Below are 922,746 nucleotides of genomic sequence, written 5' to 3'. Positions count from 1 at the left end.
AACAGGCCGATCGTCATCGCACCTGGAAAGTCCCATCGCGCGACAGCGGAGGTCGACGTCGCCATCCACTATCAGCTTGAATCGGGCAAGCAATACGCGCTGGAAGTCGTTTACGACGACCGCCAGGAGCCCACGCCGCTCACACTCACCTCGAAGGCCGTCGAATTCAAGGTGGAACGAGGGGCGATCGCCAGCCGTCGCGCGGCCCCGAATACAAACCATCACGACGCCGTGGCGACAACCGACCTCATGAAAATGGGAGTCGGGGCCTCTCGCGGGCATGCCCTCGCGGAGCTACCTTCAGAGCAGAAGTCCTGGATTTCCTGGTCAACCGCGGGGAGGCCGACCTTGAGGACGTCGTCCCACGTGACGCGGGCTCGTTCGTGTTCTAAAGAAACATGAGTGAGCAAGTTGTCGTGACCAGCGAGGTCCGGAATGATGTGGAGCTTGTGGATAACGGCCGGGGTGGTTTCCCTCTCGGCGGCGGCGGACTCGGCCTGGATCGTCGGCGGTCCGAACCCGCCTCCCGTCGAGGATGAGCGACCGGTGGAGGTCGGCATCGGGTTCCACATCGTCGACTTCGGCCGGATCACGGCTCGCGAGGAAAGCTTTGACGTTACGGCCCACCTGGAGCTGCGCTGGCGCGACCCCCGCCTGGCGCACGGGGCCGGAGACGGCAAAATCTGGACCCCCAGACTCAACTTCGACAACGCCGCCGAGGCGCCCAAGCCGCACGGCGATCCCAGGATCGAGGTCGCCCCCGACGGCTGGGTCACGAGCCGATCGATCGTCAGCGTCAAGTTCTCGACGCCGCTCGACCTCCGGAGATTCCCGTTCGACGCCCAGGACCTGGTCGTCCGGCTCTCGCTCTCCAGCGACCAGTCGCAAGTCCAGTTCACGCCGCTGCCCGAATCAATGCACCTGCACGACGACGTGTTCGTCACCGACTGGTCGCTCCTGAAGCAGAACTACCAGATCAAGTCGCGCCGGTACCGCCCAGGCGGCGACGAGTATTCCGTCATGGAATACCTGGTGCGCGTGAAACGCCGGTCGACGTTCTACGTCTGGAGGGTGTTGCTGCCGCTGACCCTGCTCGCCCTCTTTCCCACGCTCGTCTTCTGGTTCGAACCGACGAACCTCCAGCCCCAGATCAGCACGTGCATGGCCACCCTGATCGCAATGCTGGCGTTCGGCTATTCGGTCGACTTCGCCGTGCCCAAAGTCGCTTACCTCACCATGATCGACCGGCACGCGATGATCGGCTTCCTGTCCGCGACGGCCGCGACGATTGGCGTGGCCGTGGTCCATCGGTCCGTCGCGGCGGGCTCGGTCCCATCGGCCCTCAAGATCCAGAGGCCCCTGCGGGTGCTCTACCCCGTCGCCTATCTCCTCGCCGTCGGCCTGAGCTTCGTGCTCGCCTTGGCGTCATGAAACCGACCCACGCCCTTCCTCCAGGGCGCCTCACCCGCGCCTCACGCCCGTCACGTTCACGCCGCTGCCGATGATCAGGTCGTGCTCATAAACCCATCGGTAGAGGCCGCCCGACTTCTCCGGCGGCAACTCGGCGATCTCCTCGAAGCCCTCGGCGGCGAACCATGAGGACAGCTCGGCGACCGTGTGATGCGACTGGTATTTCGGCGCCCACCAGTCGAAGTTGTCGCAGACGCGCAGGGTCCAGTCGGGATGGGCGGAGAAGTTGGCGAGCTTGTTCAGGGTCCGGTTCACGACCGGCACGCTTCCGAGCACGCCCAGGCCCGCGCAGAGCGGTTCGAGGACGCGCGCCGGCGTCCGGGTCGTTACGGCGCGGATGCTCGAGTTGAGCCATTCCTGAGGCGGCGTGTTCTTGCGGTAGAGCCAGACCGATAGCCGGCCGCCGGGCTTGACCCGCTTGGCGATCTGAGCGAACGCCCGGCGCGGGTCGGGCGTATGGTGAAGGACGCCGATCGAGAAAACGAGGTCGAAGGCCGCCTCGGCCACCGGCAGATCGAGTAGATCGGCCTGAGCGATCTGGACGTTGGGAAGCTCAGCGCAGAGCGCGGAAGCCTTGTCGACGGCCGTGCTCAGATCGACGCCGAGCACCTTCGCGCCGTGGCTTCCGACCAGCCGCGCGTACCGGCCTCCGCCGCAACCGGCGTCGAGGACCAGGCGGCCAGCGAGGTCGCGGGGATGGACGCCCGTCTTGGCTTCGAAGGTCGCCTCGTCTTCCTCGGTCCGGGCCACGTCGTAGCGGTTCCACTGCCGGCCGAAGCTCTCCGCGTACGCCTCGCCGGCCAGCCGGGGGACGCCCTGGCGGATGGGATAGCGGCAACTCCCGTCGGCCGAGACCAACTCGTCGGATTCGACGCGCAGGCTCGCCCCCGATCGCGGGCATCGCAGCAGGCCGATCAACTCCGGGTTCAAAGCGGGTTCAGGCATCGCGCTCTCAACGGTTCGTCGCCGATTCTGGTATTCTGCGGGAGGGGTGTGCATGCCGGAGGATCGAGCGTTTGATGATACCGGGCGTCCGGCGTGGCTGGAACCCGTGCGGCGACGGATCGCGGGCTGGCTCGAATCGAGCGCCGGGGCCGATTGGGTCGTCGCGGTCTCCGGCGGCGGCGACAGCGTCTGCCTGCTCCGTGTACTCCATCGGCTCGCGCCCGAGCTGAACCTGCGGCTCTCCGTCGCCCACCTCGACCACGGCGTGCGCGGCGAACAGGCCCGCGACGACGCCCGGTTCGTCGAGGATCTGGCCGGATCGCTCGGCCTGCCGTTCGACCTCGGCAACTGGCGGCCGACCCGCGCCGGGCACTTCGAAGTCGACGCCCGGACCGCGCGGTACGCGTGGCTTCGAGAGATCGCCAAGGCCCGGGGCGCATCCTTCGTGGCGGTCGGCCACACGCGCGACGACCAGGCCGAGACGATCATTCACCGCATCCTCCGGGGCTCGGGCCCGCGCGGCCTGGCCGGAATCCCCCCCCGCCGCGCGCTGGGGCCGGCCGTCGCCCTCGTCCGCCCGCTGCTCGACGTCACCCGCCGAGAGATCCGCGACGAGCTGGTCCGCCTGAACCAGACCTGTCGCGAAGACCCCACCAACGACGACGTCTCCCACACCCGCGCCCGAATCCGCCACGAGCTGCTTCCCCGGCTTGCCGCCGAGTACAACCCGCAAATCGTCGCGGCCCTGGGACGCCTCGGCACCCTCGCCGCCGCCGAACGCGAGGCCCTCGACTCGCTCATTCGCCCGATCGAATCCGCCGCCGTCCGCTCGATCGATCCGGACCGGATCGTCCTCGACCGCCGCGCCCTCGTCGCGCACTCGCCCTTCGTGATCGCCGAAATCGTCCGCCGCGCCTGGCTCGCCGTCGGATGGCCCGAGATGGCCATGACCGCCGGCCGCTGGCAGCGCATCGCCGAACGCATCAAGGAAGGCCGCCCGAGCGTCATCCACATCGGCGAAGGTGTCGCGCTGCGGGTCGACGCCGACGTGATCCTCCTGGAACGCGATCGCGAGCCCGCCCCCCTCGACTCGATCTCTCCCGTCGCCCTCGAAGCCCCCGGCGCCGTCGACGTCGCCTGGGCCGGCGGCCGGCTCACGGCCGAAATCGTCAATAACGCATCGTCATACGACGAGACGATCGACTTCGACCGCGTCGTCTTCCCCCTGATCGTCCGCCCCCCCGCCCCCGGCGACCTGTTCGCCCCGCTCGGCATGTCGGGCCGCCGCGTCCCCCTCCGCAACCTGCTCCGTGCCTGCCGCGTGCCGCCATCGCACCGCCGCGCGGTCCCCCTGCTTTGCGACCAATCCGGCATCCTCTGGGTCGTCCCCCACCGCATCGCCGACCGCGTCAAGACGACGGAGCGAACCACCCGCCGGCTGGGGTTGAGGTGGGAACAGAAAGCCTGAACAGTCGTCGAGCGGAACGGCCGCGCCAACGCCTTAAGCAATTAGGCGCACCGCTGTTAAGGATTGACGGGCAAAGCTCGCTACGGCGTAAACCGAGGCGAAGCGAAGCAAATCCCGTAACCGCCGAATGGACCTCCAATAAATCCGCCATCCTGGAAGGTCTTTACTGCAGACGCGACGGCCAAGGCGGGTGAATCGATGCGGAGCGGCGATGGACGAACGAGCGGAACGGTTGGCTCGCGGTGACCAGGAGGCGTTCGCCGAGCTGTACGACGCCTGCGCCGATCGGGTCCACCATTTTCTGGTCGTCCGGCTGGGGACGCGGGCCGACGCCGACGACGTGTTGCAGGAGACTTGTTCGGATCCGGCTTCTGGCCACCGCAGGTCTTCACGAACGACGTCATGATCCGCTTTCTGGATCTCTTCGATCACCACGTGCAGAGCACGTCGAGGCCCTACTCAGAGGCGGTTTCCCGGAAGTATTCGGACTCATCTCGCGGGTGCCTGCCGAATCCTTTGCGCCCTCTCGTCACGCTCCTCGACCCGTCACTGGTCAGCACCAGGCAGGCGGCCGAACGCAGCCGCGCGTTGTTCCGCTCGCTCCTCGTCCTCAACGCCATTCAAGCCCGCGAGGGCGGAGACGATCATGCACCGGACATCAACAACCTCGACCTGCCGGCGGAAGCGACGATCGATCCGTTCAACGGTGAGCCCTTGCACGTCAAGAAACCGCCGGACGGCTGGAAGGTCTATTCCGTCGGCAGCGACGGCCTGGACGACGGCGGCACGCTGGACGGCAAAACCGATTTCGGCTTTGGGCCGATCGAACGGCACGAATCGCCGAAGTAGCCTCTCCACCTCAAACAATCGTGCCAGCCCGGAGTACATTAAGTTGGGGGAGTCTCTCGACGCCCTTCGGTCTTTGTCAATTCGGACGTTAGTTGAGCGACAGAGAGCGCTTTTCCGCGCGATCGAAGCCAATCGGCCAGCGTCGATCAACCCGCTAGGTGAACGGCGTAACAGCCGACCTCCGGTCGGTCTTCGCGCGCGAACGGACCCAATCCGCCAGCGAACCGGCTGAGGGGCTGGGGCTGAACGCCCTGGAGACGGGTTGTGGCGTCCGCGCCTGGGGCGTCGCTTTGCACCTCCCCAGCCACCTGGAGACGCCCGCACCGACGGGGCGATGGAAAACCGCGCGATCGAAGCCAACCGAACTCAAACCTGCAACCTTCTGCAGTATCGAGACTTACGAACAGCACCGGATTCCTTCGCGGCGCGCGATCGAACCCAATTGTCAGAGCCGCGCTCGATCCGGGAGGTCCGAGGTCCGGCATGGGTGGCGCGGCTTCGGTTTCGGGTCCCGAGAGGGCGGGCCGAGGCTCGCTCGCACGGGCTCTTTTCGGCCGATCGAAGCCAATCGCGATCAACCCCGCAACATTTTGCAAATTCAGGCCTTAAGCGCGAAATCAGCTTCGATTGCGGCGCGCGATCGAACCCAATTTCCGGGCTCGGGCGTTCCGGTTGACGGTCGGGGCGGATTGGCTTACGATCCCGGCCTTGAACACGGCCAGGCCCGACGGATGGGGTCCTTCCACGTCTCGTGAGTGAGCGGCCGCATGTCTAAACCACCCCCCCAATCCCCACAACCACCGCAATCCGCCCACGCCGGTTCATCGCGGCCGGGGTGGCTGCTGCTGGCGGTCGAGGTCGGCTTATTTTTGCGGATCGTGGCGGCCGACGCGGTCGAGTGGTACGTCCAGCGGACCGGCCGGCCCGGGGTCTGCGTCTTCCCGGACGCCGACTACTACTGGAAGCTGGCCCAGACGATTCGCCAGGGCGAGCTTTACCAGATCGTCGAATGGGGCGACATCCCCCACTTCGCCCTCCGGACCCCCGGCTACCCGCTTTTTTTGGCCAGCTGCCAATTCATCGCCGGCGACCGTCCCATCGCCGCCCGGCTGGCGCAGGCGGTGCTAGGCGCCCTGACCGTCTGGCTGGTGCATCGGCTGACCCGGTCGGTGCTGGGGACGGAATCGAAGGGCCCGGCGATCGCCGCGGGGCTGACGGCGGTCCATCCGTACATGATCTTGATGTCGGCGGTGCTGCTCTCCGAGGCGGTCTTCGTCCCCTTGATGCTGGTCTCGCTGTGGGGGATGGCGGTGCTCTGGGATCGGGAGTCGGGCGGCCGGACGGCGATCGGGGCGGCCCTGGCGGTCGGGTGCGCCAGTGGGGCGGCGGTGCTGACGCGGCCGTCGTGGGTCCTGTTCGTCCCGGCGATGCTCGGCGCGTGGCTGGTCTGGCGGTGGTTCGCGGGACGGTCGATCGGCCCGGCGGTCCGGGGCGTCGTGATCGCGGCGGCCGGCTTCGCGGCGATGATGGGTCCCTGGTGGTATCGCAACGCGACGATCTACGGGCAGTTCGTCCCCACGGCCCTCTGGATGGGGGCGAGCCTCTACGACGGCCTCAACCCTAAAGCCAACGGGGCAAGCGACATGCGATTCCTGGCCGATCCCGACGTCTGGCCGATGGACGAGCGCGACCAGGACGCCGAGCTGACGCGGCGGGCGAAGGCGTTCGTCCGGGCCGAGCCCCGGCGGGCGGTGGAGCTGGCCCTGGTGAAGCTGGCGCGGTACTGGAGCCCCTGGCCCAACGCCGAGGGGGCCCGCTCGCCGCTGGCGACGGTCGCGAGCGCGGTCGTGATGATCCCGCTGCTCGGGCTGATCGCCTTCGGTCTGTGGACCCTGAGGGCCGATCCGCGGGCCTGGATCTTGCTGGCCGGGCCGATCCTTTATTTCAGCGGACTGCACATGATCTTCGCCAGCTCGATGCGGTACCGGACGCCCGGCGAGGTCCCGGCGATGGGCCTGGCGGCGGTCGGCCTGGTCCGGTGCGTCGGGATGGTCCGGCCGCCGCGCTTGACGGCAGTCGCATAATCATAAGATTCTTTACGAACGATTTCCGGGGCGTGAAGGCGGACGAGAAGGGGGAGGCGCGGCATGCGATTCGGTCGGCGCGTGTTGAAATTCCTGATCTGGAGCGTGATCCTGGGCGCTTCGCTCACGGCCGCCGCGACCTGGATCGCCTACGCGTTCGTCACCGACAGCGACACCGTGTCCCGGATCATCAAGCAAAAGCTGATCCCGTTCCTGCCCAACGCGATCGTCGACATCGGCAAGGTCGAGTCCCGGCTGCTCCACGGTAAGATGGTCGTCCGCAACGTCCACGTCCGACAGATGATCGACGGCCAGTCGTTCACGACGCTTGAGATCCCCTGGCTCCAGGTCCGCTTCGACGCCACCCAGCTCCTCAATGGGCGGCACGAAGTCACCGAGGTCTCCGTCAGCCACCCGACGCTGCGGCTCCGCCGCCGCAAGAGCGGGGTGTGGAACGTCCAGGACCTGCTGGCGAACCCCTGGCCGGTCACGGTCATCGAGAACCCGCCGCCGGTCGTCATCCTCAACGGCAAGATCGAACTCGTCGGCGATGAGGAAGAGGGCTCGGGTCCGCCGGCCGCCGTCGGCGACGCCCAGCCGAAAGCCCCGCGCGACGTCGCCTCGGCGATCCTCCGCGACGTCACGCTGAACGTGAAGGCTGTCAACGCCACGCAACTGCGGCTCGACGGATCGGCGAAAGGCGATATGTTCAGCCGGCTCTCGCTCGAAGGAACCATCGACGCGGTCGCCGGCGACGCCGACGTGAAGGGAGGGCTGTACGGCCTGACGCTCTCCGACACCGTGCGGCGACGGCTTCCCGCCGAGTTCGGCCCGTCGTTCGACGCGATGGCCCTCAAGAGCGGCGAGATCGACTTCGAGCTGAAGAAGCTGGCGTACCGACCCGGCGAGACGACCAAGCCCAAGCTCGACTACGACGTCCAGGCGCTGCTGCACAACGGGGTCTGCGAATGCCCCAAGCTGCCGTTCCCGATCAACCGCCTGTCGGCCAAGGTCGGCGTCAAGAACGGCGTCTTGACCATCGACTACGCCGAGGGGGGCAACGGCTCAACGACGGTTCGCGCCAAGGGGACGATGGGCGTCGGCGACCCCGAGACGGCCCCGCTCGACCTCCAGGTCGACGTCCTCGGCTTGGAGCTGGACCAGCGCGTCAAGGACCGGACCCCGCCGGAGTACCTGGAGCTGTGGGACGTCTTCAAACCCGAAGGGCGGGTCGACGCCCTGGTCGCCCTGCTTCGAAGGACGCCGGGGGGGCCGATCGGCGTGGGGGCGACTTTCCACTGCCGGGACGTCGCGGCGGTCTACCGTCACTTTCCCTACCCGCTCAAGAACCTCAACGGAACCCTGAAGCTCGAGAAGCGACAGCTCACGGTCGACCTCCAGGGCCCCGTCGGCGACAAGCCGGCGCGGATGACCGGGACGATCGACGACCCGGGTCCCGACGCCGTGGTGAAGCTCGACATCGAGGCCGAGTCGGTCCCCATCGACAAGGCCTTCCTCGGCGCCTTGCCCCCGGAGGTTCGCCCCTGGGTCGACCGGTTCAATCCCGCCGGCGCGGTCAAGGGGAAGGCCCACATCTTCCGCAAGCCGCTGGTCGGCCCCAACGTCAACCCCGAGGGTCAGATCGCCGTCGACGCCGTGCTCGACCTCAACGGGCGGTGCGAGATCACCTGGGACGAGCTGCCGTACACCGTGCGAAACCTCTCGGGCCGGCTCGAAATCCACCCCGACCTCTGGGTGTTCTCGAAGATGGTGGGGCGGAACGGCCAGGCGCTCATCACCGGCGCGGGGAGGATCGAGAAGCTGCCCGGCCCCGACCTGCCCAACGGCGATCCGCCGCTCAAGATCGACCTCGATATCGCCGCCGCCAACCTGCCGTTCAACGACGACCTCCGCAAGTCGCTGCAAGCGGCCTGGCAGAAGTCGTGGGCGATCATCAACCCGTCGGGCTCCAGCGACGTGACGGCCGAGGTCCACATCCAGCCTCACACCCCCGACAACACCCGGATCACCATCTCGCCCCGGCCCGAGTCGGGCATCCGGCTGGTCGTGCCCAAAACCGCCGAGCCAGGCGTCGAACCCGGCCAGAAAATCGAGCTGCGGATGGACAACGCGATGGGCCAGTTCGAGTTCGTCAACGGCAAGGTGGCGATGCGGGACGTCAACTTCCGCTTCCACGGCACCCCGGTCCAGTTCGCCGAGGGCCAGGTCGAAGTCAAGGACAGCGGCCAGTTCGACCTGGCCGTCAGCGACCTTTGGGTCCAGGGGATACGGCTCGATTCCGACCTCCGGCGGATCATGCCCTCTCTGATGGCCCAGTTCGCCCACCGACTCGACGACGGCCATCCGTTCACCGCCCGGGGCAACCTCCAGATCGGCTGGTCGGGCCGCCCCGACGACCTGGCCTTCTGCAGTTGGGACCACACGCACGTCTTCTTCATCAACAACTCGATCGAGGCGGGAATCCCGCTCAAGCACATCCAGGGCTCGCTCAAGGACGTCTCGGGCAAGTCCAACGGCGAGAAGCTCGAAGTCCACGGGATCATGGACCTTGGGAGCGTCAGCTTCGCCGGCCTCCAGATCACCCAGCTCGAAGGCCCGATCGACGTGCAGGGGGGCGTGGCGCGGCTCAAGAGCCTCCGCGGCAAGCTGCTCGGCGGCGAGCTGTTCGGCAGTGGCGAGATCACGCTCGACGACACCCCCCGCTACAAGACGTCGCTCAGCCTCACCGCAGCCGACCTCCAGGAGTACGCGCGCAGCCTCCCGGGCCGCCAGTCGTTCAGCGGCGTCGTCAACGCGGCGGTCGAATTCAACGGCCTGGGCTCCGACATCCGCAGCATGCAGGGCAATGGCAAAGGGAGCATCAGGGAGGGGGACATCGGCAAGCTTCCCGTCATGCTCCGGTTTTTCAGGGGGATCAACGAGACGCTCTCCCCCGGCGCCTCGCCGCGAGGCGGCGACAAGACGGCCCTGTTCGATTCGGCCGACCTGGAATTCCAGATCGTCAACGGGTTCACGACCTTTAACTCGATCAAGCTCACCGGCCCCGCGTTCAGCCTCCAGGGCAAGGGGACCCGCGACCCGCTCGACAACCTCGACCTCCGGCTCGAACCGGTCTACGGCCGCGGCCGGTTCGAAGTCCCCATCTTCACCGATTTGCTCCGCGGAGCCACCGGCCAGCTCATGAGCGTCCACATCAAGGGGACCCTCACCCAGCCCCAGCCCAGCGTCAAGCTCGCCCCCGGCCCCCAGCTCCCGCGGCTGGGCGACCGTCGCAACCGCGATTGACGGCGGAATTCCGCCCCGAATCGCGGCGGTCGGCCGCTTTCCCTTCACGACCGACGCGGTATCGTAGTACCCTCTCAAACAGGAGGAACCTCGAATGATGATGCACCCGATCCGTTACGCGATCGTCGTCGGCCTGAGCCTGCTGGGGACCGTAGCCGCCGAAGAGCCGGCCAAGGTCAAGCCCTACTCGATCGTCACCCCCAAGCGCGAGGCGATCGAGGCGACCGGGATCAACACCCATGGTCAGATCGTCGGCTTCCAGTGGATGCCCGAGAACGGCAACCCCGACATCCTTTACGAAGCGCCGATCTACGCCAGGGGGACGGAGATCACCCCCCTGCCGCTCCTGAAAGGCTATACGGCGAACTTCCCGGCCGCGCTCAGCGACGACGGCGTGGTCGTCGGCCGCGTCAGCAAGCCCGCGCCGCCCAACGTGTTCGTCAACCTCCGCAACCAGGCGTACGTCTGGGACCGGCAAAGGGGAATCCGGGGCCTTGGCGCGCCCGAGGGCGACACCGCCTCGTTCGCGACCGGGATCAGCCGCGACGGCCGCCGGATCAGCGGCCTTTCGGTCGGCAACTACCGCCTCCGCGGCTGCCTGTGGGAGCGCGTCGGCGAGGGCGAAGGCGAGAGCTGGAAGACCGTGATCGTCCCCGACGCCGACGCTCTGGGCTCGAACGTCCTGGCGATCAGCGACGACGGCAAGCGGCTCGCGGCCGTCCAGAAGGGGCTTCCGACCCTCTGGACCGAGACCGCCCCGGGCGTCTGGAGGCACGAGACGCTCTCGGACGAGCCCAATGGGCTGATCCCTCGCGGCGTCAACAACGCGGGCATGGTCGTCGGCCGTCGCGAAGACCCCCAGGGCCGCACCCACGCCGTCGTCTGGACCCCCGAGGAGGGCGTGAAGCAGCTCCACAAACCCCAGGGCTATGAGCACTCGATGGCCAACGCCGTGAACAACGCGGGCGTCGTCGTCGGCCAGATCGACGGCCCACACGGCTCGAAGGTCGGCCCCAACGCGTTCGTCTACGAAGCGGGCCGGCTCCGCATCCTGGACGAAGGCGGACCGTACTTCGTCTCCGCCACCGCCATCAACGACGCCGGTCAAATCGCCGGCGTCTTCGAAAAAGAAGAAGAGGAAGCCACGAAGCCTGAAAAGACGCCGTGACGAGGGCCCAGGTCGAATTCGCGTACTAGGATCGTTGAGATCAACGCCTCAACGATCCTTCTCGCGAACAGGGCCGACCTCGATGACCATGCCCTCCCCCTCCCACCCCCGGTTCTCGACCGGAGCGTTCCCGCTCGCGGCGACGCTGCTGGCGACGGCTGGGGTTTTCTGCGGCGTGTCGATACCCGGCGTCGACTGGCAGGCCAGAGCGCAAGCTCAGCCGGCCGCCTCGAGTGGAAGTTACGGCGTCGAGTTCCGCCATCCGATCCCGGACCTGATCGACGACCTGCTGTCGACCGAGCGCGGCGACCCGCGGCTGGAGGCGTCGATCCCGCATTCCGAGTGGTATTCGAAGGGCGTGGAGAGGCGGTTTCACGGCTGGGGTCCGGAGCCGAGGACGTATCCTCCCCTTCCCGGCCTCGACCGCCGGTCGGTCGACTGGAAGCGCGAGCGCGTGATCGCCGAGGCGATCCGGTTCCTCGGCTACGCTTATCAGCACCATCACCTGCCCGACTGGAACCCACCCGCGAGCTGGCCCTGGACTCACACCTGCGCCGGCGGCAATGGCAAGGGCTTCGATTGCAGCAACTTCACGAGCTTCGTCTACAACCAGGGCTTCGGCATCCACCTGAACAGCGACGTCGGTCGCCAGGCGACGCTCGAACACGCGCTGGAAGGGAATCACGGCAGGGAGATCCGCGTCCATCGCGTCGAACTTCCCGAGAGCTACGACGAGCGGATCAAGACCTTGCGGACCGGGGATCTCGTATACATCCGCCACGAGCGCGACCCGCACGTCAGCCACGTCGTGATCTGGGTCGGACCGATCGGCCGATCGCCGTCGGGCGTTCCGCTGGTGATCGACAGCCACGGCGGCGGCGTGAACGACGACGACGGCCGGCCGATCCCCTGCGGCGTCCAGCTTCGGCCGTATCGCAAATCGTCCTGGTACAACCGTCGCGCCAGCCATGCGCACCGTCTCTTCGAGGAAAGGCCGTGACCGCGACGAAGACTCACGCCCCCGGGGCCGGCTCCAGCGCGTCGCGGCCGAAGCAGACGATGGTGAGGTCGTCGAGCTGGGAACGCCCAATCATATGATCGCGGACGATCGCGAGGATCGCCTCGCCGACTTCCGCGGCGCCCCCGGTGGTCTGGCCGACCAGCGCCTTGAGTCGAGCCACGCCGAACGACTGGTTGCGGAGGTTCACCGCGTCGCTGACGCCGTCGGAGAACAGGACGACGACGTCGCCGGGCGCGAGGTCGAAGCCGGCCGACTCGTAGGAGGCGTCGCGGACCACGCCCAGCGGGGGTCCCGCGCCGGGGCATTCGAGTTCCTCCACGCGGCCGGCGGCGCGTCGGACCAGTGGGCTGGGATGGCCGGAGTTGGCGACCTTCAGCCGGTGCGCGCGGGGGTCGATCTCGGCGAGCACCATCGTCACGAACCGATTCTGAAGGCCCGATTCATAGTAGTGCCGGTTGACCTGAGCCAGGACGTCGGTCGGCGCGTAGCCGGCCCGGACGAGCAGCCGCGCCTCCGGGCAGATCCGGGCCATGAGGATCGCCGCGGGCATGCCGTGCCCGGCGACGTCGCCCAGCGTCACGCACCAGCGGACGCCGTCCGCATCGCGATCGGGGTCGGTGACGTGGACGCGGCCGGGGTCCGAGTCGCCCGGTTCGAAATCCTCGACGGCGATATAGTCGTAGAGGTCGCCGCCGACCTCCTGCGCCGGGCGGTAGCACTCCCAGAACGTGTAGCCCGGGATCGTGGGACGACTCCTGGGCAGGAGGGCGAGCTGGATCTCCCGCGCGGCCGCCCACGAGGCCTGCTCCATGACGAGCCGGTCGTTCTCGATCGCCGCGCCGATCGGCACCGCCAGGGCCGCGAGCAGGTCGAGGTCTTCGTCGCGGAAGCCCGAGCGAAGGGTGACGCTGTCGATCTGGATCATGCCGATCGGCTGGCCGTCGCGCCCCCGCAGCGGCGCGCACAACGCGGTGCGGATCGACGCGGCCACGCTCTCCTGGTCCTTGAACCGCTCGTCGAACAGGACGTCCTTGATCAACAAGGCCTTGCCGCCTCGGAGGACCTCGTGAACGATCGTCCGGCTCAGGACCGGCGGGTTGGCCGGCCCCTTGGCGCAGCGGAACGCGCGCAACGGCAGCGAACCGTCGGGCTCGGCCGTCGCCACGAACCCGCGATCCGCGAGCGGGAAGACCAGCATCAAGCCGTCGAGCGCGCGCGCCAGCCGCTCGTCGAGATCCGACGCGCCGCCCAGCGCGCGGACGACGTCGAGCACCGCCCGAAGCGCCTCGGCCGGCTGCGCCGAACGCTGGACCAACTGTTCGGAGCTGAGGTCGTCGAGCGACCCCAGGACCGTCGACCGGCTCGGCTCGCCCGGCCCGCCGACCCGCGCGGTCGGCTCATGGAAGACGAAATCGTAGTCGACGATCCGGATGCACGTCCCCTCGCGAACGCAGGCCGGCTCGAACGGCTTGAGTTTGACGCCGTCGACGAGCGTCGCGTTCTTGCTCATCAGGTCGACGACCCGGTAACTGCCGTCGAACCGCCGCTCGATCCGGGCGTGGTACAGCGAGACCTTGGGATGGTCGAGCGTGACCCCCACCCGGGGATGCCGGCCGATGTGCAGGTCGGTCCCGCGAAGCTCGATCACCCGCTCGGTCCGGCCGTGCCGGATCATCTCCAGCGTCGCGCCGACGCTCTCCGAAAAGACCATGATGCCGGCTCCCCGACCCTCGACCACGCGCCGGCCGCTCGCGCGCAACCTCACCCCCACATCCTACGCACCACCCGCCGTCATCTTAACAGTTTGTTCGACATTGCGAACGCTCATGACGAGAGATGCTCGCGAGATCGCGCAAGGGGAATGCTAATCCGTTCCTGTCGCTGGAGACGTCAATACCACGATGTGCGACCACCCGGGCTCACGAACGTACCCGGAAGCAAGCGCCTGATTCAGAAACACGTCGCTGTTCAACTCTAAAACTACCAGGCCGAAGTGACGTCTTTCGAACACCCCCGCCAGGCCGCCGTCGCTCAACACGCCTCGTTGAGTCGCCGGTTCCTGGAAGTACGGATAATCGTCGTAGACGTACGCCGGAAACGGCAACCCCCACGCCAGGCCCCAGAGCCCCGGTTGACAGAACGTCGGTCGACTCTCGCGCCTGATCCGATCACGCGCTCGCTCCAATTCGGCCGTTTTTTCGGGGCCGATTTCCAGGCGGACCACGCCGAACCGATCGGGCTGGATGAGTCTTCCGGCATCGACCAGCGACGAGAACAACGCGGCGAGGCCGACAAACGCGACCCCGAACAGGACGAAGCGAGGACGAGGGATGAAGGCCCCCCTGGCGATGAAACTCGCCTGAATCACCGCCAAGAACCCGACGACGGTCCAAAACTCAAAGTAGTAGTTGACCTCACTGCCGCCGCGGCAGCACGTAATCAAGCTGCCAACCAACGTCACCCACCAGCATGTTCTGAGGGTGGTCGCCTCGTCGGTTCGCAACCAGGGGATTCTCGACAGCATCGGCAGCGCCATGACGGCGGCGGCGAGAGGAAAGGCTCCCTTGAGAGGGATTCGAACAAGGAAACTCGACAGATTTTGAATATGGAAGGGGGAAAACGAGGTCGCGACGAAGGCGTTGTAGCGATACCAAGGCCCTAAACCGATCACGAACGCGATCACGGTAAGGGCGACCGGGATCGGCAAAACGAAAGCCTGAAGGTAGCGCTTCCTGAGAACCAGAGAAAGCTCGATCGCAAGAAAAAGGAAGACGGCGGACTGCTTGAACGACCAGGCCGCGGCGAAACACACGCCCGCCAGGAGGACCGGCCGCAGCTCGCGACCCGATCCGCGCAAGAGCATCAGCGACACCGCCGAGGCGCAAAGCGCAACCGCGCCGACGTCCGGCCGGACGCTCAGGATCCACCATCCGGGCAGCGTACCAAACCAGACGCAGGCGGCCGCCGCCACCATGGCCAATTTCACGAAACGCGCGTCGGCGACGGCGTCGGGAGAGCATCTGGCGAAGCTGGAAAAACCATACCTGACGGTGCTGCAAAACCCGATAACCGCAAACCCCAGCGTAATCAGGCGCATCGCGATTGCGGCGTCGCAAAAATTCGCGCTGAAAACCCAACTTATCGCCGCGTACACATAATAAAACCCAGCGTTATAAAGAGTGCTCGTATAGTGCGGGCCAATTAATGGATTCCCATAAAGCATCAAGCCGCGATGTATTTTTGAAATATTGTAAATCGATATCGGCTCGCCTCCAGTCGTCGAGAGAAGGCAAGCGGCCGGTTCAAAAAGCGACAGCAATCGGACGACCAAAACAGCGATTGATAGGACCATCGCGGCGACAACGGCGACCAAGCTGATCACCGCAAGCCGCGTCGGATCAAACTTCTTTTGCGCATCCATGCCGTTTTCCACCGGGCAAGACGTGTAACGAGGCGAGTGAGCCAGCAACGACTCGGTGGTGCTGATATTCCGGCTCGAAGCAACGGAGACCGGATGCGGCGACAGGATCACCGAGTCAACACAAGGCGGTAGGCGGAAGGCGAATCCTTGAGACCATTAACAAGATTGCCATCAGTAGGCGATGCACGGATTCGTCGGGCGCAGGCTAACAGAAGAAGCCTCGATTCGCAAGGTCGCATTGGGAGGCCGACCGCGGGACGACCCGGAGCCCCATTGTCATGTGGTCGGGTGTTCCCATGACATCACGATGGTTTGTATTCCGAGGGGAGAGGAGAACCCCGCCTCAGCCTCCTTCGCCGAGGAGGAACTTGCGGAGGAACAGGACCTCGACGGCCTGGAGGTAGTCCTGGTTGACCTTCTTGGCGAAGCCGTGGCCTTCGTTCCGGCCGACGACGTACCAGACGGGGACCTCGTTCTTCTTGACCGCCGCGACGACTTGCTCGGATTCGGAGAGCGGAACGCGAGGGTCGTTGCGGCCCTGGACGACCAGGATCGGCGTCCGGATCTTGGCGACGTGCGCCAGCGGCGAGATGTGTTCGAGGAATTCGCGGATCTTCGGGTCGCGCTCGTCGCCGTACTCGGCGCGGCGGAGGTCGCGGCGGTAGTCCTGGGTGTTCTTGAGGAACGTGACGAAGTTCGAGATCCCAACCACGTCGATCCCCGCCTTGATCCGGTCGTTGTAAGTCGTCTGGACGGCCAGCGACATGAAGCCGCCGTACGAGCCGCCGGAGACCGCCACGCGGTTCTTGTCGAGGTAGGGCTGGGCGGCGATCCAGTCGAGCAGCGCGCCGATATCCTTGACGGCGTCCTCGCGCAGCACCCCGTCGTCGAGCTTCAGGTAGCTCTTGCCATAGCCGGCCGACCCTCGGACGTTGGGCATGATCACCACGATGCCCAGCTCGTTGACCAGGTAGTTGAGCCGTCCCAGGAAGCCCGGCCGGTACTGCGCCTCGGGGCCGCCGTGGATCTGGATCAAGACCGGGCGGGGGGCGTCGGACCGGCCGGCGGGGCGATAGACGAACGCCGGGATCTTCTTGCCGTCGAACGTCGGGTAGCGGATCAGCTCGGGCTCGACGAACGCCGAGACGTCGAGGCCGCCGGTCTCGCTCTCGGTCCAGCGTTCGAGCGGGCTGACGTTCATCAAGGGGTCCGACTTGTCGAGGTCCATCGAGAAGACGTCCGACGAGGCCTGCGCCGAGCTGAGCGTGAAGCCGATCTCATGCGAATCGGCGCGGAACTCGACGCCCGAGATCTGACCCGCCGGCGGCTTGTGGACGTCCCGCTGCTGGCCGGTGGCGGCGAGGTAGACGCGGAGGCCGCTCAGGCCGTCCTCGTTGAAGACGACGGCGACCAGCGTGCCGTCGTCGGAGAGGTCGTAACCCTCGACGTCCCAGGGGACGTCGGCCGTCAGCCAGGTCTCGGCGGCGGTCGACAGGTCGTACCGGGCCAACCGACGGAACTCGCTCCCCTTGTCGGACGTGTAGTAGATCGACCGGCCGTCCTTGGACCACCGGGCGTCGCCGGCGGCGACCGGGGGCTCCTTGGGATCGGTCCTCCGGGGCGTGATCGTCCGGACCTGGCTGGTCGCCACGTCGATGACATGCAGATACGATTCGGCGATCGAGAGGTATTCCTCGGCGACCAGGCCGCGACCGTCTGGCGACCAATCGGCCACGTTCCACTGGCCGGCGACCTCCTTGAAAATCCGGTGGAAGTTCGGGTCGGCCGGCGCGGCGAGGTGAAGGTCCATGTCGCGGCCGTTGCGGGCGTTGCTGCTCCAGGCCAGCAGCTCGCCCGACGGCGACCAGCTCGGCGACGTGTTCCGGCTCTTGCCGTCGGTCAGCCGTCGCGGCTCGCCGCCGGTCCGATCCTGGAGGAAGAGCTGGTAGTTCTCGGCCCCCCCCTCGTCGGCCATGAACAGGAACTGGTCGTGCTTGGGCCGGGGCTTCGCCTCCAGCACGCGCTCGGCCGAGAAGGTGAGCTGCCGCCGCGTCGCGCCAGGGCGGGCGACGTGGTGGATCTGCGGCGTGTCGGCGAACCGGGTGGCGACGTAAACGGCCCGGGGCTTGGTGTCGTCCCACCCCTGGAAACTCGCCGAGCGGATGTTCTGATACCGATTGAGCGCGGCGGAGAGCGATGCGGGGATCGCCGGCGCGCCCTCGGCTCGAATGCTGTCGGGGACGGCGGTCGTCTGCCCCGAAGCGGGGTCCGAAACGAACTGGAGGACGGCCAGGCTCAGGCAAAAGAGCGTGCGACGCATGGACGAAGGCTCCCGGAACGAATGCGACGTAATGGGTCGATCGTTCAAGGAGCGTAAACGAATTCGTTCGCGTTATACAGGGCCCGGCAGAAGCTGGGCGTCCCCCGGGCGCGGATCAGGGCCGCGGCGGCCGCGCGCTCGGCGGGGGCAGGCGGCCGTCCCAGGGCGAGCGCGAAGCCGCGGTCGACCTGGCGTTCGGGGTCGGCGCCGACCTCGTCGGCGAGCCGCTGGGCGAACAGCCCAGACTGCTGGATGATGAAGCCGCTGTTGAGCAGGTCGAGCGCCTGCAGGGCGGTGGTCGAGATGTTGCGGCGAGGGGCGACCAGGGCCGCGTCGGGGCAGTCGAACGAGCCGAACGTGGGATCTTGCTGGCTCCTCGGCTTGAACTGGTAGATCATCCGCCGGAAGGCGTCGGGGCCCAGCTCGCCGCGCGGCTTGTAGATCGCCACGTAGTTGGTGTTCTTCTCCCAGATGTTGTAGCCGGGGCCCCCCATCTCCGGGTCGAGCTTGCCGGCGACGGCGAGGATCGAATCGCGGACGGCCTCGGCTTCGAGCCGTCGCGGCGACATCCGCCACACCAGCCGGTTCTCGCGATCGACGGCCTGCGCGCCGGCGTCGCCCCGGCTCGACTGGCGGTAGGCGGCCGAGAGCACGATCAGCCGGTGCAGCGGCTTGAGCCGCCAGCCTCCGGCGATGTACCGGGCGGCCAGCCAGTCGAGCAGCTCGGGATGCGAGGGCGCGGCGCCGTTGAACCCGAAGTCGCTGGGCGTGGCGACGATTCCCCGGCCGAAGTGGTAATGCCAGACCCGGTTGACCATCACCCGCGCCGGCAGGGGATTCGCCGGGTCGCCGATCCAGCGGGCCAGGGCCAGCCGTCGTTCGCCCTCGGGGGCGTCGGGAGAGAGGTTGAGCGCGGGCTCCACGGCGGCGACCGCCGACGGCGAAACCTGCGCCCCCGGCTGCATCGGGTCGCCGCGGCGCAGCAGGTGGGTCGTCGCCGGCTGCGTGAACGTCCCAACGTACATCGAGACGGTCGGCCCAAGCTGGTCGAGCTTGGCCTTCAACTCGGCCCGCCGCTTTTGCAGTTCGGCGCGGCGGGCCGCCGCCTCGGACGTGAGGCCCGAATCGGCCGCGGCGGCGGGCGGAGCGTCGGCCTTGTACGCCGCGCGATCGAGCGACGAGGCGACCACCCGCCACGCGCCGGGCTCGTCGGCGGCCTCGATCACGTACTGGCTCGCCAGGCGGTCGCGGTAGGCTTCCTCGCGATCGCGGCCCCAGACCACGCGGTCGATCAACGCAGGCTCGGGCCAGGCGATCGTCACGACCCCCTTGCCCGGAGCGTGCGAGATCCAGCTCCGGCCGTTGCCAAGCTTGCCGTCGTTCAGGTGCTCGATCTTGTGGATCGCCGAGCCGGGGTATTCCGACGAGGCCGTCGCCTTACCGCCAGCCGAGGCCAGAGCCACGTTCCGGGGCGAAGACTCGGCGGTGTAGACCTCGAACTCGTCGATGCAGGGCTCGATCGGGTCGGCGGTCGCCAGGATCGTCATCCGGACCATCCGGGCCTTGATCGGGGCGAACCGCTCGACGTTGCGGCGCGGGTTGACCATCGGCCGGGCGGGGGAGTCAGCGTCGAGCCGGGCGACGGGCTCGAACTCATCGAGCCCCTGATCGACCCGCGCCAGCTCGGCCGCAACGGACGTCGCCTTCTCGCGGCGCGCCTCGGCATCGGCCGCCTCGACGGCCCGCGACGCGTGGTTGACACCGGCGAAAACCGCCTGAAAGCCGTAATAGTCCTTCTGCAAGATCGGGTCGAACTTGTGGTCGTGGCAGCGGGCGCAGTTGATCGTCAGGCCGAGGAACGCCGTGCCGGTCGCCGTGACCACGTCGTCGAGATCGTCGACGCGCTGTTGACGCATGCCTTCGATCGTCGCGTTGCCCACGATGTCGTGCGTGCCGCCGACCAGGAACCCCGTGGCCGCCTGCGACAGCCAGTCCTTGCTCGCGCCGCCCGACGCCACGTCGGCCGCGAGTTGCTCGACGACGAACTGCGGGAACGGCGTGTCGCGGTTGAACGCCCGGATCACGTAATCGCGGTAGGGCCAGGCGTTGAACCGAGGCATGTTGGTCTCGTAGCCCTCGCTCTCGCCGAACCGGACGACGTCCAGCCAGTGCCGCCCCCACCGCTCGCCGTATTGCGGACTGGCGAGCAGCCGGTCGACCAGCGTCTCATAAGCCAGCGGATCGGCGTCGGCGACGAACCGCGCGACCTCCTCGGGCGAAGGCGGCAGGCCGATCAGGTCGAACGACAGGCGACGGATGAGGGCCGAACGATCGGCCTCGGGCGCCGGCGTCAGCTTGTTCTCGCGGAGCTTCGCCAGGATGAAGGCGTCGACCGGCGTGCGGACCCAGCGCGTCGCCTCGGCGTCGAGCGCCGGGGGCGAGGCGTCCTTGATCGGCCGCAGCGACCACCAGTCGGCCCCCGCCCGGGGCGGCGAGACCGGCTCGCGCGGGTACGGCGCACCGGCCTTCACCCAGGCGCGCAGGGCTTCGACCTGCTCGGGCTTGAGCGGGCTCTTGGGGGGCATCTCGCCCGCCGCCACTTTCTCGATCAGCAGGCTCTCGTCGAGGTTCCCCGGCACGATCGCCGGCCCGTTCTCGCCCCCCTTCAGGGCCGGGGCGCGACGGCTCAGGTCGAGTTCGCCCTTCTTGTGGTCGCCGCCGTGGCAACGGACACACGAGTTCGCGAGGATCGCCTCGACCTGCCCAGTGAACAGGCTCTCGCCAGACGCCGGCGCTTCGCCCGCCTCGGCCGACGACGAACCGAACAGCCCCACGATCGCCAGAACGATCCATGTTCGCATGACGAAAACCTCCGACAGCCGACGACGATCCGCGATCAAGCGACGTCCGAGACGTTGAACAATTCTCTAATCCTAGAGAGTCGGGCTCGGAAATGCAGCAGCGCGACGCCGGAAACGATCATCGACCGTCTTTATCGACTGGGGGGATCACGAATCTCGCCCTCCCATGAACGGCTGCCATTCGGTCCCATGGCGGACGGCGTCGAAGCTCGTGATCGGTTTCTCGTGTTTCTCGATGACGACGGCGTAAGGGTAATGGTGGATCGAGTGGATCCACGATTGGAACGGCGTCGCCACCGAGCGGATATCGCCCTTCTTCGGCGGGACGGGGGTGTTCCGAAAGGCGTTGAGGGCGTCGTCGAGGCCGGAGACGAACGACGAGAAGTCGTTGTAGAGATGGTGGACGTCTTCGCAAATGAAGACCCCGCCGGGTTTCATTCGGGGCAGAACCTGCTCAAGCGTCACCATCTGCTGCTCAGGCGTATGGCCGCCGTCGTCGATCAGGACGTCGATAGGGGGCGAGTCGGCCAGGATGCGCCTCCAGAACGACGGGTCGCCCTGGTCGCCGATGACGATCTTGGTGTGCTCGTTTTCATACGCCTTGCAAACCGGCTCGATGTCCACCCCAGTGATCCGCGCTCCGGCACCGAAGTACGACCGCCACATCCCCAGGCTGCCGCCGCTGTAAACCCCGATCTCCATGACGTGAACGTCCTTGCCGACGAACTTGGCCAGGTGACGGTGGTACATCTCGAAGTAGTGGAGCCACTTGAAGACGCCAGGCCCCTTCTCGTGCGCGTTGAAGTAATCCATCAACGGGTTCGACGGATAGACCTCCTCGCCGGGCGCGGGCTTTTCGTTGGCGTCCCCATCGCCGGCCGTCGACCGCTCGTGCGCGAAGAAGATGCCCCTGAGGAACGCGGGCACGCGGTTCTGGCTCGCCAGAGTGGTGCGAGGATGACGGACGAATTCCTTGAACATCTGCGTCAGAGAGGCGCCGGTTCGCTTGATGACCACGCATCGTCTCCGGTCGGGGCGGCGAGGATCGGCCGGCGGCTCAACATGAGTCGCGTCGTCTTCTCAAAACCATCAGCTCGCGTGCTCGCAATCGAACGATACGGCATCCCATCAAGCGAAAGCAACGCATTCTCGCCGTTGATGCACTTTTCCAACGCGACCACGATTCATTATGACGCTTTAGATCTCGTCACGGCGTTTTTGTTCGAGACGACCTAGATTCTCGTCAAGCCAGCCGTTGACGCTGTCGGTGGTGGGGAACCGGGCGATCAGGGCGGCCAACATGACCCCCGCCACGCCCAGGGCCAGATAATGGTGTTCCATCATGAAGGCCAGGCTTGCGAAGAAAGCGGGGCCTTCGGCCAGAGCGGACCCGATGATGAGTTGAGTCTGAAACAGCGGCATGAGTTGCGCGGCCTCGACAGCGGGATCGACCTGTTTCGATCCCGGCTTGGTCGTCGGCGACGCGCCCGACTTGGCGAGCCCACGAAGACCGCCGTCGACCACCAGCTTCGGCACGAAGAACGACGCGGCCAGACAGACGGCGCCCATGACCGTCGCCATGAGCGTCATGATGGGGACGCCCAAAAGCTCCTGGTTCCCCCCCGGCGGCTTCGCGATCTCTCCGATGAAGAAGACGAGCGCCAGGAACACGATCACGCCCATGGTCATCGCACCGACGATGATCTGCGAGGTCCGGGTCACCTTTTGAACCGCTTCGGGATCGTTCGCGATCGACATGGGACGGTTCCTGATGGAAGGGTAAGGGCGTCGTATTGCTCTTATTTCATGCCAGCAGATCGCGGATCACCCGGCCGTGGACGTCGGTGAGGCGGCGGTCGATACCGTTGTTGCGGACGGTCAGCCGCGTGTGGTCGACGCCCAGCAAATGGAGGATCGTGGCGTGGAGGTCGTAGACTTCGGTCGGATTCGCGCGGTCGGCGGGTTTGTAGCCGAAATCGTCGCTCGGGCCGTGGCAGACGCCCCCCTTGACCCCGCCGCCGGCCATCCAGCTCGTGAAGCAGTACGGGTTGTGGTCGCGCCCCTTGCCCCCCTGGCTCGACGGCATCCGGCCGAACTCGGTGGTCCAGAGGACGATCGTGTCGTCGAGCAGCCCAGTGCGCTTGAGGTCCTGGATCAACGCCGACGCCCCCCGCGCCATGCCCAGCGCGAGCGGGCCGTGGTCTTGCTCGACGTTCTCGTGCGAGTCCCAGTTGCGGCGGGGGAAGCCGTTGTCGTTGCCGCTCCAGATCTGGACGAACCGCACCCCGCGCTCGAGCAACCGGCGGGCGGCCAGGCACTTGCGGGCGAACACGTCGGTCTCTTCGAGGTCGTTGATCTTCTTGTCGAACGTCGTCTTGCCGTGGTCGAGGCCGTAAAGCTTCAACACCTCGCGAGGCTCGCGCGAGAAGTCGAGCGCCTCGGGCGCGGCGAGCTGCATCTTGGCGGCCAGCTCGTAGCTCTGGATGCGGCCTTCAAGCCGGTCGTCGCCCGGCCGTCCGGCGGCGTGGCCGCGATTGAGCCGGTTGAGCAATGCCACGCCCGCGTCGTCCCCCGCGCGGCTGGCGAAGGCCACGCGTTCGTCGGGGAACAGGTCGGCGATCGGCGTCTTCGACCCGGGGTAGATCACGGTCCCCTGATGCTGCGACGGCAAAAACGCCGAGTCCCAGTTCTTGGTGCCGTTCGAGGCCAGGCCGCGATGGTCGGGGAGCACGACGAACGCCGGCAGGTCGTCGCTCATCCGTCCCAGCCCGTACGACACCCAGCTTCCCATCGACGGGAACCCGGGGCGGTTGAAGCCGGTCGTCTGCAACAGCGTCCCCTGGCTGTGGACCCCCGTCTTGCCGACCATGTCGTGGATGAACGCGATGTCGTCGACGACCGCGCCCAGCGGCGCGGCGACGTCGCTGAGCATCTTGCCGGACGCGCCGTAGGCTTTGAAGTCCCAGACCGGCCGGAGCCACGGGCCGAGGCCGTTCTGGAACGCCTCGACGTGCTCGCCGAAGCTCGACGGCTTGCCGTGCTGCTTGATCAACTCGGGCTTATAGTCGAACAGATCGATGTGACTGGCGCCGCCGGCCATGAACAGCTGGACCACCCGCTTCGCCTTGGGCGCATGATGCAGGCCGCCGTCGGGCCGAACCCGAGCGGCGGTTCCGCCCTCGGCCGCCAGCAGGCCGTCGGCGCCGAGCAGGGTCGCCAGGGCGATCCCCCCCAGTCCTCCCCCGCTCCCCCAGAGGAAATCGCGACGGTTCATGATGGAAACCCTCATCCGGCGAACATGAACTCATTCAAGACGCATGATCGCCCGCGCGAAATGCTGGCCGTTGAACTCTTCTCCGATACTAAGAGATCTCCCTCGGTGACGCAGCAGCGCAGCGTCTGAATTCCGCCGCGGGACGTCGCGGCGGCGCGAGGGATCTGGCGTTGAGACTCTTACGGCGCGACGCCGGCGGGATGGGAGCAAGACGAAAAACGAGGATGGAGGAGCTTCAAGAGTCCTCCATCCTCGCAAGAGTCGACTGAAGAAGGGGGCCGAACGTCAATACTGGTCAGCGCTGATGACTTCGCCGCCGTTGCGGGTCGAGAGCGCCTGGAAGACGCCATAATTCTGACCGTTGAGGCTGTAGTTCGGATTCGAGTACGTGATCGCCCGGGGGTTCCAGGAGTTCACGGTGTCTTTGATGAAGCGGACCGAGCCGTCGCAGAACGCGGCGTTGATGCCGCCGGGGTGGAGGCTGGTGGCGACGGGGGTGAAGTTTCGGTCGTTGGGCCGGGGGAACATGTAGGTCCCCGGCCAGAGACCTCCCTTGGAGGTCGGCTCGGACTCGTTGTAGTTCTTGAAGTAGTTCGGCGGGAAGAGGGTGGCGATCGTCGTATCGCCGTAGTCGCCGGACGTCCACCAGTTGGGGCCGTTGGGGTTGTTGTCGGGGGTCGTCTCGGAGGCCTTCGTGAACGAATGCTCCATGTAAAGGATCGTGTTGCTCGTGCCGTCGGTGACGCCGGAAATGCTGACCGGCGGCACGCTCGGCCGACCGTCGCCGGCGACGCCGCCGATGTAGGAGAAAATCCCTTGCATCTGCGCCATGCGGTTGGGATCGCCGGCGTTCTTCGCGTAGTAGATCAACGGGCCGAGGTTGCCCGCATAGCTGCTGTAGCAGACGGGGATGACCGTGTCGTCCCAGCCGGTCTGATCATTGGAGCGGTAGCCGACGATCTTGCCGTCGCTCGGGCACCAGAGCGTCGCGAGCCCGATGCCGTTCACCGTGGCGTTCGGCGAAAGCATGATCATGAGGCTCGAATTGAACGAGTTGTACGCGTTGCCAGCCTCCATGAACTGGGAGATCCCCACGAACGGGCCGAAGTTCTGCCGAATGGTGCTGCCGTCGTAGTCGCGGCCGCGGTGGTCGCCCATCGGGAAGGTGCCGTTGGCGTCCATGTAATTGTGCGTGGCCAAGGCAAGCTGCTTGAGGTTGTTCGTGCACTGGATCCGCCGGGCGGCTTCACGAGCGGACTGCACGGCCGGCAGCAGAAGCGCGATCAAGACCGCGATGATCGCGATCACCACCAACAATTCGATCAATGTGAACGCGCGGATGTCACGTCGAATGCGTCGAGCCTGCGAAATCACGTCGAGTCTCCGAAACAGAGTTCGTGGCCTAGACGCCCGAAAAGCGAAACAGCCGCGAATCGTCCGACTTGCGACGGAACGTCGAATCGCGACCGAGATCCGGGCGAGGACGAGAGACGAGCGGCGGCGCTCGTCTCACAAAATTGGAAAGTTTCGGGCGGCGGGAGGGGCGCGTCCGGCCGCCTTCGATTCCCGGCGACCCGCGCAGGGACCGGCGGGAAGGAAGCGGCCGGGATCGAACGCGGAGGATCAGCCTGGCGGCTCATTCGCCCTTGGGAAGTTGACCGCGCTCTTCACGGATTTTCTTCTTGTAGGCCAACATTTCCTTGTAGTCCATCTCGTGCATCTTCGCGCGTTCCTGCTTGGTGTACTCGATCTTGGGCGCGGAGGCGGAGGCGTCGACCGCCCCCGGCGTGGACTCGGCGGAGGGCCCGCAACCCACCGCGAGAAACGGCGTGGGGATCGTGAGGACGAAAAGCAGGGGGAATAGGACGGCGCGGGGCGAAACGGTGCGATCGGCGGCAATCATCGAATCGGCGTACCTCCTGGGACTCATGCGGCGAGGGTCTGTCGATCATCGATGATCGACCCAAAAGACGACTCGCGAATCGACGGTGATTCGCATGCGGTCGCAAGGAAGCGACCAACGCCCTCGGCGCCTCGGTGGGCATCATAGGAGTCGAATGTGATAGAAATGGGGCGCGATCGGTTAAGACGAGATGAAACTCGCGGCGAGCCCCGACGCATTCCGCTCAAGTATTGATATTCTTGCGTCGTCGCGCATAGAACCGCCAGCCCGTCGGCCCGCGCCCGATGGAATCGCGACGCGGGCTCGTCGCCGCCCCTCGTCAGTCGACGAACATAAATTCATTCAAATTGAAGATCACCCGACAGGCGGCGGGCAGGCCGTGCTCGCGGGCATAGGCTTCGAGGGCCGACCGCTCGTCGGGCGTCGGCGACCGGCCGACGGCCAGCGCGAAGGCCCGGTCGACCTGCTCGGCCGGCCCGCCCGCCGGCTCGACGCGCTCGGCCAGATGCCTGGCCATCGTCAGCATCAGCCCGTTGTTGTACAGGGCCAGCGCTTGCAGCGGCGAGACCGTCTCGTTCCGCTTCTCGACCTGCATCGACGGATCGGCGCAGTCGAGGACCGTCATGAACGGCTGGGGCTTCGACCGAGCCAGGAACCGGTAGATCGATCGGCGGTCGATCTTGGGGTCGTCGGGGTTCTGGAGGTCGTACTCGTAGTGCGGCGAGTGCTCGGGATGCTCGACGACGAAGTCCTGGAAGGCCGGGCCGTACATAGTCGGATCGAGCCGGCCGGCGACGGACAGGACCGAGTCGCGGACGGCCTCGGCTTCGAGTTTGCGCCGGGACATCCGCCAGAGGTACGCGTTGTCGACGTCGACGGCCTCGGCGGCGGAGTCGCCGGTCGAGACCTGGCGGTAGGCGGCCGACGTGACGATCAGCCGGTGCAGCGCCTTGATCGACTGGCCGCCGTCGCGGAACTCCACGGCCAGCCAGTCGAGCAGCTCGGGATGCGTCGGAGCCTGACCCATCCGGCCGAAATCGCTGGGCGTGGCGACGATCCCCCGGCCGAAGTGGTACTGCCAGACCCGATTGACGATCGTCCGCCAGGCGAGCGGGTTGTGGTCGTCGATCAACCACCGGGCGAGTGCCGCACGGCGGTCGCTCTCGCGGTGGTCGGAGGGCAAGTCGAACGCGCCGGGAAGCTCGGTGAAGACGTTCAGGGCCGCCGGGCCGACCTCCTTGCCCGGGGTCCGCACGTCGCCGCGATTGAGGAGGTGGATCGGCCTCGGCTTGCCGCCGTCGGGCCCGGTGCCGCGAAACGACGCGGAGCCGCCGTTGTAGACCGTGCCGGCGTAGACGACGGCCGGCTTCGGCAGCTTGGCGCGGTCGGCCTCGACGCGCCGCAGGGCGTCCTCGGCGTCGGCGAGCGCCCGACGAACGGCCGGGTCGACGGCCTTCGCGAGCAGGTCGTCGCGCTCGGCGTTGAGCGTCGCCAGATCGCCGGCCCGCTCGCGTCCGGGTGCATAGCCGTCGACGAGGTTGGCCGCGCGCCATCGCGGCGGCGCCTCGATCGAATCAAGAGCCGAAACCTTCGCGCCGGCGGCGAGATTCGCGCCGGTTCCGTCGAAGACTTCCAGCTCGGCGAGCGCGAAATTGTAGTCGTTCAGCCGCTCGGCCAGCTTCGTCGCGGTGACGCGGACGTACCGCCCGCGTGCGCCCCGAGCGGCGAACGTCTGCGAGGCCGTGCCAGGGTTGGGCGCGTCGGCCTCGGTGCGATCGGCGACGGTCGTCGCGTGCAGTTGGAAGGTGGGGTCATCGGAGATCTCGACCTTGTAGCGAACGGGGAAGCCGAACCCCGCGCCGATGCCGTTGAAATCGTCGCGACAGCCCCAGAGCGCGACGCGTTCGACGGCCGCCGTCCGGCCGAGATCGACCTGAATCCAGCGGAGCGAGTCGGCCTCGTTCGCGAGGGCGCTGTGGTAGCCGTACTCGGGACGCTCAACGGCGGGCTTGCCGGCCTCGGCGATCCGGCGGTCGAGTTCGGCAAGCGCGGGGCCCGCGGCCTTGTCGACGGCCTCGCGCAGCCGATGACGCTCGGCCTCGGCCTGATCGCGTCGGGCGAGCAGCTCGCGGGCCTTGTGGGAAACGGCGGGGTCGTCGTAGAACGGCCGATCGGCGCGGTCGATGGCTGCGAAGACGGCTTGCAGGCGGTAGTAATCTTCCTGGGCGATCGGGTCGAACTTGTGGTTGTGGCACTGGGCGCACTGGACGGTCAGGCCGACGAATGTGTTGATCGTGTTGGCGATCATGTCGTCGCGGTCGAGGTGGCGGGCCACCTTGCCGTCGATCTTGGTCTCGGGCAGCTCGACGTGGCCGATGAAATCCCAGGGCCCCGCCGCGAGGAAGCCCAGGGCCGTCGCGCCGTCGACCGTGTCGGGAAACAGCACATCGCCCGCGACCTGCTCGGCGACGAACCGGCCGTACGGCTTGTCGGCGTTGAACGCCCGGATCACGTAATCGCGATACCGCCAGGCGTTGGGCCGGGGCTGGTCCTTGTCGTAACCGTGCGTGTCGCCGTAATGCACCACATCGAGCCAGTGCCGCGCCCAACGCTCGCCGTATCGCGGGCTGGCGAGCAGCCGATCGACCAACTTCTCGTACGCGACCGGATCATCGTCGGCGACGAATGCGTCGATTTCTTCGGGCGACGGCGGCAAACCGATCAAGTCAAACCAGAGCCGGCGGGCGAGAGTCCGCCGGTCGGCCTCGGGCGAGGGCTTCAGGCCGCGGTCGCGGAGCTTGGCGCGCACGAAAGCATCGATCGGGTTCCGGGCCGGAGGGCGGTCGACGAAAGCCGTCGTCGCGGGGACGTCGGGCCGGACGAGCGGACGGAGCGACCACCAGTGGCGCGGGTCGTCGTCGGCGTCGCCGCCGGGCCATTCGGCCCCCTGATCGATCCAGGTTCGCAAAATCGCGATCTGCTCGGCGGTCAGCCGTCCGCCCTTGGGAGGCATGACGCGGTCTTCGTCCGCGCCGGAGGTCAGGCGCACGATCAGGCTCTCGGCGCCCTTGCCCGCGACGATCGCCGCGCCCTCGTCGCCCCCCTTGAAGGCGTCGGCCTTGCGGTCGAGTCGCAGGCTCCCCTTTTGCTTGTCGGGGCCGTGACAGGCCAGGCAGTGGGCGGTCAGGATCGGCCGGACCTCGCCGTTGAAGTCGATGCGGCGGGCGAGCGCCGGCGGCGGTTCGTCGGCGCGGGTCGCGAACGGCAGGAGCCACAGCGGCAAGAGGAAGACCAGTCGGCCCATGCGATCGCTCCCGTGCCTCGAAGCCGAAGCGCCTGTTTGGCTTAATGCAGACCGTCCAGCATAGCTCGAACCCGCCTCGAAGGCGAGCGGCGCGCCCGGCGGGTTCGGCTTGGGCTGGCGGTCGCGACTCGTTAAGATCAAATCGATGCGATGAGGTTGCCCGTCATCCTCCTGGAACCGGAAAGGGAATTCCTTCCATGCACAGCCTTCCTCGTCTGCTGCTGCGACCGGCGGTCGTGACGACGGCCGCGATGCTGCTCGGAGCCGCCCCCCAGGACGCCCCTTCCCGTTCAGGAACGGACGCCAGGGCGCGCGGGGTCGCCTTGCATCAGAAACGCGACTACACCCAGGCGATCGCCGCGTTCGCCGAGGCGATCCGGCTCGATCCCAAGGACGCGCTCGCCTACTACGACCGCGCGACCTCGTACGCCGAGACCCACGACCTCGACCGGGCGATCGAAGATTACAACGCCGCGATCAAGCTCGACGACCGCCTGGCGCTGGCCTACTTCGGCCGAGGCCGGGTCTGGGCCGCGCGCGGCGACTTCGACAAGGCGATCGCCGACTACGACAAGGCGGTCGGCGTCGATCCCAACGACGCGCTCGCGCGGTTCGCCCGGGCGCAGGCGAAGGCCGCCAAGGGCGACCTCGACGCGGCGATCGCCGACTACGACGAGGCGATCCGGCTCGACCCCTCGCGGGCCCTGCCGTACCTCAGCCGCGGCGACGCCTGGCGCGAGAAGAAGGACTACGACAAGGCCGTCGCCGACTTCAACCACGCCGTACGGCTCAACCCCCGGCTCGCCGACGCCTTCCAGGCGCGGGGCTCGGCCTACTTCGCCCTCGCGCGGTACCCCGAGGCCGTCGACGACTTCACCGAGGCCGTCGGCATCGACCCCCAGTTCGCCCAGGCTTATCGCGCGCGCGGCACGACCTGGTTCGAGCTTTCCGAATACGACAAGGCGGTCGCCGACTACGACAAGGCCCTGGCGCTCGATCCCAAGGACGCCTGCGCTTGTTACGGTCGCGGCCGGGCCCGGGCCCAGGCGGGCGACAACGACAAGGCCGCCGCCGACTACTCGAAGGCGATCGAGCTTACCCCCGGGTACGCCGACGCCCTCGCCGCCCGAGGCGCCGTCCGGGTCGCCCAGGGGCGCTTCGCCGAGGCCGACGCCGATCTCGACAAGGCGCTGGAGATCGATTCCCGGAACGCCGTCGCCGCGATCCACCGCGCGCGGCTGCTCGCCGCCTGCCCCGACGACGCCCTCCGCGACGGCCCCCGCGCGATCGAACTCGCCGACCTCGCATGCGAACTCGTGCACGGCGACAGCCTCCACGCCCTCCAGGCGCTCGCCGCGGCCTTCGCCGAGAACGAACGGTTCGACGAGGCCGTCGCCTGGCAGTCCAAGGCCCTCCCCCTCGCAAACACCGCCGAAGGCCGGACCAAGGCCCAGACCCGCCTCGAACTCTACCGCAAGCGCCAACCCTTGCGCGATCCGGCGCCGTGACAGCGCGGTGGGTTGATGGCTCCCGATACAAGCCCGAAGCGCCAGCGAGTGCATGGTTTTGCGTTTGCTGATTCAGCTCACTGGCCGGAGATTCACTCGCTGGCGCTTCGGGCTTGTATGCGGCGCGACGGCGACGGTTTTGCCGATTTCAACGAACGTCGATCGACGAAATCCGCCGGTCGGATTTTCCCTGCGTAGAGAACAAAAGTACAATACGGCTGACCGTCCGTACGCATCTCCGATCCAGGGGCGACCCGCGTCATGAAGTTCGTCCACGCCGCCGACCTGCATATCGACAGCCCGTTGCGCGGGCTCGAGCACTATGAGGGCGCGCCGGTCGAGCGCGTCCGGCTCGCGACCCGGTCGGCCCTCGAAAACCTGGTGAAGGTCTGCATCGAGGAGGAGGCGTCGTTCCTGGTCGTCGCGGGCGACCTGTTCGATTACGACTGGCGCGACTTCAACACGGCCCTGTTCGTGGTCAAGCAGATCCAGCTCCTCAAGCGGCACGATATCGCCGTCTACGTGATCCGGGGCAACCACGACTCGCGCGACGAGATGAGCTACCGCGTCCCCTGGCCCGACAACCTCAAGCTCCTCGACCACCGCAATCCCGAGACCGTGCTGATCGAAGACCTCGGCGTGGCCGTCCACGGCATGAGCTTCCCCAAGCGCGAGCTGCACGAGAACCTCGTCCCGAGGTATCCGAAGCCGTTCAAGGACCTGCTCAACATCGGCCTGCTGCACACCAACGCCACCGGCACCCTCGACCACGACTCGTACGCGCCTTGCAGCGTGAACGAGCTGGTGGCCAAGGGGTACGACTACTGGGCGCTGGGCCACGTCCACCAGTACGACGTGCTCCACGACGACGGCCCGCGCGTCGTCTACGCGGGCAACACCCAGGGGCGGCACATCCGAGAACAGGGTGAAAAAGGCTGCGTGGTCGTGACGGTCGAGCACCAGGAAATCACGTCGCTCCGGTTCCGCTCGACTGACGTCCTCCGCTGGCGCCGCGAGACGATCGCGCTCCAGCCGGAAGACGGGATCGACGAGCTTCACGACCTGGCGGAAGTCCGATTGAAGGCGATCGCCGGCGAGGTCGACGGCCGCCTCACCGCCGTCCGGCTGGAAGTTCAGGGACGCTGCCGCGCCCACCAGCGATTGGTCGACGAGACGAGGCGGCAAGAGACCGTCGCCCGCTTGCGGTCGCTGCCCGGCGAGTTCACCGACGACCTCTGGGTCGAGAAGATCAAGCTCGACACCCGCCCGCCCCTCGACCGCGACCAACTACGGCAAGGTCAGGATCTGCTGGGCGACCTGCTCCGCGCGTTCGACGCGACCGCGGCCGACGACGCCGCCCTCGACGCGCTGGGCGCCCACGTCCAGAAGCTCGCCACGAAGGTGCGAACCGACCTCGCCGACGACGAGATCGATTTCTCCAGCCGCCGACAGCTCGCCGCCTGGCTCCGCACGGCCGAGGACGACCTGCTCAGCCGTCTGACGGAGCAAGGTGTATGAGACTCCAGAACCTGCGGGTCAAGTCGTACGGCCACTTCCGCGACCTCGCCCTGCCCCTCGACGGCGAGGGCGTGCAGATGATCATCGGGCCCAACGAGGCGGGCAAGACGACTCTTCTGGAGTTCGTCCGCGAGCTGCTGTTCGGCTTCGCCGAGCGCACGCCCTACATGTTCGGCGAGAAGAACAAGCCCGAGGGCTCGGCCACGCTCGTCCTCGATTCGGGTTCGATCGTCGAGCTGAACCGTCGCAAGGGCCGGAAGAAGACGGTCTCGCTCCAGGTCGACGGCCGCGAATCAGACCTCGACGACGAGGGCTTCAACGGCCTGCTCGGCCACGCCTCGGCGAACCTGTTTCGGTCGATCTTCGCCTTCGGCCTGGACGAGCTGGCCGCCGGCGAGAAGTCGCTCGGCGATCAGAGCGTCAAGTCGGCCCTCTACAGCGGCGGGACCGCCAGCGCCGCCAACCCGAAGAAGATCCTTGAAGCCCTGCAAGCCGAGGCCGACAAACTCTACAAGGAGAAGTCGCGGACCCTCGTCATCGACAACCTGTGCGCCGGGCTCGCGGACTTGTCGAAGCGGGTCAAGGACAAGAGCATCCGCTGCGACGCCTACGAGCAGCGCCGGATCGAGCTGGAACAGGCCGAGGCGGAGGCCGCCGCTCTTGCCGACGAACTGGTCGCGGCGACTCGCGACCTGGGGCTCAAACGCAGGCTCGCCCAGGCGTTCCCGCTCTGGCTCGAACTCGGCCGCCTGCGACGCGAGCGAGCCGGCCTGACGGCGCCCGCAAGCTTCCCTCCCGACGGCCGCGCGCGGTTCGACGCCGTCGAGGCCGACATCGCCCGACTCAGCGACGCGCTCGACAAGGCCCGCAAGGCGACCGAGAAGAACGCGCGCGAGCTGGCCGACGTCCGCTTCGACCCGCGCCTGATCGAGCGCCGGGCCGAAATCGAAGGGCTGAACCGGACGATCCAGGCGGTGAAGGACGCGCGCCAGAGCCTGCCCGTCGATCAGCAGAAGCGCGACGAGGCCCTCCGCAAGGTGACCGCCCGCCTCGGCTCGCTCGTCCCCGACTGGTCGCTCGAAGACCTTCGCGGCTTCCGCCTGACCGCCCCGCTGAAGGCGAAGGTCGACCTGCTGACGAAAGAGCACGACGACCGCGCCGCGGCTCTCAACGACCTGGCCAAGACCCGCGACGGCCATCTTGAAACGCTTCACGACAAGCAGTCGGAGCTGTTCGCCCTGGGCGAGCCGGTCGATGTTGCGCCCTTGGCGGCGCTGCTTGAGGACGAAGCCGAGTACAAGAACAACGCCCGCGAGCTGAAGCGTCTGGAGGGCGAGTACCGCAAGACCCGGCGCGCCATCGACGATCTCCTTCCCCGGCTCAATCCGCCGCTCGACCGCCCGTCGAGCGAGGCCGTCGAACTTCCCGCGCCCCCCCGCGAGACCATCGGCCGATTCAAGCGGGATTTCCAGCGGATCGAGCAACAGATCGACTCATCAGCATCCAGTCTCGCCAAGGACGAAGCGGCTCTTGGCGGCCTGGAACGGGAGCTCGCCGGCCTGACCGCGCGCGGCGACGACCTGCCGACCCCCGACGGCCTCGATGACCTTCGACGCCGCCGCGACGCCGGCTGGGACCTGGTCCGCCGCAAGCACGTCGAGCATGAGGACGTCGAGGCCGACGTTCGCGCCTGGCTCGCCGACAACGCGCCGGACGCCGTCCACGACCTTCTCGACGCCTATCAACACGTCGTCCATGCGACCGATCGTTACGCCGACGACCTGTTCGATCAGTCGAGCGCCGTGGCCAAGCAAGACCAGATCAAACTCTCCCGCGAGCGGATCGAACAGGATCGCCGGACGCTCGACGGCTTGAGGTCGGTCCAGGACTCGCTGCTCGAAGACTGGCGGGCGCTCTGGGCCGATTGCGGGCTGATTCCGCTCGACCCCGACGCGATGGAAGGCTGGCTCGACCGACTCGACGAGCTGCGGGCGCTGCGAGCCCGGACCGTCGAACACGAGCAGGAGGGACGAGCCCTCCGCGAGCAGGTCGCGACGTTCGAGAGCCGGCTTCGCACCCTGCTGGGCGATCCCGACAGCGACGGCCCCGCGCTCCTGGCCGCCGCCCGCGAGCGGGAGAAGCACATCCGGAGCAGCGAGCAATCGCGCCGCGACCTTCAGCGCGACAGCCGCCAGCTTCAAGACAAGGCCGACCGGGCCGAGGCGCAGCGAATCGAGCGTCAGGGCGAAGAGGCCGCCTGGCGTGATCGCTGGCGAGCCCTCTTGCAAGAGCTTCGACTGCCGGCCGATTGGGACGCCGGTCTGGCCGGCCGGGTGCTCCGGGACTTGAACGCGACGTTCGCCGACCTGGAGACGGCCGACGGCCACGTCGACCGCATCGCCGCCCATCAAGCGCGCCTGGCCGAGTTCGAACCGAAGGTCCAGGCGATCGCGGCCGATCTGGCCGCCGACCTCGTCGACGAGCTTCCCGAGCACGCCGCCGCAACGCTGCAAGCGCGACTGACGGACAGCGTCCAGGCCCAGGAACGCAAAGCGAGCCTCGAAAAAAACCTCGCCGAGGCGCGAAGACTGGAGGTCGAGCACGACGCGAAGCGGGCCGCCGTTCTCGACGACCGGACCGCCTTGTTCGCCGCCGCCGGCGTCGAGACCGCCGAGGCGTTCCGCGCGATCGCCGACCGCGTCGCGCGGATCGCCGAGCTGGATCAGGATGTCGCCGCCAAGGAGAGTAAGGTCGAGATCGTCCGCGAGCAAGAGCCGCTCGACGCCTTCCTCGCACGGCTTGACGGGGCCGACGGCGACCTCCTGAACGCCGACCGCGACCAGGCCGAGGCCCTCCGCGATCAGGTCCAGAAGCGGAAGACGACCGCCGACGAGAACGTGGGGTCGCGGCGGCAGGCGCTTTCCGAGTACCAGAAGGGGAGCGGCGAGGCCGCCGAGCTTCAGGAAGCGGCCTCCGCCAAGCGCGCCGAGCTGGCCGCGGCCGTCGATCGCTACGTCCCCTTGGTCTTCGCCCAGCATCTCTTGAAACAGGCGATCCAGCGGTTCGAACAGGACTCGCAGCCCGAGATGCTGCGGGAGACGTCGCGGATCTTCCAGACCATGACCGCCGGTCGCTTCACGCGCGTCGAACGCCCGAAGGAAGACGACGGCCCGCTGCTGGTCCACCGCGTCGACGAGGAAATGCTCGAGCCGCATCAGCTCTCGACCGGCACCCGCGAACAGCTCTACCTGGCCGTCCGGCTCGCCTACGTGCTGCACTACTGCGGCCGGACTGAAGCCCTGCCGATCGTCATGGACGACGTCCTGGCGAACTTCGACGACGACCGCGCGCGGCACACTCTGCGGGCGCTCGGCGACGTTTCCAAGCGCGTTCAGGTGATCTTGTTCACATGCCATCCCCACTTGACGGTCCTCGGCCGCGAGGTCTTCCCGAGCCTCCGCCCGCTGGCGATTCCCACCGCGGACGCCGAGCCGGCCGACGACGCCGAAGAGCCCAAGCCCGCACGCCCCGCCAAGAGCCGCCAGCGGCCGCTGCTGGGGCTGTCGCCGTCGGCGTAGCGAAGTTCGCTCAAGGGTTGACGCGGAACGCTCACAAGGGGACATTTTCTGTCATCGATTGCGTCGGCGCTGATCCTGCCCCCTCCGCTCTTGAGGAACCTCTCGCGATGAACATTTGGCACGGCCTTAACTGGTCGATCCGTTCGATCCTTGCCGCAATGCTCGTCTCCACGGCCGCGTTCGGTGACGAGCCGGCGGCGCGCAAACCGTGGACGCTGCGCGACAAGACGTTCGTCGCCTGGGTCGCCCCCGCGAACACGTTCCAGCGCGGGGGAAGCGTGATCACAGTCCAGACTCCCGGCAAATCGTTCGACGCGCTGGTGTTCGGCGAGCTGCAATCCGGCCGCTGGATGGCCGGCAGCGAGGGCTTCCGCCGCTCGTCCCACGACCAGGCCGCCTGGCCGGCCGAGACCGCCGACCCGCGCACGGTCGTGCAAATCGCCGTCGCCTACCATGGCAAGGAAGTCGCGATCTACCGCGAAGGCAAGCCCTACGCCCGCTACACGATGCCCTCCGAACCCGCCGAGTTCACGAGCGCGAGCGTCGTCCTGTTGGGCCTGCGACATCTCGAAATCCTCGGCGGTCCGACCTTCCGGGGCGAGATCGACGACGTGCGGATCTATCCGGAGGCGCTCGACGCCGAGACGCTGTCGACGCTGAAGCCCGACCAGCCGTCGGCCAAGCCGCCGCTCGCCTGGTGGACGTTCGAGGGCGACACGGCGGCCGACCGCATGAACACGTTCCCCCCCGGCCGGCTGATCGGCGAAGCGAAGATCCGGGGCGGCCGGCTGCACCTCGCCGGCGGCTTCGTGCTGGTGGGCGACGGCCTCGACGCCCACCGCGCCCGGGCCGACGAAGACTGGCCGACGTACCACGTCTCGGCCCTCCCGCGTGAAGGGCTCGCCCGGCCCTACGACGCCAACGGCTGCATCTACTGGAAGGGCAAGTATCATTTGATGTACATTTACCAGGACCCCAAGCGCCCGCACGGCGGCCACTGCTGGGGACACGCCGTCAGCACAGACCTGGTGAACTGGACGTTCCTCCCGCCGGCCCTCGTCCCCGAGCCCGGCGACCCGGACGTGGGGATCTTCAGCGGCAACGCCTTCCTGAACAAGGACGGCGTCCCCATGCTCTGCTGGTTCGGCGTCGACGCCGGCGTCTGCGTCGCCACGGCCCAGGACGACGACCTGCTCGTCTGGAAGAAGCATCCCGCCAACCCGATCGTCCCCATGCCCAAGGCCGGACAGCCCGGGCACGGCGTCTACACCGTCTGGGACCCGTACCTCTGGCTCGAAGGGGACAACTACTACTGCCTGCTCGGCGGCAACGCTCTGCCCAACGGCAAGGACACGCTCTACACGATGCGGTCGCCCGACCTCGTCAAGTGGACGCCGTTGCATCCGTTCTACGAGCAGCCCGACCTGACCTGGACGACCCCCGGCGAAGATTGCTCGTGCCCCGACTTCTTCAAGATCGGCGACAAGTACGCCCTGCTCTGCATCAGCCACAAGGTCGGCGGACGGATCTACATCGGCCGGTTCGAGAACGAGCGGTTCCATCCCGAGCAGCACGTCCGGATGAACTGGCCCGGCGGCCAGTTCTTCGCCCCCGAAAGCCTCGTCGACCCGAACGGCCGGCGGATCATCTGGGCGTGGGTGACCGACCCACGAACCATTCTCACCCAACGCGCGACCGGCTCGGGCGTCCAGAGCCTCCCCCGCGTGCTGGCCCTCGCCACCGACGGAACGCTGAGGATCACCCCGGCCGAGGAGCTGCAAACCCTGAGGCGCAACCCGCGCAAGCTCGCCGGCTTGACCGTCGCCGCCGACTCCGAGACGACGCTCGACGGCGTTCGCGGCGACACGCTCGAACTGGCGATCGAGATCGACCCCGGCCACGCCAAGGAGATCGGCCTCGCGGTCCGCTGCACGCCCGACGGCAAGGAGCAGACGACCGTCTGGTTCCGGCCCGAGTCGCGCACGCTGTCACTCGACGTTTCGCGCTCGACCCGCCGCCAGGACGTCGTCTACACGCAGAACCCGCTCGACACCGGGGGGATTCTGCGAGGGTCCGACTACAAGACCCCCCGGACCACCGTCGACGCCCCGTTCGAGCTGAAGGCCGGCGAACCGCTCAAGCTCCGCGTCTTCCTCGACAAGCCGATGCTCGAAGTCTTCGCCAACGACCGCCAGTGCATCACCGAGCAGGTCTTCCCCGCGAGCAAGGAGGCGCTCGGCGTCAAGATCCTCGCCCGAGGCGGCCCGGTCGTCGTCCGGTCGATCGAGGCGTGGGACATGGCGCCGGCTCAATTCATCGACAAGAAGGGGGATAATTGAGATGGCGATCGCGTACCAGCGCGAGTCGTACCCGGCGTTCGGCCCCGACGAGTTTGTCGACCTGCTGGTGCGGTCGACGCTCGCCGAGCGCCGGCCGGTCGACCGCCCCGAGACGATCCGGGGGATGCTCGAACACGCCGACCTCATCATCACCGCCCGACTCGACGGCAAGCTCGTCGGCGTCTCGCGGGCGATGACCGACTATAACTTCTGCACGTATCTCTCCGATCTAGCCGTCGACCAGGCATTGCAGCGCCAGGGGATCGGCAAGGAGCTGATCCAGAAGACCCACGAGGCCGCCGGCCTGCACACGACCTTGATCCTACTCGCCGCCCCCTTGGCGCGGTCGTATTATCCTCACATCGGGATGGCCCCGCACGACTCATGCTGGATCATCCCGGCCCGGCGCGATCCGTGAGTTCCGGCGCGGCCTTCTTTCGCTCCCTCGGTCGACCGGGTCCGATTACAAGCCCGAAGCGCCAGCGAGTGTATTTCCGGCCGGCCGTTCGGATCCATGCACTCACTGACGCTTCGGGCTTGTATCCGGGCAGGCCCTCGCGAGACTACTTTCAGGGCAACCCGAAGCGCCAGCGAGTGTATTTCCGGTCGGCCGCTCGAATCCATTCACTCGCTGGCGCTTCGGGCTTGTATTTCAAGGCATGCTCGCGACAGGCTATTTTGATTGGAGTCCTCGCCGTGTCGGAAGGTCCCTTGCTCGTGGTCAGGCCGGTGCCGGTGCTCCGGCAGTTCTGGCTGGTGGGAGGAATCCACAGCGCGGGGATCGCGCTGTTCGTCGGCTTCCTCGCGCTGGTGGTCCTCAAGTTCGGGGCCGACGCCGTCACGGGCTCGTCGGGCGATACGAACTTGCCGTTCGCCCTCGTCTGGGCCGCGACGGCCTCCGGCGTGGCGTTCCTGGCGCTCTGGGCCTTCCACTACAAGGCGTTCGTTCGGGATCGGGGCGCGACGACGTACACGATCTTCGCCGACCGGATCGAAGCGGCGCGGGACGGCTCGGCCCGGCCGAGCTTGACGGTCCCGCTCGATCGGGTCGTCGACGTCCATTCGACCGCGGGGCCGTTGTTGCGCCCGGTCGGCCTGGCGACGATCACGGTCGTCGCCGACCAACCCCCGGGCCGGTCGGGACCGAAGGGAAGGCTCTGGGTCCCCTTCCCCAACGTCCCCGAGCCCGACGAAGTCTGCGCGCTGATCCGGTCGCTGATCCCCGCGTCTCGGCGGTCGGCCTGATCGAGCGCTGCCGGCGATCAATCCCGGATTTCGGCCTCCGTATCAGGCTCGTCGGCGGCGTTGGCCGGCGGCTCGCCTTCGGCGATCCGCCAGGGATGGTCGAGGCTCGGCCGCCAGGCGTGCCAGCCGATGGGCAGTTCGGCGAGTTCCAGCACGGTCGGATCGAGCTGGACGATCTCGCCGAGGAGCACGACCTCGCCGTTCTCCTCGAAGACTTGATCGCCGTCGACGAACTGCCAACCGCCGTCGTCGGCGTCGTGCGAGACGAGTAAGATCGGCGACTCGCGCCGGACGATCCGATCGAGCGTGACGACCTCGGTCTCCTCGGGATCGGCGAACGGCCACTGCGGCGAATCCATGAGCCCCTCCAATCGAGAACTGCGGACGAACGCGGCGGACGTGACCAGCATTCAATTTACACGACCCGGCGCGTCATTCCAGTTCGGCGTCCACCGGATCGCCGCTCATCCATCCACGTCGGCGAATTTCGGCTTTCCAGAATCGCCGACTCCGCTATGCTGTCCGCTTCGAGCCGATCAAGGCTTAAGATCCACTCATGGAGGAGCCTGGAGATGAAGACCACGATCCGAGTCGCCGCGCTGCTCACGGCGGTCAGCATGGTTGCGGGATGCACGAACGGGGGGCTGATTCATCGAGATCGCAAGGCGGGGGCCCTCAAACTGCCCACCGCGCCTACGCTCGACCCCAGCCCGACCGAGACCGGGACCGTTGGCACGCCGTCACCCAACAAGGGCATCCCGATGGTGCCGTCCGCCTCGCCCTTCGACGGCAGTTGAGCTGAGCGAAGCGGAGCGACGTCCCGGGAGGGGCGTTCACGCCCCCCGCTGGCTGACGAGACGGGCGACGTCTTCGACGGACTCGGCTTCGAGGAGCCGCGACCGCAAGGACGGGAGGTCGGCGGGGTTGAGGCCCGCGAGGGTCCGGCGGACGTCGGCCAGCCGGTCAACGGCCACGCTCAGCGAATCGGCGCCCAGGGCGGCGAGGACGACGGTCCCCGCCGGGTCGCTCGCCATCTCGCCGCAGGTCGAGACCGGCCGCCCCCCCTTGTGGGCCGCGTCGATCAGGGCGGCGATCATCCGGATCAGGCCGGGGTGCAAGACGTCGTCGCACTGCGCGCCCACCGGGTCTTCCCGGTTCAGCCCGAGGGCCGAGGCGATCAGGTCGTTGGTCCCCAGCGCGAAGAAATCGACCCGTCCGGCCCACGACCCCGCCAGGGGGATCGCGGCCGTCGCCTCGATCATCGCGCCGAACGGCACGTCCGCGCCGAACGCCAGGCCTTCGGCGATCAATTCGCCGCGAGCCTCGCGGACCGTCGCGAGGGCGAAATCGAGTAACGCCGAGCGGTTCACCAGCGGGACCAGCAGGCGGACCGGACCGACCGACGCCGCCCGCAGGATCGCCCGCACCTGCTCCTTGAACAGCCGCTGAAGGCTTGGAACTTCGAGCACCAGCCGCCAGTCGAGCGCGTGCGCCGAACACGACGCGGCCGACGAGCCCTGCGCCAGCTTGTCGGGTCGCAGGTCGAAGGTGCGGATCGTCACCCGACGCCCGCGCACGGCTTCGATCAGCTTGCGATAGATCTCGACCTGCTCCTCCTCGGTCGGCAGCGTGCGACGGGCCAGGAAGATCATCTCCGACCGATACAGCCCCACGGCGCCGGCGTTATGGGCGACGACCTGATCGGCCTCGCTCAACAGGTTGACGTTGGCCTCGACCCGAGGAATCCCCGGCCGGTCGCTGAACACCTGGGGCGCGGGAGTCGCCGAGGCGCGGCGGCCTTTGGCGGAGGTTCGGTTCGCCGGCCGGCGGGTCGCGAGAGCGACGGCTTCGGGCGCCGGGTCGAGGTCGACCGTCCCGGCGCGGCCGTCGATTTCGATCCGGCGTCCGGCCTGGACCTGATCGATCAGGCCGTGGACCTGGCCGACCATCGGCAGGCCGAGGCTGCGCGCCATGATGCCGGCGTGGCACTGCGGGCCGCCGTGCTCGACGGCGACGCCGACCAGACGGTCGAGATCGACCGAGAACAGGTCGAGCACCGACGCCTCGCGGGCCACGAGCACCAGCGGCCCCCCCTGGGCGACGGCCGTCCCGCCGCGCGGGCGGAGGTGCCAGAACACGCGCCGGAACACGTCCTTGATGTCGAAGATCCGCTCCTGGAACAGCGGATTGCTAAGCTTGGCGAACGTGGCGACGTAGACGTCGAGGGTGCGCGAGACGGCCTCCTCGGCCGAGTCGCCGGACGCGAGCCGAGCGTCGAGGTCGCGCTCGACCGTCCGGTCTTGAAGGATCATGAGCTGGGCCTGAAGGATCGCGCCGTGGTCCTCTCCCACGAGCGCCGAGATCCGCCGGCTGAGCCGGGAAATCTCGGCTCGGGTGGCCTCGACCGCCTCGTCCAGCCGCCCTTTCTCGACGGCCGGATCGACGGCCCCGCGTGGAGGAAGCGGCCCCAGCGTGGCGTGGCCGTCGATGACGTACGCCAGCCCCGCCCCGCGCCCCGGCGAAAGCGAGCAGCCCTTGAGGATCCGCGCGACCACCCCGCGCGGCGGGAGGCTCGGCGGCTCGACCGTCGCGGCCCGCGCGGCGGCGGCCACCTGCTCCAGCAGCCGCGCGCCGGTGACCAGCGGCGCAAGCTGCGAGGCGGCCGTCACCAGCATCCGGATCTCGTTGGGCGAGAACGGCCGCCGCTCGGTCGTCTGCACCACCATCACGCCCTGCACCGCGCCCGACTCGATGATCGGCACGCCTAAAAACGAGTGGAACGGGTCTTCACCCGCCTCCGGAAAATACTTGAAGCGGGGATGGACCGCGGCGTCGGCCTCCATTACCGGCGCCACCCGCTCGGCGACCAGCCCCGTCAGCCCCTCGTCGAACCGCATTCGCACCCGGCCCACCCCCGAGGGATCGAGGCCCACCGTCGCCGCCAGCACCAGGTCGCCGCGAACCGGATCGACCAGATACACCGACGAGACGTCCGTCCCATACCGGTCGTGGATCAACCCCACGATGTTCGCCAGCGTCTCCTGCGGGTCGTGGGAATGCGAAACGAGCTGGCTGATCTCCTCAAGCGTCAGCAGCAACGAGCTTTCATGCGTTGGGACGACAGCAGTGATAATGTTCATTCCCCCCGCGATTCACGAAGCGCGATCCCACGAAATCAACCCACACGACCGAGGACCATTATTCAGTCGCAACAAACGTGCCACCGACGTCACGAGCGGGGCAATCCTCGCTTCTCCCGTCGCGGGCTGAGCGCCCGCCCCTTATGCCGAACCCTCCAAAGTACCAGCCCGAAGCACCAGCGAGTGCATTCTTCCCCGAACATCCTCGGCCTCGGCGCGGGCCGTCGGCACGATGCACTCAATGGCGCTTAGGGCTGGTATATTTCAACACGAGGCCGCCGCACCGATCAGCCTCGCGAGGGTCACCGCCCGCGCCCCGGCCCCAACCGCCCGGGGAGGCGGCACCAGTGCGTAAGTTCGCGGCAGCACACGGTTGGCGTCGGTGAGTGGTTCGCCGTTTCCTGTTTTCGAGGGCCGTCGGGGTTTATAGTGGGGGTTCGTCTCGCATCGCGGCGTCGCAACTTTTCCGAGGGCCTCTCCCACAATGTTCACTCGATCCACTTGGCTCGGTCGCATGGGGTTGTTCGTCGCGGCCGGAGCCTCGCTCGGCCTGGCGGGCGACCAGGACCCGATCGTCCACGTCCCGACTCCCAGCGGCTGGCGGCAGCACGACGTCCGCCGTCCCAAGCCGCCGGTCGTCGCGCCGGGCGAGGCCCCGGCGGCGACCCCCGCGCCCGCCGACGCGGTCGTCCTGTTCGACGGCAAGAGCCTCGACGCCTGGTCGTCGGCCGACGGCGGCAAGGCGGCCTGGAAGGTGGCCGACGGCGGTTTCGAGGTCGCGCCGGGAACCGGGGCGATCCAGACCAGGGAGTCGTTCGGCGACGTTCAGCTTCACGTCGAATGGGCGTCGCCCAACCCGCCGAACGGCAAGGGCCAGGACCGAGGCAACAGCGGCATCTTCCTGATGGGCCAGTTCGAGCTTCAGGTCCTCGATTCCTACAAGGCCGACACCTACGCCGACGGCCAGGCCGGCGCCCTTTACGGCCAGTACCCGCCGCTGTTCAACGCCTCGCGGCCCCCCGGCGAATGGCAGACCTACGACGTCGCGTTCCGCGCCCCCCGGTTCGACAAGTCGGGCGCGGTCCGCGAGCCCGCGCGGATGACGGTGTTCTTCAACGGCGTCCTGGTCCAGAACAACGAGGAGCTGACCGGCCACACGTCATGGCTGGAGGCGCTCCCGTACGAGAAGGGGGTCGACCACGGCCCGATCCAGCTTCAGGACCACGGCCACCCCGTCCGGTTCCGCAACATCTGGCTCCGCAAGCTTCCCGACCGCCCCGGGCCGTCGCCGGAGAACCGCCAGACTCCCAAGACCATCGCCCTCCAGCCGGCCGAACTCGACGCCCTGGCCGGCGTTTACGCCGCCGGGACCGACCCCCACGCAATGCGGATCGTCATGACCCGCCAGGGCGACCACCTGCGGTTCAAGCTTCCGTTCCGGCCCACGCCGCTGGAGATCGTCCCGGTCTCCGCGACCCACTTCGAATTTCCCCAGACCGACGGCCGGTTCGTCTTCCAGAAGGACGCCCAGGGCCACGTCACCGGGGTCAAGCTGACCATCGGCGACGGCGGTGGGAGCCTATTCACAAAGATCAAGCCGTGAACAGCGATCGTGCTCCGAAACGATCGATTTGATCGTCATCGGGTCGAAGATCGAATCGACCTCCTCTTTTCTGATCGCATCGGTCCGACTTTTGGGATATCACATCCTTACGTGGATCACGAGACGACCGGCGCGATCAGAATGGGAGAGGATCGGCGATGAGGACTATCAGGAGGTCGTGCATCGCAACGGCTATGGTCTCGGCGGCGGCCGTAATCGCACTGGGAGCATTGCGGGCGGAGCCGCCGTCGTCGGCCGCGACGAAGCCCACGTACAACGCGAACGGGGAACTGGTCGCGCCCGAGGGCTTCCGATCGTGGGTTTTCGTCGGCGCCGATCTCGGTCCGTCGTATCGGTCGAACCCGGACGAACCGGCGAAGCAGGGGAAGCCCGAGCACGACGCGACGGTCGGGGGCAATTTCCACAACGTCTACATCAACCCCGAGTCGTACCGAGCCTATCGCGAGACGGGCGAATTCCCCGACCCGACGATGCTCGTCCTGGAGGTCTTCCGAGGCGAGACCCGCGACGCCAAGGGCGTTCTGGAGCGTGGCTGGTTCGAGGGCAAGCGGGTCGGCGTCGAGGTCGCCGTCAAGGACAAGAACCGTCCCGGCGGCGGCGTCCCGTGGGCCTACTACGACTTCCGCCTCGACGACAAATCCAAACCGTCCACCCCCACGGCTGCCAAGCCCGACGCCTCGTGCTACCAGTGCCACCTCAAGCACGCCAGCGTCGACAACGTCTGGGTCCAGTTCTACCCGACGCTCCGCGACCCGGAGTGACGTCAGAACGGTTCCGGTTGGGCTGATGGTCTTCGAGACGGGCGCGGCGACCGTCGCGAATGGGATGCGTCCCGCCGCGTCATGGCGACTTCGGCTTGGGGGCGGGAAGAATCGTAAGCCAGGGACGATCGGTTTCGACCTCGAATCCAGTAATCTTCGCCAGGGCGGTCCGCTGGCGGCCTCTGCCGTCGGCGGACCGCGCGACGATCCGGAACGGACCGGGTTGGGGGGATGCACCGGATCGGAATTCGAGCGTCACCGATTTCGCCGAGGCGTCGGACGGTCGTGATAGGGCCGTCGTCGCCTGAACGCCATCCGGGAGATCCTCGGCCGTCACCGCGATCGTGTCGCCGAAGCCATCCTTGCGGGCGATCGCAACAACGATCTTGGTCTCCTTGCCCGGCGTCACTTCGAACATGTCGGCCGCGAGTGTGAGGACGAGATCGGGCTCCGGGGCGATCACGCTGAGAAGATACGCATGATGCGGCCCCCCTCGACGATTGAGGTCACGGACCACGACGCGAAAATCGCCGTCCGCAGAGGGCGTGAAGGCCAGTTCGGGATCGCTTGAGTCGCCGACGTCGTCGGTCTCGGCCAGGGTCTTGCCGTCGCCGCCGAGGACCTGGAGGACCGCGTCGAGAGGCAATCCAAAGGTTCGCGATTCCAGACGTAAGAGGCGCTTTTCCCCCTTCTTCATGGCGACGAGATAGGCGTCGCGATCGCCCGGAGGATCGATCCTTCCGCTGACCGAGCCATGGTCAGAAAGCACTTGAGGCTTGGCCGGTTCGTTCGGTTCGACCTCGACCTCCATAGCGCCGGTGACGCGACGGATCTCGGCGGTTCCCGCCAATGACGGGTGCGTAAGGGAGAGCAGGTCACGCCGATCGTCGGAGGGAACGACCAGAACGGAGTCGGATCCAGCGATATTCGAGCCGATGGCGGTGATCGCGGTCGGGCTTTCGCGGGAGACGGCGAGTGGGAAGGCGTGCTCGATGAAGCCGCCGGTCGTGAGCGTAAGGCGATAGACGAACGCGTCTCCCCCGGCGAAATGGATGCTGCTGTCTGGAGCCGACGGGAAGGCGAAGACGCGAACGAGATAAGTCCCGGTTGCGGGCGCCTCGAAAATGATGCGGGGGTCGAGACCCACCGTATCGTTGTTTTGCGCGAGGACGAAACCCTCGGCCGAGACGATCTGCAGCACGGCGTCCATCGGCGAGCCGAGGTGACGGTTGGCTTCCAGATCGGCTGCGAGCCTCTGTCCTCGCTCGAGTTTGACGGAGTATCCGTCGACGTCGCCTGACCTGGAGAGACGGCCGTTTACGGTCGTGCGTACGTGTTCGATCGCCTGGGGACGACGCGGATCATCGTTCGGCTCCGACTCCATCGCTTCAGGAAGTGCGCCGACGATGAAAGGACGAAGGCTCGTCGCTCCCTCTTCGTCATAAACACGCACCCAGCGCACTCCCGGCTGTGCGTCGGCGGCGACTTCGACCGACAATTTCCCCTTCACTTCCCCGGGCTTGACCGAAAGTCCGGCCCCCTCGACCCAACACTTCACCGGCCAATGATCGAACTTCCCCGACATCGTCACCGTCAGGGACTGGCCCCGCGCGGCTCCGGCCGGGAAGAAGCCGGTCAGCGCCGGCGCCTTGGCCCATGTGTTCGGCACGCTCGCGACCAACAACGCGATCGAGAACAGCGAGGCGGTGAGCGATCGCCGTCTCATCCCATCAACTCCCGGATCGGGGTCGGATCGCTGACCAGGAATGTGGGTCGGCCGCTGGGAGTGTACAGCATCTTCCCGGGGTCGATTCCTAGCTTCGCATAAACCGTGGCCGCGAAGTTCTCCGGAGAGAGCACGCGTTCGCTGGCGGCGTATCCTCGGGCGTCCGTTGCACCGACGACCTGGCCTCCCGGAGTGCCGCAACCCGCGACCAGAACCGACATGGCGTTCGACCAGTGGTCGCGTCCCGCGTCCTTGTTGATCTTCGGCGTTCGGCCGAACTCCCCGAGCGCGAGGACCAACGTGGATTCGAGCATCCCGCGCTGGTTGAGATCTTCAATGAGGGCGGCGACCGAAGATTCGAAGGCAGGCATTCGCTTCTCGAAGCCGTCGAAGAGGGAAACGTGGTGATCCCACCCCCCTTCATTCAGCGTGACGAAGGGAACCCCGGCCTCGACGAGCCGTCGGGCGAGCAGGCAACGCTGGCCGAACGAGTTTCGGCCGTAACGATCGCGTATGCGAGGGTCTTCAAGCGTGATGTCGAAGGCCCGCTGGGCCTGATTCGACGACATCAGTTCATACCCCTGGTCATAGTATTCGTCGAGAGCCAGGGCCGGGTCGCCCGCCGACTTCTCGGCGAATCGCTTGAAGTGGTCGAGTCGATCGCGGAGACCGCGTCGGTCGCCGACTCGGGGCTCGGCGAGGTCGCGGGGCGGAGCGACGTCCCGGACGCGAAAACTCGACGAGTTCGGATCGTCGGGTACGACGAACGGGGCGTACTTCGCCCCCAGGAAGTTCGGCCCGCCTGAACGCAACATGCTCGGGATGGAGAAATAAGGCGGCAGCCCGCCGGCGGCCCCGCGCTCATGGGCGGCGACCGCGCCCATGCTCGGGTGGAAACTCACGAACGCTCCGCAGCCGACGGGAATCCGGGGCGGCGCGCCGGTGATCATGTAGTGATTGCCTGCTCCGTGATTCCCCTGATCGTGCCTGATGGACCGGACGATCGAGAACTTGTCGGCGATCGACGCGAGTCTTTTCATCGGTTCGGAGAATTGGATCCCCGGGACCGCGGTGTCGATCGGTTTGAATTTCCCTCGGATTTCGGCGGGCGCCCCTGGCTTGGGGTCGAAGGTCTCGTAGTGGCTCGGGCCGCCGTCCATCCAGATCAGAATGCAACTCATCGGCCTTGCGCTGGGGATCGCCGCCTGGCCTCGGACCCGCAATGCGTCGATCAACCCGCCGCCGATCAGGGCGCCCAGGCCGAGACGGAGACAGTCGCGTCGGGTCGTGGATTCGCAGTTCTTGGAGATTGCCATCGGTCTCGCCTTTGTCAGGAGGGGCGTGGTCGGCCGGCCTGCGGGTCAGTCCTTGAACACGAACTCGGCGGAGTTCAGCAGGGCCCAGAGGATGTCCTCCACCGCACGGCGCCGATCGCTCTTGGTGTCCAGGAGGAGCGCCTCGCAAACACTCTTCTCTTCATCGGTGGGATGTCGGCTGTATGCCAGAAGATAGAGTTCGTCGACGATCGCCTGGGGAGTTTTTTCTCCCTTGGCCAGCGCCGCGACTCGCCCGTCCTGGGACGAGAGCTTCTTGTGAACGCCGGGAGAATTCATGAGGTGGAGAGCCTGGACGACCGCCGTGTCGCTGGTTCGTTCGCAAGGGGGGTCCTGGTTCGGATCGGGTCGACCGAACGTATCGAGGAACAGCGAGGGGACCCGATTGGTCCAGATCGTCGAGGCGCGGCTGCGCGGGGGGGCGGCGTCGAAAACGTCGGGGACGTCGGTCACGTCGCTGATCGCGTCCAGGAGGATTTCCGCCCGAAGCCGCTGGCGGTAATAACGGGAGAAGCTGCGCGTATCGGCGATGTTCCGATCGTTGGGCTCGGAGCTGAGCCCGTAGACCGACGAGGCCATGATGGTTCGGATCAAATGCTTCAGGTCGTATCCGTGAGTCCGGAAATCATCGGCGAGGGCGTCGAGCAGTGGGCCGTTGCTGGGCGGGTTGGTCGCACGAATATCGTCCACGGGATCGACGACGCCTCGGCCCATCAGGTCGGCCCATACGCGGTTGGCCATCACCTGGGAGAAGTAGCGATTCTCGGGCGAAGTCATCCAGCGAGCGAGCGCCTCGCGTGGATCCGCCTCGGGGTCCTCGTCCAGGGGCGCGGAACCGAAGAGCGGCTTGGGCGGCAGGACCTTGCCGGTCAACGGGTGCTTGACCGACCCGGATTTGGCGGTGAAGACGATTTCCTCGCTCCCGGAGATCGGCGGCGAGAGGCCGGTGCCCTTGCGTCCCACGCGGGCGAAGAAGGCCGCGAACTCGTAGAACTGTTCCTGCCCCCACGACTCGAACGGGTGGTGATGGCATTTGGCGCAATCGAGCCGGATGCCCAGAAACAGTTGGCTGACGACCGGCGCGATCTCGATCGGCTCGCGACGGTCCCGGAAGATCGCCGAAGCCCCCTGCTCGAATGTGCTTCCTCGGGCCGTGACGATCTCGCGCACGAACTGGTCGTACGGCAGATTCTTCCGAAACGCGTCTCGAATCCAGCCATCCAGATTGAAGACCGCCTTGATCCCCACACGGTAGGGATTCGGCCGCAGGAGATCCATCCACTTGTTCGCCCAGTGGTCGGCGTATTCAGGCCGGTCGAGGAGTCGATCCACGAGGCGGGCGCGCTTGTCGGGCGATGAATCCGCGAGGAAGGCGCGGGCCTCATCCGGCGTCGGCAAGCGGCCGATGACGTCGAGGTAGGCGCGTCTCAGGAACGTGGAATCGCCCGCGGGACCGGAAGGGGTCAGGCCGAGCTTCTTGAGCTTGGCCCAGACGTGATCATCGATGAAGTTGGATCGGGGAAGCGAGTCGTACAAACCGGCGGATACTTCGCCAGGCAAGGGAATGGATACGTCGCAGTTGGCGAACATCCCTTCGTAGCGCGCCGAGATCGTCGCCTCACCCGCAAACTTGCCTGCTTTGACGCGACCGTCGGCGTCGACCGCGACCAGGGTCGATTCACTGGAACCAAACGCGGCCAGGCGAGTCACGTCTTCCGTCGACCCATCGGAGAAACGGGCGGTGACGCGCAGACCGAATGATTCATCGAGCCCTAGCCTTCGTTCGCCCGGCTCGACGACCACGCGCTCCAGCTTCGGCGCGTCGGTGGCGGTCCGAGGAAGTCCGGCGACGATCCAGCGGCGGAGCGTATCGTAGAAAGGCCCTGAGGGGTCGATTCGACGTCCGCCACCGTGAGGCAGCTCGGCCGTGGCTTTCTGGAGTATGAGGCTTTGCTCGGGCACGGCTTGGAGGACGCGACGTCCACCGGCCTCGCGAGCGATCGCCATATGGTCGAATTCGGGGTCGAAGCCCAGGAGCGACAGCTTGAAGCCATTCTGGCCGCTCGCCTTGCCGTGACAGGCTCCGGCGTTGCACCCCGCCCGGGTCAAGATCGGTTCAATGTCTCGCTCGAAGGTGACGTTGGCGGATGGATCGGCTCCCGAAGCCAGAGTCCCTGACAGGTGACTCGCCCCGATGACAGCCATGAGGCTGAAGATGACAGCACGCATTATAATCGCCCCAATCCACTTGCAACGCGGTCTGGTCGGACGCCGGATTATAATCGACGCGTCGAATTTCTCCAACAATTATCCGACACCCGCATTCGCCGTCTTGAACATGGCGGGCGATTCGCTTCAGAACGACAGCCCCATTCCATGTAATCCTCGAAATCCTCCGGCACCGCATCCCATGCGGGGCCATCCGGAAAACCTCGCTTCTCGCGTCCCCGGCCTCCGTACGGCCAGGATTTCCGAGGCGTGCGGGCCGACTCGGCGATGGATTCGCCGTCCTGCCTGAGCAGCTCTTCTTCGCAGATGATGACCCCGAACGAAGAGGTCTTTGAGACGGCCCTGGGCTTCCTCGACCGTCGCGGTGGTCATGGAACTGCTGCCGCATCGGTGGAACGGAGGCGTCGCGGCCGCGTTTTGATCGCAGTCTCACCCCTCGTCTACGTTCGAGGCGGCGCGATCGAGGAGGTGGGGGAGGCGTCGTCCGGTCACCGGCGCGGAGCGAGAGGCTCCGCGCCGGAGAGGAAGTGCAGGAGGACGGGAGGCTCAGCCGCGGACCTTGGGGCCGGGGCCGTAGACGGCGTCGGCGCCGAGTTGCTCTTCGATGCGAAGGAGCTGGTTGTACTTGGCGACGCGGTCGGAGCGGCTGGCGCTGCCGGTCTTGATCTGGCCGGCGTTGGTGGCGACGGCGATGTCGGCGATGGTCGCGTCTTCGGTCTCGCCCGAGCGGTGGCTGATCACCGACGTGTAGCCGGCGCGATGGGCCATCTCGATCGCTTCCAGCGTCTCGGTCAGGGTGCCGATCTGGTTCACCTTGATGAGGATGCTGTTGGTCGCGCCCTGGGCGATGCCCCTGGCCAGGCGCTCGGTGTTGGTGACGAAGAAGTCGTCGCCGACGATCTGCACCTTGTCACCCAGCGCCTTGGTGATCGCGGTGTAGCCGGCCCAGTCGTCCTGGTCGAGCGGGTCTTCAATCGAGATGATCGGGTACTTGTCGACCCACGAGCCGAACAGGTCGATCATCTGCTGGCTGGAGAACAACTTGTCGGGAGCCGACTTCCAGAACTTGTAGCCCTTCTTGTCGCCTTCGTCGAACAGCTCGGAGCTGGCGCAGTCGAGCGCGATGGCGATGTCCTTGTCGCGGCCGGCGGTGTAGCCCGCCTTGTCGACGGCGTCGAGGATGAACTTGACGGCTTCCTCGTTGTCGAGGTTCGGCGCGAAGCCCCCCTCGTCGCCGACGTTGGTGTTGTGGCCGGCCTTCTTAAGGACCGCCTTGAGCTGGTGGAAGATCTCGGCGACGGTGCGGATGCCCTCGGCGAAGCTCTTCGCGCCGATGGGCATGACCATGAATTCCTGGAAGTCGATCTTGTTGTCGGCGTGCTTGCCGCCGTTGATGATGTTGGCCATCGGCACCGGTAGGACGTGGGCGCCGGCCCCGCCGATGTAGCGGTAGAGGGGCAGGCCGTGGGCCTTGGCGGCCGCCTTGGCGGCGGCGAGGCTGACGCCGAGGATCGCGTTGGCGCCGAGCTTGCCCTTGTTGGGCGTGCCGTCGGCGGCGATCAGGGCGCGGTCGAGGCCGATCTGGTCGCTGGGGTCGCGGCCGACGACGGCCTTGGCGAGCGCGCCGTTGACGTTGGCGACGGCCTTGGTGACGCCCTTGCCGGCGTACCGCTTCTTGTCGCCGTCGCGAAGCTCGACGGCCTCGTGGATGCCCGTGCTGGCGCCCGAGGGGACGGCCGCGCGGCCGAGCGTGCCGTCAGCCAGGACGACGTCGACTTCCACGGTCGGGTTGCCGCGGCTGTCCAGGATCTCGCGTCCGTGCACCTTGGCGATGGCTGAGGTCGATTGACTCATGTTGGTCCTCAAATTCCTTAATGCAATACGATCCAGAAAGAGAAGAGACTTTACGTATCCGGTTCGTTCGACGGTTTCGAGCGAGTGGCGTCTCCAGCCGGCGATCGCGACCCGAACGGGGTCGACCGCCGTCATCTTTGGTGACTGGATTTTAATCGATTGCGGCGGAATCGGCGACGGGTTCCGCGAGTGGATCGTCGAGTCGACGCGGGGGAACTCAAGTGCGGGCGGCCCCGCCCCTCCGGTGCATGCGGCATCAGGGGGTAGGGGTCTCCTTGTTGAAAAGGCGGAGACCGCCACGCGGTGCGGCTTCACGGTGCTCGTTCTTGAGGGCCTTCGGGAGGATCGGCCGGGTTGGGTCGTCGGCCGATTGAATCCTCGAAGCAAGGAGCGCCCGGAGCGGGGTCCGTCGGCGATGCGCCGAGGGGCTTCGTTCCGGGCGCTCGTCTGGCCCGTCTCGGAGAAGCGGCCGCCCCGGTCCAGCGACCCTTTCGGCGGCTCTATGGGTATCGGCGGCCCCGACGCAAAGGCTTGACCCTGGTCGCGAAATCAACATTCGGGAGGCGGCTCGACCCGCAACAGGGGTACGACGTACTTCTTGAGAAAACGCGGAGAATCCGGCCCCAAGTGTCCTCCCAGGTAGCCGGTCGAGCTCATCCGGGGCGACCAGCGGATCTGGCGGAGCTTCTTGTACGCCGCCACCCGCGCGGGGTCGTCGGTCCCGGCCTTGGGACGGAGGAAGCCGACCCGGCCCGCCCCCGAACACCAGACGCGGTCCGACGTGCCGAAGATCCGCGTGCCGGCGCCCAGGAATACCACGTCGAGCGGCGACCAGAAGACCGAGACGTCGCGCCGGACGCTCCCGAGCGCCTTCGTCAGGTCGTACCCCGGCGAGAGGGCCGGTGCCAGCAAGACCACCCGCTCGACCACCACCCCCGAGCCCGACAGCCGCTCGAGCACCTTGACGATCACGGCGCAGCCGCCCGACTTGCCGACGAGGAAGATCGGCTCGCCCGGGTGCGCGTCGTGGTGGAGCCGCAACGTCTCGGCGACCTCGTCGGCCCGGGCGTCGCAGTTGGCGGCGTTGGACAGGTCGGCGTACCACCGGCCCACCCCGTGCCCCCAGCGGACCACGCGGGTGGTGTACGCAAGGCCGGACGCCTTGATCACCCGAGCCAGGGCCCTGCCGCACAGGTCGAATCCGCCGATGCCGTCGGCCACCACCACCAGCGCCTCGCTCCGGATTTCGGCCGGCGCTGGCACCGGGGCGGGAGTGGGCGGCGGTTTCGGCGACCAGGCGAACAGTCCGATCAGAAGATTGGTGATCCAGGACATGGCGAGCCTCAGCTCGATCGAGGAGCCGCGACGGGACCGTTTTCGGAGGACTTGGCGGGCGGGGACTTGTCCTTGTCCTTCTCTTTCTCCTTCTCCTTGTCGCGGTCCCGTTCCCGCTCGCGGTCGCGTTCGCGAGGGGGGGCGGGTTCGCTCTCGGCGTCCTGCCACTTCATCGCCCGGGCGTGGCGCATGGGGGCGATGCGGAGGATGACCTCGCCGTCCTGGAAGAGGCGGACGGTGCCGTTCGACTGGCTGACGACGACCGCCACGGCCTTGGTTACGGCGGTGATGGCGGCGGCGGCCCAGTGCCGGGTCCCCAGCCCCTTGGGCAGGGTCAGGCCGGCGACGGGGGCGTCGATCAGCCGGCAAGCGGCCTCGACGGTGCCGTCGCGGGCGACGATGAACGCGCCGTCCATCTGGGCGATCTCCTTGATCGCCTCGCGAACGCGGAGGTCGCGGACGTTGCGTTCCTTGCGACGGTAGCCCTTGAAGGGGTCGAAGCCGAGCGGCCGGGTGCGTGCCAGGACGTTGCGAACGTCGCCGACGACGATCAGCGAGCCGACCGCCTTGCCTTCGCGACCTTCACGACCGATCTCGACCGCCGTGTCGACCACGGCCTTGAGGGTCTCGAACGGGACCGAGGTTTCGAGCGCCCGGAGATCGCGGGCGGAGAGCCGTTCGAGGTGCTCGCCCAGGCGGATCACGGTGATCGAGTCGAGCGCCTCGGCCTCGAAGCCCGAGTAGACGACGACCACGCGGGCGCCCGCCTTGAGCAGGTCGTTGGCGACGGCCTCGATCAGGGCCAGGGTGATCCGCTCGGCGATGCCCGCCTCGGTCGGCTCCAGCTCGATCGCCGTCAGGCCGGCCTTCTTGATCGCCTCGACCTGCCGATCGGACGAGCTGGCCAGGAGGAAATCGACGTCGCCGTTGGTGACGGAGCGCACGAGGTCCCACTCCAGCGGCCCCTCGGGCATTACCAGCACGCCCGCCGCGCCCAACCGCTGGGCGGCTTCCGCGGCGATCGACAAGATCGGCAGCGGAGCCGTCCCCTTCGAGACGTTGGTGGGCGTCACAAGATGCGGCCTCATGAAAAAGAACAGTAGAAACGCCCGGGGATCGCCCGGGCGGTGGACGCCTGCCCGGCCCCGCGATGACACGCGACGGGCCGGGCGTAGGCTGACGGTTCCAGAACCGGCTCAGCTCTGGTCGGGTCACTCGGACTTCGGCGCTTCCTTCACGGCTTCCGCCTTGGGCGCTTCGGCCTTGACCTCAGCCTTGGGCGCTTCCGCCTTGGGCTCTTCCTTCTTGACCTCGGCCTTGGGCTCTTCCTTCTTCGGCTCCTCTTTCTTGGCCTCTTCCTTCTTCGGCTCTTCGGCCTTGGGCGCGGGGGCCGGCCCCTTGGCCTTGCGGACGGCTTCGATGTGGCGGTTCAGGATGCTGGCCCGCTGGTCGTACCAGGCCTTAAGGCCGGCGCTGGGGTTCACGATCCGGACGTCGGTCTGGTAATTGATTCCCTCGGTCTTGCCGTAGCCGGTGAACCAGGCGCCGAAGACTTCGGGGCTGACCGGGTAGGGCTTCTTGCCAGCCGCGTTCTTGAGGGTCCGGGCGTCGACCGCGTAGCCCTTGATGAGGATGTCGAGGATCGGCGGCGGGTCGATCGAGCTGTCGACGAGCCCGGCGTCCTGGGCGGCGACGATCGCCTCGGCCACGGCGTGACGGGCGGCCTCAAGCTTGGCCTCGACCTCGGGGGGAACCGTCGGCGGCGGAAGCTCGGCCGGCACTTCCGGGGCCTTGGCCTCTTCCTTCTTCGGCTCCTCTTTCTTGGCCTCGTCCTTCTTCGGTTCTTCCGGCTTGGCCGCTTCTTTGACTTCGACCTTCGCGGCCGGAGCCGGGGCTTTGACCGCGTCCTGGGCGAACGCGCGACCCGTCCCGGCAAAGCTCAACGACGCGACGAGACCGAACGACCACGCAAGCAAGAGATTTCGACGCACCACCAGCGTTCTCCTTTTGTCTGCATCGCGGGGGGCCCTCCGAACGAAGCCGGCGCGGGCCTTCCCGAATTACCTCGTTCCGATCGAAACCGTCCGTGACTCCGGACGTTCCGGCGTGAACCATCCCCGCCAATTTACCGGCCTGGATGCGCTCTTGCTAGGGACATCGGCGAAGCATGCGGCACGAATTGCAGATTCGGCCCAATCGCTGCATCAAGAACCGCCCACCGCCCGCCTCATCCTACCTGGACTTCCCAGATTCCGCATAGCGGGATTGCGACAGGCTGGCCTTGGCCGACTGTTTTGCCACCAGAAGGGAATTCGCCGCAAGACCGGGTTATGGCGAATGACCGGATTGCCGAAATCATAACCAGTGGACGGGCCGAAGGGCGAAGGATCGCTCTTTGGGAAGAGGTCGGCGAGCAGGGAGGATGAGCGATGGGGCGAACACCGTCGGACACCAGGAGGAGCCTGATGCGTCGGGTCCAGCCCATGATGGACGGGCTGGAGCAACGATGCGTCATGAGCGCGACGTCCGTCGCGGAACCGCTCGCCCAGGTCGTCTCCGCGACCGCATCGAACGGCGTGTTCTCCAATAACGGCCAAAAGTTCGCGTATTCGACTCCCGAGGGGACTCGAGTCGCGCTCACGATCAAGGGTCGGGGCACTCTGGAAGGGACGTTCGTAGACTCCGCCGGCGCCCTCAATCTGCGGTACGGCCGGACGAACTCCTATTCGAAGATCACCAGCGACGTCCACGGCGGGACCGGCCGGGCGCTGCTGGCGACCATCTACAGTCACGACCAGGCCGTGAGCGGCACGACCAACAGCCTCAGCGGGATCGGCTCGCCGTTGATCGGCATGATCAACCTCCGCAAGTTCGACCTCATCCCCAACGGCACGGTGAACGTCACCGCCGGCATCGGCACGCTGGGCCTCCGGTCGGCCGGGCCGAACTCGCAGATCCAGCTCCGCGACCTGCCCGTGCAGACGACGACCACCACGACCACCTCGGGCAGCACCACGACCACGACCACCACGACGGGCTCGATCTCGACCACAAGCAACAACATCAACAACAGCGTGGTCAGCAACGTCTTCCTCGTGCAGACGCTCGCGGGGTCCGACGGCGAGTTCGTCTCGGCCGGCAACCTCCTGCTCCAATCGACGAACGGCAATCCGGGCCCGCCCCCCGCGCCGCCGGGCGTGGTCGTGGCCATCGACCACGTCAACGGCGACGCCCCCGCGCCCAACCTCCTGAACGACGTGCGGATCTTCGGTTACGACCCGGTCGCCGGCCAGGTCGTCCGGTTCCAGCTCGACCTCCAGGCGAACACCGGGGTGGTGGATACGTCGTTCGCGCCGATCAAGGTCGCCGGGGCGCCGGCCGACGTGGGGGTCGCCCTCGGCCGCGACAACCAGCGGCAGGTCCTTCTGGTCGACTCGGGGACGACCGTCTCGGTCTACGACGCGACTTACGGGACCGCTCTGGGCTCGTTCAGCGTGCCGGCGGGCTTCAGCGACGTCGGCTCGACCGACTCGGTGACGGTGATCGGCAACACGACCGCGAACCAGCTCCAGATGCTCGACGTGGCCGCCAGCCTCGCCGCCGGCACGGTCGTCCAGCCGGTGGGGAATCCCGCCCCCTACACACCGCCGTCGGGCCTCTCGCTGCTGGGGGGCGTGACCGGCCTTCCCGGATCGAACCAGGTTTATACGTCGGTCGCCGCCCCGTTCAACTCGCTGCAACCGCTCGAGAACCAGCTCGGCTACCTGAACGTCTCGACGACCACGTCGGTCCCCCTCGAGAACGGCAGCCTGAGCCTGCTCTACAGCTTCAGCACGGTCCAGCAGAAGGCGTTCACCCAGGGGGGGAACTATGTGGCGATCCCCGCCGGCAACCCCAACCAGACGGCCGTCTCGGTGGGGAGCGTCGACCGCAGCCTGGCCGTCAACACCGTGGGCAAGAACAGTTCCGGCGCCGCGGTCCCCAACACCGTGCAGCTCTACGGCCAGGTGTCGCTCACCAGCCGGGGGCCGATCGTGATCAACTACCCGAACCAGCTCACAGACCTGAGCGAGAGCTTCCGCCCCGACCTCGCCGGCACGGTCCTGATCGACGTCCAGGGCAACATCCAGTCGGTCCGCGGAACCGACGCCAACGGCCTGGTCCTCAACAACGCCGGCAACCTCAACCTGGTCTCGTTCCGACGCATGTCGAACTCGACGATCATCGGCGAACCCGTCACCCACATCAACATCCAGAAACGCACGAACGTATCGATCCTCTCGACCGCCCGAACCGTCGGCAGCCGCAACGGCGTCACCGTCGTCCCCGGCCTTCAGGAAGTCGGCCCCCTCTCCCAGCCCCACGACCGCCCCCAGGCTTGACCGATGAGGATAGGCCGCCGCGAGAAGGTGCCGCGCAGCGGCGGATGAGGGTCGCGGGATTTCGAGATCCGTGACGACCCTCATCCGACCTTCGGCCGCCTTCTCCCAGGGGAAGAGAAGAGGCTTCGCCCCCGCCCGCTTCTCCATGATCTGGTCTTCCAGCTCCGCCCGTATTACCTTGGATGAGGCACCATCGATCATCACCCCGTACGAGGCCGTCGTCCGACCATGACGTGGGAGCAGCGCTGGCATCCGTTGCGGGAGGAGTGGGTGATCGTCGCGGCCCACCGGAACAGCCGGCCCTGGGCGGGCGAGACCGTGGAAGGGGGCGCGAAGGCGGTCCCCGACTACGTCGCGAGCTGTCCGCTCTGCCCCGGCAACGTCCGGGTGAGCGGCGCGCGGAACCCGGACTACCGGGGCGTTTACGTGTTCGACAACGACATGCCCTGCGTGGGCCCCGACGCGCCTCGCGAGCTGGAGCGGCCGGCGGGCTTCTACCGCAACGCGGCGGCGGAGGGGATCGCGCGGGTCGTCTGCTACGCCCCTCGGCACGACCTGACGCTCGCCGAGCTTCGGCGCGACCAGGTCGTCGCGCTGCTCGAAACCTGGCAGGCGCAGTACCGCGAGTTGGGCGGCCGGCCCGAGGTCGAGCACGTCTTGATGTTTGAGAACAAGGGCGAGGTCGTGGGGGTCTCCAACCCGCACCCGCACTGCCAGATCTACGCGACCAACTTCGTGTTCAAGACCATCGCCAACGAGGCGGCCGTCGCGCGGAGGTTCTGGGACGACCACCGCCGGACGATGATGGAGGAGATCGTCGCCGCCGAGGAGAGCGACGGCCGGCGGATCATCGCCCGGCGCGGCTCGGCGCTGGCGTTCGTCCCCTACTTCGCCCGTTACGCCTACGAGACGTTCGTCACGCCGCGAAGGCCGTGCGCCAGCCTCGCCGACCTGTCGGCCGCCGAGGTCGACGACTTCGCCGCCGTGCTCCACGAGGTCGTGATCCGGTTCGACAACCTCTGGCGCGCGCCGTTCCCGTACGTCATGGCCCTGCACCAGGCGCCGACCGACGGGCGGACTCACGACGGCTTTCATTTTCATATCGAGTTCCATCCTCCGCTTCGCAAGCCGAACCTCCTCAAGTACCTCGCCGGCCCCGAGATCGGCGGCGGCTCGTTCCTCAGCGACACCGCGCCCGAGGAGAAGGCCGCCGAGCTTCGCGCCGTCTCCCCGATCCTCTACAAGCACGAAGCGGAGAGAACGACGCATGGTTGAGCCCGGGACGTTCCCCGACGAAGAGGCGGAAGTCGATGCATTCATCGCCCGGCTGAAGGTCGGCGGCGAGCCGGGCGCGTCGCTTCCATGGTTCGATCCAGCCGAGCCGTTCGTCGTCGCCCGCGCGCCGGGGCGGCTCGACGTGATGGGGGGGATCGCCGATTACTCGGGATCGCTCGTCCTCCAGCGACCGATCCGCGAAGCCGCCCTGGCCGCGGCCCAGCACGACCCGGCGCCGGGCTTGCGGATCGTCAGCCTCGCGGCCGACGGCGGCCCGGCTCGCACGCTGGCGATCGACGGCGGCACGCTCGATCGGTTCTTCAACGAGGGGTGCGGCGCCGCCCGCGACTGGTTCGCCGCGCGGCCCGACGACCACTGGGGATCGTACATCGCCGGGGTCGTCGTCGTGCTGGCCCGGGACGGCGGCGCGCCCCCCGGCGGCGGGCTGCGGGTCGTGATCGATTCGCAGGTGCCGGAGGCCAAGGGGGTCAGCTCGTCGGCCGCGCTCGAAGTCGCGGCGATGTCCGCCATCGCCGGGTTGTTGGAGGTTCCCCTCTCCGGCGAACAGACCGCCCTGCTCTGCCAGAAGGCCGAGAACCAGGTCGTCGGCGCGGCCTGCGGGATCATGGACCAGATGACCGCGGCCGTCGGCCGTTCCGGCTCGCTGCTGGCCCTGCTCTGCCAGCCGGCCGAGGTCCAGGGCTTCATCCGTCCCCACGAATCGATCGGCTTCTGGGGGATCGACTCGGGCATCCGGCACGCGGTCACGGGGGGCGACTACACGTCGGTGCGCATCGGGGCGTTCATGGGATATCGCATCCTCGCCGAGCTGCAAGGCTTGCCGACCGCCGGGCCGAACCGCGCCGGTCTCATGTGGGTCGACGACGAACGGTGGTCGGGCCGGCTGGCGAACGTCGACCCCGCCGAGTTCGTCAGCCGGTTCGCCGAACTGCTGCCGAGGACCATGCGGGGCGACGCCTTCCTCGCGCAGTACGGCGGCACGACCGACCCGGCCACGCGGGTCGATCCCAGCCGAACCTACGCCGTGCGCTGGCCGGCGACCCACGCGGTCCACGAGCACAATCGGGTCGTCCGGTTCGCCGCGCTGCTGGCGTACGAGCCCGACGACGACCTCCTCGGCGAGCTGGGCGAGATGATGGCCACCTCGCACGAGAGTTATTCGATCTGCGGACTGGGCTCCGACGGCACCGATCTGCTGGTCGACTTGGTCCGCGCGGCGGGTTCCGACGCGGGCCTGTTCGGCGCCAAGATCACCGGCGGCGGCAGCGGCGGGACCGTCGCCGTCCTGGGCCGAGCCGACGCCGGAGACGAGGTCGCGCGGATCGCCCGGACCTACGAGGAGCGCACGGGTCGCCCTGCGCACGTCTTCTCGGGCTCCTCGGCCGGGGCCGAAGCCTTCGGCGTCCGCCGCGTCCCGCGCTGAGCCGCCGACCTCGAAATCGCCGACGATCCGGACGCCGAAGCCGATCTCGGTTACAATCGGATCTTCCGCGAATCGGAATCGGAAACGGACAGCAAGGGACGGGAGAGGTCGACGATGAATGTGCTTGTTTCGGGAGGCGCGGGCTACGTCGGCTCGCACGCGGCGCGGATGCTGGCGAATGCCGGCCACGAGGTCTGGGCCTATGACAACCTCGTCTTCGGCCATCGCGGCGCCGTCGCGCCGGGGCGGCTGATCGAGGGGGACCTGCTCGACCGGCCGAAGCTGGAAGCGGCCCTGAAAGCCCATAAGATCGACGCCGTGATGCACTTCGCGGCTTTCGCCTACGTGGGCGAGTCGGTGACCGATCCGGGGAAGTATTATCATAACAACGTCGTCGGCACGCTTTCGCTGATGGACGCCATGCGGGCCGTGGGGGTGCGGCGGATTGTCTTTTCGAGCACCTGCGCGACCTACGGCGAGCCCGAGAGCGTCCCCATTCGCGAGTCCCAGGCCCAGAACCCCATCAATCCGTATGGATACACCAAGCTGGTGATCGAGCGCGCCCTGGCCGACTACGCCAAGGCGTACAAGTGGGGTTACGCCGCGCTGCGGTACTTCAACGCGTCGGGCGCCTCGGCCGACGGCGACCTCGGCGAGGACCACGACCCCGAGACCCACCTGATCCCGCTGGTGCTCCAGGTCGCGCTCGGCCAGCGCGAGCACATCACGATCTTCGGCGACAAGCTCCCCACGCCCGACGGCACCTGCATCCGCGACTATATCCACGTCGACGACCTGGCCTCGGCCCACATCTCGGCCCTCGAACGCCTGGAGCCGGGGACCGAGTTCAAGTGCAACCTCGGCACCGGCCAGGGGACGAGCGTCAAGGAGGTCGTCGACGCCTGCCGCCGGATCACCGGCCACGCGATCCCGGCCGTGATCGCCGGCCCCCGCGCCGGCGACCCGCCGGCCCTCGTCGCCGACGCCAGCCTCGCCCGCCGCGAACTGGGCTGGACCCCCCGGTTCACCAGCATCGCGCCGATCGTCGAATCCGCCTGGCGATGGCATCAGAAGCACCCCAACGGCTACGGCGACTGATCTCGATCCCGACGACACGCGACGCTCAGGGCGTGCGTCCCGCCGTCCAGAGCGTGCCGCGGCGGATCAGCTCGGCGGCGGCTGGGACCTGGAGCGCCCGGGCGTCATGGCCGAGGGCCGAGTGGAAGACGCGGCCGGGGCCCTGCTCGACGGTGAACGCCATCGGGTGGTCGCGGCCCGTCACCTTCGACTGGGCCGAAGCCAGCACGTGGACCGGCCGGCGCTCTTCAAGCCCGATGTACAGCTCGTCGTCGGTCGTGAAGTCGCCCAGGCCCGCCGTGATCGGATGGCCGGCGTCGACGACGTGGACCGTGAACGCCCCACGCGGATCGTGCGTATTCTTGCCGTCCCAGACCATGCCCGCCAGCTCCTCGTAATCGGCCGATCCGCCGAACGCGCCGCAGGCGAAGTGGATCAACACAAGCCCCCTCCCCTGGTCCGCCAGCTTCGTCAGGTTGGCCCGCGCCTGCCGGTCGCGCGCCAGCGGCTTGTCGTTGCGAAAGTGGATCACCACCACGTCGTAGTCGAAGACCACGTCCGTCCCCAGCACTTCCGGGTCTTCGACGATCCGAACCGCGCACCGCCCGCCGTCCTCTAGCACGTCGCGCAGCGCCGGCGCCGACTTCTTCCACTCGTGGGCCGGATGATCGACGCCAGTCACCAGCAGCACCTTCACCGGCGCCTTGGGGGCCTCGTCGACGGAAGCCGGGATGAGCGAGGCGGCGGCAAGTAGGGCGAGCATCGCATAGTGCACGTCGGCTCTCCTTTCGCGGGGGGTGGGAGGCTTCAGGAGGGGGGCGCTGCCGGCTTGGCGGCCGGGGCGGGCGGCTTGAGGGCGGGCGCGGGGCCCTGGGGCGGGGCGGGCTTGGCGATGGCGATTCCCAGTCCGATCTCGTTGGCGGCGTCGTAGGCGAGCACGGCGCTGCGGTGGGGGGTGGTGAATTCGGCGGAGAGGAGCATAGTCTTGCGGCCGGTCTTCTCGCGGGCGACGCGGAGCTGCTCGGCGAGGCTCTCCATCTGGGCGGCGACCGGTTCGCGGTCGAGCTTGATGTTCCCCTCGGCGTCGATCTCCACCAGGATATAGTCGTCCTTCAGGTCGTCGAGCGTCTGCGAGCGGCCCTGGGCGACGGCGCTCGGCGGGGCCTCGGCCGACGGCTTGGGGATCTCCAGGGTCTTGTACAGGATCGTCGTCGCGGTGACCAGGAAGAACAGCACGAGCTGGAACGCCACGTCGACCATCGCCGCCAGGTCCAGCTCCTCGACCTTCGGCGGGCCCGAGCGGGTCAGCGAGATGACCGGTTCGTCATCCTCGTCCTCGTCGTCCACCTCGACGGCCGGCACGGCGTCGCGCGAGCGAACCACCGGCAGCGCCACGTGGCTGGAGGAACTCGGGGGAGGCGTGCGGTCGAACCTCAGGTCGTCGGCGGTCAGCTCCCACGAGGGGATGATCTTCTCGGCCGGGACCGGTGCCGCCGGGTCGCTGCCAATCTCCTCATAATCGTCGTCCTTGGGCTCCTCGTCGTCATCCTCATAATCGTCGTCAACAGGCCAGGCGAGAGCCGGCGCGGCGGCCGGGGCTTCGTCGACCAGGACGGGGAACGAGACCAGGTCTTCGGCCGACGGCGGGGGCGGGATCGGGGGCGGGACCGGGGTCGGGGGCGGAGCCTCGGCCGGCGGTTGCAGAAGTTCGGGGACCTCGGCGATCCGGACCCAAGCGACGGTGGTTCCCGACGGGCGGACCAGGTCGTCGTCGCGGATTTCGCCCGAGGCCAGCCCCGCGCTGATCTGCTCGGGCGACTGGCCGCGAACCAGCTCCAGTCGATCGGAGTGAAATACGTCCCACAAGGCCACAGGCGCCGTCTCTCGGTTGGGGGTGCTGGGATCGGGTCGGATCGGGTCGGGTCAGGGTTCCGGGGCCCCGGTCGCGTTCGCGGCTTCCTGAACGCCGACGTGGACGGTGACGCCCTCGACCTGCGAGACGGCGGCGGCGGCTTCGAGCACCTTGCCGTGGGGGACGTCGCCGTCGGCCTGAAGGATCACCTTGTGGATGCCGTTGCGGGCGGCCTCGGCCACCGCGTCGCGGGCCTGGTCGAGCGTGGCCCTCGGCCCCTTGCCGTGCCCCAGAAGGAGCTGGGCTTCGGCCTCGCCCGGCCCCGGCTTGAGCAGGGTGAGGAACGTCGCCGCCGACTCCTCGACCCCGACCCCGTGCCGCGCCGGGGGGACGTCGACCAGCTCGCCGCCGGACATCTGGGACGAGAACAGCATGAACGTCATGAGCTGGAACACGACGTCGACCATCGGCGTCATGTCGATGTGCTCGTCACGCTCCTCGGTCGATTCGCGGCGAAGCAGCATGGGGCCAACTCGTCTCGTGCTCGGGCTCGATGGGGATCAAAAACTAGCGCGGGGACGTCGCTCGGGCCGGGGCCGGGGCGGGCTCGCCGGGACGCGAGGCTCGGGCCGCGGCGGCGGCGTCCTGGGCTTCGATGGGTTCGAGGATGTCGAGGACGTCCTGCAACTGCCGCTCGGTCCGGTCGCGGAGCCGCCGCAGCTTGGCGTGGACGTCGTTGCCGATCAGCATCATCGGGTTGGCGATCAAGAGCCCCGCCCCGGTGGCCCAGAGCGCCAGGCTGATGTCGGACGCCAGCGCGTTGGGGTTCACCTTCGCCGAGCTGCCGATCCGTCCGAACGCCGCGATCATACTGGCGACCGTGCCGACCAGCCCGAGAAGCGGCCCCATCCGCACAATCGTTGAAACCGACCCAAGCCGGTTCTCCATCTCGGCGATCACCTCGGTGTGAAACTCGGTGACCAGGAGCTGCTTAGTCTTCGCCAGCGGCTTGCTCCGGTTCTTGAGCGCGACGGCGATCAACTGGCCGAGCGCCGTGTGCCAGTAGGCCGGGCTCTGGCAGACGCTGATCGCGGCGTCGAACTTGCGGGCCTGGCAAAGCTCCTGGATCTGAAGGATCAGGGGCTTGGGGTCCTTGAGCGTTTTCTTGCCCAGCGAGCGGTACAGCAAGATCGCGTTGTACCCGCCCCAGACCGCCAGGAACGCGAGGGCCCCATAGATGACGTAGCCGAACGAATCGATGATCCTGGTGACGCTCATCCGCAGTCGGTCCCATCTCTTGGTGGTTGGAGAGGAAAGCGCGCGACGCCGTTGTCCTGTATCCTTCATTGTGACCTACGCCGACCACCCTCGGCAAGCAAGTCGACCCACCATCCCCGATTGGCTTCGATCGTCCCCGAACCGACGCCCGCCGATTGGCTTCGATCGACCCCAAAACGAGGGAGCCCCAGCCGGCGGACTCCCTTGCCGCCCCCCTCGCTCCTTCCCGCGGCCGTTGGCTTCGATTGGGTTCGTCCGTCGCGCCCACGAACCGGCCCATCGAACGCAACCCACTCTATGCGTCGAATCTTACGTCAAACGCAGAATTTGGCTTCGATCGCGCGGAACTATCGCAACCGACTCCCGCAAGCCCCTCGATCCGCCTCGTCCGCCCGCTCGCCGGGCGCCCTCGATTTGGGTTCGCTCGTCGCGATTCCCGAGGCACGCGAATTGGCTTTGATCGCGCGGTTTTTCCTCAACGCCGGACCGTGCTCGACTCGCCCCCGACCTGGGTTCGACCGGCCGGGCTCCACCGCCGCGATTGGCTTTGTTCGCGCGGATTGTCTCATCCAGATAAGGGAATCGTCCTCGTGGGGTGGGCATCGTCCACTGTCCCAATCCATAACGCCGTAATGAGTTCAGACGGCTGACAACGCCCAGCCCTAAAACGCTTCGCGTCGCCAGGATTGGGTTTGATCGCGCGTTTTTCTCGACTCGTCGCAGCCGATGGGCGATCGATGTCCCCTCCTGTTTGATCTGAAAATGGCCTCGCGAAGGCCTGCCCCATTACAAGCTCGAAGCGCCAGCGAGTGGATGGTTCCAATGGCCCGACGGAGATTCACTCGCTGGCGCTTCGGGCTTGTATTCGGACCCGGCCGACCGCGATCCCCATTCTCATGAGGCCGGGGGTCCCCACGGCGTTATAATGGTTTCCATGTCCTGCCGCTGAAATGAGAATGAGCGCGGCGCACCATCGCCTATCTATGAATTTACGACAGGATGCACGCGGGAGCCGTGGAATTCCCGCGGGGCTCCCGATCCCTGGCTTCCGCCCCAGGCCAGCCGGTCCGCCCCATGATGTGGGGAACGGGGTTCAACGGTCGTTGGGCTCGACCAGCGGGCCGTAGAAGGCGGGGCGGCGGTCGGCGATTCGATTGATCTCGTGGCGGCCGGGGACGCGGACGAGGCGCTTGGTCCGCGCCTTCTCGGGGTCGATATCCGCGAAGAGGGTCGTCTCGGAGGAATCGCCGGCCCTGGCCATGACGTTCCCCGGCGGATCGGCGATCGAGCTGGCGCCGATGAACCGGAACCCGCTCTCGACGCCGACGCGGTTCACGGCCATGGCGTAGACCGTGTTCTCCATGGCGCGGGTCGGGATCATGTGCTCCGCCGCGCACTCGGCCGACGTGGGCCAGTTAGTCGGCAACGCGATCAGGTCGGCGCCCAGCAGCGCGAGCACGCGCGAAGCCTCGGGGAACGAGCCGTCGTAGCAGATCTGGACGCCGATCCGGAGGCCGTTGATCTCGTGGACGGCCAGCGGACGGTCGCCGGGGTCGACGTGCATGTCGATCCCCAGATACGGCAGGTGGATCTTCCGATACGTCCCCACGACCCCGACGGGCCCGACGAGGGCGCAGGCGTTGTAAAGCTTCTCGCCGTCCTTCTCCAGGAACCCAAACACGCAGCCGCAGCCGGTCCTTCCGGCGACCTCGGCGATCGCCGCCACCTCCGGCCCGTCGACCGCGACCGCGTGGGCGTACCCGTCTTCCCGACTCTCGAACCCGTAGCCCGACAGCGCGCATTCGGGGAAAACCGCCAGCCTCGCCCCTTCGCTCGCCGCATGCTCCAACCCGGCGACGATCCGCCCGAGGTTGCGGCCCACCTGCCCAAGCATCGGCTCCATCTGCACCGCCGCCACGCGAATCGTCGATCCTGAGTCCATGTCGCACCCGCTTCTGAAGGAAACCCGGCCTATGGAGCTGTCCACGAACAACGTCCAGCTCGAAGTGTGGAGTCGAAACGTGGGGCCGAAGAAAATCAGGTATTCACACGGAGGATACGGAGCGGAAGAGGAGAGGAATCGAGAAGGATTCGGGAAGGTCAATCCATTGAGTCGTTCCCCCTCCGTATTCTCCGACTCCTCCGTGGTGAATTTCTTCGACCCAACAATTGGACCTTGTTCGTGGACAAGCCCTTACTTCGCCGAGCCAGCCTCGTCCAAAACGACCGCCGCGGCGAGGTCGTTGCCGAACGTGTGGAAATCTTTGAGGGTCCAGACGACCTTTTTATCTCGGGTGACTTCAATCAGTTGGGGGTTGTTGGGGCCGGCGTGGGTGTTGCCGAAGACGATGTGGCCGTTGGGAAGCACGGCGAGCGAGGTGACCCACTTCAGGTGGATGCCCGGCAGCTCGTCGTGGCCGATGCTCCAGACGACTTGGCCGGCGGGGTCGACCTCGATCACGCGATTGCCGTTGCCGGTCGCGATCAGGGTGTTGCCGCTGGCGAGTCTCAGAGCGCCAAAAACCTCGGTTCCGTGGCCGTCGTGGCCGGGGGTCGCCGGGCGGCCGTCCAGGTCGAGCCGGTACGACCAGACGATGGCGCCGTCGGGGGCGTATTCGTGAACGGCTCCGTCGAGTTCCTGGCAGACGAGATAGTGGCCGTTCGCCAGCTTGCGAACGAGCCGGGTGTCTCGGTGCGAATCCGGTTTTTCCACCTTCAGGTCGACGGAGTGGACGATCTTGCCCTCGCGGTTCACTTCGATGATCCGCCGGTTGCCGGTCTCGGCGATCATCGTCAGGCCGTCGTCGAGTCGCTGAACCGCGTGGACTTCGATCGGGCCGTTGTAGCCGGACCGGGGTGCGGAGGTGTAGGACCAGACGATCTCCTTCGCGGGGTTGATCTCGACGACGGTCGCCGCGCCCGTGTGGGTGAGGATGTTGCCGTTGGGCAGCAATTGCAGATCATGCACTTGCGACTTCAGCGGCATCTCCCATTCCACGTCCCCCCTGGCGTCGATGATCGCCAGGCGCCCTCGATCCGCGCCCAGAACACGACGCGACGCGGGCCCCTGGGCGTCCGCGGTCGCGGTCCAGCCCAGAACGGAGAGAACAAGCCCAAGGTGGAACGCGGATCGTGCGTGCATCGTGCAAACTCTCTCTTCGTTGTGGCGGGGCGCGGACTGGCTAACGGACTTCACCTAGAGCGGTTCACCTTTGAGTTGCGCACAGCCGGGTTATCCGGAAGACCGCATTACTGTAGGGGCGTCCCTTGTGGGCGCCCGAATTGCGGGGGTCGCCGCAGTCGCCGACGCCGATCGGGCGCCCACAAGGGACGCCCCTACGTGCGCAACCCAGACGCAAACCGCTCTAGATGGTGGCGTGCAAGTGCTTGACGTGCAAGTTGGCGCTTCGCCGCGAGCGGAGGAAGAGATAAGGCCGTTCTCTTGCCCCTTCGCTTTCACGGACGGTTCAGAATCGACGGACGCGAAGCAGCGACAGCTCGCGGCGCACGACGAAGCCGAGCTTTTCGTACGCGGTCCTCGCACCGGCGTTGTCGCCGGCCACGTGCAGGAACGGCGTCAGGCCGTCTTGGAGGATTTCGTCGACGACCAAGGTGATGAGCCGACTCGCGTGGCCCCGGCCTCGGTGGTCGGGATGCGTGCAGACGCCGCTGACCTCGCGACAGCCGTCCAGGAACATCCGCTGGCCCGCCATCGCGACCAGCCGGCCGTCTCGACGGACGCCGAAATAGGTCCCCATCTCGATGGTCCGCGACCGGAAGTATCCGGGGAACGCCAGCGCCGTCAGTTCCAGCATGTCCGGTACGTCGCCCGGCCCGAGGACGGAGTAATCGTCGCCGATCGGCGTCGCCTCGACGCGGCGCTCGTGCACCATCTGCAACAGCGCGGAGCGGCGTTCGACCTCCCAGCCGGCAGGCGGCGACGGATTCACTTCCATCAAATAAAGCGCCTCGCCGGGCGTCGCCAGGTCCGCCGACTCGTCGCTGTCGACGGCCTCGCCGCCAGCGGTCGCGAGGAACGGCGCCACGTCGGCGGGATAACGCTTCACCCGCCCGGCTCCCAGGGCGAAATGCGCGTGGCGGGTCGCAAGAGCATTCCAGACGGGATTGTCGAGCATGGTCTTATGAGCCTCGGGCGAACTTCCCGACGAACCACGAACGCATGACCCGAGGCGCGTGTTCGTCGCGGGGAACGGCGTCGACTCCGGCGCGGGCCGCACCCAATTATAGCGCGGCTTGCATTTGAGTTGCAGGAGGATCGGAGCCGAATCCCCTTCTCCCTAATCCTTGCGCGCGGACGACCCGACACTTATTCCGAGACCCCCACAATCCGTGATGATCCGGGTACAGATACAAACCAGCATGACGCCGTTGGGACAGTCCGTATCCGTTTTCAGGCTCATTGATTCCCTTACGCCGGCCCCACGGGTCCGCCCAGAGGCACCGGCGGGTACACGATCGGCGGGTTCGATCCCGGGAACGGCCCAGGGCTCGGCTCGGGCAGTGGCGCGGGCTCGACCGGCGGGTTCGTCGGCGGGCGCGGCACGGTCGGGTCGGAGGCGACGAGCCGCATGACGGCCGCCGAGGGCATCTCGCGCACTTCCAGGGCGTTCACCGCCGGCATGAATCGTCGTCGCCGCATGTCCTGACTCCTTGTCACGTCTCACATGTTCGCATGATAGGTTTCTGTGCACTTCGATGTGCATCGCACGCCGCAAGTCGTCGTGCTGGCTTGCGTGATAGCGTCCACACTCCAACCTAGGCCAGGTTTTGATGTGAGCGGACGAATTTCGGATCCAGACCTTCTTTAAGGGAGAATTGCCGGCCCAACGGCGGGGCCCCCGCGAAAAGTCCGGAGCAATCCAGGCAGCGTCTTGGAGATGTTCCTGGCCGTTGCGGGAGGTCTGGGGATTCGCTCGCCCATGACTCCGGGCATCTGGTACGATGCCGGCTCCTCCGTCTCTCCCGGAGTGTCCGCCCTCTTCGCGAATCGGGAGCACGCTGCACAATCCTTTGCGCACCTCGGAGGTCCCATGCTCGAACCGATCCAGATCTCGCGCGCCACGTCCGCGACCCGGGCGCGTTCCGTTCATCCGCTTGAACCGCTGAGCGCCGACGAGGTGCGTCGAACGGTGACGCTGCTCCGGGATGCGGGCAAGGTCACGCCGACGACGCGGTTCGTCTCGGTCGCGCTGCGCGAGCCGGCGAAGGATTCGGTCCATGGCTGGGACGGCGGGCTAGCGCCTCCGCGCGAGGCCTTCGCGGTCCTCTTCGACAACGCCGCCAACGCGTGCTACGAGACGTCGGTCTCGCTGGCCGACGACGTCGTCCTGAGCTGGGAGCACGTCCCCGGCGTCCAGCCGACGATGACGATCGACGAGCAGGTCGAGTGCGAACAGGCCGTCCTGGCCAGTCCCGCGTTCCGCAAAGCGCTCAAGGCGCACACCGGGGTCGACGACACGAGCCTGGTCATGGTCGACATCTGGAGCGCCGGGAACTACGGCACGGAGGAGGACGGCAACCGACGCCTGGCCCGGCCGCTCTGCTTCCTCCGCTCCGACCCGACCGACAACGGCTACGTCCGACCGATCGAAGGCCTGAGGCCCATCGTCGACCTCAACACGATGGAGGTCGTCCGCATCGAGGAATACGGGCGCTGGCCGATTCCCCCGGGCGGATCAAACTACGGAGCGAGCCGCCAGGAGCGGTTCCGCGACGACATCCGGCCGCTGGAGATCGTCCAGCCCGAGGGTCCGAGCTTCGAGGTCGAGGGGTATCAGGTCGCCTGGCAGAAGTGGCGGTTCGTCATCGGGTTCAACGCCCGCGAGGGCCTGACGCTCAACCATCTCCGCTACGACGACGACGGCCGCGAGCGGTCGGTGCTTTACCGGGGCTCGCTCACGGAGATGGTCGTCCCGTACGGCGACCCTGGCGAGACCCAGAGGCGCAAGAACGCCTTCGACGTCGGCGAGTACGGCATGGGCATGTGCGCCAACAGCCTGGAGCTGGGCTGCGACTGCCTCGGCCTGATCCGCTACTTCGACGCCCACCTGTGCGACAGCCGGGGCGAGCCGCTGACGATCAAGAACGCCGTCTGCATGCACGAGGAAGACTACGGCATCCTCTGGAAGCACACCGACCGGCGCCTCCCCGACGCGCCCGAAGTCCGCCGTTCGAGGCGTCTGGTCGTCTCGTCGATCTCGACGGTCGAGAACTACGAGTACGGCTTCTTCTGGTATCTGTATCAGGACGGGACGATCCAGTTCGAGATCAAGCTGACGGGCATCCTGTCGCTGGGCGCGGCCCGGCCGGGCGAGTCGCCGAAGCACGGCTGCCTCGTCGCTCCGCAGCTCTACGCGCCCAATCATCAGCACTTCTTCAACATGCGGCTCGACTTCGACCTCGACGGCGTCGCGAACACCGTCCACCGCGTCGACGTCGTCGCCGACGCCATCGACGAGAGCAACCCGTTCGAGAACGCCTTCCACGCCGAAGCCACGCCGCTGACGACCGAGAAAGCCGCGCGCGGGCATCTGAAACTGGAGACCGCGCGGACCTGGAAGATCGTCAATCCGCAAGCCAAGAACCACGTCGGCGAGCCCGTCGGCTACAAGCTGCTGCCCGGCGACAACGCGTTCCCGCTCGCCTCGCCCAACGCCTGGTGGCGCAAGCGGGCGCGGTTCGTCGACCACCACGTCTGGGTCACGCCGTTCAGCCCCGACGAGCGCTACGGGGCGGGCGACTACCCGAACCAGAGCCGAGGCGGCGACGGCCTGCTCCGCTGGACCGACCAGGACCGACCGATCGAGGCGACCGACGTCGTCCTCTGGTACACCTTCGGCCACACCCACATCCCCCGCCCGGAGGATTACCCCGTGATGCCGACGGCCTATATCGGCTTCACCCTCAAGCCGGCCGGATTCTTCACCGCCAACCCCGCCCTCGACGTCCCGCCGTCGGCGAAGAAAGACCCGGCCAAGAGCTGCTGCCACTAGCGAGATCCACGCGTGAATTGCAGACAGTAATCAAAATAGGCTGTCGCCAGCATACCTTCTCCCCTCGCGGGAGAAGGTGGCCGAAGGCCGGATGAGGGGGCGCGACGGCCTGGGGTTCACCCCTCGTCCGGCCGTTCCGGCCAATCGTCTTCGGCACGATTCTAGCCCCTGGGTAGGCGAGGGAAATTCCAGTCAGCCTCCATGCTTCGAGACGCCTTCTCGTTCTCCCCACCGGATCCACGCGTCGGCCATGCGACGCACCTTGCCCATGTTTTCGGGCGGGACGGGGTTTTCCTCGATGATCGCTTCCAGGGCCCAGAACCACTGGTCGGGCTCGCGGCGCAGCTCTTCAGAGGATCAACGGAACGACCGGCGAGCCCATCGGCGCGCGGCGAGGCCGGGTCGGAGTCGCTTGGAACTCCGGCCCGGCCCCTTTTGGAAGGGTACAGAGCGATCGGTCCGATCAATAGCTGTCGGAGCTGATGACTTCGCCGCCGTCGCGGGTGCCGAGGCCCCACCAGATGGGCCGGCTGATGGAGTCCTTGACGAAGCGGACGCTGCCGTCGGCCAGCAAGGTGTTGACGCCGCCGGAATGGTTGCTGCTGGCGCTGTAGCTGAATCCAGAGTCCATGTTGCAGCCTGCGCCGCAGCCGAACCGGCAGCCGCCGAAGCGGAACTGGCTGTCGTTGGGGGTCTGGATCGTGTTGAACATCGTGAAGCCCGAGGTGCCGTCAGCCCACCGCCAGCCGCGGTGGTCGGCGATGTTGCCCGCCACGAACGACGTGGCGCAGGCCTGGAGGCCCGCCATGACCGCAGCCATCTGGCTCGATCCGTTGTAGACGCGGGCGTTCGCCGGCTCGCCCGAGGCGGGCATGACGACGTTGCCGCGATACAGACTGGGCGCGTTCCCACCGCCGCCGATCCGGCCGTTGCCCTGGCCGTTGCCGGTCAGCGCCTCGGCGAACGCGATGGTGTTCGAGGAGCCGTCGGTGCAGTCCTTGACGCCGTAGCTCTGCATGACCGTGAACAGGCCGTTGCAACCCGCGTTGTTGTTGTCGTTGGGGTAGAACACGTTGCTGTTGGTCGTCGTGCCGTACGAACCGTGGTAGCTGTTGGTGTTGCGACGGCCGGCGTTGGAGTCGGAGGGGCAGAGGAAGCCGTTGACGATGGCGAGCACCACCGTGCCCTGCGCGGCATTGGGCGTTCCGTCGCTCTCCTCGGGCGAGAAGTTGAAGTTGATCGCGTTGTAGAGCGGCGCCTGCTCGATGTACGGGAGCATCATGGCGTGGGCGCTCCAGGTCGTCCAGTCGTCGTAGGTCGTCGGCGACGCCTGGTACACCCGGTTCGACCGCGAGCCGCCCATCGCGAAGACGTTCGACGACGTGTGGTAATTGTGCAACGCCAAGCCGATCTGCTTGAGGTTGTTCGTGCACTGGGCGCGGCGGGCCGCCTCGCGAGCCGACTGCACCGCCGGCAGAAGCAATGCGATCAAGACGGCGATGATCGCGATCACCACCAGCAATTCGATGAGCGTGAAGCCGCGTCGAACTCGAAGACTCATGACTCCCCCCCTGGATCCGAATACGGATTGAAAAACGACGAAGGAACGTGCGAGGAGAACCAGCCCCGTGGGACCGTCCTCGTCGACTTGAAACGAAAGCTCAAGGCGCGGCGTCACTTCCGTCGCGCGTCGCCCTTGTGGTACGCCTCGGACGGGGACATCCCGTTGATCTTCTCGATCTTGTTCTCGTTCGGGACGAACCGGCCCGAGCCGCCCCCCTCACTGTCGCCGCATCCACTGAGGAGAACGGCCAGACCGAGACCGACGCCGAAAACCAACCACCCGCGGACGGTACCTGGAAGAGGCATGACAAACTCCGAAATGTCCAAACCTATTGATCGCGTTCCGAATCCATCACAAAACGCAAGGCTTTACAACAAAACAGCACGCCGCCGCGCCGCGATCCTCTCGGCGTCGGTCCCTCCCGAGGCACGCGCGGACCATCCCGGCCAAGGCTTCCAAGCCTCGAGCGAACAACGTCCTCCGCGCGCTGGAACGACTGCTCACCTGCGATTCAACCGCCCCGCATTGCACGGTCCATTGGGGGGCGCATTCGGCGCGCGACTGCTAGAATCAATTGAGCAGACTATAATTCCGCGAACCAACCCATGCAACCGGTTTTCTCGTAATTCGTCCGGTTTTCGGCACACTATCTCCTAATACTTTAGGACTTGCCGTCCCCCGAAGGCCGGCCCATGTAATTCCTATCTTCATTTCCCAAATGTTTTCATTTCATGATTCACATAGCGCGACTTCTCTCTCACGCGGGCGGCACGCCGGATCCGGGCCGGCGACGGCGGCGGGACGGCCCCCGAGAGGAGGAGGACTCCTGTTCTTCTGTATCAACCACAAAGACTAAAAACTTATCATTAAGAAATTTTAATTACTCTTTTCGCCTTCAGGCCGGATTCGTCGCTTCGGCCCGCCGCGAGCGGGGGCGTTCGGCGGCCGTCGCGAGGGGGGGCGTCCGGGGACGGAGGGGAGCCGGGACAAGGGGGCTGGACAGTGGGGTCCCCGGGCCCTTAGATTAAGAGGGCGGCTCGTCCGCTCGGCGGCGGGGTCACAATCGCCGCGGATCTTGCTATCTCAAGGAGAGAGGAGCGCCGGCCCGGCGTGATCTCTTCTGATGATGCAGGGCCGAGGCCGAGGCCGTCCTGAGACGGCGCCGGGCGCCGCGAGAGTTCGGGTTTGTTGGATGCAGGGAAAGAGAGTGGGCCGCCGGATGCGCCGATCCCAGACGACGCACGTCGGGCGCGACCGCTTCGGCGGGTTCTCAGCGAGGGACTCGGTCGGATCAATCCCTTGCCACGATCGAGGCGGCGCGTGACAATATTTCCCACCCTGCCGAGATTTCATCGGCGAGGTTGGAAAGAGTCGATATTCCGTTTGCACGTTGAGTTATGCCCATGCCGCGCACGGTTCTGATCGTCGACGATGAGCGCGACACCAACGACATCCTGGCCAGCTTCGTTCGGTCCCGCGGCTTCGAACCGATCCAGCTCTACGCCGGTGGGCAGGTCAAGGCCGCCGTCGCCGAGCATAAGCCCGCGTTGATCCTGCTCGACATCATGCTGCCGGGATACGACGGTTTCGCCCTCTGCGACAGCTTGAAGCGGGATCGGGAAACGAACCTGATCCCGATCGTGATGGTCACGGCTCTCGAATCGTCGCAGCACCGGGCCGCCGGGGTGCGGGTCGGGGCCAACGGCTACCTGTCCAAGCCGTTCACGCCCACGCAGCTTTACGAGGCGATGGACAAGGCGCTCGCCTGGCATGAGGAGCACCAGAAGCGCGGCACCCACGGCGAGATCAATTTCGACATCCGCAGCGAACTGACCTATCTCCAGCAAGCCAACGACATGCTGGCCGACCTGTTCGCCCACACCCCGCTCACCGACCGCCAGATCAAGGATCTGAAGCAGGCCGTGATGGAGATGGGGGGCAACGCCATCGAGTGGGGCCACCGCAAGAACGCCGACCTGGTGCTGCGGATCACCTACCGCATCGACCCCAACTGCATCACGCTGATCATCAAGGACCAGGGGCCCGGGTTCAACCCCGGCAACCTGCCGCACGCCGCCTCCGACGAAGACCCCATCGGCCACATCGACCTGCGCAATGAGCTGGGGATTCGCGAGGGGGGGTTCGGCATCATGCTCGCTCGCGGCCTCGTCGACGACTTCTGGTACAACACCCCGGGCAACGAGGTCACGCTCATCAAGCGGCTCGACGCCCCGGTCGACAAGCCGTCGAGCTAGCGTCCTGAGTCGTCGATCCACCTTCTTCTCGCCGCCCTCGACCGACTCGATGGAAAACAACGGGGCGGCGCGACTTCCGTCTCCGGAACTCGCGCCTGGCTTGCGCGGCCTTTTCGCCCCTCGTTCATCGGGAAGGACGCGTCGCTTCGCGCCTCTCAATTCGATCGGGCGTGACCGCGATAGATGTCCTACACTCTGATAGGAACGACGGACGGAAGGCTCGACGGACGAGCGCGTCCGCAACGACGTTCGCCCCCATCGACGGGGCGACGCCGGAGTTCCGCACCCTCATCTCTCGGGTGAACATGGACAAGCGACTCGCCCTGCGGATGACGTTCCTCCTCACCGCGGCACTGCTTGGAGGATTCCTGTTCGTGCTCCAGGTCGGCGAACTGGAAGACCGGCAGTTGAGATGGGAACTGAAAGCCCTGGCGGAAACGCTCGCGGCGCTGATCGACCCCGAGCCGTTCCTGACCCCGCGATCGGTCGACGACCCAGGTCGGACGAGCGTCCAGGCGGAGCTCGACGTCGTGCGGAAGGTCTACGGCGACTGCCGCCGGATCGAAATCCTCGAGCGCCAGGGCAACCAGATCCGCCGGCTCGCAAGCTCGGACGACGAAGGTGGTCCAGCGGTCGATCACGACGAGCGGGCCGCGGAGCCGTTTTTCGACACCAACACGAGCATCGTGCTCGACCCGGAGGTCGAGAGCGGCGGCCTGGTGGTCTCGCGGGCGTTCGCCCCGCTCAAGCGGGCCGACGGCAAGCCGGGCCCGATGATCGCCGTCGAGATGATCGGCGCGGGGGGGTTCGACGGCCTGTCGCGGGCGCAGCGGCTGGCCGGTCTGGCCGTCGGCCTGGGCCTGCTGGGGATCGTCCTGGTCTGGCGCCAGCTTCACCGCGAGGCCCGCGTCGCCGAGGCGATCCGCGTCTCGGAAGAATGGTTCCGGGGTATCTCGCAGGCGGCGCTCAATCCGATCGTGGTGATCGACGACCGGGGCGAGATCACCTACTGGAACGACGCGGCCGAGCGGACGCTGGGCTACAGCCGCCAGGAGGTCACGGGGGTCGAGTTGCGGCGGCTGCTGAGCCCGCCGGAACTGTTCGACGACTACCGCCGGGGGCTGCCCGCGTCGGAACGGAGCGACGACGGCGGGGTTCGCGGCGACACGATCGAGCTGGCCGCCCTCCGCAAGGGGGGCGAGCGGGTGCCGATCGAGCTGTGCGTCTCGACGTTCCGGCTCGGCCGCCGCTGGCACACCGTCGGCGTGATGAGCGACCTGAGCGCCCGCAAGTGGTTCGAGGGCCAGCTTCAGGAGCGGGTGTGGCTCTCCGAGATGCAAGCCGAGGCGGGCGCGGTGCTTACGAGGTCGTCGTCGCTGCCGACGATGCTCCAGAGCATCGCGACGGTCCTGGCCGATCGGCTCGACGCCTCGGTCCGGTTCTGGACGACCGACCCGGCGACCGACCGCGACGTCCTGTGCGCCGAGGCGGGGGACGACCGACTCGCCGCCGGGGCCGACGAGCGTCGGCTCCTCGATCGAGTGAAGGCGACGCGGACGACGGTGGTCCGGACGGGGACGACCGACGACGGCGAATCGCCGATCGAGACGATCGGCTTCGCCCTCGAATGCGGCGGCGAGCCGGCGGCGGCGATGACCATCGCGCGGCGGAAGCCCGCGGCGGCGACCGTGCTCACAGTGCTCCACCTGGTCGCCTCGGAGGTCGGCATGGCGATCGAGCGGCTGCGGCTGATCGACACCCTCGACGCCGCGCGGGCCGCCGCCGAGCGGGCCAACCAGGCCAAGAGCGAGTTCCTGGCGAACATGAGCCACGAGATCCGGACGCCGATGAACGGAGTCATCGGCATGACCGAGCTGCTGCTCGACACCGAGCTGACCCCTCGCCAGCGCGACTTCGTGGAGACCGTCGACGACTCGGCCGAATCGTTGTTGGCGGTCATCAACGACATCCTCGACTTCTCGAAGGTCGAAGCGGGCAAGCTGACGCTCGACCCGATCCCGTTCGCCCTCCGCGACCTGGTCGAGGGGACGATGCGGGCCCTGGCCGTGCGCGCCCACGCCCGGGGCCTGGAGCTGGCCTGCCGGCTCGGTCCAGACGTCCCCGACGGCGTCGTCGGCGACTCCAAGCGGCTCCGTCAGGTGCTTGTGAATTTGGTCGGCAACGCGATCAAGTTCACCTCCGAGGGGGAAGTCGTGGTGACCGTCGATCGCGCGTCGGAGGAGGAGCCGGGCGGGCCCGACAATCTTCGATTCACGGTCCGCGACACCGGCGTCGGCATCCCGCTTGACAAGCACAAGGCCGTCTTCGAGCCGTTCGAGCAGGCCGACAGCTCCACGACCCGCCGCTACGGCGGGACCGGGCTGGGCCTCCCCATCGCCGATCGTCTGGTGCAGCTCATGGGGGGACGGATCGAGATCGACAGCCGGCCCGGCTTGGGCAGCACGTTCCGCTTCACGATCCCGCTGGTCGGCTCGTCGGCCGTCTCCGAGCCGATCCCGCGCGAGCGGGTCAAGCGGCTGGCCGGCCGGTCGGTGCTGGTCGTCGACGACCACGAGACCAACCGCCGGATCGTCGTCGAGCTGCTGGCCGGCTGGCGCATCGAGGCGACCGCCGCGGCCGACGCCCAGTCCGCCCTCGAAGCCATGCGGCGGGCCGCGCGGGCCGGCGCTCCGTTCGACCTGGCGCTGCTCGACCACATGATGCCCGGAACGGACGGTCTGGAGCTGGCGGCGGCGATCCGGGCCGACGCCCGACTGCGGTCGACGCCGCTCTTGATGACCACGTCCAGCGGCGACGGCGGCCTCGAAAGCCGCGCGGAGGCCCTCGGGATCAGCCGGATTCTCCACAAGCCGCTCCGACGAGTAGACCTTTGCCGGAGCCTTCTGGCCCTGCTCGCCCCCGCCGACGATGGTTCGGGCGACGGGGAGCGGCGGGCCGACGAACCCACCGGCGCGCGCGATCGGCTGCGGGTCTTGCTGGTCGAGGACAACCCGGTCAACCAGAAGGTGGCCTCGGCGATGCTCGAACAGCTCGGCCATCGGGTGACGATCGCCGACGACGGCCGGGCCGGCGTCGCGGCGTACCTGGCCGGGTCGTTCGACCTGATCCTCATGGACATCCAGATGCCCGAGATGGACGGGTTCGAGGCGCTGGCCTCGATCCGCGACGCGGACGACGGACGAGGGGGCCGGACGCCGGTCGTCGCCCTCACGGCCCACTCGATGCCGCGCGATCAGGAGCGTTGCCTAGAGGCCGGCTTCGACGGCTACCTCTCCAAGCCGATCCGCCGCGACGAGCTGGAAGTGCTCGTAACCTCGCTCGGGGGCATGAAAGGGGGCCGACCCGCCGCCGCTCCGAAGCCCGCCTTCGACCTCGGGTTCGCGCTGGCGCAGGCCGGGGGCGACGCCTCGGTGCTCGCCCAGCTCGCCGACCTGTTCCGGATTCACGCGCCGACGCAGCTTGGCGCCGTCCGCGACGCTGTGCGGGCCGGCGATGCGACGGCCGTCGCCCGCGCGGCCCATACCTTGAAGGGCTCGACGAGCGTGTTCTTGATTCGAGACAGGCTCGACGCGCTGCACGACGTCGAGCGGTTGGGAAAACAGGGGCGGCTGGCCGACGCGCTGGCCCGCCTGCCGGTTGTAGAAGCCCTGATCGCCGACCTGACCGCGGCGCTCGACCAGATGAGCGGTTGCGAACTCGTCGCCAGCGCGTCAGGGTGAAGATGTAGGCACGTCGATCGGAGGATCACCGTGAAGGAGAAACGAGGAACCGCCATGACCATCGCCCACGGCGCGCACGCCGATATGAGGGTCGGCGACGGAGCCGCGACGGCCGTCGACCAGACGATGGTGCTGGTCGTCGACGACAACCCGATCGACCGCCTGCACGCGGGCGCCCTGATCGAGCGCAACGCCTCCTGCAAGGTCTGCTACGCTCAGAACGCCGCCGAGGCGCTGGAACGGCTCGCCCAGGGCGCGGTGTCGGCCATCGTCACCGACCTCATGATGGAGGGGATGTCCGGCCTCGACCTCGTGCGGACGATCCGTCGCGAGCACCCGGGCATCCCCGTCGTCCTGATGACCGCGCACGGCAGCGAAGAGGTGGCGATCGAGGCCCTCCGCGTCGGCGCCACCGACTACGTCCCCAAGAGCCGCCTGGCCGTCGAGCTGCAACCGATCCTCGAGCGCGTGATCCAGGCTGCGTCGAGCGTCTCGCGGTGGCGGCGCGGGCTTCAGGGGCTGATCCGCAAGGAGTCGCAGTTCATCCTCGACAACGAGCCCGAGGAGATCGCCTCGACGCTTGAGTTCGTCAAGCAGCAGATCGAAGCCCTCAACCGCTGGGACAAGGCCGACGTCCTGCGGATCACGATCGCGCTCGACGAGGCCCTGCGCAACGCCGTCTTCCACGGCAACCTCGGCGTCTCCTCCGAGCTTCGCCAGGGGGACGAGCGGCGGTTCGACGCCCTGGTCCGCGAGCGCGCCGGCATCGCCCCCTATCGTGACCGCCGCGTCGTCCTGAACATCTTCCACGACCCCAAGATCTCGGGTTTCGTGATCCGCGACCAGGGCCAGGGGTTCGACGTGTCACTGGCGGAGCGGCCCATCGAGCCCGATGAGCTGCTCCGCCCCTCCGGCCGCGGGCTGCTGCTGATGCGGTCGTTCATGGACGAAGTGAGCTTCAACGCCGCCGGCAACGAAGTCACGATGATCAAGCGGCGGCCGCCCGACGATCGTTCCTCCGCGCACGCCGCGCCCTGCCCCGCCGACGACTGGAGCGTGCTGCCGCGGACCTGGAGCGACCCGGAACGGCTCGAAATCGAAGCCGAACCTGGAGCCGACGACCCACGGACCGCGACCTCCGACGACGCCCCGGCGGCCGTCCCCCTGCCCGAGCCCGAGGCGGCCGGGTTCGACCTCTACAAGGCGCTGCTCGACCGACTTCCCGACGCGGTTTGCTTCCTCGACGCCGACCACCGCGTCGTCTACTGGAACGAGGCGGCGGAGCGGCTTTCCGGCTATAGCCGCGACGAGGCGCTGCACCAGCTCGGCTTGCTCGACGCGCTCAAGTGGACCGACCATTCGGGCGCCGCGCTCGAGCGCGAGGAACTACCATTCTTGCAGTGTACGGCCCGGGAACGGCCCGCCGCAGCCCATCTGTTCCTGAAGCGCAAGGACGGCCGGAGGATCTGGGTTGAAGTCCGCAGCACGCCGGTGCGCAACGATCGGGGCGTGCTCGTCGGCGGTCTCTCGACGTTTCGCGACGCGACGTCGTCGATCGCCGTGGAGCACGCGTTCCGGCAGGTCCGCGAGGCGGCCGAGCGCGACCCGCTGACGGGCCTGGCCAACCGCCGACACCTCGACCGCATGCTCGACCTGCATCTTCAGGTCCTGGACCGCGACCACCGCCCGTTCTGCCTGATGATCGCCGACCTCGACCACTTCAAGCAGATCAACGACGCCTGGGGCCACACCACGGGCGACCGCGCCCTGGTGGAGTTCGCCAACCTGCTCCAGCGGCAGTGCCGGGCCGAGGACCTGGTGGCCCGCTTCGGCGGCGAGGAGTTCATGGTCCTGTTCCCGGACCATACGCTCGAAACGGCCGCCCGGATCGCCGAACGGCTGCGGGCGAACACCCCGACCGCCACCCCCCGCGAACTCGGCGACCGCCAGCTCTACGCCAGCTTCGGCGTCGCCCAGGCCGTCCCCGGCGAGACCCCCCAGCAACTCATCCGCCGCGCCGACGCCGCCCTCTACCGCGCCAAATCCCTCGGCCGCGACCGCGTCGAAATCGAAGACGCCCAGGCCGAATAGAGTCGAATACGCATACCAACGCGATAATCCCTATGAAAATGGGGCGTCGCGGCCGACTACTCCGTTTCATTTCTCATCGGATCGGGCGTTCCCAGACGGCGACACGCCGCTTCGTTCCGAATCATGCCGGCAATCGTGAGCGACGCCTGGATCGAAAATCAAGGCTTGCGGACCGCCATGCATCCGCGATTTCTCGAAATTGATTCAAGATGATCATTGGGTGCAAGGGCGGAATCCGATGGATTTCCGAAGGAAGGCCGTCGCGGTTGGATCGCTCCGGGCTTGAGCGCCGACGATCGACAACGCCACAATAGAAGGAAGATGGCGCGACGGGTCGGTCGCGTCCCCCCTTTGTACGGCCCGCCTTGACGCTCGATCGATCCAACCCGCCCGAGTTCTCGCCTCGGTGGATACGGGAGTCGAATCCAGATGAACCGATCGTTCCCATCGTGTCATGCGCTGTCGCGACGACAGGTGGTTTGCTTCGCGGCGCTGTGCCTCGTCGCTTCGTGGGGACGGACGGCCGCCGCCGACGGTCCGCCGCCGCCCGACGACGTCGAGTACAACCGCGACGTCCGGCCGATCCTTTCGAAGAACTGCTTCCCCTGCCACGGCACCGACGAGAGCAAGCGGGCGCGCGGCCTGCGGCTCGACCTCCACGACGAGGCGGTCAAGACGCTCAAGAGCGGCGAGACGGCGATCACCCCCGGCGACCCCGACTCCAGCGCCCTGCTCGACCGGCTCATCGAGGAAGACGAGACGCTGCGGATGCCTCCCAAGAAGACCGGCCCCCGGCTCAGCCCGGACGAGATCGCGATCTTGCGAAAGTGGATCGAGAAGGGGGCGAAGTACGCCGAGCACTGGGCGCTGATCGCGCCGAAGGCCGTCGAGCCGCCGAAGGTCGCCGACGCCTCGTGGCCGCGCGGCGGCCTTGACCGGTTCATCCTCGCCCGGATCGAGCGCGCGGGCCTGAAGCCGTCGCCCGAGGCCGACCGCGCCACGCTCTTGCGGCGCGTGAGCCTCGACCTTCGCGGCCTGCCGCCGACGCCCCAGGAGCTGAAGCGGTTCCTCGACGACGACGCCCCCGGCGCGTACGAGCGGGCCGTCGATCGGTTCCTCGACGATCCGTCGTTCGGCGAGCGTTGGGCGCGGATGTGGCTCGACCTGGCCCGCTACGCCGACTCGGCCGGCTACGGCTCGGACCCGCTCCGGACGATCTGGGGATACCGCGACTGGGTCGTCAACGCCTTCAATACCAACAAGCCCTACGACCAGTTCACCGTCGAACAGATCGCCGGCGACCTGCTGCCGAATTCCGACGTCGAGCAGAAGCTCGCCACCGCCTTCCATCGCAACACGATGACCAACACCGAAGGGGGCACCGACGACGAGGAGTTCCGGATCGCGGCGATCAAGGACCGCGTCGACACCACGATGCAGGTCTGGATGGGCTTGACGATGGGGTGCGCCAAGTGCCACACCCACAAGTACGACCCGATCACGCACGACGATTATTACTCGTTCTTCGCGATCTTCAACCAGACCGCCGACAACGATCAACCCGACGAGTCGCCGGTCCTCCCCCTGCCCTCGCCCGAGGCCCACGCCCGGATCAAGGAGATCGACGCCCAGATCGCCGCGCTCAGGCCCAAGCTCGACGCGCCGATTCCCAACGAGGCCGAGGCGCGGGCGAAGTGGGAAGCCGGCCTGACCGCCTCGCCCGACCACGAGCCCGCGCGGAAGGACGTCCCCAAGGACGTGCTCGCGATCGTCGACCTCCCCGCGTCGAAGCGGTCGCCCGAACAGATCCAGGCGCTTGTGAAGCATTATCTGTCGATCGCCCCCGAACTGAAGCCGGTCCGCGACGAGATCGCCAAGCTCGAAAAATCGAAGCCCGAGATCCCCACGCTGCCGGTCATGGTCGAGCTTCCCAAGGAGAAGCGACGGATCACGAAGGTGCTCTTGAAAGGTAACTTCCTCGATCCCGGAAACGTGGTCGAGGCGGCCGTGCCCAAGGCGCTGCACCCGATGCCCTCGAACGCGCCGGTCGATCGGCTGGCGGTGGCGAAGTGGCTCGTCGACCGCAACAACCCGCTGACGGCCCGCGTGGCGGTCAACCGCTACTGGGCGCAGTTGTTCGGCGCGGGGATCGTCGAGACCGAGGAAGACTTCGGCACCCAGGGCGAGCTTCCCAGCCATCCCGAACTGCTCGACTGGCTGGCGGTCGAATTCATGGATTCGGGCTGGAACGTCAAGGCGATGATCCGCCGCATGGTCGTCTCGGCGACGTACCGCCAGTCGTCGAAAGTGACGGCCGAGCACCTCGCCCGCGATCCCAAGAACCGCCTGCTCGCCCGCGCCCCGCGCATCCGCCTCGAAGCCGAGATGGTCCGCGACCAGGCGCTCGCCCTCAGCGGGCTGTTGGACCGCAAGATCGGCGGACCGAGCGTCTTCCCGCCGCAGCCCGACGGCCTCTGGCAGGCCGCGTTCAACGGCCAGCGGACCTGGGCGACGAGCCCCGGCGGCGACAAGCACCGCCGCGCCCTTTACACTTTCTGGCGGCGGACCATTCCGTACCCGTCGATGGCCGCGTTCGACGCCCCCAGCCGCGAGATCTGCGCCATCAAGCGGGTTCGCACCAACACGCCGCTCCAGGCGCTCGTCACCTTGAACGATCCGGTCTACATCGAGGCCGCGCAGGCTTTGGCCCGGCGGATCGTCCGCGAGGGAGGGGCCGGCGTCGACGACCGCGTCCGCTACGCCCTGGAACTTTGCACTGGCCGCCCCGCCCGGCCCGAGCAGGTCGCGCAGGTGGTCGCGCTGTACAACGGCGAGCGGGCGCGGTACGCCGATGACAAGGCCGCCGCCCTGAGCCTCGCCACCGAACCGCTCGGGCCGCTTCCCGACGGCGCGGACCCGGCCGAACTGGCGGGTTGGACCGCCGTCGCCAACGTGCTCCTGAACCTCGACGCCGTACTGACCAGGGGTTGAACGCCATGAGCTTCGACGTCCGACTCAATCTCGACCAAGAGCTGCACCTCGAGCACGCCCGGCTCTCGACTCGCCGCCAGTTCCTCAAGCGGTCGCAGACCGGGCTCGGGGCGATCGCCCTGGCGGCCCTCATGGGCCGCGACGGCCGGGCCGGCGACGCCGTCGGGGCGGCCGCCGCCGCGAACCCGCTCGCGCCCAAGCCGCCGAAGCTGCCGGCCAAAGCCAAGCGCGTCATCTATCTTCACATGTCGGGGGGGCCTCCCCAGCAAGAGCTGTTCGACTACAAGCCGCTCTTGAACAAGTACCACATGCAGCCCTGCCCCGACGAGCTGCTCAAGAAGCAGCGGTTCGCGTTCATCAAGGGGCACCCCAAGATGCTGGGGACGCCCTACAAGTTCGCCCAGCGCGGCCAGAGCGGGCAGTGGATGAGCGAGCTGCTCCCCCACACGGCGGGGGTGATCGACGACGCGGCGGTGATCCGGTCGATGGTCACGAGCGAGTTCAACCACGCGCCGGCCGAGCTTTTCATGTTCACGGGTTCGCCCCGCAACGGCGGCGCGGCGATGGGCTCGTGGATCACGTACGGGCTCGGGTCCGAGAACCAGGACCTCCCCGGCTTCGTCGTGATGATCAGCGGCGGCACCGACCCGACCGGCGGCAAGGCGCTCTGGAGCACCGGGTTTTTGCCCAGCGTGTTTCAGGGGGTGCAATGTCGGACCGTGGGCGACCCGGTGCTGTACGTCGGCAACCCCAAGGGGATGGACCGCAACGACCGCCGCCGTACCCTCGACGCCCTCCGCCAGCTCAACGAGCACGAGCTGCAAGAGTTCGGCGACCCCGAGACGCTGACCCGAATCAGCCAGTACGAGCTGGCGTTTCGGATGCAGATGTCGGTCCCCGACGTCATGGACATCCGCCAGGAGCCCGCGAGCATCCATGAGATGTACGGCGCCGAGCCGGGGACGTCGTCGTTCGCCAACAACTGCCTGCTCGCCCGCCGCCTGGTCGAGCGCGGGGTGCGGTTCGTTCAGCTCTTCGACTGGGGATGGGATTGCCACGGCACTGGCCCCGGCGACGACATCGTCAACCAACTCCCCAAGAAGTGCAAGGACGTCGACCGCCCCGTCGCGGCCCTCTTAACCGACCTCAAACGGCGCGGTCTGCTCGACGACACGATCGTCGTCTGGGGGGGCGAGTTCGGCCGGACTTCCATGAACGAGGCGCGCGGCGGCTCGACGTTTTTGGGACGCGACCACCACCCGCACTGCTTCACCCTGTGGGCGGCCGGTGGCGGCATCAAGCCCGGCGTCTCCCTGGGTTCGACCGACGACCTCGGCTACAGCATCGCCGAGAACCCGGTCACCGTCCACGACCTCCAGGCCACCATCCTCCACCTCCTCGGCCTCGACCCCTTCAACTACCGGTTCCTCTACCAGGGCCTCCCCCAACGCCTCATCGGCGTCGAGGACGACGCCAAGATCCGGAAGGAGTTGCTGGCGTAGTTCCGCAGATGCCAAACGTCCCAAATCGTTACGGCATAACGATTCCGACGTGGCAACCAAGCTCCATTTCTTGCGGGTTGGGTATTGCGTACCGTCTTACGCCAAGGCTCGATTGAGATGGGCAGCGCCCATCCCACAAGGCTGAAATTTTTACAAAACCATCGCACAAACGAGTCTGTAGTCTCAGACCGCACAACCCATGTCATAATAAGCTAGCCGTTGCTTTGACTATCGACAGTTTCGATAAGGCCTAGGCCCACTCGAGCGGGGCGTTTTCCACGATGCGCGACCGATGGGGACGTGGTGCGGAACTTCTCTGCCTACAAACCAAGAAAATACGGTCGTGCGTGGTGCCGAAGAAGAACAGTCGACCTCCAAAGGACAGAAGCCACTTGCGTTTGTGAAAGCCAAAACGCAGCTGAGCGAGTCAAAGTAGGAGGAGCGGGCGAGTTTAAAACTGCATACTTTCTGGGAGGGCCTTACCATGATGACGCTGGGGATGGCCGTACAAGTGCTTAACCAGAGGCGGCATCACGGGCATTCCGATTGGTACGTCTCTGGAGATGGAGACGACGACGCGAAGGCTTTGGTTTTAGGGAGGGACCGATACGAATTCTTCGAGCCATTCGAAGCCCTTGCTATAGCCGAGAAGTACATGTCATCTTGTTTAATGCGAACATAGCACCACTGCGCTAAAGCGCGATAATACTGTGTCTCGCAAGGTCGTTGAGAACCCACTCTCCTAGATCCGCAACGAGCATCGCGGCACAGCATAGATACATGGCAAGTAGATCCATGTTATGAAACACCATTTCTCTCATCATGCTGAGCGCGTGCGATACGTCCTCGTCATAGTGGGAAACCCCCAGCGAGTTGGAAGCTTCGGAAATCAATGTCTTTGTGGAAAGGCGTCTTTCAACCGTGGCGGGCGGATTCTGAGGGAGGCGAACTACGACGATATCTTCTTTTAACCACTCTTGAAGATCCATTAGGTGCTGACCAGGCGAAATCTGGTTGAGCGTAGCACCACTATTATGAATAAAGAAGTCGGGCTGCCTGGCAATCGGTACTTTTTTAGCAATGAGATCTCTCCAGCCATAAACAGGTAGTGGCAGACTACGCTTACTCGCCATCCTGAGGAGCAATGGATTGTAACCCCCATCCTTTCTTGCGTCATTCTCCCAATGAGTTAATGCTCTCAACTCGGTAGCAAGGTAACCGACAAGCGATGACAAACCTTGGTTGTTGCTGATCGAGGCTGTGATGATTCTCAAGTTAGCTATAGATGTGCGCAAATCTTTCGCTTGCTCATCGACACTCTTCATTCTCCTGCCATCTCGTGGCTTGATCGGCCCGAACTTCGCGGCGCGATTCGTTATCCACGTTTGGCATGCTTGTGAGGCACCTGGATGCACGAGCGAACTTGGACCGTTTGCCAGGGGTATTAGCTCAATTTCCCGTGGCGCGACATCAGGTTCATAAGGCTGAAGAGCAATACCGCCCGCGTAGAGATGTATGTCATTCAAATCCCAAGTATAGAAGAGGACGCACTTTCCCGTCCCCCTCAGCAAGACACGTCCGAAATCCGCACTTCCAATGGACTCGCCCGTTGTCGTCTCAATCCCAACGCTGAAATGGCCATCGCTGTGAGCGGAAAGCAGTATTATGCCTTCACCAACTTGATTTCGAGACACCAGCGACGTTTCTGCAGGGGGCCAAGAGCTTGCATTATTGATGATAAATTCAAACTGTATCGCGCCCCTAATGCTTGCAGAATTCATGCTTGACTCCCAAAATAGGCATACCAATAGCTAGCGTCAGCTCTTCCCCGAACAAATAATCGCACCATATTTTTTCATTCTGGGTTATAACAGATTGCCGTAGTGGTGATCAATGTGTTCAGGGGACCATCCGCACTCCGCATTGCTGAGTCAGTTTAATTAACTCAAAGCTTTGCAAACGGCCCGTCGAAGGGCCGCGGCAATCGAGATCAAATTCCCGCCCACCGCAGCCATTCGAACGAATCGGCGTCGGAGGGCATGCGCCAGTCGCCTCGGGGGGAGAGGCTGACGGAGCCGACCTTGGGGCCGTCGGGGACGCACGAGCGTTTGTACTGGCTGGCGTAGATCTTCGTTGGATGGGCATCGGCCACCGCTCCAGGGCATCGTGATGGAATTCGCGCCCCTCCACTCCTGGGACGTGGACCCCGCCGAGGCGAGGGCGATTCAGAAGTCGCTGGCGGCGAACGTCGACGTCTCGCCCCCGCTCGGGCCGTGGGAGACGATTGCGGCGGCCGACGTGTCGTACAACAAGTACAGCGATTGGCTCTACGCGGCCGTAATCGTCGTGCGGGCGGGGACGTTCGAGCTGGTCGAGCGGGTCGGGGTGGTCGGCAAGGCGACGTTCCCGTATATCCCGGGCCTGCTCTCGTTCCGCGAGGCGCCCGTCGTGCTGGAAGCCTTCCGGAAGTTGCAGGCTCGCCCCGACGTCGTCCTCTGCGACGGCCAGGGGACCGCGCACCCGCGCCGGCTCGGCCTGGCCTGCCATCTTGGGCTCTGGCTCGAGCTGCCCACGATCGGCTGCGCCAAGTCGCTCCTCTGCGGCAAGTACGACGAGCCTGGCCCCGACCGAGGAGACCGCAGCCCGCTGGTCCACCGGGGCGAGGTCGTCGGCTCGGTCGTCCGGACCCGCTCACGCGTCAGCCCCGTCTACGTTTCCCCCGGCCACCGCTGCGACCTGGAGAGCGCCGTCGCCGTGACGTTGGCGACGTCCCTCAAGTACCGGCTCCCCGTCCCGGCCCGCCTCGCCCACGAGTACGTCAACGCCATCCGCCGCGCCGCCGATGAAGACCGGACGCTGCCGCTTTGAAAACGAGGCATGGGGCGCAGGACGGATCGTCGAAATTTTCCCCTTCTCCCTCCGGGAGAACGTGGCCGGGACGGCCGGATGAGGGTCCCGGCGCTTCGACTCGCATTTTGCCTTCAAACCGGCGTTGAAAGAGTGCTCAGGCAGTCCTGGAAGTCTTCGACATCGTACAGGAATGGCCTGTCTGTATTGACCAAGTCGGCCGCTCCGAGCAGTTCCAGAGCCTCCCATACTACGAGATCGCTGATGCGAGAGTCGCCGACCAACCAGCCGCAGGCCCACGCCGACGCGGACTGTCGCGTTTGTTCGCCATTATTCAACCTTCGCAGTACGGTTGCGACTTCGGGTCGCGTGGGAAGATCCATGTCGGCCTCGACGTAACCCGCTGATGCGAGCACATTATCCGATCCTCACCCCTCCGCCCACCGCAGCCATTCGAACGAATCGGCGTCGGAGGGCATGCGCCAGTCGCCGCGGGGGGAGAGGCTGACGGAGCCGACCTTGGGGCCGTCGGGGACGCATGAGCGTTTGTATTGCTGCTGGAAGAAGCGGCGGTAGAACGTCTTCATCGTCTTCTCGATCTGGTCCGACGTGTATGGCTTCGAGAACGCGGCAAACTTGCTGATGAAAAGGATCTTCTCGGGCGGATACGCGCACCGCACGGCGTGGTAGAGGATGAAGTCGTGCAACTCATAGGGGCCGAGCGCGTCCTCGGTCGACTGCGTGATCTCGCCCTTCGCCGAGGCCGGCAGCAGCTCGGGCGAGATCGTCGTGTCGGCGATCGAGATCAAGGTGTCGCGCACCGGCCCGGCCGGGAACTCCGTCATCGCCACGTGGCGGACCAGGAACCGCACGAGCGTTTTCGGGATCGAGCAATTCGGGTTGTACATGCTCATGTGATCGGCGTTGTACGTCGACCAGCCGAGGGCCGATTCGGAGAGGTCGCCGGTGCCGACCACGAACCCGCGCGACATCAAGAGGAACGTCCGCAGCCGCGCCTGAACGTTCTCGAACACCAGGTCGTGCCGCTTCTCGGGCGGCACGTCGTGGAGCGCCTTGCGAAACGCCTCCAGGTCCATCGACCGACAGTCGATCCCGAACGGCGCGTGGTTGAGTTCCTGGAACGACCGCAGCGCCAGCTCGGAGACGTCGATCGTCTCGGCCTCGACGTTCAGGTGCTGCATCAGGTCGATCGCATTCGTGCGAGTCCGGCTGGTCGTCCCGAACCCGGGCATCGTCAGCCCGCGCAGCTTCGACCGCTCGATGCCCAGCAAGTCGAGCGTCTTGACCGCGACCAGCAACGCGAGGGTCGAGTCGAGGCCGCCGGAGACCCCCAGGTTCAGCGTCGAGCCGGCCGGAAGCTGCTCGATCCGCTTGGCCAGGCCGGCACACTGGATTTCGAAGATCTCGGAGCAGCGGCGGTTCAGCTCAGGTCCTTCCGCCGGCACGAACGGCGCGGCGGGGACGAACCGCTTGAGGTCGAACGTCGTCGCGGGGAGGTGGAACGGAATCCGCCGGAACGAGCGAAGGGCGAGGCCCGGCGGCGGCTCGAACGAGGTCGTGGTGCGGCGATCGGTCTGGAGCTTGGCGACGTCGACGTCCTGAACGATCCAGTACGAGTCGCGGCGTGGGGGACGGCCGTCCCCCACGCGCGGCGACTCCGCGAGCAGCCGGCCGTTCTCGGCGATCAGACAGTGGCCGCCGAAGACCAGGTCGGTCGTCGACTCCGTCGGCCCACTCCCCGCGTAAGCGTAGGCCGCGACGCAACGGCCCGACTGCCCCACCACCAGGTCGGTCCGGTAACCGCTCTTGCCGATCAATTCGTTGCTGGCCGACAGGTTCAGGAGGATCGACGCCCCCGCCAGCGCCTGGAACGAACTCGGCGGGATCGGCAGCCAGAGGTCCTCGCAGATCTCGACGCCGACCGTCACGCCCGAGCCGGCCTCGAACAGCAGGTCGATCCCGAATGGCGTGCGACCACCCAGCAGCTCGATTTCGGCGGGCTCGTCGCCGGTCGCCGCGCGGAACCATCGGCGCTCGTAAAACTCCTTGTAATTCGGCAAATGCTGCTTGGGGACGACGCCCAGCACCCGGCCGTTGGAGACGACCGCCGCGGCGTTGTACAGGTACGGCCCGACCTCCAGCGGCAGGCCGACGACCACCAGCCGGTGGCTCCCCTCGGTCGCCCTCGCGACGTGCACCAGACCGCGCAGGGCGGCGTCGGTCAGCGTCGGCTGGCCGAACAGATCGGCGCACGTGTAGCCGGCGAGGCACAGCTCGGGAAAGAGGACGACGTCGCAGTCGGCCGTCTGTTCGAGCACGCCGACGATCTCACGCGCGTTGGCCTCGGGGTTCGCCACCGCGGTCCGGATCGAGGCGCAGGCGATTCGTACAAAACCGAAAGGATTCATGAAAGCAACCGCCTCATGCTTGAATTGTAGCCGGCCTCTGTGAGGCCGGTCCCCCGACGAGCCGATTGACCGATCCTCTCATTCGAGAGTAAAAAAGGTTGTCCATTGCTTCAATGCACGACGGCCTTCCGCCCTTTGCCCTTCACCGATCGGACCAACGCATGAGGACCGGGATTCGCTGCTGGATGGTCGGGATGATCCTGGTCTGCGGCGCGGTCGAATCGTCGGCTCAACAGCCGACCGGTCGATCCGAGGGCCGACGGCCGTTCGCCAAGCCGGGCGCGGCGAAGCGGACCGAGCGAATCCGCACGTTCGACGTCAAGCACATCAAGGCCGAGCTGACGCTCGACGCGGCTGAGAAGCAAGTTCGAGGCAAGGTGACTCACACCCTGACCGCGATCGACCCGAACCTGTCGAAGGTCGTGCTCGACTGCGGCCCCGACATCAAGATCGCCTCGGCGACGATCGGGACGGACAAGACGCCGTGCGAGGTCAAGAATACCGACGACAAGAAGCTGGTCGTCACGCTCAAAGAGGCCCGGCGGCAAGGCGAGACCTTCGACCTGATCATCGCCTATTCGGCGTCCCCCAAGCAGGGCCTGCAATTCGTCGAGCCAGCCCCGACCCATCCCGGCCGTCCGCTGGCGATCTGGACCCAGGGCGAGGCCGAAGAGACGCGGTACTGGCTCCCCTGCTACGACTTTCCCAACGATCAGGCGACGAGCGAGATGATCATCACCGTCGCCAGGCCGCTCTCAGTCGTCTCCAACGGACGGCTCGTCGAGACCACGGAGAACGCCGACGGCACGCGGACGTTCCACTGGAAGATGGACCAGCCGCATTCCAGCTACTTGATCACCGTGGCGGCGTCGGAGTTCGCCACGTTCCACGACAAGGTCGGCGACCTCCCCGTCGACTATTACGTGACGAAGAACGTCGACGAGGCGACCGCCCGCCGGTTCATGGGGCGCACGCCCCGGATGATCGAGTTCTTCGGCAAGGTCACCGGCCAGCCTTATCCGTATCCCAAATATGCTCAGGTTTGCCTCCCTGAATTCAACGGCGGCATGGAGAACACGTCGGCCACGTCGATGACCGACGACGCGCTGCTCGACGCGATCGAGGGCCTCGAACGCGACCACGACGGCCTCGTCGCCCACGAGCTGGCGCACCAGTGGTTCGGCGACTTGATGACGTGCAAGGACTGGTCGCACATCTGGCTCAACGAGGGGTTCGCGTCGTACTTCGACCCGCTGTTCACAGAGCACGCCCGGGGCGAGGACGAGTTCCGGCTCCGGATGCGCGACGAGCTGCGGACGTACCTGGGGAGCGACCGTCAGTATCGCCGGCCGATCGTCGAATCGCGGTACGGCGCCCCGACCCAGATGTTCGACGGCATGACCTACGCCAAGGGGGGCGCGACGCTCCACATGCTCCGCGGCTATCTCGGCGACGACGCCTGGTGGAAGGGAATCCAAGCCTACGTCGCCGACCGCAAGTTCCAGGTCGTCGACACCGACGACTTCCGCAAGGCCGTCGAGAAGGCCACGGGGAAGGATCTCAAGTGGTTCTTCGACCAGTGGCTCTCCAAGGCCGGCCACCCCGAGCTGAAGGTGCGTTGGCATTACGAGCCCGAGGACAAGACGGTCCGCGTCAAGGTCGAGCAAACCCAGAAACTCGACGACCAGACGCCCATGTTTCGCCTGCCGACCACGATTGAAATCACCGACGCCCCCGGCCGCGCGCGGTCGGTTCCGATCGTGATCGACGGCGCGACCCACGAGTTCGTGATCCCCGCCGAGACCAAGCCGCAAATGGTGCTGATGGACCCGCACGGCTGGCTCATCAAGGAGGTTGATTTCGAGAAGCCCGCCGACGAGCTGCGGTTCCAGCTCGAACACGCGCGGAGCGTCCTCGACCGCCTCGACGCCGCCCACGACCTCGGCCGGCTCGCCAAACAGCACTCCGACGTCAAGCCGCTGCTGGCCGAGGCCTGGAAGAAAGAGAAGGCGATCCCGGCGCGGGCCGAGCTGGTCGAGCTGCTCGCGACGGCCGACGAAGCCTACCGGCCGGCGCTGACGGAAGCCGTCAAGGACCCCGCCGCGCGGGTGCGCGTGCAGGCCGTGCGCGGCCTGTCGAAGCTGCCGCGCGACGACGCGGCCGAGGCCGTCTTGCGGGCCGTTTGGGCCGACGCCAAGGAAGCGTACAACGCGCGTCGGGCGGCCCTCAAGGGGCTGGTCGGCTGGAAGGTGAAAGACGCCGACGACCTGCTGGCGGCCGGTCTGAAGCTGCCCGACGGCAAGCACACGCTGGCCGCGACGGCGCTCGAACTGCTGCTCGAACAGCCCGACGCGAAGCCCCGCGAACTCGCCGCGCTCTATTCCAAGCAAGGCCAGCCGGCCGCGCTGCGCACCAGCGCGCTGGGCGCGTTCGATCGACTTGCGAAGGACGACGACGCGCTTCAAGACCTGATCGTCGGCATGGTCGACGACCCCGACCAACACGTCCGCCTCCGCGCCTGGCGACTGGCGCACACGCTCAAAATCCAGAAGGCGCTTCCCGTCCTCACTGCTCGGCTGGGGCTCGAAAGCTTCGGATTCAACGCCCACGCCCGCGAGGTCCTCAAGGCCGCCGTCGACGCGCTCACCAAGCAGCTTTCCAGCGCCGCCGGCACGAACCCGCTGGAAGCCCTCGGCAAGCAGGCCGACGACCTCGAACGCCAGGCCCAGGAGCTGCGTAAGACGATCGACGCGCTGAAGGCCAAGTAGCTCACTCCGCGGGCGCGTGCTTCAAGATCTCCGACGGCCGACAGACGCGGCCTCCCCGGACGACCAGCTCGATGCGGCGAGTGTTGCGGACGTCTTCCAGCGGATTGGCGGTCAACAGCACGATGTCGGCTAGCTTGCCGGCGGCGATTGCGCCGAGGTGATCCTGCTGGTTCAGCACCTTCGCATTGTGCAGGGTCGCGGCGCGCAGGGCGGCGGCGGGAGGCAGGCCGGACTCGACGAGCAGCTCCAGCTCTTGATGCAGCGAAAAGCCGGGCGTCACCTGCGGCTCGGGCGAGTCGGTCCCGACCAGCAGCGGCACGCCGGCCCGATACAGCTTGGCGGTCAGCTCCTGGTACTTGGCGAACTCGCGGCGGCGGTCTTCCAGCGGACCACCTTGCGGGCAACCGCTGCGCTTCAGGTAGACCGGCCAGAAATCGCGGAGCCGACGCGGGGCGAGCGCGTTGTCGGGATGGTCGCGCACCTCGGGGACGTCCGGCAGGATGATCATGTTGCGGAACACGACGAGCGTCGGGTCGACGTGAATCTTGCGTCGAGCCAGCTCGGCGACGAGCGACTCGCAAAGCGGATTGGTCAGGTCGAGCCGCCCGCGCGAGCCCGGCTGCGCGGCCGCCTCGGGCGGGATCACGTAATTGAACACCGACCAGATGTGTTCGAGCCCGTCGACGCCGTCGGCCGCCGCGTCCTGGGCTGAATAGGCGCCGAGATGGGCCGTGACGAACAGGCCGCGACGATGCCCCTCCTCGATGATCGCGCGCCCGACTGCGCGTCCCGTGCCGGCGTAAATCTTCAACGTGGTCGCGCCCCACCTCTTGATCTCGTCGAGCATGGCGGGAACCTGGGCCGGATCGGTCACGGCGCGGCCGACGTCGCGATGGATGGGGGGATCGGCGTCGAGCAGCGGGCTGCACGTGAAGACGCGCGGCGACGATTCGGGACGGGCCGCCGCGAACCGGGCGACCAGCGTCGCGGCCACGATCTCGTCCCCCGTGCTCCGAACCGAGGTGACGCCGGCCGCAAGGTACAGCGGCAAGGCCTCGTCCCCCGTCACGTGGGCGAAGTCGAGCACGTGCACGAGATGAACGTGCGCGTCGATCAGCCCCGGCAAGGCGAACCGCCCGCGGCCGTCGATCCGCGTCGCGTCCGGCGGGACGTCGAGCTTCTCCCCCGCCGAGGCCACCGCGACGATCCGTTCCCCGCGCACCACGATCGTCCGACCTTCGAGCATCGTCCCCGACTCGGGGTCGAACACCGAGCAGCCCTCGATCACGACGCCCGACGGCTGACTCTGAACGTCCCCCGGCGAAAGGACCAGGAACACGGCGGCGGCCACGGTCGTTAATCGTGCAAACATCTCGATTCCTTCCCTCTCGATCAAGGCGGATCAGTCCCGCGGCGGGCGGACATCCACCATACGACCGAGAGGAAGGAATCGATAGTCTGGACGCCCGAAGGCCGGAACGCAGCCGGGTCAGGCCATCGCGACGCCTGGCTCGCGGCGCGGAGCGGGGCGCGGCCCGGACTTCCCGGGCCGGGGCAGGCGGAAGGCGTACTTGACGCCGAATCGCTCGCACAGCCGAACGAACGCCATCGAGCCGAGGATGCTCACCGTCAGGGCCACAATGAAGTGGACCGCCGGGTTGCGGATGTGCAGGACGTCCGCCAAGAGCGGGCGCAGCCCCTCGACGGCGAACATGTGGAGCGCGTAGATCTCCAGCGAGCGGCGGCCCAACGGGCGGAGGAAATTCAGCGCCGGCAGCCGGCTCAAGAGGGCCGCCAGCGCCATCAGCCCGGCGATCCCAATCAGGGTCACGGCCGTCTGCACGGGAAGGGGCGGGTCTTCGAGCCCTCCCCTCAAGGCGCAGGCGAGGCTGACGCCGACGCCCGTCGCCGCGACGGCCGCCAGCCGCCAAGCCCCCTCGATGCGGAGCCTGGGGAGATGAAGCCCCGCGAGCGCGCCGACGGCGTAGAACGGCGCGTAGTAGAAGATCTTCAACATCGGCATCGTCGAGGCCTGGATGTTCTCTTCGCCCCATGGCCGGAACAGATGGAGCGCCAGCGTGACGGCCACGCAGACCGCCGGCCCAAACCCCGCCCGCCGCAAGGCGAAATACAGGAGTGAGACGAAGAACAGGACGTAGATGAACCAGAACTGCATGAGCGGGTACACCGGCAGTTGCAACAGGTACTCGACCGGCGCCGGGCGCCCGGCGGAAACCGCCACGGCGATCCGGACGAGCCCGAGCAGGCTCGCCCAGACGAAATACGGGTAAAGGAGCGTCGCCGCCTTGTCGGCCAGGAAGACGCGGCCCCCCCGGCTCGCCAGCCGCTCGGCGAACAGCCCCGAGAGCGCGAAGAACAAGGCCATCTGAGGGTTGTAGTATCGGCTGTCCCAGAGGCGGGCGACCGGCGATTCGGTCAGCAGGCCGTGGGCGGCGAGCCCGTGCAAAATGTGCTTGGTCACCACCAGCACGATGCCGAGCCCGCGCGCCGACTCGATCCAGGTGATCCGCTCCGGACGCGGCGGCGAGGCGGCGCGATCGGGCGTTCGAAGTCGTGCGTCGAGCGATTCGGCCGAAGCCGATGCGTTGATGTCTCTCATGCCGCATTCCATCCTGATCGCGACGTGAATATTTTCGGACGTCTAAATCTCTTGATTCCGTCGACACAAGAACGGCTTGATTCAAGAGACGGAGCCGTCGGGCGCCGCGGTCCTTTCGCGGTCGTCCGAATCACGGTGGCGTCGATCCCGGTCCGTTGAGACGGGGCCGGGGGCCGCGGGTTCGGGACGATCGAGATCGTCCTCAAGATGCGGCCGCGTCGATAGCATTCGCGGGGCGTCGGAACGCGCCGGCGACGAACAACTTCAGGTTCTTATACGAGGAGACCCCGTTCCTGTCAACTCATAAAAATCTTTGGGAACGTCGCTGGGCTTGGAACGGGCCGACGCCCAAGGTCAAAGCGTCGTCGCCGCGCGGTCCGGCCTCGGTTTCTTGGTTTTTTTCGCCGGATATCGAGGCCGATTTCCCAACCACGCTGGCCCCCGTGTTCTTTCTCTGTGAGACGGCCGCGCGGAGGAGGCGCCTTCGATGACCGGCCTCGATCGCCCGACGTCTCTCTTACAATGGATAGGAGAGCGGCCATGCAAGCTCGATCCGTACGATTCGTCCTGGCGGTTTCGGCGTGGCCCTGGCCGACGGCTCCGATCCTGGCCCAAGAGAATGCATCAATCGATCAAGCCGTGCAGCTCGCGATCCAGGTTCTCCACTCATCCTCTCAACGCAAACGCGAACGACATGCGCGCGCGGATTGTTGGATCGGGGCGCGTCATGGACCTTCGACGGGCGGCCCGACGAGGCGGCGCCGGCATCCGTCGTCCGGAGCGAACCGCCGAGAATGCGCTTTCAAACCACGGCGGAGGCCTCTATTATATAGAGTAGGGAGGTCGGACGACGAGCGATCCGGATCAGGCCGCCCTAAAAGCCCCCGCGACCGGGTTCCAAGCGGACCCTCCCGCCCTTGACTTGACCGGCGTGCCCGGCCCCCGACTGAGCCCCACGCCGAGGACGACCCGACGACGCCCGGCCCAATCCACGGCCGTCCCCCCCAGGAGGAACGACATGGCCTCTGGTTTGCGACGCTTCGCCAGCCTGTTTGCAGGGTTGATCGCGGCGGCGGCCGTTTCCGGTGCCGCACGAGGGGGCGACGTCGCCCCGGACGCGGCTCCGAAACCGGCGCCGACGCCGGCGCCGGCCAAGCCGCGCCCCGTGAACTTCGCCCGCGAGGTCAGGCCGATCCTCTCGGACAGTTGCTTCGCCTGCCACGGCCCCGACGACAAGCAGCGGAAGGCGAAGCTGCGGCTCGACGTCCACGAGGGGGTGCTGGCCAAGCTCGAATCGGGCGACGCGGCCGTCGTGCCGGGCAAGGTCGACGACAGCTCGCTGGCGTTCCGGATCGAGACCGACGACGCCGAGATGCTCATGCCCCCCAAAAGCTCGGGCAAGACCCTCACCCCCCAGCAGATCGACGTCCTCAAGCGGTGGATCGCCGAGGGGGCGCACTGGGGCGAGCACTGGGCGTTCGAGCCCCCGGTCCAGGCCGCCCCCCCGGCCCCCGACGCCGCGAACAAGGGATGGGCGCGGACCCCGATCGATCGGTTCCTGCTCGCCCGGATCGAGGCCGAGGGGCTGAAGCCCTCGCGCGAGGCCGAGCCGACGACGCTGCTGCGGCGCGCCTATCTCGACCTCACCGGCCTGCCTCCCACGCCGGCCGACTCCGACGCCTTCCTGGCCGACGCCGCGAAGGGGCTCGACGCCGCTTATGAAAAGGTCGTCGACCGCCTGCTCGACTCGCCCCGGTACGGCGAGCACATGGCCCGGTTCTGGCTCGACGCCGCCCGCTACGGCGACACCCACGGACTCCACCTCGACAACTTCCGAGAGATGTGGCCCTACCGCGACTGGGTCGTCAACGCCTTCAACGCCAACAAGCCGTTCGACCAGTTCATCGTCGAGCAGCTCGCCGGCGACCTGCTGCCCAACCCGACCCACGACCAGGTGATCGCCACCGGCTTCAACCGCTGCCATGTCTCGACGAGCGAAGGGGGCTCGATCGAGGAAGAGGTCTACGTCCGCAACGTCGTCGACCAGGTCGACACCAACAGCACCGTCTTCCTCGGCCTCACCGTCGGCTGCGCCCGGTGCCACGACCACAAGTACGACCCGGTCCGCCAGAAGGACTATTACCAGCTCTTCGCCTTCTTCAACAACATCGACGGCCCCGCGCTCGACGGCAACATCTCGAAGTGGGCGCCGATCGTCAAGGTTCCCTCCGCCGAGCAGACGGCCGCCCTCAAGGCCGCCGACGCGAAGCTCGCCGACCTGCGCGGGAAGCTCGCGGCCGAAGCGGCCAAGGCCGTCGCCGCCTATGACCCGAAAGTCGACGAAGGTCAGTCGGAAGTCGTCCAGCGCGGCGATTTCGTCTGGCTCGACGACGCGCCGCCGGCCGGCTCGACGCCCCAGGGGGACGGCGAGTTCGTCTCCAAGCCCGATCATCCCGTCCTGACCGGCAAGGCCGCGCTGCGGATCGAGGCGGCGGGCCTCAAGCAGAAGATCTTCGAGATCGCCGGGCCGAAGCTCAAGGTCGGCGAGGGCGATTCGTTCTTCACCTACGTCTTCATCGACCCGCTCAAGCCCCCCAAGGAGATCATGCTCCAGTGGCGGGTCGCCGGCGCATGGTCGCACCGCGCGTTCTGGGGCGAGAACGTCATCCCCTGGGGCAAGGACGGCACGACCGAGCGCACCCGGATCGGCGACCTGCCGGCCTCGGGCTCGTGGGTTCGGATCGAGGTCGCGGCCAAGACCCTCGGACTCGCGCCGGGGACGGTCATCGACGGCTGGGCGTTCACCCAGCACGACGGCGCCGCCTACTGGGACAAGGCGGGCCTGTCGACCTGGACTCCGCAGGAAGGGCAGACGTACGGCAGCTTGACCGCCTGGGTCCGCGCCCGATCGGCCGACGGCGGAATGGGACTCGCCGATCCGATCAAGGCGATCGTCAAGAAGCCCCGCGCCGGACGCACCGACGACGAGCGCAAGCAACTGCTCGCCGCGTTCGTCGTCGAGAACGGCTGGACCACGGGCCGGTCGATCTTCGAGCCGCTGCTTCAGCAGATCGCCAAGACGGACGCCGAACGGAAGGCCGTCGACGACGCGATCTCGACGACGCTGGTGTTCCGCGAGCGGGTGGGCGAGCCCAAGCCGGCCTTCCTCCTGAACCGCGGCGAATACGACCAGCGCCGCGACAAGGTCGGCCGGGCGACGCCCGCGTTCCTGCCGCCGCTGCCCCCGGGATCGTCGGTCGACCGTCTGGGCCTGGCCCGCTGGCTCGTCGCCCCGAACCACCCGCTGACGGCCCGCGTGGCGGTCAACCGGTTCTGGCTCCACGTCTTCGGGACGGGGATCGTCAAAACGGCCGAGGACTTCGGCTCGCAGGGCGAGCCCCCCAGCCACCCCGAGCTGCTCGACTGGCTCGCGGTCCAATTCCGCGACGAGGGCTGGGACGTGAAGCGGTTCGTCAAACGGATGGTGATGTCGGCCGCGTACCGCCAGACCTCGCAGACAAGCGCTGAGAGCCTGGCCAAAGACCCCGACAATCGCCTGCTCTCGCGGGGGCCGCGGTTCCGGCTCGACGCCGAGACTCTGCGCGACCAGGCGTTCTTCGTCTCCGGCATGCTCGTCGAGCGCGTCGGCGGGCCGAGCGTCAAGCCGCCGCAGCCGGCGGGCCTGTGGGAAGCCGTCGCCTACACGGGGAGCAACACGGCCCGGTTCACGGCCGACACCGGCGCCGAGAAGGTCCACCGCCGCAGCATGTACACGTTCTGGAAGCGGACCTCGCCGCCGCCGCAGATGACCACGCTCGACGCCCCCTCGCGCGAGTCGTGCCAGGTCCGCCGCGAGCGCACCAACACGCCGCTCCAGGCGCTCTTGCTGCTCAACGAGCCGCAGTACGTCGAGGCGTCGCGCGTCCTGGCCGAGCGGACGCTCCGCGAGGCCAAGCCGGCGCCCGAGGAACGGCTTCGCTACATGTTCCGCCTGGCGACCGCCCGCCAGCCCGACGCCCGCGACCTCGCCGAGCTGTCGGCCGCGCTGCAGGACCTCTCGGCCCACTACGCCAAGCAGCCCGAGGCCGCCAAGGCGCTGATCGAGGGGGGCGAGTTCAAGCCCGACGCCAAGTTCGACCCGAGCGAGCTGGCCGCCTGGACGATGATCGGCAACATCCTCCTGAACCTGGACGAAGTGGTGACCAAGGGTTGATCTCGGTCGACCGACCTGGGGAGCGTCTTGACATGGACCCGATCCGCGAACATATCGACGTATCGACTCGTCGCCACTTTTTCGGCCGCGTCGGCGGCCTCAGCCTGGGCTCGGCCGCCCTGGTCGACATGCTCGCCAAGGCGGGCGTCGGCGCCGACGCCGCGAAGCCCGCGGGCCTCGGCGGCGGCTCGACCGGCGGCCTGCCGGGCCTGCCCCACTTCGCCCCCAAGGCCAAGCGGGCGATTTATCTGCACATGAACGGCGGTCCGTCGCAGATGGACCTGCTCGACTACAAGCCGAAGATGGCCGACTGGTACGACAAGGACTTGCCCGAGTCGATCCGCCAGGGCCAGCGGCTGACCACGATGACCAGCGGCCAGTCGCGGTTCCCGATCGCCCCCTCCAAGTATAAGTTCGCCCAGCACGGCAAGTCGGGCATGTGGGTCAGCGAGCTGCTCCCCCACACGGCGAAGATCGTCGACGAGATCGCCCTGATCAAGACGACCTGGACCGAGGCGATCAACCACGACCCGGCCGTCACCTACATCTGCACCGGCAACCAGCTCCCCGGCCGCGCCAGTCTCGGCTCGTGGCTCAGCTACGGCCTGGGCGCCATGAACGAGAACCTGCCGGCGTTCGTGGTGATGACCGCGTCGTGGTCGAGCAAGACCGACGCCCAGGCGCTTTACAACCGGCTCTGGAGCGCGGGGTTCCTCCCCAGCAAGTACCAGGGGGTCGCGTTGCGGTCGACGGGCGACCCGGTCCTCTTCCTGTCGAACCCCTCGGGCGTCGACAAGTCGGTCCGCCGCCGCACGCTCGACGCGATCAACCGACTCAACCACAAGGAATACGAGTCGTTCGCCGACCCGGAGACCCAGGCCCGGATCGCGCAGTACGAGATGGCGTTCCGGATGCAGATGTCGGTCCCCGAGCTGGCCGACATCTCCAACGAGCCCAAGCACATTCTCGACCTGTACGGCCCCGACGTCCACCGACCGGGGAGCTTCGCCCGGTGTGCGCTTTTGGCCCGTCGTCTGGCCGAGCGCGACGTCCGGTTCGTCCAGATCTTCCACCGGGGCTGGGACCAGCACGGCAACATGGCCGGCGACCTGCCCGGCCAGTGCAAGGACGTCGACCAGGCGACCCACGCGCTGGTCACCGACCTCAAGCAGCGCGGGATGCTCGACGACACCCTGGTCGTCTGGGGAGGCGAGTTCGGCCGCACCGTGTATTGCCAGGGCGCGCTCTCACGCGAGAACTACGGCCGCGACCACCATCCCAAGTGCTTCCCCGTCTGGTTCGCCGGCGGCGGCGTCAAGAAGGGCGTGGTCCACGGCGAGACCGACGAGTTCAGCTACAACGTCGTCAAGGACCCCGTCCACATCCACGACCTCAACGCCACGATCCTCCACGTCATGGGGATCGACCACCGGCGCCTGACCTACAAGTTCCAGGGCCTCGACATGCGGCTCACTGGCGTCGAGGAGCAGAACCCGGTCAAGGCGATCCTGGCGTAACTCACGCCTGGACGCGGGCGCCCCGGCGATTCAGTCCGTCACGACGGCCGTCGCCGGGGACGTCTCGATGCGCATTGGCTGGAGCTTGCCGTAGGTGAGCGACCGCCAGAGCCATTCGGCGGGACCGAATCGGAAGCGGTCGAGCCAGAGCGGGCTGACGACGAGCTGGAAGATCCAGATCACCAGCACGATCGCAGCCAGTCCCAGGCGGTCGACCTGTCCGTAGAGGCCGAACCCGTAGCCGTAAAAGAGCGTCGTGCAGACGATCGAGTGCGTCAGATAGTTCGAGAGCGCCATGCGACCGACGGCCGCCAGTCGACGGGTCAAACCGACGAGAGCGCCGGACTTGATGATCAGCACGACCAGACCGACGTGGCCCATCGCCACGACGAGGCTGCCGAAGGCGTTGTAGAACTCGCCTCCGTGCAAGAAATACTCGTCTTTGAACCCATGGCGGAACTGCTCCACGGCGTCGACGACCATCAGCGGCAGGCCGATCCCGTACCCCAGCGCGGCCGCCCAGGCGTAGAAGCGCGGCGATCGCTCGCCGCCGAAAACGCCGAGCTTCATCAAGCCCATCCCCAGGAACATCCGGCCGCCGGCGAAGAGAAAGCCGCCGAGCAGGAAGCCGATGGTCTGGACGATGAGGACGTCCCAGGCGCGGTGCTTGACGATCCCGAGATATCCACCGCGGTAGACCTCCAGCTCCTCGTTCCACTGCTTCGTCTGCTGCTCGGGGCTGGGCGTGAACTCCTCCTGAAGATCGTCGACCCACAGATCGCGAAGCCGCTTGTCGAGCTTGCTCGGCGTCTCGCCGGCGGCGATCTGGGCGTCGACGCGGACCGAGACCCGCTTCAGCGCGTCGGCCGCCGCGCCCAGGCCCAGGACGACCGGCACGAGGCCCAGGGTAAGGGCCAGGCCGATGGCGATCAGCGTTCGGGGCCTCAGATTTCGGAAGAAGTAGAGCACAAGCCCGCACTCAGCGTACAGGAACAAAACGTCCCCGTCCCAGATCAGGTAGCCGTGAATCGCGCCGATCACGAGCAGCCAGAAGATCCGGCGAAAGTAGACTCCGCGCAGCGACGCCCCCCGCGCCTCGGCTCGGTCGTTCATCATGACCAGCCCCGCGCCGAAGAGCATCGAGAAGAGCGTCATCATCTTGCCGTCGAAGAGCAGATGATTGACGAACCAGACGGCCAGATCGACGGTCCCGCCTCCGGCGCGCGTCGGATCGGAGTACGCCGCGCCCGGCCAGCCGAACCCGACGATGTTCATCGCCAGAATGCCGAGCAAGGCGAATCCACGGAGCGCGTCGACCGAGAACAGCCGGTCGCTCGCCCCCACCGGCGCGGGACGCGGTTGCCCTCCACCGACCTCCGCGCCCAAGCTCTCATCGTCCAGCACCGTGGGATCGAACTCCGAGGCCGGCGGCTGCGTCCCGAAAGACATAAGAAATCCCTGAAACGATGAACGATCCGGCGGCCCCCGGTCCCCGCGCGGTCGAGCCGATCCACCAGACAGTTCGAGAGAGCCTACGGATTATTCGAATCGAAGGACGCCCCCTCGTTCAGGACGAATGCGGTGGATAGGCGAGGGCGTCGCGATCGACAGCCTGAGCGACGACGAGAAGTCTAGAACGGGAACGCGGCTGTCCGGGGTTCACGAACGAACGAGCCCCGAACAGCCGCGTTTTTTAAAGGATATCCAGAACGGGAAGGAACCCAGGTCTGCGAAAATTGCACTCCCCTTTAAATCTCGTGCTTATTTTTGACCCCACAAGACTGAGCGCAGTCGGATACCGCCGGCCGATTCGGCCTCGAGCAACCCTTCCTGAAACCACCGCGTCCAGCCACGCGTGCGACGGGATTCTCGGCGGACTCCGTAGATCTTACGGCGCTTCTTCGGACTCATGGTCGCCTCCGCAGAAGGAAGGTCAGATGAGCGAGCAGAAAGACAAAAGACAGGAACTGAGAGAACTAGAAAGCAATCCGCGTACCGCGCCGACGAGATGAAGAAAAAAGTCGTCGTCGATCCCGCCACATCGCGGCGAACGACGCGGATCCACTCTATTATAGTCGCGTTTTGCGAGGTGTGACTGACGAAATTGGCCGGCTTCCCCATCAGCAAGCGTGGGTGTGGCGGTTGTACTGCCGCCGTGCTACGCTTGAAATTTTGGCAGTTCAGCGTCCAGCTTGAGCAATTTTCGCCCATGCGGCACCCAAATCTTCAAACCGAGTGAAAGACCGCCCATGACGCCCAGGAACCCGACCACACCGATTTGCAACCGGCTGATCTGGCTCGCGGTCGTCGTGGCGATCGCGACGATCCCGACGTCCGACGCGCAGACCCAGGTCTCGACGTTCCGCGACCCGGCGCCGGCTCCCGATCAGTCGCTGGCCCTCTGGTACGACCACCCGGCCGGCGCGTGGCTCGAAGCGCTCCCGCTCGGCAACGGCCGGCTCGGCGCGATGGTCTACGGCGGCCTTCCCGCCGACCGCATCCAGCTTAACGACGACACCCTCTGGTCGGGCGGCCCCAAGGACGGCGACAACCCCGAGGCGCTCAAGGTCCTTCCCGAGATGCGCCGGTTGATCCTCGACGGCAAGTTCGCCGAGGCCCACCAGCTCGGTAAGATGATGGGGCCGTACACCCAGACGTATCTGCCGATGGGCGACCTCACGCTCGATTTCAAGCACGGCGACGCGACCGAGGTCCACGGATATCGCCGCGCGCTCGACCTCGACCGCGGCGTCGCCAGCGTGCAGTACACCGTGGGAGGCGTCGCCTACACGCGTGAGGTGTTCATCTCGCATCCCGCCAACGTCCTCGTCGTCCGCCTGACCGCCAGCCGGCCGGGCGCCCTCGCGTTTAAGGCCAGGCTGGGGAGCCGGCTGCACTTCCGGACGCGGGCCGACGCGGGCTCGCTCGTCCTCCGCGGCAAGGCCCCCGCGCACGTCGACCCGATCGACTACCAACGCGCCAATCCGATCATCTACGACGCAGACGAGAACGGCGAAGGGATGAACTTCGAATGCCGCCTCAAGGCGATCGCCGAAGCCGGGGCGGTCCGGGTCGACGACGAGGCCCTGAGCGTCGAGAACGCGACGGCCGTGACCTTGATCCTTTCGGCCGCGACGAGCTTCAACGGCTTCGACAAGTCGCCCGGCAAGGCGGGCGTCGACCCCTCGCCGATCGCCGCCGAACGGCTGGCCGCCGCGATCGGCAAAAGCTACGACGCACTCTTGCGCGATCATGTTCAGGATCATCAATCGCTGTTCCGCCGCGCGACGATCGACCTCGGCCCGTCGCCGGCCGAGGCGAAGGCGACGCCGACCGACCGCCGTGTGAAGGCCTTCGGGGCGAGCGATCCCGGACTCGTCACGCTCCATTTCCAGTACGGGCGTTACCTGCTGATCGCCTCGTCGCGGCCCGGCAGCCAGCCGCCGACGCTTCAAGGGATCTGGAACGACGTCATCCGCGCGCCCTGGAGCAGCAATTACACGGTCAACATCAACACCGAGATGAACATGTGGCCGGCCGAGGTGACGAACCTGGCCGAGTGCCAGGAGCCGCTGTTCGGCTTGATCCGCGAAGTGGCCGTGCGCGGCCGCAAGACGGCGCGGGTGAACTACGGCTGCGGCGGCTGGGTGTCGCACCACAACATCGACCTCTGGCGGCACACCGCCCCGGTGGGCGACTTCGGCCACGGCGACGCGAGTTGGGCGCTCTGGCCGATGTCCGGCCCCTGGCTCTGCCAACACCTCTGGCAGCACTACGCGTTCAACGGCGACACGGCGTTCCTCCGCGACGCCGCCTATCCGCTGATGAAGGGCTCGGCCGAGTTCTGCCTCGACTACCTCAGCGACGACGGCCACGGCCGGCTGACGACGTCCCCCTCGACGTCGCCCGAGAATTTCTTCATCACCCCCGACGGCAAACGTTCCGCCGTGAGCATGGGCTGCTCGATGGATCTGGAGCTGATCCACGACCTGTTCACCCATTGCATCGCCGCAGCCAAGATCCTTAAGATCGACGACCCGTTCCGCGCCCGGCTCGAAGCCGCGCTCGCGAGGCTCGTCCCGTTGCAGATCGCCCCCGACGGACGGTTGCAGGAATGGTTTCGCCCCTTCGAGGAGACAGAGGTCCACCACCGCCACCTCTCGCATCTCTGGGGCCTCTATCCCGGCGATCAGATCAACCGCGACACGCCCGACCTGCTGGCCGCCGCGAAGAAGTCGCTGGACGCCCGCGGCGACGAGGGAAGCGGCTGGTCGACCGCCTGGAAGATCAACGTGCGGGCCCGCCTCGGCGACGGCGACCACGCCTACGCCCTGATCAAGCGCACGCTCCGGCTCGATCCGCAGGGGGTCTACCCGAACCTGTTCGGCAGCCACCCGCCGTTCCAGATCGACGGCAACTTCGGCTTCACCGCCGGGATCGCCGAGATGCTCATCCAGAGCCACGAGGCCGGGGGCGAAATCCACCTCCTCCCCGCCCTCCCCCGCGCCTGGCCCGCCGGCCAGGTGAAGGGCCTTCGCGCCCGAGGCGGCTTCGAGGTCGACATCGCCTGGAAAGACGGCCTCCTGACCTCGGCGACCATTCGCTCCAGGCTCGGCCGTCCCGTCGTGATTCGCAACGGCTTGAAGCAGGCGTCCCTCGCGACTCAACCCGGATCAACGCACACGTTGGATCGCGATTTGAAGCCGATTGCGAAACCATGATTCAATCGGACGATGGCTTCGCGTTTTGGATCATGAATTCCAGGATCGCCGTGGCGTCGTCGTAATTGGTCGAATGGCCGCCGGCTTCGCGATGGATCAGGAGAACGGACCGGTTGAGGGTCTTGAGGACGCCTGCGAGGCGCTGAACGCTGTGAGGCGGGACGGTCGCGTCCTGGCCGCCGGTCGTCAGGGAGACGGGCATCGTGAGGCGCTCGGGCCAGTACTCGGCGCTTCGCTTCTTGTATTCGTCGGCAAGGCTCGGCTTAGAGCCGCCGAACGATTCGGCGATCGCGTCCTGAAACTGATCGTACTCCAGATGGTTCGCCGTGCCGTTCATGGCGGCCACACCGTCGACCAGTTCGGGATGGATCGCGGCGAAGGTCAACGCGGACGAACCCCCCATCGAGCCGCCGCAGACGAAGACGCGCCCGACCCGATACGTCCGCTTGAGGTCGCCGATGATCTGCACGACGTCGGCCTCGGCCTTCGGGCCCATCCACGAAGTCTTGGCCCTGTAATCGGGAGACACAAAAAGCATGGCATGGCGGGCGGCGAATTCCCGCGAGGCCCGGCACTCGTCGCGCGCGTCGCGAGCGAACTGCCAACGATCCGAGCCGTGGCCGTGCAGGGCGACGAGCACGTCGTGCGGACGATCGGCGACGAATTTCGGCGGGAGAATCAAAACATAGCGCTGTTCCGACCCGTCGCACGCCGCCTTGAACGCGACGTCGACGGGCGAAGTCCCTTCCTCCGCGTGCAACGCTCCGACGCAGACCGCGACGAACCAACCACAGAACACGAGCGTCCGACGCATGCGGCTCTTTCCTTTCCCCGTCGAGCTGAAACCGAATCGCCCCCGATGATACGGAAGCGAACCGGTAAAGGAAAGCCGCGGTGAGTCGATCGATTGAGCCTAATCGCCAAGAGGTCGCACGGATCGCAATCCGCCGCCCATGCCACCCATCGCGCCTCCGCCGATGGGGGCTTCCTTGAGGCCTCCGGAGTCGAACCGAGGCTGGGGAAGGTCACGGGCGTATTCGAGGCGGAAGTCGTAGTTCAGATACATCGTCTTGTCGCCGACCGTTCCTGCGGGCACGTCGACGTCCCACCGCAGGAGGTTGTCCATCCGGGCGGTGCGCTGGTAGAGGCCGTCGGTGCTCAGATCGGTCGAGGTCTTGACCAGGTTCACGGCCACCGCTTCTCCCTGCGGCCTCGGCAACCGGTCCCAGACCTGGACCTTGACCGGGCCGGGTCGATAATTCCGCAGTCCGATCCGGAACTCATATGTGAGGATCTGGTTGCCGCCCTGGACCGCGCGCGACTTCTGGAGCAGCCGCCGGCTGACCTGGAGCTGGGGATCGACGCCGAACCCGGCGATGAACGGCTCGCCGGCGGCCACGAGCGGCAGCCGCATCCGGCCGACGAAATCGCTGCCGACGTACACCGTGGCCTCGCCCGGCAAGAGCACGAAATCGGCCTTGTTGGTCAGCTTGGCGAGGCGGTAGACGCTCGGCGTCAGCACGGGGACGGCCTTGGCGTAATATTCGGCCGGCAGCTCGGCGCGGGCGACTTCGAGCAACTGCGGGTCGCGTCGCGACGGGACATCGAGACGGCCCGCGATGGAGAAGCTGACGCCGGGTCCCCCTTTCTCGGCCGGGGCCGGGGCCGAGTCCTTCACTGGCTCGTCCGCGACGCGCAGTTCCTCGGCCTGCTCGCCCGCGGCGACCTGGTTGAGCTTCGCGCCTCCGAGCGCCGGGTCCGCCTCGGGCGCCGTCTCCGAATCGGCCCTCCCCATGCCGGCCATCCCGGCCATGAAGTCGCCCCGGCCGACGGCGTAACCGTCGGGAGGCTGGTCCGCCGACTCCTGCGAAGTGATCTTCAACACACCGTCCCTGATCTGATAGGCCATCCCGATCTGCCCCAGGAGCAGATTGAGCGACGTCCTCAGCGGCACCTGGGCCAGGTCGATGCTCACGGGCGAAGTCGTGGTCTTCTCCGCCTCGGACAGCCCGATCGGATCGAGGTAGATCGGGACGCCTTCGGGGAACGCGGGGCCCGTTGTGGCGGTCTTGATGTACTTCAGGACGTCCTCCAGGGGCGTCTCTTTGGGGAACCGCATGTCGAGCGGCTTCGCCAGCTCGGCGACGATCTTCCGCGACCGCTCGTCGTTCGCCTCGCTCGGCCCGGGGTCGGTCGCCGCGGAGTCGGCCATCTTCAGCGGCAGGAGATCGGGCGGCGCGGCGTCGAGCGAGGGCTGGGCGGTTGAGAGCGTGACGGCCACGTTCGGCCAATCCTCGCCAGTCTGCTGGACCACGGCGGCGAGGTACTCGAGCCGGACGGGGGCGTTGTCGGCCGCGCCTCGGAGGCGGTACTGCGGCTTCCAGTCGGCCGAGCCGACGAGGTAGCCGAGTCGAACGACGCCGGCCCCCGCACGGGTCTTCTGGGCCACGATCACGGCGTCGCGCACGGTCCGGGTCATGCCCAGGGGCGTCTCGGCGAGCTGTCGCTTGCGGAGGGCGATCGCCTGGGCGATGACCTTCAGCTTCTGTTGAAAGTCGATCTCGGCCTTCGTCTTCTCGCCGCGCGTCTCCATGACGAACTTGCTCAGGCCGACGACCTCCTCACTGGCCAGCCGCCCCTTCTCCGTCAGGCCCGTGAGGGCCGAGCTGGTGAAGCCCTCAAGCTTCTTGAGGAATTCGAGATCCTGCCCCTTGGCCGCGGCCTCCTTCTGGAGCCTGTCCGCGTCGTCCTCAAGCTTCGCGAGAGCTTCTTGCTTGGCGCGGACGTCCTCACGCGCGTCTTCCTTGACGAAGCGGGTCTGGAGCCGGGTCGCGAGCACGCGCACGCCGTCGGCCCCCTCGGCGAACAGCGAGTCGTCGATGGTCCGAAACGGCAACGGGGTGACGACCAGCTCGACGGTCCCCTTCCCTTCGGGAACGCTCACCTCGCGAGTCACGAGCGCCTGGCCCCGATACACCGTCACGGCCACGATCTTGCTCGTCGCGGGCCGGGGCGGAGGAGCCTCTTCGGCCGTCTTGGGGACCTCCCGCTCAGGGTTGGTCGGGGTTGATTCAACGGGCGGGTTGAGCTGGGCGCAGGCCAGGGCGGCGGCCAGCCAGAGAGAGGCGGTCATGCTTCATCCTCAACGAAAGGTTGATCGGAATCGGACGAAGCCCGCGGCGCTGGGTCCGGATACTACTCCTCACAACTGGACGGACCTCACGACCCGTTTATTCGATCGGGGTCGAGTGGGCGAGTGAGCCGTCGGCCGCCGCGAAATCATGCGGCGACGGCCTCTACATCGACCGCCCCGCAAGGCAATGCTTACCTAGTGTGGTGAGTCGAAAGTTCATTCCATAATCAATAGATGATGGGTTCCACGGGTTCGGTTCGCCGAACCCGTGTTTGACAGGCTACAGCTCGCGTCCACGGGTTCGACTCGAACCCGTGCCACCCCGACTGAAGGACACGGACTTCGGACTCAGGACACTAGCGGTCCGCCTCAGCCTTCCCGGTCATCCGAACGAACTGCACCGGCGCCACCACGGCGCGCTCGAAGCCCGACGGAGTCCGGGTGATCTTGACGAGTTCCTGATACCAGCGGCCTACCGGCGCCACCAGGATCCCGCCGACCTTGAGTTGATCGAGCAGCGGCTGGGGGATCCGCTTCGGCGGCGCAGCCGTCAGCAAGACGGCGTCGAAGGGCGCCTTCTCGGGCCAGCCTGCGTAGCCGTCCCCGACCTTGAGGTTCACATTGCGGCAGCCGAGCTCAGTGAGAATCGCCTTGGCCTGGAGACCCAGTTCCGGGATGACCTCGATCGTGTCGACCTCGCCGAAGCACTCAGACAAGACCGCCGCCTGATAACCCGAACCCGTACCGATCTCGAGCACGCGCTTCGATTTCGAGGGGCGGACGAGGCTGGTCATCAGCCCGACGATATAGGGTTGCGAAATCGTTTGCTCATGACCGATCGGCAGGGGGCTGTTATGGTATGCGCGACCGCGCATCAACCGAGGCACGAACCGATGCCGGGGAATCCGACGCATGGCTTCGAGGACGGCGGGATTGCTGACGCCCCGCGCCTCGATCTGGCGCGCGACCATCTCACGCCGACGAGCGCCATAGGTCTCGTCCGACTCGACAAACTGGAAACCGGCCGAAGCCAGTGCGGCGAACAGGCAGAGCACGACCCCCGTCAAGAGCAGCAACGCGCCCCGCAGCCATGGCCTTTTCCTCATCCCGTCCATGATCAAGTCCTCCCGAAAAGCATCCAGGACCCGACCTTCCGGCGGATGAAGACCGATGACACGCTCCTCCCTCCGCCGAACTCCATTCTATCGCCTCATCCGGACGCATGGGGCCTCGAATCCAACCTCGTCCCCTCCGGTTCTACTACTCCGGGTCGCCGAAGCTGCTGAATACGAATAGGGGATCACCGCAGACGCAGCCGATGTGGCCGTTGAAGGCGGAGCCCTGCCGCTGGACCCAGGTCTCGCTGATCGACCTATCCACCGAGGCGAGGCGCAACCTTTGCCCCCGGTTGATCGCCCGATCGAGTTGTCGTAATCTCAAGCGCGCAGCGCTGGCGCGGTCGATCTTGTCCCAAACAATTCGGAGGCCCGTCCCATGGCGTCGACGTATCCTTGCGGTGGTCTGAAGCGGCGGGGATTCTTGAGCGCGACGGCGGCGGCGGTCGCGGCGCAGGCGAGCCTGCCGTCGGTCTTGGTTTCCGCGCAAGAGTCGCGCGCGGCGGCCGGCAAGCCGGCGGCCGACGAGAAGTGGGGCGTCCCCGGCCCCTACCCCGGTCGGGTCGTCGAGGTCCGCAAGCCGGACATGATCCGCAACGACGTCAAGAACCGCGAGGCGATCGCGCAGGCCGTCGGCCGAGGCATGAAGGAGCTGACCGGCGCGGACGACGCCGTTGGCGCGTGGCGGAGTTTCTTCGAGCCCGGCGACGTGGTCGGCATCAAGATGAACCCGGTCGGCAACCCGCTGGCCAACTCGTCAAGCGAGCTGATGCTCGAAGTGATCGAGGGGCTGAAAGCGGCGGGCGTCAAGACGAAGGACATCGTCGCCTTCGAGCGCTACCGCGACGAGTTCGTCGGCGCCAAGATGCACGAAGCGCTGCCCGACGGCATCGCCTGGACCGGCCTGGGGGTCGAGTACAACGCCCATCAGACCGACCTGAAAGGGGTCGACGACCTCCGGACGCCGAACCTCGACAACGTCACGGGCTACGACCCCGACGAGTTCGTGGTGATGGAGATCATCGGCCAGGGCGAAGACCCCAAGGACGACCGCAACCGACGGTCGCACCTCGGCTTACTCGTCACGCGGCGGGTGAACAAGATCGTGCTTTTGCCGGTGCTCAAGGACCACGGCTCGGCCGGCGTGACCGGAGCGCTCAAGAACATGAGCCACGGCCTGGTCAACAACGTCTGCCGGTCGCACGGCACGCCCGACACCAACGTCTGCAACCAGTTCATCCCCCAGGTCGTCGCCCACCCGATCATCCGCAAGAAGTGCGTCCTGCACATCATGGACGGCATCAAGGGCGTCTACCAGGGGGGCCCCGCGGCCTCGCGCCCGGAGTGGACGTGGGAGAACAACGCGCTGTTGTTCGCGACCGACCCCGTCGCCATGGACCACGTCCTCTGGCGCGCGATCGACGCCAAGCGCAAGGAGAAGGGCCTGCCTCCCGTCGGCGCCTCCGGCAAGCTCGTCCTCGACCCGCTGGGGACCGAAGGCTTCGACGTCCGCCAGCCCCAGCACATCGCGCTGGCCGCCCGCCTGGGCCTCGGCATCTTCGACTTCAAGTCGCCCAAGGGCCGGCGGTTCTCGATCGATCATCGAATCGTTAACATGGGGTGAGAGCCCCATGGAGCAAGCCCGATGTCAACGACGACGCCCGCAACGCCCTTGCCTGTCGCGATCAGCCCGCTTCTGACGTCGCGTCTCTCCCGACTCACCGTGTCGCAGTACGACCGAATGATCGAGAACGGGACGATTAGCCAATCCGAAGACTTGGAACTGATCGACGGCCTGCTGGTCACCAAGATGAGTCGAAATCGTCCCCACGTTCAGGCGGGCAAGCTTGGGCTTGCGGCCCTCATGCGGATCGTTCCGCCGGGCTGGCACGTCGCCAAGGAAGATCCGATCGTCGCGTCGGACTGGAGCAAGCCTGAGCCCGACCTGGCGCTGGTGCGTGGGCGAGTCGTCGATTATGCGACCCGCGACGTGACGGCGAGCGACGTCGGCCTGGTCATCGAGATCGCCGCGTCAAGCCTCGCCGTCGACCGCGACGTCATGGGACGCCTCTACGCTTCGGGCGGCATTCCGGTCTACTGGATCGTCAACCTCATCGACGGCCTCGTCGAAGTTTACAGCGATCCCGACCCGGCCCACGGCTATCGATCCCGCCTCGATTTCCGACGCGGCGATTCGATCCCGGTCGCCGTCGACGGCCGCGACCTCGGCCGCGTAACCGTCGACGACCTGCTGCCAGCCGCCGAGTAGCGCGGCTCGCTTGTTGCGTTACGCACGAGCCGGATCTGAATTCCCTTCTCCCCTTGCGGGAGAAGGTGCCGCGCAGCGGCGGATGAGGGGTTTTCCAAAGGCCGTCGCGCCCCACCTCATCCGGCCCTCGGCCGCCTTCTCCCCACATTCGGGGAGAAGGCATGCTCGCGACAGCCTATTTCGATTTCAACACCTGCGAGACGGCTGCCTCGACCGCGTCGCCGCGCAGGCCCTGGGCTTTCAGCGTGCCGTCAGGGGCGATCAGGAACATCGCCGGGATGGCCTCGACGTGGTAGGCGGCCTGGGGGCCGCCGTCGGGCCAATCTCCGACGAATCCCTGGGGCCAGGCGACGCCTTTCTCGGCCACGAATTTGCGGGGCGCGTCCTTGCCGGCGTCAAGGCTGAGACTGATCATCGCGAACCTCTCGTCCTTGCCGAAGCGGTCGTGGACCTTCTTCAGCTCCGGGATCTCGGCGACGCAGGGGCCGCACCATGTCGCCCAGAAGTCGAGCAGGACGTACTTGCCGCGGAAGTCCTCCAGCTTGATCCGACCGCCACTCAGCGACTCGACGTCGAACGCCGGCGCGGCCTCGCCGACCTTGAGCGCGGCCTTCGGCGCCGGCCGCAGCTCGCCCAGGTCGAGCGGCTCGTCGCTCCGCCCGCCGGGGATCGCGGGGATCGTGAACTGCTTCGTCGCGACCAGCATCCCCTCCGGCAAGCGAAAGCCGAAGATCGGATCGGCGCTGTAGGTGAGGCGAAGGCGGTACGAGCCGGGGGGGACGTCATCGACCCGGATCGTGCCGTCCGGCTGGAGCTTCCGCTTAAGGATGTTGAACCAGTTGTCGCGGCGATGGGCGCGCCCCTCGGGGGAACCCCACCACTGCTTGAGCCACGCGTTCGCCTTGTCGGGACCGCTCAAGACGTCTTTCGGATAGGGAACGGGCAGTAGCTCGTTGTTAATTGAGAACTCCGAGTTCAAGACGTGGTCCGCGTCCGGGCCCCCTCCTTCGGGCGCGGCGATCCGGGCGATCACGGGCCGCCCCACGCCGCCGACATCGGCCCGCGTAGTCGCGCCAGCCTTGACCTCCACGAGAACGCCGGTGCACCAGTCCCCGTCGCGTTGCAGGGAGACGCGAGCGTCGCCGGCCACGGCGAAAGGCGCGACGAACCGGCCCTGCTCGTCGGCCATCGCCGTCCCAGTGTAGAACGCAACGGGCTCTCCCGGGGCCATCCGCTCGGCACCGTAACGGATCGCGGCGCCCGAGGCCGGCTTGCTTCCGATCCGCGCTGTTCCTTCGATGCGGCCCCAAGGGAGCGCCTTGATCGTCGAATCCGCCTCGAACGCGGCGCGGGGGACCTCAGCGTAGCATTCAGGATGCACGACGACCAGGGCGTAGCGACTTGCCTCGGGATCGGGCGAGTGGGCCACCCGGAACCGCCCCTGGGCGTCGGTCTTCGCGATCGTCTGATCCTTGCTCGGCGGGAGTTTGCCGTCCTCGACGAGGGCGACCGGAAAGCGATCCTTCCCGCCGGCCGGATAAGTCACGGTCACGTCCGCACCTTCGAGCGGCTTGCCGTCGGGGCGAAGCACGACGCCCGAGAGCACGTCCTCCGCGCCGGGCTTCGCCTTGGCGAGCTTGACGTCGTACTCGACCTGTCCCTCGTCATTCCGGAAGGTGCGCGACTCGGTCGGCGCGTAGCCGTTCGCGATGAATCGCAGGCGGAACTCGCTCGCCTTGTCGGCGTCGATATCGGCTTGAATGCGGCCCTGGAATGCGAAGACCTGCATATCCTCGGACCAGGTGTACGCGCCGGTCTTCGGGTCCGGGACGCCGACTTCAAGCCGGGTCTGGTCGACTGTTGCGTTCGTCTCGGCGTCGCGAATCCAGCCGCTGACGGAGAGTGCGCGCTTCAGCTCCAGGAGGATATCCCCTTCCTCCGGGGATGCGGACCTTCTACTTACGGATTTGAAACCGGAGCGGCTGGCGTTGATGGAGACGGAGTCGGCCGGGGCGTCGTTCCAGCGGAACCGGCCGTCGGCGTCGGACTTCAAAAAGACGCGGAGCGCCCGGGTGCCGCGCCAGGTGTCGATGTTGACGAAAACGTCCGGGATCGGCTTTCCCTTCGAATCGACGACGCGGCCGGCGAGAGTGTGGGCCGCCCTGAGCTGGATCGCGACGGGCTGCGCGCCTGCCTTGGCCTCAATTCGCTTCAGCTCCGGCGCATGCCCCGAGGCCTTGATTTGCAAGGTCAGGCGGCCGGGCCGGGCGTGAGGGAATCGGAAGTCGCCCCGGGCGTCGGTCGCCGCCGTCGGCATCTCTTCTTGCAGGTTCGTTTCGTCGGTTGTGGGGAACCATGCAATATCGGCGTTAGAAATCGGCCGACCCTGGTCGTCGACCACCGTCCCGGAAATCGCGACGCCTTTCTTGAGGATCTGAACGTCGGAGAAATCGCGCACGACCTCCATGGTGCGAGCGCCCGGCTCGACGGGATCGGACGGATCAGGACGGCCGTGGCGGCGCTCCGGCGCGTCGTCGTCGGTCAGGTAGTCGGGATGCGAGAGGTAGAGGTAGGCGAACTTCAACCCTCGGAAACACCGAGAGCGCCACCGGCCTTGCGCGTCGGTGACCGCGTCCACCTTGTAGGCCAGCTCGCTTTTTTTCTTCTTCTCGCCCAGATGGCCCCAGATCCGGACCTTCACCCCGGCAATCGGGTGGCCCGCTTCGTCCGTCACCGCGCCGCCGAGCGTCTCTTCGGCGGGCAGCAGCTCGACGACGAAACGCGACGGTATTCTTGGATTCCTGGCATCATTCTGGGCGAAGAAGAACCGTTGCTGGATATAGCCGTCGACCCAGACGTCGAAGCCGAATGTGTCCTGAAACAGACGCCTGGAGAGGTCAACCACGACCCTGCCTTCGCGGTCGGTCTTCTGCTCGATGTGGGTGAAGTCGATCAACGACCGGACCGTCACCCCCGCCAGCGGCTTGCCAGTGTCCTTGGCCGTAACCACGATCTCGATCGCCGGCGGCTGCGCGGCCGGGACGGCTTCGGCTGGCTTCGGCGCGACGGGTTTCGGTTCTTCGGCCGCCGTCGCCCGACTCAGCTCGATCGAGCCGATCGTGCCGGCGACGGCCAGCACCGCTCCGGCGAGCGCGAGTCGCGTCGGCGCGGGCATCACGCAACGCGACGCGCCTCGGCTGCGGTCGATCCAGGCCAGCCGCTTGCCGAGGTTCGTGGAACGCGCCATGGCGAGGCCGAGCGCCGGGTCGGGGCGTCGGACCAGGCCCGAGGCGACTTCGAGAAGCGACGCCCGGTAAGTCGATGCCGCGCCCAAAACGTGGATGCAAAGGTCGTCGCAGGCCTGTTCGCGGACGGCCCCGACGACCCGACCGAGCGGCCAGACCAGGGGGTGCGGCCAGTAGGCGATCTGGACGAGCTTACGCACCAGATTCCAGCCGAAATCCCCGCGCCGGACGTGGCTCAGCTCGTGCAACAAAACCGCGTCGATCATGGGGCGATTCTCCGCCCCGCTCAACCGCGTCGGCAGTATGATCGATGGCCGCAGCCAGCCCACGACGACCGGGACCGACACGCGTTCCGACTCCAGCAATACGACGGGACGGCCGATCCCTAGCGTCTTCCGCCATCGCTCCAGCGCCTCGATCCATTCCCGGCCCGTCGACGGCTCGCATCGGCGTTTCATGCTATGAACCAGCGCCAACGCTACGGCTAACCGCGCCGCGAGGAGCATCGCAACGGCGAGATACACGCCCAGCGCCAGGATCGCGACGTCGAACCGAGCGCGCGCCGGCGGCTCGGCGGTGGGCTCGTGGGATGGTCGAACAGACGTTCGCCCTTCATCCAATCCGGATGGCGGGAACGGCGCCGGCCCCTCGACCCGCATCGGCATGGGAGCCGGCGTGAACAGCGCCTCTTGAACCGGAGCGGCGGCCGGAGGGGTCGCCGCCAGCCGGGGGGCCGAAATGACGAGCCTCGGCAGCGCCAGGATGGACGCCGGGATCAGCAGCAGGCCGATCAGGCAGGCGTTCCAGAGCGCCGAGCGCACCAGCGCCCGCGACCGCCCGAGGGCGGCGTGCGCCCCGAAGGCGAGGACGAGCAAGACGGTCGCCCTGAAGATCGCATCGAATGCAACGACGAGGGGCCCGACCGCCCCCGAGGAAACCCAGCCGAAGACGTGGTCCATGGTCATCCTCCCGATTTCGCGTCTTTCCCCTCTCCCCCGCGACGACTCGCCCGCTTGACCTTCGGGGACGGAGCGGGCGACGCCCGGCGCAGCTCGTCAAGCTGCTCGGGCGTGATCTGCTCGTCCTCGATCAGCCGGAGGACCAGGTCCTCGGCCGACCCTCGAAAAAACTGCGCCAGCATGCTCCGCAGCGCCAGCCCCTGCGCCCGCTCCCGCTCGACCGCGGCGCGGTACAGGTACGCCTTGCCCCGCGCCTCATGCGCGAGGAACCCCTTCGTCTCCAAGATCCGCAGCAGCGTCCGGATCGTCGAATCGTGCGGACGATCCTCAAGTCCCTCGCGGATCTGCTCGGCCGTCGCCTCGCCCAGCCGCCAGACCACGTCCATGATCTGCGCCTCGCGCGCCGTCAGCGTCTCGGAACGCCCCCTCGCCATGGCCTCGTCCTCCCGTGAATTCGTTAACTTCACTCAAGGCTAACGTCGAGACAAGCCGACGGCAAGGCTATTCGTTAGAAAATTAACGCGAGTCGACGGATCGGAATGGATCCGCGATCGATGGGCGGCGGGAAAGGCGACGTGGAGTCGCTCGTGTTTTTTTTGATATGATATTAGACAGGGATGATGTGTTTCGTCGTCTCGCCCAATCACGGCCTGGTCGGCGGCTCGACCCGCTTGAGTTTCTCCGTCAGAGTGGTCAGATCGCCGAGGATGAGGTCGCCGTCGGGATCGACCAGCAAGGGGCCGAACCTCGTGACTCCGAAGTTCTCCATCGACTGATAGGAAGCGTCGAGGACGACAGGGAATGGGAGCGCCTTTCCGCCCCACACGTGTTTGACGACGTTCTCGAGCTTGCGATCGACGGCGGCCATCGAGGTCGAAGCCTCATCGTCGTCAATACAGACCGCCACGACTTCGAACCGGTTGCGATCCGCCTGGTGGTCCTCGTAAAACCGGGCCAGCGCGGGCAGCTCGGTCCCGAGGCACGGGGCGCATCCGAAACCCCAGAAGTAGATCAGCAGCCATTTGCCGCGGAAGTCTTGAACCCGGGCGCCCTTGGGAACGCCCCGCGCGTCGGTGAGACGCCACTCCGGCGCGGGCCTTCCGAAGCGCTGCGCCACGTCGATCCACGTCCCATCGGACTTGCCTCGTTCGGACCTGGCGGCGATGTCGTCCTTGACCTTCGACAGTAGGAGGACGCCGAGATCCACTTCGGCGTCGCCGGCGGCGAGCACGATCGTCTTAGCTGGGCCGAGGTCCGCGTCCCTCGCCTCGGTGTACCCGTCGAGGACGTAGGGGCCGGGGGGCAACGACATCTCGAACCTGGAGTCGAACGAACCGCAACTGACGAGCCTCGTGGCATCGAGCGGACGCTCGGGATCATCCGGCATATTCACATAAACGTGAGTCCAGCCCGTTTCGCCCTTGGCCGACGGGTCCTTCAAGGCGCCTCGGACCTTGACCATGGGGCCGACGCGGATCTCGACGGGCTCGTCGTCCTTCCCTTTCGGCAGCACGACCAGTCCCCCCCGTTCGCGCGGGGAGTCCATCGCCATTAGGGCGTGTCTCGACGCCTTGATCGTGACGGCGAATCGGCCCTCGGCGTCGGTCGTCGCGGAATCCCGGCCGACCGGCTCCATCCGGCCCAGGTTGCCCCAGAACTCCTTGAGCTTCACCGGGTCCTCGAGGTCGAGCTGCTTGCCGTCCGGCCCGTTGCCCGTCCCGTTCGCCCTCCAGAAACAGCCGACGGCGGCACCCGCCACGGCCTTGCCGTCTTGGCCGACCACTCGGCCCCGAACCTCGTGCATGCCGTCTGTGCGAGCTGGAATCGCGGCCGAGCAAGTTACGAGCAGGATAGAACATATCGCAATGCGTCGTCGTTTTATCTTCATCGAAGCCTCACTCGTTCGACCTCGCCGCCTCCCCGATCCTCGCTCCGATCTTACAAGTGTCGCACCTAGAAATCAAGGCGTTCATCGGTAAGTTCCAAGTCCGCCTCCGACCCAGACGAAGACCGATGAGTACTTGGTCACAGCTTGGCCTCGGTCTTCTCGCGGGTGAAGACCATAAGGGTCCGCTTGCTGTCTTTCTCGGCCTTGAAGTCTTTGGGGCGGGGTTGGTCGGCGTCGGACGTGCAGATGGTGAGGCGGTCGTCTTCGAGCTTGTAGATGCCGAGCACGCGCTTGTCGCGGGCGGGGCCGCCGTCGGCGAGGATGTCGATGGTCTTGGGATCGGCGGTCGGGTCGAGGACGATGGTCGAGCCGGAGAAGCTCTTGCCGTTCCGCTTCCAGACGACGTGGTCGCCGTCGACGGTCCGGGTGATCGACCGCGCGATCGCGTCGGGCGTGTCCTTGCCGTCGCGGTGGAACGACTCCGTCGCCCAGACCCCCTGGTGCTTCGCCAGCTCTTTCTTGACCTCGGGGGACTCGGCCGGGGCCTGCGAGACGATCAACAAGAGAAGTGCGATGCGAAGCATGACGGCCGCCCGTTGGGTTGAGAAACGAAGGGGATATGAAACTCGAAAGGCGGCGCGGGGCGGTTCTTCAACCATCCTCGCGCCGCCTTGTGGTCGTCGGGTTCAGCGGCCCGGGGTCAGCCGAACAGCCGGGTGAGGGCGTCGGCCTTGACCAGCTCGCGGGGCTGGTTCAGGTGGTTCATGACCATGGTGGCCGGGTCGATGCCGAAGGTGTGGTAGATGGTCGCCAGCAGCTCGCCGGGGTGGACCGGGTCGGAGAGCGGAGCGGAGCCGGTCTTGTCGGACTGGCCGTGGATGTGGCCACGCTTGATCCCGGCGCCGGCGACGACCGCCGTGTAGCAGTACGGCCAGTGGTCGCGGCCGTCGGCGCTGTTGCCGTTGCCGGAGGTGCTCACGCCCTTCTGCGGACTGCGGCCGAACTCGCCCACGGCGACGACCAGCGTGTCGTCGAGCATGCCGCGCTGGTCGAGGTCGATCAGAAGGCCGGAGAGGCCCTGGTCGAGCATCGGGCCAGAGCGGTCGCGCATCCGTGAGGTCAGGTCGGTGTGGTGGTCCCACGAGTGGTTGTCGGAGTTGGCGACCTTGGGCCAGATGACCTCGACGACCTTGGTGCCGGCCTCGACCAGCCGGCGGGCCAGCAGGCAGCTCTGGCCGAACGTGTTGCGGCCGTAGAGGTCGCGGGTCTTGTCGTCCTCGGCCTGGATGTTGAAGGCGTCGCGCGCCCGGCCCGAGGCAACCAGGCTGAGCGCCCGATCGTAGTACTCGTTGAGCTTGTAGTCGGAAACGGCCTCGTCGACCGCCTTCATGCCGGCGTTCAAGGCGTCGCGGAGCTTGGCCCGGCGCTGGAGGCGAAGGGCGAAGACCTCGGGGCGGAGCTGGAGGTCTTCGACCTTGATCCGCTCCATCTTGGTCTGGTCCATGTCGTCGCCGTCGGGGTAGAGCGTATACGGGTCGTACGCCTTGCCGAGGAAGCCGGCGGTCCCCCCCTTGCCCACGACGCCGCTCTCCTGGAGCGGGCGAGGGAGCATCACGAACGGCAGCATCGGCACGTTCTGCGGCCGCAGGCGAATGATCTGCGAGCCGAAGTTGGGGAAGTCCTTCGGGTTCGGCGGCTCAAGCTGGCCGGACGGGCTGACCTTGTCGGTCGTGTAGCCGGTCATCATCTGGTAGATGGCGGCCGTGTGGTTGAACAGGCCGTTGGGCGTGTAGCTCATCGACCGAATGAACGTGAACTTATCGGTGATCTGCGCCAGCTTGGGGAGGTTCTCGGTGACGTCGATCCCGGGGACCTTGGTGGAGATCTTCTTGAAGACGCTCTTGACGTTGTCGGGCACGCCTTCCTTGGGGTCCCAGAGGTCGAGATGGCTGGGGCCGCCCTGAAGGTAGACCATGATGATGCTCTTGGCCTTGCCCCAGCCGGGCGCGCCCAACGCGCCGCCGCCGGTCTGGTCGGCGGCCTTCGCCGACGCCGCCTGGAGGTGGAGCATCGAGCCGAGGCTGAGCCCCAAGAGCCCCGAGCCCCCCACGCGGAGGAGGTCGCGACGGGTCATCCCAAGATGCGGATCGCAGAGGTCTTTCCCTGCCTGTCCGGGAACGATGATCATCATTCAACTCCTTCTCGACGAGTAGGGCGCGTGGGACTTGTGCTGGTTTCAAAAATCCTGCTGGCGGGCGCCGTCCACCGATCCACGGATGGCGGGCGACGTCCTCCTACGCAATTCAATCCTTACATATGCGGACTGGATCGCGTTCTTCTCTGTCAGTTCCTTAATGGTTGAACAGAAACGCCGGGCTGTTGATGAGCGCCCAGGCGATGTCTTGCGCGGCGGTGAGGCGGCGCGTCGAGGCTTGCTGGATGCTCATCTCCAGGTCGTGGCGAAGCTGGACGAGCTTGGGGTCGACCGGAACGGGCTTCTTGAGCAGTTCGATCTGGGCGCGAAGGGCCGTGAGCTTGCCGTCGACCGGCAGCGGGGCCTTGCTCGCGTTGACAGCGTCGGTCTTCGCGCGAAGATCGGCGTCCATCCCCCGGTGGTACGACAGCAAGACCTCGTTCTGGGCGGCCGACCGGACTTCGGGGGCCACGGCCAGTACGGCGCGAAGGTCTTCGGGAAGGCTCAGGCCGGGCTTGGCCTGGCGGGTGACCGAAATTCGGAACCGGCCGAGGGTCCAGACGTCGTTGAACTGGTGGTGGAGCTTGAAGGTCAACGTCGTCCCTCCCGGCCCGCCGATGGGCTCCTTGGTTTCGAAGGTCGCCCAGTGGAGCATGCCGGCCCGGGGCGAGACGGCCCAGCCCCCCTGGTCGATCTTGCCGTCGATCACCTTGGCGACCTCGAAATTGTCCTGGCTGAAGTCGGCGAGGGGGGTTTGCAACACGACCGGCTTGGCCTTGTCGGGAGTCGCCTTGGGAGCGGCCGAAACCTGGATCTCGGCGAGCACGAAGTTGCCGTCGGTCGCGCGGCCGGGGCCCTTGGCGGGAAGCTTCGGGTCGGTGAGGGCTTCGAGCCGGACGCCGGTGATCCCGGCCAGATCGACGTCGGCGACGATCACGACCTCGCCGTTCTTGTTGTCGCCGGCGACCGTGATCGAGCCGTCCGCTTCCTTGGTCAGTTTCGAGCCGTTGGAGGCCGTCATCGACTTGGGCTCGACCACCGCCCAGCGGTTGACGACCGCGGCGGCGTTGGCCTTCTCCCACGCCTGGACCTTGGCCGTGAAGCCCGCCTCATAGGTCTTCAGGTCGGCTTCGAGCTTGGCCGTCTTCTCGGCCTTCTCTTTCTCTTGCTGGGCGAGCTTCGGCGCCAGCTCCTTCTCATGCGCGGCCAGGGCCGCCACGGCGGCGGCGATCGCCGCCGACCGCTCGCGTTCAAGCTGCGGGCGCTTGAGGGCGAACTCGGTCTCCTTGCGGCCGAGCGTCTCGGCGAGCTTCTTGTGGTCGTCGTCGATCAACTGGAGGTCGGCGCGGCAGGCGGCGATCTCGCCGGGACTGGCCGACCGATTGAGGATGCGAACGAACAGCTCGTCGATCAGCTTCGAGTCGTCCGCCTCGCGGGCGACGAGTTTGGTCACCTCGTTCGCCGGATCGGCGATGGCGTCGGCCAGGGTGGGGCCGCTCACCAGCGCCATGATCGGCCCGAGCTGAAGCCCGCTGCTCCGCTCGCACTCGCAGGCGCTCTCGCGGGCGGGACGGCCGAACGTGGTCAAGAAGCCGCTGGGCAGTTCGACGCCCGAGTCGGGCAAGGCGGCGGCGCGGGTGCCGGCGGCGACGCCGGGGAACGCCGAGGTCGAGCCGGTCGCCTGGTTCACCGCGTCGAGCAAGACCTCGGCCGGCAGCCGGCGGGCGATGGCGTGGGCGTAGTTCACCTTGTCGTCGGCGTTCCACTCGTTGGTCTCGACCGAGAGCTGATACGTCCGCGAGGTGCAGATCTCCTTGATGATCTTGCGAGCGCTCAGGCCCCCCTTCACGAACTCGCCGGTCAGGTAGTCGAGCAGCTCGGGGTTCGACGCCGGGTTGCCGGCGCGGACGTCGTCGAGAGGCTCGATGATCCCCACTCCGAACAGGTAACCCCAGAGGCGGTTGACGTAGCCCCGGGCGAAGTACGGGTTCTCCTTCGAGGTCAGCCACGAGGCCAGCTCGACCCGCCGCGGCGAGCCGGCCGGGGGCTTCTCATAATTGACCGGGTAGGGGAACTTGGGAGGCGTCGGCTGCTTGGTCCGGTCGTGGACGACCTCGGTCTTGCCGGCGTCGGACACCTTCTCATAAAGCGGCTTGGGAGACTCGACGTCGGTCCCGCCGATCATCTTGCCGGCGCTGGCCGGGTCGGCCTGGAGGTCGACCTGCGCGAAGAAGGCGGCGGTCTGGTAGTACTGGTCCTGGGTCCACTTCTCGAACGGGTGGTCGTGGCACTTGTTGCAGTTGAACCGCACTCCCAGGAAGAGCTGGGTGGTGTTCTCCATCGTCGACTCGGGATCGCGAAGAATCTTGTAGTAGGCGGCCGGCGGGTTGTCGTGGTTCGAGCCCGAGGCCGTCATGACCGCCTTGACGAACGCGTCGTACGGCACGTCGGCGGCCACCTGGCCACGAATCCAGGTGCGGAAGGCGGCCGCGCCCTCGACCCCCAGGAACTTACGGTTGACCTGGAGCAGGTCGGCCCACTTGTTCGTCCAGTAGTCGACGTAGGCCGGCGAGCCGATCAGGCGGTCGACAAGGGCCTCGCGCTTGACCTTGGAGTCGCGGGCGTCGGCGAGGAACGCGCGGACCTCGTCGCTCGTCGGGGGGAGCCCGGTGAGGTCGAGCGAGGCGCGGCGGAGGAACTCGGCGTCGGTGCAAAGGCCCGACGGCTGAATCTTGAGCCGATTCCACTTGGCGGCGACGAGGTCGTCGATCTTGCCGTAGCTCGGCGGCTGGCTCCAGACGAACCCCTTGCGGTCGCCCATGACCGTGAGCGTGGTCGAGGCGTAACCCCCTTCGTACCGGACGAGGATCGGCGCTTCGCCGCGGCGGACGGCGGTGACGAGGCCGGAGCGGCTGGTGGTGGCGACTTCGCCGTTGCCGCTCTCCAGGAACGCCTCGCGGGTGACGTCGCGGACCAGGCCGTCGTGGTAGGTCGCCACGACCCGAAGCTGCTGGAGCGCGCCGGGGAGCTGGACGATGGGGTCCTTGGGGAAGACGTCGAGGCGGGCCACCTTGGGGGCGTTGCGGTCGAGCTTCGCTCCCTGGGCGATCCACGACCGGAGGATCTCATAGTACGCGTCGCCTGGCTTGAAAAGCTGGCCGCCGCCGTGGGGCACGGAGCCCGTCGGCTTGTCGAGCATCATGCTGTCTTCGGGCGAGGCGAGGTTGACGTGCCGGGCCGCGTTGTCGTCGACCAGGGCCGTGACGTCGAACAGCGGGTCGTAGCCGCGAAGCGAGAGCTTGAAGCCGTTCTTGCCCTGGGCCGAGCCGTGGCAGGTCCCGGCGTTGCAGCCGAGCCGCGACATGACCGGGGCGACGTCGCGGACGAAGTCGGGACGCATCGGGGCCGACACGCCCTGGACCGTCACGGGGACCTCGACGCTCTTGTCGGCGAAGGTCAGGACCAGCTTGCCCTTGCCGTCGGTCCGAGGCTTGACGAGCCCGCCGCGCGACACCTCGACGTCGGCGCCCGAGGGCTTGAACGCGACCTGCCGGGTCACGTCGACCCGCTCTCCCGAGGCGAGCTTGGCCGTCGCCACGAGCTGCGCGTATTCGACCGGCGAATGGAGGTCGATCGCCTTGGGCTCGACCTCGAGACCGGTCACGACGGCGTCGGACGCGAGCTTGTCGGTCGGCGCCGGCTCCTCGGGCATCGCCAGCGGGCCCGACCGGCCCGAGGCGGCGAGATTGCCGTCGGCCGAACCGGCGATCGGCACCGGGACGAACTCCTTGATCAGCTTGCCGGTCTCGGGGTCGAGCAGGCGGACGAGGCCGTCGCCGCCCGCCGTCGCGAGCACCGCGCGGTCGGGCCGGAAGGCCGTCGCGTAGAGGCCGCCGGTCGTCGTCTTGAACCGGGAGATCTCCTTGACGCCCGCCGCGTGGTAGGCGTCCAGCTTCTTGTTCTCCTCCGCCGACCGGGTCGTCACCACCTTCTGCTGGATCGCCTTGATGTCGTCGGGATAGGCCGGGTCGAACTCGTACGAGTAGACGGCGACCTCGCCCGAGGCGGACTCAAGGCTGCTGGCGGCGGCGATCCGCTTGCCGTCGGCGCTCACCGCCACGCCGTAGACGCGGCCGGGCAACGCCGGCAGCTCGCGCATCAGGTTCGAGTCGTCGCCGATCACCCGCACCGTCTGGCGGATCATTCGATACACCTTGGGACGGCCGTCGGCGCCGCCGATCACGACCTCGTCGCGGCTCGGATGCCGGGCGACGGCCGCCAGGCCCCCCTTGAGCGCTCCGGGGGTGATCGAGGTCATGTTGTCGACGAACCGCTGGGTCGCGACCTCGGTCAACTTGGCCGACATGTCGCGGCCGACCGAGACCAGATGCGTGCCGCTGGGCGAGAAGACCGTGTCGAGCGCCCAGTCGCTGTGCGAGCCCATGAACAGGATCTGCGCCCCGGTCTTGGCGTCGATCGCCCGGACCGAGTTGTCGGTGCATCCGTAGGCGATCTTGGTCCCGTCGGGCGACCAGCTCACGCCGAAGACGGTGTCGAACGTGGTCGGCGCCGAGAGGGCGAGCTTCCGCGTGGCGACGTCCCAGATCTGGACCTCGCCGAGCCGCGACGGATTGCCGCCGGCCACCGCCAGCTTCTTGCCGTCGGGCGCGAACGCCAGCGAGTTGATCCGCTCGGAGAGCCCGACGAGGCGGCCGACCAGCTCAGAACCGTCGGCCTTCCACAGCAGGACCTCGTGGAACCCGGCCACGGCCAGCAGCTTTCCGTCGGGCGAGAACGCCAGCGACGGCACTACCGAGGGCCTCGTGTACACGGGAGGATGCTCGGCGTCGTACTTCGACTTCGCCCCCTGCGGCGTGTCGTCGACCGCCCCCTGGCCGATCCACTTGGCGATCAGCTCGATCTCCGCCGGGTTCAGCGGCGGCTGATTCCGCGGCATCTCCGCCTTGCCGTCGTGGGGCGTGATCGCCTCGATGAGATGGCTCTCGCCGGGCTTGCCGGACGCAACCGCCTTCTCACCCGATTCGCCTCCCTTGATCAGCCGGTCGAAGCTGGTCATCACATAGTCGCCCCCCGCCTTGGCCGGCTGGTGGCACCCCTGGCAGTGAGCCTGGAAGATGGGCCTGACCTGCTTGTCATAGCTGACCTTCGCCGGCGCCGCCGGCTCGGCCTTCGCCTTGTCGTCGGCCACGACCGCGGCGGTCGTCAGCCCCAGGGCCAGCAACGCGGCGGCCCCGCGACGACACTCGTCTATCCTTCTCTTCGACAGGCTCATCAGGTTGTGCTCCTCAGCCGTATCGGGAGTGCGCTTCGGTCGCGCGAGGTATTTCCTAAGCTTCGGTTCCGGTGGGATCGTCGGCCCGGCGAGAACTCTCACCAGTCGACGCAAACCTGCAAGGGGCGGAGACTCTATAGAATCTCGATCGGCAGGATCAAATCCAGGGCCGCATTGTAACATCCCGCCGGCCGATTTCATCACGCAAATGTTAAACCTGACCATAATATCGACACGCTCGCAGTGAACACAATAACAGGCAAGGAGAAGAACGGGCGTCGAACCCGCAAAATCAGCCTCGGGGTGGAAGGGCCCGGCGTACCAGTAGTTGCGGCATGGCTTTTGCGAGTCGTGCGACGCCGGCGTCGGTCACATGGGTGTTTATGAGGTCCAGGACGGCCAGTCGTGAAAGCCCGGTCAAGTGGACCAGGCCGGCGTCGGTGATCGGCGTGTCCCTGAGCCAGAGTGTGCGCGGGCCCAAGATCGCCCCCCCGGCCAGTCGCGCCAGCGATGCATCGTCGATCTTCGTACCGGAGAGGTCCAGGAAGATGAGGCGCGACAACCCTTCGAAGGCCGCCAGGCCGGCGGTCGTGACCCTTGTGTTGGAGAGGTTCAGCCACCTTAAGGCGCGCAGGCGGTCCAGGTGCGCAAGCCCGGCGTCGCCGATCTGCGTCCCTTTCAACTCAAGTTGCCCCAGCGACGGCAGGCCCGCCAGATGCACCATGCCGGCGTCCGTGACGGGCGTCCCCGACAGGTTCAGGTCCTTGAGCTTGTCCATTCCCTTGAGGTTCACCAGCCCGGCGTCCGTGACGGGCGTCGAGCTGAGACTCAGGATCCACAGGGCGGGAAGCTGCTGGAGATGGACCAGGCCGGGGCCGGCGATGGCCGTCCCCGACAGGACCAGTTCCTTGAGCTTGTTCATTCCTCGAAGGTTCACCAGGCCGGCGTCGGTCACGGCGGTCTTCCAGAGCCACAGCAAGGCGAGGCCGCTCATCCCTCGGAGGTTCACCAGGCCGGCGTCGGTCACGGCGGTCTTCGAGAGATACAATTTGGCGAGGCCGCTCATCCCTTGGAGGTTCTCCAGGCCGGCGTCGGTCACGGCGGTGCCCGAGAGGTCCAATGTAAGGAGACCGGTCAACCCCTTCAGATGCGCCAGGCCGGCGTCGTCGACTCTCGTATCGTCGAGGCTCAGGGTCTCAAGGTTGGTCAACCCACGGAGATGTTCCATTCCGGCCCCGTCGACCTTCGTGCCGCTAAGACCCAGGACCCGGAGGCTCGTCATGCCCTTGAGGTGGACGAGCCCTCGACTCGTCGTCCCGGTCCGATTCAGGTGGAGGGTCTTAAGGCGACGGAGCCCCTCCAGATGTTCGAGGCCGGCGTCGCTGACGGAGGTCGTGTCAAGGGCCAGGCTTTCCAGACGGCTCAGCCTGCCGACGGCGACGAGATCGGCGTCGACGGTGGCCTTACCGCAGAAAGCCTCGACGACCGTGTCGAGGTAATCGACGCCCACCAGAGACGCCAGCCAGTCGGGAGTCCGGAGCTTGGTCTTCGGGCGGTACGTCAGGCCGTAGCGGACGTCGCCGCCGGCCCGCTGGATCGCGGCCACGGCGTCGCGCTGGACGTGGGCGCGATGGACGACCCAGCCCAGCGGCGCGCCGATGGCGAGCACCAGGGCCATCAGCCCTCGGGTGCTGAAGCGGAGGAAACGCCGTAACGGACGACGGCTGGGCGTGTCCATGGGCTCGGCTCCAAACGCGGGGTAGGGCGTTGATGCCTGGATCTGAATATGAGCCCGAAGCGCCAGCGAGTGTATTGTTTTGCGTTCGCCGAATCAGCACGCCGGCCGGAAGGATGCACTCGCTGTCGTTTCGGGCTCGTATTCGAAAAGCGGCGAGCGGGAGACGCGCGTCCCCGCTCGCCGGAATCTTTTGCAGATATCACCCGCCCGGGGTCAGTCGAGGGGCTTGATGAAGATGTCGCGGAACTCGACGGCGTCGCCGTGGCCGGCGAAGCCGAAGAAGCCCGCGGTGCGGTCCTTGCCGGGGTGGGGGGAGTTGGCCATGACCTCCTTGACGGTGCTGAGGTCGGCGTTGAGGATCGGCGTGCCGTTCAGCTCGACCGTGATCTTGGGGCCCTTGACGGTCACTTCCTGGTAGTTCCACTCGCCGGTCGGGCGGAGGTAGCCGCGATGGGCGGCGACCATGCCGTAGGCCGAGCCGTGCGCCTGGCGCTTGTCGATGGTCTTGTACATCTCGTGCTCGGTGTCGAGCACCTGAAGCTCGGTCATGCCGTCATAGGCGGCGTCGCCGTGGCCGGGGTAGCGGATGGCCAGGCCGTTGTTGCCGCCGGGGGGGAGCTTGAACTCGACCCGAGCGATGAAGTCCTTGTACTCCTTGTCGAAGTAGAGCACGCCGCCCGACTTGGGCTTGCAGCGGATCGCGCCGTCCTTGACCTCGTAGTTGGCGACCGCTCCGGCCCAGCCGGTCAGGTCCTTGCCGTTGAACAGCGCGGTGAAGCTGCCGACGCCGCCGTCCATCTTCGAGAGGTACGCGTTGGCCTCGTCGGCCGGGATCTCGCGGACCTTGATGTTCCGCCAGCGGACCTCGTTGCCGTGGGTCTGAAGCTGGATCGGCCCCTTGGCGACGATCGGCAAGGCGTGATCCCAGTAGTTTTCGAGGATGGCGTCCTGGACGACGAGCTTGCCGTTCAAGTAGATCGTGGTCCGCGCGCCGAGCTGGATGATCCGGAACGTGTTCCACTGGCCGATCGGGTTGTCAGCGTGGACGAGCGGGTCCTTGCCTTTCGAGCCGGCGGCGTTGTTCCAGAGTCCTCCCGAGCCCTTGTCGGCGCCCATCTTCCAGTAGCCGGCGGCCTCGGTGGTGTCCCAGATCTGGATCTGGGGGGTGCCGCGCAGGTAGACGCCGCTGTCGCCCTTGGGGAGCAGCTTGAAATCGACGAACAGCTCGACGTCGCCGTAGTCCTTGTCGGTGGTCATGAAGACGCCGTGACCGTCGTTGACCATCTCGCCGTCGACGACCTTCCAGTGCTTCTTGGCGTCTTCGGCGTCTTCGGCGAGCGTCTTGGCCTTCTCCTCGGCGCTCAGCGCGTCGAACTTGCGAGGGTCCATCGTCCGCTCGCCGTGCCAGTTGGTGAAATCCTTGCCGTTGAACAGGGTGGTGAACCCCGGCTCGTCGGCGACGGCCGGCCTGGCGGTCAAGGCCGACAGGGACAGCAGGGCGATCGAGAGCGCAAGGGTGGGGGTGGTCAGGTGGGACTTCTGCATCGCGAAGCTTCCTCAAGGGTCGTTGCGGATTGGATGAGAGGCGGGGTTGGCGACGGCGAAGCCCGGCTTTCCGGGCTCCACCGTCGGGGGTTCGGTCCGGTCAGGGGGTCGGAGTGTTGAAGGAGTACTGGCCCGAGCCGACGACGACGAACGTCTGGCCGGCTTCGGTCTTCTCGACCTTGACGCCCTCGGCCTGATCGAGGGGGCGGCCCCCCTCGGTGATCGCGGCGAGGTCGGCCGACGGAAGGACGATGGTGGCCGTGGTGTTGGTCGGGATGGTCACGTCGAGCGTCAGCCGGCCGTCGGCCTTGGTCCAGGCGCTCGTGATTTCACCCTGGATGCTGCGATAGGACACGGTGGCGTGGGTCAGTCGATCGCCGGGGTGCGGCGCGACGACGATCCGCTTGTAGGCGGGCCCGTCGCTCTTGATGCCGCCGATGTTCTCGACCATCCACTGGTAAACCGCGCCGAACGAGTAGTGGGCGAACGAGTTCATGCCGGGGTCCTGGAAGCCCTTCTCGGGCGTCCAGCCGTCCCAGCGCTCCCAAATGCTGGTGGCGCCCTGCTTGATCGAGAAGCCCCACGACGGGAACGTGTCGTTGAACAGCAACCGGTAGGCGACGTCGCGACGGCCGATCCTCGACAGCACGAGCATCAAATCCTTGGTGCCGATGAAGCCGGTCGAGAGGTGCCCGCCCTTCTTCTCGATGTCTTCGACGAGGTAGGCGGCGGCCAGCTTGGCCTTCGGGCCGTCGACGAGGTCGTTGGCCAGGGCGAGCACATAGACGGCCTGCGTGTCCCCCTTGATCCGGCCGTCGTCGGCGACGTACGCCTTGTTGAACGATTCCTTGATCTTTTGATAGATCTCCTTGAACCGGGCGGCGTCGTCGGGCTTGCCGAGCACCTCGGCGGCCTGCGCCGTGAGCCGGGCGGCGAGCGCGAAATAGGCCGAGTAGATGACGTCCTTGGGCGTGTCGGCGTTGATGCTCAGCCAGTCGCCGAAGCAGTGGTACTTGTCGGGCGGGAGCAGGTCGGGCTTGCTCCGCTTCACGAGGAAGTCGACGTACTTGACCATCGACGGGTACTGGCGTTCGAGCACGCGGCGGTCGCCGTAGACCTCGTAAATGGTCCACGGGCAGACGACGCCGGCCTCGGCCCAGGCGGGGCCGCCGTCGTCGCCGGCGACCTTCACCGGCGCGACCATCGGAAACTGGCCGTCGGCGCGCTGGCCGTCGGTCAGGTCGACGAGCCACTTGTTGAAGAACGACTGGACGTCGCAGTTGAGCGTCGCCGTCCGGATGTAGACCTGCGCGTCGCCCGTCCAGCCCAGCCGCTCGTCGCGCTGGGGGCAGTCGGTCGGGATGTCGATGAAGTTGGCGCGCTGGGTCCAGTAGGCGTTGCTGTGCAACTGATTGAGCATCGGGTCGGAGCACTGGAACCGGCCCACCACCGGCGTGGCGCTCGACAGGGCCAGGCCGACGACCGTGTTGTTCAAGGGCGGGGTCTTCAGCCCGGTGATCTCCAGGTACTGATACCCGTGGAAGGTGAACCGGGGCGACCAGTCTTCATCGTCGGCGCCGCTGCAAATGTAGGTGTCGACGCAGCGGGCTTCGCGGAGGTTGGTCGTGTAGATGGTGCCGTCGGGGTTGAGCCGCTCGGCGAACCGGAGGACGATCTTCTGGCCGGGCTCGCCCCGAAGCCGCAGCCGAGGGACGCCCGCGAAGTTCTGGCCGTAGTCGAGCACGTAGACGCCGGGCTTCGGCTCCGAGAACGTCCGCGGCTGAAGCTCGACGAACGGCGTCACCGGCGGCCCCGGATGGGCCTGGACGACGGGCTGCATCTCCGCGCCGGCGACGACCGGCTCCCAGCCGTCGTCCTGGAACGTCGGCAGCGACCAGTCGGACTTGTCGAGCCGGGCATCGAACGTCTCGCCCATCAGGAAGTCGGCCTCCAGGATCGGGCCGGTCGAGGCCTTCCAGCCCGGTCCGGTGGCGACCGTCGCCGACGTGCCGTCCTCGTAATCGACGACGAGCTGGGTCTTGATCCGAGGCTGCTTGCCGTAGTGGTCGCGGAGCTTGCCGAAGCCGACGTAGCCGCTGTACCAGCCGTCGGCCAGGATCGCGCCGATCGCGTTCTTGCCGGGCTGCACCAGCTTGGTGACGTCGTACGTCCGGTAGTAAACCCGCTTGGTGTAGTCCGTCCAGCCGGGGTTGAAATAGTCGTCGCTGACGCGGGCGCCGTTGAGGTGGACGTCGTGGATGCCCAGCGCGGTGGTGTAGACCGTGGCGCGGCGGACCGGCTTGGCCACGTCGAACGTCGTCCGCAGATACGACGGCTTGGGCAACGCCAGCCCGGTGATCTTGAGCTTGCCCCAGGGGCCGCCGCCGTATTCGGCGACGACTTCGGCCGCCGGCAGCGGGGCGACGTCGATCGGACGATTATGCCAGTTCGCGCCGGGGTCGCCGAGGGTCTTCCACGAGGCGTCGGTCACGCGCTCGATTACGCGGCCGTCCTTGAGCTTGATCGTGAGTCGGGCGAGCAGGCCGGCGGGGCTCGGGCCGCCGTTCTCGACCTCGGCGCGGAGCGTGTTGACGCCGGGCTTCAAGAGCCGGGCGGCGTCGGTCTCGACGGGGACCTTGAAGCTGGTCCCGGTCGCCGCCAACGTGCCGTTGATCGTGAACTTGTGACTGTCGTCGGCCACGGAGATCAGCTTGGCCTCGTCGATCGCCGCGTCGGCCGGGATCTCCAGCTCGGCGACGAACAGGCGGTGCCCCTTGGGCTTGTCGGCGCCCTGGTCGGCGGCGTGCCAGATCCACTTCGCCCCGCCGAAGTCGGCGTCGGACGAGGCGACCTGGCCCCGGTTCTTGTCGAAGCCGATCCAGTCGGCCTTCCAGTCCTCGGGCGCCAGCAGGCCGAGCGTCCAGAACGCCGGGGCGCTCCAGGTCGACGGCTTGTCGTCCCGGTCCCAGACCTTCACCTTCCAGGCGTAGCGGCCCTGGCTCTTGAGGGGCTTGCCCGCGTAGGCGACGCCCGACGTATCGTCGCCGGCGACCTTGCCGGTGTCCCAGAGATCGCCCTCGTCCTTCGCCAGCCTGGCGTCGTCGGACGCGACCAGGATCTGGTAGGCCGTCTGCTTCTGCCCGCGCTGGGACGAGCCGAGGGTCCAGCTCAGCCGCGGCGCGGTCGCGTCGATCCCCAGCGGATTGGTTCGGTGCTCGGTACGGGGTTCGAGCGGCGACAGGCCCAGCACCTGGACCTGAGCGAGCTGTTGCGCGCCGGCCTGGCCCTGAACCACGCCGGCGGCCAGAACGGCGAGCAGTCCCACGCCGCGCCTCCAGCGGGAGAACGGCGCTCCTAAACACAAAGGCCTTAACATATACACTATCCTTTTTGAACGTTGATCGGGAGGGTGGGCGCCGAGGACCGAGCGGGTCGGGTCAGTGTCCCGCCGACGCGTCGGGCGCGAGCGAGTTGCCGTAGCCGATGATCACGGTCGAGGCGATCAAGACGGCGAGGGTCAGGGCGACGAGGTTCTTGGTGCGGCGGCTGGTGCCGTTCCATTCCTTGAGCGCGATGCCCCAGAGGGTGCTGAAGATCATGATGCTGGCCATGTGCAGGGTCCAGCTCGAGAACTTGAACCGCCCCATCTGGGTCTCGCCCATCGTGTAGAAGAAGAACTGGAAGTACCACGTGACGCCCGCCGCGGCGCAGAAGACGTAGTTCCAGAACAAGGGGACGGAGCCCGAGCCGTCGGGGTCGTCGAGCACGTGCGCCTGCGCGGCCATCTCCTCGCCGGGGGCGTCGGTCGCCGATTCGAGGATCAGTTCCGGATCGCGCGCCGGACGCTTGAGCGGCCGGGCGACGGGGCTGAGGTACTGGTAGCCGGTCTGATTCTTGAAGTGGAGCAGCACGCACCAGATGAAGTTGGTGGTGAAGCCGCCCAGGAGCAGGACGACGAGCACCGGCAGCCCCTGCCAGAGGACGCCCGTGCCATGCTGGAGCGTCAGCGCCTTGATCGGGTCGCCCCGGTCCAGGCCGAACGAGAAGCAGGCGCTCATGATGCCCGAGAAGGTGGCGACCAGGATGCCCTTCTTGAAGTCGAACTCCTTGATCGACGCCTTCTTGGCCTCGTCCGACAGCTCGCGCTCCTTCGAGATCCCCGCCATGCCGGCCACGGCGATGCCCGCCATGCAGACGAGCACGCCGAAGAGGACGACCTGGCCCGAGAGGGTCGGCAGGATCTTCGTGAAGAACTCCCCCTTCACCAGCGGCGGCACCAGCGTGCCGAACGCCGCCGTGTACCCGAGCGCCACGGCCATCCCCAGCGACATCCCCAGGTAGCGCATCGTCAGGCCGAACGTCAGGCCGCCGAGCCCCCAGAGGACGCCGAAGAAGTAGACCCACGAGAGGGTCGAAGTCGGCGTCTCGCGAAGGACCGCCGGCAGGTCGTTGGTCAGCGCCAGCCCGAGCGCCCACGGGGCGATGATCCAACTGAAGAAGCCGCCGGTCAGCCAGTAGGTCTCCCACGACCACTTCCGGACGAACCGGTAGGGAAGGTAGAAACTGCCCGAGGCCAGGCCGCCGAGCCAGTGGTAGATGAGGCCGAGGAATGGGTTGGGTGTCATGAGAGGATGTCGATCGCTCTTGCCTGTGGTGATGACCTGTCGGGATTTACCATGGAGTCGCGGGCGGGATGAGGATGGTTCCCCTCTCCCCCCGGGAGAGGGTGGCCGAAGGCCGGGTGAGGGTCGTCGCTTCCATCACGGATCTCGAAATCCCACGACCCTCATCCGCCCCTGCGGGGCACCTTCTCCCGGGGGGAGAAGGATGATTGCGTCGGCCTGCTTTACGAGCGCTTGCTCAGCACGTCGGCCTCGTACTTCTTGACGTCGGCGATCCAGGCCGGGCCGACGGGGATCTCGCGGCTCTGACAGTACTTGTCCCACACCGCGCCCGAGGGGAGCGACTTCAGGTCTTCCAGAAGGGCGAGCCGCGACGTGTAGTCGCCCTCGGCCTCGAACTTCCGGAGCGCGTCGATCGGTTCGAGCAGGGCGAGCATGAGGGCCTTGATCATCGACCGGGTGCCGATGACCCAGGCCGCGACGCGGTTGATGCTGGCGTCGAAGAAGTCGAGCCCGATGTGGACGCGATCGAGGTAGTCGCCCCGGACGATCTCCTGGGCGATGCCCTCGATCTCGTCGGTCAGCAGCACGACGTGGTCGCTGTCCCACCGCACGCCACGGCTCACGTGCATCAGCACCTCGTCCAAGAACGTCAGCGCCGACGACAGCTTGTCGGAGATCACCTCGGTCGGGTGGTAGTGGCCGGCGTCGATGCAGAGCAGCTTCTTCCGCGACAGGGCGTAGCCGAGGTAGAACTCGTGCGAACCGACGACGTAGTTCTCCGAGCCGAGGCCGAACAGCTTGCCCTCGACGGCGTCGAGGTTCAGCTTGGGGTCGATCGGATCGACGAACATGGCGTCGAGCGCCTGGGCCAGCCGCTCGCGCGGGCCCTTGCGGTCGACGGTCAGGTCCTTCATGCCGTCGGGAATCCAGACGTTGGTGACGCAGGGGGTGCCGAGCGCCTTGCCGAACGCCGCGCCGATCTTCCGGCAGGCGATGCCGTGGTCGATCCAGAACTGGCGGATCGCCTTGTCCGGATGGGCCAGCGTCCAACCGTCGGAAGCCTTCGGGTGCGAGAAATAGGTGGGGTTGAAGTCCATCCCCATCCGGTTCGACTTCGCCCAGTCGATCCAGCCCTGGAAGTGCGCCGGCTCGAGCGCGTCGCGGTCGACGGCCTTGCCGCCGGTCTCGGCGTAGCTGGCGTGGAGGTTCAGCCGGTGCGTGCCGGGGATCAGCGAAAGCGCCTTGTCGAGGTCGGACCGCAGCTCGTCGGCCGTCCGCGCCTTGCCCGGGTAGTTGCCCGTGACCGCCAGGCCGGCGCCCAGCTCTTCGCCGGCGTTCTCGAACCCGCCGACGTCGTCGCCCTGCCAGCAATGCAGCGAGATCGGTATCCGGGCCAGGCGGCTGAGAGCCTTGTCGACGTCGACGCCCAGCTCGGCGTAACGCTCCTTCGCCAGCGCGAAGGCCTGATCCACGTTCTTGGTCGCAACGGTCATGAACGCCATCCTTAAGGAGAGACGCGGACGACGGATTCGTCCGTTTTGGGGATTCTCGCACGGTCGCGACGGGCGTTCCATAGCCTGCCGGCACCCGTTTCGATCAAGGTTTGATCCAGGCCGAACGCAACGGATAGACTTCGAGCGTCCTCAAGCTCGCCGCGCCCCCCCGGCTGGCGACCCCCAGCGCGTGGTTCGCGTCGTCGGGGATCACGCCCACCGAAACCGCCACCCGGCCGTCGCCGCCGAACACCTCGATCGAGCCCTTGTCCAGAAACACATGCAAGCGCAGCTCGCCGTCGACGAGCGGCAGGAACGTCCGAATTTGCTTGCAGACCAGGTCCTGCCTGCGGACGTCGTAGATCACCGGCGTCCCCCGCAGGTTCAGCTCGATCTCCTCGGCCGCGCCCGGCTTCGCGGCCAGCTTGACTTCGAACAGGTCGCCCGAGAGGCCGCTCAGCGGGTTCTTACCCGGTTCGAGGGTCGTGTTCGAGAAGTCGTGCTTGGCGTCACGCAGCGATTGCAGCTCGGCCACCGGCGCGGCGAACATCCGGACGCCGTCCGGGGTCGTCCGCAGGGTCAGATCGACGGGAAGCGCCATCTGCTGGTTGAACGGCATGCCGGGGAACGTGATCCCCTGCCCCCAGCCGATCTGGATGCGACGGCTATTCGGAGCCTCGCTGAAGGTCTGCGCCGCGTAGAAGTTGCCGTGCCAGAGCGTGTGCTTGTCCGGGCCCGACTCGACGTGGAACGTCTTGCCGTCGAACCGGCCGAGCTTGTACTTGGCGTCGGCCGCGTAGATCACCCAGAGGGTCTTGTTCGGGTCGCCGTCGACCGGCAGCTCGAAGAGGTCGGGGCACTCGAAGAAGCCGTCGAGCCGGCTGGCGAAGGTCCAGGTCTTGAGGTCGGGCGACGTGTGGAAGTCGATACTCTGGCGCTTCTCCCCTTCGTCATAGACCGCCATCACCCATTGCTTGCTGGCCGCGTGCCAGAGCAGCCGAGGGTCGCGGCCGTTGTGCTTGACGACCGGGTTGCCCTTATACTCGGTCCACGTCTGGCCGCGATCGCTGCTGAAGACGATGCACTCGCCTCGCCCGGTACTCGTGTACGCCGCGACCAGCGGCGGAGCCGGCGTCCCTCTCTTCTGGAAGCCACCGGTGTTGTCGACGTCGGCCACCGCGCTGCCGGAGAAAGCCCAGTCGCCGTAAGCGTGCGGATAGATCGCGATCGGAAACTCGGACCAGTGGACGAGGTCGAGGGTCGTCGCGTGGCCCCAGTGCATGTTGCCCCAGTTCCAGCCGTACGGGTTGTGCTGGTAGAACAGGTGAATGACGCCCCGATCGAAACCCTGCCCTTGGGCGGCGCCCAGATCGAAAACCAGCCCGTTGGGGTCGTTGAGCCACCCCCGGCGCGACGTGAAGTGAAACTGCGGGCGGTGCTTTTCCTTGTACATCCCGGCGGCGTCGGGGACCTCGTCGGACGGGGTGATGGCGTCGAGCGCCTTGGGGTCGGCCAGCTCGCCCGCGTGGATCTTGAGGGTCCGGCCCTCGTACGACTTCAGGTCGCTGAAGACCCAGAAGTCGGGCTTGCCTTCGGCCAGCTCGATGTCGAACTCGCGGACGGTCTGGCCGTCGATCGTGAACTTCATGCGGGTCTTGGGGCCGCCGGTGTGGACGGGGAGATGCAGGTAGCGGTGGTTCAGGACGATCGCGCGGACGGCCTCGGCGGGCTTCCGCGAGGCGTCGGCCAGGACGATCTGGTCGACGTTGATGTGTCCCCAGCCCCCCTTGCGGCAGTCGACGACCTGGAAGGTCGCCTCCTTGCCGGCGAGGTCCTTCACATCCCAGCCGTCCCAGCGGAGGGCCTCGGTGCCGCCCCCCTCGCGGTTCTTGCCCGTGGCGGTGCGGACGGTCCTGCCGTCGACGCTCAGGTTGAGGCAGGTCTCGCCGTCGAACCCGCCGCCGCCGATCAGGAAGTTGACGTACGGGCGGTCGATCCGGAACGGCGGGCTGGTCAGGGTCCCGGTCGCGTCGTCCCCCCCGTTGAAGCTGTTCACGAGCCCCCGGCCGAGATATCCTGAGACCTCCATCTGGCCGGGGAGGGTCCCCCGGGCGGGGCGGTCGCCGAACGCGTGGCCGTCGGCCTTCCAGCCGCCGTAGTCGTCGCCCTCGAAGTCGGCGATCACGACGTCCGGCCGGGTCGAATCCTCGGCCGTCGCGGCCGGCGAGGCGGTCAGCAGGCCGATCAGGGCGAACGTTGCGAGCATGAGATCCAGACTCCAGGGATGGCTTCCCAACGCGGCTCGACCGCCGCGTCGCGGTTCGTTTCGACCCAACGAGGATAGACCGCCGAGCCCGGGATGAAAAGCCGGTCGCCGCCCGGCGCGTCGCAACACGACCGAAAGGGCTGCATCATGGCGAGGCTTTCGGAACGACACTCCTGGACCGCCGCGATCCTGGCCGCGACGGCCGCCCTGGGCCTCGCCGGGCCGAGCCCCGCAACGGCCGGCGACTACGCGATCCGCGACGGCGACACGGTGGTCTTCCTGGGCGACAGCATCACCGCGGCCCGGACCTACGGCCGGATCGTCGAGAACTACACCCTACTCCGCTACCCGACCCGCAAGGTCCATTTCCACAACGCCGGCTGGGGGGGCGACACCGCCTCGGGGGGCCTCAAGCGGCTCGACCGCGACGTCTTCCCGCTCAAGCCGACCGTCGTGATCGTCGCCTACGGCGTCAACGACATCGGCTGGGGGATGAAGGCCGACGACGAGCACAAGAAAGCCTACCTTGATGGGATTCGTGGCATCGTCGAGGCCTGCAAGGCCCACGGCGCCCGCGCCTACGTCTGCTCGGCCGCCGCCACCGCCGAAGCCCCCGAGACCGCCGAGCACGGCTATTTGCAGACCATGTGCGACGAAGGGATGGCCCTCGCCCGGTCGCTCGGCGGGCGCTCCATCGACGTCCAGCGGTCGATGCGGGCCGTCCAGCGGCGGATGGCCGAAGGCAAGGCCAAGGCCGACCCCAAGGACAAGGACGGCCACACCCTCCACGTCGCCGACGGCGTCCATCTGAACGACCTGGGCCAGCTCGCGATGGCCCTCGCGATCATCAAGGGGCTGGGCGCCCCCGCCGAGGTCTCGTCCGTCTCGCTGGCCGTCGACCCCGCCGGCCCCCGCGTGACCGCCGCCGAAGGCTGCCGGCCGACGAACCTGACGGGCGACGCGAACCGCCTGGAGTTCGACCGTCTCGACGACGGCCTTCCGCTCAATCTCGGCCTCTTCGGCGCCCTTCAGTACCGCTACATCCCGATCCCCGACGAGATCAATCGGTACATGCTCACGATTCAAACCCTCCCACCCGGCGATTACACGATCCAGGCCGACGGCCGCCCGCTGGGCAAGTTCGCCGCCGACCGGCTGGCCAGGGGGGTGAACCTGGCGTCGGCCACCGCCGACGGCTGGCAGCCCGGCAGCCCCTGGGAGGCCCAGGCCTGGAGCTTGTCGGACCTGACCGAAGCCCGGAGCCGCCTGGCCATGAGCCGGATCGCCCTCGCCCACCACCTCCCCAACCACCCCCGGCTCGCCGCGATCGACGTCCAGACCCGCGCGGTCGACGAACGCATCGAAACCCTCCAGCGCGAGATCCTGGCCCCCCGACCGTTCCATTTCGTCGTCGAGAAGGCGGCCGAGAAATCCTGAACGGATGTCGACTCAACGCTTGAACCAGTGGTCCATGATCGCGACCATATCGTCGTGGAGCGGGCCGTTGGTGGCCAGGAGGCTGGTTTTGGCCAGGGGCAGGGGCTCGCCGTGGCAGGTGGTGACCTTGCCTCCGGCCTCCTCGACGAACAGCCGGCCGGCGGCGAAGTCCCAGGGGGCCAGCTCGTACTCGAAGAAGGCGCCGAACGAGCCGATGCCCACGTAGGCGAGGTCGAGCGTGGCGGCACCCATCCGGCGGATTCCGTGGCTGTTGCGCTGGAGCAGCTCGCGGGCGGCGGCCAGGGTGGCCTCCATCATGGCGCCCCGGTCGTAATAGTAGCCGAACCCGACCAGCACCTCGTCGATCCGCCGGTTCGGCGCCACCGACGCCCGCCGGCCGTTGTGGAAAGCCCCCTGCCCGCGAGCCGCCGCGAACCAGTCGTTCGTCACCGGGTTGCCCACCACGCCGCAGGCGGCGACGCCCTGGTGGTAGTAGGCCACCGAAACCCCGAAGTGGGGGATTCCGTGGACGAAATTGCTGGTGCCGTCGATCGGGTCGATGATCCAGAGGTGCTCGCTGGCGAGCGTCTTCGCCGTCTCGTCGCCGCCGCCGTGCAGCTCCTCGCCGAGCACCGCGTGGTCGGGGAACGTGGCGCGGATCACCTCGACGATCGCGCGCTCGCCGTCGAGGTCGGCCTGGGTGACCATGTTGTAGGTCCCCTCCCCCTCCCCGACGTTCTTGACGACCGCCTCGATCCCCCCTCGAAAATGACGGGTCGCAACGGCCCCGCCGACCTTCGCTGCGGCCTCGGCCACTTTCAACTCGGTCTCCCACATATCTGCGATCCTCGATTTTACTCTACAACGCGCCCTGACTGATCCCGTCCCGCGCCGGCCCGGAAGGAGCCGACTCGGCCATTATACGCGAAGGGGGCCCGCCCCAGGCGGCCCGCGTCGGCCGGGCGGCGGCCGAGGGATCGCCCCCCTTCTCGACCTCCGCGTTGACGAAACGCCCGACCGAGTGGCCCGAATGCATCACACGCAAACAAATTGCATCACATCGGCTTAGCATATATTCAGATTCTTTATCAAATCGACGTGGGGCGCTACAATCGCCGCGTGGCCGATTGCTTGTGCGACGTGACTTGGAAAGGCCGCTGATGGGTTTCTCGAAACGATTTCCATAACTGCCGACGCTCCCGGACGGTCGTCGTCCCGCTTTCCGAACCCGGATGTGGAGCAGGGTCGAATGGATCACACTGATTTGCGCCCTTAGTAAAGGATCACCATCCGATGATGACTCGCAGGTTCTGCCGGAAAATCGCGTTCCTGGCTTTGGCGGCCGGCCTGGGCGCCGCCCAGACCGCGTCGGCCAGTTCGATCGATCTGATCAGCAACGGGGGTTTCGAAGCCGGCGGCAGCCTGACCGGTTGGACGGTCGTGAATCAACCGGACAGTTTTGGGAATTGGTACGTCCAGACGGGGACGGGCAGCCCGCTCAACGGCCTCCCCGTCGCCGCCCCCCCGGAGGGGAACTTTGCGGCGATGACCGACCAGGGCGGCAACGGTTCGCACGTCCTGTATCAAGACTTCGTCGTGCCGATCGGGGTCACCGCGGCGACGCTCAGCTTCGACCTGTTCATCCACAATTGGAGCGCCTCCTTCGCGTCGCCGGACTCGCTCGACTTCACGGTGGCCCCGAACCAGCAGGCCCGAGTCGACATCATCACGACGGCGGCCGCCCCCTTCAGCGTGGCGGCCGGCGACGTCCTGCTCAACCTGTTCCAGACCAACCCCGGCGACCCGCTGGTCTCCGGGTACACGACGCAGTCGACCGACCTGACCGCCTTCCTGTCGAGCCACGGCGGCGAGACCCTGCGTCTGCGGTTCGCCGAGGTAGACCGTACCCTCTTCTTCAATTTCGGCGTCGACAACGTCAGCCTGATGACCTCCACATCCTCCGCGGTGCCCGAACCGAGCGGCGGCGTCCTCCTGAGCCTGGGCGTCGCCAGCCTCGGCGCGGTCGCCGCCAGCCGCCGCCGCCCGGCCGCCTGACGCCGGTCTCGATCCAGCCCGCGTCGGCGTCTCCAACGACGCGGGCTGGATCACCGTCAAGCCAGCCCAGCCCACCGGCCCCGCCGATTTGGGTTCGTTCGCGCCGATCTCCCCACTCGGCTTCGTCTCTCGCACCCGCTGAATCAGTTCCCTCGGCCGCCGGACGGGCCGAGCGGGCGATTGGGTTCGATCGGCCAGTTATACGAACGAACGGCCCACTCGCCGCCTCGCAATACCGTGCGTCGACCGCGCCAGGGGCATCGGTATTTGGGTTCGTTCGTCGCGTTTTTTGCGACGTTCGGCCTCTTCCGCAACCCGGTTGCCAAAGACCCGCGAGGAGCGCATCCATCCTCTATAGAGAGTATGGACCCGACTGCCGTGATTGCGCGCGCGGACGAGGGGAAATTCGGGTGGAATCGCCGGGAGGATCGAACTCCGCGGCCTGTCACCAGGGTCGGTCCGGATCGACGACGGAATTCCGGTTCAGATCGGTGAATGGAAAGACGCCGGACGATTTCAGCGCCGATTCGACGTCCGCCGTCCTCCCCTGACGGCAGGCAGTCAATTCATCGGCGGTGATGCCGAGGCACAAAAGCAGCCCGGCGCTCCGGCCTCGAACCGTGAACCGAGCGTAGTCGAGGAGGAGGATCGCCGAGAGCGTCGAGCTTTCCGGCAGCGCGGGGCGGACGTCCATCGTCTCGCCGGGGTTGAGCCTGGCTTGCAACGTGAAGTAGGCGAGGCGGGCGATGAACGCGGCACCCCACTCGGCATCGTCGCGCTCGCAGATCATCAGCTCGTAGTTGCCGAGGTCGTTGGGAATCTGGTCGTCGTTGCCGATCAAATCGGCGGTCACGGTCACGACGCCGGGAACGTGCTTGCGAAAATACAGGACGTCCGCCGCGCCCCCCGCTTCGACGCCCAACGGGAAGGGGATCACGGCATGCCCGACGACGTCGTCGGACTCCCCGAGAACGTCCTCCAAGGCGGCCGTCCTGGCGTCCCACCACACCTCCCAGTCGTCAGCCGCCCGGGCGTCGGACATCTCGACCTCCCTCTCGAATGTTGCGCAACGCGGTTCGCCCTCATCAGTCGTGCCAACATAGTTCACCCGCCGCGTTCGTCAAATCATTCTTCTCGTTCGCATAAAGCACCGACCGTCCTGGAATTGCGTCAGTCTGGGAGCGATGGGTGGCTGTGGAGGAGCGAAGCGACGCCACAGGAGGGTGGCCGAGGCCTCCGCATCTGTGGCGTTCCGCCACAGCCACCCAGAGGCGTCATGATGGTTGCCATGAAAATGGCCCGTGGGACGATCGGGGAGCGAAATGGAAGCCCGAAGCGCCAGCGAGTGAATTTCCGGTCGGCCGTTCGAATCGATTCACTCGCTAGCGCTTCGGGCTTGTAATCTGACCCAGGCGTCCCGGACCGTCAGCCGGGAGTCCACCAGTTCGTGATGAGTCGGCGCAGCTCGGCGACTTTCGAGGAGTTTTGCTCGGCCAGGTTTTTCGATTCCGCCGGGTCGGCGGCGAGGTTGTAGAGTTCGATGGGGGCGTCGGGCTCGTTCTGACGAGCCGGGAGGATCAGTTTCCAGTCGCCGGCGATGGTCCAGCGATAGCGGAGACTGGTGGAGGGGCGGTGGATGTCGACGGCGTTATGGGTGAAGATCTCGCCGAAGATCGCCTCGCGGGCTTTCACGGCCGACGCGTCCAGGAGGTTGACGCCTTGCATCTCGGGCGCGGGCTTCAGGTCGGCCGCAGCCAGGATCGTGGGCGCCAGGTCGATCGACGAGGCGAGTCGATCTGATTCGCCCGGCTGAATCTTCCCGGGCCAGCGGAGGATGATCGGGGTCCGCAAGCCGCCGTCGTACTGGGACTGCTTCGACCGGGGGGCGTAGCGAGGGGCGGCCGGGTCCTGGATCCAGCCGTTGTCGGACAGGTAGACGACGAGCGTGTCCTTCGCGACCCCCTTCGCGTCGAGATGGTCGAGCAACTGGCCGCACGTTTCGTCGAACCATTCGACCATCGCCCAGTACTTCGCCACATCAAGACTCGGCGCTTTGTTCTGGTGCTTGTCGAGCAGCCGCGCGGGCGGGTTGTGCGGCTGATGCGGCATCATCGGAGCGTACCAGAGGAAGAACGGTTTCCCCGATTCGGTCGACTCGTCGATGAAGTCGAACACCGGCTTCATGGTCTCGCGCCCGATCGTCAGGCCGACGTCGCCGTGTCGACCGCCGTGATCCGGGTCGCCGTGCGTCATCCCCGACGTGAAGCCGCCGCTCTTGTAGTTCCCGCCCCACCACTTGCCCGACTCGAAACTGACGTACCCACGCTGAGCCAACTGCCTGGGGATCGTCGGGATCGACTCGATGAACCCGACCATCTCCTTGCGCTGCCCGCGAAAGGCCGCATCGTCGTAGGCGGCCTTCCCGGTCTTCCCCGGCGGCAACGGGGGGTCGTTGCTCGTGACCTTGTGCTGATGCGCGTATCTGCCGGTCAGAATCGACGCCAGGCTCGGCGAACAGAGGCTCGATGGGACGTAGCCGCGGCGGTACGTCAACCCCTGAGCGGCGAGGCCGTCGATGTGAGGCGTCCGGATGTGCGGGTGTCCATTGAACGAATAGTCGGTCCAGGCGTGGTCGTCGGAGATGATCAAGACGACGTTCGGCGGTTTCTCGGCGGCGGCGGCGGCGGATTGAGCCGACGCCGCGATGAGCATGACAAGAAGAGGACGGATCTTCATTCGCTCGTTTCCCTGTTGTGGTACCAGCATTGGAGAGTCAGTACGAATCGGAGGAGACGATCTCTCCCCCTCTCGAGGTGCCGAGCGCGCGCCAGGTCGGCGGGGAGATCGAATCCTTGAAGAATCGCACACTGCCGTCGCCGAACAAGCCTGAGACTCCGCCGGCGTGATAACTCCGAGCGGCGGCGAACGATGGCAGCCCCACGATGCACGGCGGATTCGACGAGAATGGATACTGGCAGTATGGGCTCTTCAACTGGTCCGGCGTCTTGGTGTTGGGGGTCGTGTACGTCGTGAACATGGAGCAACTCATGTCGTCGTTGAAATGCAAGCCGCGGTGGTCGAGGTTCGAGCCGTTGGGGACCCCGATGATGACCTCGCTCATCAACAGCGTATTGCTCGCCCCGTCCGTCAGGCTCGAAATACCGAACGATCGGTCGAGCGAGAACGGAGCGCCCAGAAACGGAACCACGTCGCCGCCGGCCGGGCCCGCGTAGGGATTCTCCGTGGCGCCCTGGAAGTAATGTGTGTTGCCCCAGTTCACCATATAGTTGCCGAGCGGGAATTTGAACGCCCCCGCGTTGACGATCCCCGCATTCGGATCGGACGGGCAAGAGTAGATCGAGATTCTCGGAATCAGCGCCGTGTCTTGGGCGTGGGTCGCGTCGGAGTAGGCGAGGTTGAAATTGATCGCATTGGAAATGTTGGCCTGCTCGATGTAAGGCAGGACCAGCCACGCCCACGTCCGACGACTCTTCGAGCCGGACGGGTCGCCACGATAACCCGGATCTCCCGGAGGTCGGTTGATCCCTTGCCGTCCGATGGGGAACGACCCGAGCGCGTCGTGGTAATTGCTCATCGCCAGCCCCAACTGCTTCAAGTGGTTGACGCACTGGGCTCTCCGAGCCGCCTCGCGGGCGGCCTGCACCGCCGGCAGCAGCAGGCCGATCAAAACGGCGATGATCGCGATCACCACCAACAACTCGATCAGCGTGAACGCGCGCCGAGAGCGCCCCATCTTCACTTGCACATGCGCTCTCATCAAAAACTCCCGAGAACAATCCAGTTGCGCCGTGGAAAGGCCGTGGACGGGCCGCGGAAGGAGATCGGAGAACCTTCCTCGCGACGACATGCCACGGGCGTTACGCGTTGAAACAACGCACTCCAGGCGAAATGCGTTGAAAACCATTTGGAGAGAGGAGCGGATTATCAGCCCCAATTCCCACTATATCAATAGATTTAATATCAAACCAAGAGAGAGCCAAGCCTCGGCCGCCTGGAGGGACAGGGCTTCGCGCTCACGCTTCTCATCAGGAGGGATTATGAAAAGACGCGTGCAACCCGACGAAACGCCGCGATAGAATTCGGGTTTGATCGATTGGTTCCCAATCTCTCATGAACTGAGGCTCGCCCAGATGACGACCGCCATGGGCATGACGTCTCGCTCCGCGTCGGCGACCGCAGCCGTACTGCTCACGTCGGTGCTGTCCGCCCCGGCGTTCGCCGACGATCCGCTCGCCTCGTGGAATGAGTCGCCGACCAAGCGGGCCGTCGTCTCCTTCGTGGAGCGGGTCGTGAAGCAAGGAGGCCCCGACTTCGTGCCGGTCGCCGACCGCGTCGCGGCGTTCGACAACGACGGCACGCTCTGGAGCGAGCAGCCCACTTACGTCCAGGCCGCGTTCCTGATCGACCGCGTCAAGGCCCTGGCCGCCGAGCACCCCGACTGGAAGGATAAGCAACCGTTCAAGTCGGTGATCGAAAACGGCCTCGAAGGGACTTTGACGCTTTCCACCCACCAGGTCGTCGAGATCGTCGCCGCCACGCACACCGGGATGGACGTCGACGCATTCCAGCGGATCGTCGAGGATTGGCTGGCGACCGCCGAGCATCCTCGGTTCAAGAAGCCGTACACCGAGCTGGTCTATCAGCCGATGCTGGAGCTGCTGGCCTACTTGCGGGCCAACGGCTTCACGACGTACATCGTCTCCGGCGGGGGCGTCGAGTTCATGCGCCCTTGGGCCGAGTGAGTCTACGGCGTGCCTCCCGAGCAGGTGGTCGGCAGCTCCGTCAAGGTCCGCTACGAGGAGCGCGAGGGCAAGCCGGTCCTGATCCGTCTGCCCGAGGTCGCGTTCATCGACGACCGCGCCGGCAAGCCCGATGGCATTTATCGAGCCGCCGGACGTCGCCCGATCGCGGCGTTCGGCAACTCCGACGGCGACTACGAGCTGCTCCGCTGGACCACCGCCGGCCCCGGCTCTCGCCTCGGCCTGATCGTCCACCACACCGACGCCGACCGCGAATGGGCCTACGACCGCGACTCGCACTCCGGCCGCCTCGCCAAGGCGCTCGACGAAGCCCCCGCGCGCGGCTGGCTCGTGGTCGACATGAAGAACGACTGGAAGACCGTCTTCCGGTTCCAGCGATGAGACCTCACTTCTTCGCCGGCGTCGCCATGGCCGGGAGCATGTTGCGGATGGCGGCGATCTTCCAGCCGTCGGCCGTGCGCTTGAGGGTGATCGTCGTCCACATGGCGCGAGTCTCGGCCTCGGTGCGGCCTGCTTGCAGGTAGCGGCCGTCGGCCAAGGCGACGTCGGGGGCGAGGAAGCGGACCGACTCGACGGCGATCGTTCGCTTGGCCGGATTCTTGCGCGAGGATTCGAGCATGCCGCGAACCAGCGCGTCGCGGCCGCGCCGCCAGGTCCCGTCGGAGACGAGCTGGTCGGCGTCGGCCGTGAACAGGCCCTCGATGGCCTTGGGGTCCGCGGCCTCGCGGGCGTCGACGTACTTTCGCACCACCTCGCGAACCGCCTCGTCGTCCGTCGCCGGCACCCCCTGGATGGACGACGGACCGGAGGCGATCAAGCCGGCCAGAGCCAGACCGACGATAAAGAACGAGCGCGCAAGCCGATACGAATTCATCGAAACGACTCCCTGACGTTGACTCTTGGACTTCATGCGGCGGCCGTTCACCCTAGGTTTCTCCAGGGAAGCCGGCGCGTCAAGCTCACCGGCCTTCGCGTGCGGCCTCGATCGCGGCGATGTCGATCTTCGTCATCGTCATCATGGCCTCCATCGCTCGCTTGGCGGCGGCGCGATCCGGGTCGGTCGTCGCCTCGAGCAGCACGCGCGGCGTGATCTGCCAGGAGAAGCCCCAGCGGTCCTTGCACCAGCCGCAAGCGCTCTCCTGTCCGCCGTTGCCCACGATCGCGTCCCAGTACCGGTCGGTCTCTTCCTGGTTCTCGGTCAGGATCATGAAGCTCACAGCTTCGTTCGGCTTGAAATTCGGTCCGCCATTCAGGCCGATGTAAGCCTGGCCAAGGACGGTGAACTCGACGGTGAGATCCTCGCCCACTTTCGCGGACGGGAGGTGCACGGCGGAGGGGTGAGCTTTCCCGACGTGACTGTCGGGGAACACGCTCGCATAGAACTCGGCCGCCTCGCGGGCCTTGCCACGGTCGAACCACAGGCAGGTCATCATCTTGGTCATGTCCGGTCTCCTTGCTTGCAGTTGGTGAGGGCGTCGTCGGATTCGGGGATTAGAATCAGCTATCGGCAGGAAGTCAACAGACGTACAGTAAAAACCAAAAATGGGCGATCCCGCCGCGCGGGCGGCATTCGGAAGGCTTCGCCCTTCAAAGTGGCGCTACGCGCCTCCATATCAGGGGTGGTTGGGAGCTCTTTCGAGGGAAGCTGAAGGGTTCGGGAGTGGCGAGAAGATTTTTCTTCCACGACTCACTTGAACCTGACGTCGCGTCAGGTCTTACCATGCCTGCGACGGGCGTTGACTAACGAGGCGGCGCGAGGAGAGGAGATCGGCTCATGCCGCGAAGACCAGGCGAACCGGTTGCGTCGGCGCGTTTCTGGAAGGTGGGAGAGCTGGCCGAACGGACCGGCCTGACGGTCCGCACGCTCCACCATTACGGCGCGATGGGCCTGCTGAGCCCGTCGGGCCGGACCGACTCGGCCCATGGCGCGGGGCATCGGCTGTACAGCGCTTCCGACGTCGCGCGGTTGCAGCAGATCACGTCGCTCAAGCTGCTGGGCTTCGGCCTGGAACAGATCCGCGACCACCTGGACCGGTCCGACTACGACCCGCGCCAGGTGGTCCGCCTGCACCTGGACCGGATTCGCGGCCAGGTGGCCGAACTGAAGCGCCTCGAAGGCCGGCTGACGGCCCTCGCCGACGCCCTGGACAAGGCGGAAGTCGTCTCCGCCGACGCGTTTCTGACCACGATCGAGGGGATGACGATGATCGAGAAATACTACACGCCGGAGCAGATGGAGTACCTGAACCAGCGCCGGCAAGAGGTCGGCGAGGAGGTCATCCAGCAGGCGCCCAATCCGTGGGCCGAGCTTCAAGTCGAAGTGAAAACCGCGATGGACGCCGGCCTCGACCCGACCGCCCCGCAAGCGGCCGAGCTGGCCCGTCGCTGGTTCGCGCTCATCACCGCCTTCACCGGCGGCGACCCCGGGATCTTCAAATCGCTCGGCCGCATGTACCAGAACGAAGACACGATCCGCGGAATGGACGTCGCCGCGTTGCGTCCCATGATGGACTGGATCAGCAAAGCCTCCAAGGCGGCGGGCGTCAAGCATCCGGGGACGTGACCCGGTTCGCGACAAGCGGAGGGCCCTCCGGCCGGTCGGCCTCAATCCCGGCCTTCCAGCCGGCGTCTTGCGTTAGGTTCGACGCCTTTCTCAATCCGATCGGCAAGCGTGGCTTTCCAGCTTGCCGAGAGGGGGGGAAGCGCGGCGAGGGCGGCGGCGGAGGGTAGGTCGGATTTATCGATGTGCATGATCCGGTTGGCGCGGGCGATGGTCCAGTCGGGGTGGGGGCGGTCGTCGAGGGTGAGGGGCGTGTTCGGGGCGACGACGCCTTCGTAGAGCACGCGGAAGTACCAGCCGGTGCGGCCGGTCTGCTGGACCTGGAGGGTCAGGGTCTTGATCTTCCAGCGGCGGGCGAGCTTCCAGCAGGGTTGCCGGGGCTGGGAGACCTGCACGACCGCCGAGCCGACGCGCCAGACGTCGCCGATGCAGACGTCGGGCTCGGCGAGGCCGTCGATCGTGAAGTTCTCGCCGAACGCGCCGAAGGCCAGATCGGGCTTCTCCAGCTCGCGCCGCCAGGCGTCGTAGTGGACTGCCGCATAGCAGCAGACCGCTTTGTCGACGCCGCCGTGATAAACGAGGTCGGCCTGCTCGTCGCCGTCGAGGTTCGTCCAGCGGAGGGCGACCGGCCCGGCCACGGCGTCCTTGCAAAACCCGCTGAACCACTGGCTGTCCCACGGATTGTCGGCGTCTTCACTCCCGCGTAGCTGCGGACGCCCCACCTGGATCGAAGCCACCAAACCCGCCGGATGAGCCATGGCCCTCTCCTCAACCCCTGAAGCCCGACGCCTGAACGAAATACAAGCCCGAAGCGCCAGCGAGTGAATGGATTCCAACGGACGAACGGAAATTCACTCGCTGGCGCTTCGGGCTGGTATTCGGACCTGGAGGCCGAGCGTCCCGTGCATACTCCTCTGCTGGTAGATCATAACATCGGAGGTCAATCCCTCGGAGGCCGAGCCTCGACCTGAGCGCAGATCCGTCCCAGGAGCAAGCCGCGCTAATAGCTGTCGGTCGAGAACGTCTCGCCGCCGTTGCGAGTGAGGAGCGCGTGAAGGACGCTCGGACGAATCGCGCACTTGAGGAACCGGACAGAGCCGTCGGCGAACGAGGCGTTGAAGCCGTTGTTCTGGGAGCCGTGGTGACTGCCGAGGACGGCCAGGGGGAGCACGCCATCGAATGGGAGGTCTTCGGGCTTGGTCCAAGGGACGGCGTGAGGAGATTCGCTGACGAGAATCGTCTTGTCGGCGCCGTCGGAGAAGTCCTCGAACCGCACCGGCTTGAAGTCCGGCTCGAACGCCGCGCCGGGGCCGACGACGGCCAGATAGCCAGTCGTCCTGGGTTTCAGGGATTCGTCGCTCGGGCAGGCGTAGACGGACGGCATCGAGTCGAGCAGCGCGAAATTGTGGGGGCTGTCCCACGGCTCATCGAGATGGAACTTCGCGTAGAGATCGCCTTCTTCGAGGAATGGGAGGATGGCGACCCGCCAGCTCAACAGCGGATTTCCGTCCTTGTCTGTGATCGCGGCGGCGGGCAGGTGGCCGTTGTCCCCGTTGTAGTTGTAAACGGCGAGGGCAATGTACTTGAGGTTGTTGAGACACTGAGCGCGCCGGGCGAGCGGGCGTGCTGCATCCCCTATCGAGAACGTGTAGAGACAGCCTATCATCCCGAGGACGATCCCGGCGATCGCCATCACCCGTCCGCGAAGCCGCCCTTGACTTCGGCCGATCTCAAGCAGGGCGTAGCTGCCGAGGAGGATGGCCGGAAGGCCGCTGAGGCACGCGAAGAAGAACAGCGAACCGAGCACAAGGCTCACGACCGCCTTGAGGCTCGTCGCCGTCGGCTCGGGCTCGTCCCCTATGAACAGCACCTCCGGCGAGGTCGCGAGCTCGGGCTCCGGCGCTGCCACCCCATCCCCGCAACCCGGACATCGTACGCAAAGGCCCGCGAACTCGTCCGGCATCTCGAACCGCCGCCCGCATTCGCATGTGACGAAGATGGACACGAGCGGGCTCCGGTCGTCAAAGAGAATCAAAACTGCATTTGTAATTGGAAGACGATTTACGACGCTCGACTGGGTGCAAACGTTACGGCGGTGGAAAGCTGGACCACGGCAGCCTCCCGACCCTTATTTGACTGCCGTGGCGAACTGCGATCGAGAGGGAATGTCATCATAGGGTCCATCGCTGCGTCCCCTCTAGTAACTGTCCGGCGCGAGCACCTCGCCCCCGTTGCGAGTGAGAAGCGCGTCGAGAACGCCTGGGGCGATCCTGTTCTTGAGGAACCGGACCGAGTCGTTAACGAACAGGCCATTGAAGCAGTTGTTGTGGTAGCCGTGCTGGCTGCCCAGGCCGTGGAGTGGGAGCGCGCCGTCGAAGGGGAGATCCTCGGGCTTGGTCCAGGGGACGGCGCGGCGGGACTCACCGATGAGGAGGGTGTTGGTCGTACCGTCGGTGAAGTCCGCGATCCGCAACAGCTTGAAGTCCGGCGTGAAGGCCGTTTTGGGACCGACGACGACCTGATAACCGGTCATCCCCGGTTTCAATTCTCTGTCGCTCGGGCATGCGTAGACGCTCGGCATCGATTCGAGCAGGGCGATATTGTGAGAGCTGTCCCACGGCTCGTCGAGATGAAACTTCGTGTACACAGACCCCGAATCCAGGTAGGGCAGGATGGCGACCCGCCAGCTCAACAGCGGCCTGCCGTCCTTGTCGACGATCGCGGCGGCAGGGAGTCGGTCGTTGACGTCATGATAGTTGTGCATCGCGAGACCGAGCTGTTTGAGATTATTGACGCACTGGGCGCGCCGGGCGGCATCACGGGCCGATTGCCTCGCAGGCATCAGGATCGCGAGCGTGAACAGGCAGCCGATCACCCCGAGGACGATCCCGGAGATCGCCATCCCCCTGCCGCGAAGCCGCCCTTTGCTCCGGTTGATGTCCTTCAGAGCATCGCGGCCGATGAGGATGGCAGGCAGGCCGCTAAGACAAGCGAAGAAGAAAAGCGCCCCCAGCGCAAGGCTCGCGATCGCCTTGCCGCTCGTCGCCGTCGGCTCCGGCTCCTCCGGGAGGAGCCACGCTCCAGGAGACGCGGGCTCGGGCAGGGTCAGTTCTCCCCCACAACCCGGACATCGGACGCGAAGGCCCGCGTACTCGTCCAGCATCTCGAACCGCCGCCCGCATTCGCACGTTACGGAGATGGACACGCGTAGGCTCCGGTCGTCGATCAAGAAAATCTCAATGACGTTTGTAATAGGCGGCTGTAAACGATCTTATTCGGAGTCCGGGCGGATGGCAAGTCGTAGCATTTGAGGAAATTCCTGGACTTGGAGGCTCGTTTCGTCGCTGATACGCTTATCAAGAGGTACGCGAAGCCCGACGCGACCGACGACGAAGGATGGAGGCACGGCTTGGTTTCCACGGAACACGTCCGCGACCGACTAGGACTCCTCGCCCTGGCGCTGGCGTTCGCGTTCGCGCCGACGGAAGGAAGGGCGGAAGACGCGAAGCCGCTCGATTCGTTCCAGCGCAAGGCGCTGCCGATGATCGAGCGGTACTGCATCGATTGCCACATGGAGGGCGACGCCAAGGGGGATATCGCCCTCGATCAGTTCGCCGATCAGGCCGAGGCCCTCAAGGACGGCAAGACGTGGCTCCGCGTGCTCGACGCGCTCGAGGCCGGCGTGATGCCGCCGCCGAACAAGCCCCGGCCGACGCTGGCGGAGCTGGAATCGGTCACGTCGTGGATCGAGAGCGACTACCTGGCCGCCCAGTGCGGCGACAAGGATAAGTCGGCTCCGGTGGTGATCCGCCGGCTGAACCGGCAAGAGTATGACAACACGATCCGCGACCTGCTGGGCCTCGACCTCCACCTGGCCGCGGCCTTCCCGGCCGACGACATCAGTTTCGGCTACGACAACGTCGGCTCGGCCTTGAACGTCTCGCCCGTGCACGTCGAGAAATACCTCGACGCCGCCGAGGCCGCCCTCCGCGAAGCGATCAAGCCGCCGGACGTCGCCGGGTTCCCGCCGATCGAGCTGATCGGGTTGCAGACCTACCCGCTCCCCCCCGACAAGCCGGTCGAGTTCGCGCACAAGCTCAAGCCCGGGCGTTATCTGGCGAACTTCAGCCTGGTGCGGGTGGGGGTCGACGAATCGGTCGCGCCCCCCCGACTCATCATCGGCTTTGGCAAGGACCGCCGCACCGTCGAGGCCGCTCGGGTGCAGGACGAGACGGTCGTCTACCGCTACTGGCTGAAGGTCGCCGAGGGGGACGGCATGGTCCACGTCGCGCTCGCGCCCGGCCAGTCGGACAGCGAGAACGTCGCCAAGCCGAAGACCGTCGCCGACAACGTCAGCGGCGACCAGCGGTACGGCGGCGACCGGGGCCTTCATGTCGATTCGATGGTCGTCCACGGCCCGCTCGTCGTCAACGACGCCGACCTCCCCGAGTCGCACCGCCGCATCCTCTTCCGCACGCCCGAATACGGCGACGCGTCGCGGCTCGACTGCGGGCGCGAGGTGATCGCCCGGTTCGCCGACCGGGCCTTCCGCCGACCGGCGACGACCGAGGAGATCGATCGCCTGTTGAAGATCTTCCGGCTGGCCGACGACCGGGGCGAGAGCTTCGAGCGCTCGGTGCAGATCGCGCTCACGACGATCCTGGCCTCGCCCCGGTTCCTGTTCCTGATCGAGCCCGACGAGGCCCAGGCCAGCGTCGACCGGCCGCTCTCGGAGTTCGAGCTGGCCAGCCGGCTGTCGTACTTCCTCTGGAGCAGCATGCCCGACGAGGCCCTCTTCAAGGAGGCCCGCGCGGGGACGCTGCGAGCGAACCTCCGCCGCGAGGTGAACCGGATGCTCGACGATCCGAAGTCGAGCGCCCTGGTCGCGAACTTCATCGGCCAGTGGCTCCAGCTTCGCGGCCTGGAGGGCTCGACCCCCGACCCCAGCCTGTTCCCCGGCTTCGACGCCGCGCTCCGCGGCGCGATGCGGAAGGAGACCGAGCTTTACTTCGCCCACGTCCTCCGCAACGATCGCAGCGTGCTGGAATTGCTCGATTCCGACTACACGTTCCTGAACGAGCCCCTGGCCCGCCATTACGGGATCGACGGGGTGGAAGGCGAGGCGTTCCGGAAGACGCCGCTGACCGACCGCCGCCGGGGCGGGGTGCTCACGCAGGCCAGCGTGCTGACGCTGACCTCGAACCCGAACCGGACGTCGCCGGTGAAGCGCGGGAAGTGGATCTTGCAGCAGATCCTCGGCACGCCCCCGCCGCCGCAGCCCCCCAACGTCCCCGAGCTGGCCGACGACAAGCACGCCGTCGACGCCGCCTCGCTCCGCGACCGGATGGAGCAACACCGGGCCGACCCCCAGTGCGCCTCGTGCCATCAGCAGATGGACGCGCTCGGCTTCGCGTTCGAGAACTACGACGCCGTCGGCCGCTGGCGGTCGACCGACGGCACCTTTCCGATCGACCCCTCCGGCGAGCTGACGGGGGGTCGCAAATTCTCCGGCGTCGGCGAGCTGAAGAACATTCTCGGCTCGACGTCGACCAAGAAATTCACGCAGTGTCTCGTGAAGAATATGCTAACCTATGGTCTTGGACGCGGCCTGGAACCCGCCGACTACTGCGCGGTCGAAGAGATTCGCGGTCGGCTCGCAGGCGACGGCTACAAGATTCGCGGGATCGTCTTCGGGATCGTCGAAAGCCGCGCCTTCCAGTATCGCGGCGTCGCCCCTTGATCCGTTCCGCTCCTCTACCTCTCGTCCAGCACGCCTGAAAGTTCCTTCATAACCGGGAGGGATGAACGTGACGATGCAACCGACCCGTCGAACCTTGCTCCGAGGCCTGGGCGCCGCGCTTGCGCTGCCGTGGATGGAGAGCCTCGCGACGGTGGCTCGGGCGGCCTCGCCGGCGGGCGCGGCGGCGGTCAAGCCGCCGGTCCGGATGTGCTTCTGGTACGTCCCCAACGGCGTCCACCTGCCGACGTGGTTCCCGAGCCGGGAAGGCGCGCTCGTCGACCTGCCCGCCACGCTCGAACCGCTGGCGTTCGCCCGCGAATACCTGAACTGCTACCACGGCCTGACCCACAACACCGCGCTCACCAACGGCGACACCGAGGGCTGCGGCCACGGCCAGGGGGCCGCCAGCTTCTTGACCGGCGCCCAGGCGTACAAGTCGCAAGACGCCGTCCGGGTCGACGTCTCGGTCGACCAGGTCTACGCCCGGCACGTCGGCCGCCAGACCCGGTTCCCCAGCCTTGAACTCGGCTGCGAATCGGCCCGGTCGGGCAACGCGTTCGGCTACAGCGGGGCTTACAAGACGCATATCTCGTGGCGGACGCCGACCTCTCCCGCCCCCTACGAGATGAATCCCAAGGCCGTCTTCGACCGCCTGTTCACCGAGGGGACGAACAGCCTCACGCAGTCGACCGTGGCCGACCGCGACTTCTACCGCAAGAGCATGCTCGACTACGTCCTCGACGACGCCGACCGCATCCGCCGCCGGGTCTCGTCGACCGACCGCCGCAAGCTCGATCAGTATCTGACCGGCGTCCGCGAGGTCGAACAGCGCATCCAGAGCGCCGGGGCCTCGGTCAAGCTCCCCGGCGAGGGCTTCGCCCGCCCATCAGGCGTGCCCGACGACTTCGACGAGCACCTGCGCCTCATGTGCGACCTGATGGTCCTCGCCTTCCAGACCGACAGCACGCGCGCCTCCACCTTCATGCTCACCAAGGAAGCGTCGGACCGCAACTACCCGTGGCTCGGCTTCACCGACGGCCACCACGAGCTATCCCACCACGCCAAGGACGCCGAGAAAAACCGCAAGCTCCGCGCGATCGACCAATATCATATCTCGATCCTCGCGTACATGATCGAGAAGATGACGATGGTCGAGGAAGCCGACGGCTCGACCCTGCTCGACAACTCGGTGGTCCTCTACGGCAGCGGCATCAGCGACGGCGACCTCCACAACCACGTCAACCTGCCGGTCGTCACCGTCGGCAAGGGGGGCGGCGCGCTGCGGACCGGCCGGAACTTCACCTGCCGGCCCGAGACCCCGATGTCGAACCTGCTCTTGAGCCTGCTCCAGCAGGCGGGCGTCGCCGTCGACCACTTCGGCGACAGCACCGAACCCCTCCCCGGCCTGGCGGTCTGACCGGAGCACGACCGTGACCATTCGCATGCTGAGCTGGTCGGCTTTGGCCGTCGTCGCCTGCGGTCTTTCCGCCCGAGGGGCCGACCTGGCCGCGAACCTGAAGGCCGATGACGTCGAGACGCGCCGGAAGGCGGCGGCCGACATCCACGCCGCCGGCCGCGACGCCCGAGTCGCCGCGTTGCCCGCGCTGATCGACCGACTGATGGTCGACAAAGACGGCCAGGTGCGCCTGCTCGTCCTCGACGCCGTCACGTCCCTAGGCCCCGACGCAGCGCCGGCCGTCCCCGCGCTCGTCCACACGCTGAAGACGAATTACGGCGGCCAGCGAAGCGAGGAGACCCACCAGGACTACCGATCGGCCCTGGCCCTCGCCGCGATCGGCAAGCCGGCCGTCGAGCCGCTTCGTGGACTGCTCAAGGACAAGGAGACGAAGGAAGGCGTGCAAGCCGAGGTCGTGATGGCTCTGGGCCGGATCGGCGCCGACGCCGCCCCCGCCGTCCCCGACCTCATCCCCTTGCTCGGCGACAAGAGCGAGCGCATCCGCCTCGAAGCCGCGCACTCGCTCGGAACCGTCGGCGCGGCCGCGACCGATCCGTTAATCGCCGCATGCTCGGACAAGAACATCATCACTCGCTCGCGGGCGGTCGAGGCCCTCGGCTGGTCGTCGACCCCCGACGACCGCGTCCGCCGGGCCGTGTTCGACCGCGCCCGCGACGACGCCCCGGAGGTCCGGGCCGAGGCGGTTCGGGCCCTGGCGCGGCTGAAGCCGGCCGACGACGACGCCCTGCTGGCCGTCGTCAAGGAGAGCCTCCGGAGCACCGACGAACCGGTCCGGCTGGCGGTCGTCGACCTGCTGGTCGAGCGTCGGCCGCTGCTCGCGAAGCTGTCCCCCGAGCTGCAAACGCTTTTGACCGCCGACCACGACGGCGTCGCGCGGCACGCGGCGTTCTTGCTCGGGGCGAACGGCCCCGACGCCGCCCCCGCGCTGCTTCAGGCTCTCGCCCGGGACAAGACCCGCATCGAGCCGATCGCCGAGGCGCTCGCGGCGATCGGCCGGCCGGTCGTCAAGCCGCTGTTGCAGGCGGTCGAAGACCCGTCGCCGCGCGTCCGCCGCGGCGCGGTCCTGGCGCTGGGGCGAATTCGCCCGCTGGCTCCCGGCGCCGCCGCGAAGCTGACGCTCGTCTTGCGCGACTCCGACGCTTCGGTCCGGGCCGCGTCGCTGTTGGCCGTCGGCGGCCTCGGCAGGCAGGCCGGCGAGGCGCTGCCGGCGGTCCGCTCACTGCTTTCAAGCGACTCGGCCGAGACCCGCCGGCAGGCCGTCGACGTTCTCGCCCGGACCGCCCCGCGCGACGCCCAACTCGCCGACGACCTGGCCGGGCGCCTCGACGACGCCGACCCGCGCGTGCAGCGCCAGGTGATCGACGTCCTCCGCTCGCTCGGTCCGCTCGGTCGCAAGTCGCTGGCCGCCATGATCGGCAAGCTCAAGAGCCCCGACGCCGAAGTCCGGATCGCCGCCGCCGAATTCGTCGGCAGCCACGGTCCGGCCGCCGCCGAGGCCGTCCCCGCGCTCGTCGCGATGCTGGGCGACCCCGAGCCGAAGATCCAGGCGCTCGCCGCCCAGACGCTCGGCCGGCTCGGTCCCGCCGCCAAGCCCGCGCTCGATCCGCTGTCGGCCCTTCTCGCCGCGCACGACGCCCCGGCGCGCGAGGCCGCCGCGACGGCCATCGGCGGCATGGGCCTCGACCCCGAAGCGGCCCGGCCGCATCTCGTCAAGGCCCTCCGCGACGAGTCGCCCGACGTCCGCCGCGCCGCGGGGCGCGCCGTCCAGCGGTTCGGCCCTCGCGGCGCCATTTTCATCCCGGACCTCATCCTGACCGCCGAGAAGAAGGAGAACGCCGCGTCGGCCGAGCGCAGCCTCCGGCGGTTCGAACGCCGAGGCCCCGACCCCCGCTCGATCCCCGAACTCGTCGCGATGCTCGACCACAAACAAGACGCCGTCCGGCTCCTCGCCATCAAGTTCCTCCGCCTCGCCGGCCGCAACGCCAAGGACGCCCTCCCCTCCCTCGAACGCCTCGCCGAAGACCCCAACGCCGAGATCCGCAAACAAGCCGAAGCCGCCTGCAAGCAGATCAAGGACCCGTCGCCCCCCGCCCCCACCCCGACCGCCTGAAAACGTGCAGATTTAAAGATTCACGCCGCTCCGACCGACAGTGGGCGCCACGGGTTCGGAAATCGAACTCGGCCCCCCCCTGAGTCCGGAATCACCGGAGAATTATCCTGCCTCGCCTCTTGCACGTCGATTCTAATTCGCTAGAATCCGAATCACCGAGATCGTGCAATGGACTGGAGGGAGGGAACCGCATGGCCAGAACGCCGAGCATGCAGCCGACGGACGGTGAGCTGGAGATCTTGAACGTGTTGTGGGACGCGGGGCCGGTCGACCTGGGGACGGTGCGCGCGGCCTTGCAGAGCAAGCGGGCGGTGGCGTCGACCACGGTGGCGACGATGCTGAAGCTGATGCTCGACAAGGGGCTGGTCGAGCGCGCCGACGGCCCGAAAGGCTATCTTTGGTCGGCCAGGGTGAGCCGCAAATCGGCCCGGTCGGGCCTGGTGGGCAAGCTGCTGGACCTGGCCTTCGACGGCTCGGCCCAGGGGTTGGTGGCCCACATGCTCGAAGCCGGCAAGCTCAGCCCGCGCGACCGCGACGAGATCCGTCGCCTGCTCGACGAGAAGAGTGAAAAGCCGCGATCCAAGAAGCGGGAGGCCGACGCATGAACGTCTCGACCTGGGCGAACTCGCCGGCCTGGACCGCCGCCGGCTGGACCATGCTCCATTTCCTCTGGGTCGGCGCCGCGCTGACCGCCCTCGCCGCGATCGGCCGCCGGGCGATGCGGAGGGCCCATCCCGACGTCCGCCACGCCTTCGCGCTGGCGACGCTCGCCGCCCTGGCCCTCGCCCCCGCCGCCATCGCCTGGACGATCGCCGACGGACCGCGATCGGCCGTCGCGATTCCGAGGGAATCCAAGGCGTTGACCGCCCCTCCGATCGCGTTCGCCCCGGCCCTCCCGGCCCCGAAGCGCGGCGAGTCCATCGTCGTACCGTCGCGAGATGCATCGCTTAATTCGCACGTCATTATTTATATGAACCTCGCCGCGCGGACGTTGCCCGGCGTGTGGCTTCTGGGCGCGCCCTGGACGTTCGCGTATCTCGCCGCCGGATTGCTCGGCGCCGAGCGACTGAAGCAGCGCAGTCGGGTCGTGGGCGATCCCGATTTGTCAGCGCTCTCGGCGCGCCTGGCCGGGTCGTTGGGGATCGGCCGGCGGGTGGCCGTCGGCGTCTGCGACCGGATCGCCGGGCCGATGCTCCTGGGAATCGCGCGGCCGTTGATCCTGCTGCCGGCGTCGGCCGTTTCGGGCTGGAGTCCCGAGCAGGTCGAGATGGCCCTGCTCCACGAGCTGGCCCACGTCCGGCGGTGGGATAACCTCGTGAACCTGCTTCAGCGCGTGATCGAATCGGCCCTGTTCTTCCATCCGGCCGTCTGGATCGTGTCGGGCTGGGTCCGCCGCGAGCGCGAGCACTGCTGCGACCGCATCGTCGTCGACCACACCGGCCGCGCGCTCGACTACGCCGGCGCCCTGTTCGTCCTCGCCGACGCCCCGTCCCCCGGCGCTCCGTTCCCCCACGGGGCGTTCATGGCCCAGAACCACCTCGTCGACCGCATCCGTCGCATCCTCAACCCGGAGGAACCCGCCATGCAGCTCTCGCGATCCGCCGTCGCCCTCGCCGCATCCACCTTGGCCGTCCCCGCGCTGTTGCTCGTCGCTTACGGGCAGCAGCCGTCGTCCCAGCCGCCCGAGACGAACGCGGAGGCGAAGCCGTTCGTCCCCGATTTCCGCCAACCGAGACAATCGAGTGGGGAGCGGTACGTGAAGAAGGCGGCGATCAAGCCCGACGCCGGATCTTGGGAGCCAGGACCAATTCCCGAATCGATACCCGTCAACGTGTCGGGGGTCGCCCGCGACGAACAGGGCGAGCCGGTGGCGGGGGCGAGCCTCACGCTTTACACCATCACGAGCGAAGGCCTGAAAATGAGGCCGGTCGCCACGACTGTGGCCGACGCCTCCGGTCGCTACGAATTCCGCGACGCCCGCCTGTCTGTCTGGACCTCGTTCAACGGCCACCCGTTCCCCAAGGAACAGACGCCCCACGCCCCGTGCTTCATTCTCGGCCAGGCGCCCGGCATGGGGATCGCCTGGAGCAAGCAGCCGTCGATTTACGCGGTCAAGAATCCTCATCCGAATGACATCCAGGGGCGATTGCCGTTGGGCGAGCCCGTCTCGCTCGATCTGACGTTCGCCAAGGCGGCCGTCCTCCAGGGCAAGGTGGTCAACGAGCGCGGCGAGCCGGTCGCCGGCGCGAAGGTTCAAGTAGGCACCGCCATTTCGCTCGACGCGGAGGGGCGCGAGACGGGCGTCTTCCAAGGATACGATTGGCGCCTCCCGCCCGACGGCGTCGGCAGGACGACCACCAGCGCCGACGGCGGTTTCCGGCTCGAAGGGCTCTCCGAGCGATTCTGCTACTACCTCAACGTGAATCGCCCCGAGTCGCCGAACACGATGCTCAGCCTCCGCGCCGCGACCATCGACGGCCCGGACGCGACGCACGAGGAGCCGCCCATAGGGCCCGACTTCGCGCCCCGATCCCACCAGGCGCGGACGAATCCACTTATCATCAAATTTCCGAACGTACGTCAGATCGACGTGTCGGTCGTGGGCGACGACGACGGCAAGCCGGTCGCCGGCGCCGACGTCCGTCTGGGCAGCCCGTGGTGGTCGACCGGTTTCGTCGCGGAGGGAATCACAGACGCCTCGGGCAAGGCCCGCCTCGGCCTGCCGCCGGGCGAATACGCGGTTACGGGCTCGAGCCCGCCGAAGAACTCACGCTATCTTCGTACCAACCGAGGCCCCCTGGTCGTCGAGGCCGGCGACGCCCCCCTGCCGCTCGAAATCCGCCAGAAGCCCGGCGCCGAATTGATCATCGAAGCCGTCGAGGCCGGCACGGGCAAGCCGATCCCCGGCGTCTTCTTCTGGTGGACCGACGACGACCAGCCCGACCAAAAGATCGAACCCGGCGACGATCTCGTGGAGGTTCTGGAGCGGACCTCGACGAACGAAAAAGGCGAACTCCGCGGCCTGCTCACTCCCAGGCCCGGCCGTCGCCATCGCTTCTTCTTCGGCGGCATGGGCGCGCCGAACCGAGACTGGTTCTCGCCGGCGGCCCCCGAGAAGCACGGCTACGAAGCCACCCCCGCCCAGAGCGAGCCCGTCGAACTCGTCCCCGGCAAGCCGATCCGGCTGCGGTTCGAGCTGCGGAAGGGGAAGGCGTCTTAATCACCACATCAGCAAACGCAAAACCATTCACTCGCTTGCGCTTCGGGCTGCCATGAAAACTCCGGTCCGTGGGCGGCATGACCGATTGCTCTGAAAATACTCCCGCGAGGGCATGCACCGATACAAGCTCGAAGCGCCAGCGAGTGAATGTTCCCCGGTGCTCGGCTCGGGAATTCACTCGCTGGCGCTTCGAGCTTGTATTCGGACCTGGCCGGCCGGGCGGCGAGCCGGATTCGTCTCTCGACGATGCAGAGCGATTTGACCCCACGCATCGCTCCGGCGACAATGAGCCCAGTCAGAGGTGACGAGCGCGAGCACTGCCACGATCGCGTCGGTCGCATCCTCAACCTGGAGGAACCCGCCATGAAGGCCTCGCGCTCCGCCATCGCCCTCGTCGCTTCGACCCTGGCCGTCCCGGCGATCGTGTTCGCCGCATACTGTCAGGAGCAGGGGAAAAGCCCCGCATCCCCTCGATGGTCGCCGGAACAGCTCCACGCCTGGATTCAGGGCGAATTCCAACGCACCCCCGACGTCGCCGCCTTGATCCGCGACGTCATCGCGACGGACGGAGAATACTACGACGCTCGGAGCGCGGGCCGGGCGGACGCCGAGCCGGCCGTCAAGGCGATCGCAACGCGCAAGGATCAGTTGATGGCGAAATACTTCGCCCTCTGGACCGAGCGTTACGACGAGATCCGTCGGCGGGCGCCCGCCGAGGTGATCGCGGAAGCTCCGCGCGACCTGGAACTCGAAGCCCGAATCCAAAGCCTGTTCAAGGCCGACTCCATCGTCTCCGCCTTGGTCCAATCCATCGTCGCCGTGGATCAGGATATCGACCGGCTCGCCAATGAGGGGCGCGGCCATGCGGATGCGGCTTTCAAGGCCGCCGCGGAGCTGAAGTCCGATCTTACTGCGAAGTACAACACGCTTTGGAACGAGCGCTATGCCGAGCTTCGTCGGCGGGTGCTCGCCAATATCAAGGAAGGCGCGCCGGACGATCTCGAAGGCAAGATCACCAGTGAGTTCCAACGCGACCCCGCCCTGGGACGGCTGATATGGGATGTCCAGGCGGCCGATCGCGATGTGGTGGAAGCCAGGAGAGCGGGCCGAGGACGTCTCGACCCGGCTCTCGCGGCCGCTGAGAAACGCCAGGACGAGTTGTGGACGAAGTATCACGCCGCCTGGAGCGAGCACTACGACGAGTTCCGTCGGCGCATCCTCACCGGTGCGGACGAGTTCGCGCCGTGGCGCGTTGACGCCCGCATCGGCCAGGATTTCGCGAACGCCCCCGACGTCGCCCCCTTGATGGAGGAGATGTCCGCGACGGACCTTGAAACCGCCAAGGTCCAGGACGGCCCGGCCCGCAAGGCCCTGGAGCGGCGCAAGGCCGAGCTGTCGGCGAAATACAACGCCCTCTGGACCGAGCGATACCCCGGGCTCCGCAAGCAAGCCGTGGTCGAGCTTCAGAACACGTTCGTCCCACCGCATCCCCAGCAGCCCGAGGCGAAGCACGCTCCGGCCGCTCCGGAGCGCGGCCGACAGGCGCCCAAGGTCGGGAGGGCGTTCACGAAGATGGCGATCGCGCCGGGCAGCCCCGAGCCTTACCTGTTCACGCCGATCCCCGAAACCATCGCCGCGCGCGTCTCGGGCGCGGCGCGCGACGAGCGGAGCGAGCCGATCGCGAAGGCCAAAGTCACGCTCTACGCCGTCACGCGCGAAGGTGTGAAACCGGCCGCCACGACCACGACCGACGCCGAGGGAGGATACGACTTCCGGGGCATCCATCTGCCGGTCCTGACCTCGAGCAAGTTGCTCCCGAACCAGGCAATGCCCCCCCATATCCGGTTCCTCGTCTCGGGCGAGGCGCCCGGCAAGGGGATCGCCTGGGGCCGAGGGTTGTCGATGTGGCAGTTCAACCCCGAGAACCTGGATGAGAACGGCGGTCAGGGCCATCTCTTCTTACAGTCCAACGTCACGCTCGACCTGAAGTTCGGCAAGGCGGCCGCCCTGCACGGCCGGATCGTCGACGAACGAGGCGAGCCGATCCCGGGCGCGAAGGTTCGGGTCGTCAACCATGCGGAGATCGACGCCGACGGCCGCGAGGCGGGCAATATCGACGACTTGGAATGGAACGTCTTGCCCGACGGCCTCGGTCGTTCCCAGACCGGCGCCGACGGCGGCTTCCGGATCGAAGGGCTCACCGAGCGGTTCTGCTACTCGCTCGTCGTCACGCGTCCCGAGTCGACCCGCACCGAGTTCAGCCTCTTCGCCGCGACCGTCGACGGGCCGGATCAGGACCACAAACCGACCTCCGTCGGGAGCATCTTTCTTGGAACGCACCAGGCGCGGACGAGTCCGGTCACGATCACCGTCCCGAAGCTCCGGCCGATCGACGTGCTCGTCCTCGCCGACGACGACGGCAAGCCCGTCGCCGGAGCCCACATTCAGATGCGTGCGGAACTCGGGGCCTCCGAGTCAGGCGATACCGACGACGCGGGCAAGATCCGACTCCACTCGCCGCCGGGGGAGCACGTCTATCTCATCTCCAACCCGCCGGCTCGCTCCCGCTATCTCCCGACCTACCAAGATCCCATCGACGTCAAGCCCGGCGAGACCCCCTCGCCCCTCGAAATCCGCCAGAAGGTCGGCGCCGAATTGATCATCGAAGCCGTCGAGACCGGCACGGGCAAGCCGATGCCCGACGTCTTCTTCTGGTGGACCGCCGAGGGCCCGCCCGACGAGAAGTCCAGGTCCGCCGAAGACGTCTCGACCGTGCTGCGGACGGCCTGGACGGACGAGAAGGGCGAGTTGCACGCTACGGTCGCCCCCGCCCCCGGTCGGCGTTATCGCTTCCACTTCGGCGGCATGCGCGAGCCGGTCACGAGCTGGTTCGACCCCTTCGCCGCCCGAACGTACGGCTACGAAGCGTCCCCCGCGCAAAGCGAGCCCGTCGAGCTCGCCCCCGGCAAGCCGACCCGGCTGCGGTTCGAGCTGCGGAAGGGTCCTCCCGACCCCAACCCCTATCGACCGCGCGTCCGACAACCAGCCCCTTGACCCAGAGCTAAAACATGCGGACGTCGATCGACGGGTTGAGGGCCTTCAGCAGCAACGCCCTTCTGGCCGTCTGCGCCGGGCGTCGGGTACACTCGGAAACGACGACATTCCCGAGATTTGACAGCGGATTGAGGCCGGCATGACCGACGATCAAGGCGGCGAGGACGCGACGGCTGCGACCACGACGACGACCGCGACGGTCGTCCGGTCGAGGAAGCGGCGCTGGACGGTCAGAGGACTTAAAATCCTCGGCGTGGTGGTCGTGGTCTGGTTGGCGGCGGCTTATTTGATCTTGCCGTTCTTGTGGAAGCACTACGAGCATCAGCCGGCGATGGAGAACGCGCCCAAGACGACCGTGACGGCGCAGGGGATTCCCGGCGATCCGCTCAACGTGGGGTTGATCGGCGGTGAGAAGGAGCTGGTCGACGCGATCGTCCAGTCGGGCTGGGACCCGGCCGACCCGGTGACGCTGCGGACAAGCATCGCCATCGCCAGCAGCGTGATCCGCGATCGGCCGTATCCCGAGGCCCCGGTCAGCCCGTTGTTCGTGTTCGGGCGGAAGCAGGACCTCGCGTTCGAGAAGCCCGCCGGCGACAGCGCGCGGCACAGGCATCACGTCCGGTTCTGGAAGTCGACCGACCTGGGCAAGGACGGCCTGCCGCTCTGGATCGGCGCGGTCACGTTCGACCGCAGCGTCGGCCTCAGCCACCGCACCGGGCAGATCACCCACCACATCGCCCCCGACGTCGACGCCGAGCGCGACGGCCTGATCGCCGACCTCCGCCGCGCGGGGCGGCTGAAAGTTCTGTACCAGGTCACCGGCGTCGGCGCGACCCTGCTGGGCCGCAACGGCGGCGGCGACCTGTACTACACCGACGGCGAACTGACCGTCGGCGTCCTGGCCGCCGACTCCGCGACGACGTCCCCCGAGGAACTCGACAACCCGCCGATCATCGACCTCAAGGAACAGCTCTGGTCGGCGCTCAAGCCGCTGCTCGATTCCCGGTCGAATTCGGAACCGAATGAGAATTAGCTCAGATTGCGTTTGGGCTGCACACGTAGGGGCGTCCCTTGTGGGCGCCCAAGCGGCGTCGGCGACTGCGGCGCTCCCGCGATTCGGGCGCCCACAAGGGACGCCCCTACGGTAATGCGGGCTTCCGCCGGTCGCCGAGTCTCGGCGAGGAAGCCGGCCCCTGTCGGTTCCCATGCATCCGAGATTATGATAGAAGACGAGAATCGGCCTCCCCGCCGCGACGCCTTGCGTCGCCTCGAACGTAGTCGTTCACCAGCCACACTCGGAGCACTCCATGATGACCGTGCGACACGGTTCCTCCCTCACCTTGTCGACCTTCGCGGCCGGGCTCGCCCTGGCGGTTGCAACGCTCTCGAACGCGGCCGAGCCGCCGGCGACGTCGCTGCCGGTCCCCGTTGATCAAGCCCCCGCGCGGATGATCATTCCGCCCGGCTTCAAGGTCACGCCGTTCGCCGCCGAGCCCGACGTCGTCCAGCCGATCGCCTTCACGATCGACCCCCGGGGACGGCTCTGGGTCGTCGAGAATTTCTCGTATCCGATCTGGCTGGGCGGACCGCACGGCAAGGACCGCGTCGTCATCTTCGAAGACTCCGACGGCGACGGCAAGTTCGACCGCCGCACCGTCTTCTACGAAGGCGGCACGAGCTTCACCGGGATCGAGCTGGGGCACGGCGGCGTCTGGCTCTGCGCCACGCCCAACCTGCTGTTCATCCCCGACCGCGACGGCGACGACAAGCCCGACTCGGCGCCGGTCGTCGCGCTCGACGGCTGGGACGTGAAGGCTCAGCATAATATGTTCAACGCCCTGAAATGGGGTCCCGACGGCTGGCTCTGGGGGTGCAACGGCATCCTCTCGAACTCGCGCGTCGGCCGGCCGGGGACGCCCGACGGCGATCGCACGCCGATCAACACCGGCGTCTGGCGATACCACCCGACGCGCCAGGTCTTCGAGGCCGTCGCCCACGGCACGACCAACCCCTGGGGCCTCGACTTCGACGATTACGGCGAGGCGTTCATCACCAACTGCGTGATCCCGCACCTGTTCCACGTCGTCCCCGGCGCGCGGTTTCAGCGGATGTTCGGCGAGGACTTCGTCGTCAATTCGTACGGCCTGATCCCCACCTGCGCCGACCACCTGCACTGGGCCGGCGGCCACTGGACCGAGTCGCGCGAGGGGAAGGACCACGCCAAGCACAGCGAGGTCGGCGGCGGCCACGCGCACGTCGGCGCGATGGTCTACCTCGGCGACAACTGGCCCGACAGCTACCGCAACGGCGCGTACACCTTCAACATCCACGGCCACCGCGTCAACCACGACCGCCTCGAACGCAAGGGATCGGGCTACGTCGCCCACCACGAGCCCGACCTCCTGAACGGCAACGACGTCTGGTTCCGCGGCCTGGAACTCAAGTACGGCCCCGACGGCGCCGTCTACTTCACCGACTGGGCGGACATCGGCGAATGCCATGAGAACGACGCCGACAACGCCCACCGCGAAAATGGACGCATCTACAAGCTTAGCTACGGCGATCCCAAGCCCGTGAAGGTCGACCTCGCCAAGCAGTCCGACGAGGAGCTCGCCAAGCTCCAGCTCCACAAGAACGAGTGGTACGTCCGCACCGCGCGGCGGCTGCTGCAAGAGCGGGCAATCGCCGGCGGCGATGTGTCCAAGGCGCGCGACGTCCTCAATACGATCCTCCGCGACAACCCCGAGACCACCCGCCGCCTGCGGGCGCTCTGGACGCTGTACGCCGTCGGCGCGCTCGACGAGAAGGCGCTCCTCGGAATCCTGACCGACCGCGACGAATCGGTGCGCGGCTGGGCGGTCCGGCTGCTCGGCGACGCCGGCTCGATCTCGGCGCCCGTCGCGGCCCGGCTCACCACTCTGGCGAAGGACGAAGCCTCGCCGCGCGTCCGGCTCGCGCTGGCGTCGGCCCTGCAACGGATTCCGGTCGCCGATCGCTGGCCGCTCGCCGAGGTCCTCGCCTCGGCCAAGATCGACCCCGCCGACCCGATGCTGCCGCTGATGACCTGGTACGGCGTCGAGCCCCTCGCCGCGGCCGATTTCGATCGCGCGGCCGAATGGACGACGCGGGTGCAACTGCCGATGCTTCGCAACTTCTTGGCGCGTCGCGTGGTGACGGCCGACGCCGCCAAGGGGCTCGCGGCCCTCGGGCCGGTCCTCAAGCTCGACCGCGACGACGTCCGGGGCGACGTGCTCGACGGCGTGCTCGACGCGCTTCGAGGCCGCAAGCAGGTCCCCCGTCCCGAGGGCTGGGCCGAGATCTACGCCGGGCTGGCCGCGACCAAGGACACGAGCGTGCTCGAAAAGGCGCTCCGTTTAGCCGTGATCCTCGACGAACCCAAGGCCATCGCCACCCTCCGCGCGACGACCCTCGACGCCAAGACGCCGGCCGACCGCCGCGCCCGCGCCTTGAGCACGCTGGTCGAGCGTCGCGTGCCCGGCCTCGGCGTCGAGCTGCGCAGCCTGCTGAGCGACGCCGCGATGCGGGGGCTAGCCCTCCGCTCGATGGCCGCGTACACCGACGCCGACACGCCGAAAGTCGTGCTCGACGCCTATGCGGGGCTGACCGAGGCCGAGCGCGACGACGCGGTCGCCACGCTCTCGGCCCGGCCCTCCTGGGCGCTCGCGCTGCTCGACGCGGTCGAGAAGGGCGTCGTCCCGCGCCGGGACGTGAGCGTCACGGCGGCCCGTCAATTGTTGGCTCTGAAGGACGCGAACGTGGCTAAGCGGCTCGAAACGGTCTGGGGGACGATCCGGCCGACGTCGGCCGACAAGACGTCGCTGATCGCTAAATACAAGTCGGTTCTGGCCTCGAAGGAGCCCGCCGATCCGTCTCGCGGCCGCGCGTTGTTCCAGCGGACCTGCTTCCAGTGCCACAAGCTGTTCGACGGCGGCGGCGACGTCGGCCCCGAGCTGACGGGTTCGGACCGGGCGAACGCCGACTACATCCTCGAGAACGTCCTCGACCCCAGCGCGACCGTCGCGCGCGATTACACCGTGTCGACCATCGGGACTGCCGACGGCCGCCTGATCTCGGGGATCATCCGCGAGCAGAACGACCGCACCCTGACCATCCAGACCGCCAACGAACGCATCATCCTCGCCCGCGAAGACATCGAGGACTTCAAGCCGTCGAACGTCTCGATGATGCCCGAAGGCCAGCTCGAACGCCTCACCGACCAGGAGATCCGCGACCTCTTCGCCTACCTTGCCGCCAAGGGCCAGGTCGAGGCGCCGGCGGCGGGGCGTTGAACGGCCGGATGAGGGTCGTCGCTTGCATCACGGATCTCGAAATCCCACGATCCTCATCCGTCCCTGCGGGGCACCTTCTCCCGGGGGAGAAGGGATGATTGCCACATTCGTCTTCTTGATGACTTGATCACCCGCCCACTTTCCGCAGCAGCGGCAGCGGGACGTAAAACGTGAGGTAGCGGCGGCCGTCGGTGAAGGGCTCGCCTTGGGGGCTTTCGACGAGGACGGTGGCGCGGCGGGTGATGCGGTTGACGCGGCCGTGGCGGCGCGCGCCGTCGATCTCGAAGGCGACGACGTCGCCGACGCGGACGTTGTAGGCCGCCGCGGCTTGCTCGCGCGGGGTGACGAGGTCGTGCGTCACGCCTTCGTGCGCGAAGATGCGACGCGAGAGCATATGAAAATTATCGGCCGAGCAGTTCGACCGGCCCCAGCCGAGGAACTCGGCGAGGTGCAGCAGCTCGTGCTCCATGATCCGCTGGAGGGCTTCGAGCCGGTCGCGGCAGACGAGCCCGCCGACGATCACCTCGCGCTCGACGTGCTGGAACGTGCTGTACAACAGCGTGGTCGAGACCGAGATCTCGTATTCGACGTCGTCGACGACCTTGCCCCCGGCCTTCACCCGGCGGATCTGGCGGATCGTCTGACCGGCGGCCCGGGTCAGCCGCTTCGAGAGCCGGAAGCCCATCGGATACGCGCGGTCCTCCGCGAGCATCTCCGCAAGCCGCTCGCGGAAGAATTCGCGGTCGTACAGCCGGAACAGCAACTGCAAATCGTCGACGCCGACGACCTTGAAGTCGCCGGCGTGGATCTGGGCCGACTGCTCGATCACGGCGTTGTAGATCCGCCGCGATCGAGCGGCGACGTCGTCGGGCGCGTACAACAGCGACACCAGCCGCGCCTGGCGCGCGCGTCCCGGGCCCGGCCCGTCCAGCCATCCGTCGTCGCTCATGTCCGCGTCCGGCTCCGGGTTACTTGCCGGCGGCCGGCTTCGGGATCATCCGGATGCAGACGGGCATCGGCGACGCCACCGGCTCGCCGACCTGCGCGAGCGCCCCGGTCTGGGGGTCGATGCTGAAGACGACGATCGTGTTGGAGTCCTGGTTCTCGGCCAGCAGCCAGCGGCCGGTCGGGTCGACGACGAAGTTGCGCGGGGTCTTGCCGCCGGTGAGCTGATGGCCGGTCGCCTTGAGCTTGCCGGTCGACGCCTCGACAGTGAAGATCGCGATGCTGTCGTGGCCGCGATTCGAGCCGTAGACGAAGTTGCCGGTCGGGTGCGCGACGATCTCGCTGGTCCAGCTCTTGCCGTGGAAATCGGCGGGGAGCGTGCCGATCGTCTGGATCGCGTCGAGCACGCCCTTCGCGGCGTCGTACTTGAGGACGGTCACGGTGTTGCCCATCTCGCCGATGACGTACGCGAAGCCGCCCGAAGGATGCCAGGCGAGGTGACGAGGGCCCGTCCCCGGCTTGATCTTGGCGAACGGCGGGTCGTTGGGCGTCAGCTTGCCGTGGTCGCCGTCGAACTTGTAGACGAGCACCTTGTCGAGCCCGAGGTCGGCCGCGAGCGCGAACCGGTTGGCGCGGTCGAGGTTGATCGAGTGCGCGTGCGGCGCTTCCTGGCGCGAACGGTCGACGCTCTTGCCCTCGTGCTGGATGAACGTCGACGCCGGCTTCAGGGTTCCATCTTCGGCGATCGGCAGGCAGGCGACGCTGCCGCCGCCGTAGTTCGCCGCCAGGACGTTCCGCCCCTTGGCGTCGACCGTCAGGTGGCAAGGCGCTCCGCCCTTCGTCGACTGATGATTGAGAACCCGCAGCGCGCCGGTTTCGGGATCGAGAGCCAGGGCGGTCACGCCGCCCCCCTTCTCGCCGTTCAGCGTCTCGACCTCGTTGACCGCGTACAGGAACTTACCGTTCGGATGCACGGCCAGAAACGAAGGGTTCGCGAGCTTCGCCGCCGGCCCGTGGGGCGTCAGCTTGCCCGTCGCCGCGTCAAGCTCGAACTTGTAAATCCCCTCGCTGGGCGTCTTGCTGTTGGTGTACGAGCCCGCATAGACCCAGTACGACTTCGGCTCGGCGCCGTCGGCCGCCGTCGCCACGGTTCCACCGACCGACGCCAGGACCGCCATCGACGCCAGGACCGCCCGGCGAGCAACCATCAACCATCGTGCAACCGTCATCGATCAACCTCCCGCGCGCCGAGCGTGTCTCAAAGATCCGCGAATCGACGGTATCACAGGCTCCATCCACCGGCAAGAACCTCAAGCTCGGGCCTGGTCCTTGCCAGCCGCCCCCGTGTTTGATTCGATGGTGGGAGTGCGAGGGAAGACAAGGAACGCGCCCGATCGATTCGCGAGGAGTTCCATCCATGTCCAACGTAGCTCGACGCTGCTTGCTGTGTTTCGCCGTCGCGGGCGCGCTCGCGGCGCCCGCCCGGGCCGACGACGGGCCGACGGTCACGGTGGAGAGCCTGCTGCGGAGGATGGTCGACCTCTCGTGGCTCGCCCAGCCTCCCGCCGCCGGCGAGCGCTCGGTCATGTTCTCCAGCTACGACCGCGCCAGCAAGCTCGAAGGCGACACGATCGTCAACCCGTTCGCCAACGGCGATCGCGGCCACTACCTGCGGGTCGAAGGCGAGAGCGGCCATCGCGAATGGGTGCTTGCCGAATCGAAGGGCCCCGGCTACGTCTCGCGGATCTGGTCGGCCAACCCCGACGGCGAATTGCGGATCTACATCGACGGGTCCGACAAACCGGCGCTCGCCGGGCCGTTTGCGAGCATCACCAACGGCGAAATCGAGCCGTTCTCGGCCCCGTTCGGCCACGACGCCTCGCGCGGGCGCAACCTGTATTTTCCGTTCCCGTTCGCCCGGGCGATCAAGATCACGACCACCAAGGGCGACCAGTATTACCAGGTGAACGTGACGACGCTCCCCAAGAACACCCAGGTGGAAAGCTACTCGCCCGAGGTCCTCGCGCGGGCGGGTGGGACGATCGCGAACACACGCCGCGCGCTGCTGGAATCGCCCTTGGCGCGGTTCTCGGGCGACCTGGCGGCATCGCAGCCGTTCAGACTGCGGCCGGGCCACTCCACCGAGATCATCCCCACCCGCAACCCCGGCGACCGCCCCGGCGCGATCACCGCTCTGCTCTGCCAAATCTCGCGGTCGAATCTCGACGACGACGCCCTCGCCGACGTCCTGGCCCGCACGTTATTGACCATCACGTTCGACGACGCGGTGACGCCGCAGGTCGCCACGCCGCTCGGCGACTTCTTCGGCAGCGGGCCGGGGCTCAATCATTTCCAGATGGCCGTCAACGAGGTCGGCGACAGCGCCGCGATGATCGCGCGGTGGCACATGCCTTACCAACACTCAGCACGGATCGGCCTGAAAAATCAATCGGATCACGCGGCGGACGTCGTGATCCGCGCGAACATCCACGAAGATCCCTCGAACGCCGGCAAGCTCACGTTCCACGCCCGATGGCGGAGCGACGAGGTCCTGCGAACCAAGAAGGCCGAAGGCACGCTCGACTGGCCGGCGCTTCGGGTCAAGGGCGGGGCTGGGCGGTTCGTCGGCCTGTTGTGCAACATCTACAACCCGACTCCGGCCTGGTGGGGCGAGGGGGACGAGAAGATCTACGTCGACGGCGAGAAGTTTCCCAGCACGTTCGGCACCGGCACCGAAGACTATTTCGGCTACGCCTGGGGCGATACGCATCCTTACATGAACCCATTCCACAGCCAGACGCGGAGCGACGGGCCGGGGAGCAAGGGGAACACCAGCAACGTCCGGCACCAGATCCTCGACTCCGTGCCGTTCCAGAAGTCGCTCGACTTCGATATCGAAGTCTGGCACTGGGAGGCCGTGACGATCCAGTACGGGACCCTCGCCTACTTCTACGCCGCGCCCGGGGCGACGATCGCCCCCGACGTACCCAACCTGTCGAGCCGGACGGTCCGCCCCCGGCCGCCGGTGAACCGCGAGCCGGGCGCGATCGAGGCCGAGAGCCTTAAGGTGCGCGGCAAGACGGCCGGCGACGTCCACAACCAGGACATGACCCAGTTCGGTGACGCCTGGTCGGGTGCGCAGCAGCTCTTCTGGATCGTCCGCGAGCCCGGCGCGCGGCTCGACCTGGAGGTTCGCGTCGAGCAGGACGGCACTTACGCCCTCTGGGGCGGGTTCACCAAGGCTCCCGACTACGCGATGGTCCAGCTCGCCCTCGACGGCAAAGACCTCGGCCGGCCGATCGATCTTTACGCACCGGGAGTCGTCCACTCCGGGGCCGCCGCGCTCGGCGTCCTCTCGCTCGAAGCCGGCACGCACGTCCTCAGCCTCACCATCGCCGGCAAAAACCCCAAAAGCACCAGCTACCTCGTCGGCCTCGACTGGCTCAAGCTCGCGCCGACGCAGACCATCTTGCCCGCCCCGATCAAGCCGCGCCGATAAGATCTCGGGCGGCGATCTCCGAAAATACCTCCGCTCCCTGCAAGGATCTCGCCGGTGGCGGCAACTTTCTTTGCACCATGAGCGAGTTGGACCCCAAACAACGGATTGGAACCGAGGGCTCGACCATGCCCGACTGGGGGGACGTACTATCGGCCCACGACGGTTGGCTGCGGCGCGTGGTCGCCACCCGGCTGCGCGAGCCGCAGGGGGTCGACGAGGTGATGCAAGAGGTGGCCCTGGCCGTCGTGGCCCAGCGGTCCCCCCTGCTCGACCCCGGGCGGGTCGTCGGCTGGCTCTACCGGCTCGCCGTCCGCCAGACGCTCCTCTACCGCCGCAAGGCGGGCCGGAGGAGGTCGCTGGTCGACCGCTGCGCGACACTTCGGCCCGCGCCGGACGAGGCCCCCGGCCCCTCGCCGCTGGTCTGGCTGTTGCACGACGAACGCCGGGAGATCGTCCAGAACGCCCTGCGGAGCTTGCCCCCGCGTGACGCCGACCTGCTCGCCCTCAAGTATGGCGAAGGCTGGAGCGCTCGCGAGCTGGCCGAACTGCTGGGCGTCGGCATCCCCGCGATCGAGACCCGGCTGATGCGGGCGCGTCGACGGCTGCGGGCGCAGCTCGAATCCCTCGCGACCGACTTCAAGGACCCAAGCCATGATTGACGCCGACCTCGACCTGACCATCGACCGCATCGTCGACGGCGGCCTCTCCCCCGCCCAGCTTCGCGACGCCCTGCACCGGCTCGACGCCGAGCCCGACGGCTGGAAGCGCTGCGCGCTCGCCTTCCTTGAAGCCCAGACCTGGGGCGACGTCCTCCGCGAACCGAGCCGGCCTCAAACGAGCCTAAAGATCGGCCCCGCTCCGACAGCGCGCTCGAAGCGCGTCCGGACGACCCTCGCGGCGGCCGCCGCCCTCGTCGCGTTCGGCATGGGCTGGCTGACCGGCGGACGCGACGAACGGCCGATTGTGCCAGCGCCGACGCTCGTGGCTCACGACGAGCCGGTCGAGACCGTTGCGAAGGCTGACGAGCCCGAAGCGGCTCGACCGGATCCGCCCCCCGCGATCCGGGAGGTCGCCCGGCTTCGGTTCGCGACCGGATCGGCCGATGCGCCGACCGCCGACGTTCCGATCCTCGCCGGCCCGGGGCTCGATTCCCAATGGCTGATGAATCAGCCGATGCCCGTCTCCGACCGCGAGCGCGCCGCCCTGGAACGCCAAGGCTATGCGCTCGACCAGGAGCGCGAACTCGTCGCCATGCCCCTCGCCGACGGCCGTCAAGTCGTCGTGCCCGTCGACCAGGTCCGCCTGCGTTACGTCGGGTCTGAACCGCTGTAGTCGATCGCCCCTCGCGGACGCCTCCGTGACGGCTTCGACGATCCCCTTCGCTCCCTTTACCGAGGAGAATCTGATGCTGCGCCTGCTGCTGTTCCCGCTCGTCGCGTCCATCCTAGCCCCGCTGCCGGTTGACGACGAACCGAAGCCGGCGACCGTGGAGGTCTTGTTGAACCAGAACGGAGTGGAGGTCAAGGAGGACGTCAAAGGCCCTCCCACGGCCTCATCCTTCATCTACTACCCCCAGAACTATGCCACGACAAACTACGCCCCCGCCGGCACCGTCTTCACAGGCGCCGGGCAAGCCTTCACAATCGACTTGAACCCGGATTCGGATCTCAAGCTGGTCGCGCCCGACGACGCACTTCGCGCCCAGCTCAAGCTGCCCAGGGGTCGCGGCCTGGTCGCGACTTCGGTGCGCGTCCACGGTCCCGCCTGGGAGGCCGGCGTCCGCGAGAACGACATCCTCATGACGCTGGACGACGTCTATCTGGACAAGCCGGAGGACCTCGAACAGAAACTCAAGCAAGCGGGCGACAAACGGTTGACCCTGAGCCTGCTCCGCAAGGGGATGACGGTCGACCTGAATGTTCAGCCCGAGGTGCGGATCACCCTGGGGCCGGTACCGTCGGAAACCACGACATTCTGGATCGGCGTGAACGTCGCGGCGCTCGAGCCGGCGTTGCGCGCCCAGCTCGACATCCCGGATCATCAGGGGTTGGTCGTCACGGCCGTCGCCGATGGCAGCCCGGCGGCCAAGAGCGATCTCAAGGTCAACGACGTGATCCTGACCGTCGCCGGGAAGCTCCAGATGGACCAGGGGGGGCTCTCCGAGGTGGTGCAGAAGAACGGCGACAAGCCGCTCGCCATCGAATACCTGCGAGAGAGAATGCGACACACGACGCAGATCACCCCGGAGAAGAAGGCGACCAAATTCAGGGTGACGAGAGTGCGCGAGCCGTTCCTCGGCGCAACGGTCATGCGCCCGGGCGTCGTCCAGAACGACGCGTCAGCGTCATTCGCATGGCGCCAGGCGGTCGGCCACTACCGGGACGAGCTGTCCAAGCACAATCCCAAGTCCGTCGCTGGAGTCGACGCCTCAGCCAGGCGAATCGACGAGATGGCCTCTGAGATCAAGGAGCTGCGCCAGGCGATCGACGGCCTCCGCAAGGCCCTCGAAGACCGGAAGTGACGCGCGGAAGCCGGTGCGAGCACGCCTTCTCCCGAGAGGAGAAGGGAATTCGCATCGCTAGAGCGGTTTGCGTCTGGGTTGCGCACGTAGGGGCGTCCCTTGTGGGCGCCCGATCGGCGTCGGCGACTGCGGCGGCCCCCGCAATTCGGGCGCCCACAAGGGACGCCCCTACAGTAATGCGGTCTTCCGGATAACCCGGCTGTGCGCAACTCAAAGGTGAACCGCTCTAATTCGTCTCGCGTTCGCCGGCGGCCTCGACGGCTTCCTCGTCGGGGTCGAGGATGCCGGAGACGGCGGAGCGGACGAGGTCGGCGAAGGCGCCGTCGGCCTGGACGAGGTCGCCGTACGAGCCGGTCTCGACGACCTTGCCGTCCTCGAAGACGATGATCCGATCGGTCTCCAGCAGGGTCGTCAGCCGGTGGGCCACGAGGATCACCGTGCGGTCGGCCCGCGCGACGTTGATGGCCTTCTGGACGAGCCGCTCGCTGATGTTGTCGAGGGCCGAGGTCCCCTCGTCGAGGATCAGGATCGGCGGGTTCTTGAGGAAGATCCGCGCGAGCGCCAGCCGCTGCCGCTGGCCTCCCGAAAGGTTCTGCCCGCGCTCGGCGACGCGGGCCTTGTAGCCGCCGGGCATCATCAGGATCTCTTGATGGATGCAGGCCGATTCGGCGGCCTGGCGGATCGCCTCGGGCGAAGCGCCGGTGCATCCGTAGGCGATGTTCTGCGCGATCGTGCCGGCGAATACGAACGGGTTCTGGCCGACGTAGCCGACGAGGTCGCCGATCGACTCGCGCGAGACGCTCGCGAGCGGCACGCCGCCGAACTCGACCTTGCCGCCGGTTGGGTGGATCAGCCGCATCAAGACGCGCAGCCAGGTCGTCTTGCCGCACCCCGACCGCCCCGCCATGCCGATCGTCTCGCCGTGGCGGATCACCAGCGACGCCCCGTTGAGCGCCGGGCGGCCGGTCTCGGAGGCGTGGCGATACTTGACCTCGACGTCCTCGGCGACGAACAACGGCTCGCCCAGGGTCAGAACCGGCGTACGGGGGTCGACAGGCTTGAACGACGGGTCGACAGGCTCGCGCAACAGCTCGATCAGGTCGCCCACGCGGATGCTGCTCTCGTGCGCCTCGTCGATGAACCGGTGAACCTCGTTCAAAGGAGCCATGACGTTCAAGTAAAGAACCGAGAACGTCAGGATGTCGCCGTGGGTGATCTGCCCCTGAAGGTACAGGTAGACGGCGAAGGCGAGAACGAGGATGTGGAAGAAGCCCTCGTTGAGCGCCTTGCCACAGCCGAACAGCGACATCTCGAAATGGTGCCGCAGCTCCTTGCCGCGGCGGGTCTCGGCGGCCTTGGCCACGCGGCGGGTCTCGCGGCGGTGGGTGTTCGCGGCGCGGACGTAGTCGATGCCGGTGAGCTGCTCGACCACCGTGCCGTCCATCTTCTCGCGGGTCCGCAGCAGGTCGAGCCGGATGCCCTTCTGAGTGACAAGCTGGGCGACCGTCAGGCCGAGCGAGATCGGCACGACGCCGACCATCGCCAGTGCAATCCACGGCTGCTTGGCCAACGTCGCGGCGACCGCGAACCCGCCGGTGAACAAGGCCGGGACGAAGTCGAGGAAGCTGATCCGCAAGAACCGCACGAACCCATCGGCGCTGCGCGTCACCCGGCCGTAGAGCGCCCCCACCTGGTCCTCGGCCAGCGAGGCGAGGTCGACCTTCATCAAGTGCGCGACCAGGCGCACACACATATCCTTATCGATCCGGGTGCAGGTGTTTTCGACCAGATAGCGGCGGAACACGTTCATCGTCTCGCGGACGATGTAGGCCACGCCGATCAGCCCGAGGTAGAGCCCGGCGGTGCGGGCGATCTGATCGCGCGCGGTCGACTGGACGTTCGACGGGTTGACCGACTCGAACAGCTTGCCCAGGTAGATCGGGATCGCCGTGCCCGCCGCGCTGGCGAGGCACATGACGACGAGTGCGAATCCCAGGGCGCAACGGTGCCGCCACGGCACCAGCCGCCAGACCTGCCGCCCGCGCCGGCGGATCTGCCCCAGCTCGCGGCCGACGTCCCGCAATCCCTTCCATTTACTCTGTCGCGACATCGCAGCTTCATCCTTCGAACACGTCCGCAAGCTAGACTCGATCCGAGCCCGTCACCGTTCCCAGGAGATGGTACGTCTCCCGGAGGCCGACCATCGAAGAATCGTACGCCGCGACCGCAAGATTCGTCGACCCGTCCTCCCGGACGACGACCGGACCATGCGAGGAGGCATTCGCCGAATTAAAAAAACTTGCGGCGGATTATCCCACGAGTTCGGCCTGAAATTCGTACTGATTAGGAGACGGCGACGATCACCCGGTGGAGACCGGACCGGCGACCGGATGTTCGAGGTTTACACAATTCATGTTAAACACTTGTTTACGGATGGTGCCGGGCGATTTCTTCTCGTCACATCGCGGGATCGCCTGAAAAAACCGCCATTCGGCGCACTGATTGCTACGCCCTATCGCAGGACGTTTCGTCAGGCTTTGCAGGAAGGATCTGTTTTATGACTCAAAGAGAGGGTTACTTGAGTTCCTTGTTGATCGCCGCGGAATCGACCATCGCCCCGCAGCCCGTCGACGCGCCCAGCGTCCGCAGGCCGTCGCCGTCGCGGCTCGTCGCGACCGACCGCCGGACTCCGGCCCCGCGTGAAGAGGCCCTCGTCGTCGACGAGCGCTCCGGCCTCCGGCCCGCCCACGTCGTCGAAACCAAACTCACGCGGATGCTCAAAGAAGGCTCCCTCCCGGCCAGCCACCTCCAAATGCGAGGCCTGCTCCGAACGCGCTGAGCGCATTCATTCATGACAACGCGTTCGACATCACCTCGTGATCGAATCGACACGGAATTACGCTTCGCGGTGGGGCCGAGGCGCCGGCGAATGAAACGCCGGTTGGCCAGGCCCCTGATATACAAGCCCGAAGCGCCCGAGTGCATAATTCCGACGGCCTCCGCTCAACCCAACGCCCGCGAGCCGATGCACTCGCTGGCGCTTCGGGCTTGTATCAGAGGGTTGACGATCCTCAGCCGGTCACCACGACCCGCACCTGATGCGTCCGGCCGTCGTCGACGAGCATGATCTCGGGAGTTTCCTCGTCGCGTTCGTCCGACCTGACGACTTCGATCCGGTAGGTCGTCGCCCCATATCGATAGACGATCTGGAACCGTTCCCAGCTCGCCGGAATTCGCGGGGCGATGATCAGGCGATCACCGCGACGGTGGAAGCCGAGGATCGTTTCCAGGCCGATCCGGTACAGCCAGCTTGCCGATCCTGTGTACCAGCTCCAGCCCCCCCGACCCACGTGCGGGGGCTTGCTGAACACGTCGCCGGCCAGGACGTAGGGCTCGTTTTTGTAACGCGCGACGTCGTCTTTACAAAGTGCGTGGTTGATCGGATTGAGATACGCGAATAGCTTCACAGCCAGATCGCCTCGCCCCAGGAGCGCGGCGGCCTCGACGACCCAGGCGGCGGCGTGCGTGTATTGGGCCCCGTTCTCACGCGTGCCGGGGACATAGCCCTGGATGTAGCCGGGATCGGGCGACGAGCAGTCGAACGGCGGGGCGAGGAGCAAGATCAGCTTGTCGGCGTCGCGGACGAGATGCTCCAGCACGGCGGCCGTCGCGACGTCGCATCGCGCGGCGTCGGCGCCGGCGATCACGGCCCATGATTGGGCGATCGAGTCGATCCGGCACTCGTCGTTCGCGGCCGACCCCAGAGGCGCGCCGTCGTCGAAGTAAGCGCGACGATACCAGCCGCCGTCCCAGCCCTCGCGCTCGACGGTCTCCATCAGGTCGACGGCCTGGCGGCGATAAGATTCGGCCCGGTCGGCGTCGCAGACTTCGGCGAATCGTCGGAGGACGACGATCAGGAACCAGGCCAGCCAGACGCTCTCGCCGCGGCCTTCGATCCCGACCCGGCTCAACCCGTCGTTCCAGTCGCCGCCGCCGATCAACGGCAGCCCGTGCGGCCCGCGCTCGCCCGAGCGGTCGAGCGCCCGGACGCAGTGGTCGTGGAGCGTCGCCGACTGGGCGGAAACCGCCGGCAGCCGGTAGTCGTCGTCCTGACCGGCGGCCAGCGTGGGGGCTTCGAGGTACGGCGCAACGGCCTGGAGAATCGCCCGGTCGCCGGTCGTCGCGATGTAGTGCGCGACGGCGAACGGCAACCACAGGTAGTCGTCGGAGCACCGCGTGCGAACCCCTCGGCCCGACGGCGGATGCCACCAGTGCTGGACGTCCCCCTCGACGAACTGACGCGAGGCCGACAGCACGATGTGCGCGCGGGCGGCGTCGGGAGCGGCGTGGCAAAGGGCCATGACGTCCTGAAGCTGGTCGCGGAAGCCGAACGCCCCGCCCGACTGGTAGAACGACGTCCGGCCCCAGAGGCGGCAACTCGTCGTCTGGTACAGCAGCCAGCGGTTCAAAAGCAGGTCGAAGGCCGGGTCGGGCGTCTGGACCTGGACGGTCCCGAGGATCGCGTCCCAGTGGGCTTTCACGCGGTCGAGCACCGCCCCCGCGCCGGCCGCTTTGTGGCGGGTAATCAGGTCGCGGGCCTCGGCCGGACCATCGGCCCAGCCGAGCAGGAAGACGACCTCTTGAACCGCGCCGGGCGCGAGGTCGAACTTCGTCTGGATCGCGCCGCAGGGGTCGAGGGCGGGGCCGACGCGGCCGGAAAGCTCGACCTGGCCGAGGGCCGAGGGGTTGGCGATCGACCCGTGGCGGCCGAGGAACTCGCCTCGGTCGCCGGTGACGGTCCGGGGCCGGCGGTCGACGTCGAGGAACGCGACCCCGTCGCCGAACTCGTCGCGAAACGCGTTGCGGGCCAGGATCGCGCCGGTGTCGGCGTCCAGTTCGGTGACGACGTGCATGGCCGAACGGTCGCGATTGGTGCCGAGAACCCACTCGGCGTACAGCGTGGCCGAGAGCCGTCGCGGCCGTCCGCTCGCGTTCGTGACCCGCAGCCGGAAGAACTTGACCGACGCGTCGGGTGCCACGAACAGCGTCAGCTCGTGCGCGATTCCGTGGCTGTTGCGCTCGAAGGTCGTATACCCCTGGCCATGGCGGACGAGAACCGGACCGGTCGAGGGGACGGGCAACGGCGTCGGGCACCAGACCTGTCCGGCGTCCTCGTCGCGGAGGTAGACGACCTCGGCCGACGGGTCGGAGACCGGATCGTTGCTCCAGGAGGTCAGGCGGTTGGTCTGGCTGTTGCCGGCCCAGGTGGTCTGCGCGCCGCTCTCGGTCGTCAGGAACCCGAACGTCGGGTTGGCGACGACGTTGCTCCAGGGTGCCGGCGCGAGCGCCGGGCGGGGCAACGGCTGACGTCCCGCATGGCTTGATGGATCGCCGCCGGCCCGTTCCGGAGTGTCGATCAGAATCAGATATTCGCGACCGTCGGCGCTGAAGCCGCCCAGTCCATTGGCGAACAGGAGGCCATCGGGCAAGGCGATGGGCGTGTCGCGCCAGGGGCCGTCCGGGGGCGAGGCCGTGAGCGGATCGGGGAGCGCCGGGGACCATTCGAGGTGATCGAGCTGGGCCGAAAGCGGCCCGCGCGCGGCGTCGAGGACGACCCGGGCCGCCGCCCGCAGCAGCCCGCGCGCCGAGTCGTCGAGGGCCGCCGTCCGGATCAGGAAGATCCCGGCCTCGCGGGCCAGGGCTTGCAACGGCTCGTCGAGCGCGCCGTCGCGGCCGTCGTAGAGCAGGACGAGATCGAATTCCAGCCCCTTGATCCGCAGGAAGTCCTGGGCGGCGGCGAGCTGTCGGACCGTGGTCAATTCGGACGCCTCGCCCAGCCGGGCGACGACGATCGGCCGGTGGAGGTTGAGCCCGAGGCGGCTGAAAACCACCGGCGCCGGCTCGGCCGGTTCGAGCAGGTCCGGGCGACCGCGCAGGGTCGGGCCGGCGAACAGCAGATGCGAGGCCAGCCGCTGGAACAGATGGCCTTCCTCGGGCGACCACTGGCGGTGCCCGTGCTCGGCCTGGCGGTGCGCCCAGGCCAGCTCGAACGCCCTCGCCGCGGCGCTGAAGCCGTGGTACTGGTCGGCCAGCGCGAGCGCCCCGGCGCGGTTGTCGGCGACCGCCGTCGTGAAGGCCAACACGGCCGAGCCGCCCGGCGCGAGCGTCACGCGACGTCGCAGGCTGAAGATCGGATCGAGCACCGCCCCGGTCGTCCCCGAAAGGGCCGAGCCCGGATCGAGGGCGGCGGGATCGGCGGGGGTCCGGCCCCGGCCCAAAAACCGGGCGCGGTCGGTCTCGTAGCCGACTTCCCCCTCGACCGCGCCCCCCGGCGCCGAGCCGTCGGCGGCGATCACGTGGACGGCCCAGAGCGGCTGGTCGCGCGGCGACCTGGGACGGCGGCGGCAGAGCAAGGCCGACGATTCGGCGATCCACTCCGTCTCCAGGAACAGCTTGTGGAACGCCGGGTGCGCCAGGTCGGCGTCGTGCGAGGCCAGCACGGCCTCGGCGTAGCTGGTGACTTCGAGCGTGCGCGGGCGGGTGCCGTGGTTGGTGAGGGTCAGGCGGCGGACCTCGGCGAGCTGCTCGGGCGAGACGGTCACTTCCATCCGCGTCTCGATCTCGCCGTCACGACGGCGGAACGACGCCTTGTCGACGGCGAAGACGATCTCGTCGTCGTCCGCCGGCCGGCAGACGGGCTGAAACCCGGCCGACCAGAACAGCCCGCTCGACGCGTCGCGGACGTAGACGAACTGGCCCCAGGCCTCGCGGGTGGGGTCTTCGCGCCATCGGGTCACGTCGACGCCGCGACACGCGCTCGACCCCGAGCCGGCGTTCGTGACCATCACATGATACTGCGAGTTCGACAGCAGATGCGTCCGGGGCGCGAGCGTCGCCGGCGTGGTCAACCGGCGGCTCAAGAGGCTCGCCGACACCGGCCGTTCCGCCGGGGTCGCGCTGGAATCCTCCGACTCGGCGGCGGTCTCGGCGTCGACGTCGATCAGCGGCGTATCGCGGGGGACGCGCTCTTGCAGCAGCAGCTCGGCCGCGCGGACCATGGGCTCGGCATGGAACCGACGCGGCATGGCGTCGCCGAGCAACACGTTCGCGACCGCCACGAGGCTCATCCCCTGGTGGTGGCTCATATAAGATTTCACCACAACCGACCGCTGGCCGGGCGTGAGGCGGTCGGCCGTGTAGTCGATCGCCTCGTAATAGCCGTAGATCCCCTCGCCGCCCTCGGCCGTCAGCCGCTTGAGGTTGTCGACGGCCTCGCGCGGCGCGACCATCGTGGCCATCGCGGTGGCGTAGGGGGCGATCACCCGGTCGCGGTCGAGCCCCTGCTTGAGGCCCAATCCCGGCGCGCCGAACGCCTGATAGCGGTAGTCGCCTTCCAGGTACTGCGAGGCGAACGCCGATTCGGAAATCCCCCACGGCAGGCCGAGCTGGCGGCCGTACTCGATCTGGCGGGCGACGGCCGTGCGGGCGGCCTCGGCCAGCAGCGTGGTCGGCAGGCTCTTGAGCAAGAGCCGGGGCATCAGGTACTCGAACATCGTCCCGCCCCAGGAGATCAGGCCGATTTTGCCCGCCGCCTTGATGTACGGCCGGCCGAGCTGGAACCAGTGCTTGCGCGGGGCGTCGCCGCGCGCGACCGTCAGGTAGCTCGTCAACGCCGACTCCGACGCCAGCAGGTCGTAGCACGCGCCGTCGAGCCTCCCCTGCGCCAGGTTGCAGCCGATCGCATAAAGGTTCCGCTCGGTCTTGTACAGCGGCCCGAACTCCATCGCCCGGCCCATCGCGTCGGCCCGGTCAGCCAGGCTCTTGAGGCGTGGCGACAGGTCGCCCGCGTCCAGATCGGCCCGGTGCGTCTGGATCTGCGCCAGCAACCGGCGCGACCAAAGCTGCGCGGAATCAGCCTTCGACGCGACCGATTCGACGAGCCGCGCCGCCTCGTTCTCCAGCCGTTCGAGCCGGCTTCGCCACGCGGGAAGGTCGTCGCCGGGCTCGACAAGGATCAGCTTGAACCGTGTTCCGGCAACGCCCCCCTCGATCGCCAGTCTCAGTGCATCGGCCAGGCCCGCCGTGACGGCCGGCGAAAACGTCGGCGCGTTGAGCTTCTCAAGCAGCCCTTGCCGCAGCGCCACGAGGCAGCCGAGCATGTTGCCGCTGTCGACGGTCGAGATATAGGCAGGAGGCAACGGTTCCAACGTCTGGGTGTCGTACCAGTTGTAGAAGTGTCCCCAGTGGGTTTCGAGCCGGTCGAGCGTGTCGAAAGTCCTCTCCAGGCGCCCGACCATCGCCCCGAGGGAGAGATAGCCGAGGTCGTGCGCGGTGAGGGTCGAGGCCAACAGCAGCCCCATGTTGGTCGGCGAGGTTCGGTGGGCGATCCGGCCGTCGGGGTATTCCTGGAAGTTGTCGGGCGGAAGCCAGTTGTCGTCGTCGCCGACGAACGTCTCGAAGTACCCCCACGTCTTCCGGGTCAGCCGTCGAAGCGCCAAGCGGTCGGCCTCGGTCAGCAGCGATTGGGTCGTCGGCAGCGGCCGGCTGATCCACCACGCGACGACCGGCGACAGCAACCAGGCCGCGAGGATCGGGCCGGCGACCCAGAGGGACGACGGACGAACCCATCCAACCGCGACCAGGATCAACGCCGCGATGACCGACGACTGCCACATCGTCTTCGCGAAGTCGCGAAGCTCGCCGCCGAGCCGCTGCTCGGCCGACGCCGCCGTCTCCCATTCGAGCATCCGTTTGCCGCTCACGAACTGCCGGTACAGCGTCCGCGCGATCGCGTCGCCCGCCAGCCGGGCCTGATCGGGCAGGAGGACGAGCGACAGGAGCGCCTGGCCTCCCAGCGACGGCAGGCTGTCACGCCACGCCTTGAACGGCGCCAGCGATCCGCTCCGGATCGCCCCCATCGTCACGGCCGTCGACCACTTGACCAGCGGCAGACCCACCACCGCCAGGGCGAGGACCGTCCAGAGCCACGCCGGGCCCGGCGCGATCATCCAGCCCAACGCCAACATCGTCACGAGCGCGAGTGGGACCAGGCTGCGACGGAGGTTGTCGAACAACTTCCATCTTTCGAGCGTCGGCAGCGGGTTCGGCCGGCTCCCTGTCGGCATCGGCACACGCGGAGCCAACCACGGCAGCAGTTGCCAGTCGCCCCGAATCCAGCGATGCTCGCGCCGGGCGTAGGCGTGGTATCGCGCGGGGAAGTCGTCGAACACCTCGGTGTCGCTGAGCAAGCCGCAGCGGACGTAGTTGCCCTCGATCAGATCGTGGCTCAAGATCCGGTTTTCCGGGAAGATCGACCCCGTCGCCTCCTCGAAGGCGTCGACGTCGTAGACCCCCTTGCCCGTGAAACTGCCGACGTCGAACAGGTCCATGTAGGCGTCGGACGCCGCCGTCGAGTACGGGTCGATACCGCCCGACGAGGCCAGGAGCGCCGCGAACCGCGAGTGCGTGGCCGCCGTCAGGTGGAAGCTGACCCGGGGCTGGAGTACGCCGTAGCCCTCGACCACCCGGCCGCTGGCGCGGTCGAATCGCGGCTGGTTGAGCGGGTGCGCAATCGTGCCGACGAGCCTTCCCGCCGTGTCGCGCGGCATCTGGGTGTCGGAATCGAGCGTGATCACGAACCGGAATCGAGGCAAGGTCGACGGATCAACGCTGAAGACGTTGTAACTACCGCTCACATCTCCGCGCAACAGCTTGTTGAATTCCGAAAGCTTGCCGCGCTTCCGCTCCCAGCCCATCCAGACCCCTTGCGACGGGTTCCAGAGCCGCCGCCGATGGAACAGGTAGAAGACGTCGGGCTCGCCGGCCGCCGCGTACCGCGCATTGAGCGTCCGAACGCGGGCGAGCGCGTCGTCGATCAACTTCTGATCGTCGGGCATGTGCTCCTGGGGAGCGTCGGCGAAGTCGGTCAGCAGTGCGAACCGGAGGTTCGGGTCGGGGTTCGACAGGTAGTGGATTTCGAGCCGTTCCAAAAGCGCCGGCGCGTTGTTCAGCTTCGCGAGCATCGTCGGGATGACCACGAACGTCCGAAACTCGTCGGGAACGCCGTCCTTGAACTCCAGCTTGGCCAGCACCTTGGGGGGCAAGAGGATCGTCAGAAAATGGTTGATCAGGCCGACGGCCAACTCACTGACGACGATCAGGACGGCCAGGCCGAGCAGACCGAGTAGGAAGTCAAAGCGCGAGGGACTCCCCGCAAGGATGAAGACGGCGGTCGAGATCGCGGCCATCACCAAAAAGATCGCGCCGAAGTAGACGAATCGAGGGTGCGCGTGGACCCAGTTCAGCACGCGATCGCGGACCGGCGTCTTGTAGTGGAAGGCGGTGCCGAGGTCGTGGGCGCCCTTGTCGACGAGGTAGTAGGCGACGTTGCCGCGCCGGGGGTTGTGTTCGCCGGCCTCGGCGGCCATCGCCACGGCGCGGCGGGCGACGGCCAGCTCGTCGGCGTGGGACCCGCGCGCGATCCGCTCGACGGCCTTGCGGCAGCGGTCGGACGTGGGAAAGTCTTGATGCGGATAAATGCCCGATGGGTCGTCGCGGAGGATCGCCTGGACGAGGCTGTGCTCCTCGAAATACGCGTTCCAATCGACGGCCGAGAGCAGCCGCAGGCTGATGACGCAGTTGCCGACCGTCACCTGGTTCGCGGCCTGGCGGTGGTGCTCGCGGTCGACGATGTTGTCGGCCTCGTCCCCGTTCGCCTCGATCGCGGCCTTCAGCTTTTGCAGCACGCCGGCCGCGGCAGGGCCGTGGTCGCGCAGCACCTGGATCAGCCGCGCGACGAACGGGCCGCTGAGCCTGCCGAACGACGGCGGGGCGGTCTTGCCGCCGGTTCGGTGCGAGGCGTCGAGGGGCGCGGCGTGGGCCAGCCAGGCGTCGGCCCGATGCCGCTCCTCCCACGACCAGACCATCTGGTCGGCCAGCCGCCGGAGGTTTTCGAGCAGTACCAGCCGGAGCATCGTCGGCAACGCCCAGAGTTCGCCGATCGTCAGCGCGGCCTTGTCCTGGAACGCGGCCACGAACCGATTGATCCGCGCCTCGTCGAGTTCGCTGTCGGTGTGGGCGGCCAGGGCGACCGAGATCGCATAAACGCGCGGGTAGCCCTTGAGCGCCGGCCCGTCGAGCTTGGGCAGGACGACGTCATAGCCGTGCGGCATGTCCTGACGGACTTCCTTGAGAACGTCGTCGACGATGTGGAAGTTGTCGAGCAGCCACTCGACGTCGATCCCACGGATGTGCTCGCCGCCGGCCGTGATCAAGCCGTGGACGCGTCGGAGAACCTTGGCGTTGTCGGCGAACCGCTTCAAGAGCGGGCTGGCCGCGCGCTTCGCCGGCGCCAGCGTGCAAGCCGTCGCCAGCCTCCGCGCCTGCCGTTCGAGCCGATCGAGCCCGAGCAGCTCGCCCCGGATCGGTCCCTCGCGGTTCGGGTCCAGCCGCTCGACGAGCGCCCGCTCCGTGTCGTCGGCCGACTCCGAGGGCGCCTCAATAAACGATGAACTCATGCTGCCTCGTCTCACCAGCCCGGCGCGCGCTCGGGATTGCTTCGCAACCGTTCCGCTCGATGCGCAACGCCACACGGACGATCTTACCAAAAACTCGACGCGAGATGAGCGGGCGACGGCGCGGCCGGGCGAGATCGCACGAACGAAAGAACAAGACGGGGTTGCACGATTGTCCGAAGTCATCTAGGCTGCATCGAAACATCTCTTCTCGTGTCGGCGTCGACTGGCTCGTGACGACTTCCTTCCCTGCGTTCAGCAGCTCCACGACGCGCCCGCACAATCCAGTGCGCCTGCGCCGGAACCTCTTCCCATAGGGAGTTGCATGATGACGATCGCCTGGCTGCGCCATCGCGGGGGTGGGGTGCTTCGAAGGTGTCGCCGTGGCGGGAGGCGACTCTCGGCGCTGGTGACGGGCCGTCGGGCAGCCGGTCGTCGCCACGAGGCCGTCGTCGTCGTCGGCCCGGGTCCCGCCGCGAATCTCGAGCGCATGGAGCAGGCCGCCGCGCTGTATCGCGAGATGATGGGTCGCGAACCGCGCGCCGGGGAGATCGGCGCCTGGGCGGTTCAGTTCCACGACCGGGATCAGACTCAGGCGCTCGACGCGCTCGGCGATTCGCTGCGCGGCGGTCTGGAGTACGAGCGCCTCGTCGGACCGGTCGTCGCGGAGATCAAGACGATCTATTCCCGGTATTACCTCCGCGAGCCGACCCGACACGAGGTCGCCTCGCACCTGGGACGGTTCCGCGCTGAACTTCCGGCCGACGACGACGTCCTCTCGATCATCCGCGCCGGCTCGATTCGCAAGCGCCTGGGGATTCGTCCGCTCCACCTGGAAATGGACGTCATCAACCAGTGCAACCTCCGTTGCGTCATGTGTCATTTCAGCCTGGAATCGGTGTACAAGCAGAAGCGGGTGGACCTCTCGATCGAGGACTTCACCAAGATCGCCGAGGAACTCTTCCCTCTGTGCAAGCACGTTTCGCTCTCGTTCAACACCGAGCCGCTGCTCCACCGCAGGCTCGGCGAAGTCCTCGACATCGCCGGCTCGTATAACGTCCCGGGCCTTTACATGATCACCAATGCGATGCTGTTGAAGCCGGCGGTCGTCGAACGGCTGTCGCGGAACAAGGTGAGCCTGTGCGTCTCCGTCGACGCGGCCGTCAAAGAAACGTACGAGCGCATCCGGGCGGGTGGACGGTTTGAAACGCTGCTCGCCAACATCCGGGCGATCCAGGGCGTCCGCGACCAGGTCGGATCGACCTACCCCCACCTCCACCTGAACTTCGTGCTGATGCGGTCGAACATCACGGAGCTTCCCGACTTCGTCCGGCTGGCGAACGATCTCCAGGTCAAATCGGTGGGAGGCGTGCACCTGGTCCCGTTCGAGGGGACCGACACGCGTCTGGAATCGCTCGAAGGGCACAAGGAACTCTGCAACCGGATGCTCGACGAGGCCCGGGCGATCGGCAAGGAATACGGGATCAACACGTACTTCCCCGCGAATTTCGACCTGGAATCGACCGACCGCGCGCCAACCCGGAACGACAGCCTGCCGGCGCTGCCGGTGGGCGTGGGTGAGGGCGAGAATCGCGTGTCGCGGTGCCAGTTCCCCTGGCACTGGGTCGGCGTCCTCCCCAACGGCGACGTGCGCCCCTGCGGCTGGTGGTACGGCGAGCAGCCGATGGGCAACATCCGATCGCAAACGTTCGAGGAAATCTGGAATTCCGAACGCTACGAGGAACTGCGGTCGGAGCACCGCGACGGCCGGCTCCGCGCCGCCTGCCTGACCTGCCCCGCCGCCGGCCTGGGAAGCGTGAACAGCCCCGACGCCTTCCGCACCAAGCGCCATTTCTTGAGCAAGCCATGAGCGAAGCGAAGGACGAAACCCGAGCCGGTCGGCCGGCGTCCGTCCTTCGCGATGCAAACGCTCGTCAGACCGCGGCCCGGCGGCGACGGGCGAAGATCAGGCCGAAGGCGGTAGCCACGCCGGCCAGCGCCAGCGAGGACGGCTCGGGGACCGCGCCGACGGCGAACCCCGCGACCCGGTTCAGATCCAGCTCCGGCACGCCGGTGATCCGGACGGCGTTGATCGACGCATTCGCGGCGATCCCGAAGCTGCTCAGGTCGATCGACGTCACGAACAAGTTGGCGCTGCCGCCAATGCCGCCGTTGTAGAAATACGAGCTCGCCACCCCCGTGTCGACGGCGAGCCCCGGCCCGAAATCTTGATCCGCGCTGAACGTCGCGCCGCCGTCGGTCGAGACCGCCAGCGTGATCGTGTCGCCGACGCTGAACTGCGACGTGACGACGCCGAGGTCGTACCCCGCGCCGTTCTGGATCGCCGTGTTATAGAGGATCGTATAGACCGGATTACTCAAGTTCCCGATGTTCCCGATGCCGGTCTCGAAGTTGGCGCCCGTCAGATAACCCGACGCCCCGGGATCGACGTTCGTCGTGTTCAGCCAGTTGGAGCCGGCGAACGTCCCTCCGTCGGACTGGATAAGGCTGTCGCCGAACTGCAACGAGTTAAAGTCGAACGAGCCGAGCACGACGTCCGCCGAAGCGCCGGTCGTGACCGCAAGCCCCATAAACGCCGCCACGGAAGCGACCCGAAGCCGAAGACGAAATCCGCCCAATTCACTCTCCTGAAAATTTCAGATTCAACCGCTTTACTCAACCTCATCGCGACACAACCCGGCGATTTACGCAGTTTTTTATCGCAAGAGGCACACCCACTCGATCTGCCGCGGGAACATCATGGTTTGATTACGTTCATCACACAAGCGAGACCTCTTCTTCACAGTCTCTTTTTCACATCATTTAACGTCCTTAATCTTATGCCGGCGTCTCCTCCCGTCCGGGCGCGGGCCTGAAACGCGAGGTTCCGGCGGAAAGTTCAATCCATCGGCCTCGCCCACGGCATTACTCTCTATAGAGGGAAGGGGACGAGCGCGGGCCGGATGGAGGGCGGAGGCGTGGCGAGCCGATCGAACGGGGCGATGTTGCGGCAGCTCGGGACGCTTTTCAATCTGGGGGCGATCGGCGAGCAAACCGACGGCCAGCTTCTGGAGCGGTTCGCGACCCGAGGCGGCGAGGAGGGCGAGCTGGCCTTCGCGGCTCTGGTCGAACGCCACGGGCCGATGGTCTGGCGCGTCTGCCGGTCGACCCTCCGCGATCCGAACGACGCCCAGGACGCCTTTCAGGCGGCGTTCCTCGTGCTGGTTCAAAAAGCGCGGTCGCTCTGGGTCCGCGACTCGCTCGGCCCCTGGCTCCATCGCGTGGCGCACCGCGTCGCCGCGCGGGCCCGCCGCGACGCGGCCCGGCGGCTCGAACACGAGCGGAAAACGGCCGAGGCCCGGCCGGCCGCGACTTCGGACGATCACGGCGACGACGACCTCGCGGCGATGCTCCACGACGAGATCGAACGCCTCCCCGCGCGGTGCCGCGAGCCGTTGATCCTCTGCGACGTCCAGGGCCTGACCCACCAGGACGCCGCCCGGCGGCTCGGCTGGCCGCTCGGCACGGTCAAGACCCGGCTCGCCCGGGCCCGCGAGCTGCTCCGCGGCCGGCTCGCGCGCCGCAACGGACTCCCCTCCGGCCTGCTGATCGCCGCCCCCCGGCTCGCCTCGGCCTTCCGGAACGAGCCGAACGCGCCCGCCGCGCTCCTGGTCGAATCCACGGTTCGGGCCGCAACCGCCGTCGCGACGGGCGAGGCGGTCGCGCTCAAAGTGATCTCGGCGCCCGTCGCCGCTCTGTTCAAGGAGGTGCTCTACGCCATGTTCCTCACCAAGCTCAAAATCGCCTCGGCCATCGTGCTCACCGCCGTCACCGCCGCCGGAGTCGCCGGCGCGGTCGCCCAGTCGGGCGGCGACGAAAAACGCGGCCCCAGCCTGGAGGCGAATCAGCCGCCCCGGGCGACCGCGCCTGCTTCCCGTACGTCCGACACGCCGGATTTCGTCTCGAAGTCGCGCGCGATGATCCTCAAACGGCTCGAAGAGGAAGCCGACGAAGCCTTGTCTAGGTTCAAACGCACCACCAGCAAGGCTCACGCGGCTCGAAAGGACTCGACGAACGAAGGACCGGTCGTGAATCAGGCGAGGAAGGAGTTCCTCGACCTCCAGACTCAGCTCGACAAGATCGACCGGATTCTCTTCGACGTGATCGAGACCCACCAGACCCTGTTCGACTTCTCCGCCGCGCCGCTCAGTGACGCCGCCGATCGAGGTTTCGCCGAGATGCAGGGCATCATCGACCGAGCGGAAGGTGATGCCGAGGTCGGCGCGAGGAAACCGGCCAACTCCGTCGACCCGATGTTCGCTCCCGCGGAGATCCTCCGCGCCAAGAAGCGGGTCGCGTGGGCGCAGATGATGTTCGAGAAAGGATACGTCTCGAAATCCCAGCTCGACGCGGAGATCTCGAGCTTCGAGCGAGCCCTCGCGCAAGCCCAGACCCTCAAGGAACAGAATCTCAAATCAATCGAACGACGGCGGGACGACGCGGCCGTCAAGCCTTGAAGTCGGCGAGGCCTGCATTTGCGTTGCAGAAATCCATCAAGACACGCTGTCGCGAGCATACCTTCTCCCCTTGCGAGAGAAGGCGGCCGAAGGCCGGAGAAGGGGTGGGCGTCATCGGGATTCGTCGAACGCCAGGGCGATTGAAGACCCCTCATCCGCCCCTTCGGGGCACCTTCTCCCCGCTGGCGGGGAGAAGGGAATTCGGCCTCGGCCTGTGTGCAACCCAATAGCAAACCGCGCGAGGCATCCGGGGCGGCTCACCGCGTGGTGTAGCCGCCGTTGGCGAAGATCGTTTGGCCGGTGATCCACCAACCTTCGGTGATCAGGAAGAGGACGATCGGTACGATGTCCTCAATATCGGTTAGGCCGGTCTTGGTGAACTTGCTGAGTGCGGCGGCCGTCTGATTGTAGGCCGCCGACTCCTTGGTCTCCTGGCCGTAGAAGAACGGAGTTTCCATCGGCCCCGGACCGAGCGCCGTCACCGAGATCCCGCGACCGCCGAACTCCTTCGACGCGGCTCGGGTGAAATGCTCGATCGGCGCCTTGCTGCCGGGATAGATCGAATACGAATCGGTGTAGGCCGCGAGCAGCGACGTGACGATCGTGCAGATGGCGCCACCGTCGTTGAGCCGTTTGCCCGCCTCCTGGATGAAGAAGAAGGCGGCCTTCGCGTTGACGGCGAAGCTACGGTCGAACTCGTCCTCGGTGACGTCGACGATCGGCTTCTTGATCACCAGACCCGTCGTGTTGACGGCGAAGTCGACGCCGCCGAACGCTTCGACCGCCTCTTCGAACAGCCCTGCGACGTTGGCCGGCTTCGTGAGGTCCCCCTGGACGGCGGCCGCCTCGCCCCCCGCGTTCTTGATGGTCGCCAGGGTCTTCTCGGCGTCCCCCTTCGTCGCGTCGCCGTGGTAGTGGACCACCACCTTCGCGCCCCGCTCCGCGAGCCGGACGCTCAGCAGCCCGCCCAGGTTCTTCGCTCCGCCGCCGACGACGGCCACTTTGTTCTTCAGTTCATGTCGGCTCATGTCTTTGTTCATTCCTTGGGTGATGATATCGCTTTCGAAGCATCAGGCGCCTGGAACAGCGGCAGCGATTTGACCACGCTCTGGTAGACGCCCCATCCCAGCGGGATCAGCACGAGGAGCCAGGAAGCCGCGATCAACAGCGCCGAGGACTTCATCCGGGGGCGATCCATGGATTCTTTCCGGCTCGGGTCTGGGAGGACGATCAAGTCTCGACTCGGTGATGGAACCGCTCGTCCACGGGGCGGACGAGGAGGTTGCAGACCAACCCGAGCAACAGGAGGCCGGACATCAGGTACATCGTCGCGTTGTACGCTTCGGCCCTGGGGACGCCGTGCGCGATCCGGTAGGTCGAGACGTAGTTGACCAACTGCGGGCCGAGGACCGCGGCCATCGACCACGCGGTGATCAGGCGGCCGTGGATCGCGCCGAGGTGCATGGCGCCGAACAGGTCGCGGAGGTAGGCGGGGATCGTGGCGAAGCCGCCGCCGTACATCGAGATGATCAGGGTCGTGAGCACGACGAACAGGCCCACGCTGTGATACTTCTGGGCCATGGGGACGAGCGCATAGAGGACGGCCCCGAGCAGGAAGAAGACGCCGTAGACGGCCTTGCGGCCCGTCAGGTCGGAGGTCGTCGACCAGAGGAACCGGCCGGCCATGTTGAACAGGCTGAGCAACCCCGCGAAACCGCCGCCGACCGCCGCGGGGACGCCGAACATGTCCTGACACATCAGCGACGCCTGGCCGAGCACGCCGATACCGGCCGTCACATTCAGGCAGAGCACCCCCCAAAGCAGCCAGAACTGCGGCGTCTTCCAGGCGAGATCGACGGAGACGTCCGCGTGCGTGACCAGCTTCTTCGGCTTCACGGCGGGGACGAACCCCTCCGGCCGCCACCCCGGCGCGGGCACGCGGAAGGTGTACGCCCCGAACATCATGAAGACGAAGTAGACGCCTCCCATCACCACGAACGCCTCCTCCACCCCGACCGAGGAGGACGACTTGAAGTAGCCCATCAGCTCGACGCCGAGCGGAGCGCCGATCAGGGCGCCGCCGCCGAACCCCATGATCGCCAGGCCCGTCGCCATGCCCGGCCGGTCGGGGAACCACTTGACGAGGCTCGACACCGGCGCGATGTAGCCGAGCCCCAGCCCGATCCCGCCGACGACGCCGTAGCCGAGATAGAGGAGCCGGATGTCGTGGTGGGCGACGCCCAGGCCGGACAGCCACAGGCCCGAACAGAAGCAACAGGCGCTGGCGTAGATCGCCTTCCTCGGGCCGACGCGCTCGACCCACCGACCGAAGATCGCGGCGGAGAGCCCGAGCATGATCAGGGCGATTGAATAAATCCAACCGACCTGGGGGATGGTCCAGTCCCGCCCCTCGATCGAGTGGTCGACGCCCACGATCCGGGTCAGCGGCCCGTTGAAGACGCTGAAGCCGTAAATCTCGCCGATGCAAAGGTGGACGGCCAGCGCGGCGGGAGGGATCAGCCAGCGGTTGAAACCGGGCGGGGCGATCGTGCGCTCACGATCGAGCAAACGGTGAAGAGACATGAGCAATCGTCCGACTCGTGAATAACCGGCCCATCCCGGCCTCGGTCGCAGTCGCAGTCGCAGTCGCGGCTTTACGGCGACACATTAGACCATTTGCAAAGCCGACTCGGGAAGTGAACTCCTCTCGTGAATCGCGCCGCCGTGAACGACGTCTACCCCGGAGAAGGCCGCCCAGGTGAACACCGAGTCGAGCGTCAGGAGCCGCGCGGCGATCTCGTCCGGCGGGCGGATCGCCTGTCCCAGGTCGGGATCGGGCAACGATTTCGCCGGTCGGAAGCCGACCGCTTCAAGTTCCGCGAAGACCTTCGCCCTCAACGCTTCCGCCGTCATCCGCACACCTCCGAATCGGCCGCCGACCATGGAACGGGTCCCCCGGACGCCGCCATGATAACCGCCCGAGCCCGGCGGCGAAACGAGCGGATCCGGCCCCGCGGCAGACAGTTGCGAGCATGCGTTCGCTGGCCGTGGGACCGACTCCGGATTGTAGACGGGGCCTGTCGCTGGGCGTGAGACCGGGCTAACAGAGGCGGGCTACAATAACCATCCCATCACCCCGAAACCCATCTTGAGCTTGTCGAGATTTTCGACGGAAAGCGATCTCGTCGGCGTCGGAATTGCTAATTCATCAGCCAGACCCCGCCGGAAATCAGTTCCAGCGGGGATAGTTCGATAAACATCCCTGAATCGAATCGAGGAATACCATGGCTGATACACGCAATCCGCAAAAAAGCGTCGACGTCCCTCCCCGTGGCGATCGGAATCCCGATCCGATCACGAATGCGCCTGGTTCCCACCCCGTGGAAACCGGCATCGGCGCGGCCATCGCGGGAGCGGCCAGCGGCATGGCCGTCGGCGCCGTCACCGGGCCGGTCGGCGCTGCGATCGGAGCCGCGGTCGGTGCGGTCGCGGGCGGATACGCCGGCAAGGGCGTCGGCGAACTCATCGACCCCACGACCGAGGACAACTGGCTGCGCGACAACTACAAGACTCGCCCGTACGTCCGCCAGGGCGACACGTTCGAGACGCATCTTCCCGCCTACCGTTATGGGGCGGAAGCCGAGCACAGGTACGGCGAAACCAAATTCGACGACGTCGAAACGGACCTGAAGCGCGATTGGGCGAACGTGAAGGACCGCGGCGAACTGGAATGGGAACGCGCTCGCGGGGCGGTCAAGGACGCCTACGATCGCAGTTGTCATATCCGCAAGCAGAAGAACGCCGGCACCTGGAAGCCGTGAGTTCGACGCGAATTCAAGATCATCCAATAATGCAATGGCCGCCTCGTTGGGCATCTCCCGGCGAGGCGGCTTTTTGTTTTGAGGGTTCGCCTGGGCCCGTTCCGACCCCTCGATCGTTCGTCCCGACCCTATCGGTGATGATTGGACTCAGCGACGCAACACACCGTTCCTCGCGAGATTCCCGGCCATGCGACATCCAAGATCCCGGTTCAGTATGCGCACGATGCTGCTCATTACTGCGATCTTCGCGCTCGGCCTCTTCGTTGTGGAGGAGTTCTGGGACGGGATTCCCCCTCGATTCGTCGTACGGGGCATTCCGGCGCGCATCAACCGACTTCGGCGGGGCATGACCTGGGAACAGACTCGTGACATCCTCGGTCTGGAGCGGTCCTGGCTCAGAGGGGGCACAAACGCCTCGCTCAGAGATTCCGAAGGGAACGGGCATTACATGTACCAGACCTACAATGTGCGATCGCCGAGGATCGTCATGGAAATGGCCAGCGAGGGGGGGAGCCCCTCCTCAGCCCACGGGCTTCTCCATGTCCAAGGCGCTGATCCATCTGAGCTTCGACACGAAGGGGCAGACGAATTGGGAACCGGATAAGAACTCTCGACTCCGCAGCGCCTCTTTCTCCAGCGACCGCACCACCGTCGCTGAGATGCCGGGCCAGCGGTGAGCGGAAAGAAAAGCCGTTCTCGAACTTCGATCTCTCGATCAAGTCTCGTTTTAACAATCACGACCGCGATCTCGTCGTAAACTTATCCTGCGGGACTCTCGCAATCGTCCAGCGTCTTTGGCAATCCGCCTGTTCGATGAGAAGCGAGAGTGGCCCTTCGGCGATGCGCAGCCGCGTCGCAAGAAACGCGCGAACGAACCCAATTCGCGGGGCCGTCGACGGGCTGGTCGGTCGGTCGGTCGACGGCCGGGACAAGGCGGCGGACGGACCCAAATCGCGCGATTTCCGCGCGATCGAAGCCAATTTCGATCTTGCGACTAAGTCTCATAGAACACAGGGTTTAGAACACGCCCCCGGCGATCGGAGCGCGGCGAACGAACCCAATCGCGGCGACTCGATCGGAAGGGCCGCGATGAGGCCTGGGGGCCGTCGGTAGGCGTTGCGGGGCGGGGAGACCGCCAGGCTTTCGGCGCGAACGAACCCAACGGCGGCGGGGGCGGTCGGCGATGGTTGACTTGCGGGGCGCGGGTCGCATACAAGGTTAACTGGCGCTTGCGGTCAATCGACCTGTCACACCAGGACGCTTCCCCATGAAACGATCACGGTCGGCTCGAATTCCGGATGGGCTCGTTGTCGGAATCATGACGATTTTGATCGGCTGGCAGTCGACTTGGGGGGCGGACGGTCCTGTCAAGGCGCGGAACCTCAAGGTGCCGGAGGGGTTCACGATCGAGCGGATCGCCGGCCCGCCGCTGGTCGACCGGCCGATCACGGCGGCCTTCGATGAGGAGGGCCGGCTGTACGTCGCCGACTCGTCGGGCTCGAACGACAAGGTCGAGAAGCAACTGGCCGAGAAGCCCCACCGGATCGTCCGGCTTGAGGACAAGGACGGCGACGGCCGGTACGAGAGCCAGACGGTTTTCGCCGACAAGATGATGTTCCCCGAGGGGACGATGTGGCTCGACGGCTCGCTGTACGTCGCGGCCCCGCCGAGCATCTGGAAGCTGACCGACACCAACGGCGACGGCGTGGCCGACGACCGGGTCGAGTGGTTCCAGGGCAAGACCCTCACCGGCTGCGCCAACGACCTGCACGGCCCCTACGCCGGCCCCGACGGCTGGGTCTACTGGTGCAAGGGGGCGTTCGCCGAGCAGACCTACGAGCGGCCCGGCAAGAGCCCGTTCGTCACCAAGGCGGCGCACATCTTCCGGTCGCGGCCCGACGGCTCGGGGATCGAGCCGGTGATGACCGGCGGCATGGACAACCCGGTCGACGTCGCGTTCACCCCCGGCGGCGAGCGGATCTTCAGCACCACGTTCTTCCACCAGCCCGGCGGCGGCCTTCGCGACGGCCTCGCCCACGCGATCTACGGCGGCCTCTACGGCAAGACCAACCGCGTGCTCGACGCCCCCTCGCACAAGTGGACCAGCCCGAACCTGATGCCCGTCCTGTTGCACATGGGCCCCGCCGCCCCCTGCGGCCTGACCCGGTACGAGTCGGACGCCCTCGGCGCCGAGTACCGCGACAACCTTTTCGCCTGCTACTTCAACCTCCACAAGGTCGGCCGCCACGTCCTCAAGCCCAAGGGGGCGACGTTCGAGACCAAGGATGAAGACTTCATCACCAGTCCCGACCTCGACTTCCACCCGACCGACGTGATCGAGGACGCCGACGGCAGCCTGATCGTGGTCGACACCGGCGGCTGGTACAAGCTCTGCTGCCCGTCGTCGCAGCTCTCCAAGCCCGATGTCCTCGGCGGCGTCTACCGCGTCCGCCGCAAGGACGCAAAACCCGTCGCCGACCCGCGTGGCCTGGCGATCGACTGGAAGACCCGGACGCCCGCCGACCTTGTCGCCCTGCTCGGCGACCCCCGCCCCGCCGTCGCCCGCCGCGCCGTCGCCGCCCTGGCCCGCGCCGGCGACGACGCCCGCCCCGCGCTCGTGATCGCCATGCAGAACCGCTCGATTCAAGCCCGCCTCAACGTCGTCTGGACGCTCGCTCGGATCGACGACGAAGGCGCCCGCGTGCTAGGCCGGCTCGCTCTGGTCGACCCCGAAGAGACCGTCCGCCAGGCCGCCGCCCACGTCGCCAGCCTGACCCGCGACGCGGGCGCGGTTTCCGCACTGACGGCCTTGCTCAAAGGCGACTCGACCGCCAACCGCCGGGTCGCGGCCGAGGCCCTGGGGCGGATCGGCGACAGGACGGTCGTACCGATCCTGCTCGACGCGATTCATGAGTCGAGTGATCCTATCTTGACGCACTCGCTCACCTATGCGTTGATCGATATCGCCGATCCGAAAGGGACGGCCGAGGGGCTGAAGTCGCCGAACGTCGCCGTCAAGAAGGCGGCCCTGACGGCGATCGATCAGATGGACGGCGGCGGCCTCGACCCCAAGCTGGCCGTCGCGCTCTTGACCGACGCGAACCCGGATCTGAAGGAGACGGCCTCGTGGATCGTCGGCCGCCATCCCGAGTGGGCCGAGACCGTCGCCGGCTTCTTCCAGGGCCAGTTGAAGAGCGGCGATCTAAGCGAGGCCGACCGGGCCGCCCTGGAGCGCCAGCTCGCCCGGTTCGGCGGGACGCCGGCCGTCCAGAAGCTGTTGACCGAGACGCTGCTCGCCCACGGGACCGAGGTCGGCAACGGGGGGAAGCGCATCGCCCTGAAGGCCGTCGCCCAGTCCGGCTTGAAGGACGCGCCGGCTGCTTGGATTTCGGCCCTGGCCGCGATCCTGGCCGGCCCCGACGCCGACCTCGCCCGTCAGGCGGTTTCGACCGCCCGGGCCCTGGCCGTCCCCGCCGACAAGGGCGCCGCGCTGACGGCCCCGCTCCTGGCGATCGCCGGCCGCGAGTCGGCCCCCGCCGACGCCCGGCTCGAAGCCCTCGCAGCCGTCCCCGGCGGCCTGCCTAAGATCGATCCCCCGGCCTTCGCCTTCCTGCTCGGCCGGCTCGACCCGGCGAATTCGGTCGCGACCCGGGTGCTCGCGGCCGAAGTCATCACGATGGCAAAGCTTGATGCGTCCCAACTCGGCGCGCTGGCCGAGTCGCTCCGGAAGGCCGGGCCGCTCGAAGTCGACCGCCTGCTCGCGGCCTTCGACGCCGCGACCGACGACGCCCTGGGGGTCCGGCTGGTGAAGACGCTGGGCGAGTCGTCGGCGATCGGCAGCCTGCGGATCGACGCGCTCAAGCTGCACCTCGCCAAGTTCGGCCCCGAGACCAGGAAGGCCGCCGAGGGGCTTTACGCCCGGCTCAACGCCGACGCCGCCAAGCAGAACGCCCGCGTCGACGCCTTGCTCGCCAAGGTCGCCGAGGGGGACGTCCGGCGGGGCCAGCTCGTGTTCCACGGCGAGAAGGCCGCCTGCTTCACCTGCCACGCCATCGGCTATCGAGGCGGCGACGTCGGCCCCGACCTCACCAAGGTCGGCGGCGTCCGCTCCGAACGCGACCTCCTCGAAGCCATCGTCTACCCGAGCGCCAGCCTGATCCGCAGCTTCGAGCCGGTCGTCCTCGCCACCACCGACGGCAAAGTGATCAACGGCCTCTTGCGCAACGAAACGTCCGACGAGCTGGTCCTGATCACCGGCGCCAACCAGCAAACCCGCGTCGCCCGCGCCGACGTCGAGGAAATCCGCCCCAGCACCGTCTCCATCATGCCCGCCGGATTGGATCAACAGTTAACGACCCAGGAACTCGTCGATCTGGTCGCGTTCCTCAAGGCCTGCAAGTAAGCGAGATCTCCGCTATGTCCCTGAAGCTCGCCGCGTTTCCGAAGTGTTACATCGATCAGATTGCGGGCGACCGGTCGATGTCGGTGTTCGACTGGATCGAGATGGCCAAGTCGCTCGACGCCGACGGGCTGGAGATGTACGACGGGTTCTTCACAAGCCTGGACGACTCCTACATCGACCGCGTGGGCGAGGCGATCGCCGGGGCGGGCTTCGCGATGCCGATGCTCTGCTGCTCGCCCGACTTCACCAACCCCGACGCCGACGGCCGGAAGCGGGCCGTCGACCGCCAGGTCGAGCGGATCGCGGTCACGCGCCGGCTCGGGGGGGCGCGGGCCGTCTGCCGGGTCCTCTCCGGCCAGCGCTATCCCGAGGTCGGCCGCGAGCAAGGGATCGCCTGGGTCGTCGAGTGCATCGAAGCGGTCCTCCCCGTCGCCCGCGAGCACGACATCGTCCTGGGCATCGAAAACCACTACAAGGACGGCTTCTGGAAGTACCCCGAGTTCGCCCAGAAGAAGGACGTCTTCCTGGAGCTGCTGGCCGCCGTGGCCGACCGCGACCACTTCGGCGTGCAGTACGACCCGTCGAACGCGATCGTGGCCGGCGACGACCCGATCGAGCTGCTCCGCGAGGTGGCCGACCGGGTCGTGAGCATGCACGCCAGCGACCGGTATCTGGCCGAGGGGGCGACGCTCGAAGGGCTCCGCCAGACCGACGGCACACTCGGCTATTCGGCCGACCTGCGGCACGGCGTGACCGGCAAGGGGTTGAACGACTACGACGCGATCTTCGGCATCCTCGCCGACAACGAATACCGAGGCTGGGTCAGCATCGAGGACGGCATGAACGGCCTGGACGAGATGGCCGAGTCGCTCGCCTTCCTCCGCGCGATCACCGCCAAGTACTTCCCGGGAGGCGACCGATAAGCCGCGCGGCTCAGGGGTCCGGGTTCGCGGCCCGGACGATCGCGAGCAGGGCGTCGATGTCGACGGGCTTGACCAGGTGGTGGGCGCAGCCGGCGGCCCGGGAGCGGTGGCGGGCCTCGTCCTCGCCGTACCCCGAGACCGCTACGAGGAGCGGCGCCCCCGGGGAAGACCCGCGGATGGCCTCGGCCACCTGGTAGCCGTCCATGCCGGGCAGCCCGATGTCCAGGAGGACGACGTCGGGGCGGAACGCGCGGAACGCCTCCAGGGCCGAATTCCCGTCGTAGACGCAACGGACCTCGTGCCGCTCGGCGGCGAGCAGCGCCGCAGTCAGCTCGGCGGCGTCGCGGTTGTCGTCGACGACGAGGACGCGGACGAGGCGCCCTGGCGGCGGCTCGGGGGCCTTCGAGGGGGACGGCCGGTCGTCGGTCGTGAGCAGGGCCGGCAGGCGGACGACGAACTCGCTGCCGCGCCCCGGCCCGTCGCTAGTAGCCGACACGCGGCCGCCGTGCATCTCGGTCAGCGTCTGGACGAGGGTCAGGCCGATCCCCAGGCCGCCCCGGCTGCGATCGATGGAGACCTCGGCCTGCGTAAAGGGCTCGAAGACGCGGGGCAGCATGGCGGCGTCGATGCCGATGCCGGTGTCGCGCACCGCGATCGTCGCCTCATCCCCGTCGCGCAGGGCGGTCAGCCGGATGAGGCCGCCGGGCTCGGTGTACTTGGCGGCGTTGGCGAGCAGGTTCACGACGATCTGCTCGAGCCGGGTGGGGTCGGCGTCGAGCAGGAGCCCGGGGCCGATCGACGTCTCGAGCGAGTGGCCGCGCTCCTGCATGAGGGGGCGGACGGCCTCGACGGCGTTGCGGAGGACGTCCGAGGCGTCGAGGGAGCTGGTGCGGAGGCGGATCTTACCCTGGCTGATCCGCGAGACGTCGAGCAGGTCGTCGATCAGGCCGGCGAGGTGCGTGCACTGCCGCCGGATGACCTCGTGGCTCCACGCGCGGCTGTCGGCGTCCGAGGCCCGCAGCGCGAGCTGCACGGCGTTGCTGACGGCGGCCAGCGGGTTGCGCAGCTCGTGGGCCAGCATCGCGAGGAATTCGTCCTTGCGACGGTCGGCCTCGCGCAGCGCCTCCTCGGCCTGACGGCGCTCCGTGACGTCGTCGGCCACGAGCGAGAACTGGAGGCGTCCCGAGGGCGTGAGGCCGATGTAGCCGACTGTGACCGACAGCCAAGTCCGCCCCCCGGGCGCGTCGTGGGCGTACTCGAAGCGGGCCGGCGAGCCGGACCGCCTCGCCTCGCGGTAGTGGGCGATCCAGCCGGCGAGGACCTCGAGGAGGACGCCCTGCCCGCGGCCCAGGCCGTCGACGACCTCGTCGGGGTCGCCGAAGAAATGGACGGCGGCGGCGTTCGACGAGACGTGGATCACCTCGTCGCCGATCAGCTCGACGACGCCCATCATCATCGACGAGGCCTCATAGAAGCTCCGCAGGGTGGCGTTCGCCTCGCGCGCGGCCTCCTCGGCCTGCCTCCTCTCGGTGACGTCGCGGAGGGCCGCCACGAAGGCCGGCTCGCCGCGCCAGGACGTCGAGGCCGTCCGCATCTCGGCGACGCGCACCGTCCCGTCGGCCCGCGGCACGTCGATCTCGGTGGTCTCGCCCGGCACGACCGGGACGCCGAAGGGCTGCCCCTCCAGGCGCTCCGGGGCGTGGCCCAGCAAGGCGCCCGCGGCGGGGTTGGCGAAGCCGATGACCCCGTCGCGGTGCACGACGAGGACCGCGTCGGCACCGGCCTCGACCAGCGCGCGGAAGCACTCCTCGTCGTCCCGCTCCCGATCGGGCGGGGCGGGCGCGGACCGCGAAAACGGTCCGCGCCCGTCGTCGGGTCGATTCTTCATGGGAACATCCTTAACCGGGCCATCAGTCGGGATCCGAGGCCTGGGCGCCGTCGCCTTGCCCGGAGCCGACGTTGATCGGGAACCGCCGGAAGTTCCCCGAGAGGATGCCCGACAGCTCGCGGAACGGCTGGCCGATGTGCATGCCCTGGCTGTCGATCGTGAACTCGCGGATCTGCTTGTCGTGCCTCGAGCCCCGCATCTTCAGCACGGTCAGCCCCCGGCGCATGTCTCCGTGCATCTCGACATACCGCAGCAGGATGATCGAATCGGTGATGGTCGACAGGTGCGTCTCGGTGATCGAGTCGCCCCCGAGCAGCGACGACGTCGTGGCGGTGAAAAGGCCGGGGATCTCCTGGTGCTTCACGAACGAGACCAGGCCGATGACGAACTCGCGGAAGCTCTTGACCGGCGCGACCCGCTCCAGCGCCGAGAGGCTGTCGACCGCCAGGCGGCTGGGCTTGAACTGCTCGATCTCCCGCTTCAGGTGGATCAGGTGGTCCTCCAGGGCCGCGGCCTCGGGATAGGTGCAGACGACCTTGAGACGGCCCTCGGCCTCCATCCTGGCGAAGTCGACCCCCCAGCCGCTCGCGTTCCGCACCAGCTGCTCGCGGCTCTCCTCGAAGGCGAACAGCAGGCAGCGCTCGCCCGCCTTGTCGCCCCCGGCGAGGAACTCGGTGGTGATCAGCGTCTTACCCGTGCCGGTCGGCCCCGAGATCAGGACGATCGAGTCGCGGAAGAAGCCGCCGCCGCACATGAGGTCCAGCTCGGGGCTGCCGGAGCTGATCCGCGCGTCGGACGATTTCTGCTTCAACTCCAGGGCGGAGAGCGGGATCACGACCACGCCGTGGCCGGGCACGATCGTGAACGGCCACTCGCCCTTCTGGTGGTTGGCGCCCCGGAACTTGAGGATCTCCACGGTCCGCCTCCGGACTTCCTCCTGGAGCATGTTGCGGAGGACGACGACGTTGTCGGAGACGAATTCCTCGACCCCGTACCGCGAGATCGGCCCGTGCTCCTCGACGCGCTCCGCCGTGATCACCGAGGTGACGCCCAGCTTGCGAAGCGCCTTCGAGATGCGGAACAGCTCGCGGCGGATCGTCGCGTCGTCGTCGAGCTGCGCGAAGACCCCGCCCAGCGAATCGAGCACGACGCGGCGGGCGCCGACCTTCTTGACGCCGTGCTCGATCCGGGCGAGCAGCGCGCCCAGGTCGTATCCCCCGGCCGTGATGTGCGGGTCGCCGGGCTGCGGCGAGGCGTCGACGAACGCCCAGCGCCCCTCGTTCTCCCAGGTCGCGATGTCCCACCCGAAGCCGATCATGTTGTGGCGGATGTCTTCGGGATCCTCCTCGAACGTGATGAAGACGCCGGACTCGCCGCAGCGCATGATGCCGGCGGCCAGGAACTGGGCGGCGAAGACCGTCTTCGAGCTGCCCGACGTCCCTGACAGCAGCGTCGACCTCCCCTCGGGAAGGCCCCCCAGCGCGATGAGGTCGAACCCTTCGATGTGGGTCGCCAGCTTGGGGAAGGCTGGCGGATTCAATTCGGTTTGTCGAGTCATACCTCTTCCTCTCCGCGACCGTCGGCGTCCGAGGCGGGACGAAGGTCCAGCCCGAGCAGGACGCGTTCCTTGTCGGAAAGGTCGCCAATGATCCGGCGGATCGGTACGGGAAGCTCCTTGACGACGGTCGGCGTGGCGAGGATCTTCTCGTCCTCCGCCAACTGGGGAAGCTCCAGCACGTCGATGACGAGCAGGTCGTAACGTCCGGAAAGCTCCTCCTCGCAGATCCGCCGAAGATTCGCGATCGCGTGCTCGGCGCGCGGAGTCCGGCCCGTCACGTACAGCTTGATCGTGTACTTAGTCACTCGCTCGCCCCTTCCTCCGGTTCCGCTCGTTTTCGTAGAGTTCGGTCCGCCTGCCCGGGGACTGTCGAGTCATTCCCGGGCATTCACAATGCATTTCTCATGCCGAACCGGCCGGCTGCCCCCCACCTAAGTAAGGACGCGGGCCGCCCGGGGCGTCGCAGTGCCGACGGAGAGGGCTGGGCGCGCGGCGCAAGGCCCGGTGCCTCGAGGTCGCCGGGGCGGGGTGTCGCACGCCGAAAACGCCGGCGAGGCCGGGCGTCGCAGCGTCGAGGGTGGGGCGTCCCGGGGAACACGGAGGATTCTTGCGGGAGCGGGCCGGATGCTGGTAGCCTCTCTGGGACGAGGGCGCGGCCGCATCGGTCGGGCTTCGTGGCAAATCCGCCGGACGCCGCGCGCGGGTCGGCTCGGGAGGCCCGTCTGATGGCACGCGTCCGTACGGCCCTGGTCGGCTGCGGGAAGGTCGGCGGCATACACGCGCAGGCGCTTGCGAATCTGTCCGAATCGGAGTTCGTGGCGGTATGCGACTCGGACCGAGGTCGGGCCGAGGCGTTCGCCGCGCGGTACGGCGTCGCGCCGTTCACGGACGTCGCGGCGATGATCGAGGAATCCAGACCGCAGGCGATTTTGATCGGTACGCCGCACCCGCTGCACGCCGCGCCGGCTGTCGTCGCGGCCCGCGCGGGGGTCCACGTCCTGGTCGAGAAGCCCCTGGCCGCGAGCCTGGAAGACTGCGACGCCATGCTCGCCGCGGCCCGCGAGGGGGGCGTCAAGCTCGGGGTCATCAGCCAGCGACGGTGGTATGAGCCGGTCCGCCGCATGAAGCAGGCCGTGGCCGAGGGCAAGATCGGCCGCCCGGCGATCGGCGTCTTCACCATGTATAGCTGGCGCGATCAGGCGTACTACCAGTCCGACCCCTGGCGCGGCCGGTGGGACGCCGAGGGGGGCGGCGTGCTCATGAACCAGTCGCCCCACATGCTCGACCTGCTCACCTGGCTGATGGACGACGAGGTCGAGGAGGTCTGCGGGTTCGCCGCCAACGTCAACCACCCCTATGTCGAGGTCGAGGACACGGCCGTCGCCGTCCTCATGTTCCGCCGCGGGGGCCTGGGGTCGATCGTCTCAAGCCTGGCGCAGAAGCCCGGAATCCACGCCAAGATCCACCTCCACGGCGACTCCGGCGCGTCGATCGGCGTCGAGACCGACCGCGGCGCAACCTTCATCGCCGGCGTCACCCCGATCGCCGAGCCGCCCCTCAACGACCTCTGGACCGTCCCCGGCGAGGAGGACCGCCTCGCCGCGTTCCAGGCCGAGGACCGCGCCCGGTTCGCCTCGCTCGACGCCGTCACGCATTACCACCAACTTCAGATCCACGATTTCCTGGATGCCATCCTGTCCGATCGCCCCCCCGCCGTCACGGGCGAGGCCGGCCGCCGCGTCGTGGCGCTCGTTCAGGCGATCTACCAATCCAGCCGTGAGCGACGGTTGATCAAGATGACGGACGTTTGAAGTCGGCCGGCCGGGGTCATTCCCCCGGCGCTTCTTTCCCCACGAGTTCGACCGAGTGGATCGTCCCGCTCGGCAGCCAGACCTCTTTCTTCGAGCCCGGCGCCGGACGGCCGATGCCGACGTTCCGGAAGAGCCGGTCCTTGAAAGGCACATGGACCGCCGTCTTCCGGACGATGGTCTTCTTCTCCTCGGTCACGGTCAGGCCGACGCCCTGCTCGGTCGCCTTGGCGATCACGCCTTCGTACGCCGTAACCGTCTCATTTCGACCGCTCGCCACCGCGTTCAGCTCGACCCGGCACCGCGCCCCGACCTTCAGAGTCGCCGGGCTCGCGATGATCGTGATCGGCCGATCCGCCCCCTTGGAATCGCCTCCCCAAGCCGCTCCCACCAACACCGCCCAAGCCGCCGCCGAGAACCCGACATGCCTGATACGCATCACCGCCTCCGATGTGTTCGTCGCAACGAGACGTGAAGACCGCCGAAGTGAATCGGCCGGTTCTAGCATGACCTCTCATTCTTGTCGATGCGAAGTCGCGACTCCGCGAATCGCCCTCTGGGAGCCGAAACGCCTTCCAAAAACGATTTTCGCGGCGTTCCGCGCGGGATTCTTGCGGAAACCGCCACTTAACTGGTAGCCTTGGGCAAGGAGAACGCAACCATGCTGATCGAATTCCGCGTCGAGAACCACCGTTCTCTGCGCGACGAGCAAGTCTTGACCATGCAGGCGGGCCAGGTCGGCGACCCGGACGACGACCGTCCCCGGCTTGTTCCAGGATACGCGCAGCGACTGCTTCCCGTCGCGGCGATCTACGGGGCGAACGCCAGCGGCAAGAGCAATGTTCTGGAAGCTCTGGCGACCATGCGCGAAGCCGTCGCGTCGTCGCATCGAACTTGGCCGCCGAATGGAGGCGTCGCACGAGCGCCCTTCGCGTGGGGGCCCAAGCGACGAGAGCCGTCGTTGTTCGAGGTATCGATGGTCCTGGACGGTGTTCGGTATCAATATGGATTTACCGCGAATGATGAGCGGTTCCTGGAGGAATGGCTTCACGCCTGGCCCAGCAAACGAAAGCAAACCTGGTTCGAGCGGGTCGACGACAAATTCAGCTTCTCAGCAAGTCTCAAGGGCGAGAACAAGTTGATTGAGAGCGTGACTCGCCCCAATGCTCTCTTCCTTTCGGCGGCGGCGCAACATCAACATCCACAACTTGAAAAGATCTCACTGTGGTTTAATTTTCTCCAGACTCTCAGCGTACCACGAGGTGCCGCCCCCTTGGATTCTTCTGTGTACTCATCGGCTGTAGCGTCTACATACCTCGTTGCTGAACAACAGTCGTCCAAGTCCATCCCCATGAATTCAGCCCATCTAGGGTTTAATCGAGACAAATCCATGTCTGCGCTTCTGCGTGGAATCAAGAATCTGTTGCGAGAATCGGACACAGGCGTCACCGATATCCGCTTCGTCCAGCCAGAAACGGGCTCCATGCGTGGAGATCGCAATCAGGCACGAGTAGAATTCAAACACAAGTCGAAAGCCAAGGACGCCTGGTTGGCCTTCGAACAAGAGTCGAAGGGAACCCAAATCCTGTTCAGCATGGGCATTCCCACTTTACTGAAGATTGAACGGGGCGGCGTGCTCCTCGTCGATGAGTTGGAGGCCAGCCTGCATCCAGCGATCGGTCAACATATTATCCGCTTGTTCAACGACCCGAAGACGAATCCGCGAAACGCTCAGTTGATCTTCACGACGCACGACACCAACCTGCTGGGCACGACGCTCGGCGAGCCGGTGTTGCGGCGGGATCAGGTGTGGTTGACGGAGAAGGACGACGAAGGGGCGACGGTGCTTTATCCGTTGACCGACTTCAAGCCTCGCAAGGCCGAGAACATCGAGCGGGGCTATCTTCAGGGTCGGTACGGCGCCGTCCCGTTCCTTGGCGATTTCGTCGCGGCTGGGGAGTGAGCCACGATGTCGGATCGCCGCAACAGGGAGCGCCGGCCTGGTCGTAGGAACTCGTTTCGCGATCCCATGCCGGTCGTCCTGATCGTCTGCGAGGGCGAGAAGACCGAGCCTCAGTATCTCGAGGGATACAAACGAGCCTGCCGAAACCCCAGGGTGAACATCAAGACCGTCTCCAAGACAGTGTCTCCCGAAGGCCTTGTGCAACTGGCTGTCGAGCTTCGCGATCGAGCGGGACACGACGCCTACGACTCGGTCTGGTGCGTTTTCGACGTCGACGACCACCCGAGCCTCCCCCGGGCCAAGGACCAGGCCCGCGCCGGCCGCATCGAACTGGCGATCTCGAATCCGTGCTTCGAACTCTGGCTGCTGCTTCATTTTCAAGAGCACCCCGGAATGCAAGATCGGAGGCGGGTCAAGGCGATGCTCCGCAAACACGTTCCTCACTACGACAAGGCGGTCGATTACGCGAGCTATGCGACCGGCCATCCGCACGCCGACAAGCGAGCCGAACGCCTGGAACAAGCCGCCGAGAAGGCGAACGAACCCGGGCGGAACCCGTCGACGGGCGTCTATCAACTCATTCGCATCATTGAGAAGAAGAGCTGAGCACGATCGTCCTGGCCTTTCAGAAACCGTGAACGTTCTCCGGATGTGCTGACTTCGAGTCGAGTATGGATCGGGTCAGTTCTGCGTCGGGGGCTGAGAACTGCGGAAGTGGATGGTCCCGTCTTCGAGGTTGTACATGACGTCGTACTGGGTGAAGGTATAGAGGCCGGTGTTGACGTAGTTCTGGCCCATGGCGGTCGTGGTGTGGTAGTTCGCCGCGATCTTATCATCGGCCGACTTCTTCGACCCGCCGTCGATCGTCATGTTGATGTTCGTCTCGTGCGGATTGGACGCGGTCGCCGTGACGTTGAGATCGACGCCCTTCTTGAAGCGGCCGGTGAACAATCCGCCCGACCGAGTCGGCTTGTTCAGGAAGCCCCGGTTGACGGCCACGCTGTCGCCCTGCCAGACCGTGACCGACGACGCGCCGGTGTCGATCGTCCAGCCGAGGTCCTTGAAGCTCTGGGTCCGATTCGTCTTCGGGTCGGTCCATGAAAAGTCGGCGTTGGCGATCCGCTCGCTGTAGGTGTCGACGCCGGTGATCGGGAAGAACCGCTGGGCGGTCCCCGTGTAGGGGTTCATCGGGAGCGTCGTATCGAACGACTTGAGGTCCTCGGGCGTGAGGCCGATCTGCAGATACGGCTGGTTTCCGCCCTCCTCCAAGTCCCCCACGTGCACGATGAAGCCGATCGTCAGCCCGGCGGGGATCGGGATCTGCGGCACGATTGAAAGGATGCTGTTCTTCTCGCTCGTGCCGTTGGGCGAGAGCGAGGCCCCGAAATCGCCGTAGAACCAGTTCTGGAGCGGCGGCGAGCCCCTCTTGAGGGCGTTGTTCCAGTTCACCACCGCGCTCTTGGACTTCGCGTCCGAGTAGCGGACGATCTGGCCCATGTCGACCGGCTGTCCGGTGCCGACGACCTTGCTGAAGCCGCCGTCGGCGTCCGGCTGGTAAAGCTCCACGCTCGTCCGCACCTTGTTCGCCACGTACCGATTGCCCGACGAGTAGGTGATGCCCAGGCTCCCGCGACTCACGATCTTCTTCGCCCCCCACCAGCGCAGGTCCTTGGGAGACTTCGAGTCGGCGGCGGCCCAGAAGCCCTCGCCGCCGGTGTCGAACTCGTAGAGCCTGGGGTTCGCGTTCCCACCGAGCCCGACGTAGATGCCGAGCTTGTACTCCGGCTTCGCGTCCTTCTTCGCGGTCTGGCCCGTGCTCTTTTGTTTAATGTCAACCACTTCCAGGGGGATCTTATAAGGCGTCGCGCTCAGCATCAGCCGCTCTTCCAATGGACGACCGACGTCCAGTGGAACGAACGACCGCCGGGTCCTTCGGCCCCGCAAGCTCGCCGCGCCCCGAACTCTCAGAACCTGGATCCCGCCGACCGCGAGCGTTCGCATCTGTTCGCGCCCCGAATGGCCTCTTCGCTCTCGTCCCGCCCGCATCACGTTGGGAACAGGGACCACCCCCGGGCAACCTAGGACACGACCGGCGCTTGTCAATTTCGTTCCGCGGCACGGTTAATTCCTCAGGCCCACGACCGTCCGACGCACGGCGGCTTCCGCATCGATCACAGCTCTCCATCGACTCCCAGTTTGTGGAAGTAGTGCTCGACCTTGTCCTGGTTTTCGAGGAGCCAGTCGATCGAGGGGGCGTTGTTGAGGGCCTTGCGGATGACCTTGAGGGTGGCTTCGCGGTGGACGGCGAAGAGGGCCTTGTGGTCGAGGTCGTCGACGTCCGTGACGGCGGGGTCGAGCCAGACGGAGTAGATGATCCCCAGGTCGTTCACCTTCTCCTTGGGGATCACCCCCTCGCGGACGGCGTCGAGCACGCCGTGGGCGATCGCGGCCTGGACGGTTCCCATCAAGATATTGGTGTATTTCTTGCTCTTGACCGTCACCTTGCTGACCATGATCGTCGCCGGGCGGACCTGGACGTCGCTGGCCAGGATCGCGAACACCCGCGAATGCCCCTTCACCTGGTCGCCGATCAGGTTCGCGAGCGCCTGGCCGACCGGGCCGTCCAGCTCGCCGATCACGATCTCGGGCTCGGCGCACAGGTGGTCCTCGGCCCCCTCGACCAACGCCTCGCCCGTCCGCAACACAATTCGTCCGCTCATCGTTTCAATCTCCCTGGGGTTAATTTCATTGATTTCCATCGGCCCGACGTCCCCGAGCCCGCTCGACGCCCCAGGATAGCCGACGGCCCGCCTGGTGAAAACCGGCCCGGCCGGCCGCCGACCTGTTCGCCTTTATGAGTGGGTCGTGTAGAATCTAGGTGCTTGATGAGAAGCGGGGGTGCGCCTAGGATGAGCTGGGAAGCTCGGGAAGAAGGCCGCGATGCGAGGCTGCGGCCGCGCTCGCGGAATCCCCCCTGCGGTAGTGCTTTGCGGAATCTCCTCGCGATCGGGTCGTCGCCCTTCTGATTCGTGCGACCGCTCGACGATCGACGCTCGCCAACGGCCGCGCGGTTCGGCCTCCACGGCGAGCCTCACTTGGGAACAACACCGAGGTGGATGTGATCGGGCAGCAAAGGGATCGGCAGCAAAGACGGAAGCCCGGGCCGTTCGACCTGGGCGTCTCGGCGCGTTGGCTGGAGGCCCGCGTCCGGCCGGTGATCCGCCGGGGAGGCCTCAGCCCCCGCGAGAACGCCATCGTCGAGCGGATCAAGCTCCTTAAAAAGGAAGCCGGCTCCCACTCCCCGAGCGCCCCGACCCTGATCAAGCTCATCCCCGAGCTGCGGATGCGGGTCGACGCCTGCTTCCTCTCCAACCCCTACGCCACCGACCTGTTCCTCGACTACCTCCACCGCGAAGTCATCCGACCGGGTAAACTGCGCAAACTGCTGGAATTCTACCCGTCGCAGAATCGGGTGATCGCCGGCAAGCTGAGCGCGGCGATCGGGATCGCGACCGACCACCTGTTCGTGGGCAACGGCGCCGTCGAAATCATCCAGGCGATCCTGCACCGGTTCACGGGCGACAAGATCCTCGTCAACCTGCCGACGTTCTCTCCTTATCATGAGTTCGTAAGGCCTGACACGCAGGTGGTTTACAACCTGCTTCCGAAGGACGAGGATTTCCGGTTCGACGCGGGCGAGTACCTGGAGAAGGTGCGTCGCGAACGGCCCGACACGGTGGTCCTGATCAACCCGAACAACCCCGACGGCGGGTACATTCCGTACGCGACCCTGGTGGCGATGCTTGAGGAGATGCGCGAGGTCCGCAACATCATTGTGGACGAGAGCTTCATCCACTTCGCCTGCGAGGGGGACGACTACGCTTACCGCAGTTTGACCCATGAGATCGACCGGTTCCCGAACCTGATGGTCGTCAAGAGCATGTCCAAGGACTTCGGCGTCGCCGGAATCCGGGCCGGCTACGCGGTGATGGCCCCCGAGCGGGTCAAGTCGTTGCTGGACAACGGTTTCCTCTGGAACTCGTCGGGCCTGGCCGAATACTTCTTCGACCTCTACTCGCGGCCCGATTTCCTGGTCGAGTACGAGCGGAAGCGGGTGCACTACATCCGCCACTCGCGGCGGTTCTTCAAGACTCTGTCGGGCATGCCGGGCATCCACGCCTACCCGACCCACGCCAACTTCATGCTGATCGAACTCAAGAACGGCATGACCGCCGAAGACCTCGTCTGCCGCCTCCTGGTCCGCCGCGGCATCTACGCCCGCGCCTGCGACGACAAGAAGGGCCTCGAACCCGGCAAGTTCATCCGCGTCGCCTCGCGAACCCGCTCCGAGAACCGGTTCGTCCTCCGAGGCATCAAGGACGCCCTCCGGTAACCGAGACCCGGCCCCCGACTTTGGGTTCGTTCGCGCCGAAAACACCCTCGATTCGCCCCTTGCCCCCCGCACGGGCGTGGGGCGTTTCCGCGTTGCACGCTCGCCCGACTCGCCGCGGCGATTGGGTTCGTTTGCCGCCGCCCTTTCTGGCGTCTCATCATGTAAGCCCTTGCCTGTAAAGGCTTTCATCGCGATCGCGAATTTGGGTTCGCTCGCGCGGAAAACCGCCGTTTCGAGGCCTTTTCGGCCACTCCTTCACAGGCGAGCCCGCCTGGGCACGCTCGCGCTAACCGCCCCGAGAATTGGGATCGTTCGCGCGCTTTTCCCCGTTCCATGCAGCCCGCGCCGCGACGTTCCCGACCTCCCGCTCGCCCTGCGGCGATTGGGTTCGTTTGCGGCCGACTTCATCAAGGATATCGCACATAAGCCTTTGCCCTACAATGCCTTACCACGGCGCACAATTGGGTTCGCTCGCGCGGAGAGCCGCCGTTTCGAGGCGAGATCGGCTTCGATCGACCTCGCGGCGCCCGCTCTCCGACCGTTTGCCGACTGCCCTGAAAATTGGGATCGTTCGCGCGCTTTTCCATGCTCCCCACATGCCATGCCGTCCCGGTTTCGATGGAAGCTTCAACCCGACCGAATGACCAAGGAGGCCCGGGCGACGACGGAAGTCGTCCAGTTTTAAGTTTACGACGGGATCGCCATCTTGATCGTGGAGTCTGCTGGATCCTGCGGAGGCGTAGCTCTCAAGGCTCATGTGGGCCAAGCAGATGTTCCCCTACCCGAGTGGGGAGCGGATCTCCTATAATCGAGTGAGTTAAGAGGCCGAACAGGAGGACGGATGATCACCGGCAGTTATAACCTGACCCATTTGAAGGTACTTGAGGCGGAGAGCATCCACATCATCCGCGAGGTCGCCGCCGAGTTCGAGCGGCCGGTGATGCTTTACTCGATCGGCAAGGACTCCGCCGTCATGCTGCGGCTGGCGCAGAAGGCGTTCCACCCCGGCCGGCTCCCCTTCCCGCTGCTGCACGTCGATACGACCTGGAAGTTCCGGGCGATGATCGAGTTCCGCGATCGGTACTGTCGCGAACAGGGCCTCGACCTGAAGGTCTGGGTCAACCCGGAGGGGCGGGCCCAGAACATCAACCCGTTCGACCACGGCTCGAAGAAGCACACCGACGTCATGAAGACGGCCGGGCTGAAGCAGGCGTTGAACCACTACCAGTTCGACGCGGCGTTCGGCGGCGCCCGGCGCGACGAAGAGAAGAGCCGGGCCAAGGAACGCGTCTACAGCTTCCGCGACCGCCTGCACCAGTGGGACCCGAAGAACCAGCGGCCGGAGCTCTGGAACCTGTACAACTGCAAGGTGAACAAGGGCGAGAGCATCCGCGCCTTCCCGCTGAGCAACTGGACCGAACTGGACGTCTGGCAGTACATCCACCTGGAGAGCATCCCCATCGTGCCGCTCTACTTCGCCGACGTCCGCCCGGTCGTCGAGCGCGACGGCGCGCTCATTATGGTGGACGACGAGCGGATGCGGTTGCGGCCCGGCGAGGAGCCGATGATGAAGCGGGTGCGGTTCCGCACGCTGGGCTGCTACCCGCTCACGGGGGCGATCGAGAGCGACGCGACGACGCTGCCGGAAATCATCGAGGAGATGCTGCTCGCGACGAACTCCGAGCGGCAGGGCCGGGTGATCGACCACGACGAGACGGGGTCGATGGAGCAGAAGAAGCGCGAGGGGTATTTCTGAAATGCAAGCCGTTGATCTGAGTCAGGAAGACATCCACGCCTACCTCGCCCGCCACCAGAAGAAGGAACTGCTGCGTTTCCTCACCTGTGGCAGCGTCGACGACGGCAAGAGCACGCTCATCGGCCGGCTGCTGCACGACACCAAGATGATCTATGAGGACCAGCTCGCCGCGGTGAAGCGCGACAGCGAGAAGGTCGGCACCACCGGCGCCGGCGAGATCGACCTCGCCCTGCTGACCGACGGCCTGAAGGCCGAGCGCGAGCAGGGCATCACCATCGACGTCGCGTACCGCTATTTCTCGACCGACCGCCGCAAGTTCATCATCGCCGATACGCCCGGCCACGAGCAGTACACGCGCAACATGGCCACCGGCGCCTCGACGTGCCAGCTGGCCGTCATCCTCATCGACGCCCGCCACGGCGTCATGACCCAGACCCGCCGGCACTCGTTCATCGTGTCGCTCCTGGGCATCCGGCACGTCGTCGTCGCCGTCAACAAGATGGATCTCGTCGGCTACTCGCGAGACGTCTTCGAGCGGATCAAGGACGACTACACCGGCTTCGTCGCCAAGCTCGGGCTGCCCGACATCACCTTCATCCCGATGTCGGCGCTGAGGGGCGACAACGTCGTGTCCAAGAGCGACACGATGCCCTGGTACCCCGGCCCGCCGCTGCTGGATCACCTGGAGACGGTCCACATCGCCAGCGACCGCAACCTGACCGACCTGCGGTTCCCCGTGCAGTACGTCATCCGCCCCAACCTCGACTTCCGCGGCTTCGCCGGCACGGTGGCGTCCGGCATCCTCCGCCAGGGCGACGAGGTGATGGTGCTGCCGTCGGGCAAACGGAGCCGGGTGAAGTCGATCGTGACCTACGACGGCGAGCTGGAAGAAGCGTTCGCGCCCCAGGCGGTGACGGTCACGCTGGCCGACGAGGTGGACGTCAGCCGCGGCGACATGCTCGTGCGGCCGGACAGCCCGCCGCACGTCAGCAGCCAGATCGAAGCCATGGTGGTGTGGATGGCCGAGCAGCCGTTCGTGCCCGGCCGGACCTACACGCTGAAGCACACCACGAGGCAGGTGTCGGCGGAGGTCGCGTCGTTCCGCTACGGCGTCGACGTCAACACGCTGGAGCACCGGGCCATCGCACGGCTGGAGCTGAACGAAGTCGGGCACGTGCAACTCAGCCTGACGCAGGCGCTCGCGTGCGACCCTTACCGCACCAACGCCGCGACCGGGGCGTTCATCCTGATCGACCGGCTGACGAACAACACCGTCGGCGCCGGCATGATCCTGGAAGCCGGCAGCGGCCGGGCGGCGGGCGAAGTCTGGGCGGCGGAGCCGGCAGTGCGCCTCAAGCTGCGCGAGAGCCTGGTCGCGCCGGCCGAGCGCGAGCAGCGTTACGGCCAGGTGCCGGTGACGGTGCTGCTGGTCGGCCTGACCGGCAGTGGCAAGAGCCGGATCGCGTACGGGCTGGAACGCCGCCTGTGGGATGAGGGCCGGGTGGTGACGGTTCTGTACGGCCAGAACATGCGACAGGGGCTGAACCGCGACCTGGGTTTCACCGCCGACGACCGCTCGGAGAACCTGCGGCGGTCGGCCGAGGTGGCGAAGCTGATGAACGACGCGGGGGTGATCACCGTCGCGGCGTTTGTGGCGCCGCACGAGGCCGTCCGCGAGAAGGCGAAGCAGTTGATCGGCAGGGACCGCGTGCTGGAGGTGTATTGCGTGGCGCCGATGGAGGTGCTGCGGGCGCGCGACCAGAGCGGCGCATACCGGCTGGCCGACGAAGGCAAGATCGCGCAGATGCCGGGCGTGACGGCGGCGTTCGAGGAGCCGACAGGGTCCGACCTCGTGCTCCAGACCGACCAGATCGGCGTGGACGAGAGCGTCAGCCGGATCGTCGAACTTATGAAGTCGAGGGGCTTTCTGCGTTAGCGGTCGTGATTGTGGTCGAGAGGCCCGACGATACAAGCTCGAAGCGCCAGCGAGTGAATTGATTCCAACAGTCGACCGGAAATTCACTCGCTGGCGCTTCGGGCTCGTATCCGGACCTGGACCGCTCCGAACCCCCATTTTCATTTCGCCGCAGACTCTTCGTCAGGCGAGGCAGAGCCGGCGTCGTCCAGGCGACGATTGGTTCACCAGGCGATCGGGAAGAAATGCCGGTCCGGTTTTGCGATCGCCGCGTTCGATTCGACCATTCGTACCCGGTCGCCGACGAACTCGTACGTCTCCTCGACGGTGTCGAGCACGAAGCAAAACCTCATCGAGAACTGCGGGCGGAGTTCAGGGGTGACGGCCACCTTCACGAGCCAGCCGCCGCCGGGGCGGGAGTCGCAGCCCAGGACGTGGCCGCGCCAGCCGACCCGTCGCACGTCGTAGTGGCGCACGTACGCGTTTCGATCGAGCCAGGTGAAGTGCGCCTCGCGCTCCTCCGACCTCGGATCATCGCGCGCCATCGCGACGGCGAACGTTTTCTGGACCTCGAGCCCGTCTCCCGTGGCATCTTTGTCGGGGACGATGCTCGTACCCTGATACGAGGGAGGAGTCGCCGGCTTCAGAGGCGATCCAGCTCGGCCCAATCCGCCTCCCAAACCTCCGCCGCCGAGGCCTCCGCCTTCCGAACGCAGGTCGGCCGCTCCGGTTTGGAGTTCAGGTTTCGCCGCCTCGATCGCCGCAAGGTTCTCCTTCGTTTTCGACAGAATCTTGGTGATGGGGGCTGTGCTCGACGCATCGCCGATGAAGACGATGAACTCCTCCCCGGTCTTCGGGAACCTCTCCTTCCCCCGGAGACAGATCTGTAGCGGGCGCCTGTTCAGTTCCTCCGCACTCACTTTCCCCTTGAGCACGGCCGAAGGCTTCAGTTCGGTCCACATCATGATAGGTCCCGAGACGTCGTCGGCCTTGCCGGCGTCGACGACGCCGCCGGTCTCGGCGACTTCGGCTACCACGATGAAGCTGGCCTCTTCCTTCGCCCGCCCGATGCTCAAGCGGCTGCCGGGCAGAGCGTCCTGCCCGCGCGCCCAATCTTCGGCCCCCAGCAGCAGCGCCGCCGAGGCCATGAGGATGACGGGCCGTCGCATCGTCCACCGGGGGTGTCGCATGGTTCCGCCTCCGTGCCACAAGATGGGATCATCGCCGGAGCATGCTACCCAGCCGCGTGCCGCGGGTCTATCCTGATGAACGACCGCACGGACGGATCACGCTTTTCGATTCGGAGAATGGGAACCCATGGATTCCTCGATTGCTTCAGGCGACGCAACAGTTTACTCGGTGGTCGGCGATCGTTATACGTATCTCGTGACCGGCGCGCAGACGGCCGGGGGTTGCTTCATGTTCGAGGCTTACGTGCCGCCGGGCAACGGCTCGCCGCCGCACGTCCATCACCGCGAGGACGAGACGTTCTACGTCGTCGAGGGGGAGTTCGAAGTCATCGTCGACGGCGCGCCGATCCGGCTGTCGAGGGGGGAATTCCTGTTCGCCCGCCGCGACGTCCCCCACAACTTCCGGAACGTCGGGGCCGAACCAGGGAAGCTGATCATCACGGTCACACCAGCCGGGCTGGAGGACTTCTTCGCCGAGATCGGGACGAAGCTCTCAAGCCGCGACGAAGCCCCGGTCCCTCCGACTCCCGAAGACGTCGCCAGGCTGCTCGCCGCCGCCCCGCGCTACGGCCTGGAGATCCTCGGCCCCGACTGACCCGGCTCACTCGCCCTCGCCGCCGATCGGGGCGAAGCTGGCGGCGCCCACCTGGTCATAGTCCCCCCGCGGCAGCGAATCGCCGCGCGCGACGTTCAGCAAGACGCCGGCTCGAACATTCACATCCAGACGATCCTGAATGTGACAGCACAATGCCATGATGCTGTTCGCATATTGCGTCGTTTCCATGCCGATGAGCTTGACCGATTTTCCGCCGTCGCGAGCGGTGGTTTCCCATTCGACCGTCAACCGTTCGCCGGGATTCGCCACGCGCCGCCAGGCCTCGTTCAGCACCTTCTCGGCCTCCTTGTCGTTCCTCGCCACGGCCTCGACGCTGAAATCAAAGGAGCCGTCGTCCATGATGCGCTGGATCGCCAGCGCGAGCTTGGGCGGATAGCGGAACATGCTTCTCACCGCCGCATGCGGATTCCCATCCGCCCAGTCCGCGGCGGCATTCTCATAGAGGCTGGATGGGATGCTGCCTGTCGAGGCGAAAGCCCGCCCAAGAGCGGCCGTCCCACTCTCAATGTCGCCGCGACACGCGTACACTCCCGCGGCGACGCCGGCGGCCAGGATGATCCGGCGGGCGACGGGGGTCGAGGCGACGCTCATCGCCGCCTTGCCCGAATCCTTCCATGTCCCAACGCGAGCGATGAGGAACACGAGTCGCACCTCCTCTCCAACGCGTCCCGACGGCACGGGCCCGCCGCGAGCATGGCCGACCCACGATTTGGGAAGGACCGGCGCCGGAGAACGAGAAAGTCGTGATCCGAGATTGCCCCGACGAGCGGCACCTTCGTCGTCAGCCATCCAGGAACGAAATGTGATGATCAAAACTATCCGAAAACATCCGACGGCTGTCAATTAGAAACTCAGATTCTCGATCGTGAAACGTCGACGGCGATCCTCCGCGCGGTGGGTGGAGCGCAGCGCCGGCCGACCCGGGCGCTTCGTCCAGGGTCGGCCGGAATGGTGGACGGTCCGCGCGGGGTCAACCGCCGAAGAACTTGGCGACGTTGACCTGGTAGAAGGCGGTTTCGACCATTTCGAGCAGGAGCAGGAAGTCGATGATCCGGAAATTATTGGGGTCGGAGGCGACGACGGGGTCGAACGACGGCACGGTCCCGCCGTTGAGGTCGTGGATGAACGGATCAACGTGCGACAAGGCGACCGACTGAGGGATCGGCGTGTCGACCGGGAAGAAATCGGGTACCAGCGGCTCGTTCAAAAGGGCGTTGAGGAACCCGGCGTGCCGCGCCTCGACGGTGGTCAGGCCCGCGGCGACCGGGAAATACTCCTGAGTCTGCTGGATGGCGAACAGGGCGCCGGCGTACGTCCCGGCACCCGTGTTCTCGAACGCGCTCGCCGCCCGGACGAACGCGAAGACGTCGGGCTGCGCGAGGTTGCGAAGGTGCGGGACCGGGCGGGTCGGCAACGTGTTGTCCTCGTCGATGAGCAAGGCCTGAAGGATCTCGACGTGAGCCGACTCATCGGCCAAGATCTCCTGAAAGAGGGTCGTGTTCTCACCGGGGTACAATTCGGGAAGCCTGTGCATATGCGGGTTCGCGCGAGCCGCGCTCGCCCCCAACAGCAGCGCCGGCACGGCCGCCGCCGTCCTGCGGAAGAACGTCCTCCGCCCCGGATTCCGCGGCTCCGCGCGGCCGGAATCGCTTTTCAACATGTCCTGAATTTGCTCATCCGAGAGAACCTTCACGCGGGGCTCGAATGTCAATTGAAGGCGCATTTTCATCCTCCCTCTTTGCCAAGAGGCGACCGAATCCGGAGCGAGGCGATGCGCGAAGCTCCGGCGCCTGGAAACCGACTCAGCTCGCCGTTCAGGGAAACCGATCCCCTTGGCGATGGTGGTATGATGAAGTGCGGAGATTCTATCTGTCGGTTACATGATTCTTTGAAAAAGCTAATGAGGCCGGAGCGAGGCGACGAGGCGGACGCTGCATGATCCGAGGCGAACCGTGAGATCCAAAGAAATTCACCAAGGGGGGACGCGGAGGGGATGTGAAGACCATGCCTCGACCACTAATGCATTGAGTCGTCCCCTCTCCGCATCCTCCGTGGTGAATCATTCCGTCGTACGTGTGATTCGTTTCCCATCCGAGTCGTCGCAACGTCCTACCGGAGTCGGGATCTTGCCCAGATCCCGCGGACGGGCCGGCGACGGAGATTGGAAGCGATTCTGGGACGGAGCTAAGCTCGGCGCGCCGATTGCGCCGATAAGAGCGAGGGTGCGGAATGGATTCAGCGGCGGGGAGACGGCGGCCATGTCCCGAATTGCGAGCCTGGCGACGCTCGCTCTGGCCATGGCTTTGAGCGGCTGCGTGAGCGTGACGACGAAGCTCACCGGGTCGGCGAGGTCGGGCGCCGAGCAGCTCTTGCTGACCGGAACGGCCGATCGGGCGATCGCCTCGATCGATTTCCGCCCGCTGGCGGGTCGGAAGGTGTTCCTCGAAACCGGTCAGGTGAGCGCCGCCGACTCGGGGTGGCTCGTCTTCGGTCTGAGGCGCGAGATGGCCCGGCAAGGGCTGCTGCTGGTCGCCGACAAGAAGGACGCGCAGACGGTCGTCGAGGCGGCCGTCGGCGCCTACGGCACGGATGAGATCGACAGCCGCGTCTCCCTCCCCACCTCGTTCGCGTCGAGTCTGGTGCCGATCCCGATCGGCGGCTCGGACGCGTCGGGCCTGATCCGCAAGAACCGGCAGGACTCGGTGGTCAAGCTGGCGCTGTTCGGCTACGACGCCGCAACCCGCCAGCTCGCCTGGGAATCCGACACCGTGATGGAAGTCGGCCGCCTCGACCGCCGCTTCATCGGAACGACCAACGTGACGCGTCAGACGTCGCTGCCGGAGTTGGAGACGTACCCGCCCCGCCGGGTCCAAGTCCGGTAGCGATCGCATCGAGAGTTTCCGGCCGTCGGGGCCGGCGGATCAGGCGGCGGCGCGTCGACGACGACGCAACGCAAGCAGAGGCAAGGCGGCGCAGCCCGAGGCCATCGCGATGAGGCTCGAAGGCTCGGGGACGGGCGCGGACGCGAAGCTGAAGTCGATGACGACCTTGTCGCCGGTCGTATAGGGCAGCCCTTTCCAGTTGATCCCGATCTGCGTGTCGGTGATCGTGACCCGGCTGGCGTCGAAGCCGGCCAGGTTCGTGCCGGGGTCGATCGTGGCCCCGGTGATCCCCAGCGTGCCCGGCGACAGCAGAGTGAACAGCGGCCCGTTGAAGTCGCCGCCGCTCCACGTCGGATTCGTCGCAATCGTGCTCAGCAGGATGGTCAGCGTCGTGTCGGTGAAATCGACCGACAGCGTGGTGATGCCATCGATGACGCCCGAGGTCTCAGGCCCCGCGCCGACGGTGAAGCTGGAGGGGCTGAAGATCGCGCCTCCATAGGGCGTCGCCAGATTCGGATAGTAATAGACGGCGTTCATGTTGGCGCCGTCGAGCCCGGCCTGCGCCGACGGCGCGACGAAGACCAAGACCAACGCGGCCAGAAGAGTCACTTGTCGCATGTGCAGATCCTCACCTTAAAGAGGGTTAATTGATCAGACGTCGATCATGCCTGAAAGACCGAAACGAATGGAATCACTCGACGCAAACAATCAACATGGATGCATATTGTAAACACAGCAGGCGCAACCGCCCCCAGCCGGCCGTGCGAAGGGGAGTCTTGACGACGGCCGCGTTTCGGACGCCAGGGGTTCGCTTGGCTGGTTGCGCAGACTATAGTGAGTAGGTAAAGTTTCTCCGTTCCGCTTTTGAGCGATCACCCTGACGAGATGAGGAGCCCCCATGACAAGATCGCCGTGGATGGTGTTGGTCGTCGCAGTCGGTTTCACCACGTTCGGCGCGACCGCGAGGGCCCAACAGGCCGTTGACGGGTCCATTCTTCCGCAGCCTGTCGCCGCGTCGGCGCCGGGGATCGTCGTCGGCCCCGGGGTCGTTCTCGGCAGCCCGATCGTCGGGGGAACGGTCGTCGGCGGCCCGATCGTCGGCTCGCCGTTCGCGGCGTCGCGGTCGGGGCCGATCATGCCGTACAGCTATTACGCCAATTTCCCGGAGCCCGCTCGGGTGTACGTCGGCTACGGCTCGAACGACGGGTTCCCGTTCCGGGGCCAGCCGTACGGCCACGCCGGCGACCGCTGGTCGTGGAGCGCGATGTCGACCGGCAACAACTCGCTGGCCAGGTACTACTACCAGATCTTGCCCTGATCTCGAGAACCAGAATCCGGAGGGCGACGCGGCGCCGGACTTGCATTGAAGTTCGGTGTCCGGTCGCCCGCTGGTTCCTGGTCGTCCTGGCGTTGTCGCCGGTCGCGGGCGGCTTCATCAGAGACGAGACGCAAAGGGTGAAGACGATGCGACCATTGCATGAACAGTCGGTGGTGATCACCGGGGCCTCATCGGGGATCGGCCGGCGGACGGCGATCGAGTTCGCCAAGCGAGGAGCGCAGGTCACGCTCGCCGCGCGCAACGATTCGGCGCTTAAAGAAGTAGCCTCCGAGATCCGACGCGACGGCGGCAAGGCGCACGTCGTGGTCACCGACGTCGCCGAGTGGCCGCAGGTCGAGCGGCTCGCCGAGGCCGCCGCCGCCCATTACGGGCGGATCGACACCTGGGTCAACAACGCCGGGGTCAGCGTCTACGCCCACTTCGAAGACCTGCTGGTCGAAGAGATCGACCGGATCATCCGCGTCGACCTGCTCGGCCAAATCTACGGCGCCAAGGCCGCCCTGCCCTACATGAGGAAGCAAGGCGAGGGGACGATCATCAACGTGGCGTCCGAGCTGGGCGTCCGCGGCGCGCCGTTGCAGTCGATCTACTGCGCGGCCAAGCACGGCGTGAAGGGGTTCACCGAGGCGCTTCGATTGGAGCTGGACCACGAGAATTCAGGCGTCCGCACGACGCTGATCCTGCCGGGCGCGACCAACACGCCGTTCTTCGCGCACTCGCGCAGCAAGCTCGGCGCGAAGGCGTCGCCGCCGGGGATCGTCTACGAGCCCGAGGCCGTGGCCGAGGCGATCGTGTTCGCCGCCGAGCACCCCCGCCGCGACATCTTCGTCGGGGTCTCGGCCAAGAGCTACGACTGGCTCCAGCGGCTCAGCCCGGCGATGGCCGACCAGATGTCGCTGATGGCGGGCGCGAGCATCGAGAAGCAGAAGTCGCACGAGCCCGACAACGGCCGCGACACCCTCTTCGAACCCTGGACCGGCCATGGCGCCGAGCGCGGCGACTACCCCGGCCGGACGTCGAGCTGGTACACCAAGGTGTTCGAACACCACCCCGCCCTGAAGGTCGCCGCGTTAGGCGCCGTCGCCGGCACGTTCGCCGCCGGCCTGCTGGGCCTCGCCCGCCGGAACGGCAACGGTCATGAAACCGGCAACGGCTGGCGGCTTCGCGGCTGAGTCGACGGCCTGCTATTCCGGCGGTTCGTCCTGTTCCGCTGACCTTCAAAATGGCGGACTTGGCGAGGAGTCAGGACGGCATCGGGATCGAGGAAGTCGTCGTAGCTCAGATTCGCCATCCAGAAACGGCGAGCGCGGGACTCGTACTCTTCCTTGAGATGAGCGAGCCGCCGGATCTCGACCACCGTCCCCCATCCAGCGCCGAGTCGTCATTCGTGGGGCTCACCTCCGCAGATCCTCCCGCCCTCGGCGCAGGCGGCTTCTGCGTCCGGGCCTCCATCAAGGCCGAGCAGATCGGCGATACGCCTCAACGCCACTTCGAGACTGCAAGCCGCCTGGGGGGTCAGCCCGTCGCCCAGCCCCAGATCGGCCGCCGGCGCCGTCACGAGCCATGCCCGGGGACAGCTCCCGTAGACCGCTTGAGCCAGGGCCAGGAGGCGGCCGGGCTCGCTCACATGTCCGAACGCTGACGCGATGCTCGACAGCTCGAGCGGCCGGACTTCGACGCCCGACGGCCCTTCGTTCGGCGGAATGCGGGCGTCGACGAAGATTGCGAGGCGGACGGCCGACAGCCGTTCAGCCAGCTCGGGGGCGAGCTGCGTCACCGCCAGGGCCGCCACGCCCGGCAGTTCCCAACTTTGCACGACGGCGGCCGCGCGAGGGCCGAACGCGTCGTCGGTGCGCAGGGTGTTGCCGTATCCGATCACCAGGGCGGGCCGCGCGTCGTCCATCAGATCAGTGCCTCCAGATCTCGTCCCGGACAGCCCCGTCGGGGCCCACGACTTGGACGTGGAGCGGCATCAGGCCGAAGGCGTGAGTCGAGCAGCTCAGGCAGGGGTCGAACGCCCTGATCCCCGCCTCCAGACGATTCAGCACCCCCTCGGGGATCGGCGAGCCCTTGATGAAATGGCGGGCGATCTGGGCCAAGGACTTGTTCATCGCGAGGTTGTTGTGGCCCGTGGCGATGATGAGGTTGACCCACGTGAGCAGCCCGTTCTCGTCCACCCGGTAGTGGTGGAACAACGTGCCCCGGGGCGCCTCGCTGGCCCCCACGCCCTCCATGCGGTTGACGCCGCCGTGGGCGCGGATCTGATCGGAGAGAAGATCGGGGTCGTCGAGGAGTCGCTCGACGTGCTCGACGGCGGTCAGGATCTCGACCAGGCGGGCGTAATGATAGTAGAACGACGCGGTGACCGTGCGACCGCCCCGCTGGCGGTATTCTTCAAGCTCGACATCGGCGAGCGGCGAGCCCGCCCTGGAGCACACGTTCAATCGCGCAAGCGGGCCGACTCGATAGATCCCGTCGGGGCAGCCCATCGGAGCGTAGTACGGTGATTTCAGGTACGAGTCAGGCTCGACCGACTCGCCGAGGAAATCTCGGTAGTCGGCAGGGTCGAGGTCGTCGGCCACGATTCGGCCCGTCGAGTCGGTCACCCGTAGCCGGCCGTCGTGGTGTTCCCAGACCCCATCAGGGCCGACCATGGCCAGGAACAGGCTGGGGAAATCGCCGAAGCTCGCGACTTCCTCGCGGAAGCCGTCGAGCAATCCTTTGATCAGCCCGAGCGCCATCAGGGCGGTCTGCTTCGCCTCGGCGAGCCGTCCGCGGATCGCCTCGCGGCCGTCGACCGTGAGCGCCGCGCGGACCCCGCCGGGGACGGACCAGGCCGGGTGAATCTTGCGGCCGCCGAGGGCCTCGATGATCTCCTGGCCGAACTGCCGCAGCCGGATGCCCGCGCGGGCGACCTCCGGGTGTTTCGCGATCAGGCCGAAGACGTTCCGCTGAGCCGGGTCGGAGTCCATCCCGAGGAGCAAGTCGGGGCCGCTCAGATGAAAGACGCTCAGCGCATGCGACTGGACGATCTGGGCGAGGTTCATCAACCGCCGCAACTTCACGGCCGCCGGCGGGATCGAGACGGCCAGGATCGCGTCGCCGGCCTTGGACGACGCCAGCAGGTGGCTGACCGGGCAGATCCCGCAGACCCGCGCGGTGATCCCCGGCATCTCCCAAAACGGACGCCCCTCGCAGAACTTCTCGAACCCCCGGAAGTCTGTGACGTGGAACCGGGCGTCGGACACCCGCCCGTCGTCGTCGAGAAGCACCGTGATCTTGGCGTGCCCCTCGATCCGAGTGACCGGGTCGATGACGATCCGCTGGCCCATGAGACGCGCTCCTCGAATCGTGAACGGTCGCTTTCATCCGAATCGGATGTCCTCGCCCTCCAGACGCGGCGTCCTGCCCTCGATCAAGGCTTCCAGCACGGCGCGAATACGGGGGGCGGACGGGGGGCAGCCGGGCAGGTAGAGCTCCACCGGGATGACCGCGTGGACGGGGACGACCTTGTCAAGCAACGCCGGCACGATCCCCGGCTCGCAAGGGACCCGGCCGCCGCTTCCAAGATAGACCTGATCGAGGATGCTCTCGGCGCCGCCGAACGGGTTGCGCAGGGCCGTGACGTTGCCCGTCACGGCGCAATCGCCGAACGAGACGACCGTCCTGGTCCTGGCGCGCAGCAACGGCAGCAGCCTCAGGTGGTCTTCGTTGCAGACGGCCCCTTCCACCAGCGCCACGTCGACTCCCTCGGGGTACTCCTTGACGTCGACGAACGGCGAGAAGACGACGTCGACCGTACCGGCCAGGTCGATCAGGAACTCGTCCATGTCCAAGAACGACATATGGCAACCCGAGCATCCCCCGAGCCAGGCGGTGGCGAGCCTCAAACGGGCCATGGCTTGTGCTCCCGCGCTGCGATCAAAGAAGCGAGCCGGTCGCGACGGTGGTCGATTCCCGAGACGGTGTCTCCGCGATGGAAGAGGGCGCCGGTCGGGCAGGCCATCACGCACTTGCCGCATGATGTGCAGGTCGGCGAGTCGCCCCAGGGCTGGTCCAGGTCGGTCGCCACCCTGGCGTCCGCGCCGCGGCCCGAAACGCCCCAGGTGCGCGCCCCCTCGATCTCATCGCAGACCCGCACGCAACGGGTGCAGAGGATACAGCGGTTGTGGTCGACGCCGAACAGCTCGTGGCTGACGTCTACCGTCAGCGGCTTGTGCTGATACTCGAACCCGACGTGATCCATGCCGACGGCGACGGCCGCGTCCTGCAACTCGCAATCACCGTTGGCGACGCACACGGCGCAGGCGTGGTTGCCCGCGGCGAACATCAGTTCCACGACCGTGCGCCGATGGAATCGCAATCTCTCCGTGTCGGTCCGGACGTCCAATCCCTCGGCGACCGCGGTCACACATGCGGGCGTCATGGGCTTGCCGTCGCCGACCTCGACCAGGCAGAGCCGGCAGGAGCCGACGTCGGTCAGGCCCTCGAGGTGGCAGAGAGCTGGAATGTCGACGCCGGCCGAGCGAGCCGCGTGGAGGACGGTGTCGCCCTCGCGCGCCCCGACGATCTTGCCGTCGATCTGGAGGGTGACGATCGTCATGAGCGACCTCCCCATCGGTCAGCCCCCCGCCTGCCGCATGTAAGGAGCCGAACGCACTAGAAACCTGACATGAGTCGATGGGGCTTGATCGATTGACAAGCCGACTCGTCAAGACCTGGCAGGTTCGTCAAGCGACCAGTCGCAGTCTCTCTTCTTCTATTTGATATTAATAGCACGAACTAGAGCGCCAGGGACAGTTGGCGGCGGAATTCGGTGACGAGAGGCGAGTCGGAGGGGAGGAGCTGGAAGACGGCGAGCATGGTCTGGCGGGCTTTCTCGCCGACCCCCTTGCGGTCGCGCTCGACGAGGTCGAGGCAGATTGAAAGGGCTTCTTCGTAGCCGCCGGAGGCGGCGAGGGCTTCGGCCAGGGCGAACTTGCGGGCCAGATCTTTCGGCTCGGCGGCGAGGGCGGCGCGGGCGGCGTCGACGCCGCCGGAGTTCGCGGCTTGCGTCCGCAGGATCAGCTCGGCCTTGAGCTTCTCGCCCTCGGGCTCCAGGAACCCCCGGCGCTCGAGCGCGAAGATCACGCCGGCGGCCTCTTCGGTGCGGCCGGCGGCGAGCGCCAGCCGGGCCAGGCCGAGCTGCGCTTCGGGGAGGTCGGGGATGATCGCCAGGGCCTCGGCGTACTTCGCCTCGGCGGTCTGCGGATCGGTCGCCTCAAGCGCCTGGGCCTGTTTGATCAGGGTCTCGGCGGGGCTCGGCAGCAGGCGGTCGATCCACTGACGGATCGAGTTTTCGGGCAGGACCCCGGTGAAGGCGTCGAACACCTGGCCGTCGCGGACGCCGAAGACGGCCGGGATCGACCGCACGCCGAAGCTCCCCGCAATGTCGCTCGCCTGGTCGACGTCGATCTTCACCAGCGTGAACTTGCCGTCGTACTCGCGCGCCAGCTTCTCCAGCACCGGCCCCAACATCTTGCAAGGGCCGCACCACGGCGCCCAGAAATCGATGACGACCGGCGCGGTCCGCGACCGCTCGATCACGTCGACCGTGAACGATTCGGACGTGGCGTCGAGGATGTGCGGGCAAAGGGGCGAAGAAGTCGGCGCGGACGAGGTCGGAGTCGAAGCGGCGTCGCTCATGAGTCGAAAATCCCGCGGGGCCTGGTCGAGGAGTGAGGTCGGTTCGCAACCGTCGACGCCATTCTACGACCCGGCTCGCCCCCGGAAAAGATGCGGGGCGAGGCTGAATCAGCGGCGTCGGAGCTTGGCCCAGACGCTGGCGAGGTCGCCGCGGCCGGTGGGGACGAGCAGATAGCCGCCGATGAACGCGACGGTGCCGAGCGTCAGGTGGATCAACAGCGGCACGGCGCGGGTCCGCAGCGATTCGCCCGGGTAGGTGATCGGCATCGCCTGGCGGACCAGCCAGGTCGCCGCGATCAAGGCGACCGCGCCGGTCAGGGGAGCGCTCAGCGTCCGCTTCAGGAAGGTGCGCGGGTCGATCTCCAGGACGCGGAAGACGTACACTCCGGGCACGATCAAGTTTGAGACGAACGTGGTCAGCACGGTGCCCCAGATCACGCCGGCGACGCCCAGTCGCGTGGTCAAATAGTAGCTGATCGGCACGTTGATCAGCGCCCCGCCCAGGGCCGACAGGGCGATGACCTCGATCTTGTTGACGCCGATGGCCATCTGCACGGGGACCGAGAGGATCAACGGGATCGCGGCGGTCAAAAACAGCCGCATCAGCGGGGCGATCTTCTCGGGGTCGCAGTCCAGGCCCTGGCCGATCCAGAGGGTCAGGAACGGCCCGGCGTAGATCCAGCCGAGCAGGCCGATCGGCAGGACGGCGGTCAGGTGCATCCGGGTGCCGTCGTACTTGATCCGCTCCAGCCCGAGGCTGTCGCGCGCCGCGGCCAGGCTGGCGACGGCCGGCATGACCATGTAGGCGAGCATCCAGCCGGTCTGGCGAAGCTGCAAGAATGGCTTGCTCACCACGCTGTACATGGCGTTCGCCGGACCGGGCTCGTGGATCGCGAACCCGAGAATCGTCGTGTCGACCTTGTCGCCCAGCACCACGCTGATCTGGATGAGCGCCATGTAGAAGCTGATGTGGCCGAGGATCTTGTAGTCGGCCCAGCGGGCGCCGCGAAACCGAGGTTTCTGGCCGAGGTCGTGGATCATCACCCAGACTGCCGGCCCCAGCGACAAGAACACCTGGATCGCCGTCTGGGCCACGACCAGGTAGAAGAAGTCGACGCCGCTCTTGAGCCCGGCGATCAGGACCAGGTTGCGGAGGATCGTGATCGCCAGCTCGAGCCGGGGGATGAAGTCGTATCGTCGCGCCGCTTGCAGCACGCTCGACACCACCACCGAGAACCCGTAGCACGGCGCCGTCACGATCTGGAGCCAGAGCAGCTTGACGATCAGATTGTATGACTCGCCCTGGAACCCCGTGTGTGGCAACGCCCAGTAAGCGAGCCCCAGGAGCGCCACCATCTGTACGAAGGCCATCGCGGTGTAGAAATTCAGGCCGCAGGCCACGGCCCGGTCGACCCCCTCGCGATCGCCCCGCGTCCACGAATCGGAAATCTGCCGCTGGAGCGCCGAGCTGACCCCGAATTCGAACAGCATCTGGAAGAAGCCGAACCCCGTGGCGAACCCGTACGCCCCCATCGCGTCGGCGTGGATCGTGTCCAGGATCAACCGGGTCGTCCACAGCGAGAAGACGACCTGAAGCGGGACGCGCAGCGCCAGCCAGAAGGTTCCGCTGAGCAAACGCCCCAATACGGGCGGCAGCGCCCGGGCGGCGGGTATGGCGGTGGTAGCCGTACTCACAGGATCCTTCCTCGACGGCGGCGGGGACACTCCAGTTGCGCTCCGCGAAAATGGTGCTAGGCCCGTATCTTACCGGCCACGTGGGAAGGCCGGAACCCCAATTCGGCCCCTGCGCCGACCGGGCGCTCGTAGGGGCGCCCCTTGTGAGTGCTCGTGGCTGCCGAGGTGGATTGGGCGCCCACAAGGGGCGGCCCCTACTGAGCGCTCGGTCGGCCCACGTCAGGGAGCGATCTGGGCGGTGCTCGCCTGCTTCTCGGGACGGCTCGGCTCGGGATGTTCGAGCAGGTTGAGCCGGCGTTCGAGGCGGTCGAGGCGGTCGGCGACGGCCGGGGGGAGCGTGAGCGGAAGCTCCTCGGCGCGGGTCGGGCCGACCGGGGCGCGGAGATGTTTGGGCGAAGTCGGCGCGGCGGGGGTCGCGGCGGCGGTCGGGGTGACGACGACGGCGGTCGGCGGGGCGGGACGAGGGACGTCGGGCCGGTTGGCCGTCTCGACCCAGACGACCTTGCGCTCGGGCTTGGCCCCGCCTCCCCGAACGATTTCGAGCCGGACGGCCTTCCTGGCGGGCGTGCGGTCGAGCCGCTCGGTCAGGTCGAGGGCGGTGCGCGTCGGCTGGTCGTCGAACGAGACGATCAGGTCGCCGATCCGAAGCCCTCCCCGCGCCGCGGGGGTGTCGGGCAAGACGTCGCGGAGCGCGGCGCCTTCGGGAGAGGTCGCGAGGGCCGAGTCCGATTCAAGGCGGACGCCCAGATACGCGCGGTCGACCTGGCCGAGGTCGCGGAGCTGGGCGGCGATCCACAAGGCGTGGTCGGCGGGGACGGCGAAACCGAGGTCGTTGCCGCGCTCGCCGGTCGGAGCGTTCTCCGTCGACGGGATCGCCAGGCCGCTGCGGATCAGGCCCAGCCACTGGCCCCGGAAGTTCACCACCACCGCGCCGCTGTCGCCCGGAAAGAGCGGGGTCTGCACCTGGATCAGGCCGTTGATCTGCCGCGACCGCAGCTCCAGCGTCCGGTCGAGGCCGGCGATCTGGCCCCGGCTGACCGAGTGCCCGAGGCCGAACGGGTTGCCGATCACAAACACCTGGCTGCCGAGCGCCGGGCCTTCGGCGGCCTGGCGGATCGGCCGGACGGCGCGCGGGGCGATCCTCAAAAGCGTCAGGCCGGTGTCGGGATCGGCGGCGATCCAGCGCGCCAGGTGCTGGCGGCCGAAGGCGTCGCGCGCGGTGATCCGCGCCGGGCCCGTCTCGTCGTCGGCCTCGCTCTCGCCCGGGGCCCGGACGGGCCGATCGATCCGGACCGAGAGGACGTCGCCTTGCGGATTGATGACGACCCCCGTGGCCACGCGGCGGGTGCCGTCGGGTCCGTCGGCCGCCTTGTATTCGAGCGTCACCACCGAGTCGCGGGCGCGGATCATGCCGGCCGCCATCCGCCGTTCGAGCCGCTCCATCGCCGCGAACAAGACCTCGTCGTCGTCGGACTCTTCGTGCTCGCGGTGCGCGAGCGTGGGGGGGGCGGCCGGGATCGGGAACGCGTTCGGGTCGGAATCGAGGTCGCCGTCGCCGTCGACGCCCATCGCGCCCGACGTCGCCAGCCAGCGGGCGAAGGCTCGCGACGGGCCGGCCTTGGCGTCCTTCGCCACCTGCGCCCGCGTCGGGAAGGAGGGTTCCGGCGCTCGGGCCGACGGTCCCCAACTCAGCCGGTTGAGCGAGCCGTTCGAGACCGCCCAGGCCAGGACCGCGAACCCCAGGCCGCTGGCGAGCCAGAGGAGCAGGCGGTTCCGGACGTGGGTCTCGCGGGGCGCCATGGGGGGACTCTCAAAAAACCAAGGCTCAAGCTCAAGATGGCTTCAAGGTGATGGTCGAGGGCCGCCCACCGGGTCCGAATACGAGCCCGAAGCGCAAGCGAGGGATGATTTTCGGGGTCGCCGAAGCGATCCCCTCGCTTGCGCTTCGGGCTCGTATTCCGCTCCCTGATCGTCCTGTCAGTAGGCGGGCTTGGCGATCCGAGCGTCGGGAGGCATGGGGATGCCGTATTCAAGATCGTGGTCGTAGCGGCGGACGGCCGCCGGCTTGCTGGCGTTGCTCGCCGGGACCGAGCCCGAGGCGGGGGAGGACGGAGTCGAAACCTGGGCCAGGGCCTCGGGTTCGGTCGACGACTCGGACTCCTGCGACCGCGACTCGTCGGCCGAGGAGGCTTCGGCCCGCGCCGGCGCGATGACCAGGGGGACCGCCTGAAGCTCGATCGGGATCGGCCTCGATTCGGCGGCGATCCGCGCCTCGGCTTCGGTCGCCGATCGGTGCACGAGCGAGGCGGCGACGACGAAGACCGTCGCAGCGGCGACCGCGCCCAGGCCGGCGGGGGAGGTCAGCGACCCGAAAATCCGGTCGCCGAGGCGGACCGACGACCGCGCGTCGCGGTCGAGGGCGGTTCGGAGGCGGTCGGGCAGGTCGTGGCCGATCGAGTCGCGCATCCAGGCGAGCTGGAGCGGCAGGCCGCCCCGGATGCGGTCGAGCCGGCCGGTCGCGCGGTCGGCGACGGTACGAGCCGAGGCGGGCAAGAGCGCCCGAGAGACCCGCGACCAGATCGACGGTTGCGACGCCTCGGCCGCCTCGATCCGGGCCGCGACCCCTTGCCAGAGCGACGGGGCGTGGGGCTCGACGGGCGACTCGGCCGCCGCCGCCGACAGGAGGGACATCGACCGGACGAGGGCCGACCGCCGCCGCCGGCAATCGCCGCAGACGTCGAGATGGTCCTCGATCGACAGCCGATCGTCGCGGCTCAGATCGCCGTCCCGCTCGGTCGTCGATCCGGCGTCGGCGGCCATTCCCACGAAGAGGGGGAGCCGACGTCGCGTCCAGGCGCACGCTGTTTGGTCTGGTTTTGTTTTCATAAGGGTCGTCAGCCGTCCGTGGCTGCCTCCTGCGCCGCATCCTGGCGGCGCTCCCAGATTAAGCGGAATTTTTCGCGTGCCTTGGAAAGACGCCATCGCACCGTCGCCTCTCGACGGCCCACGATCGCCGCAACCTCCGACGACGAGAATCCTTCTAAATCGCGGAGGACGAGGATCGTACGGTACGAAACGGGCATCTGTGCGAGGATGAACTGAACCTCCTGGGCCAGCTCCGCCTGAATTCTCGGGTCCGGATCGGGTGGGTCGAACGGGGCTCGCCCATCGTCGTAACTGCGGTCGATCGAGGCCGGCGGCGGGGGCTCGCTCTTGTTGCGCCGAAGCTGGTCGAGCCCGAGGTTGACGCCCACCCGGAACAGCCAGGGGCCGAACCGCCGGCCTGAATCGAAACGGTCGAGGCGGCTGTAAACCCGCCAGAACGTCTCTTGAGCCAGGTCGCGAGCGTGTTCGGGATCGCGCACCAGTCGAGCCAGCACGCGGATCAGCTTGCGTTCGTAACGTCTGACGAGCACGGCGAATGCGGCATGATCACCATGCCGCGCCCGCTCGACCAGCCAGGCGTCGTTGAGACTGGCCTCGTCCTCGGAGCCCGAAGTCGCCGTAACGGCCGTGGTATCCAAGGAGGGGGTCACCGTCGTCGGTCCAACCTTAAGTCGGTCTCGGTTTCGGTCAGGCGGGTTCACGGGGCCCCCGATCAATGAACCGTCGTTTCCGGCCGTTTTCGCCTGATTCGCACGATCCGCGTCCTCGGGGGATGGGGAGGGGACGCTGTCGGTCGGCTTCCGCATCGCGTTACCTCCCCACGTACAGTATGATACGTTCCCGCACCCCGACCGCGTTGGACGAATTTCTCGACGCGCCGCCAATCCGTCGCCGACGCACCGCTCGTCCAGCGCCGATCATCGGTCCAAACCGCACATCTTGTCAACCGCGACGCGGTCGGGACACCCGACCTCATGAAAATGAGGGGACGCGTCGGCCGGGTCCGAATGCAAACCATCATGACGCGGCCGGGACACCCGGCCTCATGAAAATGGGGATCGCGTCGGCCGGGTCCGAATACAAGCTCGAAGCGCCAGCGAGTGAATTTCCCATCGGCGGGTCGAATCCATCCACTCGCTGGCGCTTCGAGCTTGTAATGGGGCAGCCCTGGCCGAGGTATCTTCAGAGCAGCCCGAAGCGCCAGCGAGTGAATTTCCCATCGGCGGGTCGAATCCATCCACTCGCTGGCGCTTCGAGCTTGTAATGGGGCAGCCCTGGCCGAGGTATCTTCAGAGCAGCCCGAAGCGCCAGCGAGTGAATGGTCCGGTCGGCCAGCGGGGAATTCACTCGCTGGCGCTTCGGGCTCGTAATGGGGCGCGCCCTCGCGGCTCGCTTGAATGAACTCACGCGCCGTAGACGTTCACATCGTACAGCGAGTAGTTCTTGGTGGCGTTGACCTGGGTGCAGTAGATCCGCACGTAGCGGCCGCGCGCCGAGAGGTTCGTGTAATCGATCACGCCGCTGGTCGTGTTGCCGACGACGGATTGGACGGTCGTCCAGTTGCTGGCGTCGTCGCTGACCTGGATCTGGTAGTCGACCGCGAAGGCGGCCTCCCAGTCGAGCGTCACGCGGTCGACGTCGAAGACGGCGCCCAGGTCGATGGTGATCCAGCCGATGTTGTTGTTTTGCAGCCACTGGCCGCTTGACCATCGCGTCGAGGCGTCGCCGTCGACCGTATTGCCGGGCGCGTAAGCGGCGCCTTCGTTGGAGGAGGAGGTCGCGGCCTTGCCTCGCGCCAGGTCGACGACCGCGGCGGCCGTCGGCGTCGTCTGGAATTGAATCTCGGCGATCTGGATGATCGGGTCGCCGTTGCTGACGATGTCGTCGAGCTTGTAGATCTTGAACGGCGTCGAATTCGCGAATGTATACGTGGTCGCGGTGAAGTTGGACGTGACCGCCTCGTTGGTCCGGACGTCGAGGGTCGTCCAGGTCACGCCGTCGTTGGAGCCCTTGAGCGTCCAACTGTTCGGCGCGCGGCCGGGGTACAAGGCCGTGTCGTTGGCGCTGGTGATCGTGTATTGCGAGATCACCGGGGCGGCGCCGCCGGCGAATTGATACTGGATCCAACTGGTCGCCGAGAAGTCGAGCCATTTGGTGTGGACGTCGCCGTCGAACGCCTGCGCCGGGCCCTCGCCGCCGGCCGCGTTGCCGCCTCGGGCCGAGACGACGCTCGTCGCCGGCGCCGGATCGATCGGCATCGGCAGGCGGGCCGTCGCATAAAGGGCGTCGACGATCGGATAAACCGTGGTTCCGTCGGCGAAATGGATCTCGACCGTGATATAGCGTCCGGTCTCGTTCTGGTAGGGCTGGAGGTAAAGGTCGGCGGTAGTCCCGTGGCGGACGAGGGCCAACGCGTAAGCGGCGGGGGCGCCGACCAGCCGCCAATCGCCACCGCCGTAGCCGGTGACGATGATCTGGGTGATCGGCTTCTCGGCGGAGAGGCCGGTCAGGACGAGGTGGACGTCCTGGAAGTCGTCGGGGCTGGTCGGCGTCCCCGAGCCGCCGACGAAGTCGCTCCCGTCCTGCCCGAGCGACGCGGCCGTGATGATCGAGGCGGTCGGCAGAAGGTAGGTCTGATCGTTGGCCCCGACGCCGTTGAGCGTCGCGGCGTAGACCCGGATCGTCGCCGCCACCGCGCCGGTCGAGGGGTCGCTCCTCCAGTTGTTCCGCATGGTCAGGCGGATCTCGTCGAGGGTGAGCCAGGGGTAATTCACCTGAGTGTAGGCGGGCGCGCCGGTGCTGGGATCGGGGCCGACGCCGATCGTCACGGGGGATCGGGAGGGGTCCGTCCAGAGGATCTCGTTGTTCGAGAAGTCGCCCGTGAGATACGTCCGCCCACTGCTCGACTTGTTGTATTGCCGGTCGTGCGCGACGCTGAGCGAGATATAGGCGTCGTCGAACATGTTGCCGTTGATCGCGAGGTCGAAGACCGGCAGCCGCGACCAGCCCCAGGGCGCGCCGTATTGACCTTCGAAGGCGCTCTCGCTGGAGCCGGCGCCGATGCGGAGGCCGTCGCCGCCGAGGAACGTGTTGTCGACGATGCGCGTGCCCCAATCGTTGCCGCTGATGACGAGGCCGACGTTGTCCGGGGACATCCCACGCACGTCGATCGTGTTGCCGCGATAGGTCTGGTCGACGAAGCCGCGGCCGATCGTGATCACATAGTCGCCTTGCGGCAGCGGATCGGCGAGCAGGTACCGCGTCGGGCTGAGCGCCTGGGCGATCATCCGCCACTGGCCGGCGTACGGTCCGGTCACGATCGAGACGACGTCGCCGGTCCGGGCCGACGGGCCGCGCAGCGCGGGGATCTGTACGATCGAACCGTCGGGCGAGACGGCCGACGGCTTCCCCTCGAACCGAGGCTGGTAGGTTTCCAGCAAGATGATCTCGGGGCTGTTGTCGTACCCGGGTGGGAGCACCGCGTTCACGGGCGTGCCGATTCCGCCGTCGATCGTGTTGTTCTCGATCAGGTTGCCGATCCCTTGACCGGAATCGCCGCCGCCGTAGACCAGGAACCGCAGCGTGATCCCGGCGGGGGCGAGGGCGTGGACGTGGTTGCCGGTGATCGTCAGGTCGTGGCTCGTGTGCACGTTCAGAAAGGTCGGCGTGATCGTGTTGGCGACCGCGCCTTGATAATCGTTGTCGAGCACCTGCCAGGGTCCGACCCCGAGCTGGATCCAGCCTCCCTTGAGAATGTTATTCGCGATCAGGCCCGAATCGCCCGGGTCGAAGTTCATGAGGGCGAACGCGTCCTCGTAGCCCGTGGCGATCGCGGCCGACGGAGCCTGGACGTCGAGATGAGTGAACGAGAGGTCGACGTTCGAATCGCCCAGCCCCGCCTGGACGATGGCCCGATCGGCGGCCGTCCACATGCTGGAATCGCCCTGGAACCGAATCGCAAAGCCGTCGAGGGCGACGTGGCTGGACGAGACGAGAATCGCCCCCGACGACGAGTTCCACGGCGAGCCCGGGGCGCTCGACAGGGCGAAGTTCAGCGTGATCCCCGGATCGGCCGTGATCTGAACCGGATAGTTCAGATTCAAGGGGGCGTTCAGCGTGTACGAGCCGGCCGTGAGATGGATGTTCGGCGCGTGGGCCTGGAGCTTGGCGAGCAGGTCGGCGGCGCTGGCGACGTCGAGAACGCTCGCCCCGACGCGGGTGTCGGCGACGAGACGGCCGATGTCGCTCGGCGCACCGGCGAACCGGGCGACGGCCTGGGAGCCGTCGTTGAACGTCAGCAGCAGGGTGAGGGTCGAACCGGCCTCGTCGCGGACGGGCGGGAAGTCGAAGACGCCGGTCGTCGCGTTGTACCGCAGGGCCATCGGGCTCGATCCGCCCGTATACGGAGCCGCCGCCCCCGGCCCCGTGTAAGCCCAGCTCGAACCATAGAGATTGCTGAGCACCGCCGTGCGCACGGTGGCGAACGACTGGCCGGACGGAAGGGCCGCCAGGCTTCCGGCGTCGAGGGCCGCGTGCGAGTAACCGGGGCTCGACGCGTCTTGCGGCAGGCTCGCCGCCCTCGCTTGGGGCAGATTCGACAGGGCGACGGCGGGCATGGCCAGGTTGGGGTTCGTCGCGCCCGCCGTGAAGACGACCGTGTCGGTCTTGCCGCTCCGGTTGGTGTACGTCCCGTCGGGGTTCTGATGCTCGTAGGTGACCACCAGGGTCATCGGGACGCCGGCGAGATTGACGTCGGGGGAGATGAACAAATCGGCGGTCGTTCCCAGGGTCCCGTTCTGCCCCGGCCGGTTCAACAGCTCGGCGTTCCAGTGGCCGTCGGGGTTGGTTCCGGATTCCCACACCCGGGGCGGATTGGTGGCGGCGGTGAGCGTGACGTGGACCGCCGCGCCCGCCGAGAGGTTGGACAGGGCGATCTGAACGTCCTCGATCCCATCCGGGCCGACGCCGATGTTCGGTCCGGTCCAATCCTGGGCGACCTGCCCCACGAAGACGGCCGTGACCTGCTCGCCGGGCGTCCGGAGGTTGGGGTCGACCGCCGAGCCGGTGGTCATCGAGGTCGTCTCGAACGTCCCGTCGGCGTAGACGACGCGAATAGCGTCGTACAACGTGCCCGCGGGGTCGGCGGCTTCGGGCTCCATGTAGAGGTCGCCCGCGCCGGGGGCGGCGGCGGGCTTATAAACGGCGTTCGACCAGTTGCCGAGTGGGTTCCAGACCCAACCGCCGCTCACGGGCTTGGTGACCGTGACGCTGGCCACGGCGACACTGGACAGGCCCGTCAAATGGATGTGGATGTCCTGGTAGTCGTTGGGGCGCTGCGGGTTGATCAGCCCCTCGGTGCCCACGAAGTCGCTTCCATCCTGCCCGATCCACGTCGCGGTCAGGGCCAGCAAACGACGCTGCTCCAAAACCGCCAGCCTCGGCGTGAACGCTCGCCTCTTCGCGTGCTTTCTCATGATGCGGGGAACCCTTGTGACAGGTGAACTATCAGCGACTACTGACCGTCCCTTTCACGCAGATCCATCTGACGGGACATTGAGCCGACCGTTGAGAAAGCCTCCGGGCGACCGCCTGTTTCGACGGCCGTCCACAACTCGACGGCGTAACGCTCTAATCCTAGTTCACGTCGATCGAATCGCCCCTCTCGTCACTTCGCCGGATTGTTCTCTTGGTAAAGGAGTAGGACGTGTCTTCCGAAGATGAGCCGAACGAATCGTCATGCCCCAGTTTTGGAACGCCCGGCCTCATGGAAATGGGGGCTTGCGGTCGACCAGGTCCGAATACAAGCCCGAAGCGCCAGCGAGTGAATCGGCGTTGGGCCGTCGGAACCATTCACTCGCTGGCGCTTCGGGCTCGTAATGGGGCGCGCCCTCGGCTCTGACGAGCTATTTCCAGAGCAATCGCCATCCCCGAAGAAGCAGAAGAAGCAGAAAAAGAAGATTCAGCGGCCCGCCCGCAAACAATATAACCCTCTTTTCGCCGCAAACGGGCCGACACGCATGTTTTCATTCAGACCAGCCTGACTAAGCAGCGAGATGCTTACTCCTCTCGCTCCGGACGCCGGTCGCCTCGGCGATTCTACAGAACTTGGGTGGCGAGAGGGTTGATGTTCAGGGTAGGATAGAGAGCCCAAACGGCGAAGGGGCCGGGGTGGCGCCGTCGGGTCGTCTGGCTCCAAACAGCGCGTCCGGTTTCCCCGCTTTTCCTGCTGAGAAGTCCACCCGGCTGTCGGGAGTCTTCCTCTGTGTTGAGATCAACGACGACGGGATCGTCCACGACGTGGGACCACGGCCGGCGGCGGCAGGTTCTGGTGGAATCGCTGCTGCGCGAGATCGTCAACGGGTCGATCCGGCCGGGCGAGCATCTGGTCACGCAGGCATTGGCGCGGCGGTTCGGCGTGAGTCACACGCCGGTGCGCGAGGCGCTCATCATGCTGGCGGGGATGGGGCTGGTCGACGCCGCGCCCAACCGGGGCTCGATCGTCCGGCGGGTCACCACGCGCGAGGTCCGCGAGATCTGTCAGGTCCGCCGGGCTCTGGAATGCGAGGCGGTCCGGCTGGCCTGCGGGCGGATTCCGACCTCGGACCTCGTCGCGCTCCGCGAGGCCCTGCTCGCCTTGATCGGCGTCGAGGAAGACCATTGGGTCGGCGGCGTGACCGAGGCCCGGGCGCTCGACAGCCGGCTGCACGACCTGATCGCGTCGGGCTCGGGGAATTCGTTTTTGGTCAACGAGCTGGGGCGGTTCAGCATCTTGTTCCGCACGTTCCGCGACGTGGCGTGGAGCCACTCCGAGAGCCGCAACGATTACCATCGCCTGGACGCCGAGGCCCGCGAGCACCTGGCGGTCGTCGAGGCGCTTCTGGCCGGCGACCGTCAGGCGGCCGTCGCAGCCATGGCGCGGCACATCGCCGCGGGGGTCGACTACTGGAGCCGCGCGCTGCCCGAAGGGGCGTCGCCGCCGGCCGAATTCGAGGAGGAGCTGAGATGAGCCGTCGAAACCGTATCCTCGCTTCCGCGATCGCGACTGCGCTCGGGCTCGCGGCCTGGCCGATCGCCGAGGCGCGGGCCGACGGCCCCGTCGAGTACAACCGCGACGTCCGGCCGATCCTGGCGGAAAACTGCTTCGCCTGCCACGGCCCCGACAGCGCGGCGCGGAAGGCCGACCTGCGGATCGACCGCCGCGACGACGCCGTCGCGATGGGCGCGATCGAGCCCGGCAAGCCCGAGGAGAGCGGGCTCATCGAGCGGATCAACTCGACCGATCCGCACGAGGTCATGCCGCCGAAGGCGATCCACAAGACGCTCACCGCCGCGCAGAAGGACGTCCTCACGCGGTGGATCGCCCAGGGCGCCGCGTACCAGCTCCACTGGTCGATGATCGCCCCGACGCGGCCCGCGACCCCCAAGACGAGCGATCCGGCCTGGGTTCGCAACCCGATCGACGCCTTCGTCCTCGCCCGGCTCGATTCGGAGGGCCTGAAGCCCGCGCCCGAGGCCGACCGCCGCACGATCGCCCGCCGGCTCAGCCTCGACCTCGTCGGCCTCCCCCCCAAGCCCGCCGACGTCGAGGCGTTCGTCGACGACAAATCGGCCGACGCTTATGAAAAATACGTCGACGACCTGCTCCGGTCGCCCGCTTGGGGCGAGCACCGCGCCCGCTACTGGCTCGACGCCGCGCGGTACGCCGACACCCACGGCTTCCACTTCGACAACTTCCGCGAGATGTGGACGTACCGCGACTGGGTCATCGCAGCCTACAACGGCAACATGCCGTTCGACCGCTTCACCATCGAGCAGATCGCCGGCGATCTGCTGCCCAACCGCACGCTCGACCAGCAGATCGCCTCGGGCTTCAACCGCTGCGCGATGTCGACCAACGAAGGGGGGACGATCGCCGAGGAGAACCTGGTCAACTACACCCGAGACCGCACCGAGACCGTCTCGCAGGTCTGGCTGGGGCTGACCACCGGCTGCGCGGTCTGCCACGACCACAAGTTCGACGCCTTCAGCCAGAAGGAGTTCTACGAGCTGTCGGCCTTCTTCAACAACACCACGCAAGACGCCTACGACGGCAACATCAAGGACACGCCCCCCGTCGTCGTCGTCCCCCAGCCGGAAGACGCCGACCGCTGGGCCGCGCTCCCCGCCGCGATCGCCCAGGCCAAGACCGCCGTCGACGCCCGCGCGAAGGCCGCTCGGGGCGAGTTCGACGCCTGGCTCGCCGGCCTCAAGCCCGAGGCCCTCGCCGCGATGACCCCGACGCGCGAGCTGCGTCTGAACGTCGGCGTGGCCCCGCGCGAGGGGGACGCGGCCCGGCAGCCGTTCGAGAGCCTCGACGCCGGCGACTTCGAGAAGGATCAGCCGTTCTCGTTCGGCGCCTGGGTGAAGCTCCCCAAGGAAGGCGCGACCGGCTCGGTCATGGCCCGGATGGACGATCAGCACGAACACCGCGGCTGGGACCTCTGGCTCGAAGGCAAGCGCGCCGCGACCCACATGGTCCACTCGTGGCCCAAGGACGCCTTCAAGGCCGTCACCAAGAACGAGCTGCCGACCGAGGTCTGGACCCATCTGTTCATGACGTACGACGGCTCGGGCAAGCCGACGGGCGTCAAGATCTACGTCAACGGCGAGCCCCAGCAGACCACCTCGGCGGCCGACTCGCTGAAAGGTTCGATCCGCGCGACGGTCCCGTTCAAGATCGGCCAGCGGCACTCGTCGGACCGGGTCGACAAGGTCGGGATCAGCGACGTGCGGCTCCACCGCCAGGCGCTCACCGACGCCGAGGTCGCCGACCTCGCGGGCGTCGGCCGCTACTTGCCGCTGATCGCCCAGCCCGCCGACAAGCGACCGCCGGCCGAGGTCGACGCGGCCTTCGCCTGGTGGCTCAAAACCCGCGATCCGGCCAGCCGCGACCTGCGGACGAAGCTCGTCGGCCTCGAACAGGAGAAGGCCGCGCTGCAAGCCCGGGGGACGATCGCGCACGTGATGCAGGAGAAGCCGGCGGGGGCGATGGCCTTCGTCCTCAACCGCGGCGAGTACGACCAGCGCCGCGACCCGGTGAAGCCCAAGACGCCCGAGGTCCTGCCGCCGATGCCCCCCGACCTTCCCCACGACCGCCTGGGCCTGGCGAAGTGGCTGCTGCGGCCCGAGCATCCCCTGACGGCGCGGGTGTCGGTCAATCGGTTCTGGCAGGAGGTTTTCGGCCAGGGGATCGTGCGGACGACCGGCGACCTCGGCGTCAGCGGCGAGCAGCCGTCGCACCCCGAACTGCTCGACTGGCTGGCAGTCGAGTTTCGCGAGTCGGGCTGGGACGTGAAGCGGTTCTACAAGCTCATGGTGACGTCGGCGAGCTACCGACAGTCGGCCGCGGCCACGCCCGAAAAGGTCGAGAAGGACCCGTCGAACCGGCTCCTGGCCCGCGGCCCCCGGTTCCGCATGGACGCCGAAGTCGTCCGCGATTACGCCCTGGCCGCCAGCGGGCTGCTGGTCGCCAAGCTCGGCGGGCCGAGCGTCCGACCGTATCAGCCCGAAGGGGTCTGGGAAGCGGTCGCCATGCCCGAGAGCAACACCCACTTTTACAAGCGCGACGCGGGCGAGAGCCTCTACCGCCGCAGCCTTTACACGTTCTGGAAGCGGAGCGCGCCGCCCGCCTCGCTCGACGTCTTCAACGCCCCCAGCCGCGAGGTCTGCACCGTCCGCCGCGAACGGACCAACACCCCGCTCCAGGCGCTCGTCACCCTCAACGACCCCCAGTTCGTCGAGGCCGCCCGGGCGCTCGCCCAGCGCGTCCTGGCCGAGGCCCCCGAGGCCGGCGACGCCCGGATCGACTTCCTCGCCCGACGGCTGCTGGCCCGTCCTCTGCGCGACGACGAGACCAAGATCGTCCGGGCCTCGCTCGACCGCCTGATCGCCTACTACCAGTCGCACCCCGACGACGCCGCCAAGCTGATGAAGGTCGGCGAACTGCCGCTCGACGCCGGCCGCGACCCCGCCGTCGTCGCCGGCTGGACCATGCTCGCCAACGAGCTGCTCAACCTCGACGAGGCGATCAACAAGTAAACAATGCCGGTGGGTCGGAACGGAACCACGGATCAACGCATTAGCGAGGACGAACTATGAGCCTCTTCGACGATTACGCTCGATACGAGACCCGCCGGCAGTTCTTCCGTCGGGGCGGCAACGCGGTGGGCTGGGCGGGCCTGGCTTCGCTGCTGGGTCGCGAGGGGCTCGCGCCGGCGGCCCGGGCCGGCAAGCTCGAGCACGACGTCAACGCGATCAAGACGCATTTCGCCCCCAAGGCCAAGCACGTCATCTACCTGCACATGGTCGGCGGCCCGTCGCAGATGGACCTGTACGACTACAAGCCGAAGATGGCCGAGTGGTACGACAAGGACCTCCCCGAGTCGGTCCGCCAGGGTCAGCGGCTGACGACGATGACGAGCGGCCAGTCGCGGTTCCCGATCGCGCCCTCCAAGTATAAGTTCGCCCAGCACGGCAAGTCGGGGATGTGGGTCAGCGAGATGCTGCCGCACACGGCCAAGATGGTCGACGACATGTGCTTCATCCGGAGCATGCACACCGAGGCGATCAACCACGAGCCGGCGATCTCGTACATCCAGACCGGCAACCAGATCACCGGCAAGCCGTGCCTGGGGTCGTGGGTCAGCTACGGTCTGGGCTCGCTGAACGACAACTTGCCGACGTTCGTGGTGCTGGTGGCCAGGCCGAGCAACACCGAGCAGCTTCAGGCGATCTCGGCCCGGATCTGGTCGTCCGGCTACCTGCCGGGCCAGCACGCCGGGGTCTCGTTCCGCACCAGCGGCGACCCGATCCTGTTCATCAACAACCCCCCCGGCGTCTCGTCCGAAGTCCGCCGCGACACTCTCGACGGCCTACGGGCGCTCAACGAGATGAATTACCGCCAGGTGGGCGATCCCGAGACCCACACGCGGATCGAGCAGTACGAGCTGGCGTTCCGGATGCAGGCGAGCGTCCCCGACCTGACCAACACGGCCGGCGAGCCCGAGTCGACTTACAAGCTCTACGGCGAGGACGCCAAGAAGCCCGGCTCGTTCGCCAACTCGGCGCTTTTGGCCCGGCGGATGGTCGAGCGCGGGGTCCGGTTCGTCCAGATCTACCACAACAACTGGGACCACCACGGCAACGTCGCCGGCCGCATGCCCAGCCAGTGCAAGGACGTCGACCAGCCCTGCTACGGCCTCGTCCAGGACCTCAAGGCGCGCGGGCTGCTCGACGAAACCCTGGTGATCTGGGGCGGCGAGTTCGGCCGGACGATCTACTCGCAAGGGGGCCTGTCGCACGACAACTACGGCCGCGACCACCACCCGCGGTGCTTCACCATGTGGATGGCCGGCGGCGGCTCGCGCCCGGGGACCGTGTACGGCGAGACCGACGAGTTCTCGTACAACATCGTCAAGGACCCCGTCCACATCCGCGACTTCCACGCCAGCATCCTCCAACTTCTGGGCTACGACCACCAGCGGTTCACCTACCGCTACCAGGGCCTCGACCAGAAACTGACCGGAGTCGAGCAAGCCCACGTCATCAAGGCGCTTTTGGCCTGACACCGAGTCGCCAAGCATCCATCGCCCGAGGGGCCGATACGAGCCCGAAGCGCCAGCAAGTGAACCCGAGCCGGTCTCGGACGATTCACTGGCTGGCGCTTCGGGCTCATTGAGTTGACTCCTGAAGGCTCGCTTCGATTCACTCGCTCACCTCTGGCGGAAGGCTCAGGAACCGCCGACCGGTCGGTCTTGATATAATGCTCGCTCCGCCCGAACGGGGCCGGATGGAGGACGACGCGAAGGATGGAGGCGAGCTTGGATCCGAAGACCGACCGCAAGAATCTGGTGACTCAGCAGAAGGCGTTGGCCATCAACCTGGACCCGCGCAAGTACGGGACGTTCGCCGAGATCGGCGCCGGCCAGGAGGTCGTGCGATGGTTCTTTCAGGTGGGCGGAGCGGCTGGGACGATCGCGAAAAGCATCTCGGCCTATGACATGACCGTCAGCGACGCCATCTACGGCCCCTCGCCCCGCTACGTGTCGCGGGACCGGCTCCAGACGATGCTCGACTACGAGTACGCCCTGCTCCAGGAGCGACTCCAAGACAAGCGCGGGGCGGACACCGACTTCTTCGTCTTCGCCGACACCGTGGCCGCTCGCAACTTCCAAGGGACGAACGAGTGCCACGGCTGGATGGGCATCAAGTATCAGGCGACGCCAGGCGCCGAGCCAAGCCAGATCGTGGCGCACGTGCGGATGCTCGACAAGGACAACGTGGCCCAGCAGCAGGCGTTGGGCATCATCGGCGTCAACCTGATCTACGGCGCGCTCTACCATTTCGCGGCGTCCGACGACCTGATGCATTCCTTGATCGACGACCTCACCGCCGAGCGGATCGAGGTGGACATGATCAAGTTCTCCGGGCCCGAGTTCCGGGGGATCGACCATCGGCTGATGAGCCTGAAACTCGTCCAGCTCGAACTCAGCGACGCCGCGATGTTCTCGGCCACCGGCGAGGTCTTACAGCCTTCCGAGGTTCTCCACAAGAAGCCGATCCTGGTGGAGCGCGGCTCCTTTCGACCGGTCACGCATGTCAACATGGACATGCTCTACTCCGCGCGCCAGCAGTTCCTCAATCACGTCGGCCTGCGCCAGGAAGGGGCAGCCGAGCCGGAGATCGTGACCCTGATGGAACTGACGATGCGCAACCTGCGGTCGACCTGCGGGGAGAACGGCGAGATCGACTACGACGATTTCCTCGCCCGCGCCGACGTGCTGGCCGCGACGGGCGCGACCGTGCTGATCTCGGATTACTTCGAATACTACCGACTGGCCACCTACCTGCGACGCTGCACCAAGCTGCCGATCGGCATCACGATGGGCATACCGAGCCTGATCGACCTGTTCGACGAGCGGTACTACGAGCACCTCGAAGGGGGCATCCTCGAATCGTTCGGGAGACTGTTCCGGAACGATCTCAAGCTCTACGTTTATCCGTTGCTGGACGGAGCGACGCGGCATCTCGTCACCGTGCAGAAGCTCAAGGTCTCCCCGAGTCTCCAGGGGCTCTACGACCACCTCGCGGAGAACGGCTACATCGAGAGCATCGATTTCTACAATCGGGACTACTTGGGGATCTTCTCACGCGACGTCCTGACGAAGATCTGCAACGGCGATCCGTCCTGGGAAACGATGGTGCCCCCGACCGTCGCGAGCCTCATCAAGGAACGCCATTTGTTCGGCTATCGACTACTCGACGCCCCGCCGATCGACGCGAACGCCGCGCCTTGAATCCAGGTTCACGAGTGATCGCAACAGCTTGCCGCCTCTCACGAAACGGCGCGGAAAGAGACGCGATCGCCGCGCGAGTCGTGCGTTCTCGGGCCGGGGAGTCGGGATGGACTCATACCGAATCTCGTGAATCCGTCACCTTTCGCGGGCCGTCTCCCGGCCGGGGACGGCCGATACAAGCTCGAAGCGCCAGCGAGTGAATCTCCCGAGGCGTGGGCGGGTTCACTCGCTGGCGCTTCGATTTTGTATCGTCGGGACTTCCGACCGCCAAGGGTCAGCGATCCAGGCGATTCGGCATCACGGCGTTTTCGTGGCGTACTTGGCGGGGGTCTTCCCCTTCTTGCCCTTCATGAAGTCTTCCATCGCCTGGTTCTGCTTGGCGGCCTCGGCCTTATCGATGGGCGAGGCCACGGTGCCGGGCGCAGGCGCGCTGTCGCAGCCGGCGAGCACAAACAGACCGGACGTCGACAGGACCAGCAGCGGCGCGGAGATCGCGAGAATTCGGAGCGTTCGCATCGGAGCCTCGGTGGAAAATCGGTTCGAACCGAAAGATCAATAGGCGTCGGAGCTGATGACCTCGCCGTTCTCGCGGGTGCCGAGAGCCCACCAGGTCATCCGGGCGACCGAGTCCTTGACGAACCGGACGCTGCCGTCGGACATCAGGGTGTTGGCGCCCCCCGGGTGGAAGCTGCTGGCGCCGACCGACCACGACTGGTCGAGCCCGCAGCCGTCGCAGCCGAACTGGCACGAGCCGAACGGGTACTGACTGTCGTTGGGGACCTGAATCGTCTGGAACAGCGCGTAGGCCCGCGCCCCGAACGCCCAGAGCTGGCCCTTGTTGGAGGCGATGTTCATGTTGTTCTTGAACCCGTCGGCGCAATTCTGCAAGCCCTGGAGGATGATCTTGGGGTTGGTCGAGGCGTCGTACATGACGGCGCCGGGGTCGCTGATCCCGCGCGTGCTGTTGCCGCGAAAACCGTTGCCGACGTTCGCCTTGCCGGTGAGCGACTCGGAGAAGGCGATCGTATTCGACGAGCCGTCGGTGGCGTCCCTGAGCCCGTAGCTCAGGAAGTAGGCGAACATGCCGGTGCTGCCCGTGGGCCGGCAGTTCGGGTTGATCCCTCCCCAGCAGTCGGCGGCCATGAAATCGGTCGTGGTCCCCACCGACGCGAAGTAGTTGTTCAGGTTGGGCTTCAGCGAGTTCGCGTCGGAAGGACAGTTGAACCCGCTGACGACCGTGTTGACCACCGTGCTGTTGATGTAGTAGCAGGGATCGCCGTAGGGATTCACGCCCCACGAGAAGTTGGCGGCGCTGTACAGCGTCTGCTGCTCCAGGTACGGCAAGAGCAGACCGTGGGCGCTCCAGGAACTCCAGATCAGGTCGCTGTCGCCAGGCCAGTCCTTGGGGTTCTTCGACGCCCCCGGCGGAAACGTATTGGTGGCGGTGTGGTAATTGTGCAGCGCCAGCCCGATCTGCTTGAGGTTGTTGGTGCACTGCGACCGCCGGGCCGCCTCACGCGCCGACTGCACCGCCGGCAGCAACAGCGCGATCAAGACCGCGATGATCGCGATCACCACCAGGAGTTCAATCAGTGTGAACCCATGACGCACATGACGCATGAGACTCCCCCTTGCAAACGTTGATGAGATTCAATGAGGACGACGCCGCGACGGACGCGACGTGCAAAACCCGACTCACGGCTCGGCCGCTGTTGTGAATCTTTGCGGTCGTCGCCCATGAAACGAGGCGAGTCTCCCGTTCGTCTCGTCGCAAACCGACGACCCCGCGGCGGCCCGCATCGGCCCCGATGGGAACTCCCAGAACCTGTGGTCGACCTGAAGCCGCCGTCCCGCCGTAATTCGTTGCAGGAGCTGCGCATGAAGAAACATAGAGACTGGCGGCGGCGGCGCGCACGATCGCCTCCGCCCGCACTCGAGGCGACGATGTCTTATTTGTCTAATTGACGGATCGCCAAACTATATTCGCCAGCCGCCCCAAACGGGTCAATGAAAACGAGCGGATTTATTTTAACTTCCTTTGCTCATGAAAGCTTCTTCATAAAGCAGCCCCGTCGGCTCACGCGCCGAGCCTTTGGCAGACGCCCGGCGTCATGAAAATGGGGACTTTTCTCCTGGCGTCACGACCAGGTCCTGTAGAGGCGCCCCTTGTGGGTGCCCGGTTCGTTTCACGTCGACCGCTCACGCTCGGCGATCGGGCGCCCACAAGGGGCGCCCCTACGGCAAACCACAGACTGGGATTTTCATGGCAGCCCGAAGCGCCAGCGAGTGAATCGGCGTTGGGCCGTTCGAACCATTCACTCGCTGGCTCTTCGGGCTCGTAGTCGGCCCCGGACCTGCCTCGCATTTTCATCGGCAGGGCTCGGAGTTCGCAACGCACACTTATTCATTAAACTTCCCCATATTTCAATATTACTAACATCTTGTTCTCGCCCGCGTGCTGCCCGGCTCTGGAATCTCGGCGCGTGATCGCCGCCGGTCGGTTCCCAGTCGGAGTGGGAACTCTTTAGAATAGCCGGGCCTTCTCCTTCACGAAGATCACGACGGTCGGGGGAGCGGCTCCTGAACAGCGAGGGCGGAATGACTCGTTTCGATTCACCAGTTTCAACTCTTCTCTTCGGATTCCTCATGACGATTCTCACGACCACGGAGGGCCGGTCCGCCGAGCCGATCCGCTACGTTCTGCGATTTCCCGCGCCCCAGACGCATTACGTCGAGGTCGAAGCCCGCGTGCCGTCGGCCGGCCGGGCCGAAGTCGAGCTGATGATGCCGGTCTGGACGCCGGGCTCGTACCTGGTGCGCGAGTTCGCCAAGAACATCGACCAGCTCGCCGCGACGACCCCCGACGGCCGGAGCCTGGCGGCGGCGAAGGTCCGCAAGAACCGCTGGAAGGTCGCGACCCAGGGCGCCGCCGAGGTCAAGCTGACGTACCGGGTTTACGGCCGGACGATGTCGGTGCAGTCGAACTGGATCGACGCCTCGTTCGCGATCCTCAACGGCGCGGCGACGTTTTTGACCCTCGCCGACTCGGATCCGCGCCCCCACGAAGTGACGGTCGAGCCGGCCTCGGGGTGGAAGTCGAGCGTCACCAGCCTGCCCGCCGCGGCCGGCGGGACGCCTCACCATTACGCCGCCGCCGATTTCGATGAACTGGTCGACAGCCCGATCTACGCCGGCAACCCGTCGCTGTACGAGTTCGAGGTCGACGGCATCCCCCACGTGTTGCTCAACGAGGCCGAAGGCGGGCTGTGGGACGGCCCTCGGTCGGCCCGCGACGTCGAGACGATCGTCCGCGCCCAGAAGGCGTTCTGGGGCTCGCTGCCTTACAAGAAGTACGTCTTCTTCAACCTCCTCTGCGAGGCCGGCGGCGGGCTCGAGCACAAGAACTCGACGGTCCTGATGGCCAGCCGGTGGGCCACCCGCGCGCGGGCGAGCTACCTGGGCTGGCTCAACCTGGTCAGTCACGAATATTTTCACACGTGGAACGTCAAGCGGCTGCGGCCGGTCGAGCTGGGTCCGTTCGACTACGAGAACGAGGTCCACACGCCGAGCCTATGGGTCGCCGAGGGGATCACCAGCTACTACGACCGCCTCCTGGTCCGTCGCGCCGGCCTTTGCAGCCTCGACGAGTACCTGGCCGGCGACCCGCCCTCGGCCGCCGAGGACAAGACGATCAACGACGTCGAGCGGCTCCAGACCACGCCCGGCCGGCTCGTGCAGCCTCTCGAAGATTCGTCGTACGACGCCTGGATCAAATTCTACCGCCGCGACGAGAACACCCCGAACACGAACGTGAGCTACTACGTGAAGGGGGCGGTCGTCGCCTTCTTGCTCGACGCCAAGATCCGCAAGGCGACCAACGGCGCCAAGAGCCTCGACGACGTCATGCGGCTGGCCTACACGCGCTATTCCGGCCCGAAGGGCTACACCCACGAGCAGTTCCAGGCCACGGCCGCCGAGGTCGCCGGAGTCGATCTCTCGGCGTTCTTCCAGAAGGCGCTCAAGACGACCGACGAACTCGACTACGACGAGGTCTGCGACTGGTTCGGAATCCGGTTCATCAAGGAGAAGGAAGAGAAGAAGCCCAACGGCGCCAAGCCGCCGAAAGCCTGGCTCGGCCTGGCCACGAAGACCGAGGACGGCCGCCTTGTGGTCAGCCAGGTCAAGCGCGGAACGCCCGGCTACGAGGCCGGCTTCAACGTCGGCGACGAGATCCTTGGAGTCGGCGAAGACCGCATCACCGCCGGCCAGTGGGCCAAGCGGATGGATTACTTCCGCCCCGGCGAGAAGGTCTCGGTCCTGATCGCCCGCCGTGACCGCTTCCAGCGTCTCGAAGCCGTCTTCGGCCAGGAGCCCCCGAGAGGCTGGGCCCTCGAAGTCGCCCCCGCCGCCACCGCCGCCCAGAAAGCCCGCCGCAAGGCCTGGCTTGGCGAGTGAGGCTGCCGTCATCGCGTCCCATTGACCTTTTCGGAGTGAAGTATGGAAGCCGTTCCCCTTCCGCAGCCGGTGGACGCACCGCTGACGCGAGCAGCGCTGTTTCTGGTCGCGACCATCAACCCGGGCGTCGATCCTCCCGGGGAGGTGCGCTCCCTCTGCGGCGACCTGGCCTCGCTTGTGCGAGCCGTGGGGTTTCGGGCCGCGGCTCCCAGTCTATCGTGCGTCTTGGGAATCGGGTCAGATGCGTGGGACCGGCTGTTTGGTCAGCCGCGCCCGGCGCAATTGCACCCGTTCCGCGAGATCCGCGCTTCCGGACGCCATGCCGTCGCCACCCCCGGCGATCTCCTGTTCCACATTCGCGCCCAGCATTTTGATCTCTGCTTCGAACTCGCGACTCAAATCATGACGCGCCTCGGAACCGCGGTTGCCGTGGTAGACGAGGTGCATGGTTTTCGCTACTTCGACGCGCGCGATCTCCTGGGATTCGTCGACGGGACCGAGAATCCTTCGGCCCAGGCCGCGATCGACGCCACGCGCATCGGCGAGGAGGACCCGGGGTTCGCCGGCGGAAGCTACGTCATCGTGCAGAAATACCTCCACGATCTGACGGGGTGGAACGCATTGCCCACGGAAACGCAGGAGCGCATCGTCGGCCGCGCCAAGCTTTCGGACATCGAACTGGACGACGCCAGCAAACCGTCCTCGGCGCACAATGTCCTCACGACCATCGTGAAGGACGGCAAGGAGATCAAGATCCTCCGCGACAACATGCCCTTCGGCAACGCGGGGGGCGAGCGCGGCACCTACTTCATCGGCTACAGCCGGTCCCCGGAAACCATCGAGCAAATGCTTGAAAACATGTTCGTGGGAAATCCTCCCGGCAACTACGACCGGCTGTTGGATTTCAGCCGAGCCGTAACAGGCAGCCTTTTCTTCGTACCGTCCGCCACGTTTCTTGACAATGCGACCGCCGAAGGGACAGGGCAAGACTGACGACGGCCGAATCGTCGGATTGCACGTCTCGGCGGCGTCGGATCCGCCGTCCCGGCCCCCGGATCACGGGTCGTTGCGCAGGACCGACACGCCGGGTTCGGCGACGACCTGGAAAGCGGTCGAGAGGGTGCGCGTCTTACGTTTCTTGTCGGTGAGAGTCAGCTCGACGGGGACGTCGACGACGTGAGCCACGGTGGCGGGGGCGTCGCCGATCTTGTAGTCGTCGAGCTTTGCGCCGGCAGCCTGGTCGGGGTCGACGAACCGGATCGGCGGCTGGGCCGTCGCCAGGTCTTTGACCTTGCCCCCCTTCCAAGCGTCGAGGGCCGAGCGGACGTGCTGAAGAGCGTCGTCGTGCGACGGGGCCGAGGCGGAAGCCCCTGCCCCGCCGCAGCCGGCGGCCGTCAGGAGCAGCGCGACGAGCGCGATCGACGACGCGAGGAAATGGAAGCGATGCATCGGTCGATCCTTGTTCGTCAGAAGCTGTCGGCGCTGATGACTTCCCCGCCGGCGACGCTGCCGAGCGCCCGCCAGGTGAAGCCGTTGATCGAATCCTTGACGAACCGAACCGAGCCGTCGCCGAGCATCGCGTTGACGCCGCCGGGGTGGTAGCTTCGGGCCGTGACGGCGGCGAACGACGGCCGGCCTAGCTTCTCGCGGCTGCAATTGATGTCGATATCGGCGTAAATGTTGCCGGGCCCGCCCGGAGTCTTCTTGTTGGGGGGCCAGGCCGTGGTGAGGCCGTTGTGATGGACGCCCGACTCGAACCACTGTGTCCGCCCCTCGTCCAGGCGGATCACGCAGCCGCTCTGGTATTCTGGGACGATCGACTTCGGATCGGCGGTGGGGGGCGGGACGTTGTTCGGGTCGTTGACCTGGCTGAACGTCGGGCAGTCGCGGTAGTACGTCAGGTACGCCTTGCCCTCCGACATGAACAGCGTGTTGCTCGTGCCGTCGGTGAACTCCGCCAGGCTGCGGCTCTGGTTCACGCCGAACGCGCTCCGGTTGCGCATCGGGTTGTCGAACCCTCCCCATACGAACCAATCGCCCTCAACGAATCCATACGTAGCGATCCCGTAGCCGCCTCCAGTGACGATTCGGACCGGCGGCTTGACCTCGCTCGGGCAGATGATGAACGAGATCACGTTCGCCGTCGCCGTCGTGTTCGGCGGCGTCTGCATGTCGACGGCGAAATTGATGTTGTTGAACAGGTTCCCCTGCTCCGAGTACGGCAACACCCGCGCGTACGGCCCCCACGAGTTGGTCCACTGGACCACCTGGCCCTTGCCCTGAATCGTCAGCGCCATCGGCAGGGCGCTGTTGACGCTCAAGTAATTGTGCAGCGCCAGCCCGAGCTGCTTGAGGTTGTTCGTGCACTGGATCCGCCGCGCCGCCTCACGCGCCGACTGCACCGCCGGCAGCAACAGTGCGATCAATACGGCGATGATCGCGATCACCACCAACAACTCGATCAGAGTGAACCCGCGCGAACGTTTCATATCGGTCGGCCCCGAAAGGAGATCACGGCGTTGTGAGCATCAGGGCGTCAGTGCAAACACGGTGCCGTCGTCCCGACCGACGAGCAATCAGGTTCGTGACATGAACTTATGCCTATTCTGAAAATTAATTAAGCTTGCGCCGCGGCTGGACGTTGTCCACGCACGACGGAGGATTGTCCATGGCGGCGTTTGTACGTGGTCAGTACGAGTCGCTGGAGACGACCTCGCCGCCGGCGATGGAGCCGAGGGCGCGCCAGACGGGGCCGGCGATGGTGCTCTTGATGAACCGGGCGCTGCCGTCGCCGAACAGGACGTTGACGCCGCCGGGGTGGTAGCTCCGGGAGGTGATGGCGGCGAAGGTCGGGCCACCGTTTTCGTCATTGACGCCGTTGAGGTCAAGCTCGGCACCGAGGTTGTCCGCCCTGGTCCCGACGATCCGGAAGTTGGGGGGCCAGGCGGATGAGAAGCCGGTGGCGTGGACGTTGCCGTCGGACCATTCGACGTGGAACAGGTTGAAAAACGGGCATGCGCCGTTGTTGTATTCGGGCGCCACGACGCTCGGGGAGGCGGTGGAGGGCGGGACGTTGTTGGGGTCGTTGATCTGCGAGAGTCCGAAGAACTTGCAGTGCGAGGCGGTCTGATATGCCTTGACCTCGGCCGCCATGATCGTATTGCTGAGGCCGTCGGTGATCGCCGCCAGCCGCCGCCCTCGGTTGTGGCTGAACGCGGTCCGGTTGTCCTGCGCGCCGATCCCGCCGAAGACGTACCAGTCGCCCATGCAGAAGCCGTAGTTGATCACGCCCGTGTAACCGTAATCCTTGAGCGCGGGCTCGGGGTGGATTTCGCTCGGGCAGATGAAGAACCCCACCGTCGACGCGACGACCGTCGTGTTCGGGGGCTCCTCTTTCCAGATGCTGAGATTCGCCGCGTTGAACAGGTTGCCCCCCTCCATGTGCGGCAGAATCCGGGCCTGGGCGCTCCAGCCGCTGATCCAGGAGACGACGTTCCCCTTGCCGGCCATCGTCATCGACGGCGGCAGCGTGCCGACGGAACTCTCGTAGTTCGACAGCCCCAAGCCCATCTGCTTGAGGTTGTTGATGCACTGCATCCGCCGCGCCGCCTCGCGGGCCGATTGCACCGCGGGAAGCAGCAAGGCGATCAGAACGGCGATGATCGCGATCACCACCAACAGCTCGATCAGAGTGAATCCGGACGGGTGTTTCTTCATATCGGCGACTCCGGTTCCTTGCGGAATAGTCGTTTAGGCATTGCTTGATTCGAGCCCCCGATACAAGCCCGAAGCGCAAGCGAGTGCATGATTCAGCCGGTCGACGCCGGCCCCGACGAGATTCCCGAGGCGATCGCCTGGCTTACGCATCGGGTTTGTATTTCGATCCAATGAGATGCACTCGCTTGCGCTTCGGGCTTGTATTTAGCTCCAAGGAGATGCACTCGCTTGCGCGTCGGGCTTGTATCTCGATCCATGCGTCGCAGAACGCCATGGCCTTATTGCTATTTCGCCGAGTTTACGGCCTCGGCCTTAAGGTCGTCGAAGTACGACTGCGCGTCGGCCTTGGACCAGACGCCGATGCGGCCGGCGTCGGGGAAGGTCGAGTCTTCAGCGACGAGCAGTTTCTTTCCGTCGAGCCAGCCGGTGATCTCGCGGCCTTGCATCGTGATTTTCAGGGTGTGCCAGTCGCGGTCGCCGGGGGCGTCGGCGTGGTCGAGCTGGGTGCGCTTGCCGTTCTCGACCTTGTAGAGCCGGAGGTTGTCTTCCAGTGGGTTGAACCGCGCGACGTAGTAGTTGTCCTTGTCCTTCGCCCGCCAGACCACGCCGCCCCCCTGGTCGAGCTTGCCGGCTTTCGGCTTCACCCGTACCGAGACGCCGAGGTCCTTCAAGCTCGTCCCCTCGACGAGCGCCACGTTGAACACGCGATTCTCGTTCTCGGCGAGTTGGGCCAAGACGTGGTTGTCACCGTCCAGGGCGACCTCCCAGCGGCCGACCTCGGTGGCGAACCCCTTGGCCGGCTTGCCGACCGCATCGGACTCGAAGTCCCAATCCCCGGCGGGAGCCGCCGCCGCTCCCAACATCACCACCAGCGCCGCCGCGCACAAGCCCCCGCCGAACATGTTCCGGACGCGCATCGAACCGCCTCCCCTCGCCGCCACGAAATCCCGAAATTCCCCAGCGGGCTGCACCCGCGAAGACTCGGACAGTTGTAAGGAAAACTGTAATGGTCGAACCGGGACGTCGCAAGAAGAATCCGAGAGGATTCGGAGAGGATCAGCCCGGGGCTTTCTCGGTGATTCGATGCGCTGTAGGCTTGCGGACGACCGTGCGGCCTCGGCCGTTGTCCACGCAGACGAATTCGACTCGGAGAGTTCTCGATGTTTCGATTGATGAGTGCAGGAATGTTGCTGTTCGCGGCTGTCGGCCAGGCGTCGGCCGCGTCGGACCGGCACGTGGTGGTGATCACGCTCGACGGCTTCCCGGCGTATTATCTGGACGATCCGCAGGTCTCGCTGCCGGTGATCCGTGGGCTCCGCGACGCCGGCGCGTCGACGGTCGAGGGGATGCACGTCTCGAACCCGTCGGTGACCTGGCCGAACCACACGACGCTGATGACCGGCGTGCATCCTGAGAAGCACGGCGTCCTCTACAACGGCGTCCCCAAACGGCACGCGCCGAACAAGCCGACGAGCGTCACGCCGGAGAAGACCCAGGCCGAGCTGGTCCGCGTCCCGCTCCTGTTCGACGTCGTGAAGAAGGCGGGGATGACCTCGGCGGCGATCAACTGGCCGTGCACGTCGGGCTCGGAGAGCATCGACGACAACTTCCCGGACGTCCCCCGCGCGTTCACCCACACGACGCCCCGACTCAAGGCCGAGATCGAGCAGGCCGGGCTGATGGAGAAATTCGAGCGCGGCGGCGGCTCGGGCCATGACCAGGTCTGGACCGAGACCGCGTGCCGGCTGATCCGCGAGCGGCAGCCCCGGCTGCTGGTCCTCCACCTGCTCGAACTCGATTCGACCCACCACCAGCACGGCCCGAACACCCTCCAGGGCCGCGCCGTGGCGTCGACCCTCGACGGCCTGGTCGGCCAAGTGGTCAAGGCGGTCGAGGACGCGGGCTTGCGCGACAAGACGGCAATCTTCGTCACGGCCGATCACGGGTTCATCGCGGTGACCAAGACGCTCCGACCGAACGCCATGCTCCGCAAGGAAGGGCTGATCGAGGTGAAGGACGGCAACATCACTTCGGCACGCGTTCATATTGTTCCGGAAGGGGGGATCGGCATGGTCTACCTGATCGACCCGGCCACCGTCGACCAGGACCGCGCGACCGTCCACCGGCTGTTCGACGGCGCCGAAGGGGTCGCCGCGGTCCTCGATCCCGCCGATTTCGCCCGCTATCACCTGCCGAGCCCTGAAGACCACCCGGGGATGGCCGACATGATCATCGCGGCCAAGGAAGGCTACTCGGTCGGCGGCACGACCAACGGCGATACGCTGATCGCCGAGCACAAGCAGAACGGCTCGCACGGCTACCTGTCGACCGAGCCCAAGATGAACGCCCTGTTCGTGGCCTCGGGCGCCGGGATCAAGCGCGGGGCGAAACTGCCGAGCGTCGAGAACGTCGACGTCGCCCCGACCGCCGCCCACCTGCTGGGCGTCAAACTCGACAACCCCACCGGCCGCGTCCTCGCCGAGTTCGTGGACGAGAGCCGCTGAATGGCGGACCGGGCGGTGCGAAAAATCCTTCTCCCCGCGGGAGAAGTTCTTATTGCTAAATATGTTTCAGAATGGCTACACAAGGAGATCTGAGAGTATGGCCAGCAAGATCAAAACGCATCTGATGTTCGAAGGCGTCGCCGAGGAGGCGATGAACTTCTACGTTTCGCTGTTCGCGAACTCGGCGGTCCAGCACGTCGTGAAATACGGCCCCGGCGAGCATGGAGCGGAGGGCTCGATCAAGATCGCGGCCTTCACGCTGGCCGGGCGGGATTTCCAGTGCATGGACAGCCCGGTGAAACACGGCTTCACGTTCACGCCGTCGATCTCGCTGTTCGTCGATTGCGAGAGCGAGGCCGAGCTCGAAGAAGCCTTCCGGCGGCTCTCGGAAGGCGGGCAGGTCCTCATGCCGCTCGACAACTACGGGTTCAGCAAGCGGTTCGGCTGGGTCAAGGACCGCTTCGGCCCTTCCTGGCAACTGAACCTCGCGTAAACCCGCCGTTGTCTGTTCGGTGGGGCGGCTACCATTTCGCCCACTTGAGGACGAGCATCTCTCGCTGCGAGTCGGGTCTCAGCTCGAAATTCTCGGGGCGATCCATCCCGACGCAGAACTTCAGGGTGTCGCCCTTGAGCTCATAAATCCCGAGTCGGATCGGCTCGAGTTCGTTTTCCTCCATCTTCTCGTTCAGCAAGAACATGCTGATGACCTTAGGGCTCTTGCTCGGGTCGACGGAGATGGAGAAGTTGGTCCCAGGGTCCGAGCCAAGCATCTTCACGATCATCTTGTCGCCCTTGATGACGACCCTGCCTAAGCCCTTGCCCTTCTGCTCGGCGGTGGCGTCGGCCATATCCGTGATCGCCCAGGTCCCTTCGAGCTTCTTCATCTCCTCCTTGGGATCGAGGCCCTGTCGGCGGTCGGCGCCGCCTTGAATCGCCATCCCGCCGAACGTCGACCCGGCCTCCCTGACGCCCTGCGGCGGGCGTGGCGCTTCGGTCAGCGGGCCCTGGCCGATCGCCCCCGCGCCGGCGGCCCCGAGGACCATCAGCGTCGCCAGTGTCGCGGTTGCAATTTTGAGCTTGGATATCAACATCGCTTTCAGCACTCCTTCCGTCAGTGCGGCGACCTTGGCCGAGACGACGACGCCGGCAGCCGCTTTCGTTGTGGATGCGATCAACGACGCCGGCACTCCGGCCGACGCCGAATTCTGAGACAAATGCATCGCCAGTGCGGGGCCCGAGAGCGTCAGGCCGTGGCGGGCCATTCGCCCCGCGAGCATCGCCCTGCCTCTCGACAGCCGTCCCGAGACCGTCCCGATGGGCCATTTGAGTTGCTCGGCCGCTTCCCGGTGGGTCTTCCCTTCGAGGTCGCAGAGGACGATGGGAATCCGGTACTTCTCGGGCAGTCGGCTCAACTCCTGGTCGAGCAACGGCAGAAGATCGTCCCAGGCTTCACGGGGGTCCGCTTCGATCTCGGGCATCTCCGGAACCTGCCTCTCCCTGCCGCGCCGCTTGAACGTCGCCCCCCGCGCCCTTGCGGCGGTCTGGTAGGCGACTCCGTGGAGCCAGTTGCCGACCATCTCCCTTGGCATGATCGAGGACGCCTTGCGGGCGAGGACGAGGAAGGTCGCCTGGAAGGCGTCCTCGGCGTCGTGATGATCCCGCAAGACCCGCCGGCAGACACCCCAGACCATCGCCCCGTGGCGCTCGACGATCGCCTCGAAGACGGCCTCTTCGCGCCGGGCCACGTAGCGTTCCACCAGTTGCCCGTCCGAGAGGCCGCCGAGCGCTCCGGAGGAGAACAGCGACTGGAAGTCCCTGACGATCAACCCGTTCCGACTCGCTATCGACATGGTGTTGCCCCTCCCTGGCGGCCGACGACTCTCGGTCTACACTGACTATTCCCCGATCGAGGCCGATTTCATACAACTTTTCTCCCGGGCCGTCCGTCCCTGGGCTTCGAAATGACGAAGGGCGGTCGTGGAGGAGCGATTCGCCCCACGGCCGCCCCGCGCGTTCACGTTGGATTCGCGTCACTCGGCGACGGCGACGGGGGCGATGACGGTGGGGATGACGGGGCCGGCCTTGGGCTGAAAGGCGTTGTAGTCCTCGCCAACGAGGGCGGCGATGGTCGCGGCGATCTGGTTCTGGTCGGCCTTCGGAAGCGGCTTGCCGTCGCTCGGCGGGGTGTCGGGGCCGAGGACGCCGATCCAGATCCGCTCGGCGCCCTTGACCTTCGCGCCGTGGCTTTTCCAATCGACGGGCGCGTCGCCGCGGCCGTGGTCGGCGGTGAGGATGATCGTGGTCTGGTCGCGGTATTCAGGCAGCGACTGCACGGTCTCCCAGAGCGTCTTGACGTACTGGTCGAACTTGTTCGCCGACCGCAAGTAGTGGTCGTACTGGCCGGCGTGGGCGAACTCGTCGGTCTCGCCGAAGCCCACGAACATCACGCGGGGACGCTCCCGCTTGAGGTGCTCGTGCGCCGCGAAGAAGGTGAACGAGTCGTAAGCGCAGTCACTCCAGAGCCGGTGCGTGTTGGCGATCACGTCGCCGAGCAGTTTTTCCTGGGGCGTGAGGTTCGGGCCGGTGGGGGGCTCCCAGCAGGCGACGATTTTGAGCTTGCTGCGCTCGCGGTTGAGGATGGCCGTGAAGCGGTTCCACGAGCCGAACGCGGCAACCTTGTCGCGGAACGCGTCCTTGTTGTTGAGCCACTCGAAGACCGTGACGTTGGGGTTGGGGAAATCGTCGTTGCTGTCGATCCGGGGGTCGCCGTAGCCGGCGAAAACCTCGTTGTAGCCCGGGTACGAGAAATTCATCCCGTTGGTGACCTTGCTCTCGCTGCCGACGTCGCCGAACAGCCGGCCCTGCTTGGCGACCACGTTGGTGATGAACGGCAAGAGCGCCTCGCGGCGCTCGGCGGGGGTCGCCTGGCCGAACGTGCGGTTCAGGCCGTCGACGTCCGACACGCCGCCGTCCTTCTTGCTGATCAGCGAAAGCTCGGCGCCGCCGAAGACTTCCTGCCACCGCAGGCCGTCGCTGATCACCAAGATCACGTTCTTCGTCTTTGTCGGCGCCTTCGCCCGCGCGGCCTCGGGCTCGTCGCTCCACGCCCGAGCCGCCGGCCCAGCAATCGCCACAGCCGCGATCATCCAACGAAGCATGTGCATCAGTATTTTCCAGTGAATCGAGGAGTGAATCATTCGGGTGTGACGCGCGACTCATCGACGTCGCGCGTTCCGGCTGCGAGGGGGCGGCCGGAACTCCATTGGACTCGATCCCCTGGGCGAGTTCAACGCAACGGCCGGTGAAGAATCGGGGTGTCTTGGGCGGAGGCGGAGACGACCCGGATCATCGCGGCGGATTCAATTCAAAGGTCTCCCGCCGGCTCGGACCTCGTTGAAGAACCTCGCGTAACGAGGCTCAAGCACGGCGGGGGCCCAACGATCGGCCTCGGCGAGTCCCCGGCGCGCGAGGTCGTCGCACGCGCCGGCGTCGTCCCAGAGGCGGATGATCGCATCGACCCAGGGGTCGACCTCCTCGGCGGAAGGTAGTTCGCGCGTGAACGGCGTGAGCCGTTCCGGGAGCGGCAGGACGACGCCGGCCGCGCCGAGGGTTTCGGGGAGGGCGCCCCGGTCGCCGGCGACGACGGGAACGCCGTTGATCATCGCCTCCACAGCGACCAGCCCCTGGCTCTCCCGGCAGAGCGATGGGACCAGGCACAGTCGCGTCACGCCCCAGAACTCACGCGGGTCGCGGGTGTTGTCCATCAGGTTGACGTTGCCGTGAACCCGCAGATCGATCCCGCAGTCGGCAAGAGTGCGCTCCGAGCCCCGCCCCTCCACGACCAGAAGCGGAATGTCCGGCCTCCGCCGGCCGAGTTCGTCGGCGATCCGTGCGAAGACATAGACCCCCTTTTCATACGACGGGTTGACGAAAGTGACATACCTCGGCTCGGGGGCCGTCGCGCGGACGCGGTCGAAATCGACGAGGCACGGTAAGACCGTACAGTCCAACCCGAGGGACGTCCGGTAGTGATCCGCCGCGAACCGCGAAGGGACGATCACGGCGTCCGCGGTCGTGAACGGGTAGGCGTCGGGATAGCTCAGATTGTGCAGGGCGAAGACGACGGCGACGCCCCGCGCGGGCGGTGGCCCGCAGCCGGTGCGCCAGGAAATCCCCGCCGTAGTTGACCACGACGTCGGGGCGGAACCGCTCCAGCACGGCCTCATACAGCGCAAGGAACTCCTCGCACTCGATGTCGTCCGCAATCTGGGACTGGGCGGCCGCGCTTCGATGGAGGTTGACCGGAACATCGCGAACGGCACCCCGAAAAGAGAGAGGCGCGTTCGCCCGCAATCCACGAGCGTCCACCGAAAAGGAAGTGCGGTCGGGCACCTGGAAGGCGATCCCGCGCTCGGCGAGCCAGTCGGCGGGTTGCACGCCCGAGTGAAGTTCGGTCCCAGCGCCGGTGACGACCTCGACCGCAAACCCCGACCGGGCCAACGCCTCCATCATCGCGCGGCTGGCCACGGCCGCGCCGTTGGAGTTGTCGAGATAACAAGCCCGTGAGGCGAATAGAATCCGTCTGATGGATGACACTCCTGGAATCCGCGTGTTCTCGCCCTTGCTCGACGGTACTGACGATCACGATCAATCAGGCGATGACGGGCCATAGATGGTGGAGCGGCCCGGTGCCCCCGAAGGCGAAGGCGACACGGCTTTCCCGGCCGCGTTTGACTTGGCTCCCCCAGCCGCGTTTGTCTTGAGTGTCCGCAAGACTTCAGGATCGACCCACCACGGGAGGGGGTACATGAACCCCTCGGACGGCACCGGCGCCAGGAAGGATTCGGACGCGCGACGGAATTCCTCCGACATCCGGGCGTGGAACGCGACCCTCTCCTCGAGCCGCCGGACGCGCTCGCCCTGGGCGTCGACCGCCGCCGTCCACTCGGAATGCGGGCCGGAGAACGGGTGGAACGTGTCCGATCGGAGTTCATCGGGTAGGATCCGCCGCATGTCGATCTCGGGATGGGCGAGAAAGCCGGGCAAGTAATGCGCTGCTTGTTTGTAGAGGAACGCTTCGTTCGAGACTGCGGACTTAAGGTATTCGGCTTCGCCGCGGTGATAATCAGCCAGGGCTCCGTAGGTCGGACTTCGGACGTGCCAGAGCCAGACCCTCGCGGCAGCCCAGCAGAGCAGGCCCGAGGCCGCGACCATCACGAGGCACGTCCGCAGCTTGATGCGCAGCTTCATATCAAAATCCCGAAATCCTCCAGCATGTCGCTACAACGGCTTCTTGTTGTTCCAATCTTGGAGATACGTCTGACTGTTGCCGGTCCACGTGGGAAGAAGCTCGGTGACGATCTCTGCTGTCCCGGCCCCCACCGAACCCGGAGTTAGAGTCTCGGCCCCTGTCCAATTCGCCGGGTTGGTAGGGTCTTGACCGTTACCTACGTAGGTCCTCTCGCCGTGTAGGTTCCAGATCATCTAGCCCAGCGAGATCCAAATGCCCCCTTCCGGGCGGAAGACCAGTCTCGTGGTGAAGGTCACATTTTCACGGAACATGGTCGGGTAATTCAAAGCATTGCCGAGACCGGAGAACGCGAGCATCGGGGTGTCGTTAATATAGTCTACAGGCAGGGAGGCATAGGGCGGCCGAGCGAAGGGTAGGTTCTGCGTTTCATTGGCGAACAAATTGAAGGATCTATCTCTGATCATAATAGCAAGCGGGTCGTTTTGGTTCAGCCCATTCCAGTCCAGGACCGTGGGCGATGTCTCGGTGATGGTGGGCGTGCCCAAGTATTTCTGCATCAAATCCATCGAAACAGTCTGAATAAAGGCGAATCCCCCCTCGAACTGATGGGTCGTGACGGAGGCGTTGAAGTAGACCCCGGGGTTGGTCTGGTTGAAGCCGATCAGTTGTTGGTTATTGCCGCCGACAAATTGTCCGAATTTCAGGGGATTGTACGTCATGCTCAGGGACGAGACGTCGGGCTTCTCGACCGAGACGTCGAAAGCCACCGACGCCGCGCCTTGCGCGTAGTACACCTGGACGTCAATATGATGATTCCCTGCTCTGTAGAAAACCCGTGAACCGTCGTCCACTGGCGGTCGTAGAATGACATGTGACTACGAGCAAATCACCACTGCGGGTGTTCCAGGTCGCCTACGAGGCGGCTTGTCGCGCCCTTCCGGCGCACCGCCACCAGTTCAGCCCCAAGAAGTTCACCCAGCCTCAACTTCTGGCCTGCCTGGTGCTCAAGGAGTTCCTCCGCCTCGACTACCGCGGGTTGGCGGCGCATCTGGCGGACCAGGCCGACCTCCGGGACCGGATCGGGCTGACGGTCGTCCCGCACTTCACCACGTTTCAGAAGGCCGCACAGCGGTTGCTGGCCTCGGTCCCCGGCCGCCGGATGTTCGACGCCGTGCTCGATCGTGCGAGGGAGGACGGCACGCTGAAGCGCCGCGTCCCGTTGGCGGCCGTCGACGGCACGGGGATGGAGTCGCGGCACGTCAGCCGCTACTACGCCAAGCGTCGCTCCGCCGGAGACTCCGACCCCGCCAGGACTTACGCGCACTATCCCAAGGTCGTCTTCGTGGTCGACTGCCGGAGCCATATGATCCTCTCGGCGGTCCCGGGGCGTGGCCCGGCGTCGGATCTGGTGCAGTTCGGCCGGGCCTGGACCCAGGCCGTGCGCCGCGCCCGGATCGACACGCTGCTGGCCGACGCCGACTTCGACGCCGAACGGGTCCACCGGGCCGTCCGGTCGCACGGCGTGCGGACGATCATCCCGCCGAAGCGGGGCCGGCCGACCGACAAGCCCCCCACGGGCTGGTGGCGGCGGGTGATGAAACAGCGTTTCGCCGGGCTCAAACGCAAGTACGGTCAACGGTGGCAGGTGGAGACGGTGAACTCGATGCTCAAGCGGCGCTTGGGCTCGGCCCTCCGCGCGCGGAAGCATCCGACCCAGTGCCGCGAGATCGTCCTTCGGGCCATTACCCATAACGTCATGATTGTGCGACTACGGGTTTTCTACAGAGCAATGATTCCCCGTCGTCTCGTCCCAAAAGAAGGTCAATTGGTCGACCGTGCTATTCAATTGTTGCGTGGCTGGATCCGCCGGATGCGTCAGGGGGCTGGGCAAGCGAGGCGACTGGCCCGCCGAGAGGCCCCAGGCTTGAGTCTGGACCGCGCCTTGGACGGTATACGTGACCGACCGAATCTTCTCATCAATTGGAGTCCAGATATTGATGGCCGCCGCGCCACCGACGGCCGCGTAGTAATGCCCGTGTCCGTCGGACGACCCGCCGCTGAGCATCACGTTGGGGACAGGCGGGCCCCCGCTGCCGCCGCCGCTGCCACCAGACGGCGTCATGAGAGCGGAATTCGGTTCCGAACCGAGTGCGAGTGACGGTGCCAGCGACATCGGGCGAATGCCGCCGCTGAGAGTGCCAACGACTGGGGCTGTCGCGACCGGCGCGGGCGGCGCTGTCGTGTTAGGCGATCGGCCCGCTATCGTCTTCGACCGAGACGGCGATGACGGATGGGTAACCGTCGCTCCCGCTTGCGGCGCCGTGGAGATCGACGCCTTGTTATGGAGCCTCATGGCCGGCGTGAACGCGGCCGACCGTGCCGAGGCATTCACGAAGATGACCATGTTGACTTCGGGCGCCGGAGAGAAGGCATGCCGATTCGCGACAGTCGGTGACACCGAATTCATAACGGTCGGTAATAGTGCGGAGCCCTGGCCGCGTGGAAGACGTTGGGGCTCCCGAGCCTGGGATGAGAGGGCTCTCACCGCCAGACGAGCAGGCGCGGCGGGCTTGGTCGAGGGTCTTGCCGAATCGTCCCCATCGACACGCGAGTGAGCCCAACGCCCCCCCCACAACCGTTGCGAGTCCTGGTGCCAATGAGGAGACCGGCACCAAGCTTTCGAGAAGATCCGCCAGGGGGCGAAACGTGCGGCGGCCACGGGAGGGGCGGTTGCGCATGGGTTGCCTCGTCATAGGGAAAGCCGGCATGGTGCTCGGTCTGTCGAGTTTAAAAATCCTTGTCGGGTCATCTCCGGCTTGTCAATCTTATTTTTTTAAGACACTGCCCGCCATCTTTGGAGCTTTCACTCACCGAGAGTGCCGGCGGCCCGTCGGTCTGGCCTCGCCGCCGCCGCTCGCGTATCCTCGGAAGGGTGCGGACGAGGCAAAGGCCGATTCCCATCTCCCCCCGAGGAGAAGGTGGCCGAAGGCTGGACAAGGGTCCTCCCGCGATACTTGGATCCGAATACGAGCCCGAAGCGCCCGCGAGTGAATCGCCTCGCGAACTTTGGCGAGTCCGGAACCAGCCCCCAGAACCATGCACTCGCTGGCGCTTCGGGCTTGTATTCCGAGGGCGTCGGAATAACCCTGTTTCAACGACCGTCCGCAACCCGCGAGTGAACCGCCCTGGTAATTTCCCGCCTCTCCCGCCCGGGAGAATCCCGTTCAACCGACGGAGCAATCGATGATGATCGGATATCCGATTCGCAGGATGATCGGCGTGGCCGCCCTGGCGACCGCCGCGCAACTCGGCTCGACTCGGGCCGAGGAGCCCAAGCCAGCCCCTGCTCCCGCACCGGCCCCGGCCGCGTCGCCGTTCCCGGACAAGAATCTCGAAGCCGCGGTCCGCGCGGTTTTGAAGCACGAGCCCAACGTCGCGCTGACCGACGAGAAGCTTCAGAACGTCTACATCCTCGAAGCGGTCGGCAAGGAGATCAAGGACCTGACCGGCCTCGAAAAGTGCAAGAACCTGGCTCTCTTGCGGCTGTCGAAGAACAAGGTCGCCGACCTCAAAGCGCTCAAGGACCTGAAGAACCTCGAATCGCTCGATCTGGCCGACAACGAGGTCGTCGACCTCGCCCCGCTGAAGGAATTCAAGGGGCTCCAGTACCTTGAGCTGTCGAACAACAAAATCGTCGATCTCGCGCCGCTCGGGGGTCTTACGAGCCTGAGCGCGTTATACTTGGGCGGCAATCAGATCAAGGAAGTCGGCCCGCTCGCGCCTCTGGTGAAGCTCGCCTCGCTGTCGCTGGGCAAGAATCAGATCAAGGATGTGAGCGTGCTGGAGAAGCTGACCAAGCTGTCGACGCTCGACCTCCGCGAGAACCAGATCGAGAACGTCGGGCCGCTGGCCAAGCAGACCGAGATCAAGCTGCTCCTGATCGAACGCAACAAGATCAAGGATCTGGCGCCCCTGGTCGACGCCGCCAAGGCCGACGCTTCGGGCCCCAAGCTGTTCGCTCCCTATTTACGGCTCTACCTGGACGGCAATCCGCTGTCCGATTCGAGCCGGGCCGCACAACTGGAGGCCCTCAAGGCGGCCGGCGTCCGCATTGAAGGGTGATTATGACCGATCTCTACGAGGCGGTTCGCGGGCTCGACCCGTCTCGCGCGGCCGTTCTGGCGGTCGCCCTGGCGATCGCCTTCGGCTTCGAAGTCGTCAACGGCTTTCATGACACGGCTAACGCCGTGACGACGGTCATATACACCCGCACGCTCAGGGCGACGCCGGCCGTGCTGTTCTCGGGCGTCTGCAACTTCCTGGGCGTGCTGCTGGGGGGGACGACGATCGCGTTCAGCATCGTCCACCTCTTGCCGGTCGACCTCCTGATCGACGCCGCCTCGAAATCGGCGGTCCTCATGGTGCTGGCGCTCTTGACCGCCGGCATCACCTGGAACCTGCTGACCTGGTGGTTCGGGATTCCCGTCTCCAGCTCGCACACTCTCATCGGCGCCATTTTAGGCGTCGGCCTGGCCAACGGCGTGATGAGCGGCGAGGGGCTGGGGACGGGCGTGAACTGGGAGAAGGCCGGCGAGGTCGCCGTGGCCCTGCTGATCTCGCCCGTGATCGGCTTCGCGGCGGCGGCGGCTTTGCTGCTGGTCGCCAAGCGGTGGATACCGGATCCCAAGCTCTACGCGCCTCCCCCCGAAGACCCCGACGACCGCCCCCCGTGGTGGATTCGCGCGTCCCTGATGACCACCTGCGGCGGCGTCAGCTTGGCGCACGGTTCGAACGACGGCCAGAAGGGGATGGGCCTGATCATGCTCGTCCTGATCGGCCTCTTGCCGACGGGCTTCGCCCTCGACCTGAACACCAAGCACGGGGCCGACGACGCCCGCGCCGCCGCCGAGCGGCTCAAAACCGCGCTCCAGACCCGGGGCTCGTCGGCGTATCAGCCGGAAATCGATGAACTGGACGCGATCCTGGCGAAGCTCGAAGGCAAATCGTCGCTCCGCGAGGTCGCCCCCGACGACCGCATCCAGCTCCGCTCGGCCCTCTTCCACCTCGACCGCCGCCTCGCCGAGTTCAAACGCCTGGAGAAGCCGAATCAGGCCGAAAGCCTCGACGCCCCCCGCCGCCAGCTTCGCCGCGCGACCGAGTACGTCCCCTACTGGGTGGTCGTCGGCGTGGCGCTCTGTCTGGGGGTGGGGACGACCGTCGGCTACCAGCGGATCGTCACGACCGTCGCCGAGAAGATCGGCAAATCCCACCTGACCTACGCCCAGGGCGCCAGCGCCGAGATCGTGGCGATGGCGACGATCGGCCTGGCGAACTTCGTCAGCCTGCCGGTCAGCACCACCCAGGTGCTCTCCTCCGGCGTGGCCGGAACCATGTGGGCCAACAAGTCGGGCGTCCAGCGCGCCACGGCCCGCAACATCATCCTGGCCTGGCTGCTCACCTTCCCCTGCTCGATGCTCGCCTCCGCCTGGATCTTCGTCTTCGGCCGCCTCGCCCTGGGATGAGCCAGGGCGGAGGCGCCGCGCTTCGCTCACCCCTTGAACGCGTCTCGAACCACCTTGAGCGCCGGCTTCGGCGTGATATCGTCGAGCCTCCAGGTGTTGCTGATGAAGCTCAGCACATATTGCGATGCATCCGTGATCGTCTGATAGGAGAATCGGCTGTTGACCCGCTTGAAGGCCTGGACGCCGAAGCCCGACTCGGAGCCGACCTTGTGGGTCGTCTGGTCGAGCGACTGGAAGACGGCGCCGCCGTAGAAGTTGAGGTTCTGGCCGTTGCCCCGGGCCGTCGCCATGTCGGCGAGTTGCTTCTTGTCGGTCGCCGCCTGGGTTTCGGGCGACTTCGGCGGGTTCTTGGGGTCGGTTTCGATGGACGTGGCGCCGACCTCGTAGAAAATCATCGGGATCGTGCTCCACGGGATCTGCGCATTGGCGCCGACCGGGTGGTTGTACGGGGCGTAGCCGACCTGCTGCAGGCCCAGGAAGCCGGCCACGTCGTTGCCGACGGGGTTGTTGGCCCAGACGAACCGCGTCGCGAAGAAGTCGGAGGGGAGCTTGGGGACGGTCATCTGCACCGCCGTGTACGGTTCGGAGACCGGGTTCCGCAGGTTCATCGCCGAGGCGGTGAAGTCGGTCGTCGCGTTGAAGGCCGCGTAGAGCGCCTCGACCGCTCCCACCGAGGGGGTCGGGTTGGAGTAGCTCGTCCCGCCGTAGCTGGTCGCCCACGAGAGGGGGACGGTGATCGGCAGTCGCTGGCCGTCGGGGATGTTCGCCTGGTCTTCGAGGTAGACGATCATCTGCGCGACTTTCGCCACCGCGTCGGGCATGATGTCGCCGCCGGTGTTGTCCGGCTCGTTGCCGATCGACCACATCGAGATCCCGGCCACGGGCTTGGTGTCGCCGCTTCGCCAGTTGGGATAGACCTGGTTGAAGATCTCCTGGACGTAGCTCAACTGGTGGCGGTACGGAGGATTCCCCAGCGCGCCGTTCATCGGCAGGCTGAAGACGTAGTTGGAGATCGGCACGTTCACCGTCATTCCGTCGGCGACGAGGGTCTGAAGGAACGTCGTATGATCGCGCTGAGAGTTCCAATTGTAGATATGCAGGAAATCGACGCCCAGCGATTCCATCGACTTGAGATCGCCGCGGCCGTTGACGGCCCTGCCGTTCGACGTGAACCCCTGGATGCCCTGCGCCGAACTCCACATCGGGGTGTAATAGGAATTGAAGAAGTCGGAGTCGAAGTAGGGGTTCGGCGGGTTGGGCGTTCCGGGGGCGAAGTCGGAGGGTTCGGGCGTGTAGGCCATGCCCTTGATGTTGGTCAGGTTGAAATGGGCCATGCGCTCGGTGGAAGTCATGGCCGCCCCCTGGCTGGCCACCCGCGTGAAGGTCTGCGTCAGGGCGGCCTTTTGCCCCAGGTCGGATACGCTGGCGACCTGATACGTATTCGTCCCGAGAGCCAGCGGAACGTTCGCGAACGCGTAGCCGCCGTCGGCTCCAGCGACCGTCTTCCCGCCGGCGGCGCCGCTCGTCTCATTCACAAGCGTGACCACGGCGCCCGGCTCGGCCCTGCCGACGAGGGTCACGGCCGAGTCGACGACCTCGCGGTCCTGCTCCGGATCTTGCTCGGCATTGATCGCAAGAGACAGGGACACGGCCCGGGCGCTGGATGCGGCCCCCAGATTGCGACGGGCCAGGAGGAGGTCCGTCGAGTCGATCCGGCCGTTGTTCTGTAAGTCGGCGGCCGCGATGTAGCCCGGTTGACCGGCCCGACTGCCGCGGGCGGACGCGATGAGCTGAAGGTCCTGGGAGTCGACGGCGTAATCACCGTTGACGTCCCCCGCCAGCCGGACGACGGCCTGGAGCGAATCGCCGGCGCGCGCGTTGACCCGCACGGCGAAATCCCCGGCGGGAACCGTAACGAGCAGGCCGTTCGAACCGGCGCGCAGGGAGGTCGGCCGCGACGCCCCACGCGCGGTCGAGGCGAGGCCCGCGACGCTGATTCGCCCGCCGTCGAGGTCCGTCACCTCGATCTTGAGCGTCACCCGCGACCCACCGGCCGGGAACGTGAAATCCGACGGCGCGATGGTGAACGGAATCGACACCGACCGCGCGTTCTCCGGGACGGTCGCCGTCAGCGCGCCGAGCACGCCCGACGCCAGGTCGGAGGCCATCATGAAACGCGATTCGAGCGATTCGGACTGGGGTCGGCAACGACCACCCGAGCGTCGCCGCGCCGCACTCGATGAGTTCCCGAGAGCCCGCCGACCTTGCACCCGTTGAACGACGGAGCGCATCATCCAGCACCTCGCCTCTTGGCAGGATAGGACGGCGCCCGCCCCGCTCCATACGATAGGAAACGGTCAAACGCCGGGAGCCGGCGGCTTCATCGCGCAGCCCTCCCCGCCAAAAGCATAGATCACGACGGAGAGCGTGCAACTCTCCAGCCTCCGAAGGATGCGGAGAGCCGGCGAGTCGCACGCAGTCCTACGGCCCGGACGGGCGATGGATCGCGCTGATGCGATTGATCAGCGCGGGCAGGACCAGCCGTATCTTAAGATCAACACCGACGCCCCGACCCGGCTTCAGAACGCGGAGCGCGAGGTCCGCGTCAGCTCGACGACCTGAAAGCGGCTGGGGATGTGGGTCGCGTGGGCGTCGTTGTCGTACACGATCAAGAGCCGGACCGTGCTCGAATCAGCGGCGGCCGTCGGCAGGATGCAGAGCCCTTCCGCCTTCATGGCCGCCTCGAAGACCCAGAGCTTTTCGGCCTGCACCGGCGCGCCCTTGGCCTCGGCGATCCGATCGTCGGCGACGAACCAGAGCGTGTTGCCGTGGAAGGCGTTCAGCTCGTCCTCGGTCGTCGTGACCACCAGGAATCCCTTCCACGCGGGCAGGTATTCCAGCGAGGTGAGCTGCGACCGCACGCCTTCGCGCGTTCCCGGCTCGAAGGCGAACAGCGGAGCCAGCGACAACTCGACGGCCTCGGCCGGGTTGGCGGAAAGATCGGCCGCGAACGCCCGCACCAGGTCGTCCGGTTGCCGAAGGCCGATCACCAGCTCGCGACGCGGCTTGCCGGCGGCCTCGGACACGGTCTCGCGGATCGCCAGCCCTTCGATCTTGCGCTGGTCGACGGCGGTTTGCGAAAGGCCCAGAGATCGCAGGGACTGGATCAAGGCGGCGTCGAGCCGCCACGAGGCGACCGAGCCGTCGTCGATCGTCGGGGCGCCGGCCTCGGCCAGCCGGAAGCGGAACAGCTTCGCGTGCTGACTCCGCTCGTCGTCGGTCTTCCCCGAGTGTGAACCCACCACGTAGAAGGTCCCGTCGGAATCCTTCGCCATGGCCTCCCACTTCGAGGATTTCGGGGTCTCCTCGGGAAACCTCGGGCTGACCAGCGGGGCGCCGACCGGCCGGCCTGTGGCGGTCTCGATCACGCGGAGCGGAACCTTCTTGTCATGGGCGATCAGAACGAGCCGGCCGTCGCCGATCGGCTCGACGGCCGACGCTTCGAGGACGCGGTCGAGCGGTTCCAGAGCGCCCGACGCTTCGGCCCGATCGTGAAAGGCGGCCGGGAACGTGATCGGCTTGACCAGGACCTCGCCGGCCGGGGCTGCGCCGGCGAGCCAGGGACAGATCGCGAGCCCCAGACCCAAAAGCCAATGCGAAGGAGTCGTCGTCACGGTGTTCATCCCTGGCGCGGGGCGCCTCACTTGAGGTCGATGGGGTAATCGGACTTGTCGGCGCCGACCTCGAACTCGATCGCCGAGGAGCTGGGCGCGTGGTATTTGAGCGGAAGGTCTTTCTTGTTCAGACCCGAGATCGAGATCCGGTGCTTGCCGGCGACGGCGCCATCGCCTGCCTTGAAGGTGGAAAGCGTGTAGCCGCCGTCGGGCCCGATCTCGCCGTGGGCCTCGCGGCCGGCGTCGGGCTCGAAGACGACCGTCCCGTGGGTCAAAGGCTTACCTTTGTAAGTCACCTTGCCTTGGACCGGCACGGTCGTCGAGAGCTTCGCGGCGGCTTCCGGAACGCCGCCGCAGCCGGAACCGGCGAACGGCAAGAGCAGAGCGGCGAGCATCGCCGCGCGACGATCGAGAATCATGAGGATGGCCCGGTTTCAGGAAGACGACGATCGCTCGCTCAGTACGCGTCGGCTGAGACGACTTCGCCGCCGGCGATGGAGCCGAGGGCCCGCCAGGTGGCGGCGTTGATCGTGCTCTTGACGAACCGGACGCTGCCGTCGGCCATCAGCGCGGTAACGCCGCCGGAGTGCTTGCTGGTCGCGGCGAGCGACATGTAGGTGGGACCGCCGTCGTTCTCGTCGGTCGAGTCCCAATCCATCTCGAGCATCTGGCCGCCGCCGGTGAACCCGATCGCCTTGCTGAGCGCCTTGACCCCGGGGTTGGGGGTCATGGCGGTGGTGAAGCCCGAGTAGTAGACGCCGCCATTGCACCATCGGGTGTGGCCGATCGGACCGCCCGCCTTGATCTTGGTTGCGCCGCACGACCCGATCAGCTCGTTGAGCGCCTGGATCGAGGCGGCGCCCGGCGCGGGGACGTTCGTCGGGCTCCAGGTCCCGGCGGTCGAGTCCGACGGCACGGTCGGGGTGCTGAGGCAGCCCCGCATCTGGGCGTGGCCGATCGTCCCTTCCGAGGCCATCAGCGTGTTGCTCAGGCCGTCGGTCACCGACGCGATCTTGCGGGCGAAGTTCGGCCCGAACAGCGAGCGGTTCATCGGGCCGACCGAGTTGGTCGCCCCCCAGTTCACCGACCAGACGTACCAGTCGCCGTCGCAGGTGCCGTAGCTGGTCGTCCCGTACCCCGTGCTCCCCATCGTCGCGTCGTCGATGTGCTGGCCCGGATCGCTTGGGCAGAACAGCATCGAGAGCGGCGTGTTGGCCACCGTCGTGTTGGGGGGCTTGCTGTAGGTGAGGCTGAAATTGATCGAGTTGTAGAAGTTCCCCTGCTCCCAGAACGGAGCCGACCGCGCGAAGGCGCTCCACGACGACTCGAACGCCCAGCTTCCCGGAGCGCCGGTCGGCGCCGGGACCAGGATCGTCGTCGGAGGGAACGCCCCCACGCTGCTCTCGTAGTTGTGGAACGCGAGGCCGATCTGCTTGAGGTTGTTGACGCACTGAGCCCGGCGCGCCGCCTCGCGCGCCGACTGCACCGCGGGCAAGAGCAACGAGATCAAGACGGCGATGATCGCGATCACCACCAGCAGCTCGATCAGCGTGAACGCGGAACGAAGCGAACGCGTACGGGAAACGCTCATATGAGTGGACTCAACTCGTCTTGGAAACGTCTGTCGCCAATATTCGATGAGTCAGGCTACCCGTCACGCATTCAGACTTTATGAAGACTCCGAGATGATGCAAGGAAGTTCAAAAGAGCCGGCGGGGTTCATTCCACGTCGTGTCGGGTCGTGTCAGTCCGAGCGTGTGGAGCGATCGAACCTCGTATGATGCATCGCCATGTTGCGCTTCGCCGACAGGGGGCCCGGCGGTCGCGCGGCGACCGAGACTCTGGGCCGCGAGGCCGAATCGTCGCTCACGTATTCCACCAGCTTCGGCGTGTAGTAGACCACGCCCAGCACGACCAGGATCAATCCCAGCCAGGCCGCGAAATCTCCAAGCTGACGCATGTCGGAAACCCTCCTGTTCTCGTCTCAATGGGTCGCTCGCCGATCCCAATCGATCGCGCAGACCGTTCCGTCGCCGCCTTCAACGCGTCCGAGCCGCCAGCCAATGCCGCGTCGGCCCCCCCCCTCGACTTCTCCCCCTCCTCGATAGAAGCGACGTGCCGCCGCCCGATCGTCCTAATTCTTTACGCTTTCTTCAATATTCCCGCAACCTACCTTCACGCAACGGCTCTTCGACGCGCCGTCCTCTACTTAGAATGTGTCTCCAACATGACGACTTCCGAGCGCGAATCGTGACGGAAGCTCGCACACAACACGACAAACCCGGCGCATTCCCTACAACCAAACAGCGCAGGATCGGATTCTGGAGGCTTGATTGCCGGACAGCGGATTCCCCGCAAACTTCATGCCGTTCCCATTCGCCCCCCCCGGGTTCGCCTCTCCGCCGCAAGCCTAGCTCACGATTCTGGAAACCCGGCGTCCCGAGTGGGTGGACCGGGGTCGGAACCAGGCGAATCTCCAAGAGATCGGAGGCGAGATCGCTCGACCCGATCGACGCCGAGAGGAAGGGCGGCCTGTGATGCGCGGCTCGATTCTGCTCGTGAGCCAGGCGATTCTCAGCGCCGGTCCGGGTCCATTCCGATCAGGTGGCGTTTCAAACCCAACGGCGCTCGCGCCTACCGCGGGCCGGCGGGGTGAGCGCTCCCCCGCCGGACTCGACTTTGTCGCAGTCATCCGGAACGATCGCCTTGTGGGATGTTACCGGGCGGCGCCGGGGTCGGCCGAGCGCGGGTTGAGAGCGACGTCCTTGATCTCGACTTCTTCTAAGGGGCGGAACTGGACCTGGTATTCCCGGATCTGGTCCGGCGGCAGGGGGAATTCGGCGTCGATCAGGTCGATCACCCATTTTTTGTCGCCGTCGGACCCTGACGAATAAGAGACGGCGGCGTGTTGCTTGCCATCTCGATCGACCGCGACGATGCGCCTGTCCTGCTCGAAGAAGTTGTGAGCGACCGAAAAGACCGTCATCGATCGGCCATGGGCCTCATAGGGGCGAGCCCTGCCGAAGCTGAACTTGTGGCCGTTGACGAATGTGCCGACGCCCCCCTTGCCGTCGTTCGCGACTTCGGTCTTCCAAGCACCGTCGGCGAGCCTCGCCTCGACCTCGCAATCCGTCCGATCGCGGAACACGGCCTCGTAATACTGCAAATCCGGTATGTCCTGGCCGTTCTTCCTGGGGCGACCGCCCCAGTAGGAGGCGGTAGGGGTCGGATGCCAGCGGAACATGTCCACTTTCTTCACCCCGGACACGCGCAGCAAGACCACTCGCGCCTCGCCGTTCTGGTGGCGGCCGCCGGCCAGGCGCTCGATCGCGTCGATAGGCGCCTCGGCGAGCGGGGAGCCGTCGGGCTTCCACCAGGTGTTCGGGCCGGTGGGAACCGTGGAAACCCCGACCACCTCGATCGTCGCGCCGTTCTTGAACGATGCGCGGTATCGATCGTCGTTCGGGGCCGGATCGATGCGACGCCCGGGCTCCGGCGGCGCCGACCTCGCCAGCATCCCCACCCCCGCGCCACTCACGGCGACGCCGATCAACAACAGGGCCGCCGTCCATCTCATCAGACGATGCAAGTGCATGGCTCTCGAAGCTCCTTCGGCCAGTGCAGCGACCGTGGCGGGGACCATGGCGGCCGAGACTCCGCTCGCTGCGTAGCGGGTCGCCGCCTGCACCGTGAGGTGCTTCCAGCTCTCGGAGACGACCGCAGATGCGGCGTCCGGGTTCAAGACGGCGGCGAGGGACGCGACCGCCGGGCCCGCGCCCAGGCCGCGACGGGTCAGCCGATCGCGCAGTCGCTCGCGGGCCCGGGCCAGCCGGGATTGGACCGTACGGACCGGGCAGCCGATTTGCTGGGCGGCCTGCTCGTAAGTCAGGCCTTCCAGGTGGCAGAGGAGAATCGGCAGCCGGAATCGCTCGGGGAGCCGATCCAGTTCCTGACAAAGCTCCGGCCAGGTCTCTAAGCCATCCCCATCGCGTTGTACGGCGTCCCGGATCGCCGTCGCCGTCTCCGCGCCCCGACGCTCAAGCAACCGGCGCCGCGCGGCGTCGAGTCGCGCCCGGGCCGCGACCCGCGCGGCGACGCCGTAGAGCCAACTCGCGACCGAATCCGTCCGCCGTATCGAACGCGCCTGCCTGGCCAGCACCAGGAACACCGCCTGCGCGGCGTCCTCGGCGTCGTGACGATCCCCAAGGATTCGCCGGCAGACCTGGAACACCATCGGCCCGTGCCGCTCCACCAGCACGGCGAACGCCGCCTCGGCCTCGTCGGCCGGCCCGCTACGAAATCGATCCAGCAAGAAACCGTCGGTCTGCCCCGCCGTCGTCCCAACCTGGAACAAGGTGGTCAGGTGCTTCAAGACGGTCGAAGATGATGGGTTCACCAGAGCCCGGCCTCCTCGTCCGGTCGTCACAGCGCTGGGCGCGAGTCTCACGACCTCGTCCCGCGATGAATAGTGTCCGCCCGAGCCTCCGATCGCCCCAACTTTTTTGGAACTTCAAACCTTCGAAGCTCACAAGCTCTCCAGGAACGCGACCAGATCGGCGATCTCGGCGGGGGTGAGGACGGTTCCGGCGGGGTGCTGGATGCTCTGGAAGACGTCGGGGAGGGAGCGGGCGGAGGCGTCGTGGAGGAACGTCGCGCGGCGGGAGGCGCCGCGGAGCGAGGGGGGGTTGAAGGCGCGGGAGCCGACGGCGTCGGTCAAGCCGACGTCGTAGGTTTTCGGGGTGGTGTATTCGGGCGCGGCGTGGCAGGAGGCGCAGTCGTGGGACGCGAACACGGCGCGGCCGCGCGCGACGGCTTCGGCGGGCGCGGTCGCGACGACGGGCTTGGGCGGTTCGAGGGTGCGGAGGTAGGCGGTGAGGGCGTCGACCTGGCGGTCGGTCGGGTCGGCCCCGCGCAGGGTGGTCGTGATCGACTTGCGGACCTGGTCTTCGAGACGGTCGATGCGGCCGAGCCAGGTCCAGGGGCCGGTCCGGTCGACGCCGAGCAGGGTCGGCGTCTGCTTGGCCGCGCCGTACGAGCCGTCGGTCATCGTGTCGACGAGCACCCCCGCCGTGTGGCCGTCGGTGTGGCAGGTATGGCAGCTCATCCAGCCTTCCCGGCCGATCCGGGCGCTCGTGAACAGCCGCTCGCCCTCCTCGACAAGCGTCGGCTCCGGGCGCGTCCCCAGCACGATCGGCGCGGCGACCTTGCGGTCGGCCAGATCGACGATCGAGATCGCGTCGTCGAGCGCATCGGCCGTGTACGCCGTCCGTCCGTCGAGGCTGAGGGCCAGGGCCGAGGGCCGCCGGCCGACGCTCTGCCGCTTGTACGGCCGGCCGAGGCCGAGGGCCGTCGCGACCTCGTCCGTGCCGGCCAGCGCGACGACGAGCACGCCGCCCGGCCCGAACGCGAAGCTCGACGGGTCGGCCGACCCGCTGCCGACGTTGCCGATGGTCGCGGCCCGGCCGTTCTCCAGGAGGGTCTCGACGTCGACGCCGGGCGTGAGCAGGTCGTCCAGGCGGAACGTCTGCATCTCGCTGTGGGCCAGAAAGCCCCAGTGGATGTCGTCGAACGTCGTCCGGTTCACGGGGTTGACGAACTGGCCGAGCAAGGCCAGGGTCCGGCCGTCGGGCGAGAACCTCAGCGATCGGAGGTTGTGCCCCGGCAAGTTCCAGTCCGAGACGATCGCCGGCGCGTCCTGATCGATCAGGGCGAGCCGGCCGCCGAACGCGTCGGCGACCACCAGCAGCGAGGGCGAGCCCCCCGGGACGGCCGCCGCGTCGAGCGGACTGAAAGGGAGCGCGAGCGTCGAAACCACGCGGACGGCCGGCGGAACCTCAGGCGAGGCGGGCCGGTCCCACGCCAGAAACGTCAGCGTCCGCGACCATCGCGAGACGACCACCGCGCGCAGGCCGTCGGCCCCGACCACCACCCGCGCCGGGTCCGATGCGACGGGCGTCGCCGACGCGCGGCGGATCACATCGCCCTGGCGCTCGACCAGCACCAGCTCGCCGGCCGCCTGATCGACGGCCAGCAGCCACCGCCCTCCCGGAAGCTCCTTGAGGTCGGCAAGCCCGCGCCCGACGTTCACCTCGGCCGCGACGCGTCTCGACTCGACGTCGACGATCGAGATCGTTCCGGCGCCTCGATTGGCCGTCAGCAAGCGGGTCCCGCCGTCGACGAGGATCAACGCCTCCGGCTTCCGGAGCCGGGCCTCTGCGCCGAACGTCAAGGTCGGGACCATCACGCAGACGGCCAGCCCGAAGGTCCACATACCGCGAAAAGTCATGAGCGCTCGCTCCTCAGCATTCGGCGGGCGGGGAAGCCGGTCCGACCCGATTTCATGATAGCATAACACTCCCCGAAGACCCTCGGCGAGTCGTATCATGGTTCGAGGAACCGACCACCTAGCGCGTTTACTTTTGGGGATGCGCACGTAGGGGTGCCCCTTGTGGGTGCCCGATCCACGTTGGAAAACAGGATCGCCCTCGCGATTCGGGCACCCACAAGGGGCGCCCCTACGGTAATACGGGCCTCCGGCGCACACCGGGTGTGTGCAATCCAAACGCGAACCGCTCTCGTTTCCCAAGGGCCACGTCATGAAGCCACACGCCGCGTTGATTCTGGCATTGAGTCTCGTGTCGGGGACGCCGTCGCGCGGCGGCGAGGGGGAATCGCTCGACGCGATCCTGACGCCGCATCTTGAGCGGCACAAGGTCCCCGCGCTGGCGGCCGCCGTGATCAAAGACGGCGTGATCGTCGCGTCGGGGGCGGTCGGCACGCGGCGGGTCGGGGCCGACATTCCGGTGACGCGCGACGATCGGTTCCACCTGGGGTCCGACACCAAGGCGATGACCGCGCTCCTGGCCGGGATGCTCGTCGACGAGGGGAAGCTGCGATGGGATTCGACCGTCGCCGAACTCTTCCCGGAGCTGGCCGGTACGATGGACGCCCGCCTGAGGACGGTGACGCTGACGCAGCTCTTGTCGCACACCAGCGGCGTCCCGGGCGACGACGAGGCGTTCGATAAGCTGCTCGGCGGATCGCTGACTCAAGACGGCAATCTCGACGAGCTGCGCTACGGGATCGTCCGCGAGTACGCGAAGCGACCGCTCGCGGCGAAGCCCGGCGAGAAATTCGCCTATGCGAACATGAATTACCTGTTCGCGGGTTCGGCCGTCGAACGGATCGCGGGCAAGACGTGGGAGGAGTTGGTGACGGAGCGCGTCTTCGAACCGCTCGGCCTGAAGACGGCGGGCCTCGGCCCGCAGAGCACGGTCGGCCGGGTCGACGCGCCGCTCGGCCACGTCGAGGTCGACGGCAAGGTGAAGGCGTTCCTCGCCGGCCCGAACGGCGACAACCCGCTCGTCATCGGCCCGGCCGGGACCGCGCACATGTCGGCGCTCGACTTCGCCCGATGGGCCGGATGGCACGCCGGCGGCGGCAAGCGCGGGCCGGCCCTGGTGAAGCCCGACACGCTCGCCAAACTGCACGCGATGGCCGTCACGATTCCGGCCAAGAAAGACGCCCCTCCCGGCACCCCGGCCCTGGGCCGCTACGGCCTGGGCATGGGCGAGATGACCGTCCCCTGGTCGAAGGAGCCCCTGCTCTACCACGGCGGCTCCAACACCAAGAACCTCGCGCACATCTGGATCAATCCCCAACGCGATTTCGCCCTTGTGGTGCTCACCAACATCGGCGGTCCGCGCGCCGAGGCCGCCCTCCGGGCCGTCGCCGAGGACCTGTATAAGCGGCGCGCGGATTAGCGATGTTTGTTGATGGGTGGCGGACAGGCTGAAGCCGAATTCCCTTCTCCCCTTGTGGGAGAAGGCATGCTCGCGACGGTCTGTCTTATTGTCCATTCGCGGCCCAACCGCCTCGAAACCTCCCCAGTCGGACGACGCCGACGACCGTCGGGATTCTTTCCTTCTCGACTCAGCGTGTAGAATGGTGCGATGTGGACCGTTTGAATCACGAGCTTGATCGCCCGATGCGAGAACACCCCATGACTCCCACCGAAAGCCCGGCCGTGTCGGCCCAAGCGATTGAGGCCGGGCCGGCGATCGCCGCCACGGCCCCGGAAGACTGGCTGGAGCGGCTGGCGGCGATCACCGAGACGATGCGTGAGATGAGCACGCACACCGATCCGCAGGCCATGGTCGCCGGCTACGGCCGGCGGGTCCGCCAGATGATGCCGTCGGATCGCTGGATCTCGCTCAGCCGCCGGGGGCTGGAGTTCCCCAAGTACCGGATCACCCGGTCGAGCACCTGGACCGAGACCATCGACCCGTGGAAGCAGAAGGAACTGCTCCCGCTCCTTGAAGGGGGCCTGCTCGGCGACCTGCTCTACGGCGACGAACCCCGGATCATCGACGACATCACCCCGCTGCTCTCGCCCGACGACCCGGCGTTCGAATACCTCAACGGCTTCCGATCGCTCATGGCGGTCCCCCATTTCGACCGCGGCGTCGGGCTCAACATGGTCGTGACGTTGCGGAAAGAGCCCGGCGCGTGGGAGCGCGACAAGTTCCCCGAGCGCGTCTGGCTCAGCAGCCTGTTCGGCCGCGCCACCCAGAACCTCGTCCTCAGCGAGGAGTTGAAGCGCGCCTACGAGATCGTCGACCGCGAGCTGCGGGTCGTCGCCGACATCCAGCGCTCGCTGCTGCCCAAGACGCTCCCCAAGATCCCCGGCGTCGAGCTGGCGACGTACTACCGGACCTCGCAGTGGGCCGGCGGCGACTACTACGACTTCTTTGAGCTTCCCGGCGGCCGTTGGGGCTTCCTGATCGCCGACGTCAGCGGCCACGGCACCCCCGCCGCCGTCATGATGGCGATCCTCCACAGCCTCACCCACGGACACCCCGGCAGCCCCGACCCGCCGTCCGCCCTGCTCAAGCACGTCAACCAGCGGCTCGCGTCGCAGTACACCGCCGAGAACGAGGTATTCGTCACCGCGTTCTACGGCATTTACGACCCGGCGAAGCGCGAGTTCACCTACAGTTGCGCCGGGCACAACCCGCCCCGGCTCCGCAAGTGCTCGCAGGGCGTCGTGCTCTCGATCGAAGACGTCGGCGGGCCGCCGCTCGGGCTGTTCGAGGACCTCGAATACGCCGAGTCGAAGGTGACCTTCAGCCCCGGCGACATCCTGGTGCTCTACACCGACGGCATCACCGAAGCCATGAACGGCAAGAGCGAGCAGTTCACCTCCGATCGGCTCGACGGCATCCTCGCCGGCTGCAACATGTCGGCCTCGCAGATCGTCGACGCCATCGTCGCGGGCATCAGCCGGTTCACCGATAACCTCGACCCGCACGACGACCAGACCCTGCTCGTCGCCAAGATCTCCTGACGCGCGAGCATCCTTCACGCTTTTAACCTCGACGACGGAACCTGGAGCCTCACCCGCGATGATCCCTCGAAACGCCGACAGCGCCATCAAGATCGCCCCGTCCATCCTCTCGGCCGACCTGTCGAGGCTGGCCGAGCAGGTGAAGGAGGTCGAGGCGGCCGGCGCGGATCGGATTCACGTCGACGTGATGGACGGCTGTTTCGTCCCCAACATCACGTTCGGCCCGGTGCTGGTGAAGTGGCTGAGACCCGTCACGAGGCTGCCGCTGGAAGTCCACCTGATGATCGCCAAGCCCGACGACTTCCTCGACGCCTTCGCCGAGGCCGGCGCCGATTCGCTGATCGTCCACGTCGAGGGGGCGACGCACCTCAACCGGACGATTCAGCATATCCAAAAGCTCGGGCGCAAGGCCGGCGTGGCGATCAACCCGGCGACCCCGGCGGTCATGCTCGAGGAGATTCTCCCCGAACTCGACCTCGTCCTGGCGATGACCGTGAACCCGGGCTTCGGCGGCCAGTCGTTCCTGCCCGGCACCCTCGCCAAGATCGCCGCGATCCGCCGGATGATCGACTCGGTGAATCCCGACTGCGAGCTGGAAGTCGACGGCGGCGTCGACCAGGACTCCGCCCCCCGCCTGATCGCCGCCGGCGCGCGCGTCTTCGTCGCCGGCTCGTCCATCTACGGCGCCCCCGACGGCCCCACCGCCGGCCTCCGCCGTTTGGCCGGATCGGTCGGCGGTTGACGGCGCCGTGAGCGGCGACGAGCGAATATGCGGGCGGCGAGGGTCGTCTTATGAGCGGCCGTCGTAATCCTCAAAATCCTCGCCGTCGCGAATCGTGCGTGCGTGGCGATTGGGAAGGGAGTCTTCTTCATGCGTCGTCGGACGAAGTTCCTTGCGCTGGCGGCGCCGTTGTTGATCGCGTTCGGCCTGGGTCGGGCCGAGGGGGCCGATGAGCCGGACGGCTCGAAGCGGATGGTGCTCGTCGAGCTGTACACCTCGCAGGGGTGCGACATGTGCCCGACGGCCGAGAAGATCCTCGGGGCACTCGGCGAGAAGAACGAGCGCATCGTGCCGATCGCCTTCCACGTCGACTACTTTAACGACCCGTGGAAGGACGTGTTCTCCGACCCGCTCTACAGCCAGCGGCAGGCGACGTACAACGAACTCTACAAGAAGCCCAAGAACGCCGAGTACGGCCTTTACTACACGCCGATGTTGATGATCGACGGCGAGCAGTCGGTCAACGGCCGGGACCCCACCGGGGCCGAGGCGGCGATCCGCAAGGCGCTGGCGAAGAAGCCCGGCGTGGGGCTCGACGTCGCACTCGACGTCAAGCCGGACGGGCTCACGGGAATGGCCGCGATCACGGTGTCGAGCCGGTCGACGCGGGTCGAGAAGACGCCGCTCCTGGTCTGCGCCGTGCTCCGCGAGGACGGCGTGACCACCAACGTCCCCTCGGGCGAGAACGCGGGCAAATCGCTCGTCGCGCGCTACCCGGCTCGGCTGACGAAATACGAGTTCATCGAGCTCGACGGCAAGTCGCCGGCGACGCAACGGTTCCCGTTGATCATCGAGCCTTCATGGAAGCGCGAGAAGCTTCGGCTCGCCGTGTTCGTCCAGGACAAGAAGACGGGCGTGGTTCACCAGGCCGCCGACTTCCCCTGGCGATCGACCGGGTCGCGTTGACGCCTCGTCTTCCTCCGAGCGCAGCTAGTGGTTAAGCTGGAAGTCCGGCCTCGACCCCTTTTCGCCCTCCCCCAACAGCGAGGCGAGCGCTCATGGACTTCCTGAACGACCCCGGACTGCGCGGGAATCGGCGGCACTTCTTTTCGAGGACCAGCCTCGGGCTGGGAGGCGCGGCGCTGGCGAGCCTGATGGGCGAGTCGCTAACGACGCCGGCGCGGGGGGCCGATCGTTCGAAGCCGGTCGACGCGATCGATCCGGCGTATCGCGGGGTGCTGGCCCAGCCGCATTTCGCGCCCAAGGCCAAGCGGGTGATCTACCTGTTCATGAGCGGCGGCCCGTCGCAGCTCGACCTGTTCGACCACAAGCCGCTGCTGAACCAGATGAACGGCAAGGACCTGCCGGACTCGATCCGCAACGGCCAGCGGCTGACTGGGATGTCGTCCAACCAGGCGACCTTGCCGCTGGCCGGGTCGATCTTCCCGTTCGCCCGCCACGGCGCTTCGGGCGCGTGGGTCAGCGACCTGCTGCCGCAGACGGCGAAGGTCGCCGACGAGCTGTGCTTCATCCGGTCGCTCTACACCGAGGCGATCAACCACGACCCGGCGATCACGTTCTTCCAGACCGGCTCGCAGATCGCCGGCCGGCCGTCGATGGGCTCGTGGCTGAGCTACGGGCTGGGCTCGGCCAACCAGAACCTGCCGACGTTCTGCGTCCTGATCAGCAAGCGGCCGGTCGACCAGCCGTTGTACTCGCGGCTCTGGGGCAACGGCTTTTTGCCCTCGATCCACCAGGGGGTGCAGTTCCGCGCGGGGGCCGAGCCGGTGCTGTATCTGGAGAACCCGCCGGGCGTGTCGTCGGCCTCGCGCCGGAAGATGCTCGACCGGCTCCGCGAGCTGCACCAGATCGAGTATGACGCCGCGCTCGACCCGGCCGTCAACGCGCGGATCGCCCAGTACGAGATGGCGTACCGGATGCAAAGCTCGGTCCCCGAGGTCGCCGGGATCGCCAGCGAGCCGGAACATATCTACGACCTTTACGGACCCGACGCGCGCAACCCCGGCAGCTTCGCCGCCAACTGCCTCCTGGCCCGGCGGCTGGCCGAACGCGGGGTGCGGTTCATCCAGCTTTACCATCCCGGCTGGGACCACCACGGCGGCCTGCCGGGCGGCATCCGCCAGTTGACCAAGGAGACCGACCACGGCTGTGCCGCGCTCATCCGCGACCTGAAGCAGCGCGGGATGCTCGACGACACCCTGGTCCTCTGGGGGGGCGAGTTCGGCCGGACGAACTACAGCCAGGGCAAGCTGACCCCGACCGACTACGGCCGCGACCACCACCCCCGCTGCTTCACCATCTGGGCGGCCGGCGGCGGGATCAAGCCGGGCTTCACCTTCGGCGCGACCGACGACTTCGGCTACAACGTCGCCGAGAACCCCGTCCACGTCCACGACTTCCACGCCACGATCCTCGCGCTGCTCGGCATCGACCACGAGCGCCTGACCTTCAAGCACCAGGGCCGCTACTACCGCCTCACCGACGTCTCCGGCAACGTCGTCAAGGACGTTCTGGCCTGACGGGCGGCCCTCCCCGTCCAATCCATAATGGCAAGGTCATGGGTGGCACGGACTCGGTTCGTCCGAACCCGTGTGGAAGGCCGAGGCTCGCATCCACCTCGCTCTTTCGCAGCGGGCGCGACGGCTGCCGGCGCGCGGCGCGAATGCCCGCCCTTGACACATTTCGTCGATTAGCTTACTGTCGAATCATGAGCAAGGTATTCAAAGCCCTTTCCGATCCGACACGCCGCCGCGTGCTGCTGCTGCTCCGCAAGGGGCCGATGAGCGCGGGCGAGCTCAGCGACCAGTTCGACTTCTCCAAGCCGACGATGTCGGCGCACTTCGCGGTGTTGAAGGAGGCCGACCTGGTGCACGCCGAGAAGGTCGGCAAGTCCATCATCTATCACCTGAAGCTCTCGGTGCTCGAAGAGGCGCTGCTGGGCTTCGTCCATTCGTTCGGCCTGGGCGCGGAGGCGCCGGAGCCCAAGAAGGAGATCACACGATGAAGGAACTGACGGCATGTCTCGTCTGGGCCGGCGGCATGATGGCCCTGGCGCTTGGCGCGATCTTCGCGCACAAGCTGGGCTATATCGACCGCGACACGGTCACACGGTTGGTCACCGGCGTTATCGGGCTCTGGATGGTCTGGTACGGCAACCGGATGCCCAAGGCCATGGTCCTGGTCCGGGTCCCCGCCAGCGCCGGCCAGGCCAGGCGGGTCGCGAGTTGGTCCATGGTGCTGAGCGGGCTCGTCTATGCCGGCCTGTGGGCGTTCGCGCCGATCCCGGTGGCCGCGACGGTCGGGAGCGGCGCGGTCCTGGCGGGAGTAGCGGTGACGCTCGGCTATTGCCTGTCGCGGCGGGCCAAGCCGAAAGCCGTCTAATTCAGGCTTTCTTCGAGGCTCGCCAGCCGCGCGGCCTGAAGGTCGCCGATCGGCGGATGGAACGGGTTCGGGCTCGAACCCGGGCCACCCGGAGATCCCTCATTTCGCCGCAGGAGCCGTGGCCGGAGCGGCAGGCGCGGGCGCGACGGCGGCCGGCGCGCGGCGGACGCGGACGGGGTCGTCGGGGCGGTTGGGGCGCGCGGGGGGCGGGGATTTCTTGAGGGCTTCGAGGGCCATGTCGATGGCCTTGTCGAGCTGCGGGTCGGCGCCGGCGGCGACAGCGGCGGGGTCTTGTTCGACGTCGACGTCGGGGGCGACGCCTTCGTTCTCGACGATCCAGCCGTCCTCGGTGAAGATCGCCAGGTCGGGCGCGGTGACGCCGCCGCCGTCCATGAGGACCGGGAACCCGAGGATGCCGACCAGGCCCCCCCAGGTCCGTTTGCCGACGAGCGGGCCGAGGTTGAACTTGCGGAACATCCAGGGGAGCATGTCGCCGCCGGAGCCGGCGGTCTCGTCGATGATCATCACCTTGGGTCCGGGGATCGCCGCGTTGGGCGTGCGCAGGGGCTCGCCGTGGCGGGTCGCCCAGTAGCTCACCACCGGGCGGCGGAGGAGGTCGATGTAGTAGTCGGCGACCTGGCCGCCGCCGTTGAACCGCTCGTCGATGATCGCGGCGTCCTTGTCAGCCTGGGGAAAGAAGTAACGCTTGAAGTACGAGTACCCCTGGCCCGCCGTGTTGGGGACGTAGATGTACGCCACGCGCCCCTTCGTCCGCTCGTGGACCTTGCGGAGGTTCCCCTCGACCCACGCGCGGTTGCGGAGCGGGCCCTCGTCGGCGATCGGCTCGACGACGACCGTGCGGGCGCCCACGCCGTCGGGCTTGGGTCCGACCTTCAGCTCGATCCGCCGTCCCACGGTCTGCTCGAAGTGCTTGTAGACCTCGGCGTCGGCCTTCACGTCCTTGCCGTCGACCGCCAGCAGGTAATCGCCGACCTTGACGTCGACCCCGGGCGCGTTCAGCGGAGCGCGGAGGGAGGGGTCCCAGTAGGCGCCGCCGTAGATCGTCTTGAACTTGAACCGGCCGTCGGCGACCTCGTAATCGGCCCCGAGCAGGCCGACGGGGACGTTCTTGGGCTCGTACAGCCGGTCGCCGCCGAACAGGTAGCTGTGGCCGACCGACAGCTCGCTGAGCATCGACCGGATCACGCGGTTGAGGTCGCCCCGGGTCGCGAGGTGGGGCAGGAACGCCTCGTACTTGGCGCGGACGGCGTTCCAGTCGGCCCCGTGCATGTTGGGGGCGTAGAAGTAATCGCGGTTGATCCGCCAGGCCTCGCGGAAGATCTGCGCCCACTCGGCCCGGGGGTCGATGGCGATCGACACGGCGCCGACCGCCGCGATCGCGCCGTCCCCCTTGGTGAACTTGCCGGCGTCGACGATCCCGATCACGTCGTCGGCCCGATAAAGGATCTTCTTACGGTCGGCCGACACCCGGTAGCCGCCGATCCCCTCGGCGAGCGCCTGGTCTTCGCGGGTCTTGAAGTCGAACCGGCGGAGCGTCGGCTTGCCGAGCCCGCCGTCGTCGCGCGCCGGCCGCGCCTCGGGCCGCCGGATGTAATAGATCTGCCCCTCGGCCCCGGCCGCCAGGTCCGAGAGCATGCCCGATTCGACCGGCAGCGCGATGATCCGATCGGCGATGTTCTCCAGCTCGATCACCGTCGGCTTCACCGGCTTCGGAGCCGCCGCCGCGTCCTTCTTGTCCTTGTCCTTCTCGGGCTCCTTGGCCTTCGCGACCTCTTCGGGCTTGGCGGCCTTGGCGGCCTCGGCCGGCTTGGCGACTTCGGCCGGCTTGACGGCCTCCTTCTCCTTCGAGGCGTCGGGCTTGGCCTCGTCCTTCTCAGTCTCCTTGTCTTTATCCTTGGCCGGGTCGACGCCCTCCTCGTCGCTCTCTTTGAGCAATGGGTTGGGCGTGGCTTTCTGGAGCGTGGCCAGGTAGAGCGAGGAGGTGACGGGCATGTCGGTGATCGACTGATCGAACCAATTTTTGACGGGTCCGGCGTCGGTCGAGGCGAGGAAATAGAGGTACTTGCCGCCGGCGTCGAAGACCGGCTCGCCGGCCTCGGCGAGACCGTCGGTGAGGGGAACGGCCTTGTCCTGGTCGAGCGAGTAGAGCCAGACCGTCGTGATGCCGACCTTGGTGCTGACCGTGTAGGCCAGCCACTTCGAGTCGGGCGACCAGCTCGCGCTCATGGTCTTGATCGGGCTGTAGACCGGTTCGGCGGCGACCCGCTTGACCGCTCCCGAATCGAGGTCGATCCACGACAGCGTCCGCGCGTTGTCGACGAAGGCGATCTTCCTGGAATCGGGCGACCACACCGGCTGCTCGTAGAAGCCCGCCCCCTTGAGCGCGAACGCCTTGGCCTCGCCCTTGCCGTCCTGCGGCCGGACGTGCAGGGCGTACTCGCCCGAGGCGTCGCTGAAGTACGCGATCGATTTGCCGTCGGGCGACCACACCGGCGACCGCTCGTGCGCGCCCTGGGTCTGCGACAGGTTGCGCGGGTCCCCCTTCTTGGCGGGGACGGTGACGACTTCACCGCGATACTCCAGCACCGCGCGCTTGCCGGTCGGCGAGACGTCGACCGAGCGGACGAGCTTGGGGTCGCTGACGCGGCGCGGGCGGGTCTCGGCGAGGTCGGCGGCGGCGGCGATCTTGAGCCGCGTCGCCTGGCCGGTCTCGGGGTCGTAGACGTACAGGTAGCCCGACTGGTCGTAGATCACCTTGCCCGCGCCGGTCGAGGCGGTCTCGACCGGGAAGTCCTTATGGTTGGTCCGCCGGGCGACCTCTTTGGTCTTGGGATCGTACGAGTAGACGTTGAACTCGCCGTCGCGGTCGGACAGGAAGTAGATGGTCGAGCCGATCCACGACGGCATCGTGTCGTTCGCGCCGCCGTCCGGCTTGGGGATCTCGACGTGCGACAGGTCGGCGAGCTTGAGGACCCAGATCCGCGACGCCGTCCCCCCCCGGTAGTTCTTCCACTGGCGGAACCGCTCCCCCAGCGGCGTGTAGGCGAGGAACGCGCCGTCGGGCGAGATCGCCCCCATGTCGCCGCTGGGGATCGGCAGTTGCTTGGGGACGCCCCCCTTCGCCGGCACGGTGAAGAACTGCGAATGCCGGCGCGAGAAGACCGAGCGCTGCGAGGTGAACAGGACGTCCCCCTCGGGCGTGAAGCCGCGGACGACGTCGTCGCCGGGGTGCCAGGTCAAACGGGTCGGCTCGCCGCCGTCGACGGGGATCGAATAGACGTCGAGATTGCCGTCGTACGACGCCGTGAACGCGACCGTCTTGCCGTCGGGCGAGAACTTCGGCCGGCTCTCCTCGCCCGGGTGCGACGTCAGCCGGCGCGGCCGCGAGCCGTCGGCGTCGGCCGTCCAGACGTCGTCGGCGTACACGAACGCGATCTTGCCCGCCGTGATCGCCGGCGAAGACAGCAGCCGCGCGTCGCCGGGATCGACGGCCCCGACCACAGACGCTGATGAGACCAGGACCGCGAGCACGCCCACGATCCACGACAACCTTCCGAACGCTCCGCGCCGCATCGTCCGCCTCCTGGTCCTCGCTGACGTCCCCGACGCTCCGCTCCCCACGCCGAGACCTCGCAGCGCCGGAATCCAGGCTAACTCCCCGAAGCTCTTGAGACCAGAGCCGCGAACCAAGGATCGACCGGGGGCGGTAGTCGACGCGGGCGTTGCTCGCGACATTCCGCGATGGAAGCCCCGGGATGAGAACGGCGAGAAGGCTTGCCGCCTGGCTGTCAAAATCGAATAGCGCGGATCGCCGAGCGGAGGTACGCGACGAGGCGGCCTGGCGCTCTCGGCTAGGTCGCCTCAGACTTCAGATCCCGCAAGAGCCTGCCGAACTGGGCCTCGAATGCGTCGTGGTCCTTCCAGTTGGAAAAATCGGGGATGAAGTACTCCCGGACCTCGACGGCCAGGTCTTTGCCATGGTCCGCGTCGAAACACTCCCAATCCCGCATAGCGGAATACGGCGCCAGCCCGACGGGGAACAACTTCCTCTTACCTTCCCGCTTCTCGATCTTGAACGCCTTGCGAAGCTCGGTCTTGACCCACTCGCTGTTCATGCTGTTCGGCGACAGGACGAGCAGGAGTCGATCGTAGAGCCGGATCGCCTCGTCGATCTGCTCGTGGATCTTCTTGCCCGACCGCATATCGACCTCGTCGAACCAGACCCTCAAGTTCTCCTGGACCATCCGAGAGTGCAGCCTGCGAGCGAATTCCTTGTCGGCCGAACTATGGCTGATGAAGCACGAGTAGAACTGGATTGGATTCATGGACCCGATCAGCGAGGGCAACTGGACGATGAGGGCTTCGGGAACACCACATCCCTTGAGGAACGCTTCGGGAATCCGACCCTTTGATGCAAAGAGGGTGTCCACGCCGACGGAGCTGGGGCCGTGATGAACAGTCTCGTCCAGGCCTTGGGCTTCGGAGAGGTCTAAGTTGGCGAAATTGGTGCTACGGCATATGGAGCCTTGAAAAAAAGCCCTGTTGAGGTCGGCCCCGACGAGGTGCGCCCTGCTGAGGTTGGCCCCGACGAGGTGCGCCTCGACGAGGTTGGCCCTGCTGAGGCTGGCCCAGCGGAGGTCGGCCCCGCGGAGGTCGGCCCCGGTGAGGTAGGCTTCGCGGAGGTCGGTCCTGCGGAGGTTGGCCCCCATGAGGCTGGCCACGCGGAGGTTGGCCCCGACGAGGTCGGCCCTGCTGAGGTCGGCCCTGAAGAGGTTGGCCCTGCGGAGGTCGGCCTCGCGGAGGTCGGCGCCAACGAGACTTGGAATCTCACCGCCGACCTGACGATGCTCATTCCACTTGCGGACGCCCTCCTCGCCGCCAGTGAGCAGCCTCAACGCCTCGTCGCGATCCATGACGCCGCCTCGAATGGTTGGCAGGGAATCGGAATAGTCGAACCGATCCTACCCGTCGCCGATCCAGCGTTCCATCCGCCCGGGCTCCGGAGGTCCGAAGGCACGCCTTGAGGCCCGGTCGGGAGTCGGCCGGGATCACGGGGCCTCGCTCGCCTCTTCTCCGGGCTCATCTCGGTGTTCGGGGCCGTCCGAGGGGTCGTCAGCCCCTCCTTCAACCTCGCCGGGGGGATCCCCACTCCCCGCCAGGTTGTCGAGCAACGCGCGCAGCAGGTCCAGCCCCGGCCGGGGCGGCGCGTCGTCGGGGTGATCCTCGGCCCACTCCGGCGCCAGGATCAGGGGGACCCATCTTTCGAGGAAGTGCTCCGAGGGAGGGACCTGCCAGCGGGCGACCGCGTTGAAGACCGGCATCAGGATCTTGACGCGTCGGATATTCTCCGGGGTCGGCCGGGAGCAATTCTCCGCGGGCGAGGCCACCAAGTATTCCCGGCAGGTGATGGGGCGCTCCTCATAGATGGAGCAGGACTCCTCCTCCAGGAACGGGCACGCGATCCGCTCCGCGAAATAGGCGGTGGTCAGGGCCCCGTAGCCGGCGTCGGTGACCGTCTCCGTGTCCTGGAGGTCGTGCAACAGCCCGGCTTCGTCCAGCCGGCGACGCGCCTCGGCGAAGCGGGCGCGGATCGCGGACCGCCGCGGCTCGGGGAGCCGCTCCACAACCCCCGCGATGCGACGGGCCTCGACCTCCGAGATGGCCACGAGCTGCCGGCAGCAGGCGCCGCAGCCCGCTTTGCAGGAGATGCACTCCCCCGACCGCTCGACGGCCCGGACCGTCTCGCCGACCATGGCGTCCGAGAGGGCTCGGGCCAACGGCAGGAGGTCATCGGGACGGGAAGGGCCCGTCGGGACCGTCATCCGGGCCCGAAACCGCCAGCCCTCGCCGTCGAGGGTCATGTCGACCGTCGCCATCCGGGGATCGACCTCGGGTTCGCGCTGCATGGACGACGTCCTTTCGGCTTCGACTCTCCGGGATCTTCGACCGTGATTTCCCGGATGAGCGTCGAAGCAGCCCACGACCGATCACCAGCACCCATCATAGTGACTGCACAGCCCTCGAAAAGTGAGGCGCTGGTGATCTTGTCGAATGGGCCTGATTTCCACGCCGAAGTTCGCCGCGAAGTTCTCGTGGGAACTCGGAAGGACGAAATTCACCGCGCTATTTCGCGTCGAGCTTTTCCAGGAGTCGGTCGAGCTTCTCCTCGACCGTCCGCATCCGCTCTTCCATCGACGCCGATCCGGGCGCCTCGGCGGCCGGCGGGTTCGCACGCGCAGCGAGCGGGGAAGCGGCGCCGGACGGACCGCCCACGTGGTGATAGACGTCCGAGGAGACGACCTCGCCGCTGGACCGGGTGATCAGGGCGGTCAAGACGCGGTGCAGGCTTGGGCCGTCCTTCTTGAGCAGACGGACCGTTCCATCGCACATGCCCAGGACGTACCCTCTCGGGTCGCCGTCGTCCAGCGCCGGAAGGTCCTGGTCGGGGACGAACGGCAGCTCGTTCGGCTTCGTCCAGGGGGTCGCGTCGCGGGCCACGGCGATGAACACCGTGTTCGACGTGCCATCGGTGATGTCCGCGATGCGGACGCCTCTGCGGACGACGGCCGACGAAGCCGATCCCATTTCCATTCCCATCATGCCACCCATCATCCCGCTTCCCATCGCGGCCGCCCCGCCGCCGGCTTCGGGCTCGACCGAGCTTGCTCCAGGCTGAGGGACGCGCTGATCGGTTCCCCTGGGAGGCTGTTGCTGTCGATTCGAGTCATCGGCCGGTGCGTCCGTCTCGCGACTGCGGGCTTCCTCCTGCTGCTTGGCGCGGTCGACGTTTCGCTGATCGACGCCCTGCTTCACGGCTGCCGTGCCGCCGCCCATCCGCCCCCTCATCATCCCGCCCATCATGCTGCTCATCATTTCGCTCTGGCCGCCTCCGCCCATCATGCTGCCCATGCCGCCGCCCATCGCGCCCGCATTCTGGCCGGCGTCGGAAGTGAATTCCGGGTCGAAGACGGAGCCCTTGCCGGCGAAGCCTCGGAACCGGGTTTGTCCCTTGGGCGCGGGGGCGGCGGGGGTCTCGAAGACGGCGGGCATGCGGTTGATCAGCGCCTTGTTGTGCGGGCTGTCCCACGTCTCATTCAGATGAAATTGCTGATACAACTCGTTCTGACCGAGGTAGGGCAGGATCGCGACGCGCCAGCTCAGAAGCGGTTGGTTGCCGTCGCCGTAGATCGCCGGCTGTGGGAAGCAATTGTTCGCCGCGGCGTAACCGTGCGAGGCGAGGAGGATCTCTTTGAGGTTCCGCGCCTGGACGCGCGATGCTTCCGTTTCGCCGGGAGCCGTGGCCGCCCCTTGCGGCCGGGCTCCGGACGACGGCTGTTGGATCTGGGCCAGCGACGGCTTGATCCAGGCCGCGGCGCCGAGCCCGACGACGCTGACGCCGATGAGAACCAGAGCCGATAGGGTCGATTTCGAGATCATGGTTGGTGCGACTCCCGTGATGAGTGAGACGACGCCCGATTCGGCGGCGTGGGACGCCGCCGCCTTCAGGGTCGCGCGGATCAGGGTGGACGAGACGGGAGACGCGAACGCGTCGGCGGACGTCAGGGCCGCGACGGCGACGGCCGGGGCGACGCCTCGGCTCGTCAGGCGGACGCGCAGGGCCTCGCGGGCGCGGGCCAGGCGGCTCTTGACGGTCCCGACCGGGCAGGCGAGCCGATGCGACGCCTCTTCGGCCGTCGCGCCGTCGAGCAGGCACGTGACGAGCACCTCGCGGTGCTTCGCCGGCAGCCGGGCCAGTTCGGCGTCGATGATCGGCATCACGTCGGACCATTCGGCGTTCCCTCCCTCGCGGGAAGGAACGTCGGGGATCGTCCGATCCGCGCGGCGAGCGGCGCGGGCCTTGAGAGCCTCGCGCGTCGCCACCCCGTGCAGCCAAGGCCCCAGGCGGTCGGGGTCGCGCAGCCGCCTCCCCTTCCGCACCAGGACGAGGAACGTCGCCTGGAACACGTCGTCCGCGTCGTGGGGGCTGGCCAGCAGCCGCCGGCAGACGCCCCGGACCATTGGCCCGTGACGACCCACCAGCGCCTCGAAGGCCGATTCGTCCCCCCGGGTCAAGAAGCTGTCGAGCAGGGCGCCGTCCCCGGACGGAACGGTCCCGCGGCGGAAGAGACGATCCAAATCCTGAAGCACGAGCCCCTTACCGCTCTTTGCCATCGTCGGCCCCCCGTCGCTCGGTTCGCGTCTCCTCAGAATACCGCTGCCGGAGCCCCGTTTGGGTCCATCTCCGTCGAATTTTTTCGACCGCGACGCCATGGCTCCCGAGTCGAGGAAGACGCAGCGAACGAGAATGCTCTGGCCTTGGACCGGCGCAAGGCGTCACAATGATGGAACAGTGTTAAACACCCCGGCGCGCCCGGCGTCTCGGAACGGTCCAGGGCGACGGCGGCGGCTTGAGGCGTCACGCCCGAGGCGATTGGGAATGAATCCACGATCACGCCGGTTCCTCCGTGGGGCGATCCTGGGAATCCTGTGGCTCGGAGCGCTCGCCGGCGCGCCGACGATCGCCGACGAACCCAAGCCCCGGCCGAAGGTCGATTTCAACTACGAGATCCGGCCGATCCTCTCGGACAAGTGTTTCCACTGCCACGGCCCCGACCCCAAGAACCAGAAGGCCGGGCTGCGACTCGACGAGCTGGCGGGCGCGACCAGCGAGACCAAGAGCGGAATCCGGGCCGTCGTGCCGGGGAACCTCGACGACAGCGAGCTGATCGCGCGGATCACCAGCGACGACGAGGACGAGCGGATGCCGCCGAAGTCGCTCGGGCGGAGCCTCTCCCCGAGCGAGGTCGAGCTGCTCAAGCGGTGGATCGAGGAAGGGGCCGAGTGGAAAGACCACTGGGCGTTCATCACGCCGGCCCGGATCGCCCCCCCGGAAGTCGCCGCGGCCGGCCGGATCGTCAACCCGATCGACCGGTTCGTGATCGCCCGGCTTGAAGCCGAAGGGCTGGGCCTCGCCCCCGAGGCCACGCGCGAGCGGCTGATCCGGCGGCTGAGCTTCGATCTGACCGGCCTGCCGCCGTCGCTCGACGCGATCGACGCGTTCGTCGCCGACGCCCGGCCCGACGCCTACGAGCGGCTCGTCGACCGGCTGCTGGCCTCGCCCCGGTTCGGCGAGCGGATGGCCGTCGACTGGCTCGACGTCGCCCGATACGCCGACACCTTCGGCTACCAGGCCGACGTCTACCGCGCCATGTGGCCCTGGCGCGACTGGGTCGTCAACGCCTTCAACACCAACTTACCTTATGACAAGTTCATCTCCTGGCAGCTCGCCGGCGACCTCGCGCCACGGCCCTCGCGCGAGCAGGTGCTGGCCACGGCCTTCAACCGCCACCACCGCCAGACCAACGAAGGGGGCTCGATCGAGGAGGAGTGGCGCACCGAGTACGTCGCCGACCGCACCATCACGTTCGGTTCGGCGTTCCTCGGCCTCACGCTCGAATGCGCCCGGTGCCATACGCACAAGTACGACCCGATCACGCAGAACGAGTTCTACTCGCTGTTCAGCTTCTTCAACAACATCGACGAATCGGGCCTGTATTCGCACTTCACCGACGCCGTCCCCACCCCCACGCTCCGGCTGACCGAGGCCGACCGCGAGCGGGCCGTCGCCGACGTCGAGAAGCGGCTTCAATCCGCCGAGGCCGACCTCCACGACCAGGCCGAGGCCCGCCGTCCCGCCTTCGAAGCGTGGTTGAAGTCGGTCGATCGCAAGGCCCCCGCGCCCGCCCTCGCCGGCCGGATCGGCGACTTCCCGCTCGACGCGGTCGACGGCGGCAAGACCGTCAACCGGGCCGACGCCGCGAAGCCCGCGACGGTCGCCGAGGCCCCCGCGCCGGTCGAGGGTCGCGTCGGCCGCGCGCTGAAGTTCGACGGCGAGAACAGCGTCACGCTGCCGCTCGGCAATTTCGACCGCTATCAGCCGTTCTCGCTCGGGCTCTGGATCAAAACGCCCGACGTCAAGGACCGCGCCGTGGTGCTGCGGCGGTCGATGGCCTGGACCGACGCCGGCAGCCGGGGTTATCAGATCCTGATCGAGGACGGCAAGCTCACCGCCGCCCTCGTCCACTTCTGGCCCGGCAACGCGATCGGGATTGCCGCCCGCGATCCCCTACCGATCAACAAATGGGTCCACGTCGCGCTGACGTACGACGGGTCGAGTCGGGCCGACGGCCTGATCCTCTACGTCGATGGTAAGCCGGCCCCCCGCGAGGTCGTCCGCGACAAGCTGACGAAGAACATCACCGGCGGCGGCGGCGACGACCTGGTCATCGGCCAGCGGTTCCGCGACCGAGGTTTCAAGAACGGCGAGGTCGACGAGGTCCAGGTCTTCAACCGCGCGCTCACGGCCGTCGAGGCCGCCCAGCTTTCCGACCCGTCGTCGATCGAAAAGCATTTGACCGTTGATCCCAAGACCCTCACCGACGCCGATCGCGATTCCCTCTTCGCCTACTACCTGGCGAACTTCGACGCCGACTACAAGGGCCGGCTGGCCGCTCTCGAAGGGCTCCGCAAGGAACGAAGCGGGCTGGTCGATTCGATGGCCGAGATCATGGTGATGAAGGAGCTGCCGACGCCCCGGCCGACGTTCGTGCTCCGTCGAGGCGCGTACGACGCGCCCGGCGAGCAAGTCTCGCCGCGCACGCCGGCCAGCCTGCTGGCGTTCCCGGCCGACGCCCCCAGGAACCGCCTCGGCCTGGCGCGCTGGCTGACCGACCCGCGGCACCCGCTCACCGCCCGGGTGACGGTCAACCGCTGGTGGCAGTCGGTCTTCGGCCGAGGGCTGGTGGCGACTCCCGAGGACTTCGGCAGCCAGGGGATGCTCCCCTCGCACCCGGCGTTGCTCGACTGGCTGGCGCGCGAGCTGGTCGATTCGGGGTGGGACGTCAAGCGGGTCTGGCGGCTGATGGTCACCTCGGCGACCTACCGGCAAAGCTCCGACGCCTCGCCCGAGCTGTACGCCCGCGATCCCGACAACGTGCTGCTCGCCCACGGCCCTCGGTACCGGCTGCCGGCCGAGATGGTCCGCGACGCCGCGCTGGCGGCCTCCGGCCAGCTCGTCGACGTGATCGGCGGGCCGTCGGTCAAGCCGTTCCAGCCGGCCGGCTTGTGGGAGGAGAAGTCGAACATCCCCTACGTCCGCGACGTCGGCGCCGGCAGCCACCGCCGCAGCATGTACACGTACTGGAAGCGGACCTCGCCCCCCCCCGCGATGCTCACGTTCGACGCCGCCAACCGCGAGGTCTGCGCCGTCAAGCGCCTGCCCACCGCCACGCCGCTCCAGGCGCTCGTGCTGCTCAACGACACCCAGTACGTCGAGGCCGCCCGGGTGCTGGCCGAGCGCGCGACCCGCGAGGGGGGCCCGAACCTGTCCGACCGCCTCGTCTTCCTCGTCCGCGTCCTGACCGGCCGCCGGCCCGACGACCGCGAGCTGGCGACCCTGGAATCGCTCTACCGCGAGCAATACGACGAGTTCCGATCCGGCCGGGCCGACGCCGACAAGCTGCTGGCCGTCGGCGACGCCCCCCGCGCCCCCGGCGTCGACCCCGCCGAGGCCGCCGCGCTGACGATCGTCGCCCAGGCGTTGCTCAATTATGATGAGACCGTCATGAATCGTTGATTCCGCCCTCCGTAACTCCTTACACGACTCGACCCACCCATGGCGACCACACCGAACGGGCGTCAAAACGGCTACGTTTCCCACCCTTCGCACCGGTTCGACGACCTGGCGGACCTGGCGTTCCGCAGGCCGCCCGCGCCCGGCGGCCGCGAGCGATCGGGCCGTCGGTTCGTGCTGCTGACCGCGTTGGGCGTCGCCGTGCTCTGGGGCGGCCTGTACGTGATGTTCCACCAGTGGCGGTCGCAATACCTGGTGCGCGCCGCGTTCGGCACCCGACAAGTCGCCCCGGTGATCGACGCGATGGCGACCCTCGATCCCCCCGGAATCGCCCGCGACGACTGGGAAGACGCCGTGAAGCGCACCCACGCCTTGATCGTCACCGTCACCGACTCCAACCTGCTCTCGGTCGACCAGATGAAGGACCTGCGAGCCGAGCTGCTCCAGGACGTCGACCGGGCGCTCGCGCACCCCGACACCGCCCTCGCCGAGCTGGCGAAGGTATGGGACTCGCTCACCGACCGCGCCGCCTTCGTCCTCCGCGACACCCGCGCCGCCGACGGCCGCCGCCACATCCGCCCGGCCATCTTCCCGACGCAGACGAAGCAGCCGTAGCGCGGGAGGGCTTCAAGCACGTAGTGAGGCCATGGCGATGACAACTTGTGCGTTTAAGTTGATTAGCGTTAACATGGATGCGCGGGATCGCGTATTCCAACAATCGTTCGGAATTCACGATGGCTTACCGACCTCTTAACACATCCAGAGGGCAATGATATGAGCCGAAGTAGCCTGCGAGCGAACGAGGCGTCGACGCCAAGAGATTCCTCTCACGATTGCTGGCCTGATCCAACAGAGAAACATGGTTATATTTATTTTTTTCTCCCAAACATCATGGAGCGGGCAACAAGACCGATTCAAAATGGCGGGCCGACGTTTGGCAGCAAGAAGAATTCTCGATTTTTGAAAGAGCGGCACAGCTGGATATTAGTGACACAGAAGGAAATCTCTACAACGTCCGGAAGGACGAAGTCAATGAAAGAATTCTAGAACTCGGCGCATGTCATGAGCAACTCGCTCGCTTTTGGCGACCCACAGCAGGTAACACGTGGCATGGCCATCCTCTCTGGCCTGTCATTACGGAAGAGCCGACTAACAGAGCCAGACAGGATTATAGGCCCGAAAAGGCTGTATTCCGTAAAATGGTCGACGGGAAGGTCCTCAGCAATCGAGATAGCATTAGACTTCAAAAAGGAGACAACATATGACAACAAGAGGCTCCAACGGACGACCTATATCCCAGTGGAAACTCAATCTTCCGGGGGGCACCGTCACCCATCTTAGCGAAATCCCTTGGTTCAGAGGCAGAGCATTTGCTTATGCCGATGAGGACGGCCAGATCAACGTAGAATTGGGCGAGCCATCGCCGCCCTTCAGCTCATATTTCCCGAGCGACAGATCCGGCTACGGTGTAAACGGAATGGCATTTGCCCACGATGCCTCATCCCGAAGCATGGGCATCACTACTCCGGACAGGACCGTAATTCACCGCTGGTCACTCGATTATACGCGTAAGGATACGATCTGTGATGAGTCTGGAGGCCATGGCATCTATTCGACACGGTGGGGCGGGTTTATGGTGCCGATGGGCCTAGATGGGATAGTCTCATATCGACCAGAGATCGGGGGGTGGTCGCGTCAATCCAAAGATAAATTACATGTTCGGACACTAGGCAAGGTTTTCTACAGAATGACCTATGTCGGGATTGCCGATGGCACCGAACTTTGGGCGTGCGCCGGGCGTTCAAGTGGTTTCCAAGTCATTTCCGTCGACCAGAGTCACGAGGTTCATGTATTGGGATTCTATCAATACAGCGATGGATTTGCCTCAGATTTTGTGTCGTTATGCGGTGTCGGTGATAGTCTCCGGCCTTACGCTGCTGCGATGTTAACCAGTGACCTTAAGCTCCACCTCATCCAAGACTTGACGAAAGACATGAATCCCTTGGTCGTTCAGGTCGAAGGGATTAAAGGTGTTGCATATTCCGTAATGCGCTCGGGCGATCATATTGTAGTGGTTACTAGTTTGGGAATTTACGTTTACGTGAATTTGGCCAGGACATTCCTTAATGAAGTGAATCCTCTTGAACAATCGAGAGTTCGTGTGATGTCAAAAGAAGCTATTGAATGTGTTATTGTTCATGATAGATGGCTGCTCACGCTGTGTGTCGATGGAGTCTTTCGATTTGATCTAAACCAGATCACGGAGTTGGGACAATCAACGGGCGCGAATGCTCCCATGATCTCGACCCATGAGAGCCCTGAAGTTCCCGTCGAGCTTGATTCGCAGCCAATGAATGCAAATTTGCTTATGACTAGAAGCTCGCAAGGAAGTGTATTCAGAAACGATGGTGGATCGGCTAACCAAATTCCCGCTAGATCGACACGACTGGAGTATTCGATCGCGATTTAGGGGCCAATCATGGTTCATGCGGGTCGTCGTGAAAACACGGCGATGGTCTGGGAGCCGGCAGCAAGCACTCGACAAAACGAACCATGCGGGCCAGATTTCGCTCGCTGAACCCCTGGCCGTACTCGGGAACCAATTTTGCCGACAGTGTCGGCAAAATCTTTTCCCCGTAACCGGCGCGCCGGTTGTGAAGCACGTCCGTCCGTATTCGGGTCCCAACCTGCCAATAGAGGGCGACTAGAGCCGAGTTGACGGCCTGGGCCACCCCGCCCGCGTAGACTCGATCAGCGCACGGAGGTCCGCAATCAGCTTGGCCGGGGTCGAATCCTTGGGTCTCGTCCCACCCGGCAGGGCCTCACGCTTCGCTCGCTTCTTCGCCATACTTAAAGGTACAACACGGCGCTGCCCTGTGCGACGTGTCGATGGAAATGTCGCGAACCGCCCTCAGCGAACTTCCAGCTTGTCTAGTTCCAAGGTCGCGTGGCAAATGACGAATCTTTTGTTCACAATGAGGCGGCGATGGGTCTAACTCCGTCAAAGGAGACGGTCATGAGCGATGAGCAGGTTCCCGCCATCGGCGGCAAGTCGTTTGAAGACATGAAGCAGGCCAACGAGCACGGGGCCGAATACTGGAGCGCCCGCGACATCCAGCCGCTTCTGGGGTACGACCAGTGGCGGCGGTTCGAGAACGCCGTCAAGAAGGCGCAAACCTCGTGCGAGCAATCGGGTAACGACTGCGACCATCACTTTGCCAGCGCCGGCAAACCGATCACGGGCGGCAAGGGGGCCGTCCAGGTCGTTACCGATTACCACCTGTCCCGGTTCGCCTGCTACCTGATCGCGCAAAACGGCGACCCCCGGAAACCCGAGATCGCCCAGGCCCAGCGGTATTTCGCGATCCAGGCCCGCCGCCAGGAGCTTTCCGACGCCCACGCCGCCGACGTCGAGCGGCTGGAGTTGCGACGACAGGCGGCCGAGCAATTCAAGAACCTCTCCGGCGCGGCTCGACGGGCGGGCGTGAGCAACCCGATGTTCGGCATTTTCCACGACGCCGGATACAAGGGGATGTACGGCGGGCTCGGCAACGAGGCGATCAAGAAGCGGAAGGGCGTTCCCGCCAAAGACCAACTGATGGACCGGATGGACGCGACCGAGCTGGCCGCGAACCAGTTCCGCATGACCCAGACCCGTGAGAAGCTGGCGAGGGACGGGGTCAAGACCGAGCAGCGGGCCATCCAGACCCATGAAAATGTAGGCAAGGAGGTCCGCGCCGCCATCCAGCGGATCGGCGGCACGCCGCCTGAGAACATCCCGCCCGCCGAGCCCATCAAGGCAGTCGAGAAGCGACTGAAACGCGCCAAGCCCAAGCTGGTCCTCGACGGCCCCGACGCCCAGGGGCTCCTCGGCGCGGCGGGCGAGCCAGAAGCCCACACGCCGGAAGCACTACCCGAGGTCTGACGACATGGACCGCCAAACCTTACTCGAACGCCTGAAAGCCGAAGCCCCCGCCCTGCGTCGGCGTTACGGGGTCAAGTCGCTTGCCGTCTTCGGTTCGATGGCGCGGGGCGACGAGCGGGAGGACAGCGACGTGGACATCCTCGTCACGTTCGAGGGCAAGGCCACTTTCGACGACTTCATGGGCCTGAAGCTCGACCTGGAGGATCTGTTCGGGAGGCGGGTGGACCTGCTCACGCCGAAATGCCTGCGCCCCGCGATGGAAGCGAAAATCCACAAGGAGGCCATCCTTGTCCCGTAACCACGAGCAGCGGATCGACGACATCATCGAATGCTGCGAGAAGATCCTCCGATTCACCTCGGGGATGAATCAGGAGCAGTTGGTCGAGCTGGAACTCGTCATGGACGCGGTCTTGCGCAACCTCGAGGTGATCGGGGAAGCGACGAAACACCTGCCCGACGACGTGCGAGCCGCGATGCCGGGCGTCGAGTGGAAGAAGATCGCCGGGATGCGCGACTGGATCTCGCACGTGTACTACCGGGTCGACGACGACATCGTCTGGAACGCCATCGAGACGAAGATCCCCGAACTGCTGCGGACGCTCCAAGCCTTCAAGGATGAAGGCCGGCCATAAACGGGAAGGCCGGCCTGAGGCGGACTCCGCGCCGTCAAACAATCCTCTAGCGGCGGTTGCCGGAGGCGTCGCGATTCGACGGCGGAGGCCCGGTTACTCGTCGTCCTCGTCCACGGCCTCGATCTCGGGCGGCGGGGCGTCCGGCCATTGGGCTTTGAGGGCTTTGGTCAGGGTGATCCATTCGTCGACTTGAAGGGCTTCGGCGCGGAGGCGGCCGTCGAGGCCGAGGGAGGCGAGGAGGACGTCGACGTCGGCCTTGGTCCAGCGGTCGCGTTCGACGCCGCTGAGGACGTGGCGGAGGTTCTTGCGGCGGTAGAGGAAGACTTCGCGGACGATCCGGTGGAACCAGGCGAGGTCGCCGATCGCCTCGCGACGCTCGGGGACGGGCCGGATCGATACGACGGCCGACTCCACCTTGGGACGCGGCCAGAAGACCGACGGAGGCAAAATCCGCGCGATCTCGACGTCGGCGAGGGCCTGGATCAAGACCGAGAGCGCCCCGTGGTCGGAGGTCGCCGCGGCGGCCGTCATCCGCTCGGCCAGCTCCTTCTGGATCGTCACCACCATCAGCTCGGGCCGGATCGCGTCGTCGACCAGCAGGTTCATGATCAAGGGGGTGGCGATGTTGTACGGCAGGTTCGCCACCAGCTTGTACGGCCGGTTCTCGGCCCCGCGCGCCTCGCGGAGGGCGTCGAGCACCTGGGGCTCGATCGCGTGCTTGCCCGCCAGGGCGTCGACGTTCAAGATCCGCACCTTCGCCCCGGCGGTCGCCTCGCGCGCCAGCTCGAACATGCCCGGATCAAGCTCGACGGCCAGCACCTCCGCGCCGCGTTCGGCCATCAGGCTGGTGAGAGCCCCCGCGCCGGTGCCCACTTCGAGCACCAGGTCGCCCGGCCCGACCACCGCCGTTTCGGCGATCACGTCGTGCAGATTCAGGTCGATCAGGAAGTTTTGACCGAGCCGGTGCCGTGGCGACAGCCCGCGCTGGGCGAACAGGCCGCGAAGGTACGACTGGGTCTGACGGGTCGGAGGCGTGGACATCAATATATCGAATCGTGAAGAGGGATTAGCGAGATTGTCCGAGCAGTTTTTGCACGTGTTTGGCGAGGACGTCGGTTTCGACGTTGACGCGGGCGCCGGGTTCGAGGAGCCCGAAGGTGGTGGCGGCCAGGGTGTGGGGGATGAGCATGATCGAGAAGCCGTCGGTCTCGACGTCCACCAGCGTCAGGCTGACGCCGTCGACGGCGATCGAGCCCTTGGGGACCATCAGCACGGTCCAGGCCGGGTCGATGTTGAACGCGAAGAACTCCCACTCCCCCTCGCGGCGGCGGTCGCGTACGACGGCCGTGGCGTCGACGTGCCCCTGGACGAAGTGGCCGCCGAGCCGGTCGCCGACGCGCACCGCGCGCTCCAGGTTCACGGCGTCGCCCGGCTTCTTCGCCCCCAGGTTCGTCCGCAAGAGGGTCTCGGGCCCCGCCTGGACCTCGAACACGTCGGGCCCGGCCGCGACCACCGACAGGCAGCAACCGTTGATCGCCACACTCTCGCCCAGGGCGAGCACCCCGTCGAGCCCCGGCCAGGTGATCGTCAACCGCTTGCCCGCGTCTTCATCGGCCGTCCGCTCGATCCGACCCATCGCCTCAACCAATCCCGTGAACACACCGTCGCTCCAAGGGAGATTCCCGTTCAAATGGCCTCCACTCCAGCTTCCGCCCCACCCTCTTCGAATACAAGCCCGAAGCGCAAGCGAGGGAACATCCCACACCGCAAGACGGACTCGAAACTTGGACCGAGGGGCGGCTCTTCGGCTAGAATCATGGGCATGCTCATCCAAAGGAGATCTCCCGTGAATCCACACGAGATCGTGATCGAGGGGACGGTTCAAGCCGACGGGACGTTGGTGCTCGACGAACCGGCAAGGCTGCCCGCCGGTCGAGTCCAGATCATCGTGCAACCCCTGTCCAGCCTGCCGCAGGGCGATCCGTTCTGGGACATGATGCAGTCGATCTGGGCGGGTCAGAAGGCGAGGGGCTTCGTACCACGCTCCGCCGAGCAAGTCGAAGCGGAACGCCGAGAGACGAGGGAACACTGGGAGGAGCGCCTCCAGGCTATCGAGCGGCTTCGGGAGGAATCCCGTCGCCTGCGCGAGCAGCACCCATGAAGATCTGTCTCGATACGAACTGCGTCATCTATCTGGTCGAGAAGAATCCGCTCTGGCCCCCGAAGATCGTGACTCGATTGGCCCGCTCAACGACGGAGACGCCGCCGTGCTGGCGGATTATCAACGGTTCTTTTCGAGTTCGGCCGTGGAGATGCTGCCGATGACCGCCGCCGTCTGCGAGCGCGCCGCCGAAATCCGAGTCGCTTCGGCCCTGAAAATCAAGCTCCCCGACGCCTTGCACCTTGCCGCCGCCCTCGAACACGGCTGCGGCCTGTTCCTGACCAACGACGGCCCGCTAGCCGGGTGCGCCGCCATTACCGTCGAGGTTCTGACGTGAGCCAATCCACCCCCACTTCCTCATTCCATCAACTCCGAGCCGAACTCAAAGCCATAGCCCCGGGCGACCTTCTCGGCCCCGCCGGACAAATCCCGGTGTCAGCCGTCATGCCGCCATTCTGGCGGCACCCGAACCCATGAAAATGGGAGATTTGGCGAGGATTGAGTGGTTGTCGAGGCGTATTTTTTGAGCAGTTCATGTGTCGGTATTCTTTCTCTCAAGGATAGCCGAACTGAGACCGGGCTTCTTGACGCCGGGTCACTTCCTCGCCGTGACGTTTTTTGATAACATCAAGGTGTATCTCGGCGGGTCGATCCGCTGATCCTTGGCGTTAGTCGGAGGAGGAGAGAATCATTGCCCAACGAAAGATCGACGATTTGGAATGCCCTTCTTGGCCTTGTGCTCCTCAGTCTGATCGTTTCGGGGTTAATCTGGCTCGGCCACTATCTGATCTCCACGTTTGCCGGGCTGAATCCGAACATCGCAGCAGCTATCGTGGCGGCATTCGCAACTGTAACGGTCTCAGTTCTCACCGTGGTTGTTGGAAAGCGGCTTGAGGCTCTTACACTGATCACAAAGGAACATCGCGAGAGGAAAATCCCTGTATACGAGGACTTTATCAAATTCTGGCTGAAGTACTTGTTTTCCGGTAAGGCAGGCGACACGCCCCTCTCTGACGAGGAGGTCATCCGGTTCCTTTCAGAGTATACACAGCGCATGATGGTTTGGGGATCGGATGAAGTAATCGCCGCATGGGTGAAGTTTCGCTATTCCTCAATGAACGCGGAGCAACAGTCTGAGTCGAGTAAAATTTTGGTCGATCTTGAACAACTCATTCTGGCGATGCGCAGGGATCTGGGTCACAAGAATCAGGGATTCAAGACGGGTGACATTCTCCGTATGTTCGTGAATGACGTTGGCACAGCGAGTGGGTGAGCCGCCTAACCTCGCGCCGCAGCGTACACGGCCCGCCACGGCAGCTGATTCTCATACAATGCTCGCCCTCGGCGGACCAATCCCATGGGCCTTTGAGGGCCGGCGTAAGCTCATGCCTCGGCCTTCCGGGGTCGCCATAAGGCCGGCGATCGATCGTTCGTCGAGCCAGGCGTCGTCCTCGATCGGCGATCACGACTCCGTCCGGATGTTGCTCGTGGACGGCCCCCAGCACGTTCCAGCGCCCGGCGCGACTGCTTCAACATCCCCGAGTGGGAATCTATAGTAGCAGGGCTGGTGTTCCGATAGAATCGAAAGCCGTTCGCGACCGTCGCTCGACGGGTCGTGGTCCGTTCGGGATCGCGCATCCCAACTCCAACCGAGACATCGGGAGATTCCGCTCATGACGCCTCCTCTGAATCGTCGTGATTTTCTGGCTCAGGCGACGGCCGCGAGCGCGGTCCTGACGGCGTCCGGTTCGGCCTTCGCGGCCGGCGCGGTCCGCGCCAAGCGCGAGCTGCCCGCCGGGCCGACGGCCAAGGTGGCGCTCGGCAAGAGCGGCGTCCAGGTCTCGCTGGTGGGGATGGGGACCGGCAGCGTCGGTTCGGGCCAATCGAGCAAGCAGACCAAGCTGGGGGTCAAGGGCTTCACCAAGGTCGTCCGCCACGCGCTCGACCACGGCGTCAACTTCTTCGACGTGGCCGACCAGTACGGCTCGCACGTGTATCTCCGCGAGGCCCTCAAGGGCGTCCCCCGCGACCAGTACGTGATCCAGACCAAGACCCACGCCACCGACGCGATCACCACCCGCGACCACCTGGACCGCTACCGCATGGAGTTGGGCGTCGACTACATCGACATCGTCCTGCTGCACTGCATGACCAAGGACGGCTGGACCGCCGAGCACCAGGGGGCGATGGAATACCTGATGCAGGCCAAGCAGGAGAAGCTGATCCGCGCCCACGGCACCAGCAACCACGGCATGGACCCGCTGCGGCACTCGTCCAAGACCCCGTTCGTCGAGGTCAACCTGGCCCGGATCAACCCCCAGGGGCTGATCATGGACGACAAGAAGCCCGACGAGGTCGCCTCGGTTCTCGAAGAGATGCACAACGCCGGCAAGGGGGTCATCGGCATGAAGATCCTCGGCGAAGGCCGGATCACCACCCCCGAAGGCAAGGACGAATCGCTCCGCTTCGTCCTGGGCCTGGGCTCGGTCGACTCCTTCATCATCGGCTTCGAGAACACCGATCAGGTCGACGACATCCTCAAGCGCACCACCGACGCCATCGCGTTCCTCAAGGCCTGACGCCGGAACGTGATCGAAATGAAGCTCTCAAGGGCGGGCGGGGGGATTTCGGCGTGGTTGTCCCCGGTCTTCAGGTCCTCCCCTGCCCTCTCGAAGACCGCCGGCCGGCGCTCGAGGTCTTGTATCAGAACCTGCCGCGGGCGCTCCGCGGCTCGCTGATCGCCGAGATCCTCAACGACGGCGACCGCGGCCTCGTCGACCTCTCCGGCCTCTGGATCGCCAGGCGTCGAGGCTGGGGGTTGACCGCGAACGGGCCGGGGCGGATCGTGGCGGCGCTCATGACGCAGGGGCTCAACGGTCGGGCCGCCGCGATCTGGGCGCCGGAGGTCCGGCCGTCGTGGCGCCGGGCCGAGATCGCCGCCCAACTGGTCCACGAGGCGCTCGAGGCCTACAAGGCCCGGGGGTTCGCGATCGCCCAGGCGGTGCTCGACGAGTCGTCCAGCCCCCGCAACGCCGCCGACCTGGCGCGCGGCGGCATGCCCCGGATCACCGACCTGCTCTACCTGCACCGCGACACGGCGACGCCCCTGATCCCCGCCGAGACCGACCGCCGGCTCGCGTGGCAGGGGCTGGGCGAGGTCGACGACGACGACTTTCGGCGGGTCGTGGAGGCGACCTACGCGGGGAGCCTGGATATGCCCGAACTGGAGGGCGCGCGGACGCTCGACGACACCCTGGACGGGCACCGGGGCGCGGGCCGGTTCGTCCCCGAGCAATGGCTGCTGGGCCGCGTGCCGGGCCGTCCCGACGAGGCCGCCGTCCTGATGCTCGCCGCCGCGATCGACCGCGAAGCCTGGGAGGTCGTCTACCTCGGCCTGACCCCCGAAGCCCGAGGCCACGGCCTGGGCACCCAGGCGATCGCCCACGCCCTCGACCTGGCGCGGCCGCACGCCGGCTCGCTCGAACTGGCCGTCGACGTCCGCAACCGCCCGGCCGTCAAGCTCTACGGCCGCACCGGCTTCGTCCCCCACGACCGCCGCGCGGTCCATCTGGCGGTGTTCCCGAACCGGGACGAGCGACCGCCTTGCGTCACGAGCGAGGGCTGACGCCGCCGGGCTTGAGAGCGCCGCCGGGGTTGGGGAGGATCTCGCCTTCCTTGAGGTAGACGACGGCCTCGGCGATCCGGGCGCCGTGGTCGGCGATCCGTTCCAGGTTCCGCGCGGTGTTGACGAAGCGCAACCAGGTGTCGATACGATCGGGGTTGTCGATGATGTCCTGCTTCAGGCCCCGGATCACGGCGCGGTAGCAGCGGTCGACCGTCTGGTCGGCCTTGATGACGGCCTGGGCGTTGTGGACGTCGGCGCGGGCGAGGGCGTCGAGGCTGTGGTGGACCTGGGCGAGCGCCGCGAGGGCGAGGTCTTCCAGGGGCTGGGGGATCGGGAAGGCGTGGGGATCGGCCGCGAGCTTCTTGACCCGCTTGGCGATGTGGCGGGCGAGCTCGGCCAGGCGTTCGAGGTCGCCGTTGATCTTGAGCACGGCGGCCACCCGGCGGAGGTCGGAGGCGACCGGCTGGTGGAGGGCCAGCACCCGGACGCATTCCCGCTCGATCGCGACCTCCCAGCGGTCGACGGCCGGCTTCTGGCGGCGGATCTCGTCAGCCAGGTCGACCCGGCCCTCGCAAAGGGCGCTGAGGCTCTGATCGAGCGCCTCCTCGACCACCGCCGCCAGCTTGAGGACCTCGGACCAGAGCCCTTCCAGGTCGCGAAGGAAATGGCGGCCGATCGTGACCCGTTCCTCGTCCCAGCTCCAGGCGGAAGTCGCGGCCGTGGTATCGTCTGACATTTGCCGGCTCCTCGCTTGGCTGGACGCGCGGGGCGGCGACGCCCCGTAAAAGCGGGAGTCGAGCGTCGTCTCCCTTCCTTACCTTTCAGAGTACGAGATCCAACGCCCCCCCACAACCAGCAAGCCGCAAAACTAACGGTAAATTCACAATTGATCGAAGCAACACGCGTCACCTGCGAACACGGGAACGAGACCGAGGGCGGGCGCGGGGTTGATTCGACTCGCCCCGCGCCCGCCCTCGTGTTTTCGCTCAAATCGGCTCAAGGCAGATCAAATCAATACTGGCGGCCTCTGAGCGGGGGGCCGGTGCCGTGCAGCGGCAGGTAGTACATGTCGGTCGGGATCTTGTCGCCCGGGCGCCAGTAGCCGAGGTCGTACTGGGCTTCCCATGGGGGGTCCATGATCAGGTTGTACGGCAACGCCAGGATCTGGCCGGCGAACAGACCCATCGAGAAGAACGGCTGGGCGATCTGGTTCCGCTGGGTGGTCTGGGTATGCTTGTCGACCGGGTAGGCGAGGAACCGACCCTTGGGACCGAGGAAGTTCTCGACGCTGTGCCCGTAGCGTTCGAGCATGGGGTCCTGGAAGTACAGGGGCAGGTGGCAGGTCGCGGCGGCGGCCCAGTACTTGCGCTGGGCGCTCCACTCGCGGGCGCCGACGGGCACCCAGTCTTCGGGGACGGGGATGGCGCGGATGGGACGGGCCTCGGCCGGGCTGGGGGCTCGGCTGATGTCGATCTGGGTCTGGCTCCGCAGGTCCGACGCCAGGTCGTTGGGCCCCTTCTCGGCCGGCGGCGCGGCCGGCTGAGGCTGGGCCTGGCTGATCCGGTACTCGTCCTCCATCTTCCTCGCCACCTCGTCGACCCGGTTCTGAAGCTCGGGGGTCAGGGTGGAAACCGGGTTGGCGCGAGGAGGCAGCAGCGATTCCGACCGCTCAACCACCCCGCGGTTGCGAGTCGCCACAGCCGGCGCCCGGGGAGCGACGGCCTCCTGAGCCGGATCAAACGCCGGGGCCGCGACCGGGGCGGGCGTCTCTTGCACCGGAGCCGCGACCGGGGCGGCCGGCTCTTGTACCGGGGCCGCAACGGGATCGGCTACCGGAGCCGCAACGGGATCGGCTACCGGGGCCGCGACGGGATCGGCTACCGGGGCCGCGACGGGGGCGTCCTGGGCCGGGGCCGGAACGGGCTCGGCGGCCGGCTCTTGCGCGGGGACTTCGACCGGGACCGGAACCGGTTCGGCTTCGGCCGGAACCGCCTCAGCCCGACGATTCAGCGAGCCGGCCGGGGGAGCGACGGCCGGGGCCTCCTCCGCCGGGCCGCCGGAGGGGCCGCCGGGGAGCGTGGGAAGGTCGTCGGCGGCGTCCGGCAGCGGCTGCGCGGTCGCGTCGGCTTCCTTGGGCTGGGTCGGGGCGGCCGAATCGCGTCCTCGCTCCTGGATGTCGGTCGGCAGCGAGGGAAGGTCCAGATCGGCGGCGGCGGGAGCGGGAGCGGGCGCGACGGCCACCCGGGGCGCCTCGGGCTCGGCGGCCGGCTTGTCGGCCTCCAGAGCCGTCGCGGCCCCCAGCGGAGGCAGGGCCATCGGCTCGACCTCCAGCGGCTGCGGGGCCGAGGCCGGAGCCGGAGCGGAGACGGGCGCGGGCCGCGACGGCGCGGCGGCCTCGGCGGGCGTCTCCAGGGTGATCATGGCCGGGGCCGGGGCCGTCGGGGCGGTGGGCTCCGGCGCGGCCGTCGAGAGCGTCACGCCCTCGTCGACGAGCGTCGTCGCCGTCGCCGGCGCCGGCGACTTCAGCGCGGGCGTGGAGGCCGGTCCGGCGGCGTCGAGGTCGGGGAACGGCGTCGTGAGATCGGCCTGGGCCGCCACGGCGTCGGCGGCCGGCTTGGAGGTGGAGGCCGGGATCGTCCTCGCGTCGCCCGGGCTGATCCGGGACACGACCGGGGCGGTCGGCGCATCGGCCGGCCTCATGATCGCCGGTTCGGCGCGGTCGTTGACGACGTCGAGCCGGGGCATCTCGGGCTGCTGGGGGATTTCCGGCAGCGGCGAGGGCTCGGCGGGGGCCAGGGCCGCGGCCTCGCTCTCGGCCGGCACCTCGACGGCCGCCAGGCGGATCGGCTCGCCGCGGTCGTCGCCCTCGCGACGGTTCGCCCTCGCCGACGACGTCCGCGCGGGGACGGGGGCGGCGGCGGCGATCCTCGTGTCGGACGCGGCGGCGACGACGCCTCCCGGCCGCCGGCTTCGGCTGCTCAGGGCGTACGGCGCCTCCGAGCCGATCGATTCACGAAGCCCGCGCTGGGCTCGTTCGATCGCCTGCTTGAGCTTGAGCTTCTCGGCGGGTCCAAGTTCCACCTGCCGCTTCTCGGCCTCGCGGAGGTACTTGAGGGCCCGGTCGAATTCCTGGTAATCGATGTAGTCGAGGCCGTTGCGGAGGAGGTAGCGAGGCCCCCGCGCGGCGGCCATTCCGAAACTGGGATCGTCGACGGCCGTATTCGACCCGGTCGCGGACCCGGGCGCGGCCGCCGTCGCCGCGTTTCCGGCGCGCCGGGCGCTCGCCGACGGCAGGGACTGCTGAGCCGAGACCGTTGAGGCCGACAGGACGGCCCCAAGGATCGTCGTGGTCAATGCCGAAGTTGTGCGACGCAAGCCACGCCTCCTTGCTTTCCTTGAACTCGCCGCGGCGACGCGGGGTCGACCCCCACGCGGCCTCGGCTCGCGAGCAGACCTTCGCCGACGCGTCGCGTCGGCTCCGGCCCGTCGCCGAACCCATCGATTCTCACGAATCCTTCGTGAGTAACCTCGACTCGAAGCGCCCGGCGAACGATCCGCCCGGCGCTCCGCCTCCTAATCTGACAGCTCGACTTGAGACCTTCCCGACGATCCGGGACGGTCGCTCTGATTTTATGATGCGACGGCGGCTTAGACCGAGGTTCGACCGCCGTCGTTCTCGCCGGAGTAGCTGGAATAATTGGGGGCTTCCTGGGTGATGGCGATGTCATGCGGGTGACCTTCCTGCACTGAGGCCGCGGTCACCTGGATGAACCGGCTCTGAGTGCGAAGCTCCTCGATCGTCCGCGTGCCGCAGTAGCCCATCCCGGCCCGCAGGCCGCCGACGAGCTGAAAGACGAATTCGGCGAGCGGGCCCTTGTAGGGGACCCGGCCCTCGACCCCCTCGGGAACCAGTTTCTGCGTGGGGCTGGGCTTGCCCTCGACGGTCTTGACCGTGGCCTCCTGGCGGTATCGCTCGTGCGACCCCTTGGCCATGGCGCCGATCGAGCCCATGCCGCGATAGGTCTTGAAGCTTCTCCCCCGGTAGATGATCGTGTCGCCCGGGCTCTCGGCCAGGCCGGCGAACAGGCCGCCGATCATGACGCAGTGGGCCCCGCCGGCGATCGCCTTGCTGATGTCGCCCGAGTAGCGGATTCCGCCGTCGGCGATGACTGGGATCTTGCCTCCGAGGGCCTTGGCCGCGTTGGCGACGGCCGTCATCTGGGGAACGCCCACGCCCGAGACCACCCGCGTCGTGCAGATCGAGCCCGGCCCGATCCCCACCTTCACCGCGTCGGCCCCGGCGTCGGCGAGCGCCTTGGCACCCTCCGCGGTCGCCACGTTGCCCGCCACCACCTGGATGTCGAATTCACGCTTGATCCGCTGCACGGTCTCCACCACGTTCTTGCTGTGGCCGTGCGCCGAGTCCACGATCAGAACGTCGACGTCGGCTTCGAGCAGCGATGCGATCCGCTCGTAGTCGTAAACCCCCACCGCAGCCCCCACCCGCAACCGCCCTCGGGCGTCCTTGCAAGCGTTGGGATAGCGGTGCAGCTTGTCGATGTCCTTGATCGTGATGAGTCCCTTCAGTCGGTATTCATCGTCAACCAGGAGAAGTTTCTCGACCTTATTCTTCGTTAAAATCCGATCCGCCTCTTCCAGGCTGGTGTCGGCCGGCGCGGTGACGAGGTTGGTCTTGGTCATGACCTCCTCGATCCGCAGCTCGTTCGATTCGAGGAACCGCAGGTCGCGGCGGGTCAAGATCCCCCGGAGCTTGCCGTTGACGGTGATCGGCACGCCCGAGATGTTGTGCCCGTTCATGATGTGCCGCGCCTCGGCCACCGTGGCGTCGGGGGGCAGGGTGATCGGATCGACGATGATGCCGTTCTCCGACCGCTTGACGATGTCGACCTCGCGGGTCTGCTCCTCGACCGACATGTTCTTGTGGATCACGCCGAGCCCCCCCTCCTGGGCCAGCGCGATCGCCAGTTCCGACTCGGTCACCGTGTCCATCGGCGACGACAAGATCGGCAGATTCAGCGCGATCTTGGCCGTGAGCTGGGTGCGGACGTCGACTTCGCGAGGGAGGTATTCGGAGTATCCCGGCTCGAGCAGGATGTCGTCGAAGGTGATGCCTTGATAGGCGATGCGGTCGTGCATCGGGAAAAGCTCCTCTTCAGGCCCGACCAATAGGCCGAACGACGCCGCACGATGCGACGCGATCTGAAGATTGACGAAACAAGACGGACGAGACGTGGGAATTCTGGTCAGGCTTGCGGCGTCAATCGCGGTCGGTGGGTTCGGGTGCCTTTCCTTCGACATTAAACCCTCAGCCGGCAAAAACGACAAGACCAACCGCCGCGAGTCCCTCGACCGACGACCGCGATCCGCCCCCCGCCCCGACCATCGTCCCGGCTCCCGGAATTGGGTTCGTTCGCAGCCCCGAGCCGCCTCGCTCATCCGTCGCAACCTGTTTCCCGGAAGCATCTTGAATTTCCGGCGAGTTTGGGTTCGTTCGGCTCGAAAGCCCCCCCGATTTCGCGCGTCGGTCCCCCGCCTTCCCGCCCCGGCGAGCTTGGGTTCGTTCGCGCCGAAAACGCCCCATTCCTCCCCCCGGCGACCGGCCGGCCCTCCCCGCCGCTCCCACGAGACCGCCCCGGCGAGTTTGGGTTCGTTCGGCTCGAAAACACCCCCGATTCCGCGCGTCGGCCCCCGCCCTCCCGCCCTGGCGAGTTTGGGTTCGTTCGCGCCGGATCTGTCGACATGACTTCAGGCTGCGCGGCTCATCGCTCTTTTGCAAAAGGCTTTACGTCGTCCCGGCGGCTCCCGGAATTGGGTTCGTTCGCTCCGATTTTCCGAACCGGCGCCCCTGCTTCCTCCCCCGGCTTACTCAGACCGCTCTCGGTTCTCCACGACGGGCCGATTGGGTCCGTTCGCGCGGTTTTCCCCTCCAACCGCCTCCGTCTCCCCTCGCTCCGCCCGCCGGCCGATTTGGCTTCGATCGTCCCCGTTTCTGACATTTTCGACCGCCGACCACGAGGTCTTCCTGCCTGGATTACGCAACTACCGCCGAATTGCCAAAGATCGTATCAACCGCTAATTCTCCAATTTAAGTATACGACCTGGGACGCCCTATCAGAAGAAAGCCCAGCAGGTCGACTCGCGAAGCAACCGACCTGGGCGGCGTACGGCTTGGATTCACGCTCGATCTCCGACCTTGCTCGCGACCGATCCGTGAGCTGATCGCGACCGTCACGTCGTGGCTCGAGCGCGAGCCCGCCTTCCTGACCCGTTGGGCGAGGCGCCTGTTGAAACTGTTCCATGAATCGTGTCGAATGAGTCCATCGCGAGCCACCCATCATTGCGTAACGACACATGCCGATCGGCCTCGATTCCGCTCCCGGGGATGCTTATGGCGAGAAAAAAAGCACTGGCGACTCCCCCGGCGGCTCGGTCCAGGGTTTTCATCGGTTCCTCTTCCGAATACCTGCATGTCGCCGAGGTCGCCCAGCACCTCATCGACGCGACGGCGACGGCCGAGGTTTGGAACGTCAGTCCGGAATTCAAACAGACCCAGAGTACGCTCGACGGGCTGCTCAGCGCCATAGAACGCTACGATTACGCGTTCTTCATCCTCAGCCTCGACGACCGCCTCACGATTCGAGCTCGCAAGACGGTCAGCGTGCGGGACAACGTGCTCTTCGAATTCGGGCTCTTCCTGGGTCAATTAGGCGCGGATCGGGTCGCGGCGATCATGCAGACGCCGACGGCCGACGTGGAAGCCAGGATTCCAGCGGACCTCGAAGGGATCACGATCACTCGATTCAGGGATTCAAAGAACCCCGACGATTTGCGGAGTTCGATCGCGTCGGCGCTCAAGCCGTTCCTCGACGTGGTCCGGAGATTGGGCAGGAGAAAGCGGAAAATCAATCTGATCAAGAGTTGGGGATTCGACGCTCCGACGCGGACATACGAGGTGACGATCTCCGGCATCGCCCTTCGGGAGAACTGGACGAAGTGCGAGCGCTGCCACCTCGCCCTGGTAGCCAAGGTCAAGGACGGCAACCGTCCGTTCGAGGATGACGACCGGATTTCCATCGGAAGACCGCGTCGCTGCTCAGACACCGATCGCGAAGACTTCGAGCTCGCGGTCGAGCTCGGCCCCGCGATCCAATTCAAGAAGGGTGACGTCATCGAAGCCCACCTCCTGCTGACCCCCGCGGACGTCGATTTCACGCCGGCGGCGACGATTACGGATTTCGTTCGTTATGGATGCGATATCGTCGACAATTGCGGCCACACCGTGAAAACGACGCCCCGGAAACCCAAGGGCGACGTCGACCGCGAAGCGAAGAAGTAGTCGTCCGATCGGATCCGCACCGGGGCGACCGCCGACCCCTGCCCGGCTCGTGTCGCCCAGAACGCCCAAGACACAAGGATATTCTCAAATGTCGGCTTCAAAGGGAGCGAGCGAAGCGCCCCGTCGGTTGTTCCTCATCACGACGGAGGATCCCGAATCCGATCGCGATTCCAGGGCCGTCGAGCGCGCCTTGACGAAGATCGGGAAGCCTTGCCACGTGATGGCGAGGACCTGGGTGATCGAGACCGACGAACCGCTCGACAACCTCTTCAAAATACTGTCCACATCCGTCTTCGCCGGCAACGAGGGCGGATTCCTCGTCGCTCCCCTGGCGGGAGACTGGTCGTGCCGGAACGCGAAAACCAAAGACGACTGCTATCGAAGGGTTTAGCGCGGTTTGCTTTTGGGATGCGGGCCGGGGCCGAATTCCCTTCTCTCGCAAGAAGAGAAGGCATGCTCGCGACAGCCGATTTTGATCGCCGTCTGCAACCCAAGAGAGAACCGCGCCAACGCACGACATGGCGGCACTCCGCGTCTCATCGATCGTCAATGCCAGAAGCACGATCCGCCGCCCCATGTTACCGTCTCCGGCCCGGGCCAGGCCAAGCGGAACGACGTCGATCCGGGCGAAGCGTCCGCATCGTCGCCGAGGTGAGTCCTTGAAACCTTCGCGGGCGGGAAACTATCGTACACTCCTGCCCCGCCTCTCCTCGCGCGTCGCGCCCGGTCGGCGGGGTTCCGGAAGGAGCAAGAAGCCGATGATCGATCTCGAGGGTTTCTGGAAGGACGACGACGGCGCCGGGGCGACTCCGGACGAGCTGGCGGACTGGGAGCGGAATCACGCCGTCGTCCTCCCCAGGCTGCTGCGCGAGGCCCTCGCGATTCGGGACGGCGGCGCGCTCCGCGACGCTCCCATCGACATCTCGCCGCTCGGCGCGATCAAGCAGGTCGGTCCGGATTTCTGGGAACACGCCTCCGTCGAACACGAGGTCGAGAACCGCGGCCTGGTCTTCGAGTTCGGCCGGCACACCGAGGGCGAGCTGGGCCTCTTGCTGGACTACAACGCCAACGGACCCGAGGGGGAGCCGAGCGTCGCTTCGTACACCCTCGGCGACCTTGAGGTCGACCACGTGGCGGACTCTCTCGACGAGTTCATCGCGGCGCAGATCGAGACCGACGACGCCCCCGTCGTCGATTGGGACGAGACGGTCGACGCCCCGGACGTCCTCGGCCGCGAGGTCGTCGAAACCTCGACCTGGGACGGCGAACAGTCGTCCCTCGAACAGGTCCTGATCCGACGCGACGTCGGTTTGATCCTCTACACCCGACAGCGCGATTCGGAGTCGGAAATCCTCTCGAAGACCACCCTGCCCGGGCCGATCGTCGCCCCCCTGGCGACCATCCATTCGTACCGCCCGCCCCCGGACGCGACGTTCGCCCTCCACCTGCAATCCGAGGAGTTCGACGGGATCGTCTACCTCGCCTCCTCGAAGGTCGGCGAGTCGGGTTGGAAGAATTCGGTGACCCATGGCGCGCCGATCTACGTCGCGTTCGAGTCGGCCGATCGAGGACGGCTCGAAGCCCTCCGGTCGGCCGTCCTGGGCCCGGCCGCGCGCGTCGCCGAATCGCGGGAGTCGAGCCGGGCCGCCATGGTTCCGCGGCGGGAGACGCCGGATCAGCTCGCCGAATCGAAGCCGCGAGCGACTTTCCCCGGGCTTACGCCCCTGTCCGAGATCCTCCGTCAGCAGATCGAGGAGACGTCCGACCGCTCCGGGGCCGACGGCGAGATCGACTCCGGGCCCCCGAGGGAGGAATGAGGGCCCGAGCCCGCCGTCACTCGACGACCACCAACTGGGCCAGGCTCCCCTCGATGATCCGAGGGAGTCCGGCCTTCAATGCGTCGAAGCTCTTGTCGTCGATCGCCAGCTCGACGTCGAATCCCTCGATCTCTTCGGCGTCCTCGATCGGCGTTTCGAGGTCGACCGAGAGCATGCCCCGGCTCAGCCGGCACTCGCGGACCACCCCGTAGCCGCTGTAGACCTGGTCGTCGAGCTCGACGTAGAGGCCGTCCGCCTCCCAGTCTTCGAGGTCGCCTCGAAGCCCCTCGGCGCTGCGCTGCAAGCTGAGGAAGTGGCCGCCCTTCTCCTCCCAGTCCGCTCCGGAGTCGAACCCGGCGGAGAGGAGTTCTTCATCCTCCTGAAAGACTCCTCGGACGGCTCGAAACGTGATTCGCACGAACTTTCTCCGCGGTGGGTGGACGACGGATCGCGTTCGATATCTTAAGGTTTCCGGCGCCGCGCCGCAACAACCACGTCGCAACGCGGCGCGGCCGGCCTCGTCAGCGAGCGGGCCTGGGGCGGGCGTGCTTGCTTTGCGACTTCATACCGTTGCGGTGCTCGTCCATCTGCTTCTGGCGGTCGGCGGGAGGGCCCGGCGCGGCCGCGGCGTTCGCGGGCATGCCCTCCACGACGCCACCGCCGCAGCCGACGAGGTTGATCGAGAGGACGACGATGCAACCGGACAAGATCAAGCGCTTCACGTAAAGAAACTCCTCGGCGTGTCGCCGTGATGATCGGGGAACGGCCGGGGCCGGCGACGCGCGCGAGCCCCGACCGGATCAAATTCGACTGATCAAATCAATAAGCGTCGCTGCTGATGACTTCGCCGCCGTTGCGGCTGCCGAGCGCCCACCAGGCCTGAAGGGAGACCGAGTCCTTGATGAACCGGACCGAGCCGTCGGAGAAGGCGGTGTTGACCCCTCCCGGGTGGTTGCTGGTCGCCGAAGCGGCGCTCAACGGCCCGACGAGCAAGAAGGCGGGCTCGATGTTCGAGGGGTTCTTGCAAGACGCCGTGTTGGGGGGCAGATAGTGGGTGTAGCTGGAGAGTCCCTGGTGCCCCGGGTAGCCGACGAACTGGTATTCGCCGAGCACGTTGCCGTTGACGGGCAGCGCGGCGCCGGACATCGCGCGGCACTGGGTGACGAAGTTCATCGCCCCGGCCGCTCCGGTGTTCTGAGCGGCGCCCGAGCTGGTGAGGACGTAGACGCCCCGCTTGGAGTCGACCGAGCCGGGGGCGATCGTCACGTTGCCGGGCATGCCGATCAGCCGTTCGCTGAACGCGGCGGTGTTCGACGTGCCGTCGGTGATCGACGCCATCCGGATCGGCCCGACCGGGCCGAGGTACGGGCCGACTTCCGTGGTGAGATTCACCGCCGGAACGATCACGCCCGAGTAAGGCGAGATACAGCCCGGCCCGCCGTAGTTGGCGACGTAGTTCGCGATCGCATAACTGTAGTAGAGCCGCTCGGTCCGGCTCTCGGACGGGCACATCCAGAGGGCCAACTGCGTGTAGGCGGCCGTCGTGTTGTCGGCCGACCAGGGGTCCGTCGAGAAATTCGCGGCGTTGAACAGCGCCTGCTGCTCAACCTGCGGCAGCATGGCCGTGTACCAGTTGAATCCCCAGTTGTCCAGGCCGGCGGCGAGCGTCGGCATGTTCTGGGACGGCGTCGCCTCATTGGTCGAAATGTAATTGTGCAGGCCGAGCCCGAGCTGCTTCAGATTGTTGATGCACTGCGCCCGGCGGGCCGCCTCGCGCGCCGCCTGCACCGCCGGCAGCAAGAGTGCGATCAGCACCGCGATGATGGCGATCACCACCAATAACTCAATCAGTGTGAATCCACGCTGCTTCTTCATGCGAACTCCCCATGGATCGCGTCGCCGCCCAGAGCGCAAACAGCTTCCTACCTCAACCCCGCCGTCCTCGGCGCGGGCCGCCCCAGGCTCATGACCGCGACGACGCGGTCGATACATCCATCGAATCAATAAAAAAAACGATCTCAGCCCCGAGACAAAGCGCGGCCGGGAAGAGTGGATCGGCGCGGGCGGGAGGGCGTCGGCGACATCCTAAGCAATTAGGACTTCGCCTCTACGAAGCCTATCTCAAGAATAAGCCGCACGTCAATACGTGCCGGACGAGGACGCGCGAGTTCGGCTCCGACGTTGGGCGACGGGGCGTCTGGAGGTCGGGGGGTCACGATCGGTCGGGGCCGTGGGCGTCGAACAGGTGGTGGATGGCGCAGGCGACGGCGCCGTGCCGCTTGGTCCAGCGCGCCCGGAGGATCTGGCAATCGGCGAGCGAGGGGGGGAGCGTCCGCTTGCGGGCGAGGTCGCAGATGGTCTCGAACAGGCCGTCGCGGACGTCGAACAGGCGGCCGTGGACGAACAGGGTGGCGGGGTTCCAGAGGTTGACGGCCGCCGCGATGGCGATCGCCAGGTATTCGCAGACCGATTGCAGCGCGCGCTCGGCGACCGGATCGCCGGCGCGGATCAAGGCCTTGACGTCGTCCATGCCGACATCGCGACCGAGGTGTTTGGAGATCGCGCGGGTTAGGGTCGAGTCGGTCGCGAGCGTCTCCAGGCAGCCGCGATTGCCGCAGCCGCAAAGAGGCCCGTCGAGGGCGACCGTGACGTGCCCGAGCTCGCCCGCCAGGCCGCTGTGGCCCCCGATCAAACGGCCGTCCATCACGACGCCGACGCCGAGCCCCGTGCTGATCTCCAGCATGACGAAGTCGTCGAACGACTCGGGCGCCCGGTACATCCGCTCGCCAAGGCAAAGCGCCTGCGTTTCTTGATGCATCACGCAATCGACCCCCAGCCGCCGCGCCAGGTCCTGATCGGGCGAGCGGCCGTCGGTGACGTGCAGGTTGGGCGAGAGCATCGCCCGGCCCGTCCGGCTGTTGATCAGGCCCGGCGTGCTGATCCCCAGGCCCAGGGTCTTCACCCCCTTCTTCTCCATGAACGTCCGCGCCGAGGCTTCGATCCGGTCGAGCAGCGATTCATAACTGTCGGGCGTTGGGAAATCGATCTGGCGGTCCTGGCGAATCGTCCCATCAAGACCCGCCGAAATCACGTGGCAGCGGGTGGCGTCGAGGATCACCCCGATCACCTGCGCGCTGTCCCGCGCCAGGCGGATCAGCGTGCCGGGCCGCCCCGGCGCCCCCTGAATCGAATCCCCCTCTTCGAGCAGCCCGAATTCCAGCAGCGAGCCGACGGCCTTCGAGACCGTCGGGGCGCTGATCCCCGAGATCCGGGTCAGGCTCGCCCTCGTGCAAGGACCGCGGTCCTGGAGCGCCTCCAGAACCTTTCGCATGGTCATTCGCCGCAGGAGTTGAGGCTGGATCATCGACGACATGAAGAAGGCCATCCAAGAAGATCGGGGACCGAAATCAGGCGATGATCTCTTTGACGACGCGACCGCTCACATCGGTCAATCGTTCGTTGCGACCTTGATGAAAGTACGTCAGCATTTCATGATTCATGCCCAGGAGATGGAGGATGGTGGCGTGGATGTCGGCGAGGTGGACCTTGTCGACCACGGCTTCGAAGCCGAAGTCGTCGGTCTCGCCGTACGCGATCCCCCCCTTGACGCCGCCGCCGGCCATCCACATCGAGAAGCCGTAGGGGTTGTGGTTCCGCCCCTTCTCCCCCTGCCCCTCGCTGAACGGCATCCGGCCGAACTCCCCCCCCAGACGACGAGGGTCGAGTCGAGCAGGCCCCGGCGCTTGAGGTCGGTGAGCAAGGCGGAGATCGGCTGATCGATCTCCGCGGCGTGGCGGGAATGATTGTCTTCGATATTGTTGTGAGCGTCCCAGGTGTCGTCGAGGTGGCCGCCGCCGGAATAGAGCTGGACGAACCGGACCCCGCGCTCGACGAGCCGCCGGGCGACGAGGCAGTTGCGCCCGAACTCGTCGGTCGGCTGCCGGCCCACGCCGTAAAGCGTCTTGGTCTCCTCGGTCTCCTTCGACAGATCGACGGCTTCCGGCGCTTCGGCCTGCATCCGATACGCCAGCTCGTACGAGGCGGCGCGCGCCGCCAGGTCGTGCCAGCCGGGGCGCGCGTCCAGGTGCTCTTGGTTCAACTGGGCGAGCAGGTCGAGCTGCTCGCGCTGCGGCTTGCCGCCGAGGTGGCTCGGGCCTTGCAGGTCGAGGATCGGGGTTCCCGTGGGGCGGAACAGCGTCCCCTGGAAGCCGGCGGGCATGAAGCCGCTCGACCAGTTCGGCTGGCCGCTGATCGGCCCTCCGCGCTTGTCGAGGATCACGACGTATCCAGGCAGGTTTTGATTTTCATTCCCCAGCCCGTAGACGGCCCAGCTCCCCAGCGACGGCCGGCCGATGAACGTCTTGCCGGTGTTCATCGCCACGAGCGCCGAGCCGTGCGCATGGCTGTCGGTATGGCACGACCGGATGACGGCCAGCTCGTCGGCGTGCTCGCGGACCCGGGGGAAATAGTCCGACACCAGCAGCCCGCTCTGGCCGCCGGGTCGGAACTTGCGGAACGCGGGCGTCAGGAAGCCCATCTTCCGACCGCCCGAGTTGATGAACTTCTTGTCGGCGGGGAGCGGCTTGCCGGCGTACTTCTCCAGCGCCGGCTTGTGGTCGAACGTGTCGACCTGGCTCGGGCCGCCGTTCATCATCAAGAAGATGACGTTCTTCGCCTTGCTCGGAAAATGCCCCGGACGCGCCGCCATCGCGTTCGCGACCGGTTCGGCCGCCGAGGCCGGGCGGTTGAAAAAGCCGTCGAGCCCCAGCATGCCCGCGAGAGCCGTCCCCGCGAAGCCGCCCCCCATCTCCCACAAAAACTCCCGGCGCGAATTGCCGCAGGGGAAAAGCCGCTTCTCGCTCATGATCGTGCTCCCGGCAGAATCCTTGGAATACAAGCCCGAAGCGCCAGCGAGTGAATACTCAACACCGCTTCACTACACGACGCAATTCACTCGCTGGCGCTTCGGGCTTGTAGACTCGTCTCACCCTCACGCCACGGCCGCGCGCACTCCCCACCTACTAATCCACGAACACGAACTCGTTGCTGTTGATCAGAACGTGGCAGAGCGACGCCAGGGCGAGGTCGTCCGCCTTGGATGCGTCGGGGAACTGACGTTTTTGTTGATCGAGATGCCGGAGCGCCGCCGTCGCCTCGGCAGCGCTGGGATCGCGCGCCAGGACGATCCGCCAGGCCGTTCGGACCCGGGCGGAGGCGTCGCGGCCGGCGATCGCGCCCACGCGGCGCGCCGTCGCGTCGCTCTGCTCGTGGGCGAAGTCGCCGTTCAGCAGGGCGAGCGCCTGGGGCGCGACCACGCTGACGTCGCGCTGACCGCACGGGAGGGTCGTGTCGCAGAAGTCGAACGTCGTCATCAAGGGAGCAAGCAGACCGCGCCGCGAGTACATGTAGAGGCTGCGCCGGTTTTGCTCCTCCGGGGGCGACGGGACGATGCCCCCCCCTTTCATCGACAGGCCTTCGAGGGCTTCGGCGCTGACCACCGGCTTGAAGCTCGGTCCGCCGACGCGGAGGTCGAGACGGCCGCTGACGGCGAGGATGGCGTCCCGGAGCGCCTCGGCGTCTTGCCTCTGCCTCGTCCCGTGCCAGATCAGCCGATTGTCGGCGTCCTTCTGCGCGTTCGACTCCTGTTCGGGATGCGACGACGCCTGCTGATATGCGGACGACGTCATCATCAGATAGTGCATACGTTTGCTTTTCCGACCGCCTTGCAGGAACTCGGCGGCCAGCCAGTCGAGCAGCTCGGGATGCGACGGCTTCTGGCCGGTGAACCCGAAGTTGTCGGACGTGCTCACGAGCCCTCGGCCGAAGTGGTGCTGCCAGATCCGATTCACGTAGACGCGAGCGGCCAGCGGATGGCGCGGGTCGTTGATCCACTCGGCCAGCGTGAGCCGGCGACGCGTCGTCTTGGCGTCGGCCGGCGGCGGCGGGATCGGCCGATCGAGGTCGGGGATCATCGACAGCACGCCCGGCGCCACGACCTGCCCGGGACGCGTGTGTTCGCCCTTCTTCAACAGGTGCAGGTCGCTGGGGGCGCGCGTCACGTCGGTCCACCCGAGCACGTCATAGCCCAGTTCCTTGCTCGACGGTCCCCCCAGCAGTTCGCGCTCGCGCGGCTCGATCGGACCGGACCAGAACGTCGCGGCGATCCGGTAGTAATCGGTCTGCGGGATCGGGTCGAACTTATGATCATGACAGCGGGCGCACTTCACGGTCATGCCCAGGAACGCCGTCGTGGTCGCGTGGACCATGTCTTCGAGCCGCTCGTACTTGTAGTCCTGCGGGTCGTTCGGCTCGTCGTTCCAGGTCCCCAGCCGCAAGAATCCGGTGGCGACCACGGTCTGCTCATCGCGGTCGGGAAGCTCGTCGCCGGCGAGCTGTTCGAGCACGAAGCGGTCGTACGGCTTGTCGTCGTTGAGCGACTTCACCACCCAGTCGCGATACTTCCACGCGCCGGGCTTCTCCTGATCGCGCTCGTAGCCGCTGGTCTCGGCGAACCGGGCCAGGTCGAGCCAGAACCGCCCCCAGCGCTCGCCGTAGTGCGGCGATTCGAGCAGCCGCGCGATCAATCGCTCATATGCGTCGGGCCGAGAGTCTTTCACGAACGCATCCACCTCCTCGATGGTGGGAGGCAGGCCGACGAGATCGAAGTAGGCGCGACGGATCAAAACGCGACGATCGGATTGCGGCGCGGGGTCGATCCCCGCCGATTCCAGCTTCGCGAGGACGAAGGCGTCGATCGGATTTTTGACCCAGTCGGTCCGTCGCGGCGTCGGCGGCGTCGGCCGGGCGATGGGCTGGAGCGACCACCAATCGCGACCGCCGCGCACCGAGGTCGTCCGCTCGTCGCGGTCGATCACCCGCCCCTTGGGCCACTTCGCGCCGGCGGCGATCCACGCTCGCAACGCCTGGATCTCCGGCTCGGAGAGCTTCTGCGACTGCCCCTGGCGCTTCGGCGGCATCTCGTCGGCGATCACCCGTTCCAGGAGCGCGCTCTCCTCCGGCTTCCCCGCGATGACGACCTCGCCTGAGTCCCCGCCTTTCGCCAGCGACTCGCCACTCGTCAGCACGAGGCCGCCCGACGCCGTGTTGACGCCGTGACATTCCAGGCACCGCATCGCCAGGACCGGCGACACCCGCCGATCGAAATCGACCTCGTCGCCGCCCACGGCCAGGGGCGAAACCGCAAACGCCAGCAACGCGACGACGGCCCGTCCCAGCGCTCGCCAGCAGCCCGGCCCGTGGCCGATTCCCCCGTCCGTCCGCCTCATGGCCGCCCTCCCACGGAATCACGCCGCCCATTACTTAGGAATGCTTACTAACTAACCAGGAAGGCTATTCGAGGTCGGGATCGCGGTCAAGCCCCCATCGACTTGAAGTTCGGGGCCGGGGCCGTAAAATCCCGCCATGAGCGTGATCTGCATTTCATTTGAGTTGCAGACGAGTCGGAGCCGAAGTCCCTTCTCCCCTTGCGGGAGAAGGTGCCCTGCAGGGGCGGATGAGGGGTGTTCGATCGCCTCGGCCTTCGAGGCAGTCCGATGACGTCTCCCCCTCATCCGGCCTTCGGCCACCTTCTCCCGACGGGAGAAAGCATGCTCGCGCCACCCTATTTTGATTTCTGAATCCACGTCGCGCCAATACCAAGCCGTCGCAATCCACCAGGAGGCCGCCATGTCCGAATCGTCCGAACAGATCGCCGCTCACCAGCAGCACGGATGCACGTCCGGGACCGAGCACGACCAGGAGGTGCCCGAGATCGACTTGCTCAGTCCGTTGACGATCCGGGGCGTCACCTTGCGCAACCGCATCGTGATGTCGCCGATGTGCCAGTATAGCGCCGTCGAGGGGATGGCGAACGACTGGCACCTGGTCCACCTGGGGAGCCGGGCGGCGGGCGGGGTCGCGCTGGTGATCGTCGAGGCGACCGCCGTGACGCGCGACGGCCGGATCTCGCCCGGTGACATGGGAATCTGGACCGACGACCACGTCGAGCCCTTGGCCCGGATCGCCCGGTTCGTCGAATCGCAAGGCGCGGTCCCTGGCATCCAGCTCGCGCACGCCGGCCGCAAGGCCAGTTGCGACTTGCCCTGGAAGGGGGGCGCCCGCCTCAGGACGCCCGAGGACGGCGCCTGGACCGTCGTCGCCCCCAGCCCGATCCCGTTCCACGAAAGCGATCCGACCCCGAAAGCCCTCGACGAGGCCGGCATCGAGGAGGTCGTCGCCGCGTTCGATGCCGCCACGCGTCGGGCGCTGAAGGCCGGGTTCCGGGTGATCGAGATCCACGCGGCCCACGGTTACCTGCTGCACGAGTTCCTCTCGCCCCTGAGCAACCACCGGACCGACCAGTACGGCGGCAGCCTGGAGAACCGGATGCGGCTGGTGCTGCGCGTGGCCGAACGGATGCGGGCGATCGTGCCCGATTCACTGCCGCTGTTCGTGCGGATCTCGGCGACCGACTGGGCCGAAGGGGGCTGGGACCTCGACCAATCGGTCGTCCTGGCGGGGCGGCTCAAAGCCCTGGGCGTCGACCTGATCGACGTCTCCTCGGGCGCCCTGGTCCCCAAGGCGCAGATCCCCGTGGGACGCGGCTACCAGATTCCGCTGGCCCGCCGCATCCGCGACGAGACGGGAATCCTAACCGGCGCCGTCGGCCTGATCACCGACCCGCGCCAGGCCGACGAGGTCATCACCGGCGGCGACGGCGATCTCGCCTTCATCGGCCGCGAACTCCTCCGCGACCCCTACTGGGCGATCAAGGCCCAGCACGATCTCGGCAAGGAGCCGACCTGGCCGACCCAGTACGGCTACGCCGTCAAGCGGCGGGCGAAATAACCCGCCGAACGGAGGGCGGGGTCTCGCATCAAACCTCACTCGCTTGGTTGGATCTCGATCCCGTCGATAAAAACGCGCTGTACCGCGAGGTCGCGGTTCAGCACGAGGACGTCGGCGCGTTTGCCTTGTTCGAGGCTGCCGAGGTCGTGGTCGCGGCCGGCGATCCGGGCGGGGGTGAGCGACGCCATCCGGATCGTCTCCCAGAGGGGGCGGCCGGTGAGGTTCGCGAACGTGCGGACCATGTGATCCATGCCCATCACGCTCGACGCCAGGCCGGCGCCGTCGGGCGTGAGGCCGGCCCCGCCGCGCTTGAGGAGCGGCTCGCCGCCGTCGAGCGGGCCGATCAGGTAGACGCCGTCCGGCATGTCGAGCGCACGGCTGGAATCGGTCACGAGCGCGAGCCGGTCCGGGCCTTTCAGCTTCCACGCCAGCAACAGCAGGCCGGCGTCGAGGTGCATGCCGTCGGCGATCACCTCGGTCGTCAGCTCGTCGTAGTAAAGCGTCGCCTCCAGGACGCCACCGCGCATCGGATACGACTGCGATTGCCGCAGCCTGGCCTTGTCGGACATCGCGCAGAACAGGTGGTCGACGTGCCGCACTCCCCATTCCACGGCCTCGGTCATCTGGTCGAACGTCGCCCACGAGTGCCCGACGTTGGTGCGAACCCCCTTCGCCCGACAGGCGAGCGCGAACTCCTTCGCGCCTTCGATCTCGGGGGCGATCGTCGCCGTCACGAGGTCGTCGGCGAAGTCGAGATACTGCGCGAACTCGGCCTCGACCGGAGGCCGGACCGGGCCCCCGGGATGAGCCCCCCGAGCTTCATAGCGGAAATAGGGCCCGTAGAAATGCGCCCCCAGCACGCGCGAGCCGTTCGGCTCGGGCGACAGCCGGAACCGGCGCGTCAGCTTCAACGTCTCGATGATCGGCTCGTGGCGGGCGACCGTCGTCGTCGCGGCGAGCCGCGTCGTGCCATGCCTCGCGTGACACCGAAGCGCCTTCTGGAACGCGTCGACCGTCCCGTCCATGAAGTCGCCGCCCGCTCCTCCGTGAACATGTAAATCGATGAACCCCGGCGCGATCAGACCGTCGCCCGCGTCGACCACGACCGCCCCCGCCGGGGCCGTCGCCCCCTCCTCCCGTACGTCGACGATCCACCCGTCCCGGACGACGAGCGCGCCGCGCTCGATCCGGTCAGGGAACACGATCCGGCCGCGAAGAAACAGATCCGGCGTCATCAGAATGCTCCACTTGCGCGACCGCGCCGCTCAAACAACTCACCACGGAGGGCTCGGAGAACACGGAGGGGAAAATAAGCATGCTCTGCTACCAACCACATACCCTCCGAGTCCCCCCGAGTCCTCCGTGGTGAATTTCCCGAATTGGACGTTCTTCGTTGCCAGTGCCTCACTCCGCCTTGCCGACCAGTTCCGGCCGCTTGGTCGGGCCGAAGCCGACGTTCGATTCGGTGGTCAGGTGGACCTGGTCGCCGTCGAACTTGAGTTGAAGGGTGACGAGGAACGGGGTCTCGACGAAGGCGATCTTGGCGGTGTAGACGTCGTCGGCCGACCAGGCGGCGCTCACGGCGGCGGCGTGCTCGGCGGGGCCGCTCAAGCCGTCGAGGACGAGTCGGCCCTTCGTCCAGCCGCCGGGCGCGCAGGCGACGTGCCGGTCGACGCCGTTGTTACGGATCACCAGCGTGGTCGGGCCGTCGCCGGCTCGTTCCAGGGTGATCGATTCAAGCTTCCGGTCGTTGGCGGGGAACTTGTAGATCTTGCCCAGGACTTTGACGGTCGAGCCGGGGGCCGGCGCGCCGGCCTGGGGTTTGAGGGTCAGGCTTTTGAGCCTCTGTTCGAGCTTCTGGCTGGCGGCGGCGTCGGCCGGGAGGGTCTCCGATTTGAGGGCCGGGAGGAGTTCGTCCCAGACGAGGTCGAGCACGGCCTGCATGTTCTTCACGCCGCTGGTGATCGCGATCACGGCGTCTTGCTCGGGGAGGACGATGCAGTACTGGCCGAAAGCCCCGTCGCCGCGATACGCGCCGTGGCGGGATCGCCAGAACTGGTAGCCGTAGCCCTGGTCCCAATCGCTCTTGGGGTTGCTGCCGTTGGAGGTCTGGCGGGCGGTGGCGGCGGCGACCCAGCTTTCGGGCACGAGCTGCTGGCCGTTCCACTTCCCCTTCTGCAAGTAGAGCTGACCGAACTTGGCGATGTCCTCGGTGCGGACGCTCAGCCCGTAGCCGCCGAGCGAGACCCCTTGCGGGCTCGTCCCCCAGGTCGGGTCGTCGATCCCCAGCGGCTCGAACAGCTTCGGCCCGAGGTAGTCGAGGACCGTCTTGCCGACGGTCTTCTGGACGATCGCCGAGAGCATGTAAGTCGCCGACGTGTTGTAGAGGAAGTGCGTCCCCGGCTTGAACGGCACCTTCTGGCTCAGAAAGAGCTTCGTCCAGACCTTGTCGTCGGGCCGGTTCGGCTCGATCTGGTGGCCGGTCGACATCCGCAGCAGGTCGCTCACGCGCATCGCCTTGAGGTTGTCGCTGGGGTTCTCGGGGACGTCGTCGGGGAAGAACTTGAGCACCGGGTCGTCGACGCTCAGCTTCCCTTCCGCGACCGCCAGCCCCACGGCCGTCGACGTGAAGCTCTTGCTCAGTGAGAACATCTGGTGCCGCGTCTCGGCGTCGTAAGGCGACCACCAGCCCTCGGCCACCACCCGCCCGTGCCGCACCAGGATGAAGCTGTGCATCCCCTCGATCGTCGCGTCCGCCTTCTCGACGAACCCGAGGACCGCCGACGACGACACCCCCTGCTCCTCCGGAACGCTCCGCGACAGCCCGGCGCCCCCCGGCTCCTGGCCCGTCGCCAGCGCCCCCGACCCAACGACGACCGCCACGACAACGCCGTGAAGCAGCTTCATGATTTCACTCCACCGAGGACAAGTGTTCGACCGGACCCATCGCTTCGCTCCGCCCATTGAACGCTGCCCGGCCGGGCCGATCAAGGGTCTGTCGGAGGAGAGGAACGGACGGCCCGCCCCACGCGCTGTGTAGACCGGGCAGGCGTGCTAAGCTGATGGCTTCGTGCTGGTTCGTATCGCGTCCACCTCCCCGGAGAATCACCCATGTACGACATGAGCAACATCAAGAAGCTCAAGAAGTTCGGCGAGCTGGCCCCCGCCGCGTGGGAAGGCTTCATCGCTTTCGACAAGGCGGCGATGGCGGACGGAGCGATCCCCGCCCGGACGAAAGAGCTGATGGCCGTCGCCGTGGCGCTGACGACCCAGTGCCCCTACTGCATCGAGATCCACACCAAGAAAGCCAAAGCGGCCGGCTGCACCGAGGCCGAACTCGCCGAGACGACGATGGTGGCCGCCGCGTTGCGAGCCGGCGGCGCGATCACCCACGGAACCCACTGCCTGGAGTGACCACCGACGCGAAAGCCGATCTTGAGAATAGCCTTGAGACGAGCCCGTGCATGCCCCGATACAAGCCCGAAGCGCAAGCGAGTGAATCGATTCCAACGGCCGACCGGATATGCACTCGCTGGCGCTTCGGGCTTGTACTCGGACCGCGCCGAACGCGAGCCCGTTTTTAGTGCATGCCCAGGTACAAGCCCGAAGCGCCAGCGAGTGAATCGATTCCAACGGCCGATCGGAAACTCACTCGCTGGCGCTTCGGGCTTGTATTCGGACCGCGCCGACCCCGAGCCCGTTTTCAGCGCATGGCTTCGAACTGCGGATCGGAAACTCACTCGCTGGCGCTTCGGGCTTGTACTCGGACCGCGCCGACCGCGAGCCCATATTCTTCTTGGCGGGCTGCTCTGAAAGCGGCGGCGCCTTCCCTCAATTCCTAATCAGGACCATCCAGTGGACCGACACGCATCGAACTATCTCGCGGCGTTCGTCGTCCTCGCCTTCCTGCCAGGCGCGGCGGCTGACGATGCGGTTTTCAAGCTGAACCTCCGGTCGCGGAGCAAGAGCGAAGGCAAGCTCTCGGTGGTGGAACAGCCGACCTCCTGGGAGCCGCGGAAGACGGCGGTCATCATCTGCGACATGTGGGACGACCACTGGTGCAAGTCGGCCGCTCGCCGCGTGGCGGAGATGGCGGGTCCGTTGAACGAGACCGTCAAGAAGGCCCGGGACCGCGGGGCCTTCATCATCCACGCGCCAAGCACCACGACCGCCTTCTACAAGGGCTCCCCGCAGCGGAAGCGGGCTCAACAGGCTCCTTACTCCCCCACGCCGGTTCCGCTCGTCACGTCGCCGCGGTGGGGGACCGCCTGGAACTGGCCCGACGCGAAACGCGAGGGCGTCCTCCCGATCGACGACTCCGACATGGGATGCGATTGCATCAAGAAGTGCGAGATCGTCGCCCCCTGGACGAGGCAGACCGCCGCGATCGAGATCGCCGAGGCCGACGCGATCACGGACGACGGCCAGGAGACCTGGAACCTGCTCGCCAGCAGGGGAATCGACAACGTCATCCTCTGCGGCGTTCATCTGAACATGTGCGTTCTGGGACGCCCCTTCGCCATCCGCCAGATGACCGTCCTCGGCAAGAAGGTCGCCCTGATGCGCGACATGACCGATACGATGTACAACCCCGATCGGCCGCCGGGCGTCAATCATTTCGCCGGCACGGACCTGGTGGTCGAGCACGTCGAACGGTACTGGTGCCCGACGTTCACCAGCTCGGATATCACGGGGGAAGCGAGCTTTCGGTTTCAGGGCGACCCTCGAACTCGCAAGTGATCGCCGACCGGTCGCCGCTCTCACACACCCGCGTCGGGCGTCGGGCCGTCCTTCCGGCGCACACGACGGGTGGATTACCATGGGCGTCGTCAGTGACGACGGGACGACCGGGGACGCCTTGCTCAGGGGAGGTGGAGATGACGACGCGACGTGACTTCTTGAGGATCGCCGGCGCGGCCGGACTTGCGAGCGTTGCAGGCGTCGCGCGCGGCGCGGCGGGCGGCCCGGCGATGACGATGGACCTCGTCTGCGGGAACCTCGGCGTGAAGGCCGATCTACCGACGGCCGTCGCCCTGGCGCACAAGCACGGCTTCACGTCGTTGGCCCCCGACGCCGGAGAACTCGGACGGCTTTCGGACGGCCAGCTCGGCGAATTGCTCGGCGACAAGAAGACGAAGGGCCTGGCCTGGGGCGCCGCCGCGCTCCTCGTCGACTTCCGCGGCGACGACGCGGCCTTCCGGGCGGGGATGGCCGATCTGCCCGCGTTCGCCTCCGCGTTGCAGCGCGCCGGGGCGACCCGGGTCGGGACGTGGATCCGACCAGGGGACGAGCGGCTGACGTACGTCGCCAACTTCCGACAGCATGCGCGACGCCTGCGCGAAGTCGCCGCCGTGCTGGGCGGACACGGCGTCCGGCTGGGGCTGGAATACGTCGGGCCGAAGACGGCCTGGTCGTCGATGCGGCATCCGTTCATCCACACGCTGGCGGAGACCCGCGACCTGATCGCCGAGATCGGCCGCGACGACGTGGGCCTGGTGCTCGACTCCTGGCACTGGTACACCGCGGGCGAGACCGCCGACGACCTCCGCGGCCTGACCAACCGCGACGTGGTCGCCTGCGACTTGAACGACGCCCCCGCGTCCGTCCCGGTCGATCAGCAGCGGGATGGGGTGCGCGAGCTGCCGTGCGCGACCGGGGTGATCGACCTGCGGGCGTTCCTGAAGGCGCTCGCGGCGATGGGCTACGACGGCCCGGCGCGCGCCGAGCCGTTCAACGCCACGCTGCGGACCCTCCCCGCCGACGTGGCGGTCGCGACGGCGGCGAGGTCCATGAAGCAGGCGTTCGCACTGATCGGCTGAGTGCCGGGCAACCCGCCGCTAATCCGCCGTTTTGATGCGAATATTCCGATATTCGATCACGTTGGTCTCGGACTGCAAGGCGAGGGGGCCCTTGTCGGGGATCGCAAGGGCGGCTTCGAGGATCTCGCCGTTGCAGGCGCAGCGGGCCTTGGCGCCGGTGACGACCACTTCGATCGCGTTCCAGTCGTCGTCCTTGAAATTCTTCACTTCCTTGTACGGGCCGACCCGAGGGTAGTCGCGGATCTGGAACTGATGCGCGAACGCCTTGTCGCGCAGGTGCAGGCCGCTGTTGGCGTTCCGGGAGGCGCGGAATTCCAGGCGGAGGGTGAAGTCGCCGTCATACGATTCCAACGTGTCGATCTCGGTCATCTTGGGCGGCGCGTCCTTCGAGCCGGTGATCACGAGAATCCCGTCCTTGACCGCGAATCGGCCGTCCTCGGAAGCCGTCTTGCCGGCCAGGTCGGTCTTGCCCAATCGCCAGCCGCTCAGATCCTTCCCGTTGAAAAGGGGCTTGAAGCCCGGCTCGTCGGCCTGCGCGGCGGGGAGCAGCAACGTCGAGATCAAGAGCGCGAGGGCGCTCGATCGAACCGTCCAATGTCGACTATGCCAACTCATCAGGATGCTCCAGGAAAGGATCAAACCGCGCCAGAACCATCGTTATAAGCGAGCGGCCCTGACCAGACAAGCCGGCGACACATGAACCATACACATGTACATATTAAGATTCAGTGCGCCGCCTCGAACGTCCGTCACTTGACCCGATACTGGTGCGCCTGTTGGAGTCTGTCCCACAAACGCGTATTATGGGATCCTCGCCCTCCCCTTACGAGACGGACTCAGAGCGGCGAGACGACGACAAGCCGCGCCGGAGTCCCTCGACTCTGGCGCGGCTTGCTGATTCATCAAAACATGGCGTCGCAATCATCACCGCTTCAGGGAACGGCGACGGTCGGCGTCAACGTCCGCCCCGACGGCCGCTCAGGGCTCGGGCGGCGAGGGCGCGAGGCCCCGCGTGGGCGACGCCGTGAACCCGCGTTCCGGCGTCGCGGGCGGTGAGAAGCTTGGACTTCGTGTTGAGAGTCGCGCCGGGGATGCCTTGGGACTGGTGGATGACCACCGTGATGGGCTCGGAAACGGCGACCTCATTGACCAGGAGGGTCGCGGTCCCGGTCGTGCCGGCGATGGCGGCGGTTCCGTTCTGCGTCAGCGTCCCTGTGGTCGGGTCGATGGTGCCGGTTCCGTCGGTCAAGGTGCTGGTCGAGGCCGGGTTCGACACCGAGCCGCCGACGATCGTGCCGACCTGAGGATCGAGCGTCCCCGTGCCGCCGAGCAGCGTGCTCACCGCCGGGCCGGCCGCGCCGGGGCCGCCCGGAGTCGTGATCGGGAAGACGGGCGTGGTGATCGTGCCGCTGATGCCGGTGATCGGAGTCGAGGGCGTTACAACGCCGCCGTTCAGCGCGCTGGTCGTCGCCGGGTTGTTGATCGTGGCGGCAAGGTTCCGAAGCGTCGTCTCGTTGATCGCCAGGTTGCCGTTGAGCCCGGACAGGGTCGTCGGATTGATCTGCACGGTCGAGCCGATCGAGCCGACCGCGACTTCGCGGGCGAACAGGACGTTGACGTCCTTGCGGAGCAGGCTGGGCAGGCTGAAGGTGGCCCGATACTGGCCCGAGAAGTCCGGCGTGGCGCTCGCCAGGGGCGCGCCGCCGTTGACCAGGTTGCCGTTGGCGTCCTTGGCGAAGATCTGAACCACCACCTGCACATTCGAGGCCGGCGGCTGGGCCGTGCCGGTCACCGTGATGGCGGTCGGCTGCGTGATGTAGATCGCCCCCTGAACCTCGCGGACCCGGTTTCCTTGAGGAAGCACCTCAAGCGTCGGCTTGGCGTTGATCAAGACGCTCATGAGGCTCCGGTCCTCAAGCGACTCGAGGCGGAGCAGATTACGACGCTTAGCAGAGCGGTCCGTCTTGAGCATGGCTAAGGATCTTTCGCATCATCTCGCTTTCGCTTCCCATCCTTGGGGTTAATCCTGAACGGACCCGGCCGACCGCCTCGATACTCATCCCGCGGCCCCGCCGTCGATCGGCGTTCAAGCCAAGTCATCGTCGTCGACGCCCGACGTTCTTGACAAATCACAACATTAATTATTTTACATTAAGTAAATCACATTAAGTCTCTTGAATCTGCGCGTCCTGATTAAAAAACAGTTGATAGATTCGCAAGGACGCCTTCTTGACAATCCGCCGACTCGCTTGCAAGCTTTCCTAAACTATCACGCTTGCCATCTGGCTTTCGCTTTTGCCGAGCCGCACCCAGGCAGCCACGCACGCTTGCTATCGTCACGCAATCTCGCCCTCCTCGCGATCCGGTAATCCGAAGTCCGACCTAAGTCCACATTGATGCCTCACCAGGAGCAGCACCATGAGTCGCTTTCGACATAACCGGGTTCGCACCGCTCGCCGAGGCGTGACGACTAAGTTTGGACGCGACCACCGACTACGGTTTTCGGTCTGTGTCGAGACCCTGGAGACCCGGATTACTCCGGTCGTCGGTCTTGGTCCAATCCGAGATAATCTGACGGCGTTGCTCAACGCCTACCAGAACCAGATTCTCAAGTCGGAAGTGTACGCGGTGAGCTTGCCGGCGATCGGGACGGCGCTCAGCTCAAGGCCGGCGTTCCAGTTCGCCGGGGCGTTCGCGACGAGCGTGCAGAACAATCTGGCGGCCGCCGGCACGCTGGATCAAGTGAAGGTCGGATTGGCGACGGCGTTCGGCGTGCCCAAGTCGGCCATCCACGTCAATGACACGGGAAATCCGGATGACGACGACATCACCACCGACGCCCAGGTCGCGGCGGCGTCGAAGGTTGAGTTTTTCGTCACGAAAACCGGGAGCCTCGGCCCCGTTGCGGTCCCGTTCGACCTCGGGACCTCGCTCAAGAACCTCAACCTCGGAGCGACCAGCGGAGCGGTGAACGTCGGACTGGACTACACGCTCCCGCTCCGATTCGGGATCGACGGCGGAATGACCGGGTCCAACTTCTTCGTCGACGTGTCCGGGACCAGCGACCTCACGGTGACGCCCACCGTGGGCTTCGGCAGCCTGAGCCTGACCGGGACCCTGGGGGCGCTGGGGATCACCGCCACGAACGCCGGCAGCAGCCTGACCGCCCCGTTCAATGTGGACATCGCCGGGACCAGACTCGGGACCGATTTCAGCTCGATCAACGCCACCGCCTCGCTGCCGGCGGACGCTGCATTCCACCTCCGCCTCGCGATCACGGCGGGGGGCGGGACGGCGCTCGCCCCGAGGATCACGACCCAGCTCAACGTCGACTGGTCCCTCGCCGACTCGAACGTCAACGGCACGCTGCTCGGCGGCGTGCCGACCGTTGAGTTCGCCAACATCAACGTGGACGCCGGCTCGGTCGCCCGGAGCTTGATCGCCCCCTACCTCAACGAAGTCGAGAAGGTGCTCCAGCCGATCCAGAAGCTGTCCGACGTCCTCCTCGATCGGCCGATCCCTCAGATTCCGATCGACTACCTCGACATGATCGAGTTCGTCACCCGGCTCGACACGAGCGACACGAGCGACACGACGCTCACCGGCCTGCTCAACGCCTTCCAAAGCTCGCCCAGCGATCTGCGGCTGTTCCTCGAAAAAGCCAAGGCGGTCGGCGCCCTTCTCACCCAGCTCCAGAACTCCAACGGAATCCTGTTCCCGATCGGGAGCTTCAAGGCGGACGTCGACGTTCGCCAGTCGGCGTTCTCCCTGCCGTCGGACCTGGCGAACTCCCTGCCGAAGAACGCGTCGAGCGCCCAGGCCTTCAAGGGCATTCAAACCACCCTCAACCAGTTCAGCGTGAGCAAGGGGACGTTCCAGGCCGCCGTCCACGTGAATCTCCTCGAAGACACGTCCAACGTGGCCAAGCTGCTGCTGGGAGACCCCACGGCCAAGCTCGTCAGCTTCGATCTCGGCGTGTCGGCCGGCTTGAGCGGGGGATACTCGTTCACGACCCTCGTCGGGATCGTGCCCGTTCAATTCAATTTGACGGGCCGGCTCGACGTCTCCGCATTCTTTGATCTCGGTTACGACGCCACCGGGTTGGTCAAGTACGCCAAGTCGAAGAACGGCGCCGATCTGGTGAAGGGCCTGTACGTCGGCGCGGACACCCATCTCAGCTTCACCCCCAGCGTGACCTTCGAGATCAAGGGGGGGTTCGACGACAGCACGATCCTCGGACTCATCCGCTCGTACACGGGGGTGAGCGTTCCGGGTTGGGTTGTGGACCTCTCGGGCTTCAAGCCCGAACTCACCGTGGCTGGCCGGGTGAAAGTCGGGGTCGACGTCACGTTCGCGGTGGCCGGGGCCTCGGGGCCGAACAGCGTCGTCCACGTCGACCAGTTCCCCGGCGGGAACGTGGCCTCCGCCCTGACCACCACGGGCACGCTGACTCTCGATGCGAGCGCCGACTTCAACTACGGCATCCACGCGGAGCTGCCGGGCCGAAAGGTCTTCAACAAGTTGGGGCTCGGCAAGGTCGTCGGCGGAGCTTCCTTCAACGTCGGCGGATCGATCCCCTTGATCAACCCGTCGATCCACCTGGCGACGCAGATCTTCCCCACGACGTCGAACCTGTCGAATCTCAAGGATGCGGCGCCAACGCCGCCGGTCGTCGCGATCACGGTCGGAGGAGCGGCGAAGCTGGGCGCGCCCGACGCCTGGATCATCAACGAAGGAGCGACCGCCTCGCTCAACGCGACCGCGTCGACCCCGACCAATGACAGCCGCTTCACCTACAATTGGAAGCAGCTCACGGCCGCCGACATGGGGGGGATCGTCTTCTCGACTCCGTCGGTCAAGCTCTCCGACGCCCAGGCGCAGTCCCCCACCTTCAAACCCAACAAGTACAGCCTCAAGGACAACCCCGACGTCGTTCAGGATCCGGGCTTCAGCTTGGTCGGCTGGGATGACCGTTACATTTTCGAGGTCACGGTGACCGACCAGGACACCGGGCTGTCGTCCAAGAGGATCGTCTACGTGGTCGCCCAGGACGTGAGTCCCACCGTGGCCGCCCCCAAGACCCAGATCAATGGAGTCTCCACAATTGGGGTCGGGGTTCGGGGCTTCGACCTGGGGTTCGGCTCCAACTTCACTGATCCCGGCACTCAAGAGCGGTTTGACGCCACCTGGAATTTCGGCGATCCCACCGGCGTCAACAACGTGATCGGCTTGCCTACCGGCGGCGGTCCGAACGGCATCCGTCCCGGCAACGTCGGGGCGATCCATCAGTTCTCGAACTCCGGAACGTACACCGTCGGCCTCACCGTTCGCGACGGCTTCACGGAGAATTCGATCTCGAAGACGAGGGGGACGACGCTCGCGACCTCGACGATCAGCATCGTGGCGGCGGCCGTGCTGCCCGACCAGGCCGACGCGAGCAAGCTCGCGCTCTACGTGGGCGGAAGCAACCAGTCGGAGACGATCATCCTGGGTTACAACCCGGTCACGAAGAAGATCACCGTCTCCATGCCGGACTTCAGCGGCGAGTTCGATCCCACGAACGTCGCCCACATCTACGTCAACGGCCAGGGGGGCGACGACGTCATCCTCTTCGACTTCTCGAACGGCAACTTCGTTCCCGGCCCTTATGAGCGGACCGACCAGCAACTGGGAAGCGACGGCGTCACGTTCACGACGATCACCTACATCGACTCGGGCGGGGCGATCATCGACGGCGGGGCCGGCAACAACCGATACCAGGCGATCGGCGGCGACTTCGACTCCGTCGAGGCGGCGTTCCTGCCCGACGCCAACGGCATGTACCAGAACGGTTTCGTCAACTACCTGCCGACGCCCGACTCGCCGGGGATACTGGTGAACTTCCTCCACGTCCAGTCCATCTACGAGCTGAGCGGGGCCAAACAACTGCTGCTGGCCGGCAACCCCGACGCCGACCAGTTCACCATCCGGGACGGCGTCACGGTCGGGACCACCGCGACCACCGAGATCCTCGACGGGCCGGCCGGCGAACGAGGCAGCCTCACCTTCGCGAACAAGCCCCTGGTGATCGTCGCCGGCGGCGCGGGGGCCGACACGTTCATCGTCGACAACCCGAATCCCGCCGCCGGGTTGACCAAGCTGGTGCTCGACGGCTATGGGGTCCCCGCGCAGGACGCCCAGGGGAACGACCTGCCCGACGACGGGGCCGCCGACGTCTTCTACATCCGTGCGATCGGGGTGGACGTCGAAGCCCTCGGCGGCGGCGGCGACGACGTCTTCAACATCTCCTCGACGGCGGGGATCAACGACCGAGGAAACCTGGACGGGATTCGCGGCAATGTGACGATCGACGCGGGGACCGGCAACGCGAACCTCCTGTACGTCGTCGACTACAGCTCGGCCGCCGGGAACCCGAACGTCGTCGTGACCGATTCGACGATTACAGGGCTCGCCCCAGGGACCATCACGTACCGCGCCACCGGCGGGTCTTTCGCCAACGACGTCGACGGGATCGTCCTGGTCGGCTCGTTCGCCTGGGCGGATCAGTTCAACATCCGGTCCACGCTCGCCGGATCCCGAACGCTGATCCTGGGACTCGGCGGCGACGACGTCTTCTACATCTCTTCCAACGCCCCCGGACAATCCGGCGATCTCGCCGGAATCCAGGGTGTTTTGACGATCGACGGCGGCTACGGCCACTACCTTGACGGGACGGCCGAGTCCAACCTCCGGGGCCTGTATTCGCGCGACACGATCATCGTCGAAGGGGATGCGGACTTCACCTTGTCCGACACGCTGAACAGGCTCGCCGACGGCTCGCCGACGCCCGACCGGACGGCCTCGGAGGCCGTGCTCTCGGTGACTCTCGCGGGGAACCGGGGGATCGTCGTGCCCGACATCCGCCTGATCAGCATCGAATCCGCCCACTTGATCGGCGGCGCATCCGCGAACCGCATGGACGGCTCGGGATTCTCGGGGAATCTCGTGCTCGAGGGCATGGGCGGGAACGACACGCTGATCGGCGGATGGGGCGACAACGAGCTGGACGGCGGCGACGGCGACAACGACCTCTACGCCGGAGGCGATCTGTTCGCCACGCCCGGCCTGGGAAGCCAGAACCACGTCGTGCTGGGGGGGGGCGGGACCAACGTGCTTCGCGGCGGGGGGACAGGCCGAAACACCTTCCATGTCGGCCTGAACGGCACCGCGACCTTGATCGGCGGCGACGGCGACGACACCTTCATCATCACCAATCCGACGGGCGCCGTGACCGCCCCGGTCGGCGGCATCACCATCGACGGCGGCGGCCAGGCCGGCGACACGCTGATCCTCGTCGGCGGCGGTGGACCGTCCTACAATCAAACCTACCTGATCGGCCCGGCGCCCGGTCAGGGGGCGATCGTCACCAGCAGCAACAACAATCCCACGGGCCTGACGATCTCGCAGTTCATCCGGTACACCGGCCTGGCGGCGATCTTCGATTCCATCACGGCCGACAAGCTCAACGTCCTGGGCGCGTCGGAAGCGGCCCCGATCGCCGGGGCCTCGGCCGCCGACCTGACGGCGGGACTGTTGCATCTGACGGCCGGCGGCAGTCCGTCCGCCGCGATCACCTTCGCCAACAAGACGTCCCCATCGGTCCTCTTGCCCGGCGGCCAGGTGGTCAGGCCCCTCCCCCTCGTCGAGAGCCTGCCGCTGATCTTGCCGATCGCTTCGGCCGTCGCGCCGACGCCCCTGGCCGTCGAAGCCGCTCCTCCGAGCGCCGCCACGGTTTCCGTTCCCGCTCTCACGGCCGCGATTCCGGCGGAGAGCGTTCCGGCTTCCAGCGTCGCGGAGGTCGTCACCAACCAGGCGCCGCCGATCCGAGGCCGCGCAATCGTTCAACGCCTCGCCGCGCGTCGTCCGTTCGTCGCGAAGCGGCCCGCCGTCCGTCCGGCTCCCGTCCGACCGACGACCTCGGCCCACGGCCCGGCGAAGCGTCTCTCTCTCCAGGCGCCGGCGCGTCGGGCGGCCGTTCACCGCGGGCCGCTGGCTCACTCCTGGCGAGCGTGACGATCCGTCACTTGATCCGATACAGGTGCGCCTGGTAGCCGATGAATTTGTCGGCCCAGGCGCCGGACCTGGCGTCGAGGGCGCGGTCTTCGTCGAGGACTTCGACCTTGGCGTCGGGCTTGTCGGAAAGCTGGATGGTCGCGGTCGTCTCGCCGTCGCGCATCGAGACCGCGAACAGGTACGTGGCGCCGTCGTGGCGCTTGACGGAGAACGCGATCGGGACGTCCTTGTTCGAGGAGGCGATGGTCGCGGCGTCGGGGACGTCGGGAGAGTTCAGGACCGGGGCGAGGCTCTTGATGCGTCGGTTCACGGCGGCGACCTCGCGCGCGATCGATTCGTCGGCGAGCAGGCCGGCTTCGATGAACTTGGGCTTGAACTGGTGGGCGAAGTAGAGGATGCCGTTCGCGCCGTGGATGAGCGCCATCCAGACTTCGGAGCGTACCTCGGCGGGGGTCGGCTTGCGGTTCACGTTGTTGATGCCGGTGGTTTCGATGCAGCACCAGACGGGCTTGCGGCCGGCGGTCCACTTCTTGAGCCGGTCGACGCCCTGGGGGACGTACTCGAGCTTGCCGGCGATCGCCTTGTCGGTCGAGCAGGCGGGGTAGATGTCGAACGAGGCGATATCGCAACCCTTGATGTATTCCGGGTAGTCCTCGGGATGGTTCGTCCGCACCCCTCGGCCGTACCAGCCGTCCCACGCCACCCCCTGCCCCAGGTTGAGCATCACCGGGCGCGTCGGGTCGGCCTTCTGGATTTCGTGATACCGCTTGACGACGGCCTCGGGGGTGACGGGCGGGCCGTAGCCCTTGCCTCCGCGCAGCTCCTGGGCGTTGTCGGGCTCGTCGTCTTGCAGCCAGCCGACGATCGTCGGCCGATCCTTGAACCCGAGCGCCGCCCGGTTCTGCCCGGCGAACACCCGAATCCCCGCCGCGTCGAGCGCGTCGAGCTGCTCGGCCGTCGGACCTCGATACAGGCCGACGTAGACATTAATCCCGACATCCTTATATTTCCGCGCGTTTGACGGACTCTGGAGCCAGACGGCGACCGGGAAAAAGTCGGCCGACGTCGGCAGCCCCCGTGTGAACCTCGGTTCGTCGGCCCTCGCCGCGCCGCCGAGCATCGCCAGGGCCAGCAGGACGATCATCGCGTTTCTCATCGGCTCCTCCGTCGGTACGCGGGAAAGGGCCGAGGCGACCTCGTCGGCCGGGCGAAACTCGGCGTCGGGTCCATCTTATGCCCTCGCCCCGGCGGGCCGCCAGGCGCGGGGTCAGCGCGCGTATTCGATCACGAAGAACGGCACGCCCTGGGGCGAGGCGATGCCGCAGAACCGGCCGACGCCCGGCACCTCGCGCAGCGCGAAGACGATCATCGCGCCCAGCTCGACCGCCTCGCGCGCGGTCGCGTCGGCGTCGTCCACCGCGAAGTACGTCGCCCAGCGCGGCCGCGATCCTTCCATCTGAGGCGTGATCGCCCGCATGCCCGCGACCTCCGCGCCGTCGAGCTTGAAGGTCGTGTAATCCGGGCCGTGCGGCATCTTCGTGACTTCGGGGGTCCAGCCGAACAGCGCGGAGTAGAACGTCGAGGCGCGGTCGACGTCGGTCGTCATGTTCTCGAACCAGCTCGGCGCGCCGTGGCGGCGGGGGTCGACGTCGGTCCCTTGCGACTTCTTCGGCTCCCACACGTCGAACTCGGCGCCGTTGGGGTCGGTGCAGACGGCCATGCGCCCCTGGTCCATCACGTCGAACGCCGGCCTCGCCTTGCCCCCGAGCGACGTCACCTTGTCGCCCGTCGCGTCGGCGCTCTCGACCTTGACCATCACGCCGATCAGCGGCGGCGTCCCCTCGGGCGTCTGGGGGCCTTCGAGGTCGAACAGCCCCCCCGCGTTGCGACCGCCGACCTGCACGATGTGGCCGACGCCGGGGATCTCCTCGTACGTCCATCCGAGCAGCGCGTCGAAGAACGCCCGCGCCTCCGCCGGCCGCGGGGTCAGCATGTTGAACCAGCAGAATTCGCCCGTCTTGCGCATGCCCGTCGTCATCGCCGATCTCCTTGAGTTGAGATGATCGGCGCGCATCATCGTCCGTCGCGGCGGACGGGTCAAGTACGAGCAGCGTCGACAGCGTTATGGAACCCCCTTCGACGAGCGGTTAATCTTGCTGATCGGTCGAGGCTCGACTGGCATGGAAATGCAACTCGAATGGAAGGCGGCACGTGCTTCCAGGTCCGATCGTCCGCCGCGAGATGAAGGCCGCGACCCGCGGCCGGGGCTGGTTCGTCGTCCGCGCCCTGCTGGGGCTGCTGATCGGCGCATGCGTCGTCGCGCCCGCGCTGGGCTTCGATCCGGCGGACGAGGACGACGCTTACAACTCCGGAGCCGTGCATGCTTATGCGGCCTATGTCTTCGCCGTGGCGATCGGGTTCGAGATTCTGGTCCTCGGCATGCATGCCGCGATGTCGGCCGCCGTCAGCATCGCCGAGGAGCGAGAGAAGGACACGCTCTCGCTGTTGCTGCTGACGCGGCTGACGCGGCTTGAGCTGGCCGTGACGAAGCTGGCGGGCCGGGTGCTGCCGTCGCTCTTGCTGACGCTCGTCGGCTTGCCATTCCTCATCGTCGGCGGCCGTTGGGCGGGGCTGCCCCCCTTGCTGGCGATCGAGGCGTTCGCGGTGCTGATCAGCACCGTGGCCGTCGCGGGGAGCTTCGGGATTCTGGCGTCGGCGCGGCGGGACCGCTCCACCATCGCGATCGTGGAGTCCTCCGCCTGGACGACGATGTGGCTGGTCGGCTTACCCGTGGTTTCGCGCCTGCCGGTCGTCGCGGGGAGCCTCTGGGGCGATCTCCTGGTCGAAGTCAGGCGGTTCTGCTCGTGGCTGGCGCCGTCGAGCCCGCTGTCGCTCGTGACCGACATCGGGTGGCTCACGCGCGGGCCGGGGATGGCCGACGCCCTCGCCGGCCGGCTGCACCTGATGGCGGCCTTGCAACTGGTCGTGATCGGGGTGATCCTGGCCGGCGTCGTCGCCAGCCTCCGGCTCCGCGAGCCGCATCCCAAGGCGTGGGACGCCTTCGGCGGCTACCGCCCCCCCGTCGACGACGATCCCATCTACTGGCGCGAATACCTGCTTCCCTTGCGCGGCGCCCGGCGGCTGGTGATCTGGATCTATCTCCGCCAGCTCTTCATCCTGTTCCGCGCGATCCTGCTCATGGCGCTCCAGGCCGTCGTCATCGGGCTGTTGCTGACGGCGATGATCGGCACGATGATCGGCGCGGGATATTTCGGCTACCGCGCTTTTCAAGAGGCGTGGTGGGGCCGCGCGTTCCCGTCCGGCCCGTATGAGGCGCGCGACGCCTTCAACTTCTTCATCCGTTGCGTGACGTTCTTCGTGGGCCTGTCGCCGGCGGCGGCGACCGCCGCGACGCTGGCGGCGCAGATTGTGGCCGAGCGCGACAAGAAGACCTGGGATTCGCTCCTGGCCACGCCGCTGACCGGGCCCGAGATCCTGGGGTCGAAGATGCGGGGGATCACGCGGAGCCTCTGGCAGGCGATGCGCTGGCTGGTCCCTCTGTGGCTGCTGGGAGTCGTCTGCGACGCGCTCCATCCGCTCGGCTTCCTCACCGCCGCGGCCGGCCTCTGCGCCGTCGCCGCTCTGGGCCTGGCGCTGGGAGGCGCGGCGGCCCTCAAGCCGGGCGCGACGTCGCAGACCGTCAACAGCCAGGCCGCGCTCTGGATGGTCGCCCTGATGGGCCTCGGCGCGATGACGATCCTCGCCCCGCTCTGCTCCGCGCACCACGTCGCCATGCTCTGGACCTGGTCGCCCTGGCACCCCAGAGCGGCGATCGTCGTGATCGCCGCCGTGCTGCTCACGATCGCCGCAAGCCTGACGATCGCCCATTGGCTCATCCGCCGCAGCTTCGCGCGGTTCGACGAATGGGTCGGCCGCCCGCACCGCAAGGAAGCCGCGCCGGGCGCGGCACCGTCGGTTGATGACGAGGCCCGGCCGACGGTCCCGTTACGAGCCCGAAGCGCCAGCGAGTGAATCGATTCGAACGGCCGACCGGAAATTCACTCGCTGGCGCTTCCGGCTCGTACTCGGATCGACCCGCTCTCAGCCTTTCTTGCGACGGCCTACGGTCCGGACGGCCAGCGCGCCCGCCGCGGCGAAGATCAGCAGGGTCGACGGCTCGGGCACCGCGGGCGGGTCCAGGCCCGGCGGCGTCAGCATGAAAGCTTCCGACCCAGTAAATTGGTTGTCGGCATAAATAACGATGTCTCCCCGGTCGTCAATGCCCTGGACGAAAGGAATGCCTGGATAGTTCTGGAGGAGCTGTTGTGGAATCAGTTGATCGATCGAAGTCGATTTGCCGGTGTTCAGGTCCACAAGGCGAGTCGCTGTTGGGTCGGTGATGAGGATCTGATTCGCCTGGCTCAGGTAGTAGTGGGCGGACGCGGAAGTGGGGTAGGCGGACAGCGTCACGAACGGCGAATAGGTGCCGTCAGGCGACCTCACGGTATACCCGACGTCGGTATAGACCGTGTGGCCGAAGCGATCAACTATCCTATCGAGGGTGCCGATAACCGTCCCCGAGTCGTTGATCCTCATCGCGTTCATCGTGACGATCTTTGTACTTGGGGAGTCATTCCGATTGGGAGGGGGAGGCTGTTGCATGGCCGCCGTATACGTCGGCAGATTCGCCATCTCCGCGTCGGTCAAGTTCCTCAGCGTATTGGGGAAGGCGTAGGAGACGCCTGTCTTCGTGTTGTCGTAGCTCTGCCCATTCTGCTGCATATCGGAAACGCGGCCGAGATCCATCGCGATGTAGGGCGACGCCCCCGCTCGCACCGCCGCGAAGAGGCCGATCGCGCCGACCAGTACCAGCCGCGCAGCGAGCGATCCGCATCGTCCGAGATGATGTCCGCGGGTTTCCTGCAACGATGTCATGAACATGGTGATTCCCTCCCTGGATCACTCGTCTCTCGGCCCTGGATCCAGAAGCGGACGGGCTGGGCGAGCAAGAGTTGAACGAAATCCATCATGCGCGTCAATGCGTCCGTTGGGTTTTGGCTCGACTCATCCAGCCATGATGCATGTCGGGGCGGTTCGATCTCTGAACAGCAAGACGCCGGCCGAGGCGGTCTCGGTCGGCGTCGGCGATTGTGGAATGACTCCCCTCGAATCCGCTCGGCTCATTCGGGGAGGCTGAGGGGGAGATCGGCGGGGCTGACGTCCTTGACGGAGAGGTCGGCGTAGAGGGCGCGGAGCTTCAAGCCGTTTTTGAGCGTGTACCAGGCGACGATCCGATCGGCCTGGCCGACCTTGGCGCCGGCGCCGACGTAGTGGAAGGTGTCGGGCTCGGTCTGGTCGTCGACGAACCGACGCGCCGGGGGCTGGTAGACTTCCCTCGTCAGGTACTTGTCGTGGAGCTGGATCAGCTCCTTCTCGGCGGCCGTCTGAGCGGCGGGTTGTTTCAGGCTGGCCGCGTTGAACTTCACCTGGTCAAAGGCCGCGAACGGGGAATCGGGGAAGACGTCGCCGTTGAACCGGGCGGCGGCGCCGAGGAAGCCGGCCATCTCGTCCTCGGTGATCGTGGGCTTGGCCTGGGCCTCGTAGGCATAGCCGGCCGGGGGATCGAGGCGGAAATCCGCCGCGTCGAGCTTGGGGTCGACGACGATCTCATGCTCCCAGCGCGCGACGGGCATCCACATCGAGGACTTCTCCTCGACGGTCTGCTTCCGTTCCGGCGCGGTCTCGGGATCGAAGTCGTTCTCATTGGTGACATAGATCGCGGCCAACCGTTTCGACTTCCGGTCGAAGAGGAAGTCGCGACGGGCCGGCCCCTGGTCTTCGTTCTCCACGATCATGGCCCGGACGACGTTGGCCTGAAGCCCATCGATCTCCCGGGTCCCCTGGAGCGAGACCGACTTCACGGGCAAGACCTTGGCGACCATGCGATCGCGGAGCGCCTCGCCGACCCAGGCGAACGGCCCCCGGACGTCCGGTTGGCCGATGGCCGCCTTCAGGACGGCCTTCTTGCCCTTCAGGTCCAGCACGAGCATCCGGCCCGTCCGGGCGTCGGTGATCTCGATCATCCTCGGCTGCCCCTCCTTGTCCAGGAAGGTCTCGCGGTACCGGCCCGGGTGTCGGTAGGCGTGGAGGCGGCGTTCCTCCTGGAGCCAGGTCCGCTTGCCGTCGACGCTCGTGGCGCGGGCGTAATACGTGGTGGTCCAGGTCATCGTCAGGGGGTCGTCGACCCCGGGGATGGCCGCCGCGAAGGCGGTGCGGCCGATCGAATTCCCGGGGCGGAGCAGGAACAGGCCTGACGCGAGGATGATCGCCGCCGCGGCGACCCATTTGGAACTGGTCACGAGAATTCTCCTGTATCGATGTGTTTGCGGGACGATCGCGGGCTTGAGCGCGTCGAGGGCTTCGGCGCGGCGGATGCGCCAGGCCTCGAAGTCGGGCGCGGGGGCCTCGCCCAGGCCGGCCCGGAGCCGGTCTTCCCAGGCATTTTCATTCAACGCCGTGTTCATGTCTTGGCTCCTGATGAGTCGAGGGCCTTGGCCAGCTTGCCGCGAGCTCGTTGCAGGCGGCCGTGGATGCTCGCGACCGACAGGCCGAGCGCCCGGGAGATCTCGTCGTACGACAGCCCGCTGAAGTAATGGAGCACGACGATCTCGCGCGAGTTCTCGTCCAGGAGGCCGAGGGCGTCCTGGACCTGGTCGCGGAGCGCCCGGCGCTCGGAATCGCCGGCGCGCTCGCGGTCTTCGGGCAACGGCTCGTGCGCCGGCCGGTCGGCGTCCAGCCGCGAGGCCGTCCGGCGACAGATCGTCCCCAGCCACTCGGGGAACCGGTCGCGGTCGCGCAAGGTGCGCAGTGTGCGGCAGGCGATCGCGAACGCCTCCTGTGCCGCGTCTTCCGCCAGGTGGCGATCCGCCAACCGGCCGCGGGCGATCCCCACCGCCATCCGATAATGCCGCTCGTACAACCGGCCGAAGCTCGACAGGTCGCCCTGACAAGCCGCCGTCACAAGCTCCGCGTCGGAACGATCCAAGGCAAAGCCTCTCTCCAGAGGGTGGGACGATGTCACCGACGCCGACATGTTAGTGCCCCCGATTCGCCGAAAATGAGCGCGCATGCCGGAGGAATTCTCATCAACGATCAAACGCCGACGGCGGCCGCTTTCGCAACCCCTGGCGGTCCCGCGGTTGTCGGAACGCGAGATCGCCCTAGAATGGAGAGTCCCCGGCGTCGCCGGGCGGGCGAGCGACGATCGACCAGGAGAGCGAACGGATGAAGGTTTACAGATGGGCGACGGCGGTGGTTGTGATCGCGGCGCTGGGCCTGGTCGCGGCGTCGGGCGGTGAGAAGCCGGCCGCGCCGGCGCGGGCGATTCCGGACGGTCCGCTGGGCGACGCGATCCGGTTGGGGGAGATGCTGGTGGAGCAGACGACGACCCATCCGCTGACGAAGCCGTACGTCGGCAACGCGCTGAATTGCACCTCGTGCCACCTGGACAACGGCAAGAACCTGAACGCCGCGACGTTCATCGGGGTCGCGTCGGCCTACCCGGCGTGGTCGCCGCGCGAGGGCCGGGTCGTCACGCTGGAAGATCGCGTGCTGAACTGCTTCATGCGAAGCTGCAACGGCGTCCGACCGCCGCTCGGGAGCCGGGCGTCGGTGGCCGTCACGGCCTACATCACCTGGCTGTCCGCCGACATGCCCTTGCGCATGAATCCGTCCAAACCGAACGGCCCGAACGCGGTCCCTACTCTGGAGATCTCGACCGACCAGGCCGACCCGTCGCGCGGTGAGGTGATCTACGCCGAGAAGTGCGCGTCATGCCACGCCAAGAACGGCGCGGGGCGGAAGGAGAACCCGCCCGTCTGGGGCCCTCGATCGTACAACCAGGGCGCCGGCCTGGCGCAGACGCCCCAGCTCGGCGCCTGGCTGAAGGTCGCGATGCCGCTCGACGAACCCGACCTGACCGACCACGACGCGCTCGACGTCGCCGCCTTCGTCAACAGTCACAACCGCCCCGCGTTCAAACTGGAAGACCATCTGCCCCCCTCCTCGAAACTCGGCGAATACAACTCAGAGGCCGGATCACCCAAGCCCTGAGAGGCAAGCCGTCGATGAGCCGCGTCGCCGTTTCGAAATCCCAGATGCGAACTATCCGGGACCTGATCGCGGCCTTCCCGAGCGAATCGCCGCACTCGGCGTATGTGGCCCAGCACGGCGCGCTGCCACTTTACGTCAGCTGGGGCGCGACCATCGGCATCACGCCGAAGGGCAAGATCGTCGAGTGGAGCACCGAGGGCGACTACGAAGGCCTCCGTCCCGCAGACCCGAGCTGGGTCATCTCCGCCCTGGTTCAAGGATCGAAGAAGTGGCCGGCCCTGACTGCGTTGATTCCGCCTCGCCCCCCGACCGCCCACACGTGTCCCGATTGTCACGGAACCGGCCGCATCCACGGCGTCCCCGAGAACATCGCCGATGGCGTCGGCTGCTCCTGCAGGGGCGTGGGATGGATCGAGCCGCAAGTCGAGGAACGGCGTTCGATGCTCTCACGTCTCCGCGATCGGCTGCCGCGATTGCGGAGGCGTGACGGCCCCTAGCGCGCCCAGGGATGCGAAGGCCGCGACGATCAACGGGGCGAGGAGCCGCGCCGGGGCGGAGGCGGCGAGGGGCTGGCCGGTCTCGGACGTGGGGAACACGAGCGCGCCGAGGAACTCGAAGACGACGGCGCCGATCAGGGCGCCCAGCGCGCCGCCGAGGGTCGAGCGAACGAGCAGCGACCGCCCTCCCAGGGCGATCCCGAGGGCGAGCCCTCCCGCCGCGCCGGCCAGGGCGAAGGGGGGGCCGTGCATCGCCAGCGAGGCGATCAGGTCGTTGGAGACCGTGTACTGGAGTCGGCGATAGAGTGGCAGCGACCCCCGCGCGGCCGCGAGCCCGCACGACGCGCCGACCGCCGCTCCCACAAGGGCCGAAACCGCCGCCGCGCGCGGGGAACGGCGGGAGAGGCCGCCGGCCAGGCCGAGCATGAGGCCGAGCGTCGCGCCGAAGACGCCTTGGAACCGGGCGGCGTCGGCGTCAGCGGCGTCCATCCGGCCCTGCGGCGTGGACGACTGGAACGTGCGGCCCATCACGGTCATCTCCATCTCGGGCGCGGGGGGGCGCACCAGGGGCGTCTCTCCCACGAGCCAGCTCGCGAGCCCCGCGACGAGGCCCGCGGCCAGCACCCAGCGACCGACTCGGCGAGGCGGCGACGACGGCGACATGTCAGGGCTCCTGGCCGGTCCCGCCCGGCCCCGCGCGAGGGGCGCGGGCTTCGAGCCGGAACAAGGCGCGTTGCGATTCGGAGTCGAGCGGGTTCTGGGCGATGGCCAGCCGATACCACTCGCGGGCCTCGATGAGGCGGCCGACCTCCTCGTTCGCGGTCCCCAGGCAGCGGAGGAGGTTGGCGTCGGACAAGGCCGCCGTTTCGGTCAGCCGCGCCGTCAAGGCCGAAAGCAGGTCGAACCGGCGGACCTCCGCAAAGTAGCGGGCCGCTTCGGCGTCCTGACCGGTCAGCTTCAAGGCCGTGCCCAGGCTGCTCAGCGTCCGGCGATCGTCCGGCTTGATGGCGAGCGCGGTCCGAAAATGGGCGGCCGCCGTCGCGTGGTCGTGACGCGAGAGCGCGAGCAGGCCGCGCAGCCGGGCCGTCTCGGCGTGCATCTCGGGCCCCTCGGCGATGAGGGCGGACGCCTCGTCGAGATCGGAGCGATCCAGTGCCAGCGCCGCGCGGATCGCGCGGGCGTCGGCGTCGTCGGCCGGTAGCGGGACGAGCAGCGGAGCCGCCTCGGCCCCCCTCCCCAGCCGCCTGAGCCCTTCCGCCAGGGCGAGCCGCGACGCGCGATCTTCGGGATCGGCCTCCACCGCTCGACGAAGCGCCTCGACGTCGGATTCGGGCTCCCAGTGAAGGTTGCGCGTCATCCCCCAGAAACTGAGATAGGTGAGGTCCAGCACCCCCTGCGACGCCAGCGCTTGAAACTGCGAATCGAGTTCCTCAAGCCGCTGCTGCCTGGCGTAGAGGCGGATCAACTCAAGTCGCGCGGACGCCAGCCGAGGGTCGCGCGCCAGCCCGGCGATCAGCGAGGCTTCGGCGTCGCGGATTCGATACTCGGACAGCTCGATCCGCGCGGCTTGAAGACGCGCGGGCGCGGCGAGGCCGTCGCCGTCCTGGATCGCCTTCAGCGATCCGAGCGCCTCGTCGAGCCGCCCTTGCGCATGGCACATCCGGGCGCGCGCCAGGAGATCTTGCGACTTCAAACGGTCGTGCTTCGCAAGCCACGCGAGCGAGTGTTCGCAGCGATCGAGCCGACCGTGATCGACGTCGTCGTAAAGCGTCGCGCGGATCCGCTCGGCGGATGGACGGAAACGGGCGAACCCGGCCCAGGCCGCCCCCAGCCCGCACATCAGCAGGATGGAGGCGACGAGCCAGAGCGGCCTGACCGCCTTGGGTGTTCTTCGCCATGGGTCGTGCTTCATCGCCCGCTCCACACGCCGACTCGACAACCGCCGAGGGCAGTCAATCATGTTAGCACAAAGGCGTGCGGCGTCCGATCCTCAAGAGACGCCTTTTTGGAGGCCGCGCCTTTCTCCGGCTTCTTGAACAGTTTTTCAAGCTCCTCCGGCGGCTTGGGAGGGGCGGTCGCGTTCGAGGGGGGGGCGACCGCATCGTCGCAGCCCGAGAGGGCCAAGAGGACGGAAGCGGTCATCAGCAGAGTTCCCAGACGTCTCATTAAAGCCTCGCTCCCACGTCGATGGCTCGCCCGGCGCGACCGGACGAACCATCGAACAATCAACATGGATAAGGTAAGGGCGCCGTCAGCGCCTCGAAACGATTCGATACGACTTCGCGGCCGCTTAGTAGCTGTCCGCGCTCACGACCTCGCCCTGATTCCTCGTGCCGATCGCCCACCAGGTGGGAATGCTGATCGTGTCCTTGATGAACCGGACCGAACCGTCGGTCATGCAGGCGTTGACCCCGCCCGGGTGGTTGCTGGTGGCGGTGAGGGCGTCCATATAGCCGCCGAGATCGGCGTTCTGGGTGTTCGCCGCCGTGCAGGAAAGCCCGTTGGGCGTATTGGTATGGTTGTAGCCGCTGTTATTCTCGTTGGTGTTGCAAGCGGCCGAATTCCAGAGGAAGCCGAAATACTGTCCACTGTTCAGGTTCGCCGTCAGCGTCGCCGGGATGGACTTGCACGTCTGCACGAATTGCAGAGCCTGCGCCGCGTTGCCCGAGTCGCCGTTGACCGTGAAGGACGTATTGAAGAAGTACCGCTTGGCCAAGTTGGACCCCGAAGTGACGGGCGCCGTCCGGAGGCCGCCGCCGACGAGCTTCTCGGAGAACATCACCGTGTTCGAGGTGCCGTCGATGACCGACTCGAACCCGAACGACGCGCAATTGCTGTTCGTCGGGCCGCCGCTGTCGCTGCCGTTGGGGTCGTGCTTCATCGGTGCGATCGGGCCGCTCCAGACCCCGAGCGACGCCGGCCCCCCGAGATTGGCCATGTAGTTGAGCTTCGTGTTCGGCCAGGCGGGCGGGGGCATGTTCTCCGACGGGCAGACGAGCACGTTGAGCTGCGACTTGGTGACCGTGTAATTCATCTGCTCCCACGCGCCCCAGACCCAGTTCGTGGCGTTGTACATGTTCGTCTGCTCGAGACCGGGAAGCAGCGAGGCCGACCAGCCCATCGGCCACGCCTGCCAGGGCCCGACGTTCGTGTAATTCTGCGCGAACGGCGGCAACACGTTCTGCTGCGAAACGTAGTTGTGGACCGCCAGCCCGATCTGCTTGAGGTTGTTGACGCACTGCGACCGCCGCGCCGCCTCACGCGCCGACTGCACCGCCGGCAACAACAGCGCGATCAACACGGCGATGATCGCAATGACGACCAAGAGCTCGATCAGCGTGAATCCCCGCCGGAGACGTCCTCTCATAGCGAACCTCCGATGTCACGAATGAAAACGATGAAGGCGGACCCGTCGGACGATCGCCGCAACGGGAGGCGCGCGGCGCCGCCCGGACGGAGCCCGTCCGACTCGACCATCCAGAACGACGCAAGGCGATCAAGAACCATCTATGAAAGAATTCATAGATGAGATTGTTAATCGAAATTCATTCGGCGATGAAGATGAGGGGTGCAACCGCGAGCTGTTCGGCTTGACATCAACGTCGCGGATGCCATTGATTCGCGTTGAACCGGCAGTATATCCGCATCGGATACGATATCAACAGAATTCCTCTTCGCTGATTCAACAATTGTCGACGGCGTGCGAAATGAGGCCGCGAGCCGTGAATCGTCGTCGATTCGACGGTCTCCGAGGGGTCGCCGAGCCTGTCTCGCTCACGCCTCGGCGATCGGTTCGTCCTTGGCGTTTGGAAGGCGGATCGGCATGCGACGGATGCGAAGGCCGATCGCATTGAAGACGGCGTTGGCGACGGCCGGGGCGACGGCGATGATCGGGGTCTCACCCGCGCCGGCGGAGGCGAGGTCGGGACGGTCCAGGAGATGGACGTCGAGCGTGGGGAGGTCGGCGAACCGGGGGACGCGGTAGGCGCCGAACGAAGCATTTCGGATTACCCCCTCGGAGAACTCCGACGCCTCGCGAAGCGCCGGGCCGAGGCCCATGACGACCGCCCCCTTGACCTGGTTGAGCAGGTTGGCGGGGTTGATGATCTTGCCGCACTCGTAGACCTGGCAGACGTGGTCGACGCGGATCGTCCCCTTGTCGCGATCGACCGAGACCGACGCGCACGCGGCGACGAATCCACCTTTGTCCATGCCGCAGGCGAGGCCGACGCCCTGCCCCGGCGTCTTCGATTTCGACCGGCCCGGCCAGTCGAACCTCGACGCGGCTTCGACGAGGACCGCGCGGAGACGGGACTCGTCGAGGTGGGCGAGCCGGAACGCGAGCGGGTCTTGCCCGGCCAACACGGCCAGTTCATCCATGAAGCTCTCGCGGGCGAAGTTGTTCGCCGTCGAGGCGAGCGCCCGGTACGACCCATGCCGCAAGGGCGCGGCCGACGGGATGAACCGGGCGTCGCTCCGCCCCACGCGGTACGGCGTCTGAACCTGCCCGGCGCCGGAGTTGATGTTGAGGAACCGCCAGGTCGTGATCTTGCCTTGCGCGTCGAGCGACGCCTCGGCCTCGATCGCCGCGGCGGGTCGGAACTGCGCCCAGGTGAACTCCTCGGGCCGGGTCCAGACGATCCGGACGGGCTTGCCGGCCTCTTTCGCGAGCCGCGCCGCCTCGACGGCGTACTCGCCCGAGTGCTTGCCGCCGAACCCGCCGCCGAAGTCGGGGACGACCACCCGGGCGCGGTCTTCCGGCAACCCGAAAGCCCGGGCCAGCTCGCTCCGGACGCCGAACGGGACTTGCGTGCCGACCCAGGCCGTCACCCGGCCGTCCTCCCATTCCGCGACCGCCGCGCGCGGCTCCATCGGGGCGTGCTGGATGTACGCGACGTCGTACGACCGCTTGAGCGACTTCGCCCCCTTGGCGACCTCGTCGGCGAATGGGTTCGCCGGAATCCCCCCCTCGGCGTGCGCGCGGAGGTAAGCCGGAAGCTCGGCGCTCGACGGGTGCGGGGCCGTCTTCCACTTCGCCGTCGCGGCGATCGCGTCGAGCGCCTTCTGCGCCCGGGCCGTCGTCGGCGCCGCCACGCCGACGAACCCGCCGTCGCGAACCGCGACCACCCCTTCCATCGCGCGCGCCGGAGCCAGGTCGACCGATTCCAGCGTCGCCCCGAAGCTCGGCGCGCGGAGCACCTTGCCGTACAGCATGCCGGGGCGGACGACGTCGGACGGATAGTGATGCGAGCCGGTGACGATATCGCGGCCGTTCGGTCGAGGGACCGAGGTTCCCATCGTCCGCCACGACGCGACGGGCGTGAGCGCGACCTCGGGCGAGACGCTCCGCGCGAGCCCTTGCGCAGCCTCGGCGTCGGTCGCCAGGTCGGCGTAGGTCAGCGTCCGATCTCCCTTCGCCTCACGGGCTTGCCCTTCGCGAACGTCGATCGCGGCGGCCTCGACGCCCCAGCGTTTGGCCGCGAGAGCGACGAGCAGCGACCGAGCCGAGGCGCATCCCGCGCGGATGGCGGGGATGGTCGAAGGGGTCGACCGGCTGCCGTAGGTGCCGCCGTCGTCGGGGACGAGCGCGGTGTCGGCCATCACCAGGTCGACTCGCTCGATCGGCACGCGCAGCTCCTCGGCGGCGGCCTGCGACAGCTCGGCGCGGGCGCCCTGGCCGCACTCGACCTTGCCCGTCATCACCGTCAACCCGCCGTCCTTGCCGATGTGGACCCGGGCGGCCACGGACGTCGCCCCGCTCCCCCCGCCGCCTCGGCGGCCTCCTCCGGGCCGCAGCCCCCGGCCCGGCTGCTGCCCGTGGGCGGAGTCGGCGGCGACCGCGATCAACAGCCCGGCGCCGAGCGTTTTCAGGACCTCGCGGCGATTCGGGTCGGCGGTCGGGACGTCAACGAAATGGTAGTCGACGCGATCGACGAGTTCCTCATAATCGTCGCTCAGCCCGACGGCTTTGAGGGATTCGGCCTGCCAGTCATGGCGCGGGATCATGGCTCATCCCCCCTTCCGGTCGTCGGCCCGGCGGACGGCCTGAATGATCTTGGGATAGCTGCAACATCGGCAGATATTCCGATTCATCCCCGCGACGATCTGGGCGTCCGTCGGCTTCGGCTTCTCGGCCAGCAGCGCCACGGCGGCGATGATCATGCCGGCCGTGCAGAACCCGCACTGGAACGCCCCTTCGTCGAGGAACGCCTGCTGAACGGGATGGAGCGCATCGCCCTGCGCGAGCCCCTCGATCGTGACGACCGACTTCCCCTCGACCCGCTCCGCCGGCAAGCGGCAGGAGAAGACCCGCTTGCCTTCGAGCAGCACCGAGCACGCGCCGCACTGCCCCTCGCCGCAGCCGTATTTCGTGCCCAGCAGCCCGAGGTCTTCGCGCAGGACCTCCAGCAACGACCGCTCCGGGTCGGTCGTCGCCGTTCGCTCCCGCCCATTCACATTGAATCGAATCCGAATCGCGACGTCGACGCCCATCGAATCGCCCTCCCGATCCCTTCGAGCCAGCCGTTTCGTTCACTCTGACCGTCCCGCGCGGGGCGGTCAAGGACGTCATCGCGTTGATCCGAAATCGGGGCGCGAAGCCGGCCTTCCGGTCGATCGGAACGTGGGGAGCGGGACGATGCGCATCAGCTTCCACTTGAGGCCGGGCGTCATGACGGTTTCAATGTCGACCCGACGCCCCTGCATCGGTTTTGAATGGTTTGTTGACTCACTCCTCACAAACCTCTATGCTTGTCCGCATTCCGGTGCCCGACGAGCGCCGTCCGACCGGATGCGTCATTCTCTCTCAAGGACTTAGTGAGACGATATCGATCATTTCTGAATCGAGGAGTATGCGATGCGCCCACACCGGTTATGCTTCACGCTGCTCGGCTTGTTCTTGCTCGCGCCCGCCGCGGACGCGAGCATCGTCGTCTTCGAAACGCAGAGCACGGCGGTCCAGACGATCACCTCCGACCTGGTGCCCAACGGGTCGATCACCCTGAACGCCGCGGGCCCCCAGCAGTTCACGCTCGACCTGACGACCGGGTTCGCGAACGTCGTTTCCGCCTTCCACGGTTCCGACTTCGTGACGCCGCTCGGGACCGCGACCTACGACCTCTACAACACGGCGACCACCGGCACGATCACGGACAACGGCGGAAGCTACACGATCCATTTCTCGCTGCTGTTCGAGCTGAAGATCACCAGCGGCCCGCTGGACGGCGTCATCTTCGAGACGAAAACCAACTCCATCTTCGAGACGACCGTCGCGAGCCTCCCGTTCCCGAGCAACACCGTATTCGGCGATCCGGCCCGTCCGAACGACGGGGTCACGATCTTCGTCAAGGAGGACCCGAACGGCGTGCTGGCGTCGCTCGGCATCCCGGTCGGCTCGCCGGTCGGCACGAGTTCGAACCGCGTCGTGACGACGCTGAACGTCGTACCCGAACCGGCCAGTCTCTCGATGCTCGCCCTCGGGGTCGCCGGGATCGCAGGCTACATGAGGCGGCGTCCGCGATCGTGACCATCGCCCGCCGCGAGGCCGCATGACAAACGAAAAGGCGGCGCGGATTCAGGCCGAACCCGCGCCGCCCGGTAATTTCGTCGCGAAGTTCGGACTCGCTAAACTACGACGTGTACACGACGCCCTTGGAGTTCGTCAGGTTGACGTTCCCCAGGGCGTTGGTCTGGATCACGTTTCCGTTCACCACGGTTGCGGTGCACACACCTTGGGCGAAGAGGCCCCAACCCTGGCTGCCGGAGATCTGGTTCCCCTGGACGAGGTTGCTCTTGGACGACTGGATCGTCACGCCGTTGCCGCCGCTGTTGAGGATCTTGTTCTGATACGGGGCCGAAAAGCCGCCGACGGTCGTAGACCGCGTGCCGGCGCCGAGCAGGATGCCGCCGAGGTCGTTGCCCAGGGCGGCCGTGCCGTTGGAATTCGTTCCGATGTACGTGTGGAAGATGGCGTTGTCGTAGGCCGAGCCGACGATCTCGACGCCGTACCGGCGATTCGACGAGATCGTCACCTGCGGTTCGATGGAGGGCTGGAAGCCGCCGATCGAGTTGCCGTGGGCGCGGCCGGAGATCTTGATCCCGCTTCCGCCGTTCGGAATGGCGTACTGGATCTTGGTGTTGGTGCCGACCGCGGTCTCGGTCACCTGCACGCCGGTGGCGTTGCCGCCGATCTCGATGCCGTCGCCGAGGTTGCCCGAGACGATGCAGGTGCGGATCACGTTGTTCCCGCCGGTCGAGGTGATCAGGATGCCGTCCTGCCGGTTCGGCGCCGCCGAGCCGAAGGCGAAGACGCCGGCGAAGGTGTTGAACGAGACGAACCCGCTGGCCTTGTCGCGCACCTCGATGCCGTTGCGGTTGTTCCCCGAAATCACATTGCCCAGCGGGATCACCCCGCCGACCTGCGTGTTCCTGGAAGACCCCGAAATCAGCAAACCGTCGCCGCCGTTGGCCACGACCGAGGCGTTGTTCGCGCCCACGCCCAGGAAATTGGCCTGCACCGTCGTATCGTTGGAGTTGTTGATCCGCAGTCCGTTGCCGCGATTTCCGCTGATCACGTTGTAAAACACAAACGGATCTTGCTGGAACGTGCAGCCGATCAGTTGATTGCCGTTGGCGCCGTCGATCGCCACGCCGTCCTGACCGTTGCCCAGCGCCAAATTGCCCGACGCCGTGGTGCCGACGAAATTCCCGCTCAGCGTATTCTGCGTGGCGCCCTTGTTGATGAGCACGCCGTTGCCGCGATTGCCCGAGATCAGGTTCCCCTGGGGAGGTCGGGAGAACACGCCCGCCGTGGGATCGTTGCCGTTCGTCGCCTGACCCCCGATGAGATTACGGGCCGCGCCGTTGGTGACGAGGATCCCGTTCTTCGCGTTGGCCCGAGCGAGCGTGCCGGCGGCGTTGGTCCCGATGTTGTTCATTGCGATCCGGTTGTCGTTGGACCCGTAGATCCCGATGCCGTTGCCGCAGTTGCCGCTGATCACGTTGGAGAGCTGGAATTCCGTGTTCACCGTCGCCTGGTACGAGAATTCGCCGGTGTCGCCGATCACGATCCCGACCGCCTGGTTGCCCATCACCGCGTCGTTGCTGGTCCACCCGTTGACGCCGGGGAAGTTCAGGTCGACCCAGGAATTGGGGCCGAAGCTGCCGTCGGTGTTGCGCCGGATCGTCACCAGCGAGCCTTGAGTCGTGTTGCTCGATCCGGTCTGGATCGAGTCGGCGGCGAGCGTGTAAACGCCCTTCTCGACGCTGCTGATCCCCTCGAAGTGGGTCTCGTAAGTTTTCCCAGCCGCCCCGTTCGGGTAGTCGAGCGACGTCCAGTTGGTGTACTGACCGGTCGCGGAGTCGTAATCGACGATGTAGCCGTGCCCAACGCCGCCGCCCGGGGCGAGTGTGGTGTAGCCGCCGACGATGGTGTAGCTCGTGCCGCCGTTGTACCAGATGCCGTAAGCCGTTGTGCTCGTCGATCCCGGATAAACGATGTCCGGCAGGAAGGTGTTATGAACGACGTCGTACATGAACGCGTGGCCCGTGCCGATGGGCAGGTTCCCCTCGGGACCGTCGGCGTTGCCGACCGCGAGGCCGCCCATGGTGCTGTGGACGTAATTGAATTTCGCGCCGGGGTAGTCGATCGTCCGGTAATTGGCGGCGTTCGAGAGGCCGGCGGTCGTCCCTTCGTAGAGGAAGCCGTTGACCATGTCGTCGCCGGTCTTGTAGCTGCCGACCAGCCGGACGACGCCGTTGCCGAGGTCGTCGGGGCCGTAGACGCTCGTGGAGGTGGCGCCGGGGTAGTTGACGGAGAAGCTCGCCCCCCCGACGCCCGTGATCGGCCCCACGTACAGCAAGCCGTTGGCGGACGACGTGCCGGCGATGAGGTACTGGCCGCTCACGCTGGTACCGCGGAGCCCCTGCCAGCCCGAGACCGGCTGCATGCTCACGGCGCTCGCGTTGTAATAGCTGATGCTCGACACCGGGTCGGAGCGGCCGATCAGGTTGTCGTGCGACGACGCGTTGATCTGAATGCCGTCGCCGCGGTTGCCGGCCACCGACGACCCGTCGGCGCGAAGGCCGATATAGTTCCCTTGCACCGTGACGTGCGAGGCGTTCAGCGTGACGCCCGCGTTCCCGGCGCTCACCAACGAGAGCGAGCTGAGGCTCGATCCGTCGGCGCCGTTCGCGAAGTTGAAGCCCTTCGTGCCGTGGAAATCGACGGTCACGACCGGCGCCCCCGCGAACGTCGGGGCCGAGCCGCCGTTGATCGCCACGCTGTCGGTGATCGAAGGCAGGGACGTCCGACCGACCCGGATCACGCCGGCGACGCCGAAGTCGATCGTGTCGGGGCCCGGCTGCGCATTGGCGGCGATGATCGCCTGCCTCAGCGAGCCCGTTCCGGAGTCGCCGAGGTTCGTCACCGTGAAGGTCGCCATAAGCTGCCGGTCTTCCAGGACTTCCACGATTCGGGGCCTCGAACCAGCCGAACCCCGACGCCGGGAACCCGCAACCTTCTTCGCGAACGCCGACTGGAACCGAATCGCACAACGGAGTGCCTTCATGGATCGCCTTTCCTTCGTTTTCGAAACTCTGCGCGCACCGGAATCTCCCAAGCGATCACCCTGGGATCGCCTCGTCCGGCCGACCGGGACGCGCCTGGCGGCACGACTCTCACATAGAGCATAGGACGTGAATGAAAAAGCGCGAAGAAATGCAGGAAAGCGAAGGTTTCAGGCCTCGCCCAGCGCGCTCCACCAGAGACCTCGCGCGGCGCTCAATCGATCACCGGCGCGTCCAGGGGGAGCGACTCGTTCCTCCCCTCATCCGGGTATGCCGGCGGCAGGCTATTGAGGTAGGGACCGACGAGCGCCTCGGGCTTCGGCGGATCGGCCCCATGGTCGCGACGGTAGAGCTGCGTCGCCAGCAGGAGCACCAACTCGCGGTGGCTCGCGACCTCTTTGATTCGCTGGGGCGACCAGTCCAAGAAGTCGATCGCCCCAAGGGAACGGTCGGTCGAATCGAGCCAATGGCCGATCGCCTCGGGCGCAAGGGCGCGCGCCTTGGCGGGGGCCTCGGGCCCGAACGCATAAAGATCGCAGAACGAGACGCCGGGATCGGGGATCGGCCGTCGATCCGGCGGCAGGTCGTAGAACGCCAACCGGTTCGCCGTAACCAGCCCGACCAATCGCCGGCACCGCTCGGAGTCGCGCCGCCAGAGGCTCCAGGCGTCGGCGATCGCCGTTCTCTGTTCCGGGATCAGGTGGGACGCGAGCATCGGGAACGCTTTCTCCCACCAGGGCGGCTTCCAAAAGCTCCGTCGCCTCCATGCGGGCTGATCCTTGATGACGTTAAGATATTCCGCCTTGAGCGTATACGACTCCGACGGGGTGATCGCCTCGCATGCGCGCACGTCGTCGAGCGCCTGGCGCAGTTGCGCGGGGGTCGTGCGCGCGTCAGCGGCCCAGGCGGCCGCCCGCTTGCGAAGACTAACGTGCCACGACTGGGCGTAGCTCCGCCGGAGAAGCGTGCCGCGCGAACCGACGTGGTGGACCATGCGGAGGTTCGCGCGATACCAGCCCCAGGCGCCGGCCATGTCGCCCTGCTCTTCCAGCCGCGACGCCTCCAGAAAGGCCAGAAGTTGGAACGCCCGGAAGGCGTCGAGTTCCGGGCCCCCGCCCGAGGTCATGAGCGACGAGTCGAGCGCGTCGGGTCGATCGGCCCCCCGGCGATACAGCGCCAGGGCGTCACGATTCACTTCGGCCCACCGGCGGTTCTCGGGGACGGTCGTCGACCACCGCGACAGAGGATCGAGCAGCACCTTCGTCGACGTGTCGGGCGACGACTTCCGCAGCTTGAACAGGGCCTCCGCCTGCCGGTAGAGCACGAAGGCGTTCTGATCGTCGGGGATCGTCTCCGTCTGGAACGCCTCGACGTCGAACGGGTCGCCGACGTCGGGCAGACCCACGAGCTGCGTCGCCCACCACAGCGGCGGGGCCGCCGCCATGGCCAGCACCGCCACGACCGCGCCCAAAACCCGCCACTTGCTCCCCAAGAACCAACGGAAGGGCGCGGTCATCAACCAGAACGTCGGAAAACTGCGCCGAAGGTCCGCGGTACGCGTCATCTCGGTTGCTCCCCTGCCCCTCTCCGGATTGGGTCAACGCGAGGACCGAAGTCCGGTGCCGCGTGCAGGCGGTTCTCTTGATCCCATTCGCCTTGAAGGGAATCATACCGACAATTGTACGACGCGAACATTGAGAACCGACCATGGAAACGACGACCATCCCCATCATCGGCGAACAGATTGCGATCCGGGCCGGGCGCCGCGGTGGAAAGCCGCACGTCGCAAGGCATCGGATCAAGGTGCGGCACATCGCCATCTGACCCGAGCGAATGTGGGGATGTCGGCGGAGGAATCTCGAAAAATCGGGCGCGCAATCTCTGAATTCTTACGTTGCCTAGAGTAGATCGACCACTTCGCCCTACTCACACGTCCCGGACAAGGAGGCAGCGGTGCATCGCATTTGCCACGTCGTGTTGACTCTGCCGCTCGTCGTCTTCTCGCCGGCGCCGTCCCAGGCAGCCGATTCGCCGGCCATCGCCGGCCTGAAGGAAAAGGGTCTCGCCAGGTCGGGACGCTTCTTCGTGATCGACGCGGAGAAGCCCGTCCTGGAGAAGTGGAAGGAGGCCCGAGCCGTGCTGACCGATCACCTCGCGACCGCCGACCGCATGAAGGAAGCCGAGCTGTCCACGCGGGATCTGGCGCAACTGGAGGAGCGCCGCGTCGAGTTGCAAGCAAAGCTCGACGAGATGAACCAGCAGATCAACGAACAAGGAATCCGGCAAGGCGGCGGCGCGGCCGGCTTCGGCCAGGGGGGCAATCGACAAGGCGGCTTCGGCCAGGGGGCGTTCGTCTCTCAGTTGATCTCGCAGCGCAACATGATCCGCATGAACCTGGCCGAGATCACCTCGACGCAAAAAGCCTTCAAAGCCGACGCGGGAACGGACAAGAAGACCCTGGATGCTCAGGGCAAACAGAGTCTTGAGGCGGCGAAGGCGGTTCTGACGGAACTGAGGAAGTCCGTCGACGCGGTCTCGAAGCGGTACGCCGAGCTGGGCTCCGACGCGTCGGTGAAAGCCGCGCTCCAGACGTTGGAGAAAGACAAGCTGGGCACCCTCAAGCTCGGCCCTTCAACCGAGTTCACGAGCGTGGTGAAGTCCCTGGAGAAAGCCGAACGGATGATCCTGGGTAAGAACACGTCCACCGTGTCCCGAAAGAAGGGCAAGTCGAGGAGGTAGGGGCCGGTGATGCTCCTGGGGGCTCACCATCACCGAGGTTGGTCATTCATCCGAGGCTCCGAACCTCGGCGACGATCGAACTGTCTCACTCTCAATCGAAAGGGCCGAGACCAACCCCATGAGACAGCTCACCTTCACTTGCCGTCCGTCGCCACGTCATCAATTCTTACGAGGACGTCGGCGGCACTTCGTCACGGAGGCCGACGTCCGGGTCGTCCTCGACCGCCTTCCAGGTCGGTTGTGGGAGCGAGTCAAGGGGGTTCACTTCAACGACCGGGCCAGGGGCAGGCGTTGCCTCGGTTACGTGAGACAGGGAAGAGACGAGATCGCGCTCTGCTCGCTTCCTCAACGAATCAGTCTCGCGGCCTTCTTGCGGCGGAGCCAGTCGCCCGCCCAGTTCGGCGCGGTCCGCGGTTGTCAGTGGCCCAGCCTCGCCGTGCGCCGGTTCATGCTCTACGACGTCTTCCTCCACGAGCTAGGCCACCTCCAGATCGTCGACGAGAAGGCGAAGAGCATTCGCCGGAAGTTCGCCGACGAAACCCGCGCCCAGGATTTCGCCGAGTACTGGTGTCGGACGCTCTGGTCCCAGCCGTTCGACCATCCCGACCCGGTCCACGGTCCCCCCACGCCCGAAGAGCTGGAAGCCCTGAATCACGGCTGGAAGACCTCGCACGGCGACTACAAGAAGGGGCTGCTGTGCGAGGAGTCGGAGCAGTACGAGGAGGCCGCCCTGCTCTTTACTCGGGCCGTTGAACGATACCCGGGCCACGCGCCGGCCCTTGAGCGCCTCGGCGCGCTCACCTACGCCGGCAAGGGGACGGCTCAATCCACGGTCGGATCGATCGAGATCCTGAGCGAGGCGGTCCGCCTCGACCCGACGCTGGAGGACGCGAACCTGTTCCTCGCGATGGCCCTTGCGAGAGAAGGCCGCGAGGCCGAGGCCCGCCGCTGCTTCGAGCGGGCGATGCTCATCGACTCGTATCATCCGCTGTCGATGGCGGTGTATGCGGACTCCCTGGCGGACTGGGGCTGTTTCGACGAGGCGGAAGCCCTCTTCCTGAAAGCCCTCAAAAAGAACGACCGATGCGTCATGACCATCCGAGACTACGCGCGCTGCCTGGTGAGGCGCCCCGACCCCGAGGGCGAGGCGAACATCGGACGAGCCGTCGAACTCTTCGCCCGCGCCGTGGCCATCGATCCTGATGATGCGGAGTCCCATTATCGCCTCGGCGACGTCTTGCTCTGCGTCGACGGCGAGGAGGAGCGGGCCGTCGCCCAATTGGAACAAGCGTTGAAGATCGCCCCCTCTCATGCGAAGGCCGCCGAACGACTCGCGGAGATCCAGGCGGAGCGGAACGGCCTCGACGAAAGCTGACGGGCCTGCCGAAGCCGATCGTCAACCCGTTGCGGCCAGCGCCCACGGGTTCGAGGCCGTACCCGTCCCACCCGCCGGTATCCGGAAAGATTCACCACGGAGGGGGAGCCAATCTCGGAATCAAGCGGATGCAATGGACGACGTCGCGGTCAAGCGGCCGGCGAGTTCGTCTTCTGCTCCGTGACCCTCCGCACTGCAAGTGAGAAGCAGCCCGAACCTTCTTCGTCCTCTTACCTCCGTGACCCTCCTGTCCTCCGTGGTAAGGGTCTTCCGGATGGTTCCCTCGGTCGTCCCCGTGGTCGCCGATGGGGCGACGCGAGTCGACGGCGGACGTCGGAAATCCTCGCCGAAATCGGCGAAGCGTCGAACAAAACGGGCGGCGTGATCAACACTTAAGTTGGAGCGATGCGCACGAGGCTCTTTGGCATGTCGGTCGTGGTGATCAACACGATTTCGCGCGTTCATCGGAATGCGCGCGATGCGCCGCGCGGGCGGGGAGGCGAGCGCGGAGGGCTTCGGCGAAGGTCGGTGAAAAGTGACCGAACGAAGCCAATTTCGGCGACCGACGAGTGCGGGATCGAAGCCGAAAGCAGGACGAAAGGCGGACGAGCGAAGCCAATTTCGGGAGTGACGTTTCCGCCTGCACATCAAAGCGCGCGGACCCTCATCCGGCCGCTCCGGACACTTTGTCCCGGGGGAGAAGGGAGGATCGACGCCGAAAACGAGCGAGCGAAGCCAATTCCCGAGGCGATCCTAAAGACTTACTTCATCGCGAGTTAGAACGCACACGCCGCTCGCCGGGCCGGCGCGAACGAACCCAATCGCAGGCGAGGCGCGGAAGCCCGAAGATCGAGCGTCGGAGACTGGATTTCGGCGCGAACGAACCCAATCGCCGGCCCGGCTCGGCGGTCGGATTTTGGCGCGAACGAACCCAATCGCCGGGGTCAGTAGCGGATGACGATCACGCCGTGGACGTCGTTCACGACGGCCGAGATCGTCTTGTCGTCGAGGGTTACGGTCGTATTCGGACCAGCGGTGGTCACGCTTGTCGGAATTATGCTCAAGACAACGCGAACACGGAACGTCGGGGCGTCTTCGATCAATCCGGGGATGACGTACGGGCGGTTCGTGGGGGGCGTCGTGGTGGGGGTGGATACGCCGGCGATCAGGTGGACCCGGAGGGTCCGGGTCTCGGGGTCGTCGGTCAACACCGATTCGACAAACGCCGGGGCTTCGACCCGGAAATGGGGGGACGGGTGCAGGAACCGGACGGCGTTGACCAGCAGCTTGCGGGCCTCGACGATCGGGTGCTCGCTCGCGGTCGCGGCGTCGGGCGACGCGGCGAAGGTCAGGACGCGGCCCTTGCCCACGGCGTTGACGAGGATCGCCGGCCCGACGGCCTTCCCCGCGCTCAACGGCCAGCCGGTCCCTTCCTTCCCCTGCTTCTGGCGGACCGTCCGGTGGGGTTCGAGCAGCTCGCCGAGCGGGGTCGCGGTGGTCGGTAGGTAGATCGCGGCGGGCCCTTCGACCAGGAACGACCAGTCGTGCTCGATGCCGGCGAGCAGAGGTTCGAAGGGGAACCTGGCCATGGCGGCCGGCAGGCGGACGTGGTTGTCGCGGCTGTCGAGCCGGCGGACGAGCTTCGCGCCGATGAGGTCTTCGAGGGTCGATCGGTCGGCCGGCGCGCCGCGATCGCCGAACAGGCCGGACCAGCCGGTGACGATCAGCGAGCCCCCCTGCTCCACGTACTTCCGGAACCGCGCGACTTCCTCGGCGGAGATCACCGGGGCGTCGGGCAGGATCACGACGGGGAAGGCGGCGAGCGAGGCGTCGGTGGCGTTCTCGTCGAGGGCGACGCCCCAGGGGACGTGCTCCAGCACGAGCGCCCGGTGAGCCCCCTGGAAGGCCCGGAAGTAGCGGTCGGGATGCTCGCGGCCGTACCAGTCGCGGCTCCGCGACGAGAAGTAGACGGCGACCTCCTGGACGGGTCGGTGGCCGAAGTGCTCGCGGCCGGCCTTGGCGTCGCGGAAGGCCTCGCCGATGCGTTTGTAGGCGACCGGGTCGAGCCGGCCGTCGTAGCCGGTCTTGTCGACCATCGTCACGAACGCCCCGTGGGCCAGGAGCGTCGCGAGTTCCCAGCGGATGTCGTTGAGCGGCCGGGTCGTCTGGTCGTGGTACATCCGCACCCCGCGCTGGATGGCGACCTGGAACGGCAGGCCGGGCGTGGCGGCCCGGTAGAACTCGGCGTTCAGGCCGACGCCCAGGGCGCTGAAGCCCCAGACCCCGGTCTCGCCCGTGAGGAAGTCGCCGTTCTCGCCGTGCCGCACCGGCCGTTGGCCGACCTCGAACGAGAAGGGAGGATTGCCGTGGTAGTTGAAGTCGACCGTCACGCCCGGCTTGACCTTCTTGACGTGGTCGTAAAGCGCCCGCTCGAACCGACGGCTCGATTCATATCGAAATTCCAGCATGCGTCCCCAGCCCTCGTCCCAGGTCGCCCCGGCGGGGGGCTCGGTCCCGTACTGGGCCTTGAACAGCTTCCGACAGGTTTCGCACCAGCAGCCGTAGGGAGCGCCGAAGCCCTGGTCGATCATATCAACATGAAAGCCGTCGACTCCATAGGCGATCATCTCGTCGGTCAGCGCCTTGAGGGTCTCAAGGTAGCCCGAGTTCAGGCAGAACCGGCCGGGTATAATCGCGCCGTCCGCCCCGCGCATGGCGAACTCGGGATGGCTCGACAGGTACTGGCCCCCCTGCTGGACGACGCAGTAGGCGATGATCGGCAGCTTCCGCGCGGCCCCTTCCTCGACCGCCTCGCGGAGGACGTCGCGGGCGCCGAGGCCGGGGCACTTGGCCGCGACCTTCGAGTCGTAGTAGGCGTACTCGCCGTCGCGAGCCCAGATCACGACGTATTCGGACCCGGCCTCGGCGCAGCGACGGACCACCTCGCGGCCGTGGAAGTCGGCCGCGTAGCCGACGTCCGACGGGTCGGAACCGGACTGAGCCCCCGTCGGCCCGACCTCCATCCCTACCAGCGCCCGGCGGAACCAGGGGACGTCGTCGCCCAGGGCCGTCCCCGCGCCCGAGGCCGCAAGCATCGTCAGCGCGAGGAGCAAGGGGACGGAGAGCCGTCGTGGGCGCATCGTCATGGGGTCGCCTCTCAAAGGTGCGTCGTGAATCCTCGGTCCGTCGGGGCGGCCCCCGGCGTCAGGCGAGCGGGGGCCTGCCGACCCGCGGATTGTACTCGGCCGCGACGGCCCGGGCCAGGCGGCCGAGGATCGAACGGACGGCTCGGCGCCGGAGTTGCTGCATTAAAGGTGCTTCATCTTGAAACCCCAACGCCAGTCGAGCCGAATCCTTCGGCCGTTTTTGATATTGAGGATGTTTGATGATTCCGACGCGCACGATCGAGGAACTGACGCAGAAGAACGTGGCCGTCGTCGCTCAGATGGAAAGGGCTTCGCACGAGGTGCGGACGCGGGGCGAGCGGCTGGCCGACATGATCGCGGCGGCCGTGGGGAGCTGGACCTTCATCCTGATCCAGACGGCCTTGCTCGGGCTCTGGGTGGTGCTCAACATTCTGGCCTGGGCCAGGCACTGGGATCCGTATCCGTTCATTCTCCTGAACCTGGCGCTGTCGTTCCAGTCGGCCTACGCGGCGCCGATCCTGATGATCAGCCAGAACCGCCAGGCGAAGCTCAGCGAGCGCCGCAACCACCTCGACCTGCAAATCAACATGCTGGCCGAACAGGAGACGACCGAGATCCTTCACCTGCTGCGGCGGCTCTGCGAGCGGTCGGGCATGGACGTCAACGGGAGCGGCGGAGCGTGTTTCGAGGAGGAGACCCGGCACGATCGGATCATCGAGCAGATCGAGAACGAGATCGAAAAACCGATCGCCGAGGCAGTCGAGAGAGCCGTGGAAAAAGTCGCCGTCGAGATCGCCGAGCCGCCCGAATGAGACGGCCGCGACAACGCATCATCAACAGCTTATTTTTCCGTTCACTTGCCGAGCGTCGATTCGAGGTCGGCGAGGATGTCGACGACGTTCTCGAAGCCGGGGAGGAGCGGGTTCTTGGCGTCGTCCTTGAGCCAGCCGACGACCTTCTTCTCGGCCGACATGACGGTGGAGTGGTTGCGACCGCCGAAGAAGCGGCCGATCTCGCTGTAGGAGACGCCCGTATGCTTGCGGGCCAGGTACATGGCGACCATCCGGGGGTAGGCGAGGGTCCGGACCCGGCTGTCCGACTTGAGGCCGTCCCCCTCGACCTGGAAGAACGAGCAAACGGCCTTCTCGACATCGCGGAGGGCCACGACCTGGGAGGTGTTGCGGATGGTCTCGCGGAGGGCGGCGTGGGCGATGGTCATCGTGACCGCCTTGCCCGTCAGCGACGCCTGGGCCAACACGCAGTGGAGCGCCCCTTCCAGCTCGCGGACGCTCGTCCGGACGTGCTCGGCGATGTAGTCGATCACCGCTGCCGGGACGTTCACGCCCCGGCTCGCGGCCTTGGACTTGAGGATGGCGCGGCGGGTTTCGAGGTCGGGGGCGTCGAGCTTGATGACCATGCCGCCGAGGAACCGCGTCGCCAGCTCGTCGGTCAGCTTGGCGATCTTCCGCGGATGCTGGTCGGACGAAAGGACGATCGGAACCCCACGCTCGATCAGGGCGTTGAACGTGTGCAGGAACTCGTCCTGGGTCGCCCGCTTGGCGGCCAGGAAGTGGACGTCGTCGACGACCAGGGCGCTCGCCCCACGGTGCCGGCTGCGGAAGCCCGCCAGCGACGACGTCCGCATCGCTTCAAGGAACCCGTTGGTGAAGCTCTCGGCCGTCACATGGATGATATTCAGACCCGGATGAGCGTGCCGCAGTCCCTGGGTGATGGCCTCCAGCAGGTGGGTCTTGCCCAGGCCGACGCCGCCGTGGATCACCAGCGGGTTGAACGCCCGGCCGGCGGTCTTGACCATCTCGCGGGCCGCCGCGAAGGCCATCTGCGTCGACGGCCCGACCACGAAATCGTCGAGCCGGCGCATCACCCGAGCGGTCCCGGGGCCGGGCGCCGGAGCGGCGGGAGCGGCCGGGGCGGAGCCGGGAGCGGCGATCGCCGCGAGCCGGTTGGGGAAGCCTTGCACGGGCAACCGGGACGACGACGGGGAGGTCGAGCCGACCCGAGGCCGGGGCTTGCCGGGGATCGGCACGACGACCGTGTTGCCCGGCCGAGGCTCGCCCGGCTCCGACCGCTCGGGGACGATCTCGACGTCGCGGAACGGCGGGGCCTCGTCCTGGATCGAGAAGTTCAGCGGCAGCGACCGACCAGTGACCGCCTTGACGGACTCGGCCAGGCTGCGGGCGAAGTTCCCCTTGATCCAGTCGCGGAAATAAGCGTTGGGCACCTGCACATCCACCGACCCGCCGTCGCCGCTGACCCCCAGCCGAACCCCCTCGCCGAACCAGAGGCCGAACTTCGTCTCGCCGACCCGCTCGATCAGAGCGTCGCGGATCTCCGATTCCAACGCGTCAGAAACCGCTCGCTCGGGGAGGGCCGACTTTCGATCTCGCGTCCTGGATTTCTCGGCTTGCCCCAACATCGATCTCACCCCTGCCGCAAGACGTTCCCGACAACCTCGACCCGACTTCCGGACCGAAGCCCAATCCCTCGGCCGCCGACACGCTCCGTCGATCAGCCAGGAAGATATGCGCCCTGCATGGGACCCTGTCAAAGACATAGACGGGGCAAATTGGCGAAGGAACGAACCATAGGGAGAGCTATGCGGATTGCGCCGCCAGAAGCTGTAACGAGCAAGCAAAATCGTCCGGCGAGCCGGCGGCGCTTTGCGCAAAGCCGCGCGGAGAAAGCGATTAGACGTACAACGACCTACGGATTTCCCAGAATGACTCAAGCCGAGAACTTACACACAGGCCGGCCGCTACAAGCCCGAAGCGCAAGCGAGTGCATCCCATCCGATGGGCCATAGAGGGATGCACTCGCTTGCGCTTCGGGCTTGTAACACCCCTCGCTCAGGCTCGCCCCCAGCCGTGGGCTTCTCGACCAAACCGCCATTAGCATTCGGCGATTTCGGGAGAAAGTCGGAATAGTCGACCGGGCCCGTTAGTCTACCTGGACATTGAGATCAATCGGCATGCGGAGGCAAGGCCCGTGGCTGGCAAACCGAGCGGGGAGGCTCTCCGATCGATCCGCGTGTTGTTCAACGCGGGGACGGTCGGCGGGCTGACCGATGGACGACTCCTGGAGCGATTCACCGCCCGCGACGGCGAGGGTGCCGATCTGGCTTTCGCCGCCCTGGTCGAGCGGCACGGCCCGATGGTCCTGCGCGTCTGCCGGAGCGTGCTCCACGACGCCCACGAAGCCGAGGACGCCTTTCAGGCGACGTTCCTCATCCTGGCGATCAAGGCCGGGTCGATCCGGGGGCGGGATTCGCTGACATCATGGCTCTACAGCGTGGCGTACAACGTCGCGGCGACGGCCCGGACGTCCGCCGCGCGGCGTCGGTCGCACGAACGGAACGCGGGCCAGGCAAGACCGCTCGCCTTCACCGACGACCCCCGCGACGACCTCGGCCCGGTGATCCATGAAGAGCTCGACCGCATCCCCGAGCGGTTTCGGACCGTCCTGGTGCTCTGCTTCCTTGAAGGGCTGACGCAGCATCAGGCGGCCGAGCGACTGGGCTGGCCCGTCGGCACGGTGCAAAGCCGGCTGGCGCGCGGTCGGGAGCGGTTGGGCGCACGCCTGGCCCGTCGCGGCCTGGCCCCGTCGGCGGCGGTTCTGGCGTCGTCGCTCGCCTCGGAAGCGGCGGTGCCGGCCGCGCTTGCGGATTCCACGGTGCGGCTCGCCGTGACGATCAGCGGGGCGCGGGCGATGGCGATCGGGACCGTCCCCGTCGCCGTCATGCAACTCGTGAGGAAGGGGGTGAGGACCATGTTCGTGAACAAGGTGCTGACGACGGGCGTGGCCGCCCTGCTGACGGCCGGGGCGATCGCAACCGGCGCCTACGCTTACCAGACCGCGAAGTCGCCCCCGGCCGAGGCGCCAACCGAAGCGGCGACGAAGGCCGATGACTCTCAAGACGGCCTCCTGACCGTCACGGGCGTCGTCCGCATGGCCGACGGCTCCCCGGCGGCGGGGGCGACCGTGCAGTCATTCAGTTTTCAGCTCGACGCACCGCCCATCGCCCGCACGGACGAGGCCGGTCGGTTCCAACTTCCGGGGGTGTTCGGCAACGGCTGCGATCTGCATGCGAGTTCGGCCGACGGCCGCCATCAGATGGTGCGGAAGATACCATCGATCGCCGCCCGCGCCGTGCTTGCGTCCCCCGTGGAGTTGACGCTCCTCCCGGCGCTCGACCATGAAGTCGTCGTGGTGTCGGAAGGGAGACCCGTGGCCGGGGCGCAGGTCGTCGCCTCGGGGACGAGCTTCCAGGTTCAAGGCGTCACGGGCCAGGACGGCAAGGCGCGGCTTCGGCTCCCCGCCGAAGAGCGGCTCCGCGAGCTGGTGGCCTGGCACCCCACGCTGGGCGCGGGCGGCAAGCGCGATCTCGATGACCGCCCGCGTGAGGACAAGACCGAGCTGTCACTCCTCCCGCCCGCTCCCCACAGGATTCGCGTGATCGACGTCGACGGTAAGCCCGTCGGCGGGCTGGAGCTGGCCGTCAGCTTCCATCCGGAAGATTCGGATTGGATCGTCGCCCGATACATCAGAGCATCTCATGTGCGCACCGATGCCGACGGGACGGCGGTCGTGTCTTGGGCGCCCCGCCCGAAATTACAATACGTCGAGGTGGACTTTCCCGGCTCCGACTGGAAGGTCGACGAGACCGACTTGAAGCAAACCAGGGACGGCCTGACCACGATCCACGCCCGACGCGAGCAAACCGTGCAGGGCCGCCTGATCATGCCCGAAGGGGCCGACGCCGAGGGAATTCTGGTCATCGGCTCCGGCTTCGGCCCGGGGAGCAACGGAGCCGGGCCGTACGCCCGCGCTCGCCGCGATGGTACGTTCAGCCTGCGCGTTCCTTCGGAACACGGCTTCGTTCTGGGAATCATGGATCTCAAGTGGGCCAGCGACCGCTGGACGGGTTTGATCCTGAGCAAGGAATCGGCCAAGCCCGCGGAGATCACGATGAAGGTCTACCCCGCGACCCCCGTGACAGTCCAGGTGACGCGCGGGGCAGAGCACGAACCAGTCCGCAACGCCTGGGTGGATCTCTCCAGCAAGGGGCAGGTGAACTGGACGGACGGCGCTGGCAGGAAACATTCGGGAAACGGTGGTGTTCATGCCTGGCTGAAGACCGACGCCAACGGCGTGGCCCAGGCTGGCGCAGGGAGGGGGAAGCACGAGCTGCGGTTGAGCTCGGGGGGTTGGGAGGAAACGCGGCCCATCGACGTGACCACGGAGAAACCGTTGGAATTCACGTTCCACCGGCCTTGGAACGGCGAGCGACGCATCACCGGCCGACTGATGCTCGACGGCTCGCCCTATAAGCCCTCTCCGACGCTTGCAACCCACGCCTGGGCGCCCCCGCCGGAGCCGCATCGAATCCCCGAGGCCCTTGAGCTCAAGACTCACCCCGACGGGACGTTTGAGATCGCGTTCGACGCCGAGTCGGCGACGCTGTTCTTCCTCGATCGCGATCGAGGCCGCGGCGGCTTTGCCGAGGGGGTCAAGGGCGACGCAAACGTCGACGTGTCCATGACGCCGACGGCGACGTACAGCGGGACGCTGCTCGGCGTCGACGGTCAGCCCGCGGCCGGCCAGACTCTTCAAATGTACGTCAAGGGATCGGACGGCAAACCGATCGCAAGCCAGCAGACCGACGAGGCGGGGCGGTTTCGATTCACGGTCGTGCCTTCCAACGCGCCGCTCCAGTTCAGCAACCGGCACGATCCCGGCGATCCGGAGGACTACATCTTTGACCGCGACCGCATGTTCAACCCCGGCGAGGTCAGAGAGAATGCTCAATTGAAGCTGCAACGGTCGTCATTCTCATCAAGGAACCCGCGCCCCGCAACAACGCCCCCGCCCCCCGCCATTCCGCTGTCGAAGAGCGTCGAGAGCCTTTGCCGGAAGGTCGGGCCGTGCGGCATGCGCGCCCTGGTGGCACTGATGAGCGACGACTCCGGGGATGCGGGCCGAGTGACCGATGCGTTGTTCAACTACGACGACGAGCGCACGAAGGCCGTATTGAGCTACCTGACGTTGCGCGTCGACCCGGCACAGCTCGCGAAGGAGGCCGCGGCCATCGCCGAGCGCGGCTGGCCGAAGCCGGCGGCGGGCGAAATCGTGCTCGTGGCGCTCGACGGCGACCAGAAGACGATCGCGGCCGAGCGGATCGCCGTGAAGGACGTGGACGCCGCGATCCGCGCCGGCGCGGACTTCCTGAAGCAACACAGACCGCCCCCGCGCAACGCGCCGGCCCTGCTGGCCGAGGCCCGCGCCGAAGCGAAACGGAGCGGCCGGCGCGTCTGGGTCATCCAGGGAGGCCCTCGGTGCGGCCCGTGCTTTCAACTGGCCCGCTGGATCGAGGACCACCACGCGACGCTCGACAAGGACTACGTCGTCGTCAAGCTGATGGAAGGCGTCGACGACCGCGTAACCGAGGCGCTCGCCGGGCTCCCGATCGAGACCGGCGACGGAATCCCCTGGTTCGCGATCACCGAACCCGACGGCGCCGTCCTGGCCCACAGCCGAGGCCCGGTCGGCAACATCGGCTTCCCCTCATCCGTGGAGGAGGTCCGCCACTTCCGGCGGATGCTCGAAGGGACCGTCCGGAAGATCTCTTCCGACGAGGTCGACCAACTCATCAATCCGCTCTCATCGGATCATAATTAATAATGTTCCCCTCTCCCCCCGGGAGAGGGTGGCCGAAGGCCGGGTGAGGGTCGTCGCGCCCGCCACGGATTTCGGCCGGCGAACAATGATTTCCCCACGCGCCTCGAAGCGGCGCGCCCCTCATCCGGCCGTGCCGGCCACCTTGTATGTCCGAAGGACTCAGAGCGGAAGTGTTGAAGCCCGGGATTTCCGCTGAAATCGATCGCGGCAGAACCCCGGGCGGAAACACAGCCGCTTCTCCCGAGGGGAGAAGGATATTTGCACAGGCAAATTTTGATACTGAATCCCGCATCCAAGCCCTTTAAAACGCGCAGCCGCCCGATCCGCACTGGGGGAGTCCGCAGCCGCCGCCGGAGGGGGCCGAGATGGGGAGGGACGAGCCGGCCTGGCCGGTCTGGGCGGAGGCCGGGACGCTGAACTGCTTGGCGACCTCGACATTCCCGCAGCGCGGGCAGCGGGTGACGTCGCTGGAGCTTCGAATCAGGGTCTCGAACGTGTGGGCGCAGGGTTCGCAATGGTATTCGTAGATCGGCATGATCGCGCGGGGCTCCGTGGGCGGCTTGGGCTTCCAAGATCGGGAGTGATGCATGTATTTTCGAGGCCGACGCGATTCTTGTCAACCTTGGGAGGAAACGCCGATGACCAGCGACCTACGCCCGCTCTCTCGCGACGAGGTCCGCGCGCTCGACGCGCGGGCGGCCGACGAGTTGGGGCTTCCGACCCTGATCCTGATGGAGAACGCCGGCCGAGGGGCCGCCGCCCGGCTGGTCGAACTGGCGGACGTGGATCGCCCCCGCGTGGTGGTCGTCTGCGGGCCGGGGAACAACGGCGGCGACGGCGGCGTGGTCGCGCGGCATCTCGACGCCTGGAGCGTTCCGGTCCGCGTGGTCTGGTTCGCGCGTCGAGACCAGATCAAGGGGGACGCCGAGACCCAGCGCGGGATCGTCGAGCGGTCGGAGATCCCCCAGACGGTCTGGTTCGAAGCCCACGCCGAGCCCCCTGCCCCGGCCGATCTCGACGCCCTGTTCGCCGACGCCGACTGGATCGTCAACGGCCTGCTCGGCACCGGGCTGACCCGGCCCGTCGCGGGGATGTTCCACGAGGTGGTCGCGGCGATGAACCGTTCGGCCAGGCCGATCCTGGCCCTCGACCTCCCCTCGGGCCTCGACGCCGACTCCGGCCGCCCCCTCGGCCTGGCCGTCGTCGCCCGCGCCACCGCCACGTTCGTCGCCCGCAAGACCGGCTTCGACGCCCCCGGCGCCGACGCCTACACCGGCGCGGTCTTCGTCATCGACATCGGCCTGCCCGGCAAGCTGCTGCGCGAGTTCCAGGCGCCGTGACGACCAATCGAATCGACGCGGCGTCCGGCAAGACCACGCGCATCCTCATGAAAACGACTCGGCGGTGAACCCGGGGCCGGGTCTCACCGCATGCCGCCGGAGACCAGCAGGAACTCGCCGGTCATCCATGCGGAGTCTTCGGAGGCCAGGAACACCGCGACCGGCGCGACGTCGTCGGGTTGGCCGAGGCGGCCCAGCGGGGTCGCGGCGACCATCTGTTTCTCGAAGTCGCTGCCGATGATCCCGGCCGCATGGACGCCCTCGGTCTCCACACCGCCGGGATTGATCGAGTTGACCCGGATCTTCCTGGCGCCCAGCTCCTTCGCGAGGACGCGCGTGACCATGTCCACGGCGCCCTTGGTCGCGGTGTAGACGACCGAGGTCGGGGGCGTCGTCACCGTCGCGACCGAGCCGATGTTGATGATGCTGCCCCCCTCGGGGCCGAAGTGCTTCACCGCCTCCCGCGTCGCCAGGATCAGGCCGAGGACGTTGGTGTTGAACTCGCGGTGGAACTCGTCCTCCGTCACCTCCTCCAGCGGAGCGAACTGGTAGACCCCCGCGTTGTTCACCAACACGTCCAGCCGCCGGAACGCCTTCTTCGTCGCCTCGAACAGCCGCTGGACGTCGGCCGCCTTCGATACGTCGCCCTGCACGGCGATCGCCTTGCCGCCACTGCCGACGATCTCCGAGACCACCCGGTCGGCCCCCTCCTTGCTCGACGCGTAGTTCACCACGACCGCCGCGCCCTCGGCCGCGAGGCCCTTGGCGATCCCCGCGCCGATCCCCTTCGAGGCGCCCGTCACCACCGCCACCTTGCCCGTCAACTTGCCCATGAGAATACTCCTTGATTTGAGTTGCGTTCAGATCTGGGCGACGCCGCCGTCGACGAACAGCTCGCTGCCGGTGACGAAGCTGGAGTCGCTCGACGCGAGGAAGAGGGCGGCGGTCGCGATCTCCTCGGGCCGGCCCATCGTGCCGCGCGGGATGAGCGCGACGAACTGGTCGATGGCCTCCTTCGGCACGCCTTCGAGGATGGGGGTGTCGATGGTCCCCGGGCTGAGCACGTTGACGCGGATGCCGCGGTGCTTCAGGTCGAGCGTCCACGTCCTCGCGAACGAGCGGACGGCCGCCTTGCTCGCGCTGTAGACGCCGAAGGCCGGAAAGCCCTTCGAGCCGGCGATCGACCCGTTCATGATGATCGATCCGCCGTCGTTGAACAGCGGCAGGGCCTTCTGCACGGTGAACAGCGTCCCCCGGACGTTGACCCCGAAGGTCCTGTCGAATTGCTCCTCCGTCACCTCGCCGATGGGGGCGAAATCCCCGGTCCCCGCGCTGGCGAAGAGGACGTCGATCTTGCCCTTCTCGCGCCGAACCGTCTCGTACAGGCGATCGAGGTCGCCGAGGTTCGCGACGTCTCCTTGGACGCCGGTGACGTTCCGGCCGATCGCTTTCACCGCGTCGTCGAGCTGCTTCTGACGACGGCCGGTGATGAAAACGTACGCCCCCTCCTCGACGAACAGCTTGGCCGTGGCCAGCGCCATCCCCGAGGTCCCCCCCGTGATCACCGCGACCTTGTCTTCAAGCTTCGGCATGGTCGTAAGCCCCTTCACCAAACGCCTCCCCCTCGACTCGCTGAAATCCAGACGCCTGGACCGGAGATCTTGGTTCGACGCTTTGATGATTATCGAACTGAAGTCCGACAAGTCAACGGGGGGCGGCGGATCGGGGTCAGATTTTCGAGAGGCGGTCGAGGTAGGCGCGAAGGACGTCGCGCTGGAGGATGAGGCTGGCGAACTTGCCTTCGCGGACGATTTCGATGAGGCCGGCGGTCTCCAGCTCCTTGACGTGGTGGGAGAGGGTCGCGGCGCTGATGTGGTGGGTCTGGTGCAGGGCGCAGCAGGGAACCGGTTCGTCGGCGGCCCCGAGCTGCTCGAGGATCTGGAAGCGGCGGGGCTCGGCCAGGGCGCGGGCGATTCGCTCGAATTGGCGGTCAGTCAATCGACGTTCTTCGGAGGTTGCCATGATTCCCAATTATGGCCGATCCGGTTCGGAAGTCGAGACGGCTTCCCTGAGGAGCCGGCGTTCCCGGCGGGGGCGTGCGACCCGGTGGGTTCCGATTCAAAGCGGCGGTCCCACGGGCTTTGCGTCCACCCCCGCGGCCCACCGCTCAGACCGCGATCGACGCCCCTCCTCCGCTCAATACTTCGGCACGAACTGGGCGCGTTCGGCGTACTTGGGGTTATGCTCCCACTGGTTGAGGACGACGCTGAAGCCGCGGGCGAGGGTGTCCTTGGCGAGGTCGGCCCAGGGGGTGTTGGGGTGGTTGGCGATGACGTCGTCGAGCAGGCGCTTGGCTTCGGCGTACTTCTTGGCGGTCTCGGCGGTCGGGGCCAGGGGCTTGCCGGAGTGGTCGACGACGAACGTGATCGCCATGTCGGGCGTGGGCTGCTTGGTCGGCGCCTGGGGGTACTGGGAAAGCTTCATCATGAGCGCGCGGTATTCGTAGGCCTTGACCTGGAACGCCACGGTCTGGGCGAGGATCAGGTCGAAGTGGGCCCGCCAGCGCTTCTCGGGCTCGCGCTCGCGGTGCTTCTTGAGCGACTCCAGGCGCTTCTGGACGTCGAGCATGTAGGTGAGTTTTTCGGAAGCCTTGGGGATCTCGGCCGCGGCCGCCTCGGCGAGCTCGTTGGACGCGATGGGGAAGTCGCGGCGGTAGCGGAAGTCGCGGGTGTCGGTGATCACCTGGTAGAGGTTGCGCCTCAGGTCCGACTGGGTCCGCTTCTGGACGTAGGCGATGCGGTTGTCGTACTCGGGCAGGTACTCGCGGAGCTGGACGATCGAGTACGCCTGCTCGCGCTGGCGGACCCGCATGAACTCCTCGCTGGGGAGGAGGAAGTAGATGCCGCCCGAGTCGCGGGTGAGCCGCGCCAGCTCCCAGGGGGCGAAGCCCGAGGGCTGTTCGTCCCAGCGGTCGTAGAGGCCGTCCCACTGGTAGATTTCGACGTCGGCGGTCTCGGGACCGCGGCGGATCAGCGGGTGGTACTTGTCCTTGGTGACGGGGTCGGTGTACTCGTGGTGGGCGTAGGGGTAGCCGAACATCGACTGGCGGCCGATCACGTAGAGCGGCACGTTGTGCTTCTTGAGCGACTGGCGGGCCTCCTCGACGTCGACGCCGTCGTCGCCCGACTCGTCGGTGACCAGGATCAAGAGCACCTTGCGGTCCTTGTTGATCAGCCCGGCGTGCTGCTCGACGGCTTCGCGGATCGCGTGCATGGTGTTCTCGGCGCCGGACTTGTCGATCGGCAGCTTCTTGACGGCGGCCTTGACGTCGTCGGCGTTGGTGGTCGGCTTCTTGGTCACGAAATTGATGCCCTCGCCGAAACCGACGATCGAGTGCGTGAGCGCCCCGGCGGCCTTCTTGGAGGGATCGATGTTCTTGTTCAACTCGATCGACACGCGGTTGAACTTGTCGAGGATCGCGCGGTGGTCGTCCAGCATGCTTTCCGATTCGTCGAACAGCCAGACCACGGTGACCTTGTGGTCGATCAGGTGACGGAGGATCTCGCGGGCGATCTGGTCGAGCGCCGCGCCGGGCTCCTTGACGTCGAACAGCGGGTCGCCGGCGATCCGGCCGCCGGCGAACAGGTCGAGCGCGGGGGCGGCGGGGATGATGTTGAACGACGACTTCTCCATCCCCTCAAGCTTGCCGACGGCCGAAGCCTCGACCCCCTTCTTACCCTTGCCGCGGACCCTCGGCGTGGCCGACGTGGCGACCGCGCCGGCCACGATCCCGCCGCCGCCGTCGTCGGAGCCGCCGCCGTCGTCGCTGGCGAGGACCTCCATCGGCGCGCTCGCGGCGTCAGTCCGCTCGTCGCCGGCCGCCTGATCGCGGGGGATGTTCTTGGGGTCGGCGTAGATCGGCAACGGCTCTTGCTCGCCCTGCCGGTGGCCGGCCAGCGCGGTGTCGAAGTTGATCGGCTTCTTCTCCGCGTCCGTGGCGTTGAACGTCGCCGCCGCGAGCGCCGAGAAGATCACGAGGTGGACGATCAGCGACACGCTCCAGGCCGGCAGCAGGTGCTTGAGCCGGGTCCGTCGCCGCCGCCGAGTCCCCAACTTGCGCACCCGGGGAGACGGGGCTTCGCCGACCTTGGCCTCGACCGGGGCCGGGGCCGGAACCTGCGCCTGCCCCGGAGTCGCGGGCGACGACGGCGCGACGGCGGCCGGGGGCGCGGGGGGTGGAACGGGAGCTGGAGCCGGGGGCGTGGGAGCCGGTGCGGGAGCCGCCGCCGAGGGGGCGGGGCCCGCGGCGGACGGTGCCGGGGGCGCGAGCGGGTTGTGGGCGTTCACGACCTGGGTCTTTTGCAGGTCGGAGGGGAACGGCGCGAACGGTTGCCCCAAAGAGAGGCCGATCGCCGAGTCGGACGGGGGCAGCGCGTAGGCCGGCACGGTGGCGGTCGTCGTCTGGCTGTTGACGACGACGACCCGCTCCGGCGGCGGCGGCTCGAGGGGCGCCGGCTTGCGGCGGTCGCCGGTGGCGGGCGCGCCCGCGCTTCCGCCGCCTCCCGCGCCGGCCGGCGGGGCGGGCGGAATCGCGTCGTCGGACGATGTCGGGGTCAAACGCAGTTCCATGATGCGAGGTCCCCTCTTCCGACCCAGGGCCGCCGACCGATTCCACTCGCCGCCGCGCGGCCGGAGCAAACCGCCGAGGGCCGACGTCGTGAATCTCGATCTTCGCCCGCGTTCTCGACCTTCTTCGTCAATCCGCCGGCCTGGTCCGCTCGCTCACTCGGCTCTGGAGTTTAGAACATCCTTTAGAGCTTGGGAGGAGTTGGAGGCTTGGCCGCGGGGGTATTGCGATTTTTCTTCTGAGCCGCCGCCGCATCGTCTCTACGAGGAGGCGGGGGCACGTAGGTTTCGACCCATTTGAAACCGAGCGGGTCCTTCAACTCGCGACCCGCGAGCAGCGCCCAGGGGGTGTCGGGATGCTCCTCGACGACTTTTCGGAGCAATTCCTCCGCCTCCCGGCCTGCCGCCGCCGCCTTCTCACTGTACAGGATCGCCTTGTCGGGTACGAGTCTCCAGGCATTCGACCGGGAGTTTTGGAATTTCGGGGGATCTTTGACCAGCCGGGCGCCGGCCGAGTTGTACTCGTAGGCCCGCACCTTCATCGCCAGCAACCGCCCCCGGATGAGATCATAGTGCGCCTGCCAGCGCCGTGAGACCTCCCGATCGCGATATCGGGCCGCGGCGGTGATCGGCCCCAGCGCCTCCTCGACGGTCTGGGCGATCTGGGCGGCCAGCGCCTGGTTGGTCTGCAAGACCTCCTTGAACTGGGGCGCCTCCAGCGACGGGAACTGCAACGTGGGCGCGTTGGGGATCTTTTGCTCGTTGGTGAGCATCGCCGCGTTGACGACCGCCTTCCGCAACGGCGATCCGACGACGCCCGCCTCGTAGCGGTCGCGCGACTCCCAGTCGGGCTTGTACTCCTTCATCCGCGAAGGGTCGAAGCCCATCCGCCGCCCGCTGAACCGGGTGACGAAGTAAATCCCCCCGGTGGCGCTCGACAGCCGGCTCAGCGCGTACGGACCGAAGCCCGCCTCCAGCAGGTCGTACTGTGGGCCGTCGTACCAGAACGGCAGGTGGATCTGCTCGAGCATCGCGCTTTCCGGCCCCTGCCGCACCGGCTGGTTGCGGTGCATGTACTTGGTCTTGGGGTCGTAGAAGTCCATGAACCCCTCGACCCGGCCGAAGACGGCCTGCGAGCCCAGCACGTAGACCGGGACCTTCCGCTTCCGGGCCAGGGCGATGGTCTCTTCGAGCTTGGGCTCGTCGTCGCCCACCTCGTCGGTGACGACGATGATCATCGGGTGGTAGGCCTCTCCCGCCTCGTTCTTGTACAGCCCCCAGCGGCCGACGATATCGCCGACGGTCGTGAACGTGGTCTCGACCCCCGACTCGTCGGCCTTGATCCCGTTGATCGCCTCGCGCACGGCCGAGAGGTCGGCCGTCGGCTTGGGGGTCTCGGCCTTCCGGTCCTGGCCGAACGAGACGACCATCGTCAGCAGGCCGCCGGCGGTCGACAGCCGACTCTCGTCGAGCTGGTCGATGTGGGAGTAGACCGTCTCGATATGCTTGACCAGCCGTTGCCGCTCCGCTTCCAGGCTCAACGAGGCGTCGAACGCCCAGACGACCAGCGTCCGGCCCTGTTCGAGGCGGCGGACGATCTCGACGGCGATCCGGTCGACGGCCCCCTCGACCCCCTGCACGTGCTCGGCGCCGTTCCCCTCGATCGAGACCGTGCGGCCCAGCATCGACGCCGTGGGGACCACCATCTGAGTCACGCGCTGGACGTCGAGCTTGGCGAACTCGACCGGCGCCCCCGCCTCGACGTCGGCCGCCGACACCGTGGGACGGCCCGACGCGCTGGGCGCCGAGGTCACCGTCGTCGCCAACGTCGGCGCAAACGAGCCGCCGGCTTCCAGCACCGGCGTCGCGTCGTTTTGATCGAGGTCCTGAAGCGTCGAATCGACGCTGAGCGCCCCATCCAGCCCCCCGACCCGGCTGCTGAACTCGCGCTGAACGGCCTCGTTGACGTGGTGCCCGGCGAACGCCAACCCCACCAGCAGCACCGCGTGCAGGCTGAGGCTGACCATGAACGCGGGGGCGCTCGCGCCACCCCGGGCCGTCGCCCCGAAGCCGCTCCACGTCGATAGAGCCTCAAGCTTTCGCAAGATCCGGTCGACCATGCCCACACGCTCCATGCACGCATCGCCTTTCATCCCGGCGGCGGCTTGGACCGGGACCGACGCCCCTTCGTGGTCCCTTTTCGCGAGGCGCGCGAGAAGTTGAGAAGCCTCAATGAGTCAATTCGGCGCGAGCCGCCCGTTTGTGACGGGCAATCGTGCTTTTTCACGCGAATGGAGCCATCATCCCAATCATAGGGCACATCCGGCCCTACGGCAACGTCCCTGGGTTCGGTATCCTAACCCAGGGGCGGGCCGTGGCTTCTGATTGCGGGTTCGGGCTTCGTCGCTAGCCCGTGAGACGGTCCCAGAATCGCAGTTTCCGGCAGCGGACGACGAACTCATTGCAGTCCTTGGCGGATTTCAGCGCGACGAAGCCGTCGTCGAGGCTGGCCACCCCAGCTTTTTCGAGCAAGGGCCCGGCCGACTCGACGTAGGCGATGAACTTTTGATGCGCGATCGCGTCGGCGATGAAATCCCGGGCCGCCGGCAGCGTCGCCAACCGCGACGCCCCTTCCGTGGACGGCAAGATTGCGACAGCGTCGAAGAGGACCGACGGGCCACCATCGATCTTCTCGGCCGCCTCGTGCCATGCGCCGTCGCTGGCCTCGACGCCCCCGACTTCCGGCGCGACCAGCTTCAGGATCGCCCCCTCGGCCTTGAGGGCTTTTTCCAGGGCCGCGAGGATCTTGGCGTCGACGCCGTCGGTCACGAGCGCCCCGACCTTGCGGCCGGCGAAGCTCTTGGGGCCGTTCTTGATGATGCTCAAAGCCGGCGAGGGCTTCAGGTCCTGGCGCGTCGGCTTCGCGGCGTCGGCCGGCTTGGGCGTCGCTTTCAGCCGCAGCCCCTCGGCCACCTTCGTGGCCAGGCCGTCGTCGATGTTCAAGAGGTGCGAGACGACCCGCGCCCGGATCGCCGGCGTCTCGACCTTGCTCAGCTCGAACGTCAGGGCCGAGGCGATATGCCCCTGCTCGACCTCGGTCTGGCTGATGTAGAACTGCCGGGCCTGGCTGTAGTGGTCGGCGAACGTCTCGGAGCGGATGCGTTGCTTTGGGCCATCCTCCTGGACCGGGTAGGACTGGAAACCCTTCTCGGGCGACTCGCGCGGCCCAGGGTCGGCGGTCCACGAGTTCGGCTCGTAGTTGGCCCGACCCTTCGGATTGTGCATGGCCATGTGGCCGTCCTGCTGGAAGTGGGCGAACGGGCACTTGGGGGCGTTGATCGGGATGTGCGTGAAGTTCGGGCCGCCGAGCCGCTTGATCTGGGTGTCGAGGTACGAGAAGTTCCGCCCTTGCAGGAGCGGGTCGTTGCTGAAATCGACGCCCGGCACGATGTTCTGCGTGCAGAAGGCGACCTGCTCGGTCTCGGCGAAGAAGTTGTCGACGCGGCGGTCGAGGACCATCCGGCCGACGGGCTTCACCGGCACGAGTTCCTCGGGAATCAGCTTGGTGGCGTCGAGGACGTCGAAGTCGAACTTCTCGGCGAAGGCCTCGTCGAAAAGTTGCAGGCCCAACTCCCACTCGGGGAAGTCGCCGGCGCCGATGGCGTCCCACAGGTCGCGACGGTGGAAGTCGGGGTCGGCCCCGTTGATCTTGACCGCCTCGTTCCAGACGACCGATTGCAGGCCCTGCTTCGGCTTCCAGTGGAACTTGACGAAGGTCGACTTCCCGTCGGCGTTCACGAGCCGGAAGGTGTGGACGCCGAACCCCTCCATGAACCGGAACGACCGCGGGATCGCCCGGTCCGACATGACCCACATGATCATGTGCATGCTCTCGGGCGTAAGCGAGATGAAGTCCCAGAAGTTGTCGTGAGCGGACTGCGCCTGCGGGAACCCTCGGTCCGGCTCCGGCTTGACGGCGTGGATCACGTCGGGGAACTTGATCGCGTCCTGGATGAAGAAGACGGGGATGTTGTTGCCGACCAGGTCCCAGTTCCCCTGCTGAGTGTAGAACTTCACGGCGAAGCCCCGGACGTCGCGGGCGAGGTCGGCCGACCCCTTGCTGCCGGCGACGGTCGAGAAGCGGACGAACACGGGCGTCTTCTCGCCGGCCCGCTGGAACAGGTCGGCGCGTGTGACGTCGGCGAGCGACCCATAGTTCTCGAAGTAACCGTGGGCCCCGAAGCCTCGGGCGTGCACGACGCGCTCGGGGATGCGCTCGTGGTCGAAGTGGAAGATCTTCTCGCGGAGGTGGAAGTCCTCCAGCAGCGTCGGCCCGCGGGCGCCGACCTTGAGCGAGTTCTGGTCGTCGGCGACTGGGATGCCCTGCTGGGTGGTCAGCACGGGCCGGTCGCCGCCGGCCGTCTGGTGCGTCTCGCCGGCGGCGCCGGTCTTCACCGCGGCGTCGCCGTGGGTCGATGGCTTGAGGTGATGGTCGTCGTCGGTCTTCTTGGCGGCCATGGTTCTTCCCTGGTTTAGAGGTATCGAGGAAGGCGTGATTCCGAAATCAGGTTCATCGGTTGTTATTGGCAAACGACGTACCAACGACCATTTCGGCCGACAGCGATTCACGGTCCCAACCTGGCACCTCGATCTGGCATGACCCGCGTCTCCCAGACGGCCTTGGCATTCACTCATCCGGCGGCGGAGGCTTGGTGAGGATCGTTTCGCAATCGTAAGGCAATCGGCGCCGTCGGCTCGGAAGAGACCGCCGCGAGCGAATTGCGTCGCGAATGGACGGGTTTCGCCGTATTGACTATCGGAGTGGAGGAATGCCATAGTCCGTGTCCCGGGCGGCGTCGATGCGCCGTCGGCCGTGAGCGTTCCGCCCTTTTTCGATTCGTCGCGGGCTCGTGGAGAGACGGCCGGAGCCCTCGCATCCCCTGTTACGGAGACGTCGCCTTGTCCGACAAGCTTGGCCCAGACCCCGAGAAGATCCTCCGCTACTCGTTCGCCTACGCGCCTCCGCTGATGATCGAGGCGGCGGTGCGGCTGAACGTCTTCGACGCCCTGGCCGACGGGCCTCGAAACCTCGACGACCTCGCCAAGACCGTCGGCGCCGATCGTCGAGGCCTGCGGATCTTGCTGAACGGGCTGGCTGGGCTCGAACTGGTCACCAAGCCGGCCGCCGACTCCTACGGCCTGACGCCCGAGGCCGACGCCTTCCTCGTGAGTTCGCGGCCCGCATTCCTGGGCGGGTTCTTCCGCCATACCAGCACCCAGCTGATGCCCAAGTGGCTGCGGCTGACCGACGTGGTGCGCGACGGCCGGACGCCCGAGGAGGTGAACCTGGAGTCCGACGGGGCGGCGTTCTTCGAACAGTTCGTCGAGGACATCTTCCCGTTGTCCCGCCCCGCCGCGATGGCGTTCGCGGACCGTGAGGGCCTGGCGGCGGCCGGCGGCCCGATCTCGGTCCTCGACGTCGGGGCCGGCTCCGGGGTGTGGAGCGTCTCCCTGGCCGAGAAATCCCCGCGCGTGCGGGCGACGGCCGTCGACTGGCCGGCCGTGCTGAAGGTCACCCGCCGGATCGCCGAGCGGCATGGCGTGGCCGACCGTTTCACGTTCTCGCCCGGCGACTTCTCGGTCGCCGACTTCGGGACGGGTCACCAGTACGCGACCATCGGACACATCCTCCACAGCGAGGGCCCGACCCGCAGCCAGGCGCTGCTCAAGAAGGTCTTCGACGCCCTTGCACCCGGCGGCAAGGTGGTAATCACCGAGTGGCTCGTCGACGAAGGCCGGACCGGCCCGCTCCCCTCGCTGATCTTCGCCGTGAACATGCTGGTCAATACGACCGAGGGCGACACCTTCAGCTTCCCCGAGATCGCCGGGTGGCTCGCCGCCGCCGGCTTCGTCGACGCGAAGCTGATCGATGACCTCCGATGCCCGTCGCCGATCATCGTCGCGACGAAGCCGTAACGACGTCGAGCGACCACCGGCGCCGCGGCCGAGATCCTCTTCTCTCCAAACATCGACGAGGACGCCAAGGAGCCGGCGACGGTCGTCATCCCGAGACGCCTGGAACGGTTTCCTTGGCTGAGCCTTCGGCGAAGGCGAAGCAGCCAGACCGCGCGCTCCAACGGCAAGAGATCCAGGCGTTTCGGCGTTCAGCCCGATGTTGGGACCGGGGTCTCCGGATTTGTCGCTAAAGAAGCAAGTGGAGAGCCGCCGCGCCCTCCCTACCGATCCGATGCTCAGGGTGTCGACAACGCCCTCCGGCCGCGATAGCCTTTGGGAGGATCGGATCTGGAGGCTCGGCATGGACTACCTTGATCCTGGGGAGAGGAGACGAAGATGGTGAGAGCAATCCGCTCTGCTACGGCGTCGCTGGCTTGTGCGCTCGCGCTGGGTGCCGGGACCGCCCTGGCCGGCGACCTGACCGAGAGCCTCAAGGCGGGCACGCCCGAGGTGAAGTCGGCCGGCGCGCTGGCGTTCGGGCCCGACGGCGTCCTGTTCGTGGCGGACCAGGCCGGTGGGGCGCTGTTCGCCCTCGACACCGGCGACCGTGGCCAGTCCCGGTCACAGACGCCTGCCCCGGTCAACGTCGAGGGGGTCGACGCCAAGATCGCCGGGATGCTCGGGACCACGCCGGATCAAATCTTGATCCGGGACCTGGCCGTCAACCCGTCCTCGGGAGAGGTTTATCTGTCCGTCGCGCGTGGCCGAGGCCCGGACGCCCCCGCGGCGATCGTCCGCGTGAACGCGAAGGGCGAGCCTCAGGAACTCCCGCTCAAGAACGTGAAGTTCGCGCGGGCCGAGCTCTCCGGCATCGCCTCGGGCCGTGGGCAGCAGGACGCGATCACGGACCTCGCCTACGTCGATGGTCGCGTTTTCATCGCGGGCCTGTCGAACGAGGAGTTCTCCTCAAGCCTCCGCGCCATCCCCTTCCCGTTCGCCGGGGCGAGTCAGCAGGGCGCGCACATCGAGATCTACCACGGCGCGCACGGCCGGTTCGAGACGACGTCGCCGGTCCGGACGTTCGTCCCCTACGAGATCAACGGCGATCCCTACATCCTCGCGGCCTACACCTGCACCCCGCTCGTCAAGTTCCCCGTCTCCGATCTGCGGCCCGGCGCCCGGGTCAAGGGGACGACCATCGCCGAGCTGGGCAACCGCAACAAGCCCTTGGATATGATCGTCTACCAGAAGGACGGGCGCGACTACTTCCTGCTGGCCAACAGCAGCCGAGGCGTCATGAAGATCTCCACCGACCGCGCTGGCACACAGGAGGGGATCGTCAAGCGCGTCAGCGACAAGGCCGGGCTCTCGTATGAGACCATCGACGCCCTGAAGGGGGTCGAGCAACTCGACAAGCTCGGCCGCGAGAGCGCCGTCGTCCTCACCCGAGGCGAGGGGGGCCGCCTCGATCTCAAGACGGTGTCGCTGCCGTAACTCGTCCCTGGCCCTGGGTATTCCTGATTGAAACGATGAACCTAGCCAGAACCTTCTTGTTGTGGACCGTGCCGACGGCGCTGGCCTTGGCCGCGCCGCCGGCGTTCGAGGTTGGGCCGTCGGTGGCGCTCCGCCGGCAGGGGGACCAGGCCACCGTCGACGTCAAGGGCCTGGACCCGGCGGACCTTTCCCGCCTCGCGGCGGTTGACTGGGACGGCCGCCGCTGGGCGAAGCTCTTCGCGGTCTCCGTCGAGGGCCAGGGGCCCGGCCAGCCGCCGGTCCTCGGCTCGTACCGGGTCGAGGCCGGCGTATTGCGGTTCGAGCCCCGCTTCCCGTTCGTCCCCGGCCTGCGGTACCGCGCCGTGTTCCAGCCCGACCTGCTGCCAGGCCACGAGGGGACTGGGCCCGCGGCCGAGCCCGTCGCGGTCGAGTTCGCGCTGCCGAAACCCGTATCCGTCGTCCCGACGGTCGTCCGGCAGGTCTACCCGAGCCGATCGACGCTGCCCGAGAACCAACTCAAGTTCTACCTCCACTTCAACGCCCCGATGAGCCAGGGAGACGTCTACGACTTCATCCACCTCCTTGACGCCGACGGCAAGGAGATCGACGGGGCGTTCCTGAAGCTCGACCAGGAACTCTGGGACCGTGACGGGCTCCGGCTGACCCTGCTCATCGATCCCGGCCGCATCAAGCGCGACGTTGGGCCCCGCGAGGGGTTCGGGCCCGTGCTGGAGGCGGGCAAGACCTACACGCTCCTGATCGACGCCCGATGGCCCGACGCCGAAGGCCGACCGCTCAAGGGGCCGTACCGCAAGACCTTCCGCACGACCAGCGCCGACGCCACCTGCCCCGACATCAAGACGTGGCGAGTCCGCCCGCCCGTCGCCGGCTCCGTCGCGCCTCTGATCGTCGAGGCGCCCGAGCCGCTCGACCACGCCCTCTTCAGCCGCCTCGTCCGCGTGCAGGGCCCTGACGGCCGCGACGTGCCCGGCCGTGTGAACGTCGCCGACGAGGAGACCCGCTGGTCCTTTACTCCCGACCGCCCCTGGCAAGGCGGCACTTATCAGCTCGCCGTCGACACGACCCTCGAAGACCTCGCCGGCAACAACCTCCGGCACCCCTTCGAACTCGACGTGTTCGAGCCCGTCGGCCGTCGCATCGAGGCCCGCGTCGTCAACCGCCCGTTCGAGGTCCGGCCGGCGGGGTCTTGACCCGGCCCCGGCCCTCTTCGGGAGTCGGCTTCGCTTCCGGCTTGTCCCTCGTGATAAGGAGGGCCTGAAGCGCCCATCCGGTGGTCGAAAGGCGCTGGGCGTAGCTCTCGCCGTCGGGCGGCCGGGTCGTCTCAGGCCAACTCCCGTCGGGGCGCTGGACGGCGATGAGGTAGGCGCGGCCGCGGCGGATCATCTTCGAGCGATCCGGGAAGTCGTCACAGCGGGCGAGGGCGAGTAGGACGACGGCGGCGTCGAACGGCTCGGCCGGCGCGTTGACGAACGGGCCCCAGCCGCCGCGGGACGCTTCACTCTTGCGGATCTGGTCGAGGCAACGCCGGCGCTGGGCGACCGCCTCGGGGTCGTCGGCGTTCCCCAACCCTTGGAGTACGGCGGCCGCGTCGAGGACGCTCTCCGCCGAAACCCGTCGGAGCCAACGGTCGGCCCGGTCGATGGCGGCGGCGAACCGTTTTGGGTCGGCCGCGCGGAGGGATCGGCGGGCCATGACCGTCGCCAGGCACGGCCCGTACGTGGCCGGCGAGCCGACGTTCCCCTCGGCGTCCACCCGCCATGACCCGTCGCCGCTCTGATCGCCCGCGACCAGGTCGGCCGCCCGCACGAGCGCCTTCCGGTCCTTCGATCGTCCCGCGTCGACCGCATCGGCCAGCGCCGCCGCGAACTGGACCCGCGCGAGCGCCTTATCACTGAACGGGCCTTCGCCGCCGTTGCGCTCCCAACGCTCGGGGTGCTCCAGCCAGCGGGTCGTTTCGGCGAGGGCCGCGTCGGGGACCGGATCGCCGAGCTTGGCGGCCTGGTAAAGCGCGCGGGCGGCGTCGCCGTTGTTGTGGCAGGAGAAACACTTGTTCTCGACCGGCCAGCGCGGGACTTCGCGGGCGAGGTAGGCGAGCGCGCGGGACTCCGGCGCGGCCGTCCCTGAGACCTCCGCGGCGGACGGAATCGAGCAACCAAGAATCAACGTCATGAAATTCATCAATAACATCACGTGCATTCTTATCATTGCAACTCAATTATCGAGTCACAGCCCGAGAAACGTCCGCGCCAGGCTCCTGCGCCCCTCGCAACGCTGGTGGAACGTGTAGCGACTGGGTCGGACTCGGCGGCATGCGCCCTAATGTACGCACTGTCGAGAGGCCGGGGAAGAGCGGCCACCTCGCGCCGATCGGCATGGAGGAGTTGCTCGGGACGGAGCGAAGACGGTGGGATGCATAACCGCTTCAAGCTGGGGCGCAACCCGGTGTACAACGAGTTGCCGCCGGGGGCGGGGACCGGGTAAGCTGGTACGATCCGAAAGGCCGCCCGACGCATCGCGCGGGGCGGCGGCCTCGTCCCCTTCCCCGTTCCTCGTCGACCGAGGTTTGCCATGTCCGACGACCCCTATCTGCGCCTCGAAGGCGTCGGCCGCTGCCGGCTGATTTCACGGATCGGCGAAGGGGGCATGGGAGTCGTCTACAAGGGCTTCCACAACGACCTCGACATTCCGGTGGCGGTCAAGTTCCTCAACCCGAGCCACTCGGCCCAGGCGCACGGGGCCGAGCGATTCCTCCGCGAGGCGAGGCTGGCCGCCCGGCTCAACCACCCGGGGATCGTCCGCGTCTTCGACTGCGGCGAGAAGGACGGCCACCTGTTCATCGTCATGGAGTTCATCGACGGCCAGAGCCTGGAAGACCACATCCACGAGCGCCAGGCGGTCGGCGTCGACCGCTCGTTGCAGATCGCCGAGGAGGTCGCCCGGGCGCTCGGCGAGGCGCTCAGCCAGGTCGGCGTGATCCACCGCGACGTCAAGCCGGCGAACATCCTTCTGACGTCGAGCGGCCAGGTGAAGCTCGCCGACCTCGGGCTGGCGAAAACCCTCGTCGCGGCCGGCGAGACTGTCGACTATTCTTCCGGTCGGACCGAAGGAGGCGCGGCCCTCGGGACCCCGAGCTACATGCCCCCCGAGCAGTTCATCGACGCTGCTCAAGTCGACCACCGGGCCGACATCTACTCGCTGGGCGCGACCCTCTACCACATGCTGGCGGGGACCGTGCCGTTCAAGGCGGATTCCGTCTTCGGCCTGATGCGGAAGATCGAGCGCGACGATCCCCCTCCGCTGCCGGCGCACGTCCCTCTGGCGGTCGAGCGGATCGTATCGCGGATGATGGCCAAGTCGCCCGACGACCGGTACGCGACCTACGCCGAGCTGATCGAAGACCTCCGCGCCGCGCAGCGGTCGAGCGAGCCGGCGGCGGGCGCGTCGATGCGGTCGGGCTCGAAGTTCTCGGGCTCGGTGATCATCCCCGCCGCGAAGACGGCCGGGCGCACGATCCCCTCGGCCTCGCCGAGCGAGAACCGGGTGCTCCTGGTGGTCGACGTGCAGAACGACTTCTGCCCCGGCGGCGCGCTGGCGGTCCCCGGCGGCGACGAGCTGCCGACGATCATCAACAAGCTCTCGCGGCGGTTCGCGCATGTGATCTTGACCCAGGACTGGCACCCCGAGGACCACCTGTCGTTCGCCTCGTCGCACCCCGGCGCGAAGCCGTTCACGAGCGTCGAGCTTTCGTACGGCCCGCAGATCCTCTGGCCCGACCACTGCGTCCAGAACGAGGAGGGCGCCGAGTTCCACCCGAAGCTCAAGGTCGAGCACTGCGAGATGATCATCCGCAAGGGGTATCACCGCGACATCGACTCGTACTCGGCCTTCTTCGAGAACGACCGGACGACACCGACGGGCCTGGCCGGCTACCTCCGCGAGCGCGGGCTCAACCGCCTGTTCCTCACCGGCCTGGCCACCGACTTCTGCGTCGCCTACTCGGCCCTCGACGCCCGCCGCCTCGGCTTCGAAGTCACCGTCATCGAATCCGCCTGCCGCGGCATCGACCTCGACGGCTCCCTCGAAGCGAGCTGGCTCCAGATGGAAGAAGCCGGCGTCATCCGGGCGTGAGGCGGCTGAAGCGGGCCATAAGACTGATCCATTACGACTGGCTGATGGATGAAACGGGTTCGACTCGTCAGCCCCCGTGCTGCAAGCCTCGGTCCGCGTCCACGGGTCGAGCGAACCCGTGGCCCCCGGTGTCAGTCCAAGAGCGAGATGTCCGAATCTTGGAACCCTCCTATGAAGGGTGTCTCGCCTTTCACGCCTCGCTTCTCGTGTAAGGCTTTGACCATCTGTTCAACGTCCTCCCTCGCTCGCTCGGCGTTCCCTCCTGTGACAAACTTCTCCCACTCGGGCTTAGCGAATTCCCATAGATGCTTTTCGTGGTCATCAAGTGAGACGACCTGCGTTTCCGTTATCGGATCCGACTTCCCGTGTGCGATATCGTTTCTGAACTCGAAGAGCTTCTTCATGATACTCCAGGGCCGCCGTCCATAGTCGACGGGGCATCCCAACTGCTCGGCGATCACTTCCAACTTTTTCTTCGGGCTCAATCGCTCCAACGCATTCCAATTCTGCTCTGAGAAGGATTTGGGGCCGATGTCATTCAAGTAGGCCTCGAACGTGAAGGCTGAAAATACAAGGCTGCCCATGAATTGATAATGCGATCCCTCCTCACGATCCTTCCCGTTCTTGAGTAGCGACCAAGATGCATGCCACAGTTCCGCATACGTGATCACTGTCCTGGTCTTGCGTATTGAGACCTTTTTCTCTTTCCCCACAAGAAGTCTCCAGCTCGGCGAAGTAATCGCAGCATTTCGTCGAGGTGATGGGCCAAGGCGGGTGCCACCGATTCGAGTGGCCTCGTGGCACCTAGTGGACTCTATGAATTGGTGGCCCCGACTGGCACAACAATCGCACCAATCTTGGATTTTACAGCGCGTTTCAAAATCACCTCCGCACTCAATTGTCGAGGCTCCAACAGTTCCGGCTGGCTGATCGGACCAAGGGCTTCAATGACATCGACGACAGAGAATTTTCTTCGGTCGACTAAGTATTTTGCGACCTGACGGTCTGCCGGCGACGGCAATGCAACCTCTTTGGGTAAAAAAGCATCCGCAGAGATAAACTGCTGAACAATCCCCCAGCCCCGATAAAATATCTCCATAAACGAAGCGTCGTGCGGGAGAGGACAAATTACTAGATTTCGCCTATCATCCTTCCGAACTGCATCGCTTGCTCCCTGCCTAGACGGAACTATACCCACACGAAGGCCTTTCGCGGCCTCAAGATCTTTTTCGTTGATTTTCACAGTCGTACCGACCCACCTATCAGAATCTGTGCATCCCATGAATAAGTCGGCCTTCCACAATCCACTGATGCTGTGTGGAAGTGCTAATCTGGCATTCGGTCGCCGAAACGCAGCGGCGACCGAATTAATATGTTGTTTTAATTTGATTGGCTGCCCCCGCGTTCCTACAAGCAATCTTGAGTCATCTGTGAGCTTTTGATCTGCTGTATCGATTAACTGCACCGCACCAGTCTTCTCGGCCCCAAACAAAATGGACGCCCTTTTTGACCCAGGAACCTTACATAGCTTTAATGAGTCATCTATTCGTTCCAAAATCTGATTGTCGTTATTTGTAATTCCAGCATGAACAGCCCATTCAAAGCAGATGCCACAATCTCCATCACCTTGGCGGTAGAGACGAGGCAGCATCATCAGTTTCACTTCGCTATAACCACCTGCTTCTTCCACCACTTCCTTTCTCAAGGCATACAGAGTTCCTTCAAGGATTGGCCGGACGACGGCAGTGAGCGCCGCCACCTCGTCTGCGATCCTATTCCGCTGGATCTCCTCACGAATCTCCATTACGCCCCCTTCAGAACCTGTCAGTAATTTGTTATGCGATTTATTTCGAGATCATTGGCAACTCATTCAAGCATATCACCTGAATCATGCGGACCAAACGAACCGCTTAGAATAGCGGCTTTGAAAAAGAAAACTAGTCCAGAAATCAGATGGCACAGTGGATCTCGTCGGTCCACTTGGCCCGACGGCGAGTGGCACGGGTTCGGCTCATCCGACCCCGTGGTGCAAGCCTCGGCGATCGGTCAACCGGCCCAGTCGACGACCAGCGGGGCGAGCATCGCTTGCGGCGAGGTGACGGCGCCGACCTGGACCGGCGTCGGGACGACGTGGATCCAGAATTTCAGGATCTTCGGACGATCGGGAGTCGCCGGGAGGGTGAAGCGTCGCTCGAGCTCGACCCGTCCGCCGGCTTCGATCGTGAAGCGGTCCGGGCCGCTCCGGGCGAAGTCGGCCACGGCGATCGCCGAACATCGGGTTGAATCCATGACATGGACCCAGCCTTCGGCCGCCCGGTCGGTGGGCGTCGCCACGGCGAATGGCTTGAGCCCCGACGCTCCCCCCTGCTCCATGAGCCACCGAGGGCCGGACTCTCCGAGCTTTGGAGCGGGACGGCTCTCGAAGGAGAGGACTTCTCCGCTCCGGAGATGGCTATAGACCGTCGAGCCCGCGCCACAATCGACGAGTGCGGGTTCCCCTTGAATCAAGAGGCTCAGGTCGAAGCCCATTGATCCGACGCGGTCGTCTGGGTCGTCGATCGTCCAGGTCGTCTCGATCCAGCTTTTCGAATTGACGAAGGAGAGGTCGACGATGGTCCGGAGCGGTTTGCCCCCCGGCATGGCGACCGTTCCGGTGAATCGCAGACCCACGGAAATCGGTCCTTGCCACCGCCAGACGGCGGAGCCGTCGCCGCCCTGCCGGGGGAGTTTCAGCGTCGTTCGTTTGCGGCTTTCGCGATCGGTCAGAAACAGCCCCCGCGAGTGAGGGGTGAAGTATTCCAGGTCCTTGGTCCGGATCGACGAGATCAGGCCCGACAGATCCTCGGGGATGGAAGAGGTCAGGTAGGGGTCGTTCCGGATCTGAAACAATCCCGCGTCGTGTTGTGAGCTGAGTCCCCCCCTGGGTTCAGCGCCGGGCGTCGCCGACGGGCCGAATTCCACCGTGTAGTCGGTGGTTTCGAGCGGCCCGGGGCTCGCGTTGAAGGCGAGGATCACTTCCCGCTGATCCGGTTCGAGCAAGCGAAACTGCGCGGGGACCACCTTCCCCTGGTGGAGCAGGCGATAGTGGGTCCCCTGCTCTCGGGTGTGGTTGGGGAGCACGGCGTGGACCGGGTAGCCGAACCGCCGCAGGCCCGCGGTTTCCTTCAGATGAAACGGAAGCGTCAGGCGGTCCGGGACGTTCGCGCCGGCGTCGGCGATTCGCGAGCTGCCTGCGACCGCCGCCGAACCGAGACAGTGGCCGAGAAATCGCCTGCGGTCGAGCATCATCCTTCGGCTCCGATAAATCGCGATTCGGGTCGGAAATCGGCTTGAGCCGATGAACGCGCCCGGCCGGCGGGCACCTCGTATTCCGCCGGTAGGGTCGGGCGGGAAGATTCTCGAAGACCAGCGCAATGCCGAGCGACCCTGGCCCGCCCCCGCCTGCGGCGACGGAAACGAGACGACCGCCCACTCGCGTATTGATCCGCAAACCCTTCAAGAGAGAGAACTTAAGCAACCCTTGCCCCGGCGTCGCGCGGCAGCCCGCTCCACAAATACAGCCGAGTCTAACAGGAACCGAGGCTTTCGCGAAACATCGGATTTGAATTCTAAAAAAAAACCAAGCACCCTGTTGAATTTAAGATCTTTGCGATCTAAAACTATGCGAACTTCACAGAACGAGTGGGCCAATATCGAAGTCGCTCGAAGCCGATTCTCTGGTCTCGAAGTCGAGAACCTAGGCCTACGAACCGGGATCGCCCAACCGCAGCAGCGCGTCCACAACCTGACATGAACTATCGGCGGTTTCGATGGATCGAGCCGTTCGACGAGAACGAATTCGTTGCTGCGATGCGTCCGGAGGATTCGGGCGCGGCGCGCAGTGCTCTCCGGAGAGGGAGGAGTCTCGATGTTCCTGAGAAGTCGAACGGATCTGCAAACTGCAAGGTCGAGCAAGATGATCGCGTCAAGCCGTGCGCGTCAGCGTCGAAGGCGTGCTGTCACGCTTCGGGTCGACGGACTCGAGCAGCGTCTGGTTCTCTCGGTTTCGGTGACCGCCGTCACGTCGTCGGCGGCGGTCACCAAGCTCCAGACGCTCTCGCTGCCGGGGGGGGACGCGAATCGCGTTTCGACGGACCTCCTCCAGGGGTACGCCCAGGCGGTGGGGACGTCGACGAACGCGAAGGCTCAGAACACCGCCTCGACGAACGTCATGCCCCTCATGACGGACGCGCAGGGGCGGGTGGGAGTAGCGATCACCACCGCGACCGCAACCACTCTGGCGCCGATCCTGACGTCGTTGGGCGTCAACGTGATCTCGGTGCTGCCGCTCTATAATAGGCTTGAGGCCTACATTCCGTGGTCGAAGCTGCCGACGATCTCGAACCTGGGGAGCAAGGGCGTGATGGGGATCATCGGCATCCCCAAGCCGATGACGAGCGCGGGTTTGGTGACGAGCGAAGGCGTGAACGTGATGGAGGCCGACCGCGTGCAGGCGTCCACTCCCGGCTACACCGGCGCCGGCGTCAAGGTGGGCGTGCTCAGCGACAGTTACAACTCCCTGGGGGGCGCGGCCGCGGACGTCGCCTCCGGAGACCTGCCCGCGTCGGGGGTGCAGGTGTTGCAAGATTCGTCCGGCGAGGACGAAGGCCGGGCCATGCTCCAGATCGTCCACGACGTCGCACCGGGGGCCAGTCTGGCCTTTGCGACGGCCAACGGCGGCGAGGGTAATTTCGCGGCCAACATCCGAAACCTGGCGAACGCCGGGGCCAAAGTCATCACGGACGACGTCTTCTATTTCGACGAGCCGTTCTTCCAGCCCAGCATCATCGCGCAGGCCGTGAACGACGTGGTGGCCAACAAGGGGGTCTCCTACTTCTCCTCGGCCGGCAATCTCGACACTCAGGGGTACGATACGGCGAGCCCGCAATCCTATGGCTCCAGCCCGCTCCATTTCACCACGGACGCGAGCTTCGGCGGATCGTGGTTCGATTTCAACCCGGGCGCCGGGACGAACGACCGGATGACGCTTACGCTTGCGGCCGGCCAGGCGCTGACGCTGGGCTTCCAGTGGGACCAGCCGTTCTACACCACGAACGGCGTCACCTCCGACCTGGACATCTACCTGGTCCAGCACAACAGCACCACCATCGTGGCTGGCAGCAACAGCAACAACCTCCTCAACCAGACGCCCCTGGAGATCTTCGGTTATCAGAACACCACCGGCTCCACGCAGCAGTACGATCTCATGATCAACCTGTACGCCGGGGCGACGCCCGGGGAGCTGAAATTCGTCAACTACGGCGCCAATTCCTATGGAGACGTGAACTTCGGGACGTTCGCCACGAACAGCGCCACTGTCAACTCCCACGCGGCCGTCGCCAGCGCCATGGGGGTCGGCGCGGTGCCGTTCTACGACCAGCGCACCCCCGAAAGCTTCACCTCGTTCGGTCCCGTCACGTTCCTTTTCGACGCCGCCGGCAATCGTCTCACCACGCCCGAGACGGTCGCCAAGCCCGACTTCTCGGCGCCGGACGGCGTCAGCACCACGTTCTTCGGCGGCAGCTTCATCAATGGCTACCCCAACTTCTTCGGCACGTCGGCGGCGGCGCCCCACGCTGCGGGCGCCGCGGCGTTGATCCTTCAGGCCAAACCCAGCTACACGCCCGCACAGGTCTACAGCCTTCTCAAGTCGACCGCCGACCCGAACATCGGCGCCGGCAACCCCAACCAGGTCGGCTCGGGCCTGATCGACGTCTACAAGGCCATCTTCGGGGGCCCGGTCCCCGTATACGCCAGCACGACCGACAATTTCGAGAGCGGCGCGCTGGGCACCCAGTGGCAGGTCTACACCGGCTCCGCGGGCCGGGTCCAGGTCACCTCCGACGGCGGGCCCGCCAGCGGCGCGTACCAGCTCGTCCTGAGTGGAAACCTTGACGGCTACGTCTTCCCCCACCTTGACGAGGCGGTCATGCACGTCAATCTGGCGGGGCGGACCGGCGCGAACCTGACGTTCGACCAGAAGTACGTGAACAACTTCGGCTCGCCGCCCACGGCGATGCCCTCGACGTTCACGGGTCACAACAACTCCTCGGGGGTGGCTTTCAGCGTCGACGGCACGCACTGGTATCGGATCACGAACCTGGGAAGCTCCTCCTCGACTCCGTATTCCACGCTCTCGTTCAACCTGAGCGCGATCGCCGCCTCGTACGGCGTCACGCTCGGCGCCGACACGCAGATCAAGTTCCAGGATTACAACGCGGACACGGGCTTCGCGCCGGATCTCGGGCTCGCCCTCGACAACGTGGTGGTCTCCGCCCACTCGGTCCTGACTCAAGACGCGATCGACATCGGCACGGCCCAGCGATCGGCGGTGCGTTCGCTGACCCTCAAGTTCCAGGGCCAGGTCACGACGCTTCCGACGTCGGCGTTCGGCCTCAAACGCACGGAGGACGGCCAGACCTTCCCGGTGGTCGTCGGCGCTCCGGTTTACTCCGGCGGGGTGACGACGGTCGTGCTGACCTTCGGCGGCGCCAACCTCAACGGCTCCTCGCTCCCCGACGGCCGTTACGTTCTGACCGTCGCCGGCAGTCAGATCCTCGACAATCTCGGCAATCCGGTCGATGCGGCGAACAACGGCGTCGCCGGCAGCGCGGGGACCATCTCGTTCTTCCGGTTCTTCGGTGATTCCAACGGCGACGGCGTCGTCGACGCCACCGACTATCTGGCGTTCCGAGCCGCGTACAACAGCCACACGGTAACAGCCGCGAACTCGTACTTCGACTACGACGGCGACGGCACGTTCTCGGCTCTGGACCTCAATATGTTCACGGTGAACTTCACCAAGCGGAAGCTGACCTGACCGAGGGCCGTCGCTTGACTGAGCGGCCGTCTCGATTCGCTTCGAGACGGCCGCCAGGCCGATCGCATCGACGAACGTCCGTCCCCCCTGGCAATCCCCAACCACTCGTCTGTTAGTGAGCACCCAAGATGAACCGAATTCAAATCGCCTTTCTTATCGTTACACTGCCCCTGGTTCTTGCACAATCCGCCTCGGCGGCTCTGATTCTCTCGCTCGACAAGAGTTATTACACCATCGATGGCGTCGGCAATACGACGGCGGTCCAGGTCTTCCTCTCTCAGACGCCGGACGGGCCTCAAGTCGGTGCGGGCAATGAACTGCTGTCCGCGGGCATCGAGCTGACGTTCGCAACCACAGGCGCGGCGACGGTCGGCGTGGCGACCGACGTCACCCCCGCCCCCGTGTGGGACGCCAGTTCCGTGAACATCTCCACGAACGGCTCGAACACGTTGGTCGACCTCGGATTGGTCTCCCTGCTGGGGATCAGCGACCTGTCCAGTCCCTTGCTTCTGGGAACCTTTGTTTTTACGGGCCAGTCGCTCGGCGGCACGGACGTCAGCGTGGCCACGCTGGAGCCTGGGTCAAGCTTTATCACGGCGCAAGGCGACGTCCTGGATCCCACTAGCGCGGCCGACGCCGTGGTCACGGTCGTGTCGGCGACCATCCCCGAGCCTAGCGCCCTGGTCATGGCTTCGCTCGGCGGCCTGATCTCGGCTGGCGGTTGCGGATGGTATCGTCGTATGCGTTCGGGCCGCGGCGCGCGGTGAATCCATCGGCCGTGCAAGCCGGCGGGGCGCCGGAGAGCTTCAAGTCCCATAAACGAATCAAGCCCCGCCGTCTGCCGCCGCGCCGGGTCCGGCGGCTGAACTCCCGTCCGCAACAAGCGGGTGGAAGACGTCGGTGCGGATCTTGGTAGGATCGCAGTTCCATTCGTCGTTCCAGTGACCAGTAGATCTCCCAGTTGGGACCTGCCAACGCGTACCCCTTGCTCCCGCACCATCGGCGAATCGCCTCGTGCGCCCGGTGGAGCTGGCCGTACGGCCCGTAATGGGTCGTTGTGGCCACGGGACCGGCTGGGGTGGCCGAGCCGACGACTTCGCCATGCCCGGCGAATGGAGCGGCGAGTTCCACACCGACTTCAAGGTTGATCTGATCGTCCCAGTAAACCGCGACATGCCGCCCTGCCCCTGTGACCTGTTGGGGGCGGACGACGTTCCAGACTGTGCCGCAGGCGTCTGGAACGATCCGGGGCAGTTCGCGAGTGCTCGCCTGACGGCGCACAACGGCCAGCGCGCGACTGCCAAGTTGTTCGAGTCGGACGTCGTACTCCATCGAGCCGTCCATCCCTCGCATGTCGCGGAAGTTGGCCGCCGTCTTGAGCGCCCGCTCCATCGGCGACAGCTTCGCCCACCCGAGCCGAGGCGTAACGCGACAAGATTTCGCAGCCAAGCTCGGTTTCGGATGGTGCGGAGCGTCGGACTTTGAGAGAGTTTTAAGGATGCGCCTTGGGACGACATCGCGTCGGCCTAGGACCTCCCCGCATCAATATTTGAAAAGCGGCCGGCGATGCGCCCTGGAAGGCGATCGGTGGCGGAGCGTCGAATGGGTGAGCCATTCCGGCGGGGGAGGACGATTATGAGTCCCGTTGAAGGAGCGTCTTCCGAGACCGCGACCGAGACGGCGGCGGTCTCGCCGCCCACGGAGGCGCCGCTCCCGCCGATTCACAAACCGTCGCGGCGACGGATCGCGCAGGGCGTCGCGGGGCTCGCGGCGCTGGTCGCGGTCGGATGGTGGCTGACGCCGATCGTTTGGAGGATGCTGAACACGGCGTCCACCGACGATGCCTACGTCAACGGCCACGTTACTTTCGTCGCGCCTCGCGTTCCGGGCCAGGTCGCGCGGGTGCTGGTGGACGACAACATGCGGGTCTCGAAGGGGGACCTGCTCGTGGAACTCGACCGCGAGCCGTACCAGGTGCTGCTCGACATCAAGAAGGCGGCGGTGGCCAACGCCGAGGCCGACGTGAGGGCCGCCGAGGCGCAGGTGCGGGCCACGTTGGGCGTGCTCCGCGGGCAGCGTTGGAAGCTCCAGACGGCGATGGAGCACGTCGACAACGACGTGGCGCTGCTCCGAGCCCGGGTCGCGGCCCTCCGGAGCAAGGAGGCGACCCACGACCGCGCGAAGGCCGACCTCAGCCGCGCCCAGGGGCTCTTGAACCGCACGGCGATCTCCCGCGAGGAGTTCGACCAGCGCCGCGAGGCCGAGCGGGTCGCCGACGCCCTGGCCAACCAGGCCAGAGAGGAAGTCTCGGAGACCCGGGTCTCGCTCGGCCTCCCTCCCCTCCCCGAAAACGGGGACCTGGCGAGCGTCCCCGCCGACCTCAACCAGACCTTCTCGGGCGTCCGCGAGGCGCTCGCCCAGTTGGTGCAGAGCGTCGCGCAGGTCGGCCTTCCCCTGGTCTCCTCGACCCAGACGCCGAAAGGGGCGATCGAGGAGTTCATCGGCCGCGACAAGGAGGGGAACATCGATCGCCTGCTGGCGAAGATCGTCCCGGACTCCCCGCCCGTCCGACAGGCCCACGCCAAGCTGGCCCAGGCCCAGCGCGACGCCGCCGAGGCGGAGCTGAACCTCCGCTACTGCGAGGTCCGCGCCGAGATCGACGGCGTGGTCACCCGCAGGAACGTCAATCCCGGCAACAACGTACAGGCCGGTCAGGCGGTCCTCGCCGTCCGATCGCTCACCGAGATCTGGATCGACGCCAACTTCAAGGAGACTCAGCTCGCCGACCTGAGGATCGGCCAGCGGGCCGAGGTGGAGGTCGACATGTACGGGTCGGAGCGGTTGTTCCGGGGCCGAGTGACCGGCTTCACAATGGGGACCGGCCAGACCCTGGCCGTCCTGCCCGCGCAGAACGCTACGGGGAACTTCGTCAAGGTCGTCCAGCGGCTGCCGGTCCGCATCGAGCTGGAAGATTACGACCCCGACCAGAACCCTCTCTTCGCGGGGCTCTCGGCGACCCCCTACGTGTTCGTGAAGGAGCCGCCTCAAGGGCCGGACGCCGGCAAGAGGCTGCAGGACGTCCGACGGTCCGCCCCCACGCCTTCGAAGTGAGGGGAGGCCGCGATATGGACGAACCGGGACGCCCGACTCCGACGCTCCGCGCCGTGAACCCGTGGCTCATCGCCGTCGCGGTGACGGTGCCGACGTTCATGGAGGTGCTCGACACCTCGATCGCCAACGTCGCCCTCCGCTACATCGCCGGCGGGCTCTCGGCCGCTTCGAATGACAGCGAGTGGGTGATCACGAGCTACCTCGCGGCCAACGCGATCGTCCTGCCGCTCTCCGGCTGGCTTTCGACCTTCTTCGGACGCCGCCGCTACTTCCTGCTCTCGGTGGCCGGGTTCACGATCAGCTCGTTGCTCTGCGGCCTGGCCACGAACCTGGAATCGCTGATCCTCTTCCGGATCCTCCAGGGGCTGGCCGGCGGCGGCCTCCAGCCTTGCACGCAGGGAGTGCTGCTCGACTCGTTCCCGAAGGAGAAGCAAGGGGCGGCGATGACCGTCTTCGCGATCGCCACGCTGATCGCCCCGATCCTCGGTCCGACCCTCGGGGGCTGGATCACCGACAACTATACGTGGCGCTGGATCTTCTTCATCAACGTCCCCACCGGCCTCCTCGCGCTCGCGATGTGCGCCGCGGTGCTCGAAGATCCTCCCTACCTCAAGGCGCAGCGCGCCGAGTTCCTCCGCAAGCCGATCCGGTTCGACACCATCGGGCTGGGGCTCATCATCATCGGCCTCGCCAGCCTGGAGATCGTGCTCAGCAAGGGCCAGGAATGGGATTGGTTCGGCGACCCGTTCCACCGCGTCCACCTGCTCGTCGCGGGGGTCGTCGGCGGGCTGTCGCTGGCGGTCTGGTGGGAGCTACGGGTCGAATCGCCGGTGGTCGACTTCCGGCCGCTGGCCGACCGCAACTTCGCGGCGTGCGCCGTGATCATCTTCTGCGCCTACGGCGTCCTTTTCGGGTCGACCACGACCCTCCCCGGGATGCTCCAGACCCTGTTCGGCTACGACGCCGTCCACGCGGGGCTGGTGCTCTCGCCGGCGGGCTTCTTCTCGCTGATGATGCTGCCGGTCGTCGTCGGCCTGCTCAGCCGGGGGGTCGACGCGCGCGCCTTGATTTTGGTCGGCGCGCTGGTCATGGCGACGGGCTGCTACTGGATGTCGCAGCTCAACCTCTTCATCAGCCCTTGGCAGGTCGTCTGGCCCCGGGTCGTCCAGATCGTCGGACTGTCGATCTTGTTCACGCCGCTCAACGTGGCCGCCTACGCGTCGCTCGATCCTCGACTCCGGGGCGCGGCGGTGGGCCTGTTCGCCCTGCTCCGGAATGAAGGGGGGAGCGTCGGCACGTCGATCGCCAAGACCCTCCGCGACCGTCGCGAGCAGTTCCACGTCGAGCGCCTGGGCGAGTGGCTCGACCCGCTCAACCCCAACCTCGCCGACGCCTTCGGCGAGCTGCGAACCACGTTCTACGGCATGACAGGCGACCCGGCCGGGGCCACGGTGATGGCCTGGCAGCGCGTCTCCGACGTCCGCAATCGCGAGGCGCTCTCGCTGGCCTACTTCGACTGCTTCTGGGCGTTCGCCGTCCTCGCCCTGACGCTCGTCCCCCTGGTCTTCCTGATGAAGCGAGCCGTGGCCGAGAAAGGCGCGCACCTCGCCGCGGAATAGCGATCCCGCTGCAATCGCGGGGCGGAAGTCGCAATAGAATAAAGGCGGGCGTGGCGCACCTGGTCCTTGGCGCCCCGCCCACCTGGGGAGTGTGTCGATGTGTCTCGTGGAGGAAGGGTCGGGCCGGCCGGGCGACGCTGCGTTCCTCGGTCGGCTGTATTATGCCACGGGTCTTTTGAAACGCAAATCGACGCGGGCGGTTCGTCGGGGATTCGGTCGAGCGGCGGCGGGTGATTGATTCGCCGCCGTAGCAGCCCGTAAACTGCGGCGATGTCGGCAACGCCCACCCTGTCATTCAACGGTTGGAATGAAGCACCCGCCATGAAACGCGCCCTCTTCCCAAAAATCATCGCAACCCTCGCGTTCACCCTCGGCTTGGCTTCGTCGACTCGGGCCGCTGACGGCCCCTGGCCGGTCGAGAAGGCCGCGGCATGGGCCAAGGAGCATCCCTGGCTAGTCGGCTGCAACTACGCGCCGAGCACGGCGATCAACCAGCTTGAGATGTGGCAGGCCGACACCTTCGACCTCGCCACGATCGACCGCGAACTGGGCTGGGCCGAGTCGCTCGGGTTCAACAGCCTGCGGGTGTTCCTGCACCACATCCCCTGGGAGCAGGATTCGGACGGCTTCTTGAAGCGGATCGACCAGTTCCTGGAGGTCGCCGACCGCCACCACATCGGCGTGATGCTCGTGCTGTTCGACGGCGTCTGGGACCCCTACCCCCACGCCGGCAAGCAGCCCGCCCCGCGCCGGGGGCTGCACAACTCGGGGTGGGTCCAGAGCCCCGGCCGGGTGATCCTCGCCGCCCCCAGCCGCCACGACGAGCTGAAGGGCTACGTGACCGGCGTGGTCAGTCGATTCCGCAACGACCGCCGGGTCCACGCCTGGGACCTGTTCAACGAGCCCGACAACCCCAACAAGTCGAGCTACGGCCGCCTCGAACTCCCGAACAAGGCCGAGATGGCGCTTGCCCTCTTGCGCAAGGCGTTCGCCTGGGCGCGCGCGGCGAACCCCGATCAGCCCTTGACCGCCGGCGTCTGGTCGGGCGACCTCACCAAGGCCGACGCCTTGAGCCCGATCAACAAGTTCATGCTTGAGCAATCCGACGTGATCAGCTTCCACAACTACCACGAGCTCGACGCTTTGAAGCGCGACGTCGAGACCCTCAAGCGCTACCGCCGGCCGATCCTCTGCACCGAGTACATGGCGCGCCCCGCCGGCAGCCGATTCGACCCGCTGTTGGCCTACCTCAAGAGCGAAGGCGTCGGCGCCTACAACTGGGGCTTCGTCGACGGCAAGTCCCAGACCATTTATCCCTGGGACTCGTGGCAGAAGCGCTACCTCGCCGAGCCCCCCGTCTGGTTCCACGACGTCTTCCGGACCGACGGAACGCCCTACGACGCCAAGGAAGTCGATTACATCCGATCCGTCACGGGCGTCGGGAAGAAGGTTTGAGGAAGTCGAGCCGTCGTACGGCTCCCTCGATGATTGTTTTCGGTGCGGTGGAGGCGGAATCTACGACACCGGGCACGAGACGCTTTAAGAATCTATTCCCCATCGCTCCTCGGTGAGCGTGGGGATTATGTACTCTTTGTACGGTTAACGGAAATTGCCCTCCCTTACTCGCGCCGGCATTTCAGCTTCGTAAACGATGCCCCAGGCCGCGAGGAAGAGGTCGATTGGTGTAGAATGATTTGACTCTTTTTTTTGAGGGCGCGATTTCGGCCGAAGGGGGCTTCGGGTGGCGAAGAAGCGCGAAGTGCGGATGCCCGAAAACTGGAACGACCACGCGGGCTGGAATGCTTATTACGAGTCGAAGCTGAAACGCCCTAAGCGCGACCCGTGGGACCTTGAAACCGGCACGATCGGGGCCGAGCAGTTGCCCCAACTCGCCGAAGATCTCAAGTCGCGCGGGTGGAGGGCCGTCTGGGTTCCGGGGTGCGGGTTGTCACCGCTCGCCCGCCTCCTCGCCCACTTCGGGTTGCAGGCGGTCGCGACCGATGTGTCGCCGGTGGCGATCCAGTTCCAGCGTAGCAAGGCGGGCGAATTCGCCGATTTGATGGGGCGACTCGGCCCGGCCGATCCCGCCGGTTCTTTCGCTGCCGAACTGCACGACTTCCGCACCGAGTTCCGCCCGGAGGCGTTCGACCTCATTATCAACGTCAAGGCGTTCCAGGCGTTCCCGGTGGAGGACATGGTGCGGATCGCTGGCGTCCAAGCGGAGGCACTCCTCAAGGGCCGGTACGCCTATTTCGACACCATGAACGTTCAGGGGGAGCGACGGGATCAGTTGGAGCAGGCGTTGCAGGACGGCGGGTTCGTGGTGCCGCTGCTGGCGCTGAACCGGTGGCATCGGCAGGAGCTTCACAAGACAAATATCCCGCACATGTTTGTCTTGGGCCAGCCCATGATCCCCCGCACTGGTGAGTACGCCAGCGACGATCTGAAATGGGACCACGACATGGCTCGCCTACGGGAGATCAGCACCGAGTACCGGAGCTGTCTCCAGGCCCAACAGGAGGCGGAGCAAGAGCGGATCGGTCCGGACGCCAAGGTGGCACATGTGATCTATTCAACGGGGTGAGCGGCCGAACCAGGCGCTGCAATGCACGACAGCCGCCTGTTGGACTATGGGAGATCACAATTCGCCGTGGCGGCGGAGGAGGCCACATGAACCTGGCCTTCCCGAAGTTCCTGCTCGACGAGATACCCTGGAACTTCGACGACCACTCTGCCTTCCCGTCCCGAGGCGAGTTCGAGGCGGCAGTCTTCCGAAACTTGAGGGATGTACGTTGCGTTATCTGTATCCCTCGTTTTGTTGCCGGAGGTCGTTGAAATCGCTCCTTTTCTTTCCACTTAATCACTTGTTAGGTGGCTTCGATGGAATGGGTTTTCAAGATCGCCGGCATTCTTTCCTCTACCTGCGGTGTCGTCTTGATGCTCTTGTGGTTCCTCCTCATCTCGATAACCTGGCCGGACGGCCAGCGGCTTTCCGCTGGCGATTCCTCTATCATCGGTATGCCAGGTTTCGGCATCCTGCTCATCCTCGCGGGCCTCTATCTGGCGTGCAGCAAGCCGAAGCCCACAGGCTAACCTCGCGCTGCAGCGGTCTCCAGCCCAAGCAGCGATGTTCTCCCAATCCCTCGTAGAGTGGGCATCGCCCACCTTCGGGCGGCTCTGGCGCATCTTAAGAAGATGGTGGGCGGCGCCCGCCCTACGGATACAACTCATCGGCAAAGCGCCGGAGCTTCTCATGACCCGCGACATCCGGCCGTTGCAGTCGGACGACCTCGACGCCCTGAGTCGGTTCTTGACGTCGGGCTTCGGCGCGGCGGCGGACGCCGATTTCGCCGCGCCCGACGTGCTCCGCTGGAAGTACCTCGAATCGATGGGCGACAGCCAGGAGCCCGAGCCGCGCAGCTACGTCGCGCGCGATGAGTCCGGTGCGATCGTCGGCCATCTGGGAATCTGTCCGACGGCCTTCACGTCTTCGGCCATCGAAGCGCCCGGGGGCCGCGTGCCGGCCCTGCACATGATCGACTGGCTGGGCTCGCCGACCCGGCGGGGCGTCGGCGTCAGCCTGATGCGGAAGGTGAACGAGATCGCCTCGGTTCAGTTCGGGCTGGGAGGAAGCCGCGCGGGCCGCGACGTCGCCGAGCGCAGCGGGTACGAGCTTCTGCCGCCGATCTGGGTCTATCAGCGGATGCTCCGCCCCGCGCGGTGGGCGCGGCTGAGCGGCCTGGGCTCGCCTCGGCAGGCCGCCCGCATCGCCCGCGACCTCGCCAAGCACTACTTGAACCGGCCGGCACCGATCCGCAGCCAGCTCGAACTGGTTCCAGCCTCGACGTTCGGCGCCGAGGTCGCCGATATCGCGAGCCGGGCCGCCGCGCACGCGGTCTTGACCGAGCGCACGCCCGAGCGGCTGAACTACTTCCTCCGGTTCCCGCGCCAGGCGATGTCGGGCTTCGTCTTCCGCGACCCGAGCGGCCGGACGCGCGGGTTCGCGTTGCTGAATCTGCTGCCGCAGCCTCGGACGCAGATCGTCGTGGGCAAGGTGGTCGACTGCCTGCTCGACGACGCCGACCCCGACCTCCGACACACCGCCGCGCAGCTGCTCTCGCGCGAGCTGGCGCGCCAGGGCGCCGACGTCGCCGAAGCCTACACCGGCACCCCCTGGACGACCGAGGGTCTCCGCCGCGCCGGCTACGTCGCCCGACACCCTCTCGACTTCCACCTCCGCGATCCCAACCGCTTGATCCCCCGCGACCGGCCGTTCCAGTTCACGCCGATCGAAGGGGATTATGCGTACACGTGAGAATTTCTGTGCTCGATGCGCTCGTCACCTGCAAACGGCTTCGGAGCGGCCCATTGAATCACGACATGGGATCCCGAGTCAGAGAGTTCCTCGGCAGAGAGTGTTCTGTTGATCCGCAGCGACTGGACCTGGATACCGGCCTTGATGCTCTGGGCGTGGACGGCGCCGATGGCTGGGAGTTGATCGAATCGTTCGGCAAGGAACTCGAGGTCGATCTATCCGGCTTCGCCGCCGCCAAGCATTTCGGCCCGGAAGCCAGCGCCAACCTGTTCTTTCCCTTTTCCGCCCTCATTCGAGCGACCTTGGAGGGACTCGGGATTCTCCGAAAGCAGGAGCCGAACGAAGCGCGGGGATTGACTCCCATCACGGTTCGGGACTTGATCGAGGCTGCCGAGTCCAAGAAGTGGCGACTCTGAGAGTCCGACTCGTTCCATTCACACTTCGCCCCTCAGAGTCAATCGACGCCTCAAGGCAACCAACAGCGGCCACGGCTGAGGCGACGATCCATGGCCAGGGGTGGCCCCGCGCAGGGGCCGTCGCCATACTAAAGGGGCGAATCCCGACGTTCACGTTCACGAGCGACGAATCACCGAGGGAGCCGACACGATGAGAATGAGAACGACCCGCCGCGCGACGGCTGCCGTCTGCTTGACCGGAGCCCTTTTCTTCGGAGCGCCCGCCATGAGCCTCGCCCAACGACACGAACCGGCGCCGAACTACCAGAAGCCGGCCGTCGCCAAGGACGACGGCGAGAAGCGGATTCTCGAAGCCATCGTCGCGGCGCGGGAAGGCGAGCACTACGCCAACGTCTCCGAGGCCGACGGCCGGCTGATGCGGCAACTCGTTGAGGCGGTCGGGGCCAGGCGGGTCGTCGAGCTGGGGACGTCAACCGGCGAGTCGGGCCTGTGGTTCTCGCTCGCGTTGCGGAAGACCGGCGGCAAGCTTTACACCCACGACATCGACCCCGGCCGGCTGGCCGTCGCCCGCGCGAACTTCAAGAAGGCCGGCGTCGAAGACCTCATCGTCGTCGTCGAGGGAGACGCCCACGAGACTGCCGTCAAGAACACCGAGCCGATCGACGTCCTGTTCATCGACGCCGAGAAAGACGGCTACGACCGCTATCTCAAAGAACTGCTCCCGCTCGTCCGCCCCGGCGGCCTGATCCTCGCCCACAACATGCACTACCCGCCCCCCAACCCCCGCTACCTCGAAGCCGTCACCACCAACCCCGACCTCGACACCTCGTTCGTCCTCATGGACGGGCCGGGGCTGGGGATTACCATCAAAAAGCGCTGATATTCTTGATCCGGAGCGACCTTCCCTTGCCAGCGCGGCTGTTCCAGAGCATTCCCAACAAGCGCGACTTCCTGGCCCGATCTCTGGGCGCGACGGGCGGCCTCCGGCTGCTGGAGCGGCTCGCCGAGGCGCGGCGGACGCTCGTCGTCCTGACGTACCATCGGATCGCCCCGCGCGGGGTCGGGGCCGATCCGTACTACGATCCCGTGATCTCGGCGACGCCCGAAGGGTTCCGCGACCAGATGCGGATGGTCCGCGACCGATTCCAGATCGTCCGGCCCGAGGATCTGGCGGGGGGCGCGTCGGTCGCGAACGGCCGCAAGCCGCTCGCGATGGTGACGTTCGACGACGGCTACCGCGACAACCACGACGCCGCCCTGCCGATCCTTCAGGAGCTGGAAATCCCCGCGACGTTCTTCATCCCCACCGACTTCTTCGAACGCCCGAGGCTGCCATGGTGGGACCACGTCGCCTACTGCCTCAAGACGACGCCCGCTCCGCGCCTGGTCCTCAAGCGGACGGATGATGACGCCTCGCCGCTGACGATCGAACTCGGCCCCGACCCGACGCCCGACGCGCGGACCGAGGCGATCATGCGCGTGATCCGCGCGGTCCTGGCCGGCGAGGTTCCCGACCAGGCCGCGTTCCTGGCCCGGCTCGAAGCACAGGCCAAGGTCGCCGTCGATTCCCCCACCCTCGGCCGCGATCTGTTCATGACCTGGGAGCATCTGAAGCGGCTTGTAGCGCGGGGCCACACGATCGGCTCGCACGGCCACGGCCACGTCGCGCTGGCGACGCTCCCCGACACCCTTCAGCGCCGGGAATTCGCCCTCTCGCGGACGATCCTCGAAGCCGCCGTGGGCCGCCCGGTGAAGACCGTCGCCTACCCTTACGGCTGGCCCGGCGCGTTCACCCCTCGGACGATCGAACTCGCCGCCGACGCCGGTTACACGGTCGGCTTCACCGCCCTGGAAGGCGTCAACCACCTCGACGCCCCCGACTTCGCCCCCCTCGCCCTCCGCCGTCTCAACATCGGCGCCGGCGACACCCCCGCCCTCCTCCGCAGCCGCGCGGCGATTCACGCGGCGTTGGGGAAGTCGTGGCTGTGAGCGCGGTCAAGACCGCGCTTCCGCCATCTCCCCCGCCTGACGCCTCTTCAGTGACCGCCGGGCCTTCGAGTGCATCAGGTCGAGCAGGAATCCGACCCGGCGGTAACTCTCCATCTCGGTTTGCTCATCGACGGTGAGTCGGCCGTCCTGGTTCTTCGTCGCCAGCGCGTGCATTCGATCCAGGTCGCGCGGATCAAAGCGAAGCCTCAGCAGCGACTTCGCCGCCTCGGCCGATAGATCGTCGTCGTCTGGCTTGATGAGGCGGGACATGATGGCCGCGTCACTTCCAGGAAGGGATCTGGTTTCGGTGGCCATGACGTACACTCGCGCTACGGGTTTACGACGACTCGCGACACTCCGATTTTAGTCGATACCGAGGGGGCCGACAACCAAAGCCTCGACCCGAGACATTACCACGTTTCCAATCAATCGCCCCCCGACGTGACGTGCTCACGTCAGCGTCAGCAGCACGACTTCCGGGCGACAGAGGAGGCGGACGGGGGGGCCGGTGGTGCCGACGCCTCGGCTGACGAAGACGGGGCATGCGGGGCCCTGGACGAGGCCGCCGAGGTACTTGGCGCCGAACTTCGAGGAGGAGAACGGCGCGCCGAAGCCGGGGACGACCACCTGGCCGCCGTGGGTGTGGCCGCTGAGCATCAGGCTGATGCGCGGGTCGCGGACGCTCTCGGCGAAGTCGGGGTTGTGCGAGAGCAGGATCACCGCATCGTCCTCGTCGGCGTCGCCCAGGGCCGATGGGAGATCTTGATGATCGGTCCAGAGGTCGCCGACGCCGCAGATCCGCAAGCGGTCGGAGCCACGCCTTAGCCACGTCCCTCGGTTATCGACCTGTTCGACGCCCGCGCGGTCGAGCTGGGCCTTCGACTCGAACGTGCTTTCCCAGTGGTCGTGGTTGCCAAGCACTGAGAACCGCCCCAGGGGCGCTTCGAGCCGCCGCACCTCGCCACAGACCGGGGCGATGTAGCGGGGGTTGACGGAGACGTAGTCGCCCGCCAGGAGGATCAGGTCGGGCTTCAAGCTGTTGGTCAGGTCGACGACGTGGCGGATGTAGGCGAGCGGGACGAACGGGCCGTGGTGGAGGTCGGTGAGCAACGCCACCGTCAGCCCTCGGAAGCTCGGCGGCAGCTTGGGCAACGCGACGACCCGGCGCGAGAGCTGGCACATCCGCGCTTCCAGCATCGGATACGCCGTCCCGACGCCGAGCATTCCCAAAACCCCGAGTCCGACCCGCTTGAGCAGCTTCCGCCGATCGATTCGCTCGACCTCTTTCGACTCGTCGGTCATGCCCTTGCACCCCTTCGCGTGGTGGAAGAATCCCCCGGGCCGGACGTCACGTTCATTCTCCAGAAGACCGCCGGGACGGCAAGGCATGTTTGCAAGACGCGACGGATGAAGGCTCAACGTGAGTCTGATGGACGACGCACCGCTCACCTCGGGGATTTACGAAACCCGCGCTTCGGCCCGGCGAAGGGGTGGTTCCGTCGCGAGGGTCGAACTATCATCGAGTCACATCGTTTTGACGAGCCCTCCTGCGAGAACGCCATGAACCCTCCCTTACGCACGCTCTGCGCCGTGGTCGGCGCTTATCTGGTTTGCCTGGGCGCGGCGACGGCCCAGGCCGAGGAACCGAAGCCGTTCCGTCCGCCGTCGGTTCCGTTAATCGCCCACGATCCCTACTTCAGCGTCTGGTCGAACGCCGACCGCCTGACCGACGACGACACCCGGCACTGGACGCTCACGCCCCAGCCGCTCACGGGCCTGATCCGCATCGACGGCCAGACCCACCGGATCATGGGCGCCGAGCCGAAGGGGATTCCGGCGCTCAAGCAGACGTCGGTCGAGGTCCGGGCGACGCGGACGATCTACAAGTTCGAGTCCGATTCCGTCGGCGTCGAGCTGACGTTCCTCGGCCTGGCGGTCCCGTACAACCTTGAAATGCTCGCGAGCCCCGTCACATACGTGGTCTGGAAGGTCGAGAGCCGCGACGGCAAGCCGCACGAGGTTTCGGTGTTCCTGGGCGCGTCGGGCCGGCTGGCGGTCAACTCGGCCGATCAAGAGGTCGTCTGGTCGCGCGAGAGCTTCGGCGCGGTGAAGGCCCTCAAGCTTGGCACCAAGGATCAGCCGATCCTCGAACGCCGAGGCGACAACACCCGGATCGACTGGGGGTCGATCTACCTCGGCTCGGGCCAGGAGCGGACGATCCTCGCCGCCGGCGCCGACAAGGCGCTGGTCGACGCCTTCGCCAAGGACGGCGGCCTCCCCGCCCGCGACGACGACCGCAAGCCGCGACGCGCCGACGACCAGGCGTCGACGCTCGCCCTGGTCACCGCGCTGGGCCAGGTCCAACCCGGAACGCCCGTCACCACCTTCGCCATGCTCGCCTACGACGACCAATACGCCATTGACTACATGGACGAATGGCTGACGAGCTACTGGCGGGCGAAGGAGAAAGACACCCCGTTCGTCGCCCTCTTGCTGCGGCACCACCTGCGACGCGCGGCCTACGACGAATATTGCGCGTACTTCGACTCCCGGCTCAACCAAGTGCTCGAAGAGCTGGGCGGACCGCGTTACGCCAAGCTCGGGGCGCTCGCGCATCGGCAGTCGCTGGCGGGCGCGTCGCTGGCGGCCGACTCCAAGGGAATGCCGCTCTGGTTCTCGAAAGAGAACTCGTCCAACGGCTGCCTCGGCACCGTCGACGTGATCTACCCGCAGTTCCCCCACTTGCTCCTGTTCAGCCCGATCCTGGCGAAGGCGTCGCTCGTGCCGGTGCTCGACTACGCGGCGTCGCCGCGGTGGAAGTTCCCGTTCGCGCCCCACGACGTGGGGACGTACCCGGCGGCCACGGGTCAGGTTTACGGCGGCGGCGAGCGGACCGAGGTCGATCAGATGCCGGTCGAGGAAAGCGGCAACATGCTGATCATGATCGCCGCGCTCGCGATGACCGAGAAGAACGCCGACTTCGCGAGCAAGTACTGGCCGCAGCTCACCCAGTGGGCCAAGTATTGCGAGGAGCACGGCTTCGACCCCGCCAACCAGCTTTGCACCGACGACTTCTCCGGCCACCTGGCGCGGAACGCGAACCTGTCGATCAAGGCGATCATCGGCATGGCCTGCTACGGCAAGCTCGCGGCGATGCGCGGCGAGGACGACGTCGCCAAGCACTACGACGAGCTGACCAAGGGCCTCGCCCGCAAGTGGATGGAGATGGCCGCCGCCGGCGACCACTACCGCCTGACGTTCGACCCCGCGCCGAGCTGGAGCCAGAAGTACAACCTGGTCTGGGACAAGATCCTCGACCTGGGCGTGTTCCCGCCCGAGGTCGCCGCCAAGGAGCTGGCGTTCTACGCCGGCGTGGTCAACAAGTACGGCCTGCCGCTCGACTCGCGGAAGGCGTTCACCAAGAGCGACTGGCTGGTCTGGACGGCGACGCTGGCGCCCGACCGTGCGGGCTTCGAACGGCTGGTCGACCCCTTGTACAAGTTCGCCGACGAGACGCCCGACCGGGTGCCGTTCTCCGACTGGTACTGGACCGACACCGCCAAGCAAGCCGGCTTCCACGCCCGGCCGGTGATCGGCGGGATCTTCATCCGCGCGCTCACCGACGCCAGGCCCTACTGGGACGCCAACCTCGCGCTGGCCCGGGAGAACGCCAAGGGGCTCGACGCCGACTGGGCGCCCCTGCCCGTTCGCAAGAAAGTCACGACGCTGGTGCCGACGGCCCAAGACGCGGCGTCGGTCTGGAAGTACGTCGTCCAGGCCCCAGCGGCGAGCTGGACCGCGGCCGACTTCGACGACAAGGCCTGGAAGCAAGGCGAAGGGGGATTCGGCACCAAGGGAACGCCCGGCGCCGAAGTCCGCACCGTCTGGAGCGGCCCCGAGATCTGGCTCCGTCGCGTCGTCGACGTCCCCCAGGCCGCGATCGACGCCGGCGACGCCCTGCGACTGCTCATCCATCACGACGAAGACGCCGAGGTCTCCATCAACGGCGTCGCCGCCGCCAAGCTCGGCGGCTACTCGTCCGACTACCAACTCAAGCGGATCAGCCCCGAGGCGCTCAAGGCCCTGAAGCCGGGCGCCAATGTGATCGCCGTCCACTGCCGCCAGACCGCGGGAGGCCAGTACATCGACCTCGGCCTGGCGACGCTCGAACCGTAATTCCCACCATGGCGCCGCGGGCTCCAAGACGGGAGCCGCGGCGCCCAAGTTCTCTCCCGCCGCGCACGCTTTTTTCGAGGTTGCTCCATGTCGTCCCCCTCCTCTCCCAGCGCCCTGGATCGAGCGGTGTCCAAGGCGTACTGGCGGCTCCTGCCGCTCCTGTTCATCGGCTACGTGATCGCCTATATCGACCGGGTCAACGTCGGCTTCGCGAAGCTCCAGATGCAAGAGGACCTGCACTCACTCGGGTTCACCGAGTCGGTCCTCGGCTTCGGCATGGGGATCTTCTTCATCGGCTACCTGATCCTGGAGATCCCCGGGACGCTCCTGGTCGAGCGTTGGAGCGCGCGGAAGTGGATCAGCCGGATCCTGGTCTCGTGGGGAATCGTCGCGGCGATGACGGCGTTCGTGCATTGCCGGATCCCCGGCGTGACGGGGCCGGCCGAGGCGATGCTCCGGGGGCTGTCGGGCCTGGTCGAATCGTTCGGGGGCGACGCGTCGAGCCTGAAGCAGGACGGCTCGGTCTACGTCTTCCAGTTCTGGGCCGTGCGGTTCTTGCTCGGGGTGGCCGAGGCCGGGTTCTACCCGGGGGTGATCGTCTACCTGACCCACTGGTTCCCGCACCGCGACCGATCCCGGGCGCTGGCCTGGTTCTTCGTGGGGTCGCCGATCGCCACGATCCTCGGGCCGCCGGTCTCCGCGTGGCTGATCAACATCGGCGTCGGCGACAAGCCGCCGATCCTAGGGCTGGTCGGCTGGCAGTGGATCTTCATCTTCTGGGGAATTCCCGCGGTGGTCCTGGGCCTCATCGTGCTGGTGAGGCTCACCGATTGGCCGCACCAGGCGCTCTGGCTCAGCACAGAAGAACGCGAGGCCCTGCAATCCGAACTCGACCGAGAGCGGGACGAGGCCGGCGAGAAGGGCCACATGACGGTCATGCAGGCGCTCCGGCACCCCAAGGTGCTGATCCTGGCCGCGGCCTACTTCTTCGTGGTGACCGGGAACTACGGCATCGAGTTCTACATGCCGTCGATCCTCAAGGACTGGTACGGGTTCGAGGTTTCGAAGATCGCCTGGCTCGTCATCATCCCGCCGGTGGGGTCGCTGCTCGGCCAGCTTGCGGTCGGCTGGAGTTCGGACCGGATGAACGAGCGCCGGTGGCACGCGTCGCTGCCGATCGTGATCGGCGCCGCCGCCCTGGCCTTCGCCGCGATTCGGGGCAACCCGGCGTGGCTGACCGTGACGCTGTTCCTGGTGGCGATGACGGGGTTGAAAGCCTATCTGCCGGCGTTCTGGACGCTTCCCAGCATGCTGATGACGCAGTCGGCCGCGGCGGCGAGCATCGGCCTGATCAACTCGTTCGGCAACCTCGGCGGCCTGGCCGGCCCGACGATCCTCGGCGTCCTCAAGCAGAGCACCAACTCGTACCAACTGGGCATCTGGATCCTCTCGACCTCGATGGTCATCTCCGCCTGCATCATCTTCCGCCTCGGCATCGGTCGCCAAGCCGCCCGCGCCGCCGCCAAGCCCGAAGTCGCGGTCGAGGTGTAGGGGAAGCGGGCATAAGTGGGCGAGCAAGCCGCCGCACGGTCCCTTTCGCCCTTCTCCCCTCCCGGGGGAGAAGGTGCCGCGCAGCGGCGGAGAGGGGGCGCGCAAGCCGTCGCATCGCCCCTCATCCGGCCTTCGGCCACCTTCTCCCCGTGCTCGGGGAGAAGGCTCGCGCGCCTCGGCTTTCGGCGAGACGGTCAGTCTTTCCAATCCCACTTGGCGACTTCGGGGATGACGTCGTGGCGGGTCATGTCGAAGTGGAGCGGGGTGACGGTGATGTAGCGGTCGCAGAGGGCGGTGACGTCGGTCTCGGGCCCCTTGAGGTCGTAAGGGGGGGTGTAAGTCATCCAGTAGTAGGTGCGTCCGCGCGGGTCTTGCCGGCGTTCGAAGCCTTCGCCGTAGCGGCCCAGGCCCATCGGCACGACGCGGACGCCCTTGGGCTCGCCGCGCGAGTGGGCGGGGAGGTTGACGTTGAACAGCGAGCCGTTGGCCGGCTTGTTGGCCAGGATCTGCTCGATCACCTTGCGGGCCTGCTTGGCCGCGTGGGGGAAGTCGAAGTGCTCGGCGAGTTCGAGCGAGACGGCGATGCTGGTGATCTTGAAGAACGACCCTTCGATGGCGGCGGCCACCGTGCCGGAGTACAGCACGTTGATGCCGGCGTTGGCCCCGGAGTTGATCCCCGAGACGATCAGGTCGGGGGGACGCGCCATCAGCTCGCAGATGGCGAGCTTGACGCTGTCGGCCGGCGAGCCCTCGATCGACCAGCCCAGGGTCGTGCCGTCGTCGTCGTCCACCTGCTTGACCACCAGGGGGGTCAAGAGCGTGATCGTGTGCGCCACGCCGCTCTGCTCCAGGGCCGGCGCGGCGACGGTGACGTCGCCCAGCTTCATCAGCTCCTTGCGGAGGGCGCGGAGGCCGGGCGCGAACACGCCGTCGTCGTTGGTCAGAAGAATATGCATGGGAAAACTTTGCGTCCCGAAGAGGAAGCGGGGATCGCGACGATCCCGCCAAGGCCGAAGTGTGAGCCCGATCGATTCCCGCCCCGCCCGTCGTCTCGTCGCGTCCGCGCCAGGGCGTCCCGACTTCAACGCCGATCGTAACGGCCCCGGTCGATCAGCGTCAACCGCCGGGGGCGGGGCGAAGGCGCGAGCCGAGGCTCCATCCCCCGGGTTCGTCCCCCAACCCCAACACCGCTTCAATAGGCGTAACCCACGTCCTTTTATCGCCTTGTGCCTGCAGAACATCGAGGCGACGAAGAGGTCCCGACTCGCACGCCGTAAAGACGTCGCACGCCGCCGCCCGACGCGACGGGGCGGATTCCAGATCGGCGGGCGGGATTGAGACAGGGCGTCAGCACCCACGAACAGGCTACGAATGCCGAGTAAGGAGCCGGCCGGCTTGCGGCCTCGCGATCCATCAAAAGGGGACCCCCCCCGATCAAGCCGCCACCCACAGGGTTCCGGTTGCAGCCCCGCAGGCGCCCCCCCCCGTCGTCAAAACGACCCAAACACCGAGCCCAATACAATGACGGCGAGGGATGAGATGATCACGCTGACGATCACAGTCATCACCATATCGAAATAGCTTTCGCGGTGCGTCAGTCCGCTGACCTGGAGCACCGTCAGGACCGTGCCGTTGTGAGGGAGGGCGTCGAGTGTCCCTGAGCTGATCGTGGCCACGCGATGCAGCAGCGCCGGATCGATGCCCTGCTCGGCGGCGAGGCGCATATAGGTGTCGCCGAGTGCGTCGAGCGCGATCACCATCCCGCCGGAGGCGGAACCGGTCAGCCCGGCGAGCACGTTCATGGCGGCGGTGAGCGAGACCAGCGGCCCTCCCTGGATCGACAGCACCGCGTCGCGGACCACCGCGAACGCAGGCATGGCCGCCACCACGGCGCCGAAGCCTACGAGACTGCCGATCGTCAGGACCGGCAAGACCGAAGAATTGGCGCCGGCGTCCATGCTTTCGCGCAGGGCGGGCAGACGCCGGTAGTTGACGACGACGACGGTCAGGGCGCCGACCGCGAGCGCCACGGCGACCGACCATGTGCCGGCCACCGCTCCGATCGTGATCCCGCCCCACGCCTTCTCGGCCAGGAATGAATAGTCGAGACGCCGGAGCACGACCAGTGACATCAGGAAGTTCGTGACGATGACCAGAACGAGAGGCAGCACGGCGAGGGCGAAGGATGGCCCGCCGTCGCAGCGCTTGCCGTGGAGTATCTCGGCCGGATCGAATTCGCCTGCCGCCGTCGCATGCTCGCGAATCTTCTCGTCGATGGCGGGAGCGACATACAAACCGCCGCCATAGCCCTCGCCGGCCTGGCGCGCGGCGGCTTCGGCGCGGCCGAGCCACCACATCCCGAAAGCCAGAGTGATGATCGACGCGATGATACCGAGGCCGGGGGCGGCGAAGGGCGTGGTGCCGAAGTAAGGCATCGGAATGGCATTATTGATCGATGGCGATCCCGGGAGCGCCGACATGGTGAACGTAAATGCGCCAAGGCAGATGGTGGCCGGCATCAACCGGCGCGGGATGTCCGCGGCCCGGAACATCTCCTGCGCCATGGGTACCAGCACGAAAAAGGCGACGAAGACGCTGACGCCGCCATAGGTGACCACAGCCGAGGCGATCACGACCGAGAGCATCGTGCGGTGCGTCCCCAACCGTTCGGTCAAATAACGCGCGATCGAGGTGATCGAGCCGCTGTCGTCCATAAGCTTGCCGAACAACCCGCCAAGCAAGAACAAGGGAAACCATTGCGCGACGAAGCGAGACGCCCCCCCCATGAAAGTCTGCGTCCAATGGGCGAGCAGTGGCTCGCCTGACATCGCCGCGGCCAGCAGCGCGGCCGCCGGGGCCACCAGCAGCACGCTCCACCCTCGAAAGGCCAGCCACATCAACAGTGCGAGCGCGAGCAATATCCCGAGGAGTCCCATGGCGCCACCCTCAATCATCAAATCGAAATCGCCGGTCGAGCCGCCTCGCAGGCGGCCCGAGCACGCGGCGCGGGAGGCGACGGTGCACCGACTGGGGGCGATTGGAGATCACGTCGAGAATAAGCCCACTCGGGGAGGGCCGCCAGGCTGTTGGACGAATATGCAACGAATCTCGCCGCCGCCGCTCGAACAGCTTGAGGGCGTCGTCGTGATGTTCCAGACGCTCTCAGATGGCCGCCGCCCCCCGGAACGCCCCGCTCCGGATGCGTTTCTCGGTGATCTCGACGCACGACCCATCGACGAGATTCGGCCACCAGCCGACGGCGGGGTGAAGCGCGGGCGACGCCCCAGGCGCCGCAGCTCAAAACGTCTTGGCGGCCTTGAACTTAAAGACGCACCGAGAGGAAGCCGCCAAGGTTGCGTGAAGGGGGCCGAATCGGGTAAAATCGACGTTTTGCGAATGGGACCGTCCAGCAGTCGCGGCGGTCGAGGTTTGTCGAGGGATCGGAACCACAGTGAGTACCGCCGAACTACCTGCCAACGCCCCGCTCGCCCCCTTCCCGCTGGACATCGAGGAGGAGCTGAAGGAGAGCTACCTCAACTACGCGATGTCGGTCATCATCAGCCGGGCCCTGCCCGACGTCCGCGACGGCCTGAAGCCGTCGCAGCGGCGCATCCTGGTCGCCATGCGCGACCTCGGGCTGACCCCGGGCGCGTCCACCAGCAAGTGCGCGGGCATCGTCGGCGAGACGATGAAACGCTACCACCCCCACGGCGACAACTCGATCTACCCCACCCTGGCCCGCATGGCGCAGTGGTGGAACATGCGGCACCCGCTGATCACCGGCCAGGGCAACTTCGGCAGCATCCACGGCCTCCCCCCCGCCGCCATGCGGTACACCGAGGCCAAATTGAGCCCGGTCGCCGCCGAGATGCTCGAAGACATCCTCTACGACACCGTCGACTTCCAGCCCAACTACGACGAGAAGTACCAGGAACCACGCGTCCTGCCCGGCAAGTTCCCCAACCTGCTGGTCAACGGCTCGGGAGGCATCGCCGTCGGCATGGCGACCTCGATCCCGCCCCACAACCTGGGCGAGGTCTGCGACGCCTTGATGGCGTACATCGACAACCCGGCGATCGAACTCGACGAGATCATGGAGCACATCCCCGGGCCCGACTTCCCCACCGGCGGCACCATCTGCGGCCGGATGGGCATCAAGGAAGCCTACCGCAGCGGCCGGGGCCGCGTCATCCTCCGCGCCCGCTCCACCGTCGAAGAACTCAAGGACGGCCGCTCCCAGATCGTCTTCTCCGACATGCCCTACCAGCTCACCAAGGAGCCGCTGCTCAAGAAGCTCGCCGACCTGGTCAACAACGGCCGGATCACCGGCGTCTCCGACATCGTCGACGAGAGCGACCGCAAACAGCCGGTCCGGATCGTCGTCAAGCTCAAGAAGGCCGAGGACCCCAACGTCGTCCTCAACCAGCTTTACGAGTTCTCGCCGCTTCAGGACACGTTCAGCGTCATCATGCTGGCGCTCGTCGACGGCCGCCCCAAGACGCTCCCGATCCGGGAGTTTCTGCGGCTGTTCGTCGAGCACCGGATCAACGTGATCCGCCGCCGGACGCGGTTCTTGCTCCGTCAGGCGCGGCAGCGGGCGCACATCGTCGAGGGGTTGCTGATCGCCCTGCACCACATCGACGAGATCATCCGGGTGATCCGGACGTCGGCCAACCCGGCCGAGGCCCGCGTCCGGTTGATGGCGATGGAGGTCTCGGCCCAAATCCTCCAGCGGGCGCTCAACGACCCTGAGGCCAAGCAGTCGGCCAGCCTGACCCGGATGCAGGCCGACGCCATCCTCGCGATGCAGCTCCAGCGGCTCACCGGCCTGGAAGCCGACAAGCTCGCCCTGGAATACGTCGGGCTCAAGGCCGACATCGACCGCTACGAGGCCATCCTCGCCGACGAGCAGTTGATCCTCGACATGATCCGCGCCGACCTCCAGGAGATGAAGGCCAAATACGACAACCCGCGCCGCAGCGAGATCTCCGACGAGGAGCTGGGCGACTACGACAAGGAAGCCCTGATCCGCGAGGAGTACATGGTGGTGACCGTCACCCACGACGGCTACATCAAGCGCCAGGCGCCCTCGACCTACCGGGCCCAGGGCCGCGGCGGGCGCGGAATCGCGGCCACCAACACCCGCGAGGGCGACTTCCTTGAACACATGTTCGTCGCCCTGACCCACGACTACCTGCTGTTCTTCACCGACAAGGGCAAGGTCTACTGGCTGAAGGTGTACGACCTGCCGATGGCGACCCGGACCTCCGGCGGCCGGGCGATCGTCAACCTGCTCCAGCTCTCCGACGGCGAGAAGGTGACCGGCCTGATCCCGGTCCGCCATTTCGGCGAGGACGAGTGCCTGATGATGGTCACCCGCCGGGGGACCGTCAAGAAGACCGAGCTGACCGCGTTCCGCCGCCCGCTGGGCCGGGGGATCATCGCGCTGGGCCTCGACGAAGGCGACCAGCTCATCGGCGTCGCCCGCACCAAGGCCGGCGACCAGGTGGTCTTGAGCACCAGCCAGGGCATGGCCATCCGGTTCGACGAGTCCGACGTCCGCTCGATGGGCCGCCCCGCGCACGGCGTCCGGGGGATCAACCTGGAAGAGGGCGACGAGGTCGTCGGCATGGTCGTGGCCAACGGCGGCGAGGACCCCGCGAGCCTCTTGACCGTCTGCGAGAACGGCTACGGCAAGCGGACCATGCTCACCGAGTACCGGTCCCAGAACCGGGGCGGCAAGGGGCTGATCGACATCAAGACCAGCGACCGCAACGGCCGCGTGGTCGCCGTGACCAAGGTCACCGAGGCCGACGAGGTCATGATCACGACCACCGGCGGCATCCTGATCCGGACCCGGGTCGGCGACACCCGCCCGATCGGCCGCAACACCCAGGGCGTCCGCCTGATCCGCCTCGACGACGGCCACTCCGTCAGCAGCCTGGCCAAGCTCCCCGAGGAAGAACTCGCCGCCGCCGCCGCCCTCGAAGCGCTCGACGCCCTCGAAGCCGACTCGCTGAGGGCCGAGAACGGCGACGTCGACGGCCACATCATCGACGACGGCGTCGCCGAAGCCGAAGCCAGCGACCACATCGACGACCAGCCCGAAGCCGACGACGAACCGGAGGCGTGAGGCCCAGGCCGGGGGCCGGGCCCGCCGCGGCGGCCCGGCGTCCCATTGAATCGAGAATTCTTCAGCTTTCGGCGATCATTCCCATCGATGCGGCCGTCCCGGCGCATCCAGGACGGATGCGGCCCACGCCCGAATCGCGAGGAGGCGGGGGCCCCTCCCCGGATCGCGCCCGCGCCAAATCAATCGATTTCACTTTAAATTCAACACAATTATATCGACAACCCATGCTAACGTCTTACATATTTGCTCGCACGCCGAATTTCGCCTCGGTTTTTTACAAACGCTTCTCGGCCTTTCGACACTTTTGCCTTGATCGTCCTTAATAAATATGGTGAAATTCCGCGACTCATCCGCATCAAACAGTCGGATGCACACCAAAGTCGAGGGAGACGCATGAGACATCAGCTTCTGGCCATCGTCGCCGTGGCCGCGGCGCTCATTTCCGGGCCCAGGGTTCAGGCGGGCGTGGTCGCTTTCAATTTCAACGGGGCGGGCGTCAGCGGCTCCGGCCTCCTGACCTACGGACCGAACACGGTCGTGGGCGATCCCGCCGGCTCGTACGCGATCACCGACGTCAGCGGGACCTTCTCGGACTCGAACCTGGGGCTCTCCAACGTGACGATCGTCGGGCTGTTGCCGATCGACCCCGTCAACCCGCCGAAGGGCGGGCTCTTCCCTGTGAGCTTCAGCTCGATCGCCGTCACGAACCCGTCCCACCCGGGCGGAGGAACCTCCTACGACAACCTGCTCTATCCCGGCGGGTCGCCGTGGGTGTGCGAGGATTACCCGGGTTTCGGGGGGTACTTGGACGTCTATGGAATGGTGTTCAAGCTGAGCAACGGCTACCTCGTGAATCTGTGGAGCAACGGCACGTGGCCGGGCGGGCCGCCGCTCGATTACGGCGTCGCCGTCATCGACCGGACGAACACGATCGTCGATTATGTAGCCGGCGGCATCGCGTCGGCGGTGGTCCCCGAGCCCGGCTCAGCCGTGCTGCTCAGCGTCGGCCTGCTCTCCGCCCTGGCCTGGCGTGGACGTAAGGGACGCGCGGAGTAAGGGGCCTTCGGTTCAACCCGATCGCCATCCGAGGGCCGATCGCCGAGGCGGCTCGGCGATCGGCCCTCGGCACCGGCCAGCGCAAGCAACGGGGGTGACGCTGATTCTGGACCGTCTCTGGTTAGTCCACCCCGACGCGGCCATGTGCGACGCCTTTCGCGTCCGCTTCGACGGGCTTCCGGGCGTTCGCGTCGTCCAGAAGCGCTTCGAGGAGTTGGAGCCGCACGACTGCTTCGTCACGGCCGGCAACTCGTTCGGCATCATGACGGCCGGGATCGACGCCGCCGTCGACCGGTTCCTCGGCGAGTCGATCATGCAGCAGATCCAGCACCGGATCTTGGACGAGTACTTCGGCGGACAGCCGGTCGGGACGGCCTTCGTGGATCCCACCGGTCACCCGGCGGTGCCGTTCCTCTGCCACGCCCCGACGATGCGCGTGCCGAGCGGCATCGACGGGACCGACAAGGTCTACAACGCCACCTGGGCGGCCCTGCTGGCGATCCATTCGTTCAACCGCATCGCCGACCGGCCGATCGAGATCGCCGCCTTCTCCGCGATGGGAACGGGGTTCGGCGGCGTGCCCTTCAGCGAGGCCGCGAGGCAGATGCCCGCGGCCTATCGCCACTACCTCGAACCGCCCCACCGCCTCGACTGGGATTTCGTCATCGAGCGTCAGAAGGCGATCCACTACGACGGCGGGAAGCAAGTCAGCCGCTGACCGGCTCGAAAGTCAGCGGAACGGAGGCGATCGATCAGACGAGAGATCGCCGCCTCAAGGTCCGGACGCTCCAGCCCGCGCCGGCCACGCCCAGCATGATCGACGAGAGGATCAGGGCGGAGGGTTCGGGGACCGCTTCGAATCGCTCCAAAGTCAGCGGCGACAGCGAGAGGTGGAAGACGATCGGCGTCGACAGGTTCGCCAGCAGCTCGGCCCTCAACGCGTCGCCGAGCGACTCTGCGATTCGCACCGAGGGGATGATGATCGTCGCGCTCGATCCGCCCATGCCCAAGGACGGGTTGAGAGGCGGGGCGTCCAGGACGATCACGCCGATGGCGCCGGCGTCCTGAGCGTTCTGAACTTTCTCGGCGAAGAGGACCACGCCGCGATCGATCACCGCGATGTGGCCGGCCGTGAACCCGGTGAAATCGGCGGCCGTCGCGCCATAGTTGGGCACGTACTCCGCCACCCCCGTGGCCTCGCCTCCTCCGAAACTCGCGCCGCCGAAATCGACGTCCGGCGTGTAGACGATGACCCCTGCCCGGGCGGGGGCGATCGCGAAGACCAACAGACCGACCAGGAACGAAATCCTTATCATCATGTGCGACTCCGAACCGGTTATGCTTGGTTCAATTGCAGGCGGCCGGAGGACGATGCTAAGTGGACGGCTAGGCCCCGTCAAGAAATGTCGCAATTAATAACGCTCACACCATCACTATTAACTCTACTTCATGAACGCACATAGAGACTGAAATCCGCTCGGGGGCCGGCGAGGAGGGGAATCATGCCTGACACCCGCACGCATCGCGGTCCGGGGCCGAGGGATCGGGAGTGGTTCGGGGCCGAGGAGCGGCCGGGGTTGGCAGCGGCCGTGGTCGACCTGTCGTGGCTGCTGTCGCGGGGGTACGCCGAGGCGTCGTCGTTGAAGCTGGTCGGCGACCGCTGGCGGCTGGTGGATCGGCAGCGGACGGCCGTCCGCCGATCGAGCTGCTCCGACGAGGCGCTCGCGGGCCGCCGGGCGAAGCGGGTCGATCTGGGGGCGATGCGGGGGCGGCCGTTGCGGATCGACGGGTTCAACCTGGTGCTGACACTGGAGTCGGCGCTCGGCGGCGGGGTCGTGCTGGGGGGCCGCGACGGCTGCTACCGCGACCTTGCCAGCGTCCACGGGACCTATCGACGGGTCGAGGAGACCCGCCCGGCGCTCGATCTCGCGGCCCGATGGCTGGCGGAATGGGGCGTCGGCCCGTGCACCTGGCTGCTCGACGCCCCGGTCTCCAACAGCGGCCAGCTCGCCGCGATCATCCGGGCGAAGTCCCCAACCTGGCGCGCCGAGGTCGTCCCCGACCCCGACGCCCTCCTCGCCCTCCCCGGCGACCCCATCGCGACCGCCGACGCCGCCATTCTTGATCGCTGCGACTCCTGGTTCAACCTCGCCCGCGCCCTCGTCGAGGCGGCCGCGCCCGGGGCGTTCGTCGTCGACCTGGGGTGAGGATTCTCGATCCGCCTTGTTGTCAAGAGCCGGCCCGATTACCCTGGCTGTCCAGGCGTTACGACCGAATACTGGGACAGCTCGTGAATTAGGGATCGACATGAGTTCCTCGATCAAGCGGATTCTGGTGACCGGGGGTTGCGGGTTCATCGGGGCCAACTTCGTGAGGATGGAGCTGGAGCAGGACCCCGGCCTATCGATCACGAACCTCGACGCCCTGACCTACGCCGGCAATCCCGACAACCTCGCCGACCTCGCCGCCGAGCCGCGCTACCGGTTCGTCAAGGGGGACGTCGCCGACCGGCCGTTCATCATGAAGCTGGTGGCCGAGGGGGGCTTCGACGCCCTGGTCCACTTCGCAGCCGAGAGCCACGTCGACCGGTCGATCGAGGACGCCACGCCGTTCTTGCGGACCAACGTCATCGGCACTCAGAACCTGCTCGACGCCGCCCGCGCGGCGAAGGTCCCGCGGTACGTCCAGGTCTCGACCGACGAGGTCTACGGCACGCTCGGCCCCGACGACCCGGCGTTCACCGAGGACACCCCGCTCACGCCCAACAGCCCGTACTCGGCCAGCAAGGCGGGCGCCGACCTGCTCGTCCGCGCCGCGTTCCACACCCACGGCATGAACGTCGTCACCACCCGGTGCTCGAACAACTACGGGCCGTACCAGTTCCCCGAGAAGCTGATCCCGCTGTTCGTCACCAACGCCCTGGCCGACATCCCCCTGCCGGTCTACGGCGACGGCAAGCAGGTCCGCGACTGGATCCACGTCCTCGACCACTGCCGGGGGGTCGACGCGGCCCTCCGCAAGGGGATCAGCGGCGAGGTCTACAACTTCGGCGGCCGCAGCGAACGGTACAACATGGACGTGACCAAGGCCGTGCTCCAGCTCACCGGCAAGCCCGACACCCTGATCCGGTACGTCACCGACCGCCCCGGCCACGACCGCCGCTACGCCGTCGACTGCGCCAAGGCCGAGTCGGAGCTGGGCTGGACCCAGACCGTGACGTTCGAGAAGGGCCTGGCCGACACCGTCGCCTGGTACAAAGCGAACGCGGCCTGGGTCGATCGAGTGAAGTCGGGCGCGTATCGTAACCAGGAAGCGTGATCGGATCGCTCCAAGGATCGGGAGGCTTGCCGCGTGCGTGTTTTGGTGACCGGCGTTACGGGATTCGTGGGCGGGCATCTGTCGGAGCACCTGCTCGCCAGCGGCGATCAGGTCGTGGGGGTGTCGGCGTCGGGCCGTTGGCCGGCGGAACTCGCCGAGGTCGGCCGATCGGTCCGCCTCGAGCGCTGCGACTTGCTGGAAAGCGACCAGGCTGAGCTGGCCGACCTGATCAAGCGGAAGCAGCCCGAGGCGATCTACCACCTCGCGGCGCAGTCGAATCCCCAGGCGAGCCTGGCCGACCCTCGGGGGACCTGGGCGCTGAACCTCGGCGGCACGCTCAACCTGCTGGAGGCCGTGAAGGCCGCCGGGCTGGCGAAGTCGCCGCGGATCGTGCTGGTCAGCACGGGCGTCTGCTACGGCGACCCCGCGCCCGAGCACGTGCCGGTCACCGAGTCGTGCCCGCTGCGGCCCAACAACCCGTACGCGGCCAGCAAGGCGGCGGCCGACCTGCTGGGGATTCAAACCCACCTGACCGACAAGCTCGACGTCGTGATCGTCCGGCCGTTCAACCACGCCGGGCCGAGGCAGTCGCCCCGGTACGTGCTGGCGACGCTGGCGAAGCAGGTCGTCGAGGTCGAACAGGGCCGGCAAGACTGCGTCGAGGTCGGCAACCTGGAAGTCGTCCGCGACTACACCGACGTCCGCGACGTCGTCCGGGGCTACCGCCTGCTCGCCGAGCGCGGCCGGGCCGGCGAAATCTACAATCTCGGCTCGGGAACGGGGCTGAAGCTGACCGACGCCCTCCGCCGGCTGACCGAGCTGGCGAGCCGGCCGGTCGAGGTCCGGATCGACCCCGCGCGGGTCCGGCCGGTCGACCTGCCGCTGCTCGTGGCCGACGCCTCCAAGCTCCGGGCCGAGGTCGGCTGGGCACCGATCTACTCGATCGACCAGACGCTCCAGGACATGCTCGCGACGTTTCGGGCGCTGGCGGCGGCCTCGTCCTGACGGCTCGATCGGCTGCTCCCGCTTGTTGATCTCCGTCGGCCGTCCTACGATGGATGAGGGAGAGGGCTGGAAGGCCGCGAAACCACTTCGGAACGTGCCTTTCCCTCCTTTCACCGAGGACGTCGCGCCATGCCGAGTCTCAAGCGGATCGGGAAGTTCGGGGCCTTGCTGATCGCGCTGTCGGCCACGCTGGCCGTTGCGGCCCAGGAGCCGCAGCCCCGGCCGCGCGCCAACCGCGGCCGGCTCCGCAACCAGGGGGGCGTCCCGCTCAAGAAGGCGGCCCGCCCCGAGGCCGCCGACCCGCTCGCCCCGAAGGCCGCCGACGCGCCGGCCAAGGAGAAAGAGGGGCTGACCAAGGGGACGTACCACTATACGTTCAAGCTCCGATCGTTCGACGGCACGCAACTGGCCGCGTCGTACTACCCCTCGAAGCTCGGCTCGAGCGCGCCGGTGGTGATGCTGATCCACGAGGCCAGCCGGTCGAGCAAGGATTTCGAGGACCCGGTGACCGAGCTGAAGGGCCAGGGGCTGGCCGAGCACCTCCAGGACCAGAGCTACGCGGTCCTCACCATGGACCTGCGCGGCCAGGGGCTCAACCCGCGTCGGGCGCGCAACGCCGAGGACCGCGAGGCGATGGCCGAGGACTTGCAGGCCGCCTACCAGTTCCTCCTCGACCGCCACAACCGGGGCGACCTCAACGTCGGCAAGCTCGGCGTGCTGGGCGTCGGCGCGGGGGCCAACCTCGCCGCCGCCTGGGCCTACCAGCCGGGCGCCGCCGTCTCCACCGAGGGACGCCCCAGCGACGTCAACGCCCTCATCCTGGTCTCCCCCATGCCCGACGGCGCCGGCTACGTGCTCGACCACGTGCTCGCCCCCCTCGCCCTCCGCATCCCCCTCTTCGTCCTCGCCGGCGCCAAGGACAACGCATCGAAGGACGCCGTCGAGTCGGCCCGCAAGAGCGTCGAACGCGCCCGGCTCAACAAGATCGAACTCTTCCCCTCGTCGCTCCACGGCTACAAGCTCCTCCGCCTCGAACCCAAGGTCACCGCCGCCCTGTCGCGGTTCCTGGAGACCAACCTCAAGCTCCGCCCCAGCGAGTGGGAGCCCCGCTACAACCAGATCCCCGTGGCTTACTCCGACATCCAGACCACCCGCCACAAGGCGCCCCTCAAGCCGTCCGAATCCCAGCGCGACGAGGACAAAGCCAAGCCCAAGGCCGACGACGCCAAGCCCAAGGCCGACGACGCTCCCAAGACCGACCAACCCAAGAAATCCAAGTGACCGCCCCCTTGCCGCCGGGTCCGCCGCGGCCGAATAATGGACTGTGTCTTACAAGCGTCGGAGCTTAGAAGGAGCGGGCCGTCATGTATCTGATATCCGACGATCCGACGTGGTTGGCGGGGGGGTTGGCGCTGGCGGCGGTCGCTTGCTTTCTGGCGCTCAAGACGACGCAGGAGGGCAAGTACCTGATCTGGGGCGTGGCCGCCCTGGCGGGGGCGGGGCTGGTGGTGGCGGTGGAATGGGTCTGGGTGACGGACGACGAGCGGATCGAGTACGTGGTGTACGACCTCCGGAAGGCGCTCCTGGCGGGCGACGTCGACGGCGTGCTGGCCCGGATGACGCCCGAGGTGCAGTACGTCCAGGAGGGGCAGACGCTCTCCGGCGCGGCGACCCGGTTGCTGATCCGAACCAGCATGGCGGGCTCGCGGTTCGAGACGCTCCGCATCCACAACCTCCAGACCAGTGTGGGTCGACAGACCCGGCGGGGCAAGGCGGAGTTCAAGGTCTTCGTCCAGGGGAACGTCCAGGGGCCGCTGGGGATGGGGGGCGCGGGCGCGGCCAACACCTCGTGGTCGCTGGGCTTCGAGGAGGCGAAGCCGAAGGTCTGGCTGGTGAACCGGATCACCCCGGTCTCGCTCCCCTACAACGTGGCGGCGACGATCAACGCCCCCCGCGTCGAGCCCAGCGAGACCCAACGCCCGTTCTTCGGAAGGCGCCACCCCCGGACGGACGCCCCCGAAAAGGCCGGGCGCGGCCGCCGCATGATCCCCTTCAACCCGCCCGAGCCGGCGCGGTGACCAGGCCCAGGCGGGGTCGCGTCACTGGCCGAGCGGCTGGTTCTTGAGGTCTTCGTATTCGAGGACCTTCAACTTGTGCTCATTCTCGTCGTATCCATATTTCTGATAATAAGGAAGCTTGGGCAGGGCGATGTTGTTGGCCTTGATGATGTCGGCCATGAACTCGTCGTAGTCCTTCGGGAACCGGTCGTGCTCGGCCTTGTAGAGGTTCATGGCCTGGTCGATCATCATGACCGAGGTCTTGCCGATGATGGTGACGTAGGCGTTGCCTTGCAGCGTGATGTAGTCCTTGGCCGTGATCTTGTTCTCCGAGGCCTTCGCCCCCTTGGCCAGCTCGGGGGCCACCTTGACGATCTCCTGGGTCCGCTTGCCGACGATGAACTCGGGCTTCGGAGGGGCCGCCGGTCCATGGGCGACCGCGTTCTTCGACTTGGCGCCGGCGGGCGCGGTCGCGTGCCGCTCCTCCTCGCAGCCGGCGGCCGCCAGCAGCACGGTCGCCGTCGTCAACAGGATCGCCGCGGGGCTCTTGGTCGTTCGCGATCGCATGAGGATTCTCCGGGGTGTCAAGGCTTGCGGTTGTGTTGCGGACGGATCGGAGGCTGCTTCCCTTCTCCCCTTGCGGGAGAAGGTGCCCCGCAGGGGCGGTTGAGGGGTGTTCGATCGCCGTGGCGTTTCGAGCAGACTATTAGGTCAATCCCTCATCCGGCCGTTCCGGCCACCTTCTCCCGCAAGGGGAGAAGGGATGTTTGCGATGCTCTTTCTTTATGGACGTCTCGGTTCAGGCGCCGTCTTCGGGTCGGAGCGTGAGGACGAGTTCCTTGCCGTCGCGGCGGACGACGACGGCGACGGCCTGGCCGGGCGCGACGTCGGCGGCGGCGGCGAAGACGTCGTGGATCGAGCTGGTCCAGCGGTCGTCGATCGAGGTCAGCACGTCGCCCGGCTTGAGGCCCGCCGCCAGGGCCGGCGAGTCGGCCAGCACCTCGGACACCGGCACGCCGTCCGCGCTCTTCGCCGCCGGCCCCAGGCGGAGGCCCCACAAGGCCCCCGGCGCCAGCACCTTCCTCCGTGCGGTCTTGGGTCCGGAGAGCCGGGCGGGGAGGTCTTTCATCAGGTCGCGGACCTCGAAGTCGACCGGCTCGAACGTCATCTGGTTGATCTGGTAGTCGATGGTCGTCTTGTACCTCGCGAAGAACGTGAAGCCGATGATCCCGTCGATCGGCCGGCCCAGAACGTCGCCCAGAATCTTGAGCGCGGGGTGGTCGAAGACCACGACCGGCAGCTTCTCGGCCGTCAGGTCCCCCACCCGCAGCTTGGCCACCTCGGCCTCGCCCCGCATCGAGAACAGGAACGACTTCGGCGCGTCGTCCTTCACCACCCCCGACGTCTCGCTCGCGCTGTTGCTCAAGAGCGTGATCGGCGCCCCGAGGTCGAAGATCAGCCGGTACGGCCCCTTGTCGTTGATCATCGCCCGGACCAGCATGTGGTTCGAGGGCAGCATCGAGAACGGCACCTTGGCCGGCTTCCCCTTCTCCTTCACCGCCTGCTCATCAGCCGGCGCGGGGCCGAGCAGCGCCAGGGCCACCGCCAGGGCCGTGACGACGCAGACGAGGAGCGGGCGCCAGATTGAGGCCGCCGAAAGCTTTTGATCGGTGTCCATGGTTCAGAGCCCCTCCCCGGCGGTCAGTGTGAGCGTCGACTCGTCGCCGCCGGCCCGCCGGACGACGATTGCGACCGCGTCGGCCGGGCGGACGTCCGCCAGCAGGGCGCGAGCCGATTTGAGGCCGTCGACCGACTTGCCGCCGATCTTCAACAGCCGGTCGCCCGGCTTGACCCCGGCGGCCGCGGCCGGCGAATCCGCCAAAATCCACACAACCCGCACAACGCCAGGCTCGGCCTCGGTCCAGGTGAGGCCCAGAAAGCCCCGGGCCACGCGAACTTCCTCGGGCTGCTTGCCCATCAGGAAGGCCAGCCCCTTGGCGACCGGCCCGAGCGCGTTCATCAGTTGGAACTCGATCGGCGCCTGCTCACCGTCGTCCTTGTGCGGGACGGGGGGATCGGCCGGATTGAAGTCGAGCCGGGTCCAGGTCATCCGGTCCTGGGTCGGGTCGATCTCAAGCTTGAACTTGGCCAGGATCGTGAACCCGAGGATGCCGTCGATCGACGCACCTGGCAGGCCCAGCGCGTTCATGCCCACGAGCTGAAACGGGTCTTCCACCCGCGCCTTGACCCCCTCCAACCGCGCCCCGCCCTCGATCTCCAGGCGGTCGAGAGGCGTCCAGAACCCGTTGGCCGGCGGCTTCAGGCCGATCTTGGCGGCCGTCTCGGTCGCGACGTACAGCGCCGGGGCGCCCGAATCGACCAGGAAGTTGAACGGCCCCTTGCCGTTGATCCGCACTCGGACCAGGAAATGGTTCGTATCGGTCAGCCGGTACGGCACCCGGAACGACCGCCCGACCTGCGCGTCCTTGCCTTCCGCGACGCGCGGTTTATCCTGAGCCCCGGCGGCGGCCGCGACCAGGAGCGTCGCCATCGCCGTCGCGATGCAGCCTAGCTTGTGAATCATGGACGATGCGCTTCTTCCTGGACCTCGCCCTCCCGATCGAACGACCGGCGCGAGGCCCGACCTGAGTGGTTTCAACCGTCGGTCCCCGCCCTTCATCTTAACGACGACTTCCGCCGGTTGGGAAAGCCCCTCCCCGCGTTTGGGTTCGTTCGCGCCGAAAACCGCCCCGCGCGGCACCGTCCCAGCTCCCGCGCGATTGGCTTCGTTCGCGCCGAAAACCGCCCCGCGCGGCACCGTCCCAGCTCCCGCGCGATTGGCTTCGTTCGCGCCGAAATCACCCGACGGGCCGCAGTTGCACCGCACGCCGGCCCTGCGGCCAATTGGCTTCGTTCGCGCCGTGCCCGCGAGCCGCCCACTCGCCATAACTCATGATTTCACAGCCACTTCAACGCAACGCTCCGATTGGCTTCGATCGCCCACAATCTTCCCTTCTCCCCCCTGGAGAAGGTGGCCGGAACGGCCGGATGAGGGTCCGCGCGCTTCGATGCGCCCCCCACGACCGCCGTCCGCCTTCCGCCGAAATTGGCTTCGCTCGCTCACTTTTCGCCCCGAGTTCGGCTCCGCCCGTCGCGACCCCCACCCGCCGAAATTGGCTTCGCTCGCTCACTTTTCGCGACCCCCGACGATCCGGCCACCGTTCGCCACGCCAGCCCACGCCACACAGCCCGCGCATTCCAATCCATGCGAGAAATCGCGATCACCGCTTCATCCGAATTATCAAAGATCCGATGAACGGAGTCGTCCATGATAAGTGTGTATCACGCCGACCGATTTCGAACAGGATTTCTCCCTCGACGGCTAAGAATCTCGACGCCGTCCGGGTTGTCGCGGAGAGTGGACAAACGAAGTGCGGCGGATGAGCCACTGGCATAGGGCTGGAAGCGGATGCGAGGATGTCATCACTGCCCTGTTCTTCCTCAACCCGTTCGGCATGTACGCCGGCCGTACGCTGCTCTGAAAATTCTGTTGGTGTGCGTCTGGGTGGCTGTGGCGGAACGCCACAGGGGGAAAGCCCAGGCCCGCGCATCTGTGGCATTCTGCCACAGCCACCCGGTGCCCCAAGACCCATCTTGAGCCCCGATCCGGTTTCATAGGTTGAACAGGTTGAAAACTCCGGTCACATGGTCATCACCACCCGATGGCGAAGGGCTTCGAGTTGCGAAGTTCGCGCTCTCCGCGGCTGTAGCCGGCTTTTACCTGACCGCATGCCTACTGCCGGGCGCCTGGGGGCGAGGCGGCTTCTTCGAAGGCGGTACTGAGTTTCAGGGTGGGCCGTCGTGCTGGGTTTCCCCTGCATGTGCCAGTCTGGTCTCTCGATCGTCGCCATGTATTTCTCGGCCATGTGGCTCTGGCAAGGCCGCCACCGGCGGGCGTTCATCATGGGTTGCCTCAACTTGCTGCCGGCGAGCTTCTGGATATTGATGGAGAGGCCGGGCAGTTTCGAGCTACGTTCCGGCTACTACGTCTGGTTGGCGGGCGTGACTCTGTGGGCCGTGGGCGTCGGCTGCATTCGTGTGGTCGACCGGCGAAGGCCGGCCTCATCGTCGAAAGAAACGAGCCCGCTGGAAGAACTCTGAGCGTCGCGTTCGACTCGCCGGACGCACGACCCGATTCCCTCGCTGGCGCTTCGGGCTCGTATCGGACCCGTCTGGGTGGCTGTGGCGGAACGCCACAGGGGGAAAGCCCAGGCCCGCTCATCTGTGGCATTCTGCCACAGCCACCCGGCCGCGATACCTCATTTTCATGAGGCCGGGCGTCCCGGCGGCGTCATGTTGGTTTCCGGACAAGGTTTCGTCGTTCTGGCCGAAGAATCACAAAGTCGCTTGGCGGGCGGGGAGACGTCATAATCCGCGAATCCCCGTTCAAACTTTCCGCCTTGGCTTGTGTAGTCGGATAGGACGTTTGATCCAGTCGACCGCCCCATGTCATCAGGAGCCATCGTTCATGAAGGCCAATCGCACCTCGTCGACCATTCGTTGGAGGCTCGCCGCCTGCTTCGCCGCGTTGATGCTGATCGGGGCGAAATCGACCTTGGGTCAGAACGGCGCGGTCGGAATCGCCTATCCGGCGCAAGGGATCACCATCGACGGCGACCTGGGCGACTGGCCCGTCGGCCTGAAGACCTACCCGATCGAACGCATCGAATTCGGTGACAAGCTCAAGGGCGAGGACGACCTCAAGGCCCACTTCCGGTTCGCCTACAACCCGGGCGAGCACGCCCTGTACGTCGCCGTCGAGGTCGAAGACGATTCGGCCGTCCTCGACAAGCCCGGAGTGGGCGACGTCGCGTGGGACGCCCAGGACGGCTGCGAGCTTTACATCGACTCGGCCCACGCCGGGAGCGGGTCTCCCGTCTTCCAGTACGCCCGGTACGGGAACCGGAACCAGTTCGTCGGGCCGCTGGAGTCGGCCGAGAAGACGATGAAGGTGGCCGTGGTCCGGAAGGATTCCCGGATCGTCTACGAGTGGCGGATCGAGGTCGCCGCCGATCTCGACCCCGAGCGGTCGATCGGATTCGACGTCTCGGTCGCCGATCGAGATAAGGACGGCTCGTTCTCGTGGGCCGCCTGGGGGAGCGGGACGCAGAAGGCCTCTTCGCCCGACCGCTGCGGTGAATTCTTCCTCGTCACGCCGGAAACGAAGTTCGGCGAGGCGTCGGGCAAGGTCGCCTGGGACGGCCCGTCGTCGGCCCCCCTCCCCGCCCGGGTCCGGGTCCAGTCGACGCGCACGCCGCAGCTCTGGCGCGAGGCGGCCGTCGACGGGTCGGGCGGCTACAAGGTCACGGGTCTCCCCGTGGGCGATTACGCGGTCCACGCCGTGGATTCGGTGGACCTGCGCGTCGATTCGAAGCGGCGCGTCGACGTCCGGATCGAGGCCGACCGTCCGGCGACGGCCGACCTGCTCCGCGTCAGTGCCATCCCCTGGCCCGGCTTGATCGGCGACGAAGGAGTGCTCCGAAGCGCGGGCCCCTTGAACGCCGACGCGCTCGACCGGTTCGTGAAGGCCTATCTGGATTACTACCAGATTCCCGGCGTCTCGGTCGCCGTCATCAAGGATTCCCAGGTCGTCTATCGCAAGGGGTTCGGCGTCAAGAACACGGCGACCCACGAGCCGGTCGGCGACGACACGGTGTTCGAAGCCGCCTCGATGACCAAGCCGGTGTTCGCGTACACCGTGCTCCGCCTCGTCGATCGCGGGGTCTTGAAGCTCGACACGCCGCTCTACACGTATCTACCTTATGAAGACATCGCCCACGACGACCGCTACAAGCTGATCACGGCCCGGATGGTGATGACCCACCGGACCGGGTTCCCGAACTGGCGGACGGGGAAGCTCGACATCAAGTTCACCCCCGGCACCGAGGTCTCGTACTCCGGCGAGGGCTTCGTGTATCTCGGCAAGGTCGTCGAGAAGCTCACCGGCAAGAAGCTGGTCGACCTGATCCGCGAGGAGGTCTTCACCCCCTTCGGCGTCGAGCACGCCTCGCTCGTCTGGAACGACGACATCGCGCGCCTCACCGCCACGGGACACGGCGGCAGCTCGCCGATGGAGAAGGGGAAGCCCAGCGAGCCCAACACGGCCGCCAGCCTTCATATCGCCGCCGGCGAGTACGCGAAGTTCCTGACGGCCGTCGTCCAGGGGAGAGGCCTCTCCGAGCCCACCGCCCAGGAGATGCTCCGCTCCCAGGTGAAGATCCCGGATCAGAAGGGAGCCTCGTGGGGCCTCGGCATCGCGATCCAGGAAACCCCGACCGGCGTCAACTACGGGCACGGGGGCCGAAACACGGGGTTCACGAGCCAGTCGTTGATGTACAAGGACCAGGGGATCGGATACGTCTTCCTCGTCAACAACGACGACGCCTCGAAAATCGACAACGTCTTGAACGCCTATCTGATCGCCGGCAAGTCGGGCCTCAAGAAAACCAAGGTCGTCGCCCACAAGACGGCCCAGGTCGACCCCAAGATCTACGAATCCTACGTCGGCCGGTACCAGCTTACTCCCGCCGTCGTCCTGACGTTCACCCGCGAGGGCGAACACCTCAAGGCCCAGGCCACCGGGGAAGGGGCGTCCGAGGTCTTCCCGGAGTCGGAGACCGTCTTCTTCATGAAGCCGACGCAGGACGCCACGATCACGTTCGTCAAGGACGGCGACGGCAAGGTCACTCACATCGTCTTGCACGAGGAGGATCACGACACCCAGGCGAAGCGGCTCGACGACGAACCCAAGGCCGGCGGGGGCAAGTAGGCGCGCCGGTCCTCGAAGAAACTCACCACGGAGGACGCGGAGGACGCGGAGAAGAAGAGAGGAGATTTCATGAACTCATCAATCGAATTGTTTCTCCTCCGAGTCCTCCGTGGTGAGTCGTCTTGACCTTTAAGAATTAGAGCGGTTTGCGCTTGGGTTGCACACGTAGGGGCGTCCCTTGTGGGCGCCCGATCGGCGTCGGCGTCGGCGACTGCGGCGGCCTTGGCGACTCGGGCGCCCACAAGGGGCGCCCCTACAACGATACGGGTTTCCTGCGTACACCGGGTGTGTGCAACCCAAGCGCAAACCACTCTAAGGATTAACCCACCACGGAGGACGCGGAGAGGAAAGAGGAGGAAATGCTTCATGAATCCATTCGTTGAATCATCTCTCCTCCGTGGTGAGTCGGTCTGAGTTCCAAGCAATCAGCTCGGCGTATGTGTACTCCGCGAAAGGCTCAACGAAATGGACGACGCGCCGAGCACGCACCCGAGTTTCTTGATCCGGCTTCGAGACCCGGCCGACGAAGGGGCCTGGTCGGAGTTCATGGAGATTTACGGCCCGCTGGTGCGGCGGATCGCGCGGCACCGGCGGCTTCAGGACGCCGACGCCGAGGATCTCGCGCAGGAGGTCTTCCGCGCCGTGGCCCGAGCGATCGAGCGGTACGACCCGGACCCCGAGAAGGGCTCGTTCCGGGCGTGGCTGTCGCGGATCGCCCGGAACCTGATCATCAACCTCCTCGCCGCCCGGCGACGTCATCCGCAAGGGTCCGGCGACACGGACGTCCAGCGCCTCCTTGAGGATCAGCCCGACCCGACCGGCGAGGACTCGGCCGTCTTCGACGCCGAGTACCGACGAACTTTGATCATGTGGGCGGCCGACCGAATCCGAGGCGAGCTTTCCGACGCGGCCTGGCAGGCGTTCTGGCAGGCCGGGGTCGAAGGACGGCCGCCCAAAGAGGTCGCCGAAGCCCTGGGGATGAGCCTGGGCACTGTCTATCAATACAAGAGCCGGGCCGTCGTCCGAATCCGGCGCGAGATCGAGCAGTTCGGCTGGGAATCGGCGGAGAATTCTTAGGAGATCCCACGATGGAGTCGCGAATCATGCGGGGCGAATGCAGCGAGACACGGCTGAGGTCGTTCCTGAACGACCGCTTGTCCGAGCCGGAGACCAGCCGGTTGGCCGACCATCTCGACCATTGCGAGCCGTGCCGGAAGACGCTGGAGCAACTGGCGGCGGGGAGCCGAATCTGCGCCGAGCTGCGCGGGTCGGCGCCCGAGACGGTGGACGCTCACGTTCGGCGGTCGCCGAAGATCGACGAGCTGATCGCCCTCGACTTCCTCGGGCCCTCGACGAAGCCGGGATCGCTCGGCCGCCTCGGTCCGTACGACGTGAAGGAGGTCCTGGGCCGGGGAGCGTTCGGCGTCGTGCTGAAGGCGTTCGACCCCGAGCTGAGCCGGTTCGTGGCGATCAAGGTCCTCGCCGCGCCATTCGCCGTCAGCGCGGCGGCGCGAGGTCGGTTCGCCCGGGAAGCCAGGGCGGCCGCGGCGGTCGTTCACGAGAACGTCGTCGCCATCCACGCGGTCGACTCATGGAACGGCCTGCCCTACCTCGTCATGCCCTGCATCGCCGGCCGGTCGCTCCAGGAGCGCGTCGACCGAGACGGGCCGTTGGCGGTCAAGGAGGTTTTGCGGGTCGGCATGCAGGCGGCGCTCGGGTTGGCCGCGGCCCACGACCAGGGGCTCGTCCATCGCGACGTCAAGCCCTCGAACATCCTGCTTGAGAACGGCGTCGAGCGCGTGAAGCTGTCCGATTTCGGCCTCGCCCGCGCCGTCGACGACGCCAGCCAGACGCAGAGCGGCGTCATCGCCGGCACGCCTCAATATATGTCGCCCGAGCAAGCGCGCGGCGAGCCGGTCGACCACCGCTCCGATCTGTTCAGCCTCGGGGGGGTCATGTATTTCATGTGCGCGGGGCGTCCGCCGTTCCGAGCCGACTCTACGCCCGCCGTGCTCCGGCGGGTCTGCGACGACCGGCCGCGACCGCTGCGCGACGTCAACCCCGACGTCCCCGACTGGCTGGCCGCGATCGTCGATCGGCTCCTCGCCAAGAACGCCGACGGTCGATTCGCGACGGCCTCCGAGGTCGCCGACGTCCTGAAGCACCACCTGGCCGATTTGCAGCGCACGGGAACCTCGGCGCCCCTCGCGTCGAGCGTCCCGCCTCCCGTCCGCAAACGCCCACGGATGACGACGCTCGCCGGGATCGTGGCGGCCTCGGTCGTCCTCTTCGGCCTGGCGGTCGCCTGCGCCCCGAACCGGCCCCTCGCCCTGGCGTCGTCCCCCGCCGACGGCGGAAGACTGGCGACCCTGTTCAACGGGTTCCGATCCTCGAACGACCGGATCATCGGCTCGGGCGTGGCGGCGACGAAGGTCTGGGACGTCGCCGACTTCACGTCGGTTCAAATCGGGTCGACGTTTCGCGCCGAGATTACGAGGGGCGACGCGTTCAAGGTGACGACGTCGTCGGACGACAACGTGGTCGAGCACCTCCGGATCGTCAAGGAGGGCAAGACGCTGAAGATCGGCCTGGAGCCGAACCTGAGCTTCCAGTTCAAGGAGCCCTTGAAGGCCCAGATCGTGCTTCCCCTGCTCGAAGGACTCGACGCGAGCGGCTCGTCGAGGGTCGCGCTCAAAGGATTTCGTTCCGATTCGGACTTCAAGCTCCACCTCAGCGGCGCGAGCAAGGTCGAGGGCTCGATGGTAGTTGGGAACGCGGTGCTGGACGTCAGCGGTTCGAGCCAGTTGACCCTCGCCGGCTCGGCCGGGGCCGCCCGGCTCAACGTCAGCGGAGCGAGCCGGCTTGAGCTTGACGAGTTCCCCATCAAAGAATGCGAGGTCAAGCTCTCGGGGTCTTCGCACATCGTGCTGGCGGTCCTATCCGGCCGGCCCTTCAAGGCGAGCGCCTCGGGCGCGAGCCACCTGGAAGGGTCGGTGGACGCGGCCGACGTCATGATCAAGCTCGACGGCTCCAGCGTCGCGAAGCTCCAGGGGAAAGCGGCCTCGGCCAGGTTGGACGCGTCGGGCGCGAGTCGTCTCGAACTGGCGAAACTGGCCTTCGGCGAAGCCGCCGTCAAGCTGACCGGCTCGTCGCACGCGACCGTCGACGCACAGAAGCGACTCACTTATGATCTCTCGGCCGCCTCGCGGCTCGACTACGCCGGGGCTCCCACGGATCTGACTGGCAAGAAGGAGAAGTCGTCGACGATCCGCCAACTCCCCTGAGGCGAACGCGCGGCCTCCCGGTTACTCTGATCGTGCCGTCCGAATCGAGCGCGGTTTGTATTTGGGATGCACACGAACCGAGGCCGAATGCCCTTCTCCCCGCATGCGGGGAGAAGGTGCCCCGAAGGGGCGGATGAGGGGTCTTCGATGGCCTCGAACCCTGGAAATCCCCCCTCATCCGGTCGTTCCGGCCACCGTCTCCGGGGGGAGAGGGGAAAACCATTCGCTAATCCGAGAATTCGTTTACGCCGGAGAGAGAGGCGGCGGCCGACGTCCCGTGTGCAATTCCCATGCAAACCGCGCTCGTTGCACGAAGGAGCGAGGTCAAGCTCTTGCAGGGTGGACGTCACCCGCCTTCGTCGCCTATTACTTCGCGTTCTCGATCCCCCGGCTGATGCGGAAGACGTGGCCGTCGGGATGGCGGACGTGCATTTCGCGGACGCCCCAGGGCTCGTCGGTCGGCGGGTGGGTGACCTCGACGCCTTGTTCAAGACAGTGCTCGTAGACGGCGTCGACGTCGTCGACCCAGATCGACATCCAGACCCCTTTGTCGCCCGCCTCGCCGCTCCCCCACGTGGTCGCGAGGTCGCTCTTGCCGCGCCCGCCCTGGGCGCCCTGGCAGAGGAAGATCTCGCACTTGCCCGAGCGGACGCCCCCGAACGTGGGAGGCGAGCCCCAGTCCCAGCCCTTCCTCCACCCAAGCTTCTCGAACCAGGCGAAACTTTGCTGGATGTCCGACACGTTCAGGATCGGCGTCAGTGCATGTGCGAGCATGGCATGATCCTCACGATGGAAGCAGAATGACGCTCATAGGGCCGATGATGAAGAAGAAGACGGCCCGACCATCGATTCTACCAGAAGCGGATACGCGCCATCATGACGCCGTCGGGACGCCCGGCCTCATGAAAACGCGAGTGACTCGCGGTCGGCCGGGCTCGTACGGTGGGCCGCCTCCTCGCGGACGTCACACCCGATTGATGAAGATCTGAAACACCAGCCGTTGTGTTCACGCAACGCGCCGGGGTGTTTTGTTTACCGTTCTCGATCAATTCGCGAGGTCGGGCGCTGGATCGGCCGGAAACACTTGAAAGCATCGTCAATCGCTCCTACCTTGACCTGGCGAGCCGCGGTGAACGCCGCTCCGTCCTCGATCCGCATCGCGATGAACAGCGATGGGTGCGCGACGCACCGGAGAACGCCCCGAGATTGACGATCACCCGTTCGCTTCTTGCGCCGGTCCCGCTTTTCGGGCCGCATGCGTCCTCACGACTTCGATCATGACCTGGAATCGACATCCTCGACTCTTACAAGGACCGCACATGTTTCTGAAGAAATGGGCTTTCGTCGGCATCCCCGCCGTCGCCGTGGCTCTGGGAGCGTCCGGAGCCGTCCGAGCGGCGGAGCTGGTGGTCAACGGCAGCTTCGAGTCGACGACCCACGGCGGCGGCCAGATGGGCTTCAACACGAACGCCACGGGTTGGACGACGACCGGCTACAACTTCATCTTCCCTGAGGGGACCGCGGACACGACCGGCGTGACCGGCCAGTACGGCAACCTCCAGCTTTGGGGCCCGAACAACGGCTCGGCCAACGGCCTGCCCACCGCCAGCCCGGACGGCGGCAACTTCGTGGCCGCCGACGGCGCCTTCGAAGGCCATGTGGCTCCGATCGAGCAGACCATCAACGGCCTGACCGTCGGCGCCTCCTACGACGTCAGCTTCTATTGGGCGGGCGCCCAGCAGCAGGGCTTCGACGGAGCCACGACCGAGCAGTGGCAGGTCAGCTTCGGCAGCGAGACCCAGTCGACCAGCGTCTGGCACAACCCCGACCACGGCTTCAGCGGCTGGATGCACGAGACGTTCACCTTCACGGCGCAGAATACCAGCGAATTGCTCTCGTTCCTGGCGGTCGGCACCCCGGACGGCGTCCCCCCGTTCGTCCTGCTCGACGGCGTGTCGGTCGTCGCCAGCGTGCCGGAGCCGACGGCCCTGTCGCTCATGGCCCTCGGCCTGGTCGGCCTCGGCGCCGTCAAACTCCGTCGCCGCGGCTGAGAGCCTCGCCCTCCCGTAATACGCGCTTGTAGGACAGACTCTCAAGTTGGTTCGAGGAGATTCACCACGGAGGACTCGGAGAATCCGGATGGGGTGGAAACGATTCATCAATGGATCTCTTCCCGAATCCTCTCCCTTTCCGCTCCGTATCCTCCGTGGTGAAATCCTGAATTTCTTCGACTCCACACTTCGCGTGGATGTTGTTCATGGACGACCAGACGTTCTGAATGCGTCGCATGACTTCGTGCCAGGGACGACGGAGCTAGGCGGCCCGGCGCCGGCGGACCCAGCCGGTCCCGGCGACGAGCGAGAAGGCGAGGCCCCCCATCACGATCGACGACGGCTCGGGAACGAAGGTGATCGAGCCGAACAGGCCATCGACTTCACCGTTGATCCCGGCGTTGAAATAGAGAGTGTTCGAGTGTCCGCCGTTGCCGTCGTTGCCGAACTTCAGGCCCCAGAGGCCCGTGTTGGCGATCGGGTCGCCGTCCTTGCCCAGGAGCTGCCCCAGGAAGGCGCCGGTCGTCGGGTCGAACGCACTGATGTGGCCGTCGTCCTCGTTGCCGACCAGAAGCGCGCCGCCGAACGGGCCGAACGACGAAGGGGCCAGGGCCAGACCCCACGGCGACTGGAGCGGGCCGGAGGAGTCGTTCGCCGCCACGCGATGGAGGAAGTTGCCGTTGAGGTCGTAGGCGTCGACCACCCCGCCGCCAAAGGCCCCGTGCTCATACGTGACGTAGAGCACGCCCCCAAGCGACTGGATGTTGTAGACCGAGAAGCCGGCGGCGAGATTCGGGTCGACGAACGAGCCGGCCAGGGTGGTGGCGCCGAACGTGCCGTTGAAGACGTCGATCTTGTTGTTGGCGGAGTCGGCCGCGTACAGGAAGTTCCCCGCGCCGTTGTTGCCGATCGCCAGCCCCGTGAAGGAAGCGCCGGCGGTCGTCGCCTCGACCACGGCGGTCGTCCCCTGGGCCCCGTTCCACCCCGAGATCGTGCCGTTGAGATTGGCGAACATGAACAAGGCCTTACCGCCGGTCGCCAGCGCGAAGTCGGTCGAGGTGTTGAAGACCTGCCCCGTCGGCCCGCCGCCGCCCGGAATGGTGACGACCAGCGCCTGCGGCTTGCCGGCGGTGTTGAACAACGTCGAGTTGCCCGAGCCCTGGTTCGAAACCCAGAACGGGCTCGTCGCGCTCGAGGAGATGCCCCAGGGGTTCTTCAGGTTGGGGTCGGTGAACTTGGCCAGCCCCTGGACGTCGGAGACGAGGTTGGTCTGCTGGTAGAAGCCGGCCCGCGCCGAGAGCGGCGCCGCCAGAAACGACGCCAAGCACGCAGTCAAAACGAGACGACGATGGAGCTTGGACATGAGTTGCTATCTCCCTGCGCGTGATGAGTATCGAGAAGATCCGGTTTTCCTCGATGGACGGACGGAAGGCCCCGCAACGGGACGGCGCGAGCGAATCCATCGATCTAGAGTGGGGAACCTCCTTTCGGGTTACGTTTTTTTCAGATTGGCGCCGCTCGTCCCAAAACGACCTGGGGAAAACCGGCCTTTTGAGCTATGTCTAAGAATCCGTCGCCTGATACGTTGAAGCTGGAGGTGCATCGATCCACTTCGTGGAGGACCTTACGATGAAACCCTCGCCCGCTCTCGATCCCGACTGGCCCCCCAAACCCCGATCGCCACGGCGGTTCCCGGCGCTCACGGCCGTCGCCTGCCTCGTGCTGGCGGTCCTGATGCTGGCCCGGGCCGAAAGCGAACGCGGCCCCAGCGGCGGCTTTGCGCTCGGCACCGGCGTCCCGGTCCCGATCGCCGTCCCCCCGCTCATGCTCACGCCCTCGATCGACGCCGCGATGATCGTCACCGCGCCGACCGGAATCGACGACCGCATGATCCTCGCCGCCCCGGCCGGGATCGACGACGCGATGGTCGTCGGCGCGAGCGCGACCGGCCGCTGACCTGAACAGTCGACTAGGCCTTCGGAGCGAGGCGTTCGAAGGCCCAGAAGACGAGGTCGGTGGCGGGGGGTTCGATCCCCAGACGCTTGAGCTTCGAGGCGATCTGGCCGCGATGGTAGGTGGCGTGGTTGACGACGTGGCGGATCACCACCCAGGGGGGCAGGACGGCCGATTGCGGGCCGCGCCTCAGGGCCATCGGGGCGTTCAGCCACTCGGGGGTAAACTTCGGCACCAGCGTCTCGACCGTCCGCCGCGCCTGGTCGAGCCAGCGCCCGGCGTCGTCGACCGTGGCAAGCTCGGCCTCGGTCGGGACCCTCACGACGCCCTCTCCCGTCAATCCACGCAGCCAACCTTCCGTCGCAATCACCAGGTGCGCGACGGTCGACCGCACCGAACTCTACCCCGGAACCGGCTCGGCGGAGTACTGCTCGGCGGTCAGCCCCCGGCAGGCCTCGAACATCCTCCGGTCTGCCCACTGATTGAAATCCAGCAACGACGTGATATCATCGTTCATCCGTCTCTCCCAATCGCTCGACACTGAACATTCCAACAGATCCAATCGGCTGCGATGATATCGGCGACGCCGCTCCATCAACCTCCCGCCGGCTCGTTTGAAAGGAATTCGGGTCGTCGTCGGCCGAATAATTAAAACATCTTAATTAATTCCGCAAAAGAATGCCGTGCAAATCCTCTACACGGCGGGATTCTTTACAGAATCTTGGTCGAATCCACACAACTTTCTGGATACTCTGGGTGTTCGACGGGCCGCATGGAGATGTTCCTCGCCTTGATTTCGAGAGCCTGGCATCGATTGATCTTGGTCGGCTTGATGGAAAATCAGGGACCACGAGCGAACACATTTGCGGCCTGCGCGCAACGACGTAATCATTCCTAATTCGTATCCGCCGAACCGGAACATCTTCCATTCCGGAAGGCGAAGGACAATCCTCGCCGACGTCCTTTGAATGCAACGAAGGAGCCCCCTTGATGAGCGCCCCCGGTCCGCGACGTGGTTTCACCTTGATCGAGTTGCTGGTGGTGATTGCGATCATCGCCGTCTTGATCGCGCTTTTGCTTCCGGCCGTGCAGTCGGCGCGTGAGGCGGCCCGCCGTATGCAATGCACGAACAACCTGAAGCAGATCGGCCTGGGTATTCATAACTACATGTCGACGTTCAACACGACGCCGGTGCACGAGTACCGCCGGGCCGATGAGAACGGCGGCACGCTGGGCACGGCCGGGAACCGGGCGTGGCACTGCCAGATCCTGCCGTTCATCGAAGAGAAGCCGATGTACGACGCGTTCAATTTCGCCTACTCGGACGGCTTCTACGGCAACAACAACATCGTCAACGGCGTCAACGCCACCGTCCAGCGGTCGTCGATCGCGACGTTCCTCTGCCCGTCCGACGGGATCACCTGCCTGCCGCAGGACGGGGTGGTCAACACCGGGACCGGCAAGCTGGGCAACAACAACTACGCCGGCAACACGGCGCGGCCGCGGAACATCCTGATGCCCGGCCAGGCGCCCAACAACGGCAACCTTCCCGGCCACCTGGGTGTGATCTCGACGTCCCGGATGTACAACACGGTCGGCCCCTGCGGCGACGCGGGCAAGGCCAATAACACCAACGTGAACGTCTCGGTCGCGTCGATCACCGACGGGCTCTCCAACACGGCCGCTGCGAGCGAGTTCCTGATGAACGACGGCTCGGGCAATTCGAGCGACCCGCGACGCCGGTTCAACTACACCGACTCGGCGCTGATCGAGCAGCCCGACGTCGACATCTGGGCGGTGGTTCGCGACGGCCTCAAGGGCCCGGCGGTCAACTGGACCGATTGGACGATGTACAAGGGGGCGAGCTGGGCGTTCACCGACGCCTGGGAAGGGCACCTGTACGCTCACCTGTTCCCCCCCAACGCCCCGACGATCCACGTCTACTACTCGAACACGCTCCGCTGCTTCGAAGGCGACTCCGGCGCCAACCCCAGCAGCAACCATCCCGGCGGCGTCAACGTCGCCTTCATGGACGGCTCGGTCCGGTTCGTCAAGAACTCGGTCGACCTGCCGACGTGGTGGGCGCTCGGCACCCGCAACGGCGGCGAGGTGATCTCGGCCGACGCGTATTGAGAACCCGACGACCTTCCTTTTCCGCCTCTGCCTCGATTCGAGACGAGCACATGACCCGACAGATTTTCGCCTCGCAACGCCTCAAGTGGATTTTCGTCGCCCTCTCGGCGGTCGTCACGATCGTCTCGTCGATGGCGGCCCCCGGGTGCGGGGGCGACACCCCCGTGTTCGACAAGGCCGCCATGCACACGCCCGAAACTCTGGTCCAGGAGTTCATCCAGCGCTACAAGGGCCTGCCGGAACAGACGAGCGCCAAGGCCAAGGCCAGCGCCGCGAAGGCCGAGAAGGTCCGCGCCAGCCTGCCCGACCCCGACGCCCCGTCGGGCAAGTCGGCCCAAAAAGAGGCCGAGGTCAAAAGCAAGATGGCCCCGCAGGCCCAAACGCTCGATAGCCTGATCGCGACCCTCGAACAGCGACTCGGCGAGCTCGACGGCGTCAGCAAGGCCGATGCGGTCAAGAAGGCCGTCGAACTCATCGAGAAGGCGCCCGAAATCAAGGACGCCGACCGCAAGACCGTCGTCGAGCGGTTGAGCAAATAAAATAAGAGTAAGAGCGGAAGCCGAGGCGCGATCCCCGCGCCTCGGCCTCGCGCGCCCTAGCAGTTACTTGTTAATCGCGTCGTCGACCGCGCGCCCCGCCTTCTCGCCCGGACCGGGGGGATTCACCGCGTCCTTCAGGTCGCGGCCGGCCTTATCGAGCTGCTTGCCGGCGTTCTCGGCGGGGCCTTCGCTCTGGCAACCCGCCAGCGGGGCGAGGGTCACGAACAGGACGGCCACACTCCAGATCAGACGATTCTTCATCGGACTCTCCTGAGATCCACCTCGGCGCGGTCGAACAAAACCGCGCCACTCGCCGAGGATCATCCGCAATCCGCATGCCGAACCACCCCTTGATCGACGACCATCGAGGCCGCGACGGGCGGGCGTCTCAGTTGTCGCCCTTCTGCTTGACGGGGCGGAACGGTTGCAGCCAGTTGGCGAAGGCCTGGGGACTGCGGGATTGGACCCACAGGCGGCCTCGGCCCGAGAAGCGGACGAGAAGTTGGTCGGAGAAGAGGAACGAGCGGACGCGGCGGGCGCGGGTCACGCGGTACTGGAGCGACGGCTCCCAGGCCACCGCGAAGCCGCTGTCGACGGTGTATTCGCCGTCGACGTCGACCTCGTAGACGGCCCCGTACGCGCCGAAGAAGAGCATCCCCGAGCCCGCGACGTGCAAGGTGAACAGCCCCTCGCTGAACAGCCCCTTCATACCCTGCCAGCGCGAGTCGAGCGTCACCGTCGGCGACGACGCCAGGTAGGCGCCCCGTTCCAGGAGCAGATCGCCGCGCATCTCGTGCGCCACGATGTCGCCGGACGAGCCGGGGACGAACGCGACGCGGCCCGGGCCGCCCTGGGCGGTGTACGTGTTCTGGAAGACGCTCTCGCCGCCCAGGACCGATCGCTTCAGGCCCGCCATCAGGCCGCCGCGGGTCGAGGTCTCCACGCGGAGGTTCGGCGTCATCCAGGCCATCGCGCCCGACTCGGCGACGACGGCCTCGCCCTCGTCCAGGTCGATCTCGACGACGCTGTAGGTCGGTTCGCAGGCGATCTCGAAGTCCATCGGAAGCCCTCGTTGGGAAACGGGCGTCGGCCTGGTGTGGTGAATTGGAAGTTCGTTACATAACCAAGGGCCGGTGGGTGCCACGGGTTCGGCTCAACCGAACCCGTGTTCGAAAGGCCGCGGCTCGCGTCCACGGGTTCGACTCGAACCCGTGCCACCCCGATTCAAATTCACGAACTTCCAAATCAGGAGACTAGCGCTCGCGCGGCGGGAGCGCCGAGCCGATCCGCCGGCCGAACTCGTCGGGGTTGTGCGACTGGACCAGGAGTTTGCCGTGGCCGGAGAAATGGAAGACGATCCCCTCGCCGGCCAGGAACGACTGGAGCCACGAGCCGCCGATCTTGCCCAGGCTGTATTCGAGCGTCTCCTCGTAGGCGACCACGTGCCCGGTGTCCACCGTGAGCCCGCCGCGCACTTCGAGCTCGACGATCTGGCCGAAGGCGCTGACCAGGAACGGCCCGGTCCCGCTGAGCCGGACGAACGAAAGCGACTCGCCGGAGAAGAACCCCTTGAACCCCTGGAACTTGGTGTCGACGTCGATCGTGCGGGCCGAGCCCAGGTAGCTCCCGCCGGCGCAGAGCCAGGCGACGGAGCCGTCCATGTCGACCCGCGACACGTCGCCCATGTGGACGGGGGCCAGGCCGACGTGACCGGGCCGCCCGTCGGTCGTACGGTACGTCGAGAGGAAGAACCCCTCGGACGCGAGCATCCGCCGCAGGCCCCCCAGCACGCCCCCCGAATGCTTGGCGCGGGTCGTCACGTCGATGTCGATGTTGTCCGACGCGACGTACATCGCCCCCGCTTCCGAGACGAACTCCTCGCCGGGTTTCAGATGGACCAGGGCCGAGGCGAAGCCGCCCCGATCGGGGATCTCGATCTGCATCGGGCCTCCGAGGTTGGGGGAGCGTGATCAGGAAGGGAGGAACGGCAAGATCCAACGGGCCAGGCTGGGCAGGTGCCGGGTCTGGAGATAGACCTTGCCGCGCCCCTCCAGGCGGAGGACCAGGCCCTCGCCCGAGAGCAGCGTCTGCTTCAGCCCCCCCATGCCGCCGATCGTGTAAGTCAGGCCGGGCTCCCAGGCGACGAGGTGCCCGGTGTCCACCACGAGCACGCCGTCCAGGTCGCGCTCGATCACCCCGCCGTAGGCGTTGAAGAACAGGTCGCCGTGGCCGCTGCATTCGAGGAAGAACGCCCCCTCGCCCGAAAACAAGGCTTTGAGGCCGCCGAAGCGGGTGTGCAGCGCGATCCCCGGCGTGCAGGCGAGGAACGAACCCGCCGTGAGGATGAAGCCGTCCCCGTCGAGCCGACGGTGGAGCACTGAGCCGGGCTCCGTCGGCGAAAGCGCGACCGAACCAGGGGAACCGTCCGCCGTATATTCAGCCACGAACAGCGACTCGCCCCCGACGACCTTCCGGACAGCCGCCTGCATCAGCCCGCCCATCAGGTGGCTGCGGGTCTGAAGATGGCTGCTCATCCAGCTCATCGCCCCCGACTCGGCCAGAATCGTCTCGCCCGGCTTCAGCTCGACGGTCACGTGGCCGTAGTCGGGATTGCCGGAGACGTCGAATTTCATGGCGGCCCCGAGGCGTTGACGAAGCGATCCCGCACCATCGCGATTGACTCGTAGACAAGATACCACACGCCAGGGCGTGCGATCCGTCGAAACCCACGACGATGCATTCGGTTGGATCGGCCGGATATTGAGAACCACCATGACGCGGTCGGAACACCCGGCCTCATGAAAATGGGGGCCTGGGGTCGGCCAGGTCCGAATACAAGCTCGAAGCGCCAGCGAGTGAGTTTCCGGTCGGCCGTTGGAATCCATTCACTCGCTGGCGCTTCGAGCTTGTATTCGGGCATGCCCCAGGGGGTGTTTTGAGAGCAGTCCGCCCTCGAGAACACATCGCCCGGCCAGAAGCGATATCGTGATCTTCGCCCCTTCGCTCAGCACTCCGACACGTTCACCGGGATCTGGACGGCGAGTCCCCCTTCGGAGGTCTCTTTGTATTTCGTGTTCATATCGAGGGCCGTCTGCCACATGGTGCGGATGACGGCGTCGAGGCTCACCTTGGCCTTGGCGGGGTCGCTTTCGAGGGCCAGGTGGGCGGCGGTGACGGCCTTCACGGCGCCCATGGTGTTGCGCTCGATGCAGGGGATCTGCACCAGGCCGCCGACGGGGTCGCAGGTCATCCCCAGGTGGTGCTCCATCGCGACCTCCGCCGCCATGAGCGCCTGTTCGGTCGATCCGCCCAACGTCTGGGCCAGGCCCGCCGCCGCCATGGCGCTCGACACGCCGATCTCGGCCTGGCAGCCGCCGAGCGCCGCGGAGATCGTCGCCCGCTTCTTGAACACCGCGCCAATCTCGCCGGCCGTCAACAAAAAAGGCTCGACCGCCCGGTCGCCGTCGTCGAAGAAGCAGATCCGATAAAGCAAGACCGCCGGGATCACCCCCGCCGCGCCGTTGGTCGGCGCGGTGACCACCCGGCCGAACGCCGCGTTCTCCTCGTTGACGGCCAACGCGAAGCAACTGATCCACTTGAGGATCTTCTCGAAATCGCGGGCCGACCCCCGGATCGCCGCGACCCATTCGTCCGCGCCGGCCGACGTCGCCCGGTCTCCCGCTTCACCCAGCAACGACCGATTGATCCGCGCGGCGCGACGCTCGACGCCCAGGCCACCGGGCAAGACCCCCGGCGTATGCGCGCCTCGAAACGCGGAGTCGCGCATCACGCCCCAGATCCGCGCGAGCTTCTCGTGGATCTCGACCTTGCCCCGGACCGACAGCTCGTTGCGCCAGACGACCTCGGGGATCGAGAGGCCGTTCTCCTTGCAGTGCCGCAGCAGGTCGGCCGCCGTCTCGATCGGGAACGGCGCTGAATCGGGACCTTCCGCCGAAGTCGACGCCCGCGCGTCGTCCCCTTCCTGCACGACGAACCCGCCGCCGATCGAGTAGTACGTCTCCGCGACCGTCGCGCCGTCGTCGAGCGTCGCCGTGAACGTCAGCGCGTTGGGATGAAACGGCAACGACGTCTTGGAGTTGAACACGAGATCATGTGCGTAATCGAATTCGATCTCCCGCCCCCCCGCGAGCGGCAGTCGACGCGACGCCCGGACCTCGGCGACCTTGGGATGAATCCGCGCCGGGTCGCAGACGACGGGGTCTTCGTTGCAGAGCCCCATGATCACCGCGATATCCGTCCCGTGCCCCCGGCCCGTCTTGGCCAGCGACCCGAACAACTCCGTCCGCACCCGCGTCACCCGATCCAGAACCCCCAGCGTCCGGCACCGTTCCAAGAACCGCTGCGCCGCCCGCCAGGGCCCCATCGTGTGCGAACTCGACGGCCCCAGGCCGATCTTGAACATGTCGAACGTGCTGATGAAGGCCATGAATAGAGGGTCCATGTCATGAGCCGCTCGCGGCGTCTCGGCTCGGAGTTCTACTTTCGATCAGAATCGCGTCGCAGCATCTTCTCGATGATCGCCTCGGTCGTCTTGTTCATCCGAAAATTCGTTTCCTTCACCAGTCGGTCAAGCGTTCGAGGCAGATCGAGAATCAGGCCGCGGTCGGCGGCCTCGTTCAGGAGGACGAGCGTGCCCAGCACGGTGAAGCCCCGCCCCCTGGCCTCCTTGACAGCGTCGCGATCGTCGATGAGCAAGGCTTCCGCCTGGATCTCCTGGGCGAGGGAGATGGCTTCTCGCTCGCCCGCCCCGAGCCCCGGGATCTCAGGGACTTCGGTCGGGGTCGTGATTTCGATCCAATCGGGCGGACTGGTCGCCCATGCCCCGACTCGTTCCGGCGATCGGGGGCGAGTCATTTCGAAGACGACCGCCGGCGGAACAACGATCCGACCGAAAAGACGAGGAAGGATCTCGATGCTCTCGATCAGCACGAGATATCGCAACGGCGACGTGTCGGCGACGACGATCATTGCGAGCGTCGCTCCCGCAAGTACGCCCGTTGCTCTTCAAACTCGTCGAGCGACAGTTCGTACCCGACGCCGTAGCGCTTCAAGAGTCCGTCGGTCTCGTAGTCGTCGAGTCCCAACGTCTGACCAAGCTGATACTGGGTGATCTTCTGTTCGCGATAGAGTTCGACAAGGAACGCCTCCTTCGCCTTGTCGTTGACGTCGATGCTTTCGTTTCGAATCCGCTCCTCGATCTCGCTCGGCAATTCAAAGCTGATCGTCATGCGACGGCTCCTCGTCGGCTACTCGTTAGCTCCCCGTCTTCATTGTACGGGGGACGGGCGTCGAGGAGGCGGAATTCACCGTCGGGCGGATCGGGACGACGCGGAAGAGGGAGAAGACGCGGTCCCAGCGGAGGTGGGGGCCTCGGGCGAGGGTCTGGACGTCGCCCAGCTCGGCGAGGGCGGGGAGGTCGCGGTCGCGGGCGACGACGGCCAGGGAGGAGGGGGGCGAATCGGCTTCGGTCGAAATCGGGTCGCCGTCGAGATGCCATGACGCGGGGCGGTCGAGGTAGTAGAGGCGGACGGCCAGATCGTGAGGGATCGGGCCGAAAGGGGTTGGATAGGGGTCGCGGTCCCAGTCGTCGTAGAGTAAGACCAGAGGTTCGTCGCTGCGAACCAGCGCGCCGGCCTGCTCGTAGAACGCCCACTCCTGGCCCCGGCGGTCGAATCGGGCGCCGAACAGGCCGAAGACCAACCCGTAAGCCGCCGCGACGGCCGTCAGCCCGACGACCGCGGTGCGCCGCACCCGCAAAGCCGACCGGCCCCGGGCTTCGAGGCGGGAGCCGAAGCGGGCCAGGGTCAAGGCCGCCCAGATCGACCACGGAACGATCGCGTAGATCGCGTAATGGGTGTTGCGTCCTCCCGGCAGCGAGACCAGGACCATCGGCGCGACGGTCCAGGCCAGCATCAGGCGGTCGCCGGCCGATAATTCGCCGCGACGGAGGGCGCGGAAGGCGTGAACGATCCCGATCAGCGCCAGCGGCGTCCAGGGAAGCCCCTGCCCCAGCACGCCTAAAATGTACTCTCCCCACGATTCGCCCGCGAAGAAGCCGTGCCCCGAGCGATCGCCCACGCGGTCGGCGACGTGCATCAGCCACAACGAGCCGACCCCCGGGCCGTACTTCGCAACCATCGCCAACGGCCAGACCACCGCGATCAAACCTGAGACCAACCAGCCGGCCGGAAAAATCAACCGCCGAACGGCTTCGGGGCGGCGATCCCAGAACAGAACCACGAGCACGACCGAGCCGACCAGCACCGCGCCGAAGCCGGTCCCCTTGGCCAGCGAAGTTAAGCCTAATAGGACAAAGAAAGCCCAGCGCCAGCGCCGGGGGTTGATTTCGGTCGTCGTCCGCAGGTGGTCGAAGGCCACGAGCGTCCAGACGATAAGGCAGGCGAGAGAGACGTCGGCCTCGGCGAGCCGGCCGCGGAGGACCGTCCAGGATGTGGTGGCCTGCATGGCTCCGGCCAGCAGGGCGATCGACGTTCCGTAATGGCGGCGGGCCAGGTGGGCGACGCCCAGGACGAGGAAGGTCGCCGCCAGGGCCGAGGGGAGTCGGGCGGCCAGCGGAGTGACCCGACCGGCGATCGAGCCGGCCGCGGCGACCATCCAGAACGGCAGCGGCGGCTTTTCGAGCCACGGCCGGCCGCCGATCGTCGGATGCTCCCAGCTTCCCGAGGCCAGAATCTCCCGCGCCCCCTGCGCGACGAACGCCTCATGGTACGTCAGCCGCGACGCCGTCCCGAGGGCCGGCCCCAGCGTCAAGAAGCACAAGGCGAGCAGCCAGGCGAGCCCCAGCCCTCGCCGTCGTCCGCCGGTCGTCGACATCGCCAAGAACCCCCAACCGCATCGTTGGCGTCAAACGGCCGGGATCATCGAAGATCGGCGCGATCCTGTCAAGCCGGGGGAATGGGGCCGTCCACGAACAACGTCCAACAGTTGAATCCAGGGAATTCACCACGGAGGACAGGAGGACACGGAGGCGAACGATTCAATCGATCAGGTAAAACTCAAGAGCAAGCCGATCCTTCCTTCCCCCCTGCATTTCCTCCTGTCCTCCGTGGTGAATCGTCCCGATATCCAACGTCTTGTGACAGAGTTGGAAGAGGTCGATCCAGTCGTTGCCGGGGTTCTTGTAGACCTCGAAGTCCTCGGGGATCGAGTCGACCAGGTGGCATCTTGTGGGGACCGTCTCATTCCAGGTCCGGGAGATCCGCCCGGGTCACGAGCAGGCGGATCGAGCGGGGCGCGCCCGGCTGTCGGGCGATGAAGCCCTGCCGATCCAGCGTCTTGACCATCTCGTGGACCGTCGGGGGGCTGACCCGGAAGTACCGCGCCATGTCGGCCTCGGCGGGCGGAACGCCTTGGAGCTTCGTGTAGTAGTAGATGAACGCGAGATACTGCCCCTGGCGTGGCGTATATCCGAGGTCCATCGTCGGTCGTCTCCCCAGCCCCAAGTCCCCTGCGTCGACCCACGCGGCCCGGCCCACCTAGCCGGGATCTTCGAAGATCGCCCACCCCCTGTCAAGCCGCGGCCCATCCGTGGCATTCTGGCCCAGCCATTCGACGGGGGCGTTATGAATTCCGTAACACAATAATAATGCAAGACTTACAGCCGAATTCCCGCCCCCAGAAGAAAAGTCTTGCGGTAAAGTCTGGCTATTGTTCTCAACCCGACGCCCTTCTCTGACCGAAACAAACACCGCTCGGAAGCGCAAACAGCCGGATCGGCACACTTGGGGTTCTGGCTCCCAGAGCACCCGATTTTCCTGACTCGCAAAGTCCCCCGTTTGGGGGCCGTGGACAACCTGTTGATAAGTCGTCGACAGGCTGCGCAGGGACGGATTTCGTCCACAACGGGCCGAGGCCGAAGGGCGTTTCATGCGCCGTCGTCGACAGTTGCGCCCGGGCCGTGCACCGAGTTATCCACAACTTGGTCGACAGGTCGAGGCGCGGTTGTATTCGAGTAAGTTCTTTGGTATCCTTGGTTTGGTCAGGCACTGCCGAAGTTATCCACAGCGCGGCCGCCACTCTATGATTATTACGGCGGTAGAGTTATCTATTCGTTCCTCTCAGAGGGACGAAACAAGCAGAAAACCGGGAACAAGCTCGACCGGGCTCCCGGCTCAAGGGCTTCTCCCTCGCTTCGCCAGCCGCGAACCGGGTGGACGAGAGAGCGTCGCCGTCCCACCAGAGCCCACCACTGGCGTCGAGCCTTGATCTTCGGGTCGTGTCGTGTGCGGGAGACGGTTCGCTCTCCCAGGCCGTCTGAGCGGCCTCCAGGCCCGGCGTATTCGAGGCAGGGCGAGGCCCCCTCCCCGGGATTCCCGGGGAACATCGTCAAGACAAGACGTGAGGAAAGCGCATGAGGGCTTTGTGCAACCGCGAAGGACTGCTCACCGCGTTCACCATGGTCAGTGGCGTGGTTCCCGCACGGAGTCCCAAGCCGATCCTGCAGAACGTGAAGCTCGTGGTCGACGCCGACGAGGGCTCGGTGCTGATGGGGACCGACCTTGAGGTCGGCATCCGCCACCGGGTGCTCGGCGTCAAGATCGAGGAGCCCGGCTCGGTCATCCTGCCGACGACGCGGATCGGGTCGATCTTGCGGACGGCCGGGGACGAGGAGCTGATGCTCGAAACGACCGACGAACACCTGCTCGTCAAGGGCCGGCACGCGTCGTTCAAACTCCCCCTGGAAGATCCGAGCCTTTATCCCGAGGTTCCCGATTTCGCGGCGACCAGCTATCATGTGATCTCCGCGGGCAATCTCAAGAAGCTGATCCGCCGCACGGTTTTCGCCACCGACCTCGACAGCGCCCGGTACGCGCTCGGCGGCGTGCTCGTGGAGCTGACGGCCGAGAACCTCTCGATGGTCGGGACCGACGGCCGGCGGCTGGCCAAGATGATCACGACGGCCGAGGCCGAGAACGATCCCCCGGCCCCGAGCGGGACCCCGGTGATCCCGGTCAAGGCCCTCAAGCTGATCGAGCGGAACCTGGTCGACGACGATCTGCTCGTCCATCTGACGATCCAGTCGGGGACCGCCGTGCTGGTCCGCACCGAGAGCGCCGTGATTTACAGCCGGCTGGTGGAAGGCCGGTTCCCTCGTTACCAGGACGTCTTTCCGGCGACCGTCGAGATCAAGATTCCGCTAGTCGCCGGTCCGCTCCGGCTGGCCGTCGAGCAAGCGTCGATCGTCACCAGCGACGAGAGCCGGGGGGTCGACTTCCAGTTCGGCGCCGGTTCGCTGACGCTGTCGAGCCAGGCGGCCGACGTGGGGAGCTCGCAGGTGGACCTGCCGATCGACTACGACGGCAAGCCGGTCGAGATCACGTTCGACCCCCGCTACCTGCTCGACGCGCTCAAGACCCTGGACGACGGGGCCGAACTGACCGCCGAACTGATCGACGCCAAGAACGCGGCCGTCTTCCGGACCAAGGACCAGTACACCTACGTCGTGATGCCGCTCACGCGCGAACGCTGAGCCGGGCGAGTCGAGTTCCTCTCGGGAACGGATCGTGGCAGCCATGTCGAACCCCAACGCGCGCGGACCCAGGGCCCTGTCCGACGTACTCGGCGAGCTGTTCGCCGTACGCGGCTACGCCCGGCTGCACGCCTCGGGAGAGCTGGAACTCGCCTGGAACGCCGCCCTCGGCGAAGGCTACGCGGGGCGGACCCGGCTGGGCGACGTGCGACGCGGCGTTTTGACCGTCACCGTGGACCATCCCGCCTTGCTCGAAGAACTCTCGGCCTACCGCAAGGCGGAACTGCTCCAGGCCCTCCGCGCCACCGTTCGCGGCTCGACCATCAGCTCGCTGCGGTTCCGGATCGGCCCTGTGGAGTCGTGATTCGCGCCCCGCTGCTCGTTATCTAGGAGCCCGCAATCCGCAACGCCTGGATGATCCGAATACAAGCCCGAAGCGCCAGCGAGTGGATTCCGTCGCGAACCTCGTCGGGTCCGGAGCCAGCGGCCGAAAGCCATGCATTCGCTTGCGCTTCTTTGGCGTGGGCCGCGTAAACCACACCCTCGCTTGCGCTTCGGGCTTGTATTCCGGGGCCTCCTCCACACTCTTCCATTGATCGACCGAGGAACCGCCGCGATGGATTTGACCAAGAACGACGCGACAGAAACAATCGTGGGAGCGGGTGAAGTCTCGCTCGGAGGCGCTGCGCTCGAAACGTACACCGGGGCGAACATCCGGGTGCTTGAAGGGATCGAGGCGGTCCGCAAGCGCCCGGGCATGTACATCGGCGACACCTCGACGCGGGGTCTGCACCACCTGGTCTACGAGGTCGTGGACAACTCGATCGACGAGGCGATGGCCGGGCACTGCAAGAACATCCTGGTGACGATCCACGCCGACGGCTCGGCGTCGGTGGTCGACGACGGCCGGGGCATCCCGGTCGACGCCCACGGCGACTCGGGCAAGAGCTCGCTCGAGATCGTGCTCACCAAGGTCCACGCCGGCGGCAAGTTCGACCACGACACGTACAAGGTCTCCGGCGGTCTGCACGGGGTCGGCGTCACGGTCGTCAACGCCCTCTCCGAGTGGCTGGAGGCCGAGGTCCGCCGCGACGGCCAGGTCTGGCACCAGCAGTACGAGCAAGGGGCCGCCCTGGGCCCGGTGAAGGCCAAGGGGAAGACCGAGCTCACCGGCACGACCATCCGGTTCCTGCCCGACATCACCATCTTCCCCAAGATCGCCTTCGAGTACGACATCCTCGAGAAGCGGCTCCGCGAGCTGGCCTTCTTGAACAAGGGGGTGCGGATCAAGCTGGTCGACGAGCGCGGCGACGAGCCCAAGGAGGCCGAGTTCTACTCGTCGGAAGGGCTCAGCGAGTTCGTGGCCTATCTGAACCGCGCCCAGTCGGCGTTCCACCAGCCGGTGGTGTTCATGGGCCGCGACGACGAGAAAGCCGTCGAAGTCGAAGTCGCCTTGCAATACAACGATTCGATTAGTGAGATGGTGGTGTCGTACTGCAACAACATCAACACGATCGAGGGGGGCACGCACCTCACCGGCTTCCGGGCCGCGCTGACGCGGACGCTCAACCAGTACGCCAAGAGCGCCGCGCCGGCCAAGAGCAAGGACCTGAACATCACCGGCGAGGACTTCAAGGAAGGCCTCACGGCGATCGTCAGCGTCCGCGTGCCCGACCCCCAGTTCGAGGGCCAGACCAAGACCAAGCTCGGCAACAGCGACGTCGAGGGGATCGTCACCAAGGTCGTCAACGACAAGCTGGCCGAATACCTGGAGAACAACCCGGCGGCGGCCAAGAAGATCATCGCCAAGGCGCAGCTCGCCGCCGAGGCCCGCGAGGCCGCCCGCAAGGCCCGCGACCTGGTCCGCAACCGCAAGGGGGTGCTCTCCGGCGGCGGCCTGCCCGGCAAGCTGATGGACTGCACCACCCACGACCAGAACTCCAGCGAACTGTTCCTCGTCGAGGGTGATTCGGCCGGCGGCACGGCCGAGGGGGGTCGCGACCGGCTCTACCAGGCGATCCTCCCGCTCCGAGGCAAGATTCTCAACGTCGAGCGCGCCCGGCTCGACCGCGTGCTCGGCAACGAAGAGGTGCGGAACATCATCACGGCGGTCGGCAACGGCATCGGCGAGGAGGAAGACCCGTCCAAGCGGCGGTACGGCAAGGTCGTGATGATGAGCGACGCCGACGTCGACGGCTCGCACATCCGCACGCTGCTGATGACCTTCTTCTACCGCCAGATGCCCCGCCTCGTGGCCGAGGGGCACCTGTACGTCGCCCAGCCGCCGCTCTACCTGATCGCCAGCGGCAAGAAAGAGCGCCGGTACGTCCAGACCGAGGAGCAGATGCAGGCGATCATGATGGACACCGGCCTCTCCGGCGCGAGCCTCGCCGCCGCCGACGCCGCGCCCGCCAACGGCGAGGCCGACGGCGACCGCACGGCCCAGCCCGGCGACGTGACCGGCGACCGGCTCAAGCATCTGGTCGAACTCGGCGCCGCGATCGAGCACGGCCTCCGCGCCTTCGGCCGCCGCAACCGCCCGCTCCGCGAGTTCCTCAAGCTCGCCAACAAGGCGACCGATCCCAAGGTCGACCCCCGCGCCGGGCTCTTGCCGCTCTATCTCGTCGAGGACGAGCACGGCCATGAGAAGGCCTACTGGAGCGAGGAGGAAGCCGAGCCCGGCGAGCTGGCGAGCCCCCGGGCCCACGAGTTCCACGAGGTCAAGACGCTCAACAAGCACCTGACGCGGCTCCGCGACGAGTACGGGCTGCGGGCCGACGCGCTGCTCGCCCGCGAGGTCACCGGCGACGAGCCCCCGCCGCGGTTCATCCTCCACCGCGACGGCGAGGAGTACCCGCTGCTCGACCTTCGCGCCCTGGTTCCGACCGTCCGCAAGATCGGCGAGAAGGGGATCAAGATCACCCGCTTCAAGGGACTCGGCGAGATGGACGCCGAGCAGCTCTGGGAGACCACCATGGACCCCTCGCGGCGCACCCTGATGCAGGTCCGCCTCGACGACGTCGCCTCCGCCAACGACCTGTTCACCACCCTGATGGGCGACGACGTCGAGCCCCGCCGCGATTTCATCGAGAAGCACGCCCTCGAGGTCAAGAACCTCGATGTTTGAGGCGAACGACCAATGCGAGTCTCGTGACGTTGAGCATCGCCCACCGTTCGACGGCCATCGGATCTAGATGGTTGACAGCGACGCCAGGTTCGTTCGGAAGACGGTACGAGGACGAGGATCACTTGTGGAAGAGGAGCATCCCTTCAGGGACGGGCCGGTCGACCGACCGGCGCGGACCACGTGGGAACCGATGATGGGTATAGCCCAGAAAGTCGCGCGCAACTTCAGCGACGCGGTCCGCTCGCGAGGCCAGTCATACTTCTCGAAGGGGCGCGTCAGCCTGATGTCGGCGAAGCCGAACGAGGTTGTGGCGCGGGTTCGAGGTACGACCAAGTACCGGGTCCGCGCGCGGCTCCGGGGCGCCAAGCTGCTGGCGTCGTGCTCGTGCCCGTATTTCAGCCCCCAGGGCGAGCCCTGCAAGCACCTGTGGGCGACCCTGCTGCTGGCGGACTCGCGCGGGTTCTTGCAGTCGGCGCCGAACATGGCGCTCCGGCTGATCCCCGAGCCGCCCCGGCGGCCGGCCGCACCGGGCGCCGCGCCCGGCGTCGAAGACGGCGCCGACGCTCGCCCCGGCCCCGGCCCACGCCCCGGCCCCGGTTCTCGCCCCGGCCCCGGCTCCGAGCCCTCGCGGGGGGGCGACTACGGCCGTGACGTGATCATCGGCGCGCCCAAGCCCCCCGCCCCGCAGTTGCCGGGCCGTCCGCCGCGCGGCCGCAACGTCGCCGCCAAGGAGCGCTATCCGCGCGGTCGATCGCGAGACGCCGCGCCGGCCCTCCCGGGCGTCGCGCCCAACGGCGGCGCCTGGACCCCCGGCGCGGCCCGTGAGGCCCGCGAGGCCCGGGCGGCGACCCCTCGCGGCAAGGCGCGGTCGGCGGCCGGCTCGGCCACGCCCGTCGGCGCCTCGCCCCGCGCCAAGGCCGTCAACCGCAACGCCAAGCGGCTGCTCGTCTACGTCCTCGACGTCGGCGCCACCCAGTCGCACAACCAGATCGTCATCGACCTCGCCCGCCGCCAGCGCAAGCCCACCGGCGAGTGGGGACCGCTCCGCCCCTGGTGGTACGCCCCCCGCGCCGCGCACGTCAAATACGACCCCGAAGACCGCCTGCTGCTCGCGCTGCTCGACGAGGCCCACCACGGCGTCTCCACCACCCCGGCCGCCGGCGCCGAAACCGCGACCGGAACCGGAGCCAGCGTCGGAGCGGGAACCAGCGCGACGGCGACGGCTGCCGCAACCGCCGGCGCGACCGCGATTCCCGGCAACGGCGCGCCTCACGTCCCGGCGCGGTCGAGCGTCAGCGACATGCGGGGCACGCGGCGGTTCGTCCTCCGCAAGGATCAGGCCGCGCTCGTCGAACGCCTGGCGCGGTCCGGCCGGCTGAGGCTCCGCCGCACCGACGGCGAAGACGACCCGCCGACGATGCGGTGGGACGACGGCCAGCCCTGGCGGTTCAGCCTCGACATCCGCACCGAGGCGGGAGGCAAGCGATGGGCCTGGCGCGGCGGATTGCGCCGCGGCGACAACCGCATGGACCTGGCCGAGCCCCTGGTCCTGGTCCCCGGCCTGCTGGTCCTCGGCGTCGGCCGCGCCGCGCGGTTCGACGACCTGGGGGTGATGACCTGGATCCAGCGGCTGCGGTACGAGAAGGAGATCACCTTCGTCGAACCCCAGCAGGATCTGATGCTCGGCCGCATCCTGGCCGAGACCCGGGTCCCCTCGACCGAGCTGGTCGAGTCGATCCAGCTTGAGGAGATCGTCGCCAAACCCCGGCCCTGCCTGACCCTGCGCACGCCCCGGCAGAACTGGGGGCTGGCCGCCGACAAGCTGCTGGGCGAGCTGGAGTTCGACTACGACGGCGCGGTGATCCCCGCCGGCCGGACGACCCCGCTGGCGGTCTCGACCGAGCTGGGCCTGGTGATCCGCCGCGACCCCCGCACCGAGTCGGCCGCCGACGTCAAACTGTTCGAGCTGGGGTTCCGCGAGGCCAAGGACCCCCGCCTCGATCCCAACACGCTGGAGCTGCCGGCCAAGCGGATGGGGATCGTCACCAAGGAGCTGGTCCAGCTCGGCTGGCGGATCGAGGCCGAGGGCAAGCTGATCCGCCCGGCCGGCGAGTTCAAGCTCGCGCTGTCGACCGGCATCGACTGGTTCGACCTCGACGGCGGCGTCGACTACGGCGGCCAGAGCGTCAGCCTCCCCGAGCTGCTCTCCGCGGCGCGTCGGGGCGAGTCGATGATCGAGCTGGGCGACGGCTCGATGGGGATGCTCCCGGAAGAGTGGCTCAAGCGGTACGGGATGCTCGCCGACCTGGGCTCGGCCGAGAACGGCGCCTTGCGGTTCAACGCGTCGCAGGCCGGCGTGCTCGACGCGCTGCTGGCCAACCAGCCCGAGATCCAGATCGACGCGGCGTTCGAGAAGGTCCGCCAGCAACTCCGCCAGTTCGAGGGGGTGATCGCGCTCGATTCGCCGCCGGGCTTCCACGGCGAGCTGCGGCCGTACCAGCGCGAGGGCCTCGGCTGGCTCGACTACCTCCAGCGGTTCGGCTTCGGCGGCATCCTCGCCGACGACATGGGTCTGGGCAAGACGATCCAGGTCCTCGCCCTGCTCCAGCGCCGGCGGTTCCGCCGCCAGGCCAAGGGGCCGAGCCTCGCCGTCGTGCCCCGTTCGCTGGTCTTCAACTGGCTCTCGGAAGCCGAGAAGTTCACGCCCCGGCTCAAGGTCCTCGACTACACCGGGCCCGGCCGGCACCCGCTCCGCGAGAAGTTCCCCGAGTACGACCTGATCGTCACCACCTACGGCACGCTGCGCACCGACATCGCCGAGCTGGCCAACATCGAGTTCGACTACGTCATGCTTGACGAGGCCCAGGCGATCAAGAACTCCGAGAGCCAGTCGGCCAAGGCCGCCCGGCTCTTGAACAGCCGCCACAAGCTGGCGATCAGCGGTACGCCGATCGAGAACCACATCGGCGAGCTCTGGTCGATCCTCGAATTCCTCAACCCCGGCATGCTCGGCACCGACACCATCTTCAAACGCTACGCCAGCGCGAGCGCCTCGTCGAACGTCGAGGCCGAGGACCGCGTGCTGCTGTCCAAGGCGCTGAAGCCGTTCATCCTCCGCCGCACCAAGTCCGAGGTCGTCAAGGACCTGCCCGACAAGACCGAGCAGACCCTCTACTGCGACATGGAGACCGAACAGCGGCGGACCTATGAAGAGCTGCGCATCCACTACCGCGACGCCCTGCTCAAGAAGGACACGGCCGAGCTGAACCGGTCGAAGATCGAGGTCCTCGAAGCCCTCTTGCGGCTCCGCCAGGCTGCCTGTCACCCGGGCCTCATCAACGACGAGCTGGCCTCGACCCCCAGCGCCAAGCTCGACATGCTGCTCCCGTCGCTGGCCGAGGTCGTCGAGGAAGGCCACAAGGTGCTGGTCTTCTCGCAGTTCACGAGCTTCCTGGCGATCGTCCGCGAGCGGCTCGACCAGGCGAAGCTGACGTACGAGTACCTCGACGGCCGCACCCGCAACCGCGCCGCGAAGGTCGATCGGTTCCAGAGCGATCCCGACTGCCCGATCTTCCTGATCAGCCTGAAGGCCGGCGGCCTCGGCCTCAACCTGACCGCCGCCGAGTACGTCTACCTGCTCGACCCCTGGTGGAACCCCGCCGTCGAGGCCCAGGCCATCGACCGGTCGCACCGGATCGGCCAGACCCAGCACGTGTTCGCCTACCGCCTGATCTGCCGGAACACCGTCGAGGAGAAGATCCTCGAACTCCAGCAGAAGAAGCGCGACCTGGCCGACGCCATCCTCAACGCCGACAACCGGATGATCTCGACCCTTACCCGCGACGATCTCGAATTCCTGCTGTCGTGACCCGCGAGGGATCGCTCGGATTGGAGTAAGCCCGAAGCGCCAGCGAGTGCATTTCGGTGTGATGGGGAAATGCATTCGCGGGCGCTTCAGGCTTGTAAATCCATAAACGACGAAAGCGGAGAGGCAGGCCTCTCCGCTTTCGTCGGCTCGACTCGGCTCAACTCAGCGGGCCTTGCCCTTCTTGGCGTTGGGTTTGCCCGGCTCTTCGAGCTTGCCGTGCGCCTTGGGCGCGGCCTGGAACTCCTCGGCGGTCATCGGCTTGACGGTCTCGCCGTCCGAGAGCAAGACCAGGCCGCCGGCCTCGGGGGCTTTGGCCTCGTAAGCGAGGACCGCCTCGCCCGTTTTCTCGATCGGCGCGCCCCAGTAGACGCCCACCGTCTTGTTCTGGATCGCCATCGAGCCGTGCGAGAAGCCCTCGGCGAACTTCATCAGCTCCTTGCCGGCCTCGGGGGGCTTTTGAGTCTGCTTGACGAGGAGCGCGTACATTTCACCGAGTTCCTTCAACGCGATGACCTCGGTCTTCGAGGCGTCGACGTCGGTTGACGATGACGTTCCGCCGTCGCAGCCGGAAAGCGTCGCGATCGCGCAAAGAAACAGGGTGATGATGAATCGTGAACTCATAGCGTGTCGTCGTTTCCTTCGTTGCGGCGGCGCGATGAAGGCTCGCGCCGCCCGTGGGGGTCGATGTCAGTACGCGTCGGCTGAGAGGACCTCGCCGCCGGCCCGCGAGCCCAGGCCGCGCCAGGTGGTCAGGTTCACCGAGTCCTTGACGAATCGGACCGAACCGTCGGCGAAGGCGGCGTTGGCGCCGCCGGGGTGCCTGCTCCGGGCCGCGGTGTGCGAGGCGTAGTAGTTGGTGGAGCCGCAGTCGTATCCCTTGTAGTTCGGCGGCACGGTGTGCGAGTAGTACCCCGTCATCGGCAGATTGCGATACCACTGCTGACCGCGGTAGTTGATCCGTCCGACATAGCTGGTGTCCCAATCGTTGCAGGCGGGCAGCGTCGGCGCGTCGTTGTTGAAGTACTCGGGGGGGATGGTGTAGACGTTCTCCTTGGCGTAGAAATCGCCTGAGACGATGTCCGACCGGGTGGTCTCCGAGAACAAGCCCGTGTTCGACGTACCGTCGGTCACGCTGGCGATGGTGACTTTCGACGTCAACTTCTGCCAGTTCGGGCTGGGGGCGGGAGTGGTCGTGTCGATCGTCACGTTGAAGATGCCAACCTTGCCGCCGTTGGTCTCGCTGTCGCCTCCGGTGTTGAACCGGACCGAGGCCGTGTTGCCGACGCTGGCGAAATAATTGGAATAGCCGAGGGTGCCGTACATCCGCGTGGTCGCCGGGTCCGACGGGCAGACGAAAGCGCTGACGAGCTGGGTGCGGGCCGTCAAGTTGTCATTGGCGTTGGGGTTGCAGCAGCCGTTGACGTCGACCTCGAAGTTGAACGCCGAGTAAAGGTTGGCCTGTTCCAGAAACGGCAGGATCTGCGCCAGGACGTTGGCGCGGCTCGATCCGCTTCCGCCGCCGCCGTTGGGGATCAGCGGCACTTGCGCATAGCCGTCGGGGAACTTGGTGTTGGTCGATTCGAAGTTGTGGACCGCCAGGCCGATCTGCTTGAGATTGTTGGTGCACTGGGCCCGGCGGGCCGCCTCGCGGGCCGACTGCACCGCCGGCAAGAGCAAGGAGATCAGAACCGCGATGATCGCGATCACCACCAGAAGCTCGATGAGCGTGAAGCCAGAACGACGTCGTACGGACATGGAGGCATCCTGATACATGCTTGCAAATCAAGACAAGTCTACGCTGAGGTCGATTCTCCCCATTCGTTGCGGCGGAATTCAGGAACGCGAGATGAAGATTGCGCGAAGCGGGCGATATATCGGGCCGACGACTTCAGCAAACGGCCCAGCCCCCGCGCGCCGGCCAGGTCGCCTTGTTCCAGAACGACTCCGGCTGAACGACCCCGAGTCGCCGCCGTCCCGACGTGCAAGGGTGCGTTGCGATCCCCTGCGCGCTCAGTTAAGGTGAAAGGACCGCCTGAAGAAGCTCAACCCCGGGCGCCACGGGTTGTACCCAAACCCGTGCGAGGCAAGCCGAAGCCGCAACAGGGAGTTCACGCCATGACGCTCAGCCACGATCACAGCCCCCGCACTCGGACGACCCTCCTCCTGACGACGGCCCTCGGCCTCGTGCTCGCCCCCGCCCTCGCCGGCTCGGCCTTCGCCCGCCCCAGGCCCGACGACAAGAAGCCCGAGGCGAAGAAGGAAGAGCCGAAGAAGCCCGAAGAGAAAAAGCCCGAGGCGAAGAAGGAAGAACCGAAGAAGGAAGAGCCGAAGAAGGAAGAGCCCAAGAAGCCCGAGGCGAAGAAGGAAGAGCCGAAGAAAGAGGAGCCCAAGAAGCCGGCCCCGGCTCCCGCCCCTGCTCCGGCTCCGGCCCCTGCCCCGGCGGCCGACGATCCGGCGAAGCTCAAGGAGCAGGTCGGCGCGCTTCAGAAGGAAGTCGCGGCGTTGAAGCTCAAGGTGGCAACGCTTGAGCTGGAGAAGCTGGGCGCGTCGGTGAGCGTCGACAAGGGCAAGGACGGCAAGGAGGTCGCGACGGTCAACATCCTCAAGAAGTGGTCGGGCGACAAGGACGGGTTGCAGCTCCTCAAGAACGTGCCGAACCTTCAGGTCGTCTACATCGACAACGGCCAGGTCGCCGACGCCGCGATCGCCCCCTTGAAGGAGCTGCCGGGCCTCACCGCGATCACCCTGATGAGCCCGCTGGTCACCGACGCCTCGCTCGAGCACCTCAAGGGCCTCACCGGCCTGACCATGCTCTTCCTGACGACCAGCAAGGTCGGCGACAAGGGCCTGGCCCAGCTCAAGGACCTGAAGGGCCTGCAAGTCCTCGCCCTCAGCCGGACCGAAGTCACTGACGCTGGCCTCGACGCCCTCAAGGACGTCAAGAGCCTCAAGTCCGTCTACCTGATCGGCACCAAGGTCACCCCCGAAGGCGTCGACAAGCTCAAGAAGGCCCTCCCCGGCGTCGCCGTCTACAAGTGACGACCCAAGGAATCGCTCCTCCCGCGCGAGTCTTCGTAGGGTGGGCATCGCCCACCTTATGAAGATGTAAAGCTGCGAAGATTCAAGACGGTGGGCGATGCCCATCCTACGAGATCGTCTCGCTCGTTCATCACGCGAGGCCGGCGCTATGGACTCCGAACGCTGTCCGATGTGCGACAAGGCGACGGTCGTGGCCGGGCACATCCCCCTGCACAAGGCCGGTGCCCACCGCTTCGAGCCGACGCGCTTCCCAACGTTCCGCTTGTGGGGGCAGGCGCCCGCCTGCTCCTCGGATTTCCGGGCGTGCCTCGCATGCGGCCACGTCTGGACTTACCTTCGACCGGAAGACCTCCGAGCTTTCATCGAGAAGCACGGCGACGCCGAGACCAGGCGCAAGCTTTCGCAGTACCAGAAAGTCCCTCTGGAGCAAGACCTGCTCTGATCGGCCGGTACACCCTCAGGCGTGGGCCGGCGGGACCATGGTCGCGTCGTGGCGGTGGTGGAGGTGGCTCCCCAGGTGCCTGAGACGCAGGCCGAGCATGATCCAGGTCCAGCCGCTGAAGATCATGTCGATGCCGACGAACAGGCCGATCACCCACAAGGATGCGGCCGGCCACTGCATCCAGATCATGATGCCCAGGGCCAGCTCGATCAGGCCGCCGACGAAGACCCATCCCCACTGCGGGAACTGGTACGAGATCGAGCCGATGGCGCGGAACAGGCCGCCGACCATCAGCCCGCAGGCCACCAGCAGCGTCATCGCCTCGAGCGCCTCGATCGGCCGGTTGAGCATCAGCAGGCCCACGACGATGTAGAGCACGCCCATCATCAGCACCAGGAAGAACCCGCTCCAGTCGCGGGTCCAGAACGCCCCCACGAGCTGCGCGGCGCCCCCCATCAACAGGAGCACGCCGAGCGTGAAGGCCGTCGCCACCGAGGCGATCAACGGCGCGCCTATCGCCAGCGTGCCGAACACCACCATCGCGATCCCCAGGATCACGAGCCAGATCCAGCGGCCCCGGATCGCCTCCAGCTCGTGCCGCAAATTCCTCCGAAACGCTGCCTTGTCGACGATGACGCCCGTGCTCATGGTGATCCCCTCATAAGTTCGCCGGCGCCGCGCGCGGACCGATGGGTCGAACGCCCGCCCGGCTCTTTCTTGCTCGACCCCAGCAGCAAATCCCGGGCCGAATCCGACGAATTCAGGGCCTGGCGGGCTCGTTCTTCCGATCGCCCTTCTGCTTCTCGGCCTGGTCGAGTTCGGCGGAGCCGTCGTGGGAGAGGTCGGCCTTGAGGAACGAGGGGGTCTCGGGGAGGGCGACCCGGAGGTTGGCCTCGCGCTCGACGCGGGCGGTGAGCGAGCGGGCGCGGCAGTCGAGCAGGTGGCCGCCGGCCTTGCGATCTTCGGTCAGGAAGTGGAAGTGGTAGCCGGGGACCGTGAGGATCTTGACGTAGCCGGGCGACCAGAAGCCGACGAGCGTGCCCCGGACGTTGTGGAAGTCGAACTCCGGTTGCCTGGCCGCCGCCGCGAGCAGCCGGGTCCCTTCCTCGACCTTGGGGACGGCCCGGGTGCGGACGAACTCGAACAGGCCGTCGATCTGGTAGGCGTAAAACAGGTTGTCGGTCGTCCTCAGCGCGTTGAGCCGGTTGTGCAACTCGGCGACCCCCGCGAACGCGCCCAGCTCGACCGGGGGTTCCGGGTTGAACCGGGTGAGGACGGCGTAAGGGCTCCGCTCCGCGTCGTCGACCTCGCGGACCGAGCCGTCGGACCGCACCTGGTAGCAACGGCCGTCGACCACGACCATCTCGCCGTCGAGGTTCGTGAACGTCCCCAGCCCCAGGTCCCCGTGCTGCTTCAAGAAATGCACGCTGACCGCGCCCTCATGGACCCCTTCCACCAGCGCCCCGGCCGTCGAGACCTGGAACAGCGTGCTCCAGCCGGCCTGGAGGTGCTCGACCAGGGCCGCCTCGACGATCGCGTCGATCGTCTCCCCCGACGTCCGCCGTCGCTCGTCAAGCGCCCGCCGGATCGTTTCGGGAATCCGGCAGGCGAGGGGAACCATCGTCGGGTCGTACATGAAATCCTCATCACAAAATGCGATGCAAATATCCTTCTCCCCTCGGGAGAAGGTGGCCGAAGGCCGGATGAGGGTCGCGGCGCTTCGAGATGTGTATGGAAACCATCGATCGCCGGCCGAAATCCGTGGTGAAGGCGATAACCCTCACCCGTCCTTCGGCCACCCTCTCCCGGGGGGAGATGGGAACACATGCAAATACAATAAATCGTGCTAGCCCTGGATCGCCTTCAAATAGCGGTCGGCGGATCGTTGGACGACCTGCTTGCCGCCGGTGGGGACGACCCCCTTGCCCCGGACGACGAACGCGCCGTAGATGCGATCGTAGGCCAGCGGATCGAGGCATTCCATGACGTGGCGGATCGTGGGGGCGTTCAGGGGGATGAAGTTGGGGTAGCTCCACATGAAGCTGACCTGCTTCGGGTCCATGCAGATCTGCGGCTGGTCGCCCGCCATGAGCGCCCCCTTGCCGCCGGCGCCGGCGGGCCAGTGGAGCACCTGGTAGCCCTCGAAATGGCCCCCGGTGCGGATCAGCGGCAAGTCGCCGAAGATCGTCTTCTTCTCGCCTTCCCAGAACTTGACGCACGGGTCGGGCCGCATCACCCACTTGCGCTCGGCCTCGTGGATGTGGATCGGAGCGCCGCCGAAGGCCCTGCTCCACTCGATCATCGTGGTGTAGTAATGCGGATGCGAGATCGCGATCTCGGCGATCCCCCCCAGCTCGTTGATCCGCGAGACCGTCGCGTCGTCGATCAGCGGCTGGCAGTCCCAGAGCACGTTCCCCTTGGGTGTCCGGATCAAGAACGCGCGCTGGCCGATGCCGATCTTCGGCGAGACGTTGATCGAGTAGAGGTTCTCCTCCTCCTGCTTGATCGTGTTCTTGTGCGTCTTGTGGAGTTGCTCCAGCGTGGTCCACTGCTGGCCTTCGGGAGGGACGTACTGACGCTCGTCCTCGCAGACCGGGCAGCTCTCCGGCGGCTTCGCCGACTCGGGGTACTGCATGCCGCAGGTCACGCAGAGGAAGGCGGTCCCTTCCCGCGCGGCCTCGGCCGAAGTCGCGGACGCCAGCGAGCCGATCGCGGCGGCGGCCAGGGACGTCTTGCGCATGAACGCTCTCCGCGTCGAATCGTTCGTCATGTCGATCAAGCCTCGAAACCTCGCCGTGACGGCGGATGGTGGAACGACGCCTCGCGGCCCCATTATACGGCGCCGTTCCGCCAGGCCGAAGGAATTCACGGCTTCGGTTTCGACCCTTCGGGGTCCTTGGCGCAGCGGAAGCCGAGGTGCGACATGCCGGAGTCGGTGGCGGTGCCGTGGCGCGAGCTGGGGCGGTAGTTGGTGCAGTAGTTGGAGCTGCACAGGAACGAGCCGCCTCGGGTCACGCGCTTGGGCTGGAACGGTTCGGCGGGGTCGTAGCTCTTGTCGGGGCCCTTGGGATTGACGGCCAGGCCGGAGTCGGCGTTGAGCCGGTAGGCGTCGTTCCGATACCAGTCGGAGCACCACTCCCAGACGTTGCCGATCGTGTCGTACAGGCCGTAGCCGTTGGCCGGGAACGACTTCACGGGGGCGATCCGAGGGTAGCCGTCCTCGTCCTCGGCGGCGACCTCGGGGAAGCTCCCCTGCCAGGTGTTCGCCTGGCGTTTGCCGTCGGGCTGGAAGACGTCGCCCCAGGCGTATTTCTTGCCATCCAGGCCGCCGCGCGCGGCGCGCTCCCACTCGGCCTCGGTCGGCAGCCGCTTGCCGGCCCACTTCGCGTAGGCGACGGCGTCGTCGAACGCGACGTGGACGACCGGGAAGCCGTCCTTGCCGTCGATCGAGCTGCCGGGTCCGTCGGGATGCCGCCAGTCGGCCCCCTTCGTCCAGCTCCACCAGTTGGCGAGGTTGTCGAGCGGGACCGGGCCGGCGGGGGGCGTGAACACCAGCGAGCCGGGCGCAAGCTGGTCTTCGGCCGGCTTGGGCGTGCCGGGGGGGACCTGCGTCTTCATCACCTCCCAGTCGACCGGCCGCTCGGCCATCGTGACGTAGTGCGTCGCGTCGACGAACTTGCGGAACTCGGCGTTGGTCACCTCCGTCGCGTCGATCCAGAAGCCGTCGACCTTCACCGGGTGCGCCGGCTTCTCGGGCGACTCGGCCTTGGGGTCGTTCGTCCCCATCGTGAACTCGCCCCCCGGAACCCAGACCATGCCCGCCGGCGCATCAGCGGGCTTCGGTTCGGCGGGCTTGACGTCTTCGGTCGGCACCGGAAGCGATGCCGGCGCGGGCTTGGCGACGGCCGTCGGGCTCGGTTCGGCCGGCGCCACGGCGGTCGATTCGCTCTGGGATTGCCGCGTGGCGACGTATGAGAAGCCGAACGCCGCCGCGGCCAATCCGCTCAGAAGCAGCGGTCGGGTCCATGAATACTTGAGTGGTTTGGTCATGATTTCTCAGTGGGTTCGGGCCAGCCCAGCGCCCGCCCCTTGTTCTCGGTTTCGAGCCACTTGAGCAAAGGTTCAAAGTACGCGACGAGGGGTCGAGCCGTCAAACCTTCGCCCGTGGCCTCGCGGAGCACGGCGTTCCAGTCGCGGGTCGCGCCGAGTTCGAGGATGCCCCGGAGGAAGTCGCCGACCTTCTTGTTGCCGAAGTAATTGCACTCGCGCGGGTCTTGCTTGAGGATCTCCCGGGCGATGTGGTCGTGGAGCTGGAACTTGAGGACGGTGCCGATCGCGTAATCATAATATTGCGCGGGGTCGTCGTTGATATGCGTCTTCGTGGCGGCGTCGCAGAGGGTTTCGGGGCGGGCGGCGGGAGGCTCGATCCCCTGGAACCCCCGGACGTGCCGCCACCAGCCGGCGTTGAGCGCGTCGTCGGCGATCGTCCCGGCGTAGAAGTCGCGCTCGAAGTGGGTCATCACGCCGGCCGACCACGGCAGGAACACGACCGAAGCGCCGTCGAGCGCGGTGTCGAGCAGGAACGTGACCGCCGGCGCCTTCTCGGCCTCGGGGGTCAGGAGGCCGACCTGCTTCAGATACGGACGCTGGCCGGACGCCAGGCCGATGAGGTCGCCGATCCCCTCGTGGAACGCCCGGTTGGCCCCGGCGCGGAGCAGATACGGCACCTTGGGGGTCGAATAGCTCATGTAGTAATAAATATGCCCAAGCTCGTGGTGGGCCGTGCCGAACCACTGGTTGTCGGGCTCGATCGACATCAGGCTGCGGACGTCGTCGCGGAGGTCGATGTGCCAGGCGCTCGCGTGGCTGTTCTTCTTGCGGCCGGTTTTGGGGTCGGCCGGGTAGAGGTCCGACTTGGACCAAAAGCTCGGCGGCAGCTTGGGGAAGCCGATCGACGTGTAGAACCGCTCGGCCTGCTCGGTGATGAACTCGCGCGGGCGGCCCTTGAACGGGGCGTCCATGTCGACCCCTTCGACCAGGCTCGGCCAGTTCTGCCCCCAGCGGTTGGGCAGCCAGTGCGCGGGGATCGCCCCCTTGGGGACGTCGGCGCCGTACCGCTTCGCCAGCAGGTGCTTGGCCCACGTGTGCAGGTGGAGATATAAAGGCTTGACGTCGGCGACGATGCCGTCGCAGAGGCCGACCATCTGGGAGACGGTCATCCCGTAGTCGGCGACCTGGAGCGCGAAGAAGTCGTCGAAGCCGAGCTTGCGGGCGACCTGGTTGCGGAGGTCGCGGAGCTTCAGCACCCCCTCGCGGAGCGGCCCGCCGATCTCCTTCGAGGCGGTCCAGTAGAGCTTCCGCTCGTCCAGATCCTTCGAGTTGATCAGGACCTGGTCGATCTTGTTGGCCGACGGGTTCTCGATCTTCCCGTCGGCCTTCTTGACCGTGAACACGAACCCGTCCTGCGTCGCCGACTGCCTGGCCTCGGCCTCGGTCCGCGCCTTCACGACCTCGGGCAAGGTCCCGGGCGCCTCGGCCGCGCGGAGCCGGATCTTCTCAAGCTGCCGCGCTTGAAGCTCGCCGAGCTTGTCCTTCTGGGCGAGGAACCGGGTGACGTCGGCGATCACCTCGGGCGCACCGACGACCTCGTTGACCGCCTGGTTCGCCACGACCTGAGCCGCCGTGTGCGCCTCGGTCACGTCCGTCGCCGCCGCCCAGGCCGCCTCCGACGCCTTCGTATCCAGCGGCAGCCAGCGCTCGACGTACCGCGCGAGGAACGCGTCGACCTCCTGCGACAACCCTGGATCGGCCTGCCCCGCCGTGGCCGAAGCGGTCGCCGCCCCCCCGACCGCGACGCCCGCCGCGATTCGCAAGAACCCGCGACGATCCAGCCCGCCGTCCTTCGCCGCCGCGTCTGCTTCGTGTTCGTGTCGGCTCACGGTCGCTCGCTCCTGTCGGCCTCGATACCGGGGATCGTTCCCCTTTCCACGCATCGCCCTCCGAGGATACCGGATTGGACGGCGTGTTGCAGGCGGGCCGGGGCGGGATTCCCTTCTCCCCTTGCGGGAGAAGGCGCCCCAATGGGGCGGATGAGGGGCGTTCGATCGGCGCGGCGATTCGAATCAAATCGTCATGCCACCATTTCTTGGGGCGCCCGACCCCATGAAAATGGAGGTTCGGGGTGGCCCGGGTCCGAATACAAGCTCGAAGCGCCAGCGAGTGAATCTCCGTCGGGCCATTGGAAGCATCCACTCGCTGGCGCTTCGAGCTTGTATCGGGGCAGGCCTTCGCGAGGCCATTTTCAGATCAAGCCGTATGATGAACCCCTCATCCGGCCTTCGGCCACCTTCTCCCGCAACGGGAGAAGGCATGCTCGCGACGGTCTTTTTTTGATGACTTTCCAAAGCCCGGCGGGTGGCCCGGAGTCGAAAACCGATCCCGGGTCGCCCGCGGGTCGAGGTCAGCTCAGCAGGCGGTCGACTTCGGGGAGCAGCGCGGAGAAGTCGATCTTGTGGTGGCAGGCTTCGCGGGCGGCGACGAGGTCGGCGTCTTTCCAGTCGCGCGCTTCGGCGGCCAGTTCGGCGTAGGATTCGCGGGCGACGCCGCGCATGCCGTGCGACTCATAATAGGTGTAGAACCGGGCGAGGTCGCCGAGCTTGGCCTTGGTGCCGCCGGCGAGGGAGCAGCGGCCGTCGCAGCCGGGGCACATGGTCGGGTTGGAGGCCAGGACGGCGTCGCGAAGCTCGTCGATCTCCGCCTTCTTGAGCGGCTCGAACCGCCGGGCCGCGTCGGCGTTCTCGCGGATCTGCTCGGTGTTCCGCAGCGTCACGCACGAGGCCGAGAACCGCTCGTCGGTCCAGATCGCCTGGAGCAAGCCCTGGGCGGGGGTCAGCCCCTTGGCCTTGATCGAGGGGACGTGGTCGGCGGTGAACTGGGTCTGGCCGCCGAGCTGCTTCATCGAGACCAGGCCGATGTTCTTCGCGTGGCAGGCGTCGAGGGCCTTGTTGAGCGGGGCGTTCTTGTCGAGCCAGGGGGAGTACTTGAGCATGATGACGTCGATGAACCCGCCCTCGGCGGCGTTCTGGATCTGCTCGGCGATCATCGTGTCGTGGGTCGAGAAGCCGACGAACTTGACCTTGCCGGTCTTCTTGAGGGCCTCGGCCGCTTCCTTCAGCTCCTTGCTCTTGGGCCAGTCGGTCTGGGCGGTGTCGAGCCCGTGGAAGAACAGGAGGTCGATGTAGTCGGTCTTGAGCGCGGCGAGCCGCTGGTCGAGCTTCTTGAGCATGTCGGCCTGGGTCTTCACGTGGCTCTTGGTCGCCAGGAAGATCGACTTGCGGACCTCCGGCATGGCCGTCAGCCAGTCGCCGATGACCTTCTCGGAATTCTTGTACCCCTCGGCGGTGTCGAAGTAGCGGACGCCTTCGAGATAGGCGGCGCGGAGCAGACGGCCGAGCCCCGCCGGCTCGCCGACGGTCCCGTGGTTGAGCAGAGTGACCTCGACGCCCGTCTTGCCCAACTTCCGCGTCGGCAGGACCGGCTTGCTCAGCCCCGCCTTGGCCTCTTGCGCCGCCGCGTCGCCGGCGGCCAAGCCCGCGGACGCCGCCGTCACCGCCATGCCCGTCTGGAGGAACAGCCGGCGATCGATGGCATTCGAATGCGGTTCGTTCATCTCTCGGATCTCCTGAAAGCAGGGAGCGAAAGTCGACAAGACAAGCAACCCGTCGCCCCGAGGCGACATGGGGGACGCCACAATCCTATCCGAACGATGCGAACGTGGCATCATCGAAGTCGTTCGGATCCATGTCGCGGACCGACGCCGAGATACGTTGAAATTCCCGGGCAGCCGGCTGGGATGTCCTGGCTCTTGCGTTGCGAGTCGATTGCGTTCATCTTTTAGGTACGAATCCGGCTGTAAGAGTAAGATGCGTCACGCTGAATCGGGTCGAGCAGCGTGCGGAGAGAGCGTTCACCCGTCCAGGCCGAGGATGTCCATGCGCCCGATGCGAACCCTGATCGTGTTGCCTCTCGCCCTCGTCGTCATGATGGCGATTCCAAGAAGCCAGGCCCGCGCCGACGAGGGGGCGCGGCCGACCGATTCGAGCGGGAGGGCGTTGAACCTGGACTTCGAGTCGGGCGACCTTCGCGATTGGACGGTCGCGGGCGAGGCGTTTCAGGGGCCGCCCGTCGAGGGGGACGCGGTGGCCGCCCGTCGGGGCGACATGAAGAGCCGGCACGCCGGCAAGTTCTGGGTCGGCTCGTACGAGCGAGGGGGCGACGCGCCGAAGGGGACGCTGACCTCCGCGACCTTCAAGCTGTCGCGGCCGTTCGCCCGGTTCCTGATCGGCGGCGGATCGCGTGAGACGACCCGGCTCGAAATCGTCCGGGCGGCCGACCAGCAGGTCATTCATCGGGCCTCCGGCGACGACTCCGAGGAGCTGAAGCCCGTCGTGGTCGATCTCTCGGCGAATCTGGGCAAGGCGGTCTTCCTGCGGCTCGTCGACGACGACGGCGCGGGCTGGGGGCATCTCAATTTCGACGACTTCACCCTCTGGGAGAAGCGTCCTCCGGGCGAGTCGCGGGCGAGCCTGGCGTCGGCCGACAAGTTCGTCCACCAGGGGCTCGCCCCCGCCGACGCCGCGGCGGCCATGACCACGCAGCCGGGCTTCAAGGCGACGCTGTTCGCCGGCGAGCCCGACGTCATTCAGCCGATCGCGTTCACGATCGACGACCGGGGCCGGCTCTGGGTCGTCGAATCGTACTCCTACCCGATCCGCCTCCCCGACGATCAGGCCAAGGACCGCATCCTGATCTTCGAGGACGCCGACGGCGACGGCAAGTTCGACACGCGGAAGGTGTTCCACGACAAGCTCAACCTCGTCAGCGGCATCGAGGTCGGGTTCGGCGGCGTCTGGATCGGCGCGGCGCCCGAGTTCCTGTTCATCCCCGACCGCGACGGCGACGACAAGCCCGACTCGGCCCCCGTCGTCCTGCTCGACGGCTGGGGATATCAGGACACCCACGAGACCCTGAACTCGTTCAACTGGGGCCCCGACGGCTGGCTGTACGGCTGCCACGGCGTCTTCACCCACTCGCGCGTCGGCAAGCCCGGCACTCCCGACGCCGACCGCCAACCCCTCAACGGAGCGATCTGGCGGTATCACCCGACGAAGCACCAGTTCGAGGTCTTCGCGCACGGCACGAGCAACCCCTGGGGCGTCGACTTCGACCCCAACGGCCGGGCCTTTTTGACCTCGTGCGTGATCCCGCACCTCTACCAGGTGATCCAGGGCGCCCGCTACGAGCGGCAGGCGGGCCAGCACTTCAACCCGTACACGTATGACGACATCAAGACGATCGCCGACCATCGCCACTTCCTGGGCGGAAACCCCCACGGCGGCAACGGCCGGTCGGACCTCGCCGGAGGCGGACACGCCCACGCCGGCGCCCTGATCTACCAGGGGGACTCCTGGCCCAAGGAGTATCGCGACTCGATCCTGATGAACAACATCCACGGCGCGCGGCTGAACCGCGACATCCTCGAACCCAAGGGCTCGGGCTTCGTCGGCCGTCACGGCCCCGACTTCCTGCTGGCCAACGACCTCTGGTCGCAGATCGTCAGCCTCCGCACCGGGCCGGACGGCCAGATGTACATGATCGACTGGTACGACAAGAATCAGTGCCACATGACCGACCCCACGGTCCACGACCGTACCAACGGCCGGATCTTCCGCGTCAGCTTCGGCGAGGCGAACCAGCCGTCGCGCGGGATCGACTCCAAGACCGCCTCCACCGGCGACCTCGTCGATCTCCTGTCCCACCCCAACGATTGGCACGTCCGACACGCCCGCCGGTTGATCCAGGAGCGCGCGGCCGTACTGGACGACGCCGGCAAGCGGAGCCTCGCCGCGACCCTGACTGAGAAGGCATTCGAAGGCGCGGATGTGAAGACGCGATTGAACGCCCTGTGGACGCTCCACGCCGCGACGGGCCTCGACGAGCTGGTCGCGCTACGGGCCTTGAACGACGCCGACCCCAACGTCCGGGGCTGGGCCGTCCAACTGACGACCGAGGATGGGAAGCCTTCCGCCAAGGTCCTCGACGAGTTCGCCAGGCTGGCCAAGGCCGATCCCTCGCCGGTCGTCCGGCTCTACCTGGCGTCGGCCCTGCAACGGCTGCCGGTCGCCGCGCGGCGGCCGACGCTTGAAGGGCTGGCCGCGCACGCCGAGGACGCCAACGACCACAACCTGCCGCTGATGGTCTGGTTCGCCCTCGAACCCGCGTCCGCCGCCGAGCCGCGATGGGCGCTCGACCTGGCGCTGAACTCGAAGCTCCCCGGCCTGCTCCCCTACTCCGTCCGTCGCGTCGCCGCGCTCGGCACGCCCGAGGCCTTCGAGCTGCTCGTCGAGGCGCTCGGCAAGGCCGGGACCGACCCGGTCCGGCTGACGATCCTGGAAGCCGTCAACCAGTCGCTCCAGGGGCGTCGTCAGGTGGAAATGCCCAAATTGTGGCCGTCGGTTTTCGAGAAGCTCGGCGCGAGTCCCGACGCCAAGATCCGGTCGCAGGCGACTTCGCTGGCGGTCACGTTCGGCGACCCGGCGGCCCTCGGCTCGCTCCGCGCCTCGTTGAGCGACGCATCGAAGGACCTTCGCAGCCGGCAAGACGCCCTGGTCGCCCTCCTCAAGGCCCACGATCCCGGCCTGGCCCCGGTGCTCCGGGCGTTGCTCTCCGAGTCGAGCCTCCGCTCTCAGGCTCTCCGAGGGCTGGCCGCGTACGACGATCCCGAGAGCGCTCCGATCATCGTCAAGGCCTACGCGGGACTGACGCCCGAAGAACGTCGTGATGCGCTCAACACGCTCGCGGCCCGGGTCGAATCGTCGAAGGCCTTGCTGGCGGCCGTGGGCGCCCAGACGATCGCCTCGAAGGATCTGTCGGCCGACGTCGTCCGGCAGCTTCGGAACCACAAGAACGCCGAGGTCGACGCCCTTATCGGCAAGGTCTGGGGGACCGCCCGCGAGACCAACGCCGACAAGTCGCGCCTGATCGCGAAGTACCGGAAGCTGCTGACGACCAAAGGCCCCCGCCGGCCCGACCTCGAACTCGGCCGGGCGGTCTTCGCCCGCGCCTGCCAGCAGTGCCATACGTTGTTCGGGACCGGCGCCCAGATCGGGCCGGAGCTGACGGGGTCGAACCGGGCCGACCTGGAATACGTCCTCGCCAACGTGCTCGACCCCTCGGCGTTGATCGGCAAGGACTACGTCGCCCACGTCCTGTTGACGACCGACGGCCGGACCTTGACGGGCCTGATCAAGTCGGAGGACAAGGACGCGGTGACCTTGCAGACCGCCAACGAGGTCGTCGTCGTCCCCCAAGGCGATATCGAGGAACGCAAGCCGAGCGAGCTGTCGATGATGCCGGAAGACGTCTGGACGCCGCTCTCCGAATTCGAGGTCCGCTCGCTGGTCGCCTACCTCGCGTCCCCCGCGCAGACGCCGATGCTGGCGACGGCCGAGAACGTCTCGGGCTTCTTCAACGGCAAGGATCTCACGGGATGGACCGGCGACCCGACGCTCTGGTCGGTGGAGAACGGGGAGATCGTCGGCAAGACCTCGGGCCTGAAGCGCAACGAGTTCCTCAAGAGCGACCTGAGCGCCGGCGACTTCCGGCTGACGTTCCAGGTCAAGCTGGTCGGCAACGCGGGCAACAGCGGCTTGCAGTTCCGCAGCGAGAGCCTCCCGGACGGCGAGATGAAAGGCTATCAGGCCGACGTCGGCGCCGACTGGTGGGGCAAGCTCTACGAGGAGAACGGCCGCGGCCTTCTCTGGCCGGAGTCGACCGAGAAGCACGTCAAGCCGGGCGAGTGGAACACCTACCAGGTGTCGGCCGTGGGACCGTCGATCCGGACGTTCATCAACGGCAAGCCGGCCGTCGTCTTCGACGACCCGGTCGGGGCGCGTCGCGGCATCTTCGGCTTCCAGCTCCACTCCGGAGGCGCGACCGAGGTCCGGTTCAAGGACGTCAAACTCGAACTCAACCCAAGCCTCGACCCCTCGACCGCCGCCCGACGCTGAGGACGGTCCTATCGATCACGGAGCATCACGACTCATGGCGACATCATCCGACGGTTACATTCCCGGCGCGTGCAACATCGGCCGGGCGGAAGTCCGCTGGCGGAAGGTCATGGGCTGGCTCGGGCTCGTGTGCACGGTGGGCCTCTGGGGGTTCTTCATCTACGCGAAGGCGACCCCCCTGGCCCGGCTCTGGGTCTTCGGCCCGGCCCTGATGGCGGCGATCGGCTTCCTCCAGGCCCGGCGTGGCTTCTGCGTGAAGTACGGCCTCGGCGGCGTCTTCAACGTCGGCCCTGAGGTCGGCCGGACCGACACCGTCGAGCAAGCCGAATTCCGCCGCCAGGATCGCCGCACCGCCGTCCAGATCATCGCCCTCTCGCTCCTCGCCGCCGCCCTCGTCGCGCTGGCGGCATACGCGATCCCGGTTTGAGGCCACCCGACCGAATACGAGCCTCTCTCCGTCCGAACGAACAAATTCGGCCGGCGGTCCATTGACAAGTGTCACAGACGGCCTCACGCTGACGTAGAAGGATTACGCCACACGTCTCGCGTTCCGAGCTTCCGGCTCACATCATCTCAACACGAGGTTCGTGCCATGGGACCGCAAATGCACGCGCCCGCTCGTCCTCAACGCGCCCGTCGAAGTCTGCTCCGTCGGCTGTACACGAGCAATCCGTTTTACGTCATCAGCGCCGACCTGGTTTTCATCGGGCTGCGGATGTCGTTCGACACGAGCGGGCGGACGTTCGAGACCGGCGCGTTCATGATCGCGCTGCTGGGCTACACGCTGTTGCTGGCGACGACGGCTTGCGTGCTGATGCGGCTGGGCGAGGTCTGGGACGACGTGCGGACGATTCTGTTGCTGGTCGTGGCGATGTTCCTGGCGATCTCGGTGACGTTCGACGAGACCTTGGCGCGCAATCCGAGGCTCGGGGTGCTGTTCTACGTCGGCGGGCTGTCGTTCGCGGTCGCGGTGAGCGAGGGGATGCTCCGGGGCGTTCGGCTCCGGCTCCCCGCCGGCTTCCGGGTCCCGTATTACCTGATCCTCGCCGTGTTTTTCCTCTATCCGGTCGCCCTGACCCCGTTGCTCGCCGACGCCGATGATCCGCGGCTTCAGTGGATGCTCTTCGGCTTCTCGACCGCCGCGGCCGTGGCCTTCGCGAGCCTGATCCCGGCGATCCGACGCGGCCCCGAGTACGTCGCAGACAACGGCAGCCCGTGGCGCTATCCGCTCTATCCCTGGGTCCTGTTCGGCCTGCTCGCCCTGGCCGTCTGCGGTCGCGCGTACTACCTTTGCATCTCGCTCCACTTCGTGGACAGGTCCTACAACGTCGGCAACTCCGACAACATCTTCGGCCCCTATTTCCTGGTCCCCTTCCTGCTGGTCCTGGACGTCCTCGTCCTCGAAGCCGGGCTCGTCTCCCGCAACGGCAAGACGCAGCGGGCGGCGATCTTCGCCTTGCCCGGCATTGTGGCCCTGGCGGCGATCGGAGGACGCCCCGACCCGATCTATCGGGGATTCCTCGCGATGTTCGAGCAGGGAATGCACGGGACTCCGGTCGACCTCGCGCTCGTCGGGGCGATGGCGTTCTGCGGTTACGCGGCCAGGCGCCGCGTTCCGCTCGCCCTCGGGGGCCTGACGGCCTCGCTGTTCGCCCTGGCGGTCGCCGACCCCGGCGCGTGGGCGTCGGGAAGATTGGAGGCGGTCCGGCCGATCCCGTTGCTCGCGGCCTCGGCGCTGGAGTTCGTCCTGGCTTGGCGTCGCCGCGAATCGCTGCGGGCCTTGATCGGCGCGGCCGGGCTTATCGCCGTGGTCGCGATCGGCCTCGATCGAGCCGGCTGGGGGAGCTTCGTGCAAGGCGTGGTCGTCTTCCATCTCGTGATCGCGAGCTTCATGGCGATCGGGGTCCTGTTCGACGACGACGAACTCGCCCGGCACTTGCGACAGGTCGGCGGGCTCGGGCTCGGGCTGGCGTGCATCGTCGCGAGCTGGAGCGACCCCGCCGCCTTCGCCCGATTCCACGCTCCGGCCGGCTGGATCGCGCTCTATCCGTTCGTCGTGGTCGTCGTGCTCGTGGTTTACGGCGTCCTGACCCGCGACCGGCTCTATCCGGCGGTCGGGATGGCGGGTCTCGCGAGCTGGATCGGCGGGGCGGGCTGGCGGACGTACATCGAGCTACGACGGTCGATCGTCGGGCTCGACTGGATCTCCTGGGGCCTGGCTTTCTTCTTCGCCGCCGCCGCCATCAGCCTCCGGAAGTCGGGCGTCCTCGACCGCCGTCGACGATCCGCGACCATCAAGGACGTCGACCCGACATGGACCCGACTCGATTGATCGCGCGAGCCGATCGAGCATCGACCCTTCGCCGACTGACGAGAACGATCTAAGGTATAAAGAATATTGGAAAATAAAGAGTTTTCAATGCTTCGATCACATCGCTTGTTGCTAGAATCAGGGAGACGACATTTCTAACGCGGCATCGCCGCAGACGAGACTCCCCCGTGAAACAAGCCGAGAATCCGTTCGACTTCATAGGGAAAATCCTGAACAGCACGCTCTTCTTGTCCGGCATCGCCCTCGCGATCGCCTGCGGCGTGGGCTGGGCGATCTGGAGGGGTTGATCTTCCTCCGTCCGCACATCGGAGCGAGCGCCCCTCCCGGTACCACGGGGCGGTCGCTCACCCCTTGTCGAAGTCGTAATTCACGTAACCCTGTTCAGCCAGTCGCACCCCCGACTCGACGTAGGCGGCCGGGTCCTCGGGGGCCCAGGTCCCGAGCCCGTCCACGTACCGGTTGAACATGCAGAAGGCCGCGGCGATCAGGACCGTGTCGTGGATCGCCTGGTCGTCCGCGCCCTCGGCCCGCGCCCGCTCGACGTCGACGGCGTGGACGAGTCGGCCGTCGCGCCGGACCTTGTCGGCGATGGCCAGCAGGGCCTTCATCTTCGGCGAGGACGGGGAGCCGGCCGCGTCGGCGAGCACCTGGTCGACCAGGCTCCGATTCTCTCCAAGGTGAGCCCGCGCCGCCGCCGCGTGCGACTCGCAGCAGAAGCGGCATTCGTTGCCCCTGGAGACGTAGGCCGCGATCGTCTCGCGCTCGCCCGACGTCAGCGACGACGGTCCTCGGAGCAGGACTTCGGCCAGACCGCTCAGGTGCTTCTGGGTCTCCGGATAGGCGATCATCGGCCCGATGATCCCGGGCGCGCCTTCGGGGAGCGTGATGTGAGCCAATTTCGATCTCCGTTCGAGGTGAGTTCTCTATCCAGGCCCCCGGATAGGTCGGGTCCTGGTTCAAGTCTACCCGGGGGGGAGGGTATGATCGATCCGGCCCTTCCCTTTCAGGAGATCCCTCGATGTACGTGGTCTACGGAACGTTCGTGAAACCCTCCTCCCCCGGCGGTTGTCTGGCCCTCGCCGATCAGGCCCTCCGCGCCCAGGGCATGGTCATCGTCAAGGCGGCGGACGGCGTCGATTACCTGGTGGTCGGCGGCAACGACGCCGTGACCTTGACCATCGTCTGCGTCCCGCAGCCCAACGGCACCTGGATGGTCGTCTCGGCCTCGTCGGGCGACCCGAACATCGCCGCCCAGGCCCGCGACGTCATCCGAGGGATGATCGAGAGCACGCCGGCGCCATGACTCGGCTACAGGCTCGAAGCGCCAGCGAGCGAACGCCCCCGAGGGCCGACGCCGTCGGGAGTCCGACGCAGGACGCTACCGCGCCTCGTCGAGCGCCGTGTTCGCCGCCTGCTGGAACGCCCGCCGGACGTCGCTGGCGTCGGAGTTGGGGAAATCCGCCCGCTGGACCATCAGGATGTAGGCCCGCTTCTTCACGGGGTCGATCCAGGCCTGGGTGCCGTACGCCCCGCCGTGGCCGAACGAGCCGGGCGAGAGCATGGCGGTGACCCCCTGAGGCTCGCGGACGACGCACCAGCCCAGGCCCCAGCCGTTGCCGTCGGTGAATCCGGTCTTCAGCCCGCCCGTCTGGACCGAGGTCATCCGCTGCACCGATTCCGGTTTCAAGTAGCGCTTGCCCTCGAACTCGCCGCCGTTCAGGATCATCTGGCAGAACCGCGCGTAGTCCGGCGCCGTGGAGAAGAGGCCGCCGTTGGCCGCCGGGAAGCGGTCGCGGCTCGTCGGGGACTTGTCGCCTAGAATGCGCAGGGGCGTCGCTTCGAGTTCGCCTCGATCGTTCCGGCGGTACGACGCGGCGAGCCTTGGGAGCTGCTCCTCGGTGAGATAGAAGGTCGTATCCTTCATGCCCAGCGGGGTGAAGAGCCTGCGCTCGACGAATCGGTCGAACGGTTCGCCCGAGGCGACCTCGACGATCCGGGCGGCGGTGTTGATCCCCGACTGGCAGTACGTCCACTTCGAGCCCGGCTCGTAGCGGACGGGCTTGCCGACGTAGATCGGGACGAGGCCGGCGAGCTTCGCGACGCCGCGTGATTCGTTGGGCGAGGCCTCGCCCATCCCCGAGGTGTGCGTGAGCAGGTGGCGGATCGTGACCCGCGCCGGCTTGCCGTCGGCCGTCTTCAGGCCCTTGAATTCGGGCAGGTGCTTCTCGACCGGATCATCAACCGAGAGCTTGCCCTCGTCCTGCATCATCATGACGGCGGCGGCCGTGATGGGCTTGGTCATCGAGGCGATCCAGAAGAGGGTGTCGGGACGCATCGGCTTGTCATGACCGATGTCCGCCTTGCCGATCGCATCCAGGTGCGCGATCCGATCGGGCGTCGCCACGATCGTCACGGCACCCGCGATCTCCCGACTCTCCACGGACGACCGCACCGCCTCGTTGATCGCGGAGATGGTTTGCGGAGTTTGCTGTGCATGCAGGTCGGCGGCGGCCAGGACTGTCAGCAGGGCGATCGTCAGGGCGAATCTCAGCATGTCGAGGGCTCCTCAGTTAGGCCGTGAAAGGTGGTCGAATCTTCGCCGATCCAGCTGGCTCGTGCAATCGGGCGCCCCGTTCGGAGCCGTCGACGGGCCGGGGACAGGGCGATCGTGAATCGCGCCGATCTGCTGCTCGCGATCATTCCGCCGTTCCTCGACGCGCCGTCGCCGAAGGCCGAGTGAGTGGGCCGGCGCCCTCTTGATCGGCGGTCAGGCGCCCTCTCGCCCTTGAAGCGCTGCTTCCGTCGCGACGTTGTTCTGGAGTGCGTCGAGGACGACGGCGCCCTCCTCGCCGAGCGACTCGAAGACATCGAGCGCCTCCTCCCGGACTCGGGGCGTCTGGTCGGCGAGCGATTCCATCAAGACGGCGCCGGCGTCGGCGTTGCTCGGCTCGACGGCCAGGAGGGAGCTCGCGGCGGCCAGCCGCACGCGCGCGTTCGGGTCTCCGGTCAAGTGCGCCATGACCTCGGCGACGGCCTCGGTCGGGGCCCGTTTAAGGGCCGTCGCCGCGTTCAGCCGGAGTGCGCCGTTGGGGTCGGAAGTGCAATCGATGAGGAGGGAGACGGCCTCGGCCGGGATGGCGTCGAGCCTCGCCATCGCGGCCGCGGCGTTGGCCCGCACCCGAACCTCTGGATCGCGCAGGGCCTCGAGCAACGCGGGGGTCGCCCCTTCCGGGACGGCCTCGGCGTTCACCCAGCTCGCGGACGCCAGCACGCGAACGTCGACCGAGGCGTCCCTGAGGCCGACGGCCAGGGCTTCCATCGTTTCGGGGGGCTGGATCATGACGATCGCCCGCATGGCCTGCTCCCTGACGCCGACCTCGCCGGTCTGCACCGCGCGGAGCAGCGGCTCGCCGGCCTCGATCGCGGCGGCTCCGAGCTTGCCCAGCGCGAGCGCGGCGTGGGCCTGGACCGATGCGCTGTCGTCTTCGACCAAACGGCGGCACAAGCCTGCGATCAACTCCGGAGTGGCGCCGGCCAGCTTGGGCAGCACCCGGATCACCTCGACCTTGACCTGGTCGTTGGAATCGGCCAGGAGGGACTCCAGGCCGTCCAGGACCGCCGCACTCGCCTCGCCCCATCGGCCCGCGGCCGTCACGGCGGCGGCTCGCATCAAAGGATCGGCGTCGACGAATCCCGAGAGGGCCAGCTCCATCGATCTCGGCGTCGGCGCGCCGATCTCACCCAGCGCGAGCATGGCCTGGCTGCGAACCCCTCCGTCCTCATCCCGCGCCGCGGCTTCGAGGGCCTCGCGGACGCTCGCTGCGTCCGAGCCGAGGTTCCCGAGCGCCTCGCAGGCGTTGATGCGCACTTGCGGATTGAGATGGCCCAGCGAGTCGACAAGGGCCGACATGGCCTCGGCGGCGGAATCGCCCATCTGGCCCAGGGCCTCGGCGGCTAGCGCGCTGACCGTATTGTCTTCGTCCTGGAGGGCCCGCACGAGGCCCGGGACGGCGGCCTCACCGACCGCCTCGCCGAGCTTGCCGAGCGCATGGACGGCCTCGGCGCGAACCCGGTCGTTGTCGTCTTCCATCGCCTCGACCAGGGCCGGCGCGGCCTCTTCGGCCGCCGCGCCGATGGTCCCCAGGGCCTGGGCCGTGTGGGCCCTTACGACGTTGTCCAGACTGGCCAGTCCTTCGATCAGGGTTTCCGCCGCGGCCTGGTCGATCGACCCGACCAGGCCGATGGCCTCGGCCGCCGCCGCGCGCACCGACTCGTCTCGATCTTGCAACAACTCCGCCAGCGACTGGACCGCCGGGCCGGCCGGCTTCCCGAGCGCGCCGAGCGCCCGCGCCGCCGCGGCCTTGACCTCCGGGCTCGCGTCTTCGAGCAGCTCGATGAGCGCGGCCAGGGTGGTTTCCACGTCGCCTCCGACCTCGCCCAGGGCGCGCGCCACCTGGCAGCGGAGGCTCTCGTCCCCCTCCTTCGACATCGCGATCAGCTTCGGGGCTACGGCCGTCGCCCCCAGCCCGATCCCCCCCAGCGCCTCGACGGCCTCGGCCCGCACCACGTTCGAGTCGTCTTCGAGGGCCGCTTCCAGCGTCGACAAGGCGAGTTCGGCGGGGCTCGCATCCTCCGCGGCCTGCGACGAAACGCCCTTGTTGCGCACGATCCAACCTTCGATCCAGCCCCACCTCGGTCCGCGTCGCCTCGCTCGGGGGAAGCCCGGATGGCGGGCGCCGCCCGTCGGCCGCCTCCAGAGGCGTCCGAGGGCTTCGACCACGCTTTGCCGGACGATGGGGCTGGGGTCCTCGAAGAGTGCGACCAGCGCGTGCGTGGAATCCACGGCGTGGAGCCGCCCGAGCGCGGACGCGGAGACCGCTTTCACGTGCTCGTGGGGGTCGTGAAGGTGGTGGGCGAGGGCCGGGATGATCGACGGCCCCATCGTCTCCAGGATCAACGGAAGCTGGTCCCGTTGCTCCTTGGTCAGCGAGGTGACGGAGTTCAGCGAGCGAAGCAGCGGGCCGATGGCGACGATCCCATAAACCGGAAGCGCGTTCTTGGCCCTTTCGTGGATCGGCTCGTGGGGGCTCCAGAAGTCGGCGATCGTCTCCGCCAGCAACTTCCCCTGTCGCAAGGAGGCGAAGACCTGGTGGAGCAGCACGACCGTGAAGAACATCTTGAAGACGGCGGCCAGGGTCGCGGCGGGCCAGGCCGCCGGGCGGACGGATTCGGCTCCGAGGATGTGATGCGACTTGGCCAGGTCGAGGACGTCCATCAAGTTCAGGACCCGCGTGATCGAGAACGCCAGGAAGTCGACGTAGATCGGCTCGCGGGGCTTCTCCGCCACTTCATACCAGTTCCCTCCGACCGTCTCGTAGAGCCCTTGGTTGAGCAGGGCGAAGCCGCCGATCGCGGCCGCCGCGGCGGAGATCAGCAGCGGAATGCCGACCTGCTTCCCGTACTGCTTCAAGCTCTCGGCCAGCAGTTGCCCCTTGAGAGGGTTGTGGATGGACTTGTAGCCCCGTTCGACCTCATTTCGCTCCAGATCAATGAACATGTACGCAAAGCAGGCGGACGAGCCCATCGTCAACAGCGCCGCGCTGCAGACGATCCTGAGGACGGGGAACCAGCCGCCGACGAGTACGCCCACGAGCAGGAATCCGACGACGATCGCGAGGAACTGCACCCACGAAGCCCATCCGAGCAGATACTCCCAGGTCCGGAAGCCCCCCTCGATGCTCGCCTTCACGACATGGCCGAAACTCCGAAGCACCAGACCGATCAAGCCGATCCGGAACAGCACCCCGGCGGCCAACGCCCCCGCCGCGAGCATGCCCAACAGCAAATACGAAGTGTGGAAGTGCTCCAGATCAGCCAGCCAGGACGAGAGACCCATGATTGAACCCGCCTCGAACGACCGCGCGCCGTTCACGAACGCCCGTGCTTCCGCGAACGAAGCCGCCGGCTCGGCCACCCTCGCCCCGACTCGACCGCGAGCCGATGGGAACCCTCGATGTCGCCACGATCCGGATAATCCCGACGCAAAATCCGTGCCGCCCTTCTCGCGTCGCCGTGGCCGTCCGTCCACTCGTGCTGCGTAGGAGGTCGAGGCCCGGCCCGTCGCCCGCTTGCCGAACGGCGGGCGCAGCCTTTATGATCGGCCCTTTGATAACGGGATTCGGCTCGGCTTCCATCGTGCGTGCGTGCGTCCTGGACAGGGGACGTTTTGGGTCGAGTCGGGCGAGGGATCGGGGAACGGTCCGGGTTATACTGCGCGCGGAGGATCGAGGCGACATGGCGACGACGACGGACTACCTGGCGCTCGATCTGGGAGCGGAGAGCGGGCGCGGGATGCTTGGGCGCTTCGACGGCGAGCGGCTGGGGCTGGAGGAGATGCATCGGTTCCCCAACGGCCCGGTGCAGATGCTCGACACCCTGTACTGGGACCTCCCCCGCCTCTTCGACGAGATGAAGACGGCGATCGGCAAGACGGCGGCGGTCAAGGGGTCGCTCGACGGCATCGGCGTCGACACCTGGGGAGTCGACTTCGGGCTCGTCGGCCGCAACGACACTCTCCTGGGCAACCCGGTCCACTACCGCGACGCCCGCACCGAGGGGATGTTCGACGCCGCCTTCAAGCGGATCTCGCGCGACCGGCTGTACGAGATCACCGGGCTCCAGTTCCTGCCGTTCAACACGGTCTACCAGCTTCTGGCTCTCAAGCTGTCGGGCTCGCCGCTGCTGGACTCGGCCGAGACCCTGCTGATGATGCCCGACCTCCTGGGCTGGCTCTTGACCGGCGAGCGGGCCGGCGAGCGGACCGACTCGTCGACCACGCAGCTCCTCGACCCCCGCACCGGCGAGTGGTCCGACGAGATCTGCCGGGCGCTCGACCTCCCCCGGAACATCCTGCCGAGGCTGATCGATCCGGGGAGCGAGCTGGGGATGCTGCGGAAGTCGGTGGCCGCCGAGGTCGGCGTCAGCCAGCCGCTCACCGTGATCGCCCCGCCGACCCACGACACCGCCAGCGCCGTCGCCGCCGTGCCGGCCGTCGGCCCCCCGGCCGCGCCCGGCGCCCCTCCGGACTGGTGCTACCTCAGCTCGGGGACCTGGTCGCTGCTGGGCGTCGAGGTCGGCCAGCCCGTCATCACCCCGGAGACCCAGCGGTACAACTTCACCAACGAGGGGGGCGTCGCCGGGACGACCCGGCTGCTCAAGAACATCATGGGGCTCTGGCTCGTCCAGGAGAGCCGCCGCACCTGGGCCCGCGCCGGCAACGAGATGAGCTACGAGCAGCTCATGGCGATGGCCATGTCGTCGCGGCCGTTCACCGCCCTGATCGACCCCGACGACCCGTCGTTCCTGTCGCACGGCGACATGCCCTCGCGCATCGCGGCGTTCTGCAAGCGGACCGGCCAGACGCCCCCCGACGCCGAGGGGCCGCTCGTCCGCACCTGCCTGGAAAGCCTGGCCCTCAAGTACCGCTGGACCATCGAGCGGCTGGAAGGCATCGTCGGCACCAAGATCAAGACGATCCACATCGTCGGCGGCGGGTCGAAGAACACGCTGCTCTGCCAGTTCGCCGCCGACGCCTGCGGCCGACCGGTCCACGGCGGCCCCGTCGAGGCCACCGCGATCGGCAACATCCTGATGCAGGCCCTCGGCCGTGGCCGCCTGGGCTCGCTCCAGGAGCTGCGCGCCGTCGTCGCCCGGTCGTTCCCCGTCACCGTCTACGAGCCCCGCAACACCCGCGCCTGGGACGACGCCGCCGGCCGGTTCGAGCAACTGGTCAAGGACTGAGCATCCCCGACGGGCTCGCCCCGGGCTGCCTTGCGGAGTATTCCTTTGACGATGGACGCCCCCGAAGCCGATCCCGCCGAACCCCTCGCGCCACCGCTCGACGTCACCGAAGTCACCCCCCTTCCCCGGCCGTCCTTCCTGAAGGCAGTCGGGCGCGGGGCGAAGACCGGGTTCCGCGCCTTCTCCCTCGTCTTCGGGCCGTTCGCGCTCCTCTATCTGACAGTAGGACTTGTCCCGACCGCGTTCGGCCTGGGAGCCGGACGCGGCTTCGGCCTGCATCAGCTGGTCTTCAAGGTCGTCCTGGTCTATCTCGCCGCCGTCCTCCTCGGGATCGTCGTCGGCGCGGCGGCCGGGTTGATCGGGTTCCTGATCGACCGAGCCCGAGGGTCGTCCCGCTCGGGAACCCGGCGGTCGATCGCCGACCGGCCGATCCGTTTCTTCCCCTGGCGACGAGCCCAGGCCGCGCCGGGCGATCTTCCTCGGCCCCGGCGTCGGCGGTGGCCCTGGCTGGTCGGCGTCTCGGTGCTCTTGATCCTCGCAACGGCTTTCGGCGTGGGGATCTACGCTGGGCGGTTCGTCGACCGTCGGCTGGCCGCGGCGCTCGCCGCGACCGACCGGGACGACCCGGGCTGGCGGTTCGACGAGCTGATGGCCGCCCGCGTCATGCCGCCCGATGAGGACAATTCCGCGATCGTCGTGGCCGACGTGGTCGCGATGATGCCGGAGGGCTGGCCCTCGGACGCGCCGGTGCATCCCGGCGGGCCGACGCCGACGCCGACGCCGAGCGAGGCGGCCCGGGCCTTCGAGCGGCTCGCGCGTCTGGAGAGCAACGTCCGGATGGACGACGAGACGGCCGACCTGGTGCGGGCCGAACTGGCCGATCACGCCGACGCCGTCGGACTGGCCCGAACCGTCGCCGACTACGAGGGCGGAGGGCACGTCCTGGAACTCACCCCCAATCCGATCGACATCCGCTTGCCCGAGACCCAGGAGGCCCGGCTCGTCGCCCGGCTGCTCGCGGCCGACGCGGCGATCCAGGCCCAGGACGGAGACATCGACGGCGCCCTCGAATCCTGCCGGGCGATCCTCGGCGTCGGCCGCTCGATCGGCGACGAGCCCATGGTGATCTCCAAGCTCGTCCGGATCGCGCTGGGGGAAATCGCGATGCACTCCGCTCGTCGCGTCCTGGCCCAGGGTGAGCCGTCCGACGCCGCCCTGGCCGCGCTCCAGGCCGACCTCCTCCACGAGTCGCCCCAGACGCTCCTGATCGAGGCCATGCGGGGCGAGCGGGCGATGCTCGACGAGGTCATCCGGAAGGTCCGGGACGCCGAACTCTCCATCGCCGCGCTCAGCGGCCAGTGGTCGCCGGGCGACCCCGCCCACGCGATCGCCCCCTGGGGGACGCTCATGTTCGACAACCAGCGGGCTGTGGGGCTCGAATGGATGAACGAGCTGGTGTCGGCCGCGAGCCGCCCTCCCCTCGAACGGCAGGCGGCCTGGAAGGCGTGGCGAGTCGAGGTCGGCCGGGTGAAGGAGTCCCGGCTCGGGATGTTCGTTGCGACGCTGCCCTTGCTGATGACGCCGGGCGCGACCGCCGCTGAGAAGGCCCTGACTCGCTACCAGGCCAGCCTGGGGGCGGCGGTCATCCTGTGCGCCGCCGAGCGGCACCGCCGGAAGACCGGCTCGTGGCCGGAGTCGGTTGCGGCGATCGGTCCCGAGTTCCTGGCCGATCCGCCGGTCGACCCGTTTTCGGGCGAGGCGTACCGGGTCGAGCGGCGCGACGGGCGGTTCCTCGTGCATTCGGTCGGCCCTAATCTCAAGGACGAACACGGGGCGTTCGAGGCGAAGCGGTGGCTGGACGGAGGGCCGGACGACGTCGGGACGGGGGCCTGGGACCCGGCCCTCAGGCGTCGGCCTCCCGACGAGTAGCGGTCTTCGGCCCGCGTCAGGTCTTGGGGGTCGATTCGCCGCACGACCGGCAGACGGTGGCGCTCATGTGCAGGGGTTTACGGCACTTCGGGCAGACGCGGAGGCCCGCCTCGCGCTTGAAGGCCGGGGGGGGCGAGATCGGCGGCGTATCTCCCGTCCGGATAGGGACTTCCGTCGGTGGCTGGGGGGCCCGGGGGGGCTTCGTCGCGGCCTGCCGGCCGGCGGCGTCGGGCGAGACCCCGTGCCGCGCGGCCCAGCGGTCGAGCCGCGCCACGTCGAGCTTGTCCAGCTCGTCGGTGCGGGCCTCCGGATCGTCGGCCCTCGCCCCGTACGAGCCGCCGACGCCCGCGCCGGCCGTCCGGGCGGATTCGGGGATCGGCACCACGCGCCCGCAGTCGGGGCACTTGCCGGCCTCGACCTGGCTCGTCGCCCGCAGCTTCAGCCGCCTGCCGCACGGGCAAGGGAACCGGATGTAGCCGTCGTCCGCGGCGGCGGCCGCCGTCTGGTCCTTGGGACGGCGGATGCGGATCCGCGTCTGGCAGCGCGGGCAGACGATCCGCTCCGGACCTCCGCTGGCCACCTCGATCGTCTCACCGCATCGGCACGTCACGCGAGCCATCGGAAGGTCCCATCACACGTTGTGAAAGAGAATCGAATCGTCGTCGCCCGCGTTCGATCCGGTCAGCGCCGGGCCGTGGGGGCGACCAGGAGGCTTTCGAGCGGGATCAGGCCGTTGAGGCTTCCCGAGCGGAACCCTTCCAGATCGAGGGCAACGAACTTGAACCCGAGGTCGCGGAAGACCTTGACCAGCTCGGAGCGGACGGGCTCGGCGGCGAGTTTGGCCAGCTCGTCGAGCGGGACCTCGATCCGGGCCATGTCGTTCTTGTGGTAGCGGACCCGGAGCAGCCGCAGCCCCTGGCGGCGGAGCCAGGCCTCGGCCTCGTCGATCATCCGGACGCGTTCGGGGGTGACCGCCTCGCCATAGGCGATCCGGCTCGACAGGCAGGGGGTCGCCGGCTTGTCCCAGGTGGGCAGGCCCCAGGCCTTGGCCAGGGCCCGGACGGCGTCCTTGCCCAGCTCGCATTCCTGGAGTGGGTGCCGCACGCCGTTCTCGCCGGCGGCCCGCATCCCCGGCCGGTGCTCGCCCCGGTCGTCGGTGTTGGCCCCCGAGGCGATCACGTCGACCCCCAGCTCGCCCAGCAGACCGCTCAGCCGGCCGTACAGCTCGGACTTGCAGAAGTAGCAGCGGTCGGCGTTGTTGCGGAGATAGTTCGGGTCGGCGAACTCCTCGGTCCGGATCAGCCGATGGCGGATGCCGATCTGCTTGGCCAGGCTCTCGGCCTCTTCCAGCTCACCCTGCGCGAGACTCTCCGAAACCGCCGTCACCGCCACGGCCGCGTCGCCGAGCGCCTCGAACGCCGCGCGGGCGACGACCGTGCTGTCGATCCCCCCCGAATACGCGACCGCCACCCGGCCGTAGCCCCGGAGCGTCTGGATCAACGAATCCCGAATGCCCGCCAGCGCCGGGTCCGTGGCCGTCCAAGGGCTTGAGCTCAAAACCCACCTCCCATCCAACCTTAGGAACCCGCCGCGCGTGCTCCGCGCCGTTTACGCCACCCTCGATTGTAGGAACACCGGCCGATCCCCTCAAGCGGCCCCCCTCCCCGCCCTCCCCGATCGTCCGCCGAACCCTCCCCCGAAATTGGGTCCGTTCGCGCGGAATTCGCCCCTGCCGCGATCGTCCACGAGGTCCCGACCGTTCCCCGGAATTGGGTCCGTTCGCGCGGAATTCGCCCGCGCCGCCTCCACCGGAGCCTCCTATCCACCCCCGCGCGGCCTTCCGGACGATTGGGTCCGTTCGCGCCGAACGTCCCTGGGACGATCGCTGAGGAAACGACGCAAGCCGAATTTCGGTAATAGGTTGGCGCTGGTTGGCCGCTTCCTGGAATTGGGTTCGTTCGCGCGGTTCTTCTCACCCGCTCGACCCCTTTCTCGCCTGCCCGACCCGCCGGGCCGAAATTGGGTCCGTTCGCGCGGTTTTCGCGTGTCGCTCGATCTCGACCTCTCGACCCGCCGGGCCGAAATTGGGTCCGTTCGCGCGGTTTTCGCGTGTCGCTCGATCCCTGAAGCCGTCTTGCCAAAGAACCCCCGGCCGCTGATCCACCACAATAAGGATACGACATGCGACGCCCCGTCGAAGAAGCCCGGCGGGCCGTTTCCCCGAGGTCGGTTTCCGAAGCCGGAGAAACCGCCCGTGACGCCGTCGTGAACATAGGGGTTCGGGGGTCCAGGTCCGGATACAAGCCCGAAGCGCCAGCGAGTGCATTTCCGGTCGGCCATTCGAATCGAATCGATTCACTCGCCGGCGCTTCGGGCTGCCTAAAATTCCGGTCTGTGGTTTGCCGTAGGGGCGCCCCTTGTGGGTGCCCGATCGCCGAGCGTGAGCGGTCGGCCGGGGCCGAATACAAACCGTCATGACGCGGTGGAGACACCCGGCCTCATGAAAAAGAACTCGTGGTCGGCGGGTCCGAATACAAGCCCGAAGCGCCAGCGAGTGCATGGACCCGAACGGCCGACCGGAAATGCACTCGCTGGCGCTTCGGGCTTGTATTTCGCCCCCCGATCGTCCCACGGGCTATTTTCATGGCAGCCCGAAGCGCCAGCGAGTGAATTCCCCGCTGGCCGACCGGAAATGCACTCGCTGGCGCTTCGGGCTTGTATTCGGAGGCCGCCCGCGTGAGTTCTCGTCAGCTCATTTTCAGGAGACCGACTCCAGCGGTCGTCGGGTGCTTGCAGCCATTGATGGCCTCCGATAGAGTGACGGACGCTTCGGGAACGGCGGCTCGCGCGGACGAGAGTCCCGGGGTGAAGCCGGCCGCCTCCCCTCCCCGTAACGGAGTGATCTTCAATGCTTGCACAGTTGGCGATGTGTTTTCTCGTCTCGGCGTTGGGGCAGGCCCCGGCGGAGGCCTCGGCGGCCTGGTTGAAGGCCGTTCCGGGCGACGTCGACCTGGTGATTCGCGGCCGAGGCGTCGAGCCGGTCTCCCGCGAACTGGTCGACATGATCAAGGCCATGAGCCCCCGAGCGGCCCAGGCGGCGGTCCCCGCGATCTCGCAGTCTCTCGACCGGTTTCGGAAGCTGGGGGGCGGGGTTATCGGCGACGTCCCCTGGGTCGGTCTGAGCCGCTTGGTCCCGGCCGTCGGCCCCAGCGGCCCCCCGTTCGCGGCCCTGGTGCTGAACGACGACTACGACGGCGTGGTCAAGGCGACGAACAACGGCGCGGCGCCCGCCCTCAGGCCCCAGGAGGGCGGTTTCGACGAGTTCGACAGCCCCCAGGGCCGCGGACCGTGGTACGCCTTCAAGGGGGCCGGCTTCGTGGCGATCGGCCAGGACAAGGAGCTGATCGCTGCGATCGCCAAGCCGAAGGGGAAGACGCTCGACGCGGTCCTGACCCCCGCGCTGGCCAAGCCGTTCTTCGCCGGGGACGTCGGCGTCTTCGTCAACGCCTCGCAGCTCTCGACCCGCTACGCCGATCAGATCGCGCAGGGGCGGCAGGCGTTCATGGGAGCCCTCGATCAGGCCGGTCAGAAGTCGCCGAACGGACCGTCGATGGACGCGATCAAAGACCTGTACGGCGGCCTCTTCGACGCGATCAAGGACGCCGACGCCCTGACCTTGAGCCTCGACTTCGCCCCCGCCGGCCTGAAGCTCTCCGGCCAGCTCGAACTGAAGCCGGGGGCCGACTCCGCGAAGGGGAACGCCGCGGCTCAGGTCGGCCCGGTGGACCTGGGGAAGCTCGCTCCAGGCGCTGCGTTTTACATGTACATGAACATGCAGGCGTCGACGGTCGAGAAAATGCAGAACATGAGCCTGCGGATGATCAGTCCGGGGGGGAAGTTCGGCCCCGAGATGACTCGCGCCTTGGAGCAGTTCCATGCGCTGGGGCGGATCGAGACGCTCTCTTCCGTGTCGTTCGAGCACGGCATGCGCGCGTTCAACGTCATCAACGCGACCGATCCCAAGGTGTACGTCGCGGCGACCGAGGCGATGCTCTCGGCCATGAAGAACTCGGACAGTCCGCTGAACTTCTACAAGGAAGTCAAGATCGAGCGCGACGCCCAGAATTACCAGGGCGTGAGCTACACCCACGTCGTCGCGGTTTTCGACGACGAGAAGCTCGCCAAGTTCGGGGCGGCGGGCGGCGGCGGCGGCGCTGCAAGCCTCAAGGCGATATTCGGCGGCGATTCGTTCAGCTACTGGATCGGCGCCGACGGCAAGCGCGTGCTCCAGATCACGGCGCCGACGTGGGACGAAGCCAAGGTCCAGATTGATCAGTTCCTGAAAGCGGACGCGCCCGTCGGCACCCTGCCCTCCTTCCAGGTGGTGCGATCGGCGCTGGCCGATCGGGCCAGCTTCATGATGATTCTGAGCGCCCAGGGCTTCGTTCGGATGATCGCGGCGCAACTGGCCGCGACGTTGAACAAGCCCGAGCTGAAAGACCTTCTCAATCTCCCCAAGGAGCCGGCCTTCCTCGGCTTCTCCTCGACCCCCACGGCGCCGAGCGGGTACGAGTTCCACTTGTCCCTCCCCAGCTCCGTGGGGCCCGTCTTCGAGAACGGGCTGATCCCGGTCTTCCAGGGCATGCAAGGGAACGTCAAACAGTAGCCACCCGCTCGGTGGGAGTTCCGACCGCCGGCCTCGCCGTCGCGGGGCCGGCGAGCCGTCGGAACGATGGCCCTTGGAATGCAGGCGGGCCAGGGCCGAATTCCCTTCTCCCCTCGCGAGGGGAGAAGGCATGCTCGTGACAGTCTGTTTTGATCGCTACATGCAACCCAATGGCAAACCGCGCTGATTCACTCGCCGGCGCTTCGGGGTCGTATTGCGACTTCACTTCCGCAGGTCGACCAGGTCGCCGAGGAGGGTCTGGAATTCGGAGCGGTCGAGGAGTTCCTTGAAGGCGGGCTCGGTTTTGAGCTGGTCGTTGAGCTTGGGGTCGGCGTCGATGGCTTCGCGGAGCATCAGAACGACGCTGCCGAGGCACTTGCGCTCCAGGTCGTCGCGGCGGGACGGGTCGAGCTTGGCGTCTTTGTGCATCCGGGTCGCGGCGCGGGCGAGGGTCTTGGCGGCGGCGAAGTAGCCGACGCCGGGCGCGACGGCGGTTCGGGGCATTTCGAGCGCGGCCTTGCGGACGTCGTCGTAGGCGGCGAGGGTCAGGTCGACGTCGGCGAGCGCTTCGAGGTGGCTCAACATCATCTCGCGATAGGTGGGGACCTTGCCGTCGGTGAGCTTGACCGCCTCGCGCTGGTGGGCGGCGGCCGATTCGAGGGCTCTTTTGGCGTCGGCCGGTTTGCCGAGCTTCGCCAGCAGCTTGCCTTGTTGTTCGAGGAAATAGCCGAGGTAGAACTGCTCCAGGTACTCGCCGGGAGCGTCGGTCGCGAGCTGGGTCATGCGGTCGACGGCTGTCTGGAAGGAGGCCGCGGCCTCGTCGCGGGCGCCCTTGGCTTCGAGCGTCTCGGCGAGGGTCTCCTGGGCGATGGCGAGCGATCGGACGTCGTCGCGGGCCGGCGGCTTGCGGTCGGCGAGCGCCTGGGAGATGGCGATCGCCTGGCGGATCGGCGCCTCGGCGGTCGGCTTGTCGGCGGCCCGGCGGACGCTGCCGAGGTTGCTCAGCAGGATCGACTTCTCGCGGAGCGCCTCGGTCGAGAGCGCGGGCGTCTGCTTGACGTCGAGGGCGGCGAGCCCCTGCTGGAACAGCCCTTCGGCCGGTTCGTACTTCTCGGCCTGGACCATCAGGCCGCCGAGGCCGTCGAGGCAGCGGGCGAGTTCGAGCTGGTAGACGGCGTTGTCGGGATACCGCGCGGCGAGCCGCTGGATCAGGTCGAGCGACTTGCGGTAGGCGTCCTCCCCGCCGGGGCGTCCCGAGGCTTCGAGCGCGGCGCCGAGGCGGCGGAGGTAGATCGCCTGCAGCTCGCGGTGGCGGGGGACGTCGGGAAGCTCGTCGACGAGCGTCTGGTTAAGGTCGCGGGCCTTCTCGATCAACGGGACGGCCTTGTCGAATCGCGCCTGGCCGACGTACAGGTAGCCGAGGTTGAAGTGGCACTTGGCCAGGTCGAACCGGACCTGGCGGTCGTCGGGCGACTGCTTGGCGAGGCTCGCGTTGATCTCGACGCCGCTCTTGAGGATCGGCTCGGCCTCGCGGGTCTTGCCCAGGTCGGCCAGCACGCCGCCGTAATTGGTGCAGGCGCCGGCGAGGTAGACCTTGTACTCGGGACGGTCCGGGAAGTCCTGCGCCAGCCGGTCGGTCTCCTTGTACGCCCTGCCCCAGAGCGCGGCGGCCTCGTCGAGCCGGCCGTCTTCATACGCGAGCCGGCCGAGGTCGTTGCAGGCGTGGTAAAGCGCCTCGCGATAGCGCGGGATCGTCGGGAACTCGACGACCAGCGCGCTGATCAGCTCGTGCGACCGTCGCAAGGCGGCCTCGGCCTCGCCGCGCTCGCCCAGCTCGCGGTGGAGCCGGCCGCGATAGTCCTCGGCCTGGGCCAGGTCGTTGCGGACCTCGGCCGATTTGGGGTCGACCTTCAAGGCCGCGTCCAGCTCGGCGACGGCTTCGAGGTAGTCGCGCTTGGCGGCGGGGAGGTCGCCCAGGCGGCGGAGGAGCTGGCCCTCGTTGCGGAGGGCGCGGGCGAACAGGAACCGGTCCTCGACCGTCGTGGCGGCGCCGTCGGCCAGGGGCCGCAGCAGGTTCTGGGCTTCCTTGTACAACGGCCTGGCGCCGTCGAACCGGTCGGTCCGGAACAAGAGCTGGGCGAGTTTGGTCTGGTTCGCGGCGAGGGCGCGTCGGGCTTCGGCGGGGGCGTTCGGGGGGGCGGCGAGCGGGGCGAGCCGCGCGAGGCCGTTGCGATAGGCCTTCTCGGCCTCGGCGAGCCGGCCGAATTTGAACTCGATGTCGCCCATTCGCTGGTAGGTCCGGCCGTGTTCGAGCTGGGCCGCCGGGTCGTTCGCGGCGCGCTGGGTGAATTTCTCGAAGTAGGCCAGGGTCTTCTTGAGGAACTCTTCCTGGATCGGGTCGAGCCGGTCTTCGAGCCAGCTCTCGCCGACTTTCGTGTACATATCGTCGATCGTCTGGCGGGCGACGACTTCCTGGGTCCGGGTGTTGTTCCGCTCCTGCGTGACGACGGCCGTGCTCAGGCCGAGCGCGAGGGTCGCGGTGACGAGCAGCGCCGAGGCGGCGGCGACCGCCGTGCGATGCCGCCGCGCCCACCGCGCGGCTTTCACGGTCCAGGGGTCTTCGTAGGCGGTGACGGGCTCGTCGGCCAGGTGCCGCTGGACTTCGCGGGCGAGCTCGCCGGCCGATTCGTAGCGGTCGGCCCGCGACTTGGAGAGGGCCTTCAGGCAGACGGCTTCGAGGTCGGCGGTGATCCGGGTGTTGATCCGGCGCGGGGGCGTGGGGGCGTCCTGGCGGACCATCCGGAGGACTTCGTTGGTCTTCTTGGCCGTGAACGGCGGCTGGCCGGTGAGGACCTCGTAAAGGATCGCCCCCAGACCGTAGACGTCGGTACGGAAGTCGACCAGGTCGTGTCGCCCCTCGGCCTGTTCAGGGGCCATGTAGGCCGGGGTGCCGAGGAGCTGCCCCTGGATCGTCCCCTCCGGCCCCGCCCCCGATTCGCGCTTCGACGGCTTGTCCTTCGACGTCGAACCCGGCTTCGGCTTCGGCTTGTGATTCGAGTCGTCCTCGGGAGGAAGCGTCGTCTCGTCGTCGGAGAGGCCGCCGCCGGGGGCGATGGTGGCCGCGACCGTCGCGTCGCCGGCAAGGTGGCGGCGATCGTCGTCCGCGTCGTCCGCGATGGTCGGCCCGACCGCCGCGGCCAGATGCTCGGCGATCCGGCCGGCGAGGCCCGGTTCGAGGTCGGTTTCGGCGGGTTCGTCCGCCGCGCCGACGACCCGCTTGGCCAGGCCCCAGTCGAGGACGATCACCTCGCCGAAGTCGCCCAGGACGACGTTCTGGCCCTTGAGGTCGCGGTGGATGATCCCCCGGGAATGGGCGTAGGCCACGGCGTTGCAGACCGCCGTGAACGACGTCAGCAGGTTGACCAGGCCGAGGTGGTCGGCGGTCCCCTTGGCGCGCTCCTTGTGGTAGTTGCGGGTCGCCTCGCTGAGGGTCCGGCCCTTGACGAACCGCATCGTGTAATAGGGCGCGTTCCCCTCGCCCATCTCGTAGACCGGGACGATCCCCGGGTGTTCGAGCTGCGCCGTGATCTTCGCCTCGTAGAGGAACCGCGACCAGACGACCGAGTTGTCCGCCTGCTCCGGCCGCAGCTCCTTGAGCGCGATCTCGCGCCCGAGCGCGGCGTCGCGCGCCTTCCAGACCTGGCCCATGCCCCCCTTGGCGTGCAAGTGGGTGAGCGTGTAGCGGTCGCGATTGTCGTACTCGTCGTCGAGCTTGCCGATGGACGAGATCAGGACGTGGCCGGCCGGCGCCTGGAACGCCTCGGTCGCGCCGTCGTCGAGCGCCGGGACGGCCCCGCGGAGGGCGTCGAGCGACCGGCCGTCGATCGTCGCGGCGATCGTCGCCTGGACGTCCCCCTTGTGCTCTTCGACCCGGTCGTCGGCGAGCCGCTCCAGCTCGGTCCGCTGCTCGATCGTCACCAGCCCCTGATCCACGAGCCGGTCGCCGACGCCCGCCGCGCGGCTCGCTTCAAGCCCCGCGCAGGTCTCGGCGAGCTGATCGGCGTCGATGGCCCCGGCTTGAAACGCGAGCAGCCCGAGCAAGAGATCGCGCTCTGCGTCCATGATCGATCACCTCGTCGTTGAACCCGAACCGCCCTGCCCGGAATCGGCCGAAACAATATGTGAGCGACCCATTCTAAACCAAATCCATGCAGCCGGGGAAGCATCATTTCGGGGAATTCGACAGGGCGTGAATGCCGGCCTCTTGGGATTACGGGCGACGACTCCGGAGTATTACACGCCGCCCCGAAGCTCGATCAGGCCCTGGGGGTGATTCACGGCGCCTGCTCGTTCTCGATGTCGCTCAGCGCCCTTGCCGCGGCCCTTCTGACTTCGGCTCTGGGATCGTCTTTCAGGGCGCGGATGCGGGGGACGGCCTCCGCGGCGCTGGGGCCGAAACGGCCGAGCGCGTCGAGGGCCCGGATCTGGGAAACCCAGACCTTGGACTGGAGGCCGGGCAGCAGGGCCGCGACGGCCTGGCCCGCCGACGGCGTCCCCGGCGCGATCTTGGTGAGCGCGAGGACGACCGACGCCTCGTGATCGAACCTGTCGTCCAGGGGGTGGTCGTTGACGAGCTTGACGAGGGCGGGGACGGCCTCCTCGGCGGCCGTTCCGAAATCGCTCAGGGCATAGGCCGCCCAGCCGTGTCTGCTTGGAGGGCCGGAACGCGTGAACGCGATCAAGCCCGCGACGACCTCCTTCGCCTCCGCCGTCCCGGGCGCGATCCGGCCCAGCGCCCGAGCGGCCTCGCAAGCCGGCTCGGCGGCCCAGGGGCCGCCCCCGAACAAAGCCACCTTGGCGTCGTGCGGCTCGTTCAAGACGCGGAGCAAGTCCGGGACGGCCGCAACGGCGTCGGTCGAGAATGCGCTCAGGATCGAGGCAGCCTGGCTCCGGACGGTCGCGTCCGTGCTTCTCAGACTCGCGATCAAAACCGGGACGACGGCCAACGTGACGGCGGGCGGCTTGAAGGTAAAACTCAAGGTCCTCAAGCACTCGACGCGCACGTTGGAATCGGGGTCGTGCGCGGCGAGTCGCAGCAAGATGGGGACCCAGGGGTCCAGCCCAATGCGGAATTTGGACAAGCCGGAGACGACCGCCGCGCGATTCTCGGCCGATTCATCCTCCAAAGCCTCGGCCAAGGCCGAGGGCGGCACGCTTCCCCAAGGGTGCGAAATCATGGATTTGATCGCCGAGAGACGGACCCCGGCGTCGCGATCGCCGAGCAACTCGACCAGCGCGTCCATGACGGTCGCGCGATCGATCGGCGGAGCCGCGATTCCCGGCGACGCGAGGTCCACCAGGCCGATCGCCGCCGCCGACCGTACACCTGGCGCCGGGTCGTTCAAGCACTGGATCAGGGCCGCCGCCGAGGCGCGGATGGTCTCGGTTTCTCCGCCGGAGTCCGAGTTCGCCAAGCTGGTGCCGATCGAAGCCAGGGCCTTGGTCGCCGCGACGCGAACCGCCGGATCGCGGTCCTTCAAGCACCGGATCAACGCCGCCGCCGCCGCTTGCCAGACCTCGCCGCCCGAGCACGACCCCGACTCGCCGAAGCAAATCCAGCTCAGGGCCCCGGCCGCCGCGATCCGGACTTCGGCGTTCGAATCCTCAAGCGCCGTGACAAGCGGAGGGACTGAGACCGAGGCGACGCCTGCATGGAGACGCTCCAACTGCTGAATCCCGGTCACACGTTCGGCCGGTTTGCCGGACCGGATCATGCCGATCGACCGTTCCTGAAATGATCGGGCTTCGAGGAGCCCCGGATCGGAGTTCTCCGCCAGATGCCGCCAGGCCCAGAGGATCGCCCCGCAGCACGCGACGAGGACCATCAGCGCCCGCACCCCCGTCAGGCCCCGGCGAACCCCCTTCGGCCCGCCGATCGCGGGATTCAACGAGCCGTCGCTGTTCGTACTCATGGCCTATCCCCGATTTCTCGGCCTCGGGCGGTAGCGGCGCGAGGGCGCACCAGGCGATCCCGGTATGGAGCGAATGCTCCGGAAAACCATCAGAGTTTCTCAAAACAGTCTCAATTCCACCAGCCGACGGCGTGTCAATCGGCGCCGACGTCGTCATTGGCGCCTGGCCTGCCCTGGCCGGCGAGCATGGAAGCCCGAAGCGCCAGCGAGTGAATGGTTCCGACGGCCCAACGCCGATTCACTCGCTGGCGCTTCGGGCTTCCATTCGGAGGGTGCTCGCGGCATGACGATTCGATCCGAAGGCCGGGCGCTTCGTGGGCACGCTCATCGAATCGATGGCGATCCCGCCGCCGTCGCTGTAAAATCGACACGTGTTTCGCCGCCGATCATTGTTCCTTGCGGGAGGATCGATCCATGGCTCGCGCATCCTGGATGGCGGCGTTCTCACTGGGGCTTTGGCTTTCACAACCGACCCTCGCCGACGAGCCGGCCTCGATTCCCCCGGCAAAGCCGAAACAGGTCGAGCAGGCGGTCGAGCGCGCCATCGGATATTTGCAGACCGAAAGCGCCGCCTGGTTGAACACGCGCAAATGCGCCGCCTGCCATCACGCGCCGATGCCGCTCTGGGCGCTGAGCGAGGCCGAACAGCAGGGGTACGCGATCGATAAGAAATTCCTGGCGGATACGACCGAGTCGTTGCTGGGCAGTAAGGACAAGTTGATGGCCTCGAAGATCTTCTCCAACCCGGCCGATCCGCCCGACCCGCGTCCGCAGGGGCGAGGGCTGAACATGGGGCTGCCGTTCCTGGCCGTCGCCGCGCAGGCGTCGCCCTCGCTGAGCGAGGGACAAAAACAAAGCCTGAAGCTGATCGCGGACGAGATCGTCAAGAAGCAGCAACCGGACGGTTCGTGGGAGTTCTTCGCCACCCTCAGGCGACCGCCGATCAACGAGAGCCAGACCACCGACGCCGCCTGGATCATCATGGCGCTCGAGGGGGAGGCGGGACCCGACGCGCCGGAATCGCGGCGCGAGGCGCTGTCGAGGGCGATCGCCTGGCTCGACGCCGCAAAGCCCTCCGACCTCCATCAAGACAAGGTCATGAAGGTGCTGATGGGGGCTCGCTCCGGAAAGCCGCGAGCGGCGATGCAAACCACGATCGACGAGCTGCTCGCCCTGCAACGCGCCGACGGCGGCTGGAGCCAGACCGTCCCCGAATTCAAGAGCGACGCCTTCGCCACCGGCCAGACCTTGTACGTCTTGTCGCTCGCCGGTTACACGGCCGAACGGCCCGAAATCAAGCGAGGGATCGACTTCCTGGTCGCCTCGCAAGCGTCGGACGGCAGTTGGCCGATGATTTCCCGGTCGACCCCCGACGGCTCGCCCGGGAGTTCGAAACTCCTGACGCCGATCACCTGCGCCGCCAGCTCGTGGGCCGCGCTCGGCCTGGCGCGACTCGCGCCGAAACGGCCATGAGGCGGGCCCGAACGAGCCGGCGACGTCGGAAGTTCTTTCCCGCGCGGAGTCTTTGCGGTGCGACCGCCACGGGAGTAGACTGAGGCCGCCGGAGTCGAGACGGATCGGTTCGAGCCATAATTGACACCGAACGAGCAAGCTGAGGGAGCCCACCCATGTCGAGGTTTTCGACGTTGACACGCGGGCGGCGTTGCGTCGCGTCCGCTCTGGCCCTGGTGCTGTCGTGGCTCGGTCAAGCGGCGATCGCCGACGACCACGCCCCCAGGCCCGACGAGCGGCAACTGCCGACCGCGATGCATTCGGATATGAGCAACCGTCCCACAGTGACGGTCGGCCGCGCCGGTTGCGATCTCAACGGCGCCGACGACCGGGCGCTCCAGGCGGCGGTGGATTACGTCGCGGGCCTCGGCGGCGGGATCGTCGAGATCGGCGAGGGGGAATTTCTGATGCGCGACTCGCTCCACCTGAGGTCGCACGTCATGGTACGCGGGCGCAAGGGGAAGACGATCCTCCGCAAGGCCGACGGAACGACCTCCGCGCTGGCGATCGACGGCGACTACGGCGAGCAGCAGATCACGGTCGCCGACCCGAAGGGCTTCGCCGTGGGCGGCGGCGTCGCGGTCTGGGACGACAACGCCGGCGGCTTCCACACCACCGTCGCCCGGATCACGGGCTCCCGGGGGAACACGTTCTCGATCGACGCGCCGCTCGGGGCCGACTGCATGGTCGCCGACCATGCGAAGGCCGCCACGGTGTTCCCGGTCGTCAGCGGGTCGCACGTCGAGGGGGCGGTCGTCGAAAACCTCGTCGTCGAGGGATCGAAGGCGACCAACCCGCCGCTCAACGGCTGTCGAGGGGCCGGGATCTATTTCTATCGTGGCTTCGGCGCCGTCATCCGGGGCTGCGTCGTGCGCGGGTACAACGGCGACGGGATCAGCTTCCAGCAGTCGAACGACGTGACGGTCGCCGATTGCGTGAGCGAGGACAACGCCGACCTCGGCTTCCACCCCGGCAGCGGCTCGCAGCGCCCCGTCGTGCGCGACAACGTCGCGCGGAACAACGGGACCGACGGCCTGTTCCTCTGCTGGCGCGTCCGGCACGGTCTGTTCGAGGGTAACCGCCTGGAGGGCAACGGCCGGTTCGGGATCTCGATCGGCCACAAGGATTCGGACAACCTGCTGCGCCGCAATCACGTCGCCCGCAACGGCCAGAACGGCGTCTTCTTCCGCGACGAGACGAGCGGCATGGCCCCCCACCGTAACCGTCTCGAAGACAACGTCATCGAGGACAACGGCCGGAAGCCGGGCACCGCCGGCATCCGCGTGCGCGGCGAGGCCGCCAGCCTCGTCTTCGAAGGCAACCAGATCCGCGACACCCGCGCCGGCGCGGAGCGGACGCAGACCGTCGGCATCCAGGTCGAGCCCCGCGTCGGCCCGGTCACGATCGAGAAGAACCACATCGAGGCCGACACCGACCTGGACGACCGCCGCCCCGCCGTGGCGCAATCGCCGGCGCCGAAGTGAGCCTGGTCAGGACGTCGATCGAGCGGGAACGCGATCATGGATCTGATCCAAACCATCATGACGCCGAGGGGCCCCCGGCGTCATGATGGTTTGGATTTCGCGTTCCGATTGTTCCGATGGTGAAAATGGCAAATGAGTTGAAACGAGAAGAATGAATCGTTAACGTGTGGATGATATGCATGGTCGAATGCGCGGGCGATTCGTGGGGGCCCTCGCCATGGATATCCGGGGGAGGTCGAACGACCACTCAGGAGTGAGCATATGGGCGTTTCGCTGGAGCAAGAACGCGTGGACGCATTCGGCCGGAAAATGGTCGAGGCCCTCAACCACGCGGGGCTCGCCCTGATGGCCTCGATGGGTCATCGCACCGGGTTGTTCGACGTCATGTCCCGGCTGCCTGCGGCGACCAGCGAGCGGATCGCGTCGGAGGCGGTCCTGAGCGAGCGCTACGTGCGCGAGTGGCTGGGCGCGATGGCGACGGGGGGCGTCGTCGAGTACCGCGAGGGGGACGGGACGTACCGACTGCCGCCGGAGCACGCCGCGTGGCTGACGCGGGAGTCGAGCCCGAACAACGTGGCGGCGGCGATGCAGTTCGTCGCCGTGCTCGGCTACGTCGAGGACCAGGTGGTCGAGGCGTTCCGACACGGCCGGGGCGTGCCGTATTCCGCGTACCACCGGTTCCACGAGGTGATGGCCGAGGAGAGCGCCCAGACGGTCGTGGCGGCCCTGGCCGAGCAGATCCTGCCGCTGGTCCCCGGCCTCGTCGATCGGCTGGCCGGGGGGATCGACGTCCTGGACGTGGGCTGCGGCAGCGGCCGGGCGGTCAATGAACTGGCGGCGAACTTCCCCAAAAGCCGGTTCGCGGGCTACGACTTCGCGGAGGAAGCCATCGTCGCGGCCAGGCGCGAGGCGGAGCGGCGCGGGCTGTCGAACGCCCGGTTCGAGGTGAGGGACGTCGCGGAGATGGGGGAGTCGGCGGCGTATGACTTGATCACCGCCTTCGACGCCATCCACGACCAGGCCCGGCCGGACGCGGTCCTGCGGAACATCGCCGAGGCGCTGCGGCCGGGCGGCACGTTCCTCATGCAGGACATCTCGGGGTCGAGCCACGTCCACACCGACTTGGCCCACCCCTTGGGGCCGTTCCTCTATACCATCTCCTGCATGCACTGCATGTCGGTCTCGCTCGCGTGCGGCGGCCCGGGCCTCGGCGCGATGTGGGGCAAGGAGAAGGCGCTGCAGATGTTGCGCGAGGCCGGCTTCGGACCGGCTCGCGTCGAGCGCCTGCCGCACGACCCGATGAATTACTTCTACATCGCCGCGCCGGACTCGTGATCGGCCGCATCCGGGCGTCATCGCGGAGCGGCTGGTCGGGGAATCGATAGTACTGGCGGCCCGGAGCGTGCGCTTCGAGGCCGCCGGAATTCGATCATCAGGGGACCATGACGCCTTCCAGTCGGCGGAGGACCGTCGCGACGCCTCGGGCCATCGCCGATTCGGGGTCGCCGGAAGGAGCGATGAGCCGGGCGGCGGCGTGGGCCGAGGGCCGGCCGTGCGGCATCGCGACGCCCATCCCGGCCCATTTCAGGAGGTCGGCGTCGTTGTTGCCGTCGCCGAAGGCCAGGACGGCCTCGCGACAAATCCCCAACCGTCGAGCGAGCGCCGCGACGCCGTCGCGCTTGTTGGCCTTCGGGTCGTTGAACTCCAGCGACCAGTGCTCGGTGATCGTCACGAGGAAGCGCCCGGTGAGGCGGTCGTGCATCTCAGGACGGGTCGCGGCGACGAGGGTCGGGTCGCCGAGCCAGACGACCTTCTCGGCCGGTCGGTCGGCGAGCGTGCGCAGGTCGACGAAGGCCACCGGGTCGTCGGTCAGTTCTTCGTACGCGTCGATCCACTTCGAGGGGCTCTGGGCGAAGACGCGGTCGCCCGACCAGTGCATGACGGCGAACCCTCGGGCGAGGCCCTCCGCCGTCAGCTCGGCGGCGGACGCCGGATCGATCTCGGCCCGGTGGAGGACCTCGCCGGTGCTGGAGTGCTGGACCCGGGCGCCCTGCGACGAGACGACGAAATCGTCCAGGCCGAGCTCGCTGTAGTAAGGCAGCATGTTGTCGTGGCGGCGGCCGGAGGCCAGGACCACGCGGCAGCCCAGCGACTGGAGACGCTCGATGGCCCGGCGGTTCTCGCGCCCGATCTTGTGGTCGGGGCCGAGGAGGGTTTCGTCGATGTCGATGGCGGCGAGGGCGTATTCAGACGATGGGTTCGGGATGGACATGAGGGATTCTTTCTTCGAGGTTCTTTTCTTTTGAGGAAGGGCTTTCCGGATCCGGGCGATCTTCGACGAGCCGCGCGCTGGCGGCGATCGTCAGGCCGAACAGGACGACGAGGAGAAGGGCCGAGGCCAGCCCCACGGACTGGCTGGCCGCGCCGATGAGCGGAGGCCCGATGAGGAAGCCGAGGCAGCCGACGGTCGAGACCGACGCGATGGCCGCGACGGTGACGAGCGGGATCGTGACGCAGCATGCCGCCGCGCCGAGGAGGACGATCGTCCGGCTGCTCCAACGGGCCAGCGCCCGGCCCGTCGCGGGCATCAACACCAGGCTGCCGACGACCAACGCGAAGAGGACGACGCCGAGCTGGCCGTCGCTCAGCCCGAGCCGCGCCTTGCACACGGGCAGATAAGCCGCCCAGGAGCCGAACGCGATCCCATCCAACGCGAACAGGGAGAAAACGGCGATCCGCGCCTTACGTCCCGCGGAGAGGTCGATTGGAAAAGAGGCGGGGGACGGCGGGATTTTTGAGGCGTCCATGAGATGGGGAAGCTCGGCCTGCTTGAAGGTGCGTCCTTTTGCATGAAATTTCTTGATTCATATCGATTTTACGCGGTGAAGCCTTCGGCTCAAGGCGATCTTGCTCGAATTCACAAAATCTTCGTGCGGAGTGCCGCAATTTCGTGCAGAATTGACGAAGAAGTCGGCAGATGCAAGGTTTGCCGGGGCAAGTTGGAGAGTCGAGGACGAATTTCGGACGATCCCATGCTCACCGCCGAACGCAAACGCCTGATGCTGGAGGTCCTTCGCCACGAAGGGAAGATCCTGGCGTCGGAGCTGAGCCGTCGCTTCGGGGTTTCGGAAGACACGGTCCGTCGCGACCTCCGCGAACTCGACCGGGCCGGGTTCCTCCAGCGCGTCCACGGCGGGGCGCTTCCCCGGACGCCGACGTCGATCGAGCACGACGTCCGGCAGAAGGAGTCGACGGACGCGAAGCGCCGGATCGGGGCGGCGGCCGCCCGGCTCCTCAGGCACGGCGATCTGGTGGTGCTCGACGCCGGCACGACCCCTTTTGCGGTCCTGGATCGGATCGACCCCGACCTGCCGCTCACAATCGTCACCCACAGCCTGACGGCCGCGGCCGCCCTGGCCGAGATGCCGAAAGTCGAGGGCGTGATCGTCGGCGGCCGGCTCTTCAAGTCGGCGAGAGCCGCGGTGGGGGTCGCGACGGTCGACGCCTATCGACTGCTCCGCCCCGACATCTGCATCCTGGGCGCGGCCGGCGTCCACCCCGAGGCGGGCGTGACCGGCTTCGACGGCGAGGAGGCCGAGGTCAAGCGCGCGATGGCCGCCCATGCGACGCGGGTCGTCGTCCTGGCGGCCAGCGAGAAGCTCGGCACCGTCGCCCCTCACCTTATCACGCCCGCCGGCCGCCTGACCCATCTCATCACCGACACGGCCGCCAGTGAAAACATCCTCCAGCCGTTCCGGGACCTGGGCGTCGACGTGATCACGGCCTGACCCCTGCACGGCGCGCGTCCCGGGACCGGCCGATCATCCTCCCGTCACGGCCCGGCGGCGAGGGCGTCGGGGGCGACGGGGGCGAGGGCGACGTCGTCGATCCACATCTCGCCGAGGTTGGCGTCGCTGGTGACGCGGAAGTCGAGGGCGGCGGTGGTGGCTTCGGGTTCCATGTGGAGGATCTTCTCGACCTTCGTCCAGCGGCCGACCTTCGTCAGCTCTTGATCGAAGCCGCCGCTGGAGAGCATCCGGTTCGACGACGGCGTATCCTTGTACTGCGAGAATCGGACGCGGCATTCGCCGGACGTGCCGACGGCGATCAGGTACCAGAAGCTCAGCCGCATCCGGGCGCCGTAGCGGACCGGCTGGTCGGGGAACCGGTAGTACTGGCGGCCCGGCGCGTGCGCTTCGAGGTGGAGGCTGTCGGGGGCCGACACGAACTGGCGAGGGTCGCGGCGGTCTTCGGGAGGCTCGGCCCAGGTCGATCGCGGCTGGGCCAGGTAGTGCTCGCGGTCGAGCGCGGCGACGTCGCGGAACGTCTCCTCGCCCACCCGCAGGTCGATCGTCCGTACGCCCAGGAGCGGGTCGTAATCGCCGTGGATCGCGTGCTGGTGCTCGATCCGCAGCCGCAGCCGGCCGCTCGCCCCGGGGGCCAGGCAGATCGGCGAAAGGCCGTCGGCGGGCCGCGCGGGGGGCTGCGCGTCGTCGCTCCAGATGGACAGCACCAGGCGCTCGCGGCAGTGGGCCGACTCGTCCTTCGAGGCGATCACCTCCCCCGCGGCCGTCGGCCCCGCGCACCCCTTCAGCGTCACCCGCGCCGGCCGGGGCCGGGCGTGGCTGGCGACCCGCGAGTTCGACACCCAGCCCTCGACGCGCGCCTCAAGTTCGGCGGGCGTGACGACGATCCCGGCCGCCGTCTCGTTGCGGATTTCGAACTCGATCACCCACGCCCCCTGGTCTTGCGCCAGCGAGCGGCGGACGACCGTCACGCGCGTCGGCTGGCCGATCGACCCCGCCTCCCCCCGCCCTTGCCCTCGCGCCGGGGCCGCGGCGCCGCCGGCCCACGCCAACGTCGTTGCGAGCGCGACGGCCCGGGGGACGTTTCCCCGAACCTCGGTCCACGCCCGTTTCCCCCATCCGCTCGATCGGCCTGGAATCCGCATGATCACCCAGTCCTTCCTTGGGATCAAAACGTCGGCGAGCGAGGGGCGCAAGCCCCTGTTCATCACATTATTCGGGCCGGCAGGCCGCGCGGGAAATCGAAGGGACTCGGTCCTCTCGACCGCCTGGCGGGCCTCTATCGGGAATTTACGACATGGTCGACATCGTCATGACGCATTGAGGCGAAATGACAACGAAACGAAACGAACCGACGGACGGCGACCGATGGTAGCCGGGGTCTGTGACCCCGGGGACGCTGGCCGTGAGACCGGCCTCACAGAGGCCGGCTACAAAATCACTTGCAGCCAGGGCCTCTATCCCATCACCCAGGGAGGCCGTCGGTTCGAGATGGATTTGCGATCGAAACGGGCGGGCGACGGGAGCGGCGGCGCGGCGGTCCGGGACAGGGAGGGAGAGGTCGCGTGGTGCGCGTCGGGAGGGGTGTCTGGCCTTGGCCTGGCCTGGCCGGTCCGGTCAGTCGTCGTCGGCTTCGATCTCGGGCTCGCCCTCGTCGTCCGAATCGAGGACGCTCGGGGGGAGCGAGGCGCAACGTTCCAGGAACCGTGGGAGGAACCGGTCGAGGAACACGGAGACCGCAATTTGGGTCGTCGGGTTGTCCATGCCCCAGATGCTCACCCGGGGCTCGTTCAAGTCGGGGTCCATCTGGATGAAGTAGCGCTCGTTGTACGCGAGCGAGACGGGCACTTCCTCCAGCCAGCGATGGGCCAGCTCGTTGACGCCGGGGCCGCCGAGCGAGATCGTCGCCATCTCGTGCAGGCCCTCGTCTTGAATCCAGCGGAAGTCGGCGACGACCTGGACGTGGTAATCCGAGACGTCGTCGTACGGGCCGGAGGCCAGCGCCTGCTCGATGCGCTGTTTCAGGTAGTAGGCGAGCGGGCGGTCCATTTGCTCGGCCCGCAGCGTACTGCCTGTCACGATCAGGAGAAGACGCAACGGCAATCCCTCGGCCATTGGACGGCCCGGCCCTTTCTGAAGATCGACCGGTCGGGGTGGTTCCCCGTAGCGTCGATCAGGTCGAATGAACTTCAATAACGATTATAGGGGGCGACTTCCGCCGGCGTTCACCTCCCTCTCGATTTGGGCGGCTTCGCGAGACGGCCCGACCGCGCCGGGCCCCAGGGGACATCGACTCAAGACGAGGCCGGCGCGGCGGTTCGGGTCGCCCGCCAGAGGTTGATTCGTCGCAACGCCGCCTGCGCGGCCGCGAACTCGTCGTCCCCCTCGGCCTCGAACCGCTGCGACACCGCCTGCTTGCCGGCCAGCGGGATCAGACACGAGAACACGACGCGCCCCCCCGTCTCACCCTCAATTGTATACCGGGTCACGCCTTGCGCCTTGAGTTTGCGGCGCAGCTCGGCCCAGTCGCCCCCACCCGATGCGGGGGCGTCCGGAATCGGAGCGGCTGGCGCGGCCGCCGAAGCCAGGGCGACGGCGGGGGCCGGCGAGAGCGAGGCGAGGATCGCCGGCGCGACGCCGGGATCGAGGGGCGCCGGCGGGGCGCTCGGCTCGGGGCCCGGCGCGCCGGCCGGACCCGCCAGGGCCGGCGGGATCGGGATCGAATCCGGCGTCGGCGAGGGCGTGGGCGTCGGGGGGGCGGCGGACGCAACCGGCTCGGGTGACTTGGGTTCGGGCGTCGGCGCGGGTTTCTCCCCGCCGAAGACCTGGGGCAGCGACTTCGGCTTCGGATCGGGCTTCCGAGAGGCTCGGTCGGCGGCGGTCGGCCCACCTTTGCGGTCGGACGAGCCGGTCGGGGGTTGTGAGGGGGCGGGGTCGGCGTTCGCGTCGCCCGGGGCGGGCGGGAGGTCGACCAGGGCGATCTCGCCGCCGTCTTTCAGGCCCATATAGTCGAAGACGTGGTCCTGGGCCCACCGAAATCCGGGGCCGTTGACTATCGCGCCGCCGACGACGGCCGCCGCCACGAGTACGATCGCGAAGAAAAATTGACGCACGACCCGGCCTCCTGCCGTTGCTTTTCCCGCCCATCCGTTCCTTTTGATGGGCTCGCTCAATCAAGCTTGCAGAGCCTTGTCAAAGCTCGGTTCGCCGCAATAATCCCTGATAGACGAAAGGGACGTCCGTTTCCCGCGAATCCCTCTCAGACGCGTCGCGCCGAGAGTCAAGAACGCGTGGGCTGTGCAGTTTGGGCGAACCGACGTTGGATCAAAAGCCGATCCCCATGATGTCGAAACGCGCCGCGCCGTCACAGTCCGAAATACCGAAATCGCGCAGTATTTACCCGAGACGTTCGCATGAGGCAAGCCCATTCCCCCCCGCCGCGGTTCGCCAACGTCGCTAGCCGTCCGGCATGGCGTCATACATGGCCGGAGGGGTCTCGCGACGCGCGTTTCGAGGTGACGAACCCCGTGATCACCGTGATCGCCGCGACCTTCTCGATCGTCTGGTTCGTTGTGACCCTCCCGTTCCGGCTGGTGATCGGCGCGATCAGCCTGCTGGGCCGGCTGACGGGGATCGCCGTCGGCTTCACGCTCATGGCCGTCGGCATGGCCTTCTGCGCCGGCCCGTTCTTCCTCATCGGCGTCCCCATGTTCCTGATCGGCCTGCTGCTGACGCTCCGATGCTTGGGATAGAGTGGGCGCGATTTGCTCGTGCGTTGAACAAAAACTGCCGTCGCGATTTCTCGATCACTCCAACCCATGCCCGCTCCATCGATCTACCTCGACCACAATGCGACGACGCCGCTCGATCCTCGGGTGCTGGAGGCGATGCGTCCTTATTTTTTGAGCGCGGGGAACGCCGAGAGCCGGCACTCGGCGGGGCGTCGGGCGCGGCGGGCCTGGGATGAGGCGCGGGAGGCGACGGCCGGGGTGCTAGGGGCGTTCGCCGACGAGGTCGTGTTCACGTCGGGGGGGACCGAGGCGAACAACCTCGCCGTGCTGGGGCTGGCGAGGGGCGACGACGGGCCGGGGCGGATCGTGTCGAGCCCGATCGAGCATCCGGCGGTCGCCGAGCCGATCGCCTTCCTTGAAAGCCGAGGGTTCGCGGTCGATCGGCCGGACGTCGACGCCGAGGGGCTGGCCGACGCCGACTTGATGGCGTCCTACTTCGACGACCGGACGCGGCTGGCGGCCTTGATGCTCGCGAACAACGAGACCGGGGCCCTTCAGCCGGTCGCCCGCCTGGCCGAACTGGCGGCGACGCGCGGCGTGCCGGTCCACACCGACGCCGTGCAGGCCGTGGGGCGGATTCCGGTCGACTTCCACGCGCTGGGCGTCGCGACCCTGGCCGCGAGCGCGCACAAGTTCCACGGGCCGGTGGGGGTCGGGCTGCTGCTGATCCGACGCGGGGTGAAGCTCGCCCCTCGCCTGTTCGGCGGCGGCCAGCAGCAAGGGCGGCGGCCGGGAACCGCGCCGGTGCCCTTGGTCGTGGGGCTGGCGACGGCCCTCGAACTCTGGCGGGCCGAGTCCGAAACCCGGATCGCCACCTGGGCGCGGCTCTCCCATCGCCTCGAAGCCGGCCTGATCGCCGCGCTCGGGCCCGACCGCGTCGTCCCCAACGGGCCTCTCGATCGCGCCCGACGGCTCCCCCAAACGGTCAACCTCGGGTTCGTGGGGATCGAGGGGGAGGCGCTCATGATCCAGCTCGACCTCGCGGGCGTGGCGGTCTCGCTGGGCTCGGCCTGCGCCAGCGGCTCGACCCAGCCGTCGCCGACCCTGGTCGCCATGCGCGTTCCCCCCGACCGCCTCCGCTCCTCCGTCCGGTTCAGCCTGGGCGCGTCCACCACCGAATCGGACGTCGATGAAGCCGTCCTCCGCACCGTGGCCGCCGTCGAGCGGTTGATTGGGTAATAGAGTGGGCTTGCACGCGTGCGTCGCGTTCGCCTTGACGGACGCCTCGGTCGATTGCATATTCGCTGCCGCCTAAAGAAAACTTCAGGATCGCACCGAGAAATCAAGACCAGGAGGGTCGTCATGCGTCAGGTCGCTTGGCTGGTTTGTCTGGCGTCGTCCGTCGTGCTTGGGGGGATCGGCCGGGCTCATGCATCGCCGCTGAAGCTCCAGATCTGGGGAAACGCCCACAACCTCCAGATTCTTCCCAACGACCCGGTGACGATCGACGTCACCGACGGCTTCTCGGGATTCACTCGAAGCGGAGGACAGATCCTCCAGCACGGGTCGGATTCCGAGAACTGGCAGAAGCCGGTCGACTCCGCCATGCAGATCTGGGCGAGCCTCTCCGACGGCGACCGCACCCTGGCCTGGGCGCAGTTCTCGGCCCCAGTCGAGGGCTCGCTGTCCTATGTTGGGATGTTCGGCCGATACAGCGGCAGCGCCCAAGGATCGGCGGCCGGCGTGGTGAGCATCGGTCAAGGCGTCGACCCCAGCCTGATCCCGTCGTGGTTCACGGGATTGACCGCGACGGTTCAGAGCCAGGTGACGGGGGGTTACCTCAACAACTTCGAGTCAACGCTGACGCTCACCACCGACGCCGCCCCGGTCCCTGAGCCGTCGTCGGTGCTCGTCTTCCTCGCCGCCGCCGGCTGCGTCGGTTACCGACGCGTCCGTCGCGCCGCCGCCGACCGTCTGAATGGGATGAGGACGTAGGCTTGCGGGCGTGCATCGCCTTGGCCTTGACCGCCGCCTCGGTCCCTTGCATAGTCGACTCGCCTGAAGGGAACGTCGGGCGCGCACCGAGGATTCAAGACCAGGAGGGTCGTCATGCGTCGCATTGCTTGGCTGGTTGGTCTGGCGTCGTTGGCCGTGCTCGGTGGCGTCGACCGGGTCCATGCTTCGCCCTTGAAGCTGGAACTCTGGGGGAGCGCCCAGAACTTCTACATCCCCAGCGGCACGACCAAGACCATCGACGTCTCCAACGGCTTTTCGGGATACACCCAGACGGGGGGAGGCATGCCCCTCCAGCATCAGTGGGAAGCCGAGAGCTGGCAGAAGCCGATCAACGACTCCATCCACATAGGGGCGACCCTCTACGACGCCGACCGCATCCTGGCCTGGGTGATGTTCTCGGCCCCGATCACGGGTACGCTCTACTATGCGGGAGGGACCGGCCGGTTCGGCGCCGAGGCCCACGGATCGGCGGTCGGCGAGCTGCACATCGAGTCGGGGGTCGACCCCAGCCTGATTCCGTCGTGGTTCACGGGGATGACCGCGACGGCCGACACCTTCGTCTCGGACGGCCGCATCAACGGCTACTACACGACGTTGACGATCACCCCCGGCCCTGCCGCGCCAGTCCCCGAGCCGTCGTCGGTCCTCGTGTTCCTCGCCGCCGCCGGCTGCGTCGGTTACCGACGCCTCCGCCGCGCCTGACCACAAGGCAAGGCAAGCGGGGCGCGTCCGGCCTCGACCCGTCGCCGCCCCGCCTTTCAAACGGTTCAGGCCGCGGCCCGCGCCTTGCGACGGACGACGCAGCCGAGCACGCCCGCGCCGAGGCCGAGCATCACGAGGCTGGCGGGCTCGGGGACGGCGCCGGCTGACGTGACCGCCTCGAAGACGCCGGATCCGGGCGGGGGAAGGATGAAGGCGCCGCGATCCGTCGCGAATCCCGCCACGGTGAAGCTCGTCCAGCCGTTGCCGGAGACGGGGCCGAAGGCGCTCGAGAGAGCGTAGGTCGCGTAGTCAGGCGAGAGCAGATTCAAGATGCCCAAGGTCGCCTTGCCCGAAGTGTAGTCGCTTCCATCAATAAACCCGACCGAATTATACGTGTGGTCGGCGTACACGGCGATCGGCTGCGTGAAGACGGCCGTGCCCAGCCCCGCGATCGTGACCGTCGCCGTGCCCAGGCTGTTGTAGAAGACGCCGGGCGCAGGCTCGACGACGTTCGCCGTGTCGCCGACGAACCGCAAGACGACTTCGCCGTCGAATGCTTGCCCCCCAAGTGAGCCCGAGCCGCTCGTGGTGATCGTATAGGTGATGGAGCCCGCGTTGGACGTCGACGCCATGAACAACGTCATGGTCAGGATCGCCGTTAGGATGAGATGCGGCCGATGAATCGTCATGATCTTGAATCTCCTTGGTTCTAAACAGGTCGTCTTCGGTGCGGGAACAGGATGGAGCCGGATTTGGTCGCTTCGGCGGGGATCAGCAAGGCGGAAAACACGGTGAAGATCCGGGAGATGTCCCGCGCGACGGCTGATTTCTGAAAGACAGTTAATCTAAGGTGGTTCGAATGTAGATGCCCTGTCGCATAGGAGAGCCGGTTCGCCCCCTCGACCGGACGGGTTTTTTTCCAACTTTCGGCCCATGCGGTGTGCGTTTGTGCGGTTGGTCGAGTTGAAATCGCGGCGTGGCGCCAGTAATGTTAAAGAAGGTGAATCCAGACGACGGAGCGGCGGAGCATAGCCATGAGCGTCCGAGAACGAGGCGGCGCCCCGCGCGACGCGGCCGGGACGCCGGCGCGGAGCGACACCTGGAGGCGGCTGGAGGCCGAGCGGTCGTTTCTCAGACGGGCCGCTCTTCGGGGCTTGCCGGGGAAGGCCGACGCAAGCGTCGGGGCGTCCGACGTCGTCCACGACGCGCTGCTGGAGGCGAAGCGGTGGGCGTCGAGCTTTCGAGGCCGCACCCGGGCCGAGTGGCGGGCCTGGCTCTTGATGGTGCTCCGGACGCGGATCTCGCGGACCAACCGGAAGGCCGGGAGGGGGACGGTCCCGATCGACGACCATCCGGGCATGACGCCGATCGATTCGGCGGTCTCGCCGAGCGCCGCGGCGCTCGGCCGGGAAAGCGCCGCCGCGCTTCGGGACGCCCTGCGCTGGCTGAATCCGAAGGATCGCGAGCTGTTGCAGCTCCGGCACGAAGACCGCCTGGACTTCGAATCGATCGCAAGGTGGATGGGCCTGCCGTCGTCCGAGTCGGCGCGGAAGCGGCATATGCGCGCCGTGAACCGCCTGCGGCTGATCCTGGGGCCGGCCGATGAGGCAGGCTGACGAGGGCTTCAACGACGGGGGAGGTTCCGACGGGTCGCCCGGATCGGACGCGCTGGAATACGGCTCGCGGACGATCGGGGATCTTCACGGGCTGATCAAGGCTCTCGACCAGGCGTGGCGCCCCTCCGGCGGCGACGATCCGCCGACGCGGCTCGACCGGATCGGGCCGTACCGGGATCTGGAGCGGGTCGGTCGCGGCGGCATGGGGGCGGTGTACCGCGCGGTCGACTCCCGGACGAACGAGGTCGTCGCCGTCAAGATCCCGGCCTCCCGGCTCATGGCCGACGAATCACTCCACGGGCGGTTCCTCCGCGAGGCCGACGCGGCCAGCCTGCTCGATCATCCGGGGATCGTCCGGTTTCGCGAGCTGGGCGAGGACGGGCCGTTCCCGTACATCGTCAGCGACTTTTGCGACGGCCCGAACCTGGCGGCGTGGATCCGCGCGCAGGCCGAGCCGGCGACGGCCCGGGGTGCCGCGCGGCTCGCCGCGCTGCTGGCCGACGCCGTGGCCCACGCGCACGATCGGGGCGTCCTGCATCGGGATTTGAAGCCTTCCAACGTGATGCTGCCCGGGGCCGCTTTCGAGACCGACGTCGAGAAGCTGACGCCCCGGATCACCGACTTCGGCCTGGCGAAGCTGGAGGAGGACGGCGGGGGGGGCGACGACCAGGCGACGCGGCTCTTGCTGACGCAGACCGGCGACCTGATCGGCTCGCCCGCCTACATGGCTCCCGAGCAGGCGACGGGCAAGGCGGCGGCGGTCGGCCGATGCACTGACGTCTACGGTCTGGGGACCATCCTTTACGGGCTCTTGACGGGCCGGCCGCCGTTTCGCGGCGAGACGGTCGCCGAGACGCTCCGGCTGGTGCGCGAGGCCGATCCGGTGCCGCCCCGCGAGCTGCGGCCCGGCCTGTCGCGCGACCTCGACCGGATCGCCCTGCGATGCCTGGAGAAAGCGCCGGCCGACCGCTACGCGACGGTCTCGGCCCTCGCCGACGACCTGCGGCGGTTCCTCGACGGCCGGCCCATCGATTCGCGGACCGGGTCGATGCGGCGGCGGATCGCCCGATGGGCCCGGCGGCGGCCGAAGCTGGCCCGGTCGCTGGCGGCGGGCGGCCTCGCGACGGTGCTCGTGATCGGCGCCGGCGTCGGCTGGAACCTCTCGCTGCGACGCCTCAACGAGCAGATCACCGGCCATCGACGGCTGACCGACCGCCTGAACTACACCCTCCAGCTCCAGCTCGCCCAGCGCGCCTACGACCAGGGCCAGCTCGGCCGCTCGCAGCTCTTGCTCCGCGACCTCGCGCCGGCCTCCGGCGATCCGGATCACCGCGAGTTCGCCTGGCGCTACCTCTGGCGACTCAGCCGCCGCGAGGCCCGGCTGCTCGGCGAGATGGAGGCCGACGTCTTCGCCAACCACGCCCTCAGCGGCGACGGCGGCTTGCTCGCCCTCACCGATCGCGAGGGGGGCCTCGGGCTGTTCGACGTCCATCGAGGCGAAAGAATCTGGTATTTACGCCGCAACCAGAACGGCCACGGCGAGCAGGTGGCCGTGTCGTCCGACGGCCGCACGCTCGCCTCGGCGTTCGCGGAAGACCGTCCCGATGGAGTTCGAACCTCGAAACCCGAGATTCGCGAACTGCCCGGCGGCAAACTCGCCCTCGCGCCCCCCGCCGTGGAAAACCGCGTGATCGATCGGCTCGTCTTGACCGCTCAAGGGCGGAACTTGACCGTCATCGACCATCGGACGGGTCCCTCCGGAAGCGCGGACTACAAGGTGACGACCTGGGAGCTGGGAGACGCGTCGCGGCGGACTCCGCGTCGCCGCTCGGAGGCTTCGCTGCCCCTGGCGGCCTACGTCGAATTCGGGATCGCTCCGGACGGCCTGAGCTATGCGGCGACGACCGCAGACGACAAGCCCGGCGTCTATGATTTGCACTCGAAGACGCTGCGGGTCGGCTTCACGGACGCCCCGCCGGGCCTGACGTTGAACCTCGCCCGGTTCTCCCCCGACGGTCGACGCGTGGCCGTCCATGACGATAAGATTCGGCGACTGATGATCTGGGATGCGGCTTCCGGGAAGCTGCTGCAACAGCTCGGCTCGCTGACGTCGCCGCTTACCCGGATCGCGCTCCAGCCGGGAGGCGAGGGGGTCTTGACGGCCGACTTGCGCGAAGAAGTCCGGCTGATCGACCCGTCGCGCGGCCTCGACATCCCGATACTTCCGCCCAACCCGGAGCCCAAGGGAGGCAGGCGGGTCCAACTGGCGTTCACGCCGGACGGGGACGACTTCCTGGTCAGTCGGGAACCTTACATGGAGGCCGACCGGATCGAGCTGAGGTCGACGGCCGACGGCAAGCTTCGGGCCGAGTCGCCCGGCCGGCAGATGGGGAATATGGGCGACTGGACGATCCTCGGGCCGTCGGTCGGCGGCTCCGGGCTGGTGTACAGCCAGGGGCGATACGTCTGGTGCTGGAGGTGGGACCAGGCGGAGAAGCAGGGCGCGGCGGCGGCGCTCCGCCATGCCGACGAGGCCTGGGCCGCGACCTACAACCGCGCCGGCTCGCTGCTGGCCACGGCGAGCAACGACACGCGCGAGGACCAGACCATCAAGATCTGGGACGCCCGCTCCCACGCGTTGCTCCGCGCCTGGAAGGGCCACGACGCCACGACGACGGCGCTGTCGTTCGACGCCGACGGCGGGCGGCTGGCTTCGTCGAGCCTCTCCGTCGATCAAGGCGTACGGGTCTGGGACCCCGCGACCGGCCGATTGCTTGCGACGCCCGAGTGGCCGGCCGAGCCGGCGCGCTCGGTCGCGTTCGACGGCCGAGGCGCGCGGCTCGCGGCCGGCGGCAGCATGGGGACGCTCCGGGTCTGGAACGCGGCGGACCTGGCGACGATCTGGACGGTCTCCGCCCACGTCGACCGGATCCACACCGTCGCCTTCTCGCCCGACTCCGCCCGCCTCGCCACCGGGGGCGACGACGGCTTCGTGCGGATCTGGGACGCCGCCTCGGGCCGGCCGCTCGGCGCGTTCCGCGCCTCGGCCGAGATCCTGGCCGTCAAGTTCGACGCCGACGGCCGTCGACTCGCCGCGGCCAGCCGCGAGGGCGCCATCCACCTGCTCGATCCCGCGACCGCCCAGCTCGTCCGCGTGATCCGGAGCGACGACCGCGAGGTCCGAGGCCTCGCCTTCAGCCCCGACGGCCGCACCCTGGCCAGCGGCGGCCTCGGAAAGTCGATCCGATTCTGGGACCCCGAGACCGGCCACGAACTCCTCAGCCTCGAAGGCCTCGAAGCGCAGATCAACGACCTGGATTTCTCGCCCGACGGTTCCGCCCTGGCCTCGGCCGATCATTCGGGCGCGGTCCGGATCTGGCGCGCCGACCCGGCCGTCCCGTCGCAAGCCTCTTCCCCCGGTGCTCAACCATGAACGAGTCGATCGACGATCCCACGTCCAGGACGACCCCTACAATCCGCCGGTCGGCGCGCGCCGCCGCGGCGGTCTGGTTGCTGATGGCGTCGGCGGCGACGGCCGGCGAGACGGGGGACTTCTACAACGTCGTGGCGCCCGAGGGGGCCGACCCGTGGGTGATCCGGCACGACGACGGCTGGTACTACTGCACGTATTCGACTGGCGCCAACGTCGTTTTGCGGCGGTCGAAGACGATCTCGGGACTCGGCGGCGCGGAGAGCCGGGTAGTCTGGGAACCTCCCCCGGGGCGGGCTTACAGCAAGGAGCTGTGGGCGCCGGAGATCCACTTCCTCGAAGGCAAGTGGTACGTCTACGTCGCGGCCGACGACGGCCACAACGCCAACCACCGGATGTACGCGCTTGAGAACCCGTCGAAGGACCCATTCGAGGGCCGGTTCACGCTCAAGGCGAAGGTCTTCGACCCCGCCTCGGATCGCTGGGCGATCGACGGCACCGTGCTCCGCGTGAGCCCGAAGCTCTACTTCGTCTGGTCCGGCTGGGAAGGGGACAAGGACGTCCGCCAGGATCTCTACATCGCGCCGATGGCGAACCCCTGGACGCTGAGCGGCCCACGCGTGCGGATCTCGACGCCGACGTTCCCCTGGGAGGTCGCGGCGGGGCCGCCGACGGTCAACGAGGGGCCGGAGGCGATCGTTCGCGGCGGCCGGGTGTTCCTGGTCTACTCGGCGGCCGGGAGCTGGTCCGATCACTATTGCCTGGGGCTGCTGTCGGCCCCGGTCGACGGCGATCTGCTTGAGCCCTCGACGTGGCGGAAGGAGCCCGCGCCGGTCTTCGAAAGCGGCGACGGCGTGCTCGCGCCCGGCCACGCCTCGTTCACGACCTCGCCCGACGGCAAGGAAGACTGGATCGTCTACCACGCCGCCCGATTCCCGGGCGCGGGCTGGACCCGGTCGATCCGCGCCCAGCCGTTCCACTGGGCCGCCGACGGCCGCCCGGTCTTCGGCGCGCCGACGTCGCCGGCCCGGCCGATCGCGGTCCCGTCCGGCGAGCCGCGCCGGCTGCGGCTCCAGGCCGAAACCGTCGGCGCGCGGCGGCGGTTCGACGCCGACGTCGAACGCGCGGGGGACTATCTGCTCTCCGTCCGCTACCGCACCGACTCCTCGAACCGCGACGAGCCGACGCCCCGCCATCGCCTGATCGTCAACGGTCGCGAGACGGCCGTGATCGACTCTCCGTCCTCGGGGGCGAACAACTGGTCGAACGCCTTCGCCCGAGCCGCGCTCAAAGCGGGCGCGAACCGGATCGAGCTGGCCCCGGTCGACGGCCCAGACCAAGGCCGGATCGACGTCGATTCTCTCGACGTGATCATCGAGCCCCTGGTGGAACATCGACCCTGACGACCCGACACCTTTTCCGAGCCCTCGAAATCCCGGCGGCTCAGACGGCCGCGGCGCGGCGGCGGCGGGCGGCGACGACCGGCAGGGCGACGCCGAGACCCAGGAGGGCGAGCGAGGCCGGCTCGGGGACGGGGGCCATGCTGTAGGTGACGGTTCCCGTCTCCTCAACCAGGTTGCCCAGGTCGTCGTGAGCGTGGACGAAATAGTTGAACGTGATGCTGAAGTTGGCGGCCAGGGCGGAAAAATCCGCGTAGGTCTGGAACGTGAACAGACCGAGATTGAGAGGATTGGGGTTCGTGAGGTTCGCGATCGCCGTTCCCGGAGGCGAGGTCGTGGTGAGATACCAGGTCGCGTCCGCCGTGTCCACCGTCTCGTGGGCCGCTCCCGGCCAGACCGCCTTGGCGGGCAGGTCGACGACGTCAGGCGTCCAGTGGTCGCCCGGAGGCAGGAGGCCGCTGGCGGGGAGCGGCTGGCTCGTCAGGGACGTGCTGTTGACGCCGATCACGTTTTCAATCGTGAAATAGTCGCCGATCAGCAGTTGGTAGCCCGAGCCCAGGAAGGCGTTCGTCGTGAAGTCGTAGAACGGATCGCCCTTCGGCGTGATGCCTCCGGCGGGGGGCTGGATCAGGATCACCGACTTGGCCGCGCCGGCGTGAGCCGGGGCCGTAAAACAGCTCGCGAGGGCGGCGCAAAGCACCGCCGCGATCGCTCGTCCCGTCGAACGACTCGGGCCAGACATGAAGAGTTCTCCCTGAAGCAAGACTGCCGACATGGGTACGTTTTGGAACGGTGGATTTATTGCGCGGTGTATTTTCTGAAACACCGGACGACGTTTGGTCGCTGGAGTCGGGACTTTCGCGATCAACTCGACGCCGCAGTGCGTGGAGAAATCATTTAAATACGAGGAATCCCGGTCGCCGTGTGATCATAACCGTGACGGGATGTGAATTGCAAGAATGCTTCGGTGTGTTGTTGATTGGCGGCAACGTGGCGGGGCGGGCGGGCGGAGGTGCGACCGCCGGCCGAGGGCGCCGGCGGTCGTGGGTCGCTGGGCGGGGTCAGAGCGTTTTGAGGTATTCGAGGAGGCGGTGGCGGTCGTCGTCGGTCAGGTCGGCGCCGTAGGTCGCTCCGTCATGGCCGACGTTCGAGCTGCCGGGGGCCGTGACGTCGAGCTTCGGGAAGCCGGGCGCGTCGGTCCGGAAGCCGACGCGGACCGGGTCGAAGGTCCGCGTGCCGACGCTGAACGACTTGAGCCGCTGCCCCGCCGGCTTGAGCAGGTCGTCGAGGTTGGCGACCGACCCGTTGTGCAGGTAAGGGGCCGTCGCCCAGATGCCGTCGAGCGGGCGCGCTTTGTACGTCGCGGGAGGCGGGCCGCCTCCCGGTGCCGCCGCCTTGAACAGCCGCGGCTGGAAGGCGATCAGCGAGAGTTCGTCGGGGGGCGGCTCTTTCCAGCCGCCGACGATCGCGCCGATCACGGCGTTGCGGACCATCGTCGGCGCGTCGGCCTGCGGTCCGATCTTGGCGAAGGAGGTCACGTTGACGACGTTCTCGAACGCCCCTTCGAGCTTGCCCGACGGTCGACGGGGCACGAAGAAGTTGTCCCACGTCGCGCGGTCGGTCTTGGCGTCGTCCAGCTTCGCGACGTTGCCGGTCTCGATCAACGGGTGGCAACTGGCGCACCGGTTCTGATAGATCGTCTTGCCGAGGGCCGCGGCCGCGGTGTCGATCGGCGGGAAGGCGGCCGGCCACTTGGGGGGCTTGAGCGTCTTGACCCAGTCTTCGATGTCGCGCAGCGCGCTGATCCGCACGGTCGAGCTGTAGCCGAACTTGGTCGGCGACGGGGGGATCTCCAGGCCGCCGAAGACGCCGATCACCTCGCCGACGTTCCGCGCCAGGCTCAGAATCCCGAACGGGCCGCCGTTTTCGAGGCCGACCCACTGCACCAGGTTTTGCGTCGGCGTGTCCCAGAGGAACGGGTAGCTGACCGGGGCGTTGGCCGGCTTCGAGGTCGGCGGAGCGCCTTCCTTGGCCGCGTGGTGGTAGACCTCGTTGACGATCGCGCCCAAGGCGTCGAGGCGGCCGTAATGGGTCGGCGGGGGGGCGGGCTGGGCCGGGTCGTAGCCGGGGAAGTTGCGGGTGTTGTAGCCGATCCGGGTCTTGAGCGACTCTTCAACCTGGAGTTTCAGGAGCGCGCGGGCGGACGGCGTGTCGCGCGTCCCGAGCACCTTGGCGGCGAATCGGTCGAACTTCGGGGCGTCGTCGTGGGTTTTCTGCATCGACTCGATCAGGGCCGAGAGCATGCCGCCGACGTCGCCCATGGTCGGCCCGCCGTCGATCCGGTAGGCCGTGCCCTCGTGATGGATCTCGGTCGTATGGCACGCGGCGCAGGTCAGGCCCAGCCAGGAGCGGTCGACCCCCTTGTCGGCGACGAACCCCACCGGCAGGCCGTCCAGATTCTGCGGACCGGGCGACTGCGGCAGGTATCGGAACCGGAGCATGTTCTTGGCGTCGCGGAACGGGGTCGACGAATCGGCCTGCTCGAGCGCGAGGAACCAGTCGTAGGGGATGATCTGCGACCCCTGGGCCGTGAAGTAGAACCGTAGACTGTCGGAGGCCGACCAGCCCTGATCGAGATAGACGACCTTCGCGACCGACTCGCCCAGCGGGTCGTCGGCCGCCGCCTGGGCGTTGCGCAAGGGATCGGCGCCGCGTGCGGGGTCGACGTTGTTCGTGGGGCCGACGTCCGGCTTCTTGTCGTCCCCGGACGGGACGCAGCCGCAGACGAATGCGGCGAAGACGAATCCGAGAGCCAATCGCATAAATGGAAGCCTTTCGTTGGGTTCAACGGCGGGCGGCCGACAGGAAGGTGAGTTCGCCTTCCTGGTCGGCCTTGTCGCCGCCGCGGTACTTGAGCGTGACGTACTGCGCCGGGAGACCGCCGACGCCGCGGTACATGTCGATGTTGAAGACGACGTCCTTGTGCTCGCCGGGCTTGATGGCCTGGGTGTCGAACACGGGCTTGTCGCCGACCTTGGAGACGCTTTTCAAGGTGTGCGATTCGGTGTCGCGGTTCACCCAGCGGACCGTCTCGCCGACGACGACGGCGACGGCCCTGGGTTTGCCCTGCCCCTTCGGCTTGTCCTTCTCGCGAAACACGATCTTGCCGTCCTCGCGAACGATCTCGATCGTGCGGTCGGGCTTCTTCCCCTTCTCCTTCTTATCGCCCTGCCCCGCGAACGACGCCGGCGCGAGGAGCGTCGTCAGGACGAGCGCCGACGTCAGAATGTGGATCATGAGCGACTCCGATTGAAGTTGGCTTGCACACGGGCCGAGGCGTATCCCCTTCTCCCCGCATGCGGGGAGAAGGTGCCCCGCAGGGGCGGATGAGGGGGCTTCGATCGCTTTGGCCCTTAAACTCCCCTCATCCGGCCGTTCCGGCCATCTTCTCCCGCAAGGTGATTAGGAATGCTCGCGACAGCATGGTTGGATTGGTGTGTGCGGTACGGGCGAGCCGCCCTCATTTTTTGAGCGCTTCGAGGAGGTGGTTGAAATGCTTCTTCGTCGTCGCCGACAGGGCCTCGGCCTTGGACATCACTTCATAGGCCTTGGCGCGGATCAGGTCGTCGGCCGCGATGGCCTCCTTGGCGCGGGGGTAGACGCTGGCGACGCCGGACTTGTCGAGATCGGAGAGGACCAGGTTCTCGCCGCTCGTGTAGCACTGGCTGAGATCGCCCGACGTGAACATGAACGCGTCAAAATGGTATTGCATGATGGATGATTTATCGAACGGCCCGGTGGGGTAGGCCCGCGACGGCGGCATATCCTTGAGGTTGTGGTCGACGACGGCCTGCGGCCAGTTGTTGGGGGGGCCGCCGAGCAGCGTGTAAAGGCCGGGGCGCCTGCGGGCGGAGTCGGGTATGTATTGACCGTCGCCGTCTCTGGTGGCGACGTATCCGGGGTCGTCCTCGAACCGGAAGTCGCAGGCGCCTTCGGTTTGGTGCTCGTGCTCCAAGGCGATGGCGTGACCGAATTCGTGACGGGCGACCCCCATCCAGTCGGCGGGCAGGTTCTTGTCGAAGCCTTCGAGGTTGAGCGATTCCTCGCCGGGCCGGGCGATCTCCGGGTCGGTGCTGTCCTTGCCGACGAGCGAATAATAGCCGGACTTGTCGAACGCCACCCGGACGTCGGCGGCGAACTCGGCGTCGGTGGGCTGCCACTGCCGGTACTGACCGGTCGTCGGGTCGACGCCGAAGTCGAACTTGAGGTTGGCGTACCGGGTCCATTCCGAGACGACGTCGGCGATCTGCTTGTGCAGGTTCGCATCGCCCCCCTTGAAGGCGATCTTGAGCGTCTGGCCGTTGGCCCAGCGCTTGCTCAAACTCACCAAGGCGTGGGGGGAGAAGCCCGCCGACGGCGCCGGGACCTTGCTGAGCGCCCGCTTCCGCTGTTCGATCCGCGCCTGGAACTGGGAGGGGACGTTCTCGAGCACGCGGACCTTGACGGCCTCGGTCTTCGTCTCGGCGGCGGGGGGCGCCTCGGGCGCGGCCTGCTGGCCAGGGGGACGCCCCTGGGCGGCCCACGACGCGAGGCCCAAGAGCAACGGCGCCAGCAGCACGGCGGCGGTTCGGGACGACGAGCTTCTCATCAGGCGGTTCCTTCGCTTCAAAGTGAGGCTCGGGGAGTGCGGCCTTGACGCTCCCCGGAAACGCCCGAGGTCCCGCGCGACCCCCTCCCCTCGCTGTCGCGTCACATCGATTCGGCTCGATTCGATCCCCTCGAACGAGCGCGGATTTCTGTCGCGTTGCGGCGCGGCCAGAGGCCGGCCGTCTCTAGTGCTTGAGCCCGTCGAGGAGGTGGTTGAAATGCTTCTTCGTCGTCGCCGGCAGGGTCTCGGCCTTGGACAGCACGTCGAAGATCTTGGCGCGGATCTGGTCGTCGGCCGCGATGGCGTCCAGGGCGCGGGGGTAGACCCGGGCGGCGCCGATCTTGTCGAGCGTGGAGATCACGACGTTCTCGGAATCCGTATAGCACGGGCTGGCGGTTCCCGAAATGAACATGTAGTCCTCAAAAAAGTATTTCATAATCGAGAGCTTGTCGAACGCCCCCCCGCTGTAAGCGCTCGTCGCCGGCAGGTCTTTGAGGTTGTGGTCGACGACGGCCTGCGGCCAGTTGTTGGGCGGGCCGCCGAGCAGCGTGTAGAGGCCGGGGCGCCTGCCGGCGGGGTCGGGGACGAACTGGCCGAAGTCGTCGGTCGCGGCGACGTACCCGGGGTCGTCGTCGAACCGGAAGTCGCACATCGAGCCCGGCCCCTGGTGTTCGTGCTCGAAGCCGATGGCGTGGCCGAATTCGTGAAGGGCGACTCCCTTCCAGTCGGAGGGCAGTTTTTTGTCGAAGCCTTCGAGATTGAGCGACGCCTCGCCGGGCCGGGCGATCTGCGGGTCGACGCTGTCGCGCGCGACCAGCGAAAAGTAGCCCGGTTGGTTGAACGACACCCGGATCTCGGCGGCGAACTCGGCGTCGGTGGGCGTCCACCGCCGGTACTGACCGGTCGCCGGGTCGACGCCGAAGTCGAACTTGAGGTTGGCGTACCGGGTCCATTCCGAGACGACGTCGGCGATCCGCTTGTGCAGGTTCGCATCGCCCCCCTTGAAGGCGATCTTGAGCGTCTGGCCGTTGGTCCAGCGCTTGGTCAGGTTCAGCATGGCGCGGGGGGCGAGGCCCACCGACGGCGGGACGACCTTGCTGAGCGCCCGCTTCTGCTGCTCGATCCGCGCCTGGAACTGGGAGGGTATGCCTTCGAGGACCCGGACCTTGATTTGCGTGGTCTTGCCGGCGTTGGCGGGCTCCTCGCGCGCGGGCTTCCCGGAAGCGGAGGATCGCCCTTGCACGGCCCATGACGCGAGGAGCAAGAGCGACGGGACTAGCAGCCCGGCGACGGTTCGGGTTCTCATCAGGCGGCTCCTTCACTTCAAGGCGACGCGGGTGACGCGCGGCCTCGACCAATCCGACGAATGCAAGGGTGTGGATCGGACAGGCTCGCCCCGGACCGCCCGACGCCGACGACGCTCCGCCCCGGAATCGGCATTGTATACGCGGTCCCGCCCCCCGCCCTTACTAAAAAAACGCGAGATCCCGCTATTTCCCTCCGAACTTCCGCCATCCACGCGATTCGTTCCGAAAGCTGGGGCGCCTGCGGGAATCGTGCGGCGGCGCGTCGGCCCTGGTCGGTCGTTCTCGAAATCCTGGTAGCCGACAGTCCGGTCGACCGGGTCCGAATACCAGCTCGAAGCGCCAGCGAGTGAATCGGCGGTCGGCCGTTGGAATTCATTCACTCGCTGGCGCTTCGGGCTTGTATCGGGGCATGCCCTCGCGGGGCTCTTTTCCGAGCAGCAGCTGTTAGCACGCTGGCGGGGCTTGACGGGATTCGTGGGTCGGGATGCCGATCGCCTCCATGGCCAGCAGGTCGTCCGGGCTGGCTTGGCGGTAGGTGCCCAGCAGCCAATCGCCGCCCATCAGGAGGTTGAAGTTGAACCGCTGGTAAACGTGGTGCACGTAGTGATGCCGAGCCAGGGCGCGACAATAACGCGTCCTGAGCAAGACCGCCAGTGGGCGGGGGGCCAGTCGAACGGCATCCTCGTGAGGCAGGTGGAGATACGGATGAATGAACATCGACAGCAGCGGCACCGCGATCGGCACCGGCAACGCGCTCAGACAGGCGATCGGCCCGCAGAGCCAGAAAAGGACGGGCGGCATCGGCAGGGCGATCGCGTTGAAGGTCAACACGCCGCGCAAGTGGATGGTCAATCCGTAACGCTCCTTCTCGATCAGCCAATCACCTCGCGGCTTGAGAATCGCGTCCACCCTGGCCTTGTCCGACTCATCAAGGAATTGCGTCACATGATCCCGCGCGTATGTGAGCCCGTGGTGAACCACGGCGTGCCGGTAGTGCGCCCTCGTCAAAAACCCGCAGAGCCTGGGATGCCGCGCCCAGTTTCGGCGCGTTCGCGCGCCCGCATGGCCGATCGCGCGGTGCATGTATGATTCCGACAGGGTCGCGATCAGGTACGAAGTCGTCAATCCAACGGCGATCTGAATCCAGGTGTTCATGACGGCGGCCCTTGCGGCGAGCTGTACGCCTTCGGCGTCGAGTGAGCAATTGAGGAGCGTTCACACACGTTACGTGGAACGAGCAGGCTCATTACGTGGAGCGAACCGGAAAATGAGAATTAAGACGGTTTAAGATGTGCAAAGAAACGCGCGTCTGTTCCGACAGCTGTCTTCCGACGACGCCTCGGCGCGGCGATCATGGGGATGATGCATCCGACGGTCCGATCTACGGAGGCGAACGTGTCGAACCCTGAAGAGTACGACGTGGTGGTTCTGGGCAGCGGCGCGTCGGGCAAGCTCATCGCCTGGACGCTCGCCTCGAAGGGCAAACGGGCGGCGGTCGTCGAACGGCGGTATGTCGGGGGCTCGTGCCCGAACATCGCTTGCCTGCCGAGCAAGAACGTCATCCAGAGCGCCAAGGTCGCCTCGTATTTCCGCAGGGGCGCCGAGTTCGGGATCGACGCGGGGGGCTGGAAAGTCGACATGGGCGTGGTGCGCGACCGCAAGCGCGCGATGGTCGACGGGCTAATCGCAATGCACCTTGAGAAGTACAAGGCGAGCGGCGCCGAGCTGGTGATGGGGCAAGGCCGCTTCGTCGCGCCGAAGACGATCGAGGTGGACCTGGCCGACGGCGGCACGCGAACGCTGCGCGGCGCGATCGTCGTGATCAACACGGGCACCCGCGCGCGGATCGACCGGACGCCGGGCCTCGCTGAAGCGCGACCGCTGACGCACGTCGAGGCCCTCGAACTCGACGTGGCCCCGGATCATCTGCTCGTCCTCGGCGGCGGCTACGTCGGCCTCGAACTGGCTCAGGCGTTTCGCCGCTTCGGCAGCCGCGTGACCATCGTCGAGCGGAACGGCGCTCTCGCGCACCGGGAAGATCCGGACGTCTCGGACGGCCTGCGACAACTCTGCGAGGACGAGGGGATCGAGGTCTGCACCCGCGCGAAGATCACGCGCGTCGAGGGGACGTCCGGCGCGTCGGTGAAGATGCACGCGACGCGTGATGGGTCGGAGATCGTGGTCGAGGGGACCCACCTGCTGGCCGCAAGCGGTCGGACGCCGAACACCGACGGCGTCGGCCTGGAGCACGCGGGGGTCGAGGTGGACGGTCGGGGCTTCGTGAAGGTCGACGAGCGACTCCGGACGACGGCGGCCGGCGTCTGGGCCGCGGGCGACTGCGCCGGCAGCCCGCAGTTCACGCACATCGCGGAGGACGATTTCCGCGTCGTCCTGAGCGACCTCGCGGGTGGGAGCCGGACGACGACCGGTCGCCAGGTGCCGTACTGCCTGTTCACCGACCCCGAGCTCGCCCGCATCGGCCTGAGCGAGACCGAGGCGAAGGCCAAGGGGATTGCCTACCGGCTCGCGAAGATCCCCATGACGGCGGTGCTCCGAACCTGGACGCTCTCCGAGCCGCGCGGCTTCCTGAAGGCGCTCGTCGAGCCCGACGGCGACCGCATCCTCGGCTTCACCGCGTTCGGCGCCGAGGCCGGCGAACTGATGGCCGTCGTCCAGGTCGCCATGATCGCGGGCCTGCCGTACACCGCCCTCCGCGACGCGATCCTGACGCACCCGACGATCGCCGAGGGGCTCGGCCCGCTCTTCGCCGCAGTGCCGGCGGGCGCCTGAGCGAACTCGATCAGCCGGACAGCCAGGCGTCGCGGTGGGCGGCGACGAAGGCGTCGTCGTTCAGCTCGGGGTAGGAACGATAAACGCGGTCGATCTCTTCGATCTGTCCGGGGCTCAGGGTTTCGTCCGGGTCGAGGCACCAGACGCCCGCGAGCAAGCGCTGCCGGCGGAGGACTTCATGCAGGCCGGCGATGCAGCCCTGGAACCGGTTCGCCGCGTCGAAGAAGGCCGCGTTGGCGTCGGTGACGTGCACGGCCTTCGCAAGCAGCTCGGTCGAAACGGCGCCGGAGCGCGTCGCGGCCTGGCATTCGTCGAGCAGCTCGACGGCCCGGCGCGTCCAGACCGACCAGTGGCCGAGCAGCCCGCCGACGATCCGCCGCTCGACGCGGCCGCGCGGCGTTTCGATGCGGTAGGAAGTCAGCAGATCATGCACGATGGCGTCGTCGTTCCCGGTGTAAAGCGCGACGTCGGCGCGGCCCGCCTCGGCGACGGCGCGGACGACGTCGAGCGTCTGGTAGCGATTGAACGGGGCCATCTTGATCGCGACCACCCCCTCGATCTCGGCGAATTTCCTCCAGAAGCCGTAAGGCAGAACCCGCCCGCCGACGCTCGGTTGGAGGTAGAAGCCGAACAGAGGGATCACCTCCGCGACGGCCCGACAGTGCGCGATCACGGCGTCCTCGGCCGCGGCGCCCAGCGCCGACGTGTTGAGCAGGCCGACGTGATAGCCGAGGTCGCGGGCCAGCTCGGCCTCGGCGACGGCCTGCCTCGTGTCGCCGCAAAGCCCGGCGACCCGGATGAGCGCGTCGGCCGGCGCGCGATCGCGATCGGCGCGCGTCAGCTCCTCGGCGGCCAGGGCGAGCACGGGCTCGAACAGGCCGTGCCGGGGCTCGCGGATCGCGAACTGCGTCGTGTGGACCCCGACCGCGAGCCCCCCGACGCCGGCCGCCGCGTAGTAACGGATCAAGCCGCGCTGGCCGCGCTCGTCGAGTCGACGCGCGGGCGTCAGCGCCAGCGGCATTGCGGGAATCGCGACGCCGCGATCGAGAGCGGCACGGATCAGCATCGGCAAATTCAACACGTCGACGACTCCTCGTTGCGTCTCGTCAGAACTTCCCGTCGCTCGCCTCGAAGTGGGTCGGCTTGCCGAGCGTCGGGCCGCCGCGCGCGAGCCAGTCGGCGATCCATCGAATCATCTGGTCGGCGCTGATCTGCGGTCGGCCGAAGAGTCGGAACGCCTGGCCGGAGTCGCTCAACAGCGCCTGCTCTGTTTCCGCGCCCGTGAACGCCACCGATCGGCCGAACAGTCGGCCGAACGTCTCGGCGGTCTCGCGGACGTTCAGGATTTCAGGGCCGGTGACGTTGATCAACCAGGGGGGCGTCGCGAGGTGGTCGAACGTCTGCAAGGCGTTCGCGTTCGCGTCACCCTGCCAGATGACGTTGAACGAGCCGACGGACAGGTCGATCGGCAGGCCGTCGCGGACCTTCTGCGCGATGTCGACGAGCACGCCGTACCGCATCTCCGTCGCGTAATTCAGGCGGATCAGGGCCGAGGGGATCGACAGCGTCCGGCTGAAGTGCTCGAACATCCGCTCGCGTCCCAGGCAGCTCATCGCGTACTCGCCGGCCGGCGCCGGGGCGTCGGACTCGCGCGAAGGGCTCGCGACGGGGACGAGTCCGTAGACGTTGCCGGTCGAGAAGGCCGCGATCCGGCTGTCTCGAAACCGCCGGCAGACCGGTCCGGGCAAGTAGGCGTTCAGCGCCCAGGTGACCGCTTCCTGGCCCGTGGTGCCGAACTTCCGGCCCGCCATGTAGACGACGTTGGGGGCGTCGGGCAGCCGCGACAGCCCGTCCTCATCGAGCAAGTCGCATCGAATGGTCTCGACGCCGTGCGCTTGCAAGCGTTCTTCCGAGGCCGCGTCGGTGAACCGCGCGACGCCGATCACGCGACGGCCGCCGCCGACCACGTCCGCGGCTCGGCGGGCCATGCGGGCGAGGGTCGGCCCCATCTTGCCCGCCACGCCCAGGACGATCAGGTCCCCTTCGAGGCGGGCCATCGTCTCCAGCACCCCTTCCGTCGGCGTGCTCAATCGGTTTTCGAGGTCCTCGACGTCGCGAATCACGTCCTGATTCATCCGCCCTCCCCCGCCGATCTTGTACGCCCTTCAACCCATCTCCGGACCCGAGCTCGCCCAGAGGCGGGACAGGTCTTCAACGACCGGCTCGCCGCGCGTCATCCGCCAGAACTCCCGGCTCGGCTTGAGGCCCGCCCGCTCGGCCCAGGCGACGGCGTCGACGTTGCTGGTCGGGATATCGACGATCACGCGACGCCCGGCCAGTCGCCGGCCCACGTCGTTCAGCAGCGCCTGGCCGGCGTCGGGCTCGGCGATGCAAGGCCCGATCTGATCGGCCGACGAGCCCGGCCTCCACAGCGCGAAGCCGCGAATCGGCACCGCTACGAGGGATTCTAAGGGATTGTCGCGCAACAGTCGATCGACCAGAATCCGCCGGTCGGTCCCGGTCGCGATCCGATCGAGGGCCGCGATCCCGTCCAGGTCCGCCGGCCGCGCGGGGCGCGACGTCCCCTCGGCCTCGACGGTCTCAACGATTCCTGAGTAGCGATCGAGATGGAAATCGACGCGAAAGCCGAGCGACTCATACAGCGGCCGTCCCATTGACGTCGCATCGAGCCGGATCGACCGCGCGCCGGCGGCTTCGAGGTGCTCCAGGGCGTGGACCAGCAGGCTCCGGCCGATCCCCGCCCCGCGCCGGGCCTTCTCCACCAGCACCATCGCGATCCAGGCGACCGGGCCGAAGCGGCACGACGTGACCGACCCGACGACCCGCCCCTGGCTCTCGGCGACGAAACAGCCGTCGCGATCAAGGGCCAGGAACCGCTCCCAATCGGCGGCGACCTGGTTCCACCCCGCCTCGGCCTTCAATCGCATGGCGTCCGCGACGTCGTCGGCCGTCATGGGTCGGATGTTGACCATCAGGGGTTCTCCATGCGTGCGTCTCTCTACCGACCGATGAGCGCGATATGCTCTTGCGGCTGGCCCGCGAGGACGGAGGGCTCGTAGTTGATCAGCCGACCACCCCTCGCCTGGAAATACCAGGTCACCTTGCCTGGGAACGAATAAGACACGAAGACGTCCCCCTCGCGCCAGCCGTCCGGGTTGTCGCTCGGCATACGCTCGATACACTTCTTCGACCAGGACGGATCGGCGACTCGCTGTCCGGGACCTACGACGCTTTCGAGCTGGTCGAGAGTCGCCCCCTTGGGGACGGCCCGGCTCACCGCGATGTTGAAGTACCGTTGACTACCCGTCACGCGATAGAGCCATGCGGGATTCCACGCGGCCAGAGCGGCCGCGCACACCATGAGCGCCGCTAGAGCGAGCGATCCCCAGACGAACCGCAAAGACCGAAGCGTTATGACAGGCTCCTGAGACCTCTCGCCGCCTTGAATCATCGCCGAAGCAGGATGCGATCCGCTCGATAATGGGATGGCTGCGCGCTCCTACGTTTGTCAATTGCGAGGCCCGTGTCAATACTCGGGCCTCGGCGACGAACGCACTGCTGACGACGATTCACCCAACGAACTGAACAATCGGGGGTTGCGACGATGGACGCGGAGTGGGAAAACACGACGAAGCCGTCTCTGAAGATGCGGGAGATCCCCATCATCCCGAAGCCGGGGCTGGGGATGCTGGCCGGGCTGCTGGGCGGGATAGCGTTTGGCGGGTTGTTGGTTCTGACCGGCGCCGGCGCGGCGAGCCCGATCCTGATCTTGCTGGGCATTCCGCTGTCCGTCATCTGCTTCTTCTTACTGATCGGCCTGTTCACGGTCAGCCCGAACGAGGCGAAGGTGCTTCAGCTTTTCGGCAACTATCAGGGGACGGTCCGCGAGCCGGGGTTGCGGTGGGTCAACCCGTTCTTCACCAAGCGGGGGATCTCGCTGCGGGTGCGGAACTTCGAGAGCGAGCGGCTGAAGGTCAACGACCTCGCGGGCAACCCGATCGAGATCGCCGCCGTGGTGGTCTGGCGGGTCGTCGACACCGCCGAGGCGCTTTTCCACGTCGACGACTACAACAACTTCGTCCACGTCCAGAGCGAGTCGGCCCTGCGGAACATGGCGACCAGCTACCCCTACGACCCCCACGTCGAGGGCGAGATCGCGCTGCGGAGCCACACGCCCGAGATCGCCGAGCACCTCAAAACCGAGATCCAGGACCGCCTCGAACAGGCGGGGGTCCAGGTCATGGAAGCCCGGATCAGCCACCTGGCCTACGCCCCGGAGATCGCCCACGCGATGCTCCAGCGCCAGCAAGCCAGCGCCGTGATCGCCGCCCGCCAGAAGATCGTCGAGGGCGCCGTCGGCATGGTCGAAATGGCCCTCGAGCGGCTCTCCCACCAGAAGATCGTCGATCTCGACAACGACAAGAAAGCCGCCCTGGTCGGCAACCTCCTGGTCGTCCTCTGCTCCGATCGCGGCACCCAGCCCATCGTGAACGCGGGCAAGTGACGAGGACCGAGTTCCACCGACGGCGATGTGACGGACGCCGAAGAGAGTCGGCGTTCGTCGTCGGAGTCGGCATTGGGGCTTCCGGCGTTAAGAGAACCGCTTGATCGTCGCCCCCTTGACGACGCCGAAGATGAGCCCGGCGACGGCGCCGAGACCGATCACGACCGCCCCGACGGCCTGGCCAGGTTCGCCCGCCCATCGCGATAGCGCCATGACAGCGAGCCAGCCGAGGGCACCTCCCTGCAGGGCGCAGAGCGGCGCCATGAGCAGTACGCCGATGAATGTGACGGCTCGGCGCGCGGGCCGTGCCTTGACTTCGCCCGGCGAATTGCGTCCGGCCTTTTTATCGCTGAGCGCCTGGTGCAATCGCTCGAAGTACGCATCGGCGCTCATCTTGGTGGATTTGTAGAACCTGGGCCGCCCCTCGTCGTCGAAGCGGACGAGGATCGTATTGGGCGGCAGAGCGTCGGGCAGATTGTGGACGCCGTGTTCCGCGACGGTGTTGCGGAATTCGGCCCAGGAGCCGGCCCCACGGGGCGAGACGACGAGAATCGTCCGGTTCAGGGCGTTGCGGTCGGCGAGCTGGCCGTACTCCCACCGCACCCCCTCCCCTGAGCCGAGCACGACCAGGATATGCTTGCATCCGTCGATATAGGCCAGGGCCTGATCGCGCCAGTGGGTGTCGTCGGTCGCCTCGAAATAGGTCCGCAAGGCTCCCGGTCTGGGGAGGCTCTCCCTGGGGTCGCCGATCGCCGCTGCGCGTCCATAGCGACGCGCAGCGATCACCAGGATCTCTTCCAGCGACTTGGCGGCCGACGGGAGGAAGCGTTCGCTGAGGAAGTTGCCGCCCTGGAAGGCGATCGCATCATCCTGGAACGCCCGCAACACCACGAACTCGGGCGTCGCCGTCAGTGGGGGCGCCCCAGCGGCCCAGAGTCGCTTGCCGATCGCATACGCACCTGTGCCCAGGAAGCCTCCCACGGTCCAGGTGAACGTCAGGATCAGCATGTCCAGAGAAAATAGGGGTGGGCTGCCCGGCTGCGTGCTCTTGTAACAAACGATGAAGGCCCCGAGGCAGAGCAGCACGCCGATGATGCAGAGCATGCCGCCCGAGAAGAGAAAGATCACGCGGCGCCCCAGGCTCGCCGTGGCGGAGCGTGATGCGCGAGTCGAGGCGTATCGGCGCTGGATCCGGGCCAACCCACCGCCGACGATATAGCCGGGGACGGCGATGAAAGCCTCGAGAAGATAGTCTGTCATCGAGGTCGAGCGGACGATCTCCTGGAGTTCGACGGGACCCAAGCCCAGCCACCTGACCACGGCGCTGAGGGCCGCCATCGATCCGACGTCGATCGCGCCCAGCCACACGGCGAGCGCAAGCTCATCCTTCTGTCGCGCCAAGCCTCCCACGTAACCGCCCACCGCTCGGACCGCCAGGAAAAGAACCTGGCCCAGCAGGAGGCCCGTCCCAAGGGGATCGCGGGTCAAGTCCGACGTCAGAAGATAGACCGCGAAACCGGCCCCCTTCGCGGCAAGGAATCCGATGATCAACGACGTGAAGAAGCCCATCCCCCGAACACTCGCCGCCGATTTGCCTTTCGGCCGAAAGACTCCGTTCGGCCATGCGATCGTCGGGGCGTTCACCGCGCCGCTTGCGCCGCGCGCCTTGTTCGGCCATGCGGGCTGGTCCAGCCAGGCGTCGATCCGGGCCTTCAGCGTGCCGCGCGCCGCCCCCGAGCTGGTCGCGAGCGGTGAGCCGCCGCAAGCTGGACACGTCCCGTCGTTCTCGATGACCACTTGAGCCGAACACAAGTCGCAGGTCGTCACATTCATCGCGGCCATCCTTCACTCTGATCGAGAGAGGCGTCCCCGAGTGCAGGCCCGGAGATCGCAACGGGCGCGAAAGCCGTCGAAGCGCCGCCGCAACGCGTTCCGCGCCGCGCGGGTCCTTCCGATCCTGGCCGGCTCGCCGATGTGGTCGACCAACCCTGCGAGTATTGCAAATGCGTGCATAGGCTATGGTGTTCAGGGGTGACGAAGGAGCGCGGGCGATGCGTTTTCCCTATCTGCTTCGACGAATAGCATATTTTGTATCGAAGGAGTATTGCGTCAAGTAGTCTGAAGCCAAGTTGTGGAAATGGCCGTCGCTTGCTGTCACGCGAGGGAGACGAATCAACAATGCCTGGTGAACCGACTTCGGGGCTGGACATCGGCGTGGAACACGGCGGGGGGGGCTCGGGCCTGGAGGCCGGGCGGATCGCGACCCGCCGGGGCTGGGTGCTGGCGGTGGCGGCCGGGGCCCTCGCGGGGCTGGCCGCCTGGGGAGCCGGCGAGGAAGTGCAGCGGGCTTACCGGCCCACGCTGACGCCGACGATGAAGCCGGTGCCGACGCTGGAAGACAGCCTCAAAATCACGCGGGCGCGGGTGTCCAGCGGCATCGCGGCCGTCACGGCGGCCGGCGCGTTGGTCGGGATGGCGCTGGGCGCGGCCGGCGGCGCGGCGCGGCGATCGGTCGGGGCGACGATCAAGGCGGGCGTCGTGGGGGTGCTGGCGGGAGGGCTCGCGGCGGCCGGCGTCGCGAGCGTCTTGATGCCGTTGCTGTACGCCAAGCTCGACCCTCAGTCCACCGACCTGGCGGTCCCGCTGCTGGGGCATATTGCGCTCTGGTCGACGGCGGGGTTCGCCGGCGGCCTGGCGTTCGGGATCGGGACCGGACGCAAGGGCGTCTGGCTGAGAACCGCCGTGGGGGGACTGGTCGGCGCGGCGCTCGCGACGGTCGTCTACGAGCTGGCCGGGGCCCTGCTGTTTCCCACCCACCGCACCCACCTGCCGGTGGCCGGGTCGCCGGAAACGCGGGCGATGGCCCAGGTCCTCGTCGGGCTCGGCGCGGCGATCGGAGCGATCGTGGCGGCCGACGAGGCGAAGAAGAAGCCGCCGGCCCAGGTCTGAGCCGGCGGCGGGATGCGGCCGTGATCAGTACTGATCGGAGCTGATCACCTCGCCGCCGTTGCGGCTGCCCAGCGCCCAGTACGTCTGCATGCTGATGCTGGATTTGAGGAACTTCACGCTGCCGTCGGCGAAGGCGAAGTTCGCCCCTCCGGGATGGTTGCTGTTGGCGTTCAGGAAGTTGGACTCTTCCGGGGAGCAGTTCAAGCAGGTCCGGCCGCAGATTCGCCAGGGGTACTGGGTCGAGCTGGGGGGGACCACCGTGTTGAACAGGGTGTAGCCCCGTTCGCCCAGCGCCCAGAGCTGGCCGCCGTACTGCTTCAGGCCGCTCTTGTTGCAGTTGCCGCCGGGGCAGGCGATGATCGCGGTCCCGTTCCAGAAGGTGTTGCAGTCCTGGAGAGCCTGCATCACGGCGGGGACGTTGGTCGCCGGGTCGAGGAAGTCGGCCTTGCCGTCCCAGTGGGCGACCCCCGTCATCCCGTTGCCCGCGTAGTTGTTCTTCTTGCCGAAGTCGCCCACGAGCGCCTCGCTGAACGCGATGGTGTTCGACGTGCCGTCGGTCAACTGCGCGATCCTGACCGACACGGTGCGCAGGTTGGCGTCGTACACCTGGAAGACGCCGTTAGTCAGCCCGTCGGCCGGCGTCGAGCGGGTCGAGGAGCCGAGGCTGCCCAGGTAGCTGTTGATCTGCTCGACGCCGGCGTTGCCGTCCGACGGGCAGAGGAATCCCGCGATGCGGGTCAGGTAGACCGTCGAGTTGACCGCGTCGGCGTACGGCCCGTCGAAACAGCAGGCCCAACTGAAGTTGGCCGCGTTGTACAGCGGGCCCTGCTCCACGTAGGGGAGCAGCATCGCCTGCGGACTCCAGACCGTCCAGGTGCCTAGCTCCCCCGGCGCGTCGCCGTCGGCGGTCGTGACGATTCCCGGCGGGAACGCCCCCGTCGAGGACAGGTAATTGTGCAGCGACAGGCCCAACTGCTTCAGGTTGTTGACGCATTGCGCCCGCCTGGCCGCCTCGCGCGCCGATTGGACCGCCGGCAGCAGCAGCGCGATCAGCACCGCGATGATCGCAATCACCACGAGAAGTTCGATCAGCGTGAAACCTCGCTTCGTGTTCCTCATCCGTCGCTCCTTCGTCACCTAAGGTCAATCGAATAATGAAAATCGATGAAGCCTGACGGGACGGCCGTCGGGCCGGTCGGCCGGCCGACGACGAGAGACCAAGGGAGAGTAGGGACGTCCCTCCGTCACCGCTTCTTCTTCGCGGCGCCTTTGTTCATGTCCTTGTACATGTCTTTCATATCCTTGATTTGCGCTTTCGCCTCAGGGCTGATCTGGACCTGGGTGCCGGACGTCCTGCTGTCGTCTCCGCAGCCGAACTGGAGCGGCGGGACAAGTATCGCCAGGGCGGCGATGGCCGCGAGGGGCCGACCGATGCGTCGCGCGTCCATGTGGGAATCCCCAGAGGTGAAGGGGCCGGCTGAGCTCGAGGGGTCGGGCCTGACGCCGGCAAGGGTGACCGACACGGTCACGTAGTTTATGCCGACGGACATTCCCTCGAACAGCCTCTTTCGTCCCTATTTCCTGCTTTGTGGAAATTTCTTCGGTCTTAATGAAATTTATTTCATGTTGTATAATGGTGTGAGATGTTAAGACGAGTAGAGAACTGAATTGCATCGGATTCTCCAGGTCGCCCGCGATGCCTTCCCGGCGGGGTTGGGGGTGGTCCACGAACGACGTCCAACTGGTTGATCTGAAAAGAACTCGTTGGGCCGACTGCGGGACGATCGAGGAGTGAAATACAAGTCCGACGCGCCAGCGAGGGGATCGCCTCGGCGACTCGAAAACACTCCCTCGCTGGCGCTTCGGGCTGCTCTAAGAATTCCGGTCTGTTGTTTGCCATGGGGGCGCCCCTTGTGGGCGCCCGATCGCCGAGCGTGAGCGGTCGACGTGAAACGAACCGGGCGCCCACAAGGGGCGCCCCTACCGGACCCGGTCGTGACGCCATGCGAAAAGCCCCCCATTTTCATGAGGCCGGGTGTCCCCGCGGCGTCATGGTGGTTTGTATTGGGAGGCCGCTCGCGGCCTGGAGGTGGAGTCGGAGCCGGAGTATTAGATTATATGTATTGAAACATGAATGTATGATTTTTGTGAGGATCGCGTGTCGCGATCGTGTCCTCTCCCCTCGCGGCGGCCGTGGCGGGGTGAACTTCTTGGGGGCTGGGCTCCCCGATTCCGCGTCCCTTGGTATGATCTCCCGCTCGCGGAACGATCCTGTCACGACCGAGTGGAGAAACGAATATGCCGGAGCCCGCACCGCTTGCTTCTTTGCTGGCCTTGCAGAACCTGATCCTGGGCAAATGGGTGTCCCAGGCGGTGAGCGTCGCGGCGAAGCTGGGGATCGCCGACTTGCTGAAGGACGGTTCTCGCCCCTGCGACGAGCTGGCCCGCGCGGCCGAGGTCGACGCGACCGCCCTGTACCGCCTGCTCCGCGCCCTGGCCAGCGTGGGGGTGTTCACCGAGGAGGCCGACCGCCGGTTCGCCCTGACGCCGATGGCCGAACTTCTGCGGTCGGACGTCCGGGGCTCGCTCCGGGCGGTGGCGACGATGACGGGCGAAGAGTGGACCTGGCGGCCGTGGGGCGAGCTGCACCGGAGCGTGAAGACCGGCGAGCGGGCGTTCGACGGCATCTTCGGCATGCCCCCGTTCGCCTATCTGGCCGCCAACCCGGGCGCGGCGGCCGTCTTCGATGAAGCCATGACCGGCTGGTCGGTGCAGAACTCATTGGCCGTCGCGGCGGCCTACGACTTCTCGGGGATCGGCGCGCTGATGGACGTCGGCGGCGGCCACGGCTACCTGCTGGCCACCATCCTCAAGGCCAACCCGGCGCTCCGCGGCGTCCTCTTCGAGACGGCGGAAGTCAGCGAGGGCGCGAAGGCCCGGTTCGCCGCCGAGGGGCTCGCCGACCGCTGCCAGGTCGCCTCGGGCGACTTCTTCGCGGCGGTCCCCGCCGGCGCAGACGCCTGCATCCTCAAGAGCGTGATCCACGACTGGGACGACTCTCACGCCACGACCATTCTGCGGAACTGCCGTCAGGCCGTGGGCCCCGGCGGGCGCGTTCTGCTCGCCGAGATGGTCGTCCCCCCCGGCAACGACCCCCACGTCGCCAAGCTGCTCGACCTGGAGATGCTCATCATGGTCGGCGGCCACGAACGCACCGAGGTCCAGTTCCGCGACCTGCTCGCCGGAGCCGGCCTCCGTCTGACCCGGATCGTCCCCACCGCCTCGCCCACTTGCGTGATCGAAGCGGTGGTCGACTAGGTCGTCCGCCGGCGCGGCGGGGCTACGACAAGGCGCGTTGGAGCAGGTTGCGGGTGATCCGCTGGACGCGCGGGTCGGGGCCGTGCGGCCGGCTCCAGTGCGACCACGGCAGGACGTGGCCCGGCGGCGTGCTCAGGCCTTGCGCCCAGAAGATGGTGGCCGCGTTGAAGATGAAGTTGCCCTTCGGGCCGGGATGGATGGTCGCCGTCCACTGCTGCGGATTCACGCCGCCTTGCCAGGCCGTGCCGCCGGCCACGACCTCCAGGCCGGGGATGTCGGCGGGCTGCCCGTGGTATTCCCAGCCGATCAGGCCGGGGACGGCGTCGCCTTGCTTGACGCCGGTCCCCTCGAACATCCAGTGGTCGGGCTTGGCGATGATCCAGTCCCCTCCCCCGTTCACGGGCTCGACGTTGCGGCCGCCCATCAGCAACCCTTCGTCGGGGCCGCGATGCGGGAACGGCCCGTGGTCGCGCTCGCGGTTCACCGCGTACTCATTCTCGGCGCCGTAGGGGCCGCCCCGGAAGATGATCCGGTTGGGCCGACCGGACGCCCCGTCGCGGAACGGCGTCACCCAGCAGATGGCGTTGCCCGAGAGGAACATCAGGTTCACCCCCGCGTCGCGCATCGCCTCGACGCTGCGGAACTGGCGGATGTCCCAGTACTCGTCATGCCCGACGCTGATGAACGCCTTGCACTTGAGCCCGCGGTCGGGGCTCAGCATGTCGCTGTTGGAGCAGTACGAGACGTCGTAACCCTGCTCCTCCAGCCAGTAGGCCAGCGGGAACTCGAACGGGAGGAACTCGCCCGACCCGACGGTCAGCGGATCGTTGACGACGCCGTCGTGCTGGGCTTCGCGGCCGTACGGGCGGTCGAAGCTGACGTCGGCCCAGGGCCCCTGCCCCCCCTTGGGATCGGTGTAGACCGAGTAGTCGTTCGGCCATCGGTTGTAGGCTTGCCAGGTGTTGTCGGAGCACTGGAACAGGATGTCGGCGGGCCGATCGTCGCGCACGATGAACACGACGTAGCTCTGCCAGTACGACTCCTTGCCCTCGGGGACCGTGGTCAGCCGGCCGAGATAGACGCCGCTCAACCAGTCGCTGGGGATCGTGAGCCGGGCGCTCGACTCCCATCGGCATTCGTGCAAGTTCTTCTTCCCGGGCTGCGGCGTGGGCTGCGCGACGCCCTGCAACCCATCGATCGTCTTCATCAGCCGCGCCCCGCGACCGCCGTAATACCCCATCCGGAAGATTTCGAGGCGGACCTTGCGCGCCGGGTCGGTGGAGACGAAGATCTCGATCTCCTCCCCCGCCTTCACGCTCTGCCTGGAGCAGTACCCCTCGACCCAGGGCGACCGGAACCCCTTGCCGTCGACGCGCACCCGCGTCAACTGCCAGTCGAGCGCCCCTTCCCGCTTGTTCTCGGCGACGATCCGGTTCCCATCCCGGCCCCCGACGCCTGCCTCGCCGGAGCCGGCGGCCGCGGCCCCCGAACTCAACGCCCCCGCCGCGATCGCGGCTTGCAGAAAATCCCGGCGCGGGAACGACGATTCCTTGGGGCTCGACATGGCGGGACACCTCGATGGCGTTGAGTGACGGCGGGGCCAGGTTGATCAGTATAGACTCGACCGCCGGCGGGGAAAACGGCCCGGTCGCCGAGCGATGATTCACAGTCCGACAGCCCGCAATCGACCGGCCTGGTCCCGGGGCCGAGATTCACCCCCATGATCCGGGACTGCGACGCCGCCTCGGGGCGTTGCTAGCCGCCTTCAGTCCTCAACGTTCGCCGACGGGAACTACTCTGGTTGCAACGGAGGGACGCTTTCCAGTTTCATTCCGCGTAGATGCAGGATGATGAGGCGCTGGGACGGTTTGACGTCGGCGAAGGTCTCGGGCCGGCCGTGGTCGGACTCGTCGTAGCAGATCGTCAGGACGTCGTCCTTGATCCGGTAGATGCCCAGCCTTACCTTCCCATTCTTGGGGGAGGCTGCGATGTCGATCTGGGATATCTGGGCGGTCGTTTCCGCCCACCGCTGGTCGCGCCTCTTCTGTGTGTTCCGCAGCCGCGCCTCACCAAAGTCGACCTTCTTCCTGGCCATGATCAACGAGTCGCTGGGAACTGGCTGGTTATTGTGCGCGAGCCTGCGCGCGGACAGCTCGATCCAGGACAACTCGCCGCGGAACTCCTCAAGCCGTTCCTCGTCCGCCTTGACCCACTCGTCGGCCTCCATCCGACCCGGTTTCAGCGTGTAGGAAGTCTTGCCCAGGTAGTTGATCGGGTTTTTCGGGTCGTCGGTCAGCGTGGGTAAGTCGATCGTCTTGCCCGTGATGGGAGCCTCCAGGTTCGGCATCAAGTAGCCCTCGCGTTTGCCGGCTACCGTGCCGGCCAGGTAGAGCACGCGCCACGAGCCGTCAATGGGCTCGGTGTCCTGGATTTTCGGGGCTTCGACTTGCGCTTTCTCCTCGACGGCCGCCGGGCGCGGCGCGTCGGAGCCCGACGGTTGCTGAAGTCCAGCCCATGCCAGCCCGGCGGCCCCAGCGGCGAGGATTCCGAGCGTCGCGACGGCAGCCAACGTCCCCTTCAGACTGTTCATGAAGAGCCCCTTCGAGATACCTTTCAACAACGCGAACACCGTCGCGGAGACAACCGCGGCGGGCGGCTGACCGGCCGCGATGTGCATGGCCGCCCGGGTCGTCGACTCGACCCACGACGCCGGCGGCGCGGCCCGAGCGGTCGGCGGAAGCAGGCCGGCCGCGAGGGCTCCCGTCGGGACGACGAGGCCGCGGCGCGTCAACCGGTCTCGAAGCCGCTGCCGGCCCCGGGCCAGTCGACTCTTGATCGTGCCGACCGGGCATCCCAGATGCCGCGCGGCCTGCTCGTGGGTGCGTCCTTCGAGGTCGCAGAGCAGGACCGGGATGCGGTAACGCTCCGGCATCCGCTCGATCTCCTCGTGCAGCGCCGCCCCGATCTCCTCGCCGTCGTCGGTCTTTCCCTGGTCGCGCCGCGCCGCGATCATCTCGGCCGCCCTCTGTGCATGGGCCGTTCGCCGGGTCCTGGCGGACAGGGAGCACCGGGCGGCGCGATAAGCCACCTGGTGGAGCCAGGGACCCAACGAGTCCCGCACCCAGAGCGATCCGGCTTTTCGGACGAGCACCAGGAACGTCGCCTGGAACGCGTCCTCGGCGTCGTGCTCGTCGCGCAGGATCGACTGGCAGGCGTGGAGCACCACCGGCCCGTGGCGCTCGACCAGGGCGGCGAAGGCGAGTTCGGCCGCCTCTCCGCCGATCGCGAATCGCTCCAGGAGCTGGCCGTCGGTCATGTCCCCGATCGCGCCGACGTTGAAGAGCGTGCGCAGCGGCCCGGGGACTGAGTTCTTGCGACGGGTGGTCACGAGCATGACTCCACGAGGTTCCGATGGTCTTCCGTCCAACCTCTTCATAACGTCGGGAGCAGAGCCGATCGTTCCATCTTTTTCCAGAGGCGCGGTTCGCTGGCAAGCTGCTCGACCTGGAGATGCTCATCATGATCGGCGGCCGCGAACGCGCCGAGGCCCAGTTCCGTTTGCTTCTCGCGACGCCTTCCGCCCGCTCACCTCTTGACAATCATTCTTTGCGTCGCAAAGCTCGAGTCGCCCATGTCGCTTTGTGTTGCAAAGCAGGATGGGTGGCGTACTCCTCGACCCCTTGAACAGGACTCGCTCATGAAGTCCCCGTGGATTCCCCGAGCGTTGCGGATCGCCCCTGAGCTCGACGCGTCGGTTCGGCCGGGTCCGGTCCGGACGAAGTCGGCGCTTTTGATCAATCCGTTCTATCCCAAGGACCCGCACGCGAGTTACGGCAAGCACGTCCTGACGCCCTCGCTGGCGCTCACGAGCATCGCCGGGGCGACGCCGGCCGACTGGGACGTATCGTACTGGGACGAGAACCTGTTGCAGGGGCCGCCGCCGTGGGAGCCGTTCCCGGAGGTCGTCGGGATCTCCGTACATCTGACGTTCGCCGACCGCGCCTACGCGTTGGCCGCCTGGTATCGCGAGCGGGGGGCGAAGGTGGTCCTGGGCGGGCTTCACGTCCTGTCATGCCCCGAGGAGGCCGCGCCCCACGCCGACGCGCTGGCGATCGGCGAGGGGGTGCAGGTCTGGCCGGAGATCCTCCGCGACGTCGAGGCGGGGGCGCTCCGCGACGTGTACCGGGGGAGCTACCGCCGTCCCTACCGCGACGACCCGCCGCCGCGCCGCGACCTGATCCCCCGGCGCAGCTTCTTGACCACCACGAGCCTGATCGCCACGCGGGGCTGCCACAACCGCTGCGGCTTCTGCTACCTGGCGACGAACGGCCTGACGATGCCGTATCAGGTTCGCGACGTACAGCAGGTCGTGGACGAGTTCCGGGCGGACGGCCAGCCTTACGCGGTGTTCATCGACAACAACCTCGGATCGCGGCCCGAGTACCTGAGGAGCCTCTGCCTGGCCCTCCGGCCGCTGGGGGTGATCTGGAGCGCCGCCGTGACCATCGACGTGACCGACGACCCGTCGCTGGTCCGCGAGATGGCGCTCGCGGGCTGCACGGGGGTCTTCGTCGGCTTCGAGTCGCTCGCTGGCGCGAACCTCGTCGAGGCGAACAAGAAGACCCCGAGCCCGGCGGACTACGCGAGGCGCGTGGCGGTGCTTCACGACCATGGAATCCAGGTCAACGGCAGCTTCGTTCTGGGCTTCGACCACGACCGCAAGGACGTGTTTGAGCGGACGGTCGCGTGGATCGAGGACGCGCGTCTGGAGTGCGCCACGTTCCACATTTTGACCCCCTATCCGGGCACGCCGCTGTTCCGATCGATGGAGTCGGAGGGGCGGCTGCTGCACCAGGATTGGAGCCTTTACGACACGTCGCACGCCGTCTTCCGGCCCCGGCACATGACGCCGGAGGAGTTGGAAGAGGGCTACGCCTGGTGCTACGACCGCCTGTTCTCGCACGGCTCGATCTGGCGGCGCAGGCCGCAGGACTGGCGGGCCGTGCCGCCGTACCTGGCGATGTCGTACCTCTACAAGAAGTCGAATCGGATCTGGCATCAACTGATCCGCCACCGACTGACCGGCCCGGCCTGGCGCCCACTGGTGGAACTGACGCGGCAACGGCACTTGCGGTTCCGTCGTCGGCTGGAGCAGACCACCCTCGCCAACAATCGCCCGATGGCCGGGTCGGTCGTCTCCGCCGGTGTTTGAACGCGCATCGTCGAGATAAGCCGGATTGGACGTCAACCAGCGCGGTTTGCAGTTGAGTTGCAGATGGTGCGGATCCGAATTCCCTTCTCCCCTTGCGGGAGAAGGTGCCGCGCAGCGGCGGATGAGGGGTGTTCGATCGCTTCGGCCTTTCGACGAATCCCTATGACGTCCACCCCTCATCCGGCCTTCGGCCACCTTCTCCCGCAAGGGGAGAAGGTATGTTCGCAACAGCTGATGTTGATTGTTGTGAGCAACCCAAGAGCAAACCGCGTTAGCTCTTCGGCGCTTCAGCCGGCACTTCGGCCGGCGCCTTGGCGGGGGCTTCGGTTGGCGCCTTGGCGGTCTTGCCCTTGCGGAGCACGCTGTTCGTCATCTCGTCGATCTGGGCCTTGGTTGGCGCGTGAGGGGATTTCTCGACCGGCGCCGCCATATCGTCGCCGCAGCCCGACGCGAAGATCGTCAACACCAGGCCCGCCAGGGCCGCCCGAAGTCGATACAGTGACATAAGAACGAGTCTCCAACGGATTAGGAATCTCTGGAAGTTCGGAAAAAGAGCGGGAGTGGATCGGCTGCCGGCGGGTTTCGAAGTCCCTACATTCGAAACGGAGCCGGCGCCCAATCCGTCAGAACGCGTCGCTGCTGACGACTTCATTGCCGTTGCGGGTGCCGAGGCCCCACCAGGCCTGGAGATTGATGGAGTCCTTGATGAATCGGACCGATCCGTCGCCCATGGCCATATTCACGCCGCCCGGGTGGTTGCTGCTGGGGGGGATGGCGTCGACGACGTTGCCCCAACCGCCGGTGTTTCCGTCGTTCATGTTGTAGCAGCCGATCGCGTTGGGCGTCATCCAGTGGTTGTAGGCGTTCCAGACCAAGGTCGAACCGGCGTGACCGGCGAGCCAGGCGTTGCCGCTCGCCGGCGGGAGGCCGCCGTAGCCGGCCGTGGTTCCCGGAAGCCCCTTGCACGTGGCGACGAAGTTCTGCGCCGCCTGGGGCTGCGCCGCCCCGACGTCCATGGGGATGTTCAGCCCGCTCGGGAACTGGTAGGTCGATTTCCGCTGCGCCGTCGCGATCGTGACCGAATTCATCGCCGGGCCGGTGCCGAGCAGGGTCTCGCTGAAGAGCGCGGTGTTGGAGGTGCCGTCGGTGACCGATTCGACCCCGAAGCTGCCGCAGTTGGAATTGGTCTGGCAGGATGAAAAGCCGGGGTAGTTGTTGGGATCGCTCCGCATGACCACGAGAAGCCCCGTCCAGCCGCTGGTGACCGGAGGACCGCCGACGTTGGCGACGTAATTCTTCCAGCCTTGCGCGATCGTCGGAACCTTCGTGTTCTCGGAAGGACACATCACCGTCGAGACCCGGGAGCGAATCGCCGTGGTGTTCGGCGGGGTTCCCTCGCCCCAGGCGCCCGACATGAGCATGAAGTTGATGGAGTTGTAGAGCGGCTGCTGTTCGATCTGAGGGAGGATCGACGCCATCCAGTCGATCGGCCAGGGGTCGTTGGGGAAACGGTTCGAAGCGATCGCCGCCGCCGAGTAGTTCTGGTCCAGAGGCGGGAACACGTTCTGCTGCGAATGGTAGTTGTGGACCCCCAACCCCAACTGCTTGAGGTTGTTGATGCACTGCGACCGGCGGGCGGCCTCGCGCGCCGACTGAACCGCGGGTAAGAGGAGTGCGATGAGGACCGCGATGATCGCGATCACCACCAACAATTCGATCAGTGTGAAACCGGAACGACGCTTCATTGGGAGCCTCTTCTTTCCTTTTGCAAATTGATGCAACGAGACGATTGTGGAGTTCGGAATGCGCGCACGGCGATCATCCGCCCCGCGGGCGTCCTCTCTTGGAGGGACGCCCGCGCGACGCGCGGAAGCGGCTGGTCGCGGCTTCGTCCGCGGCGATGTGGCGGCGGATTTCGTAGGGTGACGTCGATCGGCGCCCGGTCGTCGCGACATGGGGCGACGACCGATCGACGAACGCATCGCCACGGTCGTCCAGACAAGGACGGCGTGCCGATTGATTGTCGACGGTCGGCGTCAGGCGCCCAACGCCCCAGGCGCGATCTCCTCGATCGATGGAGCTTCTCCACCGACGGACGAAAGACGCACCACGGAGAGCGGTGTCGAGCACGCGCGGGGCATGGAATCACCCCATGAGCGCGCGAGCGTAAAGAGCGTCAGGCGGACGCCGAGGCGGTCGGGCGGGGAGGGTGGAAGACGGAGAGCCCGCAGAACGAGGGGAGAATCCGGGATTCGTCGAACGGGAGGGGTTGGGAACTCAGCTCGGGCGCTTCGGGCTGGTCGATCAAGGTCGCCCACACGCCCAGGTCTTCGATCGGCACGATCAGCGGCGTCGCGGGGACGGCCGGACTGCCCGAGCAAAAGGCCCCCGAGCACGGGACCGGCGCGTCGACCGGGATGGGCTTCGCGGGGCCCGGCTGCGCGAGATCGGCCAGCGCCCCGACGTCCCGCAATGCGTCCAGGCCGGCGAATCCGAATTCATGCGTTCGGGCGACCGCGTGCCCTTTGCAACCGGCTTGCGCCGCCGTCGGCGCAATCACGGCGAGGGCGGCCAGCGCGAGGAGCGCCGTCGTCCCAAACCATGCCGATCGCATCGGGGTCGCCGTTTGCATTATCACCGGATATCGACTGGGTGTTGGGACCGAAGGGACTGTCAGCTCGCGAGTCTGATCCCAAAGACAGTACAACCCACCCTTGGCATCTGCAAGAAGGTTCTACTACTATTCCGTGAACAACGCCACAACGGGTTTTGAAAACACGATGGTTTGTATTCTGATCCAAGTTGGGGGTTATTTTGCGTCCTCGGCCTCGACGGCTTCACCCGCGATGGTGGACAGCAGCGACTTGACCGTCTCGCCCAGCCGGGGGAAGTGCTGGGAGATCGGCGGGGGGAAGGCGTCGAGCCAGTGGACGTTGCTCAGGTAATAGGCCAGCGCCTCGGAAGGGTCCACATTCTCGGCTCGGAAGGGTATGATGGGGATGCCCCGCTTGGCGGCCAGGGCCACCTCGCGCGGAGTGTGTTGAGACTTGTTCGCGGACGGCGAGAGGACCAGTACCATCACGCGACTGCTCTTGATCGCGTGGACGATCTCGGCGGCGAAATCCAGGCCCGCGTGGATGTCGAGGGGAGCGACCCAGCACGAGATCGCCTGATCTTCCAGGCAGGCCCGGATTTGATCGGCGATCGGCTTGTCCTCGGACGAGTAGCTCACGAACACGTCGCGGAGCTCGGTCTGCGTCTCCGGAGCGGTCTTCTTTTCCACCGCGACCGCGACCTGGACGGCCGGCTCGCGGACCTTCACGGCCTTGATCACGACCACGGCCCCGAGGTAGGAGGGGACCGGAGCCCCCTCGACCTGGAACCCCGCCCGGTCGAGCATCTGCAGGGTCTCGTCGATCGTGTCGCGGTGGATCAGGTCGAGCATCGCGTCGTGACGGGCGCGGGCGGCGTCGAAGTGCTCCTGGTAGCGGTCCAGCAAATCCTGCTGCTCCAGGGCCGCCGAGAGCCCCGCGAAGAGGGCGTCGACGTCGGTCTCGCGGTGGGGGGTGGACAGGGCCAGGATTCCCCCCGGCTTCAAGATCCGGTTGACTTGATTCAGGCAGCCGTCGCGGTCTTGCACGGCGTACAGCACGTTGGTCATCACGGCCGCGTCGAACGAGGCGCGGGGCATGGCGTCGAGCCGGAGGATGTTGTCCTTCACGATCGTCAGCCGGTCGGAGAAGTCGGGCGGGTAGTCGACCAGCTTGGCCCGGAACTGCCCGAGCATCGTCTCGTTGACCTCGACCGCCCAGACGTCCCTGTCGGGGTCCTGCAGCAACTGGAGCGTGTCGTTGCCGGTGCCCGCGCCCAGGACGATGCAGCGCCTCTTGCCGTCGACCAGCCGGGTGACCTGCTCGACGAGCTTGAGGTACGCGGGAAATTTGAGAAGTAAGGCGTCGTAAACGACTGCGTACCGCGACCAGCTCACATGCTGCTCCATTCTCGACAGTACATCTTCCCAGATCTTGTCGCCGCCGTCGGCGTCGAGCACGTTCAGGCAGACCATCCATCCCATGGTGCGCCCCTCGGCGTTGGTGATCTGCGCCGCCACCTTGCGGAACCGAACCTCGCCGTAGACGTCGGATTTGAAGATGAGGATCTCGGTGTCGACCAGGGGATGGCGTTCGCCGCCGAAGACCTCCTTGGCGTGCTTGACCACCTCCTCGACGTTGACCAGGGCTTGCACGAACGCCTTGGCGTGGTCCTGCCCGCGCACCAGCTTCAACTGCTTGGCGACGACCTCGTCGAAGGCGGGGTTCCAGTCGAGCAGGAAGAAGTGATGATCGAGGATGTAGGTCGGCACGGTCAATTCGAGGAACGGCTGGCGGATGTCCTGCGAGACCGAATCGCGTCGGACGATCGGGGTCGGTATCTGGTCCTCGCCCGGGAGGGCGGCGTTGGCGATGACGAGGTCGGATTTCGACTGGTCGAACGCCCAGCGGACCGGGGCGTTGTTCGGGGCGTCGCTCGCACTCGAAACGGTCGCCTCGATGTAGGCGAACAGCTCGTCGACGCTCACCCGGCGATCGCGATCCTTGTCGGCCTTCCCCGACTTGAGCCCGTGGACCATCGCGGCGGCCAGCACCGGGCCGGTCGCGACGGCGGCGCCCTCGGCCGGCGGCTCGGGGGCCGTCCCCTTCTCCCAGCTCAGCCGGGGCGTCTCCGGGGCCGAGAGCACGAATCGGCCCTCCCCCTGAAACCTCGCCAGGAAGCCGCGCTGCTTGCAGAGGACGGCGAGCGGAACATCGCCGGTGTACGCGCAGGCGAACGCGCAGTCGATCACGATCAGTTGCCGACGCGAGTCGCTCCGGCGCATCGCCCCCTGGATGTCGTACGCCTTGATGGAGAGCTCCGGGTCGTCGCGCTGGCTGTCCTGGGTGATGAACTGAAGCCCCCACTCCGAATCCTTCACCGCGACGCCGTAGTAATAGAGCAGGACGAGGTCGTCGGGCTGACGCTTGGCGAAGAATTGGTCGATCGCGTTCTTGACCGACTCGCACGCCTGGTTCCGCAGGGTCGTCACCTTGAACCCGCCGACGTCCTCGCTGGCGAGCACCCCCTCCAGGCTGAAGGCCTCGTCCAGCGGGGCGGCCAGGCTCGCGTAGACCGGATCGACATGCTTGTCGTTGATCACCAGAAGCGCGTACCGACCCGCTCCCGGCTCGGCGACCGAGGCGGGCGGGGGCGTCGCGGCCGGGGTCGAGGTCGCCGTCGGCAGCGGGGCCGGTCGCGGCGGGGCGGCGGCCGGCGGCGTCGGCTCCGCGCTCGGGGGGGCCGGGGGCGACGCATCGGGCGACGGCGCCAGCAGGTCGAAGATCTGCCGCGCCAGGTCCGCCCAGACGCGGTTCCGGGCCGCCTCGTTGAGCATCTCCAGCGGCTCGTTCGGCGAGTTGACCGCCTGGTATTTCCCGACGTTGGAATTGGGCCCCTCGAGCATGCACGAGCCGACGATCACCGGCAGAATCCGCGCCCCTCGCTCTGCGGCGGCGGCCAGCAACGGGGGCAGCTCTTCCCGCTCGATGAAATCGGACGCCAGGAAATCGGCGCTGACCAGCAGGATCACCACCTTGGCCGCGGCGACGGCCCGCTGGATCTCCTCCCGCCACGCGTCGCCGGTCTGGATCCGCGTGTCGTCCCAGCGATCGATCAGGCCGTCGCGCTCCAGCGGCTTGAGGTGCACCTGGAGACGCTCAAGCCAGGCGCGGTCCTTGCTCGAATAGCTGATGAAGACTTTCGTTCGAGTCGGCATGGCGGCGCTCCCGGGTCGATCGCGGTTCCGTCGTTATCCTGAAATCCGCCCGTCGCGTACGTCGATCGGCCCGAAACCGGGCGCCAGTTGCATCTTGATCTTACCCAGCAGGTCTTCGGCGGCCGTCGCCGACCGATTCGCCGCGTCGAACCGGAACCACATCCCGACGGCGAACTGGTCGAGGTCGCTCGACCGGACGTGGGTCCCGCCCCCGATGGGCCTGAATCCATAGGAACTATACATATCGACGTGAGAGGGGATGCATTCCAGCAAGACGATCTGGATGTTCAGTTGGCACGCCTTGGCCTCGACGATCTTGACCAGGCTCTTCGAGACCCGCAGCCCCCGGCAGGCCGGCGCCACGACGACGCGGCTCAGCTCGGCCCCGCTCGAGGTGAGTTGCAGCATCTCGGGCCAGCGGTCGCTGAAGTCGCTCGACTGGAGGATCGGCAGTTGCATGAAGCAAGGGCTGGTCGCCCGGTCGCGCACCGCCCCTCCCGCCTTCAGGGCGATCCGCTCCGCCCAATCGCGGTGCTTCATGCAGGTGGTGATCGCGTCGATGGAGTACTCGTCGGACCTGCCGAGGTCGGCCGGCAACTGGGTGACCAACCGCGCCGTGCCCACGACCTCGCGGCCCCGCATCGCCGCGAAGTGGACGGCGCCGATGTCGTAGCAGTCCATCTCCAAGCCGCTCTTGTCGTTCGTGATCTTGTCGGGCAGGTAGCCCAGCAGCCCGTAGACTTTCTTCCGGAGCGCGAAGCAATCGCGCAACTGCTCCAACGACTGCACGGCCTCGACGTGGACGGCGGCGGCGGCCGACGCCGCGTCGGCTCGAACCGGCGGCTTGGCCTTGAGCCGCAGACCGGTGGCGACCCTCACGATCGCCCGGCACAAGGCGGCGCGGTCGGCGTCGCGGGGGATGCTCGCGTCGACGTCGCTCACCCGCGCGCCCGGCGGCTCCGTGAGCGAGACCAGCCCGCAGAGGTGGTGGCTCGTGCGGAACATGTCCCGGACCCACCGCGTCAGATCGCTCTCCACCATCCCGAGTTTGGGATCGCGCACGGCCAGGAGATCGGAGATCAACAGGAACTGCCCCGGCCGTTCCTGCGCGCGGAAAACCGCCAGCCGCTTGCGGAGGTCCTCCTCGTCGCCCACCGACTCGGCCGGGAATCGGAAGATCTCCCCGTGGTCTTCGACCGGGCTCCGATCGCAGAAGTCACCCTCGTCGGGCGCGATCGATTTGAGCAGCGCCGGATCGTGGATCAGAAAGATCAGCGCCACGCGGAACGTCTGGAGGCCGGCGCTCGCCGGCTCGACTTCGATCAACCTGGTCACGGCCGTCCCCCTCCCCGTTGCATCTTGACGCCGCCTACGGCCCGCCGATCACGCCGACTCACTCTGCCTTCCCAACGATTCCCGACACCGGTCCAGGTATCAACGCCCCCAGGTATTTTGCCATATCGCAGGTTTTAAAAGGAGACGCAAAACGGCGGTTTTTTGAAAGTAAGCCAGATCGTCTTGGCCCGAATAGCACTCGGTTCAGAGTGGGTGTCCACTGGGTTCGGCCGAAAACCTACTGTGCAATGGCCTTATTCGAGTGCCATTCGTCCGCTGAAAGCGTCTAGGTGCAACAGCGCGTTCGAGCAAGACTTCCGACCGTCCCGATCGTCGGCACGTCACGCCCGAGGCCGCGCCCCTTCGAGGTCTCCCCCATGGAAATGCCCACGTTCCCCGCCGCCGTATCGATGAAGATCCTTCTTCCGGCCTCATGTAAATTTTATCTCGGATCTCATCGAGCAGGGAAAGGGGGCATTGCTAGATTATAACGTCGGCTGTAGGAGTTAAAGCGATTGTTGGTGGATATTGAGGAATGAAAAGGAGCATTGCGAAATTTTAACGTCGATTGGGAAGCTCGGAAGATCTCCGAGAGAGGAGGGAACCGGTGCGGAATCTGAGCTTTTCGGGTTGCCGACGTTCCCCTCGTCTCCCCCGCCTAACGAATTCGGCGTCGGCGATGGGTTTACCGAGGGTCGAGCCCGTCCCGGATTTCCCTTGGGAGCCGTCGTGTTACAGTTGTAAAATACGGGCGGCCGAGCATCGGATCGTGCCGGGCGAGGGCGCGCGGTGCGGCTGGACGGACGAAGACGGGGCAAGACCCGTCTCCAGACGTCCTCGTTTCCCTCACTCCAGCGGAGTTGATCCTCATGAGCCGGTCGCGCCGCTTGCTGATTCTGGTCGTTGCGCTGGCTCCTCCGGTGTGGGTTGCGATCGGCGACGCCCCCGATGTCGCGATGGTCGGCGCGGCGGCGTTCTCGCCCGACGGCCGCGCGCTCGCCACGGTCTGCTACTTGCGGTCTCCCAGACCACACGCGGAGCTGCGCATCTGGGACCTGGCGACGAGGCGCGAGCGGCGGTCCGACCGGCGCGTGTCGCCCGACCCGCTGCTGACCGTCGCCGACGGCGGTGAGCGCCTGGTCGCCCGCGCGGCGGACGGCGGCGCGCGGCCTCTGTCCGACCTGGCGCGCTGGCCCGAGCGGCTCTTGCTCGACAGCCCAGTGAACGGGATTGGTTGCCTCGCCGCGCTGAGTCTCGACGGCTGCGTTCTGGCCACCGCCCGCCACCGGGTCGATCTGGACGACGACTTTCGCGTCCGTCTCTGGAACGTGGCCGACGGTCGATTCATCAAGGCGCTGGACGACTGCGAGTTCGTGTACACGCTGGCCTTCTCCCCCGACGGCCGCATTCTCCTCGCCGGCGCGCTCGGGAGGCGGCTGGCCGCCTGGGACGTCGGCTCCGGCGGCGTGCTCGGCTGGTCGAAGTCCGCTGCTCAGTGCGTGGCACCGCTGGCGTTCGCGCCCGACGGCTCGGCCCTGGCCGTCCAGGCGATCGGGGGCAAGCTCAACCTGCTCGATCCCGCCGACGGCCGCCTCCGGGCTGCGTTCAACTACGTCCAGGCCGATGCGGTCGCGTTCTCTCCCGACGCCCGTCGCCTGGCCGTGGCGGACAAGCAGCAAGTGATCGTCTGGGACCTGGGTTCGCTGAGGCCGATTTCTCGGTTCGAAGGGCACGTCCGACCGCGGGCGATCCAGTACATCAGGGGGGGCAGGAAGGAGATCGACAATCTCACCAGGAAGCTGGCCGGGCAGACGAAACGCAACTACCTGGCGACCGACTTCGCTAACAGGGTCTGGTCGGTGGCGTTCTCCCCCGACGGGCGGCTCGCCGCCTCGTGCGACGGCGACGGCGCGGCGCGAGTTTGGGACGCCGCCACGGGTCGCGAGCAGATCCGGTTCGACCACCGAATGGACCGACCGTTCTGGGTGCTCGCGGCGGCCTGGATCTGGGCGGCGGCCTGGGGCGTGCTGGCGTTTGCGAGACGCGTCCGAACCCGTCCCGGCTCTCCTCTGGCCGCCGTCGTGTGACAGTCGTCGAGTGCGGCTGTCGCGAGCACGTCGCCCGTCCCGGGGAACTCGGATTGACGGACGATCAAATATCAATGGAAGCTCAGGATACGAGTGGATTTGCCTAGTGAAATCTTATGGATTTTTCATTTTCTTCTTGAATCGCGGAGGGGGTGGCGCGAACATCGTGCTGTGACTGAAACGCCTGGTCGGTTCTTCTCAAGAAGGAGGGTCAGCGATGTTTCTTCGTCCTCGCCCGTCACGATCACGAGCCGTTCGTCCGTCCTTGGAGAGTCTTGAGGCCCGCGAGGTCTTGAGCGCCATGCACGCGACAGCCGCGGAGATCGCCTCCTTTCACGCGTCGCACGGGCATCAGCATCAGATCCCGGTCATCGATCAGCTTGCGACCGCGCCGAGCCGCACGGCGACGACGATTCCCGCCAACGGCGACGTGAACCCGTACGGCGTCGCGTTCGTCCCCAGCGGCTTCGCCTCGGGCGGACTGCTTCAGGCCGGCGACGTGCTGGTCTCGAACTTCAACAACAGCTCCAATCTCCAGGGGACCGGAACGACGATCGTGCGGGTCACGCCGGACAACCAGACCTCGGTCTTCTTCCAGGCCCCGGCGGGGTCGGGCCTGACGACCGCGCTGGGGGTGCTCAAGCGCGGTTACGTGCTGGTCGGCAACCTGCCGAGCACGGACGGCACGTCGGCGACGGCCATGCAGGGCTCGCTGATGATCGTCGACAAGAACGGCAAGCTCGTCGCGAACTTGACCGACTCCGCGCTGCTGAACGGCCCCTGGGATCTGACCGTCCTGGACGGCGGCAACCGCGCCTTGGTGTTCGTCTCGAACGCGCTCAGCGGGACCGTGACCCGGATCGACCTCCGGCTGCCGTCGGGGGGCGGGGTCCAGGTGGCCTCACTGACCCAGATCGCCTCGGGATACACGCATCACGGCGATCCGGCGGCCTTCGAGATCGGCCCGACCGGCCTGGTCTACGACCACGCGACCGACAGCCTGTACGTCGCCTCGACGGGCGACAACGCCGTCTACGCGATCCACAACGCCGCCCATGCGCGGTCCGACCACGGGACCGGGCGGGTGATCTACAAGGACGACGCCCACCTCCGCGGGCCGCTCGGCATGACCACGGCCTCCGATGGGAACCTGATCGTCGCCAACGGCGACGCCGTCAACGGCGACCCGGCCTTCCCTAGTGAACTCGTCGAGTTCACCCGTCGCGGCCAGTTCGTCGGCCAGTTCTCGATCAGCGACGCCCAAGGCGGCGCGTTCGGAGTCGCCACCTCCCCCGACGGCCGATACTTCGCCGCCGTCAACGACGTCAGCAACGCCGTTACTATCTGGACGATCAAGCGCTCAGGGAAATAAACCAAGGTTCGCTCGTCGCCCGCGAGGGGCGAGGCGAACCGTCCCTGAGTGCCACGGGTGGTACTCAATCCGTGCGACGCAAGCCACGGCTGCGCCACATTCGCCGTCTCTTCTTTAAGGGACCGTCCACGAACAAGGTCCCATTGTTGGTTCGAAGAATCTCACCACGGAGGAGTCGGAGAATACGGAGGGGGAACGATTCAGTGGAGCGATATCTGAATCTTTATTGATGCCTGTCCCCTTCCGCTCCGCGTCCTCCGTGGTGAGTGCCTGAATTTCTTCGACTCCCGCGTTTCGAGTTGGGTGTTGTTCGTGGGGATTCGCAAGTAGAAAGGTCGCCCGAGCGTTCGAGTCGGATGTGGTGTGCGGCGGCTTGCCGCCGCGCTGAATACGCGGCCCATGCGGGAGCAAGGTCCCGCACTCCAAATTTGTAGCCGGCCTCTGTGAGGTCGGTCCCATGCCGATGGACGGTCCCTAACCCTCAGCGTTACAACCTCTCCATCGCATGAGCGCGGCCGCCGCGATCGCCGCGAGGCCGGCGCCGAACACGCCCCAGGCTTGGCTGTTCTCGGATTGGTATTTGGAAATTCTTGCATGCGTCACCCTGGCGAACCATTCTTCCGGGCCGCTTTGGGAGGCGATTGCCTGGTTCCGACGTGGGAAGTCGTCGAAGAAGTGTTCGTCGGCGATCGAGGCGCCGGCCGCGATCTGGGCCGCTTCGAAGTCCTGGTAATCTTTCTGGAAGCCTTCGCCGTAGGCCAGTTCAGCCTCGAACTGGGGACGCAGCCGGTCCACCGCCGCCCCGCCTGGCTGAGACGCCAGCGTCCGTTCGATCTCGGCCTGCCGCTTGCGGCAGTGCTCGCGGAGGAACGCCTGGGTTTCCGGGTCGGCCGAGTAGCGGTCGGCGAGCCGACCGGCGCGCTCGTAGGCCGTCCAGGCGATGCGCCTCTGGCCGACGCGGAGCATGATCTCGCCCAGGGCCAGGGCGAAGTGAGGGTTGGCTCCGCCCCCCTGGCGCCACATGCCGATGATCCCCAGCACGGGCTCGTCGAACGGGACCGGCGCGCGGTGCGACGGCGCCGCGACGTTTTCCCAGCCGGCCTCGGCCCCGATCTTCGTGACGTGCTTGCGGATCGGGCTGACTTCCGGCCACCGGGCGGGATCGTCGACCGGAGCGCCCGGAAGGAAGAACGCGGGAACCTCGTGGTCCGCCTTCCCCTGGCCGAACGCCGGGTCGTAGGGGCGGCCGTAACCCGTGCTGGTCCAGTTCGCCTCGCGGTCGAGGATCTCGTCGATCCCGAGGTCGAGCCGGTCGCCGACGCAGTCGTACGTCTTCAAGAGCGCCGGGGCGTCCATCGCGGCGAGGAGGAATTCGGCGATCGCGGCCTGCCACTGCTCGCGGCCGAAATGCGCCTCGGGGTTCACCATCACCGACTCGCGGATCAGGGCGACCCCTTCTCGAAACCGTTCCCTGGCCGACGCGTCGCCGGCCCCGGCCTTCTTGACGTTGCCGTGGATCAGGAACGTCCCGAGGTTGGCGTACGACGTGTAGAGGCCGCGGCCCTTGATCCCCTTGGCCTGCTGGCGAGCCAGCTTGTCCCGCAGCGCCGCGATCGCCTCGTCCGACCGACCGAGCCGGTCGAGGCCGACTCCCAGATCGTCCGCCGCCGCGAAGGCCGCCGGGTCGTCGGGCGCCAGGCCCTTGAGCTTCTCGCGGGTGATCCGATCCCGCTCGCGATAGTGGGAGGCGCCGTGCCTGGCGAACCGCTCGTGGATCACGTCCTGGGCCATGGCGAACCGAAACGACACGCCGTCCGCGTATTTCGGGACGTGGTGCGGCAACGGCACGTACTCGGCCAGGAACGGGTATCTCGCCGATTGCGGGATGACGTGGCCGACCGCCCCGGCCACCCAGCCGACGCACCAGCCCACCACGGCCGCCATGGCCGTTTCAACGACGCGCCGAGTCGCGCTCACGGTTCAGGCCCTCACTCGAACCTGCCTCGCGGCGAGGACGAATCCCCCGCCCAGCAGGGCCGCCCCGCCCGCGATCAGGAGGTTGTGGCGGTTTCGGTAGTGGTAGGCGACTTCGTCGCCGGAGGGGATCCATGCGAGTCCCCCGTACTGCGAGCGGAACTCCCGTTCATGGGTCGGCGACTCATTGTCGTTCATGCAAGCCGCCGCCGGACCGCCCATCTCGACCAGGACGAAGCAAACGAGCAAGCTGGATAAACGCTTCATCGGAGAGCTCCAGGAGAGGAACCGACTTCGTCGCGAATCCCTCGCGGTTTACTTTTGGCTTGCACGCATCCGGTGTGCGCGGGAAGCCCATATCGCTGTAGGGGCACCCCTTGTGGGTGCCCGAATCGCCAAGGCCGCCACGGTTGCCGACGCCGATCGGGCGCCCACAAGGGACGCCCCTACGAGTGCAACCCAAACGCAAACCGCTCTATTGTCGCACAGTTGTCAGACGAGTCAATGGCCATGGACGGGTCGCGGGCCGGCTCAATATCGAAACAGGTCGGGCGAATCTCTACCATGAGCACCAACACCCCCCCCTTCGCCCGACGATCGGACCTCGACGCCCTGCGGGCCGTCGCCATGCTGTTGGGCATCGCGCTGCACTCCGCCCTCTCGTTCTTCCCGGCGTTCTGGGTCGTCTCGGATCGTCGGCAAGCGCCCGGCTTCGGCGTCTTCTTCTCGGCGGTCCACGGCTTCCGGATGCCGCTCTTCTTCGTCATGAGCGGCTTCTTCAGCGCGATGCTGATGAGCCGGCGAGGCCGTGGGGCGCTGGTCAAGCACCGGTTCCGCCGGGTGTTCCTGCCGTTGCTGCTGGGGCTGGTCACGATCATCCCGCTCACGAACTGGATCTCCGGCGTGGCGATGTCGTCCGCCTCGCGGAAGCCCGCCGGCGCGTCGTCGACCGAAGGGAAGTCGGACATCTGGGCGGCGGCGGACGCCGGAGACCTCGGCGCGATCGAGCGTCACCTGGCGGCCGGGGCGGCGGTCGACGGCCGGGACGGCGAGCGCGGCATGACGCCGCTGCTCTGGGCGGCGCTCGCCGATCGCGCGGAGGCCGCCGAACTGCTCATCCGCCGCGGCGCGGACGTGAACGCCGCCGCGAGCGACGGCGGGACGCCCCTGCACGCGGCGGCCTTCCTGGGCCACGAGAAGGCCGTCGCCACGCTCGTTCAAAATGGCGCGAACGTCAACGCGGAGAACAAGCGCGGCGAGACGCCGCTGGATAACGCGGTCGTCGACGAGCCGACGACGCTTTTCTTCGCGTCGCTCCTCCAGCTCAAGGTGAACGAGGATGGGTTGGGAAGCCGCAAGGCGGCCGTCGCGGCGTACCTGCGCGAGCGGGGCGCGACCGAGGGGATGAAGAAGGCGGGCCTGGCCGACCTGCTCATGCAGATGCCGCTGTTTAGCCACCTCTGGTTCCTCTGGTTCCTCTGGTGGCTGGTGCTCGGGATGGCGGCTCTCTCCGCCCTCGGCGCCCGGCTCCCGTCGATCCGCCTGCCCGCGTGGCTGGTCCTTTCGCCCGCCCGTTACCTCTGGCTGATCCCCCTGACGATGATCCCCCAGTCGTACATGGGGGGCGGCGGCGACTCGCCGCTGTTCGGGCCGGACACCTCGACCGGCCTCCTGCCGATCCCCCACGTCCTGGCGTATTACGCGATCTTCTTCGGCTTCGGCGCGCTCTATTTCGGGTACGACGATCGATCCGGCCGCGTCGGCGAACGCTGGCTGCTGCCGCTTTCGATCGCGTTCCTCATCGTCCTCCCCCTGGAACTCGCCCTCCTCGGGGGATGGGCCGGACCCTTGGGCGTCGCGCTCGACCCGCCGACCCGCCGGATTCTCTCGATCACGTTGCAGGCGGCCTATCCCTGGCTCATGACGTTCGGCCTCATGGGGCTGTTCCGGCGGATCTGCGCGGTCGAGAGCCCGACGACGCGGTACATGTCGGACTCGGCCTACTGGCTTTACCTCGCCCACACGCCGCTCGTCATCGCGGCCCAGTACGCGGTGCGAGACTGGCCGTTGCCGGCCCCGTTGAAATTCCTGATCATCGTCGCGGTCGTGACCTTGTTCCTGCTCTGGACGTACCAGACCTTCGTCCGCTACACCTGGCTGGGCCGCTTCCTGAACGGCCCGCGCGAGCGGCCGACGCGCGCTGGCGAGCCGGCGGTCGTCGCTTGAGGCTGAAATCCCTTCTCCCCTTGCGGGAGAAGGTGCCCCGCAGGGGCGGATGAGGGGTACTCGACCGCCGAGGCGTTTGATGATGCCCAGGCCATGATGCTCACCCCTCATCCGGCCGTGCCGGCCACCTTCTCCCGCAAGGGGAGAAGGCATGCTCGCAACAGCTTGTCTTGATGATTGCGCGCAGCCCAAAGGTAAATCGCGTTAGAGGTCGTCCACGAACAACATCCAGCTCGAAACGTGGGGTCGAAGAAACCCAGGTACTCACCACGGAGGACGCGGAGCGGAAGAGGAGAGGCATCCAGGCATATTCGGAGATGGATTCATTGAATCGTCCCCCTCCGTATTCTCCGACTCCTCCGTGGTGAGATTCTTCGAACCGACGATTTAGACCTGGTTCGTGGGCAGCTCCTGATTCAGCACGCCGGCTGGGAATTCAGCGCCTGAATGCGGTGACGCGTTCGGGCTTGGCGGCGCCTTCGCGGAGGCGATAGCGGGCGCCGGCGGCGAGGTTCTCGTGGCGGTCGCGCTGGCCGGACGGCCATTGGATTTCGACGCGGTCGGCGGCCCGGGCTTCGCCGAGTCCAAAATACAGGCGATGGTCGGACGCCGACTGGTAGCTGCCGCCGCCGTGCAGGTAACGCACCAGGCGACGGCCCCCGGCCTCGACGGTCACCCGGGCGCCGACCGCGTCGCGGGGCGACTTCACGCCTTCCAGCTCGATGACGAGCGCGGCGCCGGTCGCGGATTTGTTGTGGAAGTACGCCAGCGGCTGGTTCTGGGCGAGGACGAGCATGTCCTGGCGGCCGTCGTTGTCGAGATCGCCGACGGCCAGGCCCCGCCCCACGCGAGGGACCGCCCAGGCCGCTCCGGATTGCGTCGAGACGTCGACGAGCCGGCCGTTCGCGGCTCCGAGGAAAAGCTGGCTGGGCATCGCGTAAGGGGTCTCCGGGCGCAGGTCGTTGACGTGCCCGTTGGTGACGGCGAGGTCGAGGCGGCCGTCGTTGTCGACGTCGAGGAACGAGGTCCCGAAGCCGAGCATGTCGCGCGTCGCGGCCAGCAGCCCGACCGTCGCCGTGTGATCGGCGAACAGGCCGCCCCCCAGGTTGCGGTAGTAGGTCATCGACTCGTTGTAGAAGTTGGTGACGGCGAGGTCGAGGCGGCCGTCGCCGTCGAGGTCGCCGCAGGCGATCCCCATGCTGGCCTGGTATCCCCCCTCGGCGTTGCTGGCGAGGCCGGCCGCGTCGCCCACTTCCTCGAACCGCATTCCCCCGAGGTTGCGAAACAGGAAGTTAGCCGTGGTGTCGTTGGAGACGAAAAGGTCGATCTTGCCGTCGTCGTCGAGGTCGGCCGCCACCACGCCCATGCCCCTGCCGTCGCGATCGACGATCCCCGCCTCGGCGGTCACGTCGTGGAACCGGCCTCCGTCGTTGCGGAACAGGTGGTCCGGCTCGGCGGGGAATTTCTGGGGATAGCCGTACTCGAAAGCCCCCGGCCGGCTGCGATGCGCGGAGAGTTCGGGATGCTCGGCGTTCCACTCCAGGTAGTGCGCGACGTAGAGGTCGAGATCGCCGTCGCCGTCGAGGTCGGCCAGGGCCGCCGAGGTCGGCCAGCCCCGATCGCCCGCCAGGCCCGCGGCCTCGGTCGCATCCTCGAACGTCCCGTCGCCCCGGTTCTTGAGCAGCACGTACGACCGCCAACGGGTCAGGAACAGGTCGGCGTCGCCGTCGTTGTCGTAGTCGCCCACCGTCACCCCGTGCCCGTATCCCCGCGCCAGCCGGCCGACCCCCGATCGGGCCGTCGCGTCCTCGAACGTGCCGTCGCCCCGGTTGCGGAACAGCCGGTCGCCCCCCCCCGCCCCGGCGGGCGGCGGGAACGGCCCCCCTTGAACGCAGTAAACGTCGAGCCAGCCGTCGCCGTCGTAGTCCAGTAGCCCCACGCCGCCGCTCATCGTCTCGGGAATCTGTCGCTCCGCAGTCATCCCGCTATCGAACTGGAACCGCAGCCCGCTCGATTCCGCGTCGTCGTCGAACCATAGCGTCGCGCGCGAATCGTGCTTCGCCCCGGCGACGAGACTTGGTTTCACCTCGACTTCGACCGGCGTACAGGCAAGCTCGGCCCGCAGCGCCGCGAGCTGGTCGTCCGGGGCGGTCGCCGAGCGCGCCCGCGCGTCGAGCTGGGCGATGGCTTGGAACGCCTCGGCGTCGCCCGGCTCGCGGTCGAGCACGAGTTTCCAGCAGATGCGGGCCTCGACGGACCGGCCGAGGATCTCCGCGAGTCGCGCCAGCTCGCGGCCGTGATCCTGGGCCCGGGTCAGGAAGATCAAGTTGTCGAATCGCCAGCGGGCGCGATCAAGCTCCGCCTTGTGGGCCCGCAGCCGCGCCGATTCGGCCGACCGACCGGCGAGGATTTCCAGTTCGGCCAGGCGTTCGAGGGCCGGCGCGTCGTCGGCCCGGATCGCGAGCAAGGCGCGCAATGCTTCGCCCTCGGCCGCCTGGTCGTTCGCCTTGGCGGCCAACCAGGCGCGCAGCCGAATCAGCTCGTCGGGGTCGAGGGCGCCGGGGGCCACGCGGGCGGCCGCGCGACGGACCGCGGTCGCGTCGCGATTCGCCTCGGACAAGGCGAGGCGCGCGCGGCCGACCGCCGCGTCGTCGGGCCGCTCCCGCTCGCACGCTTCGAGCCATCGCCCGGCTTGATCGAGGTCGCCGGTCCGCATCGCCAGGTTCGCCTTGCCCAGCCAGACGCGGTCGTCGTCGGGCGCGGCCGCGCCGGCTCGATCCAGCGCCTCGCGCGCCTTGGCCGGCGCGTACGCGCTGGGCGTGTCGAGCTGGGTCAGCTCCGTGACCATGCTGATCCGGTTGGGATAGTCCTCCCACCAGCCGTTCACGAGCCGCCGCGCCTCGCGGAATCGACCCTCGATCTTGAACAGATGCACCAGCGTCTCGAACGCCTCGACGGCGTGTGCGCCGCGCTCGTCGACGGCGCGCAGGAGATAGGTCTCGGCGGCGGCCAGACGATGCGAGGCGAGTTCCTGGCGAGCCCGACGGACCGCCGCCCGGCCCGCGAACGGTGAATCGATCGGCACCGAATCCCAGGCCGCCCTGGCCGCCGGCTCGCGCCCCAGCGCCGATTCGCAAAGCCCGAGCTGGAACCACGCCTCGCCATCGCCCCGGTGCAACGCCAGCAAGCGAGCCAGCCCCGGCTGGGCCCCCGCGAAATCGCGCCGCGCCAGTCTTCGAAACGCATCCTGACGCGTGGTCCGCGCCCACCATCCCTCAAGGACGACGAGTCCGTACACAGCCCCGATCGCGACGGCGATCGCGACGGCGACCCGGACGCGCCGGCCCTTATGCACGAGGGAATTAGGCAAGGCTCGACACTCCTGGATGCGGCCGGCTCATGGCGGACGGGGAGCGGAAAAGGCCCCTTCTTCATTCTTATCGTAGGCTGGGAGAGTGGAAAAGGGGCAGGAAGCGGAGAAGTTGGGGCATCCCCAGCGGGTCCGTTTCAGGAGTATGCATCACTTGAAGTAGGAGCCTTGATCGCCGAACTGGGCGCGGAACTCGTACGCCTGCTTCTCGGCGCCGGCCCAGTCTTTCGCCCGGGCCTTCTCGATGATCTTCTCGATCTCTCGATGGTTTTCGTCGGAGAGTTCTCCCGAGGCGTGCCGTTTTTCGATCAGCTTGGCGTCCCTCTCCAGCTCCTTCTCGTTCTTCAAGGACACGGCCGTCAGCAGCGCCTCGAAGGCCCGAGCGTTCTGGACTTCGCGCTGCGTCGGTTCCCCGCCGCAGCCGGCGAGCGTCGTCGCCAGGCCGACGAGCAGAGAAGAGAGGAAGGGGCGGCGCGTCCCCGGGAGGGGCGGTCGATTAGTAGGCGTCGGCACTGATCACCTCCCCGTTCGATCGGCTGCTCAGGGCCTGCCACGCCAGCAGGTTGATCGATTGTTTGACGAACCGGACCGAGCCGTCCCCCATCAGGACGTTCGCCCCGCCCGGGTGGAGCGCATAGAACTCGTCGGTATGGCCCAGCGGGCTGTTGGGCGGATGGATCACCTGGGGGACCTCGTAGAGCGACGGTCCGCTGTGCGAGGCCAGGATGGCGCCCGGATAGTCGTAGTTGACCCCGTCCCCGCCCGTCCCGGCGCTGGCGAAGGCGTTGTAGGCGAAGTGCCGGTAACCCGGGATGATCCCCACCCAGGTCGCGTCCGCCAGGTAGGGGGTCTTCTCGCTCGCGAAGACCGTGTTGCTCAGCCCGTCGGTCACCCCGGCGTAGGAGACGCGGCTGTTCCGGTAGATCGGCCCGTTGCATCCCCTGGACTGGTCGTCGTAATTCGTGTTCGGCGGCTGGATGCTCGTGTCGTTCCAGCCCATGTTGTACTGGTAGTTGGCGCGGGCGAAGTACGGATTCGCCACCGGCAGGAGGTTCAAGCCGGCGTCGACCATCATGCAGGTCGGGGTCGGATTGTTCGCGGCCGGGCAGAGGAAGGCGCTGATCTGGGTCGTGACGATCGTGCCGTTCGCCGCGACCCACGTGGGAAGGTTGAAATTCGTCGCGTTGTACAGCGGGGTCTGCTCGGCAAAGGGCAGAAGCATCGCCAGCCACCCCCAGCCGGGGCCGTTGTCCAGGGTGAACGGGTCGGGGTTGTAGCCCGACACCCCGTTCTGCGCCAGCGGCGCGGTCGAACTGATGTAACCCGGCACGATGCAGCCGATGGCCGACTCGTAGTTGGCGACGGCCAGGCCGATCTGCTTCAGATTATTGGTGCACTGGATCCGCCGCGCGGCCTCGCGGGCCGACTGCACGGCCGGCAGCAAAAGCGCGATCAAAACGGCGATGATCGCAATGACGACGAGCAACTCAATCAAGGTGAAGCCGCGCCCTGGACCAATCATTCGGCACTTCAAAGGCATGGCTCCTTGGTGTTGGGCCTGTCTGGTGGTTCACGAACCGCATCGTGGCAATTTACCGGAAGGTTTTGGTGTCGGCAATAGGTGTTTTTGGGCAGCCAAAACATGTTTGACGGAGAGCGGAAAACGAGAGTGCCTGGTTTTCGACGCTAACGGTCGTCGGACGTCTTGCCGGAGGGGACGATCAAAAGGGCGATCGTGTCGTACATTTGAGATAAGGGAAACTCCGTCCGGAGCGTCCCGGCTCGTTGTCAATTCGGAATCGGTGCAGGCGGAACCGGCGTCGATCGATCCCAAATCCGCGCGAACGAACCCAATCCGCCAGGGGCCGAGGGGAGTGGCGGACTTGGGATGGTCGAGGTCGAGAAGCAAGTTGTTTCCGGGCGAACGAAGCCAATCCAGGTTTCAGGTCGAGGTTTCGTGAGGGTGGCCGAAAGTATTGCAGTGCTAGGGGTTGAGGCGTTCGGATGCGGCCGGCCGGCAGCAACTCGACACCTGGAGACGCCCATGGTTTCGCGACGAACGAAGCCAATTTCGGGGAGCGGGCCGGCGGGCTTGGGATGAGGGGCGGCGGTCAGGAAAACGACGATTTCCCGCGCGAACGAAGCCAATACGGATTTCAGGCCGAGGTTACGTAGGGGGGCAAGGACCCGACATGGTGAGAAGCCCACGGTTTCGCGACGAACGAAGCCAATTTCGGAGAGCCGGCGTTCGGCCGGGCTATTGGGCTTGGGGCGGACGCGCGGCGAAGGGAGGTCGAGAAGACGTCGACGGTCCGCGCGATCGGTGCTAAATCGGTTAAAGCGTTTTAATTCGATCTATCTTGACGATTGCAAGCAGTCGAACCAAGATGCTCGGCCTGATGGAAGGTCTGGGTGGCGGTGGTTTGATGTGCAGTCAGGGAGGATGAGATGACGGAGCGATTCGCGATCGAACGAGCATGGATTTGTGCTCTGGGCGCTTCCCTCGTATTTCTGGCCGTTCCGGCGCGGAGCACGGCTTCGCCTTACAAGATCACGGTCTTGAGCGGCGATTCCTGGGGCCAGATCAATAACAACGGCCTGGTTGCGGGCCTCTATTCGTCTGAGAACCACCAGGGTTACGGTGCCGTCTACGATTCCAATCCCGGAGGCCGGGTCGTGGTCTCGGGGGTCACGCCGCCGAGCGGGTCGAACCCCGGGAGCTACGACTTCCGGAGCGCCGCCACGAGCCTCAACGACCGCGGCCAGGGCGTTGGTTACAACAACGACAAGAACGAGGCCTTGCTCTTCGACACGGGGACGGGAGGGACCACGCCGCTGTCTTTCCCATCCGGCTACGGGGGGGCGCTCCGGATCACCAACGGCGGCACGATCTACGGCTCGCGCGAGATGGACCGGGCGGGCCAGTACTCCGACTATCAACCGTTCGTCTATCGGGACGGCCGGTTTCAGGACCTCGGCTTGCCGCCCGGCATGGTCTCCGCGCGGCTGGTCGCGGCCAACGATGCGGGACAGGTCCTGGTTTCGGCGGCGGCCACCACCGGCGGGTCTTGGACCTTCAACCACTCGTTCCTACTCGCCAACGGCCGGTGGACCGACCTGGGGAGTCTGGTCCCGAATGCCTCCGCGAGTGGCGCCCAGGCCATGAATGCGCAGGGCGACGTCGTTGGGGCGTCCGCCCCCCTGGGACCCGATCCTTCTCATGCGGTGCTTGTCCCGAACGGCGGCCAGGCGATCGATCTCGGCACGCTGGCGGGAGACGCCTACAGCCGGGCGAACGCGATCAACGACAAAGGGGAGATCGTCGGGGTCTCCTTCGACGGGCTGCTCCAGAATCGCGCGTTCCTCTATCAGAACGGCGTCATGACCAACCTCAACGACCTGATCGACTCCGGCAGCGGCTGGTTGCTCAGGGAAGCGTTTGCGCTCAACAACCGCGGCCAGATTCTGGCGTACGCGACCCAGGACGGCGGCAGCGTGAGCACCCTATTGCTCACCCCCGACGGGCAGCCCACTCCCCCCGACCTGGTCTTTCCCGAGATGCCGGTGCCCGAGCCGTCGACGCTCGTCGTCTTCGGTCTGGCCGGGGTCGGCCTCGCGTATCGGAAGCTGAGAAAATGACGGCCGGATCGGTCTGACGATTTCGCCCCGGCCGCGTCGCCCGCGACCCGAACAGCAGCCGGCGACGTTCGGTCCCCTTGCTGTGGGTTCTTAAGAATTGCTATGATCGGGAAATTTTCCGGGCCGCGCCGCCTCGGTCGGAATGCGAGGGCGAGCGCGGCTCGACGCGCGCTTGCGCGGCCTGCTTGCTTTGCCAGCGCCGCGGTTTCGCACTTGGTTTCCTCTTAACGTCGCGAGAATGATCTGCCGTGCCTAAGCGTACCGACATCAAGAAGATCCTGATCCTCGGCGCGGGGCCGATCGTGATCGGCCAGGCCTGCGAGTTCGACTATTCGGGCACCCAGGCCTGCAAGGCCCTCCGCGAGGACGGCTACGAGGTCGTCCTGGTCAACTCGAACCCCGCCACGATCATGACCGATCCCGAGATGGCGGATCGCACCTACATCGAGCCGGTCTTGCCCGACGTCGTCGAGCAGATTTTGGCCGTCGAGAAGCCCGACGCCGTCCTGCCGACCCTGGGGGGGCAGACCGGCCTGAACGTGGGCATGGCGTTGTACGAATCGGGGGCCCTGGCCCGCCACGGCTGCATCCTCATCGGCGCGAGCGCCGAGTCGATCCGCAAGGCCGAGGACCGCAACCTGTTCAAGCAGTGCATGGATGAGATCGGCCTGGAAAGCGCCCGCAGCGGGCTGGCCGAGAGCCTGGACCAGGCCCGCAAGATCCGCGACGAGGTCGGCCTCCCCTGCGTGCTCCGTCCCAGCTTCACGCTCGGCGGGTCGGGGGGGGGATCGCCTACAACCGCGAAGAGTTCGACCGCATGGTCAACTACGCCCTGGAGATCAGCCCCACGCACTCGGTCTTGATCGAGGAGAGTCTCATCGGCTGGAAAGAGTACGAGATGGAGGTGATGCGCGATTCGGCCGACAACGCCGTGATCGTCTGCTCCATCGAGAACTTCGACCCGATGGGGGTGCACACCGGCGACAGCATCACGGTGGCCCCGGCGCAGACGCTGACCGACAAGGAATACCAGCGGATGCGCGACGCCTCGCTGGCCGTGCTCCGCAAGATCGGCGTCGACACCGGCGGGTCGAACGTCCAGTTCGCCGTCAACCCCCGCGACGGCCGGATGATCGTCATCGAGATGAACCCCCGCGTCAGCCGGTCGAGCGCGTTGGCGAGCAAGGCGACGGGGTTCCCGATCGCCAAGATCGCCGCCAAGCTGGCCGTGGGCTACCGGCTCGACGAGATCCGCAACGACATCACCCGCGAGACCCCCGCCTGCTTCGAGCCGACCATCGACTACGTGGTCACCAAGATCCCCCGCTGGGCGTTCGAGAAGTTCCCCGAAGCCGACCCGGTCCTCACCACCCAGATGAAGTCGGTCGGCGAGGTCATGGCGATCGGCCGGACGTTCAAGGAGTCGCTCCAGAAGGCGCTTCGCGGCCTCGAGGTCGGCCGGTTCGGCTTGGGGTGCGACAAGAAGGACCCGTGGGGGACCCCCGCCCAGCCGACCGAGGACGAGATCGTCTCGAAGCTGGCGTCGCCCAACATCGACCGCATGTGGTACGTCCGCCTCGCCATCCGCGCCGGGATGAGCGTCGAGCGGATCCACGAGCTGACGGCCATCGACCCCTGGTTCCTGGCGAACATCGAGGACCTGTCGAAGATCGAGGACAAGCTCCGCGCGGTGGACAACCTGGACGAGGCGTCGGACGCCCTGATCCGCGAGGCCAAGCAGGCGGGGTTCTCCGACCATCAGCTCGCCCACCTGTGGCTGACGACCGAGGCCGAGGTCCGCCGCGACCGCGACCGCCGGGGCATCCGGCCGGTGTTCAAGCTGGTCGACACCTGCGCCGCCGAGTTTGAAGCCGTGACGCCCTATTATTACTCGACATATGAGCAAGAAGACGAGGCTCGCGTGGGCGACAAGCCCCGGGTGATGATCCTGGGCGGCGGCCCGAACCGGATCGGCCAGGGGATCGAGTTCGACTACTGCTGCTGCCAGGCGGCGTTCGCCCTCAAGGCCGACGGCTACGAGGTCGTCATGGTCAACTCGAACCCCGAGACCGTGAGCACCGACTACGACACCTCGGACCGGCTGTTCTTCGAGCCCCTGACGGTCGAGGACGTCCTGAATATATGGGAGCGCGTGAATCCGATCGGAGTGATCGTCCAGTTCGGCGGCCAGACCCCGCTGAACCTGGCCAAGGCCCTTGAGGCGGCCGGCGTGCCGATCATCGGCACCAGCCCCGACAACATCGACCTGGCCGAGGACCGCGAGCGGTTCAGCCAGGTGATCGAGCGGCTGGGCCTGCGGCAGCCCCCAAACGCCTCGGCCACCCGGCTGGAGGAGGCGCGGCGGATCGCCGAGCGGATCGGCTACCCGGTGGTCGTGCGGCCGAGCTTCGTGCTGGGCGGGCGGGCCATGGAGATCGTCTACGACGAATCGAGCCTGAACCGGTACATGACCGAGGCGGTCGAGGCCAGCCCCGAGCACCCGATCCTGATCGACAAGTTCCTCGAAGACGCCATCGAGGTCGACGTCGACGCGGTCTCCGACGGCGACCGGACGATCGTCGGCGGCGTGATGCAGCACATCGAAGAGGCCGGCATCCACTCCGGCGACAGCGCCTGCGCCATCCCGCCGTACTCGCTCCCCGACTCGATCGTCGACGTCCTCAAGGCCCAGACCTACGCCCTGGCCGAGGCGCTGGGAGTCCGGGGACTCATGAACATCCAGTTCGCCGTCAAGGATGGCGAGGTGTACGTGCTTGAGGTCAACCCCCGGGCGTCGCGGACGGTGCCGTTCGTGTCGAAGGCGACGGGCCTGAACCTGGCCCAGGTCGCGGCCCGGGTGATGGTCGGCAAGACCCTGGCCGAGCAGGGCGTGACCGAGGAGCCGAAACCGGCCTACACGTCGGTCAAGGAGGCCGTGTTCCCGTTCGCCAAGTTCCCGGGCGTCGACATCGTGCTCGGCCCCGAGATGCGGTCGACCGGCGAGGTGATGGGGGTGGACGTCGACTTCCCGACGGCCTTCGCCAAGAGCCAGCTCGGCGCCGGCTGCCGCCTCCCCGTCAAGGGGACCGTCTTCGTGAGCGTCGCCGCCCGCGATCGCCAGGGAGTCGTCCCGATCGCCCGGCGGCTGTCCGAGATGGGCTTCAAGCTCGTCTGCACCGGCGGCACCGGGGCCGCCCTGGCCGAGCAGGGCATCGAGGTGGAGACCGTCCGCAAGATCCAGGAAGGCCGCCCCAACCTGCTCGATTACCTGGCCAACGGCACGATCGACCTGGTCGTCAACACCCCCAGCGGCAAGGGCGCGAGGACCGACGAGGGCCGCATCCGCGCCAGCGCCGTCAGCCACGGCGTCCCCTGCATCACCACCCTCGCCGGCGCCCGCGCCGCCGTCGCCGCCATCGACCGCCTCCGCAACGGCAAGATCGAAGTCTACGCACTTCAGGACCTGTTGAAGAAGAAAGTCTGACGGCGAGCGTTCGGCCCGGACGAGCGGGGGCGTTCCCCCGCTCGCCCGGATCGCATTAATGACGTTTGGAAATATCATGATGAACGTTTGCGATCGGGCGAGGCGTCGGGCGGGGCCGCTCGTCTCGTTCTCGGTCGCCTTCTCGCTGCTGGAGTGGGCGATCCTGACTCCCCTCGTCGCCGGGATTCTTCGGCTGGCGCTGGGGACGTGGGGACGGTGTTCGGTCGGCAATTTCGAGATCCTCTCGTTCTTGCTCTCTCCGGTGGGGCTCGCGGGGCTGGCGCTGATCGTCGGCGTGCAATTCGCCACGCTGCACCTGAGGCTCGCCGGTCTGATGGCGGTGCTCTCCGGCGACGGCCCCGGGGTGTGGCACGCCCTCGACGTGTTGCGGCGGCTGCCGGCTCTGATCCGGCTCGGCCTGCTCGAATCGGTCGCGTACCTGCTCCTGGCCGTCCCGTTCGCGATCGCGGGCGCCGCGGCGTACTTCGCGTTCTGGGGCTCGCACGACGTCAATCGACTGGTCGTGGTCCGCCCGCCGGAGTTCTGGCGCGGCGCGGCGGCCTTCGGGGTCCTGGCGCTGCTGTACCTGACGGCGGCCGGCTGGCTGTACCTGCGATGGCTCCTGGCCCCGCCCGCCGTGCTGTTCGAGGACGTGACCAACCCGAAGGCCGCCCTGCGGTCGAGCGCCGAGCGGCTTCAGGGGCGGCTCGTCTCGCGGGCCGTGCTGGTGCTGGGCTTCCTGGCGGTCTTGCTCGGGGCGTACGCGGCCGTGACGTGGTCGCTCGGCTGGATCAACGGCTGGGTTCTGAGCCGGATCGGCCACGCCTCCGGGCTGGCGATCTCCGTTACCGCCGCGCTTCTCCTCATCGACGGCCTGGTGGTCGCCTCGCTGTCGGCCCTGGCCGGCGTCGCCTTCGCCGTGATCATCCTCGACTGCTACCAGAAGGGGGGCGGAACGATCAAGGCGTCCGAACACGGCGATTGGAACGGGCGGTTGTGGTCGGGGACGGCGCTGGTGCTGTCCGGGCTCGCGGCGGCCCTCGCCGTCGTCTCGGCGACGGAGCTGATCGCCGACGCCCGCGTGTCGGAGACGATCGAGGTCACCGCCCATCGCGCGGGCGCCTTCGACGGGCCCGAGAACACCCTCGCGGCGCTCCGCCACGCGATCGAGGCCGGCGCCGATTGGGCGGAGATCGACGTTCAGTTCTCCGCCGACAAGCGCCTGGTCGTCATCCACGACACCGACCTGCTCCGCGTCGCCGGTTCGCCGCTGCGGGTGGCGACCTCGACTCTCGACCAGCTCCGCGCGGTCGATCTCGGCTCGCCGTTCAGCCCGGCGTTCGCCGGTGAGCGAATCGCCACGCTCGAAGAGTTCCTCGACGCGGCGGGAACCGCCATCCGCCTCAACATCGAGCTCAAGCCCAAGAACGAAGCCGAGGCCGTCGAATTGACCGACCGCGTGCTGGAAGCGGTCCGCAAGGCCGGCATGCTCGATCGCGACCGCGTCTGCTCTCAGTCCTTCCGCGCGATCCAGACGGCGAGACGCGCCGAGACCGGCCTGGAGGTCGGCTTCATCACCGGCGCGGTGATCGGCGACCCGACCCGGCTCGACGTCGATTTCCTGATGGTCGACCGGCGGCTCGCCACCCGCGCCCTGGTCGATCGGGCCAGCCAGCGCGACGTCAAGATCCACGCCTGGACCATCAACAACCCCGACCATCTCGCCCCTCTGATCGACCATGGCGTAGCCAACATCATCACCGACGACGTCGCCGCCATCCGCGCCCGATTGACCGAGATCCGCGACCTCGACCCGCTCGAACGCCTCCTGCTCCGCGTCCGCAACGGCCTGATAGGCTCTTGAGCCCAGCTTACGCATGAATCTCCCTTTATGTTCGATTTTCCCGAACGCGCCGGGCCGCTTGCGACCAGTAGACTGGTGAAACGAGGGGTCGACGTGGTTCGGGGGGCGATCGGATGCCGAGGGACGCCGCGGGGGAGACGCTCCGCCAGATCCGCACGCTGTACGCGACGGGGGCGGCCGGGGGGCTGAGCGACGGCCAGCTCGTCGAGCGGTTCCTCGACCGCGACGGCCTCGACCGGGAAGACGCGTTCTCGGCCCTGGTCCACCGTCACGGGCCGATGGTTCTGGCCGTCTGCCGCCGGATGCTCGCGAGTCCGGCCGACGCCGACGACGCCTTCCAGGCGGTCTTCCTCGTCCTGGCCCGCAAGGCTGGCAGCCTCCGGCGGGTCGACCGCCTGAAGCCCTGGCTCTACGGCGCGGCCGTCCGGACGGCCAGGGAGTCGCGCCGGCGGTCGGCCAGGCTCCGCGTCCGCGAAGGTGGCGGCCTGGATCACGAGCCCCCCTGCCCGGCTCTCGACCCTGACCTGTTCGAGCTGCGGGCCCTGCTCGACGAGGAACTCGACCGGCTCCCCGGCCGGTTCCGCGAGCCGCTGCTGCTCTGCGAGCTGGAAGGGGCCTCGCGCCAGGACGCCGCCCGACGGCTCGGCCTGCCCGAGGGGACCCTCTCCAGCCGGCTCGCTCGCGGCCGCTCGCTGCTCCGCGACCGCCTCGCCCGGCGCGGGGTCGCCCTCGGCGCCGGGGTGCTGGCGATGAGCCTCGACGGACCCGCGACGGCCGGCCCGACGGTCGCCGCCACGGTCCGCCTCGCGTTGAATTTCGCGGCCCGAGGCGCCGCCGCCGGGACGGTCCCGACGGCCCTCGCCTCGCTGGCGGAAGGAGTCCTGCCGATGGTCGCCACGTTCAAGCTCAAGACGGTCCTCGCCGCTGCGCTCGCCCTGGGCCTCGCCGCCTGCCTGTCGGCGGGCCTGGCCTCGCAGCCGCCCGATCCGCCGCCGGCCCCCGCGATCGCCGAGGCCGAAACGAAGCCCGAGCCGATCGCGGCTCGCGGTCTGGTGGTCGACGAGTCGGGCGCGGCCGTCGCGGGGGCCGAGGTACGGTTCGCCGCCTATTCGATCCTTGAGGTTCGCGGCGTGACCGGCCCGGATGGCGGCTTCGCCCTGCCGATCCCCGGGGGCCGCGTCGACGGCCGTCCGCTGCTCGCCCGCACGTCCGACGGCCGCAAGCTCGGGGCGACCGAGTACGGCTACAACCTGAGCCGGGCCGAGGCCGTCGCGCCGGTCCGGATCGTCGTCAAGCCGGGCCGGCCGGTCGACGTCCGCGTGACCAGGCCGAGCCTGGAGCCGATCGCCGGTGCGGAGGTCGAAGCCGCGGGCGATCTCGGGGTCCTCGACAACGCGACGACCGACGCTCACGGCACCGCTCGCCTGCTCGTTCCGCCCGACGCCGAGGTGAGCTGGATCGTCGCCCAGAAGAAGGCGACGGGCTACGATTACGCCGAGTTCGGCCGCCTCGACGAGCACGGCACGCGTCATGGCACGCCCGCAGGGAAGGTCCCTGCGGTGGTCGCCCTGATCCTCGACGCCCCGCGCACAGTGCGGATCAAGGCGCTAGGCCCCGACGACAAGCCCGCTGCCGGCGTTGACTTCCACGACTGGCTACTCCGCAGGGACGACCGAATCGGGGAGGTTAACTACACAAGCCGGCAGCACCACGCGACGACCGACGCCGAGGGCGTCGCCACGTTCGACTGGCTGCCGCAGTCGCGTGAGGATCTCGGCTTCTTCCCGACGACCGCCGGTTACGCCATCCGGCGCGCGGTCGTCCATCCGGACCAAGAGACCGTCGTGGCGAGGTTGGCTCGAATCGAGACGATCCGAGGCCGCGTGTACTTGCCCGACGGCTCACCCGCGAGCGACGTGGAGGTCGTTGCCGAGGGGGCCGGCCGAGGGATCGACCGTGGCCAAGAAAGGACCCGCACGGAGGCCGACGGCTCGTACGAGTTGGGAGTTCCCCCGGACGAAGCCTACGCCATCTTGATTCGGGACAAGACCTGGACGGCGGCGTCGCGTCTCAACGTCGTCGTCCGCCACGGCAAGCCGGTCGAAGGCGTCGATTTCCGCCTCGGTCGAGGGACGATCATTCGCGGCACCGTGACGGATCGAGTCGGAAGCCCTGCGGTCCTGGAGACCGTCTTCCTCGACGAGTTCGGCATGGACGTCCCCGTTGACCTGCTGGAGGGGAACGACATCGTAGGAAAGGTCCGTGCGCAGACAACTGCGTGGACCGACGACCAGGGGCGTTATTCGGTCCGTGTTGGTCCCGGAACTTACTCGATAAGACTTCGATCCATGCAGGGCCGACGAGAGTCGATCGTCGTCGCGAACGAGGCCGAATTTGTCCATGATTTCCGCAAATGAGGACGTTCGCCGGCATGGTGCTCGGACCCGGCGGCAAGCCGGTCAAGAGGGCGGTGGCTGTGGTCATCAATGAGACCGGCGAGATTACCGCGTGGATCGACGACGAAGGCCGGTTCACCCTGCCGTCGCTGCTCGTCGGCTGGACCTATGAGGTCTTCACGACGCGGGGCAACGACGCCGTCAAGCTCGGCGTCGCCGCTCCAAAAGCCCCCGGCCCGCTCGACCTGGGGACGCTCCGGATGCGCGACCTCGGGAAGTAGAAGCCGAATGAAAATGGGGGCCTGGCGTCGGCCAGGTCCGAATACAAACCCTCATGACGCCTCGGGACAGCCGGCCTCATGAAAATGGGGGCTTTTCGCCAGGCGTCACGACCAGATCCGGTAGGGGCGCCCCTTGTGGGCGCCCGGTTCGTTTCACGCCCACCGACCACGCTCGGCGATCGGGCGCCCACAAGGGGCGCCCCTACGGCAAACCATGGACCGGAATTTTCCGAGCAGCAGCCCGAAGCGCCAGCGAGTGAATTCCCCGCTGGCCGACCGGAAATTCACTCGCTGGCGCTTCGGGCTTGTATCGGGGCATGCGCTCGCGGGGCGATTTTCATGGCGGCGCCGGGGAACATTCACTCGCTGGCGCTTCGGGCTCGTACGGAGACGAAAGAGGCCTTACCGTGCGGGGGAAATCGAGTACAATAGCCATCTGGCATGCTGTTAAGACAATCTGAATCGGCCGATCAGGCCCCGGACGAGACGCGCCGTACCCGGTCATGACAAGACGACGCCCTACAGGGGGTATCTCGTCATGTCGTGGTCATGGTTGATTCTCATCGTCGCGGGCCTGGTGGAGACCGGCTGGGCCGTCGGGTTGAAGTACACCGACGGGTTCTCGAAATTCTGGCCGAGCGTGCTGACCATCGCCGGGATCGTCGTGAGCATGGTCATGCTCTCCGTCGCGGCCCGCAGCCTGCCGATCGGGACGGCTTACGCGGTCTGGGTCGGGATCGGGGCGGCGGGCGCCGTCATCCTCGGCATCGTGCTCTTCGGCGAACCCGCCAACGCGGGACGGCTGTTCTTCCTCGCGCTGCTCTTGATCGCGATCGTCGGTCTCAAGTTCACGACGCATTGATGAATGTCGGAACGTCTGGGTCGAATCGAATGGTCAAGCCCTCCTCCTATTCTTTTCTTTATTGAAGGAACACACAAACGCCATGAAAACCAACGGCATCGTCTCCGGCTTCCTCAAGCACCACTTCCGGCACTTCAACGCCGCCACCCTGGTCGACGCCGCGGAAGCCTACCGGGCGCATCTGGAGTCGGGCATGCCGATGCTCCTGGCCATGGGGGGGGCGATGAGCACCGCCGAGATCGGCCTCTCGCTCGCCGAGATGATCCGTCAGGACAAGGTCCACGCCGTCTCCTGCTCGGCCAACAACCTCGAAGAAGACATCTTCAACCTCGTCGCGCACGACCATTACGTCCGCATCCCCCACTACCGCGACCTCACCCCCGCGGACGAGCGCAAGCTGCTCGACCAGCACCTCAACCGCGTGACCGACACGTGCATCCCCGAGCACGAGGCGATCCGCAAGATCGAGAAGCACATCTTCAAGATCTGGAGCGAGACCGAGAAGCGGGGCGATCGCAAGCTCCCGTACGAATATTTCTATGAATTGGTCCGATCGGGCGTGCTCAAGAGCGAATACCAGATCGACCCGAAGGATTCGTGGGTCCTCGCCGCCGCCGACAAGAACATCCCGATCTTCACCCCCGGCTGGGAAGACTCGACGCTCGGCAACATCTTCACGAGCTACTGCCTGAAGGGCGAACTCAAGCCCTCCACGATGAAGAGCGGCGTCGAGCTGATGATGCACGTCACCGAATGGTACCGGAAGCATTGCACCGATCGCGGCGTCGGCTTCTTCCAGATCGGCGGCGGGATCGCGGGCGACTTCCCGATCTGCGTCGTGCCGATGCTCCAGCAAGACATGGAGATCGACGTGCCGTTCTGGTCGTACTTCTGCCAGATCACCGACACCAACGAATCGTACGGCTCGTACTCCGGCGCGAACCCCACCGAGAAGATCACCTGGGGCAAGCTCGACGAGACCACGCCGAAGTTCGCCATCAACTCCGACGCCACCATCGTCGCCCCGCTGATCTTCGCCATCGTCCTCGGCGGCTGATCATTCCGTGGCTGGACGAATGAGTGAATGGCGTCGGTGCCTGGGGACTGGTAACATAAGGCCATTTGGCCGTTTAAAGGACCTTCGCATCGACTTGAGATAGCTGGATGACGACCGTCTATGCGGACGAGCTCGATCGTCTTCTCTTGCCGCCGGCTTCGCGGACGCGAGTGGTGTTCGCGGCGCGGGGGCTGGTCGGCGCGGTGGGCGTCGGGCTGGAGGCGCGGGCGGTCGCGTCGGGGGGCGGGATTCGGCTGGTCGCGATCCGGTTCGACCGGCCTCCCCCCTTGAAAGCGCTGATCGACGACATGGTCGATCAGCTTGCGGCCGTGGCCCTCGGGTTGTTCCCGGACTGGTACGGCGACGACGCCCGGTTCGCGGCGGTCGACGCCCAGACCGCCGATTTCGACGCGATCCTGGCCGACCGCCTGGACCGACTCGACCTCTTGAGGCGGGGCGTTTCGGTCCCCTGGCTGAAGGCCGCCCGGCGGCTCTGCCGGCGCGGCGGGCTTCCCCGCCCGCGCGGGTTTCCGGCCTCGGTCCACGCGGCCCAGCTCGCCCGGGCCGTCGACCCGTCGCCGCTGCTGATCGCGCTTCTGCTCGACGACGACCGCCCGGCCGTCGAGGCGCTCCACGGCCTGTCGAGGGCCTCGGAATGGCTCGCCCGCGAGGCCGGGGCCCGGGTCGTCCTGATCGTCCCCGACGCGCTCGAGGCGTCGACGGCACTCGACGGCGTCAGCTTCGAGGCCGTCCGCGTCCGCGAGCGGGAGGCGGAAGAAACGTCGATCGACGTCATTGCGCCGGCGTTCGCGACCGCCGCACCCCGGCTCTCGGTCTCGCCGTTGATCGGCCGTCCGAACCCCGCGAGCCGCGGCGAATTGCTGCTCGCGCGGCGGCTTGAGCGCGACGAGAATCTCGCCGGCCTGTTCCGGTACAACGTCCACGTCGAAACCCGCCGGGGGACGTCGCCGCTGGTCGACCTGGTCTGGGAATCGGGAAAAATCGTCGTCGAGGTGGACGGGTTCTATTATCACTCGGACGCGTCGGCGTTTTCGCGCGACCGCCGCCGTGATTACGAGCTGACGACCAGCGGCTACCTCGTGCTCCGGATGCCCGAGGACGAAGTCGTCGGCGACGTCGAGCTGGCCGTCGAGAAGGTTCGCGACCTGGTCGAGTTTCGGCGGGTGTCGGACCGCTCCGCCCGTCGCACGGGGATCAACGATGCAACATGAGATCAAGCCTCTCGAACTGCTCTTCCTGTGGCGGCTGGCGGCGGCCGGCGGCGGTGACTGGCTCAAGGACGTCAAGCCCGACCCCGGCGCGCCTGCCCGCAAGCGGCTCGAAGCCTCGGGCCTGATCGCGCAGGTCAAGCAGAAGCCTCCCGGCGGCCGCGCGCAGGCGCTTCATGTTTCGCTCGCCGACGAGGGCTGGGCCTGGCTGGGGGGGCATCTCGACGCCGATCTGAACACCAAGTCGACCGCCGGCGCCGACGTCCTCCGTCTCCTGCTCGCCCGGCTCAAGACGTTCCTCGACCGCAAGAATCTCTCGCTCGGCGATTTCATGGCGCCTGGCGAGTCGGCGGCCGGGCCGCCCGCGATCGACGACCCCAAGGCCTGCGTGACGACCGCCTATTACGCGCTTTCGGACGGCCGGGCGAACGCGCGGGTGCGGCTCGCCGATCTCCGCCGCGAGCTGGCGGCGATCCCCCGGCCGGTGCTCGACGGGGCGCTGCTCGACCTGGCGACGAGCGGCGAGGCGTCGCTGTACCGGCTCGACAATCCGGCCGAGATCCGGGCCGAGGATCGCGACGCGGTTCTGCGGACCCCTTCCGGCGAGGAGCGGCACATCGTTTATCTGGGAGGGCGGGGATCATGACCGAGCTCGACGCGATCCGAGCGGCCGACTTCGACTGGGCGGTGCGGCTGAACGACGTCTGGGACCAGCCTCCTTCGGACGTCGCCCGCCTGCACGCGAACCATCGCGCCGAGTTCGCGCGCAAGCTCGGCGCGATGGAGCAAACCTCCGGCGCCGGCTCGCCGTTGGGCTGGGTCGTCGTGGGGGGCGGGGGGACCGGCAAGACGCATCTGCTCGGGGCGTTCCGCCGCGAGGCCGCGCGCCGCAAGTGCGCGTTCATCCTGGTCGATCTGACCGACGTGCGGAACTTCTGGGAATCGGTCCTCCAGGGCTACATGGACTCGCTCCAGCAGCGGTTCGACGGCGACGTCGCCCAGCATAAATGGATCCTCGATCACATCATCGAGAAGTACGGCCCGAGCAAGTCGTTCGCCTCGATGCTCGCGACCCTGATCGGCCGCCGGAGCCGCGACCTGCGGACCGACGTCGACGCCATGCTCACCGCGCTCGGAAAGTCGTATCCGAGGGAGACGATCAAGTATCAGAACGTCGTGCGGGCGCTCATCTGCTTGAATTCGGATGACTTCACGACGTTGAACGTCGGCCACGTCTGGCTTCAGGGCCAGCGCCTCGAGGACGACGACAAGCTGCGTCTGGGTTTCACGGTCCACCAGGAGCCGGCGAGCAAGATCGTCGAGGCGCTGTCGTGGTTCATGAGCCTCAGCGGGCCGACGGTCCTCGCCTTCGACCAGCTCGACCCGATCGTCACCCAGCTCCATTATCGCAAGCAGGGGGAGCAGCCGTCGCTCGCCGAACAGGCGACCGCCGAGTCGATCATCGTCGAGATCGGCGGCGGCCTGGGCGCGCTCCGCGACCTCACGCGGAACACGCTGACCCTCGTCTCGTGCGTCGAGAGCACCTGGGGAATCCTCGGCTCGACGGTGCTCCGGACGTTCCTCGATCGGTTCGAGGAGGTCAAGACGCTGAAGGCCCCGGGAGACGCCGACGTCGCCCGCGCGATCGTCGCCGACCGGCTCGGAGCGGCCTATAAAGCGACGAACTTCGCGCCCCCCTACCCCGTCTACCCGTTCCGCCCCGAGGCGTTCGACGCACTGGCGCTCGATAGCCCGCGTGAGATCCTCAAGAAGTGCGACGCCCACCGGCGGCGGTGCCTGGAGGATCAGCGGGTCGTCGAGCTGGCCTCGTTCGCGACCGTCGCGCCCAGGGCCGAGGCCCCGGCCGTCGCTCCCCGCTCGACCGGGACGGACCGGCTCGATCAGGAATTCGACGCCCTCCGCGCGGCGGCGAAGCCGAGCTGGATCTTGGAGGAGAAGTTCGACGACGAGCGGCTCGCCCCGCTGCTCCGAACCGGCCTGAAATGCCTGATCCACGAGGTCGACCTTCCCGCCGACGTCCACGCGATCGTCGATGTCGAGGCGACGGGCGCGGCGACGACGATCCCCCTGCACGCGCGATTGAGCCTGATCTTCCACAAGGAGAACGAACGCGAGGAGCATTACTGCGTCCGGGCCTTGCAGCAGACCAACGCCCGGGCGTACCAGAATCGGCTCAAAGGCGCGCTCACGCAATCAGGCGTCGATAGGAACCTCCCGTTCCGCCACCTGGCCGTGGTGCGGTCGACGGCGATTCCCGGCGGAACGTTGACGAGCAAGCTGACCGACGAGTTCACCCGGCTCGGCGGCCTCTTTCTCCACCCGACCGACGATGAACTCCGGACGCTCCACGCCCTCCACGAACTGAAGGCCAAGAACGACCCCGGATTCGAACTCTGGCTGAAGGCCCGCCGGCCCGCCTCGAACCTCGAACTCGTTCAGAAGATCGTGGCGAGCGACCTGTTCATCAACGACGCGAGGGAGATCGAGACGAAGCCCGAGACGATCGACGAACCTATCATCGAATCGATGATTGAACCGAAGTCCGGCGCGACCGAAGCCGGGCGGCTGCCGCTGGGGCGTCGTTTGATCGGCGGCAGGCCGGGCGAGTCGATCGGGATGCCGGTCGGTCTGCTGGAGAAGCACGCGCTGGTGCTCGCGGGGGCGGGGTCGGGCAAGACGGTGTTCCTCAAGCGGCTGATCGAGGAATCGGCGCTTTTGGGCGTGCCGTCGATCGTGATCGACGTGGCGAACGACATGGCGGCCCTCGACGAGCGCTGGGACGAGCCTCCTCCGGTCTGGACCGACGACGACCGCGACAGGGCCGAGCGCTATCATCGCAACGCCGACGTGGTCGTCTGGACGCCGGGCAAGGAGTCGGGCAATCCGCTCTCGTTCGAGCCCCTGCCCGATCTCGCGCCGCTGGTCGGCGACGACGAGGAGCTGGACACCGCGGCGTCGATGGTGGTGGAGACGCTGTCGCCGGTGCTGGCCTCCGGCCAGAGCCACACGGCGAATCAGAAGCGCGCCGTGCTCAAGGCGTCGCTGCGCTACCTCGCCCGGCACGGCGGCGGCCGGCTCGACGCGCTGATCGACTTGCTGAAGGAGCTGCCGCCCGAGGCCGGCCTGGACGTCGCCAACGAGCCGAAGCTCGCCGAGCAGATGGCCGACGCGTTACGGGCCGAGATGGAGATGAACCCGCTGCTCCGATCGCGTGGGACCGCGTTCGATCCGGCCGTGTTGTTCGGTTCGGAGCGCGCGTCGGACCCCGCGCGGATCTCGGTCGTCAGCTTCGTCGGCCTCCCCGGCCGCGAGGCGCAGCGGTACTTCTTGAACCAGCTCGCGATGACGCTGTTCTCGTGGGTCAAGAAGAACCCGCACCCCGGCGACCGCCCGTTGCGCGGGCTGCTGGTGATCGACGAGGCCCGGGACTTCGTCCCCTCGCAGCAGGCGACCGTCTGCCGCGACAGCCTGAACCGGCTGGTCGCCCAGGCGCGGAAGTACCACCTGGGCGTGGTGTTCGCCACCCAGAATCCCAAGGATATCGACAACCGAATCGTGGCGAATTGCTCGACGCATGTTTACGGCAAGGTGAATTCCCCCGCCGCGATCGAGACGGTCAAAGCCCTGATCCAATCCAAGGGAGGCTCCGCCGCCGACCTCTCAACGCTCCCCAGCGGCCAGTTCTACGTCCACAACGCCGACGCCGACATCGCCCGCCCGACGAAGATCGTCGCCCCGTTCTGCCTCTCACGCCATCCCCGAAACCCACTCGACGAACCGACCCTCCTCGCCAAAGCCGCCGCCTCCCGCGCCCGCCTCCGCGCCCGTCCGCGCGACGTCAAGATCCGAGTCGGCGAGCCGGTGTGAGGGGGCGGTTCCCACCTCGCATGGAGGCCTGCGCTTTCGGCGTAATCGGCGGGCGCGAATTTTATTTCGGCTCAAGATTCCGTCCGGCAACGTCGATTGAGGTTGGAAGTGCTCGGGTTGGATTGCGCCGAGGGGAATGATTGTAGGGGCGTGAGAACGCTCGGCGTGGTTCGGCCAGGGAGCTGTTTAGCCGGGAGGGCTAAAAATCTCATGTCGCACGATGATCTGGCGGCCGGTAAGGCCCGTGGCGTTGCACGGCGCAAGGTGAGCTTCGTCACGACGCTCGAAGACCTGGAGGGCCGCGTCCTCTTGTCGGCGGTCCGCCACGTGAGGCCGAACCACGCCGTGGTCCGGCAGGTGAGCCGGCCCAAGCCGAAGGTCCAGGTCAAGGCCCACGCGCAGGTTCAGATCCCGCGCCGGCTTCAGGCCATGAACGCCTTGCGGATGCGCAATCCGACGATCAACATCCAGCAGTCGGTCAACGTCAATCCGACGGTCAACGTCGCGCCGGCGACGGCGAACTCGACGTCGAACTCGACTTCCAACCCCACCAACACCACGTCGTACCATGACGCCCTGGCGACGGCCGGCGTCACACCCCCGACCACACCGGGGACGGCCGGAGCCGCGACCACCACGACGCCGCCGCCGACCACGACGCCGCCGGCGACCTCGACCACCACGACGCCGCCGACCACACCGCCGGCGAAGACTCCCGCGAATCCGTCAGGCCAGCAGGGTTCCGGCACGTGGACCTCAATCAACAACCCACCCGTCGTCACCCCGCCGTCGACGAGCACGCCGCCGACCACGACGACACCGCCGCCGACGACCACGCCGCCGACGACCACGCCGCCTGCCACGAGCACGCCGCCGACCACGACGACGCCGCCGCCGACGAATCCTCCGCCGGTCACGCCGCCCCCCGCGCCGACGTTCCCGGACGGCACGATCCTCCGCAACGAGCAGACGGGCGAGTTGGGATGGTACAGCGGCGCGGCCCGGCATCTGATCTCGCCGCCGGTCGCGGCCAAGATGGGGATCACGCAGGCGCAGACGACGTCGGTCACGGCGACCGTCTTCAAGGCCGTGCCCAAGGGGAACGACTATTTCCCTGACGGCATGTTCGTCCGCAACCAGCAGTCGGGCGAGATCAGCCAGTACTCGGGGGGCGTCTTCCACGTCGTCTCGCCGCCGATCGCCGCGAAACTCGGTCTCGACGTCAACGGCCTGGCGACCATCAGCGCGGCGCAGTACGCGGGGGTCGGCAAGGGGCCCGACTACTTCCCCGAGGGCATCCTGCTCCAGAACCAGCAGACCGGCGAGGTCGACATCTATCAAGGCGGCCAGCGGCACTGGATCTCGGTCGCCGTGGCCGCTCGGATCAGCCTGACGGTCGACGTGCTGACGCCGATCAGCCCGACGCAGTTCAACGCCATCCCGCAGGGCAAGGACTACTTCCCGGACAACGTCTATCTCCAGAATCAGGAGACCGGCGAGATTGCCCAGTACAGCGGCGGCAAGAACCACCTGGTCTCGGCCCCCGTCGCATCGAAGATCGGCCTGACCGCGCCGCAGTTGATCTCGGTGTCGTCCGCCCAGTACAACGCGATCGACAAGGGGCCCGACTATTTCGTCGAGGGGATGTTCCTCCAGAACAACCAGAGCGGCGAGATCGACCAGTACAGCGGCGGCCAGCGGCACTGGGTGTCGTCCCCCGTGGCGACCTCGATCAACCTGACCCAGGCCCAGATCACCACGATCGGCGCCGACCAGTTCAACAACATCCCCCGCGGCGGCGACTACACCCCGCCCCCGCCGTCAGCCACGGCCCCCGACCCGGCTGCGACCGCCTGACGGGCTTCGGCCTCCGGCTCATGAAACCACGAACGACCGCCCCCAGCCTGGGGCGGTCGTTTCGCGTTCGATTGCGGGAGGGCGGACCGGCCATTCGTCGCTCAACCGGAACTACGGCGAGCGGCACGGGCCTTGCAAGGTTGTTTCGAAAGTGGAAATCGCTCCATGCGACGCATTCGATTCGAATCAGCAAGGGAGAAGATCATGGCGGAAACATACAAAGAGCAGGCTGAGGACGTCGCCCAGAAGATCGCGAACAAAGCCACGGAGATCGGCCACAAGGTGAGCGAGAAGGCGGAAGAAGCCACCGACTGGGTGAAGGAGAAGGCCCATCAAGCCGGCCACAGGATCGAGGAGGCCGTCGGAGGCGCCTGTAGCACCGATCACGCGCGGCTGTCGGAGAGCACCGGTCCGGTCGGGTCGGTCGCCGATATCAAGGACCATATGAGCGTTTATGCGTCGTGCGGCAAGTTCATGGGCAAGGTCGACCATGTCATGGGGAACCTGATCAAGCTGACCAAGAACGACAGCCCCGACGGTCAGCACCATTTGATCCCGACGAGCTGGGTGGCGAAGGTCCACGACCATATCCACCTGAACAAGAATTCGCAGGAAGTCGAGAGCGAGTGGCGGCCCGCGTAGTCGCACCGTCGAGCAGCCGACGCATCCCGTGCGAGTGAGCCGGGGAGGCGCGCACCGCCCCTCCGGCCCTCGTCATTTCAGGAGGACGCCCCGATGCCGGACAGCCCAACGCCCGATTCGATTCCGGTCCCCGGAAAGCCGGAGATGCCCTCGCCGCCGCCGACCGACTTCCCGGAGATTCCCAAGCCGGATCGGCCCCAGTCGCCCTACCCCGCGCACCCCGAACCGGCCCCGACCCCCGCGCCGCCGACCGATCCGACGCCCAAGCCGCCCGGCTTGAAGGTCTGAATCGGCGAACGAGTCAGCGTCCGGAGGACTTCAGCTCGTTCGCCCGGGCGATCTTCTGCTCGTAGACGTTGGCCCAGGCGAGGAAGTCGTAGAACGACAGCAGGGTGCAGAAGACCAGGCCCGGCTTGGCGTCGAGGAATCCGAGTCGGAAGATGTAGGCATAGACGAATCGGATGAACGGCCGCATGGGGAGGCGGAGATAGAGCTTCTTGAGCCGGCGCTTGAGGGCCTTGCCGCGGCCGATGGTCGCGGGGACGGGCTCGTTCAGGAACCGCTCGTACATGGCGGCTTCCCAGACGGCGTAGCGGTTGTGCTTCTCGACCCAGGCGGCGATCGTCGGGTAGGCGTGGTGGTCGAGCTCGTGCGTCAGCCGGGCGACGCGGCCGTCCAGCTCGACGTGCTCGTGCGCCTCGTTGTCGCCGGACCGTCCCCCGGTGTGGTCGGGCATCCGCTCGTAACGCCCCAGGCGGTGGCGGAACAGCCGCAGGTTCCAGCACTCGGAATAGCCGCAGTGCTTGATCCGACGGCCCAGGAAGAAGTACTTCGAGTTGAGGTAATAGCCCTCGGCCTCGCCCGACTCGATCCGCGTGGCGATCTCCTCGGCCAGCTCGGGGACGACCACCTCGTCGGCGTCGACGATCAAGACCCACTCATTGCGGAACGGCAGGTTCTCGAGCGCCCAGTTCTTCTTCTTCGGGTAAACGCCGTTGAACTGGAACTGGACGACCTGCGCGCCCAGCTCGACCGCGACGTCGCAGGTGTCGTCGGTGCTCTGGCTGTCGACGACGATCACCTCGTCGGCCCAATCGAGCGCCGGCAGGCACCGCCGCAGGTTCTCGGCCTCATTCTTCACCGGCACGATCACGCTCACCGGGGCCCTGGCCGTGCGCGGTCGGGCGGCGCGGTCCTGATCGGTCGTTTCGTCAAGGCAAGGCGTGTTCATGGTTAGTCTCCGGTGCGTGATCAGCGAGTGCATGGTTCCGAATACAAGCCCGAAGCGCCAGCGAGTGAGTTGTTTTGCATTTGCTTGCTCAACACGCTGCGCAACGAGGGTCGAGGAGATGCACTCGCTTGCGCTTCGGGCTTGTATTTCGGTTCAAATAACGATTGCCCGCGTCTTCAACTTCAGGAAACCACGCAATCGGGCGACGGTCCGCCGCCGGAGAGCCAGCGGTAGACTGAGGCGAGGCGGTCGGCCTGCTGGTCCCAGGTGTAGTCGCTTTCGACGAGCCGGCGGCCGTTCGCGCCCAGCTTCGCTCGTTCGGCGGGCGAGCGTTCGAGTAGGTTGCGGAGGGCCTGAGTCACGGCGTCGGCCCGAGGCTCGACGACGAGCGCCGCGTCGGCCTGCGCGGCTTCGGAAAAGTGGCATGCGGTGGTGAACATGCAGGGGAGCGAGCAGGCGAGCGCTTCGAGGATCGCCATGCTGAAGCCTTCGCTGTAGCTGGGCAGGGTGAAGGCGTCGGCCGCGGCCCAGACCTGGCGCGCCCGCTCGCCGCCGACGTGCCCGACGTAGGTCATGCGGTCGGTCAGGCCGGCGTCCGCCACCCGGTCGGCGAAGGCCGGCCACTCGCCGTCGTCCTTGCCGGCGATCAGGACGTGCAGCTCCGGGAACGCCGGGCAGAGCGTCCTCATCGCCTCGGCCAGCAGGTTGATCCCCTTCTTGGCGTGCAGCCGGCCGAAGAACAGAAGCACGAACTTGCCCTTCAGCTCGGGATGTTCGGCCTCGATCACCGACCTCGGCGGCAGGTCGTCGAACGCGGCGAGGTCGACGCCGTTGGGCACGAAGCAGACGGGCGCCCAGGGCGCAAGGCCGCGCAGGTGGCCGATCTCGGGCCGCGACAGCGCGTGCAGGCACGACGCCCGCCGCAGGTTGCGCGATTCGACGAGGGTCAGGTAGAGCTTCTTCTTCCAGGCTTTGTGTCGCAAGGCCCACGGGTCGGTCATGCCGTGCGTGGCCATGACGTAAGGCACGCGCGCCTCGCGGGCGAACCGGCCGCCCCGGCGAGTGTGGGTCTGCCAGAGCCCGTGCATGTGGACGACCTCGGCCGAGCCGACGGCCTCGGCGACGTTGGTCTCGGGGCCGGCGATCGCGACCCCTCCGGCGATGGTCGCCGCGTCGAGCCGCGAGGGGGTCGACGTGACGATCCGCACGTCCCCTCCTGCCCTCTGGAGGGCGCCGGTCATGCCCAGGATGCTCGGAACCATGCCGCCGTCGCGGACCGGGTCGAGGCCGTTGCACAGGTGCAGCCAGCCCGAGCGGGCGGTCTGGGTCGGCCGGGTGTTCGCCGTCGCCGTCACAGTCGTCGCGGTCATCAGTTCAGCTTCCTTTCCGCAAGAGCGAGGCGCGGCGGCGGGGCGATCGGCGGGCGATCTCCCAGGCTTCGACGGCTCCCTGGGCGAACCGCTCCGGCCCCCAGGCCGAGACGACCTCGCGGGCGCTTCGGCCGATGGCGAGCCGTTCGGCTTCCGGCCGCTCGGCCAGCCAGCTCAGCTTGGCAGCCATCCGGCTCGCGTCGAACGGGTCGAACCGCGCGCCGGTGATTCCTTCGGGATCGGGGACGAGCGTCCGGGCGCAGCCGGCTCGCGACGAGAGCAACAGCGGCAAGCCGGCGGCGGCGGCCTCGTTGGCCACCAGGCCCCACGGCTCGGACACGCTCGCCAGCACGAACCCGCCGGCGAACGCGTACCACCGCGACAGCGCGTCGGCCTGGAGGAACCCCGGCCGGTGGATCGCCGAGCCGCAGCCCGACCGCTCGACGGCCTTCTCGACCTCGTCGGCCTGGGGACCGCCGCCGCAGACGACGAGGTCCCACGCCTTGCCCGGTTCGGCCTGGCCCCGGTAGAGGGCGAACGCCTCGATCAGACGGATCAGATTCTTCTCGGGCGCGAACCGGCAGACCGTCAAGAAATAGGGCGCGGCGGGCAGGCCGGCGCGGGCCTCGGGCTGATTCCGCCACTGGTCGGCGCGGGCCTCGTAGAAGGCGTTGTCGACGGCGTTGTACCCGAACGCGACGCGGTCGGCCGGCATCCCCAGGTCGACGAGGTAGTCGCGGTGGTACGGGCCGCCGACGAGGGCGGCGTCGAACAGGTTCATCCGTCGACTCTTGATCATTTCCTTGTACCAGACGCGGGGGCGGTCGACGGACTGGCTCTCGGACATGAGGATCGACGACCGGCTGTTGCGGCGGGTCCATCGGGCCATGGCCATCGACTCGGGCCGGGCGTAGCCGACCACGCCCAACGCGTCGGGCCGGTCGCGGTCGAGCGCCTCGGTCATCGCCTCGGCGCAGGCGCCGGCGGGGATCTCTTCGAGGGTCCGGTTGGGGAAGAGGACGACGCGGTCGAAGGCCTCGGCCTCGGTCCGCCGCTCCCACGGGTAAGTCCGCTCGTCGCCCGCCGTCTCGTAGGCGATGAGCCGGTCGCCGCGCCCGGCCAGGAGGGCGGCGAGCGCGCGCAGGCGGGCCAGATGGTACGGCCCGAAGTTGGTGAAGCAAACGGCGAAGAGCATAGGGTGTTTCTCCGGTCGAACTCGATTAGTTCGGGACGCCCAGGGCGGGGACGGCGATCGGGGCCGGTTCCCGCGCGGGCGCCGAATTCAGCCGCTTCAGGACGCCAGCTCGCCAGGCGAGGAGAGGCCGCTCGGCCAGGCGGCCCAGGGGCAGGCAGCAGCCGACGCCGATCACGGTCCCCGCCGGATAGAGCAGCCACAACGGCGCCGCCGCGTCGGTCCACTCGACCGCCGCGCCGAAGGCCAGAAGGACCGGCCCGTGGAACAGATAGACGGGGTAGCTGACCAGGGCGAGGAACGCCGTGTACGGCCGTGGCGCGCGCGACGCGGGGCGGCCGGCGGCCTGGTCCTGGATCATGAAATGAATGAGCATCAATGTAAACGCAACGCCTGCCGCCAGGTAGATGTTCCGCTGTGGAATGCGCCCGTCGCACCGCATGGCCATGCTCGCCGCGACCGCCAGCGGCCAGAGCCGGGCGACGGTCGGGAGGCCGGGGACGGTCGGCAGGCGGTCGGCGTGGACGGCCGTCAGGGCGCCGAGGAACCAGACCGAGCCGAGCCCGAACAGTATCGCCGATCTGGGGACGACGGGATGGTGGAGGCCCGCCCGGTCGAGCGCCTGGAACGCCAGGCCGATGCCGACCGTGAGCGCCAGGCCGATGGTCGCCGGGCGGCTGCCAGCCGGGCCGAAGGCGGCCGCGACGAGCCCGAAGACCAGGTAGTACACGACTTCATTGGTGATGCTCCACGACGCCGAAAACGCGCCCAGCGTTTGTGTGAAGCCCTGGGTCAGGAACAGTTGATGGAGGAAGGTCCCCGAGTCGAGGCCGAACCTCCAGTAGTTCGGCCGATGCGGCGCGATGGCGATCTCGACCGCCACGGCGAACGCCAGCGCCAGGTAGTACAGCGGCAGGACCCGCGTGAGCCGGGCGACGAGATACGCCTTGAGCGGGAACCGGCCGTCCCGGGCCGCGAGCCGTTGGACCGACCCCTGGATGCAGTAGCCGCTCAGCACGAAGAAGCCCATCACGTAGTGCTGCCCCGCGCCCGCGACCGAGCCGACGACGTTGCGGATCGGAGCCGGCAGCCCGTCGCCCCAATGGGGGTCGAAGACCTCGGCCATCAGCCACGCGTGCGACGCGACGACGAGGAATGCGAGGACGCCCCGGCACACGTCGATCTTTTCGGTCAGGCTGTACGGGGCGTTCGACGCGGTCGCACGGCCCGCGGCGGATCGGTCGAGGAGGATTCGTGAGTTCATGGCGGGCTCCTTCCCGGGCGTCGTGGACGGCTTCCATTCCGTCGTGGTTACTGTTGGATTCCGAGGATCGGCGAGGGCGAACCGGCCGCGAGGGGGGCGGGCGGTTCGGACTTCAGACGCTTCAAGAAGCCGGCGCGCCAGGCCATCAGCGGGCGCTCGGCGACGTAGCCGAGGATCAAGCCTGAGCCGATCCCGGCGGCGCTCAGCACCACCCACGTCACCCGCCAATCGTCGCCGACCAGATTCAGGCGGATCATCATCGAGCCGAGCCACATCACGAACGGGCCGTGGAACAGGTACGTCGGATAGCTCGCCATGCCGATCGCGCGGATCAGCGTCCCCAGGGCGCCCCGGTCGGGCGCGACGGCCCCCGGCCGGTCGACGACCGCGAACCGCATCAACATCAGCGTAAACGCCGCGCCCAGGATCAAGTAGAGGATCTGGATGTGGATCGTATGGAAATACCAGAGCACCATGGCCAGCACGAGGACCATCGGCCAGAGGCTCGACGCGATGCGGGCGATCTTGCTGTCCCGGAGCCGGTCGCGGTTCTCGGCGACCATCGCCCCTTGGAACCAGACGACCCCCAGCCCGAACAGGAGCCCGGGGACGCGGATGTAGGCGTTGGAGCGGAAGTGGAGGAAATAGGCCCACTCCAGGCTCAGCGCCGCCGTCAGGCAGATAAGCATCCCCAGGGTCGTGGGCCGGACGCCCCGCTTGAGCGCGACGACCACGACGACGCCGTAGAACAGGTAGTAGAACATCTCATTGGTGATGCTCCACGACGGCGCGAACGAGCCGTACGTCTGCGACAGGTTCTGGACCACGATGAGCTGGGCCGTCAGCGTGTTGAGGTCGAGCCCGTTGGGCCAGCAGCCCGGCCGCGCCGGCGCCATCAGGAACTCGAAGACCACTGCCGACGCCAGCGCGACGTAATACAGCGGCAGGATGCGGGTCAGTCGAGCGGCGAGATAGGTCTTGAGCGGGAACCGGCCGTCGCGGACCTGACGCTCGACAGAGAGCTGGATGCAGTAGCCGCTGATGACGAAGAAGCCGATCACCCAGTAGGCGCCCGCGGCGACGACGTAAAGCCAGAGGTCGTGGACCCAGATCGGCATCACCGTCGGCGCGTGGGGATGGATGGTCCAGGCGATGTCGACGCCGTGGGCGATCACCACCAGGAAGGCGAAGAGGCCGCGACAGACGTCGATCTTCTCGTGCGAGGTCAGGGGCGTCGCGCTTTTGCTCATGTCCGTGAGGCTCCTTCCGGGATCAAGGCCGGGGCGGTCCCCGGTTCGGTTGCATCGAGGCCCGGCCGACGTTCCGTCGATCGGCCGGCGGGTCGTGTGGGGGCTCATCCGGCTGCCGCGGTTGTTGCGGCCGACGGGCTCCAGGCGACGTCCGGCCCTTTGTTGACGAACCAGAGGATGACGATGGCCGGCAACGACGCGAAGCTCCAGTTGAAGTAGAACCAAGTCATCGGATCGTCGCCGACGATCATGAACCAGGCGTTGAAGAACGTGATCGACCAGAAGAATTGGACCCAGGGCGAGTCGGCGTGGAGCCGGAAATACTCGTACGACGACCGCAGCAAGAGTGCGAGGACCGCCAGCACGAGCACCGTCGCGGGGGCCCCTCCGTTAAGCTGCGTCGCCCCCAGGATGCCGATCGCCGGACTGGTGAAATCCTCATCGCGCTCGAGTTCCGAGCCGGCGATCCAGGCGTCGACCCACTGCTTGCGGCCGTACAGCGGCTTGGTGGGCCAAAGTATCCGGGGGATGAACGTGGAGAACATCCGGAGGTAGTTGGCGCCGCCGTCGTAGTCGGACTTCATCGGCACGGTGTCGAGCATCAAGAGGTAGCCGCCGTACTCCTTGGTCTCGTACGAAATGATTTCGTAAGACGTCTGCTCGGCGGTGTCAGTGATGTCCAGGCTGTCGAGGATCTTCGAGACGTCGAAATCGCCCATGAACTCGATGAAGCCGATGAACGACCGGTCGTGCGTGACGTCGATGCGCCAGCCGATCGCCACCGCGACGACGAGCGCGCCCACGAACGCCGTGGCGGTCAGCACCCCCCAGGAGGGCCGCTTCATGTGGGTCGAATAGTACGCGCAGACCGTCGCCAGCACGCCGATCAGGGCGGGCGACCGCTTGCCGTTGAACATCCAGATCGCCATGTAGGAGAACGCGAAGAACAGGCCGGCGGCCAGGTAGATCGGCTGCGGCGCCGAGATCCGCCGGCCGGTGACGATCAACATCACCGCGCCGACCATCAGGACGTAGGGGAACGACCGCAGCAAGGCGTCCTCGGGCGAGCCCAGCTCCCCCGAGGCGCTCCCCCCGCCGAGAATCCCCGTGCAATAAAGCCCCCAGACGATCAGCACGGGGCTGAGCAGCCCCACCGCCAGGTTCGACCACTTCCGCGGCGGAGTCGGCAGCCGTCGTGCGACGAGTCGGCCCCCCCCCAGGTGGTAGACCGCGAGGAACCAGGCGAGCGCCCAGAGTGCCCGCTGGTTGGCCGTCGTCACCAGGTCGACCCCGCGCACCGAGATCGCCCACTCGCGGTACGAGTACGCCTGAAGCACGTAAACCTGGATGTAGCCGACCAGGAACAGCCAGACCGGCGCGAACGGGTCGAACCGCCGCGAGACGACGCTTGCCAGGAAGTAGGCCGCGATCAGCGCGGCCGTCGCGTGCACGTACTGTCGGTCGTCCATGACGTCGCTCGATCCTTGTACCAACCGTGGTGCAAAGTCTCGTCTGGTGAGGCGGGCGCCGCCCGCCGTCCGGGGCTGCAAGATCAACGTATGCGAGTGTTGGGTTTCGCGGCGGCCTCCGCTCGCCGATGCGAGGGGGCCCGGCGGTCGGCTTCGGTTCGGATCAGGCTTTGGCTCCGGCTCAAGTCGGAGACGGCGTCGGCCACGGCGACGTGGTACCGCGGCCAGTCGAAGTCGAGCGCCCGGCTCCGCGCGGCGGCCGACATCCGGGCTCGGAGCCGAGGGTCGTCGCCCAGCCGTTCCATCTCGGCCGCCAGGGCCGCGACGTTCCGCGCCGGCACGTGGAAGCCTTCGGCGCCGTGGCGCACCACCGAACCGGCCGCGGCCGTCACGATGCTGGGGAGCCCGCAGGCGAGCGCCTCGTAGGTGACGACCGCCGAGCCCTCGAACAGCGACGGGAAGACGAAGACGTCGGCCGCCGCCATGTGCGCCGGGACTTCGGGATGGCCCACCCGGCCCAGGAGTTCGACCCCGTCGAGCAGGCCCGCCATCGGCCCGAGGTTCTTGGGCGCGGCGCCGAGGAGCTGGAGCTTCCAGCCCGGCCGGCGGACCTGCGCCCAGGCTTCGAGCAGGTACTTGATCCCCTTGCGCTGGCTGATCCCGCCGGCGAACAGGAACGTACACGACGCCTCGTGCCGCTTGCCCGACAGCGGCCGGAACCGCCGGCAGTCGGCCGCGTAGGGGATCACCCGGACTCGCTCGCGCGGCAGGCCGTGCGACGCCAGCTCGTCGGCGATGTGATCCGAGGGGACCAGCACGAGATCGGCCAGCGCCAGATCGCGGAGCCGGCGCTCGTGCAGCCACGACAGCTCCACCTGGTCGAGCGCGCCGTCGCCCAGGTACATCGGGAAGAAGTCGGGCGCGAGGGCCGCCTCGGTTTCAAGAACCTCGGCCTCCTCGCGAACGTCGCCGTGGACCATGCTGAGGACCGTGCCGATCCCCAGGCGGCGGCAGAGCGGCAGCGAGACCCCCGCGCCGACGTCGCTGAACACGAGCAAGGTCTCGGGCGGGTCGGCGGCCAGTCGGCGCGCCAGATGGCGGTCGAACCAGTGCGTCCGCGCCTTCGCCACCGCGCGCTTGAGCCGGGGCCGCTTGCCGGCGAGCCGCGATTCGAGCTTCAAGGCGACGTCGACGCTCGGCACCGACGACACGCGGGCGGCGGGGATCTCGACGTCGTGGCGGCGGACCAGCACTCGCTGCCACCGAGCGAACGCGCGCGGGCTGATGCGGCGGGCGAGGCTCGACGCCAGGCTCTCCGGGTCGTGATAGTACGAGGTCACGAACCGCTTGAGCATCCCCGCGCGGCCCAGTCCGATGGCCGCCTGATAAGCGGGCGGGCGGGCGTCCGGGCAGGCCACGACCACCGATTCCCGGCTCGTTCGCGCTTGCATGTCCATTGCAGCATCGCCCTTCCCTGGTGAATTCTCATTGAGGTCTCATCGAAGTAAACCAGAAGTCGCCCCCGACGGCAAGCCTGGTCGGGGATTCCGTCGCGTTCCCACCGGCCGCGAACTCATCGACGTTCCGAGTTCTTGCGGCGCTACAGTCCGTGTACTACTCTTTTCGGGGCGAGAAATCGGTTGGAGGCATGGGAGCGTCGATCATGGCGTCGTGCGACTGCTGCGGTACACGAATCCTTTTCGGAGGCGTGAAGCTGGACGACCTCCGCTTTTGCAACGCGAAATGCGCGGAGCAAGGCTACTGGATCCAGAGGGGGGATGCGATCCCGGAGGGCGAGGTCCAGGAGCGGCTCCGCAGCCTTCATCAGGGCCAGTGTCCCAGGTGCGCCGGGCCCGGTCCGGTCGACGTCCACACCTCGCACCGCGTCTATTCGGCGCTGGCGTTCACGGCGTGGAGCAGCCACCCCGAGATCTGCTGCCGGTCGTGCGGGCGGTGGAAGCAGTTGAAGCACGGCGCGTTCTCGCTGGCCCTCGGCTGGTGGGGGTTCCCGTTCGGCTTCCTCCTCACTCCGGTCCAGTTGACGCGGAACTTCACCGGCCTCGTGGGATTGAGCGGCCCCAAAGACGACGCCCCCTCACCCACCTTCCGTCGAGCGGTCCAGGTCGCGATGGCCAAGCAGCGAGCCGGCGGCTGAACCTGCGTCGCGCTCCGAGGAACGGCGTCGGCGGCCTATCGTGCGGACTGAGCCAGCAGCAGCGCCCCGATCGCCAACAGGCCGATGTGGACGTAAATCAGGAAACGCCGCCCGCTCATGCGGTGGTTGGCCATTCGGCCCAGGACGATCGCCCCGGCGACCACGGGCAGCGACAGGAGGTAGTAGCGGGTCACGGCCGGGACCCACAGGCCCGCCAGCCAGTAGCCGATCATGCCCACCAGGCTGGCCGGCAGGAAGTAGCCTTGCAAGGTCGCCCGGAAGTGCTGGGGAGACCAACCGCGTAGCGCTCCATAGACGACCAGCGGCGGCCCGTTCATGCCGTACGCGCCGCCCAGAATCCCCGCGCCGAAGCCGAACAGCCACGCCAGCCGGTCGTCCCTGAGTTCGAACGGCCGGCGTCGGGCCAGGCAGTACGTCGAGAAGGCGATGATGACGACCGCGAGGATCGCCTTGACGACCGATTCCGCGACCGCGATCAGCAGCCAGAGGCCCAGGGGAATGCCGAACATCGTCGAGACGACCAGCCACCATGCGCTGCGCACGTGGACGTGACGCCAGTCCTGCGCGACGATCACCCCCGCGACCGTGATCGAGACCAGCACCGCCACCGGCGCCGCCACTTCCACGGGCATCAAGAGCGCGAGCAACGGCACCGCCACGAGGGCCTCGCCGAAGCCGAACGCCGATCGGATGAACGTCGCCAGGAACAGAACCGCCAGGGTGAGCGCGGTCGTCCCGTCCCCGATCACGTCAGCTTCCCGGGAAGGTGCGGGCGTGCTTCTCGCGGCGGGCGAGTTCGAGGTCGTTGTCGACCATCATCTTGATGAGGCCGTGGAAGTCGACCTCGGGCTTCCAGCCGAGGACCTCGCGGGCCTTGGTGGCGTCGCCCAGGAGGACGTCTACCTCGGAGGGCCTCATGTAACGCTCGTCGAAGTCGACGTAATCGCGGTAGTCGAGGTCGACGAGGCCGAAGGCTTTATCGAGTAGATCGTGGATCGAGTAGGTCTCGCCGGTCGCCACCACGTAGTCGTCGGGCTTGTCTTGCTGGAGCATCAGCCACATGGCGCGGACGTAGTCGCCGGCGAAGCCCCAGTCGCGCTTCGATTCCAGGTTGCCCATCACCAGGCGCTTCTGGAGCCCCTCTTTGATCCGGGTCGCGCCCAGGGTCACCTTGCGGGTGACGAACGACTCGCCGCGGCGGGGGCTCTCGTGGTTGAACAGGATGCCCGAGCAGGCGAACAGGTTGTACGCCTCGCGGTAGTTGATCGTCTGCCAGTGGGCGTAGAGCTTGGCGCAGGCGTACGGGCTGCGAGGGTGGAACGGCGTGTTCGGCCCTTGCGGCGCGGGGGCGGAACCGTACATCTCGGAGCTGGACGCCTGGTAGAACCGCACGGGGTGGTTGCGGTTGAGGTGGCGGACCGCTTCAAGCAGGCGGAGCGTCCCCAGGCCGACGACGTCGGCCGTGTAGAGCGGCTGGTCGAACGACACCCGGACGTGGCTCTGCGCGCCGAGGTTGTAGACTTCGTCGGGCCGGATCAGTTCCATGATCGCCGCCAGGCTCGATGCGTCGGCGAGGTCGGCGTAGTGGAGGAACAGGCGGTCGCGGCCCGGCGCGTCGGGGCCGAACAGGTGGTCGATCCGCTGGCGGTTCAGGCTGCTCGACCGCCGCACCAGGCCGTGGACCTCGTAGTTCGGCTTGCCCAGCAGGAATTCGGCCAGGTACGAGCCGTCTTGACCGGTGATCCCGGTGATCAGTGCACGCTTCATCTCGCGGTCGCCTCCGAGCGTCGGTCGCCTGCGCCGAGCCATCCTGGTGTTCGTATGTGGAGTTGATCTTATGATTCGATCAGGGGACGTAGTATTCCGCGCGGTCGGTCGGCAGGATCGGCTCGAGCGCGACGAGCAGCTCGCGGGAGAACGCGCCGAGGGCCAAGGCGTCGGGGTCGGACTCGCCGGGGTAGAAGACTTCGACGGTCATCGACGACCCGCGCGTGGTCCGTCCGTGACTGCTGCGGCTGGTGATGGGGAGGCGGCGGACCATGTTCTCCAGCCTTCCCTCGCCGAAAATGTAATACCAGAATCCGACGTGTTTCACCAGATCGCCTTGCGCATAGCCCAGCCGCGTGCACGTCAGCTCCTTGCCGCCGCCGGTCGGCAGCGACAGCTCGCGGGTCTGCGACTCGATCTTCTCCCAGCCGCCCGAGGGGAGGCAGATCTCGGGCGTGTGGCGGAGGTTGGTGCCCTCGGTCGAGTAGTTGATCCAGAGCCAGAACTTGACGCCGGGATGTGCTCGGCTCTCGTACACTCGGTTGACGTATTCGGTGGTCTGGGCGCGTTTGACGATCTCGGGGTCCATCGTCTCGTCGCGCCCGATCCAGCCGTTCAGCTCCATCGGGATCGTGGCGAGCGACTGCCGCAGCAGCGGCCGCTCGGTGCCGTTCATATGTTCGAGTCCCGCCTGCGCGGCGAGCCCGAAGGTCAAGAACCCGGCGCACAGGACGCAACGCTTGATCGGCGTCATGGTAGCTCCTCGGGAGTGCTCAGGGAGAGTTTGCCGGTGATCCGCCCGCCCGCCCAGCCGTCGGCGCCCTGAAGGATCGACCGCCCGCCCCGGGACGATCCGGCGTCGGCGTCGGCGTCAGGATCGGCTTCCGCTTCCGCGCCGGTCTCGGGGGGCGTCACGCAGAAGAGGTCCATCAGCATGCAGACCGAGTTGAGCAGGAACAGGCCGAAGCCCATGAGCAAGACGCCCTCCAACGTGTGGTAGGCGCCCGACGCATACGCCGGATTGACGAAGTGCATGATGTAGCCGGTCACGACCACGCGGGCGATGTTCGCGAACAGGGCGATCGGCAGCGCCGCGGCGACCAGGATCACGCGGTACCACACGGGACGCATGCACAGATAAGCCACCGCCGCCGACAGGGCGAGAAAGCCGGTGAGCTGCCGCATCCCGCTGCACGCCTCGGCCACGAACATCTGGACGCCCCCGGGGAGGGTCATCCGGTTCCCCTCGCAGAGCACCGGCACGCCCGTCGCGTTCATGAACGCCGAAGCCACCCGGCTCGCCAGAAGCTGGAGCGGCGACGCGATCCGCGCGTACAGCGCGACCGGCAGCGGCACCATGAAGATCAGGAAGAAGAACACGAACCAGTACCGCTTGAGGGCCGCGGAACCGGCCAGCAGCGTGAACGCGCCGGCGAGCGCGACCAGCAGCGCGAGGTCGCCGAGGAACGGGATCGGCAGTGGGATGGTGACCAGATGCACGAGCAGGGCCAGGGTCAGCAGCAGGCTGCCGAGGGCGACGCCCGATCGCGCCGCGACGGGCCCGCGCTTGAAGATCTGGGCCGCGAAGTACAGGCTGATGAACGGCACGAGGAAGCCGTGGCTGTAGTTGTCGTCGGTCGTCCAGGCGTAATAAAAGTGCCACAGGCTCTCGCGAAAGAGCAGGCCGAAGAGCGCCAGGCAGACCGCGCCGCCGATCAGCAGCGGGCGATTGGCCGGGTCGGTCAGGCTCGCCGTGACGAGGTCGCTGATTTTCGCGTCCGAGCGATCCGCGTGAGGCGGGGCCGCGGAGTGAGAGCCCAACACGTCGTGATTCACCGCCATGGCTGTCGTCCCTTCGGCAGGGTTGTGGGAGAGTTCACGCCCGGTTGTTCCTTAATTCGCCTTGGGGCCACTCGAACGCAGCGGTCCGCGCGGCCGGTCCGCCCGCTGGACCTTCAGGGCTCGGCGGCTGACGTCGTCGCTGTCGACCGCGGCGAGCACGGCGTCGAGCGCGTCGCGGCGCTGTTTCTCGTCGTTGAGATGGGTCGCCACGTCGGCCAGGTTGAACCACCACGACCGTTTGACCTTGGCGTCGGCCATCAGGCCGATGGCCGCCTTGTACTGCTGCTGCGCGTCTTTCCAGGCCGCCCGCATCGTCAGCGCCTCGGCGGCCACCGCGTGGTCGACGGCCCGGGCCGACGCGGTCCGATCGCCGTCGCCGTCGCCATCCCCTTCGAGCCGGAGGGCCTCGACGAGATTCGACAGCGCGAGGTCGGCTTCGGAGCGGCCCTGCTCTTTCAATCCCTTCGCCGCGACGAGCGCCGCGACGGTCCCCTTGGGGATCGCCGTCGACCATTCGCGGTAGGTCCACGACGGGTCGGCTATCAGCTCGCCGACGATCACGCCGACCAGCTCCTCGCCGGGCAAGAGGTAGCGCGGCGTGTTGGGATCGGTGCTGAAGACCAGCGGCTCGTCGTGTTCGGAGCCCGCTCGCTCGGCGATCTCGATCGCCCGGCGATAGGCCCGGATCGCGGCTTCGTTCTTGCCCGCCTTGTGGAGCCGTTGCGCGCTCCAGGCCAGGCTGACGGCGTCGCGGCTGAAGCCCAGGTTCTCAGACTTGCCTTCAGCCTGGTCCATCCGCGCTTTCGTGAGCCGGGCGACGGGGTTCAACGGCGCCATCGCCGCGGCGTCGGCGATCAGGTCGGCGGGGGTCTCGGTCCAGCCCTGATCGGTCTTGGTGGCGCTCAGGTAAATGCCCCACTGCGCGAGGTGGAGCGACGTGGTCCGCCACCACGAGGTCGGCGGAGGAACCACGCCCGTGGGGAGCGGCCGGTCCTTGATCGTCCCCTGCCGCAGCGCGACGGCCGTTTGATCGGCGATCGCGGCGTTCTTGGAATCGACGGCCCACCACCACGAGCACAGCGTGAACACCGCGCCGATCGTCAGCGTCAAGAACATCGTCGGCGGCCAGGTCAGCCACGACGGCAGCGTCCACTGTGCCGGCGCCACGGCCGTCGTCGGCGCGGGCGCCGCCTTCGGCCTCGGGCGGGGCGTGGTCGAGGCGATCGTGGTCGGCGCTCGACGGGTCCATTGGCTCGCCGTCAACACGTCTTGAACCGAGGGGAGCGTCGGCTCGGCGGGCCGGTCGTCGCGCGATCGAGACGACCGCGTGGGGTCGAACCGCTCGCGATAATCGTCGTCGTCCCGATGCGCCCGGTCGATCCGCAAGGCCGAGCCCCTCGCCGCCTCGCTCGGCCCGTCGGTCGCGGTTGTGGCCGCGGTCGGCGCCGACTGGCGTTCTTGCGGTTGCTGGCGTTGCTCGCGTTCCTGGCGTTCCTGGCGTTCCTGGCGTTCGGCCTCGTCCTTGGCCCAGTTCCGGACCCGGTCGGTCTCGTCGCGAGGAGGGCTCGTGTCGGCCATGAACCGCGACGAGCCGTCGTCCGCCTCGCGGTCGTGTGCGACGACCGGCGAGAACGTCCACTCAGTCGGGGCCGGATCGCCCAGGATCGGCGACGCCTCGTACAGCGACGGGTCGTCGTCGCACGGGGCGATTTCGTACATCGAGGCCGCGTCGTCGCACAGGACGATCTCGACCTCTTTCACTTGCTCTTCGTCTTCGTCCTCGTCGTCGAACGGCGCGATCTCGACCGCGTCGTCGATCTCTTCGTCGTCGAACGAGGCGGCTTCGACGTCCGCGGCGACGGTCGCCGCCTCGGCCGGGGCTTCGGCCGCCCAGGCGACCGGATCGCTCATCGAGTCGAAGAACGACGGCGCGGCCTCGGCTTCGCTTTCCACTTCAGCCGGGGCTTCGATGAGGACTTCGGCCCGATCTTCGATCTCGTTCGCGACCGGGGCTTCCGGGATCTCGACGTTCGCGATCGGCTCGTCGTGGTCGATCGCGGGCGATTCGGGGACGGCCCGGGACTCGGGGGGCGCGACGGGGGTCGTCCGGAGGAACGCGGCGGCGGGCGTCGGCGAGGGGACGGGCCGGGGCGTGAAGCCGGTGGGCTCGAACCGCGACGCCGGCCCCGAGGCCGGCGGGTAGCTGGGGGCGGCCGCCGGCGCGGGGCGCGGCTGGGCGTAGCTCTCAACCCTGGGGGGGACGGCCGAGGTCGGCGCGCCGGCGGTCTTGCCGGCCTTGAGCCGATCGCCGGCGGCCTTCCAGCGCGCTTCCCACGGGTTGCTCGCGGCCGGCTCGGCCACCGGGTGCTCGGGACGCGGCCGGGGCGTGAAATCCTCGGTCCGCTTGCGAGGCTGGGGTTCGGGCCGATGGACCTTGCGGGTCGGGGACTTGGCCTCGACGCTCGGCGCGGCGCGGGGGGGCCGCCAGTCGGGCTCGGCGAACTTGTTGCGCTTGAGGGCCAGGCAGTACGGCCCGACGCGGAACGGCGTGTCGTACGGCAGCGGCCGGGCCGCGTCGATCAGTTGACCGTCGACGACCGCCGCGCCGGCGGCGACCGGCGTCAGATACCAGGTCCGACCGCGACGATGCAGCCGGCAGGCCTCGTCGGCGAGTCCGGGGTCGGTCAGCCGGACCTCGCAGAACGCCGCGCGGCCGATCCGGACCGAAATCCACGGAATCTCCACGATTCGGATCGGCCCGGACTCTCGGTCCTGAATATGGAGACAGGTGGATTCGGCCATCGTGGAATCGACTCCTCCTTGAGCGACACCCCGGACGTTGCAAAGATGCGATCAGCCGCGCTCGACGAACAAATCCGTGCCGCCAGCCAGCCAGCGATTCCAGGTCCCACCCAGTGCGCTGGCGGATACGGCCACGGCGGTCAGCTCGACCGTCCAGTGGATGACGGCTAATAGACTAAAGCCCGCGACCGCGCCGATCAACCCAAAGGCGAGAAATCGGTCCATTGATCCAAGCCGCATCACCCCTCCCGGCAGTCGGGCCAGGCACCACAAGCCCGCGAGGGCGAGAAGTCCCAGGCCCACCGCGCCGGCCTCGACGCCCCACTGGAGCAGGCTGCTCATCGCGGTGGTCGAGGCGAGGTCGTGCCCCTTGAAGTACGGGTGGGCGGCGCCGAAGCCGCCCAGGCCGACGCCGACGATCGGGAACGCCTTGAAGATCCGCGCGGCCTCGGTCCAGACCTCGCGGCTGGTCCGCAAGTCGGGGGCCTGAAGCGGGGCCGAGGTCCCCAGCAGGTCCGCCCAGTAGACTTCGAGGCCGACGCCCGTCCCCAGCGCGAGCAGCGACAGCATGGTCAGGCCGAAGGCCAGCCGGCGGGCGCCCGGAACGATCGTCGCCGGCAGCCCGACCATCGTCAGCCCGAAGGCGAACGGCAGGCAGAACCACGGGCCCGAAGCCAGCCCGACCAGCCCGCAACTCAGCACCAGCAGGACCGACAGCAAGACCACGAGCGCTCCCTGGCTGGAATGACCGAGCCGATCGGCCCAGCTCTCGCGACTGCCGCGCGGCGCGCCCAGATGCACGACGATCGCCAGGGCCAAGGGGAGAGCCAAGGCGCCCATCGCGAGGAAGCCGCCGACGCCGCCGGGAAGCGTCCCGAAGACGAACGGATGGGAGACCGCGAGGTGCGCTCCGGCGGCCGGCGCGATCGCCTTGCCGGAGATCGGATCGGGAAGGTTCCGCAAGGCGGTGGTCGCCGGGGCGTCGATCAGGTCGTTGTCGTTCGGCGCCCACCACGGGGCGCCCGCGCCGGGAGTGCAGAAGCCGTACAGCCCTTCGGTTCGGGTGCTGACCTGCACCAGCGCCAGGGCCGAGTTGAGCATGAACCCCGCGATCACCGCGCCCCAGACCAGGTAGAGCTTCCCCAGCCGGTCGGTGAAGTGCGACGTGCACCAGAAGACCCCCAGGCAGGCCGTGGCCAGCACCAGCCAGTGCAAGGTCGCCGAGCGGTCGAGGCTGGCCGGCGACCGGATCGGCAGGGCCTCGGCCGGCGCGGCCTCGGCGTCGTCGGCGTGGACCAGGTCGGGCAAGGCGCCCTGGGCGTACGCGGCGCGGGCCGTCGGCGACAGCCGCTCGGCCAGCCGGCCGGGCAGCGGCGCCAGTTGCACCACGGCGAGGGCCAGCGCCGCGAGGCCGAGCAGGCCCAGCGGCGTCTTGAGGATCGGCGTCCGGCCCACGAGCAGGTCTTGCAACAGCTTCAGCAGCACCAGGACCGTGACCCCGGCCACGAGCCAGGGGCGGAACCACCAGGCGGTTCCGCCGAAGCCGAGCGTGGCGCCCAGGATCACGGCCGCGAGCAGCCAGCCGAGGAGCCGGTCGCACACCGCCAGTATTTTTTGTCGCGCGTTCAAGGTGGTTGCTCCGACTCGTCTCAGCGTCCGGCCGACGCGGCCACAAGCAGCGCCTCGTCGTCAGGTTGGTTCGTCGTCGACGCGGCCGGCAGCGCCCGATCACGGCGCGGAGGGAAGCCGACGGGCGTCGAGGGATATCCGTAGCTCGACCAGTTCTGCACGCCTTCGCTCAGGCTGTTGACGATCACCCCGGCGATCTCGACCTGCGACTGTTCGAGCACGGCCTTGGCCCGCTGCAACGTCACGATCTGGTGGACTCCGGCGCGGACGACCAGGACCGAGGCGTCGACCATCCGGCCGAGCACGCGGCAGTCGGCCATGCCGAGCACCGCCGGGCCGTCGAGGATCACCCGGTCGTAATGGTGCGACAAGGCCGAGAGCAACTGGCGAAGTTCGAGCGTGCCGAGGATCTCGATCGGCACGTCGCGGGGGTCGCCGGTGGGGATGAAGTCGAGGTTGTGGAGGTCTGTGCGGCGGAGCGTCTGCTGCCAGGGGACCGCGCCGCGGAGGACGTCGACCAGGCCCAGCCGCGCGTCGTCGTCATCGTCGTCGGCCGGGAAGACGTCGTTGAGGCTGGGGCGGCGGAGGTCGACGTCCAGCAGCAAGGTCCGTTCGCCGGCCCGGGCGCAGGTGGCGGCCAGATTGAGCGCGGCGGTGCTCTTGCCGTCGCCAGCCTTGGCGCTCGTCACCAGCAGGCTGACGATCGGCCCGTGGCGGTCGGCGACCCCCAGCAGGCTGGCCCGGACGTTGCGGAAGGCGTCGGCCGCCAATGAGTCGGGCGCGGCCGAGGTCCACAAGTGGCCGCCGCGGTGCGTCAGCGCCGATCGGGTGATCCGCGGCACCACGCCCAGAAGCGGCGTCGCCAGACCGTGGCTGACGTGCTCGGGCACCCGAACCGAGTGGTCGAAGTGTTCCAGCACGAACACCAGCGCGAACCCCAGGCCGAAGCTGACGATCAGGCCCATGGCGATCGTCAGCAGCCGGTTGGGCTTGATCGGCACGGTCGGCTCGACCACGTTGTCGGGGACCCGAACCGGCTCCTTCTGCGACTTCATCAGGGTCTTGAACGATTTGATCTCGCTCTCCGCCGCGGCGATCTTCAACCGCGCCTGCTGGCGGTCCTCCATCAGGCTCATGAACTCCTGGTGCTTGGGCATTACCTCATGGATCTCGGAGAGCATCGCCTGTTGCTCGGCCTGATCGTCCTCGATCTCGCGCATCTGCTTTTCGAAGATCATCTCGGCGGGGTTCTTGGCCATCCGGGTCTTGAACGACCCCATCCGGCCGATCTCCTCGATCTCGTTCATCACGTCGTCGAGTTGCTCCGAGGTCTCCCTGGCGGCCGGGTCGTCGTTGAACCTCCGCGTCGTGGACTTGAGATGAGCGAGGTTTTTCATCAGCCGATGTTTCTCGGCCTGGAGCATGGCCATGCGTTCGTCGCGGGGGCTTGCGGCCGGGCCCCCCCCCTCGGCACCGGGCCAGATCTGGGCGAACATCATCTTCTGGTTCATCTCGGCGAGCCGCGCCTGCTTGAGGGCCAGCGATTGGCCGAAGCTGTCGTACCGCATTTCGAGGATGTTCTTGCCGCCGGGACCGATCGTCCCCACGCTCTTGAGCTTGGCGAGCATCGCCGCGTGCAGCTCGGCCGCATCCTTCTTGAGCTGATCGAGGTTCTGCTCGGCGTACTCGACGGTGCCTTCGAGCTTGTCGTGGCTCTCGGTGTGGGCCACGGACTTCAGCTCTTCGAGCAGTCCTTCGAGCAGCCGCTTGGTGAGCGCGGGGTCTTTGCCTTCAAGCGTCACGTAGTAATACATGTTCGTCTTGCCGATCGGCACGACTCGGATGTTGTTGACGATCAGCTCTTGCGCCGGGTCGTCGAGCGCCGCCAACTCGGGGGCGAGTCGCGAGCTGGAGACGACGCGGTCGGCGAGCGCCTTGCCCGTGAGCCGCGCCACCATGTTGGGCGCGTACTTATCATGCGCCGCCGCGTCGATGCGGCCCACGTCCTGCGAGACCAGCGTTGAGAGGATCGGGTCGAGCTGGGGAGGCTCGATCATGAGCTCGGCGCGGGCCTGGTAGATTTTCGGCTGGCGCAACGCGAAGATCGACGAGACGATCGACAGCGGCACCGCGACGGCCAGGATCAGCCAGATCCGCCGCCGCGCCGCGCCCAGGTAATGGGCCGGCGTCTTCACCGCCGAGGGGTCCGGCGCGTGGGGCGCGGCGAAGCCGGAGGGCGCGGGGCGGTGCGGGGGCGCGATTGCTCCGCCGCCGTTCGCCTGTGCGTTCAGGGCCGGGTTGATCGATGCCGATTGTCCGCGATAAGGCGCGATTCCATCCATGGTCGACTCCGTATCCAATCCTGGGATGGTCATCTACGAGCCAGGCCGGCGGGACCGGCGATCGGCGGGGCGACCCGCTTCACGAATCGCAGTCGCCGGCCCAGGTTGCGGGCGAACGTCAACGGGAAAGCGACGCGCGGCCGGTTGGCGGACGCGGTCTCTATTTCGGCCAGGGCGGTCGCGGCGTCGGCCCGCCAGGGCTCGGCGGTTTCTTCTGGCTCGGGCTCGTCGTCGGCCGCCAGCTCGTCCAGACGCTCGCCGAGGCTCTGGCCCAGGCGTTGCAGATAGCGGAAGACGATGTCGGTCGCGAGGACCATGTCGTGGCCGAGGTCGACGCCGACGGTGATCGACAACCCCTTGGCGCAGGACAGCCGGAAGACGGCGCCGCAGCCCGAGAGGTCGCCGTCGGCCGCGTCGTTCAGCACGCGGGTCTCGCCCCAGGCCGCGTCGGCGCATTCGATCCGGATCCGGTCGCAGCCCAGATCCTCGGCCGTCCGCTCCATGATCGCGAACGCGGCCGTGGGCGAATCGCAAAGTTCCATCCGCTGGATCGCTTCCCACGTCAGCTTGGCCGCCTGCCGCTCTTGTCGGCCGCGGGCGATCCGCTCGTTGAAGTCGCCCCGCAGGTTGGCCAGCTCGTCGCGCCGGCTGGTCACGACGACCAGAAACGCCAGGCATCCCGAGAGCCCCATCGCCAGCGCCAGGAACTCGCTCCGCAGGGCGACGCCCAGGAGCACGGCCCCGCACAGGAAGCTTGAGAAGCAGTAGAGCAAAAGCGCCGCCTGCCGGGGGTTGAGCCCCAGGCCGATCAGCAGGTGATGCACGTGGCGGCGGTCGGCGGCGCTCATCGGCAGGTTCCGCACCCAGCGCCGGAAGATGGCCATGGCGGTGTCGGAGATCGGCAGCCCCATCGCCAGGATCGGGAACAGGATCGAAATCGCCGACGGCCCCTTGAGCGACCCTTGCACCCCGACGACGCCGATCAAGAGTCCGATCAACAGCGCGCCGCTGTCGCCCAGGAAGATGCAGGCGGGGTGCCAGTTGTAGAGCAAGAAGCCGGCCAGGCTGCCGGCCAGCGAGACCGCCAGGATGGCGACCTCGACGTTTTCGTTGTGGATCGCGACGAGGGTCAGCGTGCCGCTGACCAGGAGGCCGACGCCCGACGCCAGGCCGTCCATGCCGTCGATCAGATTCCATACGTTCATGCAGCCGAGGAACCAGAACATCGTGACCGCCAGGCTCGCCGGCGCCAGGTCGATCGGCAGGCCGAGCGCCGTGAACTGGAAGCTCGGGTGGCCGAGGTCCAGGGCCAGGCCCAGCACGTCGATCCGATCAATCCGGATGCCCCCCACGTACAGGGCCATGACGGCCGCCGCCTGGCCGAGCAGTTTGACGCGGGGGCCGAGCGATCGGGTGTCGTCGATGAACCCGACCGTCAGGACGATCAGCGCGGCGATCAGGATCGACCACTCGTGCGTCAGGTCGGGAAGGTTCAGGTTGATCCGGGTCGACCAGCCCGAGATGTGGGGCAGCAGCACCCCTGCCCCGATCCCCATCGCCAGCCCGAGTCCGCCCAGCCGGGGGATGGCGCCGAGGTGGATCCGCCGGAACTGGTCCGGCTTGTCGATGGCGCCGACCCAGCCCGCGAAATGCGTGACCAGGGGCGTGGTCAGCACGCACCCCATCATCGCAAACGCGAAGATCATCAGGTAGCCGTTGGAGATCACCATGAACCGGGCTCCTCCGCGCGTCGTGGTTGGATCGAGCCGAGCGTCGCCGCTCGTGCCGCGAGTCCGGGCCGTCGGCCGTTCCGTGGCTGTGGCAGGAAGTCGAAACCCGGTCGATCTCCCCGCCAAGATGCGAGGAGCAAAATCGGCCGGCGCATCGATTCGAGACGTCCGGCGTCAAGGCGGGGGGCAAGCGAACTCAGGGCGGTCTTGAAAGCCCTCGCCCAATTCGCCACCCGCGGCGGGATGGAGCGGAGCCGCCCGGGATCGAGCGATCCCACGCAGCTATTGAAGCGGCGATAGACGGACAGGGTGTAGCAAAGCACGGGGTGTCTCGTCGTCCTTGACTCGTGCGGGTGCAACTCAGCCCCAAGCTTCCGTCCTGGGGCCGATACTCTTGGGAGGCCGGAGTATCCCCTTTCCCTCAACCCGAGTCAAGCGCGATTCCCGGCCGAGGCAGGGCCTATTCGCCGCGAATCAACGCCTCGGGCCCATCGCGATACGAGTCGGGCGCCACGGGTTCGGATCGGCCGAACCCGTGGCGCAAGCCGCGGCTCTCGTCCACGGGGTTCGACGACGGAACCCGTGGCGCCCGGGGCCGATGCGGGGATTGTCAAACCCACTGAACCCTGCCCAGATATTGATTATTGACGATGATCGAGCGTGGCGGCACGACGGTGCCCGGGGCGAGCGTGGAACCTTCGATATAGGCGTGATTGCCGATCGTGCTCCCGTCGCCGATCGTCGACTTGAACACGACGGCCCAGGCTTTGATCACCACGCGGTCGCCGACGACGGTCGTCTCTTCCGGGCTCTGGCCCGAGTCCGAACCGCCGTGGATCACGCTATGGAAACCGAAGGCGTCGCCACGGCCCAAGACGAGGCTGCTGTGCTCGAGGCCGTGAACGGTGACTCGATTGGACACATGGTCGAGCGATCCGATGAGGAACGGGCTGGCCTCGTCGGCGCGGATCGAATCGCCACGGCCCATGACCTTGTGAAGTTGCGCGAGCGAGTTGGTCATCCGCACGTCGCCGATGATCCGGTTGCGGAACCTCGGTGCCGTCGTCGGCGTTCCGGCGAGGGTCGGCGTGTACGAAATCGGGTTGAATGGAGGGGCGGGCGGATTGGCGCCAATGCCCCGCACTGAGCTGGGTGATTCGATCGCCTGCGTCGAGTAACCCGCGGCAAGAGTCTCGTTGACGTGAATCACATCGTTCATGAATTGAATGTCATTGCTTGTAACCTTCTCGACCTTGCCCAGGCTCTCTTGCTCCGCCTCTGCCTGAGTCGTGATATACATGCCCGGCTTGACCTTCATCCCGGTAGGTATCACGATCCCCGGCGCGACCTTGGCGAGACCGCTCACCATCGCGCCAGGCTGGACTGTCGCTCCATCGACGACGGCGTTGAACCCGACGAACGCCGCAGCGCCGCCTGGCGCCCCGATCGTTGCGGGGCCGATGACGCTCGCGTTATGCGCCAGGATCACGTTGTCGCCGATCACCACACCTCCATGACGGCCGGTGGACCGGATCTCCACGTTGTCCTGGACATTGCTCGAGTTGCCGATCGAGATCGGCGCCCCGCGCCGGGCGCTTACAGTCGCGAACGGACCGATGTAGACCTGGCCTCCAATGGTCGTCGCTCGGGCATTGTGGATGACGGCGGTCGGGTCGATGAACGTGGCCGTGGATGGGCTGTCGGCGGCCTTCGTGACCGGATGGCTGGCCGTGACCGACGGATGCGGTCTCGAAAGGGCGTCAACCTCGGCGGCGAGGCGACTCCGATGAGCCGGAGCCGACGCGGTCATGGCGAAACGGGTCGTGCTCAACAGTTGGCGACGCTCCAGCGACTCGAGCTGCGGGCATCGGCGACCGACGCCCTTCTGTCGGTTCGTCATCGTCAAACCTTCCCACGAAAAATACCGCATGGAATGGAGCGGAGGTTTTGAGACCAAACAAGTGGAGCATAGCACGCATTTTGACCAACCGTCCCCGCTCCGAATTCCATGGTGCCACCGTTGCCAGACGACTATGCCTCGGGTGCCCTTGAGGAACCCGTTGCCGCGCCGCCGTATGCGTGGGACCTGAAAAAATGTGATGACGGGAACGGCGGCGTCTGAATGACGTCGCCCCCCCTACGGCATCGAGGGCGGCCTGGTCTCCGAGTCCGAGACGCCGTAGGACGCCCCGGTCGGCGGTCGGCGGTCGGCGGTCGGCGGTCGGCTGATGGCGATTGCATTGGATATGCGGGGGGGCATGAGCCGATCTTCGTTCAAGCGGCGTTGCGCGAACGGCGAGGCGGCGGCCTTTCGTCCCCTCTCATGCAGACGACGAGGATGGCGAGGGCGGCGTGAAACGACGGATTCCGGACCTTCGATCGACCTGGTTCCGCGTGTTGGGGCCGCTGGTCGCCTGGTCGATCGTCGCGACGGCCTCGGCGCAGGATGCGTCGTCGGGCTCGGGCAAGCTGATCGAGCGTCCCAACCTCGGGCCGATCGCGCCCGGCTCGCTCGATTCGAACCTGCCGCCGTCGGGGTCGCTCCAGCCGAATCCGTTCTCGATCGACCCGGGGATCATCGGCGGTCGGCGCCGCTCGGGCCGGATTCCCCGTCCGGGCGCCCGGGGGTTTTCCGAGTCGAACGTGGGAGGTCCCCCCGCGCTGCCCGACCCGCTGCCCGGCGTCGCGCCGCCCGAGCCGAGCGACGGCCCTCCGGTCGGCGACATCAGCGACCTGGTGAACCAGGACGGCCCGGCCGACGGCCTCACCCTCGACGCGGCCCTCGATCGGCTCAAGACCGCGAACCTCGACGTGCTGGCCCTGAAGTACGAGCTTCCCCAGGCCCAGGCCGACATCCTCACCGCCGGCCTTCGCGCCAACCCCCTGCTCTATTTCGACACCCAGTTCATCCCCTACGGCACGTTCAACACCCGCCTGCCCGGCGGCCCCACGCAGTACGACGTGAACATCACCTATCCGCTCGACGTCTCGCACAAGCGGCAGGCGCGCGTCGCCGTCGCCTGCGCGGCCAAGCGCGTGCTCGAGGCCCAGTTCGCGGATGTCGCGCGGCGGCAGATCGCCAACGTCTACCGGTCGTTCGTCGACCTCCAATCGGCTCGGATCGGCCTGCGGGCGCTGGAGACGTTGATCCAGCAGCAGGAGGACGTTCTCAAGCAGGTGCGCCGCGGGGCCGGGCCCAAGAAGAAGTCGGCGCTCGAGGCCGAGAAGCTGGAGATCGAACTCGCCAAGAGCCGGGCCGGCCTGAACGACGCGCGCGACAGCCTGGCCGACGCCCAGGAGGCCCTCGGCCTGCTGCTGGCCCTGCCTCCCGACGAGACCGAGCGGCTCGAACCGCGCGGACGCCTCCGCGCGCTCCATCCCCCCTTGCCGTCGCGGGACGACATGATCCGCGCGGCCCAGGCGAACCGCCCCGACCTCGCCGCCGCCCGGCTCGGGATTCGCCGCGCGGATTCGGAAGTCCGCCTGGCGCGGGCCAACCGGCTCGACGACGTCTATTTGTTCTACGACCCGTTCACGTACCAGGACAACCATCCGTTCCAGGCCGCCAGCGCCCGGTCGTGGGCGCTCGGCGTGACGTTCCCCGTGCCGCTGTTCAACCGCAACCAGGGGAACATCTCCAAGGCCCAGAGCAATCTCGGTCAGTCCCACGCCGAGGTGACCGCGCTCGAGCGCCGGCTGGCGTCCGAGGTCCGCCAGGCTTATCGCGAGTTCGTCGCCGCGCGCGAGTCATTGATCCTCGTCGAGCGCTCGGTCCTCCCCCGCGCCCGGTTCGCCCTCGACCAGGCGGTGTCGCGGTTCCTGGCCGGCGATCTCGAAGTCGGCGACTACCTCGATGAGCTGGAGGACGACGCCGACTCCGCCCGCCTTTACCGCGACGCCGTCTTCCGCTACCGCCGAAGCATGCTCGACATCAACACCGCCGTCGGCGTCCGCCTCATGCCGTAAAAGGTCACGAATAGAACCGAAACCGACTGGCTTCCAAATAGTCGGCGACCCTATCGACGGCGATCCACCGCATGCCGAGCGATTCGGCCACGGCGCCCGTCGTGTTGGAGCCCGCGAACGGATCGACGACGACGTCGCCGTCCTCTCCCAGCAGCTTGAGGAAGAACTCAGGCAGGGCGGCGGGGAACCGGGCGGGATGAATCTTCAGGCCGGCTTCCTTGCAGCGCCTCGTGTACGGGTCGTTCGCCGCGTTGTTGCCGAACTTGAGGAGGTCGAGCGGTAGCTCGTCCTCGATGACGTTGGCCGGGATCGAGCCCCCCGCCCCCACGTCGCTGAAGCTCGACTTGATGTTGTGGCCGGACGGTCGGACCGTCTTCGTCAGCCCCTTCTTGTTGAGCCTCTCCATGTCCTTGCTGTACGGCTTCAAGACCCGGCGGTTGTTCGCCTTGGGCCAGGGCGTCTTGGAAAGCCACCAGACGTACTCCACGGAGTCGCGCACGCGAATCCGCCTCACCGTCACCCATTCCGCCGGCATCGGCATCTTGGCGGGGTTGAACCAGAAACACTCCTGGGCCAGATGAAAGCCCACCGATTCGACCAGCTCGATCAGCAGCTTGAAATGATAGAGCGAGCGCGTGGGCGAACCCGGGTTGTAGCTGCCGCCGATATTCAACACGAGGCTGCCGTCGGGCTTCAGCACCCGGAACATCTCGCGGCCGAAGTTCAGGAACCACTCGACGTAATCAGCCTTGTCCGCGTTGCCGTACTCCTTCTTGAAATGAAGCGCGTACGGCGGCGACGTCAGGACGACGTTCACCGAATCGTCGGGCAACGCCTGGAGCAGCGAAAGCGAATCCGCGACGTACGCATCGCCCAGACCGGTGCTGTACAATGGCTCGAAACCCGGCGCGACCAGCTTTTCCCGACCGTCGAACGACAACTGGTTCTGCAAGACCCCGTTGATCGCGGGCGTGCTCATGAAAGGCCCCGGTTTGTGGACGGATGTCGACTCATTCAGAGTATCTCGGTTCCAGTGATCACGCAAGTCGGCCAAATTGACGATACGCAGGGCGGTTTACATTGTCAACCAATTTTCCTGAAGGGTCTCCCGAGTCTACGGATTGGATTTCGCAGTCCGAGGCCGCGAAGTTGCGAGGGGTCACTCGCCAGGCCATCTCCAAGTTGATTCGGCAGGGGCGTCTGCGGACTTTCGAGATTGGCGGGCATGTGTTGGTCAGCAGATCCGAGATTCTCGACTTTCGCGGAGGCGCGGCCGGAAGGCCCGAACTGGGCGAGGACCGGGCGCTGGAGCGGATTGTTCGGCTGCTGGATGCCAGCCCTCCCGAGACGCGGCTCCAGGTCTTCCAGAGGCTCCGGAGTGAGTTTCCGATCCATCCGCTGGAAGCCCAGCTCGGGACGCCCGCCGAAGTCGTCCTGGAGGCGATCGCCAGGGCGGGGCCGCTGACCTTGCGGGGGATTCGAGGGGTCCTGGCGGAATCAGCGTTCGAAGTCTACATCGTCAAGGAGCTGGAGGGCTGGAGCAGCCACGCTGCATTGGGCGACCCGCCTTACGATTATCTGCTTGAAGACGTAACAGGGCCCGTCAAGGTCCAGGTGAAATTGCAGAGGATGAAGGCGGGGCGTCCGATGACCGCGTGGGAGGGGTATCGCCGCTTTTCTCCAGACCGGCTCGTGGTCGAGACCCAACGGACGCGAGGCGGGAAGGATTCGAGTGGCGGCGACACCCGACCGTATCGGTTCGGCGAGTTCGACATCCTGGCCGTGGCGACCGAGCCCTCGACGCGGCGATGGGACTCGTTCATGTACACGGTCGCCGACTGGCTGATTCCGAGGACGGAGAGCCCAGGCCAGTTGCTTAAATTTCAGCCCGTGGCGATCGTCCCCGACGACGACTGGACGGATGATTTCGAGACCTGCGTCGCGTGGTTTCGCTCGGGCGTGAAGAAGACGATCGGAGGTCGGATCGACGGCGATCCGACCTCGGGATGAGTGCGCTCTAAATCTCTGTGAATTCAACAGATCACGGCTACTTTCGAGGCTCGCTCGACGGTCCCCCGCTTCCACCCGCCCGTATGATGGTTCGAGAGGGCCGCGGCGCAGGGATCGGGGCCCGTTTTTCGACTTCACAGGACATCGCATCACATGGAATACCGACGACTCGGCGGCTCGGGGCTGAAGGTGCCGGTCTTGAGTTTGGGCACTGGCACGTTCGGCGGCACGAACGAGTTCTTCAAGGCGTGGGGGACGAGCGACGTCGCCGAGGCGTCGCGGCTCATCGACGTCTGTCTCGAAGCGGGCGTCAACCTGTTCGATTCGGCCGACATCTACTCCGACGGCGCGGCCGAGTCGATCCTCGGCGCGGCGATCAAGGGCCGGCGCGACCAGGTGTTGATCTCGACCAAGGCCACCTTCCGCGCCGGCAAGGGGACCAACGACGTCGGCTCGTCGCGGTTTCACCTGATCCGGTCGGTCGAGGGCTCGCTCAAGCGGCTGGGGACTGATTACATCGACCTCTTTCAGCTCCACGGCTTCGACGCCCAGACGCCCCCCGAGGAGACGCTGAGCACGCTCGACCAGCTCGTCCGCGCCGGCAAGATCCGTTACATCGGCTGCTCGAACTTCTCGGGATGGCACCTGATGAAGTCGCTGGCCGTCTCGGAGAAGTACGGCTGGCCCCGGTACGTCGCCAACCAGGCGTATTACTCGCTGATCGGCCGCGACTACGAGTGGGAGCTGATGCCGCTGGGCCTCGACCAAGGGGTCGGCGCGGTGGTCTGGAGCCCGCTCGGCTGGGGACGGCTCACCGGCAAGATTCGTCGCGGCCAGCCGTTGCCCGAGACCAGCCGGCTCCAGAACCAGAAGGTCAAGGACATCGGCCCGCAGGTCGACGACGAGTACCTCTACAAGGTCGTCGACGCCGTCGACGAGGTCGCCAAGGAGACCGGCAAGACCGTGCCGCAGATCGCGCTCAACTGGCTGATCCAGCGGCCGACCGTCGCCACGGTCGTCGTGGGGGCCCGCAACGAGGAGCAGCTCCGCCAGAACCTCGGCGCCGTCGGCTGGAACCTCACCACCGAGCAGGTCGCCAAGCTCGACGCCGCCAGCGCCCGGCCGTTCGCCTACCCCTACTGGCACCAGCAAGGCTTCGCCGAACGCAACCCGTTCCCGGTCTGACCGGAGGCCCAGGTCGAGATACGCTGAGGGTTCGATCGCGCCCGTCTTCTCCAATCGAAGAAGCGGAAGAGAGGGCGAGGCGCGTTACAAGCCCGAAGCGCCAGCGAGTGCATCCCGTCCCGTACGCCATCGAGAGATGCACTCGCTGGCGCTTCGGGCTGCCATGAAAATGGCCCGCGTGACTCCTCCTCGCCCCATTTCCATGACGCTGGGCGTCACGACGGCTTGTATCGAACGGCTCGAGATGGGCGTTGAGCCGGTCAGTGCGGGTTGACGGGGATCGGCTCGGGACGCTCCATCTGCCGGCGGACGTCGGCGAGGGCCGGCGACACGCCGAAGTCGTCGAGGTTGTGGTTGTACCGCTCGGTCAGGCCCGCGCCGCTGTACCGCAGGAAGGTCACGTTCAGGATCACGTCGCGCTGGTCGCGCTGGGGCAACAGCGGCGTGAGCGTGAACTGGAGCGCGCCCAGGAGCGCCAGGACGGCCAGGCCGACGACCGCCCGCCGTTCGCCGGCGAGCTGTTGCAGGCCGATCGCCGCGCCGAGATACAAGAGCGGCAGGAACGGGAAGATCAGTCCCGCGTTGCCGGCGAAGATCAGGAACGAGAAGTACCACGATGGCCCGACCCACAACGCCGCCAGCGCCAGCTCGCGCCAGTTCGCCAGCCGGAACGATTTCGCGAACCCCCAGACGAACGGCGGGATCACCAGCAGCGACCCCCAGGCGAGGAACAGGACGTACTTCACGCCGTTGCGCAGCAGGCCCTCGAAAAGCCCCCGGGCCGAGACCGAGAACCCCGCCTTGTCCCCCTCGTGCTTGAGCCGCACCCGTTCGAGATAGACGTCGATCCCCCCCAGCACCCAGGCCGTGCCGAAGAACCAGCAGACGCAGGCCGCCGCCAGGATCGCCCCGCCGATCAGCCAGTGCTTGACCGGCGCGCGGCCGAGGAGCATCGAGCCCAGCCACAGCGGCGTGCCGAAGGCGAGCAGATCGGGCCGGAGCATCATCCCCAGGCCGAGCGCGACGCTCGCGCCGATCATGTCGCCGAGGCGTCGGTCGCGCTGATACCGCAGGCCGAACCAGCCGATCGCCGGCAAGACCGCCAGCCAGACCGGATAGCTGGCGATCACCCCGCCGTGCCACCAGATCATCGCGTTGCAGCTCATCGCGAAGGCCGCCGCCGCCGCCAGCGGACGCGACACGATCAGCGCCGCGAACAGGTAGGCGAACATCGTCCCGACCGCCGTCAAACCGATGTTCACCGCCAGGAAGGCCGTCACCGGATTGGGGAGCACCAGATTCGCCAGCTTGCCCAGCACCACGTAGCCGATGTTCCCCGGCATCGGCACGTCGTACGAGGCGTCGAGCTTCAGCGCGTTGACGTACAACGGCCCGTCCTTGCCCATCAGGTCGAACGTGTTCAAATACGGCGCGCGGCTGGCGACCACCCACGCCGACAACCCGACCAGGCAGATCACGTCGAACCGCAATCGCCCCACCGCCCCGCCCCGCGCGCCCGCGATGGACGGAAACGTGACGCTCAGGTCCACCGACCCTTCAGAAGTCGTTGGTCGCATTCCGTTGCTCCTCAAAAATCAAAAGGGTGTCGCGACTGGGTCGAAAAGCCATCCGCCGGCTCGTGATCGACGGCGGTGCGGGACCGCCTTCTCTTTATTGTGGCCGGGGTCAGTGACCCCGGTACGCTCGCCGTGGGACTGACCTCACAAAGGTCCGCTGCTAAGTGTGGCGAGGACGCGTCGAAAATCGTCGTTCGCATTGCTTTGCACATCATGATGATGCCCGTCCGCACCACGAGTCGTTTAGGTGTTGAGCCGACGCCGCAAGCCGTCGAAGTCGCGTTGAATGCGACGGCTCATCCCGCCACATTGGTGGCCGACAACGATGTCTTCGTGTGATGAGTGCTGCATGCCTGCGACCGTTTAATTCATTGATGCCGCTGGGCCGCCGTGGTCCGCGAGGCGGCGCGGGGGCGGCTGCGCTCGGTGTTACTCACTCGTGAAAGGATAAGTTATGCTTCGCTTGAAAACATGGTTCGGCGTTATGGCTCTTGTGGTCGGCGTCGCTCTCGGCGCATCGGTCCCGGCTCAGGCGGCGAGTCAGACCCTGACGTTCGAGAACCAAGTCGGCCTTCCCGATCCCGGCAACACCAACGGAGCCTCGATTCCGAACGGCTACGGCGGCCTCAATTGGAACAATTTCTACTACCTGGATGCGTCGGCCTACATCGGGAACCCTTCCGGCTATGGCAACGGGCTCGTGTCGGGCAAGAACGTGGCCTACAACGCGGGGGGCGACGGCGCATCCCTGTCGGTCTCCAGCCCCGGCGTGTTCACGTTCAACTCGGTCTACCTGACGGCGGCCTGGAATGACGGCCTCAGCGTCGTGGTCGACGGCTATCTGGGGACGACCCTGCTCTATTCGCAGACCGTGATCGTGGACACCAGCCACCCGACCGCCCCGACCATCTTCAACTTCGCGGGCATCGACTCGCTGACGTTCACTTCGTCCGGCGGGTCGCATCACAACGGCTTCGCCGGCGCTGGCTACCACTTCGTCATGGACGACTTCACGTTCACGCCTGGCACCGTCGGCGCCGTGCCCGAGCCGTCGAGCCTGATCTCCGCCGCGGCGGCGGTCGCCGCCGGCCTCGGCTACGGCGCGCGTCGTCGCCGCCGGGCCGCCTGACGATGTCGAGTCCCCGCCTTGGCCGGGTGTTGAAGCCCGCTGGATGATGACGTCCGGCGGGCTTGGCTCGTGGATGAGGGAGGTCGTCTCGGTCATCGGTTCACCGTCAGCCGTTGGGCGTCCTCGCTCGGGGCGGTGAAGACCAGGAGCGTCGGCCAGTCCGGCTGCTGAATGTAGCCGGCCCGCTTCATGGGTTCCACCAAATCGACGGCTTCCGATTCGAGGACGACCAGGCGGAAGTGACGTTCGGCGATCTGGCCCATCATGCCCGGGCCGCGCAAGAGCCCCCGGCGCTTCGCCGGCCGGTGGAAGAACGGCTCGTCGTCGAACGTGTAGACCGGGAACGGCAGGTTCCAGGCCAGGCCGGACAGCCCCGGCTGGCAGTAGACCGGACCGTCGGCCGCCCGGACGAGATCCCTGGCGCGCTCCATCTCGGGGTTGCGGGCGGCGGTGAACCGATGCTGGACCAGGTCGAATCGGCCCGGGCTCGCCAGCCGGCCGACGTCCTGAAGTGAGCATGCCAAGGCCGCGACCGCGAGGCCGCCGAGCAGCGGCGCCGCGAGCCCCTCCCGCGCCTCGACCGCCTCGATCAGGCGCCTCGCCAGGATCAGCGCCAGGAACCCCGCGACGGCGCTGAACTCGAAGAAGTAGTTCATCGCGCTGCCGTTGCGGTAGCACGCGGCCCAGCCGCCGAACAGGGTCGTCGCCCAGCACGCGGCCAGCGCGACGCGCTCGTCGCGGCGCAGCCAGCCCGCGCGTGGCAAGACCACGAGGCCGAGGATCGAGACCGCCAGCGGAAAGATCCCCTTGATCGCGAAGTGGGCCGCGAGCACCACGACGTTCTTGAAGTCGAACCCGGCCAGCGACGTGGCGAAGACCGTGTTGTAGCGGTACTCGGGGCCGAGCAAGAGCGTGAACGCCGCGACCGTCGCCGCCACCGGCGCGATCAGCGCGGCCAGGAACCGCCATCGCCGCTGAATCAGGGCCGAGAGGATCAGGCCGCCGAGGATCAAGACGCACGACTGCTTGAACGACCAGGCCGCCGCCAGGACGAGGCCCGCCGATGCGCCGGCCGCGAACTCCCGCTTCGTCCCCATCCCCAGAGCGATCGCCAGGGCGACCGCGCCGCAAGCCGCCCCGCCGACGTCCGGCCGGATCGACAGGAGCCACCAGCCCGGCAAGCCGCCCAGCACCACCGCGACCGCCGCGACCGCCATCGCCGGTCCGACCCATCGCGACCGCGACGCCGCTCCCGACTCGCGGCGAAAGAGACCCATAAAACCATAAGCCAGCGTCGCCGCCAGGCCCAGGCACGCCAGCCCGAGCGTCAGCACGCGCCCCCCGCGCGCAACCCCCGGCCCGTCGGGCGCGAGGCCCGAGGTCGCCGCCGCGTACAGGTGATAGAACCCCGCGTTGTACAGCGTCGTCGGGTAGAACGGGGGCTCGATCGGCTCCTCATAAAGAGGCAGCCCGTGCTGGATCTTCATGACGTTGAGCAGCGAGACCGACTCGCCCCCCGTCGTCATGTGGAGCGGGCCCGAAGGCCCCCAGACGGTGGCGAATCGCACGGCGAGCACCGCCAGCGAGGCCGTGGCCGGAATCAAGAAGAGGCTCAGGGCGAGCGCAAGCGCGAAGCCCGACGGTCGACGTCCGTGCCGTTGCATACTCATGATCCCCATCCATAGGAGTCGGCGCATTCTGCAAGTCGGGAGCGAATCCTAACGCATTCGCCCGTTCTCCGCAATGCGGACTGGAAGACGGACACGGTGCTAGGGGTACTCGACCCGGCCCGCCAAGTCCGCCGGCTCATAGATCTCCCAGATGAGGACGAGACACTGGATGAGTTCGCCCACGGACTTCGTGTCTTTCACGCAGTAGACGACCCCTGCATGCGGGACGCCTTGCGCGTCGAGGCGTAGGAAGTCGCGATCCTGAGTGAACAGGACCCGGCCGTTGGCAAGGCAATGAGCGAGTTGTTGTTCGTCGCCGGAACCCGCGAGACCCGCCTCGGGCGTCGTGGAGACGTCGACGCCGCGCCGTCGCAAACCCTCGCAGATGGACTTGGAGCAGTTCTCATCGAGGTGAAAGCGGATCGTCCTGGGCATCGTTCGTCCTTGAGCGAATCCTCAGTTCGAGCAGCGACGGTCCCGCTTTCGCTTTCATCTCCGCCGCGTAGCGCTTGGCTTCGTCGAGGTCGGCGTCGATGCGATCGCGATTCTCGTAGTAGTAGGCGAGCGCCGCATGGACCTCGGCGAGCGTGAGGGACGGGTGTTCCGAGAGGATCTGATCGGGGCTCATGCCCTGCCGCTCGTGCCAGACCGCGACGTCTTCGACCTGGATCCGATGGCCGTCGATGCGCGGACGACCGCCGCAGACCCCCGGCGTGCTCACGATGCGGATACGATCGGCCGGGTGTTCGACGGCCGGCGCGTGCGAGGCGCCCGGCGATGTCATGTGGCTGTGTTTCGTGGTATGCTCCATAAACGTTCATCATACTCCGATTCAGGCCGAACTATCAACTCAGCCCTATGCGTTCTCTCTGGAAAACATGGATCGAGGCGAAAGCAGAAAGGAACGCACTGCGAGTCTCCGAGCGGGTCCGCGATGCCCTCGGTGGGGAGGCGGTGGATCAGAGGATCGAGCCTTACCCGAAGACGTCGGGCTTCCTTGTGTCCTTCGAGGTGGAACTCGGAAGCGAGGCTTGGAACGACTGCGTGGTGGAAGTGATCGAGTTGGGACAGCGAGTGGGCCATGAGTGGATCCTCAGCGGCGACGTTCGCGATGACCCGAGCGGCTGGTCGATTAAGCCAAGCATTTCCGGAGTCAAAGCGATCGAGTGGAGCCTCATCTACTGAGTCGACGCCGACAACGGTCAAGGCTGGCGAGCCGTAGGCCGATTACATTCTATCGACCCGGCGACTCGACTCCGGTCGTCGTCGACGGCCGCGAACCCGGCCGGATCGACGCGGCCGACCTGCTCCCCTGAGGTCCGGCGCGGCTTCATCTGCAACGTCGCGGCGACTTGTGCTAGGATGAAATCCTCTCTCCCGATCGCCTTGTAGGGCGTAGTGCTTCGTCGCGTTCCAGATCACTTGGGGAGGCCGATGAGTCCGATCGACGTTGCGGTGATCGTGGTCTACATCCTCGGCTGCACGGCGCTGGGGGGGTGGATCGGCAAGGGGGAGCAGGGGCTCAAGGGGTACTTCCTGGGCGAGCGGAACATGCCCGCCTGGGCCGTCATGATCTCGATCGTGGCGACCGAGACCAGCACGGTGACGTTTTTGAGCGTTCCCGGCGAGGCGTACAAGGGGGACTTTCTGTTCCTCCAACTGCCGATGGGGTATCTGGTCGGCCGGGTGATCGTCTCGGTCTTGCTGCTGCCGTCGTACTTCCGGGGGCGGATCGAGACCGCCTATCAGGTGCTCGGCAACCGGTTCGGCCAGGAGACGCGGCGGACGGCGTCGGTCCTGTTCCTGTTCACTCGGTCGCTGGCCGACGGCCTGCGGTTGTTCCTCGCCGCCAAGGTGCTCCAGTTCGTCTCCGGCTGGCCGATCCTCTACGCCATCATCGCGGTCGAGGCGGCGACGATCGTTTATACGTATCTCGGCGGGCTGAAAGCCGTGATCTGGGCCGACGTGATCCAGTTCACCGTCTACATCCTGGGCGCGCTCGTCGCCCTCTACGTCCTGGTCGGCGGCCTGCCCGGCGGCTGGGACCAACTGATCGAGACGGCCTCGGCCGCCGGCAAGTTCCGAGTGTTCGACTTCTCGCTCGATCTCACGAAGCCTTATACGTTCTGGGCCGGGATGTTCGGCGGCATGATCCTCAACACGGCCACCCACGGCGCCGACCAGATGATGGTCCAGCGCTACCTCGCGGCCCGGTCGCAGCGGCAGGCGGCCGGGGCCCTGATCGCCAGCGGCTTCGTGGTCCTCGCTCAATTCGCCCTCTTTCTGTTTATCGGCGCTTCCTTATTCGTCTTCTTCCAGGTCCACCCGCCGTCGGAGCCGATCTTGAAGCCCGACGACGCCTTCGCCCGGTTCGTGGTCGACTTCCTGCCGGTCGGGGTGAAGGGGCTGGTGGTGGCGGCGATCTTCGCATCGGCGATGGGGGTGCTGTCGGGCTCGCTGAACGCGTCGGCCTCGACCCTCGTCAATGACCTCTACCGGCCGATCTCGGGCGACGCCGACGAGCGCCGGCTGGTCCGGCTGTCGAAGCTGGTGACGATTGTATTTGGATGCGTTCAGGCGAGCGTCGCCTGGTGGGCGACGGGCCTGACGCAGAGCGTGGTGAGCAACGCCCTGGCGATCGCCTCGTTCGCGACGGGCATCCTCCTGGGTCTGTTCCTCCTGGGGATCTTGACGCGTCGGGTCGGCCAGCCGGCGGCGTTGGTCGGCATGGCGGCGGGGGTCGCGGCGGTGAGCTTCGCCAAGTTCGGCACCCCCCTGGCCTGGCCCTGGTTCGCCCTGACCGGCTCGTCGACGGTCTTCGTCGTCGGCCTGTTCGCCAGCCTGTTGCTCCCCGCGCCGGACCTCGCGTCCGCCCCCGTTTCCGAGTCCCTCCAACCGACGAGTTGAGCCGAGCCATGGTTCTCGAAGACCACTTGCTGACCGAGGCCCGCAACCCGCGATCGTCGGGGATCGACTCGGCGACCGCCCTGGAGCTGGTCGAGCTGATGAACGCCGAGGACGCGGGCGTGATCGAGGCGGTGCGGGCCGAGACCCACGCGATCGCCAAGGCCGTCGAGTGGACCGCCGAGCGGTTCCGCCGCGGCGGCCGGCTGATCTACGTGGGCGCGGGGACCTCGGGCCGGCTCGGCGTGCTCGACGCATCGGAATGCCCCCCCACGTTCAGCACCCCCCCCGAGATGGTCGTCGGCCTGATCGCCGGCGGCCCCCGGGCGCTGACCCGATCGATCGAGAACGCCGAGGACGATCCCGACCAGGGCGCCGCCGACCTCGCCGCGCTCGACGTCGGCGACCGCGACCTGGTGGTCGGCGTCGCGACCTCCGGCCGCACGCCGTACGTGCTCGGGGCGGTCCGCGAGGCCCGGCTTCGAGGCGCGGCGACCGTCGGCCTGGCCTGCAACCGGCCGAGCCTGCTGGGCGTCGAGGTCGACCTCGAAATCGCCCCGCTCGTCGGTCCCGAGGTGATCGCCGGATCGACTCGCCTGAAGGCCGGAACCGCCACGAAAATGGTTCTGAATATGATCACGACGGGGGCCATGGTCCTGATCGGCAAGACGCTGGGGAACCGGATGATCGACTTCACGCCGGTCAACGAGAAGCTGCGGATACGGGCGCGGCGGATGCTCCGCGAGCTGGCCGGGATCGACGACGACCAGGCCGTCGAGCTGCTTTCGGCCTGCGGCGGCCGGCTCAAGGTCGCGCTGGTCGCGGCCCTCGCGGGGGTCGAGGCCGAAGCGGCCGACGCCCTCTTGGCGGTCCACGGAGGCCGGGTCCGACAGGCGGTCGACGCGCACAAGAACCAGGGGAAAGGAGTCGGTCGTCCATGACGATTGAAGAGACGCTCTTTCTGGGGGTCGACGGCGGCGGGACCTCGACGACCGCCCTGCTCGGCCTGGCCGACGGCCGGGTGATCGGCCGGGGCGAATCGGGGCCGTCGAACGCCAAGGCCGTGGGGACCGAGGCGGCCAAGGCCGCGCTCGAGCAGGCGATCGCCGGGGCGTTCGTCGAGGCCGGCGAGTGGCCGCGGTCGGTCGCCGTGGCTTGCCTGGGCCTGGCCGGCTTCGACCGTCCCGAGGACCGTCGGCTGCTCGGCGAGTGGTCCGAGGCCGGGCAATGGGCCGACCGCCTGGTGCTGGTCAACGACGGCGACCTCGTGGTGGCGGCCGGCACGCCCGAGGGCTGGGGCGTCGGCGTGATCGCCGGCACCGGCTCGATCGCCGTGGGCCGCGCGGCCGACGGCCGCAAGTCCCGCGCGGGGGGCTGGGGGCACGTCTTCGGCGACGAGGGGAGCGCCTACGTGCTGGCCGTCGCCGCCCTCCGGCTGGTCGCCCGCCGGGCCGACGGACGCGAGAACGCGCCCTTGTGTCCTGATCCGTTGACCCGATCGCTGTGCGACGCCCTGGGCGTTTCCGGCCCCGTCGGCCTGGTCTCGGCGGTCTACGCGCCGGGCTGCGACCGCACCCGGATCGCCGCGCTCGCGCCGGCGATTCTCGCCGCGGCGGCCGAGGATTCGACGCTCGACGACCTGCTCGTCCGCCCCGCCGGCCGCGAGCTGGCCGAGTCCGCCGCCGCCGCCGCCCGGTCGCTTGGCTGGACCGGCGGCGATCTGCCGCTGGGCCTCTCCGGAGGTTTCCTGCTGTCGTCGCCGGTCGTCGCCGAGGCCCTCTTGGGCGGCCTTCGCGAACGCGGCTACAACCCCCTGCCGACCCGCGTCAACGAGCCCGCCGAGGGCGCCCTGATCCTCGCCCGCCGCGACCACGACGGCGGGAAATGACCCAGGGGGGCGGCGATGGCGGGCGACGAGCGCGACCTGGTCCTCGGCACGGCCGGCCACATCGACCACGGCAAGACCGCCCTCGTCCGCGCCCTGACCGGCGTCGACGCCGACCGTCTGCCCGAGGAGAAGGCCCGGGGGATCACCATCGACCTCGGCTTCGCGGCGCTCGACCTGGGGCCCCACCGCCTGGCCCTGGTCGACGTCCCCGGCCACGAGCGGTTCATCCGCAACATGCTCGCGGGCGCTTCGGGCCTCGACCTGGCGCTGCTGGTCGCCGCCGCCGACGACTCGGTGATGCCGCAGACGCGTGAACACCTGGAGATCCTTTCGCTGCTCGACCTGTCCGGGGGCGTCGTCGTGCTGACCAAGTGCGACCTCGCCGACCCATCGTGGCTGGCCCTGGTCGAGGACGAGGTCCGCGAGCTGGTTCGCGGCACGTTCCTCGAATCGGCCGAGGTCGTCCGGACCTCGGCGACGTCCGGCCTGGGGATCGACGAGCTGAAGGCCGCCCTGGCGCGGCTCTGCGCGACGGCCCCCGACCGCCGCGACCCCGGCCTGTTCCGGATGGCCGTCGACCGGTCGTTCACGTTGGCGGGGCATGGCGCGGTGGCGACGGGCACGGTGGCCTCGGGCTCGGCGGCCGTGGGGGACGAGCTGGTCTGGCACCCCGAGGGCCGGGCCGTCCGGGTCCGCGGCCTGCACCGGCACGGCCGGGCGGTCGAGCACGTCGGCCGGGGCTCGCGGGCGGCGGTCAACCTGGCGGGGGTCCATCATGAGGAGGTCTCTCGGGGTCAGGAATTGGCCGCTCCGGGGTACCTCCAGGCGACCCGGGTGCTGTCGGTCGAGGTTCGCGAATCGGGCCTGGCGCCCCGGCCGCTGCGGCACCGGGGGCGGTATCGGGTCCACCTGGGGACGGCCGAGGTCGCGGCGACCCTGGCCCTGCTGGAGGATCGCCCGGCGGACGGCTCGCCCCGGCTGGCCCAGCTCGTGCTGGCCGAGCCGGTGGTCGCGGTCTACGGCCAGCCGTTCGTGGTCCGCGAGGAGAGCCCGCCGGCGACCCTCGGCGGCGGCCGGGTGCTCCAGCCCGTGGCCCGCCGCATCCGCCGCCGCGACCTCGCGACGGTCGCCCGGCTGGGCCGGCTGCGGTCGCCCGACCCGGTCGAGCGGATGCGGGTCGCGCTGGCGTTCCAGGGGCTCGAACCGGCGACCGACCGGGCCCTTTGCGCCCGGACCGGCGTGGCCGTTGGGGAGGTCGGGCCGATCCTCGATCGGCTGGCGGCGGCGGGCGAGCTGGTGGAGGTCCCCGTCGGCCCGAGGCGATCGATCCGCATCCCGGCCGAGCTGGCCGCCGACCTGGAGGACCGCGTGCTCCGGGCCCTGAAGCGGCTGCACGAGGCCCGGCCCAGGCAGTCGGCGATCCCCCGCGCCCGGATCGCGGCCGAGCTGCCCGACCTGCCGGGCGAGGCCCTCGCGGCCGGCCTGGTCGACCGCCTCAAGGCTCGCGGAGCCGTCGTCGCCGACGCCCGCGCGGCGGCCCTCGCGGGCTTCGAGCCCCGGCTCAGCCAGGGGGAACGTCGGCTGAAATCGGAATTGGCTGATGCGATCCGCGACGGCGGCGCGAGCCCTCCCGACGCGGCCGAGCTTGCGGCGATGGGGGGCACCCGGGCGGCCGTCGTCCCCGAGCTGCTGGCCCTGCTCCGCGACGAGCAGCGGGTGGTCGAGGTCGGTCCGGGGCTGTACCTCGACGCCGACGTCGAGGCCGACCTGCGGCGGAAGGTCGCCGACCGCCTGGCCGACGGCTCCGCCCTCGCCATGGGCGACCTCCGCGACCTCGTCGGCACGACCCGGAAGTACGCCGTCCCCCTGGGCGAGCACCTCGACCGCATCGGCCTGACCGTCCGCGAGGGCGACGTCCGCCGACTCAAGAATTCGGGCATATGCAAATGAATGATGCGTTATGTGATGAATCCAGATTGATAAAAGGTCCGCGATCTCTTCCCCCCGTCAACGCCGTGCTGGACGCCGTGCGGGCGGCCCTGGCCGAGGCTCGCGCGGCCTTGCTGGAGGGCCGGGGCGCCGCGACCGACCCTGACGCCCTGGCCCGCCGCGCCCTCGTTCTCATCGACCGTCGCGAGTCTGACCCCGGCCGGCTCCGGCCGGTGCTCAACGCCACTGGAATCGTCCTCCACACTGGGCTGGGTCGGGCGCCGTGGGCCGAGGAGGCCGTCGAGCGGGCGTCGGCCGTCGCCCGGGGGTTCTGCAACCTGGAGTTCGAGCTGGAGGAAGGCGAGCGCGGGAGGAGGACGTCGGGCGTCGTCCCCTTGATCCGCGAGCTGACCGGGGCCGAGGCGGCGACGGTGGTCAACAACAACGCGGCGGCCACCGTGCTGGCCCTTCGCGCCCTGGCCGCCGGCCGCGAGGTCGTCGTCTCGCGTGGCGAGCTGATCGAGATCGGCGGCGGGTTCCGGCTGCCGGAAGTTTTCGAGGTCTCCGGCGCCCGGCTCCGCGAGGTCGGCACGACCAACAAGACCCGGCTCGACGACTACCGCCGGGCCCTCGGCCCCAACACCGCCGCGCTCTTGCGCGTTCATCCCAGCAACTACCGGATCGTCGGCTTCACCGAGCAGGCCCCCCTGCCCGACCTGGCCCGCCTGGCCCACGACCACGGCCTCTGGATGATCGACGACATCGGCTCGGGCACCCTCGCCCCCGGGCTGCCCTCGGGCGTCGACGGCGAGCCGACCGCCGCCGAGGGGATCGCCGCCGGGGCCGACGTCGTCCTGTTCTCCGGCGACAAGCTGCTGGGAGGTCCCCAGTGCGGCGTCCTGGCCGGGGCCGCGCCGGCGATCCGGCGGATCGAGGCCGATCCGATGATGCGGGCTTTGCGGGTCGACAAGACGACCCTCGCCGCCCTCGAAGCCACGCTCCAGCTCGTCCGAGACGGTCGAGGGCCCGACCGCCTCCCCGTCTGGCGGATGATCGCCGCCCCGCTGGAGGAGCTGGCCGCCCGGGCCGAAGGGCTGGCCCGGGCGTTCCGCGACCTCGGCCTGAACGCCTCGGTGGTCGCCGCCGAATCCCAGATCGGCGGCGGCAGCGCCCCGGTCCGGCCGATCCCCACCCGGGCCGTCCGGGTCGACCCGCCGTTCCCGCCCCCCCACGAAACCGAACGCGCCTGGGCCCGCGCCCTCCGCCTCGGCGGTCCCCCCGTCGTCGCCCGCATCCAGGCCGGGGCCGTCCTCTTCGACCCCCGCACCCTCGCCGTCACCGACGAACCCCCTCTCATCGAGGCCGTCCGGATAATCGGCAAAATCGATTGATCTGATCAAATGTCCATGTCGTCGAGCATGGCTTCGAGGCCGTCGAGCCGGGGGGCTTCGGGGTTGAGGGTCACGGCCTTCTCGATCCGGGGGGCGTGGCGGGTGGCCTCCTTGAGGAGGACGGCGCCCTGGGGCCGGGTGAGGATCTTGGCCCGGAGCATGGCGAGGGCATGGACGATCTGCACGATCCCCTCGTACTCGTCCTTCTCCTCGGGCGTCATCTCGTCCTGAAAGTTCTTCACGGCCAGCTCGTCGAGCCGGGCCTGGACGTCGGCCGGCGGCTGGTGCTCGGCGATCATCCGGGCCATCTCGGGCGTGAACCGGGACACGACCGATTCCAGGAGCCGGTCCAACGTGCGGGAACTGGAAGCGGGTTCTTGCGACATGGGATCATCCTTAAAACCGTTGCGAGCCGCGCCCCCGGACGAGGGCGAAGCATGATCCACTCCATTGGGCCCCTCGGCCCCCTCGCCCGGAATCGTAAATCGTCCCGCCGATTGAGGACAGGCGAACTCCCCCAGGAGGCCCGGCCGATTTGGGTTCGTTCGCGCCGAATTTCGGCCCGTCAGGACGCCGTGAGGGAGCCTCGTGCGAGCTTCAAGCCCCCCGCCCGCGGGCTCCGGAAATTGGCTTCGTTCGTCGCCGGGGAATCTCCCGTTCTGGCGTCTTAAAGGATAATGGAATAAGGGGGTTGCGTCGATCCGGGAAATTGGCTTCGCTCTCGCTGAAACCATGGGGCTTCGAGCCCGTTCCGGGGCCGATCGTCGTCCCCCGTCGGCCTGAACCGCCAGCACGGCCGATTGGCTTTGTTCGCGCCGATTCTTCGATCGTCGTCAGCGTTCCGGGGCCGATGCCCTGTTCCTCAGGCGTCTGAATCGCCGGCCGGGGTGATTGGCTTCGTTCGCGCCGAAAATCGACCCGCTGGGATGGAGTGAGCTTCGATGGCGATGCCTGCCCTCCCCTCAGCGTCTCTCGCCCGCGCCGCCGGAAATTGGGTTCGTTCGTCGCCGGAGGGCGACGCCTCGGGACGGCTTAAAAGCGGATGGATCAAGGATGTTGCGTCGTTTTGGGGCGTTGGCTTCGTTCGCGCCGAATAACGAGATTTCCGGAGCCGCTTCGGCCCCTCGCTCGTCCCTTCCCCTCGCTGCCGCCGGCCTGGGCGATTGGGTTCGTTCGCGCCGATTTCTTGGGTCTTCGAAGCCTGACGACTTCGTGGTGAGACCTCGTCCGATCGCCGGATTGAGAAAGAGTCGAGCGGAGTCGAGAAGGCCCCTACCCTAATGTACGACGGGATAGGGAGATCGAAGAAAGACCGGCGGATTGTCGCCGGGCCGCCAGCCGCGGCGTGCCTCGCCCCCGACCGATGCCGAAGCTAGACCGGGGGGAGACGCCGCCCGATTTGCCCAGGATTGCTTATGTCCATGAATGCCTGGGAGCTTGACGTGAGCCCTCCGCCCAGGTAGGGTCCGGGGTGACGCCGACTACGACCTCGATTTGGACGACGTACTAGATGTTCCTCCTGAGTGAAGGAAGCGTGTTCGATTTCGATCTTAATCTCTTGTCGGAGCTTCTAGAGGTCATCGACCGCCAGCTTGAGGTTGTGCTGAGCGGCTGTGACGATTTTGAGGAGGCCGACCAGCTCGGTTACTTCGACCGCGTTGAGCATGCGGTTGGCCTCGGCTTCGTAGCTTCCCAGGCGTACCTGACCTCGACCTACGGATCCTTGGGGATCAAGAAGACGGCGGCATTGTCCGTGGGACCGCGTCATCGAGAAGGGCAAACCATCGTCGCGATCATTAACCACGCCGCGAACTTCTGGAAGCACCGCGACGAGTGGATCTTGGACAACGGAGTGGAGCGACAGAAAACAGTACGCAATTTGTTTGAGGCCATTGGGTGTCCGGTGGACCAAGGCTACCCTCTGAGTTGCATGCTCACTAAGCTAGCCGATCCTAGCCCCGCCTCGTTCCGACCTTTGGTTTCACTGTTGGCGCAGTGGAGAGATAAATTGCGGGAGAGTGGCCCACCGCTCTAATCTAAGTCGCCGTTCAGATGGTTGCCGGAGGTCTCGCCGGCCAATCCGTTGAAGAAGCCGATCTTGATCTATTCGGCGGCCGCCAGCATGGCGGGCCAGGCGATGCGCGCCAGGGTGCCGCCGATGCTGATCCGCCGCACGCCGAGTTCCGCGAGTTCGGCCCCGCCAAGCTTGGGGTCGATCGCGAGGACGTTGAGCGGCGGGTCGCACGGGTTCGGTCCGTCCTGACCCCGTGGTGAAAGCCGCAGTCAGCGCCCACGGGTTCGAGTCCGAACCCGTACCACCCGCCGACGTGTAGCGGCAGGGGGCGACGGTGCGCATCCTCCCCGCCCAAAGCTCAGAAAGCCCACCAGGCGGCTGTCCGCGACCAACGTCCAGGTGTCGGGTTGGTTCGAGGGAATCCACCACGGAGGACTCGGAGTACACGGAGGGCGAACGATTCAATCGATCACGGATGCAATACCGTCTCACGAACGGGCGATGTTGAAGCTCAGAAGTAAGCCCCCCCCCCGCATTTCCTCCGAGTCCTCCGTGGTGAATCGTCCCGATATCCAACGTCTTGTGACAGAGTTGGAAGCGATTCTTTGGACGGCCCCATAGGATGGAGCCGCTGTCGGACCCAGAGGAGACGAGGCCATGCTCGACTACCCGGATTTCGCCTTCCTGGACAATCGCGGCAAAGGACCCGCGCCCGTGCTGGCCTGGGCCTGCGTTTACGTCGCCAACCTACCCTACCCGCTCTTTTGCGGGGTGATACTGACCACCGACAGCGGCAGGATGGGAATGGTGCTCGGCATCCTCGCCGTGTTTTTGACCGGGTATCGGTCATGCTTCGTCTACCGCGAGGCGATACTCACGGTGGCGTATGGCGGGTGGATCGTCGCCGCTTTCCAGTTCGTTCCCTTCCTCCAGGTCATGGCTGGTTTGATAGGCGTCGCTGTGGCTGAGGCGACGGGTCAGGCGGCCAGCGGTGACCTCGGCCCAATCAACACCGTTCTCGGCGGATTCCTGGCGACCCTCGTCACCGGCGGCATCCTGATCGCCCTCGCCGCTGTGCTGGGGCTGATGACGCGGGGTTTGACCCGTATGCTGAACCCGGCGGACCATGGGATCGCCGCGAAGAAAGCTCTTTGAGCGGCGGGTGGCGCGGGGGCGGTCCGTCCGAACCCGTGGTGCAAGCCGCAGTCAGCGCCCACGGGTTCGAGTCCGAACCCGTGCCACCCGCCCGACTGCGGGACGATCGAGGAGTGAAATACAAGCCCGAAGCGCCAGCGAGTGAATTCCCTCGGCCGGGGGCCGAGTCAGCGAACGCAAGACAATGCACTCGCTGGCGCTTCGGGCTGCCCTGAAAACAGCCCGTGGGACGATCGGGGAGCGAAATGAAAGCCCGAAGCCCCAGCGAGTGAATTTCCGGTTGGCCAGCGGGGAATTCACTCGCTGGCGCTTCGGGCTTCCATTCGTAGGCCGCCCGCATGACTTCTCGTCAGCTCATTTTCATGAGGCCGGGTGTCCCGACGGCGTCATGATGGTTTGATCTGAAAATGGCCTCGCGAAAACCTGCCCCGATACAAGCTCGAAGCGCCAGCGAGTGGATGCTTCCAACGGCCGATCGGAAACTCACTCGCTGGCGCTTCGAGCTTGTATTCGGCGGGTGGCACGGGTTCGGTCCGACACCGCGCCCCCGACCGTCTCGGCACGCGGGCGAGCCTTGATTTCACGAAGCGCGCGGGGCGTCGTTCGCTTCGTATTTGGCGATGTAGTCGAGCACCTTGTCCGACCATCCGTCGATGTGCAGCCAGGAGCCGTAACCCACGCCGTTCTTGTTGCTGGCGACGTTGATCAGATAGCCCTTGAGCTGAGGCACGGGGTCGTGGCTCTGCTCGTCGGTGATCACGATCAGTCGGTCGCGTTTGGGCAAGGACGTCACCGCCTTTCCCAGCTCCGTCCCGCCGTGAGGCTGGGAGCCGACGATGGCGTCGCGCAGGGCGAAACCGCGTCGGCCCGGGACTTCGATCAAGCTGTTGGAGAACGTGAACACGCGCAGGTCCTCGAACATCTGCCGCCCGATCATCGCCAGCGAGCAGGCCGCGTCCATCCGCTTCATCTCCGACCTGGCGGAGAGCGCGACGTCCATCGACCCCGACACGTCGACGAGGATGATCGTCTGGCCCTTCAGCTTCTCGCGGCCGGCGAAGCACTCGAAGAACTTGGCCTCCAGGTCCGACTCGAAGGCCGGGTTGTGCCGGGCCGCGGCGATGAAGTTGATCGGCAGCAGCCTGCCGGTCTTCAAGGCGCGGAGGCCCTGGCGGATCGACTCGGTTTCGACGCCGGCCTTCGTCATGTTGCGGAGGTTGCGGAGCAAGGCCAGGCCGCCGAGCCTGTTCTCGGCCAGCAGCCGCGTCCACGACTCCTTCTTGTCGCCCCCCTTCGACAGTTCGACTTCCCAGGTGTCCGGCGTCGCCAGCTCGCCCTTGACCAGCCGCTTCCAGAGCGCCGCCTGCTCGTCGCCGTGGGGCTTGGGGCGGGTGATCCGGATGGCGTCGCGCAGCTTGACGGCCTTCTGGCCGCCGTTGTACTTCGCAAGCTGGTACTCGTCGAACTTGCGTAACGACTCGCCGACGTGGCGCTTGACCTGCTTGGCCAGCGGCTCGTCCGGCTTGCCCTTCCAGTAGATCGACAGGAACTCGGTGACGTCGTCCGGTCGCAGGACGACCTTGGGGAACAGGTCCTTCGCCAGGGCGCGCCCTTCCTTCGTCCGCATCAGCTCGCGGGCGAGCAAGAGCGGGACGTGCCGCAGCTTCATGTCCTCCTTGGCCTGGATCGCCACGCGGGCGACGTCCTCGGCCGGGACCTGCTTCACCAGGCCGGCGATGCGCTCGCCGATGGTCTGGCCGTCCTCATAGAACTCGTCCTCCCAGAGCAGGCAGGACATGACCGAGCGTTCGAGCTGGGCCAGCGGGTCGATGCGAGCGGCCGGAGCCCCTTCGTGCGTGAAGATCTTCTGGATTCGGTTCAACGTGGCCATGGCGACCCCTGTCACTCAAAGCGGGCGGGGTAGAGGCGAACAAGGATGAGCTTCTGAACCCTGCGGCCCAGGTGGGATTTGAACCCACACCTCCGGCGAACCGGCGCTCTTGCCATAAGTATCCCTGTCCTGCACCACCGCCCTGTTGCGGAAAATCGTGCGGGGAAGAGGCGATAAAGGAACGTACGCGCTCTAACCAACTGAGCTACCGGCAGGTCGATCTGCCGGGCGGGACTCGAACCCGCGACCTCGCGATTGGAAGTCGAAGTAACCCTTACCTACACCACCGCACGATGGTTCAAGCGGAGGGGGGAAGATCGATAAAGGTGTTTTCTGTTGTTCTACCGTTGAACTACACCAGCCGAAGCTGGCGACCGGATTCGAACCGATGCTGACAGATTCTAAGGAACCCTTACCTGCACCACCCTCCGTATTCCAAGAGCCGGGAAGCGCCTCGAAGGTTCGCCGCAATCCGAAACAACCCCCGACGACGCCCGGATTCCCGGCGCGGAATGGCACGCGGCGCGAGGCCGTGGGGGCTTTTCGCATGGCGTCGCGACCAAGTCTGGTAGGGGCGCCCCTTGTGGGCGCCCGGTTCGTTTCACACCGACCGTTTCCGCTCGGCGCGGGCGCCCACAAGGGGCGCCCCTACCGGCAAACCACGGACCGGAATTTTCAGGGCAATCGTTCATGCCGCCGAGGCGGCGCTCATCCTGATGAGAATGGGGGCATGGCAGGTTCGCGAATCCGTCGGGTTTGTTCCGATCCACTCTTCATCAGGATAAGCGATCGGACGCGATCGTACTACGGTCGTCTGATGTTCACATTGCCGATCGGGTTGGAGCGTCCGCCGGGAAGACGTGATGATTCGGTCTCCCGGCGGCCGATCCTAAGGGGTAGGGCGTCTCTCCGCTCTTTGCGTCCGCGGAAAAGAGATCATGTTCGGGGAGGGGTCTTCCATGCTGCTGGCCGTGCGCGCCGTCGCCACTTACGAATTGACGGCCGAGACGTTCATGATTTTGATGATCGAGCCGCCGCTTGAGGGGGCCGGCCATCGGGTCAAGGACGAGCGGCTCGCCACCAGTCCAACGCCGTTCTGCGAGCTGCGTCGGGACGTCTACGGCAATCCCCAGCGCCACCTGACCGCGCCCTCGGGGTGGTTCTCGTACGAGTTCAACGCGACCATCGAGGTCGCTCCGAACGCCCCCCTGCCCTCCGACGCCTTCGAGCACCCGCCCCAAGAGCTGCCCGCCGAGGCGATGAACTTCGCCCTGCCTTCCCGGTACTGCCAGTCGGACCTCCTCACCCGGATGGCCTACGACGAGTTCGGCCGGTTCGGGACGGGGGGCGAGAAGGTGCTGGCCGTCGCCGATTGGGTCCGTCGGCACGTCGAGTATCGCTACGGCACGACCGACGCCATGACCTCGGCCTTCGACACCGCCACCGAGCGCGTCGGCGTCTGCCGCGATTTCGCCCACCTGGTGATCGCCTTCTGCCGGGCGCTCAACATCCCGGCCCGCTACGTCTCGGGCTACGCCCTGGGGCTCGATCCGCCCGACTTCCACGGCTTCGTCCAGGTTTATCTGGGCGGGACCTGGCACAACGTCGACGCGACGTTCGAAGGCATCCGCCCGGCGCTGATCCCGATCGCCATGGGCCGCGACGCCGCCGACGTGGCGATGACGACCTCGTGGGTCCCCAACACGCTCACCGAGCAGTCCGTCGAGGTTCGGGAAGTCGCGGGTTGGCGGGGGAAGCGGGTGGTTGCGGGCGGCTGTTCGAGGGCGCAGTATGGCACTCAAGCCCAGGGAGAACGGGTGGTCCTGGACGACGTCGACCCGGGAACGACCCATCCATCATGGTGAAGAGAGGCCCCCATGAATCAGGACGCGGACGTCCTCAGCGCGCTTAGAATGAACCGTCGCCGTCTGCTGCGATCCGCCGCGGCGATGGCCGCCGCGACGTCGTTGATGCCGCCGAACGTGCAGCGCGCCCTGGCGCGGACTCCCCCCGCCCAGGGGTCGTGGAGCGACGTCAAGCACGTGGTTCTGCTGATGCAGGAGAACCGCTCGTTCGATCACTACTTCGGGACGATGGCGGGGGTTCGCGGCTTCGGCGACCCGTCGGCCCTGACCTTGTCGGACGGCCGGTCGGTTTTCCACCAGCCCGACCCCGAGAACCCCAGCGGCCGCCTGCTGCCGTTCCATCTCGACACCCGCGCCACCAGCGCGCAGAAGATCCCGTCGACCAGCCACGCCTGGGCGGTTCAGCACGCCTCGTGGAACGGCGGCAAGATGGACAACTGGCTGCCGGCCCACCGCAAGGCCGAGGGCGCCGTCGCCCCCTACGTGATGGGCTACCACACGCGGGCCGACATCCCGTTCCACTTCGCCCTGGCCGAGGCGTTCACGATCTGCGACGACTACTATTGCTCGGTCATGGGCCCGACGTGGCCCAACCGGATGTACTGGATGACCGGCACGATCGACCCCGACGGCGAGGCGGGCGGGCCGTTGACCGACAACCACGCGGCCCCCGGCGGCTTTCGCTGGACCACCTACGCCGAGCGGCTCCAGAAGGCCGGCGTGAGCTGGAAGGTCTACCAGCAGACCGACAACTACGGCTGCAACGTGCTCGAGCACTTCAAGGCGTTCAAGGAGGCGCCCAAGGATTCCGAGCTGTACAAACGCGGGATGGTGCGCGAGCCCGAGGGGAAGTTCGAGCACGACGCGATCAACGACAAGCTGCCGGCGGTGTCGTGGATCATCCCGACGAGCCGCCAGTCCGAGCACCCCGACTTCACCCCGGCGGCCGGAGCGGCGTTCATCGCCGGCAAGCTGAACGCGATCGCGGCCAACCCCGAGGTCTGGGCGAAGACGGCGTTCATCCTCAACTACGACGAGAACGACGGCCTCTTCGACCACGTCGCGCCGCCGGTCCCGCCCCCCGGCACGCCGCGGGAGTTCGTGGACGGCCTGCCGATCGGCGGCGGGTTCCGCGTCCCTTGCATCGTGATTTCGCCGTGGACCGCCGGCGGCTGGGTGTGCAGCCAGCCGTTCGACCACACGTCGGTGCTCCAGTTCCTGGAGAAGTTCACCGGCGTCGCCGAGCCCAACATCAGCGACTGGCGCCGCCGGACCTTCGGCGACCTGACCGCCGCCTTCCGGTTCGGCTCCGAGCGGGCGACCCCCCCGCAATTCCCCGACACCGTCCACACCCTCACCCGCGCCCTCTACGAAGGCGACCACCTGCCCAAGCCCCAACTCCCCGGCGCCGACCAGGAACCCCCGACCCAAGAACCCGGCGACCGCAAGCAGACTCCTCCCAGACGCCGTTGACCGAGACGGGCGGCTGTGGCATTGGGCATTCCGCCACAGCCGCCCCGCCGTGGCCTGCGCCGAGGTGATCGGTTAGAATGTCTCGGGCTACGCCCTGGGGCCCGAACCGCCCGATTTCCATGGGTGCGTCCGAGGATTATGTGGGTTCAATAGATCCTTTGTGCGTACAAAGGAGGCGGAGGCGAAAGGTGATGGCGGGCAAATTTCTCCGACGTGGCGCGATCATCGACACGATCAAGAGCGAACAACGCACGAACGCCGTCCAAAAGCGGGAGGGGCTGACCCAGCACCCCGTAACCATCACATCGTGTGGCTGCCCAGACCCAAATTGCGGGTGCTGGCACACAATCAGAACCGATCGAACTATCCCAACTCCCGAGCAGGCTGTCGAGCGGCTCGCGAAGGATAAGAAGGCCCGTAATACAGTCAATGCCCGTCGTGAACGCGGCGACGCCTAACCTCGCGCTGCAGTGAAACCATCCCACTGCGGGGTTGGTACCCCGATACCTCGTGGTTCATCAGGCCACTTTGGGCATTGGGGAAGACGGCGAAGTTGGATCAGGATCGTCCTCGGAACTTCACCCGCACATGACCGAACCCACTCCCGAAAAGCCGAAGCGTCGGGCGCGGTACAGCGGCAGGAATCCTCGTCATTTCCACGAGAAATACAAGGAACTCCAACCCGACCGCTACCCCGACGACGTGGCGAAGGTGATCTCCGGGGGGAAGACGCCCGCCGGGACGCATCGGCCGATCATGACGGCCGAGATCCTCCGCGTGCTGGCGCCTCGGCCGGGGGAGGTCGCCGTCGATTGCACGCTGGGGTACGGCGGTCACGCCCGCGCCCTCCTCGCCGCCGTCCAGCCGGGCGGGCGGCTGCTCGGCCTGGACGCCGATCCGATCGAATTGCCCAAGACCGAGGCCAGGCTCCGGGGCCTCGGCTTTCCTCCCGAATCGATCGTCGCGCGACGGTTGAATTTCGCGGGGCTGCGGGGTTTCCTCGCCGCCGAGGCGCCCGAGGGGGCGGACCTGCTGCTCGCGGATCTCGGGCTTTCCTCCATGCAGATCGACGACCCCGCGCGCGGCTTCAGCTTCAAGACGGCCGGCCCGCTCGACATGCGGATGAACCCGAACCGAGGCCGCCCCGCGTCCGCCCTGCTGTCGGAGCTGGGCGAATCGGCCCTGGCTCAGCTCCTTTCCGAGAACGCCGACGAGCCCCACGCCCGCGACATCGCCCGCGCCATCCTTCGCGCCCACGCCCGCGAACCTTTCGCGACCACCCAGGCGCTCGCCGCGGTCGTGTACGAGGCGTGCGCCCGACTGCCCGTCGTTCCGGAGGACGTCGCCCGCCGCGTCTTCCAGGCGCTCCGGATCGCGGTGAACGACGAGTTCGGGGTCTTGGCGGAGTTCCTCCGGACCCTGCCGGCGTGCCTGAAACCGGGCGGCCGGGTCGCCATCCTGTCGTTCCACTCCGGCGAAGACCGCCGGGTGAAATCGGCGTTCAAGGAAGGCCTGCGCGACGGCTCCTACGCCTCGATCGCCGAAGACGTCGTCCGCGCCTCCGCCGAGGAGAAGCGGGACAACCCCCGGTCGTCGTCGGCGAAGCTGCGGTTCGCGGTCCGCGCGTAAGACTCGGGCGCTCGACTTGCTCGTCGTCGAGGCCGTCGGTATAGAATGACCCTGGTTGTGACGGGTTCCAACGCGGGAGATCAAGATCATGGAAACGCTGCTCGAACGCGCGTTCGCCGAGGCGTCGAAGCTGCCGAAAGCCGAGCAAGACGTCCTGGCGACTCGATTGCTGGCCGAGCTGGCGGTCGAGGACGACTTCGACCGAGCGATCGCCGGATCGGCCCATAAGCTCAGCCGCCTCGCCGAACAGGCGCTCGCGGAATTCCGGGGCGGGATGACGGAGAAGCTGGACCCGGATCGGTTATGAACTCGCACCTCACCCGAAGGTTTCGCGAGTTGTTCTCCGAGCTTCCCGCGCACGTCCAACGCCAGGCGCGTGCGGCCTATCGCCTGTTTCAGGCCGACCCGACGCATCCCGGCCTGCATTTCAAGCAGGTCAACGCCGCCCCGCTCATGTACTCGGCCCGCGTTGGCATCAGCTATCGCGCCTTGTGCACGCGGGACGGAGACACGGTGGTCTGGTTCTGGATCGGGTCACATGCCGAGTACGACCACTTGCTGACGCAGCTTTAGTGGGCGGGCGGGTGGCCCGGGTTCGGCCTCCGAACCCGTGGTGCCACGCGCCTCCGCCGAGGAGAAGCGGGACAACCCCCGGTCGTCGTCGGCGAAGCTGCGGTTCGCGGTCCGCGCGTAGAACTCGGACGCTCGACTTGCCCGTTGTCGAGGCCGTTCCGCGCCCATGCCTGCGCCGGGGGCGTCGGGGTAAAATGCCCCTGATCGCGAGGCCTCAATCCGCAGGTCTTCGATCCAAAGAACCCAGAGGCCCTTGGGATCGCCGACGCCCGAAGAATAGCCAGCCGATGATAGCTCCGAACAGCGCCATGGGGATCACCATGATGCCTGAATAGTCATCGTAACCTGGACCGACCATGGCGAAGAACAGCCCGAAGAGCACGGCGCAGAGCGTCGCCGCGCTCATCGTGCCCGCTGCGACGCCGTGGCAGAGCATACCGAGCAACACCGCACCGGCGAAAGCGCCTGTAGCCACGCTGGTGCGGTGGGTGTAACCGACGCCGCCCATGAGGCCGGCCCCAACAATACAACCGACAAGGGCCGCGACGGCCCGGAGCTGCGGTTTGCATTCGAGTAGTTGCATATGCTCTCCGCCGCCCAGCTCGACTTCAAAGGAGGCCGAGCGCCGCAGGAACCAATTCCACTTGATCGTAGCGATGCGAACCTTGCCCTTCATGGGGATACTCGATTGTCCGCGAGTTTCTGCCCGGTGGCCATGCCGTGACACAGCGGTTTCTGCTAAACGAGGAGATCAAGATCATGGAAACGCGGCTCGAACGCGCGTTCGCCAAGGCGTCGGGCGAGCGGTCCGGGTTCGGAATTCAAACCCGGGGAGGCATCAGAGTTCGGCGCGATGATTGCTCACGGCCGCGCGATACCGATCGGGCGGCGTGAGACGGCCCGCATGGTTGTGGCCGGGCCTGTGACCTCGGGACGCGCGCCTTGGGACCGGACCGGCCTCCTCTTTTGGAGTGCGGGAGCTTGCTCCCGCCTGGGCCGCGTGTTCAGCGCGGCGGCAAGCCGCCGCACTCCACATCGGCCTGGGACCGGCCTCACAGAGGCCGGCTACAAATCGGCTTGCTTCCAACTCTCGCCTCAAATCTCGTGCCGAACACTAGCGGGATCACCGTGTGGCATCCCAAGGTTTCGCGTTGCGAGTCGTGCAGGTTCGGCATGAAATCGGACGAAGTCGTCGACACGCTCAAACCGATGCTCGCAACGACGTCAACGGTCGAGCGGGCACATACGAGCAGGCACAAAGATGCAAGACCTGGCAGTGCGCGAGAATCGGGCGTTGATTCATCGCATCACGTGCATCGAGCCGTCCGGCTCGAAGAACACGGTCAAGTTCATCGACCTCGAGCCCTCGCCGCCTGAACAATCTGAGCAAGGCATGGCTTCGGCCGCGCCGTTTTCGATTGCCCGGCTCTGGAGATCTGGGCGAACGAGGGGGGCTGTGTGTTGAATTGCTGGTTTTTTCTTCACTAGAATGGTGGGTTCAGTCGCTGATCCGTCACCCGGCGTCGCGCAGGCGAAAACCGCGACTCACACCTGAAGCTGAGGATCGAATCCAGATGCCAAAGAGTCTTGCCTTGCGGATTGGTGGAATCGTCGGCGGCAAGCGACGGCGCGTCCGGCACGATCCTTCGCTCAGGCTCCAGCTCCTGCAACTGGAGGATCGCTGCTTGATGAGCGCTGATATTCCGATCCCGATCACCAATCCCGTCGTACCGCTGTCGACGATCTTCTGGAACGGTGAAGCAGCGCCTCTGAACAAGGATGGCAACGGCAAGGCGAACATCCCTTCGCCGGAAGCGTCCGGCGCGGCCAAAACGATCACGATCACGAACTACGGAACGGACACCCTCTATCCGTATCTCAGGACCGCGAATGACGGAAAGGATCCGAATGATTCCCTGAACCGTTACTACGACCCCCAGGATCTGCATTCCGGGGAGTTTCGCGAGTACGTGGGCTACGCCAAGTCCGACGGGTCGAAATACCTGGGTCTACCCTCGGGGGCGACCATCACCTTTCAGGTGCCGCTGGCACTGTGGGATGGAGACAATATCAGCCTGGTGACCGACGGCACGAACTTGACCACGCCCATGAACGCCCCGGCGGGCACGCTGTTCGGCTACGATCCGAGCGCCCAAATCAGTACTGCTGGAAATGGGCAGATCGTCAGCAACTCCACCTGGGTGCAAGGAGGCTCCAACTACCCGGTCGGCCAAAGCCCTCTCGTCATGTTCTATTACTCCACGTCGCCGCCCCTCACCACGTCGGACGACGCCCCGTCCCAGCCGGCGGAAGTGACGTTCCGTGATCCTTACCTGAAGAATTTCATTGATGATTCCTTTCAGACGTTCGCCCTCCTGAACTATGACGTAACGAACGTCAACAAACTCTCCGCGCCTGCGTCCATGGAAGCGAGCAACGTCCCGATTACATCGGGGTCGGTTCAATCGAACAACCTGCAATACTACCTTCCCAACAAAGACTTCGGCTGGCACGGTTCAAACAAGGACGCCGCGACGCTTACGTCCTTGATCAAGAGCTTCGTCACGAACCAAGGTCCGGCGTCGGTCGGAGACTACTATTTCGGCGGAGCGGGCTGGCCGCAATATTACAATCCCAACCCGAACGAGTACATCATCCCCTCGGGATCCAACATATTCGACAACAGTCCGCTGAACGTCCACGTGGGCGACCCCGCGGTGAATCGGTCCCATTACGACAATAACCGATGGCTGCTTTCGAGCAGCGGCGGCGGAGCGATCCAGGCCAGCGCGGGCGGGGATGTTTTAAACGATCCCAATGCGACGATGCTTCCTCTGGAATTCGGCCCGGGCCAGCGCGCGGTCTTTATTCAGAACATCGCTTCGATGGTGGCGAGCAAGCAGGCGATCAGCTTCACGATCTCGACGAGCGACCCCAAGTATCAGGGGGTGCTGGGAACGCTGGTGAGCTACAATCCCTCTTCCCAGGTGCGCGCCATCAACATCACGCCGGGCGCGGGGGGCTCGGGTTACGGGCCGAACACCAAGGTCATCATCAGCGGCGCCAACGGCAACGGTGTAGACGCCGTGGGCCAGGTCAACATCGGCAAGAACGGCGAGATCGAAAGCGTGGGCCTGGTGAATCCGGGCAGCGGCTACACCTCGCCGCCGACGATCACCTTCTTCGACCCCAGCGGCCGGGGCAAAGGGGCGAAAGCCACGGCGGATATCACGGGGGGCACCGCCGTCGTGAAGCTCGCGGACGGCCGCACCTTGCCCACGGGCGTCGGCATGTCCTACGTCTTCCAGCGTACGGGCACCGATTACGCGGCCGCCGCCATCACCAATCTCTGGTATTCCTGGGCGAACTATTATGTCAAACAGTTCGCGAATTTCACGACCGAGACCGCTCAGGGCGCCGTCGTCTACAGCAGTATCGGCGGCGGACCTCAGCTCTTGACGAACCAGATCACACTGACTTCCCCTCCCGCCGTGCCGCTGGCCGTGGGAATGACGGTGACGGCCGCCCAGGGCATCCCCGCGGGGACCACGATCCTCAAGATCGATGGGAACACGATCTACCTCAGTCAGCTCCCTGATGCCAATACGCCGCCGACCCAGACATACACCTTCGGCAAGCCGCAGACGCTCGCCCTTGATGCGGTGTCGGCCCAATATACACATCCGTACGATCTGTCGTTCGCCCCTGCCGACCAGCAGAACGCCAAACTGTTCGCGGCATCCGTTTATGAGTCGATGGCGATTCAGGCCGTCGGCCTTCCGCCGTCCCCCTATCTGCCCACTTCGATGAATCTGGTCGCCCATGTGGTCAAGTTCTGGGCGAACCTTCCGACCCATGACAAGAGTGCCTGGGGCACCATTCTCGTGGGTGAGGCTCGCGACATCGCGAAGTCGATCCTGCGCGGGGTTTATGATTACTATCAGGTCCCCGATCAGTCGCTCTGGTATCCCGACCCCAAAACGTACACGGGCGGCCAGAAATTCAACGTCTACAATCTTGATCCCTATGTGTGGTTCGTCCACAAGGTGGCGGGATTGACGGGGTACGGCTTCTCCATCGACGACGACCTGGCCAATCCTTCCGCGACCGGACCCAGGGGAGATGACTCCAATCATTTCCCCAGTAATCTTCAAATCGGATTCGCGGGGACCAAGGGGACGGGCAAGCTAAGCCATGCGACTCCGCTTACCAACCAGGAAGAATGGTTCCCGACCACGAAGTGGGGCAGCATCCAGACCACGGCGACCATCGGCATTCAGCAGGACGGCGCTTACAAGGGGTATTCGGTCATCACGCTGACGGGTCCGAATCCACTCAGGACCCTCAACCAAATCCTCACGCCAGGCCCCGGACAAGTGGGAGCGTATATCTCGGCGCCGGGTTTCATCGTCCCGGGAACGACGCTCATCTACTTCCCGAATGGGGTTGACGATGCGAAGAACCCGACGATCATCCTGAGTCAGAACGCGATCTCAACCACGACCCCCATCACCATAACGATCGACGCCGCGCAGATGACCATCCCCAGGGTCCTCGTCAACAACCCGAGTTTCACCAACCCGCCACAGACCAACGCCCCGTACTACACGGTCGACCCGAGCGGTCCGAACGTCTCCTGGTCGTTCAACGGCTCCGCCGGCGTCGCCGGGACAGGCAGTGTTTACACGAGAAACAATCCGGCGCCCGTCGGGTCGCAGGTCGCCTTCATCGAAGACCAGGGCGGCATCAGCCAGATGGTGAATCTGACGGCGGGCGGAGCGTACGCCGTCAGCTTCCTGGTGGCCCAGCGTAGGCTCGACGACGGGAGCGTCAACATGCAGTCGCTCCAGGTCAAGATCGACAAGCAGATCGTCGGCGACTTCACGGCCAGCCCCACCAGCGACGGCCGCTACGTCCTGTTCACGAGCAACGCGTTCACGGTCAAGCTCTCCGGCTCGCATAGGCTTGCCATCGTCGGCGTCAGTGCGGCGGGGAGCAAGAACTCGGCCTTGATCGACAACGTCGTCATCACGGGCGGGCTCGCGGCGAGGTTGGGGCTTACGGCGCTCAACCCGCCGATCCGACGAGCCGTTCTCGTAAAACCTCGTGGCTTCATGCGCAGCTCCAGCGTTTCCGGGCGAGTGTTCGCCAGCCGGGCTGCCGCTTTGAGAGCGAGACGCTGAGGCAGTTCAACCTAACGACGTTCGCCCGCAAGTGCTTCTCGCTGATCCGGTCGGGTGGCCCGGGTTCGGGTTCCGAACCCGGGGGAACAAGCCGAGGCTCGCTCTCACGGGTTCGGAAACCGTCACGCGACACCCAGGCTCACTTGTCGTCCAAATCGACGACGACGGAGTGGATCGTCCCGTCGTAGGCGTTGGGCGTTGCGTACGGGCCGACGGCGGCGTTGTCGTCGCGGCCGACCTGGAGGCCGTCGCCGGGTTGGCGGGGGATGAGCTTGCCGGGGACGGGGTCGGCGGCGGGGGCGCCGTCGATGGTCAGGGTCAGCGCGCCCGAGTGGTCGAGTTTGGCGACGACGGTGTGCGCGCCGGGCGAGAGCTTGGGGCCGACGATCCGGGAGGCGGCCTCGGGGGTGCGGACCAGGAACCGAGGGCGGCTTTCAGCCAGGAACAGCGCGTAGCCGAGGGCCGTGCCCCCCTGGGCGACGATCACGCCCTTGGGATGATCGTCGTCGGCCTCGATCTTTGCCGTGATCGTGAATCCCTTGTTCGCGACGGCCGGGGCCTGGGCTCGGGCCAGCTGGGCGTTGGGTTCGAGAGCGAACCGCTTCTTGGTGCTCAACGGCCCCTGCGCGCCCCCTTCGGCCCGCCAGGCGCCAAGGGGGAGGACGTCGGCGCGGGCGGCGTAGGCGTCCCACTGGGCGGCGAGGTCCTTGACGCGTTCGGGCTGCGATGACGCCAGGTTATGCTGCTCGGCGCGGTCGGCGGCGATGTTGTACAGTTCCCACGACTCGTTCTCCTTGGCCACCAGCTTCCAGTCGCCGTCGCGGACGGCGCGGTTGCCTTCGTGCTCCCAGAAGAGGGGCTGCGTGCGCGCCAGCGGCTCGCCGTTGAACGCCGGGCGGAGGCTCACCCCCTCGCGCGGCTTGATCGGCTTGCCGTCCTTCTCGGTCGGGTACGACGCGCCGGCGAGGTCGACGCAGGTGGCCATCACGTCGATCAGGTGCCCCGGCTGACGCTCGAACGCCCCCGCGCGCCCGGGCTTGATCCCGGTGGGCCAGTGGGCGATCAACGGGGTCGAGATCCCCCCTTCGTGGGTCCAGTGCTTGTACTCGCGGAACGGGGTGTTGCTGACGTTCGCCCAGCCCCGGCCGTAGGCGATGTAGGTGTCGGCCGGACCGGCCAGCACGCCGGGGCCGGTCCGCACCCAGCGGCCGTCGCGGGTCTGCATCGGCGGCGTCACTCGGGTCTGGAGGCCGTCGGGGCCGAGCGGTCTCAGGTCGTCGGGGGCGGGCGCCTTGTTCTCGGTCCGTCCCTGGTTCTCGGCGCAGGCGCCGTTGTCCTGGAGGAAGAGGATGAGCGTGTCGTCGAGCTGGTTCGCCTGCTTCAACTGGCCGACGATCCGGCCGACGCCGGCGTCCATGATCTCGATCATCGCCGCGTACACTTCCTTCGCGCGGGCTTCCCAGGCCTTGTCGGGCACGGCGTCCCAGTCGTCGGAGCCGGGGGCGAAATCGGCGTCGGCGGAGAGCAGGCCGCTCGCCTTCATGCGCTCGAACCGAGCCGCGCGGAGCGGCCCGTAGCCGGCGTCGAACTTGCCCTTGTACTTGGCGACGGCCGCCTCGGGGGCGTGCATCGGCCAGTGGGCCGCCGTGTAGGCGACGTACAGGAAGAACGGCTTGTCGGGCGACTCGGTCTGATGGTCCTTGAGGTAGCGGACGGCGTTGTCGGTGATCGCGTCGGTGTAGTAGTACGACTCGGGCTTGTACTCGGGGTCGTTCTCGGGCGTGATCAGCGCGTTCTGGCGGACCAGGGCGGCCGGGTCGTAAAAGCTCCCCGCGCCGGCGATCGTGCCGTAGAACTTCTCAAAACCCCGGCCCAAGGGCCAGGTGCGGCGGTCGGCGTCGGGGCCGAGCCCTGGCGTGACGTGCCACTTGCCGGTCATGTACGTCCGATAGCCCGCCGGCTTGAGCGCCTCGGCGATCGTCACCGAGTTCCGGTTCAACACCCCCCGGTAGCCGTCGCGGCCCCGGTCGTTCGTCATGTGGCCGATCCCGGCCTGGTGCGGATACAGGCCCGTCAGCAGCGAGGCGCGCGTCGGGCAGCAGCGGGCGGTGTTGTAGAACTGCGTGAACCGGACCCCCTTCGAGGCCAGGGCGTCGAGGTTTGGCGTCGCGTGCTCGCCGCCGTAGCAGCCGATGTCCGAATACCCCATGTCGTCGCACAGGACCACCACGATGTTCGGCCTCCGCCCCGGAGCTTCCGCCGCCGAGGCCGTCGCGCACCCGAGTCCCAACACCGCCAACCCAAAGCCCACCGCGAACCGTCGCAACCTCGCCATGCTCGTCTCGCATTCCTGAAACCATCGCGCGCGCCCGAATCCGCCTCCAAATTCCAGGCCGCGCGACGCGCCTTGATCGCGGCCGGCTGAATCTGCGATAATCCTATCGGATTAATAGCGAATTGGGCAAGGGTCGGGTCGGACGGGGCTGGTGGCGAGGACGACGGCTGGGTTTCGCTCGATCGCTCGCGAGGGGACTTACGACGCGGACCCGCCGTCGAGGTTGCGATTACGGAACGCGAGCACGAACGGCTCGGCGCGGTCGCCGGCGACGATCGCCAGGCCCGCGTTCTCCAGGGCTTGGATCATCAGGGCGGTCTCGCCTTTCCGGAGGAAGCGCTCGTGGGTCTCGACGATGAGGAGCTGGACCCGTTGCTTGATGGTCTCGAGTTCGTTGGCGACCATCGCGATTTCGGCGCCCTCGATGTCGACGATCAGGTTGATCCGCTCGAAGCCGCGGTCGTCGAGGATCGATTTCAGGTTGACCGTGGGGACGGTGCTCTTCTCGCGGTCGGGGTGGCAGGTTGAGCCGGTCATGCAGTTGTCGCCGAAATAGAAGTCGACCGTGGGACCGCCGTAGCCGACCGCCGCTTGGATGATCTCGAACCGGCAGTCGTTGATCTTGCGATTCTCCTCGAGCACCGGGACGACCCGAGGGTTGGCCTCGACGACGACGTGCTCGGCCGGCCGCTGGAGGCTGCGGTTGGTGATGCAGGCCACGATCCCGATCGACCCGCCGAACTCGACCGTCGGCAGCGACGGGTCCAAGTGTTCCTTGAGGAGCCGGATCTCGTCGAACTCGTATTCCAAGGTGTAGAGCCGGTACTTCTGCTCGTACGAAACGGCCGGGGACTCGACGGCGAACTCGAGCCCGTAGGCCTTCACCCGATTACCGGTCGCCTTGATGTAGCGGGCGAAGGCCCGCATGTACAGCCGCTCGGAACCGACCCTGATTTTGTACCGCTGGTACGCAAAACGCCGGGAAAGGATTCGACGGAGCCCGTCCTCCTTGAGCTTGCGGACCCAGCGATCAAGCCGCGCTTCCGGCGATCCGGGCTCCGGTTCGACGCTGCTCAAATCGCTCGCCATTCGACCTCTCCTGTTCGCGGGACGTTTGCGCCGAGAGCCACGTACTTCTGAAAGATCAAGCTCGGGGCGGCGCCGGTTCTCGGTGCCCCTCGTCCGCGTTCCCGCGTTGGTGATCACCCGAGTATCATCGCCCCGCAATCCGTTCGTGTCAAAACTCATTTCAAAATCGCTGGAAGTCACGTTGCCTGGAAGCGTCTTTGTTCAAACTGACGTTTTTTGTGCGATACGATAGGCGGTGTCGCTTGGTCAAGCCAATGGGATCGTTTGGCGGTTGCTCGGCGAGCCGTTCGGAGATTGCGCTCGGGGGTGGGCGGGCGGGAGGCTGATGGCGCGGCGGCGGTTCGGCTACACTGTAGGGGTCGGGTGGATTCGTTGGGGGGGCACGTTGTTTTGAGGGGCGAGGAGCCATCGGATGCGCGTTTGTCGGTTCCGGTTCGACGACTTGATCTTGACGGGGTTTTACGGCGACGACGTGGTGATCCCGCTCGACCAGGCGGCCGAGATGTACAGCCGCGAGACCGGGTGTGAGCTGTTGTTGCCGTCGACGGAGGATCTGCTCGACCTGCTGCCGCCGGCGGGCGAGTCGTACGCCTTGGCCCGCGAGCTGGACGCCTGGATCGAGGGGCTCGACGTGATGGATCGGGACGAGCTGACGATCCCTTGCGACGAGGTGCGGCTGCTCGTGCCGCTGCCGAACCCGTCGAAGCTCCTGTTTCTGGCCGGCAATTACGCCAAGCACGTCGCCGAGCGCGGGGGGACCGCCGCCGAGCGCGAGGAGACGTTCCCTTACGTCTTCATGAAGCCGCCGAGCACCACGCTGACCCATCCGGGCGACCCGATCGAGATCCCCACCGCCTCGCCCGACCAGATCGACTGGGAGTGCGAGTTGGGCGTCGTGATCGGCCGCCGCTGCCGCGACGTGACGGAGGCCGAGGCGCTCGATTACGTGGCGGGCTACACGGTGGTCAACGATATCAGCGACCGCGGGTTCCGGCCCAACCCGGGGCGGAAGACCCGCGATCGCGACAAGTTCTTCGACTGGCAGCACGGCAAGTGGCACGACACGTTCTGCCCCATGGGCCCCTGCATCCTCTCGGCCGACGCCGTCGACGACCCCCAGGACCTGCCGATCAAGCTGACGGTCAACGGCCAGATCAAGCAGGAAGCGACGACCGCCGAGATGGTCTTCCCCGTCGCCGCCGTGATCGCGTTCCTCTCCCAGTTCGTGACCCTGGAGCCCGGCGACGTGATCGCCACCGGCACCCCCTCCGGCGTCGGCTCGGCCACCGGCACCTACCTCAAGCCCGGCGACCTCGTCCGCGCGACCATCGCCCCGATCGGAACCCTCGAAAACCCGGTCGAGGCCGAGACCGAAGAGGATTATTAAGCGTCGATCCGGAAACCTCTCGGGGGAGACCCAAGCAAGGACTCGCGTCGTGAAACTCAAGATCCTATCGGGCGGGCAGAGCGGCGTGGACCAGGCGGCGCTTCGCGCGGCGAAGCGGCTGGGCCTGGCGACCGGCGGGGCGATGCCCCAGGGCTGGTTGACCGAGGACGGCCCCCGCCCCGAGTTCGCCGCGATGTACGGGATGGTCGAGGCTCCGACGCCAGGCTACCCGGCTCGCACGTTTCGGAACGCGCGCGACGCCGTGATGACGCAGTGGATCGGCCCGGCGGTCTCATCGGGCCATCTCCGAGACAAGCCGTACTGGTGGCAGTATGGGAGGCCGTTCTATCCGACCAGCGACCTCTCGGCGCTCTCCGCCGTCGAGCAAGCAGGGATCATGGTGGAACAACTGGCTTGTTTTCCGAGCGATGAGATCGTTCTCACCATCGCCGGCCCCAGGGAAAGCCTCTTCCCCGGGATTGGAGCGAAGGCCAGGGTTTTCCTGATGATGTTCCTCCACGAGGTGGCGAACAGTCGGTTGTTCAGTTAGGGGCCGTGCAGGAATCGCCACCAACTCTTGTACGTGGGGAAGGCTACTTGGCCTGCTCCCCATCATCTTATCTTCCCCCTCGCTGAGAAGAAGAGAAACCGTACTCTTGTATGGTGCGGTTGGATCTGTTACGTGGTGAAGTATTCTGGACTGAACGAAGCCGCCTAGGCGTCGGCTTCTGACGATTCCTGGGGGCGCCGTTACAGTCCAGGAGGAGTCGCCCCCATCCTTGAACCAACCATCCGACGCCTCGCTGCTCATCTTCGGTTCCTCGGCCGCCGAATTTCAGAGGTGCAGTGGTATGAACCTTATCAAGCCTATCGTGCGACGGCTGTTGTCTCCGGGAGAAATCGCCGCGCTGCGGACTCTTCAGACGGAACGGGCCATCGCTTCCTATCACCGGTCTGGGCTTCGTCGAATCCGTAAGCAGTCCTTGCTGCGACCGGCAAGGCTCAACCTGGGTTCCGGACGTCACCGCAAGGAGGGATTTCTGAACGTCGATCTTTTCCCTGGTGGGGATGTCACACTCGACCTCAGGCTGGGGCTGCCGTTCGAATCCGACTGCTGTGAGCTCATCTTTTCGGAGCACTGCTTCGAGCATATCGACTACCCCGAACCGATCTCTTTACTGTTCCGAGAGTGCCTGCGGGTGCTCAAGCCCGGTGGCGAATTCCGGTTCAGCGTGCCCGGCACGGAGTGGCCGCTGACCGACTACCGCGAAGGGGCTGAAGCCCCTTACTTCAAGGCGTGCCGCGAGCATGGGTGGCACCCCGAGACTTGTACGACTCGACTGGAGCACATCAACTACCATTTTCGCCAGGGGACGGAACATCGATTTGCGTACGACCTGGAGACGGCTGAGAAAGTGCTGAAAGCGGCCGGATTCATCGACGTCCGCCCGCGCGCCTTCGATCCATCGCTCGACTCGAAACACCGCGAACTCGGCAGTCTGTTCGTGTCCGCCCGAAAGCCCGCCTCTCAAGGAACTCACGCCGAGGTCGTCGGGTAGGGCGCAGGAAATGGGGAGCAGGCCAAAGAACCCCCCGTCGAAAGTTGAGAAGCGCCCCCCTTTCTCCCGCCCAATATCTCGGGGTTCCCGGCTAATCTCCGGCTCGGAGGAATCCCCACGATGAAAGACGAGCGTGGAATCGATCCGAATCACCGCCAGATTCAGGGATTGCTTCGCACCTTGCAGATCCACAAAGATGCGCGATCGTGAAATATCTTTCATTAAAACGAAAAATGGTCGCTTGTGGATGGCATGAGATTCAGCTCTCAAGTCATTGGCAAGCAGACTATTGAGTGGATCGGTCTTTACCCGTCTCCCGCGAGAATTCCGCAAGACCGCTGGTCGACCAGCGACATTATCTTTCGGGACGGAATGGGATCGTGTATTACCGAGGACATGTTCGTCCATCCGTAGGACCTTGGGCCGGGGATCCCATCGCCCGCGTCATGGTGAACCCTTCGCGGCCGGTCTTCGGCTAGCACGACGATATGGTTAATGGAGCAGGTGCAATTCGAGCGCGCACGGCTGCGCGCGTTCATCACGGTCGCTCGGCGCGCGCTGCGAAGCGGCAGGCCGACTCGATCGGATTTCATATGGGTTGATGCTCCGTAGCAAGATGTGAGCAGGCATAGATCAGGAGGGGGCGCCGATGACCTTGCCCGAAGCGGGTCCGAATCCGGCCGGGTCCGCCGAGATGCAGGCGGGGCGCGGACCGGCGCGGCGCCGATGCATGGGTCGCCGCCCTTGCGGCGTGCGCGATCGCCTCCGCGCTGAGCTGGCTGGCGACCGAAGCGGTCGTCCATCGCGTCCCCACCGAGATTGAGGATGTGAATGTCAACGGCGAAGCCAAGGGGATCGTGACGGCCGCGTCGGCGGACCGTTCCGATGTGAAGCGGGCGGTGATGGCCTATGGGGTTCGCGGCGCGGCGATGGCCCTGGGCCTGGCGGGCGGGCGGGCGGGCGGGCGGGCTCGCGCGGCGCAGGGCCGTCGTCGCGGGGGTCGTCGGGCTCGTCTTCGGAGGTGCGGCGGGCGCCGGGGCCGCTTTCGGCGTCTTCATCCCGTACTTCCGATACCCGGACCCCATCTCGGGCGACCTCCTCCTCCCCCTGATCAGCCACGCCGCCGTCTGGGCGGCCCTGGGCGCGGCGGGCGGCCTGGCGTTCGGCCTTGGGCTGCGCGCGAGGGCTGGCCTCGTGGTCCGGACGGCCCTGGGGGGGCTGATCGGCGCGGCGCTCGGGGCGGCCGTATTCCAGCTCGCGGGCGTGTTCGCGTTCCCGCGTGCGAAGACCGACATGCCGCTGGCCGACGCCTTGTGCGGGCTGTCGGTCGCCATGGGGGCCGCCGCCGCTCACGCGGGAGCCTTCACGGCCGCGACGAAGACCGGAGACTCCGAGGCCCGATCGCCGACGCCTTCGTGACGATTCCGTCTCTCGACTCGGTCCGCGCCGGAACGTCCGGCGCGGCTGTCTTCTGACGCTGCTTCTCGCCTTCACAGCGACCACGGCCCGCGCCCCGGCCGGCCCGGGCACGGCCGACGAAGGGCTCGTCCTGTCGTGGGCCGACAATATGCTGACCGTTCGGGGCCGGGACCTTCCCGGAGGTGAGGTGAGGATCTGGTATCCGGAGGCGTTCTGCCGCCCCGGCTCGACGGACCGCGACTGGAAGGAGACGGTGATCCCGCACGAGACCAGGCAGGTCGAGGCCAGCTCGGACGGCCGCCGGATTCGGCTCCGCACCACCCTGGAGGACGGGGTGGTCGTCGACCACGACATTCGGGCCGGCCGCGACGAGGTCGACTTCCGCCTGACCTCCGCCAACCCGACCGCTCAAGCGTCTCGGGCCCATTGGGCCCAGCCCTGCGTGCGGGTCGCCGCCTCCACCGGGGTCAAACCGGAGCGCGACTCCGAAACCTACCTGCCGAAGTGCTTCCTCTTCGTCGAGGACCGGCTGTCCCGGATGCCGACGCGCCCCTGGGCGACCAAGGCGCGGTACACGCCCGGCCAGGTCTGGCGTCCAGAACACGTCGATCGGGCCGACGTCAACCCACGTCCCTTGAGCTCCCTGGTCCCCTCCAACGGCCTGATCGGCTGCTTCTCGGCGGACGGCAAGCAGATCCTGGCGACGGCGTGGGAGCCGTACCAGGAGCTCTTCCAGGGCGTTATCGTCTGTCTGCATTCCGATTTCCGGATCGGCGGCCTGAAGCCGGGCGAGACCAAGACGATCCGGGGCAGGCTTTACCTGACCGGGGCCGACGTCGAGTCCTTGGTGAAGCGGTACGAGTCCGACTTCCCCGAGCACCGCGCCCGGCGCAACTAGGGGGATTTCCGGTCCACGGCGGGCGGCCCCGGGTCGTCTCGAAGCCGGGGGAGGAGTCTCGGTCCGTCCGCCCGGGGCCGAGTACGAACCCGGACCATCCGCCGCTTTCGTTCAAGGCGACGGCGGCACCCCCTTCTCGTCGAGCCAGTCGACCCCCCCGGTCTTCAGGTTGTAGACCGCACCGACGACCTTCAACTCGCCCGATGCGACCCGTGACCGGACGAGCGGGCTGCCCTTGATCAGGTCGGCTATCGCCCGCCGGACGTTATGCCGGACCGTCTCGGTGATCAGGTCGTCGTGTCCCAGGTCGGGGTGTTCGCTCCAGGCCTCCCGGTAGGCCGGGATGATGTGCTCGGAGAGGTGACGGAAGCTCCTCCCCGTGGTGGCGTTCTCGACGACCGCCGTGACCGCCCCGCAGGCTGTGTGCCCCATCACGACGACCAGCGGCGTCTTGAGGTGGCTGACAGCGTACTCGATCGAACCACCCTCGTGGTCCGAGCAGACGTTGCCGGCGACCCTCACGACGAAGAGGTCGCCGATCCCGGCGTCGAAGAGGTGTTCGATCGGGACTCGCGAGTCGGAACATCCCAGCACCGTGGCGAACGGGAACTGGGCCGCCGCCGTCTCGGCGATCCGCTTGCGATCGAGGTTGGCGAATCGCCGTTGATCGGCGACGTAACGGGCGTTGCCGTCCTTCAGGAGTTTCAGGCACTCCGCCGGCGAGGGGCCGGGTGCCGGTTTGTCCTCGCCGACGACCTGCGACGCTACAACGCAGAGGGCGCAGGCCGTAATCAGGGGGAGGCATGACGCCAAGATCAGCCGGCGATGAGTGCGAGGAAGCATGGTTTCGTGGTTCATGTCGATCTCGTCTCGGTGATTCTCGACGGTATCACATCTCTACTCGACGAAAGCGGCTCGCTCCCCGACCGCCGTCAGGGGGGGAATGCTCGGTTTCGGGTTGGAGGCCGATCCGATCGAGCGCCTGCTCCTCACATTGTAGGCAGCCGCGAGTTCGGTCGCGGGCACGAGTCTTTCAAGACGGGAGGCCCGCTCGGGCTCGACCGCGGATGGACGCGGGCCATCTGCCGCCGTTTTCCCCACGCGTGGTAGATGACAGGGGGCGGCGGCGCGTCTTCCGGATAGCCACTGGCTGGGGAATCTGGGATAATCGTCGGCCTGCGCATCGCGCTCGTCCACTTGTACTGTTCCAGTCCTCAGGCCGTCGGGAAGATTTGATGACTCCGTTTCGCACGTTGATGGTCGCCAATCGGGGCGAGATCGCCATCCGCATCTTCCGCTCGGCCCATGAGCTGGGAATTCGGACGATCGCCGTTTACTCGCACGAGGACCGCTTCGCCCTGCACCGGCTGAAGGCCGACGAGGCGTACCAGGTGGGCAAGGCGGGCGAGCCGATCCGCAGCTACCTCGATATCGCGTCGATCGTCAATCTGGCGAGCGAGAAGGGGGTCGAGGCGATCCACCCCGGCTACGGGTTCCTGTCGGAGAACGCCGAGTTCGCCCGCGCCTGCGCGGATGCGGGCATCGTCTTCGTCGGGCCGACGCCCGAGATCCTCGACAAGCTCGGCGACAAGGTGGCGGCGCGGGCGCTCGCGAAGCAGGCCGGCGTGCCGGTGCTGGAGGGGAGCGAACCGCTCGTCCCCGGCGACGACGCCCGCAAGACCGCCGCCGCGATGGGCTTCCCGGTGATCGTCAAGGCGTCGATGGGGGGCGGCGGCCGCGGGATGCGGGTCGTCGAGAAGGCCGAGAACTTCGACGACGCGCTCGAACAGGCCCGCCGAGAGGCCCTGGCGGCGTTCGGTTGCGCCGACGCCTTCATTGAGAAGTTCATCCGCAAGGCCAAGCACATCGAGGTCCAGCTCCTCGGCGACAAGCACGGCGGCCTCGTCCACCTGTTCGAGCGCGATTGCTCGATCCAAAGGCGGCACCAGAAGGTCATCGAGATCGCCCCGTCGTTCAACCTCGACGAGAGTCTCCGCCAGGCGATCTGCGACGCCGCAATCAAGATCGGTCGGGCCGTCGGCTACGAGAACGCCGGCACCGTCGAGTTCCTGGTCGACGACGAGACCGGGACGTTCTACTTCATCGAGGTCAACCCCCGGCTCCAGGTCGAGCACACCGTCACCGAGATCGTCACCGGCGTCGACCTGGTCAAGAGCCAGATCCTGATCGCGCAGGGCGAGCCGCTGTCGAACCCGGCCATCGGCATCGACGGCCAGGACTCGGTCCACACCTCGGGCTACGCGATCCAGTGTCGGATCACGACCGAGGACCCGACCAACAACTTCATGCCCGACTACGGGCGGATCACCCACTACCGGTCGTCCGGCGGCCCGGGGCTGCGGCTCGACGGCGGCTCGGCGACCTCGGGCGCGATCATCACGCCGTTCTACGACTCGCTGCTGGTGAAGGTCTCGGCCTACGCCCGGCGGTTCGAGGACGCGGCCTCTAAGATGGAACGGGCGCTCCAGGAGTACCGGATTCGCGGGGTCAAAACCAACATCCCGTTCCTCCTGAACGTGATCACGAACCCCGAGTTCCTCGCCGGCCGGTGCACGACGCGGTTCATCGATTCGACGCCCGAACTGTTCCAGTTCGAGGCGCGTCGCGACCGGGCGACCAAGCTTTTGAGCTACGCGGCCGACGTCGTGGTCAACGGCTTTCCGGGCGTGAAGCGCGACGCGTCGCGGGTCCTCCCGACCGAGCCGGCGATCCCGGCCTACAACCACGGCGAGACGATCCCCGACGGCTCGCGGCAGCGGTTCAAGGCGATGGGGCCCGAGGGGTTCTCGAAGTGGATTCGCGACCAGAAGCCGCTTTTGGTCACCGACACCTCGTTCCGCGACGCCCACCAGTCGCTGCTGGCCACCCGGCTGCGGACCCGCGACATGCTCCGGATCGCCGAGGTCTACGCGCACCGGCTGCCCCAGTTGTTCTCGATCGAGATGTGGGGCGGCGCGACGTTCGACACCTCGATGCGGTTCCTCAAGGAAGACCCGTGGGAGCGGCTGGCCGCCCTCCGCGAGCGGATTCCCAACATCCTCTTCCAGATGCTGTTCCGGGGCTCGAACGCCGTCGGCTACACGAGCTATCCCGACAACGTAGTGACCGAGTTCGTCAAGGAGTCGACGGCCTCCGGCATCGACCTGTTCCGCGTCTTCGACTCGCTGAACTGGGTGCCGAACATGGCGCACGCCATCGAGGCGATCCGCCAGGCCGGCGGCCTTTGCGAGGCGGCCATCTGCTACACCGGCGACCTCCTCGACGCCAGGCGTCCCAAGTACGATCTGAAGTACTACGTGTCGATGGCCAAGGACCTGGAGAAGCGCGGGGCGAACCTGATCGCCGTCAAGGACATGGCCGGGCTTTGCAAGCCGTACGCGGCCGTCAAGCTGGTCGAGACGCTCCGCCAGGAGGTCGGCCTGCCGATCCACTTCCACACCCACGACATCGGCGGCGCGCAAGCCGCCAGCGTGTTGATGTCGGCCGCGGTGGGTCTTGACGTCGCCGACGGCGCCGTCGCCTCGATGTCGGGCCTGACCTCGCAGCCGAGCCTCAACGCGATCGTCGAATCGCTCCGGTTCACCGACCGCGACACCGGCGTCGACCACCAGACCTTGATCGACGTCAGCCGGTACTGGGAAGAGGTCCGCAAGCTCTACGCCCCGTTCGAGTCCGGCCCGAAGTCGTCCGCCGCCGACCTCTACGATCTGGAAATGCCCGGCGGCCAGTACACGAACCTCTACCAGCAGGCCGCCGGCCTGGGCCTGGCCCCGCGCTGGATCGAGGTCTGCAACGCCTACACCGAGGTCAACCAGATGTTCGGCGACATCGTCAAGGTGACGCCGTCGTCGAAGGTCGTCGGCGACATGGCGTTGTTCCTCGTGGCCAACAACCTGACGCCCGACGACGTCGTCGACCCCGACCGCGAACTCGCCTTCCCCGACAGCGTCGTCGAGTTCATGGAAGGCCGCCTCGGCCAGCCCCCCGGCGGCTTCCCGCCGGCGCTCCAGGAACGCATCCTCAAGGGCCGTCCCCCGCTCACCGACCGCCCCGGCGCGAACCTGCCGCCGGCCGACTTCGAAGCCACCCGCGCCAAGGTCGCCGAGCTGAAGGGGGACGTCGAGGCCGCCGACGTCTCGAACCGCGACGTCCTCAGCTACCTGATCTATCCCCGCGTCTACCCCGACCTCGTCACCCACGAGCAGACGTATTCCGACACGTCGGTCCTGCCCACGCCGCTGTTCTTCTACGGCGCCGAGGCCGGCGAGGAGAACGCGTTCGAGATCGAGCCGGGCAAGACGCTGATCGTCAAGCTGCTGGCCGTGGGCGAGCCCCACGCCGACGGCAAGCGGACCGTCTTCTTCGAGCTGAACGGCCAGCCGCGCGAGGTCGAGACGACCGACCGCTCGCTCGCCTCGTCGGTGATCGAGACCCCCAAGGCCGACCCCAACGACCCGCTCCAGATCGGCGCCCCCCTGCCCGGCCTGATCGTCCGCGTGTCGGTCGCCGTCGGCGACCCGGTCCGCAAGGGGCAGAAGCTGTTCTCGATCGAAGCCATGAAGATGGAGACCACCGTCACCGCCGACCGCGCCGGCCGCGTCGTCGAACTCCCCGCCACCGTCGGCCTCCAGGTCAAAGCCGGCGACCTGCTGCTGAAGCTCGCGGAGAGCTGAGGCTGTTTGCAGCCGGGTTATAGACGGGCTGGATCCGAATTCCCTTCTCCCCTTGCGGGAGAAGGTGCCCCGAAGGGGCGGATGAGGGGTGAATCCGCAGGCTGTCGCGCCCCCCTCATCCGGCCTGCGGCCACCTTCTCCCGCGAGGGGAGAAGGCATGCTCGCGACGGCTGGTTTTGATGGCCTCCCGCGACCGCGGTGTGGCCCCGCCGCATTAGACGCCGCGATAATTGGATTGCAACACAAGGCCGCCCGACGATGAGCGAATGGCCGTTCGTCAAGGAAATCTGGAGCTTCGACGAGCTGGGGTCGACCAGCACGGTCGCGCGGTCGATGGTCGCGGGCGGGGCGGGCGAGCTGCCGTTCGCGGTCTGGGCGCGGCGGCAGACGCGGGGGCGCGGGCAGCGGCAGAACGCGTGGTGGTCCGACGAGGGCTCGCTGACGTTCACCCTGGCCCTCGACCCCGCCGCCTACGACCTGCGGCTCGACCAGGAGCCCCGGCTCGCGCTGGCGACGGCCGTCAGCCTGATTGAAGCCGTCGCCGCTCTGGGCCTGGTCGACCCCGGCGTCGGCGTCCGCTGGCCGAACGACGTTGAGATCGGCGCGCGGAAGATCGGCGGCATCCTCCCGGAGCGGGTCGAGACCGAAAAGGGGGACCGGATCTTGATCGGCGTCGGGTTCAACGTGGCGACCAGGACCGACCTCGCCCCCCCCGCCGTCGAGCGGATGGCGACCTCGCTGAGCGCGCTCCAGCCCGAACCGCTGTCGCCCGAGGCCGTCCCGGTCTTCCTCGCCGCGTTCCTGAGACGGTTTCCGATCGACCTTTCCCGGCTGGCCGCCGACGACCCCGGCCTCGCCGCCGAATGGGCCCGCCTCGACCTCCTGCTCGGCCGACCGATCCGGGTGGCCCTCGGCCCTCGCACCCTGCTGGGCACCGCCCGAGGGATCGACCCCCAGGGCGCCCTGCTCGTCGACGACGGCCGGGAAGTTCATCAGCTCTTCGGCGGCCAGGTCCTCCGCGACCGCTGATTCCGAGCCCGTCAATCGGGTGGTCGCTGGACGATCAGTCTGGTCGTTTGGCGACCAGGGGTCGGCGATTCTGAAGAATCGTCCCAATCCCGCGAGGAAGTTTTTTCAGGGACGAGCAAGCGCAACGCCTATAATGATTTAGGAGTAGTCCGCTCGGGTCGTGGACGAGGCTCCCGGCGGCCTGGCGCCGGATTTGTGTTGTTCTTATACGACCTACTATGCGCTTCGGCTGCTCATTCCTGTCGGCGAAGCCACGGCTCATCGATTCGTCGACGTGAGCCGATGCAAATCAGCATCCCCGGGTCAACTCGGCTCAAGCGGGGCGACGCGGTTCCTATCGAAGAAAGCGAGACGGATATGACGCGCACGCGATTTCTCCCATCGTCTGCGGCCCTGATCGCGGCGGCCCTGGCTTTCGCGGCCATGCCTTCCGAGGCGAGCGCCCAGACCCAGTGGAACGGTTACGGCCCAACCTACGCGGCCCAGCCGGCCGCAGCCGCGCCCGCGGCCGCAGTGCAGCCGCCGGTCTACTACTATCCCACGAACCCCAGCGGCTGGCAGGGTTACGCTCCGGCGACCGCCTGGCGGTACTACGATCCGGCCGCCGGCTGGCGCGATTACACCCCGGGAACCGCCGCCGCCCCCTCGGCCGTCGCCGCCGCCCCGGCCCGCCCCATCGTCCGGGCGAGCAACGCCGGCAGGCCGATCAGCTCATCGAACCGCGAGTTCGGCACCGGCCGCAACGTCCACATGCACAAGCCCTGGCTGCCCAACAGCCCCCGGTGATTTCCCCCCGATACAAACCCTCATGAAAATGGGGGGTCGGGATGGTCCGGATACAAGCCCGAAGCGCCAGCGAGTGAATCGGCGGCAGGCCGCTGGAACCATTCACTCGCTGGCGCTTCGGGCTTGTACTGGAGCCTGGCCCGGCGCTTTCGTTCAATGCACCGCCGAGCGATCGTCCGGGGCGAGGTCGATCGACTGGACGACCTGTCCTTGTTTGTTGAACAGGCCGAGGCCGGGTGAGCCGTCGGGGCGGACGGCCAGGGCGGCGCGGAGCGCGGCGGCTTCGCCGTAGAGGTTCAGGCCCGCCGAGCCGTCGGTGCACAGGTCGAGCGACAGTCGGGGTTGGCCGTCCTTGTCGAACAGGCCGAGGCCCGGCGTGCCGTCGGGGCGGATCGTCAGCGCGGCGCGGAGGCCGCCGTCCTCGTCATAGATGTTCACCCCCGGCGTCTCGCGCAACGGGGGCCGGTCCTTGGCCTTGGCGTCGTCCGAGCCCTCGACGTCGCGCGAGCCCAGGTCGAACGACAGCCGGACCTGCCCCTTGTGGTCGAGGAACGCGAGTCCGGGCGAGCCGTCCTTGTCGCGGATCGCCAGCGCCGCGCGGGCTTTGCCGTCCTTGTCGCGGAGCACGAACTCGTTGGCCTCAAGCATCGGGGCGATCCGCGCGGCCACGCCCGCGCCGGTGATCCCCAGAATCACGACGGCCGCCGCCGCCGCCAGACTCCCACGCCGCCAGCGCCGGCATTCCTGCTGCAAGATCCCGTTGGCGGCTTCCAGCCTCTCAAGGCGCTCGACGATCCCGTGGTTGATTGGCTCGCTCATCGATGTCTCCGACCAACTTTTGAAGCAAGGGAGAAGTTGTTGAGAAACCCTCAATAGCCATTCTTATGCCGCGATCCGGAATGGTCGAATAAAAATAGCATAAAGATTGTTGAGAACACGAGTTAGGGCGTAGCATCGAAAGGCGGGCCGGATCGGGCTCCGCCCGCGAAGCCAGCTTCCTGGGCAGATGTGCCCAAGCTATGCACACGCGATTGATGTGGTGGGCCGGCGGAACTTCGATGACGAATCACTTTGGGAACGACTTGTGCTAACGCGCACTCTGCTGCTTCGGATCGCGGGTCCGTCGCTTTTGATGAGCCTGGTGTTTCTGGTCTCTTGCACGGTTGCGGCGGTGTACCTGAACCGTCGGCAGGCCGCGACGGTGCGGGCGCTCGACGACAACTTGCGGAGTCGGCGGATCGTCGACGACCTGCTGCGGGACCTCAACGAGCTGGTGGTGATCTCGCTGCACGGCGAACGCGGCGACCGGGCGTCGGGCCTGCACGACCACGTCCGCGACTTGCTGAAGGAGTCGAAACGAGCGGGGCACGGGCTGGAGGAGGCCCGGATCGTCGACCGGCTGGAGGCCGGCTTCCATCGTTACCTGGAGACGGCGACGACGCCCGGGCGCGCGGGGCTGGAGATCCTTGAGACCGACATCCGCGTCGCGGCGCGCGACCTCGATTTGCACAACGCGATGGAGACCGCGCGGTCGCAGGCGGCGATGCACCGGACGGCGTCGTGGATGGCCTGGGGCCTGGTGGGGGTGAGCGTGGTGGCGACGGCGGCCGGCCTGTTGATCGGCTACGGCGTGGTGCGGGGGCTCGAACGGATGGTGATCCAGGCCGAGCAGATGGCCGGCGTCGGGCAGATCGCCGCCGGCATGGCCCACGAGCTGCGCAATCCGCTGACGGCGATCTCGATGCTGGTGCAGCTTCAGCGCGAGAAGGCCCAGGAGGAAGGCCTGCCGGCGGAAGACCTGCACGTCATCGAACAAGAGATCGGCCGGATGGAGGAGCGGCTCAACGCGTTCATCGACTTCGCCCGCCCGGCCCGGCCGCGATGGCGGCGGATCGATCTGGCCGAGGTGACGGCGCAGACGCTCTCGCTGATGCAGGGCCGGGCGAGCAAGCAGCGCGTGCAACTGAATTTCCACGCGCCCGCCACGCCGATCGTGATCGAGGCCGACGCCGAGCAGATCGGCCGGGTGCTGATCAACCTGGGCCTCAACGCGCTCGACGCCATGCCGCGCGGCGGTCGGCTGGACGTCGCGCTCGAACAGGAGGCCGACGGGTCGGTCGATCTGACCGTCGGCGACACCGGGCCGGGCGTCGATCCCAAGCATCTGTCGAGGTTGTTCGAGCCGTTCTTCACGAGCAAGGAGGCGGGCCTGGGCCTGGGCCTGCCGATCTCGCAGCGGATCGCGCGCGACCACGGCGGCAGCCTCCAGGCGACCAATCGACCCGAAGGGGGCGCGGCGTTCATCCTCCGTCTGCCGTCCATTACTCGAACAGCGTGACACGATGAGGAGTCGGACATGGCCAAACTTCTGGTGATCGACGACGAGCCGTCCATCCTGCACGCATTTCGCAGGGCGTTCGGCAACGACGACGACGAGGTGCTGACCGCCGCCGACGGCGCCGAGGGGCTGGCGCTGGTCGAGAGCCAGCGGCCCGAGGCCGTGGTCCTCGACCTCAACCTGCCCGACATGCACGGCATGGAAGTCTTCCGCAACATCCGGCGGATCGACGCGCGGATTCCGGTGATCTTCGTCACCGGCCACGGCACCACCGAGACGGCCATCGAGGCGATGAAGGAAGGGGCGTTCGATTACCTGCTGAAGCCCCTGAAGGTCGCCCACGTCCGCGAGCTGGTCGAGCGCGCCGCCGAGATCTGCCGGCTCAGCCGCGAGCCCGCGCTGGTCGCCGACGAGAGCCCGCCGCAAGGCCGCACCGACGTCCTCGTCGGCCGGTCGCCGGCCATGCAAGAAGTGTACAAGGCCATCGGCCGGGTCGCGCCGCAGGACATCGCCGTCCTCATCCTCGGCGAGAGCGGGACCGGCAAGGAGCTGATCGCCCGCGCCATCTACCAGCACAGCCACCGCTCCCAGGGGGCGTTCCTGGCCGTCAACTGCGCGGCGATCCCCGAGGCGCTGCTGGAGAGCGAGTTGTTCGGCCACGAGAAAGGGGCGTTCACCGGCGCCGACCGGACGCGGATCGGCAAGTTCGAGCAGTGCAACGGCGGCACGCTGTTCCTCGACGAGATCGGCGACATGACCGCGCTGACCCAGGCGAAGGTGCTCCGCGTGCTGCAAGACGGCGCCTTCGAGCGCGTCGGCGGCAACACCACGATCCGGTCGAACGTGCGGGTGATCGCCGCGACCAACCGCGACCTGCCGCGGATGGCCGCCTCGGGCGAGTTCCGCGAAGACCTTTACTACCGCCTCGGCGTCTTCACCATCTCCTTGCCCGCGCTGCGGTCGCGGCCCGAGGACGTCCCGCTCCTGGTCGAGCACTTCCTCCGCCGGTTCAGCCCCGAGCTGGGCAAGGACGTCTACCAGGCGTCGCCCGAGGCGCTCGAGGTCATGAGCCGATACCCCTGGCCCGGGAACATCCGAGAACTTCAAAGCGTGCTCAAATGGGCGCTCTTGAAGGCTCAAGGGCCGGTGCTGCTGGCCGACTTCCTGCCCGCGTCGGTCCGTTCGGGCGAGCCCCGCGACGAGTCGCCGCCGCTGCTTTCGTCGACCAAGACCGAGGCGGGCCTGGACTGGGACGCGTTCATCGAGAACCGTCTGCTCTCCGACTCCGAGAACCTCTACGCCGAGTCGCTGGCCCTGATGGAGCGGTCGCTCCTGACCCGCGTGCTCCGCCACACCGACGGCAACCAGGTGCAAGCCGCGCGCATCCTGGGCATCACCCGGGGCAGCCTCCGCACCAAGATCCGTGCCCTGGGCCTTCGCATCGAACGCTCGGTCTGGTCGCACGACGATCAGCCAGGCCCGTAAGCGACCACTCCCCCCGCCGGCGGCCGTCGCCGGACGACGCGATTCGGCGGTCTGTTGCGTTGTTGTAAAGCATGTTCAGGTAATGTGATGCGTCTTGGTTGCGGGTTTCGTGGCTCGCTCGTCTCGGGTTTGGCACGGTAGTTGTATTAGGTTCGTGTGGATGTCTACGTCATGGGCGAGCGAGCGTCACCCGGCCAGCGGGGGCGTGAGCCCACCTCTTTTGCGTCCATAATTTCATGGATGTTCATGCCGCTTCACGCAGTCGCGTGGGGGCGCGGACGAATCAACCTGGAGAAGATGAATCATGGCTCTCACCATGGAAGCCAAGCCGCTGCGCGGCGGACTGGCGCGGCACAGCGACGTTGTGACCTCGGTGGCGTTTTCACCCGACGGCGGCACGCTCGTGAGCGGCGGCTGGGACGGACAGATCAAGCTTTGGGACCTGCGGACCGGCCCGGCCGGAATGAAGCTGGAGCGCGTGCTCCGGGGCGTGTGGGACGAGGTCGAGGCGGTCGCCTTCTCGCCGGACGGCTCGCTCGTCGCGGGCCTGGGCACCGGCTGGGACGGCGAGCCGTTCGGCGCGGTGACCTTGTGGAATCGCGAGGGCGGCCGCGGCCGCCGCCTGCTGCGCACGCCCGGCAAGGTCGACGCGATGGCCTTCTCGCCCGACGGCCTGACCCTGGCGACGGCCGGCGGCGAGGGCCGCACCGTGACGCTCTGGAACGCCGTCACCGGCGCCGAGCGGATGCGCCTGCCCGAACACTCGGCCCCGGTCTGGTCGGTGGAATTCTCGCGCGACGGCACGATGTTGGCGGCCGGCTCGGGCGTGGTGCCGGCGATGGTCGATCCGGCGATCGAAGACCGGATCGGCGAGGTCAAGATCTGGGACCTGACCGGCGCCGAGCCGACGCCCCGCGTCCGACTCATCGGCCATGAATACGGCACCGCCGCCGTGACGTTCTCGCCCGACGGCGCGACCGTCGCCTCGGGCGGATTCGACCGCGGCGTGAAGCTGTGGGACGTCGCCCGCGGCGTCCCTCGCGCCGAGCCCGAAGGTCACAAAGGCTGGGTCGCCGCCCTCGCCTTCTCCCCCGACGGCTCGCTCCTGGCGACCGGCAGCCACGACCAGACGGTGCGTCTCTGGGACGCCGTCGACGGCCGCCCCCGGGCGATCCTCCGAGGCCACACCGGCAACGTCTACTCCGTCGCCTTCTCCCCCGACGGCCGCCTCCTCGCTTCCGGCAGCCTCGACGGCGCCGTCCGCCTCTGGGACGTCGACCAGTCCATGGGCACCGGCCTCGACCTCTGACTGACCGGACCTGCTCGATTCACGCGCGACCACCCCTCATCCGACCTCTCCCCCCTGCTCTCCCCGCGGGAGCACGGGCCTCACAAGGGCGGATGAGGGGTTCTTATTTGTATGTTGGTCCGCATCCGCTTTCGTCCGCGTCTCTTTCCTTGGACTGGCGTTACTCCGTGGCGGGCTCGTCTCCATCGAGCCGGCAGACGGCGAGGCGGCGACGCAAGAAATCTTGATCGGCGCGGGCGGTGGTGAAGCGTAGGGCTTCCCGCCAGGCGCGCTCGGCGGCGGAGTGTCGGCCGAGGCGGAAATGGAGCTCGCCGATCACCGTGTGCCAACCGGGATAACGGGCGGGAACGCTTTCCGGAAGAACGGCGGCCAGGCGATCGAGGCCGGCTTGCGGGCCGTGCAGGTAAGCTTCGGCGACCGCGCGGTTGAGGGAGTGCAGTGGCGACGGCGCGATGCGATCGAGCGTGTCGTACAATTCGGCGATCCGTCCCCAATCGGTGTCGGCGAAGGTCGGCGCGCGGCAGTGCTCCCAGGCGATGCCGGCTTCCACGTGATAGCGCGTCAGCTCGTCGCCGTCGGCGGACCTGGCGAGCCACGCCATGCCTTCACGCACGTCGCTCCAGTTCCAGGCGGAACGATCCTGTTCCTCAAGCAGAACGATGGCGCCGTCGAGAGCGATGCGCGCGTCGAAGCGGGCCCCGTGGAAGCACATCAGCGCGAGTAAGGCATGGACCGCCGGGACGTCGCCGACGGGATGGGCGGCGAGCATCCGCGCCAGCCGGCGGGCCTCGTCGCACAGGTCGCGGCGGATCGGCAGGTCGCCATGGGTGACGTGGCAGCCTTGACTGAAAAGGAGATAGACGACCGCGAGGACCGCGTCCAGCCGAGCGCGAAGCTGGGCCGCATCCGGCGTGTCGAAATCCACGTCCAGCTCGCGCAGCCGATCCCGCGCCCGCTCGATCCGCTTCTGGACGTTGGCGTCGGTGGTGAGCAACGCGCGGGCGATCTCCGCGGTGCTGAAACCGCATAACGTCCGCAGCGCGATGGCGACGCGGGATTCGGCCGGCACCGCTTCGTGGCAGCAGACGAAGAGCAGGCGAAGCGGTTCGTCGCCGATCTCGTCGGCGAAATGCGCTTCGAGCGGCGACGATTCCCACTCGGCGTCTTCGGCCAGGCGCGGCAACGCCTGGGCGTGGGTTCGCTCCCGCCGCAGCGCGTCGATCGCCAGGTTGCGGGCGGTGCGGTAGAGCCAGCCGGCCGGGTCTTCCGGCACGCCGCGCCGCGACCAGGTTTCCAGAGCCTGCACGAGCGCGGCTTGAACGACGTCTTCGACGAGAGCGAGATGGCGCACGCCGAGCGACCGGGTCAGCACGGCGCTGAGCCGGCCGAACTCGTGGCGAAAAAAGTGCTCCACCAGTGCGCGCGGTTCGCTCACGCGTAGCCGGCCATCTCGCGGATCTCGATCGTGTGTCCGGGCGGACACGCGCGGGCGATCGCCAGCGCCGCGTCGAAGTCGTCGGCCTGGATGATCGTGAAGCTGACGATGAGTTCCTTGGCTTCGACATAGGGACCGTCGGTCACGAGTCCAGCCTTGACGACTCGGCCGGTTGGCTTCAATCCGTCGCCTCCGGGCACGATCGCCGAGCTGAACTTTTGCATCCATGCGCCCCAGGCCGCCCCCAAAGCCTGCATTTCCTCAGGTGACGGCTGGGCGCGGCTCTCGGTGGGTTCGCGATAGATGAACAGAAACTTCGCCATGACGGTTCTCCAGACGGTTTCGCATACGCGGGCGGAGGCCTCTCCCCCGCCTTGCGTGAGTACAACGAACAGGGGGCAACCGTTCGGACACGGGCGCGGGATAAAAACTTCGACGCGCCCTCCGAGGTTGCCTCTGAGTCCAGGCCGGCTGGAGCGGCCTTCATGCAGCCGCCCTTGCTTGCTTCTGGGCGACTGTCACTCTCGGTCCGTGAACGCGTGCCCCACTATTTGATGACGTCTGATGGCTTGGCGACGATCGCGCCGAGCATGCGCGAGCGGAGCGCTTCGGCGAGCTTGCGGAATTCGGGTTCGCGGGCGGGGGCGACCTGGAGGAAGACGATGGTCATCTCGTTGGTGGTCTCCTCGCCCCAGGTGACGCGCTTCGGCGGCTGGCTGGGGTTGCGCGGGTTGTCGGCCGAGTTGTCGTGAACGGCCTCGACCACGACCCGCGTGCCGGCGGCGAGCTTCACGGGCGCGACGTACTGGTAGAAATTCTGCCAGTCGAAGTTCCAGTCGTCGATCCACAACAGCGAGAACGGCTTGCCTTGCGGCGGATGGGCGGTGACCTTGATGTCGCGGCCGATCAGGTGCATGTGGGGGAAGACGCCCACGACCTCCATGTCGATCGGTAGGGTCAGCTCGTCGCGCGTGCGGTACGACTTGTCGCCGGGCGCTATGTCGATCTTCTGGTTGATCAGGAGCAGGTCCGTCGACGACCTCTGCGGCGGCTGGTCGGTCAGGTAGAAGCCGACGCTCGACTGCTCGACCTCGGGCTTGCCGCTGGGGTGGAGGTGGAGCTGCAAGACCAGGTCGGCGTTCGGCTTCCACGGCATCGACATACCGTCGGCCAGGGGGATCGGGTCGCGGCCGGGGGTCCAGGTGGCCATGCCGCCGGGGAAGAGTTCGCCGGGGATGTTCCCCGATCCCTTGTAGCCCGGCGCGGGGTCGGCGTCGTCTTCCTTGCGGGCGCGGCCGGTCGTGTCCACGGCCATGAGCCCGTGGTGCACCACGCGGCGGTTGGCGGGCCGGTATTCGGCGGCCTTGATGTATTTTCCCTTCGGCACGTCGAGCTTGAAGACGAAGTTGCGATAGACGTCGGGGCCGTCGGCCGGGACCTCGAAGGGCCTGGGCATCGTGATCACGATGTCGGGCTTGCCGAGTCGCCAGCCCTCGGCGAACTTCGGAGCCGCCGGCAAGTCGCCCGGGTCGCCCTCGGGCGCGCCCTGCTCCGCCCATCGGCCGATCCGGTCGATCTCCTCGACCGTCAGCCGCCGCTCGCCGACGAACGCGCCGTGGCCCTCGACGATCTTCCACGGCGGCATCTCGCGCTCGGAGACGACCGTCTGAAGCAACTTCGCGCGCTTCTTGGCGTCGGCGTACGTCAGCAGCGAGAACGGAGCGACCTCGCCCGGCCGGTGGCACTCGACGCAGTGCTTGAACAGCAGCGGCGCGATCTGCTTGTTGAACGTCACCGGGCTTGAATCCGCCGTCTTCTTCGCCTTCGCCTCCGCCGGCTTGAGCAAGCCCTGCGCCCCGAGCCAGTCGCCGAACCGCTCGATCCACGAGTCGACCGGGAGGCCTCGTTTGTTCATGCCGAAGCCGTGGCCCCCCTTGGAATAGAGGTGCAGCTCGGCGGGACGGCCGGCGTTCTTCCACGCGGAGTAGAGGTCGACGCTCGACTTCGCGGCGAAGTCGTCGTCGCTGGCGCAGAGGATGAACAGCGGCGGGGCGTCGGCGGGGATCTTGGCGTCTCCCGTCCGTCCTCCGTAGATGGGGGCGGCGAAGTTCGGGCGGCTGTCGGCGTCGTGGTTCATCACGACCCCCATCGTGACCATGCCTCCCGCCGAAAAGCCCATGACGCCGATGCGGTCGGGCGCGATCCCCCACTCGGCCGCGTTCCGGCGCACCACCTTCACCGCCTGCCGGCCGTCGGCGCTGGCGAGTTCCTCGACGGCCTTGCGCGCTTCGTCCGGGCGGTCGCGGTTGGCCATGACGCTGGCGAGTTCCTTCATCGCCTCGCGGAACTCTTCCGCCGTGGCCCCCGTATCAGTGAGCCGATACTTGAGCACGAAGGCCGCGACGCCGCGCGCCCGCAGCCATTCCGCGACTTCCGTCCCCTCGCTCTCCCACGACAGGAACCGGAACGCCCCCCCCGGGCAGATGATCACGGCCGTCCCGGTCGCCTTCGAGCGATCAGGCAGAAACGCCGTCAAGGTGGGCCGGACGACGTTCCGGACCATCGTCTTGTGGTCCCAGTCGTTGCGGTACTCGACTTCCTTCCGGGTCCAGCTCTCCGACCCGGGCGCGTCGCCGGGCCAGACGGGAACGACCAGGGGCGGCGTCGGCTTGTCCTCGGCCGCTCGCAAGGGCGGCGTCGCCAGAAGAAGGGCGCACCCGATCGGCCACAACATCCGTCGCATTACTCGCTCCTTTGCGGTCGGTCGCATGCATCCTCCGGGCGGTGATCGTAGTCGGCGGCGGTCGTTTGATCAAGGCGCGGTCTTGGACCCCGACTTCGCCGAGTCCGTTTTATGGGCCTTGTTTGATGCTTGTCGCCAGGTCGACGCGGACCTTCTCCGTGCCGACGACTTCGGCCGTGGTCGTCGCGAGGACGTCTCCGAGGCTTCGGACCGTGATCGCCCAGACGCCCGGCCACAGGCCGTCGAGTTCGAAGCGGTCGAAGCTGGAGAAGACCTCGAAGGGGAGCCTCAGCACGACTCCCCCAGGCCCGATCGCGACGACCTCGTCCGGGACCGCGCACGGACGGGGGAATGCTATCGAACCGAGAATCGTCCCGCCGGGCGCGAGGCGATGTCCGCCGACGTCGACCGCGTTCGACGCCACCGCGACGTTCTCGACGCGCAGCCAGCCCGCCTTGGGGTCGTGAGCGAAGACCGTGTAGTCGCCCGGGTCCAGGTAGCGGACGCAGAAATTCCCGTCGGTGTCCGCACGGGCGCGGCGAGCCGGGCCCTTTCCTGCGCGAGGTTGGGCGATGACCTCGATCCGGTCCAGGAGATCGTCAGAGCCGAGAACTCGTCCCGTGATGCATCCGGCGCCGAGTGAGAACCTGACGGGCATGCGCTCGCCAGTCGGCACGGCGATGTCCTGCTCGGCGAGGAGCCCCTCCTCGAAGTCGCTTGAACCGAGCCAGTCGATTACCCGCAGCCGGTACTCGCCCGGGGTCACGTCGGAGTGCACGATGCGCCGCTGGGCGTCGAGTTCCTCCCAGTCGGGATCGACGAAGGAGAGCGGCTTCTGAGACCGAGGGGTTAGCTCCACGCGGAGCATGGGCTCGCGCGTCGTGACGTTCTCCACCCCGCGTCTGGCGCCGAGGCCGGTCCCCGAACCGTACTGCTCCTTCGAGCCGTCGCCGATGCGGAATTCGATCGCCAGCGGGCGGCTCTCCGACGGGTCGAGCAGATGCACCTGGGTCGTCTGGCCCGCGAGCACCTGGACCACCCATTCGTCGGCGTTAATCACATCGAAGACGTGGTAGGGAAACCCGACCTTGACGAGCCCCTCGGGCACGCCGTCGGCTGAGAACCGGCCATCTTCGTCGGATAGGAATTCGACCATGTCGTCTTTTCGAAAATCGGGGCCGCGCGCGTAGCCGTTGGCGAAGGCCCAGGCGCCTCCGCCGTGCTCCGCCGACCGGAAGACGCACCCCTCGATGCGGCCCCGCCCCGCGATCGCGAGGCGGATCGTGCCGAGATCGAAGCCCTCGGCGGGGACGTCGAAGGCCAGCTCCTTGGTCGTGACGTCGGGGCCGGCGAGCTTGAGGATGTAGCGATCGGGGCGGACGTGATCGAACCGCAAGCCTCCGTCGACGCCGACGGTCGAGGTCAGGGTTCCGAACTCCTTTGCGGACGAGCCGCTCCCGGATTCCCACTCACTCAGCGTGATCCGCCGAGGGACTAGCGTGCCCTGGACCTCCCCGCGTGCTCCGACCGGCAGGACGACCTTCCCCGAGGCCGCGACGCCGGGGTCGAGGCGGACGATCAGCGGCTTGCTCTCCCCGGCGACGTCGGCCCATCCTTCCCATGCGGCGAAGCCCTCGGCGCGCACGCCGACCCAGGCTCTGCCCGATCGATCATTTCCGATCGAGAACCGGCCCTGGCGATCCTTCACCGTGATCGGCATATGTGTCCAGTTCCAGGGATTCGCGCTCGGGTTCGGCGAAACCTCGAAGCTGAACGACTCGACCGGCCGACCGTCGGGCCGCGACACCTGTCCCGCCAACGGATATCTACGCTCCAGTACCACCACTTGTCCGGCCTTGAGCGCGTCGCCGTGGACTTCCTTCTCGATGTAGCCCTCCTTCTTGTAAGTCAGGTGGCGGCCCGCATCGCGAACGGCGTAGGTTCCGTCGCGAGCCGTCTGGGCGCTATGGCCGTCGCTGCCCTGGATCGTCACATCCTCCAACGGGTTCCCGTCTGGATCGCGCACCGTGCCTTGCAGATTGGTGTTCGCCGGCAACGGCGTCAGGAAACGGTCGAAGCGCGATTCCTCGGGCTTATCCACATCCAACTTACTTTCGTGCGGCGCATAGTCCGGGTGGGAGACCCAGACGCCCTGCTCGAGATCAACCCCGCGCAGTTCGTAATGGCCATCCTTGTCTGTGGTGGCCTGCTGGGCCTCGTCGCGCTTCAGGCTCACAACGACAGGGACCACGGTCGCACCGGCGACGGCTTTGCCGGTGCCGGCATCGAGGACGGTCCCGTGGACGGTCGCCCCGCGCTTCAGTTTCATGACGACGCGGCGGGGGTCGTCGCTCGAACGAATGATGAATTCGTCCCGGAGTTCCGTCCCGGCTTTGGCGTCGATCCACCGGAATTCGACGCTCAGTCGGCAGGCGCGCGGAGCCTGGACGATGAAGGAGCCGGAAGCCGATTCGACCTTCGTCCAGGTTTCGACTTCGGGGCTGACCTGGCCCGGCGCCCTGTAGCGGGCGCGGTAGGAGAACGCGGCGACGGGCTTGCCCGTCCCCTCATCGACGACCTCCACGGTGACGGGCAGGAGTTCGTCGGCCGCCCCCGGAAGACCGACGACGACCGCGAGCAAGAGGAGCCGGATGACCATCGCCAGCCGCCTTTTTGTACCGCGAAGGAGGTTCTTCATGGACGTCTCCGCCGCAATCGAGGATACCTCGCCCGGCGGCGCGTTGCGCTGGTTTTGAAACAAAATCATCCGGGACTGAGTACGAAAGGATCGGGAGTTGCACCCACGACGAACGGCCGGGATGGCCGGATTTCGGGTCGTCTGATACGATGAGCGCCACGGTTGCGAAACCTTTCACCGACCGGGGGCAAAGTCGTGCCGTTCTTCCTCTTGATCCCGATCCTCATCGTGATGGGCGTCGTCTGCCTGATCGCCGCGATCCTGGCGGCCGTTTTCTTCATGGTCGTGGCCTTCACGGGTTTGGCCGTCGCGTTCATCCTCCACAAGCTCGGTTACGATCGCCGCCTGATCGTCTATGTGATGCAACGGGGCCGGACGTCGCGGAATGTGAAGGTCAAGGTCGACGACCTCGGCGTTCCGGTCACGAGAATCTGGACGTTCGGCGACGAGGGGCCGGGTCGGCCGGTTTGATACGACGACGGAACGCCCCTCGACGGCGAGAGACGGACTCATGGATATTCTCATCGCCACCAGCGGCGAGTACCCCGAGCTGGGGCCTTATGATCGAGGGATACTGGACGCGCTGGGGCGCCTCGGCCTGAAGGCGCGGCCGCAAGTCTGGACCGATGAACGGGCGGATTGGGGCGAAGCGAGGGCCGTCGTCATCCAGTCGACCTGGGATTACCATCTTGCGCCGGAGAAGTTCCTCGCTTGGGCGGAAGGCGTCGCCTCAGTCGCCTCGCTTTTCAATCCGCCTCGGCTCCTGACAGGGAACGTCCATAAACGGTATTTGCGCGATCTGGAACGAAAAGGCGTCGCCGTGACGCCGACGGAGTGGATCGGCCCCACCGACGATTTCAGGTTGGGGAACGTCCTTCGCGAACGGAGCTGGCGACGCGCCGTCGTCAAGCCCGCCGTTTCCGCCGGGGCGAATGAGACCTACATTGTTGATCTGGAGGCGATCCGCGACGTCGAGTCTCGGATCGCGCGGTTGGCCGCCGATCATGAGATCATGGTGCAGCCGTACCTGACGGCGTTCGAGACCGAAGGCGAGCGGTCGTACGTCTTCATCGACGGCGACCTCAGCCACGTCGTCCACCGTCCCCCGACTCTCGCGTCGGCGGTCCGAGGATTCACCGAGCCCCACGCAAGCAGCGAATACGACGCTGGCGAGGTTCGCCTGGCCGAGCGCGCGATGGGGACTCTCGAAGAACGGCCGCTGTACGCGAGAGTGGACGTCGCTACCGACAACGCCGGCGTCGCCCGGCTGCAGGAACTCGAACTGATCGAGCCGGTCTTGTTCACCTCGCTTGCGCCGGGATCGGTCGACCGTCTGGCCCGAGCGATCTCAGCCCGCCTTTAGAGCCAGACAGAGACGCCAACGGAGTCGACGTCGATGACGAAATGCCGCGCCTCCCGACGACCCGCACGATGAAGACGACCATCGGCGGGCGGCTGAATGATTCTCGACTGCGGTCGGTCGTCGCCGGTCTTGTGGCGGGAGCGGTCGTCCTCGCCGACTTCTGGCTCGTCCATCGTGGCGAAGCCAACCTTTGGGGGATGCGAGCCGCCCCGCCCCTCCTCGCGCTGGCGGCCTACCTGATCCTGGCTCGCGGCGACCGCGCCTCGGTCGGCCTGACGCTTCGTCCGATCCAGGGGCTCCGCTACTGGTCGGTAGCGACTCTGGTCATCGGGGCGGCGATCGGCGCGATCATCCTCCTCGCGGGTGCGAGCGTATGGCTGCTGGGCCTGGAAGTTCCCAGCCCCTCCATCCGTCCCGAGGACGCACCGGAGCGGCTGATCAGCATGTGCGTCATGGCTCCGGTCGTCGAGGAGGCGACCTATCGGCTGGGCTTTTGCGCCGGGGCCGTCCCGGTCTTGAAACCCTGGGGGACGATCGCACTGAGCGGCGTCGTCTTCGGGCTGCTGCACATCCTGTATGGCAACCCCGCGCCCGACAACCTGGTGGCGGGCTTCTTCCTGGGCTGGGCCTTCTTCAAGAGCGGCTCGATCCTCGTGCCTGTCGCGCTGCACTCGCTTGGAAACATGTGCGTGCTGGCGTTGTGGTTGGGGAACTGGTACTGGCGGCACGGACTGGGTTGATCCGGCCCCGCCGCCGTCCGTGTGGTAGGATTCCCGCGACGCGGCGGATTCACTTTGGGGCGCGGCATGGCGGGCATCGCGAGATCGAACAAGACGTTCTGCGAGTTCTTCGCCGGCATCGGGCTGGTGCGCGAGGGGCTCGCCGGGTCGGGCTGGTCGTGCGCGTACGCGAACGACGTCGACCCCAAGAAGCAGCAGCTTTACGAGGGGCGGTTCGGGGCCGAGGGCCATTTCCACCTGGGCGACGTCTGGAACACCCCAGAAGTCCTGGCGCGGATCACCGGCCGGCCGTTCCTGGCGACGGCCTCTTTTCCCTGCGTTGACCTCTCCCTCGCCGGCCACGGGCGCGGGTTTGAAGGCTCCCACTCGTCGACGTTCTTCGGATTCGTCCAGTTGCTTGAGGCGTTGGCCGACCGTCGGCCGCGCGTGGTGTTGCTCGAAAACGTGTCGGGCTTCGTCACATCGTCGGGCGGCAAGGATTTCGAGGCCGCCGCGCGGTCGCTCGCGGACCTCGGCTACTGGCTCGACGCCTTCATGCTCGACGCCGGCTGGTTCCTGCCGCAGAGCCGTCCGCGCGTGTTCGTCGTCGGCGTCCGCGACGGCCTCGACCGGCCGCTCGCCGCGCGGCGGTCGCCGTCCGACTGGATCGCCGACGACTGGACCCGGCGCATCGAGGCCGCCGACCGTCGCGTCCGGCCGCCGAAGCTGGTCGACCGGATGAAAGCGATCGACCTGGCGACCGGCTGGACGGCCTTCGACGTCCCGGTCCCCCGCCGCAAGCCGCCGCACGTCGCCGAGCTGATCGACCTGGGCGACGACCCTTCGTGGTGGGACGCGGCGGCCGTCACGAAGCATCACGATATGATGAGCGACCGCCACCGCGAGCGGGTCGACGCCATGGTGGAGTCGGGCGAGACGTTCGTGGGGACGATCTACCGCCGCAAGCGCGCCGGCGCGACCCGGGCCGAGGTCCGGTTCGACGGCGTCGCCGGCTGCCTGCGGACGCCTCGCGGCGGCAGCGGCAAGCAGATCGTGGTGGCCGTCGACCGGGGCGTGCTGCGGATGCGCTGGATGTCGGCCCGCGAGTACGCCCGGCTGCAAGGGGCGCCGACGTTCCCGTTGGCCGCCAACACGATCCAGAACCTGTTCGGATTCGGCGACGCCGTCTGCGTGCCGGTCATACAATGGATCGACGAGCACGTCCTGTCGCCGGTCTTCGCCGGGGCGCACGAGGACGGAGACGCGGAATCGCCGAGGGCGGAACGTGGCCGACAACCTGACGCCCGAACAGCGCCGCAAGACCATGCAGGCGGTGAAGGGCAAGAACACGTCGCTTGAGCGGACTCTGTCGTCGGCCTTCCACCGCCGAGGCTGGCGGTATCGACGCAACTACGCACTCTTGCCCGGCAAACCGGACTTCGTGTTCACGAAAGCCCGCGTCGTCGTCTTCGTCGACGGCGACTTCTGGCACGGCTGGCGCTACCCCCAGTGGAAGCACAAGCTCTCCGACTACTGGCGAGCCAAGATCGAGCGCAACCGCGCCCGCGACCGCCGCAACTTCCAGCGCCTCCGCCGCCAAGGCTGGACCGTCCTCCGCCTCTGGGGCCACGACGTCGAAAAGAACCTCGACGCGTCGGTCGAACGAGTCCGAGTGCTTCTGGAGGCGGTGCGGAATAAGTTGGACGACGAGACGCCCCGCGTGTGAAGCCGGGCCGGGCCGCGACGAGTCAACGGAGAATCCGCAGTGTCCCATCACCCGGACAGCCCGCGTCTGGAGCGCGCTGTCACTCGCCTGCTTCCGGCCGCCGTGCCGTTTCAGGGAGTCGCTTATCGCTCAGCGTCGCCCCGCTATGCGAACCTTCACGATCTGCTGACAGGTGCTGGGGCGAGACTATCCGGGGCGAGATGGAATCCACCGGGGAGTTTTCCATCCGTCTATTTGAGCCTTGATCCGCACACGGCGCTTGATGAAGTCTTGGCTCACTTCCATCACTACGCCTTGTCGATCCCGTCGGCGATGCCGCGTGTGACGGTCGCTGTATCCGCATCACTTCAGCGCCTCCTCGATCTCACGGACGCAGAGGTTTGCTCGTCGCTCCGACTGTCACGACGAAGGCTCCTAACCGAACCCTGGCGAGAGATGCAAGCGGCAGGTGAAGAAGCTGTCACCCAGGCCGTGGGGCGCGTCGCCTTCCATGCGGGAGTAGAGGGCCTGTTGGTTCCATCGGCGGCGAGGGCGCATGGCGTCAACCTCATCGTCTTCCCCGCGAACATCGATCGATCCAGTCTCCTTGAAGTTCTCGGAGCCGAGGAACTTCCACCCAGGCTCTGAATCGGCGTGCAGATTTGCAGGCAGAAATTCTTGTTGAGATTCTTTGCGGCCGGTAGAATGGTTTATCGACAAGGAGTTTGCCATGACCGTTAGCAAGAAATCCGAGAAGAATCTGGGGACGGTGAAGTCAGGGCATGTATCGGCTGTCGCATCGGCGACTGTCCGCCGTGGCGAAGCGGCGAGGCCAACGCTCCAGCCTTCGCCGTTGGTAGGCGCGGTTCGAAGCCGGCTGGGGCTAAGCCGGAAGCTGTTCTCGCGGCTCGCCGGATTTTCGGAGCGAGCCGTCGCGGATTGGGAGAGCGGTAAGCCGTTGAGTGAGCCCGCCGTTCGGCGCATCAAGGAACTCGAGCGGTTCCGTGAGCGGCTGGCCGAGGTCGTGGCGGCCGAGGCCATCCCGGTCTGGCTCGATACGCCGAACGCGGCGTTCGACGGGTTGAAGCCGCTCGAAGTGATCGAGCGCGGGGAGATCGATCGGCTTTGGAACATGATTTTCTATCTGGAATCCGGAATCGCGAGCTGAGCCTCGGGGGGGCATCTGAACGCTGGGGCTGATTGGGAATTCACTCGCTGGCGCTTCGGGCTTTCATTCGGAGGCTGCCCGCGTGACTACCCGTCAGCTCATTTTCATGAGGCCGGGCGTCCCACGGCGTCGTCATGGTTCGTATTTCGCTCCCCAACCGTCCCTCGGGCTATTCTCACGAGTAGAATGAAGCCAGTGACGAGGTGAACCAGGCTCCGGCAAGGCGAATCAGGAGTCACGCCCATGTCCGCTCACTTCAAGAACGACCCGGAGTTCAACGACGCCGTCCCAATGCCGATCTCGGGGCGAGGATTCACGCTCGCCGAGATCCTCGTGCTCGTGGGCATCATCGCGCTCCTGATCGCACTGCTGCTGCCGCTTAATCGTGGCGGCGCGCGGCATGCCGCGCGCCGCGCTCAATGCGTCAACAACCTGAAAGGCATCGCGCTGGCGCTTCACAACTATGAACAAGAGCACAAGGCCTTACCGCCCGCGTACACGGTGGACGCGCAAGGGAATCCGCTGCACAGTTGGCGGACGCTGATACTCCCCTATCTCGAACAGAAGTCCCTCTACCAGACGATCGACCTCACGAAACCCTGGAACGACCCGGCGAACGCCAAGGCGCTCGCGACATCTCTCCCTATCTTTCGATGTCCGGTGGTCGGGCCGGGGAACACGACGACCTACCTGGCGAACACCGCTCCGAACGGCTGCTTGATTCCCGGCCAACCTCGAAATCTGGCGGAGATCACCGACGGCACCACGTCGACGCTCATGGTGATCGAGGCCGGCGAGGAGCACGCCGTCCCCTGGATGGCCCCGGTCGATGCGGACGAGTCGCTGGTGCTGAGTCTCGGTTCGGACGCGAAACTGCCTCACACGGGAGGCGTGAACGCATGCTTCGTCGATGGCCACGTGCAGTTTCTGAAAGCCAGCACGCCGGCCAAGCTGCTTCGAGGGTTGATATCGATCGCCGGCGGGGAAGAGATTCCTGGAGACTGGTGATAGGGGCGATCGACCTCAAGGAATCCCGAATCTTCGCCTCGTCCGCTCGTAGAACTCGAAGGCCGAGAGCGGCGCGAGCCAACTCATCCAGGTGGCCAGGGGATCGACCCACGGGGCGGCCGTTCCCGTGACCGTCGCCAACCCGCCGATCAGTCTGAGCACGACGGCCGAGCAGAGCAGGAGATAACATCGCCACATCCATCGGCGATGATCCGCAAACCGTCGCGTCGTCGCCGACCAAGCGCCGAATGACACGGTGGTCGCGGTGGCGATCGCCAACGTCGCCAACCCGACCGCCGCGACGGGGCCTGCCGCGGCATAATAGGCCATCCACAGTCCGCTGGGCGTCACCAGCAACAAGACGCACGCGACCTGGAGTCGGCCGAGATGGCGATGCCATGTCGGAAAACGGGGCCGAGATCGCTCAACGATCAGGATCAATCCCAGGAGCAGCGCGACGGGCCCGGACAGGATGTGCGTGTAGAACGCCCACCGATAGGCGCCCCGGAAATGACCCTCTCGGCCCCACAGGAAGTCGGAGGCGAAATTGGGAGGGAAGTAGTCTGGATAGTTCGATGCCGTGCTTGCGATCGTCTTGAGGATCATGGCGCACGCCAGGACGACCAGAATGCGCTCCGGTAATGTCGGACGGTTCGAGCGCATGTCAGGCGAATCACCCTGTTCCTCATTGGAAGCCGCGCAATCGCCGTTGCGGGAGCGGGTCGCGAGCCACTCTCACTCTGATATCTTCTTCGGGAATGCCTTCTCCCGCAACTCGGGATGACAGGACGCTGTTAGCGCGGTTTACTTTCTGGGACGCCCCGACAACGATAAGGGCTTCCGGCGCATGCCAGGGGTGTGCAACCCAAACGCAAGCCGCTGCAGAGCGACTTGGGAAGCATCTAACAACAAGGGACGAATGATGACCGAGAGCAAGGCGAAGCCCAAGGCCAAGGGCGCGTCGCGCGCAAGCAAGCCACGCAAATCGGCCACCAAGTCCAAGTCCGGTGCAAGTGAGGCCAAGCCGTTGGAACTCCTTGCAGGCGGCGATCCGCAAATCGCCAAAGCCGACGGCGACGCGCCCGTCCCAGCGGGTATAAGGAGCCGTGAGCAAGCGACCGGGGAACCCGCTTCCCGGCTCATCGACCAGCGGATTCGCGACCTGGGGGGATGGCGCGGGGAGACCCTGGCCCGCATGCGGGCGCTGATCCTGGAAGCCGACCCCGAGATGACCGAGGAGTGGAAGTGGATGGGCACTCCGGTCTGGTCGCACCACGGGATCGTCTGCACCGGGGAGTCGTACACGAAGGTCGTGAAGCTCACGTTCGCCCGGGGGGCCAAGATTCCAGACCCATCGCGCCTCTTCAATTCCAGCTTGGAAGGCAACACGCGAAGGGCTATCGACATCCACGAAGGGGAGAAGGTCGACGCCGGCGCGTTCAAGGCGCTCGTGAAGGCCGCGGCGGCCCGGAATGGCCCGCCGGTGAAGAAGGCCAAGCCAGGTGCGAAGGGGGTCAAGCCGATCGAGGTGCGAGAAGGCGAGAAGGTCGCCGTCGTCCTACTCTCGGGCGGCAACCCGCAAATCGCGAAGGCGGACGGCGACGCTCCGGTGCAGGCGTACATCGCCGCGATGCCGGGCTGGAAGCGCGACCTCGGGAAGCGCCTCGACGCGCTCATCGCGCGGAGCGTGCCCGACGTGCGCAAGGCCGTGAGGTGGAACTCGCCGTTTTACGGCATCGAGGGCCAGGGCTGGTTCCTGTCGTTCCACGTCCTCACCCACTACGTCAAGGTGACCTTCTTCCGCGGCATGTCGCTGCGACCGGTCCCGTCCGGCGGCACGGTGCGCAGCAAGGACGCGCGCTGGATCGACATCCGCGAAGGCGACCAGCTCGACGAGGAGCAAATGGCGACGTGGGTGAAGCAGGCCGCGGTGTTGCCCGGCTGGGTTCCTTAGCCGACCATCCCGAGGATCGGTCTTCGCCCCCGCGCCGCACGTTTCGCGCGCCGCCGAACCCCAAGGCCGGCTTCGGCGGGATCGTGGTGCGCCGCCAGGTGCTGGAATGCGAACCGCCGGTTCGGCTCACATGTCCCGCCAAGAGTGGCTCTCGCAACCGTTGGCGGGATTTGCTGTTACGAACCAGTCGGGGCGACAGGACGCCGGTGGAACTTTTTCTCGTCGGCGTCCGAGGCTGGGAAGCCGAGCTGCGGCGGTGACTGATGGTGTAATATTCGTTGGATCTTTCTCTCGTATTGACTCCGGAACGGAGCCAATCTCTCAAGAGATCGGGGGGAAACTGATGGGACAGGTCGTCCCTTTTTCCACCCCGCCAACCGTATCTGTTCGAGCTACCGAGGCGTCTATGGCGGACTTAGTGTCCCGGATCGGTTCATCCTGGCGCCGCCACCTACCGACGTTGGCTGCCGCGATACCTGTCGCCGCGTTTGTGTTGGGGATGGCGGGACCGGCGGCCAGAGCCGATGAAACCGGGGCGGAATCCGGGTTCGACGAGCACCGCGTCGAGTTTCACAATCAGGGCGTCAAGCTAGCCGGAAGTCTGCTTTTACCAAGAAGCGAAGGACCTGTTCCGGCCGTTGTCTTTGTCCATGGCGCGGGCCCACAGACTCGCGAGCCGTACCGTGAGGTTGGTGCGTATTTTGCGAGCCAGGGTATTGCCGCATTGATCTACGACAAGCGCGGAACGGGCCAGTCCGGCGGCGCCTACGAGAGTTATGAGCCCTACGAGAACCTGGTCAATGACGCTCTTTCCGCTGTCGCCTTCCTGAAGCAGCTCCGCGAGATCGCGCCATCACAGGTCGGCATCTGGGGGCTCAGTCAAGGCGCCTACATCAGCGCCGCCGCGGCGTCTCGATCGAAAGACATTAAATTCATCATTGTCGTGGGGGCAGACGTCGCCGACGGCATGATGTTCTACTATCGTGACAACCTGTTCCGAAGGTATGGGCTTTCGGACACATTGCGTGACGTGGCCGAGAAATTGTATCTCGTAGACCAGGATTTGCAGCGAACATTTCAAGATGGCTTCCGTCTCTCTTCGTTTGCGCCCCGATCATATCCTCCACCGGACGAATACGTGCATCCCGCGTGGGGCCATGTGAACCAGCCGGTCCTGGCAATGTGGGGACAACTGGATCAACATGTTCCGGTCGGCGAAAGCGTTGCGGGTTTGAAGAATTCGCTGGCTCAGGCGAACAATGAGAACTGGACGATCATCATCCTGCCGCAGACAAATCACGATCTGAAAATCTCCGAAACGGGCGCGCTTCAGAGCAAGTCGCGCGGCTATCCGCCGGGGGCATTGCAAACGATGACCGACGGGGCCTGGAGCGCGATCGATCGCCCTTCGGAGATCGGCAAACTGAAACAGGAGGGCGTCGCCCCGGAATCAGGGATTCTTCCCAGGTTGTCCAGCTACGAAAGCCTGCGATGGTATGGCAACGGAACAGTCCAGGCAGCCCTGTGGATTCTCTTCCTCGTCAGCTTTATTGCCAACACGATCGGAGGTGCCTGGTGCTGTTCAACCCGCTTATTCCGCCGTCGGCAAAGTGTGGCTTTGCCAGCATCCAACAGGGTTGTGAACTTGAAACGCGCGATCGGCGCCCTCAACTTTCTGATTCTTGTCACGTTTTCGATCGCCGCATTGTTGGTGCTTGACCAACTGCACCCGAGCTGTCCTACCGTCCTGCTGTTCGTTCCACTATTGGGGACCGTTTCCACCCTGGCGACCGTCGCTCTGCTGATCGTGCTTGTCAGCACTCGTCACGATCAGGGCTGGACGGCAGCGAGAAGAATCCGTTTCTCACTCGATGTACTTTGCTTGGTCCTTTTTGTCCCGTACATGTTCTACTGGAACCTGATCGGATTTCGATTTTGATGGCCTGTGCGCGGTTTGCCTTTGGGATGCGCACATCCGGGGTGGTCGGAAGACCGCATTACTGTAGGGGCGTCCCTTGTGGGCGCCCGAATTCCCTGGGGGTGCCGCAGTCGCCGACGCCGATCGGGCGCCCACAAGGGACGCCCCTACGTGCGCAGCCCAAATGCAAACCGCTCTGTGTACGTGGTTACGTTGCTTCGTGCTCAAGAATTTGGCAATTGCGCAGGCTGGAACCTTCGAGAGTGCCGACTGGATTTGAACTCCTTAACCACTCTGCAGATGAAGTTCAGCGAAGAGCCGTTGATCCTTAAAGTCGGGGCGATGGGATTCGAACCGACGGTTCAACCGTTGGGTGCCACGCGTCCCGAGCCGGAACCCGTGCGCGCCCACGGTTGTTGCCGCCGAAACCGTAGGTCGGCGGCTTTCGGATCTTCCCGCGTCAGGCGAGGTCGCTCTTGGGGCCGAAGAATTCGTAGTGGACCTGGGAGTCGTCGACGCCCCATTCGCGGAGCTGGCGGTGGAGGCCTTCCATGAACGGCTTGGGGCCGCAGAAGTAGAAGTCGGCGTCCTTGCCGGGCAGGAACTCGTCGAGCAAGGCCAGGTCGATGAGGCCCGTGCTGTCGCAACGGCGGAGCACGACGTCGTCGGCGAGCGGTTCGTCGTAACGGAAGTGGACCTGGATGTTCGGGGTGGCGTCGGCCAGCGCGCGGACCTCGTCGGCGAACGCGTGGAACCGGCTGTTGCGGGCGGCGTGGAGGAAGTGGATCGGCGTGTCCACCTGGGAATGGGCCAGGGTCTTGAGCATCGACAGGATCGGGGTGACGCCGACGCCGCCGGAGAGCAGCGCCACCGGGCGCTTGATGCAAGCCGTGGGGTCGAGCGTGAACTCGCCGCAGGGGGGGCCGACGTTCAGCACGTCGCCTTTCTTGACGTGGTCGTGGAGGTAGTTCGAGATCAGGCCGTCCGGGGCGTCGGGAGTCAGGGCCGGCTCGCGCTTGACGCTGATCCGGTAGTGGCCGACGCCCGGGCGGTCGGACAGGCTGTAGTTGCGGGGCGAGGTCGGCGTGACCGGGTGGTCGATCTTCACCGTGATGTACTGGCCCGGCTTGAACGGAGGCAAGGCGCCACCGTCGGCGGGCTTGAGATAGAACGACGTGATGATCTCGCTTTCGGGAACCACGCGATCGACCACGAACCGGCGATACCCGTTCCAGCCGCCGTCGGCCGCCGCCTGCTCGCGGTAGATCTCCGCCTCGCGGGCGATGAAGATCTCGGCGAGGAAGCCGTACGCCTCGGCCCACGCGGCGGTCACCTCCTCGGTCACCGCGTCGCCCAGCACATCCTTCACGGCGACCAGCAGGTGCTTGCCGACGATCGGATAATGCTCGGGACGGATGCCCAGCGAGCAGTGCTTCTGCGCGATCAGCTCGACCGCCGGGCCAAGCGCCCCGAGGTTGTCGATGTTGACCGCATACGCGCAGATCGCCCCCGCGAGCGCCCGCTGCTGCCCGCCTGAATGCTGGTGCGCCTGGTTGAAGAAAACCCGAACTTCCGGGTTCCCCGCGAACATCAAAGTGTAAAATCGAGTGGTGATCGCCTCGGCGTTCGCGGCCACGGCTGGCGCGGTCGCCTTGACGATCTGGATGGTGCGATCGCTGAGCATCTCGAATCTCCGACAAAACCAGGAGGGATTGGTTGCGACGGCTTCGCGGTCGCGGCCGTCGGCGGGTCGTCACGATTACTATACCAAGAGGTGTAGGATTTCAGCCAGTCGTCTGCAAGCAGAGGGGATCGCCGATGTTGCCGAAAACCGCCGAGTACGCGTTGCGGGCCGTGGTCTGGCTGGGACGCGACCCCGACCGCGCCGAGTCGGCCGATCGCCTGGCCGAGCGGACGAAGGTTCCGAGGCGGTATTTGAACAAGGTGCTGCAAGACCTGGTGCGCGCGGAGCTTGTGCGGTCGCAGTCGGGGCCTGGGGGCGGTTACTCGCTGGCGAAGTCGCCGGAGGAAGTGACGATCCTCGACGTGGTAAACGCGGTGGGCGAGCTGGAGCGCATCCGCCATTGCCCGCTGGGCCTGCCGTCGCACACCAAGCTGTGCCCGCTCCACCGCGAGCTGGACAAGGTCTACGCCGCCACCGAGCGGGCCCTGTCGCGAGTGACGATCGCCGAGCTGCACCGCTCGACCGACCCGATCATCCCCCTCTGCGACGTCCCCGGCTTGCCGTCGCCCGTATGATTCGAGGCATGTTCAGCGGTGAGAGGTAGGCCGGGAAATATCGCGCGATCCATGAGGTCGAGGATACGCTGCGGATTTTCGCATACGTCGTGTGTGGAGCCGACGAGTCACGCATGGATTGCGGGGGTGTCAGTCGATGCGTCGCCTCTCACGATGGTTGCTGCTCATCGCCGGCTGCTGCTGGGGGACGGCGTCGGCTGGAAGCGAGCCCTCGACCAACATCCGCGTCTATGCCGACCTCCTGCACGAAGGTTCGCTCGTCGGGCCCGTGGCGACGGATAAGCCGGTCGAGCGGGGATTTTGCATCACGGTTCCGATCCCGACCTCCGTGGCCGACCTCGATGAAATCCAGGCGGAAGATCCGCGATTCGAGGGACTCGGAGAACGGCTCGCCCGCGTCCGCGTCGAGACTCCGCCCGGCGCCGGCGTCCTGCGGATCGCCTGCAAGGACATCGGTGAAAATCGGATCCGCCTGTATCGACGGGACGCCCACGGCTGGTTGAGGATCAAGCTCGGGCCGGACCACGTCTTCTCCCTCCCGGCGGACGGGGACCGTGTGATCGAGATCGCCGTCGCCGTGGTCTATCCCAAGTCCGATAGGCCGCTCGGGAGGCAGCCCTGGGCGTCGTCCTTCACCTTGGAGATCGGCCTTCAAGGGGCCGGCTCGACGGTCGTGCGAATCCCTTGTCGAGTCGCCCCATTCCTGATCCCGTCGCCGCTCGACCCCGTGGCCGACGTCCTCATCGTCGACCACAAGGCGACGGAGGCGACCGTCGAAGCGATGAAGGTCCAGGCCGCCACGGTGGGATTCAGGCTCGTTCCTTATCAAGGAAGGCGCGAGTCTGATATGTGGATGCAAGACACGATCCAGCCGGGCCTGTTCGCCTACCCGACGCCGGAAAGCCCTCGGATGATGAATGCGGCCCTCATCGGCGGCCGAAGGCATTGGAGGCATGGCTCAAATGAGCTGGACGCGCGGGTGCGGGAGACGCTCCAGAAGTGCGGCTTCCTCACCGTCCAGCCCGGCGTCTCCGGGAAGAGCACGGCCTGGACGGATCGATACGGGAACCTGGAAGCCACGCCTCCCCATGTGGATGGGCGGCGTCGGCGCTTTCCTTACGGCCGGATCTTGACGGGGCGGCAGGGCGGAATGGCCATGCACCCCGATGTCTTGAAGTTCCTCGAAGCCCAGGGCCTGCAATGGCCGCCCATCGTCATCGACACGTCGTGGCTCATGATCGGGCATGTGGACGAGGTGGTGCAATTCGTCCCGGCGAAGAACGAAGCCGGCTTTCGGGTGCTCCTCCCCAGCCCGAGGGCCGCCCGGAAGGTGCTCGACGCCGCGGTCGGACGAGGTCTCGGCGACGTCGCCGTCTTCGCGGGCACGCGCGACGCGACGACCGTCGGCGAGCTACGACGCTCGGTCGCCGCGTCGGATGAGAACCGGCGGGTCGATGCGAACATCGAGGCCGTCGAGAAGCACCTGGCCCTGGAATTGAACCTTGATCAAGCCGACTTCGTCCACCTTCCCGTTCTCTTCGACCACGGCGTGGCCGTCATTCCTAACGGGGTGAACGGCCTGGTCGCGAACGGCCATTTCTTGGTTCCGGACCCGCATGGCCCGATGCACGAAGGCAAGGACCTGTTCGCCGAGGCGATCGTTTCGGCGCTGGACGCTTGCGACGTCAAGGTGGCGTTCATCGACGTCTGGGACGCGTATCACATCCGCGCCGGCGAATTACATTGCGGGACCAACGCCATCCGGCGATTGCGCGACCCAGCCTGGTGGAAGCACGTCGAGGCGGAACAATCGAACGATTCCGAGTAGGGCCGCCTCGGCGTCAGCGGGCGGCGGCGAGGTCGATGACGGCGTCGACGTCGAGAATCAGGGAGACGCGGCCGTCGCCGAGGATGCTGGCGCCGGAGAGCCCCGAGACGGTCCGGTAGTTCTTCTCCAGCGACTTGAGCACGACTTCTTGCATGCCGATCATTTGATCGACCACCAGGCCGATGGTCGTCTCGCCGTTCTGGACGACCACGACCCGGAGCTTGGACGAAGCGTCGAGGTCGCGGAAGTCGCAGGTCGACGGCCGGCGCTCGCCTCCCCAGTGGAACAGGTCGGCGAGTGAGACCAGAGCGATGATCTTTTTGCGGATCTCGATGGTCGGCCGGCCCTGCACCGGGAAGACCTGGCGGCCGGAGATCTCGACGATCTCGTCGATGTGGTCGAGCGGCAGGGCGTAGACCTCGCCCTCGATCCGCACCAGCAGGCTCGACATGATGGCGAGGGTCAGCGGCAGCCGGATCGTGAAGACGGTCCCCTGGCCGATCGTGGTGCGGACGTCGACGCCGCCGCTGAGGTTGTCGATCCGGTTCTTGACGATGTCCATGCCCACGCCGCGTCCGGAGATCTCGGTGATCGTCTCGGCGGTGCTCAGGCCGGGGTGCCAGATGTAGTGGACCAGCTCGCGTTCGGTCATCGCGTCGGCGACGGCCTGGGAGACGAGCCCCTTGGCGGCGATCTTGCGGCGGATGCGCTCGCAGTCGATCCCCCGGCCGTCGTCGGTCACGGTGATCACCACGCTGTTGCCGCGCTGGGCGGCCTGGAGGGTGACGGCGCCGGCCCGGGCCTTGCCGGCGGCCTCGCGGACGTCGGGCGGTTCGAGGCCGTGGTCGACCGAGTTTCGGACCATGTGGATCAAGGGGTCGCTCAGCTCGTCGATCATCCGCTTGTCCAGCTCGGTCTTCTCGCCGCTGATTCGCAGCACGACCTCCTTGCCCGAGGCGTGGCTGAGATCGCGGATGACGCGGCGGAACCGCTCGAACAACGGGCCGATGGGGACCATCCGGGTGTCGAGCACCCCTTTCTGCAAGCCGTCGGTGACGCGCCCCAGGTTGTGGATCGCCTCGGAGAGCGTCTTGAGATGGTCGCGCCCCTGACGGAGCCGGTCAAGCTGGCCGCCGATCTCGCGGAAGTCGTCGCGGAGCCGACGGACCTGCCCCGCCCAGCGGTCGATCGAGCCGTCCGACGCCACGGTCGTCCCCGCCGCCGTGGTCGCCCCACGACCGCCGCCGGCCGCGCCGACCACCTGGTCGAGCCCCCGGAGGATCGCGTCGAGCCGCTCCTCGGTCTCGTTCGCCAGCGTCTTGACGTTCGGCCCGCGGAACACCTCGTCGAGGCTCCTGGCGATATCGACGAATCGGGCCTTGTTGATCACCAGCTCGCCGGCCAGGTTCATCAGGTAGTCGAGCCGGTCGCTGTCGACCCGAATCGTCTCGGCGACCTTCGCCTTCTTCGGGCCGACGGCCGGCTCGCCCGCCGCAACCGCGGCGACGGGCGGCGGAGCCGACGCGGGGGCTTCGGGCTCGGGCTCAGTCACGGGTTCGGGGGGCTCGACCGTCGGCGTGACGACGGCCGCCGGCGTCGGTTCGGGTTCGGGCTGGCGCGCGGTCTCGACGTGGACGCGGGCGACGCCGCCGACGTCGGCCAGGGCGCGCAGCTCGTCGAAGTCGCCGCCGCCGGTCACCCAGACGACGAACTTCGTGAGCGACTCGACCTCCTCAAGCTGCTCGATCGGCGGCTGCGACGCCACGACGTGCGCCCGGGTGGCCAGTCGGCTGGCGACCAGCCGGGCCTTCATGTCGACCAGCGGCAGGTTGGGCTCGAACTCCACCGTGACGCAGACGACTTCCTGGCCGTCGGCGGGGGGGATCGAGGGGAGGACGTCCGGGACGACGGCCGGGGCCGGCGGAGGCGCGACCGGGGGCGCCGCCGGGGCGGTCGACGGGGTCTTGACGGCGGCTTCGACGTCGACGACCAGGCCGGACAGGTCGCGCTCGCTCTGGCCGCCGGATCGCAGCTCGCGGTGGTAGTCGCGCAGCTCGTCGAGGCAGCGGAACGTCAGGTCGAGAACCGGGCGGTCGAGCGTCCGCTTCTTGTTGCGGAGCTGGTCGAACAGGCTCTCAAGATGGTGCGTCAGGCGGTTGACCGGGGCGAACCCCATGACCACCGACGCCCCCTTGATGCTGTGGAACATCCGGAACGCTTCCGCCAACGCCTTGGCGTCGGCCGGGTCTTGCTCAAGGCGCAGCAGCGAGTCGTTGAGCGCCGCGATGTTCTCGTCGGTCTCGTCCAGGTAGAACGGCAGGAGTTCGGACAGGTTGAAACCCGACATCGCCGATTTCCTCTCAGGCGGTCCGCTGGTAGAGCCAGGGCTTGATCCGGGCGAGCGAGCCCAGCATCCCGTGAATCCCCTCGGTGGGCCCGGTCACGAGGAACCCCCCCTTGGCCATCGAGCCGAGCACGTTGTCGACGACGGTCCGCTTCGAATTCGCATCAAAATAGATGAGGACGTTTTTAAGAAAGACGCAGTCGAACGGCTCGGCGTCGACCGGCTTCAGCAGGTTGTGCGATCGGAACGCGACGAGCGATCGGACGTCGGGCTTGAGGGTCCATCGCTTGCCGTCGGCGTCTTCGTCGAACCGCTTCTTGCGGGTCTCGGCGTCGACCCGCTGGAGGGCCCGCTCCTCGTAGACGGCCCCCCTGGCCGCGATCAGGGCCGCGCCGCTGAGGTCGGTGCCGAGCACGCTCAGCCGCCATCCCAGGAGCGCGGCGCGGTGGTCGGCCAGCTTGAGCGCGATCGAATACGGCTCCTCGCCGGTGCTGCACGCCGCCGACCAGATCCGCAGGCTGCGCGGGCGGCGGTGGGCGGCGGCCTCGCTCAACAGGCCGGGGATCAGCTCGTCGCCGAGCCAGTCGTAATGCGGCTGGTCGCGGAAGAAATACGTCTCGTTGGTGGTGACGGCGTCCAGGAACGCGGGCATCTCGCCGGCCCCCGCGGGAGAGGTCAAAAAGGCGTAATACGCGGCGAACGTCTCGATCCCCGTCGCCCGCAGCCGACGCCGAACCCGGTTCGAGACCAGCACCCGCTTGGTCTCGGCGATCCGGATTCCCGAGGCCCGGTAGATCAGGGCGAGAAACCTGGCGAACTCGTCGTCGGTCAGTTCAGTGAGGGTCATAAACAGGCCGTTGCGATCATGCCTTCTCCCCCCGGGAGAAGGTGCCCCACAGGGGCGGATGAGGGTCTTGGCGTTTCGAGATCCGTGGTGCGGTTTCGTTGCTTTGTAGTTTTGTAGGGTGGGCACCGCCCACCGTCTTTTCACCATCGACGTGTCAAGGAATTCGGACGGTGGGCGGTGCCCACCCTACAAATATCGGGGCGCGCCGCATCGCATCGTTCCATGCGAGCGAATCGGTCTCGCCGCCCCCCGTTCGACGTAGTAGTATTCAATTCGACGCGATATTTCATGAATGGGGCCGATCGCCATGCTGGACCTTCTCAACGACGCCAATCCGCTGTCCGATTTCCAGCGAGACGCCTTGCGGGCGTCGATCGCCGACATGAAAGCCGGCAGGGTCTCCCCCGCTGAAGATATGCTGGCCGAGATGCGGCAGATCCTCGGGGCGAAGCAAGGTTGCGTTGCAGACGGCGCGGAGCCGAATTCCCTTCTCCCCTTGCGGGAGAAGGTGCCGCGCAGCGGCGGATGAGGGGTATCCGATCGCTGAAGCGTTCGACGAAACCCCATGACGCCCACCCCTCATCCGGCCTTCGGCCACCTTCTCCCGCAAGGGGAGAAGGCATGCTCGCCCCGGCCTGTCTTGATTGAACATCCGCTCCCTCCGTCCGGTTTCGGCGTCAGACCTTGAACCCGGAGATCACGTGTTTGAGGCTGGCGGCCTGGGCGCCGAGTTCCTCGGCGGAGGCGGAGAGTTCCTCGGAGCTGGAGGCGTTGGTCTCGGTGAGGCTGGAGACGTTCTGGATGGCCTTGTCGACCTCGTTGGAGGCGATGGATTGCTCGCGGGTGGCCTGGGCGATCTTGGCGATGCTGCCGGCCGTCTCCTCGACCCCCTGGACGATCCGCGCCAGCGACTCGCCGGCCTTCTCGGAGAGCTGGGCGCCGTCGGCGACGCGGCGGGTCGACTCCTTGATCAGCGCGGTGATCTCCTTGGCGGCGGCGCTCGACCGTTCGGCGAGCTTGCGGACCTCGTCGGCGACCACCGCGAAGCCCAGCCCGTGCTCGCCGGCGCGGGCCGCCTCGATGGCCGCGTTCAGGGCCAGCAGGTTGGTCTGGCTGGCGATCTCGCTGATGACCTGGATGATGTCGCTGACCTGCTCGCTCGACTTCTTGATGAGCACCATCGCCTCGATCGCCTGCTCGACCGACTCGCCCCCCTGCTTCGCCAGGTGCGAGGTCTTCTCGGCCAGACCCGTGGCCGCGCCGGCGTTCTGGTTGATGTCGAGGATCGACCGCGAGAGCTGCTGGATCGACGCCGACATCTGCTCGACCGTCGCCGCCTGGTTCTGGGCCGACTCGCTCAGGTAGCTGGAACTCTCGGCGACCACCCGCGACCCCTCGGCGAACTGGCTGGCCGACTCGACGACCTCGCCGATCACGTTCTTCAGGTCGGCGATCATCCGGGTCAGCGCCTGGCCCAGCCGGCCCATGTCGTCGTCGCCCTGGTGGGCGACCGCGATGGTCAGGTCCCCCTCGGCGGCGGCCCGCGCCACGTTCATCAGCTCCTTGACCCGCGCCTCGAGCTCGCGCTTGGCCTGGTCGATCCGGGTCTGCTGGTCCACCCGCTCGAGCGCGCCGGAGACCATACGGCCCACGTTCCGCAGGGCGTCGAGACGGCTGGCCGAGGGAGTGATCCGCTCCTCGGTGAAGAAGTCCATCGTGCCGATCACGCGGCCGCCGAGCAACACCGGGAAGCAGACGCCCGACTTCAGGCCGCCGCGCTTGGCGACCGGGGCGCGCGAGCAGCCCTTCATCTCGCCGATGTCGGGCACGAAGATCAGGTCGCGCGCCTGCCAGGCCTGGCCGTTGAGCCCCTCCCCCTCGCGGAACCGCGAGTCGGCCGACACCCGGCGGAAGTCGTCGGCCACCGATCCCGAGTCGGCGCTCCAGCGGAGCGTCTGGTCCGACGGGTTGACTTCCCAGAACGAGCCGTACGACCAGCCGAACGCCTCGCGGACCGAGTTCAGGGCCGAGGAGACCACCTCGCCGGTGCTGGCCGCGCGTCCCAGAGCCATCAGCAATTGATTGATCGCCGAGGCGTTGGCGAGCTGCTCCTCCTCGCGCGCCTTGGCCTCCAGTTGCTCGGTCACCACCACCCAGGTCACCATCGGCCCGATGTAGCGGCCGTCGCGGTCGTTCATCGCGCAGATGGTCAGCTCGAACTGCTCGGGCCCGACCTGGATCATCGCCGTCCGCGGCAGGTTGCGCGGGTCGGCCACCAGCCGCCGTTGATGATCGGGGTTCTTGTGGAACATGTCGATCGAGTGGCCGATCATCTGATCGACCTTCATCGGCAGATGCGATTCCATCTTCTGCAGCGTGCGGCGGGCGCACGGGTTGATGTACTGGATCAACATGTCCATGTCGGCGTACATCATGTTCACCGGCGCGTTCTCGACCATCTGCATGATCCGCGTCAGCTCGAGCTGACGGTCGAGCTTCGAGATCTTGTCCGAGACGACCTGGCCGATGATCCGCAGCGCGTCGCGGCGGTCCGGGCTGAGGACCTCGGTCCGGCTCGACAGGAAGTCGATCGTCCCCACGACCCGGCCGTCGATCAGGACCGGCAGGGCGACGCCGGAACGGACGCCCGCGCGGCTGGCCAGCGGCGCCCGGCTGCAATCGCGCATCATGGAGAGGTCGTCGGCGAACACCAGGTCGCGCTGCCGCCAGGCCTGACCGTTGAGCCCCTCCCCCTCGCGGAATCGGGCGGTGCGCGAGAACCGCCCGAACTCGTCGTCGATCTTCCCCGACTCGACCAGGAACGCCAGCGCGTGCTTCTCGGGGTCGACCTTCCAGTACGAGCCGTAGGCCCAGCCGAACTCGGCGCGGGCGACGTCGAGAGCCGCGCGGACGACGTCGTCGACTGTGTCGGCCTTGACGATGGCCGACGTGGTCTCGATCAAGGCCCGGGCGTTGGCGCGGGCCTCGCGCAACGCCTCGGATTCCAGGTCCACGGCCAAGGCCGCCGTCGCCTGCGACATCGACCGCCTCGTCCGAGAGGCCGCCGGCGCGGAGGGCGCGGCCTTCCGCCTCGTCGGTTTTTTCGCCGCGACGTCCGGCGCCTGGACCTCCTCGGGGCGATTCGCGGCGTCGTCCGGTCGGTTCGATTCGGGTTTCATGGGCGTCATCGACCTTCAGAAAACCTCGGTTGGATGCGACGTGGTGTGGAACTCGGCGAGGCGAGCGGGTTGACCCGGGGCGGCGATTAGGGGACTGCGGCGGCCGTCTCCTCGGGCTGGAACACCTTCTCGATGTCGAGCAGGATGAGCAGCCGATCGTCGAGCCGGGCTAGGCCGGCGAGGTACTGGTACGCGCCGGCGGCCACCCCCAGCGGCGGCGGCTGGATCTGGTCGCGGTTGATCCGCATCACCTGGGTCACGGCGTCGACGATGCACCCGACCGTCTTGTCGTGGACGTTCACCACGATCGTCCGGGTCTCCTCGTCCAGCTCACGCGCGACCAGACCGAACCGCTTCCGCAGGTTGACGATCGGGATCACCGACCCGCGCAGGTTGATGAGTCCCTCGATGAACGGCGGCGATTGCGGAAGCCGGGTGATCGGCTTCATCAGGATGATCTCCTGGATCTTCGTGATCGCGATCGCGTAGTCTTCGTCGGCGAGCCGGAACCCCACGAACTGGAGCACCGGAGTCTCGCCGCGATCAGGGCCCTGAGGTGGTCGAGGTTCCGAAAACATGGTGGCTCGATGTTCGTGGGTGGATCGTCTGAGGAGATTGTATCACTCGAATCGATTCCGGATTCTTCGGCGATCGGGAAATTCGGGGAATTTTTGCGGGGCGGCCGGCGGGGCGGTTCCGCCGTCTCAGAGGAGCTTCTTGAGCGTGTTCTTGGGGGGGGGGGCGCCGAGGCCGAACAGGTGGCGGACGGCGCTTAAGACCGGGTGAGGTTGGGTGTGGTCGTGGTGGGGGCCGGGGTCGGCGACGGCCGAGCGGACGGCGGCGCGGGGGTGGTGGAGGAACTGGTTCTGGAGCCTCGACGCCATGTGGGCGATCGCGTCGCGGTCGGCCTCGGCGAGCCCGGCCAGCTCCGGGTGGGCGGCGAACAGGCGGTCCAGCTCGCGCTGGCGGATCGCGTCGGCGTGGCTGCCGAGCTGCTGGAGGAGCATGCCGGCGGCCTGCTGGTGGCGGAGCTGCGCGTAGCAGGCGGCCGTCTCCCGCTCGATGATCAGGAGCGCCGGGTCGACCCCCTTCTGGCGGCGGCGGAGGTTCTGCTCGGCCTGCGCCCGGAGGTCGTCGACGTTGTAGAGCGTCACCTGGTCCAGGTCGGCGATCCGGGGGTCGAAGTCGCGGGGGATCGCGATGTCCAGGATCAGCGACAGCCGGTTGCGGCGGGCCCGCTGCACCCGCTGGTACTGGTCGAGCGTGACGATCGGCTCGGCCGCCGCCGTCGTGCTGATCACCAGGTCGGCCTCGACCAACGACTGGCCGAGCTGCTCGAACGGGGCGACCCGCCCCCCCACCGCTCGGCGGCGGCCTGGGCCCGCTCCGGGCTCCGGTTCGTGATCACGATCCGGCCGGGCTTCAGCCCCTTCAGGTGCTGGAGCGTCAGGTCGGCCATCTTGCCCGCGCCGACCACCAGGACGGTTTTATCCGTGAACGTGTCGAAAACTTCGCGGGCCAGGTCGACGGCGACGCTGGCGACGGAGAGCTTGCCCTGGTCCATGCCGGTCTTCTCGCGGACGAGCTTGCCGACGCGGAGGGCCGACTGGAAGACCGAGTGGAAGATCGGCCCGGCGGTTTTGCGGTCGACGGCCGCGCGGTAGGCTTCGCGGACCTGGCCGAGGATCTGGCCTTCGCCGAGCACCAGGCTTTCGAGGCTGGCGGCGACCCGGAACAGGTGGCCGACGGCTCCTTCGTCGTGGTAGCTGACCAGGTGGCCGGCGAACAGGTCGGGCTTGATGTTGTGGAAGTCGACCAGGAACTCGGTGAGGGCGTCGACCTCGGGCGCGGCGTCGTCGGGCCCGCCGGCGTACAACTCGACCCGGTTGCAGGTCGAGAGGATCACGAACTCGTTGCCGGGGAACGTCCGCGCCAGCGCGTCGAGGCCGCCGCCGGCGCGGTCGTCGTTGAACGCGAGCGCCTCGCGCACCGTCGTCGGCGCCGAGCGATGATCGACCCCAAGGGCCACCAGCCTCACGGAACCCTCCCCGCCGTCCGCGAGGCGCCGTGGGCCGTGGGGAGTCGCAGAATCTCGGCTCCGAACCAGGTGAACACCAAGAAACCGAAGGCTACGATCGTCAGCACCATCACCGTCCGTCCCCTCATCGACGGTCGAAACCGCGCGTGCAACAGAGCCGCGAATACCAGCCACATCCCCAAGGCGCTCAAGACCTTGGGATCGCTCCACGAGATCGCGTGGGCTGCCGCGACGGCCGACGTCCGCGCCTCCACCACGCTCAGCAAGACGCCGATCAAGAGCCCGAACGTCAGCAGCGGGAACGCCGCCACGATCGCGCCTCGGTTCACCCGCTCGGACTGCTCAAGGCTCGGCAGCGAGAACCCGAACTGCCACGATTTCTTGGACTTGAGGCGATTCATCTGAGCCAGGTACATGAGGCCCGACGCGAACGCCAGGCAGGTGCAGACCGCGCCGGCGAGCAAGAAGATCCCGTGCACCGCGCCCCAGAAGGCGATCATTCCGCCGCCGGCCCAGTCGAGCCATTCCGACGACCGGGGGGCGAACCAGCCGGCCGCCACGATCAGGCCGAGGACCAGCGGGAGCACGAACACCCCCACCGCCACCTTGCGCGGCCACTGCACCATCAGGTAGAGCCCGATCAGGGCGACGACCCACGACAGCGTGATCGCCGACTCGAAGGCCGAGTTCACCGGCAGGCCGGTCGGGCTGGTCGCCGCCAGGTTCGCCAGGAAGGCCGTCTGCACGCACCAGCCGAGGAACGTCAGGCCCACCGTCAGGTGCCATCGGAGCGGATTGCGAACCACCACCCGCGCCAGCTCGGCCGCCAGCGCCAGTCCGTACGTCCCGGCGAAACACAGGATCTTGAGCCGGTCCATCCCGTCGACGCCCTCCCACGACCTCCGTCCACCCGCTCCGCTGTTTTCCGCCCGCCTCGTCGCGCGTCCCCCATTCTAGAGGACCCGCCCCCGAAAGCCCAGGGGGCCCGCCCCCCTCGCCCCCGGAAAGACCGCCAACCCGCCGCCGGGCGTGATTGGGTTCGTTTGACCCAAAACCCACGGGGATCTGCTTCCCGCGACCTCGTCCCGCCGGGCTCGTCTCCGGTCCGGCCGCTCCCCGAAATTGGGTTCGTTCGCGCCGAGGCGACGCCCGGCTTGAGATCGCTAAGTCGTTTGGGGTGAACGAATTGGAGCTGTCAGAAGGATTGGCTTCGATCGCGCGGAAACCGCCCCGTTTCGACCCCGATCAGCCCCTGCCCCGGCCCGCCGGCCGCGTTTCCGACCCCGGCGGCGATTGGGTTCGTTCGCCGCGTTTTTCGTCGAATCCGTGCCGCCCGCCCCCCCGAGCGGTCATTTCGCTCTCGAACCGTCTCGCGGGTGGCGATTGGGTTTGTTCGCGCCATTTTCCCCGATGACGATCGAGCGGGCTGGACTTCGTCGTCACCGCCGCCGAATTGCCAACGAGCCCGAGGCGCGCGGGGAATCCCCCGCGCTCTCTGGATGGAAGTATACAACCGTCACACCCCGCCTGAACGGACCGGGGCGGGTTTGGTAGAAGAGACCGTGGAGGCTCGGGCGATTGCCACGATTGCAGGGCTTACGGCCCGGTCGGGTCGATGGCGGGGTCGTTGGTATACTCGGCCTTGAGGTCGTCGAACCAGACGGTTCCGGGGCCGTAGATTTGCGGGGCGACGACGATCTGCTTGGTCCCGGGCGGGATGGCGACGACCCCCTCGTACCGCTTCCAGTCGTGGGTGACCGGCGGATCGCCGGCCTCTTTGGCACCGATATACGAGACCCAGGCGTGGGTCGCCTTGCCGTCGCCGTCGATGAACCGGGCGTCGAGGATCGCCTTGCCGGCCTTCTCGGCCTTGATCCAGGCCGAGACCTTCAGCCGGGGCGCATCGCCTTCGCGTTTGATCTTCTGGGACCACTCGGCGATGGGGAAGTAGCGCTGGGCGGTCTTCTTCAGGCCGAGGCTCGCCTTACCGCCGTGGGCCGCGTCGCGGCTCCAGATGTACTCGACGCCGGGGATCTTGGCCCCTTGCGACCAACCCTTGGGGGCGTCCTTCTCGCCTTCTTCGAAGCCGCCGTTCGCGAGCAGCGGCTTGGCCTCGGCCTTCTTCGCTTCGGACGCGGGCCGGGCGACCGGGGCGGCCGGCGTCGGTTCGGGGGGGCGCCGGGCGAGCGACATGGCGCCCGCGGTCATGGCCCCGCCGGCAAGCAGGGCGGCGGTGATCGACTTCCAGAAGAACGTCGTCGTCATCGTGAACTCTCCTTCAACGAGCGCGGCCACCGCCGCCGGGACCGCCCCGGCCGGGGCCGCCGCTTTGGTCGCGCCCGCGTACCGCGACGCGGCGCGGACGGTCTGCACGATCAGCGCATCGGACGGCGAGGTCATCGCCGCCGGCGCGGTCGACGCCAGGCCGAGGCGCGACAGCCTGTCCCGCAGACGCTCCCGGGCGCGGGCGAGGCGGCTGCGAACCGTCCCGATCGGTCGTGAGACCATGTCGGCCGCTTCCTCGTAGCTCCTGCCCTGCCAGTAGGTCAGCCGCATCAGCAGGCGATCGGGCTCGGGGAGGCGGTCGACCTCGGCGCGGACGAGCGCCGCGGTCTCGACGGCGACGAGGGCGGCGGTGGGGGCATCTGTCGTCTCCGCGTCGAGGTCGCCCCGTCGCCCTTCGAGGGCGTTGCGGCGCGCGGCTTCCTCGCGCGCCCGCAGGGCGATGCGGCGGGCCACGCGGCCCAGCCATGTGGCGAGGCGGTCGCGGTCGTGGACGGTCGCCGCGCGGCGGGCCAGGACGAGGAACGTCGCCTGGAAGGCGTCGTCGGCGTCGTGGTCGTCTCGCAGCACCCCCCGGCAGAGTCCCAAGACCAGCGGCCCGTGCCGCCTGACGATCGCCTCGAACGCCGCCTCGCCCGTCGGGCCGGGCGATGCCAGGAATCGTTCCAGCAACTGGCCGTCGCTCATCCCGGTCATCGACCCCTCGCGGTTGAGGGCGTCGAGCCAGCGAAGCGTTTCGCCGTTCATTCGAGCCGCCATCGGATTCAGTCCTCCGTCCCATCCCCACGAATCTCGCCCATAATGAGGGTGAATTACGCCGGTTAGTTCCATCTTTTTCCGTCGGCGATCCACTGGGCGTCCCGTCGAGCTCGGCGGACGATGTCGCTCTCCGTGGCGCGACGTCTCGACTTACGACGATTTCGGCGTGTAACCTGTCTATCTAGGAAAGTCATACCGCACCTGCCGTCGATCGAGGGTCAATGCCATGCGCCCGCCCCGCCTGCCCGTCCGGACGGCGATGTTCGTGGTGGCGATCGCGGCCGTCGACTTCACCGCGATCCGTGCGATCTTCGGCAAGGCGATGACGTTCGGGCTCGGGCTTCAAGCCATGATCCAGACGGTCCCGATCGCGCTCTCCCTGAACTTCGCCCTGCTCCGCCTCTTTCACACGCGAGGCCGGACCCGCGCGTTCTGGGTGGGGTTCCTCGTCTGCGGGACGATCATGATGGCGTCCGCGGCCTGGGCGGCCCTGACCCCGGCCGGTTCGGCTCGTTCCTCGACCGGGGGGCCGAACGTGATCCTGCACGGGTCGACGGCGTGGTGGATCTGGAATGCCTACTTCGGCTTCGCGGGGGATGGCTTGAGAGCCCTCGGCGTCAACGTCTGGTCGTTCGCTCCCCGCTCGCTCGACGAGCCGGGGATCGGATACATCACGATCATGAGCCTCATGGCGTTCGCGCCGCAGTTGGTGATCGCCCTGGTCGGGAGCCTGGCCGCACGCTTGATGGTCCGCCCCGACCCGTCGCCGCCGTCGGACGATGTTCAGTCGATCGAGCGAAACATCACGTAGGCGTCGACGAAGCCGAGGGTCTGGCGGCGGAAGGCCCCCGATCCCGTCACTGGTGGTACGGCTTGCCCGCGCGGAAGAGATCGAGGTAGGTCCGGTACGACTCCTGCTCCGGGTCGTCGGCCGGCAGTGCGCTGATGGCTTGTTCCTGCCGCTTCACCGCTTCGGCGAAATCGCCCGCCTCGGCGAGGGCGGCGGCGAGGATGCAGATGTGGCCGGGGATTTTCCAGTTGTCGAGTTCGCAACCGCGCGTGGCGGATTCGACGGCGCGCTTGCCGTCGCGGAGGTCGGCGTCGGCCGCGGTGGCCCAGATCCAGGCACGCGCCGCGTAGCCGTACGAGGACGCCGGATCGAGCTTCACGACCTCGTTGTAGTCGTCGACGGACTTGCCATAATCCTTCATAACGCACCAGGCGTTGCCGCGAGCGAGGTAGGCGGCCGAGAATCCCGGATCGAGCTTGACGGCCTCGGTATAGTCGGCTGCGGCCTTTTCGCAATCCTCCTTGGCGCTCCAGGCGTTGCCCCGGTTGAAGTAGGCGAGCGACTCGCCAGGAGCAAGCCGTATCGATTCGTCGTAGTCGGCGATGGCCTTGTCGTGCTCCTCCTTGGCATACCAGGCGCTGCCGCGGTTGTGGTAAGCATCCGCATACCCCGGATCGAGTCGTATCGCCTCGTCGAGATCGGAGATGGCTTTGTCGTATTCCTGCTTTTCGCTCCATGCCGTGCCGCGGTTGTATAAGGCGAGTGCGCATGCCGGGCCGACCCGTACGGCCTCGTTAGCGTCGTCGAGGGCCTCGTCGTCCTGATTCTTGGCGCGTCTGGCGATAGCGCGATTGCTGTAGGCGACCGCGTTGGCCGGGTCGAGTCGGACGGCGTCGGTGTAATCGTCGATGGCCTTGTCGTACTCCTTCTTAACTTGCCAGGCGTTGCCTCGGGCCAGATAGGCCTTTGCATCGTTCGGGACGAGCCGGATGGATTCGCCGTAGTCGTCGACGGCCTTGTCGTATTCCTTCTTCTCGAACCAGGCGCGGCCGCGGCCGTAGTGGGCGATTGCGTAGGTGGGATTGATCCGGAGGACTTCGTCGTAGTCGGCGATGGCTTTGTCGTACTCCCTCTTGGCGTACCAGGAATCGCCGCGGCGAGCGTATGCGACTGCGTACTTCGGGTCGAGTCGGACGGCGTCGTCGTAGTCGGCGATGGCCTTGTCGTACTCCTTCTTAACTTGCCAGACGGCGCCGCGGCCGGCATAAGCTTGTGCGTACTTCGGGTCGAGTCGGACGGCGTCGTCGTAGTCGTCGATGGCCTTGTCGTACTCCTTCTTAACTTGCCAGACGGTGCCGCGGCTGGCATAAGCTTGTGGGTGCGCCGGATCGATGCGTACGGCCTCGGTGTAGTCGGCGGCCGACTTGTCATAGTCCTTCTTGAAAAACCAGGCGGCGGCGCGGGCTTCGTGGCGGCGAGCTTCACCCGGATCGAGCTTGATCGCCTCGTCGTAGTCGGCGATCGCCTTGTCGTAGTCCTTCTTGACGTACCAGGCGTCGCCCCGGAGGTTGTAGGCGTCCGCGAATCCCGGATCGAGCTTGATCGACTCGGTGCAGTCGGCGATGACTTTGTCGTCTTCCTTGCCGGCCTGCCAGGCGAGGGCGCGGTCGTAATAAGCGATCGCGTAGGTCGGATCGAGCTTGATCGCTTCGCCGTAGTCGGCGACGGCCTTGTCGTATTGATCCTTGCCATGCCACGCGTTGCCTCGTGCGACGTACGCGGTCGCATCACCGGGATCGATCCTTATGGCCTGGTTGTACTCGGCGATGGCCTTGTCGCTATCCTCCTTGGCGAGCCAGGCGTTGCCGCGGCCCTCGAAGGCGGCCGCACAGCCCGCGTCGAGCCGCAGCGCCCCGTCGTAGTCGGCAATGGCTCTATCATAGTCATCCTTGACGTACCAGGCGTCGCCTCGTGCGACGTACGCGGTCGCATCACCGGGATCGATCCTTATGGCCTGGTCGTAGTCGGCGATGGCCTTGTCGTACTCTTTCTTCTCGCTCCAGGCGATGCCGCGGCCCACATAGGCAGCCGTGTACGCGGGTTCGAGACGAATGACCTCGCTGAAGTCGGCTACGGCCTTGTCATAGTCCATGTTGACAAAGGCGCGGACGTGTCCGCGGTTGTAGTAGGCGGCCGCGTCGTCAGGATCGAGCTTGATCGCCTCGCCGTAGTCTGCGACGGCCTTGTCGTATTCCTTTTTCTTGTTCTCGACGTTTCCGCGGCCCACGTAGGCGGAGGAGCTGCGCGGATCGATTCGGATCGCCTCGCTGAAGTCTGCGACGGCCTTGTCGTACTCGTTGCGGGCGTCGCAGACGCGGCCGCGCCAGAGGTGAAGCGCCGAGGCGTCCGGTTTGGCGCGGATCAGGCCGGAGATGTACTCGACGGCCTGATCCAGGGGGATGGCGTCGGCGGCCGGGATCGAACCCTTGACGCCGGCGCCCTCGTCGACAAGCCGGAGCCGAGGGCCGTCGGCTCGCTCGACCCGGTAGATGCGGAACTCGTTCGGTTCGCCCCCCCGAACCGGCTTCTTGCCGTCGACCTGGAGAGCGGCTCCGTGTCGAATGACGACCTGCTTGCCGACCAAGGGGTCGGGCGCGGCGGGCTGCTGGGCGCGGGCGGCGGCGCCGTGCGTCGCCAGGAGGCAGGCCGCGACGAGAATCGACCGGGACACGCGGAATCCGCACGTTCGCGCCATGAGTTCGCCCCTCGTACGTCGAGCCGTCGGGAATCAATGATTCGACGATACCAGGACGAAAGCGAACGTGGAAACGAAAAAGATCGGAATACAAGCCCGAAGCGCCAGCGAGTGAATGGATTCGAGCGGCCGACCGGAAATTCACTCGCTGGCGCTTCGGGCTTCTGTTCCGGGCGCGCGGTTGCGAGTGCGAGTGGTGACGGGGAATTCACTCGCTGGCGCTTCGGGCTTGTATGGGACGGTTCGGCTTGGGCGCTACCGGGTTCGGGCGTGGTCTTCGCGGAATGCGGCGAGGTTCTGGAGGATGGCGGCGAGGTCGTCGAGAGGGAACTGGGCGGCGACGGCGGATTCGAGGAAGGCGGCTTTGTTCATGCCGTAGATGACGGAGGTCTCCTCGTCCTGGCCGAGGGTGAGGCCGCCGGCGGCGAGGATCGCCTTGCAGCCGTCGACGCCGTCGCGGCCCATGCCGGTCATGATCACGCCGACCGTCGCCCCCTGGTAGACTTTCGCGGCCGACTTGAATAGCACGTCGACCGACGGCCTGTGCCCGCTGACGGGGGGCTCGCTCGGGTCGGAGAGCGCGATCCGGACGCGCGGGGGAACGCCGGTGAGGGTCAACTGCCGTCCTCCGGGGGCGACCAGGACGCGGTTGGCGATGAGGAGGTCCCCCTCGGCCGCCTCCTTGACCGTCACGGCCGAACCCCGGCCGAGCCGGTCGGCGAAGACCCGGGTGAACTGCGCGGGCATGTGCTGGACGATCACGATCGGCGGCGACGGCGGCTGGAGCAGCGGGATCACCCGCGCGAGCGCCTGCGGCCCCCCCGTCGAGATCCCGATCACTACCACGCCGTCGACCGTGGGCGTCGATGTCGATGGAGATGAAGGAGAAGCCGCCGAGCGAGCCGGCCGCGACGACGACGCGGCGCGGCGGTTGCCGAGCACGCGGCTCTGGGCGGCGTCGAGGACCTTGGCGACGAGCAGGTCGCTGGCGGCCCGCATCTCGGCGAGTTGGTTCTTGGTGGGCTTGGGCAGGAAGTCGACGGCACCGAGTTCGAGCGCCCGGAGGGTGACCTCGGCGCCTTCCTGGGTCAGAGCGCTGACCATGACGACGGGGACCGGGTGGACGGCCAGGATCGCCGGCAAGGCGTCGAGCCCCGAGATCTCGGGCATCTCGACGTCGAGCGTGACCACGTCGGGCTTGAGCTGGGCCGTCTTCAAGACCGCCTCGCGGCCGTCGCGGGCCGTGCCGACCACCTCGATCCCCGGCGCCGCGCTCAGCAGGTCGGTGAGCAGCCGCCGCATCAAGGCCGAATCGTCGACCACCAGGACGCGCACCGGCCCCGACCCGTCGGGGCGCTTCGGAGGGGAATCCGGCTCGGGTTCACGGTCGGACAAGGCGGGCCTCGTGGTCGGCTTCAGAGAAGTCGGGACGGAAGGGGTCAGGACGGGGAGGCGGCGAGCTTGTTGAGCAGGCTGATCACGCGGTCGCGGTCGAACGGCTTGACGATGAAGTCGACGGCGCCGTGGCGGATCGAATCCATCAGCGATTGCTTCTGGTCGACGGCCGTGATCACGACCACCCGGGCCGATGGATCGAGTTCGCGAATCTTCTGGAGGGCCTCGATGCCCCCCATGTTGGGCATGACGAGGTCCATCGTCACCAGGTCGGGCCGGAGCTGGTCGTAGAGCGCGACCCCCTCGACGCCGTCGCCCGCCTCGCCGACGACCTCCCAACCGGCCTCGGCGGCCACCCCGCCGATCAACCTGCGCATGAACAAGGCGTCGTCCACAACCAGCAGTCGCTTCATGCCGTGCTCCGCCCACGAGGCGCCCGACCCACGACCGGACCGAGCCGCCCTCTCGTCCCAAGTGTAACATCTTATCGGGCCGTGATCGTCTTGCGGCGTTAGATTCGGCGTGCGTGCGACAGACTCAGTCGATTGGCGCGAGGGTTTCCCCTGGGCAACGACGGTGGGCCGGATCTGGGTGTGTGTCCATGCATGATTTAGTGTTCGTGTTCGGCCACGAGTCCCCTGCGGACCGGGAGGCTAACCGCCGAACGTTGGGTGCAAGCCCTTCTTCGAGCTCGGGGCGTGGAGCCCCGATCGGCGTGGTGGGCCTCCGACTTCGCCCACTGGATCGAGCATCAGCCTCGGGAAAGATTCCCGGGCCCCGCGCTGGACCTGCTCGAGCGCATCGGAGCCTGATCGCGGCGCCGACCGTTCCCTTCGCGGACCGCCGTGGTCACGGTCGCAGCCCGGGGATTTTCTGGATCGTCTTGTCGATGACGTCCAGCTTCTTGTTGGCTTCGCCGATCAGGCCGTTCGAGCGCTCGATCCCCTGGTTGGCCGCGCCAATCATCTTGTTGGAGTTCTCGATCATCCTGTTCGAGTTGACGATCGTATCGTTCGACTTCTCGATGGTGGCGTTCGACTGCACGATGGTCGCATTCGAGCGATCGATGGTCTGGTTGGCCGCGCCGATCATCTCGTTCGACTTGATGATGGTCTGGTCGGCGGCGGCGATCCGTTGGTTCGCTTCGGCGATCCGTTGATTGGCCTCCGCGAGCTGCGCGTTGGCGATTCCCAGTCTTTCCAGCGCCGTGTCGACCCGATTGATCAGGGAGCATCCGGAGCAGGCGACCAAGGCGAACGCGGCGGCGAGGCGGTATCTCATAGCGAACGAACCTCCGGTGTCGGCGACGGTCCCTTCATTACGACCGTCGACCCTTGGCGATCTGACACATATCGATTCGGAGGATTCGATTCGCCTACGCACTTTTTCGGGCGTGCATGCGGCGGGTATTTCGCCGAGCCGCCCCCAGTTCCAGCATCCTGGGCAGTCTCTATTGGTCCGCTTCAACCCCTACACCCGGCGCAACGCGTCGTCGGACCGCTCTTCTCGGGGCGGATCTCCCGCGGGCCCGGGCCCGAGTGTCGAGGGCGGAATTGGCGGCCACGCGGGCGGACCGGCCCCGACGGCCGGGCCGCGGCTCAGAGTTCCTTCTCGTCGGCCCCCGGGGTGCGGACGACGACGAGGCCGGTGGCGGTGTCGAGGGTGACGTGGCGACCGGTTTCGCCGCCGAGGTCGCGGGCGATGATGGGGATGCGGAGGTCGGCGAGGATCTGCTCGACGGCTTCCTGGTTCGATCGGCCGATGTTCATGGTCGGGTTCGCGGACGGGCCGAGGGTGAACATGCTGGCGCCGCCGGCGAGCTTGGCGACCAGCCGGCCGGCGGACTTGCCGCGGAGCGCGCGGTCGAGGTCGGCGATCAACGCGGGGATGGCCGTGTCGGCGTATTTGCCGGGATGGTCGACCGCGCCTCGCGAGCGGGGCAGGACGACGTGGGCGAGCCCCCCCACCCGCGCGCCGCGGTCGTAGAGGACGACCCCCACGCACGAGCCCAGCAACGTCCGGATCTTCGACGGCGAGCCGGCTACGGCCCATTGACCGATGGCCACCGAGACGGTTGCGGCGGCGTCAGGCGCGATCGTCATCGATCACCTTCCGATCGCGTCAGGAGGAGAGGGACGCCGCCAAGGCCTGGAGCGTCGGGCGATCGGGGACGACCAGCAGCGTCCAGTCGAGCTTCAGGTCGGCGCGGCTGGCGCTGAAGGCCGAGCGGACGAGCAAGACCTCGTCGAGTTCGAGCGCCTGGTCCATGAGCGCGAACTCCAGCAGGCTGCCGGCGAACTCGTGGAAGAAGACCGGCGGCGTCGGAGCCAGTTCGGCCGAGTCCGAGCCGGCCGTCGGCAGGTGGGCGGCCAGGGCGTTGAGGTAGGCGCAGCCGACGATGTTGGTGGTCTCCATCGCGGCCGAGCGTTCGAGATCGCCCCAGCCGGTGGTCGTCCCGATCGGCTGATTGAGGAGCAGGTCGATCAGGGCCAGGCCCGACCGATCCTCGAAGACCAGGATCATCCGGCCGCCGAGCGGGCCGCTGAGGCCCATCGCGCAGGCCGCGACCAGCGTCTCCGGGGGCCCGAGCACCTCGGCCGCCGCCGCCAGCTCGACGCGGTCGACCGCGCTGACGGTCAGCCGGACCTCCGCCCCCAGCCACTTCGAAAGCGCCTGCGAGGCGCTCTCGGCGCCGCGTTCGAAGATCGTCCGGAGCATGAGCTGCTGTTCATCGGTTGACATGAGGCCGTTCTGGATGGGCCGGGCGATCGATGTGGGTTTTGGATTCGGACCTCATCCAGCCTTCGGCCGAGCCTTCTCCCGCGAGGAGAGAAGGCTCGGCCGATCGGGTCAGCGCGAGGTCACCGCCTTCTTCACCTCGCCGGGCTTGACGGGGGGCTCGTCGGAGCCCATCCAGTCGATGAGGATCGGGGTGGCGATGTAGATGGTGCTGTAGGTTCCGCTCAGGAAGCCGACGACCAGGGCGAAGGCGAAGCCGTGCAGGCCCTCGCCGCCGAGGACGTAGAGGACGACGACGACGAGCCAGGCGGTGAGCGACGTCAAAATCGTCCGACTCAACGTCTGGTTGATGGCGTCGTTGACCAGCTTGCTGGTCAGGTGGGGCGTCTTCCCCTTGATCTCGCGGATTCGGTCGAAGATCACGATCGTGTCGTTGACCGAGAACCCGATCAGGGTGAGGAACGCCGCGACGATCGGCAAGTCGATCTTGAACTGGTCGATCATCAGCAGGGAGTTGAGCCCCGGCACCAGGGCGAGCCAGTAGCTGACGGCCAGCGCGCCCAGGGTGATGAGCACGTCGTGGACGACGGCGAGGACCGCCGCGAGGCCGTAGGTGAACGAGTGGAACCGCCACCAGAGGTAGACGATGATGATGATCCAGCTCGCCACGGTGGCGATCAGGGCGAGGGTCCGGGTCTCGCCGGCCACGGTGCTGCCGAAGTTGTTGACGCGCTCGAAGAGGAGGTCGCGGTTGTTGGCCAGCGAGTCCTTGAGCGTGGCGAGCTGAGCCTTGGCGGCGTCGGGCTCGAGGTCGGTCTTGAGGATCAGGTTGGTCCCCGCGCCGGCCTTCGGGGCGAGGCCGGCGACGATCTCGAACCGCGAGTTCGGGTTCACGATTCCGCCGGCCTGGAGGATCTTGGCGAACTCGGCGCTGACGACCTGCGCGGGGGGCTGGGTGCTGTTGAACGACGTGGTGTTGAAGTTCAGGTCGTACTGCCGGCCGCCGGCGAACCGGTTCACGAGGCTGGGGGTCGCGGCCTTGGCGGCGTCGGCCGCCGGGGCGCCGGGGATGGCCTTCTCGTCGCCGACGGTCATCTCGATCTTGGCGAGCGTCGAACCGAACGACTCGATGATCTTGTTCTTGACCTGCACCATATCCTGGTCGGTCGTCCGGATGTTGAACCGGGCGGCCTTCGCCGACTGGCCGATGCGGAGGCTCTCGACGGTGACGTCGGGCAGGATGCCGGCGCGCTCGCGGACGAACTCGACCCGCTGCGACTCGGTCTTGTTCTGGACGGTCGGGTCGGCCTCGTTGAGCCGGATGGTGACCAGGGTGCCGCCGGTGAAGTCGATGTTGTACATCGACTTGCCGCGGGCGAAGAACGCGCCCAGGCCCAACAGGATGACGACCAGCGACACCGCCATGCAGTAGTACCGCGGGCCGACGAAGTCGATGCTGGTCTTGTCCCACATCTTGAGGAAGTGCAGCTCCTTGAGCCAGCCGCGGGCGTAGGCGGTCTCGAAGATCACCCGCGACATGAACACGGCCGTGTACAGGTTCCAGAGCATGCCGATGATCATGGTCAGGGCGAAGCCCTTGACCTCCTGGGTCCCCACGGCGTAAAGCACGATGGCGGCCAGCAGGTTGGTGACGTGGGAGTCGAAGATGGTGACCCACGCCCGGTTGAACCCGTTGCGGATCTGCTGGGCGAGGCCCGCCCCGCGCTCTTTCTCTTCCCGCATCCGCTCGAACACCAGCACGTTGGCGTCGACGGCCATGCCGATCGTCAGCGCCAGCCCGGCGAGGCCCGGCAGCGAGAACGTGGCCTGCATGAAGGCCATCGAGCCCACCAGCAGGATCATGTTCACCACCAGGGCGACGACCGCCACCACGCCGGCGAACCGGTAGTAGAAGATCATGAAGATCGGCACCACCAGCATCGACACCCAGATCGCCTGCCAGCCCTTGGTGATCGAGTCTTCACCCAAGGTCGGGCCGACGTTCTCCTCCTGGAGCGGGACCGGGTTGAGGCTCGCCGGCAGGCTGCCGGCCTGGAGGATGTTGACCAGGTGCTGGACTTCCTTGGCCTTGAAGCCCTGGCCGCCTCCCTCGATGATCCCCGAATCGCGGATCTCGGAGTTGATCGACGGGGCCGACATCACCAGGTTGTCGAGCAGGATCGCGAGCTGGTACTTGAAGGCGTCGCCTTCTTCGGGCAGGTGCTCGCGGGTGAGCTGGCCGAACCGCCGGGCGCCCTGGCGGTTGAACTGGAAGCCGACGGCCGGCTGGAGCCGCTCGTCGGGCGTCTGGTAGGTGCGCGAGAGGTAGGCGCCGGTCACGTTCTGGCGGTCGACGGCGCAAAGGATGTAGATCTCGGTGCGGTTGCCGCCGACCTTCTCCTCGCGAATGATCGGGTCGGTGATCCGGGGGTTGGCGGGGTCGCCGCCGCGGATGCCGCTGGGGTTGAACTCGACCCGGTACGACGTGATCGACTTGAGGTCGTGGGGCCGGGCGAGGAACAGGGTGTCGGGCGTGTTGCGGACGATCGGCACGTCGATCGTCTTCTCCACGCCGTCGGCGTCCTTGCCGGTGAGGAACACCTCGGTCCCGGCGTACAGGTCGCGCTTCCAGGTCTGGCTGGGGTCGCTGAGGCTCTCGGCGGTGAACGTGGGGTCGACGCCGGTCGAGATCTCGCCCAGCCGCGCCCACTTGTACCGCGTCGGAGGCTTCGCCAGCCCGCCGGGGCCCATGGCGCGGGAGATCGCCTCGGCGTCGTGCTTGCGGTTGGCGAGGATTCGGAACTCAAGCGAGCCGACGTCGGTCAGCATCTTCTTGACTTCCTCGACCTCCTCCGGGCTCGCCTTGGGAAGGATGATTTCGAGCCGGTTGCTGCCGATCTTGCGGATCGGCGTCTCCTTCACCCCCTGAGGGTCGGCCCGCTGCTTCAGGGCCGCGATCAGCTCGTCCATGTCGAAGTTCGAGGACTGGCTCTCCGGCATGACCTCGTAGACGAGGATCGTGCCGCCCGAGAGGTCGATCCCCAGCTTCAGCTTCTTGTCGGGGGGATACATGGCGATCAGGCCCGCGAGGGTCGATCCCACGATCAGGAGTGTCTTCCAGTTCACGAGTTTCTTCATCGGCGTTCCTCGGGCCCCGCAGGCGACGGCCGACCGATTTCCTTGGTCGGCATGGGATCAATCAGATGTAAGAATGTTAGAGCAGCTTGCTGTTGAGTCGCGGACGATCGGGCAAGCGTCCCTTCTTCCTTGAAGGAGAAGGTGGCCGAAGGCCGGATGAGGGGGCGAGAGCCTTCGCGTCCACCCCTCAACCGCCCCTGCGGGGCACCTTCTCCCGTAACGGGAGAAGGCATGCTCGCACCGCCCTGCTCCGATTCCAACTCATAACGCTGTAACGATTTCGGATGGCGTGCCCACCGTTCTCGATCTTCGCTCGATCAATCGGACGACGGTTCGAGCACGCGCGCCACGCTCGCCCGGGTGACGCCGATCTTGACCCCCTTGTCGTCGTCGATCCGCAGGACGATCTTGTCCTGGTCGGGGTCGACCGAGGTCACCGTGCCGAAGATCCCCGCGATGGTGACCACCTTGTCGTTCTTCTTGAGGGCGTCGATCATCGCCCGCCGCTTCTTCTCTTGCTGCTGCTGGGGGAGCCAGATCATGAAATAGAAGAGGACGGGGATCGGCAGCAGGATCAGGAAGCCGGTCCAACTGTTGTCGTTCCCCGCGGCTTGGGCGAAGATCGGCCCGATCACGTCGAACAGTCCAGGCATCATGGGGGTCCGTAAAGGCTCGGTTCGCAAAGAAGGTCGTCGGAAGGCCGGTCGGCCGGTGGATCGCGGCGGACGGCGGGGCGATCGGTCGGTCGCACGCCCGATCCGGCCGCCGTATCGTCCTGCACTCTAACGCCTAGGGTCCTAATGCTTCAAGCACTTCCATCCGCAACTGGACAAACCGCCCGGCGCGGATCGCTTCGCGCATCCGGCTCGTCAGTCGATGGAGGTACGCGAGGTTGTGGATCGACGCCAGGATCGGACCCAGCATCTCCTTGGCCATGAACAGGTGGCGGAGGTAGCCCCGGCTGAACTTGGCGCACGTCAGGCAGTCGCAGCCGGCTTCCAGCGGACTCGCGTCGCGGGTGTGGGCGGCGTTGCGGAGCTTGACCAAACCCTGGTCGGTGAAACACGTTGCGTTGCGGCCGTTGCGCGTCGGCATGACGCAGTCGAAGAGGTCGATCCCGGTGGCGACGGCGTCGAGCAGGTCTTGCGGCCGGCCCACCCCCATCAAATACCGGGGGCGGTCCTCGGGGAGCCGGTGGGTCGAGACGGCGAGCGCCCGGCGGACTTCCTCGCGACTCTCGCCCACGCTGACGCCCCCCACGGCGTAGCCGTCGAAGTCGAGCGCGACGAGGGCCTCGGCGCATCGGGCGCGGAGGTCTTCGTGCGCGCCCCCCTGGACGATCCCGAACAGCGCCTGGTCGGCCCGGGCGTGGGCGGCCTTGCAGCGTCCGGCCCAGGCGATGGTGCGGTCGACGGCCCGGGCGATCGCGTCCTTGCCGGCGGGCAAGGCCGGGCAGTGGTCGAGGCACATGGCGACGTCGGCGCCGAGGGCCTCTTGGATCGCCACCGCGCGTTCGGGAGTCAGCTCCAGCAGCCGGCCGTCGAGGTGCGACCGGAACGACGCGCCGTGGTCGGTGATCTTGGCGCGCTGGGCCAGGCTGAAGACCTGGAACCCCCCCGAATCGGTGAGGATCGGCCCGTCCCAGCCCGTGAACCGGTGCAGGCCGCCGAGCGCCGCGACGGTCTCCTCGCCGGGCCGAAGCGCGAGGTGATAGGTGTTGGCCAGGATCATCCGCGAGCCGCCGGCCCAGAGCTGGTCGGGCGTCAGCCCCTTGACGGTCCCCTGGGTGCCGACCGGCATGAACGCCGGGGTCTCGACCGCCCCGTGGGGCGTCTCCAGCCTCCCCGCGCGGGCCGCCGAGCCGGCGTCGCGCGCAAGGGTCGAGAACCGCACGGGACGGTCGGTCGTCGGCCCGTGCGGGATTCGTTCCGGTGCGGTTTCGGTGTCCGGCATCAAGAGGGGCTCAGTCGTTCTTGAGCTTCAGGCCGAGGGTCGAGAGCTTGTCGCGGACCTCGTTGAGCGAGGTGACGCCGAAGTTCTTGCACTCCAAAAGCTCGTCGCCCGACCGCCGAGTGAGGTCGCCGACCGACTGGAGGTTGAGCTTGCTCATGCACTTGCGGGCCCGGACCGACAGGCTCAGCTCGCTGATCGGCTTGCTCAGGAGCGCCTGGACCTCGGGCGGGATCTCTTGCGGCGGCTCGGCGCGGTGGTCGTGGGTGGTGGGGCCGCGCTCGGAGCCTTCGAGGGCCATGCCCAGGCGGACCCCCTTCGACTGCATCATCTCCTTGATCTCGGCCAGCGACGTCTCGCCGAAGTTCTTGCTGGCGAGCAGCGCGATCTCGGTGGTCCGGGTCAAGTCGCCGAGGGTCCGGATGTTCATCTTGCGGAGGCAGTTGCGGCTGCGGACCGAGAGCTCGAAGTCGGTGACGGGGATTTCGAGAAGCTGCTTGAGGACGGTGTAGCCCTTCTCGGCTTCCTCGTCGTAGTACATCCCCTTGCTGGCCTGGCAGTCCTTGACGAACAGCCGGGCGCGGGGGTGGTTCGGCTCGTGGTTGAGCACCTGGCGGTAGCACTGCTCGGCCTCGCGGAACCGCATCTCGTCCTCATAGAGGACCCCGAGGTTGATCCAGGCGGCCAGCGGCACCGGCGGACGCTCGGTGCAACGCTTGTAGAAGTCGACGGCCGCGTCGTCGTTGCCGAACAGGTCGTTGATGTACGCCAGCTCGAAGAGCGCGCCGTTGTGGTCCTTGTCGAGGCTGAGGGCCTTTTCCAGCTCGGCCGAGGCCAGCTCGAGCTCGCCGTCGGCGGCGAGCACGGCACCCTGCTGGAAGTGGTACTCGGCCGACGAGCCGCTGTGCTTCTCCAGTCCCTGGAGGATCGTCCTGGCCTCGTCGACCCTGCCGATCCGCCTCAAGGCCCCGGCGCGGTGCAGCTCGGAGTTCTTGGGGTCGTAGCCGGCCTGGGCCGACCGGGCGAACGACTCGGCGGCCTCGGCGTAGCGCTGGAGGTTTTCGAGGGCCAGGCCCTGGAAATAATTGGCCATGCCGCCGTCGCCGGCGCGCTTGAGGTTGTTGAGGCCCACGCCGTAGCGACCGAGGAGGACTTCGCCGACGCCGAGGCGGAGATGAGCCTCGGGGGGGACGTCCTTGTCTTTCTGCTCGCGGTCGCGGATCGTCGCCACGGCGTCGCGGAGGGTTCGATAGCGGGACGGATCGCGGTTCAGCACCTCGCGGAGGTCGGCGACGGCCGACACGTCGAAGGGGGTGCGATCCATGATCGCACGGACGTCCGTGGTCATCATCTCGGTCATACCAGAAAATCTCCCTGTGCCGCTCGCGAGCGTCGAGGACGCCTTGGCAGGATCATTATCATCGTATCAACAGCGTCCATCGAAGTTGATCGGACCACGTCGCGCCGCCAGCGAATCCTTCGCCCGTATCAATACATCTGCCGCGGCGACGACGGGATGAATCCCATATCCTAACAAATCGTCACCGTTTGTCAAAGTCCGGCCCGCCCCTTGCAAGCAGCGCACGCCGTGATGGTTGACGGCGTGAGTGGTCAGGCCGGCCCTTTGCCGATGGTGACCGCCGCCGGAGCGGACGGCGAACTCAAAAGGGCCGCCCGGTTCGACGGACTGATCGTCGAGGACCCGGCGATGCAGGCGGAGTAGCCGGCGGGTGGGCGGCTCTCCACTCGCTACTTACACCGGCGGAAAGACGCCTTCCTCGATCAGCGTTTCGCGGAGATCGACGCGGAACGGGTCGTTGATCTTGAGTAAGACGATGGTGGCGTCGCCGATTTGCGTACGGCCGACCTGATACGCGCCCTCCCAGCGGAAATGGCGGGGCCATTCTTGTCGACGCGGATTGAAGAGCGGCACGAGTCTCCGCGTGCGCGGGGCCAGGGTCGCGATGTCCGAACCCTTGGAAGAGTTGCAGTGGAAGCAGCTCAAGCAAAGGTTGTCGACGGTGGTCGGACCGCCATGCTTGCGGGCCATGACGTGGTCGATCTGAAATGCGATTTCATCGGCCGCCTGGGGCGTCTGGCAGTACTCGCAACAACCCTTGGCCCGCTGCCAGACCAAGCGTGTGAGCGCCGCATCCATGCCCACGTCAGTAAGTGGGAAGTTCGAGTTTGACTCCGAGCGCGCGGCGAGCCTTGGATTTAAGAATGGAGAGCATTGTGCCGGCCTTGGAGAAGGCGGCCATCTCTTCCTGCTCTGCGGTCGAGAGCGCGCCCTCCTGATTGCGAGTCGCAAGGTCGTTCATGCGGGCCTTGTCGCGGTCGCTGAAACCGACGCCCAGGATGTGGCGGGCGATTTCGGGAGAGAGCTCCCCGCGTTCGTCGCCGAGGACTCGGGCGAGGATCGTCACTTCGTTCTCGGGGCTCGTGGTCGTGCTCATGACTCGGCCTCTTCTCGCGTAAGAAACCCGATCGATTGGAGTCTAGCACGTGGGGAGCCTTGGCGGGAATCGATAAGGCTCGTCCGTCCGTCGGACGCGACGTCGAAAACCCCCGAGCCTCATCGACCGCCGGGATGGTTTCGACATAAAGTATAGGAGGAGACGCGGACCGTCACCTCGCGCGGGTCGCTGGCCGGGGGGAGGACGACGTGAGCGACGATCGAATCGCGCCCGGGAAGAAAGCCGTCGCGTCGTGGGACGATTGGGGCGCCCCGCCCGCGACTCGGCGGTGGTGGCTGCCGCGACGGAAGCTGAGCTTGACTGAAGGCGTCGTGATTGCGGCGATCGTCTGGGTCCTGTTCTGCCTCATGCTTCCAACCGGCGCGGATTACGACCTCGCCCACCGCTACCCGGCGCCCGTCGCGGGCGTTGGGAACGACTTCGCGGGCGTCGCGGGTGAGTACGATCAGGGCGCAAGCCGAGGACGGAACTGGCGTCTGAGCATCCTGCCCGACGGCAGGTATTCGTTCGTCTGGTCGGGCTGTCTCGGGGTGTATCACCGGGAATCGGGCTCTGTGATACCCGTTACTGGATACCTTGTGCTCTCGCCGGTCAAGCAAATCGAGCCGCGCATCAAGCGAATCTTCCTCCCGATCCGGTGGGGCTCTCGGTCGTATCTGATCCCGCCCGAGAGCCTCCAGGAATTCTGCGACGCGATCATCAACGGCGACGAGCCGAGGCACGAGACGGAGGCCTCGCGCTTCTATGCCCTCGGCCTCAACGTCCGGGTCGACGGCGTCCCCGAGCTGCCGGAGCCGTGGGCGGCGTACTTGCGTGAAAGCGCCGTGTTCGGCGCGATCGTCGAGGCGACTGAGGGAGGCCGCGTCAGGGGCGACGTGGGATCGGCCGACGGTCTTCGCATCGGCAGCGTTCTGACGGTCCAGGGGCGCGGCGATCGTTACAGAAGCCGGAAGCTGAGGGTCGTCGCCGTGGACGAACACTCGTGTCGGGCGGAGGAAGGCGACCCCGGCGAGTTCAAGAACCCTCTCGAGGCCGGCTGGAAAGTCGTCGCGGCGCGCGAGCCGCAGGCGACGCCGAGCCCTTGACCGTGCGTGCCGGGCGGTCGCACCAACGTCACCGCTCCGGTCGCAAGGCGTGTGCGAGAGCCTTCACGAACGCGATCGACTTCCGGACGAGACCGGCGGCGAAGTCGACGGCCACGCCGACGAACGTCCCGACGAGGACGCCCCCAATCGCCGAGAAGGCGAGCAGCAACGGGAGTTCCAGGCGGCCCAAAGCGACGGGAGAGTGGGGCAACGCGCCGGCGACGACGACGGCGTGAGCGACAAGGAAATCCCACACCGGGTCGATCAGCGTCCAGACCCACCTGCAAGCCGCCAGGAAGCACGCGACGCATGCCACAAGGGCGAGCATCCCTCGCAAACTCCATTGCAGCCGCCCACTCAGCGGCCTTGCGGGCCGTTCGGGCGGACCTGAATCGGCGGAACGAGTCTGCATATGGTATCGTCGCTTTCTCGTGTCGGCCCGGGAGTCCTTCCTTCTTAGCGTGGACGCGTCACTCGATCAACCCGCTCACGGCCTCGCGGACGATGGGAAGCAAGGCGCGCGCCTGCCGGAGCATGCCGACGTCGGTGAGGTGGACGCCGTCCACGGTCCCCTCGCCGTCGTCGCCGATGAGGTTCCCGCCCGGAACCGCGACGAGGCCCTTGACGCCTTCTTCCTGCAAGGCCCGCACCGCCGCCTCCTGGCCGATCGTGGACTTCGTGGGGTGGGCCTCCGGGCGCATCAGCGACTGGCCCACGAAGATGATGGGGGCGTCGGGGCGCGCCTTGCGGATCGTATGCACGAGATTGGATACGTGATCCTTGTACACATTCGGGTCTTCGCTCATGTTCCAGATGCAGTCGATCACGTAGGCCGCGGCGTCGATCTCGGCGAGCGGTTCTCCAATGGGGGGCTCCATCGAGCCCGAGCCCGAGAACCCCAGGTTGACCACCGGCCGGTCGAGCATCCGGCCCAGGATGGCCGTCCAGACCATCCCCGGCCGCGATGCGCAGCCCCCCTGGACGATCGACGTGCCGTAGACGACGATCGGCTTGCGCAGGGCTTCGGGACGCGGCTTCGGCACTTCCAGATGCGCGCTCGCCGGCACGCCGATCTCCAGCGACTTCGTGCCGTTGTATGCGGGGAGGTACAGCAGGCACTCGCGCCCGGGCTTCGCGCCTTCGGGGAATTCAAACCTGCCGAGATTGCCGTCCTGCTTGTGCGGCCGGCCGTTGCCGACGAACCGCCACGAACCGCCGGCCGATCGGGCGTAGAGGTCCACGCCGCTGACCCCGGTCGCGGCCATGTGAGGCATGGCGAGCGACCCGCTGGTGACCGACCACCGCACGCTGACGACCGCCGCGTCGGTGACGAACCGGATGCAGACGCCGGAGGTCTCCTTGCTCAGGTTCCAGGCCGTCGAGTTGACCTTGCTTTTGGCGGAATCCGGAAGCCGGTCGTAGGGGCCCGCGGTCTTGGCCCACCCCCTGCCCTCGATCTCGAGCGACGCGGCGTCGCGCCACCGTACGTCCTCGGCCGACGCGCGGCCGGGATGCAAGGCGAACACGGCCAGCAGGGTCGCCGCGATACGGTAAGATGCCTTCATTAAAAGATGAGTCCTTTCGGCGAGGGCGATGCGAGACGGAAAGAAGTCGAACGGGGGTGGACGAGAGGCTGTCTGGCGACGTCCCGAAATTGTAACATGCGCGTGGAAGGACGGAATGAGGCCGATCCGCGATCGACTGATGGGAGTTCGACCTTGGGCATCCGATTCTCGACGGCCCCGAAAGACGGGGTGAAGCACCGGCTCGACCCTCCCCGGATCGTCGAGACCGCCGAGAACCTGGCGCGCGAGATCGACCAGCGGCTGCCGGGCAGCACTCTGTCGGGGCTCGCCGCCGAGCTGGTGCAGATCGCGCATTGCACCGACGAGCGGGCGAGCCGGGCGCGGCGGCCGATCTACGCGGTCCGGGCGGCGTCGGTGCTGGCGATCGTCGCGGCGGCGTCGCTCCTGGGGTTCATCGGCTTCCACGTCCACGCGCGTTGGGTCTTCGGCACGATCACCGAGGTGTTCGAGGCCACTGACGCCGGCTTCAACCTCGTGGCGATCCTCGCCGGGGCGCTCTGGTTCCTCGCCTCGTTCGAGGCCCGGATCAAGCGCAGGCGGGTGCTCGGGTACATCGAGGAGCTTCGCGAATTCATCCACGTCATCGACGTGACGCAGCTCTATTTCACCCCGGACCTGTACCGGCCCGAGACCGGACCTCCCCTCGGCGGCAGGAAGCTCGATCACACATACCTGCTCTTCTGCACCGAGATGCTCGCCGTCATCGGCAACCTCGCGCCGCTCTACGCGCGGGGAGCGAGCGGAGACACGGTCTTGCGAGCCGTCGCCGACGTCGATCTGCTCGCCAACTCCATCTCCCTCAAACTCCAGGCCAAGGCGGAAGCGGTCCGCCTGGGGCGAAGATCGTCGGAATGATGGGCGACGCAAGGTGAGCGCCGACTGCCGATCCATCAACACGGTCGGCTCGTGCGTCGCTCGCGAATATCAAAAAATGCCGTTGCAATTATCCTTCTCCCCTCGGGAGAAGGTGGCCGAAGGCCGGATGAGGGTCCCGGCGCTTTGAGGAAAGCGTACGCGGAGACCGTCTTTCGCCGGCCGCAATCCGTGGTGAATCCGACGACCCTCACCCGGCCTTCGGCCCCCCTCTCCCGGGGGGAGAGGGGGACGATTGCCGAAGTGGTGATGTGGTTTCTCTCCGCTCACTTCCGCGTGTCGGGCGGGATGATGCTGGGGAGTTCGAGGCGGGGGCCGCCGGCTTTGGCGTTGAGGAGCTGGTACTTGGCCTGGGTGGTCTGGCCGAGGCCGTGGATCTTGATGAAGCCCATGGCGGCGGAGACGTCGTACTGGTCGCCTTCCTCGTAGGTGGCCAGCTCGTGGCGGTAGAGGCTGTGGGGGCTCTTGCGGCCGACGACCATCAGGTGGCCCCTGTACAGCTTCATTCGGACCACGCCCGAGACGTACTGCTGGTTGCTGACCGTGAACGCCATCAGGTCCTGGTGGAGCTGGCTGAACCAGAGGCCGTTGTAGATCAGGTCGGCGTACGCCTGGCTGACCTGGGTCTTGAACCGCAGCGACTCCTTCGAGAGCGTGAGGAACTCCAGCTCGCGATGGGCCTCGTACAAGAGGACCGCGCCGGGGGCCTCGTAGATCTCGCGGCTCTTGATGCCGACGAGCCGGTTCTCGATGTGGTCGATCCGGCCGACGCCGTGCTTGCCGGCGAGCGCGTTCAGCTCGATGATCAGCTCGGCGCCGTCAAGTTCGCGGCCGTTGATCGCGGTCGGCCGGCCCTGCTCGAAGGTGATCTCGACCTCTTCGGGCTCGTCGGGCGCATTGCGGGGGTCGACGGTCCACTGGAAGGTCTCCGGCGGCGGCTCGACCCAGGGGTCTTCGAGGATGCCGGCCTCGATCGACCGTCCCCAGAGGTTCTGGTCGGTGCTGAAGATCGACTTCTTGGTCGCCTCGACCTCGATGCCGTGCTGGGCGGCGTATTCGAGTTCCTGCGTCCGGGTCCACTTCCACTCGCGGACCGGGGCGACGATCTTGAGGTCGGGCGCGAGGGTCTGGAACGTGACGTCGAACCGGACCTGGTCGTTCCCCTTGCCGGTGCAGCCGTGCGCCACGGCCGTCGCGCCGTGCTCGCGGGCCACGCGCACCATGAGCTGCGCGATCAGCGGCCGCCCGAGCGCCGTGGCCAGCGGGTACTTGCCCTCATACAACGCCCCGGCCATCAGCGACGGCCAGACGAAGTAGTCGACGAACAGGTTGCGGGCGTCCTCGGCGATCGCGTCGACCGCGCCGGTGCGCAGCGCCTTCTCGCGGATCGCCTGAATGTCCTGCCCCTGCCCGAGGTCGCAGGTGTAGGCGATGACGTCCATGTCATACGTTTCATTGATCCACTTGACGGCCACCGAGGTGTCGAGGCCGCCGCTGTAGGCCAGTACGATCTTCTCACGCGCCACGGCTGATAGCTCTTTCTTTGGGCTGGGACGAGGGGACGGGGTTCAAGAAGATTTACGGTCGACGAGCGCATCATCCCGTTCCTGGGACGCGTCGTCAGTCTCCATTGACGGCGAAGACCCGCCGCAGGCATTCGAGGGCGATCTGGCCGCTGGCGATGTCGGCGCCGACGTTGATCCGGACCTCGCTGGTGTTGATCAGCTTGATGTTGATGGAGCGCTCGGCGAGGGCGCCGAACATCGCGGTGGCGACGCCCGTGTGGGTCCGCATGCCGACGCCGGAGACGGCGAGCTTGGCCAGGGCGGGCTCGATGGCGATCCGGCCCCGGGCGAGGGGTTCGACGGCGGCGGCGGCGCGGTCGGCCGACTCGCGGGGGACGGTGAACGACAGGTCGGTGTTCCCTTCGAGGCTGACGTTCTGGACGATCATGTCGACGAACACGCCGGCGTCGGCGATGGCCCGGAAGACCTTCGCCGCGTAGCCGGGCTCGTCGGGGACGCCGAACAACGAGACGCCGGCCTGGGTCTCGTCGAGGTCGACGCCGGCGATCACCAGGTCTTCCATCCCCCGGGGGCGGGTGTCGGTCGCGCCGTCGTCGGCCAGCGGGACGAGCTTCATGGCCCGGTTGGCGGCCGACGACGGGACGAACGGCGCGTGGACCTCCGCGTGGACCTCGTCGAGCAAGTACGCCTTGTGAACGGCCCGGAGGGCGGCGGCGGCCTTGGCGCGATCGACCAGGACGCTGATCTTGATCTCGCTGGTGGTGATCATCTGGATGTTGATCCCCTCCTTCGCGAGCGCCTCGAACATGGTCGTGGCGACGCCGGTGTGGGTCCGCATCCCGAGGCCGACGACCGAGACCTTGGCGACGTCCGAGTCGTGCATCACGGTCGACGCGCCGACGGCCTTGGCGGCGGCCTCGGCGGCGGTCAGGACGTCGGGCAGGTCGGCCTTGGCGACGGTGAAGCTGATCTCGGCGGCGCCCTTGACGGAGACGTTCTGGACGATCATGTCGACGACGATGTTCGCCTTGGCGATCGTGTGGAAGATCGTGTGGACGACGCCCGGCCGGTCGGGCACGGCGACCATGGTGATCCGCGCCTCGTCCTTGGCGAGCGCCGCGCCGGTGACGGCGACGCCCAGGCGGCGGGCGTCGTCGGCGGCGACGATCCAGGTGCCCGGCGCGTCGGAGAAGCTGCTGCGGACGTGGATCGGCACGCCGTACTTCTTGGCGAACTCGATCGACCGCGAGTGCATCACCCCCGCGCCCAGGCTCGCCAGTTCAAGCATCTCGTCGTAGCTGATCCGGTCGATCTTGCGGGCTTCGGGGACGATCCTGGGGTCGGTGGTGTAGACGCCGTCGACGTCCGTATAGATCTCGCAGGCGGCGGCGCCGAGCACGGCGGCCAGGGCGACGGCCGTGGTGTCGGACCCTCCACGCCCCAGGGTCGTGATGTTGTAGTTCTCGTCCACCCCCTGGAAGCCGGCGACGATGACGATCTTGCCGTCGTCGAGGGCCGACTTCATGCGGTCGGTCGAGATGTTCCTGATCCGGGCCTTGGTGTGGTAACTGTCGGTCGTGAGGCCGATCTGAGCGCCGGTGAAGCTGATCGCCGGCACCCCCAGCCTCTCGATCGCCATGGCCATGAGCGCCACGCTCACCTGCTCGCCGGTCGAGAGGAGCATGTCCATCTCGCGCGCCGGCGGCCGGTCGGTGATCTCGCGGGCCAGGGCGACCAGTTCGTCGGTGGTGTGCCCCCGCGCGGAGACGACGACCAGCACCTGATCGCCCCGCTGATGCGCCTGGATCGCCCGCCGCGCCGCGGCCAGGATCTTGTCGGAATCGGCGACGCTGGTGCCGCCGAACTTCTGTACGAGCAATGACAACGTGCTACTCCCGTCGACGCCCCGTGACGCGCCTCGCCGCCGACCGCCGGCCACCGGCCGCGAGTCTGAGCATGGGCGCAACATCAGGGGTCCTATTGTAACGAAGCGCGCGCGGGCTGGCGAGAAGTCCGGCGCTGTTTCCGGGCCGCCGATCTTGTCGATTCTCGCCGACTTTCACCATAATGCGGCCTTGACGTTGTTGGGCGCGGCCGCGCCGAGGCTCGCCGAGAACGCCTCGATCGGTCCGGAGACGCGCCTCTTGGCCCAAGGAAGACCATCGTGAAAATCGCAGTCATCGGAACGGGGTACGTCGGCTTGGTCCAGGGGACCTGCCTGGCGGAGAGCGGCAACGACGTCGTCTGCATCGACAAGATCGCCGCCAAGATCGAGGGCCTGAAGCAGGGCAAGATCCCGATCTACGAGCCGGGCCTGGCCGAGCTGGTGCATCGCAACACGCGCGACGGCCGGCTGACGTTCTCGACCGACCTGGCCGCGGGGATCGCCGACGCCGAGATCATCTTCGTGGCGGTGGGCACCCCCCAGGCCGACCACGGCGGCGCCGACCTGAGCGGCGTCTGGGCGGTCGGCAAGCAGATCGCCGAGAGCCTGACCGAGCCCAAGGTGATCGTCATCAAGAGCACGGTCCCGGTCGGCACCAACGCCGAGCTGGCCCGGCGGATGGCCGAGTCCACGACGATCCCGTTCGACGTCGCCAACAACCCCGAGTTCCTCAAGGAAGGGGCGGCGATCGAGGATTTCAACAAGCCCGACCGCGTGGTCGTCGGCGTCCGCCGGCCGGAAGTCGCCGAGACCCTGCACGAGCTTTACGCGCCGTTCTTGCGGACCGACCGGCCGTTTTTGGTGATGTCGCCCGAGAGCGCCGAGATGACCAAGTACGTCGCCAACTGCCTGCTGGCGACCAAGATCAGCTTCATCAACGAGATGGCCAACCTCTGCGAGGCGTACAAGGCCGACGTCAACGACGTCCGCCGCGGCATCGGCCACGACCAGCGGATCGGCTTCCACTTCCTCCATCCGGGGGTCGGCTACGGCGGAAGCTGCTTCCCCAAGGACATCCGCGCGGTCATTCACATGGCCCAATCGCGGGGCCTGCCGGCCCGGATGATGGAGGCGGTCGACGAGGTCAACGAGGCGCAGAAGGAAGTCCTCCACTCCAAGCTCGCCAGCCACTTCAAGGACGGCCTGCGCGGCAAGACCATCGCCGTCTGGGGGCTGGCCTTCAAGCCCCGCACCGACGACGTCCGCGAGGCTCCGGCGCTGGTGTTGATCGACGCCCTGCTCCGCGACGGGGCGCACATCCGCGTCCACGACCCCGAGGCGATCGCCAACGTCCGCGACCTCTACGGCGACAAGCTGACCTACTGCGACCGCCCCTACGGCGCGCTCGAGGAGGCCGACGCCCTGGTGATCGCGACCGAGTGGAACGAGTTCCGCAACCCGGACTTCGACGTCATGATCCGGCTGCTTCGCAGTCCGGTGGTCTTCGACGGCCGCAACGTCTTCGACCCCGAGCGGATGGCCGAGCTGGGGTTCACCTATTACGGCATCGGCCGGGTGGCGCCGGGTTCGGGCGCCGAGGCCGACCGCCAGGCCTGAGCCAGCCGTTCCAGGCCGACCCGCGCGCAGAGGTCGGCGACCGCGCCGCGGGCCGACGCCTGGTCGAGACGGGTGACCGTCGCTTCGAGGCTCGGCCCGAGCGTCAGCGGGTCGATCGTCTCGCGAATCCGGCTGACCGTCTTGGCCTCGCTCGCGGCTTCCTCCGGCTTGTTCAATTTCGTCAGGGCGCGCGCCAGGCCGTAGTGCGACCGCCAGTCGTGGGGAAGCTCGACCAGGGCGCGGCGGAACGCGTCGGCGGCCGGCTCGGGCCGGCGGTCGACGTCAAGGTACAGTCGCCCCTTGAGCCGCCAGTACCGCGCGTCGCGGCTGTCGGCGGGCCACGAGTCGAGCACCGCGCGGAAGTCGTCGTCGTCGCGGCCGTCGGCCAGCAAGATCGCCAAGGCCTCGCGCACGTTGGGGTGGTCCGGGTGTCGGACGGACAGGTCTTCGAGCCGATCCCGCCGCGTCTGACGGTCCGGGTCGTCCGACCGAGGGTCGGAGCCGATCCGCCGCAACAGCGCCGCCTCGGCCTCGACGTCCGACGGGTCGGCCGCCAGCCAGCGCGCCAGCGTGGATCGCGCCAGGTCGTCGGGCAGCTCGGTCAGGATCGTCAGCGTGACCTCGCGGAGCAAGGCCGAGCGATCGGCGGGCGCGATGTATTCGATCGCCTTCCAGCCGAGGTTCATCACGTCGAGCTGGCGGTCCTCGACGCGGTAGATCCCGGCCAGAAAGAGCCACCCCTGAAGGTTTTCCGGCTGCGCCGCCACGGCCTTCCGCAGCGCATCCTCGGCCTGGGCCGCCTTCCCGATCGCCAGGCAGGCCCTCCCCTCCTGGAGCAAGGTCGCTCCCGTGGCCTCGGGCGAGGCGTTGACCCGCCGCCAGAGCGCCAGGGCGGATTCCCAATCCTTCGCCTCGACGGCGGCCTCGGCTCGGACCTTCAAGCTCCGGCGGTCGCCGCGAGCCAGCAAGAAGCCCAACGCCGACACGATCGCGACCAGCCCGACGACCGCGATCGTGACGTCGCGGCCTCGCCAGCGCCAGCCCCGGGGTTCCCGGCGCATCCGTTTCCGTTCCGAACGCCCGCGCTGCGGCGACGGTTGAGAAGGCGTGGGCGACGATCGTCGGCGAGCCATGCGGCGACGGGTTCCGAGAGAGGAGAAAGGCGGCTTTCGCCGGCCGCCCGGGAAGCTTCGTTCCAGAATCCCATCCTGACCAAGCCGCCCCCCTTTGAAAACCCCTGTCGCGCGGATTCGCGGGTTCAGCCCCCTATGTCGGGGGCCCGGCCCTTGAGCCGAGGGGCGGCCGGGCGTGGCGCTCGGGTATAATCGAGATCAGGTGACAACCGTCCTCTTCTCGAAGGAGCCCGCGATGATCGACCTGATCAAGAAGACTTTGCTGACCGGCGTCGGCCTCGCCGTCATGACCAAGGACAAAGTCGAGGAGCTGGGCCGCGATCTCGTCTCGCAGGCCAAGCTCTCCGAGAGCGAGGGCCGCGAGTTCGTCGACAACCTGGTCAAGCAGTCGGACACCGCCCGCAACGAGTTCGAGACCCGCATCAACGCGGTCGTCAAGAAGACGATCGAAGGGCTGAACCTGGTCCACAAAGACGAGATCGCCGGCCTCCAGGCCAGAGTCGACGATCTGGCCGCCGAGTTGAAGAGGCACCAAGACTCGACGACCTCGCACAATTGAGCGGCGCGGGGGCGCTCACTCCCGCTCGATTCAATGCGGCGGGCGGACGTCGGGCTCGATCTGGTATCCGCTCGCCAGTGCGTTGGTCATGTTGAAGAGGCCGGCGATGGCCATGACCTCGCCGAGCGCCTCTTCGTCGATCCCCAGCTTGCGGAGGGCGGCGGTGTGCGAGTTGATGCAGTAGGGGCAGGCGTTGGTCGCCGAGACGGCCAGCGCGACCATCTCGCGGGTGGCGGCGTCGAGCTTCGCCGTTCGGCCGACGGCTTCGGGGTGCATCAGGGTCTTCAGCGTCGTCCAGACCAGGTCGAGCTGCACCGGGTTGGTCGCGATCACGCGCCAGAACCGGGGCACGAAGTCGAGGTTCTTGGTCGCTTTGATGTCGGCGAAAATCTCGGCGACCCGGTCTTTCGCCTCATGCTCTTCGACCGCATTGACGGTGGACGTGGGATGGTCCTCGTGTGGCATGGCCTCGGCCCCCGCTCGCCTTCGTTCTGTTTGATCTGAAACATCTAGGAGTCAGCTTACCACATCAGCTGCTATTTCGCCGACGGCCCATCGGGATCGGGGCCGAGCGCGGCATTTCGGCGGGTTGTCGGCCGGGGCTTCGCGGGGGCGGCGGCCTTCGCCGTTTCGATGTCAGCGAGTTGGTTCTCTCCGTCGGCGATTGTGAGTTCGAAGACGCTCGATTCCGGCTTGGCGTATCTGCCGCCGAACAGGTCTTTGGGGCGACTCTGGCCCGGTGGTGCGTCGGGCCAGAAGAGGATGACCTTGTAGCGGCCCACCGGCGCGCCATCGTCCTCGTCGTACGTTCCCAGGCGGTAGGCGCCGCCGTCGTCAGTTACGCCGCTGGGGCGGAGGGCGTCGACGTCGCGGAGACGGTCGACCGGGACGAGGCGGATTTGAATCCCACCCGTACCCTTGCCGTCGACCAGGACCTTGCCGGTCGCCGGATGCCGTTTCGGCCGGCCGTCGTCGTTGCCGCAGGAGGGGAGCGCGAGCAGCAAGAGGGCGGAGGCGAGCGCCAGCCTCGGCGCTCGCAGCGATTGTGAAGGTCGAAAGTTCATCGGCTTGCCGCGCGTCCTTTCGGATTGGCGATTGCATCGTTCGGGTCGATCGGGAAATGGACGACGTGGGGGAGCTTCTCGACGTTTCCCGCGACGTCCTCGGCGTGGGCGCTGAGGTCGATGCCGTCGCCGCCGACGCCGTCGATCTCGACTTCCCACTCGTCGAACCGGCCGCGAACCGAACGCGCCGGGCGGCCGTTGACTAAGACCTTTGCGACCGCGCCGTTCTCCGAGGCGGTTCCCCGCACGACGACCCGACTCGGGCCGGAAGCGGAGACGCCGGTGATTGCGGTGGCCGGGGGCAGATCGTCGACGGGTTTCAGGTTCTGCTCGTAGCCCTCGCCGGCGGTCGGGAATCCGCCCCAGGGGTGGAAGATCGAGTGCGACCGGATCACCCGCATTTCGAGATTGTTGTAGACGTGCCGTCGCGTGTTCGAGCGCCATAGCCCGTACTCGCAGTCGTAGATGGACATGTCGTCGACCTTGACGGTCGGCGAGCCGGCGTGGAACGGCCAGTGGCAGTTCCAGAGCTTGGTGTCGCGGATCATGAACGGGTGGCCGGGGTCGGGCCCGACGCCCTGGACGTCGCCCGACTTCACGTCCTCATATTTGTCTTCATCGCGGGCGACCCCCTTGAAGCCGCCGAGGTTGACACCGAACCGCCGATGGCAATGGGCCTCGTTCCCCTCGAACCGGACGAACGGCAAGGTGCGGATGTCGACGACCTTGTACGAGCCGTCGGGCTGCATGACGTTGAGTTCCGGGTCGAAGTCGGCCGTTTTGCGGGCCTCGAACCGGTAGCCGTACTGGTCGCACTCGGCGGCGACGTTGCGGGTGAACGTGTTCAGACTGTTGGCCCACCAGAATCCCGCTCCGTCGTTGTGGTCGAACGGCAAGACCTGCTTGGGCAGCGGGCGGCCCAGGCACGCCTGAACGGCCAGGCAGCGGTCGAAGACGTTGTAGACCTCAGTGCCGTCTTCGAGGAAGAACCCGTGGCCGACGCTCCGGTAGCCGACGCAGTCGCGGACGACCAGGTAGTTCGTGCCGTGGATCGTGATCCAGCGGTTGGCGCTGTCCCAGAACGAGGCGCCGACGACCGACGTCCCGCGCATCGAGTTGCCGGCGAGGTGGAAGTGCAGGCTGTAGCGGCCGAGCACCCCCTCCTTGCCCAGATGTCGGAACTCGCCGTAGCTGATCGAGCCGGCCGACCGCTTGTGGTACATCACGTGCCCGCGCACACCCTTCGGGTCGGCCGATTCGATGACCACGTTGCGGCTCAGGTTCGCGACCTCGCCCCGGTAGTCTTCGATAACCCGATGATCGAACTTCAACGGGGCGTCGACGGTGAGCGACGGGATGCCGTTGAACTGCGAGATCGCCAGCTTCGTGATCGTCCGCTCCTCGGTCGACGGCTGGTCGCGGACGCTGTCGGTGTAGGTTCCGCCGTAGCCCAGGTGGCGGGTCGTCCCGGTGAGGATGACCCGGTCGCCCGGCTTCCAGCCCTCGACCGGCTCGTTCAGAAACACGAGCGTTTGATTGACGTCCGCCGTCCGCTGGAGCTTGACCCACGTCCGCGCCATCGGGGCGCCGTGGAACTCCATCCGGCCGCCGCACGCGACGATCGCCGGGAACGACTCCTTGTCCATCCCCTCGATGTACGTGAGCCGGATCAGCGCCCTGCGGCCCGCGACGATCGGCTCGTCGGCCGTGCCGACCTCGAGCGCGGCGGTCGGGGTCGACGCGGCCTGGCCCGAGTCAGCGGGCTTGGCGGCGTGCGGGGCGCACTCGAAGCCTTCCTCGGAGACGTCGTCGCCCGGCTGGACGCGGAGCAGGCCGACGTCGAGCCGGGTGTCGCGGTCGGTCGCGAATCGGAGCACGCCCGAGACGTGCACCGCGCGGATCACCGTCGCCGAGTCGACGTCGTAGAGCACGTGATGACCTTCGCGAACCAGGACCCGGTCGCCCGCGCCCGGCGCGCGGCCCCCTTCCCAGGTCGACGCCGCCGACCACGGACCGCTGTCAGCCGAGCGGACCAGCGTCGGCTCGGCGGCCCCGATCGTCGCGGCGACCGCCGCCAGTACGATTGAATGAATCATGATGCTAGGCTTTCTCGATGGTTTCGTGAGACGTTCGATCAGAAGGCGTCGGCGCTCAGGATCTCACCCTGGGCCCGTGTGCCGAACGCGAGGAAGACGGAGGGGCTGACTGATTCCTTGACGAATCGCACTGAGCCGTCGCAGGCGAGCGTGTTGATGCCGCCCGGGTGGAAGGAATAGGCGCTGTTCCAGCCGTTGTGGCAGTTGACGACGCAAGGGCCGTCGTAGTCCCAGCCGTTGTGGCAGTCGATCGCGCAAGGAGCGCCGAATGCAGCCCCCTTGAACGTCACGAGCCGCATGCTCATGTAGCCGCCCCAGGCGCCGGTCTCGAAGTAGACGTTATTGGCGACGTCCGACGCCCAGGTCCGCACAAGCGAGCGGCGGCTGTAAAAATCAGGCTTCCCCGCGACCTCGTAGACCAGCATCGTGTTCGACGTCCCGTCGGTGATTGCGGAGAACGGCGTGTGCTTGGTCCACTGGAGCGCCGCGGCGAGTTCGGGGTCGTCGGAATACCAAGCCGGCACGACCGACCGCGCGGTGAAATAGTCTGACCGCGCCGCGGCGCGGTCGGGGCCGATGAAGTAGCCGACGTCAAGGTTGGGGATGCCCTGGATCACCTCGCCGCCGCGCGGCGACGACGGGCAGATGAAGCTTGAGATGCTCGTCTTCACGGCCGTCTGGTTGGCCCAGTTGGTGAACGTAAAGTAGAAGTTGTAAGAGTCGTAGACCTGCCGCTGCTCGAGATAATTCAGGATGCGGACTGACCAGCCGTTCTTGAAGCTGGAGGCGTTTCCGGCGCCGAAGCCGTAGTACAACGCCCCAGGCGGGAAGCCGCCGTTCGTACTCTCGTAATTGTGCATCGCCAGCCCCATCTGCTTGAGGTTGTTGACGCACTGGGCGCGGCGGGCCGCCTCGCGGGCCGATTGTACGGCCGGCAGCAACAACGCGATCAGCACGGCGATGATCGCGATCACCACCAGCAGCTCGATCAGGGTGAATCCGGCCCGTCGTCGGAGCCGAGAGGCGCCAGGGGGACGGGTCGGCAAGAATGCGGGAATTTTCATGGGATGTGGACTCGAAGGCGAGACGTCTCGGGATGATCCGTAGCGAGCGCCACCTCGGAACGCAAATCACGCGCCTGAATGAGGGCGCGGGGCAACTATGGGTTTTCACTCGACTTCCGTCTTGCCGATCGGGAGCTGACGCGATCGGAACGGCGGTTTATCGTCCCCGCGCGGCGGGGAATTGATCATCCCGTGCCGTTGGGGCGTGGACCGCTTCCGGCCCGTGGCGGGCGTCGCCGGGAATGTGGTACAAGGAAGTCGTGTCGTCGGGTGAATTCGCCTCGTCCTCCCGGAGGTCTCGTGATGCACCGCTTCGAATCGATCGACCGGCCGACCCATCGGCGTGCGTTTCTGGGATCGCTGGCGCTGGGGGCGTCGGCCTTCGCGGCCCGGGGCGCGTTCGCCGACGAGCTGATGCGGACGCCCAGCCAGACCGAGGGGCCTTTCTACCCCGACAAGCTGCCGCTCGACACCGACAACGACCTGATCGTCGTCAACGACAATCTGACCTCGGCCGTCGGCGAGATCACCCACCTCACGGGCCGCCTGCTCGACAGCAAGGGCGAGCCGATCCGCAATGCCCTGATCGAGATCTGGCAGGTCGACGCCAACGGCGCGTACCTCCACACCAAAGACCCCGCGCACGGCAAGTTCAACGCCAACTTCCAGGGCTTCGGCCGGTTCCTCACCGGCTCGACCGGCGAATACTACTTCCGGACGATCAAGCCCGTCGCCTACACCGGCCGCGCGCCTCACATCCACGTCAAGGTCCGCAAGGGGCGCAAGGAGCTGCTGACGACGCAGTTCTACATCAAGGGCTCCCCCGAAAACGAACGCGACGGCATCTACAAGAGCCTCCGCGATCCCAAGGACCGCGACGCCCTGACCCTCGCCTTCACCCCCGTCGAAGGCTCCAAGATCGGCGAACTCTCCGCCCGAGGCGACCTCGTTATCGGCGTCACGCCGGAAGCCTGAGCCGATAGGGCGGCCGATTCGACGAAAGGGAGACAGGCCATGAAGCGCCGCGGATCGCGAGCCTTTGCGGGATTCGTGTGCTACCTCATCGCCTGTCGCGCCTCGTTCCAACTTATGGCGGCTACCACGAACAAGTGGACCGTCTGTTTTTTTGCGGCCGTCGAACTCCTCGTGCCAATCGTCGCGTTCCTCTGGCTGGTCAATAGAAGGATCTGGCGGGACTTGCATGATACCAAGTCTAAGACCCTCTATTAATCGATATTTCAATCCAGCGGGCTTTCGCCGGGCGGCGTCGTCGACGGTGGTCGATCATTGGCGAGCGGGGGGACCGTCTGCTTATTATTTGCGGGCGTCGTGCTCCTCGTGCCGGCCGTCGCGCTCCTCGTTTCAGAAATCGGGTTCCTCTTTCGATTAATCTAAATTGTGACACAGTGACAGAAAATGCGTGATGCCTTGGCTGAGTACGAGCGCCTGCTGAAGTCTGGAAAGGCTGCGGGCTGGGTGCTTCTCAAATCACCCGACCTAAGGGGAGGGTATTGTGTGTTTAATAAGTTGAACAGCGTGCTAATGCTCATTGAGAGCGACGAAGTGAATGAGGCTGTATGCAATCGTATGAAACAGCTAGGGTTTGAGATACTTGATGAAATCTTGACCCCAGAACCAGCGAGTCTTGTAGGCGGGGCAGGAGAGACTTGCATGATCCCAAGACCCTCCATCGACCGATAGTTCAATTAAGCGGGAGTCTCCCGCTGTCGTGTAGTCGGAGCCCGATCCCTGGTGAGACGAGGCGGTTTTCCATGGTGTCCGGGAACGCAAAGCCGTTGGGCCTTGGTCAAGAGTCGGTCCCGCCGGGCGAGGCCGCCGAAATCGACAAGATCGTGGCGATCCACCTGAGCGTGACCGACCCCAACGAGAAGCCGATCGTCCCGCGCGGGCAGCACATGAAGGGGCACGGCTGCGTGAAGGCGAAGTTCGAGGTCGCGGCCGACCTGCCGGCCGAGCTGCGGCGCGGGGTGTTCGCCGAGCCCCGGAGTTTCGACGCCTACATCCGGTTCTCGAACGGCAAGGGGGCGGACGATCGCCAGGCGGACGCGCACGGCATGGCGATCAAGCTCGTCGGCGTCCCCGGCGCGAAGCTGTTGGAGGATGAGAAGGACGCGACGACCCAGGACTTCATCCTCTTCGACAACCCCGTGTTTTTCATCAAGAACGTCGCCGACTACGTCCCGTTCATGGAGGATTTCCGCAACCTGAAATCGCCCGGGTTCGGCCTGGGCAAGGTCGCCTCCGGCCTCAAGTTCCTTTTCTCGCAAAATTATATATGGAAGATGCTTCGGGAAGCTGGCAGCAAGAAGCCCGACAGCCCGCTGCGGATCGCGTACTGGAGCACGACCCCTTACAAGCTCGGCGACGCCGCCGTGAAGTACCGCGCCACGCCCTACCTCGCCGGCGCGCCTCCGGTCCGCATCGTCGATTCGCCCGACAAGCTCCGGCTCGCGGCCGTCGACCACCTGAGGGACCACGAGGCCCGGTTCGACTTCTTCGTCCAGGTCCAGACCGACCCCGTCGCGATGCCCGTCGAGGACCCGACCGTCGAGTGGACCGCCCCGTTCCAGAAGGTCGCGACGATCCGCATCCCGCCTCAGGAGTTCGACACCCCCGAGCGGCGGACGTTCGGCGAGAACCTCTCGTTCACCCCCTGGCACGCGCTCCCGGACCATCGCCCCCTCGGAGGCATCAACCGCTCGCGCAGGAAGATCTACCAGGCCATCTCCAAGCAGCGCCACGAGCTGAACGGCGTCCCCCGCCGCGAGCCGACCGAGTGACCGCCATTTCATGATTTGCGAATTTCCGCGAGACGTTCGCCGGCGCCCCGTCGCTTACTCAGCGATGGGACCGGTATCGTGGATCGTCTCGATCCGTGGTCGCGGAAGAAAGGCGTAAATTATGATTGCGTTGTTGCGCAAAGAGACGGCCCTGGCCTTGCTGCTGACCGGCCTCGTCGGTTGCGGCGGCGGTGAAGCGATGGACGGTCCGCCCCCCGGCCCCGGCGGCCCGCCGGGCAACCCGGCCATCAAGAAAATCATGGTCAAGCTCGCCAAGGGGCCGCAGTCGCTGACCGAGACGATCGGCAAGGAGCTGAACGAGACCCCTCCCCCCTGGGAGACGATCCAGACCCAGTCGAAAGACTACGTCCACGAGTCCGGCGAACTCGTCAAACAGGAGCCGAAGAAGGGCTCGAAGGAATCCTGGGAGAAGCTGACCGCCGCGTGGCTCGTGTCGGCCGGCGAACTCGACGCCGCCGCCCAGGCCAAGGACCAGGCCGCCGCCAAGGTCGCCCACGACGCGCTCAAGAACTCGTGCAAGGAATGCCACCAGGCGCACCGGACAATGGGACCGCCCGGCGGCCCTGGAGGACCCGGCAGCGGTCCTCCGCCGGCCTGAATCTTGGGCTTGCCGGGGCCTCTTGGGATCTTATCTCGCGAATCGGCGGGCAGCGATCACGCCCGCCATTCCGATCGCGGGGCGATCGGGGGACGCGGCGGCCGCTCGGCCGACCGTCGTTGACGCGTACGATGTGATAAGCTTCGGCATGCGCCCTCGTCGAACGCAGTCGAGGCTTCCCCTGGATCACGACTGATGCGCCGGATCGCGTCTATACGGGAATCATCCTGCGAGTCACACTCTCGACAATCCTCCTGGCCGGCGCACTCGCCGTCTGGCTGCCCTACCGGCCGTGCGGGGCGGGCGAGACATGGGGCGGCAACCGACTGGTGAAGCAAGGATTCTTCGGCGCCGACTTCCGACCGGCGTGCCAGGCGCACGATACCTGCGAGACATCGCCCCGGGACTGCGACCGCCAGTTTTTGTGCGACATGTACGCGGCCTGCGAGAGCTCGACGAATCCGGGCAAATGCCGAAAGAAGGCGCGGAGCTACTTCCTGGGCTCGCGAGTCTACCACAGCTTCGCGGTGCCCCTGCGGCGGCTGTTCCACCCCCAATGATCTCAAAGCCGGGTATTCCTCTCGGCTTGAGGCTGTTCACTCAGGCGGGCTTCTCATAGCCGAGCGTGCGGAGCACTTCGAGTACCTCGCTCCAGGTGGGGAACATCCGGCCGCTGCGCTGCTTGTAGGCGTCCATGGCGAGCATGAACTCCATCTCGGCCCGCGAGTAGTCGCGCTCGCAGGTCGCCGGGTCGACCAGGCGGCGGCGGCCGCTGGCTTGTGCGGCCTTGACCGCACGCCGGGCGCGGGCTCCGGACGGGCCGGCGGGGGGAAGTGAAAGGTCCGGATCAGCCAAGGCGTGGCTCATGGGATTTCCTGTGTATTCGGATTGGCTTGGTCGGGCTAGGTGATGTCCTGGAGCGTATCCTCACGCCGTCCTTGCCCCTACTTAGGCCGAATACGGGGGACTCCCGGCGTCGGCTTCACGCAAGTAGGGGAAAAGGTTGGATTCGCCACTGTCCCGCGTGATCGGGCGAGTACGCCGGTCGTGCGGGTCCGTGAGCCGCCTCGTCGTGGCTATTGATGTGTCGGTTTCATTGCCGCCGTGCAAGGCTTAATTAACCAGAATCGGAATTGGTCGTCAATCACCCACACAAACAAACTCAGAGTTTTATGCAACTAGTGCTTCGATGCGTCCCGACGCCGCGGTTCGAACGCACCGGCGAGCCCGGTTTCAAGACGACCGTGACGGCGATCCGAGCATCGGGAAAGAAGACGAATCTTCTGCGTCGGCGGGACGCGGCCGGAAACCCGTTCTAGGATTGAGACGAGGGCTTTTGAAGCCCTCGCGCATGGTATGGGAACGAGCCGTCGCCGTCGGCATGGAGCCGGCGGCGGCGGCCTGTCCGCGCGCCGATCCGCCGGCTGAACGCGGCGGCGACGATGGGATGGTGGAGGAGGCGCCGACCATGGCGAGGCCGATGAATTCCACGGCGCGGGACGCCGAGTCCTTGCGGCTGTGGCGGTCCGGCATGGGCTATCAAGACATCGCCGCTTACTGCGGCGTGGGCGTCTTCGTGGCCGTGCAGTGCGTGCTGCGCGCCATGTGGCTGGAGCGCCGATCCGACGGCCCGTCCCGGCCGAAGGACGCCGATTGAGCAAACGTCCGGTGACCAGCCCCCCTTCAAACGAGTCCGCCGCCATCCAAGAACGACGCAGGGCTTTGACCGCCTTACGAGGTCGGGCAGTAACATAGCGGGATTGAACTATGCCTTGCTTCGGCGCTTGCCGTTGGTCGGCGTCTGCTTGCCGCCGGCGAGGGGTTCGGCACCGCCTTCGAGGGGCTGGCCGCGCTGGGCGGCGTCGGGACTCATGGCCGGTTCGAGATCCCAGCGGACGATGCCAAGGCTGCCGCCGGCGCCAACTTCGTGCTCGGCTGGGAATGGGACTTCTTACGAGCGGCTTCCTCGTTCAGACAGAGTGCCCTCGCTCGTGAATCGTTAAGGAATTACGGACAGCTAATCCGGCTCATGCGACGGTCGATTGTTGGGCATTAGTGAAAATGCGTGAAAATAAGCATTCAAGCTCATTTTGAACGCCCCCTTCGGCATTAGTGGGAACCTCGTCGCATAAAGATAGAATGTCATCGCGTTCGCATACGGTCTCGCAGAAAGTGAGGGCCTTTGAGGTCTTGTCACGACCAGAGATGTGAGACGGAAGATACTTCTCAATCGAGCCACGGCTCAGTAGGAAGATGTCCGATTCACGAAGGCTAATGAGTACGGAATGCTTTAGCCGTTCAGTCTCAGGGTCGTCGCCGCGTTCGAGAACGAGCTGGCGATTCTTGGCGATTTGCTTGTCGAAGAACGCGTCACCCGACCGCTTAAGGTCCTCAAAAGTCCCCTCGCCAGATAGGACGCGATTGAATTTGTCGATGAGGTCATCCCATTGGCCCTTCTTAATTGGAGACGTAGACATGCTGATTATTTTTCTTTGCGCAAGCTGAGACAGGTTCGAGATGGCGAGGTCTGCCGTGCCGCGTTCGATGAGTTGCTGACGAAGTTCCTCGGCGTCCTCGCCGAAGTCCCCCTCCTCAATCTCCTTCGCAAGAACTTTGTCGATTCGGGCGAGAAGCTGGTTTCTCAGTTTGGAGCATGCCTCAGAGCCGCCCAGGCGGTCGAAGCCCTCTAGCAGGCAATCCAAGTCGGCTAGCACAACGACACGAACCTGGAGGCTCTTGAGAAACTTTGTGTAGCGGGGGATGTTACCTTTCCCATGAACTCGGCAAATCGAAATGTCTTCACGGTCAACGCACCAAGTAGGATTCAAAACTTTCGCCATGTGGGGGAAGACGAGATGGTCCGTGTCGCCCTCGACAAGGACGATGGTCCTACTGAAAAACGCGTAATCATTCAGCTCAAAGCTGAGTAGTTGGAAGCTGGCCTTGTCATCGAGCTTGCTGAGATCGACCTGCAAGGCCTGTCCGAAAGGCTTTTGCCCAACCTCGCCCTGAGTCTTGACCATCTTGATGAAGGTCTCGGTGCAACGATGCGAAAAGAATAAAGGCGAGTGTGTGCTAACGAGGACTTGGTCGGTTTCTGAGATGACTCGAAGGGCGTCGAAGAGAACTCTTTGAGCCTTTGGATGAAGGTAGAGTTCGGGCTCCTCGAAAAGTAGCAGGAACCCGGCATTTGTCTTCTTGACTTGGGGGTTGAACGATGGGTCTCGCTTGAGTTGGGCGATGCCTCTCAGAATCGCGAATGCTACCGAACGCCTCAGGCCGTCGCCCTTCGCTTCCAACTCTCCTTTGACTCCGTCGTCGACCAAGATTCGGGCACTCGAGAGAATCGTCTTAATTTCCGGCGGCGGGATTTGGAGTTCGATGTCAACCGCGGGGAAGTGTTCTCGCACGAGCGACCGGACCATCGACTCGATGCGTTGTACCGCATCAAGTCTGTCGTCTGATGTTGTTCCATTAGGGAGTAGAAGTATATTTAATTTCTTGTTAAGTAATTTGAATGCCTCGTCGGCCTCGGACAGCTCGGGGGCGATGGCATTCAGAAGAATACCGATGATTTTTCCAAACGAAGTACTTTCCTTGGTCTTGATGTCGTCGCTGAAGTCTTTGACGGCCGGGATGTAAATCGGTTCGGGCAGCAGTGCTCGAACGCTTGCGTCGTAGCCGGTCGGAAGCTCCGTCTCATCTACGAGCATGTCTTCAGCGGGCAGCGAACGGACCAATTCCGATATCAGCTCCCTCACATGCGACTGGTTTGGGCGAGCTCCGAGCTTGCCGCTCAGCTCGGGGTATACGCCTTCGACTTCCTCGGCAAACGAAGTACTCGGCTTCTTCCCCTTGAGTAGAGCGTCGATACTCGCTGTCTGGAATCGTTCATCCTTCGGCACGGCGACCTTCCAACGGAGTTTGGAAGAGCCGTCGATGCCATACCGGCGGACAAGTTTCAGGGAGGAATCAGTCAGACCCGCTCGAAGTCGCTCACGGTGGTCTTCGTTAACGACCAACTGCAAATCGTCCTCGGACACGTCCGTGATAGTGACGGCGACGATGATTTCCTGATTAGTGTCGTAGTAATGAGAAGGCGTCAGCTTCTTGCCTTCGATGAAGAGAATTAAAGATTGAAGAAGTGTAGATTTGCCAGCGTTATTATGGCCGATTACACAGGCAAACTGCGAGAGCGGCACCGTGACGTCGCGGAGTCCTTTGTAATTCTTGACGCAGACTTCACTGAGCTTCATTGCTCTTCTCTCGCAGAAATCCAGAGATCGAATGAGCCGACACCGGCTCATGGTGTGAGCTTCTGGGGTCGCTTCGCGCAGGTAATGCCCGAAATTAACGCAGCGGTCTGACCGCCTTACGAGGTCGGGCGGTAACATAGCTGGATTGAACTATGTCTTGGATCGGCTCTTGCCGTTGCCGGGTTCGGTCGGCGTCTTCTTGCCGCCGGCGAGGGGTTCGGGGCCGCCTTCGAGGGGTTGGCCGGGCTGGGCGCGGTCGAGGCGGGCCTGGATGGCCCGGGCGTATTCGTCGGAGAGTTCGAAGCCGAGGAATCGGCGTTCGAGCTTCTTGGCGACGGTCAGCGTCGTGCCGCTGCCGCCGAACGGGTCGAGGACGGTTTCGCCCGGGCTCGAGCAGGCGCGGACGATCCGGCCGAGGAGCTGTTCGGGCATCTGGCAGCCGTGCCAGCCCGCGCGCTCCTTGAACGTGCCGCAGACGCGGGGGACGTACCAGGTGTCTTCCGTGGGCTCGAAGCCCTGCTGCATGTCCTGGGGGCGGAGGATCCAGGTGTCGTCGGGGAGTCGGCCCAGGGGATTGGCGCGGGCGTCGTTATAGACGAGCTGGCGAGCCGAGGGAACTCGGACGTCCAGATCGTTGAAGGTGAAACGTTTGGGGTCCTTCACGAAGTAAAACAAGTGGGCATGGCTGCGGCTGAACTTGCGGCTGCAGTGGACCCCAAACGTATAGTACCAAATCACCCAGCTCCGCAAGGACAGGCCCAGTTCGCGATGAAAGATCACCTTCATCTCGGCGGCGTATTCGTCGCCGATCGCGAGCCAGAACGTCCCGTCGGGCTTGAGCGCACGAACGACTTCACGACCCCATCGCCTGGTCCAGTCCAGGTAACTGCCGGTGTCGCGGCTGTCGTCGTAGATGTCGTAATCATAGCCTATGTTGAAGGGCGGGTCGGCGAAAATCAGGTCGATCGACCCCGTGTCGATCCGGGGCAATAGGTCCAGGCAGTCGCCCGGGTGCAAACGGTCGAGTTCGAGCGCGGCGGTCGAAGTTCGACTGGACTTTCGCGCGCGGATCCGCGTCGCCGGTTCGGCGTCGACTTCGACGGGCTCAATGGGCGAGGAAGCCGGCTCGAACATGGGGGTGCTCACGATTCGTCGTCAGGGGGGGAGGGTTCGCCGGACCGGGCGTCGTCGCCGTCGCCGTTGGGGGCCGATGCGGGGAGGTTCTCGTCGATCCGGTATTCCGAGAGCTTCTTGTGGAGCGTGTTGCGGTTGATGCCGAGCCGGGCGGCGGCCTTGATCTGGACGCGGTCGCAGGACTGGAGCACTTGCTGGATCAGCTCGCGCTCGACCTGGCCGACGACGCGATCGTGCAGGTCGGTGGCGTTGGGGCCGGCGGTCCGTATCCCCTGCCGGACCAGCTCGGACGTCAGCGAGCCGAAGTCGGCGGACGCCGCGCCTCGGTGGCGGATCGGCCGGGGCGAGGTCTCGCCGCGAAGCTGCGGGGGCAAGTGCTCGACCAGCATCTCCTGGCCCGACCCGAGGATCACCGCCCGTTCGACGTAGTTTTGCAGCTCGCGGACGTTCCCCGGCCAGTCGTGCTCGCGAAGTTTCCGCATCGCCTCGGGGTGCACCTTGCGCATCTCGCGGCGGTTTTGCTCGGCGTACCGCTTGAGGAACGAGAGGACCAGAAGCTCGACGTCGTCGCGGCGGTCGCGAAGGGCGGGAAGCAGGATCGGCACGACGTTGAGCCGGTAATAAAGGTCTTCGCGGAACCGGCCGGTGTCGATCTCGTCGAGCAGGTCGCGGTTGGTGGCCGCGACGATCCGGGTGTCGACTTTCTTGGTGTTGTTGTCGCCGACCCGCTCGAACTCCCCTTCCTGAAGGACGCGGAGGAGCTTGACCTGGAGCTTGGGCGAGGTGCTGTTGATCTCGTCGAGGAAGATGCTGCCGGCGTGCGCGGCTTCGAACCGGCCGGTGCGGTTGTCGACCGCGCCGGTGAACGACCCCTTGACGTGGCCGAACAGCTCGCTTTCCAGCAGACTCTCGGTCAGGGCCCCGCAGTTGACCCGGATGTAAGGGCCGGTCGACCGTGGGCTGAGGTCGTGGATGGCGCGGGCGATCAGCTCCTTGCCGGTGCCGGTCTCGCCGACGATCAGGACGCAGGCGCGCGACGGGGCGACCTGGCGGGTGGTGCGGTAGACCTCGCGCATCACGGGGCTGTCGCCGATGACGCCGGGCAACGCCGCGTCCGGGTCGGCGTTGGACGCCGACCCCGCGAGCGAGGCTTTCACGTGCGGGCCGTAGCTCGACCGGGTCTCAATGGGCATGGATCGCGCCGTCCTCGGGACCGGGGGCCCCGCCCCGCTGGCGTTGGGTTTTCAATTCGCGTCCGCCTTGGCCTTCACGCCGGGTCGGGGGTCGCGGCGAAGAGTGCCGACGACCATGCCGAGGGCCGAGTGCAGTTCGGGATCGTCGTCGCCTCGGAAGGCCTCGACCAGCTTGACTTCCTGGTCGGCCGCCACGAGCGGGCCGAACCGCTGGATGCTGCGGGCGAGCTGCTGCGCGCTCGAACGGCGAAGTTCGGCGTCGCGCGACGGGTCGAGCACGACGTCGGCCAGGGCGCGCTGGGCGTCGGCGTTGGGAACGTCGCCCAGCGCCGTCGAGGCCGACAGCGCGACGTCCGGCGTGCCGATCGCCGCCGTCAGCGCGGGCTCGGCGGCGGCGAGGTCGGGGGCGAACGGGCTGTTGGGCTGCGAGGCGATCCGGGCCAGCAGCGCCGCGGCTTGCTTGGCGTAGTCGAGCCGTTCGGCGTCGCTCAGTTTCGCCGGCCTTCCGCCAAGCTGCCGTTCGAGCGAGCCGCGGTCGGTCGTGTAAACCATGTACTTCACGCCCGGGTAGTCGACCGGCAGGTTCGGCCGGGTGATTTCGAGCGATTGCGGGCCGTAGATGTACAGCGGCAGGTTCGAAGTCCGGGAGTCGTTCCGCAGGTTGGTGAGGACGTCGAGCAGGTTCCAGCGGCCTTGCGTGAGGTGGTGGCTGACCAGGATCAGCTCGACGTCGGCCGACTCGGTCGCGTCCTGGAAACCTTGCTCGCCGGTCAGTTGCAGCGACGCGTCGTAGCCGAGCTGCTTGAGCAAGCCGGCCGTGGCGCTCCCCCGAGTCGGGTTGCCGTCGATCACCACGGCGCGCGGCTGGCCCTGATTCATCACGAACCGCCCGAGGGCCGGGACCACCCGGCTGGAGCCCGGGAACGGGTCGGACGGCGCCATGTCCACCAGCGCCTTCGCCGCGGCGAGCTGGAGCCGGCGGCCGGGCCTCGACAGGGCGTCGACCAGCGGGTGGGGACGGCCGTCGGCGGCGAGCCGCTTGGCGTCGGTGACCTTGCCGAGCGCGTCGGCCGTGACGGCCGCCAGGTCGGACTTGCCGTCGGCGATCGCGGCCCGCAAGATGTCGGCGAGGACCGCCGGGCCGGCCGCCAGGGCCGTCGCGAACGTCGCCTGGTCCTTGGCCGGGAAGTTCACGAAGCCGACCCGTTCGACGGCCTTCTCCAGCGACAGCCCCAGCAGCACCGTCTGCGCCTTGCGATTGGTCGGGTCGAGCTTCAACGCCTGCCGCGCCAGCTTGATTCCGAAATACTCCTCGACCTCGGTCACGACGGCCTTGGACGGCGCCGGCGCGCTTTGGGCCTCGTCCCACTTCCAGACCAGGACCGCGTCGCTGGGCATCTCGAACCGGTGGCGGGCGAACGCGACGGCGGCGTCGACGAGCACCTGCGCGGGGGGCGTCGGCTGGGATTCGAACGGCTTGCCGGTCAGGCTCGCGATCGCCCGCTGAGCGGCCGTTTTGAGGGCCGGCGACGAATCGGCCGCGGCGGCCGGGTAGGTCAGGAACGGCACGGCCCGAGGATCGCCGATCGCCCCCAGGATCGTCGCCGCGTTGGCGGCCAGGTGGGGGTCGGGGCTGTCGAGGGCCGCGATCCAGGCCGGGACCGACGACCGATCGAGTCGGCCCGCGTTATGGACCAGCCGCGACCGCTCGGGCGTCGAGTACCCCTGTTTGGCGATCTCCTCGACCAGCGGAGGCACGGCGTACGCACCCGATTCGCGGAGCCGGGAAACCGCGTAATCCTGCTCCGCGCCCGAAAGCCCGAGCGCCTCGACGAACCGCCGTACGCGCTGAGGGTCGGCGGCGACCTTGCGTGAGGCGGCGGTGAGCTTCTCGACGAGCGGGTGGGCGTAGGACTTGGTTTCCGGATAATCGCTGAGCCGCAGGAACGAGCCGGGGCCGTACTTGTCGCGGATCGTGATCAGGGTGGCGTCGTCGGGGTTGCTCTTGGTGAACTTCTCGAGGTACGGCACGGCCTGCTTGCTCTGCCCGGTGCGGACGAGGTAGTCGATCGCCCCCCAGAGCTCGACCGGCGTCTCCGGCTCCTTCGCGAACGACTCGGGACCGGGGACTTGCCCCCACGACCCCGGCGGGGTCGACGCGACCACGACCAGGGCGAGAATCCCCGCCATCGAGCGAACGATGATTTCACGCATGATTCTGGTCCGATGTGTTCGTGACTGGGTCCCGGCGTTTGTTCGTCAAAGGGGCGAGCGAACGAGTGAGTTCGCCCGCCCCGGCTGTTACAATCCGACTTCCTGGGCCACGAGGTCGTCGAGGGTCTCGCGGCGGCGGACGAGGCTGGCGCCGTCGCCGTTAACGAGAATCTCGGCGGCGCGGGGGCGCGTGTTGTAGTTCGAGGCCATCACCATCCCGTAGGCGCCGGCGGAGAACGTGGCCAGAAGCGCGCCCGGGCCCAGTGGGGGCAAGGCGCGGTCCTTGGCGAAGAAGTCGCCGCTCTCGCAGATCGGCCCGACGACGTCCCACGGCTCGGCCCCTTCGATGGCGGCCTCGTAGTCGGCCGGGGGCGCCGGCAGACCTTGCGGGACCGTCACCGGCCAGATCCGGTGGAACGATTCGTAGAGCGCGGGGCGGATCAGGTCGTTCATCGCCGCGTCCTGAATCAAAAATCGCTTATCGCCCGACTGCTTGGTATATAACACACGACTGACCAGGATGCCGGCGTTGCCCGCGATCACCCGCCCGGGCTCGATCGCCAGCCGGCAGCCGGTGGCCTTCAGCCCCGGCAGGATCGCCTCGGCGAATTCACTCACCGGCTTGGCCTCGGGGCCTCGATAGGCGATGCCGTAGCCGCCTCCCATGTTGTACCAGGCGATCGGATGGCCCATCGCCCGCAGCTTGGCGATCAGCTCGACCCCCTTGGCCACCGCCTTGGCGTACGGCTCGACGGTCGTGATCTGCGAGCCGATGTGCATGTGCATGCCGATCATCGTCAGGCTCGGCAGATCCTTGACCGTCTCGGCGATCCGCAACGCGCGCTCGATGTCGAGCCCGAACTTCGACTCCTTCTGGCCGGTCGAGGTGTACCGGTGCGTTTTCGGATCGACGTCGGGATTGACCCGCAGCGCGATCGGCGCGACCCGGTTCATCCCCGCCGCCACCCGGGCGATCGACGCGAGTTCGGCCTCGCTCTCGACGTTGAACATCAAGACCCCGGCCTCGATCGCCTGGGCGATCTCGGGGTCGCTCTTGCCCACCCCGGCGAACACCGTCATGCCCGGGTCGCCGCCGGCCTTCTGAACCCGGAACAGCTCGCCGCCGGAAACCACGTCGAACCCGCTGCCGTGCGCGCCCAGCACTTTCAGCACGCCCAGGTTCGAGTTCGCCTTCACCGAGTAGCAGATCAGCGGGTCGACCTCGGCGTAGGCGTCTTGCAGCGCCTTCAGCGAGCCCACCAGAGCCGCCTGGCTGTACACGTACAGCGGCGTCCCGTACTGCTTGGCCAGTTCGGCCACCGAAACGCCTTCACAGTAAAGCTCATTGCCGCGGTATTGAAAGGCTTCCATGGGAGTATGTGGGGCTCGCGTTGGAGGGAGAAGACGGTGGGCGGCGCCCACCCTACATAAAACCTGCGGTGTCGATATTTTGGGGCGGCCGCCGCCCTCGTCAGACTTCCAGCCTGGCCTTCCAGCCTTCGAGTTGCTTGGCGACCTCGTCCGGGGCGGTCGAACCGTACGACTTGAACGCCTTGATCGACTGTTCGACGCCCAGCACGCCCCGCGCTTCGGCGTCGAGTTTCGGGTGGGCCTCGGCGAGTTCGGCGTCGGTCAGGTCGGCCAGGCGTTTCAACCCTCGGCGCTCGCAGAGGCCGACCAGCCGGCCAATGACCTCGTGGGCGGTGCGCTGGGGGATGCCCTTGAGGATCAGGTATTCCATGAACGTGGTGGCGTCGAGGAAGCCTTCGTCGATCCGTTCGGCGATCCGGTCGGCCCTCAGCCGGGCGCCGTCGACGACGACCGCCGCCAGCGCCACGCAGGCTTCGACCGTGTCGAAGGCGTCGAACAGCGGCTGTTTGTCTTCTTGCAGGTCGCGGTTGTAGGCGAGCGGCAGGCCCTTGATCAGAACGAGGAGCGTCGTCAGCGCCCCGACGACCCGGGCGGACCGGCCCCGGATCAGTTCGAGGACGTCGGGATTCTTCTTCTGCGGCATGATGCTGCTGCCGGTGCAGATGGCGTCCGGCAGCGCCAGAAAGCCGAACTCCTGGGTGCTCCAGAGGATCCACTCCTCGGCCCAGCCCGCCAGGTGCTCGGCGATCAGGGTGAGGGTGAAGACCGACTCGATGGCGAAATCGCGGTCGCTGGAGACGTCCAGGCTGTTGGCCGCCACGCCGTCGAAGCCCAGCTCGCGGGCCGTGAACGCGCGGTCGATGGGGATGCTCGTCCCGGCCAAGGCCGCCGCGCCCAACGGCAGGACGTTGAGTCGCTTGCGCGCGTCGAGCAGCCGGGTTCGATCGCGTTCGAGCTTCTCGACGTACGCCAGGAAGTAATGAGGGGCGAGGATCGGCTGGGCGCGCTGCATGTGCGTGTAGCCCGGCAGGATCACGTCGCGATGCCGCTCGGCCGCCTGGACGAACGACCGCTGAAGGTGGACGAGGCCGATGACGAGCCGGTCGATGGCGTCGCGGGTCCAGAGTTTTACGTCGGTCGACACTTGATCATTCCGGCTCCGGCCCGTGTGCAGCTTGCGGCCGACGTCGCCGAGCTTCTCGGTCAAGGCCGACTCGATGTGCATGTGGACGTCTTCCCGCTCCAGAACGAACGGGAACCGCCCTTCCTCGATCTCGGTCTGGATCTCCGACAGCCCTCGCACGATCTGGTCGCGCTCGTCGTCCGTCAACAACCCGACGTGCGCGAGCATCCGCGCGTGCGCCTGCGAGCCCAGGATGTCGTGACGGAACAGCCGCTGGTCGAAGGAGATCGACTCTGTGAACTCCTCCACCCGCCGATCCGTCCCGGCGTCAAACCGCCCGCCCCAGGGCTTACTGGCCACAGGTCGTCTCCCCTGCCACGAAGCACTTCGTTATCGGATCGCTGCAAATGCGCGCCATTTCAGCAGCCAAAGCGCAAGTATAGGCAGTCGTTCCCAGCCGAGTCAATCAGCCGAGTCATCCCCTACCCTTCCTGAAGTCCGATTCCTCCCAAAATCCGGCCGGCACCGCCACGAAGGCTTGCCGAAGCGACAGATTGCGCGGTTCTCGGTCAGGATTGAGACTTCAGAAGGGATAGATCACCCTCAACTAAGGAAGGTTCATTCCGTGGTCGTCGATGCGTCACAGCATGGACGTCCTGTTCGGTTGCGGGCATCCTTGAAAGTAGCTAGGAGCCGTCCATGCCACGTCTCGGCGGTCGGTTGAGAGTCAGGTGGCTGATGGCCGGCGTGGCGGTCGTGGCCATGCTCTGCGCGGTGTTTCGGGACGGCGGCTCTCCCGGCTTCGTGATCGCCCTGATCGCCTCCGGCGTTCTCCTGGCGGCCTGCGCGTACTATTCCGAAGTCGTGGCGTGGCGGGTAACGTCGCGGTGGATGATAGGGGCGACCGCGGCCGTGGCGGTCGTGTTGGCCGCAGCCCCCGACGACGAGTTGCAGGGGGACCGGTTTGCGGCGGTAATCGTCGGCGGCAGCGTCCTGGCCCTTGCGTACGCGACGGGTTCCGAAGCCGTGACCCGAGTCCGGGGACGGGGCTTCGAGGCGTCCGAGTTGCAGAAGGTGTGTATTTTCCTGGGATGCGTCCCTCTCGCGACGACGATCATCGGGGCTTCTCTCTTCGCGTTTCAGGAGGTTTTCTTTCTGTGGCATGTAGACCCCATGTCGCGTTTCAGGAATCTCCGTGATGTCACGGAGGGGGTGATCCTCGGAACAGTCGCGGCCGTGTGCGTCGCGACGTTTCTCAGGCTGATGATCCAAGCAACGCTCTTCAGGCTCATGATCGGACCGCGTGACCCAAGGCAAGCCATCGCCTCCTCGTCGGAAGCCGTCATCGAGAACAAGCCGGAGGAAGGCGGTGAGGCATGAGCCAGGGCGGCAGGAGGCCTGCCGTGCAGCGTCTCGGCGTGCGATTGAAACTCTGGTGGTTGATGGCCGCCGTGGCGGTCGCGGCCGTGCTCTGCGCAGTGGCACGCAAAGAGGGATCGCCAATCGCGGGGGCCGTGATCGTCGGAACCTGCGTGCTCGTTCTGGCGTACAAGCGATTCTCCGAAGCCCTGGCGCTGCGGCGGTCGGAAGGTTTGACGACGAGCCGGCCCCGGAAGGTTTGGGCCGCATTGAATGCGGTCTGTGTCGCGGTCATGGTGATCGGCCTTTCGGATCTCGCCTTCCTGGTCGGCTATTCCGGGTACATGGCGCTCTCCTCGCGCAGCAGCCATTGGTCTCCGTATGATGATGAGGCTTGGATAGCCATGGGCGCGGCAGCCGGAACGACGCTGGCGGTTCGCGTTGCCGTTGCATTGAGGCGGAGGTTCTGGCCGCAGCGGCCGCCCGCCTTGAGGCGTTCAAACTGGCTGTTGGAGTTTGCGTGCGCCGTAACGGCTCTCGTGATTTCCAGATTGATCCTTCGCTGAGGAGGAAGCCGGACCCATTGTCGACCGGCTTGGCTCTTCATGCCCCCAATGTTCAGCATGCGACCCAGTCGAGAGTTTCAAAACATGATACTCGTGACCGGTGCGACGGGGACCGTGGGCGGCGAGGTCGTTCGGCGGCTTTCCGCAAAGGGCGAGGCCGTGCGTGCGGTGGTCCGCGATCCGGAGAAGGCCGCGAGCCTCGCCCTGCCCCACGTCGAGGTGGTCGAAGGCGACTTCGACCGTCCCGAGACGATGGAGGCCGCCTTCGACGGCGTGCAGCGTGCGTTCCTGGCGACCAGCTCGTCGGAGCGAACCGAGGCGCAGCAGATCGCCTTCGCCGAGGCGGCGCGGAAGCGCGGCGTCGCGCACGTCGTGAAACTGTCGCAACTGGGAGCCGACGCGCAGTCCGAAGGCCGGTTCCAGCGCTATCACGCGGTGGTCGAGGAGGCGATCCAGGCGTTGGGGCTCGCGTTCACGTTCCTTCGCCCCAACCTGTTCATGCAAGGGCTGTTGAACTTCACGCCGACCATCAAGGCCAAGGGCGCCTTTTTCGCGGCGGCCGGCGACGCCCGGGTGAGCTTGATCGACATTCGCGACCTCGCCGACGTCGCCGTGGCGGCCCTGACGGCCTCCGGGCATGAGGGAAAGATCTACGACCTCACCGGCCCCGAGGCGATCACGCACAACGAGATGGCTTTGGGGCTTTCCGCGGCGCTGGGGCGGCCGATCGCCTACGTCGATGTCCCGCCCGAGGCGCTTCGCAACACCTTGATTCACGTCGGCTTCCCCGCCTGGCAGGCCGACGGCCTCCTCGAAGAGTACGCGATGTACCGACGCGGCGAGGCCGCAGTTGTCGAATCCGGCGTTCAGGACGTGCTTGGGCGGGCTCCCCGCCGCTTCGAAGCGTTCGCTCGCGAGTACGCGCCGATGTTTTCGTAATCGCGGGCCGATCCTTTGCATTGACCTCCCCGGCCCGGCTATGCTGCGCCTCTTTTCGGTCGTCAACGCGGGGGGCGTGGCATGGGGCGCGATTTGAAGGCGCGGGCTTGGGAGGTGACGTTCGCCGGGACGGCGGTCAACCTTTGCCTGGGCATCCTTTATGCGTGGAGCGTGTGGAAGGCGAATCTGGTCGGGAACGCCGAGCATCCGCCGGGCTCGGCGATGTCGGGGGTGAACGCGGGGTGGACGTACCTGACCGACGCGCAGGCGACCTGGGCTTACGCGGCGTGCGGGATGATCTTCGCCCTGATGATGATCCCCGGCGGCCGGATTCAGGACCGCTATGGGCCGAGGTTCGGCGCGACGCTCGGCGGCCTGTTCCTGGCCTCCGGCTGCATCCTGGCGGGGCTGATGAAGTCGTACGTCGGGCTGCTGCTCGGGTTCGGCGTGCTGGGGGGGATCGGCATGGGGTTCGGCTACGCCGCGACGACCCCGGCGGCGGTGAAGTGGTTCGGCCCGCACCGGCGCGGGCTGGTCGTGGGCCTGGTCGTCGGCGGCTATGGAGCGGCGGCGATCTACATCGCGCCGTTGGCCAAGAGCCTGATCGCCTCGTACGGGCTTTCGGGGAGCTTCATCGGGCTGGGAATCCTGTTCGCCGTGGTGGTCGTGGCGGCCGCGCGGCTGCTCGTCTTCCCGCCCGCCGACTACGTCCCTCCCGCCTCGGACGTGGCGGCCTCGACCAAGCTGACGGCGGTCGACTGGTCGGCGCCCGAGATGTTGAGGACCTGGCAGTTCTACGGCCTGGTCTTCCTGTTCATCGGCTCGGCGCAGTCGGGTCTGCTGGTGATCGCGAACGCCGCGCCGCTGCTCAACACGACGGCGGGCAGCATCGCCTTCTTCGCCGCCAACGCCTGGATTCTGGCCTCGTTCGGCGGGCTCGTGAACGCGACCGGACGGGTCGGCACCGGCTTCTACTCGGACCGGATCGGCCGGTCCAACGCGTACCTCGTCAACGGCGTGATCTCGGCGATCTGCCTGTTCCTGATGCCGACGATCATCGCCTTGGGGAGCGTGCCGCTCTTGTTCCTGGCCGTCGGCGTGGCTTACTGGCAGTACGGCGGCGCGCTCGCGCTGATGCCCGCGTTCACCGCCGACTTCTTCGGCCCCAAGAACATGGGCTTCAACTACGGCTTCGTCTTCCTCGGCTGGGGGATCGCCTTCTTCGTCCCCCAGCTCGCCGGCTACATCAAAGACGCCACCGGCAGCCTCGACGCCGCCTTCTACCTCTCCGGCGTTTTGCTCGTCGCCGCCGTGCTCCTCAGCCTCGTCTTGCGGCGGCCCGTCCACGTCGAGGATCAAGCCGAGCCGGCGTGAAACCAGGGGCCGAACCGTCGGGCCGACGCGTAGATCAGCGATGCGACGCACAGGACGATGAGCGTCGTCCGCAGGTGTGCGGCGGTCGAGGTCGAGAGCGCGAGGCCGGTCCCGACCGCGACGTAGGCGGCCACGCACGCGGGGCACTTCGGCAACAGCGCCAGGACGGCGCCCGGGATCAGCCAGCCGCCGATCCCGAGGTAGGATCGGCGGCTGGTCGACTTGCAGCAAGGGCCGGTGCTCACGTGCGGGCCTCGTAGGAAAGCTTGCCGGTCCGATAAAGACCCATCACGTCGACGAGGTCCTCGCCGTACCTGTCGTGGTGCCGGGCCCAGTCCATCAGGTTGTGATAGGGGCCCGTCTCGTTGCGCCCCTTGGGCGTGAGATCGAGATAGAAGTACGTACCGAGCGCTCCTTCGTCGCCGCGGGCGAAGCTCGAATAGGTGTGGAAGACGTCGCCGGCCTCGTCCTTGGCGAAGACGCTGACGCCGGACAGCTCCTCGATCGCGGCCTTACCCGTCCCGAAGTTGTACGACGGCTCGCCGTTCGCCACCTCGTCCTTGGTGAACGACACGTGGTAGTCGTGGTTGAAGCTCGTCCCGAACGACGACACCCATTTCGCCCGCCAGCCCATCCGCGTGTTGAACGCCTGGATCTTGGCGAGCGGCGCCCGCGAGACCCGGACGAAGCTGACGTCGCGGTTCTCAAGATGGACGAGTGCGCCGTCGACGTGGTCGGAATGGAACGAGCAGCCGATGCACCCTTCCTCCCAATCGGGGCTGAACATGAAATGATGCACGATCAGCTGACTGCGGCCCGCGAACAGGTCGGCGAGCGTCTCCTTGCCCTTGGGCCCGTCGAAGACGTAAGGCGTCTCGACCTTGACCCAGGGCAACTCGCGGCGACGACGGCTCAGTTCGTCGCGGAGCCGGGTCAGGTGCTTCTCCTTCTCAAGCAGCTCCTTCCGCGCAGGAACCCATTCCTCGCGCGAGACGACGGCATGATCGGCCATGCGATCCTCCTTCGATCTTGGACTGGAAGTCAAGAGACGTGCTGCTGGTGGTGAACCATCAAAACGAGCTGTTGCGAGTATGCCTTCTCCCCTTGCGGGAGAAGTCAGCCGAAGGCCGGATGAGGGGTGGTCGTCGTAGGGATTGGCTCAACGCCGCAGCACTCGAACACCCCTCATCCGCCGCTGCGCGGCACCTTCTCCCGCAAGGGGAGAAGGGAATCCGGCCTCGGCTCGCCCGCGACTCGACGGCGAACGCGCCGGTTCACATGAACGGTTCCTTGCCGGCGGCGCGGCGGGCGTCGGCGACCTGGCCGAGATGGAACATCTGGTGTAAGGCGATCAGGTGGAAGGTCCTCCCGACCGTCTTCATCCCCTCCTCGAAGCCGGGCGGGATGACCTTCGGGGCCCGTTCCAGGCCCGCCTCGCCGATCTCTTCAAGCCGCGCGAGGTTCTTCGCCCGGAGCTCGCGATAGGTCGCGAGGACCTCCTCGAACGGCGGGTACGCGCCCGCGTCGTCCGTCGGCTTCGAGCCGGTGCCGAACAGCGGCCACCAGTGCTGGACCGGGTTCGGCTCGCCGAACACGGTGTGCGGGATCATCCCCTCGATCACGGCGAGATGGCCGAGCACCCAGAGGGCGTGGTTGCCCCCCTTCGAGGTCGGCTGGGTCGTGGGATGGTCGCGCATGTCCTCGACGAGCCGGGTCGTCGATTCGTCGGTCATCCTGAGCGCCCAGCGGATCGTGTCGATCGCTTTCATCACTTCGCCCCCCGCTCGGCCTTGAGTCGCGCGGCGATCCCGGCGATCCGATTGAGGCCGTAATCCCACCCGTGCCCGACGCCCTCGCGGATCTCGTCGGGGATCGGCCCCATCGCCTTGTGCGTGAACTTGAGCCGCGTGCCTCCCGAGTCGGCGTCGGCCGTCAGCCGGTACTGAATGTGGTTGACGCCCGGGAACGACATGAACATCGGCCCGTACAGCTCAAGGAGCGTGGGCGGCTTGATGACCTGCACGTGCCCCCAGAGATGGCCGGCGTTGTCGCCGAGGTCGCGGTACCATCGCCCCCCCGGCCACGGCTCGACCACCATGGGGAACGGCTTGCCGCCGGGCATCTCGCCCCCCGGGCCGATCTCTTCGAGCATCGCCTCGAACGCGATCTCGATCGGCGCGGCGATCTCGATCTCCCGGGTGATGCTGATGACCTGGATTTCTTGCTCGACGCCCGTCATCGACATGCTCAATCCTCCTTAATCGAATTGTCCCGCCCCGCGGATCGCTCTCTCGCCAGGCGCTCGGCGCGCTCCTTGATACGGTCGAGCTGGTGATCCCAGAACGGCTCGAAGGTCCGGACCCAGTCGTAAATGGCCTTGAGGCGATCGGCTTCCAATTTGTAGAGCCTCTGCTGCCCGGCGCCTCGCACGCTGACGAGCCCCACCTCCCTCAGCACCTTCAGGTGCTTGGAGACCTGCGGCTGCGCCAGGCCGAGCGCCGCGACCACGTCGTTCACCGGCCTCTCGCCCCCGGCGAGCAGGTCGATGATCTGTCGACGACGCGGCTCGGCGACCGCGTTGAAGGCGTCCGTGGTGGTCGGTGCTCGTGCCATGCGGGGAGTATATTCCGTAATGGGAATATTTCAAGGGGAGGCGATCAGAAAAATGGGATTCGGCGTGGGCGCCTTCGCGTTCAACGCGTGGGTTTCTGAGCGGCGAGGATGAGTTCGACGACGGGATTCGGGTCTTTCGGGGCGGTCGGGAGGTGGCCTCTGCCCTCGTCGACGAACACGGTCATCTTGCCGCCGAGTTCCTTGTAGCGTTTCTCGGCGACGCGGGTCTCGCCTTCGAGCCAGGGGTCGAGGCTGCCGCAGGCGTGGATGAGGGGCACGCCGGCCTTGGCGAGGGCGTTCAGGTGGTCGAGCGGCGGCTGCTTCGCCATGAGGCTGCGGAGGGCCGGGTTCTCGCCGTAGACGCAGGAGACTTTCTCCGGGTTGTCGACGGCCCAGGCGTAGGCCTCGCCGGCCGCCGTCCCGGCGCCTTCCATCACGGGCCTTGTCGAGAAGCCGTGGTCGACGAGCCGCTTGTAAAGCGCGTCCCACTGCTCCCGCACCGGCCCGGCCTGTGCGACGATCGGCGCGGCGACGATGTGGAAGCCCTCGGCCAGCAGGGCCTGGTCGACCGCGGCGTCGCGGGCGATCGCATCGGCCCGGAACACCCAGGGCTTGCCCGGCGCGGCGGCCTTGGGCGCGATCACCGCCATGCCGGTCAGACCCCACGCCCCCTCGGCCCTGGCGTCGTAGCGGTCGTGGCACGGCACGAACCCGGGGCCGCGGCAGACCGCGTAGGTGTTCTCGGCGTCAAGCCGGCGGTAGGTGCCATCCAGGCTGTAGTAGTACGATTTCACGAAGTCCGCGTCGGCGAAGTCGGGCCGCTCGCCGGCCGGTCCGACGTGCTCGACGATCCAATTGGCGATCGGCTTGGCGTCGCGCAGGCTGTGGGGGTGGTGGGCCGGCCCCTCCTTGATCATCACGGTGATCAGGCCGCCAAGCTGGTGGTAACGGGCCTCGATGGCTAGAGTGTGCCGTTCCAGCAGGAAATCCTGGCTGCCGCAGATGTTGAGCAGCGCGACGTCGTGCTTCGCCAACTCGCCGAGCCTGGCGAACGCCTCCGGGTGGATCGCGGGGTTGTCGGCGTAGATGCAGGAGACCTTGTCCGGGTGGCTCGCGGCCCAATCGTAGGCGTTGACGCCCCCCTTGCTCATGCCGACGAACGCCGGCTTCTTCGCCAGGCCGTGCTTCTCGGTGAGATAGGCGTACCAGGCCTCCCAGTGCTTCCCCGGGTCGGGCGTGACGTAGACGACGTGGAACCCGCGCCGGAGCAGCTCGACCTCGGTCTGGGGCTCATGGTCCCAGTACTGGCCCCGCCACGACCACGGCAGGCCGGGCGCGGGCTGCTTCGGGACGATCACGACGCAACGGCGCTGGCCCTTGGCCGGGCCGCCGACGCCGAAACCCTCACCCTCGGGCCTCTTGAAGGGCGCGACGGTCAGGCTGGCCTCGTCCATCACGAAGTCGTAACGATCGAACCCGTCGCGCCAGGATGACTTCTCGCCCTCGAAGGGCGTGTAACCGTCCGCCGCCCGGGCGTTGTCGAGGGGGGCGAAGACCGATGCGATGAGAATCGCCGCGAGGCCGAAACGTGCTCGTGATTTCATGGCTCTGATGTACGCCTCGCGTGGTTCCCGGATGAACGCAACTCCCATGAGGGGACGCGTCGCAGCCCTCCCCCTTATTTGGGGAGCACGGCCCACATTGGACAAGCCCCCGCCGGCGCGGTCAAGCCCCGGGCGCCTTCGGAGTCCACCCCGTGCGAGGCTTGGATCGAGATGATGCCCCTGGAGTTCGCTCGCGAGTCGGCTTCCATGAGGGCCAACCTCGGTTCATGGATCTGTCGCCTTGAACGAATCGCGGAGCTCGATCAGGGCTTGATGACTCACTTGAAGCAGGCCTTCTTGGGGACGGTCGAGATCGACGACGAGCGTCATGACCGCCGAGAACGCGAGGACGAGCGCGAGCATCGCCAGCGACCTGCCTGAGCCGGTCAGACCGGTATGGTAACCGAGCACGGACGTGCCGAGGATCGTCACGAGATACAGCGTCGCCCAGATGGCTCCGGGAATGCGGTTCCGCACCCCGAGGGAGAGCCGTTTGGTATGAAGGTCGATGACTTCATTCAGCGACCCGATGAAGAGGCCCACGACGATCGAATTGGGGTTTTTCTCGCCGACGTCGATCGCATGAGCCCAGAGCCGGGCGTGCAACTCCACGGATCGGCCGATGCTCTGGCTGAGCTTCCCCGGCTGGACGGCCGCCAGGCGAACGTCCGCGTATTCACGGAGAAGGGACCGGACCTCCGTCCGATGGGGCTCGGGAAGCAGCGCCGCGCGCAGATAGGTCGTGCCGATCGCGTTGGCCTCGTCGATGACCAGGTCCCTTCGGACGTCGAACCGCGAGGAGGCCAGCCCGAACGTGAACGCGAGGAAGAACGCGAGCAAGCCGAGCGTGGCCGCCACCATCTCGCCGACGGGGGGCCGATCCTCCGACTCGGAATACCGACGCCGATACCGCCCCAGCCGGAATCCCCCCTCGATCGAGAGAACGACGACGGCGACGGTGGCCGAGAAGACGCCCCAGATCGGGAGAAGATCGAACGGTCCACCGGAGTGCATACTGGTCCCGCCCCACTTCAGTGTGTCGACGTGATGTCAAAGACATGATAACCCCATCGATCGAGATCCAGAAATAGCCCCTGGGCTTGCAGGCCGTCGCCGTTCCGGTCGAAGACCGCCTCGCCGAGACGGTCCTGCAACCGCCACGTTCGACCGCCGAGGTCCGCGAAGGGGTGCCGGACGTAGCACTGGCTTTGGTTGTCGGCGTAATTGACCACGACCAGCCTCCGCTCACCGTCCGGGCCTTGCCAGGCGAACGCGATGAAGCAATCGTTGGTCCAGTTCCCTTCCCAGGCGGCTGCGCATTCCAGCAACCGCCACTGCCCGTTCCGGACGACGGGGACGCGCAGAACGGTCAGGAGTTGGTCGTAGAACCGCTTCAGGTCCTGGTCGACCGGTTCATCCGGTTCTCGAACGAGATGAGGAGAAACGCGCGCCTTCCGGCCCTGAAACTGGCCGTGTTGAAAGAAGCGGAGCCCCGGAGAGAGATACGTGACGACGGAGGGCTTGTGAACTTCGGGTGGGAACGTCGCGGCGGCTCGCGGTTCGTCGTGGTTCTCCAGAAACCGCGCCAGCTTGTCCTGGTAATCCAGGCCCGCCCAGAAATGCTCGCGGACCGGCCTGGCGTGGCGGTCGCGCAACCGGTCGTACAGTCGCTTGTCGTAGGTGTAATCGAATCCCTGTTGCTGCAATGTCGATTCGAGGTCCCAGTACACCTCGGCCATGAACCGGAAGTCGGGGGCTTGCTCCCGCACGCGCTGGGTCGCCTTCGGCCAGAACGGCTGAGACGCGACGCCCCAGGTCCGCTCGAAGACGTCGGGCAAGACCAGCATGGCCATGTCGCAGCGCACGCCGTCGCATCGCTCCGCGATCCTCAAGAGTTCGCCGATCATCGCGTCCTGCGTGGCCGGCTCGCCGTAGTTGAGCTGGAGTGTGGCGGGCCAGCTGTCTCGCTACGACTGAGCGTGGGCGTTTTTCGGTTCGACGGCGGCGAACTTGCCTAGCAGCAGAGCGCAGCCCAGCGCGCCGACGATGGAAACAAGGCCGTAAGCGACCACGGCGGTGACGGCTGGCGTCCCCCCGAAATTGGTCGTGGCGATCACCAGACCCACGGCGGCGTTGCGCGTCGCCGTGGTCACGGCTAGGGCCTTCCGGGTCGCGAGGTCGCGTCCCCCGCAGAGCCAGCCGACGCCGAGACTGGCCAGCAGGAGGAGGCCCATCCCCATCCACCCCCTGAGCCGGATCGCCGCCAGGGTTTCGTACTGCGCGGCCACGATCACGACGACCAGGGCGAGGAGCAAGGCGTTCGCGAGCAGGCCGACCGGTTTGTCGATGCGACGGACCAACGCCGGCGCCGCGCGGCGAACGCCCAGACCCACCGTCAGGGGAAGCAATTGAGTGACCAGCAAGATCCGGACGATCGCCGGATAGTCGATGCGCAAGGCGCTCCCTGGCGCCACGCGAGGCAGTAGCACGCTGAGCAGGGCCGGCGAGGCGATCGTCGAGAGCCCCGCCAGGATCAACATCATCCCGACCGCCCGGGGAACGTCCCCCTTGGCGACGGCGGTGATCGGTGGTCCGACCGGGGCCCCGGGGCAGACGGCGAGGATGAGGAACCCCGCCGAGACCATCGGGGCGGGCCGGAAGACGTACAGCAACCCGAGCGTGACCGCCGGCGCCAGCACGTAGTTGGCGAGCAGGCCCGACGCGAGCAATCGCGCCGGCCGGGCCGAGGCCAGTACGTCCTTGAAGTCCACCCGCAACCCCATCGACAACATGATCGTCACGAGGGCCGACACGTTGAGCAGGGCGATCAGAGTCGGAGCGTTCATGGCCGCGCCGCCTTGCGTCCGGGTCGCTGACTCGAAGGAGTGAACGTTATCGACCGACGGGAGAAGGATAGGCAACCATTCGGTCGGCCGTCTCGAAATACGACTTCTTGCCGGCTTCCAGGACCCGCTCGGGCGTGAGGGTCGCGAACACGTGCATGATGCGCGCGATCACCCCCGTCCAGCCCGTCTGGTGGCTGGCGCCGAGCCCGGCCCCGTCGTCGCCGTGGAAGTACTCGTAGAACTGGAGGTAATCGCGCCAGTGCGGGTCCTCCTGGAACTTCCGGGCGCCGCCGTAGACTGGACGCCGGCCGTCCGGGCCTCTCAAGAAGAGTCCGGACAGTCGGCGCGCGATCTCCTCGGCCACCTGATAGAGAGTCATCTGGCGACCGGACCCGGTGGGGCATTCCACGGTGAATTCGTCGCCGTAGTAGAGGTAATAGTGCAGCAGCGCCCGGATGATCAGGGCGTTGACCGGCATCCAGATCGGCCCTCGCCAATTCGAGTTGCCGCCGAACATGCCGGTGTCGGACTCCGCGGGAAGGTAGGCCACCCGGTATTCCTGGCCTTCCGCCTGGATGACGTAGGGGTGGTCGGCGTGGTAGCGCGACAGGGAGCGGAGGCCGTACGGGCTGAGGAACTCGTTCTCGTCGAGCATCTTCGACAGAACGCGCCGCAGCTTGGTCTCGTCCAGGATCGAGCCGAGCCGGCGGCCCGCGACGCCGAGCGTGAGCGGGTTGTGGATCGCGGCGTAGAGTTCGGGACGGGCGTCGAGGAACCGTTGAAACCGCTCCACAAGTTCCGGATACTTCGCCACGAACTCCCCTTCAAACACCGTGGTCGCGCAAAGGGGGAGCAAGCCGACCATGGATCGGACCTTGAGTCGCTGCGCCGTGCCGTCGGGGAGTCGGAGGACGTCGTAGAAGAAGCCGTCCTCCTCATCCCACATCCCCGTGTCCTGGCCCAGATGCGCCATCGACGACGCGATCCACAGGAAATGCTCGACGAACTTGATCGCCATTTCTCCATAGTCCGGATCGGTCATCGCCAGTTCCTCGGCGATTTCGAGCATGTTCTGGCAGTACAGGGCCATCCATGCGGTGCCGTCGGCCTGTTCCAGGCACCCGCCGGTCGGCAAGGGGGCGTTGCGGTCGAAGACCCCGATGTTGTCGAGGCCCAGGAAGCCCCCCTCGAATACGTTCCGCCCCGTACGGTCCTTGCGGTTGACCCACCAGGTGAAGTTCAGCAGCAGTTTCTGGAAGCAGCTCTTGAGCCACTCCTTGTCCCCCTCCCCCTTGGCCGCCGCCTCGAGGCGGTAGGTGAAGATGGTGGACCAGGCGTGCACCGGCGGGTTGACGTCGCCGAAATTCCACTCGTAGGCCGGGATCTGGCCGTTCGGGTGCATGTACCGCTCGCGCAGCATCAGTTTCAGTTGCTGCTTGCCGAAGTCCGAATCGACGAGCGTCAGGGCGAGGACGTGGAAGGCGAGATCCCAGGCGGCGTACCAGGGGTACTCCCACTTGTCCGGCATGGAGATCACGTCGCCGTTGTACATGTGGTGCCACTGGTCGTTGCGAGGCGCCAGCTTGCGCGTCGGCTTGAAGGGGTCGGAGCCCCGCTCCTCCAGCCATTTGTCGACGTCGTAGAAGTAGTACTGCTTGGACCAGAGCATCCCCGCGAGGGCCTGACGCATCACGTTCGCCGCGTCGGCGTCCAGGGAGCGAGGAATGACCTCGACGTAGAACGCGTCGGCCTCGTCGCGACGCTCCTGGACGATCTCGTCGAAGCGACCGCCGAACGGTCCCGCGGGCTCGCCGTTGCCGTGGGCGATGGCCGCGGGGGCTCGGTCGGACAGCCGGAGCCGGATCACCCGGCACTCGCCGGGGCTCACCGTCAGTCGGTAGTGGGCCGCCGCCTTCGTCCCCGTCTTCTCGGGGTTCACCGCCCCTTCCGCGCCGTGGACGATGGAGTCGTTGATGCCGTCCTTGACGAAGGGGCTTCGGTTCGGGACGCCGAAGACGCGCTGGGTGTTCGTCTCGTTCTCCGTGAAAAGGAGTGCGGCTTCCCCTTCGCAGTAGAGGTGGCGTTCGCCGAGCTTGCGGTCGACCGCCTGGACGACGTTCCCGGCGACCTGGCGGAGGTTCGGCTTGTCGGGGGCGCTCTGCCAGGACCACTCGTTCCGGAACCAGAGGGTCGGCAGGACGTCCAGAACGGCCGGGTCGGGGCCTCGGTTGTGCACGCTGATCAACATCAGGAGGTCTTCGGGAGACGCCTTGGCGTACTCCACGAAAACGTCCCAGTAGCGGTCCTGATCGAACACGCCCGTATCGAGCAGCTCGTACTCGAACTGGCTCCGGTCCCGGCGGCGGCTGGTTTCGACGAGGTCGGCGTAGGGGAACCGCTCCTGCGGGTACTTGTAGAGGTACTTCATGTACGAATGGGTCGGGGTGCTGTCGAGGTAGAAGTAGTACTCCTTGACGTCTTCCCCGTGGTTGCTCTCGCTGTTGGTCAGGCCGAACAGGCGTTCCTTGAGAATGGGGTCCTTCCCGTTCCAGAGGGCCAGCGCGAAGCAGAGCCGCTGCTGGTCGTCGGAGACGCCGGCCAGCCCGTCCTCTCCCCAGCGATAGGCGCGCGAGCGCGCCTGCTCGTGGGTGAAATAGCCCCAGGCGTCCCCCCCCTCGCTGTAGTCCTCGCGCACGGTCCCCCACTGCCGCTCGCTGAGGTACGGCCCCCACCGCTTCCAGAGGGCCTTCCCCTCGCGAGCCTCTTCGAGCCGGACGTGTTCCGCTGTCATTTGGCACCTGCCTTCGACTCAGAACGGCCCTTCCCACTCTTCAACGCCGAGATTTGATGGAGGCCACGCGATTCTGGAGATTCGAAAATGTGCCGAAGACGTGGGAATCGCGAGGCGAGAGGCGAAAAAATACGAAATGTGTTGTTTCGGGCGATGTGCGCGCGGATCGAGCCTCCGAGGTCGTTCCATCACTCGGGGGATCGAAGACTCCTCGCGCTTTCCGATCTCGATTTGACCGTCGTCACCCTCTAATTATTCATCATAGTGGTTTGCTGTCATCATGATGAAGTGATTTCCAGACCGCGCGAGCAAAATCATGTCCCGGTGTTGACGGTTAAGCCGGATCGGGGAAAGAATACGAGGCTGAATTGGAAGCGGGGGAATCCGCCGCTGGGGCGGGTCGCCGAGATGGGGAGGCACGAGGAGGGGCGGTCGGGAACGACGGCCCGAGCATGAAGTATGTCTGACACGATCACGTACGTCGACGGCGACATCGAGGGCGTCGAGATCCGCTATTTGAAGACCTTCCGCGACAATCGCGGTTGGTTGATCGAGGTCTTCCGCCACGACGATCTCGCCAAGGATCGCTGGCCGGTGATGACGTACATCTCCTCGACCCTGCCGGGCGTGGCGCGCGGGCCGCACGAGCACGTCGACCAGACCGACGGTTTCGCGTTCATCGGGCCGTCCGACTTCAAGCTCTATCTGTGGGACACGCGTCCCGACAGCAAGACCTACGGCAACAAGATCGTCCAGGTGCTGGGCGAATCGAAGCCGGCGGCCGTCTGGATTCCGCCCGGGGTCGTTCACGCCTATCGCAACGTCGGCGACGTCCCGGGACTCGTGCTCAACGCCCCCAACCAGCTCTACGCCGGATGGGGCAAGAAAGACCCGGTCGACGAGATCCGCCACGAAGAAGCCGATCCGCCGAAGTTCATCCTGGACTGACGGGACGACTGTGGGGGATTGATCGCAAACGAAGCGAGCCGAGGCGCACTCGCCTCGGCTCGTTCTGTTCCGGATGAATGCCCGCTTGATCAGGGCTTGGCGACGCCGATGACGCCGACGGCGAGCCGGCCGCCAGCGTCGCCCGAGGGCTGGGTCTTGAGGTCGTCGGCCTTCGCATGGACGACCACGCCGCGGCCGATGATCGAGGTCGGCCCGTGGAACAGGAAGCCGGCGTCCTTGAGGTCCAGCTCGGCGTTGCCCTTGGCGTCGGCCGTGATGTTGCCGAGGTCGCCGACGTGCCGCTCCTTGACGTCGAGGCCGGCGTGCTTGTGGCTGGTCGGGTTGTAGTGGCCGCCCGAGGCCATGCCGTCTTCCGACCAGACGCCGTATTCGTGGATGTGGAAGCCGTGCTCGCCGGGCGTCAGGCCGTGGAGCACGGCGTGGACCGTGTTCTTGCCTCCTTCATGGCTGAACGTGACCCGCCCGCTGACCTTGCTGTCCTTGGTCGGGATCAGGATCGCCACGGCCTTCTCGATCTTCGCTTCCTTGGTCTCGGCGTGCTGGGCCGTCGCATTGCGGAATCCGAGCAGGCCGGTGACGACCGCCCCGCAAACGGCCAGTACGGTCGCGGCTTTGGAAATCGACATGTCGCTCTCTCCTTGGTTTGGTAGTTCGTTCGCCGAGCTTTCGACTTAAACACTTCCGCATGCAGGTTAGCCTCAACCCGCTCGCGTCTCAAGGGGCCGGCAACCTCCAATGCCCCGCAAACCCCGAGCCTTTTCACCCCGATTTTCGAGCGGTGGGCGCTTGAATTGCTGGGGCGCGGGGGCGATCATGGCGGGGGTGGGCCTCGTGCCGTTCGCCCCGGAAGCCGCCTCATGTCCACGCCTGAACCCCCTTCGCTCGCGCCGGTCGATTCGTTGATCCTGGCTCGCCTCCTCGTCGCCGGAGACAAAGGGGCGAAGTCGGCCGATCTCCGCAAGGACCTGGCCCCGTTGCTCGGCCGCCGCTGGTCGGGGAGCGCGCTGACCTCCGTCGTCGACCGCGCCGTCGTCAAGCTCGGCGCAAGCGGCCTGATCGTCCAATCGCCCGGGAAGACCAAGCGGGCGGCCCCGACGATCGCCCTGACTGACTCCGGCCGCCCCGCGGCCTTGGCGTTTCTGAACGTCTCCGAGCTTCCCGCCAAGCCCAAGCCGACCTGGGCGGCGGTCAAGAAGTCGCTGGTCGCCGCCCGCGCCCTCAACCTCCCCGCGCCGGCGTCGAGCTTCGCCAAGGACGACGGCCTCCGCGCCGTCCTGCTCAACCGCCAGTCGGCCCTCGGGCTGGGCGCCTACCCCACCTTGAAGCAAGCCAAGGAAGCCTGGACGCGCAAGCAACTGGGAATGGGCGACAAGGAGAAGGTGACGCTCGAAACCGTCCAGGCCGCCCTCTTCCGCCGCGCCCTGGGGGACGATCCGAGGCCGCCCGCCCCCAAGCTCGCCCTCGACCGACTCTTGAGCAAGAACGCCGGGGCGGACGGAGCCGGCCTGACCGTGAAGGAACTCCGCGACGAGGTCGTCCGCCGCTGGGTCGACGACAGCCTCGGCGGCGCGGCGCCGCAACCCACGCCGGCTCCCTCCGCGGCGCTTGATCTCGACGACTTCGCCCGCCGGGTGCAAGCGGCGGCCCGGGGCTGCAAGACGGGCCGCTACGGCGAAGGCAAGGTGTTCATCGTCCACGTCTGGCGCGCCCTCCAGGCCGACCCGGCGTTCCACGGCGGCGACTTCCCGGCCTTTAAGGCGCGGCTGGCCGAGGCCAACAACGCCCGGCTCCTGAACCTCGCCCGCGCCGATCTCGTCCAGGCGATGGACCCCGAAGACGTCCTGCTCTCGGAGGTCGTCTATATGACCGCCAGCTTCCACTTCATCCGGATCGAGCCGTCATGACGCCCGACGCCGAAGCCGCGGACGACCCCCGGGCGCGGGTCTTCCGGTCGCCGCTTTTGGCGGACCTGTTCCACGCGTTCGCCTACAGCAACGACGTCTGGAAGGCCGACCCGTTCGACGTCGAGTCGATCCACGCGAACGTCCGGCGCTGGTTCGACCGCACGCTCGACCGGGTGCTCGAACCCTCGGGCCTGGCGACCGGCCGGATGCTCCTGCTGCTGGGCGAGTCGGGCAGCGGCAAGACGCACCTGATGCGCGCGTTCCGCGGCCGGGTCCACGGCGCGGGGCGCGGATATTGTGCTTATATGCAGATGACGGCGTTCACCGGCGCGTACGGCCGCTACGTGCTCAACAACGTCGTCGAGTCGCTCGACCGGCCGTACTTCGAACCGCGGTCGACGGCTTCGGCGCTGGCCCGGATCGCGTCGAAGCTCGCCGATTCGCTCGACGACGCCGGCCGCGACGCGCTCGAGCGGCTGGGCGAAGGGGAACTCGACCAGTCGGCCCTCGACGCCGCCGTGAGCGCCGCGGCCGACGTCTTGATCCGCGACCCGAAGTTCGGCGAGGTCGACGTCTACCTGCTGCAAGCCCTGCTCTACCTCCAGAGTGGCGACCCGGCCGTCAAGGCCCGCGTGCTCAAGTACCTCCGTTGCGAGGACCTCAACGACCACGACCGCCGCTTGCTGGGCGGGATCGTCCCGTGTACCTACGCCGACGCCCCGCACTGGATGATCGAGCGGATCGGCAAGCTGATCTGGGCGCTCGAACGGGTTCCGCTGGTGATCTGCGTCGATCAGCTTGAAGACGTCTTCGATCTCGACGAGGCGGCGCTGAAGTTCCGCAAGGCGATGGCCGTGCTCTGCGACATCGTCAGCCGGCTCCCCTCGGCCGTCGTCGTGATCTCGTGCCTGGAGAATTTCTACGACGAGTTGAAGTCGCTGCTGACTCGCTCGATCAAGGACCGCGTCGAGAACGACCCGCGCCCCGTGAGCCTGCAAACCCCGTGCGACCTGGCCGAAGTCCGAGCCCTGATCGGCCGTCGGCTGCACCATCTATTCGAAGTCGGCGGGGCCTCGTACCGGGCCGACGAGCCGACGTTCCCGATCCCCGAGGCACTCGTGTCGCGGCTGGCCGGCCTTCGCGCCCGCGACGTCCTGCTCGAATGCCAGGCGTACCGCGAGCGCTGCGTCGAGGAAGGGAAGATGGCCCCCTACCCTCTTGAAGGGCCGGGCTCGGATTCGGGCTCGGGCGGTCGCCGGGACGAGGTCGACGCCGAGCGGTCGGCCAACGCGATCGAGGGCGAATGGAACGCCTTCCGGTCGGACCACGCGGCCGGGCCTACGGTCGAAGAGGCCGAACTGGCGGCCGTGCTCGCCGAGGCGATCGCCGACGCCGCGCGCGAGCTGTCGCCGCCCCGCGCGATCGCCTGCCAGGCCGAAGGCCGGTTCGTAACGATCGACGACGCCGGAGTCAAGCGACTCGCGGGCGTCTGCAACAAGTCGGCCCAGGGAGGCGCGCTCGCCCGCCAGATCAACGAGCTGACGGCCCGAGCCGGCGACCGAGGGGCCGTCGCCGTTGCCTTGCGGTCGACGGCCTTCCCCGCCAACCCCAGGACCGGCGTCTTCCGCATCCTTGAAACCTTCGTCCACAATGGCGGCCGGCGACTGACGGTCGAAGACTCCGACTGGCGGACGATGGCCGCGTTCGCGAGCTTTCGCGCGCGCCGGGAGGCCGATCCCGCGTTCGATTCGTGGCGGAAGCGGACCAGGCCCTTGACCAGCCTCGAATCGCTGCGAACCATTCTGGATCTCGATCGGCCCGCGCCCGAGGGCCAGGACGATCCCCCGGCGAACCCCGGTTGATCCCTCGCCTGGAGAGTCGAAGAAATTCATCCTTTCACCACGGAGGACGCGGAGCAGAGAGGGAGAGGACTTGAGAACAGATTCTCCATGGAATTGAGTTGTTCCCCCCCCGAATTCTCCGAGTCCTCCGTGGTGAGATTGCTCGAACCAGATTTCACCACGGAGGACGCGGAGCAGAGAGGGAGAGGAGTTGAGAACAGATTCTCCATGGAATTGAGTTGTTCCCCCCCCCCGAATTCTCCGAGTCCTCCGTGGTGAGATTGCTCGATCCAACAATTGCTGCCAGGAGCGAATTCATGCCCTTCGAATCGCGGATCACACGGCGAAACCTTCTGGGCGGGCTGGCGGCCGGCGCGCTCTGGCCGGGGGCCGCCCGTTCTGAGGGCCAGGGCCAGACGGCCGCCGCGCCGGGCCGGCCCTGGGAGCTGTTCACGTTCTCGGCCGACGTCACGCCGCTCGTCGGGCACCCTTGCATGGGAGGCGGGATTGCGCCGGTGAAGTTGATCCTCGATCCGCTGGAGGCGATCGGCTTCGTGCTTCGCGGCGGCTCGCTGGCCAAGCCCGTGGCCGTGGTCGTCGTCGACTGGTGCGAGATCCGCAACGACGCCTACGACGCCTGGCGCGAGGCGATCGCCAAGGCGGTCGGCACCGACCCGCTGAACGTCATCGTGACGGCCGTCCACCAGCACGATACGCCGATCGCCGACCTCACCGCCGAACGACTGCTCGAAGAGAACAATTGCACCGGACGGATCTGCAATCTCGCGTTCCACGACCTGGTGGTCAAGCGCGTGGCCCGCGCGGCGGCGACGGCGGTAAAGAAGACCCCGAAGCGCGTGACGCACATCGGCATGGGCCGGGCGAAGGCCGACCGGGTTGCATCGAATCGTCGTTACGTTCTGGCGGATGGATCGATCTCGTACAACCGCACGAGCGCCTCGAAAGATCCGCAGGCGCACAAGGCCGACGAGGGGACGATCGACCCCTGGGTGAAGGTCCTCAGCTTCTGGAACGGCGACGAGCCGTTGCTCGCGCTGAGCAGCTACGCGATTCACCCGATGGCGCATTACGGCCAGGGCGAGGTCTCGGCCGACTTCGTGGGCATGGCTCGTCGCGCCCGGCAAAAGAGCCTGCCCGGCGTCGTCCAGATCTACGCCTCGGGGTGCAGCGGCAACGTGACCGCCGGCAAGTACAACGACGGCGCCCCCGCCAACCGCGCCGAGCTTGCCGGCCGGCTCGAAGCGGCGATGGCCGAGGCCTGGCGAACCACCCGCCGCGAGCCCCTCGAACACGCCTCGCTGCGGCTCCAGCCCCTGCGGTTCAAGGCCCGCGAGGACGACGGATTCACCGAGGCCGACCTCAAAAAGCGGCTCGCCGATCACGAGCATCCGTTCGGCCAGTGCCTCGCCGCCATGGGCCTGAGCTGGCGGAAGCGACTCGCGAGCGATCAGCCGATCGCGTTGCCGACGCTCGACCTGGGCCACGCGTTGCTCTCGGTCGCCCCCGGCGAGACCTACGTCGAATACCAGCTCCTCGCCGAGAAGCTTCGCCCCGACCGCTTCGTCATGACCCTCGGCTACGGCGACGCCGCCACCGGCTACATCCCCACCGCCTCTCAGCTCGCCGAGCACGACGGCAACCTCCGCGACTGGTGCTGGGTCGACCCCACCGCCGAGGCCGTCCTCACCGAGGGACTCAAGGCGGCGCTCAAGGCCGGAGGGTGATCGATCGACTCTCGCCTGGGCGACTCCGATCAGCCTGTTCGATCAAGGAGCATTCCGCCGTGTCTCGCGAAGCCCGTGAGTTCAAATTCCTCGCCACGCCGGAGAAGGGCGAAGTCTCCGCGTTGCTGGTCCGGCCCGAAAGTGCGAGTCACTTGCTCGTCCTCGGCCACGGGGCGAGCACGAACATGTGGCACGCCACGATGCAGTCGATCGCCGATCGGCTGGCCGAGGCGGGCGTCGCGAGCTTGCGGTACAACTTCCCCTATTCGGAAAATGGCAAGGGTCGCGACTCACAGGCGGTGTGCACGGCGACCGTGCGCGCGGCGGTCGCGGCGGCCCGCGAGGCTGCGCCCGACTTACCACTGCTGGCGGGCGGCCATTCGTTCGGCGGGCGCATGACCTCGACGGCTGCGTCGGAATCCCCGCTCGAGGGCGTGCGCGGTCTGGTCTTCTTCTCGTTCCCCTTGCATCAACCCGGCAAGCCGGAGACGAAGCGGGCCGACCATCTCGCGTCGGTCGCCGTCCCCATGCTGTTCCTCAGCGGCACGCGCGACGAGCTGGCCGATCTGGACCTCTTGAAACCCGTCTGCAAGAAGCTCGGAAAACTGGCGACGCTGCACGCGGTGGATACCGCCGACCACGGCTACAAGGTGCTGAAGCGCTCCCGCGCGAGCGACGAGGACGTGTTCGTCGAGATGGCTCGCGTCGTGCGGGAGTGGGCGTCGAAATTGAATTGACTTCGGGGCGTCAGGCGGGGGCCTTTGCTCTCCAGACCGATCGCCGATGGGGCTTCCTCGATTACTTCGCGAACTCGGCGTGGGGGTGGACGGTGTAGAAGTGGAGGCCCCGGCGCTCGTCGAAGAACCGGTAGAACGGGACGGCGCCGTCCTTGGGTTCGGCGAGGACGTTGAAGGCGACGCCTTCGGCCCGGAAGAGTCGGGGGCGGATCATTTCGTGCTGGGGGTCGGGGGTGTAGAAGTTGTCAATGCGGCCGCGAAAGGCGTAGAGCGGTTTCGCGGCGGGGTCGGAGGCGTCGGGCACGTAGCCGGCGATCCCGTCGCTGATGTAGCGGCCGGGGCTTTCCAGACTCGGCGACAGCGTGTAGCGATGGGCGCCGGTCCGCATGTCGACCCACCGGTGCAAGGCCGAGGCGCCCGGCCGGGGCTCGGGGAAGACGTAGCCGACGAAGCCCTCGCGCTTCAGCCGCGTCAGGTCGAAGCGGAGGACGACGGAGTCGACGGCGTAGTCGATGCCGCAAAACACGCCGTAGTCCTTGAACGCGGCGGCTCGCTTCATGATCTCGGCGTTGAGCTGCTGGTTGACCGCCGCCGCCTTGCCGTCGACGACCTGCGTGGCGATCTCGTCGAACCGCTTGCCCAGCAGCTTCGCGAGCAGGCCGGCGACCCCTTCCAGCTCGGTCCGCTTGACCTCGTCGACGTCGACCTTGAACCTCGGCGAGCCGTCCATGCCGGCCTCGACGTTCACGCTCGCCTTGATCTCGAACCGGAACTTCCGCCAGCCGTCGGTGTGATCCTTCGACCGACTGACACGCTCGGAGATCGGTCCCGACGCCGGGGGCTGGAACTCCCCCTCAGCCGTGAACGCCGCCAGCAGGCTGCGGCGCTTGGGGTCGAACCCCGCCAGCCGGTATGAATGCACCGACCCGCGATACTGCCCCGCCTTCTCGAACGGGCTTGGCGGCAGCTTCTCGACCACGCCGGCGAGGAAGTCCTTTTCGAGCCGGATCTCGGTCGCGGCCTTCGCCTTGCAGGGAACCGCCGCGATCGCGAAGACCACCACGAGTCGACAGAATCGATGCGCCATGTCCGCTGAGTCCGCCGTTGGAGGGGAAGGGACGAACCGCCGTCGCCGCTGCGGCGTTGTATCACCCTCCGGCCGCTTCGACCAGACGAACCCCGAGTCCACCCATGCTGCGACCGCCGAGGTTCTCGCCGGCTGATGCCTTTGATCAACATCGTCGCCATTATGAAAACTTCCGTGTGAAATCTTAAAGAACATTAGGATCTGATTCTTGTAGGAATCGCGACGGGTCGCTATGTTGCGAGGAACCGTGAGGCGAGGCATTCGTGACGGCTCGCGGTTGAATTAACAATCAACACTTCTCGGTTCGGCGGGAAACAACACCCATGAAGCGATTTCTGATCTGCGCCGTGGCGGCCGCCTGCTGCTGCGTCGCATCGGCGGACACGCGCGCGGGCTTCACGATCGGCGACATCTACGCGACGTACAACGAGCTGCACGACGAGAACGCCGTCGCCCGTTATGATTCGACCGGCGCGTACCTCGGTTCGATCGCGATGCCCGCGACGTCGATCTACGGCAGCACGCGCGGCCTCGGCTTCGGACCCGACGGCCTCCTCTACGTGGTCCAGGACCAGTTGCACCAGGACGCCAACTTCAACCTCGTGAACCAGGTGGGCGTCCTGGCCTTCGACAGCACCGGAGCCCTCAAGGAAAGCTACACGTACGACGGCCCGGGTTCGAATATGAACAATATCTCCTACGGCAAGATCTCCTTCGATTCCTCCGGACACTTTTTCGTCGGCGCCGGCGGCGGCCTGCTGGAATTTACCGAGGGGAGCCCTGGGTCGGGAAACCTCGTCTTCCCCACGTCGAATTACGGGGTTTTCGACGTCAAGACCCTGGCCAACGGGCATATGCTGGTGGCCTCGGCGTACGACATCTACGAGCTCGACGGCTCGGGCCACGTGGTGCGCGATCTCACTCAGGCCGAAAACGGGGCGAACCCCTACCGGTTCGTCGACCTGCGAGGCCTCGAATACGACGCGAGCACCGGCGTCCTCTACGCGTCGATGCTGAGCGATTCCAGCCATTACTTTCAGGTCATGAAGATCGACTACGCCACCGGGGCGCTGCTGGGGGCCAAGACCTTCACCTACGCCGACGACTTGTTCCTGGGCGCCGACGGCCGCCTGCTGGTCGGCAGCCGGACCCAGACGCCGATCTTCCTCGACAAGGACCTGAACTCGCTCGGCTCGTTCTCATCGGACGCCGGCCCGCGGATGTTCGTGACGCAGTTCGGCCCCGCCGCCTCCGCCGTGCCCGAACCCGCCTCGTTCGCCATGCTGGGCGTCGGCGTTGCGACGATCCTGGCCGCCGCGCGTTCCCGCCGCACGCGGTAATGGTTCGAGGGGGCCTCGCCGGCCCCCCATTCACAGCGCCAGTTCGGCCCGGACCACGGGTTCGTCGAGCTGGCGGGTGAGGCGGAAGCCGAGCTTCTCGCAGACGCGGAGCATCTCGACGTTCTCGGGCAGGACGTCGCCGACGATCCGGGCGAGATGCTCGTCGCGGCCGACCTGGATCACGCGGTGAAGCAGCTCGGTGCCGAGGCCGCGGCCCTGGAACTGGTCGCTGACCAGAAGGGCGAACTCGGCCTCGCTCCCCCCTCGGACCTTGCTCAGCCGGCCCACGCCGAGGATCTTCCGCTCGCCCGTCTCCGGGTCTCTGTAGTCGGCGACGAGCGCCGTCTCGCGGTCGTAATCGTTGAAGCAGATCCGCGTCAGCCGCTCGTGGGCGACGCGCGCGCTGTACTTCATCGCATGGAAATAGCGGAACGAGACCGACCGCTCCGAGAGCGTGGCGTGGAACGCGACCATGAGCGGCTCGTCCTCAGGACGGATCGGGCGGATCATGACGTGCTCGCCTCGCGTCGACGTCCAGGGCGACGCGTATTGCGACGGATAGGGGCGGATGGCCGTCCGGGGGAGGTCGTCGGCCAGGACCTCGGGGCCGTGGACGATCACCCGGGCGTCGAGCACGATCATCCGATCGGGCGAGGCGAACAGCGGGTTGACGTCGATCTCCTTGATCCAGCGCTGTTCGACGACGAGGTTGCTGAACCGTACGAGCAGCCGTTCGAGCGCGGCGAGGTCGACGGGTCGCTGGCCGCGAATCCCCTTGAGGGCGGTGTAGATCCGGGTCTGCTCCATCATCCGCCGCGCCAGCGTGGTGTTGAGCGGCGGCAGGGCGAGCGCGCGGTCGGCGACGACCTCGACGTGCCGACCGCCGGCGCCGAAGAGGATCACCGGGCCGAACTCGGGGTCGAGGCTGCTTCCCAGGAGGATCTCGCAGCCCTCGGGCTGGATCATCGGCTGGACGCCGACCCCCTGGAAGGCCTCGGGCCCGACGTGCTCGGCGACCGACTTTTCGATCGCCCGGAACGCGCCCCGGACGGCGTCGGCGTCGAACAGGTTGAGCCGGACGCCGCCGACGTCGCTCTTGTGGGTGACGGTCGTCGAATTGAGCTTCACCGCGACGGGGAAGCCGATCGACTCGGCCAGGGCCGCCGCCTCGTCGGCGGTCTGGACCACCGTGGTCGGCACGGTCGGAATCTCGTAGAACGCCAGCAGCCGCTTCGACTCGGCCTCGGTGAGGATCGTCCGCCCCTCGCGGCGGGCCTCGGCGACGACCGCCTCGGCCTGCTCGCGGGCGGCCGCGAAGCCCCCCGTCGCGTCGTCGACCGGCGTCCGGGGCGTCTCGTAAAGGCCCTGAAGGTTGTACGACGACTTCCACATTAGCGTGAACACATGAGCGGCCGTGCCGGGGTTGAGATAGGTCGGAACGCCCGCCTCGGTGAGGATCTTCGTCCCCTCCTCGATCGACTCGCCACCCATCCAGACGGCCAGCAGCGGCTTGCCGAGGATCTTGGCGTGCCGCCTCACCTCATGGGCCGTGGCCGTCGGGTCGGTCGTCGCCTGCGGCGTCAGGATCGCCAGCAGGCCGTCGACGCCGGGGTCTTCGGCGAGGACTTCAATCGTCCGGCCGAACCGCTGGGCGTCGGCGTCGCCCAGGACGTCGACCGGGTTGGCGCGGCTCCAGGCTTCGGGCAGCAGGGCGTTCAGGGCGGCCGTCGATTCGGGCGACAACTCGGCGAGTTCGCCGCGGTGTTCGAGCAGGGCGTCGGCCGCGAGCACGCCCGGGCCGCCGGCGTTGGTGACGATCGCCAGCCGGGGCCCGCGCGGGCGGGGCTGCTTCGAGAGCACGTCGGCCATGTCGAAGACCTCGGCGATCGAGTCGACCCGGAGCACCCCCACGCGCCGGAACGCCGCGTCCAGAACCTCGTCGCTGCCGGTCAGGGTCCCCGTGTGCGACGCCGCCGCGCGGGCCGACGCCTCGGCCCGGCCCGCCTTCAGGACGATGATCGGCTTGGTCAACGCCACCTCGCGGGAGGCCGACAGGAACGCCCGCGCGTCGCCGATCGACTCCATGTAGATCACGATCGACTTGGTGTGCGGATCGTCGCCGAGGTAGTCGATCAGGTCGCCCCAGCCGACGTCGAGCATCGAGCCGACGGAGATGAAGGCGCTGAAGCCGACGTTCTCCTTGCGGCTCCAGTCGAGGACCGCCATGTCGAGCGCGCCGCTCTGGCTGATGTAGCCGACGTTGCCGGGCCGGGCCGCTCGCGGGGCGAACGTCGCGTTCAAGCCGCTGTGCGGCCGCATCACGCCCATGCAGTTGGGGCCGACGATCCGCATCCGCCCCCGGGCCGCCTGTTCGACCACCTGCTGTTCCAGCTTCGCCCCTTCCGGCCCGGTCTCGCGAAACCCGGCCGAGAGGATGATCGCCCCTTTCACCCCGGCGTCGACGCATTCGCGGATCACGCCCGGGACCGTCGCCGCCGGGACCGCGATCACCGCAAGGTCGACCGCGTCGGGCACGGCGGCGACGTCCTTGTACGCCTTGATCCCCAGCACGTTGCGACGGTTGGGGTTCACCGGATGGACCGTGCCGCCGAACGGGCTGCTGATCAGATTCCAGAGCACCGACCGGCCGACGCTCCCCGCCTTCTCGGTCGCCCCGATCACCGCCACCGTCCTCGGCGCGAAGATCGCATCCAGCGGCCGTTCGCCCGACGCGCCTCCCTCGTTTTCCCAGTCGGTCGCGGTTGAACGATTCATGATGAATAAATTGTGTGGATTAGTTGTAAGTGTCGATGTTGTTGACGCAGTCGACGCGGTCGACGCCCTCGCAATACAAGCCCGAAGCGCCAGCGAGTGCATGATTTTGCATTTGCTGATTCAGCACGCGGACTGGGAATGCACTCGCTGGCGCTTCGGGCTTGTATTGCGCTCCAGGGAGCGTCCGAGACGTATTCCGAGCCCTCGCAATACCTCGCCGTTGCGTTGAGTGTCCCCCTTCGGCCGCGTCGTGTCGAGGGGCTTCAGTCGGGGCGCTCGATTCCCATCGCCTTGAGTCGCGACGTCAGCGTCGTCGGTTTGACGCCGAGCAGCGCGGCGGCCCCGCCGGCGCCCGAGATCTTACCGCCGGCCCGGCGCAGGGCTTCGCGAAGGTTCGCGCGCTCCAGCTCCTGAAACTCGGCCTGGGTGAGCAAGTCGCGCCGGGCGGAAGCCTCGGGCCGCGACGGGACGCGGGCCGGAGGCGCGGGAAGATCGATTTGCAGCGTCCCCGAACGCGACGTGATGACCGCCCGCTCGATCACGTTCTGAAGCTCCCGGACGTTCCCCGGCCACGGATAGGTCGTCAGTTTCACGACGTCGCGCTCGCCCAATCGACGCTCGGGGACGCCCAGCCGCCGGCCGCTCTGTCGCAGGAAGTGCGCGGCTAGAAGCGGCACGTCTTCCGGGCGGTCGCGGAGCGGAGGGACGACGATCGGGAACACGCCCAGCCGATAATAGAGGTCCGGCCGGAACCTCCCCGCGTCTACTTCCGCCTTCAGGTCGCGATTGGTCGCGGCGACGACCCGGACGTCGGCCGCGCGCGAGCGGTCCTCGCCGACCCGCTCGAACGTCCGTTCCTGGATCACCCGCAGCAGCTTGCCTTGCTGGTCCATCGGGATCTCGGCGACCTCGTCGAGGAACAGCGTGCCGCCGCCGGCCAGCTCGAACCGGCCGACCCGGTCGCGCACCGCCCCGGTGAAGGCGCCCTTGGCGTGGCCGAAGAACTCGCTCTCGAACAGGTCGCGCGGCACCGAGGCGCAGTTTACCTTGATCATCGGCCCGTCGCGGCGCCGGCTCCGGTCGTGGACGGCCCGGGCGATCAGCTCCTTGCCCACGCCCGACTCGCCCAGGATCAGCACGTTGGCCTCGGTCGGGCCGACCAGATCCACCTGTTCGAGAACGGCCCCCAGCGCGGGGCTGGCGCCGACGACGTCGCCGAACGCGTAGGCCGCCTTGACCTCGTCGCGCAGATAGACGTTCTCCAGCTCGAACCGGGCGCGCAGCCGCTCGATCTCCTCGAAGGCGCGAGCGTTGGCGATGGCCGCCGCGGCGTGGTCGGCGATCATCCGCAGCCAGACGAGCATCTCGCCGTCCAGCCGGGTCCGCAAGAACACCCCGAGGACCCCCAGCACCCGCCCCCGGTGCAACAGCGGCTGACCGGCGAACCCCCGTATCCGCTCGCGACGCGCCCAGTCGGGATCGGCCAGCCAGGTCGCGTCGGCCTGGAGGTCGGGCACCTCGATCGCCTCGGCCCGCGACGCGATCAACCCGACCTTGTGCACGCCCAACGGGAACCGCCGGAACCGACCGCCGAGCCCCGACCAATCCTTCCCCTGCTGGTGCGACCGCCCCGCGCTCGCGACCAGGTGCAGGCAGGCCGCGTGGTCGGGACAGACGTCGGCCATCGGGCAGACGCGGCAGATGTCGCCCGGCTCCAGCAGCCAGATCCGGGCCAACGCCGCGTCGGCGACCGCCGCCAGCCGATCGACGATCAGACCCAGCAAGGCGTCCACCGAACGCTCCTGCGCCATGTCGAGCAAGAGCCGTCGAAGCGGTTGCATGGCGTTTCCCCTCTCGTCACGCTGAGCGGCTGAAAATGGGGCTCACGGTCGGCCGGAGGGGCCGAATACAAGCCCGAAGCGCCAGCGAGTGCATTCCCAGCCAGCGTGCTGAATCAGCAAACGCAAATTCATGCACTCGCTGGCGCTTCGGGCTTGTATTTCGAGGGCTCGGAATCCGTGGCGGGCGTATGGTTCGTCACGTATCTCCATGCCCATTCTACGAGATTTCGTCGCTGATTCACGGGGTTTCGTGATGGTCGCGAACTTTCGTGAGCGTCGGTCGTAGTAGGGTTGAACGTAAACCGTGTGGCGGCATGATATTGCCGCTTTGGCTCGGCGTGGCCCGGGACGTGCGTTTGTAGGTTCATCGCAACGAACGACGGCCTTTTTCGATTCGAGAGGTGGAACACGCGATGAGCATGGCGCGGAGTCACTGCTTCCGGCCCGGGGCGATCTTCCGGCAGCAATGCTCGGAGTGCGGCGAGGGCCGCGTCTTCGAGGGCGGGTTCCGGATGAACGAGCGCTGCCCGGTCTGCGGCGTGAAGTTCGAGCGCGGTCCCGGCTACTTCACCGGGGCGATGTACTTCAGCTACGCTCTGGGCATCCCACTGATCGCGGCCGGGGTGCTGCTCGGGAAGCTTCTGGTCGTCCGCTCGTGGCCGCTCCACTGGATCCTGGCGGCTGTGTGGATCGTCACCCTGCCGCTCGTCCCGGCCGTGTTCCGCTACTCGCGAGTCCTGTTCATCCACTTCGACCGCTATTTCGACCCCGAGGGCGCGGGGGATTGAGCGGGACGCGCGGGCGTGATTGCTTGTCTTGTTCCAGGTTTCATCAAGGCGACATAAGCCTTTCGCGTCTCAGGAAGGATGGAGATCGTGGGATTCGTCATCCAGGTTTTCTTGTTGGGCTGCTTCTTCTTGATGACCTTCCTCGTCGTCTGGTGGCTTCGCGGCCGGGGGTTCAGCGAGCTGCGGCCGGCCCGTCCGGGGACGCCGACGGCCGGCGTCGGGCGATCCTCTCTCGATATTTCGACCGATCTGAGCGAGGATGGAAGGCACAGAATCCAGTAACTCGACCGGCGTCCCATTGGATTGCAGGAGCAAGAGATGACCATCGTCAGCGCCGCCGTCGGGCAGGCGGCCCCGGTGTTGAGCGGTTCCCACCTCGACCCGGGAGGACCGACGACGACCCCCGCCCCGGTCCGGGCTCTTTTCCCGGCCCTCCGTCAGAACGTCAACGGCAAGCCGCTGGTCTATCTGGACAACGCCGCGAGCACGCAGAAGCCGCGCGCGGTGATCGACGCCCTGGTCCGCTACTACGAGGCCGACAACGCCAACGTCCACCGCGGCGCGCACGCCCTCAGCGACCGGGCCACGGCGGCTTATGAGAAGGCGCGCGAGACGGCCCGGCGGTTCCTCAACGCCCGGCGGACCGAGGAGATCGTCTTCGTCCGAGGCGCGACCGAGGCGATCAACCTCGTGGCCCAGACGTTCGGCCGTCAGCACGTCGGCCCCGGCGATGAAGTGCTCGTCACCGAGATGGAGCATCACGCCAACCTCGTCCCCTGGCAGCAGCTTTGTCGCGAGCAGGGCGCCCGGCTCGTCGTCGCGCCGATCACCGATAAGGGCGAACTGAAGCTCGACGTCCTGGAAAGCCTGATCACCCCGCGCACGAAGTTCGTCGCCGTGTCTCACGTCTCGAACGCGCTGGGGACGGTGAACCCGATCAAGCGGGTGATCGAGGCGGCCCACCGGCGAGGCGTCCCGGTGCTGATCGATGGCGCGCAGGCCGCGCCGCACGTGCCGATCGACGTCCAGGAGCTGGGCTGCGACTTCTACGTCTTCTCCGGCCACAAGGTGTACGGGCCGATGGGCATCGGCGTGCTTTACGGCCGGCTCGACGTGCTGGAGTCGATGCCTCCCTGGCAGCACGGCGGCGACATGGTCGACACCGTCGGCTTCGACGCGACGACGTTCAGCGGCCCCCCCTACCGGTTCGAGGCGGGGACCCCGAACGTCTCCGGCGCGGTCGGGCTGGCGGCGGCTTTGGAGTTCCTCGAAGGCGTCGGCCGTCGCGCCGCCGCCGACCACGAGGCGACGCTGCTGGATCTGGCCGTCCGCCGGCTCTCGGAGATCCCCGGCGTGCGGCTCGTGGGCGAGCCGGGGCACCGGGCCGGGGTGGTCTCGTTCGCCGTCGACGACCCGCCGATGTCGCCCCTCGACGTGTCGGCTCGGCTCGATGCGGAAGGGATCGCCGTCCGCGCCGGGAACCACTGCTGCCAGCCGCTGATGGGCCGGCTCGGCGTCTCGGGGACCGTCCGCGCCTCGTTCGCGATCTACAACGACGCCGCCGACGTCGAGCGGCTCGCCGCCGCCGTCCGGTCGATCGTGGGTGAGGCCGAAGCCGGGCGTCGAAGCACGGATCACAACGACGAGACCGCCGCCGATTACCCGGGGCCGTCGGCACCCACCATTGAGACCGCCGCCGCGTCGCTGCTCGACGAGTTCAACGGCCTGGGCGACTGGGCCGAGCGGTACGAGTTCCTGATCGAGCTGGGCCGCAAGGCGCCGGCGCTCCCCGACGTGTTGCGGACCGAGGCCAACCGGGTGCGCGGCTGCCAGAGCATCGTGCACCTCGCCGCCCGCGTCAGGCCGGACACGCGCGACACGGTCGAGTTCCTGGCCGACAGCGACAGCGAATTGGTCGCCGGCCTGCTCGCCCTGCTGCAAGAGCTGTTCTCCGGCCATCGCGCGGCCGACGTCCTCGCGTTCGACCTCGCGGGCTTCCTCGACAAGGCCGGCCTCGCCTCGAACCTGACGACCGGCCGGCGGAACGGCCTGGCCGAGATGATCAAGCGGCTCCGCGCGTTCGCGACCGACGTTTCGTCCGCTTGAGGCTGATCATTATATGTCGAAAGTCAATGCAAACGACTCCAACACGTTCGCCGGCCTCCGCGTGGCCGCCTTCGAGGCGCGGATGGCGGGGCCGTTGGCGGGCCTGATCCGCAAGCAGGGAGGCCAGCCGGTCGAGGCGCCGGCGCTCCGTGAAGTCCCGCTGGGGGGCAACCCGGTGATCGATGATTTCACCGACCGCCTGCTCGCCGGCGGCTTCGACGTGGTCGTGTTCGAGACCGGCGTCGGCGTCCGCTATCTCGCCGGGGCGATCGAGTCGCGGATCAGCCGCGACGCCTGGCTGGCCGCCCTGGCCGGCGTGCAGGTGGTCGCCCGAGGGCCCAAGCCGGCCTCGGCGTTGCGCGAGCTGAAGGTCCGCATCGACCTCCAAGTTCCCGAGCCCAACACCTGGCGCGAGACCCTCGCCGTCCTCGACGCCCACCTGCCGGTCGAGGGCAAGCGGGTGGTTGTCCAGGAATACGGCCAGCCGAGCGTCGAGCTGATGGACGGGCTCCAACAGCGCGGGGCGATCGTCACGTCGCTGCCGGTCTATCGTTGGGCCCTGCCGGAAGATCTCGGACCGGTTCGTCGGGCGATCGCCGAGATCTGCGACGGCGCGATCGGGGCCGTGCTGTTCACGTCGGCCCAGCAGGTCGTGCACGTGCTCCAGGTCGCGGCCGACGACGGGCGCGAAGCCGACCTCCGCTCGGCGCTGGCTTCGCGCGCCGTGGTCGGCTCGATCGGCCCGACCACGTCGGAATGCCTTCGAGCCCACGGTTTGCCGGTCGACGTCGAGCCCGAGCATCCCAAGATGGGCCCCCTGGTCGCGGCCGTCGCCGCCGGCTGGCGTGGGGTCGGCAAGGCCGCGGAGTCGCGGCCGAGCGAATAAACGCGAAACGAGACGCCTCCGATGTCAGAACTCATGGCCGCGCGCATTCAGATGGAGACGTCGCTGGCGTTCCATATCGTCTTCGCCGTCATCGGGATCGCCCTGCCCTTCATGATGGTGATCGCCGAGGCGCTCTGGCTCCGCACGGGCGAGCCGGTTTATCGGCTGCTGGCGAGGCGGTGGGCGAAGGGCTCGGCGATCCTGTTCGCGGTGGGCGCCGTCTCGGGCACGGTCCTGTCGTTCGAGCTGGGCCTGCTCTGGCCCCGGTTCATGGCCTTCGCCGGATCGATCATCGGGCTGCCGTTCGCACTCGAGGGGTTCGCGTTCTTCACCGAGGCGATCTTCCTGGGGATTTACCTCTACGGCTGGGACCGCATCCCGCCGCTCGCGCATTGGTTCGCGGGGGTGATGGTGGCGGCGAGCGGGGCGGCTTCGGCGATTTTCGTGGTGATGACCAACGCCTGGATGAACACGCCCGTGGGCTTCCGGGTCGTGGACGGCCGTCCTGTGGACGTCGACCCGATCGCCGCGATGATGAGCCCCGCCGCCCTGGCGGAGACGCTCCACATGACGATCGCGGCGTACGCGGCCGCCGGGTTCGCGGTCGCCGGTGTCCACGCCTTCCTGCTGCGGCGCGACCGTTCGAACCTGTTCCATCGCCGCGCGCTGGCGATCGCCCTGGCCGTCGGGGGCGTGGCGGCGATCATTCAACCCGCGACCGGCCATTACGCGGCCGAAGTCGTGGCGCGGACCCAGCCGGTGAAGCTGGCGGCGATGGAGGGGCAGTTCCGCACCGAGCGGCGGGCGCCGCTGCGGATCGGCGGGTTTCCCGACCCGGCGGCCGGCGAGACGCGGTACGCCCTGGAGATCCCCGCGGGCCTGAGCATCCTGGCCTACGGCCGTCCCGACGCCGAGGTCTTGGGCCTCAACGACTTCGCGCCCGAGGATCGCCCGAACGTCCGGGTCGTCCACGTCGCGTTCCAGGTCATGGTCGGCTGCGGCATGGCGATGATGGCGGTCGCCCTCTGGGCCGGTTGGTCGGCCTGGCGGCGGCGGGCGGTCCCTGACAGCGACGGCTTCCTCCGGGTCGTGGTCGCGGCGAGCCCGCTGGGCATGCTCGCCGTCGAGGCCGGCTGGGTCGTCACCGAGGTCGGCCGCCAGCCCTGGGTCATCCAGGGGGTGATGCGCACGGCCGACTCCGTCACCGACGTTCGCGGGCTCTGGGTCTCGCTGCTGACCTATTCGGCCCTGTACATCATGCTCGGCGGGATCGTGGTGATGCTCATGCTTCAGCTTTTCCGGGCGAGTCCGGAAGTGCGCGAGGCCGGCGGAAAGGTCGGGGGTGGGAAATGAGCGACGCGGCCCTCGCGACGATCGTCGCCGTGGCGATGCTGGTCTCGCTGATCGTCTACGCGCTGCTTGGCGGGGCCGACTACGGCGCGGGGGTCTGGTATCTGCTCGCCACCGGCCGGCGGAAAGAAGCCCAGCGCGAGCTGATCGACCGGGCGATCGGCCCGGTCTGGGAGGCCAACCACGTCTGGCTGATCCTGGTCGTCGTGCTCCTGTTCTCGGCCTTCCCCGCCGCGTACGCCGCCGTGACGTCCACGATGCACCTACCCCTCTCGTTGATGCTGATCGGGATCGTCCTGCGGGGCTCGGCGTTCACGTTCCGCCACTACGACGCCTCCGCGCCGCGCCGCCGGCGCTGGGGCCGGGCGTTCGCAGCCCCCAGCGTGGCGACCCCGGTGCTGCTCGGGATCGTGATCGGCGCCCTGGCGGCGGGCGAGGCGGCACCCCGCCCCGGCGAGGTCGTCGACCTGCTCGCGCCCCGTTGGCTGGGGACTTTCCCGCTGACCGTGGGCCTGTTCGCCTTGGCGATCTTCGCCTACTTGGCGGCCGTCTACCTGATCCTGGAGACGGACGACCCCGAGCTTCGCGACGACTTCCGCCGCCGGGCGCTGGCCTCGGCGGTCGTCGTGGGCGCCCTGGCCTGGCTGGTCTACCTGCTGGCCCGGACGCAGGCCCCGCTCGTCTTCAGCCAGCTCGACGCCTCCCCGTGGGGCCGTCCCGTCCGCATCGCCACCGGGGCCTGCGCGATCCTCGCCCTGCTGGCTCTGACGACGCGCCGGTACCACGTCGCGCGCGGGGCCGCGATGGTTCAGACGGCCCTGATCCTCTGGGGATGCGGGCTGGCTCTTTACCCCTACCTCGTCCCGCCCGAGCTGACGATCTACAACGCCGCCGCCTCGCGGCGGACCCTCATCTTGCTGCTCTCCGCCCTGGCCGCCGGCGCCTTCGTCCTCATCCCCTCGCTCGTCTACCTGTTCCGGATCTTCAAGGCTCACACCTTCACGACGACCGACTGACGACCGCCTTCGCATGCACGTCTGAGATCGATCAGGCGGGGGTGATCCGCTCGGCCGACGTTCGAACGACTCGCCGTATAGCGTTCCGAAACCATTGCATCCACAATGGAGCTGATCCTGCGGTCGCTTGCCTTGCAGACCTCCGACCCCGACCGAAGAGGGCTCGATATGTTACGGCGACGACGAATCGGCATCCTGACGGTGATGATCGTGGCGCTGGCGCCGGCGGTTGCCCGCTCCTCGGGCGGAGACGAGCCGCCGGGGCCGCGAGGCGACGTGACCATCAAGGGCAACGTGCTTTGTAATCGGGCCACGGACCTCAAGCCGTGGGCCTGGGACCCCGGAGACGGCGATCACACGCCCATCGTCTACGCCCTGGAGGGCACTCCCGCGATCGCCGAGCGGCTCCAAGAGATCATGAAGGAATATCCGGACCGAGGCCTGGGCGTCGAGGACGCGCTGAAGATTCAGGATGAATTCGGAAAGCACCTGAAGTACTACATCTCGCCCGGCCGGCTCGCGGAGAAGATCCACAAGGACGTCGAGGCCGGCTCGCAACTGCTGGCCCTCACCGGGTCGATCCATGAGTCAGGCGGGAAGAAGTGGATCACCCTCACCCGGTATGAGCCGGCCGAGGTCGCCTTCCCGGCGAAGATGCGCGCCGCCGATCGCCCCTTCGCCCCGCGTGGCGGTGAACCGCTCGTCCTCAAGACGCGCGGCGGCCTGACGTTGAACTGCTTCCTCCTGCCCGCCGGCCGGTTCCTCCAGGGCTCCCCGTTCTATCAACGGCGCTATCAGGACGAATACCCCCACGAGGTGGTCTTGACCCGGCCCTTCTACATGTCGGAGATTCCCGTCACCCAGGAGATCTTCGAGGCCGTGATGGGCAAGAACCCGTCGCTCAGCAAGGGCGCGCGGCTCCCGGTCGAGGGCGCGGCCTTCGCGGACATCCTCGAATTCTGCCGTCTCCTGTCGCGGGAGAACGGCGTGTCGGTCCGGCTGCCGACCGACGCCGAGTGGGAATACGCGGCCCGGGTCGGCACGTCCAACCCCTGCCTGACCGAGAAGTACAAGGACCAGCTCAGCGAGACGGGGAGCAAGCCCGACTCCACGCCGGTCCGGAGCAAGCAGCCCAACGCCTGGGGCCTGTACGACATGCTTTGCGGCGGCTGGCACGTCACCGGCGACTACAAGTCCGACAACGTCCGGACGAAGCAAGTGGACCCGAAAGGGCCGGCCGCGAACGACCCGCAAGTCCATCGAGACGCCACCGGGCTTTTGCACAAGACCCGAGGCGGGCCGCATTACGACCACAGGCGGCCGAACATCCACGGCGCCGCGACCCAGAACGGGACGATCTGGGAAGGAGGCTCCCCGATCTTCCGGATCGTCGTCGAGGCCGGGCCGAGCAAGAGTGATCAGCGGAAACCATCATGACGCCGTGGGGACCCCCAGCCTCATGAAAATGGGGGCTTTTCGCATGGCGTCACGACCGGGGCCGGTAGGGGCGCCCCTTGTGGGCGCCCGGTTCGTTCTACGTCGACGGCTCACGCTCGGCGATCGGGCACCCACAAGGGGCGCCCTACGGCAAACCACGGACCGGAATTTTCAGGGAAGCCCGAAGCGCCAGCGAGTGAATGTCCGAACGACCGTTGGAATCGATTCACTCGCTGGCGCTTCGGGCTTCCTTCCATTTCGCTCCCCGATCGGTTCCACGGGCTATTTTCAGAGGAAGCGGGACGCGTGTCGCGATGTGGCGGGCTGTTTCGATTGAAAGGAAGCCGTGCCGCGCCGACGAGCAGCAAGACCGAAGCCGTTCACCGATCAAAGGCCGATGGAACCTTTCTCATGCACCGAAAACGATACGCCTTCCGCCCTGATGCAAGCCTTCTCGAATCGAAGCTCTTGCTGAGCCTTACGGCGACGCCGGGCGTCGGCGTGGGCAATCCGGCGGAGGTCTCCACCCTCCTTGCCGCGAAGGGCCAGCATCAGCAGACGAACACCCTCCAGGGACGGTATTCCGCGGGGCAGGACATGCGCGCGGCGGACGCCCCCCTGGATGTCAAACTGACCGGCACGGGCCAGGTCAAGGACCTGGGCCGCACCCAGTTGTCGGGCTCGCTCCAGCTCGGCGGGTTCCGGATGCCCGGCAACGACGTCACCGGCACGGTGAAATTGTCCAACGCGAGAGGGACGGTCACTTTACAGTTGAACGGTCTGGGCGGGAACGGCCAGGTGCCCGGCGCAACCCTCAACCTGTCGGCCTCCGTCGTGAGCGGCACCGGCGCCTATAAGAACTTTCGCCGCATCGGAACCGCGACGGTGATCTTCGGCCCGGACACCGTCCAGGCCAAGTCGACCGGTGCCAACAGCGCGATTGGCGGGACGCTGACGATCAAGCTGAACCTCAATCCGCCGGTGCGTTGACGATCGCCCGACCACCTGAACGCCCTCGCCCGCAGCGTCGCTCAAGTTCGCCGGGCGAGGGCGACGGCGCTCCGTCTCAGACCCCGGCTATACTTCGGAATTCCGGCCCACCTCTGTATTGGATCGAAGAAATTCACCACGGGGGACACGGAGAAAACGAGGGGGAGAACTCAATTCCATGGATCTGCGCTCGAATCCTCTCCCCTTCCGCTCCGCGTCCTCCGTGGTGACAAGTCGGATCGAGGAAATTCACCACGGGGGACACGGAGAAAACGAGGGGGGGAACTCAATTCCATGGATCTGCGCTCGAATCCTCTCCCCTTCCGCTCCGCGTCCTCCGTGGTGACAAGTCGGATCGAAGAAATTCACCACGGGGGACACGGAGAAAACGAGGGGGGGAACTCAATTCCATGGATCTGCGCTCGAATCCTCTCCCCTTCCGCTCCGCGTCCTCCGTGGTGACAAGTCGGATCGAAGAAATTCACCACGGGGGACACGGAGAAAACGAGGGGGGGAACTCAATTCCATGGATCTGCGCTCGAATCCTCTCCCCTTCCGCTCCGCGTCCTCCGTGGTGAGTTCATGAATTTCTTCGACCCCGCGTTTCGACTCCATACTGCGAGTTGGCGCGCGATTCGTTCGCGATGCTCACGTAGGGGCGCCCCTTGTGGGTGCCCGATCCGGATCGGCAGCCACGGCGATCTCCGCGATTCGGGCGCCCACAAGGGGCGCCCCTACGGCGATACGGTTTTCCGGCCACGCTGGGTGTGCGCAACTCATAGGTGAATTGCGTTCGTGGACGGACCCCTATGGGTGATTCCGTCGAACGTCCGAGGCCCGCACGGCCGCTTTTCAGACCAGGCGTCGCATGTCGTATATTTAGAATGGAGAACTAGCGGGTTGTAGGGTCTTTGGCAATTTGGCGGCAGGTGCGCAAGCCGGGCGGAGAGATTCCTTGGTCGCCTTGGGAATCGTCGAAAAGCGCGCGAACGGACCCAATCCTCCGGTCGGCGAATGGCGAGGACGGCGCGGGTGAAGTCGGGAGCGGACGCGGGGCCTCGACCACCGGGATTGTGGGCGAACGAAGCCAATTCCTAGGCTCGTTGGTTCGATGCAAGGCATTGATTTGAATCATGTTGTGTCTCATGTTCTGGGTGGTTCTCGAGGAGTCCGGCGCGAACGAACCGAAATCGCCGCGGGGCGGTTTCACTCCCGATGTGGGGGGCTCGGGAAGGGCGGCGGGACGAGAGAGGGCCGTTCTCCGCGCGAACGGACCCAATCCGCGCGGGGAGAGGATCGGGAGCCGAGAGCGAGGCGTCGGGGCGTTTTCCGCGCGAACGGACCCAATTGGGGCCCGGACCCGGAACCCACGTCGGCGGTCGTGTGAGAGCGGAAGGTGAGGCGGTTTTCCGCGCGAACGGAGCCAATTGCGATGGGGCGTGCAAAACGCTTCAGATCAACATGTTGCGACGCACGACCGGGGGCCTGAGGGATCCAAACGAACCCAATTTCGCGCGCTGGGGCGACGGCCGGGACAGTTTGCGCTTGACCTGCTTTGATCCGATTGTATGGTGTACGCCTGATACCTTTGCCGAGGAGGGCGGTCGCCCAAACGGACCACGACGACAGCCAGGTCCAAGCCTTGACGAGAAGGAGCGCGGAATGAGCGGGGTGCGAGTACTGGTCGGCACGCGCAAGGGCGCGTTCGTTTTGACGTCGGACGGCAAGCGCGAGAAGTGGGATGTCAGCGGTCCTCATTTTGCGGGCTGGGAGGTTTACCACCTCAAGGGCTCGCCTCTCGATCCGAACCGGCTGTACGCGTCGCAGTCGAGCGGTTGGTTCGGTCAGATGATCCAGCGCTCGGACGACGGCGGCGCGTCGTGGGAGCCGGTGGGCAATGGGTTCGCCTACGACGGCGTCCCCGGCACGCACCAGTGGTACGACGGCACGCAGCACCCCTGGGAATTCAAGCGGATCTGGCATCTCGAACCGTCGCGGACCGACCCCGACCTCGTCTACGCCGGCGCGGAGGACGCCGCCCTGTTCCGGTCGACGGACGGCGGGGCGAGCTGGCACGAACTCCCCGGCCTGCGCGAGCATGAGTCGGGCCCGTCGTGGCAGCCGGGCGCGGGGGGGATGTGCCTGCACACGATCCTCCTGGACCCGACCAACCCCGATCGGATCTTCATCGCCATCTCGGCCGCCGGGGCGTTCCGGACCGACGACGGCGGCAAGTCGTGGCGGCCGATCAACCGCGGCCTCAAGTCGCAGGGCATCCCGAATCCGAACGCCGAGGTCGGCCACTGCGTCCACCGGATTGCGATGCATCCGTCGCGTCCAGACGTGTTGTTCATGCAGAAGCACTGGGACGTGATGCGCAGCGACGACGCCGGCGACTCGTGGCGCGAGGTCAGCGGCAACCTGCCGACCGACTTCGGGTTTCCGATCGACGTCCACGCACATGAGCCCGAGACGATCTACGTCGTGCCGATCAAGAGCGACTCCGAGCACTTCCCGCTCGACGGCAAGCTCCGCGTCTACCGGAGCCGGACCGGCGGGAACGAATGGGAGCCGCTCACGAAGGGCCTGCCGCAGAGCGACTGCTACGTGAACGTCCTGCGGAACGCCATGGCCGTCGACTCGCTCGACCCGTGCGGCGTCTACTTCGGCACCACCGGCGGGCAGGTCTACGCGTCGGCCGATTCCGGCGACGGCTGGGCGCCGATCGTCCGCGACCTCCCGGCCGTCCTCTCCGTGGAGGTCCAGGCGCTGTCATGATCCGCGTGGTGCTGCCGACCCATCTGCGGACGCTTGCGCGAGTCGCCGGCGAGGTGGTGCTGGACGTCGAGGGGCCGGCCACGCAAGGCTCGGTCCTCGACGCGCTCGAAGCCGTCCACCCGGTCCTGCGCGGGACGATCCGCGATCACGTTACGCATCGGCGTCGTCCATTCGTGAGGTTCTTCGCATGCGAGGAGGACCTGTCCCACGAGCCGCCCGACGCCCCCCTGCCCCAGGCCGTTGCGTCCGGGGCCGAGCCGTTCCTGGTCGTCGGCGCCATGGCCGGCGGTTAGCCGTCCTCGCAGGCCCTGGCTCGGTCAAGCAGCAGCGCCCGCTCGCGGGCGTTGCGGGTGAGCCCGGCCGCTCGCTCGAACTCCGGGCGGGCTTCGGCGAAGCGGCCGAGCTTGGCGAGGAAGTCGCCGCGGACGGTCGGCAGCAGGTGGTAGTCCCGGAGCGACGGCTCCGAGGCCAGGGCGTCGACGAGATCGAGGCCGGCCCGCGGCCCGAAGGCCATCGCGACCGCCACGGCCCGGTTCAGCTCGACGACGGGCGACGGCGTCAGTCGGGCCAGATCCGCGTAGAGGCCCGCGATCCTGGCCCAGTCGGTGTCCTCGGCGACGAGGGCCCGGGCGTGGCAGGCGGCGATCGACGCCTGGAGCGCGTAGGGGCCGAGATCGCCGAGCCCCTCGGCCCGCGCGAGGGCGTCGAGGCCGCGACGGATCAGGAGCTGATCCCAGCGGGCGCGGTTCTGGTCGAGCAGCAGGATCGGCTCGCCCGACGGTCCCACCCGGGCCCTCGACCGCGACGCCTGGATCTCCATGAGCGCGACCAGGCCGTGGACCTCGGGCTCGTCTGGGACCAGCCCGGCGAGGATGCGACCGAGCCGCAGGGCCTCCTCGCAGAGCGCCGGCCGCATCCAGTCGTCGCCGGCCGTCGCCGTGTAGCCCTCGTTGAAGACGAGGTAGACGGCCTCGAGAACCGACGCCAGGCGGTCGGCCAGCTCGGCGCCCCGGGGGACCTCGAAGGGGACCCCCTTGTCGGCGAGGGTCCGCTTGGCCCGGACGATCCGCTGGGCGATCGTCGGCTCCGAGACGAGGAACGCCCGCGCGATCTCGTCGGTCGTCAGACCCCCGAGCAGGCGGAGCGTGAGGGCCAGCCGCGCCTCGGTCGAGAGGACCGGGTGGCAGGCCGTGAAGATCAGCCGCAGCAGGTCGTCGCCGACGTCGTCGTCGAGGGCCGCGTCGAGATCCGCGACGGCGTCATCGGGTTGGGACGTCAGACTTCGGCCGATTTCTTCATGTTTGCGTTCGAGCAGCTTGTTCCGCCGCACATGGTCGATCGCCCGGTGCTTCGCCGCGGCCATGAGCCAGGCGCCCGGGTTGTTCGGGACGCCCGACTCGGGCCATTGCTGGAGCGCGGCGACGAGGGCGTCGTGCGCCAGGTCCTCGGCGACGCCGACGTCGCGGACGATCCGCGCCAGGCCGGCGATGAGCCGGGCCGATTCGATCCTCCAGACCGCGTCGATCGTGCGATGGATGTCGGAAGCCGTCATGGCGGACCATTCTACCGGCTTCCGCCCCCTCGCTCGACCCGAGGCTCACCGCAATCACCGCTTCGTCTCCTCGGGCGAGAAGTCCGACGCCTCGAACAGCGGGCGCAGCTCGCATTCGCCTTCGCCCAGCACTTCGAGGAACCGCGTGGTCCACTTGACCGCTTCGTCCATCGTCTTGACCTGGAACAGCGCGTAGGAGGCGATCAGCTCCTTCGACTCGGTGAACGGCCCGTCGGTCACGGTGACCTTGCCGTCCGAAAGCCGGACGCGCTTCCCCTTCGAGGTCGGCGTGAGCCCGTCTGTCGAGAGCATCACGCCGGCCTTGGTGATCTCCTCGACGAACGTCCCCATCCGCTGCATCATCTCCATGCTCGGAGGAGCGCCCGCTTCGGAGTGTTTGTCGGCCTTGAGCAGTCCCATGATTCGCATCGTCGCATTACCTATTAATGATTGGATGTTGGTTGTGAGCCACGAGGATTCCGAGTCGATCTCGCTACGAGTTCTGCTGGGCCGCCTTGGCGCGAATGCGGTCCTCTTGCTCGCGCAGCTCGGGGGTGAACTCGTCGCCGAAGTCCGACGCCTCGAACACCTGGCGGATCTCGATCTCGGACTCCTCGCCGGTGGGGTTCGGACAGCGCCTGACCCACTCGATCGCCTCTTCCTTCGACTTCACGTTCCACATCCAGAAGCCGGCGATCAGCTCCTTGGTCTCGGTGAACGGGCCGTCGATCACGGTCGTCTTGTCGCCCGAGAACTTGACGCGGGCGCCTTTCGAACTCGGGTGGAGCCCATCGCCCGCGAGCATCACGCCGGCGTTCACCAGCTCTTCGTTGAACTTGCCCATCTCGGTCAGGAGCTGCTCGCTCGGCATGACGCCCGCTTCCGTGTCCTTGTTGGCCTTGATGATCACCATGAATCGCATCGTATCGTCTCCGTTTCGGGATGTCAGAAAATGCTGATGGAATCGCCCGCGCCTGATCCTGTTACGCCCCCCCGCCCTGACCCGCCCGCGCCTGCATCTCGGGGAGTCCGGCCACGGCGTCTTGGAATTCGGCGGGGAAGTCCGAGAACTCCCGGACCTGGCGAACCTCGATCACTTCGTTGTCCGAGGCGGGGCAGCGCGAGGCCCATTCGACGGCTTCCTCCTTCGACTTCACCTGGATCATCCAGTAGCCGCCGACGACCTCCTTCGCCTCGCTGAACGGTCCGTCGGTCGCCTTGGGCTTGCCCCCGGCGAACGAGACCCGCGTCCCCATCGACGGCGGATGGAGGCCGTTGAGCGCCAGCAGAACGCCGGCCTTCTGGAGCGACTCGTTGTACTTCATCATCGTCGCGACCTTCTCGGCGGGCGGCATCGCGCCCGGCGCGGCCGACTCGTACCCCTTGGGAATCATCAGCATCATGAATCGCATCGTCGTGGCTCCTTCTCGTTTTCGCCCGGTTCGACCGGCTGCTCTACCATCACGTCGAACGAGGAGCGGCGAAATCGACAGCCTCCCCGGCGATTTCGGGGAGATTTTTCAACCGATTGATGTGCATGGACTTACGTTCGTGTCGCCGTCGCTACCACCTGACTGGCAGTTGGACGAGGCCTCGCGCTCCGATGCGTTTGGTGAACCGGATCTGGGAGCGGGGGACGGCGAGCTGGAGGTTCGGGAAGCGGGTGAACAGGCGCTGGAGGGCGATCTCGGTCTCGGCTCGCGCGAGCTTTGCGCCGAGGCAGGCATGGATGCCCGCGCCGAAGGCGACGTGGCGGTTGGGCTCGCGGTGGAGGTCGAGCTGGTCGGGGTTTTCGAAGCGGCTGGGATCGCTGTTGGCGGAGGCGAGGCAGGCGATGAGCATCTGGCCGCGGCGGATCGCCTGGCCCTGGAATTCGAGGTCCTCGCGGGCGTATCGCGGTTTCGTGACCTGGGCGAACGAGAGGTATCGGAGCAACTCTTGCACGGCGGTCTCGGCAAGGGACCAGTCGGCGGTCAGCTCGCGGAGTTGCTCCGGGTGGTCGAGGAGGATCAGCACACTGCCGGCGATCTGGTGGAGCGTCGTCTCGTGTCCCGCCAGCAGGAGCAGAAAGACCATCGCCAGCAACTCGTCTTCGGTGAGGCGGTCGCCGGCCTCTTCCGCCTGCATCAGGGCCGAGAGCAGGCCGTCGCGCGGGTGCTCGGTCTGCCGCTGGATCTCCTCGCGAAGGTAGCGCATCAGTTTGCTTATGCCTGGAAGTGCGAAGAGAATCCCCACCAACGAGCCGGCTTTGCTGATGCCCGAGGCCCATTGGGTGAACTTCGGCCGGTCTTCGGCGGGAAGGCCGAGCAACTCGCAGATCACCGCGAGCGGGAAGGGACGTGCGAACTCCGTAAGGAGATCAACGCCGCCGGGCGAGCGGGCGGCTTGCTCGGCGAGCCGATCGAGCGCCTCGTCGGCGAGCGCTTCGAGCCGGGGGCGGAGGGCGTCGACGTTCTGCCGCAGGAACGCCCGCTCGACGAGGCCGCGGAGCCGGCGGTGATCCGGCTCGTCGCGGATGAGCATGTGCGTGGTGATGGGTCGCAACGACCGCGGCAGCCATCGCATAAGGCCGGCCGCGAAACGGTTGCCGGCCGCGGCGGGATTCTGGATGAACCGATGGTGATCGCGCAAGAGGTCGTTCACCGCATCATAGGTCGTCGCCATCCAGACCGCGCCGATTATCGGCAGCCGAATGCGGATCAACGGCCCCTGCGCGCGCATCTTCGCGAGCGTCGGAAACGGATCTTGCTTGAACGCTTGCGAGCAGAGATCGAATCGAACGACGGACGGCTCCATCGGCTTCGGGTTTTCGATGCTCATCCATGCTCCTCCTGGGTCGGTCGTTCGCGGACGTGGGACCGAAAAGCCGACCGTCAGAGTAGCGTGAACCAGGAGGGGCGGAAAGCCGTGTCGACGGCGGCACTGAACCCGGTTTGCTCGTGCAATGCACACGGACAGACATCACGAAAGCTCGATGTAAACATCCTTTTTCCCCGGGCCGACGACCCGACACTTATTCCGGGCGCCGACAATTCGCGATGCTTGGCTCCGAAATACAAGCCCGACCGGCCGCGCGACTAGCGTGGTTTACTTTTGGGATGCAGACGGCAATGGGTGGTTGCGGCAGAATGCCACAGATGCGAGGGCCGCGGCGTCCGCTCTGTGGCGTCGCTTCGCTCCGTCACAGCCACCCAGAACTAGCGACCCCGTATGCAACTCAAATGCAAACCGCGACTATTTCGGCGCGGGGGCGGGCGACTGTTCGCTCGGCTCGGGGACCAGTTCGTATGTGCTTTCGAACAGGGGTTGCTGCACGAGCCAGGCGTCCTCGGCCGGCGTCTTGTACGGGTCGGTCACGTCATCCCGGACGACGTAGCCGCCGGCTGGAGAGTAGAGCGGGAGGTCGGGATCGTAGCCGGGACGGATGGTGAAGCCCTCGATCCCATCACCCTTCACCTGCGCCACCCAGTTTCGTGTCGCGGCCTTCGGTTTATAGCTCTGGTATTCGCGAGGTTCCTTGTCGAAGTCGAATTTCTTGGCCTTTTCGCCGGAGTGCTCGTACTTCGCCTCGATCTTCTCAAGGCTCTGGAACCAGGGCTCGCCAGCGACGCCGACGCAGAGCCACGCGCCTTCGCGTGCAACTTCCTTGACGTGATCGGCGGTCTCGAATTCCTTGCCAACCTCTTCCGGCGCAACCGGGCGGGCCCAGATCGGCTTGGTCTTGCGGGCCAGCCGCCAGGCCTTGTGCTCGGCGATCCAGCGGAGGGTCTCCTCGTGGGTGAGCTTCCGGCCCGCCGGCCGAGCCGGCTTCTTCGGTTCCTCGGAGCCCCGGGCGGCGTCGGCGCAGGGAAGGAAGAGCGTCGCGAGCAACAAGGCCGGCACGGACTTCAAGAGGCCGGACGCGCGGAACGTAGGTTGCATCATGGGACCACGAACTCCGGGTGCAAATGACTACGGCATGTCGTGCGGCGCACGGTTTTCGCCCCTACGGGCCGGGCGTCCAACGATCCGAATTATAGCCGAGGTAGACCATGCCAGTCACTTGCCCCCCCTCGACCGCCGCCCCGCCGCCGGCAAGAGCCAAGCCATTTTACGCAACTACCTCGAAACCCGGGCGGTCGGGGCCGGTCCAATCGGCGTCGGCGTCGTCCCGGTCGGCGGCGAGGCCGCGGGCTTGATCGACTTCCGATAGTCGGTGCTCCGCCTGAGATACCGCGGGTCGAAGTAGCGCAGATGCACGAAGGCCGCCGGCGAGCCGACGACGGCGATGCCGATGTTTTGCACCAGCTTGAGGAGGGGCTGCTTCGTGAGCCACCTCAGGACGCCGAGACAAATCAGCGCCAGGATCATCCCGCCGGCGATGATCGACTGATAGGAGGGATGAGCCCGAAGGACGTAGAACAGCGCGATCAGCGCGATCAAGGCCGAAGCCGGCACGAGCCAGCGCGCGACACCCGCTGCTTTCATCAACTTCGGATGCAAGTAGAAATACTTGAAGAACTGGTGCCGGCCGACGTCGAGGACCCGCGACAGGTCGTCGCGGTCGGCCTGGGAACCTGAGCCGGGGGCCGTCAGCAGGCCGCGGATCTGGAGGAATTCCCAGGACTCCTGATTCAAGTTCGTCTTCACCAGCTTCCCGACGCATTCGGGGAACACCTGGTTGGTCATGCAGTAGCCGCTCGTCATCAGGGCGAACGCCTCTGCTTCGCCGAAGGAATCGAGGTCGGTGCGGATCGCCGCCAGTTTCTCCTGGACGTCCTTGCGGATCTCGTAGCTCGTCGAGATCCGTCGCGGCGGGAGCGTCGAGGGATCGTTGCATCGCGCCCAGTCGACGGGATCGACGTCGAGATCCTTGCGCAGGTGGAGGAACATCAAGCCTCGGACCACGCGTGAGCGGAGCCGCGACTTCAGGTCACGGTACTGGGCCCCGCGCACCCGGGCCATCAGGAGGTCGTTGGACCGGCCGGCGACCCCCAGCGACGACGATTTCGGGTCGTTCTCGATCCCGACGTGTCCGCTGGCGTCGCTGACCAGCATGACGGTGCAGTCCTGCTCCAGCAGGCCCACGATCCCCTGGTTGTCGTGGACGCCGCCGTCGGCGAGCCTCACCGTCTTGCCCGGGTAGAGCCCGCTCAAGGCGATCGGCTCGAAGAGGACCGGCACGCAGGCCGACGCCGCCACCGCCCTGCCGAGCTGAAACTGCTTCAGCTCCTCGGTCGGGGCGGCGTTGTAGTAAAGCCGTCGCAGCCTGTTGTTGCCATCCACCTCGGGATCGACGGCCAGCGGGGATTCGCCCATGAACGAGGTCGTGAACTGCCAGTTGTGCCCCGTGTTGAGCGTCGTCGCGTTGAGGATCAGGATCGGGACCTTCGCCTCAAGGCGCCAGTTGTGGTACTTCGGCTGGAACGGCCCCCGGCATTCCTGCTTCCAATCTGGGGGCGTGATCGTCAGATCCTTCAGAACGCGCACCTTGTCGTCATCGATACGTGAGTAAAGATTCTCTTTGAAGAGTTCTCCCGTCCGCTCAGTGCGCGAGAGGTTGCGCCAGATCATCCGCAGGTTTTCGACGAGGCTCCCCGCCATGCGCATCCGGACGTTGGTCTGAACGCCCGCGAGGAACTCCCGCGCGATCCGCTCGACGATGTCGATGTAATCCTGACGGGTGACGTCCTTGGGGGCCTTCTTCTTGAAGAGCTGTCGGACTTCCAGGTAGTAGTAAGCCCCGATGATCGACCCGCCCGAGACGCACGAGAGGACCTCGATGTGACGGAGCACGTCCAGTTCGGCCAGGCGGGCGAGGACGCCGATGTGGAACAGCGACGCGCGGAACCCGCCCCCGGAAAGCGCCAGGCCGAACTTGCCGGCGAGGAGGATGGCGGCGGCTTTGGGATCGACGCCGAAGGCCTGGGAGAAAGCCTTCCGAGCCGCCTCGCTGGACGGGCCGTCCTCGGGGAGCAGATGGAGCAAGGACGCCAGTTGTCGGGCCGAGGCTTCGAACTCCCAGTCCTCCACGTGACTCGCCTCGCGGGCTTCCTCAAGCCGCTTGGCCGCCTGGTCGAATTGGCCCAGCCCGAACTCCGCCTCGGCGAGCGTCGCGGCGTACCACCATTGCTTCTTGGTCTTCTCGGCGGCGATCGGGGGCACGGTCGCGAGGATCTGCTCGCGGATCTCCCGGGCGCGTGTCCGTCGCTTCACGATGGATGGATCGTCCGGCCCGAGGTCGTCCTCCTCGAGCGAGGCGAGCAGGTCGAGGATGTAGGCGGCGTTGATGGCCGGGTAGCCGTTGGCCGTGGCGACCCCCGCGCGGCAGCCGCGCTCGTAATAGTGGAGCGATCGTTCCAGGTGGGCGCGCTGGGCGTCGAGCTTCCACATCGCCTTGTGCACGGCGCCCGCGATGCCGAGCGTCTCCGGGTCCACGGTCGTCTTCAGGCCCTCGACTCCGAGGATGCTCAACGCCTCGTCAAACCGCTCGCCCGGCGGCAGGTCGACGTCCTTATATGTGCAGAGCGCGTGCTGCTGCCTCGCCTTGAGTTCGAGGGACTGCAGGGCGGGATTCCCCCCCTGTTTGATCAGCTCGCGGGCTTCGGCCAGCAGCACCCGGGCCTGGCCGAAGGCGGTCTCGCCCTTGAGCGCCATCGCCAGCTCGATCCGGGCGGCGACCTGGGACGCGGGGCCCGGCTCGACGAGGAGCCCAATGGCCTCGGGCACCCGCGTCGCCTTGGGGGTCTCGTCGTCCAGATACGTGCACGCCGCCTCCTGGCGCAACAGCGACCTCCGCGTATCGGCGTCGGCTTTCGCTTCCGGGGTCTCCGCGGCTTCCGCGAAGAGGACCGCCGCCCGGCCGTACCTCCTTGATGCTTTCTCTCGCCTCGCCTCGGCGACGATCTTTTCCAGGGTCCGATCGGGGGGCATAATATGCTTGTCTCCGCGCTGCAAGGCTCGTTCTTATCTCACGTCAGGTCACGTCGGCGGCCAGGTCCAGCGCCTGTTCGAGCGGCACCGCCCACTCCAGTGATTCACCGCGCTTCTCGCGGGTCTTGCGGATCAGGCGGAGGTTTCCGGCGGTCGTCTCCCCCTCCCAAAGCTCCCTCATCCGGGCCAGGGCGTTGCTGGCCGCTTCCTCGGCGGCGGTCTGGTCCTTGGCGAGCACCGCGAGTTCGAGGAGGGTGGCGTAATCCCAGTAGTCCGGCTTGCCGACGGCGATCCGTCGCTCGACCGCATAGACGACGATCGGGACCAGCTTTTGCCGCCGCGGGTCCGGGGGCTCCTTCAACTCCATCAGCGTGACCGCGTTGATTCCGGGATACGCGTCTCGCCAGTCGGCCTCGAAGCCCTGGAGGTAAGTCTCGACGGCCTGATTCAGCAGGCCGACGGCTTTGATCCTATTGCCCGACTCGACGGCCGCCTTCCATCGATCCTTGTACACCCGACCCAGGATGCCGTAGGTCTCGCTGCTCGGGCCGCGTTTCTCGATAAGGTTCTTTAGTACGACCTCGGCCTCGGCTCCCCGGCCCAGGCGGTTGAGCGCCAGCCCGAGCTGTTCTTGAACCATGACGGTCTCGGCGAGCGGCCGGGGCATCCGACCGGCCAGATCCACCATGGGCTGCCAGGCGCTGACCGCCCGGTAGGAGAGGAAGAGGTCGATCACCACGGCGGAGCCCGTGTCGGCGAGCGGACCGAGGGATGCTTCCACGCTCCGGAGCGCGTCCAGCCCCTGCCCACGGGCGGCGGCGATCCCGGCCTTCCGCTCCTCGGAGGATCGGACCTGCTCCCGGAAGACGTCGGTCTTGGTGTGGGCGAGGCCAGGGTAGTCGTCGAGCAGCTCGTACAGCGGGCTGTCCTTGAGCGGCACGTCGGCCGCGGCCCGGCGCGCGGCCGCCAGCCGGTCGACCAGGGCAGCGCGCGCCGTCGGCAGGTCGTCGGCTTCGACCTTGCCCTCGGCGGACAACCGATACGGGATGGCCCGCAAGGGGGCGACGTCGAACGGAAGTCGGCCCCCCTCGGCGAACAGCAGGACGGTGCTCCACGGCCGCGCGGCGTGCCGGACTCCCAACTCGTAGAACACGTTGGCGTTGGCCGTGGTCAGGTCGGCGACCGCGTATTCGCACAGGACCAGCCGCTCGAACATGGGCTTGTGGATGATCCCGCCGGTCATCTCCGCGTCCGCCCGCAGGACGTCGAGGCCGGCTTCCGTCACCGCTGGGACGATCAGTTCGCGATAAACCGCGTCGAAGTCGACGATCCGGCCGGTGGCGTCCGGCTTCTTGCCGAACGGCATCAGAATGAAACACAAGGGTTGGTTCGCCATGATCGAACTCCGTGGGGACTGCGGAGAAGCAGAAGGGGCGAGGGATCGATCGGCCATTTCCGTCACGTGTTTCCGAAGTTGCGAAGCCGGTCCGAAAAGCACTCCGGAGATCGTATCCTAATGGTCGGCCGACTTGTAGCGGCGGCCGGCGAGCCCCTCAATCGGGGACTCAAGCACTCGGGCCGACTGAAGCGGCGACCCGGACCGAGGCGACCGATTGAGATCGCAATAGACGGGTGATTTGCGAGGGCGATTGGGCGACAAGAGGGACGCCTTGGCCCTCGCTCCTGCCGCCGGTCGTCGACCTTCATGAAGCGGTTGCACGGCCGGCCGCCGTGGCGGAAGTAGAACCGGGCCGTCTTTTTCTTCGAATTGTCGCCGTAGGACGTCCTCGCGCGACTTCGTCCGGTGGTGTTTGACCGCGCACCCCGACCCGAGATCAACACGAAGCTCAGTCTGTTTCCGAGCGGAAGGGGAAATGAAAAAAGGACTCACGCCTCTCGACGTAAGTCCTTTTGCAGCAGTGCCGAAGAGAGGACTTGAACCTCCACCCGCCGTTAAGCGGACTAGGACCTGAACCTAGCGCGTCTGCCAATTCCGCCACTTCGGCTGCATGCTTCTACTATGAAAACTTGGAGCATGAACGTCAAGAGAATCAGGGCGATAAGACGGAGGAATTCCGTGGGCGACGCGGTTAGAGGCCGCGGGACGGGGTTGGGACGAGGGAGGCGCGGAACTTGTTCCAGTCGACGCCGAGCTTGCGCATGCGGGAGCGGAGGGTGTGAGGGTTGACGCCGAGGCGGGCGGCGGCGCCGGCGGGGCCTTCGATGCGGCCGCCGCACTGGCTGAGGGCCAGCTCGATGTGGCGGGCCGCGGCCTGGTCGAGCGTCGGCAACGGGCCGTCGGAGACCGGGGACGCGGCGTCGAGCTTCGGCGGGGCGGACGACTGCGCGAGCCCACGCGCGGGCAGGCCGAGCGCCCGGGCGACGTCGAGGCCCGTGCCGCTCCCCAGGATGGCCGCCCGCTCGATCACGGCGGCCAGCTCGCGGACGTTGCCCGGCCAGGAGTACTGGACTAGGAGCCCGACGTCGTCGGCCGTCGGCAGGAGCTGCGGAACGCCCAGCCGCCCGGCGGCGCGGATCGCGAAGTGGGCCGCCAGCGCCGAAATGTCCGACAGCCGCTCGCGCAACGGCGGCAGATGGATCGGGAAGACCGCCAGGCGATACCAGAGGTCTTGCCGGAACCGGCCGTCGACGGTCATTGCCTGGAGGTCGCGGTGGGTCGCGGCGATGATCCGGACGTCGACGTGTCGCGCCTTCTCCCCCCCCACGCGCTCGAACTGGCCGTCCTGAAGAATCCGGAGGAGCCGCACCTGGGCCGCCGGCGGCAGTTCGCCGCACTCGTCGAGGAACAACGTGCCGCCGTCGGCCCGCTCGAACCACCCCTTGCGCTCGCCGACCGCCCCGGTGAAGCTGCCGCGCTCGTGGCCGAACAGCTCGGAATCGACCAGCTCCGACGGGATCGCGCCGCAGTTGACGCGGAGGAACGGGCCGGTCGACCGCCGCGACCGGGTGTGGATCGCCCGGGCGACGACCTCCTTGCCCGAGCCGGTCTCTCCCAGGATCAGCACCGGGGCGTCGGAGAGGCTGACCATGTCGATCTGCTCCATGACCTCCTTCAGGCCGGTCTCGGCGCCGATGATCGAGCCGCTGATGTCGTTCCGGTCCAGCCGCGACCGCAGCGAGCGGTTCTCGGCCTCGACCGCCTCGCGGAGCATGACCAGCTCGCGGAGGCGGTTGTCGTTCTCGACCGCGACGGTCAAGGGGTCGATCAGGGCGCGCACCAGCGCCTCATGCCTGGGCTCGAAGACCCTGGGCGGGTCGGCCGCGAGGATCAGGACCGCCGGCTCCCCTTCCGCCGCATTCAAGGGGGCGGCCAGGAGATGGCCCGTGGCCTTCTCGGGCGCCAACCCCGGGAACCGCTTGCGGAAGGCCCGATCGTCGCCCATGGCCGGCTCGCCGAGTCGCCCCCACTCCAGCAGCCGCTCCAGGTCGCTCGCCGCGACGACCGTCTTGGCGTCGCCGAGGGGCGCGGGACGGCCTCCACGGGCCGACTCCACGACCGTCGTCTCCAGAAAGCCGCCGGCCGCGTCGATCGCCCGGATCATCAGCTCGCCCAGGGGGAGCCGCTCGACCAGGAGCGACATCATCCGGGCCAACGACTCGTCGAGCGCCGTATGCCGCGAGACCTCGCGCCAGACGTCCAGAAGCAAAGGGTCGAAGCTCGTCATGGCGTCCCACTCTACCAGGATATATCCTGGGAAACCAGGAAATATCACGGTCTCGTCCGTGATATTTCACGGCCTGCGAAGTCGGGGCGTCCACCCGCCCTCTCCATCACCCCTGAATTCTTACTTTTCTACCTTCAATAGTCAGGTTTCCAAAAAGTTGAGCCGCTCCGGAGGCTGTTGGCATACCGCTTGCAATACCCCAGGTTCGTTCATGAGTTTTCCTACCTGAAAGGTTTGGTCCGGGCGTCGCGACCGAGTCGATGCACGGAGCAGCCTGACGGTACGAAGCCGCGACGTCACCGTTTCGCCCCGCTTTCCCGCTCGTTGTACTTGCCACGAGGCCGTGAGGCGAGAGGTTTTCGGCCGAGCATCGATCGCGACCGTTACGGTTGCGGCTTCGGTCGGGGGCGAGACCTGGACGGGGCGCTGGTGAGCCGAGACCGTCCCGACGATTGGGGACGAGGTCTTGGCGCGGTCGATGGGGCGCCGCGGCGGAACGGGGATGGGAACGGCGTCGCGAGCGGTGGACGACGAGCACGGATTTCTCGGATTGATGGGCAGGATCACATAGAGATGAACAAGGCGATCGAAAGCATGAAGGTTTCGGGATCGAGGGCCGTGACGGGTCGAGGCCGTCGAGCGGCCGAGTGGGTCGGCCGGATGGCCGTGCTGGCGGTGGTCGCCGCGTTCGCGGGATGTTCCGAGGGCTCGGGGTCGAAGGTTCCGGTCTTCCCCGTGAAGGGGAGCGTCAAGTTCGAGGGCGAGCCGGCCGCCGGCGCGTTCGTGGTCTTCCATCCCACGGCGCCGGCCAAATCGGGTGAGGAGACGCCGCGGTCCACGGCCCAGGTCCAGCCCGACGGCACGTTCGAGCTGACGACGTTCAGCCAGGCCGACGGTGCCCCGGCCGGCGACTACGCGGTCACGATCCGGTGGACCAAGCTGATCAAGCAAGGCAACGACACGGCTGCCGGCCCTAACGTGATTCCGCCGATCTACGACAAGCCCGAGACCACCCCCTGGAAGGTCACGGTCAAGGACGCTCCCAACCAGCTCGATCCGTACACGATCACCAAGAAGTAAGTGACCGCCGACGAGGTCGGCCCCTTCTCTTTCCCCAGACATGGTTCGTTTCGACGACTGCTCCCAGACACAGACTTTCTTTATTCGTATTCGACGAGGAGTTCCGGAATGATTCGTTTGCGTCGCCGTCCGGCGGGTTTCACGCTGATCGAGTTGTTGGTTGTGATCGCGATCATCGCGGTATTGATCGCCCTGTTGCTGCCGGCGGTGCAGTCGGCCCGCGAGGCGGCCCGCCGCGTCCAGTGCGTCAACAACATCAAGCAGCTCGGCATCGCGGTCCATAATTTCCACGACGTCAACGGCCAGATGCCCAGCAGCGTCCGTCCCGCCGGCCTGACGACCCTGCCCCGTATCGCCGGGCTTCTGACCATGCTCAACTACATGGAGCAGGCGCAGATCTATAACGCGGTGAACATCGGCATCACCTGGGGCGACCCGGCCAACACCACGGCCGTCCAGACGCGGATCGCCACGCTCATCTGCCCGTCGAGCCCGGCCGACCCGAGCCGGCTCGACGGCATCCCCGAGGTTGAGCCTTACTCGCCGACGTGGGCCCCGAACGTCGCGGCGATCACCGATTACTCGCCGATCGTCGGCATTGATTCGCGGCTGAGCGCCTTCGGCGTGTTTCCGGTGGGGACCACCCCGCCGCTGACGTTGATCGTCAAGAACGTGAAGACGACGCTGGCCACCGCCACCGACGGCCTCTCGAACACGATCGTCTTCGTCGAGTCGGCCGGCCGGCCGTTCGTCTACCGCAAGGGGGGCAAGCAGTTCGGGGCCGTCCCCGACCATCGGCTGAACTCGGGCGGCTGGAGCCGGCCCGCCAGCGACGTCACCCTCAACGGTTCGACGGCCGACGGCTCGTACTTCCCCGGCCCCGTGGTGATCAACGCGGCCAACGGCGAAGACGTCTACGGCCAGCCGTTCCCGCACCCGTACTACGGCACCGAGGGGACCGGCGGCATCTTCGCCTTCCATCCCGGCGGGGCGAACGTCCTCCTCGGCGACGGCTCGGTCCGGTTCGTCAAGGAGAGCGTGGCTCTGCAGACCTTCGCCGCCCTGGTGACCCGCTCCGGCGGCGAGGTGATCTCCGCCGACCAGTACTGAAATCGAGGTCGAGTCGACCGGGTCGTGCTGACTTGAGTCGACGAGACCGACAACCCGGCGAAACCGCCAGCCAGGTCCCGAGCGTCGCGCGACGTATTCGGGCCTGGCCTTTCCCGTTTCAACGCTTCGACTGATTCCGAGGATTTTTTCCATGAGCCGCGCCTGGCCGTTCCGCTTCTCTTTGTTTCTGTCGCTCCCGGTCTCGCTTGCGATCACCGGCTGTCAGTCCTCGACCGCGCCGAACACCGACGGGCTGAAGATCGGCGCGTACTCGGTGGTCCGCGAGGTCCTCCACGACGGCGTCCTGCCGGCGTTCAAGGCGAAGTGGAAGGCCAAGACGGGCCGCGACGTCGCGTTCGAGGAGTCGTACAACGCCTCGGGCGCCCAGGCGCGGTCGATCTCCTCGGGCTTCGACGCCGACGTCGCGGTCCTCTCGCACTCGGGCGACATGGAGCTGCTGGTCAAGGCCGGCAAGGTCAAGCCCGACTGGAACGCCGGAGAATATAAGGGAATCCTCACCAACAGCCTGGTCGTGATCGGGCATCGCGAGGGCAACCCCAAGTCGATCCACGACTGGAGCGACCTGGCCAAGTCGGGCGTCGGCGTCCTCTACCCCGACCCCAAGACCTCCGGCGGCGCTCGGTGGAACATCAACGCCATCTACGGCGCGGCGCTGCTCGAAGCCCGCGACAAGAACAAGGAGGCTCCAAACCTCGCCCCGGTCCGCGAGATCATGGCCGCCATCCAGGCCAACGTCGTGAACATGGACCAGTCGGGCCGTCAGAGCATGGCCAACTTCTCCGAGCGGAAGACGGGCGACGCGGTGGTCACCTACGAGAACGAGCTGCTCCTGCGGGCCAAGGAAGGGGACGCGATCCCCTACGTCGTGCCCCCCGCGACCCTCTTGATCGAGAGCCCCGTGGCGGTCGTCGACGAGTCGACGGCCAAGCACGGCAACAAGGAGCTGGTGGCGGCGTTCATCGAATTCTTGTACTCGACCGAGGGGCAGACGATCTTCGCCGAGTATGGCTTCCGGCCGGTGAACAAGGAGGCCGCCGCAGCGATCTCCGCGCGTCCCGCGCCGGCCCGGCTGTTCACGACGGCCGACCTCGGCGGCTGGGCGAAGCTCGAAGAGGAGCTGTACTCGACCAAGGGCCTGTGGACGACGATCGCGGCCGAACGCGCCCAGAATCGGGGGAAATGACGACATGGCGATCGGTGCGAGAACTCTCCAACGACACCGGCCGTCGCAGGGCCTGACCCTCCGCGCGACGAGCCTGTTCTACCTCGGCGTGATGGTCGTCCTGCCGATGCTGGCGATGACCATCCAGGCCGTGCAGCCGGGGCCTCGGGCGTTCTGGGAGGCGATCTCCGAGCCCTACGCCTGGCACGCGCTGAAGCTTACGTTCGTCACCGCGCTCATCATGGTGGCGGTGAACGTGGTGACCGGCACGGCCACGGCCTGGGTGCTCGTCCGCTACCAATTCCCGGGGCGGAGCCTGGTCAACGCCTTGATCGACCTGCCGTTCGCCGTGCCCACGGTCGTCACCGGCGTGATGCTCGTGGCGTTTTACGGGCCGTCGAGCGTGGTCGGCGCGGTCATCGGCAAGGCCGGCTGGAAGATCATTTACGACCAGCCGGGGATCATCCTGGCCCTCTTGTTCGTGACCTATCCGTTCGTGATCCGCAGCGTCCAGCCGGTCTTGATCGAGCTGGACCGGGCCGAGGAGGAGGCCGCCGCCACACTCGGCGCGCGGCCGTGGACGACCTTCGTCCGCGTCACGTTGCCGACGCTCTGGCCGTCGATCCTCACCGGCGCGGGGCTGTCGTTCAGCCGGGCGCTCGGCGAGTTCGGCAGCGTGGTCATGGTCGCCGGCAACCAGCCGCTCTTGACCAAGACGGCCCCGATCTACGTCTTCGGCGAGATCGAGAGCGGCAACCGCTCCGGCGCGCTGGCCGTCTCGGCGGTGCTTCTGGCTTCCTCGCTCTTGATCCTCGTCGGTCTCAACGCGCTTCAGCGTCGGGGAGGCGTCCACGATGGCAACTGACGTCGAATGGACGGCGACCCCGTCGGCCGCGAATCTTCCCCATCCCGCGCGCGACCGCGACGCGGGGTCGCCCTGGGGCCGCCGGCTCCTGATCGCGGCCGTCCTGATCTGGTTCGCGATGTTGATCCTGATCCCCGGCCTGGCGCTGGTGAGGAAGGCCCTGGACGGTGGGCTGCGCCCGATGATCGACGCGCTCTCCCAGCCCGAGGTGCACCGGGCGTTCGCGATGTCTCTGGGGATCACGGCGATCGCCACGATCATCAACACGATTTTCGGCGTCGCCCTGGCGCTGGTCTTGGTCCGCCAGAAGTTCTGGGGCCGGGCGCTGGTCGACGGCATGGTCGACATGCCGTTCGCGATCTCGCCGATCGTCGCCGGGCTGATGCTGGTCGTGCTCTACGGTCCCGACAGCCTGGCGGGCCGCTGGCTCGAAGGCCACGGAGTGAAGGTGATCTACGCGCTGCCGGGGATGATCCTGGCGACCATGTTCGTCACGGTGCCGTTCGTGGTCCGCGAGCTGGTTCCGGTCTTGCGCGAACTGGGCGAGGAGTATGAGCAGGCGGCGCACACGCTGGGGGCGGGCCGCTGGCGGACGTTCTGGAGCGTGACGCTGCCGTCGATCCGCTGGGGCGTCGCCTACGGCGTCACGCTGACCGTGGCGCGGTCGCTGGGCGAGTTCGGCGCGGTCCTGGTCGTCTCGGGCAACGTCATCGGCCGCACCCAGACGGCCACGCTCTACATCTCGGAAGGAATCGAGAGCTTCCACCCGCAGGGGGCCTACGCCGCCAGCCTGGTCCTCGCCGCGGTCTCGTTTTTCTTGCTCGTGGGGATGGAACTTTTTCGCGTATTCCTCGAAAAAGGTAGGGAGGACGAATCGTGAGCGCCGGAGTTGGAACGCCAGCGTGGTTTCCGCCGAGGTCCGTCGGCCAGTTCAGCGCGAATGGAAAGGCGACGTCGCAGCCGCAGGCCGCGCGGCTGTCGCTCAGCAAGGAGAACGCCGTGGGCATCGAGGTGCGGAATCTTTCCAAGAAGTACGGCTCGTTCCAGGCCGTGAACGACGTCTCGTTCGAGGTGGCCGGCGGTCAGCTCGTCGCGCTCTTGGGCCCGTCGGGATCGGGCAAGAGCACCATCCTGCGGACGATCGCCGGGCTGGAATCGGCCGACTCGGGGAGCGTGATGCTCACCGGCGAGGACGCGACGCAGCTTCCGGTGCAGCAGCGCGGGGTCGGGTTCGTGTTCCAGCACTACGCGTTGTTCCGCCATATGACGGTGCGCGACAACATCGGCTTCGGCCTGAAGATCCGCAAGGTGCCCCGGGCCGAGATCAAGTCGCGGGTCGACGAGCTGCTCGACCTGATCCAGCTCGCGGGCTACGCCGGGCGGTACCCGTCGCAGCTTTCCGGCGGCCAGCGCCAGCGCGTGGCGCTCGCCCGGGCGCTCGCGCCGCGGCCCAAGGTGCTGCTGCTCGACGAGCCCTTCGGCGCGCTCGACGCCAAGGTTCGCGACGAGCTGCGGACGTGGCTGCGGAAGCTTCATGACGAGGTCCACGTCACCAGCCTGTTCGTCACGCACGACCAGCGCGAGGCGTTCGAGGTGTCCGACCAGATCGTCGTCCTGGCCGAGGGCCGCGTGCAGCAGATCGGCCCGCCGCAGGTGCTCTACGAGCGGCCGTCGAACCCGTTCGTCGCCAAGTTCCTGGGGACCGTCAACATCCTGCCGCTCCGCCTGCTGAAGCCCGGCAAGGGGGGCGTGGGGCTCGCGGCCTTGCTGGAAGTTCCGCCCAGCGAGCAGGCCGAAGCCTACGTCCGCCCCCACGATCTCGACGTTCACTCCGAGCGCAACGGCAAGCCCTACTGGACCGCCCGCGTCGACCGGATCACCCCGCTCGGCGGCATCTTGAGGCTCGACCTCCAGATCGACGCGGACCACCCGCTCCAGATCGAGCTTCCCTGCGACCAGTCGGTCGAGGTCGGCTTCGCCCGCGGCGACGAGGTCTACGTCACCCCCCGCCATCTCAACATCTACGACCGCACCCACGGCGCCTTCCAGCCCGTCGACGTCAACCGCGCCCTCAACGAAGCCTGGCAAGCCGGCGCGGGGATCTGAGGGGCTGAGCGGCCGACAAGTTTTTCGAGCCCTCGACGACAAGCTCGAAGCGCCAGCGAGTGGATGGTTCAGTTCGACGAGGCTTTGACGGAGACGACCACCGTGTACCGTATCACTCTCGCCGTCGTGTTGCTCGCCGGATTCGTCGCGGTCGGTCCAGCGTCCGCGGACGAGCCGCTGGTCGTCGACCTCTGGCCGGGGAAGGCGCCGGGCGACGTCGGGATCAAGGGGGAGGAAACCAGCCGGATTCATCCATCGCCTCTGGTGGGGCCGACGAAGCTGATCACCAACGTCACCAGGCCGACCCTCACGATTTACCGGCCCCCCGCCGACAAAAACACCGGCACGGCGATGGTGATCTGTCCGGGAGGCGGCTACTGGGATCTTTACTGGGAGCTTGAAGGCGAGGAGGTGGCGGCGTGGCTGAACGCCCAGGGGATCACCGGCGTCATCCTCAAGTACCGTTGCCCACGCCGCCCCGGCGACGTCAAGGGGGAGCCTCCGCTGGGCCCGCGGCTCGACGCCCAGCGGGCCGTCCGGCTGGTCCGGAGTCGCGCCCGCGAGTGGGGCGTCGACCCGAACCGGATCGGCGTCGTCGGCTTCTCGGCCGGCGGCCATCTCGCCCTGGCGACCGCCGCCGGCTTCGCCACCCGGCTGTACGAGCCGATCGACGCCGTCGATCAGGTCAGCAGCCGGCCCGATTTCGCCGTCGCGTGCTATTCGGGCTACCTGAAGGTCACCGACAAGGACGAGATCCGGCCGGACCTCAAGATTCCGACGGACATGCCGCCGGTGTTTCTCGCCCACACCTCCGACGACAACGTGGGCTACGGCGGCTCGGTCTCGGAAAACAGCGTGATCATGTACCTGGCATTGAAGCGCGCCGGCGTGCCGACCGAACTTCACGTCTATGCGACCGGCGACCACGATTTCGGCGTCCGCCAGAACGACAAGCTGCCGTCGAGCTGGACGGGGCTCTGCGTCCGCTGGCTGCGCAGCCGGGACCTGCTCGCGCCGGTCCCGGCCAGGTGACTCCATTCCCCTGGTGGACTCGGGGTGACGCCGGGCTGGCGCGCCGGTAAGATGACGGCATGTTGCGGACGGCAAACTGGATCATCCTGATCGCGGCTCTCGCCGGCACGCCGCTTCGGCAGGCGGAAGCCGCCGACGACCTTTGCCGCTCGATGATCGAACAGTTTGAACCGGCCAACCTCGAAACGCCGGACGGCGGGGTGGGCGACGATTCCGGCGTCGGAACCCTTGCCGGGACGCACGCCAGCGTCATCGCCGATCCCTTCTCCTCGGCCGCCCCGTTCATCCCAACGCCCGCTTCGGCTGCTCGGTCTATTACCGTGGGCGAAGCCGAAGCGTTGCGGGAGCGGGTTTGGTGGCCGCCGCACCCGCCGAACGTGCGCCACGCCTGGCTGCAAATCTTCCTGTTTTGAAGTCGCCTCGGAACCGGTTCATCGCCGACGCACCCGCTCGCGGTCCGTGTCGGTCAGGTCGATCCACGTCCCGAGACACCGACTCAGAACAGGAGATTTCCCATGCGATATGTCCGCACCGTCCCGACTTCGCGCGCGTTCACCGTCCCGACTTCGCGCGCGTTCACCCTGATCGAGCTGCTGGTGGTGATCGCCGTCATCGCCGTGCTGATCGCCCTGCTGCTGCCGGCGGTGCAGTCGGCCCGCGAGGCCGCCCGCCGGATGCAGTGCTCGAACAACCTGAAGCAGATCGGGCTGGCGATGCACAGCTACCACGCAACGCATGACGTGTTCCCGCCCGGCTACATCACCGGGACGGAGAGTCCGAATCCGAACAGCCCGGAGACCGGTCCCGGCTGGGGCTGGGGCGCGATGCTCCTCAACAATCTGGAGCAATCCACCGCCTACAACGCGGCGAATTTCAGCCTGCCGATCACCGTCGCGGCGTCGATGACCGTGCGGACGGTGAGCCTGTCCGTGTTCCTCTGCCCGAGTTCCACCACCGACGCCGGGCCGGTGCTCCTGAAGGATGCGACGGGCTCCACGCTCGTCACCGATCTGTCGCCCGGGCAATACGTCGCCTCGGCCGGGCAGCTCGAAGTCGAGGAGTTTCCGGCCAGCAACAACGGCCTCCTCTATCGCAACAGCCGCAACGGCCTTCGCGACGTCACCGACGGGTCGAGCACGACGCTGATGGCCGGCGAGCGGTCGCGCAACGTCGCGGACGCGACCTGGGTGGGGGTGATTCCCTATTCCCGGGTCTGCACCAACCCGAAATGGCCGATCCGGTCGTGCGAGACGGCCAACGTCATGGTGCTCGGGCATACCGGCCCGTCGCCAGACCAGAAGTGGGTGGACGTGCCGAATTACAAAGGGGCCGGGGCGGATGATTTCTGGAGCCTGCATCCGGGCGGCTGCAACTTCCTCTTTTGCGACGCCTCGGTCCGGTTCATCAAGGAATCGGTGAATCCACGGATCTTCAGCTTCCTGTCCACGCGGGCGGGCGGCGAAGTGGTTTCGGCCGATCAATTCTGACGGCGAGGACGATCTTCCCCGGCGTCATGAAAATGAGGGTTCGGGGCGGTCCGGGGCCGGATACGAGCCCGACGCGCCAGCGAGTGCATCATGGTGTGTTGGGGAAATTCACTCGCTGGCGCTTCGGGCTCGTCTTCGGGCATGCCGAACGCGATCCCTTATTCCGTCTTGATCCGGACGTTCCGGAACCGGACGATCGAGCCGTCGTCGTGGTTCTGGAGGCCGATATAGCCGTCGGCGCCGCGCGAGCCCTTGTAGTGGTTGATCACCTCGCCGTTGAGCGAAATCGTGTAGTCCTGGCCTTTGACGGCGATTTCGTAGGAATTCCACTCGCCGGCCGGGTTGGCCTTCGGGGTCTTCTCGGCGGCCTTGAAGCTGTAGACCGCGCCGGTGCGATGTTCGGGGTCGGCGCCTTCGCAGATCTGGATCTCGTAGCCGGTCTTCACCGCGTCCCACGGGTCGGCGGGCGCTTCGGGGAAGCGGACGAAGACGCCCGAGTTGTCGCCCGGCTTGGTTAGCTTGTAGTCGACCCGGAGCGTGTAGTCCTTGAACTTGGAGTCGGCGAACCAGAGCATTCCCATGCCGCCCGAGGTCAGGAGCACCCCTTCCGACTCCTCCTTGATCGCGCCGGGGCCGACCATCTTCCAGCCCTGGGCCAGCGGATCGCCGTGGTGGTACAGGTACGAGAAACCGGGCTCCGCCGCGACCGGCTCACGGTCCTTGTCGGCGGGGTAGGCGAGGACGATCGCGGCGCAGGCGAGAATTCCATGAATCGACATCAATCGGTATCCTTGTGAAACGGGACGGCCCGAGAATCTCCGTTGGACGAGCGGTTGTCGCTTTCCCGGGCGGGCGGCCCTTCGGTACGTTAGAAATTGGAATCGCGCCGACGCGGGTCCGCAAGAGGATTGTCTCCGCGATCGGCTTGCGGACTTCGCAACGGGCCTGAGCGTTACGCGCACGGCCTGTCCTTCCGGACCGCCTCGCGGTAAGCTGGAGCCATATCCGTCGTCAATTCTTGAGTCGAATTTGGATCGTCGGACGGGCCGGCATGAGCACGATCGTCAAGTACCCTCATCTGAGCATCGACGCGGATGGAACGGCGCGGATTGATGGCACGCGATACAAGGTGATCCACCTGGCCGGCGAGCATTATCATTACGGCTGGTCTGCGGAGGAGATCCTGCGTCAGCACCCCGATCTCCGGCCTGAGCAGGTCTACGCCGCGTTGACCTACTTCTACGACCACCACGAATCGATGGTCGGGGCCATGAGCGAGGCGGCGGACGTCGCGCGGCGCGAGGCGGCGAAGCAACCGATCTCCCGCGCCGACCTGATGAAGCGCCGGATGAATCGGGAGCCCTGACGTTGCCGCTGGCTGTCTATATGGATGTCCATGTGCCTATGTCGGTGACGCAGTCGCTGCGGAGGCGAGGGCTGGACGTGCTCACGAGCCAGGAAGACGACACCGCCGCCGTGGACGACCAGACGCTTCTTGCGAGAGCGACGGATTTGGGCCGAGTCCTGTTCTCGCAAGATCAAGATTTCTTGAGTATCGCCGCGGAATGGCAGGCGGCGGGACGCTGGTTTCTCGGTATCGTCTTCGCGCCCCAGCGAGGCGTCAGCCTCGGGGGATTGGCGGCGGATTTGGAATTGCTCCTGACCTGTTGCGACCCTCAGGAATTGGCGAACCGCGTTACCTACCTGCCGCTGAAGTGAGTTTGCAAGACGCCATCGGACTCGCGCGACGTCTTGAACTCGTGAGGGCTTCATGTCGTCGAGGGGGACGGAACGATGCGAATCCTGGTCGTCGGCGCCGGTGCGATCGGCGGGTATTTCGGGGGGCGGCTGCTGGAGGCGGGGCGGGACGTGACGTTCCTCGTTCGGTCGGCCAGGGCGGCGCGGCTGGCGGAGTCGGGGTTGTCGATCCGCAGCGCGTTCGGCGACGTCGACTGGCCCGCGCCGCCGACGATCACGGCGGGCGCGATCGACGAGCCGTTCGACCTCGTGCTCGTCAGTTGCAAATCGTACGACCTGGACGGGGCGATCGCCGACTTCGCGCCGGCGGTCGGGCCGGAGACCGCCGTCGTGCCGCTCCTTAACGGCCTGCGACATCTCGACGTCCTCGACGCTCGGTTCGGCGCGGACCGCGTGCTGGGGGGGCTCTGCCTGATCTCGACGAAGCTCGACGACGCCGGCCGGATCGCCCACCTCAGCGACGTTCACCGGCTGGCGTTCGGGGCCCGCGTCCCGTCCCAGGCGAAACAGGTCGAGGCGATCGCCGAAGCCTTCGCCGGCGCGACGTTCGAATCGCGGGCGAGCGACGACATTTTGCTTGAAATGTGGGAGAAATGGGTCTTCCTGGCCACGCTGGCCGGCGTCACCTGCCTGATGCGGGCGTCGATCGGCGACGTCGTCGCCGCGGAAGGGGCCGACCTGGCCGCGGCGATGCTGGAAGAATGCCGGGCCGTCGCTGACGCCAACGGCCGCCCCCCCCGCCCCTCGGCCTTCGAATCGGCCCGCGCCCGGCTCACCGCGCCGGGCTCGCACCTCACCGCGTCGATGCTGACCGACCTCGAACGCGGCGGCCGGACCGAAGCCGACCACGTCCTCGGCGACCTCCTCCGCCGCCGCCCGGAGGCTCCCGCGCCCGACCATTCGCTGCTCCGCCTCGCCTACACCGCACTCAAGGCTCAGGAAGCCCGCGCCGGGCGCGAGTCGTGGCTGTCCGACGCCTGATCTGACCCTCGCACGGAGCGCACGATGGGAACGTTGAAGGTCGAGCTGACGAAGGAGAAGGAGACCCTCCTGATCACGCTCTTTGCGAAGGCGATGGATAGTCGCGCGGCCGATTCGATCCTGGGCGATCGGTGGGCCGACGAGGCGGTCGGCCGGCTCGATTACGATTTCGCGAAGCTGAAGATCAAGCGCGACGAGACGATCGGGATCGCCATGCGGGCGAAGCACCTCGATCGCTGGACCTCGGAGTTCCTCGTCGAGAACCCGAGGGGGATCGTCCTCAATCTGGGCTGCGGCCTCGACAGCCGGGTCTACCGGCTTGATCCCCCGGCGGCCGTCCGCTGGTTCGACGTCGACTTCCCGGAGGTCGTCGAACTTCGCCGCCGTCTCTATCCCGACCGCGCGGGGGGGCGCCTGATCGGTACGTCGGTGACCGACCCTAACTGGATCGGCGCGCTGCCGTCGGACGGCCCGGCGCTCATCGTCGCCGAGGGGCTCATGCCCTATCTGGAAGAAGACGACCTCAGGCGACTGCTGGAACGGCTCACCACGCACTTCCCGACGGGCGTCCTCGCGTTCGACGGATACAGCCGCCTGGGGCTCCGGTTCATGAAGAACCTCCCCTGCATCCAGGCGACCGGCGCGACCTTCCGCTGGGGGATCGACGACCCCTGTGAGCTTGAGGCGATGATCCCGCGCTTGAAGCTGGTTGAGGAGACGGCGTACTACAACCCATCGGTCGTCGCCCGCATGTCGTGGACCAGTCGACTCCTGATCCGCGTCTGGTCCTGCTTCCCCGCCCTGCGGCGCATCGGCCGGCTACTCCGCTACCGCTTCTAGAGGGCGCGCGGGAAGCGGATTATTCATCTTTCAGGAATTCGTGTGTATGATGGTGCGGTAGAGCGGCGACGCCGCGACGACGGACCGTTCAACACGACCGCCGTCTCCCGCAAGTTCCTTTCAAAGTCGAAGGCAAAAGGGGGGAGCCGGCGCGCCCGCCCGAAGAACGGATCGTCGATCTCGAATCGACGAGACATAAGAAAGAATAGAATTTCGCGATTTGATAATGTGGCGGCATAGCTGGTTGAATCAGGGCCTCCGGGCCGGCTCGCCGGGCTGCGTGGATTCGTTCCCCGACCTCGGCGCGACGGCGGCGACTAAAGAAATCGTGGAAGAGAATCGAACATGACCCCATCGTTGGAGCGGCTCGCCGAACTCGTTCGCCAGGCGGAAGCCAAGACGCGCGCGAAGAAGATCGAGGCCGAGACCCAGCACGCGGCCGACCATTTTCGGGCCGCCGAGCTGAGGTCGCGCCAGGCGCTGGAACGGATGCGCGCGGTGCGGCCGGCGAGTCTCCGGGCGGTCGAACAGGCTGACACCGACGAGCATCTGTTGAAGGATCTGGTGCGGAAGCTGGCCCAGTACAAGTCGTCGCTGGCCTCCGACGCCGACGCCGAGGAGCTGATCGCCACGTCGCAGGCGGAGATCGAGCGCACCCGGCAAGAGGCCAAGGCGAACCTGGAGAAGGCCGGGCGCGAACTTGAGGAGGCGCGCCGCGAGCTGCGGACGGCCCTCGACCAGTACCGCCAACTGCGCCGCGAGCTGGAGCGGCTTCAGCCGGGGCTGGTCGAGCAGTTCGCCGCCGAGGACCGGCTGCTGTGGGACGCCGAGAGCCACTTTCCCGGCGGCCAGCTCCAGCTTTTGGGCCACGAGGTCGACGCCGGGCTCAATGCGTTCGCCAACCTCGTCAAACTTGAGCAGTACGCGCGGCTGAAGGTCTGGATCGGCCGGTTCCGCCACTTCCAGGCCGCGCACGAACGCGACGCCGAGATCACCGAGGAGCTGCAAGCCCTGGGGCACCGGATCTTCCACCAGCTCAAGTGGCTGTCGCGGCAATACGAGCCGGGGTACATCGAAGCGTTCCGTCAGGATTATTCGACCGACTGGGCCGCGTACGTCGCTGAAGCTCAGGAGCAGCTTGTGCAGGCGATGGAAACTCAGCGCCGGGCGCGCGAGCGGAGCCTGGCCAACGGCGGCGAACGGCCGTCGCCGAGCGAGCCGCCGCACGCCGACGGGCCCGTCCCGAACGTCGCGTTCCCCTCCTCGCCGCTCGGCAACGGCGAGAACGGAGACGGCGGCCGGGAGGCGTCCGCCGAAGTTTCGACCGATCCAGCCTGACCTCGGAGCCGCGCCGGCGGCCCGTTGAGAAGGAGGCGTCCGATGGCCCTTGCCAAGCGTGCGATTCCGCGGGTGCTAGGCCAGGTCGTGCTCGCCGCGACGTCCGTGAACAACGCCGTCAGCGACATGATGCGCGACGTCGAGGACGTCGCCCCGGCGATCTTCCCCGCCAACCTCCCCGAGCCTCAACTTCAACTCGTCAACACCATCGCCCTCCTGTTCGCGGGCAGCCTCTCGATCCTGGTCTGCGGCTACGTCTTCGAGAGCGACAATTTCACCGCCCGCGAATCGTCCCAGCCATCTCAACCTCGCGACCTCCGCCGGCGCTAGCGCGGGCTATTTTGGGGATGCAGACGGCAATGGGTGGCTCTGGCAAAATGCCACAGATGCGAGGGCCGCGGCGTCCGCCCTGTGGCGTCGCTCCGCTCCGTCACAGCCACCCAGACGACCTCCGCCGGCGCTAGGCCGGACGTCGCCGATCGCGCCGATTCGTGGCGAATTTGCCGACGCGATGTCACGCGGAACCGACTTTCGGCCATGTCCATCACGGGCGTGTCGTAGAGTGTTGGTGCGTGTCGTCGTGCGTCGACGATCGCCGAGCATCAGGGCGGTGAGGGCGGGCCGAGAATGAACACCCGAGAGATCAGCGACGGTCGGCATGAGTGGCTGGCCGGCGAGATGGAATCCTGGACCGCGCAAGGGCTGCTGACCGGCGACCAGGCGGCGCGGATACTCGGGCTCTACGGGAGCCCCGAAGAGCGTTCGGCGCGCCGGGGGGGCCAGGCGGTCTCGGCGATCACGAGCCTGGCGACGTTGCTCGTCGGCCTGGGCGTGCTGTTGCTGGTCGCCTTCAACTGGATGGTGCTGCCGGCGGCGTTGAAGATCGTGCTCGTCGTCGCGGCGATGCTCGCCTCGCATGCGGGAGGATGGTTCCTCCGGTTCCGGATGGGACGCCGAGCGGCCTCGGACGCGCTGTTCTTCCTGGGCTGCCTCTTCTACGGCGGGGCGATCTGGCAGACCGCGCAGGTCTTCAATATCACCGTCGCCAGCAACACCGGCTTCTGGTGGTGGGCGGTGGGCTCGCTGCCGTTCGCCCTGGCGTCGCGGAGCCTGGCGCTGCACGGCCTGGTCGCGGCGATCCTGGCGACTTATACGGGGCTTTCGACTGTCGGCTGGTTCTTCAGCAGCGGTGGCTCGTCGGAGCGGTTGAGCGACCCGGCCTTCAGCATCCCCTTGCTCGCGCTGCCCGGGTTGATCTGGGCGTACGGGCGCAAGTCGGCCGGGGGCGTTGGGATGTACGTCATGCTGCTGACCTGGTGGGTGCTCGTGCAGCCGACGGCCTGGCGGCTCGACGACGCGCCGATCTTCTGGGTCGGCTCGGTGGGCGCCCTGCTCTTGCTGATCGCCGAGTGCCACCCGGCCCGGAGCCCCCTGGCCATTCCCTATCGCACCTTCGGCGTGCTGCTGACCGGCGGCGTCTTGCTCTTGCTGGGCGTCTACACCTTCAACAGCGACGCCCTCGGCCGCGTCATGCCGACGCCGCTGGTGATCGAGACGGCCGTGGCGGCGGTCGTGGCCGTGGGCCTGGTCGTGCTGGCGGCCGAACTCGAACGCCGACGCGCGACGCTTTCCGGTTCCGGTTACGGTTCCGCGCCGCGCGTGGGCAACGCCTTCCTCGACGAGCGCCGGCGGATTCCGCTGGGGCTCGTCTTGCTGATGGCGGCCATGGGCTTCTGGAACGCGCTGGTCGGCACCCCGCTCGCGCCGACGATCGCGGCCAACGTCGCGATGCTGGCGCTCTCGCTCTGGCTGATGATGGTCGGCCTCCGCGAAGAACGGGGCCGACCGTTCACGGCGGGCGTGCTCTACTTCCTGACCTGGGCGGTCTGCCGCTACGTCGACATGTTCGGCGACTTCGGCGGCATGGTGGGCGCGGCCCTGATGTTCTTCCTCTGCGGCGCGGCGCTCTTCGGCGTGGCCCGGTTCTGGCAACGGCGAAGTCGAAAGGGGAGCGACCATGCTTGACGTTGACGCGAATCCGAAACGACCCGAGCCCGGCCTCTGGCGGCGGCTGGCCGCCCGTGAGCCGGCGCTGGTGGTCGCAGCGGCGGTCTTCCAGCTCGCGATCCTCGGCTGGATGATCGGCGGCATGATGCTCATGTTTCGCGACAGCCGCGTCGTTCTCCTGCAAGTCGTGCCGGTCGATCCGCGCGACCTGATGCGGGGCGACTACGTGATCCTGAGCTACCCGTTCAGCCGGCTGCCTTCCGGCGAGGTCGAGGGCTTGCCGGGCCCGTACACGTCGGACAACCAGCAGGCGTGGCACGGCCGCCCGGTCTTCGTGACGCTCGTCCCCGAAGCCGACGGCTCGCACTATCGCGGCGAGCTCGTCAGCGCGTCCCCCCCGCCGTCGGGGACCGTCTACATCCAGGGGACGCTTCAAAGCGCGTCTCGGATCGACTTCGGAATCGAGTCGTTCTACGTCCAGGAAGGCCAGGGGAAAGCCTACGAGGAGGCGGTGAAGCAGAACCAGTTGTGGGCCGAGGTCGCGCTGACCCCGAACGGCTGGGGCACGGTGCGCGGCCTGCGGATCGAGGGGGACGACCACGCGGGATCGGGCCGATAGCGCGGCGAGGGCATGCGCCGATACAAGCCCGCAGCGCCAGCGAGTGAATGAATTCGACCCGCCGACCGGAAATTCACTCGCTGGCGCTTCGAGCTGCCATGAAAATTCCGGTCCGTGGTCTGCCGTAGGGGCGCCCCTTGTGGGCGCCCGATCGCCGAGCGGGAGCGGTCGGCGTGAAACGAGCCGGGCACCCACAAGGGGTGCCCCTACCGGACCTGGTCGTGACGCCATGCGAAAAGCCCCCCATTTTCATGAGGCCGGGTGTCCCGCCGGCGTCATGATGGTTTGTATTCCGTTTCTCTCCCAGACAGTTGTCCTGGGGCGGGGCCGGTGGTAGGCTCGGACTCGAAGCCTTGACAGAGGTTAGGAGCCTGCCATGGATCAAACCGGATCGCGTCTTGGGGCGAGTGCGGCGAGGACGGTCATCATCCCGATCGCGGGCCTCCTCGGCGGATTGATCGTCGGCGTGGCGTGGTCGGCGATCCGAGGAGCGGCCGACTTCGACGCAGTCTGGATCGTGGTCAAGGGGGCGCTGGTCGGCTCGTTCCTGGGCATGGGGGCGGCGCTGGTCGCGGCGACCGGGACCCGAAGCAGCCTGACGACGATCCGAGGACTGGCCTGGCTGGTCGGGATCGCGGCGATCCTCCTCTTCTTCTGGATCGCGATCCCGTGACCCATGAGCGGAGACGTGGCACGGCCGGTTGTCCGCGCCCATCGTGCCGGCCGGCGTCCGGCGTGTTGATTCGACGCTCGCGTTTTTCGGCGAGAGGCCGCTTGGCGCATACTTAAACTGGTGGATCAGCGGAAGTGGGCTCTTTAACAATGCGGTGTCAGGTGGTTCAGGGACGGGCGGCAGCCGAATCGTCATATCCCAGTTTGGGGTGCCCGACCTCATGAAAATGGGAGTGTCGAGGAGTCACGCGGACGGCCTCCGAATACAAGCCCGAAGCGCAAGCGAGTGCATTGTCTTGCGTTCGCTGACTCGGCCCCCCGGCCGAGGGAATCTCCGATCGGCGGGTCGAATCCATCCACTCGCTGGCGCTTCGAGCTTGTATCGGAGCATGCCCGCGCGGGGCTATTCTCAGATCAAAACCGCGCGAACGGACCCAATCGGGCCTTCAGACCGTCGCGACGTCGGCGGCAGTGCCGAACGTCGCGAGTTTCTGAGCAATCGAAGCCAATTTCGGGGCTGGGGGCGTGTCGCTAAGAAATTTGTGCAAAATCAGTTAAGGCGATTCTGCGGCGTTCGGCCTGGTCGAAAACCGCGCGAACGGACCCAATGCGGCCCGGGTGGGTCGCGAGGCGGTGCGAACGAGGCCGAGCGGGCGAAAACCGCGCGAACGAACCCATTTTCTCGGGACGCTCGGTCGACGTTAACGCGTTCAGGATAAACGGGTTGCGGCGTGGGTTCGGCGGTCGGTTCCACGTCGGCCGGCGCGAACGAAGCCATTTGGGACGAAGGGGCCGGGGAGACGCGGGGGAGCGTCCCGGCGGGGCGTTTTCGGCGCGAACGAAGCCAAATTGCCCGAGGCGGGAAGCGAGCGGGGCCAGCTCGACGGTGAAGTCGGCCGGCCCCGCGGGCGGAACGAATCTGGGAGGAACGGCTCAGCGGCTGACGTGGCCGACGAGCACGTTGTTGATGTAGATGGCCCCGTCCGGGATGTTGGTTCCGGCGGGGAAGGTCGAGTTGAGCACGTAGGCGAGGGTGCCGACCGTCGAGCCGCTCCCCAGCGAGCTGCGGTCGACGACCGCCCCCGCGCCGATCGTGACGTCGTCGCCGATCACCGCCGGCTTGGCGCTCGTGCCGCCCAGGATCACCGCGCCTCGGCCCGCGCTGAATTGCTGGCCGATCGCGAGCGAGCCCCCTTCGGGCGAGTTGATCGTGACGCTGGAGCCGGTCTGGGCGATCGACCCGACCGAGATCGGCTGGCCCTGGTCGGCCCGGATCGAGTTCCGGCGGCCGAGGGCGGCCTGCACGCTCGCGGCCCGCTGGGTGAACCGGGCGCCGCCGGTGACGCGGGACGTGAAGCTGCCCAAGAGCCCCTGGGCCAGGAGCGGCCGGTGGGGCGTCGGGAACTTTGGCCCCGCTCCCGGCGGCAGGTAGGCGGTGGAGGCCGTCGGCGACCCCGGTTGCGAGTTCGCGCCGGTGACGGTCCAGAGGTTGCCGTTGTTCACCCCACTCACCGTGCTCGGCACCCCGGGGCTCGCTCCGGTGGCCGACTGGCCCTGGTAAAGCGTGGCGTAGCCGATGCCCAGCGAGTAGTTGGCGTTCAGGGTCTTGACCAGGTCGGCCTGGTCGGCCGCCGTGACGGGCGTCACCTTGCCAAGCGCCGGGTCCGAAGCTTCGGCGTCGGTCGTGACGTTCGCGCCAGGCAAGACCTTCATCCCCGCGGGGACGGTCACGCCGGGACCCACCCGGGCCAGGGCCGAGACGAACGCGCCGGGGGCGATCGTCGCGCCGTCGATCACCGCGCCGGGGCCGACGTACGTCGGCTTGGTCGCCGCGTTGTAGCCGCCGATCACCGCGGGGCCCGTGACCGTCGCCCCGTAGCTGATCTCGACCTGGCTGCCGATCAGGACCTCGGGCGCGGGACCGCCGTGGAGGTTCGACGGATTGGCGGTGATCGATGCGTTGTCGAGGATCGCCGTGTAGCTGCCGATCTTGACGATACCCGCCTGCGCGTTCAGCTTGGCGTACGGGCCGATGAAGCTGTTCTGGCTGATGATGACCGCGTAACCGTTGGTGACGCATACCGAGGGGTCGATGAACGTCGCCGACTTGGCCGGCGTCCCGTAGGGAAGGACCGGCGTGTTGGGCCGCACCGCCGGCTGCCCCGGCGGGTCGTTCAACAACGATCGCAGCTCGGCCTTCGAGATGTACGTGGGCCAAGTGCCGTTGAGCAACTGGCGGGTTTCCAGGTTGTCGCCGGCCGGCCGAAGACTCATCGAACGGCGGCGGCCGTCTCTCGATCGACTCATATGTCTCACCATCCCTGAAAGGCGCAGCGCACCCAATATCCAGAGGGAACGGACTGATAACACCCTATATCGACCAACTACCGCAAATTCTGTAGCTATCCTGAATTATCATTAATCTTCCTTCAGGCGCAATGTCGGGCGAGAGCAAAGGGGTTGGTGTCGGTCGGGCGGGGCGATAGCGTAACGGGGGCGGTCGCGTGGCGGCCGGCTTGGGGGATTCGAGGGAGGGAGGGGATGGGAATGGGGCCGATCGAGGCGCCGTGGGGCGCGGACGGGGTTTTGCGGCTGGAGTTCCCCGACGACTGGCGGGTGGGCCGTGAATCGGTCGTCGAGCCTGATCTGGCCGGGGCGGTCGCCGATTATCCGTCGGCCCTGGAAGCGGCGCTTGACGCGCCTTTGGACTCGCCCCGGCTGGAAGAGTTGGTGCGAGGCGGGTCGAAGGTCGCCCTGGTGGTGGACGATCCGTCGCGGTGGACGCCGGTGCGCGAGGCCTTGCCGATCGTCTTGCGGCGGCTGCACGACGCGGGGGTGGTTGAGCGGGACGTGACGATCAGCGTGGGGGTCGGCCGCCATCACGCGGTCGACGACCAGGCGATGCGGCGGCGGCTGGGCGACGACGTGGCGGCCCGTTACGCCTGTTTCAGCCCACCGGTCGACGACCTTTCCGCTTACGAAGACCTGGGGACGACCTCGCAGGGGGTTCCGATCCGCGTCTTCCGACCGGTCGCCCAGGCCGACGCGCGGATCTTGATCGGGTCGGTTTTGCCGCATTTGCAGGCGGGGTTCGGCGGCGGCTACAAGCTGATCTTCCCGGGGACGAGCCATCGGACGACGCTGGGCGCCCTGCACCGCCAGGGGTTGTCGGCCGACAGCGACGCCGGCCGGCTGCTCGGCGGCTGCGCGTCGGGAAACCCGATGCGGCGGGCGATCCACGAAGCGGCGGGGCGGCTCGGGCCGTGCGTCTCGATCAGCCACCTGATCGGCTCGCCCGGCATGATCTTCGGGGTGGTCACGGGCCGTCCCGAATCGGTTCAGGACCGGCTGGCGGCGGCGGCCAAGGGCCGGTTCGAGGCCCCCCCCGCCCTCCCCGCCGACGTCGTGGTGGTGGGCAACCACCCCTGGCCCGGCGACCCGATGCAGAGCTTCAAGGTGTTGCTCCACCACCGGGCCGCGAGCCGGCCGGGCGGGGTCCTGGTCGGCCTGTTCTGGACCGATCCCGACGAGATCGACCGCTCGATGCCGCGATCGGCGATGCGGCTGATCGCGGGCTCGGGGGCTCCCGGCGGCTGGGCCATCCGCCGACTGGTCCCACTGACCGAACGCATCCTCTCGACCACCGGCTCGCCGGCGGCCTTCATGCTCCGCTGGGCCCGCGAGCTGGTCGTCGACCGCACCGTACTGGTCTACTCGCCCCCGCTGTACGACCGAATCGGCGGCCGGCTCGGACCCGTCCGCCTGTTCGGCGACCAGGCCGAACTCTGGCGCGTCGCGCGGCGGTCGCTCGGCGCGTCGAGCCGTGAACCGACCGTCCGCGTCTTCCCTCGGGGGGGCCTGACCTACGCCCCCCAGCGCGAGACGACCTGAACCTCCTCACGAAGACCGTCCGACCCGACCGCGCGGCGCCGGAATTGCCGGATCGTTAAGCGTTGATGGTCGACGCCTTTCGCCGGCCTCTCGAACGCCCTCTCTGGGAGACGCGACCCATGCTGTGCGCGACGATCGGTCTGAATGTGATTTCCCTCGTGCTCGCCGCTTTTCCCGCCCCGGTTTCCAGGGCCGACGACGCCCTCAAGGCCGAGGATCTGGTCGGCGGCTACGAGATCGTTTCGGGCGAGAAATTCGGCGTCAAGGAGCCCGACGAGCGGATCAAGGGCTCGACCGTCCAGTTCACCAAGGACCGGGTGGTCGTCATGGACAAGGAAGAAAAAGAGGTCTACGGCGCGACTTACGAGCTGAAAGCCGGCGAGCACGGCGTCGGCAAGATCACCCTGACCAGCAAGCTCGCCGCCGACGAGAACCAGATAGCCCAGGGCCTGATCGAGAAGAAGGGCGACAAGGTCCGGCTCATCTACGCGCTGCCCGGCGGCGAGATCCCCCGCGAGTTCAAGACGAAGGACAAGCAGTTGCTGTTCGTCCTCAAGAAACACGCCGACTGACCATCGCGAGAGCGGACCGGCCGCGTCTGGGAATCTCGGCGCGGCGAGGTACGCTCCCCCGTTCAAATCGTCCGCCGATCTGATAAGCTCGCCTCGGGAATTTCGTCATCTTGGCATCAGCGCAAGGACCACACATGAGACGATCTTGGATTGCGGCGCCGGCGGCTTCCGCCTTGCTTTTGTTCGGCATGACGGGCCCGTCGAAGGCCGACGACGCGAAGGCCGTCGAGATTCTCGACAAGGCCGTCAAGGCGTTGGGGGGCGAGGAGAAGCTGGCGAAGATCCAGGCCGCGTCCTGGAAAGCCGAGGGGAAACTGACCGTGAACGGCGGCGAGGGCAAGTTCAACACCAGCGTGACGTTCCAGGGCGACGATCGCATACATATTGATTTCGACGCCGAGTTCGGCGGCAACCCGATCAAGGGCTCGACGATCGTCAACGGCGACAAGGGCTGGAGGAAGTTCAACGACAACCAGCAAGACCTCGGCGCCGACGACATCGCCCGCGAGAAGCGGACGCTGTACCTGATCGTCTCGCCGGCCCTGCCGACCCGCCTCAAGGGCAAGGGGTTCAAGGTGTCGGCCGACGGCGAGGAGAAGGTGGGCGACAAGCCGGCCGACGTCCTCAAAATCGTCGGCCCCGACGGCAAGGACTTCCGCCTCTTCTTCGACAAGGAGAGCGGCCTGCCCGTCAAGGCCGTGGCCCGTGTCGCCGGCTGGAACGGCGAGGAGTTCGAGCAGGCGAGCCTGTTCTCCGACTACAAGGACTTCGGCGGCGTCAAGCGGCCCACGAAGGTCGTCAGCACGCGCGACGGCGAGCCGTTCATCGAGCAGACCGTCGTCGACTTCAAAGTCGAGGAAAACCTCCCCGCCGAGACCTTCGCCGAGCCCAAGTGAACGGGCGCGGCATCGTCCCGGGTTGCGAACAGCCATCAAAACAGGCTGCCACGAGCATACTTTCTCCTCTTGCGCCTGCAAGGGGAGAAGGGATTTCTGCCTCGGCTCGTGTGAATCTCCAAGGAAAACCGCGATAAGGAAGACCGATACATCCCAAGGACACTTCCTAGCATCGTGATAGCAACCCAGCGATGCGTCGATGCGTTCAAGCGTCGAGGGAGCTGCGTTCTCCAGTTGGGAACTCGTGTCGCGGGGCGTTTCCCGGCGGGCGCGGCGCCGGATTTGCCTCGATTTGTTTACTGGCATGTGTCCCGACGGCAAGAGTCCGCGACGCGAAGACCGACTCGACTCGATTTACGGAGTTGCTCGATGAAGATTCAAACCTTGTCCGATCTGATGATCGACGTTGTCCGCGACACGTTCGACGCGGAGAAGCAACTCCTCAAGGCGCTTCCCAAGATGGCCAGGACGGCGTCGAGCCCGCACCTTCGCAAGGCGTTCGAGAAGCATCTGGAAGAGACCAAGCTCCACGTCCATCGTCTCGAAGAGGTTCTCGAACTGCTCGGCCAGCCGATCCGCGCCAAGAAGTGCCGCGCGATGCAGGGCCTGCTCGACGAGGGCAAGGAGATCCTCGAACTCGATGCGCCGCCGGACGTGAAGGACGCCGCCATGATCGCCGCCGCGCAGAAGGTCGAGCACTACGAGATCGCCAGCTATGGCTGCCTCTGCACCTGGGCCGGCCTCCTCGGCGAGATCAGGATCAAGAAGCTCCTCGGCGATTCGCTCGCGGAAGAGAAACGGACCGACGACCTGCTCACCGAGATCGCCGAGAACGTCGTCAACGCGGTGACAGTCGCGCACTGACGCACGGTCCCGATGGCTCCTCAGCGCCGCGCGCCGCGGTTCGAGGCTGTGGCGTAGGCGTCGAGGATGCCGGTGCGGCCGGGGTGGATCGCTTCCAGGCCGAGCCGCGACTGGACGGCGTAAGAAAGCCGCTGGCCGGCACCGTAGAGGATGACGAGTCGCGGCTCGTCCGGCAACGAGAGCAGCTCGTCGATGTCGGTGAGGTCGAGCTGGGGCAGGTTCGGCAGTGCGGTGCGGAGGATGAACCGGAGCCGACCGCCCGGGTAGGGCGCGTCGAGCATCGACGCGGCGGCGGCCTCGTCGGACGGCAGGGCGAGGACCGAGTGCGGGCTGACCACGGCGACGACGTGGAACGGCTGCTCGCGGTTCCGCCGCAGGATCATCGTCCGCAACATCAGCAGGTCGTTCGTCTCGCTGTGGCGGAAAACGACTTCACGGACCCCCGCGCCGACGGCCACGGCCAGCGTCGCGAGCAAGAACGCGGTCAGCACCCGGCGCTGGCGGTCGTCGCGGCCGCGCGCCCAGCGGTCGAGACCGCGCGTCAGCAGCACCGAGATCACGATCAGGTCGAAGGTCACGTGCAGGCCCAGGATCGTCGCGGCGCCCGCCCGGCCGTTGAACAGGTCTTCGACGCCCCCCCGCAGCTCCTCGCCGGCCCACCATGCGATCGCCAGCGCGGTGGCCGGCGCCAGGCCGACCAACGCCCGCACCGAAACCCGGCGGTTGACCAGGTCGGCGACCGTCGACGCCGCCAGCAGATTGAGCGGGACGAGCAGGAACAATTCGAGCGACGGACGCGGGCCGTTCGGCCACAGCGACAGCGCCAGGGCCGACACCGCCAGCCAGACCACCCAGAGCGAGCCGCCGATGGTCTCGCGGTCCTCGGTCTCGGCGGTGAGCGCCAGGCGGATCATCCGGACCGCGCCGTAGAGGCCCAGGGGGAGCGTCACCGGCGACAGGGCGAGCAGCGTTGCCAGCAGGTTCGCCGAGCCGGTCTCCCAGCCCACCGGAGGCGCGTTGAGGGCGGCCACGGCGTCCCATCCGTGATTATAGATCATATACAGCCGCCAGGGCGCGGCCGTCGCCAGGGCGACGCCCAGCGCCAGGAGGACGTCGCCGAGCCCGCCGCCGACCTTGCACCACGACGCCAACCGGGCGTTTCGAGTCCGGGGGCGGAAGCTCGGGTCGGCGTCGGCGCCGGCTCGCAGGTAGACCTGATGGAGCAGCACCACGGGGATGACGAGCAGCCCCAGCCCCTCGACCGCCAGCAGCGACAGCCCCAGCGCCAGGCCTCCGACCATCGTCCAGAAGGCCGCCGCCCCCCCCGCCCCGGCCGATTCGATGACGCACTGGGTCCGCCGGCCGTAACAGAACAGGCAAGCGAGCGCCCCCGCCAGGGCCAGGGTGCTGGGGGTGACTTCCTGCATCCGCAGCAGCAGGTGGGGGTTGAAACTCATCAGGAGGGCCGCGGTGAACCCCACCCCGCCCCCGCGCCAGAGTCGGCCGTGGAAGTACATCAGGATGACGACGATCACGCCCGCCATATAGCTCGGGAGCACGCACGCGAGCGGGTCGCAATCGCCGCTAAGGGTCAGACCGACCGCCGCGAGCCACGCGTACAACGGCGGCTGGAGCGCCACGCTCCGGAAGCCGGCCGACTCGCGCACCGGTTTGATGTCGTCCGCCGCCGCCGTCTGGTCGAGCTTCAGGCCGTCGACCACGGCCATCGCCCGCAGTCCCCAGAGCGGTCCTGGAAGCGTCAGATCCCACGACCGCAGGGCCGCCATGCCGGGCAAGACCGCGAGCAGGACGACCAGCGGGAAGAAGATCGCCGACCGCGGCGCGGGACGGACGAGCGGCCGGGGGGCGTGCACCGCCGTCGGGGCGAGACGAATCCGCTTCAAGGCGTCCACTCGCGTAGGTCGCAGCACACGCGTTCCCATCGTGATACTGGCTCTGAACGGGAAAGTAGCCGATCCTTCGTCCTCAGCCGGAGCCCCGGCGGACGATCTTGACGACGTGGTCGTGGTCGAACCATACCACAAAGCCGCCGATCGGGGGATAGGCGTTCGCTCGGTTCCCAGGTGCACAGCATCATCCTCTCGTCGCGGACCGATCGTGATGTGCGTCCATGCGATCCGTTATCGACCATCGGCATGCGCCCGATTCACCCCATCCGCCGGTTTTCCTCCCGAGCCGAGCCCGAACGATTGAGTAAGCCTTCATGCTTCTCTGCGAACGCCGCGTGGGTGCAGCGTCGCGCGGGGATGCGCACCGGCCTGCGCGACGGAGGCCGGGGAAGCCCGGCGGGCGCGAGTTGCGGCGGCGAGCGGCGAACGGCATCGCGTTTGCTTAACTGTGGCGTGTACGTCGAGATGTGAACGACGGATTCAACAGGACGAGCCGATGCGCGTCGGGACCGGGATGTTCGGCGGCCGGCGGCGCGTCTGAGTTCCGAATCAACATGTTTTCGTCGGAGCGTCTTGCTTTTCGCTTGCCGTATTTGATGGTGCCAGGGACCGTTCGCGCCGCGGCGTGTCCGCCTCCGGTACGCATTTCCTTCCATGAAAGGGTCAATCGCCATGTTGCGCTGGGCTATCGCCTTCTTCGTTCTCGCGATCATCGCGGGGCTACTGGGATTTGGCGGACTTCAAGGAGACCTGGCCTACATCGCCAAGATCCTGGTGTTTGTCTTCCTCATCCTGTTCATCGTCTCGCTGATCTTCGGCCGGTCCGGCCCGCCAGCGGTGTAGCGTGGTTGACTCACGGCCGCGAACAGCGATCCAACGAGGCCTTCGCGAGCACGCCTTCTCCCCTTGCGGGAGAAGGCTGCCGAAGGCCGGATGAGGGGTTGATCATAACAGTCTTCTCTTCAACCGCGTCGGCGATCGAGGACCCCTCATCCGTCCCTGCGGGCTGCCTTCTCCCGCAAGGGGAGAAGGGAAGCGAACTCATCCCGGCCGCGACTCCACAGCAATCAACACGTGGAGGTCAGGCGTCGATCGCGGCGCCTCCTCCTTTTATTCGCCGCGCGGCGTGGCGAGGATTTGAGGAAGCTTCCGAATGATCGGGCCGATCCGTCGCAGAACGATCCAGGCGAAGACCGCCAGCAGCGCCAGGAGCGGAATCCAGATCGCCCAGCTCACGGCTAACAGCACGAGGCCCTTGCCCAGGTCCGTGAGGCTCAGGACCGAGGCGTGCCAGGTGCGGGCGATCTGGGTTGGGAAGTCGGCGACCACCGGGGCGGCCGGCGCGAACTTGTCGCGCTCGCGGACGTTCAGCGTCAGCGTGGCGAGCGACGACAGGTTTTCGAGCACCCGAATTCGGCCCTGCATCTGTTCGATCTCGCCGCGTACCCGGCTCAGCTCGATCTCGATCTTCAGCACGTCTTCGAGCTTGCCCGAGCGTTCCTGGAGGATCTTGTTGAGCGTCTGCTCCTCGACCTTCTTGTTCTTGATCCGCGCCTCGACGTCGTAGAACTCGGCGGTGACGTCCTGCGAGGTGCGGTTGAACTGCGCCAGCTCGCCCATCGGCTTGACCGCCTCGACGAACGAATCGAACCGCTCGACGGGGATGCGGAGTTTCCACCGCTCCGTCCGCTGGGCTCCCGGCGAGCCCGTCATGGTCTGCTCGGAGATGTAGCCTTGAGCATCCTCGACTAGCTCGGGGACCCGCTTCGAGGCCGGTTCGATGCTGTCGACCAGCAGTTCGAGCGTCGCGTCGTAGACGACCTTCCGTGAGATCCCCGACGCGTTGGGAGGAACGGCGGCGTCGGATAGCTGGAGGACGGCGACGGTCGTCGCGACGGCGCCGTCGGCGACCATCATCCCCTTCCTGGAGCCCATCATCCCGCCCATACCCCCCATCCCCTGCCCCGCCATCTCGGTCCGTTTCGCGACCGCCACGCTCGGAGACTCCGCGGCGGCCGGGATGGAAACCGTCGCCGTGGACTCCCTGGCCGATTCATAGCCGCAACCGATCAAGGGGACGATCCCGCACGCCGAGACGAGGAGAAGACGCCGCATGGTCGTGAGCCTTTCGTCAGGACCGTCCTGGAAGCTTCAGAAGTGGGACGACGAGAAGTTAGACGCACGAGACGAGGATTTGTTTGCGACGGCTCTGCGAATTCTCGCCCAGACGGCTCGGAAGCAGTGGCGCCATGATGGCTTGTACCTCTAGGCGTAGTTCCGCATCCAGAGTTCGAGCATCACCAAGGCCCAGAGGCGGTGTCCGTGCTCGCGGCGGCCGGCGACGTGGTCGTCGACGAGGGCGTGGACGGCTTCGGGGCGGAACAGGCCGCGTTCCAGGGTCGAGCGGTCGAGGAGGATTTCGGACAGCTCGGCCCGCAATTCCTTCTGGAACCAGCGGCCCACGGGGACGCCGAAGCCCATCTTCCGGCGCGTCTGGATCGGCTTGGGGATCAGGTCGGCGAACGCCCGCTTGAGCACGACCTTCGACCGTCCCGGCCGGAACTTCATCTTGCGGTCGAGCGGCATGGCCGAGGCCAATTCGACGACTCGATGGTCGAGGAACGGCCCCCGGCATTCCAGGCTGTGCGCCATGCTCGCCATGTCGACCTTGAACAAAAGATCGCCGGGCAGATACATGAGCACGTCGCTGACCATCGCCTGCGTCACCGTGTCGCGGCCCCGGGCCGACGCGAACGCGCGGGCGAGCAAGGCGGCGGGGTCGCCGAGGCGGGGGTCGGACAGGCTGGAAGCTTGCGAGGCCAGGCGGTCGAGCTGGTCGTTGTCGTAGAGCGAGAGTCGGGCGGTCTCGTCGAACGTCGTCATCCAGCCCAGGTAGCGGTCGCGGGCCGGCTCGTTGATCCTTTCGAAGATCCGCTCGACCGCCCGCAGCCGCGATTTCGCCTTCCCGGAACGAGGAAGCACGCGCGTCATCGTCCCGCCGAGCCACCGTCGCGGGCGGGCCGGCAGGCGATGGAACAGCTCGGTCACGGCGAGCGCCCGGTAGCGATCGTAACCGCCGAACAACTCGTCGCCCGCGTCGCCGGTCAGGGCGACCGTCACCGCGCGGCGGGTCTCCTTGGCGACGTGCCAGGTGGGCAGCGCCGAGCTGTCGGCGAACGGCTCGTCGAACTGCCGGGCGAGACCCGGGAGCGTCTCCCACGCCTGGGGTTCGACGACGAACGTGTGGTGCTCGGTGCCGAGGTGTTTCGCGGCCATCTCGGCGAAGGCGGTCTCGTCGTATGCGGCGTCGGGGAAGCCGATCGCGAACGTCTTCACCGGCCGGGTCGCGGCTTGCTGCATCAGGCCGACGATGATCGTCGAATCGATCCCGCCCGACAGGAACGCGCCGAGGGGGACGTCGGCGATCATCTGCTCGCGCACCGCGTCGCCCAGCGTCGCGCGAAGCTCGTCGGCGTCGTCCTCGAACGACCGCCGATTCTCGCGGTTCCAGTCGGGGCTCCAGTACCGCTCGATCCGCATCTCGCCGTCGTGCCAGACCGCGAAGTGCGCCGGCGGGAGCTTCTCGACCCCTTCCAGGATCGTCCTCGGGTGCGGCACGTAGCCGTAGGTGAGATACTGGTCGAGGGCGATCGCGTCGATCCGGCGCGGGATCTGGCTTTCAGGCAAGGCGAGCAGCGCCTTCAGCTCGCTGGCGAACGTCAGCCGGCCGCCGTGACGGCGGTAGACGAGCGGCTTCTGCCCCAGGCGGTCGCGGGCGAGCACCAGCGTGCGCCGGGGGGCGTCCCATATCGCCAGCGCGAACATCCCGCGCAGCAGGGGGAACATCCGGGTTCCCATGTCTTCGTAGAGGTGGACCAGAACCTCGGTATCGCCTTTGGATCGGAGCGTGTGCCCCTTGGCTTCGAGCCTATGGCGCAGCTCTTGGAAGTTGTAGATTTCGCCGTTGAAGACAGTCCAGACCGTCCCGTCCTCGTTCGACAGCGGCTGATGGCCCCCCGCCAGGTCGACGATCGCCAGCCGTCGAAACCCGAGGGCCGCGTGGTCGTCGCGATAAACCCCCGAATCGTCCGGCCCGCGATGGACGATCCGATCCATCATGGCTGTCAGGCGGTCTTCGCCCAGAGCCTCGCCGGCGTCATTCCAGACCGCCCCGCAGATGCCGCACATGGAGATTGCCTTTCGACGTCGATGCAACCGCCGGGAGCGTCTTCCCGGGCTCAGTTGACTCCATGGTTGCGACGGCCGGGCGTCGCGGTCCAGCGCGGTTTGGATTTGAGTTGGAATTGCATGCGGGTCGGAGCCGAATTCCCTTCTCCCGCAAGGGGAGAAGGCATGCTCGCGACAGCCTGTTTTGATTGTTTCAGCCGTCCCGATCCTGGGCGTCGTTCCAGAACTCGGATTCCATGGCGTCGAGTTCGACGTCGTAGATCTCGCGGAACGTATGCTTGAAGCGGCTTTCGCGACTCTCGTTGTAGAGGCGGAGGAACTTGTCGGCGCCGTGTTTCCGGATCAGGAACTCGACGAAGGCGCCGCCGAGGGGGTAGACGGGGCCGGCGTCGTGGTGGTACCACTTGGGCTCGGTGAGGGAGACGATCCCGATCGACGGTTCCTCGGTGTGTTGTTCGAGCGCCTTGGCGGCCAGCTCGTCCCGCGTCGCGCCGCTCTGCGACTCGGCCCAACCTTCGTGCAGGAAGGTGGGTGGGTCGGCATCGGCCGACCGCAGTGAGTCGAGCGCGGCGTGCGCCAACTCGTGACGGTCGATCCGGCCGTCGGCCGCCCAGTCGTTCGGGCTCTCTTCGCTGCCCAGGGCGATCTCGTGGACGCTCAGGCCGCCGAGGCCCAGCACAGGCAGGCGGCCGCGCACCCAGAGCACCTTCGATCCCGAAGTCGTCCCCAGCGTGCGCTCCATCGCGGCCATGTGAGCGTCCATCGCCTCGCCGTCTTGATGGGGGTTGTCGAGCACGTCGTACAGCATGACCAGGCGGTCGGTTTCCAGGCGGTGGGGATACTCGTACGACGATTCCAGCCGCATCAGGGCCGAGCCCGCCGCGACGCTCAGTTGCATCAGCAGGCTGCGCGGGACGTTGCGGCCTTGCCATTGCTTCGCGCCGTAGGCTCCCACGAGGACCCAGAACGCCAGCGGCGCCAGGGCGACGACCAGCCAACCCGCGACGGGTGCCCGGCGGGGGCCGTGCGCAAGCTGCTGAAACCCCAGAAACAGGGCGACCGCCTCGGCCGCCAGAAGCGCCAGGAGCGCCCCGACGACGATCTGATGGTACGGATGCAGGATCGTCGATCGACCGTAGACCCAGGCAACGGCGATCGACGCGAAGCCGATGAGCGACGCCGCCAGTGCGCTGCGGCGAGCCCGCTTGGTCGTGCTGCTTGGGTCCCGCGTCGCCTGTCCCGAAGGCCCGGGCTTGGGCGGAATCGCCGCGACCAGGCAGATCACGAAGATCACGCCGATCGCCGCCTGGAAGACGGTTCCGCTCAGGTCGCCGAACCGGACCTTCAGATACTGCCATCCCGACGTCTCGACTCCCTGGTCGAGAAACAGCGTCCGCAAGTCCTTCGGAACGAACGGCTCCTGCGCCTGCTCCGCCTGGCGGATCGAGGGGGCGTCGATCAAGAAACGCAGCGACGAAGCCTTCGCTCCCCACCACGCGACGAGCAGGGTCGCCGAGAGCGCGTACGCGACGATCGCCCCGATCAAGAATCGTTTCACCGTCTGCATCCTCCTTCCGGCGCGGATCGCACCTTGATGAAGATGATATGCGCCTTGCGTTTCCGGTGAAGCCGAGTCGCTTCGGACTCGCCGGATTCTCCACTCAGCCGCGATTCCGTGCATGGGACCGCGTTGTTTTCGTTCGCCGGGCCTCGTCGTCGGCGATAATCGCGTTAGGTGGTGTGCGGCGGGTATACTTTGTTCGATCCTCGCAGTCTTCCTGATACCGTTGCATGATCACACGGTAATCAAAATCGGCTGTCACGAGCATGCCTTCTCCCCTTGCGGGAGAAGGGAATTCGGCCTCGGTTCGTGTTCAACCCAAAAATACACCGTGCCAGGCCGCCATTCTCCATCAATCCCATCGTCCCCGGGGAGCCGCCCTCCCCGCGGATTTCGAGGTCCAGACAAGCTTGATGAATGACCCCTCCCCTTCGTCCACCGGCAAGCGATTTTCCATGTTGAGTTCGGGTTTCCAGCGTCTCGCCGCGTTCTGGGCGACGCCCGGGGTGGGGCGGGTGGCGCTTTGCAGTCCGCTGGTCGGCGTGATCGCGGGGTTGGGGGCGGTGGGATTCCTGCTGGCGCTCCAGGCGATGTACACGCACGTGCTCGGCGGCCTGCTGCATTTCCACATGCCGCCGACGCTTGAAGGCGAGCGGGGCGCGATCACGTATCCGTGGCCATGGTGGATGGTGGTTTTGGTGCCGACGGTCGGCGGGTTGATCTCGGGGTTCCTGGTCTTCACCTGGGCGCCCGAGGCCGAGGGGCACGGGACCGACGCCATGATCCGCGCCTTCCACGAAGGGAGCGGCATGATCAGGACGCGGGTGCCGTTCATCAAAACGATCAGCTCGATCATCACGATCGGCACGGGGGGCTCGGCCGGTCAAGAAGGACCGATCGCGCAGATCGGGTCGGGGTTCGGGTCGTTCCTGGCTCGGGTGCTGCGGCTGCCGGTGGGCGAGCGGCGGATCTTGATGCTCGCCGGCGCGGCGGGGGGCGTCGGGGCGATCTTCCGGGCGCCGTTGGGCGGGGCGCTGTTCGCGGGCGAGGTCTTGTACTCGTCGACGGCCTTCGAGTCGGCCGCCCTCCTGCCCTGCCTGTCCAGCTCGATCATCGCTTACTCGACGTTCGCGCTGTTCATCACGCCTCAGCCGATCTTCAGCCTGCCGCCGCTGACCTTCCAGGGGCTGCGGGACCTGCCGCTCTACGTCGGTTTGACGCTCCTTTGCGCGGCGGTCGGCTGGCTGTACACGAGGGTTTTCTACGGCCTTCGCGATCACCTGTTCAACCCGCTGCCGATCCCCCGGGTGTTCAAGCCCGCCGTCGGGGGCGCGCTGCTGGGGGTGGTGGCGTTGGCCTATCCGCAGGTGATGGCCGGCGGCTACGGCTGGGTGCAGTGGGGGGCGATCGGCATGCCTCCCGAGCTGGCGGGCGCCGGCGAGACGCCGTTCGTCCCGAATATGTCGATGAGTCTGCTGTTGATACTGTCGCTGGTGAAGATCGTGGCGACGGGGCTGACGATCAGCTCGGGGGGGAGCGGCGGCGTGTTCGGGCCTTCGATGCTCATCGGGGGCATGATCGGCGGGTTCTACGGCCAGTTGATGCAGTGGTGGCTCCCCGAGGCCCACATCGCCCCCTCGGCCTTCGTGCTGGTCGGCATGGGAGGCTTCTTCGCGGGGGTTTCGAAGACGCCGTTGACGTCGATCGTGATGGTCAGCGAGATGACCGGGTCTTACAGCCTGCTGGTGCCGTTGATGCTCGCCTGCGGCCTGAACATGGCGCTTTCGCGGCGGTGGACGATCTACGAGGAGCAGGTCGCCACGCCGATCGACAGCCCGGCGCACCAGGGCGACTTCGTCATTGACGTTCTGGCCCGGCTGAAGGTCGGCGAGGCCGGCGTGCGCCACGATGGCGTCGAGCCGATCCCCGCCGCCCTCCCCTTCGAGGCGGTCTTGCAGCGCGTGGCGCGGTCGAGCGAGAGCCTGTTCCCGGTGGTTGACGACGAGGGCCGGTTGACCGGCGTCTTCACCCTCCGCGACCTCCGTCTGGCCCTCGTCGGCTCGGCCGGCTGGGGCCCGCTGGTCGTCGCCGACGACCTCGCCACCCGCCCGGTCTTGACCGTCACGGCCGACGACGACCTCCACACCGCGCTGCGGCGGATGACCGAGCTGAACATCGACGAGATCCCCGTCGTCGAGCCCGACGACCACTCCCGCCTCGTCGGCCTCCTCAGCCGCCGCTCGCTGACCTCCGCCTACACGTCGCTGATCGAGAAACTCCGCAGCCCCGCGCCGGTCTCGACTCACGGGTCCGCGTGACACAGGCGGGCGTCTTTTCGCCCGCTCGCCTCGTCTTCCTCACACGAACCGTTCGAGGTCTTCGTCCTTGGAGACGACGGTGACGCCTTCGGCGGTGATGGTGAGGCCGCGGTCGAGGTCTTGCTGGCGGTTCCAACCGATGTCGAAGCGGGGGGGGACGCGGACGTGTTTGTCGATGATGGCGCGGCGGACGCGGGCGTGGCGGCCGATGTCGACGCCGTCGAAGAGGATCGAGTCTTCCACGAGCGAGTAGCTGTGGATGCGGACGCCGGGCGAGATGATCGAGCGGTAGACCTGGCCGCCGGAGACGATCACCCCCTGGCAGACGATCGAGCTGAAGGCCGAGCCGCGGCGGTCGCCGTCGGTGTGGACGAACTTGGGCGGGGGCGAGGCCGGCTGGTACGTGTGGATCGGCCACTCGCGGTCGTACAGGTTGAGGATCGGGTCGATGGCGATCAGGTCCATGCTCGTCTGGAAGTAGGCGTCGAGCGTGCCGACGTCGCGCCAGTAGGCGGCGGTCTTGCGGTTCTCGTCGCGGAACGGGTAGGCGAAGACCCGCATCCCCTTGGCCACCATCTCGGGGATCACGTCCTTGCCGAAGTCGTGGCGGCTGGCTTCCTTGCGGGCGGCGTCCTGGAACAGCAGCTCGTACATCACGTCGGTGTTGAAGACGTAGATGCCCATCGAGGCCAGGGCCAGGTCGGGGCTGCCGGGCATCGGCGGCGGGTTCTTGGGCTTTTCGAGAAAGCTGGTGATCCGGCCGCCGGCGTCGGTCCCCATGACGCCGAAATCGCGCGCGGCGGCGAGCTTCGCCGGCTGGCAGGCGACGGTCAGGTCGGCCTTGTTCTCGCGGTGGAAGTCGATCATCTTGGCGTAGTTCATCTTGTAGATGTGGTCGCCGGCCAGGATGATCGTGTCGCGCGGGGCGGCCTTCTCGATCGTGTAGACGTTCTGGTAGATCGCGTCGGCGGTCCCCTGGTACCACATCTCGGCGATCCGCTGCTGCGGCGGGATCACCTCGATATACTCGTCCAGCTCGCGGCAGAGGAAGTTCCAGCCCTGGTCGATGTGCCGGTTCAGGCTCGTCGCCTTGTACTGGGTCAGCACGAGGATCTTCCGCAGCTCGGAATTGATGCAGTTCGACAGGGTGAAGTCGATGATTCGATAGATCCCGCCGAACGGGACCGCGGGCTTGGCCCGGTCGCGGGTCAACGGTTCGAGTCGCGACCCCCGGCCTCCCGCCAGCACGATCGCCAGAACGTCTCGATACACCACGCCGCCTCCACTCGTCGCTCGATCCCGTCAAGTCGCCTCACCATTTTGCCCTGCCCCGCCGCTTAATCCAACGGGCGACCGCCGGCGAAGGCCAGGCGCTGCCGACTCAGCGACGGTTCGGGTAAACTAAGACGCGTCCTCGCTTCTCGGCGAGCGGGGCCTCCCGCCTGTTTTGATTTCGCTGTCCCGAAAGGCTTCGACCCCGATGTCTCGATTCGCACCCCCGCCCCTTCGAGCTTCCTGGGCCCTCCCGGCGCTGGTTTCGACGGTCCTCGGCCTCTTTCCTTGCACTCTCCGGGCCGACGACCGCCTCAAGGAACTTCAAACCGAGTACGCCAGCACCCCCGGCGAGAAGCAGTCGCGCGTTTACCACTTCGGGTCGCAAGGGCCCGGCGACGTTTTCTCGAACCACGGCAGCCACTCGAACCGCCAGGTGCCCGTATACGTCTTCGGAAAGAAGGCCGATCTCGGCCTCGTCACGGGAGCGAACAGCAGCTACCGTGACTCTGAGAAACTCAAGAAGATCTACGGCTTCCTACCCGACAACACCGTCAACCCGGACGCCGAGTACGGAGATCAGAGCGACCTCTACCGCGTGATGAACGACGCCGTCGCCAAGGGGGTCAAGCACGTCTTCATCGTCTGGTTCGACGGTCTCGACTGGCCGACCACTCAGGCGGCCGCGATCGTCAAGACGAACAAGGTCTTCACCGAGGGCAAGGGCTCGGGCCTGGTCTTCCAGGATTACCAGGCCGAAGGGACCGCCCAGTACGGATACGTCGTCACCAGTCCGACCCACGACAAGAGCGTCATCGACGTCGACGCCCAGCGCGTGACGATCCCCGCCGGCAGCCTCGGCGGCGGCTACGACGTCCAGATCGCCGGCCCCAACCCGTGGACCCACGGGCCCCTGGGAATGAAGGCGCCGGGCTATTTCAAGGGCCAGAGCGGGCACGACAAGGACCGCGAGGGGATCGCCGCGGTCGGCCGCAAGCGGCACGCCTACACCGACTCGTCGCAGAGCGCCGCCGAGATCGCCAGTGGAGTCAAGGCCTACAACGGCGGCGTCAACGTCGACGACGACAGCCGCCTGATCTCGACCCTCTTCCACCAGCTTCAGGCCGACGGCTGGAAGGCGGGCACCGTCACCAGCGTGCCGTTCTGCCACGCCTCGCCGGCCGGCATGTACGCCCAGAACGTCGACCGCGACGACTATCAGGACCTCGCCCGCTGCATGTTCGGCCTGCCGGGGATCGTCCAGGAGGCGCGCCAGGCCCCGCTCCTGCCCGGCCTCGACGTCGTGATCGGCACCGGCTACGGCATCAAGATGGAGCCGCAGCACGTCAAGCGACAGGGTAAGAACTCCGTCGCCGACCACCTGTTCCTCGCCGACGCGGACCGCGCGGCGATCGACGCCAAGAACGGCGGCAAGTATCTCGTGGCCGAGACCAATATCGGGACCAACGGCGGCGAGGCTCTGCAAAAAGCGGCGGCCGAGGCCGCGAGCAAAGGCCTTCGGTTGTTCGGCTGGTACGGGACCGAGAAGATCGACCACCTGCCGTTCCGCACCGCCGACGGCCGGTTCGACCCGTCGCCCAACCCCGCCCGGCTCGGCAAGCCCCCGGTGGCCGAATCGTACACCCCGGCCGAGATCGACTCGCAGCCGACCCTCGCGCAGATGACCGACGCCGCGCTCGCCGTCCTGGCCAAGCCCGACCAGAAGTTCATCCTCTTCGTCGAATCGGGCGACGTCGATTTCGCGCTCCACGCCAACAACCTCGACAACGCCGTGGGCGCCGTCTACAGCGGCGAAGACGCGATCAAGCGGATCATCCACTGGGTCGAGACCCAGAGCAACTGGGACGACACGATGCTCCTGGTCTCTTCCGACCACGGCCACTACATGGTCCTGGACGACCCGCAAGGTCTGCTCGCCCCCGCGAAGTAAGCGCTCTTTTCACCGTCTACAACCGCTGACCCAGGAGCCGCCGAGGCGTCGTCGCGACGCTTCGGCGGCGCGGGAGTTCGGAGTTTGAGATGGAGCCGATCTCTCGCCGCGACGCCCTTGGTCTCGGCGCCACGGGCCTTGTGCTGAGCGGTCTGGTCCGACGCTCGCCGGCCGCCTCGCCGCCGACGGGGCGAACGGACGACGACGGCTCTCGCCGCCCCTTCCTCACGCCAGGCGACGACTTCACGGACGTCAGCCGGGGCGATCCGATCCCGCACACGCTCCAGGGCGAGGCCCTGGTCAAGGCGCGTCTCACTCCCGAGACCTGGCGACTGGAGGTCGCCGCCGAGGGGAAGGCCGAGCTCGCCAAGCCCCTCCGCCAGGCGGACGGCTCCGCGATCGACCTCGCCTCGCTCGTCAAGCTGGGCGAGACGAAAGGGGTGCTCTTCCTCAAGGCCATGCAGTGCAACAACATCGCCCAGCCGCTCGGCCAGGGGCTCTGGGAGGGCGTGCCGCTCCGCGACGTGCTCCGCCTGGGGGGCGAGATGAAGCAGGTCCGCCGCGTCTATTACTGGGGTTTTCATAACAACGACCCGAAACAGATGTTCCGATCGTCGCTGGCGATCAATCAGGTGCTCGACGCGCCGCCGGGCGAACTTCCTCCGTTCATCGCGTACCGGCTCAACGGCGGGCCGATTCCGCTGGAGCGCGGCGGGCCGGTGCGAATGATCGTGCCGTGGGCGCACGGGTTCAAGTCGGTCAAGTGGCTCCAGCAGATCGTGCTCACCAACGACTACCAGGCGAACGACACCTACGCTCTCGCGAACAACGACCCGGAGTCGTACCTGAAGACGGCCGCCTACCTCGACGACGCCGACGAGGCGACGCGCCCCGCGGGCGAGACGCTCGTGATCCGGGGCACGGCGATGGTCGGCTGGCCGGGCCTGGCGCGCGTCGAATCGTGGCTGAGGCGCGTGAGCCGGCCCGTCGTGGAGCTTCACGACGACGATCCCGCCTGGGCGACGGCCTCGTGGCGGCCCTGCGACCTCGACCCGCCCCCCGTCGACCTCGCCGCGGAGCTTCCCGCCGGGGTGGACCTCGCCCGGATCTGGGGCTTCGGGCCGGACGGCAGGCCGAAGGAGTGGCCGTTGCGGTTCAGTGTCGCCCCCTGGTCGGCGTCGCTCGGAGGGCTGGAGCCGGGCGATTATGAATTCCGCGTCCGCACGGTGGACCGGAACGGTTTCGCCCAGCCCGAGCCCCGGCCGTTCGCGCAACGGTCCGGCGTGAACGGCGTGCAATGCAAAAGACTCCACATCACCGCCAAGGCGTGACGCGGGCGGGTTCCCGCCTCGCAACCAACCCGTGCATGCGGCTTTCGGCCCCCATCGACGAGATCGACCCTGGTTGCAAGGCTGGGATGTCGAAGCCGGGCGTCGCTGGATTGAATCCGAGATTTCAACGAGTATATTGGATGAAGAAGCAGACTTTTCGCAGGTGTGCTGATCGGTTTGCTGCGATCCAGTATGGCGAAAAGATGATTGTGAATCATTTTTAATGGAGGCCTTCGATGGCGAAACCCTGGCTGATTTCCTGCGCACGGGAGAGGCTCGCGGGCCGTCGTCGTCGGTCGAGGACCGTAATCTCGCTGGAGGGGCTGGAACGTCGCGAGCTGCTGACGGTCGACGTCTCGGTCGTGGGCCATGTCGTCGCGTGGCCCGCCAGCAACAGCGACGGCGTGGTGAACGGCCAGTGGATCACCTACGAGCTGGATATCACCAACACGGACCAGGTGAACGGCGAGCCGGTCGTTCTGACCGACGTCCTGGACCCGCGTGTCTCCTTTACTACGGTGAACAGCATCCACCTCTCCAAGGGGGTTGATTTCACTTACACGCACGACCCGGCTACGGGCGTCGTGACCATCACGATCCCGGCTGTTCGGGGGAAGGTGGACGTGGAAGTCGAGGCCGAAACGACCTTCACGGCGGCGGACGTTCCGGGGGTGCCCAGGACCAACAGTTTCTCGATCACGACGGCCGACGTGAACACGAGCACGAAGACCAGCGGCTCGATGCAGAGCGGCGGCCCGACCCCGATCGCCGACGTCGCGCTGGCGAGCGTCACGGCCTCTGCCCCCGACGGCTGGTCACCCCACCCGGGCGGCAAGGTCGTCTACTCGTTCGTGGCGGTCAACAACTCGACCACCACGAAGGCCTCGTTCGCGGAAATCTTCATCTATAATTTGAAAGGAGGCGTCGGCTTCAACAGCGACAACAATCCTGGCTGGACCGATGCTGAGCCGGCGGAATCCGCCTCTCCCGGCGCCATGAGCGACCTTCAATTCGTAATCGGCGATCTGGCCCCCGGCGCGTCGAGGACCGTGACGCTGGTGCTTGATGCGCGGCCTGCTACGTCGCCATCGCCGGTGATCACATTTCGGGCGAGCGCGATGTCCTACGCCTACGACCTCGACCCTTCCAACAACGTCGTGGACGTGTCGACGCCGGTGCCGGTGTCGGCCGAGACCAAGGTCGTGGTGGTCGCCGACTCGCACACCACGCCGGTCGGCGACGACCTGTCCTACACGGTTCAGGTCGCGCACCAGGGCTCGGACGCCGCGACCGGCTTCGTGGTGAGCCAGACGCTCCCCGCCGGGACGACGTTCGTGTCGGCCACATGGGGAGGCGCCTCGATCGCGGGTTCGGTCGTCGGCGGCGTGCTCTCGATTCCGCTGCCGAATCTGGCGGGCCCGCTCGTCGTGACCCTGAACACCAGCGGGGTTCAGAACGCCCCCACGACCCTCTCGGCCCCGATCAAAGTGACCTGGAACGAGCTGCCCGAAGGCACCGGGGGCGTGTACACGCTGGGGACCGTGACCCCCGCCGGCACGCTGTCGATCCGACTGGACGCGGACAAGTCCGACAGCTACGTGAATCAGATGTTGACCTACTCGTACACCGCGACCAATACCACCGCGACCGACGCCCACGACGTGGTCGTCGCGCTCGCCTTCCCGCCCTCGTCGCAGATGTTCGTTCCGCCCGGCGACTATACGGTCACGGCGACGGCGACCGGCCAGGTCGTCACGTTCCACCTGGGCGACCTGCCCTCCGGCGCGTCGCGGACGCTCTCGGTCGAGGCGGTCCCCCTCCTCCCCGCCCTCGGCGGCGTCGTCCACGTGGTCGGGACGATCACCGAGGCGGATCGGCCGGCGAGCGACTACCCGGCGCTGTCGGTTGATAGAAGCGTCTTGCCGTGGGTCGACGTCGTGGTGCATGTGCTCCCCTCGGACCCCGGCGTCTTCCTGTTCATCGTCACCAACAACGGGCCGGTCACGGCGACGGGCGTGGAGGTGTACGCCGATACGAAGACGTTCGCGGACTACGGCCAGATCGACGGCGTCCCCGTCTACTTCCAGGGCACGGGGCCCTCGATTCCGTTCTATCCCGGCGGCGGAATCAGCGGTCTCCCGGTCTACCCGCCCTACACGATCCCGCTCGGCTCTCTGGCCCCCGGCGCGTCAAGGGTCATCCAGATGGTGGGAGCAACGAGGGATCGGTCGAGCGCCTCGGTGACGACGATCGAGCCGAACCTCTCCCTCGGCGACCAGTCGTTAGGCCCGAGCCCGGACCCGGGCGTTCTGCCGCTTAACGTGGTCGCGCGGCTCACGACCGACGGATCGCAGGTCGTGACCGGCGGTTACGCGACGTTCACGGCGCTCGCGATCAACGTGGGTCGGTACCCCGGCCGGGGCGTGACGATCGCGGCGGCGATCCCCGCGAATTCGAGGCTGGTGTCGGCGTCGCCAGGCGTCGTCGTCCAGGGGAACTTGCTGCTGTTCACGGTCGATTCCCTGCCCGTCGGCGCGACCGGCGGCTTTCAGTTCGTCGTGTCGCCGACCTGGGACGCCCTGTCGGGGGGGCTGACCAGCAACGCGGGCGTCCTCAAGGCCGCGCAGCCGATCGTCACCCTCGCGGCCAACGCGGCGACGGCGACCGTCGCGGTGGTCGCCGGGCCGTCGGGCTCGCCGGTGCTGGGCGCGACGTCGTACGCCGTCGACGCCAACGCCGGCTCGGTCGCGATCACCATCAACCGCGTCGGCGGCGTGAGCGGGCCTCTGACCATCGACTACGCGACCGTCGCCGGCAGCGCGTGGGCCGGGCGCGACTTCACGCCCACCTGGGGGACGTTGGCATTCGCCGACGGCGAGACGAGCAAGACGATCGCCGTGCCGATCGCGGCCGACCCGTACGGCAGCGGCGACCGCTCGTTCCTGTTCTACATCGGGACCGGGGCGTCGGCCGTCGTGACGATCCACGAGGCGGTTCCGCCGACGGTCGCCTCGGTCCAGTGGCGAGGCGCGGCGATCGACGTGCGGTTCGCGCGGCCGGTGGCGGTGTCGACGGCTCTGGCCTCGGCGAACTTCGCGCTCGTGACCCCAGGCCGCGACCAGAAGTTCGGCACCCGCGACGACCGGCGGATCGGGCTGACGGTGTGGTACGATCCGACGACCCTGACGTCGAAGCTCATGCCGAGGCGGCGGTTGCCAGCGAACGGGATGTATCGCCTGACGGTCTCGGGCGCGGGCGTCCGGGGCGCGACCGGCGTCCTGCTGGCGGGCGACGGCGTGCATTCCGGGACCGACTACACGACCGAACTGGTCTGGCGGCGGCCCTCGATCGCCCGCCGCGCGTCGCCGGCCGGCGGTCGCTGACGACGGTTTGCGCCGGGTCGTGTTATACTGACGCGAAGTCCGGCCTTCACGAACGTCGACGACGGCCAATCCTTTTCCTTCGCCCGAGCGTTCCCATGGGAAACGATCGATCCGCGATTCCGGCGGCTTCGCGGAAGCGGGCTCGGCGGCTCGGCTGGCGCGCGGTGCTGGCCGGGGCGTTCGTCCTCGTCGCGCTGGGGGGGCTTGGGTTCAAGCTGTGGGAGGCGCGGGCGATTCATGCCGCCGCTCGTGACGCGAAGCGGCTGATCGAGGCCGGCGCGTTCCAGGAGGCGGGGGCTTCGCTCGATCGCTGGCTGGCGGCCCGGCCCGACGACGCCGAGGCCCGCTTCTTCGCCGCGCGGCGGGCGATCGGGCTCCAGCGGTTCGACGACGGTCTGCGCGGCCTCCAGTCGGCCCGCAAGCTCGGCTATCCGGCCGCCGCCGTCGATCGCGAGCAAGGGCTCGTCCTGGCGCGCGCCGGCCGCCTCGCCGACGCCGAGCCGATCCTCCAGAAGCTGTTCCGACAGGCGGGCGCGACCGGCCAGAGGGACGCCGAGGTCGATGAGGCGTTGGCGCGATGCTACATCGAGACGTTCCAGCTTCGGGCGGCCGAGGCGGTCGTCAAGCAGTGGATCGTCGACGCCCCGGACGACGCCCGGGCCTACTACTGGAAGGCCGATATCGATCGCCGCAAGACCGATACGACCCAGGACGTTCTGATCGCCGGCTACGAACAGGTCGTCCGGCTGGACCCTCGGCACGAGAAGGGGCGGCTGGCCCTGGCCGAGCTGTACCTGCAGACGCACCGCTACGACGACGCCGCGAGCCAGTACGAGGTCGTCCGCGCGAGCCGGCCCGACGACGTCGAGGCGCTGCTCGGCCTGGGCCGGGTCGCGGTCGAGCGCGGCGAGGACGACGAGGCGGCCCGATGCTTCGACCGCGCGGCGGACGTCGCCCCGAACGACTTCCGCCCCCTCTCCGAGCGGGGGAAGCTGGAGATGAAGCGCGGGCGGTTCCGGCCGGCCCTCGGCTTCTTCGATCGCGCCGTCGCGCTCGACGCCGACGAGCCCGAGGTCCACTATCAGCGGAGCCTGGTCCTCACCTGGCTGGGACGCGCCGACGAGGCGAAGAAGGAGACCGAGGAGACGACCCGGCTCCAGAAGCAGAAGGCGGAGATCGATGCGATCCTCGACGACCTTCGCAAGTCTCCCAAGGACGCGTCGATCCAATACGCCGCCGCGCGGTGGCTGATCGAGCACGGGCACCCGGAAGAGGGCCTGAGATGGGCGGAGAAGAACGTCCGCGAACATCCCACGCACGCCAAGACCCACCACCTGCTCGCCGACTACTACCAGCGTCGGGGCGACGCCGGCCTCGCGAATTTCCACAAGCTGCAGGCCGGCGAGCGATGAGCCGAGAGGCCAGGACAGAGTACAAGCCCGAAGCGCCAGCGAGTGCGTTCCCCGGGAGCGGTCCGGGCGATGCACTCGCTGGCACTTCGGGCTTGTACTTCGGGGGCCCATTTTCATGAGGCCGGGTGATCGCCGCGGCCTCATGATGGTTTTATCGGAGGCCGCTCGTGGCGACTTTTCTTGATAGCTGCCACGGTTCCGTTCAGTCCGTCAGGTCGAAGTTGATCGTCTGGCTCTTGGCCTCGACTTTGGCTTTCAGTTTGCCGGACTCGGGGGATTCGTACTTCATGGGGATGGTGGCTTCGGCCTTCTTGAACGCCTTGGCGACGTCGTCCTGGCGGAAAGAGCCCCCCGCTTTCGCGTTTTCCTTCGCTTGGGTCATGTCGGGGTTGCGCGCGGTGATGGTGACGAGATAATCGCCAGGGAACGCGCCGTCGTCGTTGCCGATCGTCGAGAGCGTGTAAAAACCGTCCTTGACGATCCCGGTGGCGCCCCGCTGATCGCCGGTCTGGCCGGTGGCGGGGTAGAACGTGATCGACGCGCTGGCGACGGGCGCGTTCTTGTAGGTGACCTTGCCGGAGACCGGATAGCGCTTGCCTAGTCCATCGTCACCGCAACCGCCGAGCAGGATCACGGCGAGGCTGGAGGCGAGCACGCCCGCGGCGCGGACCGCGGACCTTCGAGAGATCGTCGAATATTCGGGCATGGGTGATAACTTCCTGTAAGGGGATCGACTGGGCGGACCAGCGTTTCGTCTCGTCGGCGGATTCCGTAGGCGCGACCGGCCGCTGGAAACGGCCGGCCGCGTCCCTTCGAGGGGGATTTCAGGATCAGTACGCATCCGAGCTGATCACTTCATTGCCGGCCCTGCTGCCGAGGGCGCAGTAGATGGGCAGGTTGATCGAATTCTTGAGGAAGTGGACCGAGCCGTCGCCGAACAGGAAGTTGGCTCCGCCGGGGTGCTTGCTCTTGGCGCCCTTGCTGGCGTAGCTGAAGCGGTTCTGCCAGTCGGCGCTGCCCCACGGCAGTGAGCCGTCGACCGGGACCCGCAGGGTCTGCCAGTTGATCGGGATGGTGGTGCCGAACGTGCAGCCGTTGTTGTTCCAGAAGTTGCTGTCGGCGTCCTGCGCCGGGATCGTCTCGCCGCATAGCAGGGTGTTGGACGTGCCGTCTGTGATCGACGCGATCCGCACCGGGCCGACGCCCTGGATACGGTAGGAGAACATGCCGCGGAGCGAGCCCGAGGGGCGGGTGGTGATCTGGTCGTCGAAGCTGGTGCCCCAGAAGCCCGGCCAGCCGATGCGAGCCTGCCCGATCGCCAGGACCGGCGGATAGGGGTAGGTTTCCCAGGGGTTCTGCGAGGGGGTGAGGGCGCCGATGGCGTAGTTGTCGCCGAAGCTGCCCGCATAGTTCGAGTACGGCACCCGCGTCTCCGGCGCGTTGGTGATCGGGTTGTTCGGCATGTTGCCGTTGGGGTAGTTGCCCCACGGGCCCAACGCCGATCGGTAGCCGTCGCTGACGCCCTGGTAGTTGTCGTCCGAGGGGCACAGCCAGGCGGCGTTGATCGTCATCAGCGCGGTCCACTGGGCCGAGCTGCTCGTCGAGGCGTTGAGCGAGACGGAGAAGTTGATCGCGTTGTAAATCGCCCCACCCTCCATCTGGGGGATGACCAACGCCCGCCACGACGCCACGTTGTTCGTTCCGGCCCCGCCCCAGATCCCGCCCAGCGGGTTGCCGGAGGCCGCCAAGGTCTCGTCGGCGATGCCGCCGGGGGGGAACGAGCCCATGCTGCTCTCGTAATTATGCAGCGCAAGGCCGATCTGCTTCATGTTGTTGGTGCACTGGGCTCGGCGGGCCGCTTCGCGAGCCGACTGCACGGCGGGAAGTAAGAGCGCGATCAAAACCGCGATGATGGCGATCACGACCAGGAGCTCGATCAGGGTGAAGCCTTTTCTACGCATCGAACGAGAACCTCCAGAGTAGGAGAAAAAGACATGAACCGGCTGTCGAGGCCGTTCCGGATCGGCGCGCTGCGAGCGCCGATTTGGAAGAACCTCGGACCGCAATCTCGAGACGCTGCAAAACTCGGGCCGAGGACGCCTCCGATCCTGGTGAAGTGCGTGGCAGTTCCTTGAAGAGGTCGCGGTCGACCCGCGCCGGGCCTCCGCCCGTCCTTCGTCGGTTCAACGAAGCAAGACGTAACGACTTAATGAAGCGTCGCGGTCGCCGAACTTCGAGGCGCAAGCGAATCGATCGTCGCCCCGCGGCTTCGTGGGGCTTGAGCGTGCGATTCGTTTCGCCCGACGGGCGCAGCGAGCGGCTCGACGGTTTGTTCCGGGAGGTCCCGCCAGGGACGTCTCGGCCGTTGAGGCCGCGTCCTTAGGTCGTGGTCCAGCTTGTGAGAGAGGATGCAAGAGACTTTGAACCGCAACGCCGATTGAATCGCGAATCGATCCGAATGTCAAGACATCCCTGTTTGTTTGTTGGATCTTAAGGATTTAAGAATTCGGATGGCTGCCGAATTCATGCCTGAATACGTAAGAATTCGGACGCCGCGAGGTCGAGCAAGCCCCGGTCGCGCGTCGCCCATCTTCGATCGATCGGAATCAGCTCGTCTCAATGTCCTCTCCTCGCTCGTGTCGAGGCGGCCCGTCGGCCTGGGAGACTTGAACGTCCCCGTGGGGGCCTCGTCGAGAAGGGGCGCGCCCGGAGCGGAAATCCGGGGTCGAGAGGGGGCCCACACGTGATGGAACGATGTTGAATTTGACCCTCGCCGACCCGTTTGTCAAGTATTCGGAATCGATGTTCTATAAGTTTTAAGAACGTAATGATTCGGACTGGCGCGACGTCGACGACGTGAAGAGACCGATCGGTTGTATCGCCTCACGGTCTCGGGCGTGGGCGGTGCGCATAAGCATCAAAAAATGACGACACAAACATCCTTCTCCCCCGGGAGAAGTTGGCCGAAGGCCGGATGAGGGGCGTGGCGCTTCGAGGCGTATGTTGAAACCCTCGTTTGCGGGCCCGAGATCCGTGCTGGAACCGACGACCCCCACCCGGCCTTCAGCCTCAATCGTGTTCTGCACAAGATTTGAGGCGAGATTTGGAAGCGGACGCCGATGTGGAGTGCGGCGGCTCGCCGCCGCGCTGACCACGCGGCCCATGCGGGAGCAAGCTTCCGCACTCCACGGAAGAAGGCCGAGCCGCGCCACCCGATCGGCATCGACCTTCCATGGTTTCCGTCCCGGAACTCTCAATGATGGAAGGCGAGGAACGGCCGCGGGAGGGCGGCCCGGGCGGCGATCGTTCGGGGGACGGTCGCGACGTGTCGGGCCGTCTTCGGCGCGGCCGGGACGCGGGTCGGGAGGGGCCGGCGCGTGGTCGGGACGAGTTGCGGATGGTTCCGGACCGGGCGTCCCGTCTTGACGACCTGACCGTCCAGGCGGACGACGGAGCCATTGCTCACCTGGGTGATCGCGGCGCCGGGCGAGAACGGGTAGCGGTCGACGAGGAACGGCGGGGCGTACATCTTGACCTTCACCTCGCCGAAATTGCCGAGCCCGTAGATCGTGTAGCCGAGGTACGCGCGGCCGGTGCCGAACTTGCTCTTGGCCACGGCGCCGGTCAGCGTGGTGTGCCCCGCGACATGGTCGACGAGCACGAGCTGCTCGCCGGAATTCGAGCCGTCCAGAAGGTCGTCGAGGAACCCGCCGCCGCTGACGCCCAGGGTGACCAGGTCGCCGGCCGCGGTGTAGTACTTGAGGCTGGTCCCCGCGCCAGGGAGGATTGGTTGTCGGTGCCGGCGGTCGCGCCGTCGCCGCTGAGCGACGTCCCGCCGAGGTTCACGAGGCCGCCCGAGGTCCCCACCAGGGTCAGGTGATAGAACGTGTTGCCGACGATCGGCTCCCACGGGGTGAGCGTGACCGTGAAGGTCGACGGGTCGTAGGTCGGCGTCAGGCCGATGGAATAGTCGTCGGCCGTGCCGTACCGATTGTCCGGTCCGACGCCGACGACCAGGAAGTTGGCGGGGTTGACGGCGGTCGCCGGCGCGAGCGGCTGGTTGAAGGTCACCTTGATCGCCGTGATGGTCGTCGCAGTCCCTTGCCACGTGGCCTGGCCGACGGTGAGCGGCGTGGTGTTGGGATCGGTGTCGATGATCGTCACCAGGGTGGTGCTCGGCGAGCCCAGCAGCGCGGCGGCGGGGGTCACGTTCGAGAGCACGACGTTGAACAGCTCGTTGTGGGCGTCGTACGGGTTCGCCAGGATCGGCACGACGATCGTCTGGGTCGTGACGCCGTCGGCGAAGGTCAGGGTCCCCGAGACGGGGGTGAAGTCGAACCCCGGCACGGCGTTGACGGCGACGGTCGCGTAATCGACGGTCACGGTCCCGCGCGACCCGCCGACGCGGTTCACGACGATCGCGACCGAGCCCGCGTCTTCATTGACGGTGTACGACGCCGAGGCGAGCTGGATGATGCCGTAACGGTCGATGACCGGGATCGTCAGCGACGTCTGGCTCGTGCTCGGGTTGATGATGGCCTCGGACGTCTGGGCGGTGGCTAAGCTGACGAGGGTGCCGGTCGTGAGGGCCGACGAGGTGGGCGAGACGACGTACTGGAAGCCCACCATGCCCCCCACGGCCAAGTTGCTGATATTGAGGATCAGCCGGCCGTTCGAGACCGTGACGCCCGGCGAGGCCGAGACGAACGTCGAGTTCGCGGGGATCGTGGCGATGAGCGTGAGGTTGGTGGCGTTGGAGGGGCCGGAGTTCAGGACGGTCGTCGTGTAGGTCAGATAGTCCCCCACCTCGACCGTCGAGGGCGCGGCGGTGAGCGTGGTGGTGAGGTCGACCGCCGGCGTGACGGTCACGCCGATGGTCTTCTGATCGTCGTCGGGGTTCGTGTCGTGCTCGGCGCCGACGACCTGGGCGGTGTTGAAGATCGGCGAGGCGGCGATTGCGGCGTTGGTGGTCGTGACGGTGATCGTGAAGACGATCGACTGCCCGGCCGTCAGGGTTCCCACCGGCAGGGTGAGGACGCCGTTGGCGTTGGGGGCGACGTTGATCGGCACGCCGTTGGATTTCGCCGAGACGAACGTCACGTATTGCGGGATCGCCGGCAGGGCGTTGTAGACGACGACTCCCGTCGCCGTGGACGGGCCGCTATTGGTGGCCTGGATCGTGTAGACCAGGTTCTGGCCGATCTGCGCGAGGTTGGGGGTGGCGGAGAGCTGGATCGAGAGGTTGATCGCCGCCAGGACGGTCGTCCCCGCGAGCGCCGGCGGATAGGTGTTCGCCGGGTAGTTGGCGCCTGTGACCGTGGCCGAGACGTTGACGGTCCCCGAGCCGCTGGAGTCGGCGGCGGCCGGCAGAGCCGTGAACGCGATCGTCCGTTGCACCGAGGCGCCGGCGGCGAGGCTGCCCAGGTTGAAGGTGACGATCTGGCTGGTCGGGGTCTGCTGGAGCGTGTACGTCCCCGGCGTGAGCGTCACGATGGTGTTCGCCGGGAAGACCAGGACGGCCGTCACGTTGGTGTCGTCGGACGGGCCGGTGTTGGCGACGGTCACGGTGTAGGTCGCCGTGCCGCCGACGTAGATGCTCGACGGGTCCGACTGCAAGGCGACCGAGAGCTGGCTCTTGGGCGTGACCGTCCCGACGACGACGTCGGCGGCCGACGACGCGTTGGGGAACTCGGTCCACGCGAGGTTCGCCGTGGTCGTCGGCGAGACGGCGGCGGACGAGGTGATCCCGGCGGTGCCGACCGTGATCACGATCGGCTTGATCGACGCTCCGGCGTTGAGGCCGCCGAGGTTGAAGGTGAGCACGCCGTCGACCGGCGTGACGACCAGCGGCGCGCCGTCTTGCTCCGCCGAGATGAACGTCGTGCCGGCGGGCACCGTGTTGGTCAGGATGACCCCCGACGACGGCGAGGGGCCGTTGTTGATCACGTTGATCGTGTACGACAAGTTGTCGCCCGCGTAGACCGTGCTCGGGTCCGGGACGACCGTCACCTGGACGTCGGCGGCGGCCGTCACCGGCGTGTTGATCGTCGCCGACGTGTTGTTGGCCAGATTCGGGTCGAAGACCGCGCCGACCGGGCCGACGGCCGTCGAGAACACCGTCGCGAAGCTGCTCAGCGGCGGCCCCACGGCGGCGGCCGTCGTGCCCAGGATCAGAGTCAAGGTCTGGGACGCGCCCGAGACCAGGGTCCCCACGTCGTAGGTCGCATATTGCGAGGTTCCCGAGGCGTGCAGCGTCCAGCCCGGGTTCTGGGTCGGGTCGAACGTGACGAGGGTCGAGTCGGGCAGGTAGTCGGTCACGACGACGTTGGTGGCGTCGGAGAGGCCCGCCTGATTCGCCACGCCGATGCTGTAGCTGTAGCCGCCGCCGGCGTAGAGCGGCGTGATCACGCCGTCGGGCGAGGCCGCGAAACCCGAGATCCGCAGGTCCGCCGCGGGCAGGGCGTTGGTCGTGTCGACCTCGCCGCTGGTGTTCAGGCTCGAATTCACGTCGGCCGTCGTGATCGCGAACGCGTTGGTGATCGGCGCGGGGGGGCCGGACGCGGCCGAGGGCGCCACCAGTGCGACGATCGTGACCGTCACCGTCTGGCCCGCGGCGATCGTCGGGAAGACGGCGGAGACCGTGCCGCCGGCCGAGTTGTACGAGAGCACGACGCCCGGGACGCTCGTGGAGGACGACAGCGGCTGGTAGACGACGTTGGGATCGAGCGTGTCGACCAGCGACACCGTGTTGGCGGCGACCGGGCTCGAATTGGTGATGGTCAACGTGTAAGTCAACTGGCCGCCGACGATCACCTTGGTCGGGTCGCCCGGGAAGTTCGAGGCGACGGCGCCCGCGATCGAGACGTCGACGATCTGCTTGGAGACGATGTTCTTGGCGAACTCCGACGTATTCCCCAGCGCGTCGGTCGCCGTGGCCGTGATGTAGTAGCCCGACGGGATCGGCGCGGAGGTCGTGAGCGTGGCGTCGAACGCCGCGGTGTACGTCGTCGTGTTGGTGACGGCGACGGCTGTCGCCCCCAGGAAGATCTTGCCCTCGCCGAAGCCCGACACGTTCTGGGTCGGGCTCGCGAAGAACTCGACGCGGTAGGTCTGGCCGACGTTGGCGTTCAGCGTCCCCTTGATCTCGATCGACCCGTTGTCGTAGATCCCGCTCGACGGGTCGAGGACCGGGTAGTTCTGGAAGTTGTTGGGGCCGCTGTTCGCGGGGCCGGGGGGCCAGACCTGGTTCACCAGCGGCTCGTTGCTCTGCCCGAAGTTGATCCCGAGCTGCGTGAAGCCGACCGGCTTCTGGCCGTTGTTGTAGATCGAGTTGCCGAGGAACGAATTGTTGTTCGACCCGAGGACCAGCGCGATGCCGTTGGAGCTGTTGTTGGCGATCACGTTGCCCGCGCCGGGGGCGGTTCCGCCGATCGTGTTGCCGTTGCTGAACAAGCTGACGCCGTTGCCGCCGTTGGCTCCGTTGTTGCCGTTGCCCAGGCCCGGCGTGCCGATGCGGTCGGTGCCGATGAAGTTGCCCTCGACGACCAGGCCGGTGGTCTCGCCGAACGTGTTGATCCCGTTGCCGCCGAGCGCCCCCACGCCGTTGGCCGCGATGATGTTCCCCTCGCCGGGGCCGGTCCCGCCGATCAGCACGTTGATCGGGCCCCAGATCTGGACGCCGTGGCCGCCGTTGCCCAGCGGGTTGACCGGCGAGGTCGGGGTCGCGCCGGGGACGACGCCGATCCAGTTGCCCTGGATGACCTCGGCCTGCGAGCCGATGACGAAGCTGTCGATCCCCGCGCCGCCGTTGCCCGAGATGATGTTCCCCGCGCCGGCCGCCGCGCCGCCGATCGTCGCGAACGAGGCGTTGGCGAAGAGAAGGCCCGTGCCGTTGCCCAGCGGTGCCGTGCCGGTCGCGTTCGTGCCGATGAGGTTGCCCTGGACCAGCGAGTGATCGCCGGTCCCCATCCTGACCCCCTGGCCGGTGTTGCCCGAGATCAGGTTGCCCGCCCCCGCCGCCGTCCCGCCGATCGTGGTGGCGTCGCCGCCGTTCTGGTTGACCCCCACGGCGTTCGGCAGCGCGTTCGTGCCGCTGGCGTTGACGCCGATCCAGTTGCCCTGGATCAACGTCGCGATCGTGTTCGCGCCGAAGGTGATGTTCGCCAGCTCGACGCCCGACTGCTTGTTGCCCGAGATCAGGTTCCGCGCCGCGGTCGTCAAGCCGCCGATCGTCACGCCCTGGGTGCCGATCGTCTGCACGCCGTCATTGTTGTTGGGGATCGCGACCGCGCCGTTCAGGTCCGTGCCGATCCGGTTCCCCTGGATCAAGACGCCCGTGGTCGCCGCGCCGCCGGCGCTGGGATCGAGGAGGACTCCGTTCAGCGTATTGCCCGAGATCAAATTGGGGGAGTTCCCCGCCGTGCCGCCGATGGTGACCCCGGAAGCCCCGCTGACGTGGATGCCGTTGAAGACGTTGGCGACCCCCGCGAGCAGCGTCGTGTCGACGCCGACGCCGTTGCCGACGATCGTCACGGCGGTCGGCGCGCCGTTGACGTTGTTCAGCCAGACGCCGTCGCCGGTGTTGCCCGAGATCAGGTTGCCCTGGATCTGCGTGCCGCTCGACTTGTCGACCAGGACGCCGGTCGCCTGGGGGGCCAGCGAGGTCTTGCCCGTCACGTCGAGGCCGATGATGTTGCCGACCACCAGGTTGCCGTTGGCGACCCCCGCGTCGCCGATGACGAGGCCGGCGGTGGTGTTGCCCGAGATCAGGTTGCTGGCGAACTGCGTGGTCCCGCCGATCGTGTTGTTCGACGAGCCGAAGATTTTCAGACCCACCAGGTTGGGCTTGGACGCGACGCCGTCGGACGTGCCGAAGAAGCAGCCGACGATCGTGTTGCCGTCGCCGCCGCCGGCGCTGTTCCCCTGGATCGTGATCCCCGTCCCCGCGCTGCCGTCGAACGCCAGCCCCTTGACGGTCGTGCCGCCGGCCGTCGCCGTGATCGTCAGCGCCGACTGGGCGGCCGTGATCTGCTTCCCCTCGATCTCGACCAGCGGCACCCCCGCGAACGTCCCCTGGGTCGTGGCGTCGATCAACATCGGCTTGGCGACCGCCGGCAACGGACCGGTCAACTGGATCGTCGTGTTCCCCGCGATCGAGAACTGGATCACCGGATTGGTGTCGGTGTTCGCCTGCGTGAGGCAGTACCGCAGGTCCCCCTTGCTCGGGTCGGTTGTCGAGGCCGTCCCCGTGTCGGTGTTGCTGACGACCGTCCAGACGGCCAGCAACTCGCGACGTTCCAGCGCCTCCAAGTTGAACCGCGACGACGACCGCCGCCTCGCCGCCAAGCCCTTCCGACGTTGACCCAGGTAGCCGTTGACCATCGCAGTGCCTCGTGGATGTGACCTGTTCCTAACGTGAAACGCACAGCCGTTCGGACGGATGTAAGAAACACTACCACTCAATCAGGGGCGCTCGCAAGAATTAAGATTGGAAAAACGGGACGATTGGGCGATATGGGTGAAATAATATCTGGTGAATATACGCTCGCCGTGCAGTAATGCAAGCTGATGGGATATCCCGATCACATTTTCCCGTCACCGCTTGCCAGGAGGGCTCTTTCGAGGCCGACGCCGTTGCCGATGATCATGATTCATTGAAATCGGATGCAATGATCCCTTCCGCTCACCGCGAATTCCGAGCGCTCGGATGCAAACCATCATAACGCCGTCGGGTGATGGCATGCCCCGATACAAGCCCGAAGCGCCAACATGATCCCGGTGAGCCTCGACCCGATGGAGGCTCAAATCCTTGACCGATGCGACGGCAACATGTGTTCGTGCCTTGATGATGTTCGTGGATCGCTATCGTGAACCGTATGGCCTTCATTTCCTATAAAGAATAAGCGAATTCGAGGCGTGCGAGAAACGGCGGCGTCTCCTAATTTATTAGGTTTACAAAATTGATATTGTTACGAGGGGCTGATGCTTGCCGTGCCGATTATCAGGCGATATAAGAGCTACCAGCCTTTCATTTATCTGGCATGGAAGCGGCGTTCGTCGAATCGAGTCAAGGGAAGGCAAGTCAATGCTAGGCTGCGTGGCCGCGATCGTCCATCAAAGCAAGATGGGACGGTCCATGGGGGCTTGCCCGTGATGGTGACGCCGACGATGATCCGCCGGGTCTTGTCGAGCTGGGGGGCGATCTCCAGCGATGGGACGACCGGCGAGAATCGGAGACGTGATTGCGAACGTCTTCGGTGGGTGTCCGGCTCCAGCCTTGCGTGGCGTTTGGCGATCCTGCATGAGTGAGGCTCGCTTGCTGACATTCGACGAACGAATTCGAAGGGGAACAATCGCCTTCTGCCAGACCGTTTTCGTGGCGGGTCGGGCTTGGTTCAATCGCCCTGTTGATTGGATCCGTCGCCTTTCACTTCCTTTTCTTCCGCGCGTTTATCGGGGAGGTCCGTCCATGAGGAAACCACGTTTCGGTTTCACGCTGATCGAACTTTTGGTCGTCATCGCGATTATCGCCGTTTTGATTGCGCTTCTCTTGCCTGCCGTGCAGTCCGCCCGAGAGGCCGCCCGCCGCTCCCAGTGCACGAACAACCTGAAGCAGCTCGGGTTGGCCGTCCACAACTATCTCTCGTCGAACTCTGTGCTGCCGTTGCAGACGATGTTCCCGACGGCCTCGGACCAGAGTTGGGGCTGGAGCTACGGCTGGGGACTCGGTCTTCTGCCCTACATGGAGCAGCAGCCCGCGTTCAGCTCGTTCAATTTTTCGCTGGGGATCTTCGGCAACGCCGGTGGAAATACGTATCAGCAGGGGAACAACACGGTCTGCCAGCTCAAGATCGCGGGCTTCCTCTGTCCCTCCGACGGTGTCAAGAAGATGCCGGCGGACCCCAACGGCGGGACCAGTTACGTGGGCAACTACGGCGGCCCGGGCCAGCTCGCCGCGGTGGGCGCGAACGGAGCCTTCAGCGGAACGATCATCCCCAACGGGTGGTACAACGACTCCAATCTTGGGCCGATCGGGATCGAGTCGATCCGGGACGGGAGTTCGAACACCGCGATGTTCAGCGAACGGCTCATCGGCCTCGTTGGCAGCCCGGCGCTCACCAAAGCCGACAGGGACGCCAAGCGCGCCATCTTCACGGCGGCCGGTCCCGTCGCGGGTAGCGGTGCGACTGGCGCCATGCAGTTCATCGCCGCCTGCAACGCCCTTCCGCCCACGAGCCCGTCCGCCCGTTCCGACGGCAATGGTTACACTTGGTTCGCGGCTTATCCGTGGCATGTCGCGGTGAACGCCTATACGCACGTCGGCGCCCCGAACAGCGTGTCCTGCACGAATTCGGCGGACCAGGGAGGCTGGCTGAGCTTCACCGGGCCGCTGGGCTCGGCCCCGCCGTCCAGCAATCACCCGGGCGGCGTGAACTTGGGCATGGCTGACGGCTCGGTTCGGTTCCTCAAGGATTCGATCAACCTCCCGACGTTCTGGGGCATCGGCACCCGCAACGGCGGTGAAGTAATCAGCGCCGACGCCTATTGATAAGCTGGGTTCATTGTTGCGATCGATCAGGGGATCTTGGGAATGCTTCCTCTTCAGTCAGTAAGAAGGCGCCTGCGATTCCCTTTAGACTTCGCGACTTCCGGTCGGTTCAGTACCTAAGTTCAAGGAGCTTGCTCGAGATGAAGCCGCTAGCTGGATGGCTTGGCGCCGCGATTCTGGTTTTCACGTTCGCCGGTTGTGACGACGGCGCCCCTTCAACGCCGCCCCCCAACACGGCCCCGACCCCGGACGGACGCCCCGCTGGGTTTGAGAACATGATGAAGGGCATGGAAAAAGACATGAAGAACGCCACGGCCAACCCCAAGGCCCTTTCCAAGGGCGGCGCCCCCGCCAAGTAGGCCTCACGAGCCCGGATCGTCGTTGTCGAACCGAACTCGCATTTGCTCGGCCTTGGCGAAGCGTCCGCGCATCGCCAAGGCCGAACTCTTTATGGCCAGGGTTGCGGCCCCGGTCCGCGCGAGGTTGGGAGCGGTTCGGCCTTCTTTCGTGGAGCGCGGGAGGTTGCTCCCGCATGCAGGCGCGGCGACAAGCCGCCGCGCTCCACTCTAATCGAGCGGTCGGTCAGGGTGAGGAGGCCGTCCATGAAACCGCGTCGCCGGGTCGTCGTCTCAGTAGTCGTGAGCCTCGCCGCCGCCGTCCTGCTCCTCGCCGTCGGCTTGTTCCAGAGTGGTGCGGCGAGGCTTCCACCCGCTTCGCTCCCCTCGGGGTCGGTCGCCTCGGTCGACGTCGCCTTGGACGCGATCAACGAGAGGCAGTCGGCGTTCGCGACCACGTCGGCCGACGCTTCGAAGGTCGAGGCTGTCGCCGCCGCCGTCCGTCGGGCGATGCGCGTCGAGGAGCACAAGTGCTCGACGAGCGGTAGGCTGACGTTTCATAAGAAGGACGGCTGGACCGTCGCGTTCGACCTGCTCGCCGGCCACGTGGGTCGCTATTATGAGTTCCGGGTGAGCGCGGGCGCCGAGCCCGGCACCTACCGAGTCGACCGCCAGCCCCTGCAACAGGCGCTTTCCGCCCTCGGCGCCGGCCCGCTCGACCCGGGATCGCCCCGCTCGAAGTGAGGTCTCCACGCATGGACGAACCCGCCGCGATCGCCCTCGCCGACGAGGTCGTGCGCTCCCAGTTCGACGGTCGGTTCGAACGCCTCAGCGCCAGCCGGGTCGACGCCGAGGCGTTCAAGTCCTCCTACGAAGAGGATTGGCGCGAAGGCCGGTTTCCGGCCGACGTGACGGAGGCGGAATTCCGGAAGTTCGTGCAGAGTCTTGACCTCAGCCCATACTGGATCGTCGGCTACCTGCTCTACCCGCAAGGCGACGTCATGATCGGCAGCGTGATCATCGATGAAGCGACCGGGGCGGCTGAATGGGACGTTCATTCGCGCCCGCCCGAATAATCGGTTATCTGGAATTGAGGAAGCCTGCGGCCGCGCCGATCGCGGTGAACGTGGAGGCGAGGACCGACGAGAGGAAACGAGCCTGCGAGGTGGTCGAAATCGGCTCCGCGGTTCCGTCGATCGGGAGCAGCAAGCCGCCCACGACCTGGAAGGCGACCGCCCCGAGCAAAGCCCCGCCCCCCCCGCCGGCCAGCAGTTGCACACGTCGGCCCCAGGTATCGTCCGTCCCGATCCCCAGTCCGAAAGCGAACGCGGCGACGACGCCGATCCCAATCGAGATCGCGCCGTGCATGATCAGCGAGGGGATCAGATCGTTCTCGAAGGAAGGGCTCGCTTTCAGATAGAGCGTGACCGAGCCGAGCGCGGCCAGGCCGCCCGCGACGCCTCCCAGGGCCGCCCCGGCCAGAGCCGCCCTGAGCAGCGCGCCGGTAGGCGCGCGTCGGATCAAGCCTCCGGCCGCGGCCATGGCGAGCCCGAGCGCCGCCCCCAGCACGGCGGAGTTGCGGCTCGCCGTCGCGATCAGCGCGGCGCGCTCGGTCGCCGCGGTCGTTCCGTCGTGCTTATTCCCCATCGTGACGAGCGGCACCCGTTTCGCTTCGACCCGGACGAGGCTCGTCTCGCCGACCCCCCAGGCGACGACGCCGGCGATGAAACAGGAGACGAAGGTCAGAAGTCGGAGCCCGCGTCCGCACGGGTCGGCCGGGCGACGGATCGAGACCGCCTCGACGACCTCCCGATCGGGTGTCGATGGGTCGACAGTGCTGCTGTTGGAATCCATTCTGGGACCTGCTTTCGAGTCGTGGAAGAGAGTTGGCTCTGGGCCCTCAACGGCCCCGAGGGCCGGGCAGCGGGATCGGCGTCGACTCTCCTTCGCGGAGTCGATAACCCCGATCGGCGGCCGTCGTCGGGTACTGGTCGACGCGGCCCGAGGGCCAGCGGACTTCGATCGAGTCGACTCGCTCCGCGGCCTCCAATCCGAAGTGGAGGCGTGGGTCGGACGCGGATTGGAAGCTTCCCCCGCCCGTCCGCCATCGGCGGAGTCGGCGTCCGTCGACCGTGACGGTGACGACCGCGCCGACGCCGTCGCGGTTCGACGAGGTTCCTTCGAGCGTGAGCGTCAGGAACCGGCCCTTCGTGGTCAGGTTGTGGAAGAACCCGAGCGGCGACTTCTGCGGGAGAACGACGACGTCGACCCGTCCGTCGTTGTCGAGGTCCCCCGTCGCGAGCCCTCGGGAGACGCGCGGGACGGTCCATGGCGGGCCGGCGGCCTCGGTCACGTCGGTGAGGCGGCCGTCGGCGCCGCCGACCAGGAACAGGGTCGGCATCTGGTACGGGTAATCGGGGCGGTCGTCGTTGACGTGACCGTTGGCGATCGCTACATCCAGTCGACCGTCGTTGTTGGCGTCGAAGAGGCAGACGCCGAACCCCAGGAGGTATCGGCTGGGACCGGCCAGGCCGAGGCGGCCGCCATGATCGCCGAACACCCCGTTCCCGAGGTTCCGAAAACAGGTGGTCGACTCACCGTAGAAATTCGTCACGAACAGGTCGAGGCGGCCGTCGCCGTCGATGTCGCCGCACGCGGTCCCCATCCCGGCCTGGTACGCCCCCCCCGCGTTGCAGGCGACGCCGCTGTCGAGCCCACGTTCCTCGAACTTCATGCCCCCGAGGTTGTGCCAGAGATAGTTCGCCGTGGTGTCGTTGGCGACGAACAGATCGACGAGACCGTCGGCGTCGACGTCCGCCGCGACGACGCCGAGCCCTCGGCCCTCGGCGTCGATGATGCCGGCCTCGGCGGTGACGTCGACGAACCGCGCGCCGTCGTTGCGGAACAGGTGGTCGGGCAAGGCGGCGAAGGGGCGAGGCGTGCAGTAGTTGTAGCGCTGGTCCGGCTCGGAAAGCTCGCTGGCCTTTGACACGGTCACCCTGGGGCAGAGCGTGGGGTGGTCGGCGTCCCAGACGAGGTAATGGCAGACGTAAAGGTCGAGGTCGCCGTCGTTGTCGAGGTCGGCGAAGGCGGCCGACGTCGGCCAATCACGGTCGCCGTCGAGGCCGAAGTCGGCGGTCACGTCCGCGAACGTCCCGTCGCCGCGGTTCCGATACAGAGCGTACGACCGCCATCTCGTGACGAAAAGGTCCGGGTGGCCGTCGTTGTCGATGTCGCCCACGGTGACGCCGTGTCCGAAACCTTTCGCCATCCGCGCAATGCCCGAGCGTTCGGTCGCGTCCTCGAACCGCCCGTCGCCGAGATTCCGGAACAACCGATCCCCCTGGTAGGGCCGCTCGGGATTCGCCGGGAACGCCCCCCCCTGGACGACGTACACGTCCATCCAGCCGTCGCCGTCGTAGTCGAGCAGCGCGACCCCGCCGGCGGTGGTCTCGGGGATCTGGCGTTGCGGCGAGCGTCCGTTGTCGAACTCGAACCGCAAGCCGGCGGCCTCGGCGTCGTCGCGGAAGCTCGGCGCGGAGGCCGTCGTCGTCGGCGGTGTCGACGGGGCCGCCGGTTCGCGGCTCAGGCGCGGGCTCGATCGGGGCTCGTCCGATTTGAGCAAGTCGGCGAGCGTGACGTCCGGCGACGGGCTTGAGGTCCGGGACGGCTCGCGCAGCCTGGCCAGCGCCTCTTTGGCGGTGGGGTTGGACGGCGCGAAGGCCGCGCGGAGGGTCCACCACCCGCGCGCCTCGAAGGTCCGGCCGATCGACTCCGAAAGCGAGGCCAACTCGGCGAACCGGGCCGGCGCGAGCGGCTCGTCCATCAGCAAGCGGTAGCGGTCCTTGGCGGCGTCGCGGGCCGCCTTTCGCTGGCGCAACTCGCGCGCCTTGTCGGCTTCGCCCGACTCCGCCGCGAGCGCGGCCAGCCGGTCGATCGCCCTCGAATCGCCGGGCGCGACCACGACGAGACGTTCGAGGGCCGCGCGCTCCGCAAGGAGGTCGCCTCCTCGCCGCGACAACCAGGCTCGGACGTCGAGCTGCTCCGCGTCGGTGAACCGCTCGGCCGGCAGGTGCGGCAGGCAGCGGAGGGCCGCCTCGAGATCGTCGCCGACGCGCGCCAGCTCGAATCGCGCCCGCCAGACGGCGGGATCGTCCGGGCGCGCCTTCAAGCACTGATCGAGCTTGGCTTCCGCTTCCGCGAGCCGGCCGGTCTGGACGGCCAGATCGGCCTGGGCCAGCCAGACGCGGTCGTCGTCCGGCGCCTTCGCCGCCGCTTGCTCGATCTCCTCCCGAACGACTTCGAACAAGGTCGGCGCAGTCTCAGCCTTCCAATGGTCGCGGAGGTCGCCCACCGGGTCGGTCGTATTGCGCCACGCCGCCTTGATGAGCCTCTGGACGTCCGGGCGCCGGCCCTCCCAGAAATACAGTTCCGCCAGGGTGCGACGCGCCCCGTCGCGTTCCGCCGCGGAGCCGGGCGCGTCAAGGAGCGACTCGAGGATCGCCTCCGCCTCGCTGAACCGTCCCAGGTCTCCGACGAGCGTCTTCGCACGCGCCAGGCCGGCCTTGAGCCACCACTCCGTACCGGGGGGCACGCTCGACCAGGCCGCCAGCGAGTCTGGAATGCGCCCCGCGGCGTGTTCGCAGACCCCGAATCGGTAGCCGACCTCGGGATCGCGCGGGCGGGACGACCGAAGGCTGAGGAGCCGCTCCCTCGCCTCCGGAAATCGGGCGGCTTCCATCAATCGTCGGGTCTGCTCCAAGGAGGTCGCGAACCGCCGTTGCGCGACGGCCCACCATCCGAACCCCGAGACCGCCAGGACCGCGACGGTCAGCATTGCAATGCGTCGCCGACTTCGAATCATGACCCCTGTCTCTCCCGCGGGGCGCCGCCGCGGCCGCGCTCAGAGTCTGTCCCACACGCGCGTATTACGAGAGGGCGAGGCTTCCGCCGAGCCGGTTTTCACCGCCGCCCCCGGCTCGGCGGGAGCCTCGCCCTCCCCTTTCGAGACAGACTCTCAGACCGACCGTCGGCTCATCGAGCCCCGGCGTCGAAGACCTCCTCTTCGAGGCGATCCTCGACGCCGGCCCGAATCCAAAAGTCAGTTGGCGGGCTTGGGGGCCGCCTGCCCGCCCGGTCTCAGATTCTTCTTGTCCATCCCCGTGTTGGCGGCCTTCATCATGTCGGCGGACTTCTTGGCGAAGTCGGCGTTGACCTCTTCGGGTGCCGCGGAAGTGTTCGGTTGGTCCTCGCCGCAACCCCCGCCGAAGCACGAGATCGCCAAGCCGACGAGGAGGAATCGATATCGTCGCATTCTCCCATTTCCTTTCATTGCAATGATAAAGGGCTACGCCCCTGATCTGGAAAGCCAGTGTCTTGAATCGTGTGGGCCACGGGTTCGGCGAACCGAACCCGTGGCCCACACAGGCTTTTGGTTATGTGTCGAACTTCCAACTCACTACGCTCGGGCCGGACTTCAATACGAGTCGGAGCTGATGATCTCGCCTTGGTTGCGGGTGCCGAGCCCCCACCAGGTCTGGGGGGAGATCGAGTCCTTGATGAATTTGACGGAGCCGTCGACCATCGCCACGTTCACGCCCCCCGAGTGGTTGCTCGTGGCCGTGATCGCGTCGTTGAACCCTCCGGGAGCCCCGCCCCACGAGTTGGCCGCGACGCACGACAGGCCGTTCGGAGTCATCAGATGGTCATAGGAGTTGAAGTGGAGGGTGCCAGCGTGGCTGCCGGTCCAGCAGGACCCCGACCACTGGGTGGGATTGGTCGGCGCCGTGGTCGAAGGCACGGACTTGCAGGCGGCGTAGAACGCCTGGGCGTCCGCGCTGCCCGTCGCCGTGTCCCAGCCGAGGCTCACACTCGACTGGTATGAGACCCGCTTCGCGTTGGAAGTACCGGGCGTGGCACCTCCCACGTACCCCGCCAGGCCGATCAATTTCTCGCTGATCAAGGCGGTGTTGCTCGTGCCGTCCGTGATGGACTCGAAGCCGAACGAGCCCATGTTCGAGGTGGTGACGGCATTGTTAGATCCGGGATTGCCGTTGTTGTCCGCCCGAAACGGTACGAACGGGCCGCTCCACGACGCCATCGAGGCCGGGCCGCCGAAGTTGGCGTGGTAGTTCGTGAACGACGAGGCGATCCAGCCCCCGGTCTTGAGGCTCTCCGACGGGCATACGAAGGAGCTCACTTTGGCCACGCTGAGCGTGCTGGCGTTCGGGTTGTCCGACGCCCCGAAGGAGTAGTTCGCAGCGTTGAAGAGGGGCTGCTGCTCAATGTATCCCAAAAGGCTGACCATCCAACCGAGCGGCCACGCCCCTGCGGGCGCGTTCGGGCCGGCCGACCCGAACCCGAAATTCGTGAAGAGTGGCGGTAGGGCGTTGTTGGAAGAGTGGTAGTTGTGCGTCGCCAGCGCGAGCTGTTTCAGGTTGTTGACGCACTGGGCGCGGCGGGCGGCCTCCCGCGCCGATTGCACGGCGGGCAGCAACAGCGCGATGAGCACGGCGATAATGGCGATGACGACCAAGAGTTCGATCAACGTGAAGGCGCGATGATACGGGGACCTTGAATTCATGAGAGGCTCCATTCGTCCACAGGGAGGCCTGCCGACGAACAATCGGGGATGACGGTAGGTAAGTAAGTTTAGGATGGAAGGTACTCGCGATCGGGACGCGACAGACCGAGCCCGCCGACCGAATCGAGATCAGCGATCACGCCCCCCCTTTTCCAGGAGCCGCGCTGAATTCCTCGGCGGTCGTCGCGCAAACCGATCGAAACGGGGACGCTCCATCCGACGGACGTCTCGCGGTCCGCGTCGTGTCGACGTCACGGTTCGTCGTTTAGGACTGCTGCGTCCCACGATGGAATGACGGTAATAGCGGGCACAAGCATAAATCAGAAACTTGATGGAGGACAACAGGAAATCGATCGAAGTTATGTTTTTGCCACTACGTATTCTTTCGGACCTCGCTCGCCCGCCGGATCGCTGATCCATTCGCGAATTCATTTTGGGGCGTTCGAAGGCGTGCGTCGTGTAGTAAGTTCATACTGGAGCAATAGCTTCGTCACGTTCATTGTCAATTCGGCGGCAGCGGCGAATCACTCTCGGAAGGGGCGGTGGGGCCTCATGCGGGAGACGGCGAAACCGCGTGGACGAAGCCAATTGAGGGGGGGGCTTGCGAGGCTGGCGGGAGATGGCGAAAATCGCGCGGACGAAGCCAAATGGCGGCGGCGACCCGAGGTACGTGGGAGATGGCGAAAACCGCGCGGACGAAGCCAATCCGACCGGCGGGGCTTGGCGAGGGTAGCCGGGGCGCGGAGCGGCTTCCGTGGCCTCGGAGAAACGGAGAAGCCGGCGGGAATCGAGGTTTTCGGCGCGAACGAAGCCAAATCGACTGGCGGTCGTAAGGCTTGTATTCACAACGAATTCCATTCGGTGTTCGGCTGGTTTCAGACGCGCGAACAAAGCCAATCGGCGGGTCGTGAGGATGAAGTCGGCGAATCTCGCGAGAGGGGCGAAGGGAACGGAACAGACGATCGGCGGCGGGGCGAAATGGGTCAAACGAAGCCACATCGACCTGAGCCGGGAAGGTGATCGGCGGCGGGGCGAATTGGGGCAAACGAAGCCACATCGGTCAGCCGCGGGTGAGCATGGCGCGGGCGTAGACGATCTGGAAACCCAGGCGCTCGGCGTTGCGTTGGGAGCCGGTGGCGGGTTGGGTGCAGGTGACGGCCAGGTCGCAGCCGGCGTCTCGGGCGTGGGCGAGGCGGGCGGACAGGAGGGCGGTCTGGACGCCTCGGCCGCGAAACTCGGCGAGGGTGCCGTCGCCGGCCATCAGGCCCAGGCCGTCGATGACCAGCAGCGAGGCGCCCCCCGCCGGCCGGCCGTCGACCTTCGCCTGCCAGGCGGTCACGCCCTGGACCATCGCCATCGCGATCGCCCCCTCGCGGAGCGCCGCCGGGGGCTCGTCGCCGTCGAAAAAGCCGCCGAGCACCACGTCGACCCACGCCTCGATCCGGTCGGCCTCCACCCGTTCGACGACGATCTCAGGCCCGGCGCCCTCCCCCGGTCGGTCCGGGGGCGTCCAGCCGGCCAGCGGCAGGGCGAGCATGTGCGTCAGCTCCAGGATCGCGAAGCCCCGGGCGCTCAGGAGCGTCGGGAACGACGGGTCGGCCGTCGAGGCGACCTCGATCTGGCAGGGGGTCGCGCGGTCCAGAAAGAACGCCTCCATCCGCGCGACGTCGGACTCGGCCACGGGTCCGTTCAGCCCGATCCCCTGGGCCTGCGAGAGCGGCGACCCCGCCCCGAGGTAGACCGCATGACCCTCGCCCACGGCCAGGATTTCGGCCCCGCAGTCCGGCCGTCGCCTCAAGGCCGACCGCGCGTTCTCGACGCCGACCCGGTCCCAGGCCGCCTCGATCCGTCTCGCCAGGGCGTGGTCGGCCAACAGAATCGTACGCGCGGCCAAGGGGCGAGTCCTCCGGGGAATGCTCGTCGACCATCGCGGTGACACGATTGGAGGGGGACAGGTTCGCGAAATCAGGAAAACCGGGCCGACGCCCGCGGCTGCGGCGTCGACCCGGCGGCGATCGACCTTCTCGCCGTCCGGACGACGGGATAGGCCGCATTACCGGATCAATCGCATTCGACGCTGACAGGTCGCCAGACTTTTATGAATTTTCATTTTCGCCGACGCCGATCCGCCGCGACTGGGGGTTGTCAGAGGCGCGGCGGTCGGGGATGATTTTGGGTTGCGGCGGGACGTTGATCTTCCCCGACCTCCACCAATCTTCGGGGGCCGTCCGCCGGTCGGGAAAACTTGGATTTCGGGCGTCGGCTCGACGCCGCGAGAGGGATGAATCGCCATGTCCACCCGGCTCCGATGGCTCGGGCACTCCGCCCTCCTCCTGGAAAACGACGGCAAGAACGTCCTGATCGACCCGTTCCTGACGGGCAACCCGAAGGCGGCGATCACGGCCGACGAGGCGCCCGCCGACCTGATCTTGATCTCGCACGGGCACGGCGACCACGTTGGCGACGCGGTCGCGATCGCCAAGCGGACCGGGGCAGCCGTCGCGACCAACTATGAGATCAGCGAGTGGCTCAAGCAGCCTGCCCGAGGGCTCAAGCGGGTCGAAGGGCTTCAGCACGGCGGCGGGTTCACCTTCGACGACTGGGTCCGCGTCAAGCTGACGCTCGCCTTCCACGGCTCGGCCCTGCCCGACGGCTCCAACGGCGGCAACCCCTGCGGCTTCCTCCTGACCTTCCCCGACGGCGTGAAGGTGTACGACGCGGCCGACACCGCCCTGTTCGGCGACATGGCCCTGATCGGCGAGGAAGGGATCGACCTGGCCCTGCTGCCGATCGGCGACTACTACACGATGGGCCCCGACGACTCCATCCGCGCCGTCAAGCTGCTCAAGCCCAGGTACGTCGCCCCCATCCACTACAACACGTTCCCGTTGATCGCCCAGGACGTCGCCGCCTGGGCCAAACGAATCGAGAACGAGACCGACGCGCATCCCGTGCTCCTCGAACCGGGCGACTGGTTCACGATTACGAAGTGATGAAATTCGCACGAATCCGGCGTTTTTCGAGGGCATGTCCATGCGAGGCTCCGCTGCGCGGCTCGGCTTGCTGTTCCTGGCGTTGGCGGCCCTCGGCGGGTTCGCATGGTATCTCGTGGGCCAGCGCGACACGGGCGAACGTCCCTCGTTCGAGTCGCAGATTCAGGGCATGGAGAGCTGGTGGGCCTCGACCCGACGGACGGCCGCCGCGGGCCTGGCCCAGTTCACCCACAAGAAGGCCGAGGCGGTCCCCGCGCTGGTCAAGGCCCTGGACGACGGCGACGAGGAGGTGCGCCGCAACGCGTTGGCCTCGCTGCAAGCGTTCGGCTCCGCCGCCAAGCCGTCGATCCCCAAGCTGCTTGATCTGTCGAATCGCGACCCCAGCCCGGCGGTCCGCCGCGAAGCCCTGGCCGTGCTGGCCGGTCTCAAGGCGGCCGAGGCCGGCCCCCTGCTGATCACGGCCCTCGGCGATCCCGACCCCAGGACCCGCGCCGAAGCCGCTCGCGGCCTGGGCCTGCTCGGATCGAAGGAGGCGACCCCCGAGGCGATCGAGGCGCTCGTGGGCCTGCTCGCTTCCAGCCAGGCCGACTCCGTCCGGATCGCGGCCGTCGAAGCTCTGCAAGCGGCCGCCCACGACAAGGAGGAGGTAAATCGCCAGCTCGTCGAGGTCGTCCTCGCCAGCGACCCCAGCGCGGCGGTCCGGGCCCAGGTGATGGCGGGCCTGCGAACCGCGACCTACAAGGACCGCGTCGCCGCGATCATCGAGGGACTGGACGATTCCAGCCCCCAGGTCCGGCTGATGGCCGGCGGCCACCTGGCGCGAATCGGCGTCGACGACGACCGGGCGATCCCCGCCCTCTGCCAGGCCGCGGCGAAAGCCGACGAGGCGACCGACGAGGGGATGGCCGCCAACCTCGAACAGGTCACCCTCCAGCCGATCGACTCCAAGCCCGACGACGAGACGCTCGCCAGGCGGTTCTCGGCTGTCGCCCGCGAGCTGAAAGCCGTCGTCGAGTCGAAGCGCGGCGTATCGCGCGGCGCGGCGTTGAACCTGCTGTCGCGGATCATCGCCACATATAAGAAGACTCCGAAGTCTTATCTGGCCGGCCCCGTCAAGCTCGGCGTGGAGACGATCCTCGAACGGGTCGCCGACGAGACCGAGGACATGCCGTTCCGGCTCCAGGCGATCAACCAGTGGACCACGATCGTCGCGGGCGCCTCGGCGGCCGAACCGAACGAGACGCTGCAGCCGTCGGCCGTCTGGCTCGTCCGCCTGGCCGAGCTGCTGAAAAGCCCGGCCGAACCGATCCGGGCCCGCGCCGGGGAGATCCTCGTCGATGCATCATCCAAGAATCTACCGGACGTGTCGATTCGAGGCGTGTGGAAGCGGACGGTGCCGCTGCTGGTCGAGGCCCTGAAATCGGACGATCCGAAGACGGCGGCGGCGGCCCTTTCGGTCCTCCAGAACCTGGGGCCTGAGGCCGCCGCCTCCCTCGACGCCGTCCGGGCGCTGGCCGCCGCCGACCACGGCCCGCTGGCCCCGGCCGCCGGTCAGGCGGTCAAGCGGATCGGCGCTCTCGAAGACCTCAAAAGCAAGGACCCCGCCGTGCGGATCGCCGCGGCCGAGATCCTGGGCGACCTCGCCTGGCGGAGCGCCCCCGCTCTGCCGAGCCTGATCGAGGCCCTCAAGGACGCCGACCCCAAGGTCCGCCGGGCCGTCGCCGCGGCGCTCGGCAAGCTCGGCGGCGAGGCCGGCTCGGCGCTCGACCCCTTGAAGGCCCAGTTCCATTCGGAGACCGTCGCCCAGGTCAAGGCCGCGGCCCTCGGGGCCCTCGACCGGATCGCCCCCCAGGACCAGGCGACGATCGACGCCCACCTCGACGCCCTGCGCGACGCGGACTCCGGCGTCCGGCTCGCCGGCGCGACGTTCCCGAACCCGCCGCCGACCGACGCCGTCGTCCAGGCGCTGGCGACGGCTCTGGGCGACAAAACCCTGGAGGTCGGCAAGGCCGCGGCGGCCGGCCTGGTCCAGCTCGTCGGGGCGAGCCCCCTGGTGATCCCGATCCTGTTCCAGACCCTCGGCGGCGAGGAGGACGCGCGGAGGCCGATCGTCCGCGACGCCCTCTACGCCCACATCGCCGAAGTGACCGGCGCCGCCGATTACGGGCGATCGCTGCGCGACGACCGGGCCGCCAAACGGCCGGCCGACACGACCTTCCGGGCGATCGTCGCCGCGTCGCTGCCGCCGCTCGACAAGGCGCTCAAGTCGCACGATTCGGACGTCCGCCTGCTCGCCGCGGTCTTCCTCGGCCGGCTCGTCGCGGCGTCGCGGATCACACGCGACGCCTCGACCCGCAAGGCCCTCGAACCCGGCCTCGAAGCCCTGCTCGCGACCTTGGGAGGCGACGACTCCGACGTGCAAACCGACGTCCTCGAACGGCTCAAGGAAGTCCGTCTGCAACCGGAGGCCATCGTCGCGAGCCTGCTCAAGCTGCTGGAGAAGCCGGGGGGGGGCGCCTCGATGGAGGTTCGCGGCGAGGTCTTCGACGTCCTCGTCGAACTCGCCCAGGACGCCCGCGCGAACCCCGGCGCGCTTGAGGCGCTCGAGGACGCCGAGCCCGTGATGATCGCCGTTCTCGGCGACCAGGACGCCGAGGTCCGCGCCGGCGCCGCCCGCGTCCTGGCCGCGATCGGAGCCGCCAAGGCCAAGGCGGAGACGCCGAAGTGACCCGAACCAACGGGCCGGACGGGTCACTTGCGCGCGGCGGCGAGGCGCTCGTAGAGGTCGGCGAACTGGGCGACCATGGCGTCGGCCCGGAACTCGGCCCGCACCCGCGCGCGGCCGGCCTGGCCCATCGCCCGGGCCTGGTCGGGGTTGCGGACGAGGTCGCGCACGGCGCGGGCCATCTTGGGGGCGTCGTTGATCGGGACCAAGACTCCGGTCTCGCCGTCGACCACGACCTCGGTGGTGCCCGGAGCGGCGGTCGCCACGACCGGCTTGCCCAGGCTCATGGCTTCCAGAATGACGTTCGGAAGGCCCTCGTACTCGCTCGGCAGCGCGACCAGATCGGCCGCGGCCATCAGCCGGGGGACGTCGTTGCGATGGCCCAGGAACCGCACCTTGTCGACCAGGTCGTAGTGGCCGGCGGTCGTCTCCAGCTCGGCTCGCAGCGGGCCGTCGCCGGCGATCGCCGTCCGCAGGTTGGGCTGGATGTGCTGGAGCAGGTCGAGCGTCTTGAGGAGGTCGCCGACCCGCTTCTGCGCCGCCAGCCGGCCGGCGAACAGCACCAGGATCGAGTCGGCCGGGAAGCCCAGCTCGGCGAGCACCGCCGCGCGGTCGACGGTCGGCGCGGGCTCGTCGGCGATCCCCGAATAGATCATCTCCAGGCGGTCGTCGGGCACGCCCAGGCCGCGGTAGAAGTCGACCACCGCGCGCGAGTTGCCCACCAGGCGGTCGCACCAGGTCGCCAGGCGGCGGTCGACGGCTCGCTCGATCTTCCCCTTCCACAGGTCGACGGCCATCTCGGTCGTGACGACCACCGGGACCTTGGCCCGCCGCGCGGCGATGCGGCCGTAGGTGTTGGCCGCGAAGATCCAGGTCTGGACGACGTCGAACTTGCCGGCCTTCATGAACCGGGTCAGCCGCCCGAGCGCGAACGGGTCGACCTTGAACCGCTTGCCGATCGTCGCGACCGGCACGCCGGCCTCGGCCAGCTCGGCCTCCAGCGGACCCGACCGCGTCAGCGCGGCCGCCTCGACCTGGAACCGATCCCTGGGCAATCCCTTGGCCAGCAGGACCATCTGCTTTTCCGCCCCCGACCGATCGAGCGTCGGGATGAGCTGCAAGACCTTCAACACCTCTGCGACTCCATTTCAAGAGGCCGGGACCCGTTTCGCTTCGATCAAGGATTGGAACAGATCCAGATGTTGGCGCGCGACGGCGGCGATGGAGAACTCCTGCTCGACGCGGCTCCGGGCCGCGCGGCTCATGTGGAAGGCGCGGTCGAACGCGGACCACTGATCAACGATCACCCGCGCGATCGCCTGGGGCTCGGGCGCGGCGAGCCGGCCGTGCTTGTAGTCGGCGACCAGCCGGCGGTTGCCGGGGATCGACGAGGCGACGACGGGGATTCCCAACGCCATCGCCTCCAGCAGCGCGATGCTCATCCCCTCCTCGATCGACGGCAGGACGAACAGATCGGCCGTCCTCAGGAGGTCGTCGACGCGGTCCGAGGCGCCCGGCAGGTCGACGGCCTGACCCGGTCCCAGCGGCAGGCCGAGCGCCCGCGCTCGGCGTTCGAGGTCGGCTCGCTCGGGGCCTTCGCCGACGAGCGTCAGCCGCGCTTCGGGATGCGACCGGCGGACGATCGGCCAGGCGTCGATCAGGGCGCCCAGGTTCTTCTCGACGGCCAGGCGGCCGACGAACATCGCGTGCGGCGCTCGGGCCCAGCCAGGTCGGCGCTGCCAGGCACGGGCGGGGATCGGCACGCCGTTGGGGAGCGAGTGAATCCTGGACGGCTCGTAGCCGGCGGTCGTCAGCTCGTCGTGGACGGCCTTCGAGATCGCCACGAAGGCGTCGGCCTGGCGGCATCGCGCGGCGATCCGCCCGCCGAAGTTCCCCCGCCTCTGCCAGGCGACGTCGCCCGTCGCTCCGGCGCCCTCGGGCCGCAGGACGACCGGGAACCCACGGTCGCGGCCGGCTCCCACGGCGACGTAGGCGTCGTGCTTGAGCATCGACACATAAGCCAAATCGACGGGATGAGACGTCAGCCAGCGTTGGAGGTTCCGCATGTAGAGCCAGGTGCCCACGAACCGCAGCCCCGAGGTCGGCAGGCGGTGGACGACCAGCCGGCCCTGACCCCGGACGTTGGCGACGGCGACCTCCTCGCGTTCGGGTAGGGCCTCGGCTTCGCCAGTCCGCGAGGTCAGCACCGAGACGTCGGCCCCCGCGCGGGCGAGAGCCTCGGCGAGGTAGCCGAACACGCGCTCGGCGCCGCCGATCAGGGGCGGGTAGCGGCGGGAGGCCAGGGCCAACTTGAGGGGGGCGGTCACGGCCTACGGTCAGTCCTTGAGGATGCCGACGTACGGCAGGTGCCGGTAGTCGTCGTTGTAGTCGAGACCGTAGCCGACGACGAACGCGTCGGGGATCGTGAAGCCGCTGTAGTCGGGCTCAAGCGGGACGGTCTGGCGGCCGATCTTGCGGAGCAGGACGGCGGTCCGCACGCTCCGCGCCCCGCGGTCGGCGACGTGCCGGACCAGGGCCGAAAGGGTCTGGCCGGTGTCGAGGATGTCGTCGAGCAAGAGCACGTCGCGGTCGCTCACGTCGGGGGCGAAGCTCTCGTTGACCACCAGCGTCGTCGACGTCGTCGTCGCCCCCCGGTAGCTGCTCGCCTGGAGCAAGGCGATCCGATGCGGAATCCCGATCTGGCGGACGAGGTCGGCCAGGAGGATCAGGCTGCCGGTCAGGACCGCGACGATCGTCAACGGCTTGCCTGTGTAATCTCGCTCGATCGCCTGGCCGAGCGCGCAAACCCGCTCCTGAATCGCGGCTTCAGTGATCAAGGTCTCCACGGGCACGACGGTCCAAGCTCCCTGCGTTAGAATGCGTCTCGAAAGCCGACACGAACTGAGGGCAGTGTAACCGATCGCGAGGTCGCGGTCATGGCTTTCAGCCAAGAAAGGGTGTCGCCGCGATGAGTCGATTATCCATGAGGCTGGCGCTCGGCCTATTGCTCGTCGCCTTGATCGCCGCGGCATGGCGGCTCGATCGGTCGCGAAGGATTGATGGAGCCTTGCAAGTCGCTCGGGCCGAGATCGAACGCGGTCAGTTCGAGTCGGCCTTGCGGTCGCTCTCCCCCTGGCGGGATCGCGCGGACGGCCATCCTGAGATCGGCTATTGGGTTGGTGTTTGCGAGCAGGCGCTGAATCGCCCGGAGGCGGCGGCGGCGGCCTGGGAGCGCGTCGCGGCGGGGTCGCCGTGGCGCGGTCGCGCGATCCTCGGCCGAGCCCGAATCCTGGTCGAATCGATGGGCCGATACGCCCAGGCCGAAGCTCTGCTGACCGACGCGCTTCAAGGGCCCGCGGAACAGGCGTTGGAGGCGCGCGGCATGCTGGTCCCCCTGCTCCGCTGGCAGAACCGGAGCGGCGACGTCCGCCGGCTCGTCGAGAACGGGTGGGCGCGCGGGGCGGTCAAGCCCGACGACCTCCTCCTCCTCTGGCGGCTTGACGACGAGCCGATGCCCGTCGACCAGATCCGCGCGCGGCTCGACGAAGCCGCCCGCCTCGCGCCGGACGACGACCGCGTGATGCTCGGCCGCGCGCGATTCCTGCTGGCGACCGGTGAGGTCGCCGAGGCCGGCGCGTTGCTCGACCGCTGCCTGCAGCACCGTCCCGACGACCCGGCGGTCCAGGAAGCGCGGCTGGATTGGGCGATGGCCGCGAAACGTCCCGACGAGGCGGCGCGGGCGCTCCGGAAGTTGCCCGCCGACCGGCTTTCGATCGGCCTGATTTCGACGATCGACGCGTGGGCCGCCGCATTGGCGGGAGACGTCGACGCCGAGCGTCGGGCGCTGGAAGGCCGGTTGGAGGCCGATCCAGGCGACGCGATCGCCCTGGATCGACTGGCGAGCCTCGCCATGGGGGCGGGCCGCGACGCCTCGGCGGCGGAGTACCGGCGGCGCAAGGACGTGATCGACCAGGCGCGCCGGCGATACCTCGTCCTCTTGCAGTTTGAGCTTCGGAGCGCCGACCATGAGGAACTGGCTCGCTTGGCCGAGACGCTGGGGCGATGGCCCGAGGCGTGGGGGTGGTGGACCCTGGCCGCCCGAGAGCATCGGGGGGATTCCCGCCTGATCGAGGCCGTCGAGAAGGTTCGATCGCGGCCGAGCCCCCTACCCTCCTCGACCGCCTTGGCGGCGACGGCCGACCGGCTCGACCGGCTTGCGGCGGTTTCCGGTCGCGCCGCCGGGCCGGCCGTCGTCGGGGCCTTCGCCTTCTGCGACGCCGCCGAATCGAGCGGTCTCAAGTTCGTCTTCGCGAGCGGCCGTTCACCCCAGTTCCAGTTGCCCGAAACGATGGCCGGCGGCGCGGGGCTGATCGATTACGACGGCGACGGCTGGCTCGACGTCTACGCCGTCCAGGGCGGCCCGGTCCCTGCTCCGGCCGACGCCCGCAGCGGCGACCGCTTGTTTCGCAACCTGGGCGAAGGCCGGTTCGAGGATGTGACGCGTGCGACGGGCCTCATCGATATGGCCGGCGGTTACGGGCACGGCGTCGCGGTGGGCGACTTCGACGGCGACGGTCGTTCCGACCTGTTCATCACCCGCCTGGACGCCTACGCCCTCTATCGCAACAAGGCGGACGGAACCTTCGAGGACGTGACCGACCGGTTGGGCCTGGGCGGTCCCAAAGGCTGGCCCACGTCGGCGGCCTGGGCCGACCTCGACGGCGACGGCGACCTCGACCTCTACGTCTGCCACTACCTCGACTGGGACGCCCACAATCCGAAGCCCTGCTCCAACTACGCGACGTCGTCCCCCACGGGCTATTGCGATCCTCGACTCTTCCCCGGCCAGCAAGACCGCCTGTATCGCAACGACGGGTCGCGGTTCGTCGACGTGACCGCCGAAGCGGGGATCGTCGACGCGGACGGGCGCGGGCTCGGCGTCCTGGCCGCCGACCTGGACGAGGATGGACGGATCGACTTATTCGTGGCCAACGACACGACGGCCAACGATCTGTACCACAACCTCGGCGGGATGCGGTTCGAGGAGAACGGCCTGGTGTCGGGTGTCGCCTGCAACGCCAACGGTGGATTTCAGGCCGGCATGGGCGTTACGACGGGCGATCTCGACGGCGACGGTCGACTCGATCTGGCGGTCACGAACTTCTACAACGAGTCCACGACCTTCTTCCGCGCCCTGGGCCGAGGCCTGTTCGAAGATCAATCGAAGGCCGTCGGCCTGGCCGCCCCCACCCGCTACAGCCTCGGTTTCGGGATCGCCTTCGCCGACTTCGATTCCGACGGCCGACTCGATCTGGCGATCGCCAACGGCCACGTCAACGACTCGCGTCCCAAGGTCCCCTACGCCATGCCCGCCCAGTTGTTCGCCGGCGCGGAGGGGGGGCGTCTGGTCGAGGTCGGCCGCGACGCGGGCCCCCCCTGGCGGACTCCCCGCGTGGGCCGAGGGCTGTGCGTCGGCGACCTCGACAACGACGGCCGGCTCGACCTGATCGTCGTCTCCCTCGACGGCTCCCTGGCCTACTTTCACAACGAGAGCCCCCCGCGCCGATTCGTGACGTTGAAGCTCGAAGGCGCCCCGTCGAACCGCGACGCCGTCGGCGCGCGCGTGGCCGTGATCAACGCGGACGGCCGTCGACGCATCGCGCACCGCGTGGGAGGGGGGAGCTACCTCTCGGCCTCCGACTCTCGCCTCTACTTCGGACTCGGAGACGACGAACGTCCCGTCGACGTCGAAATCACCTGGCCGTCGGGACGGAAGTCCAACCTGAAACAGATCGAAATCGACCGGGGCTATCACGTCCGCGAGGGAGACGCGCCCCATGAGCTTCCCATGCTCGTTCGTCCGCGCCGAATATTGTGAGATTTTCAGATACCCATGGCCTCCGACTTAATTGTGTAGGTGTCGGTTTATCTTGGTGTGTCTATTTGACTTGCGTTGTGCCGAGCGAATTAGTGAATTAAAAATAATTAATGACAGTGACGTTGCAAGAGATTTGACAACGCCTCGCCGGCAGAGGATAAAGCCCTTGTGAATGCGAGCCCAAGGGGCGTTCTCGCGGAGTTGTGCGAGAACGAGTCGTTTTGACGGGGCCGAATTTCACGCTCCGCCCGGGTCGTGATCGTGCGCTTCGCAAAGTCGATTCGAGCGGTCGCCCATGTGAAGCGAGAGGCTGGTTCATCGACGACGGTGCGACCTGATCCAGGCGGGTCGGAGGGGTCGATTCCGGGCTTCATCTCGGATTGAAAACGACATAGGTTCAGTCGATGGAGAAATGCAACATGATGATGCGTGGAATGCGATTGTCGGCGGCGTCGACGGCGCTGTTGTTGATCCTCGGACTTGGGGCGGGGTGCTCGGATTCCGATGACGTGCCGGTCGCGACGAAAGGCCCAGCGGTGACGGCGGAACCGCCCAGTGGTCCGCCTCCCAAGTCATCGAACGCCAAGCAAGGCGACGCGCCTCCCAAGGGGGGCGGCAGCCCGCCGGGCAAGTCTCCGCAAGACTACTCGAAGTAAGGCTGTCCCAGATTCAGTGGATCGTGGACGAGGCGGGTCGGTCTCGGCCGGTTCATCTTTCGACGGTTTTTTCGGAGTGCCTCATCTTTCTTTCTTACGTACCCTCAGCCAGAGAGGTGCCTTACATGAGTTCCTCCTTTCGAGCTTCGCGAATGCGAGGCTTCACGCTCATCGAGCTGCTGGTCGTCATCGCGATCATCGCAGTCTTGATCGCGCTCTTGCTTCCGGCCGTGCAGTCGGCGCGTGAAGCGGCCCGGCGTTCTCAGTGCACGAACAACATGAAGCAGATCGGGTTGGGCCTGCACAACTATCAATCCACATTCAACTGCTTCCCGCCGGGAGGCATCGCGGCTCGCCAGATGAGCAATCCAGCGAACCTCATCGGCGGCGATACCGGGTCTCCATGGGGCTCTTGGAGCGTTCATGCGATGCTCCTGGGCTATATGGAACAGACCCCGATCTACAACACACTCAACTTCGCAGTCGCCACGCAGGGGAGCGATGATTTCGGTCCGGCCGCCCTGTCGACCGGGATCAGAGCGCGGATCAACACGTTCCTCTGTCCGTCGGGCCCCAGCGTGCCAGGCAATTGGACCTTCTACGGCAGTCCCGCGCCCGGCAACAGCTACTGGGCGAGCTTGGGCCCGAGCCTTAACTGGTCGGTCAGCCTTCAGAATCCGCCCAACGGCGTGTTCGCCTACGGCGGAACCCGTAGCATCGCCGACATCACCGACGGCACGAGCAACACCATCGCCTTCGGCGAATGGCGGATCGGCGACTATAACGCCAGCAAACTGTCGATTCAGGACGTGATCAACCTTCAGGGCACGTTCCCTCCGGGGTCCTCGTGGGACAGCCCCTTGAACATCATGCCCTTCGGCGGGGTTGCGTTCCAGCAGTGGCTCAACACGGTCGCCCAGGCGGCGCCGAAGACGCTGGGCTCGTGGGGCGACAACCGCAGTTGGATCGGCGAGCAGTGGTGCACCGGCATGGGCGGCCGTACGCTCGGCACGACGCTGCTTCCTCCCAACTCCCCCTACCCCAACGCCGACATCAACACCTGGGGACAGGGCGATTGGGACACGCCCGGCATGTGGAACTTCAGCAGCTACCACCCCGGCGGCGCCAATGCGATGATGGGCGACGGCTCGGTCCGGTTCATCAAGTCGAGCACCAGCATGATGACCATCTGGCAGCTTGGTAGTGCCTCCGGCGGCGAAGTCGTTTCGGCCGACTCGTACTGAGTCTCTCGACGACTCGTCAGCCCCCTTTCCGCACGAACGGGCGCCCGGTCGATCCTGCGACGGCCGGGCGTCCCCGCTAATTTATGTGGAAATGTAGATTGGCGAGAGCGGGGGCGCCGCCGCCATGGCTTGCGAGTCTTCCTCAACCGCTGCCTCGACGGACCGCCTTCCGGGGGGGCGTCATCGGTCGGAGGGGCGGCCTCGGCCGGGGAAGGCGAAGGCCGCGGGGCCTTCGATCGAGGCCAGGCTCGCGGCGGGGAATGCGGCGACGGGGGGACGTCGCCGCGCGTCGTCGCGGGCGTCTTGCGTTTGCTCCTTGAATGCGGCGAGTTCCTCCTGCGCGGCCTGGATCTGGGCTTTTAGATCCTCGATCGCGCGAGACGTCGCCTCGTGCCGCCGGGTCAACTCGGCGTTCTGTTCTCTCAGCCCGGTCGCTTCCTTCGTGCTTCGGTTCAGCAAGTTTTCGACCCTGTTGAGCCGCATCTTCATGAGGTCGACCTCGCGCCGCGACTCGTCGCTCTGGTCCTTGAGGACGCCGAGTTCCTTCGCGCTGGGCGACGGCTGGCCGCCGGTTCCAGCCGTCTGGACCTGGGCCTTCAAGCCGTCGATCGCGGCGGACAGATCGTCCTGCCGGCCGTGAAGCCGCTCAAGCAGGGCGGCGTCGTGACCGCCGTCCGCGGCCCGGCCTTGCGCCTCGTGCTGTTGCTTCAAGAAGTCGATCTCGCGTCTCAGGTCGTTGAGCCTCGGCGCCAGCTCGGCGACGCCTTCGCCGCTTGGTTCGGGGAGGGGCTTGGTTTCGATCTTCCGGACCTGGGCCTTCAAATCCTCGATCGCGGCCGTCAGGTCGTCGTGCCGCTGCGAGAGCGCGGCCACGTCGTGTTCGCGATGGGTTGCGGCTGCGACTTCGACGCTCCGCACCTGGGCTTGAAGCTGATCGATCGCGTGGGCCGCCTCGTCGTGGCGTTGCTTGAGTTCGGCGAGTTCGCGGTCGTGCCGCGCGGGGCGTGCGTCGGTCTCGATGCGCTGTTTGAGGTCGTCGATGGCGGCGGTCAGTCCGTCGTGGCGGTTGACGAGGAGGTCGTGGCGTTGCTGGGCGTCGGCGAGTTCGCGGTCGCGCTGCGCGGGCTGGGCGTCGGCGTGGGCCGTGAGGAGGTCGATCGCGCGCTTCAATTCGTCGTGCCGCAGCCTCAGCTCGGCGACGTCCTGATCGCGCCGGGTCGTTCGGTCGTCGTCCGCGATCGTCCGGACCCGGTTGTTCAGGAGGTCGATCGCGGCCGTCAGGTCGTCGTGCCGGCCGAGAAGGCTCTCGTGCCGCTGCTTGAGTTCCACGAGTTCGCGGTCGTGCAGCACGGGGCGTGCATCGGTTTCGATCCCCTGAATCCGTGCCTGAAGCTGATCGATCACGTGGGACAGCTCGTCGTGACGGCTCTTGAGTCCGACGAGGTCCTGCTCGGTGTTCGGAGTTCGAGCGTCGGTTTCGATCGTCCCGACTTGAGCCTTGAGGTCGTCGATGGCGGCGGACAGTTCGTCGTGGCGGGCCTTGAGTGCGTCGCGATGCTCGGCGTCGGCGGTCCGGGCGGCGTCTTCGACGCTCCGAAGCTGGGCTTGAAGCTGATCGATCACGCGGAGCGTCTCGTCGTGGCGTTGCTTGAGTTCGGCGAGTTCGCGGTCGTGCGGCGTGGGCTGGACGTCGGCTTCGAGCCGTTGCTTGAGGAGGTCGAGGTCGGTCCTCAATTCGTCGTGCAGCCGCTTGAGCTCGCCGAGGTGGTGCTCGCCGTTCGCGTCCCGGTCCTGGCTTTGGGCCGCGATCCGCTTGAACTCGGAGTGAAGTTGCAGGAACGCGTGACGCAGCTCGTGCTGCCGCTCGCGGAGTCGCTTGTTCCTGGCCGCGAGGGCGGTGGTGGCCTCGATCAAGCGGGCGAGGTCGGCGGCCGGGGGATCGTGCGGGGCCATCGACGCGCCGTCGCGCGGACCCGGCGCGTGGCCCCCGACCTGGAATTTGTGCCCGCACTTGCCGCAGCGGATGTGCCGCCCCGCGTACTTGGCGCGCACGCTCAGCGTCGTCGCGCAGCTCGGGCAGGCGATGGTCAGCCGCGATCCGTTCTCGAGCGGAGGGGCCGGATGCGTCTCGGTCACCGCCGAATCCGCTGGCGCGGTCGAGTCGGTAGACATCGCCTGGAACTTCTTGTCACAGTGCTGGCATCGGACCCACTGGCCGCTGTACTTATTGTTGACTTTCAATCCAACCAGGCAACCAGGACAGACTGCGGTGAAATGCGAACAGGTGTCGTTCATGGCCTGACTCATATCTCACTCAGATGTGGTCGTTGAGAGCAGTCATGCAAGTCGTTCGGCCGGGAGTCATCTCATGCGTCCTGCGATTATGCTTGGTTTTCTTTCAATAGGCTACAACTTTTTTCAAATCACAGCGAACCATGAAGCCATCTCCGAAGAAATGCGATGAGTTTTCGGCGTTGCGCCTGGAAAGGCCAAGGAATTGCGGCTAAATAAACACGCGAGGGGGCCGGTGGGTTCGCGTTCGCGTGTGTTTGCGACGAGGAGGGCGCGGCCTGAAGCGCCGGGGGCCGGACCGGGTCAGCGGCCGGAGGCGGCCGAGCGTTCCTGGACGAAGGGGACGGTGGCGCGGCGGACGTCGTGGACTTCGTCGTCGAGGGGGGCGAGGCCCACGGGACCGAGTCGGCGGGCGTTGCGGTCGACGCGGTCGGTCAGCTCGGCGATCTGGCTCTGCGCGGCCTTGCGGTCGGCTTCGAGCCGCTGGACCTGGGCCCGCAGGTTCTCGACTTCGCGTTTTAATTCGTCGTGTCGACCGAGGAGCAGGTCGTTCCATTCGCGGAGCGTGGCGACCTCCTGGTTCAGGCGGGCGAGTTCGCTCCGGGTGACGTCGGGATCGGGGGTCGGCCCGTCGTGGTCGACCGGGTCCGAGTCGGCGATGGGGGGGGCGGTCGGGGTCGCGGGGGCCGACGAGTCGGCGACGACCCGGAACTTGTGTCGGCAGGCACCGCAGCGAACGTGACGGCCCTCGTACCGGGCGCGCACGCTCAGGGTCGTTGCGCAGCTCGGGCACGAGACGATCAGCTCGGATTCGTCGTCGGCCGGGGCGACCGGCCCCACGGCGTATTCCGCCGACCCCGAGACCGTGCCGAAGTCGGGAGAGAACGGACGGAACGCCTCGTCGCAGTGCCGGCAGCGGACCATCCGCCCGCTGTATTCATAATTGACCTTCAGTCCGATCAAGCAGCTCGGACAGACGGCGATGAAGTGCGCGGGCGTGTCGTTCATGGCTTGTCTCAAATGGGTGGATTCTCTGAGAGCGGTCATGCAAGCCAGGAGGATGTGCGCCATCCCTTGTGTCTTGTGATTATGCTTGATTCTTTTCCGGCAAGCCACAGATTTTCGCGAAGGTTCCCTGGAAATCAGCAAGCCCACGGCGGAAAAGCAACGTTTTCGCGGCGAAGATCGGGAACGTCGGGGATTCGCGAGGAAAGAAACGGGGCCGCCGCGGTCCGGGAGGGAACCGCGGCGCGTGGCGGATGTCAGGCGATTCGGGCGGCGTCGAGCCGAGCGCGTTGCACGCCGCGGGCGCGGAGGGCGATGGCGGCGGCCACGGCCGACCAGAGGACGAAGGCGACCGGTTCGGGCACGTTCTCGGTCGGAGGGTTGGTCGTGCCGCCGGAACCGTCGGTCGGCGGCGCGACGGGGTCGGCGGTGATCGTGACGCCCGGGGTCGACGAGACGAGCGTCGGGGGGGTGGCGGCGAGCGCCTTGTCGATGCTCAGGCTGAAATGGAGGACGCCGCTGGCGTCGAGGCCCTTGCCGAAGAAGACCAGGCCGAGGAGTTGCTCCGGCTGGCCCGCGGAGCTGGTGGCGTCCTTGAGGGCGACGACCAGTTGGCTGGCGTCGAAGCCCGACGAGTCGCTCAGGACGGTCAGGGGGCTCCCCTGGGTGCCGTCGGCGTTGGTCGGGGGGACCACGCCGCCGGCTGGAGCGACCATCGCCACGACCTGCGGGCCGTCGATGTTGGCGTCCGGGACCGGGAGCCCGCCGCTCACGGTGAGGCGGTAATTGGCGACGGCCGTCGAGGCGTTCGGATTGATCGTGCTGGCCTGTACGCGTTCCGTCCGCCCGGCGATTGCCAGGATGAACGTGGCCGCCAGTACTGCCGTGGGGGCAAAACAACGACGCATCACGGCGAGTATCCTCCTTGATAGCTGCATGAATTCGGCGTTTACCGAGGGCTCGATCGATCCCCTTCCTGCCCGCGTCCGTCGTCGAAAATCCGGGTCGAGCGTCCGTCCCGTTCCCAGGCCGGTTCGATGCGATTCCGAGGTTTTCGTGCAAGTTTCGCGGGTCGGGATCCGATCTTCCTCCTGAAGAGCATGAGTCTCGCGGCCTTGGCCCGGCCATTCTCCCAGTCGAGAACGCGGCCCGAGAGCCGACTTCGCGTCCGAGAAGCGAACCGTTCCGGGGCGTTCCGCACCGCTCCCCCGCCGCGACCGTCCGCAAGACCGCTCGGTCTTCACGATCGCCCGCCGCAAGGGCTCAGTCCGTCCCCCGTCTCGTCAGTCGACAAGCCGGGCTCAAGCCGCAAGGGGCCGGGCGCAAAGAAGTGAAAGCCAATGGTGTGTAACCTCCTGTTACTTGAGGGCCGCATTTTGCAAGGATCGACTCAAGTGGTCAACCCCGAAACGACGAGGGGTCGAGGGCCGACCGCCCTTTGAGATAACACCCCTATAAGATGAGGCGTGACCGCGGATCGGCCCCGGGCGATAATCAATCGGGGAAACCGGCGGCGGTGGGGCGAATAAGGGCCGGCGGTTCGGCGTCTGGAATGGGTAGGAGATCGTATGCTCGAGGCCCCGACGATCGCGCCGATTACCGATGAAGTCCTGGTTCAGCGCGCCCGACAGCGAGATTCGGCGGCGCGCGAGGAGCTGTTTCAGCGGCATCGGGGCGACGCGTACCGGGTGGCCTACCGACTCCTGGGCGACGAGCAAGACGCCCTCGACGTGGTTCAGGATTCGTTGTTGAAAGCGTTCTCGCGGCTGGCCGATTTCGACGGCCGGGGCGGGTTCCGGTTCTGGCTCTTGCGGATCGTCTCCAACACGGCCCTCGACTGGGGCCGAAGACGGAAACGCAAGCACACCGTCCCCCTGGACGAGCGAGCCTCGGGGCCGGTGATCGACGACGACCCGGGACGGCGGCTGCAACAGCAAGACCTGCGACGGGCGCTCGACGAGGCGCTCGGGCGGCTCTCCCCCAAGATTCGTACGACCTTCGTCCTGTTCGCCGAGCTAGGGATGAGTTACAAGGAGATCGCCGAGACCCAGGAAGTCCCCATCGGGACGGTCATGAGCCGGATCAACGCGGCCCGCGAGAAGTTGCAAGCGGCGCTCGACTGGAACCGGCTCAAGGGGCTCGACTGAGGCGTTTGGAGAGGATGGGAACGATGCGTGGCGATGTTGAAATCCGCGACCCTGCCGACCGGCTCGACGCCCTGTGGGAAGCGACCCGTCCGGTCGAACCCTCGGCTCAGGCGTGGGATCGGGTCTGGGCGTCGGTCGCCGACGACCTCGATCGGCTCCCGGCGTCGACGGCCCAGGTCGTGGCCGCGACCGGGCGTGAGGGCCTGTTCGTCCATCCGCCGTCGCCCATCCTCGCGCGACGCCCGCTCGCCGTGGGCGCCGCCGCCGCGGCGGTCGTGCTCGCCCAGGCCGCCGCGATTCTGCTGGCGGTCGGCCTGTCGTGGTACGGGGCCGATCGCGAGCCGGCCGCGCCCAGCCAGCCACAGGTTGCGACTGGAGAGGTGCGGATCGAAGAGGGTCAGTTTGTGCTGATCCGGTCGAACGCCGACACGGTTCAGGCGATCGACCTTTCGGCCCAGCTCGGCACCGGCGGCGTGGACGCCTGGTACCTGGTTTACAACCTCCTGGAATCGATGACCAACCCGCTCGCGATGTCGGAGTAAGCCCCTCGTGCCCACGCCCTCGCGGCGAGACTACACGCTCTGGGTCCAGATCGCCCTGGTCGTCCTCGGAGTCTCGGTCTCGGGTCTGATCGTGGCGCAACGGCTGCGGGCCCAGAGAGCGTCCTCGGCCCCCGTTTCCGCCCCGGTCGAGCCCCCCTCCCCCGCGCCCCCCCTCGGTGCGGCGCGGCAGGTGACGGTTTTCGCGATCCGGGCGGTGCCGGGCGAGTCGGCGATCGACCCCCGGCTGTCGAGCGTCAAGGCGCAGCTTCGCAAGGTGCTGCCCGATCATGGTTTCGAGCTGCTCGAAGTGCAGACCGGCCGGCTCGACCCGGGCGAGTTCCTGAAGTGCGACCTGGGTCGCGGCTGGCTCGCCAAGACCACGCTGGAGCCCCCCTCGGCCGACGATTTCGGCCGCGTCCGGCTCCGCTGCGAGCTGATCGACGGCGATAAGCCGCGATTCTCAACCCTGGTCGACGCCCCCGAGAACCAGCTCTTCTTCTACGAGCGGGCTTTGCGCGACGGCATGCACGTGCTGATCGGCGTGGGGGCTCGCTGAGGTTGCGAGCTGATCCGGCGCAACGCAAAACACCCTGCCGGGTCGTGAAACCGGCAGGGTGCTTGCGATACCGCGAAGTATCTATATCTGAAGCAGGGGCCTTCCCTGGCCCTTGGCCCAAAGGTCGCGTGTCCGTCCCTGGACGCGACCGAGGATTTCGGGGCCTGGTGCTCGGTCTTCCCTGACCGCATCGGTCTTCCAACCGACATACCTGATATCGACGTTCGCGGGCGGGGCCTGGAGTTTTTCCGGGAATCGATCGCCGGGCGGGCGTCAGGCGATGGTGATCGACTTGTCGAGGTAGACGTCTTGGATGGCGTGGAGCAGCTTGGCGCCTTCGGCCATGGGGCGCTGGAAGGCCTTGCGACCGGAGATCAGGCCCATGCCGCCGGCCCGCTTGTTGACGACGGCCGTTTTGACGGCGTCGGCGAAGTCGTTCTTGCCGCTGGCGCCGCCCGAGTTGATGAGCCCCGCGCGGCCCATGTAGCAGTTGGCGATCTGGTAGCGGCAGAGGTCGATCGGGTGGTCGGTGCACAGCTCGGTGTACATCCGCTCGTCGAGCTTGCCGTAGCTGGAGCCGCCCATGTTCAGGGCTTTGAAGCCGCCGTTGTTCTCGGGGAGCTTCTGCTTGATGATGTCGGCCTCGATGGTCACGCCGAGGTGGTTGGCCTGGCCGGTGAGGTCGGCGGCGACGTGGTAGTCCTTGTCGGACTTGAAGGCGTTGTTCCGCAGGTAGCACCACAGCACGGTGGCCATGCCGAGTTCGTGGGCGTGGTAGAACGTCTCGGCGACCTCGACGATCTGCCGGCCGCTGTTCTCGGAGCCGAAGTAGATGGTCGCGCCGATGGCGGCGGCGCCCATGTCATAGGCTTCCTTCACCTTGCCGAACAAGATCTGGTTGGCCTGGTTCGGGTAGGTCAACAGCTCGTTGTGGTTGACCTTGACCATGAACGGGATCTTGTGGGCGTACTTGCGGGCGACCATGCCGAGCACGCCGAAGGTGCTGGCGACGGCGTTGCAGCCCCCGTCGATCGCGAGCTTGACGATGTTCTCGGGATCGAAATAGGCGGGGTTCTTGGCGAAGCTGGCGCCGGCGGAGTGTTCGATGCCCTGGTCGACCGGGAGGATCGACAGGTAGCCGGAGCCGGCGAGCCGACCCGACTGGAACAGCCATTGGAGGTTGTTGAGCACCCGGATGTTGCGATCGCTGGGGATGAAGATGCGATCAACGAAGTCGGGGCCGGGGAGGTGCAGGGTTTCCTTGGGGATCGCCTTGCAGACGTGATTCAGGAGACTGTCGGCATCGGATCCAAGCAGATCGCCAATAGCGGACGCCATGTCAGGAGACTCTCCGATCCGCGGCGGCCTGTGGCGGTCCCTCTCTGGGGGCGGACGCCGACGGCCGGTCCGCGTACGATGGAAATGAGATGCGAATGCGACGGGCGGAAGCCGTCGCGCCCCGGACTCCGGCCCCAGTCGAGCGGGCCCGGGTGCGAAAGTAAGGGTGTGCTCGCAATCCCTCGTGTTTCGAGCACGCTGGCCGGAATCCGGCCGTCCCGAATCGGGATCACCGGAAACATTCGGGCCAGGCCACCCATCATAGAGTCGGACGCCCCCCGACGCAATGAGCGGTTTGGTTTATCGATCCGGCCGATCCGGCCTGTGCGTCCCGGTGGGCTGGTGCCAGGCTGGCGCAACGGTCTAGAATACGCTCGCGGCGTTGTGCAGTGGGAATGAGAACGCGTCCAGACAGAGAAGAAGGTCGGCCATGTCGTTCGGGGATCAATCGCGGAAGCTGAGCGCCACGACGTTGTTGAGCAAGGGGCTGACGCCGGGCAAGCTGCGGGGCTTGCAGCGGATCAGCAACCCCGACGGCACGCTCACGATCCTGGCCCTCGACCAGAACAACTCGGTGGTCGACATGGCGGCCAAGGCCCTCAAGACGGCCGGCGAAGATCGGCAGCCGACCTACGAGGAAGTCGTCGAGATCAAGCTCGACCTGATGCGGTCGCTCGCCCCGGTCGTCTCGGGCGTCCTGATCGACCCGTACTACGGCGCGTGGTCGGCGGTGGCCTCGGAGGCGATCCCGCCGCACAAGGGGCTGCTCGTCCGGCTCGAAAAGTCAGCCTACAACAAGAGCAAGCTGGGCGCTCCATTGGCGGCGGTCGAGCCCGGCTGGGGCGTCGAGAAGATCAAGCTGATGGGGGCCGACGCCGTCAAGCTGCTCGCCCAGTTCGAACCGACCGAGCCGCACTCGGCCGAGGCGAATCTCGCGCTGGTCGAGCAGGTGTACGAGGAGTGCAAGCGGCACGACGTGCTCTTGCTGCTGGAAGCCGTGGCGTTCCCGTTCGGCGGCGAGGCCAAGACCGACGCCTCGTTCCTCGAGCGCAAGGCCGAGACCGTGATCGAGACGGCCCGCCAGCTCAGCCGGTTCTGCGACGTCTACAAGGCCGAGTTCCCCGGCACGCTCGACCGTGAGAGCGACGACCAGCTTGAAAACAACCTCCAGGCCCTCGACGCCGTCAGCGAGCGGCCCTGGGTGCTGCTGTCGGCGGGCGTCGACTACGCGGCCTATCTCGTGCAGGTCGAGATGGCCCTGCGCGCCGGCGCCGCGGGGATTCTCGGCGGCCGGGCGTTCTGGAAGGAGTACTTCCTTCAGCCCGACGGCCCGTCGCGGACCGAGTTCGCCGTCACGACCGGCCGCCAGCGGATCGCCGAGGTCGACGCCCTGGTGCGGTCGCTCGGCACCCCCTGGTTCGGCCGCTACGGCCTGACCCGCGACGACCTGAACACCGTCCGCGCTGTCGAAGGCTGGCACTACCGCTACCCCCGACTCGCCGGCGGCTCCCCCGCCCTCCCCTCGTCCCACGGCCCCGCCGCGCCGGGCGAGGTGTACTGATCGGGGTCGACTGAGCGAGGCGGCCATCGAGGCCGCCTCGGCTCGTGGGTCAGCGTCCGGTGAAGCCCTTTTTCTCGATCTGGTTAACGGTGGGACGCTTGGGTGGCTTGCGGGGTTCCTTGGGTTTGGCGAGCTTGCCGGCTTTGGTGCCGGGTTCGGGATCGGACATGTTGACCGTCTTGGGACGTTCGCCGGTGTGGTGGTCGATCAACTGGATGTTCGCGGGGTCGGCCACGTCGACCGCGCCGGTCTTGGGGTTCATCCTCACGGCCTTGGCGGTGAGCGGCGAGCCCGGCTGGCCGAGTCCGGTTTGCTGGACGGCCTGGACGGTGCGGCCCTCCAGGGCGTTGGCGTAGATCAGATCGTTGAGCGAGTCGTAGGTGATGACGTCGGCCTGGAGCGTGGTGTCCTTGGCGACGACGGTGGCGTTGTCCCACGCCTTCAGGAAGTTGCGGCTCGGGGCGTTCCGCTCGGACCCGGCCGGCGGCGGCTCGGTGATGACGCGGAGGGTCTCCGACGTCAAGAAATAGGCGTTCGCCGGCAGGTGGTCGTAGTTGAGGCCGTCTTTCAGCACGCTCGGGACTTCGCAACGGGCCGTCTCGACGCCGCCGAAGAACTCGGCCCACCGCTGCTCGGTCACGTCGTCCTGCTTGCCGGTCCCGAACCGTCCGCGCATCTCCTTGTTGAACTTGATCTGCGTCAGGACCAGCGGCGGCAGCAGCGACTTCGGATCGGCGGCGCGCCCAGCCGCGGCGGCCGCGGGGCCGCCGTTGCGGACGGCGATCTTGTCGTCGCCGTCCGACTGGAAGGATGTCTGCTGAATGGTCCGGCGCGAGGTCGCGGTTTCGTTGACGGCCGCCGAGGGCTTGGACGACTTGGTCGGGTCGTTGTTGTTGCGGTCGTAGAGGTAGACCATGCCCGGCCCCGGCGCGACGAAGCCGCCGCTGCGACGGTCGTAAGTCAGCGAGTTGGCGGCGAGCTTCTGGAGGCTGAGGAGCACCGGCCGGTCGGGATCGACCTTGCGGGTGATCGCCACGGCGTTGCCCTTGCATTCGAGGAGCGCGAGGTCGGGCTTGGGCTTCTCGTCCTCGACGGCCGGCAGATCCTCGTCGTTCGCGGCGGTCGGCGCGGGCTTCGGCTTCTGGGTCAGCTTGCCGAACTCCGCCAGCGGGATCGGCTGGTCAGTGTAGGTGGTGATCGATTCGCCGCCGTAGAGCACCGAATCTTCCATCTCGGCCCGGGCGTTCTTGTAGAAGACGGCCTTGGCGGCGGGCCGGTTCAAGGGATCGACCGCGACCCCCTCGAAGGTCATCTTGTCGGCCCAGGTGATGGTGATCTTCGTCTTCTCGGCCTTCACCTTGCCGGCCCGCTTCTTCGTCTTCTCGACGACGAGCGTCTTGGAGTCGCCGGCTTGGGCGTCGGCCTGATTCGGGGCGTCGGGCGATCGGTCGGTCATGAGGCCGCGGTCGGTAAGCTGGGTGAGCTTGCCGGCCCCGTAGGCCCAGGCCTTGTTGGTCGACTGGTTGACGCCGATCAGGTTGGCTTCGATGGTCATCTCTTCAGTGATCACGCGGGCTGGGGGCATGGTCTCGGGTTTGACGTTCTGGGTCTTGGGCGAATACGGGTCGTGATGATACAGGTCGAAGACCGCCTTGCCCGAGGCTTCGTTGCGGAGGACCAGCACCTCGCCGGAGGCGTCGGTCCCCTTCTTCTTGTCCGGCGCGGGGTCTTGATGGAGCACGACCCCGCCGCGCATCTCGACGTCGCGGATCTCGTAGCTCGAGTTCGATCCGCCGGGGATCGGCGACGCGGACGCGGCCTTGCCCGACGTCGCGGGGGGCTTGGCGCCGACGATCACCTTGGCCTGCACGCGGTCGGCCAGGGCGGTCATCAGCGGCTCCAGCGGCTTCGGCGCGGGGGCCGCCGACTGAGCCGGCGCTGGGGCCGGGACTTCGGAGCCCGGCGCGGCGGCCGGAGCGGGCGCTGGATTCGAGGCCGGGGCCGGGGTCGGGGGCGTGGCCGTGATCTTGGCCTGTTCGAAGTCGACGTCGAGCCGATCGCGGGCGCGGAGGTCTTGCGACGGGGCGACCATGTGGACGTCCTTGACGGCCAGCAGCCGGCGGATGTTCATGCCCCCGCCGGGCGCGGGCGACTTCGATGCGGCGTCAGCGACCGTGTAGGCGGCGGGGACGACCTCGCGCGAGTCGAGGGTCGTGGCGGTCTTGGGGGCCGTCGAGGGCTTGGAGTCGAGCCAGACGACGATGCTCTGGGCCGCGTCGAGCGAGGCTCCCTGGAGCCGGTCCTGGACGCGCGGCATGCCCTTGAGGACGACGATCTTGCCGACGACCGTGCCGTCGGGGCCGACCTCGTTCTGGAGCCAGAGCTGATCCTGCCAGACGGCCGTCTGGGCGGGGGGAGTCTCGCGCGGCGGACCGTCACCCGGCTTGGGGGTGGGGCGGATTTCCACCCGGCCGGGGCCGTTGGCCACCAGGGTGCCCCGGTCCATGTCGCCGTCGTCCATCAGGGTCGCGTCGGCGCACCAGGCGTGGGTGACCGACTGAACCTTGCCCTTGTCGGGGCCGTCCAGGGCGACGTCCTCCTTGACGAACATGAGCTGCCGGCTGCCGCCGAGCAAGTGGGTCGTGTTCTTGCCGGTGAGCGGGTCTTTGCTGTGGATCAGCTCGATGCAGAGGATCTTGTTGTTCTGCGACGGCATCTGGAGCCAGACCGCGTGGCCGCTGGCCTTGGCTCGCCGGAGCGCCAGGCCGCCGAAGAGGCTTTTCTCCTCGGCGTCGCCGTTCGCTCCGGCTCCGGCGACGGCGGCACCCTGCGGCGCGGCCGGCTTCTCGGGCTTCGGGGCCTTGGCGAGCTGGGCGTCCTCGGGCTTCGCGGCGGGCTTCTCGCCCGGCAGCAGCGTGAGGTCGAGGGTGTCGCAGTTGAGCTGGTCGGGCAGCTCGGTGAGCTTGCCGCGCTTGACGACGACGTTGCGGTTGAACCGGACGAGCGTCGGCGCGGGGGGCGGCGGCGGCCCGACCTTCTCCGGCAACGGCGGGTTGGGCAGGTCGATCTGCATCGGCCCGTCGCACTGGATGTTGAGCGGCACGGCCTCGTCGGCGGCCGGCTTCTTGTTCTGAGCAAGCCGAGCGTCGACGTTCACCTCGGCGGCGACCTTGCCGTCGGCCGACTTCTTGGTCTTCGCCGCGCCCGGCAGCACGCCCGTGCTGCCGACGTCGCCAAAGACGATGTTGACGTTCTTGCGCAAGACGGCGCTCTTGGCGCCCTCGAAACCGGTGGCCGCTCGGCCGCTCGGCCGGGTGGGGTCGCTCTTGGGCCGGAGCAAGATGTCGAGGCCGACGGCGGTCACTCTCATGTCGCGGTCGACGAGCAGGATGCCGGAATCGGTCTGGACCTGAAGCTTGTCGGCGTCGTACTCGATCCACGGCATCGAGACGACCATGTCGTCCGCGGAGTCGTTGGGCGTGCCGCGGTCGTCGCGGATGACCACGTTGCCCTCGAGCCGGGCGTGCTTGATGATCAGGGGTTCGGCGCCGGGCTTGGCGTCGAAGCCGAGCCGCTTGTTGAAGTCGAGCCGGGCCTCGTCGCTGGTGATGACCTTGGTGCTGCTGCCGCCTTGCGTCTTGAGGATGATGGCGACCGGCTTGAGGACCAACTGTTTGCCGTCGGTCCGGGCGCCTTCCTCCCCCTCGGGCGGGGCGATGCTGCCGGCGAACAGGTAGATCCCGCGCCCGGCGTTGAAGTGGGTGGGGACGTCGCGCTTGGTCGCCCAGTGGTCCTTGCCGAGGTTGAGGCGGGCGAGTTCGTACGACTGGAGCTTGGAGAGTGGCTCGTGGTATTCGAAGGGGGTCTGTTCGACGTGCCGGTCCGCGGTGAGGCGGTTGATCACGAACGCGAACGCGCGGACGTAGCCCTGGTAGAACCCCACCAAGAGGCCGAACACGGTCACGAGCTTGAAGAGTGTCTTGAACACGAAATAACCATTCCGTAACGTCGGCGAGTTCCTGTTCCGGCGATCGAGCGACGACCTCGATCGCGCACGGATGAACTTCCGCATTGGGACGGCGGCTCAGCCCGAGCCCGCTTACACCGCTGGGACGCGATACCCCTCGCAAGCGGCGTGCCAGAGCCCTTGCGCCTTCATGACCACCTCGACGACCTCGCGGACGACGCCTCTTCCTCCGATTGAGCGGGTTGTGAGGTGCGACGCGCGGCGGACCTCGGCGACGGCGTCGGCCGGGCACGCGGCCAGACCGACGACCCCCAGCGCCGGCAGATCGATCAGGTCGTCTCCGACGTAGCAGACCTGCGAGGCGTTGAGCCCGAATTCCACCAGCAGCGCGCGCAAGGCCGACGCCTTGTCGTTGATTCCCTGGGCGACGTGATCGATCTTCAGCTCGGCGGCCCGGCGGTTCACGACCTCGGCCGATCGTCCCGAGACGATCGCCGACCGCTTGCCGGCGCGGCGCCAGAGCGCGAACCCGAGCCCGTCGCGGACGTAAAAATGTTTCGATTCGACGCCGTGATCGTCGACGACGATGCAGCCGTCGGTGAGAACGCCGTCGACGTCGACCGCCAGCAGCTCGATCGTCGCGCATCGCGCGGCGAGTTCCGCTGAGATCGGGGCCGGTTCCTGGTCCGGGATCGACATTCGGCTCATTCCTCGAAGTCCGCGGCGGTGAAGCCGATCAGGTCGGTGACGTCGATCAGGCCCGCCAGCCGGTCGGAATAGTCGACCACCGGCAGCTCGCTGATCTTATGGGCCTTCATCAGCTCGACTGCGTCGCCGAGCAGCGAGCCCACCGCCACGCGATACGGGCCGGCCGTCATCACCGCGCCGATCGGCCGGTCGAGATCCCCTTCGCGACGCTTCTCGAACAGGCGGACGAGATCGCTGTCGGTGAAGATCCCCAGGAGCCGGCTTTCGGCGTCTTCGACGAGCACCGCCCCCGACCGCCGTCGCGGACCGGCGAGGCGGACGAAGACCTCGCGGACGGTCTCATCGACCCGCGCCCGGCGGATGTGCCGGCCGGTCCGCATCACGTCTTCGACCCGCATCAGCTTGCGTCCGAGGTTGCCCGCAGGGTGATAGAGCGCGAAATCCTCGGGCGAGAACGCCCGCATCCGTGAAACCAACAGGGCCAGGGCGTCGCCCACCGCCATCATCACCGTCGTGCTGGCCGAGGGCGCCAGGCCGAGCGGGCAAGCTTCCTCGATCGGCCCCAGCTCGATGCACAGATCGGCGGCCCTTCCCAGCGAGCTGACTCCCCGCTCGGTCACGGCCACCAGGTTGACGCCGATCCGTCGCAGGGTCGGCAACAGCCGCAAGACCTCCTCGGTCTCGCCGCTCTGCGAGAGGGCGACTACCACGTCGTCGGCCCTGATCCGGCCCAGGTCGCCGTGGACGGCCTCGGCCGGGTGCAGCGGGAACGCGCGGGTGCCCGTGGAGGCGAGCGTCGCGGCCATCTTCTGGCCCACCAGCCCCGCCTTGCCCATGCCGGTGACGATCACGCTTCCCTCGCAGCCGTGAATCAACTCGGCCGCCCGCGCCACCGTCCCGTTCAGCCGCTCCCGAACCCGCGTCAGCGCTTCGGCTTCGATCCGCAGCACCTCGCGGGCGAAGGCCAGTCCCTCGGCTTCGGTCTCCGAGGCCGGAGACGCATCCGTGATCATCGCCATCGTGGGCCTCCCTGCCCTGACTGCGGACCAACCCCGGTCGTCGACTCGAGCTGGATCAACGAGCGCCGGAACCATAGCTCATCCCCGCGAGAACGTCAACGTAGAGTGAGACCGCCCCTCGCGCCGCCCTACTCTCCCCCTCACCTTTATCGGCCGTTCGTGCGGAGGAACTGGAAAGACTGTGGGATTTGAGCCGGGGGAGAAGCTTTGCGAGAATGGTGAATATGAGTGGATTGCGTTGTGATTCTCGAATGCGAGGTTCGTGAGAGCTTGGGTGTTTTCCAGAATTTACAAGCGGCCGCGGAGCTTTTTACTCAAGATCGCCGTCTCAATTGCCGACGACCGATTGGGTCCAGGGGTGCAAGGGGGTGGAAAACCGCCGGCGCTTGGCGACAATGGAGGAAGGAAGGTTGGTCGCAGGTCCGTGGCAACGCCAGCCGAACTTCTAAGGAGCTTTCGCGATGAGCACACTGCGTCGGGCGTTCCACTTCCACGTTCTGCTCGTCGTGCTGGGCTCGACCTTGGCCTTTGCCCAAGACGCGAAGCCGTCCGACGAGGCCCCGGCTCCGAAAGCCGACACCAAGGCGAAGAGCGAGGCCAAGGCGAAGGACACGGACAAAGACAAGACCGACGAGCAGGACAAGGCCAAGCCGGCCAAGCCGAAGATCGAGACGGCGACGTTCGGGGGCGGCTGCTTCTGGTGCACCGAGGCGGTGTTCGAGCGGTTGCCGGGGGTCAAGTCGGTCGTCTCAGGGTACTCGGGGGGAAACGTCGCCAACCCGACGTATGAGATGGTCAGCACCGGCCTGACCGGTCACGCCGAGGTGATCCAGATCGAGTACGACGCCAACGTCGTCTCGTTCGACAAGCTGCTGGAGCTGTTCTGGCACGCCCACGACCCGACCACCGTCGACTCCCAGGGGCCTGACTTCGGCCCGCAGTACCGATCGATCATCCTCTATCACAGCGAAGCCCAGAAAGACGCCGCCAAGAAGGCGATCCACGACTTGAACGCCAAGCGAAAGAATCGCTCGTCGATCGCGACCCAGGTCGTCCCGTTCGAGGCCTTCTACCCCGCCGAGGAATATCACCAGGACTACGCCCGCAATCATCGCGGCTACGACTACGTCGAAACCTACATCACGCCCAAGCTCCGCAAGCTCAAGTCGATGCTGAAGTGACGCCCCGCTCTGCCGCGCTCTCTTGGATCGCGCCCGCGGCGGTGGTATCGTAGTGGCGGAGACGGCGCGAGAGGCGCGGCGAGGGACCTCGGGGACGACTCGGGGGTCTTGCCGCTCGTTGAAGAAGAGAGGGCGTCCTCATGGTTCGGGTTGGGATCGTCGGTCTGGGGTTCATGGGTCGGATGCATTATCGCTGCTGGAAGGCGTCTCCGGACGCGACCATCACGGCGATTTGCGAGGCGAACCACAAGGCGCTCGAAGCGGCCACGCAGGCGCCCAAGGGGAACGTCGGGGGCGCGGCGGACCACATCGACCTGACCGGCATCGCGGTGTACAGCGACCTGAACGAGCTGCTGGCGTCGGGAACGGTCGACGCCCTCTCGATCACCCTGCCGACGTTCTTGCACCCGGACACCACCGTCCATGCGCTCAAGGCGGGCGTGCACGTCCTCTGCGAGAAGCCGATGGCCCTGAACACGGCCGAGTGCGACCGGATGGTCGCCGCGGCCGACGAGTCGGGCAAGATCCTTCAGATCGGCCACTGCATCCGGTTCTGGCCCGAGTACGTCGTCGCGCGCGACCTGATCCAGTCGGGCGCGTACGGCAAGCCGATCGCGGCGACGTTCCGACGGTTTTCGAGCCAGCCCAACTGGAGCCCCGACAACTGGTTCGCCGACGAGGACCGCAGCGGCGGCCAGCCGCTCGACCTCCACATTCATGACAGCGATTACGTGCACTACCTGTTCGGCATGCCGGAATCGGTGTCAAGCACGGCCGACGTGCCGCTGTCGTACATCTCGACCCAGTACCACTACCCCGCCGGCCCGGCCGTGGTGGCCGAGAGCACCTGGCGGATGACGCCGAGCTTCGGTTTCGAGATGAGCTTCAACATCGTGCTCGAACGGGCGGCGATCATCTTCGACGTCACCCGGACGCCGAGCTTCCGCGTCTGCCCGTCCGACGGCCCGGCGTTCACCCCCGAGATCCCCCCCGGCGACGGCTACACCCGCGAGATCGCCCACTTCGTCCGCGCCGTCAACGGCGAGCCCGTCGAGCCGGTCGTCACCGCCCGCGATTCGCGCGAGACCATCCGCCTCGTCCTCGCCGAGAAGCAGTCCGCCCGCGAAGGCCGCCGGGTCTCGCTCTGACCAAACACAGGACGTCCTCACCTCGCTTGCGCTGAGAGTGCACCAGAAACCTCGGCGTCGGCGAGCTGGCGCGCGCCATTACGAGCCCGAAGCGCCAGCGAGTGAATTGATTCGAACGGCCGACTGAAAATTCACTCGCTGGCGCTTCGGGCTCGAATTCGCACCCGGCCGACGCGATGCGTCCCGACGACGTCATGATGGTTTCCAAAGAGAAAACCGCGAAAGAATCCGAGTCGTAAGCTCACGTCACCCATCCGCGCACTAGTCTAGACTCGTCTCGCTTTCGCCGGAGCGTCCCGGCCGCCACGATCAAGGGGGCCCTCGCATGGTGCCCCGTTGCGCCTCGAACAAGCGACGACCTCCCGGCCCGCGCCGATGGAATTGGGCGTTCTCGCGCCTGGTTGCGTCGGTCGATCGTCCCGGGTCGCGGGGGCGCGCTTCGAGGTTCCACGCATGATGAAAAACCGATCACGTTCAAATTGCTACGGAGTTGACAAAGTGAAAAAACATAGATATTGAATATGCAAAGAGTCTCGATAAACGAGTAGATTTGGAATCGAAAGTTCCGTCTGTTCGAGGCGGCGCTGGTTCGTCGGCTTCGATTGAGCGATATTCATAGGAGTGAACTCGTCCCCGCGAGGCGCTGGGCGAGGACGCTCGTCGCCGGTTCATGTCGCTGAAAACCGGCCTCGACTCGGGCTCTGCCCCATCTTTGGTTTTGCATCCAGTCACCGATCACGCAGATCCTATCCGGGAGCTTCAGCATGCTTCGTTCCCTTGCGCGGGCGACTCTTTTGAGCGCGGTGTTCGCCTTCATGGCGGGACCGGCTCACGCCCAGTATCGGTATCCGGGCGGGTACGGCGGTTGGGGCGGCTGGGGCGGTGCATCGACCCTTCAAGAGGGTATCGGCCGTGGCATGGGGGTCTACGCCGCCGGCGCCGGGGCGTACAACGAGCAGACGGCCGAGGCCCGCTCGATGAACGCCAACACCGCCATGCAGGTGAACGAGTACATGTATCAGGTGAACCAGAGGAACGCGAAGGAGTTTTACGGGCGTTCGAGGGCCAATCAGAAGGAGCAGAGCGCTACCGGCGTGGAGATCTACAACCGGATTCACGACAACCCCTCCACGCTCGACGTTCACGACGGGGATGCGCTGAACGCGGTGCTCAACGACTTGACGAACCCCATGGTCCTGGGCCCGGCGATCAAGGCGGCGACCCAGCAGGTCGACAGCCAGCTCGTCAAGAACATCGAGTTCGAGTACGCCGCCAACATGATCGCGATCAGCCTGGAAGACCTGAGTGCCAACGGCGTGCCCGACGTCCTGCTGACGTCGCCGGACTTCAAGTCTGAGCGCGAGGCGGTTCGCGCGGTGGTCGCGACAGCCCGGAAGGAAGCCTCGAGTCAGGGCCAGGTCTCGCCCGAGACGCTCGCGAAGGCTCGGACGGCGATCAAGGCGCTCAAGGCGAAGGTTGATAGCGTCCTCCCCCAGGGGACGAAGAACCGAGGCGAGGCCGACAATTTCCTGAAGGCGCTTTACGGCCTTACCAAGATGCTCCAGACGCCCTCCGTCGGGCCGTTCCTCAAGGGCCTCGACAAGTACCCCACGACGACGCTGGGGAGCGTGATCAATTTCATGCACAGCTTCAACCTGACCTTCGGCGCGGCCAAGACGCCCACGCAGGAAGCGGCGTACGACCACCTCTTCCCGATGCTGGTTCAGCTTCGCAACCAGGTGCAGGCGCCGGCCTCGAACCCGTACAGCTCTCAAGCCGTCCAGCCGGATCCCAAGAAGGTGACCGCGTACTTCTCCGGCATGGGGTTTGACCACTTCGGGCCGCAGCCCGATCCGCACACGGGCGTCGCCCCTCCGCCGCCCCCTCCCGGCCAACCCTGAGGCCTGGCGCCAAGTCGTCTCGGGGCAGAGCTGGGCCGCGACCTCGTCTCGCCCTCTCCTTGAAGAAGGTGAGGCGAGGTCGGAAAGCTCATCGGAGCGACGTGTCGCTCGCGTCGCTTCCTTCACGTGGGAAACGTCCCAAGCCTTGATTCACTTCCGATCGATCTGCCTCGGTTTTGCGAGCGCTTCCGGTCGGCTTCGCGTTCGACGAGGCCGGTCGCTCCGATCCGCGGCAAAGCCCGTCCTCCGCCCCCGGCGACTCGGTCCCAAAGGCTGAAAATCCGTCTTTGCATGAGGGTAAACGATGATGAAGAAGGTCGTTCTGATGCTCATCGTCGCGTTCGACGCGACTGGGGTCTCACTCTACGCTCAGGCGGTGACCAAGTCGCGTCCGTCCGCGCCGCAAGCCACCGCCGCAACCGATCCGGCCGCACGGAGCGACGACGAGAAGGCGATCCGGGTGCTTCTCGACGCGTTCACCAAGGCGTTCGACGCTGGCGACGCCGCGGCCGCCGCGGCCACGTACTCGGAGAACGGGATCGTCGTCGACGAGCAAGGTGAGCGGACCGAAGGCCGCGCCGCCATCCGCGATCAGTACGCCCGGTCGTTCGCCGACAACCCCGGCAGTACGATCACTATCAAGGTCGACTCACTCCGCCTTCTCGGGCCGGAGACGGCGATCGAGGAGGGCCGAACGACCATCAAGCCCGCGGCGGGAGCCGGCGCGCCCGACGTCAGCCGGTTCGTCGCGGTGTACGTCAAACAGGGCGGCCAGTGGCGGCAGGCCGTCGTGCGCGACGAGATCGCCCGCGACCTTACCCCCCACGACCACCTCAAGGAGCTGGAGTGGCTCGTGGGCGACTGGGTCAACGAGAGTCAGGACGCGGTCGTCTCCACCACCTGCGCTTGGGCCGTCGGCGGCAACTTTCTTGATCGCGAATTCACCATGAAGACCGAGGGCCGACCCGTCCTCTCCGGCACCCAGCGGATCGGCTGGGACCCCCTGAAGCAGCAGTTCAAGACCTGGATCTTCGACTCCGAGGGGGGCCACGGCGAAGGGTACTTCACACGCATCGGCGACGAGTGGGTGATCAAGGTCGAAGGGGTTCGCCAGGACGGTCAACCGGCATCGTCCACGAACGTCGTCCGGCGCCTGGGGAAGGACCGGATCAGTTGGCAATCGGTGCAACGGACTCTGGGAGGCACGGCGATCCCCGGGGTCGACGAATTCGTCATCGTTCGCAAGCCTCCCCAGGTCGGTAAGTGAGATCCGCCGATGCATTCGAGATTCACATCCTTTTCACCAAGGCTCATCATCATGACGCGCACACTCGTGAATCTGGCTCTGGGCGCCTCTCTGGCGATGCTCGCCAGTCCGTCGGACGTCTTCGCCGGTCGCGGCGGCGGCCGTGGGGGCGGGTATGGCGGCGGGGGTGGCGGCGCTCGCGGGGGCGGATATAGCGGCGGGGGTGGCGGCGGTTCCATGGGCCACTCGCCCTCGTTCAGCCAGCCACGCCCCTCCACGAACGAATCCCGACCTCAAGGCGCCGGAGCGTCCGGCAATCGCAACCAGTCGGGCAACCCCTCCAATGCCGGGGCCGCCGCCGCTGGCGCGGGCTACAACAATCGCAACCAGGGCCCCTCCAATGCGGGTGCCGCAGCCGCCGGAGCGGGTTACAGCAATCGCAACCAGTCGGGCGCCCACTCGAACGCCGGCGCCGCAGCCGCCGGCGCGGATTACAGCAATCGCAACCAGTCGGGCGCCCACTCGAACGCCGGCGCCGCAGCCGCCGGCGCGGATTACAGCAATCGCAACCAGTCGGGCGCCCACTCGAACGCCGGCGCCGCAGCCGCCGGCGCGGATTACAGCAATCGTAACCAGAACCCCTACTCCAACGCAGGAGCCGCCGCAGCCGGAGCGGGGTACGCGAATCGCAACCAGAGCCCCTATTCCAACGCGGGCGCCGCCGCCGTCGGAGCGGGGTACGCGAATCGCAACCAGAGCCCCTATTCCAACGCGGGCGCCGCCGCCGTCGGAGCGGGGTACGCGAATCGCAATCAGTACGACCAGTACCACCCCGGTATGACCAATGGCTACTGGAACGGCAACTACGGCGCGATGGGCATGGGCAGCTCGGCTGGCGTCGGTGCTTGGGGAGTGGGTTCGCCGATGTACGGTTACGGCTACTCCGGCTACAGCAATCCTTATGCGACCGGTATGGCGGCGCCCGTCGCTGGGCAGCCCGTCGGTCAACCTCAGCCGGCGGATGGTGCCGCCTCCGCTCCCGCTCCCGACTACACCCAGCCGCTCAACACCGCCGCGGCGGCGCCCCAACCGACCGTGACCGACCAGGCGACCGCACTCTTCGATCAGGCCCGCGAGGCGTTCAAGTCGAACGACTACGCCACCGCGCTTCAGCGCGATCAGCAGGCGATCGGGCAGATGCCGAACGACTCCACGATGCACGAATTCCTCGCGCTCGTCTTCTTCGCCCAGGGCAAGTACGACCAGGCCGCGGGACCTCTCTACGCGGTCCTCTCCGTCGGCCCGGGCTGGGACTGGACCACGCTGATCGGGAATTACTCCGATGCGAATCTCTACACCGAGCAAGTTCGCAATCTGGAAGCCTTCGTGAAGGCGGACCGCACGTCGGCCCCAGCCCGCTTCCTGCTGGCGTACCACTACATCACGCAAGGGCACAGCGACTCCGCGGCCGTCCAGTTGAAGGAAGTGGTCGCGCTCCAGCCCAACGACACGCTCTCGGCCCAGCTTCTCAGCAAGCTCCAGCCGGCCAGCGCCGGGAGTGCGGCGCCCTCCCAAGCCCAGCCGGTCGACGTGGGCAAGCTGACGGGCGACTGGAACGCCTCGGCTCCGCAGAATGCCAAGGTCACGCTCTCGATCAAAGACGACGGCGGCTTCACCTGGACGATCGCAGCCCCCGGCAAGCCCCCCACGTCGATCTCGGGCAAGTCCACCCTGGCGGACGGCACGCTCACTCTCTCGGCGGACCAGAAGTCCCAGATGGGGGCGCTGACCGGTCAGGTCGCCCGATTGGACGACACGCACTTCAACTTCCGGGCGACCGGCGCCCCCGCAAACGACCCGGGCCTGGCGTTCGCGCGCTGAGTCCACGGCGTCCGCGTGAGGTCGGAACGGCCGCACCGTCGCCGCGATGGTGCGACCGTTTCCCAAGTCAGAAACAACTCATGAAATCGTTGCTCACCACCACCGCCGTTCTCGAAGCTGGGACCGGCGTCGCGCTCTTGATCGCACCGTCCGCGGCGGCCTCGATGCTGCTGGGTTCTCCGATCGATTCGCCCGCCGGTTTGATCATGGGGCGGCTGCTCGGCTCGGCCCTCTGTTCAATCGCGGCGGCTTGCTGGTTCGCTGGCGACGACGCTCTGGGGTGGACGGCCTCGGGCCTGGTTGCGGCCTTATTGCTCTACAACGTCGCGGCCGTTGCGTTGCTGAGCTACGCTAGCGTCGGCCTGGGGATGTCGGGCGTCGGCCTGCGACCGGCGGTCGTCTTGCACTCGGCGCTGGCCGTCTGGTGTGTGGCGTCTCTTCGCGCCGCAAGCCGGAATGCGGGCGGCGGACCGATCCGAATCGTAGTCCCACAGAAAACTCGGCGAGACGGATCATGAGCGATCGACGGGATCGGATTGCGCGGGCGATCAATTCGTTCGTGGAGAATCCCCTCACCAACCTGGTGAAAGGGATCGCGCTGCTCTTCATCGGCCTGAGCGACGCCTCCCATACGTTTCGAGAAGACGTTTCCCACGGGCAGGTCCGCGTCGGTCACGGGATGGTCATCCTCGGCGCCTTTGGAATCCTCGGCGCAGTTCCTCACTTGATCGAAGGCCTGGCGGCGAGTTCACGATACCTGGAACGGCGCGGGAAGACCGATCAAACGAAGCAAGACGGATCCGGCGAGTGACCGAAGCACCGGCCGATCCCGTAGTTGCCCGCGTGGACCTCGTCCCTGACCGGGTTTCTCCCCACACCTCTTGCGGAGCTTTCAGAAGATGAAGATTGGCACGATTCAAGCGTTGGCCTGCGGGGCGCTGGGCGCGATGCTCGGCGTCCTCGCCGCTACAAGAGACGTCAGCCCCGCGTCGAGGGCCGACGACGGGGCGACGCGGCCGTCCACCGCCGACGCCGGCGCGATCACGGCCACGGCCACAGCTACGACCACGCAGGCCTCGTCCGGGAAGAAGCCGAACATCGTGTTCATCATGGGCGATGACGTCGGCTGGTTCAACATCGGCGCGTATCACCGGGGAATGATGGCGGGCAAGACGCCGAACCTCGACAAGATGGCCGCTCAGGGGATGCTCTTCACCGACTACTACGCCGAGCCGAGCTGCACGGCGGGCCGGGCGAACTTCATCACCGGGCAGTTGCCGATCCGCACCGGTCTTACCACCGTGGGCCAGGCCGGCGCCAAGGTCGGGATGGTCGCGGCGGCGCCCACCATCGCCACGGCGCTCAAGTCGCACGGCTACGCGACGGGACAGTTCGGCAAGAACCACCTGGGCGACCTCAACGAGTACCTCCCCACGGCCCACGGGTTCGACGAGTTCTTCGGCTACCTCTATCACCTCGACGCGATGGAGGATCCGGCCTTCCATTCCTACCCGCCCGAGCTGAAGGCCAAGATCGGGCCGCGGAACATGATCCATAGCTGGGCGACCGAGACGGACGACCCGACCGAAGAGGCTCGATGGGGCAAGGTCGGCAAGCAGAAGATCGAGGACGCGGGTCCCCTCTACCCCGACCGCATGAAGACGGTGGACGATGAGATCCTCGACCTCACCTTCAAGTTCATCGACAAGGCCAAGGCGGACGCCAAGCCCTTCTTCGTGTGGCTGAACCCGACCCGTATGCACGTCATTACTCACTTGTCGGACAAGTACGCCAAGTTGCAGACGTCGGAGAACGGCTGGTACACCTACGAGGCCGGGATGGCTCAGCTCGACGACATCGTCGGCTCGGTCATGAAGAAGCTCGACGATCTGGGCGTCGCGGACGATACGATCCTGGTCTTCACGACCGACAACGGCGCCGAGAACTTCACCTGGCCCGACGGCGGTCAAACGCCGTTCGCCGGCGGAAAAGGGACCGTGCTCGAAGGAGGCATGCGCGTCCCCTGCATCGTGCGATGGCCGGGCAAGGTGCCCGCTGGGAAGGTCGAGAACGGGATCATCTCCGGGCTCGACTGGTTCCCGACGTTGGTCGACGCGGCCGGCGGCCCCGGAATCGCCGAGGAACTGAAGCAAGGCAAGACCCTCGGCGACAGGACGTACAAGGTCCACCTCGACGGCTACGACCAGATGGACCTGATCACCGGCAAGGGGCCGTCGCGGCGCCGCGAGGTGCTGTACTTCGCTGAGGGAACGCTCGGCGCGGTCCGGGTCGACGACTACAAGTACCGATTCATTGATCAACCGAACGGCTGGATCGGCGGAACGGTCAAGCCCGACTGGCCGATCCTCACGAACATCCGCCTCGATCCGTTCGAGCGCACCGGGCTTTCCGGGTCGCTGAACTACTACAACTTCTTCTCCCACGAATTCTGGCGGTTCACCTTCGTGCAGCAAGAGGTCGCGAAAGTCGGCGCGACGTTCATCGAGTTCCCGCCGATGCAGAAAGGCGCGAGCTTCAACCTGGAAGCCGTGAAGGAACAGATCATCAAGGCCTCCCAGGCGCGCGCGGCCAACTGAGAAGAAGCCGCGGCCTGCCGGCGACCTCCCCGGGAAGTCGGCAGGCGGGCTCAGCCGAAGAGGTCGCGGACCGGTTCGCCCCCTTCGACGATCGCGGTCGGCCGGCCCTGGGGATCGGGCAGCCGCAGCTCGTACGAGACGCCGAGCGCCTCGTAGATCGTGGCCGCGAGGCTCTCGGGGTTCACGAGATGGTCGACGACGTTCGCGGCGTCCTTGTCGGAGGCGCCGTAGGTCGTCCCCCCGCGAATCCCCGCGCCGGCGAGGACGGCGGGAAACAGCTTGCTCCAATGGCCGCGTCCCCATCGCGGGGTCGGCACCGGCGTCCGGCCCATCTCGCCGAGGGCGACGACCAGCGTCTCGTCCAGCAGCCCGCGCTGGTCGAGGTCGAGCAAGAGGGCGGAGAGGGCCTGGTCGAAGGTGGGCATGAGGTGGTTCTTGACGTCGTCGCTGTGGACGTGCGAGTCCCAGCCGAAGCCGTCGCAGGCGTCGTAATGGACGGTCACGAACCGGACTCCGGCTTCAACCAAGCGGCGGGCGATCAGGGTCGACTGGCCGAACAGGTGGCGGCCGTAGCGGTCGCGGACCGTCGCCGGCTCGTTACGGACGTCGAGTGCGTCGCGGGTCGCCGCCGACGTCACCAGGCCGAGCGCCCGTTCGCGGAACCGGTCGAACTCGACGACCCGGCGCGCGCCGTCGAGCAGCCGCCGCCGGCCGTCGAACTCTTCGAGCATCGAGACCCGATGGTTCACCCGGTCGAGCCGCACTCCCTCGCCCGGCGCGAGGCCCTCGATCTGGAACGTCAGCTCCTCGTCGGAGCAGTCGCGCCAGTACGGGTTGTCCTGGAGGTTCTTCTTGTCGACCACCGTGGTCAGTGGATTGTAGCGGCGGCCGAGCCAGCCGGCGTGCTCGCCCGGCCGGAGGTAGAGCCCGGTCTCTTGCAACCGGCCCAGGGTGTTCGGCACGACCGCGTAGCTGGGCAAGGCCGCCGTTCCGGCCGAGCCTTCGCGCTGGCGGTGCTGGTCGAGGTACTCGACGACCGAGCCCATCGACGGCCAGTCCTTGGGCGTGGGGCTGAAGCCGGCGCCGATCGGGATGTGCCAGATCTTGCCGGTCTGGATGTAGTGGGCCGCGCCGCTGTGGTCGTTGAACGGATGACTCATCGACCGCACGACGCAGAATTTGTCGGAGATCTGGGCCAGCCTGGGCAGGTGCTCGCTGATCAGCAGCCCGGGCGTTCGCGAGGCGATCGGCTTGAACGGCCCCCGGATCGTGTCGGGCGCGTCGGGCTTGAGGTCGAACGTCTCAAGCTGGCTGGGCCCGCCGAACAGAGTCAAAAAGATCACCGCCCGCGCCCGAGGCCTCGGCCCCTGTCCCCGGCCCGACGCCTCCTCGGCCGCGAGCAACCTCGGCAGGCTCAGCCCGAACAACCCCACGCCGGCCGCCTCAAGGATGCGCCGTCGCGAAACCCCATCGCAGGCTGCGTGCGGCTTGCCGTCGATCTGCAACATGGCGTCGGCTCCTCTCGACTCGTCGACCTCGCGGCGGAACGACTTCTCCCAACCACTCACCCTTTATGGTGTTTAACAAAAGTAATACATTCGTGGCGGGAAGTAAACGGAAATCTGGCGAGGCTGCGATTCGCTTGATTCAGACCCGAGGGCATGTCGAATTCACCCGGCGCGTCTTTGCATCCAGTGGGCGGTCAGCGACGCCACGACCGCCGTGCCTGGGATGAACGGATCCACCCCCATGCGGACGACGCCGCGACGCCGAGGAGGAGGCGAGCTCGGCCATTGAGTAGCCTTCCGGATTGTGTGCCGGGAGCTTTGAAAGGAGTTGTTCTACCGCCCCAGGTCGGCCTTCCAGGCGATGCAACAGGAAGAGCGCATTGACGCCGGAATCGAGCTTGGTGCGCTCGTCGTCAGCCTGGACGTGGAGGCCTGCCGCGAGGTAGACGACGGCCGTCAAACCGATCCGGAAGTACGTTGCGGTGGTATTCATGTCGGCTCCGTGCAAGAACAGCGTATCGACCTCAACCGGCTCGCCGCTGCATCCACAGCGCGGCCAAGGACGCCAGGACGGCGGCTCCCATGCCCGCAACCGACAAGGACCACCAGTTGAAGCCCTCGGAAAGCGGCGCGGCGACCAGTTCGTTCTTCTGCGCCTCCGCCTTGGCGAGTTGGCTGTGGAGCATCGCCTCGGTCTCGGCCATGGTGGGCCGCGGGCTGATCTTCTCCTCGTCGAATTGGTATTTCAGCTTGCGGACATGGTCTGAAATCGGTGTGCCCGGCTTGTATTTGGCTGTAAACACGTCGGGGCCTGGATGTTTGTTGAACTGCATGATCCCGTCGATTGCGTAGATGGACTGGAGTAAGACCGGATCCTTGAAGACGGCTGGCTTCCCATTGACGTTCTTGACATACGACTTGATGTCCGCCGAGACGGGCATCCAGACGTCCTCGCTTCCGACCTTGAAGGATCGCAGGGTGATCTCGCATCGCGATCCCAAGACGTCATCCTGGTAGTATTCCTTTCGCACGACCTGGCCGCTCTTATGAAGATCGATCCAGTAACGCATAAGGAGTTGATCGGGGATTTCCTTGGGGCCTTTGAAGGTCAAAAACACGGTGAGCGCTTTGACGGGACGTCCCTCGATTTGGTCGTTCGCGATGGAGGTCTTATAGAAATCGAGATCGATGCACCGCTTGATTTCGTCGATCAGGAAGTACATCGCCGGACTGTCGTACATGCAAACAGGAACATGGTCGAGTTTCCTGATTTCCGTATGGCCGATGGTGGTTGTATTCGAGCGGGTATGAGACTCCACTTCACGCTCGCGCGGACGGACGAGGACCAGTTCGCGCGAGACTATGTTGTCAACGGCCCTTCGATGGAGCGCGTCGATGTTCATCTCGCCTCCTTGCTTCCATACGAAAACGCCGCCGAACGTGTCGTATAAGCCGTTTGCCTCCGTCTTCAGCTTGAAATCTTCGTCGGCGTCGGCCCCCTCCCCCTTGGCAACCTTAGTGCCCTCGAACTCGCACCGGAAATCCGCGACGGGGCGTTGGAGCGCCTCCATCGCGGCGACGAGCGCGCGAACGTCGTGGATTCCGTCATCGGCGGCAGCGGAAACGATGGTCAATGCCATGATGAATGGGCATGTCGACATTGCGTCGTCCTGTATCGATTGGTGGAGGCGTGGAGCAAGGGGGCGATTCACCCAGGAGCGTTCACGCCCCCGGTGAGTTCGCCTGTCCGCCGGCGATGTAGACTTGTGAGTCGCAAGACCAAAGTACGCCAGGGCCGGCGCACACTTTGTTGTTGATGGGTTGGAAGCTACGGCGAATAGGTTGAATCCCGAGGAAACGGATTCTTCTCCACGACGTCCGCATGAAAGGAGCCTGCGGAGCCGTGAAATTCGGCGATTCGCTAGACGCCTCTTGATCGCCTCCAACAGCCTCTGAATCCCTGGGATTTCAGGGGAGGATCGCCAGAACCCCTTGTCCATCAACAGTTAAGTGTGCGATGGTCCTGCAAGGCGCGTTGAGTCAGATGGGCGTCGGCTGCGTTGGTATGGGGCACGTCGGAATTCAAGCTGCCCACTATTGGATGACGACCGTTCCCGGGATCTGGCAGAATCCCGGCTGCTGGAATCCCGTCGGAAGACAGATGGAATCTGTAATGCATTTTCCAGGCACAGTATGCCCGCACGTCTGCGACGCTGTCGACCATGAGGGCAGGAATCGTGAGAACATGGAATCGATCTCCTTTCTTACCTTTTCGTAGTGAATCCCGACACGTCGTCAGGATTTTCGATCTGCTCGCGCTTGGGGAGCCGACGTCATTCGACGAGTTCATCGCCGTTTCTGGTACCCAGAGCGCGCCAGACCTTGCGGTTGATGGAGTCCCTCGCAAACCGCACCGAACCGTCCGCCATCAGGCTGTTGACCCCTCCCGCATGCGCGCCGCGAGCGGTGACGATTCCGATCCATGCATCGACTTGGACTGCATCGGGAATCCGCCCGTTCGGCTCCTGGGCATGGTTGTAGGCGGTGCATCCGAAGTCTCCGTAGAACCAGGTAAAGCCCGCCTGCCGGGATACCGGGAAATCCCGGGTCGCGGCCAGCCTGCAGCAAGCGAGCGCGTAGTCTGCATTCCGGCTGCTGCAGGCGTCCATGACCAGGATGTTGCCGAAGTCGCGGGCGGGCGCCAGGCCGCCGTGGTCGCCCGAGCCCCGAAGACGCTCACTGTAAGCCACGGTGTGCGACAATCCGTCGGGGAACGAGTACGGGCCGAGCACGCCGGGGAATGAATAAAAGCCGTTGCCGCTGTCGAAGCTTTCTCCGTTGGTGCTAGGCATGGGGCCCAGGCCGTAATTGCCCCGGTAGTTGCAGCCGTAAGGCGTCGGGCTTGGTCCCGAATCGGACGGGCAAAGGTAGGTTGCGATCCTCGTCGAGTACGCCGTCTGGTTCTGCGGGAACGGGAACGCCGACGTCAGGTCGCTGGGAAAAGTCTCCTCGCCGAAGTTGATCGAGGCGTAGACCGGCTGTTGCTCGATATAGGGCAGCAGCCGAGTCAGCGCGGAATAGGGCCGACCGGCTACGTACCAGGGGCGGCTTCGCTCCGGATCCACGCGCGGGTCCCTCCAGTTGAGCGGGAACGAGCTGTGGGCCGACTGGTAGTTGTGCAAGGCCAGGCCGATCTGCTTCAGGTTGTTGGCGCACTGAGCCCTCCGCGCCGCTTCGCGGGCCGATTGCACGGCGGGCAGGAGCAAGGTCGTCAACAGCCCGACGATCGACACGACGACGAGAATCTCGATCAGAGTGAATCCGGGCCGTGCGGACAAGACCGGGCTTCGTCGAAATATCTGACGAAACATGCTCGTATGCCTCCCATCGCGAAGGACCGAGGAGGAATGAACGGCGTGAATTAGGACGACAACTGTCATGGTTTTGTCAATGGAATCCTGCGGAACCAGCGAAAAGCGCCAGAATCGATCAAGGTTAACGAAATTCAATAGTCGGTGAGTCGTCGCCATTCTGTGTCGCGGAGTCGAAACCGGGACATGCGGCATCCGCCTTCAAGGTTTCGGCTGCCAGGCGAGGAAGTAGACGGCCTCGTCAAGGTTGGTGAGCTGTCGGGGCTCGCCTCCTTCGGCGGGGAGTATGAAGAGTTGGGGATATTTGCCGACGAATGAGACGAAGGCGATCCAGGCGCCGTCGGGGCTCCATCGGACGCGGGCGCAGGGGGACTTCCGGAGGGTCAGGCGGCGTTGCTGGGAGCCGTCGAGGTTCATGACGTGGACTTCGGGCGCGCCGTCGGCTTCGGCGACGTATGCGATTCGGCGGCCGTCGGGCGAGACGTGGGGAGCGTCGCTCGATCCGTGGTGGTCCTGGGGCGAGAGCCGGAACTCGACGTGCTTCGCGCCGGTCGTGAGGCGTTGGAGGTTGCGGCCGTCGCGCTCGACGCGGTAAATTTCGCCGTCGCGGCGGAAGAAGACGATCGTCCGGCCGTCCGGGGTGAACTGGGGGACGAACGATTCCGGGTGGTCGGGGGTGAGGACGACCGGCTTCGGGTCGTCCAACTCGATCCGTTGCAGGCGGTAGCCGGCGGCCGGGCCCGAACAGACGATCGTGCGGCCGTCGGGGCTGAGGCAGGCCATGTACAGATAGCCGGCGTCGGGCGCGATGAGGCGCGGGTTGGCGCCGTCGGCGTCGGCGAGTGCGACCCGGCCGGTTCGACCGTCGTAGGCCGTCATGACCATCCGGCCGTTCGAGGCCATATTCAGGCCGTAGACGCTCTTGCACGACGGGCCGAACCTGGGGGGCGCGACGACCGTCGCCGGCTTGGAGCCGTCGGGGCGGCAGCGCTGGATTTGGTACGATCCGTCGGCGTTGGACTGGAAATAGAGCCAGCGGCCGTCGGGCGAGAACGCCGGGGCGTTGGCGTCGCGGCCGGGCTCGACGACCTTGCAGAGCCCCGTTCCATCGGCCCGCACGGTGTAGATCGACCCGACGACCGGCGTCGTCTCGACGCCTCCCGGAATGTCGCGGCTGCGGTATTCGCCTTCCCACCGCCGGGCCGCGAACGCGATCAGCCCGGGGGGCTTGGGTTCGTCGGCGGGAACGCTGGTCGCCAGCAGGAAGAGCAGCAACGGTGCGGCGGACAAGGTGTAACGCATGGACGTTTGATAATCCTCCGGCGCGAGGTTCGGCATTGGTTCGACTTGCCGGATTGTGTCGGCTCGTCCTTGCTCGCACAAGACGGTTGGGGCATCTTCGAGGAGAACGGTTTCGGTTCACACCTGGAGACGAGAGGAACGCGATGCAGCTTCAAAACCAACATCGACGATCGGGATGGGCGGCTTCTTGCGTGTTGAGCGCGGGGGCGGTTCTGGGCTTGCTGGCGGTGGATGCGGGCGCGGCGGCCCCGGCGGTGTTCAAGGCGGGGTTCGCCGAGCGCGACGTCTCGCCGGCCATCGGGGCCGAGCAGCCGGGCGATTACGGCAAGGCGTACCACAAGAGCTTTCACGACGCCTGCAAGGCCCGCGCCTCGGTCTTCGACGACGGCGCGAACCGCGTGGCGATCGTCGGGCTAGACGCCCTGTTCATCCGGGCCAAGACCGTTCGTGAAGTCCGCGAGGCGATCGAAAAGAAGTGCGGCATCCCGGCTGCGTCGATCCTCATCAGCGCGTCGCACTCGCACGCGGCGGGGCCGACCGGCCTGTTCCTGCCCGGCGAGTTCGACCACGCCTCGCCCGAGGTCCGGGCCCTGGTCTACGACCAGACCGTGGTCGCCGATCCGGCGTATCTTGAGAAGGTCAAGCAGGGGATCATCGACGCCGTTTGCGAGGCCGACGCTCGCCGCGTCGAGGCGCGCTGCGACGCGGGGTTCGGCCTCGCGGAGAACACCGCGTTCAACCGCCGCTTCCTCATGAAGCAGGGCCACGCGATGACGCATCCCGGCCAGGGCAACCCCGACATCGTCAAGCCGGCAGGTCCGACCGACCCGCAAGTCGGCGTGCTCGGCGCATGGGCGGCCGACGGCAAGTTCCTCGGCTGCATCGTCAACTTCGCCTGCCACGCGACGACCGGTCCTGGGGGGATCTCGGCCGACTACATCAACTACGTCGAGAAGACGATCCGCGGCCTGATGGGGGACGACGCGGTCGTCGTGTTCCTTCCGGGCATGGCGGGCGACGTCACCCAGGTCGACAACCGCAGCCCGTACAAGATCGCGCAGTTCGGCGAGGTCTCCGCACGGTTCGTCGGCGGTCGGGTCGGGGCCGAGGCGCTCAAGGCGCTGCTGGCGATGGAGCAGCACGCGGGGCCGCTGGGGCCCGTGAAGTCGGTCAGCCGGGTGCTCAAGATCAAGCGCCGCGCGCCCTCCCCCGCGCACGTCGCCGAGGCGCTCGAACTCGTCAAGCAGGACCCGAAGAAGGTCGACCACGTCAAGTGGATCTTCGCCAAGGAGACGGTCGTCCTGGACGCGCGAATCGCCAAGGAGCCGGTCGTCGACGTCGAGGTTCAGGCCGTGCAGGTCGGCCCGGCCGTCTTCCTGACGTCGCCCGCCGAATACTTCTGCCAGTACGGCCTGGATCTCAAGGCGGGCAGCAAGTTTCCGTTCACGTTCCCAGTCTCGCTGGCCAATGACGTCATCGGCTACGTGCCGCACGAAGACGCCCTCAGTCCGACCGGCGGCGGCTACGAAACCCGCCTGACCAGCTACAGCAACATGGAACCGACCGCCGGCCGCCAGATCACCGACGCCCTGCTCGGCCTCGCCGCGACCCTCACCCCTGGCACGGTCCCCAAGCCCCCCGCCCTGCCCCCGTTCAAAGGCCAAGCCTGGGGTTACGGCAGCCTGCCGCCGCAGCTCGATTGAACGAATGCGGGCCGTGGAACGTCATCAGAATAAGCTGTCGCGAGCATGTAGTAGGCTAACGACCCGACGCTTATTCCGAGTCATCGAAATACAAGCCCGAAGCGCCAGCGAGTGCGTGGTTTGAACGACCGACCGGAAATGCACTTACTGGCGCTTCGGGCTTGTCTTCAGACCCGTCCGACTGAGGGGTGCGGACGGGCCGTCACGCTATCGAGGCGCGTCGCCCTGGCTCACGGGCGAATCCGGCATGACGTAGCTGTAAGCGGTGTAGCGGATCTCGCTCCAGGCCAAGGGGGCGACGGGACGCCCTGGGAACAGCGGACGGTCGACCGGCGTGAACCGGACCCGGACGCGGATCGCCGACCGGCCGGCGGTCAGGTCGCGGGGGATCAGGAACTCATCGTCGCGGAACCGTCGGTTCGAAGTCTGGGCGACGTGCTGGGTTTCGCCCAGCTCGTCCTTCGGATTAGAGTAGACGCATGTGTTTGATCCGGCCGTGTACCATGCGCCGGCCGGGCTCCACTTGAGCGCGGTGCCTTCGTGGTCATCGCGGGCGTCGGCCACTTCGACCTCGGCCCGCTGGTTCGGGTACGCGTAGTCGAGCTTCCTCCGGAGCAACACGCCGAGGTTCTTTGGGTCGATCTTCAGGGTGAACTCCGACGCACCGGTCGTGGTCCGTCCCTTGTCGGTGTGCGCGGGGTAGACTTCCTTGCCCTTCACATGGTCCGGCCCCCACTCGTACCGGGACGTGATCTCCGTCGGCGCGGAGGCGTTGGGCGAAACGTATCGGTGGGCGTGCTCGCTCGCCTCGTCGCCGACCTGGAACGCGTCGGTCTGGATCAGCGCATGGCCGGGCGTCCCGTACCAGTACGCGACGGTCTCGTAGTGCTCGGTCGACTCGTTCGTCCCGCCGTGCTCCAGTTGAATCCTGGCGTTCTTGGCGAACGGCATCAGGTCGGCGAGCAGGAATCGATAGGCCGACTCGATCTTGTCGAGGTCGCTCACGGCCGACTTGGCGTCCTTCGCGCCGATCGGGTGACCGGCGAACGGCAGGGTCATGTTCCGTCCTCCCCAGTAGTCGCCGCCGCCTCCCCACTCCTCGGTGCCTGTGCCTTGCGCTTGCGGGGTCTGGCTATCGTCGAAGAAGAACCTCGGGTCTCCCTCCAGGGTGTCGAGCCTGGCGTCATGCGAAAAGATGAACGACGTTCCGACCAGGTGCCCGGCCCAATCACCCCCGCCCTCGGCGTTTCGGGTGTCGAGCAGGACCAGGTCCTTGCCGGGCTCCGGAGTGGCGCCGTGGTCGGCGTAGGTCGCGTGGAAGTAAGCCACGTGGTTCGCCGGGTCGCGGTACGGGGCCGTTCGCACCGACCATCGGACGTCCGGGACGGGCTCGCTGGCGGCGATCAGTTCGACTTTGGCTGACCGGAAGAACGGCATCGGGAAGTAGCAGGCCAGGTGGACGCGCGAGTCGTCGTACCGGACGTGGATCGGGAACCCCTTGACCAGGTATTCGCGGCCGTCGCGGTTGTACAGGGCGCCGGACCCGTAAAACAGTGCGACCGGGGCGTCGATCGAGGCCGACGGGCGGCCGTCCCAGGTCACCCGCAGTCGAGCCCGGCCGAGGGCGAGGGCCGAATCCCTCGGGGCGGAAAACTCGAGCGCCCGGATCATGGCGGGCGCGTTGTCGAGCTTCACCAGCGCAACCGTCTCGCCCTGCTTCAAGTCGACCGTCCCGTGCTGCTCGCGGACGCCGACCTTGTCGCCGTCCGGCGTGCCCGGTCGCGGAGCGATGTCGGTCCCGGACCGGGCGATCAGCTTGAGCGCCTCGGGGTCGGGCGGGGTCTTGGCGTCCCACGCCCGGATCGGCCGCGACAGCTTCGCGCCCCGGACGAACTGGTGGTAGATGTAATACCCGGTCCCGTAATGGGTGCGGGAATAGGCCATCCGGAACGACCGCTCGAACGGGATCGGAACCCACGACATGTCGGCCCCCTTGGTCGCCGACCACGTCCAGGCGAGCGGGTTGGGGAACAGCGACGCGGGTAGGAACACGGAATCCGCCGCCGGCTTGTTCGGGTCGGCCGTGCTCGATTCCTTGACGATATGATCGGTCCCGTCGACCTCGTAGTGCCAGGGGCTGCCGTGCCAGTGGTTGTACCGGGCGAAGTACAGCACCCCGGGCCCTTCCACGTCGAGGCTGACGTTGAAGTCGTCCCGCTCCTGGTACAGGAAGTGGGACGCGTCGGCTCCCTCGTTCCCGCCGCGTCGGTCGTAAGTGCTCCGCATGTACGCCCGGGCCCCGATCCGCTGGTACGGCCATTTCTCCCACTGGAGATAGGAGTCGAGCCCGACCGGGATCGTCGGCGGCTCGTCGGCCGTCGCGCTGGTCGAAAAAAGAAGCAGGGCGATCAAAGCCCCGGGGCGGGTATGACGGCGCAACGACATGGCTCGGCTCTCCCGTCGTGGTTGGCCCGTCGACCCTCGCCGACGGCAACGATGACGCGTGCCATCGTAACCCGGGCCGACGACGACGGCCACGACGCGGATCGGTCTTCGGACGCCTCGTCCATGCTGGTCTCGATGTCCAGGTCCTTCCGGGTAGGTCTTACCGGTGTTGAAGAAGCCGAGTATCCTTAACTCCTTTGCAAATACCGCCCCACGTCGAGTCCTTGGCCGAGGCGTCCAGGATCACGGCGCGATGCAAGGGTGCGGCTGTGCTTTCGCGAAGCCGCGACGAACCGCGCCGACGTGAGCCGGCCGTTCGCCCGCTCCGGAGAGTCGTTTGATGGTTGCTGGACTTACCTACGAGATGCTCGTGACCCTCGCCGTCCTGGCGGCGCTCCTGTACGGCCTGATGCGCGACCTGCCGACGGACGTGATGTTCATCAGTGCCGTCGTCCTGCTGGCCTCGTTCGGGGTCATCAATCCGGAAGAGGCTTTCGGGGGCTTTGGCAACGCGGGGATGTTGACGGTCGCGGCGATGTTCGTCGTCGCCGCCGCCCTCCGAGAGACGGGGGTCATGGAGTTCTTGGGGGATCGATTCCTCGGGCACGTGGAGACGGAAAGCAAGGCCCTCCTCACCATGGCGGTGGTCCTGATCCCGTCGGCCATGGTGCTCAACAACACGCCCAAGGTCGCGCTGCTCGTCCCGGTGTTGATCGCCTGGTGCCGCAAGCGCCGGATCTCCCCCTCGCGGCTTCTCATGCCGCTGTCGTTCCTCTCGATCCTGGGAGGCACGTGCTCGCTGATCGGCACCAGCACGAACCTCGTGGTCCAGGGGCTGTTGATCAAGTCCGGCCTCCGGCCGATGAGCATGTTCGAGATCGCATGGGTGGGCTTGCCGTGCGCGGTGCTGGGGGCCGTCTATCTTCTGACGATCGGTAGGCGGTTGTTGCCGGACCGTAAGGACCTGATCGAACAGCTTGAGGAATCGCGTAGGGAATACCTGGTGGAGATGCTCGTCCAGCCGGGGTGTCGACTGGTGGACAAGTCCATCGGCGCCGCCGGCCTCCGGCATCTCCCCGGGCTGTTCCTCATCGAGATCGACCGCGACGGCGAGGTGATCGGGCCGGTGGAGCCCGAGATGACGATTCGAGCGAACGACCGGCTGGTCTTCACCGGGATCGTGGGGACGATCATCGATCTCGAAAAGATCCCCGGCTTGGTGCCCGCCGCCGACGCCCGATACGAGGTCTCTCCCGTGAAGCAGCGCGGGCGGATGCTGTGCGAGACGGTGATCAGCCCCTCGTCGCCTCTCGTGGGGCAGACCGTCCGCGAGGCGGATTTCCGCGCCCTCTACGACGCGGCCGTGGTAGCCGTCCACCGGAACGGGGCCCGGCTCACCAACAAGGTGGGCGACATCGAGCTGCACGCCGGGGACACGCTCTTGCTTCAGGTCGGAGCCGATTTCGCAAGAGCGTACCGCAACAGCCCGGACTTCTACCTGGTCAGCGACGTCGAGGATTCGCGGCCGGTCCGCTACGACCGGGCCTGGCCCGCCGCGATCGTCTTCGTCGCCATGATCTCGGCATTCGTGAGCGGCAAGGCGGACATCATGTTGACCGCCTTCCTCGCGGCCGGGGCGATGCTGGCCTGCCGTTGCATCTCCCCCGCCGACGCCCGGAAGTCGATCGACTGGCCCGTGCTCCTGGCCATCGGGGCGTCCTTCGGCGTGGGGAGGGCCCTTGAGGTCTCCGGGGTGGCGAAGCTCTTCGCCCATCAACTCGTCCTGCTCACCCAGCCCCTCGGCCCGACGGCCACGCTGGCCGGCATCTACTTTTGCACCATGGTGCTAAACGAACTGATCAGCAACAACGCCGCCGCCGCCCTGGCCTTCCCCTTCTGCCTGGAATCCGCCCGGCTGATGGACGTCAACGAGCGCCCCTTCGTCATGGCCGTGACCCTGGCCGCCTCCTACGCCTTCGCGTCGCCGATCGGCTACCAGACGCACATGATGGTCTTCGGCCCCGGCGGCTATCGGTTCGCCGACTTCGTCCGCGTCGGCGTCCCGCTGAACCTGCTCATGATGGTCGCCGCCGTGATCCTCATTCCGATGATCTGGCCGTTCTAGCGAGGCCTTTTCCTGGGATGGCTCACAACTATGGGTGGCTGTGGCGGAATGCCATAAACGCGGGGACGTGGCATCAGACGCCAATAAAAAAGCCCGGCTCCCCACGAGGGAGCCGGGCACAGCCAGGGAGAACGACGCTTGCTCTTGGACGATTCGCGGGCCGTTGGAGCACGGCTCGACGGGTGTTTTGCGGGAGCAGCTCGAATCGCTTGTTCGGAACGGGCCGGGCTGTTCTCGATGGGATAAGAGAAAAGCACGCCGCGTGCCAGTCGCCGGTCGGGGGGCAGGAAATTTTCTTGATGTCGCCGTAATGCTTGCGGTGTTCAAGGGTTGCGCAATCAGTGGTTCGTCGCTCTCATCGCTTCACGATCGGAACGAGGCCGGTTCGCACGTCGATCGATTCTCTCGGTGCCTGGGAATTATGCACGGCTTGCCGGAAGAATAGGCGGATGTTGTGTGGCGGGGTTTGGAGACGCTTACGAGGTTGTGACCGTCGTCGTCATTCGGGGCGATCGTGTGGGATAATAGAGAGCCTGAACCTTGTGGGAGATTGCGAGGCCGGAACGCGCCGGCCGGGGTCGTGGGGCTGGCGGGGGAAATCCGCGTTGACGACGGCCTTGCGGATTCCGCAAGCTGAAGGGAAGCAACTCGATAGGCAACTCAGGGAGGACGGTCGCGCGGCGGACGTACTCGAAAGGATCAACGCTCGATGAAGGTAATGGTGCTGGGCCTCGACGGGGCGACCTGGGACATCCTTGAACCGCTCGCCGCCGAGGGGCTGTTGCCCAATCTGGAACGTCTCCGCAAGGCTGGCGCGTCGGGCGAGCTGGCTTCGGTGTTCCCGCCGCTCAGCCCGGTCGCCTGGACCGGCGTGATGACGGGCAAGAACTCGGGCAAGCACGGCGTCTTCGAGTTCCTTGAGCACGATCACAACCCGCTGTCGGGCCGGGTCAACTCGTCGCGGGCGATCCGCTCCGACTTGCTCTGGGAGATCGCCGGCCGGCACGGCAAGAAGACGATCGCCGGCGGGGTGCCGATGAGCTACCCCCCCCGCCCCACGCGCGACTTCCCGGGCTTCTACCTCGGCGACTTCCTTAGCCCCGAGAACGCGGCCGACTTCTCCAGCGACCCGGCGCTCTTCGCCGAGCTGGAACGCGCCGTCGGCCCGTACCGCGCCTGGTCGACGACCATCCACGACGGCGGCAACGAGGCGGCGGTCCTCGAAGACCTGATCGCATTCCTGGATCAGCATTTGAAGACCATCGAATTCTTGATGGGTCGATGCGACTGGGACCTGCTGATGTTCGACCTGATGGCCACCGACCGTTTCGGCCACGAGCTGTGGCACGCCTGGGACCTCACCCACGCGGCGGCCCGGGGACGCGAGGCCGAGCTGAAGGCGCTGCGGCCGAGGTTGATCGAGTTCTGGCAGACCCTCGACCGGGGCATCGGCGCGATCGTCGCCAAGGCGCCGGCCGACACCGCGGTCTTGCTGATGAGCGATCACGGGTTCGGGCCGATCGAGCACTACGTCAACTTCAACGTCTGGCTGCTCGAACAGGGATACATCCAGCTTCAGGACAGCTTTTACGTCAAGCAGAAGCACTGGTTCTACCGTCACGGGGTGACGCCCCAGTGGATCTATGGCCTGATGAGCCGTTTGGGTTTGGCCGGCCACCGGGTGGCGCGGTTCCGGGGCAAGCAGGAGAGTAAGCTCGACCGCCTGGGCGAGAAGGTGTTCCTGTCGCGCGAGCACATCGACTGGTCGCGCACGAGGGCCTACGCCCAGGGCAACTTCGGCCAGATCTTTCTGAACCTCGAAGGCCGGCAGCCCAAGGGGAGCGTCGCCGCGGCCGACGCCCGGGCGGTTCTGGACGAGATCAAGGCGGGCCTCTTGCAGATCCCGCATCCCGAGACCGGCGAGCCGCTCGTCGAGCACGTCTATGAACGCGACGAACTGTACCACGGCCCGTACGCCGACAAGGCGCCCGACCTGACCATCGTTCTCAAGGATTGGACGTACCGGACGATCGGCCTTCACGACTTCACGACCCACAAGCTGATCTCGCCGGCCTTCGGCCCGACCGGCGACCACCGCATGCAGGGCGTTCTGGTCGCCTCGGGCGCCGGCGTCCAGCCCCACACCGCCCCACGCGGCGCGAACCTGCTCGACATCGCGCCCACGGTCCTCCACCTGCTCGGCGTCCCCGTCCCCGCCGACATGGACGGCCGCGTCCTCTCCGAGCTGCTCACCGCCGACCTCGCCGCCCACGCCAACGCCCGGGCCGAAGTCGAGCACGACGATTCCGCCCAGCCCGTCGGCTCGGCCTACTCCGCCCAGGACGACGCCGCCATCCAGGACCGGCTGGCCGACCTGGGGTATCTCTGAACGTAGCCGTTCACGCACCCGAACTTTACCGTACGGAGGAAACCATGTCCCGGTCTGTAGACCTGTATGGCACGGCCTACGGTAACTTCGCCGCGGAGGTTCTGGCGCAGGTCCGCCGCGACACCTACGGCGAAGACTTCGGCCAGAGCAGCTGGGTGACCGGTCCCGAGTACCGACGGTTCTTCCAGCTCCTGGAACTGGCCGCCGCCGACCACGTCCTGGATGTCGGCTGCGGCTCGGGCGGCCCGGCCCTGTTCCTGGCGCGCGAAGCCGGCTGCCGGGTCACGGGGGTGGACGTCAGCGAGGCGGGCATTGAGGCCGGCCCGACCCTCGCCCGCAAGGCCGGCCTGGACGACAGGGCCCACTTCCGCCGGGCCGACGTCCGCGAGCCGCTGCCGTTCCCCGACGGGGCGTTCGACGCCATCGTCTGCATGGACGCGATGTGCCACCTTCCCGACCGGGGCCGCCTGCTCGGGGAGTGGCGCCGCGTCCTGCGGCCCGGCGGCCGCCTGCTCTACACGGACCCGGTCGTGGTGACCGGCCTGGTTTCCAACGAGGAGCTGGCCACGCGTAGCTCGACGGGCTACTTCGAATTCTGCCCGCCTGGCGTCAACGAGCGGTCGATCGGCCAGGCGGGGTTCGAGTTGGTGCGGGCAGAGGACGTCACGGAGAATGAGGTCGAGGTTTCGCGCCGCTGGCACGCGGCGCGGCAGCAGCGTGCCGCCGAGCTGATCCGGCTGGAAGGCGAGGAGACGTTCGCCGGGCTCCAGCAGTTCCTCGCCACCGTCCACCGCCTGACTAGCGAGCGGCGGCTGTCGCGGTTCGCCTACCTGGGCCGCAAGCCGGGCGAGTGACCGCCTCGGGCCGAAAGGAAAAGCGGACGCGGCGCGTTCGGCTTGGCCGGAGGTAACCCGTGTGGCGCCGAACCCGGCGTGGCAGCGGACAGTAGACCGGCGGGTTCTCCTCCTTGTGGATGTCCCCCTCGTGAACTTAGGATTCCCGGATGACGCCCGAGTTCAGGCGTGATCGACGCTGTGGAGATCTGAGGAGCGGCCGTTCGCTCTCGGCAGTCCGAAAGTGGGGATGATCCGGTCCTCCCGCAGCCTGGCGAACAAGTCCAGGAACGAACCGAGGGTGGGCTGGTAATCGGTGAAGCCGGCCACACGGCTCTGCGTCATGTCGGTCACGACCTCCATCTCGCGTCCAAGGTCCAGGTCGGTATGCCACGCCGACGCGAGCTTGTCGAGGTCGGGTTGAGCGAGGCCGTACTTCGCCGCGATCTCCGCCCAAACCGGACCCGCGCCCGCCAGTTGCGGATCGAGCGGAGTCGGTCGACCTGGGTAGGGAGCGGCGTCGATTCCAAAATCGGTCGCGAGCTTCGGCCAGAGCCATTTCCAGCGAAAGACATCCCCATTGACGATATTGAACGCCTGATTCCGGCCGGCGTCGGACGTCGCGGCCCATTCCAGGTGTCGGGCGAGGATGCGCGCGTCGGTCACGTCCGTGAGACCCTCCCATTGCTGGACGGAACCCGGAAACACGAAAGGCCGCCCCGTCTCGCGGCAAATGGCGGCGTACACGGCGAGAGTCACGCCCATGTTCATGGCGTTGCCCAGGGCGTAGCCGATGATCGTGTGGGGCCGGTGCACGCTCCATGTAAAGCCCCGACGCCTGGCGGCTTCGAAGACCTCGTCTTCCTGAGTGTAGTAGAAGTTCTCGACCGGCGTGCGTGGCATTTCCTCGCGAAACGGCGTCTCCGGCCTTTGGCTCGCGTAGCTTTCGAACGGTCCCAGATAGTGCTTCAGGCCGGTGACCAGGGCGACGTGCCGGAGGCTGTCGGACGAATCGAACGCGGAGAGCAGATTCCGCACCATGGCTCCATTCACCGCGCAGTTCTCGGTCTCGGTCGCCTGTCGGAGCCACGTCGCGAAGAACACGTGGGTGGGATCGATCCCGGCGAGCGCGGCCCGCAGCGATTCAGGCTTGAGCAAGTCGGCCGCGATCGGGCGAACGCCGAGTATGCCGGTCTCCGGCCTGCGTGCAAGGCCGTGGACTTCCCAACCCTTGGAGACGAGAAGCGCGGCGAGATTGCCGCCGACGATCCCACTCACTCCGGCGATGACTGCGCGAAGCGCCATGATGTCCCTTCTTCTGAAAGAGTCGACATGTCTTGAAAATCCGAATCGCGGAATTCGGCGCCGTTTCCGGCCGTACTCGAAATCTAGGCCCTTGTCGTCCTTGGGACAAGAAGGCACTATCATGGAACGTAGTCACCAGAAGGTGCCCATGATCACGACGAAGCCGATCATCCTCGACGAAGATTGCGCCCCCCGCCGCGTGCTGGAACTGTTCAGCGTCAAGTGGACCACGATGGTGCTCCACTCGTTGCATTTTCACGGCGGCGTCTGTCGGACGGGCGTTCTGGCCCGGAGCCTTCCGGGGTGCTCGAAGAAGATGCTCACGCAGACCCTGCGGGAGATGGAAAGGGACGGGCTGATCGATCGGAAGATCTACCCGGTCGTCCCGCCGATGGTCGAGTATTCGCTGACGCCCATGGGCAAGCTTTTCATCGAGCCGCTTGAGATGCTCTACGCCTGGGCGTCCAGGAACAACGAGGCCCTGTCCAAACTCACGAGGCGGCGGAAGAAGCATCCGGCCTCGACCGAAGGGACGAGCGGGGTTTCACCCTGAGGACGGGACGGCCTCCTCCGCTCGGACGAGTTGCAGCCGCGCCTTCCTCCCACGCCCACGCGCTGATGCGCGCCTGGTTGAAGTGGACCCCATCGTCAGGACCGAGGAGGGCGGCGAGGGCCTCGACCTCCGGTTATCGCTCTACGGGAATCCAACTTGCTCGCTGCGCCCCTCCAAATCATGGGCGGGTCTTTGCACCTTGGGAATCGATTCATGCCTCGAATTTATCTCGCGTTCGGCCTTTGCGGATTGCTGTTCGGCGGCTTGACGGATCGGCTCAGCGGCCAGCAGATCGAGAAGGACGAACTCGCCGCGTATCGACAAGCCGGGCTCAATGGCGGCGATCCGGCTCGGGGAAAAGTCCTGTTCGAGTCGGACGCCGCGGGCTGCAAGAAATGCCATGTTTTCAAGGGCGACGAGCGGGGCGCGGGGCCGGACCTGGGGGCCGTCGGCGATAAATACGGGCGCGAGCAACTGATCCGATCGGTGCTGGAGCCGAACGCTTGGATCCACCCCGATTACGGCACGATCGTCGCGACCACGACGGACGGCAAGGTGCATACGGGCGTACTGCATAAGCGAACCGACGACGAGCTTCAACTGCTCGATGCGGAGGGCAAACTGCTGCGACTGCCGCGCGCCGAGGTCGAGCAGGAGAAACGGACCGGCACGTCGCTGATGCCTGCCGGACTGAACAAGACGATGAAGGCCGAGCAGTTCGCGGACCTGATCGCTTATCTTGAGACGCTGAAGCAACCGGAAGGCGAGTCGCGGCTCGCGGGCATGCCGAGTGAGATTCCAGCAGTCGAAAAACCAATCCGGCTCGTGCCGCTGTATAAAGACGAACTGCGGTTCGACCATCCGGTCTGGATCGTCGCGATACCGGGCAGCAAGAGCGCGTTTCTCGTCGTCGAGCAGAAGGCGCGGAGGATCTGGCGCTTCGAAGTGGACGGAGGCGAGCATCAAAGGGAGCTGTTCGCCGACTTCAGCGACGAGGCTTCGACCGGCGACTTCGAGGGCGTGGTGTGCGTCGCCTTTCATCCGCTGTTTCTCGAAAACCGCAAGTATTACGTGAACTACCACGTCCGCAACCAAGGCAGCTTCTTCTCTCCGGTGATCGTCGAGCGGCAGGCGACCGCCGACCTGCGGCGCGACGCGGGCGTCCCTTCCCGGCGGCTCTTGCAGATCCATCAGGACACCGACCTGCACTGGGGAGGCATGCTGGCGTTCGGCCCGGACGGGTTCCTGTATATCGGCGCGGGGGACGCCGGTCCGCAGGAAGACCCCGAAGGCCACAGCCAGGACTTGAGCCGGTTGACCGGAGCCATCCTGCGGATCGACGTCGACCGCCAGGAGGGGGGCGAGCCGTACGCGATTCCCGAGTCGAATCCCTATCGAAACGCCGCCCCGCCCGTCCGCCCGGAGATCTGGGCGTCGGGTTTTCGCATGCCGTGGCGCTTCAGCTTCGATCCGGTCGCGGGCGACCTGTGGGTCGGCGACGTCGGTCAGGATCTGTTCGAAGAAGTCTCGATCGCCCGGGCCGGCGAGAATCACGGCTGGAACGTCTACGAAGGCTTCATGAAGTTCTCGGATCGCTACCGCCGGGAAGGCGAAAAATACACGCCGCCGGTGTTGGCCTACAAACACATGCTCGGCCCATCCGTCACGGGGGGCTATGTTTATCGGGGGAAGCGCAATCCGTCGTATTACGGGGCCTACATCTTCGGCGACTTCGAGTCGAAGCGGGTCTGGGCGTTGACGCAAGCCGACCGCAAGCTGACCAAGGTTCGGCAGATCGGCGAGTCGCCGCAGAAGATCGCTTCGTTCGGCGTCGACTCCGACGGCGAACTGCTGCTGGTCGGTTACGAGGGGACGATCTTCCGGCTTGTGCTCGATGATTCCGACTTCGATTCCGACGCAGGGCCGAAGGCTCATGTGAGGATGCTTCGCGACAACGCGCCGGCGGCTGCTCGCGTCAGCATCATTGGAAATGACGGCAAGCCGTACGGGCCGGTCGGCGCCGCGGCCCGCAAGACGAATCGCGACGAGTCGTATTTCTACGCGGACGACTCCTTCGACGTGAAATTGCCGCCGGGACGCGCGCGGTTGAAATTCAGCGGCGGCATTGAGTCCATCCCACAGACGGTGATGTTGGACGCCGAGACGACCACCGAGTTGACGGTGCGGATGCAACCGTGGATCGACATGGCGTCGCGCGGCTGGTACTCGGGCGATTCGCACGTTCACCTCCATACGGGCGGCCCGATCGACGTGAAGGTTGCGGACGCGCTGGTCGCGGCCCGGGCGGAGGGCGTCAACTACGTCAACCTCTGCGTGTCGAACAACGTCGGCGACGATATCCGAGATGCGGAGTTGATCACCGGCAAGCCGCACGCCACATCGACGGATCGGCATCTCCTCGTATTCGGCGAGGAGATGCGGAGCACGATCTATGGTCACATGCAGTTCTTTGGGATCAAGAAACTGGTGGAGCCGCAGTACACAGGTTTCGACGACACGCCGCACCGGAACGACTTTCCCGCGAACCACGTGATGGCCGAGGAGGCTGTCCGCCAGGGGGGCGTCGTGACGTACGGCCATCCGTTGTTCGCCAACCAGCCGTTCCCGTTCGAGAAGGACCTTGCGCAACCCAGCGGTGCCGCGCGGGAACTGCCCATCGACGCCGTGCTCGGCGTGGTCCATGCGGTCGATCTGATGTCGTATAACAGCGATGAAAGCCAATCGGTCGAACTGTGGTATCGGCTGCTGAATTGCGGACTGAGGCTCTCGGCGTGCGTCGGCACCGATGCGCTGCTCGATCGCTCGACCGAGCCGCTCGGCGGTGATCGGGTTTATGTGAAGACCGCTGGCCCGCTGACGATGCAGAGCTGGCTCGACGGGTTGAAAGGCGGCCGGAGTTTCGTCACGAACGGCCCCATCCCAACGCTTGAAGTCAACGGCAAGGGGCCAGGCGAGACGTGCGAACTCGCCGCGGCGGGCAACGTCCGCGCCTCCGTGACGGTGGAGAGCTATGCGCCCTTCAGCACGATCGAAGTGATCGTGAACGGCAAGGTGTCGGCCCACGATGAAACTCCGGCGGGCGACGAGGCGGGATTGCGAGTCAGACGCCTCGACTTCGAGCTGCCGATCGAGCGTAGCAGTTGGGTCGCCCTGCGCGTGCGCGGCCCCAACCATCACGACGTCTTCGACGGGGCCGCCTGGGCCCACACGAGTCCCGTCTACGTCGACGTGGCCGGCCAGCGAATTGTGAGCCGTCAGGACGCCGAGTACTTCGTCGACTGGACCGAGAAGATGCTGGGGGTCGTCGCCGCCCGCAACCGCTTCGCCAGCGTCGAGGATCGGCGGCAGGTCGAGGCGCTGTTTCGGAGAGCGCGGGACGAGTTCCGCAAGCGAGCGGATGCGAAGTAAGACCCGAGGCTCAGAGAAGGCCTGGGCGACGGCGATGATGATGCGGGCCGATTGGGAGTTGATCGGAGTTCGAAACGGAGCTAGAATTGACTTGCACGATCATGGTTCTCGTGAATCGCGCACGTCCCTTTCCTCCTTTCCGTGCATCGATGGAGGCCGACGATGATCTTTACATCCCACCCCATTGGATCGTCGAGCCCGGTTTCCTTTCGCGCTTCGAGTTGTCGCTGAGCCGCGTCGTCGCGCCTTCAGTCGACCCTTCCTGATCCAGAAGCAGCGTCCACCCGAGATCGGGCCGAGGCCCCTGTTCGTCCGCCGAACGTCGCGTCGGCGGTTCGCGCTCGTCGAGCGCCTTGAGTTCTCCTGGATTCGATTTTTCTCACATAAATGAATGACGAGGCCGATTATGAGGCGTCATTTCTCCCTGCGCCGGATCGCGGACGATGGCCGCGAGGCGCCGGACCTCGGCGCGCGGCGGGGCCGGGCCGACCGGCGGGGCGGCGGCCCCGGCGCGACGGTTGATCGCAAGACGATGCAGCTCTGTCATCAAGTGGCGGTCACGCTCGACGAGGTGCTCGCCGAGTGCGGCGACCCGCTCTTGCACGGCCTGCACGTCGTGGACGTCGAGCCGTCGCCCGACGTCTCGCGGCTGCTCGTGATCCTGGCCCCCGACGACGGCGAACCCGTCGACGGCCCCGACGCGCTGCATCGCGTCGAAGCCCATCTCTCGCGCGCCTCGGGCCACCTCCGCGGCGAGATCGCCCAGGCGATCACCCGTAAACGGGCGCCGGCCCTGGTCTATCACCTGGCCCTCGGCGAAACCGGGGCCTGAAACAAGCAGCCAATCGAAGACCCCGCGGGCGGGCGACCAGGAGGCGCCCGTCCTTCTTTTTCCCTCGTCCCACTTATTCCACGATCACGCGGCCGGGCTGGCCGGGGACGGCGGCTTCCTCGACGACGATGCTGCGGTCGAGGAACGAGCGGATGGTGGCGGCGTTGGTGCGGAGGTGTTCGGTCACTTCCGAGACGGTGTAGACCGACCGGCCTTCGGCGAGGGCCAGGGGCAATAAAATCTGGTCGGCGGAATGGGGATCGACGGCTCCGTCGGGGACGTTCAGGAAGGCGAACAGCTCGGCGACGGCCTCGTCGGCGACGAGCTCGGCGGGCTTGCCGCGCTCGCCGATCCCCACGAAGGTGGCGGCGGTCGAGCCGGCGTGCTCGGCGGTGAGGCTGATCGCGGCGCCCTGGCCGGGGCTGGTCCACGAGGCCGTCTCGATCTCGACGTCGACGTTCCAGCCTTGGTCGCGAATGCGCTCGAGCGCGCGGTCGCGGAGCCGCCGGGCGACGTCGTCGCGGAGGTTGGCCGTGCCGGCGACGCCTCGAATCCGCAGCAGGTCGCCGCGCGTGGTGCGGACCCACGGGCGCGGCCGGGCCGGCTCGATCCAGGCTTCGAGGCGTCCGCCCCCTCGGGGATAGAAGCCGGCGGCGGGCATGGCCAGCGCGATCGGCATCCCCAGGTTCGCCAGGTGCCCGCGCCAGGTTTGGTCGAGGAACGGATAAGGGGGCGCCTTGGGGTTGAACGTGCCGCCGGTCAGGATGATCCGGACGGCGGTGTCGGCCTTCAGAGCGATCGGCAGGTGCAAGGTCTGGAGGATCAAACTGGTCGAGCCGGCGGTGCCGATGTCGATCGTCAGGTCGCGCGGGTCGACCTGGCCCGGCCGGAACACGAGATCGCGCGAGCCGACCTCGGCGCCGGCGACGTCGGCGCCCCCCAGCAGCGCGGCGGCCTCGACGGCCTTGAGGTGCTGGGGGCGGAGGCCGGGCTTGTCGCGGTTGGCCCGGATCTTGGTGATCCGGAACGGCCGCCCGGTCAAGAGCGACAGCGTGAGGGCCGAGCGGAGGATCTGGCCTCCCCCTTCGCCGCGCGAGCCGTCCAGGACGATCAGTTTTTCAGCGGATGGCTTCGAGGAAGACACGGCGTGCGATTCCGTCGAGATTCGAGGACGCGTCGAGGTCGGGGCCGGTCGCACGGGCGTGGAGATTCGCTCGTGCGCGGCGTGGCTCGTCCAGCGCTTTCGACACGCGCGGGACGGCGCGGGTTCGATCCCCTGCCAACGTTCGTCCCGCCGCTCCCCCGATGTGTGGTCGCCTTCCATGGTCGCGCTCCTTGGGTCCGAAATCAACGGGGACGCCGCGATCCTCGCGGACGTTATTTTTTCACTTCGTCGTTGGCGGGGGTGATCGCGGCCTTGGCGGCGGTTTCCGACTTGCGGTCGAAGGCCCAGGCGAGCGGCGACTTCTTCTCGTCGACGACGCCGACCTGGTTGCGCAGGGCCCAGACGAGCACCAGCCGCTGCCTGCGCTCGTCGTTGTGCGGGTCGGACAGCGTGAACAGGAACGAGCCCAGGCTCCGCTCTTGCTCGGGGATGCAGCCGAGCACGGCGACCTGGCCGGCTTCGAGGACGAGGTTGGCCGCCAGGTCGCGGAGCGTCTCCTCCTGCTGGCCGTTGGCGATCTTGAAGTCCTGGGGCGAGTACGGCGTGGCCTGAAGCGGCTGGAACGTCTGCTGGATCGGCCCGTGGTGGATCTCGGGGGTGATCCGCATCGCGACCGAGTTACTCTCGTGGTGTCGAGGCGTCACGCGGAAGTAGCCGCTGGCGGTCTTGTAGTCCTTGCCGAAGGCGTGGTGGTCGCGGTTCAGGAGCAGGCTGACCTGGTCGACGGTGTCGCAGACGATGATGTTGGCCGGCTGTTCCTCGTCGATCTGGAAGATCGCGGGATCGACCTTGTTGGGGGGCGGGGCGTGGATGACCGCCTCCAGCTCGGACGGCAGGTCGCCGGTGATCCGGCCGATCCGCAGGCCGTTGGCTTGCAGCGCCAGCCGTTCTTCCGGGGCGATCGCCTGCTCGTCGGCGGCCTTCCAGACGACCTCGTTGATGACCGGATCGCGGAACGGACGGTTGAGGATCACCACCCGAAGCACGCACCTCTTGGCCTCGATGACCTCGCCGCCCTTGTTGCCGATCCGCCCGAACAGGCCCTCGGGCCGGAGCTGATCCTTGTGCGGATTGCAGCCCGCGACCAGGATCAGGCCGAGAAATGTGAGACGCGGGGCGATCGCCGAGAACCGGTTTCCCGAGCACATGGGGCGGAATCCTTTCCGCTTCGTTTCGTCGCCGACGACCCACCCGATCAAGTCCGATCGAACGGCCGGCGTGAATACCCAACATCAATGCCAGGACGAACTCCCGACGCAAACCCGCGCCAGCGCGGCCCAGCCGCCGACGTCGCCGAGGCGAGAGTTTAGGGCGATCGGCGAACCTCGTCAACCGCAACCGCGGCACCGTGTCAGCCGGCTCGCCTTTGCATCCACAGGGTGGCCAGCGACGCCGCGACGACCGACGCCATGCCAGCCATCGCCATCCTGCCGGTCGCGCCGGCGGGGGAATACCACGGAGGACGCGGGATGAGGATGCGATCGGTCCAGACGTTGTTGATGAACAGGCGGTCGTAATCCGTGATCCAGGGCGGGGCCGGCGGGTCGATCACCTGGACCATCGTTCCTCTGGTTCCAACCGGTCGGAGGACCGTGACGTGACGGGCTTCCAGGCGATGCAGCAGGAAGAGTGCATTGACGCCGCAATCGAGCTTGGCTTGTTCCTCGTCGGGATCGGCCTGAACGTTGACACCTCCCGCGAGCAAGACGACGGCCGTCAAACTCATTCGGAAGGACATCGCGGTGGGATTCCTGTTGGTTCGGTGCAAGTACAGCCTATCGACCTCAACCGGCGCGTCGCTGCATCCATAAAGCGGCGAGCGACGCGACGACCGCCGCGCCCAGGCCCGAGACCGACCAGGCCCACCAGTTGACGCCCTCGGAGAACGGTGCCGCACCGAGCTCGTTCTTCTGCGTCTCGGCCTTGGCGAGCTGGCTGTCGAGCATCGCCTCGACCTCGGACCGCGTCGGTTGCGGCTTGAGCTTATCCTGGCCGTATTTGTACTGAAGTTTTTTGAGATGATCCGAGATCGGCGTCCCCGGTTTGTATTTGCTCGTGAACACGTCGGGCCCCGGATGCTTGTTGAACTCCATTGTCCGATCGATGATGCTCATGGTCTGCAGGATGGTCGGCTCCCTGGTATAGACCGACAACCCCTTGGCGTCGTCCTCGATGTGGGTCTTGGAGACGGAGGCGACGGGCATCCAGACGTCCTCCTTGCCGATCTTGAAGGACTTCAGCGTGATGTCGGATCGGCTCGAAAGCGGGTCGACCAGATACGTCTCATGTCGCACGGCGTGCCCGTTCCTGTGGAGGTCGATCCAGTAGCGCTCGAAGAGCCGATCGGGGAGGTCCGTGCCCTTGAAGACCATGAAGACGGTGAGGACCTTCAGCGGGCGGCCGTCGACCTCCTCGTCCGTGACGGTCGTGGCGCGATCGTCCTTGTCCCGGATGCCTTTGAGGTCGTCGATAAGGAAAAAGCTCGCCGGGGTCTTGTAGCCCGAGATGCGGATTCCATCGAGATTGCGGATGTCCACGTTGCCGATCGACCGGCCGCCGGGGTGGTTGTGATGCTCGAACACCCGCTCCTGGGGACGGATCATGATCTTCTCGCTCGCGGCGTTGGCGTCCCCGCCGACGTTGTGGAGGATGTCGGCGAACATCTCCCCCTCCCGCTTCCAGACGAAGACGCCTCCGAACGTCTCGAAAACGCCGTTCGCATCGAGGTTGGCCTTCCATTCCTCGGCGAGGGCCCCCTTGTAAACGACGGCGCCCTCGAACTCGCAGCGGAAGTCCTCGATAGGGCGCTGGAGGGCCTCGATCGCGGCGACGAGCGAGCGGATGTCGTGGATGCCGTCGTCCGGGGGCGCGGAGACAAGGGCGGCGAGGATTGGAATCAGGAAGGAAGACACTGTAGCTGCTCCCGTGGGTGGTATGATCGCGATCGTCGATTGTGCCTTCGAAGAGAAAGAAGCCTATATAACTTATGAGGAGGTCGTCTCCAAGCCGCGGGAGGATCCAAGGAACCTGGAGAGTCGTCGCTCGCTATGTTCATGGATCCTCCCCTCTTGAGTCACCCGGACCAGGGCTCTCCACTAGGGAGCCTGGGGGCTCATAATAAACGGAAGCGTACAGTTCCCCTGATCTACTACTGTATCGCAGACCAATGCACCGGTGCAGAGCCCTTTCCTCTTGGCACCGCAACCAGGAGCGGACGTACCGCCTTTGGAATAGCCGCTTCCGGGCGCGGTTGTGGTGCCGCTGTAATTACCCGTGTATTTCGCTTGAGAGCAGGTGGTGCATTGGGCTCCGGGCGCGACGCAAGTTAGTGCGGCCTGGCTACATGAGTCTTGTTCAAGGATTAAATGCGGACTGCTTCCCCGCGAGCGCGCAAGCGTTGATGCGTTCAGTCCGACGCGGCCGCCTGCGTCGAAAGCGGCAGCAACAGAAACAACGCAGAAAACCGCGAAAACCAGTGATCCTAAGCGAAGGGATGTGGATCGGGAAAACATCAATTCGTTCTCCTTTTCGTGCCGACACCTGGTGAATCCCGGCACGTCGCCGGGATGTCTTGGAATGCTTGCCTCGCGTGTGGCAACGTCACTCGACGAGCTCGCCGCCGTTCCGTGTGCCGAGCCCGCGCCAGACCTGCCGAGCGATGGAATCCTTGGTGAATCGGACCGAGCCGTCCCCCATCAGGCTGTTCACGCCCCCCGGGTGGAGGCTCCGGGCGGTCACGATCCCCGAGACGACGCCCCCGGCGAGAGAGGCGACGTCGGGGGTGACGGCGTCGGGGATCCGCCCGTTCGGCTCCTGGGCGTGGTTGTACGCGCCGCACTGGAAGTCGCCGATGAACCAGTAGATCCCCGCCAGTCGCGAGAGCGGGAACTTCGGCTGCGCCGAGGCCAGTTGGCTGCACTTAAGGGCGTAATCGGCGCTCCGGATGTCGCAGAAGTCCATGACGAGGAGGTTGCCGAAGTCGCGGGCGGGCGACAGGCCGCCCCCCTCGCCCGTGCCCCGCAGGCGCTCGCCGTACGCGGCGGTGTGCGACAGGCCGTCGACGAAGTCGCGCGGGCTGAGTACGGAGCCGACACCGGAGTAGAAGCCGACGCCGCTGTCGAAGGTCTCGGCGGTCGTGAAGGGCACCGGGCCGAGGCCGTAGTTGCCCCGATAGCTCGTGCCGTAAGGCGTCGGCATCGGGCCCGCGTCGGACGGGCAGAGGTAGCCGGCGACCGGCGTCGAGAACGCCGTCAGATTCTGCGGGGAGGGGAAGTGATGGGCCTCCTTGTCGGGGAAGGTCTCGACGTCGAAGTTGATCGCGGCGTAGAGGGGCTGCTGCTCGATGTACGGCAGCATCCGCGCCAGCGCGGAGAACGGCCGACCGCCGATGCCCCAAGGGTATCCCCTCTCCGGGTCTATCCGGCCTGAGCCCCAGTTGAGCGGGAACGATCCGTGGGCGGTCTCGTAGTTGTGCAGGGCCAGGCCGATTTGTTTCAGGTTGTTGACGCACTGCGCCCGCCGCGCCGCCTCGCGGGCCGTCTGGACGGCGGGCAGGAGCAGGGCGATGAGAAGGCCGATGATGGAGACGACGACGAGGACCTCGATCAAGGTGAAGCCGGGCCGCGCGGAAGGAACAGGGCGTCGTCGAGTCGCGTGAAACATCTTTGTACGCCTCCGATTGGTTCCCTATCGAATCCCTCGTCAGTCGAGCGCCACGAACGGGATCTCGATCTTGCTCATCGTGGGATGGTCGGTGAAGATCGACACGACGCCTCGTTTCGCCCCCGGCTTCGGGTCGCCCTTCACTTCGAGGACCTGCGTGAGCGCGGATTCGTCCCCCGACGCCAGGCCACGGACGCCGAGCGTCTCGCAGTCGACCCGCGTCACCCGGAACGCCTGCTGATCCTGCGACTTCAGCACCACGCGATAGTCGTGGGCGCCGGATTTCAGGATGATCATCTCCGGCGCGACCGTGATGGGAGGAACGACTTTCCAGTCGACGACTTGCCGAAGGAGGACGTTCGACCCCTTCCGCATCAGAACCTCGGCGCGTCGATCTCCCGGTTTGCCGGCCGTGTCGAGGGCCGCATGGAAGAGGCGGGATTGGACCTCGACGCCGTCTTCCGAGGGGCTCTCCTGCTTCGGGCCGTCCCATTCGACGCGGATCGTCGAATGCAGCTCGACGAGATCCAGGTCGATCGGAGGTTCGCTCGCATCACCGGCGGCGAAGACCCGGAAGGCGGCCCGTGGGGCTTGCTTCGCCACGGGGAGGACGGGCCCGTCCGGGAGCGTCACGGATTCGACGCGCAGGGACGGGACGGCGGTCGCGGAGGTCCGCAGCATGATGCTCTCATTCGACGGCAGGTCGGTCACGACCTCCGTCTCGTTGACGACGTCGCCGAACTTGTCGTCCAGATGAAGCGTGACTTCGACGTCGGCGGATTCGCCGGGAGCGAGCCTCAACTTCTCGGCGTGCACGCTGCCGCAGCACGTCTTGTAGTTGATCACGTTTAGCAGATTGACGACGTTCGCCGTCGTGTTCACGAGTCGATACGAATGGGGAGACCTTCGCCCCGGCCGGCTGGCCACCACGCCGAAGTCATGGCTGCGGTCCGCCTCGGCGATCAGCGCGGGCTTCGACCCCGCGTTCGGAGTCGGCCGCCTCGCGGCCGAGCTTTCCTCGCGGCAGCCCGAGGCCGCGAACAGTACGATCGCGCCAAATTGGATGGTGCGTCGGCCGGGGAAGGCGATCATGCGACGAACCCCCGTAACCCGAAGCGTTTTTCGTGATCGAGACGACCCTGGCGGCATCTAACGGACAAGTGTCCTTGTCGACGAGGCGATTCGATCATAGAGGCCGGATATTGTCAAACACAAAAACACATTAAGTATCGATCAGGATTTGGCACGTTTCGAGAACGGGTGAGCGCGGGGGATTTGCGGGCGAGACAGGGCCTTGCCGTCCGGCTGTCACTCCCAATCCGGCGCTTGAGATTGGGGCGAGCAATCGGTATACCTGGCATGTCGGCGACGTCGGTGTTGGGAACCCCGACGTCGCAAACCTTGGCGGGCGTCTTCGAGTTTTTCTCAGAGATGACACGGAAGGTCCCCATCTTGACGTCTCTCCTGTTGTCGGACGTCTCCATTGGCCTGGCCTGCGCGGCGGCCGCGGCGGTGCTTGGCTTCGAGGCGGCGCGGTCGAGCAGACGGCGCGAGGCGTATCCCCGGCCGATCGTCGGGGCGCTGGCGGTCTTGCTGGCGCTGGTCGCCGCGTCGTTCTTCGCCACCGGCGCGGGGCTCCCGGCCGAGCATCCGACCCGGGTCGCGCTGGGCCTGGCCCTGGGGGCCGATTCGTGGGCGATCGTCGCCAGCCTCGTCCTCTTCGCCCGGCGGTCGAGAGCGACCGAAGCCGGCGAGCACCGGCCGTCGGCCTTCCGCGATCTTGAGGAGGCCTTGCGCCGCAGCGAGCGCGATTCGAGGCGGCTGAAACTGTTCGCCAGCCGTACAGACAACGCGATGATCGTCACCGACGCCCGATGGCGGATCGAGTGGGTGAACGAGGGGTTCACGCGGATCACCGGCTACCAGCCCGACGAGGTCCACCGCCGCGTCGCCGGCTCGTTCCTCCAGGGGCCGGAGACCAACCCCAGCACCCTGGCCTTCATTCGCCAGCGGCTCCGGGCCGGCGAGGGGGTCCAGACCGAGATCCTCAACTACGCCAAGTCGGGCCGGAAATACTGGGTGGCGATCGAGATACAGCCGATCTTCGGCGAGGACGGCGAGATCGTCAATTTCCTCTCGGTGCAGAGCGACGTCACCGAGCGGAAACGGGCCGAGCGGCGGATGGAGGTGCAGCACGCGGCGATGCAGATTCTGGCCGGCTGCTCGCGACTGGAAGAAGCGATCCCCCATCTGCTGGCGACCGTCGGGCTGACCCTCGATTTCGACGTGGCCGAGTTCTGGCTCTGGGACCACGCCGAGGGGGCGCTCTGGCTGGCGGGCAAGCCCTGGACGTCCAGCCGCGTCGGCTCGATCTGGACCGACGAGACCGAGCGTGGGCGGGCGAACCTGCGGTCCGGCCGGGCGCTCAAGCGGGTGTGGGCGACCGGGAAGCCTGTCTGGGAGCCCGACCTTGCGCTGGCCGAATTCGGCACGATCGGCCGCGTGGGGCTCGCGGCTCGCTGCGGGCTGCGAAGCGCCGTGTGCATTCCGGTGGCCGTCGGCGAGGAGTGTCCGGCCGTCGGCGTGATGATGTTCCTGAGCCGCGAGACCCTGCCGCGCGACGAGCCGCTATTGCAGGCGATGACGACGCTGGGACGCCAGATCGGCCTCTTCGCCGAGCGGAAGAAGGCCGTCCGCGAGCTGATCGACGTCAACGCCCAGCTCAACGCCGTGCTCGACGCCTCGACCCAGTCGTCGATCATCGCCACCGACCCGCGCGGCGTGATCACCGTCTTCAACACAGGCGCCCAGCGGATGCTCGGCTACTCGGCCGACGAGGTGATCGGCAAGACCACGCCCGAGGCCTGGCACGACCCCGCCGAGGTCGCCGACTACGCCGCCAAGCTCTCGGCCGAGCTGGGCACGTCGATCCAGGGCTTCGAGGCCGTCGTCGCCCGCGCCCGCCGCGACAGCTACGACTCCCGCGAATGGACCTACGTCCGCAAGGACGGCACCCGGCTTTCGGTCCTCCTGGCCGTGACCGCCGTCCGTGATCCGGAGGGTCGGATCAACGGCTTCCTCGGCATCGCCGCCGACGTCAGCGCGTTGCAGCGGGCGGAGCGGCAGGTCCGCGAGAGCGAGGCCCGGCTCCGCCGTCTGGTCGAAGCCAACATCTTCGGCGTGATCTTCGGCGACCTCAGCGGCAAGCTTCACGACGCCAACGACGCGTTCCTCGAAATGGCCGGCTACTCCCGCGCCGAACTCGCCCGGGGCGTCCTGCTCTGGGAGCACGTGATCTCGCCTTCATCGATCCGCCAGATCCACCGTTGCCGCGTCCAGCTCGGCAAGCACGGGATCTGCGCGCCATTCGAGCTGGAGATCCGCCGCAAGGACGGCCGCATCCTGCCGATCCTCCTGGGCCTCGCCCTGCTCGAAGAGGGGCGGCTCGACGCCGGTGCGCCGGTCGTGGCGTTCTGCCTCGACCTCACCGAGCGGAAGCGGCTCGACGACGAGCTGCGGCAGCACGCCAGTGATCTCGCCGAGGCCGACCACCGCAAGAACCAGTTCCTGGCGATGCTCGGCCACGAGCTGCGCAACCCGCTCGCGCCGATCCGCAACGCCGTCAAGATCATGAAGCAGCGCGGGTCGAACGACCCCGCCCTCACCTGGTCGCGCGACGTGATCGACCACCAGGTCAACCAGCTCGCGCACCTCGTCGACGACCTGCTGGAGATCGCCCGCGTCAAGCGCGGTAAGATCCGGCTTCAGCTTGAGGCGGTCGACGCCGGCGTCATCATCGACCACGCGGTGGAGACCAGCCGGCCGATCATCGAGGCTCACCGTCACCGGCTCTCGATCGCGGTCGCCGACGAGCCGGCCTTCGTCATGGCCGATCCGATGCGCATGGCGCAAGTCCTCTCCAACCTGCTGCACAACGCCGCCAAGTACACCGAGGAAGGGGGCCGCATCGAGATCTCGGCGGCCGTCGAGGGCGATCAGGTCGTCTTCCGCGTCCGAGACGACGGCATCGGAATCCAGCCGTCGATGCTATCGAGCGTCTTCGAGCTGTTCACTCAGGCCGACCGCACCCTCGACCGCTCGCAAGGGGGCCTCGGCCTCGGCCTGACCCTGGTCCGCACCCTCGTCGAGATGCACGGCGGCACGGTCGACGCCCAGAGCGAAGGCCTCGGCTTTGGCAGTGAGTTCACCGTCCGCCTCGCCCGCTGCGCCCCTGCCCTCGCCGAGCCCGAGCCCGCCGTCGCGCCGCCGTCGGCCGACCTGGCGAGCCCCGCGCGCGGGCGGCGGATCCTGGTGGTCGACGACAACGTGACGTCGGCCGAGAGCCTGGCCATGATCCTCACGTTCGAGGGGCACGACGTCCAGGTCGTCCACGACGGTCCGTCGGCCTTGCGGACGATCTGCGCCGACTGCTTCGACGTCGTGTTCATGGACATCGGCCTGCCCGACATGGACGGCTACGAGGTCGCCCAGAAGCTCCGCGCCCGCCCCGAGCTGGCCGACCTGCCGCTCGTCGCCGTCACCGGCTATGCCGAAGACGAAGCCCGCCATCGCTCACGCGATGCCGGCTTCGACGAACATTTCGTCAAACCCGTCGACCCCGACGCCATTCTCGCCTTCATCGCCTCGCTCGAATGGAGCGAGAAAGAGGCCGAAGCCGTCGCCGGGCCGCTGGACTGAACTCCAGGGGACACCCGGCCTCATGAGAAGAGGCTCGCGGTCGGCCAGAGGGGCCGAATACAAGCCCGAAGCGCCAGCGAGTGCATTTCCGGTCGGCCATTCGAACCATCATGACGCCGTGGGGACGCCCGGCCTCGCGGGCTCGGCACAAGTGTCGGGGCGTCAACCCACTGGGAGAGTCACTCACTTCCCCAGATGCGCGTCGGCGAAATTGAGGTACGCTTCCCAGTCGGACGGGAGCACGTCGTGGGGGCCGGGGCGGTAGCGGTAGCCGATGGTGCTCTTGACGAGCGAGTTCTCGGCCGGCTTGGGCCATGCGTCGAGGGCGAGGCCGTCCTTGCCGAGCAGGCGGTAGACGGGCTCGGCGGCCTTGGCGGCGAGGAATTCGCCCTTGGGGTCGGCCCATTTGTCTTCCTCGGCGCTGCTGACGAGGACCGGGCGCGGGGCGATGAGCGCGATCAGCTCGTGCTGGTCGACGGGGAGTTTCTCCTCGTGGCCGCTGTACTGGTGGAAGTTCGTGCAGAACCAGTGCGGGAAGCTGCCGTTGAGGTGGGCCACGTCCTCGCCGAAGATCCGCTTCGAGAGGGCCGCGCCTCCCGCGCCGGAGTTGTTCGAGATCACCAGGGCGAACCGCTGGTCCTGGGCGCCGGCCCAGAGCGCCGCCTTGCCGAGCCGCGAATGGCCCAGCACGGCGACCTTCTTGGCGTCGACTTCGGGCGTCGTCTCCAGGTAGTCGAGCGCCCGGCTCAGGCCCCAGGCCCACGCGCCGATGGCGCCCCACTCGTCGGGGTCGGGCTTGGTCTGGCCGGGTCGGTAGAAGAGCGGATGGACGCCGTTCTGAAAACCGTCGTCGAAATCGGGGTCGAGATCTCCGTAGCAGACGGTCGCAAGGGCGTAGCCGCGCTCCACGACGCGCTCGACCATCCAGCGCGTGGCGACCGACCCGCGCGAAGCCTCGGTCACCCGGTGGTCCACGACTCCCGTTCCGTGTTCGGCCCGCATCCAGGCCGTCGAGAGACGGACGCCCGGGTCGTGCGTGACCGCCTGGTTCCCCTCGAAATTCAGGCCCAAGAACGCCGGGGCCGGCTTGTCCCTCTCCGCGCTCTTGGGCAGATAGATCAACAGGTCCAGGTGCGGGCCGTCGGCCTTGTCGGTGAACCGGATCGAGACCTCCCGGCGCACCGCCTTCCCTCCGAGCGCCTCGCGGTCCTCCGATATGACCTCGTAGGTCGGCAGGATCGACTTCGTCGGCGTCTTGCCGTAGACCTGGCTGGCGAACAACTTGAGCAACTCGGGGCGCCGCACGGTCGTCCACAACTCGGCCGACGTGACGCTCCGCCCCTTCTCGGTCACGAGCGCGTCGGGCAGGCTGTACGGCTTGACGTCGCTCTCGTTGGTGTTGACCTTGGCGTTCTGCGCCTCGGCTTCATGGGACGACGACATGACGAGGACTCCAACCACCATCGGAACACATAAGCGCGCTGCGATCATCAGACCACTCCCCGGGGCGAAACCGAAACCGAACCAGGACCCCGTCGAC

At 67.0% G+C, this 922,746-nt stretch carries 676 protein-coding genes, 1 tRNA gene, 4 pseudogenes and 1 riboswitch (1 of these 682 cut by a window edge); of the genes and pseudogenes, 325 read left to right on the top strand and 356 right to left on the bottom strand.

What is annotated here, in order from left to right:
* Together BSF38_RS18040 and BSF38_RS18035 are read left to right on the top strand one after the other, a co-directional pair.
* Window positions 1-402, top strand: partial view of a hypothetical protein gene (locus BSF38_RS18040; protein WP_145952208.1) — the 3' portion only. It extends 357 nt beyond the left edge of the window; 402 of the gene's 759 nt are visible here — the last part of the coding sequence; its start codon lies off the left edge, out of view; its stop codon occupies window positions 400-402.
* A gap of 33 nt (window positions 403-435) precedes the next feature.
* Window positions 436-1,431 carry a ligand-gated ion channel gene (locus BSF38_RS18035; protein ID WP_083713056.1) on the top strand — a complete coding sequence of 332 codons (996 nt, stop codon included), beginning with the start codon at window positions 436-438 and terminating at the stop codon, window positions 1,429-1,431.
* 30 nt (window positions 1,432-1,461) lie between these two features.
* On the opposite strand, the gene BSF38_RS18030 is transcribed toward BSF38_RS18035, so the two are convergent.
* Entirely contained in the window at window positions 1,462-2,415 is a 954-nt protein-coding gene (locus tag BSF38_RS18030) for a class I SAM-dependent methyltransferase (RefSeq protein ID WP_083713055.1), read from the bottom strand.
* Window positions 2,416-2,467: 52 nt separating this feature from the next.
* Here BSF38_RS18030 and tilS point away from each other — a divergent pair, with 52 nt between their 5' ends.
* From tilS to BSF38_RS18000, 7 genes are all read left to right on the top strand, one after another.
* A complete protein-coding gene (tilS, locus tag BSF38_RS18025) occupies window positions 2,468-3,883 on the top strand; it encodes a tRNA lysidine(34) synthetase TilS (protein ID WP_076347901.1) in 1,416 nt (471 codons plus the stop codon).
* Window positions 3,884-4,094: 211 nt separating this feature from the next.
* Entirely contained in the window at window positions 4,095-4,289 is a 195-nt protein-coding gene (locus BSF38_RS30785; protein ID WP_145952207.1) for an RNA polymerase sigma factor, read from the top strand.
* Window positions 4,286-4,732 (top strand): hypothetical protein, encoded by a 447-nt coding sequence (locus BSF38_RS18020; RefSeq protein WP_145952206.1) that lies wholly within the window; start codon window positions 4,286-4,288, stop codon window positions 4,730-4,732. The genes BSF38_RS30785 and BSF38_RS18020 overlap by 4 nt, the downstream gene beginning before the upstream one ends.
* Window positions 4,733-5,499: 767 nt before the next feature.
* Window positions 5,500-6,816, top strand: a complete 1,317-nt coding sequence (locus tag BSF38_RS18015; protein WP_083713054.1) for an ArnT family glycosyltransferase — start codon at window positions 5,500-5,502, stop codon at window positions 6,814-6,816.
* A 63-nt stretch (window positions 6,817-6,879) separates the two neighbouring features.
* A complete protein-coding gene (locus BSF38_RS18010) occupies window positions 6,880-10,122 on the top strand; it encodes a DUF3971 domain-containing protein (RefSeq protein ID WP_076347895.1) in 3,243 nt (1,080 codons plus the stop codon).
* A gap of 94 nt (window positions 10,123-10,216) precedes the next feature.
* Window positions 10,217-11,290: an HAF repeat-containing protein gene (locus tag BSF38_RS18005; RefSeq protein ID WP_237170512.1), complete on the top strand. Its 1,074-nt coding sequence runs from the start codon at window positions 10,217-10,219 to the stop codon at window positions 11,288-11,290.
* An 82-nt stretch (window positions 11,291-11,372) separates the two neighbouring features.
* Window positions 11,373-12,290: an NlpC/P60 family protein gene (locus tag BSF38_RS18000; protein WP_237170511.1), complete on the top strand. Its 918-nt coding sequence runs from the start codon at window positions 11,373-11,375 to the stop codon at window positions 12,288-12,290.
* A 13-nt stretch (window positions 12,291-12,303) separates the two neighbouring features.
* On the opposite strand, the gene BSF38_RS17995 is transcribed toward BSF38_RS18000, so the two are convergent.
* The 10 genes from BSF38_RS17995 to BSF38_RS17950 form a co-directional block, all read right to left on the bottom strand.
* Window positions 12,304-14,022 carry a SpoIIE family protein phosphatase gene (locus BSF38_RS17995; RefSeq protein WP_145952205.1) on the bottom strand — a complete coding sequence of 573 codons (1,719 nt, stop codon included), beginning with the start codon at window positions 14,020-14,022 and terminating at the stop codon, window positions 12,304-12,306.
* A 153-nt stretch (window positions 14,023-14,175) separates the two neighbouring features.
* Complete coding sequence (locus BSF38_RS17990; RefSeq protein WP_076347891.1) at window positions 14,176-15,732, bottom strand: hypothetical protein; 1,557 nt, start codon at window positions 15,730-15,732, stop codon at window positions 14,176-14,178.
* Window positions 15,733-16,075: 343 nt separating this feature from the next.
* On the bottom strand, window positions 16,076-18,052 hold the full coding sequence (locus BSF38_RS17985) for a S9 family peptidase (protein ID WP_076351079.1): 1,977 nt from the start codon (window positions 18,050-18,052) through the stop codon (window positions 16,076-16,078).
* Window positions 18,053-18,096: 44 nt separating this feature from the next.
* The gene (locus BSF38_RS17980) at window positions 18,097-20,913 is read right to left on the bottom strand and encodes a DUF1553 domain-containing protein (protein WP_076351077.1); all 2,817 of its coding nucleotides are present in this window, start codon (window positions 20,911-20,913) and stop codon (window positions 18,097-18,099) included.
* A 147-nt stretch (window positions 20,914-21,060) separates the two neighbouring features.
* Window positions 21,061-21,930 carry a class I SAM-dependent methyltransferase gene (locus BSF38_RS17975; RefSeq protein WP_076347889.1) on the bottom strand — a complete coding sequence of 290 codons (870 nt, stop codon included), beginning with the start codon at window positions 21,928-21,930 and terminating at the stop codon, window positions 21,061-21,063.
* Between the two features lie 180 nt (window positions 21,931-22,110).
* A complete protein-coding gene (locus tag BSF38_RS17970; RefSeq protein ID WP_076347887.1) occupies window positions 22,111-22,671 on the bottom strand; it encodes a hypothetical protein in 561 nt (186 codons plus the stop codon).
* A gap of 46 nt (window positions 22,672-22,717) precedes the next feature.
* On the bottom strand, window positions 22,718-24,187 hold the full coding sequence (locus BSF38_RS17965) for a DUF1501 domain-containing protein (protein ID WP_237170510.1): 1,470 nt from the start codon (window positions 24,185-24,187) through the stop codon (window positions 22,718-22,720).
* A 285-nt stretch (window positions 24,188-24,472) separates the two neighbouring features.
* On the bottom strand, window positions 24,473-25,561 hold the full coding sequence (locus BSF38_RS17960) for a DUF1559 domain-containing protein (RefSeq protein ID WP_257787826.1): 1,089 nt from the start codon (window positions 25,559-25,561) through the stop codon (window positions 24,473-24,475).
* A gap of 262 nt (window positions 25,562-25,823) precedes the next feature.
* Entirely contained in the window at window positions 25,824-26,090 is a 267-nt protein-coding gene (locus BSF38_RS17955) for a hypothetical protein (protein WP_145952204.1), read from the bottom strand.
* Window positions 26,091-26,409: 319 nt separating this feature from the next.
* Entirely contained in the window at window positions 26,410-29,394 is a 2,985-nt protein-coding gene (locus tag BSF38_RS17950) for a DUF1553 domain-containing protein (protein ID WP_083713053.1), read from the bottom strand.
* 197 nt (window positions 29,395-29,591) lie between these two features.
* Between BSF38_RS17950 and BSF38_RS17945 the strand changes: the two genes are divergently transcribed.
* The 6 genes from BSF38_RS17945 to BSF38_RS30780 all read left to right on the top strand — a co-directional run bounded on the left by BSF38_RS17945 (window position 29,592) and on the right by BSF38_RS30780 (window position 39,582).
* On the top strand, window positions 29,592-30,902 hold the full coding sequence (locus BSF38_RS17945) for a tetratricopeptide repeat protein (RefSeq protein WP_076347883.1): 1,311 nt from the start codon (window positions 29,592-29,594) through the stop codon (window positions 30,900-30,902).
* A gap of 261 nt (window positions 30,903-31,163) precedes the next feature.
* The gene (locus tag BSF38_RS17940) at window positions 31,164-32,420 is read left to right on the top strand and encodes a metallophosphoesterase family protein (RefSeq protein ID WP_076347881.1); all 1,257 of its coding nucleotides are present in this window, start codon (window positions 31,164-31,166) and stop codon (window positions 32,418-32,420) included.
* On the top strand, window positions 32,417-35,998 hold the full coding sequence (locus tag BSF38_RS17935) for an AAA family ATPase (RefSeq protein ID WP_076347879.1): 3,582 nt from the start codon (window positions 32,417-32,419) through the stop codon (window positions 35,996-35,998). Before BSF38_RS17940 ends, BSF38_RS17935 begins: the two co-directional genes overlap by 4 nt.
* A gap of 107 nt (window positions 35,999-36,105) precedes the next feature.
* The gene (locus BSF38_RS17930; RefSeq protein WP_076347877.1) at window positions 36,106-38,337 is read left to right on the top strand and encodes a glycoside hydrolase family 32 protein; all 2,232 of its coding nucleotides are present in this window, start codon (window positions 36,106-36,108) and stop codon (window positions 38,335-38,337) included.
* Window position 38,338: 1 nt separating this feature from the next.
* Entirely contained in the window at window positions 38,339-38,755 is a 417-nt protein-coding gene (locus tag BSF38_RS17925) for a GNAT family N-acetyltransferase (protein ID WP_076347875.1), read from the top strand.
* A 278-nt stretch (window positions 38,756-39,033) separates the two neighbouring features.
* Window positions 39,034-39,582: a PH domain-containing protein gene (locus BSF38_RS30780; RefSeq protein WP_145952203.1), complete on the top strand. Its 549-nt coding sequence runs from the start codon at window positions 39,034-39,036 to the stop codon at window positions 39,580-39,582.
* 17 nt (window positions 39,583-39,599) lie between these two features.
* On the opposite strand, the gene BSF38_RS17915 is transcribed toward BSF38_RS30780, so the two are convergent.
* Window positions 39,600-39,941: a hypothetical protein gene (locus tag BSF38_RS17915; protein ID WP_076351069.1), complete on the bottom strand. Its 342-nt coding sequence runs from the start codon at window positions 39,939-39,941 to the stop codon at window positions 39,600-39,602.
* A 213-nt stretch (window positions 39,942-40,154) separates the two neighbouring features.
* Between BSF38_RS17915 and BSF38_RS17910 the strand changes: the two genes are divergently transcribed.
* Window positions 40,155-40,379, top strand: a complete 225-nt coding sequence (locus BSF38_RS17910; RefSeq protein ID WP_076347871.1) for a hypothetical protein — start codon at window positions 40,155-40,157, stop codon at window positions 40,377-40,379.
* Between the two features lie 36 nt (window positions 40,380-40,415).
* Here the strand turns inward: BSF38_RS17910 and BSF38_RS17905 are convergent, their stop codons facing one another.
* Window positions 40,416-42,722 carry a putative PEP-binding protein gene (locus BSF38_RS17905; protein WP_083713049.1) on the bottom strand — a complete coding sequence of 769 codons (2,307 nt, stop codon included), beginning with the start codon at window positions 42,720-42,722 and terminating at the stop codon, window positions 40,416-40,418.
* Window positions 42,723-43,206: 484 nt separating this feature from the next.
* Between BSF38_RS17905 and BSF38_RS17900 the strand changes: the two genes are divergently transcribed.
* A complete protein-coding gene (locus tag BSF38_RS17900; RefSeq protein ID WP_076347867.1) occupies window positions 43,207-44,325 on the top strand; it encodes a 3-keto-disaccharide hydrolase in 1,119 nt (372 codons plus the stop codon).
* A gap of 158 nt (window positions 44,326-44,483) precedes the next feature.
* Window positions 44,484-45,107, top strand: a complete 624-nt coding sequence (locus BSF38_RS17895; protein WP_083713047.1) for a cytochrome P460 family protein — start codon at window positions 44,484-44,486, stop codon at window positions 45,105-45,107.
* Window positions 45,108-45,186: 79 nt separating this feature from the next.
* Here BSF38_RS17895 and BSF38_RS17890 read toward each other — a convergent pair whose 3' ends face one another.
* The 4 genes from BSF38_RS17890 to eno all read right to left on the bottom strand — a co-directional run bounded on the left by BSF38_RS17890 (window position 45,187) and on the right by eno (window position 52,250).
* Window positions 45,187-46,833 carry a PPC domain-containing protein gene (locus tag BSF38_RS17890; protein ID WP_076347863.1) on the bottom strand — a complete coding sequence of 549 codons (1,647 nt, stop codon included), beginning with the start codon at window positions 46,831-46,833 and terminating at the stop codon, window positions 45,187-45,189.
* Window positions 46,830-48,149, bottom strand: a complete 1,320-nt coding sequence (locus BSF38_RS17885) for a DUF1501 domain-containing protein (protein WP_076347861.1) — start codon at window positions 48,147-48,149, stop codon at window positions 46,830-46,832. The genes BSF38_RS17890 and BSF38_RS17885 overlap by 4 nt, the downstream gene beginning before the upstream one ends.
* Window positions 48,150-48,194: 45 nt before the next feature.
* The gene (locus BSF38_RS17880; RefSeq protein WP_476703904.1) at window positions 48,195-50,372 is read right to left on the bottom strand and encodes a DUF1549 domain-containing protein; all 2,178 of its coding nucleotides are present in this window, start codon (window positions 50,370-50,372) and stop codon (window positions 48,195-48,197) included.
* Between the two features lie 570 nt (window positions 50,373-50,942).
* Complete coding sequence (gene eno, locus BSF38_RS17875) at window positions 50,943-52,250, bottom strand: phosphopyruvate hydratase (RefSeq protein WP_076347857.1); 1,308 nt, start codon at window positions 52,248-52,250, stop codon at window positions 50,943-50,945.
* On the opposite strand from eno, the gene BSF38_RS17870 reads away from it, so the two are divergent.
* Window positions 52,249-52,785: a hypothetical protein gene (locus BSF38_RS17870; protein ID WP_076347855.1), complete on the top strand. Its 537-nt coding sequence runs from the start codon at window positions 52,249-52,251 to the stop codon at window positions 52,783-52,785. The two genes, eno and BSF38_RS17870, sit on opposite strands and share 2 nt — an antisense overlap.
* Window positions 52,786-52,799: 14 nt before the next feature.
* Here the strand turns inward: BSF38_RS17870 and BSF38_RS17865 are convergent, their stop codons facing one another.
* The 3 genes from BSF38_RS17865 to BSF38_RS31405 all read right to left on the bottom strand — a co-directional run bounded on the left by BSF38_RS17865 (window position 52,800) and on the right by BSF38_RS31405 (window position 55,579).
* Entirely contained in the window at window positions 52,800-53,585 is a 786-nt protein-coding gene (locus tag BSF38_RS17865) for a serine aminopeptidase domain-containing protein (RefSeq protein WP_076347853.1), read from the bottom strand.
* A gap of 8 nt (window positions 53,586-53,593) precedes the next feature.
* Window positions 53,594-54,658, bottom strand: a complete 1,065-nt coding sequence (locus BSF38_RS17860; RefSeq protein WP_083713046.1) for a DNA integrity scanning protein DisA nucleotide-binding domain protein — start codon at window positions 54,656-54,658, stop codon at window positions 53,594-53,596.
* A gap of 138 nt (window positions 54,659-54,796) precedes the next feature.
* On the bottom strand, window positions 54,797-55,579 hold the full coding sequence (locus BSF38_RS31405) for a hypothetical protein (RefSeq protein WP_168189278.1): 783 nt from the start codon (window positions 55,577-55,579) through the stop codon (window positions 54,797-54,799).
* 471 nt (window positions 55,580-56,050) lie between these two features.
* Between BSF38_RS31405 and BSF38_RS17850 the strand changes: the two genes are divergently transcribed.
* The 4 genes from BSF38_RS17850 (at window position 56,051) to galE (ending at window position 61,784) form a co-directional block, all read left to right on the top strand.
* On the top strand, window positions 56,051-57,967 hold the full coding sequence (locus BSF38_RS17850) for a hypothetical protein (protein ID WP_076347849.1): 1,917 nt from the start codon (window positions 56,051-56,053) through the stop codon (window positions 57,965-57,967).
* Between the two features lie 228 nt (window positions 57,968-58,195).
* The gene (gene galT / locus BSF38_RS17845; protein WP_076347847.1) at window positions 58,196-59,242 is read left to right on the top strand and encodes a galactose-1-phosphate uridylyltransferase; all 1,047 of its coding nucleotides are present in this window, start codon (window positions 58,196-58,198) and stop codon (window positions 59,240-59,242) included.
* Window positions 59,235-60,686, top strand: coding sequence for a galactokinase (locus BSF38_RS17840; protein WP_083713045.1), 1,452 nt, complete (start codon window positions 59,235-59,237; stop codon window positions 60,684-60,686). The genes galT and BSF38_RS17840 overlap by 8 nt, the downstream gene beginning before the upstream one ends.
* A gap of 114 nt (window positions 60,687-60,800) precedes the next feature.
* Window positions 60,801-61,784, top strand: a complete 984-nt coding sequence (gene galE / locus BSF38_RS17835; protein ID WP_076347845.1) for a UDP-glucose 4-epimerase GalE — start codon at window positions 60,801-60,803, stop codon at window positions 61,782-61,784.
* 25 nt (window positions 61,785-61,809) lie between these two features.
* Here galE and BSF38_RS17830 read toward each other — a convergent pair whose 3' ends face one another.
* From BSF38_RS17830 to BSF38_RS17795, 8 genes are all read right to left on the bottom strand, one after another.
* Window positions 61,810-62,538 carry a ThuA domain-containing protein gene (locus tag BSF38_RS17830; protein ID WP_145952202.1) on the bottom strand — a complete coding sequence of 243 codons (729 nt, stop codon included), beginning with the start codon at window positions 62,536-62,538 and terminating at the stop codon, window positions 61,810-61,812.
* A 32-nt stretch (window positions 62,539-62,570) separates the two neighbouring features.
* Window positions 62,571-63,629: a biopolymer transporter ExbD gene (locus tag BSF38_RS17825; protein ID WP_420819230.1), complete on the bottom strand. Its 1,059-nt coding sequence runs from the start codon at window positions 63,627-63,629 to the stop codon at window positions 62,571-62,573.
* 57 nt (window positions 63,630-63,686) lie between these two features.
* Window positions 63,687-64,139: an ExbD/TolR family protein gene (locus BSF38_RS17820; protein WP_076347839.1), complete on the bottom strand. Its 453-nt coding sequence runs from the start codon at window positions 64,137-64,139 to the stop codon at window positions 63,687-63,689.
* A gap of 43 nt (window positions 64,140-64,182) precedes the next feature.
* Window positions 64,183-64,893, bottom strand: a complete 711-nt coding sequence (locus tag BSF38_RS17815; protein WP_076347837.1) for a MotA/TolQ/ExbB proton channel family protein — start codon at window positions 64,891-64,893, stop codon at window positions 64,183-64,185.
* 1,093 nt (window positions 64,894-65,986) lie between these two features.
* Window positions 65,987-66,835 carry a carbon-nitrogen hydrolase family protein gene (locus tag BSF38_RS17810; protein ID WP_076347835.1) on the bottom strand — a complete coding sequence of 283 codons (849 nt, stop codon included), beginning with the start codon at window positions 66,833-66,835 and terminating at the stop codon, window positions 65,987-65,989.
* A gap of 252 nt (window positions 66,836-67,087) precedes the next feature.
* Window positions 67,088-68,035 carry an outer membrane protein assembly factor BamB family protein gene (locus tag BSF38_RS17805; protein WP_076347833.1) on the bottom strand — a complete coding sequence of 316 codons (948 nt, stop codon included), beginning with the start codon at window positions 68,033-68,035 and terminating at the stop codon, window positions 67,088-67,090.
* 325 nt (window positions 68,036-68,360) lie between these two features.
* Entirely contained in the window at window positions 68,361-69,029 is a 669-nt protein-coding gene (locus BSF38_RS17800) for a GNAT family N-acetyltransferase (protein WP_076347831.1), read from the bottom strand.
* Window positions 69,030-69,322: 293 nt separating this feature from the next.
* Window positions 69,323-69,553 (bottom strand): hypothetical protein, encoded by a 231-nt coding sequence (locus BSF38_RS17795; RefSeq protein ID WP_210405617.1) that lies wholly within the window; start codon window positions 69,551-69,553, stop codon window positions 69,323-69,325.
* 391 nt (window positions 69,554-69,944) lie between these two features.
* Here BSF38_RS17795 and BSF38_RS17790 point away from each other — a divergent pair, with 391 nt between their 5' ends.
* Complete coding sequence (locus BSF38_RS17790; RefSeq protein WP_076347829.1) at window positions 69,945-71,906, top strand: primary-amine oxidase; 1,962 nt, start codon at window positions 69,945-69,947, stop codon at window positions 71,904-71,906.
* Window positions 71,907-72,369: 463 nt separating this feature from the next.
* Here the strand turns inward: BSF38_RS17790 and BSF38_RS17780 are convergent, their stop codons facing one another.
* Together BSF38_RS17780 and BSF38_RS17775 are read right to left on the bottom strand one after the other, a co-directional pair.
* Window positions 72,370-73,467 carry a DUF1559 domain-containing protein gene (locus BSF38_RS17780; RefSeq protein ID WP_076347827.1) on the bottom strand — a complete coding sequence of 366 codons (1,098 nt, stop codon included), beginning with the start codon at window positions 73,465-73,467 and terminating at the stop codon, window positions 72,370-72,372.
* 113 nt (window positions 73,468-73,580) lie between these two features.
* Window positions 73,581-73,775, bottom strand: a complete 195-nt coding sequence (locus tag BSF38_RS17775) for a hypothetical protein (protein ID WP_145952201.1) — start codon at window positions 73,773-73,775, stop codon at window positions 73,581-73,583.
* A gap of 1,098 nt (window positions 73,776-74,873) precedes the next feature.
* Between BSF38_RS17775 and BSF38_RS17770 the strand changes: the two genes are divergently transcribed.
* The 5 genes from BSF38_RS17770 to BSF38_RS17750 all read left to right on the top strand — a co-directional run bounded on the left by BSF38_RS17770 (window position 74,874) and on the right by BSF38_RS17750 (window position 86,049).
* Window positions 74,874-75,725, top strand: coding sequence for a response regulator (locus BSF38_RS17770; protein WP_076351063.1), 852 nt, complete (start codon window positions 74,874-74,876; stop codon window positions 75,723-75,725).
* Window positions 75,726-76,030: 305 nt separating this feature from the next.
* Window positions 76,031-79,465 (top strand): hybrid sensor histidine kinase/response regulator, encoded by a 3,435-nt coding sequence (locus BSF38_RS17765; RefSeq protein WP_076347823.1) that lies wholly within the window; start codon window positions 76,031-76,033, stop codon window positions 79,463-79,465.
* A gap of 54 nt (window positions 79,466-79,519) precedes the next feature.
* Entirely contained in the window at window positions 79,520-81,556 is a 2,037-nt protein-coding gene (locus BSF38_RS17760; RefSeq protein WP_076347821.1) for a diguanylate cyclase, read from the top strand.
* A 429-nt stretch (window positions 81,557-81,985) separates the two neighbouring features.
* Complete coding sequence (locus BSF38_RS31720) at window positions 81,986-84,547, top strand: PSD1 and planctomycete cytochrome C domain-containing protein (protein WP_076347819.1); 2,562 nt, start codon at window positions 81,986-81,988, stop codon at window positions 84,545-84,547.
* Window positions 84,548-84,552: 5 nt separating this feature from the next.
* A complete protein-coding gene (locus BSF38_RS17750) occupies window positions 84,553-86,049 on the top strand; it encodes a DUF1501 domain-containing protein (RefSeq protein ID WP_076347817.1) in 1,497 nt (498 codons plus the stop codon).
* Between the two features lie 692 nt (window positions 86,050-86,741).
* Here BSF38_RS17750 and BSF38_RS30775 read toward each other — a convergent pair.
* The gene (locus BSF38_RS30775) at window positions 86,742-87,830 is read right to left on the bottom strand and encodes a hypothetical protein (protein ID WP_145952200.1); all 1,089 of its coding nucleotides are present in this window, start codon (window positions 87,828-87,830) and stop codon (window positions 86,742-86,744) included.
* 209 nt (window positions 87,831-88,039) lie between these two features.
* Entirely contained in the window at window positions 88,040-88,201 is a 162-nt protein-coding gene (locus BSF38_RS31390; RefSeq protein ID WP_168189277.1) for a hypothetical protein, read from the bottom strand.
* Between the two features lie 17 nt (window positions 88,202-88,218).
* Here BSF38_RS31390 and nfi point away from each other — a divergent pair, with 17 nt between their 5' ends.
* Window positions 88,219-88,917, top strand: coding sequence for a deoxyribonuclease V (nfi, locus tag BSF38_RS17735; protein ID WP_076347811.1), 699 nt, complete (start codon window positions 88,219-88,221; stop codon window positions 88,915-88,917).
* A gap of 407 nt (window positions 88,918-89,324) precedes the next feature.
* Here nfi and BSF38_RS17725 read toward each other — a convergent pair whose 3' ends face one another.
* Complete coding sequence (locus BSF38_RS17725; RefSeq protein WP_076347809.1) at window positions 89,325-91,325, bottom strand: NAD(+) synthase; 2,001 nt, start codon at window positions 91,323-91,325, stop codon at window positions 89,325-89,327.
* Between the two features lie 161 nt (window positions 91,326-91,486).
* Between BSF38_RS17725 and BSF38_RS17720 the strand changes: the two genes are divergently transcribed.
* Window positions 91,487-94,093, top strand: a complete 2,607-nt coding sequence (locus BSF38_RS17720; RefSeq protein WP_168189408.1) for a M1 family aminopeptidase — start codon at window positions 91,487-91,489, stop codon at window positions 94,091-94,093.
* Between the two features lies 1 nt (window position 94,094).
* Here BSF38_RS17720 and BSF38_RS17715 read toward each other — a convergent pair whose 3' ends face one another.
* Together BSF38_RS17715 and BSF38_RS17710 are read right to left on the bottom strand one after the other, a co-directional pair.
* A complete protein-coding gene (locus tag BSF38_RS17715) occupies window positions 94,095-95,465 on the bottom strand; it encodes an amidohydrolase family protein (RefSeq protein ID WP_145952198.1) in 1,371 nt (456 codons plus the stop codon).
* A 117-nt stretch (window positions 95,466-95,582) separates the two neighbouring features.
* On the bottom strand, window positions 95,583-96,713 hold the full coding sequence (locus tag BSF38_RS17710; RefSeq protein ID WP_076347803.1) for an acyltransferase family protein: 1,131 nt from the start codon (window positions 96,711-96,713) through the stop codon (window positions 95,583-95,585).
* A 1,018-nt stretch (window positions 96,714-97,731) separates the two neighbouring features.
* On the opposite strand from BSF38_RS17710, the gene BSF38_RS17705 reads away from it, so the two are divergent.
* Together BSF38_RS17705 and BSF38_RS17700 are read left to right on the top strand one after the other, a co-directional pair.
* The gene (locus BSF38_RS17705; protein ID WP_083713041.1) at window positions 97,732-100,926 is read left to right on the top strand and encodes a PSD1 and planctomycete cytochrome C domain-containing protein; all 3,195 of its coding nucleotides are present in this window, start codon (window positions 97,732-97,734) and stop codon (window positions 100,924-100,926) included.
* A gap of 32 nt (window positions 100,927-100,958) precedes the next feature.
* Window positions 100,959-102,443 carry a DUF1501 domain-containing protein gene (locus BSF38_RS17700; RefSeq protein WP_076347798.1) on the top strand — a complete coding sequence of 495 codons (1,485 nt, stop codon included), beginning with the start codon at window positions 100,959-100,961 and terminating at the stop codon, window positions 102,441-102,443.
* Between the two features lie 30 nt (window positions 102,444-102,473).
* On the opposite strand, the gene BSF38_RS17695 is transcribed toward BSF38_RS17700, so the two are convergent.
* Window positions 102,474-103,892: a DUF418 domain-containing protein gene (locus BSF38_RS17695; protein WP_083713040.1), complete on the bottom strand. Its 1,419-nt coding sequence runs from the start codon at window positions 103,890-103,892 to the stop codon at window positions 102,474-102,476.
* A gap of 800 nt (window positions 103,893-104,692) precedes the next feature.
* Between BSF38_RS17695 and BSF38_RS17690 the strand changes: the two genes are divergently transcribed.
* A complete protein-coding gene (locus BSF38_RS17690; RefSeq protein ID WP_099091997.1) occupies window positions 104,693-107,164 on the top strand; it encodes a glycoside hydrolase family 95 protein in 2,472 nt (823 codons plus the stop codon).
* Between the two features lies 1 nt (window position 107,165).
* On the opposite strand, the gene BSF38_RS17685 is transcribed toward BSF38_RS17690, so the two are convergent.
* The 4 genes from BSF38_RS17685 to BSF38_RS31385 form a co-directional block, all read right to left on the bottom strand.
* Window positions 107,166-107,978: an alpha/beta hydrolase family protein gene (locus tag BSF38_RS17685; RefSeq protein ID WP_076347796.1), complete on the bottom strand. Its 813-nt coding sequence runs from the start codon at window positions 107,976-107,978 to the stop codon at window positions 107,166-107,168.
* Between the two features lie 99 nt (window positions 107,979-108,077).
* A complete protein-coding gene (locus BSF38_RS17680; protein WP_076347794.1) occupies window positions 108,078-110,297 on the bottom strand; it encodes a mucoidy inhibitor MuiA family protein in 2,220 nt (739 codons plus the stop codon).
* Window positions 110,298-110,653: 356 nt separating this feature from the next.
* Entirely contained in the window at window positions 110,654-111,412 is a 759-nt protein-coding gene (locus tag BSF38_RS17675; RefSeq protein ID WP_237170507.1) for a protein-L-isoaspartate(D-aspartate) O-methyltransferase, read from the bottom strand.
* Between the two features lie 145 nt (window positions 111,413-111,557).
* Complete coding sequence (locus tag BSF38_RS31385; RefSeq protein WP_168189407.1) at window positions 111,558-111,737, bottom strand: hypothetical protein; 180 nt, start codon at window positions 111,735-111,737, stop codon at window positions 111,558-111,560.
* Window positions 111,738-111,791: 54 nt separating this feature from the next.
* On the opposite strand from BSF38_RS31385, the gene BSF38_RS17670 reads away from it, so the two are divergent.
* Together BSF38_RS17670 and BSF38_RS17665 are read left to right on the top strand one after the other, a co-directional pair.
* The gene (locus tag BSF38_RS17670) at window positions 111,792-113,036 is read left to right on the top strand and encodes a DUF362 domain-containing protein (RefSeq protein WP_076347791.1); all 1,245 of its coding nucleotides are present in this window, start codon (window positions 111,792-111,794) and stop codon (window positions 113,034-113,036) included.
* Between the two features lie 21 nt (window positions 113,037-113,057).
* Entirely contained in the window at window positions 113,058-113,681 is a 624-nt protein-coding gene (locus tag BSF38_RS17665) for a Uma2 family endonuclease (protein WP_076347789.1), read from the top strand.
* A gap of 175 nt (window positions 113,682-113,856) precedes the next feature.
* Here the strand turns inward: BSF38_RS17665 and BSF38_RS17660 are convergent, their stop codons facing one another.
* The 12 genes from BSF38_RS17660 to BSF38_RS17605 all read right to left on the bottom strand — a co-directional run bounded on the left by BSF38_RS17660 (window position 113,857) and on the right by BSF38_RS17605 (window position 138,927).
* Window positions 113,857-117,885: a carboxypeptidase regulatory-like domain-containing protein gene (locus BSF38_RS17660; protein ID WP_076347787.1), complete on the bottom strand. Its 4,029-nt coding sequence runs from the start codon at window positions 117,883-117,885 to the stop codon at window positions 113,857-113,859.
* 2 nt (window positions 117,886-117,887) lie between these two features.
* Window positions 117,888-118,319, bottom strand: coding sequence for a BlaI/MecI/CopY family transcriptional regulator (locus BSF38_RS17655; protein WP_076347785.1), 432 nt, complete (start codon window positions 118,317-118,319; stop codon window positions 117,888-117,890).
* Between the two features lie 209 nt (window positions 118,320-118,528).
* Window positions 118,529-119,773, bottom strand: coding sequence for a redoxin domain-containing protein (locus BSF38_RS17650; protein WP_083713038.1), 1,245 nt, complete (start codon window positions 119,771-119,773; stop codon window positions 118,529-118,531).
* Window positions 119,774-119,910: 137 nt separating this feature from the next.
* Window positions 119,911-120,357 (bottom strand): TIGR03067 domain-containing protein, encoded by a 447-nt coding sequence (locus BSF38_RS17645; RefSeq protein ID WP_168189406.1) that lies wholly within the window; start codon window positions 120,355-120,357, stop codon window positions 119,911-119,913.
* A gap of 116 nt (window positions 120,358-120,473) precedes the next feature.
* Window positions 120,474-121,961, bottom strand: coding sequence for a DUF1501 domain-containing protein (locus BSF38_RS17640; RefSeq protein ID WP_076351053.1), 1,488 nt, complete (start codon window positions 121,959-121,961; stop codon window positions 120,474-120,476).
* Window positions 121,962-122,124: 163 nt separating this feature from the next.
* The gene (locus BSF38_RS17635; RefSeq protein WP_076347779.1) at window positions 122,125-127,260 is read right to left on the bottom strand and encodes a DUF1549 domain-containing protein; all 5,136 of its coding nucleotides are present in this window, start codon (window positions 127,258-127,260) and stop codon (window positions 122,125-122,127) included.
* 292 nt (window positions 127,261-127,552) lie between these two features.
* Window positions 127,553-128,998, bottom strand: coding sequence for a leucine-rich repeat domain-containing protein (locus tag BSF38_RS17630; protein WP_076347777.1), 1,446 nt, complete (start codon window positions 128,996-128,998; stop codon window positions 127,553-127,555).
* Window positions 128,999-129,211: 213 nt separating this feature from the next.
* On the bottom strand, window positions 129,212-130,543 hold the full coding sequence (locus BSF38_RS17625) for a 3-keto-disaccharide hydrolase (protein WP_076347775.1): 1,332 nt from the start codon (window positions 130,541-130,543) through the stop codon (window positions 129,212-129,214).
* A 100-nt stretch (window positions 130,544-130,643) separates the two neighbouring features.
* Window positions 130,644-133,868 carry a glycoside hydrolase family 78 protein gene (locus BSF38_RS17620; RefSeq protein WP_083713037.1) on the bottom strand — a complete coding sequence of 1,075 codons (3,225 nt, stop codon included), beginning with the start codon at window positions 133,866-133,868 and terminating at the stop codon, window positions 130,644-130,646.
* 112 nt (window positions 133,869-133,980) lie between these two features.
* Window positions 133,981-135,168, bottom strand: coding sequence for an L-rhamnose/proton symporter RhaT (gene rhaT, locus BSF38_RS17615; protein WP_076347773.1), 1,188 nt, complete (start codon window positions 135,166-135,168; stop codon window positions 133,981-133,983).
* 221 nt (window positions 135,169-135,389) lie between these two features.
* Window positions 135,390-136,670 (bottom strand): L-rhamnose isomerase, encoded by a 1,281-nt coding sequence (locus BSF38_RS17610; protein ID WP_076347771.1) that lies wholly within the window; start codon window positions 136,668-136,670, stop codon window positions 135,390-135,392.
* Between the two features lie 94 nt (window positions 136,671-136,764).
* Window positions 136,765-138,927, bottom strand: coding sequence for a glycoside hydrolase family 32 protein (locus BSF38_RS17605; protein ID WP_076347769.1), 2,163 nt, complete (start codon window positions 138,925-138,927; stop codon window positions 136,765-136,767).
* Window positions 138,928-139,074: 147 nt separating this feature from the next.
* Here BSF38_RS17605 and BSF38_RS17600 point away from each other — a divergent pair, with 147 nt between their 5' ends.
* Window positions 139,075-140,364, top strand: a complete 1,290-nt coding sequence (locus BSF38_RS17600; protein WP_168189405.1) for a GDSL-type esterase/lipase family protein — start codon at window positions 139,075-139,077, stop codon at window positions 140,362-140,364.
* Between the two features lie 12 nt (window positions 140,365-140,376).
* Here BSF38_RS17600 and BSF38_RS17595 read toward each other — a convergent pair whose 3' ends face one another.
* Window positions 140,377-141,201: an inositol monophosphatase family protein gene (locus tag BSF38_RS17595; RefSeq protein ID WP_076347765.1), complete on the bottom strand. Its 825-nt coding sequence runs from the start codon at window positions 141,199-141,201 to the stop codon at window positions 140,377-140,379.
* A 456-nt stretch (window positions 141,202-141,657) separates the two neighbouring features.
* Between BSF38_RS17595 and BSF38_RS17590 the strand changes: the two genes are divergently transcribed.
* A complete protein-coding gene (locus BSF38_RS17590) occupies window positions 141,658-142,419 on the top strand; it encodes a PEP-CTERM sorting domain-containing protein (RefSeq protein ID WP_076347763.1) in 762 nt (253 codons plus the stop codon).
* A gap of 445 nt (window positions 142,420-142,864) precedes the next feature.
* Here BSF38_RS17590 and BSF38_RS17585 read toward each other — a convergent pair whose 3' ends face one another.
* The 3 genes from BSF38_RS17585 to BSF38_RS17575 all read right to left on the bottom strand — a co-directional run bounded on the left by BSF38_RS17585 (window position 142,865) and on the right by BSF38_RS17575 (window position 146,173).
* On the bottom strand, window positions 142,865-143,461 hold the full coding sequence (locus tag BSF38_RS17585; protein ID WP_076347761.1) for a suppressor of fused domain protein: 597 nt from the start codon (window positions 143,459-143,461) through the stop codon (window positions 142,865-142,867).
* Window positions 143,462-143,844: 383 nt separating this feature from the next.
* Window positions 143,845-145,155 carry a sulfatase family protein gene (locus BSF38_RS17580; RefSeq protein ID WP_076347759.1) on the bottom strand — a complete coding sequence of 437 codons (1,311 nt, stop codon included), beginning with the start codon at window positions 145,153-145,155 and terminating at the stop codon, window positions 143,845-143,847.
* 37 nt (window positions 145,156-145,192) lie between these two features.
* Window positions 145,193-146,173: a DUF1559 family PulG-like putative transporter gene (locus tag BSF38_RS17575; protein ID WP_076351049.1), complete on the bottom strand. Its 981-nt coding sequence runs from the start codon at window positions 146,171-146,173 to the stop codon at window positions 145,193-145,195.
* Window positions 146,174-146,588: 415 nt separating this feature from the next.
* Between BSF38_RS17575 and BSF38_RS32695 the strand changes: the two are divergent.
* Window positions 146,589-147,581 (top strand): annotated as a pseudogene (locus tag BSF38_RS32695) (HAD family hydrolase).
* A 4-nt stretch (window positions 147,582-147,585) separates the two neighbouring features.
* Here BSF38_RS32695 and BSF38_RS17565 read toward each other — a convergent pair.
* Both BSF38_RS17565 and BSF38_RS17560 read right to left on the bottom strand, forming a co-directional pair.
* Window positions 147,586-148,074: a YybH family protein gene (locus BSF38_RS17565; protein WP_168189404.1), complete on the bottom strand. Its 489-nt coding sequence runs from the start codon at window positions 148,072-148,074 to the stop codon at window positions 147,586-147,588.
* A gap of 85 nt (window positions 148,075-148,159) precedes the next feature.
* Entirely contained in the window at window positions 148,160-148,642 is a 483-nt protein-coding gene (locus BSF38_RS17560; RefSeq protein ID WP_076347755.1) for a VOC family protein, read from the bottom strand.
* Between the two features lie 332 nt (window positions 148,643-148,974).
* On the opposite strand from BSF38_RS17560, the gene BSF38_RS17555 reads away from it, so the two are divergent.
* A complete protein-coding gene (locus tag BSF38_RS17555; protein WP_076347753.1) occupies window positions 148,975-149,763 on the top strand; it encodes a MerR family transcriptional regulator in 789 nt (262 codons plus the stop codon).
* 41 nt (window positions 149,764-149,804) lie between these two features.
* Here the strand turns inward: BSF38_RS17555 and BSF38_RS17550 are convergent, their stop codons facing one another.
* From BSF38_RS17550 to BSF38_RS17540, 3 genes are all read right to left on the bottom strand, one after another.
* On the bottom strand, window positions 149,805-150,518 hold the full coding sequence (locus BSF38_RS17550) for an MOSC domain-containing protein (RefSeq protein ID WP_076347751.1): 714 nt from the start codon (window positions 150,516-150,518) through the stop codon (window positions 149,805-149,807).
* Window positions 150,519-150,760: 242 nt separating this feature from the next.
* Window positions 150,761-151,669: a DUF1559 family PulG-like putative transporter gene (locus BSF38_RS17545; protein WP_076347749.1), complete on the bottom strand. Its 909-nt coding sequence runs from the start codon at window positions 151,667-151,669 to the stop codon at window positions 150,761-150,763.
* A gap of 288 nt (window positions 151,670-151,957) precedes the next feature.
* Window positions 151,958-152,965, bottom strand: coding sequence for a DUF1559 family PulG-like putative transporter (locus tag BSF38_RS17540; protein ID WP_145952196.1), 1,008 nt, complete (start codon window positions 152,963-152,965; stop codon window positions 151,958-151,960).
* Between the two features lie 204 nt (window positions 152,966-153,169).
* Here BSF38_RS17540 and BSF38_RS17535 point away from each other — a divergent pair, with 204 nt between their 5' ends.
* The 8 genes from BSF38_RS17535 (at window position 153,170) to BSF38_RS17500 (ending at window position 169,671) form a co-directional block, all read left to right on the top strand.
* The gene (locus BSF38_RS17535) at window positions 153,170-155,500 is read left to right on the top strand and encodes a DUF1592 domain-containing protein (protein WP_076351047.1); all 2,331 of its coding nucleotides are present in this window, start codon (window positions 153,170-153,172) and stop codon (window positions 155,498-155,500) included.
* 61 nt (window positions 155,501-155,561) lie between these two features.
* Entirely contained in the window at window positions 155,562-156,917 is a 1,356-nt protein-coding gene (locus tag BSF38_RS17530; RefSeq protein WP_420819229.1) for a DUF1552 domain-containing protein, read from the top strand.
* Between the two features lie 13 nt (window positions 156,918-156,930).
* Window positions 156,931-159,087 carry a HEAT repeat domain-containing protein gene (locus BSF38_RS17525; protein ID WP_145952195.1) on the top strand — a complete coding sequence of 719 codons (2,157 nt, stop codon included), beginning with the start codon at window positions 156,931-156,933 and terminating at the stop codon, window positions 159,085-159,087.
* A gap of 191 nt (window positions 159,088-159,278) precedes the next feature.
* On the top strand, window positions 159,279-159,692 hold the full coding sequence (locus tag BSF38_RS17520; RefSeq protein ID WP_083713035.1) for a BlaI/MecI/CopY family transcriptional regulator: 414 nt from the start codon (window positions 159,279-159,281) through the stop codon (window positions 159,690-159,692).
* Entirely contained in the window at window positions 159,689-162,307 is a 2,619-nt protein-coding gene (locus BSF38_RS17515; RefSeq protein WP_076347739.1) for a M56 family metallopeptidase, read from the top strand. The genes BSF38_RS17520 and BSF38_RS17515 overlap by 4 nt, the downstream gene beginning before the upstream one ends.
* Before the next feature lie 363 nt (window positions 162,308-162,670).
* Window positions 162,671-165,361 (top strand): carboxypeptidase regulatory-like domain-containing protein, encoded by a 2,691-nt coding sequence (locus BSF38_RS17510; RefSeq protein WP_145952194.1) that lies wholly within the window; start codon window positions 162,671-162,673, stop codon window positions 165,359-165,361.
* A gap of 139 nt (window positions 165,362-165,500) precedes the next feature.
* A complete protein-coding gene (locus BSF38_RS17505) occupies window positions 165,501-166,394 on the top strand; it encodes an LssY C-terminal domain-containing protein (protein ID WP_076347735.1) in 894 nt (297 codons plus the stop codon).
* Window positions 166,395-166,668: 274 nt separating this feature from the next.
* The gene (locus BSF38_RS17500) at window positions 166,669-169,671 is read left to right on the top strand and encodes a PVC-type heme-binding CxxCH protein (RefSeq protein WP_083713034.1); all 3,003 of its coding nucleotides are present in this window, start codon (window positions 166,669-166,671) and stop codon (window positions 169,669-169,671) included.
* A 127-nt stretch (window positions 169,672-169,798) separates the two neighbouring features.
* On the opposite strand, the gene BSF38_RS17495 is transcribed toward BSF38_RS17500, so the two are convergent.
* Together BSF38_RS17495 and BSF38_RS17490 are read right to left on the bottom strand one after the other, a co-directional pair.
* Window positions 169,799-170,620 (bottom strand): SprT-like family protein, encoded by an 822-nt coding sequence (locus BSF38_RS17495; RefSeq protein ID WP_237170502.1) that lies wholly within the window; start codon window positions 170,618-170,620, stop codon window positions 169,799-169,801.
* A gap of 19 nt (window positions 170,621-170,639) precedes the next feature.
* Entirely contained in the window at window positions 170,640-171,845 is a 1,206-nt protein-coding gene (locus tag BSF38_RS17490) for a lactonase family protein (RefSeq protein WP_099091995.1), read from the bottom strand.
* Window positions 171,846-172,033: 188 nt separating this feature from the next.
* Here BSF38_RS17490 and BSF38_RS17485 point away from each other — a divergent pair, with 188 nt between their 5' ends.
* The 4 genes from BSF38_RS17485 to BSF38_RS17470 all read left to right on the top strand — a co-directional run bounded on the left by BSF38_RS17485 (window position 172,034) and on the right by BSF38_RS17470 (window position 176,636).
* The gene (locus BSF38_RS17485; protein WP_083713033.1) at window positions 172,034-174,115 is read left to right on the top strand and encodes a glycoside hydrolase family 172 protein; all 2,082 of its coding nucleotides are present in this window, start codon (window positions 172,034-172,036) and stop codon (window positions 174,113-174,115) included.
* A 125-nt stretch (window positions 174,116-174,240) separates the two neighbouring features.
* Window positions 174,241-174,774: an RNA polymerase sigma factor gene (locus BSF38_RS17480; RefSeq protein ID WP_237170501.1), complete on the top strand. Its 534-nt coding sequence runs from the start codon at window positions 174,241-174,243 to the stop codon at window positions 174,772-174,774.
* Window positions 174,767-175,447: a hypothetical protein gene (locus BSF38_RS17475; RefSeq protein ID WP_076347727.1), complete on the top strand. Its 681-nt coding sequence runs from the start codon at window positions 174,767-174,769 to the stop codon at window positions 175,445-175,447. Before BSF38_RS17480 ends, BSF38_RS17475 begins: the two co-directional genes overlap by 8 nt.
* A gap of 73 nt (window positions 175,448-175,520) precedes the next feature.
* Window positions 175,521-176,636, top strand: a complete 1,116-nt coding sequence (locus BSF38_RS17470) for a PDZ domain-containing protein (RefSeq protein ID WP_168189403.1) — start codon at window positions 175,521-175,523, stop codon at window positions 176,634-176,636.
* Window positions 176,637-176,862: 226 nt separating this feature from the next.
* Here BSF38_RS17470 and BSF38_RS17465 read toward each other — a convergent pair whose 3' ends face one another.
* Complete coding sequence (locus BSF38_RS17465) at window positions 176,863-178,746, bottom strand: ABC transporter ATP-binding protein (RefSeq protein WP_076347723.1); 1,884 nt, start codon at window positions 178,744-178,746, stop codon at window positions 176,863-176,865.
* A 468-nt stretch (window positions 178,747-179,214) separates the two neighbouring features.
* Here BSF38_RS17465 and BSF38_RS17460 point away from each other — a divergent pair, with 468 nt between their 5' ends.
* Window positions 179,215-179,475: a hypothetical protein gene (locus BSF38_RS17460; RefSeq protein WP_145952193.1), complete on the top strand. Its 261-nt coding sequence runs from the start codon at window positions 179,215-179,217 to the stop codon at window positions 179,473-179,475.
* Window positions 179,476-179,707: 232 nt separating this feature from the next.
* Here BSF38_RS17460 and BSF38_RS17455 read toward each other — a convergent pair whose 3' ends face one another.
* The gene (locus tag BSF38_RS17455; protein ID WP_083713031.1) at window positions 179,708-188,152 is read right to left on the bottom strand and encodes a GH36-type glycosyl hydrolase domain-containing protein; all 8,445 of its coding nucleotides are present in this window, start codon (window positions 188,150-188,152) and stop codon (window positions 179,708-179,710) included.
* A 322-nt stretch (window positions 188,153-188,474) separates the two neighbouring features.
* On the opposite strand from BSF38_RS17455, the gene BSF38_RS17450 reads away from it, so the two are divergent.
* Window positions 188,475-190,019, top strand: coding sequence for a radical SAM/SPASM domain-containing protein (locus tag BSF38_RS17450; RefSeq protein WP_168189402.1), 1,545 nt, complete (start codon window positions 188,475-188,477; stop codon window positions 190,017-190,019).
* A gap of 64 nt (window positions 190,020-190,083) precedes the next feature.
* On the opposite strand, the gene BSF38_RS17445 is transcribed toward BSF38_RS17450, so the two are convergent.
* Window positions 190,084-190,788, bottom strand: coding sequence for a PEP-CTERM sorting domain-containing protein (locus tag BSF38_RS17445; protein ID WP_076347717.1), 705 nt, complete (start codon window positions 190,786-190,788; stop codon window positions 190,084-190,086).
* A 339-nt stretch (window positions 190,789-191,127) separates the two neighbouring features.
* On the opposite strand from BSF38_RS17445, the gene BSF38_RS17440 reads away from it, so the two are divergent.
* Window positions 191,128-192,666 (top strand): RNA polymerase sigma factor, encoded by a 1,539-nt coding sequence (locus BSF38_RS17440; RefSeq protein ID WP_168189401.1) that lies wholly within the window; start codon window positions 191,128-191,130, stop codon window positions 192,664-192,666.
* A 257-nt stretch (window positions 192,667-192,923) separates the two neighbouring features.
* Here BSF38_RS17440 and BSF38_RS17435 read toward each other — a convergent pair whose 3' ends face one another.
* The 4 genes from BSF38_RS17435 to BSF38_RS17425 all read right to left on the bottom strand — a co-directional run bounded on the left by BSF38_RS17435 (window position 192,924) and on the right by BSF38_RS17425 (window position 195,579).
* The gene (locus tag BSF38_RS17435; RefSeq protein ID WP_076351039.1) at window positions 192,924-193,694 is read right to left on the bottom strand and encodes an SDR family oxidoreductase; all 771 of its coding nucleotides are present in this window, start codon (window positions 193,692-193,694) and stop codon (window positions 192,924-192,926) included.
* 8 nt (window positions 193,695-193,702) lie between these two features.
* The gene (locus BSF38_RS31380) at window positions 193,703-193,849 is read right to left on the bottom strand and encodes an MFS transporter small subunit (RefSeq protein WP_168189276.1); all 147 of its coding nucleotides are present in this window, start codon (window positions 193,847-193,849) and stop codon (window positions 193,703-193,705) included.
* Window positions 193,850-193,896: 47 nt separating this feature from the next.
* Entirely contained in the window at window positions 193,897-195,249 is a 1,353-nt protein-coding gene (locus tag BSF38_RS17430) for an OFA family MFS transporter (RefSeq protein WP_076347713.1), read from the bottom strand.
* An 84-nt stretch (window positions 195,250-195,333) separates the two neighbouring features.
* Window positions 195,334-195,579, bottom strand: a complete 246-nt coding sequence (locus BSF38_RS17425) for a hypothetical protein (protein ID WP_076347711.1) — start codon at window positions 195,577-195,579, stop codon at window positions 195,334-195,336.
* Window positions 195,580-195,950: 371 nt separating this feature from the next.
* Between BSF38_RS17425 and BSF38_RS17420 the strand changes: the two genes are divergently transcribed.
* The 4 genes from BSF38_RS17420 to BSF38_RS17405 all read left to right on the top strand — a co-directional run bounded on the left by BSF38_RS17420 (window position 195,951) and on the right by BSF38_RS17405 (window position 201,812).
* Window positions 195,951-196,487, top strand: a complete 537-nt coding sequence (locus tag BSF38_RS17420; RefSeq protein ID WP_076347709.1) for a hypothetical protein — start codon at window positions 195,951-195,953, stop codon at window positions 196,485-196,487.
* A 539-nt stretch (window positions 196,488-197,026) separates the two neighbouring features.
* On the top strand, window positions 197,027-197,164 hold the full coding sequence (locus tag BSF38_RS31375) for a hypothetical protein (protein ID WP_168189400.1): 138 nt from the start codon (window positions 197,027-197,029) through the stop codon (window positions 197,162-197,164).
* Between the two features lie 641 nt (window positions 197,165-197,805).
* Window positions 197,806-200,889 (top strand): PVC-type heme-binding CxxCH protein, encoded by a 3,084-nt coding sequence (locus tag BSF38_RS17410; protein ID WP_099091993.1) that lies wholly within the window; start codon window positions 197,806-197,808, stop codon window positions 200,887-200,889.
* A gap of 14 nt (window positions 200,890-200,903) precedes the next feature.
* Window positions 200,904-201,812: a sugar phosphate isomerase/epimerase family protein gene (locus tag BSF38_RS17405; protein WP_076347705.1), complete on the top strand. Its 909-nt coding sequence runs from the start codon at window positions 200,904-200,906 to the stop codon at window positions 201,810-201,812.
* Window positions 201,813-201,822: 10 nt separating this feature from the next.
* On the opposite strand, the gene BSF38_RS17400 is transcribed toward BSF38_RS17405, so the two are convergent.
* From BSF38_RS17400 to kaiB, 3 genes are read right to left on the bottom strand one after another with little or no spacing between them, the layout of a single operon-like run.
* On the bottom strand, window positions 201,823-203,700 hold the full coding sequence (locus BSF38_RS17400; protein ID WP_083713029.1) for a PAS domain-containing hybrid sensor histidine kinase/response regulator: 1,878 nt from the start codon (window positions 203,698-203,700) through the stop codon (window positions 201,823-201,825).
* 22 nt (window positions 203,701-203,722) lie between these two features.
* On the bottom strand, window positions 203,723-205,258 hold the full coding sequence (kaiC, locus tag BSF38_RS17395) for a circadian clock protein KaiC (RefSeq protein WP_076347703.1): 1,536 nt from the start codon (window positions 205,256-205,258) through the stop codon (window positions 203,723-203,725).
* Window positions 205,255-205,563, bottom strand: a complete 309-nt coding sequence (kaiB, locus tag BSF38_RS17390) for a circadian clock protein KaiB (RefSeq protein ID WP_076347701.1) — start codon at window positions 205,561-205,563, stop codon at window positions 205,255-205,257. Before kaiB ends, kaiC begins: the two co-directional genes overlap by 4 nt.
* A gap of 420 nt (window positions 205,564-205,983) precedes the next feature.
* Between kaiB and BSF38_RS17385 the strand changes: the two genes are divergently transcribed.
* Entirely contained in the window at window positions 205,984-207,069 is a 1,086-nt protein-coding gene (locus BSF38_RS17385; protein WP_076347699.1) for a Gfo/Idh/MocA family protein, read from the top strand.
* A 16-nt stretch (window positions 207,070-207,085) separates the two neighbouring features.
* Here the strand turns inward: BSF38_RS17385 and BSF38_RS17380 are convergent, their stop codons facing one another.
* Window positions 207,086-207,505: a hypothetical protein gene (locus tag BSF38_RS17380; RefSeq protein ID WP_076347697.1), complete on the bottom strand. Its 420-nt coding sequence runs from the start codon at window positions 207,503-207,505 to the stop codon at window positions 207,086-207,088.
* Between the two features lie 222 nt (window positions 207,506-207,727).
* Between BSF38_RS17380 and BSF38_RS17375 the strand changes: the two genes are divergently transcribed.
* Both BSF38_RS17375 and BSF38_RS17370 read left to right on the top strand, forming a co-directional pair.
* Window positions 207,728-209,029: an AAA family ATPase gene (locus tag BSF38_RS17375; protein ID WP_076347695.1), complete on the top strand. Its 1,302-nt coding sequence runs from the start codon at window positions 207,728-207,730 to the stop codon at window positions 209,027-209,029.
* 6 nt (window positions 209,030-209,035) lie between these two features.
* Window positions 209,036-209,635, top strand: a complete 600-nt coding sequence (locus tag BSF38_RS17370; protein ID WP_076347693.1) for an RloB family protein — start codon at window positions 209,036-209,038, stop codon at window positions 209,633-209,635.
* A 75-nt stretch (window positions 209,636-209,710) separates the two neighbouring features.
* On the opposite strand, the gene BSF38_RS17365 is transcribed toward BSF38_RS17370, so the two are convergent.
* Together BSF38_RS17365 and fae are read right to left on the bottom strand one after the other, a co-directional pair.
* Complete coding sequence (locus tag BSF38_RS17365; RefSeq protein ID WP_076351035.1) at window positions 209,711-210,904, bottom strand: hypothetical protein; 1,194 nt, start codon at window positions 210,902-210,904, stop codon at window positions 209,711-209,713.
* Between the two features lie 296 nt (window positions 210,905-211,200).
* Window positions 211,201-211,749: a formaldehyde-activating enzyme gene (gene fae, locus BSF38_RS17360; RefSeq protein WP_076347691.1), complete on the bottom strand. Its 549-nt coding sequence runs from the start codon at window positions 211,747-211,749 to the stop codon at window positions 211,201-211,203.
* Between the two features lie 398 nt (window positions 211,750-212,147).
* Between fae and BSF38_RS17355 the strand changes: the two genes are divergently transcribed.
* The 3 genes from BSF38_RS17355 (at window position 212,148) to cysN (ending at window position 217,114) form a co-directional block, all read left to right on the top strand.
* Complete coding sequence (locus BSF38_RS17355) at window positions 212,148-213,422, top strand: pyridoxal phosphate-dependent aminotransferase (RefSeq protein WP_210405616.1); 1,275 nt, start codon at window positions 212,148-212,150, stop codon at window positions 213,420-213,422.
* A gap of 841 nt (window positions 213,423-214,263) precedes the next feature.
* The gene (gene cysD, locus BSF38_RS17350; protein WP_076347689.1) at window positions 214,264-215,178 is read left to right on the top strand and encodes a sulfate adenylyltransferase subunit CysD; all 915 of its coding nucleotides are present in this window, start codon (window positions 214,264-214,266) and stop codon (window positions 215,176-215,178) included.
* A gap of 1 nt (window position 215,179) precedes the next feature.
* On the top strand, window positions 215,180-217,114 hold the full coding sequence (cysN, locus tag BSF38_RS17345; protein ID WP_076347687.1) for a sulfate adenylyltransferase subunit CysN: 1,935 nt from the start codon (window positions 215,180-215,182) through the stop codon (window positions 217,112-217,114).
* Between the two features lie 203 nt (window positions 217,115-217,317).
* Here cysN and BSF38_RS17340 read toward each other — a convergent pair whose 3' ends face one another.
* Window positions 217,318-218,283, bottom strand: coding sequence for a hypothetical protein (locus BSF38_RS17340; protein WP_145952191.1), 966 nt, complete (start codon window positions 218,281-218,283; stop codon window positions 217,318-217,320).
* 127 nt (window positions 218,284-218,410) lie between these two features.
* On the opposite strand from BSF38_RS17340, the gene BSF38_RS17335 reads away from it, so the two are divergent.
* Window positions 218,411-218,878, top strand: a complete 468-nt coding sequence (locus BSF38_RS17335) for a cupin domain-containing protein (protein ID WP_076347683.1) — start codon at window positions 218,411-218,413, stop codon at window positions 218,876-218,878.
* Window positions 218,879-218,884: 6 nt separating this feature from the next.
* Here BSF38_RS17335 and BSF38_RS17330 read toward each other — a convergent pair whose 3' ends face one another.
* A complete protein-coding gene (locus tag BSF38_RS17330) occupies window positions 218,885-219,490 on the bottom strand; it encodes a hypothetical protein (RefSeq protein WP_145952190.1) in 606 nt (201 codons plus the stop codon).
* 379 nt (window positions 219,491-219,869) lie between these two features.
* The gene (locus BSF38_RS17325; protein WP_076347679.1) at window positions 219,870-220,622 is read right to left on the bottom strand and encodes a ferritin-like domain-containing protein; all 753 of its coding nucleotides are present in this window, start codon (window positions 220,620-220,622) and stop codon (window positions 219,870-219,872) included.
* Window positions 220,623-221,157: 535 nt separating this feature from the next.
* Here BSF38_RS17325 and BSF38_RS17320 point away from each other — a divergent pair.
* Window positions 221,158-221,781 carry a DUF6655 family protein gene (locus tag BSF38_RS17320; protein ID WP_076347677.1) on the top strand — a complete coding sequence of 208 codons (624 nt, stop codon included), beginning with the start codon at window positions 221,158-221,160 and terminating at the stop codon, window positions 221,779-221,781.
* Between the two features lie 39 nt (window positions 221,782-221,820).
* Here BSF38_RS17320 and BSF38_RS17315 read toward each other — a convergent pair whose 3' ends face one another.
* Window positions 221,821-222,399: a PEP-CTERM sorting domain-containing protein gene (locus BSF38_RS17315; protein ID WP_076347675.1), complete on the bottom strand. Its 579-nt coding sequence runs from the start codon at window positions 222,397-222,399 to the stop codon at window positions 221,821-221,823.
* Window positions 222,400-222,679: 280 nt separating this feature from the next.
* Between BSF38_RS17315 and BSF38_RS31715 the strand changes: the two genes are divergently transcribed.
* Together BSF38_RS31715 and BSF38_RS17305 are read left to right on the top strand one after the other, a co-directional pair.
* Window positions 222,680-223,099: a hypothetical protein gene (locus BSF38_RS31715; RefSeq protein WP_210405615.1), complete on the top strand. Its 420-nt coding sequence runs from the start codon at window positions 222,680-222,682 to the stop codon at window positions 223,097-223,099.
* Window positions 223,100-223,245: 146 nt separating this feature from the next.
* On the top strand, window positions 223,246-224,292 hold the full coding sequence (locus BSF38_RS17305) for an SDR family oxidoreductase (RefSeq protein WP_076351029.1): 1,047 nt from the start codon (window positions 223,246-223,248) through the stop codon (window positions 224,290-224,292).
* A gap of 209 nt (window positions 224,293-224,501) precedes the next feature.
* On the opposite strand, the gene BSF38_RS17295 is transcribed toward BSF38_RS17305, so the two are convergent.
* The 10 genes from BSF38_RS17295 to BSF38_RS17250 form a co-directional block, all read right to left on the bottom strand.
* Window positions 224,502-225,023: a hydrogenase maturation protease gene (locus BSF38_RS17295; RefSeq protein ID WP_076347671.1), complete on the bottom strand. Its 522-nt coding sequence runs from the start codon at window positions 225,021-225,023 to the stop codon at window positions 224,502-224,504.
* 4 nt (window positions 225,024-225,027) lie between these two features.
* Complete coding sequence (locus BSF38_RS17290) at window positions 225,028-226,452, bottom strand: Ni/Fe hydrogenase subunit alpha (protein WP_076347669.1); 1,425 nt, start codon at window positions 226,450-226,452, stop codon at window positions 225,028-225,030.
* A gap of 33 nt (window positions 226,453-226,485) precedes the next feature.
* Complete coding sequence (locus BSF38_RS17285; protein ID WP_076347667.1) at window positions 226,486-227,019, bottom strand: NADH-quinone oxidoreductase subunit B family protein; 534 nt, start codon at window positions 227,017-227,019, stop codon at window positions 226,486-226,488.
* Complete coding sequence (gene hoxU, locus BSF38_RS17280) at window positions 227,007-227,723, bottom strand: bidirectional hydrogenase complex protein HoxU (RefSeq protein ID WP_076347665.1); 717 nt, start codon at window positions 227,721-227,723, stop codon at window positions 227,007-227,009. The genes BSF38_RS17285 and hoxU overlap by 13 nt, the downstream gene beginning before the upstream one ends.
* Before the next feature lie 179 nt (window positions 227,724-227,902).
* Window positions 227,903-228,805: a thioredoxin gene (gene trxA, locus BSF38_RS17275; RefSeq protein WP_083713026.1), complete on the bottom strand. Its 903-nt coding sequence runs from the start codon at window positions 228,803-228,805 to the stop codon at window positions 227,903-227,905.
* A 108-nt stretch (window positions 228,806-228,913) separates the two neighbouring features.
* Window positions 228,914-230,500, bottom strand: coding sequence for an MATE family efflux transporter (locus tag BSF38_RS17270; RefSeq protein WP_076347663.1), 1,587 nt, complete (start codon window positions 230,498-230,500; stop codon window positions 228,914-228,916).
* Window positions 230,501-230,719: 219 nt separating this feature from the next.
* Entirely contained in the window at window positions 230,720-232,300 is a 1,581-nt protein-coding gene (locus tag BSF38_RS17265) for a S1C family serine protease (RefSeq protein ID WP_076347661.1), read from the bottom strand.
* Between the two features lie 177 nt (window positions 232,301-232,477).
* Window positions 232,478-233,386, bottom strand: coding sequence for a zf-HC2 domain-containing protein (locus BSF38_RS17260; RefSeq protein ID WP_145952189.1), 909 nt, complete (start codon window positions 233,384-233,386; stop codon window positions 232,478-232,480).
* Between the two features lie 8 nt (window positions 233,387-233,394).
* Window positions 233,395-234,036: an RNA polymerase sigma factor gene (locus BSF38_RS17255; RefSeq protein ID WP_237170500.1), complete on the bottom strand. Its 642-nt coding sequence runs from the start codon at window positions 234,034-234,036 to the stop codon at window positions 233,395-233,397.
* A 753-nt stretch (window positions 234,037-234,789) separates the two neighbouring features.
* Window positions 234,790-238,860: a discoidin domain-containing protein gene (locus BSF38_RS17250; protein ID WP_083713023.1), complete on the bottom strand. Its 4,071-nt coding sequence runs from the start codon at window positions 238,858-238,860 to the stop codon at window positions 234,790-234,792.
* A 788-nt stretch (window positions 238,861-239,648) separates the two neighbouring features.
* Here BSF38_RS17250 and BSF38_RS17245 point away from each other — a divergent pair.
* The 4 genes from BSF38_RS17245 to BSF38_RS17230 all read left to right on the top strand — a co-directional run bounded on the left by BSF38_RS17245 (window position 239,649) and on the right by BSF38_RS17230 (window position 246,720).
* A complete protein-coding gene (locus BSF38_RS17245; protein ID WP_210405614.1) occupies window positions 239,649-240,392 on the top strand; it encodes a GntR family transcriptional regulator in 744 nt (247 codons plus the stop codon).
* Window positions 240,389-243,463, top strand: a complete 3,075-nt coding sequence (locus BSF38_RS17240) for a DUF1553 domain-containing protein (RefSeq protein WP_076347655.1) — start codon at window positions 240,389-240,391, stop codon at window positions 243,461-243,463. Before BSF38_RS17245 ends, BSF38_RS17240 begins: the two co-directional genes overlap by 4 nt.
* 56 nt (window positions 243,464-243,519) lie before the next feature.
* Window positions 243,520-244,989 carry a DUF1501 domain-containing protein gene (locus BSF38_RS17235; RefSeq protein ID WP_076347653.1) on the top strand — a complete coding sequence of 490 codons (1,470 nt, stop codon included), beginning with the start codon at window positions 243,520-243,522 and terminating at the stop codon, window positions 244,987-244,989.
* 255 nt (window positions 244,990-245,244) lie between these two features.
* The gene (locus BSF38_RS17230) at window positions 245,245-246,720 is read left to right on the top strand and encodes a TonB-dependent receptor (protein ID WP_237170499.1); all 1,476 of its coding nucleotides are present in this window, start codon (window positions 245,245-245,247) and stop codon (window positions 246,718-246,720) included.
* Between the two features lie 297 nt (window positions 246,721-247,017).
* Here the strand turns inward: BSF38_RS17230 and BSF38_RS17225 are convergent, their stop codons facing one another.
* Window positions 247,018-247,236, bottom strand: coding sequence for a hypothetical protein (locus BSF38_RS17225; RefSeq protein WP_076347649.1), 219 nt, complete (start codon window positions 247,234-247,236; stop codon window positions 247,018-247,020).
* A 36-nt stretch (window positions 247,237-247,272) separates the two neighbouring features.
* Window positions 247,273-248,340 carry a DUF1559 domain-containing protein gene (locus tag BSF38_RS17220; RefSeq protein WP_076347647.1) on the bottom strand — a complete coding sequence of 356 codons (1,068 nt, stop codon included), beginning with the start codon at window positions 248,338-248,340 and terminating at the stop codon, window positions 247,273-247,275.
* A 1,026-nt stretch (window positions 248,341-249,366) separates the two neighbouring features.
* Between BSF38_RS17220 and BSF38_RS17215 the strand changes: the two genes are divergently transcribed.
* Together BSF38_RS17215 and BSF38_RS17210 are read left to right on the top strand one after the other, a co-directional pair.
* Entirely contained in the window at window positions 249,367-251,175 is a 1,809-nt protein-coding gene (locus tag BSF38_RS17215; protein ID WP_076347645.1) for a M61 family metallopeptidase, read from the top strand.
* 42 nt (window positions 251,176-251,217) lie between these two features.
* Window positions 251,218-252,168: a Dyp-type peroxidase gene (locus tag BSF38_RS17210; RefSeq protein ID WP_076347643.1), complete on the top strand. Its 951-nt coding sequence runs from the start codon at window positions 251,218-251,220 to the stop codon at window positions 252,166-252,168.
* A 63-nt stretch (window positions 252,169-252,231) separates the two neighbouring features.
* Here BSF38_RS17210 and BSF38_RS17205 read toward each other — a convergent pair whose 3' ends face one another.
* From BSF38_RS17205 to BSF38_RS17190, 4 genes are all read right to left on the bottom strand, one after another.
* Complete coding sequence (locus BSF38_RS17205; RefSeq protein ID WP_083713021.1) at window positions 252,232-252,624, bottom strand: hypothetical protein; 393 nt, start codon at window positions 252,622-252,624, stop codon at window positions 252,232-252,234.
* A 17-nt stretch (window positions 252,625-252,641) separates the two neighbouring features.
* On the bottom strand, window positions 252,642-253,664 hold the full coding sequence (locus BSF38_RS17200) for a DUF1559 family PulG-like putative transporter (RefSeq protein WP_076347641.1): 1,023 nt from the start codon (window positions 253,662-253,664) through the stop codon (window positions 252,642-252,644).
* Window positions 253,665-253,863: 199 nt separating this feature from the next.
* A complete protein-coding gene (locus BSF38_RS17195; protein WP_076347639.1) occupies window positions 253,864-254,892 on the bottom strand; it encodes a DUF1559 family PulG-like putative transporter in 1,029 nt (342 codons plus the stop codon).
* Between the two features lie 284 nt (window positions 254,893-255,176).
* Entirely contained in the window at window positions 255,177-255,809 is a 633-nt protein-coding gene (locus tag BSF38_RS17190; RefSeq protein ID WP_076347637.1) for a hypothetical protein, read from the bottom strand.
* A 255-nt stretch (window positions 255,810-256,064) separates the two neighbouring features.
* Between BSF38_RS17190 and BSF38_RS17185 the strand changes: the two genes are divergently transcribed.
* On the top strand, window positions 256,065-257,396 hold the full coding sequence (locus tag BSF38_RS17185) for an alkaline phosphatase family protein (RefSeq protein ID WP_237170498.1): 1,332 nt from the start codon (window positions 256,065-256,067) through the stop codon (window positions 257,394-257,396).
* Window positions 257,397-257,493: 97 nt separating this feature from the next.
* The gene (locus tag BSF38_RS17180; RefSeq protein WP_083713020.1) at window positions 257,494-257,889 is read left to right on the top strand and encodes a VOC family protein; all 396 of its coding nucleotides are present in this window, start codon (window positions 257,494-257,496) and stop codon (window positions 257,887-257,889) included.
* Between the two features lie 28 nt (window positions 257,890-257,917).
* Here the strand turns inward: BSF38_RS17180 and BSF38_RS17175 are convergent, their stop codons facing one another.
* From BSF38_RS17175 to BSF38_RS30005, 5 genes are all read right to left on the bottom strand, one after another.
* Entirely contained in the window at window positions 257,918-259,246 is a 1,329-nt protein-coding gene (locus tag BSF38_RS17175; RefSeq protein ID WP_083713019.1) for a sigma-70 family RNA polymerase sigma factor, read from the bottom strand.
* A 180-nt stretch (window positions 259,247-259,426) separates the two neighbouring features.
* Window positions 259,427-260,560 (bottom strand): alkaline phosphatase family protein, encoded by a 1,134-nt coding sequence (locus BSF38_RS17170; protein WP_083713018.1) that lies wholly within the window; start codon window positions 260,558-260,560, stop codon window positions 259,427-259,429.
* A gap of 195 nt (window positions 260,561-260,755) precedes the next feature.
* Window positions 260,756-261,622: a glycosyltransferase family 4 protein gene (locus tag BSF38_RS17165; protein ID WP_237170497.1), complete on the bottom strand. Its 867-nt coding sequence runs from the start codon at window positions 261,620-261,622 to the stop codon at window positions 260,756-260,758.
* Between the two features lie 421 nt (window positions 261,623-262,043).
* The gene (locus BSF38_RS17160; RefSeq protein ID WP_076347629.1) at window positions 262,044-262,646 is read right to left on the bottom strand and encodes a hypothetical protein; all 603 of its coding nucleotides are present in this window, start codon (window positions 262,644-262,646) and stop codon (window positions 262,044-262,046) included.
* Window positions 262,647-262,880: 234 nt separating this feature from the next.
* Window positions 262,881-263,441 (bottom strand): hypothetical protein, encoded by a 561-nt coding sequence (locus BSF38_RS30005; RefSeq protein WP_083713016.1) that lies wholly within the window; start codon window positions 263,439-263,441, stop codon window positions 262,881-262,883.
* Window positions 263,442-263,518: 77 nt separating this feature from the next.
* On the opposite strand from BSF38_RS30005, the gene BSF38_RS17150 reads away from it, so the two are divergent.
* The 3 genes from BSF38_RS17150 (at window position 263,519) to BSF38_RS17135 (ending at window position 268,169) form a co-directional block, all read left to right on the top strand.
* Window positions 263,519-264,805 (top strand): IS5 family transposase, encoded by a 1,287-nt coding sequence (locus tag BSF38_RS17150; protein ID WP_145952187.1) that lies wholly within the window; start codon window positions 263,519-263,521, stop codon window positions 264,803-264,805.
* Between the two features lie 1,085 nt (window positions 264,806-265,890).
* Complete coding sequence (locus BSF38_RS17140; protein WP_237170496.1) at window positions 265,891-266,769, top strand: leucine-rich repeat domain-containing protein; 879 nt, start codon at window positions 265,891-265,893, stop codon at window positions 266,767-266,769.
* A 2-nt stretch (window positions 266,770-266,771) separates the two neighbouring features.
* Window positions 266,772-268,169, top strand: coding sequence for an inorganic phosphate transporter (locus tag BSF38_RS17135; protein WP_076347621.1), 1,398 nt, complete (start codon window positions 266,772-266,774; stop codon window positions 268,167-268,169).
* Window positions 268,170-268,195: 26 nt separating this feature from the next.
* Here the strand turns inward: BSF38_RS17135 and BSF38_RS17130 are convergent, their stop codons facing one another.
* The 7 genes from BSF38_RS17130 to BSF38_RS17100 all read right to left on the bottom strand — a co-directional run bounded on the left by BSF38_RS17130 (window position 268,196) and on the right by BSF38_RS17100 (window position 278,129).
* Window positions 268,196-270,340: a dockerin type I domain-containing protein gene (locus BSF38_RS17130; RefSeq protein ID WP_076347619.1), complete on the bottom strand. Its 2,145-nt coding sequence runs from the start codon at window positions 270,338-270,340 to the stop codon at window positions 268,196-268,198.
* Window positions 270,341-270,748: 408 nt separating this feature from the next.
* Entirely contained in the window at window positions 270,749-271,843 is a 1,095-nt protein-coding gene (locus BSF38_RS17125) for a hypothetical protein (RefSeq protein WP_145952186.1), read from the bottom strand.
* A 26-nt stretch (window positions 271,844-271,869) separates the two neighbouring features.
* Window positions 271,870-272,262: a hypothetical protein gene (locus tag BSF38_RS17120; RefSeq protein ID WP_076347615.1), complete on the bottom strand. Its 393-nt coding sequence runs from the start codon at window positions 272,260-272,262 to the stop codon at window positions 271,870-271,872.
* A 38-nt stretch (window positions 272,263-272,300) separates the two neighbouring features.
* Complete coding sequence (locus BSF38_RS17115; protein WP_076347613.1) at window positions 272,301-273,434, bottom strand: DUF1559 domain-containing protein; 1,134 nt, start codon at window positions 273,432-273,434, stop codon at window positions 272,301-272,303.
* 153 nt (window positions 273,435-273,587) lie between these two features.
* On the bottom strand, window positions 273,588-273,803 hold the full coding sequence (locus BSF38_RS17110) for a hypothetical protein (protein ID WP_076347611.1): 216 nt from the start codon (window positions 273,801-273,803) through the stop codon (window positions 273,588-273,590).
* Window positions 273,804-274,559: 756 nt separating this feature from the next.
* Window positions 274,560-276,239, bottom strand: coding sequence for an RNA polymerase sigma factor (locus BSF38_RS17105; protein WP_168189399.1), 1,680 nt, complete (start codon window positions 276,237-276,239; stop codon window positions 274,560-274,562).
* Window positions 276,240-276,368: 129 nt separating this feature from the next.
* Window positions 276,369-278,129, bottom strand: coding sequence for a cytochrome c peroxidase (locus BSF38_RS17100; RefSeq protein WP_145952185.1), 1,761 nt, complete (start codon window positions 278,127-278,129; stop codon window positions 276,369-276,371).
* A gap of 310 nt (window positions 278,130-278,439) precedes the next feature.
* Here BSF38_RS17100 and BSF38_RS17095 point away from each other — a divergent pair, with 310 nt between their 5' ends.
* The 7 genes from BSF38_RS17095 to BSF38_RS17065 all read left to right on the top strand — a co-directional run bounded on the left by BSF38_RS17095 (window position 278,440) and on the right by BSF38_RS17065 (window position 285,312).
* Window positions 278,440-279,606: a serine hydrolase domain-containing protein gene (locus tag BSF38_RS17095; protein WP_076347607.1), complete on the top strand. Its 1,167-nt coding sequence runs from the start codon at window positions 278,440-278,442 to the stop codon at window positions 279,604-279,606.
* A 239-nt stretch (window positions 279,607-279,845) separates the two neighbouring features.
* Window positions 279,846-281,189 (top strand): PP2C family protein-serine/threonine phosphatase, encoded by a 1,344-nt coding sequence (locus BSF38_RS17090; RefSeq protein WP_083713013.1) that lies wholly within the window; start codon window positions 279,846-279,848, stop codon window positions 281,187-281,189.
* Between the two features lie 58 nt (window positions 281,190-281,247).
* Window positions 281,248-281,931, top strand: a complete 684-nt coding sequence (gene rpe, locus BSF38_RS17085) for a ribulose-phosphate 3-epimerase (protein WP_076347605.1) — start codon at window positions 281,248-281,250, stop codon at window positions 281,929-281,931.
* Window positions 281,932-282,060: 129 nt separating this feature from the next.
* Entirely contained in the window at window positions 282,061-282,876 is an 816-nt protein-coding gene (locus BSF38_RS17080; RefSeq protein ID WP_076347603.1) for a DUF1223 domain-containing protein, read from the top strand.
* A gap of 92 nt (window positions 282,877-282,968) precedes the next feature.
* A complete protein-coding gene (locus BSF38_RS17075; protein WP_076347601.1) occupies window positions 282,969-284,450 on the top strand; it encodes a DUF1501 domain-containing protein in 1,482 nt (493 codons plus the stop codon).
* 188 nt (window positions 284,451-284,638) lie between these two features.
* Window positions 284,639-284,935, top strand: a complete 297-nt coding sequence (locus BSF38_RS17070) for an autorepressor SdpR family transcription factor (RefSeq protein WP_076347599.1) — start codon at window positions 284,639-284,641, stop codon at window positions 284,933-284,935.
* Window positions 284,932-285,312, top strand: coding sequence for an ammonium transporter (locus BSF38_RS17065; protein ID WP_237170495.1), 381 nt, complete (start codon window positions 284,932-284,934; stop codon window positions 285,310-285,312). Before BSF38_RS17070 ends, BSF38_RS17065 begins: the two co-directional genes overlap by 4 nt.
* A 99-nt stretch (window positions 285,313-285,411) precedes the next feature.
* Here BSF38_RS17065 and BSF38_RS17060 read toward each other — a convergent pair whose 3' ends face one another.
* The 4 genes from BSF38_RS17060 to BSF38_RS17045 form a co-directional block, all read right to left on the bottom strand.
* A complete protein-coding gene (locus tag BSF38_RS17060; protein WP_083713012.1) occupies window positions 285,412-288,906 on the bottom strand; it encodes a S41 family peptidase in 3,495 nt (1,164 codons plus the stop codon).
* Between the two features lie 278 nt (window positions 288,907-289,184).
* The gene (locus BSF38_RS17055; protein ID WP_076347595.1) at window positions 289,185-290,246 is read right to left on the bottom strand and encodes a toll/interleukin-1 receptor domain-containing protein; all 1,062 of its coding nucleotides are present in this window, start codon (window positions 290,244-290,246) and stop codon (window positions 289,185-289,187) included.
* Between the two features lie 135 nt (window positions 290,247-290,381).
* Window positions 290,382-291,239, bottom strand: coding sequence for a YkgJ family cysteine cluster protein (locus BSF38_RS17050; protein ID WP_076347593.1), 858 nt, complete (start codon window positions 291,237-291,239; stop codon window positions 290,382-290,384).
* Between the two features lie 217 nt (window positions 291,240-291,456).
* Window positions 291,457-293,505, bottom strand: coding sequence for a sigma-70 family RNA polymerase sigma factor (locus BSF38_RS17045; RefSeq protein WP_168189398.1), 2,049 nt, complete (start codon window positions 293,503-293,505; stop codon window positions 291,457-291,459).
* A gap of 265 nt (window positions 293,506-293,770) precedes the next feature.
* Here BSF38_RS17045 and BSF38_RS17040 point away from each other — a divergent pair, with 265 nt between their 5' ends.
* From BSF38_RS17040 to BSF38_RS30770, 3 genes are all read left to right on the top strand, one after another.
* Complete coding sequence (locus tag BSF38_RS17040; protein ID WP_076347589.1) at window positions 293,771-296,968, top strand: DUF1553 domain-containing protein; 3,198 nt, start codon at window positions 293,771-293,773, stop codon at window positions 296,966-296,968.
* A 39-nt stretch (window positions 296,969-297,007) separates the two neighbouring features.
* The gene (locus BSF38_RS17035) at window positions 297,008-297,580 is read left to right on the top strand and encodes a hypothetical protein (protein ID WP_076347587.1); all 573 of its coding nucleotides are present in this window, start codon (window positions 297,008-297,010) and stop codon (window positions 297,578-297,580) included.
* A gap of 646 nt (window positions 297,581-298,226) precedes the next feature.
* Window positions 298,227-299,435, top strand: coding sequence for a hypothetical protein (locus tag BSF38_RS30770; RefSeq protein ID WP_145952184.1), 1,209 nt, complete (start codon window positions 298,227-298,229; stop codon window positions 299,433-299,435).
* Between the two features lie 7 nt (window positions 299,436-299,442).
* Here BSF38_RS30770 and BSF38_RS30380 read toward each other — a convergent pair whose 3' ends face one another.
* Window positions 299,443-299,697 (bottom strand): DUF1016 N-terminal domain-containing protein, encoded by a 255-nt coding sequence (locus BSF38_RS30380; protein WP_076347585.1) that lies wholly within the window; start codon window positions 299,695-299,697, stop codon window positions 299,443-299,445.
* A 284-nt stretch (window positions 299,698-299,981) separates the two neighbouring features.
* On the opposite strand from BSF38_RS30380, the gene dinD reads away from it, so the two are divergent.
* The 3 genes from dinD to BSF38_RS17015 are packed head-to-tail and all read left to right on the top strand — an operon-like array spanning window position 299,982 to window position 301,522.
* Window positions 299,982-300,890 (top strand): DNA damage-inducible protein D, encoded by a 909-nt coding sequence (gene dinD / locus BSF38_RS17025; RefSeq protein ID WP_076347583.1) that lies wholly within the window; start codon window positions 299,982-299,984, stop codon window positions 300,888-300,890.
* Window positions 300,891-300,894: 4 nt separating this feature from the next.
* Window positions 300,895-301,188 carry a nucleotidyltransferase family protein gene (locus tag BSF38_RS17020; RefSeq protein WP_076347581.1) on the top strand — a complete coding sequence of 98 codons (294 nt, stop codon included), beginning with the start codon at window positions 300,895-300,897 and terminating at the stop codon, window positions 301,186-301,188.
* Window positions 301,178-301,522, top strand: a complete 345-nt coding sequence (locus BSF38_RS17015; protein ID WP_076347579.1) for a HepT-like ribonuclease domain-containing protein — start codon at window positions 301,178-301,180, stop codon at window positions 301,520-301,522. The genes BSF38_RS17020 and BSF38_RS17015 overlap by 11 nt, the downstream gene beginning before the upstream one ends.
* Window positions 301,523-301,615: 93 nt before the next feature.
* On the opposite strand, the gene rsmA is transcribed toward BSF38_RS17015, so the two are convergent.
* Both rsmA and BSF38_RS17005 read right to left on the bottom strand, forming a co-directional pair.
* Window positions 301,616-302,563, bottom strand: coding sequence for a 16S rRNA (adenine(1518)-N(6)/adenine(1519)-N(6))-dimethyltransferase RsmA (gene rsmA / locus BSF38_RS17010; protein ID WP_076347577.1), 948 nt, complete (start codon window positions 302,561-302,563; stop codon window positions 301,616-301,618).
* Window positions 302,564-302,588: 25 nt separating this feature from the next.
* Window positions 302,589-303,182 (bottom strand): riboflavin synthase, encoded by a 594-nt coding sequence (locus tag BSF38_RS17005; protein WP_076347575.1) that lies wholly within the window; start codon window positions 303,180-303,182, stop codon window positions 302,589-302,591.
* Window positions 303,183-303,368: 186 nt separating this feature from the next.
* Between BSF38_RS17005 and BSF38_RS17000 the strand changes: the two genes are divergently transcribed.
* The 5 genes from BSF38_RS17000 (at window position 303,369) to BSF38_RS16980 (ending at window position 307,308) form a co-directional block, all read left to right on the top strand.
* Window positions 303,369-303,683, top strand: a complete 315-nt coding sequence (locus tag BSF38_RS17000) for a hypothetical protein (protein WP_145952183.1) — start codon at window positions 303,369-303,371, stop codon at window positions 303,681-303,683.
* Window positions 303,684-303,789: 106 nt separating this feature from the next.
* A complete protein-coding gene (locus BSF38_RS16995; RefSeq protein WP_076347571.1) occupies window positions 303,790-304,020 on the top strand; it encodes a type II toxin-antitoxin system VapC family toxin in 231 nt (76 codons plus the stop codon).
* A gap of 354 nt (window positions 304,021-304,374) precedes the next feature.
* Complete coding sequence (locus BSF38_RS16990) at window positions 304,375-304,956, top strand: hypothetical protein (protein WP_145952182.1); 582 nt, start codon at window positions 304,375-304,377, stop codon at window positions 304,954-304,956.
* Window positions 304,957-305,356: 400 nt separating this feature from the next.
* Window positions 305,357-306,262, top strand: a complete 906-nt coding sequence (locus BSF38_RS16985; protein WP_076347567.1) for an aldo/keto reductase — start codon at window positions 305,357-305,359, stop codon at window positions 306,260-306,262.
* A gap of 53 nt (window positions 306,263-306,315) precedes the next feature.
* The gene (locus tag BSF38_RS16980) at window positions 306,316-307,308 is read left to right on the top strand and encodes a GNAT family N-acetyltransferase (RefSeq protein ID WP_076347566.1); all 993 of its coding nucleotides are present in this window, start codon (window positions 306,316-306,318) and stop codon (window positions 307,306-307,308) included.
* Here BSF38_RS16980 and phoU read toward each other — a convergent pair.
* The 3 genes from phoU to guaB all read right to left on the bottom strand — a co-directional run bounded on the left by phoU (window position 307,292) and on the right by guaB (window position 312,465).
* Window positions 307,292-308,044 (bottom strand): phosphate signaling complex protein PhoU, encoded by a 753-nt coding sequence (phoU, locus tag BSF38_RS16975; RefSeq protein WP_076347564.1) that lies wholly within the window; start codon window positions 308,042-308,044, stop codon window positions 307,292-307,294. The two genes, BSF38_RS16980 and phoU, sit on opposite strands and share 17 nt — an antisense overlap.
* 275 nt (window positions 308,045-308,319) lie before the next feature.
* Window positions 308,320-310,683, bottom strand: coding sequence for a hypothetical protein (locus BSF38_RS16970; protein ID WP_145952181.1), 2,364 nt, complete (start codon window positions 310,681-310,683; stop codon window positions 308,320-308,322).
* Window positions 310,684-310,956: 273 nt separating this feature from the next.
* Window positions 310,957-312,465, bottom strand: a complete 1,509-nt coding sequence (gene guaB / locus BSF38_RS16965; RefSeq protein WP_076347560.1) for an IMP dehydrogenase — start codon at window positions 312,463-312,465, stop codon at window positions 310,957-310,959.
* A 1,252-nt stretch (window positions 312,466-313,717) separates the two neighbouring features.
* Between guaB and BSF38_RS16960 the strand changes: the two genes are divergently transcribed.
* The 3 genes from BSF38_RS16960 (at window position 313,718) to BSF38_RS16950 (ending at window position 316,482) form a co-directional block, all read left to right on the top strand.
* Window positions 313,718-314,665 (top strand): TIR domain-containing protein, encoded by a 948-nt coding sequence (locus BSF38_RS16960; RefSeq protein ID WP_076347558.1) that lies wholly within the window; start codon window positions 313,718-313,720, stop codon window positions 314,663-314,665.
* 88 nt (window positions 314,666-314,753) lie between these two features.
* Entirely contained in the window at window positions 314,754-315,056 is a 303-nt protein-coding gene (locus tag BSF38_RS16955; RefSeq protein ID WP_076347556.1) for a hypothetical protein, read from the top strand.
* A 367-nt stretch (window positions 315,057-315,423) separates the two neighbouring features.
* Window positions 315,424-316,482: an SMI1/KNR4 family protein gene (locus tag BSF38_RS16950; protein ID WP_076347554.1), complete on the top strand. Its 1,059-nt coding sequence runs from the start codon at window positions 315,424-315,426 to the stop codon at window positions 316,480-316,482.
* A 16-nt stretch (window positions 316,483-316,498) separates the two neighbouring features.
* Here BSF38_RS16950 and BSF38_RS16945 read toward each other — a convergent pair whose 3' ends face one another.
* From BSF38_RS16945 to BSF38_RS16920, 6 genes and pseudogenes are all read right to left on the bottom strand, one after another.
* On the bottom strand, window positions 316,499-316,900 hold the full coding sequence (locus BSF38_RS16945) for an Imm10 family immunity protein (RefSeq protein ID WP_076347552.1): 402 nt from the start codon (window positions 316,898-316,900) through the stop codon (window positions 316,499-316,501).
* A gap of 103 nt (window positions 316,901-317,003) precedes the next feature.
* On the bottom strand, window positions 317,004-317,204 hold the full coding sequence (locus BSF38_RS16940) for a hypothetical protein (RefSeq protein WP_076347550.1): 201 nt from the start codon (window positions 317,202-317,204) through the stop codon (window positions 317,004-317,006).
* Between the two features lie 97 nt (window positions 317,205-317,301).
* Window positions 317,302-318,357, bottom strand: a complete 1,056-nt coding sequence (locus tag BSF38_RS16935; RefSeq protein ID WP_076347548.1) for a DUF1559 family PulG-like putative transporter — start codon at window positions 318,355-318,357, stop codon at window positions 317,302-317,304.
* Window positions 318,358-318,694: 337 nt separating this feature from the next.
* Window positions 318,695-319,813: an ROK family protein gene (locus tag BSF38_RS16930; RefSeq protein ID WP_237170494.1), complete on the bottom strand. Its 1,119-nt coding sequence runs from the start codon at window positions 319,811-319,813 to the stop codon at window positions 318,695-318,697.
* A gap of 76 nt (window positions 319,814-319,889) precedes the next feature.
* Window positions 319,890-321,346: pseudogene (locus tag BSF38_RS16925) on the bottom strand (DUF1501 domain-containing protein).
* A gap of 157 nt (window positions 321,347-321,503) precedes the next feature.
* The gene (locus tag BSF38_RS16920) at window positions 321,504-323,768 is read right to left on the bottom strand and encodes a PSD1 and planctomycete cytochrome C domain-containing protein (RefSeq protein WP_076347546.1); all 2,265 of its coding nucleotides are present in this window, start codon (window positions 323,766-323,768) and stop codon (window positions 321,504-321,506) included.
* A 400-nt stretch (window positions 323,769-324,168) separates the two neighbouring features.
* Between BSF38_RS16920 and BSF38_RS16910 the strand changes: the two genes are divergently transcribed.
* The gene (locus tag BSF38_RS16910; protein ID WP_076347542.1) at window positions 324,169-325,329 is read left to right on the top strand and encodes an NADH:flavin oxidoreductase/NADH oxidase; all 1,161 of its coding nucleotides are present in this window, start codon (window positions 324,169-324,171) and stop codon (window positions 325,327-325,329) included.
* Window positions 325,330-325,364: 35 nt separating this feature from the next.
* Here BSF38_RS16910 and BSF38_RS16905 read toward each other — a convergent pair whose 3' ends face one another.
* Together BSF38_RS16905 and BSF38_RS16900 are read right to left on the bottom strand one after the other, a co-directional pair.
* The gene (locus tag BSF38_RS16905; protein ID WP_076347540.1) at window positions 325,365-326,564 is read right to left on the bottom strand and encodes an N-acetylglucosamine-6-phosphate deacetylase; all 1,200 of its coding nucleotides are present in this window, start codon (window positions 326,562-326,564) and stop codon (window positions 325,365-325,367) included.
* Between the two features lie 169 nt (window positions 326,565-326,733).
* On the bottom strand, window positions 326,734-328,236 hold the full coding sequence (locus BSF38_RS16900; protein WP_076347538.1) for a serine hydrolase domain-containing protein: 1,503 nt from the start codon (window positions 328,234-328,236) through the stop codon (window positions 326,734-326,736).
* A gap of 204 nt (window positions 328,237-328,440) precedes the next feature.
* Between BSF38_RS16900 and BSF38_RS16895 the strand changes: the two genes are divergently transcribed.
* The 3 genes from BSF38_RS16895 to BSF38_RS16885 all read left to right on the top strand — a co-directional run bounded on the left by BSF38_RS16895 (window position 328,441) and on the right by BSF38_RS16885 (window position 331,148).
* The gene (locus BSF38_RS16895) at window positions 328,441-328,743 is read left to right on the top strand and encodes a carboxymuconolactone decarboxylase family protein (RefSeq protein WP_076347536.1); all 303 of its coding nucleotides are present in this window, start codon (window positions 328,441-328,443) and stop codon (window positions 328,741-328,743) included.
* Window positions 328,744-329,184: 441 nt separating this feature from the next.
* Window positions 329,185-330,069, top strand: a complete 885-nt coding sequence (locus tag BSF38_RS16890) for a cysteine hydrolase family protein (protein ID WP_210405613.1) — start codon at window positions 329,185-329,187, stop codon at window positions 330,067-330,069.
* 137 nt (window positions 330,070-330,206) lie between these two features.
* Window positions 330,207-331,148 carry a sugar phosphate isomerase/epimerase family protein gene (locus BSF38_RS16885; protein WP_083713924.1) on the top strand — a complete coding sequence of 314 codons (942 nt, stop codon included), beginning with the start codon at window positions 330,207-330,209 and terminating at the stop codon, window positions 331,146-331,148.
* An 18-nt stretch (window positions 331,149-331,166) separates the two neighbouring features.
* On the opposite strand, the gene BSF38_RS16880 is transcribed toward BSF38_RS16885, so the two are convergent.
* Window positions 331,167-331,763 carry a 3-keto-disaccharide hydrolase gene (locus BSF38_RS16880; RefSeq protein WP_076351007.1) on the bottom strand — a complete coding sequence of 199 codons (597 nt, stop codon included), beginning with the start codon at window positions 331,761-331,763 and terminating at the stop codon, window positions 331,167-331,169.
* A gap of 340 nt (window positions 331,764-332,103) precedes the next feature.
* Window positions 332,104-333,048, bottom strand: a complete 945-nt coding sequence (locus BSF38_RS16875) for a hypothetical protein (RefSeq protein WP_145952180.1) — start codon at window positions 333,046-333,048, stop codon at window positions 332,104-332,106.
* Between the two features lie 518 nt (window positions 333,049-333,566).
* Here BSF38_RS16875 and BSF38_RS16870 point away from each other — a divergent pair.
* Entirely contained in the window at window positions 333,567-339,200 is a 5,634-nt protein-coding gene (locus BSF38_RS16870) for a beta strand repeat-containing protein (protein WP_145952179.1), read from the top strand.
* A gap of 7 nt (window positions 339,201-339,207) precedes the next feature.
* On the opposite strand, the gene BSF38_RS16865 is transcribed toward BSF38_RS16870, so the two are convergent.
* A complete protein-coding gene (locus tag BSF38_RS16865) occupies window positions 339,208-340,356 on the bottom strand; it encodes a beta-galactosidase (RefSeq protein ID WP_145952178.1) in 1,149 nt (382 codons plus the stop codon).
* Between the two features lie 111 nt (window positions 340,357-340,467).
* Window positions 340,468-341,238: a VOC family protein gene (locus BSF38_RS16860; protein WP_076347528.1), complete on the bottom strand. Its 771-nt coding sequence runs from the start codon at window positions 341,236-341,238 to the stop codon at window positions 340,468-340,470.
* A gap of 173 nt (window positions 341,239-341,411) precedes the next feature.
* Here BSF38_RS16860 and BSF38_RS16855 point away from each other — a divergent pair, with 173 nt between their 5' ends.
* Window positions 341,412-343,232: an ABC transporter permease subunit gene (locus BSF38_RS16855; protein WP_076347526.1), complete on the top strand. Its 1,821-nt coding sequence runs from the start codon at window positions 341,412-341,414 to the stop codon at window positions 343,230-343,232.
* Window positions 343,233-343,301: 69 nt separating this feature from the next.
* On the opposite strand, the gene BSF38_RS16850 is transcribed toward BSF38_RS16855, so the two are convergent.
* The 3 genes from BSF38_RS16850 to BSF38_RS16840 all read right to left on the bottom strand — a co-directional run bounded on the left by BSF38_RS16850 (window position 343,302) and on the right by BSF38_RS16840 (window position 346,245).
* Window positions 343,302-344,141: a PEP-CTERM sorting domain-containing protein gene (locus BSF38_RS16850; RefSeq protein ID WP_076347524.1), complete on the bottom strand. Its 840-nt coding sequence runs from the start codon at window positions 344,139-344,141 to the stop codon at window positions 343,302-343,304.
* Window positions 344,142-344,380: 239 nt separating this feature from the next.
* Window positions 344,381-345,724 (bottom strand): hypothetical protein, encoded by a 1,344-nt coding sequence (locus BSF38_RS16845; protein ID WP_076347522.1) that lies wholly within the window; start codon window positions 345,722-345,724, stop codon window positions 344,381-344,383.
* Window positions 345,721-346,245, bottom strand: coding sequence for an RNA polymerase sigma factor (locus BSF38_RS16840; protein ID WP_076347520.1), 525 nt, complete (start codon window positions 346,243-346,245; stop codon window positions 345,721-345,723). Before BSF38_RS16840 ends, BSF38_RS16845 begins: the two co-directional genes overlap by 4 nt.
* Window positions 346,246-346,484: 239 nt before the next feature.
* Between BSF38_RS16840 and BSF38_RS16835 the strand changes: the two genes are divergently transcribed.
* Together BSF38_RS16835 and BSF38_RS16830 are read left to right on the top strand one after the other, a co-directional pair.
* The gene (locus BSF38_RS16835) at window positions 346,485-347,312 is read left to right on the top strand and encodes a c-type cytochrome (RefSeq protein ID WP_076347518.1); all 828 of its coding nucleotides are present in this window, start codon (window positions 346,485-346,487) and stop codon (window positions 347,310-347,312) included.
* A gap of 44 nt (window positions 347,313-347,356) precedes the next feature.
* Complete coding sequence (locus tag BSF38_RS16830) at window positions 347,357-347,809, top strand: hypothetical protein (protein WP_145952177.1); 453 nt, start codon at window positions 347,357-347,359, stop codon at window positions 347,807-347,809.
* Here the strand turns inward: BSF38_RS16830 and BSF38_RS16825 are convergent.
* The 6 genes from BSF38_RS16825 to BSF38_RS16800 form a co-directional block, all read right to left on the bottom strand.
* The gene (locus BSF38_RS16825; protein WP_076347514.1) at window positions 347,759-348,472 is read right to left on the bottom strand and encodes a hypothetical protein; all 714 of its coding nucleotides are present in this window, start codon (window positions 348,470-348,472) and stop codon (window positions 347,759-347,761) included. The genes BSF38_RS16830 and BSF38_RS16825 overlap by 51 nt on opposite strands.
* A gap of 1 nt (window position 348,473) precedes the next feature.
* Window positions 348,474-349,721, bottom strand: coding sequence for a tetratricopeptide repeat protein (locus BSF38_RS16820; RefSeq protein WP_145952176.1), 1,248 nt, complete (start codon window positions 349,719-349,721; stop codon window positions 348,474-348,476).
* A 44-nt stretch (window positions 349,722-349,765) separates the two neighbouring features.
* Entirely contained in the window at window positions 349,766-349,951 is a 186-nt protein-coding gene (locus BSF38_RS16815; protein ID WP_076347511.1) for a hypothetical protein, read from the bottom strand.
* A 148-nt stretch (window positions 349,952-350,099) separates the two neighbouring features.
* A complete protein-coding gene (locus tag BSF38_RS16810) occupies window positions 350,100-351,176 on the bottom strand; it encodes a DUF1559 domain-containing protein (RefSeq protein WP_076347509.1) in 1,077 nt (358 codons plus the stop codon).
* 407 nt (window positions 351,177-351,583) lie between these two features.
* Entirely contained in the window at window positions 351,584-353,815 is a 2,232-nt protein-coding gene (locus BSF38_RS16805) for a xanthine dehydrogenase family protein molybdopterin-binding subunit (protein ID WP_083713006.1), read from the bottom strand.
* Between the two features lie 3 nt (window positions 353,816-353,818).
* Window positions 353,819-354,301 carry a (2Fe-2S)-binding protein gene (locus BSF38_RS16800; protein WP_076347507.1) on the bottom strand — a complete coding sequence of 161 codons (483 nt, stop codon included), beginning with the start codon at window positions 354,299-354,301 and terminating at the stop codon, window positions 353,819-353,821.
* A 364-nt stretch (window positions 354,302-354,665) separates the two neighbouring features.
* Between BSF38_RS16800 and BSF38_RS16795 the strand changes: the two genes are divergently transcribed.
* Window positions 354,666-355,334, top strand: a complete 669-nt coding sequence (locus BSF38_RS16795) for a PEP-CTERM sorting domain-containing protein (RefSeq protein ID WP_076347505.1) — start codon at window positions 354,666-354,668, stop codon at window positions 355,332-355,334.
* A gap of 103 nt (window positions 355,335-355,437) precedes the next feature.
* On the opposite strand, the gene BSF38_RS16790 is transcribed toward BSF38_RS16795, so the two are convergent.
* On the bottom strand, window positions 355,438-358,278 hold the full coding sequence (locus tag BSF38_RS16790) for a beta strand repeat-containing protein (RefSeq protein ID WP_237170493.1): 2,841 nt from the start codon (window positions 358,276-358,278) through the stop codon (window positions 355,438-355,440).
* A 311-nt stretch (window positions 358,279-358,589) separates the two neighbouring features.
* Complete coding sequence (locus BSF38_RS16785; protein WP_076347501.1) at window positions 358,590-359,939, bottom strand: hypothetical protein; 1,350 nt, start codon at window positions 359,937-359,939, stop codon at window positions 358,590-358,592.
* Window positions 359,940-360,328: 389 nt separating this feature from the next.
* On the opposite strand from BSF38_RS16785, the gene BSF38_RS31370 reads away from it, so the two are divergent.
* Window positions 360,329-361,114 carry a hypothetical protein gene (locus BSF38_RS31370; protein ID WP_168189397.1) on the top strand — a complete coding sequence of 262 codons (786 nt, stop codon included), beginning with the start codon at window positions 360,329-360,331 and terminating at the stop codon, window positions 361,112-361,114.
* A gap of 304 nt (window positions 361,115-361,418) precedes the next feature.
* Window positions 361,419-362,489, top strand: a complete 1,071-nt coding sequence (locus tag BSF38_RS16775; RefSeq protein ID WP_168189396.1) for a tetratricopeptide repeat protein — start codon at window positions 361,419-361,421, stop codon at window positions 362,487-362,489.
* A gap of 944 nt (window positions 362,490-363,433) precedes the next feature.
* Here BSF38_RS16775 and BSF38_RS32115 read toward each other — a convergent pair.
* Window positions 363,434-365,635, bottom strand: coding sequence for a beta-galactosidase trimerization domain-containing protein (locus BSF38_RS32115; RefSeq protein WP_237170492.1), 2,202 nt, complete (start codon window positions 365,633-365,635; stop codon window positions 363,434-363,436).
* A gap of 239 nt (window positions 365,636-365,874) precedes the next feature.
* Here BSF38_RS32115 and BSF38_RS16755 point away from each other — a divergent pair, with 239 nt between their 5' ends.
* Window positions 365,875-366,447, top strand: a complete 573-nt coding sequence (locus tag BSF38_RS16755) for a DUF1003 domain-containing protein (protein ID WP_076347495.1) — start codon at window positions 365,875-365,877, stop codon at window positions 366,445-366,447.
* A 41-nt stretch (window positions 366,448-366,488) separates the two neighbouring features.
* Here BSF38_RS16755 and dnaA read toward each other — a convergent pair whose 3' ends face one another.
* Window positions 366,489-367,997 (bottom strand): chromosomal replication initiator protein DnaA, encoded by a 1,509-nt coding sequence (gene dnaA / locus BSF38_RS16750; RefSeq protein WP_076347493.1) that lies wholly within the window; start codon window positions 367,995-367,997, stop codon window positions 366,489-366,491.
* Window positions 367,998-368,641: 644 nt separating this feature from the next.
* Here dnaA and BSF38_RS16745 point away from each other — a divergent pair.
* Window positions 368,642-372,331: a sigma-70 family RNA polymerase sigma factor gene (locus BSF38_RS16745; protein ID WP_145952173.1), complete on the top strand. Its 3,690-nt coding sequence runs from the start codon at window positions 368,642-368,644 to the stop codon at window positions 372,329-372,331.
* 301 nt (window positions 372,332-372,632) lie between these two features.
* On the opposite strand, the gene BSF38_RS16740 is transcribed toward BSF38_RS16745, so the two are convergent.
* Complete coding sequence (locus BSF38_RS16740; RefSeq protein ID WP_076351001.1) at window positions 372,633-372,866, bottom strand: FmdB family zinc ribbon protein; 234 nt, start codon at window positions 372,864-372,866, stop codon at window positions 372,633-372,635.
* Between the two features lie 103 nt (window positions 372,867-372,969).
* Here BSF38_RS16740 and BSF38_RS16735 point away from each other — a divergent pair, with 103 nt between their 5' ends.
* On the top strand, window positions 372,970-373,671 hold the full coding sequence (locus BSF38_RS16735; protein ID WP_076347489.1) for an NAD(P)H-hydrate epimerase: 702 nt from the start codon (window positions 372,970-372,972) through the stop codon (window positions 373,669-373,671).
* An 83-nt stretch (window positions 373,672-373,754) separates the two neighbouring features.
* On the opposite strand, the gene BSF38_RS16730 is transcribed toward BSF38_RS16735, so the two are convergent.
* The 6 genes from BSF38_RS16730 to katE all read right to left on the bottom strand — a co-directional run bounded on the left by BSF38_RS16730 (window position 373,755) and on the right by katE (window position 382,815).
* Window positions 373,755-374,504, bottom strand: coding sequence for an SDR family NAD(P)-dependent oxidoreductase (locus BSF38_RS16730; RefSeq protein ID WP_076347487.1), 750 nt, complete (start codon window positions 374,502-374,504; stop codon window positions 373,755-373,757).
* Between the two features lie 27 nt (window positions 374,505-374,531).
* Window positions 374,532-375,263, bottom strand: a complete 732-nt coding sequence (locus tag BSF38_RS16725) for an SDR family NAD(P)-dependent oxidoreductase (protein WP_076347485.1) — start codon at window positions 375,261-375,263, stop codon at window positions 374,532-374,534.
* Between the two features lie 136 nt (window positions 375,264-375,399).
* On the bottom strand, window positions 375,400-375,693 hold the full coding sequence (locus tag BSF38_RS16720; RefSeq protein ID WP_076347483.1) for an ArsR/SmtB family transcription factor: 294 nt from the start codon (window positions 375,691-375,693) through the stop codon (window positions 375,400-375,402).
* A 174-nt stretch (window positions 375,694-375,867) separates the two neighbouring features.
* Window positions 375,868-378,300, bottom strand: coding sequence for a vWA domain-containing protein (locus BSF38_RS16715; RefSeq protein ID WP_145952172.1), 2,433 nt, complete (start codon window positions 378,298-378,300; stop codon window positions 375,868-375,870).
* 182 nt (window positions 378,301-378,482) lie between these two features.
* Window positions 378,483-380,417, bottom strand: a complete 1,935-nt coding sequence (locus tag BSF38_RS16710; protein WP_099091988.1) for a vWA domain-containing protein — start codon at window positions 380,415-380,417, stop codon at window positions 378,483-378,485.
* A gap of 286 nt (window positions 380,418-380,703) precedes the next feature.
* Complete coding sequence (gene katE, locus BSF38_RS16705; RefSeq protein WP_083713003.1) at window positions 380,704-382,815, bottom strand: catalase; 2,112 nt, start codon at window positions 382,813-382,815, stop codon at window positions 380,704-380,706.
* 441 nt (window positions 382,816-383,256) lie between these two features.
* Here katE and BSF38_RS16700 point away from each other — a divergent pair, with 441 nt between their 5' ends.
* From BSF38_RS16700 to BSF38_RS16690, 3 genes are all read left to right on the top strand, one after another.
* Window positions 383,257-384,273, top strand: coding sequence for a methyltransferase (locus BSF38_RS16700; protein WP_076347477.1), 1,017 nt, complete (start codon window positions 383,257-383,259; stop codon window positions 384,271-384,273).
* A gap of 375 nt (window positions 384,274-384,648) precedes the next feature.
* A complete protein-coding gene (locus BSF38_RS16695; RefSeq protein ID WP_076347475.1) occupies window positions 384,649-385,746 on the top strand; it encodes a hypothetical protein in 1,098 nt (365 codons plus the stop codon).
* Between the two features lie 35 nt (window positions 385,747-385,781).
* Complete coding sequence (locus tag BSF38_RS16690; RefSeq protein ID WP_076347473.1) at window positions 385,782-386,957, top strand: Ig-like domain-containing protein; 1,176 nt, start codon at window positions 385,782-385,784, stop codon at window positions 386,955-386,957.
* Here the strand turns inward: BSF38_RS16690 and BSF38_RS16685 are convergent.
* Entirely contained in the window at window positions 386,920-387,936 is a 1,017-nt protein-coding gene (locus BSF38_RS16685) for a prenyltransferase/squalene oxidase repeat-containing protein (RefSeq protein WP_210405611.1), read from the bottom strand. The genes BSF38_RS16690 and BSF38_RS16685 overlap by 38 nt on opposite strands.
* 399 nt (window positions 387,937-388,335) lie before the next feature.
* On the opposite strand from BSF38_RS16685, the pseudogene BSF38_RS32690 reads away from it, so the two are divergent.
* Both BSF38_RS32690 and pncA read left to right on the top strand, forming a co-directional pair.
* A pseudogene (locus BSF38_RS32690) lies at window positions 388,336-389,151 on the top strand (serine/threonine-protein kinase); the annotation flags it as partial.
* Window positions 389,152-389,277: 126 nt separating this feature from the next.
* Entirely contained in the window at window positions 389,278-389,895 is a 618-nt protein-coding gene (pncA, locus tag BSF38_RS32685) for a bifunctional nicotinamidase/pyrazinamidase (RefSeq protein WP_420819242.1), read from the top strand.
* A 131-nt stretch (window positions 389,896-390,026) separates the two neighbouring features.
* On the opposite strand, the gene BSF38_RS16675 is transcribed toward pncA, so the two are convergent.
* From BSF38_RS16675 to BSF38_RS16665, 3 genes are all read right to left on the bottom strand, one after another.
* Window positions 390,027-390,608, bottom strand: coding sequence for a hypothetical protein (locus tag BSF38_RS16675; RefSeq protein WP_076347468.1), 582 nt, complete (start codon window positions 390,606-390,608; stop codon window positions 390,027-390,029).
* A gap of 101 nt (window positions 390,609-390,709) precedes the next feature.
* Window positions 390,710-391,699, bottom strand: coding sequence for a hypothetical protein (locus tag BSF38_RS30760; protein WP_076347465.1), 990 nt, complete (start codon window positions 391,697-391,699; stop codon window positions 390,710-390,712).
* Window positions 391,700-391,941: 242 nt separating this feature from the next.
* On the bottom strand, window positions 391,942-393,183 hold the full coding sequence (locus tag BSF38_RS16665; protein WP_145952171.1) for a hypothetical protein: 1,242 nt from the start codon (window positions 393,181-393,183) through the stop codon (window positions 391,942-391,944).
* Between the two features lie 760 nt (window positions 393,184-393,943).
* Between BSF38_RS16665 and BSF38_RS16660 the strand changes: the two genes are divergently transcribed.
* A complete protein-coding gene (locus BSF38_RS16660; protein ID WP_076347461.1) occupies window positions 393,944-396,754 on the top strand; it encodes a S8 family serine peptidase in 2,811 nt (936 codons plus the stop codon).
* Between the two features lie 128 nt (window positions 396,755-396,882).
* Window positions 396,883-397,521, top strand: coding sequence for a hypothetical protein (locus BSF38_RS16655; protein WP_076347459.1), 639 nt, complete (start codon window positions 396,883-396,885; stop codon window positions 397,519-397,521).
* Here the strand turns inward: BSF38_RS16655 and BSF38_RS32680 are convergent.
* On the bottom strand, window positions 397,439-398,086 hold the full coding sequence (locus tag BSF38_RS32680; protein ID WP_210405610.1) for a GyrI-like domain-containing protein: 648 nt from the start codon (window positions 398,084-398,086) through the stop codon (window positions 397,439-397,441). The genes BSF38_RS16655 and BSF38_RS32680 overlap by 83 nt on opposite strands.
* Window positions 398,087-398,389: 303 nt before the next feature.
* Between BSF38_RS32680 and BSF38_RS16645 the strand changes: the two genes are divergently transcribed.
* The 9 genes from BSF38_RS16645 (at window position 398,390) to BSF38_RS16605 (ending at window position 408,204) form a co-directional block, all read left to right on the top strand.
* On the top strand, window positions 398,390-399,865 hold the full coding sequence (locus tag BSF38_RS16645) for an HlyD family secretion protein (RefSeq protein WP_083713001.1): 1,476 nt from the start codon (window positions 398,390-398,392) through the stop codon (window positions 399,863-399,865).
* Window positions 399,866-399,879: 14 nt separating this feature from the next.
* Window positions 399,880-401,484, top strand: coding sequence for a DHA2 family efflux MFS transporter permease subunit (locus BSF38_RS16640; RefSeq protein ID WP_076347456.1), 1,605 nt, complete (start codon window positions 399,880-399,882; stop codon window positions 401,482-401,484).
* A 321-nt stretch (window positions 401,485-401,805) separates the two neighbouring features.
* On the top strand, window positions 401,806-402,939 hold the full coding sequence (locus BSF38_RS16635; RefSeq protein ID WP_076347454.1) for a cellulase family glycosylhydrolase: 1,134 nt from the start codon (window positions 401,806-401,808) through the stop codon (window positions 402,937-402,939).
* A gap of 286 nt (window positions 402,940-403,225) precedes the next feature.
* Window positions 403,226-404,068 carry a class I SAM-dependent methyltransferase gene (locus BSF38_RS16630; RefSeq protein WP_076347452.1) on the top strand — a complete coding sequence of 281 codons (843 nt, stop codon included), beginning with the start codon at window positions 403,226-403,228 and terminating at the stop codon, window positions 404,066-404,068.
* A 296-nt stretch (window positions 404,069-404,364) separates the two neighbouring features.
* Entirely contained in the window at window positions 404,365-404,577 is a 213-nt protein-coding gene (locus BSF38_RS16625) for a hypothetical protein (RefSeq protein WP_076347450.1), read from the top strand.
* 160 nt (window positions 404,578-404,737) lie between these two features.
* Complete coding sequence (locus BSF38_RS16620) at window positions 404,738-405,799, top strand: hypothetical protein (RefSeq protein WP_076347448.1); 1,062 nt, start codon at window positions 404,738-404,740, stop codon at window positions 405,797-405,799.
* 53 nt (window positions 405,800-405,852) lie between these two features.
* Window positions 405,853-406,215 carry a DUF1493 family protein gene (locus BSF38_RS16615; RefSeq protein WP_145952170.1) on the top strand — a complete coding sequence of 121 codons (363 nt, stop codon included), beginning with the start codon at window positions 405,853-405,855 and terminating at the stop codon, window positions 406,213-406,215.
* Between the two features lie 190 nt (window positions 406,216-406,405).
* Window positions 406,406-407,095: an O-methyltransferase gene (locus BSF38_RS16610; protein WP_083713000.1), complete on the top strand. Its 690-nt coding sequence runs from the start codon at window positions 406,406-406,408 to the stop codon at window positions 407,093-407,095.
* 26 nt (window positions 407,096-407,121) lie between these two features.
* Window positions 407,122-408,204: a polysaccharide deacetylase family protein gene (locus tag BSF38_RS16605; protein WP_237170491.1), complete on the top strand. Its 1,083-nt coding sequence runs from the start codon at window positions 407,122-407,124 to the stop codon at window positions 408,202-408,204.
* A 6-nt stretch (window positions 408,205-408,210) separates the two neighbouring features.
* On the opposite strand, the gene BSF38_RS16600 is transcribed toward BSF38_RS16605, so the two are convergent.
* Window positions 408,211-408,474: a hypothetical protein gene (locus tag BSF38_RS16600; RefSeq protein WP_237170490.1), complete on the bottom strand. Its 264-nt coding sequence runs from the start codon at window positions 408,472-408,474 to the stop codon at window positions 408,211-408,213.
* A 180-nt stretch (window positions 408,475-408,654) separates the two neighbouring features.
* Window positions 408,655-409,506, bottom strand: coding sequence for a metallophosphoesterase (locus BSF38_RS16595; RefSeq protein WP_076347440.1), 852 nt, complete (start codon window positions 409,504-409,506; stop codon window positions 408,655-408,657).
* 258 nt (window positions 409,507-409,764) lie between these two features.
* Here BSF38_RS16595 and BSF38_RS16590 point away from each other — a divergent pair, with 258 nt between their 5' ends.
* Both BSF38_RS16590 and BSF38_RS16585 read left to right on the top strand, forming a co-directional pair.
* Window positions 409,765-412,380, top strand: coding sequence for a glutaminase domain-containing protein (locus tag BSF38_RS16590; protein ID WP_076347438.1), 2,616 nt, complete (start codon window positions 409,765-409,767; stop codon window positions 412,378-412,380).
* Window positions 412,381-412,467: 87 nt separating this feature from the next.
* The gene (locus BSF38_RS16585; RefSeq protein WP_083712998.1) at window positions 412,468-413,931 is read left to right on the top strand and encodes an MFS transporter; all 1,464 of its coding nucleotides are present in this window, start codon (window positions 412,468-412,470) and stop codon (window positions 413,929-413,931) included.
* Window positions 413,932-414,125: 194 nt separating this feature from the next.
* Here the strand turns inward: BSF38_RS16585 and surE are convergent, their stop codons facing one another.
* Window positions 414,126-414,887 carry a 5'/3'-nucleotidase SurE gene (gene surE, locus BSF38_RS16580; RefSeq protein WP_076347434.1) on the bottom strand — a complete coding sequence of 254 codons (762 nt, stop codon included), beginning with the start codon at window positions 414,885-414,887 and terminating at the stop codon, window positions 414,126-414,128.
* Between the two features lie 534 nt (window positions 414,888-415,421).
* The gene (locus tag BSF38_RS16575; RefSeq protein ID WP_076347432.1) at window positions 415,422-416,867 is read right to left on the bottom strand and encodes a GntP family permease; all 1,446 of its coding nucleotides are present in this window, start codon (window positions 416,865-416,867) and stop codon (window positions 415,422-415,424) included.
* A gap of 515 nt (window positions 416,868-417,382) precedes the next feature.
* Between BSF38_RS16575 and gyrA the strand changes: the two genes are divergently transcribed.
* From gyrA to BSF38_RS16560, 3 genes are all read left to right on the top strand, one after another.
* The gene (gyrA, locus tag BSF38_RS16570) at window positions 417,383-420,064 is read left to right on the top strand and encodes a DNA gyrase subunit A (RefSeq protein ID WP_076347430.1); all 2,682 of its coding nucleotides are present in this window, start codon (window positions 417,383-417,385) and stop codon (window positions 420,062-420,064) included.
* 393 nt (window positions 420,065-420,457) lie between these two features.
* The gene (locus BSF38_RS16565) at window positions 420,458-421,120 is read left to right on the top strand and encodes a PEP-CTERM sorting domain-containing protein (protein ID WP_076347428.1); all 663 of its coding nucleotides are present in this window, start codon (window positions 420,458-420,460) and stop codon (window positions 421,118-421,120) included.
* Window positions 421,121-421,214: 94 nt separating this feature from the next.
* The gene (locus BSF38_RS16560) at window positions 421,215-421,838 is read left to right on the top strand and encodes a macro domain-containing protein (RefSeq protein ID WP_210405609.1); all 624 of its coding nucleotides are present in this window, start codon (window positions 421,215-421,217) and stop codon (window positions 421,836-421,838) included.
* Window positions 421,839-421,872: 34 nt separating this feature from the next.
* On the opposite strand, the gene BSF38_RS16555 is transcribed toward BSF38_RS16560, so the two are convergent.
* The gene (locus BSF38_RS16555) at window positions 421,873-422,439 is read right to left on the bottom strand and encodes a PA domain-containing protein (protein ID WP_076347426.1); all 567 of its coding nucleotides are present in this window, start codon (window positions 422,437-422,439) and stop codon (window positions 421,873-421,875) included.
* A 183-nt stretch (window positions 422,440-422,622) separates the two neighbouring features.
* On the opposite strand from BSF38_RS16555, the gene BSF38_RS16550 reads away from it, so the two are divergent.
* From BSF38_RS16550 to BSF38_RS16530, 5 genes are all read left to right on the top strand, one after another.
* A complete protein-coding gene (locus tag BSF38_RS16550) occupies window positions 422,623-423,327 on the top strand; it encodes a DUF434 domain-containing protein (protein WP_076347424.1) in 705 nt (234 codons plus the stop codon).
* A gap of 100 nt (window positions 423,328-423,427) precedes the next feature.
* Entirely contained in the window at window positions 423,428-424,438 is a 1,011-nt protein-coding gene (gene rfbB / locus BSF38_RS16545) for a dTDP-glucose 4,6-dehydratase (protein ID WP_076347422.1), read from the top strand.
* A gap of 33 nt (window positions 424,439-424,471) precedes the next feature.
* Window positions 424,472-425,443 carry a GDP-mannose 4,6-dehydratase gene (locus BSF38_RS16540; protein WP_076347420.1) on the top strand — a complete coding sequence of 324 codons (972 nt, stop codon included), beginning with the start codon at window positions 424,472-424,474 and terminating at the stop codon, window positions 425,441-425,443.
* Window positions 425,444-425,572: 129 nt separating this feature from the next.
* Window positions 425,573-426,724, top strand: a complete 1,152-nt coding sequence (locus BSF38_RS16535; RefSeq protein ID WP_076347418.1) for an alpha/beta hydrolase — start codon at window positions 425,573-425,575, stop codon at window positions 426,722-426,724.
* 83 nt (window positions 426,725-426,807) lie between these two features.
* Complete coding sequence (locus tag BSF38_RS16530; RefSeq protein WP_076347416.1) at window positions 426,808-427,521, top strand: hypothetical protein; 714 nt, start codon at window positions 426,808-426,810, stop codon at window positions 427,519-427,521.
* Window positions 427,522-427,542: 21 nt separating this feature from the next.
* Here the strand turns inward: BSF38_RS16530 and BSF38_RS16525 are convergent, their stop codons facing one another.
* From BSF38_RS16525 to BSF38_RS16515, 3 genes are all read right to left on the bottom strand, one after another.
* Entirely contained in the window at window positions 427,543-428,067 is a 525-nt protein-coding gene (locus tag BSF38_RS16525) for a hypothetical protein (RefSeq protein ID WP_076347414.1), read from the bottom strand.
* Between the two features lie 232 nt (window positions 428,068-428,299).
* The gene (locus BSF38_RS16520; RefSeq protein ID WP_083712997.1) at window positions 428,300-429,178 is read right to left on the bottom strand and encodes a PDZ domain-containing protein; all 879 of its coding nucleotides are present in this window, start codon (window positions 429,176-429,178) and stop codon (window positions 428,300-428,302) included.
* Between the two features lie 3 nt (window positions 429,179-429,181).
* Window positions 429,182-430,084: a PDZ domain-containing protein gene (locus BSF38_RS16515; RefSeq protein WP_237170489.1), complete on the bottom strand. Its 903-nt coding sequence runs from the start codon at window positions 430,082-430,084 to the stop codon at window positions 429,182-429,184.
* Window positions 430,085-431,379: 1,295 nt separating this feature from the next.
* Between BSF38_RS16515 and BSF38_RS16510 the strand changes: the two genes are divergently transcribed.
* The 4 genes from BSF38_RS16510 to BSF38_RS16495 all read left to right on the top strand — a co-directional run bounded on the left by BSF38_RS16510 (window position 431,380) and on the right by BSF38_RS16495 (window position 437,613).
* A complete protein-coding gene (locus tag BSF38_RS16510; protein ID WP_145952169.1) occupies window positions 431,380-431,661 on the top strand; it encodes a hypothetical protein in 282 nt (93 codons plus the stop codon).
* 367 nt (window positions 431,662-432,028) lie between these two features.
* Window positions 432,029-434,329, top strand: a complete 2,301-nt coding sequence (locus tag BSF38_RS16505; RefSeq protein ID WP_076347410.1) for a serine hydrolase — start codon at window positions 432,029-432,031, stop codon at window positions 434,327-434,329.
* 465 nt (window positions 434,330-434,794) lie between these two features.
* Complete coding sequence (locus BSF38_RS16500) at window positions 434,795-435,406, top strand: RNA polymerase sigma factor (RefSeq protein ID WP_076347408.1); 612 nt, start codon at window positions 434,795-434,797, stop codon at window positions 435,404-435,406.
* A gap of 11 nt (window positions 435,407-435,417) precedes the next feature.
* On the top strand, window positions 435,418-437,613 hold the full coding sequence (locus BSF38_RS16495) for a protein kinase domain-containing protein (RefSeq protein ID WP_076347406.1): 2,196 nt from the start codon (window positions 435,418-435,420) through the stop codon (window positions 437,611-437,613).
* Between the two features lie 366 nt (window positions 437,614-437,979).
* Here the strand turns inward: BSF38_RS16495 and BSF38_RS16490 are convergent, their stop codons facing one another.
* Window positions 437,980-438,387 (bottom strand): bleomycin resistance family protein, encoded by a 408-nt coding sequence (locus BSF38_RS16490; protein ID WP_076347404.1) that lies wholly within the window; start codon window positions 438,385-438,387, stop codon window positions 437,980-437,982.
* 545 nt (window positions 438,388-438,932) lie between these two features.
* Between BSF38_RS16490 and BSF38_RS16480 the strand changes: the two genes are divergently transcribed.
* Complete coding sequence (locus BSF38_RS16480; RefSeq protein WP_076347400.1) at window positions 438,933-439,664, top strand: PEP-CTERM sorting domain-containing protein; 732 nt, start codon at window positions 438,933-438,935, stop codon at window positions 439,662-439,664.
* A 262-nt stretch (window positions 439,665-439,926) separates the two neighbouring features.
* Here the strand turns inward: BSF38_RS16480 and BSF38_RS16475 are convergent, their stop codons facing one another.
* Window positions 439,927-441,027, bottom strand: a complete 1,101-nt coding sequence (locus BSF38_RS16475) for a TIGR03118 family protein (RefSeq protein WP_076347398.1) — start codon at window positions 441,025-441,027, stop codon at window positions 439,927-439,929.
* Between the two features lie 266 nt (window positions 441,028-441,293).
* On the opposite strand from BSF38_RS16475, the gene BSF38_RS16465 reads away from it, so the two are divergent.
* Window positions 441,294-441,620, top strand: coding sequence for a hypothetical protein (locus BSF38_RS16465; RefSeq protein ID WP_076347394.1), 327 nt, complete (start codon window positions 441,294-441,296; stop codon window positions 441,618-441,620).
* Between the two features lie 13 nt (window positions 441,621-441,633).
* Here the strand turns inward: BSF38_RS16465 and BSF38_RS16460 are convergent, their stop codons facing one another.
* Entirely contained in the window at window positions 441,634-442,011 is a 378-nt protein-coding gene (locus tag BSF38_RS16460; RefSeq protein ID WP_257787825.1) for a DinB family protein, read from the bottom strand.
* A gap of 596 nt (window positions 442,012-442,607) precedes the next feature.
* Here BSF38_RS16460 and BSF38_RS16455 point away from each other — a divergent pair.
* A complete protein-coding gene (locus BSF38_RS16455) occupies window positions 442,608-443,750 on the top strand; it encodes a DUF1559 domain-containing protein (protein WP_076347392.1) in 1,143 nt (380 codons plus the stop codon).
* Window positions 443,751-443,800: 50 nt separating this feature from the next.
* A complete protein-coding gene (locus BSF38_RS16450; protein ID WP_076347390.1) occupies window positions 443,801-444,289 on the top strand; it encodes a hypothetical protein in 489 nt (162 codons plus the stop codon).
* 63 nt (window positions 444,290-444,352) lie between these two features.
* Here the strand turns inward: BSF38_RS16450 and BSF38_RS16445 are convergent, their stop codons facing one another.
* From BSF38_RS16445 to BSF38_RS16405, 9 genes are all read right to left on the bottom strand, one after another.
* On the bottom strand, window positions 444,353-444,550 hold the full coding sequence (locus BSF38_RS16445; protein WP_076347388.1) for a hypothetical protein: 198 nt from the start codon (window positions 444,548-444,550) through the stop codon (window positions 444,353-444,355).
* A gap of 127 nt (window positions 444,551-444,677) precedes the next feature.
* On the bottom strand, window positions 444,678-445,349 hold the full coding sequence (locus tag BSF38_RS16440) for a TIGR00266 family protein (RefSeq protein ID WP_076347386.1): 672 nt from the start codon (window positions 445,347-445,349) through the stop codon (window positions 444,678-444,680).
* Window positions 445,350-445,542: 193 nt separating this feature from the next.
* Window positions 445,543-446,232, bottom strand: a complete 690-nt coding sequence (locus BSF38_RS16435) for a TIGR00266 family protein (protein ID WP_076347384.1) — start codon at window positions 446,230-446,232, stop codon at window positions 445,543-445,545.
* Window positions 446,233-446,259: 27 nt separating this feature from the next.
* On the bottom strand, window positions 446,260-446,922 hold the full coding sequence (locus tag BSF38_RS16430; RefSeq protein ID WP_076347382.1) for a TIGR00266 family protein: 663 nt from the start codon (window positions 446,920-446,922) through the stop codon (window positions 446,260-446,262).
* A gap of 371 nt (window positions 446,923-447,293) precedes the next feature.
* Window positions 447,294-448,751, bottom strand: a complete 1,458-nt coding sequence (locus BSF38_RS16425) for an L-serine ammonia-lyase (RefSeq protein WP_237170488.1) — start codon at window positions 448,749-448,751, stop codon at window positions 447,294-447,296.
* 35 nt (window positions 448,752-448,786) lie between these two features.
* Window positions 448,787-449,278: a PIN domain-containing protein gene (locus BSF38_RS16420; protein ID WP_076347378.1), complete on the bottom strand. Its 492-nt coding sequence runs from the start codon at window positions 449,276-449,278 to the stop codon at window positions 448,787-448,789.
* Window positions 449,275-449,538 carry a UPF0175 family protein gene (locus BSF38_RS16415; RefSeq protein WP_076347376.1) on the bottom strand — a complete coding sequence of 88 codons (264 nt, stop codon included), beginning with the start codon at window positions 449,536-449,538 and terminating at the stop codon, window positions 449,275-449,277. Before BSF38_RS16415 ends, BSF38_RS16420 begins: the two co-directional genes overlap by 4 nt.
* Window positions 449,539-449,563: 25 nt before the next feature.
* Window positions 449,564-451,144, bottom strand: coding sequence for an ArnT family glycosyltransferase (locus BSF38_RS16410; protein WP_076347374.1), 1,581 nt, complete (start codon window positions 451,142-451,144; stop codon window positions 449,564-449,566).
* Between the two features lie 365 nt (window positions 451,145-451,509).
* Window positions 451,510-451,749 (bottom strand): LexA family protein, encoded by a 240-nt coding sequence (locus tag BSF38_RS16405; protein ID WP_076347372.1) that lies wholly within the window; start codon window positions 451,747-451,749, stop codon window positions 451,510-451,512.
* A 932-nt stretch (window positions 451,750-452,681) separates the two neighbouring features.
* Here BSF38_RS16405 and dnaN point away from each other — a divergent pair.
* From dnaN to BSF38_RS32455, 4 genes are all read left to right on the top strand, one after another.
* A complete protein-coding gene (dnaN, locus tag BSF38_RS16400) occupies window positions 452,682-453,800 on the top strand; it encodes a DNA polymerase III subunit beta (protein ID WP_076347370.1) in 1,119 nt (372 codons plus the stop codon).
* A gap of 43 nt (window positions 453,801-453,843) precedes the next feature.
* Window positions 453,844-454,164 (top strand): DciA family protein, encoded by a 321-nt coding sequence (locus BSF38_RS16395; protein ID WP_076347368.1) that lies wholly within the window; start codon window positions 453,844-453,846, stop codon window positions 454,162-454,164.
* Between the two features lie 252 nt (window positions 454,165-454,416).
* Window positions 454,417-456,927 (top strand): DNA topoisomerase (ATP-hydrolyzing) subunit B, encoded by a 2,511-nt coding sequence (gene gyrB / locus BSF38_RS16390; RefSeq protein ID WP_076347367.1) that lies wholly within the window; start codon window positions 454,417-454,419, stop codon window positions 456,925-456,927.
* A gap of 190 nt (window positions 456,928-457,117) precedes the next feature.
* A complete protein-coding gene (locus tag BSF38_RS32455; RefSeq protein WP_168189395.1) occupies window positions 457,118-460,795 on the top strand; it encodes a DEAD/DEAH box helicase in 3,678 nt (1,225 codons plus the stop codon).
* Between the two features lie 162 nt (window positions 460,796-460,957).
* Here the strand turns inward: BSF38_RS32455 and BSF38_RS16380 are convergent, their stop codons facing one another.
* Entirely contained in the window at window positions 460,958-461,416 is a 459-nt protein-coding gene (locus BSF38_RS16380) for a hypothetical protein (RefSeq protein ID WP_076347365.1), read from the bottom strand.
* Between the two features lie 66 nt (window positions 461,417-461,482).
* Window positions 461,483-462,550, bottom strand: coding sequence for a DUF1559 domain-containing protein (locus tag BSF38_RS16375; protein ID WP_076347363.1), 1,068 nt, complete (start codon window positions 462,548-462,550; stop codon window positions 461,483-461,485).
* A gap of 360 nt (window positions 462,551-462,910) precedes the next feature.
* On the opposite strand from BSF38_RS16375, the gene BSF38_RS31710 reads away from it, so the two are divergent.
* Complete coding sequence (locus tag BSF38_RS31710; protein ID WP_076347362.1) at window positions 462,911-463,834, top strand: leucine-rich repeat domain-containing protein; 924 nt, start codon at window positions 462,911-462,913, stop codon at window positions 463,832-463,834.
* A 148-nt stretch (window positions 463,835-463,982) separates the two neighbouring features.
* Window positions 463,983-464,276 carry a hypothetical protein gene (locus tag BSF38_RS16365; RefSeq protein ID WP_145952168.1) on the top strand — a complete coding sequence of 98 codons (294 nt, stop codon included), beginning with the start codon at window positions 463,983-463,985 and terminating at the stop codon, window positions 464,274-464,276.
* 15 nt (window positions 464,277-464,291) lie between these two features.
* Here BSF38_RS16365 and BSF38_RS16360 read toward each other — a convergent pair whose 3' ends face one another.
* The 6 genes from BSF38_RS16360 to BSF38_RS16335 all read right to left on the bottom strand — a co-directional run bounded on the left by BSF38_RS16360 (window position 464,292) and on the right by BSF38_RS16335 (window position 471,945).
* Complete coding sequence (locus BSF38_RS16360) at window positions 464,292-464,924, bottom strand: HdeD family acid-resistance protein (RefSeq protein WP_076347358.1); 633 nt, start codon at window positions 464,922-464,924, stop codon at window positions 464,292-464,294.
* Between the two features lie 112 nt (window positions 464,925-465,036).
* Window positions 465,037-465,912 (bottom strand): acetolactate decarboxylase, encoded by an 876-nt coding sequence (budA, locus tag BSF38_RS16355; protein ID WP_076347356.1) that lies wholly within the window; start codon window positions 465,910-465,912, stop codon window positions 465,037-465,039.
* Window positions 465,913-466,122: 210 nt separating this feature from the next.
* The gene (locus tag BSF38_RS16350) at window positions 466,123-467,016 is read right to left on the bottom strand and encodes an MBL fold metallo-hydrolase (RefSeq protein ID WP_237170487.1); all 894 of its coding nucleotides are present in this window, start codon (window positions 467,014-467,016) and stop codon (window positions 466,123-466,125) included.
* Between the two features lie 125 nt (window positions 467,017-467,141).
* The gene (locus BSF38_RS16345; protein ID WP_083712994.1) at window positions 467,142-468,326 is read right to left on the bottom strand and encodes a formylglycine-generating enzyme family protein; all 1,185 of its coding nucleotides are present in this window, start codon (window positions 468,324-468,326) and stop codon (window positions 467,142-467,144) included.
* The gene (locus tag BSF38_RS16340; RefSeq protein ID WP_076347354.1) at window positions 468,323-470,215 is read right to left on the bottom strand and encodes a M2 family metallopeptidase; all 1,893 of its coding nucleotides are present in this window, start codon (window positions 470,213-470,215) and stop codon (window positions 468,323-468,325) included. Before BSF38_RS16340 ends, BSF38_RS16345 begins: the two co-directional genes overlap by 4 nt.
* Window positions 470,216-470,736: 521 nt before the next feature.
* Window positions 470,737-471,945, bottom strand: a complete 1,209-nt coding sequence (locus tag BSF38_RS16335; protein WP_076350983.1) for an aldo/keto reductase — start codon at window positions 471,943-471,945, stop codon at window positions 470,737-470,739.
* Window positions 471,946-472,267: 322 nt separating this feature from the next.
* Here BSF38_RS16335 and BSF38_RS16330 point away from each other — a divergent pair, with 322 nt between their 5' ends.
* From BSF38_RS16330 to BSF38_RS16320, 3 genes are all read left to right on the top strand, one after another.
* Window positions 472,268-476,344 carry a PVC-type heme-binding CxxCH protein gene (locus BSF38_RS16330; protein ID WP_210405608.1) on the top strand — a complete coding sequence of 1,359 codons (4,077 nt, stop codon included), beginning with the start codon at window positions 472,268-472,270 and terminating at the stop codon, window positions 476,342-476,344.
* Window positions 476,345-476,378: 34 nt separating this feature from the next.
* A complete protein-coding gene (locus BSF38_RS16325) occupies window positions 476,379-476,771 on the top strand; it encodes a hypothetical protein (protein WP_076347350.1) in 393 nt (130 codons plus the stop codon).
* A gap of 165 nt (window positions 476,772-476,936) precedes the next feature.
* The gene (locus BSF38_RS16320) at window positions 476,937-478,676 is read left to right on the top strand and encodes a hypothetical protein (RefSeq protein ID WP_145952167.1); all 1,740 of its coding nucleotides are present in this window, start codon (window positions 476,937-476,939) and stop codon (window positions 478,674-478,676) included.
* Window positions 478,677-479,020: 344 nt separating this feature from the next.
* Here the strand turns inward: BSF38_RS16320 and BSF38_RS16315 are convergent, their stop codons facing one another.
* Complete coding sequence (locus tag BSF38_RS16315) at window positions 479,021-479,572, bottom strand: carboxymuconolactone decarboxylase family protein (protein WP_076347346.1); 552 nt, start codon at window positions 479,570-479,572, stop codon at window positions 479,021-479,023.
* 122 nt (window positions 479,573-479,694) lie between these two features.
* Between BSF38_RS16315 and BSF38_RS16310 the strand changes: the two genes are divergently transcribed.
* A complete protein-coding gene (locus tag BSF38_RS16310; RefSeq protein ID WP_076347344.1) occupies window positions 479,695-479,979 on the top strand; it encodes a hypothetical protein in 285 nt (94 codons plus the stop codon).
* A gap of 75 nt (window positions 479,980-480,054) precedes the next feature.
* Here BSF38_RS16310 and BSF38_RS16305 read toward each other — a convergent pair whose 3' ends face one another.
* Together BSF38_RS16305 and BSF38_RS16300 are read right to left on the bottom strand one after the other, a co-directional pair.
* Window positions 480,055-481,230, bottom strand: coding sequence for a serine hydrolase domain-containing protein (locus tag BSF38_RS16305; RefSeq protein WP_076347342.1), 1,176 nt, complete (start codon window positions 481,228-481,230; stop codon window positions 480,055-480,057).
* A 213-nt stretch (window positions 481,231-481,443) separates the two neighbouring features.
* Window positions 481,444-484,572 (bottom strand): HEAT repeat domain-containing protein, encoded by a 3,129-nt coding sequence (locus tag BSF38_RS16300; RefSeq protein ID WP_083713916.1) that lies wholly within the window; start codon window positions 484,570-484,572, stop codon window positions 481,444-481,446.
* Between the two features lie 398 nt (window positions 484,573-484,970).
* On the opposite strand from BSF38_RS16300, the gene BSF38_RS16295 reads away from it, so the two are divergent.
* Both BSF38_RS16295 and BSF38_RS16290 read left to right on the top strand, forming a co-directional pair.
* On the top strand, window positions 484,971-486,476 hold the full coding sequence (locus tag BSF38_RS16295; protein ID WP_076347338.1) for a rhamnulokinase: 1,506 nt from the start codon (window positions 484,971-484,973) through the stop codon (window positions 486,474-486,476).
* Between the two features lie 45 nt (window positions 486,477-486,521).
* A complete protein-coding gene (locus tag BSF38_RS16290; protein ID WP_145952166.1) occupies window positions 486,522-488,405 on the top strand; it encodes a hypothetical protein in 1,884 nt (627 codons plus the stop codon).
* A gap of 16 nt (window positions 488,406-488,421) precedes the next feature.
* Here the strand turns inward: BSF38_RS16290 and BSF38_RS16285 are convergent, their stop codons facing one another.
* The gene (locus BSF38_RS16285; RefSeq protein ID WP_076347334.1) at window positions 488,422-489,024 is read right to left on the bottom strand and encodes a hypothetical protein; all 603 of its coding nucleotides are present in this window, start codon (window positions 489,022-489,024) and stop codon (window positions 488,422-488,424) included.
* 62 nt (window positions 489,025-489,086) lie between these two features.
* Window positions 489,087-489,962, bottom strand: coding sequence for an ATP-dependent sacrificial sulfur transferase LarE (larE, locus tag BSF38_RS16280; RefSeq protein ID WP_076347332.1), 876 nt, complete (start codon window positions 489,960-489,962; stop codon window positions 489,087-489,089).
* 1,351 nt (window positions 489,963-491,313) lie between these two features.
* Here larE and BSF38_RS16270 point away from each other — a divergent pair.
* A complete protein-coding gene (locus BSF38_RS16270; RefSeq protein ID WP_076347328.1) occupies window positions 491,314-493,071 on the top strand; it encodes a hypothetical protein in 1,758 nt (585 codons plus the stop codon).
* A gap of 222 nt (window positions 493,072-493,293) precedes the next feature.
* Here the strand turns inward: BSF38_RS16270 and BSF38_RS32365 are convergent, their stop codons facing one another.
* Window positions 493,294-497,193 carry a serine/threonine-protein kinase gene (locus tag BSF38_RS32365; protein ID WP_076347326.1) on the bottom strand — a complete coding sequence of 1,300 codons (3,900 nt, stop codon included), beginning with the start codon at window positions 497,191-497,193 and terminating at the stop codon, window positions 493,294-493,296.
* A 212-nt stretch (window positions 497,194-497,405) separates the two neighbouring features.
* Entirely contained in the window at window positions 497,406-499,043 is a 1,638-nt protein-coding gene (locus BSF38_RS16260) for a sister chromatid cohesion protein PDS5 (protein ID WP_076347324.1), read from the bottom strand.
* Window positions 499,044-499,457: 414 nt separating this feature from the next.
* Between BSF38_RS16260 and BSF38_RS16250 the strand changes: the two genes are divergently transcribed.
* From BSF38_RS16250 to BSF38_RS16240, 3 genes are all read left to right on the top strand, one after another.
* A complete protein-coding gene (locus tag BSF38_RS16250) occupies window positions 499,458-500,516 on the top strand; it encodes a prenyltransferase/squalene oxidase repeat-containing protein (RefSeq protein WP_168189394.1) in 1,059 nt (352 codons plus the stop codon).
* Window positions 500,517-500,671: 155 nt separating this feature from the next.
* Entirely contained in the window at window positions 500,672-502,039 is a 1,368-nt protein-coding gene (locus tag BSF38_RS16245; protein WP_076347318.1) for a right-handed parallel beta-helix repeat-containing protein, read from the top strand.
* Window positions 502,040-502,300: 261 nt separating this feature from the next.
* Window positions 502,301-503,374 (top strand): class I SAM-dependent methyltransferase, encoded by a 1,074-nt coding sequence (locus BSF38_RS16240; protein ID WP_076347316.1) that lies wholly within the window; start codon window positions 502,301-502,303, stop codon window positions 503,372-503,374.
* Window positions 503,375-503,471: 97 nt separating this feature from the next.
* Here the strand turns inward: BSF38_RS16240 and BSF38_RS16235 are convergent, their stop codons facing one another.
* Complete coding sequence (locus BSF38_RS16235) at window positions 503,472-504,311, bottom strand: Cof-type HAD-IIB family hydrolase (RefSeq protein WP_076347314.1); 840 nt, start codon at window positions 504,309-504,311, stop codon at window positions 503,472-503,474.
* Entirely contained in the window at window positions 504,286-504,846 is a 561-nt protein-coding gene (locus tag BSF38_RS16230) for an MFS transporter (protein WP_076347312.1), read from the bottom strand. The genes BSF38_RS16235 and BSF38_RS16230 overlap by 26 nt, the downstream gene beginning before the upstream one ends.
* A 225-nt stretch (window positions 504,847-505,071) precedes the next feature.
* On the opposite strand from BSF38_RS16230, the gene BSF38_RS16225 reads away from it, so the two are divergent.
* Window positions 505,072-505,827 (top strand): DeoR/GlpR family DNA-binding transcription regulator, encoded by a 756-nt coding sequence (locus BSF38_RS16225; RefSeq protein ID WP_076347310.1) that lies wholly within the window; start codon window positions 505,072-505,074, stop codon window positions 505,825-505,827.
* 44 nt (window positions 505,828-505,871) lie between these two features.
* Here BSF38_RS16225 and BSF38_RS16220 read toward each other — a convergent pair whose 3' ends face one another.
* The 3 genes from BSF38_RS16220 to BSF38_RS16210 form a co-directional block, all read right to left on the bottom strand.
* On the bottom strand, window positions 505,872-507,053 hold the full coding sequence (locus tag BSF38_RS16220) for a hypothetical protein (RefSeq protein WP_076347308.1): 1,182 nt from the start codon (window positions 507,051-507,053) through the stop codon (window positions 505,872-505,874).
* A 409-nt stretch (window positions 507,054-507,462) separates the two neighbouring features.
* Window positions 507,463-507,942 carry a hypothetical protein gene (locus BSF38_RS16215; protein WP_237170486.1) on the bottom strand — a complete coding sequence of 160 codons (480 nt, stop codon included), beginning with the start codon at window positions 507,940-507,942 and terminating at the stop codon, window positions 507,463-507,465.
* 197 nt (window positions 507,943-508,139) lie between these two features.
* On the bottom strand, window positions 508,140-508,958 hold the full coding sequence (locus tag BSF38_RS16210) for a hypothetical protein (protein WP_076347304.1): 819 nt from the start codon (window positions 508,956-508,958) through the stop codon (window positions 508,140-508,142).
* A 414-nt stretch (window positions 508,959-509,372) separates the two neighbouring features.
* Between BSF38_RS16210 and BSF38_RS16205 the strand changes: the two genes are divergently transcribed.
* From BSF38_RS16205 to BSF38_RS16190, 4 genes are all read left to right on the top strand, one after another.
* Entirely contained in the window at window positions 509,373-509,597 is a 225-nt protein-coding gene (locus BSF38_RS16205; protein ID WP_237170485.1) for a hypothetical protein, read from the top strand.
* A gap of 66 nt (window positions 509,598-509,663) precedes the next feature.
* Window positions 509,664-510,815 carry a cysteine desulfurase family protein gene (locus tag BSF38_RS16200; protein WP_076347302.1) on the top strand — a complete coding sequence of 384 codons (1,152 nt, stop codon included), beginning with the start codon at window positions 509,664-509,666 and terminating at the stop codon, window positions 510,813-510,815.
* A 123-nt stretch (window positions 510,816-510,938) separates the two neighbouring features.
* Window positions 510,939-511,571: a PEP-CTERM sorting domain-containing protein gene (locus BSF38_RS16195; RefSeq protein ID WP_076347300.1), complete on the top strand. Its 633-nt coding sequence runs from the start codon at window positions 510,939-510,941 to the stop codon at window positions 511,569-511,571.
* 114 nt (window positions 511,572-511,685) lie between these two features.
* Window positions 511,686-512,294, top strand: coding sequence for a PEP-CTERM sorting domain-containing protein (locus tag BSF38_RS16190; RefSeq protein WP_076347298.1), 609 nt, complete (start codon window positions 511,686-511,688; stop codon window positions 512,292-512,294).
* Between the two features lie 65 nt (window positions 512,295-512,359).
* On the opposite strand, the gene BSF38_RS16185 is transcribed toward BSF38_RS16190, so the two are convergent.
* Window positions 512,360-512,983: a PEP-CTERM sorting domain-containing protein gene (locus tag BSF38_RS16185; protein WP_076347296.1), complete on the bottom strand. Its 624-nt coding sequence runs from the start codon at window positions 512,981-512,983 to the stop codon at window positions 512,360-512,362.
* Between the two features lie 345 nt (window positions 512,984-513,328).
* On the opposite strand from BSF38_RS16185, the gene BSF38_RS16180 reads away from it, so the two are divergent.
* From BSF38_RS16180 to BSF38_RS16170, 3 genes are read left to right on the top strand one after another with little or no spacing between them, the layout of a single operon-like run.
* Window positions 513,329-513,910 carry a sigma-70 family RNA polymerase sigma factor gene (locus tag BSF38_RS16180; protein WP_076347294.1) on the top strand — a complete coding sequence of 194 codons (582 nt, stop codon included), beginning with the start codon at window positions 513,329-513,331 and terminating at the stop codon, window positions 513,908-513,910.
* Window positions 513,897-517,343, top strand: a complete 3,447-nt coding sequence (locus BSF38_RS16175) for a WD40 repeat domain-containing serine/threonine protein kinase (RefSeq protein ID WP_076347292.1) — start codon at window positions 513,897-513,899, stop codon at window positions 517,341-517,343. Before BSF38_RS16180 ends, BSF38_RS16175 begins: the two co-directional genes overlap by 14 nt.
* Window positions 517,340-518,743: a family 43 glycosylhydrolase gene (locus BSF38_RS16170; protein ID WP_076347290.1), complete on the top strand. Its 1,404-nt coding sequence runs from the start codon at window positions 517,340-517,342 to the stop codon at window positions 518,741-518,743. Before BSF38_RS16175 ends, BSF38_RS16170 begins: the two co-directional genes overlap by 4 nt.
* A 40-nt stretch (window positions 518,744-518,783) precedes the next feature.
* On the opposite strand, the gene BSF38_RS16165 is transcribed toward BSF38_RS16170, so the two are convergent.
* The 6 genes from BSF38_RS16165 to BSF38_RS16140 form a co-directional block, all read right to left on the bottom strand.
* A complete protein-coding gene (locus BSF38_RS16165; RefSeq protein WP_168189393.1) occupies window positions 518,784-519,482 on the bottom strand; it encodes a PEP-CTERM sorting domain-containing protein in 699 nt (232 codons plus the stop codon).
* 319 nt (window positions 519,483-519,801) lie between these two features.
* Entirely contained in the window at window positions 519,802-521,562 is a 1,761-nt protein-coding gene (locus BSF38_RS16160) for a di-heme-cytochrome C peroxidase (RefSeq protein WP_237170484.1), read from the bottom strand.
* A 22-nt stretch (window positions 521,563-521,584) separates the two neighbouring features.
* Window positions 521,585-522,037 carry a cupredoxin domain-containing protein gene (locus BSF38_RS16155; protein WP_076347286.1) on the bottom strand — a complete coding sequence of 151 codons (453 nt, stop codon included), beginning with the start codon at window positions 522,035-522,037 and terminating at the stop codon, window positions 521,585-521,587.
* A gap of 223 nt (window positions 522,038-522,260) precedes the next feature.
* A complete protein-coding gene (locus tag BSF38_RS16150; protein WP_083712991.1) occupies window positions 522,261-523,388 on the bottom strand; it encodes a zinc metalloprotease in 1,128 nt (375 codons plus the stop codon).
* Window positions 523,389-523,572: 184 nt separating this feature from the next.
* Window positions 523,573-524,694 carry a zinc metalloprotease gene (locus tag BSF38_RS16145; RefSeq protein WP_076347284.1) on the bottom strand — a complete coding sequence of 374 codons (1,122 nt, stop codon included), beginning with the start codon at window positions 524,692-524,694 and terminating at the stop codon, window positions 523,573-523,575.
* 445 nt (window positions 524,695-525,139) lie between these two features.
* Window positions 525,140-525,850 (bottom strand): LYR motif-containing protein, encoded by a 711-nt coding sequence (locus BSF38_RS16140; protein WP_076347282.1) that lies wholly within the window; start codon window positions 525,848-525,850, stop codon window positions 525,140-525,142.
* Between the two features lie 240 nt (window positions 525,851-526,090).
* Here BSF38_RS16140 and BSF38_RS16135 point away from each other — a divergent pair, with 240 nt between their 5' ends.
* Complete coding sequence (locus tag BSF38_RS16135; protein ID WP_099092099.1) at window positions 526,091-527,485, top strand: dihydrolipoyl dehydrogenase family protein; 1,395 nt, start codon at window positions 526,091-526,093, stop codon at window positions 527,483-527,485.
* A 10-nt stretch (window positions 527,486-527,495) separates the two neighbouring features.
* On the opposite strand, the gene BSF38_RS16130 is transcribed toward BSF38_RS16135, so the two are convergent.
* From BSF38_RS16130 to BSF38_RS16115, 4 genes are read right to left on the bottom strand one after another with little or no spacing between them, the layout of a single operon-like run.
* Window positions 527,496-528,551, bottom strand: coding sequence for a dihydrodipicolinate synthase family protein (locus tag BSF38_RS16130; protein WP_076347280.1), 1,056 nt, complete (start codon window positions 528,549-528,551; stop codon window positions 527,496-527,498).
* Window positions 528,552-528,591: 40 nt separating this feature from the next.
* Window positions 528,592-529,620, bottom strand: a complete 1,029-nt coding sequence (locus BSF38_RS16125) for an NAD-dependent epimerase/dehydratase family protein (protein ID WP_076347278.1) — start codon at window positions 529,618-529,620, stop codon at window positions 528,592-528,594.
* 30 nt (window positions 529,621-529,650) lie between these two features.
* Window positions 529,651-530,478: a GNAT family N-acetyltransferase gene (locus BSF38_RS16120; protein WP_076347276.1), complete on the bottom strand. Its 828-nt coding sequence runs from the start codon at window positions 530,476-530,478 to the stop codon at window positions 529,651-529,653.
* A 26-nt stretch (window positions 530,479-530,504) separates the two neighbouring features.
* Window positions 530,505-530,816 carry a hypothetical protein gene (locus tag BSF38_RS16115; RefSeq protein WP_145952164.1) on the bottom strand — a complete coding sequence of 104 codons (312 nt, stop codon included), beginning with the start codon at window positions 530,814-530,816 and terminating at the stop codon, window positions 530,505-530,507.
* 336 nt (window positions 530,817-531,152) lie between these two features.
* Here BSF38_RS16115 and BSF38_RS16110 point away from each other — a divergent pair, with 336 nt between their 5' ends.
* The gene (locus BSF38_RS16110) at window positions 531,153-532,010 is read left to right on the top strand and encodes an SPFH domain-containing protein (RefSeq protein ID WP_076350973.1); all 858 of its coding nucleotides are present in this window, start codon (window positions 531,153-531,155) and stop codon (window positions 532,008-532,010) included.
* A gap of 87 nt (window positions 532,011-532,097) precedes the next feature.
* Here BSF38_RS16110 and BSF38_RS16105 read toward each other — a convergent pair whose 3' ends face one another.
* Complete coding sequence (locus BSF38_RS16105; RefSeq protein ID WP_168189392.1) at window positions 532,098-533,843, bottom strand: hypothetical protein; 1,746 nt, start codon at window positions 533,841-533,843, stop codon at window positions 532,098-532,100.
* A 345-nt stretch (window positions 533,844-534,188) separates the two neighbouring features.
* On the opposite strand from BSF38_RS16105, the gene BSF38_RS16100 reads away from it, so the two are divergent.
* Window positions 534,189-534,959 carry a hypothetical protein gene (locus BSF38_RS16100; protein WP_076347270.1) on the top strand — a complete coding sequence of 257 codons (771 nt, stop codon included), beginning with the start codon at window positions 534,189-534,191 and terminating at the stop codon, window positions 534,957-534,959.
* Between the two features lie 24 nt (window positions 534,960-534,983).
* Here BSF38_RS16100 and BSF38_RS16095 read toward each other — a convergent pair whose 3' ends face one another.
* Both BSF38_RS16095 and BSF38_RS16090 read right to left on the bottom strand, forming a co-directional pair.
* Entirely contained in the window at window positions 534,984-536,078 is a 1,095-nt protein-coding gene (locus BSF38_RS16095; protein ID WP_076347269.1) for a DUF1559 family PulG-like putative transporter, read from the bottom strand.
* A gap of 125 nt (window positions 536,079-536,203) precedes the next feature.
* The gene (locus BSF38_RS16090; RefSeq protein WP_145952161.1) at window positions 536,204-536,407 is read right to left on the bottom strand and encodes a hypothetical protein; all 204 of its coding nucleotides are present in this window, start codon (window positions 536,405-536,407) and stop codon (window positions 536,204-536,206) included.
* 850 nt (window positions 536,408-537,257) lie between these two features.
* Between BSF38_RS16090 and BSF38_RS16085 the strand changes: the two genes are divergently transcribed.
* Window positions 537,258-538,277 (top strand): methyltransferase, encoded by a 1,020-nt coding sequence (locus tag BSF38_RS16085; RefSeq protein ID WP_076347266.1) that lies wholly within the window; start codon window positions 537,258-537,260, stop codon window positions 538,275-538,277.
* Between the two features lie 22 nt (window positions 538,278-538,299).
* Here the strand turns inward: BSF38_RS16085 and BSF38_RS16080 are convergent, their stop codons facing one another.
* Together BSF38_RS16080 and BSF38_RS16075 are read right to left on the bottom strand one after the other, a co-directional pair.
* Window positions 538,300-539,841: a N,N-dimethylformamidase beta subunit family domain-containing protein gene (locus BSF38_RS16080; protein WP_076347264.1), complete on the bottom strand. Its 1,542-nt coding sequence runs from the start codon at window positions 539,839-539,841 to the stop codon at window positions 538,300-538,302.
* Window positions 539,842-540,069: 228 nt separating this feature from the next.
* Window positions 540,070-541,665 carry a sigma-70 family RNA polymerase sigma factor gene (locus tag BSF38_RS16075; RefSeq protein WP_168189391.1) on the bottom strand — a complete coding sequence of 532 codons (1,596 nt, stop codon included), beginning with the start codon at window positions 541,663-541,665 and terminating at the stop codon, window positions 540,070-540,072.
* 309 nt (window positions 541,666-541,974) lie between these two features.
* On the opposite strand from BSF38_RS16075, the gene BSF38_RS16070 reads away from it, so the two are divergent.
* Window positions 541,975-543,489 (top strand): B12-binding domain-containing radical SAM protein, encoded by a 1,515-nt coding sequence (locus tag BSF38_RS16070; protein ID WP_168189390.1) that lies wholly within the window; start codon window positions 541,975-541,977, stop codon window positions 543,487-543,489.
* A 271-nt stretch (window positions 543,490-543,760) separates the two neighbouring features.
* On the opposite strand, the gene BSF38_RS16065 is transcribed toward BSF38_RS16070, so the two are convergent.
* The 5 genes from BSF38_RS16065 to BSF38_RS16045 form a co-directional block, all read right to left on the bottom strand.
* Window positions 543,761-543,994 (bottom strand): hypothetical protein, encoded by a 234-nt coding sequence (locus BSF38_RS16065; protein WP_076347258.1) that lies wholly within the window; start codon window positions 543,992-543,994, stop codon window positions 543,761-543,763.
* A gap of 118 nt (window positions 543,995-544,112) precedes the next feature.
* Window positions 544,113-545,234, bottom strand: a complete 1,122-nt coding sequence (locus tag BSF38_RS16060) for a DUF1559 domain-containing protein (RefSeq protein ID WP_076347256.1) — start codon at window positions 545,232-545,234, stop codon at window positions 544,113-544,115.
* 431 nt (window positions 545,235-545,665) lie between these two features.
* Window positions 545,666-546,103, bottom strand: a complete 438-nt coding sequence (locus BSF38_RS16055; RefSeq protein ID WP_145952160.1) for a hypothetical protein — start codon at window positions 546,101-546,103, stop codon at window positions 545,666-545,668.
* A gap of 195 nt (window positions 546,104-546,298) precedes the next feature.
* Entirely contained in the window at window positions 546,299-549,298 is a 3,000-nt protein-coding gene (locus BSF38_RS16050; protein ID WP_076347252.1) for a TIR domain-containing protein, read from the bottom strand.
* Window positions 549,299-549,331: 33 nt separating this feature from the next.
* Window positions 549,332-550,633, bottom strand: a complete 1,302-nt coding sequence (locus BSF38_RS16045) for a GNAT family N-acetyltransferase (RefSeq protein ID WP_145952159.1) — start codon at window positions 550,631-550,633, stop codon at window positions 549,332-549,334.
* Between the two features lie 869 nt (window positions 550,634-551,502).
* Here BSF38_RS16045 and BSF38_RS16040 point away from each other — a divergent pair.
* Together BSF38_RS16040 and BSF38_RS16035 are read left to right on the top strand one after the other, a co-directional pair.
* Window positions 551,503-552,720 carry a WD40 repeat domain-containing protein gene (locus BSF38_RS16040; protein ID WP_076347248.1) on the top strand — a complete coding sequence of 406 codons (1,218 nt, stop codon included), beginning with the start codon at window positions 551,503-551,505 and terminating at the stop codon, window positions 552,718-552,720.
* Window positions 552,721-553,021: 301 nt separating this feature from the next.
* Window positions 553,022-554,092 (top strand): NHL repeat-containing protein, encoded by a 1,071-nt coding sequence (locus BSF38_RS16035; RefSeq protein WP_237170482.1) that lies wholly within the window; start codon window positions 553,022-553,024, stop codon window positions 554,090-554,092.
* A 474-nt stretch (window positions 554,093-554,566) separates the two neighbouring features.
* Here the strand turns inward: BSF38_RS16035 and BSF38_RS16030 are convergent, their stop codons facing one another.
* Window positions 554,567-556,069, bottom strand: a complete 1,503-nt coding sequence (locus BSF38_RS16030) for a hypothetical protein (protein WP_145952158.1) — start codon at window positions 556,067-556,069, stop codon at window positions 554,567-554,569.
* A 3-nt stretch (window positions 556,070-556,072) separates the two neighbouring features.
* Window positions 556,073-556,333, bottom strand: coding sequence for a hypothetical protein (locus BSF38_RS16025; RefSeq protein WP_076347242.1), 261 nt, complete (start codon window positions 556,331-556,333; stop codon window positions 556,073-556,075).
* 297 nt (window positions 556,334-556,630) lie between these two features.
* On the opposite strand from BSF38_RS16025, the gene BSF38_RS16020 reads away from it, so the two are divergent.
* The gene (locus BSF38_RS16020; protein ID WP_076347240.1) at window positions 556,631-558,292 is read left to right on the top strand and encodes an acyltransferase family protein; all 1,662 of its coding nucleotides are present in this window, start codon (window positions 556,631-556,633) and stop codon (window positions 558,290-558,292) included.
* 436 nt (window positions 558,293-558,728) lie between these two features.
* Here BSF38_RS16020 and BSF38_RS16015 read toward each other — a convergent pair whose 3' ends face one another.
* The 3 genes from BSF38_RS16015 to BSF38_RS16005 all read right to left on the bottom strand — a co-directional run bounded on the left by BSF38_RS16015 (window position 558,729) and on the right by BSF38_RS16005 (window position 563,184).
* Window positions 558,729-561,662, bottom strand: coding sequence for a CRTAC1 family protein (locus BSF38_RS16015; protein ID WP_145952157.1), 2,934 nt, complete (start codon window positions 561,660-561,662; stop codon window positions 558,729-558,731).
* Between the two features lie 150 nt (window positions 561,663-561,812).
* Window positions 561,813-562,175 (bottom strand): hypothetical protein, encoded by a 363-nt coding sequence (locus tag BSF38_RS16010; RefSeq protein WP_076347236.1) that lies wholly within the window; start codon window positions 562,173-562,175, stop codon window positions 561,813-561,815.
* Entirely contained in the window at window positions 562,159-563,184 is a 1,026-nt protein-coding gene (locus BSF38_RS16005) for a DUF1559 domain-containing protein (protein ID WP_168189389.1), read from the bottom strand. Before BSF38_RS16005 ends, BSF38_RS16010 begins: the two co-directional genes overlap by 17 nt.
* Before the next feature lie 926 nt (window positions 563,185-564,110).
* Here BSF38_RS16005 and BSF38_RS16000 point away from each other — a divergent pair.
* The 13 genes and pseudogenes from BSF38_RS16000 (at window position 564,111) to BSF38_RS15930 (ending at window position 583,149) form a co-directional block, all read left to right on the top strand.
* On the top strand, window positions 564,111-565,301 hold the full coding sequence (locus BSF38_RS16000) for an HAF repeat-containing PEP-CTERM protein (protein ID WP_076347232.1): 1,191 nt from the start codon (window positions 564,111-564,113) through the stop codon (window positions 565,299-565,301).
* A gap of 248 nt (window positions 565,302-565,549) precedes the next feature.
* Window positions 565,550-568,785, top strand: a pseudogene (gene carB / locus BSF38_RS15995) (carbamoyl-phosphate synthase large subunit).
* A 76-nt stretch (window positions 568,786-568,861) separates the two neighbouring features.
* Window positions 568,862-570,649 carry a glycerophosphodiester phosphodiesterase gene (locus BSF38_RS15990; RefSeq protein ID WP_168189388.1) on the top strand — a complete coding sequence of 596 codons (1,788 nt, stop codon included), beginning with the start codon at window positions 568,862-568,864 and terminating at the stop codon, window positions 570,647-570,649.
* Window positions 570,650-570,762: 113 nt separating this feature from the next.
* Window positions 570,763-573,066: a sigma-70 family RNA polymerase sigma factor gene (locus tag BSF38_RS15985; protein WP_076347228.1), complete on the top strand. Its 2,304-nt coding sequence runs from the start codon at window positions 570,763-570,765 to the stop codon at window positions 573,064-573,066.
* Window positions 573,063-573,326, top strand: coding sequence for a peptidase associated/transthyretin-like domain-containing protein (locus BSF38_RS15980; protein WP_076347226.1), 264 nt, complete (start codon window positions 573,063-573,065; stop codon window positions 573,324-573,326). The genes BSF38_RS15985 and BSF38_RS15980 overlap by 4 nt, the downstream gene beginning before the upstream one ends.
* A gap of 459 nt (window positions 573,327-573,785) precedes the next feature.
* Window positions 573,786-573,847: riboswitch (guanidine-III (ykkC-III) riboswitch) on the top strand.
* Between the two features lie 17 nt (window positions 573,848-573,864).
* The gene (locus BSF38_RS15975; RefSeq protein ID WP_076347224.1) at window positions 573,865-574,188 is read left to right on the top strand and encodes a DMT family transporter; all 324 of its coding nucleotides are present in this window, start codon (window positions 573,865-573,867) and stop codon (window positions 574,186-574,188) included.
* An 82-nt stretch (window positions 574,189-574,270) separates the two neighbouring features.
* Window positions 574,271-575,245, top strand: coding sequence for a deoxyhypusine synthase family protein (locus BSF38_RS15970; RefSeq protein WP_076347222.1), 975 nt, complete (start codon window positions 574,271-574,273; stop codon window positions 575,243-575,245).
* Between the two features lie 107 nt (window positions 575,246-575,352).
* Complete coding sequence (locus BSF38_RS15965; RefSeq protein ID WP_076347220.1) at window positions 575,353-576,477, top strand: endonuclease domain-containing protein; 1,125 nt, start codon at window positions 575,353-575,355, stop codon at window positions 576,475-576,477.
* Window positions 576,467-577,120, top strand: coding sequence for a hypothetical protein (locus tag BSF38_RS15960; RefSeq protein ID WP_076347218.1), 654 nt, complete (start codon window positions 576,467-576,469; stop codon window positions 577,118-577,120). The genes BSF38_RS15965 and BSF38_RS15960 overlap by 11 nt, the downstream gene beginning before the upstream one ends.
* The gene (locus BSF38_RS15955; RefSeq protein ID WP_076347216.1) at window positions 577,117-580,362 is read left to right on the top strand and encodes an ATP-binding protein; all 3,246 of its coding nucleotides are present in this window, start codon (window positions 577,117-577,119) and stop codon (window positions 580,360-580,362) included. The genes BSF38_RS15960 and BSF38_RS15955 overlap by 4 nt, the downstream gene beginning before the upstream one ends.
* Before the next feature lie 210 nt (window positions 580,363-580,572).
* Window positions 580,573-582,219, top strand: coding sequence for a hypothetical protein (locus BSF38_RS31705; RefSeq protein ID WP_145952156.1), 1,647 nt, complete (start codon window positions 580,573-580,575; stop codon window positions 582,217-582,219).
* Window positions 582,220-582,423: 204 nt separating this feature from the next.
* Window positions 582,424-582,861, top strand: coding sequence for a DUF2171 domain-containing protein (locus BSF38_RS15935; protein WP_076347208.1), 438 nt, complete (start codon window positions 582,424-582,426; stop codon window positions 582,859-582,861).
* Between the two features lie 93 nt (window positions 582,862-582,954).
* Window positions 582,955-583,149 (top strand): hypothetical protein, encoded by a 195-nt coding sequence (locus BSF38_RS15930; RefSeq protein ID WP_076347206.1) that lies wholly within the window; start codon window positions 582,955-582,957, stop codon window positions 583,147-583,149.
* A 13-nt stretch (window positions 583,150-583,162) separates the two neighbouring features.
* On the opposite strand, the gene BSF38_RS15925 is transcribed toward BSF38_RS15930, so the two are convergent.
* The 7 genes from BSF38_RS15925 to BSF38_RS15895 form a co-directional block, all read right to left on the bottom strand.
* Window positions 583,163-584,092 (bottom strand): glycosyltransferase family 2 protein, encoded by a 930-nt coding sequence (locus BSF38_RS15925; protein ID WP_083712986.1) that lies wholly within the window; start codon window positions 584,090-584,092, stop codon window positions 583,163-583,165.
* 182 nt (window positions 584,093-584,274) lie between these two features.
* On the bottom strand, window positions 584,275-585,462 hold the full coding sequence (locus BSF38_RS15920; protein ID WP_076347204.1) for a glycosyltransferase: 1,188 nt from the start codon (window positions 585,460-585,462) through the stop codon (window positions 584,275-584,277).
* A 4-nt stretch (window positions 585,463-585,466) separates the two neighbouring features.
* The gene (locus BSF38_RS15915; protein WP_076347202.1) at window positions 585,467-586,657 is read right to left on the bottom strand and encodes a glycosyltransferase; all 1,191 of its coding nucleotides are present in this window, start codon (window positions 586,655-586,657) and stop codon (window positions 585,467-585,469) included.
* 25 nt (window positions 586,658-586,682) lie between these two features.
* Window positions 586,683-587,918 carry an acyltransferase family protein gene (locus tag BSF38_RS15910; RefSeq protein ID WP_076347200.1) on the bottom strand — a complete coding sequence of 412 codons (1,236 nt, stop codon included), beginning with the start codon at window positions 587,916-587,918 and terminating at the stop codon, window positions 586,683-586,685.
* 47 nt (window positions 587,919-587,965) lie between these two features.
* The gene (locus BSF38_RS15905; protein ID WP_076350969.1) at window positions 587,966-589,168 is read right to left on the bottom strand and encodes an acyltransferase family protein; all 1,203 of its coding nucleotides are present in this window, start codon (window positions 589,166-589,168) and stop codon (window positions 587,966-587,968) included.
* Between the two features lie 104 nt (window positions 589,169-589,272).
* Entirely contained in the window at window positions 589,273-590,637 is a 1,365-nt protein-coding gene (locus tag BSF38_RS15900; RefSeq protein WP_076347198.1) for a hypothetical protein, read from the bottom strand.
* A gap of 83 nt (window positions 590,638-590,720) precedes the next feature.
* Window positions 590,721-592,088 (bottom strand): glycosyltransferase family 4 protein, encoded by a 1,368-nt coding sequence (locus BSF38_RS15895; RefSeq protein ID WP_237170479.1) that lies wholly within the window; start codon window positions 592,086-592,088, stop codon window positions 590,721-590,723.
* 212 nt (window positions 592,089-592,300) lie between these two features.
* On the opposite strand from BSF38_RS15895, the gene BSF38_RS15890 reads away from it, so the two are divergent.
* Window positions 592,301-592,792, top strand: coding sequence for a hypothetical protein (locus tag BSF38_RS15890; protein WP_076350967.1), 492 nt, complete (start codon window positions 592,301-592,303; stop codon window positions 592,790-592,792).
* A 35-nt stretch (window positions 592,793-592,827) separates the two neighbouring features.
* On the opposite strand, the gene BSF38_RS15885 is transcribed toward BSF38_RS15890, so the two are convergent.
* From BSF38_RS15885 to BSF38_RS15845, 9 genes are all read right to left on the bottom strand, one after another.
* Window positions 592,828-593,562 carry a sulfite exporter TauE/SafE family protein gene (locus BSF38_RS15885; protein ID WP_076347194.1) on the bottom strand — a complete coding sequence of 245 codons (735 nt, stop codon included), beginning with the start codon at window positions 593,560-593,562 and terminating at the stop codon, window positions 592,828-592,830.
* A 1-nt stretch (window position 593,563) separates the two neighbouring features.
* Entirely contained in the window at window positions 593,564-594,580 is a 1,017-nt protein-coding gene (gene gmd / locus BSF38_RS15880; RefSeq protein ID WP_076350965.1) for a GDP-mannose 4,6-dehydratase, read from the bottom strand.
* 79 nt (window positions 594,581-594,659) lie between these two features.
* Window positions 594,660-595,334: an EpsI family protein gene (locus BSF38_RS15875; RefSeq protein WP_076347192.1), complete on the bottom strand. Its 675-nt coding sequence runs from the start codon at window positions 595,332-595,334 to the stop codon at window positions 594,660-594,662.
* Window positions 595,331-596,422 (bottom strand): exosortase/archaeosortase family protein, encoded by a 1,092-nt coding sequence (locus tag BSF38_RS15870; protein ID WP_076347190.1) that lies wholly within the window; start codon window positions 596,420-596,422, stop codon window positions 595,331-595,333. The genes BSF38_RS15875 and BSF38_RS15870 overlap by 4 nt, the downstream gene beginning before the upstream one ends.
* 51 nt (window positions 596,423-596,473) lie before the next feature.
* Window positions 596,474-599,224, bottom strand: coding sequence for a hypothetical protein (locus tag BSF38_RS15865; RefSeq protein ID WP_076347188.1), 2,751 nt, complete (start codon window positions 599,222-599,224; stop codon window positions 596,474-596,476).
* Between the two features lie 51 nt (window positions 599,225-599,275).
* A complete protein-coding gene (locus BSF38_RS15860) occupies window positions 599,276-600,853 on the bottom strand; it encodes a hypothetical protein (RefSeq protein ID WP_076347186.1) in 1,578 nt (525 codons plus the stop codon).
* A 20-nt stretch (window positions 600,854-600,873) separates the two neighbouring features.
* The gene (locus tag BSF38_RS15855; protein ID WP_083712983.1) at window positions 600,874-603,195 is read right to left on the bottom strand and encodes a GumC family protein; all 2,322 of its coding nucleotides are present in this window, start codon (window positions 603,193-603,195) and stop codon (window positions 600,874-600,876) included.
* A gap of 29 nt (window positions 603,196-603,224) precedes the next feature.
* Window positions 603,225-604,925, bottom strand: a complete 1,701-nt coding sequence (locus BSF38_RS15850) for an MraY family glycosyltransferase (protein ID WP_076347184.1) — start codon at window positions 604,923-604,925, stop codon at window positions 603,225-603,227.
* Between the two features lie 610 nt (window positions 604,926-605,535).
* The gene (locus BSF38_RS15845) at window positions 605,536-606,825 is read right to left on the bottom strand and encodes an LbetaH domain-containing protein (RefSeq protein WP_076347182.1); all 1,290 of its coding nucleotides are present in this window, start codon (window positions 606,823-606,825) and stop codon (window positions 605,536-605,538) included.
* Between the two features lie 452 nt (window positions 606,826-607,277).
* Between BSF38_RS15845 and BSF38_RS15840 the strand changes: the two genes are divergently transcribed.
* The gene (locus BSF38_RS15840) at window positions 607,278-608,891 is read left to right on the top strand and encodes a TolC family protein (protein WP_083712982.1); all 1,614 of its coding nucleotides are present in this window, start codon (window positions 607,278-607,280) and stop codon (window positions 608,889-608,891) included.
* A gap of 4 nt (window positions 608,892-608,895) precedes the next feature.
* On the opposite strand, the gene BSF38_RS15835 is transcribed toward BSF38_RS15840, so the two are convergent.
* The gene (locus BSF38_RS15835) at window positions 608,896-609,870 is read right to left on the bottom strand and encodes a DNA-methyltransferase (protein ID WP_083712981.1); all 975 of its coding nucleotides are present in this window, start codon (window positions 609,868-609,870) and stop codon (window positions 608,896-608,898) included.
* Window positions 609,871-609,971: 101 nt separating this feature from the next.
* On the opposite strand from BSF38_RS15835, the gene BSF38_RS15830 reads away from it, so the two are divergent.
* The gene (locus tag BSF38_RS15830; protein WP_076347180.1) at window positions 609,972-610,901 is read left to right on the top strand and encodes a helix-turn-helix domain-containing protein; all 930 of its coding nucleotides are present in this window, start codon (window positions 609,972-609,974) and stop codon (window positions 610,899-610,901) included.
* A gap of 153 nt (window positions 610,902-611,054) precedes the next feature.
* Entirely contained in the window at window positions 611,055-612,086 is a 1,032-nt protein-coding gene (locus tag BSF38_RS15825; protein ID WP_076347178.1) for an aldo/keto reductase, read from the top strand.
* 260 nt (window positions 612,087-612,346) lie between these two features.
* Here BSF38_RS15825 and BSF38_RS15820 read toward each other — a convergent pair whose 3' ends face one another.
* Window positions 612,347-613,663, bottom strand: a complete 1,317-nt coding sequence (locus BSF38_RS15820) for a hypothetical protein (protein ID WP_145952155.1) — start codon at window positions 613,661-613,663, stop codon at window positions 612,347-612,349.
* Window positions 613,664-613,738: 75 nt separating this feature from the next.
* Between BSF38_RS15820 and BSF38_RS15815 the strand changes: the two genes are divergently transcribed.
* Complete coding sequence (locus BSF38_RS15815) at window positions 613,739-614,002, top strand: hypothetical protein (RefSeq protein ID WP_076347176.1); 264 nt, start codon at window positions 613,739-613,741, stop codon at window positions 614,000-614,002.
* 115 nt (window positions 614,003-614,117) lie between these two features.
* Window positions 614,118-614,792: a hypothetical protein gene (locus tag BSF38_RS15810; protein WP_076347174.1), complete on the top strand. Its 675-nt coding sequence runs from the start codon at window positions 614,118-614,120 to the stop codon at window positions 614,790-614,792.
* 92 nt (window positions 614,793-614,884) lie between these two features.
* Here the strand turns inward: BSF38_RS15810 and BSF38_RS30365 are convergent, their stop codons facing one another.
* The 3 genes from BSF38_RS30365 to BSF38_RS15795 all read right to left on the bottom strand — a co-directional run bounded on the left by BSF38_RS30365 (window position 614,885) and on the right by BSF38_RS15795 (window position 617,246).
* A complete protein-coding gene (locus tag BSF38_RS30365) occupies window positions 614,885-616,462 on the bottom strand; it encodes a hypothetical protein (RefSeq protein WP_145952154.1) in 1,578 nt (525 codons plus the stop codon).
* A 99-nt stretch (window positions 616,463-616,561) separates the two neighbouring features.
* Complete coding sequence (locus BSF38_RS15800) at window positions 616,562-616,897, bottom strand: DUF5615 family PIN-like protein (protein ID WP_076347170.1); 336 nt, start codon at window positions 616,895-616,897, stop codon at window positions 616,562-616,564.
* Window positions 616,866-617,246, bottom strand: coding sequence for a DUF433 domain-containing protein (locus BSF38_RS15795; protein ID WP_076347168.1), 381 nt, complete (start codon window positions 617,244-617,246; stop codon window positions 616,866-616,868). The genes BSF38_RS15800 and BSF38_RS15795 overlap by 32 nt, the downstream gene beginning before the upstream one ends.
* Window positions 617,247-617,320: 74 nt before the next feature.
* Between BSF38_RS15795 and BSF38_RS15790 the strand changes: the two genes are divergently transcribed.
* From BSF38_RS15790 to selA, 6 genes are all read left to right on the top strand, one after another.
* Window positions 617,321-617,647: a hypothetical protein gene (locus BSF38_RS15790; protein ID WP_076347166.1), complete on the top strand. Its 327-nt coding sequence runs from the start codon at window positions 617,321-617,323 to the stop codon at window positions 617,645-617,647.
* A 249-nt stretch (window positions 617,648-617,896) separates the two neighbouring features.
* Window positions 617,897-619,369: a sodium:solute symporter gene (locus tag BSF38_RS15785; RefSeq protein WP_076347164.1), complete on the top strand. Its 1,473-nt coding sequence runs from the start codon at window positions 617,897-617,899 to the stop codon at window positions 619,367-619,369.
* Between the two features lie 8 nt (window positions 619,370-619,377).
* A complete protein-coding gene (gene murQ / locus BSF38_RS15780; RefSeq protein WP_076347162.1) occupies window positions 619,378-620,307 on the top strand; it encodes an N-acetylmuramic acid 6-phosphate etherase in 930 nt (309 codons plus the stop codon).
* Window positions 620,304-621,254, top strand: coding sequence for an N-acetylglucosamine kinase (locus tag BSF38_RS15775; protein WP_076347160.1), 951 nt, complete (start codon window positions 620,304-620,306; stop codon window positions 621,252-621,254). Before murQ ends, BSF38_RS15775 begins: the two co-directional genes overlap by 4 nt.
* 15 nt (window positions 621,255-621,269) lie before the next feature.
* Complete coding sequence (gene selB / locus BSF38_RS15770) at window positions 621,270-623,204, top strand: selenocysteine-specific translation elongation factor (protein ID WP_076347158.1); 1,935 nt, start codon at window positions 621,270-621,272, stop codon at window positions 623,202-623,204.
* A 26-nt stretch (window positions 623,205-623,230) separates the two neighbouring features.
* A complete protein-coding gene (gene selA, locus BSF38_RS15765; protein WP_210405606.1) occupies window positions 623,231-624,574 on the top strand; it encodes an L-seryl-tRNA(Sec) selenium transferase in 1,344 nt (447 codons plus the stop codon).
* Between the two features lie 5 nt (window positions 624,575-624,579).
* Here selA and BSF38_RS15760 read toward each other — a convergent pair whose 3' ends face one another.
* Window positions 624,580-624,960 (bottom strand): hypothetical protein, encoded by a 381-nt coding sequence (locus tag BSF38_RS15760; RefSeq protein WP_076347154.1) that lies wholly within the window; start codon window positions 624,958-624,960, stop codon window positions 624,580-624,582.
* A 1,124-nt stretch (window positions 624,961-626,084) separates the two neighbouring features.
* Here BSF38_RS15760 and BSF38_RS15755 point away from each other — a divergent pair.
* Window positions 626,085-626,609, top strand: coding sequence for a hypothetical protein (locus BSF38_RS15755; protein WP_076347152.1), 525 nt, complete (start codon window positions 626,085-626,087; stop codon window positions 626,607-626,609).
* 68 nt (window positions 626,610-626,677) lie between these two features.
* On the opposite strand, the gene BSF38_RS32675 is transcribed toward BSF38_RS15755, so the two are convergent.
* Entirely contained in the window at window positions 626,678-626,857 is a 180-nt protein-coding gene (locus BSF38_RS32675) for an isocitrate lyase/phosphoenolpyruvate mutase family protein (protein ID WP_420819241.1), read from the bottom strand.
* Window positions 626,858-627,245: 388 nt separating this feature from the next.
* On the opposite strand from BSF38_RS32675, the gene BSF38_RS15745 reads away from it, so the two are divergent.
* Entirely contained in the window at window positions 627,246-627,743 is a 498-nt protein-coding gene (locus tag BSF38_RS15745) for a hypothetical protein (RefSeq protein ID WP_076347148.1), read from the top strand.
* Window positions 627,744-628,323: 580 nt separating this feature from the next.
* Here the strand turns inward: BSF38_RS15745 and BSF38_RS15740 are convergent.
* Window positions 628,324-629,634, bottom strand: coding sequence for a TROVE domain-containing protein (locus BSF38_RS15740; protein ID WP_076347146.1), 1,311 nt, complete (start codon window positions 629,632-629,634; stop codon window positions 628,324-628,326).
* A gap of 959 nt (window positions 629,635-630,593) precedes the next feature.
* On the opposite strand from BSF38_RS15740, the gene BSF38_RS15730 reads away from it, so the two are divergent.
* The 5 genes from BSF38_RS15730 (at window position 630,594) to BSF38_RS15710 (ending at window position 635,174) form a co-directional block, all read left to right on the top strand.
* Entirely contained in the window at window positions 630,594-631,499 is a 906-nt protein-coding gene (locus BSF38_RS15730; RefSeq protein ID WP_083712977.1) for a transglutaminase-like domain-containing protein, read from the top strand.
* A 48-nt stretch (window positions 631,500-631,547) separates the two neighbouring features.
* Window positions 631,548-632,972: an alkaline phosphatase family protein gene (locus BSF38_RS15725; RefSeq protein WP_076347144.1), complete on the top strand. Its 1,425-nt coding sequence runs from the start codon at window positions 631,548-631,550 to the stop codon at window positions 632,970-632,972.
* 588 nt (window positions 632,973-633,560) lie between these two features.
* A complete protein-coding gene (gene rsmH / locus BSF38_RS15720) occupies window positions 633,561-634,601 on the top strand; it encodes a 16S rRNA (cytosine(1402)-N(4))-methyltransferase RsmH (RefSeq protein WP_076347142.1) in 1,041 nt (346 codons plus the stop codon).
* 88 nt (window positions 634,602-634,689) lie between these two features.
* Window positions 634,690-634,908, top strand: a complete 219-nt coding sequence (locus tag BSF38_RS15715; RefSeq protein ID WP_076347140.1) for a hypothetical protein — start codon at window positions 634,690-634,692, stop codon at window positions 634,906-634,908.
* Window positions 634,905-635,174: a ParE family toxin-like protein gene (locus BSF38_RS15710; protein WP_076347138.1), complete on the top strand. Its 270-nt coding sequence runs from the start codon at window positions 634,905-634,907 to the stop codon at window positions 635,172-635,174. The genes BSF38_RS15715 and BSF38_RS15710 overlap by 4 nt, the downstream gene beginning before the upstream one ends.
* 214 nt (window positions 635,175-635,388) lie before the next feature.
* Here BSF38_RS15710 and BSF38_RS15705 read toward each other — a convergent pair whose 3' ends face one another.
* On the bottom strand, window positions 635,389-635,850 hold the full coding sequence (locus tag BSF38_RS15705; RefSeq protein WP_076347136.1) for a hypothetical protein: 462 nt from the start codon (window positions 635,848-635,850) through the stop codon (window positions 635,389-635,391).
* Window positions 635,851-636,862: 1,012 nt separating this feature from the next.
* Between BSF38_RS15705 and BSF38_RS15700 the strand changes: the two genes are divergently transcribed.
* Window positions 636,863-640,357 (top strand): hypothetical protein, encoded by a 3,495-nt coding sequence (locus BSF38_RS15700; RefSeq protein ID WP_145952153.1) that lies wholly within the window; start codon window positions 636,863-636,865, stop codon window positions 640,355-640,357.
* Window positions 640,358-640,496: 139 nt separating this feature from the next.
* On the opposite strand, the gene BSF38_RS15695 is transcribed toward BSF38_RS15700, so the two are convergent.
* Both BSF38_RS15695 and BSF38_RS15690 read right to left on the bottom strand, forming a co-directional pair.
* The gene (locus BSF38_RS15695; protein ID WP_083712976.1) at window positions 640,497-642,692 is read right to left on the bottom strand and encodes an arylsulfatase; all 2,196 of its coding nucleotides are present in this window, start codon (window positions 642,690-642,692) and stop codon (window positions 640,497-640,499) included.
* A gap of 198 nt (window positions 642,693-642,890) precedes the next feature.
* Entirely contained in the window at window positions 642,891-643,781 is an 891-nt protein-coding gene (locus BSF38_RS15690) for an FkbM family methyltransferase (RefSeq protein ID WP_076347132.1), read from the bottom strand.
* Between the two features lie 412 nt (window positions 643,782-644,193).
* Between BSF38_RS15690 and BSF38_RS15685 the strand changes: the two genes are divergently transcribed.
* From BSF38_RS15685 to BSF38_RS15665, 5 genes are all read left to right on the top strand, one after another.
* Window positions 644,194-645,168, top strand: coding sequence for a fumarylacetoacetate hydrolase family protein (locus tag BSF38_RS15685; protein WP_076347130.1), 975 nt, complete (start codon window positions 644,194-644,196; stop codon window positions 645,166-645,168).
* 49 nt (window positions 645,169-645,217) lie between these two features.
* Window positions 645,218-645,718 carry a YpsA SLOG family protein gene (locus BSF38_RS15680; RefSeq protein WP_076347128.1) on the top strand — a complete coding sequence of 167 codons (501 nt, stop codon included), beginning with the start codon at window positions 645,218-645,220 and terminating at the stop codon, window positions 645,716-645,718.
* Window positions 645,719-645,947: 229 nt separating this feature from the next.
* Window positions 645,948-646,727: a class I SAM-dependent methyltransferase gene (locus BSF38_RS15675; protein WP_083712973.1), complete on the top strand. Its 780-nt coding sequence runs from the start codon at window positions 645,948-645,950 to the stop codon at window positions 646,725-646,727.
* A 909-nt stretch (window positions 646,728-647,636) separates the two neighbouring features.
* Window positions 647,637-648,146 (top strand): hypothetical protein, encoded by a 510-nt coding sequence (locus tag BSF38_RS15670; RefSeq protein WP_076347124.1) that lies wholly within the window; start codon window positions 647,637-647,639, stop codon window positions 648,144-648,146.
* A gap of 187 nt (window positions 648,147-648,333) precedes the next feature.
* Window positions 648,334-649,044 (top strand): hypothetical protein, encoded by a 711-nt coding sequence (locus BSF38_RS15665; protein WP_145952152.1) that lies wholly within the window; start codon window positions 648,334-648,336, stop codon window positions 649,042-649,044.
* Between the two features lie 111 nt (window positions 649,045-649,155).
* Here BSF38_RS15665 and BSF38_RS15660 read toward each other — a convergent pair whose 3' ends face one another.
* A complete protein-coding gene (locus BSF38_RS15660) occupies window positions 649,156-649,902 on the bottom strand; it encodes a carbonic anhydrase (protein WP_083712972.1) in 747 nt (248 codons plus the stop codon).
* 377 nt (window positions 649,903-650,279) lie between these two features.
* On the opposite strand from BSF38_RS15660, the gene BSF38_RS15655 reads away from it, so the two are divergent.
* From BSF38_RS15655 to BSF38_RS15645, 3 genes are all read left to right on the top strand, one after another.
* Window positions 650,280-653,738 carry a pyruvate carboxylase gene (locus BSF38_RS15655; protein WP_076347122.1) on the top strand — a complete coding sequence of 1,153 codons (3,459 nt, stop codon included), beginning with the start codon at window positions 650,280-650,282 and terminating at the stop codon, window positions 653,736-653,738.
* A gap of 258 nt (window positions 653,739-653,996) precedes the next feature.
* Window positions 653,997-654,767, top strand: a complete 771-nt coding sequence (locus tag BSF38_RS15650) for a biotin--[acetyl-CoA-carboxylase] ligase (protein ID WP_076347120.1) — start codon at window positions 653,997-653,999, stop codon at window positions 654,765-654,767.
* A gap of 357 nt (window positions 654,768-655,124) precedes the next feature.
* A complete protein-coding gene (locus BSF38_RS15645) occupies window positions 655,125-655,553 on the top strand; it encodes a hypothetical protein (RefSeq protein WP_145952151.1) in 429 nt (142 codons plus the stop codon).
* A gap of 153 nt (window positions 655,554-655,706) precedes the next feature.
* Here BSF38_RS15645 and BSF38_RS15640 read toward each other — a convergent pair whose 3' ends face one another.
* Entirely contained in the window at window positions 655,707-656,372 is a 666-nt protein-coding gene (locus tag BSF38_RS15640) for a hypothetical protein (RefSeq protein WP_076347116.1), read from the bottom strand.
* 265 nt (window positions 656,373-656,637) lie between these two features.
* On the opposite strand from BSF38_RS15640, the gene BSF38_RS15635 reads away from it, so the two are divergent.
* From BSF38_RS15635 to BSF38_RS15625, 3 genes are all read left to right on the top strand, one after another.
* Complete coding sequence (locus BSF38_RS15635; RefSeq protein WP_237170477.1) at window positions 656,638-657,891, top strand: sensor histidine kinase; 1,254 nt, start codon at window positions 656,638-656,640, stop codon at window positions 657,889-657,891.
* A gap of 18 nt (window positions 657,892-657,909) precedes the next feature.
* Complete coding sequence (locus tag BSF38_RS15630) at window positions 657,910-659,376, top strand: sigma-54-dependent transcriptional regulator (protein ID WP_076347114.1); 1,467 nt, start codon at window positions 657,910-657,912, stop codon at window positions 659,374-659,376.
* Between the two features lie 304 nt (window positions 659,377-659,680).
* A complete protein-coding gene (locus tag BSF38_RS15625; RefSeq protein WP_076347112.1) occupies window positions 659,681-660,685 on the top strand; it encodes a WD40 repeat domain-containing protein in 1,005 nt (334 codons plus the stop codon).
* 160 nt (window positions 660,686-660,845) lie between these two features.
* Here the strand turns inward: BSF38_RS15625 and BSF38_RS15620 are convergent, their stop codons facing one another.
* From BSF38_RS15620 to BSF38_RS15605, 4 genes are all read right to left on the bottom strand, one after another.
* A complete protein-coding gene (locus BSF38_RS15620) occupies window positions 660,846-662,120 on the bottom strand; it encodes an RNA polymerase sigma factor (protein WP_076347110.1) in 1,275 nt (424 codons plus the stop codon).
* Window positions 662,117-662,443, bottom strand: coding sequence for a YciI family protein (locus BSF38_RS15615; RefSeq protein ID WP_076347108.1), 327 nt, complete (start codon window positions 662,441-662,443; stop codon window positions 662,117-662,119). The genes BSF38_RS15620 and BSF38_RS15615 overlap by 4 nt, the downstream gene beginning before the upstream one ends.
* Before the next feature lie 224 nt (window positions 662,444-662,667).
* The gene (locus tag BSF38_RS15610; RefSeq protein WP_076347106.1) at window positions 662,668-664,863 is read right to left on the bottom strand and encodes an alpha/beta hydrolase; all 2,196 of its coding nucleotides are present in this window, start codon (window positions 664,861-664,863) and stop codon (window positions 662,668-662,670) included.
* Between the two features lie 109 nt (window positions 664,864-664,972).
* A complete protein-coding gene (locus BSF38_RS15605) occupies window positions 664,973-667,561 on the bottom strand; it encodes a carboxypeptidase-like regulatory domain-containing protein (RefSeq protein WP_168189386.1) in 2,589 nt (862 codons plus the stop codon).
* A gap of 162 nt (window positions 667,562-667,723) precedes the next feature.
* Here BSF38_RS15605 and BSF38_RS15600 point away from each other — a divergent pair, with 162 nt between their 5' ends.
* The 8 genes from BSF38_RS15600 to BSF38_RS15565 all read left to right on the top strand — a co-directional run bounded on the left by BSF38_RS15600 (window position 667,724) and on the right by BSF38_RS15565 (window position 673,524).
* On the top strand, window positions 667,724-668,032 hold the full coding sequence (locus BSF38_RS15600; protein WP_076347102.1) for a hypothetical protein: 309 nt from the start codon (window positions 667,724-667,726) through the stop codon (window positions 668,030-668,032).
* A gap of 40 nt (window positions 668,033-668,072) precedes the next feature.
* Window positions 668,073-668,924 carry an ATP-grasp domain-containing protein gene (locus BSF38_RS15595; protein WP_076347100.1) on the top strand — a complete coding sequence of 284 codons (852 nt, stop codon included), beginning with the start codon at window positions 668,073-668,075 and terminating at the stop codon, window positions 668,922-668,924.
* A 68-nt stretch (window positions 668,925-668,992) separates the two neighbouring features.
* The gene (locus BSF38_RS15590; protein WP_168189385.1) at window positions 668,993-669,664 is read left to right on the top strand and encodes a CPBP family intramembrane glutamic endopeptidase; all 672 of its coding nucleotides are present in this window, start codon (window positions 668,993-668,995) and stop codon (window positions 669,662-669,664) included.
* A 66-nt stretch (window positions 669,665-669,730) separates the two neighbouring features.
* Window positions 669,731-671,002: a DNA cytosine methyltransferase gene (locus tag BSF38_RS15585; RefSeq protein WP_076347096.1), complete on the top strand. Its 1,272-nt coding sequence runs from the start codon at window positions 669,731-669,733 to the stop codon at window positions 671,000-671,002.
* Window positions 670,929-671,369 carry a very short patch repair endonuclease gene (locus BSF38_RS15580; protein ID WP_076347094.1) on the top strand — a complete coding sequence of 147 codons (441 nt, stop codon included), beginning with the start codon at window positions 670,929-670,931 and terminating at the stop codon, window positions 671,367-671,369. Before BSF38_RS15585 ends, BSF38_RS15580 begins: the two co-directional genes overlap by 74 nt.
* Before the next feature lie 39 nt (window positions 671,370-671,408).
* Window positions 671,409-671,996 (top strand): RES family NAD+ phosphorylase, encoded by a 588-nt coding sequence (locus tag BSF38_RS32670; protein WP_076347092.1) that lies wholly within the window; start codon window positions 671,409-671,411, stop codon window positions 671,994-671,996.
* A gap of 82 nt (window positions 671,997-672,078) precedes the next feature.
* Window positions 672,079-672,516: a helix-turn-helix domain-containing protein gene (locus tag BSF38_RS15570; protein WP_145952150.1), complete on the top strand. Its 438-nt coding sequence runs from the start codon at window positions 672,079-672,081 to the stop codon at window positions 672,514-672,516.
* A gap of 243 nt (window positions 672,517-672,759) precedes the next feature.
* Complete coding sequence (locus BSF38_RS15565) at window positions 672,760-673,524, top strand: DUF1559 domain-containing protein (protein WP_076347088.1); 765 nt, start codon at window positions 672,760-672,762, stop codon at window positions 673,522-673,524.
* Between the two features lie 15 nt (window positions 673,525-673,539).
* Here BSF38_RS15565 and BSF38_RS15560 read toward each other — a convergent pair whose 3' ends face one another.
* The gene (locus BSF38_RS15560) at window positions 673,540-674,187 is read right to left on the bottom strand and encodes a DUF2306 domain-containing protein (protein WP_076347086.1); all 648 of its coding nucleotides are present in this window, start codon (window positions 674,185-674,187) and stop codon (window positions 673,540-673,542) included.
* 256 nt (window positions 674,188-674,443) lie between these two features.
* Between BSF38_RS15560 and BSF38_RS15555 the strand changes: the two genes are divergently transcribed.
* On the top strand, window positions 674,444-675,478 hold the full coding sequence (locus BSF38_RS15555; protein ID WP_076347084.1) for a DUF1801 domain-containing protein: 1,035 nt from the start codon (window positions 674,444-674,446) through the stop codon (window positions 675,476-675,478).
* Window positions 675,479-675,884: 406 nt separating this feature from the next.
* On the top strand, window positions 675,885-677,417 hold the full coding sequence (locus BSF38_RS15550) for an alpha/beta hydrolase family protein (protein ID WP_076347082.1): 1,533 nt from the start codon (window positions 675,885-675,887) through the stop codon (window positions 677,415-677,417).
* Window positions 677,418-677,856: 439 nt separating this feature from the next.
* On the opposite strand, the gene hmpA is transcribed toward BSF38_RS15550, so the two are convergent.
* A complete protein-coding gene (gene hmpA / locus BSF38_RS15545; protein ID WP_076347080.1) occupies window positions 677,857-679,080 on the bottom strand; it encodes an NO-inducible flavohemoprotein in 1,224 nt (407 codons plus the stop codon).
* A 134-nt stretch (window positions 679,081-679,214) separates the two neighbouring features.
* Here hmpA and BSF38_RS15540 point away from each other — a divergent pair, with 134 nt between their 5' ends.
* Both BSF38_RS15540 and BSF38_RS15535 read left to right on the top strand, forming a co-directional pair.
* Window positions 679,215-679,655, top strand: coding sequence for an RrF2 family transcriptional regulator (locus tag BSF38_RS15540; RefSeq protein ID WP_076347078.1), 441 nt, complete (start codon window positions 679,215-679,217; stop codon window positions 679,653-679,655).
* Window positions 679,656-679,791: 136 nt separating this feature from the next.
* Complete coding sequence (locus BSF38_RS15535) at window positions 679,792-681,483, top strand: protein-arginine deiminase family protein (RefSeq protein ID WP_083712969.1); 1,692 nt, start codon at window positions 679,792-679,794, stop codon at window positions 681,481-681,483.
* Between the two features lie 13 nt (window positions 681,484-681,496).
* Here BSF38_RS15535 and BSF38_RS15530 read toward each other — a convergent pair whose 3' ends face one another.
* Window positions 681,497-683,830, bottom strand: coding sequence for a chemotaxis protein CheA (locus BSF38_RS15530; RefSeq protein ID WP_076347074.1), 2,334 nt, complete (start codon window positions 683,828-683,830; stop codon window positions 681,497-681,499).
* Window positions 683,831-683,843: 13 nt separating this feature from the next.
* The gene (locus BSF38_RS15525; RefSeq protein ID WP_076347072.1) at window positions 683,844-684,674 is read right to left on the bottom strand and encodes a CheR family methyltransferase; all 831 of its coding nucleotides are present in this window, start codon (window positions 684,672-684,674) and stop codon (window positions 683,844-683,846) included.
* A 292-nt stretch (window positions 684,675-684,966) separates the two neighbouring features.
* Between BSF38_RS15525 and BSF38_RS15520 the strand changes: the two genes are divergently transcribed.
* Window positions 684,967-685,203, top strand: coding sequence for a hypothetical protein (locus tag BSF38_RS15520; RefSeq protein ID WP_076347070.1), 237 nt, complete (start codon window positions 684,967-684,969; stop codon window positions 685,201-685,203).
* 148 nt (window positions 685,204-685,351) lie between these two features.
* On the opposite strand, the gene BSF38_RS15515 is transcribed toward BSF38_RS15520, so the two are convergent.
* The 6 genes from BSF38_RS15515 to BSF38_RS15490 form a co-directional block, all read right to left on the bottom strand.
* Complete coding sequence (locus BSF38_RS15515; protein ID WP_237170476.1) at window positions 685,352-687,853, bottom strand: methyl-accepting chemotaxis protein; 2,502 nt, start codon at window positions 687,851-687,853, stop codon at window positions 685,352-685,354.
* 86 nt (window positions 687,854-687,939) lie between these two features.
* Window positions 687,940-688,431 (bottom strand): chemotaxis protein CheW, encoded by a 492-nt coding sequence (locus BSF38_RS15505; protein ID WP_076347064.1) that lies wholly within the window; start codon window positions 688,429-688,431, stop codon window positions 687,940-687,942.
* A 126-nt stretch (window positions 688,432-688,557) separates the two neighbouring features.
* Window positions 688,558-689,154 (bottom strand): glutamyl-tRNA reductase, encoded by a 597-nt coding sequence (locus tag BSF38_RS32085; RefSeq protein ID WP_250637956.1) that lies wholly within the window; start codon window positions 689,152-689,154, stop codon window positions 688,558-688,560.
* Complete coding sequence (hemA, locus tag BSF38_RS32080; RefSeq protein WP_250637955.1) at window positions 689,151-689,891, bottom strand: glutamyl-tRNA reductase; 741 nt, start codon at window positions 689,889-689,891, stop codon at window positions 689,151-689,153. The genes BSF38_RS32085 and hemA overlap by 4 nt, the downstream gene beginning before the upstream one ends.
* Window positions 689,888-690,769 (bottom strand): cytochrome C assembly family protein, encoded by an 882-nt coding sequence (locus BSF38_RS15495; RefSeq protein ID WP_076347062.1) that lies wholly within the window; start codon window positions 690,767-690,769, stop codon window positions 689,888-689,890. Before BSF38_RS15495 ends, hemA begins: the two co-directional genes overlap by 4 nt.
* Window positions 690,770-691,487: 718 nt before the next feature.
* Window positions 691,488-692,933, bottom strand: coding sequence for an RNA polymerase sigma factor (locus BSF38_RS15490; protein WP_076347060.1), 1,446 nt, complete (start codon window positions 692,931-692,933; stop codon window positions 691,488-691,490).
* Between the two features lie 226 nt (window positions 692,934-693,159).
* Between BSF38_RS15490 and BSF38_RS15485 the strand changes: the two genes are divergently transcribed.
* A complete protein-coding gene (locus BSF38_RS15485; RefSeq protein WP_076347058.1) occupies window positions 693,160-693,744 on the top strand; it encodes a hypothetical protein in 585 nt (194 codons plus the stop codon).
* A gap of 46 nt (window positions 693,745-693,790) precedes the next feature.
* Here BSF38_RS15485 and BSF38_RS15480 read toward each other — a convergent pair whose 3' ends face one another.
* The 12 genes from BSF38_RS15480 to BSF38_RS15425 all read right to left on the bottom strand — a co-directional run bounded on the left by BSF38_RS15480 (window position 693,791) and on the right by BSF38_RS15425 (window position 708,156).
* On the bottom strand, window positions 693,791-696,454 hold the full coding sequence (locus tag BSF38_RS15480) for a tetratricopeptide repeat protein (protein ID WP_168189384.1): 2,664 nt from the start codon (window positions 696,452-696,454) through the stop codon (window positions 693,791-693,793).
* 279 nt (window positions 696,455-696,733) lie between these two features.
* Window positions 696,734-697,873: a protein-glutamate methylesterase/protein-glutamine glutaminase gene (locus tag BSF38_RS15475; RefSeq protein ID WP_210405604.1), complete on the bottom strand. Its 1,140-nt coding sequence runs from the start codon at window positions 697,871-697,873 to the stop codon at window positions 696,734-696,736.
* Between the two features lie 44 nt (window positions 697,874-697,917).
* Window positions 697,918-698,286 (bottom strand): response regulator, encoded by a 369-nt coding sequence (locus BSF38_RS15470; RefSeq protein WP_076347054.1) that lies wholly within the window; start codon window positions 698,284-698,286, stop codon window positions 697,918-697,920.
* Window positions 698,287-698,722: 436 nt separating this feature from the next.
* Entirely contained in the window at window positions 698,723-699,154 is a 432-nt protein-coding gene (locus BSF38_RS15465; RefSeq protein ID WP_076347052.1) for a hypothetical protein, read from the bottom strand.
* 317 nt (window positions 699,155-699,471) lie between these two features.
* Window positions 699,472-699,975, bottom strand: coding sequence for a chemotaxis protein CheD (locus BSF38_RS15460; protein WP_076347050.1), 504 nt, complete (start codon window positions 699,973-699,975; stop codon window positions 699,472-699,474).
* 19 nt (window positions 699,976-699,994) lie between these two features.
* On the bottom strand, window positions 699,995-700,615 hold the full coding sequence (locus BSF38_RS15455; protein ID WP_076347048.1) for a chemotaxis protein CheC: 621 nt from the start codon (window positions 700,613-700,615) through the stop codon (window positions 699,995-699,997).
* Between the two features lie 108 nt (window positions 700,616-700,723).
* The gene (secD, locus tag BSF38_RS15450) at window positions 700,724-703,750 is read right to left on the bottom strand and encodes a protein translocase subunit SecD (RefSeq protein WP_083712967.1); all 3,027 of its coding nucleotides are present in this window, start codon (window positions 703,748-703,750) and stop codon (window positions 700,724-700,726) included.
* A 317-nt stretch (window positions 703,751-704,067) separates the two neighbouring features.
* Window positions 704,068-704,406 (bottom strand): preprotein translocase subunit YajC, encoded by a 339-nt coding sequence (yajC, locus tag BSF38_RS15445; RefSeq protein WP_237170475.1) that lies wholly within the window; start codon window positions 704,404-704,406, stop codon window positions 704,068-704,070.
* 133 nt (window positions 704,407-704,539) lie between these two features.
* Entirely contained in the window at window positions 704,540-705,703 is a 1,164-nt protein-coding gene (tgt, locus tag BSF38_RS15440; RefSeq protein ID WP_083712966.1) for a tRNA guanosine(34) transglycosylase Tgt, read from the bottom strand.
* A gap of 10 nt (window positions 705,704-705,713) precedes the next feature.
* On the bottom strand, window positions 705,714-707,060 hold the full coding sequence (locus tag BSF38_RS15435) for a DNA-directed RNA polymerase subunit alpha C-terminal domain-containing protein (RefSeq protein WP_076347046.1): 1,347 nt from the start codon (window positions 707,058-707,060) through the stop codon (window positions 705,714-705,716).
* Window positions 707,061-707,453: 393 nt separating this feature from the next.
* Window positions 707,454-707,858, bottom strand: a complete 405-nt coding sequence (locus BSF38_RS15430) for an HNH endonuclease (protein ID WP_076347044.1) — start codon at window positions 707,856-707,858, stop codon at window positions 707,454-707,456.
* Between the two features lie 7 nt (window positions 707,859-707,865).
* Window positions 707,866-708,156, bottom strand: a complete 291-nt coding sequence (locus BSF38_RS15425) for a hypothetical protein (protein WP_076347042.1) — start codon at window positions 708,154-708,156, stop codon at window positions 707,866-707,868.
* Between the two features lie 209 nt (window positions 708,157-708,365).
* Between BSF38_RS15425 and BSF38_RS15420 the strand changes: the two genes are divergently transcribed.
* Window positions 708,366-709,262 (top strand): hypothetical protein, encoded by an 897-nt coding sequence (locus tag BSF38_RS15420; protein WP_076347040.1) that lies wholly within the window; start codon window positions 708,366-708,368, stop codon window positions 709,260-709,262.
* A gap of 28 nt (window positions 709,263-709,290) precedes the next feature.
* On the opposite strand, the gene BSF38_RS15415 is transcribed toward BSF38_RS15420, so the two are convergent.
* Complete coding sequence (locus BSF38_RS15415) at window positions 709,291-709,590, bottom strand: hypothetical protein (protein WP_076347038.1); 300 nt, start codon at window positions 709,588-709,590, stop codon at window positions 709,291-709,293.
* A gap of 142 nt (window positions 709,591-709,732) precedes the next feature.
* The gene (locus BSF38_RS15410) at window positions 709,733-710,827 is read right to left on the bottom strand and encodes an SGNH/GDSL hydrolase family protein (protein ID WP_076347036.1); all 1,095 of its coding nucleotides are present in this window, start codon (window positions 710,825-710,827) and stop codon (window positions 709,733-709,735) included.
* A gap of 153 nt (window positions 710,828-710,980) precedes the next feature.
* Here BSF38_RS15410 and BSF38_RS15405 point away from each other — a divergent pair, with 153 nt between their 5' ends.
* Window positions 710,981-711,703, top strand: coding sequence for a hypothetical protein (locus BSF38_RS15405; RefSeq protein ID WP_145952149.1), 723 nt, complete (start codon window positions 710,981-710,983; stop codon window positions 711,701-711,703).
* 284 nt (window positions 711,704-711,987) lie between these two features.
* On the opposite strand, the gene BSF38_RS15400 is transcribed toward BSF38_RS15405, so the two are convergent.
* Entirely contained in the window at window positions 711,988-713,247 is a 1,260-nt protein-coding gene (locus BSF38_RS15400; protein WP_076347032.1) for an argininosuccinate synthase, read from the bottom strand.
* Between the two features lie 94 nt (window positions 713,248-713,341).
* On the bottom strand, window positions 713,342-715,132 hold the full coding sequence (locus BSF38_RS15395; protein ID WP_076347030.1) for an aspartate kinase: 1,791 nt from the start codon (window positions 715,130-715,132) through the stop codon (window positions 713,342-713,344).
* 279 nt (window positions 715,133-715,411) lie between these two features.
* Between BSF38_RS15395 and BSF38_RS15390 the strand changes: the two genes are divergently transcribed.
* A complete protein-coding gene (locus BSF38_RS15390; protein ID WP_076347028.1) occupies window positions 715,412-716,749 on the top strand; it encodes a UDP-glucose dehydrogenase family protein in 1,338 nt (445 codons plus the stop codon).
* Here BSF38_RS15390 and BSF38_RS15385 read toward each other — a convergent pair.
* Window positions 716,692-717,810, bottom strand: coding sequence for a tetratricopeptide repeat protein (locus BSF38_RS15385; RefSeq protein WP_076347026.1), 1,119 nt, complete (start codon window positions 717,808-717,810; stop codon window positions 716,692-716,694). The two genes, BSF38_RS15390 and BSF38_RS15385, sit on opposite strands and share 58 nt — an antisense overlap.
* A 307-nt stretch (window positions 717,811-718,117) precedes the next feature.
* On the opposite strand from BSF38_RS15385, the gene BSF38_RS15380 reads away from it, so the two are divergent.
* Entirely contained in the window at window positions 718,118-718,441 is a 324-nt protein-coding gene (locus BSF38_RS15380) for a phasin family protein (protein WP_076350941.1), read from the top strand.
* Between the two features lie 30 nt (window positions 718,442-718,471).
* Here the strand turns inward: BSF38_RS15380 and BSF38_RS15375 are convergent, their stop codons facing one another.
* From BSF38_RS15375 to BSF38_RS15360, 4 genes are all read right to left on the bottom strand, one after another.
* Entirely contained in the window at window positions 718,472-718,906 is a 435-nt protein-coding gene (locus BSF38_RS15375) for a carboxymuconolactone decarboxylase family protein (RefSeq protein ID WP_076347024.1), read from the bottom strand.
* 71 nt (window positions 718,907-718,977) lie between these two features.
* Complete coding sequence (locus BSF38_RS15370) at window positions 718,978-719,505, bottom strand: hypothetical protein (protein ID WP_076347022.1); 528 nt, start codon at window positions 719,503-719,505, stop codon at window positions 718,978-718,980.
* On the bottom strand, window positions 719,502-721,601 hold the full coding sequence (locus tag BSF38_RS15365) for a G8 domain-containing protein (RefSeq protein WP_076347020.1): 2,100 nt from the start codon (window positions 721,599-721,601) through the stop codon (window positions 719,502-719,504). Before BSF38_RS15365 ends, BSF38_RS15370 begins: the two co-directional genes overlap by 4 nt.
* A gap of 38 nt (window positions 721,602-721,639) precedes the next feature.
* Window positions 721,640-722,665 carry a DUF1559 domain-containing protein gene (locus BSF38_RS15360; RefSeq protein ID WP_076347018.1) on the bottom strand — a complete coding sequence of 342 codons (1,026 nt, stop codon included), beginning with the start codon at window positions 722,663-722,665 and terminating at the stop codon, window positions 721,640-721,642.
* 303 nt (window positions 722,666-722,968) lie between these two features.
* Here BSF38_RS15360 and BSF38_RS15355 point away from each other — a divergent pair, with 303 nt between their 5' ends.
* The 4 genes from BSF38_RS15355 to BSF38_RS15335 all read left to right on the top strand — a co-directional run bounded on the left by BSF38_RS15355 (window position 722,969) and on the right by BSF38_RS15335 (window position 726,645).
* Entirely contained in the window at window positions 722,969-723,640 is a 672-nt protein-coding gene (locus BSF38_RS15355; protein WP_076347016.1) for a dioxygenase family protein, read from the top strand.
* 797 nt (window positions 723,641-724,437) lie between these two features.
* A complete protein-coding gene (locus tag BSF38_RS15345) occupies window positions 724,438-725,466 on the top strand; it encodes a catalase family protein (protein WP_076347012.1) in 1,029 nt (342 codons plus the stop codon).
* 121 nt (window positions 725,467-725,587) lie between these two features.
* Window positions 725,588-726,085, top strand: a complete 498-nt coding sequence (locus tag BSF38_RS15340) for a cytochrome c (protein WP_076347010.1) — start codon at window positions 725,588-725,590, stop codon at window positions 726,083-726,085.
* Window positions 726,086-726,414: 329 nt separating this feature from the next.
* On the top strand, window positions 726,415-726,645 hold the full coding sequence (locus BSF38_RS15335) for a hypothetical protein (protein ID WP_076347008.1): 231 nt from the start codon (window positions 726,415-726,417) through the stop codon (window positions 726,643-726,645).
* 40 nt (window positions 726,646-726,685) lie between these two features.
* On the opposite strand, the gene BSF38_RS15330 is transcribed toward BSF38_RS15335, so the two are convergent.
* Window positions 726,686-726,952: a hypothetical protein gene (locus BSF38_RS15330; RefSeq protein ID WP_076347006.1), complete on the bottom strand. Its 267-nt coding sequence runs from the start codon at window positions 726,950-726,952 to the stop codon at window positions 726,686-726,688.
* Window positions 726,953-727,436: 484 nt separating this feature from the next.
* Between BSF38_RS15330 and BSF38_RS15325 the strand changes: the two genes are divergently transcribed.
* The gene (locus tag BSF38_RS15325) at window positions 727,437-727,742 is read left to right on the top strand and encodes a hypothetical protein (protein ID WP_076347004.1); all 306 of its coding nucleotides are present in this window, start codon (window positions 727,437-727,439) and stop codon (window positions 727,740-727,742) included.
* Between the two features lie 370 nt (window positions 727,743-728,112).
* On the opposite strand, the gene BSF38_RS15320 is transcribed toward BSF38_RS15325, so the two are convergent.
* The 6 genes from BSF38_RS15320 to argH form a co-directional block, all read right to left on the bottom strand.
* Window positions 728,113-730,341, bottom strand: a complete 2,229-nt coding sequence (locus tag BSF38_RS15320; protein ID WP_076347002.1) for an ATP-dependent nuclease — start codon at window positions 730,339-730,341, stop codon at window positions 728,113-728,115.
* A 150-nt stretch (window positions 730,342-730,491) separates the two neighbouring features.
* Window positions 730,492-731,487, bottom strand: a complete 996-nt coding sequence (locus BSF38_RS15315; protein WP_237170474.1) for a DNA-methyltransferase — start codon at window positions 731,485-731,487, stop codon at window positions 730,492-730,494.
* Window positions 731,484-732,668 carry a sigma-54 interaction domain-containing protein gene (locus tag BSF38_RS15310; RefSeq protein ID WP_083712962.1) on the bottom strand — a complete coding sequence of 395 codons (1,185 nt, stop codon included), beginning with the start codon at window positions 732,666-732,668 and terminating at the stop codon, window positions 731,484-731,486. Before BSF38_RS15310 ends, BSF38_RS15315 begins: the two co-directional genes overlap by 4 nt.
* 51 nt (window positions 732,669-732,719) lie before the next feature.
* Window positions 732,720-734,882 (bottom strand): HEAT repeat domain-containing protein, encoded by a 2,163-nt coding sequence (locus tag BSF38_RS15305; RefSeq protein WP_076347000.1) that lies wholly within the window; start codon window positions 734,880-734,882, stop codon window positions 732,720-732,722.
* A gap of 87 nt (window positions 734,883-734,969) precedes the next feature.
* Window positions 734,970-736,253 carry a diaminopimelate decarboxylase gene (gene lysA / locus BSF38_RS15300; protein ID WP_076346998.1) on the bottom strand — a complete coding sequence of 428 codons (1,284 nt, stop codon included), beginning with the start codon at window positions 736,251-736,253 and terminating at the stop codon, window positions 734,970-734,972.
* 100 nt (window positions 736,254-736,353) lie between these two features.
* Window positions 736,354-737,736 (bottom strand): argininosuccinate lyase, encoded by a 1,383-nt coding sequence (gene argH, locus BSF38_RS15295; protein WP_076346996.1) that lies wholly within the window; start codon window positions 737,734-737,736, stop codon window positions 736,354-736,356.
* 339 nt (window positions 737,737-738,075) lie between these two features.
* On the opposite strand from argH, the gene BSF38_RS15290 reads away from it, so the two are divergent.
* The 4 genes from BSF38_RS15290 to BSF38_RS15275 all read left to right on the top strand — a co-directional run bounded on the left by BSF38_RS15290 (window position 738,076) and on the right by BSF38_RS15275 (window position 741,614).
* Complete coding sequence (locus BSF38_RS15290) at window positions 738,076-738,756, top strand: hypothetical protein (protein ID WP_145952148.1); 681 nt, start codon at window positions 738,076-738,078, stop codon at window positions 738,754-738,756.
* Complete coding sequence (locus tag BSF38_RS15285) at window positions 738,753-739,301, top strand: hypothetical protein (protein WP_076346992.1); 549 nt, start codon at window positions 738,753-738,755, stop codon at window positions 739,299-739,301. The genes BSF38_RS15290 and BSF38_RS15285 overlap by 4 nt, the downstream gene beginning before the upstream one ends.
* An 84-nt stretch (window positions 739,302-739,385) precedes the next feature.
* Entirely contained in the window at window positions 739,386-740,240 is an 855-nt protein-coding gene (locus BSF38_RS15280) for an SDR family oxidoreductase (RefSeq protein ID WP_076346990.1), read from the top strand.
* Between the two features lie 81 nt (window positions 740,241-740,321).
* The gene (locus BSF38_RS15275) at window positions 740,322-741,614 is read left to right on the top strand and encodes an L-lactate MFS transporter (RefSeq protein WP_076346988.1); all 1,293 of its coding nucleotides are present in this window, start codon (window positions 740,322-740,324) and stop codon (window positions 741,612-741,614) included.
* Here the strand turns inward: BSF38_RS15275 and BSF38_RS15270 are convergent.
* The 10 genes from BSF38_RS15270 to BSF38_RS15225 form a co-directional block, all read right to left on the bottom strand.
* Window positions 741,596-741,859 (bottom strand): hypothetical protein, encoded by a 264-nt coding sequence (locus BSF38_RS15270; protein ID WP_076346986.1) that lies wholly within the window; start codon window positions 741,857-741,859, stop codon window positions 741,596-741,598. The two genes, BSF38_RS15275 and BSF38_RS15270, sit on opposite strands and share 19 nt — an antisense overlap.
* Window positions 741,856-742,626: a DUF899 domain-containing protein gene (locus tag BSF38_RS15265; protein WP_076346984.1), complete on the bottom strand. Its 771-nt coding sequence runs from the start codon at window positions 742,624-742,626 to the stop codon at window positions 741,856-741,858. The genes BSF38_RS15270 and BSF38_RS15265 overlap by 4 nt, the downstream gene beginning before the upstream one ends.
* 262 nt (window positions 742,627-742,888) lie before the next feature.
* Window positions 742,889-743,383, bottom strand: coding sequence for a DinB family protein (locus BSF38_RS15260; protein WP_076346982.1), 495 nt, complete (start codon window positions 743,381-743,383; stop codon window positions 742,889-742,891).
* A complete protein-coding gene (locus BSF38_RS15255; RefSeq protein WP_076346980.1) occupies window positions 743,383-743,859 on the bottom strand; it encodes an SRPBCC family protein in 477 nt (158 codons plus the stop codon). The genes BSF38_RS15260 and BSF38_RS15255 overlap by 1 nt, the downstream gene beginning before the upstream one ends.
* Window positions 743,860-743,861: 2 nt before the next feature.
* Window positions 743,862-744,227 carry an ArsR/SmtB family transcription factor gene (locus BSF38_RS15250; protein ID WP_076346978.1) on the bottom strand — a complete coding sequence of 122 codons (366 nt, stop codon included), beginning with the start codon at window positions 744,225-744,227 and terminating at the stop codon, window positions 743,862-743,864.
* A gap of 80 nt (window positions 744,228-744,307) precedes the next feature.
* Window positions 744,308-745,831: an alpha/beta fold hydrolase gene (locus BSF38_RS15245; RefSeq protein WP_076346976.1), complete on the bottom strand. Its 1,524-nt coding sequence runs from the start codon at window positions 745,829-745,831 to the stop codon at window positions 744,308-744,310.
* Window positions 745,832-746,056: 225 nt separating this feature from the next.
* A complete protein-coding gene (locus tag BSF38_RS15240) occupies window positions 746,057-746,845 on the bottom strand; it encodes a bestrophin-like domain (RefSeq protein WP_076346974.1) in 789 nt (262 codons plus the stop codon).
* Between the two features lie 17 nt (window positions 746,846-746,862).
* Window positions 746,863-747,738 (bottom strand): alpha-amylase family protein, encoded by an 876-nt coding sequence (locus tag BSF38_RS15235; protein WP_210405603.1) that lies wholly within the window; start codon window positions 747,736-747,738, stop codon window positions 746,863-746,865.
* Window positions 747,739-747,798: 60 nt separating this feature from the next.
* Window positions 747,799-748,677, bottom strand: a complete 879-nt coding sequence (locus tag BSF38_RS15230; protein WP_076346972.1) for a bile acid:sodium symporter family protein — start codon at window positions 748,675-748,677, stop codon at window positions 747,799-747,801.
* 46 nt (window positions 748,678-748,723) lie between these two features.
* Window positions 748,724-751,468: an MGH1-like glycoside hydrolase domain-containing protein gene (locus tag BSF38_RS15225; RefSeq protein ID WP_076346970.1), complete on the bottom strand. Its 2,745-nt coding sequence runs from the start codon at window positions 751,466-751,468 to the stop codon at window positions 748,724-748,726.
* Window positions 751,469-751,927: 459 nt separating this feature from the next.
* Between BSF38_RS15225 and BSF38_RS15220 the strand changes: the two genes are divergently transcribed.
* On the top strand, window positions 751,928-752,416 hold the full coding sequence (locus BSF38_RS15220) for a dTDP-4-dehydrorhamnose 3,5-epimerase family protein (protein ID WP_076346968.1): 489 nt from the start codon (window positions 751,928-751,930) through the stop codon (window positions 752,414-752,416).
* Between the two features lie 89 nt (window positions 752,417-752,505).
* On the opposite strand, the gene BSF38_RS15215 is transcribed toward BSF38_RS15220, so the two are convergent.
* Window positions 752,506-753,063, bottom strand: a complete 558-nt coding sequence (locus BSF38_RS15215) for a superoxide dismutase family protein (protein ID WP_083712961.1) — start codon at window positions 753,061-753,063, stop codon at window positions 752,506-752,508.
* Window positions 753,064-753,294: 231 nt separating this feature from the next.
* On the opposite strand from BSF38_RS15215, the gene BSF38_RS15210 reads away from it, so the two are divergent.
* From BSF38_RS15210 to BSF38_RS15195, 4 genes are all read left to right on the top strand, one after another.
* Window positions 753,295-754,341 (top strand): hypothetical protein, encoded by a 1,047-nt coding sequence (locus BSF38_RS15210; RefSeq protein WP_076346966.1) that lies wholly within the window; start codon window positions 753,295-753,297, stop codon window positions 754,339-754,341.
* Window positions 754,338-756,203 carry an ATP-binding protein gene (locus BSF38_RS15205; protein WP_076346964.1) on the top strand — a complete coding sequence of 622 codons (1,866 nt, stop codon included), beginning with the start codon at window positions 754,338-754,340 and terminating at the stop codon, window positions 756,201-756,203. Before BSF38_RS15210 ends, BSF38_RS15205 begins: the two co-directional genes overlap by 4 nt.
* 296 nt (window positions 756,204-756,499) lie before the next feature.
* A complete protein-coding gene (locus BSF38_RS15200; protein WP_083712960.1) occupies window positions 756,500-757,927 on the top strand; it encodes a hypothetical protein in 1,428 nt (475 codons plus the stop codon).
* Window positions 757,928-757,986: 59 nt separating this feature from the next.
* Complete coding sequence (locus BSF38_RS15195; protein ID WP_076346962.1) at window positions 757,987-758,664, top strand: alpha/beta hydrolase family protein; 678 nt, start codon at window positions 757,987-757,989, stop codon at window positions 758,662-758,664.
* Window positions 758,665-758,725: 61 nt separating this feature from the next.
* Here BSF38_RS15195 and BSF38_RS15190 read toward each other — a convergent pair whose 3' ends face one another.
* Window positions 758,726-759,751: a hypothetical protein gene (locus BSF38_RS15190; protein ID WP_145952147.1), complete on the bottom strand. Its 1,026-nt coding sequence runs from the start codon at window positions 759,749-759,751 to the stop codon at window positions 758,726-758,728.
* A 323-nt stretch (window positions 759,752-760,074) separates the two neighbouring features.
* Here BSF38_RS15190 and BSF38_RS15185 point away from each other — a divergent pair, with 323 nt between their 5' ends.
* Window positions 760,075-761,091: a PEP-CTERM sorting domain-containing protein gene (locus BSF38_RS15185; protein ID WP_076346958.1), complete on the top strand. Its 1,017-nt coding sequence runs from the start codon at window positions 760,075-760,077 to the stop codon at window positions 761,089-761,091.
* A 30-nt stretch (window positions 761,092-761,121) separates the two neighbouring features.
* Here the strand turns inward: BSF38_RS15185 and BSF38_RS15180 are convergent, their stop codons facing one another.
* Both BSF38_RS15180 and BSF38_RS15175 read right to left on the bottom strand, forming a co-directional pair.
* Entirely contained in the window at window positions 761,122-763,866 is a 2,745-nt protein-coding gene (locus BSF38_RS15180; protein ID WP_076346956.1) for a bifunctional acetate--CoA ligase family protein/GNAT family N-acetyltransferase, read from the bottom strand.
* Between the two features lie 263 nt (window positions 763,867-764,129).
* Window positions 764,130-765,707 (bottom strand): sigma-54-dependent Fis family transcriptional regulator, encoded by a 1,578-nt coding sequence (locus tag BSF38_RS15175; RefSeq protein ID WP_076346954.1) that lies wholly within the window; start codon window positions 765,705-765,707, stop codon window positions 764,130-764,132.
* A gap of 413 nt (window positions 765,708-766,120) precedes the next feature.
* Here BSF38_RS15175 and BSF38_RS15170 point away from each other — a divergent pair, with 413 nt between their 5' ends.
* The 10 genes from BSF38_RS15170 (at window position 766,121) to BSF38_RS15125 (ending at window position 777,351) form a co-directional block, all read left to right on the top strand.
* The gene (locus BSF38_RS15170) at window positions 766,121-766,495 is read left to right on the top strand and encodes a DUF983 domain-containing protein (protein ID WP_076350931.1); all 375 of its coding nucleotides are present in this window, start codon (window positions 766,121-766,123) and stop codon (window positions 766,493-766,495) included.
* Window positions 766,496-766,582: 87 nt separating this feature from the next.
* Entirely contained in the window at window positions 766,583-766,777 is a 195-nt protein-coding gene (locus BSF38_RS15165) for a hypothetical protein (protein ID WP_145952146.1), read from the top strand.
* Between the two features lie 36 nt (window positions 766,778-766,813).
* Window positions 766,814-768,601 (top strand): SufS family cysteine desulfurase, encoded by a 1,788-nt coding sequence (locus BSF38_RS15160; protein WP_083712959.1) that lies wholly within the window; start codon window positions 766,814-766,816, stop codon window positions 768,599-768,601.
* A gap of 13 nt (window positions 768,602-768,614) precedes the next feature.
* A complete protein-coding gene (locus BSF38_RS15155; protein ID WP_076346950.1) occupies window positions 768,615-769,487 on the top strand; it encodes a uroporphyrinogen-III synthase in 873 nt (290 codons plus the stop codon).
* A 21-nt stretch (window positions 769,488-769,508) separates the two neighbouring features.
* The gene (locus BSF38_RS15150) at window positions 769,509-770,840 is read left to right on the top strand and encodes a cytochrome ubiquinol oxidase subunit I (RefSeq protein ID WP_076346948.1); all 1,332 of its coding nucleotides are present in this window, start codon (window positions 769,509-769,511) and stop codon (window positions 770,838-770,840) included.
* Window positions 770,837-771,853 carry a cytochrome d ubiquinol oxidase subunit II gene (locus BSF38_RS15145; RefSeq protein ID WP_076346946.1) on the top strand — a complete coding sequence of 339 codons (1,017 nt, stop codon included), beginning with the start codon at window positions 770,837-770,839 and terminating at the stop codon, window positions 771,851-771,853. The genes BSF38_RS15150 and BSF38_RS15145 overlap by 4 nt, the downstream gene beginning before the upstream one ends.
* A 168-nt stretch (window positions 771,854-772,021) precedes the next feature.
* The gene (locus tag BSF38_RS15140) at window positions 772,022-773,290 is read left to right on the top strand and encodes a formylglycine-generating enzyme family protein (RefSeq protein WP_168189383.1); all 1,269 of its coding nucleotides are present in this window, start codon (window positions 772,022-772,024) and stop codon (window positions 773,288-773,290) included.
* A 411-nt stretch (window positions 773,291-773,701) separates the two neighbouring features.
* Window positions 773,702-774,280, top strand: a complete 579-nt coding sequence (locus BSF38_RS15135; protein WP_076346942.1) for a hypothetical protein — start codon at window positions 773,702-773,704, stop codon at window positions 774,278-774,280.
* A 1,662-nt stretch (window positions 774,281-775,942) separates the two neighbouring features.
* Window positions 775,943-777,058: a WD40/YVTN/BNR-like repeat-containing protein gene (locus BSF38_RS15130; RefSeq protein WP_076346940.1), complete on the top strand. Its 1,116-nt coding sequence runs from the start codon at window positions 775,943-775,945 to the stop codon at window positions 777,056-777,058.
* Complete coding sequence (locus BSF38_RS15125) at window positions 777,055-777,351, top strand: MoaD/ThiS family protein (protein WP_076346938.1); 297 nt, start codon at window positions 777,055-777,057, stop codon at window positions 777,349-777,351. The genes BSF38_RS15130 and BSF38_RS15125 overlap by 4 nt, the downstream gene beginning before the upstream one ends.
* On the opposite strand, the gene BSF38_RS15120 is transcribed toward BSF38_RS15125, so the two are convergent.
* The 10 genes from BSF38_RS15120 to BSF38_RS15075 all read right to left on the bottom strand — a co-directional run bounded on the left by BSF38_RS15120 (window position 777,348) and on the right by BSF38_RS15075 (window position 789,208).
* On the bottom strand, window positions 777,348-778,610 hold the full coding sequence (locus BSF38_RS15120) for an RNA polymerase sigma factor (RefSeq protein ID WP_076346936.1): 1,263 nt from the start codon (window positions 778,608-778,610) through the stop codon (window positions 777,348-777,350). The genes BSF38_RS15125 and BSF38_RS15120 overlap by 4 nt on opposite strands.
* Before the next feature lie 54 nt (window positions 778,611-778,664).
* Window positions 778,665-779,030, bottom strand: coding sequence for a YciI family protein (locus BSF38_RS15115; RefSeq protein WP_168189382.1), 366 nt, complete (start codon window positions 779,028-779,030; stop codon window positions 778,665-778,667).
* A 73-nt stretch (window positions 779,031-779,103) separates the two neighbouring features.
* The gene (locus tag BSF38_RS15110; protein ID WP_076346932.1) at window positions 779,104-779,532 is read right to left on the bottom strand and encodes a YciI family protein; all 429 of its coding nucleotides are present in this window, start codon (window positions 779,530-779,532) and stop codon (window positions 779,104-779,106) included.
* Window positions 779,533-779,593: 61 nt separating this feature from the next.
* The gene (locus BSF38_RS15105) at window positions 779,594-780,022 is read right to left on the bottom strand and encodes a YciI family protein (protein WP_076346930.1); all 429 of its coding nucleotides are present in this window, start codon (window positions 780,020-780,022) and stop codon (window positions 779,594-779,596) included.
* Between the two features lie 151 nt (window positions 780,023-780,173).
* A complete protein-coding gene (locus BSF38_RS15100) occupies window positions 780,174-781,430 on the bottom strand; it encodes a cytochrome P450 family protein (RefSeq protein ID WP_076346928.1) in 1,257 nt (418 codons plus the stop codon).
* Window positions 781,431-781,844: 414 nt separating this feature from the next.
* Entirely contained in the window at window positions 781,845-782,534 is a 690-nt protein-coding gene (locus BSF38_RS15095) for a hypothetical protein (protein WP_145952145.1), read from the bottom strand.
* Between the two features lie 174 nt (window positions 782,535-782,708).
* Window positions 782,709-785,522, bottom strand: coding sequence for a patatin-like phospholipase family protein (locus BSF38_RS15090; protein ID WP_076346924.1), 2,814 nt, complete (start codon window positions 785,520-785,522; stop codon window positions 782,709-782,711).
* 43 nt (window positions 785,523-785,565) lie between these two features.
* On the bottom strand, window positions 785,566-786,918 hold the full coding sequence (locus tag BSF38_RS15085; protein WP_076346922.1) for a TRAFs-binding domain-containing protein: 1,353 nt from the start codon (window positions 786,916-786,918) through the stop codon (window positions 785,566-785,568).
* 524 nt (window positions 786,919-787,442) lie between these two features.
* A tRNA-Leu gene (locus tag BSF38_RS15080) sits at window positions 787,443-787,528 on the bottom strand.
* A gap of 84 nt (window positions 787,529-787,612) precedes the next feature.
* Window positions 787,613-789,208, bottom strand: a complete 1,596-nt coding sequence (locus BSF38_RS15075) for a sigma-54 interaction domain-containing protein (RefSeq protein ID WP_076346920.1) — start codon at window positions 789,206-789,208, stop codon at window positions 787,613-787,615.
* Between the two features lie 573 nt (window positions 789,209-789,781).
* Here BSF38_RS15075 and BSF38_RS15070 point away from each other — a divergent pair.
* The 9 genes from BSF38_RS15070 (at window position 789,782) to BSF38_RS15030 (ending at window position 798,071) form a co-directional block, all read left to right on the top strand.
* A complete protein-coding gene (locus BSF38_RS15070; protein WP_076346918.1) occupies window positions 789,782-790,288 on the top strand; it encodes a hypothetical protein in 507 nt (168 codons plus the stop codon).
* Between the two features lie 108 nt (window positions 790,289-790,396).
* On the top strand, window positions 790,397-791,398 hold the full coding sequence (locus BSF38_RS15065; protein ID WP_076346916.1) for a DUF1559 domain-containing protein: 1,002 nt from the start codon (window positions 790,397-790,399) through the stop codon (window positions 791,396-791,398).
* A gap of 151 nt (window positions 791,399-791,549) precedes the next feature.
* Complete coding sequence (locus BSF38_RS15060; protein ID WP_076346914.1) at window positions 791,550-792,602, top strand: sulfate ABC transporter substrate-binding protein; 1,053 nt, start codon at window positions 791,550-791,552, stop codon at window positions 792,600-792,602.
* A 4-nt stretch (window positions 792,603-792,606) separates the two neighbouring features.
* Window positions 792,607-793,446, top strand: coding sequence for a sulfate ABC transporter permease subunit CysT (cysT, locus tag BSF38_RS15055; RefSeq protein ID WP_076346912.1), 840 nt, complete (start codon window positions 792,607-792,609; stop codon window positions 793,444-793,446).
* Window positions 793,436-794,326, top strand: coding sequence for a sulfate ABC transporter permease (locus BSF38_RS15050; protein WP_076346910.1), 891 nt, complete (start codon window positions 793,436-793,438; stop codon window positions 794,324-794,326). Before cysT ends, BSF38_RS15050 begins: the two co-directional genes overlap by 11 nt.
* Before the next feature lie 119 nt (window positions 794,327-794,445).
* Window positions 794,446-795,552, top strand: coding sequence for a sulfate/molybdate ABC transporter ATP-binding protein (locus BSF38_RS15045; RefSeq protein WP_076350927.1), 1,107 nt, complete (start codon window positions 794,446-794,448; stop codon window positions 795,550-795,552).
* A 102-nt stretch (window positions 795,553-795,654) separates the two neighbouring features.
* A complete protein-coding gene (locus tag BSF38_RS15040) occupies window positions 795,655-796,584 on the top strand; it encodes an alpha/beta hydrolase (RefSeq protein ID WP_168189381.1) in 930 nt (309 codons plus the stop codon).
* Between the two features lie 62 nt (window positions 796,585-796,646).
* On the top strand, window positions 796,647-796,997 hold the full coding sequence (locus BSF38_RS15035) for a hypothetical protein (RefSeq protein ID WP_145952144.1): 351 nt from the start codon (window positions 796,647-796,649) through the stop codon (window positions 796,995-796,997).
* 102 nt (window positions 796,998-797,099) lie between these two features.
* Window positions 797,100-798,071, top strand: coding sequence for a DUF1559 domain-containing protein (locus tag BSF38_RS15030; RefSeq protein WP_076346904.1), 972 nt, complete (start codon window positions 797,100-797,102; stop codon window positions 798,069-798,071).
* 158 nt (window positions 798,072-798,229) lie between these two features.
* On the opposite strand, the gene BSF38_RS15025 is transcribed toward BSF38_RS15030, so the two are convergent.
* Window positions 798,230-798,850 (bottom strand): 3-keto-disaccharide hydrolase, encoded by a 621-nt coding sequence (locus tag BSF38_RS15025; RefSeq protein ID WP_076346902.1) that lies wholly within the window; start codon window positions 798,848-798,850, stop codon window positions 798,230-798,232.
* 272 nt (window positions 798,851-799,122) lie between these two features.
* Here BSF38_RS15025 and BSF38_RS15020 point away from each other — a divergent pair, with 272 nt between their 5' ends.
* The 9 genes from BSF38_RS15020 to BSF38_RS14980 all read left to right on the top strand — a co-directional run bounded on the left by BSF38_RS15020 (window position 799,123) and on the right by BSF38_RS14980 (window position 806,287).
* Window positions 799,123-799,437, top strand: a complete 315-nt coding sequence (locus tag BSF38_RS15020) for a DUF433 domain-containing protein (protein WP_076346900.1) — start codon at window positions 799,123-799,125, stop codon at window positions 799,435-799,437.
* A 2-nt stretch (window positions 799,438-799,439) separates the two neighbouring features.
* Entirely contained in the window at window positions 799,440-799,790 is a 351-nt protein-coding gene (locus tag BSF38_RS15015; protein ID WP_076346898.1) for a DUF5615 family PIN-like protein, read from the top strand.
* 75 nt (window positions 799,791-799,865) lie between these two features.
* Window positions 799,866-800,810, top strand: coding sequence for a 2-dehydropantoate 2-reductase (gene panE / locus BSF38_RS15010; RefSeq protein ID WP_076346896.1), 945 nt, complete (start codon window positions 799,866-799,868; stop codon window positions 800,808-800,810).
* A 24-nt stretch (window positions 800,811-800,834) separates the two neighbouring features.
* The gene (locus tag BSF38_RS15005; protein ID WP_076346894.1) at window positions 800,835-801,650 is read left to right on the top strand and encodes a class I SAM-dependent methyltransferase; all 816 of its coding nucleotides are present in this window, start codon (window positions 800,835-800,837) and stop codon (window positions 801,648-801,650) included.
* Between the two features lie 345 nt (window positions 801,651-801,995).
* The gene (locus BSF38_RS15000; protein ID WP_145952143.1) at window positions 801,996-802,988 is read left to right on the top strand and encodes a hypothetical protein; all 993 of its coding nucleotides are present in this window, start codon (window positions 801,996-801,998) and stop codon (window positions 802,986-802,988) included.
* A gap of 42 nt (window positions 802,989-803,030) precedes the next feature.
* The gene (locus BSF38_RS14995; protein ID WP_076346890.1) at window positions 803,031-803,318 is read left to right on the top strand and encodes a hypothetical protein; all 288 of its coding nucleotides are present in this window, start codon (window positions 803,031-803,033) and stop codon (window positions 803,316-803,318) included.
* 297 nt (window positions 803,319-803,615) lie between these two features.
* Window positions 803,616-805,013, top strand: a complete 1,398-nt coding sequence (locus tag BSF38_RS14990; RefSeq protein ID WP_076346888.1) for a DUF2157 domain-containing protein — start codon at window positions 803,616-803,618, stop codon at window positions 805,011-805,013.
* Window positions 805,006-805,614: a GDYXXLXY domain-containing protein gene (locus BSF38_RS14985; protein ID WP_076346886.1), complete on the top strand. Its 609-nt coding sequence runs from the start codon at window positions 805,006-805,008 to the stop codon at window positions 805,612-805,614. The genes BSF38_RS14990 and BSF38_RS14985 overlap by 8 nt, the downstream gene beginning before the upstream one ends.
* Window positions 805,615-805,990: 376 nt before the next feature.
* Window positions 805,991-806,287 (top strand): hypothetical protein, encoded by a 297-nt coding sequence (locus BSF38_RS14980; protein WP_076346884.1) that lies wholly within the window; start codon window positions 805,991-805,993, stop codon window positions 806,285-806,287.
* A 932-nt stretch (window positions 806,288-807,219) separates the two neighbouring features.
* Here the strand turns inward: BSF38_RS14980 and BSF38_RS14975 are convergent.
* Entirely contained in the window at window positions 807,220-808,593 is a 1,374-nt protein-coding gene (locus BSF38_RS14975; protein WP_145952142.1) for an LbetaH domain-containing protein, read from the bottom strand.
* 234 nt (window positions 808,594-808,827) lie between these two features.
* Here BSF38_RS14975 and BSF38_RS14970 point away from each other — a divergent pair, with 234 nt between their 5' ends.
* The 4 genes from BSF38_RS14970 to BSF38_RS14955 all read left to right on the top strand — a co-directional run bounded on the left by BSF38_RS14970 (window position 808,828) and on the right by BSF38_RS14955 (window position 812,509).
* Window positions 808,828-810,177, top strand: coding sequence for a lactate racemase domain-containing protein (locus BSF38_RS14970; protein WP_083712958.1), 1,350 nt, complete (start codon window positions 808,828-808,830; stop codon window positions 810,175-810,177).
* Between the two features lie 119 nt (window positions 810,178-810,296).
* The gene (locus BSF38_RS14965; protein WP_145952141.1) at window positions 810,297-810,749 is read left to right on the top strand and encodes a hypothetical protein; all 453 of its coding nucleotides are present in this window, start codon (window positions 810,297-810,299) and stop codon (window positions 810,747-810,749) included.
* A gap of 134 nt (window positions 810,750-810,883) precedes the next feature.
* Window positions 810,884-811,645, top strand: coding sequence for an outer membrane lipoprotein-sorting protein (locus BSF38_RS14960; protein WP_145952140.1), 762 nt, complete (start codon window positions 810,884-810,886; stop codon window positions 811,643-811,645).
* Between the two features lie 369 nt (window positions 811,646-812,014).
* Window positions 812,015-812,509 (top strand): YciE/YciF ferroxidase family protein, encoded by a 495-nt coding sequence (locus BSF38_RS14955; protein ID WP_076346874.1) that lies wholly within the window; start codon window positions 812,015-812,017, stop codon window positions 812,507-812,509.
* Between the two features lie 20 nt (window positions 812,510-812,529).
* Here the strand turns inward: BSF38_RS14955 and BSF38_RS14950 are convergent, their stop codons facing one another.
* Window positions 812,530-814,413, bottom strand: a complete 1,884-nt coding sequence (locus BSF38_RS14950) for a glycosyltransferase family 39 protein (RefSeq protein ID WP_145952139.1) — start codon at window positions 814,411-814,413, stop codon at window positions 812,530-812,532.
* Between the two features lie 678 nt (window positions 814,414-815,091).
* Between BSF38_RS14950 and BSF38_RS14945 the strand changes: the two genes are divergently transcribed.
* Window positions 815,092-815,262, top strand: coding sequence for a DUF1328 domain-containing protein (locus tag BSF38_RS14945; RefSeq protein ID WP_076346870.1), 171 nt, complete (start codon window positions 815,092-815,094; stop codon window positions 815,260-815,262).
* Window positions 815,263-815,529: 267 nt separating this feature from the next.
* Here the strand turns inward: BSF38_RS14945 and BSF38_RS14940 are convergent, their stop codons facing one another.
* The 3 genes from BSF38_RS14940 to BSF38_RS14930 form a co-directional block, all read right to left on the bottom strand.
* Window positions 815,530-816,534, bottom strand: coding sequence for a DUF4349 domain-containing protein (locus BSF38_RS14940; protein WP_076346868.1), 1,005 nt, complete (start codon window positions 816,532-816,534; stop codon window positions 815,530-815,532).
* Window positions 816,535-816,684: 150 nt separating this feature from the next.
* On the bottom strand, window positions 816,685-818,607 hold the full coding sequence (asnB, locus tag BSF38_RS14935) for an asparagine synthase (glutamine-hydrolyzing) (protein WP_076346866.1): 1,923 nt from the start codon (window positions 818,605-818,607) through the stop codon (window positions 816,685-816,687).
* Between the two features lie 193 nt (window positions 818,608-818,800).
* Entirely contained in the window at window positions 818,801-820,165 is a 1,365-nt protein-coding gene (locus BSF38_RS14930) for a hypothetical protein (protein ID WP_145952138.1), read from the bottom strand.
* 458 nt (window positions 820,166-820,623) lie between these two features.
* Here BSF38_RS14930 and BSF38_RS14925 point away from each other — a divergent pair, with 458 nt between their 5' ends.
* Entirely contained in the window at window positions 820,624-822,486 is a 1,863-nt protein-coding gene (locus BSF38_RS14925; RefSeq protein WP_210405602.1) for a chloride channel protein, read from the top strand.
* Window positions 822,487-822,525: 39 nt separating this feature from the next.
* On the opposite strand, the gene glgC is transcribed toward BSF38_RS14925, so the two are convergent.
* On the bottom strand, window positions 822,526-823,758 hold the full coding sequence (gene glgC, locus BSF38_RS14920; RefSeq protein ID WP_076346860.1) for a glucose-1-phosphate adenylyltransferase: 1,233 nt from the start codon (window positions 823,756-823,758) through the stop codon (window positions 822,526-822,528).
* A gap of 208 nt (window positions 823,759-823,966) precedes the next feature.
* On the opposite strand from glgC, the gene BSF38_RS14915 reads away from it, so the two are divergent.
* The 4 genes from BSF38_RS14915 (at window position 823,967) to BSF38_RS14900 (ending at window position 831,835) form a co-directional block, all read left to right on the top strand.
* The gene (locus BSF38_RS14915) at window positions 823,967-825,709 is read left to right on the top strand and encodes an alkaline phosphatase (RefSeq protein WP_083712956.1); all 1,743 of its coding nucleotides are present in this window, start codon (window positions 823,967-823,969) and stop codon (window positions 825,707-825,709) included.
* An 89-nt stretch (window positions 825,710-825,798) separates the two neighbouring features.
* Window positions 825,799-827,040, top strand: coding sequence for a molybdopterin-dependent oxidoreductase (locus BSF38_RS14910; RefSeq protein ID WP_076346858.1), 1,242 nt, complete (start codon window positions 825,799-825,801; stop codon window positions 827,038-827,040).
* A 236-nt stretch (window positions 827,041-827,276) separates the two neighbouring features.
* Window positions 827,277-830,423 carry a Calx-beta domain-containing protein gene (locus BSF38_RS14905; protein WP_076346856.1) on the top strand — a complete coding sequence of 1,049 codons (3,147 nt, stop codon included), beginning with the start codon at window positions 827,277-827,279 and terminating at the stop codon, window positions 830,421-830,423.
* A gap of 95 nt (window positions 830,424-830,518) precedes the next feature.
* Window positions 830,519-831,835: a tetratricopeptide repeat protein gene (locus BSF38_RS14900; protein ID WP_076346854.1), complete on the top strand. Its 1,317-nt coding sequence runs from the start codon at window positions 830,519-830,521 to the stop codon at window positions 831,833-831,835.
* Window positions 831,836-832,037: 202 nt separating this feature from the next.
* On the opposite strand, the gene BSF38_RS14895 is transcribed toward BSF38_RS14900, so the two are convergent.
* The 4 genes from BSF38_RS14895 to BSF38_RS14880 all read right to left on the bottom strand — a co-directional run bounded on the left by BSF38_RS14895 (window position 832,038) and on the right by BSF38_RS14880 (window position 841,216).
* The gene (locus tag BSF38_RS14895; protein WP_083712955.1) at window positions 832,038-832,541 is read right to left on the bottom strand and encodes a hypothetical protein; all 504 of its coding nucleotides are present in this window, start codon (window positions 832,539-832,541) and stop codon (window positions 832,038-832,040) included.
* 124 nt (window positions 832,542-832,665) lie between these two features.
* Entirely contained in the window at window positions 832,666-833,796 is a 1,131-nt protein-coding gene (locus BSF38_RS14890; RefSeq protein WP_076346852.1) for a DUF1559 domain-containing protein, read from the bottom strand.
* A gap of 1,292 nt (window positions 833,797-835,088) precedes the next feature.
* Window positions 835,089-835,496, bottom strand: coding sequence for a hypothetical protein (locus BSF38_RS14885; RefSeq protein ID WP_076346850.1), 408 nt, complete (start codon window positions 835,494-835,496; stop codon window positions 835,089-835,091).
* Window positions 835,460-841,216 (bottom strand): beta strand repeat-containing protein, encoded by a 5,757-nt coding sequence (locus tag BSF38_RS14880; RefSeq protein WP_076346849.1) that lies wholly within the window; start codon window positions 841,214-841,216, stop codon window positions 835,460-835,462. Before BSF38_RS14880 ends, BSF38_RS14885 begins: the two co-directional genes overlap by 37 nt.
* A 1,087-nt stretch (window positions 841,217-842,303) precedes the next feature.
* On the opposite strand from BSF38_RS14880, the gene BSF38_RS14875 reads away from it, so the two are divergent.
* The 4 genes from BSF38_RS14875 (at window position 842,304) to BSF38_RS14860 (ending at window position 844,794) form a co-directional block, all read left to right on the top strand.
* On the top strand, window positions 842,304-843,383 hold the full coding sequence (locus BSF38_RS14875; protein ID WP_076346847.1) for a DUF1559 domain-containing protein: 1,080 nt from the start codon (window positions 842,304-842,306) through the stop codon (window positions 843,381-843,383).
* A 140-nt stretch (window positions 843,384-843,523) separates the two neighbouring features.
* Window positions 843,524-843,742, top strand: coding sequence for a hypothetical protein (locus tag BSF38_RS14870; protein ID WP_145952137.1), 219 nt, complete (start codon window positions 843,524-843,526; stop codon window positions 843,740-843,742).
* A 243-nt stretch (window positions 843,743-843,985) separates the two neighbouring features.
* A complete protein-coding gene (locus tag BSF38_RS14865) occupies window positions 843,986-844,462 on the top strand; it encodes a hypothetical protein (protein ID WP_076346843.1) in 477 nt (158 codons plus the stop codon).
* Window positions 844,463-844,473: 11 nt separating this feature from the next.
* Window positions 844,474-844,794: a hypothetical protein gene (locus BSF38_RS14860; RefSeq protein ID WP_076346841.1), complete on the top strand. Its 321-nt coding sequence runs from the start codon at window positions 844,474-844,476 to the stop codon at window positions 844,792-844,794.
* A 4-nt stretch (window positions 844,795-844,798) separates the two neighbouring features.
* On the opposite strand, the gene BSF38_RS14855 is transcribed toward BSF38_RS14860, so the two are convergent.
* The 5 genes from BSF38_RS14855 to BSF38_RS14835 all read right to left on the bottom strand — a co-directional run bounded on the left by BSF38_RS14855 (window position 844,799) and on the right by BSF38_RS14835 (window position 852,195).
* On the bottom strand, window positions 844,799-845,572 hold the full coding sequence (locus BSF38_RS14855; RefSeq protein WP_076346839.1) for a hypothetical protein: 774 nt from the start codon (window positions 845,570-845,572) through the stop codon (window positions 844,799-844,801).
* 46 nt (window positions 845,573-845,618) lie between these two features.
* Window positions 845,619-848,555, bottom strand: a complete 2,937-nt coding sequence (locus BSF38_RS14850) for an FG-GAP-like repeat-containing protein (RefSeq protein WP_168189380.1) — start codon at window positions 848,553-848,555, stop codon at window positions 845,619-845,621.
* Window positions 848,556-848,819: 264 nt separating this feature from the next.
* A complete protein-coding gene (locus BSF38_RS14845; protein ID WP_076346835.1) occupies window positions 848,820-849,032 on the bottom strand; it encodes a hypothetical protein in 213 nt (70 codons plus the stop codon).
* A gap of 162 nt (window positions 849,033-849,194) precedes the next feature.
* Complete coding sequence (locus tag BSF38_RS14840; protein WP_076346833.1) at window positions 849,195-850,301, bottom strand: DUF1559 domain-containing protein; 1,107 nt, start codon at window positions 850,299-850,301, stop codon at window positions 849,195-849,197.
* A gap of 1,060 nt (window positions 850,302-851,361) precedes the next feature.
* A complete protein-coding gene (locus BSF38_RS14835) occupies window positions 851,362-852,195 on the bottom strand; it encodes a GNAT family N-acetyltransferase (RefSeq protein WP_076346831.1) in 834 nt (277 codons plus the stop codon).
* 397 nt (window positions 852,196-852,592) lie between these two features.
* Here BSF38_RS14835 and BSF38_RS14830 point away from each other — a divergent pair, with 397 nt between their 5' ends.
* Together BSF38_RS14830 and BSF38_RS14825 are read left to right on the top strand one after the other, a co-directional pair.
* Complete coding sequence (locus tag BSF38_RS14830) at window positions 852,593-853,294, top strand: metal-dependent hydrolase (RefSeq protein WP_076346829.1); 702 nt, start codon at window positions 852,593-852,595, stop codon at window positions 853,292-853,294.
* A gap of 40 nt (window positions 853,295-853,334) precedes the next feature.
* Entirely contained in the window at window positions 853,335-856,022 is a 2,688-nt protein-coding gene (locus tag BSF38_RS14825) for a HEAT repeat domain-containing protein (protein WP_076346827.1), read from the top strand.
* A gap of 23 nt (window positions 856,023-856,045) precedes the next feature.
* Here BSF38_RS14825 and BSF38_RS14820 read toward each other — a convergent pair whose 3' ends face one another.
* From BSF38_RS14820 to hpt, 3 genes are read right to left on the bottom strand one after another with little or no spacing between them, the layout of a single operon-like run.
* A complete protein-coding gene (locus BSF38_RS14820) occupies window positions 856,046-857,152 on the bottom strand; it encodes a glycosyltransferase (protein WP_083712953.1) in 1,107 nt (368 codons plus the stop codon).
* 15 nt (window positions 857,153-857,167) lie between these two features.
* Complete coding sequence (locus tag BSF38_RS14815) at window positions 857,168-858,346, bottom strand: glycosyltransferase family 4 protein (protein ID WP_076346825.1); 1,179 nt, start codon at window positions 858,344-858,346, stop codon at window positions 857,168-857,170.
* Between the two features lie 9 nt (window positions 858,347-858,355).
* Window positions 858,356-858,865, bottom strand: coding sequence for a hypoxanthine phosphoribosyltransferase (gene hpt / locus BSF38_RS14810; RefSeq protein WP_076350919.1), 510 nt, complete (start codon window positions 858,863-858,865; stop codon window positions 858,356-858,358).
* 122 nt (window positions 858,866-858,987) lie between these two features.
* Between hpt and BSF38_RS14805 the strand changes: the two genes are divergently transcribed.
* The 3 genes from BSF38_RS14805 (at window position 858,988) to BSF38_RS14795 (ending at window position 863,797) form a co-directional block, all read left to right on the top strand.
* Window positions 858,988-861,897 (top strand): FG-GAP-like repeat-containing protein, encoded by a 2,910-nt coding sequence (locus tag BSF38_RS14805; RefSeq protein WP_076346823.1) that lies wholly within the window; start codon window positions 858,988-858,990, stop codon window positions 861,895-861,897.
* Window positions 861,898-862,316: 419 nt separating this feature from the next.
* Window positions 862,317-862,553 carry a hypothetical protein gene (locus BSF38_RS14800; RefSeq protein ID WP_145952136.1) on the top strand — a complete coding sequence of 79 codons (237 nt, stop codon included), beginning with the start codon at window positions 862,317-862,319 and terminating at the stop codon, window positions 862,551-862,553.
* A gap of 152 nt (window positions 862,554-862,705) precedes the next feature.
* Window positions 862,706-863,797 carry a DUF1559 domain-containing protein gene (locus BSF38_RS14795; RefSeq protein WP_237170470.1) on the top strand — a complete coding sequence of 364 codons (1,092 nt, stop codon included), beginning with the start codon at window positions 862,706-862,708 and terminating at the stop codon, window positions 863,795-863,797.
* 180 nt (window positions 863,798-863,977) lie between these two features.
* Here the strand turns inward: BSF38_RS14795 and BSF38_RS14790 are convergent, their stop codons facing one another.
* From BSF38_RS14790 to BSF38_RS14780, 3 genes are all read right to left on the bottom strand, one after another.
* Complete coding sequence (locus tag BSF38_RS14790) at window positions 863,978-866,092, bottom strand: hypothetical protein (RefSeq protein ID WP_145952135.1); 2,115 nt, start codon at window positions 866,090-866,092, stop codon at window positions 863,978-863,980.
* A 300-nt stretch (window positions 866,093-866,392) separates the two neighbouring features.
* Window positions 866,393-867,097: a hypothetical protein gene (locus tag BSF38_RS14785; protein WP_076346815.1), complete on the bottom strand. Its 705-nt coding sequence runs from the start codon at window positions 867,095-867,097 to the stop codon at window positions 866,393-866,395.
* Between the two features lie 254 nt (window positions 867,098-867,351).
* On the bottom strand, window positions 867,352-868,002 hold the full coding sequence (locus BSF38_RS14780) for a hypothetical protein (protein ID WP_076346813.1): 651 nt from the start codon (window positions 868,000-868,002) through the stop codon (window positions 867,352-867,354).
* 660 nt (window positions 868,003-868,662) lie between these two features.
* Between BSF38_RS14780 and BSF38_RS14775 the strand changes: the two genes are divergently transcribed.
* From BSF38_RS14775 to BSF38_RS14765, 3 genes are read left to right on the top strand one after another with little or no spacing between them, the layout of a single operon-like run.
* Entirely contained in the window at window positions 868,663-869,241 is a 579-nt protein-coding gene (locus tag BSF38_RS14775) for an RNA polymerase sigma factor (protein WP_076346811.1), read from the top strand.
* A gap of 23 nt (window positions 869,242-869,264) precedes the next feature.
* Complete coding sequence (locus BSF38_RS14770) at window positions 869,265-869,783, top strand: hypothetical protein (protein WP_076346809.1); 519 nt, start codon at window positions 869,265-869,267, stop codon at window positions 869,781-869,783.
* Window positions 869,784-869,790: 7 nt separating this feature from the next.
* Window positions 869,791-870,339, top strand: a complete 549-nt coding sequence (locus BSF38_RS14765; RefSeq protein ID WP_076346807.1) for a hypothetical protein — start codon at window positions 869,791-869,793, stop codon at window positions 870,337-870,339.
* A gap of 273 nt (window positions 870,340-870,612) precedes the next feature.
* Here BSF38_RS14765 and BSF38_RS14760 read toward each other — a convergent pair whose 3' ends face one another.
* Window positions 870,613-871,677 (bottom strand): class I fructose-bisphosphate aldolase, encoded by a 1,065-nt coding sequence (locus BSF38_RS14760; protein ID WP_076346805.1) that lies wholly within the window; start codon window positions 871,675-871,677, stop codon window positions 870,613-870,615.
* Between the two features lie 430 nt (window positions 871,678-872,107).
* Here BSF38_RS14760 and BSF38_RS14755 point away from each other — a divergent pair, with 430 nt between their 5' ends.
* Window positions 872,108-873,238: a tagatose 1,6-diphosphate aldolase gene (locus BSF38_RS14755; RefSeq protein WP_076346803.1), complete on the top strand. Its 1,131-nt coding sequence runs from the start codon at window positions 872,108-872,110 to the stop codon at window positions 873,236-873,238.
* 49 nt (window positions 873,239-873,287) lie between these two features.
* On the opposite strand, the gene BSF38_RS30745 is transcribed toward BSF38_RS14755, so the two are convergent.
* The 3 genes from BSF38_RS30745 to BSF38_RS14740 all read right to left on the bottom strand — a co-directional run bounded on the left by BSF38_RS30745 (window position 873,288) and on the right by BSF38_RS14740 (window position 878,932).
* Window positions 873,288-877,226 carry a hypothetical protein gene (locus tag BSF38_RS30745; RefSeq protein ID WP_145952134.1) on the bottom strand — a complete coding sequence of 1,313 codons (3,939 nt, stop codon included), beginning with the start codon at window positions 877,224-877,226 and terminating at the stop codon, window positions 873,288-873,290.
* Window positions 877,227-877,337: 111 nt separating this feature from the next.
* On the bottom strand, window positions 877,338-877,904 hold the full coding sequence (locus tag BSF38_RS14745) for a KdsC family phosphatase (protein ID WP_076346799.1): 567 nt from the start codon (window positions 877,902-877,904) through the stop codon (window positions 877,338-877,340).
* 5 nt (window positions 877,905-877,909) lie between these two features.
* Window positions 877,910-878,932 carry a KpsF/GutQ family sugar-phosphate isomerase gene (locus BSF38_RS14740; protein ID WP_076346797.1) on the bottom strand — a complete coding sequence of 341 codons (1,023 nt, stop codon included), beginning with the start codon at window positions 878,930-878,932 and terminating at the stop codon, window positions 877,910-877,912.
* Between the two features lie 461 nt (window positions 878,933-879,393).
* Here BSF38_RS14740 and msrA point away from each other — a divergent pair, with 461 nt between their 5' ends.
* The 8 genes from msrA (at window position 879,394) to BSF38_RS14700 (ending at window position 888,886) form a co-directional block, all read left to right on the top strand.
* The gene (gene msrA, locus BSF38_RS14735) at window positions 879,394-880,113 is read left to right on the top strand and encodes a peptide-methionine (S)-S-oxide reductase MsrA (RefSeq protein ID WP_076346795.1); all 720 of its coding nucleotides are present in this window, start codon (window positions 879,394-879,396) and stop codon (window positions 880,111-880,113) included.
* Between the two features lie 140 nt (window positions 880,114-880,253).
* Window positions 880,254-881,261 (top strand): Gfo/Idh/MocA family protein, encoded by a 1,008-nt coding sequence (locus tag BSF38_RS14730; RefSeq protein WP_076346793.1) that lies wholly within the window; start codon window positions 880,254-880,256, stop codon window positions 881,259-881,261.
* Between the two features lie 764 nt (window positions 881,262-882,025).
* Window positions 882,026-883,162 (top strand): P-loop NTPase family protein, encoded by a 1,137-nt coding sequence (locus tag BSF38_RS14725; protein WP_076346791.1) that lies wholly within the window; start codon window positions 882,026-882,028, stop codon window positions 883,160-883,162.
* A 304-nt stretch (window positions 883,163-883,466) separates the two neighbouring features.
* Window positions 883,467-884,429, top strand: a complete 963-nt coding sequence (locus tag BSF38_RS14720; protein WP_237170469.1) for a YybH family protein — start codon at window positions 883,467-883,469, stop codon at window positions 884,427-884,429.
* A 51-nt stretch (window positions 884,430-884,480) separates the two neighbouring features.
* Complete coding sequence (locus BSF38_RS14715; protein WP_076346787.1) at window positions 884,481-886,289, top strand: tetratricopeptide repeat protein; 1,809 nt, start codon at window positions 884,481-884,483, stop codon at window positions 886,287-886,289.
* Between the two features lie 80 nt (window positions 886,290-886,369).
* Window positions 886,370-886,807 carry a hypothetical protein gene (locus BSF38_RS14710; RefSeq protein WP_076346785.1) on the top strand — a complete coding sequence of 146 codons (438 nt, stop codon included), beginning with the start codon at window positions 886,370-886,372 and terminating at the stop codon, window positions 886,805-886,807.
* Window positions 886,804-887,100: a hypothetical protein gene (locus BSF38_RS14705; RefSeq protein WP_076346783.1), complete on the top strand. Its 297-nt coding sequence runs from the start codon at window positions 886,804-886,806 to the stop codon at window positions 887,098-887,100. Before BSF38_RS14710 ends, BSF38_RS14705 begins: the two co-directional genes overlap by 4 nt.
* Before the next feature lie 88 nt (window positions 887,101-887,188).
* Window positions 887,189-888,886 (top strand): arylsulfatase, encoded by a 1,698-nt coding sequence (locus tag BSF38_RS14700; protein ID WP_099092093.1) that lies wholly within the window; start codon window positions 887,189-887,191, stop codon window positions 888,884-888,886.
* 50 nt (window positions 888,887-888,936) lie between these two features.
* On the opposite strand, the gene BSF38_RS14695 is transcribed toward BSF38_RS14700, so the two are convergent.
* The 5 genes from BSF38_RS14695 to BSF38_RS14680 all read right to left on the bottom strand — a co-directional run bounded on the left by BSF38_RS14695 (window position 888,937) and on the right by BSF38_RS14680 (window position 895,067).
* The gene (locus BSF38_RS14695) at window positions 888,937-890,394 is read right to left on the bottom strand and encodes a DUF1501 domain-containing protein (protein WP_076350915.1); all 1,458 of its coding nucleotides are present in this window, start codon (window positions 890,392-890,394) and stop codon (window positions 888,937-888,939) included.
* Window positions 890,395-890,533: 139 nt separating this feature from the next.
* The gene (locus tag BSF38_RS30735) at window positions 890,534-890,887 is read right to left on the bottom strand and encodes a hypothetical protein (protein ID WP_145952132.1); all 354 of its coding nucleotides are present in this window, start codon (window positions 890,885-890,887) and stop codon (window positions 890,534-890,536) included.
* A 31-nt stretch (window positions 890,888-890,918) separates the two neighbouring features.
* A complete protein-coding gene (locus BSF38_RS14690; protein ID WP_076346781.1) occupies window positions 890,919-892,034 on the bottom strand; it encodes a hypothetical protein in 1,116 nt (371 codons plus the stop codon).
* A gap of 693 nt (window positions 892,035-892,727) precedes the next feature.
* Entirely contained in the window at window positions 892,728-893,732 is a 1,005-nt protein-coding gene (locus BSF38_RS14685; RefSeq protein WP_168189379.1) for a DUF1559 domain-containing protein, read from the bottom strand.
* A 234-nt stretch (window positions 893,733-893,966) separates the two neighbouring features.
* Window positions 893,967-895,067: a TolB family protein gene (locus BSF38_RS14680; protein WP_168189378.1), complete on the bottom strand. Its 1,101-nt coding sequence runs from the start codon at window positions 895,065-895,067 to the stop codon at window positions 893,967-893,969.
* Between the two features lie 143 nt (window positions 895,068-895,210).
* Between BSF38_RS14680 and BSF38_RS14675 the strand changes: the two genes are divergently transcribed.
* The gene (locus BSF38_RS14675) at window positions 895,211-896,770 is read left to right on the top strand and encodes a hypothetical protein (RefSeq protein WP_145952131.1); all 1,560 of its coding nucleotides are present in this window, start codon (window positions 895,211-895,213) and stop codon (window positions 896,768-896,770) included.
* A 207-nt stretch (window positions 896,771-896,977) separates the two neighbouring features.
* On the opposite strand, the gene BSF38_RS14670 is transcribed toward BSF38_RS14675, so the two are convergent.
* Window positions 896,978-899,215, bottom strand: a complete 2,238-nt coding sequence (locus BSF38_RS14670; protein ID WP_076346775.1) for a DUF2961 domain-containing protein — start codon at window positions 899,213-899,215, stop codon at window positions 896,978-896,980.
* A 340-nt stretch (window positions 899,216-899,555) separates the two neighbouring features.
* Between BSF38_RS14670 and BSF38_RS14665 the strand changes: the two genes are divergently transcribed.
* The 3 genes from BSF38_RS14665 (at window position 899,556) to BSF38_RS14655 (ending at window position 904,583) form a co-directional block, all read left to right on the top strand.
* The gene (locus tag BSF38_RS14665) at window positions 899,556-901,340 is read left to right on the top strand and encodes an SLC13 family permease (RefSeq protein WP_076346773.1); all 1,785 of its coding nucleotides are present in this window, start codon (window positions 899,556-899,558) and stop codon (window positions 901,338-901,340) included.
* Between the two features lie 709 nt (window positions 901,341-902,049).
* Window positions 902,050-903,729: an alkaline phosphatase family protein gene (locus tag BSF38_RS14660; protein WP_076346771.1), complete on the top strand. Its 1,680-nt coding sequence runs from the start codon at window positions 902,050-902,052 to the stop codon at window positions 903,727-903,729.
* 44 nt (window positions 903,730-903,773) lie between these two features.
* On the top strand, window positions 903,774-904,583 hold the full coding sequence (locus BSF38_RS14655; protein WP_076346769.1) for an SAM-dependent methyltransferase: 810 nt from the start codon (window positions 903,774-903,776) through the stop codon (window positions 904,581-904,583).
* 162 nt (window positions 904,584-904,745) lie between these two features.
* On the opposite strand, the gene BSF38_RS14650 is transcribed toward BSF38_RS14655, so the two are convergent.
* Entirely contained in the window at window positions 904,746-905,867 is a 1,122-nt protein-coding gene (locus BSF38_RS14650) for an SDR family oxidoreductase (RefSeq protein WP_083712951.1), read from the bottom strand.
* 121 nt (window positions 905,868-905,988) lie between these two features.
* On the opposite strand from BSF38_RS14650, the gene BSF38_RS14645 reads away from it, so the two are divergent.
* From BSF38_RS14645 to BSF38_RS14635, 3 genes are all read left to right on the top strand, one after another.
* Window positions 905,989-906,420, top strand: a complete 432-nt coding sequence (locus tag BSF38_RS14645; protein WP_237170468.1) for a winged helix-turn-helix transcriptional regulator — start codon at window positions 905,989-905,991, stop codon at window positions 906,418-906,420.
* Window positions 906,421-906,633: 213 nt separating this feature from the next.
* The gene (locus BSF38_RS14640; protein WP_076346765.1) at window positions 906,634-909,849 is read left to right on the top strand and encodes a CehA/McbA family metallohydrolase; all 3,216 of its coding nucleotides are present in this window, start codon (window positions 906,634-906,636) and stop codon (window positions 909,847-909,849) included.
* Window positions 909,850-910,255: 406 nt separating this feature from the next.
* Window positions 910,256-910,681 (top strand): ribosome-binding factor A, encoded by a 426-nt coding sequence (locus BSF38_RS14635; protein ID WP_083712949.1) that lies wholly within the window; start codon window positions 910,256-910,258, stop codon window positions 910,679-910,681.
* A 73-nt stretch (window positions 910,682-910,754) separates the two neighbouring features.
* On the opposite strand, the gene rtcA is transcribed toward BSF38_RS14635, so the two are convergent.
* From rtcA to BSF38_RS14605, 6 genes are all read right to left on the bottom strand, one after another.
* Window positions 910,755-911,825 (bottom strand): RNA 3'-terminal phosphate cyclase, encoded by a 1,071-nt coding sequence (gene rtcA / locus BSF38_RS14630; RefSeq protein ID WP_168189377.1) that lies wholly within the window; start codon window positions 911,823-911,825, stop codon window positions 910,755-910,757.
* A gap of 233 nt (window positions 911,826-912,058) precedes the next feature.
* Window positions 912,059-912,994, bottom strand: coding sequence for a hypothetical protein (locus tag BSF38_RS14625; RefSeq protein ID WP_145952129.1), 936 nt, complete (start codon window positions 912,992-912,994; stop codon window positions 912,059-912,061).
* A gap of 203 nt (window positions 912,995-913,197) precedes the next feature.
* The gene (locus tag BSF38_RS14620; RefSeq protein ID WP_076346759.1) at window positions 913,198-913,584 is read right to left on the bottom strand and encodes a hypothetical protein; all 387 of its coding nucleotides are present in this window, start codon (window positions 913,582-913,584) and stop codon (window positions 913,198-913,200) included.
* A gap of 46 nt (window positions 913,585-913,630) precedes the next feature.
* Window positions 913,631-914,758: a hypothetical protein gene (locus BSF38_RS14615; RefSeq protein WP_076346757.1), complete on the bottom strand. Its 1,128-nt coding sequence runs from the start codon at window positions 914,756-914,758 to the stop codon at window positions 913,631-913,633.
* Between the two features lie 688 nt (window positions 914,759-915,446).
* Window positions 915,447-916,508 carry a DUF1559 domain-containing protein gene (locus BSF38_RS14610; RefSeq protein WP_076346755.1) on the bottom strand — a complete coding sequence of 354 codons (1,062 nt, stop codon included), beginning with the start codon at window positions 916,506-916,508 and terminating at the stop codon, window positions 915,447-915,449.
* A 39-nt stretch (window positions 916,509-916,547) separates the two neighbouring features.
* Window positions 916,548-917,600 carry a DUF1573 domain-containing protein gene (locus tag BSF38_RS14605; RefSeq protein ID WP_076346753.1) on the bottom strand — a complete coding sequence of 351 codons (1,053 nt, stop codon included), beginning with the start codon at window positions 917,598-917,600 and terminating at the stop codon, window positions 916,548-916,550.
* Window positions 917,601-917,960: 360 nt separating this feature from the next.
* Here BSF38_RS14605 and BSF38_RS14600 point away from each other — a divergent pair, with 360 nt between their 5' ends.
* Complete coding sequence (locus BSF38_RS14600; RefSeq protein ID WP_168189376.1) at window positions 917,961-921,206, top strand: PAS domain S-box protein; 3,246 nt, start codon at window positions 917,961-917,963, stop codon at window positions 921,204-921,206.
* 183 nt (window positions 921,207-921,389) lie between these two features.
* Here the strand turns inward: BSF38_RS14600 and BSF38_RS14595 are convergent, their stop codons facing one another.
* Window positions 921,390-922,649 carry a glucuronyl esterase domain-containing protein gene (locus BSF38_RS14595; protein WP_210405723.1) on the bottom strand — a complete coding sequence of 420 codons (1,260 nt, stop codon included), beginning with the start codon at window positions 922,647-922,649 and terminating at the stop codon, window positions 921,390-921,392.
* Between the last annotated feature and the right edge of the window lie 97 nt (window positions 922,650-922,746).

Source organism: Paludisphaera borealis (assembly GCF_001956985.1).
GTDB classification, from domain to species: Bacteria; Planctomycetota; Planctomycetia; order Isosphaerales; family Isosphaeraceae; genus Paludisphaera; species Paludisphaera borealis.
Note: the sequence above shows the minus strand (reverse complement) of the source record. Positions and strands in the feature narration are given on the sequence as shown.

Excerpts from the sequence above, each read along its gene's own strand:
- BSF38_RS18035 (WP_083713056.1), top strand. The coding sequence starts at position 436 with ATGATGTGGAGCTTGTGGATAACGGCCGGGGTGGTTTCCCTCTCGGCG.
- BSF38_RS18030 (WP_083713055.1), bottom strand. The coding sequence starts at position 2,415 with ATGCCTGAACCCGCTTTGAACCCGGAGTTGATCGGCCTGCTGCGATGC.
- tilS (WP_076347901.1), top strand. The coding sequence starts at position 2,468 with ATGCCGGAGGATCGAGCGTTTGATGATACCGGGCGTCCGGCGTGGCTG.
- BSF38_RS30785 (WP_145952207.1), top strand. The coding sequence starts at position 4,095 with ATGGACGAACGAGCGGAACGGTTGGCTCGCGGTGACCAGGAGGCGTTC.
- BSF38_RS18020 (WP_145952206.1), top strand. The coding sequence starts at position 4,286 with ATGATCCGCTTTCTGGATCTCTTCGATCACCACGTGCAGAGCACGTCG.
- BSF38_RS18015 (WP_083713054.1), top strand. The coding sequence starts at position 5,500 with ATGTCTAAACCACCCCCCCAATCCCCACAACCACCGCAATCCGCCCAC.
- BSF38_RS18010 (WP_076347895.1), top strand. The coding sequence starts at position 6,880 with ATGCGATTCGGTCGGCGCGTGTTGAAATTCCTGATCTGGAGCGTGATC.
- BSF38_RS18005 (WP_237170512.1), top strand. The coding sequence starts at position 10,217 with ATGATGATGCACCCGATCCGTTACGCGATCGTCGTCGGCCTGAGCCTG.
- BSF38_RS18000 (WP_237170511.1), top strand. The coding sequence starts at position 11,373 with ATGACCATGCCCTCCCCCTCCCACCCCCGGTTCTCGACCGGAGCGTTC.
- BSF38_RS17995 (WP_145952205.1), bottom strand. The coding sequence starts at position 14,022 with ATGGTCTTTTCGGAGAGCGTCGGCGCGACGCTGGAGATGATCCGGCAC.
- BSF38_RS17990 (WP_076347891.1), bottom strand. The coding sequence starts at position 15,732 with ATGGATGCGCAAAAGAAGTTTGATCCGACGCGGCTTGCGGTGATCAGC.
- BSF38_RS17985 (WP_076351079.1), bottom strand. The coding sequence starts at position 18,052 with ATGCGTCGCACGCTCTTTTGCCTGAGCCTGGCCGTCCTCCAGTTCGTT.
- BSF38_RS17980 (WP_076351077.1), bottom strand. The coding sequence starts at position 20,913 with ATGCGAACATGGATCGTTCTGGCGATCGTGGGGCTGTTCGGTTCGTCG.
- BSF38_RS17970 (WP_076347887.1), bottom strand. The coding sequence starts at position 22,671 with ATGTCGATCGCGAACGATCCCGAAGCGGTTCAAAAGGTGACCCGGACC.
- BSF38_RS17965 (WP_237170510.1), bottom strand. The coding sequence starts at position 24,187 with ATGAACCGTCGCGATTTCCTCTGGGGGAGCGGGGGAGGACTGGGGGGG.
- BSF38_RS17955 (WP_145952204.1), bottom strand. The coding sequence starts at position 26,090 with ATGATTGCCGCCGATCGCACCGTTTCGCCCCGCGCCGTCCTATTCCCC.
- BSF38_RS17950 (WP_083713053.1), bottom strand. The coding sequence starts at position 29,394 with ATGGGCCGACTGGTCTTCCTCTTGCCGCTGTGGCTCCTGCCGTTCGCG.
- BSF38_RS17945 (WP_076347883.1), top strand. The coding sequence starts at position 29,592 with ATGCACAGCCTTCCTCGTCTGCTGCTGCGACCGGCGGTCGTGACGACG.
- BSF38_RS17940 (WP_076347881.1), top strand. The coding sequence starts at position 31,164 with ATGAAGTTCGTCCACGCCGCCGACCTGCATATCGACAGCCCGTTGCGC.
- BSF38_RS17935 (WP_076347879.1), top strand. The coding sequence starts at position 32,417 with ATGAGACTCCAGAACCTGCGGGTCAAGTCGTACGGCCACTTCCGCGAC.
- BSF38_RS17930 (WP_076347877.1), top strand. The coding sequence starts at position 36,106 with ATGAACATTTGGCACGGCCTTAACTGGTCGATCCGTTCGATCCTTGCC.
- BSF38_RS17925 (WP_076347875.1), top strand. The coding sequence starts at position 38,339 with ATGGCGATCGCGTACCAGCGCGAGTCGTACCCGGCGTTCGGCCCCGAC.
- BSF38_RS17915 (WP_076351069.1), bottom strand. The coding sequence starts at position 39,941 with ATGGATTCGCCGCAGTGGCCGTTCGCCGATCCCGAGGAGACCGAGGTC.
- BSF38_RS17910 (WP_076347871.1), top strand. The coding sequence starts at position 40,155 with ATGAAGACCACGATCCGAGTCGCCGCGCTGCTCACGGCGGTCAGCATG.
- BSF38_RS17905 (WP_083713049.1), bottom strand. The coding sequence starts at position 42,722 with ATGAACATTATCACTGCTGTCGTCCCAACGCATGAAAGCTCGTTGCTG.
- BSF38_RS17900 (WP_076347867.1), top strand. The coding sequence starts at position 43,207 with ATGTTCACTCGATCCACTTGGCTCGGTCGCATGGGGTTGTTCGTCGCG.
- BSF38_RS17895 (WP_083713047.1), top strand. The coding sequence starts at position 44,484 with ATGAGGACTATCAGGAGGTCGTGCATCGCAACGGCTATGGTCTCGGCG.
- BSF38_RS17890 (WP_076347863.1), bottom strand. The coding sequence starts at position 46,833 with ATGAGACGGCGATCGCTCACCGCCTCGCTGTTCTCGATCGCGTTGTTG.
- BSF38_RS17885 (WP_076347861.1), bottom strand. The coding sequence starts at position 48,149 with ATGGCAATCTCCAAGAACTGCGAATCCACGACCCGACGCGACTGTCTC.
- BSF38_RS17880 (WP_476703904.1), bottom strand. The coding sequence starts at position 50,372 with ATGGCTGTCATCGGGGCGAGTCACCTGTCAGGGACTCTGGCTTCGGGA.
- BSF38_RS17870 (WP_076347855.1), top strand. The coding sequence starts at position 52,249 with ATGTTGGTCCTCAAATTCCTTAATGCAATACGATCCAGAAAGAGAAGA.
- eno (WP_076347857.1), bottom strand. The coding sequence starts at position 52,250 with ATGAGTCAATCGACCTCAGCCATCGCCAAGGTGCACGGACGCGAGATC.
- BSF38_RS17865 (WP_076347853.1), bottom strand. The coding sequence starts at position 53,585 with ATGTCCTGGATCACCAATCTTCTGATCGGACTGTTCGCCTGGTCGCCG.
- BSF38_RS17850 (WP_076347849.1), top strand. The coding sequence starts at position 56,051 with ATGCGTCGGGTCCAGCCCATGATGGACGGGCTGGAGCAACGATGCGTC.
- galT (WP_076347847.1), top strand. The coding sequence starts at position 58,196 with ATGACGTGGGAGCAGCGCTGGCATCCGTTGCGGGAGGAGTGGGTGATC.
- BSF38_RS17840 (WP_083713045.1), top strand. The coding sequence starts at position 59,235 with ATGGTTGAGCCCGGGACGTTCCCCGACGAAGAGGCGGAAGTCGATGCA.
- galE (WP_076347845.1), top strand. The coding sequence starts at position 60,801 with ATGAATGTGCTTGTTTCGGGAGGCGCGGGCTACGTCGGCTCGCACGCG.
- BSF38_RS17820 (WP_076347839.1), bottom strand. The coding sequence starts at position 64,139 with ATGCTGCTTCGCCGCGAATCGACCGAGGAGCGTGACGAGCACATCGAC.
- BSF38_RS17815 (WP_076347837.1), bottom strand. The coding sequence starts at position 64,893 with ATGAGCGTCACCAGGATCATCGATTCGTTCGGCTACGTCATCTATGGG.
- BSF38_RS17810 (WP_076347835.1), bottom strand. The coding sequence starts at position 66,835 with ATGGACTCAGGATCGACGATTCGCGTGGCGGCGGTGCAGATGGAGCCG.
- BSF38_RS17805 (WP_076347833.1), bottom strand. The coding sequence starts at position 68,035 with ATGCACGCACGATCCGCGTTCCACCTTGGGCTTGTTCTCTCCGTTCTG.
- BSF38_RS17800 (WP_076347831.1), bottom strand. The coding sequence starts at position 69,029 with ATGCTCGACAATCCCGTCTGGAATGCTCTTGCGACCCGCCACGCGCAT.
- BSF38_RS17795 (WP_210405617.1), bottom strand. The coding sequence starts at position 69,553 with ATGCGGCGACGACGATTCATGCCGGCGGTGAACGCCCTGGAAGTGCGC.
- BSF38_RS17790 (WP_076347829.1), top strand. The coding sequence starts at position 69,945 with ATGCTCGAACCGATCCAGATCTCGCGCGCCACGTCCGCGACCCGGGCG.
- BSF38_RS17780 (WP_076347827.1), bottom strand. The coding sequence starts at position 73,467 with ATGAGTCTTCGAGTTCGACGCGGCTTCACGCTCATCGAATTGCTGGTG.
- BSF38_RS17775 (WP_145952201.1), bottom strand. The coding sequence starts at position 73,775 with ATGCCTCTTCCAGGTACCGTCCGCGGGTGGTTGGTTTTCGGCGTCGGT.
- BSF38_RS17770 (WP_076351063.1), top strand. The coding sequence starts at position 74,874 with ATGCCGCGCACGGTTCTGATCGTCGACGATGAGCGCGACACCAACGAC.
- BSF38_RS17765 (WP_076347823.1), top strand. The coding sequence starts at position 76,031 with ATGGACAAGCGACTCGCCCTGCGGATGACGTTCCTCCTCACCGCGGCA.
- BSF38_RS17760 (WP_076347821.1), top strand. The coding sequence starts at position 79,520 with ATGACCATCGCCCACGGCGCGCACGCCGATATGAGGGTCGGCGACGGA.
- BSF38_RS31720 (WP_076347819.1), top strand. The coding sequence starts at position 81,986 with ATGAACCGATCGTTCCCATCGTGTCATGCGCTGTCGCGACGACAGGTG.
- BSF38_RS17750 (WP_076347817.1), top strand. The coding sequence starts at position 84,553 with ATGAGCTTCGACGTCCGACTCAATCTCGACCAAGAGCTGCACCTCGAG.
- BSF38_RS30775 (WP_145952200.1), bottom strand. The coding sequence starts at position 87,830 with ATGAATTCTGCAAGCATTAGGGGCGCGATACAGTTTGAATTTATCATC.
- nfi (WP_076347811.1), top strand. The coding sequence starts at position 88,219 with ATGGAATTCGCGCCCCTCCACTCCTGGGACGTGGACCCCGCCGAGGCG.
- BSF38_RS17725 (WP_076347809.1), bottom strand. The coding sequence starts at position 91,325 with ATGAATCCTTTCGGTTTTGTACGAATCGCCTGCGCCTCGATCCGGACC.
- BSF38_RS17720 (WP_168189408.1), top strand. The coding sequence starts at position 91,487 with ATGAGGACCGGGATTCGCTGCTGGATGGTCGGGATGATCCTGGTCTGC.
- BSF38_RS17715 (WP_145952198.1), bottom strand. The coding sequence starts at position 95,465 with ATGTTTGCACGATTAACGACCGTGGCCGCCGCCGTGTTCCTGGTCCTT.
- BSF38_RS17710 (WP_076347803.1), bottom strand. The coding sequence starts at position 96,713 with ATGAGAGACATCAACGCATCGGCTTCGGCCGAATCGCTCGACGCACGA.
- BSF38_RS17705 (WP_083713041.1), top strand. The coding sequence starts at position 97,732 with ATGGCCTCTGGTTTGCGACGCTTCGCCAGCCTGTTTGCAGGGTTGATC.
- BSF38_RS17700 (WP_076347798.1), top strand. The coding sequence starts at position 100,959 with ATGGACCCGATCCGCGAACATATCGACGTATCGACTCGTCGCCACTTT.
- BSF38_RS17695 (WP_083713040.1), bottom strand. The coding sequence starts at position 103,892 with ATGTCTTTCGGGACGCAGCCGCCGGCCTCGGAGTTCGATCCCACGGTG.
- BSF38_RS17690 (WP_099091997.1), top strand. The coding sequence starts at position 104,693 with ATGACGCCCAGGAACCCGACCACACCGATTTGCAACCGGCTGATCTGG.
- BSF38_RS17685 (WP_076347796.1), bottom strand. The coding sequence starts at position 107,978 with ATGCGTCGGACGCTCGTGTTCTGTGGTTGGTTCGTCGCGGTCTGCGTC.
- BSF38_RS17680 (WP_076347794.1), bottom strand. The coding sequence starts at position 110,297 with ATGACCGCCTCTCTCTGGCTGGCCGCCGCCCTGGCCTGCGCCCAGCTC.
- BSF38_RS17675 (WP_237170507.1), bottom strand. The coding sequence starts at position 111,412 with ATGGACGGGATGAGGAAAAGGCCATGGCTGCGGGGCGCGTTGCTGCTC.
- BSF38_RS17670 (WP_076347791.1), top strand. The coding sequence starts at position 111,792 with ATGGCGTCGACGTATCCTTGCGGTGGTCTGAAGCGGCGGGGATTCTTG.
- BSF38_RS17665 (WP_076347789.1), top strand. The coding sequence starts at position 113,058 with ATGTCAACGACGACGCCCGCAACGCCCTTGCCTGTCGCGATCAGCCCG.
- BSF38_RS17660 (WP_076347787.1), bottom strand. The coding sequence starts at position 117,885 with ATGGACCACGTCTTCGGCTGGGTTTCCTCGGGGGCGGTCGGGCCCCTC.
- BSF38_RS17655 (WP_076347785.1), bottom strand. The coding sequence starts at position 118,319 with ATGGCGAGGGGGCGTTCCGAGACGCTGACGGCGCGCGAGGCGCAGATC.
- BSF38_RS17650 (WP_083713038.1), bottom strand. The coding sequence starts at position 119,773 with ATGAAGATAAAACGACGACGCATTGCGATATGTTCTATCCTGCTCGTA.
- BSF38_RS17645 (WP_168189406.1), bottom strand. The coding sequence starts at position 120,357 with ATGCTTCGCATCGCACTTCTCTTGTTGATCGTCTCGCAGGCCCCGGCC.
- BSF38_RS17640 (WP_076351053.1), bottom strand. The coding sequence starts at position 121,961 with ATGATCATCGTTCCCGGACAGGCAGGGAAAGACCTCTGCGATCCGCAT.
- BSF38_RS17635 (WP_076347779.1), bottom strand. The coding sequence starts at position 127,260 with ATGAGCCTGTCGAAGAGAAGGATAGACGAGTGTCGTCGCGGGGCCGCC.
- BSF38_RS17630 (WP_076347777.1), bottom strand. The coding sequence starts at position 128,998 with ATGGACACGCCCAGCCGTCGTCCGTTACGGCGTTTCCTCCGCTTCAGC.
- BSF38_RS17625 (WP_076347775.1), bottom strand. The coding sequence starts at position 130,543 with ATGCAGAAGTCCCACCTGACCACCCCCACCCTTGCGCTCTCGATCGCC.
- rhaT (WP_076347773.1), bottom strand. The coding sequence starts at position 135,168 with ATGACACCCAACCCATTCCTCGGCCTCATCTACCACTGGCTCGGCGGC.
- BSF38_RS17610 (WP_076347771.1), bottom strand. The coding sequence starts at position 136,670 with ATGGCGTTCATGACCGTTGCGACCAAGAACGTGGATCAGGCCTTCGCG.
- BSF38_RS17605 (WP_076347769.1), bottom strand. The coding sequence starts at position 138,927 with ATGCTCGCAACGTTCGCCCTGATCGGCCTGCTGACCGCCTCGCCGGCC.
- BSF38_RS17600 (WP_168189405.1), top strand. The coding sequence starts at position 139,075 with ATGGCGAGGCTTTCGGAACGACACTCCTGGACCGCCGCGATCCTGGCC.
- BSF38_RS17595 (WP_076347765.1), bottom strand. The coding sequence starts at position 141,201 with ATGTGGGAGACCGAGTTGAAAGTGGCCGAGGCCGCAGCGAAGGTCGGC.
- BSF38_RS17590 (WP_076347763.1), top strand. The coding sequence starts at position 141,658 with ATGATGACTCGCAGGTTCTGCCGGAAAATCGCGTTCCTGGCTTTGGCG.
- BSF38_RS17585 (WP_076347761.1), bottom strand. The coding sequence starts at position 143,461 with ATGTCCGACGCCCGGGCGGCTGACGACTGGGAGGTGTGGTGGGACGCC.
- BSF38_RS17580 (WP_076347759.1), bottom strand. The coding sequence starts at position 145,155 with ATGAAGATCCGTCCTCTTCTTGTCATGCTCATCGCGGCGTCGGCTCAA.
- BSF38_RS17575 (WP_076351049.1), bottom strand. The coding sequence starts at position 146,173 with ATGGGGCGCTCTCGGCGCGCGTTCACGCTGATCGAGTTGTTGGTGGTG.
- BSF38_RS17565 (WP_168189404.1), bottom strand. The coding sequence starts at position 148,074 with ATGAATTCGTATCGGCTTGCGCGCTCGTTCTTTATCGTCGGTCTGGCT.
- BSF38_RS17560 (WP_076347755.1), bottom strand. The coding sequence starts at position 148,642 with ATGACCAAGATGATGACCTGCCTGTGGTTCGACCGTGGCAAGGCCCGC.
- BSF38_RS17555 (WP_076347753.1), top strand. The coding sequence starts at position 148,975 with ATGCCGCGAAGACCAGGCGAACCGGTTGCGTCGGCGCGTTTCTGGAAG.
- BSF38_RS17550 (WP_076347751.1), bottom strand. The coding sequence starts at position 150,518 with ATGGCTCATCCGGCGGGTTTGGTGGCTTCGATCCAGGTGGGGCGTCCG.
- BSF38_RS17530 (WP_420819229.1), top strand. The coding sequence starts at position 155,562 with ATGAACGTGACGATGCAACCGACCCGTCGAACCTTGCTCCGAGGCCTG.
- BSF38_RS17520 (WP_083713035.1), top strand. The coding sequence starts at position 159,279 with ATGGCCAGAACGCCGAGCATGCAGCCGACGGACGGTGAGCTGGAGATC.
- BSF38_RS17515 (WP_076347739.1), top strand. The coding sequence starts at position 159,689 with ATGAACGTCTCGACCTGGGCGAACTCGCCGGCCTGGACCGCCGCCGGC.
- BSF38_RS17510 (WP_145952194.1), top strand. The coding sequence starts at position 162,671 with ATGAAGGCCTCGCGCTCCGCCATCGCCCTCGTCGCTTCGACCCTGGCC.
- BSF38_RS17505 (WP_076347735.1), top strand. The coding sequence starts at position 165,501 with ATGACCGACGATCAAGGCGGCGAGGACGCGACGGCTGCGACCACGACG.
- BSF38_RS17500 (WP_083713034.1), top strand. The coding sequence starts at position 166,669 with ATGATGACCGTGCGACACGGTTCCTCCCTCACCTTGTCGACCTTCGCG.
- BSF38_RS17495 (WP_237170502.1), bottom strand. The coding sequence starts at position 170,620 with ATGAGCGACGACGGATGGCTGGACGGGCCGGGCCCGGGACGCGCGCGC.
- BSF38_RS17490 (WP_099091995.1), bottom strand. The coding sequence starts at position 171,845 with ATGACGGTTGCACGATGGTTGATGGTTGCTCGCCGGGCGGTCCTGGCG.
- BSF38_RS17485 (WP_083713033.1), top strand. The coding sequence starts at position 172,034 with ATGTCCAACGTAGCTCGACGCTGCTTGCTGTGTTTCGCCGTCGCGGGC.
- BSF38_RS17480 (WP_237170501.1), top strand. The coding sequence starts at position 174,241 with ATGCCCGACTGGGGGGACGTACTATCGGCCCACGACGGTTGGCTGCGG.
- BSF38_RS17475 (WP_076347727.1), top strand. The coding sequence starts at position 174,767 with ATGATTGACGCCGACCTCGACCTGACCATCGACCGCATCGTCGACGGC.
- BSF38_RS17470 (WP_168189403.1), top strand. The coding sequence starts at position 175,521 with ATGCTGCGCCTGCTGCTGTTCCCGCTCGTCGCGTCCATCCTAGCCCCG.
- BSF38_RS17465 (WP_076347723.1), bottom strand. The coding sequence starts at position 178,746 with ATGTCGCGACAGAGTAAATGGAAGGGATTGCGGGACGTCGGCCGCGAG.
- BSF38_RS17455 (WP_083713031.1), bottom strand. The coding sequence starts at position 188,152 with ATGAGTTCATCGTTTATTGAGGCGCCCTCGGAGTCGGCCGACGACACG.
- BSF38_RS17450 (WP_168189402.1), top strand. The coding sequence starts at position 188,475 with ATGATGACGATCGCCTGGCTGCGCCATCGCGGGGGTGGGGTGCTTCGA.
- BSF38_RS17435 (WP_076351039.1), bottom strand. The coding sequence starts at position 193,694 with ATGAGCCGACATGAACTGAAGAACAAAGTGGCCGTCGTCGGCGGCGGA.
- BSF38_RS31380 (WP_168189276.1), bottom strand. The coding sequence starts at position 193,849 with ATGAAGTCCTCGGCGCTGTTGATCGCGGCTTCCTGGCTCCTCGTGCTG.
- BSF38_RS17430 (WP_076347713.1), bottom strand. The coding sequence starts at position 195,249 with ATGTCTCTTCACCGTTTGCTCGATCGTGAGCGCACGATCGCCCCGCCC.
- BSF38_RS17425 (WP_076347711.1), bottom strand. The coding sequence starts at position 195,579 with ATGACGGCGGAAGCGTTGAGGGCGAAGGTCTTCGCGGAACTTGAAGCG.
- BSF38_RS17420 (WP_076347709.1), top strand. The coding sequence starts at position 195,951 with ATGGCTGATACACGCAATCCGCAAAAAAGCGTCGACGTCCCTCCCCGT.
- BSF38_RS31375 (WP_168189400.1), top strand. The coding sequence starts at position 197,027 with ATGTCCAAGGCGCTGATCCATCTGAGCTTCGACACGAAGGGGCAGACG.
- BSF38_RS17410 (WP_099091993.1), top strand. The coding sequence starts at position 197,806 with ATGACGATTTTGATCGGCTGGCAGTCGACTTGGGGGGCGGACGGTCCT.
- BSF38_RS17405 (WP_076347705.1), top strand. The coding sequence starts at position 200,904 with ATGTCCCTGAAGCTCGCCGCGTTTCCGAAGTGTTACATCGATCAGATT.
- BSF38_RS17400 (WP_083713029.1), bottom strand. The coding sequence starts at position 203,700 with ATGAAGAATCGACCCGACGACGGGCGCGGACCGTTTTCGCGGTCCGCG.
- kaiC (WP_076347703.1), bottom strand. The coding sequence starts at position 205,258 with ATGACTCGACAAACCGAATTGAATCCGCCAGCCTTCCCCAAGCTGGCG.
- BSF38_RS17385 (WP_076347699.1), top strand. The coding sequence starts at position 205,984 with ATGGCACGCGTCCGTACGGCCCTGGTCGGCTGCGGGAAGGTCGGCGGC.
- BSF38_RS17380 (WP_076347697.1), bottom strand. The coding sequence starts at position 207,505 with ATGCGTATCAGGCATGTCGGGTTCTCGGCGGCGGCTTGGGCGGTGTTG.
- BSF38_RS17375 (WP_076347695.1), top strand. The coding sequence starts at position 207,728 with ATGCTGATCGAATTCCGCGTCGAGAACCACCGTTCTCTGCGCGACGAG.
- BSF38_RS17370 (WP_076347693.1), top strand. The coding sequence starts at position 209,036 with ATGTCGGATCGCCGCAACAGGGAGCGCCGGCCTGGTCGTAGGAACTCG.
- BSF38_RS17365 (WP_076351035.1), bottom strand. The coding sequence starts at position 210,904 with ATGCTGAGCGCGACGCCTTATAAGATCCCCCTGGAAGTGGTTGACATT.
- fae (WP_076347691.1), bottom strand. The coding sequence starts at position 211,749 with ATGAGCGGACGAATTGTGTTGCGGACGGGCGAGGCGTTGGTCGAGGGG.
- cysD (WP_076347689.1), top strand. The coding sequence starts at position 214,264 with ATGATCACCGGCAGTTATAACCTGACCCATTTGAAGGTACTTGAGGCG.
- cysN (WP_076347687.1), top strand. The coding sequence starts at position 215,180 with ATGCAAGCCGTTGATCTGAGTCAGGAAGACATCCACGCCTACCTCGCC.
- BSF38_RS17340 (WP_145952191.1), bottom strand. The coding sequence starts at position 218,283 with ATGCGACACCCCCGGTGGACGATGCGACGGCCCGTCATCCTCATGGCC.
- BSF38_RS17335 (WP_076347683.1), top strand. The coding sequence starts at position 218,411 with ATGGATTCCTCGATTGCTTCAGGCGACGCAACAGTTTACTCGGTGGTC.
- BSF38_RS17330 (WP_145952190.1), bottom strand. The coding sequence starts at position 219,490 with ATGAGCGTCGCCTCGACCCCCGTCGCCCGCCGGATCATCCTGGCCGCC.
- BSF38_RS17325 (WP_076347679.1), bottom strand. The coding sequence starts at position 220,622 with ATGCGCCTTCAATTGACATTCGAGCCCCGCGTGAAGGTTCTCTCGGAT.
- BSF38_RS17320 (WP_076347677.1), top strand. The coding sequence starts at position 221,158 with ATGTCCCGAATTGCGAGCCTGGCGACGCTCGCTCTGGCCATGGCTTTG.
- BSF38_RS17315 (WP_076347675.1), bottom strand. The coding sequence starts at position 222,399 with ATGCGACAAGTGACTCTTCTGGCCGCGTTGGTCTTGGTCTTCGTCGCG.
- BSF38_RS31715 (WP_210405615.1), top strand. The coding sequence starts at position 222,680 with ATGACAAGATCGCCGTGGATGGTGTTGGTCGTCGCAGTCGGTTTCACC.
- BSF38_RS17305 (WP_076351029.1), top strand. The coding sequence starts at position 223,246 with ATGCGACCATTGCATGAACAGTCGGTGGTGATCACCGGGGCCTCATCG.
- BSF38_RS17295 (WP_076347671.1), bottom strand. The coding sequence starts at position 225,023 with ATGGACGACGCGCGGCCCGCCCTGGTGATCGGATACGGCAACACCCTG.
- BSF38_RS17290 (WP_076347669.1), bottom strand. The coding sequence starts at position 226,452 with ATGGGCCAGCGGATCGTCATCGACCCGGTCACTCGGATCGAGGGGCAC.
- BSF38_RS17285 (WP_076347667.1), bottom strand. The coding sequence starts at position 227,019 with ATGGCCCGTTTGAGGCTCGCCACCGCCTGGCTCGGGGGATGCTCGGGT.
- hoxU (WP_076347665.1), bottom strand. The coding sequence starts at position 227,723 with ATGACGATCGTCACCCTCCAGATCGACGGCAAGATCGTCGGGGCGCGC.
- trxA (WP_083713026.1), bottom strand. The coding sequence starts at position 228,805 with ATGAGCGACGCCGCTTCGACTCCGACCTCGTCCGCGCCGACTTCTTCG.
- BSF38_RS17265 (WP_076347661.1), bottom strand. The coding sequence starts at position 232,300 with ATGGCGCCCCGCGAGACCCACGTCCGGAACCGCCTGCTCCTCTGGCTC.
- BSF38_RS17260 (WP_145952189.1), bottom strand. The coding sequence starts at position 233,386 with ATGAAAACAAAACCAGACCAAACAGCGTGCGCCTGGACGCGACGTCGG.
- BSF38_RS17250 (WP_083713023.1), bottom strand. The coding sequence starts at position 238,860 with ATGAGAAAGCACGCGAAGAGGCGAGCGTTCACGCCGAGGCTGGCGGTT.
- BSF38_RS17240 (WP_076347655.1), top strand. The coding sequence starts at position 240,389 with ATGAGCCGTCGAAACCGTATCCTCGCTTCCGCGATCGCGACTGCGCTC.
- BSF38_RS17235 (WP_076347653.1), top strand. The coding sequence starts at position 243,520 with ATGAGCCTCTTCGACGATTACGCTCGATACGAGACCCGCCGGCAGTTC.
- BSF38_RS17225 (WP_076347649.1), bottom strand. The coding sequence starts at position 247,236 with ATGCGAACGCTCCGAATTCTCGCGATCTCCGCGCCGCTGCTGGTCCTG.
- BSF38_RS17220 (WP_076347647.1), bottom strand. The coding sequence starts at position 248,340 with ATGCGTCATGTGCGTCATGGGTTCACACTGATTGAACTCCTGGTGGTG.
- BSF38_RS17215 (WP_076347645.1), top strand. The coding sequence starts at position 249,367 with ATGACGATTCTCACGACCACGGAGGGCCGGTCCGCCGAGCCGATCCGC.
- BSF38_RS17210 (WP_076347643.1), top strand. The coding sequence starts at position 251,218 with ATGGAAGCCGTTCCCCTTCCGCAGCCGGTGGACGCACCGCTGACGCGA.
- BSF38_RS17205 (WP_083713021.1), bottom strand. The coding sequence starts at position 252,624 with ATGCATCGCTTCCATTTCCTCGCGTCGTCGATCGCGCTCGTCGCGCTG.
- BSF38_RS17200 (WP_076347641.1), bottom strand. The coding sequence starts at position 253,664 with ATGAAACGTTCGCGCGGGTTCACTCTGATCGAGTTGTTGGTGGTGATC.
- BSF38_RS17195 (WP_076347639.1), bottom strand. The coding sequence starts at position 254,892 with ATGAAGAAACACCCGTCCGGATTCACTCTGATCGAGCTGTTGGTGGTG.
- BSF38_RS17190 (WP_076347637.1), bottom strand. The coding sequence starts at position 255,809 with ATGCGCGTCCGGAACATGTTCGGCGGGGGCTTGTGCGCGGCGGCGCTG.
- BSF38_RS17185 (WP_237170498.1), top strand. The coding sequence starts at position 256,065 with ATGAGTGCAGGAATGTTGCTGTTCGCGGCTGTCGGCCAGGCGTCGGCC.
- BSF38_RS17180 (WP_083713020.1), top strand. The coding sequence starts at position 257,494 with ATGGCCAGCAAGATCAAAACGCATCTGATGTTCGAAGGCGTCGCCGAG.
- BSF38_RS17175 (WP_083713019.1), bottom strand. The coding sequence starts at position 259,246 with ATGTCGATAGCGAGTCGGAACGGGTTGATCGTCAGGGACTTCCAGTCG.
- BSF38_RS17170 (WP_083713018.1), bottom strand. The coding sequence starts at position 260,560 with ATGCACATGCTTCGTTGGATGATCGCGGCTGTGGCGATTGCTGGGCCG.
- BSF38_RS17165 (WP_237170497.1), bottom strand. The coding sequence starts at position 261,622 with ATGAGGCCGTGCTGGAGCGGTTCCGCCCCGACGTCGTGGTCAACTACG.
- BSF38_RS17160 (WP_076347629.1), bottom strand. The coding sequence starts at position 262,646 with ATGAAGCTGCGCATCAAGCTGCGGACGTGCCTCGTGATGGTCGCGGCC.
- BSF38_RS17140 (WP_237170496.1), top strand. The coding sequence starts at position 265,891 with ATGATGATCGGATATCCGATTCGCAGGATGATCGGCGTGGCCGCCCTG.
- BSF38_RS17135 (WP_076347621.1), top strand. The coding sequence starts at position 266,772 with ATGACCGATCTCTACGAGGCGGTTCGCGGGCTCGACCCGTCTCGCGCG.
- BSF38_RS17130 (WP_076347619.1), bottom strand. The coding sequence starts at position 270,340 with ATGATGGCCTCCGACCTGGCGTCGGGCGTGCTCGGCGCGCTGACGGCG.
- BSF38_RS17120 (WP_076347615.1), bottom strand. The coding sequence starts at position 272,262 with ATGATTCTCGATCGTCGCGCGGCGATGCTCGCCGCTCTGCTCTTGCCG.
- BSF38_RS17115 (WP_076347613.1), bottom strand. The coding sequence starts at position 273,434 with ATGAGCGTTTCCCGTACGCGTTCGCTTCGTTCCGCGTTCACGCTGATC.
- BSF38_RS17110 (WP_076347611.1), bottom strand. The coding sequence starts at position 273,803 with ATGCGTCAGCTTGGAGATTTCGCGGCCTGGCTGGGATTGATCCTGGTC.
- BSF38_RS17100 (WP_145952185.1), bottom strand. The coding sequence starts at position 278,129 with ATGACTTTTCGCGGTATGTGGACCTTCGGGCTGGCCGTCTGCGTGATG.
- BSF38_RS17095 (WP_076347607.1), top strand. The coding sequence starts at position 278,440 with ATGAAGCCACACGCCGCGTTGATTCTGGCATTGAGTCTCGTGTCGGGG.
- BSF38_RS17090 (WP_083713013.1), top strand. The coding sequence starts at position 279,846 with ATGACTCCCACCGAAAGCCCGGCCGTGTCGGCCCAAGCGATTGAGGCC.
- rpe (WP_076347605.1), top strand. The coding sequence starts at position 281,248 with ATGATCCCTCGAAACGCCGACAGCGCCATCAAGATCGCCCCGTCCATC.
- BSF38_RS17080 (WP_076347603.1), top strand. The coding sequence starts at position 282,061 with ATGCGTCGTCGGACGAAGTTCCTTGCGCTGGCGGCGCCGTTGTTGATC.
- BSF38_RS17075 (WP_076347601.1), top strand. The coding sequence starts at position 282,969 with ATGGACTTCCTGAACGACCCCGGACTGCGCGGGAATCGGCGGCACTTC.
- BSF38_RS17070 (WP_076347599.1), top strand. The coding sequence starts at position 284,639 with ATGAGCAAGGTATTCAAAGCCCTTTCCGATCCGACACGCCGCCGCGTG.
- BSF38_RS17065 (WP_237170495.1), top strand. The coding sequence starts at position 284,932 with ATGAAGGAACTGACGGCATGTCTCGTCTGGGCCGGCGGCATGATGGCC.
- BSF38_RS17060 (WP_083713012.1), bottom strand. The coding sequence starts at position 288,906 with ATGCGGCGCGGAGCGTTCGGAAGGTTGTCGTGGATCGTGGGCGTGCTC.
- BSF38_RS17055 (WP_076347595.1), bottom strand. The coding sequence starts at position 290,246 with ATGGATCGCGACGAGGCGTTGAGGCTGCTCACTGGCGGCGAGGAGGGC.
- BSF38_RS17050 (WP_076347593.1), bottom strand. The coding sequence starts at position 291,239 with ATGCAGCGCGAACCCGAGGTCGATCCCCGGATGGCGACGGTCGACATG.
- BSF38_RS17045 (WP_168189398.1), bottom strand. The coding sequence starts at position 293,505 with ATGGCAAAGAGCGGTAAGGGGCTCGTGCTTCAGGATTTGGATCGTCTC.
- BSF38_RS17040 (WP_076347589.1), top strand. The coding sequence starts at position 293,771 with ATGAATCCACGATCACGCCGGTTCCTCCGTGGGGCGATCCTGGGAATC.
- BSF38_RS17035 (WP_076347587.1), top strand. The coding sequence starts at position 297,008 with ATGGCGACCACACCGAACGGGCGTCAAAACGGCTACGTTTCCCACCCT.
- BSF38_RS30770 (WP_145952184.1), top strand. The coding sequence starts at position 298,227 with ATGACAACAAGAGGCTCCAACGGACGACCTATATCCCAGTGGAAACTC.
- dinD (WP_076347583.1), top strand. The coding sequence starts at position 299,982 with ATGAGCGATGAGCAGGTTCCCGCCATCGGCGGCAAGTCGTTTGAAGAC.
- BSF38_RS17020 (WP_076347581.1), top strand. The coding sequence starts at position 300,895 with ATGGACCGCCAAACCTTACTCGAACGCCTGAAAGCCGAAGCCCCCGCC.
- rsmA (WP_076347577.1), bottom strand. The coding sequence starts at position 302,563 with ATGTCCACGCCTCCGACCCGTCAGACCCAGTCGTACCTTCGCGGCCTG.
- BSF38_RS16985 (WP_076347567.1), top strand. The coding sequence starts at position 305,357 with ATGACGCCTCCTCTGAATCGTCGTGATTTTCTGGCTCAGGCGACGGCC.
- phoU (WP_076347564.1), bottom strand. The coding sequence starts at position 308,044 with ATGTCAGACGATACCACGGCCGCGACTTCCGCCTGGAGCTGGGACGAG.
- guaB (WP_076347560.1), bottom strand. The coding sequence starts at position 312,465 with ATGCACGACCGCATCGCCTATCAAGGCATCACCTTCGACGACATCCTG.
- BSF38_RS16960 (WP_076347558.1), top strand. The coding sequence starts at position 313,718 with ATGGCGAGAAAAAAAGCACTGGCGACTCCCCCGGCGGCTCGGTCCAGG.
- BSF38_RS16955 (WP_076347556.1), top strand. The coding sequence starts at position 314,754 with ATGTCGGCTTCAAAGGGAGCGAGCGAAGCGCCCCGTCGGTTGTTCCTC.
- BSF38_RS16950 (WP_076347554.1), top strand. The coding sequence starts at position 315,424 with ATGATCGATCTCGAGGGTTTCTGGAAGGACGACGACGGCGCCGGGGCG.
- BSF38_RS16935 (WP_076347548.1), bottom strand. The coding sequence starts at position 318,357 with ATGAAGAAGCAGCGTGGATTCACACTGATTGAGTTATTGGTGGTGATC.
- BSF38_RS16930 (WP_237170494.1), bottom strand. The coding sequence starts at position 319,813 with ATGCGAAAGGTTCTGGAGGCGCTCCAGGACCGCGGTCCTTGCACGAGG.
- BSF38_RS16920 (WP_076347546.1), bottom strand. The coding sequence starts at position 323,768 with ATGAGGCGGACGGACGGGGGAATCGGCCACGGGCCGGGCTGCTGGCGA.
- BSF38_RS16910 (WP_076347542.1), top strand. The coding sequence starts at position 324,169 with ATGTCCGAATCGTCCGAACAGATCGCCGCTCACCAGCAGCACGGATGC.
- BSF38_RS16905 (WP_076347540.1), bottom strand. The coding sequence starts at position 326,564 with ATGACGCCGGATCTGTTTCTTCGCGGCCGGATCGTGTTCCCTGACCGG.
- BSF38_RS16900 (WP_076347538.1), bottom strand. The coding sequence starts at position 328,236 with ATGAAGCTGCTTCACGGCGTTGTCGTGGCGGTCGTCGTTGGGTCGGGG.
- BSF38_RS16895 (WP_076347536.1), top strand. The coding sequence starts at position 328,441 with ATGTACGACATGAGCAACATCAAGAAGCTCAAGAAGTTCGGCGAGCTG.
- BSF38_RS16885 (WP_083713924.1), top strand. The coding sequence starts at position 330,207 with ATGACGACGCGACGTGACTTCTTGAGGATCGCCGGCGCGGCCGGACTT.
- BSF38_RS16880 (WP_076351007.1), bottom strand. The coding sequence starts at position 331,763 with ATGAGTTGGCATAGTCGACATTGGACGGTTCGATCGAGCGCCCTCGCG.
- BSF38_RS16875 (WP_145952180.1), bottom strand. The coding sequence starts at position 333,048 with ATGAGCGTCTTGATCAACGCCAAGCCGACGCTTGAGGTGCTTCCTCAA.
- BSF38_RS16870 (WP_145952179.1), top strand. The coding sequence starts at position 333,567 with ATGAGTCGCTTTCGACATAACCGGGTTCGCACCGCTCGCCGAGGCGTG.
- BSF38_RS16865 (WP_145952178.1), bottom strand. The coding sequence starts at position 340,356 with ATGAGAAACGCGATGATCGTCCTGCTGGCCCTGGCGATGCTCGGCGGC.
- BSF38_RS16860 (WP_076347528.1), bottom strand. The coding sequence starts at position 341,238 with ATGACGACGGGCATGCGCAAGACGGGCGAATTCTGCTGGTTCAACATG.
- BSF38_RS16850 (WP_076347524.1), bottom strand. The coding sequence starts at position 344,141 with ATGTTCATGACATCGTTGCAGGAAACCCGCGGACATCATCTCGGACGA.
- BSF38_RS16845 (WP_076347522.1), bottom strand. The coding sequence starts at position 345,724 with ATGAACACGGCGTTGAATGAAAATGCCTGGGAAGACCGGCTCCGGGCC.
- BSF38_RS16835 (WP_076347518.1), top strand. The coding sequence starts at position 346,485 with ATGAAGGTTTACAGATGGGCGACGGCGGTGGTTGTGATCGCGGCGCTG.
- BSF38_RS16830 (WP_145952177.1), top strand. The coding sequence starts at position 347,357 with ATGCGAACTATCCGGGACCTGATCGCGGCCTTCCCGAGCGAATCGCCG.
- BSF38_RS16825 (WP_076347514.1), bottom strand. The coding sequence starts at position 348,472 with ATGTCGCCGTCGTCGCCGCCTCGCCGAGTCGGTCGCTGGGTGCTGGCC.
- BSF38_RS16820 (WP_145952176.1), bottom strand. The coding sequence starts at position 349,721 with ATGAAGCACGACCCATGGCGAAGAACACCCAAGGCGGTCAGGCCGCTC.
- BSF38_RS16815 (WP_076347511.1), bottom strand. The coding sequence starts at position 349,951 with ATGACCGCTTCCGTCCTCTTGGCCCTCTCGGGCTGCGACGATGCGGTC.
- BSF38_RS16810 (WP_076347509.1), bottom strand. The coding sequence starts at position 351,176 with ATGAGAGGACGTCTCCGGCGGGGATTCACGCTGATCGAGCTCTTGGTC.
- BSF38_RS16805 (WP_083713006.1), bottom strand. The coding sequence starts at position 353,815 with ATGATCCCGCGCCATGACTGGCAGGCCGAATCCCTCAAAGCCGTCGGG.
- BSF38_RS16800 (WP_076347507.1), bottom strand. The coding sequence starts at position 354,301 with ATGGGCGTCGACGTCGCGATTCGGATTCGATTCAATGTGAATGGGCGG.
- BSF38_RS16795 (WP_076347505.1), top strand. The coding sequence starts at position 354,666 with ATGCGCCCACACCGGTTATGCTTCACGCTGCTCGGCTTGTTCTTGCTC.
- BSF38_RS16785 (WP_076347501.1), bottom strand. The coding sequence starts at position 359,939 with ATGACGCGTACCGCGGACCTTCGGCGCAGTTTTCCGACGTTCTGGTTG.
- BSF38_RS32115 (WP_237170492.1), bottom strand. The coding sequence starts at position 365,635 with ATGACGATGCGCCCACGACGGCTCTCCGTCCCCTTGCTCCTCGCGCTG.
- BSF38_RS16755 (WP_076347495.1), top strand. The coding sequence starts at position 365,875 with ATGATTCCGACGCGCACGATCGAGGAACTGACGCAGAAGAACGTGGCC.
- BSF38_RS16740 (WP_076351001.1), bottom strand. The coding sequence starts at position 372,866 with ATGCCGATCTACGAATACCATTGCGAACCCTGCGCCCACACGTTCGAG.
- BSF38_RS16735 (WP_076347489.1), top strand. The coding sequence starts at position 372,970 with ATGACCAGCGACCTACGCCCGCTCTCTCGCGACGAGGTCCGCGCGCTC.
- BSF38_RS16730 (WP_076347487.1), bottom strand. The coding sequence starts at position 374,504 with ATGGGCAAGTTGACGGGCAAGGTGGCGGTGGTGACGGGCGCCTCGAAG.
- BSF38_RS16725 (WP_076347485.1), bottom strand. The coding sequence starts at position 375,263 with ATGCCGAAGCTTGAAGACAAGGTCGCGGTGATCACGGGGGGGACCTCG.
- BSF38_RS16720 (WP_076347483.1), bottom strand. The coding sequence starts at position 375,693 with ATGGCAACCTCCGAAGAACGTCGATTGACTGACCGCCAATTCGAGCGA.
- BSF38_RS16715 (WP_145952172.1), bottom strand. The coding sequence starts at position 378,300 with ATGGAACTGCGTTTGACCCCGACATCGTCCGACGACGCGATTCCGCCC.
- BSF38_RS16710 (WP_099091988.1), bottom strand. The coding sequence starts at position 380,417 with ATGGTCGACCGGATCTTGCGAAAGCTTGAGGCTCTATCGACGTGGAGC.
- katE (WP_083713003.1), bottom strand. The coding sequence starts at position 382,815 with ATGGCCGCCAAGAAGACCGACGACGACCATCACCTCAAGCCATCGACC.
- BSF38_RS16695 (WP_076347475.1), top strand. The coding sequence starts at position 384,649 with ATGGTGAGAGCAATCCGCTCTGCTACGGCGTCGCTGGCTTGTGCGCTC.
- BSF38_RS16690 (WP_076347473.1), top strand. The coding sequence starts at position 385,782 with ATGAACCTAGCCAGAACCTTCTTGTTGTGGACCGTGCCGACGGCGCTG.
- BSF38_RS16685 (WP_210405611.1), bottom strand. The coding sequence starts at position 387,936 with ATGACGTTGATTCTTGGTTGCTCGATTCCGTCCGCCGCGGAGGTCTCA.
- BSF38_RS30760 (WP_076347465.1), bottom strand. The coding sequence starts at position 391,699 with ATGGAGATTCGTGAGGAGATCCAGCGGAATAGGATCGCAGACGAGGTG.
- BSF38_RS16665 (WP_145952171.1), bottom strand. The coding sequence starts at position 393,183 with ATGATGCTCGACCGCAGGCGATTTCTCGGCCACTGTCTCGGTTCGGCG.
- BSF38_RS16655 (WP_076347459.1), top strand. The coding sequence starts at position 396,883 with ATGAACCGAATTCAAATCGCCTTTCTTATCGTTACACTGCCCCTGGTT.
- BSF38_RS32680 (WP_210405610.1), bottom strand. The coding sequence starts at position 398,086 with ATGGAGTACGACGTCCGACTCGAACAACTTGGCAGTCGCGCGCTGGCC.
- BSF38_RS16645 (WP_083713001.1), top strand. The coding sequence starts at position 398,390 with ATGAGTCCCGTTGAAGGAGCGTCTTCCGAGACCGCGACCGAGACGGCG.
- BSF38_RS16640 (WP_076347456.1), top strand. The coding sequence starts at position 399,880 with ATGGACGAACCGGGACGCCCGACTCCGACGCTCCGCGCCGTGAACCCG.
- BSF38_RS16635 (WP_076347454.1), top strand. The coding sequence starts at position 401,806 with ATGAAACGCGCCCTCTTCCCAAAAATCATCGCAACCCTCGCGTTCACC.
- BSF38_RS16625 (WP_076347450.1), top strand. The coding sequence starts at position 404,365 with ATGGAATGGGTTTTCAAGATCGCCGGCATTCTTTCCTCTACCTGCGGT.
- BSF38_RS16620 (WP_076347448.1), top strand. The coding sequence starts at position 404,738 with ATGACCCGCGACATCCGGCCGTTGCAGTCGGACGACCTCGACGCCCTG.
- BSF38_RS16610 (WP_083713000.1), top strand. The coding sequence starts at position 406,406 with ATGAGAATGAGAACGACCCGCCGCGCGACGGCTGCCGTCTGCTTGACC.
- BSF38_RS16600 (WP_237170490.1), bottom strand. The coding sequence starts at position 408,474 with ATGTCCCGCCTCATCAAGCCAGACGACGACGATCTATCGGCCGAGGCG.
- BSF38_RS16595 (WP_076347440.1), bottom strand. The coding sequence starts at position 409,506 with ATGACCGACGAGTCGAAAGAGGTCGAGCGAATCGATCGGCGGAAGCTG.
- BSF38_RS16590 (WP_076347438.1), top strand. The coding sequence starts at position 409,765 with ATGAACCCTCCCTTACGCACGCTCTGCGCCGTGGTCGGCGCTTATCTG.
- BSF38_RS16585 (WP_083712998.1), top strand. The coding sequence starts at position 412,468 with ATGTCGTCCCCCTCCTCTCCCAGCGCCCTGGATCGAGCGGTGTCCAAG.
- surE (WP_076347434.1), bottom strand. The coding sequence starts at position 414,887 with ATGCATATTCTTCTGACCAACGACGACGGCGTGTTCGCGCCCGGCCTC.
- BSF38_RS16575 (WP_076347432.1), bottom strand. The coding sequence starts at position 416,867 with ATGGGACTCCTCGGGATATTGCTCGCGCTCGCACTGTTGATGTGGCTG.
- BSF38_RS16565 (WP_076347428.1), top strand. The coding sequence starts at position 420,458 with ATGAGACATCAGCTTCTGGCCATCGTCGCCGTGGCCGCGGCGCTCATT.
- BSF38_RS16555 (WP_076347426.1), bottom strand. The coding sequence starts at position 422,439 with ATGATGATAAGGATTTCGTTCCTGGTCGGTCTGTTGGTCTTCGCGATC.
- BSF38_RS16550 (WP_076347424.1), top strand. The coding sequence starts at position 422,623 with ATGCCTGACACCCGCACGCATCGCGGTCCGGGGCCGAGGGATCGGGAG.
- rfbB (WP_076347422.1), top strand. The coding sequence starts at position 423,428 with ATGAGTTCCTCGATCAAGCGGATTCTGGTGACCGGGGGTTGCGGGTTC.
- BSF38_RS16535 (WP_076347418.1), top strand. The coding sequence starts at position 425,573 with ATGCCGAGTCTCAAGCGGATCGGGAAGTTCGGGGCCTTGCTGATCGCG.
- BSF38_RS16530 (WP_076347416.1), top strand. The coding sequence starts at position 426,808 with ATGTATCTGATATCCGACGATCCGACGTGGTTGGCGGGGGGGTTGGCG.
- BSF38_RS16525 (WP_076347414.1), bottom strand. The coding sequence starts at position 428,067 with ATGCGATCGCGAACGACCAAGAGCCCCGCGGCGATCCTGTTGACGACG.
- BSF38_RS16520 (WP_083712997.1), bottom strand. The coding sequence starts at position 429,178 with ATGGACACCGATCAAAAGCTTTCGGCGGCCTCAATCTGGCGCCCGCTC.
- BSF38_RS16515 (WP_237170489.1), bottom strand. The coding sequence starts at position 430,084 with ATGATTCACAAGCTAGGCTGCATCGCGACGGCGATGGCGACGCTCCTG.
- BSF38_RS16510 (WP_145952169.1), top strand. The coding sequence starts at position 431,380 with ATGTGCCAGTCTGGTCTCTCGATCGTCGCCATGTATTTCTCGGCCATG.
- BSF38_RS16505 (WP_076347410.1), top strand. The coding sequence starts at position 432,029 with ATGAAGGCCAATCGCACCTCGTCGACCATTCGTTGGAGGCTCGCCGCC.
- BSF38_RS16500 (WP_076347408.1), top strand. The coding sequence starts at position 434,795 with ATGGACGACGCGCCGAGCACGCACCCGAGTTTCTTGATCCGGCTTCGA.
- BSF38_RS16495 (WP_076347406.1), top strand. The coding sequence starts at position 435,418 with ATGGAGTCGCGAATCATGCGGGGCGAATGCAGCGAGACACGGCTGAGG.
- BSF38_RS16490 (WP_076347404.1), bottom strand. The coding sequence starts at position 438,387 with ATGCTCGCACATGCACTGACGCCGATCCTGAACGTGTCGGACATCCAG.
- BSF38_RS16480 (WP_076347400.1), top strand. The coding sequence starts at position 438,933 with ATGTTTCTGAAGAAATGGGCTTTCGTCGGCATCCCCGCCGTCGCCGTG.
- BSF38_RS16475 (WP_076347398.1), bottom strand. The coding sequence starts at position 441,027 with ATGTCCAAGCTCCATCGTCGTCTCGTTTTGACTGCGTGCTTGGCGTCG.
- BSF38_RS16465 (WP_076347394.1), top strand. The coding sequence starts at position 441,294 with ATGAAACCCTCGCCCGCTCTCGATCCCGACTGGCCCCCCAAACCCCGA.
- BSF38_RS16455 (WP_076347392.1), top strand. The coding sequence starts at position 442,608 with ATGAGCGCCCCCGGTCCGCGACGTGGTTTCACCTTGATCGAGTTGCTG.
- BSF38_RS16450 (WP_076347390.1), top strand. The coding sequence starts at position 443,801 with ATGACCCGACAGATTTTCGCCTCGCAACGCCTCAAGTGGATTTTCGTC.
- BSF38_RS16445 (WP_076347388.1), bottom strand. The coding sequence starts at position 444,550 with ATGAAGAATCGTCTGATCTGGAGTGTGGCCGTCCTGTTCGTGACCCTC.
- BSF38_RS16440 (WP_076347386.1), bottom strand. The coding sequence starts at position 445,349 with ATGGACTTCGAGATCGCCTGCGAACCGACCTACAGCGTCGTCGAGATC.
- BSF38_RS16435 (WP_076347384.1), bottom strand. The coding sequence starts at position 446,232 with ATGCAGATCGAGATCCCCGATCGGGGCGGCTTCGCCTCGGCCCTGGTC.
- BSF38_RS16430 (WP_076347382.1), bottom strand. The coding sequence starts at position 446,922 with ATGAAATTCGACGTCTCCGGCAATCCCGACTACGGCCACGTGACCGTC.
- BSF38_RS16425 (WP_237170488.1), bottom strand. The coding sequence starts at position 448,751 with ATGGACCCTCTATTCATGGCCTTCATCAGCACGTTCGACATGTTCAAG.
- BSF38_RS16420 (WP_076347378.1), bottom strand. The coding sequence starts at position 449,278 with ATGATCGTCGTCGCCGACACGTCGCCGTTGCGATATCTCGTGCTGATC.
- BSF38_RS16415 (WP_076347376.1), bottom strand. The coding sequence starts at position 449,538 with ATGACGATCAGCTTTGAATTGCCGAGCGAGATCGAGGAGCGGATTCGA.
- BSF38_RS16410 (WP_076347374.1), bottom strand. The coding sequence starts at position 451,144 with ATGTCGACGACCGGCGGACGACGGCGAGGGCTGGGGCTCGCCTGGCTG.
- BSF38_RS16405 (WP_076347372.1), bottom strand. The coding sequence starts at position 451,749 with ATGGACCTCGGATATACGCCACGCCAGGGGCAGTATCTCGCGTTCATC.
- dnaN (WP_076347370.1), top strand. The coding sequence starts at position 452,682 with ATGAGGGCTTTGTGCAACCGCGAAGGACTGCTCACCGCGTTCACCATG.
- BSF38_RS16395 (WP_076347368.1), top strand. The coding sequence starts at position 453,844 with ATGTCGAACCCCAACGCGCGCGGACCCAGGGCCCTGTCCGACGTACTC.
- gyrB (WP_076347367.1), top strand. The coding sequence starts at position 454,417 with ATGGATTTGACCAAGAACGACGCGACAGAAACAATCGTGGGAGCGGGT.
- BSF38_RS32455 (WP_168189395.1), top strand. The coding sequence starts at position 457,118 with ATGATGGGTATAGCCCAGAAAGTCGCGCGCAACTTCAGCGACGCGGTC.
- BSF38_RS16380 (WP_076347365.1), bottom strand. The coding sequence starts at position 461,416 with ATGAGTTCACGATTCATCATCACCCTGTTTCTTTGCGCGATCGCGACG.
- BSF38_RS16375 (WP_076347363.1), bottom strand. The coding sequence starts at position 462,550 with ATGTCCGTACGACGTCGTTCTGGCTTCACGCTCATCGAGCTTCTGGTG.
- BSF38_RS31710 (WP_076347362.1), top strand. The coding sequence starts at position 462,911 with ATGACGCTCAGCCACGATCACAGCCCCCGCACTCGGACGACCCTCCTC.
- BSF38_RS16365 (WP_145952168.1), top strand. The coding sequence starts at position 463,983 with ATGGACTCCGAACGCTGTCCGATGTGCGACAAGGCGACGGTCGTGGCC.
- BSF38_RS16360 (WP_076347358.1), bottom strand. The coding sequence starts at position 464,924 with ATGAGCACGGGCGTCATCGTCGACAAGGCAGCGTTTCGGAGGAATTTG.
- budA (WP_076347356.1), bottom strand. The coding sequence starts at position 465,912 with ATGTACGACCCGACGATGGTTCCCCTCGCCTGCCGGATTCCCGAAACG.
- BSF38_RS16350 (WP_237170487.1), bottom strand. The coding sequence starts at position 467,016 with ATGCGCAAGACGTCCCTGGCCGCCGCCGCGATCGGCTCGCTGGCGTCC.
- BSF38_RS16345 (WP_083712994.1), bottom strand. The coding sequence starts at position 468,326 with ATGACCAAACCACTCAAGTATTCATGGACCCGACCGCTGCTTCTGAGC.
- BSF38_RS16335 (WP_076350983.1), bottom strand. The coding sequence starts at position 471,945 with ATGAACGAACCGCATTCGAATGCCATCGATCGCCGGCTGTTCCTCCAG.
- BSF38_RS16330 (WP_210405608.1), top strand. The coding sequence starts at position 472,268 with ATGCGCCCGATGCGAACCCTGATCGTGTTGCCTCTCGCCCTCGTCGTC.
- BSF38_RS16325 (WP_076347350.1), top strand. The coding sequence starts at position 476,379 with ATGGCGACATCATCCGACGGTTACATTCCCGGCGCGTGCAACATCGGC.
- BSF38_RS16320 (WP_145952167.1), top strand. The coding sequence starts at position 476,937 with ATGGGACCGCAAATGCACGCGCCCGCTCGTCCTCAACGCGCCCGTCGA.
- BSF38_RS16310 (WP_076347344.1), top strand. The coding sequence starts at position 479,695 with ATGTACGTGGTCTACGGAACGTTCGTGAAACCCTCCTCCCCCGGCGGT.
- BSF38_RS16305 (WP_076347342.1), bottom strand. The coding sequence starts at position 481,230 with ATGCTGAGATTCGCCCTGACGATCGCCCTGCTGACAGTCCTGGCCGCC.
- BSF38_RS16300 (WP_083713916.1), bottom strand. The coding sequence starts at position 484,572 with ATGGGTCTCTCGTCCTGGCTGGCTGATCTGGAGCACTTCCACACTTCG.
- BSF38_RS16295 (WP_076347338.1), top strand. The coding sequence starts at position 484,971 with ATGGCGACGACGACGGACTACCTGGCGCTCGATCTGGGAGCGGAGAGC.
- BSF38_RS16285 (WP_076347334.1), bottom strand. The coding sequence starts at position 489,024 with ATGGCTCGCGTGACGTGCCGATGCGGTGAGACGATCGAGGTGGCCAGC.
- BSF38_RS16270 (WP_076347328.1), top strand. The coding sequence starts at position 491,314 with ATGCTTGCACAGTTGGCGATGTGTTTTCTCGTCTCGGCGTTGGGGCAG.
- BSF38_RS32365 (WP_076347326.1), bottom strand. The coding sequence starts at position 497,193 with ATGGACGCAGAGCGCGATCTCTTGCTCGGGCTGCTCGCGTTTCAAGCC.
- BSF38_RS16260 (WP_076347324.1), bottom strand. The coding sequence starts at position 499,043 with ATGAGTACGAACAGCGACGGCTCGTTGAATCCCGCGATCGGCGGGCCG.
- BSF38_RS16250 (WP_168189394.1), top strand. The coding sequence starts at position 499,458 with ATGGCTCGCGCATCCTGGATGGCGGCGTTCTCACTGGGGCTTTGGCTT.
- BSF38_RS16245 (WP_076347318.1), top strand. The coding sequence starts at position 500,672 with ATGTCGAGGTTTTCGACGTTGACACGCGGGCGGCGTTGCGTCGCGTCC.
- BSF38_RS16240 (WP_076347316.1), top strand. The coding sequence starts at position 502,301 with ATGGGCGTTTCGCTGGAGCAAGAACGCGTGGACGCATTCGGCCGGAAA.
- BSF38_RS16235 (WP_076347314.1), bottom strand. The coding sequence starts at position 504,311 with ATGTCCATCCCGAACCCATCGTCTGAATACGCCCTCGCCGCCATCGAC.
- BSF38_RS16230 (WP_076347312.1), bottom strand. The coding sequence starts at position 504,846 with ATGGACGCCTCAAAAATCCCGCCGTCCCCCGCCTCTTTTCCAATCGAC.
- BSF38_RS16225 (WP_076347310.1), top strand. The coding sequence starts at position 505,072 with ATGCTCACCGCCGAACGCAAACGCCTGATGCTGGAGGTCCTTCGCCAC.
- BSF38_RS16220 (WP_076347308.1), bottom strand. The coding sequence starts at position 507,053 with ATGAACAGGGGCTTGCGCCCCTCGCTCGCCGACGTTTTGATCCCAAGG.
- BSF38_RS16200 (WP_076347302.1), top strand. The coding sequence starts at position 509,664 with ATGCCCGCTCCATCGATCTACCTCGACCACAATGCGACGACGCCGCTC.
- BSF38_RS16195 (WP_076347300.1), top strand. The coding sequence starts at position 510,939 with ATGCGTCAGGTCGCTTGGCTGGTTTGTCTGGCGTCGTCCGTCGTGCTT.
- BSF38_RS16190 (WP_076347298.1), top strand. The coding sequence starts at position 511,686 with ATGCGTCGCATTGCTTGGCTGGTTGGTCTGGCGTCGTTGGCCGTGCTC.
- BSF38_RS16185 (WP_076347296.1), bottom strand. The coding sequence starts at position 512,983 with ATGACGATTCATCGGCCGCATCTCATCCTAACGGCGATCCTGACCATG.
- BSF38_RS16180 (WP_076347294.1), top strand. The coding sequence starts at position 513,329 with ATGAGCGTCCGAGAACGAGGCGGCGCCCCGCGCGACGCGGCCGGGACG.
- BSF38_RS16175 (WP_076347292.1), top strand. The coding sequence starts at position 513,897 with ATGAGGCAGGCTGACGAGGGCTTCAACGACGGGGGAGGTTCCGACGGG.
- BSF38_RS16170 (WP_076347290.1), top strand. The coding sequence starts at position 517,340 with ATGAACGAGTCGATCGACGATCCCACGTCCAGGACGACCCCTACAATC.
- BSF38_RS16165 (WP_168189393.1), bottom strand. The coding sequence starts at position 519,482 with ATGTCTGGCCCGAGTCGTTCGACGGGACGAGCGATCGCGGCGGTGCTT.
- BSF38_RS16160 (WP_237170484.1), bottom strand. The coding sequence starts at position 521,562 with ATGCGATTGGCTCTCGGATTCGTCTTCGCCGCATTCGTCTGCGGCTGC.
- BSF38_RS16155 (WP_076347286.1), bottom strand. The coding sequence starts at position 522,037 with ATGATCCACATTCTGACGTCGGCGCTCGTCCTGACGACGCTCCTCGCG.
- BSF38_RS16150 (WP_083712991.1), bottom strand. The coding sequence starts at position 523,388 with ATGAGAAGCTCGTCGTCCCGAACCGCCGCCGTGCTGCTGGCGCCGTTG.
- BSF38_RS16145 (WP_076347284.1), bottom strand. The coding sequence starts at position 524,694 with ATGAGAACCCGAACCGTCGCCGGGCTGCTAGTCCCGTCGCTCTTGCTC.
- BSF38_RS16140 (WP_076347282.1), bottom strand. The coding sequence starts at position 525,850 with ATGAACACCTGGATTCAGATCGCCGTTGGATTGACGACTTCGTACCTG.
- BSF38_RS16130 (WP_076347280.1), bottom strand. The coding sequence starts at position 528,551 with ATGCTGATCCGTGCCGCTCTCGATCGCGGCGTCGCGATTCCCGCAATG.
- BSF38_RS16125 (WP_076347278.1), bottom strand. The coding sequence starts at position 529,620 with ATGAATCAGGACGTGATTCGCGACGTCGAGGACCTCGAAAACCGATTG.
- BSF38_RS16120 (WP_076347276.1), bottom strand. The coding sequence starts at position 530,478 with ATGGTCAACATCCGACCCATGACGGCCGACGACGTCGCGGACGCCATG.
- BSF38_RS16110 (WP_076350973.1), top strand. The coding sequence starts at position 531,153 with ATGCGGGAGATCCCCATCATCCCGAAGCCGGGGCTGGGGATGCTGGCC.
- BSF38_RS16105 (WP_168189392.1), bottom strand. The coding sequence starts at position 533,843 with ATGAATGTGACGACCTGCGACTTGTGTTCGGCTCAAGTGGTCATCGAG.
- BSF38_RS16100 (WP_076347270.1), top strand. The coding sequence starts at position 534,189 with ATGCCTGGTGAACCGACTTCGGGGCTGGACATCGGCGTGGAACACGGC.
- BSF38_RS16095 (WP_076347269.1), bottom strand. The coding sequence starts at position 536,078 with ATGAGGAACACGAAGCGAGGTTTCACGCTGATCGAACTTCTCGTGGTG.
- BSF38_RS16090 (WP_145952161.1), bottom strand. The coding sequence starts at position 536,407 with ATGGACGCGCGACGCATCGGTCGGCCCCTCGCGGCCATCGCCGCCCTG.
- BSF38_RS16085 (WP_076347266.1), top strand. The coding sequence starts at position 537,258 with ATGCCGGAGCCCGCACCGCTTGCTTCTTTGCTGGCCTTGCAGAACCTG.
- BSF38_RS16080 (WP_076347264.1), bottom strand. The coding sequence starts at position 539,841 with ATGTCGAGCCCCAAGGAATCGTCGTTCCCGCGCCGGGATTTTCTGCAA.
- BSF38_RS16070 (WP_168189390.1), top strand. The coding sequence starts at position 541,975 with ATGAAGTCCCCGTGGATTCCCCGAGCGTTGCGGATCGCCCCTGAGCTC.
- BSF38_RS16065 (WP_076347258.1), bottom strand. The coding sequence starts at position 543,994 with ATGTCACTGTATCGACTTCGGGCGGCCCTGGCGGGCCTGGTGTTGACG.
- BSF38_RS16060 (WP_076347256.1), bottom strand. The coding sequence starts at position 545,234 with ATGAAGCGTCGTTCCGGTTTCACACTGATCGAATTGTTGGTGGTGATC.
- BSF38_RS16055 (WP_145952160.1), bottom strand. The coding sequence starts at position 546,103 with ATGCGATCGGCATGGTTTGGGACGACGGCGCTCCTCGCGCTGGCCGCC.
- BSF38_RS16050 (WP_076347252.1), bottom strand. The coding sequence starts at position 549,298 with ATGCCGACTCGAACGAAAGTCTTCATCAGCTATTCGAGCAAGGACCGC.
- BSF38_RS16040 (WP_076347248.1), top strand. The coding sequence starts at position 551,503 with ATGAGCCGGTCGCGCCGCTTGCTGATTCTGGTCGTTGCGCTGGCTCCT.
- BSF38_RS16035 (WP_237170482.1), top strand. The coding sequence starts at position 553,022 with ATGCACGCGACAGCCGCGGAGATCGCCTCCTTTCACGCGTCGCACGGG.
- BSF38_RS16025 (WP_076347242.1), bottom strand. The coding sequence starts at position 556,333 with ATGAAGCGTTTATCCAGCTTGCTCGTTTGCTTCGTCCTGGTCGAGATG.
- BSF38_RS16020 (WP_076347240.1), top strand. The coding sequence starts at position 556,631 with ATGAGCACCAACACCCCCCCCTTCGCCCGACGATCGGACCTCGACGCC.
- BSF38_RS16005 (WP_168189389.1), bottom strand. The coding sequence starts at position 563,184 with ATGATTGGTCCAGGGCGCGGCTTCACCTTGATTGAGTTGCTCGTCGTC.
- BSF38_RS16000 (WP_076347232.1), top strand. The coding sequence starts at position 564,111 with ATGACGGAGCGATTCGCGATCGAACGAGCATGGATTTGTGCTCTGGGC.
- BSF38_RS15990 (WP_168189388.1), top strand. The coding sequence starts at position 568,862 with ATGATGAACGTTTGCGATCGGGCGAGGCGTCGGGCGGGGCCGCTCGTC.
- BSF38_RS15985 (WP_076347228.1), top strand. The coding sequence starts at position 570,763 with ATGCCGAGGGACGCCGCGGGGGAGACGCTCCGCCAGATCCGCACGCTG.
- BSF38_RS15980 (WP_076347226.1), top strand. The coding sequence starts at position 573,063 with ATGAGGACGTTCGCCGGCATGGTGCTCGGACCCGGCGGCAAGCCGGTC.
- BSF38_RS15975 (WP_076347224.1), top strand. The coding sequence starts at position 573,865 with ATGTCGTGGTCATGGTTGATTCTCATCGTCGCGGGCCTGGTGGAGACC.
- BSF38_RS15970 (WP_076347222.1), top strand. The coding sequence starts at position 574,271 with ATGAAAACCAACGGCATCGTCTCCGGCTTCCTCAAGCACCACTTCCGG.
- BSF38_RS15965 (WP_076347220.1), top strand. The coding sequence starts at position 575,353 with ATGACGACCGTCTATGCGGACGAGCTCGATCGTCTTCTCTTGCCGCCG.
- BSF38_RS15960 (WP_076347218.1), top strand. The coding sequence starts at position 576,467 with ATGCAACATGAGATCAAGCCTCTCGAACTGCTCTTCCTGTGGCGGCTG.
- BSF38_RS15955 (WP_076347216.1), top strand. The coding sequence starts at position 577,117 with ATGACCGAGCTCGACGCGATCCGAGCGGCCGACTTCGACTGGGCGGTG.
- BSF38_RS31705 (WP_145952156.1), top strand. The coding sequence starts at position 580,573 with ATGTCGCACGATGATCTGGCGGCCGGTAAGGCCCGTGGCGTTGCACGG.
- BSF38_RS15935 (WP_076347208.1), top strand. The coding sequence starts at position 582,424 with ATGGCGGAAACATACAAAGAGCAGGCTGAGGACGTCGCCCAGAAGATC.
- BSF38_RS15930 (WP_076347206.1), top strand. The coding sequence starts at position 582,955 with ATGCCGGACAGCCCAACGCCCGATTCGATTCCGGTCCCCGGAAAGCCG.
- BSF38_RS15925 (WP_083712986.1), bottom strand. The coding sequence starts at position 584,092 with ATGAACACGCCTTGCCTTGACGAAACGACCGATCAGGACCGCGCCGCC.
- BSF38_RS15920 (WP_076347204.1), bottom strand. The coding sequence starts at position 585,462 with ATGACCGCGACGACTGTGACGGCGACGGCGAACACCCGGCCGACCCAG.
- BSF38_RS15915 (WP_076347202.1), bottom strand. The coding sequence starts at position 586,657 with ATGCTCTTCGCCGTTTGCTTCACCAACTTCGGGCCGTACCATCTGGCC.
- BSF38_RS15910 (WP_076347200.1), bottom strand. The coding sequence starts at position 587,918 with ATGAACTCACGAATCCTCCTCGACCGATCCGCCGCGGGCCGTGCGACC.
- BSF38_RS15905 (WP_076350969.1), bottom strand. The coding sequence starts at position 589,168 with ATGAGCAAAAGCGCGACGCCCCTGACCTCGCACGAGAAGATCGACGTC.
- BSF38_RS15900 (WP_076347198.1), bottom strand. The coding sequence starts at position 590,637 with ATGGACGACCGACAGTACGTGCACGCGACGGCCGCGCTGATCGCGGCC.
- BSF38_RS15895 (WP_237170479.1), bottom strand. The coding sequence starts at position 592,088 with ATGCAAGCGCGAACGAGCCGGGAATCGGTGGTCGTGGCCTGCCCGGAC.
- BSF38_RS15890 (WP_076350967.1), top strand. The coding sequence starts at position 592,301 with ATGGCGTCGTGCGACTGCTGCGGTACACGAATCCTTTTCGGAGGCGTG.
- gmd (WP_076350965.1), bottom strand. The coding sequence starts at position 594,580 with ATGAAGCGTGCACTGATCACCGGGATCACCGGTCAAGACGGCTCGTAC.
- BSF38_RS15875 (WP_076347192.1), bottom strand. The coding sequence starts at position 595,334 with ATGACGCCGATCAAGCGTTGCGTCCTGTGCGCCGGGTTCTTGACCTTC.
- BSF38_RS15870 (WP_076347190.1), bottom strand. The coding sequence starts at position 596,422 with ATGGCGGTGAATCACGACGTGTTGGGCTCTCACTCCGCGGCCCCGCCT.
- BSF38_RS15865 (WP_076347188.1), bottom strand. The coding sequence starts at position 599,224 with ATGGCCGAATCCACCTGTCTCCATATTCAGGACCGAGAGTCCGGGCCG.
- BSF38_RS15855 (WP_083712983.1), bottom strand. The coding sequence starts at position 603,195 with ATGGATGGAATCGCGCCTTATCGCGGACAATCGGCATCGATCAACCCG.
- BSF38_RS15850 (WP_076347184.1), bottom strand. The coding sequence starts at position 604,925 with ATGGTGATCTCCAACGGCTACCTGATGATCTTCGCGTTTGCGATGATG.
- BSF38_RS15845 (WP_076347182.1), bottom strand. The coding sequence starts at position 606,825 with ATGACGAACCGACAGAAGGGCGTCGGTCGCCGATGCCCGCAGCTCGAG.
- BSF38_RS15835 (WP_083712981.1), bottom strand. The coding sequence starts at position 609,870 with ATGAGCACGCCCGCGATCAACGGGGTCTTGCAGAACCAGTTGTCGTTC.
- BSF38_RS15825 (WP_076347178.1), top strand. The coding sequence starts at position 611,055 with ATGGAATACCGACGACTCGGCGGCTCGGGGCTGAAGGTGCCGGTCTTG.
- BSF38_RS15820 (WP_145952155.1), bottom strand. The coding sequence starts at position 613,663 with ATGCGACCAACGACTTCTGAAGGGTCGGTGGACCTGAGCGTCACGTTT.
- BSF38_RS15810 (WP_076347174.1), top strand. The coding sequence starts at position 614,118 with ATGCTTCGCTTGAAAACATGGTTCGGCGTTATGGCTCTTGTGGTCGGC.
- BSF38_RS30365 (WP_145952154.1), bottom strand. The coding sequence starts at position 616,462 with ATGAGTATGCAACGGCACGGACGTCGACCGTCGGGCTTCGCGCTTGCG.
- BSF38_RS15800 (WP_076347170.1), bottom strand. The coding sequence starts at position 616,897 with ATGCCCAGGACGATCCGCTTTCACCTCGATGAGAACTGCTCCAAGTCC.
- BSF38_RS15795 (WP_076347168.1), bottom strand. The coding sequence starts at position 617,246 with ATGACATCGCCGGGCGCCTCGCACGCGCCGGCCGTCGAACACCCGGCC.
- BSF38_RS15790 (WP_076347166.1), top strand. The coding sequence starts at position 617,321 with ATGCGTTCTCTCTGGAAAACATGGATCGAGGCGAAAGCAGAAAGGAAC.
- BSF38_RS15785 (WP_076347164.1), top strand. The coding sequence starts at position 617,897 with ATGAGTCCGATCGACGTTGCGGTGATCGTGGTCTACATCCTCGGCTGC.
- murQ (WP_076347162.1), top strand. The coding sequence starts at position 619,378 with ATGGTTCTCGAAGACCACTTGCTGACCGAGGCCCGCAACCCGCGATCG.
- BSF38_RS15775 (WP_076347160.1), top strand. The coding sequence starts at position 620,304 with ATGACGATTGAAGAGACGCTCTTTCTGGGGGTCGACGGCGGCGGGACC.
- selB (WP_076347158.1), top strand. The coding sequence starts at position 621,270 with ATGGCGGGCGACGAGCGCGACCTGGTCCTCGGCACGGCCGGCCACATC.
- BSF38_RS15760 (WP_076347154.1), bottom strand. The coding sequence starts at position 624,960 with ATGTCGCAAGAACCCGCTTCCAGTTCCCGCACGTTGGACCGGCTCCTG.
- BSF38_RS15755 (WP_076347152.1), top strand. The coding sequence starts at position 626,085 with ATGTTCCTCCTGAGTGAAGGAAGCGTGTTCGATTTCGATCTTAATCTC.
- BSF38_RS15745 (WP_076347148.1), top strand. The coding sequence starts at position 627,246 with ATGCTCGACTACCCGGATTTCGCCTTCCTGGACAATCGCGGCAAAGGA.
- BSF38_RS15740 (WP_076347146.1), bottom strand. The coding sequence starts at position 629,634 with ATGGCCACGTTGAACCGAATCCAGAAGATCTTCACGCACGAAGGGGCT.
- BSF38_RS15730 (WP_083712977.1), top strand. The coding sequence starts at position 630,594 with ATGCTGCTGGCCGTGCGCGCCGTCGCCACTTACGAATTGACGGCCGAG.
- BSF38_RS15725 (WP_076347144.1), top strand. The coding sequence starts at position 631,548 with ATGAACCGTCGCCGTCTGCTGCGATCCGCCGCGGCGATGGCCGCCGCG.
- rsmH (WP_076347142.1), top strand. The coding sequence starts at position 633,561 with ATGACCGAACCCACTCCCGAAAAGCCGAAGCGTCGGGCGCGGTACAGC.
- BSF38_RS15715 (WP_076347140.1), top strand. The coding sequence starts at position 634,690 with ATGGAAACGCTGCTCGAACGCGCGTTCGCCGAGGCGTCGAAGCTGCCG.
- BSF38_RS15710 (WP_076347138.1), top strand. The coding sequence starts at position 634,905 with ATGAACTCGCACCTCACCCGAAGGTTTCGCGAGTTGTTCTCCGAGCTT.
- BSF38_RS15705 (WP_076347136.1), bottom strand. The coding sequence starts at position 635,850 with ATGAAGGGCAAGGTTCGCATCGCTACGATCAAGTGGAATTGGTTCCTG.
- BSF38_RS15700 (WP_145952153.1), top strand. The coding sequence starts at position 636,863 with ATGAGCGCTGATATTCCGATCCCGATCACCAATCCCGTCGTACCGCTG.
- BSF38_RS15695 (WP_083712976.1), bottom strand. The coding sequence starts at position 642,692 with ATGGCGAGGTTGCGACGGTTCGCGGTGGGCTTTGGGTTGGCGGTGTTG.
- BSF38_RS15690 (WP_076347132.1), bottom strand. The coding sequence starts at position 643,781 with ATGGCGAGCGATTTGAGCAGCGTCGAACCGGAGCCCGGATCGCCGGAA.
- BSF38_RS15685 (WP_076347130.1), top strand. The coding sequence starts at position 644,194 with ATGCGCGTTTGTCGGTTCCGGTTCGACGACTTGATCTTGACGGGGTTT.
- BSF38_RS15670 (WP_076347124.1), top strand. The coding sequence starts at position 647,637 with ATGGGGTTCGCGGCGCGGCGATGGCCCTGGGCCTGGCGGGCGGGCGGG.
- BSF38_RS15660 (WP_083712972.1), bottom strand. The coding sequence starts at position 649,902 with ATGAACCACGAAACCATGCTTCCTCGCACTCATCGCCGGCTGATCTTG.
- BSF38_RS15655 (WP_076347122.1), top strand. The coding sequence starts at position 650,280 with ATGACTCCGTTTCGCACGTTGATGGTCGCCAATCGGGGCGAGATCGCC.
- BSF38_RS15650 (WP_076347120.1), top strand. The coding sequence starts at position 653,997 with ATGAGCGAATGGCCGTTCGTCAAGGAAATCTGGAGCTTCGACGAGCTG.
- BSF38_RS15645 (WP_145952151.1), top strand. The coding sequence starts at position 655,125 with ATGACGCGCACGCGATTTCTCCCATCGTCTGCGGCCCTGATCGCGGCG.
- BSF38_RS15640 (WP_076347116.1), bottom strand. The coding sequence starts at position 656,372 with ATGAGCGAGCCAATCAACCACGGGATCGTCGAGCGCCTTGAGAGGCTG.
- BSF38_RS15630 (WP_076347114.1), top strand. The coding sequence starts at position 657,910 with ATGGCCAAACTTCTGGTGATCGACGACGAGCCGTCCATCCTGCACGCA.
- BSF38_RS15625 (WP_076347112.1), top strand. The coding sequence starts at position 659,681 with ATGGCTCTCACCATGGAAGCCAAGCCGCTGCGCGGCGGACTGGCGCGG.
- BSF38_RS15615 (WP_076347108.1), bottom strand. The coding sequence starts at position 662,443 with ATGGCGAAGTTTCTGTTCATCTATCGCGAACCCACCGAGAGCCGCGCC.
- BSF38_RS15610 (WP_076347106.1), bottom strand. The coding sequence starts at position 664,863 with ATGCGACGGATGTTGTGGCCGATCGGGTGCGCCCTTCTTCTGGCGACG.
- BSF38_RS15605 (WP_168189386.1), bottom strand. The coding sequence starts at position 667,561 with ATGAAGAACCTCCTTCGCGGTACAAAAAGGCGGCTGGCGATGGTCATC.
- BSF38_RS15595 (WP_076347100.1), top strand. The coding sequence starts at position 668,073 with ATGGATATTCTCATCGCCACCAGCGGCGAGTACCCCGAGCTGGGGCCT.
- BSF38_RS15590 (WP_168189385.1), top strand. The coding sequence starts at position 668,993 with ATGAAGACGACCATCGGCGGGCGGCTGAATGATTCTCGACTGCGGTCG.
- BSF38_RS15585 (WP_076347096.1), top strand. The coding sequence starts at position 669,731 with ATGGCGGGCATCGCGAGATCGAACAAGACGTTCTGCGAGTTCTTCGCC.
- BSF38_RS15570 (WP_145952150.1), top strand. The coding sequence starts at position 672,079 with ATGACCGTTAGCAAGAAATCCGAGAAGAATCTGGGGACGGTGAAGTCA.
- BSF38_RS15565 (WP_076347088.1), top strand. The coding sequence starts at position 672,760 with ATGTCCGCTCACTTCAAGAACGACCCGGAGTTCAACGACGCCGTCCCA.
- BSF38_RS15560 (WP_076347086.1), bottom strand. The coding sequence starts at position 674,187 with ATGCGCTCGAACCGTCCGACATTACCGGAGCGCATTCTGGTCGTCCTG.
- BSF38_RS15555 (WP_076347084.1), top strand. The coding sequence starts at position 674,444 with ATGATGACCGAGAGCAAGGCGAAGCCCAAGGCCAAGGGCGCGTCGCGC.
- BSF38_RS15550 (WP_076347082.1), top strand. The coding sequence starts at position 675,885 with ATGGCGGACTTAGTGTCCCGGATCGGTTCATCCTGGCGCCGCCACCTA.
- hmpA (WP_076347080.1), bottom strand. The coding sequence starts at position 679,080 with ATGCTCAGCGATCGCACCATCCAGATCGTCAAGGCGACCGCGCCAGCC.
- BSF38_RS15540 (WP_076347078.1), top strand. The coding sequence starts at position 679,215 with ATGTTGCCGAAAACCGCCGAGTACGCGTTGCGGGCCGTGGTCTGGCTG.
- BSF38_RS15535 (WP_083712969.1), top strand. The coding sequence starts at position 679,792 with ATGCGTCGCCTCTCACGATGGTTGCTGCTCATCGCCGGCTGCTGCTGG.
- BSF38_RS15530 (WP_076347074.1), bottom strand. The coding sequence starts at position 683,830 with ATGTCGGGTTTCAACCTGTCCGAACTCCTGCCGTTCTACCTGGACGAG.
- BSF38_RS15525 (WP_076347072.1), bottom strand. The coding sequence starts at position 684,674 with ATGACCCTCACTGAACTGACCGACGACGAGTTCGCCAGGTTTCTCGCC.
- BSF38_RS15520 (WP_076347070.1), top strand. The coding sequence starts at position 684,967 with ATGGGGCCGATCGCCATGCTGGACCTTCTCAACGACGCCAATCCGCTG.
- BSF38_RS15515 (WP_237170476.1), bottom strand. The coding sequence starts at position 687,853 with ATGAAACCCGAATCGAACCGACCGGACGACGCCGCGAATCGCCCCGAG.
- BSF38_RS15505 (WP_076347064.1), bottom strand. The coding sequence starts at position 688,431 with ATGTTTTCGGAACCTCGACCACCTCAGGGCCCTGATCGCGGCGAGACT.
- BSF38_RS15495 (WP_076347062.1), bottom strand. The coding sequence starts at position 690,769 with ATGGACCGGCTCAAGATCCTGTGTTTCGCCGGGACGTACGGACTGGCG.
- BSF38_RS15490 (WP_076347060.1), bottom strand. The coding sequence starts at position 692,933 with ATGGCGGCTCGAATGAACGGCGAAACGCTTCGCTGGCTCGACGCCCTC.
- BSF38_RS15485 (WP_076347058.1), top strand. The coding sequence starts at position 693,160 with ATGCGCCCGCCCCGCCTGCCCGTCCGGACGGCGATGTTCGTGGTGGCG.
- BSF38_RS15470 (WP_076347054.1), bottom strand. The coding sequence starts at position 698,286 with ATGAAGCGACTGCTGGTTGTGGACGACGCCTTGTTCATGCGCAGGTTG.
- BSF38_RS15465 (WP_076347052.1), bottom strand. The coding sequence starts at position 699,154 with ATGAGATACCGCCTCGCCGCCGCGTTCGCCTTGGTCGCCTGCTCCGGA.
- BSF38_RS15460 (WP_076347050.1), bottom strand. The coding sequence starts at position 699,975 with ATGACGATCGCGCCTGACGCCGCCGCAACCGTCTCGGTGGCCATCGGT.
- BSF38_RS15455 (WP_076347048.1), bottom strand. The coding sequence starts at position 700,615 with ATGTCAACCGATGAACAGCAGCTCATGCTCCGGACGATCTTCGAACGC.
- secD (WP_083712967.1), bottom strand. The coding sequence starts at position 703,750 with ATGAAGAAACTCGTGAACTGGAAGACACTCCTGATCGTGGGATCGACC.
- yajC (WP_237170475.1), bottom strand. The coding sequence starts at position 704,406 with ATGATGCCTGGACTGTTCGACGTGATCGGGCCGATCTTCGCCCAAGCC.
- tgt (WP_083712966.1), bottom strand. The coding sequence starts at position 705,703 with ATGCCGGACACCGAAACCGCACCGGAACGAATCCCGCACGGGCCGACG.
- BSF38_RS15435 (WP_076347046.1), bottom strand. The coding sequence starts at position 707,060 with ATGACCGAGATGATGACCACGGACGTCCGTGCGATCATGGATCGCACC.
- BSF38_RS15430 (WP_076347044.1), bottom strand. The coding sequence starts at position 707,858 with ATGGATGCGGCGCTCACACGCTTGGTCTGGCAGCGGGCCAAGGGTTGT.
- BSF38_RS15425 (WP_076347042.1), bottom strand. The coding sequence starts at position 708,156 with ATGAGCACGACCACGAGCCCCGAGAACGAAGTGACGATCCTCGCCCGA.
- BSF38_RS15415 (WP_076347038.1), bottom strand. The coding sequence starts at position 709,590 with ATGCTCGCCCTTGTGGCATGCGTCGCGTGCTTCCTGGCGGCTTGCAGG.
- BSF38_RS15410 (WP_076347036.1), bottom strand. The coding sequence starts at position 710,827 with ATGAAGGCATCTTACCGTATCGCGGCGACCCTGCTGGCCGTGTTCGCC.
- BSF38_RS15385 (WP_076347026.1), bottom strand. The coding sequence starts at position 717,810 with ATGCGCCGGGAACCCCGGGGCTGGCGCTGGCGAGGCCGCGACGTCACG.
- BSF38_RS15380 (WP_076350941.1), top strand. The coding sequence starts at position 718,118 with ATGATCGACCTGATCAAGAAGACTTTGCTGACCGGCGTCGGCCTCGCC.
- BSF38_RS15375 (WP_076347024.1), bottom strand. The coding sequence starts at position 718,906 with ATGCCACACGAGGACCATCCCACGTCCACCGTCAATGCGGTCGAAGAG.
- BSF38_RS15370 (WP_076347022.1), bottom strand. The coding sequence starts at position 719,505 with ATGAACTTTCGACCTTCACAATCGCTGCGAGCGCCGAGGCTGGCGCTC.
- BSF38_RS15365 (WP_076347020.1), bottom strand. The coding sequence starts at position 721,601 with ATGATTCATTCAATCGTACTGGCGGCGGTCGCCGCGACGATCGGGGCC.
- BSF38_RS15360 (WP_076347018.1), bottom strand. The coding sequence starts at position 722,665 with ATGAAAATTCCCGCATTCTTGCCGACCCGTCCCCCTGGCGCCTCTCGG.
- BSF38_RS15355 (WP_076347016.1), top strand. The coding sequence starts at position 722,969 with ATGCACCGCTTCGAATCGATCGACCGGCCGACCCATCGGCGTGCGTTT.
- BSF38_RS15345 (WP_076347012.1), top strand. The coding sequence starts at position 724,438 with ATGGTGTCCGGGAACGCAAAGCCGTTGGGCCTTGGTCAAGAGTCGGTC.
- BSF38_RS15340 (WP_076347010.1), top strand. The coding sequence starts at position 725,588 with ATGATTGCGTTGTTGCGCAAAGAGACGGCCCTGGCCTTGCTGCTGACC.
- BSF38_RS15330 (WP_076347006.1), bottom strand. The coding sequence starts at position 726,952 with ATGAGCCACGCCTTGGCTGATCCGGACCTTTCACTTCCCCCCGCCGGC.
- BSF38_RS15325 (WP_076347004.1), top strand. The coding sequence starts at position 727,437 with ATGGTATGGGAACGAGCCGTCGCCGTCGGCATGGAGCCGGCGGCGGCG.
- BSF38_RS15320 (WP_076347002.1), bottom strand. The coding sequence starts at position 730,341 with ATGAAGCTCAGTGAAGTCTGCGTCAAGAATTACAAAGGACTCCGCGAC.
- BSF38_RS15310 (WP_083712962.1), bottom strand. The coding sequence starts at position 732,668 with ATGCCCATTGAGACCCGGTCGAGCTACGGCCCGCACGTGAAAGCCTCG.
- BSF38_RS15305 (WP_076347000.1), bottom strand. The coding sequence starts at position 734,882 with ATGCGTGAAATCATCGTTCGCTCGATGGCGGGGATTCTCGCCCTGGTC.
- lysA (WP_076346998.1), bottom strand. The coding sequence starts at position 736,253 with ATGGAAGCCTTTCAATACCGCGGCAATGAGCTTTACTGTGAAGGCGTT.
- BSF38_RS15290 (WP_145952148.1), top strand. The coding sequence starts at position 738,076 with ATGCCACGTCTCGGCGGTCGGTTGAGAGTCAGGTGGCTGATGGCCGGC.
- BSF38_RS15285 (WP_076346992.1), top strand. The coding sequence starts at position 738,753 with ATGAGCCAGGGCGGCAGGAGGCCTGCCGTGCAGCGTCTCGGCGTGCGA.
- BSF38_RS15280 (WP_076346990.1), top strand. The coding sequence starts at position 739,386 with ATGATACTCGTGACCGGTGCGACGGGGACCGTGGGCGGCGAGGTCGTT.
- BSF38_RS15275 (WP_076346988.1), top strand. The coding sequence starts at position 740,322 with ATGGGGCGCGATTTGAAGGCGCGGGCTTGGGAGGTGACGTTCGCCGGG.
- BSF38_RS15265 (WP_076346984.1), bottom strand. The coding sequence starts at position 742,626 with ATGGCCGATCATGCCGTCGTCTCGCGCGAGGAATGGGTTCCTGCGCGG.
- BSF38_RS15260 (WP_076346982.1), bottom strand. The coding sequence starts at position 743,383 with ATGAAAGCGATCGACACGATCCGCTGGGCGCTCAGGATGACCGACGAA.
- BSF38_RS15255 (WP_076346980.1), bottom strand. The coding sequence starts at position 743,859 with ATGTCGATGACGGGCGTCGAGCAAGAAATCCAGGTCATCAGCATCACC.
- BSF38_RS15250 (WP_076346978.1), bottom strand. The coding sequence starts at position 744,227 with ATGGCACGAGCACCGACCACCACGGACGCCTTCAACGCGGTCGCCGAG.
- BSF38_RS15245 (WP_076346976.1), bottom strand. The coding sequence starts at position 745,831 with ATGAAATCACGAGCACGTTTCGGCCTCGCGGCGATTCTCATCGCATCG.
- BSF38_RS15240 (WP_076346974.1), bottom strand. The coding sequence starts at position 746,845 with ATGCACTCCGGTGGACCGTTCGATCTTCTCCCGATCTGGGGCGTCTTC.
- BSF38_RS15235 (WP_210405603.1), bottom strand. The coding sequence starts at position 747,738 with ATGATCGGCGAACTCTTGAGGATCGCGGAGCGATGCGACGGCGTGCGC.
- BSF38_RS15230 (WP_076346972.1), bottom strand. The coding sequence starts at position 748,677 with ATGAACGCTCCGACTCTGATCGCCCTGCTCAACGTGTCGGCCCTCGTG.
- BSF38_RS15225 (WP_076346970.1), bottom strand. The coding sequence starts at position 751,468 with ATGACAGCGGAACACGTCCGGCTCGAAGAGGCTCGCGAGGGGAAGGCC.
- BSF38_RS15220 (WP_076346968.1), top strand. The coding sequence starts at position 751,928 with ATGTCTGACACGATCACGTACGTCGACGGCGACATCGAGGGCGTCGAG.
- BSF38_RS15215 (WP_083712961.1), bottom strand. The coding sequence starts at position 753,063 with ATGTCGATTTCCAAAGCCGCGACCGTACTGGCCGTTTGCGGGGCGGTC.
- BSF38_RS15210 (WP_076346966.1), top strand. The coding sequence starts at position 753,295 with ATGTCCACGCCTGAACCCCCTTCGCTCGCGCCGGTCGATTCGTTGATC.
- BSF38_RS15205 (WP_076346964.1), top strand. The coding sequence starts at position 754,338 with ATGACGCCCGACGCCGAAGCCGCGGACGACCCCCGGGCGCGGGTCTTC.
- BSF38_RS15200 (WP_083712960.1), top strand. The coding sequence starts at position 756,500 with ATGCCCTTCGAATCGCGGATCACACGGCGAAACCTTCTGGGCGGGCTG.
- BSF38_RS15190 (WP_145952147.1), bottom strand. The coding sequence starts at position 759,751 with ATGGCGCATCGATTCTGTCGACTCGTGGTGGTCTTCGCGATCGCGGCG.
- BSF38_RS15185 (WP_076346958.1), top strand. The coding sequence starts at position 760,075 with ATGAAGCGATTTCTGATCTGCGCCGTGGCGGCCGCCTGCTGCTGCGTC.
- BSF38_RS15180 (WP_076346956.1), bottom strand. The coding sequence starts at position 763,866 with ATGAATCGTTCAACCGCGACCGACTGGGAAAACGAGGGAGGCGCGTCG.
- BSF38_RS15175 (WP_076346954.1), bottom strand. The coding sequence starts at position 765,707 with ATGCAACCGCTTCGACGGCTCTTGCTCGACATGGCGCAGGAGCGTTCG.
- BSF38_RS15170 (WP_076350931.1), top strand. The coding sequence starts at position 766,121 with ATGAGCATGGCGCGGAGTCACTGCTTCCGGCCCGGGGCGATCTTCCGG.
- BSF38_RS15160 (WP_083712959.1), top strand. The coding sequence starts at position 766,814 with ATGACCATCGTCAGCGCCGCCGTCGGGCAGGCGGCCCCGGTGTTGAGC.
- BSF38_RS15155 (WP_076346950.1), top strand. The coding sequence starts at position 768,615 with ATGTCGAAAGTCAATGCAAACGACTCCAACACGTTCGCCGGCCTCCGC.
- BSF38_RS15150 (WP_076346948.1), top strand. The coding sequence starts at position 769,509 with ATGTCAGAACTCATGGCCGCGCGCATTCAGATGGAGACGTCGCTGGCG.
- BSF38_RS15145 (WP_076346946.1), top strand. The coding sequence starts at position 770,837 with ATGAGCGACGCGGCCCTCGCGACGATCGTCGCCGTGGCGATGCTGGTC.
- BSF38_RS15140 (WP_168189383.1), top strand. The coding sequence starts at position 772,022 with ATGTTACGGCGACGACGAATCGGCATCCTGACGGTGATGATCGTGGCG.
- BSF38_RS15135 (WP_076346942.1), top strand. The coding sequence starts at position 773,702 with ATGCACCGAAAACGATACGCCTTCCGCCCTGATGCAAGCCTTCTCGAA.
- BSF38_RS15130 (WP_076346940.1), top strand. The coding sequence starts at position 775,943 with ATGAGCGGGGTGCGAGTACTGGTCGGCACGCGCAAGGGCGCGTTCGTT.
- BSF38_RS15125 (WP_076346938.1), top strand. The coding sequence starts at position 777,055 with ATGATCCGCGTGGTGCTGCCGACCCATCTGCGGACGCTTGCGCGAGTC.
- BSF38_RS15120 (WP_076346936.1), bottom strand. The coding sequence starts at position 778,610 with ATGACGGCTTCCGACATCCATCGCACGATCGACGCGGTCTGGAGGATC.
- BSF38_RS15115 (WP_168189382.1), bottom strand. The coding sequence starts at position 779,030 with ATGGGACTGCTCAAGGCCGACAAACACTCCGAAGCGGGCGCTCCTCCG.
- BSF38_RS15110 (WP_076346932.1), bottom strand. The coding sequence starts at position 779,532 with ATGCGATTCATGGTGATCATCAAGGCCAACAAGGACACGGAAGCGGGC.
- BSF38_RS15105 (WP_076346930.1), bottom strand. The coding sequence starts at position 780,022 with ATGCGATTCATGATGCTGATGATTCCCAAGGGGTACGAGTCGGCCGCG.
- BSF38_RS15100 (WP_076346928.1), bottom strand. The coding sequence starts at position 781,430 with ATGAGCATCGAAAACCCGAAGCCGATGGAGCCGTCCGTCGTTCGATTC.
- BSF38_RS15095 (WP_145952145.1), bottom strand. The coding sequence starts at position 782,534 with ATGATGCAACCTACGTTCCGCGCGTCCGGCCTCTTGAAGTCCGTGCCG.
- BSF38_RS15090 (WP_076346924.1), bottom strand. The coding sequence starts at position 785,522 with ATGCCCCCCGATCGGACCCTGGAAAAGATCGTCGCCGAGGCGAGGCGA.
- BSF38_RS15085 (WP_076346922.1), bottom strand. The coding sequence starts at position 786,918 with ATGGCGAACCAACCCTTGTGTTTCATTCTGATGCCGTTCGGCAAGAAG.
- BSF38_RS15075 (WP_076346920.1), bottom strand. The coding sequence starts at position 789,208 with ATGACGAGCTTCGACCCTTTGCTTCTGGACGTCTGGCGCGAGGTCTCG.
- BSF38_RS15070 (WP_076346918.1), top strand. The coding sequence starts at position 789,782 with ATGAACAAGGCGATCGAAAGCATGAAGGTTTCGGGATCGAGGGCCGTG.
- BSF38_RS15065 (WP_076346916.1), top strand. The coding sequence starts at position 790,397 with ATGATTCGTTTGCGTCGCCGTCCGGCGGGTTTCACGCTGATCGAGTTG.
- BSF38_RS15060 (WP_076346914.1), top strand. The coding sequence starts at position 791,550 with ATGAGCCGCGCCTGGCCGTTCCGCTTCTCTTTGTTTCTGTCGCTCCCG.
- cysT (WP_076346912.1), top strand. The coding sequence starts at position 792,607 with ATGGCGATCGGTGCGAGAACTCTCCAACGACACCGGCCGTCGCAGGGC.
- BSF38_RS15050 (WP_076346910.1), top strand. The coding sequence starts at position 793,436 with ATGGCAACTGACGTCGAATGGACGGCGACCCCGTCGGCCGCGAATCTT.
- BSF38_RS15030 (WP_076346904.1), top strand. The coding sequence starts at position 797,100 with ATGCGATATGTCCGCACCGTCCCGACTTCGCGCGCGTTCACCGTCCCG.
- BSF38_RS15025 (WP_076346902.1), bottom strand. The coding sequence starts at position 798,850 with ATGTCGATTCATGGAATTCTCGCCTGCGCCGCGATCGTCCTCGCCTAC.
- BSF38_RS15020 (WP_076346900.1), top strand. The coding sequence starts at position 799,123 with ATGAGCACGATCGTCAAGTACCCTCATCTGAGCATCGACGCGGATGGA.
- panE (WP_076346896.1), top strand. The coding sequence starts at position 799,866 with ATGCGAATCCTGGTCGTCGGCGCCGGTGCGATCGGCGGGTATTTCGGG.
- BSF38_RS15005 (WP_076346894.1), top strand. The coding sequence starts at position 800,835 with ATGGGAACGTTGAAGGTCGAGCTGACGAAGGAGAAGGAGACCCTCCTG.
- BSF38_RS15000 (WP_145952143.1), top strand. The coding sequence starts at position 801,996 with ATGACCCCATCGTTGGAGCGGCTCGCCGAACTCGTTCGCCAGGCGGAA.
- BSF38_RS14995 (WP_076346890.1), top strand. The coding sequence starts at position 803,031 with ATGGCCCTTGCCAAGCGTGCGATTCCGCGGGTGCTAGGCCAGGTCGTG.
- BSF38_RS14990 (WP_076346888.1), top strand. The coding sequence starts at position 803,616 with ATGAACACCCGAGAGATCAGCGACGGTCGGCATGAGTGGCTGGCCGGC.
- BSF38_RS14985 (WP_076346886.1), top strand. The coding sequence starts at position 805,006 with ATGCTTGACGTTGACGCGAATCCGAAACGACCCGAGCCCGGCCTCTGG.
- BSF38_RS14980 (WP_076346884.1), top strand. The coding sequence starts at position 805,991 with ATGGATCAAACCGGATCGCGTCTTGGGGCGAGTGCGGCGAGGACGGTC.
- BSF38_RS14975 (WP_145952142.1), bottom strand. The coding sequence starts at position 808,593 with ATGAGTCGATCGAGAGACGGCCGCCGCCGTTCGATGAGTCTTCGGCCG.
- BSF38_RS14970 (WP_083712958.1), top strand. The coding sequence starts at position 808,828 with ATGGGAATGGGGCCGATCGAGGCGCCGTGGGGCGCGGACGGGGTTTTG.
- BSF38_RS14965 (WP_145952141.1), top strand. The coding sequence starts at position 810,297 with ATGCTGTGCGCGACGATCGGTCTGAATGTGATTTCCCTCGTGCTCGCC.
- BSF38_RS14960 (WP_145952140.1), top strand. The coding sequence starts at position 810,884 with ATGAGACGATCTTGGATTGCGGCGCCGGCGGCTTCCGCCTTGCTTTTG.
- BSF38_RS14955 (WP_076346874.1), top strand. The coding sequence starts at position 812,015 with ATGAAGATTCAAACCTTGTCCGATCTGATGATCGACGTTGTCCGCGAC.
- BSF38_RS14945 (WP_076346870.1), top strand. The coding sequence starts at position 815,092 with ATGTTGCGCTGGGCTATCGCCTTCTTCGTTCTCGCGATCATCGCGGGG.
- BSF38_RS14940 (WP_076346868.1), bottom strand. The coding sequence starts at position 816,534 with ATGCGGCGTCTTCTCCTCGTCTCGGCGTGCGGGATCGTCCCCTTGATC.
- asnB (WP_076346866.1), bottom strand. The coding sequence starts at position 818,607 with ATGTGCGGCATCTGCGGGGCGGTCTGGAATGACGCCGGCGAGGCTCTG.
- BSF38_RS14925 (WP_210405602.1), top strand. The coding sequence starts at position 820,624 with ATGTTGAGTTCGGGTTTCCAGCGTCTCGCCGCGTTCTGGGCGACGCCC.
- BSF38_RS14915 (WP_083712956.1), top strand. The coding sequence starts at position 823,967 with ATGTCTCGATTCGCACCCCCGCCCCTTCGAGCTTCCTGGGCCCTCCCG.
- BSF38_RS14910 (WP_076346858.1), top strand. The coding sequence starts at position 825,799 with ATGGAGCCGATCTCTCGCCGCGACGCCCTTGGTCTCGGCGCCACGGGC.
- BSF38_RS14905 (WP_076346856.1), top strand. The coding sequence starts at position 827,277 with ATGGCGAAACCCTGGCTGATTTCCTGCGCACGGGAGAGGCTCGCGGGC.
- BSF38_RS14900 (WP_076346854.1), top strand. The coding sequence starts at position 830,519 with ATGGGAAACGATCGATCCGCGATTCCGGCGGCTTCGCGGAAGCGGGCT.
- BSF38_RS14895 (WP_083712955.1), bottom strand. The coding sequence starts at position 832,541 with ATGCCCGAATATTCGACGATCTCTCGAAGGTCCGCGGTCCGCGCCGCG.
- BSF38_RS14890 (WP_076346852.1), bottom strand. The coding sequence starts at position 833,796 with ATGCGTAGAAAAGGCTTCACCCTGATCGAGCTCCTGGTCGTGATCGCC.
- BSF38_RS14880 (WP_076346849.1), bottom strand. The coding sequence starts at position 841,216 with ATGGTCAACGGCTACCTGGGTCAACGTCGGAAGGGCTTGGCGGCGAGG.
- BSF38_RS14875 (WP_076346847.1), top strand. The coding sequence starts at position 842,304 with ATGAGGAAACCACGTTTCGGTTTCACGCTGATCGAACTTTTGGTCGTC.
- BSF38_RS14870 (WP_145952137.1), top strand. The coding sequence starts at position 843,524 with ATGAAGCCGCTAGCTGGATGGCTTGGCGCCGCGATTCTGGTTTTCACG.
- BSF38_RS14865 (WP_076346843.1), top strand. The coding sequence starts at position 843,986 with ATGAAACCGCGTCGCCGGGTCGTCGTCTCAGTAGTCGTGAGCCTCGCC.
- BSF38_RS14860 (WP_076346841.1), top strand. The coding sequence starts at position 844,474 with ATGGACGAACCCGCCGCGATCGCCCTCGCCGACGAGGTCGTGCGCTCC.
- BSF38_RS14855 (WP_076346839.1), bottom strand. The coding sequence starts at position 845,572 with ATGGATTCCAACAGCAGCACTGTCGACCCATCGACACCCGATCGGGAG.
- BSF38_RS14850 (WP_168189380.1), bottom strand. The coding sequence starts at position 848,555 with ATGCTGACCGTCGCGGTCCTGGCGGTCTCGGGGTTCGGATGGTGGGCC.
- BSF38_RS14845 (WP_076346835.1), bottom strand. The coding sequence starts at position 849,032 with ATGCGACGATATCGATTCCTCCTCGTCGGCTTGGCGATCTCGTGCTTC.
- BSF38_RS14840 (WP_076346833.1), bottom strand. The coding sequence starts at position 850,301 with ATGAATTCAAGGTCCCCGTATCATCGCGCCTTCACGTTGATCGAACTC.
- BSF38_RS14830 (WP_076346829.1), top strand. The coding sequence starts at position 852,593 with ATGTCCACCCGGCTCCGATGGCTCGGGCACTCCGCCCTCCTCCTGGAA.
- BSF38_RS14825 (WP_076346827.1), top strand. The coding sequence starts at position 853,335 with ATGCGAGGCTCCGCTGCGCGGCTCGGCTTGCTGTTCCTGGCGTTGGCG.
- BSF38_RS14805 (WP_076346823.1), top strand. The coding sequence starts at position 858,988 with ATGAGTCGATTATCCATGAGGCTGGCGCTCGGCCTATTGCTCGTCGCC.
- BSF38_RS14800 (WP_145952136.1), top strand. The coding sequence starts at position 862,317 with ATGATGATGCGTGGAATGCGATTGTCGGCGGCGTCGACGGCGCTGTTG.
- BSF38_RS14795 (WP_237170470.1), top strand. The coding sequence starts at position 862,706 with ATGCGAGGCTTCACGCTCATCGAGCTGCTGGTCGTCATCGCGATCATC.
- BSF38_RS14790 (WP_145952135.1), bottom strand. The coding sequence starts at position 866,092 with ATGAACGACACCTGTTCGCATTTCACCGCAGTCTGTCCTGGTTGCCTG.
- BSF38_RS14785 (WP_076346815.1), bottom strand. The coding sequence starts at position 867,097 with ATGAACGACACGCCCGCGCACTTCATCGCCGTCTGTCCGAGCTGCTTG.
- BSF38_RS14780 (WP_076346813.1), bottom strand. The coding sequence starts at position 868,002 with ATGCGTCGTTGTTTTGCCCCCACGGCAGTACTGGCGGCCACGTTCATC.
- BSF38_RS14775 (WP_076346811.1), top strand. The coding sequence starts at position 868,663 with ATGCTCGAGGCCCCGACGATCGCGCCGATTACCGATGAAGTCCTGGTT.
- BSF38_RS14770 (WP_076346809.1), top strand. The coding sequence starts at position 869,265 with ATGCGTGGCGATGTTGAAATCCGCGACCCTGCCGACCGGCTCGACGCC.
- BSF38_RS14760 (WP_076346805.1), bottom strand. The coding sequence starts at position 871,677 with ATGGCGTCCGCTATTGGCGATCTGCTTGGATCCGATGCCGACAGTCTC.
- BSF38_RS14755 (WP_076346803.1), top strand. The coding sequence starts at position 872,108 with ATGTCGTTCGGGGATCAATCGCGGAAGCTGAGCGCCACGACGTTGTTG.
- BSF38_RS14745 (WP_076346799.1), bottom strand. The coding sequence starts at position 877,904 with ATGTCGATCCCGGACCAGGAACCGGCCCCGATCTCAGCGGAACTCGCC.
- BSF38_RS14740 (WP_076346797.1), bottom strand. The coding sequence starts at position 878,932 with ATGGCGATGATCACGGATGCGTCTCCGGCCTCGGAGACCGAAGCCGAG.
- msrA (WP_076346795.1), top strand. The coding sequence starts at position 879,394 with ATGAGCACACTGCGTCGGGCGTTCCACTTCCACGTTCTGCTCGTCGTG.
- BSF38_RS14730 (WP_076346793.1), top strand. The coding sequence starts at position 880,254 with ATGGTTCGGGTTGGGATCGTCGGTCTGGGGTTCATGGGTCGGATGCAT.
- BSF38_RS14725 (WP_076346791.1), top strand. The coding sequence starts at position 882,026 with ATGCTTCGTTCCCTTGCGCGGGCGACTCTTTTGAGCGCGGTGTTCGCC.
- BSF38_RS14720 (WP_237170469.1), top strand. The coding sequence starts at position 883,467 with ATGATGAAGAAGGTCGTTCTGATGCTCATCGTCGCGTTCGACGCGACT.
- BSF38_RS14715 (WP_076346787.1), top strand. The coding sequence starts at position 884,481 with ATGACGCGCACACTCGTGAATCTGGCTCTGGGCGCCTCTCTGGCGATG.
- BSF38_RS14710 (WP_076346785.1), top strand. The coding sequence starts at position 886,370 with ATGAAATCGTTGCTCACCACCACCGCCGTTCTCGAAGCTGGGACCGGC.
- BSF38_RS14705 (WP_076346783.1), top strand. The coding sequence starts at position 886,804 with ATGAGCGATCGACGGGATCGGATTGCGCGGGCGATCAATTCGTTCGTG.
- BSF38_RS14700 (WP_099092093.1), top strand. The coding sequence starts at position 887,189 with ATGAAGATTGGCACGATTCAAGCGTTGGCCTGCGGGGCGCTGGGCGCG.
- BSF38_RS14695 (WP_076350915.1), bottom strand. The coding sequence starts at position 890,394 with ATGTTGCAGATCGACGGCAAGCCGCACGCAGCCTGCGATGGGGTTTCG.
- BSF38_RS30735 (WP_145952132.1), bottom strand. The coding sequence starts at position 890,887 with ATGAATACCACCGCAACGTACTTCCGGATCGGTTTGACGGCCGTCGTC.
- BSF38_RS14690 (WP_076346781.1), bottom strand. The coding sequence starts at position 892,034 with ATGGCATTGACCATCGTTTCCGCTGCCGCCGATGACGGAATCCACGAC.
- BSF38_RS14680 (WP_168189378.1), bottom strand. The coding sequence starts at position 895,067 with ATGCGTTACACCTTGTCCGCCGCACCGTTGCTGCTCTTCCTGCTGGCG.
- BSF38_RS14675 (WP_145952131.1), top strand. The coding sequence starts at position 895,211 with ATGCAGCTTCAAAACCAACATCGACGATCGGGATGGGCGGCTTCTTGC.
- BSF38_RS14670 (WP_076346775.1), bottom strand. The coding sequence starts at position 899,215 with ATGTCGTTGCGCCGTCATACCCGCCCCGGGGCTTTGATCGCCCTGCTT.
- BSF38_RS14665 (WP_076346773.1), top strand. The coding sequence starts at position 899,556 with ATGGTTGCTGGACTTACCTACGAGATGCTCGTGACCCTCGCCGTCCTG.
- BSF38_RS14660 (WP_076346771.1), top strand. The coding sequence starts at position 902,050 with ATGAAGGTAATGGTGCTGGGCCTCGACGGGGCGACCTGGGACATCCTT.
- BSF38_RS14655 (WP_076346769.1), top strand. The coding sequence starts at position 903,774 with ATGTCCCGGTCTGTAGACCTGTATGGCACGGCCTACGGTAACTTCGCC.
- BSF38_RS14650 (WP_083712951.1), bottom strand. The coding sequence starts at position 905,867 with ATGGCGCTTCGCGCAGTCATCGCCGGAGTGAGTGGGATCGTCGGCGGC.
- BSF38_RS14645 (WP_237170468.1), top strand. The coding sequence starts at position 905,989 with ATGGAACGTAGTCACCAGAAGGTGCCCATGATCACGACGAAGCCGATC.
- BSF38_RS14640 (WP_076346765.1), top strand. The coding sequence starts at position 906,634 with ATGCCTCGAATTTATCTCGCGTTCGGCCTTTGCGGATTGCTGTTCGGC.
- BSF38_RS14635 (WP_083712949.1), top strand. The coding sequence starts at position 910,256 with ATGAGGCGTCATTTCTCCCTGCGCCGGATCGCGGACGATGGCCGCGAG.
- BSF38_RS14625 (WP_145952129.1), bottom strand. The coding sequence starts at position 912,994 with ATGTGCTCGGGAAACCGGTTCTCGGCGATCGCCCCGCGTCTCACATTT.
- BSF38_RS14620 (WP_076346759.1), bottom strand. The coding sequence starts at position 913,584 with ATGTCCTTCCGAATGAGTTTGACGGCCGTCGTCTTGCTCGCGGGAGGT.
- BSF38_RS14610 (WP_076346755.1), bottom strand. The coding sequence starts at position 916,508 with ATGTTTCACGCGACTCGACGACGCCCTGTTCCTTCCGCGCGGCCCGGC.
- BSF38_RS14605 (WP_076346753.1), bottom strand. The coding sequence starts at position 917,600 with ATGATCGCCTTCCCCGGCCGACGCACCATCCAATTTGGCGCGATCGTA.
- BSF38_RS14595 (WP_210405723.1), bottom strand. The coding sequence starts at position 922,649 with ATGTCGTCGTCCCATGAAGCCGAGGCGCAGAACGCCAAGGTCAACACC.